The organism is Citrobacter sp. LUTT5 (assembly GCF_009905315.1).
GTDB classification, from domain to species: domain Bacteria; phylum Pseudomonadota; class Gammaproteobacteria; order Enterobacterales; family Enterobacteriaceae; genus Citrobacter; species Citrobacter freundii.
Genome location: NZ_CP047606.1, coordinates 2863968 through 3786713, shown reverse-complemented (window position 1 = coordinate 3786713; position 922746 = coordinate 2863968). Strand labels below are relative to the sequence as shown.

848 protein-coding genes, 19 tRNA genes, 5 other RNA genes, 12 pseudogenes, 2 riboswitches and 1 other annotated feature (2 of these 887 running past the window's edge) are annotated in these 922746 nt (G+C 52.0%); of the genes and pseudogenes, 467 read left to right on the top strand and 417 right to left on the bottom strand.

Annotated features, from left to right (window positions below; translation table 11 throughout):
• Positions 1–2040, top strand: the 3' portion of a protein-coding gene (gene foxA, locus GUC46_RS18240) for a ferrioxamine B receptor FoxA (protein ID WP_152692351.1). The gene continues 69 nt to the left of window position 1, outside the view; 2040 of the gene's 2109 nt are visible here — the last part of the coding sequence; its start codon lies off the left edge, out of view; its stop codon occupies positions 2038–2040.
• 99 nt (positions 2041–2139) lie between these two features.
• Here foxA and GUC46_RS18235 read toward each other — a convergent pair whose 3' ends face one another.
• The 4 genes from GUC46_RS18235 to GUC46_RS18220 all read right to left on the bottom strand — a co-directional run bounded on the left by GUC46_RS18235 (position 2140) and on the right by GUC46_RS18220 (position 6250).
• Positions 2140–2649, bottom strand: a complete 510-nt coding sequence (locus GUC46_RS18235; RefSeq protein WP_225624061.1) for a hypothetical protein — start codon at positions 2647–2649, stop codon at positions 2140–2142.
• A 183-nt stretch (positions 2650–2832) separates the two neighbouring features.
• The gene (locus GUC46_RS18230; RefSeq protein WP_121539777.1) at positions 2833–3930 is read right to left on the bottom strand and encodes a 4Fe-4S binding protein; all 1098 of its coding nucleotides are present in this window, start codon (positions 3928–3930) and stop codon (positions 2833–2835) included.
• Positions 3931–4149: 219 nt separating this feature from the next.
• Complete coding sequence (locus GUC46_RS18225; protein WP_049002691.1) at positions 4150–5538, bottom strand: diguanylate cyclase; 1389 nt, start codon at positions 5536–5538, stop codon at positions 4150–4152.
• Between the two features lie 79 nt (positions 5539–5617).
• Entirely contained in the window at positions 5618–6250 is a 633-nt protein-coding gene (locus GUC46_RS18220) for a LysE family transporter (RefSeq protein WP_003847678.1), read from the bottom strand.
• Between the two features lie 272 nt (positions 6251–6522).
• On the opposite strand from GUC46_RS18220, the gene yahO reads away from it, so the two are divergent.
• Positions 6523–6798 (top strand): DUF1471 family periplasmic protein YahO, encoded by a 276-nt coding sequence (yahO, locus tag GUC46_RS18215; RefSeq protein WP_003021310.1) that lies wholly within the window; start codon positions 6523–6525, stop codon positions 6796–6798.
• Between the two features lie 32 nt (positions 6799–6830).
• Here the strand turns inward: yahO and prpR are convergent, their stop codons facing one another.
• Positions 6831–8441 carry a propionate catabolism operon regulatory protein PrpR gene (gene prpR, locus GUC46_RS18210; RefSeq protein WP_016149666.1) on the bottom strand — a complete coding sequence of 537 codons (1611 nt, stop codon included), beginning with the start codon at positions 8439–8441 and terminating at the stop codon, positions 6831–6833.
• Between the two features lie 252 nt (positions 8442–8693).
• Here prpR and prpB point away from each other — a divergent pair, with 252 nt between their 5' ends.
• The 4 genes from prpB to prpE all read left to right on the top strand — a co-directional run bounded on the left by prpB (position 8694) and on the right by prpE (position 14367).
• Positions 8694–9575, top strand: coding sequence for a methylisocitrate lyase (gene prpB, locus GUC46_RS18205; RefSeq protein ID WP_130714940.1), 882 nt, complete (start codon positions 8694–8696; stop codon positions 9573–9575).
• A gap of 80 nt (positions 9576–9655) precedes the next feature.
• Complete coding sequence (gene prpC / locus GUC46_RS18200; RefSeq protein WP_003838667.1) at positions 9656–10825, top strand: 2-methylcitrate synthase; 1170 nt, start codon at positions 9656–9658, stop codon at positions 10823–10825.
• Between the two features lie 163 nt (positions 10826–10988).
• Positions 10989–12440 carry a bifunctional 2-methylcitrate dehydratase/aconitate hydratase gene (locus tag GUC46_RS18195; protein WP_016149668.1) on the top strand — a complete coding sequence of 484 codons (1452 nt, stop codon included), beginning with the start codon at positions 10989–10991 and terminating at the stop codon, positions 12438–12440.
• Between the two features lie 40 nt (positions 12441–12480).
• Complete coding sequence (gene prpE / locus GUC46_RS18190) at positions 12481–14367, top strand: propionate--CoA ligase (RefSeq protein ID WP_160180573.1); 1887 nt, start codon at positions 12481–12483, stop codon at positions 14365–14367.
• Between the two features lie 44 nt (positions 14368–14411).
• On the opposite strand, the gene GUC46_RS18185 is transcribed toward prpE, so the two are convergent.
• The 4 genes from GUC46_RS18185 to GUC46_RS18170 form a co-directional block, all read right to left on the bottom strand.
• Positions 14412–14684, bottom strand: coding sequence for a YceK/YidQ family lipoprotein (locus tag GUC46_RS18185; protein ID WP_044714406.1), 273 nt, complete (start codon positions 14682–14684; stop codon positions 14412–14414).
• A 154-nt stretch (positions 14685–14838) separates the two neighbouring features.
• Positions 14839–16092: an MFS transporter gene (locus tag GUC46_RS18180; protein ID WP_160180572.1), complete on the bottom strand. Its 1254-nt coding sequence runs from the start codon at positions 16090–16092 to the stop codon at positions 14839–14841.
• A gap of 51 nt (positions 16093–16143) precedes the next feature.
• Complete coding sequence (locus GUC46_RS18175) at positions 16144–19227, bottom strand: beta-galactosidase (protein WP_160180570.1); 3084 nt, start codon at positions 19225–19227, stop codon at positions 16144–16146.
• Positions 19228–19348: 121 nt separating this feature from the next.
• Positions 19349–20431, bottom strand: a complete 1083-nt coding sequence (locus GUC46_RS18170; RefSeq protein WP_057101206.1) for a LacI family DNA-binding transcriptional regulator — start codon at positions 20429–20431, stop codon at positions 19349–19351.
• Between the two features lie 164 nt (positions 20432–20595).
• On the opposite strand from GUC46_RS18170, the gene GUC46_RS18165 reads away from it, so the two are divergent.
• Positions 20596–21204 carry a class I SAM-dependent methyltransferase gene (locus GUC46_RS18165; RefSeq protein WP_371728120.1) on the top strand — a complete coding sequence of 203 codons (609 nt, stop codon included), beginning with the start codon at positions 20596–20598 and terminating at the stop codon, positions 21202–21204.
• Here GUC46_RS18165 and GUC46_RS18160 read toward each other — a convergent pair.
• A complete protein-coding gene (locus tag GUC46_RS18160; RefSeq protein WP_044714418.1) occupies positions 21201–22151 on the bottom strand; it encodes a GlxA family transcriptional regulator in 951 nt (316 codons plus the stop codon). The two genes, GUC46_RS18165 and GUC46_RS18160, sit on opposite strands and share 4 nt — an antisense overlap.
• An 18-nt stretch (positions 22152–22169) precedes the next feature.
• Positions 22170–22946 carry an MBL fold metallo-hydrolase gene (locus tag GUC46_RS18155; protein WP_057101208.1) on the bottom strand — a complete coding sequence of 259 codons (777 nt, stop codon included), beginning with the start codon at positions 22944–22946 and terminating at the stop codon, positions 22170–22172.
• Positions 22947–23323: 377 nt separating this feature from the next.
• Here GUC46_RS18155 and GUC46_RS18150 point away from each other — a divergent pair, with 377 nt between their 5' ends.
• Entirely contained in the window at positions 23324–23569 is a 246-nt protein-coding gene (locus GUC46_RS18150; RefSeq protein WP_003021350.1) for a YmjA family protein, read from the top strand.
• Between the two features lie 86 nt (positions 23570–23655).
• Entirely contained in the window at positions 23656–24132 is a 477-nt protein-coding gene (locus GUC46_RS18145) for a cold-shock protein (RefSeq protein ID WP_003021353.1), read from the top strand.
• A 136-nt stretch (positions 24133–24268) separates the two neighbouring features.
• Here the strand turns inward: GUC46_RS18145 and GUC46_RS18140 are convergent, their stop codons facing one another.
• Complete coding sequence (locus GUC46_RS18140) at positions 24269–24610, bottom strand: hypothetical protein (protein WP_054528128.1); 342 nt, start codon at positions 24608–24610, stop codon at positions 24269–24271.
• A 418-nt stretch (positions 24611–25028) separates the two neighbouring features.
• On the opposite strand from GUC46_RS18140, the gene GUC46_RS18135 reads away from it, so the two are divergent.
• Positions 25029–25751: a hypothetical protein gene (locus tag GUC46_RS18135; protein ID WP_130714937.1), complete on the top strand. Its 723-nt coding sequence runs from the start codon at positions 25029–25031 to the stop codon at positions 25749–25751.
• Positions 25752–25772: 21 nt separating this feature from the next.
• Positions 25773–26846 (top strand): hypothetical protein, encoded by a 1074-nt coding sequence (locus GUC46_RS18130; protein WP_149911142.1) that lies wholly within the window; start codon positions 25773–25775, stop codon positions 26844–26846.
• Between the two features lie 165 nt (positions 26847–27011).
• Here GUC46_RS18130 and GUC46_RS18125 read toward each other — a convergent pair whose 3' ends face one another.
• A complete protein-coding gene (locus GUC46_RS18125) occupies positions 27012–27824 on the bottom strand; it encodes a DNA-binding transcriptional regulator (protein ID WP_044714459.1) in 813 nt (270 codons plus the stop codon).
• A 191-nt stretch (positions 27825–28015) separates the two neighbouring features.
• Between GUC46_RS18125 and GUC46_RS18120 the strand changes: the two genes are divergently transcribed.
• The 9 genes from GUC46_RS18120 (at position 28016) to mmuM (ending at position 38177) form a co-directional block, all read left to right on the top strand.
• Positions 28016–29680, top strand: a complete 1665-nt coding sequence (locus tag GUC46_RS18120; protein WP_044699319.1) for a bifunctional 3-(3-hydroxy-phenyl)propionate/3-hydroxycinnamic acid hydroxylase — start codon at positions 28016–28018, stop codon at positions 29678–29680.
• A 1-nt stretch (position 29681) separates the two neighbouring features.
• Complete coding sequence (gene mhpB / locus GUC46_RS18115) at positions 29682–30626, top strand: 2,3-dihydroxyphenylpropionate/2,3-dihydroxicinnamic acid 1,2-dioxygenase (protein WP_130714936.1); 945 nt, start codon at positions 29682–29684, stop codon at positions 30624–30626.
• Positions 30627–30654: 28 nt separating this feature from the next.
• Entirely contained in the window at positions 30655–31521 is an 867-nt protein-coding gene (gene mhpC, locus GUC46_RS18110; protein ID WP_016149676.1) for a 2-hydroxy-6-oxonona-2,4-dienedioate hydrolase, read from the top strand.
• A gap of 9 nt (positions 31522–31530) precedes the next feature.
• Positions 31531–32340 carry a 2-keto-4-pentenoate hydratase gene (gene mhpD / locus GUC46_RS18105; protein ID WP_088902674.1) on the top strand — a complete coding sequence of 270 codons (810 nt, stop codon included), beginning with the start codon at positions 31531–31533 and terminating at the stop codon, positions 32338–32340.
• Entirely contained in the window at positions 32337–33287 is a 951-nt protein-coding gene (gene mhpF, locus GUC46_RS18100; protein ID WP_003838629.1) for an acetaldehyde dehydrogenase, read from the top strand. Before mhpD ends, mhpF begins: the two co-directional genes overlap by 4 nt.
• Complete coding sequence (gene mhpE / locus GUC46_RS18095) at positions 33284–34297, top strand: 4-hydroxy-2-oxovalerate aldolase (RefSeq protein WP_003021379.1); 1014 nt, start codon at positions 33284–33286, stop codon at positions 34295–34297. The genes mhpF and mhpE overlap by 4 nt, the downstream gene beginning before the upstream one ends.
• A 68-nt stretch (positions 34298–34365) precedes the next feature.
• On the top strand, positions 34366–35580 hold the full coding sequence (gene mhpT, locus GUC46_RS18090) for a 3-(3-hydroxy-phenyl)propionate transporter MhpT (protein WP_088903372.1): 1215 nt from the start codon (positions 34366–34368) through the stop codon (positions 35578–35580).
• 274 nt (positions 35581–35854) lie between these two features.
• Positions 35855–37258, top strand: a complete 1404-nt coding sequence (gene mmuP / locus GUC46_RS18085; protein ID WP_046669946.1) for an S-methylmethionine permease — start codon at positions 35855–35857, stop codon at positions 37256–37258.
• Positions 37245–38177 (top strand): homocysteine S-methyltransferase, encoded by a 933-nt coding sequence (gene mmuM / locus GUC46_RS18080; RefSeq protein ID WP_061549851.1) that lies wholly within the window; start codon positions 37245–37247, stop codon positions 38175–38177. The genes mmuP and mmuM overlap by 14 nt, the downstream gene beginning before the upstream one ends.
• Before the next feature lie 108 nt (positions 38178–38285).
• Here mmuM and fbpC read toward each other — a convergent pair whose 3' ends face one another.
• The 6 genes from fbpC to GUC46_RS18050 form a co-directional block, all read right to left on the bottom strand.
• Positions 38286–39332 (bottom strand): ferric ABC transporter ATP-binding protein, encoded by a 1047-nt coding sequence (gene fbpC / locus GUC46_RS18075; protein WP_003838618.1) that lies wholly within the window; start codon positions 39330–39332, stop codon positions 38286–38288.
• 11 nt (positions 39333–39343) lie between these two features.
• Positions 39344–41422: an iron ABC transporter permease gene (locus GUC46_RS18070; protein ID WP_160180568.1), complete on the bottom strand. Its 2079-nt coding sequence runs from the start codon at positions 41420–41422 to the stop codon at positions 39344–39346.
• Positions 41423–41491: 69 nt separating this feature from the next.
• Positions 41492–42523 (bottom strand): ABC transporter substrate-binding protein, encoded by a 1032-nt coding sequence (locus GUC46_RS18065; RefSeq protein ID WP_003021397.1) that lies wholly within the window; start codon positions 42521–42523, stop codon positions 41492–41494.
• Positions 42520–43824, bottom strand: coding sequence for an MFS transporter family glucose-6-phosphate receptor UhpC (uhpC, locus tag GUC46_RS18060; protein WP_160180566.1), 1305 nt, complete (start codon positions 43822–43824; stop codon positions 42520–42522). The genes GUC46_RS18065 and uhpC overlap by 4 nt, the downstream gene beginning before the upstream one ends.
• An 85-nt stretch (positions 43825–43909) precedes the next feature.
• Positions 43910–45451 (bottom strand): MASE1 domain-containing protein, encoded by a 1542-nt coding sequence (locus GUC46_RS18055; protein ID WP_160180564.1) that lies wholly within the window; start codon positions 45449–45451, stop codon positions 43910–43912.
• Entirely contained in the window at positions 45451–46080 is a 630-nt protein-coding gene (locus tag GUC46_RS18050; protein WP_003021406.1) for a response regulator transcription factor, read from the bottom strand. The genes GUC46_RS18055 and GUC46_RS18050 overlap by 1 nt, the downstream gene beginning before the upstream one ends.
• A 335-nt stretch (positions 46081–46415) precedes the next feature.
• On the opposite strand from GUC46_RS18050, the gene tauA reads away from it, so the two are divergent.
• Genes tauA through tauD form a run of 4 tightly spaced genes read left to right on the top strand, consistent with a single transcriptional unit; the run spans position 46416 to position 49832 of the window.
• A complete protein-coding gene (gene tauA / locus GUC46_RS18045) occupies positions 46416–47378 on the top strand; it encodes a taurine ABC transporter substrate-binding protein (RefSeq protein ID WP_003021410.1) in 963 nt (320 codons plus the stop codon).
• Between the two features lie 14 nt (positions 47379–47392).
• Entirely contained in the window at positions 47393–48160 is a 768-nt protein-coding gene (gene tauB / locus GUC46_RS18040) for a taurine ABC transporter ATP-binding subunit (RefSeq protein ID WP_003838608.1), read from the top strand.
• On the top strand, positions 48157–48987 hold the full coding sequence (tauC, locus tag GUC46_RS18035; RefSeq protein ID WP_003021414.1) for a taurine ABC transporter permease TauC: 831 nt from the start codon (positions 48157–48159) through the stop codon (positions 48985–48987). The genes tauB and tauC overlap by 4 nt, the downstream gene beginning before the upstream one ends.
• Complete coding sequence (gene tauD, locus GUC46_RS18030) at positions 48984–49832, top strand: taurine dioxygenase (RefSeq protein WP_130714932.1); 849 nt, start codon at positions 48984–48986, stop codon at positions 49830–49832. Before tauC ends, tauD begins: the two co-directional genes overlap by 4 nt.
• Positions 49833–49891: 59 nt before the next feature.
• Here the strand turns inward: tauD and hemB are convergent, their stop codons facing one another.
• Positions 49892–50866, bottom strand: a complete 975-nt coding sequence (hemB, locus tag GUC46_RS18025; RefSeq protein ID WP_003021420.1) for a porphobilinogen synthase — start codon at positions 50864–50866, stop codon at positions 49892–49894.
• Positions 50867–51373: 507 nt separating this feature from the next.
• Between hemB and GUC46_RS18020 the strand changes: the two genes are divergently transcribed.
• Both GUC46_RS18020 and iprA read left to right on the top strand, forming a co-directional pair.
• The gene (locus GUC46_RS18020; RefSeq protein ID WP_148373811.1) at positions 51374–54277 is read left to right on the top strand and encodes an autotransporter outer membrane beta-barrel domain-containing protein; all 2904 of its coding nucleotides are present in this window, start codon (positions 51374–51376) and stop codon (positions 54275–54277) included.
• Between the two features lie 89 nt (positions 54278–54366).
• Positions 54367–54990, top strand: coding sequence for a hydrogen peroxide resistance inhibitor IprA (gene iprA / locus GUC46_RS18015; protein WP_003847633.1), 624 nt, complete (start codon positions 54367–54369; stop codon positions 54988–54990).
• Between the two features lies 1 nt (position 54991).
• Here iprA and ampH read toward each other — a convergent pair whose 3' ends face one another.
• Entirely contained in the window at positions 54992–56149 is a 1158-nt protein-coding gene (gene ampH, locus GUC46_RS18010) for a D-alanyl-D-alanine-carboxypeptidase/endopeptidase AmpH (RefSeq protein ID WP_003021428.1), read from the bottom strand.
• Between the two features lie 384 nt (positions 56150–56533).
• Here ampH and sbmA point away from each other — a divergent pair, with 384 nt between their 5' ends.
• Together sbmA and GUC46_RS18000 are read left to right on the top strand one after the other, a co-directional pair.
• Positions 56534–57754 carry a peptide antibiotic transporter SbmA gene (gene sbmA, locus GUC46_RS18005; protein ID WP_003836023.1) on the top strand — a complete coding sequence of 407 codons (1221 nt, stop codon included), beginning with the start codon at positions 56534–56536 and terminating at the stop codon, positions 57752–57754.
• A gap of 15 nt (positions 57755–57769) precedes the next feature.
• A complete protein-coding gene (locus tag GUC46_RS18000) occupies positions 57770–58873 on the top strand; it encodes a DUF1615 domain-containing protein (RefSeq protein WP_003847631.1) in 1104 nt (367 codons plus the stop codon).
• Here GUC46_RS18000 and GUC46_RS17995 read toward each other — a convergent pair.
• The gene (locus GUC46_RS17995; RefSeq protein WP_003021437.1) at positions 58858–59181 is read right to left on the bottom strand and encodes a DUF2755 family protein; all 324 of its coding nucleotides are present in this window, start codon (positions 59179–59181) and stop codon (positions 58858–58860) included. The two genes, GUC46_RS18000 and GUC46_RS17995, sit on opposite strands and share 16 nt — an antisense overlap.
• 264 nt (positions 59182–59445) lie before the next feature.
• On the opposite strand from GUC46_RS17995, the gene GUC46_RS17990 reads away from it, so the two are divergent.
• Positions 59446–59664 (top strand): DUF2754 domain-containing protein, encoded by a 219-nt coding sequence (locus GUC46_RS17990; RefSeq protein WP_003021440.1) that lies wholly within the window; start codon positions 59446–59448, stop codon positions 59662–59664.
• A 23-nt stretch (positions 59665–59687) separates the two neighbouring features.
• Here GUC46_RS17990 and ddlA read toward each other — a convergent pair whose 3' ends face one another.
• Positions 59688–60782, bottom strand: a complete 1095-nt coding sequence (gene ddlA / locus GUC46_RS17985; RefSeq protein ID WP_003847629.1) for a D-alanine--D-alanine ligase — start codon at positions 60780–60782, stop codon at positions 59688–59690.
• 301 nt (positions 60783–61083) lie between these two features.
• On the opposite strand from ddlA, the gene GUC46_RS17980 reads away from it, so the two are divergent.
• From GUC46_RS17980 to adrA, 5 genes are all read left to right on the top strand, one after another.
• Complete coding sequence (locus GUC46_RS17980) at positions 61084–62280, top strand: multidrug efflux MFS transporter (protein ID WP_003021445.1); 1197 nt, start codon at positions 61084–61086, stop codon at positions 62278–62280.
• 248 nt (positions 62281–62528) lie between these two features.
• Positions 62529–62771, top strand: a complete 243-nt coding sequence (locus tag GUC46_RS17975; protein WP_003021448.1) for a sigma-S stabilization anti-adapter protein IraP — start codon at positions 62529–62531, stop codon at positions 62769–62771.
• A 104-nt stretch (positions 62772–62875) separates the two neighbouring features.
• Positions 62876–64291 (top strand): alkaline phosphatase, encoded by a 1416-nt coding sequence (phoA, locus tag GUC46_RS17970; RefSeq protein WP_049002385.1) that lies wholly within the window; start codon positions 62876–62878, stop codon positions 64289–64291.
• Positions 64292–64388: 97 nt separating this feature from the next.
• Complete coding sequence (gene psiF / locus GUC46_RS17965; RefSeq protein WP_003021454.1) at positions 64389–64709, top strand: phosphate starvation-inducible protein PsiF; 321 nt, start codon at positions 64389–64391, stop codon at positions 64707–64709.
• Positions 64710–64800: 91 nt separating this feature from the next.
• A complete protein-coding gene (gene adrA, locus GUC46_RS17960) occupies positions 64801–65916 on the top strand; it encodes a diguanylate cyclase AdrA (RefSeq protein ID WP_085954043.1) in 1116 nt (371 codons plus the stop codon).
• A 17-nt stretch (positions 65917–65933) separates the two neighbouring features.
• Here the strand turns inward: adrA and proC are convergent, their stop codons facing one another.
• Positions 65934–66743 (bottom strand): pyrroline-5-carboxylate reductase, encoded by an 810-nt coding sequence (gene proC / locus GUC46_RS17955; RefSeq protein WP_003021462.1) that lies wholly within the window; start codon positions 66741–66743, stop codon positions 65934–65936.
• A gap of 189 nt (positions 66744–66932) precedes the next feature.
• Between proC and GUC46_RS17950 the strand changes: the two genes are divergently transcribed.
• The 5 genes from GUC46_RS17950 to ppnP all read left to right on the top strand — a co-directional run bounded on the left by GUC46_RS17950 (position 66933) and on the right by ppnP (position 69618).
• Positions 66933–67388, top strand: coding sequence for a YaiI/YqxD family protein (locus tag GUC46_RS17950; protein WP_003021467.1), 456 nt, complete (start codon positions 66933–66935; stop codon positions 67386–67388).
• Positions 67389–67574: 186 nt separating this feature from the next.
• A complete protein-coding gene (gene aroL, locus GUC46_RS17945) occupies positions 67575–68120 on the top strand; it encodes a shikimate kinase AroL (RefSeq protein WP_003836009.1) in 546 nt (181 codons plus the stop codon).
• A 26-nt stretch (positions 68121–68146) separates the two neighbouring features.
• Positions 68147–68338: a protein YaiA gene (yaiA, locus tag GUC46_RS17940; protein ID WP_003021472.1), complete on the top strand. Its 192-nt coding sequence runs from the start codon at positions 68147–68149 to the stop codon at positions 68336–68338.
• 246 nt (positions 68339–68584) lie between these two features.
• Positions 68585–69262: an AroM family protein gene (locus GUC46_RS17935; protein WP_160180562.1), complete on the top strand. Its 678-nt coding sequence runs from the start codon at positions 68585–68587 to the stop codon at positions 69260–69262.
• 71 nt (positions 69263–69333) lie between these two features.
• Positions 69334–69618, top strand: a complete 285-nt coding sequence (ppnP, locus tag GUC46_RS17930) for a pyrimidine/purine nucleoside phosphorylase (RefSeq protein ID WP_003021477.1) — start codon at positions 69334–69336, stop codon at positions 69616–69618.
• A 49-nt stretch (positions 69619–69667) separates the two neighbouring features.
• Here ppnP and rdgC read toward each other — a convergent pair whose 3' ends face one another.
• Positions 69668–70579 (bottom strand): recombination-associated protein RdgC, encoded by a 912-nt coding sequence (gene rdgC / locus GUC46_RS17925; RefSeq protein ID WP_003021479.1) that lies wholly within the window; start codon positions 70577–70579, stop codon positions 69668–69670.
• Positions 70580–70670: 91 nt separating this feature from the next.
• Here rdgC and mak point away from each other — a divergent pair, with 91 nt between their 5' ends.
• Positions 70671–71579: a fructokinase gene (mak, locus tag GUC46_RS17920; protein WP_102190795.1), complete on the top strand. Its 909-nt coding sequence runs from the start codon at positions 70671–70673 to the stop codon at positions 71577–71579.
• 7 nt (positions 71580–71586) lie between these two features.
• Here mak and araJ read toward each other — a convergent pair whose 3' ends face one another.
• The 3 genes from araJ to sbcD form a co-directional block, all read right to left on the bottom strand.
• Positions 71587–72759, bottom strand: a complete 1173-nt coding sequence (araJ, locus tag GUC46_RS17915; protein WP_032937081.1) for an MFS transporter AraJ — start codon at positions 72757–72759, stop codon at positions 71587–71589.
• 192 nt (positions 72760–72951) lie between these two features.
• On the bottom strand, positions 72952–76095 hold the full coding sequence (gene sbcC / locus GUC46_RS17910; RefSeq protein WP_130714928.1) for an exonuclease subunit SbcC: 3144 nt from the start codon (positions 76093–76095) through the stop codon (positions 72952–72954).
• Complete coding sequence (gene sbcD, locus GUC46_RS17905) at positions 76092–77294, bottom strand: exonuclease subunit SbcD (protein ID WP_032936985.1); 1203 nt, start codon at positions 77292–77294, stop codon at positions 76092–76094. The genes sbcC and sbcD overlap by 4 nt, the downstream gene beginning before the upstream one ends.
• Before the next feature lie 190 nt (positions 77295–77484).
• On the opposite strand from sbcD, the gene phoB reads away from it, so the two are divergent.
• The 5 genes from phoB (at position 77485) to malZ (ending at position 84656) form a co-directional block, all read left to right on the top strand.
• Positions 77485–78174, top strand: coding sequence for a phosphate response regulator transcription factor PhoB (gene phoB, locus GUC46_RS17900; protein ID WP_003021496.1), 690 nt, complete (start codon positions 77485–77487; stop codon positions 78172–78174).
• Between the two features lie 50 nt (positions 78175–78224).
• Positions 78225–79520, top strand: coding sequence for a phosphate regulon sensor histidine kinase PhoR (phoR, locus tag GUC46_RS17895; RefSeq protein WP_003021498.1), 1296 nt, complete (start codon positions 78225–78227; stop codon positions 79518–79520).
• A gap of 405 nt (positions 79521–79925) precedes the next feature.
• Positions 79926–81245 carry a branched-chain amino acid transporter carrier protein BrnQ gene (gene brnQ, locus GUC46_RS17890; protein WP_003021501.1) on the top strand — a complete coding sequence of 440 codons (1320 nt, stop codon included), beginning with the start codon at positions 79926–79928 and terminating at the stop codon, positions 81243–81245.
• A gap of 81 nt (positions 81246–81326) precedes the next feature.
• The gene (gene proY, locus GUC46_RS17885) at positions 81327–82700 is read left to right on the top strand and encodes a proline-specific permease ProY (RefSeq protein ID WP_032948680.1); all 1374 of its coding nucleotides are present in this window, start codon (positions 81327–81329) and stop codon (positions 82698–82700) included.
• Positions 82701–82838: 138 nt separating this feature from the next.
• On the top strand, positions 82839–84656 hold the full coding sequence (gene malZ, locus GUC46_RS17880) for a maltodextrin glucosidase (protein ID WP_130714927.1): 1818 nt from the start codon (positions 82839–82841) through the stop codon (positions 84654–84656).
• On the opposite strand, the gene GUC46_RS17875 is transcribed toward malZ, so the two are convergent.
• A complete protein-coding gene (locus GUC46_RS17875) occupies positions 84650–85552 on the bottom strand; it encodes a LysR family transcriptional regulator (RefSeq protein WP_048241461.1) in 903 nt (300 codons plus the stop codon). The genes malZ and GUC46_RS17875 overlap by 7 nt on opposite strands.
• A 273-nt stretch (positions 85553–85825) precedes the next feature.
• Here GUC46_RS17875 and GUC46_RS17870 point away from each other — a divergent pair, with 273 nt between their 5' ends.
• The 5 genes from GUC46_RS17870 to GUC46_RS17850 all read left to right on the top strand — a co-directional run bounded on the left by GUC46_RS17870 (position 85826) and on the right by GUC46_RS17850 (position 91471).
• Positions 85826–86467 carry a hydrolase gene (locus GUC46_RS17870; RefSeq protein ID WP_003021513.1) on the top strand — a complete coding sequence of 214 codons (642 nt, stop codon included), beginning with the start codon at positions 85826–85828 and terminating at the stop codon, positions 86465–86467.
• Between the two features lie 173 nt (positions 86468–86640).
• On the top strand, positions 86641–87186 hold the full coding sequence (locus tag GUC46_RS17865; RefSeq protein ID WP_049002391.1) for an antibiotic biosynthesis monooxygenase: 546 nt from the start codon (positions 86641–86643) through the stop codon (positions 87184–87186).
• Positions 87187–87207: 21 nt separating this feature from the next.
• The gene (locus tag GUC46_RS17860; protein ID WP_130714926.1) at positions 87208–89076 is read left to right on the top strand and encodes an amidohydrolase; all 1869 of its coding nucleotides are present in this window, start codon (positions 87208–87210) and stop codon (positions 89074–89076) included.
• Between the two features lie 530 nt (positions 89077–89606).
• A complete protein-coding gene (locus GUC46_RS17855; RefSeq protein WP_130714925.1) occupies positions 89607–90443 on the top strand; it encodes a hypothetical protein in 837 nt (278 codons plus the stop codon).
• Between the two features lie 53 nt (positions 90444–90496).
• On the top strand, positions 90497–91471 hold the full coding sequence (locus GUC46_RS17850; protein ID WP_048233177.1) for an SEL1-like repeat protein: 975 nt from the start codon (positions 90497–90499) through the stop codon (positions 91469–91471).
• Positions 91472–91636: 165 nt separating this feature from the next.
• Here the strand turns inward: GUC46_RS17850 and GUC46_RS17845 are convergent, their stop codons facing one another.
• Positions 91637–92239 carry a peroxiredoxin gene (locus GUC46_RS17845; RefSeq protein WP_003021524.1) on the bottom strand — a complete coding sequence of 201 codons (603 nt, stop codon included), beginning with the start codon at positions 92237–92239 and terminating at the stop codon, positions 91637–91639.
• A gap of 168 nt (positions 92240–92407) precedes the next feature.
• Positions 92408–92989: an ACP phosphodiesterase gene (gene acpH, locus GUC46_RS17840; RefSeq protein WP_016149694.1), complete on the bottom strand. Its 582-nt coding sequence runs from the start codon at positions 92987–92989 to the stop codon at positions 92408–92410.
• 90 nt (positions 92990–93079) lie between these two features.
• On the opposite strand from acpH, the gene queA reads away from it, so the two are divergent.
• From queA to GUC46_RS17805, 7 genes are all read left to right on the top strand, one after another.
• On the top strand, positions 93080–94150 hold the full coding sequence (gene queA, locus GUC46_RS17835) for a tRNA preQ1(34) S-adenosylmethionine ribosyltransferase-isomerase QueA (protein WP_003021529.1): 1071 nt from the start codon (positions 93080–93082) through the stop codon (positions 94148–94150).
• A gap of 55 nt (positions 94151–94205) precedes the next feature.
• Entirely contained in the window at positions 94206–95333 is a 1128-nt protein-coding gene (tgt, locus tag GUC46_RS17830) for a tRNA guanosine(34) transglycosylase Tgt (protein ID WP_130714924.1), read from the top strand.
• 22 nt (positions 95334–95355) lie between these two features.
• The gene (gene yajC, locus GUC46_RS17825; protein ID WP_003021544.1) at positions 95356–95688 is read left to right on the top strand and encodes a preprotein translocase subunit YajC; all 333 of its coding nucleotides are present in this window, start codon (positions 95356–95358) and stop codon (positions 95686–95688) included.
• Positions 95689–95715: 27 nt separating this feature from the next.
• Positions 95716–97563 carry a protein translocase subunit SecD gene (gene secD / locus GUC46_RS17820; RefSeq protein WP_003021547.1) on the top strand — a complete coding sequence of 616 codons (1848 nt, stop codon included), beginning with the start codon at positions 95716–95718 and terminating at the stop codon, positions 97561–97563.
• Positions 97564–97573: 10 nt separating this feature from the next.
• On the top strand, positions 97574–98545 hold the full coding sequence (gene secF / locus GUC46_RS17815; RefSeq protein WP_003021550.1) for a protein translocase subunit SecF: 972 nt from the start codon (positions 97574–97576) through the stop codon (positions 98543–98545).
• A 168-nt stretch (positions 98546–98713) separates the two neighbouring features.
• Positions 98714–99079 (top strand): VOC family protein, encoded by a 366-nt coding sequence (locus tag GUC46_RS17810; RefSeq protein ID WP_044699354.1) that lies wholly within the window; start codon positions 98714–98716, stop codon positions 99077–99079.
• Positions 99080–99102: 23 nt separating this feature from the next.
• Complete coding sequence (locus GUC46_RS17805; RefSeq protein WP_003021558.1) at positions 99103–99795, top strand: YafY family protein; 693 nt, start codon at positions 99103–99105, stop codon at positions 99793–99795.
• A 45-nt stretch (positions 99796–99840) separates the two neighbouring features.
• On the opposite strand, the gene GUC46_RS17800 is transcribed toward GUC46_RS17805, so the two are convergent.
• Together GUC46_RS17800 and GUC46_RS17795 are read right to left on the bottom strand one after the other, a co-directional pair.
• Entirely contained in the window at positions 99841–100704 is an 864-nt protein-coding gene (locus GUC46_RS17800) for a nucleoside-specific channel-forming protein Tsx (protein ID WP_003021561.1), read from the bottom strand.
• A 298-nt stretch (positions 100705–101002) separates the two neighbouring features.
• Positions 101003–101542: a DUF3251 domain-containing protein gene (locus GUC46_RS17795; protein WP_003021567.1), complete on the bottom strand. Its 540-nt coding sequence runs from the start codon at positions 101540–101542 to the stop codon at positions 101003–101005.
• 153 nt (positions 101543–101695) lie between these two features.
• Between GUC46_RS17795 and nrdR the strand changes: the two genes are divergently transcribed.
• The 6 genes from nrdR (at position 101696) to pgpA (ending at position 105803) form a co-directional block, all read left to right on the top strand.
• On the top strand, positions 101696–102145 hold the full coding sequence (gene nrdR / locus GUC46_RS17790) for a transcriptional regulator NrdR (protein WP_003021571.1): 450 nt from the start codon (positions 101696–101698) through the stop codon (positions 102143–102145).
• Between the two features lie 3 nt (positions 102146–102148).
• The gene (ribD, locus tag GUC46_RS17785; protein WP_003021573.1) at positions 102149–103252 is read left to right on the top strand and encodes a bifunctional diaminohydroxyphosphoribosylaminopyrimidine deaminase/5-amino-6-(5-phosphoribosylamino)uracil reductase RibD; all 1104 of its coding nucleotides are present in this window, start codon (positions 102149–102151) and stop codon (positions 103250–103252) included.
• A gap of 90 nt (positions 103253–103342) precedes the next feature.
• Positions 103343–103813, top strand: a complete 471-nt coding sequence (ribE, locus tag GUC46_RS17780) for a 6,7-dimethyl-8-ribityllumazine synthase (protein WP_003021575.1) — start codon at positions 103343–103345, stop codon at positions 103811–103813.
• Positions 103814–103832: 19 nt separating this feature from the next.
• Complete coding sequence (gene nusB / locus GUC46_RS17775) at positions 103833–104252, top strand: transcription antitermination factor NusB (protein WP_000801129.1); 420 nt, start codon at positions 103833–103835, stop codon at positions 104250–104252.
• A gap of 77 nt (positions 104253–104329) precedes the next feature.
• On the top strand, positions 104330–105307 hold the full coding sequence (thiL, locus tag GUC46_RS17770) for a thiamine-phosphate kinase (RefSeq protein WP_003835968.1): 978 nt from the start codon (positions 104330–104332) through the stop codon (positions 105305–105307).
• Positions 105285–105803 (top strand): phosphatidylglycerophosphatase A, encoded by a 519-nt coding sequence (gene pgpA / locus GUC46_RS17765; protein WP_003021578.1) that lies wholly within the window; start codon positions 105285–105287, stop codon positions 105801–105803. The genes thiL and pgpA overlap by 23 nt, the downstream gene beginning before the upstream one ends.
• A 103-nt stretch (positions 105804–105906) precedes the next feature.
• Here pgpA and yajO read toward each other — a convergent pair whose 3' ends face one another.
• The 4 genes from yajO to xseB are packed head-to-tail and all read right to left on the bottom strand — an operon-like array spanning position 105907 to position 109967.
• Positions 105907–106881: a 1-deoxyxylulose-5-phosphate synthase YajO gene (yajO, locus tag GUC46_RS17760; RefSeq protein ID WP_003847594.1), complete on the bottom strand. Its 975-nt coding sequence runs from the start codon at positions 106879–106881 to the stop codon at positions 105907–105909.
• A gap of 56 nt (positions 106882–106937) precedes the next feature.
• Positions 106938–108800: a 1-deoxy-D-xylulose-5-phosphate synthase gene (gene dxs, locus GUC46_RS17755; protein ID WP_032936978.1), complete on the bottom strand. Its 1863-nt coding sequence runs from the start codon at positions 108798–108800 to the stop codon at positions 106938–106940.
• 24 nt (positions 108801–108824) lie between these two features.
• Positions 108825–109724 carry a (2E,6E)-farnesyl diphosphate synthase gene (ispA, locus tag GUC46_RS17750; protein ID WP_003021584.1) on the bottom strand — a complete coding sequence of 300 codons (900 nt, stop codon included), beginning with the start codon at positions 109722–109724 and terminating at the stop codon, positions 108825–108827.
• On the bottom strand, positions 109725–109967 hold the full coding sequence (gene xseB / locus GUC46_RS17745; protein WP_160180560.1) for an exodeoxyribonuclease VII small subunit: 243 nt from the start codon (positions 109965–109967) through the stop codon (positions 109725–109727).
• A gap of 196 nt (positions 109968–110163) precedes the next feature.
• Between xseB and thiI the strand changes: the two genes are divergently transcribed.
• Positions 110164–111612: a tRNA uracil 4-sulfurtransferase ThiI gene (gene thiI / locus GUC46_RS17740; protein ID WP_003835961.1), complete on the top strand. Its 1449-nt coding sequence runs from the start codon at positions 110164–110166 to the stop codon at positions 111610–111612.
• A 65-nt stretch (positions 111613–111677) separates the two neighbouring features.
• On the opposite strand, the gene GUC46_RS17735 is transcribed toward thiI, so the two are convergent.
• From GUC46_RS17735 to panE, 3 genes are read right to left on the bottom strand one after another with little or no spacing between them, the layout of a single operon-like run.
• Complete coding sequence (locus GUC46_RS17735) at positions 111678–112760, bottom strand: hypothetical protein (protein WP_032941217.1); 1083 nt, start codon at positions 112758–112760, stop codon at positions 111678–111680.
• A 32-nt stretch (positions 112761–112792) separates the two neighbouring features.
• Positions 112793–113383, bottom strand: coding sequence for a protein deglycase YajL (gene yajL / locus GUC46_RS17730; protein WP_130714923.1), 591 nt, complete (start codon positions 113381–113383; stop codon positions 112793–112795).
• A complete protein-coding gene (panE, locus tag GUC46_RS17725) occupies positions 113346–114257 on the bottom strand; it encodes a 2-dehydropantoate 2-reductase (protein ID WP_003021593.1) in 912 nt (303 codons plus the stop codon). The genes yajL and panE overlap by 38 nt, the downstream gene beginning before the upstream one ends.
• Positions 114258–114431: 174 nt before the next feature.
• Here panE and GUC46_RS17720 point away from each other — a divergent pair, with 174 nt between their 5' ends.
• Entirely contained in the window at positions 114432–114923 is a 492-nt protein-coding gene (locus GUC46_RS17720; RefSeq protein WP_003831002.1) for a YajQ family cyclic di-GMP-binding protein, read from the top strand.
• Positions 114924–115003: 80 nt separating this feature from the next.
• On the opposite strand, the gene GUC46_RS17715 is transcribed toward GUC46_RS17720, so the two are convergent.
• The 8 genes from GUC46_RS17715 to GUC46_RS17680 form a co-directional block, all read right to left on the bottom strand.
• Positions 115004–116368, bottom strand: a complete 1365-nt coding sequence (locus GUC46_RS17715; RefSeq protein ID WP_130714922.1) for an MFS transporter — start codon at positions 116366–116368, stop codon at positions 115004–115006.
• A 221-nt stretch (positions 116369–116589) separates the two neighbouring features.
• A complete protein-coding gene (cyoE, locus tag GUC46_RS17710) occupies positions 116590–117480 on the bottom strand; it encodes a heme o synthase (protein WP_003835956.1) in 891 nt (296 codons plus the stop codon).
• Positions 117481–117491: 11 nt separating this feature from the next.
• Entirely contained in the window at positions 117492–117821 is a 330-nt protein-coding gene (locus tag GUC46_RS17705) for a cytochrome o ubiquinol oxidase subunit IV (protein WP_003021607.1), read from the bottom strand.
• The gene (locus tag GUC46_RS17700; protein WP_003831007.1) at positions 117821–118435 is read right to left on the bottom strand and encodes a cytochrome o ubiquinol oxidase subunit III; all 615 of its coding nucleotides are present in this window, start codon (positions 118433–118435) and stop codon (positions 117821–117823) included. The genes GUC46_RS17705 and GUC46_RS17700 overlap by 1 nt, the downstream gene beginning before the upstream one ends.
• A complete protein-coding gene (gene cyoB / locus GUC46_RS17695) occupies positions 118425–120416 on the bottom strand; it encodes a cytochrome o ubiquinol oxidase subunit I (RefSeq protein ID WP_003021610.1) in 1992 nt (663 codons plus the stop codon). The genes GUC46_RS17700 and cyoB overlap by 11 nt, the downstream gene beginning before the upstream one ends.
• A gap of 19 nt (positions 120417–120435) precedes the next feature.
• Positions 120436–121383 (bottom strand): cytochrome o ubiquinol oxidase subunit II, encoded by a 948-nt coding sequence (gene cyoA, locus GUC46_RS17690; protein ID WP_003021613.1) that lies wholly within the window; start codon positions 121381–121383, stop codon positions 120436–120438.
• A gap of 458 nt (positions 121384–121841) precedes the next feature.
• Positions 121842–123317, bottom strand: a complete 1476-nt coding sequence (gene ampG, locus GUC46_RS17685) for a muropeptide MFS transporter AmpG (RefSeq protein ID WP_016149701.1) — start codon at positions 123315–123317, stop codon at positions 121842–121844.
• Positions 123318–123361: 44 nt separating this feature from the next.
• Positions 123362–123940, bottom strand: a complete 579-nt coding sequence (locus GUC46_RS17680) for a lipoprotein (protein ID WP_003021617.1) — start codon at positions 123938–123940, stop codon at positions 123362–123364.
• Positions 123941–124245: 305 nt separating this feature from the next.
• Between GUC46_RS17680 and bolA the strand changes: the two genes are divergently transcribed.
• From bolA to fadM, 9 genes are all read left to right on the top strand, one after another.
• Entirely contained in the window at positions 124246–124563 is a 318-nt protein-coding gene (gene bolA / locus GUC46_RS17675; RefSeq protein ID WP_003021619.1) for a transcriptional regulator BolA, read from the top strand.
• A gap of 343 nt (positions 124564–124906) precedes the next feature.
• Positions 124907–126205 carry a trigger factor gene (gene tig / locus GUC46_RS17670; RefSeq protein WP_003021622.1) on the top strand — a complete coding sequence of 433 codons (1299 nt, stop codon included), beginning with the start codon at positions 124907–124909 and terminating at the stop codon, positions 126203–126205.
• 247 nt (positions 126206–126452) lie between these two features.
• The gene (gene clpP, locus GUC46_RS17665) at positions 126453–127076 is read left to right on the top strand and encodes an ATP-dependent Clp endopeptidase proteolytic subunit ClpP (RefSeq protein ID WP_003021624.1); all 624 of its coding nucleotides are present in this window, start codon (positions 126453–126455) and stop codon (positions 127074–127076) included.
• Between the two features lie 126 nt (positions 127077–127202).
• A complete protein-coding gene (gene clpX, locus GUC46_RS17660; protein ID WP_003831013.1) occupies positions 127203–128477 on the top strand; it encodes an ATP-dependent protease ATP-binding subunit ClpX in 1275 nt (424 codons plus the stop codon).
• A 184-nt stretch (positions 128478–128661) separates the two neighbouring features.
• Positions 128662–131016 (top strand): endopeptidase La, encoded by a 2355-nt coding sequence (gene lon, locus GUC46_RS17655; protein ID WP_003021627.1) that lies wholly within the window; start codon positions 128662–128664, stop codon positions 131014–131016.
• A 208-nt stretch (positions 131017–131224) separates the two neighbouring features.
• Entirely contained in the window at positions 131225–131497 is a 273-nt protein-coding gene (hupB, locus tag GUC46_RS17650; RefSeq protein ID WP_003021629.1) for a nucleoid-associated protein HU-beta, read from the top strand.
• A gap of 267 nt (positions 131498–131764) precedes the next feature.
• A complete protein-coding gene (gene ppiD / locus GUC46_RS17645) occupies positions 131765–133639 on the top strand; it encodes a peptidylprolyl isomerase (protein WP_130714921.1) in 1875 nt (624 codons plus the stop codon).
• 146 nt (positions 133640–133785) lie between these two features.
• Positions 133786–134160 carry a helix-hairpin-helix domain-containing protein gene (locus GUC46_RS17640; protein ID WP_003847573.1) on the top strand — a complete coding sequence of 125 codons (375 nt, stop codon included), beginning with the start codon at positions 133786–133788 and terminating at the stop codon, positions 134158–134160.
• A 102-nt stretch (positions 134161–134262) separates the two neighbouring features.
• Positions 134263–134661 carry a long-chain acyl-CoA thioesterase FadM gene (gene fadM / locus GUC46_RS17635; protein ID WP_003021636.1) on the top strand — a complete coding sequence of 133 codons (399 nt, stop codon included), beginning with the start codon at positions 134263–134265 and terminating at the stop codon, positions 134659–134661.
• A 117-nt stretch (positions 134662–134778) separates the two neighbouring features.
• Here fadM and queC read toward each other — a convergent pair whose 3' ends face one another.
• Positions 134779–135474, bottom strand: a complete 696-nt coding sequence (queC, locus tag GUC46_RS17630) for a 7-cyano-7-deazaguanine synthase QueC (protein ID WP_003835948.1) — start codon at positions 135472–135474, stop codon at positions 134779–134781.
• A gap of 65 nt (positions 135475–135539) precedes the next feature.
• On the bottom strand, positions 135540–137240 hold the full coding sequence (locus tag GUC46_RS17625) for an SgrR family transcriptional regulator (protein ID WP_130714920.1): 1701 nt from the start codon (positions 137238–137240) through the stop codon (positions 135540–135542).
• Positions 137241–137466: 226 nt separating this feature from the next.
• On the opposite strand from GUC46_RS17625, the gene cof reads away from it, so the two are divergent.
• Positions 137467–138285 carry an HMP-PP phosphatase gene (cof, locus tag GUC46_RS17620; RefSeq protein ID WP_003021643.1) on the top strand — a complete coding sequence of 273 codons (819 nt, stop codon included), beginning with the start codon at positions 137467–137469 and terminating at the stop codon, positions 138283–138285.
• A 50-nt stretch (positions 138286–138335) separates the two neighbouring features.
• On the opposite strand, the gene GUC46_RS17615 is transcribed toward cof, so the two are convergent.
• Entirely contained in the window at positions 138336–139391 is a 1056-nt protein-coding gene (locus tag GUC46_RS17615) for a PLP-dependent cysteine synthase family protein (protein ID WP_016149704.1), read from the bottom strand.
• A 116-nt stretch (positions 139392–139507) separates the two neighbouring features.
• Between GUC46_RS17615 and GUC46_RS17610 the strand changes: the two genes are divergently transcribed.
• The 5 genes from GUC46_RS17610 to amtB all read left to right on the top strand — a co-directional run bounded on the left by GUC46_RS17610 (position 139508) and on the right by amtB (position 145467).
• Complete coding sequence (locus GUC46_RS17610; protein WP_003021649.1) at positions 139508–139966, top strand: Lrp/AsnC family transcriptional regulator; 459 nt, start codon at positions 139508–139510, stop codon at positions 139964–139966.
• Between the two features lie 44 nt (positions 139967–140010).
• Positions 140011–141783, top strand: a complete 1773-nt coding sequence (locus tag GUC46_RS17605) for a SmdA family multidrug ABC transporter permease/ATP-binding protein (protein WP_016149705.1) — start codon at positions 140011–140013, stop codon at positions 141781–141783.
• Positions 141776–143554, top strand: a complete 1779-nt coding sequence (locus GUC46_RS17600; RefSeq protein WP_088902655.1) for a SmdB family multidrug efflux ABC transporter permease/ATP-binding protein — start codon at positions 141776–141778, stop codon at positions 143552–143554. The genes GUC46_RS17605 and GUC46_RS17600 overlap by 8 nt, the downstream gene beginning before the upstream one ends.
• A gap of 256 nt (positions 143555–143810) precedes the next feature.
• Positions 143811–144149, top strand: coding sequence for a P-II family nitrogen regulator (gene glnK / locus GUC46_RS17595; protein WP_003021657.1), 339 nt, complete (start codon positions 143811–143813; stop codon positions 144147–144149).
• Between the two features lie 31 nt (positions 144150–144180).
• Complete coding sequence (gene amtB, locus GUC46_RS17590; protein ID WP_003835936.1) at positions 144181–145467, top strand: ammonium transporter AmtB; 1287 nt, start codon at positions 144181–144183, stop codon at positions 145465–145467.
• Between the two features lie 50 nt (positions 145468–145517).
• On the opposite strand, the gene tesB is transcribed toward amtB, so the two are convergent.
• Positions 145518–146378, bottom strand: coding sequence for an acyl-CoA thioesterase II (gene tesB, locus GUC46_RS17585; RefSeq protein WP_003835934.1), 861 nt, complete (start codon positions 146376–146378; stop codon positions 145518–145520).
• Positions 146379–146590: 212 nt separating this feature from the next.
• Here tesB and GUC46_RS17580 point away from each other — a divergent pair, with 212 nt between their 5' ends.
• Positions 146591–147160, top strand: coding sequence for a YbaY family lipoprotein (locus tag GUC46_RS17580; RefSeq protein WP_003021666.1), 570 nt, complete (start codon positions 146591–146593; stop codon positions 147158–147160).
• A 31-nt stretch (positions 147161–147191) separates the two neighbouring features.
• Here GUC46_RS17580 and GUC46_RS17575 read toward each other — a convergent pair.
• Positions 147192–147581, bottom strand: a pseudogene (locus GUC46_RS17575) (MGMT family protein).
• 84 nt (positions 147582–147665) lie between these two features.
• Between GUC46_RS17575 and ffs the strand changes: the two are divergent.
• From ffs to GUC46_RS17560, 3 genes are all read left to right on the top strand, one after another.
• An RNA gene (gene ffs / locus GUC46_RS17570) (signal recognition particle sRNA small type) lies at positions 147666–147762 on the top strand.
• A 199-nt stretch (positions 147763–147961) separates the two neighbouring features.
• Positions 147962–148213: a hypothetical protein gene (locus GUC46_RS17565; protein ID WP_003021699.1), complete on the top strand. Its 252-nt coding sequence runs from the start codon at positions 147962–147964 to the stop codon at positions 148211–148213.
• Positions 148210–148428, top strand: coding sequence for a hypothetical protein (locus tag GUC46_RS17560; protein WP_003021701.1), 219 nt, complete (start codon positions 148210–148212; stop codon positions 148426–148428). Before GUC46_RS17565 ends, GUC46_RS17560 begins: the two co-directional genes overlap by 4 nt.
• Before the next feature lie 59 nt (positions 148429–148487).
• Here GUC46_RS17560 and GUC46_RS17555 read toward each other — a convergent pair whose 3' ends face one another.
• A complete protein-coding gene (locus GUC46_RS17555) occupies positions 148488–149918 on the bottom strand; it encodes a PLP-dependent aminotransferase family protein (protein WP_160180558.1) in 1431 nt (476 codons plus the stop codon).
• An 87-nt stretch (positions 149919–150005) separates the two neighbouring features.
• On the opposite strand from GUC46_RS17555, the gene GUC46_RS17550 reads away from it, so the two are divergent.
• Both GUC46_RS17550 and GUC46_RS17545 read left to right on the top strand, forming a co-directional pair.
• Positions 150006–150635, top strand: a complete 630-nt coding sequence (locus GUC46_RS17550) for a YitT family protein (RefSeq protein ID WP_130714915.1) — start codon at positions 150006–150008, stop codon at positions 150633–150635.
• 64 nt (positions 150636–150699) lie between these two features.
• Positions 150700–151053 (top strand): DUF1428 domain-containing protein, encoded by a 354-nt coding sequence (locus GUC46_RS17545; RefSeq protein ID WP_003831033.1) that lies wholly within the window; start codon positions 150700–150702, stop codon positions 151051–151053.
• A 51-nt stretch (positions 151054–151104) separates the two neighbouring features.
• Here GUC46_RS17545 and GUC46_RS17540 read toward each other — a convergent pair whose 3' ends face one another.
• Positions 151105–152658 (bottom strand): EAL domain-containing protein, encoded by a 1554-nt coding sequence (locus GUC46_RS17540; RefSeq protein ID WP_003835927.1) that lies wholly within the window; start codon positions 152656–152658, stop codon positions 151105–151107.
• Between the two features lie 188 nt (positions 152659–152846).
• Between GUC46_RS17540 and GUC46_RS17535 the strand changes: the two genes are divergently transcribed.
• On the top strand, positions 152847–153107 hold the full coding sequence (locus GUC46_RS17535) for a type B 50S ribosomal protein L31 (RefSeq protein ID WP_003021719.1): 261 nt from the start codon (positions 152847–152849) through the stop codon (positions 153105–153107).
• A 1-nt stretch (position 153108) separates the two neighbouring features.
• Positions 153109–153249, top strand: a complete 141-nt coding sequence (ykgO, locus tag GUC46_RS17530) for a type B 50S ribosomal protein L36 (protein ID WP_005125190.1) — start codon at positions 153109–153111, stop codon at positions 153247–153249.
• A 78-nt stretch (positions 153250–153327) separates the two neighbouring features.
• On the opposite strand, the gene GUC46_RS17525 is transcribed toward ykgO, so the two are convergent.
• From GUC46_RS17525 to acrA, 6 genes are all read right to left on the bottom strand, one after another.
• Positions 153328–153798 carry a YlaC family protein gene (locus tag GUC46_RS17525; RefSeq protein WP_003021724.1) on the bottom strand — a complete coding sequence of 157 codons (471 nt, stop codon included), beginning with the start codon at positions 153796–153798 and terminating at the stop codon, positions 153328–153330.
• Between the two features lie 116 nt (positions 153799–153914).
• Positions 153915–154466, bottom strand: coding sequence for a maltose O-acetyltransferase (gene maa, locus GUC46_RS17520; protein ID WP_003021728.1), 552 nt, complete (start codon positions 154464–154466; stop codon positions 153915–153917).
• A 181-nt stretch (positions 154467–154647) separates the two neighbouring features.
• Positions 154648–154866: an HHA domain-containing protein gene (locus GUC46_RS17515; RefSeq protein WP_002892050.1), complete on the bottom strand. Its 219-nt coding sequence runs from the start codon at positions 154864–154866 to the stop codon at positions 154648–154650.
• Between the two features lie 27 nt (positions 154867–154893).
• On the bottom strand, positions 154894–155268 hold the full coding sequence (gene tomB, locus GUC46_RS17510) for an Hha toxicity modulator TomB (protein ID WP_003021733.1): 375 nt from the start codon (positions 155266–155268) through the stop codon (positions 154894–154896).
• Positions 155269–155756: 488 nt separating this feature from the next.
• Positions 155757–158906 carry an efflux RND transporter permease AcrB gene (gene acrB / locus GUC46_RS17505; protein ID WP_003021736.1) on the bottom strand — a complete coding sequence of 1050 codons (3150 nt, stop codon included), beginning with the start codon at positions 158904–158906 and terminating at the stop codon, positions 155757–155759.
• Positions 158907–158928: 22 nt separating this feature from the next.
• A complete protein-coding gene (gene acrA / locus GUC46_RS17500; RefSeq protein WP_088902653.1) occupies positions 158929–160122 on the bottom strand; it encodes a multidrug efflux RND transporter periplasmic adaptor subunit AcrA in 1194 nt (397 codons plus the stop codon).
• 141 nt (positions 160123–160263) lie between these two features.
• Here acrA and acrR point away from each other — a divergent pair, with 141 nt between their 5' ends.
• Together acrR and mscK are read left to right on the top strand one after the other, a co-directional pair.
• Positions 160264–160914: a multidrug efflux transporter transcriptional repressor AcrR gene (gene acrR, locus GUC46_RS17495; RefSeq protein ID WP_003021744.1), complete on the top strand. Its 651-nt coding sequence runs from the start codon at positions 160264–160266 to the stop codon at positions 160912–160914.
• Positions 160915–161040: 126 nt separating this feature from the next.
• Positions 161041–164406: a mechanosensitive channel MscK gene (gene mscK / locus GUC46_RS17490; protein WP_088902652.1), complete on the top strand. Its 3366-nt coding sequence runs from the start codon at positions 161041–161043 to the stop codon at positions 164404–164406.
• Positions 164407–164481: 75 nt separating this feature from the next.
• Here mscK and rsmS read toward each other — a convergent pair whose 3' ends face one another.
• Positions 164482–164643, bottom strand: coding sequence for a pleiotropic regulatory protein RsmS (gene rsmS / locus GUC46_RS17485; RefSeq protein WP_003021750.1), 162 nt, complete (start codon positions 164641–164643; stop codon positions 164482–164484).
• A gap of 14 nt (positions 164644–164657) precedes the next feature.
• Positions 164658–165185, bottom strand: a complete 528-nt coding sequence (priC, locus tag GUC46_RS17480) for a primosomal replication protein N'' (RefSeq protein ID WP_048233189.1) — start codon at positions 165183–165185, stop codon at positions 164658–164660.
• A 69-nt stretch (positions 165186–165254) separates the two neighbouring features.
• On the opposite strand from priC, the gene GUC46_RS17475 reads away from it, so the two are divergent.
• From GUC46_RS17475 to hemH, 8 genes are all read left to right on the top strand, one after another.
• Positions 165255–165632, top strand: a complete 378-nt coding sequence (locus GUC46_RS17475; RefSeq protein WP_057101235.1) for a DUF454 family protein — start codon at positions 165255–165257, stop codon at positions 165630–165632.
• A gap of 193 nt (positions 165633–165825) precedes the next feature.
• Positions 165826–166377, top strand: a complete 552-nt coding sequence (gene apt / locus GUC46_RS17470) for an adenine phosphoribosyltransferase (protein WP_003021759.1) — start codon at positions 165826–165828, stop codon at positions 166375–166377.
• Positions 166378–166587: 210 nt separating this feature from the next.
• Positions 166588–168519, top strand: a complete 1932-nt coding sequence (dnaX, locus tag GUC46_RS17465) for a DNA polymerase III subunit gamma/tau (RefSeq protein ID WP_003847532.1) — start codon at positions 166588–166590, stop codon at positions 168517–168519.
• Positions 167852–167916, top strand: a sequence feature (DnaX frameshifting element). (Overlaps the previous gene by 65 nt.)
• A gap of 57 nt (positions 168520–168576) precedes the next feature.
• Positions 168577–168906: a YbaB/EbfC family nucleoid-associated protein gene (locus GUC46_RS17460; protein ID WP_003021764.1), complete on the top strand. Its 330-nt coding sequence runs from the start codon at positions 168577–168579 to the stop codon at positions 168904–168906.
• A complete protein-coding gene (recR, locus tag GUC46_RS17455) occupies positions 168906–169511 on the top strand; it encodes a recombination mediator RecR (protein WP_003021767.1) in 606 nt (201 codons plus the stop codon). Before GUC46_RS17460 ends, recR begins: the two co-directional genes overlap by 1 nt.
• 110 nt (positions 169512–169621) lie before the next feature.
• Positions 169622–171496, top strand: coding sequence for a molecular chaperone HtpG (htpG, locus tag GUC46_RS17450; protein ID WP_003021770.1), 1875 nt, complete (start codon positions 169622–169624; stop codon positions 171494–171496).
• Positions 171497–171728: 232 nt separating this feature from the next.
• Positions 171729–172373 carry an adenylate kinase gene (gene adk / locus GUC46_RS17445; protein ID WP_003021773.1) on the top strand — a complete coding sequence of 215 codons (645 nt, stop codon included), beginning with the start codon at positions 171729–171731 and terminating at the stop codon, positions 172371–172373.
• 163 nt (positions 172374–172536) lie between these two features.
• Positions 172537–173499 (top strand): ferrochelatase, encoded by a 963-nt coding sequence (gene hemH, locus GUC46_RS17440; protein ID WP_061549372.1) that lies wholly within the window; start codon positions 172537–172539, stop codon positions 173497–173499.
• Here the strand turns inward: hemH and aes are convergent.
• Positions 173496–174455, bottom strand: coding sequence for an acetyl esterase (gene aes / locus GUC46_RS17435; RefSeq protein ID WP_049015705.1), 960 nt, complete (start codon positions 174453–174455; stop codon positions 173496–173498). The two genes, hemH and aes, sit on opposite strands and share 4 nt — an antisense overlap.
• A 152-nt stretch (positions 174456–174607) precedes the next feature.
• Here aes and gsk point away from each other — a divergent pair, with 152 nt between their 5' ends.
• Entirely contained in the window at positions 174608–175912 is a 1305-nt protein-coding gene (gsk, locus tag GUC46_RS17430; protein WP_003021781.1) for an inosine/guanosine kinase, read from the top strand.
• 91 nt (positions 175913–176003) lie between these two features.
• Here the strand turns inward: gsk and ybaL are convergent, their stop codons facing one another.
• Positions 176004–177683: a YbaL family putative K(+) efflux transporter gene (gene ybaL, locus GUC46_RS17425; protein ID WP_003835904.1), complete on the bottom strand. Its 1680-nt coding sequence runs from the start codon at positions 177681–177683 to the stop codon at positions 176004–176006.
• Positions 177684–177908: 225 nt separating this feature from the next.
• Entirely contained in the window at positions 177909–179129 is a 1221-nt protein-coding gene (gene fsr / locus GUC46_RS17420) for a fosmidomycin MFS transporter (protein ID WP_003021788.1), read from the bottom strand.
• Positions 179130–179303: 174 nt separating this feature from the next.
• On the opposite strand from fsr, the gene ushA reads away from it, so the two are divergent.
• A complete protein-coding gene (gene ushA / locus GUC46_RS17415; protein WP_016149719.1) occupies positions 179304–180956 on the top strand; it encodes a bifunctional UDP-sugar hydrolase/5'-nucleotidase UshA in 1653 nt (550 codons plus the stop codon).
• Between the two features lie 107 nt (positions 180957–181063).
• Here the strand turns inward: ushA and ybaK are convergent, their stop codons facing one another.
• The 10 genes from ybaK to GUC46_RS17365 form a co-directional block, all read right to left on the bottom strand.
• Positions 181064–181543, bottom strand: coding sequence for a Cys-tRNA(Pro)/Cys-tRNA(Cys) deacylase YbaK (ybaK, locus tag GUC46_RS17410; RefSeq protein ID WP_048233194.1), 480 nt, complete (start codon positions 181541–181543; stop codon positions 181064–181066).
• A 201-nt stretch (positions 181544–181744) separates the two neighbouring features.
• On the bottom strand, positions 181745–182539 hold the full coding sequence (locus GUC46_RS17405; protein ID WP_016149720.1) for a TraB/GumN family protein: 795 nt from the start codon (positions 182537–182539) through the stop codon (positions 181745–181747).
• A 100-nt stretch (positions 182540–182639) separates the two neighbouring features.
• The gene (gene copA, locus GUC46_RS17400; protein ID WP_160180556.1) at positions 182640–185141 is read right to left on the bottom strand and encodes a copper-exporting P-type ATPase CopA; all 2502 of its coding nucleotides are present in this window, start codon (positions 185139–185141) and stop codon (positions 182640–182642) included.
• 147 nt (positions 185142–185288) lie between these two features.
• Positions 185289–186059 (bottom strand): heme ABC transporter ATP-binding protein, encoded by a 771-nt coding sequence (locus GUC46_RS17395; RefSeq protein WP_048233197.1) that lies wholly within the window; start codon positions 186057–186059, stop codon positions 185289–185291.
• Positions 186056–187048 carry an iron ABC transporter permease gene (locus GUC46_RS17390; protein ID WP_071696862.1) on the bottom strand — a complete coding sequence of 331 codons (993 nt, stop codon included), beginning with the start codon at positions 187046–187048 and terminating at the stop codon, positions 186056–186058. The genes GUC46_RS17395 and GUC46_RS17390 overlap by 4 nt, the downstream gene beginning before the upstream one ends.
• 51 nt (positions 187049–187099) lie before the next feature.
• Positions 187100–187723, bottom strand: a complete 624-nt coding sequence (gene chuY, locus GUC46_RS17385; protein ID WP_003021809.1) for an anaerobilin reductase — start codon at positions 187721–187723, stop codon at positions 187100–187102.
• Positions 187723–188217, bottom strand: coding sequence for a heme utilization cystosolic carrier protein HutX (hutX, locus tag GUC46_RS17380; RefSeq protein WP_003021812.1), 495 nt, complete (start codon positions 188215–188217; stop codon positions 187723–187725). The genes chuY and hutX overlap by 1 nt, the downstream gene beginning before the upstream one ends.
• Before the next feature lie 12 nt (positions 188218–188229).
• Complete coding sequence (hutW, locus tag GUC46_RS17375; RefSeq protein WP_160180554.1) at positions 188230–189567, bottom strand: heme anaerobic degradation radical SAM methyltransferase ChuW/HutW; 1338 nt, start codon at positions 189565–189567, stop codon at positions 188230–188232.
• 18 nt (positions 189568–189585) lie between these two features.
• Entirely contained in the window at positions 189586–190410 is an 825-nt protein-coding gene (locus tag GUC46_RS17370) for a hemin ABC transporter substrate-binding protein (RefSeq protein ID WP_087879039.1), read from the bottom strand.
• A gap of 2 nt (positions 190411–190412) precedes the next feature.
• Positions 190413–192557, bottom strand: a complete 2145-nt coding sequence (locus GUC46_RS17365) for a TonB-dependent siderophore receptor (protein ID WP_003021819.1) — start codon at positions 192555–192557, stop codon at positions 190413–190415.
• Between the two features lie 290 nt (positions 192558–192847).
• Here GUC46_RS17365 and cueR point away from each other — a divergent pair, with 290 nt between their 5' ends.
• A complete protein-coding gene (gene cueR / locus GUC46_RS17360) occupies positions 192848–193258 on the top strand; it encodes a Cu(I)-responsive transcriptional regulator (protein WP_003021822.1) in 411 nt (136 codons plus the stop codon).
• On the opposite strand, the gene GUC46_RS17355 is transcribed toward cueR, so the two are convergent.
• From GUC46_RS17355 to GUC46_RS17340, 4 genes are read right to left on the bottom strand one after another with little or no spacing between them, the layout of a single operon-like run.
• A complete protein-coding gene (locus tag GUC46_RS17355) occupies positions 193255–193971 on the bottom strand; it encodes a DUF3142 domain-containing protein (protein WP_044699397.1) in 717 nt (238 codons plus the stop codon). The genes cueR and GUC46_RS17355 overlap by 4 nt on opposite strands.
• Positions 193941–196085: a hypothetical protein gene (locus tag GUC46_RS17350; protein ID WP_057101245.1), complete on the bottom strand. Its 2145-nt coding sequence runs from the start codon at positions 196083–196085 to the stop codon at positions 193941–193943. The genes GUC46_RS17355 and GUC46_RS17350 overlap by 31 nt, the downstream gene beginning before the upstream one ends.
• 19 nt (positions 196086–196104) lie before the next feature.
• Positions 196105–196563, bottom strand: a complete 459-nt coding sequence (locus GUC46_RS17345; protein ID WP_048233207.1) for an NfeD family protein — start codon at positions 196561–196563, stop codon at positions 196105–196107.
• Positions 196560–197477 carry an SPFH domain-containing protein gene (locus GUC46_RS17340; protein ID WP_003021835.1) on the bottom strand — a complete coding sequence of 306 codons (918 nt, stop codon included), beginning with the start codon at positions 197475–197477 and terminating at the stop codon, positions 196560–196562. The genes GUC46_RS17345 and GUC46_RS17340 overlap by 4 nt, the downstream gene beginning before the upstream one ends.
• 134 nt (positions 197478–197611) lie before the next feature.
• On the opposite strand from GUC46_RS17340, the gene fetA reads away from it, so the two are divergent.
• Positions 197612–198289, top strand: a complete 678-nt coding sequence (gene fetA, locus GUC46_RS17335) for an iron ABC transporter ATP-binding protein FetA (RefSeq protein ID WP_003021838.1) — start codon at positions 197612–197614, stop codon at positions 198287–198289.
• Positions 198276–199055 (top strand): iron export ABC transporter permease subunit FetB, encoded by a 780-nt coding sequence (fetB, locus tag GUC46_RS17330; protein WP_003835795.1) that lies wholly within the window; start codon positions 198276–198278, stop codon positions 199053–199055. The genes fetA and fetB overlap by 14 nt, the downstream gene beginning before the upstream one ends.
• A 78-nt stretch (positions 199056–199133) precedes the next feature.
• Here fetB and GUC46_RS17325 read toward each other — a convergent pair whose 3' ends face one another.
• The 3 genes from GUC46_RS17325 to tesA are packed head-to-tail and all read right to left on the bottom strand — an operon-like array spanning position 199134 to position 201472.
• Complete coding sequence (locus tag GUC46_RS17325; RefSeq protein WP_160180551.1) at positions 199134–199988, bottom strand: co-chaperone YbbN; 855 nt, start codon at positions 199986–199988, stop codon at positions 199134–199136.
• 58 nt (positions 199989–200046) lie between these two features.
• The gene (locus GUC46_RS17320) at positions 200047–200856 is read right to left on the bottom strand and encodes an SDR family oxidoreductase (RefSeq protein WP_106107985.1); all 810 of its coding nucleotides are present in this window, start codon (positions 200854–200856) and stop codon (positions 200047–200049) included.
• On the bottom strand, positions 200846–201472 hold the full coding sequence (gene tesA, locus GUC46_RS17315) for a multifunctional acyl-CoA thioesterase I/protease I/lysophospholipase L1 (RefSeq protein ID WP_003847506.1): 627 nt from the start codon (positions 201470–201472) through the stop codon (positions 200846–200848). Before tesA ends, GUC46_RS17320 begins: the two co-directional genes overlap by 11 nt.
• Between tesA and ybbA the strand changes: the two genes are divergently transcribed.
• The 6 genes from ybbA (at position 201440) to GUC46_RS17285 (ending at position 208691) form a co-directional block, all read left to right on the top strand.
• A complete protein-coding gene (ybbA, locus tag GUC46_RS17310) occupies positions 201440–202126 on the top strand; it encodes a putative ABC transporter ATP-binding protein YbbA (RefSeq protein WP_003021853.1) in 687 nt (228 codons plus the stop codon). The genes tesA and ybbA overlap by 33 nt on opposite strands.
• The gene (gene ybbP, locus GUC46_RS17305) at positions 202123–204537 is read left to right on the top strand and encodes a putative ABC transporter permease subunit YbbP (RefSeq protein ID WP_130714913.1); all 2415 of its coding nucleotides are present in this window, start codon (positions 202123–202125) and stop codon (positions 204535–204537) included. The genes ybbA and ybbP overlap by 4 nt, the downstream gene beginning before the upstream one ends.
• A gap of 188 nt (positions 204538–204725) precedes the next feature.
• Positions 204726–205859: a porin gene (locus tag GUC46_RS17300; protein ID WP_003021860.1), complete on the top strand. Its 1134-nt coding sequence runs from the start codon at positions 204726–204728 to the stop codon at positions 205857–205859.
• Between the two features lie 269 nt (positions 205860–206128).
• Positions 206129–206959 (top strand): MetQ/NlpA family ABC transporter substrate-binding protein, encoded by an 831-nt coding sequence (locus GUC46_RS17295; RefSeq protein ID WP_003021862.1) that lies wholly within the window; start codon positions 206129–206131, stop codon positions 206957–206959.
• A 63-nt stretch (positions 206960–207022) separates the two neighbouring features.
• Positions 207023–208039: a virulence-associated ABC transporter ATP-binding protein SfbB gene (sfbB, locus tag GUC46_RS17290; RefSeq protein WP_032936951.1), complete on the top strand. Its 1017-nt coding sequence runs from the start codon at positions 207023–207025 to the stop codon at positions 208037–208039.
• Positions 208032–208691 (top strand): methionine ABC transporter permease, encoded by a 660-nt coding sequence (locus GUC46_RS17285; RefSeq protein WP_003021866.1) that lies wholly within the window; start codon positions 208032–208034, stop codon positions 208689–208691. The genes sfbB and GUC46_RS17285 overlap by 8 nt, the downstream gene beginning before the upstream one ends.
• On the opposite strand, the gene mnmH is transcribed toward GUC46_RS17285, so the two are convergent.
• From mnmH to ppiB, 5 genes are all read right to left on the bottom strand, one after another.
• Complete coding sequence (gene mnmH, locus GUC46_RS17280) at positions 208692–209777, bottom strand: tRNA 2-selenouridine(34) synthase MnmH (protein WP_160180548.1); 1086 nt, start codon at positions 209775–209777, stop codon at positions 208692–208694.
• 96 nt (positions 209778–209873) lie between these two features.
• Positions 209874–210941 carry a 5-(carboxyamino)imidazole ribonucleotide synthase gene (gene purK / locus GUC46_RS17275; protein WP_003021869.1) on the bottom strand — a complete coding sequence of 356 codons (1068 nt, stop codon included), beginning with the start codon at positions 210939–210941 and terminating at the stop codon, positions 209874–209876.
• Positions 210938–211447 (bottom strand): 5-(carboxyamino)imidazole ribonucleotide mutase, encoded by a 510-nt coding sequence (gene purE, locus GUC46_RS17270; protein WP_003835756.1) that lies wholly within the window; start codon positions 211445–211447, stop codon positions 210938–210940. Before purE ends, purK begins: the two co-directional genes overlap by 4 nt.
• 238 nt (positions 211448–211685) lie before the next feature.
• The gene (lpxH, locus tag GUC46_RS17265; protein ID WP_130714911.1) at positions 211686–212408 is read right to left on the bottom strand and encodes a UDP-2,3-diacylglucosamine diphosphatase; all 723 of its coding nucleotides are present in this window, start codon (positions 212406–212408) and stop codon (positions 211686–211688) included.
• Between the two features lie 2 nt (positions 212409–212410).
• Positions 212411–212905: a peptidylprolyl isomerase B gene (gene ppiB, locus GUC46_RS17260; protein WP_003021875.1), complete on the bottom strand. Its 495-nt coding sequence runs from the start codon at positions 212903–212905 to the stop codon at positions 212411–212413.
• 173 nt (positions 212906–213078) lie between these two features.
• Here ppiB and cysS point away from each other — a divergent pair, with 173 nt between their 5' ends.
• On the top strand, positions 213079–214464 hold the full coding sequence (gene cysS / locus GUC46_RS17255) for a cysteine--tRNA ligase (RefSeq protein WP_003831109.1): 1386 nt from the start codon (positions 213079–213081) through the stop codon (positions 214462–214464).
• A 91-nt stretch (positions 214465–214555) separates the two neighbouring features.
• Here the strand turns inward: cysS and GUC46_RS17250 are convergent, their stop codons facing one another.
• The 3 genes from GUC46_RS17250 to folD all read right to left on the bottom strand — a co-directional run bounded on the left by GUC46_RS17250 (position 214556) and on the right by folD (position 216286).
• Positions 214556–215080, bottom strand: coding sequence for a metal-dependent hydrolase (locus tag GUC46_RS17250; RefSeq protein ID WP_003835753.1), 525 nt, complete (start codon positions 215078–215080; stop codon positions 214556–214558).
• Positions 215081–215205: 125 nt separating this feature from the next.
• Positions 215206–215418, bottom strand: coding sequence for a ribosome-associated protein YbcJ (gene ybcJ / locus GUC46_RS17245; RefSeq protein WP_003021885.1), 213 nt, complete (start codon positions 215416–215418; stop codon positions 215206–215208).
• 1 nt (position 215419) lies between these two features.
• Positions 215420–216286: a bifunctional methylenetetrahydrofolate dehydrogenase/methenyltetrahydrofolate cyclohydrolase FolD gene (gene folD / locus GUC46_RS17240; RefSeq protein WP_003021887.1), complete on the bottom strand. Its 867-nt coding sequence runs from the start codon at positions 216284–216286 to the stop codon at positions 215420–215422.
• 571 nt (positions 216287–216857) lie between these two features.
• Between folD and fimA the strand changes: the two genes are divergently transcribed.
• From fimA to sfmF, 6 genes are all read left to right on the top strand, one after another.
• Entirely contained in the window at positions 216858–217412 is a 555-nt protein-coding gene (fimA, locus tag GUC46_RS17235) for a type 1 fimbrial major subunit FimA (protein WP_003835752.1), read from the top strand.
• 77 nt (positions 217413–217489) lie between these two features.
• Positions 217490–218023 (top strand): type 1 fimbrial protein subunit FimI, encoded by a 534-nt coding sequence (fimI, locus tag GUC46_RS17230; RefSeq protein ID WP_003847496.1) that lies wholly within the window; start codon positions 217490–217492, stop codon positions 218021–218023.
• A gap of 41 nt (positions 218024–218064) precedes the next feature.
• On the top strand, positions 218065–218757 hold the full coding sequence (gene fimC / locus GUC46_RS17225) for a type 1 fimbria chaperone FimC (RefSeq protein ID WP_003835750.1): 693 nt from the start codon (positions 218065–218067) through the stop codon (positions 218755–218757).
• Positions 218758–218764: 7 nt separating this feature from the next.
• Positions 218765–221386, top strand: a complete 2622-nt coding sequence (locus GUC46_RS17220) for a fimbrial biogenesis usher protein (protein ID WP_130714910.1) — start codon at positions 218765–218767, stop codon at positions 221384–221386.
• Positions 221387–221390: 4 nt separating this feature from the next.
• A complete protein-coding gene (fimH, locus tag GUC46_RS17215) occupies positions 221391–222398 on the top strand; it encodes a type 1 fimbria D-mannose specific adhesin FimH (protein ID WP_160180546.1) in 1008 nt (335 codons plus the stop codon).
• 34 nt (positions 222399–222432) lie between these two features.
• A complete protein-coding gene (gene sfmF, locus GUC46_RS17210) occupies positions 222433–222927 on the top strand; it encodes a fimbria assembly protein (RefSeq protein ID WP_086503791.1) in 495 nt (164 codons plus the stop codon).
• Positions 222928–222976: 49 nt separating this feature from the next.
• Here sfmF and fimZ read toward each other — a convergent pair whose 3' ends face one another.
• The 4 genes from fimZ to fimW form a co-directional block, all read right to left on the bottom strand.
• Complete coding sequence (gene fimZ, locus GUC46_RS17205) at positions 222977–223609, bottom strand: fimbria biosynthesis transcriptional regulator FimZ (protein ID WP_003021902.1); 633 nt, start codon at positions 223607–223609, stop codon at positions 222977–222979.
• 587 nt (positions 223610–224196) lie between these two features.
• Positions 224197–224919 carry a fimbriae Y protein gene (locus GUC46_RS17200; protein WP_088902634.1) on the bottom strand — a complete coding sequence of 241 codons (723 nt, stop codon included), beginning with the start codon at positions 224917–224919 and terminating at the stop codon, positions 224197–224199.
• Positions 224870–225073 carry a hypothetical protein gene (locus GUC46_RS17195; RefSeq protein ID WP_127785952.1) on the bottom strand — a complete coding sequence of 68 codons (204 nt, stop codon included), beginning with the start codon at positions 225071–225073 and terminating at the stop codon, positions 224870–224872. The genes GUC46_RS17200 and GUC46_RS17195 overlap by 50 nt, the downstream gene beginning before the upstream one ends.
• A 231-nt stretch (positions 225074–225304) precedes the next feature.
• Complete coding sequence (gene fimW / locus GUC46_RS17190; protein WP_016149736.1) at positions 225305–225898, bottom strand: fimbria biosynthesis transcriptional regulator FimW; 594 nt, start codon at positions 225896–225898, stop codon at positions 225305–225307.
• A gap of 253 nt (positions 225899–226151) precedes the next feature.
• Here fimW and GUC46_RS17185 point away from each other — a divergent pair.
• Positions 226152–226228: transfer RNA gene (locus GUC46_RS17185), tRNA-Arg, on the top strand.
• Between the two features lie 37 nt (positions 226229–226265).
• On the opposite strand, the gene torS is transcribed toward GUC46_RS17185, so the two are convergent.
• Positions 226266–229031, bottom strand: a complete 2766-nt coding sequence (gene torS, locus GUC46_RS17180) for a TMAO reductase system sensor histidine kinase/response regulator TorS (RefSeq protein WP_160180544.1) — start codon at positions 229029–229031, stop codon at positions 226266–226268.
• Between the two features lie 82 nt (positions 229032–229113).
• Here torS and torT point away from each other — a divergent pair, with 82 nt between their 5' ends.
• Entirely contained in the window at positions 229114–230145 is a 1032-nt protein-coding gene (gene torT / locus GUC46_RS17175; RefSeq protein WP_130714908.1) for a TMAO reductase system periplasmic protein TorT, read from the top strand.
• Here the strand turns inward: torT and torR are convergent.
• Positions 230118–230810 (bottom strand): two-component system response regulator TorR, encoded by a 693-nt coding sequence (gene torR, locus GUC46_RS17170; RefSeq protein ID WP_003021912.1) that lies wholly within the window; start codon positions 230808–230810, stop codon positions 230118–230120. The two genes, torT and torR, sit on opposite strands and share 28 nt — an antisense overlap.
• A gap of 131 nt (positions 230811–230941) precedes the next feature.
• Between torR and torC the strand changes: the two genes are divergently transcribed.
• From torC to torD, 3 genes are read left to right on the top strand one after another with little or no spacing between them, the layout of a single operon-like run.
• A complete protein-coding gene (gene torC, locus GUC46_RS17165) occupies positions 230942–232120 on the top strand; it encodes a pentaheme c-type cytochrome TorC (RefSeq protein WP_003021915.1) in 1179 nt (392 codons plus the stop codon).
• On the top strand, positions 232110–234650 hold the full coding sequence (gene torA, locus GUC46_RS17160; protein WP_048216727.1) for a trimethylamine-N-oxide reductase TorA: 2541 nt from the start codon (positions 232110–232112) through the stop codon (positions 234648–234650). The genes torC and torA overlap by 11 nt, the downstream gene beginning before the upstream one ends.
• Complete coding sequence (gene torD, locus GUC46_RS17155) at positions 234647–235261, top strand: molecular chaperone TorD (RefSeq protein ID WP_032936924.1); 615 nt, start codon at positions 234647–234649, stop codon at positions 235259–235261. The genes torA and torD overlap by 4 nt, the downstream gene beginning before the upstream one ends.
• Before the next feature lie 478 nt (positions 235262–235739).
• Here the strand turns inward: torD and uspF are convergent, their stop codons facing one another.
• On the bottom strand, positions 235740–236168 hold the full coding sequence (uspF, locus tag GUC46_RS17150) for a universal stress protein UspF (RefSeq protein ID WP_003835732.1): 429 nt from the start codon (positions 236166–236168) through the stop codon (positions 235740–235742).
• A gap of 528 nt (positions 236169–236696) precedes the next feature.
• Between uspF and GUC46_RS17145 the strand changes: the two genes are divergently transcribed.
• A complete protein-coding gene (locus tag GUC46_RS17145; protein WP_003835730.1) occupies positions 236697–237791 on the top strand; it encodes a NapC/NirT family cytochrome c in 1095 nt (364 codons plus the stop codon).
• 20 nt (positions 237792–237811) lie between these two features.
• Entirely contained in the window at positions 237812–240256 is a 2445-nt protein-coding gene (locus GUC46_RS17140; protein WP_003021928.1) for a trimethylamine-N-oxide reductase 2, read from the top strand.
• Positions 240257–240328: 72 nt separating this feature from the next.
• On the opposite strand, the gene GUC46_RS17135 is transcribed toward GUC46_RS17140, so the two are convergent.
• From GUC46_RS17135 to cusR, 5 genes are all read right to left on the bottom strand, one after another.
• A complete protein-coding gene (locus GUC46_RS17135; protein WP_048216724.1) occupies positions 240329–241132 on the bottom strand; it encodes an MBL fold metallo-hydrolase in 804 nt (267 codons plus the stop codon).
• A gap of 83 nt (positions 241133–241215) precedes the next feature.
• Entirely contained in the window at positions 241216–241722 is a 507-nt protein-coding gene (locus GUC46_RS17130) for a hypothetical protein (protein WP_048216723.1), read from the bottom strand.
• A gap of 372 nt (positions 241723–242094) precedes the next feature.
• Positions 242095–242421 carry a copper-binding protein gene (locus GUC46_RS17125; protein WP_160180802.1) on the bottom strand — a complete coding sequence of 109 codons (327 nt, stop codon included), beginning with the start codon at positions 242419–242421 and terminating at the stop codon, positions 242095–242097.
• Between the two features lie 125 nt (positions 242422–242546).
• Positions 242547–243998, bottom strand: a complete 1452-nt coding sequence (locus GUC46_RS17120; RefSeq protein ID WP_160180542.1) for a Cu(+)/Ag(+) sensor histidine kinase — start codon at positions 243996–243998, stop codon at positions 242547–242549.
• Positions 243988–244671: a copper response regulator transcription factor CusR gene (gene cusR / locus GUC46_RS17115; protein ID WP_003021940.1), complete on the bottom strand. Its 684-nt coding sequence runs from the start codon at positions 244669–244671 to the stop codon at positions 243988–243990. Before cusR ends, GUC46_RS17120 begins: the two co-directional genes overlap by 11 nt.
• 195 nt (positions 244672–244866) lie before the next feature.
• Between cusR and GUC46_RS17110 the strand changes: the two genes are divergently transcribed.
• The 4 genes from GUC46_RS17110 to GUC46_RS17095 all read left to right on the top strand — a co-directional run bounded on the left by GUC46_RS17110 (position 244867) and on the right by GUC46_RS17095 (position 251153).
• On the top strand, positions 244867–246249 hold the full coding sequence (locus GUC46_RS17110) for an efflux transporter outer membrane subunit (RefSeq protein ID WP_003835717.1): 1383 nt from the start codon (positions 244867–244869) through the stop codon (positions 246247–246249).
• A gap of 32 nt (positions 246250–246281) precedes the next feature.
• Positions 246282–246629 (top strand): cation efflux system protein CusF, encoded by a 348-nt coding sequence (gene cusF / locus GUC46_RS17105; RefSeq protein WP_160180540.1) that lies wholly within the window; start codon positions 246282–246284, stop codon positions 246627–246629.
• Between the two features lie 76 nt (positions 246630–246705).
• Positions 246706–247998 carry an efflux RND transporter periplasmic adaptor subunit gene (locus GUC46_RS17100; RefSeq protein WP_160180538.1) on the top strand — a complete coding sequence of 431 codons (1293 nt, stop codon included), beginning with the start codon at positions 246706–246708 and terminating at the stop codon, positions 247996–247998.
• 11 nt (positions 247999–248009) lie between these two features.
• Complete coding sequence (locus GUC46_RS17095; RefSeq protein WP_160180536.1) at positions 248010–251153, top strand: CusA/CzcA family heavy metal efflux RND transporter; 3144 nt, start codon at positions 248010–248012, stop codon at positions 251151–251153.
• Between the two features lie 51 nt (positions 251154–251204).
• Here GUC46_RS17095 and rclR read toward each other — a convergent pair whose 3' ends face one another.
• Complete coding sequence (rclR, locus tag GUC46_RS17090) at positions 251205–252059, bottom strand: reactive chlorine-specific transcriptional regulator RclR (RefSeq protein WP_121571515.1); 855 nt, start codon at positions 252057–252059, stop codon at positions 251205–251207.
• 236 nt (positions 252060–252295) lie between these two features.
• Here rclR and rclA point away from each other — a divergent pair, with 236 nt between their 5' ends.
• The 6 genes from rclA (at position 252296) to GUC46_RS17060 (ending at position 257345) form a co-directional block, all read left to right on the top strand.
• Complete coding sequence (gene rclA / locus GUC46_RS17085; RefSeq protein WP_130714904.1) at positions 252296–253621, top strand: reactive chlorine resistance oxidoreductase RclA; 1326 nt, start codon at positions 252296–252298, stop codon at positions 253619–253621.
• A gap of 170 nt (positions 253622–253791) precedes the next feature.
• Complete coding sequence (gene rclB / locus GUC46_RS17080) at positions 253792–254022, top strand: reactive chlorine resistance periplasmic protein RclB (RefSeq protein ID WP_003021959.1); 231 nt, start codon at positions 253792–253794, stop codon at positions 254020–254022.
• Between the two features lie 11 nt (positions 254023–254033).
• A complete protein-coding gene (gene rclC / locus GUC46_RS17075) occupies positions 254034–254594 on the top strand; it encodes a reactive chlorine resistance membrane protein RclC (RefSeq protein ID WP_057101262.1) in 561 nt (186 codons plus the stop codon).
• A gap of 584 nt (positions 254595–255178) precedes the next feature.
• Positions 255179–255874 carry a flagellar brake protein gene (locus GUC46_RS17070; protein ID WP_057101263.1) on the top strand — a complete coding sequence of 232 codons (696 nt, stop codon included), beginning with the start codon at positions 255179–255181 and terminating at the stop codon, positions 255872–255874.
• 21 nt (positions 255875–255895) lie between these two features.
• The gene (locus GUC46_RS17065) at positions 255896–256477 is read left to right on the top strand and encodes a helix-turn-helix transcriptional regulator (RefSeq protein WP_008319941.1); all 582 of its coding nucleotides are present in this window, start codon (positions 255896–255898) and stop codon (positions 256475–256477) included.
• 100 nt (positions 256478–256577) lie between these two features.
• Positions 256578–257345: a bifunctional diguanylate cyclase/phosphodiesterase gene (locus GUC46_RS17060; RefSeq protein WP_016149750.1), complete on the top strand. Its 768-nt coding sequence runs from the start codon at positions 256578–256580 to the stop codon at positions 257343–257345.
• 153 nt (positions 257346–257498) lie between these two features.
• Here GUC46_RS17060 and GUC46_RS17055 read toward each other — a convergent pair whose 3' ends face one another.
• Both GUC46_RS17055 and GUC46_RS17050 read right to left on the bottom strand, forming a co-directional pair.
• On the bottom strand, positions 257499–266837 hold the full coding sequence (locus GUC46_RS17055; protein ID WP_160180534.1) for an autotransporter outer membrane beta-barrel domain-containing protein: 9339 nt from the start codon (positions 266835–266837) through the stop codon (positions 257499–257501).
• A 196-nt stretch (positions 266838–267033) separates the two neighbouring features.
• Positions 267034–267612, bottom strand: a complete 579-nt coding sequence (locus GUC46_RS17050) for a LuxR C-terminal-related transcriptional regulator (protein WP_003835695.1) — start codon at positions 267610–267612, stop codon at positions 267034–267036.
• 428 nt (positions 267613–268040) lie between these two features.
• Here GUC46_RS17050 and GUC46_RS17045 point away from each other — a divergent pair, with 428 nt between their 5' ends.
• Complete coding sequence (locus GUC46_RS17045; protein ID WP_156182975.1) at positions 268041–268211, top strand: hypothetical protein; 171 nt, start codon at positions 268041–268043, stop codon at positions 268209–268211.
• Positions 268212–268228: 17 nt separating this feature from the next.
• Here the strand turns inward: GUC46_RS17045 and GUC46_RS17040 are convergent, their stop codons facing one another.
• On the bottom strand, positions 268229–269404 hold the full coding sequence (locus GUC46_RS17040) for a DnaJ family molecular chaperone (protein WP_160180532.1): 1176 nt from the start codon (positions 269402–269404) through the stop codon (positions 268229–268231).
• A gap of 299 nt (positions 269405–269703) precedes the next feature.
• Between GUC46_RS17040 and GUC46_RS17035 the strand changes: the two genes are divergently transcribed.
• Both GUC46_RS17035 and pheP read left to right on the top strand, forming a co-directional pair.
• Positions 269704–270789: a YncE family protein gene (locus GUC46_RS17035; protein WP_130714902.1), complete on the top strand. Its 1086-nt coding sequence runs from the start codon at positions 269704–269706 to the stop codon at positions 270787–270789.
• Between the two features lie 146 nt (positions 270790–270935).
• Positions 270936–272330: a phenylalanine transporter gene (gene pheP / locus GUC46_RS17030; protein WP_003847467.1), complete on the top strand. Its 1395-nt coding sequence runs from the start codon at positions 270936–270938 to the stop codon at positions 272328–272330.
• Positions 272331–272384: 54 nt separating this feature from the next.
• On the opposite strand, the gene GUC46_RS17025 is transcribed toward pheP, so the two are convergent.
• The 4 genes from GUC46_RS17025 to GUC46_RS17010 form a co-directional block, all read right to left on the bottom strand.
• Complete coding sequence (locus GUC46_RS17025; RefSeq protein ID WP_003835682.1) at positions 272385–273629, bottom strand: mechanosensitive ion channel family protein; 1245 nt, start codon at positions 273627–273629, stop codon at positions 272385–272387.
• Positions 273630–273693: 64 nt separating this feature from the next.
• Positions 273694–274347 carry an oxygen-insensitive NAD(P)H nitroreductase gene (nfsB, locus tag GUC46_RS17020; protein ID WP_003021982.1) on the bottom strand — a complete coding sequence of 218 codons (654 nt, stop codon included), beginning with the start codon at positions 274345–274347 and terminating at the stop codon, positions 273694–273696.
• Positions 274348–274466: 119 nt separating this feature from the next.
• Entirely contained in the window at positions 274467–274835 is a 369-nt protein-coding gene (locus GUC46_RS17015) for an MmcQ/YjbR family DNA-binding protein (RefSeq protein WP_130714901.1), read from the bottom strand.
• The gene (locus tag GUC46_RS17010) at positions 274835–275416 is read right to left on the bottom strand and encodes a TetR/AcrR family transcriptional regulator (protein ID WP_061548872.1); all 582 of its coding nucleotides are present in this window, start codon (positions 275414–275416) and stop codon (positions 274835–274837) included. The genes GUC46_RS17015 and GUC46_RS17010 overlap by 1 nt, the downstream gene beginning before the upstream one ends.
• Before the next feature lie 189 nt (positions 275417–275605).
• Between GUC46_RS17010 and GUC46_RS17005 the strand changes: the two genes are divergently transcribed.
• Complete coding sequence (locus GUC46_RS17005; protein WP_130714900.1) at positions 275606–276718, top strand: MBL fold metallo-hydrolase; 1113 nt, start codon at positions 275606–275608, stop codon at positions 276716–276718.
• A gap of 17 nt (positions 276719–276735) precedes the next feature.
• On the top strand, positions 276736–277077 hold the full coding sequence (locus tag GUC46_RS17000) for a RamA family antibiotic efflux transcriptional regulator (RefSeq protein WP_003021996.1): 342 nt from the start codon (positions 276736–276738) through the stop codon (positions 277075–277077).
• A gap of 21 nt (positions 277078–277098) precedes the next feature.
• Here GUC46_RS17000 and GUC46_RS16995 read toward each other — a convergent pair whose 3' ends face one another.
• Complete coding sequence (locus tag GUC46_RS16995; protein ID WP_003835669.1) at positions 277099–277347, bottom strand: DUF1158 domain-containing protein; 249 nt, start codon at positions 277345–277347, stop codon at positions 277099–277101.
• Positions 277348–277413: 66 nt separating this feature from the next.
• Positions 277414–278532 (bottom strand): YbdK family carboxylate-amine ligase, encoded by a 1119-nt coding sequence (locus GUC46_RS16990; protein WP_130714899.1) that lies wholly within the window; start codon positions 278530–278532, stop codon positions 277414–277416.
• 142 nt (positions 278533–278674) lie between these two features.
• Between GUC46_RS16990 and GUC46_RS16985 the strand changes: the two genes are divergently transcribed.
• Positions 278675–279394 carry a GNAT family N-acetyltransferase gene (locus tag GUC46_RS16985; protein WP_160180530.1) on the top strand — a complete coding sequence of 240 codons (720 nt, stop codon included), beginning with the start codon at positions 278675–278677 and terminating at the stop codon, positions 279392–279394.
• Here the strand turns inward: GUC46_RS16985 and entD are convergent.
• On the bottom strand, positions 279369–280022 hold the full coding sequence (entD, locus tag GUC46_RS16980; protein WP_130714897.1) for an enterobactin synthase subunit EntD: 654 nt from the start codon (positions 280020–280022) through the stop codon (positions 279369–279371). The two genes, GUC46_RS16985 and entD, sit on opposite strands and share 26 nt — an antisense overlap.
• Positions 280023–280071: 49 nt before the next feature.
• On the bottom strand, positions 280072–282345 hold the full coding sequence (locus GUC46_RS16975) for a TonB-dependent siderophore receptor (RefSeq protein WP_160180528.1): 2274 nt from the start codon (positions 282343–282345) through the stop codon (positions 280072–280074).
• Between the two features lie 253 nt (positions 282346–282598).
• Here GUC46_RS16975 and fes point away from each other — a divergent pair, with 253 nt between their 5' ends.
• The 4 genes from fes to wzz(fepE) all read left to right on the top strand — a co-directional run bounded on the left by fes (position 282599) and on the right by wzz(fepE) (position 289314).
• The gene (fes, locus tag GUC46_RS16970) at positions 282599–283816 is read left to right on the top strand and encodes an enterochelin esterase (protein ID WP_130714895.1); all 1218 of its coding nucleotides are present in this window, start codon (positions 282599–282601) and stop codon (positions 283814–283816) included.
• Between the two features lie 30 nt (positions 283817–283846).
• Positions 283847–284065: an MbtH family protein gene (locus tag GUC46_RS16965; RefSeq protein ID WP_003835654.1), complete on the top strand. Its 219-nt coding sequence runs from the start codon at positions 283847–283849 to the stop codon at positions 284063–284065.
• Positions 284062–287952 carry an enterobactin non-ribosomal peptide synthetase EntF gene (gene entF / locus GUC46_RS16960; RefSeq protein WP_160180526.1) on the top strand — a complete coding sequence of 1297 codons (3891 nt, stop codon included), beginning with the start codon at positions 284062–284064 and terminating at the stop codon, positions 287950–287952. The genes GUC46_RS16965 and entF overlap by 4 nt, the downstream gene beginning before the upstream one ends.
• 228 nt (positions 287953–288180) lie before the next feature.
• A complete protein-coding gene (gene wzz(fepE) / locus GUC46_RS16955) occupies positions 288181–289314 on the top strand; it encodes an LPS O-antigen length regulator Wzz(fepE) (RefSeq protein ID WP_160180524.1) in 1134 nt (377 codons plus the stop codon).
• A 46-nt stretch (positions 289315–289360) separates the two neighbouring features.
• On the opposite strand, the gene fepC is transcribed toward wzz(fepE), so the two are convergent.
• Genes fepC through fepD form a run of 3 tightly spaced genes read right to left on the bottom strand, consistent with a single transcriptional unit; the run spans position 289361 to position 292151 of the window.
• Entirely contained in the window at positions 289361–290158 is a 798-nt protein-coding gene (gene fepC, locus GUC46_RS16950) for an iron-enterobactin ABC transporter ATP-binding protein (RefSeq protein ID WP_003022023.1), read from the bottom strand.
• Positions 290155–291147 carry an iron-enterobactin ABC transporter permease gene (fepG, locus tag GUC46_RS16945; RefSeq protein ID WP_003022026.1) on the bottom strand — a complete coding sequence of 331 codons (993 nt, stop codon included), beginning with the start codon at positions 291145–291147 and terminating at the stop codon, positions 290155–290157. Before fepG ends, fepC begins: the two co-directional genes overlap by 4 nt.
• Positions 291144–292151 (bottom strand): Fe(3+)-siderophore ABC transporter permease, encoded by a 1008-nt coding sequence (fepD, locus tag GUC46_RS16940; protein ID WP_003835646.1) that lies wholly within the window; start codon positions 292149–292151, stop codon positions 291144–291146. Before fepD ends, fepG begins: the two co-directional genes overlap by 4 nt.
• Before the next feature lie 109 nt (positions 292152–292260).
• Here fepD and entS point away from each other — a divergent pair, with 109 nt between their 5' ends.
• Entirely contained in the window at positions 292261–293496 is a 1236-nt protein-coding gene (gene entS, locus GUC46_RS16935) for an enterobactin transporter EntS (protein ID WP_048233246.1), read from the top strand.
• 61 nt (positions 293497–293557) lie between these two features.
• On the opposite strand, the gene fepB is transcribed toward entS, so the two are convergent.
• Entirely contained in the window at positions 293558–294514 is a 957-nt protein-coding gene (gene fepB, locus GUC46_RS16930) for a Fe2+-enterobactin ABC transporter substrate-binding protein (protein WP_003835643.1), read from the bottom strand.
• Between the two features lie 187 nt (positions 294515–294701).
• Here fepB and entC point away from each other — a divergent pair, with 187 nt between their 5' ends.
• Genes entC through entH form a run of 5 tightly spaced genes read left to right on the top strand, consistent with a single transcriptional unit; the run spans position 294702 to position 299561 of the window.
• On the top strand, positions 294702–295877 hold the full coding sequence (gene entC / locus GUC46_RS16925) for an isochorismate synthase EntC (RefSeq protein ID WP_160180522.1): 1176 nt from the start codon (positions 294702–294704) through the stop codon (positions 295875–295877).
• A gap of 31 nt (positions 295878–295908) precedes the next feature.
• A complete protein-coding gene (entE, locus tag GUC46_RS16920) occupies positions 295909–297519 on the top strand; it encodes a (2,3-dihydroxybenzoyl)adenylate synthase EntE (RefSeq protein WP_032948773.1) in 1611 nt (536 codons plus the stop codon).
• Positions 297520–297532: 13 nt separating this feature from the next.
• Entirely contained in the window at positions 297533–298390 is an 858-nt protein-coding gene (locus GUC46_RS16915; protein ID WP_003022045.1) for an isochorismatase, read from the top strand.
• Positions 298390–299145 (top strand): 2,3-dihydro-2,3-dihydroxybenzoate dehydrogenase EntA, encoded by a 756-nt coding sequence (gene entA, locus GUC46_RS16910; RefSeq protein ID WP_003022049.1) that lies wholly within the window; start codon positions 298390–298392, stop codon positions 299143–299145. Before GUC46_RS16915 ends, entA begins: the two co-directional genes overlap by 1 nt.
• 2 nt (positions 299146–299147) lie before the next feature.
• Positions 299148–299561, top strand: a complete 414-nt coding sequence (entH, locus tag GUC46_RS16905; protein WP_003022055.1) for a proofreading thioesterase EntH — start codon at positions 299148–299150, stop codon at positions 299559–299561.
• Between the two features lie 44 nt (positions 299562–299605).
• On the opposite strand, the gene GUC46_RS16900 is transcribed toward entH, so the two are convergent.
• Positions 299606–304033 carry an autotransporter outer membrane beta-barrel domain-containing protein gene (locus tag GUC46_RS16900; protein WP_160180519.1) on the bottom strand — a complete coding sequence of 1476 codons (4428 nt, stop codon included), beginning with the start codon at positions 304031–304033 and terminating at the stop codon, positions 299606–299608.
• Positions 304034–304627: 594 nt separating this feature from the next.
• On the opposite strand from GUC46_RS16900, the gene cstA reads away from it, so the two are divergent.
• Positions 304628–306733: a pyruvate/proton symporter CstA gene (gene cstA, locus GUC46_RS16895; protein ID WP_003022061.1), complete on the top strand. Its 2106-nt coding sequence runs from the start codon at positions 304628–304630 to the stop codon at positions 306731–306733.
• A gap of 63 nt (positions 306734–306796) precedes the next feature.
• The gene (locus tag GUC46_RS16890) at positions 306797–306994 is read left to right on the top strand and encodes a YbdD/YjiX family protein (protein ID WP_006685574.1); all 198 of its coding nucleotides are present in this window, start codon (positions 306797–306799) and stop codon (positions 306992–306994) included.
• Between the two features lie 114 nt (positions 306995–307108).
• On the opposite strand, the gene GUC46_RS16885 is transcribed toward GUC46_RS16890, so the two are convergent.
• Complete coding sequence (locus GUC46_RS16885; protein WP_003835631.1) at positions 307109–308197, bottom strand: oxidoreductase; 1089 nt, start codon at positions 308195–308197, stop codon at positions 307109–307111.
• Between the two features lie 131 nt (positions 308198–308328).
• On the opposite strand from GUC46_RS16885, the gene GUC46_RS16880 reads away from it, so the two are divergent.
• On the top strand, positions 308329–309489 hold the full coding sequence (locus GUC46_RS16880; protein WP_130714889.1) for a pyridoxal phosphate-dependent aminotransferase: 1161 nt from the start codon (positions 308329–308331) through the stop codon (positions 309487–309489).
• On the opposite strand, the gene GUC46_RS16875 is transcribed toward GUC46_RS16880, so the two are convergent.
• The 4 genes from GUC46_RS16875 to dsbG all read right to left on the bottom strand — a co-directional run bounded on the left by GUC46_RS16875 (position 309490) and on the right by dsbG (position 313343).
• On the bottom strand, positions 309490–310107 hold the full coding sequence (locus tag GUC46_RS16875) for a ParB/RepB/Spo0J family partition protein (protein WP_088902609.1): 618 nt from the start codon (positions 310105–310107) through the stop codon (positions 309490–309492). It abuts the gene before it with no gap.
• Complete coding sequence (locus GUC46_RS16870) at positions 310092–311315, bottom strand: phosphoadenosine phosphosulfate reductase (protein WP_003835626.1); 1224 nt, start codon at positions 311313–311315, stop codon at positions 310092–310094. Before GUC46_RS16870 ends, GUC46_RS16875 begins: the two co-directional genes overlap by 16 nt.
• 171 nt (positions 311316–311486) lie before the next feature.
• Positions 311487–312392, bottom strand: coding sequence for a LysR family transcriptional regulator (locus GUC46_RS16865; protein WP_049002850.1), 906 nt, complete (start codon positions 312390–312392; stop codon positions 311487–311489).
• A 204-nt stretch (positions 312393–312596) separates the two neighbouring features.
• Entirely contained in the window at positions 312597–313343 is a 747-nt protein-coding gene (gene dsbG / locus GUC46_RS16860; protein ID WP_016149767.1) for a thiol:disulfide interchange protein DsbG, read from the bottom strand.
• A 366-nt stretch (positions 313344–313709) separates the two neighbouring features.
• On the opposite strand from dsbG, the gene ahpC reads away from it, so the two are divergent.
• The 6 genes from ahpC (at position 313710) to GUC46_RS16830 (ending at position 320359) form a co-directional block, all read left to right on the top strand.
• Positions 313710–314273, top strand: coding sequence for an alkyl hydroperoxide reductase subunit C (gene ahpC / locus GUC46_RS16855; RefSeq protein ID WP_002894394.1), 564 nt, complete (start codon positions 313710–313712; stop codon positions 314271–314273).
• A 154-nt stretch (positions 314274–314427) separates the two neighbouring features.
• A complete protein-coding gene (gene ahpF / locus GUC46_RS16850) occupies positions 314428–315993 on the top strand; it encodes an alkyl hydroperoxide reductase subunit F (RefSeq protein ID WP_003835619.1) in 1566 nt (521 codons plus the stop codon).
• Between the two features lie 223 nt (positions 315994–316216).
• Positions 316217–316771, top strand: a complete 555-nt coding sequence (locus GUC46_RS16845) for a molecular chaperone (protein ID WP_057101280.1) — start codon at positions 316217–316219, stop codon at positions 316769–316771.
• The gene (locus tag GUC46_RS16840; RefSeq protein WP_003835615.1) at positions 316768–319038 is read left to right on the top strand and encodes a molybdopterin-dependent oxidoreductase; all 2271 of its coding nucleotides are present in this window, start codon (positions 316768–316770) and stop codon (positions 319036–319038) included. The genes GUC46_RS16845 and GUC46_RS16840 overlap by 4 nt, the downstream gene beginning before the upstream one ends.
• The gene (locus GUC46_RS16835; protein ID WP_003022094.1) at positions 319035–319592 is read left to right on the top strand and encodes a 4Fe-4S dicluster domain-containing protein; all 558 of its coding nucleotides are present in this window, start codon (positions 319035–319037) and stop codon (positions 319590–319592) included. Before GUC46_RS16840 ends, GUC46_RS16835 begins: the two co-directional genes overlap by 4 nt.
• Positions 319592–320359, top strand: a complete 768-nt coding sequence (locus GUC46_RS16830) for a DmsC/YnfH family molybdoenzyme membrane anchor subunit (protein WP_016149771.1) — start codon at positions 319592–319594, stop codon at positions 320357–320359. Before GUC46_RS16835 ends, GUC46_RS16830 begins: the two co-directional genes overlap by 1 nt.
• A gap of 69 nt (positions 320360–320428) precedes the next feature.
• Here the strand turns inward: GUC46_RS16830 and uspG are convergent, their stop codons facing one another.
• Together uspG and rnk are read right to left on the bottom strand one after the other, a co-directional pair.
• Entirely contained in the window at positions 320429–320857 is a 429-nt protein-coding gene (gene uspG, locus GUC46_RS16825; RefSeq protein WP_003022101.1) for a universal stress protein UspG, read from the bottom strand.
• Positions 320858–321040: 183 nt separating this feature from the next.
• On the bottom strand, positions 321041–321451 hold the full coding sequence (gene rnk, locus GUC46_RS16820; protein WP_003022104.1) for a nucleoside diphosphate kinase regulator: 411 nt from the start codon (positions 321449–321451) through the stop codon (positions 321041–321043).
• 275 nt (positions 321452–321726) lie between these two features.
• Here rnk and GUC46_RS16815 point away from each other — a divergent pair, with 275 nt between their 5' ends.
• Both GUC46_RS16815 and GUC46_RS16810 read left to right on the top strand, forming a co-directional pair.
• On the top strand, positions 321727–322557 hold the full coding sequence (locus GUC46_RS16815) for an alpha/beta fold hydrolase (protein ID WP_121571527.1): 831 nt from the start codon (positions 321727–321729) through the stop codon (positions 322555–322557).
• Positions 322558–322653: 96 nt separating this feature from the next.
• Positions 322654–323277, top strand: coding sequence for a flavin reductase family protein (locus GUC46_RS16810; protein ID WP_003022109.1), 624 nt, complete (start codon positions 322654–322656; stop codon positions 323275–323277).
• A gap of 41 nt (positions 323278–323318) precedes the next feature.
• Here the strand turns inward: GUC46_RS16810 and rna are convergent, their stop codons facing one another.
• From rna to citC, 8 genes are all read right to left on the bottom strand, one after another.
• Positions 323319–324125: a ribonuclease I gene (gene rna / locus GUC46_RS16805; RefSeq protein WP_003835606.1), complete on the bottom strand. Its 807-nt coding sequence runs from the start codon at positions 324123–324125 to the stop codon at positions 323319–323321.
• 110 nt (positions 324126–324235) lie between these two features.
• Positions 324236–325699, bottom strand: a complete 1464-nt coding sequence (gene citT / locus GUC46_RS16800; protein WP_003022114.1) for a citrate/succinate antiporter CitT — start codon at positions 325697–325699, stop codon at positions 324236–324238.
• Positions 325700–325724: 25 nt separating this feature from the next.
• The gene (gene citG, locus GUC46_RS16795; protein WP_003835603.1) at positions 325725–326630 is read right to left on the bottom strand and encodes a triphosphoribosyl-dephospho-CoA synthase CitG; all 906 of its coding nucleotides are present in this window, start codon (positions 326628–326630) and stop codon (positions 325725–325727) included.
• The gene (citX, locus tag GUC46_RS16790; protein ID WP_003835601.1) at positions 326599–327153 is read right to left on the bottom strand and encodes a citrate lyase holo-[acyl-carrier protein] synthase; all 555 of its coding nucleotides are present in this window, start codon (positions 327151–327153) and stop codon (positions 326599–326601) included. Before citX ends, citG begins: the two co-directional genes overlap by 32 nt.
• Positions 327154–327156: 3 nt before the next feature.
• Complete coding sequence (citF, locus tag GUC46_RS16785; RefSeq protein ID WP_003835599.1) at positions 327157–328689, bottom strand: citrate lyase subunit alpha; 1533 nt, start codon at positions 328687–328689, stop codon at positions 327157–327159.
• A gap of 9 nt (positions 328690–328698) precedes the next feature.
• Positions 328699–329607: an aldolase/citrate lyase family protein gene (locus GUC46_RS16780; protein ID WP_003022123.1), complete on the bottom strand. Its 909-nt coding sequence runs from the start codon at positions 329605–329607 to the stop codon at positions 328699–328701.
• Positions 329604–329900, bottom strand: a complete 297-nt coding sequence (citD, locus tag GUC46_RS16775; RefSeq protein WP_003022125.1) for a citrate lyase acyl carrier protein — start codon at positions 329898–329900, stop codon at positions 329604–329606. The genes GUC46_RS16780 and citD overlap by 4 nt, the downstream gene beginning before the upstream one ends.
• On the bottom strand, positions 329897–330973 hold the full coding sequence (citC, locus tag GUC46_RS16770) for a [citrate (pro-3S)-lyase] ligase (RefSeq protein WP_003022129.1): 1077 nt from the start codon (positions 330971–330973) through the stop codon (positions 329897–329899). Before citC ends, citD begins: the two co-directional genes overlap by 4 nt.
• Positions 330974–331362: 389 nt before the next feature.
• Here citC and dpiB point away from each other — a divergent pair, with 389 nt between their 5' ends.
• The gene (dpiB, locus tag GUC46_RS16765; protein WP_130714885.1) at positions 331363–333024 is read left to right on the top strand and encodes a sensor histidine kinase DpiB; all 1662 of its coding nucleotides are present in this window, start codon (positions 331363–331365) and stop codon (positions 333022–333024) included.
• Positions 332993–333673 (top strand): two-component response regulator DpiA, encoded by a 681-nt coding sequence (dpiA, locus tag GUC46_RS16760; protein WP_003022133.1) that lies wholly within the window; start codon positions 332993–332995, stop codon positions 333671–333673. Before dpiB ends, dpiA begins: the two co-directional genes overlap by 32 nt.
• 116 nt (positions 333674–333789) lie before the next feature.
• On the opposite strand, the gene dcuC is transcribed toward dpiA, so the two are convergent.
• Entirely contained in the window at positions 333790–335175 is a 1386-nt protein-coding gene (gene dcuC / locus GUC46_RS16755; RefSeq protein WP_003835592.1) for an anaerobic C4-dicarboxylate transporter DcuC, read from the bottom strand.
• 462 nt (positions 335176–335637) lie between these two features.
• On the opposite strand from dcuC, the gene pagP reads away from it, so the two are divergent.
• Both pagP and cspE read left to right on the top strand, forming a co-directional pair.
• The gene (gene pagP, locus GUC46_RS16750; RefSeq protein WP_003835590.1) at positions 335638–336201 is read left to right on the top strand and encodes a lipid IV(A) palmitoyltransferase PagP; all 564 of its coding nucleotides are present in this window, start codon (positions 335638–335640) and stop codon (positions 336199–336201) included.
• A gap of 189 nt (positions 336202–336390) precedes the next feature.
• Positions 336391–336600 carry a transcription antiterminator/RNA stability regulator CspE gene (gene cspE, locus GUC46_RS16745; protein ID WP_000034825.1) on the top strand — a complete coding sequence of 70 codons (210 nt, stop codon included), beginning with the start codon at positions 336391–336393 and terminating at the stop codon, positions 336598–336600.
• 51 nt (positions 336601–336651) lie between these two features.
• On the opposite strand, the gene crcB is transcribed toward cspE, so the two are convergent.
• Positions 336652–337035 carry a fluoride efflux transporter CrcB gene (gene crcB / locus GUC46_RS16740; protein ID WP_044712719.1) on the bottom strand — a complete coding sequence of 128 codons (384 nt, stop codon included), beginning with the start codon at positions 337033–337035 and terminating at the stop codon, positions 336652–336654.
• 90 nt (positions 337036–337125) lie between these two features.
• Here crcB and GUC46_RS16735 point away from each other — a divergent pair, with 90 nt between their 5' ends.
• Positions 337126–337914, top strand: coding sequence for a deaminated glutathione amidase (locus GUC46_RS16735; protein WP_003022696.1), 789 nt, complete (start codon positions 337126–337128; stop codon positions 337912–337914).
• A gap of 128 nt (positions 337915–338042) precedes the next feature.
• Positions 338043–338246: a twin-arginine translocase subunit TatE gene (gene tatE / locus GUC46_RS16730; RefSeq protein WP_003022699.1), complete on the top strand. Its 204-nt coding sequence runs from the start codon at positions 338043–338045 to the stop codon at positions 338244–338246.
• Positions 338247–338344: 98 nt separating this feature from the next.
• Here the strand turns inward: tatE and lipA are convergent, their stop codons facing one another.
• The 10 genes from lipA to GUC46_RS16680 all read right to left on the bottom strand — a co-directional run bounded on the left by lipA (position 338345) and on the right by GUC46_RS16680 (position 347818).
• The gene (gene lipA, locus GUC46_RS16725; RefSeq protein WP_003022702.1) at positions 338345–339310 is read right to left on the bottom strand and encodes a lipoyl synthase; all 966 of its coding nucleotides are present in this window, start codon (positions 339308–339310) and stop codon (positions 338345–338347) included.
• A 206-nt stretch (positions 339311–339516) separates the two neighbouring features.
• On the bottom strand, positions 339517–340158 hold the full coding sequence (gene lipB / locus GUC46_RS16720) for a lipoyl(octanoyl) transferase LipB (RefSeq protein ID WP_003835583.1): 642 nt from the start codon (positions 340156–340158) through the stop codon (positions 339517–339519).
• Between the two features lie 114 nt (positions 340159–340272).
• Entirely contained in the window at positions 340273–340536 is a 264-nt protein-coding gene (gene ybeD, locus GUC46_RS16715) for a DUF493 family protein YbeD (RefSeq protein ID WP_003022706.1), read from the bottom strand.
• Positions 340537–340642: 106 nt separating this feature from the next.
• Positions 340643–341854: a D-alanyl-D-alanine carboxypeptidase DacA gene (gene dacA / locus GUC46_RS16710; RefSeq protein ID WP_003022711.1), complete on the bottom strand. Its 1212-nt coding sequence runs from the start codon at positions 341852–341854 to the stop codon at positions 340643–340645.
• Between the two features lie 142 nt (positions 341855–341996).
• Entirely contained in the window at positions 341997–343106 is a 1110-nt protein-coding gene (gene rlpA / locus GUC46_RS16705; RefSeq protein ID WP_160180516.1) for an endolytic peptidoglycan transglycosylase RlpA, read from the bottom strand.
• 10 nt (positions 343107–343116) lie between these two features.
• The gene (mrdB, locus tag GUC46_RS16700; RefSeq protein WP_003022718.1) at positions 343117–344229 is read right to left on the bottom strand and encodes a peptidoglycan glycosyltransferase MrdB; all 1113 of its coding nucleotides are present in this window, start codon (positions 344227–344229) and stop codon (positions 343117–343119) included.
• 2 nt (positions 344230–344231) lie between these two features.
• Complete coding sequence (mrdA, locus tag GUC46_RS16695; protein ID WP_003022722.1) at positions 344232–346133, bottom strand: peptidoglycan DD-transpeptidase MrdA; 1902 nt, start codon at positions 346131–346133, stop codon at positions 344232–344234.
• A gap of 30 nt (positions 346134–346163) precedes the next feature.
• Positions 346164–346631: a 23S rRNA (pseudouridine(1915)-N(3))-methyltransferase RlmH gene (rlmH, locus tag GUC46_RS16690; protein WP_003022725.1), complete on the bottom strand. Its 468-nt coding sequence runs from the start codon at positions 346629–346631 to the stop codon at positions 346164–346166.
• A 3-nt stretch (positions 346632–346634) separates the two neighbouring features.
• Positions 346635–346952 (bottom strand): ribosome silencing factor, encoded by a 318-nt coding sequence (gene rsfS, locus GUC46_RS16685; RefSeq protein WP_160180514.1) that lies wholly within the window; start codon positions 346950–346952, stop codon positions 346635–346637.
• 254 nt (positions 346953–347206) lie between these two features.
• A complete protein-coding gene (locus GUC46_RS16680) occupies positions 347207–347818 on the bottom strand; it encodes an adenosylcobalamin/alpha-ribazole phosphatase (RefSeq protein ID WP_003847399.1) in 612 nt (203 codons plus the stop codon).
• Positions 347819–347914: 96 nt separating this feature from the next.
• Between GUC46_RS16680 and cobD the strand changes: the two genes are divergently transcribed.
• Complete coding sequence (cobD, locus tag GUC46_RS16675; protein WP_160180512.1) at positions 347915–349009, top strand: threonine-phosphate decarboxylase CobD; 1095 nt, start codon at positions 347915–347917, stop codon at positions 349007–349009.
• Here the strand turns inward: cobD and nadD are convergent.
• From nadD to leuS, 4 genes are read right to left on the bottom strand one after another with little or no spacing between them, the layout of a single operon-like run.
• The gene (gene nadD / locus GUC46_RS16670) at positions 348984–349625 is read right to left on the bottom strand and encodes a nicotinate-nucleotide adenylyltransferase (RefSeq protein WP_088732472.1); all 642 of its coding nucleotides are present in this window, start codon (positions 349623–349625) and stop codon (positions 348984–348986) included. The two genes, cobD and nadD, sit on opposite strands and share 26 nt — an antisense overlap.
• Before the next feature lies 1 nt (position 349626).
• Complete coding sequence (gene holA / locus GUC46_RS16665) at positions 349627–350658, bottom strand: DNA polymerase III subunit delta (protein WP_032948807.1); 1032 nt, start codon at positions 350656–350658, stop codon at positions 349627–349629.
• Positions 350658–351257: an LPS assembly lipoprotein LptE gene (lptE, locus tag GUC46_RS16660; protein ID WP_003847392.1), complete on the bottom strand. Its 600-nt coding sequence runs from the start codon at positions 351255–351257 to the stop codon at positions 350658–350660. Before lptE ends, holA begins: the two co-directional genes overlap by 1 nt.
• 14 nt (positions 351258–351271) lie before the next feature.
• Positions 351272–353854: a leucine--tRNA ligase gene (gene leuS, locus GUC46_RS16655; protein WP_160180509.1), complete on the bottom strand. Its 2583-nt coding sequence runs from the start codon at positions 353852–353854 to the stop codon at positions 351272–351274.
• Positions 353855–354089: 235 nt separating this feature from the next.
• Between leuS and GUC46_RS16650 the strand changes: the two genes are divergently transcribed.
• A complete protein-coding gene (locus tag GUC46_RS16650) occupies positions 354090–354572 on the top strand; it encodes a zinc ribbon-containing protein (RefSeq protein WP_003022748.1) in 483 nt (160 codons plus the stop codon).
• 96 nt (positions 354573–354668) lie between these two features.
• On the opposite strand, the gene rihA is transcribed toward GUC46_RS16650, so the two are convergent.
• From rihA to miaB, 10 genes are all read right to left on the bottom strand, one after another.
• Positions 354669–355604 carry a pyrimidine-specific ribonucleoside hydrolase RihA gene (gene rihA, locus GUC46_RS16645; protein ID WP_003847389.1) on the bottom strand — a complete coding sequence of 312 codons (936 nt, stop codon included), beginning with the start codon at positions 355602–355604 and terminating at the stop codon, positions 354669–354671.
• Between the two features lie 116 nt (positions 355605–355720).
• Complete coding sequence (gene gltL, locus GUC46_RS16640; RefSeq protein ID WP_003022754.1) at positions 355721–356446, bottom strand: glutamate/aspartate ABC transporter ATP-binding protein GltL; 726 nt, start codon at positions 356444–356446, stop codon at positions 355721–355723.
• Positions 356446–357120: a glutamate/aspartate ABC transporter permease GltK gene (gene gltK, locus GUC46_RS16635; RefSeq protein ID WP_003022757.1), complete on the bottom strand. Its 675-nt coding sequence runs from the start codon at positions 357118–357120 to the stop codon at positions 356446–356448. Before gltK ends, gltL begins: the two co-directional genes overlap by 1 nt.
• A complete protein-coding gene (gene gltJ / locus GUC46_RS16630) occupies positions 357120–357860 on the bottom strand; it encodes a glutamate/aspartate ABC transporter permease GltJ (RefSeq protein ID WP_003022759.1) in 741 nt (246 codons plus the stop codon). Before gltJ ends, gltK begins: the two co-directional genes overlap by 1 nt.
• Before the next feature lie 159 nt (positions 357861–358019).
• Positions 358020–358928 (bottom strand): glutamate/aspartate ABC transporter substrate-binding protein GltI, encoded by a 909-nt coding sequence (gltI, locus tag GUC46_RS16625; RefSeq protein ID WP_003022762.1) that lies wholly within the window; start codon positions 358926–358928, stop codon positions 358020–358022.
• 411 nt (positions 358929–359339) lie between these two features.
• The gene (gene lnt / locus GUC46_RS16620; protein WP_003847385.1) at positions 359340–360878 is read right to left on the bottom strand and encodes an apolipoprotein N-acyltransferase; all 1539 of its coding nucleotides are present in this window, start codon (positions 360876–360878) and stop codon (positions 359340–359342) included.
• 24 nt (positions 360879–360902) lie between these two features.
• Positions 360903–361781, bottom strand: coding sequence for a CNNM family magnesium/cobalt transport protein CorC (gene corC / locus GUC46_RS16615; RefSeq protein WP_003847383.1), 879 nt, complete (start codon positions 361779–361781; stop codon positions 360903–360905).
• A 158-nt stretch (positions 361782–361939) separates the two neighbouring features.
• Positions 361940–362413: an rRNA maturation RNase YbeY gene (ybeY, locus tag GUC46_RS16610; RefSeq protein ID WP_003022773.1), complete on the bottom strand. Its 474-nt coding sequence runs from the start codon at positions 362411–362413 to the stop codon at positions 361940–361942.
• On the bottom strand, positions 362410–363456 hold the full coding sequence (locus tag GUC46_RS16605; protein ID WP_003022776.1) for a PhoH family protein: 1047 nt from the start codon (positions 363454–363456) through the stop codon (positions 362410–362412). The genes ybeY and GUC46_RS16605 overlap by 4 nt, the downstream gene beginning before the upstream one ends.
• A gap of 206 nt (positions 363457–363662) precedes the next feature.
• Positions 363663–365093 carry a tRNA (N6-isopentenyl adenosine(37)-C2)-methylthiotransferase MiaB gene (gene miaB, locus GUC46_RS16600; protein WP_130714881.1) on the bottom strand — a complete coding sequence of 477 codons (1431 nt, stop codon included), beginning with the start codon at positions 365091–365093 and terminating at the stop codon, positions 363663–363665.
• Between the two features lie 145 nt (positions 365094–365238).
• On the opposite strand from miaB, the gene ubiF reads away from it, so the two are divergent.
• Positions 365239–366414, top strand: a complete 1176-nt coding sequence (gene ubiF / locus GUC46_RS16595; RefSeq protein ID WP_160180507.1) for a 3-demethoxyubiquinol 3-hydroxylase — start codon at positions 365239–365241, stop codon at positions 366412–366414.
• Positions 366415–366534: 120 nt separating this feature from the next.
• On the opposite strand, the gene GUC46_RS16590 is transcribed toward ubiF, so the two are convergent.
• The 12 genes from GUC46_RS16590 to nagB all read right to left on the bottom strand — a co-directional run bounded on the left by GUC46_RS16590 (position 366535) and on the right by nagB (position 373573).
• Positions 366535–366609, bottom strand: a tRNA-Gln gene (locus GUC46_RS16590).
• A 36-nt stretch (positions 366610–366645) separates the two neighbouring features.
• Positions 366646–366720 (bottom strand) — tRNA-Gln (locus GUC46_RS16585).
• Positions 366721–366763: 43 nt separating this feature from the next.
• Positions 366764–366840, bottom strand: a tRNA-Met gene (locus tag GUC46_RS16580).
• A 21-nt stretch (positions 366841–366861) separates the two neighbouring features.
• Positions 366862–366936, bottom strand: a tRNA-Gln gene (locus GUC46_RS16575).
• A 37-nt stretch (positions 366937–366973) separates the two neighbouring features.
• Positions 366974–367048, bottom strand: a tRNA-Gln gene (locus tag GUC46_RS16570).
• Between the two features lie 23 nt (positions 367049–367071).
• A tRNA-Leu gene (locus GUC46_RS16565) sits at positions 367072–367156 on the bottom strand.
• Between the two features lie 9 nt (positions 367157–367165).
• Positions 367166–367242, bottom strand: a tRNA-Met gene (locus GUC46_RS16560).
• Positions 367243–367466: 224 nt separating this feature from the next.
• Positions 367467–369131: an asparagine synthase B gene (asnB, locus tag GUC46_RS16555; RefSeq protein ID WP_003835552.1), complete on the bottom strand. Its 1665-nt coding sequence runs from the start codon at positions 369129–369131 to the stop codon at positions 367467–367469.
• A gap of 299 nt (positions 369132–369430) precedes the next feature.
• Complete coding sequence (nagD, locus tag GUC46_RS16550) at positions 369431–370183, bottom strand: ribonucleotide monophosphatase NagD (RefSeq protein WP_003022792.1); 753 nt, start codon at positions 370181–370183, stop codon at positions 369431–369433.
• A gap of 151 nt (positions 370184–370334) precedes the next feature.
• Positions 370335–371555, bottom strand: coding sequence for an N-acetylglucosamine repressor (locus tag GUC46_RS16545; protein ID WP_130714878.1), 1221 nt, complete (start codon positions 371553–371555; stop codon positions 370335–370337).
• Positions 371556–371563: 8 nt separating this feature from the next.
• Positions 371564–372712: an N-acetylglucosamine-6-phosphate deacetylase gene (gene nagA / locus GUC46_RS16540; RefSeq protein ID WP_003022800.1), complete on the bottom strand. Its 1149-nt coding sequence runs from the start codon at positions 372710–372712 to the stop codon at positions 371564–371566.
• A gap of 60 nt (positions 372713–372772) precedes the next feature.
• Positions 372773–373573 (bottom strand): glucosamine-6-phosphate deaminase, encoded by an 801-nt coding sequence (nagB, locus tag GUC46_RS16535; RefSeq protein WP_003022803.1) that lies wholly within the window; start codon positions 373571–373573, stop codon positions 372773–372775.
• Between the two features lie 342 nt (positions 373574–373915).
• On the opposite strand from nagB, the gene nagE reads away from it, so the two are divergent.
• The 4 genes from nagE (at position 373916) to chiQ (ending at position 379943) form a co-directional block, all read left to right on the top strand.
• A complete protein-coding gene (nagE, locus tag GUC46_RS16530) occupies positions 373916–375865 on the top strand; it encodes a PTS N-acetyl glucosamine transporter subunit IIABC (protein WP_016149786.1) in 1950 nt (649 codons plus the stop codon).
• Positions 375866–376051: 186 nt separating this feature from the next.
• Positions 376052–377719 carry a glutamine--tRNA ligase gene (gene glnS, locus GUC46_RS16525; protein ID WP_003022809.1) on the top strand — a complete coding sequence of 556 codons (1668 nt, stop codon included), beginning with the start codon at positions 376052–376054 and terminating at the stop codon, positions 377717–377719.
• Positions 377720–378154: 435 nt separating this feature from the next.
• On the top strand, positions 378155–379561 hold the full coding sequence (chiP, locus tag GUC46_RS16520) for a chitoporin (protein WP_003835544.1): 1407 nt from the start codon (positions 378155–378157) through the stop codon (positions 379559–379561).
• 49 nt (positions 379562–379610) lie between these two features.
• A complete protein-coding gene (gene chiQ / locus GUC46_RS16515) occupies positions 379611–379943 on the top strand; it encodes a ChiQ/YbfN family lipoprotein (RefSeq protein ID WP_160180505.1) in 333 nt (110 codons plus the stop codon).
• A gap of 51 nt (positions 379944–379994) precedes the next feature.
• On the opposite strand, the gene GUC46_RS16510 is transcribed toward chiQ, so the two are convergent.
• The 9 genes from GUC46_RS16510 to ybfF all read right to left on the bottom strand — a co-directional run bounded on the left by GUC46_RS16510 (position 379995) and on the right by ybfF (position 387637).
• Positions 379995–381290, bottom strand: a complete 1296-nt coding sequence (locus tag GUC46_RS16510) for an MFS transporter (protein WP_160180502.1) — start codon at positions 381288–381290, stop codon at positions 379995–379997.
• A gap of 53 nt (positions 381291–381343) precedes the next feature.
• On the bottom strand, positions 381344–382483 hold the full coding sequence (tcuB, locus tag GUC46_RS16505; protein ID WP_057101295.1) for a tricarballylate utilization 4Fe-4S protein TcuB: 1140 nt from the start codon (positions 382481–382483) through the stop codon (positions 381344–381346).
• Positions 382470–383873 carry an FAD-dependent tricarballylate dehydrogenase TcuA gene (gene tcuA / locus GUC46_RS16500; protein WP_016149788.1) on the bottom strand — a complete coding sequence of 468 codons (1404 nt, stop codon included), beginning with the start codon at positions 383871–383873 and terminating at the stop codon, positions 382470–382472. The genes tcuB and tcuA overlap by 14 nt, the downstream gene beginning before the upstream one ends.
• Before the next feature lie 97 nt (positions 383874–383970).
• On the bottom strand, positions 383971–384897 hold the full coding sequence (tcuR, locus tag GUC46_RS16495) for a tricarballylate utilization LysR family transcriptional regulator TcuR (protein ID WP_016149789.1): 927 nt from the start codon (positions 384895–384897) through the stop codon (positions 383971–383973).
• 128 nt (positions 384898–385025) lie between these two features.
• Complete coding sequence (gene fur / locus GUC46_RS16490; RefSeq protein WP_003022836.1) at positions 385026–385472, bottom strand: ferric iron uptake transcriptional regulator; 447 nt, start codon at positions 385470–385472, stop codon at positions 385026–385028.
• A complete protein-coding gene (locus GUC46_RS16485; RefSeq protein WP_049259739.1) occupies positions 385465–385551 on the bottom strand; it encodes a ryhB-regulated fur leader peptide in 87 nt (28 codons plus the stop codon). Before GUC46_RS16485 ends, fur begins: the two co-directional genes overlap by 8 nt.
• A 210-nt stretch (positions 385552–385761) precedes the next feature.
• Positions 385762–386292, bottom strand: a complete 531-nt coding sequence (gene fldA, locus GUC46_RS16480; protein WP_003022839.1) for a flavodoxin FldA — start codon at positions 386290–386292, stop codon at positions 385762–385764.
• Positions 386293–386447: 155 nt separating this feature from the next.
• Positions 386448–386735 (bottom strand): LexA regulated protein, encoded by a 288-nt coding sequence (gene ybfE / locus GUC46_RS16475; protein WP_003022842.1) that lies wholly within the window; start codon positions 386733–386735, stop codon positions 386448–386450.
• 128 nt (positions 386736–386863) lie between these two features.
• Positions 386864–387637, bottom strand: a complete 774-nt coding sequence (ybfF, locus tag GUC46_RS16470) for an esterase (RefSeq protein ID WP_049014690.1) — start codon at positions 387635–387637, stop codon at positions 386864–386866.
• A gap of 194 nt (positions 387638–387831) precedes the next feature.
• Here ybfF and seqA point away from each other — a divergent pair, with 194 nt between their 5' ends.
• Both seqA and pgm read left to right on the top strand, forming a co-directional pair.
• The gene (gene seqA / locus GUC46_RS16465) at positions 387832–388374 is read left to right on the top strand and encodes a replication initiation negative regulator SeqA (protein WP_003022848.1); all 543 of its coding nucleotides are present in this window, start codon (positions 387832–387834) and stop codon (positions 388372–388374) included.
• 24 nt (positions 388375–388398) lie between these two features.
• The gene (pgm, locus tag GUC46_RS16460) at positions 388399–390039 is read left to right on the top strand and encodes a phosphoglucomutase (alpha-D-glucose-1,6-bisphosphate-dependent) (protein ID WP_003022854.1); all 1641 of its coding nucleotides are present in this window, start codon (positions 388399–388401) and stop codon (positions 390037–390039) included.
• A gap of 100 nt (positions 390040–390139) precedes the next feature.
• Here the strand turns inward: pgm and kdpE are convergent, their stop codons facing one another.
• From kdpE to kdpF, 6 genes are read right to left on the bottom strand one after another with little or no spacing between them, the layout of a single operon-like run.
• On the bottom strand, positions 390140–390817 hold the full coding sequence (kdpE, locus tag GUC46_RS16455; protein ID WP_003022856.1) for a two-component system response regulator KdpE: 678 nt from the start codon (positions 390815–390817) through the stop codon (positions 390140–390142).
• On the bottom strand, positions 390814–393498 hold the full coding sequence (kdpD, locus tag GUC46_RS16450; RefSeq protein ID WP_071688057.1) for a two-component system sensor histidine kinase KdpD: 2685 nt from the start codon (positions 393496–393498) through the stop codon (positions 390814–390816). Before kdpD ends, kdpE begins: the two co-directional genes overlap by 4 nt.
• Before the next feature lie 10 nt (positions 393499–393508).
• On the bottom strand, positions 393509–394075 hold the full coding sequence (gene kdpC, locus GUC46_RS16445) for a potassium-transporting ATPase subunit KdpC (protein WP_003835531.1): 567 nt from the start codon (positions 394073–394075) through the stop codon (positions 393509–393511).
• A gap of 8 nt (positions 394076–394083) precedes the next feature.
• A complete protein-coding gene (gene kdpB, locus GUC46_RS16440) occupies positions 394084–396132 on the bottom strand; it encodes a potassium-transporting ATPase subunit KdpB (RefSeq protein ID WP_160180500.1) in 2049 nt (682 codons plus the stop codon).
• Positions 396133–396152: 20 nt separating this feature from the next.
• Positions 396153–397832 carry a potassium-transporting ATPase subunit KdpA gene (kdpA, locus tag GUC46_RS16435; protein WP_121539842.1) on the bottom strand — a complete coding sequence of 560 codons (1680 nt, stop codon included), beginning with the start codon at positions 397830–397832 and terminating at the stop codon, positions 396153–396155.
• Positions 397832–397921, bottom strand: a complete 90-nt coding sequence (gene kdpF, locus GUC46_RS16430) for a K(+)-transporting ATPase subunit F (protein ID WP_001670793.1) — start codon at positions 397919–397921, stop codon at positions 397832–397834. Before kdpF ends, kdpA begins: the two co-directional genes overlap by 1 nt.
• Before the next feature lie 308 nt (positions 397922–398229).
• On the opposite strand from kdpF, the gene GUC46_RS16425 reads away from it, so the two are divergent.
• The 4 genes from GUC46_RS16425 (at position 398230) to GUC46_RS16410 (ending at position 401993) form a co-directional block, all read left to right on the top strand.
• Positions 398230–398436, top strand: coding sequence for a YbfA family protein (locus tag GUC46_RS16425; RefSeq protein WP_003022870.1), 207 nt, complete (start codon positions 398230–398232; stop codon positions 398434–398436).
• Positions 398437–398525: 89 nt separating this feature from the next.
• Positions 398526–399479, top strand: coding sequence for a DUF523 and DUF1722 domain-containing protein (locus GUC46_RS16420; RefSeq protein ID WP_044712680.1), 954 nt, complete (start codon positions 398526–398528; stop codon positions 399477–399479).
• 20 nt (positions 399480–399499) lie between these two features.
• On the top strand, positions 399500–400918 hold the full coding sequence (phrB, locus tag GUC46_RS16415; RefSeq protein WP_121539843.1) for a deoxyribodipyrimidine photo-lyase: 1419 nt from the start codon (positions 399500–399502) through the stop codon (positions 400916–400918).
• Positions 400919–401078: 160 nt separating this feature from the next.
• Positions 401079–401993 (top strand): Rpn family recombination-promoting nuclease/putative transposase, encoded by a 915-nt coding sequence (locus GUC46_RS16410; RefSeq protein ID WP_160180498.1) that lies wholly within the window; start codon positions 401079–401081, stop codon positions 401991–401993.
• A 50-nt stretch (positions 401994–402043) separates the two neighbouring features.
• Here the strand turns inward: GUC46_RS16410 and dtpD are convergent, their stop codons facing one another.
• Positions 402044–403525, bottom strand: a complete 1482-nt coding sequence (gene dtpD, locus GUC46_RS16405) for a dipeptide permease DtpD (protein ID WP_130714870.1) — start codon at positions 403523–403525, stop codon at positions 402044–402046.
• Positions 403526–403814: 289 nt separating this feature from the next.
• Between dtpD and ybgI the strand changes: the two genes are divergently transcribed.
• The 9 genes from ybgI (at position 403815) to GUC46_RS16360 (ending at position 410611) form a co-directional block, all read left to right on the top strand.
• Complete coding sequence (gene ybgI / locus GUC46_RS16400) at positions 403815–404558, top strand: radiation resistance protein YbgI (RefSeq protein ID WP_048998327.1); 744 nt, start codon at positions 403815–403817, stop codon at positions 404556–404558.
• Between the two features lie 15 nt (positions 404559–404573).
• Complete coding sequence (gene pxpB, locus GUC46_RS16395) at positions 404574–405230, top strand: 5-oxoprolinase subunit PxpB (RefSeq protein WP_003835457.1); 657 nt, start codon at positions 404574–404576, stop codon at positions 405228–405230.
• Positions 405224–406156, top strand: coding sequence for a 5-oxoprolinase subunit PxpC (gene pxpC / locus GUC46_RS16390; RefSeq protein ID WP_048998329.1), 933 nt, complete (start codon positions 405224–405226; stop codon positions 406154–406156). Before pxpB ends, pxpC begins: the two co-directional genes overlap by 7 nt.
• On the top strand, positions 406146–406880 hold the full coding sequence (gene pxpA, locus GUC46_RS16385; RefSeq protein WP_003835451.1) for a 5-oxoprolinase subunit PxpA: 735 nt from the start codon (positions 406146–406148) through the stop codon (positions 406878–406880). Before pxpC ends, pxpA begins: the two co-directional genes overlap by 11 nt.
• A gap of 53 nt (positions 406881–406933) precedes the next feature.
• A complete protein-coding gene (locus tag GUC46_RS16380; protein WP_003835449.1) occupies positions 406934–407656 on the top strand; it encodes a DUF969 domain-containing protein in 723 nt (240 codons plus the stop codon).
• Positions 407653–408648 (top strand): DUF979 domain-containing protein, encoded by a 996-nt coding sequence (locus tag GUC46_RS16375; RefSeq protein WP_003847337.1) that lies wholly within the window; start codon positions 407653–407655, stop codon positions 408646–408648. The genes GUC46_RS16380 and GUC46_RS16375 overlap by 4 nt, the downstream gene beginning before the upstream one ends.
• 9 nt (positions 408649–408657) lie before the next feature.
• Positions 408658–409302 carry a pyroglutamyl-peptidase I gene (gene pcp, locus GUC46_RS16370; RefSeq protein ID WP_160180496.1) on the top strand — a complete coding sequence of 215 codons (645 nt, stop codon included), beginning with the start codon at positions 408658–408660 and terminating at the stop codon, positions 409300–409302.
• A gap of 14 nt (positions 409303–409316) precedes the next feature.
• Positions 409317–410108, top strand: a complete 792-nt coding sequence (gene nei / locus GUC46_RS16365; RefSeq protein WP_102190734.1) for an endonuclease VIII — start codon at positions 409317–409319, stop codon at positions 410106–410108.
• Between the two features lie 86 nt (positions 410109–410194).
• Positions 410195–410611: a hypothetical protein gene (locus GUC46_RS16360; protein WP_130714868.1), complete on the top strand. Its 417-nt coding sequence runs from the start codon at positions 410195–410197 to the stop codon at positions 410609–410611.
• A gap of 8 nt (positions 410612–410619) precedes the next feature.
• Here the strand turns inward: GUC46_RS16360 and GUC46_RS16355 are convergent, their stop codons facing one another.
• From GUC46_RS16355 to GUC46_RS23955, 7 genes and pseudogenes are all read right to left on the bottom strand, one after another.
• Positions 410620–411672, bottom strand: coding sequence for an AbrB family transcriptional regulator (locus GUC46_RS16355; protein WP_102190733.1), 1053 nt, complete (start codon positions 411670–411672; stop codon positions 410620–410622).
• Between the two features lie 213 nt (positions 411673–411885).
• Positions 411886–412428: a hypothetical protein gene (locus GUC46_RS16350; protein ID WP_049003268.1), complete on the bottom strand. Its 543-nt coding sequence runs from the start codon at positions 412426–412428 to the stop codon at positions 411886–411888.
• Positions 412429–412515: 87 nt separating this feature from the next.
• A pseudogene (locus GUC46_RS24120) lies at positions 412516–412560 on the bottom strand (bacteriocin immunity protein); the annotation flags it as partial.
• A gap of 170 nt (positions 412561–412730) precedes the next feature.
• Positions 412731–413015 carry a bacteriocin immunity protein gene (locus tag GUC46_RS16340; RefSeq protein ID WP_016149801.1) on the bottom strand — a complete coding sequence of 95 codons (285 nt, stop codon included), beginning with the start codon at positions 413013–413015 and terminating at the stop codon, positions 412731–412733.
• A pseudogene (gene tssD / locus GUC46_RS24300) lies at positions 413002–414619 on the bottom strand (type VI secretion system tube protein TssD). Before tssD ends, GUC46_RS16340 begins: the two are co-directional and overlap by 14 nt.
• 201 nt (positions 414620–414820) lie before the next feature.
• The gene (locus GUC46_RS16330; RefSeq protein WP_003831404.1) at positions 414821–416104 is read right to left on the bottom strand and encodes a citrate synthase; all 1284 of its coding nucleotides are present in this window, start codon (positions 416102–416104) and stop codon (positions 414821–414823) included.
• Positions 416105–416307: 203 nt separating this feature from the next.
• Positions 416308–416418 (bottom strand): annotated as a pseudogene (locus GUC46_RS23955) (hypothetical protein).
• 383 nt (positions 416419–416801) lie between these two features.
• Here GUC46_RS23955 and sdhC point away from each other — a divergent pair.
• The 9 genes from sdhC (at position 416802) to GUC46_RS16285 (ending at position 427730) form a co-directional block, all read left to right on the top strand.
• Positions 416802–417206, top strand: coding sequence for a succinate dehydrogenase cytochrome b556 subunit (gene sdhC / locus GUC46_RS16325; protein WP_003831406.1), 405 nt, complete (start codon positions 416802–416804; stop codon positions 417204–417206).
• Positions 417200–417547: a succinate dehydrogenase membrane anchor subunit gene (gene sdhD / locus GUC46_RS16320; protein WP_003022916.1), complete on the top strand. Its 348-nt coding sequence runs from the start codon at positions 417200–417202 to the stop codon at positions 417545–417547. Before sdhC ends, sdhD begins: the two co-directional genes overlap by 7 nt.
• On the top strand, positions 417547–419313 hold the full coding sequence (gene sdhA / locus GUC46_RS16315) for a succinate dehydrogenase flavoprotein subunit (RefSeq protein WP_003022919.1): 1767 nt from the start codon (positions 417547–417549) through the stop codon (positions 419311–419313). The genes sdhD and sdhA overlap by 1 nt, the downstream gene beginning before the upstream one ends.
• A gap of 15 nt (positions 419314–419328) precedes the next feature.
• On the top strand, positions 419329–420045 hold the full coding sequence (sdhB, locus tag GUC46_RS16310) for a succinate dehydrogenase iron-sulfur subunit SdhB (protein ID WP_003022921.1): 717 nt from the start codon (positions 419329–419331) through the stop codon (positions 420043–420045).
• Between the two features lie 403 nt (positions 420046–420448).
• Entirely contained in the window at positions 420449–423250 is a 2802-nt protein-coding gene (gene sucA / locus GUC46_RS16305) for a 2-oxoglutarate dehydrogenase E1 component (protein WP_003847318.1), read from the top strand.
• Positions 423251–423264: 14 nt separating this feature from the next.
• A complete protein-coding gene (odhB, locus tag GUC46_RS16300) occupies positions 423265–424488 on the top strand; it encodes a 2-oxoglutarate dehydrogenase complex dihydrolipoyllysine-residue succinyltransferase (RefSeq protein ID WP_003022925.1) in 1224 nt (407 codons plus the stop codon).
• A 90-nt stretch (positions 424489–424578) separates the two neighbouring features.
• On the top strand, positions 424579–425745 hold the full coding sequence (sucC, locus tag GUC46_RS16295; protein ID WP_003022927.1) for an ADP-forming succinate--CoA ligase subunit beta: 1167 nt from the start codon (positions 424579–424581) through the stop codon (positions 425743–425745).
• Positions 425745–426614 carry a succinate--CoA ligase subunit alpha gene (gene sucD / locus GUC46_RS16290; protein ID WP_003022929.1) on the top strand — a complete coding sequence of 290 codons (870 nt, stop codon included), beginning with the start codon at positions 425745–425747 and terminating at the stop codon, positions 426612–426614. Before sucC ends, sucD begins: the two co-directional genes overlap by 1 nt.
• A gap of 225 nt (positions 426615–426839) precedes the next feature.
• Positions 426840–427730 (top strand): PocR ligand-binding domain-containing protein, encoded by an 891-nt coding sequence (locus GUC46_RS16285; RefSeq protein ID WP_049014667.1) that lies wholly within the window; start codon positions 426840–426842, stop codon positions 427728–427730.
• Here GUC46_RS16285 and cobA read toward each other — a convergent pair.
• Positions 427709–428497 (bottom strand): uroporphyrinogen-III C-methyltransferase, encoded by a 789-nt coding sequence (cobA, locus tag GUC46_RS16280; protein ID WP_044712655.1) that lies wholly within the window; start codon positions 428495–428497, stop codon positions 427709–427711. The two genes, GUC46_RS16285 and cobA, sit on opposite strands and share 22 nt — an antisense overlap.
• A 405-nt stretch (positions 428498–428902) precedes the next feature.
• Between cobA and GUC46_RS16275 the strand changes: the two genes are divergently transcribed.
• Positions 428903–429805, top strand: a complete 903-nt coding sequence (locus GUC46_RS16275; protein WP_003022936.1) for a LysR substrate-binding domain-containing protein — start codon at positions 428903–428905, stop codon at positions 429803–429805.
• 82 nt (positions 429806–429887) lie between these two features.
• Here GUC46_RS16275 and cobO read toward each other — a convergent pair whose 3' ends face one another.
• The 10 genes from cobO to glmS all read right to left on the bottom strand — a co-directional run bounded on the left by cobO (position 429888) and on the right by glmS (position 441043).
• Positions 429888–430490, bottom strand: a complete 603-nt coding sequence (gene cobO, locus GUC46_RS16270; RefSeq protein ID WP_003847316.1) for a cob(I)yrinic acid a,c-diamide adenosyltransferase — start codon at positions 430488–430490, stop codon at positions 429888–429890.
• Between the two features lie 9 nt (positions 430491–430499).
• Complete coding sequence (locus GUC46_RS16265; RefSeq protein WP_003022941.1) at positions 430500–432152, bottom strand: class I fumarate hydratase; 1653 nt, start codon at positions 432150–432152, stop codon at positions 430500–430502.
• Between the two features lie 60 nt (positions 432153–432212).
• A complete protein-coding gene (gene glsA, locus GUC46_RS16260; RefSeq protein ID WP_003022944.1) occupies positions 432213–433214 on the bottom strand; it encodes a glutaminase A in 1002 nt (333 codons plus the stop codon).
• A gap of 125 nt (positions 433215–433339) precedes the next feature.
• Positions 433340–434644, bottom strand: coding sequence for a dicarboxylate/amino acid:cation symporter (locus tag GUC46_RS16255; RefSeq protein WP_003022946.1), 1305 nt, complete (start codon positions 434642–434644; stop codon positions 433340–433342).
• Positions 434645–434812: 168 nt separating this feature from the next.
• A complete protein-coding gene (locus GUC46_RS16250; protein WP_008320068.1) occupies positions 434813–435130 on the bottom strand; it encodes a DUF4387 domain-containing protein in 318 nt (105 codons plus the stop codon).
• A complete protein-coding gene (locus GUC46_RS16245; RefSeq protein ID WP_003022951.1) occupies positions 435127–436497 on the bottom strand; it encodes an acyclic terpene utilization AtuA family protein in 1371 nt (456 codons plus the stop codon). The genes GUC46_RS16250 and GUC46_RS16245 overlap by 4 nt, the downstream gene beginning before the upstream one ends.
• A gap of 3 nt (positions 436498–436500) precedes the next feature.
• Entirely contained in the window at positions 436501–437742 is a 1242-nt protein-coding gene (locus GUC46_RS16240) for a methylaspartate ammonia-lyase (RefSeq protein WP_003022953.1), read from the bottom strand.
• Positions 437742–439187, bottom strand: a complete 1446-nt coding sequence (locus GUC46_RS16235; protein WP_003022957.1) for a methylaspartate mutase subunit E — start codon at positions 439185–439187, stop codon at positions 437742–437744. Before GUC46_RS16235 ends, GUC46_RS16240 begins: the two co-directional genes overlap by 1 nt.
• An 18-nt stretch (positions 439188–439205) precedes the next feature.
• On the bottom strand, positions 439206–440594 hold the full coding sequence (gene glmL, locus GUC46_RS16230; RefSeq protein ID WP_003831429.1) for a methylaspartate mutase accessory protein GlmL: 1389 nt from the start codon (positions 440592–440594) through the stop codon (positions 439206–439208).
• Positions 440594–441043, bottom strand: a complete 450-nt coding sequence (gene glmS / locus GUC46_RS16225) for a methylaspartate mutase subunit S (protein ID WP_130714864.1) — start codon at positions 441041–441043, stop codon at positions 440594–440596. The genes glmL and glmS overlap by 1 nt, the downstream gene beginning before the upstream one ends.
• Before the next feature lie 1217 nt (positions 441044–442260).
• Between glmS and cydA the strand changes: the two genes are divergently transcribed.
• The 19 genes from cydA to pnuC all read left to right on the top strand — a co-directional run bounded on the left by cydA (position 442261) and on the right by pnuC (position 454267).
• Complete coding sequence (cydA, locus tag GUC46_RS16220; protein ID WP_003022965.1) at positions 442261–443829, top strand: cytochrome ubiquinol oxidase subunit I; 1569 nt, start codon at positions 442261–442263, stop codon at positions 443827–443829.
• A gap of 15 nt (positions 443830–443844) precedes the next feature.
• A complete protein-coding gene (cydB, locus tag GUC46_RS16215; protein ID WP_003022968.1) occupies positions 443845–444984 on the top strand; it encodes a cytochrome d ubiquinol oxidase subunit II in 1140 nt (379 codons plus the stop codon).
• A gap of 14 nt (positions 444985–444998) precedes the next feature.
• Positions 444999–445112, top strand: coding sequence for a cytochrome bd-I oxidase subunit CydX (cydX, locus tag GUC46_RS16210; protein ID WP_003022970.1), 114 nt, complete (start codon positions 444999–445001; stop codon positions 445110–445112).
• Positions 445112–445405, top strand: a complete 294-nt coding sequence (gene ybgE / locus GUC46_RS16205; protein ID WP_003022971.1) for a cyd operon protein YbgE — start codon at positions 445112–445114, stop codon at positions 445403–445405. Before cydX ends, ybgE begins: the two co-directional genes overlap by 1 nt.
• A 150-nt stretch (positions 445406–445555) precedes the next feature.
• Positions 445556–445960, top strand: coding sequence for a tol-pal system-associated acyl-CoA thioesterase (gene ybgC, locus GUC46_RS16200; protein ID WP_003835413.1), 405 nt, complete (start codon positions 445556–445558; stop codon positions 445958–445960).
• On the top strand, positions 445957–446649 hold the full coding sequence (tolQ, locus tag GUC46_RS16195) for a Tol-Pal system protein TolQ (protein ID WP_003022976.1): 693 nt from the start codon (positions 445957–445959) through the stop codon (positions 446647–446649). Before ybgC ends, tolQ begins: the two co-directional genes overlap by 4 nt.
• A gap of 3 nt (positions 446650–446652) precedes the next feature.
• Complete coding sequence (tolR, locus tag GUC46_RS16190) at positions 446653–447081, top strand: colicin uptake protein TolR (protein ID WP_003022978.1); 429 nt, start codon at positions 446653–446655, stop codon at positions 447079–447081.
• A gap of 64 nt (positions 447082–447145) precedes the next feature.
• Complete coding sequence (tolA, locus tag GUC46_RS16185; RefSeq protein WP_016149807.1) at positions 447146–448402, top strand: cell envelope integrity protein TolA; 1257 nt, start codon at positions 447146–447148, stop codon at positions 448400–448402.
• 128 nt (positions 448403–448530) lie between these two features.
• Entirely contained in the window at positions 448531–449823 is a 1293-nt protein-coding gene (gene tolB, locus GUC46_RS16180) for a Tol-Pal system beta propeller repeat protein TolB (RefSeq protein WP_003022981.1), read from the top strand.
• Between the two features lie 34 nt (positions 449824–449857).
• Entirely contained in the window at positions 449858–450376 is a 519-nt protein-coding gene (gene pal, locus GUC46_RS16175; protein ID WP_003022983.1) for a peptidoglycan-associated lipoprotein Pal, read from the top strand.
• A gap of 9 nt (positions 450377–450385) precedes the next feature.
• Positions 450386–451177 carry a cell division protein CpoB gene (gene cpoB, locus GUC46_RS16170; protein WP_044712637.1) on the top strand — a complete coding sequence of 264 codons (792 nt, stop codon included), beginning with the start codon at positions 450386–450388 and terminating at the stop codon, positions 451175–451177.
• Between the two features lie 165 nt (positions 451178–451342).
• Positions 451343–451418: transfer RNA gene (locus tag GUC46_RS16165), tRNA-Lys, on the top strand.
• A gap of 137 nt (positions 451419–451555) precedes the next feature.
• A tRNA-Val gene (locus tag GUC46_RS16160) sits at positions 451556–451631 on the top strand.
• A gap of 3 nt (positions 451632–451634) precedes the next feature.
• A tRNA-Lys gene (locus GUC46_RS16155) sits at positions 451635–451710 on the top strand.
• Positions 451711–451755: 45 nt separating this feature from the next.
• Positions 451756–451831, top strand: a tRNA-Lys gene (locus GUC46_RS16150).
• 133 nt (positions 451832–451964) lie between these two features.
• Positions 451965–452040 (top strand) — tRNA-Lys (locus tag GUC46_RS16145).
• A 22-nt stretch (positions 452041–452062) separates the two neighbouring features.
• A non-coding RNA gene (locus GUC46_RS16140) (RtT sRNA) lies at positions 452063–452196 on the top strand.
• 281 nt (positions 452197–452477) lie between these two features.
• Positions 452478–453521 (top strand): quinolinate synthase NadA, encoded by a 1044-nt coding sequence (gene nadA, locus GUC46_RS16135; protein ID WP_003837113.1) that lies wholly within the window; start codon positions 452478–452480, stop codon positions 453519–453521.
• 26 nt (positions 453522–453547) lie between these two features.
• Complete coding sequence (pnuC, locus tag GUC46_RS16130; protein ID WP_003022990.1) at positions 453548–454267, top strand: nicotinamide riboside transporter PnuC; 720 nt, start codon at positions 453548–453550, stop codon at positions 454265–454267.
• Here pnuC and zitB read toward each other — a convergent pair.
• Both zitB and GUC46_RS16120 read right to left on the bottom strand, forming a co-directional pair.
• Positions 454264–455205 (bottom strand): CDF family zinc transporter ZitB, encoded by a 942-nt coding sequence (gene zitB / locus GUC46_RS16125; protein ID WP_003022992.1) that lies wholly within the window; start codon positions 455203–455205, stop codon positions 454264–454266. The two genes, pnuC and zitB, sit on opposite strands and share 4 nt — an antisense overlap.
• Before the next feature lie 113 nt (positions 455206–455318).
• A complete protein-coding gene (locus GUC46_RS16120) occupies positions 455319–455693 on the bottom strand; it encodes a YbgS-like family protein (RefSeq protein ID WP_003845358.1) in 375 nt (124 codons plus the stop codon).
• A 317-nt stretch (positions 455694–456010) separates the two neighbouring features.
• Here GUC46_RS16120 and aroG point away from each other — a divergent pair, with 317 nt between their 5' ends.
• Complete coding sequence (gene aroG / locus GUC46_RS16115) at positions 456011–457063, top strand: 3-deoxy-7-phosphoheptulonate synthase AroG (RefSeq protein WP_003022997.1); 1053 nt, start codon at positions 456011–456013, stop codon at positions 457061–457063.
• A gap of 107 nt (positions 457064–457170) precedes the next feature.
• On the opposite strand, the gene gpmA is transcribed toward aroG, so the two are convergent.
• The 7 genes from gpmA to modE form a co-directional block, all read right to left on the bottom strand.
• Positions 457171–457923: a 2,3-diphosphoglycerate-dependent phosphoglycerate mutase gene (gpmA, locus tag GUC46_RS16110; RefSeq protein ID WP_003022999.1), complete on the bottom strand. Its 753-nt coding sequence runs from the start codon at positions 457921–457923 to the stop codon at positions 457171–457173.
• A 232-nt stretch (positions 457924–458155) separates the two neighbouring features.
• The gene (gene galM / locus GUC46_RS16105; protein ID WP_057102181.1) at positions 458156–459196 is read right to left on the bottom strand and encodes a galactose-1-epimerase; all 1041 of its coding nucleotides are present in this window, start codon (positions 459194–459196) and stop codon (positions 458156–458158) included.
• Positions 459190–460338, bottom strand: coding sequence for a galactokinase (galK, locus tag GUC46_RS16100; protein WP_130714862.1), 1149 nt, complete (start codon positions 460336–460338; stop codon positions 459190–459192). Before galK ends, galM begins: the two co-directional genes overlap by 7 nt.
• A gap of 3 nt (positions 460339–460341) precedes the next feature.
• Positions 460342–461388 (bottom strand): galactose-1-phosphate uridylyltransferase, encoded by a 1047-nt coding sequence (gene galT, locus GUC46_RS16095; RefSeq protein ID WP_003837102.1) that lies wholly within the window; start codon positions 461386–461388, stop codon positions 460342–460344.
• Positions 461389–461397: 9 nt separating this feature from the next.
• The gene (gene galE, locus GUC46_RS16090) at positions 461398–462414 is read right to left on the bottom strand and encodes a UDP-glucose 4-epimerase GalE (RefSeq protein WP_003837100.1); all 1017 of its coding nucleotides are present in this window, start codon (positions 462412–462414) and stop codon (positions 461398–461400) included.
• Positions 462415–462631: 217 nt separating this feature from the next.
• A complete protein-coding gene (gene modF, locus GUC46_RS16085; RefSeq protein ID WP_058842498.1) occupies positions 462632–464104 on the bottom strand; it encodes a molybdate ABC transporter ATP-binding protein ModF in 1473 nt (490 codons plus the stop codon).
• Between the two features lie 67 nt (positions 464105–464171).
• Positions 464172–464960: a molybdenum-dependent transcriptional regulator gene (gene modE / locus GUC46_RS16080; RefSeq protein ID WP_003023018.1), complete on the bottom strand. Its 789-nt coding sequence runs from the start codon at positions 464958–464960 to the stop codon at positions 464172–464174.
• Positions 464961–465090: 130 nt separating this feature from the next.
• On the opposite strand from modE, the gene GUC46_RS16075 reads away from it, so the two are divergent.
• The 4 genes from GUC46_RS16075 (at position 465091) to modC (ending at position 467963) form a co-directional block, all read left to right on the top strand.
• Positions 465091–465240 (top strand): AcrZ family multidrug efflux pump-associated protein, encoded by a 150-nt coding sequence (locus GUC46_RS16075; protein WP_003023026.1) that lies wholly within the window; start codon positions 465091–465093, stop codon positions 465238–465240.
• A 199-nt stretch (positions 465241–465439) separates the two neighbouring features.
• A complete protein-coding gene (gene modA, locus GUC46_RS16070) occupies positions 465440–466213 on the top strand; it encodes a molybdate ABC transporter substrate-binding protein (protein ID WP_046669886.1) in 774 nt (257 codons plus the stop codon).
• Positions 466213–466902, top strand: coding sequence for a molybdate ABC transporter permease subunit (gene modB, locus GUC46_RS16065; protein WP_003023032.1), 690 nt, complete (start codon positions 466213–466215; stop codon positions 466900–466902). The genes modA and modB overlap by 1 nt, the downstream gene beginning before the upstream one ends.
• A gap of 2 nt (positions 466903–466904) precedes the next feature.
• A complete protein-coding gene (gene modC / locus GUC46_RS16060; RefSeq protein WP_003837092.1) occupies positions 466905–467963 on the top strand; it encodes a molybdenum ABC transporter ATP-binding protein ModC in 1059 nt (352 codons plus the stop codon).
• On the opposite strand, the gene GUC46_RS16055 is transcribed toward modC, so the two are convergent.
• On the bottom strand, positions 467964–468782 hold the full coding sequence (locus GUC46_RS16055; protein ID WP_003845370.1) for a pyridoxal phosphatase: 819 nt from the start codon (positions 468780–468782) through the stop codon (positions 467964–467966).
• Between the two features lie 165 nt (positions 468783–468947).
• On the opposite strand from GUC46_RS16055, the gene pgl reads away from it, so the two are divergent.
• A complete protein-coding gene (pgl, locus tag GUC46_RS16050) occupies positions 468948–469943 on the top strand; it encodes a 6-phosphogluconolactonase (RefSeq protein WP_003023041.1) in 996 nt (331 codons plus the stop codon).
• Positions 469944–470000: 57 nt separating this feature from the next.
• On the opposite strand, the gene GUC46_RS16045 is transcribed toward pgl, so the two are convergent.
• Positions 470001–470951, bottom strand: coding sequence for a LysR family transcriptional regulator (locus tag GUC46_RS16045; RefSeq protein ID WP_044712630.1), 951 nt, complete (start codon positions 470949–470951; stop codon positions 470001–470003).
• 178 nt (positions 470952–471129) lie between these two features.
• Here GUC46_RS16045 and GUC46_RS16040 point away from each other — a divergent pair, with 178 nt between their 5' ends.
• The 3 genes from GUC46_RS16040 to GUC46_RS16030 all read left to right on the top strand — a co-directional run bounded on the left by GUC46_RS16040 (position 471130) and on the right by GUC46_RS16030 (position 476148).
• A complete protein-coding gene (locus GUC46_RS16040; RefSeq protein WP_061548838.1) occupies positions 471130–472182 on the top strand; it encodes a 4-oxalomesaconate tautomerase in 1053 nt (350 codons plus the stop codon).
• Positions 472183–472264: 82 nt separating this feature from the next.
• Positions 472265–473698 carry an anion permease gene (locus tag GUC46_RS16035; RefSeq protein WP_061548837.1) on the top strand — a complete coding sequence of 478 codons (1434 nt, stop codon included), beginning with the start codon at positions 472265–472267 and terminating at the stop codon, positions 473696–473698.
• A gap of 188 nt (positions 473699–473886) precedes the next feature.
• The gene (locus GUC46_RS16030; RefSeq protein ID WP_130714861.1) at positions 473887–476148 is read left to right on the top strand and encodes a hydratase; all 2262 of its coding nucleotides are present in this window, start codon (positions 473887–473889) and stop codon (positions 476146–476148) included.
• 53 nt (positions 476149–476201) lie between these two features.
• Here the strand turns inward: GUC46_RS16030 and GUC46_RS16025 are convergent, their stop codons facing one another.
• Positions 476202–477485 (bottom strand): putative acyl-CoA thioester hydrolase, encoded by a 1284-nt coding sequence (locus GUC46_RS16025; protein WP_003837077.1) that lies wholly within the window; start codon positions 477483–477485, stop codon positions 476202–476204.
• Between the two features lie 224 nt (positions 477486–477709).
• Here GUC46_RS16025 and hutI point away from each other — a divergent pair, with 224 nt between their 5' ends.
• The 5 genes from hutI to hutH all read left to right on the top strand — a co-directional run bounded on the left by hutI (position 477710) and on the right by hutH (position 484022).
• Complete coding sequence (gene hutI / locus GUC46_RS16020; protein ID WP_032938576.1) at positions 477710–478933, top strand: imidazolonepropionase; 1224 nt, start codon at positions 477710–477712, stop codon at positions 478931–478933.
• Entirely contained in the window at positions 478930–479871 is a 942-nt protein-coding gene (gene hutG / locus GUC46_RS16015; protein ID WP_160180494.1) for a formimidoylglutamase, read from the top strand. The genes hutI and hutG overlap by 4 nt, the downstream gene beginning before the upstream one ends.
• 87 nt (positions 479872–479958) lie before the next feature.
• Positions 479959–480678: a histidine utilization repressor gene (locus GUC46_RS16010; protein ID WP_160180492.1), complete on the top strand. Its 720-nt coding sequence runs from the start codon at positions 479959–479961 to the stop codon at positions 480676–480678.
• 136 nt (positions 480679–480814) lie between these two features.
• Positions 480815–482500: a urocanate hydratase gene (hutU, locus tag GUC46_RS16005; protein ID WP_160180490.1), complete on the top strand. Its 1686-nt coding sequence runs from the start codon at positions 480815–480817 to the stop codon at positions 482498–482500.
• A 1-nt stretch (position 482501) separates the two neighbouring features.
• Complete coding sequence (hutH, locus tag GUC46_RS16000) at positions 482502–484022, top strand: histidine ammonia-lyase (protein WP_003837068.1); 1521 nt, start codon at positions 482502–482504, stop codon at positions 484020–484022.
• Between the two features lie 95 nt (positions 484023–484117).
• On the opposite strand, the gene GUC46_RS15995 is transcribed toward hutH, so the two are convergent.
• Together GUC46_RS15995 and bioA are read right to left on the bottom strand one after the other, a co-directional pair.
• Positions 484118–484594, bottom strand: coding sequence for a kinase inhibitor (locus GUC46_RS15995; RefSeq protein ID WP_106107497.1), 477 nt, complete (start codon positions 484592–484594; stop codon positions 484118–484120).
• A 57-nt stretch (positions 484595–484651) separates the two neighbouring features.
• Positions 484652–485941 (bottom strand): adenosylmethionine--8-amino-7-oxononanoate transaminase, encoded by a 1290-nt coding sequence (gene bioA / locus GUC46_RS15990; protein ID WP_130714857.1) that lies wholly within the window; start codon positions 485939–485941, stop codon positions 484652–484654.
• A 76-nt stretch (positions 485942–486017) separates the two neighbouring features.
• On the opposite strand from bioA, the gene bioB reads away from it, so the two are divergent.
• Genes bioB through bioD form a run of 4 tightly spaced genes read left to right on the top strand, consistent with a single transcriptional unit; the run spans position 486018 to position 489642 of the window.
• Positions 486018–487058, top strand: a complete 1041-nt coding sequence (gene bioB / locus GUC46_RS15985; protein ID WP_003837062.1) for a biotin synthase BioB — start codon at positions 486018–486020, stop codon at positions 487056–487058.
• Positions 487055–488212: an 8-amino-7-oxononanoate synthase gene (bioF, locus tag GUC46_RS15980; RefSeq protein ID WP_121539857.1), complete on the top strand. Its 1158-nt coding sequence runs from the start codon at positions 487055–487057 to the stop codon at positions 488210–488212. The genes bioB and bioF overlap by 4 nt, the downstream gene beginning before the upstream one ends.
• On the top strand, positions 488196–488951 hold the full coding sequence (gene bioC / locus GUC46_RS15975; protein WP_003845390.1) for a malonyl-ACP O-methyltransferase BioC: 756 nt from the start codon (positions 488196–488198) through the stop codon (positions 488949–488951). Before bioF ends, bioC begins: the two co-directional genes overlap by 17 nt.
• Complete coding sequence (bioD, locus tag GUC46_RS15970; protein ID WP_032948884.1) at positions 488944–489642, top strand: dethiobiotin synthase; 699 nt, start codon at positions 488944–488946, stop codon at positions 489640–489642. The genes bioC and bioD overlap by 8 nt, the downstream gene beginning before the upstream one ends.
• Here the strand turns inward: bioD and GUC46_RS15965 are convergent.
• Positions 489608–490330: an ABC transporter ATP-binding protein gene (locus GUC46_RS15965; RefSeq protein ID WP_130714856.1), complete on the bottom strand. Its 723-nt coding sequence runs from the start codon at positions 490328–490330 to the stop codon at positions 489608–489610. The two genes, bioD and GUC46_RS15965, sit on opposite strands and share 35 nt — an antisense overlap.
• A 17-nt stretch (positions 490331–490347) precedes the next feature.
• Complete coding sequence (locus tag GUC46_RS15960) at positions 490348–490689, bottom strand: hypothetical protein (RefSeq protein WP_160180488.1); 342 nt, start codon at positions 490687–490689, stop codon at positions 490348–490350.
• A gap of 410 nt (positions 490690–491099) precedes the next feature.
• Here GUC46_RS15960 and uvrB point away from each other — a divergent pair, with 410 nt between their 5' ends.
• Complete coding sequence (gene uvrB / locus GUC46_RS15955) at positions 491100–493121, top strand: excinuclease ABC subunit UvrB (protein WP_003837055.1); 2022 nt, start codon at positions 491100–491102, stop codon at positions 493119–493121.
• 122 nt (positions 493122–493243) lie between these two features.
• On the opposite strand, the gene yvcK is transcribed toward uvrB, so the two are convergent.
• Positions 493244–494152, bottom strand: coding sequence for a uridine diphosphate-N-acetylglucosamine-binding protein YvcK (yvcK, locus tag GUC46_RS15950; protein ID WP_160180486.1), 909 nt, complete (start codon positions 494150–494152; stop codon positions 493244–493246).
• A gap of 329 nt (positions 494153–494481) precedes the next feature.
• A riboswitch (molybdenum cofactor riboswitch) is annotated at positions 494482–494627 on the top strand.
• Between yvcK and moaA the strand changes: the two genes are divergently transcribed.
• The 6 genes from moaA (at position 494615) to GUC46_RS15920 (ending at position 498062) form a co-directional block, all read left to right on the top strand.
• Positions 494615–495604 carry a GTP 3',8-cyclase MoaA gene (gene moaA / locus GUC46_RS15945; RefSeq protein WP_032934386.1) on the top strand — a complete coding sequence of 330 codons (990 nt, stop codon included), beginning with the start codon at positions 494615–494617 and terminating at the stop codon, positions 495602–495604. Its footprint overlaps the riboswitch before it by 13 nt.
• A gap of 19 nt (positions 495605–495623) precedes the next feature.
• Positions 495624–496136: a molybdenum cofactor biosynthesis protein B gene (gene moaB / locus GUC46_RS15940; protein WP_003035187.1), complete on the top strand. Its 513-nt coding sequence runs from the start codon at positions 495624–495626 to the stop codon at positions 496134–496136.
• Positions 496137–496138: 2 nt separating this feature from the next.
• The gene (moaC, locus tag GUC46_RS15935) at positions 496139–496624 is read left to right on the top strand and encodes a cyclic pyranopterin monophosphate synthase MoaC (RefSeq protein ID WP_003035188.1); all 486 of its coding nucleotides are present in this window, start codon (positions 496139–496141) and stop codon (positions 496622–496624) included.
• Entirely contained in the window at positions 496617–496862 is a 246-nt protein-coding gene (gene moaD / locus GUC46_RS15930; RefSeq protein WP_032948888.1) for a molybdopterin synthase sulfur carrier subunit, read from the top strand. Before moaC ends, moaD begins: the two co-directional genes overlap by 8 nt.
• A 1-nt stretch (position 496863) precedes the next feature.
• The gene (gene moaE / locus GUC46_RS15925; protein ID WP_032938561.1) at positions 496864–497316 is read left to right on the top strand and encodes a molybdopterin synthase catalytic subunit MoaE; all 453 of its coding nucleotides are present in this window, start codon (positions 496864–496866) and stop codon (positions 497314–497316) included.
• A 41-nt stretch (positions 497317–497357) separates the two neighbouring features.
• Positions 497358–498062, top strand: coding sequence for a Bax inhibitor-1/YccA family protein (locus GUC46_RS15920; protein ID WP_003831536.1), 705 nt, complete (start codon positions 497358–497360; stop codon positions 498060–498062).
• A gap of 100 nt (positions 498063–498162) precedes the next feature.
• On the opposite strand, the gene GUC46_RS15915 is transcribed toward GUC46_RS15920, so the two are convergent.
• The 3 genes from GUC46_RS15915 to GUC46_RS15905 are packed head-to-tail and all read right to left on the bottom strand — an operon-like array spanning position 498163 to position 501124.
• Positions 498163–499125 carry a YbhN family protein gene (locus tag GUC46_RS15915; RefSeq protein WP_057102170.1) on the bottom strand — a complete coding sequence of 321 codons (963 nt, stop codon included), beginning with the start codon at positions 499123–499125 and terminating at the stop codon, positions 498163–498165.
• Entirely contained in the window at positions 499125–500366 is a 1242-nt protein-coding gene (gene clsB, locus GUC46_RS15910; protein WP_003845400.1) for a cardiolipin synthase ClsB, read from the bottom strand. The genes GUC46_RS15915 and clsB overlap by 1 nt, the downstream gene beginning before the upstream one ends.
• Positions 500363–501124: an endonuclease/exonuclease/phosphatase family protein gene (locus tag GUC46_RS15905; RefSeq protein WP_003035201.1), complete on the bottom strand. Its 762-nt coding sequence runs from the start codon at positions 501122–501124 to the stop codon at positions 500363–500365. The genes clsB and GUC46_RS15905 overlap by 4 nt, the downstream gene beginning before the upstream one ends.
• Positions 501125–501255: 131 nt before the next feature.
• Here GUC46_RS15905 and GUC46_RS15900 point away from each other — a divergent pair, with 131 nt between their 5' ends.
• Entirely contained in the window at positions 501256–501666 is a 411-nt protein-coding gene (locus GUC46_RS15900; RefSeq protein ID WP_003035203.1) for a YbhQ family protein, read from the top strand.
• Here the strand turns inward: GUC46_RS15900 and GUC46_RS15895 are convergent.
• Genes GUC46_RS15895 through cecR form a run of 5 tightly spaced genes read right to left on the bottom strand, consistent with a single transcriptional unit; the run spans position 501628 to position 507269 of the window.
• Positions 501628–502734, bottom strand: a complete 1107-nt coding sequence (locus GUC46_RS15895; RefSeq protein WP_003837035.1) for an ABC transporter permease — start codon at positions 502732–502734, stop codon at positions 501628–501630. The genes GUC46_RS15900 and GUC46_RS15895 overlap by 39 nt on opposite strands.
• Before the next feature lie 10 nt (positions 502735–502744).
• The gene (locus GUC46_RS15890) at positions 502745–503878 is read right to left on the bottom strand and encodes an ABC transporter permease (protein WP_003035208.1); all 1134 of its coding nucleotides are present in this window, start codon (positions 503876–503878) and stop codon (positions 502745–502747) included.
• On the bottom strand, positions 503871–505607 hold the full coding sequence (locus GUC46_RS15885; protein ID WP_003845404.1) for an ATP-binding cassette domain-containing protein: 1737 nt from the start codon (positions 505605–505607) through the stop codon (positions 503871–503873). Before GUC46_RS15885 ends, GUC46_RS15890 begins: the two co-directional genes overlap by 8 nt.
• On the bottom strand, positions 505600–506595 hold the full coding sequence (gene hlyD, locus GUC46_RS15880) for a secretion protein HlyD (RefSeq protein ID WP_032938552.1): 996 nt from the start codon (positions 506593–506595) through the stop codon (positions 505600–505602). Before hlyD ends, GUC46_RS15885 begins: the two co-directional genes overlap by 8 nt.
• Positions 506592–507269, bottom strand: a complete 678-nt coding sequence (gene cecR / locus GUC46_RS15875) for a transcriptional regulator CecR (protein ID WP_003035216.1) — start codon at positions 507267–507269, stop codon at positions 506592–506594. The genes hlyD and cecR overlap by 4 nt, the downstream gene beginning before the upstream one ends.
• Positions 507270–507490: 221 nt before the next feature.
• Between cecR and rhlE the strand changes: the two genes are divergently transcribed.
• The 4 genes from rhlE to GUC46_RS15855 all read left to right on the top strand — a co-directional run bounded on the left by rhlE (position 507491) and on the right by GUC46_RS15855 (position 513330).
• Positions 507491–508837, top strand: a complete 1347-nt coding sequence (gene rhlE / locus GUC46_RS15870; RefSeq protein WP_003035219.1) for an ATP-dependent RNA helicase RhlE — start codon at positions 507491–507493, stop codon at positions 508835–508837.
• Positions 508838–508933: 96 nt separating this feature from the next.
• On the top strand, positions 508934–511084 hold the full coding sequence (dinG, locus tag GUC46_RS15865; RefSeq protein ID WP_003035224.1) for an ATP-dependent DNA helicase DinG: 2151 nt from the start codon (positions 508934–508936) through the stop codon (positions 511082–511084).
• A gap of 29 nt (positions 511085–511113) precedes the next feature.
• Positions 511114–512082 carry a DNA-binding protein YbiB gene (gene ybiB, locus GUC46_RS15860; protein ID WP_003035227.1) on the top strand — a complete coding sequence of 323 codons (969 nt, stop codon included), beginning with the start codon at positions 511114–511116 and terminating at the stop codon, positions 512080–512082.
• Between the two features lie 162 nt (positions 512083–512244).
• Positions 512245–513330: a malate/lactate/ureidoglycolate dehydrogenase gene (locus GUC46_RS15855; protein ID WP_044701098.1), complete on the top strand. Its 1086-nt coding sequence runs from the start codon at positions 512245–512247 to the stop codon at positions 513328–513330.
• Between the two features lie 98 nt (positions 513331–513428).
• Here the strand turns inward: GUC46_RS15855 and ybiJ are convergent, their stop codons facing one another.
• The 5 genes from ybiJ to mcbA all read right to left on the bottom strand — a co-directional run bounded on the left by ybiJ (position 513429) and on the right by mcbA (position 517895).
• Positions 513429–513689, bottom strand: coding sequence for a DUF1471 family protein YbiJ (gene ybiJ, locus GUC46_RS15850; protein WP_003035231.1), 261 nt, complete (start codon positions 513687–513689; stop codon positions 513429–513431).
• 303 nt (positions 513690–513992) lie between these two features.
• Entirely contained in the window at positions 513993–514259 is a 267-nt protein-coding gene (locus GUC46_RS15845) for a DksA/TraR family C4-type zinc finger protein (protein WP_003035233.1), read from the bottom strand.
• Between the two features lie 75 nt (positions 514260–514334).
• Positions 514335–515012 carry a PKHD-type hydroxylase YbiX gene (gene ybiX / locus GUC46_RS15840; protein WP_049016245.1) on the bottom strand — a complete coding sequence of 226 codons (678 nt, stop codon included), beginning with the start codon at positions 515010–515012 and terminating at the stop codon, positions 514335–514337.
• A gap of 43 nt (positions 515013–515055) precedes the next feature.
• On the bottom strand, positions 515056–517341 hold the full coding sequence (locus tag GUC46_RS15835; protein WP_088903361.1) for a catecholate siderophore receptor Fiu: 2286 nt from the start codon (positions 517339–517341) through the stop codon (positions 515056–515058).
• Between the two features lie 293 nt (positions 517342–517634).
• Entirely contained in the window at positions 517635–517895 is a 261-nt protein-coding gene (mcbA, locus tag GUC46_RS15830; protein ID WP_130714854.1) for a DUF1471 family periplasmic protein McbA, read from the bottom strand.
• Positions 517896–518105: 210 nt separating this feature from the next.
• On the opposite strand from mcbA, the gene rlmF reads away from it, so the two are divergent.
• Complete coding sequence (gene rlmF / locus GUC46_RS15825; protein ID WP_003035241.1) at positions 518106–519032, top strand: 23S rRNA (adenine(1618)-N(6))-methyltransferase RlmF; 927 nt, start codon at positions 518106–518108, stop codon at positions 519030–519032.
• Here rlmF and ybiO read toward each other — a convergent pair.
• The 6 genes from ybiO to rhtA all read right to left on the bottom strand — a co-directional run bounded on the left by ybiO (position 519029) and on the right by rhtA (position 525708).
• Positions 519029–521266, bottom strand: a complete 2238-nt coding sequence (gene ybiO / locus GUC46_RS15820) for a mechanosensitive channel protein (protein WP_130714853.1) — start codon at positions 521264–521266, stop codon at positions 519029–519031. The two genes, rlmF and ybiO, sit on opposite strands and share 4 nt — an antisense overlap.
• Positions 521267–521384: 118 nt before the next feature.
• A complete protein-coding gene (gene glnQ / locus GUC46_RS15815; RefSeq protein ID WP_003035246.1) occupies positions 521385–522107 on the bottom strand; it encodes a glutamine ABC transporter ATP-binding protein GlnQ in 723 nt (240 codons plus the stop codon).
• Positions 522104–522763 (bottom strand): glutamine ABC transporter permease GlnP, encoded by a 660-nt coding sequence (gene glnP, locus GUC46_RS15810; protein WP_003035248.1) that lies wholly within the window; start codon positions 522761–522763, stop codon positions 522104–522106. Before glnP ends, glnQ begins: the two co-directional genes overlap by 4 nt.
• Positions 522764–522900: 137 nt before the next feature.
• Positions 522901–523647 carry a glutamine ABC transporter substrate-binding protein GlnH gene (gene glnH / locus GUC46_RS15805; protein WP_160180484.1) on the bottom strand — a complete coding sequence of 249 codons (747 nt, stop codon included), beginning with the start codon at positions 523645–523647 and terminating at the stop codon, positions 522901–522903.
• A 365-nt stretch (positions 523648–524012) separates the two neighbouring features.
• A complete protein-coding gene (gene dps / locus GUC46_RS15800) occupies positions 524013–524516 on the bottom strand; it encodes a DNA starvation/stationary phase protection protein Dps (protein ID WP_032936399.1) in 504 nt (167 codons plus the stop codon).
• A 304-nt stretch (positions 524517–524820) separates the two neighbouring features.
• Complete coding sequence (gene rhtA, locus GUC46_RS15795; RefSeq protein WP_003035255.1) at positions 524821–525708, bottom strand: threonine/homoserine exporter RhtA; 888 nt, start codon at positions 525706–525708, stop codon at positions 524821–524823.
• Between the two features lie 353 nt (positions 525709–526061).
• Here rhtA and ompX point away from each other — a divergent pair, with 353 nt between their 5' ends.
• Positions 526062–526577: an outer membrane protein OmpX gene (gene ompX / locus GUC46_RS15790; RefSeq protein ID WP_003035257.1), complete on the top strand. Its 516-nt coding sequence runs from the start codon at positions 526062–526064 to the stop codon at positions 526575–526577.
• 64 nt (positions 526578–526641) lie between these two features.
• On the opposite strand, the gene GUC46_RS15785 is transcribed toward ompX, so the two are convergent.
• Both GUC46_RS15785 and mntS read right to left on the bottom strand, forming a co-directional pair.
• Positions 526642–528228, bottom strand: coding sequence for a phosphoethanolamine transferase (locus tag GUC46_RS15785; RefSeq protein ID WP_130714852.1), 1587 nt, complete (start codon positions 528226–528228; stop codon positions 526642–526644).
• 276 nt (positions 528229–528504) lie between these two features.
• A complete protein-coding gene (gene mntS / locus GUC46_RS15780) occupies positions 528505–528633 on the bottom strand; it encodes a manganase accumulation protein MntS (protein WP_003035262.1) in 129 nt (42 codons plus the stop codon).
• Between the two features lie 186 nt (positions 528634–528819).
• Here mntS and mntR point away from each other — a divergent pair, with 186 nt between their 5' ends.
• Positions 528820–529293, top strand: coding sequence for a manganese-binding transcriptional regulator MntR (gene mntR, locus GUC46_RS15775; protein WP_003035264.1), 474 nt, complete (start codon positions 528820–528822; stop codon positions 529291–529293).
• A complete protein-coding gene (locus GUC46_RS15770; RefSeq protein ID WP_130714851.1) occupies positions 529290–530399 on the top strand; it encodes an anion transporter in 1110 nt (369 codons plus the stop codon). Before mntR ends, GUC46_RS15770 begins: the two co-directional genes overlap by 4 nt.
• Positions 530400–530493: 94 nt before the next feature.
• On the opposite strand, the gene ldtB is transcribed toward GUC46_RS15770, so the two are convergent.
• Positions 530494–531414 (bottom strand): L,D-transpeptidase, encoded by a 921-nt coding sequence (gene ldtB, locus GUC46_RS15765; protein WP_003845438.1) that lies wholly within the window; start codon positions 531412–531414, stop codon positions 530494–530496.
• 232 nt (positions 531415–531646) lie between these two features.
• Between ldtB and GUC46_RS15760 the strand changes: the two genes are divergently transcribed.
• On the top strand, positions 531647–533242 hold the full coding sequence (locus GUC46_RS15760; protein WP_160180482.1) for an ABC-F family ATPase: 1596 nt from the start codon (positions 531647–531649) through the stop codon (positions 533240–533242).
• Positions 533243–533385: 143 nt separating this feature from the next.
• Here GUC46_RS15760 and GUC46_RS15755 read toward each other — a convergent pair whose 3' ends face one another.
• The 4 genes from GUC46_RS15755 to GUC46_RS15740 form a co-directional block, all read right to left on the bottom strand.
• The gene (locus GUC46_RS15755) at positions 533386–534648 is read right to left on the bottom strand and encodes a DUF1479 domain-containing protein (RefSeq protein ID WP_060855614.1); all 1263 of its coding nucleotides are present in this window, start codon (positions 534646–534648) and stop codon (positions 533386–533388) included.
• 153 nt (positions 534649–534801) lie between these two features.
• A complete protein-coding gene (locus GUC46_RS15750; RefSeq protein ID WP_060855615.1) occupies positions 534802–535617 on the bottom strand; it encodes a Cof-type HAD-IIB family hydrolase in 816 nt (271 codons plus the stop codon).
• A 166-nt stretch (positions 535618–535783) separates the two neighbouring features.
• Positions 535784–538216 carry a glycyl radical protein gene (locus GUC46_RS15745; RefSeq protein ID WP_160180480.1) on the bottom strand — a complete coding sequence of 811 codons (2433 nt, stop codon included), beginning with the start codon at positions 538214–538216 and terminating at the stop codon, positions 535784–535786.
• 5 nt (positions 538217–538221) lie between these two features.
• Positions 538222–539121 carry a glycyl-radical enzyme activating protein gene (locus GUC46_RS15740; protein ID WP_160180478.1) on the bottom strand — a complete coding sequence of 300 codons (900 nt, stop codon included), beginning with the start codon at positions 539119–539121 and terminating at the stop codon, positions 538222–538224.
• 132 nt (positions 539122–539253) lie between these two features.
• Here GUC46_RS15740 and fsa point away from each other — a divergent pair, with 132 nt between their 5' ends.
• Positions 539254–539916, top strand: coding sequence for a fructose-6-phosphate aldolase (fsa, locus tag GUC46_RS15735; protein ID WP_003836983.1), 663 nt, complete (start codon positions 539254–539256; stop codon positions 539914–539916).
• A gap of 86 nt (positions 539917–540002) precedes the next feature.
• Here fsa and moeB read toward each other — a convergent pair whose 3' ends face one another.
• Positions 540003–540752: a molybdopterin-synthase adenylyltransferase MoeB gene (gene moeB / locus GUC46_RS15730; RefSeq protein ID WP_071687912.1), complete on the bottom strand. Its 750-nt coding sequence runs from the start codon at positions 540750–540752 to the stop codon at positions 540003–540005.
• Entirely contained in the window at positions 540752–541987 is a 1236-nt protein-coding gene (moeA, locus tag GUC46_RS15725; RefSeq protein WP_044701113.1) for a molybdopterin molybdotransferase MoeA, read from the bottom strand. Before moeA ends, moeB begins: the two co-directional genes overlap by 1 nt.
• Positions 541988–542162: 175 nt before the next feature.
• On the opposite strand from moeA, the gene GUC46_RS15720 reads away from it, so the two are divergent.
• From GUC46_RS15720 to gsiD, 6 genes are all read left to right on the top strand, one after another.
• Entirely contained in the window at positions 542163–542951 is a 789-nt protein-coding gene (locus GUC46_RS15720; protein WP_130714843.1) for an aminoglycoside adenylyltransferase family protein, read from the top strand.
• Between the two features lie 191 nt (positions 542952–543142).
• On the top strand, positions 543143–544108 hold the full coding sequence (gene iaaA / locus GUC46_RS15715) for a beta-aspartyl-peptidase (RefSeq protein ID WP_003836974.1): 966 nt from the start codon (positions 543143–543145) through the stop codon (positions 544106–544108).
• A complete protein-coding gene (gsiA, locus tag GUC46_RS15710) occupies positions 544095–545966 on the top strand; it encodes a glutathione ABC transporter ATP-binding protein GsiA (RefSeq protein WP_130714842.1) in 1872 nt (623 codons plus the stop codon). The genes iaaA and gsiA overlap by 14 nt, the downstream gene beginning before the upstream one ends.
• A 28-nt stretch (positions 545967–545994) precedes the next feature.
• Positions 545995–547533 (top strand): glutathione ABC transporter substrate-binding protein GsiB, encoded by a 1539-nt coding sequence (gsiB, locus tag GUC46_RS15705; RefSeq protein WP_160180475.1) that lies wholly within the window; start codon positions 545995–545997, stop codon positions 547531–547533.
• Between the two features lie 46 nt (positions 547534–547579).
• Positions 547580–548500 carry a glutathione ABC transporter permease GsiC gene (gene gsiC / locus GUC46_RS15700; protein ID WP_003836970.1) on the top strand — a complete coding sequence of 307 codons (921 nt, stop codon included), beginning with the start codon at positions 547580–547582 and terminating at the stop codon, positions 548498–548500.
• A 2-nt stretch (positions 548501–548502) separates the two neighbouring features.
• Positions 548503–549414: a glutathione ABC transporter permease GsiD gene (gene gsiD / locus GUC46_RS15695; RefSeq protein WP_003035302.1), complete on the top strand. Its 912-nt coding sequence runs from the start codon at positions 548503–548505 to the stop codon at positions 549412–549414.
• Positions 549415–549469: 55 nt separating this feature from the next.
• On the opposite strand, the gene rimO is transcribed toward gsiD, so the two are convergent.
• Positions 549470–550795, bottom strand: a complete 1326-nt coding sequence (gene rimO / locus GUC46_RS15690; RefSeq protein WP_003035305.1) for a 30S ribosomal protein S12 methylthiotransferase RimO — start codon at positions 550793–550795, stop codon at positions 549470–549472.
• Positions 550796–551024: 229 nt separating this feature from the next.
• Here rimO and bssR point away from each other — a divergent pair, with 229 nt between their 5' ends.
• Positions 551025–551408, top strand: coding sequence for a biofilm formation regulator BssR (gene bssR, locus GUC46_RS15685; RefSeq protein WP_003035308.1), 384 nt, complete (start codon positions 551025–551027; stop codon positions 551406–551408).
• A gap of 102 nt (positions 551409–551510) precedes the next feature.
• The gene (locus GUC46_RS15680; RefSeq protein ID WP_003845497.1) at positions 551511–552608 is read left to right on the top strand and encodes a PQQ-dependent sugar dehydrogenase; all 1098 of its coding nucleotides are present in this window, start codon (positions 551511–551513) and stop codon (positions 552606–552608) included.
• A gap of 5 nt (positions 552609–552613) precedes the next feature.
• On the opposite strand, the gene GUC46_RS15675 is transcribed toward GUC46_RS15680, so the two are convergent.
• Positions 552614–553240 (bottom strand): glutathione S-transferase family protein, encoded by a 627-nt coding sequence (locus GUC46_RS15675; RefSeq protein ID WP_016149843.1) that lies wholly within the window; start codon positions 553238–553240, stop codon positions 552614–552616.
• A gap of 328 nt (positions 553241–553568) precedes the next feature.
• On the opposite strand from GUC46_RS15675, the gene dacC reads away from it, so the two are divergent.
• Positions 553569–554771, top strand: a complete 1203-nt coding sequence (gene dacC / locus GUC46_RS15670) for a serine-type D-Ala-D-Ala carboxypeptidase (protein ID WP_003035316.1) — start codon at positions 553569–553571, stop codon at positions 554769–554771.
• 45 nt (positions 554772–554816) lie between these two features.
• Here the strand turns inward: dacC and deoR are convergent, their stop codons facing one another.
• Together deoR and ybjG are read right to left on the bottom strand one after the other, a co-directional pair.
• The gene (gene deoR / locus GUC46_RS15665) at positions 554817–555575 is read right to left on the bottom strand and encodes a DNA-binding transcriptional repressor DeoR (RefSeq protein WP_003836960.1); all 759 of its coding nucleotides are present in this window, start codon (positions 555573–555575) and stop codon (positions 554817–554819) included.
• Between the two features lie 64 nt (positions 555576–555639).
• On the bottom strand, positions 555640–556248 hold the full coding sequence (gene ybjG / locus GUC46_RS15660) for an undecaprenyl-diphosphate phosphatase (RefSeq protein WP_058842573.1): 609 nt from the start codon (positions 556246–556248) through the stop codon (positions 555640–555642).
• Between the two features lie 298 nt (positions 556249–556546).
• On the opposite strand from ybjG, the gene GUC46_RS15655 reads away from it, so the two are divergent.
• Positions 556547–557779 (top strand): MFS transporter, encoded by a 1233-nt coding sequence (locus GUC46_RS15655; RefSeq protein ID WP_003836956.1) that lies wholly within the window; start codon positions 556547–556549, stop codon positions 557777–557779.
• A 28-nt stretch (positions 557780–557807) separates the two neighbouring features.
• On the opposite strand, the gene GUC46_RS15650 is transcribed toward GUC46_RS15655, so the two are convergent.
• From GUC46_RS15650 to GUC46_RS15640, 3 genes are all read right to left on the bottom strand, one after another.
• A complete protein-coding gene (locus GUC46_RS15650) occupies positions 557808–558089 on the bottom strand; it encodes a hypothetical protein (RefSeq protein ID WP_003836954.1) in 282 nt (93 codons plus the stop codon).
• 107 nt (positions 558090–558196) lie between these two features.
• Positions 558197–559012 (bottom strand): Cof-type HAD-IIB family hydrolase, encoded by an 816-nt coding sequence (locus tag GUC46_RS15645; RefSeq protein WP_003035335.1) that lies wholly within the window; start codon positions 559010–559012, stop codon positions 558197–558199.
• Positions 559012–560220 carry an MFS transporter gene (locus tag GUC46_RS15640; protein WP_003836950.1) on the bottom strand — a complete coding sequence of 403 codons (1209 nt, stop codon included), beginning with the start codon at positions 560218–560220 and terminating at the stop codon, positions 559012–559014. Before GUC46_RS15640 ends, GUC46_RS15645 begins: the two co-directional genes overlap by 1 nt.
• An 85-nt stretch (positions 560221–560305) precedes the next feature.
• Between GUC46_RS15640 and GUC46_RS15635 the strand changes: the two genes are divergently transcribed.
• Positions 560306–560854 carry a TetR/AcrR family transcriptional regulator gene (locus GUC46_RS15635; RefSeq protein WP_130714840.1) on the top strand — a complete coding sequence of 183 codons (549 nt, stop codon included), beginning with the start codon at positions 560306–560308 and terminating at the stop codon, positions 560852–560854.
• A 5-nt stretch (positions 560855–560859) separates the two neighbouring features.
• Here GUC46_RS15635 and GUC46_RS15630 read toward each other — a convergent pair whose 3' ends face one another.
• Positions 560860–561774 carry a LysR family transcriptional regulator gene (locus GUC46_RS15630; RefSeq protein WP_003836947.1) on the bottom strand — a complete coding sequence of 305 codons (915 nt, stop codon included), beginning with the start codon at positions 561772–561774 and terminating at the stop codon, positions 560860–560862.
• Positions 561775–561876: 102 nt separating this feature from the next.
• Between GUC46_RS15630 and GUC46_RS15625 the strand changes: the two genes are divergently transcribed.
• On the top strand, positions 561877–562791 hold the full coding sequence (locus tag GUC46_RS15625) for a DMT family transporter (protein WP_016149848.1): 915 nt from the start codon (positions 561877–561879) through the stop codon (positions 562789–562791).
• A gap of 12 nt (positions 562792–562803) precedes the next feature.
• Here GUC46_RS15625 and GUC46_RS15620 read toward each other — a convergent pair whose 3' ends face one another.
• From GUC46_RS15620 to GUC46_RS15610, 3 genes are all read right to left on the bottom strand, one after another.
• Positions 562804–563601 carry an SDR family NAD(P)-dependent oxidoreductase gene (locus tag GUC46_RS15620; RefSeq protein ID WP_160180472.1) on the bottom strand — a complete coding sequence of 266 codons (798 nt, stop codon included), beginning with the start codon at positions 563599–563601 and terminating at the stop codon, positions 562804–562806.
• 165 nt (positions 563602–563766) lie between these two features.
• The gene (locus GUC46_RS15615; protein WP_130714838.1) at positions 563767–564978 is read right to left on the bottom strand and encodes a multidrug effflux MFS transporter; all 1212 of its coding nucleotides are present in this window, start codon (positions 564976–564978) and stop codon (positions 563767–563769) included.
• A 514-nt stretch (positions 564979–565492) separates the two neighbouring features.
• Positions 565493–567178 (bottom strand): aspartate:alanine antiporter, encoded by a 1686-nt coding sequence (locus GUC46_RS15610; protein WP_003035354.1) that lies wholly within the window; start codon positions 567176–567178, stop codon positions 565493–565495.
• Between the two features lie 269 nt (positions 567179–567447).
• Here GUC46_RS15610 and GUC46_RS15605 point away from each other — a divergent pair, with 269 nt between their 5' ends.
• Positions 567448–567828 carry an inner membrane protein YbjM gene (locus GUC46_RS15605; RefSeq protein ID WP_003035356.1) on the top strand — a complete coding sequence of 127 codons (381 nt, stop codon included), beginning with the start codon at positions 567448–567450 and terminating at the stop codon, positions 567826–567828.
• 34 nt (positions 567829–567862) lie between these two features.
• On the opposite strand, the gene GUC46_RS15600 is transcribed toward GUC46_RS15605, so the two are convergent.
• Complete coding sequence (locus tag GUC46_RS15600) at positions 567863–568126, bottom strand: GrxA family glutaredoxin (RefSeq protein WP_003035358.1); 264 nt, start codon at positions 568124–568126, stop codon at positions 567863–567865.
• A gap of 172 nt (positions 568127–568298) precedes the next feature.
• Between GUC46_RS15600 and GUC46_RS15595 the strand changes: the two genes are divergently transcribed.
• From GUC46_RS15595 to rlmC, 10 genes are all read left to right on the top strand, one after another.
• Complete coding sequence (locus GUC46_RS15595; protein ID WP_130714837.1) at positions 568299–568589, top strand: YbjC family protein; 291 nt, start codon at positions 568299–568301, stop codon at positions 568587–568589.
• Positions 568573–569295, top strand: a complete 723-nt coding sequence (nfsA, locus tag GUC46_RS15590; RefSeq protein ID WP_044701671.1) for a nitroreductase NfsA — start codon at positions 568573–568575, stop codon at positions 569293–569295. The genes GUC46_RS15595 and nfsA overlap by 17 nt, the downstream gene beginning before the upstream one ends.
• A gap of 59 nt (positions 569296–569354) precedes the next feature.
• Complete coding sequence (rimK, locus tag GUC46_RS15585; protein ID WP_003836932.1) at positions 569355–570257, top strand: 30S ribosomal protein S6--L-glutamate ligase; 903 nt, start codon at positions 569355–569357, stop codon at positions 570255–570257.
• Positions 570258–570347: 90 nt separating this feature from the next.
• On the top strand, positions 570348–570824 hold the full coding sequence (locus GUC46_RS15580; protein ID WP_003035368.1) for a YbjN domain-containing protein: 477 nt from the start codon (positions 570348–570350) through the stop codon (positions 570822–570824).
• Positions 570825–571257: 433 nt separating this feature from the next.
• On the top strand, positions 571258–572370 hold the full coding sequence (gene potF, locus GUC46_RS15575; RefSeq protein WP_003035370.1) for a spermidine/putrescine ABC transporter substrate-binding protein PotF: 1113 nt from the start codon (positions 571258–571260) through the stop codon (positions 572368–572370).
• Positions 572371–572508: 138 nt separating this feature from the next.
• The gene (potG, locus tag GUC46_RS15570) at positions 572509–573642 is read left to right on the top strand and encodes a putrescine ABC transporter ATP-binding subunit PotG (RefSeq protein ID WP_003035373.1); all 1134 of its coding nucleotides are present in this window, start codon (positions 572509–572511) and stop codon (positions 573640–573642) included.
• Positions 573643–573651: 9 nt separating this feature from the next.
• Positions 573652–574605 (top strand): putrescine ABC transporter permease PotH, encoded by a 954-nt coding sequence (potH, locus tag GUC46_RS15565; protein WP_130714836.1) that lies wholly within the window; start codon positions 573652–573654, stop codon positions 574603–574605.
• A complete protein-coding gene (gene potI, locus GUC46_RS15560) occupies positions 574602–575447 on the top strand; it encodes a putrescine ABC transporter permease PotI (RefSeq protein WP_003035376.1) in 846 nt (281 codons plus the stop codon). The genes potH and potI overlap by 4 nt, the downstream gene beginning before the upstream one ends.
• A gap of 59 nt (positions 575448–575506) precedes the next feature.
• Positions 575507–575995 carry a YbjO family protein gene (locus tag GUC46_RS15555; RefSeq protein WP_003035378.1) on the top strand — a complete coding sequence of 163 codons (489 nt, stop codon included), beginning with the start codon at positions 575507–575509 and terminating at the stop codon, positions 575993–575995.
• 41 nt (positions 575996–576036) lie between these two features.
• The gene (gene rlmC, locus GUC46_RS15550; RefSeq protein WP_044701666.1) at positions 576037–577164 is read left to right on the top strand and encodes a 23S rRNA (uracil(747)-C(5))-methyltransferase RlmC; all 1128 of its coding nucleotides are present in this window, start codon (positions 576037–576039) and stop codon (positions 577162–577164) included.
• A 321-nt stretch (positions 577165–577485) separates the two neighbouring features.
• On the opposite strand, the gene GUC46_RS15545 is transcribed toward rlmC, so the two are convergent.
• From GUC46_RS15545 to GUC46_RS15525, 5 genes are all read right to left on the bottom strand, one after another.
• Positions 577486–577622, bottom strand: a non-coding RNA gene (locus GUC46_RS15545) — RtT sRNA.
• 44 nt (positions 577623–577666) lie between these two features.
• Positions 577667–577803, bottom strand: a non-coding RNA gene (locus tag GUC46_RS15540) — RtT sRNA.
• Positions 577804–577848: 45 nt separating this feature from the next.
• Positions 577849–577936: transfer RNA gene (locus GUC46_RS15535), tRNA-Ser, on the bottom strand.
• Positions 577937–578085: 149 nt separating this feature from the next.
• The gene (locus GUC46_RS15530; protein ID WP_003035382.1) at positions 578086–578763 is read right to left on the bottom strand and encodes an isochorismatase family protein; all 678 of its coding nucleotides are present in this window, start codon (positions 578761–578763) and stop codon (positions 578086–578088) included.
• A gap of 16 nt (positions 578764–578779) precedes the next feature.
• Entirely contained in the window at positions 578780–579640 is an 861-nt protein-coding gene (locus GUC46_RS15525; RefSeq protein WP_003847027.1) for a pirin family protein, read from the bottom strand.
• Positions 579641–579748: 108 nt separating this feature from the next.
• Between GUC46_RS15525 and GUC46_RS15520 the strand changes: the two genes are divergently transcribed.
• Entirely contained in the window at positions 579749–580660 is a 912-nt protein-coding gene (locus tag GUC46_RS15520; protein ID WP_003847025.1) for a LysR family transcriptional regulator, read from the top strand.
• Positions 580661–580739: 79 nt separating this feature from the next.
• On the opposite strand, the gene infA is transcribed toward GUC46_RS15520, so the two are convergent.
• From infA to trxB, 7 genes and pseudogenes are all read right to left on the bottom strand, one after another.
• Entirely contained in the window at positions 580740–580958 is a 219-nt protein-coding gene (gene infA, locus GUC46_RS15515) for a translation initiation factor IF-1 (RefSeq protein WP_002211347.1), read from the bottom strand.
• Positions 580886–581062, bottom strand: a pseudogene (locus tag GUC46_RS24295) (hypothetical protein); the annotation flags it as partial. The pseudogene GUC46_RS24295 and the gene infA, both read right to left, overlap by 73 nt.
• 40 nt (positions 581063–581102) lie before the next feature.
• Positions 581103–581243, bottom strand: a pseudogene (locus GUC46_RS24290) (hypothetical protein); the annotation flags it as partial.
• Complete coding sequence (gene aat / locus GUC46_RS15505; RefSeq protein WP_032948928.1) at positions 581244–581948, bottom strand: leucyl/phenylalanyl-tRNA--protein transferase; 705 nt, start codon at positions 581946–581948, stop codon at positions 581244–581246.
• 44 nt (positions 581949–581992) lie between these two features.
• A complete protein-coding gene (gene cydC / locus GUC46_RS15500) occupies positions 581993–583714 on the bottom strand; it encodes a cysteine/glutathione ABC transporter ATP-binding protein/permease CydC (protein WP_130714835.1) in 1722 nt (573 codons plus the stop codon).
• On the bottom strand, positions 583715–585481 hold the full coding sequence (cydD, locus tag GUC46_RS15495) for a cysteine/glutathione ABC transporter permease/ATP-binding protein CydD (protein WP_061548805.1): 1767 nt from the start codon (positions 585479–585481) through the stop codon (positions 583715–583717).
• Between the two features lie 114 nt (positions 585482–585595).
• The gene (gene trxB, locus GUC46_RS15490; protein WP_003035727.1) at positions 585596–586564 is read right to left on the bottom strand and encodes a thioredoxin-disulfide reductase; all 969 of its coding nucleotides are present in this window, start codon (positions 586562–586564) and stop codon (positions 585596–585598) included.
• Positions 586565–587111: 547 nt separating this feature from the next.
• Between trxB and lrp the strand changes: the two genes are divergently transcribed.
• The 8 genes from lrp to GUC46_RS15450 all read left to right on the top strand — a co-directional run bounded on the left by lrp (position 587112) and on the right by GUC46_RS15450 (position 599399).
• The gene (gene lrp, locus GUC46_RS15485) at positions 587112–587606 is read left to right on the top strand and encodes a leucine-responsive transcriptional regulator Lrp (protein ID WP_002439523.1); all 495 of its coding nucleotides are present in this window, start codon (positions 587112–587114) and stop codon (positions 587604–587606) included.
• A gap of 134 nt (positions 587607–587740) precedes the next feature.
• Complete coding sequence (ftsK, locus tag GUC46_RS15480; RefSeq protein ID WP_057102373.1) at positions 587741–591763, top strand: DNA translocase FtsK; 4023 nt, start codon at positions 587741–587743, stop codon at positions 591761–591763.
• A gap of 111 nt (positions 591764–591874) precedes the next feature.
• Entirely contained in the window at positions 591875–592486 is a 612-nt protein-coding gene (lolA, locus tag GUC46_RS15475; protein WP_003831898.1) for an outer membrane lipoprotein chaperone LolA, read from the top strand.
• Positions 592487–592496: 10 nt separating this feature from the next.
• Positions 592497–593840: a replication-associated recombination protein RarA gene (gene rarA, locus GUC46_RS15470; RefSeq protein WP_130714833.1), complete on the top strand. Its 1344-nt coding sequence runs from the start codon at positions 592497–592499 to the stop codon at positions 593838–593840.
• A 92-nt stretch (positions 593841–593932) separates the two neighbouring features.
• Positions 593933–595225, top strand: a complete 1293-nt coding sequence (gene serS, locus GUC46_RS15465; RefSeq protein ID WP_003836908.1) for a serine--tRNA ligase — start codon at positions 593933–593935, stop codon at positions 595223–595225.
• Between the two features lie 236 nt (positions 595226–595461).
• Positions 595462–597906 (top strand): dimethylsulfoxide reductase subunit A, encoded by a 2445-nt coding sequence (dmsA, locus tag GUC46_RS15460; RefSeq protein ID WP_065944970.1) that lies wholly within the window; start codon positions 595462–595464, stop codon positions 597904–597906.
• Between the two features lie 10 nt (positions 597907–597916).
• On the top strand, positions 597917–598534 hold the full coding sequence (dmsB, locus tag GUC46_RS15455; RefSeq protein ID WP_003836904.1) for a dimethylsulfoxide reductase iron-sulfur subunit DmsB: 618 nt from the start codon (positions 597917–597919) through the stop codon (positions 598532–598534).
• Between the two features lies 1 nt (position 598535).
• Complete coding sequence (locus tag GUC46_RS15450) at positions 598536–599399, top strand: dimethyl sulfoxide reductase anchor subunit family protein (protein ID WP_003035744.1); 864 nt, start codon at positions 598536–598538, stop codon at positions 599397–599399.
• A gap of 109 nt (positions 599400–599508) precedes the next feature.
• Here GUC46_RS15450 and ycaC read toward each other — a convergent pair whose 3' ends face one another.
• Entirely contained in the window at positions 599509–600135 is a 627-nt protein-coding gene (gene ycaC, locus GUC46_RS15445) for an isochorismate family cysteine hydrolase YcaC (RefSeq protein ID WP_003035746.1), read from the bottom strand.
• A gap of 385 nt (positions 600136–600520) precedes the next feature.
• On the opposite strand from ycaC, the gene GUC46_RS15440 reads away from it, so the two are divergent.
• Positions 600521–601669 carry an MFS transporter gene (locus GUC46_RS15440; RefSeq protein WP_160180470.1) on the top strand — a complete coding sequence of 383 codons (1149 nt, stop codon included), beginning with the start codon at positions 600521–600523 and terminating at the stop codon, positions 601667–601669.
• A 213-nt stretch (positions 601670–601882) separates the two neighbouring features.
• The gene (locus tag GUC46_RS15435) at positions 601883–603304 is read left to right on the top strand and encodes an amino acid permease (RefSeq protein ID WP_003035749.1); all 1422 of its coding nucleotides are present in this window, start codon (positions 601883–601885) and stop codon (positions 603302–603304) included.
• A gap of 43 nt (positions 603305–603347) precedes the next feature.
• Here the strand turns inward: GUC46_RS15435 and pflA are convergent, their stop codons facing one another.
• The 4 genes from pflA to ycaO all read right to left on the bottom strand — a co-directional run bounded on the left by pflA (position 603348) and on the right by ycaO (position 609639).
• Positions 603348–604088 carry a pyruvate formate lyase 1-activating protein gene (gene pflA, locus GUC46_RS15430; RefSeq protein WP_003035751.1) on the bottom strand — a complete coding sequence of 247 codons (741 nt, stop codon included), beginning with the start codon at positions 604086–604088 and terminating at the stop codon, positions 603348–603350.
• Positions 604089–604273: 185 nt separating this feature from the next.
• Entirely contained in the window at positions 604274–606556 is a 2283-nt protein-coding gene (gene pflB / locus GUC46_RS15425; RefSeq protein WP_003035753.1) for a formate C-acetyltransferase, read from the bottom strand.
• Positions 606557–606615: 59 nt separating this feature from the next.
• Positions 606616–607473 carry a formate transporter FocA gene (gene focA, locus GUC46_RS15420; RefSeq protein WP_003035756.1) on the bottom strand — a complete coding sequence of 286 codons (858 nt, stop codon included), beginning with the start codon at positions 607471–607473 and terminating at the stop codon, positions 606616–606618.
• Between the two features lie 405 nt (positions 607474–607878).
• The gene (gene ycaO / locus GUC46_RS15415) at positions 607879–609639 is read right to left on the bottom strand and encodes a 30S ribosomal protein S12 methylthiotransferase accessory factor YcaO (RefSeq protein WP_003836899.1); all 1761 of its coding nucleotides are present in this window, start codon (positions 609637–609639) and stop codon (positions 607879–607881) included.
• A 136-nt stretch (positions 609640–609775) separates the two neighbouring features.
• Between ycaO and GUC46_RS15410 the strand changes: the two genes are divergently transcribed.
• The 14 genes from GUC46_RS15410 (at position 609776) to GUC46_RS15345 (ending at position 625647) form a co-directional block, all read left to right on the top strand.
• Positions 609776–610468: a DUF421 domain-containing protein gene (locus GUC46_RS15410; RefSeq protein WP_003847009.1), complete on the top strand. Its 693-nt coding sequence runs from the start codon at positions 609776–609778 to the stop codon at positions 610466–610468.
• Positions 610469–610680: 212 nt separating this feature from the next.
• Entirely contained in the window at positions 610681–611769 is a 1089-nt protein-coding gene (gene serC / locus GUC46_RS15405; RefSeq protein WP_003847007.1) for a 3-phosphoserine/phosphohydroxythreonine transaminase, read from the top strand.
• 69 nt (positions 611770–611838) lie between these two features.
• A complete protein-coding gene (gene aroA / locus GUC46_RS15400; protein WP_049001087.1) occupies positions 611839–613122 on the top strand; it encodes a 3-phosphoshikimate 1-carboxyvinyltransferase in 1284 nt (427 codons plus the stop codon).
• Positions 613123–613260: 138 nt separating this feature from the next.
• Positions 613261–614022, top strand: coding sequence for a M48 family metallopeptidase (locus tag GUC46_RS15395; RefSeq protein WP_003836891.1), 762 nt, complete (start codon positions 613261–613263; stop codon positions 614020–614022).
• Between the two features lie 171 nt (positions 614023–614193).
• Entirely contained in the window at positions 614194–614877 is a 684-nt protein-coding gene (gene cmk, locus GUC46_RS15390; RefSeq protein ID WP_003035772.1) for a (d)CMP kinase, read from the top strand.
• 113 nt (positions 614878–614990) lie between these two features.
• Positions 614991–616664, top strand: a complete 1674-nt coding sequence (rpsA, locus tag GUC46_RS15385; protein ID WP_003035776.1) for a 30S ribosomal protein S1 — start codon at positions 614991–614993, stop codon at positions 616662–616664.
• A gap of 159 nt (positions 616665–616823) precedes the next feature.
• The gene (gene ihfB / locus GUC46_RS15380; protein ID WP_003035780.1) at positions 616824–617108 is read left to right on the top strand and encodes an integration host factor subunit beta; all 285 of its coding nucleotides are present in this window, start codon (positions 616824–616826) and stop codon (positions 617106–617108) included.
• 206 nt (positions 617109–617314) lie between these two features.
• Positions 617315–619579, top strand: a complete 2265-nt coding sequence (locus tag GUC46_RS15375; protein ID WP_160180468.1) for a ComEC family protein — start codon at positions 617315–617317, stop codon at positions 619577–619579.
• Positions 619580–619615: 36 nt separating this feature from the next.
• Positions 619616–621364: a lipid A ABC transporter ATP-binding protein/permease MsbA gene (msbA, locus tag GUC46_RS15370; protein WP_003035784.1), complete on the top strand. Its 1749-nt coding sequence runs from the start codon at positions 619616–619618 to the stop codon at positions 621362–621364.
• Complete coding sequence (gene lpxK / locus GUC46_RS15365; protein ID WP_044712540.1) at positions 621361–622338, top strand: tetraacyldisaccharide 4'-kinase; 978 nt, start codon at positions 621361–621363, stop codon at positions 622336–622338. Before msbA ends, lpxK begins: the two co-directional genes overlap by 4 nt.
• A 41-nt stretch (positions 622339–622379) precedes the next feature.
• Entirely contained in the window at positions 622380–623612 is a 1233-nt protein-coding gene (locus tag GUC46_RS15360) for a winged helix-turn-helix domain-containing protein (protein WP_160180466.1), read from the top strand.
• A 51-nt stretch (positions 623613–623663) separates the two neighbouring features.
• Positions 623664–623846 (top strand): protein YcaR, encoded by a 183-nt coding sequence (ycaR, locus tag GUC46_RS15355; RefSeq protein ID WP_003035793.1) that lies wholly within the window; start codon positions 623664–623666, stop codon positions 623844–623846.
• Complete coding sequence (kdsB, locus tag GUC46_RS15350; RefSeq protein ID WP_003035796.1) at positions 623843–624589, top strand: 3-deoxy-manno-octulosonate cytidylyltransferase; 747 nt, start codon at positions 623843–623845, stop codon at positions 624587–624589. The genes ycaR and kdsB overlap by 4 nt, the downstream gene beginning before the upstream one ends.
• Positions 624590–624753: 164 nt before the next feature.
• A complete protein-coding gene (locus GUC46_RS15345) occupies positions 624754–625647 on the top strand; it encodes a YcbJ family phosphotransferase (protein WP_003035798.1) in 894 nt (297 codons plus the stop codon).
• Positions 625648–625764: 117 nt separating this feature from the next.
• On the opposite strand, the gene elyC is transcribed toward GUC46_RS15345, so the two are convergent.
• Complete coding sequence (gene elyC, locus GUC46_RS15340; RefSeq protein WP_016149868.1) at positions 625765–626529, bottom strand: envelope biogenesis factor ElyC; 765 nt, start codon at positions 626527–626529, stop codon at positions 625765–625767.
• A 135-nt stretch (positions 626530–626664) separates the two neighbouring features.
• Here elyC and cmoM point away from each other — a divergent pair, with 135 nt between their 5' ends.
• The 7 genes from cmoM (at position 626665) to GUC46_RS15305 (ending at position 637327) form a co-directional block, all read left to right on the top strand.
• A complete protein-coding gene (cmoM, locus tag GUC46_RS15335) occupies positions 626665–627468 on the top strand; it encodes a tRNA uridine 5-oxyacetic acid(34) methyltransferase CmoM (RefSeq protein ID WP_003846990.1) in 804 nt (267 codons plus the stop codon).
• Positions 627461–628783 carry a chromosome partition protein MukF gene (mukF, locus tag GUC46_RS15330; protein WP_003836877.1) on the top strand — a complete coding sequence of 441 codons (1323 nt, stop codon included), beginning with the start codon at positions 627461–627463 and terminating at the stop codon, positions 628781–628783. The genes cmoM and mukF overlap by 8 nt, the downstream gene beginning before the upstream one ends.
• Positions 628764–629468, top strand: a complete 705-nt coding sequence (gene mukE, locus GUC46_RS15325; protein WP_003035809.1) for a chromosome partition protein MukE — start codon at positions 628764–628766, stop codon at positions 629466–629468. The genes mukF and mukE overlap by 20 nt, the downstream gene beginning before the upstream one ends.
• Positions 629468–633928, top strand: a complete 4461-nt coding sequence (mukB, locus tag GUC46_RS15320) for a chromosome partition protein MukB (protein ID WP_003846984.1) — start codon at positions 629468–629470, stop codon at positions 633926–633928. The genes mukE and mukB overlap by 1 nt, the downstream gene beginning before the upstream one ends.
• A gap of 245 nt (positions 633929–634173) precedes the next feature.
• Entirely contained in the window at positions 634174–635925 is a 1752-nt protein-coding gene (gene ldtD, locus GUC46_RS15315) for a L,D-transpeptidase (protein ID WP_003836872.1), read from the top strand.
• A gap of 177 nt (positions 635926–636102) precedes the next feature.
• Entirely contained in the window at positions 636103–636651 is a 549-nt protein-coding gene (locus GUC46_RS15310) for a YcbK family protein (RefSeq protein ID WP_003035820.1), read from the top strand.
• Positions 636652–636679: 28 nt separating this feature from the next.
• Positions 636680–637327 carry an MBL fold metallo-hydrolase gene (locus GUC46_RS15305; RefSeq protein ID WP_003035823.1) on the top strand — a complete coding sequence of 216 codons (648 nt, stop codon included), beginning with the start codon at positions 636680–636682 and terminating at the stop codon, positions 637325–637327.
• 53 nt (positions 637328–637380) lie between these two features.
• Here the strand turns inward: GUC46_RS15305 and aspC are convergent, their stop codons facing one another.
• The 4 genes from aspC to pncB form a co-directional block, all read right to left on the bottom strand.
• Positions 637381–638571, bottom strand: a complete 1191-nt coding sequence (aspC, locus tag GUC46_RS15300) for an aspartate transaminase (RefSeq protein ID WP_044712521.1) — start codon at positions 638569–638571, stop codon at positions 637381–637383.
• Positions 638572–638754: 183 nt separating this feature from the next.
• Positions 638755–639831: a porin OmpF gene (gene ompF / locus GUC46_RS15295; RefSeq protein WP_016149871.1), complete on the bottom strand. Its 1077-nt coding sequence runs from the start codon at positions 639829–639831 to the stop codon at positions 638755–638757.
• 600 nt (positions 639832–640431) lie between these two features.
• Positions 640432–641832 carry an asparagine--tRNA ligase gene (gene asnS / locus GUC46_RS15290; RefSeq protein ID WP_003035832.1) on the bottom strand — a complete coding sequence of 467 codons (1401 nt, stop codon included), beginning with the start codon at positions 641830–641832 and terminating at the stop codon, positions 640432–640434.
• A 167-nt stretch (positions 641833–641999) separates the two neighbouring features.
• Positions 642000–643202, bottom strand: a complete 1203-nt coding sequence (gene pncB, locus GUC46_RS15285; RefSeq protein ID WP_003836860.1) for a nicotinate phosphoribosyltransferase — start codon at positions 643200–643202, stop codon at positions 642000–642002.
• A gap of 266 nt (positions 643203–643468) precedes the next feature.
• Between pncB and pepN the strand changes: the two genes are divergently transcribed.
• Entirely contained in the window at positions 643469–646081 is a 2613-nt protein-coding gene (gene pepN / locus GUC46_RS15280) for an aminopeptidase N (RefSeq protein ID WP_048233402.1), read from the top strand.
• Positions 646082–646152: 71 nt separating this feature from the next.
• Here pepN and ssuB read toward each other — a convergent pair whose 3' ends face one another.
• Genes ssuB through ssuE form a run of 5 tightly spaced genes read right to left on the bottom strand, consistent with a single transcriptional unit; the run spans position 646153 to position 650403 of the window.
• Entirely contained in the window at positions 646153–646920 is a 768-nt protein-coding gene (gene ssuB / locus GUC46_RS15275) for an aliphatic sulfonates ABC transporter ATP-binding protein (RefSeq protein WP_003035840.1), read from the bottom strand.
• Positions 646917–647708, bottom strand: a complete 792-nt coding sequence (gene ssuC, locus GUC46_RS15270) for an aliphatic sulfonate ABC transporter permease SsuC (RefSeq protein WP_003035843.1) — start codon at positions 647706–647708, stop codon at positions 646917–646919. Before ssuC ends, ssuB begins: the two co-directional genes overlap by 4 nt.
• A gap of 10 nt (positions 647709–647718) precedes the next feature.
• Positions 647719–648864 (bottom strand): FMNH2-dependent alkanesulfonate monooxygenase, encoded by a 1146-nt coding sequence (ssuD, locus tag GUC46_RS15265; protein ID WP_044701566.1) that lies wholly within the window; start codon positions 648862–648864, stop codon positions 647719–647721.
• Positions 648861–649835 carry a sulfonate ABC transporter substrate-binding protein gene (locus GUC46_RS15260; protein WP_130714821.1) on the bottom strand — a complete coding sequence of 325 codons (975 nt, stop codon included), beginning with the start codon at positions 649833–649835 and terminating at the stop codon, positions 648861–648863. The genes ssuD and GUC46_RS15260 overlap by 4 nt, the downstream gene beginning before the upstream one ends.
• The gene (ssuE, locus tag GUC46_RS15255) at positions 649828–650403 is read right to left on the bottom strand and encodes an NADPH-dependent FMN reductase (RefSeq protein ID WP_049001115.1); all 576 of its coding nucleotides are present in this window, start codon (positions 650401–650403) and stop codon (positions 649828–649830) included. The genes GUC46_RS15260 and ssuE overlap by 8 nt, the downstream gene beginning before the upstream one ends.
• Before the next feature lie 242 nt (positions 650404–650645).
• Here ssuE and pyrD point away from each other — a divergent pair, with 242 nt between their 5' ends.
• Together pyrD and zapC are read left to right on the top strand one after the other, a co-directional pair.
• Positions 650646–651656 carry a quinone-dependent dihydroorotate dehydrogenase gene (gene pyrD / locus GUC46_RS15250; RefSeq protein ID WP_003831973.1) on the top strand — a complete coding sequence of 337 codons (1011 nt, stop codon included), beginning with the start codon at positions 650646–650648 and terminating at the stop codon, positions 651654–651656.
• Positions 651657–651821: 165 nt separating this feature from the next.
• Positions 651822–652364, top strand: coding sequence for a cell division protein ZapC (gene zapC / locus GUC46_RS15245; RefSeq protein ID WP_130714820.1), 543 nt, complete (start codon positions 651822–651824; stop codon positions 652362–652364).
• Here zapC and GUC46_RS15240 read toward each other — a convergent pair.
• Positions 652361–653467: a YcbX family protein gene (locus GUC46_RS15240; RefSeq protein WP_044700763.1), complete on the bottom strand. Its 1107-nt coding sequence runs from the start codon at positions 653465–653467 to the stop codon at positions 652361–652363. The two genes, zapC and GUC46_RS15240, sit on opposite strands and share 4 nt — an antisense overlap.
• A 98-nt stretch (positions 653468–653565) precedes the next feature.
• Here GUC46_RS15240 and rlmKL point away from each other — a divergent pair, with 98 nt between their 5' ends.
• The 6 genes from rlmKL to rmf all read left to right on the top strand — a co-directional run bounded on the left by rlmKL (position 653566) and on the right by rmf (position 661491).
• Positions 653566–655674 (top strand): bifunctional 23S rRNA (guanine(2069)-N(7))-methyltransferase RlmK/23S rRNA (guanine(2445)-N(2))-methyltransferase RlmL, encoded by a 2109-nt coding sequence (rlmKL, locus tag GUC46_RS15235; RefSeq protein ID WP_003836848.1) that lies wholly within the window; start codon positions 653566–653568, stop codon positions 655672–655674.
• Between the two features lie 12 nt (positions 655675–655686).
• Entirely contained in the window at positions 655687–657594 is a 1908-nt protein-coding gene (locus tag GUC46_RS15230) for an ABC transporter ATP-binding protein (protein WP_003836846.1), read from the top strand.
• Between the two features lie 14 nt (positions 657595–657608).
• The gene (gene pqiA / locus GUC46_RS15225; protein WP_003035862.1) at positions 657609–658862 is read left to right on the top strand and encodes a membrane integrity-associated transporter subunit PqiA; all 1254 of its coding nucleotides are present in this window, start codon (positions 657609–657611) and stop codon (positions 658860–658862) included.
• A 4-nt stretch (positions 658863–658866) separates the two neighbouring features.
• Positions 658867–660507 (top strand): intermembrane transport protein PqiB, encoded by a 1641-nt coding sequence (gene pqiB, locus GUC46_RS15220; protein WP_003836843.1) that lies wholly within the window; start codon positions 658867–658869, stop codon positions 660505–660507.
• A complete protein-coding gene (gene pqiC, locus GUC46_RS15215) occupies positions 660504–661067 on the top strand; it encodes a membrane integrity-associated transporter subunit PqiC (RefSeq protein WP_003035868.1) in 564 nt (187 codons plus the stop codon). The genes pqiB and pqiC overlap by 4 nt, the downstream gene beginning before the upstream one ends.
• Positions 661068–661323: 256 nt before the next feature.
• Entirely contained in the window at positions 661324–661491 is a 168-nt protein-coding gene (rmf, locus tag GUC46_RS15210) for a ribosome modulation factor (RefSeq protein ID WP_003035871.1), read from the top strand.
• A 107-nt stretch (positions 661492–661598) separates the two neighbouring features.
• Here rmf and fabA read toward each other — a convergent pair whose 3' ends face one another.
• The gene (gene fabA / locus GUC46_RS15205; protein WP_003035875.1) at positions 661599–662117 is read right to left on the bottom strand and encodes a bifunctional 3-hydroxydecanoyl-ACP dehydratase/trans-2-decenoyl-ACP isomerase; all 519 of its coding nucleotides are present in this window, start codon (positions 662115–662117) and stop codon (positions 661599–661601) included.
• A gap of 68 nt (positions 662118–662185) precedes the next feature.
• Positions 662186–663946, bottom strand: a complete 1761-nt coding sequence (locus GUC46_RS15200) for a Lon protease family protein (protein ID WP_094544804.1) — start codon at positions 663944–663946, stop codon at positions 662186–662188.
• A gap of 185 nt (positions 663947–664131) precedes the next feature.
• Between GUC46_RS15200 and matP the strand changes: the two genes are divergently transcribed.
• Positions 664132–664584, top strand: coding sequence for a macrodomain Ter protein MatP (gene matP / locus GUC46_RS15195; RefSeq protein ID WP_003035881.1), 453 nt, complete (start codon positions 664132–664134; stop codon positions 664582–664584).
• An 87-nt stretch (positions 664585–664671) separates the two neighbouring features.
• On the opposite strand, the gene ompA is transcribed toward matP, so the two are convergent.
• A complete protein-coding gene (ompA, locus tag GUC46_RS15190) occupies positions 664672–665730 on the bottom strand; it encodes a porin OmpA (RefSeq protein WP_003836839.1) in 1059 nt (352 codons plus the stop codon).
• Between the two features lie 357 nt (positions 665731–666087).
• A complete protein-coding gene (sulA, locus tag GUC46_RS15185; RefSeq protein WP_032948945.1) occupies positions 666088–666597 on the bottom strand; it encodes an SOS-induced cell division inhibitor SulA in 510 nt (169 codons plus the stop codon).
• A 217-nt stretch (positions 666598–666814) separates the two neighbouring features.
• Here sulA and GUC46_RS15180 point away from each other — a divergent pair, with 217 nt between their 5' ends.
• Positions 666815–667429 (top strand): TfoX/Sxy family DNA transformation protein, encoded by a 615-nt coding sequence (locus tag GUC46_RS15180; RefSeq protein ID WP_003035889.1) that lies wholly within the window; start codon positions 666815–666817, stop codon positions 667427–667429.
• On the opposite strand, the gene yccS is transcribed toward GUC46_RS15180, so the two are convergent.
• Positions 667407–669560 (bottom strand): YccS family putative transporter, encoded by a 2154-nt coding sequence (yccS, locus tag GUC46_RS15175; RefSeq protein ID WP_032941200.1) that lies wholly within the window; start codon positions 669558–669560, stop codon positions 667407–667409. The two genes, GUC46_RS15180 and yccS, sit on opposite strands and share 23 nt — an antisense overlap.
• An 18-nt stretch (positions 669561–669578) precedes the next feature.
• The gene (locus GUC46_RS15170; protein WP_003035892.1) at positions 669579–670025 is read right to left on the bottom strand and encodes a YccF domain-containing protein; all 447 of its coding nucleotides are present in this window, start codon (positions 670023–670025) and stop codon (positions 669579–669581) included.
• Between the two features lie 125 nt (positions 670026–670150).
• Here GUC46_RS15170 and helD point away from each other — a divergent pair, with 125 nt between their 5' ends.
• Positions 670151–672205: a DNA helicase IV gene (gene helD, locus GUC46_RS15165; protein ID WP_121571601.1), complete on the top strand. Its 2055-nt coding sequence runs from the start codon at positions 670151–670153 to the stop codon at positions 672203–672205.
• 32 nt (positions 672206–672237) lie between these two features.
• Here the strand turns inward: helD and mgsA are convergent, their stop codons facing one another.
• The gene (gene mgsA / locus GUC46_RS15160; RefSeq protein WP_044700753.1) at positions 672238–672696 is read right to left on the bottom strand and encodes a methylglyoxal synthase; all 459 of its coding nucleotides are present in this window, start codon (positions 672694–672696) and stop codon (positions 672238–672240) included.
• A gap of 93 nt (positions 672697–672789) precedes the next feature.
• Complete coding sequence (locus tag GUC46_RS15155) at positions 672790–673452, bottom strand: DUF2057 family protein (RefSeq protein ID WP_003836835.1); 663 nt, start codon at positions 673450–673452, stop codon at positions 672790–672792.
• Positions 673453–673624: 172 nt separating this feature from the next.
• Between GUC46_RS15155 and GUC46_RS15150 the strand changes: the two genes are divergently transcribed.
• Positions 673625–674038, top strand: a complete 414-nt coding sequence (locus tag GUC46_RS15150; protein WP_003035903.1) for a CoA-binding protein — start codon at positions 673625–673627, stop codon at positions 674036–674038.
• A 61-nt stretch (positions 674039–674099) separates the two neighbouring features.
• Here GUC46_RS15150 and hspQ read toward each other — a convergent pair whose 3' ends face one another.
• The gene (hspQ, locus tag GUC46_RS15145) at positions 674100–674417 is read right to left on the bottom strand and encodes a heat shock protein HspQ (protein ID WP_003035905.1); all 318 of its coding nucleotides are present in this window, start codon (positions 674415–674417) and stop codon (positions 674100–674102) included.
• A gap of 57 nt (positions 674418–674474) precedes the next feature.
• Positions 674475–675665 carry a 23S rRNA (cytosine(1962)-C(5))-methyltransferase RlmI gene (rlmI, locus tag GUC46_RS15140; RefSeq protein ID WP_048233409.1) on the bottom strand — a complete coding sequence of 397 codons (1191 nt, stop codon included), beginning with the start codon at positions 675663–675665 and terminating at the stop codon, positions 674475–674477.
• Between the two features lie 94 nt (positions 675666–675759).
• Here rlmI and yccX point away from each other — a divergent pair, with 94 nt between their 5' ends.
• Entirely contained in the window at positions 675760–676041 is a 282-nt protein-coding gene (gene yccX, locus GUC46_RS15135; RefSeq protein ID WP_003035911.1) for an acylphosphatase, read from the top strand.
• Here the strand turns inward: yccX and tusE are convergent.
• Positions 676038–676367 carry a sulfurtransferase TusE gene (gene tusE / locus GUC46_RS15130; RefSeq protein WP_003035914.1) on the bottom strand — a complete coding sequence of 110 codons (330 nt, stop codon included), beginning with the start codon at positions 676365–676367 and terminating at the stop codon, positions 676038–676040. The genes yccX and tusE overlap by 4 nt on opposite strands.
• An 88-nt stretch (positions 676368–676455) precedes the next feature.
• Positions 676456–677115, bottom strand: coding sequence for an FtsH protease modulator YccA (gene yccA / locus GUC46_RS15125; protein WP_003035917.1), 660 nt, complete (start codon positions 677113–677115; stop codon positions 676456–676458).
• A 271-nt stretch (positions 677116–677386) separates the two neighbouring features.
• Between yccA and GUC46_RS15120 the strand changes: the two genes are divergently transcribed.
• Positions 677387–679015, top strand: a complete 1629-nt coding sequence (locus GUC46_RS15120) for an ABC transporter substrate-binding protein (protein WP_130714819.1) — start codon at positions 677387–677389, stop codon at positions 679013–679015.
• A 142-nt stretch (positions 679016–679157) separates the two neighbouring features.
• A tRNA-Ser gene (locus GUC46_RS15115) sits at positions 679158–679245 on the top strand.
• Between the two features lie 154 nt (positions 679246–679399).
• Here GUC46_RS15115 and GUC46_RS15110 read toward each other — a convergent pair.
• From GUC46_RS15110 to GUC46_RS15075, 8 genes are all read right to left on the bottom strand, one after another.
• Positions 679400–680203, bottom strand: coding sequence for a cytochrome c1 (locus GUC46_RS15110; RefSeq protein WP_160180464.1), 804 nt, complete (start codon positions 680201–680203; stop codon positions 679400–679402).
• 2 nt (positions 680204–680205) lie between these two features.
• Positions 680206–681366 (bottom strand): cytochrome b N-terminal domain-containing protein, encoded by a 1161-nt coding sequence (locus GUC46_RS15105; RefSeq protein ID WP_032936278.1) that lies wholly within the window; start codon positions 681364–681366, stop codon positions 680206–680208.
• A gap of 1 nt (position 681367) precedes the next feature.
• A complete protein-coding gene (gene petA / locus GUC46_RS15100; protein ID WP_044700748.1) occupies positions 681368–681919 on the bottom strand; it encodes a ubiquinol-cytochrome c reductase iron-sulfur subunit in 552 nt (183 codons plus the stop codon).
• 27 nt (positions 681920–681946) lie between these two features.
• The gene (locus GUC46_RS15095; RefSeq protein ID WP_003035925.1) at positions 681947–682387 is read right to left on the bottom strand and encodes a pseudoazurin; all 441 of its coding nucleotides are present in this window, start codon (positions 682385–682387) and stop codon (positions 681947–681949) included.
• A gap of 10 nt (positions 682388–682397) precedes the next feature.
• Positions 682398–683213 (bottom strand): ABC transporter ATP-binding protein, encoded by an 816-nt coding sequence (locus GUC46_RS15090; protein ID WP_121539887.1) that lies wholly within the window; start codon positions 683211–683213, stop codon positions 682398–682400.
• Positions 683210–684277, bottom strand: coding sequence for an iron ABC transporter permease (locus GUC46_RS15085; protein ID WP_032948951.1), 1068 nt, complete (start codon positions 684275–684277; stop codon positions 683210–683212). The genes GUC46_RS15090 and GUC46_RS15085 overlap by 4 nt, the downstream gene beginning before the upstream one ends.
• Positions 684278–684343: 66 nt before the next feature.
• Positions 684344–685396: an ABC transporter substrate-binding protein gene (locus tag GUC46_RS15080; RefSeq protein WP_003035934.1), complete on the bottom strand. Its 1053-nt coding sequence runs from the start codon at positions 685394–685396 to the stop codon at positions 684344–684346.
• A 220-nt stretch (positions 685397–685616) separates the two neighbouring features.
• A riboswitch (cobalamin riboswitch) is annotated at positions 685617–685841 on the bottom strand.
• A 242-nt stretch (positions 685842–686083) separates the two neighbouring features.
• The gene (locus GUC46_RS15075) at positions 686084–686593 is read right to left on the bottom strand and encodes a GNAT family N-acetyltransferase (protein ID WP_016149892.1); all 510 of its coding nucleotides are present in this window, start codon (positions 686591–686593) and stop codon (positions 686084–686086) included.
• A 317-nt stretch (positions 686594–686910) separates the two neighbouring features.
• Here GUC46_RS15075 and deoD point away from each other — a divergent pair, with 317 nt between their 5' ends.
• The 3 genes from deoD to GUC46_RS15060 all read left to right on the top strand — a co-directional run bounded on the left by deoD (position 686911) and on the right by GUC46_RS15060 (position 689740).
• Positions 686911–687618: a purine-nucleoside phosphorylase gene (gene deoD / locus GUC46_RS15070; RefSeq protein WP_003035940.1), complete on the top strand. Its 708-nt coding sequence runs from the start codon at positions 686911–686913 to the stop codon at positions 687616–687618.
• Between the two features lie 38 nt (positions 687619–687656).
• The gene (gene tsgA, locus GUC46_RS15065) at positions 687657–688820 is read left to right on the top strand and encodes an MFS transporter TsgA (protein WP_054528250.1); all 1164 of its coding nucleotides are present in this window, start codon (positions 687657–687659) and stop codon (positions 688818–688820) included.
• 86 nt (positions 688821–688906) lie between these two features.
• Positions 688907–689740 (top strand): outer membrane protein OmpK, encoded by an 834-nt coding sequence (locus tag GUC46_RS15060; protein WP_003035947.1) that lies wholly within the window; start codon positions 688907–688909, stop codon positions 689738–689740.
• A 44-nt stretch (positions 689741–689784) separates the two neighbouring features.
• Here the strand turns inward: GUC46_RS15060 and GUC46_RS15055 are convergent, their stop codons facing one another.
• The 4 genes from GUC46_RS15055 to dsbA all read right to left on the bottom strand — a co-directional run bounded on the left by GUC46_RS15055 (position 689785) and on the right by dsbA (position 692623).
• On the bottom strand, positions 689785–690471 hold the full coding sequence (locus GUC46_RS15055; RefSeq protein WP_003846869.1) for a Crp/Fnr family transcriptional regulator: 687 nt from the start codon (positions 690469–690471) through the stop codon (positions 689785–689787).
• A gap of 121 nt (positions 690472–690592) precedes the next feature.
• Positions 690593–690886: a chaperone modulator CbpM gene (gene cbpM / locus GUC46_RS15050; RefSeq protein WP_003836827.1), complete on the bottom strand. Its 294-nt coding sequence runs from the start codon at positions 690884–690886 to the stop codon at positions 690593–690595.
• Positions 690886–691806: a curved DNA-binding protein gene (cbpA, locus tag GUC46_RS15045; RefSeq protein WP_160180462.1), complete on the bottom strand. Its 921-nt coding sequence runs from the start codon at positions 691804–691806 to the stop codon at positions 690886–690888. Before cbpA ends, cbpM begins: the two co-directional genes overlap by 1 nt.
• A 193-nt stretch (positions 691807–691999) precedes the next feature.
• Positions 692000–692623 carry a thiol:disulfide interchange protein DsbA gene (gene dsbA, locus GUC46_RS15040; protein WP_003035960.1) on the bottom strand — a complete coding sequence of 208 codons (624 nt, stop codon included), beginning with the start codon at positions 692621–692623 and terminating at the stop codon, positions 692000–692002.
• Positions 692624–693019: 396 nt separating this feature from the next.
• Between dsbA and GUC46_RS15035 the strand changes: the two genes are divergently transcribed.
• The 8 genes from GUC46_RS15035 to agp all read left to right on the top strand — a co-directional run bounded on the left by GUC46_RS15035 (position 693020) and on the right by agp (position 699899).
• On the top strand, positions 693020–693424 hold the full coding sequence (locus GUC46_RS15035; RefSeq protein WP_003846865.1) for a VOC family protein: 405 nt from the start codon (positions 693020–693022) through the stop codon (positions 693422–693424).
• Positions 693425–693494: 70 nt separating this feature from the next.
• Entirely contained in the window at positions 693495–693857 is a 363-nt protein-coding gene (locus tag GUC46_RS15030; RefSeq protein ID WP_088902472.1) for a copper resistance protein, read from the top strand.
• A gap of 48 nt (positions 693858–693905) precedes the next feature.
• Positions 693906–695786, top strand: coding sequence for a protein-disulfide reductase DsbD (locus GUC46_RS15025; protein ID WP_160180459.1), 1881 nt, complete (start codon positions 693906–693908; stop codon positions 695784–695786).
• Positions 695783–696406 carry a DsbA family protein gene (locus GUC46_RS15020; RefSeq protein WP_044712489.1) on the top strand — a complete coding sequence of 208 codons (624 nt, stop codon included), beginning with the start codon at positions 695783–695785 and terminating at the stop codon, positions 696404–696406. The genes GUC46_RS15025 and GUC46_RS15020 overlap by 4 nt, the downstream gene beginning before the upstream one ends.
• Positions 696396–696902: a protein disulfide oxidoreductase gene (locus tag GUC46_RS15015; protein ID WP_044712488.1), complete on the top strand. Its 507-nt coding sequence runs from the start codon at positions 696396–696398 to the stop codon at positions 696900–696902. The genes GUC46_RS15020 and GUC46_RS15015 overlap by 11 nt, the downstream gene beginning before the upstream one ends.
• Before the next feature lie 135 nt (positions 696903–697037).
• Positions 697038–697793, top strand: coding sequence for a sulfite exporter TauE/SafE family protein (locus GUC46_RS15010; RefSeq protein WP_160180457.1), 756 nt, complete (start codon positions 697038–697040; stop codon positions 697791–697793).
• Positions 697794–697862: 69 nt separating this feature from the next.
• Complete coding sequence (locus GUC46_RS15005) at positions 697863–698570, top strand: helix-turn-helix transcriptional regulator (protein WP_160180455.1); 708 nt, start codon at positions 697863–697865, stop codon at positions 698568–698570.
• 87 nt (positions 698571–698657) lie between these two features.
• Entirely contained in the window at positions 698658–699899 is a 1242-nt protein-coding gene (agp, locus tag GUC46_RS15000; RefSeq protein ID WP_160180453.1) for a bifunctional glucose-1-phosphatase/inositol phosphatase, read from the top strand.
• 38 nt (positions 699900–699937) lie between these two features.
• Here agp and GUC46_RS14995 read toward each other — a convergent pair whose 3' ends face one another.
• Complete coding sequence (locus GUC46_RS14995) at positions 699938–700165, bottom strand: YccJ family protein (protein ID WP_003036015.1); 228 nt, start codon at positions 700163–700165, stop codon at positions 699938–699940.
• A gap of 20 nt (positions 700166–700185) precedes the next feature.
• Entirely contained in the window at positions 700186–700782 is a 597-nt protein-coding gene (gene wrbA / locus GUC46_RS14990; protein WP_003832057.1) for an NAD(P)H:quinone oxidoreductase, read from the bottom strand.
• A 386-nt stretch (positions 700783–701168) separates the two neighbouring features.
• Between wrbA and GUC46_RS14985 the strand changes: the two genes are divergently transcribed.
• The 3 genes from GUC46_RS14985 to rutR all read left to right on the top strand — a co-directional run bounded on the left by GUC46_RS14985 (position 701169) and on the right by rutR (position 703115).
• A complete protein-coding gene (locus GUC46_RS14985) occupies positions 701169–701342 on the top strand; it encodes a general stress protein (RefSeq protein WP_003036022.1) in 174 nt (57 codons plus the stop codon).
• A 161-nt stretch (positions 701343–701503) separates the two neighbouring features.
• Positions 701504–702418: a DMT family transporter gene (locus tag GUC46_RS14980; protein WP_160180451.1), complete on the top strand. Its 915-nt coding sequence runs from the start codon at positions 701504–701506 to the stop codon at positions 702416–702418.
• Between the two features lie 58 nt (positions 702419–702476).
• Positions 702477–703115 (top strand): HTH-type transcriptional regulator RutR, encoded by a 639-nt coding sequence (gene rutR / locus GUC46_RS14975; protein ID WP_003036026.1) that lies wholly within the window; start codon positions 702477–702479, stop codon positions 703113–703115.
• Here the strand turns inward: rutR and GUC46_RS14970 are convergent.
• Both GUC46_RS14970 and putA read right to left on the bottom strand, forming a co-directional pair.
• On the bottom strand, positions 703112–703504 hold the full coding sequence (locus tag GUC46_RS14970) for a lysozyme inhibitor LprI family protein (RefSeq protein WP_160180449.1): 393 nt from the start codon (positions 703502–703504) through the stop codon (positions 703112–703114). The two genes, rutR and GUC46_RS14970, sit on opposite strands and share 4 nt — an antisense overlap.
• Positions 703505–703563: 59 nt before the next feature.
• Entirely contained in the window at positions 703564–707526 is a 3963-nt protein-coding gene (gene putA, locus GUC46_RS14965) for a trifunctional transcriptional regulator/proline dehydrogenase/L-glutamate gamma-semialdehyde dehydrogenase (protein WP_160180446.1), read from the bottom strand.
• A gap of 422 nt (positions 707527–707948) precedes the next feature.
• Here putA and putP point away from each other — a divergent pair, with 422 nt between their 5' ends.
• The 5 genes from putP to phoH all read left to right on the top strand — a co-directional run bounded on the left by putP (position 707949) and on the right by phoH (position 714289).
• A complete protein-coding gene (gene putP, locus GUC46_RS14960) occupies positions 707949–709457 on the top strand; it encodes a sodium/proline symporter PutP (protein ID WP_032936247.1) in 1509 nt (502 codons plus the stop codon).
• Between the two features lie 212 nt (positions 709458–709669).
• Positions 709670–710503 carry an iron uptake transporter permease EfeU gene (gene efeU, locus GUC46_RS14955; protein WP_003036041.1) on the top strand — a complete coding sequence of 278 codons (834 nt, stop codon included), beginning with the start codon at positions 709670–709672 and terminating at the stop codon, positions 710501–710503.
• A gap of 58 nt (positions 710504–710561) precedes the next feature.
• Positions 710562–711689: an iron uptake system protein EfeO gene (gene efeO, locus GUC46_RS14950; protein WP_044700715.1), complete on the top strand. Its 1128-nt coding sequence runs from the start codon at positions 710562–710564 to the stop codon at positions 711687–711689.
• 5 nt (positions 711690–711694) lie between these two features.
• A complete protein-coding gene (gene efeB / locus GUC46_RS14945; protein ID WP_087879502.1) occupies positions 711695–712978 on the top strand; it encodes an iron uptake transporter deferrochelatase/peroxidase subunit in 1284 nt (427 codons plus the stop codon).
• 522 nt (positions 712979–713500) lie between these two features.
• Positions 713501–714289 carry a phosphate starvation-inducible protein PhoH gene (phoH, locus tag GUC46_RS14940; RefSeq protein WP_003036052.1) on the top strand — a complete coding sequence of 263 codons (789 nt, stop codon included), beginning with the start codon at positions 713501–713503 and terminating at the stop codon, positions 714287–714289.
• Between the two features lie 383 nt (positions 714290–714672).
• Here phoH and GUC46_RS14935 read toward each other — a convergent pair whose 3' ends face one another.
• The 3 genes from GUC46_RS14935 to GUC46_RS24105 all read right to left on the bottom strand — a co-directional run bounded on the left by GUC46_RS14935 (position 714673) and on the right by GUC46_RS24105 (position 718333).
• Complete coding sequence (locus tag GUC46_RS14935; RefSeq protein WP_008320289.1) at positions 714673–715587, bottom strand: VirK/YbjX family protein; 915 nt, start codon at positions 715585–715587, stop codon at positions 714673–714675.
• A gap of 946 nt (positions 715588–716533) precedes the next feature.
• Entirely contained in the window at positions 716534–717448 is a 915-nt protein-coding gene (gene rarD, locus GUC46_RS14930; protein ID WP_160180442.1) for an EamA family transporter RarD, read from the bottom strand.
• Between the two features lie 567 nt (positions 717449–718015).
• Positions 718016–718333, bottom strand: a complete 318-nt coding sequence (locus GUC46_RS24105) for a hypothetical protein (RefSeq protein WP_127674221.1) — start codon at positions 718331–718333, stop codon at positions 718016–718018.
• Between GUC46_RS24105 and GUC46_RS24285 the strand changes: the two genes are divergently transcribed.
• Entirely contained in the window at positions 718253–718441 is a 189-nt protein-coding gene (locus GUC46_RS24285) for a DUF4942 domain-containing protein (RefSeq protein WP_371727804.1), read from the top strand. The genes GUC46_RS24105 and GUC46_RS24285 overlap by 81 nt on opposite strands.
• Before the next feature lie 185 nt (positions 718442–718626).
• On the opposite strand, the gene GUC46_RS14920 is transcribed toward GUC46_RS24285, so the two are convergent.
• Both GUC46_RS14920 and GUC46_RS14915 read right to left on the bottom strand, forming a co-directional pair.
• A non-coding RNA gene (locus GUC46_RS14920) (RtT sRNA) lies at positions 718627–718763 on the bottom strand.
• 45 nt (positions 718764–718808) lie between these two features.
• Positions 718809–718896 (bottom strand) — tRNA-Ser (locus tag GUC46_RS14915).
• Between the two features lie 236 nt (positions 718897–719132).
• On the opposite strand from GUC46_RS14915, the gene ghrA reads away from it, so the two are divergent.
• From ghrA to GUC46_RS14895, 4 genes are all read left to right on the top strand, one after another.
• On the top strand, positions 719133–720071 hold the full coding sequence (ghrA, locus tag GUC46_RS14910; RefSeq protein ID WP_016149909.1) for a glyoxylate/hydroxypyruvate reductase GhrA: 939 nt from the start codon (positions 719133–719135) through the stop codon (positions 720069–720071).
• Positions 720072–720157: 86 nt separating this feature from the next.
• The gene (locus GUC46_RS14905; protein ID WP_003836800.1) at positions 720158–720895 is read left to right on the top strand and encodes a phosphatase; all 738 of its coding nucleotides are present in this window, start codon (positions 720158–720160) and stop codon (positions 720893–720895) included.
• 23 nt (positions 720896–720918) lie between these two features.
• Positions 720919–721473 carry a molecular chaperone gene (locus GUC46_RS14900; RefSeq protein ID WP_003836798.1) on the top strand — a complete coding sequence of 185 codons (555 nt, stop codon included), beginning with the start codon at positions 720919–720921 and terminating at the stop codon, positions 721471–721473.
• A gap of 101 nt (positions 721474–721574) precedes the next feature.
• Positions 721575–722057: a DUF1097 domain-containing protein gene (locus GUC46_RS14895; protein WP_008320293.1), complete on the top strand. Its 483-nt coding sequence runs from the start codon at positions 721575–721577 to the stop codon at positions 722055–722057.
• Between the two features lie 46 nt (positions 722058–722103).
• Here the strand turns inward: GUC46_RS14895 and csgG are convergent, their stop codons facing one another.
• From csgG to csgD, 4 genes are read right to left on the bottom strand one after another with little or no spacing between them, the layout of a single operon-like run.
• Positions 722104–722937 carry a curli production assembly/transport protein CsgG gene (gene csgG, locus GUC46_RS14890; RefSeq protein WP_003036082.1) on the bottom strand — a complete coding sequence of 278 codons (834 nt, stop codon included), beginning with the start codon at positions 722935–722937 and terminating at the stop codon, positions 722104–722106.
• A gap of 25 nt (positions 722938–722962) precedes the next feature.
• Positions 722963–723376, bottom strand: coding sequence for a curli production assembly/transport protein CsgF (gene csgF / locus GUC46_RS14885; protein ID WP_003036084.1), 414 nt, complete (start codon positions 723374–723376; stop codon positions 722963–722965).
• A gap of 25 nt (positions 723377–723401) precedes the next feature.
• Complete coding sequence (gene csgE / locus GUC46_RS14880) at positions 723402–723794, bottom strand: curli production assembly/transport protein CsgE (RefSeq protein ID WP_003036087.1); 393 nt, start codon at positions 723792–723794, stop codon at positions 723402–723404.
• Between the two features lie 4 nt (positions 723795–723798).
• Entirely contained in the window at positions 723799–724449 is a 651-nt protein-coding gene (gene csgD / locus GUC46_RS14875) for a biofilm master transcriptional regulator CsgD (RefSeq protein WP_003036091.1), read from the bottom strand.
• 761 nt (positions 724450–725210) lie between these two features.
• Between csgD and csgB the strand changes: the two genes are divergently transcribed.
• From csgB to GUC46_RS14845, 6 genes are all read left to right on the top strand, one after another.
• On the top strand, positions 725211–725669 hold the full coding sequence (csgB, locus tag GUC46_RS14870; protein ID WP_003036094.1) for a curli minor subunit CsgB: 459 nt from the start codon (positions 725211–725213) through the stop codon (positions 725667–725669).
• A 40-nt stretch (positions 725670–725709) separates the two neighbouring features.
• On the top strand, positions 725710–726159 hold the full coding sequence (csgA, locus tag GUC46_RS14865; RefSeq protein WP_003036098.1) for a curli major subunit CsgA: 450 nt from the start codon (positions 725710–725712) through the stop codon (positions 726157–726159).
• A gap of 61 nt (positions 726160–726220) precedes the next feature.
• The gene (gene csgC, locus GUC46_RS14860; protein ID WP_044712473.1) at positions 726221–726553 is read left to right on the top strand and encodes a curli assembly chaperone CsgC; all 333 of its coding nucleotides are present in this window, start codon (positions 726221–726223) and stop codon (positions 726551–726553) included.
• Between the two features lie 152 nt (positions 726554–726705).
• Positions 726706–727026, top strand: a complete 321-nt coding sequence (locus tag GUC46_RS14855) for a type 1 fimbrial protein (RefSeq protein ID WP_003836793.1) — start codon at positions 726706–726708, stop codon at positions 727024–727026.
• Positions 727027–727126: 100 nt separating this feature from the next.
• Positions 727127–727669: an O-acetyl-ADP-ribose deacetylase gene (gene ymdB / locus GUC46_RS14850; protein ID WP_160180440.1), complete on the top strand. Its 543-nt coding sequence runs from the start codon at positions 727127–727129 to the stop codon at positions 727667–727669.
• The gene (locus GUC46_RS14845; RefSeq protein ID WP_085954038.1) at positions 727605–729092 is read left to right on the top strand and encodes a phospholipase D family protein; all 1488 of its coding nucleotides are present in this window, start codon (positions 727605–727607) and stop codon (positions 729090–729092) included. The genes ymdB and GUC46_RS14845 overlap by 65 nt, the downstream gene beginning before the upstream one ends.
• A gap of 19 nt (positions 729093–729111) precedes the next feature.
• Here the strand turns inward: GUC46_RS14845 and mdoC are convergent, their stop codons facing one another.
• Positions 729112–730272 (bottom strand): glucans biosynthesis protein MdoC, encoded by a 1161-nt coding sequence (gene mdoC / locus GUC46_RS14840; protein ID WP_088902466.1) that lies wholly within the window; start codon positions 730270–730272, stop codon positions 729112–729114.
• A gap of 271 nt (positions 730273–730543) precedes the next feature.
• Here mdoC and mdoG point away from each other — a divergent pair, with 271 nt between their 5' ends.
• The 3 genes from mdoG (at position 730544) to GUC46_RS14825 (ending at position 734904) form a co-directional block, all read left to right on the top strand.
• Positions 730544–732079 carry a glucans biosynthesis protein MdoG gene (gene mdoG / locus GUC46_RS14835; protein WP_003836790.1) on the top strand — a complete coding sequence of 512 codons (1536 nt, stop codon included), beginning with the start codon at positions 730544–730546 and terminating at the stop codon, positions 732077–732079.
• Positions 732072–734600: a glucans biosynthesis glucosyltransferase MdoH gene (gene mdoH / locus GUC46_RS14830; RefSeq protein ID WP_061548769.1), complete on the top strand. Its 2529-nt coding sequence runs from the start codon at positions 732072–732074 to the stop codon at positions 734598–734600. Before mdoG ends, mdoH begins: the two co-directional genes overlap by 8 nt.
• 100 nt (positions 734601–734700) lie before the next feature.
• Positions 734701–734904 carry a YceK/YidQ family lipoprotein gene (locus tag GUC46_RS14825; protein WP_003036125.1) on the top strand — a complete coding sequence of 68 codons (204 nt, stop codon included), beginning with the start codon at positions 734701–734703 and terminating at the stop codon, positions 734902–734904.
• Here GUC46_RS14825 and GUC46_RS14820 read toward each other — a convergent pair whose 3' ends face one another.
• Entirely contained in the window at positions 734905–735282 is a 378-nt protein-coding gene (locus GUC46_RS14820; protein ID WP_032936472.1) for a MysB family protein, read from the bottom strand.
• Between the two features lie 693 nt (positions 735283–735975).
• On the opposite strand from GUC46_RS14820, the gene GUC46_RS14815 reads away from it, so the two are divergent.
• Positions 735976–737307, top strand: coding sequence for a sensor domain-containing diguanylate cyclase (locus GUC46_RS14815; protein ID WP_201743312.1), 1332 nt, complete (start codon positions 735976–735978; stop codon positions 737305–737307).
• Between the two features lie 63 nt (positions 737308–737370).
• Here GUC46_RS14815 and mdtG read toward each other — a convergent pair whose 3' ends face one another.
• Positions 737371–738591 (bottom strand): multidrug efflux MFS transporter MdtG, encoded by a 1221-nt coding sequence (mdtG, locus tag GUC46_RS14810; RefSeq protein ID WP_048233434.1) that lies wholly within the window; start codon positions 738589–738591, stop codon positions 737371–737373.
• A gap of 155 nt (positions 738592–738746) precedes the next feature.
• Positions 738747–739667, bottom strand: coding sequence for a Kdo(2)-lipid IV(A) acyltransferase (locus tag GUC46_RS14805; RefSeq protein WP_003036136.1), 921 nt, complete (start codon positions 739665–739667; stop codon positions 738747–738749).
• A gap of 220 nt (positions 739668–739887) precedes the next feature.
• On the opposite strand from GUC46_RS14805, the gene GUC46_RS14800 reads away from it, so the two are divergent.
• Entirely contained in the window at positions 739888–740940 is a 1053-nt protein-coding gene (locus tag GUC46_RS14800) for a rhodanese-related sulfurtransferase (protein WP_044700698.1), read from the top strand.
• Between the two features lie 45 nt (positions 740941–740985).
• On the opposite strand, the gene GUC46_RS14795 is transcribed toward GUC46_RS14800, so the two are convergent.
• The 9 genes from GUC46_RS14795 to mdtH form a co-directional block, all read right to left on the bottom strand.
• A complete protein-coding gene (locus GUC46_RS14795) occupies positions 740986–741561 on the bottom strand; it encodes a YceI family protein (RefSeq protein WP_130714773.1) in 576 nt (191 codons plus the stop codon).
• A gap of 1 nt (position 741562) precedes the next feature.
• Positions 741563–742129: a cytochrome b gene (locus tag GUC46_RS14790; RefSeq protein WP_003846816.1), complete on the bottom strand. Its 567-nt coding sequence runs from the start codon at positions 742127–742129 to the stop codon at positions 741563–741565.
• A 263-nt stretch (positions 742130–742392) separates the two neighbouring features.
• Positions 742393–742506: a YceO family protein gene (locus GUC46_RS14785; RefSeq protein WP_003846814.1), complete on the bottom strand. Its 114-nt coding sequence runs from the start codon at positions 742504–742506 to the stop codon at positions 742393–742395.
• Between the two features lie 55 nt (positions 742507–742561).
• Positions 742562–743677, bottom strand: a complete 1116-nt coding sequence (solA, locus tag GUC46_RS14780) for an N-methyl-L-tryptophan oxidase (RefSeq protein WP_003836779.1) — start codon at positions 743675–743677, stop codon at positions 742562–742564.
• A gap of 114 nt (positions 743678–743791) precedes the next feature.
• Complete coding sequence (bssS, locus tag GUC46_RS14775) at positions 743792–744046, bottom strand: biofilm formation regulator BssS (RefSeq protein WP_003036154.1); 255 nt, start codon at positions 744044–744046, stop codon at positions 743792–743794.
• A 340-nt stretch (positions 744047–744386) separates the two neighbouring features.
• A complete protein-coding gene (dinI, locus tag GUC46_RS14770; protein ID WP_003036157.1) occupies positions 744387–744632 on the bottom strand; it encodes a DNA damage-inducible protein I in 246 nt (81 codons plus the stop codon).
• Positions 744633–744697: 65 nt separating this feature from the next.
• Positions 744698–745744: a dihydroorotase gene (gene pyrC, locus GUC46_RS14765; RefSeq protein ID WP_003836776.1), complete on the bottom strand. Its 1047-nt coding sequence runs from the start codon at positions 745742–745744 to the stop codon at positions 744698–744700.
• A 105-nt stretch (positions 745745–745849) separates the two neighbouring features.
• A complete protein-coding gene (locus GUC46_RS14760) occupies positions 745850–746410 on the bottom strand; it encodes a lipoprotein (RefSeq protein WP_003036163.1) in 561 nt (186 codons plus the stop codon).
• 114 nt (positions 746411–746524) lie between these two features.
• Entirely contained in the window at positions 746525–747733 is a 1209-nt protein-coding gene (gene mdtH, locus GUC46_RS14755; protein WP_003036166.1) for a multidrug efflux MFS transporter MdtH, read from the bottom strand.
• 259 nt (positions 747734–747992) lie between these two features.
• Here mdtH and rimJ point away from each other — a divergent pair, with 259 nt between their 5' ends.
• The 4 genes from rimJ (at position 747993) to murJ (ending at position 751942) form a co-directional block, all read left to right on the top strand.
• Positions 747993–748577, top strand: a complete 585-nt coding sequence (gene rimJ, locus GUC46_RS14750) for a ribosomal protein S5-alanine N-acetyltransferase (RefSeq protein WP_003832145.1) — start codon at positions 747993–747995, stop codon at positions 748575–748577.
• A gap of 34 nt (positions 748578–748611) precedes the next feature.
• On the top strand, positions 748612–749259 hold the full coding sequence (locus GUC46_RS14745) for a YceH family protein (protein ID WP_088902463.1): 648 nt from the start codon (positions 748612–748614) through the stop codon (positions 749257–749259).
• 1 nt (position 749260) lies between these two features.
• Positions 749261–750184, top strand: coding sequence for a Gfo/Idh/MocA family protein (locus tag GUC46_RS14740; protein WP_160180425.1), 924 nt, complete (start codon positions 749261–749263; stop codon positions 750182–750184).
• Between the two features lie 222 nt (positions 750185–750406).
• Positions 750407–751942 (top strand): murein biosynthesis integral membrane protein MurJ, encoded by a 1536-nt coding sequence (gene murJ, locus GUC46_RS14735; RefSeq protein ID WP_088902461.1) that lies wholly within the window; start codon positions 750407–750409, stop codon positions 751940–751942.
• Positions 751943–752027: 85 nt separating this feature from the next.
• On the opposite strand, the gene flgN is transcribed toward murJ, so the two are convergent.
• The 3 genes from flgN to flgA form a co-directional block, all read right to left on the bottom strand.
• On the bottom strand, positions 752028–752450 hold the full coding sequence (flgN, locus tag GUC46_RS14730; RefSeq protein WP_088902460.1) for a flagella biosynthesis chaperone FlgN: 423 nt from the start codon (positions 752448–752450) through the stop codon (positions 752028–752030).
• Between the two features lie 3 nt (positions 752451–752453).
• Positions 752454–752747 (bottom strand): flagellar biosynthesis anti-sigma factor FlgM, encoded by a 294-nt coding sequence (flgM, locus tag GUC46_RS14725; protein WP_003036183.1) that lies wholly within the window; start codon positions 752745–752747, stop codon positions 752454–752456.
• Between the two features lie 93 nt (positions 752748–752840).
• Entirely contained in the window at positions 752841–753500 is a 660-nt protein-coding gene (gene flgA / locus GUC46_RS14720; RefSeq protein ID WP_003036186.1) for a flagellar basal body P-ring formation chaperone FlgA, read from the bottom strand.
• Between the two features lie 157 nt (positions 753501–753657).
• Between flgA and flgB the strand changes: the two genes are divergently transcribed.
• The 11 genes from flgB to flgL all read left to right on the top strand — a co-directional run bounded on the left by flgB (position 753658) and on the right by flgL (position 763509).
• Entirely contained in the window at positions 753658–754074 is a 417-nt protein-coding gene (gene flgB, locus GUC46_RS14715; RefSeq protein WP_003846806.1) for a flagellar basal body rod protein FlgB, read from the top strand.
• Between the two features lie 3 nt (positions 754075–754077).
• Complete coding sequence (gene flgC, locus GUC46_RS14710; protein WP_003036191.1) at positions 754078–754482, top strand: flagellar basal body rod protein FlgC; 405 nt, start codon at positions 754078–754080, stop codon at positions 754480–754482.
• Between the two features lie 11 nt (positions 754483–754493).
• Positions 754494–755192, top strand: coding sequence for a flagellar hook assembly protein FlgD (flgD, locus tag GUC46_RS14705; protein ID WP_003832158.1), 699 nt, complete (start codon positions 754494–754496; stop codon positions 755190–755192).
• 26 nt (positions 755193–755218) lie between these two features.
• Positions 755219–756430, top strand: a complete 1212-nt coding sequence (flgE, locus tag GUC46_RS14700; RefSeq protein WP_044711584.1) for a flagellar hook protein FlgE — start codon at positions 755219–755221, stop codon at positions 756428–756430.
• A 20-nt stretch (positions 756431–756450) separates the two neighbouring features.
• On the top strand, positions 756451–757206 hold the full coding sequence (locus tag GUC46_RS14695) for a flagellar basal body rod protein FlgF (protein WP_003036200.1): 756 nt from the start codon (positions 756451–756453) through the stop codon (positions 757204–757206).
• A 13-nt stretch (positions 757207–757219) separates the two neighbouring features.
• Positions 757220–758002: a flagellar basal-body rod protein FlgG gene (gene flgG / locus GUC46_RS14690; RefSeq protein ID WP_003036202.1), complete on the top strand. Its 783-nt coding sequence runs from the start codon at positions 757220–757222 to the stop codon at positions 758000–758002.
• 57 nt (positions 758003–758059) lie between these two features.
• Positions 758060–758758 carry a flagellar basal body L-ring protein FlgH gene (gene flgH / locus GUC46_RS14685; RefSeq protein ID WP_003836756.1) on the top strand — a complete coding sequence of 233 codons (699 nt, stop codon included), beginning with the start codon at positions 758060–758062 and terminating at the stop codon, positions 758756–758758.
• Positions 758759–758791: 33 nt separating this feature from the next.
• Complete coding sequence (locus tag GUC46_RS14680) at positions 758792–759868, top strand: flagellar basal body P-ring protein FlgI (protein WP_057063917.1); 1077 nt, start codon at positions 758792–758794, stop codon at positions 759866–759868.
• Positions 759868–760818, top strand: a complete 951-nt coding sequence (flgJ, locus tag GUC46_RS14675) for a flagellar assembly peptidoglycan hydrolase FlgJ (RefSeq protein ID WP_003836755.1) — start codon at positions 759868–759870, stop codon at positions 760816–760818. The genes GUC46_RS14680 and flgJ overlap by 1 nt, the downstream gene beginning before the upstream one ends.
• A gap of 64 nt (positions 760819–760882) precedes the next feature.
• Entirely contained in the window at positions 760883–762541 is a 1659-nt protein-coding gene (flgK, locus tag GUC46_RS14670) for a flagellar hook-associated protein FlgK (RefSeq protein ID WP_160180423.1), read from the top strand.
• A gap of 14 nt (positions 762542–762555) precedes the next feature.
• Positions 762556–763509 carry a flagellar hook-associated protein FlgL gene (gene flgL / locus GUC46_RS14665; protein ID WP_003836751.1) on the top strand — a complete coding sequence of 318 codons (954 nt, stop codon included), beginning with the start codon at positions 762556–762558 and terminating at the stop codon, positions 763507–763509.
• Between the two features lie 77 nt (positions 763510–763586).
• Here flgL and GUC46_RS14660 read toward each other — a convergent pair whose 3' ends face one another.
• Positions 763587–764786, bottom strand: a complete 1200-nt coding sequence (locus GUC46_RS14660) for an MFS transporter (RefSeq protein WP_130714771.1) — start codon at positions 764784–764786, stop codon at positions 763587–763589.
• 21 nt (positions 764787–764807) lie between these two features.
• On the opposite strand from GUC46_RS14660, the gene GUC46_RS14655 reads away from it, so the two are divergent.
• Positions 764808–765860 carry a LysR family transcriptional regulator gene (locus tag GUC46_RS14655; protein WP_130714770.1) on the top strand — a complete coding sequence of 351 codons (1053 nt, stop codon included), beginning with the start codon at positions 764808–764810 and terminating at the stop codon, positions 765858–765860.
• Positions 765861–765873: 13 nt separating this feature from the next.
• Here GUC46_RS14655 and rne read toward each other — a convergent pair whose 3' ends face one another.
• Positions 765874–769137, bottom strand: a complete 3264-nt coding sequence (gene rne / locus GUC46_RS14650) for a ribonuclease E (protein ID WP_130714769.1) — start codon at positions 769135–769137, stop codon at positions 765874–765876.
• 699 nt (positions 769138–769836) lie between these two features.
• Between rne and rluC the strand changes: the two genes are divergently transcribed.
• Positions 769837–770790, top strand: coding sequence for a 23S rRNA pseudouridine(955/2504/2580) synthase RluC (gene rluC / locus GUC46_RS14645; RefSeq protein WP_003036228.1), 954 nt, complete (start codon positions 769837–769839; stop codon positions 770788–770790).
• Between the two features lie 82 nt (positions 770791–770872).
• On the opposite strand, the gene GUC46_RS14640 is transcribed toward rluC, so the two are convergent.
• Positions 770873–771457 carry a nucleoside triphosphate pyrophosphatase gene (locus tag GUC46_RS14640; RefSeq protein WP_003836743.1) on the bottom strand — a complete coding sequence of 195 codons (585 nt, stop codon included), beginning with the start codon at positions 771455–771457 and terminating at the stop codon, positions 770873–770875.
• A gap of 197 nt (positions 771458–771654) precedes the next feature.
• Between GUC46_RS14640 and yceD the strand changes: the two genes are divergently transcribed.
• The 14 genes from yceD to ptsG all read left to right on the top strand — a co-directional run bounded on the left by yceD (position 771655) and on the right by ptsG (position 784148).
• On the top strand, positions 771655–772176 hold the full coding sequence (gene yceD, locus GUC46_RS14635; RefSeq protein WP_003036239.1) for a 23S rRNA accumulation protein YceD: 522 nt from the start codon (positions 771655–771657) through the stop codon (positions 772174–772176).
• Between the two features lie 16 nt (positions 772177–772192).
• Positions 772193–772366 carry a 50S ribosomal protein L32 gene (gene rpmF, locus GUC46_RS14630; protein ID WP_003036242.1) on the top strand — a complete coding sequence of 58 codons (174 nt, stop codon included), beginning with the start codon at positions 772193–772195 and terminating at the stop codon, positions 772364–772366.
• A 123-nt stretch (positions 772367–772489) separates the two neighbouring features.
• Positions 772490–773569, top strand: a complete 1080-nt coding sequence (plsX, locus tag GUC46_RS14625) for a phosphate acyltransferase PlsX (RefSeq protein ID WP_003846798.1) — start codon at positions 772490–772492, stop codon at positions 773567–773569.
• Positions 773570–773646: 77 nt separating this feature from the next.
• Complete coding sequence (gene fabH / locus GUC46_RS14620) at positions 773647–774600, top strand: beta-ketoacyl-ACP synthase III (protein WP_003832181.1); 954 nt, start codon at positions 773647–773649, stop codon at positions 774598–774600.
• A 15-nt stretch (positions 774601–774615) separates the two neighbouring features.
• Positions 774616–775545, top strand: coding sequence for an ACP S-malonyltransferase (gene fabD, locus GUC46_RS14615; RefSeq protein WP_160180421.1), 930 nt, complete (start codon positions 774616–774618; stop codon positions 775543–775545).
• 12 nt (positions 775546–775557) lie between these two features.
• Positions 775558–776292 carry a 3-oxoacyl-ACP reductase FabG gene (gene fabG, locus GUC46_RS14610; protein WP_003036255.1) on the top strand — a complete coding sequence of 245 codons (735 nt, stop codon included), beginning with the start codon at positions 775558–775560 and terminating at the stop codon, positions 776290–776292.
• A gap of 155 nt (positions 776293–776447) precedes the next feature.
• Positions 776448–776684: an acyl carrier protein gene (gene acpP, locus GUC46_RS14605; RefSeq protein WP_000103754.1), complete on the top strand. Its 237-nt coding sequence runs from the start codon at positions 776448–776450 to the stop codon at positions 776682–776684.
• Between the two features lie 85 nt (positions 776685–776769).
• Positions 776770–778011, top strand: coding sequence for a beta-ketoacyl-ACP synthase II (gene fabF / locus GUC46_RS14600; RefSeq protein WP_003036260.1), 1242 nt, complete (start codon positions 776770–776772; stop codon positions 778009–778011).
• 135 nt (positions 778012–778146) lie between these two features.
• A complete protein-coding gene (gene pabC, locus GUC46_RS14595; RefSeq protein ID WP_130714767.1) occupies positions 778147–778956 on the top strand; it encodes an aminodeoxychorismate lyase in 810 nt (269 codons plus the stop codon).
• A 2-nt stretch (positions 778957–778958) separates the two neighbouring features.
• The gene (gene yceG / locus GUC46_RS14590; protein ID WP_032948992.1) at positions 778959–779981 is read left to right on the top strand and encodes a cell division protein YceG; all 1023 of its coding nucleotides are present in this window, start codon (positions 778959–778961) and stop codon (positions 779979–779981) included.
• The gene (gene tmk / locus GUC46_RS14585; RefSeq protein ID WP_003036268.1) at positions 779971–780612 is read left to right on the top strand and encodes a dTMP kinase; all 642 of its coding nucleotides are present in this window, start codon (positions 779971–779973) and stop codon (positions 780610–780612) included. Before yceG ends, tmk begins: the two co-directional genes overlap by 11 nt.
• The gene (gene holB, locus GUC46_RS14580) at positions 780609–781613 is read left to right on the top strand and encodes a DNA polymerase III subunit delta' (protein WP_016149938.1); all 1005 of its coding nucleotides are present in this window, start codon (positions 780609–780611) and stop codon (positions 781611–781613) included. Before tmk ends, holB begins: the two co-directional genes overlap by 4 nt.
• A gap of 10 nt (positions 781614–781623) precedes the next feature.
• Positions 781624–782421 (top strand): metal-dependent hydrolase, encoded by a 798-nt coding sequence (locus GUC46_RS14575; protein WP_032936194.1) that lies wholly within the window; start codon positions 781624–781626, stop codon positions 782419–782421.
• Between the two features lie 293 nt (positions 782422–782714).
• Complete coding sequence (ptsG, locus tag GUC46_RS14570) at positions 782715–784148, top strand: PTS glucose transporter subunit IIBC (protein ID WP_003836725.1); 1434 nt, start codon at positions 782715–782717, stop codon at positions 784146–784148.
• Between the two features lie 55 nt (positions 784149–784203).
• Here the strand turns inward: ptsG and GUC46_RS14565 are convergent, their stop codons facing one another.
• The 4 genes from GUC46_RS14565 to GUC46_RS14550 form a co-directional block, all read right to left on the bottom strand.
• Complete coding sequence (locus GUC46_RS14565) at positions 784204–785982, bottom strand: aminopeptidase P family protein (protein ID WP_071667268.1); 1779 nt, start codon at positions 785980–785982, stop codon at positions 784204–784206.
• Between the two features lie 16 nt (positions 785983–785998).
• Positions 785999–787453, bottom strand: a complete 1455-nt coding sequence (locus GUC46_RS14560) for an AMP nucleosidase (RefSeq protein ID WP_003836722.1) — start codon at positions 787451–787453, stop codon at positions 785999–786001.
• 118 nt (positions 787454–787571) lie between these two features.
• Positions 787572–788888 carry a shikimate transporter gene (gene shiA, locus GUC46_RS14555; protein ID WP_044711604.1) on the bottom strand — a complete coding sequence of 439 codons (1317 nt, stop codon included), beginning with the start codon at positions 788886–788888 and terminating at the stop codon, positions 787572–787574.
• 220 nt (positions 788889–789108) lie between these two features.
• On the bottom strand, positions 789109–789336 hold the full coding sequence (locus GUC46_RS14550) for an N-acetyltransferase (RefSeq protein WP_044711606.1): 228 nt from the start codon (positions 789334–789336) through the stop codon (positions 789109–789111).
• A gap of 97 nt (positions 789337–789433) precedes the next feature.
• Between GUC46_RS14550 and GUC46_RS14545 the strand changes: the two genes are divergently transcribed.
• Positions 789434–789655: a hypothetical protein gene (locus tag GUC46_RS14545; protein WP_160180419.1), complete on the top strand. Its 222-nt coding sequence runs from the start codon at positions 789434–789436 to the stop codon at positions 789653–789655.
• Between the two features lie 496 nt (positions 789656–790151).
• Here GUC46_RS14545 and GUC46_RS14540 read toward each other — a convergent pair whose 3' ends face one another.
• Positions 790152–791093, bottom strand: coding sequence for a lysozyme inhibitor LprI family protein (locus tag GUC46_RS14540; protein WP_054528281.1), 942 nt, complete (start codon positions 791091–791093; stop codon positions 790152–790154).
• Between the two features lie 158 nt (positions 791094–791251).
• Here GUC46_RS14540 and GUC46_RS14535 point away from each other — a divergent pair, with 158 nt between their 5' ends.
• Both GUC46_RS14535 and GUC46_RS24280 read left to right on the top strand, forming a co-directional pair.
• A complete protein-coding gene (locus GUC46_RS14535; RefSeq protein ID WP_130714764.1) occupies positions 791252–791512 on the top strand; it encodes a hypothetical protein in 261 nt (86 codons plus the stop codon).
• A gap of 111 nt (positions 791513–791623) precedes the next feature.
• A complete protein-coding gene (locus tag GUC46_RS24280) occupies positions 791624–791839 on the top strand; it encodes an AraC family transcriptional regulator N-terminal domain-containing protein (RefSeq protein WP_032947939.1) in 216 nt (71 codons plus the stop codon).
• Positions 791840–791929: 90 nt separating this feature from the next.
• On the opposite strand, the gene fecE is transcribed toward GUC46_RS24280, so the two are convergent.
• The 7 genes from fecE to fecI form a co-directional block, all read right to left on the bottom strand.
• On the bottom strand, positions 791930–792697 hold the full coding sequence (gene fecE / locus GUC46_RS14525; RefSeq protein ID WP_003036301.1) for a Fe(3+) dicitrate ABC transporter ATP-binding protein FecE: 768 nt from the start codon (positions 792695–792697) through the stop codon (positions 791930–791932).
• Positions 792698–793654, bottom strand: coding sequence for a Fe(3+) dicitrate ABC transporter permease subunit FecD (gene fecD / locus GUC46_RS14520; RefSeq protein ID WP_048216612.1), 957 nt, complete (start codon positions 793652–793654; stop codon positions 792698–792700). It abuts the gene before it with no gap.
• The gene (gene fecC / locus GUC46_RS14515; protein WP_054528284.1) at positions 793651–794649 is read right to left on the bottom strand and encodes an iron-dicitrate ABC transporter permease FecC; all 999 of its coding nucleotides are present in this window, start codon (positions 794647–794649) and stop codon (positions 793651–793653) included. The genes fecD and fecC overlap by 4 nt, the downstream gene beginning before the upstream one ends.
• Positions 794646–795548, bottom strand: coding sequence for a Fe(3+) dicitrate ABC transporter substrate-binding protein FecB (locus GUC46_RS14510; protein ID WP_121571626.1), 903 nt, complete (start codon positions 795546–795548; stop codon positions 794646–794648). The genes fecC and GUC46_RS14510 overlap by 4 nt, the downstream gene beginning before the upstream one ends.
• A 58-nt stretch (positions 795549–795606) precedes the next feature.
• Positions 795607–797931 carry a TonB-dependent Fe(3+) dicitrate receptor FecA gene (gene fecA, locus GUC46_RS14505; RefSeq protein ID WP_130714762.1) on the bottom strand — a complete coding sequence of 775 codons (2325 nt, stop codon included), beginning with the start codon at positions 797929–797931 and terminating at the stop codon, positions 795607–795609.
• Between the two features lie 86 nt (positions 797932–798017).
• A complete protein-coding gene (gene fecR, locus GUC46_RS14500) occupies positions 798018–798971 on the bottom strand; it encodes a ferric citrate uptake sigma factor regulator FecR (RefSeq protein WP_160180399.1) in 954 nt (317 codons plus the stop codon).
• Positions 798968–799489, bottom strand: a complete 522-nt coding sequence (fecI, locus tag GUC46_RS14495; RefSeq protein ID WP_003846770.1) for a ferric citrate uptake sigma factor FecI — start codon at positions 799487–799489, stop codon at positions 798968–798970. Before fecI ends, fecR begins: the two co-directional genes overlap by 4 nt.
• Before the next feature lie 223 nt (positions 799490–799712).
• Between fecI and GUC46_RS24095 the strand changes: the two are divergent.
• Positions 799713–799934: pseudogene (locus tag GUC46_RS24095) on the top strand (type II toxin-antitoxin system PemK/MazF family toxin); the annotation flags it as partial.
• Positions 799935–799982: 48 nt separating this feature from the next.
• Here GUC46_RS24095 and GUC46_RS14485 read toward each other — a convergent pair.
• Positions 799983–800058: transfer RNA gene (locus tag GUC46_RS14485), tRNA-Asn, on the bottom strand.
• A gap of 326 nt (positions 800059–800384) precedes the next feature.
• Between GUC46_RS14485 and nac the strand changes: the two genes are divergently transcribed.
• Together nac and cbl are read left to right on the top strand one after the other, a co-directional pair.
• Positions 800385–801302, top strand: coding sequence for a nitrogen assimilation transcriptional regulator NAC (gene nac, locus GUC46_RS14480; RefSeq protein ID WP_049001804.1), 918 nt, complete (start codon positions 800385–800387; stop codon positions 801300–801302).
• Between the two features lie 101 nt (positions 801303–801403).
• Positions 801404–802354, top strand: a complete 951-nt coding sequence (cbl, locus tag GUC46_RS14475; RefSeq protein WP_160180397.1) for an HTH-type transcriptional regulator Cbl — start codon at positions 801404–801406, stop codon at positions 802352–802354.
• 140 nt (positions 802355–802494) lie between these two features.
• Here cbl and GUC46_RS14470 read toward each other — a convergent pair.
• The 3 genes from GUC46_RS14470 to GUC46_RS24275 form a co-directional block, all read right to left on the bottom strand.
• Positions 802495–802570, bottom strand: a tRNA-Asn gene (locus GUC46_RS14470).
• Positions 802571–802669: 99 nt separating this feature from the next.
• The gene (locus GUC46_RS14465; RefSeq protein WP_126318457.1) at positions 802670–804157 is read right to left on the bottom strand and encodes an EmmdR/YeeO family multidrug/toxin efflux MATE transporter; all 1488 of its coding nucleotides are present in this window, start codon (positions 804155–804157) and stop codon (positions 802670–802672) included.
• Between the two features lie 46 nt (positions 804158–804203).
• Entirely contained in the window at positions 804204–804311 is a 108-nt protein-coding gene (locus tag GUC46_RS24275; RefSeq protein WP_219339467.1) for a DUF5951 family protein, read from the bottom strand.
• A gap of 6 nt (positions 804312–804317) precedes the next feature.
• Here GUC46_RS24275 and GUC46_RS14460 point away from each other — a divergent pair.
• Positions 804318–804393, top strand: a tRNA-Asn gene (locus tag GUC46_RS14460).
• An 82-nt stretch (positions 804394–804475) separates the two neighbouring features.
• Here GUC46_RS14460 and paaZ read toward each other — a convergent pair.
• Entirely contained in the window at positions 804476–806521 is a 2046-nt protein-coding gene (gene paaZ, locus GUC46_RS14455; protein WP_130714760.1) for a phenylacetic acid degradation bifunctional protein PaaZ, read from the bottom strand.
• 285 nt (positions 806522–806806) lie between these two features.
• Here paaZ and paaA point away from each other — a divergent pair, with 285 nt between their 5' ends.
• The 13 genes from paaA to paaY all read left to right on the top strand — a co-directional run bounded on the left by paaA (position 806807) and on the right by paaY (position 818024).
• Positions 806807–807736 carry a 1,2-phenylacetyl-CoA epoxidase subunit PaaA gene (gene paaA, locus GUC46_RS14450; RefSeq protein WP_160180394.1) on the top strand — a complete coding sequence of 310 codons (930 nt, stop codon included), beginning with the start codon at positions 806807–806809 and terminating at the stop codon, positions 807734–807736.
• Positions 807737–807747: 11 nt separating this feature from the next.
• Positions 807748–808035 (top strand): 1,2-phenylacetyl-CoA epoxidase subunit PaaB, encoded by a 288-nt coding sequence (gene paaB / locus GUC46_RS14445; protein ID WP_003030843.1) that lies wholly within the window; start codon positions 807748–807750, stop codon positions 808033–808035.
• 7 nt (positions 808036–808042) lie between these two features.
• Positions 808043–808798: a 1,2-phenylacetyl-CoA epoxidase subunit PaaC gene (paaC, locus tag GUC46_RS14440; RefSeq protein ID WP_088902440.1), complete on the top strand. Its 756-nt coding sequence runs from the start codon at positions 808043–808045 to the stop codon at positions 808796–808798.
• 12 nt (positions 808799–808810) lie between these two features.
• Complete coding sequence (gene paaD / locus GUC46_RS14435) at positions 808811–809311, top strand: 1,2-phenylacetyl-CoA epoxidase subunit PaaD (protein ID WP_044711769.1); 501 nt, start codon at positions 808811–808813, stop codon at positions 809309–809311.
• Between the two features lie 7 nt (positions 809312–809318).
• Positions 809319–810389, top strand: coding sequence for a 1,2-phenylacetyl-CoA epoxidase subunit PaaE (gene paaE / locus GUC46_RS14430; RefSeq protein WP_003030840.1), 1071 nt, complete (start codon positions 809319–809321; stop codon positions 810387–810389).
• Positions 810386–811153, top strand: a complete 768-nt coding sequence (gene paaF, locus GUC46_RS14425; RefSeq protein ID WP_048219090.1) for a 2,3-dehydroadipyl-CoA hydratase PaaF — start codon at positions 810386–810388, stop codon at positions 811151–811153. The genes paaE and paaF overlap by 4 nt, the downstream gene beginning before the upstream one ends.
• Before the next feature lie 2 nt (positions 811154–811155).
• Complete coding sequence (gene paaG / locus GUC46_RS14420; protein WP_032949037.1) at positions 811156–811944, top strand: 2-(1,2-epoxy-1,2-dihydrophenyl)acetyl-CoA isomerase PaaG; 789 nt, start codon at positions 811156–811158, stop codon at positions 811942–811944.
• 3 nt (positions 811945–811947) lie between these two features.
• Positions 811948–813366, top strand: a complete 1419-nt coding sequence (locus GUC46_RS14415; RefSeq protein ID WP_130714756.1) for a 3-hydroxyacyl-CoA dehydrogenase — start codon at positions 811948–811950, stop codon at positions 813364–813366.
• Entirely contained in the window at positions 813359–813781 is a 423-nt protein-coding gene (gene paaI / locus GUC46_RS14410; RefSeq protein WP_049002579.1) for a hydroxyphenylacetyl-CoA thioesterase PaaI, read from the top strand. The genes GUC46_RS14415 and paaI overlap by 8 nt, the downstream gene beginning before the upstream one ends.
• On the top strand, positions 813781–814986 hold the full coding sequence (gene pcaF / locus GUC46_RS14405) for a 3-oxoadipyl-CoA thiolase (protein ID WP_032949044.1): 1206 nt from the start codon (positions 813781–813783) through the stop codon (positions 814984–814986). Before paaI ends, pcaF begins: the two co-directional genes overlap by 1 nt.
• 28 nt (positions 814987–815014) lie before the next feature.
• Positions 815015–816331 (top strand): phenylacetate--CoA ligase PaaK, encoded by a 1317-nt coding sequence (paaK, locus tag GUC46_RS14400; RefSeq protein ID WP_049002580.1) that lies wholly within the window; start codon positions 815015–815017, stop codon positions 816329–816331.
• A 158-nt stretch (positions 816332–816489) separates the two neighbouring features.
• On the top strand, positions 816490–817416 hold the full coding sequence (gene paaX / locus GUC46_RS14395) for a phenylacetic acid degradation operon negative regulatory protein PaaX (protein WP_161805914.1): 927 nt from the start codon (positions 816490–816492) through the stop codon (positions 817414–817416).
• Between the two features lie 11 nt (positions 817417–817427).
• The gene (gene paaY / locus GUC46_RS14390) at positions 817428–818024 is read left to right on the top strand and encodes a phenylacetic acid degradation protein PaaY (protein ID WP_044711783.1); all 597 of its coding nucleotides are present in this window, start codon (positions 817428–817430) and stop codon (positions 818022–818024) included.
• A gap of 22 nt (positions 818025–818046) precedes the next feature.
• On the opposite strand, the gene fhuE is transcribed toward paaY, so the two are convergent.
• Positions 818047–820233, bottom strand: a complete 2187-nt coding sequence (gene fhuE, locus GUC46_RS14385) for a ferric-rhodotorulic acid/ferric-coprogen receptor FhuE (protein ID WP_044711786.1) — start codon at positions 820231–820233, stop codon at positions 818047–818049.
• 349 nt (positions 820234–820582) lie between these two features.
• Here fhuE and hinT point away from each other — a divergent pair, with 349 nt between their 5' ends.
• From hinT to GUC46_RS14345, 8 genes are all read left to right on the top strand, one after another.
• On the top strand, positions 820583–820942 hold the full coding sequence (gene hinT, locus GUC46_RS14380) for a purine nucleoside phosphoramidase (RefSeq protein WP_003030826.1): 360 nt from the start codon (positions 820583–820585) through the stop codon (positions 820940–820942).
• A 2-nt stretch (positions 820943–820944) separates the two neighbouring features.
• Complete coding sequence (locus tag GUC46_RS14375; RefSeq protein WP_048216604.1) at positions 820945–821319, top strand: YcfL family protein; 375 nt, start codon at positions 820945–820947, stop codon at positions 821317–821319.
• 13 nt (positions 821320–821332) lie between these two features.
• A complete protein-coding gene (lpoB, locus tag GUC46_RS14370; protein ID WP_003846732.1) occupies positions 821333–821974 on the top strand; it encodes a penicillin-binding protein activator LpoB in 642 nt (213 codons plus the stop codon).
• Positions 821955–822779, top strand: a complete 825-nt coding sequence (thiK, locus tag GUC46_RS14365; protein WP_003841846.1) for a thiamine kinase — start codon at positions 821955–821957, stop codon at positions 822777–822779. Before lpoB ends, thiK begins: the two co-directional genes overlap by 20 nt.
• Before the next feature lie 10 nt (positions 822780–822789).
• On the top strand, positions 822790–823815 hold the full coding sequence (gene nagZ / locus GUC46_RS14360; RefSeq protein WP_003841848.1) for a beta-N-acetylhexosaminidase: 1026 nt from the start codon (positions 822790–822792) through the stop codon (positions 823813–823815).
• Positions 823816–823836: 21 nt separating this feature from the next.
• A complete protein-coding gene (gene ycfP / locus GUC46_RS14355; protein WP_003030817.1) occupies positions 823837–824379 on the top strand; it encodes an alpha/beta hydrolase YcfP in 543 nt (180 codons plus the stop codon).
• Positions 824380–824615: 236 nt separating this feature from the next.
• A complete protein-coding gene (gene ndh, locus GUC46_RS14350; protein ID WP_160180392.1) occupies positions 824616–825920 on the top strand; it encodes an NADH-quinone dehydrogenase in 1305 nt (434 codons plus the stop codon).
• A gap of 168 nt (positions 825921–826088) precedes the next feature.
• Positions 826089–826628 carry a glycine zipper 2TM domain-containing protein gene (locus GUC46_RS14345; RefSeq protein WP_003030814.1) on the top strand — a complete coding sequence of 180 codons (540 nt, stop codon included), beginning with the start codon at positions 826089–826091 and terminating at the stop codon, positions 826626–826628.
• Between the two features lie 57 nt (positions 826629–826685).
• Here GUC46_RS14345 and GUC46_RS14340 read toward each other — a convergent pair whose 3' ends face one another.
• Both GUC46_RS14340 and comR read right to left on the bottom strand, forming a co-directional pair.
• A complete protein-coding gene (locus GUC46_RS14340) occupies positions 826686–828866 on the bottom strand; it encodes a TonB-dependent siderophore receptor (protein WP_130714754.1) in 2181 nt (726 codons plus the stop codon).
• A gap of 255 nt (positions 828867–829121) precedes the next feature.
• The gene (comR, locus tag GUC46_RS14335) at positions 829122–829757 is read right to left on the bottom strand and encodes a TetR family copper-responsive transcriptional repressor ComR (RefSeq protein ID WP_016149993.1); all 636 of its coding nucleotides are present in this window, start codon (positions 829755–829757) and stop codon (positions 829122–829124) included.
• Positions 829758–830000: 243 nt separating this feature from the next.
• Here comR and bhsA point away from each other — a divergent pair, with 243 nt between their 5' ends.
• The gene (gene bhsA / locus GUC46_RS14330; protein ID WP_003030810.1) at positions 830001–830258 is read left to right on the top strand and encodes a multiple stress resistance protein BhsA; all 258 of its coding nucleotides are present in this window, start codon (positions 830001–830003) and stop codon (positions 830256–830258) included.
• An 85-nt stretch (positions 830259–830343) separates the two neighbouring features.
• On the opposite strand, the gene GUC46_RS14325 is transcribed toward bhsA, so the two are convergent.
• From GUC46_RS14325 to GUC46_RS14315, 3 genes are all read right to left on the bottom strand, one after another.
• The gene (locus GUC46_RS14325) at positions 830344–831309 is read right to left on the bottom strand and encodes a L,D-transpeptidase family protein (RefSeq protein ID WP_016149995.1); all 966 of its coding nucleotides are present in this window, start codon (positions 831307–831309) and stop codon (positions 830344–830346) included.
• Positions 831310–831458: 149 nt separating this feature from the next.
• Positions 831459–834905: a transcription-repair coupling factor gene (gene mfd / locus GUC46_RS14320; protein ID WP_160180389.1), complete on the bottom strand. Its 3447-nt coding sequence runs from the start codon at positions 834903–834905 to the stop codon at positions 831459–831461.
• 118 nt (positions 834906–835023) lie between these two features.
• Complete coding sequence (locus GUC46_RS14315) at positions 835024–836088, bottom strand: acyltransferase family protein (protein WP_160180387.1); 1065 nt, start codon at positions 836086–836088, stop codon at positions 835024–835026.
• Between the two features lie 261 nt (positions 836089–836349).
• On the opposite strand from GUC46_RS14315, the gene lolC reads away from it, so the two are divergent.
• From lolC to cobB, 5 genes are all read left to right on the top strand, one after another.
• Positions 836350–837549 (top strand): lipoprotein-releasing ABC transporter permease subunit LolC, encoded by a 1200-nt coding sequence (lolC, locus tag GUC46_RS14310; RefSeq protein ID WP_049002588.1) that lies wholly within the window; start codon positions 836350–836352, stop codon positions 837547–837549.
• Positions 837542–838243: a lipoprotein-releasing ABC transporter ATP-binding protein LolD gene (lolD, locus tag GUC46_RS14305; protein WP_003030805.1), complete on the top strand. Its 702-nt coding sequence runs from the start codon at positions 837542–837544 to the stop codon at positions 838241–838243. The genes lolC and lolD overlap by 8 nt, the downstream gene beginning before the upstream one ends.
• Positions 838243–839487 (top strand): lipoprotein-releasing ABC transporter permease subunit LolE, encoded by a 1245-nt coding sequence (gene lolE, locus GUC46_RS14300; RefSeq protein WP_003030804.1) that lies wholly within the window; start codon positions 838243–838245, stop codon positions 839485–839487. The genes lolD and lolE overlap by 1 nt, the downstream gene beginning before the upstream one ends.
• 89 nt (positions 839488–839576) lie before the next feature.
• The gene (nagK, locus tag GUC46_RS14295; protein ID WP_130714752.1) at positions 839577–840488 is read left to right on the top strand and encodes an N-acetylglucosamine kinase; all 912 of its coding nucleotides are present in this window, start codon (positions 839577–839579) and stop codon (positions 840486–840488) included.
• 15 nt (positions 840489–840503) lie between these two features.
• Positions 840504–841325 carry a Sir2 family NAD+-dependent deacetylase gene (gene cobB, locus GUC46_RS14290; RefSeq protein ID WP_003030799.1) on the top strand — a complete coding sequence of 274 codons (822 nt, stop codon included), beginning with the start codon at positions 840504–840506 and terminating at the stop codon, positions 841323–841325.
• A gap of 99 nt (positions 841326–841424) precedes the next feature.
• Here the strand turns inward: cobB and potD are convergent, their stop codons facing one another.
• Genes potD through potA form a run of 4 tightly spaced genes read right to left on the bottom strand, consistent with a single transcriptional unit; the run spans position 841425 to position 845252 of the window.
• Positions 841425–842471 (bottom strand): spermidine/putrescine ABC transporter substrate-binding protein PotD, encoded by a 1047-nt coding sequence (gene potD, locus GUC46_RS14285; protein ID WP_003030797.1) that lies wholly within the window; start codon positions 842469–842471, stop codon positions 841425–841427.
• A gap of 27 nt (positions 842472–842498) precedes the next feature.
• Entirely contained in the window at positions 842499–843278 is a 780-nt protein-coding gene (gene potC / locus GUC46_RS14280) for a spermidine/putrescine ABC transporter permease PotC (RefSeq protein WP_003030794.1), read from the bottom strand.
• A complete protein-coding gene (gene potB / locus GUC46_RS14275) occupies positions 843275–844132 on the bottom strand; it encodes a spermidine/putrescine ABC transporter permease PotB (protein ID WP_003030793.1) in 858 nt (285 codons plus the stop codon). Before potB ends, potC begins: the two co-directional genes overlap by 4 nt.
• Positions 844116–845252, bottom strand: coding sequence for a spermidine/putrescine ABC transporter ATP-binding protein PotA (gene potA, locus GUC46_RS14270; protein WP_003030791.1), 1137 nt, complete (start codon positions 845250–845252; stop codon positions 844116–844118). Before potA ends, potB begins: the two co-directional genes overlap by 17 nt.
• Before the next feature lie 250 nt (positions 845253–845502).
• Between potA and pepT the strand changes: the two genes are divergently transcribed.
• Entirely contained in the window at positions 845503–846729 is a 1227-nt protein-coding gene (pepT, locus tag GUC46_RS14265; protein ID WP_032936142.1) for a peptidase T, read from the top strand.
• A gap of 102 nt (positions 846730–846831) precedes the next feature.
• Here pepT and roxA read toward each other — a convergent pair whose 3' ends face one another.
• The 3 genes from roxA to phoP all read right to left on the bottom strand — a co-directional run bounded on the left by roxA (position 846832) and on the right by phoP (position 850180).
• Positions 846832–847953: a [50S ribosomal protein L16]-arginine 3-hydroxylase gene (roxA, locus tag GUC46_RS14260; protein ID WP_003030786.1), complete on the bottom strand. Its 1122-nt coding sequence runs from the start codon at positions 847951–847953 to the stop codon at positions 846832–846834.
• 92 nt (positions 847954–848045) lie between these two features.
• The gene (gene phoQ, locus GUC46_RS14255) at positions 848046–849509 is read right to left on the bottom strand and encodes a two-component system sensor histidine kinase PhoQ (protein WP_003846712.1); all 1464 of its coding nucleotides are present in this window, start codon (positions 849507–849509) and stop codon (positions 848046–848048) included.
• Positions 849509–850180 carry a two-component system response regulator PhoP gene (gene phoP / locus GUC46_RS14250; protein WP_003846709.1) on the bottom strand — a complete coding sequence of 224 codons (672 nt, stop codon included), beginning with the start codon at positions 850178–850180 and terminating at the stop codon, positions 849509–849511. The genes phoQ and phoP overlap by 1 nt, the downstream gene beginning before the upstream one ends.
• 67 nt (positions 850181–850247) lie before the next feature.
• On the opposite strand from phoP, the gene GUC46_RS24090 reads away from it, so the two are divergent.
• Entirely contained in the window at positions 850248–850427 is a 180-nt protein-coding gene (locus GUC46_RS24090; RefSeq protein ID WP_193388983.1) for a hypothetical protein, read from the top strand.
• 81 nt (positions 850428–850508) lie between these two features.
• Here the strand turns inward: GUC46_RS24090 and GUC46_RS14245 are convergent, their stop codons facing one another.
• The 14 genes and pseudogenes from GUC46_RS14245 to rluE form a co-directional block, all read right to left on the bottom strand.
• Positions 850509–851423, bottom strand: a complete 915-nt coding sequence (locus GUC46_RS14245; protein ID WP_236654153.1) for a tyrosine-type recombinase/integrase — start codon at positions 851421–851423, stop codon at positions 850509–850511.
• Between the two features lie 154 nt (positions 851424–851577).
• Positions 851578–852198 carry a hypothetical protein gene (locus GUC46_RS14240; protein WP_103856767.1) on the bottom strand — a complete coding sequence of 207 codons (621 nt, stop codon included), beginning with the start codon at positions 852196–852198 and terminating at the stop codon, positions 851578–851580.
• Positions 852195–853001 (bottom strand): SDR family oxidoreductase, encoded by an 807-nt coding sequence (locus GUC46_RS14235; RefSeq protein WP_106902457.1) that lies wholly within the window; start codon positions 852999–853001, stop codon positions 852195–852197. The genes GUC46_RS14240 and GUC46_RS14235 overlap by 4 nt, the downstream gene beginning before the upstream one ends.
• Positions 852988–853653, bottom strand: coding sequence for a TenA family transcriptional regulator (locus GUC46_RS14230; RefSeq protein WP_003841877.1), 666 nt, complete (start codon positions 853651–853653; stop codon positions 852988–852990). Before GUC46_RS14230 ends, GUC46_RS14235 begins: the two co-directional genes overlap by 14 nt.
• Positions 853650–855092, bottom strand: coding sequence for an AMP-dependent synthetase/ligase (locus GUC46_RS14225; protein ID WP_016150064.1), 1443 nt, complete (start codon positions 855090–855092; stop codon positions 853650–853652). Before GUC46_RS14225 ends, GUC46_RS14230 begins: the two co-directional genes overlap by 4 nt.
• Positions 855073–855729, bottom strand: coding sequence for a thermostable hemolysin (locus tag GUC46_RS14220; RefSeq protein ID WP_003841881.1), 657 nt, complete (start codon positions 855727–855729; stop codon positions 855073–855075). Before GUC46_RS14220 ends, GUC46_RS14225 begins: the two co-directional genes overlap by 20 nt.
• Before the next feature lie 366 nt (positions 855730–856095).
• Positions 856096–856635 carry a cytochrome b gene (locus GUC46_RS14215; protein ID WP_057101693.1) on the bottom strand — a complete coding sequence of 180 codons (540 nt, stop codon included), beginning with the start codon at positions 856633–856635 and terminating at the stop codon, positions 856096–856098.
• Between the two features lie 153 nt (positions 856636–856788).
• Positions 856789–856935, bottom strand: a pseudogene (locus tag GUC46_RS14210) (SOS response-associated peptidase family protein); the annotation flags it as partial.
• A 118-nt stretch (positions 856936–857053) separates the two neighbouring features.
• Positions 857054–858424 (bottom strand): adenylosuccinate lyase, encoded by a 1371-nt coding sequence (purB, locus tag GUC46_RS14205; RefSeq protein WP_044711951.1) that lies wholly within the window; start codon positions 858422–858424, stop codon positions 857054–857056.
• A 3-nt stretch (positions 858425–858427) separates the two neighbouring features.
• Positions 858428–859069 (bottom strand): high frequency lysogenization protein HflD, encoded by a 642-nt coding sequence (hflD, locus tag GUC46_RS14200; RefSeq protein WP_003841885.1) that lies wholly within the window; start codon positions 859067–859069, stop codon positions 858428–858430.
• 34 nt (positions 859070–859103) lie between these two features.
• Positions 859104–860210: a tRNA 2-thiouridine(34) synthase MnmA gene (gene mnmA, locus GUC46_RS14195; RefSeq protein ID WP_003832402.1), complete on the bottom strand. Its 1107-nt coding sequence runs from the start codon at positions 860208–860210 to the stop codon at positions 859104–859106.
• A 53-nt stretch (positions 860211–860263) separates the two neighbouring features.
• Positions 860264–860725, bottom strand: a complete 462-nt coding sequence (locus tag GUC46_RS14190) for an NUDIX hydrolase (RefSeq protein ID WP_016150068.1) — start codon at positions 860723–860725, stop codon at positions 860264–860266.
• Positions 860726–860734: 9 nt separating this feature from the next.
• A complete protein-coding gene (locus tag GUC46_RS14185) occupies positions 860735–861667 on the bottom strand; it encodes a hypothetical protein (protein WP_057101692.1) in 933 nt (310 codons plus the stop codon).
• 34 nt (positions 861668–861701) lie between these two features.
• Complete coding sequence (gene rluE / locus GUC46_RS14180) at positions 861702–862319, bottom strand: 23S rRNA pseudouridine(2457) synthase RluE (protein ID WP_003841891.1); 618 nt, start codon at positions 862317–862319, stop codon at positions 861702–861704.
• A 202-nt stretch (positions 862320–862521) separates the two neighbouring features.
• On the opposite strand from rluE, the gene icd reads away from it, so the two are divergent.
• A complete protein-coding gene (gene icd, locus GUC46_RS14175) occupies positions 862522–863772 on the top strand; it encodes an NADP-dependent isocitrate dehydrogenase (RefSeq protein ID WP_003030769.1) in 1251 nt (416 codons plus the stop codon).
• A 135-nt stretch (positions 863773–863907) separates the two neighbouring features.
• On the opposite strand, the gene GUC46_RS14170 is transcribed toward icd, so the two are convergent.
• Both GUC46_RS14170 and GUC46_RS14165 read right to left on the bottom strand, forming a co-directional pair.
• Positions 863908–864417, bottom strand: a complete 510-nt coding sequence (locus GUC46_RS14170) for a DedA family protein (RefSeq protein WP_003030767.1) — start codon at positions 864415–864417, stop codon at positions 863908–863910.
• Between the two features lie 89 nt (positions 864418–864506).
• Complete coding sequence (locus GUC46_RS14165; RefSeq protein ID WP_003840850.1) at positions 864507–864749, bottom strand: DinI family protein; 243 nt, start codon at positions 864747–864749, stop codon at positions 864507–864509.
• Positions 864750–864818: 69 nt separating this feature from the next.
• Between GUC46_RS14165 and GUC46_RS14160 the strand changes: the two are divergent.
• Positions 864819–865025, top strand: a pseudogene (locus GUC46_RS14160) (hypothetical protein); the annotation flags it as partial.
• Between the two features lie 112 nt (positions 865026–865137).
• On the opposite strand, the gene arsH reads toward GUC46_RS14160, so the two are convergent.
• A complete protein-coding gene (gene arsH / locus GUC46_RS14155) occupies positions 865138–865836 on the bottom strand; it encodes an arsenical resistance protein ArsH (RefSeq protein ID WP_160180385.1) in 699 nt (232 codons plus the stop codon).
• A gap of 85 nt (positions 865837–865921) precedes the next feature.
• Between arsH and GUC46_RS14150 the strand changes: the two genes are divergently transcribed.
• The 7 genes and pseudogenes from GUC46_RS14150 to GUC46_RS14120 all read left to right on the top strand — a co-directional run bounded on the left by GUC46_RS14150 (position 865922) and on the right by GUC46_RS14120 (position 870878).
• A complete protein-coding gene (locus GUC46_RS14150; protein WP_106902544.1) occupies positions 865922–866242 on the top strand; it encodes a transcriptional regulator in 321 nt (106 codons plus the stop codon).
• Positions 866243–866286: 44 nt separating this feature from the next.
• Positions 866287–867576 (top strand): arsenic transporter, encoded by a 1290-nt coding sequence (locus GUC46_RS14145; protein ID WP_160180382.1) that lies wholly within the window; start codon positions 866287–866289, stop codon positions 867574–867576.
• 12 nt (positions 867577–867588) lie between these two features.
• A complete protein-coding gene (gene arsC / locus GUC46_RS14140; protein WP_003030760.1) occupies positions 867589–868014 on the top strand; it encodes a glutaredoxin-dependent arsenate reductase in 426 nt (141 codons plus the stop codon).
• A 110-nt stretch (positions 868015–868124) separates the two neighbouring features.
• Positions 868125–869285: an IS30 family transposase gene (locus GUC46_RS14135; protein WP_049015173.1), complete on the top strand. Its 1161-nt coding sequence runs from the start codon at positions 868125–868127 to the stop codon at positions 869283–869285.
• A gap of 243 nt (positions 869286–869528) precedes the next feature.
• Positions 869529–869594: pseudogene (locus GUC46_RS24270) on the top strand (hypothetical protein); the annotation flags it as partial.
• A 545-nt stretch (positions 869595–870139) separates the two neighbouring features.
• The gene (locus GUC46_RS14125) at positions 870140–870613 is read left to right on the top strand and encodes an Ail/Lom family outer membrane beta-barrel protein (RefSeq protein ID WP_226796480.1); all 474 of its coding nucleotides are present in this window, start codon (positions 870140–870142) and stop codon (positions 870611–870613) included.
• A 10-nt stretch (positions 870614–870623) separates the two neighbouring features.
• Positions 870624–870878, top strand: a complete 255-nt coding sequence (locus GUC46_RS14120; RefSeq protein ID WP_003846687.1) for a hypothetical protein — start codon at positions 870624–870626, stop codon at positions 870876–870878.
• 60 nt (positions 870879–870938) lie between these two features.
• On the opposite strand, the pseudogene GUC46_RS24265 reads toward GUC46_RS14120, so the two are convergent.
• Together GUC46_RS24265 and GUC46_RS14115 are read right to left on the bottom strand one after the other, a co-directional pair.
• A pseudogene (locus GUC46_RS24265) lies at positions 870939–871039 on the bottom strand (cytochrome b); the annotation flags it as partial.
• 104 nt (positions 871040–871143) lie between these two features.
• Positions 871144–871416 carry a hypothetical protein gene (locus tag GUC46_RS14115; RefSeq protein ID WP_003030757.1) on the bottom strand — a complete coding sequence of 91 codons (273 nt, stop codon included), beginning with the start codon at positions 871414–871416 and terminating at the stop codon, positions 871144–871146.
• Between the two features lie 238 nt (positions 871417–871654).
• Between GUC46_RS14115 and GUC46_RS14110 the strand changes: the two genes are divergently transcribed.
• Both GUC46_RS14110 and GUC46_RS14105 read left to right on the top strand, forming a co-directional pair.
• Entirely contained in the window at positions 871655–873178 is a 1524-nt protein-coding gene (locus GUC46_RS14110) for a cyclic diguanylate phosphodiesterase (protein WP_046670548.1), read from the top strand.
• 169 nt (positions 873179–873347) lie between these two features.
• Positions 873348–873545 carry a hypothetical protein gene (locus GUC46_RS14105; RefSeq protein WP_003840854.1) on the top strand — a complete coding sequence of 66 codons (198 nt, stop codon included), beginning with the start codon at positions 873348–873350 and terminating at the stop codon, positions 873543–873545.
• Positions 873546–873576: 31 nt separating this feature from the next.
• Here GUC46_RS14105 and waaZ read toward each other — a convergent pair whose 3' ends face one another.
• A complete protein-coding gene (gene waaZ / locus GUC46_RS14100; RefSeq protein WP_139935310.1) occupies positions 873577–874353 on the bottom strand; it encodes a 3-deoxy-D-manno-oct-2-ulosonate III transferase WaaZ in 777 nt (258 codons plus the stop codon).
• Positions 874354–874777: 424 nt separating this feature from the next.
• Complete coding sequence (locus GUC46_RS14095) at positions 874778–876865, bottom strand: TonB-dependent receptor (protein WP_032936136.1); 2088 nt, start codon at positions 876863–876865, stop codon at positions 874778–874780.
• 395 nt (positions 876866–877260) lie between these two features.
• Between GUC46_RS14095 and GUC46_RS14090 the strand changes: the two genes are divergently transcribed.
• The 10 genes from GUC46_RS14090 to GUC46_RS14045 all read left to right on the top strand — a co-directional run bounded on the left by GUC46_RS14090 (position 877261) and on the right by GUC46_RS14045 (position 885121).
• On the top strand, positions 877261–878883 hold the full coding sequence (locus tag GUC46_RS14090; RefSeq protein WP_160180380.1) for an ABC transporter substrate-binding protein: 1623 nt from the start codon (positions 877261–877263) through the stop codon (positions 878881–878883).
• Positions 878883–879857, top strand: a complete 975-nt coding sequence (locus tag GUC46_RS14085; RefSeq protein ID WP_032936455.1) for an ABC transporter permease — start codon at positions 878883–878885, stop codon at positions 879855–879857. Before GUC46_RS14090 ends, GUC46_RS14085 begins: the two co-directional genes overlap by 1 nt.
• Positions 879847–880659, top strand: coding sequence for an ABC transporter permease (locus GUC46_RS14080; protein WP_003030742.1), 813 nt, complete (start codon positions 879847–879849; stop codon positions 880657–880659). The genes GUC46_RS14085 and GUC46_RS14080 overlap by 11 nt, the downstream gene beginning before the upstream one ends.
• Positions 880653–881447, top strand: a complete 795-nt coding sequence (locus tag GUC46_RS14075; RefSeq protein ID WP_003846680.1) for an ATP-binding cassette domain-containing protein — start codon at positions 880653–880655, stop codon at positions 881445–881447. Before GUC46_RS14080 ends, GUC46_RS14075 begins: the two co-directional genes overlap by 7 nt.
• Complete coding sequence (locus GUC46_RS14070) at positions 881431–882021, top strand: ATP-binding cassette domain-containing protein (RefSeq protein WP_130714740.1); 591 nt, start codon at positions 881431–881433, stop codon at positions 882019–882021. Before GUC46_RS14075 ends, GUC46_RS14070 begins: the two co-directional genes overlap by 17 nt.
• Before the next feature lie 126 nt (positions 882022–882147).
• Positions 882148–882759 carry a metal-binding protein ZinT gene (gene zinT / locus GUC46_RS14065; protein WP_236654168.1) on the top strand — a complete coding sequence of 204 codons (612 nt, stop codon included), beginning with the start codon at positions 882148–882150 and terminating at the stop codon, positions 882757–882759.
• A 139-nt stretch (positions 882760–882898) separates the two neighbouring features.
• Positions 882899–883537, top strand: coding sequence for a leucine efflux protein LeuE (leuE, locus tag GUC46_RS14060; protein ID WP_003840862.1), 639 nt, complete (start codon positions 882899–882901; stop codon positions 883535–883537).
• Positions 883538–883711: 174 nt separating this feature from the next.
• A complete protein-coding gene (gene yeaR, locus GUC46_RS14055) occupies positions 883712–884074 on the top strand; it encodes a DUF1971 domain-containing protein YeaR (protein WP_003030735.1) in 363 nt (120 codons plus the stop codon).
• Positions 884075–884077: 3 nt separating this feature from the next.
• Positions 884078–884260, top strand: a complete 183-nt coding sequence (locus tag GUC46_RS14050; RefSeq protein ID WP_003840863.1) for a DUF1869 domain-containing protein — start codon at positions 884078–884080, stop codon at positions 884258–884260.
• A gap of 216 nt (positions 884261–884476) precedes the next feature.
• Complete coding sequence (locus GUC46_RS14045) at positions 884477–885121, top strand: hypothetical protein (protein WP_003840864.1); 645 nt, start codon at positions 884477–884479, stop codon at positions 885119–885121.
• Positions 885122–885173: 52 nt separating this feature from the next.
• Here the strand turns inward: GUC46_RS14045 and fdhF are convergent, their stop codons facing one another.
• Positions 885174–887321: a formate dehydrogenase subunit alpha gene (gene fdhF / locus GUC46_RS14040; protein ID WP_044712423.1), complete on the bottom strand. Its 2148-nt coding sequence runs from the start codon at positions 887319–887321 to the stop codon at positions 885174–885176.
• Between the two features lie 359 nt (positions 887322–887680).
• Here fdhF and GUC46_RS14035 point away from each other — a divergent pair, with 359 nt between their 5' ends.
• Positions 887681–887929 carry a GlsB/YeaQ/YmgE family stress response membrane protein gene (locus GUC46_RS14035; protein ID WP_003030729.1) on the top strand — a complete coding sequence of 83 codons (249 nt, stop codon included), beginning with the start codon at positions 887681–887683 and terminating at the stop codon, positions 887927–887929.
• 49 nt (positions 887930–887978) lie between these two features.
• On the opposite strand, the gene yoaJ is transcribed toward GUC46_RS14035, so the two are convergent.
• Genes yoaJ through GUC46_RS14020 form a run of 3 tightly spaced genes read right to left on the bottom strand, consistent with a single transcriptional unit; the run spans position 887979 to position 889227 of the window.
• Positions 887979–888053 (bottom strand): protein YoaJ, encoded by a 75-nt coding sequence (gene yoaJ, locus GUC46_RS14030; protein ID WP_099530266.1) that lies wholly within the window; start codon positions 888051–888053, stop codon positions 887979–887981.
• Between the two features lie 2 nt (positions 888054–888055).
• Positions 888056–888154, bottom strand: a complete 99-nt coding sequence (locus tag GUC46_RS14025) for a YoaK family small membrane protein (protein WP_032941789.1) — start codon at positions 888152–888154, stop codon at positions 888056–888058.
• 47 nt (positions 888155–888201) lie between these two features.
• Positions 888202–889227 (bottom strand): sensor domain-containing diguanylate cyclase, encoded by a 1026-nt coding sequence (locus GUC46_RS14020; protein WP_032936130.1) that lies wholly within the window; start codon positions 889225–889227, stop codon positions 888202–888204.
• A 186-nt stretch (positions 889228–889413) separates the two neighbouring features.
• On the opposite strand from GUC46_RS14020, the gene GUC46_RS14015 reads away from it, so the two are divergent.
• Positions 889414–889662: a DUF333 domain-containing protein gene (locus GUC46_RS14015; protein WP_003030725.1), complete on the top strand. Its 249-nt coding sequence runs from the start codon at positions 889414–889416 to the stop codon at positions 889660–889662.
• A 7-nt stretch (positions 889663–889669) separates the two neighbouring features.
• Here the strand turns inward: GUC46_RS14015 and GUC46_RS14010 are convergent, their stop codons facing one another.
• On the bottom strand, positions 889670–890017 hold the full coding sequence (locus tag GUC46_RS14010) for a DUF488 domain-containing protein (RefSeq protein ID WP_003030722.1): 348 nt from the start codon (positions 890015–890017) through the stop codon (positions 889670–889672).
• Between the two features lie 177 nt (positions 890018–890194).
• Here GUC46_RS14010 and GUC46_RS14005 point away from each other — a divergent pair, with 177 nt between their 5' ends.
• Complete coding sequence (locus tag GUC46_RS14005; protein WP_102191113.1) at positions 890195–890902, top strand: CTP synthase; 708 nt, start codon at positions 890195–890197, stop codon at positions 890900–890902.
• 36 nt (positions 890903–890938) lie between these two features.
• Here the strand turns inward: GUC46_RS14005 and GUC46_RS14000 are convergent, their stop codons facing one another.
• Positions 890939–892126, bottom strand: a complete 1188-nt coding sequence (locus tag GUC46_RS14000) for a CynX/NimT family MFS transporter (protein ID WP_003846669.1) — start codon at positions 892124–892126, stop codon at positions 890939–890941.
• 99 nt (positions 892127–892225) lie between these two features.
• On the opposite strand from GUC46_RS14000, the pseudogene GUC46_RS13995 reads away from it, so the two are divergent.
• Positions 892226–893018: pseudogene (locus tag GUC46_RS13995) on the top strand (helix-turn-helix transcriptional regulator); the annotation flags it as partial.
• On the opposite strand, the gene GUC46_RS13990 reads toward GUC46_RS13995, so the two are convergent.
• From GUC46_RS13990 to dgcJ, 3 genes are all read right to left on the bottom strand, one after another.
• Positions 893001–893447: a DUF441 domain-containing protein gene (locus GUC46_RS13990; RefSeq protein ID WP_003832453.1), complete on the bottom strand. Its 447-nt coding sequence runs from the start codon at positions 893445–893447 to the stop codon at positions 893001–893003. The pseudogene GUC46_RS13995 and the gene GUC46_RS13990 sit on opposite strands and share 18 nt — an antisense overlap.
• A gap of 138 nt (positions 893448–893585) precedes the next feature.
• On the bottom strand, positions 893586–894089 hold the full coding sequence (locus GUC46_RS13985; RefSeq protein ID WP_121539929.1) for a YbaK/prolyl-tRNA synthetase associated domain-containing protein: 504 nt from the start codon (positions 894087–894089) through the stop codon (positions 893586–893588).
• Between the two features lie 43 nt (positions 894090–894132).
• Positions 894133–895623, bottom strand: a complete 1491-nt coding sequence (gene dgcJ / locus GUC46_RS13980; protein WP_044712080.1) for a diguanylate cyclase DgcJ — start codon at positions 895621–895623, stop codon at positions 894133–894135.
• 163 nt (positions 895624–895786) lie between these two features.
• Between dgcJ and GUC46_RS13975 the strand changes: the two genes are divergently transcribed.
• A complete protein-coding gene (locus tag GUC46_RS13975) occupies positions 895787–896557 on the top strand; it encodes a class I SAM-dependent methyltransferase (protein WP_003840870.1) in 771 nt (256 codons plus the stop codon).
• Between the two features lie 65 nt (positions 896558–896622).
• Here GUC46_RS13975 and GUC46_RS13970 read toward each other — a convergent pair whose 3' ends face one another.
• Both GUC46_RS13970 and yeaG read right to left on the bottom strand, forming a co-directional pair.
• Positions 896623–897906: a YeaH/YhbH family protein gene (locus tag GUC46_RS13970; RefSeq protein WP_003030708.1), complete on the bottom strand. Its 1284-nt coding sequence runs from the start codon at positions 897904–897906 to the stop codon at positions 896623–896625.
• 121 nt (positions 897907–898027) lie between these two features.
• On the bottom strand, positions 898028–899962 hold the full coding sequence (gene yeaG, locus GUC46_RS13965) for a protein kinase YeaG (protein ID WP_003030707.1): 1935 nt from the start codon (positions 899960–899962) through the stop codon (positions 898028–898030).
• 433 nt (positions 899963–900395) lie between these two features.
• Here yeaG and GUC46_RS13960 point away from each other — a divergent pair, with 433 nt between their 5' ends.
• Both GUC46_RS13960 and GUC46_RS13955 read left to right on the top strand, forming a co-directional pair.
• Positions 900396–901142, top strand: coding sequence for a MipA/OmpV family protein (locus tag GUC46_RS13960; RefSeq protein WP_003030706.1), 747 nt, complete (start codon positions 900396–900398; stop codon positions 901140–901142).
• A gap of 159 nt (positions 901143–901301) precedes the next feature.
• Positions 901302–902156: an aldo/keto reductase gene (locus GUC46_RS13955; RefSeq protein ID WP_003846662.1), complete on the top strand. Its 855-nt coding sequence runs from the start codon at positions 901302–901304 to the stop codon at positions 902154–902156.
• Positions 902157–902352: 196 nt separating this feature from the next.
• Here the strand turns inward: GUC46_RS13955 and GUC46_RS13950 are convergent, their stop codons facing one another.
• Both GUC46_RS13950 and gapA read right to left on the bottom strand, forming a co-directional pair.
• Complete coding sequence (locus tag GUC46_RS13950) at positions 902353–903237, bottom strand: D-hexose-6-phosphate mutarotase (protein WP_003846660.1); 885 nt, start codon at positions 903235–903237, stop codon at positions 902353–902355.
• Positions 903238–903320: 83 nt separating this feature from the next.
• Positions 903321–904316 carry a glyceraldehyde-3-phosphate dehydrogenase gene (gene gapA / locus GUC46_RS13945; protein WP_003030697.1) on the bottom strand — a complete coding sequence of 332 codons (996 nt, stop codon included), beginning with the start codon at positions 904314–904316 and terminating at the stop codon, positions 903321–903323.
• Between the two features lie 341 nt (positions 904317–904657).
• Between gapA and msrB the strand changes: the two genes are divergently transcribed.
• A complete protein-coding gene (gene msrB, locus GUC46_RS13940) occupies positions 904658–905071 on the top strand; it encodes a peptide-methionine (R)-S-oxide reductase MsrB (RefSeq protein WP_003030695.1) in 414 nt (137 codons plus the stop codon).
• Positions 905072–905113: 42 nt separating this feature from the next.
• Positions 905114–905389, top strand: a complete 276-nt coding sequence (locus GUC46_RS13935; protein WP_160180378.1) for a YeaC family protein — start codon at positions 905114–905116, stop codon at positions 905387–905389.
• A gap of 44 nt (positions 905390–905433) precedes the next feature.
• On the opposite strand, the gene yajD is transcribed toward GUC46_RS13935, so the two are convergent.
• Together yajD and GUC46_RS13925 are read right to left on the bottom strand one after the other, a co-directional pair.
• On the bottom strand, positions 905434–905778 hold the full coding sequence (gene yajD, locus GUC46_RS13930; protein WP_016150104.1) for an HNH nuclease YajD: 345 nt from the start codon (positions 905776–905778) through the stop codon (positions 905434–905436).
• A 94-nt stretch (positions 905779–905872) separates the two neighbouring features.
• Entirely contained in the window at positions 905873–907126 is a 1254-nt protein-coding gene (locus GUC46_RS13925) for a glycoside hydrolase family 18 protein (protein ID WP_061549998.1), read from the bottom strand.
• 296 nt (positions 907127–907422) lie between these two features.
• On the opposite strand from GUC46_RS13925, the gene GUC46_RS13920 reads away from it, so the two are divergent.
• The 8 genes from GUC46_RS13920 (at position 907423) to GUC46_RS13885 (ending at position 916166) form a co-directional block, all read left to right on the top strand.
• Positions 907423–908499, top strand: a complete 1077-nt coding sequence (locus GUC46_RS13920; protein ID WP_130714734.1) for a zinc-binding dehydrogenase — start codon at positions 907423–907425, stop codon at positions 908497–908499.
• A 26-nt stretch (positions 908500–908525) separates the two neighbouring features.
• Positions 908526–909905: an MFS transporter gene (locus tag GUC46_RS13915; protein WP_130714733.1), complete on the top strand. Its 1380-nt coding sequence runs from the start codon at positions 908526–908528 to the stop codon at positions 909903–909905.
• Positions 909906–909922: 17 nt separating this feature from the next.
• A complete protein-coding gene (locus GUC46_RS13910) occupies positions 909923–910966 on the top strand; it encodes an NAD(P)-dependent alcohol dehydrogenase (protein ID WP_003030683.1) in 1044 nt (347 codons plus the stop codon).
• A 24-nt stretch (positions 910967–910990) separates the two neighbouring features.
• Positions 910991–911827: a ketose-bisphosphate aldolase gene (locus tag GUC46_RS13905; protein ID WP_048219048.1), complete on the top strand. Its 837-nt coding sequence runs from the start codon at positions 910991–910993 to the stop codon at positions 911825–911827.
• Positions 911828–911831: 4 nt separating this feature from the next.
• A complete protein-coding gene (locus tag GUC46_RS13900) occupies positions 911832–912779 on the top strand; it encodes a carbohydrate kinase family protein (protein WP_003846648.1) in 948 nt (315 codons plus the stop codon).
• 9 nt (positions 912780–912788) lie between these two features.
• Positions 912789–913772 carry an aldo/keto reductase gene (locus tag GUC46_RS13895; RefSeq protein WP_003846646.1) on the top strand — a complete coding sequence of 328 codons (984 nt, stop codon included), beginning with the start codon at positions 912789–912791 and terminating at the stop codon, positions 913770–913772.
• Between the two features lie 136 nt (positions 913773–913908).
• Complete coding sequence (locus tag GUC46_RS13890; RefSeq protein WP_003030679.1) at positions 913909–914667, top strand: DeoR/GlpR family DNA-binding transcription regulator; 759 nt, start codon at positions 913909–913911, stop codon at positions 914665–914667.
• A 140-nt stretch (positions 914668–914807) separates the two neighbouring features.
• On the top strand, positions 914808–916166 hold the full coding sequence (locus GUC46_RS13885) for an MFS transporter (RefSeq protein ID WP_003840879.1): 1359 nt from the start codon (positions 914808–914810) through the stop codon (positions 916164–916166).
• 37 nt (positions 916167–916203) lie between these two features.
• Here GUC46_RS13885 and pncA read toward each other — a convergent pair whose 3' ends face one another.
• From pncA to sppA, 3 genes are read right to left on the bottom strand one after another with little or no spacing between them, the layout of a single operon-like run.
• Positions 916204–916842 carry a bifunctional nicotinamidase/pyrazinamidase gene (gene pncA / locus GUC46_RS13880; protein ID WP_003840880.1) on the bottom strand — a complete coding sequence of 213 codons (639 nt, stop codon included), beginning with the start codon at positions 916840–916842 and terminating at the stop codon, positions 916204–916206.
• Positions 916843–916856: 14 nt separating this feature from the next.
• Positions 916857–917873, bottom strand: a complete 1017-nt coding sequence (gene ansA / locus GUC46_RS13875) for an asparaginase (protein ID WP_003030673.1) — start codon at positions 917871–917873, stop codon at positions 916857–916859.
• Positions 917874–917928: 55 nt separating this feature from the next.
• The gene (gene sppA / locus GUC46_RS13870) at positions 917929–919785 is read right to left on the bottom strand and encodes a signal peptide peptidase SppA (RefSeq protein WP_054528300.1); all 1857 of its coding nucleotides are present in this window, start codon (positions 919783–919785) and stop codon (positions 917929–917931) included.
• Between the two features lie 175 nt (positions 919786–919960).
• Between sppA and GUC46_RS13865 the strand changes: the two genes are divergently transcribed.
• The 3 genes from GUC46_RS13865 to topB form a co-directional block, all read left to right on the top strand.
• Positions 919961–920512, top strand: a complete 552-nt coding sequence (locus GUC46_RS13865; protein WP_003030670.1) for an NAD(P)H nitroreductase — start codon at positions 919961–919963, stop codon at positions 920510–920512.
• Between the two features lie 116 nt (positions 920513–920628).
• On the top strand, positions 920629–921672 hold the full coding sequence (gene selD / locus GUC46_RS13860; protein WP_003840882.1) for a selenide, water dikinase SelD: 1044 nt from the start codon (positions 920629–920631) through the stop codon (positions 921670–921672).
• A 4-nt stretch (positions 921673–921676) separates the two neighbouring features.
• Positions 921677–922746: the 5' portion of a DNA topoisomerase III gene (topB, locus tag GUC46_RS13855; RefSeq protein ID WP_044700023.1), read on the top strand. 877 nt of this gene lie beyond the right edge of the window; 1070 of the gene's 1947 nt are visible here — the first part of the coding sequence; it begins with the start codon at positions 921677–921679; the stop codon falls past the right edge of the window.

The following is a 922746-nucleotide window of genomic DNA, read 5'->3' as shown; positions in this document are numbered from 1 at the left end:
GTGGCTTTTCCTCTGCTGGCGCAGGAAACAACAAAAAACGATACGGTGGTTGTCACCTCGCAGATGCAGAGCGGGGCCACGAAGCTTGCCACGCCGGATATTGAAACGCCGCAGTCGGTATCGATCGTTACCCGTGAACAGTTTGAAGAGCAAGGCGCAACCAGCGTGCGCCAGGCTGTCAGCTATACGCCGGGGGTGTACAGCAATCAGATTGGCGCCTCCAACCGCTTTGACTACATCGTGCTGCGTGGCTTTTCTGACGGTAGCCTGGATAACGTCTATCTCGATGGTCTGAAGATGATGGGCGACACCAACTCACACAGCTCGCTGGTGGTTGATCCGTGGTTCCTCGAAGATATCGAAGTCGTACGTGGCCCGGCTTCCGTACTGTATGGCCGTTCGTCCCCGGGCGGTATTGTGGCGCTGACCTCACGTAAGCCGTCGTTTGATGCGGGCGGTGAAGTGAAGCTGTTTGCCGGCAACAATAACCAGCGCGGCGCGGCGTTTGACGTCACCGGGGCGCTGGATGATAACGATCGAGTGGCGGCGCGATTGAGCGGGATGACGCGTTACGCGGACTCGCAGTTTGGTCCATTGAAGGAAGAACGTTACGCGCTGATGCCCAGCCTGACCTGGCGTATCACCGACCAGACGCGTCTGGATCTGATGGCCTATCTGCACCGTGACCCGGAAGGCGGAAGCCACTCCGGTCTGCCGTATGACGGCACCGTGGTTCCGCATTACGGGAAAAAGATCTCCAATACCTTTTACGAAGGCGAGGATGATTATGACAAATACGATCGCCGTGAAAACATGGTGGGCTACAACATTGAGCATATGTTTGATAGCGGTTGGTCGGTGCGGCAAAAGCTGCGCTATCTGCATACCGACGTTGAGCTGAACCAGGTGTATGCGGCGGGCTGGTTGAATGAAACCGAGCTTAATCGCGGCTACTCCGGCTCCGATGAAAAAATGTCGGCGATTACGCTGGATAACCAGCTCGACGGCAGCTTTGATACCTGGCAGGTAAACCACCGTTTGCTGGTGGGGATCGACTATCAGGATCGCAGCAACAATACTACCGGTTACTACGGCGCTTTCCCCCCGATTGACGCCTTTAATCCGGTGTACGGCGCGAAGCCTGATTACATCGACATGTATGCGCGTGAGAAACACAAGCTGCGCCAGACGGGTTACTATTTGCAGGATCAGATGTCATGGGATCGCTGGCGTATTACGCTCGGTGGTCGCTACGATCAGGTCAGCGTTTCTAATATTGATAAGATCAAGGATACTCGCAGCGATCTGGATAAAAACAACTTCAGCACCCGCGCCGCGTTGCTCTATTTGTTCGATAACGGCTTTGCGCCGTACGTGAGTTACTCCACTGCCTTTACGCCCACCAGTTTTGCCGATGAGAACGGCAATCTGCTGGATCCGATGAAAGGCAAGCAGTGGGAAGCCGGGCTGAAATATGAGCCGGAAGGTCTTAACAGTCAGTTCAGCGCGTCGGTGTTCCGTATCAATCAGACGAATATAGCCACTAAAGAAGAGCCGACCGATCCATACCGCTCGATTGGGGAAATTGAATCTGAAGGGGTGGAGCTGGAGGCAATTAGCCAACTGACGGATAGCTTCCGTTTGCAGGCGGCGTATACCTATACCGACATTCGCTATAAGAAAAGCAGCCCGGAAGAGCAGGGCAAGCGCGCAGTGTACGCCCCGCGTAACCAGGCCAGTGCCTGGCTGAGCTACGATGTAAAAAGTGGTCCGCTGGACGGTCTGACGTTGGGTTCAGGCGTGCGCTACGTTAACGGTATTACCAGCGATCGCCTGAATACTCACACCCTGCCGTCCTACACTCTGGTGGATATGGTGATTGGTTACGACTTAACGAATATCGGTATTAAAGGGTTGAGTGCGCAGTTGAACGTTAACAACCTGACCGACAAGCGCTACGTTGCGGCCTGTAACTCGCTCTCATACTGCTACTTCGGCGCCGAGCGCAGCATTGTCGGCAGTGTGTCCTGGAAATTCTGATGTTTTAGCCGGATGCAGCGCTGGCGCCTTATCCGGCCTGGTGCAGTGTGCAAATTGTATGCCTGATGAGCGTAGCGCATCAGGCATAGTGGATTGCGGTTATTGTGTAAAACCGTTTTGCATACAAATCTGCGCGCTGGTTCTCAGAGTAAAGGCGACTTTGTCTGGGTACTGACTGTAATAGTTATGCTCTTCTTCCAGCCCTTTTGCCTGCGCCAGACGTACCGTTTCCAGCGAGCAGGTACGGTAGATCAGGTCTTTATTCATATTGGTCTGCTTCTCGCGCTGTTTATCTGCGGACAGCGCCAGCCAGTTTTCGGACAGTGAGTAATCGTAAACCACCCGATTTCCTTTCGCCTGCACGTTCTCAATGGTAATAAATTCGTCGATTTTCAGCCTTGGCTGCCCACGCATTTTTTTCTTATCTTCTGCGGCGGCATATTGGGCCAGCGCATGAATATCCATACTGGCTATTTTCTGTTTATAAGCATCTACATAGGCGGTAGGTTGCTGATAATGCTGAGCGTAAGCGTTTCTTAATTCTCCGTCACTCATCGTACAACCTGCCAGAAACAGAGGTAATAGCAGTACCAGTTTTATTTTAGTCATGATGTTATCCCGTTCATTATTTTGATCCCAGTCGCCCATAACAAAATAGAAAAATTATTACGGATGATATTTAAGGTTGTATAAACGAGAGCACGATGGCACAAGTTCAATTGTCTTAAAATGGCAGGACAGACGGGAAACCCTGCCAGAATTGGCAGGGTTTTGAAAATACTGATACAAAAATTAATGGCCGATCATCTTTGCCTTCGGGATCAGCTGGAAATACATATGATCGGGTACTGGCGTATCCCAGACATTGGCATAAACCGCATAACCAATGGTGGCAAACAGAATGCCAAGCACCAGTAGCGTCATGGCAACACCTGACAGCGTCCTCTGACGCCATAACGATTTACCACCGTTGCCTTGTGCTCCAGGCGGAGTCTGCAGTGAAAAGCTCAGCGTTGAGGCTACCGGGCAGGATTCAACGCAGGTCATGCAGCCAGTGCATTCCACGGTACGCACCTGAATCAGTCTGTCGACCGGGATATTCGACGGGCAGTTTTTCGCGCATTTTCCGCAGTCGATGCAACTGTCTGCGTTACGGCGGATTTTAAACGGCGAGAATAGCGAGAACAGGCCGAGCAGCGCGCCATAAGGGCACAGATAGCGGCACCAGGCATTGCGAATAAACAGGCTCAGGACGCTGATAACGACAACAAAGATGAGCGTAGCGGGGCCAATATGGCGAAAGAAATCGAGCATCTTCACGTCGATAATCATGCCATAGGCCGACATTAGAAAATACTGAATCCCCTGTGCAGGCATCGACAGGGCGATATACAAAAAGAAACTCAGCAACAGATACTTCAGACTGAGCAGCGGGATATCCAGCCAGCGCGGCAGCGTGAAGTTGCGACCAAAGACTTTTTTCCCCAGATTGCCGAGCAGTTCGGACAGTGTGCCCACTGGACATAACCACGAACAGAAGGCTTTTTTTAACAACAGACTAATCAAGATAAACGCAACTAACAGCAGCATGGAGGCGGCATGGATGGGAGGAAGAAAACCAGTCTCCAGTGTATAGCGGATATTCATCAAGCCCGCGATCGGTAGCCATCCCTCAATACCACCAGGCCTTGGAATATAGATGCTGGTGCCGGCGGTTTCGAAATAGCGGACCCAGTAATAGAACGTTACGCCAATATAAATATTAATAGCCAGCAGGAGAAACTGGGTGGCTTTTCGCCAGCTGCTGGCATTGCGCCAGTCATTCCACGGCAGTTTGCCTCCGATTGTGCCAGGACGGCGCTGCCAGCGCGTTCTCTTCTTCCCATTCATGATTTTTTACTATCCCTCATATTTCCCCTTCTGCATTCAGAAGGCGTTATCACCGGGATATGCTAGCGCTATTTAGATTTGGTGTATTTGATTTGCATCTTATTAGGTGGCTGTTATTTTCATCATGCAAATATGCCTGAATAAAAATAACAGCTCGATATTTATCGCAAGCCAGATAAATACCCTGAACGGGGTATTTATTTCTCTGCAGGGCAATGGTTATTCCTGATAAACCTCAACGCGGTCGCGACCATTACTTTTTGCCAGATAAAGTGCGCGATCGGCTTTATCAACCAGCTGTTTGTAGTCGGGATGATAATCATATTCGGCAATACCGATACTGACGGTAATAGAAAACGTTTCTGTCGCAGAGGCTGCCATGCGCATCTCAGCAATTTTCATGCGCAGCGTTTCCAGAATAATACTGGCCTGCGATTCATCTGACTCGACGAGCAGAATCATAAATTCTTCACCACCGTAGCGGAACACGTAATCGCTGCTACGGATATGTTCATAAATGACCGCTGCGACATTTTTGAGCGTCAGATCGCCGATATTATGCCCGAATTTATCGTTAATTTGCTTGAAGTAGTCGATATCCAGCATCGCCAGGCTAAAAGGCTTATGCGCATGTAACGCCAGCGAGATTTCACGTCGCATGATGGTCGGAATAAAGCGGCGATTAAGCAACTGGGTCAGCGAATCTTTACCATTTTCCTGCTTAACCAGCGCCTCAAACATTGAAGCGAGCAGGAAATGGATTTTTGCCGACAGCTGGCGAACATCCTGTAATAAGCTCATCCGCTCGGGGTCTGTGGGCTGATGCTGAGGTGATAGGGTTGTCGTCAGACGGGTGTCGATCTCTGCAATCAGTGATTCCATTTCTTTGAGCAAATTGCTGTTGCCAAGAATATGTTTTCCCTTATGCGAGAACCACATACCAAAATCAGAGTTCGCCAGAAACACCATTTCACCGAAAGGCATTCCGGTGGCAATGTTATAGATAAACTGGTTTTCCCAGTCGGTAAACGAACGGATTTGCCGTTCGCGCTCGACGTTAACGTCATCGTAAATAGTCTGCAGACGATACTGCTCTTGTGTATGCAGGGAGTTTTGGTAGCTTGGGGAATAGGAGACGGTCATGGCCTCCAGCGCAGTATCCATTGCCAGACTGCTGAAACAGATAGCATTGCTCAGCAGGGAAGACGAGTCGTCAGCTTTGGTTTTCAACACCCGATACAGCTCATCTTTAAGCTTACGCGCGCCGCGGTTCACCAGATCGATGGGCAGACCGATACGGGCATGCACTACGCCAATTTTGCGTTGTTTGGCCAGCAGCTGTGAGAGATCTTCGTGCGCGCTGCCGAGCACGCTGCGTAACCAGTCAAACATACTGCCGCTGAGGCGGGTACTGACCTGTTCTGTATTGAGGAACAATGCACTCTGGGCATGAGAGAGCATATAGTCATAAAAAACGGTCACTAAATGGTGGATCTCTTCATCGCTTAACGATGTGAGGAGCGTGTGAACGTCAGGCGATGTTTGTCGTATCAGCGCCTGCCATTCTGTAAGGAGTAATGTGTCGTTTACCGGTTCAATCTGTTCCATCTCGCTGCCACTCAACGTGCGATTAAAAATTCAGGCAGTATTACGGACAATTACCTCACGATGGTCAAGTTAAACTCTTTTATCGATGGCTAATACCCTCATAAATAAGCCTGAGCGCGAAGACACCTATTATTGCGCCAATGACTCGGCTGGCAACGCATTGGATGCGACCATACGCCCGTCGCACTGCAGGCAAAGAAAATGCCTGGCTGAGAAAAATACGCCAGATAACGGAAGACAACACAATACCTGCCCAGGCCATCAGTCTGGCCCACGTTGGTGTGTCTGCGCTTAAGGTGACCGAGAAGATACTAATAAAAAACAGTACGGTTTGCGGGTTCGATAAATCCGTTAGTAATCCTCGGCGGAAAAATACATACCAGGGAGCGGAAATCGGCTGCTGTAGCGTGGGCATTTGCGGCGTGGCCTGATGGCGGATGCTGTTCCAGGCAAACCACAGCAGATAGACGCCGCCGACAATCTTAATCAATGAAAATATCTCTTCACACTGGGTGATTAGCGTTGCCATACCAAAAAGCCCAAGGCCGGAGTAAAACGCATCACCTAAGGCGACCCCCAGACCGGTCATCACACCTGCGCGTCGTCCGGATGCCAGGCTAGTTTGTACCACTACGAACAGATTTGCGCCGGGGTTAAAAAAGGTTAAAACAAACAGGCTAACAGTGAGCATGACGGCGTGTAGCGGTTCCATAGGCAACCATTCCTCAAATATTCATAAAGTTAACACTATAATTTCAGCGAGCTGGCTGTTCTGAGGATCAACTCACACTGGCTATTGAAACTTTGATCTGGTTGATGTGCTGATACTCGACGGCCGGTTTTTCTGCGCTGCAAAATTTCTATATATTTCTGCTGAGTGTGGATTTTTTATCCAGGCTGGACTAGTTATTAATCATCCTTGAATCGCGTTATCTCATGTTCAGGGATCGATGATGGCGTCATAACAAAACCTGGAGCTGGTCTATGAAAACTGGAATTAAAGTACTTATTGGTGCGTTAGCTTTTGTCGTGACCAACGCATATGCCGCGGAGTTTATGACAAAGCTTGAGTTTGAAAAGGTTGAGTCGCAGTACACAAAAATCGGTGATATCTCAACGAGCAATGAAGTTTCTGTCGCAGATGCCAAAGAAGAACTGCTGAAGAAAGCGGAAGAGAAAGGTGCCGATGTTGTGGTATTAACTTCCGGTCAAACGGATAATAAAATCCATGGCACAGCCAATATCTACAAGAAAAAATAATACGCTGCTGTAAAAATCACGATTCCCGCCGGTCATTGTACCGGCGGGTTTTCTTTTAATCTGCGCCAGAACGTGGTTCTGCTAATTCCGAGATAGCGTGCAGCCGCGGTTTTATCACCATTGAATTGTGCCAACACCTGCTGCGGCGTCAGCAATGACGATGATTGTGGTGAGTCTGCAACAATGGCCAGTTCCGGTAATAGCTGTTGTAAAAAATCAACATTCAGCTCCGGCTGCGGCTCGACGCTTAAAAATAGTGCCAGGCGCTCCATCATATTACGCAGTTCGCGGATATTCCCCGGCCAGCCATAATTCAGTAACGTCGGCTGACTTAAACCCAGCCCCTTGCGTACTGGCTCAGAAAACGGCACATCCAGTTCCGCCAGCGACTGTTTTAAAAAACCTTCCGCCAGCGGCAGGATATCGGGCAATCGCTCGCGTAGCGGCGGCAGCTTGAGGCGTAAAATGCTCAGGCGATAAAACAGATCGGTACGAAACTCCCCCTGTTTCATCTCCTGCTCCAGATTACAGTGTGTGGCGCTAATCACCCTGACATCGACCGGAATAGGCTGATGCCCACCGACTCGGGTGACCTCTTTTTCTTCCAGTACGCGCAGCAGCCGGGTTTGTAACGGCAGCGGCATCTCGCCTATCTCATCAAGAAAAAGGGTTCCGCCATGAGCAATTTCAAACAGGCCCGCGCGTCCTCCCCGACGAGAGCCGGTAAAGGCGCCATCTTCATAGCCGAACAGCTCCGCTTCCAGCAATGATTCGGTGATTGCTCCGCAGTTGACGGCAACAAACGGCGGCGAGGGTTTACCGCGCCGATTCTCCTGACGAGTGAAAAACTCACGGTGAATGGCCTGTGCCGCCAGCTCTTTGCCCGTACCGGTTTCACCCTGAATTAGCACCGGCGCACGCGAGCGGGCGTAGAGCATAATGGTGTGTCGCACCTGTTCCATCTGCGCAGAATGACCGCGCATATCACCGAGCGCGTAGCGGGTGCGTAACGTATCGCCAGAAGCGTACTGACCGTTTCTACGCAGCGTCAGGCGGGTCATATCAAGCGCATCGACAAAGGCCTGGCGCACGGTGGCCGCCGAATAGATAAAGATGCCGGTCATACCTGCTTCTTCTGCCAGATCGGTAATCAATCCCGCACCAACTACCGCCTGCGTGCCGCCAGCCTTCAGCTCGTTGATTTGCCCGCGGGCATCTTCCTCGGTGATATAGCTGCGCTGTTCAAGCTGCAAATTAAAGGTTTTTTGAAAGGCGAGAAGCGCAGGAATGGTTTCCTGATAGGTAATGACGCCAATCGACGAGGTGAGCTTTCCTGCTTTTGCCAGCGCCTGTAGCACGTCAAATCCGCTGGGTTTAATCAGGATCACCGGGATCGATAAACGGCTTTTCAGATACGCCCCGTTGGAGCCAGCCGCAATAATGGCATCACAACGCTCGGTAGCCAGTTTTTTGCGGATATACGCCACCGCTTTTTCGAAACCAAGCTGAATGGGGGTGATGGTCGCCAGGTGGTCGAACTCCAGGCTGATGTCGCGAAACAGTTCGAACAGGCGCGTGACAGAAACCGTCCAGATAACCGGTTTGTCGTCGTTCACCCGCGGTGGAAGATGCGTATCAGCCATAACTAACCCAAAAAGTAAGGAACCGAGTATTAGGGTTTAGTTGTGTTTCATAAATGTTGCAATGAAACATGAAGGAACGTTTCATGAAACGATAGCTGACACGCTTTTGTGCAATAAAGATACAGTAACTTATATTAATATATTGTTTTTTAAGGGAAATATATAAATTAATTAAAAATTAAGGTCTTTGGCATACCCCTTGCTTTAAGTAAATCAACGAATGCTAACAAGTTGATAACAAGAGGACGGGATATGTCTCTACACTCCCCAGGGCTGGCGTTTCGCGCCGCGCTCAGCAAAGAAAATCCATTACAAATCGTGGGCTCCATCAACGCCAATCACGCTCTGCTGGCCCAACGTGCCGGGTATCAGGCGATTTATCTCTCCGGCGGCGGCGTCGCGGCAGGGTCTCTGGGTCTGCCGGATCTTGGTATTTCTACCCTTGATGATGTGCTGACCGATATTCGTCGCATTACTGATGTTTGCCCGCTGCCCTTGCTGGTGGATGCGGATATCGGGTTTGGATCGTCAGCGTTCAACGTGGCGCGTACCGTGAAGTCGATTTCCAAAGCGGGTGCTGCAGCGCTGCATATTGAAGATCAGATCGGCGCTAAGCGCTGCGGACATCGCCCGAACAAAGCGATCGTCTCTAAAGAAGAGATGGTCGACAGGATCCGCGCCGCGGTGGATGCACGTACCGATCCCAACTTTGTCATCATGGCGCGGACCGATGCGCTGGCGGTAGAAGGGTTAGAGGCAGCCATCGATCGTGCCCAGGCGTACGTCGAAGCAGGCGCGGACATGCTGTTTCCGGAAGCTATCACCGAGCTTGCGATGTACCGCCAGTTTGCCGACGCGGTGCAGGTGCCGATCCTCGCCAACATTACCGAATTTGGCGCTACGCCGCTGTTCACCACCGATGAACTGCGCAGCGCTAACGTCGCGATGGCGCTGTATCCGCTGTCGGCTTTCCGCGCTATGAACCGCGCTGCGGAAAAGGTTTACAACGTGCTGCGTCAGGAAGGAACGCAAAAGAGCGTGATCGACATTATGCAGACGCGCAACGAACTGTACGAAAGCATCAATTACTACCAGTTCGAAGAGAAACTCGACGCGTTGTATAGCAAAAAGTAACCGTCGTAGGCCGGATAAGGCACAGCCGCCATCCGGCAATAAATTTGTACCCTACATATTATAAAAATGACGAGGACAACATGAGCGACACAACGATCCTGCAAAATAGTACCCATGTCATTAAACCTAAAAAATCGGTTGCGCTGTCAGGTGTTGCCGCCGGAAATACTGCGCTGTGTACCGTAGGCAAAAGCGGTAACGACCTGCACTATCGTGGCTACGATATTCTCGACCTGGCGCAGCAGTGCGAATTTGAAGAAGTCGCGCATCTGCTGATCCACGGGAAATTACCCACCCGCGATGAACTCACCGCCTATAAAAGCAAACTCAAAGCGCTGCGCGGACTGCCCGCTAACGTACGCACCGTGCTGGAAGCGCTGCCTGCTGCCTCGCATCCGATGGATGTGATGCGCACCGGTGTCTCCGCGCTGGGCTGTACGCTGCCGGAAAAAGAAGGTCATACCGTCTCCGGCGCGCGCGATATTGCCGACAAGCTACTGGCATCGCTCAGTTCAATCCTTTTGTACTGGTATCACTACAGCCATAACGGCGAGCGTATTCAGCCGGAAACTGACGATGATTCCATTGGCGGTCACTTCCTGCACCTGCTGCATGGCGAAAAACCGTCGCGAAGCTGGGAAAAAGCGATGCATATTTCGCTGGTGCTGTACGCCGAGCACGAATTTAACGCCTCCACTTTTACCAGCCGCGTGATTGCCGGGACCGGCTCCGATATGTATTCCGCGATTATCGGCGCGATTGGCGCACTGCGTGGACCGAAACACGGCGGGGCGAATGAAGTGTCGCTGGAGATCCAACAGCGCTACGAAACGCCGGACGAAGCCGAAGCAGATATCCGTAAACGCGTGGAAAACAAAGAAGTGGTGATTGGCTTTGGTCATCCGGTTTACACCATCGCCGACCCGCGCCATCAGGTGATCAAGCGCGTGGCGAAACAGCTTTCTCAGGAAGGTGGTTCGCTGAAAATGTACAACATCGCCGACCGTCTGGAAGACGTAATGTGGGAAACGAAAAAGATGTTCCCCAACCTCGACTGGTTCTCGGCGGTCTCTTACAACATGATGGGCGTTCCCACCGAAATGTTCACCCCGCTGTTTGTCATCGCCCGCGTCACCGGCTGGGCGGCGCACATCATCGAACAGCGCCAGGACAATAAAATTATCCGTCCTTCCGCCAACTATACCGGCCCGGAAGATCGCGAATTTGTCCCGATTGAAAAACGTTGCTAATTCAAAACCTCATACCCTAAATAATTCGAGTTGCATGAAGGCGGCAAGTGAGTGAATCCCCAGGAGCATAGCGAACTATGTGACTGGGGGGAGCGAGCGTAGCCAACGCGCATGCAGCTTGAAGTATGACGGGTATAAAGATAAAAAACAGGAAATGTACCCTATGTCCGCACATATTTCGAACGTCCGCCCCGAATTTGACCGTGAAATCGTTGATATCGTTGATTACGTCATGAACTACGAGATCACCTCGAAGGTGGCGTATGACACCGCGCATTATTGCCTGCTTGATACCTTAGGCTGCGGCCTGGAAGCGCTGGAATATCCGGCCTGTAAAAAACTGCTGGGGCCGGTCGTCCCAGGCACAGTGGTACCGAACGGCGTGCGCGTACCTGGCACCCAGTTCCAGCTCGACCCGGTGCAGGCGGCGTTTAACATCGGTGCGATGATCCGCTGGCTGGACTTCAACGATACCTGGCTTGCCGCTGAGTGGGGTCATCCTTCTGATAACCTCGGCGGTATTTTGGCCACGGCTGACTGGCTGTCGCGTAATGCGGTGGCGGTGGGGAAAGCGCCGTTGACCATGAAAACGGTGCTGACCGGGATGATCAAAGCTCATGAGATTCAGGGCTGTATCGCGCTGGAAAACTCGTTTAACCGTGTTGGTCTCGATCACGTCCTGCTGGTAAAAGTGGCCTCCACGGCGGTGGTCGCTGAGATGCTTGGCCTAAACCGGGATGAAATTCTCAACGCCGTGTCGCTGGCGTGGGTCGACGGCCAGTCGCTGCGTACTTATCGCCATGCGCCAAATACCGGCACGCGTAAATCCTGGGCCGCAGGCGATGCGACCTCGCGCGCGGTACGTCTGGCATTGATGGCTAAAACCGGTGAGATGGGGTATCCGTCTGCGCTGACGGCGAAAACCTGGGGCTTCTATGACGTCTCTTTCAAAGGCGAATCTTTCCGCTTCCAGCGCCCGTACGGCTCTTATGTGATGGAAAACGTGCTGTTTAAAATCTCCTTCCCGGCCGAGTTCCACTCGCAGACCGCGGTAGAAGCGGCCATGACGCTGTACGAGCAGTTACAGGCCGCAGGTAAGACTGCTGCCGATATCGAAAAAGTGACCATTCGTACGCACGAAGCCTGTATCCGCATCATCGATAAAAAAGGCCCGCTGAATAACCCGGCGGACAGGGATCACTGTATCCAGTATATGGTGGCCATTCCGCTGCTGTTCGGGCGCTTAACGGCGGCAGATTACGAAGACGGCGTGGCGCAGGACAAACGCATTGATGCACTGCGCGAGAAGATCAACTGCTTCGAAGATCCGGCCTTTACCGCCGATTACCACGACCCTGAAAAACGCGCCATCGCCAACGCCATCACTCTGGAATTCACCGACGGCTCACGCTTTGAAGAAGTGGTAGTGGAATACCCAATCGGCCATGCGCGTCGTCGTACTGACGGCATGCCGAAGCTGGTCGAGAAGTTCAAAATCAACCTGGCGCGTCAGTTCCCGACCCGTCAGCAGCAGCGCATCCTGGATGTCTCCCTGGACAGAACTCGCCTGGAGCAGATGCCGGTCAATGAGTATATGGATCTCTTCATTATTTAAACCAGCGTGCAGCAAGGCGTAAGTTCAACAGGAGAGCATTATGTCTTATAGCGAGTTTTATCAACGTTCCATAACGCAACCGGAGTCGTTCTGGGCCGAGCAGGCCCAGCGTATTGACTGGCAGCAGCCGTATACGCAGGTACTGGACCACAGCAACCCGCCGTTTGCCCGCTGGTTTTGCGGCGGCACGACCAATCTGTGCCATAACGCCATCGACCGCTGGCTGGAGAAACAGCCTGACGCGCTGGCGCTGATTGCTGTGTCATCAGAAACTGAAGAAGAACGCACTTTTACCTTTCGTCAGCTGTATGACGAAGTGAACGTCGCGGCGGCGATGCTATTGTCGCTGGGCGTACAGCGTGGCGATCGGGTGCTGGTGTATATGCCGATGATCGCCGAGGCGCACATTACGCTGCTGGCCTGCGCACGCATTGGGGCAATTCATTCGGTGGTGTTCGGTGGTTTCGCCTCGCACAGCGTGGCGGCGCGCATCGACGACGCCAGACCGGTGGTTATCGTCTCGGCGGATGCCGGGGCGCGCGGGGGCAAGATCCTGCCGTATAAAAAGCTGCTCGATGATGCGATCGAACAGGCGCAGCACCGACCGCGTCATGTGGTGCTGGTCGATCGCGGTCTGGCGAAAATGGCGCGGGTCGAGGGACGTGACCCCGACTTTGCCGCCCTGCGCCAACAGCATCTCGGCGCGCGGGTACCAGTTGTCTGGCTGGAATCAAACGAAACATCCTGCATTCTCTACACCTCCGGGACAACCGGTAAACCGAAAGGCGTCCAGCGCGACGTTGGCGGCTATGCGGTCGCGCTGGCGACCTCGATGGACACCATTTTCGGCGGTAAAGCGGGCGGCGTGTTCTTCTGCGCGTCGGATATCGGCTGGGTAGTTGGGCATTCGTATATCGTGTATGCCCCGCTGCTGGCGGGGATGGCGACGGTGGTTTACGAAGGTCTGCCAACGTATCCGGACTGTGGTGTATGGTGGAAAATTGTTGAGAAGTATCAGGTCTGCCGGATGTTCTCCGCCCCGACCGCCATCCGCGTGCTGAAGAAATTCCCGACCGCGCAAATCCGTAATCACGATCTCTCCTCGCTGGAGGTGTTGTATCTGGCGGGGGAACCGCTGGACGAACCAACCGCCAGTTGGGTAACAGAAACGCTGGGCGTCCCGGTTATCGATAACTACTGGCAGACCGAATCCGGCTGGCCGATTATGGCAATTGCCCGCGGGCTGGACGACAGGCCGTCGCGTCTGGGCAGTCCCGGCGTGCCGATGTACGGCTACAACGTACAACTGCTCAATGAGGTGACCGGTGAACCTTGTGCGGCGAATGAGAAGGGCATGCTGGTGATTGAAGGGCCGCTGCCGCCGGGCTGTATCCAGACTATCTGGGGGGATGACGCGCGGTTTGTGAATACCTACTGGTCGCTGTTTTCTCGCCAGGTGTACGCCACCTTTGACTGGGGCATTCGTGACGCTGACGGCTATTACTTCATTCTGGGGCGTACGGATGACGTGATAAACGTGGCAGGGCACCGGTTGGGGACGCGCGAGATCGAGGAGAGTATTTCCAGCTATCCGAACGTTGCGGAAGTGGCGGTAGTCGGCGTGAAGGACGCGCTGAAGGGGCAGGTAGCGGTCGCGTTTGTTATTCCGAAACAAAGCGACAGCCTTGAAGATCGCGACATCGCACATTCGGAAGAGAAGGCGATTATGGCGCTGGTGGACAGCCAGATTGGCAACTTTGGCCGTCCGGCACACGTCTGGTTTGTGTCGCAGTTGCCGAAAACACGTTCCGGTAAAATGCTCAGACGGACGATCCAGGCGATCTGCGAAGGCCGCGATCCCGGCGATCTGACGACCATTGACGATCCCGCGTCGCTGCTGCAAATCCGTCAGGCGATCGAGGAGTAACATCGTGTGATGCCCGGTGGCGCAATGCTTACCGGGCCTACGTTCTAATCCACTTTCTTATACGGCCCGTGATAGTAATCAAACGGCGCATAAACCGTATCGGCCACGAACGATAACGGCACATCAACAAACAACAGCGCTAAATCGAAATAGTTATAATCGTAAGCGCCTGGGTTTTTTAGTTTATCAATATCATGATGCATACCCACGTAATAGGTATCTGAATTCTCGCCTGCCGTGCGTGCATCAATGCTGCCACATCCTGAAAGTAGTGCGCTGATCAAGAGCGCCGTTACCGCAATTGTCTTTCTGCTCATGCTATGACCTGGCTTATCGCCCCGTTTTACCATAACGGTAAAAAAGCGGTTTGTTGCCCGCAGAACTTAAACCTCCAGGTCAGGATGGTCGTGTGAAGATGACGCGTTGTAGGCCGGATAAACCACGTGAGTGGTGCATCCGGCAAAGATGCTTTTACAGCACGACGCTTTCGCGACGACGCAGCAGGGAAAACGGCCCCGGCCCACTTAGGGTAAATATGGAAATCAGCGTGAAGCTCAGCGCAATGATCCCCAGCACCAGATAAGCTCCCTGGAAACCAATACTTTCATACATTTTTCCGGCCAGAACTGACATGAAAATCATTGCTAACTGTTTGAAGAAGCAGAAACACACCAGATAAATCGTCGCCGAGAAACGCACTTCAAACTGACTGGTGATGTATTTGAAGCAACCGACGATCAGGAACGGTATCTCAAACATATGCAACGTTTTGAGAATAACGACTTCCAGCGCAGTGGTGGCGAATGAGGAGCCAATAATCCTTACCGACATGATCGTACCTGCCAGCAGCAGGGCGTTCTTGCCGCCGATGCGATTCACAATCAGCGGCGCAAAGAACATGATTGAGGCGTTGAGTAATTCTCCCATCGTCGTGACGTAGCCAAACACGCGGGTACCCTGTTCGCCGGTGGCAAAGAACGAGGTAAAGAAGTTGGCGAACTGCTGGTCAAACACATCGTAAGTACAGGAAACGCCAACTACGTACAGGGAAAGGAACCAAAGTTTTGGTTGTTTAAATAACTCCAGCGCCAGCTTCAGGCTGAATGCCGAGTTATTGGCACCTACCGCATCCGCGACTTTTGCTGAAGAGGGGGCATCTGTTTTTGAAAATAACAGCAGCAATGCCAAAATGACCGCGCATCCGGAGCCTAACCAAAAGACAAATTGGTTATTGATGGTGAACATAATGCCGGCAATCGAGGCGCACAGCGCCCAGCCTACGCAACCAAACATGCGCGCGCGACCAAATTCAAAGTTGCTTCGGCGGCTGGCTTTTTCAATATAGGCTTCAATCGCCGGAGCGCCGGCATTGTAAATAAAGCCAAGGTAAATCCCACCGACAATTGAACCCAGTAAAATATTAACTTGTAATAACGGACCAAAAACGTAAATAAAGAACGGGGCAAACATTACCAGCATGCCGGTAATTACCCACAGTAGATGTTTACGCAGGCCAAGCTTGTCGGATAGTAGTCCGAAAATTGGCTGGAATAACAAAGAAAACAGTGAGATACAAGCGAAGATGATGCCGGTATCGCCTTTGCTGATATGGTTTACCTCGTGTAACCAGATAGGGAAGAAGGGGAAATACGCGCCCATAATAAAAAAGTAAAAGAAGAAGAAAAAGCCGAACATCCAAAAGTTAGTGTTTTTTAAATAATACATAACAGACTTCCTATAAATGCGGGCAGGTTTGGGCCTGCCCAACTTATATTATTATTTTTGGCCCCAGACGAACTGGAAGTGGTAGCGTCCGGCGCTCAGCAGAAATTCCGGCAACACGGAAGGGCTCCACGAATCATCGCCGCCAACGCCCATATGGAAGCCATCAATATTGAGCCAGGTGCCCGCCTCAGGCTGCAGCAAATGGCGGTGGCTGGTTTCCATCAGTTGCTGCTGGCTAAAGCGGCTGATGTTGAACAGGAAGTCCCCACGCCACTGGTGCGCGCCGAAGTGCAGTTCGCGCGTGCCGCAGCGCAGACCGTTTTCACTTGGGAAAACATACGGGGTGTACATCTCATCAAGCGACAGATCCCAGCGATCAAAACAGGCGGCGCCCAGACGGTCCGGGTAGTTCTCATGTGGACCGAGACCTAACCAGTTCACTCGCTCTGCGATCTGCACTAACTGGCAGCTCAGGCCGATGCGGGCCGGATGCGGCGTATCGCTGGCAACGTCGACATCCACCGTTATCTGCATTTCACCCTTGCCGTCAATGCGGTAGCTTTTTCGGCTGATGAACAGCGTTTCGCCCTGATACTGCCACGCATGTTCAGTGGTGATCAGTACCGCATCGCTCAGCGTGTCGGCAGCACAGTGTAATAACGTTGCTTCAGCCTGATAGTGACCGGCGGCCTTCCAGCGTTCGACCCAGGCGTTCGGGTCGATGCGGGTTGACTCGCTCACGCCGATGTCGTTGTCCAGCGGGGCGCGGGTGAACTGGTCAGTAAGCGGAGTCAACAGTTGGGCTGAATCGCCAATCCAGTACTGTGTCAGCAGGCCAGACTGACGGTCGAATTGCCAGCGCTTGTTGTCGTTCTCAATGGTAAAGACGTTTTCGCTCACATTGAGCTGTGGCGCGGTGCGGGCAGACGGCAGTTGCGTCAGGCTGAGCTTCTCTTGAAGCTTCCATTGCTGCCAGGCGCTGATGTGCCCGGCGTCTGACCACGCGGTTGCCTGAGGTTGTTCTACGCGTACCGTCAGCCACAGCTGACCTGCGGTTTCCTGCATCGGGACATCTGGCAGGGTAATCACCTGGCGACCCTGTGGAGCGATATCCAGAACGATTTCTCCGGCGGCCAGCGGGTTGCCGTCCAGGGCAATAGACCAGTGCAGAACTTCGTTATCGCTGCGGCGGAACAGATATTCGCTGGTCACTTCAATCTGGCGTTCAGCGCCCGGCAGTAACGTGAACTGGAAAAACTGCTGTTCATGTTTGGCCTCGTATAACGCCGGGTGTGGGGTGCGATCGGCGAACACCAGCCCGTTCATGCAAAACTGACGATCGTTAGGTGTGTCGCCAAAATCGCCACCGTAGGCTGACCATGCTTTGCCGTTCTCATCATATTTGGTCAGCGACTGATCCACCCAGTCCCAGACAAATCCGCCCTGCAGGCGCGGATACTGACGGAACGCTTGCCAGTATTTGGCGAAGCCACCGAAACTGTTGCCCATGGCGTGGGCATATTCACAAAGGATCAGCGGACGGTGCTCGCCGGGCATCGACAGCCACTTTTTAATCGACCATTTGGGGACGGCGGGGAAGGGCTGATCTTGATCGACGCGGGCGTACATCGGGCAAATAATATCGGTCGCTGCGGTATTTGCGCCGCCGCCTTCATATTGTACCGGGCGTGACGGGTCTTCTGATTTTATCCAGCGGTAGAGCGCGTCGTGATTGACGCCATGGCCGGATTCATTGCCCAGAGACCAGATAATAATGCTCGGATGGTTGCGATCGCGCTGCACCATGCGCGTGACGCGCTGGCTCATGGCAGGCAACCATGCGGGATCGTCGGTGAGGCGATTCATCGGCACCATGCCGTGGGTTTCAATGTTGGCTTCGTCGACGACATACAAGCCGTAGCGATCGCACAGGGTGTACCACAGCGGGTGATTTGGGTAATGGGAGCAGCGCACGGCGTTGAAGTTATTCTGCTTCATCAGGATGATGTCTTGCACCATCGTCGCCTCATCCATCACCTGGCCGTTGATCTGATGGTGCTCATGGCGGTTGGTACCGCGAATCAACAGCGGCTTACCATTGAGTAACAGCAGTCCGTTTTCAATGCAAACCTGACGAAAGCCGACGTCACAGGCCTCCGCTTCTATCAGCGCTCCGTCCGCGGTGCGCAGCTGCACAACGGCGCGGTACAGATTGGGCGTTTCGGCACTCCACAGAGCCGGTTTTTCGACGTTCAGACACAGAGTCACCCGGTCATGATAAGCACCGCGTTCATCAATAATCTCACTGCCGAGTGGGGAATTCGTTTCGGCTGTGAGCGTTTCTCCCTCCCACAATTGCAGGGCTACGCGTAAATCTTCGCTCGCGTTGCCCGCTACTCTGACTTCCACTGCCAGCATGGCGCGGCTGAAGTCGTCGTTAAACCGGGTATTAATGCGCAGGTCGCGAATTTGCGTTGTGGGCTTATGCAGCAAAGATACGTCGCGAAAAATACCGCTCATGCGCCACATATCCTGGTCTTCCAGATAGCTGCCATCGCTCCAGCGCAGCACCATCACCGCCAGACGGTTTTCGCCGTGCTGCAGATAATCGCTAAGATCGAATTCAGATGGCAGGCGGCTGTCCTGTCCGTAGCCGACCCAGCGGCCGTTGCACCACAAATGAAATGCGGAGTTCACGCCGTCAAAAATAATGCGCGTCTGACCCTCATCTAACCAGGCATCGTCAATATGAAATGTGAGCGAGTAACATCCTGTCGGGTTCTGTGCCGGAACGTACGGAGGGTTAACCGGGATTGGGTAGGTGACGTTGGTATAAATTGGCGCATCGTAACCGTCCATCTGCCAGTTAGAGGGGACGTTGATAGTATCAGCTTGTGGCAGATCGCTTGTAAGCCAGCTTTCCGGCACAGCCTCCGGCGCGGCAAACCAGGCAAATTGCCACCGGCCATTCAGCGAGCGTAACTGACTTGAACGCTGATTCGTACGTGCGTCATCTGCTGAACGCCAGCTACAGAACGGTGGATGCGCCTCCAGGCGGTTGAGCTGCGTGACGCCGGGATTTTCCCAGTCACGGCGGGCCAGAACAGCGGAGAGTGAATCTGTGTTCAGGTTCATAACGGTATCCTGTTTGAATTTGTTATTCGCTCACAATTTCAATCAAAATACGGATAAGCGATCCCAACTGTAAAGGCTGGGGAGTTCAATGAGTGAACTGACTCACACAATTGTTGTGCGTTCACAATTTGGGTGCGAGCTGAGAAACTTGCCGCGCGAGCTGGATCAATGAATCGGCCAGCGCCTGGGGTGAGGTGGTTTGGGTGTTGGGTGGCAGAACCGTTTTGCGCTTAACCAGGGTGACGGGCAGCAGTTGGTTGCCCACGGTTGATTCGCCACGGGGAAGTTGCAGCAGCCTGTCGACGCTGGTTTCACCCAATAACGGAAAATCTTGCCTGATGGTGGTCAGCGGTGGAATGTAGCAGGCGCTGTCTTCGGTATCATCGTAGCCAATCACCGAGATATCTACCGCCACCCGCAGACCGAACTCGCTGATTGCGCGCATCGCGCCCAGCGCCATTTGATCGTTAGCGACCAGCATGGCGGTAGGGAGGTTACCGTTATTCAGCATATGCATCGTTTGCTGAAAACCAGACATCGCGCTCCAGTCGCCTTCCAGCTCCACAACGGGTTGTAGCTGGTAATGTGCCAGATACTTGTGCCAGCCCGAACGGCGAAGCCTTGCCGAAACGGAAGTGTGCGGTCCGCTCAGCAGGGCGATACGCTGATGTCCGTACTGCACCAGATGTTCAACGCCGAGGCGCGCGCCGTCGTCATGCGAGAAAATCACGCTGTTAATTGGCGTCAGGTCAGAGACATCGAGAAACAGCACCGGCACCGTACCGCAGGCGGCGGCCACGGCAATGGCGTCTTCTTCATCCAGTGGATAGTTGATGATAAGCCCGGTTACGCGCTGAGAAAGCAGGTTGTGGACCGCGGCTTTACATGCCTCAACGCCGCTGCGCTCGACCATGGCGATCACCACGCTGGCACCGGACTGGTCGGCACGGGATTTTATGGCGGCAACGATTTGTGAGGGGGCATGCAGGGCAAGGTTCGCCGTCACAACGCCAATCAGCGGCGTCTGTTTGCCAGCCAGCTGCTGTGCGACGCGGTTAGGGATGTAATTGAGTTCCGCCATCGCGGCCTCAACTTTTTGTCGGGTTTTTGCGGAAACGTGGCTGGCCTGATTAACGACGCGCGAGACGGTCTGGTAAGAGACACCTGCATGGTCTGCCACATCGTATAGCGTTACCGGTTTCACGTTTATCACCCCTGTCATGACGTTATCTGCGCGCTATGATGCCACAGCGGGACGGTTTTGGGGGATTTACGCATAGGTTCTGCGAGGCGCATTCCAGGGTTGCGGATCGTGTGCTGGAGCATTTATCGTCGTTCTTCTTAACAGAAGAAAAAAGTGAGGACATTGTGAGCGACTCTGCGGCAAATAATATTCTGTCCATCTACCGACGTCATGCGGATGCCTTTGCCAGCCAGCGCTCGCGCACCTTGTTCGAGAAAAGCTGGCTCGATAAATTCATTTCCGTGATGGGCGGGCAGGGCAGCATTGTGGATATTGGCTGCGGCAACGGTCAGCCGATTGCCGGTTATTTTATCCAGCAAGGTTTGCGGCTTACCGGCGTTGATGGTTCCCTGGCGATGCTGGCGCGGGCCCGAAACACTTTTCCCGCACAGCGCTGGCTGGAGCAGGATATGCGCGAACTGGCACTCAATGAGACTTTCGATGGTCTGATCGCCTGGGACAGTTTTTTCCATTTAACTCAGCAGGACCAGCAAAAGATGTTCCCGATTTTTGACCGCCTCAGCCATCCCGGCAGCGCGCTGATGTTTACCAGCGGTACGGACAATGGCATCGCGATGGGGCAATTTGAGGGTGAGCCGCTGTTTCACGCCAGCCTCGCGCCGGACGAATACCGCGCATTGCTGTCAGCGCATGGCTTTGCGGTGGTCGAGATGGTGATGGAAGATCCGCACTGCGCCGGGCACACCGTCTGGTTGGCGCAAAAAAGAGGCTAATCGCCGCGAAAGGTTTTACGCCATTCAGCCGGGCTAACACCAAAGTGGGATTTAAAATGCTGACGCCAGGTGACAGGCGACTGAAAACCAACCTGTTCTGCAATGCGTTCAACGGGTAACTGGCTGGACTCCAGCAACGTCTGGCTACGGCGCAGGCGCTCGGCAATCAACCATTCGGCTACGCTTGACCCGGTGGCTTTCATAAAATGACGAGTGAGGGTACGACGGCTCATCATCACTCGCTGCGCCAGCTCGTCGAGATTATGCGGTTCGTGGAGATGCTGGCGCAAATAGTCGAGCAGGGCGTTGATGCGCTGATCCTGGGTATTTTTCGCTACCGGTTGTTCGATAAACTGTGCCTGGCCGCCCTCGCGATGTGGCGGCACAATCATCCGTCGGGCAATCTGATTCGCCACCGTGCTGCCAAAACGCTGGCGGATGACGTACAGGCAGCAATCCAGCGCGGCTGCGGTCCCTGCCGAGGTAATAATACCGTCGTCATCCACGTATAGCGCGTTGATATCCAGACGGGCCGCCGGAAATCGCGCCTGAAAATCCTGCTCGAACTCCCAGTGCGTAGCTGCCCGTTTGTCATCCAGCAGACCGGCATAGCCGAGAACAAACGCGCCCAGACATAACCCAACAATTTGCGCGCCGTTTTGTCGTGCGCAGTTGAGCGCATCAAGCAGTCTTTGTGGTGGTCGATGTGCCGTGGTGCCCCACCAGGGGATCACTACAATGTCGGCGGCCTCCACTGCTTCATAGCCGTAGGCTGCGGTAATGGCGAAGCCATCCTGCGAGGAAACTATGCCCGGCTGTTCGGCGCACAGTTGTACCTCAAAGCGCTTTTTCGCCGCCACTTTGTCACTGAAAATAATGCACGGCACTGAGAAGTGAAACGGGCTGAAATCTTCCACGGCGACAATGGCGACGTTAAGCGGTTGCATACGATTCCTCTGTGGAGTTTAAAACGTCAGGGTTTCGCCATCTTCCGGCACGTTAATGAATTGCGCAATCTGGTTGTCGCGGGCGTACTCTTTCAAGGCCGCGCGGGTCAGCAGACAGTGGTTAATCGCCTCCATGTGGGTCGCCACAATTTGTGCCTCAGGTAGTACGAAGTGGGTTTTTAGCACATCTTCCGCGCCCATGATAATTGGGCCAAACCCGATAACGTGGGCAAAGCCTGCGTTCAGAATGACCACGCCTGGTTGAAAAGTCCGCATGTTGGTTTCCACCTCGTCGCGCCAAATGGTGTCCCCGACCAGATACAGCGTTTTTTCCGCCGGATGCTGGAAGATAACCCCGCAGGCATCACCCAGACGCTCAGCCATTTGCGGGATGGCGTAAGCGCGATCCGAACCGTGCTGGCCGCCGGTTTTACGCAGGGTGATATCACCAAGCGCGGTGTTTTGCGTCAGTACGGTCAGTTGCGTGAAACCTTGTTCCCGCAGTACCTGCGCATCGCGATCGTTTTGCACATAAATCGGTTTGTCTTTCGGCACGACACGAGCCGCTGCTTCATCCCAGTGGTCTTCATGCAGATGGGTCACGATCAGCGCATCAACGTTGAGCAGCGTGTCGATATCGACAGGTAGATCAACGGTCGGGTTGCGGATCTCGGCGCGAGCCGTTCCGGCAAAGCCCGGATAAGTACCTTTATCCGCTAGCATCGGATCAATCAGAAAAGTTTTACCGCCAAAGGTGATGTGCTGCGTGGCGTTACGGATTTGCGTGATGTTCATGATGTTTGCTCCACGTGTTGGATCAGTGGTGTCATCGTAGAGTGTTGTCCAGAAGATGAATGTGGGCAAATGGGCGACTAGCGATGGGATTGGGCCAATAACAGATTACATATATCAATTATGTAATTAAAGTAATTTAATATTTCCTTTGTAACTCGTTATTTAATTTGCTGCCATTATATCGAAATGAATAAGAGTGCTGTTACTTAAATACGGAAAATTTTATTAAATACGAAGCAGTGCCAGAAAACATTATTGATATATGTAATGCATAGTGACCAATAAAACAGATCGCGAACCATGAAATAAGAATGCTATCATTCACATCAGACGCGGCAGGCAACTGCTGGCACACGCATATCCCCCCGGAGCAACTGATGAACAACGACATTCCGCTTAAATATTATGATATCGCCGACGAGTACGCGACCGAGGCCGCAAAGCCGGTGAGCGACACAGAACGTGACGCGCTGGCGCACTACTTCCAGCAGTTGATTACCCGTTTGATGAACAACGAAGAGATCAGCGAAGAAGCGCAGCAGGAGATGGCAACCGTGGCCGGTGTCGACGCTCAGCGTATCGATGATATCGCGGAGTTCCTCAATCGTTGGGGTAACGAGTAGCCAAAGGTATGGCCTGTGTTTTACACTGCGCGCAAATTGAGTAGGTATACTCTACGAGTAATAGGTTTAATCAGGCGGAAACAGCAATGAACGGAACAATCACAACGTGGTTTAAAGATAAAGGCTTTGGATTTATCAAAGATGAAAACGGCGACAATCGCTATTTTCATGTGATTAAGGTTGCTAATCCTGAGCTGATCAAGAAAGACGCGGCGGTGACTTTTGAGCCCACCACCAATAACAAAGGCTTGTCTGCCTACGCGGTAAAAGTCATACCAGACAGCAAGTACATCTATATCGCAGGCGAGCGTCTGAAGCTCACCTCGATCAAGTCATTCCTGGTCTACAGCGAAGAAGTCCCTGTAGAGACCCGTATCGACAAAGAAAATGCAGTGCTGTCTGTCGGCGTGCTGATGAACAGCATCCGACCAAAATCAGACGTGAAGCCTGGTGAAATGCGCACGCTGAAAAAGCTGGCTATCACCACCTTTCAGGGCACGACGCTGATTTTCTCTGAAGATGAAATCGACATTGACGAGACGGTGAAACTGCTTAAGGTCTGAAGCCCTTCAGACTGAATAAAAACCGGAACGCTGCTCTTTTCAGGAGCGGGGTTTCGGTTTTTTTATATTCAGTATGTGATTGCTGTGAGTCTGGAGTAGATATGCGGCGGGTCTGGGCTTCTTTGTTAAACTGTCATTAGCCCGAGGATAAAGGATCGTATTCCCACTGTGATTCGTCATTGTAAATTGTACCATCATCATCCATTACCTGGGCGTTGAGGCTTTTTGCAATCCCCAACATCTTTCTGTAAAGATATGTGTCTGGCCATTTTGTATAAATATTACCTGCGCTCCAGTCAAGCCATGGCTCTGCGTATAACGAGGGGCCTGACCACAAGGCGTGATAATCGCCATTTATAATATATCTGCTTAATTCATTATCGCTATTAATGTAGTGAAGCCATTCATCAGATGTTATCTGCGCATCATCATTATCTGCCCAAAATTCAGCTCTTGTTATATGAAACTCAACACCCATGACATCTCCTTTAATGATAAAATAATCTGTATAAACTAATATAGCGCCTTATGACAACCCACTGCTAAACATCAGCGCTCCTGAAAGAGGCATTGAAATCCGGCTACTTTAACTTCCCTCTTAACCCTCTATAGACATCCAGCACCTAAGGATTTAGATAATCTGGCAAGAGTGAAAGAATGCATTGCGACATATGTAAGAAAATTTCTTCAGCATCTTAAAAATTCTTAATAATTCCAAATATCAACTAAATTTGGTAGTTACTTATAGCCGCTTTGACCCTACAAGCTATTGTAAAAAAATACTAGTAAAGTAACATAGGAAGCAATCTACGTGGATGGTTATATTTAGCTTGAAACAGAATTCATATTACAACTATTCATCTATCAAGTTCAGAATATTAGGGTGATAATTACAAATGGCAAGGAATAACAAACAAAGACCTCCTCGTTCCAACACATCCAAAAAGAATTCTAAGGATAAGACTGTTCGTATACCATTTCACAAAAAAATTAATGGTTTTATTTTATGGCTTGCAGCTACTGGTTTGCTTGCATTCCTTGGCAACTATATTTTCGATTTTTTGACAGGGGATGTACAAGTTAAATATGTTAAATCCTCGGGTAGGAATTATGAATTTAACTTAACGAATAAAAGTTCGACCGATCAGGTTATAGAACAGTTCAGAATAGTCCCTGATCTGACACAAAAAGTAATATATCGGATTACTAAAGACGTCACGGGAGTGTTCACTAAAAATGGTGTTTCAATACCCGGCGGAAATACATCCTCTATGCCTGCATATGAGTATAAGGAAATGAATGGCTACATATTGGATGCCAGGTCTGAAGTGAATTTTCTTGTTCCTCCATTGGTAGCGAGAGATTATGCAGAACCTGAATATGCTGTGGTATTTGCAGAATATAAAACCAAATCAAATAATAAATATATGGAAAAGCTTGAATCTGTATTAATAAAGTTAAATGTTAGAGATGGAGTTAAACGTCAAAAATATCTAATTGTTAATAATTTCTGGACTCCCATCAGTAATGATAATCTTGTCGATGCTATTAGAATAGCTTGTCGAGATGATGATTTTTTTGCAAGATCTGATGAATGCAGAAATTATATAAATAATTGAATTTATTGTAAAAAACTTGACATGAATATAGGCTTGATTGTCTATGCAACCAGAGCTGATTATATATTTTGGGATATTATGGGAAACTTAATATTTATTGTGGATGAAGATCTTCAGGATGAACCTTCGACTGAAGAAATAATAACGACGTTAATTTCCGAAGGGGAAGAAATACCGCTTGAAAATACAGTGAAGAAGGGTAAGTCATTTTCGTCTTCTAAGAGTGGAGGTGAACCAGAAAATAGTGACCGTAAAATGATAAATCCCCTGGTGGCAAATATTGCTCTTGAGATGGCTGCAAGATTACTGCCTTTGCCTGTGGCAGTTCTTGTTAATGCAGCCCCTGCCGCCTATTCTTTATATCAATTATTTTCGAAAAAAGATGAAGAAGATGTTTCCGTTGCCAGCTTGAGACAGTCTGCGAGTTCATTTGATAAATATTTAAAACGTATAAGTATGTCCATAGAAACGGCCATCGGGGCAAATTATCGTTTTCAACCTGGCCATCCGCAGATAAACCAGGCTTACATCAGACACCCTCTGTCAGAGGATAATGAGTCTAAAAAGGATCTCTATATTCTCAGTGATAGCTTAGATGATATCCTACTTCAGGAACGAGAAGCTGAGATGATCAGGGTCTTTGTAAATCTGGGGGCGACGAAAATAGAGTTTCGCAAGGAAAATAAGTCGAATTTATTAAGTGCTGCGAAAGCAGAAATAGACGCGGAACTTCCTGTTAGTTCAGTTGAGGCTAACATAAGTTTAAAATCAGCTACGACGAATATCGGTAGTGATAAACGAGTAATTACTTTAGCGGGGCGCGAATGGGTAAAAGGTATGACTCTGGAACGAAAAGAATTCAGTTGGTTACCGTATGAACCATCATGGGAAAGCATTGTATTTGCCAGAGAAATAGGTGGCTGCTTAAGTGCGGAACTGGAACTGAAAAAGAAGAGTGTATTTTCCTCAAACAAAGAGAGTCGTTTAGGATTTGGCATGAATGGGTTTAAAGGCTCAGCTGGCGCGAGTGTGGATCTCAATCGAGAGCAAGATGAAAACTATACGGTTTATGTCGAATTTAATCAGCCTGTGTAATGTATCGTTGTGATTTTAATCCCAATGGCAATCCTCGAATGTTTCAACGATGATTGCCGTTTATGTACCAATTGCAGCGTAAACGAACCAGAAATGACCTCAAGCTGATCTTCGTACCAACCCATATCCTGCGCGGATTCTCACCGCCAACAACTGTGATCCACTTCACCTCCCGGCCACCAAAATCTCCTGCGACTCGACGCCGTCCTCTATCTGTTTCGCCACCTTTTGTAAGGCCGGAAGATGCTTTTCCGCAGCCTGTTCGATGGTCATGGCGCTGGCCATATACACCAGATTCAGGCAGCCGATCACCCGCTGTTCGCTACGGATGGGGACGGCGATGGAGGCGATTTTTTCCTCCTGGTCCCAGCCGCGAAAGTTCTGACCAAAACCGTCTTTTCGCGCCCGGGTTAAAATGGCATTGAGCTTCAGCGGTTCGCGCGCAAGCTGGAACGCTTCTCCTGGTCGGGAGGCCAGCATTTCAATCAGTTCCTGACGTTCATTCTCCGGACAGAATGCCAGCCAGGTCAGGCCGGATGCGGTTTTCAGCAATGGCAAACGACGCCCGACCATCGCCCGGTGAAACGACAGGCGGCTGAAGCGGTGGGTTGTTTCACGTACCACCATCGCGTCCACATCCAGCGTGGAAACGTCGGTCGGCCAGATGACCTCGCGCAGCAAATCCCCCAGCAGCGGGGCGGCGAGTGCGGAAATCCACTGCTCGTCACGAAATCCCTCGCTGAGCTGGCGGACTTTAATGGTTAAGCGAAAGCTGTCATCGGACAGGCTGCGCCGAACGTAACCCTCATCTTGCAGGGTTTCCAGCAGCCGTCTGACCGTGGTGCGATGCAGGCCGCTTAACTCAGCAAGTAAGCCAACACTGGCCCCACCATCGAGCCGGTTTAACATATTTAATAACATTAATCCGCGCGTTAATCCGCGTACGGTTTTGTACTCAGTGCTCTCGTCATTTTTCATATTCATTGACAAATCTACAGGTAAAACAACGTTGTGCACTTAGTGCACATCCAGGCATGTTTTGATTGTAGCGCAAAAACTCACTCCTATACTGACCGCACAACAAAAAATTATTCACATATTTTTAACAAAACTGATTGCGCCTCACCAGGGTCCGCAATTGCGTTTTGTCCGAGTCGTGAGGTTCTGAAATGACAACAAAAAACCCGGATATCCAACCCGCTGTGCAGCACACCGTTCAGGTCGCGATTGCTGGTGCCGGCCCGGTGGGGCTAATGATGGCCAACTATCTTGGCCAGATGGGCATTGACGTGCTGGTGGTGGAGAAACTCGACACGCTGATCGACTATCCCCGAGCCATCGGCATTGACGATGAAGCGTTGCGCACCATGCAGTCTGTGGGGCTGGTCGAGCGCGTTTTGCCGCACACCACGCCGTGGCACGCGATGCGCTTTCTCACGCCGAAAGGCCGCTGCTTTGCTGATATCCAGCCGATGACCGACGAATTTGGCTGGTCGCGCCGCAATGCGTTTATTCAACCACAGGTGGATGCGGTGATGTTGGAAGGGCTGTCGCGTTTTCCCAACGTGCGCTGCCTGTTCTCCCGCGAACTGGAAGCCTTTAGCCAACAGAACGGTGAAGTAACGCTGAATCTGAAAGCTCCGGACGGCCAGCGCGAAACGGTGAAGGCCCAGTGGCTGGTGGCATGCGACGGCGGCGGCAGCAACGTCAGACGCTCGCTGAATGTGCCGTTTGAAGGCAAAACCGCGCCGAATCAGTGGATTGTGGTGGATATTGCCAACGATCCGCTCAGCACACCGCATGTGTATCTGTGCTGCGATCCGGTGCGCCCGTATGTCTCCGCTGCGCTGCCGCATGCAGTGCGCCGTTTCGAATTTATGGTGATGCCGGGGGAAACCGAAGCGCAGCTCAGTGAACCGCAGAATATGCGTCAGCTTTTGAGCAAAGTGCTGCCGAACCCGGACAACGTCGAACTGATCCGCCAGCGCGTTTATACCCATAACGCCCGTCTGGCCGAACGTTTTCGCATTGACCGCGTGCTGCTGGCGGGCGATGCGGCGCACATTATGCCGGTCTGGCAGGGGCAGGGGTACAACAGCGGCATGCGCGATGCTTTCAATCTGGCGTGGAAACTGGCGCTGGTCATTAAGGGCAAAGCCGGTGATGAGCTGCTGGATACCTACCAGCAGGAACGCCGCGACCACGCCAAAGCGATGATCGATCTCTCCGTGACCGCTGGCAACGTGCTGGCGCCGCCAAAACGCTGGCACGGCGCGGTGCGCGACGGGGTTTCCTGGCTGCTGAATTATATTCCGCCGGTCAAACGCTACTTCCTCGAAATGCGCTTTAAGCCGATGCCGCAATACCATGTTGGAGCACTGGTGCGTGAGGGTGAGGCGAGAACGTCTCCGGTCGGCAAGATGTTTATCCAGCCGAAGGTGACGCTGGAATCGGGCGAAGTGACGCTGCTCGACAACGTTATTGGACCGAATTTCGCGGTGATTGGCTGGGGCTGTAACCCGCTATGGGGCATGAGCGAGTCGCAGATCCAACAGTGGCAGGCGCTGGGGACGCGTTTTATCCAGGTCGTGCCGGATACGCAGATACATACCGATCAGGATAACCACGACGGCGTTACCCGCATTGGTGATACGCAAAACCGCCTGCGCGCGTGGTTTGCCCAGCACAACGCCGCGCTGGTGGTAATGCGCCCGGACCGCTTCGTGGCCGCCATCGCCATTCCGCAAACCCTGGGCAGCACCCTGAATAAACTGGCGTCGGTGATGACACTTACCCGCGCTACTGCCGATATTCCTGTTGAAAAGGTTGCCTGATATGCACGCTTATCTTCACTGTCTTTCCCACTCGCCGCTGGTGGGCTATGTCGATCCGGCTCAGGCTGTGCTTGACGAGGTTAACGGCGTGATCGCCAGCGCCCGGGCGCGTATTGCGGCGTTCGACCCGGAACTTGTAGTTCTGTTTGCCCCCGATCACTACAACGGTTTTTTTTACGATGTGATGCCGCCGTTCTGTTTAGGCGTGGGAGCCACGGCGATCGGCGATTTCGGCAGCGCGGCGGGGGAACTGCCGGTGCCGACAGATCTCGCTGAAGCCTGCGCCCACGCGGTGATGAAAAGCGGCATCGATCTTGCCGTGTCCTACAACATGCAGGTCGATCACGGCTTCGCGCAGCCGCTGGAGTTTTTGCTCGGCGGTCTGGATAAGGTGCCGGTGTTGCCGGTGTTTATTAACGGCGTCGCCACGCCGCTGCCGGGCTTTCAGCGTACCCGCTTGCTCGGGGAAGCGATTGGCCGTTTCGCCAGCTCGCTGAATAAGCGCGTGCTGTTTTTAGGCTCCGGTGGTCTATCGCATCAACCGCCGGTCCCGGAGCTGGCGAAGGCTGATGCCCATATGCGTGACCGCCTGCTCGGCAGCGGCAAACAGTTACCTGAAAACGAGCGCGAGCTGCGCCAGCAGCGGGTGATCAGCGCCGCCGAGAAGTTCGTGGTCGATCAAAACACGCTGCATCCGCTGAACCCTGTCTGGGATAACCGCTTTATGAGCCTGCTTGAGCAGGGGCGTTTGCAGGAGTTGGACGCGGTCAGTAACGAAGAGCTGTCCGTGATGGCGGGCAAATCAACGCACGAAGTTAAAACCTGGGTTGCCGCCTTTGCCGCCATTTCTGCCTTTGGTAGCTGGCGTAGTGAAGGCCGTTATTACCGCCCGATCCCGGAGTGGATCGCCGGATTCGGCTCCCTGAGCGCTACCACACAGAACTGAAACAGAACTGAATATGCAGGAGAACATCATGACTTACCAACCGCAAACCGAAGCCGCTACCAGTCGTTTTCTGGAGGTGCAGGAAGCAGGCGAAACACTACGCGTGCATTTCAATGACTGTGGACAGGGCGAAGAGACCGTCGTGCTGCTGCACGGCTCCGGTCCTGGCGCGACGGGCTGGGCAAACTTCAGCCGCAATATTGATCCGCTGGTACAGGCCGGATACCGGGTGATCCTGCTGGATTGTCCTGGCTGGGGCAAAAGCGATGGGATCGTTAACCGCGGTTCGCGATCTGATCTCAACGCTCGCATCCTGAAAAGCGTGGTCGATCAATTGGATATTCAAACAGTCCACCTGCTGGGTAACTCGATGGGCGGTCACAGTGCTGTGGCGTTTACCCTGAGCTGGCCGGAGCGCGTGGGCAAACTGGTGCTAATGGGCGGCGGAACGGGCGGCATGAGTCTGTTTACCCCGATGCCGACCGAAGGTATCAAGCGCCTGAATCAGCTATACCGCGAGCCGACCATCGAGAACCTGAAGCTGATGATGGAGATCTTTGTCTTCGACACCAGCGACCTGACCGAGGCGTTGTTTGAGGCACGACTGAATAACATGCTGTCGCGTCGCGATCACCTGGAAAACTTTGTCCAGAGTCTGGAGGCCAACCCGAAACAGTTCCCGGATTTCAGCCCGCGTCTGGGTGAAATCAAAGCCCAGACCCTGATTGTCTGGGGACGCAATGACCGCTTTGTGCCGATGGATGCCGGTCTGCGCCTGCTCTCCGGAATTGCCGGTTCTGAGCTGCATATCTACCGCGACTGCGGACACTGGGCGCAGTGGGAGCATGCGGATGCCTTTAACCAGCTGGTGCTGAACTTCCTCGCACGCCCTTAAGGAACGGACATGACGAATCATAATCTTGAGCAGCTGGCCGCCGATTTACGTCAGGCTGAAGAAAAAGGGGAAGCCATCGCCCCAGTGCGTGAATTGATTGGTGTGGATAACGCCGAAGCGGCCTACGCCATTCAACGCATCAACGTGCAGTATGAAGTGGCGCGCGGGCGTCGCGTGGTCGGGCGCAAAGTAGGGCTGACACACCCGAAAGTGCAGCAGCAGCTTGGCGTCGATCAGCCGGACTTCGGTACGCTGTTTGCCGACATGTGCTACGGCGATAACGACACCATTGCGTTTGAGCGCGTGCTGCAACCGCGTATTGAAGCGGAAATCGCGCTGGTGCTGAACCGCGATCTGCCCAATGCCGACACTACCTTTGACGAGCTGTATAACGCCATCGAGTGGGTGCTGCCCGCGCTGGAAGTGGTCGGCAGCCGTATCCGTGACTGGTCAATCAAGTTTGTTGATACCGTGGCGGATAACGCCTCCTGCGGGGTGTATGTGGTCGGCGGCCCGGCACAGCGTCCGGCAGGATTAGATCTGAAAAACTGCGCGATGAAAATGACGCGCAACAACGAAGAGGTTTCCAGCGGACGCGGCAGCGAATGCCTGGGACATCCGATCAACGCCGCCGTCTGGCTGGCGCGCAAAATGGCCAGCCTCGGCGAGCCGCTACGTGCCGGAGATATCATTCTCACCGGAGCGTTAGGCCCGATGGTGGCGGTGAATGCGGGCGATCGTTTCGAGGCCCATATCGACGGTATTGGTTCAGTTGCCGCCACTTTTTCAGCGGCGGTTACAAGAGGAAGTCAGTCATGAGTAAGCGTAAAGTCGCCATTATCGGCTCCGGCAACATCGGTACCGATTTGATGATAAAAATTCTGCGTCACGGGAAGCATCTGGAAATGGCGGTGATGGTCGGTATCGATCCAGATTCTGATGGTCTGGCGCGTGCCCGACGCATGGGCGTTGCCACCACCCATGAAGGGGTGACAGGGCTTATCGCCATGCCGGAATTTGCCGACATCGACATTGTTTTTGATGCCACCAGCGCAGGCGCGCATGTGAAGAACGACGCCGCGCTGCGCGCCGTTAAACCAGCGATCCGCCTGATCGACCTGACGCCCGCGGCAATCGGCCCGTACTGCGTGCCTGTGGTGAATCTGGAGGCCAACGTTGATCAGCAGAACGTTAATATGGTGACCTGCGGCGGGCAGGCGACTATCCCGATGGTGGCGGCAGTTTCTCGCGTGGCAAAAGTCCATTACGCCGAAATTATCGCCTCGATAGCCAGTAAATCTGCGGGTCCTGGCACGCGCGCTAATATCGATGAGTTTACCGAAACCACCTCGAAGGCGATTGAAGTGGTTGGCGGGGCGGCAAAAGGTAAAGCGATTATCGTCCTTAACCCGGCCGAGCCGCCGCTGATGATGCGCGACACGGTGTATGTGCTGAGCGAAGCGGCCTCTGAGGTTGAAGTTGAAGCATCGATTAATGAGATGGCGGCGGCGGTGCAGGCTTACGTGCCGGGCTATCGTCTGAAACAGCGTGTCCAGTTTGAAGTCATCCCGCAGGATAAACCGGTCAATCTGCCGGGCATCGGTCAGTTCTCCGGGCTGAAAACCGCGGTGTATCTGGAAGTGGAAGGCGCGGCGCACTATTTACCTGCCTATGCGGGCAACCTCGACATTATGACCTCCAGCGCGCTGGCGACCGCTGAGAAAATGGCGCAGTCACTCACTCGTCAGGCAGGAGAAGCAGCATGAACGGTAAAAAACTCTATATCTCTGACGTGACCCTGCGCGACGGCATGCACGCCATTCGTCATCAATATTCGCTGGAAAACGTGCGCCAGATTGCCAAAGCGCTGGACGACGCGAGGGTGGATTCCATTGAGGTGGCGCACGGCGACGGTCTGCAGGGTTCCAGTTTTAACTATGGCTTTGGCGCGCACAGCGACCTGGAGTGGATTGAAGCGGCGGCGGACGTGGTCAAGCACGCCAAGATCGCCACGCTGCTGTTGCCGGGCATCGGCACGATTCATGACCTGAAAAATGCGTATCAGGCTGGGGCGCGCGTCGTACGCGTGGCGACCCACTGCACCGAAGCGGACGTGTCGGCCCAGCATATTCAGTATGCGCGTGAACTGGGCATGGACACCGTCGGCTTTCTGATGATGAGTCATATGACCACGCCGGAAAACCTCGCACAGCAGGCGAAACTGATGGAAAACTACGGTGCGACCTGTATCTATGTGGTCGATTCAGGCGGGGCGATGAACATGTCTGATATCCGTGACCGCTTCCGCGCCCTGAAAGCGGTGCTGAAGCCGGAAACAGAAACCGGGATGCACGCCCACCACAACCTGAGCCTTGGCGTGGCGAACTCGATTGCTGCGGTAGAAGAGGGTTGTGATCGTATCGATGCCAGCCTGGCCGGTATGGGCGCAGGCGCAGGCAACGCGCCGCTGGAGGTGTTTATCGCCGCGGCGGATAAGCTTGGCTGGCAGCACGGCACCGATCTGTATGCGCTGATGGACGCCGCCGACGATCTGGTGCGTCCGCTGCAGGACCGCCCGGTGCGGGTGGACCGCGAAACGCTGGCGCTGGGCTATGCCGGCGTGTACTCCAGCTTCCTGCGCCACTGCGAAGTGGCGGCGGCGCGTTATGGCCTGAGCGCGGTAGATATTCTGGTTGAACTGGGCAAACGCCGGATGGTGGGCGGCCAGGAAGATATGATCGTCGACGTGGCGTTGGATCTGCGCAACAGAAAATAAAAATGATTACGCGGCTGGCAACGTATCAGCCGCGATTCACCTGCATCGTGACCTCAGAGGTACATCTTATGACTACCCGTACCCCCGCATCCTCATCCCGCCTGACGTTGACCGTCGGGCTGTGTTTTTTAGTCGCCCTGATGGAAGGGCTGGATTTACAGGCCGCCGGGATCGCTGCCGTCGGTATCGCCAATGCGTTTGCATTGGATAAAATGCAGATGGGCTGGATCTTCAGCGCGGGCATTCTTGGGCTGCTGCCCGGCGCGCTGGTGGGCGGCATGCTGGCCGATCGCTATGGCCGCAAACGCATTCTTATTGCCTCCGTGGCGCTGTTCGGCCTGTTCTCACTGGCGACGGCGATATCCTGGGATTTCTCATCGCTGGTGTTTGCTCGCCTGATGACCGGTGTTGGGTTGGGGGCGGCGTTGCCGAATCTGATCGCGCTGACTTCTGAGGCGGCGGGCCCGCGTTTTCGTGGTACGGCGGTGAGCCTGATGTACTGCGGTGTGCCGATTGGCGCGGCGCTGGCGGCAGCGCTCGGGTTTAGCGGTCTGGCCTCTGCCTGGCAAACCGTGTTCTGGGTCGGCGGGGTGATCCCGCTGCTGCTGGTTCCGCTGTTAATACGCTGGCTGCCGGAATCACAGGTTTATACCCAACAAACGCAGGTGGCTGCCGCGCCGCTGCGGGCTCTGTTTGCGCCAACCACCGCGACAGCCACGCTGCTGCTGTGGCTGTGCTATTTCTTTACCCTGCTGGTGGTGTATATGCTGATCAACTGGCTGCCGATGCTGCTGGTCGAGCAGGGTTTTCAGCCCTCGCAGGCGGCAGGCGTGATGTTTGCCCTGCAAATCGGTGCGGCCAGTGGGACGTTAATTCTCGGGGCGTTGATGGACAAACTGCGTCCGGTGGTGATGTCACTTTTGATCTACACCGGGATGCTGGCATCACTGCTGGCGCTGGGCACGGTATCGTCATTGAGCGGCATGCTGATGGCGGGATTTGTGGCGGGGATGTTTGCCACCGGTGGGCAAAGCGTGTTGTATGCGCTGGCACCGTTGTTTTACAGCACGCAGATCCGCGCCACCGGCGTGGGTACCGCTGTCGCCGTCGGGCGTCTGGGTGCAATGAGCGGTCCGTTGTTGGCAGGGAAAATGTTAGCGCTCGGCACCGGAACGGTAGGGGTGATGGCGGCTTCTGCGCCGGGGATATTGCTGGCAGGGCTGGCGGTATTTATCCTGATGAGCCGCAAATCGCAGATGCCGATCCCTGCCAGCGGTGCTTAAGCGCTCATTCGGTAGTATGAGCAGGGAGATACGGTTCCCACTTCCGGGTGAACGCCAGTCGATGAGGACGTTGCCAGAGTTTACATAAAGCCTGGCAACGGAGGCGTTATGAGCTGGCGGCCCTTTTTGTATTTGATTATTAATCCCCACCCGATATTAAGCGCCCGGCGCGGGCATTTGCGCCTGGTGCAGGGTTGACTTTGCATTCTGTTAACAAACACGGTATAACAAACCTTCTTTGGATGTTTAGATGTCCATACGTTTAGAAGGTTATATGCAAACAACACAACAAAATGCGCCACTGAAGCGCACAATGAAAACGCGTCACCTGATAATGCTCTCCTTAGGCGGCGTGATTGGCACAGGGTTATTCTTCAATACCGGGTACATCATCTCCACTACCGGGGCGGCGGGAACGCTGCTGGCTTATCTGATTGGCGCGCTGGTGGTCTGGCTGGTTATGCAGTGTCTGGGCGAGCTTTCGGTCGCGATGCCGGAGACTGGGGCGTTTCACGTCTATGCTGCGCGTTATCTCGGCCCCGCAACGGGATATACCGTAGCCTGGCTCTACTGGCTGACCTGGACTGTGGCGCTGGGGTCGAGCTTTACCGCCGCCGGATTCTGTATGCAGTACTGGTTTCCACAGGTGCCGGTTTGGGTCTGGTGTGTGGTGTTCTGCGCGATTATTTTTGGTCTGAACGTCATCTCCACGCGCTTTTTTGCCGAAGGGGAGTTCTGGTTCTCGCTGGTAAAAGTGGTCACTATCATCGCCTTTATCATCCTCGGCGGGGCGGCGATTTTTGGTTTTATCCCGATGCAGGATGGCTCACCCGCGCCTGGACTGAGTAATATCACGGCGGAAGGCTGGTTCCCACACGGTGGCTTACCGATCCTGATGACGATGGTGGCGGTGAATTTTGCTTTTTCGGGAACCGAGCTTATCGGCATTGCCGCCGGAGAAACAGAAAACCCGCGCAAGGTCATTCCGGTAGCGATTCGTACCACTATCGCGCGACTGATTATTTTCTTTATCGGCACCGTGTTTGTGCTGGCGGCGCTGATCCCGATGCAGCAGGCGGGCGTGGAGAAAAGCCCGTTTGTGCTGGTGTTTGAGAAGGTGGGTATTCCTTACGCCGCCGATATTTTTAACTTCGTGATCCTGACGGCTATTCTATCCGCGGCGAACTCCGGGCTGTATGCCTCCGGGCGCATGCTGTGGTCGCTGTCGAATGAACGTACGCTACCGGCCTGTTTTGCGCGAGTAACGAAAAACGGCGTGCCGCTGACGGCGCTGTCGGTCAGTATGCTCGGTGGTGTACTGGCGCTGTTTTCCAGCGTGGTGGCCCCGGATACGGTATTTGTCGCGCTGTCGGCAATCTCCGGGTTTGCGGTGGTGGCGGTGTGGCTGAGTATTTGCGCTTCACACTTCGTCTTTCGCCGCCGTCATCTGCAGCAGGGTAAGGCATTGAGTGAATTGCATTATCGCGCGCCGTGGTATCCGCTGGTGCCGGTACTGGGATTTGTGCTGTGCCTGGTGGCTTGTGTCGGGCTGGCATTCGATCCAGCGCAGAGAATTGCGCTGTGGTGCGGGTTACCGTTTGTGGCAGTGTGTTATGGTGCTTATTTCCTTACTCAACCGCGTAAAACCAAACAGGAGCCCGAACATGTCGCAGAATAATCCGTTAAGCGCCATCCTCGATAAACAGGATTTCCTGCTGCTCGATGGTGCGATGGCGACGGAGCTGGAAGCGCGTGGCTGTAACTTAGCCGATAGTCTGTGGTCAGCCAAAGTGCTGGTCGAAAATCCGGAGCTTATCCGCGAAGTCCATCTCGATTACTACCGGGCGGGGGCGCAGTGCGCGATCACCGCCAGCTATCAGGCGACGCCGGCGGGCTTTGCCGCGCGAGATCTGGATGAAGCGCAGTCGAAAGCGCTGATTGGCAAAAGCGTGGAGCTGGCGCGTAAAGCCCGCGAAGCGTATCTGGCAGAGAACCCGCAGGCGGGCACGCTGCTGGTAGCAGGATCGGTCGGGCCTTACGGTGCGTATCTGGCGGATGGTTCTGAATACCGTGGTGATTACCAACGTAGCGCTGAAGAGTTTCAGGCGTTTCACCGTCCGCGCGTGGAAGCCTTGCTGGATGCCGGGGCCGATCTTCTGGCCTGTGAAACCCTGCCAAATTTTGCCGAAATTAGCGCGCTGGCTGAGTTATTGACTGCATATCCGCGTGCGCGGGCGTGGTTCTCATTTACCCTGCGCGACAGCGAGCACCTGAGCGACGGTACGCCGCTGCGTGACGTGGTTGCGTTGCTGGCGGATTATCCGCAGGTGGTGGCGCTAGGTATTAACTGCATTGCGCTGGAAAACACCACCGCTGCGTTGCAGCATTTACACAGTTTAACGGCGCTGCCGCTGGTGGTGTATCCGAACTCGGGCGAGCAGTATGATGCCGTGAGCAAAACCTGGCATCATCACGGTGAGCATTGTTCGCATCTGGCGGATTATCTGCCGCAGTGGCAGGCCGCTGGCGCACGGTTGATTGGCGGGTGCTGTCGCACCACGCCGAAAGATATTGCCGCGCTAAAAGCGCGAAGCTGAGGGTTTATCGGGCCTGCATCGTTCACTGTAGGCCTGATAAGCGCAGCGCATCAGGCATTGCCGGATGGTGGCATAAGCGCCTTATCCGGCCTACAAAGCCACAAAACGTTATGCCGCATCCGCCAGAACAAACATGCCGTACGGATGGATTTCGAGATAATACTGCTCGCCGACGTCCGGCTGTAAACGCGTAGCGTTGACCTGCAATAAGATCTCCTGCCCGTGCCATTCCACCGTGACTTCATACTGGGGGCCCATATAGGCCACGTGGCGGATCACGCAGCGCTGACTCTCTTCGCCGCGATCGCTAAGCGTGATCGCTTCCGGGCGCACGCCGACCATGCCTTCGCCTTGCGTATCAAAGTGCAGCGGGCGCGGCAGGTGGTAGCCGTAGATATCAACGTATTGGTCACTGAAGGTGGCCGGGAACAGGTTGGCGTCACCCATAAAACTTGCCATAAAGCGCGAGGCGGGCTGGCGGTAAAGATCCTGCGGTGAACCGATCTGCATGATGTGTCCCTTGTTCATCACCAGCACGGTATCGGAAACCGCAAAGGCTTCGCTCTGATCGTGGGTGACGTACAGCGAGGTGATATCAAACTGCTTTTGCAGTTCGCGGATCTTGTCGCGCATGCTGCGACGCAGGTTGGCGTCGAGGTTACTCAACGGCTCATCAAACAGCAGCACTTTCGGCTTGAGGATCAATGCGCGGGCCAGCGCTACGCGCTGCTGCTGACCGCCGGAGATCTGATCAACATAGCGCTCTTCGAATCCTTCCAGATCGACCATCGCCAGTGCTTCTTTGACACGGGCTTTCACTTCAGCGCGGGACACGCCGAGCATCTTCAGGCCGTAACCCACGTTCTCTCCCAGCGACATATGCGGGAACAGGGCATAGGACTGAAACACCATACAGATATCACGCTGCTGAATTGAGCGATGGGTGACGTCTTCGCCATCAATGAAAATCTGCCCTTCGCTCGGTTTTTCCAGCCCGGCGACCAGGCGCAAAATGGTGGTTTTACCGCAACCGGACGGGCCGAGCAGCGTCACCATTTGCCCCTGCGGGATGGTGAGGTTGATATTGTCGATTACCGTATTACTGCCAAATCGTTTGGTGACGTTGCGCAGTTCAACGAAATTTTTCTGAGTCATAGTGCGCTCCATTACGCCTGGTTTTTGGCTTTTGAACGGGAGGTACGTGATTCACCGATTAGCCAGTCAAAGATGAAAATAATCGCCAGCATCACCACGATCAGAATGGAACCGTAGGCAATCGCCACACCGTATTCGCCGTCTTCCACGCGGTTAAGGATGTAGGCCGTGGCCACGCGGGTATCCGGCGTGACGAGGAACACAATGGCGCTGACGGTGGTAATGGCGCGCACAAAGCTGTAAATCAGCGCCGAAAGGATCGCCGGGCGTAGCAGCGGCAGCAGGATATGCGTAATGGTACGCAGCGAACCGGCGCGCAGGCTGAGCGAGGCTTCATCCAGTGATTTATCGATCTGGCCTAAGCCCGCGATACCCGCGCGAATGCCGACCGGGACGTTACGCATTACCATCGAGATAATGACAATCGCCGCCGTACCAGTGAGGTACACCGGGGCGCTGTTAAAGGCCAGAATGTACGATACGCCCGCGACGGTGCCCGGGACGGCAAAGCACAGCATGGTGGTGAACTCGATGGTCTTCTTGCCCTTAAACTGTTGGCGCACGACTATCCAGGCGATCAGCAGGCCGAAGATGGCGGTGATCGGCGCGGCAATACCGGCGTAGAGCAGGGTGTCGAGCAGTGAAGGCCATGCGCCGTCGCTCATCCCCTGACCGAACAGTTTGGTAAAGTTCGCTAACGTCAGGGTGTAGTCCACGCCCCAGTTAACGGTGAAACTGCCGTAGAAAATGCTGCCGTACAGCAGGGCGTTAAAGGCAATCCACACCGCCAGCAGCGCGACCACGCTCCATACCAGCGTCACAGGTAACGGCTGCACGTCGCCCCGGTAGGATTTACCGGAAACGGTGACGTATGAGCGTTTACCAATCCACATATATTGCACGCAGAACACCAGCAGCGAGAACAGCAGCAGGAAGGCACCCAGCGTACTGGCGGCCTGGTAGTCGAGCTGCGAACCAGTGATGTAGAAGTAGATTTGCGTTGCCAGCACGTCGAAGTTACCGCCGAGCACCAGCGGGTTACTAAAGTCAGCCAGCGACTGCACAACCACAATCAAAAAGGCGTTCGCCAGCGCTGGTTTCAGCAGCGGGACAAACACGCCGTTAAAGGTCTGCCAGCGGCTGGCACGCAGGGTGTACGACGCTTCTTCCAGCGATGGATGAATGGTTTTGATTGCTCCGTCGAGGATCATAAACGCCATCGGGGTGAAGGCCAGCACCTGCGCCAGCCAGATGCCGGTAAAACCGTACAGCCAGTTGGTGTTGGTTAAGCCAAACCATTCGACCATAAATTCGGTGATGTAGCCGGAGCGTCCCATCATCAGCGTGACGCCTAAACCCACGACAAACGGCGGGGTGACGATCGGCAGAATCGAGAAAATTCGTCCGATAATAGCGCTGCGTCTGGCGATACGGGTGGTATAGATAGCCAGTACCAGACCAAAGAAGGTACAGCCGACGCCGACGGCAATCGACAGCATAATCGAGTTGAGGATCACCTGAATGATATGTGCCTGCGACAGCACATTCATAAACGCCAGCGGGGCAAATTCCCCGGCGTCGTTGGTGAACATCGGAATAAAAATAGCGATACTTGGCCAGACGATAAAAATACCGATCAAGGCGACAATCGCGGTGAGCGAGCCGATGACGAAACGGTCGCCGCCCAGCCATTCCAGACGGGTGAGCGCCAGGGTCATGATCGCGCCAAGTGCCACAAACAACACTATGGTGGCATAGCCTAAGCCGTGCCCCTCAAGAGTCGCGCTGGCGACGATAAACGCCATACAGAAAAAAGCCCAGCCCGCATCAAGATAATGGCGGCCGCGCTGTTCGCGCCTGGCCTCATGGAACGGACGCACCAGTAGCAGGCTCGGCAGCAGATACCATAACCAACTGATATTGAACTGTGACCAGCCGTAGGCGGCGAGTATTTCCTCGCCTGTCGACTCCAGCAGACCGTAGTCCAGGCTCCAGCTTGGCAACAGGGCAAACGCCAGCCAGCCAAGCAAAACCCAAAGAAATATCGCATCCCGTTTTTTCACGGGATGGAGTGCAAGTGTGTGTGACATAGCGGTTCCGGTATTCCAGGCCGGATGCGGTATTTACGCCGCACCCGGCAAATGATCGCCGATGTAGGCTTATTTACCCATCTTCACTTCGCTGACCCACTTATTGATCAACGCTTTACGCACGTCGGTCGAGCCGTACTTATCCATGTCGTAATTGATAAGTTTCAGGTCGTCGAGCTTCAGTGAGTTAGGAGACGTCTCGGCGGTGGTGTTGGTCAGGATCTGATAGGACTTACCTTTCTTCCACGCCAGTTCCTGGGCATCTTTTGATAGTACCCAGTCAACGAACAGTTTGGCGTTATCGAGGTTGCGCGCGCCTTTCAGAATGCTAACGCCGCCGATCTCATAGCCAGTACCTTCGCACGGTGAAATTAGCTCCAGCGGTGCGCCCTGTTCTTTTTCCAGCGAGTAGTCGTGCAGGAAGCCAATGCCAATCGCCGTTTCGCCACGGGCGGCGTTACGCGCTGGGGCAATGCCTGATTTAGTGTATTGAGAGACGTTGGCGTTGAGCTGTTTCAGGTAGTCAAAGGCCTGATCTTCACCCCACAGCTGGGCAAAAGTCGCCAACGCGGTATAGGCGGTACCGGAGCTTTGCGGGTCAGCAATCTGGATTTCACCTTTGTATTCCGGTTTGGTCAGATCCTTCCAGCATTTTGGCACCGGCAGGTTTTTCTCTTTCAGGCGCTGGGTATTGACGCCAAAGCCCAGAATACCGACGTAAACCGCCGAGGAGAGATTGCCTTTCACCTTCGCGGGATCGCGGAATTTCTCCATGATCTGTTCGAGATTGGGTGATTTATACGGCTGCAGCAGGCCCATTTCCCCGGCCTGGGACTGCGGATCCAGCGTACCGCCGTACCAGACATCCGCCTGCGGATTTTTCTTCTCGGCATCCACTTTCGCCAGCGTACTGCCCGAGCCGTTGCGAATGAATGAGGTTTTCACATCATATTTTTCACCGAAGGCTTTGGTTTCGGTTTCGCACATCTCGTTAGTGGCGCTGCAATACACCACCAGACGGCCCTGCGCCTGAGCTGCGTTGCTGAAGGCTGCCAGCGTCAGAGCAGAGGCAATTAGTGTAGAGGTAAGCGTCAGTTTCATTGTTTTATCCTTTGACTGAGAGAAGGGGTAATGCCTGCAATGAGCAGTGGCATCAGCAATAAACCCATAAAGACAGCGGCGACCGAGAGCAAACTGAACATTCCCGACCAGCCGTAGTGTTCTATGACCAGCGACAGCGGCCAACCCGCCAGCGCGGCCCCCAGATAGGCGAACAGCCCGAGAAAACCGGTAATTGAACCTGCTGCCGCTTTGTGTCCGCACTCCACTGCCGCGAGGCCAATCAGCATCTGTGGGCCAAACACAAAAAAGCCCACCGTAAAGAAACACATTGCCAGTAGCGCGTAGTGGTGCACTGGCGCCAGCCACAGCGCGGCGACGGAGACCATCAGCCCCAGCGTGAACAGCAAAATCATCGGCGCACGCTGACCGCTGAACAGCAGATCCGATCCCCATCCGGCAAACAGCGCCCCCAGCAAACCGCCAACTTCAAACAGCATCACCGTGGCATTGGCGCTGAGCAGATTCACGCCGTGGCTTTCCGTCAGCCAGATGTTGCCCCAGTCGTTGAGCGCAATGCGGATCAAATAGACCAATACATACGACACGCCGAGCAGCCAGATCATCGGGTTTTTCAGCATGGTGGTACGTAACATTTGCCACAGCCCCATCGGCGGACTTTGCTGTTCCTGACGCAGCTCCAGCGGGTCATGCCGCCATTCCCCAACCGTCGGTAATCCCTCTTCCCGGGGCGTGCCTTTCAGTTGCAGAGTGAGCCAAATGCCTAACGCCATGCTGATAATCCCCGGTACCAGCATCGCTGCCTGCCAGCCCCACCAGTGGGCGGCAAAGGCGCTAATCAGCGGGATAACTGCCCCACCAATGTTGATCGACATATTCCAGCAGCCCCACCAGAATCCGCGTTCGTTGCGCGAGTACCAGTGGGTCAGTAGTCGGGCGCAGGGCGGCCAGCCCCAGCCCTGAAAAAATCCGTTCAGCGTCCAGACCACCAGCAGTAGCGTCAGCGATTCACCAAAGGCGAACAGCACATTCAAAACACCGGTGGCGAAAAGGCCAATGCCCATAAATGCGCGTTGTCCGTGGCTGTCGTGCCACAGGCCGGCGGTAAATTTCGACAGACCATAGGTCAGGTAAAACAGCGACCCCAGCAGACCGATATCGCCTTTATCCAGACCGAGGTCCGTTTGTAGCGCCGGGAGGACGTAGTTAACGCTTTTGCGCGTCAGATAAAACGCTGCGTAACCAATGACCATACACATCAGCAGCCGAGGGCGTAGCGCCCGGTATTGTTGGTCTGTTTCGCTGGCTGGGCGTGCGTGCATGGCTGTCTCCGTTTGTGCTGACTATAGGAAAGTGAAAGCAAAAGAGGATGAGAGAAAGTCCAGAGTGGCTAAGACTTTTTCCTGGTTAGCGGCTGATTTGTTGCAAATTTGTGGGCAGGTTAACAATTACCCGCGTGCCGCCGTTTGATTCGAGCGTCAGTTCACCGCCAAGGGCGCTCACCCGCTCACGCATTCCCTGGATACCGAAACCGGGAATTTTTTCCGGCAGAATACCCACGCCATTGTCAGCGACGTCCAGAAACAAGCTATGTTCCTGCTGGCGCAGCGTAATCGACACATCGCTGGCATCGGCATGTTTACAGACGTTATTGAGTAACTCCTGCAACAGGCGATACAGCGTGAAGCGCACCGTTTCGTTTTCTGGCGTATTCTCTAGCTGATAATCAAAGCGACAGCGAATGCCCCGTTCAGCAAAAGCAAATTCATTCACCAGATGATGTAGTGCATCTTTAAAAGACAGTTCATCGAGCGCGGGTGGACGCAGCTGGCGCAGCAGCTGGCGGGTGGAGTGGTGAATACGCCGGGCCAGGTCGTTGATCTGATTTGCCGCTTCAAGCGTTTGCTCGCGACCCGGTGCGCGTTTGACCAGTTGTGATTGAATTTGAATGGCGGTGATGTTCTGACCAATTTCGTCGTGCAGTTCCCGCGCCAGGCTTTTGCGCGTGTTTTCTTCGGTGCGGATCAGCTGTTCGGTCAGCGCGCGACGCGCCGCCAGTTCAGTTTCCAGACGCTGGCGATAATGGTGCAGGTTTTGCGCCAGATGCTGCTGGCGGCTGATGGCGATCCCCAGCCCTATGCCGAGCAGCGCCTGGGTGGCGAGGAAAATCTCCAGCTCCAGTAAATTACTGAACCCGACGCCGATTTGCCGGGCGATGGTGATCATCATACTGCCGAGCAATCCGGACAACACGCCGCCCTGCCAGCCAAATTTCCACGCCATCACCACGTTCGGTAAAAACACCACAATCAGCAACAGGCGCTCGATCTCCGGCGACAACACCATCTGGGTGCCGATGCCAATAATAAAAAACAGGCTGCACCAGATGATAAGCGAGGTGCGCAGCGGGGGATTGGTGGTATCCAGCCCGAGCAAATGATAGCGGTGCTGCTGGTGCAAAAATTCATAGATCAGATAGACAAACGGCGTCAGCAGCACGCCGCCGGTAAACGACGCCAGGCCAATTAACGTTGCCGGACTTTGGATAAACGGTGAAAGCAGGGCGGTATTGAGCAATGAGGTGATCGTCACCCCGGCCAGCAGCAGCGTTAAGCGCTGCCAGTAAAGGGGGAAGCGGTGCCAGTATGACTGGCCGATGCTCGCCGGAATCAGGCTAATTAACGGCGCAGCCAGCAGGATATAGCCATTCAATAATTGCTCACTGTGCAGCCAGAACAACATCAGCACCGGCGGCAATACCAGCGCGGGCCAGTAACGGCGAGAAAGCAGGATGAGCAGCGCGAGATAGACGCCGTGTGGCAGGAACAGCGCCGCCTGCTGGCCGTTGTGGGTCAGGTAAAACCCCAGCGTCCACAGCATCAACCAGCCCGATCCCCAGGCCAGCAGAATAAACAGAGAAATAACCCAATGCCGAAGGCTACGCGACATTAATGCCCCGTTAATAGCTGGTGGTCGAGGGCAAAATGCACCAGATCGATGGTGCTGTGGCATTGCAGTTTGCCCAGCACGTTCGCCCGATGAACGTGTACCGTCTTGTGGCTGAGGTCGAGCTTGAAGGCGATCTCTTTTACGCTGTCGCCTTTGACCAACAGCTCAAACACTTCGCGCTCGCGTGGGGTCAGTACTTCCAGTACCTGCGCGGGCTGTTCGCCGCCGCGTAGCGCCCGCAGCGCATCGGCGCACAGGTAATGCCCGCCCATACCGACCGATCGTACCGCCTGCACCAGCTCCTCTGGTCCGCAGCGTTTGGTCAGGTAGCCACTGGCGCCGGCATCCAGCGCACTTTGCACAAACGTGGGTGAGTCATAGATGCTGAGAATGATGGCGCGAAAACCGGGCTTCTGTGCCCGCAGTCGTTTTAACAGGCTCAGACCATTTTCATCCGGCATGGCGATATCCATCACCGCAACGTTGACGTCATCATGCAGAAGTGCAGGCCAGGCCTCCGCTGCGCTGCTGTACTGACCGGTAACGTTGAGATCGTCTTCGAGACTGAGTAATTGCGCAAAGCCGGAACGCACCACCACATGGTCATCCACCAGCACAACATGAATCATGATTTTACTCTCTTGCCTGATAATGGCGTCTATGATGCCGGTCAGCGCCGCGCTGGCAATCATCCAGGTGTAGTTATGTAACGAATGTAACAAAATCGCAATAATTTGCCGGGTGTTGTAGGCCGGATAAGGCGCTTGCGCCGCCATCCGGCAACAGTGCCTGATGGCGCTGCGCTTATCAGGCCTACGAATTCCATCTGTAATGAGCAAAATCGCTAACTATTGCCGCTTTTTTTCTAAAAACGCTTTGTTCTTAGCCAGAATTTTTAATTCCTTTATCAAATTGTGCCGCAACGAAATACTGCCTCCATAACAAGACAGGGGAGCAGACAATCATGGCTATTTCATCGCGTAACGCACTTCTCGGTGCACTGGCATTCATCGCATTTCAGGCGCAGGCGGTGAACGTAACCGTCGCTTATCAGACCTCCGCCGAACCCGCCAAAGTGGCGCAGGCGGATAATACTTTTGCCAAAGAGAGCGGCGCTACCGTTGACTGGCGCAAATTCGACAGCGGCGCGAGCATCGTCCGGGCGCTAGCCTCCGGCGACGTGCAGATCGGTAATCTTGGCTCCAGCCCGCTGGCGGTCGCCGCCAGTCAGCAAGTACCCATTGAAGTTTTTCTGCTGGCGTCAAAGCTTGGTAACTCCGAGGCACTAGTGGTGAAGAAAAACATCAGTAAACCGGAAGATTTGATTGGCAAACGCATTGCGGTGCCGTTTATCTCCACCACCCATTACAGCCTGCTGGCGGCGTTGAAACACTGGGGGATTAAACCCGGTCAGGTGGAGATTGTGAACCTGCAACCACCTGCGATTATTGCCGCATGGCAGCGCGGGGATATTGACGGCGCGTACGTCTGGGCTCCTGCGGTCAATGCGCTGGAAAAAGACGGCAAGGTGTTAACCGACTCATCGCAGGTTGGTGAGTGGGGCGCACCGACGCTGGACGTGTGGGTGGTACGCAAAGATTTTGCCGAGAAGCATCCTGAGGTGGTGAAAGCCTTTGCCAAAAGCGCTATCGATGCGCAGCAACCTTATATCGCTAATCCCGATGAGTGGCTGAAGCAGCCTGAGAATATCAGCAAATTGTCGCGTTTAAGCGGCGTGCCGGAAGCGGATGTGCCGGGACTGGTGAAAGGTAACACTTACCTGACGCCGCAACAGCAGACTGCCGAACTGACCGGACCGGTGAACAAAGCCATTATCGACACCGCGCAGTTCCTCAAAGAGCAGGGCAAAGTCCCCGCTGTCGCGACGGATTACAGCCAGTACGTGACCGATCGCTTCGTGCAATAAATAAGGAGGCGCTGATGCTGCAAATCTCTCATCTTGCCGCCAGCTACGGTGGAAAACCGGCGCTGGAGGATATCAACCTGACGCTCGATAGCGGTGAGCTGCTGGTGGTACTCGGACCTTCCGGTTGCGGGAAAACCACATTGTTAAATCTGATTGCCGGATTTGTGCCGTATCAGCATGGCAGCATCACGCTGGCGGGTAACAGGGTTGACGGTCCGGGGGCAGATCGCGGGGTCGTATTCCAGAATGAAGGTCTGCTGCCCTGGCGTAACGTGCAGGACAACGTGGCTTTTGGTCTGCAGCTGGCGGGGGTGGATAAACCACAGCGTCAGCGTATTGCCCTAGAGATGTTGCAGAAAGTCGGGCTGGAGGACGCGGGCAAACGCTTTATCTGGCAGCTTTCCGGCGGACAGCGGCAGCGCGTCGGCATTGCGCGGGCGCTGGCGGCCAATCCTCAGTTGTTGTTGCTGGATGAACCTTTTGGCGCGCTCGACGCCTTTACTCGTGAGCAGATGCAAACCCTGCTGCTGAAGCTGTGGCATGAGACTGGCAAACAGGTGCTGTTGATTACGCACGATATTGAAGAAGCAGTGTTTATGGCGACAGAGCTGGTATTGCTGTCGCCAGGCCCAGGCCGGGTACTGGAGCGTCTGCCGCTGAATTTCGCCCGTCGCTTTGTGGCTGGAGAGTCGAGTCGCAGCATTAAGTCCGATCCGCAGTTTATCGCCATGCGCGAGTACGTGTTAGGTCGAGTCTTTGAACAACGGGAGGCATTTTCATGAGCGTGGTGATTAATGATAAACCCCGTCGCCAGCGCGCGCTCAACTGGCGCTGGCCGTTCTCGCGGCAGATTACCTTAAGCCTTGGTACGTTGGCCGTCATTTTGGCGTTGTGGTGGACGGTGGCGGCGCTGCAGTTAGTCAGTCCGCTGTTTTTACCGCCACCGGGACAGGTTTTACAAAAGCTGATCGTTATTGCCGGTCCGCAGGGATTTATGGATGCCACGCTGTGGCAGCATCTGGCGGCGAGTCTGACACGTATTGTTATCGCGCTGCTGGCGGCGGTGCTGCTGGGCGTTCCGGTTGGAATCGCTATGGGGCTGAGTCCGACGATGCGCGGCATTCTCGATCCGATCATTGAGCTGTATCGTCCGGTTCCGCCCCTGGCCTATCTACCGCTGATGGTCATTTGGTTTGGCATCGGTGAAACCTCCAAGATCTTGCTTATCTATCTGGCGATTTTTGCCCCTGTAGCGATGTCGGCGCTGGCGGGAGTGAAAAGTGCGCAGCAGGTGAGAGTGCGCGCCGCGCAATCGCTGGGAGCCAGCCGTGCGCAGGTGCTGTGGTTTGTTATTTTGCCGGGGGCATTACCTGAGATCCTCACCGGATTACGTATCGGACTTGGGGTGGGCTGGTCGACGCTGGTGGCCGCAGAGCTGATTGCCGCCACGCGAGGCTTAGGATTTATGGTCCAGTCTGCCGGTGAGTTTCTGGCAACGGATGTGGTGCTGGCGGGGATCGCGGTGATTGCCGTTATCGCGTTTATTTTAGAACTGGGTCTGCGTGCGCTTCAGCGCCGTCTGACGCCCTGGCATGGAGAAGTACAATGAGTGAACGTCTGAACATAACCCCGCTGGGGCCGTATATTGGCGCACAAATTTCTGGTGCGGATTTGGCGCGTCCGCTGAGCGATAATCAGTTTGAACAGCTTTATCACGCGGTATTGCGCCACCAGGTGGTGTTTCTGCGCGAGCAGGTGATTACGCCGCAACAACAGCGGGCGCTGGCGCTGCGTTTTGGCGATCTGCATATTCACCCGGTCTATCCGCATGCCGAAGGAGTAGAAGAAATTATCGTGCTGGATACCCATAACGATAATCCGCCGGATAACGACAACTGGCACACCGATGTCACCTTTATCGACACGCCGCCTGCCGGGGCGATTTTAGCGGCGAAAGAGCTGCCATCAACCGGGGGCGACACCCTGTGGACCAGTGGGATTGCCGCTTATGAAGCCTTGTCTGAGCCGTTCCGTCAGTTGCTGAGTGGCCTGCGGGCAGAGCATGATTTCCGTAAATCATTTCAGGAATATAAATATCGCAAGACCCCAGAGGAGCACCTGCGCTGGCTGGAGGCCGTCGCTAAACATCCACCGTTGCTGCATCCGGTGGTGCGCACGCATCCGGTGAGCGGGAAGCAGGCGCTGTTCGTGAATGAAGGATTTACCACGCGAATTGTTGATGTCACGGAAAAAGAGAGCGAGGCGTTACTGAGCTTTTTGTTCGCGCATATCACCAAACCGGAGTTTCAGGTGCGCTGGCGCTGGCAGCCCAACGATGTGGCGATTTGGGATAATCGCGTGACGCAGCATTATGCGAATGCGGATTATCTGCCGCAACGGCGCATTATGTATCGGGCAACGATTCTGGGAGATAAGCCGTTTTATCGGGCGTGATGATTACCGGAGACGCTTCACTTGCCGGGCCTACGACCTGTAGGCCCGGTTAGGCGTTATTAACGCAGAATTTTTTTCTCAGCCAGATCCAGTGCGAAGTAGCTGAAGATCAGATCCGCGCCAGCGCGTTTGATCGACCCTAAGCTTTCCAGCACCACTTTCTCTTCATCTATAGCCCCCGCCAGCGCCGCGAATTTGATCATCGCGTATTCACCGCTGACCTGATAAGCGCCAATCGGCAGCTCGGTGCGCTCGCGGATATCACGCAGAATATCGAGGTATGCGCCAGCCGGTTTGACCATCAGGCAGTCTGCGCCCTGGGCTTCATCCAGCAGCGATTCGCGAATCGCTTCCCGACGGTTCATCGGGTTCATCTGATAGGTTTTACGATCGCCTTTCAGCGCGGTGCCCGCGGCTTCACGGAATGGGCCGTAAAAAGATGAGGCAAACTTAGTGGAGTAGGACATGATAGCGGTATCGGTGAAGCCCGCGGCGTCCAGCGCCTGGCGAATCGCCTGTACCTGACCATCCATTGCGGCGGAAGGTGCGATGAAGTCCGCACCCGCTGCGGCGGCAACTACCGCCTGCTTGCCGAGGTTGGTAAGGGTTAAATCGTTATCCACGCCGTGATCGCATAACACGCCGCAGTGGCCGTGTGAGGTGTATTCGCAGAAGCAGGTGTCGGACATGACGATCATTTCCGGCACGGTCTGTTTGCAGATACGCGACATGCGCGCCACCAGGCCGTCTTCTTTCCAGGCATCGCTACCGGTGTCATCCGTATGGTGGGAAATGCCGAAAGTCATCACCGAGCGGATGCCAGCATTAGCAATGCGTTCAATTTCGCGCGCCAGGTGTTTCTCTGGAATACGCATCACGCCTGGCATGGCGTCGATAGCTTTGTAATCGTCGAGTTCTTCTTCAACAAAGATCGGCAACACCAGGTCATTTAAGCTGAGTGTTGTCTCTTCAAACATAGCGCGCAGCGCGGGAGATTTGCGCAGGCGGCGAGGGCGTTGGATTAGGTCTGTCATGGTATGCCTGATGTTTGTGGAATCGAAGGCCGTAGTATACCCGAACCTGAGGGCGTGTGGTTTACGAAAGTTGGCGTTATATCTGGATTTCCTGTAACGAAGGGATGAATCATTAGCACAATTTATTCACAAGCATAGCAATTTATTTATATTCATTGTTTTGTTTATTATTTTTTATTATTTTAAATATCTATGTGTTTGCTTTTATAGCGTGGTGTATAGATTTTGTTTATTTATTAGCTATATATTTGTTTGCGTTCTGATTCATTAGTGAATTGTATGATTTGAATGTTGGTTAGCTTTTAATTGATTGAAAGTGTTGGTTTTTATATTTCTTAAATGGCGTAACTTGGATTTATTACGTTGTCCGTTTTCGGACAACGGGCAAAGAATAATTGAACCTTTCCTTAATGAAACCGCATAATCGTCCCTGCGAAACATAAAATGTTTTCTTTGCATTGATAATTGATGGATCAACTATATTACGTCCCTGAGGAGGGATGACAAATGCACATTTGGAAAAAGAAACTTGTAGTATCACAATTAGCATTAGCCTGCACTTTGGCAATCACTTCTCAGGCGAATGCTTCTACTTACGATACCTGGACCTACTACGACAATCCAACTACGGCCCTGAACTGGGACAATATGGATGCAGCCGGAACTGTAGATGGTAACTACGTGAATTATAGTGGCTTTGTTTACTATAATAATGCGGCTGGTGATTTTGATCAGTCTTTTAACGGCGATACCGTTAACGGCACGATTTCTACCTATTATCTGAATCATGACTACACTGATGGCGCAGTGAATCAGCTGAATATCAGTAACTCTGTTATTCATGGTTCAATTACATCTATGTTGCCAAGCGGTTACTACGATCGTTTTGATGTTGATGGCAATGGCTTTGGTGGATATGAATTTAACAACACTACCGTTGTTGACGGAAACTGGTATGACGGTGATATTTTCACTCTGAATATTGCTAATTCCACAATTGATGATGATTATGAAGCGTTGTATTTCACCGATTCTTATTTATCTGTTGATGTGACTAAATATACCAATGAAACGTTTGATACCAGCGAAGGTGTTGCGGTTAATCTTGATGTAGAAAGCAATATCAATATTTCCAACAACTCACGTGTTGCTGGCATTGCTCTGTCTCAAGGGAATACTTACAACAACACCTATACGACGGAATCCCATACCTGGGATAACAACATCAACGTCTACAACTCTACTGTAACTTCTGGTTCAGATTCCATTCTGGAATCGAATACTGCCTTCTTTGGTAATTCCAATGAGCCAAGTGATTACACTGGTCCGGGCGATGTTGCATTGTCTTTCACCGATAGCTCTTCTTCAGACTATGCAATGAAAAACAATGTGTACTTCAGCAATTCAACGCTGATTGGTGATGTTGCATTTACCAGTAACTGGAATGCCAATTTTGACACTATTGGTCATGATTCCAACGGTGACGGTGTGGCGGATACCAACCTTGGTTGGGCTGACGATAGCCTGAATGTCGATGAACTGAACCTGACTCTTGATAATGGTAGTAAGTGGGTTGGCCAGGCTACTTTCGATGCTGAGACTATCTACCCAGCAAATATGTTTGATGTTGCAACCAATAGCCTGACTCCGGGTGGAACCGCTGAAGCCAATGGTTGGGGACGTGTTGTTGATAATAAAGTCTTCCAGAGCGGTGTGTTCAACGTAGCGCTGAACAACGGTTCTGAGTGGGATACCGTTGGGGATTCATTAGTTGATACTCTGACTGTGAACAATGGTTCTCAGGTTAACGTCTCTGATTCAATGCTGACTTCAGATACTATTGATTTAACCAATAGCTCTTCATTGAATATTGGTGAAGGTGGTCAAGTTGATACAGATCATCTGACAATTAACAGCTATAGTACTGTGAATTTGACCGAGTCCACTGGATGGGCGACGGGTTCTAACTTGTATGCCAATACCATCACTGTAACTAATGGTGGTGTGTTGGATGTTAATGTTGATCAATTTGATACTGAAGTATTCAACACCGATAAACTGGAACTGACCAGCGGCAATTATGCTGATAACAGCAACCATGTTGTTTCTGGTGTATTCAACATCCACAGCAGCGACTATGTTCTGAATGCCGATCTGGTGAACGATCGTACCTGGGATACCACTCAGGCTAACTACGGTTACGGTACTATCGCAATGAACTCTGACGGTCACCTGACCGTTAACGGTAACGGCGATATCAACAATGGCGACGAACTGGATAACAGCTCTGTTGACAACGTTGTTGCGGCATCCGGTAACTACAAAGTGCGTGTCGACAATGCGACCGGCGCTGGCTCCGTTGCTGATTACAAAGGCAAAGAGCTGATCTACGTTAACGATGTGAATACCACTGCCACCTTCTCTGCAGCCAACAAAGCTGACCTCGGTGCTTACACCTATCAGGCACAGCAGCAGGGTAACACCGTTGTTCTGCAGCAGATGGAACTGACAGACTACGCGAACATGGCGCTGAGCATCCCGTCTGCTAACACCAATATCTGGAACCTGGAACAAGACACCGTTGGTACTCGTCTGACTAACGCACGTCATGGTCTGGTTGATAACGGTGGTGCATGGGTAAGCTACTTCGGTGGTAGCTTCGATGCAGATAACGGCACCATTAACTACGATCAGGATGTTAACGGCATCATGGTTGGTGTTGATTCCAAAATTGATGGTAACAACGCTAAGTGGATTGTCGGTGCTGCAGCAGGCTTCGCGAAAGGTGATATGAGCGACCGTACCGGTCAGGTGGATCAGGATAGCCAGACTGCCTACATCTACTCTTCTGCTCGCTTTGACAACAACATCTTTGTTGACGGTAACTTAAGCTACTCCCACTTCAACAACGATCTGTCTGCTAACATGAGCAACGGTCAGTATGTTGATGGCAGCACCTCTTCTGATGCCTGGGGCTTTGGCTTGAAACTGGGTTATGACCTGAAGCTGGGTGACGCAGGCTACGTAACGCCATACGGCAGCGTATCCGGTCTGTTCCAGTCTGGTGATGATTATAAGCTGAGCAACGACATGAAAGTTGACGGTCAGTCTTATGACAGCATGCGCTATGAACTCGGTGTAGATGCAGGTTATACCTTCGCCTACAGCGAAGATCAGGCGCTGACCCCGTACTTCAAACTGGCCTACGTTTACGACGACTCTAACAACGATTCTGACGTAAACGGCGATTCTATCGACAACGGTGTAGAAGGTTCTGCGGTACGTGTTGGATTGGGTACTCAGTTCAGCTTTACCAAAAACTTCAGCGCCTACACCGATGCTAACTACCTCGGTGGTGGTGATGTAGATCAAGACTGGTCTGCAAATGTTGGCGTTAAATATACCTGGTAAGACATCTCTCGTTGTTAAAGAAAAGATAATCTAACTCAGAAAAATGCCCGTCACGGATTTGACGGGCATTTATTGCAAGGAATGCTCAGATGTTGTCTGCAAATAAACCGCTTGTGGAATTTGGTAAGCTTGATAAATGTTTGTCGAAATATGGCAAACACTTTGAGTGTGATAACGATAAAGAAATAATTTATTCCAGTGATATAAACAGTGACGATACCTTTATCATTTTAAATGGTGTAATTTCCCTGAGGCGAGGGGAGAATGTGCTGGTCGGTATTGCACAGGCGCCATTTATTATGGGGCTTTCAGATGGCGTGATGAAAACAGATATACAATACAGATTAATCACGGAAAGCGATTGTACGGGATACCATCTACCTGCCTCACAAACAATTAATATAATTGAAGAGTGCCAGCTTTGGCGTGAAGCTTTTTGTTGGTTGGCATGGCAAAATTCCATGCTTGAATTGCGAGATCTGCAGTTGATCGGCAATAACTCCTACGATCAGATTCGCGCGACGCTGATATCCATGATGAAATGGGACGACGTACTGCGTTCGCGTATCGGCGTCATGAACTATATTCACCAACGCACGCGAATTTCCCGCTCGGTTGTCGCTGAGGTTCTCGCGGCTTTGCGTAAAGGTGGTTACATTGAAATGAATAAAGGCAAACTGGTGAGCATTAACCGTTTGCCTTTTGAGTATTAACTCAGGATGCGGGAATAACCTGCGGTTTGTTCCCGCTCAACTCTGCAACCAGATCGTTGATACCGTCACTCATATTGGTAAAACGGGTTAGCGGAGAACGGGTCACCACGATAAACGCCCCGACGTTTTGTTGTGGGATCATCGCCATATAGGTGATGAAACCTCCACCGCCGCCGGTTTTTTGAATAATTCCCGGTCGGCCATTCTTCGGCGCCATGTAGACCCAGCCCAAACCAAGCGCATCGGCTCTGCCTGGAACATCCATTCCCACCACTTTAGTTAACTGCGTACGCTGATAAATCAGCGTCTGCATCCGGTCGGCCTGCTGGCTACGATGATAAAAGTCAGAAGAGAGATACTGCTGCATCCAGCGCATCATATCGCCGGGCGTAGAATAGACACCGCCGCTGCCCATTGCCGCCAGCGTATTGTTACAGGGGCTGGCGCCTTTTTCCGCGACCATCAGGCGTCGGCATTGATCGGGGGACGGGGTAAAGGTGGTGTCTTTCATCCCCAGCGGACGGGTGATTTTTTCTTCAAACAGCTGCGGATAAGGCTTACCAGAGGCCGCTCCCAGCGCATCGGCCAGCAGGTCAAACGCCAGGTTGGAATAAGATGCCTGTGAACCCGGTGCGGCTTTCAACGTGGCAGTAGAGAGATAGCTCCAGCGCTGCTCGCGGGTTGGCCAGACAAACACCGGGCGCTTTGCCGCGCCGCCAGGCTGCTCGCGCGGCAGCGCGCTGGTATGCGTCGCCAGATTCACAAGCGTAATCGGCGTGCCCTGATAAGTCGGCACGCGTGCACCTGGAGGTGCATATTTACTCAATGGATCGTTGAGTTTGACCGTGCCCTGATCGAGCAATTTCACCAGCATTTCGCTGGTCATTAATTTAGTGATTGAGGCAATTCGAATCACGGAATCAAGCTGTGGATGGACGTTGTTACCGGGACGCGTTTCGCCAAAGCTGCGAAATACGCGCTGATTACCATCAATCACCACGAGCGCCATCCCCGTAGCACCACTGCCGTAAAATATATGGTCGGCATAACGATCGACGATATCGGAGGCGAAAACCGGATCGGTTATAGGCTGTGCCGCCTGGACTGATGTCAATGACGCCGCACACAGCGCGGCAGAAAAAAGCAGACTACGTTTCAACGGTGGTGTCCATGAGTTAGAGAAAGTGAAAAAGGATGTCGTGCGTATGCGTATTTATACTACTCATCGGCGTATTGCAAAGCGCTTATCAACCAATGATAGTGGGAAAAACGTAACGATGAGTAAACGTAGGAGTTTCCTGGATTGCGGATGTTCGCTTTTGTGATCTTACGCTGTGATAATCTGCACATACTGGAACGTTGTCGAGTGTGAAAACCACAGAAACAATTCTTCATAACCGAGGTGCGAACTAAGTGCCTCGGTTTTGGTCACAATTGTCGGTTTCAGCTTGTGTTTTTGGGCGTAAGCCGTCTGGCCTCCGCACTCCACGGTGGCAAATGCACAGCAGTCGTCATAACGATAAGAAGTTAGCAGGAGAGCACTATGTTTAAGTCTTTTTTCCCAAAGCCGGGGCCGTTCTTTATTTCGGCATTTATTTGGGCACTTGTCGCCGTTGTATTCTGGCAAGCAGGTGGGGGAGCCTGGGTTGCACATATTACCGGAGCGTCGGGAGACGTACCTATTAGCGCAGCGCGTTTCTGGTCGTTGGATTATCTGATTTTTTATGCGTACTACATTCTTTGTGTCGGGGTGTTCGCGCTGTTCTGGTTTCTCTACAGCCCACACCGCTGGCAGTACTGGTCTATTCTGGGCACATCGCTGATTATTTTTGTGACCTGGTTTCTGGTTGAAGTCGGCGTCGCTGTCAACGCCTGGTACGCGCCATTTTATGACCTAATTCAAACTGCGCTCAGCACACCACACAAGGTGAAGATTGAGCAGTTCTATCATGAGGTTGGCATTTTTCTCGGCATTGCGCTGATAGCCGTGGTCATTGGCGTGATGAACAACTTCTTCGTCAGCCACTACGTATTCCGCTGGCGTACCGCGATGAACGAACACTATATGGCGCACTGGCAGCATTTGCGTCACATCGAAGGCGCAGCGCAGCGTGTGCAGGAAGACACCATGCGTTTTGCTTCTACGCTGGAAGATATGGGCGTCAGCTTTATCAACGCGATTATGACGCTGATTGCCTTCCTGCCTGTACTGGTTACGCTCTCTGCCCATGTTCCTGACCTGCCGATTGTTGGACATGTGCCTTATGGCCTGGTGATTGCCGCGATTGTCTGGTCGCTGATGGGAACCGGTTTGCTGGCCGTGGTCGGGATAAAACTTCCTGGGCTGGAGTTTAAAAACCAGCGCGTGGAAGCGGCCTATCGTAAAGAACTGGTCTATGGCGAAGATGATGGCAACCGTGCGACGCCACCGACGGTGCGTGAACTGTTTCATGCGGTACGCCAAAATTACTTCCGTCTCTATTTTCACTATATGTACTTCAATATCGCCCGTATTCTTTACCTGCAGGTTGATAACGTTTTCGGTTTGTTCCTGCTGTTTCCGTCGATTGTTGCCGGTACGATTACGCTCGGCCTGATGACGCAAATCACCAACGTGTTTGGCCAGGTGCGCGGCTCGTTCCAGTATCTGATTAACTCCTGGACAACGTTAGTGGAACTGATGTCTATTTATAAGCGTCTGCGCAGCTTTGAACGAGAGCTTGATGGTCAGGATATTCAGGAAGTTACCCATACACTGAGTTAATAATAAGGAGATGTTATGTCGACGGTTTCCCGTCTTTACCCCTTGTCTGGTCTTGCTGCACTGGTGCTGGTGGGATGTAGTAGCCAACCCGCGCAGCCGCTAAAAAAGGGGGAGAAAGCCGTCGATGTGGCGAGCGTGGTGCGCCAGAAAATGCCCGCCAGCGTGAAAGACCGGGACGCATGGGCGCAGGATTTGGCAAAGACTTTTGAAAGCCAGAAGCTGGCGCCGACGGTTGAAAACATCTGTTCGGTGCTGGCGGTCGCGCAACAGGAGTCAAATTACCAGGCGGATCCAGCCGTGCCGAACTTAAGTAAAATCGCCTGGAAAGAGATCGATCGTCGTGCCGAGCGTATGCACATCCCGCTATTTGTGGTGCATACCGCGCTGAAGATTAACTCGCCAACGGGGAAAAGCTACAGCGAGCGCCTGGATACGGTGAAAACCGAAAAACAGCTTAGCGCGATCTTTGATGATTTTATCAACATGGTACCGATGGGGCAGACGTTATTTGGTTCGCTTAATCCGGTGCATACCGGTGGGCCGATGCAGGTTAGCATCGCCTTTGCTGAGCAGCATGCCAGCGGCTACCCGTGGAAAATGGCGGGAACCGTGCGCCAGGAAGTATTTAGCCGCCGCGGTGGGCTGTGGTTCGGTACGTATCATCTGCTTAACTACCCGGCGAATTACAGTGCGCCAATTTTCCGCTTCGCCGATTTCAATGCCGGGTGGTATGCCAGCCGCAATGCAGCTTTCCAGAATGCGGTCAGTAAAGCCAGCGGCGTGAAGCTGGCGATGGACGGTGATTTAATTCTCTATGGCAGCAGCGAGCCGGGCAAAACGGAGCTGGCGGTACGTAAACTGGCCGGGAAGCTGGACATGAGCGAGAGTGAGATCCGCCGTCAGCTGCAAAAAGGCGACAGCCTGGCCTTTGAAGAGACCGCGCTGTACGAGAAAGTCTATAAGCTGGCGGAAGCGAAGGCGGGGAAAACGCTTCCCCGTGAAATGCTGCCTGGCATTCAACTGGAAAGCCCGAAGATCACACGTAACCTGACTACCGCGTGGTTTGCTAAACGCGTGGACGATCGTCGGGCGAAATGTATGGGTCAGTCATCGTTATGATGACGGCGGCGCCAACGCGCGAATGCCGCGATGGCGCCAAGAATCAGGCTTCCGGCGAGAAAAGGGACCAGTCCAAAAAGGGTTCCGACGCCCAGGCCGATTTCAACTCGCGGGCGCCCTGTCTCTTGCATTTGCAACTGCATCAACTGCTCATAGATGCCGGGAGCGTGGGCCAACAGATTTAAAATCTGCGCGCCCGCCCAGAAGCAAAACAGCACAAATACGGCATACGCAATGTTGCCGGGCAGGGAGGAGGGGTCCCGATGCTTGCCCTTAAACAGGGATTTTGAGAGCGTAAAATCAGCCATAAAGACCTCCGGAAATAACCTGCTTTTTTTGACGTAATGCCTGTAACTGAAAGTGAGTCTGACAGGTGATCGGCAATGTCAATATCAGAATGATGGTAATTTCAGGTAGAGATTATTCCTGGATTTCGGTTTTTTGCTTAAAGTCACAATTATGCAACCTTAAGTGAAATTAATTTACATTTCAGAAATTCCGCACAGGCCACAGACGTGTATGAGGAAATGTGCGAGGATGCGTTTTCATGTTGTATATCCACCGGAGCCGTTATGAACCTGCCTGTTAAAATCCGCCGAGACTGGCACTATTATGCCTTCGCTATTGGGCTTATCTTTATTCTCAACGGCGTGGTGGGCTTACTCGGTTTTGAAGCGCAGGGGTGGCAAACCTATGCGGTGGGGCTGGTGACCTGGGTGATTAGCTTTTGGCTGGCCGGATTAATCATCCGTCGCCGCGTTGAAGATGATGAAGTAAAGGATGCCCAATAGCTATATCAGGCATCCTGGCGGGTTTACATACTGGTTTTCAGCGCGCTATCCGCAGCATGGCGTTCCAGCGCCAGTTCGATCAGGCGAGTGATCAAATCGGTATAGCCTAAACCGCTCGCCTGCCACAGCTTCGGATACATACTGATATTGGTAAAGCCTGGCAGCGTGTTGATCTCATTGATCACAACGTCGTTTTCAGCAGTTAAGAAAACGTCCACGCGCGCCATGCCGGCACAGCCCAGTGTCTGGTAGGCCTGAATGGCGATTTCGCGGATCTTGTCGTTAATCTCTGGTGCAATTGCTGCCGGAACGACAACTGTGGCACCGTTATCGTCAATGTATTTAGTGTCGTAAGCGTAAAAATCGCTGTTCAGCACAATCTCTCCACAAGTACTGGCCTGCGGATGATCGTTGCCCAGTACCGCACATTCGATCTCGCGGCCTTTGATCCCTTGCTCCACCACGACTTTATGATCGAATTCAAATGCCAGCGCAACGGCCTGATCGTATTGGGCTTCGCTGGTTACTTTGCTGACGCCAACGGACGATCCCTGGTTGGCCGGTTTTACAAACAACGGCAGACCCAGGCGGGATTCCACTTCGCTAAAGCTGATGCTGTTGCGATTGGCGCGAGTGAGCGTAATAAATGGCGCGATGTTTAATCCGGCATCACGCAGCAGACGTTTGGTCACGTCTTTATCCATACAGGCCGCAGAACCCAGCACATCAGAACCTACGAACGGTAGGTTTGCCACGCGCAGCATGCCCTGCAGAGAGCCATCTTCACCCAGAGTGCCATGTACGATCGGGAAAATAACATCGACCGTCGGCAGCGGTTGACCGTTTTGTGCATCGATCAACTGGTGCGCTTGTTTACCCGGTACCTGCGCCAGGCTGGTCTCAGAAGGTCGCAACGCAATATGCGCCGGGTCGTCTGAATTGAGCAGATAATTACTGGCATCGCTGACGTGCCATTGCCCTTGTTTATCAATACCTAACAGCACAACGTCAAAGCGAGTCTTGTCGATGGCATCGACAATATTTTTTGCCGATTGCAATGACACTTCATGTTCCGCTGATTTACCACCAAATACGATTCCTACCCGCAACTTTGCCATCTTAAAAACCCATTCCATGAATGCAAAGCACATACATTACCACGACAAAACGCAGGTTTCCTCGGCTTCTGGCAGATTGTTTTGGCTGACGACAGGGGAATAGAACACAACAAACAAGCGGCTCGCACGCGAAGCATAATCACCTGCTTATATTATGGGTTTGATGTGAGCTGTATCACAAATATGATGAGCGGGAAGATAAAATACTAAACTGTGATTTATCGCACCTGTGGACCCTTATTCAGCTAAGTAATTTGTTAAGCTGCTCGCAGTTTTCAGCTACTTATCGTTATGAGTCCTTATGGAATCCTGGAGAGTTAACCTTATTTCCGTTTGGTTCGGGTGCTTTTTTACCGGACTGGCGATTAGCCAAATCTTGCCTTTTTTACCACTCTATATCTCCCAACTGGGCGTGACCTCGCATGAAGCGCTCTCAATGTGGTCCGGATTAACGTTCAGCGTCACCTTCCTGATTTCAGCTATTGTCTCTCCAATGTGGGGCAGTTTAGCCGACCGCAAAGGACGCAAGCTAATGCTGCTGCGGGCCTCACTGGGTATGGCCATTGCGATTTTGCTACAGGCATTTGCTACTAACGTCTGGCAACTTTTTCTGCTGCGCGGGGTGATGGGGTTAACCTCCGGTTATATTCCTAATGCGATGGCGCTGGTCGCGTCACAGGTTCCGCGTGAACGCAGCGGTTGGGCGCTGAGTACGCTGTCGACGGCGCAAATTAGCGGTGTCATTGGTGGACCGTTAATGGGGGGCTTTATTGCCGATCACGTTGGCTTACGGGCGGTATTCTGTATTACCGCCGCTTTGCTGGTGGTGAGTTTTCTGGTCACACTGTTTTTGATCAAAGAGGGCGTTCGTCCGACGATTAAAAAAAGCGAACGTCTGAGTGGGAAGGCCGTATTTGCCTCGCTTTCACATCCGGCGCTGGTGATCAGCCTGTTTTTTACCACCATGGTGATTCAACTTTGTAACGGTTCAATTGGGCCAATTCTGGCGCTGTTTATTAAATCAATGGTCCCAGATAGTTCGAATATTGCCTTTCTCAGCGGGCTGATAGCCTCAGTACCGGGCATTTCTGCTCTGATTTCCGCGCCTCGACTTGGTAAATTAGGCGACCGTATTGGTACTGAGCGGATTTTAATGGCGACGTTAATCTTCGCGGTGGTGCTGTTTTTCGCTATGTCGTGGGTCACCACGCCGTTGCAGTTGGGAGTTCTCCGTTTTCTGCTTGGCTTTGCCGACGGTGCGATGTTGCCGGCGGTGCAGACGCTGTTAGTGAAATACTCCAGCGATCAGATAACCGGGCGCATCTTTGGTTATAACCAGTCATTTATGTATCTCGGCAACGTCGCCGGGCCATTAATGGGGGCGACGGTTTCGGCAATGGCGGGGTTCCGTTGGGTGTTCATTGCTACAGCAAGCATTGTGCTTATCAATATCTGGCAATTGGCTATTGCGTTGCGACGTCGGCGCGGGGGGCGTTGAGCTCCTGATTAACAACGCTGCCTGTCAGCGTTGTTAATCCATAATTGTGTATTGTATATTTGTGTGATTATTAATTTTCTTACCTTTTTATATTGAATCATTCTGCGTCAAGACGCATTTACCCTTATTTTGTGTTGTGATTGTTTTCGCAAATCGTTTTATTACTTATAAAAATACAACTTTCATCCTCTAGGCAGTCGTGAGCCTTAATGATAACGTGACCCATATTTTGTTAAGGGAATAGGCAAATGAAAAACCTCGTCACTGAGTTGTTACTTAAACTCGCGCAAAAAGAAGAAGAGTCGCAAGATCTGGCGGTACAGGTCGAAACGTTAGAGCGAGTAATCATCGAAATGCTGCGCAATATGGCGTGGAACGATCGGCAAATATTTATTCGTCAAATTGAGGGGGCGCTGGCTGATGTAAACCGCATGCCCGCGTTTCTGACGAACATACATAACGCTTGCGAGATCGTACCAAAAGCGTTTTGAACCATCTGTGGCGGGGCACCCACAAATTATCATAAAAGTGTCACATCAAATACTTATAGTCGCTTTGTTTTAATTTTACCGTATTTATACATGGAGAATATAAAGTGAAACAAAGCGCACTCGCTATTGCCCTGTTACCTTTGCTGTTTACCCCGGTTATTAATGCAGAAACATCTACTGTAGCGGTTTTGGATAATCGTGCCGCTCAAGGTGATATCTCCACGCCGGGTGGCGCTCGCCGATTGTCTGCCGACCAAACCGCGGCTCTGCGCGAATCGCTGAACGACAAACCGGCCAAAAATATTATTTTACTGATTGGCGATGGGATGGGGGATTCCGAAATAACGGCAGCGCGAAATTATGCTGAAGGCGCGGGCGGCTTTTTTAAAGGTATTGATGCTTTACCGTTGACCGGACAATACACACATTATGCGTTGGATAAGAAAACCGGCAAGCCCGATTATGTGACAGATTCTGCAGCATCGGCGACGGCGTGGACGACCGGTGTTAAAACTTACAATGGTGCTCTGGGCGTTGATATTCATGAGAAAGATCACGCTACTATTCTGGAAATGGCCAAAGCGGCGGGTCTGGCGACAGGCAACGTTTCCACGGCTGAATTGCAGGATGCCACGCCTGCCGCACTGGTTGCCCATGTCACTTCGCGTAAATGCTATGGCCCGAGCGTGACGGCTGAAAAATGCCCGACGAACGCGCTGGAAAAAGGCGGTAAAGGGTCGATTACCGAACAATTATTAAAGGCCCGTGCGGATGTTACGTTAGGTGGCGGGGCAAAAACTTTTACTGAAACAGCTACGGCAGGTGAGTGGCAGGGTAAAACGCTGCGTGAACAAGCACAGGCCCGTGGTTACCAGATGGTGAGTGATACCGCGACGCTGGCGGCGATTACCGAAGCGAATCAGGATAAACCGCTGTTGGGTCTGTTCTCTGACGGTAATATGCCAGTGCGTTGGGAAGGCCCGAAAGCGTCTTATCACGGAAATCTGGATAAGCCGGTAGTGACCTGCACGCCAAATCCAAAACGTAACGACAGCGTGCCGACTCTGGCACAGATGACGGATAAAGCGATTGAGCTGTTAAGCAAAAATGAGAAAGGCTTCTTCCTGCAAGTGGAAGGCGCGTCAATCGACAAACAAGATCACGCCGCTAACCCGTGTGGACAAATTGGTGAAACTGTCGATCTGGATGAAGCGGTGCAGCGTGCGCTTGCTTTTGCGAAGAAAGATGGCAACACCCTGGTCGTGGTAACCGCTGACCACGCGCATGCCAGCCAGATAGTCGCACCGGATACTAAAGCACCCGGTTTAACGCAAGCGCTGAACACCAAAGATGGTGCGGTGATGGTCATTAGCTATGGCAACTCTGAAGAAGAGTCCCAGGAGCACACCGGCAGCCAACTGCGTATTGCAGCCTATGGCCCTCATGCGGCGAATGTGGTTGGCCTGACCGATCAAACCGACCTGTTCTACACCATGAAAGCGGCGTTAGGACTGAAATAACCCGACGCCCGGCGGCAATACTTTTGCCGTCGGGTGGTATTTTTATCGTTAGCAGCCAAACTTACCTGTGTGTCGTCGTTCAGAAAAGGATGGTGCTATGAAAATTACATTATTAATGACGTTGCTTTTTGGTCTTATTTTTTTAACTACCGTCGGTGCTGCCGAGAAGACATTAACCCCGCAACAACAACGTATGACCACCTGCAATCAGCAGGCAACGGCGCAAACCTTAAAAGGGGATGCGCGTAAGACGTATATGAGTGATTGCCTGAAAAACAGTAAATCTGGGCCTGAGGAAAAGAGCCTGACGCCGCAGCAGCAGAAAATGCGTGAATGCAACGTCAAGGCGACGGAGCAGTCTCTGAAAGGCGATGATCGTAATAAGTTTATGAGTGCTTGCCTGAAAAAATCTGCTTAGCACTTCCGGGTGAGCAGATAAAATCGCTCACCCGAAATATCATACTTCCGCCGCCAGACCCCTTCCTATAATTTGGGAAATTTGTTTCAGAATATTCCCAAATACGATGAATGATGAAAATTTTTATCAAAAGAAGGTCGTCTCAAATGAAGCATTTATATTGCTTCATCAAAATGACCACCAACGTTCCGGTCTGCGATTTGCCCGACGAATCAGGCTGCCGCGAGCAGTGGGATTGGGGGGAATGTTTTTCCCTATCGCGTCGGTATTAGTTTCTCAGCCAATAACCGGAGGCTGGTGGCTTTTGCTGGTGGGATGGGCATTTGTCTGGCCACATCTGGCATGGCAATTGGCAAGTAAAGCTGTCGATCCACTGCATAGCGAATATACCAACTTAAAAGCCGATGCCATCCTCGCCGGGATGTGGATGGGGATTATGGGGATAAACTTGCTGCCATCCACGGCGCTGTTGATGATTATCTGTATCAACCTGATGGGCGCAGGAGGTATGCGAGTCTTCATCGCAGGCGCCGTGTTGATGGTGGTTTCCTGCCTGGTGACGTTACAGTTAACGGATATCCCCATGGCTTTTAGCAGTACGCAGCTGAGCGTGCTGCTGTCACTGCCAGTGTTAGTGGTTTACCCGTTGCTGTTTGCCTGGGTGAGTTATAAGACGCTCATCCGGCTGGCAGAACATAAACGTCGCTTACAGGTTATGAGTACGCGAGATGGGATGACCGGGGTGTATAACCGACGTCATTGGGAACTGTTGCTGCGTAATGAGTTTGATAATTGTCGTCGCCATCAGCGTGATGCCACGCTCCTTATCATCGATATCGACCATTTTAAGAGTATCAATGATACCTGGGGCCATGACGTAGGGGATCAGGCCATTGTTGCACTGACCCGCCAGTTACAGATGACCTTACGCGGTAGCGATGTGATTGGGCGTTTTGGCGGTGATGAGTTTGCGGTAATCATGTGTGGCACGTCGGCGAGCAGCGCGATTGCAGCGATGTCTCGTGTTCACGAACGGCTTACCCAACTGCGTTTATCTTGCGCGCCGCAGGTTGACCTGCGCATTAGCGTGGGCGTTGCGCCGCTGACATCTGAAACTGAACACTATAGAGAATGGTTAAAATCAGCAGATATGGCGCTCTATAAAGCAAAGAATTCCGGACGTAACCGCACTGAAGCGGCGGCATGACGTCCGGCGGTGTTAACTCAGGAGCGGCTGAGTTTTTCCGATTGCTCCATGCACTTAATCATCGCTTCAATTACTGATGAACGGAAACCGCGTTCTTCCAGGACGCGTACCGCCTCAATGGTGGTTCCACCTGGCGAGCACACCATATCCTTTAATTCGCCAGGATGTTTACCCGTTTCCAGCACCATCTTCGCCGAACCCATTACCGCTTGTGCCGCAAATTTATAAGCCTGCGCGCGGGGCATTCCCCCCTGAACGGCGGCATCTGCCATTGCTTCGATAAACATAAATACATAGGCCGGTGCTGAACCGCTGACACCAACGACCGGATGAATCATTGCCTCCGCAATGACTTCAGCTTCGCCAAAGCAGCGGAAGATATTCAGCACGTCAGCCGTATCTTCCGGCGTGACTAAGGCGTTTGGCGTGACGGAGGTCATTCCGGCGTTCACCAGCGACGGCGTGTTTGGCATCGCGCGAATGATTTTACGGTCGTGACCCAGCGCGCGGGCAAGCTGATCGAGGGTGACGCCTGCGGCAATTGAGACGACCAGGGAGTCTTTGTTCAGGCTGGAGGTAATTTCGCTCAGCACCTTAATCATAATGCCTGGCTTTACAGCCCCAAAAACAATATCAGCGATCTGCGCGACTTCTTGTGCAGACTGCGCCGCATTAATGCCGTACTGGTCGTGTAGCGCGGCGACCTTATCGGGGGAAGGGGTATAGACCCAGATTTGTCCGGGGAGAACCTGACCGCTGGCGATCATGCCGCCAAGAATGGCTTTGCCCATATTACCGCAGCCGATAAAACCAATTTTCTTGTCCATCTTGTCACTCCCTATGGATGATATTCATTGTTTTATACCCTAATTACTTCAAGTAACTTGAATTATTTGGGGTAAACCTGGGAAAGCTAAGCTTAGCGCGGAATGAATATGTTCAGAAGGAGAAACAGCACTTTGCCTGAAAGTAAAAGCACGCGACAATGTGCGGCAGCACAACAGTGGGGAGAAGTTATGACAATATGGGTGGATGCCGATGCGTGTCCGAATGTGATTAAAGACATTTTGTACCGCGCTTCTGAGCGCATGCAAATGCCGCTTGTTTTGGTGGCCAACCAAAGCCTGCGCGTCCCGCCTTCGCGTTTCATCAGCACATTACGTGTGCCTGCGGGCTTTGACGTGGCTGATAACGAGATTGTGCGTCAGTGCAGTGCTGGTGATTTAGTGATAACGGCAGATATTCCGCTGGCGGCTGAAGTGATTGAAAAAGGTGCGGCGGCGCTTAACCCGCGTGGCGAACGTTATACCGAAGCCACGATCCGCGAGCGTCTGATGATGCGTGATTTTATGGATACGCTACGCGCTAGCGGTATTCAGACCGGGGGGCCGGACAGCCTTTCGTCCCGCGACAGACAGCATTTTGCAGCTGAACTGGATAAGTGGTGGCTGGAAGTTCAGCGTAGAAAATAGTGTGTGTAATTTATTATTTACACTTTATTCGTTGTGAATTCTTGTTATAGTAGGGGTTAACTCATCTCGCCATTCTTTATGTAATTTTTTCTTTACGGTTTTGGCGGTGTACTAGTTTGATGATATGATTATATTTTTAACCGCATCAGATCCCGCTTGTTGGCGGTTCTCTGGGGAAATTCTGTGATGACGCAACCTCTTTTTCTTGTTGGCCCCCGGGGGTGTGGTAAGACGACAACCGGTATGGCGCTGGCAAAGGCTATTGATTTCCAGTTCGTTGATACCGATCGCTGGTTGCAATCGCACGTGCAAATGACCGTGGCGGAAATCGTCGAAAGAGAAGGGTGGGAAGGGTTTCGTGCCCAGGAAACGACCGCTCTGCAGGCTGTCACAGCACCAGCAACGGTTGTTGCGACCGGCGGCGGTATTATTCTTACCGAATTTAACCGTCACTACATGCGCAGCCACGGCGTGGTTATCTATTTAAGCGCACCGGTATCGGTACTGGTTGATCGTCTGGAGGCGACGCCTGAAGAAGGATTACGACCTACCTTAACCGGCAAGCCGTTGACTGAAGAAGTGCAGGAAGTGCTCGCCCAGCGAGATGTTTTGTATCGCGAAGCCGCGCACTATATCGTTGATGCCACTAATGCGCCTGCGCAGGTGGTGGAAGACATTCTTGGGATACTGGCGCAGGCAGCGCCACGGTTGCAGGGCGGTGTCTATACTTAATGTTCATCCAGTGAAAAGGAAGAACTATGCCGACACAACCACCTTACCCACGTCAAGCGACCATTGTTACGGTTGAAAAAGGGACGCCAGGCCAGACGGTAACCTGGTATCAACTTCGTGCCGATCACCCTAAACCGAATTCGTTGATCAGTGAGCATCCTTCGGCTCAGGAAGCGATGGATGCTAAAAAACGCTACGAAGACCCCGATAAAACCTGATATGAAGACCGCCCTGGCACGAGTCTTAAAAGTGCCAGTCCGGGCGTGCATCACATTTTTTTAAATTTCGCTGTATACAGTAAAAATTGAAAATTAAACAATAACAATCCAGTACTGGAATGATCTGGAATCTTTACACAATACACCGCCGATCTACTGCTACGCTTTTGAGCATTTGTAGCACAGGTTAGCGTCCGGCACGTGTCCGGGATTTCACAGCAAAGTAAGAAAACGGTGGAGCAACAAATGAGTACGTCGTTGGCTATCCTCACGATTGGCGTTGTGCCGATGTGTGAGGTGTTACCGCTCCTGACGGAATATATTGATGAACAGCACATTACTCACCACAGTCTGCTGGGGCAGATGCAGCGAGAAGATGTGATGGCTGAGTACGGAGCTTCACCCGGTGATGAGCTGTTATTAACGCTGCTTAGCGACCATCAGCTTGCACATGTCTCGCGCCTGAAGGTAGAACGCTCGCTACAAAGTATCGTGGAGGTGCTGGATAATCAGGGCTTTGACGTGATCCTGCTGATGAGTACCGCTTCAATCACCCGTCTGATCGCCCGCAATAGCATCTTGTTGGAACCCATACGCATTATTCCCCCGTTAGTGGCTTCGATTGTCGAAGGGCATCAGGTTGGGGTCATAGTACCTGTTGCTGAATTGCTCAAAGCCCAGACACAAAAGTGGCAGGTGTTACAAACGCCGCCAGTGTATGCCGTAGCGAATCCAGTAGAAGGTTCTGAACAACAGCTGATTGATGCCGGAAAATATCTCCTTGAGCAAGGCGCTGATGTTCTCATGCTGGACTGCCTGGGTTTTCATCAACGCCATCGTGATTTGCTGCAAAAGTCGCTGGATGTCCCGGTTTTGCTGTCCAATGTGTTGATTGCCCGACTAGCTTCGGAATTGCTGGCGTAATTTTGCGTGACAGGTGGAACGTCAGCCCCCTATATTGGTTCCTAACTTAATCACGAGATAGGGCCAGTTGTATGCTTCAAAGTAATGAATACTTTTCCGGCAAAGTAAAATCGATCGGTTTTACCAGCAGCAGTACTGGCCGCGCCAGTGTAGGCGTGATGGCTGAAGGTGAATATACCTTTGGTACTGCGGCGCCTGAAGAGATGACGGTGGTTAGTGGCGCACTGAACGTGCTGCTGCCAGGGGAAACCGAGTGGAAAGTATATGCCGCAGGAGACGTGTTTAACGTACCGGGCAACAGTGAGTTTCATCTGCAGGTAGCAGAGCCAACATCCTATCTTTGTCGCTATTTGTAAGCGTAAAAATGACGAATGGCGATATTGTGTCGCCATTCGCTAAACAGGGCTAACGTTGCGCTTCGCCGCCTAATCCTTCCACCAGACTTTTAATCAGCGCCGCCAGTTCACCTGTCATCAGGATGAAATCGGCATCAAAACGCTGAGCATAATCTTCACGGTCGATATCTTCGTTCTGATCGCGCAGCTCGTCGCTGAACTTCAGACGCTTAATGGAGCCGTCGTCACACATAACGAACTGAATACGCTGCTGCCAGTCGAGGGCCAACTTGGTGACCAGTTTGCCCGCCTCGATATGCACGGCGATTTCGTCGCAGACCAGATCCTGCTTTTTCGCGCGGATCACACCGCCGTCTTCAAGGATCGCTTTCAGTTCAGCTTCATCCAGTAACTGGAACCCTTGTGCTGTTGTGCCGGAGCGAACCCATTCGGTCAGCGTCAGCTCAATAGGGTTTTCCATCGTCAGCGGAACGACCGGCAGCGAACCGAGGCTTTTACGCAGCAGCGCCAGCGTATCTTCCGCTTTTTTCGCGCTTGCACAGTCGACCATGATCAGATCGTTGACGGTGTCGATCCACATCATTGTCTGGCTGAAGCGGCTAAAGGCGCGCGGCAGCAATGAGTGCAGAACTTCATCTTTCAGTGAGTCTTTTTCGGTCTTCTTGAGTTTGCGACCTTGCTCAGCTTCCAGTTTGAATATTTTGGCTTCCAGCGCCTGTTTGATAACCGGCGACGGCAGAATTTTTTCTTCTTTGCGGGCGCAGATAATAATTTGGCCATTGGCGGTATGCGTTAATGCATCGCTGTGCGATCCCATCGGCGGAACCCAGCCCATTTTTGCCATATCCTGGCTACCGCAAGGGGTGAACGTCATTGATGCCAGCTGTTTTTCCATCTCTTCGGCACGCAAAGAAACATCGCGGCTAAGACGGTAAACCATTAAATTTTTGAACCACAGCATGATAATTTCCACGGCCTTGTCGTTAAATCCAGCGGGCATGATAGCGAATTGTCGCTATGCTTGCATTGTTAATCGGGAAGAGGAGCAAACAGTGCGTATAGGTATCGATTTGGGCGGTACGAAAACGGAAGTTATTGCGCTTGGCGATGCGGGCGAACAGCTTTTTCGCCATCGCCTGCCCACGCCGCGTGATGATTATCGGCAAACGATAGAAACCATCGCCACGCTGGTGGAGATGGCGGAAAACGCCACCGGGCAGACGGGAACCGTGGGAATGGGCATTCCCGGTTCAATCTCGCCCTACACCGGGGTGGTAAAGAATGCCAACTCGACCTGGCTTAACGGGCAACCTTTTGACAAAGACCTGAGTTCGCGTCTGAATCGCGAAGTGCGGTTGGCAAATGATGCCAACTGTCTGGCGGTTTCTGAAGCGGTGGATGGTGCGGCGGCGGGGGCGCAAACCGTGTTTGCGGTGATTATCGGCACCGGATGTGGCGCAGGCGTGGCGCTGAATGGTCGGGCACACACGGGCGGTAACGGTACCGCAGGGGAGTGGGGGCATAATCCGCTGCCGTGGATGGACGAAGATGAGCTGCGTTATCGGCAGGAAGTCCCCTGTTATTGCGGCAAACAAGGCTGCATTGAAACCTTCATTTCCGGGACCGGTTTTGCCACCGACTACCAGCGCCTGAGCGGTAAGCCGCTCAAAGGCAGTGAAATTATCAGCCTTGTTAATGCGCAGGATACTCTTGCGGAGCAAGCGTTGAGCCGCTATGAGCTTCGTCTGGCGAAATCACTGGCACATGTGGTGAATATTCTCGATCCGGACGTCATTGTGCTGGGTGGCGGAATGAGCAATGTCGACCGACTGTATCAAAACGTTCCGACGTTGATGAAGCAATTTGTTTTTGGCGGCGAGTGTGAAACGCCTCTACGCAAGGCGTTGCACGGTGACTCCAGCGGCGTGCGCGGCGCGGCCTGGCTGTGGCCGCACGTATAAACGGTTGTTATGTCGCGGGTGCAACCTGTTGTTGCACGCCGCGCTTCAGGCGACCATAGAGCAGCAGCGAGGACATCGCAGAAAACGACAGCAGCGCAGCCGGCAGCGTCACGTAGTTGTAGGCAAATCCCAGCGTCAGCATCATGCCACCGCAGTACGCGCCAATCGCGCTGCCGAGATTGAAGGCAATTTGCCCGCCAGCCGCGCCCAGTAGTTCTCCCCCTTTAGCATTTTGCAGAAGCAAAATTTGCAACGGCGCCGACAGAGCAAACAGACCCGCGCAGCAAATGAAAGCGAAGGTCAGCGACGCGGCTTTGATGCCGCCAAAGGCAAATAGCAGCAGCAGAGCCAGCACAATCACGAAGTCGGTTATTACCGCAATTCGCAGCGGCGTATAACGGCCTGACAGCCTACCGCTTAGCAGATTTCCTAACACCATTCCCAATCCCACCAGCATCATGATGAAGGTCATTAGCGCCTCGGAGAAGCCGGAGATATACATCATGTACGGTTTGACGTAGCTGAACCAGGCGAAAACCCCGGCGTTCCCAAACATGGTGGCGGAAAAAATGAACCACGGGGCGGGGCTTTTCAAAAAGTGAAATTGTTCGCGCAGTTTCCCTTTTACCTCATCGCTAATGTTGGGGACCCAAAAAGCGACCGAGACTATTACGGCGATATTAAAGACGGCTATCAGCAGAAACGTGTAGCGCCAGCTAAATTCCTGGCTCAGCCAGGTGCCGACGGGAATGCCAACCAGATTGGCAACGGTCATCCCCGAAATCATGCCCGCGACGGCGGCGGTGACTTTTCCTGGACGGGCCAGCTTCGACAGGATAATCGCGCCCACGCCGAAAAATGCGCCATGAGGGAAGCCGGAAACCAGCCTGCCCACCGCCAGCATAAAATACGAGGAAGAGAGGGTGAAGATGGCGTTGCCAATCACGCACAGGGTGACCAGAAACAGCAAAATATGTTTGAGCGAAAAGCGATTGGAAAAGAGCGCAATAATGGGCGCGCCAAGCACTACGCCAAAGGCGTAAAATGAAATCATATGGCCAGCGGCAGGAATGGAAATTCCCACGTCCCGCGCCAGCTCAGTGAGGACACCCATGATGCCAAACTCGGCCATGCCCAGCCCAAATGTTCCGAGCGCTAAAGAGAAAATGACTTTTTTCATACCACCTGCCAACAAGAAAGACGCAGGATTTGCGTCATAGCGACGAACGTTCGCCGCCAATAGCGATAGCTTGCGGATAAGCGAAGTGGAATGCCATTTCATATCCGTCCCTGAGTATGCAATATTGTGCTACATAGCGTGCCGGATAGCGTTAGCGCTTATCCGGCCTGTGACACCATATCCGCTGGCCGATTACTCCACCGCAAACATTTTGTCGAGTTTGCTGTAGCCCAGACCGTTGATTTTTTTCACTTTGATCTGCACCGGAATGCGTTCTTTCATTGCTTCGACGTGGCTGATCACGCCAATGGTTTTACCGGTAGCGTTGAGCGCATCAAGCGCGTCCAGGGCGGTATCCAGCGTTTCACTGTCCAGCGTGCCGAAACCTTCGTCGAGGAACAGGGAGTCAATTCGCGTTTTGTGGCTGACCAGATCGGACAACGCCAGCGCCAGCGCCAGACTCACGAGGAAGCTCTCGCCGCCGGAAAGCGTACGCGTATCACGTACGGCATCGGCCTGCCAGGTATCAACCACTTCCAGCTCTAACGCTTCGCTGGCCTTGCGCTGCAACAAATAGCGACCGTGCAGACGGGTTAACTGGTTGTTGGCAAGCCAGACGAGGTTATCCAGCGTCAGCCCCTGGGCAAATTTGCGGAACTTATCTCCCTCTTTCGAGCCGATCAGCGCATTCAAATACCCCCAGTCTTCGACCTGCTGCGCGACTTTTTCAATCTCCTGCATCAGCGCCTGCTGCTGCTGGCGGTTTTCAGCATCTTGTTTGAGCTGCTGGCGAATTTCGCCCTGACGAGTAGTGTTATCGCGTAGCAGTTGGGTGAGCTGCGCCAGCGCGTCGTGCAGATGCTGCGCCGTCAGCGTGAGATCCACTTCTGTTGGTTGCTGCTGTTGATGAGCCGCCAGTGCCTGCTGGGCCTGATTAACCAGCGTTTGCGCCTGCTGTTGCTGGCCTTCCAGTGATTGCTTCAACTGCTCCAGGCGATTAAAGGTCTCTTCGTCCAGCAGGGCGGCAATAAAGGCGTCGCGATCGGCAAAGATGCTGGCCTGCAATGCGGCATCAAACTGCGCCTGGATTTCCGCGGCGCGCTGAACGTCCTGCGCCTCCTGCTGTTGCAAGGTTTGCCACTGTCCCTGTAAAGAGAGGCAATCGTCGTGCACCTGCCGCCAGTTTTCCAGCGACAAATCCTCAATGTTTTCAGAAAGCGCCTCGGTTTCAGGCAACGTTTCCAGCAGCGGCGCAAGCTGGGCAATCCGGGCCTGTAACTCGGTCAGTTCATTCTGACGCTGTTGCCACATTTGTGCTTCGTTCGCCCGTTCGCTTAGCCATGAGGCGACGTCATCCTCGGGCGGAAGGGCCAGACCATAACGGGAAAGCTCGGCGGTTAGCGTCGCCTGGCGCTGGTCAATATGCAACTGGAGCTGGGTAATCTGCTCGGTATGCGCGGTGATTTGCGCCTGCAGGGTATGACGCAGGCTCAACTGGTGAAGCTGTTGTTCGTGCTCTTCCTGAGCGGCCAGCCACGGGGCAATGTCATCCTGCGGTTGCAGCGTGACGTTGAGGCTGGCGGTGACGGTCAGCCATTCTTGAGTAAGTGCTTGCTCCTCCTGAGAAAGCGTCTCTGCTTCGCGTTCATCCCGCTGAAGTTGCTGGGTTATCGCCTCAAGCTGGCCGCGTAACGTTGAACCCTCATCGGCCAGTGTTTTGACCTCTTTTTCCAGTGCCTCACGCCGCGTCTGATTCACGCTCAGTTCGAGCGTTTGATAGCGTTCAATCGCCGGATGTGCGGTGGAGCCGCATAGCGGGCAAGGCATGCCGGATTGCAACAATGCCCGTTGGCTTTCCAGATCTTTGATGCGGGCTTCTTGCTCGCAAATGACTCTCACATCGGTAAGTTGCTGATTTTTATCTTTATAGCGCTGACGTTTTTCGGCAAGCACCGCGTTGCGCTGGGTCAACTCTTGTTGACGCTGTACAAGCGTGGCGCGTAACTGTGCCAGTTGTTTTTGCTTCGGGGTGATTTGTCCGTGTAAATTGCTCAGCCGCTGGCGTAATGGACGAAGCTGCACATGTTGCGCCAGCGCATCCGTTACCTCCTGCGGCGAAAGGGTCAGCGCGGGAAGCGTTAGTGCATTGAGCTTACGTGTGTCGTTCTCTCGCAGCTGCTGCCATTGGCGTAGCTGGGTGCTGGCGTCGGACTGTTGGGCCAGCAGCGCTTTCCATCCTGCCAGTTCGCTACTCCATAAGCGGAAGCGATCATGCTCATTAAGCCAGTCGGTTAACGTCTGTTGTTCGGCTAGCATCAAGGTCGACTGCATTTGCGCCTGCTGACGAATACGCCCGCGCAGCGTTAAGCTGCTTTGTAAGCGAGCATTCACTTCCTGAATCTTCTGGCGCGTACGCTCGATAGTAGCCGTTTGTTCCTGAATTCGCTCCCAGTGCGGGCGTAACGCCCTGGCCGGCAGTGCCAGACTCAGTGCCGCCAACTGCGGCTGCGCGTCTTCTTGCGCCTGAAGTGCTGCCTGTAATGCCTGCTGGTGATGGTTTATATCCGTTTGTAGCTCATTTTGCCGAATGAGCCAGTTGAGGTGCTGTTGCTGGGTTTGTTGGCTGGTAAGGTATTGTTTTTCTTCGTCAGTAAGTACCTGCAAACTTTCTGTCAGAGAGTGCACCTGCTCTGGCGCTAACAGCGCCACGCCGCTGGCCTGGGCCTGCAGTTTTTCCAGCTCCGTACGCGCTGATTTGTGCTTTTCAAACACCATAGCGGAGATTTGACCGTAAATCTCTGTGCCGGTCAGCTCTTCCAGCAGTTCGGCGCGCTCTTTTGGTTTGGCATTAAGAAATGCGGCAAACTGGCCCTGAGAGAGCAGCATCGAGCGGGTAAAACGGCCGTAATCCAGCCCGGTAAGCTCGGCGGTCATCTCCAGCTTGTCTTTGACTTTATCGGCGAGGATTTTACCGTCGGCGCAGCGGGCCAGCTCTACGCGCGGGACCTGCAGGTTGCCCTCAGGCTGGTTGCGTGCCCGGTTCTGGCTCCAGAATGCGCGGTAGGCTTCGCCCCGCACCTCAAATTCCACCTCGGCCAGACACTCCGCTGTGTCGCGGGTCATCAGGTCATTTTGCGACTGTGACACAGTATTCAGGCGCGGCGTTTCGTGGTACAGCGCAAGGCAAATTGCGTCCAGCAGGGTGGTTTTCCCCGCGCCTGTGGGCCCGGTGATGGCGAACAGCCCGTTGCTGGCAAAAGGTTCTGCCGTGAAATCGACTTTCCATTCTCCCTTCAGGGAGTTGAGGTTTTTCAGGCGCAGGCTGAGAATTTTCATGCTTCAGCCTCCCCGGCAAGCGTCTGTACGGTTGCGCTAAACAGCTGATTAAGCCGCTCGCGCTGCGGTTCTTCGAGTTCTTCCAGCGCCAGGCGGCGGTCAAAAACCTCCGCCACGCTCAGCTCGCTTAATGTTTCACGACGTTCATTGGCCATAATACGTTCGCGCTGTTCCCGACTGCGGCGCACCAATAACACCTCTACCGGTAAATCTTCGGTCAAGGCCTGGATTTTACGCTGCATATCATGCAGATAGTCATCGGTGGTAATTTCAATATCCAGCCACACCGGCGGCTCTTGCTGTACGTTGCGCCACTGCTCAAGCTGGGCGGTAATGGCGGCGAGATCGCCTTTCAGTACCGCAAGCGGCTGGGTGACCGGTACGGTGAGATTCTCGACGGCGTTGAGTTTCCCTGCTTCAAAGCTCACCAGATGCACGCATTTGTTTTTGCCGCACTCGTCAAAACTGAGAGCGATCGGCGAGCCGCAGTAGCGAATATGCTCCGTGCCGCCGATAACCTGCGCCCGGTGAATATGGCCCAGCGCGATGTAGTCCGCCGGAGGGAAGTTTTGTGCAGGGAAGGCGTCCAGCGTACCGATATAAATGTCTCGGACGGCGTCACTTTTACTGGCGCCGACGGTGGTCAAATGCCCGGTCGCGATGATGGGCAGATTCTGATCACCACGCAGCGTGCAGGCATCCTGATACTGCTGCTGGTAATAGTCGGTGATGGCTGACAGCAAATGTTGCTGTTTTTCTTGCCCGGTTAGCCCGGCCTGGCTGGTAATGATGTCGCGTGGACGTAAAAAAGGAACCGGGCACAGAATCGCCCCCGGCGTGCCGTCGCGTTGCGGCAGTACCTGCGGCGCATGGCCGGCGCTGGCAACGACCGTGGTGTTGAGAAACGCCAGTATATCGCGGGATTCATTGAGTGTGGCGACGGAGTCGTGGTTGCCTGCCAGCACCACCAGATGACACCCGGTTTGCTGTAAATTAACGACAAAACGGTTATACAGCTCACGGGCGTAGCTTGGCGGTGAGCCGGTATCGAAAATATCACCCGCCACAATAATGGCATCCACCTGATGGGATTGTGCCGTTTCCAGCAGCCAGTCGAGAAAGGCCTGATGTTCAGCGGCGCGGCTCTTGCTGTAGAAATTTTGGCCCAGATGCCAGTCAGACGTGTGAAGGATGCGCATAAGAGTTCCATGACGATAAAACAGTGGTGGGGATTATAACCTTTCAAGGACGGTAATATCTTGTCTCCGGGCTGTCATAATTCGCCGGGCTGCGTTAAACCAGGGCTATCTTTTCATAAATCTGTCATAAAACTGACGCATAATGGCACCGTATTGATGGCAAACGATTTAATTATAAACAGGGCAAATCATGGCGAGACGTATTCTGGTCGTAGAAGATGAAGCTCCAATTCGTGAAATGGTCTGCTTCGTGCTCGAGCAAAACGGTTTTCAACCCGTAGAAGCCGAAGACTATGACAGTGCTGTGAACCAACTCAATGAACCCTGGCCGGATCTCGTCCTGCTTGACTGGATGCTTCCCGGCGGCTCGGGTCTGCAATTTATTAAACATCTCAAGCGCGAAGCCATGACGCGGGATATCCCCGTGATGATGCTGACGGCGAGAGGTGAAGAGGAAGACCGCGTCCGGGGTCTGGAAACCGGTGCGGATGATTATATTACCAAGCCGTTTTCTCCCAAGGAGCTGGTGGCGCGTATTAAAGCGGTTCTGCGTCGTATTTCACCGATGGCGGTGGAAGAGGTTATTGAGATGCAGGGGCTAAGCCTTGATCCGACCTCGCATCGCGTGATGACCGGCGAGGATCCGCTGGATATGGGGCCGACCGAATTCAAACTGTTGCACTTCTTTATGACCCACCCTGAGCGCGTCTACAGCCGGGAACAACTCCTCAATCATGTCTGGGGAACCAATGTCTACGTGGAAGACCGGACAGTGGATGTGCATATCCGCCGCTTACGTAAAGCGCTGGAGCACAGCGGACACGATCGAATGGTGCAGACAGTTCGCGGGACGGGATATCGTTTTTCGACCCGCTTCTGACTGACAAGAATCAGGGCCTGATGGATTAGGCCGTTTATGGAGTAAGACGTTTGCTAGAACGATTGTCATGGAAAAGGTTGGTACTGGAGCTGATCCTGTGCTGCATACCGGCATTTATCCTTAGCGCTTTTTTCGGTTACCTGCCCTGGTTTTTACTGGCGTCGGTAACGGGCCTGCTTATCTGGCATTTCTGGAATCTATTACGTTTGTCCTGGTGGCTATGGGTCGACAGAAGCATGACGCCGCCGCCGGGGCGAGGCAGTTGGGAACCGTTGTTATATGGGCTGCATCAAATGCAGCTGCGCAACAAAAAGCGCCGTCGAGAACTGGGTAACCTGATCAAACGTTTTCGCAGCGGGGCGGAATCACTACCCGACGCGGTGGTGTTGACCACCGAAGAAGGTGGTATCTTCTGGTGTAACGGACTGGCTCAGCAGGTTCTGGGACTGCGCTGGCCGGACGATAGCGGGCAAAATATTCTTAACCTGCTGCGATACCCGGAATTCACACAATATCTGAAAACGCGCGACTTTAGCCGGCCTATCAATCTGGTGCTCAATACCGGACGGCATCTGGAAATTCGCGTGATGCCCTACACGGATAAGCAACTGCTGATGGTGGCGCGCGACGTTACCCAGATGCACCAACTGGAAGGTTCACGGCGAAACTTTTTCGCCAACGCCAGCCATGAGCTGCGCACACCGCTGACGGTGCTGCAAGGTTATCTGGAAATGATGCAGGAGCATCCGCTGGAAGGGACAACGCGCGAAAAAGCGCTGCATACCATGCGCGAACAAACGTACCGTATGGAAGGCCTGGTGAAGCAGCTGCTGACGCTGTCAAAAATTGAAGCTGCTCCGACGTTGCAACTGAATGAGAAAGTCGATGTGCCCATGATGCTGCGCGTGATCGAGCACGAAGCGCAAACCCTGAGCCAGCATAAACATACGTTTACCTTTGATGTCGATAACAGCCTGAACGTGCGGGGCAACGAGGAGCAGTTGCGTAGCGCTATCTCGAATCTCGTGTACAACGCGGTGAACCACACCCCAGCGGGAACGCACATTACCGTACGCTGGCAGCATGTGGTCTCGGGGGCGGAATTTTGTGTGGAAGACAACGGTCCAGGCATTGCCGCCGAGCATATTCCACGTTTGACCGAGCGTTTTTATCGGGTAGATAAGGCGCGATCGCGGCAAACGGGCGGTAGCGGGTTGGGCCTTGCCATCGTGAAACATGCGCTGCATCATCACGACAGCCGTTTGAATATCGAAAGCGAACCAGGCAAAGGGACGCGATTTAGTTTCGTGATCCCGGAACGTTTGATTGCCAAAAGTAACGGTTAAAGCACATTCGTAAGATTATCTTTCCAAAAGCCAGCACAAGCTGGCTTTTTCTATGCGGTCAATATATGACTCCTGAATTTTACGACGTTTGATTGTTTTTTGTTCGAACTATTACCCATACCTTTTTCCATGAAATGGTGTTTTGTGCTAACCCCATTTTTCATATCGCTATATTGTTCTGGTTTTTGGATCCCACCTTGCTTTAAAACGTTATAAGCGTTTAAATTGCGCTCCAGGTGCTGTCATACCGACTGCATTTACGCGGTAAATCGAAAAACTATTCTTCGCCGCGCCAGGTCGGGAGTGTTTCCCGCTGGAATTGAGCAAAAATGCCGCTGTATTGTCCCCCAGGGAAAGGCAAAAATTTATTATTTTCAACACCACATCCACAGGCAGTAAGACTTTATGACCCATCAGTTAAAATCGCGCGATATTATCGCTTTGGGATTTATGACATTTGCACTGTTCGTTGGTGCAGGTAACATCATCTTCCCCCCAATGGTTGGTTTGCAGGCAGGTGAACACGTCTGGACTGCGGCTTTTGGCTTTTTGATTACCGCCGTTGGCCTGCCGGTACTTACCGTTGTCGCGCTGGCGAAAGTCGGTGGTGGTGTGGACCGACTGAGCACACCTATCGGTAAAGTTGCTGGTCTGCTACTGGCGACTGTTTGCTATCTGGCCGTTGGGCCTTTATTTGCTACCCCGCGTACCGCGACGGTCTCTTTCGAAGTCGGGATTGCACCGCTGACCGGTGACTCTGCGCTGCCGCTGTTTATCTATAGCGTTATCTATTTCGCGATTGTGATTCTGGTTTCGCTGTATCCGGGCAAACTGCTGGATACGGTGGGTAATTTCCTGGCGCCGCTGAAAATCCTGGCGCTGGTTGTTCTGTCTGTCGCCGCAATCGTCTGGCCAGCAGGCCCGATCAGTAATGCGATGGAAGCCTACCAAACTGCGGCATTTTCTAATGGTTTCGTGAACGGGTATCTGACCATGGATACGCTGGGCGCGATGGTGTTTGGTATTGTTATCGTTAACGCCGCTCGCTCGCGTGGTGTTACTGAAGCACGTCTGCTGACCCGTTACACCGTTTGGGCGGGTTTAATGGCGGGTGTGGGCTTAACGCTGCTGTATCTCGCGCTGTTCCGTCTGGGTTCAGATAGCGCGATTCTGGTCGATCAGTCTGCTAACGGCGCGGCGATTCTGCATGCGTATGTTCAGCACACCTTTGGCGGTGCAGGAAGCTTCCTGCTGGCGGCGCTGATTTTCATCGCCTGTCTGGTCACCGCGGTTGGCTTGACCTGTGCGTGCGCAGAGTTCTTTGCCCAGTACGTTCCACTGTCTTATCGTACGCTGGTATTTATCCTCGGCGGCTTCTCGATGGTGGTTTCTAACCTGGGTCTGAGCCATCTGATTCAGATCTCTATTCCGGTGCTGACGGCTATCTATCCGCCATGTATCGCACTGGTTGTATTAAGCTTTACCCGCTCATGGTGGCATAATTCTTCCCGCGTCATTGCACCTGCGATGTTTATCAGCCTGATTTTTGGTATCCTTGATGGCATTAAAGCTTCTGCAATTGGCGACGTGTTACCGGCCTGGACCCAGCGTTTACCGCTGGCGGAGCAGGGGCTGGCGTGGTTGATGCCAACAGTCGTGATGGTGGTCCTGGCAGTTATCTGGGATCGCGCCGCGGGTCGACAAGTGACCTCCAGCGCACACTAATATCACTGACAATAAGTTTTAACCACGGGGCTATTAACATGGCCCCGTGGTTTTTTTATTGTGTTAACAGGTTAGGAATCGATGGAAAGTAATAACAAGCTAAAGCGTGGGCTGAGCACCCGGCACATCCGCTTTATGGCATTAGGTTCAGCAATTGGTACCGGGTTGTTCTATGGCTCGGCCGATGCCATCAAAATGGCGGGGCCAAGCGTGTTGCTGGCCTATATTATCGGCGGCGTAGCGGCGTATATTATTATGCGCGCGCTGGGCGAAATGTCTGTTCATAACCCGGCAGCCAGCTCCTTCTCGCGCTATGCGCAGGAAAACCTCGGACCGCTGGCAGGCTATATCACCGGCTGGACCTATTGTTTTGAAATCCTGATTGTCGCCATTGCCGATGTGACTGCCTTTGGTATTTACATGGGCGTCTGGTTCCCGGCCGTACCGCACTGGATTTGGGTACTCAGCGTAGTGCTGATTATCTGCGCCATCAACCTGATGAGCGTGAAGGTGTTTGGCGAGCTGGAGTTCTGGTTCTCGTTCTTTAAAGTCGCCACCATTATCATCATGATTGTCGCCGGTTTCGGTATCATCATTTGGGGGATTGGCAACGGCGGGCAACCGACCGGTATCCATAACTTATGGAGCAACGGTGGCTTCTTCAGCAACGGCTGGCTCGGCATGGTGATGTCGCTGCAAATGGTGATGTTCGCTTACGGCGGGATTGAGATTATCGGGATTACCGCAGGCGAAGCCAAAGACCCGGAAAAATCTATTCCGCGCGCTATCAATTCCGTACCAATGCGTATCCTGGTGTTTTATGTGGGGACGTTGTTCGTCATTATGTCTATCTACCCGTGGAACCAGGTGGGTACCGACGGTAGCCCGTTCGTTATGACGTTCCAGCATATGGGCATTACCTTTGCTGCCGGGATCCTCAACTTTGTGGTTCTGACTGCGTCGCTGTCGGCAATTAACTCTGACGTCTTCGGTGTGGGACGTATGCTACACGGCATGGCGGAACAGGGCAGTGCCCCAAAAATGTTTGCCAAGACGTCGCGTCGTGGCGTGCCGTGGGTTACGGTGATGGTGATGACCATTGCGCTGCTGTTTGCGGTTTATCTTAACTACATCATGCCGGAAAACGTCTTCCTGGTGATCGCCTCTTTGGCAACGTTCGCCACGGTTTGGGTGTGGATTATGATCCTGCTGTCGCAGATTGCTTTCCGTCGTCGTCTGCCGCCAGAAGAGGTCAAAGCGCTGAAATTTAAAGTACCGGGTGGGGTAACGACGACCATTGTTGGCCTGATTTTCCTGGTCTTTATCATCGCGCTTATCGGCTATCATCCGGATACCCGCATTTCGCTGTACGTCGGCTTTGCGTGGATTGTCCTGCTGCTGGTCGGCTGGGGATTCAAGCGCCGTCGCGAGCGCCAACTTGCTGAAGCACAGTAATATTTTTGCCGGGTAGCTTTGCGTTACCCGGCAATTTTCTCCTCCCCCGAACTCCTCCCCCAATAAACGTTAAGATGATGAGTGATCCTGCACTTCGCTATGGCAAGGTGACGTCATTATCATCAAAGGGGATACGTGATGTTGAACGCCTGGCACCTTCCGGTTGCCCCATTTGTTAAGCAAAACAAAGATCAACTGACGATTACATTATGGCTGGCGGGGGAAAATCCACCCCAGCGGGTGACGCTACGCGCAGAAAACGATAACGAAGAGATTTCGCTAGCTATGCTCAAGCAGCGCAGCCAGCCGCAGCCGGGTGTGACCGCGTGGCGAGCGGCGATCGATCTCTCCAGCGGGCAGCCTCGTCGACGCTATAGCTTTAAATTACTTTGGCTCGATCGTCAGTTGTGGTTCACCCCACAGGGATTCAGCCGTTTTCCGCCTGCGCGTCTGGAGCAGTTTGCCGTCGATGTGCCGGATAACGGTCCGCAGTGGGTTGCTGACCAGGTCTTTTACCAAATTTTCCCGGACCGTTTTGCCCGCAGCCAGTCGCGTGAAGCGGGCCAGGATAACGTCTATTATCACCACGCGGCCGGGCACGACATCGTGCGGCGCGAATGGGACGAACCGCTCACGGCTCAGGCCGGTGGCTCCACGTTCTATGGCGGTGATTTGGACGGCATCAGCGAAAAGCTACCGTACCTGAAAACGTTAGGGGTCACGGCGCTGTACCTGAATCCTGTGTTTACCGCGCCGAGCGTGCATAAATACGATACCGAAGATTACCGTCATGTTGATCCGCAATTTGGCGGCGACACGGCGCTGCTACGCCTGCGGCACAACACCCAACAGCAGGGCATGCGCTTGATTCTGGACGGTGTTTTTAACCATAGCGGCGATTCGCACGCCTGGTTTGACCGGCATAGTAGGGGAACGGATGGGGCGTGCCATAATCCAGAATCCCCCTGGCGCGACTGGTATCATTTCTCAGCCGACGGCGTTGCGCTCGACTGGCTGGGGTATTCCAGCCTGCCCAAGCTGGACTTTTCTTCGGAAAGCCTGGTAAATGAAATTTATCGCGGCGAAGACAGTATCGTCCGTCACTGGCTGAAAGCGCCGTGGAGTATGGACGGCTGGCGTCTTGATGTGGTGCACATGCTGGGAGAAGCAGGAGGCGCACGTAACAACCTACAACACGTGGCCGGCATTACGCAGGCGGCAAAAGAAACCCAGCCAGAGGCGTATGTGGTGGGTGAACATTTTGGCGATGCTCGCCAGTGGTTGCAGGCCGACGCGGAAGATGCCGCCATGAACTATCGCGGCTTTACTTTCCCTCTCTGGGGATTCCTCGCCAATACCGATATTTCATACGACCCACAATCTATTGACGCTCAGACCTGTATGGCCTGGATGGATAACTACCGCGCGGGGTTGTCGCATCAACAGCAATTGCGCATGTTTAACCAGCTCGACAGCCACGATACCGCTCGCTTTAAGTCTCTGCTCGGTAAAGACGTCGCACGTTTACCGCTGGCGGTGGTGTGGCTATTTACCTGGCCTGGCGTGCCCTGTATTTACTACGGCGACGAAGTGGGGCTGGATGGCAACAACGATCCGTTTTGCCGCAAACCTTTCCCATGGCAGCCTGAAAAACAGGACGCTAACCTGCTGGCGTTGTACCAGCGGCTGGCAAAATTACGCCACCAGAGCCAGGCGCTACGCCACGGTGGTTGTCAGGTGATTTACGCCGAGGATAACGTGGTGGTGTTTGTACGGGTGCTAAACCGCCAGCGCGTGTTAGTGGCGATTAACCGTGGCCAGGCTTGTGAAGTGGTCCTGCCAGCCTCGCCATTACTGAGCGTGAGTCATTGGCAGCACAAAGAAGGCAAAGGTGTGCTTGCCGACGATATCCTGACGTTGCCGGCGATTTCCGCCTCGGTATGGTCAGGTCATTGATATAAGTGCGCAATCGCCGGGCTTGCCAGCAGCGCGTCTCGCCACCAGCGCTGCGCCAGCCCATCACGGTTATTGCGCCATGCCATATAGGCCACGTCTTTTTGGCGAAACGAGATAACCGCTTTTTCCACCAGCTCGCCCGTAGCAAGCCACGGGCTGGCAATATGGCGGGGGAGAAAGCCGCAGCCCATGCCGGCTCGCAGTAGCATCACTTTACTGTGGAAGTCATCGACACGGATCTGCGCCTGCTCCTCCATCAGATTGGTTTGTAACGGATGGCAGAAGCGGGCGCTGTCGCTGATAACAATCGCCCGATGCAGGCACAACTGCTCGTTGGTCAGGCCATCAGGTGCTGCGGCCAGCGGATGCTCAGGTGCCACGACAAATACATTGTCCAATGTACCGAGCATTTTGTAGGACCAGGCCGCTGACGTTGGTGGTTCATTAATCGCCCCCAGAATAATATCTGCTCCATTATGGGTCAGCTCCTCCCAGGAACCCGCCAGCGTATGATGGGTAAAACTGAGGCGGGTTTGCTTATTCAGCGCGTGAAATTCATCGATAATGGGTAACAGCGAGGCGAAAGGAAAGGAGTCGTCCAGCGCAATCGCCAGCTCTTTTTCCCAGCCTGAACTCAGCTGTACCGCCTGTTTTTCGAGATCTTTTGCCGCACTTAGCAATAAACGTCCCTTTTCCAGCATCATCTGTCCGGTGTCGGTAAATTTAGCCCGGTGTCCGGAACGGTCAAGCAACTCGATATTCAGGTCGCTTTCCAGCTTTTGAATCATATAGCTGAGTGCCGCAGGCGTTTTAAACAGCGATTCGGCCGCCGCGGCAAATGAACCCTGTTTGTCGAGTGCGTCGAGAATAAGCAAAACATCCAGATTAATGCGCATAAGCAGAAAAGATCCTGAAAATTAAACCCTTCTGTTGTACCGAATGAAGAAAAACAATGCCAGTGAATAAATTAGATGAATCATGCGCATTTTTTTGATGTTGTTTAGGATATATCGCAACACAGAATTAATAGTTTCACAGGATGGTAAGTTTTCTTTAATAACTCGTTAGAAATTTCCCGCTATACTCAACAAGCTTTCTGATTCAGGATCCTGCTGCTGACGGCAGATACAGACCGTTGCCTTTTAACTTATTGATTAAGAAGGTGTGATATGTCTATTCGGGAACTGATTGACCCTCAAAACTCTACGCTTATTTTTATTGATCATCAGCCGCAAATGTCATTTGGTGTAGCGAATATCGATCGCCAGACTTTAAAAAATAATACCGTGGCATTAGCGAAAGCCGGGAAAATATTCAATGTTCCGGTGATTTATACTTCTGTAGAAACGAAAAGTTTTAGCGGATATATCTGGCCAGAACTGTTAGCGGTTCATCCTGATGTAAAACCCATTGAACGCACCTCAATGAACTCCTGGGAAGATGCGGCGTTTGTGAAGGCCGTGGAAGCGACTGGGCGCAAAAAACTGATTATCTCCGCGCTGTGGACCGAAGTCTGCCTGACTTTCCCGGCACTGATGGCGCTGGAAGCGGGTTATGAAGTATATGTGGTGACCGACACTTCCGGCGGCACGTCCGTGGATGCCCATGAGCGTTCTATCGACCGCATGGTACAGGCTGGTGCCGTACCCGTAACCTGGCAACAGGTTCTTCTTGAGTATCAGCGCGACTGGTCTCGCAAAGAAACCTACGACGCCGTCATGGATCTGGTACGCGAGCACAGCGGTGCCTACGGTATGGGCGTGGATTATGCCTATACCATGGTGCATGGCGCGCCAGAACGTAAAGCCTAAATACACGTCATCCTTCATGTTGCATCTTTGTTGGCTTCGCTTGCGTACCCCAGTCACTGACTTATGTAAGCTCCCGGGGATCCACAACCTTGCCGCCTCGATGCACCATGAATGATTTTGTGTATTGCTTTCCTGGCCTAAGCGGCCTGTTTCCTCTCAACAAGGAATCCTTCATGGCGCAGAACAAACATGTGACGTTGGTGATTACCCACACCCTGCTGCCTGAGCAGGCGCAGCGGTATGAGCAATGGCTGGGGAAAATTATGCCGGTGGCGGCCGAGTTTCCCGGTCATCTCGGGGCGAACGTGATTCGCCCTGCGGATGGCGACAACCTGTGGAATATCATTATTCGCTTCGACACGCTTGAGCATCTGTATAACTGGACCCAGTCCGATACGCGCCATGTGCTGGTGGAAGAGATTGCCCCACTGCTGGCGGAAGGTGATAAAACCGAAATTCGTACCGAAGCGGCATTCTGGTTTACGCCACCAGCGCCCCATGTACGCCAGCCCAAACGCTGGAAACAGTTTCTGATAACCCTGCTGGTGATATTTCCTAGCACCAATCTGGTGCCGTGGTTGACCGGCATTGTGCTGCCTGCAATGAAGGGCTCGTTACTCCTGCATCTCATCAATGATGCCTGTGTGGTTGCGCTGGTGGTCTGGTTCTGGATGCCCATCGTAACCCGTCTGTTTGCCGGATGGCTGAAAAAAGCCTGACCGGTATCTCAGGAGATTGTTATGTCTCAAACTGCCACACTGATTCTGACTCACGGAAAAATTCATACTCTCGATAGGCAACGCCCGCAGGTCGAGGCGGTGGCGATTGCCAACGGAAAGATCCTGGCGACCGGTAGCCACGAGCGGGTAATGAGCTTTGCTGCCGAAGGGACGCAGGTTGTCGATCTGCAAGGACATACGGTGATCCCGGGCCTGAACGATTCGCACCTGCACCTTATTCGTGGTGGACTGAATTACAACCTGGAATTACGTTGGGAAGGCGTGCCGTCGCTGGCGGACGCCCTACGTATGCTCAAAGACCAGGCGGACAGAACGCCGTCGCCGCAATGGGTACGCGTGGTGGGCGGCTGGAGCGAATTCCAGTTTGCCGAACGTCGCATGCCAACCCTGGAAGAACTGAATGAAGCTGCTCCGGATACCCCGGTTTTCGTTCTGCATCTCTACGACCGGGCTTTGCTGAACCGCGCTGCGCTGAAAGCCGTCGGCTACACCAAAGCGACGCCGGATCCGGCGGGCGGTGAGATTGTGCGTGATAGCAACGGCAACCCGACCGGGATGTTGATCGCTAAACCAAACGCCATGATCCTTTATTCGACGCTGGCAAAAGGACCCAAACTGCCGCTGGAAATGCAGGTTAACTCGACCCGCCAGTTTATGCGTGAACTGAACCGTCTGGGACTGACCAGTGCCATCGATGCGGGCGGCGGCTTCCAGAACTATCCGGAAGATTACGAGATCATTGAGCAGTTACATGCCAACAAGCAGATGACGGTGCGTATTGCCTACAACCTGTTTACCCAGCGTCCGAAACAGGAACTGGAAGACTTTGAACGTTGGACCGATATGCTCAAACCGGGGCAGGGGACCGACTTCTACCGCGCCAATGGGGCCGGGGAAATGCTGGTTTTTTCGGCAGCGGATTTTGAAGATTTTCTCCAGCCGCGCCCGGACTTGCCGGAGGGTATGGAAGATGAGCTAGAGCGCGTGGTGCGACACCTGGTGGAGCACCGCTGGCCGTTCCGCCTGCACGCCACCTACGATGAATCTATCAGCCGCATGTTGGACGTGTTTGAGAAGGTGAATCGTGATATCCCGTTCAATGGCCTGCACTGGTTCTTCGATCATGCCGAAACCATTACTGAACGGAATATCGAGCGCGTTAAAGCGCTGGGCGGCGGGATTGCTGTTCAGCACCGAATGGCGTTCCAGGGCGAATATTTTGTCGATCGTTATGGCAAAGATGCGGTCAAACACACGCCGCCGGTGGCGAAAATGCTGGCGGCTGAAGTTCCGGTAGGGCTGGGGACTGACGCCACCCGTGTGGCTAGCTACAACCCGTGGACCGCGCTCTACTGGCTGGTTTCGGGCCGCACCGTTGGCGGTATGGCGATGTACGATGATAACAACCGCTTGCCGCGCGACGTGGCGCTGGAACTGTGGACCGCTGGCAGCGCCTGGTTCTCCAGCGAGCAGGGTAAGAAAGGGCGAATCGAGAAAGATCAACTGGCCGACCTGGTGGTGCTGTCTAAAGATTACTTCAACGTGGCGGAAGAAGAGATCAAAGGCATTGAGTCAGTGATGACCATTGTCGATGGCAAAGTCGTGTATGCGGCAGGGCATTTCACCCCGCTGGCACCACCAGCCATCCCGGTTGTGCCGGACTGGTCGCCGGTGGTGAAGGTGCCGGGGCACTATCGCTCAGCGCCGCCTGCTGGGGCTAAAATTGGCGCAATGGTGCAGATGCATCAGTGCTGTGGTAGCTGCGGCGTACACGGTCATCAGCATGATATTGCGCGTCAATCAGGCATTCCGGTGTCAGATGACCGGGCTTTCTGGGGGGCGCTTGGCTGTTCCTGTTTCGCGTTCTGACTGTAACGTTTTTAATGCCGGATGGTGACGCTTTGCGTCTTATCCGGCCAACAAAGAATCGCAACTTCGATAAGTTAGATAATCCTTGTAAGCCTGCTATGCTGAGTGCCATCAGACAATGGGGTTCATACATCTGCATTTCGCTTTGCTACAGCCAATTGTCTACGGTTGCCACAAAACCATCTTCCTAAAGGTCGCTATGCCATTCTTACTACGGCGTAAAGCCGGGGCCGTGTAATCTTCTCTATCCGCACCAACATAGTTATATTTTCAATGTAAGAATGTAGTTCTTATGATTATTTGTATTGTTTGTAAAGTGTAAATTTTATTTTTTATTATTGGCTATCAAAGCTTGATTGCATAATTAAATCAATCAAAATATGAAGGTAGCTCACACAATATTACTAACCATAAGTTAAAATAATGCGTGATTAATTACAATAATGAGTTGTTATTAATTAAATGAATATTATTGGTGACGCGTTTAGTTGGGTAGTAAAGCATTTGTAATTGTAATTGTAGGAGCTGAAATGCCAGTAAATGATATATCTTTAGGAAAAACCAGAAGATCAAATGACAATGGTGAACCCAATGTTGTTCATGTTGCAATTTCACGACCTATTCGATATGACGTGATGATAGCCTATGGTGGACACGGTGGTGCCGAGATGTTGAAAGCGGCGGAATTCAAGAAAAAGCGGCTTGAATCTAAGTATCCCAAAGGTGAAGTAAAAGGACCGATGATCTTCAAGAGTTTGGCCGACTTCGAAAAAATTTGGACCGCGATATTCTATGATATTTGCAAGCTAAATAAATCAGGTCAACCTAAATATGATTTGTGTGAAATTCATATTTTTGCTCACAGCAATCCAGATAGGATATCAATTAAGAAGGGGGAGCATATTACGGCTGAGGTGGTTGAATCTCTTGAAAATTTAATCTGGAATCCTGAAAAGGGTTATTTGGTATTACATAGTTGCCGATCTGGTCGATATGAAAGTGATGATTTAGATCAGCGTAGTGGTGGGGAGTGTATTGCTCGCGCATTTTCCAGACATGAATCATCAGCATATGTTATTGGCCAAATGGTTTATGCGTCATTTAACTATGGCCCCGGATTGGAAGACTGCAAATATAGAAAAACAGTGAATGATTATGTAGCAATAGATTTGTTTGGAAAGCAAGAGCTATTATTATGGGGCTATAAATCCGGAAGTAAAGTGAAGAAACGATTTTCAAATGATAGAGAGTATGAAAGCTTAGTTGATGGTCAGATCTGGCTATGCAGAAAATATCGAAATGGTGAGAAGTTAGATAGGACCGTTACCAGTGATGTGTTTAACTATGATGATTTGAATTTTGTTTGAATGTTCTGGATGTTGATAAATTATATCATTCATAGCGACTAAAGGAAATTTATATGGATTATGTCATCGCGGCCGCATTACTTCCGCAAGATAAGTTATGGACAGTTGAGTATTCATGGAAAATGGTAGAGGCTATAACACCAGAAATACCACAAATTGAGGATGAAACAGAACTTATTGAATTGATTCGTCATGCCTGGTTGTGGGATAAAAATGCTATGATTCAGTATGCCAGAATTCAGAAAGAAGTTGGTGACGATGATGTTTTAGATGATTTCATCAGGAGCAATGCTCACAGATTAGTGAGTTATGATGGTTTGTCTCTTCGACGGCCTGATGTATTTAATATGAATTATAGTGAATTTATCACCCGACTAGCTGATTTACAGTATCCCTTGGCGAGCAGGCTTGCTGCTAATGGCCTTTTATGGAGTGCGGGTGAGACAAATTCGACCTTCAACCCGTTAGCACAAGATGTACGAAAAAGGTTGATTCGTTATACTCGTTACGCCATAAAGGGAGGCTATCATATCCATTCTTATCTGGCTGATTGCATTTTATTTCCTTCCGGTTTTTCGTATAAAGATAGTAATAATAAGCAGCTAAATTCTCTGGAAAACAGAATAGATAATTTAACAAGAGAAGAGCTTGAAGATAGTTTTTCTGCTTATAAGGTGAGTGGAATTCACGGTTCTCAGTATGCACAAATAAGATTGAGTGAGTTTTATTTTTATGGTGTTAGCGTTAAACGAGATATTGAAATGGCATATGCATGGTCTATGATTGCTAACGATTCCTTTATCTATTTTAATAAAGAAGGTTACAAAAGACATGCTTCGGAAAGATATAAAGAAAATATTCTGAATGAATATAACAACGTTAACTTAAAAAATCTGATTCCGCTACAAATGACGAAAATAGAGATAGAGAGAAGTGTCGCGCTGGCGTCAAAAATCAAAGAAACGTTGGTTGAGGATGACTACTATTCCTGGGAGGTTCAAATGGATGCGGTTCCGCCGGCGCCTTGATGTTCAACGTTTGGTTTGTACCTGTATGCGATTATTCATCGGCCGTATAATGAGACAACAAGTGTCTGCTCGCGTAGGGCCAATACGCGCAGCGCCATCGGGCATTCCGAGTTCTGACATCAGAAAAAGGCCCGCACTAGCGGGCCTTTTGTCGATTCATGCCAATTACAGGCTGGAAACGTTCTCGGTCAGGTATTTTGCTACGCCGTCCGGAGACGCGTTCATACCTTCTTTACCTTTTTCCCACTGTGCCGGGCATACGTCGCCGTGCTCTTCGTGGAACTGCAGCGCGTCAACCATGCGCAGCATTTCGTCGATGTTACGACCCAGCGGCAGATCGTTAACCACCTGGTGGCGAACAACGCCGTTAGCGTCGATCAGGAAAGAACCGCGCAGAGCAACGCCAGCTTCCGGGTGCTCGATGCCGTAGGCTTTCTGGATTTCGCGTTTGATGTCAGCAACCATTGCGTATTTCACTGCACCGATGCCGCCTTTGTCGACAGGGGTGTTACGCCATGCGTTGTGGACAAATTCAGAGTCGAAGGAAACGCCAACAACTTCAACGCCGCGCTTCTGGAATTCTTCGTAACGTTTGTCGAATGCGATCAGTTCAGACGGGCAAACGAAGGTGAAGTCCATCGGCCAGAAGAACAGAACGGTAGTTTTACCGTTGGTATGCTGTTTGAAGTTGAAGTTTTCAACGATCTCACCGCTACCCAGTACCGCAGCTGCTGTGAAATCCGGAGCCTGACGAGTTACCAGTACCATATAATTCTCCTGCAATGTTAAGGGGTTTTTGGAACGCAACGCGGGCCAGTATAGAGAGTGTTCGTGAATAAGACAAAGAGGCGCTGGCAATCAATGAGACAGGTTTTGTCTATCAATCTTTTGCCGGATGACGGCTACGGCTTATCCGGCGGGGAATGCGGGTTGCAATCAAAGGGTTTTACGCCGCGCCTGGTCCATCATTTGCGGATAAAACTGCCAGAATCGTTCTTCTAACGCATCGTAATGCGTATTGAGGTCATACCATGAGTCGCGTAGGGCATCGAGCCGTGGACGGCGGCTGGCCATGCCGTTCAGGACGTTCTGGATAAAATCCATGTCCCGGTAGCGCTCAAGCCATTTCTCTGACCATATATAGTTATTCAGATTGATAAAGCGTGGCGGCGATTCCGGCAAAATAGTGGTTACCTGGGTACGGGCATAGCGCACAAAGTCCGTAAGCGGGAAGTCAGGGGAGATCTCCGACCAGTGGCGCGACAGAAAATGATCCCACATGACATCCAGCGTAATCGGCGCGACGCGGCGCGTTTCGCTACGAAACCATTCTTTGGCTTCACGCACCTGCGGCAGGTTATCTGTCATCACGTCGATACGACGATGCATGAAGATGCCTTCTACCACATCAGGCGAGTAGTGCGTTTCCGGATTACCCCGGACAAAATCGGCCAGCAGATTGCCGGAAAGCGAGCTGTCGGCAAGGTGAGCGAGATGCAAATGTGCAAGAAAATTCATCGTTAAATGTTTATCCAGAGGGGTAAAGGTTGCAGGGAGAACGCCCCGGCACTAGACTACCCGCCTCTTATTTTAGTCTGAGTCAGTGTCATGCGCGTTACCGATTTCACCTTTGAACTACCCGAATCCCTGATTGCCCACTATCCGCAAGCTGAGCGCAGTAGCTGTCGCTTGCTGTCTTTGGACGGGCCGACGGGCGCGCTGACGCACGGTACTTTCACCGATTTGCTCGATAAGCTCAACCCTGGCGATTTGCTGGTCTTTAACAACACCCGCGTCATTCCTGCGCGTCTGTTTGGTCGTAAAGCCAGCGGCGGTAAAATTGAAGTGCTGGTCGAGCGTATGCTGGATGACAAACGTATTCTGGCGCATATTCGTGCCTCGAAAGCGCCGAAACCGGGCGCCGAGCTGCTGCTGGGCGATGACGAAAGCATTAAAGCAACGATGGTGGCGCGCCATGACGCGCTGTTTGAAGTTGAGTTTAACGACGAACGCAGCGTGCTGGATATCCTCAACGCGATTGGCCATATGCCGTTGCCGCCGTATATCGACCGTCCGGATGAAGACGCCGACCGCGAGCTGTACCAGACCGTGTACAGCGAAAAACCGGGTGCCGTCGCTGCGCCGACCGCGGGTCTGCATTTTGACGATCCGCTGCTGGCTAAACTGCGCGATAAAGGCATTGAAATGGCGTTCGTCACCCTGCACGTTGGAGCAGGTACTTTCCAGCCGGTGCGCGTAGACACTATTGAAGACCACATTATGCACTCCGAATATGCGGAAGTGCCGCAGGATGTGGTGGACGCGGTGCTGGCGGCGAAAGCGCGCGGTAACCGTGTGATTGCGGTGGGCACCACCTCCGTACGTTCACTGGAAAGTGCGGCGCAGGCGGCCAAAAACGATCTAATCGAGCCGTTCTTCGGCGATACACAAATCTTTATTTATCCAGGCTATAAATATCAGGTGATTGATGCTCTGGTCACCAACTTCCACCTGCCGGAATCGACACTGATTATGCTGGTTTCCGCATTTGCTGGTTATAAAAACACCATGCACGCCTATCATGAAGCGGTAAAAGCGGAATATCGCTTTTTTAGTTACGGGGATGCGATGTTTATCACGTACAATCCGCAGGCTATTTCTGAGCGTGTCGGGGAATAAGTTTCCGGCATGAGTGTTTAAAACGTCGGACTGTTTTTCTGACGCAGGAGTGAAGATGAAATTTGAACTGGATACCACAGACGGTCGCGCTCGCCGCGGTCGCCTGGTTTTTGATCGTGGCGTAGTAGAAACGCCTGCTTTTATGCCGGTCGGTACTTACGGCACAGTAAAAGGCATGACGCCGGAAGAAGTTGAAGCGACCGGCGCCCAGATCATCCTCGGCAACACTTTCCACCTGTGGCTGCGCCCGGGGCAGGAAATCATGAAACTGCACGGCGATCTGCACGATTTTATGCAGTGGAAAGGGCCGATCCTCACCGATTCCGGCGGCTTCCAGGTGTTCAGCCTGGGCGACATCCGGAAGATAACCGAACAAGGCGTGCATTTCCGTAACCCGATCAACGGCGATCCGATTTTCCTCGATCCCGAGAAGTCGATGGAGATTCAATACGATCTCGGTTCCGATATCGTGATGATCTTCGACGAATGTACACCGTATCCGGCCGACTGGGACTATGCTAAACGCTCGATGGAGATGTCTCTGCGTTGGGCGAAGCGCAGCCGTGACCGTTTTGATAGCCTCGGCAACAAAAATGCGCTTTTTGGCATCATTCAGGGCAGTGTTTACGAAGATTTACGTGATATCTCCGTCAAAGGTCTGGTAGATATCGGCTTTGATGGCTACGCTGTCGGCGGTTTGGCTGTCGGTGAGCCGAAGGAAGATATGCACCGCATTCTGGAACATGTTTGCCCGCAGATTCCGACAGATAAACCGCGTTACCTGATGGGCGTCGGTAAACCAGAAGATCTGGTTGAAGGCGTGCGTCGCGGTATCGATATGTTTGACTGTGTGATGCCAACGCGAAATGCCCGTAATGGTCATTTGTTTGTGACTGACGGCGTGGTAAAAATTCGTAACGCGAAACATAAAAGCGACACCAGTCCGCTCGATGCTGAGTGTGATTGCTACACCTGTCGCAATTATTCGCGCGCTTACTTGCATCATCTCGACCGTTGCAACGAAATATTGGGCGCGCGTCTCAACACGATTCATAACCTTCGCTACTACCAGCGTTTGATGGCGGGTTTACGCAAGGCTATTGAAGAGGGTAAATTAGAGAGCTTCGTGACTGATTTTTACCAACGTCAGGGTAGACCAGTTCCACCTGTGAACGTTGATTAATTTTAATAATGAGGGAATTTGAATGAGCTTTTTTATTTCTGATGCGGTAGCGGCAACAGGTGCTCCGGCGCAGGGCAGCCCGATGTCTCTGATTCTGATGCTGGTGGTGTTTGGTCTGATTTTCTACTTCATGATCCTGCGCCCGCAGCAAAAGCGTACCAAAGAACACAAAAATCTGATGAACTCCATTGCGAAAGGCGATGAAGTGCTGACTAACGGTGGTCTGGTGGGTCGCGTGACCAAAGTAGCAGAATCTGGCTACATCGCTATCGCGCTGAACGACACCACTGAAGTGGTTATTAAACGTGATTTCGTAGCTGCCGTTCTGCCGAAAGGCACCATGAAGGCGCTGTAATTTATTGTTTTCCCAAAGGGAACTGCCGTGTTAAACCGTTATCCTTTGTGGAAGTATGTCATGCTGATCGTCGTTATTGTCGTCGGTCTGCTCTATGCGCTTCCCAACCTGTATGGTGAGGATCCGGCTGTTCAAATCACTGGCGTGCGCGGTGCCGCCGCCAGTGAGCAAACGCTGATCCAGGTCCAGAAAACGTTACAAGAAGATAAAATCACACCTAAGTCTGTGGCTCTGGAAGAGGGTGCTATTCTCGCGCGCTTCGACTCCACTGATACCCAACTGCGCGCACGTGAAGTATTAATGGGCGTACTGGGCGATCAGTACGTCGTGGCGCTTAACCTTGCTCCGGCAACCCCGCGCTGGCTGGCTGCCATTCATGCAGAACCGATGAAACTCGGTCTTGACCTGCGTGGCGGCGTTCACTTCCTGATGGAAGTGGATATGGATACCGCGCTGAGTAAGTTGCAGGAACAAAATATCGATAGCCTGCGCAGCGATCTGCGTGAAAAAGGCATTCCTTATACTACCGTTCGCAAAGAAGATAACTACGGTCTGAGCATCACTTTCCGTGATAGCAGCGCCCGTGATGAAGCTATCTCTTACTTGAGCAAACGTCACCAGGATCTGGTTATTTCCAGCCAGGGCAGCAATGCACTGCGCGCTGTAATGACCGATGCGCGCCTGAGTGAAGCCCGTGAGTACGCGGTACAGCAGAACATCAACATTCTGCGTAATCGTGTTAACCAACTGGGTGTTGCTGAGCCGGTGGTACAACGTCAGGGCGCTGACCGCATCGTGGTCGAACTGCCGGGTATTCAGGATACCGCGCGTGCGAAAGAAATTCTGGGCGCAACCGCGACGCTGGAGTTCCGTCTGGTAAACACCAACGTTGACCAGTCCGCTGCAGCATCGGGTCGTGTTCCGGGTGATTCGGAAGTGAAACAGTCTCGTGAAGGTCAGCCTGTTGTGCTGTACAAGCGCGTGATCCTGACCGGTGACCATATCACCGATTCCACTTCCAGCCAGGACGAATACAATCAGCCGCAGGTTAACATCTCGCTGGATAGCGCGGGTGGTAACATCATGTCCAACTTCACCAAGGACAACATCGGTAAGCCGATGGCGACCCTGTTCGTGGAGTACAAAGACAGCGGTAAGAAAGATGCTAACGGTCGTGCAGTACTGGTGAAACAGGAAGAGGTGATTAACATTGCCAATATCCAGTCTCGCCTGGGTAACAGCTTCCGTATCACCGGTATCAACAACCCGAACGAAGCGCGTCAGCTTTCTCTGCTGTTACGTGCCGGTGCGTTGATTGCGCCGATTCAGATTGTGGAAGAACGTACCATCGGCCCAACCCTGGGTATGCAGAACATTAAACAGGGTCTGGAAGCGTGTCTGGCCGGTCTGGTGGTGTCTATCCTGTTCATGATCTTCTTCTATAAGAAGTTCGGTCTGATTGCGACCAGTGCGCTGATTGCTAACCTGGTATTGATTGTCGGTATTATGTCGTTGCTGCCGGGCGCTACGCTAAGTATGCCGGGGATTGCGGGGATTGTCTTAACCCTTGCCGTCGCGGTCGATGCGAACGTACTGATCAACGAACGTATCAAAGAAGAGTTGAGTAACGGGCGTTCGGTGCAGCAGGCCATCAACGAAGGTTATGCGGGCGCATTTAGCTCCATCTTTGATGCGAACATTACGACGCTGATCAAGGTCATCATCCTGTACGCAGTTGGCACCGGGGCAATTAAAGGGTTCGCGATTACTACCGGTATTGGTGTGGCGACGTCGATGTTTACCGCGATTGTCGGTACACGTGCCATCGTAAACCTGTTGTATGGCGGCAAGCGCGTCAAAAAGCTGTCAATCTGAGGAGTGCGAAGTGGCACAGGAATATACTGTTGAACAATTAAACCACGGTCGTAAAGTCTGGGACTTTATGCGCTGGGACTACTGGGCTTTCGGCATTTCAGGTTTCCTGCTGATTGCGGCCATCGTGGTGATGGGCGTACGCGGGTTTAACTGGGGTCTCGATTTCACCGGTGGTACGGTTATTGAAATCACGCTGGAAAAACCGGCCGATATGGACGTGATGCGCGATGCACTGGAGAAAGCGGGCTTCGTTGATCCGCTTCTGCAGAACTTCGGCAGCAGCCACGACATTATGGTACGTATGCCGCCAACTGAAGGTGCAGACGGCGGTCAGGTGCTGGGCAGCAAAGTGTTGAGTGTGATTAACGAATCCACCAACCAAAACGCCGCGGTGAAGCGAATTGAATTCGTGGGTCCGAGCGTGGGGGCTGATCTGGCGCAAACCGGTGCGATGGCGCTGATGGCGGCGCTGATCTCCATCCTGGTGTACGTCGGTTTCCGCTTTGAGTGGCGACTGGCGGCGGGGGTGGTTATCGCTCTGGCGCACGACGTGATTATCACACTTGGGATCCTGTCGTTGTTCCATATCGAGATTGACCTGACTATCGTCGCATCACTGATGTCGGTAATCGGTTACTCGCTGAACGATAGTATCGTTGTATCTGACCGTATTCGTGAAAACTTCCGCAAAATTCGTCGCGGTACGCCTTACGAAATCTTTAACGTGTCACTGACTCAAACGCTGCACCGTACGTTGATTACGTCCGGTACAACGTTGATGGTTATTCTGATGCTGTTCCTGTTCGGTGGTCCGGTACTGGAAGGCTTCTCGCTGACGATGCTGATCGGTGTTTCCATCGGTACCGCATCCTCTATCTACGTGGCATCGGCGCTGGCGCTGAAGCTGGGTATGAAGCGTGAGCACATGCTGCAGCAGAAGGTCGAGAAAGAAGGGGCGGATCAACCGTCGATTCTTCCTTAACCATTAAGAGTGAAGATACTGGAATCCCGATCGTAAGGTCGGGATTTTTTTTGCCTGTGAATTAGCGACAGGCAATTATCTTTTCCTGTCGCCATACTACTGACAGTATGCTGTCAGTAGCCCTGTTTTATAGTCCTTCTGAGATTACCCACACAGGCAGGAGGAAGTATGAGCAACGTAATTAATTGGTTTGAAATCCCTGTAGCACAAATGGATCGCGCCATCGCTTTTTATGAACCAGTGATGCAGGTTTCTTTGCGTCGGGAGAACATGGACTGCGCTGAGCTGGCCGTATTTCCGCATCAGGATCCCGCTCCCGGCGGGGCGCTGGCTAAATTTGAAGGTATTACTCCTTCAACGCAGGGCGCTATTATTTATCTGCATACGGACGATTTGACTGCAACGCTTGAACGCGTCGCCACTGCTGGCGGTCAGTGTGTGTTTGGCCCACTCGAACTGGGGCAGGACATTGGTACGATTGCGCTATTTACTGACAGCGAAGGCAATCGTGTTGGTTTACATCAACCCGCGTAATATTTTCAGCACTGAGGATTAAAATGAGCAGACGCGCCGACCGCTTGTTTCAGATTGTACAAATCCTGCGTGGCAGGCGAGTGACAACGGCGGCGCTGCTGGCAGAACGTCTTGAAGTTTCTGAACGGACGATTTATCGCGATATCCGCGATCTCTCTTTATCCGGCGTGCCCATTGAAGGCGAAGTGGGCAGTGGATACCGCTTAATGGCGGGGTTTGATCTGCCGCCGTTGATGTTAACCCAGCACGAATCAGAAGCGTTGATGGTAGCGATTCGGTTGCTGAAAACATGGGGCGGGGATTCACTCTCACAGGCGCTGGAATCAGCACAGGAAAAAGTGTTGGCGATATTGCCGCCAGAGAGTCGGCGCAGAGCCGAGCAAACGCGGATTTTCGCGCCAGATTTTGGTAATCAGCCGCATTCACGCAGTGCGTTCGATCTCATACATCGCGCGGTTTCAGCTCAGCAGGTGCTGGCGCTGCATTATCGCGATGAGTCCGGGAACCTCTCGTGGCGCGACGTTCAGCCGCTGGGATTATTTTTCTGGGGCGAGCACTGGCTGCTGGTTGGCTGGTGCGAGAAGCGTGATGATTATCGTTGTTTTCGCGTTGATCGATGTCTGAAGATCACGCCACTCGACAGGCACTTTCGCGAATCTGCGGATCGTTCGCTAAGTGACTTTTTACGTAAAGTACGCTGTGAAGACCAGCCATAAAAAAGCCAGCGGTTAAGCTGGCTTGTTTGCGATAAATTGTCTGGATTAGAAGTTGTAACCTACGACCAGGTAACCACCCCAACCGGTAGATTTCGCGCTGAAATCGCCTTCGCCCCAGTTCAGAGTATCCCCACCTTTCCACTGACCGCCGTTATGGAAGTAACGCGCTACGACAGAGTAGTGCCAGTGATCGTAGTTCAGCGCCAGGACGTGGCTGGAAGCGATAGAGTTGCTGGTGCGGTTCGGGTCATCACCCAAATCTGAGCCCCAGTCGAAGTTGGTGAAGCCGATGTAGGTCAGTTGGCCGCCCCAAACCTGGGTGATCGGCACAAAGTATTTCACTTTGAAACGGTAGCCATCCCACTCGTTTTCGTTGGATGCGCCATAGTTCTGCCACTGGTATTTAGCATAGACGTTCAGGGACAGACCCATCGGCAGACCGGTATCGATATCGGTACCCAGACCCATATACCAGGTGCTCTGGCGGCTGGCTTTGTTATCACCCATGTCGTAGATGTAGTTGTTGGCGAAGTACCATTCTTTGAACGGACCAAAGCTCAGGTCAGCGCCGGTCAGTTTGTCGATGGAGAAACGCGGTTCGATTTCCATAAACAACGGGGAACCGTCAGACCAGATACCTTTATCGTTGCCGTTACCCCAGTCGAAGGTTTTCGGAATATCGATGTAGCCATAGAAATCAAACCAGTCTTTTTTGGCAAATGCTTCGTATTCCAGATACACGTCGTTGTTCAGTTTCGGAGAGAAACGGGTGTGATAGCTACCCACCACGTTAACGCTCTGGTGCCACCAGTCGGACAGATATTGCGGTTTGTCATTTTCTGCTGCGTTGGCAGTAAAAGACGAGGAGAGCGCCAGCACTGCACCGGCTGCAAGTAATGTTTTTTTCATATGTATGCCACTGTTTGAAATCCCTTTCGGGAGTGAAAAATGCGCAATTTGCGTTTCTAAATATTTCGTAATTCTTCGGAGCCTATTATAAAAATCATTGTTCACAAAAATATGTCTTGTTTCACAGTTCTATCATTTACGTAATCGATTGCGTTCACGTTTGCGTACTTTAGGCGGCGAATTGTACTGGCTCTCATGAATGTTGCCAAGTTTTACCAGAAATATCGGTTATGTCAGGGGAGTAACAAAATGGAGCGGAGTGATGTTGCGGAACGCACAAAACGTTCCGCAAAAAAGTTTATTGGCTAACAGGCTGGATATCGTGGATGCGAACAAATCCTAACTGATCTGGAGTGAGGCCATTTATCTGCAACGGAATGTCTACGTCGCTGGGAGCAAGAATACTCGCCGGAGCGTTGACCAACTGGTTGTGAACGTTCACTTCCTGATAGTTGTCCGTGGTGCCCTGAATTTGCCCGTATTCGACGGTGGCGCTAAAGGCGGGTAAAGGCGTGTTGGATTCACCCTGAATCCGTAGCGTCAGGCGCGTACCATCCGCGTTCGGTGCAATGTTTACCAGCGACATGCGTAAAGTGCCAATCTGGCTGTCCAGTCGTGCCGGGGTTTTGGAACCCGGTAGCAGATAGACGCCGCTGGTTGATTTTGCATTCAACATATTTTGTTGCGTAATTTTTACTGTTTCCTGATTAAGCTGCGCCATCTCTTTATTCAATGTGCTAACGCTTTGATGCATCTGGCGTACTTCGCTTTGCTGTGCGCAGGCACTAAGACTAAAGAGACTTCCCACCAGGAGAATTCTTAGGTAACGTCTTGTCATTGTGATTACTTCCTTCATTGTCGCGATAGCATAATGGTAGTGTGGACTGAGCACGAAGGCATCGATCCTTTGTCTCAAAAGCGCAGTGCCTTTGTTGTCACGGCAGTTCAGGGTAAAATAGATTCTGTTAACCACTGAGGTACAGGACGCCGTATGCATTGCCCATTCTGTTTCGCCGTAGACACTAAGGTAATTGACTCTCGTCTTGTAGGCGAGGGCTCCTCGGTACGCCGCCGTCGGCAGTGTCTGGTCTGTAACGAACGTTTCACCACTTTTGAAGTGGCTGAACTTGTCATGCCGCGCGTTGTGAAAAGCAACGACGTGCGTGAACCCTTTAATGAAGAAAAGCTGCGTAGCGGCATGCTCAGAGCGCTTGAGAAACGGCCTGTGAGCGCGGATGACGTCGAAATGGCGTTAAACCATATCAAATCACAGCTGCGTGCGACTGGTGAGCGTGAGGTGCCGAGCAAGATGATTGGCAACCTGGTGATGGAGCAGTTGAAAAAGCTCGATAAAGTCGCCTACATCCGCTTTGCCTCTGTCTACCGGAGTTTCGAAGATATCAAAGAATTTGGCGAAGAGATTGCTCGCCTACAGGACTAAGCCATGCAGGATGAATTGTACATGGCGCGTGCGCTGAAGCTTGCTGCGCGCGGACGTTTTACCACTCACCCCAACCCCAACGTAGGCTGCGTGATTGTGAAGGATGGGGAGATCGTCGGTGAAGGATATCACCACCGTGCGGGCGAACCGCATGCCGAAGTTCATGCTCTGCGGATGGCTGGAGAAAAAGCGCAAGGGGCAACGGCCTATGTGACGCTTGAACCCTGTAGTCATCATGGTCGCACGCCGCCGTGTTGCGATGCGCTGATTGCGGCGGGTGTATCGCGTGTGGTTGCGGCGATGCAGGATCCCAATCCGCAGGTCGCAGGACGTGGGCTCTACCGTTTGCAGCAGGCGGGCATCGACGTCAGCCACGGGCTGATGATGAGCGAAGTTGAGCAACTGAATAAAGGCTTTCTCAAGCGTATGCGTACGGGATTCCCGTATCTGCAGCTTAAGCTTGGCGCGTCGCTTGATGGCCGTACGGCGATGGCCAGCGGTGAAAGCCAGTGGATTACCTCACCACAGGCGCGCCGCGATGTGCAACGCTTGCGCGCGCAAAGCCATGCCATTTTAACCAGCAGTGCTACGGTGCTGGCAGACGACCCTCAGCTTACCGTGCGTTGGTCGGAGCTTGGGGAGTCAACTCAGGCGAGTTACCCGCAGGAAGAGCTGCGCCAGCCAATCCGCATTGTTCTGGATAGCCAGAATCAGGTCACGCCGGAGCATCGTATTGTGCAACAGCCTGGAGAAACCTGGATTGTCCGGACTGAAGACGACCCCCGTAGCTGGCCGGAGACGGTTCGTAGCCTGAAGGTGCCGGAACATAACGGGCATCTGGATCTGGTGGTGCTGATGATGCAACTGGGCAAACAGCAAATTAACAGTATTTGGGTTGAAGCAGGTCCAACGCTCGCGGGGGCATTATTACAGGCCGGTTTGGTCGATGAGCTAATCGTGTATGTTGCGCCTAAACTGTTAGGCAGCGATGCGCGAGGATTATGTGTGCTTCCAGGCCTTGAGAAACTGGCTGACGCACCCCATTTTAAATTCAATGAGATACGCCAGGTGGGCCCGGACGTTTGCCTGCATTTAACGACTGCGTGAGGCTTTCTGATTTAGAGGAAGCAGCGCACAGAATATTATGATAAAATCCGCCCCCCTTACGGGGCCATAAATCGAACCCGAAGGAAGAATATGAACATTATTGAAGCTAACGTTGCTACCCCGGACGCTCGCGTCGCCATCACCATTGCGCGTTTCAACAACTTTATCAATGACAGCCTGCTGGAAGGGGCTATCGACGCCCTGAAACGTATTGGCCAGGTTAAAGATGAAAACATTACCGTTGTTTGGGTTCCAGGTGCATATGAGCTGCCGCTGGCCGCTGACGCACTGGCAAAAACCGGTAAATACGACGCGGTAATTGCGCTTGGTACGGTGATCCGTGGCGGTACCGCGCACTTCGAATATGTGGCTGGCGGTGCAAGCAATGGCCTGGCGCATGTCGCTCAGGACAGTGGCATTCCGGTAGCCTTCGGTGTTCTGACCACCGAAAGTATTGAACAAGCCATCGAACGTGCTGGCACTAAAGCCGGCAACAAAGGCGCAGAAGCTGCACTGACTGCGCTTGAAATGATTAATGTATTGAAAGCCATTAAGGCCTGATTTTTGTAAGGGGAAATCCGTGAAACCTGCTGCTCGTCGCCGCGCCCGTGAGTGTGCCGTCCAGGCGCTCTACTCCTGGCAGTTGTCCCAGAACGACATCGCTGATGTTGAATACCAGTTCCTGGCGGAACAGGACGTTAAAGATGTCGACGTTCTGTATTTCCGTGAACTGCTGTCCGGGGTGGCGACTAACAGCGCGTACCTGGATGGATTAATGAAGCCTTACCTGTCTCGTCTGTTAGAAGAGCTGGGTCAGGTAGAAAAAGCCGTACTGCGTATTGCGCTGTTTGAACTGTCTAAACGTAGTGATGTGCCGTACAAAGTGGCCATCAACGAAGCGATTGAACTGGCGAAAACCTTCGGCGCTGAAGATAGCCATAAATTCGTGAACGGCGTATTGGATAAAGCAGCACCTGTGATTCGCCCCAACAAAAAGTAATCCCGAGGCCGGCTGGATGGTGGAACCTGTTTCCGCTGTCCCCGGCTTTTTCTTTTTTTTCTGCTGAGGCATAACGTATGGCATGCGGCGAGTTTTCCCTGATTGCCCGTTATTTTGACCGCGTAAGAACGTCTCGTCTTGATGTCGAAACCGGTATTGGTGACGACTGCGCACTTCTGAATATCCCTGAAAAACAGACGCTGGCGATCAGTACCGATACGCTGGTGGCAGGCAATCACTTCCTCCCCGACATTGATCCCACCGATCTCGCCTGGAAAGCACTGGCGGTGAATTTGAGCGATCTGGCGGCGATGGGGGCCGATCCTGCGTGGTTGACGCTGGCACTCACGTTACCTGACGTTGATGAAGCCTGGCTTGAAGCCTTCAGTGATGGCCTGTTTGAACTGCTTAATTACTATGATATGCAGCTGATTGGCGGTGACACCACGCGTGGGCCACTGTCGATGACGTTGGGTATCCATGGTTACGTTCCTGTAGGACGGGCCTTAAAACGCTCTGGTGCGAAGCCGGGGGACTGGATTTATGTTACCGGTACGCCGGGAGACAGCGCGGCGGGGCTGGCGATTTTACAGAATCGGTTGCAGGTTGGAGATGCAAAAGACGCAGACTATCTGCTTAAACGCCATCTGCGTCCCACGCCGCGTATTTTGCAGGGACAAGCCCTGCGCGATCTGGCCAGTGCGGCTATCGATATCTCCGATGGCCTGATTTCCGATCTGGGGCATATCGTTAATGCCAGCGGCTGTGGCGCGCGGGTTAACGTCGATGCGCTGCCTTACTCCACGGCATTCGCCCGGCACGTTGAGCCGGAACAGGCCCTACGCTGGGCGCTCTCGGGCGGTGAAGATTATGAGTTATGCTTTACCGTACCGGAAATTAACCGTGGTGCGCTGGATGTGGCGCTGGGAAATCTCGGCGCAGCGTTTACCTGCATTGGGCAGATGAGCGCAGACGTGGAAGGCATTCACTTTACGCGCGATGGAAAATCCGTCACGTTTGACTGGAAAGGATATGACCATTTTGCCGCGCCTTAAAAAAGATGTCGCCAAAAGCCGCCTGAGTATGCGCAATCCGTGGCACCTGCTAGCCACCGGTTTTGGCAGCGGGTTGAGCCCAATTGTTCCTGGCACGATGGGATCGCTGGCGGCGATCCCTTTTTGGTATTTAATGACCTTTCTACCGTGGCAGCTGTATTCACTGGTGGTGATGTTATCTATCTGTATCGGCGTTTATCTGTGCCATCAAACGGCGAAAGATATGGGTGTGCACGATCACGGTAGCATTGTCTGGGACGAGTTTGTCGGGATGTGGATTACCCTGATGGCGCTGCCGACCAATGACTGGCAGTGGGTTGCCGCCGGATTTGTGATTTTCCGTATTCTGGATATGTGGAAGCCGTGGCCGATTCGTTGGTTCGATCGCAACGTGCATGGCGGGACGGGGATCATGATCGACGATATTGTGGCCGGAATACTCTCTGCCGGAATTTTGTATTTTATCGGTCATCACTGGCCGGTAGGTATCATTTAACCCTTTTGGGGGGCTGTTGTAGGCCCGATAAGCGTCGCGCCATCGGGCAATCAGTGCCGGATGCGCTATGCTTATCGGGCCTACAATTAGTCATCGCTAATACTTATTTAAATCCCACCACAGGATGCTGTTTGTACGGCGTTTCCAGCTCGGCAATCTGCTCCGGCTTCAGCGTTAAATCCACCGCATTGAGCAACTCATCCAGCTGTTCCTCGCGCGATGTGCCGATAATCGGCGCTGCCACCCCCGGTTTGCTCAGCAGCCAGGCCAGCGCAACCTGCGCGCGCGTTACGCCCAGTTCCTCACTGACGCCGGTCAGCCGTGCGGCAATTTGCGCGTCGTTTTCATCGCTCTCGTTGTACAAATTTTTACCGACTTCATCGGAAACCAGGCGTGCTGTCGTTTCTCCCCATGGGCGCGTCAGGCGTCCACGTGCCAGCGGACTCCAGGGGATCACTGCCACGCCTTCCTGATAGCACAGTGGCAGCATTTCGCGTTCTTCTTCGCGGTAGATCAGATTGTAGTGATCCTGCATGCTAACGAACTGTGCCCAACCGTGTTGCTTCTGTAAGGCCAGCGCCTGAGCAAACTGCGAAGCGTGCATGGATGAGGCGCCGATATAGCGCGCTTTACCGGCTTTCACGACGTCGTTCAGCGCTTCCAGGGTTTCTTCAATAGGTGTGTTGTAATCCCAGCGGTGAATTTGCAGGATGTCGACATAGTCCATACCCAGACGTCTGAGGCTGTCGTCGATTGAGCGCAGGATTTGTGCGCGGGATAATCCTTCTGCTAAATCATCAACCTGGTGAAAAACCTTGGTAGCGACCACGACATCTTCGCGGCGGGCGAAATCACGCAGCGCGCGACCGACAATCTCTTCGCTACTGCCAGCGGAGTAGCTGTTGGCGGTATCGAAAAAGTTAATGCCGCCCTCAAGGGCGTGTTTGATTATCGGGCGGCTGCTTTCTTCAGGTAGCGTCCAGGCGTGATTGCCGCGATTAGGCTCGCCAAACGTCATGCAGCCCAGGCAAAGGCGGGAGACCCGTAGGTCGGTTTTTCCTAAGATGTTGTATTTCATCAATCCACTCCTGCTTAGCTCGTGATGAATTAAGCATAGCAGGAGCGGGGAGGGGTTTATGCCAGCCAGGCCTTGATTTTGGCCTCAATTCCGACGGCATTCAGACCCAGATCGGCGCGAGCTTCATCCTGAGTTCCCTGCGGGATGAAGAAGTCTGGCAGGCCAATGTTCAGCACCGGGACGGGCTTACGATGGGCCATCAGCACTTCGTTTACACCGCTGCCAGCACCACCCATAATGGCGTTCTCTTCAATGGTAACCAGCACCTCGTGTTGGGCAGCCATTTCAAGGATCAACGTTTCATCCAGGGGTTTCACAAAACGCATATCGACCAGCGTGGCGTTCATCGACTCTGCGACCTGAGCGGCTTCCGGCATCAGGGTACCGAAGTTGAGAATTGCCACTTTCTCCCCGTGACGTTTCACTATACCTTTCCCGATAGGCAGTTGTTCCAGCGGGGTCAACTCTACGCCCACCGCGTTACCGCGCGGGTAGCGCACGACCGTTGGACCGTCGTTGTAGTGATAGCCGGTGAACAGCATCTGGCGGCATTCGTTTTCATCACTCGGGGTCATAATGACCATTTCCGGGATGCAGCGCAGGAAGGAAAGATCGAACGCCCCTTGATGGGTTTGGCCATCTGCGCCAACAATTCCTGCCCGGTCAACGGCGAACAGAACTGGCAGTTTCTGGATGGCGACATCATGCAGCACCTGATCGTAGGCGCGCTGCAGGAAGGTCGAGTAAATAGCCACGACCGGCTTATAGCCGCCAATCGCCAGACCGGCAGCAAACGTCACCGCGTGCTGTTCGGCGATCGCCACATCGAAGTAGCGGTCCGGAAACTTACGTGAAAATTCCACCATACCGGAGCCTTCGCGCATCGCCGGGGTGATTGCCATCAGCTTATTGTCTTTCGCCGCGGTTTCGCACAGCCAGTCACCGAAGATTTTTGAATAGCTCGGCAGGCCGCCGCTGCTTTTCGGCAGGCATCCGCTGGATGGATCGAATTTTGGTACCGCGTGGAAGGTGATTGGATCTTTTTCTGCCGGCTCGTAACCACGACCTTTTTTGGTCATGATGTGCAGGAACTGCGGGCCTTTCAGATCGCGCATGTTCTTCAGTGTGGTGATAAGCCCCAGCACGTCGTGACCGTCCACCGGACCGATATAGTTAAATCCCAGTTCTTCAAACAGCGTACCCGGCACAACCATGCCTTTGATGTGTTCTTCGGTACGTTTGAGCAGCTCTTTAATCGGCGGCACGCCGGAGAAGACTTTTTTCCCGCCTTCGCGTAGCGAGGAGTAGAGTTTGCCAGAGAGTAGTTGCGCCAGATGATTGTTCAGCGCGCCAACGTTCTCTGAAATCGACATTTCATTGTCGTTGAGGATAACCAGCATGTCGGGCTTAATATCGCCTGCGTGGTTCATCGCTTCAAACGCCATCCCGGCGGTGATAGCGCCGTCGCCAATCACACATACGGTACGACGTTCTTTGCCTTCTTTCTCAGCGGCAACCGCAATACCGATACCTGCGCTGATGGAGGTTGAAGAGTGCCCAACGCTCAGTACGTCATACTCGCTCTCACCGCGCCACGGGAACGGATGCAAACCGCCTTTCTGACGAATGGTGCCGATTTTATCACGGCGGCCGGTCAATATTTTGTGCGGGTAAGCCTGATGTCCTACATCCCAGATTAACTGGTCAAACGGGGTATTGTAGACATAGTGCAGCGCGACGGTGAGTTCCACCGTGCCCAGACCAGAGGCGAAGTGCCCGCTGGAACGGCTTACGCTGTCGAGCAAATAGCGGCGCAGTTCGTCGCAAAGCTTTGGCAGGCTCTCTTTTGGCAGCAGACGTAACTCCTGGGTGGAGTCGACCAGCGCCAGGGTCGGGTATTTGGCTATATCAAAACTCATCGCAAGCTCATGGGATATGTTGGTTTATTTATCACGCTGGATTATGTAGTCCGCTAGCGCTTCCAGTGCCGAGGTATCGAGTGACTGTGCGGCCAGCAAACTTAGCGACTGGCGGGCATCCTCGATTAAATCCCGGGCTTTATTCTGGGCTTGCTCAAGACCCAGAAGTGCAGGATAGGTACTTTTGCCAAGCTGCTGGTCAGCACCCTGACGTTTACCCAATGTTGCAGTATCGCCTACCACATCCAGGATGTCATCCTGAACCTGGAAGGCCAGACCGATGCTTTCTGCGTATTTGTCGAGTATTGCCAGGCATTCTCGCCCTTTATCGCCTGCGCTTAATGCTCCCAGACGTACGGCGGCGCGAATCAATGCCCCGGTTTTATGGCGGTGAATACGCTCCAGCGCATCCAGCTCAACCTGATGACCTTCAGCTTCCAGATCCAGCGCCTGACCGCCGCACATACCGGCGATACCGCTGGCCTGAGCCAGTTCAGAGATCATCGCGATGCGGTCACGGTCAGATACTTCCGGCATTGGAGCGTCGCTGATAATGGAGAATGCCAGCGTTTGCAGCGCATCTCCGGCCAGGATCGCGTTTGCCTCACCAAATTTTACGTGGCAAGTCGGCAGACCGCGGCGTAGGTCGTCGTCGTCCATCGCGGGTAAATCATCGTGCATCAGCGAATAGGCGTGAATGCATTCGACGGCGGCAGCGGGAGCATCAAGCGTACTCAGGCTGACACCAAACATCTGACCGGTCGCATACACCAGAAACGGGCGCAGGCGTTTACCGCCTAATAATGCGCCATATTGCATGGTTTCGACCACGGGAGTGTTCTGAAAGGGCAGTGGCGCGATAAAACGGCTCAGAGCCTGGTTGGCCTGCTCAACGCAAGCCTGTAACTGCTGCGTAAAATCCATTTACTCATTATCCGGTGTAAAAGGCGTAAGGGCCGCGTCTTCAGTATCTGACAGCAGGATTTGTACGCGCTGTTCAGCCTGTTGCAATTTGACCTGTCCCTGACGCGCCAACTGTACGCCACATTCGAATTCGTTCAACGCTTCTTCTAACGGCAGGTCGCCGCCTTCCAGACGGGTAACAATTTGTTCCAGCTCGCTCAGCGCGGTTTCAAAACTGGCGGGCGCTTCATTTTTCTTCGGCATAATGAATGTCTGACTCTCTGTATTGGCAGCACAAGACTATGGTAACGGACTCGCACTGATAAGCAAATAACGCGCAATGTGCACAGTAGCCGCGTGATGGTGGTATACTTGCGCGCCTGGATGCAGTCGCGGGTATGGGCTGCTGTATTTTTTCCCATTACAAGTCATTCAGACTTGCCTAAGAACCATTGCCGCCATGAAGTTTATCATTAAATTGTTCCCAGAAATCACCATCAAAAGCCAATCTGTGCGTTTGCGCTTTATAAAAATTCTGACAGGGAACATTCGTAACGTTTTAAAGCACTATGATGAAGACCTTGCCGTTGTCCGTCACTGGGATCACGTTGAGGTTCGCGCTAAAGATGAAAGCCAGCGCCTGGACATTCGCGACGCGCTGACCCGTATTCCGGGGATCCACCACATTCTTGAAGTAGAAGACGTGCCGTTTACCGATATGCACGATATTTTCGAGAAAGCACTGGTGCAGTATCGCGATCAACTGGAAGGTAAAACCTTCTGCGTACGCGTTAAGCGTCGTGGTAAGCATGAGTTTAGCTCCATTGAGGTGGAACGTTATGTTGGCGGTGGACTGAACCAGCATATTGAATCCGCGCGCGTGAAGCTGACGAAGCCGGACGTGACGGTTAATCTTGAAATCGAAAACGACCGTCTGTTGCTGGTTAAAGGCCGCTATGAAGGTATTGGCGGTTTCCCAATTGGTACGCAGGAAGACGTACTGTCGCTGATCTCCGGTGGTTTCGACTCCGGCGTGTCCAGCTACATGCTGATGCGTCGCGGCTGCCGCGTGCACTACTGCTTCTTCAACCTTGGCGGGGCAGCGCATGAAATCGGTGTTCGCCAGGTGGCGCATTACCTGTGGAATCGCTTCGGTAGTTCGCATCGCGTGCGTTTTGTTGCTATCAACTTTGAACCGGTGGTTGGTGAGATCCTGGAGAAAGTTGATGACGGCCAGATGGGCGTGGTTCTCAAGCGTATGATGGTTCGCGCGGCGTCGAAAGTCGCTGAGCGCTACGGCGTACAGGCGCTGGTAACCGGTGAAGCACTGGGCCAGGTGTCCAGTCAGACGCTGACCAACCTGCGTTTGATCGATAACGTATCAGACACCCTGATCCTGCGCCCACTTATCTCCCATGATAAAGAGCACATCATCAATCTGGCGCGTGAAATTGGCACCGAGGATTTTGCTCGTACCATGCCGGAATACTGCGGTGTAATTTCAAAAAGCCCGACGGTGAAAGCGATCAAATCGAAGATTGAGGCCGAAGAAGAAAACTTCGATTTCTCTATCCTCGATAAAGTGGTTGAAGAAGCGAATAATATTGATATTCGCGATATCGCCCAGCAGACGCAGCAAACCGTGGTAGAAGTGGAAACCGTGAGCGGTTTCGGCCCGAACGATGTGATCCTGGATATCCGTTCTGTGGATGAACAGGATGATAAACCGCTGAAGGTTGACGGCGTGGACGTCGTTTCTCTGCCGTTCTACAAGCTGAGCACCAAATTCGGCGATCTGGACCAGAGCAAAACCTGGCTGCTGTGGTGTGAACGCGGGGTGATGAGCCGCCTGCAGGCGCTTTATCTGCGCGAGCAGGGCTTTGAGAACGTGAAGGTGTATCGCCCGTAATTGAGTAAACACCGTGTTGTAGGCCGGATAAGGCGGTTACGCCGCCATCCGGCAATGCAACGATATTATTCAAAACGCACAGGAAGCGTCTTCCCGTTCGACTCCCAGACGCCTTGATAGACACCGTCTTTTAACTCCAGCGTTATCTTCTCTTGCGCTTGTTCAGCAGCAGATGTCTTCAGTTCATAATGTTGATTGTCGGCTGTATCGCATTTGCCGGTTAATTCAATCGGTGCGCCAAATTTCTGGTAAAAGTAAGCCCCTTCAAAAAAATCACCGTATTTGCAGTCCACCTTCAACACAATACGCATGCTTTTTCCCAGCGTGCCGTACATGACTTTGCCGTCAATGCCGGGCGCTGGGGAAACCTGTGTTGTACTCTTTGCTCCAGTCAGATACTGGCCGTACGGCGTGAGCCGATTTTGCAGTTCCGCGGTTGGGATTTTCGTGGTGAAATCACCCAACTCGTCGAGTGCGCGGCTGGCGTGGTTGCTACAGCGTCCGTTCAGGAAGGCCAGATGGTCTTTTTGCAGGGAGAATTTGTCGATGTAGTACAAACCGTCGGTGTAGGTTGCGCACGATGCGTAGAATTCGGCGTAGTTAAAAACTTCACCTTTCTCTTCTTTTATTTGTTCTGGTGTTTGCGATTTATGCGCATCAACAAATGTGTCGATTTGGCCACGGATATCTTTTCTGATGCGAGTATTTAATTCGGCCATCGTAGAACGGGAAAAGAGGTCGTTGAGGGTAATTGCCGCGCCGTTGGCTAAATCGAAGCTGAGCGGTACATTGTACGATTCGCAATACGCTCCGCAGCCTTCGACAAACATATTCATGGTCAGGATTTTTTCGTCGCGAAATTCAACCGTGTAGTTAAGGTTTGCGGTGGGATTCATGGCTGATTTCGCAAACTGGTTTACTGTGGCCTGCGGAGTATTACCCGGTAGCTGATTGATAAAGGTTGCGAAAATATAATCGTTAATACGTTTCGCAACCTTGGGGTTATCCGTCGAGGAAAACCATGGCACGCGATATTGCATTTCAGTGCTTCCGGGATAGCGATACTCAATACTCTTTATGTCGAGTTGCGTCGCTGTGGCATAACCGGAAAGGAGCAATAAAGCCACTCCACTCAGATATCCTTTCATTATGATTCCTTATAAGGGAGTGGCCTGAAGATTTACTCGTAGTAGTTATAGATTCCCGCTGCCATCACCAGTTGTGATGCAACTTCGTAAGCCTTTTCACGACTGACCAGAAGATCAATGATTTTCAAACCGAAATCGATTGAGGTTCCCGGTCCCTGGCTGGTTAACAGGTTGACGCGCGGATCCCATACGACGCGCTTGTCCTGCCATTGATCAGCGGGGATTTGGTCTTTCAGCGCCGGAAAACCGGTCATGTTACCGATGGGGAAAATATCGTGCGGGACGAGGACGGTGGCAACCGCGGCACAGATTGCCGCGACAATGCGTCCGGAGCGATGAAACTGCTTCACGGTTTCGACCAGCAGAGGGCTGTCGCGAAAACACTCGGCGCCTTTAATACCGCCCGGCAGTACGATAATGTCGAAATCGCCGTCAGCAACTTCGACTAATGGCGCATCCGCCAGCAGTTTCACACCGCGCGAGCACACGATCGTCAGGTTGCCATCGCTGGCGACGCTGGCGGTTGTGACCTTAATTCCGCCGCGAACCAGTAGATCGATAGTAGTAACCGCTTCGGTTTCTTCACTACCAGGGGCGAGACATACCAGTGCTTGAGCGCTCATACTCACTTTCCTTTCTTTTAACCATTTCAAACAGGCGGGCATTTTCCGGAACGGCGATGCCGTGCGCGCGTGCACGTTTTAACAAATAACCGGTAATGTAGTCGATCTCGGTATGACGCATGGCGCGAATGTCCTGCAGCATAGATGAGATATTTTCCGCCGTACTGTCAATCACTTGCTCGACATAATAGCGTAAATCATCCGCTGATGTGTGGTGGCCTTCGCGTTCGATCACCGCTGCTACTTCCTCGCAGATGAGCGCTATTTTTTCCGGATGATGGCGTAACTCACCGTTTGGGCAATCCCATAATGCGGTCAGCGGGTTAATGACGCAGTTGACGGCCAGCTTGCGCCAAAGCTCGGCGCGAATAGTGTTATGCCAGGCGACGTCCGGCAGCACCTCTTGCAGGGTTTCAGCCAGATAGCTGAAATCGCCGTCTTGCTCACGCGCCGGCCCAATACGCGTTGTTCCCTGAGCGACATGAATGATGACGTTCCCGTCACGGCGTGCTGCGTGGGTGGTGGTTCCCATCAGCAAGGGTTGCTTAATGTTATGTAACTCTTCAATCGTCCCCATGCCGTTGTGAATAAGCAGAATGGGCGTGGTTTCAGGCAGAATTGCAGACAGGCCTTTTACCGCATCAGAAACCTGCCAGGCCTTCAGGGTGACTAGCAGCAGGTCACTTTTTGCCAAAAAGTCGGGATCATTTGCCGTCAGGGATTCATTAAAAACTGAGCCATCCGTGTCGATCAGGTTTACGCTGCAGTAGGGTTGCGGTACGCGCAGCCACCCTTGCACCTCATGTCCATGTTTGCACAGCGCTGTAAGCCATAGCTGTCCTAACGCTCCACATCCCAGTACGGTAATTTTCATTCTTCCTCCTCACCTGCAACAGCACCAGGTGTTAATCCATATCGACCGCACCCTATTATTGTTCGCAGATGTCGCTACCACGTACAATGAAAGGATACAGCCTAGTATAGCGCTGTCTGTTGAGTAACTTTGCAGGTATTATGCTTCGCATCAAAAATGAAGGGAGAGGAAAAGATGCCATCTTTCGATATTGTCTCTGAAGTTGATCTTCAGGAAGCTCGTAACGCGGTGGATAACGCCAGCCGTGAAGTCGAGTCACGCTTTGATTTTCGTGGCGTTGAAGCCACTTTTGAGCTGAATGAGTCAAATAAGACGATTAAGGTGCTGAGCGAGTCTGATTTTCAGGTTAATCAGCTGCTGGATATTTTGCGGGCCAAGCTGCTGAAACGCGGTATTGAAGGCACGTCGCTGGACGTACCAGAGACCTTCGTGCACAGTGGTAAAACCTGGTTTGTTGAAGCTAAGCTGAAGCAGGGCATTGAAAGCGCGGTGCAAAAGAAAATCGTTAAGCTGATCAAAGACAGCAAGCTGAAGGTGCAGGCGCAGATTCAGGGCGAAGAAATTCGTGTGACCGGTAAGGCGCGTGACGATCTGCAATCCGTCATGGCGCTGGTTCGCGGTGGCGATCTCGGCCAGCCATTCCAGTTTAAAAACTTCCGCGATTAAGTCGTAATGCCTGATCCGGCCTACAGGTCGCACACGCTATTTGTAGGCCGGACGAGACGTTAGTTACCATCCGGTAATCATCACGTCTGGCTGATGGCCTGCTCAACCTCAAATCGATTGGTGACTTTGCTGTCGATTTTCACGTAGGCCGAATGCTCTTTCGCCACAATTAACACTTCGCTTATTCCTTCTTTTGCCAGCAGGCGCTGCTTTAACGTGTCATCTGCGGCAATTTCTGGTGGAATTTCCACACGCAGGCTGCTGACATACGGTGGCTCTTTCATTGTGTTTGCCACAATCAACCAAACTGCCGCCAGCAGCGCACCGGCCAGAAATACGGCCTGACCATCAAACATTTCAACCACCCAACCGCCGAGCGAACCGCCAATCGCCACGCCAAGAAACTGGCTGGTGGAGTAAACACCCATTGCCGTGCCTTTGTAACCCGCAGGCGATTCTTTGCTGATAAGCGAGGGGAGGAGGGCTTCCATCAGGTTGAAGGCGAGGAAGAAAATCTGCACGCCCGCAATCAGACCCCAGAAACGAATGTTAGCGCTCCACAATACAATCTCTGCAATAAGGATTAGTAACACGCAGGCGAGGAACACGCGTTTCATCTTGCGCTTCACTTCGGCGTAAATGATGAACGGCACCACGGAAACAAAGGATAGCAGCATCGTCACCAGATAAATTTTCCAGTGTTCTGCGGCGGGGAAACCGGCTTTCGCCAGTTGTCCTGGTAACGCGACGAAAGTGGACATCAGCAAAATGTGCAGGCACATAATGCCGAAATTGAGCTTCAGCAGTTTGGGCTCCGCCAGCACTTTGCTGAAGCTATCTTTTACCATGCCCGATTCACGGTTTAGTACGTGGCTGGTGCTATTGGGAACGACCCAAATGGTCAGCACGATACCCGTGGTAGCAAGGGCGGCAATCATCCAGAACAGCGCGTGGAGCCCCAGCGCATGGGTAACGATTGGCCCCAGCACCATCGCAATGGCAAAGGTGATACCAAAGCTGACGCCGATAAACGCCATCGCTTTGGTGCGGTTTTGCTCGCGGGTTAAGTCGGAAAGCAGCGCCATCACGGCCGCGGCAATTGCTCCGGAACCTTGCAATGCGCGACCAAGAATAATGCCCCAGATTGAATCGGAGAGCGCGGCAATCACGCTGCCGAGAACGAATACAGCCAGTCCGCCGACAATAAGCGGCTTACGACCAATGCGGTCAGAGAGCAGACCAAAGGGGATCTGGAAGACGGCTTGCGCCAGGCCGTAAATGCCGATGGCAAGGCCAATCAACGCTTCGCTGGCGCCCTGTAGCGCCATACCGTACGTGGTCAGAACCGGTAGAACCATAAACATGCCAAGCATGCGCAACGAGAATACGGTCCCTAAACCCCAGGTGGCGCGCAACTCACCGGGCGTCATTTTGTAATCGTTCATTCCCACCTCTGTATTAATTTCGCGCCTAGTGTAAAGCGCTAAGCAGGCTGGGTAAATATGCGCTTTATTAACAAATGTTGGGGTTGTGAGGGGAGTCGGCTGGAAACGAAAATGCCGGATGACGATACTCACGTATCTTATCCGGCCTACAAGCAATGTGCTTTTTTGTAGGCCGGATAAGGCGTCAGCCGCCATCCGGCATAGAAGATGTGACGATTAACTTACCAGACGTAAGTCAGCAGGTTCTGCGAGTTTGGCACCATAAAGTCGACAGACATCATCACAGAAAGCGCGGTAATGGCGATGATGGAGAAACCGAACAGCTTGCGCGCCCAGACTTTGTCATCTTCCACTTTATAACCGCGCAGCGCCATGCCCAACCACCAGACGCTCACCGCCGCAGCAACAATCAGGTATTTATAACCTGCATAGCCGCCCAGGGTTAGCATCAGCGTGGCGATAGCAAATGCGATGATATACAGCGTGATATGGTTTTTCGCGACGGAAATACCTTTCACCACCGGCAGTACCGGGATGTTGGCAGCCTGATAATCCTTAAAGCGGAAAATCGCAATCGCGTAAGAGTGCGGCATCTGCCACAGGCTGAAAATAGCCAGCAGAATCAGCGCACCGCTATCGAACTCACCGGTTACGGCGCAGTAGCCAATCACCGGCGGCGCAGCGCCGGAGAGTGAGCCAATCAGCGTGCCATAAACGGAATGGCGCTTCATGTACAGGCTATAGACGCCCACATAGACCACGAAGCCCATTACCCCCAGCCAGCAGGCCAGAGGGTTCGCGCCAAACCACAGCAGCATAAAGCCAGCAATACCCAGCAGGGTGGCGTATACCAGTGAGACCGCAGGGGAAATCAGACCTTTAACCAGCACGCGGTTTTTGGTCCTCTCCATCTTCCTGTCGATATCCCTGTCGATGTAGTTGTTAAATACACAACCCGACGCCACAACCAGTGACACCCCAACCAGCGTGTAGATAAACAGGGGATAATCAATGCTGCCTTTCGAGGCCAGCAGGAACCCCCCAATCACCGAGATCAGGTTGCCAAAGATGATGCCTGGTTTCGTTACTTGCAGGTATTGCTTAAACATCATAATCGCCGCTCTTAGTGCATCATCATGTTGTAGTTAAGGTTCCACATAATCCAGATGGAGCCCACAACCAGGATGGCGATGATTAGCACAGTAAAGACAAAGGCCGTCATGTTCCAACCTTCATCAGATTTGCTATTCATGTGCAGGAAGCACACCAGGTGCACCAGAATCTGTACCACTGCCATTGCCAGAATAGTTCCCAGAATGACGGCCGGAGAGGCAGAACCTGTCATCACCATCCAGAACGGAATGACCGTCAGGATGATCGACAGGATAAAACCTGTCATGTAGGTTTTTACGCTGCCATGGGATGCGCCGCCGCTCTCGTTAGCATGACTCATTACATCGCCCCCATCAGATAAACAACAGTGAACACACAGATCCATACCACATCCAGGAAGTGCCAGAACAGGCTCAGGCACATGATGCGGGTACGGTTAGTACTGGTCAGGCCGCGACGAGCGACTTGCACCATCAGAACCGCCATCCAGATAAGACCGGAGGTGACGTGCAGACCGTGCGTGCCGACCAGCGCGAAGAACGCAGACAGGAAACCGCTACGATCCGGGCCCATGCCGTTAACAATCAGGTGATGGAATTCATAGAGTTCCATCCCGATGAATCCGGCACCGAACAAGAAGGTCAACGCCAGCCAGGAGATAACCTGGCTCTTGTTGTTCTTGTACATGGCAATCGCTGCCATGCCGTAAGTAATGGAGCTGAATAACAGCAGGAATGTTTCAACCAGAACGAACGGCAGTTCAAAAATGTCTTTACCTGTTGGGCCACCTGCGGTGCCGTTCACCAGAACGGCATAGGTTGCAAACAGAATAGAGAACAGAATGCAGTCGCTCATCAGGTAGACCCAGAATCCGAAGATCTTGGTCTGGCCTGCATCGTGGTGCCCGTGTTCGTGCGCGTGGGCAGTCGCGTGCGTTAAAGTATCAGTTGCCATTTTTCAGCCCTGCCTTAGTAATCTCATCGAAATGCTGGTTTTCCAGTTTTTCGACTTCCGGGACCGGCACGTAGTAATCCACGTCTTCATCAAAGCTTTTCACAATCCAGCTGATGATCATGCCTGCGAAGCTTGCAATCGCCAGCCACCAGATATGCCAGATCATGGCGAAACCAAACAGTGTTGCGAAGGCGGTAATGACGATACCGGCACCGCTGTTCTTCGGCATATGAATTTCTTCATAGTGCGCAGGCTGCTTGTACGCTTCACCTTTTTCTTTCATTTCCCAGAAGGCATCACGCTCGTGAACGTGCGGCACAACGGCAAAGTTATAGAACGGAGGCGGGGAAGAGGTTGCCCACTCCAGCGTACGACCACCCCATGGGTCACCGGTCAGGTCACGGTTCTGCTCGCGGTCGCGAATAGAAACGTAGATCTGAATCAGCTGGCACAGGATACCCAATGCAATCAGCGCGGCACCGCAGGCGGCAACGACCAGCATCGGATGGAACTGTGGGTCAATCTGCTGGCTGAGACGACGGGTCATACCCATGAAGCCCAGCACGTACAGCGGCATAAATGCCACGAAGAAGCCGATGATCCAGAACCAGAATGCGCGTTTACCCCAGGTTTCGTTCAGCGTGAAGCCAAACGCTTTTGGCCACCAGTAGGTCATACCTGCGAAGCAGCCAAATACGACGCCGCCGATAATAACGTTATGGAAGTGCGCAATCAGGAACAGACTGTTGTGCAGTACGAAGTCTGCGCCCGGAACCGCCAACAGTACGCCGGTCATGCCGCCGACTGAGAAGGTCACGATAAAGCCAATCGTCCACAGCATCGCTGAGTGGAATACGATACGGCCCTGATACATGGTGAACAGCCAGTTGAAGATCTTCACCCCGGTCGGGATGGCGATAATCATGGTGGTAATACCGAAGAAGGCGTTTACGTTAGCGCCTGCACCCATGGTGAAGAAGTGGTGCAGCCAAACAACGAACGACAGAACGGTGATACACACGGTTGCCCACACCAGCGAGGTGTAACCAAACAGACGTTTACGTGAGAAGGTTGCTGCGATTTCGGAGAACACCCCGAAGACCGGCAGAACCAGGATGTACACTTCCGGATGGCCCCAGGCCCAAATCAGGTTGATGTACATCATCATGTTGCCGCCCATATCGTTGGTAAAGAAATGGGTACCCAGATAGCGATCCAGGGTCAGCAACGCGACGGTAACCGTCAGGATTGGGAAAGAGGCGATAATCAGGATGTTCGCGCACAGAGACGCCCAGCTGAATACCGGCATCTTGAACATGGTCATTCCTGGCGCACGCATCTTAATGATGGTCACAAAGAAGTTGATACCGGTCAGGGTTGTACCAATACCGGACAACTGGACTGCCCATATCCAATAATCGACCCCGACGCTTGGACTGTACTCTATTCCCGAAAGTGGTGGATACGCCAGCCAACCGGTCTGTGCGAATTCACCTACGCCCAGAGACAGGTTAACCAGGATTACGCCGACAACGGTGAACCAGAAGCTCAGGTTGTTCAGGAACGGGAATGCAACGTCACGTGCACCGATCTGCAGTGGAACCACCAGGTTCATCAGACCGATAACAAATGGCATTGCCACGAAGAAGATCATAATCACGCCGTGAGCCGTGAAGATCTGATCATAGTGGTGAGGTGGCAAGAAGCCCGCTTCACCTGCAGAAGCCAGCGCTTGCTGACTACGCATCATGATGGCGTCGGCAAAGCCACGAATCAACATGACGATTGCAACAATGACATACATGATGCCAAGGCGTTTGTGGTCAACCGAAGTCAGCCACTCTTTCCACAGGTAGGTCCACTTACCGAAGTAAGTGATTAGGCCCAGTAAGGCCGCACCACCGATGATAATGGCAGCGATCGTAACCATGACAATGGGTTCATGGAACGGCACTGCATCCAGCGTCAATTTTCCGAACATCGTATTCTTCCTCGGCCCCTTAGTGAGCGGATTCCGCGTGGCTCATGTCCATGCCTTCCATGCCTTCGTGTGCGTTGTGCTCACCTTCGGGTTGGGTCATGTCCATGCTCTTACCGTGAGCCATAAATTTGTTAATAACATCTTTAAACAAATCGGGTTTCACGTTGGAGAAGTATTCCACCTGGTTGTATTCGCTTGGCACAGCCACTTTCTCGAACGCAGCCATGTCGCTCATGGTGTTCGTGGACTGTTTAGCTTTAGCAACCCATTGGTCGAATTCGGCGCGGTCCTTTGTTGCGATAGCCTTGAACTTCATACCGGAGAAGCCTGGTCCGCTATAGCTTGCGGAGATACCATCATAAGTACCGACTTCGTTGGCGATCAGATGCAGTCGAGTCTGCATACCGGCCATGGCATAAATCTGGCTACCCAGACGCGGGATAAAGAAGGAGTTCATCACGGAGTTGGATGTCACTTTGAACTCAACCGGAGTATTCGCCGGGAAGGCGATTTCATTCACGGTAGCGATACCCTGTTCCGGATAGATGAAGAACCATTTCCAGTCCATGGAAACCACTTCGATGGTAATGGGCTTCTCGTCATGCGCCAGCGGTTTGCTTGGCTCAAGAGCGTGAGTGGTTTTCCAGGTCAGAACGGCAAGGAAAATGATGATTAAGATCGGCACCGTCCAGACCACAGCTTCCACTTTATTGGAGTGTGACCAGTTCGGGCTGTACTTCGCATCTTTATTGCTTGCACGATACTTCCAGGCAAAACCAACAGCCATCAAGATGGCAGGAATAACGACAATCAACATCAGGCCAAATGCCGTCAGTATCAGTGAACGTTGTTCCAGTCCAATCTGTCCTTTAGGGTCAAGCAGCGCAGAATTACAGCCACTGAGTAACGCAGTGCCTGCAATTAATGACAACCATCCCAAACTTTTATTGTATTTCCTGAGTCTCATTTAACGACCTCAATTCCACGGGACCGGGTGGCGTTTAAAGTGTGAGGGCATTTTACGGGAAGGTTACATTACTGTAAACATCCTTGGATCTGTGTTACTGGGTTCTGCCGTGCGTGTCACATATGTTGCAATATATGTCGCTTTGACTTTAAGAACCTGTTGCAACATCACGTTATAACGAAAGCAGGCAGGCGGGGGACAGGCTGAGGGTAATTGGTATAACCAATACGAAAATAAAACAATTGTTTAACAATTTATTATCAATAAAAAGACAATCTGGGAACAAAAAATAAATCTGTAGTGGCTGAATCGAGTAAGGAAAATAAAATATATAAAAGGCGTCAATAATTTCCAAATTCTTTGGCGCACAAAATAACAAATATTATTTTTATCAATTGTTGTTTATTTAGCCGTTATAATTACGCAAGGTGATTACAACGGCTTATTAATACGGTTTTTTACGCCAGACGGTTTTTGCGCAGAGCCAGATAATCCAGCAATCCGCCAAAAATCACCCCGCAGACCGCGACCGCCACCGAGACTTCAAGCAGTTCCGGCAGGAAGGAGAAGTTGGTGTAATCCAGCGCATTCATGGTTAACAGCAGCAGCCAAGCCAGCAGCAGGCAGCAGCCTACTACCAACGTCATTAATGCCAGACTGTACGCTCCACGAAATTCCGTACGCGGAATAAAGCTTTCATTTTGCCAGCTATGTTCCAGGGTCTGGCGACATACCAGCAGCAGTATGAGGCCGGGGATCGCGGCAAACACGGAGAACAGATAAAACGTCGGCCAGCCGTGTGCTTCGACAAACCAACCTGCTACCGGGCCAACATAAACGCGACCAACGGCTGAAAGCGCGGAGAGCAGGGCGAACTGGGTCGCTGAGAAGGACTTATTGCACAGCGTCATTAATAAAGCGACAAACGCCGCTGTGCCCATTCCGCCACACAGGTTTTCAAAGAAGACGGCGGCCGCCATACTGAACATGTGTTTGTCAGTGATGGACAATAGCCAGTAGCCTGCATTTGACGCCCCTTGCAGAATGCCAAATATCAGCAATGCGCGGAACAGCGAAAGGCGCTGCATCAGGATCCCGCCGTACAATGCACCAACGATGGTTGCCAGAAGCCCGAGCGTTTTATTCACCACACCAACCTCACCCGCATCAAATCCAACGCCGCGGATCAAAAAGGTGGTGGTCAGGCTCATGGCGAAGGCATCCCCGAGCTTATACAGCACAATAAGCAGCAGGATAAGCCAGGCGTTGTTACGACCAAAGAAGTCGCGCAGCGGAGCCGCAACCGCCTGTTCCAGCGTTTTAGGTACCGGAATGGTGTCAGTCGGTTCAGGTGCTAACAGGGTGGCGATGATACAAGGAATCAACAGCGCTGCCATCAGCCAGTACATCCCTTGCCAGCCCAGCCAGCGATCGGCCATCCACAGGGCCAGTCCGCCTGAAACCAGCATCCCTAATCGATAGCCCAGCACGCTGATAGCAGCGCCGGTGCCGCGCTCTTCTGCGGGCAACACGTCGGTTTTCCAGGCATCAAAGACGATATCCTGCGAGGCCGAGCAAAAAGCGATCACCACTGCGAGTGCGGCCATCCAGCGTAACTGTGTGCCAGGCTCCAGAAAGCCCATCGCGGCGATAGAAATTAACAACAGCACCTGGGTCGCCAGCAGCCAGCCGCGACGTCGACCTAAAAACGGTGGCGTGTAACGGTCCATCAACGGGGACCAGAGAAACTTAAATACGTAGGCCTGACCTACCAGGGAAAAGAAACCGATGGTTTTAAGATCGATATTCTCGACCGTCATCCACGCCTGAAGCGTACCGGAGGTGAGTGCGAGCGGTAAACCGGAGGCGAACCCCAGAATAAGCAGGATAGCTGAGCGTGGTTGCTGAAAAATACGTAAGTAATGACTGGACATGGGCTTCTATAGGCCCGACGAACGCCGGGCCATATGGGCAGAAATTAACGAGCGTTCTGCTTGATGAAATCGTGAACGCTGGTGTCCTGAGACATATCAGCGATGGTGTCGGTCAGCACGCTGTTAACGGCGTCAGCGATATTTTTGTTAGAGGCTTGCAGTGCGCCTTCAACAGAATAGCTTGCGCGGTAGTTTTTGGTCATCTTGTTGCCGTTAGCAGCGGTCGCAATGATGGCGATATCTGCTTTGGTGGCAATGTTATAGCGCACGCTACCCTGAGACACGTCAGCGTACAGCTGGCTAACAATGATTTGCAGGTTTACAGCGCCGTTTGGTCCAATCATATAACCGCGTGCGGTCATCTGTTTTTCCAGTACTTCTTGCAGCAGGAAGCGCAGATCGCGGGACGCAGTCAGCGTAACCAGCTGGTTGTCGCGGGTGACTTTTGCCAGCGCTTGATCCTGACGCTGGTCGGCACCGTTGATGCTAACGGTCACGCCCATCAGGCTTGGATCCTGCTGTGGCAGGGTAATTTTCGGGGAGACTTCAATAGTGGTCGGCGGCGTTGCGCATCCAGCTAACATGAACATCGCGACTAACGGGAAGAGGATTTTTTTAAACATGCCAGGGCTCTCAGCGAATCTAAATTGTATGGTTAGAGAAAATTCCCGCCATCATAACATCGCCAACGATGAGGGGAAGTGGGTAACGCATGTAAATTCATTGTGTTGTCCGTTTTATGGCTTTGTGGAGACCATAAACGGACTTTTTGCAATAAATCGAAGTGAGGATTCAGTGAACTTCATCCGTTTGGCTGAGAAAATCAGACAAGCGCTAATTTTTTGTTGCTAAGGTGTAATGAAAACGGTAAAAGCGGCTAGTATTTAAAGGGATGGGTGACATCTCAGCGTTGTCGGAGGAAAATTTCATGATGATTCGTGAGCAAATAGAAGAAAAATTAAGGGCAGCGTTCGAACCCGTGTTCCTCGAAGTTGTGGATGAAAGCTATCGTCACAATGTCCCGGCTGGTTCTGAAAGCCACTTTAAGGTTGTGCTGGTTAGCGATCGCTTTACAGGTGAACGTTTTCTTAATCGTCATCGGATGATTTACAGCACGTTAACGGCGGAGCTTTCCACAACCGTTCATGCTCTTGCCCTGCATACCTACACCATTAAGGAGTGGGAAGCGTTGCAGGATACGATTTTTGCATCGCCTCCGTGTCGTGGGGCGGGAAGCATCGCGTAAAACGGATTTGCAACAACCGACGCTTTTCCAGTATGTTGCTACAGATTATGTGAAAACGGCCTGCGGGCCGTTTTGTTTTGTCTGAATTCTGGGGCAGTCGTACAGTATTCAGACAAAAATTAGCCGGGAATTGTGAAAAAAGCCGCAGCAACGCGCGATAACCGTTCTCGACTCATAAAAGTGATGCCGCTATAATGCGCGTCTTATTTTTCGGAATGTCTTCGGGATGATTCTGACGACAGGGAATGTGATTGCTTATGAGAACATCCCAGTTCCGCGAAGCCAACAACCTGTGCTTGCGGAGAAGAGTTGACCGAGCACTGTGATTTTTTGAGGTAACAAGATGCAAGTTTCAGTTGAAACCACTCAAGGCCTTGGCCGCCGTGTAACGATTACTATCGCTGCTGACAGCATCGAGACCGCTGTGAAAAGCGAGCTGGTCAACGTAGCGAAGAAAGTGCGTATTGACGGTTTCCGCAAAGGAAAAGTACCGATGAATGTTGTTGCTCAGCGTTATGGCGCATCTGTTCGCCAGGACGTTCTGGGCGACCTGATGAGCCGCAACTTCGTTGACGCGATCATCAAAGAAAAAATCAATCCGGCTGGCGCACCGAACTACGTTCCGGGCGAATACAAACTGGGTGAAGATTTTACTTACGCGGTAGAGTTCGAAGTTTACCCGGAAGTTGAGCTGACTGGTCTGGAAGCAATCGAAGTTGAAAAACCGGTTGTTGAAGTCACCGACGCTGACGTTGACGTGATGCTGGATACCCTGCGTAAGCAGCAGGCTACCTGGAAAGACAAAGACGGCGCTGCTGATGCAGAAGACCGTGTAACCATCGACTTCACCGGTTCTGTAGACGGCGAAGAGTTCGAAGGCGGCAAAGCGTCTGACTTCGTACTGGCGATGGGTCAGGGTCGTATGATCCCAGGCTTTGAAGAAGGCGTTAAAGGCCACAAAGCTGGCGAAGAGTTCACTATCGACGTGACTTTCCCGGAAGAGTACCACGCTGAAAACCTGAAAGGTAAAGCCGCTAAGTTCGTTATCAACCTGAAGAAAGTTGAAGAACGCGAACTGCCGGAACTGACTGAAGAATTCATCAAACGTTTCGGCGTTGAAGATGGTTCCGTAGCAGGTCTGCGCGCTGAAGTACGCAAAAACATGGAACGCGAGCTGAAAGGCGCTGTGCGTAACCGCGTTAAGTCTCAGGCGATCGAAGGTCTGGTAAAAGCTAACGACATCGACGTTCCGGCTGCGCTGATCGACAGCGAAATCGACGTTCTGCGTCGTCAGGCTGCACAGCGTTTCGGCGGCAACGAGAAACAAGCTCTGGAACTGCCGCGTGAACTGTTCGAAGAACAGGCTAAGCGTCGCGTAGTTGTTGGTCTGCTGCTGGGCGAAGTGATTCGCACCAACGAACTGAAAGCTGACGAAGATCGCGTTAAAGGCCTGATCGAAGAGATGGCTTCTGCTTACGAAGATCCGAAAGAAGTGGTTGAGTTCTACAGCAAAAATAAAGAGCTGATGGACAACATGCGTAACGTCGCTCTGGAAGAGCAGGCTGTTGAAGCCGTTCTGGCGAAAGCGAAAGTGACTGAAAAAGCCACTTCCTTCAACGAGCTGATGAACCAGCAGGCGTAATTCGTCGCTTTTTTAGCACGAATTTCGTACGCAAGCCCGTCACCTTTTGGTGGCGGGTTTTTTTTTGTCACGCATTTTGCATGGGAAGAGTGCGAAAACAGCGTTTCAGTGTTAGCGTTACAACAAAAGATTGTTATGCTTGAATTATGGCGATGTCGTACCCATTACTGAGGGACTAGCTGATAATCCGTCCATAAGGTTACAATCAGCACAGCAGGTTTTTTCAAATTTTATCCAGGAGACGGAAATGTCATACAGCGGCGAACGAGATAACTTTGCACCCCATATGGCGCTGGTGCCGATGGTCATTGAACAGACCTCACGTGGTGAGCGCTCTTTTGATATCTATTCTCGTCTACTTAAGGAACGCGTCATTTTTCTGACCGGCCAGGTCGAAGACCATATGGCTAACCTGATCGTGGCGCAGATGCTGTTCCTGGAAGCAGAAAACCCAGAAAAAGATATCTACCTGTACATCAACTCCCCTGGTGGAGTGATCACTGCCGGGATGTCTATCTATGACACCATGCAGTTTATTAAGCCGGACGTCAGCACCATTTGTATGGGCCAGGCGGCCTCAATGGGGGCGTTCCTGCTGACCGCCGGGGCGAAAGGCAAACGTTTTTGCCTGCCTAACTCTCGCGTCATGATCCACCAGCCTCTGGGCGGTTACCAGGGCCAGGCAACGGATATTGAAATTCATGCCCGTGAAATCCTGAAGGTAAAAGGGCGCATGAACGAACTTATGGCGCATCATACGGGTCAATCTCTTGAGCAGATTGAACGTGATACCGAGCGCGATCGCTTCCTCTCCGCTTCTGAAGCGGTAGAGTACGGTCTGGTCGACTCGATTTTGACCCATCGTAATTAATGCCCAGTGCGCAGGTGTGCCGCTATAATTACCTGGAGCGGCACAACGCTGACTAGCGTCTTGCGCCTGAGAATGGCATTTGCGTCGTCGTGTGCGGCACAAAGAACAAAGAAGAGGTTTTGACCCATGACAGATAAACGCAAAGATGGCTCGGGCAAATTGTTGTACTGCTCTTTTTGCGGCAAAAGCCAGCATGAAGTGCGTAAGCTGATTGCCGGTCCATCCGTGTATATCTGCGACGAATGTGTTGATTTATGCAACGACATCATTCGCGAAGAGATTAAGGAAGTAGCACCGCACCGTGAACGCAGTGCGCTGCCGACGCCACATGAAATTCGCAACCACCTGGACGATTACGTTATCGGTCAGGAGCAGGCGAAGAAAGTGCTGGCGGTCGCGGTATACAACCATTACAAACGTCTGCGCAACGGCGACACCAGCAATGGGGTTGAGTTGGGCAAAAGTAACATCCTGCTGATTGGCCCGACGGGTTCCGGTAAAACGCTTCTGGCTGAAACGCTGGCGCGCCTGCTGGACGTTCCGTTCACTATGGCCGACGCCACCACGCTGACCGAAGCCGGTTATGTGGGTGAAGATGTTGAAAATATTATTCAGAAACTGTTGCAGAAGTGCGATTACGACGTGCAGAAAGCACAGCGTGGGATCGTCTATATCGATGAAATCGACAAGATATCTCGTAAGTCTGATAACCCGTCCATTACCCGTGACGTTTCTGGCGAAGGCGTACAGCAGGCGCTGTTGAAACTGATCGAAGGTACGGTTGCTGCCGTTCCGCCGCAGGGTGGTCGTAAACATCCTCAGCAGGAATTCCTGCAGGTTGATACCTCCAAGATCCTGTTTATCTGCGGTGGTGCCTTTGCCGGTCTGGATAAAGTGATTGCTAACCGTGTTGAAACTGGCTCCGGCATTGGTTTTGGCGCAACGGTAAAAGCACAGTCTGATAAAGCCAGCGAAGGTGAACTGCTGTCGCAGGTCGAACCGGAAGATCTGATCAAATTTGGTCTGATCCCTGAGTTCATCGGTCGTCTGCCGGTTGTGGCAACCCTGAGCGAACTGAGTGAAGAAGCGCTGATTCAGATCCTCAAAGAGCCGAAAAATGCCCTGACCAAGCAGTATCAGGCGTTGTTCAATCTTGAAGGTGTTGATCTGGAGTTCCGTGAGGAAGCCCTGGATGCGATCGCCAAGAAAGCGATGGCGCGTAAAACCGGTGCCCGTGGTCTGCGTTCTATCGTCGAAGCCGCGCTGCTCGACACCATGTACGATCTGCCTTCTATGGAAGACGTCGAAAAAGTGGTGATCGACGAGTCGGTGATTGGCGGCCAGAGCAAGCCATTGCTGATTTACGGTAAGCCGGAAGCACAGCAGGCATCTGGCGAATAATTCATCAATTCATACAGACATTTAATTAAAAAGGGGGGATTTTATCTCCCCTTTTATTTTTCCGTAAACATGGCGTTGAATGTGTGGGAAACATCCCCATATACTGACATACATGTTAAAGGTGGTGTGAAGCACAGTCGTACCACCTGATTACCTGGCGGAAACTAAACTAAGAGAGAGCTCTATGAATCCTGAGCGTTCTGAACGCATTGAAATCCCCGTATTGCCGTTGCGCGATGTGGTGGTTTATCCGCACATGGTCATACCCTTATTTGTAGGGCGGGAAAAATCTATCCGTTGTCTGGAAGCGGCTATGGACCATGATAAAAAAATCATGCTGGTCGCACAGAAAGAAGCGTCAACGGATGAGCCGGGTGTAAACGATCTTTTCACCGTCGGGACCGTGGCCTCTATTTTGCAGATGCTGAAACTGCCTGACGGCACCGTAAAAGTGCTGGTCGAGGGGTTACAGCGCGCGCGTATTTCAGCGCTGTCTGACAACGGCGAGCATTTCTCTGCGAAAGCAGAGTACCTTGACTCGCCTGCTATTGATGAGCGCGAACAGGAAGTGCTGGTGCGTACTGCTATCAGCCAGTTTGAAGGCTACATCAAGCTGAACAAGAAAATCCCACCAGAAGTGCTGACGTCGCTGAACAGCATCGACGATCCTGCACGTCTGGCGGACACCATCGCAGCGCACATGCCGCTGAAGCTGGCTGACAAACAGTCCGTGCTGGAGATGTCCGACGTTAACGAACGTCTGGAATATCTGATGGCGATGATGGAGTCTGAAATCGATCTGCTGCAGGTTGAGAAACGCATTCGCAACCGCGTGAAAAAGCAGATGGAAAAATCCCAGCGTGAGTACTATCTGAACGAGCAGATGAAAGCTATTCAGAAAGAGCTCGGCGAGATGGACGATGCGCCGGACGAAAACGAAGCGCTGAAGCGTAAGATCGACGCGGCGAAAATGCCGAAAGAGGCAAAAGAGAAAGCGGAAGCGGAACTGCAGAAGCTGAAAATGATGTCTCCGATGTCGGCGGAAGCGACCGTAGTGCGTGGCTACATCGACTGGATGGTTCAGGTACCGTGGAATGCGCGTAGCAAGGTCAAAAAAGACCTGCGTCAGGCGCAGGAAATCCTCGATACCGACCATTACGGTCTGGAACGCGTCAAAGATCGTATCCTTGAGTATCTCGCGGTCCAAAGCCGTGTGAATAAAATCAAGGGGCCGATCCTGTGTCTGGTTGGGCCGCCGGGGGTAGGTAAAACTTCTCTGGGGCAGTCCATCGCCAAGGCGACCGGGCGTAAATACATCCGTATGGCGCTGGGCGGCGTGCGTGATGAGGCTGAAATTCGCGGTCACCGCCGGACCTATATCGGTTCTATGCCGGGTAAACTGATCCAGAAAATGGCTAAAGTGGGCGTTAAAAACCCGCTGTTCCTGCTTGATGAGATCGACAAAATGTCTTCCGACATGCGTGGCGATCCGGCTTCCGCACTGCTTGAGGTGCTGGATCCAGAGCAGAACGTGGCGTTCAGCGATCACTACCTGGAAGTGGACTACGATCTCAGCGACGTGATGTTCGTTGCGACCTCTAACTCCATGAATATTCCGGCGCCGTTGCTGGATCGTATGGAAGTGATCCGTCTGTCCGGTTATACCGAAGACGAGAAGCTGAATATTGCAAAACGTCACCTGTTGCCGAAACAGATTGAGCGTAACGCGCTGAAAAAAGGTGAGCTGACGGTCGACGATAGCGCCATTGTAGGCATTATTCGTTACTACACCCGAGAAGCGGGTGTGCGTAGTCTGGAGCGCGAAATCTCCAAACTGTGCCGTAAAGCGGTGAAACAGCTGCTGCTCGACAAGTCGCTGAAACATATCGAGATTAATGGCGATAATCTGCACGACTATCTGGGCGTACAGCGCTTTGATTATGGCCGCGCGGACAACGAAAACCGCGTTGGTCAGGTAACCGGCCTGGCGTGGACGGAAGTGGGCGGCGATCTGCTGACCATCGAAACCGCCTGTGTACCGGGTAAAGGTAAGCTGACCTACACCGGTTCTCTGGGTGAAGTCATGCAGGAATCCATTCAGGCTGCACTGACCGTTGTGCGTGCGCGTGCGGAAAAACTGGGTATTAATCCGGATTTTTACGAAAAACGCGACATTCACGTTCACGTACCTGAAGGAGCGACGCCGAAAGATGGCCCAAGTGCGGGTATTGCGATGTGTACCGCGCTGGTTTCTTGTCTTACCGGTAACCCGGTTCGCGCCGACGTGGCGATGACCGGCGAGATCACCCTGCGTGGTCAGGTTCTGCCAATCGGTGGTTTGAAAGAAAAACTGCTGGCGGCACACCGTGGCGGTATTAAAACGGTCTTAATTCCTGATGAGAACAAACGTGACCTGGAAGAGATTCCGGATAACGTAATTGCCGATCTGGACATCCATCCGGTGAAACGCATTGAGGAAGTTCTGGCTCTTGCGTTGCAAAATGAACCCTCTGGAATGCAGGTTGTGACGGCAAAATAGTGACCTCGCGCAAAGAGCATTAATAAAAACAGGGCTGGCAGGCCATTTCGGGCTTGCCAGCCTTTTTTTGTATAGCTAATTTAGATGACGGATTAGGCTTGCCATCATTAACGGGTGTTGTAAGGGCATGGCAGGCCTGATATAACTGCTGCGCGGTCGCACTTTGAAGGATTCAGGTGCGATATAAATTATAAAGAGGAAGAGAAGAGTGAATAAATCTCAACTGATCGACAAAATTGCTGCAGGGGCTGATATCTCTAAAGCTGCGGCTGGACGTGCGTTAGATGCAATTATTGCTTCTGTTACCGAATCTCTGAAAGAAGGTGATGACGTAGCGCTGGTAGGTTTTGGTACTTTTGCCGTTAAAGAGCGTGCTGCCCGTACTGGTCGCAACCCGCAAACAGGTAAAGAGATCACCATTGCCGCGGCTAAAGTACCGGGCTTCCGTGCAGGTAAAGCACTGAAAGACGCGGTAAACTAAGTGATTTCCCCTTTGGGGATGTGACGAAGTACAAGGGCGCATCGACTGATGTGCCTTTTTTATTTGTAATTCCGGTACTTTCTACGTGTTGTGGGCTGACAATTACCCCTGTTTCTTGTCACAATAGGCCTTTGTGCGCAGCGTTCAGGAAACGCTATGCTGCGTGAAGCATATATACTCAAAATCCTTGCCGCCGTTGTTGTGTCAACGCGCAGGCGGCTTTAGAGATAACGCGTATAGTCATCTACAGCGGAGTGTGGTTACACCATGATGGACAGCTTACGCACGGCTGCTAACAGTCTCGTGCTCAAGATTATTTTCGGTATCATTATCGTGTCGTTCATTTTGACCGGCGTGAGTGGTTACCTGATTGGCGGGGGCAATAACTTCGCCGCCAAAGTGAATGGCCAGGAGATCAGCCGCGGGCAGTTCGAGAATGCGTTCAACAGCGAACGTAACCGCATGCAGCAACAGCTGGGCGATCAATACTCCGAGCTGGCCGCGAACGAAGGTTACATGAAAACGCTGCGTCAGCAGGTGCTGAATCGTCTTGTTGACGAAGCGCTGCTGGATCAGTATTCCCGCGAGCTTAAGCTCAACATCAGCGACGATCAGATTAAACAGGCTATTTTTGCCACGCCTGCTTTCCAGGTCGACGGTAAATTTGATAACAACCGCTATAACGCAATTGTTAATCAGATGGGCATGACTGCAGACCAGTACGCTCAGGCATTACGTAATCAGCTTACTACCCAGCAGCTGATTAACGGTGTTGCCGGTACGGACTTTATGCTGAAAGGCGAAACGGACGAACTGGCGGCGCTGGTCGCACAGCAGCGGATCGTGCGCGAGGCGACGATTGACGTTAACGCACTGGCCGCGAAGCAGTCTGTTACCGAGCAGGAAGTTGCCAGCTACTACGAGCAGAATAAAAACAACTTTTTGACGCCGGAACAGTTCCGCGTGAGCTACATCAAGCTGGATGCTGCTGCTATGCAGGAGACGGCCAGCGATGCTGATATTCAGTCTTACTATGACCAGCATCAGGATCAGTTCACTCAGCCGCAGCGTAACCGCTATAGCATCATTCAGACCAAAACTGAAGATGAAGCCAAAGCGGTACTGGACGAGCTGAATAAAGGCGGTGACTTTGCTGCGCTGGCGAAAGAAAAATCTGCCGATATCATCTCTGCCCGTAAAGGCGGCGATATGGGATGGCTGGAAGATTCAACCACCCCGGATGAGCTGAAAAATGCTGGTCTGAAAGAAAAAGGCCAACTGTCTGGCGTAATTAAGTCTTCCGTTGGTTTCCTCGTTGCGCGTCTTGACGACGTACAGCCTGCACAGGTTAAACCGCTGAGCGAAGCCCGTGACGACATTGCGGCAAAAGTGAAGCAGGAAAAAGCGCTGGATGCCTACTATGCGCTGCAACAGAAAGTCAGCGATGCGGCCAGCAACGATAACGAATCTCTGGCGGGTGCAGAGCAGGCAGCAGGTATGAAAGCGGTTGAAACGGGCTGGTTTAGTCGTGACAGCCTGCCGGAAGAACTGAATTTCAAACCAGTCGCTGACATCATTTTCAATGGTGGTCTGGTTGGCGAGAACGGTACACCTGGCAGTAACTCCGATATCATCACCGTGGATGGCGATCGCGCGTTCGTGCTGCGTATTGCAGAGCACAAAGCTGAAGCCGTGAAGCCACTGGCTGAAGTGAAAGAGCAGGTAACTGCGCTCGTTAAGCACAATAAAGCAGAGCAGCAGGCGAAGCTTGATGCCGATAAACTGCTGGCGGATTTGAAAGCCGGTAAAGGTGATGAAGCGATGAAAGCTGCGGGTCTGAGCTTTGGCGAGGCAAAAACGCTGAGCCGTACGGGTCAGGATCCGTTGAGCCAGGCTGCCTTTGGTCTGAGCCTGCCGGCGAAAGACAAGCCGAGCTACGGCGTAGCGAACGACATGCAGGGTAACGTTGTTCTGTTGGCGCTGGACGAGGTGAAAGCCGGTTCTATGCCTGAAGCGCAGAAGAAAGCGATGGTTCAGGGGATCACTCAGAACAACGCGCAGATTGTCTTCGAAGCGCTGATGAGCAACCTGCGTAAAGCCGCAAAAATTAAAATCGGTGATGCGCTGGAACAGCAGCAATAACCGAGGCAGTTCGCAAAAAATTGCAAAAAGTTGTATCTACCAAAGGCCGCTTTCGCGGCCTTTTCCATTTCTGATATTTGCCATTTGTCTGCCGTTCTGCACCTCGCTATCGTGATTCCACTGTTAACAAACAAGGAGAAAACAGTATGAAACATGGAATCAAAGCCCTGCTTATCACTCTTTCATTGACCTGCGCTGGTATGGCCCAAACTGTATTGGCGGCTGATCCTGTCGCCAAAAGCCAGGCGACTCAAACCAAAGCGGAAAATTCAGGGACGGCACAAAGCAAAGCCACACTGCCCGCTAAAGCAAGCGACGATGAAGGCACCAGGGTAAGCATCAACAGCGCTTCTGCGGAGGATTTAGCGCGAGTCATGAATGGCGTAGGTCTGAAGAAAGCGCAGGCGATTGTGAGCTATCGTGAGGAGTACGGACCGTTTAAAACGGTGGAGGACTTAAAGCAGGTACCGGGTATGGGCAGTTCGCTGGTGGAGCGTAATTTGGCAGTTTTAACACTTTAATAACTTGCACAGCGCTGAAAATTTGCCAGACTAGAGAGGTCATACCAGTTATGGCCTCACTACCCTGAATATATTCTTATAAAAACGTAAGGTTCCTGCGCTATGCAAACACAAATCAAAGTCCGTGGTTTTCATCTTGATGTCTATCAGCACGTCAACAACGCCCGCTATCTCGAGTTTTTGGAAGAAGCCCGCTGGGATGGTCTGGAAAACAGCGACAGCTTTCAATGGATGACTGCACACAACATCGCTTTTGTGGTCGTGAATATAAATATTAACTACCGTCGTCCAGCGGTGCTAAGCGACCTGCTGACCATCACTAGTCAGGTGCAACAGCTAAATGGCAAAAGCGGGGTGTTAAACCAGACAATTACCCTGGAGCCGGAAGGGCAGGTAGTGGCCGACGCGTTGATTACCTTCGTCTGTATTGATTTGAAAACGCAAAAAGCGCTGCCGCTGGAAGGGGAGTTACGCGAAAAACTGGAGCAGATGGTGCAGTAGCTCAACGTTGCCTGATGGCGCTTCGCTTATCAGGCCTACGGGCGATATTGTGTACGATGAATGCTGTCGGTAGGCCGGATAAGGCGTTTACGCCGCCATCCGGCACTATTCGCTCAATTATTTCAGGCCGGTTTTCTGCTTCATTGCCGCCATCACTCCCGGTTTATCCGCCAGATAATGGTTCAGGCCGTTGGCACGCAGATTACACGCCGCACAGTGACCGCAACCGTCACCTTTGATGCCGTTATAGCAAGTTAGTGTTTCTTCGCGTACCAGGTCCAGCTTGCCCCAGTAATCAGCCAGCGCCCAGGTTTCGGCTTTATCGATCCACATCAGTGGGGTTTCAAAGCGAATATCTTTCGCCATCCCCAGGCTTACGGCATGGTTCAGGGCTTTGACGAACTCATCGCGACAGTCCGGGTATCCAGAGAAATCCGTTTCACAAACGCCGGTAATGACAGCCTCTGCCTGTACCTGGTACGCGTAAATTGCTGCTAGCGTTAAGAACAGAATATTGCGTCCTGGCACAAAGGTATTGGGAATGCCGTTCGCATCCGGTTCGTAATCGGGTACCGGAATATTATCGCGGGTCAGGCTGCTGACAGCCAGTTCACTGAGCAGCGTGACATCAAGCACTTTGTGCGCGCGTGCGCCAAGTTTTAAGGCCAGGTCACGTGCGACATCAATCTCAGCGCGATGGCGCTGACCATAATCAAAGGTCACGCAGTGCACTTCATCATACTGATGCAGCGCTTGCGCCAGACAAGTCGTGGAGTCCTGACCTCCACTGAATACAACAACGGCACGTTTCATGGCTTTTCCTGACAAAATAACGAAGCCCTTATGGTAGCGCCTGGTCGTGTCGCCGACCAGCTTCTTCACGCTGAAGGAGGTGGCAACCAGGCTTCGGTAAACTCAAACCAGCCACGAGGATTCAGGCGTACGCCGTTCACCCCTGGTGGCGCGCTGATGCGATAGTGATAATTGAACAGTGGCGTCAGGGTAGCGTCATGCATTAGCGTGGCGAAAACTTGTTGTAAAGCCGCGTGGCGATCGTCCTCATCGGCCTGGATTTGTAGGGCATCCAGGGTCGTTTGCAAATGTGTGTATGCTGGCGCATTCAATACATGTGACCAGAGCTGATCGCAGCGCAGCCACTGTTCGAGAGTATATTCAGGTGCTTCACCAATCAGCCTGTCGCCCATCATCAGGTCGGCCTGGGCTAGGGGATGATTGCCATCCCAGTTTTTAGCATTATGAAAAATAAGCGTTAATTCACAGCCGAGCAGAGCCAACGCATGGCAAAGCTGTTCAGCCATAGCGTGAAGTTCTACCGGCAGATGATAAGCCAGCGTCAGCTTTTCCGGTAATGCTACCTCGTCGAGTTCATCCCATTGCGGGATACTCCATCCGGGCAGCAGTGCATTGCTTGGCGTGATCAGATTTTCATCCACTTCAAGCGTTTGTAGCAGGGAAGAACGGTGGATAATATCGACCAGTCGACGAGCCTGCTGCATATTCAGGCGCGCGCTTTTTCTGAGTGTGAGATAGCAAAAACCAAGGCTGATCCCGCTGCTTACCTGGCTTAGCATAGGTAACTCTTCGGGTTTACCAATCGCAATTTGCACCGGATGGCGGCAGCTGGTGCCCAAATCCTGGGAGAAGAGCTGCGGGGTTATCCAGTATTCAATGGCTTTTAGCAGCGGATGACTCAGATGGTAGTGATCGTGACTCTCGATACGCACCAGCTCAGGAGTAAACAGTGTCAACCGGAACGGGCCGGTACCCACAAACGGGTGCTCAGGATGCGCCAGGTGACTGCTGTAGCTCGCCAGACGGTGTGCCAGCCAGAAGTCGGGACGATGCAGAATAAAGGTCAGACACTGGGGATGCGTAACCTCAATGCGCTTTACGCTGATAAATAGCTTATTCAGCGCAGGTAACTCTAACAGCTTCAGCAACTGTTGATGTAGCTGCGTACTGCTTACCGTATCGCCGTTATGCCAATGCAGGGTGGAACGAATATAGAAATCCCAGCGCAGGCCGTCAGCGGAGATATTCCAGTGGTGGGCTAAGTCTCCACAGGGACGTTGCGTAGTGCTGTCAAATCGGGTCAGGCCAGAGAAAACTTGTCCAGCGAGGTGTTGCTCCGCGCGACCGGGGAGAAATCCAGGGTGCAAAGGGTCAAGCTGGCGATAATAGGGGATACGCAGGGTTGGCGTGTCGTTTTGCCATTGGCCGCCCATAAACGGTTGTAGCAACGTTCTTAATTCTCCCGGTGCTAACTGAGCCAGTTCCAGCACGCTAAGCTGTTCTCCCTTTTGCAGCGCCTGTTCCATCATGGTGTTGCGCAGGGAATCCGGCGTCACCAAAAAGCGTAATTGCCCGCGTTTCCCACGCCCAGACTGGGCGTGCCACTCCAGCCAGCCAGCATCCTGCGCTTGCTTCAGCAGGGTACGCACGTGGCGCTCACTGCAAAAACAGCGTTCGGCCAGTTCCCCGACGGTCACCGACTGCGGTTCGCCGTTCGAAGGCTGCCACAGGCGTTGGTATTGGTTCAGGCGATTCAACAATCTCATATACACTTCATCCTTCAAGCTGCCTCTTTGTTGGCTGCGTTTATTCACCCCAGTCACATACTGAAATGTATGCTCCTGGGCGTTCATTCACTTGCCGCCTTGATGCAACTTGAATGATTTTCTGTAATAAACCCGGAACAATTCATTTTATCTATTCACTATTACTTCCGTATATCTCAGGTGATACTGAATCACAAGTTAACCGCGTCACAGTGTGGAGAAAGAAATGGCTCGTCTGGCTGCATTTGATATGGATGGCACCCTTTTGATGCCGAATCACCATTTAGGTGACGAAACGCTTTCAACGCTGGCGCGCCTGCGTGAACGCGATATCACCCTGACATTTGCCACTGGCCGCCATGTGCTGGAAATGCGCCACATTTTGGGTTCTATCTCACTGGACGCCTTTTTGATCACCGGTAACGGCACGCGCATTCACTCTCTTGAGGGCGATGTGTTGCACCGTCAGGATCTGGATCCGAATGTTGCGGATATCGTGTTACATCAGAAATGGGATACCACCGCCAGCATGCATGTCTTTAATGACAACGGTTGGTTTACCGGACAAGAGATCCCCTCGCTGCTACAGGCGCATGTGTATAGCGGATTTCGCTACCAGATCGTCGATGTGAAACGTATTCCGGCTCATCAGGTAACGAAGATCTGTTTCTGCGGCGATCATGAGTCTCTGATCCAGTTGCGCATTCAACTGAATGAAGCGCTGGGAGAACAGGCGAATCTCTGTTTCTCCGCGGTTGATTGCCTTGAGGTACTGCCGCTGGGCTGTAACAAAGGATCCGCGCTGGCGGTGTTGAGTGACCACTTAGGATATTCAATGTCCGAGTGTATGGCGTTTGGCGATGCTATGAACGATCGCGAAATGTTAGGCAGCGTTGGGCGCGGCCTGATTATGGGTAACGCAATGCCGCAACTGATGGCTGAACTGCCTCATTTATCGGTGATTGGACATTGCCGTAATCAGGCGGTGTCACACTTTTTGACGCATTGGCTGGACAATCCGCATCTACCTTATTCCCCCGAATGAGAGATCCCTTCCAGCAAGCCAGACTTCGCGTCTGGCTTTTTTTTGTCTGCTTAGTGTGTATTCAGCAACTGGGCAAGTTCCGCTTTCCACGGCGTTAAATCACCGATATGCGCGTCAACCCATTGCGGGTTGTAGTAGGTTTCCAGATAGCGTTCACCGCTGTCGCAGAGCAGCGTCACCAGTGAACCGGTTTCTCCGGCATTGCGCATGCGCGCGGCAAGTTGCAGCGTTCCCCACATGTTGGTGCCGGTTGAGGCGCCGACTTTACGACCCAACTGCGTTTCCAGCCAGTGCGCGGTAGCCACGCTGGCGGCATCCGGCACGCGCAGCATTTCATCGACCACATCAGGAATGAAAGAGGGTTCTACGCGCGGACGCCCGATACCTTCAATTTTGCTTCCTACCGGGCTGCGCAATGTCGCATCGCGATCCTGCCAGAAGGGCAGAAAAACCGAATTCTCCGGATCCACTACCATCAGGCGAGTATCGTAGCCCTGACAGCGGATATAGCGGCCAATGGTTGCTGAGGTGCCGCCGGTGCCGGCGCTCATCACGATATGGCGGGGAACGGGATTGGGCTCGCACTGCATCTGACGAAAGATGCTGTCGGCAATATTATTATTGCCACGCCAGTCGGTGGCGCGCTCAGCATAAGTGAACTGGTCCATGTAATGACCGTTCAGTTCACGCGCCAATTGTTCAGAGGCCGCGTAGATTTCGCAGGCGCTTTGCACGAAATGACAGCGACCGCCGTAAAATTCAATCTGTTCAACTTTACGTTTCGCCGTACAGGAAGGCATGACGGCAATAAACGGCAGCCCTAACAGTCGAGCGAAATAAGCCTCAGATACCGCCGTTGAACCGGACGATGATTCAATGATGGTGGTGCCTTCTTTGATCCAGCCATTGCACAACCCGTACAGAAACAGTGAGCGCGCCAGACGATGCTTCAGGCTCCCGGTCGGATGCGTGCTCTCATCTTTTAAATAGATCTGAATGCCCGGAAACGCCGGTAGCGACAGACGAATGAGATGTGTATCTGCAGAACGCTGATAATCCGCGTTGATTTCATTGATGGCGTTTTTAACCCAGGAGCTATTCATCATTAATAAATATCCATTTGTCATTTTGTGCCCAGAATAGCGAAAAGCACGGAAAAAATTGTTGCCATTTAGCCTTTAAAATAGAATGTAAGTAGAAAATTCTTCTCTGTGGAGTGGATATGCTAGACAAAATTGACCGTAAGCTGCTTGGCTTACTGCAACAGGACTGCACCCTTTCTTTGCAGGCGTTAGCAGATGCCGTTAATCTGACTACCACTCCCTGTTGGAAACGCCTCAAACGGCTCGAGGATGACGGTGTTCTGCTGGGCAGAGTCGCCTTGCTGGATCCGGAAAAACTGGGGCTGGGCTTAACCGCGTTTGTGCTGATCAAAACTCAGCATCACAGCAGCGAATGGTATTGCCGCTTTGTCACTGAAGTGACCGGAATGCCCGAGGTTCTGGGGTTCTGGCGTATGGCAGGGGAGTATGATTACCTGATGCGAGTGCAGGTCGCTGATATGAAAAGCTACGATGAATTTTATAAGCGCCTGGTGAACAGCGTACCGGGCCTGTCTGACGTCACCTCCAGCTTTGCCATGGAACAGATTAAATACACAACTGCTCTCCCTATTGAATAATTCTCCCGGCGCTTATTGCCGGAAATTTTGTCAGGACATAACGCGTGCGATTATTTGCTCAATTAAGCTGGTACTTCCGCCGGGAGTGGCGTCGCTACCTCGGGGCGGTGGCCCTGCTTATCATCATCGCTATCCTTCAGCTTATTCCGCCGAAAGTGGTGGGGATCATTGTGGATGGCGTAACGACACAACGCTTCACCACCGAGCGGCTGCTGATGTGGGTGGGAACCATTGCTCTGATCGCCGTGGTAGTTTATTTACTGCGCTATGTCTGGCGCGTGCTGCTGTTTGGCGCATCCTACCAACTGGCAGTTGAGCTGCGGGAAGATTATTACCGTCAGTTGAGTCGTCAGCATCCAGAGTTTTATCTGCGTCACCGCACGGGCGATCTGATGGCGCGTGCAACTAACGATGTTGACCGCGTGGTATTCGCCGCCGGGGAAGGCGTACTGACGCTTGTAGATTCGCTGGTCATGGGATGTGCGGTGCTGATCGTGATGTCAACGCAGATAAGCTGGCAACTAACGTTGATTGCGCTGCTGCCGATGCCGGTGATGGCGATAATGATCAAACGTTACGGTGATCGACTCCATAACCGCTTTAAGCTGGCACAGGCGGCGTTTTCCAGCCTCAACGATCGTACTCAGGAAAGCCTGACCAGTATTCGTATGATCAAGGCCTTTGGTCTGGAGGATCGGCAGTCGGCATTATTTGCCGCTGATGCTGAAGATACAGGTAAGAAAAACCTGCGCGTGGCGCGCATTGACGCCCGCTTTGATCCCACGATTTATATCGCCATTGGGATGGCTAACCTGCTGGCGATTGCCGGGGGAAGCTGGATGGTGGTTCACGGTTCGCTGACGCTCGGCCAGCTCACCAGCTTTATGATGTATCTCGGTCTGATGATTTGGCCGATGCTGGCGCTGGCATGGATGTTTAACATCGTCGAGCGCGGCAGCGCCGCGTATAGCCGAATTCGCGCCATGCTGGCAGAAGCGCCGGTAGTGGATGACGGTACTGAACTGGTGCCGGAAGGACGCGGCGAGCTGGCGGTAGCGATTCGCGAATTTTGTTACCCGCAAACCACCCACCCGGCGCTGGAAAATGTGAATTTTCAGCTTAAACCAGGGCAGATGCTGGGCATCTGTGGTCCGACCGGCGCGGGGAAAAGTACGGTGCTGTCGCTGATCCAGCGTCATTTTGATATCACCCAAGGCGATGTACGCTTTCATGATATCCCATTAACGCGCTTACAGCTGGATAGCTGGCGCAGCCGACTGGCGGTTGTCAGCCAGACGCCATTCCTGTTTTCCGATACCGTCGGCAATAACATCGCCTTAGGACGCCCGCAGGCCACCCAGGCAGAGATCGAGCATGTGGCGCGCCTTGCCAGCGTTCATGAAGATATTTTACGTCTTCCTCAGGGCTATGACACCGAAGTGGGCGAACGTGGGGTGATGCTGTCTGGTGGACAAAAACAGCGTATTTCTATCGCCCGAGCGCTACTGCTGAACGCTGAAATCCTGATTCTGGATGATGCGTTATCGGCGGTAGATGGTCGTACCGAGCATCAAATCCTGCATAACCTGCGTCAGTGGGGCGAAGGCAGAACCGTGATTATCAGCGCCCACCGTTTATCGGCTCTGACGGAAGCTAACGAGATTATCGTGATGCAGCATGGGCATATTGCCCAGCGCGGTGAGCATGAATCTTTAGTGCAACAGCCCGGCTGGTATCGCGATATGTACCGCTATCAGCAACTGGAAGCGGCACTGTCTGATGCGCCAGAAATAAACGAGGAGGCGGCTAATGCGTAGTTTTGGGCAACTATGGCCGACCCTGAAAAGATTGCTGGCGTATGGTTCACCATGGCGAAAACAGTTGGCGATTGCGGTAGTTATGCTGTGGGTGGCGGCTGCGGCGGAAGTCAGCGGTCCGCTGTTGATTAGCTATTTTATCGATAACATGGTGGCGAAGAACAATCTGCCGTTGGCGATGGTTGTCGGGCTGGTTGCGGCCTATGTCGGTCTGCAACTGCTGGCGGCAGGCCTGCATTACGCGCAATCGTTGTTGTTTAACCAGGCGGCTGTTGGCGTCGTACAACAGTTACGCACTGACGTAATGGACGCTGCGCTACGCCAGCCGCTCAGCGCCTTTGATACTCAGCCCGTCGGGCAGCTTATCTCACGTGTGACCAATGACACCGAAGTTATTCGCGACCTGTACGTGACGGTGGTCGCAACGGTCCTGCGCAGCGCGGCCTTAATCGGTGCCATGCTGGTGGCGATGTTCAGCCTCGAGTGGCGTATGGCGCTGGTGGCGATGGCCATTTTCCCGGCGGTGATGGTGGTGATGGTGATTTATCAACGCTACAGCACCCCGATTGTGCGTCGGGTGCGCGCTTATCTGGCGGATATTAACGATGGCTTTAACGAAGTCATCAACGGCATGAGCGTTATCCAGCAGTTCCGCCAGCAGGCGCGATTTGGCGAGAGAATGGGGGAGGCCAGCCGCTCGCACTATATGGCGCGTATGCAAACCCTGCGACTGGATGGCTTTTTGCTGCGCCCGCTGCTGAGCCTTTTCTCGGCGCTGATCCTCTGCGGTTTGCTGATGCTGTTCAGCTTTACCTCTGGCAGCTCCATTGAGGTTGGCGTGTTGTACGCGTTTATCAGCTACCTCGGTCGTTTGAACGAGCCGCTGATCGAGCTGACCACCCAACAATCCATGCTGCAGCAGGCGGTTGTCGCCGGCGAGCGAGTGTTCGAACTGATGGACGGGCCTCGTCAGCGCTATGGTGACGATGATCGACCGCTGAAGAGCGGGGTCATTGAGGTGGATAACGTTTCATTTGCCTATCGTGACGACAATCTGGTGCTGCAAAATATCAGTCTGTCCGTGCCTTCGCGCAGCTTTGTAGCCTTGGTCGGACACACCGGTAGCGGCAAAAGTACGCTGGCCAGTCTGCTGATGGGTTACTACCCGTTGACGCAGGGCGAAATCCGCCTTGACGGACGTCCGCTGTCTTCTCTGAGCCACAGTGCGTTACGTCAGGGCATCGCGATGGTGCAGCAGGATCCGGTGGTGATGGCGGATACCTTCCTGGCAAACGTCACGCTGGGTCGTGATATCTCAGAAGAGCGGGTATGGCAGGCTCTGGAGACTGTGCAACTGGCAGCACTGGCGCGGGGGCTGAGCGAGGGGATCCATACCCGGCTGGGCGAGCAGGGCAATAATCTCTCCGTTGGGCAGAAACAGCTGCTGGCGCTGGCGCGGGTATTGGTGGAAACGCCGCAGGTACTGATCCTCGATGAAGCCACGGCCAGTATTGATTCCGGTACTGAACAGGCCATTCAGCACGCGCTGGCGGCGGTACGTGAACACACCACGTTGGTAGTGATTGCACATCGGTTATCGACGATTGTCGATGCGGATACCATTCTGGTGCTGCATCGCGGGCAGGCGGTTGAGCGTGGTACGCACCAGCAACTACTGGCGGCGCAAGGCCGTTACTGGCAGATGTATCAGCTGCAACTGGCGGGTGAAGAGCTGGCGGCCAGCGCACATGAGGATTCGGTTATCGCCTGATGGCGCTGCGCTTATCAGGCCTACGGTCAACGCGGTTTTGTAGGCCGGATAAGGCGTTTACGCCGCCATCCGGCAATCAACAATCTGGTGCAAAAATGTAACGCACTATGCACCGTCATAGTGCGTTTTTTCTTTTTCTCCCCCAGCAATACCCTGCAAGCCTGAATTATTCCGCGTTTTTCATTCCTGGCACACCCCTTGCAATATTCCTCTCGTGTATCTGCAGCCACTACTGAATTCTGACTGGAGGGGATCTATGAAGCTGGTTACCGTGGTAATCAAACCGTTCAAACTGGAAGACGTCCGTGAAGCACTGTCGTCTATTGGTATTCAGGGGCTGACCGTCACCGAAGTGAAGGGCTTTGGCCGACAGAAAGGTCATGCTGAGCTGTACCGTGGGGCTGAATATAGCGTCAATTTTCTGCCAAAGGTGAAGATTGATGTGGCGATTGCCGACGACCAACTGGATGGCGTGATTGATGTCATCAGTAAAGCGGCATACACCGGAAAAATTGGCGACGGCAAAATCTTCGTCGCCGAGCTGCAACGTGTGATTCGTATTCGTACCGGCGAAGCCGACGAAGCCGCACTGTAACTTCTGGCACACAGTGATAGGAAACCAAAAAATGAAGATAGCAACGATGAAAACAGGTATTGCTTCACTGGCGCTACTGCCGGGACTGGCAATGGCGGCACCGGCGGTTGCGGATAAAGCAGATAACGCTTTTATGATGATCTGTACCGCGCTGGTGCTGTTTATGACTATCCCTGGCATTGCGTTGTTCTACGGCGGTTTGATTCGCGGTAAGAACGTGCTGTCGATGCTGACTCAGGTGACGGTGACATTCGCTCTGGTTTGTATTCTATGGGTGGTTTATGGCTACTCACTGGCCTTTGGCGAAGGGAATAATTTCTTCGGCAACTTCAACTGGGTATTGCTGAAGAACATCGCGCTGACGGCGGTCACGGGGAGCTTCTACCAGTACATTCACGTTGCTTTTCAGGGTTCTTTCGCCTGCATCACCGTTGGGCTGATTGTTGGGGCGCTGGCTGAACGTATTCGCTTCTCTGCAGTGCTGATTTTTGTAGTGGTATGGTTAACGTTGTCGTATATACCGATTGCCCATATGGTCTGGGGCGGCGGCTTGCTGGCTTCCCACGGTGCGTTGGATTTTGCCGGCGGAACAGTCGTGCATATCAACGCGGCGATTGCCGGTCTGGTTGGGGCGTATCTGATTGGCAAACGCGTCGGTTTTGGCAAAGAAGCCTTTAAACCGCATAACCTGCCGATGGTCTTCACCGGTACCGCTATTCTCTATATTGGTTGGTTTGGCTTTAACGCCGGTTCAGCGGGAACGGCGAATGAGATTGCTGCACTGGCCTTCGTCAATACGGTGGTCGCCACCGCCGCAGCCATCCTCGGATGGATCTTCGGTGAATGGGCGCTGCGTGGCAAACCGTCCCTGCTGGGCGCGTGTTCTGGCGCTATTGCGGGTCTGGTGGGGGTAACACCGGCATGTGGCTATATTGGTGTCGGCGGCGCGTTGATTATTGGTGTCGTTGCGGGACTGGCTGGCCTGTGGGGTGTGACCATCCTGAAGCGTATTCTGCGCGTGGACGATCCGTGTGATGTGTTTGGCGTGCACGGCGTGTGCGGCATTGTCGGCTGCATCCTGACCGGGGTGTTCGCTGCCAGCTCTCTGGGCGGCGTGGGCTTTGCCGAGGGCGTGACCATGGGGCATCAGCTGCTGGTGCAACTGGAAAGCGTGGCGATTACCATCGTCTGGTCCGGTGTGGTGGCTTTCATTGGCTATAAGCTGGCGGATATGACGGTGGGTCTGCGTGTACCGGAAGAGCAGGAACGCGAAGGTCTGGATGTGAACAGCCACGGCGAGAACGCTTACAACGCTTGATGTTTCAATCTGCCGGATGGCAACGCTTTTGCGCCGCCATCCGGTAATTCTCAATTACGATTACGCATTACCCCTTCCTGCACGGTAGAGGCGACCAGCACGCCGTCCTGCGTATAAAACTCCCCGCGTACAAAACCCCGGGCACCGGAGGCCGAAGTACTCTCGACGTTATACAACAACCACTCATTGATATTGAACGGACGATGGAACCACATGGAGTGGTCAATGGTGGCGATCTGAATCCCTTTTTCCAGGAAACCAATTCCGTACGGCTGCAGCGCAACAGGCAGGAAGTTCAGGTCTGAAGCATAACCCAGCAGATATTGATGGACGCGCAGATCGTCCTGCAGCTCGCCGTTTGCGCGGATCCAAACCTGGCGCGCCGGAGGTGCGACGTGACCTTTTAAGGGGTTATGAAATTCAACCGGACGCACTTCCAATGGACGATCGTTGATAAATTTTTCTTTCAACAGCGGCGGCAGCAAATGCGCCACTGAGCGGGCAATTTCTGTTTCTGATTTAAGCTCATCGGGACTCGGCGCATCCGGCATGGTTTTCTGATGTTCAAATCCGTCTTCCGGCGCCTGGAAAGAGGCTGTCATGTAAAAAATAGGTTTACCATTCTGGATTGCGGCAACGCGGCGCGCGCTGAAGCTGTTACCATCACGCAGGACTTCTACATCATAGATGATGGGCTTTTGGCTATCGCCGGGGCGTAAAAAGTAGCTGTGAAAGGAATGGACCAGACGCTCTTCTGGTACGGTTTCCTTTGCGGCATACAGCGCCTGACCGACAACCTGTCCCCCAAAAACCTGACGTAACCCTAAGTCTTCACTTTGGCCCCGAAAGAGTCCTTCTTCAATTTTTTCCAGATTTAACAATGTCAGCAAATTTTTCAGCGCCAGACTCATACGTGCTCTCCAGGTTATATCGTTCTCGCAGCGAGGTAGGCAGAGTATAACGCAATTTTGAAAGTGGTCCGATGGGTGCAATTGTCTGAATTAAAGGCCTATTACAGGCAAAAACAGCTATCTTGTGCCACACTTAGTCACGTTATGTTTTTGTTAACCACTCTTCTGGCGAGGAAAGTTCTCGCTGGTGCATAGATGAAAAGGAGAATTTAATGAAACTCGTGCACATGGTAAGTGGTTTAGCGGTTGCGGTCGCTCTGGCAGCCTGCGCCGATAAAAGCGCGGATATTCAGACACCTGCGCCAAGCCCTAATACGTCAATTGCTGACACACAGTCTAAAATTCAGCAGCCTAATGTCTCCGGTACAGTATGGATCCGCCAGAAAGTGGCCTTGCCACCTGATGCGGTGCTGACCGTAACGCTGTCAGATGCTTCACTGGCCGATGCACCGTCAAAAGTGCTGTCGCAAAAAGCGGTCCGTACTGAGGGTAAACAGGCGCCATTCAGCTTCGTATTACCGTTTAACCCGGCTGATATTCAACCTAACGCCCGTATTCTGCTAAGTGCGGCAATTACGGTTAATGACAAACTGGTCTTCATTACTGATACCGTGCAGACGGTCATTAATCAGGGGGGGACAAAAGCTGACCTGACGCTGGTCCCTGTACAGCAAACGGCAGTACCGGTTCAGGCGAGCGGTGGGGCTGCCACCACGGTGCCGTCAACGTCACCAACCCAGGTGAATCCGTCTTCTGCCGTCCCTGCTCCCACACAGTACTAAGGCAGTCGTAACCCTCTCCGCCCAGAGAGGGTTAGTACACCCAGCGATAGCGCTGTAAATCGATCTGTCCGCTTCCTGAAACCACTATTCCTTCAGCCAGCAACGCCTGACGCTGCCGTTGCAGGTCGGGGCCTGTCAGCGAAATGGCACCATGACGATTAACCACCCGATGCCAGGGCAGAGTGCTGCCTTCGGGGAGACGCTTAAGCACGCCGCCTACCTGGCGCGCAGCACGCGGCGAACCGGCAAGCCTTGCAACATCGCCATAGGTGGTGACGAAACCTTCGGGGATTGACGCGACGATTTGCCAGACGCGTTGGGGGAAAGTGTCTTGTATATCCATCATTTATTCCTGCGCTAATCTTCCAGCATAATGCTGAATGGCGAAGGAGTGAAGCCGCATTGCACAAGAAAACAGCATCCGATGCTGGATGGGTTGCAATTACAGGGTGCAGCAGTGATAATGCGCCTGCGCGTTGGTTAACAACGCTCTCAATGGGGGCTCTGTTGGTTCTCCCGCAACACTACTCTGTTTACCAGGTCAGGTCCGGAAGGAAGCAGCCAAGGCAGATGACGTGTGTGCCGGGATGTAGCTGGCAGGGCCCCCACCCAATTCTGCCGTCCGGCAATTTTCCTTCTGCTTATCTTCTTTTCTTTGTCATCGTATTGTCATTTTAATGTCATCAAATGCTGTCAATGTGTTTCGGGGATGTTATTTGATGCTTTTGCCGCCGCCATCGCACTGTAACGACAGGGGTCTTACATTCGGTGTGTTTTGGCTGACCACAAGGATTTTCTACGATGTCGACCGCTGTATTGAATGTCAAAATTGATGAGGCGCTAAAAGAAAAGCTTCGCCATTACGCTGAAGTGCATAGTGAAAATTTAAGTATCGCGACGGAAAAACTACTGCTGATCGCGTTTTCCGCCGTTGAAGAGGCGGGAGTCTCCGCTGAGGATATCGATAGCCAGCATACGGAAGAATCCGTGGTTGAAGCACTGACTCCTAAAGAAATCAAAGCATTGCGAAGACTACTGAAGAAGAAAAAATGAAACAACAACCGCTCTCAACCGCCTGTAATTATGGCGAAGCCTGTGAAATGCTGCGTTCCGGTTATGTGAAACATGTTCGTCTGAGCTGGAACGTCGGCAGCGATGAGTTCTTCCGTATTGCCTCCGACTGGTGTGATGCCGGGGCAAAAATTAAGAAAGACGGTGAGAATTTCGTGATTTCTCTGAAGGGGTTTCCGGTTCCTCCTCAGCGGTAATATTGCCGGGACATCCTCGTCCATCACGGCATTCAAGGACGAGTCCTTTGACTCGTCGTTTAGATTATTTTACGTATTTTCCCGCTGCTGGCCTGCAAACGCAGGTTATCCCAAATGGGTTGCAACACCCGGAAGGCGGCACGCGTTGTGTCATCCGGTAATGTGAAGGGCATACGCAAAAAGCGGTCAAATGCACCATCAAGACCGAAACGCGTACCGGTTCCCAACTGAATGCCTGCGATTTCGGCGCGCGTAGCGAATAGCGTTGCCAGCGTATCGGGCAGTTCAACCCAAAAAGAGAGTCCTCCCTGTGGCTGGGTAAACTGCCACTCCGGGAAATGTGCGTTCATCAGGTCCGAGCACAGATCTCGCTGCGATGTGAGTAGCCGTCTTCTGTCAGGAAGAAAGTCGGCGGCATTATCCAGCAGCCAACTGGTGGCGAGTTGTTCAAGCACCGGGGAGCCTAAATCGAAGGTGTCGCGAGTTTGTACCAGCGCCGCGATGGTTCGCGCCGACGCCCGAATCCAGCCCAGACGCAATCCTCCCCAAAAGCTTTTCCCGGCAGATCCCAGCAGGATGATCGGTGCATTGCGGTTGAATGCGGCAAGCGGCGGTGGTGGCGGCGGGGCGTCATACCACAGGTTCACCATGGTCTCATCAATCACCAATGTGGTGCGGGTCCTTTCAGCAATATCTGCCACGACCTGGCGAGTTGCAGCGTCCATGCAACGCCCGGTCGGATTGTGAAAGTCCGGCATCAGATAGGCCATTCTCGGTGCGGTTTGCGCGATGGTGGCGACCAGACCTGCCGTATCCCAACCGTGTTCGGGCAGCGACACACCGACGGGACGACATGATGCGCCTTGAATCGCGGCAATCGCCAGCGGATACGTGGGATGATCGACCACCACGCGATCGCCAGGGCCGGTGAGTAAACGCAGGATCAGCGCCAGGCCACTGACCGCGCCGTTCACGACCATAATCTCATCGGGCTGCGTCGGGAGTCCGCGTTCGCAATAATGCCGGGCGATGGATTCACGCAAAACCGCCAGTCCCTGTGGTAGATACCCGGAACTCAGCAAATGCTGCGGCATCGCAAACAGCGCTTGTTGGTAAGCATGGTGAATTTCGGGACCGGCACTCAGCGCCGCCGTGGACAAATCCAGCGCTGTACCGGTACTGGTTCGTGTAGGCACATGACGAATGTGTTCCGGCAGGATCACCCGTGAGCCGCTCCCATGACGGCTTTCCAGATATCCCTCTTCACGCAGTTGCGCCATGGCGCTGGCGACGGTGGTTCGGCTCACTTGCAGAACGGCAGCGAGCTCGCGTTCGCCGGGTAAGCGACTATCCAGCGCCAGTCGACCATCAAGGATCAGCAGACGTAACGCTTCTGCCAGCTGTCGCCAGATGGGCGTTCGTGAGGGGTTTTCCTGCCAGTGTCCGAGCAGGCGCTGCAAAGACTGGCTTCCGTAACGGCGTGATGACATAGCAGTCCACTTTTTGAAAACTGGACATTAATCATAGTGCCAATTGCGGTGATGATGAAAGTTATCTGAGAGTGAGAGGGGAAAAGCATGCTGCGTCGTTTACTTCAGCTGTTTATCGGGCTGACGCTGTACGGTGTGTCGACGGCGATGTTTGTCCGTGCCGATTTAGGGGCCGATCCGTGGAACGTGTTTCACTTGGGCGTGGCCAATTTATTGTCGATGAATATCGGCGTGGTGATTATTGCCGTGGGTGTGTTGGTACTGCTGGCGTGGATACCGCTGCGCCAGCGTCCAGGGTTTGGCACGTTGAGCAACGTGATTATGATCGGGCTGGCGGCAGATGCCGCGCTGCTGGTGATTCCGGGATTTGAATCCCTGCTGGCGCGCAGCGGGCTGTTGGTGTCAGCGGTGATCTTGAATGCGTTAGCAACCAGCCTGTACATTGGTGCCGGTTTTGGCGCCGGTCCGCGTGATGGTCTGATGACCGGTATCCACGCACGTACCGGCTGGCCAGTACGACGAATTCGAACCGCAATTGAAGTGTCGGTGCTGCTTATCGGTTGGTTGCTGGGAGGATCCGTGGGGGTTGGTACGGTGCTGTATGCCTTGGCTATCGGACCGCTCATTCAGCTTTGCTTGCCGTGGTTTCGCCATCAGCCGCAGGCACGTATTCGCATCAAGAATACGCCTGGGGCGCGATCGACTGCTGGCGACTAAACTTAACCTCGACTGACGCGGCCGGAATCGGCTTGCCGCGCAGTACACTTCGGAGGTTTTTCTCATGAAGTATGTTGATGGCTTTGTGGTTGCCGTACCCGCTGAAAACAAGGAGGCGTACATTGCGATGGCGGCAAAAGCAGCTCCGCTTTTCAAGGAATTCGGTGCATTGCGCGTGGTGGAGTGCTGGGCAGATGATGTCCCCGACGGCAAATTGACCGATTTTCGCATGGCTGTGAAAGCGCAGGATCATGAAGAAGTGGTATTCAGCTGGATTGAATACCCTTCCAAAGAGGTCCGCGACGCGGCGAATCAGAAGATGATGTCCGATCCCCGTATGAAGGAATTCGGTGAATCTATGCCATTTGATGGCAAGCGAATGATCTACGGTGGATTTGCGCCCATTATGGAAGAGTGATGTGACTGGCTGTGCGGCGTGCCGCCAGCCATCTCAACATCAACAGCCATGTTAAAGCCGTTTTTCTGCCCACAGTATAAATTCCGTTTTCGGCAGCGCTTTGCTGTAAAGCCAGCCTTGACCGTACTGCACTCCGTGCTTGCGTAGCCAGGTTTCCTGATTCTCGGTTTCGATACCTTCCGCCACCATCTCAAGTTTCAGCGCTTTTGCTATCTCGATGATATGCGGCGTGACGTTGTTGTACTCCAGTGCATCGACGAACGATTTGTCTATCTTCAGGATGTCTACATCCAGATCCTGCAAATAACTCAGGCTGGAATAGCCGGTACCAAAGTCATCAATATAGATTGAATGACCCGCCTGACGGTATTTGGCAATAAACGGCGCGCTGTTTTTTGGGTCAGCAAATTCGCGTTCAGTTAGCTCCAGCGCGATTTGCGCAGGCTTAAGTTGCCAGTGGTTCACCTTCTGGCTTAACAGGGCTGGAAGCGTTTCGGAGGACAGATCGGCTGACTCAAGGTTGATGGATATATGCTGCTCAGGATGCTGACGCAGCCATTTGCCTAAATCTTCAAATACGCTTTCAATAATCAACCGGGTGAGGGACTCTGTCAGCCCGGTTTCATGCGCCAGCGCGACGAAAATTTCAGGTGACAGATAACTCCCATCGGCCTGCTGCCAGCGAGCCAGCGCCTCTGCCCCAACCACTTTCCCCGTTTTGAGCGAGATAATTGGTTGATAGTGGACTTTGATGTCCCGATGCTGGATAGCGTCCTGCAACTGATGATGGGGCGACTGTAAGCGGCGCAAAATACGCAAAACAAAGGCGGCGGTGAGCAAGCCGATAAGAATGCCTGCCGGGAGCCAGATCAGTGCCTGCCGGTGCCAGGTTTTTTGCAATGGCAGGGTAGACGCCCAGGTTACGATCGTGATGCCCAACTCAGGAAAGGGGCGGGCGTTATAAATGCTGCCATCTTTGTTAAAATGGGTAATCGATCGTTCTTGCTGTATATGCTGCAAAACGTCCGATGGCAGATCGGCGCTACTGGCAACCACGACGTTGCGCATGGTGCCAATGATAGTCACTTCAATCGGCCATGAGCCAAACGGGATGACGTCAATGAAAGAACCCGGATCGACCATCACAATATAATGTTCGCTCCCTAATGCTGCCATAAAGCGCTTGATGCCCAAATCATTTTGCGTGGTTAGCCATGCGCGATATCCATCAGGAGTGACTTTCATTGCGGGTGGAAATGCGTCAGCCTGGCTTCTTTTTTCCAGAGATGAGCATTGCGGAACGTTATCTTTGAGGTACAGCACTTCCTGAATATAGCGATAGCTATATGACAAACGACGCATTTCCAGCAGATGCTCATCACTACAAGGCACCCCCTGAAATGCTTCAATATGGCGTAATGCTTTTTTCGCCTGCTCGCCTACGCGTTCCGTACGTAATGCGACTCGTGTTGAGAACATGTCGAGTTCATCGATAAATTTCGTTTCGACCTGACGATGTGCAAGCCACAGGCTTAAACCTACAGGCGCGAGGATGGAAAGGAACAGTACCCCAGTCACCAGGCTTATCAGATGTCGTGTTGTCACAGTGATATCCTTATTTACACAGCGTAGGGAAAGTATATCCGAAACCCCGAAAAGCTATTCGATTGACATCATATATTTACGGCCACTTATCATCCCGTTTAACTCCCTGTAGCGTAAATCAGATTGTGGTTTGTACAAGAGTGGTGTATTTTGTTGGTTATGTTATAACGTAACAAATTGAGGTTGCCATGAAACCGGATATTCATCCTTTTTACCGTACTGTGGTGTTTCACGATACCAGTGCCAATGAATTCTTTAAGGTCGGTTCGACCATTAAGACTGAGCGTGAAATTGAGTTTGAGGGGGAAATGTACCCGTACGTGACCCTCGATATCTCTTCTAAATCGCATCCGTATTATACCGGGAAACAAAAAACCTTTGATAATGAAGGTAGTGCAGCACGTTTCCAAAAACGTTTTGGTCATTTTATTGGCGTTAAGCGGGGTTAAAATGCAGGTACTCAATTCACTTCGCAGCGCAAAACAGCGCCATCCTGACTGCCAGATAGTAAAACGCAAAGGGCGTTTGTACGTTATCTGCAAAACGAATCCGCGCTTTAAAGCAGTACAGGGGCGTAAAAAGAGACGTTAGTTTCTTTGCCAGCATTTCAGGGATTAAAGTGCGTTGCCTGGGCAGGAACGCACTTTTTTTATCTGCGCTGAGATGCCGTTACTGGGTGGTCTGGGCGCGGGTAAGCGTAAAGACATCGTAAAACGAGAGTTCGCCTTTGCGCGATATCATCTTTTGCAGTTGTGCTTTATGTTCGCTATCCACGGACGGTGAGTGCAGGATAGTATCGATGAGTGAGGAGGGGACAAAGCGCGTGTTGTACCATTCTCCGTTATAGCAAACTCTAAAATCCAGAACGTCGATATCTTCAAAGCGGTACCGTGGCGCAACGTCGAAAAAGAAAAAGCCGTTGAGTACAACGAACAGCACCACCAGCAGCCATACTGAATCGACTAACGTTTCTGACTGTAGCATCACCGCCAGCGTGGCAAACCAGGCAACATACATGCCGATAAACAGCCCTGGGTGTTTGCGAATGAAGCTGATGCTAAAGCGCGGTTTGTTGTCGCGCTTCTCGCGAATATTTAAGTCGTCGATTGTTTCAGTAAGCAGGCGCTGTATTTCTGTCATCTCTTGCCTTCATGATATCTGCAAAATTCAGGAGGGATCGCCCTATTTTAAAAGGGGATACCCTTTTAAGAAAGTAACAGATTAACCGCAATTTAGCATAACAGTTACATTTAAGATCACAGCGTTTTGATGATCCTTGCGGGATTGCCCCCAACCACGGTGTTTGCTGGAACGCTTTTAGTGACTACTGCGCCTGATGCCACAACCACGTTATCGCCCAGCGTGACGCCAGGATTGATCACTGCACGGCCACCTATCCAGACATTATTGCCGATAGTCACGGGCTTTCCGAACTCCAGGCCACTGTTGCGCTCGGTAGCATCCAGCGGATGGGTCGCGGTATAGATATGAACGCCAGGTGCCAGCATGCAGTTGTCACCAATATGAATTGGACAGACGTCGAGCATAACGCAGTCGAAATTAGCGTAAAAGTCTTTACCAAGATAGATGTTATAACCGTAATCACACCGGAAAGAGGGTTCAATATAGGCACCCTCACTCTGACCTAACAGATCATGCAGGATTGCCTGACGCTCATTTTTTTCATCGGGAGCGGTGAGATTGTAACGATAGATCAATTGACGAGCGCGTAGTCGGTCACTGCGCAGTGTTTCATCTGCCGGGCGATAGTATTCGCCGGCGATCATTTTTTGCTTTTCATTACGCATTACGATTTCCCTGTGTACTGAAGGTTATTTCAGCACAGTAATACGTAATGCAAGCAAGGGGAACGTTCCCGCTTCTTTGCTGTGATCATAGTCACGTGATTTGAATTAAATAACCATTGTAAATACGAAAATGGTTAGCCAGACAACTGTGCCGCTATACCTGACTTAACCTTGAGTGCAATTAGCGAATGAATTTCCAAACAGAAGTTGGAATCTTGTCGTAAAGCTTATTCATGGTCAATTCAGCAAGGCGATGATCTGCTGCTGAGTAAAATACAGCCAGTTCGTTGTCGGACAATTCATATTTATTTTTTTCAATAACGCGCTCTAGCGTATCAATAGTCTGGCAACGTCGCAGGCGCATCAAATAATCTGTTTTAGTTAATGGTTTATCGGACATAACTCTTACCTATGATTGTAATAATTTTTAACAAGACAAACTAACAGGATTAGCCCTGGTGGCATTGACAAAACAGCGAAACAGTCGATTACCTGACTTCCGCCATTTCTGCAGATCCTGCGTATTAATACCATAACTGCTGAACAACATAAAAGTGTCATCCAGGTATTCATCTATCTGCGCGATCAGCTTATTGTCCTCATTGTACTTAATTTTATAATTAAGTGCGAAGGTTGCAATATGCTCTATCAGTTCATTGAGCTGCAAGCTGGTTGCAGAGGTAGGGTCATTAACCCAGCCATGGTTACTTTGTTCAAGGTTTGCAAGACAGTCATGATACAGAGTTTCGCAGAGAAATTTAAGCTGCGCGATATCATGTCTTTTGGGTGAGTATTCATCCATAACGCATCCCCTTCTTAGTGGCTTAAACTAACCGAACACCTTTCGGGATGGATACAACAACTACCTAGAACTTGCCCGCGACTCCTGATGATTTAACTATAATCTACTCTAAAAAAGATTTCATCGTCATATCACGAAAAATTACAATTATGTAAAATTATGATGCTACGTCATTTTTACATTTTAACAGATAAATGCCGCAATTCGAAATGGGACAGTTTCTTTATTCTTCGGGCAATCATCGGGTTATCTTGTTTAGGTTTAGCAACGAAAGGCAACAACCGACAATGAAAACCAGTGGATAGGATTAATCTTAATATTTATTAAAGTAAATAAGAACTCTCGCTGTTTTTTTAAGAATAGCCTTTAAGGCTGCAAGGATTATATCGCTTATTTACCCGATAGAAAATAAACGGAATGGCAATAAGTGATTTTTATGATTTTTCCAGAAAAAAGGCCGCTTGCGCGGCCTTATCTTTAGAGATGTATCAATGATGCTCTACTGAGTGGCTATGCTCAATATCTTCATTTTTGCGGCTAAAGCGGCGGCGTACCACCACAAAGAACACCGGAACAAAGAAGATCGCCAACACGGTTGCCGTCACCATCCCACCCATTACGCCAGTACCAACGGCGTTCTGCGCACCGGAGCCTGCGCCGGAGCTGATGACCAGCGGCATTACGCCCAGAATAAAGGCCAGTGACGTCATCAGGATTGGACGTAAACGCATGCGTACTGCGTCCAGCGTCGCCTCTATCAGACCTTTACCCTCTTTATCCATCAAGTCTTTGGCGAATTCGACGATAAGTATCGCGTTCTTCGCCGACAACCCAATGGTTGTAAGCAGGCCTACCTGGAAGTAAACGTCGTTGGTCAGGCCGCGGAACGTTGCTGCCAGCAATGCACCGATAACACCCAGCGGTACAACCAGCATTACGGAGAACGGAATTGACCAGCTCTCGTACAACGCTGCCAGACACAAGAATACGACGATCAGTGAAATGGCATACAAGGCAGGAGCCTGGTTGCCGGACAGTCGTTCCTGGTAGGACATACCGGTCCAGTCATAACCGATACCGGATGGCAGTTTGCTGGCCAGTTGCTCCATCATCGCCATGGCTTCACCGGTACTTTTACCCGGAGCGGCCTGGCCTAAGATTTCCATGGAAGGCAAACCGTTATAGCGTTCCAGACGCGGCGAACCGTATTCCCAACGTGAGGTAGAGAAGGCGGAGAACGGTACCATCTGTCCATCGCTACCGCGGACATACCAGTTTCCAATATCTTCCGGCAACATACGGTATTTCGCTTCAGACATGACGTAAACTTTCTTCACACGACCACGGTCGATGAAGTCATTCACGTAGCTTCCGCCCCATGCTGCACCCAGCGTTGTATTAATATCACTAATGGAAACGCCCAGCGCCTGCGCTTTTTCCTGATCGATATCGATCTTGAACTGCGGCGTATCTTCCAGACCGTTAGGACGAACACCGACCAACAGATCAGGATGCTTCGCGACTTCACCAAACAGTTGGTTACGCGCCTGAGTCAGCTTCTCATGGCCCAGACCCGCCTGGTCAATCAACTGGAAGTCAAAACCGGTTGCGGTCCCTAACTCCACAATCGCTGGCAGGTTAAAGGCAAAGACCATTGCGTCTTTAATCTGCGAGAATGCGCCCATTGCACGCTGAGTAATCGCTTCAACCTTGTTCTCTTCGCCAGGACGTTCACTCCAGTCTTTCAAAGAAACGAACGCGATGCCGGTGTTCTGACCACGACCAGCAAAACCGAAACCGTTAACGGCAAACACCGATTCAACGTTCGCTTTTTCCTTGGTCAGGTAGTAATCCGTCATTTCGTCCAGTACCTTCTGGGTACGCTCTTGCGTCGCACCCGCTGGCAGCTGAGCCATAGACAGGAATACCCCCTGGTCTTCATCTGGCAGGAACGAACTTGGCAGACGAACGAACAGATAGGCCATGCCCACAACGATAATCAGATACAGCGCCAGATAACGACCGGTGCTGCGCAGAATACCGCCCACGCTATCGGTGTAATGATGCGTGCTCTTATCGAACATGCGGTTAAACCAGCCGAAGAAGCCTTTTTTGCCTTCTCCGTGATCGCCTTTAGCAATCGGTTTGAGCATGGTCGCACACAGGGCAGGGGTCAGAATCAATGCCACCAGTACAGACAGCGCCATCGCGGAAACAATGGTGATGGAGAACTGACGGTAAATTGCACCGGTCGACCCCCCGAAGAACGCCATCGGGATAAATACCGCTGACAGCACCATCGCGATACCCACCAATGCGCCCTGAATCTGGCCCATCGATTTTCGCGTTGCTTCCTTCGGCGGTAGTCCTTCCTCAGCCATTACACGTTCAACGTTCTCGACCACCACGATGGCGTCATCCACCAGCAGGCCGATGGCGAGCACCATCCCGAACATCGTCAGGGTATTTATTGAGAAGCCGAAAATCGCCAGGACGGCAAACGTACCCAAGAGTACCACCGGCACGGCGATAGTCGGAATCAGCGTCGCGCGGAAGTTCTGCAGGAACAGATACATTACCAGGAACACGAGGATGATTGCTTCTGCCAGCGTTTTCACTACTTCGTGAATAGAAATTTTCACGAACGGCGTGGTGTCATACGGGTAAACGATCTTCAGACCTGACGGGAAGAACGGCTCCATCTTCTTCAGTTCTTCGCGGATAGCGTTTGCGGTGTCCAGGGCGTTAGCACCTGTTGCCAGCTTGATACCCAGACCGGATGCCGGTTTACCGTTGAACTTCGCAATGATGTCGTAGTTCTCACCGCCCAGTTCCACTTTCGCTACGTCACGCAGACGAACCTGGGAACCATCCTGATTCACTTTCAGCAGGATTTTGCCGAACTCATCAGCGGAGGTCAGACGGGTTTGCGCAATGATCGATGCGTTAAGCTGCTGACCTTTCACCGGCGGCGTACCACCTAACTGACCGGCTGCAACCTGGGCGTTCTGCGCTTTGATGGCGCTGATTACATCAACCGGTGTCAGCTGGAAGTTGTTCAGTTTGTTCGGATCCATCCAGATACGCATCGCGTACTGAGAACCAAACAGCTGAACGTCGCCCACGCCTGAAGTACGGCTAATGGCATCCTTCATGTTGGCGCCAACGTAGTCGGAAATATCCTCCTGCGTCATGGTGCCGTTGGTGTTGATAACACCGACAACCATCAGGAAGCTGCTGGATGACTTCTCAACGCTAACCCCTTGCTGCTGTACTTCCTGAGGCAGCAACGGCATGGCCAGCTGCAGTTTGTTCTGCACCTGTACCTGCGCGATATCCGCATCAGTACCAGACTGGAAGGTTAGGGTGATCTGCACGGTACCCGTGGAGTCACTGTTAGAGGACATGTACATCAGGTTATCGATACCGTTCATGTTCTGTTCGATAACCTGCGTAACAGTATCCTGTACTGTTTTGGCATCAGCGCCAGGATAGGTCGCGGAGATCGTCACTGCTGGCGGTGCAATAGTCGGATATTGCGCTACCGGCAATTTGAGGATCGCGAGCCCCCCTGCCAACATGATGATAATGGCGATCACCCACGCAAATATTGGGCGATCGATAAAGAAATTAGGCATGTCTTAACGGCTCCTGTTTAAGTTAAGACTTGGACTGTTCAGGCTGGCTACCGCTTTGGCCTTGCTGGTTGTTTTCAGCGGTGATTTCCTGCGCTTTTACCTGCGCGCCAGGACGTACTTTCTGCAGCCCAGTAACAATCACGCGGTCGCCCGGCTTAAGTCCATCAGTGACTAACCATTTGTCGCCAATCGCTTGTGCGGCGACAATTTGACGAGTTTCAACTTTGTTGTCTGCACCGATAACCAATGCACTGGCATCGCCACGCGGTGTGCGGGTAACGCCTTGCTGTGGAACCAGTAATGCTGTTGGGTTAATCCCTTCTTCCAGACGTGCGCGGACGAACATACCCGGCAGTAAGGTATGATCCGGGTTCGGGAAAATTGCGCGTAACGTAATCGACCCAGTGGTTTGATCTACCGTCACATCAGAAAATTCCAGCGTACCGGACTGCGGGTATTTAATGCCGTCATTGGTCACCAGTTCGACTTTCGCTTTACCGTTCTCTTGCTTCAGCGTGCCGTTGGCCAGCTCTTGTTTCAGGCGCAGGAAGTCGTTGCTTGACTGCGTCACGTCTACATAGATGGGATCCAACTGCTGAACGGTCGCCAGTGCGGTCGCCTGACCGTTTTGCACCAGAGCGCCTTCCGTAACGGATGATTTACCAATGCGACCGCTGATCGGTGACGTCACTTTGGTGTAAGCCAGATTGATGCGTGCAGTTTCTACCGCAGCTTTCGCGGCAACAACGGCGGCGTTTGCCTGCTGTGCGTCAGCCAACGCGCTATCGTAGTCCTGTTGGCTGATGTACTTAGTACCCAACAGTTTCTGATAACGTTTCACCGTCAGTTGAGCAATATTTGCTGCGGCTTGTGCTTTGGCCAGATCGCCTTTTGCACTTTCATAAGCGGCCTGGTAAGTAGCAGGATCAATCTGATAGAGAGATACACCCGCTTCGATGTCACCACCTTCCGTGAAATTACGTTTCAGGATAATCCCGCTAACCTGAGGACGAACTTCAGCAATACGAAACGCACTGGTGCGACCCGGAAGTTCGGTTGTGATCTGTAGAGGTTCAGTTTTGAGCGTAACAACTCCAACCTCTGGCATTTGCTGGCCCCCTTGCTGGGCCTGTTTGTCGTCACATCCTGTTAGCGCTAAGCTGCCTGAGAGCATCAGAACGACTGCCAGAGGCGTTAACCCTCTGTTTTTGTTCATATGTAAACCTCGAGTGTCCGATTTCAAATTGATCAATGGCTTAAAGCCCATAAACCCATTGCTGCGTTTATATTATCGTCGTGCTATGGTACATACATTCACAAATGTATGTAAATCTAACGCCTGTAAATTCACTGACCTATGGCACGAAAAACCAAACAACAAGCACAGGAAACACGACAACACATTCTTGATGTCGCTCTGCGTATGTTTTCGCAACAAGGGGTCTCATCCACCTCGCTGGCTGAGATCGCAAAAGCCGCTGGTGTGACGCGCGGTGCAATCTATTGGCATTTCAAAAACAAATCGGATTTATTCAGTGAAATCTGGGAGCTAGCAAAACCTAACATTGATGAGTTAGAGACTGAGTATCAGGCAAAATTCCCTGACGATCCACTATCAGTATTAAGAGAAATTTTAATTTACGTTCTTGAAACTACCGTGACAGAAGAACGCCGACGTTTATTGATGGAGATTATATTCCACAAATGCGAATTTGTCGGGGAAATAGCATCAGTTCAGTTAGTCGAACGTAGCCTGTGTCTGGAAAACTATGACCGTATAGAAAAAACGTTACGCCACTGTATGGATGTCAACATGTTGCCGGAAAACCTGAACACACGTCGTGTAGCGGTGTTAATGCGTAGCTATATTTCCGGGATCATGGAGAACTGGTTATTTGCTCCCGAATCGTTTGATCTGAAGAATGAGGCTCGTCAGTACGTGGCGGTGCTGCTGGAGATGTGTCTGCTTTGTCCAAGCTTGCGCCTGCAGGCAGGAGAGACAAGCTAGTTTGCCATTCTGCACCAGGAATTCTCCTGGTCGTTTTGCCTGCTGCTATTCTGCCGGTCACAGCCGTGATATTCTTGCCGCTTGACTATTTCCGGTCACTTTCCCGGTTCAGAAACATTCATTCTCATGACTATGTTGCAGCTCTATAAACGTTCACAGCATGTAATTGCTATTAGCATACTTTTCTTCATTCTATTGTTATCCTGCCAGTCATCTGCATTTGCGCGGGCGCAACAGAGTGGTGAACTGCCGACGAAAGCAGATATTCAGAGCCAACTGGACGCACTGAGTAAACAAAAAGATCTCTCCGCGCAGGATAAGCTGGTCCAACAGGATCTCATCGATACTATCGCCACGCTGGATAAAATCGATCGCGTGAAAGATGAGACCGTACAGCTTCGCCAGAAAGTGGCCCAGGCGCCGGAGAAAATGCGCCAGGCGACGGATGCGCTAAATTCGCTCAGCGATGTCGACAATGACGACGAAACGCGAAAAACGCTGAGCACGCTTTCCTTACGACAGCTTGAGTCACGCGTCGCGCAGGTGCTCGATGACCTGCAAAGCTCGCAAAACGATCTGGCCACGTATAACAGCCAGCTGGTGTCGCTCCAGACTCAGCCAGAGCGCGTACAAAATGCGATGTACACCGCGTCGCAGCAGATGCAGCAAATCCGCAACCGACTTGATGGTACTAATGTAGGCGAAGGTGCTTTACGCCCCAGCCAGCAGGTGCTGTTACAGGCGCAGCAGGCGCTGCTGAATGCGCAGATCGACCAACAGCGTAAGAGCCTTGAAGGTAATACGATTTTGCAAGATACCTTGCAAAAACAACGTGATTACGTGACGGCGAACAGTAACCGCCTTGAGCATCAGCTCCAGCTCCTGCAGGAAGCGGTGAACAGCAAGCGACTGACGTTAACCGAAAAAACGGCGCAGGAAGCAGTCACGCCGGATGAAGCCGAGCGTATTCAGTCCAATCCGTTAGTGAAGCAGGAGCTTGATGTTAACCATCAGCTCAGCCAGCGTCTGATTGCCGCGACCGAAAACGGCAACAGCCTGATGCAGCAAAATATCAAAGTCAAAAACTGGCTTGACCGCGCGCTGCAATCCGAACGTAACATTAAAGAACAGATCGCCGTTCTGAAAGGCAGTCTGCTGCTGTCGCGTATTCTGTATCAGCAACAACAAACGCTGCCGTCGGCGGATGAACTTGCCGATATGACCAATCGGATCGCCGACTTGCGTCTGGAGCAGTTCGAGGTCAACCAGCAGCGCGACGCGCTGTTCCAGAATGATGCGTTTGTCGCCAAACTGGAAGAAGGGCACAGCAACGAAGTTAACGGCGAAGTCCATGATGCCTTACTGCAGGTTGTGGATATGCGTCGTGAACTGTTGGATCAGCTCAATAAGCAACTGGGCAACCAGCTGATGATGGCGATTAATCTGCAAATTAACCAGCAGCAGTTAATGAGCGTGTCGAAAAACCTGAAAGGGATCCTCACGCAGCAGATTTTCTGGGTTAACAGTAACCGTCCGATGGACTGGGACTGGATCAAAGCTTTCCCGCAAACGCTTAAAGACCAGTTTAAGTCGATGAAAATCACGGTGAACTGGGAAAAAGCGTGGCCCGCAGTATTTATTGCGTTCCTGGCGGGATTGCCGCTGCTGCTCATTGCCGGGTTAATCCGCTGGCGTCTGAAATGGTTGAAAGAGTATCAGGCGAAATTAGCCGCTGCGGTGGGTAACCTGCGTAATGACAGTCAGCTCAACACGCCAAAAGCGATTCTGATCGATCTCATCAGAGCCTTGCCGGCGTGCCTGATTATCCTTGCGGTAGGTCTGATTCTGCTTACCATGCAGTTGAATATCAGCGACCTACTGTGGGCGTTCAGTAAGAAGATGACAGTCTTCTGGCTGGTGTTTGGTTTGTGCTGGAAGGTGCTGGAAAAAGATGGCGTGGCAATTCGTCATTTTGGTATGCCAGCAAAACAAACTAGCCATTGGCGCCGCCAAATCGTGCGTATTAGCCTGGCGCTGTTGCCGCTTAATTTTTGGTCGGTCATTGCTGAACTGTCACCGCTCAATCTGATGGACGATGTGCTGGGTCAGGTGGTGATTTTCCTCAACCTGCTGCTGATCGCCTTCCTGGTATGGCCAATGTGCCGCGAAAGCTGGCGTGATAAAGAGTCGCACGGTCTGCGTCTGGTGACGATTACCGTGCTGTCTATTATCCCGATAGCATTAATGGTGCTGACGGCGACCGGCTATTTCTACACCACGCTGCGTCTGGCGGGACGCTGGATTGAAACGGTTTATCTGGTCATTCTCTGGAACCTGCTGTACCAGACCGTACTGCGTGGATTGAGCGTCGCGGCACGCCGTATCGCCTGGCGTCGTGCGCTGGCGCGTCGTCAGAACCTGGTGAAAGAAGGTGCGGAAGGTGCCGAACCGCAGGAAGAACCGACCATCGCGCTTGAGCAGGTTAACCAGCAAACGCTGCGTATAACTATGCTGGTGATGGTTGCCCTGTTTGGTGTCTTGTTCTGGGCCATTTGGTCTGATTTGATCACCGTGTTCAGCTATCTCGACAGCATTACGCTCTGGCATTACAACGGTACCGAAGCGGGTGCGGCAGTGGTGAAAGACGTCACCATGGGTAGCCTGCTGTTTGCGATTATTGCCTCAATGGTCGCGTGGGCGCTGATCCGTAACTTACCCGGCCTGTTGGAAGTGCTGGTGCTCTCGCGACTGAAGATGCGTCAGGGCGCTTCGTATGCGATCACCACGATCCTTAACTACGCGATCATCGCCATCGGCGCGATGACGGTCTTCGGATCGCTCGGTGTTTCGTGGGATAAACTACAGTGGCTGGCAGCAGCCCTGTCGGTTGGTCTTGGTTTTGGTTTGCAGGAAATCTTCGGTAACTTTGTTTCGGGTCTGATTATTTTGTTTGAACGCCCGGTCCGCATCGGCGATACCGTGACTATCGGTACGTTCTCAGGAACGGTCAGCAAGATCCGTATCCGTGCCACCACCATTACCGACTTCGATCGCAAAGAGGTGATCATCCCGAACAAAGCCTTTGTGACGGAGCGTTTGATCAACTGGTCGCTTTCCGATACCACCACGCGTCTGGTGATCCGCATCGGCGTGGCCTACGGTTCGGATCTGGACAAAGTGAAGAAAGTGCTGCTGCAGGCGGCGATGGAACACCCGAAAGTGATGCACGATCCGGAGCCTGCTGTGTTCTTTACCGCCTTCGGCGCCAGCACGCTGGATCATGAACTGCGTTTATACGTGCGTGAACTGCGCGATCGTAGTCACACGGTTGATGAACTGAACCGTGCGGTCGATCGTTTGTGCCGTGAAAACGACATTGATATCGCCTTTAACCAGCTTGAAGTGCACCTGCACAACGCGAAGGGCGACACCGTGACCGAGGTTAAGCGTGACATCATTAAAGGTGATGATTCGACGCCTTCGGTAGGTTAATAGAAAAACTCATCAGGCCTGCGAGCTTCGATTCATTCGTAGGCCTGGTAAGTGCAACGCTATCAGGCATTTCAGCTATAGCGCGTTTTTTGAAGAAGAGAGCTGTTTCTTTTCGTAATCCCGTTTAACAATCTCCAGCGCCTTCAGTACGGTTTCAGGTGCAACCTGATTTTCCTCAAGTAAAACAATCAAATCGACGGCCAGTTTGACCTCGTCCGGGGCGTTCTCTAATGACATAAATTCTCCGGGGATTAACGGGTTAAACGCGCCAACACGTTTTCTATTCTTGCCAGAGCATGACGGCAGCGCGCCAGTCGCGCCTCGAATGCTTCTACTTCACGATGCAGTTTTTGCTGTTCTGCAAAGCCGGTAGCCTGAGCCAGACGCTCTTTGCGTTCACGCGTCATTTCAACCAGACGGCGTTCAAACTCCTGATGTTGGACCCGCTTGCGCTGCCAGCGCGCCAGACCTGGAGATGAGCTGTCCCACTCGCGTAGCGACCAACTGGCAGTTTCACGTGAAATCGCCTCTAACTGTGAGGCAAGGTGTTCCGCAAGCCAGGTGATTTGTGGTAGTTGTTGCTGCTCAACGGCGCGACGTAGGGCAGTAAGATTATCGTCAGCTTCATCCAGGCAGGCCTGCAGCAATGTGCTGCGCGTGTGAAACAGATGCCTGTCAAAGCGGGCGCTAAGCGTTGTGTGGTGCGCCAGCGGAGCACAACGCTGTCGCAGGCGGTTAAGCTGGTTTTCGAGCGTCTGTAACAGCATGGCGGTTTTCACAACAACACTCCGATGAAAATGAGAACTGTTATGCTAAAGTAGCGATTCTCTGTGTTAAGTACTGATATTATGCAACGCATTATTCTAATCATCATTGGCTGGATAGCGGTAGTGCTAGGTACGCTGGGCGTAGTATTGCCTCTGTTACCGACGACGCCGTTTATACTGCTGGCCGCCTGGTGTTTTGCCCGCTCATCGCCGCGTTTTCACGACTGGTTGCTTTACCGTTCGTGGTTCGGCGGGTATCTGCGTCACTGGCAAAAACATCGCGCGATGCCGCCGGGAGCAAAACCGCGCGCTATTTTGTTGATTCTGGTGACGTTTGCTATTTCCCTCTGGCTGGTCAATATGATGTGGGTACGCGGCCTGCTGCTGGTTATTCTCGTCTGTTTACTGATTTTTATGTGGCGGATCCCGGTGATTGATGAAAAACAACAAAAGCAGTAAAGCGCAATAATCGCTGTTGCAATTGTCTCTCGCAGCCAGTAAATTCGACCGTTTTCGAGCACAGGCGCAGATGGTCAAAGGTTAACCAAGTGTAACCTTGGCCCTAATATAGACACAAAATCATTCAAGATACGTCGAGGATGAAGTGTATAGTGCGCCGTGAAGTAATACTGTATTAATCAGGCACAAACTTATGACCGCGACTGCACAGCAGCTTGAGTTTCTCAAAAATAGCATCAAAAGCATCCACGACTACCCAAAACCGGGCATTCTTTTCCGTGATGTCACCAGTTTACTGGAAGATCCGAAAGCCTACGCCCTCAGCATTGAATTGCTGGTTGAGCGCTACAAAAATGCGGGGATCACTAAAGTGGTTGGCACCGAAGCGCGTGGCTTCCTGTTTGGCGCGCCGGTAGCGTTGGGGCTGGGCGTCGGCTTTGTTCCGGTACGCAAACCGCGTAAGCTTCCGCGTGAAGTTATTGCTGAGACCTATGAGCTGGAGTACGGCACCGATCAGCTGGAAATCCACGTTGATGCCATCAAACCGGGTGATAAAGTCCTGGTTGTGGACGATCTTCTGGCAACTGGCGGCACGATTGAAGCGACCGTGAAGCTGATCCGCCGTCTGGGTGGCGAAGTGACCGATGCTGCCTTTATCATTAACCTGTTTGATCTGGGCGGCGAGCAGCGTCTGGAAAAGCAGGGGCTGACCTGTTATAGCCTGGTTCCATTCCCGGGCCACTAATTTAGGGCTATCTTTTTTGCCATTTTGGCCCCGGTCAGTGCTCGAAATCCTCACGTACTGCGTGTACGCTCCGGTTTCTGTGCGCTGCCCGAAACCAAACTGACTGCAACGATAACGCCCGAATATAACGTGTCAACCTCGCCGTTGCTGCGAGGTTGTGTTAGCATTACCCTCCTGTGAATCCACCCTCCAGCCTTTCAGAGCCTGCCAATGAGTTATCAGGTCTTAGCCCGAAAATGGCGCCCACAAACCTTTGCTGACGTCGTCGGCCAGGAACATGTGCTGACGGCACTGGCGAACGGCTTGTCGTTAGGGCGTATTCATCATGCTTATTTGTTTTCCGGCACCCGTGGCGTCGGAAAAACCTCTATCGCCCGCTTGCTGGCGAAGGGATTAAACTGTGAAACTGGCATCACCGCTACGCCGTGCGGCGTGTGCGATAACTGCCGGGAAATTGAGCAGGGGCGTTTTGTCGATTTGATTGAAATCGATGCCGCCTCACGCACTAAAGTCGAAGATACTCGCGATCTGCTGGATAACGTTCAGTATGCGCCCGCGCGCGGGCGCTTTAAGGTCTATTTGATCGACGAAGTGCACATGCTGTCGCGCCACAGTTTTAACGCCTTGCTGAAAACGCTCGAAGAGCCGCCCGCGCACGTCAAATTCCTGCTGGCGACCACCGATCCGCAGAAGCTGCCGGTGACCATCCTGTCGCGCTGTCTGCAATTCCATCTTAAAGCGCTGGATGTCGAACAGATTCGCCATCAGCTTGAGCATATTCTCAAAGAAGAGCATATCGCCCATGAACCGCGTGCGCTGCAACTGCTGGCTCGCGCCGCAGACGGCAGCCTGCGCGATGCACTAAGCCTGACCGATCAGGCGATTGCCAGCGGCGATGGTCAGGTCTCGACCGACGCGGTCAGCACCATGCTCGGCACGCTGGACGACGACCAGGCGCTCTCGCTTGTTGAAGCGGTTGTGGCTGCGGACGGCGAACGCGTGATGACGCTGGTAAACGACGCCGCCGCGCGTGGTATCGAATGGGAAGCGCTGCTGGTTGAGATGTCGGCTTTGCTGCATCGTATTGCGATGGTTCAGCTTTCACCTGCCGCGCTCGGTAGCGATATGGCCGCCATTGAACTGCGTATGCGTGAACTGGCGCGAATTGTACCGCCTACCGATGTGCAGCTTTACTACCAGACCCTGTTAATCGGGCGCAAAGAACTGCCGTATGCGCCGGACAGGCGAATGGGCGTCGAAATGACGCTGCTGCGTGCGCTGGCTTTTCATCCGCGCATGCCGCTCCCGGAACCTGAAGTCCCGCGCCAGTCGTTTGCCCCGGTCGCACCCACAGCGGTGATGACCCCGACGCAGGTGCCACAGCAGCAACCTGCGCCAGCGCAACAGCAACAGAATGTGCCGCTTTCCGATGCCACCAGTCAGGTGCTGGCGGCGCGCAGTCAACTGCAACGTGCTCAGGGAGCAACCAAAGCAAAAAAGAGTGAACCGGCAGCCGCTTCCCGCGCGCGGCCGGTGAATAATGCTGCGCTGGAAAGACTGGCTTCGGTGTCGGAACGTGTTCAGGCGCGTCCGGCAGTCTCTGCGCTGGAAAAAGCACCGGCGAAGAAAGAAGCGTATCGCTGGAAAGCGACCAATCCTGTTGCAGAAGTCAAAGAAGTCGTCGCCACGCCGAAAGCGCTGAAAAAAGCGCTTGAGCATGAAAAAACGCCGGAACTGGCAGCAAAGCTTGCGGCTGAAGCCATTGAACGCGACCCGTGGGCCGCCCAGGTGAGCCAGCTCTCGCTGCCTAAACTGGTGGAGCAGGTGGCGCTTAATGCCTGGAAAGAAGAGAATGGCAACGTGGTTTGCCTGCACCTGCGTTCCACGCAGCGACACCTTAATTCCAGTGGCGCGCAGCAAAAACTGGCCGAAGCACTGAGTTCCTTAACGGGGTCAACGGTTGAATTGACCATCGTTGAAGATGATAATCCTGCGGTGCGTACGCCGCTGGAGTGGCGTCAGGCCATTTATGAAGAGAAGCTCGCGCAGGCGCGTGAGTCGATTATTGCGGATAATAACATCCAGACGCTGCGTCGTTTTTTCGATGCGGAGCTGGACGAAGAGAGTATTCGCCCCATTTGATCGTCAGCCTAATGGTTTGACGGTCGTCATCCCTTAACGTGATTGAGAGAGAAGCCTATGTTTGGTAAAGGCGGTCTGGGTAACCTGATGAAACAGGCCCAGCAGATGCAAGAAAAAATGCAGCAGATGCAGGAAGAAGTCGCCAAGCTGGAAGTGACCGGCGAATCTGGCGCGGGTCTGGTAAAAGTGACCATCAACGGCGCGCATAACTGCCGTCGCGTGGAGATCGATCCAAGCCTGCTGGAAGACGACAAAGAGATGCTGGAAGACCTGGTTGCTGCGGCATTCAACGACGCGGCGCGTCGCATTGAAGAGACGCAGAAAGAGAAGATGGCCTCTGTTTCTTCCGGAATGCAGCTGCCGCCTGGCTTTAAGATGCCGTTCTGATGCAAACCAGCCCGCTGTTAACTCAGCTTATGGAAGCACTGCGCTGTCTGCCGGGCGTTGGCCCGAAGTCGGCGCAGCGCATGGCGTTCACGCTGCTTCAGCGCGATCGCAGCGGCGGGATGCGTCTGGCGCAGGCGTTAACGAAGGCGATGTCGGAAATCGGCCACTGTGCCGATTGCCGCACCTTCACAGAGCAGGACGTCTGCAACATCTGTTCGAACCCGCGTCGCCAGGAAAACGGTCAGATTTGCGTGGTGGAGAGTCCGGCGGACATCTACGCCATTGAGCAAACCGGGCAATTTTCCGGACGTTACTTCGTGCTGATGGGACACCTGTCGCCGCTGGACGGTATCGGGCCTGATGATATCGGGCTGGATCGTCTTGAACAGCGACTGGCGTCTGAGCAAATCAACGAACTGATTCTGGCGACCAATCCCACGGTCGAAGGAGAGGCGACCGCCAACTATATTGCTGAGCTTTGCATGCAATATGGCGTTGAAGCCAGCCGTATCGCCCATGGCGTTCCGGTAGGCGGCGAGCTGGAAATGGTCGATGGCACCACGCTGTCGCACTCTCTGGCAGGACGACACAAGATTAAATTCTGAACAAACGGAGGCCGCGACGGCGGCTTCCGCTTGAAATCCTTCCCGCTTGTCCCCATTTCACCCTCAACGTGTTTTTACCATTGAATATGGCATTGTTGAGGTAGATCTACATGAAAGGACAAGAAACTCGTGGTTTTCAGTCAGAAGTAAAACAGCTTCTGCACCTGATGATCCATTCTCTGTATTCCAATAAAGAAATCTTCCTGCGTGAGCTTATCTCTAACGCCTCGGATGCGGCAGACAAGCTGCGTTTCCGCGCACTGTCTAACCCGGACCTGTATGAAGGTGACGGTGAGCTGCGTGTGCGTGTTTCCTTCGATAAAGATAAGCGTACGTTGACCATTGCCGATAACGGCGTGGGGATGAATCGTGATGACGTTATCGATCATCTGGGGACCATTGCGAAATCCGGCACCAAATCTTTCCTCGAATCCATGGGCTCCGATCAGGCGAAAGACAGCCAGTTGATTGGTCAGTTCGGGGTTGGTTTCTACTCTGCCTTCATCGTGGCGGACAAAGTCACCGTGCGTACCCGTGCTGCGGGTGATAAGCCGGAAAACGGCGTGTTCTGGGAGTCCGCGGGCGAGGGTGAGTACACCGTTGCTGATATTACCAAAGAAGACCGTGGTACCGAAATTACTCTGCATCTGCGTGAAGGCGAAGACGAGTTCCTCGATGACTGGCGCGTACGTTCCATCATCAGCAAATATTCCGACCATATCGCGCTGCCGGTAGAGATCGAAAAATCCGAAGAAAAAGACGGCGAGACCGTGGTTTCCTGGGAAAAAATCAACAAGGCGCAGGCGCTGTGGACCCGTAACAAGTCGGAAATCAAAGACGACGAGTACAACGAATTCTACAAGCACATCGCCCACGACTTCACTGACCCGCTGACCTGGAGCCACAACCGTGTGGAAGGTAAGCAGGAGTACACCAGCCTGCTGTATATCCCGTCGCAGGCGCCGTGGGATATGTGGAACCGCGATCACAAGCATGGTCTGAAACTGTACGTCCAGCGTGTCTTCATCATGGACGATGCCGAGCAGTTCATGCCGAACTACCTGCGCTTTGTCCGTGGTTTGATAGATTCTAACGATCTGCCGCTGAACGTTTCTCGCGAGATCCTGCAGGACAGCACCGTCACCCGTAACCTGCGCAGCGCGCTGACCAAACGCGTACTGCAGATGCTGGAAAAACTGGCAAAAGACGACGCGGAAAAATACCAGACTTTCTGGAAGCAATTCGGCCTGGTGCTGAAAGAAGGCCCGGCGGAAGACCACGCCAACCAGGAAACGATCGCTAAACTGATGCGCTTCGCGTCTACGCACACTGACTCCTCCGCGCAAACCGTGTCGCTGGAAGATTACGTGTCGCGAATGAAAGAAGGGCAGGAGAAAATCTACTACATCACTGCAGACAGCTATGCGGCGGCGAAGAGCAGCCCGCACCTGGAACTGCTGCGTAAGAAAGGCATCGAAGTGCTGCTGCTTTCTGACCGCATCGATGAGTGGATGATGAACTACCTGACCGAGTTCGACGGTAAGGCATTCCAGTCCGTTGCTAAAGCTGACGAGTCCATCGACAAGCTGGCGGATGAAGTTGACGAATCGGCAAAAGAAGCGGAAAAAGCGCTGACGCCGTTCGTTGAGCGTGTGAAAACCCTGTTGGGTGACCGCGTGAAAGAAGTGCGTCTGACTCACCGTCTGACCGACACGCCAGCCATCGTTACCACCGATGCGGATGAAATGAGCACCCAGATGGCGAAACTGTTTGCCGCTGCAGGCCAGGCCGTACCGGAAGTGAAATATATCTTTGAACTGAACCCGGACCACGTGCTGGTAAAACGCACGGCGGATACTCAGGACGAAGCACAGTTCAAAGAGTGGGTTGAGCTGCTGCTGGATCAGGCGCTGTTTGCCGAGCGCGGCACGCTGGAAGACCCGAACCAGTTCATTCGTCGTATGAACCAGTTGCTGGTATCCTGATACCTGTAATGTAATGCCGGATGGCGCTAACGCTTATCCGGCCTACAACATCTTTTTGATCGTAGGCCGGATAAGGTGTTTACACCGCCATCCGGCAATTTCTTTCCTTATTTTCAATTTTCCCGCCATTAACCGTTTCAGCGCAGACTACCTTCCTTGAGCCAATTGCGTGATGGTGGTATCGTTTAGCGCTTTTTAAAAAATATCGACAACCTTTAAGGGGATTTTCGTAATGCGTATCATTCTGCTTGGCGCTCCGGGCGCGGGTAAAGGAACTCAGGCTCAGTTCATCATGGAGAAGTATGGTATTCCGCAAATCTCCACCGGTGATATGCTGCGTGCCGCCGTGAAATCTGGCTCCGAGCTGGGCAAACAAGCGAAAGACATCATGGACGCCGGTAAGCTGGTGACTGATGAGCTGGTGATCGCGCTGGTAAAAGAGCGTATTGCTCAGGAAGACTGCCGTAATGGTTTCCTGCTTGATGGCTTCCCGCGTACTATTCCGCAGGCAGACGCCATGAAAGAAGCGGGCATCAACGTGGACTACGTTCTGGAGTTTGACGTACCTGACGAACTGATCGTTGACCGTATCGTCGGTCGCCGCGTACACGCTGCTTCTGGCCGCGTTTACCACATCAAATTCAACCCGCCTAAGGTTGAAGGCAAAGACGACGTGACCGGCGAAGAGCTGACCACCCGTAAAGACGATCAGGAAGAGACCGTACGTAAGCGCCTGGTGGAATACCATCAGATGACCGCACCGCTGATTGGCTACTACTCTAAAGAAGCGCAGGCGGGTAACACCAAATACGCGAAAGTTGATGGCACTCAGGCAGTTGCTGACGTGCGCGCAGCGCTGGAAAAAATCCTCGGCTAATTTTTTCGCGTAATAAACCTCTTATCAGGTCTGCCATTATCTCGTAGGCCTGATAAGCGCATCGCCATCAGGCAAATTCTCGTCTTACCTTTCACAGCAATTAGTTCTTCTTTACCGCTTTTCCGCTACAATTATCAACAATTTGAATCGATAAGAGGCGGTAATGCGTCAGACGAAAACCGGTATCCTGCTGGCAAACCTCGGCACTCCCGATGCCCCAACTCCCGAAGCCGTTAAGCGCTACCTGCGCCAGTTTTTAAGCGATCCACGCGTAGTTGATACGTCCCCTGCACTGTGGTGGCTGCTGCTGCGTGGTGTGATTTTGCCGCTGCGAGCGCCGCGTGTGGCAAAGCTGTACCAGTCAATCTGGATGGAAGACGGTTCCCCGCTGATGGTCTACAGCAAGGCGCAACAGCAGGCGCTAGCACAACGTCTGCCTGATACCCCTGTCGCGCTGGGGATGAGCTACGGTTCTCCATCGCTCGAAAGCGCGGTCGATGAACTGTTGGCAAGCGGAGTGGAACACATGGTGGTGTTACCGCTGTACCCGCAATATTCCTGTTCGACGGTTGCAGCAGTCTGGGACGAGCTGGCGCGCATCTTAGCGCGTAAACGTGGTATTCCCGGCGTCTCTTTTATTCGTGATTACGCCGATGACAGCAGCTACATTGATGCGCTGGCCAAGAGTGCCCGGGATTCATTCGCTCAACATGGCGAACCTGATTTACTGCTGCTCTCCTACCACGGCATTCCGCAGCGCTACGCCGATGAAGGCGATGACTACCCGCAGCGCTGTCGCGATACGACGCGTGAGCTGGTTTCAGCGCTTGGTCTGCCGCCGGAAAAAGTCATGATGACCTTCCAGTCTCGCTTTGGCCGCGAACCCTGGCTGACGCCGTATACCGACGAAACGTTAAAAATGCTGGCGGAGAAAGGAACCAGACATATCCAGGTTATGTGTCCGGGCTTCGCGGCTGATTGCCTCGAAACGCTGGAAGAGATAGCGGTGCAAAACCGGGAGATTTTCCTTGAGGCTGGCGGTAAGCAATATGAGTATATTCCGGCGTTGAATGCCACACCGGAACATATCGAAATGATGGTTAAACTGACCGCCGCCTACCGCTAAAGCTGTTGCTTAAAGAAACGCGCGCCGTCCTGCAGAGCTTCATCGGCGGTTTTCATCACCCGCGAATAGTGCAGGAAGGCGTGCAGCGTACCGGGATACATTTTGTACTGGCAGGGCTGCTGATGCGCCTGTAACGTCTGGAATAATAAGCGGCTATCGTCAATCAGTGGATCGAACTCCGCGCCGGCGATAAAACACGGCGGCACGTCACGCGTCAGGTCGTTATTAAACAGGCAATAGTACGGTGACTCGCGATCGTCAGCGCTACGTAGGTACGCGTTTTCATACATCTGCAAGTCCTCGCGGGTTAACCCATCCCACGCTCCGCCCATCAGCCGTCGGCTCAGTGAATCCTGTAGCCCGTAAAGCCCATACCACAACAGCACGCCAGCCACCTTGCCGCAGGCAATGCGTTTATCCCGCAGCCACAGCGCGCTGGCAAGCGCCAGCATGGCTCCGGCGGAATCGCCCGCAAAACCAATCGTATTGATATTGAGGGAATAGTCGCCAGCATGTTGATGATAGTACTGGCAAACGGCGACGATCTCTTCGATGGCTTGTGGGTAGCGGGCCTCCGGCGCCAGCGAATAGTCGATGCCGATCACCGTGCACTGGGTGTAATGCGCAAGTAAACGCATAATACGGTCATGGGTATCCAGATTACCGAGAATAAAACCGCCGCCGTGCAGGTAATACAGCGTGGCCTGGCTTTGGGGCTGCGGAGCGTAGATGCGTGTGGCAACGGGGCCGCACGCGGTAGAAATCACGCATTCTCGGGTATGCATCTGCGGGGCATCGGCATTCCACAGCCGCCGCTCATGAATGTAGTGTTGGCGCTGGGCCACGAAGTCATCGGCAGCGGGCCACGGCGGCAAATCGTCGCGATGAAAATTCACCACGCTTTTCATTTCATCCGAAATTTTGTCGAGTACGGGGATTTTGTTTTCCGGCTTCATAAAACGCTCCTTGTGAAGGTGAGTTATTGTAGAAATTAATCCCGGATAAACTGCGATCTCACCGTCCGATATTGAAACTCAGCGTCGCATCGCATGCGCAGCAGGGAATGTGCTACCATGCATCGCTCAGTTAACCACCCGTAAAATCGACCATGAAATTTCCCGGTAAACGTAAATCCAAACACTATTTTCCCGTCAGCGCGCGCGATCCGTTGTTGCAACAAATTCAGCCAGAAAATGAAACCAGCGCAGCCTGGGTGGTGGGCATCGACCAGACGCTGGTGGATATTGAAGCCAAAGTGGATGATGACTTTGTAAAACGTTATGGATTAAGCGCCGGGCATTCTCTGGTGATCGCCGATGATGTCGCAGAAGCGCTCTATCAGGAACTGGTGCGTGAAAATTTGATCACCCATCAGTTTGCGGGCGGTACGATCGGTAACACGATGCACAACTACTCCGTGCTGGCGGATGACCGCTCGGTGCTGCTGGGCGTGATGTGCAGCAATATCGAGATTGGCAGCTATGCGTACCGCTATTTATGCAATACCTCCAGCCGTACCGATCTGAACTACCTGCAAGGCGTTAATGGACCGATTGGTCGTTGCTTTACGCTGATTGGTGAATCCGGAGAGCGTACCTTCGCAATCAGCCCTGGGCATATGAATAAGCTACGGGCGGATAGCATCCCTGAGTCGGTGATTGCCGGAGCGTCCGCGTTGGTGCTGACGTCCTATCTGGTGCGCTGCGAGCCGGGCGAGCCGATGCCGGAAGCGACCATGAAGGCGATTGAATACGCTAAAAAACACAATGTGCCGGTGGTACTGACGCTGGGCACCAAATTCGTCATTGCCGATAACCCGCAGTGGTGGCAGGCATTCCTCAAAGAGCATGTCTCTATTCTGGCGATGAATGAAGAAGAGGCTGAAGCGCTGACCGGCGAGAACGATCCGCTGCTGGCGTCTGACAAGGCGCTGGACTGGGTGGATCTGGTGCTGTGCACTGCGGGTCCGGCGGGTCTGTATATGGCGGGCTTTACGGAAGAAGAAGTCAAACGTAAAACCCAGCATCCGCTGCTGCCTGGAGCGATTGCCGAATTCAATCAGTACGAATTCAGCCGCGCCATGCGCCATAAAGACTGTACCAATCCGCTGCGTGTGTATTCGCACATTGCACCGTATATGGGCGGGCCAGAAAAGATAATGAATACCAACGGTGCTGGCGACGGCGCGCTGGCGGCATTGCTGCATGATATTACTGCCAACAGCTATCACCGCAGTAACGTGCCTAACTCCAGCAAGCACAAGTTCACCTGGCTGACCTATTCGTCGCTAGCCCAGGTGTGTAAATATGCTAACCGCGTGAGTTACCAGGTGCTGAACCAGCATTCACCGCGCCTGACGCGCGGTTTGCCGGAACGGGAAGACAGTCTCGAAGAGTCGTACTGGGATCGCTGAGTTCTTGCCCGATGGCGCTACGCTTATCGGGCCTACGCGTAGCAATAGCAGGCCGGATAAGGCGTTTTACGCCGCCATCCGGCACGTAACATTAACTGGCGGTAGCAACTTCACCGGCAGGCGGCGTTTCAATTAGCTCCAGCATGGTACGGGCGATTTCACGCTCGCCCATGACGACCTGATTGGCTCCGCGCTCAGTAATATATTCCACCTCATCGTCATAATGTGCGCGGGCGATAATCTCAATCGACGGGCACTTCTCACGAGCGGAAGCGACAATTTCACCCGCTTCATAGCCATTCGGAATGGTTAGCAACAGCCAGCGTGCGCAATCCAGATGCGCCAGATTCATAATCTCTTCGTTAGCGGCATTTCCCAGCACCGCGCGGATCCCACGCTCGCGCAGTTCATCCACCCGGGTACGTGAGGTTTCGATAACCACCAGCGGGATCCCGGCAGCCATCAATTTCTCACCCAGCAGGCTGCCGACGCGACCAAAGCCAACCAGCAGGGCGTGATTGCAGATATCCACCGGAATTTGCTTCTCTTCTTCGATAGCCTCTTCCAGAGTCTGCTCTTCCAGCGTTTCTGTTTTGGCGAGATATTTTTCTAACACCGCGAACAGCACCGGGTTGAGCATTATGGACAGGATTGCCCCTGCCAGCACCAGATTCTGTCCGGCCTGCGGCAGCAGGTTTAACGCCATTCCCAGACCCGCCAGGATAAAGGCAAATTCACCAATCTGCGCCAGACTGGTGGCAATGGTGAGCGCCGTGCGTTGAGAGTGACCAAACATGCGCACCAGGAAATAGGCGGCAAGGGATTTACCAAAGATGATAATCGCCAGCGTGCCCAGTACTGCCAACGGCTGCTGGATCAGGACTAACGGATCGAACAGCATTCCGACGGAAACGAAGAACAGCACGGCGAACGCATCGCGCAGCGGCAGGGTGTCATGCGCCGCACGGTGGCTCAGCTCAGATTCATTCAGCACCATACCGGCGAAGAACGCGCCCAGTGCAAAGGAGACATCGAACAGCTCTACTGCGCCGAAGGCGATACCTAAGGCGAGGGCGAGGACTGAGAGGGTAAACAGTTCGCGTGAACCGGTTGCGGCGCTGCGGGCCATAATCCACGGTACCAGGCGACGACCCACCAGCATCATAATCGCGATAAACGCCACCACCTTACCGATGGTAATGCCCATATCGACAGCCAGCGAAGCGAAGCCGACATCTTCTTTTTCCAACATTCCGGCGACGGCTGGCAGGAGAACCAGCGTCAGCACCATCATCAGATCTTCGACAATCAGCCAGCCAATGGCAATTTGCCCGCGCTGGCTGTCAATGAGCTGTCGTTCTTCAAGCGCACGCAGTAGCACCACGGTGCTGGCGGTTGAAAGACACAGACCAAACACGATCCCCACCATCAGCGACCAGCCTAATACAGCTGAAAGCGCCATACCCAGCAGCGTTGCCACTGCTATCTGGGCAATCGCGCCGGGAATGGCGATTGACTTTACCGCCATCAAATCCTTCAGGGAAAAGTGCAGCCCGACGCCGAACATCAGCAGAATAACGCCAAGCTCGGCCAGTTCAGGCGCGAGCTTAGTATCAGCAACAAAACCAGGTGTAAATGGACCGGCCAGAACGCCCGCTAACAGATATCCCACCAGAGGAGAAATACGTAGTTTATTGGCAATCATGCCTAATATAAAAGCGAGCACAAGGCCGCCGACAATGGTGGTGATAAGCGGGGTGGCGTGATGCATTCCGTCTCCTTTGGTTGCTGTGATGATCCTAAAAACCCAAACTACGAGTAATAGTTTATGACAATTTTAATGTTTATGTTTATGAATAATTATTGAATTTTGAAGAAAACGGGATTTTAAGCGTAAAAAAGCACGGATCGGAAAACTACGAGGGGATGTTTGAGGCAAACGCTGATGGTCACTGTAAGTGATGACGACCAAAGTTTACCTTTGGCCGTCAGAAAATCAGGCTTTATGTCGGTTATCAGGTAAGAATATGGTCAGTATCCCCAGAAGTGGCAGGAAAGCACATATTTTGTAGACCAAATCGATACTGGTATGGTCGGCAATCAGCCCTAACACCGCGGCTCCCAAGCCACCCATGCCGAAGGCAAAACCGAAAAATAACCCAGAAACCATGCCGATACGCCCAGGAAGCAGCTCCTGTGCGTAAACCAGAATGGCAGAAAACGCCGATGCGAGGATAAAACCAATGATCACGGTTAAAATCCCGGTCCATTCCAGCGTTGCGTAGGGTAAAACGAGGGTAAATGGCGCAACGCCGAGGATAGACCCCCAAATAACATATTTTCTGCCAATTTTATCGCCTAATGGTCCGCCAATCACCGTCCCGGCCGCGACGGCAAACAGGAAGGCAAACAGGTGAAACTGGGCGTTTTGTACCGATAATCCGAATTTTTGCATCAGGTAAAAGGTGTAATAGCTGCTGATGCTTGCCATATAGAAGTATTTGGAGAAAATCAGTACCAGCAGGATGCTTACAGCCAGCACCACTTTATTACGCGGCAACGGATTAACGATAGCGACCTTCGGCTTTCCTTTACTCATCCGATGCTGCGCGGCATACCAACGGCTGATTTGTGCCAGGACGACAATCGCTAATAGCGCAGCCAGAACAAACCAGGCCACATTACCCTTACCATATGGCGCAATGATGACAGCCGCCAGCAACGGTCCCAGTGAGCTGCCGAAGTTGCCGCCAACCTGGAAAATCGATTGGGCAAGGCCGTGGCGACCGCCGGAGGCCATACGCGCCACACGGGACGATTCCGGGTGAAATACCGAAGAGCCGGTGCCAACCAGCGCCGCGGCGAGCAGCACCATATGGAAGCTGCCGGCCATGGCCAGCAAAACAAGCCCGCTCAGCGTGAAGCACATTCCTATGGGCAGCGACCACGGCATCGGGTATTTGTCCGTCCAGTAACCCACCACCGGTTGCAGCAGCGAAGAAGCTAGCTGGAAGGTTAGAGTGATCATCCCGATCTGCATAAACGTCAGCGAGAACTCTGACTGCAATAGCGGATAAATCGCCAGGATCAGCGACTGAATCATATCGTTTAGCAAATGGGAGAGGCTGATCGCTCCTAAAATGCCAAATGAGGTGCGTGCTTTAGCAACCGACGCTGACGCGCCAGCCACAGGCTGGGTTGGTTCACTTATTGCCATAGAAAGTCACTTCTGTTTGGGTTGCGATTATGAGGGTAATCTAATTTGTTATTATTACCTGACTAACATACCTGCGGAAGGTGTTTGAAGGAAGTCTCATTTCTGAAAACATTTTCGACTATTATTTCATATCATTGTAATTTCAGTCGTTGATTTTGGCTCAGGGAGAGAAATATGAAGTTTTTAAAACGGGGCGTGGCGCTGGCGTTATTAGCCGCATTTACGCTGGCAGGTCAGCCAGCTCAGGCGTACGAAAAAGATAAAACCTACAAAATTACCATTCTGCATACCAACGATCATCACGGTCACTTCTGGCGTAGCGAATATGGGGAATACGGACTGGCGGCGCAAAAAACGCTGGTGGACGGTATTCGTAAAGAGGTGGCTGAGGAAGGGGGCAGCGTACTGCTGCTTTCTGGTGGTGATATTAATACCGGCGTACCGGAGTCCGATCTGCAGGATGCGGAACCTGATTTCCGCGGTATGAACCTGATTGGCTATGACGCGATGGCGGTCGGAAACCACGAGTTTGATAATCCGCTTAGCGTATTGCGCCAGCAGGAAAAATGGTCCAAATTTCCGTTTCTCTCGGCCAACATTTATCAGAAAAGCTCCGGCGAGCGTTTATTTAAACCGTGGGCCATCTTTAAGCGCCAGGATTTAAAAATTGCCGTACTTGGTTTAACCACTGACGATACGGCGAAAATTGGCAACCCCGAGTTCTTTACCGATATCGAATTCCGTAAACCTGCTGATGAAGCCAAACTGGTTATTCAGGAACTGAATATGGGTGAAAAGCCAGACATCATTATCGCGACCACCCATATGGGACATTATGACAACGGCAACCACGGCTCGAACGCCCCTGGCGATGTCGAAATGGCGCGCAGCCTGCCAGCAGGTTCGCTGGCGATGATTGTCGGTGGCCACTCGCAGGATCCGGTGTGTATGGCTGCGGAAAATAAGAAGCAGGTTGATTACGTACCGGGTACGCCGTGTGCGCCAGATAAGCAAAATGGGATCTGGATTGTACAGGCACACGAGTGGGGCAAATACGTGGGCCGGGCGGACTTTGAGTTCCGTAACGGCGAAATGAAAATGGTTAACTACCAGCTCATTCCCGTTAATCTGAAGAAAAAAGTGACCTGGGACAACGGTAAAAGTGAGCGCGTACTCTACACCCCGGAGATTGTTGAAAATCAGCAAATGCTTTCGCTGCTGACGCCGTTCCAGAATAAAGGTAAAGCGCAGCTCGACGTGAAAATCGGTAGCGTCAATGCGCGCCTCGAAGGCGACCGTAGCAAAGTCCGTTTCGTGCAAACCAATATGGGGCACTTGCTGCTGGCTGCGCAAATGGCGCGAACCAGCGCTGATTTTGGCGTGATGAGCGGCGGCGGTATCCGTGACTCCATCGAAGGTGGCGATATCACCTATAAGAGCGTGCTGAAGGTACAGCCGTTTGGCAACATCGTGGTGTATGCCGATATGAGCGGGAAAGAAGTGATTGATTATCTGACCGCGGTGGCGCAAATGAAGCCGGACTCCGGAGCCTACCCGCAGTTTGCCAACGTCAGCTTTGTAGCGAAAGACGGCAAACTTAACGATTTGAAAATCAAAGGCGAACCTGTTGACCCAGCCAAAACCTATCGTATGGCAACGCTGAGCTTCAACGCCACCGGCGGTGATGGCTATCCGCGCATTGATAATAAACCAGGCTATGTGAATACCGGGTTTATTGATGCGGAAGTGCTGAAAGAGTACGTACAGAAGAACTCACCGCTGGATGCCAGTGCGTATGAGCCGAAGGGTGAGGTGAGCTGGCAGTAACAGGGCGGAGTGCCGGATGGCGGTGCTGGCACCTTATCCGGCCTACAGGTCAGTGCGATTTGTAGGCCTTAAAGCTGCGCGCCATCAGGCATTCATTCTATAACCGCTTAATCCCGGCGGGCGATATCGGCGAATTTCGCATCCAGAATTTTCGCCAGATCGCTCGCTGCCAGTTCGATATCCAGCCCGCGTTTGCCGCCGGAAACATAAATGGTGTCAAACGTTTGGGCAGGCGCATCGATAAGCGTCGGCAATCTTTTTTTCTGCCCCAGCGGGCTAATACCGCCTACCAGATAGCCTGTAGTGCGTTGCGCGGCCATGGGATCGGCCATATCGACCTTTTTGGCACCCAATGCTTTGGCAACCTTTTTGAGATCCAGTTGACCTGCTACCGGTGTGACGGCGACCGCCAGATGCTTCATGTCGCCATTCACGGCAACCAGCAGCGTTTTGTAAACCTGGTCCGCGTTCAGACCTAACTTTCGCACCACTTCATCACCAAAGTTCGTCTCGGACGGATCGTGATCGTAGGTGTGGATCTGGAAAGAAATTTTGTTTTTTTCGAGTAATTTAACGGCGGGTGTCATAGCAATTTTCCTGGCCCAGACAAAATACGACTCAAGCATACGCCTGATGTCTGTCTAAAAAATAGTACCATCTTGCGCAATAGTATTGGCAGGATGATGACTTTGAGCGACAATCGAACTACACCGACGCTTTAAGCGCCGGGATCATAATAATGATGAAATTCCTCTTTGACGGGCCAATAGAGATATTGGCCATTTTTTTTACCGTAACATCTCCGGCAAATTTCCTTCTCCGTATAAATGCAGTGCGCCAACGGCCACGACGTAGTGACCAGCAGGCATCGCTCTGAGCCGATCGCGCCAGGCTGTGTTGCGTTGATGCATCAATACGTCATACAACGACTGGCTAAAGGTATTGGGAAGCGTCAGTTCGCTATTGTGCGGCGGCGTTTCAAGCCACCAGCCCATCATCTGCTGTAGCAGTCTGGCATTGGTATGCCAATGCGTCAGAGTATCGTCCAACAGGGCCAGTCCGTTATCAGGCAACTGACATAACAGCTCGATTTGACTGGATGCGCCTTCCAGTTCGATTATCGGTTTATGCGCCTGTTTAGCCGCATTCAACAGTTGATAATCAATCCCGTATTCCGCTCGCAGCCCTAGCTGCTGTGCCTGCGTTGCCTGTAATACCATGGCAATTTGCCACAACGGCTGAGTAGATAACAGGGATGGGGAAATGCCCAGTTCGTTGGTGACTTTACGCAGGTTTTCTAACTGCTCCGGGCTGAGACGTTCTTCGAGTGCAGCAAAGATCGGAAGGTTGGCAAACGGCGCGTCGTCACCGGAAACATCCGCTTCGACAATCAGCGCATCGGCATGCTTGAGCTTTTTGAGTAATTTGGCAGGCAGAGGCGCCATATCGCGGCTGCCCATGTGAATGCTGCCAATCAGATGAAAATGGCGGTTGCCGGGCAAAGAGATGTCGATGGCAGGCCAGGTATAGTGGTTGCCGCGCAGTGCAGACCATAATGCTTTTACCCGGTATAACAAATCCATACGACCTCCCTAAGTGGAGAACCATGCTAGCGCGTGGCCGGAAAAGTCGCAATGTGTGAATTGCCGGATGGCGCAGTTGATAGCGCCATCCGGTAAAGGGTTACTCTTTAGGTTTGAAGCGCAGCAATCGGTTCGCGTTGCTCACCACGGTGATGGAAGAAAGCGCCATCGCCGCCCCGGCGACTACCGGGTTGAGCAGCGTGCCGGTGAACGGCCACAGGATCCCAGCGGCAACCGGGATGCCGATGCTGTTGTAGATAAACGCGCCGAGCAGGTTCTGCTTCATATTGCGTAGCGTTGCCCGGGAGATAGACAGCGCATCCGCAACGCCCATCAGGCTATGACGCATCAGCGTAATCGCGGCTGTTTCAATCGCCACATCGCTGCCGCCACCCATGGCGATCCCTACATCGGCCTGAGCCAGCGCAGGTGCATCGTTGATACCGTCACCGACCATGGCGACCTGACGCCCCTGGCTCTGCAGACGCTTGATCGCCTCGGCCTTACCGTCCGGCAGAACGCCCGCAATCACCTCGTCAATACCCGCCTCTTTGGCGATGGCGTTGGCGGTCGTTGGGTTGTCGCCGGTCAGCATCACCAGACGATACCCGGCGCGGTGCAGGCGCTGGAGCGCTGCCACGCTGTCGCTACGCAGTGGATCACGAACCGCTAACAGCGCCGCCGCTTTACCATCAATCGCCAACAGGACCGGAGTTGAACCCTGGGAAGCCTGAGCGGTGATTTCAGCTTCCATTTCAGTGGTATCAACCTGCTGTTCATTGAGCAGAGCCTGATTTCCCAGCAGCAACGTATGGCCTTCGGTCTCTCCGCTGACGCCTAACCCGCGCAGCGTACGGAAACCGTTGACCTGCGGCAGCGAGACATCGCCTGCTTTGTCCAGAATCGCCCTGGCCAGCGGGTGGCTGGAACCCTGTTCAAGGGCTGCAGCCAGACGAATTGCCCGCGCTTCATCGGTGTTGCCAAACGTTTTGATGGCGACAACCTGCGGTTTGCCTTCAGTCAGCGTCCCGGTCTTATCAAAGACGAGAGTATCGAGCGTGCTGGCGCGCTGCAGCGCATCGGCATCGCGTACCAGTACCCCAAACTCAGCGGCACGCCCCACACCGGAAATAATCGACATCGGCGTTGCCAGACCCAGCGCACAAGGGCAGGCGATAATCAGAACGGTGGTGGCAATGACCAGCGTATAGACAATCTGCGGTGCTGGTCCAAAGAAATACCAGATAGCCGCACTGACCAGCGCAATGGCGACCACGACCGGAACGAACACCGAGGAGATACGGTCGGCCAGTTTGCCAATTTCCGGTTTGCTGCTTTGCGCTTGACGCACCATACGAATAATGCGTGACAGCGTGGTGTGACTGCCAACGGCGCTGGCGCGGAACAGCACGCTGCCGTCCTGTACGACCGTACCGGCGTGGACGCTATCGCCTTCACCTTTTTGCTGAGGAATCGGCTCACCGGTGAGCATAGCTTCATCCAGCCAGGCTTCGCCCTGGGTGATTTCGCCATCGACCGGCACGCGGTCGCCGGTGGTCAGGCGCAACAACATTCCCGCCTGAACGTCTGCCAGCGGCACGTTCTTCTCACCTTCGTCAGTAACGACGCGTGCGGTCGGTGGCGTCAGATCAAGCAGTTTTTCCAGCGCTTTGGACGAGCGCTGGCGAGCCCGCGCTTCCAGCATGTGTCCGAGGTTAATCAGACCAATAATCATGGCGCTGGCTTCATAATAGAGGTGTCGTGCTTCCATCGGGAACCATTGCGGCCAGAGGTTGACGCTCATGGAATAGAGCCAGGCCACCCCTGTACCCAGCGCGACCAACGTATCCATAGTCGCGGTGCCGTTCATCAGGCTTTTCCACGCATTGCGGTAAAAGTGACCGCCCGCGAAAACCATCACCGCAAGCGTTGCCAGACCAATCGCCAGCCACAGGCTGCGGTTGTCATCGCTCACCATCATGTTGTCGCCAATCATTCCCCATACCATGACAGGGATACCCAGCAGCAGCGCGACGGCTGCCTGCCAGCGAAAACGTTTCATGGTTGCCACGGCGGTTTCTTGCTGACGCTCGCGGCGCTTAGCATCATCTTCAATGGCTTCTGCGCCGTAGCCTGCTTTTTCTACCGCCTGCACTAAATCTGCGGCGGAGGCACTGCCCATTACCAGCGCAGTGCGTTCCGCCAGGTTTACCCGTGCCTGGGTGACACCCGGTACGCTTTGCAATGCATTTTGTACACGGGTCACACAACTGGCGCAGCTCATGCCGTTTAACAGCAACTGTTGGCTGTCATCATCAGCCGTAGCTGCCGGAAGCTCGGAAGGGACCGCTGCCAGTGCTTCCGACGGGATTGATGACTCCGTCAGCGGTTTAGCCTTTGGGTGGCTTAACTCCGCGCCGTAACCGGCTTGTTTGATGGTTTCAATCAGCGCTTCTGCGCTGGCGCTCCCGGTAACATGGGCCTCTGTCACGGTAACATCCGCTTGCTCAACATCCGGACGTTTTTCCAGACTTTCTTTAACGCGTTTTACGCAGTGACCACAGGACAAACCGTCCAGGGTTAGATCGATTGTTTGAGACATAACCAACTCCTTCATTGCAGGTTTAACTGACTGTGATAAAGGTTAAACCTTCCAGCAAGGGGAAGGTCAAGGGTGTTTTTAGAAAAGATGAAAAAAGGGGCGAAGGGGGAAAAAACGGGAACGTCACCTCAGAGCGTTCCCGGTCTGTTATTGATTGAGAACGATAAGCGGCGTTCGATGCTCCGGTTCATTTATGACCGTGAGATCGGCACCGTACAGCGCGTTCAGCGCCCGTTGCTTCAGGACATCCTGCGGATACCCGTTATCAATAATCCTGCCGCGTTCCATCAATACCACGCGGTCGGCATAACGCGCTGCGAGGTTGAGATCGTGCAGGACGCAGCAGACGCTAAACTGCCGTTCACGCACCAGGCGACGCAGCAGACGAAAAAGGTGCTGCTGGTGGTGAATATCCAGGGCGGAGGTAGGTTCATCGAGAAATAACCATTTGGGCCGAGGCACGGGCTCCCAAAGCTGAACCAGCAGACGTGCCAGCTGTACCCGCTGTTGTTCTCCTCCCGACAGATGCCGGTAATCGCGCGCGGCCAGCGCCTGGCAGTCGCACAACGTCATGATGTGTTCCGTTTCATCGCCCGTATTGCGCGTGCGATACGGATGCCTGCCCATGCGAATGACTTCCTGCACGCTAAACGGGAAGGCCATATGACTGTTCTGGCGCATCACGGCACGGGTTTTTGCCAGCTCGGTGATTGACCATTCGTTCAGCGGCTTGCCGAATAAGCTACAGCGCCCACTGTGAGGTTGCAGATAACCCGTGAGCTGGCGGAGCAGCGTTGATTTCCCGGCGCCATTCGGGCCCAGAATCGCGATAATCTCTCCTTCAGGTAGCGTCAGGGAAACATCGTCGGTCAATCGTCTGCCCTGAATGTGGTAAACCAGATTTTCAGCAACGATCATGACACCCTCCGGCTACGCAGTATTAACCACAGAAAATACGGTCCTCCGATCAGGCTGGTTAACAGACCAACGGGCATTTCGGCAGGCTGCACCAGAGTGCGGGCCAGCGTATCGGCAATCAGGAGTAGACAGGCGCCCGCCAGTGTCGAGCAGGGAATCAACCAGCGATGATCGGCACCGGTAGTCATTCTGATCAGATGTGGGATCACCAGGCCAATAAAGCCAATTACGCCGCTGACGGAAACGGCAGCACCAACCAGTAGCGAGCTGAGCAACAGTAACTGCTGGCGCTTACGTTTGACGTTCACGCCGAGGTAATGCGCCTCTTCATCACCCAATTGCAGCAAATTAAGCGTGCCCGCCATACAGACGGAGACAGCAATGGCTGGAAGAACAAAGGTACTGGCAACCAGCAGCGTTGGCCACTGGGCCTGGCCGAGATTGCCCATCATCCACAGCGTAAGTTGACGTAGCTGTTGCTCATCGCCCACATAGCTCAGTACGCCAATAGCCGAACCGCACAAAGCATTGATAGCGATACCGGCTAACAGCAGTTGCATCATTCCGCCGTGGCTATGACGCTGGCTTATCAGGAAAATAATCGTGCAGACCACCATGCTGCCCGCGACGGCAAAAATCATCTGCTCATACAGCACCAACACCACGGGAAACGAAAAGGGGATAACTATCGCGATACCGACCATCAGCGCGGAGCCGCTACTGACACCAAGCAGGCCAGGATCGGCCATCGGATTGCGAAAAAGCCCCTGCATGATAACCCCTGCCGTTGCCAGCGCTGCGCCTACCAGAACGGCCAGCAACACACGGGGCAAGCGGATGTTCAACCAGATGTCACGGTATTCGTCGTTGAACAGCGCGCTGAAGCTAATGTTCAGCGCCCCCTGGCTGGCTCCGAAGAGCATCAGAGCGACCAACAACAGAGAAAGACCCGTCAGAATGCTGACGGAAGAAAGCGAGTCCTTAAGCACGCAACGCTCCATAACGTCTTTGCGGCGCGAAGTTCCCGCGCCGCGAGGGGTTTACGCGGGTTTCAGTCCTGGCTCAACCAAACTGTAAATCTGGTTATTGAGTGACGGGGCTGTAGCCAGTTCGTGAATGTGCCTTGCAACATCTGCACGCATCACAAAACCATGGCACTCCTCGGCCTGTATCCGTTGCGCCTGACCTGTGGCTGCACCGTTCAGCAAACCGCCGGGGCGGAGAATGGCGTAGTCCAGTTGACTGGTTTGTAGCCAGCTTTCAGCCAACGATTTTTCGCGTACCGCCTGACCAAATGCGGCCCTGGCGCGTGGGGACAAAAAGGGCCAACTGTCGCCACAGCCAAGCGAAGTCACCAGAATCATGCGTTTAATCTCCGCTTTTTCTGCTTCATCAATGACGGTTCTGTGCGCCAGATAATCCTGGGCACCGCCCATGGAGGAGATCACCGTGGCATGTTGACCCGCTGCGCGACAGGCACAGGCGGTGACCTGGCTGTCGCAGGCGTCGCCAATGAAGACCTGCACACCTTTTTCCTGCAACCCGGCAGCGACCTGCGCGTTGCGAACGACGGCAATCACCGGACGTTGTTCCGCCAGTGCGAGTGCCAGTGTTTTCGCGCCGACGCCGCTACCACCTGCACCAAAAATGAGCCATGGAGCCATCAGGCATGTTCCTTTAAGGATGAAGACAGCGCGTGAAAGGCGCTGACCTGGTCGGCCAGTAGCTGACGATGCTCATCCCGACCGAGGAAAATTTTGAACATAGCGCTACCCGCCTGGTTAAAGAAGAGAATGGACGCGGTGTCCATGCCCATAAATTTGCGTTCAATCAGGGCGATATGTGTGCAGTTTTCTGCCTTGATATGACCGGTCATGCCTTTTTTGCCGCGCAGGTTGAAGTAACCGTGGCGGTGGAATCCTGAAGGTAATTCACCCGTGAATTCCAGTATGACATCAGCAGTATGGACCAGGGTGGTGACTTTGCCCCATTCGCTGACGGTTTCCCAGACGGTATCAAATTGATCGCCGGAAACCAGCGTCGGGGAGGGGAGGTTTTTCACCACCTCCAGCAGCGTGGTGTTGTACTGGGCTGCGATAGCTTCCAGCGTACCGTCCGGCTCAGTTTTCAAAAAATCCTGTAAAGAGACATGGCTCATACTTCACTCCTTTTATGGTTGCTCTACCGCAATGCGCGGCGCGTTAAGTGCCTGAATCAGTTCATCAAGAGACTGCAAAATATTGCTCGCCCAAAAACGCCCTTCATTGGTCAGGCGTACACAGGTGCTGGCATCTCGCGTCAGTCCTGCGTGATGCCACTGGGTCAGTAGCGGGGTCAGTTTTTGTGCATGAGGTGTCAGTTCATCCAGCGGGACGCGGGCCGTTTCAATACCGGCCTGGAGGGTGTGTCGCCACTGGAAACCACGCTCGGCGGTGCGCATCATCATCATGAGCGGTTTTTTTCCGGCGGCGATGGATTCATGCCATGTGGTCAGATTGCGCTCGACCATCCAGGAATAGCCATTGACTGATCCTCCTGCGCCAGAGCCGAATGCCAGACAGTCTGCGCCCTGTTTAATCAGCAGGTTGTACAGATTGCGTTCCCGTGTGGTGCGCGCCCAGTGGCTGTTGCTGATGCAGCGCCAGCCCGCGTTGTCCATAAAATCGCAGCCCTGAAGATAGAGGTCGCGACGTTCGGCAGGAGAGGGAACCGTTGTGCGCCCGGTTTCAACCGCTTTGCCAAGCGGTGTATTAGGGAGCAGGTTCAGAGCATAAAGATCTACGCCGTCGAGGCCGATGTCGCGGGCAATCGCCAGATCCTCGCTCCACACCTTTGCGTCCTGTCCTGGCAGACCAAACAGCAGATCGCAGACCACGGCGGCTCGATCCCGTTTTACCAACCCCTGCATAAAGGCCATCGCGGTCGGGCCGTCCGAAGTGCGCGCCATTTTCTTGCGGATCCGGCTGTTAAATGACTGAATGCCGATCGAAAATCGATTGGCGCCAGCGTCAAGGCAGGCATCTATTCGCGCATCGTCAAAATTGAGTACCCGCCCCTCAATGGTGATTTCGCAGTCCGGCGCCAGCGGTAGCTTGTCACGTAGTGCGGTGATGATTCTGGCCAGATCCCGTGCCGACAGCGCAGACGGTGTACCGCCGCCAAAATAGACGGCGTGAATCGGGGCCGACTGATGCAATGCGCTATCGGCTTCCATCTCTATTTCGCGTAATAGCGCGTTGGTGTAGCGGGCGCAGTGATCCTCTTCAAAGCGGTTTTGATAAAAACCGCAGAAAGTACAATGTGTTGCACAAAAAGGGATATGCAAGTACACCAACCGTTTCCGCGGTGGGGTTGGCTGGCTGATGACCTCCAGCCAGGTTTGTGACAATAGCTCTTTGGCAACCGGGATCGCCCCACGCCAGGGCATCGAGGCGCGGCGATCCTTAAATGGCTGGCTTCCCTCGAGCGCAAAATGCGCGGTGAGATCCAGCGAGTGTTCAGTTTTCATTGTTCTTTATAAATCCAGTTAGTGAGGCCAGAATTGCTGGTACAGGGCTTCAACCGCATCGGCGACGCGCGGCCCCATACCCAGAATCAGCGCCTGGTCAATCGCCACAATGCGCTGGTTTTTCCAGGCCGCAGTGTGGGTAATCCCGGCAATCGTGCTCAGGCGAGCCAGACCGCCATCCACCATTTGCGACGTCACCACGATCACCTCTGGGTTGGCGGCGATCAGCGATTCCGCGCTGTAGCTTTTGTACTGTGCGTGAGTGGCGACATTTTGCGCGCCAGCGAGGGTCATAATGGCATCGGCAACGCTGCCTTTTCCGGCGACCTGTGGCGCGCTGCCGCCAGCGGAGAGAATGAACATGGCTTTGACCGGCGCGTTTTTCGCTGCCACGTTGTGCTGAACGCGATCCAGACGTTGACGTATGCGATCGATCAACGTCTCACCTTGTTCGGGAATGCGCAGGGTTTGAGCCAGTTCCCGAATGTTGGCGTACATCTGTTCGACGGTGGCCGGTACGCGCGGCAACGTCACGACGTTAACTTTTTGCGCCCGCAACTGATCCAACACGATTTGAGGGCCAGCATCCTGCCAGGTGATAAAGCTGTCCGGATGCAGCGATAAAATGCCCTCGCTGCTTAACTGCTTCCAGTAGCCGATATGCGGGAGTGCGGCAGTTTCGGGTGGATACGAGGTGGTTTCATCAACGCCGACCACCCGGTTGCCGATGCCCATGGCGTATATCAGTTCGCTAAGAGAGCCGCCCGCCACCACCAGGCGGTCGGCGGACTGGGCACTGAAAACGCAGGCGAGGCTCAGTAAGCCAATCAAGAGTTTTTTCATCGTCAGAAATTCCACGCAAAGCCAACGGCGGCATTGAAACCAGCGTCTGGAATAGATTCATGCGCGGTTCTGTAACGCTTGTCGGTCAGGTTGTTGAGCGCGAGGTTGACCTGATACTGATCCTGCGGACCGAACTCGGTGTTGAATGCAAGGTTAAGCGTGGCCCAGCCTGGGTAGTTGATTTCCGTGGTGCCGGTATTATCTTTGGCGCTGGACGCCGCGCGGATAAAGACATCGGACGTCAGGTTAGCGGCGTTCATCAACCAGGTATGTTTCAGGCCGACGCGCCCGGTCAGAGTGGGTTCGCCGGTATCCCAGGTTTTAAGGGTATTGCCTTCGTACTGACGGCGAATGAGATTACCGCTCAGGTAAGGTGAAACTGCCCAGCCGTTGTATTCTGCGGTGAGTTCCATGCCCCAGGTTTTGGCCCGATCGATGTTGTCGTAGTAGTAATAGCCGCCCCGTGAAGAGGTGGTATTACCGCTGCATACGGGTTGACCTGAACAGGCCAGGCTGGCGATATAGTCTTTGGCTTCGGAGTAATAAATGGCGCCGTCAATCAGCCACATATTCCCTTTATACCGTGCACCCAGCTCATAGTTATTCGAGTGTTCCGCCTTCAGGTTTGGATTGCCGTAGGTTACGCTGCCGCCTGCGGACGTCTGCATAAACAGCTGAGTCAGCGTGGGGAAGACATAGCCCTGGGCATATGCAGCCCGGAGTTCAAGATCTTTAAAACCGGAATAGCGTAGGCTGGTTGAGGTCACCAGTTCATCATCGTGAACGGAATTTCCTCCGGTAGATTGCCAGGTGCTGCCGCTGCTTTGCAGGGTTTGCGTATCGTTGCGCTTGAGCTTCGAAGACAGCCAGTACTGGCGTGCGCCTACGGTCCACGTCCAGTCATCGGCAAAGCGCCAGTCGTTTTGCGCGAACAATGAGGTGTTGCTTTGCTCCGCTTCGTTGTATGACAGGGTACGTGTTTGCGTATCGAAGAAGCCGGTAGCTGCGGTCTGGCGCGTACTGCCGTCCGTGTCCTGTTTTATTTTGTCATGCTGATATTGAGTGCCAATCACCAGCTCGTTGTTAGCAGGCAGGGAGAAGTTGCTCTGTAGCGTTACCCCTTGGGTATACTGTTTGTCGTTGGTATTGGTCTGATTGCTGACCGTCAGCGCTTTAATCATCGGGCTGGGGATAACCTGGGTCGTTTTGACCCGGTTTTCAAATTTGCGCTCTATTGTCTGGCTGTATGCGTCAACATGGATGTTCTTCAGGTAATCCCCATCGGCCGCGTAGTCGTAGAAAAGACCGATTTTCTCGCGTTCCAGCTTAGGTATTTTGACGCTAAAGTCGTCGAACTGGCCCTCTGGATCGTCAAACCAGGTTTGAGTAGACAGTTTGTAACGATCGAGGGAGAGCCCAATTTTGTGGCGATCGAAGTTGTAACCCAGCCATACGCCCTGGCCATTATTACGGAAGTTGGTGTTGGGCAATCTTCCGTCAGGCGTATCGCGGTCCCCCTGGTCGGAATAGCTGCCATTGATGCGGTAGTCAAAGTTTCCGATGCTGCCCCAGGCCGCTGCCGACTCTTCCCATCCTGCCGTTGCGGAGTTATAAACAGCCTTAACGCTGCCGCCGAGAGGCTTATCACCGCCTTTTTTGGTAATAAAGTTTACGACACCGCCAATCGCCTGCGAACCGTAGAGGACAGAATAGGGGCCTTTGACCACTTCAATCCGTTCCAGCGCGGATTCGTCAATCAGCAAACCGGCTCCGTAGTTTTGTCCGGCACGTTGGTAACTGACGACCTGGCCGTCGATCAAAATCAGCACCCGCGAAGACGCTTCGCCACGGATACGAATTTGTTTCCGCCCTGCGAGGGCGTTATCGGTGACTTCGACGCCGGGAATATCTTGTAAATCATCAGCAATAGAAACGCTGGTGGAGTTTTGCAGCGTCTGGCGATCGATAACCTGGATGGTTGCTGGGCTATCCCAAAGGCTACTTTCTGTGCGGTTAGCCGTGACGATAACCGTGTCTTCGTCAGACGTAGAAGCGTGTGTTGGAGAGGTAGCTGCAAAAGCGGCGCCGGACATGCATAATGTCAGGGCTGAAAGAATAAATGGCCTTTGGTTATTCCGTGGCAACATAAGAGAACCTTTATTGAATGTAAATGATCATCATTATCATTCGCGTTTATATATAAAATTGTTTCCCTTTGTTCAAGATGAAAGATGTAGAACCAATATATCTTTTGATTTGAGTCAATTTCGTGCAGTCATTAAATGCATAAATGTGATCTGAATCGGATATAACAATGTGAATTAAAAGGATTTGTGCATCGCGGTAATGGTGGGAAATGTGCAGGGTTCTCGGGTAAATCATTAGGACAATCTGGGCTATAATGGGGCTCAGTACCAACAAGATCCGCGGGGGAAATGTGAATATTAGCGATGTTGCGAAAAGAACCGGTTTGACCAGCAAAGCGATACGTTTTTATGAAGAAAAAGGCTTAGTGACGCCGCCGCTGCGTAGCGAAAATGGCTATCGCACATACAACCAACAGCATCTGAATGAACTTACGCTGCTGCGCCAGGCACGCCAGGTGGGTTTTAATCTCGAAGAGTGCGGCGAACTGGTGAATCTGTTTAACGATCCGGCGCGTCATAGCGCAGATGTGAAAAAGCGTACCTTAGAAAAGGTCGCGGACATTGAGCGGCATATCAGCGAGCTGCAGGCCATGCGCTTGCATTTGCTGGCACTGGCGGAGAGTTGCCCTGGCGATGACAGCGCCGAATGCCCGATCATTGATAACCTCTCCGGCTGCTGCCACCATAAAGCGAAGGCTTAACGGCGAGGGGGATTAAGCATAAATACCACCGTCCCGCGGTACCACGGGGATTTCTCAAGCTGCGCTTCAGCCTGCGGGTCCCGGCTACCGTTTTGCACCAGCCCCAGCTTAAACGGAATGCGCAGACGACTGAGTGCGGGCAGATACGCCTGATAATTCGTTACCGTATGACGGCCCTGATAGCTCTGGACCACCAGTTCATCGACCGCCAGCGCATTCAGCGTGGCGACGTCGCCCGTTTTTGCCCAATCCAGAAGTCCAGTCACGCCAAGTGCAAACTCGGCCGGTAACTGTTGGCGTAATTGCTGCAGAAAGCGGGCGTAATCGGCAAGCTGATGGGTCGCCGCGTCAAAATCAACCTGCAGGCCGACTACATGATTCCCGGCGGTCTGCCAGCGTTGCATCAATCTTATGATGCGAGCCGGGATCGCCTCCGGTACGTCGAGCGTGGTAAAGCGCACGGTCAGCCAGATCGAGGGAAAAGACAGGCGGCTGACCGGCAGCCCGAGACGCTGGAAAACCACGTTACCCGAACGAACCAGCACCTCACCCTGATGCAGATAGACCGTTTGTGCGTCTTTCAGCTCATCACTGGCCTTCACGCCTGACCACAGCCAGAAGGCCGGATGCTCACGGGCGGCGACGATATCCGCCGCCTGCGGCTGGCCTGTCAGCAGCGCGGTTACCAGTAGTATTTGAGTTTTTGCGCCCACGGACTTCCCGGATACTGCGTTTTCAGTTGGGTGAACCAGCCTTTACGCTGTAGTTTATCCACTTCCTCACCGCCGCACTCGTTAGAGCCTGACGGCGCATAGCACATGATGGCGCGATACAGCGCGAAGCTCTTGTCTTCAACCTCTGCTTTCGGCGAAGTGATTACCTGCTGATAGTAGCTTTGCCTGTCGAACTGGCCGAACGGCTCCTTGCGCGATATTGCTGATTCAAGTACGTCGTTGCCAGCACTGTTTTTCCACAAATCGACGTGGGTTTGCGTGGTGCGGAAGAATTCACCTAAGCAGTTCAGCGCGTGGGCATCATCCGCTTTTTTGCTCAATACCGTTACCGTTTCATTGAGGCTGCGACAGGTGTAACCGCGCTCGGCAGCGTCGCCGTTCCAGTCGAAAATACTCAGATTAACGTCATCAAACGCGTCGCCAATAACCGGCGGAGTAATGGCGCTGGTCAGTTTTCTGTCATTCAACCAGTCGCCAAAGCGGTTTTCGGTAAGATCGCGTACCAGCAGCGTATGCAGGGCGATGGTACGCTCTTCATTGTTAGGTCCATGGATGGCCTGCTGGCGCAGCAGTTCAGGCGAGGCCTGTGTTTTCAGTATCTGCGAGCGAAAACGCAGGTTGGTTACTGCGCTTTCTGGGGCAAATACCGCCGCCACGTCGCCGCTATAAACCAGCGTTGCGGCGAGCTTAGCCTGTACATACTGCTGCTGTTCGTTGTCCTGGCTGAGTTTTAGCAACTGCAGCCAGAAATCACGCGCCGCGCTCCAGTTCTTCTGGCCCATCAGCGCTTCGCCGTACAGCACTTGTTCGCTGAAGGCGAGGGTATCGTGAACGGCAAGTTTCTGCGCTGGCGTAACTGCCTGAATAATCGCCGCGTAGTTCTCCGTCGCCAGCCACAGATTCAGTTGCAGATCGCGCCATAGCGGCAGTTTTTGGCTCTGCTCAAACACCGGTTTGCTGGCATCGAGCTGCGCCTGGGTCAGCGTGGGTTTACTGTTGTTATCCAGACGCATCGCGCGCAGCAGTTCGATATAGCTGACAAGCGGCGCATCGGGGAATGCTTCCACCACGGACTGTTCGTAGAACGCCATACCGTAGACATTATCGTATTCGATGACTATTTCTCGCAGTTGCCGAGCGTCAGCCGACTGCTGGAGCGTCTGCTCATACAACCCGGCCAGCTGCGGCCACGCCTGTAAATACCAGTTGATGCGACGCAGCATACCGCGCGCGGAGTCGGCATACAGGCCTTGCGGGAAGCGTTGCAGGTAGGTTTGTGCCTGCGTCTGAGCCTGAGTCGCGTCCTCGCGGTTAATTTTTGCAATATCAAAATCGCCGTACTCGCCCACGCTGTTCTGGCTGCTCTTGTTCAAGGCCGCACGCATCAGCATGTATTGCGCGGTCTCTGCCAGCCACGGGCGCTCACTTTTGGCAAGCTGAGTGAAATCCCGTTCGGCGCTGGCATAATCACCGGCATAGAAACTGGCAGCTGCGGCCAGATAATTTTTATAGGACTGAGCCGGTGAATCAGCCGGGAGGGTGGCAAGTGAAGACTCAATTTGCTCGCGGGTTGCCCCGGATAGCAGCCCCGTACGCGCCTGGGCTAAGGCCTGGCGCTGTTCCGCCGTTAACGTCGGGTCGGCCAGCAGTGCGGCAAAAAATGCGCTGACGCTCTCGGTGTTATTTGAAACATGACGGTTCTCAAGCTCAGCGTCGTTGACGTTTATTTCGTCTGCGCTAATGTTCAGTTCGGCCATCTGTCGGGAGAGTGGGCTGTCTGCGGCGGATGCCGGCGCAGCGGCTGGCTGCGGGGCTGCCTCATCCCATTGCGGGTGATAGGCAAAATAGAAATCCCGGGAGCGGGTGATATCCGCTGGCATTGATTGCACCGGCAGAGCAAATGATTTTTCCTGACTCAGCAGCCGCAGCAGGTTGTCGCGACTGTCGTTTTCAGGGTTAAAGGTCGGCGTGCCTTTCAGCAGGCAGCTGTCGTCGCTCCATTTGCAGTCTTCCATATCGAAAGAGGCGAATGCCTGCGGGGCGGCGGTCAGTAATGTGCAAAGGGCAAAGGCAAGGGGTGTCTTCCTGACCATAGTCTTATTTCCTGTCTTTTTAATGTGATACCGCTTTAATAATCAGGGTTATCCCTTCAACGGCAATGACTTCAACCTGCGTACCGGCGCTCAAATCGTCGCTGGCGCTAACGGGCCAGGAACTGTCGCCGACGCGCATGTGTCCGCGACCATTGACCAGGGCGGTTTCCAGAATAAATCGTCGGCCAACCAGCTGCTGTCCGCGCTGGTTAAGATGGCTGTCGGCGGGTTTCTGCTCCTGAACGCGCCTTGCCAGCCATTTCCACCACAGCCACGCCGCCAGCAGGGTGAGGGCGGCGAACATCGCCCCCTGCCACGGCCAGTCTAGCGGAACGAGCCAGACGACCAGACCGGTAATTACCGCCGCTACGCCGCTCCACAGCAGATAGCCGTTGCCGCCCAGCATCTCGGCGGCGAGTAGCAAACCGCCGAGGCTGAGCCAGAAGATGTGCGGATGCACCAGAATCATCGCTATCATGATTTTTTCCGCTCGCTGGCGCTGTCCTTAACCAGTTCGGCGATCCCGGCAATAGAGCCCATCAGGCTGCTGGCATCCAGCGGCATCATCACCACTTTGCTGTTATTCGACGAGCCGATATGCTGCAGCGCTTCAGTGTATTTCTGCGCCACGAAGTAGTTCACTGCCTGAATATCCCCAGCGGCAATGGCCTCAGACACCATCTGCGTTGCGCGAGCTTCGGCTTCTGCTGAACGTTCACGCGCTTCAGCCTGTAAAAACGCGGACTGGCGTTCACCTTCCGCTTTAAGGATCTTCGACTGTTTCTCACCTTCGGCCTTGACGATTTCTGCCTGACGGATCCCCTCGGCCTCAAGAATGTAGGCACGCTTGGTACGTTCGGCTTTCATCTGCGCGTTCATCGCGTCGATAAGTTCTGCCGGAGGACGCACGTCGCGGATCTCGATACGGGTGATTTTGATGCCCCAGGGATTCGTGGCTTCATCAACAATATGCAGCAGGCGCGTGTTGATGTTGTCGCGTTGGGAAAGCATTTCATCGAGTTCCATCGAACCGAGAACGGTACGAATGTTGGTCATGGTCAGGTTGATAATCGCCAGTTCCAGGTTGCTGACTTCATAGGCTGCTTTCGGCGCATCGATCACCTGAATAAAGCACACGGCATCAATTGCGACGTTGGCGTTATCTTTGGAGATGACTTCCTGAGAAGGGATATCAAGCACCTGTTCCATCATGTTGATCTTACGACCAATGCGGTCCATGAACGGCACAACAAGGCTTAAACCCGGTTGCAGGGTTTTGGTGTAACGGCCAAAACGCTCTACCGTCCACTGATATCCCTGCGGGACGATTTTGACGCCAGCGCCGACGATCACCAGCGCGACAAAAATAAGAATAGGAATAAAAATGAGCATTGATGAAACCTCCTGTTGTGCTGTCCTTTACTGCCTCATTAATCAAATTATACCCGATTTATCAAGGTGGGCTCCCTTATAATAAATTACAGGCATAGACTGTCTGCACGAAAGATGTAAAAAAGGAATGGGTAATGGAAGAAAGCAGCATTCTGCTTCAGTTAAAAAATGTCGCATGGCAGGCAGGGGAGACGCAGGTTCTCAATAACATCAGTTTTGATCTCCGCGCCGGAGAATTTAAGCTGATTACCGGCCAGTCCGGCTGCGGGAAAAGTACGTTACTCAAGATTGTGGCGTCATTAATGAGTCCGACTGCCGGTGAAATTCTCTTTGAAGGCAAGGAGATCAATACCCTCAAGCCGGAAACGTATCGCCAGCAGGTCTCCTATTGTGCGCAAACGCCTGCTTTATTTGGTGACACCGTTTACGACAACCTCATTTTCCCCTGGCAAATCCGTAACAAACGTCCGGAGCCGGATGCGTTTCTGAGCGATCTGGCCCATTTTGATCTCCCCGAGACGATCCTCAAAAAAAGCATCAATGAGCTGTCCGGTGGCGAGAAGCAGCGCGTCTCGCTAATTCGTAATTTGCAGTTTCTGCCCAAAATTCTGCTGCTTGATGAAATCACCAGCGCGCTGGATGAGGCTAATAAACGTAATGTGAACGAATTAATTCACCACTATGTTCGCGATAAGAATATTGCGGTGCTGTGGGTGACGCACGACAAAGATGAAATTACGCATGCGGATAATGTCATAACCCTTCAACCGCACGCCGGAGAAATGCAGGAAGCACGCAATGAACGAGCATAATATTACCAATGAGTCCCTGGCATTAGCGATGATGCTGGTGGTGGTGGCGATTCTGATTAGCCACAAAGAAAAACTGGCGCTGGAGAAAGATATTCTCTGGAGCGTTTGCCGGGCAGTGGTTCAGCTGATTATCGTCGGCTATGTGCTGAAATATATTTTTGGCGTTAACCACAGTATTCTGACCTTACTGATGGTGCTGTTTATCTGCTTTAACGCGGCTTATAACGCACAAAAGCGCAGTAAATATATTGATAAAGCTTTCCTCTCGTCGTTTATCGCTATCACGGTGGGGGCGGGGCTAACGCTGGCGGTGCTGGTTTTGTCTGGCTCTATCGAGTTCACGCCGATGCAGGTCATCCCGATCTCCGGCATGATTGCAGGCAATGCGATGGTGGCAGTGGGGCTGTGTTACAACAATCTGGGACAGCGGTTTAACAGCGAACAGCAGCAAATTCAGGAAAAACTTAGCCTCGGCGCGACGCCGAAAGTGGCCTCTGCGCCGCTGATTCGCGACAGTATTCGCGCCTCGCTGATCCCAACGATCGACTCTGCAAAAACGGTAGGGCTGGTAAGTTTACCGGGGATGATGTCCGGGTTGATCTTCGCGGGTATTGATCCAGTAAAAGCGATTAAATATCAGATTATGGTGACGTTTATGCTGCTTTCTACCGCCAGCCTGTCGACCATTATTGCCTGCTACCTGACTTATCGGAAGTTCTATAATTCGCGCCACCAATTAGTCGTAACGCATTTGAAGAAGACGTGATGTGATGCCGGAGGGATCGGTATTGGTAGAATTTGTATGCCCGATAAGCGCAAGCGCCATCGGGCAAAATCAAACGGATTAGTACAACAGTGCGTACAGTTGGCGGCGGTATTTTGAGGCCAGCGCATCGCCGGTTCCGAGTGCGGCAAGGATCTCCTGGAAGGTCTTACGTGCCTGACCGTCGGCAGCAGTGAGATCTTTCTTCAGGTGGCTGAACAGCAGTTCCAGTGATTCCTCGTTACGTCCGACCTGATGTAACTGGATGGCTAGTTGAGTTGCCAGCACCGCATCCTGCGGATTGCTGGCGACTTGCTGCTGCAGCTGTTGGATTTCCGGCGTATCCGCCGCCTGCTTCAGCAGTTCTATCTGCGCCACCAGTCCCTGATAGCGGGTGTCCTGATCCTGCAACGGAATGGTTTTCAGCACCGCTTCGGCATCGTCAGAACGATTGAGGGCGATTTGCGTTTCCGCCAGCAGCAGGCCAATTTCGCTGCTTTGGTTGGAGATCTGCCAGGCTTCTTTCAGCAGCGGCAGTGCATCCGCGTGATTACCGGCTTCGATGAATTCGATAGCCTGACGCACTTTCAGCTCTTCTTCGCTCGGCAACACTTTTTCCAGCAGTGCGCGGATAACCTCTTCCGGCTGCGGGCCCTGGAATCCGTCCACTGGCTGACCGTTCTGGAACAGATAAACGGTAGGGATGGCGCGCAGGCCAAACTGAGAAGCGATCATCTGCTCGGCGTCGCAGTCGAGCTTGGCGAGAATAAACTGACCGTTGTACTGGGCGGCAAGGCTCTCCAGTACCGGCGTCAATTGCAGGCAGTGCTGGCTGCGCTCAGACCAAAAATAGAACAGGACCGGCGTGGTCATCGACTGTTCAAGGGTCTGCTGCAGGTTCGATTCGTTAATGTTAACAATATTCTGTGTGGACATGGAGTTACTCTCTTTTGTCGATTTCTTGTTACATGGGGGCTGACGCTCGTGCTTCAACTCAACCCTGTAAAATTTTGTCCATTATGCGGCCTGGCAACAGGCGTTTAAGTAGCATCACTGCCCAGGTCACCAGCGTAACCGGATAACGTAGCTTTGGTTTATCGCTCTCAAATGCATGACGTACTTTGGCGACAACCGCTTCTGGTCCCAGCGTAAAACGCGCGGCAATGCCGGGGTTCTCGACGGGCTTATCGCTCTGGGTCTGGTTGACGTTTTCGGTAAAGCGGGTACGGATGGGGCCGGGCTCAATCAGGCTGACCTTAATGCCGCTGTGGCGCAGTTCCATACGCAGCGCGTCGGACCAGGCTTCCAGCGCATATTTACTGGCGGCATAGGCGCCGCGTCCCGGCGTTGAGATCAATCCCATCACCGATGAAGTCATCACGATACGCCCTTCGCCGTGAGGGAGCATAGCGGGCAACAGGCGCATGGTAAGCTGATGTGCGCCAAAGAAGTTGGCGGAAAATTGCTGTTCCATCTGTTCACGGCTGATGGTGGGCAGGGGACCATAGACACCGTATCCGGCGTTGTTAAAGATCCCATATAAACGATTATCGGTCAGGGCGATCACTTCATCGGCGGCACGATTCACGCTTTCGGGTGAATCCAGATCCAGCAATATGCCAGTGAATCCCATACTGTTCATACGCGCGACATCGTCAGGTTTGCGACAGCCTGCCAGAATTTGAAAACCCTGGCGCTTTAGTTCAAGCGCGCTTTCCAGACCGATTCCGCTGGAACATCCTGTTATTAAGACCGATTTTTGCATAACTTTACCTGTCAGGATCTCCGTAGCATTACGACTCATGATTTACTAGAGGTGTGAGATGTTGCGCCATCCAGTCGGCAATAAACGGCTGAGCGTCACGGTTAGGATGAATACCATCATCCTGCATCCACTGGGGTTTCAGATAAACCTCTTCCATAAAAAATGGCAGCAGAGGAATATCAAACTCTTTGGCGAGCTTTGGATAAATCGCGCTAAAGGTTTCATTATAACGGCGACCATAATTTGCTGGCAGACGAATTTGCATCAGCAGCGGTTCGGCATTTGCCGCTTTCACATCCTGCAGAATCGTGCGCAGGGTTTGTTCGGTTTGCGCAGGCGCAAATCCGCGCAGGCCATCGTTACCGCCAAGTTCGACCAGCACCCAGCGCGGCTGGTGCTGCTTGAGTAATGCAGGCAGACGGGCCAGACCTTGCTGTGAGGTGTCGCCGCTAATGCTGGCATTCACGACTGGCGTTTTGGTTTGCCATTTATCATTAAGTAGCGCAGGCCACGCGGCGCTGGCGGACATACGGTATCCGGCGCTCAGGCTGTCACCCAGAATTAATAACGTGTCCGCAGCGGCGGCGCGGAAAGTTAACAGGACCAGGAACAGGAAAGGCCAATGCCAGCGGAAAACATTGTTGAAGTTCATCATCTTAAGAAATCCGTCGGTCAGGGTGATCAAGAGCTATCCATCCTTACCGGAGTTGAACTGGTTGTCAAACGCGCCGAGACCATTGCGTTGATTGGCGAGTCGGGATCGGGGAAATCCACGCTGCTGGCGATCCTCGCCGGGCTGGACGATGGCTCCAGCGGTGAAGTCAGCCTGGTGGGGCAGGCACTGCACACTATGGACGAAGAAGCCCGGGCGCAGCTGCGGGCGCGGCACGTGGGTTTTGTCTTCCAGTCATTCATGTTAATTCCAACCCTCAACGCGCTGGAAAACGTCGAACTACCCGCGCTGCTACGCGGCGAAAATAGCGGAAAAAGTCGTGACGGGGCAAAAACGCTGCTGGAGCAACTGGGGTTGGGAAAACGCCTTGATCATCTTCCGGCCCAGCTTTCCGGCGGGGAGCAGCAACGCGTAGCGCTGGCACGGGCGTTTAACGGACGGCCTGACGTGCTGTTTGCCGATGAACCAACGGGCAATCTGGACCGCCAGACCGGAGACAAAATCGCCGACCTGCTGTTTTCTCTGAACCGGGAACACGGTACCACCCTGATTCTGGTGACCCATGACCCGCAGCTGGCGGCGCGTTGCGATAGGCGTTTACGCCTGGTGAACGGACAGTTGCAGGAGGAGGCATGATTGCACGCTGGTTCTGGCGCGAATGGCGCTCGCCTTCATTACTGATTGTCTGGCTGGCGTTAAGCCTGGCGGTGGCCTGTGTACTGGCGCTGGGCAATATCAGCGATCGCATGGAAAAAGGGCTGAGCCAGCAAAGCCGTGAGTTTATGGCGGGGGACCGGTCGCTGCAAAGTTCGCGCGCTGTGCCGAAAGCGTGGATTGACGAGGCGCGACAGCGTGGTCTGAACGTGGGTGAACAGCTAACCTTTGCCACCATGACCTTTGCCCGGGATACGCCTCAACTGGCGAACGTCAAGGCAGTGGATGATGTGTATCCGATGTACGGCACGCTGCAAACCAATCCGCCGGGGCTGAAACCGCAGCCGGGCTCAGTGCTGTTGGCCCCGCGTCTGATGGCGCTACTCAACTTAAAAATCGGTGATTCCATCGACGTTGGCGATGCCACCCTGCGCATCGCCGGAGAAGTGGTGCAGGAACCGGATTCCGGTTTTAATCCCTTCCAGATAGCGCCGCGCCTGATGATGAACATGGCGGATGTCGAAAAAACGGCGGCGGTCCAGCCGGGAAGCCGTGTGACCTGGCGCTATAAATTTGGTGGTACGCCACAGCAGCTGGAAGCCTATGAAAAATGGCTGCTTCCGCAGTTAAAGCCAGAACAGCGTTGGTATGGGCTGGAGCAGGATGAAGGGGCGTTGGGGAAATCACTGGAGCGTTCGCAACAGTTCCTGCTGCTGTCGGCACTGTTAACGCTACTGCTGGCGGTTGCTGCCGTTGCCGTGGCGATGAATCATTACTGTCGCAGTCGTTACGATTTGGTGGCGATATTAAAAACGCTCGGCGCGGGCAGGGCGCAGCTGCGCAAGCTGATTATCGGCCAGTGGCTGATGGTGCTGACGCTTTCTGGCGTGACCGGCGGGCTGTTCGGGCTGTTATTTGAGCGGGTGCTGGTGGTATTACTGAAGCCAGTTCTGCCCGGTGAGCTGCCGCCCGCCAGCCTGTGGCCGTGGCTGTGGGCACTCGGTACGATGGCCGTCATTTCTCTGCTGGTGGGGCTACGCCCTTATCGCCTGCTGCTGGCGACGCAGCCGCTGCGGGTACTGCGTCGCGACGTGGTGGCAAACGTCTGGCCGCTTAAGGTCTATCTGCCCGTAGCAACGATAGTTGTGGTTGCGCTGCTGGCCGGATTGATGGGCGGAAGTATGCTGCTGTGGGCGGTACTGGTCGGGGCTGTGGTGCTGGCGCTGCTGTGCGGCGTGTTGGGCTGGATGTTGCTTAACCTGCTGCGTGGTCTGACGCTGACCTCGCTGCCGCTGCGTTTGGCGGTCAGCCGGCTGTTGCGCCAGCCGTGGTCAACGCTGAGTCAACTGTCGGCATTTTCGCTCTCCTTTATGCTGCTGGCGCTGTTGCTGGTGCTGCGTGGCGATCTCCTCGACCGCTGGCAGCAGCAAATGCCGCCGGAAAGTCCAAACTATTTTCTGATCAACATTGCCACTGAGCAGGTGGCTCCGCTGAAGGCTTTCCTTGCTGAGCATCAGGTGATCCCGGAGTCGTTCTACCCGATAGTGCGGGCCCGTCTGACGGCGATCAATGAGAAATCGACCGAAGGCAATCAGGATGAAGCGCTGAACCGCGAGCTTAATCTGACCTGGCAGGATACCCGCCCGGATCATAACCCGATCGTTGCCGGGAGCTGGCCGCCAAAAGCGGGCGAAGTGTCGATGGAAGAGGGGCTGGCGAAACGACTGAGCGTTAAGCTTGGCGATCGGGTGACCTTTATGGGGGATACCCAGGATTTCAGCGCTACGGTCAGCAGTCTGCGCAAAGTGGACTGGGAAAGCCTGCGACCAAACTTTTTCTTTATCTTCCCTTCTGGCGCGCTGGATGCTCAGCCACAAAGCTGGTTAACCAGCTTTCGCTGGGAGAACGGCAACGGCATGCTGACGCAGCTTAACCGCGAATTCCCGACTATCAGCCTGCTGGATATTGGTGCCATTCTCAAACAGGTGAGTCAGGTGCTGGAGCAGGTGAGCCGCGCGCTGGAGGTGATGGTAGTGCTGGTCACCGCTTGCGGTATGTTGCTGCTATTGGCGCAGGTGCAGGTCGGGATGCGTCAGCGTCATCAGGAACTGGTGGTCTGGCGCACGCTGGGAGCGGGTAAGAAGCTGCTGCGTACCACGCTGTGGTGCGAGTTCGCGATGCTCGGGATGGTCGCCGGACTGGTGGCGGCCATCGGGGCGGAAACTGCGCTGGCGGTGCTGCAAACCCGCGTGTTTGATTTCCCCTGGGAGCCAGACTGGCGGCTGTGGGTTGTGTTGCCGCTTTGTGGGGCATTGCTGCTCTCTCTCTGCGGCGGATGGCTCGGTTCACGTCTTCTTAAAGGCAAAGCGCTGTTCCGTCAGTTCAGCAGTTAATTCATATTCGTGATGATTACGCACCGGTTTTTTTAAATCGGTGCGTTTTTTTATCTATGTAGCACAAAATGATAACTCATTGATATTTAACAGCACAGAACAATAAAAACCCGACAACACGAGTGTATTAATAAACGTTAATATTTGTATGCTGAATAATTGGCAGGCTATCTATCAAGGTACAAATAATGACTATAAAAAAAACGGCGCTGGCGGTATCGATCGGCGCAGCAGTGGCATTAACGACTTTCGCCTCCCAGGCGGAAATCACGGTCCTGAAACAAGATCCGCAGGCGGGCAACCCGCTGAGCCGTCTTAATTTCACCGTCGGCGGGAGTATTCGTCCGCAGTTCCAGAATATGGCCGGTGACGATGGCAAGAATGGCTACAAACGTAATGGCTTCGACGGTGGAACGCGTTTCCGCTTCGCTGCTGACTACTATCTGTTTGATGACATCAGTTGGGTGAGCTATTACGAGCTGGGCGTTAACTTCCCGGCGATGTTCAACTGGGACAATCACTATGCTAACGGCGCCAACGATACTACGCGTCGTATGCTGTACACCGGTCTGAAGAGCGCGACCTGGGGTACGCTGACCTTCGGTCAACAGAACAGCATTTACTATGATGTGGTGGGTGCGAAAACGGATATCTGGGACTACGACATGATCGGCCAGGCGCCAGGTAACGGTATCAATGGCGACTACGACGGTTCCTATCGTACACGTAAGTCACTGAAGTATAAAAATACGGTAGGCGATGTTGATCTTTACGCGTCTTATTTGTTCAGCGATGACTACAACCCGAACAACGGTTTGCGCTACAAACGTAAAGGTGGCGGCTCCCTGGGTGTGGATTATCACATCACCGATGACCTGACCTGGGGTACGGCGTGGAACTACACCCGCGCGGAAATGCGTGGCAACACCAGCAAAACCTACGATCAAAACATCGTCGGTACTGCGCTGAGCTGGAAACCGGACAACTGGACCTTCTCGCTGGGCGGCGGTTGGTATCAAAACTTCATGACCACCAAAAAAGTCTCTGTTAATGACTATTTTGCCGGTGACGCCTGGGGTCTGGAATACTTTGCGGGATACACCTTCCCGGTTGGCCAGTATGCGCTGAAATCCGTGCAGCCATACTTTATGGGCGATCGTATTGAATACGTGAATGGCCGTAACTACCTGCGTACCGACAACGGTGTGGGTATCAGCTTCCAGCTGGATTACGGTTTCCGTGTGGATTACGAACACGTCTTCACCTCCAGCACCGACAATCTGGGCGACATGAACCTGGTGCGTCTGCGTTACGACTTCTAATCGAACGCCTGCCGCCCGATGCGTTTATCGGGCCTACGAGAGCAGGGGGATCGCGTTATTTGTAGGCCGGATAAGGCACTTGTGCCGACATCCGGCTTTTTCATGCCTTCTCACATTTAAAAACACACTCTGCAACATCATGAAATAATTTCAAGGACAGCAGGTTGTGATCTGTGTCATGTTAACAATCAGCCTGTTAACAGGCCAACAAGAACAACGCCGCAAGAACGGCGTGAGACATGACACCACAACGTTAAAATGGAGAGATTATGGGATTGCGTCAGAGTTTACGCGTCGCGACCGGGGCGCTGTTACTGGCCTGTGGATTACAATTTGCTCATGCGAACAGTGATCCGCACACCATCGTATTTGGCGTCGCACCTGGGCCGTACGGCGATATGGTAAAACAAGCCATTGCCCCTACGCTGAAAGAGAAAGGCTATAAGGTAGTAGTGCGCGAATTCAGCGACTACGTGCAACCTAACATGGCGCTCTCCAATGGCAGCATCGATGCTAACCTGTTCCAGCATTCACTCTACTTTGACAAATTCACCGCCGATAAAGGCCTGAAGCTGAGCAAGCTGATTGTGGTCCCGACGGCCGGGATGGGTTTTTACTCACATAAAATCAAAAGCCTGGATGAGTTGAAAAAAGGGGATGTGATCACGCTTTCCAACGATCCCACCAACCTGGCTCGCGGTCTGCGTTTCCTGCAGTCTATTGGCCTTATCACCATCAAAGATAACATCGATCCAACTAAAGCCTCCGAGCGCGATATCGCCAGCAACCCAAAAGGGCTGGTGTTTAAACCGCTGGAAGCGGCACAGCTGCCGCGTACGCTGGACGGTGTGACCGGTGCGCTGGTCAACGGCAACTTTGCCGTAGCGGCAAAACTGGATCTCGCCAGCGCCATCAAGCAGGAACACCTGGACGAAAATCTGAAAAATATCATCGCGGTACGCAGTGAAGATGCGGATAAACCATTTGCGAAAGATATTGTCGAGGCGGTGAAATCTCCGGCGTATCGTGCGGTGATCGACGATCCGCAAAATATCTACAGCGCCTTCCAGAAACCGGAATGGATGTCGGCAGCCCAATAATCGCTGCGCACAAGGGTTAACAGGGGCAGCGACGACTGCCCTTTTCGCATTTCTGAGGTGGCTATGATTGAGATTGAGAAAGTTTGCGTGGATTTTAGCGCAGGCCGTGGAGCATCAACCCGGGCGGTTGATGACGTTAGCTTGCGCATTGGCGCAGGTGAGATATTTGGCATTGTCGGGACCAGCGGCGCGGGAAAAAGTACGCTGCTGCGCACCCTGAACGCCTTAACGCGTCCGAGCCAGGGAAGCGTGAAGGTGAACGGCGTAGAAATTTCCGCACTGGAAGGCGTGCATCTACGTAAAGCCCGTCAGCGTATCGGGATGATTTTTCAACATTTTAATCTGATGCATACCCGTACCGTGGCGCAAAACGTCGCCTTTAGCCTGAAGGCTGCCGGATGGGAACGCAGTAAAATTGGCCCGCGCGTGAGCGAAATTCTGTCGCTGGTGGGGCTGTCAGACAAGGCGAACCGCTTTCCGGTTCAGCTCAGCGGTGGGCAAAAGCAGCGTGTGGGTATTGCCCGCGCAATTGCCAATCACCCGGATGTGCTGCTGTGTGATGAACCCACTTCCGCGTTAGATCTCGAAACCTCGGCCACGATTCTGGCTTTGCTTAAGCAGATCAACCAACAGTTGGGGATCACGATCGTGCTGATCACCCATGAGATGAACGTGATCAAATCGATTTGCGATCGCGTGGCGGTGATGTCCGGTGGCAAGGTAGTGGAGTCTGGCGAGGTGTTTGATGTTTTTGCTCACCCGCAGCACGCTTTCACTCAGCAACTGGTGTCGCATACCCTCAATCTGACGTTACCCGACCGTCTGCGCCAGCATCTGCCTGGCCAGTTGCTAAAAATTCTGTTCATCGGTGATTCGGCAGAACAGCCGGTGTTGTCAGAAGTGGCGGTTAAATTTGGCGTGGCGGTGAACATTCTGCACGGCAAAATTGAATATATCGGCGAACGTGCGCTGGGGATTCTGGTGGTGCAACTGACCGCGCCGCATAACCCTTCTGCGGTGGATGTCGCCGTGGAACATATTCGTCAACGTACTGCACAGGTGGAGGTGATTCGTGGATGATTTATTGCCTGATTTGACGCTGGCGTTTAATGAAACCTTCCAGATGCTGAGCATCTCTACGCTGTTGGCGATTATTGGCGGTCTGCCGCTCGGTTTTCTTATTTTCGTTACCGACCGGCATTTATTCTGGCAGAACCGTTTTGTGTATCTGCTCAGCTCCGTGCTGGTGAATATTATCCGCTCGGTGCCGTTTGTGATCCTGCTGGTTCTGTTGTTGCCGCTAACCCAGTTTTTGCTCGGCAATACCATTGGACCCATCGCGGCGTCGGTTCCGCTGTCGGTAGCAGCAATTGCTTTCTATGCCCGTCTGGTTGATAGCGCGCTACGTGAAGTCGATAAAGGCATTATCGAGGCGGCGGAAGCGTTTGGCGCCAGCCCGATGCGCATCATCTGCACCGTTCTGTTACCGGAGGCGAGCGCGGGTCTGCTGCGTGGGCTGACGATAACGCTGGTGAGTCTGATCGGTTACTCCGCAATGGCCGGTATCGTTGGCGGCGGTGGAGTCGGCGACCTGGCGATTCGCTTTGGTTATTACCGCTACGAAACCCAGGTCATGATCGTCACCGTGGTGGCGCTGATTATTCTGGTGCAGGTCGTTCAGGTGCTGGGCGACTGGTTGGCGAAACGCGCAGACAAGCGCGACAGACATTGATTACTGTACGCTAAGCCAGTCAGCCACCTCCTGCCATGAGCCGCGAAAGACGATTTTCGCGGCTTTCTTTTCCAGCTGATAGCGATACATCGGGTCGTAATACTCGTTGAGCAACGGTACCAGCCAGCTCATATGCGCGTCGGTGCTGCCCGTTGCCTGCTGTTCGCGCAGAGCCACGTCGAGCAGGGTGGTCAGCTCGGCAAAACGTTGCAAACCCAGACGACGGCGGATAGCAAACAGACCGTGGTGCAGATACTCGCTGTACTCCTGCCAGCCCTGACTCTCGCCATAAGCGTGAGTGAAATCGTGGTGCATGCGCACAAAATACTCTTCGCGCAGCCGCTCCAGCCGTAGCTCAAAAGGATCGTCCACCACCGCAATAGCGGCCTGGCTCATGCGTTCGCGCAAACATTCGGGCAGATGATTAGCGCCGATCATGCGGCCTTCGTCCTCAAGTACCCACAGACGCAGATCCTGACGGCTGTCGGTTTTCAGCATTTCGACCGCCAGCAAGTTTTCAAAGCTTGCCTGGCTCAGCTGCGGCTCAACGGTGCGACCAAACGAGGAACCGCGATGGTGCGCCAGACCTTCAAGGTCAATGCCGTTCGGCTGCTGTTGCACCAACTGCGTTTTACCGTTCCCGGTACAGCCGCCAATTAAGACGATCGGTTTTTGCACCAGTTCTTCAGTCAGTTGAATCGCCGCCTGACGCAATGCTTTATAACCGCCTTGTATTAGCGGGTAGTCAGTACCGGACTCGTGCAGCCACTGCTGCACAATGTGCGAGCGCTGGCCGCCGCGCGCGCAGCATAAATATCCTTTTGGGTGCTGGCGACAAGCATTTAGCCAGGCCTTCATGCGTTGCTGGCGAGTCTCGTCACAGACCAGTTGATGGCCGAGCGCGAGGGCGGCCTCAGGCCCCTGACGTTTATAACAGGTACCCACGGCGGCACGTTCGTCATCGTTCATTAAGGGAAGGTTTATTGCGCCCGGCATGGCGCCCTGCTGAAATTCGACGGGGGCGCGTACATCGATTAAAGGCGTACCGGCGAGCAGAATTGCGCGATAGTCCGTTCCATCGTTCATGTTTGATCCTGAAAATACAAAACAGCAATGGAGGGGATTTTACGCGCCAGGAGAGGGGCCGGGGAAGGATAAAATCCATTCCCCGGCATTAATGGCTTATTTCAGCTTTGACTGCGCCCAGATAATACCGCTGGCATATTCCGGCGGCAGCAGGGGGATAAGCGCTTCCAGTGTCGCGCTAAGGCGCGCGGTATCGCTGTCGCTCAGGTTCAGGTGACCCACCTTACGCCCTTCACGCACTTCTTTGTCATACCAGTGCAGGTGTACCAGCGGTAGCTTCAGCCAGTCGTAGTTCAGGTCGCTACCAATCAGGTTTACCATCACCGAAGGATGGTTCACCACCGGCGTCGGTAACGGCAGGTTGGTAATGGCACGCAGGTGCAGCTCAAACTGGCTGATGCTGGCGCCGTTTTGCGTCCAGTGTCCGCTGTTGTGCACGCGCGGAGCCAGTTCGTTGATCAGCAGACCTTCCGGGGTGATGAAACATTCCATCGCCATCACGCCGACATAGCCCAGCTCCTGCATGATGGCGGAGAGCATCGCTTCAGCCTGTGCCTGCTGTCTGGCGTTAGCCTGCGGGAACACCACGCTGGTGCGCAGAATGCCGTCCTGATGCAGGTTATGGGTTAGCGGATAGAAAACGGTGCTGCCGTCATGCGCCCGAGCGCCAACCAGTGAGACTTCGCCAGAGAAGTTGATTCCCCGCTCGACGATGCACTCGCCATAGCAATCATCCGGCAGTTGTGCGGTTTCATTTGCGCGCAAACGCCACTGCCCACGACCGTCGTAGCCGCCGACGCGACGTTTGACGATCGCCAGCTCGCCGAGTTTGTCGAATACCGCAGACCATTCGCTTTTATCTGCCAGCAGTTGCCACGGCGCAGTCGCCAGACCGAGCTTGTCAAAAAGCTGCTTTTGCGTCAGACGGTCGGCAATAATCGGGAAGACGTCGCGGTTAACAAATGCCGGGTGGCGCGCCAGTTCGCGGGTGAGTGCCGTTTCCGGCCAGCGCTCAATCTCAGCGGTGATCACGCTTTGCTGAAAAGGGACAGCAGCCGGTTCAGCGTCCAGCCCGACGGGCCAGACCGCAATGCCCAGCGGCTCGCCGGCCTGACGCAGCATGCGTCCTAGCTGACCGTTACCGAGTACGCAGACCTGCTTCATGCCGCACCTCGCGGGTCCGGGTTTTCCAGCACTTCATCGGTTTGTGCTTTGCGCCAGTCGTCCAGACGCTGGTGTAATGCTTTGTCGTGTGTAGCCAGAATTTGCGCTGCCAGTAGGGCCGCATTGGCCGCGCCCGCTTTGCCGATCGCCAGTGTTCCAACGGGAATACCGCGAGGCATTTGAACAATGGAGTAGAGGCTATCTACACCGCTCAACGCTGCGCTTTGCACCGGGACGCCTAAAACAGGCACCAGCGTTTTCGCCGCAATCATGCCAGGCAAATGCGCTGCGCCACCGGCTCCGGCAATAATCACCTGATAACCGTTCTCTTCAGCGCTTTCGGCGAAGCTGAACAATTTGTCTGGGGTGCGGTGGGCGGAGACGACTTCAACATGATGCGGAACGTCCAGGATTTCGAAGATTTCGGCGGCGAACTGCATGGTAGCCCAGTCGCTTTTGGACCCCATCACGATGGCGACACGCGCCGGATTATTGCGGGAAGACATGCGTCTGAAAACTCCTGTGGTGCACTACACTCGACTTTTGAGGCCACAGAGAATAGCATAATTAACCTTCAAGGAAAACGATTGCGCGCTTTACACTTCACTCTTCAAGCTGCCTCTTTGTTGGCTGCATCTGCTCACCCCAGTCACTTACTTTTGTAAGCTCCCGGGGACTCACAGATTTGCCGCCTCGATGCAACTCGAATTGTTTTGTGTAAAGAGGAGCTGGATATCTGCAGAATTAAAACGGAAACGCGATTAGCTCAACGTCGCTGGGCGTGACTTTCACCATTGAGCCTTCGGTATGCCATGCGCCTAATACCACGCGGAAAGCGGGTTGCTCATTGGCCGTGAGTTCGTGGACAGCCGGACGGTGTGTATGTCCGTGAATTAACCACTGGACCTGATGTTTTTCCATCTCGTTAATCACGGCCTGCGGATTCACATCCATGATTTCCAGCGATTTACTGCTGTTGGCGGCTTTACTGTTGGCGCGCATTTTTGCGGCAATGCGCTGGCGAACAAACAGGGGCAGGGCGAGAAACAGCTTCTGTAGCCAGGGTTGATGTACTTTGGCGCGAAACGCCTGATAGCCTGCGTCGTCGGTGCATAAGGTGTCGCCATGCATGATCAGAACCTTGCGGCCATACAGGTCGAGCACTTTTTCTTCGGGAAGCAAGGTCATGCCGCTCGCACGGGCAAAACGCTTGCCGAGCAGAAAATCACGGTTGCCGTGAATAAAAAAGCAGGGGACGCCGGAATCTGCCAGCGTTTTTATCGCTGCGGCCATTTCATGATGCAGTGGATTCGGGTCGTCGTCGCCAATCCAGGCTTCAAACAGGTCGCCGAGAATGTATAGCGCATCGGCATTGCGTGCATCGCCGGCTAAAAAACGCAGAAAACCGGCGGTGATCGCCGGTTCTTCTGTGCAGAGGTGAAGATCTGCAATAAACAGTGTCGCCACGATTACTCGCTGACGGTCACGTTTTCAATGATGACGTCTTCTTTTGGCACATCCTGGTGCATGCCGCTGCGACCGGTGGAAACGCCTTTGATTTTATCAACCACGTCCATGCCTTCAACAACTTCAGCGAACACGCAGTAACCCCAACCCTGCATGCTTTCACCGGAGAAGTTCAGGAAGTCGTTGTCAGCAACGTTGATGAAGAACTGTGCGGTTGCGGAGTGCGGAGCCTGAGTACGCGCCATTGCCAGCGTACCACGGGTATTTTTCAGACCGTTGTTCGCTTCGTTTTTGATCGCTTCTTTCGTGGCTTTTTGCTTCATGCCTGGCTCGAAACCGCCGCCCTGGATCATGAAACCGTTAATAACACGGTGGAAAATGGTGTTGTTGTAAAAACCTTCGCGGCAGTAGTCCAGGAAGTTTTTAACTGTTTCAGGCGCTTTATCATCAAACGTTTTGATTACGATATCGCCGTGATTAGTGTGGAAAGTAACCATTTTTGCATCCTGTTCCGATAGATTGGTGCTTCGACCCCGTCAAGGGTCAGAGTTAGGGGTGTGTTATAGCATAACCGCAAGCTGTGATCACCTCGCAAAGTGTGCTGCTTCCGGTCTAAATTATGGGTATTATACAGACTTTACTATCCACACACGTCTACACGGAATCTTCGATGTTAAAAATCTTTAATACACTGACGCGCCAAAAAGAGGAATTCAAACCTATTCATGCCGGGGAAGTCGGCATGTACGTGTGTGGTATTACCGTTTACGATCTCTGTCATATTGGCCACGGACGTACCTTTGTTTCTTTCGACGTCGTCGCGCGCTACCTGCGCTTCCTCGGCTATAAGCTGAAGTATGTACGCAACATTACCGATATTGATGACAAAATCATCAAGCGCGCGAATGAAAACGGTGAAAGCTTTGTCGCGTTGGTCGACAGAATGATCGCGGAAATGCATAGCGATTTCGATGCGCTGAATATTCTGCGCCCGGATCTGGAGCCGCGCGCTACGCACCATATCGCTGAAATTATCGAAATCACTGAGCAGTTGATTGCCAAAGGTCACGCTTACGTTGCTGATAACGGCGACGTGATGTTCGACGTGCCGACTGACCCGAACTACGGTCAGCTGTCACGCCAGGATCTGGATCAGCTGCAGGCGGGTGCTCGCGTTGACGTGGTTGATGTGAAGCGTAACCCGATGGACTTCGTGCTGTGGAAAATGTCCAAAGAAGGCGAGCCGAGCTGGCCGTCTCCATGGGGCGCAGGTCGTCCGGGCTGGCACATCGAATGTTCGGCGATGAACTGCAAACAACTGGGTAACCATTTCGATATTCACGGCGGCGGTTCGGACCTGATGTTCCCGCATCATGAAAACGAAATCGCGCAGTCCACCTGTGCGCATGACGGTGAGTACGTTAATTACTGGATGCACTCCGGGATGGTGATGGTTGACCGCGAGAAAATGTCTAAATCGCTGGGCAACTTCTTTACCGTGCGCGATGTGCTGAAATACTACGACGCCGAAACCATTCGCTACTTCCTGATGTCGGGTCACTATCGTAGCCAGCTCAACTACAGCGAAGAGAACCTGAAACAGGCGCGTTCTGCGCTGGAGCGTCTGTACACTGCACTGCGCGGTACCGACAAATCCGTTGCCCCTGCGGGTGGCGAGGCCTTTGAAGCACGTTTCATTGAAGCGATGGACGATGACTTCAACACGCCGGAAGCTTACTCCGTGCTGTTTGATATGGCGCGTGAAGTTAACCGCCTGAAGGGTGAAGATATGGCGGCGGCTAACGGTATGGCTGCGCATCTGCGCAAGCTCTCCAGCGTGCTGGGACTGCTGGAACAGGATCCGGAAGCGTTCCTGCAAAGCGGGGCGCAGGCGGATGACGGTGAAGTTGCTGAAATTGAAGCGTTAATCCAACAGCGTCTGGATGCGCGTAAAGCGAAAGACTGGGCGGCGGCTGATGCCGCGCGTGACCGTCTCAATGAGATGGGCATCGTGCTGGAAGACGGCCCGCAGGGCACCACCTGGCGTCGTAAGTAACTCTCTATATTGCCGGATGGCGGCTTACGCCTTATCCGGCCTACGATGGAATGATCGGTAGGCCTGATAAGCGTAGCGCCATCAGGCACTATTAATGACGTTTGTACCACCACAGCACACCCATCATCATAACGGCCGGCAGCCATACCCACATCAACTCCGAAGTTATTACCTGATGACCATACGGTGTGGCGTAGCGTGATAGCGCAAACGGGGCGACTTTAATCACCTGCCACGGTGCAAAGAAGCGTTCATCCGACCACGGCCACAGCCAGCCGACGCCTTTGCCGCCTGTCGTAACGGAATCCAGCAGACTGTGTGACAGCAGTGAAACCGTCAGGAATAGCCAGCAGCGAATCAATCCCGCCTTAAACCATCGTCGGCCAATCAATACGCAGAGCAGCGGTACCACGAAGGCGAACAGCAGTGAGTGGGTAAATCCCCGGTGGCCAAACACATTGCCATAGGCGACACCGAACTTAAATGACAACACATCGGCATCTGGCAGCATAGCCAGAACGACGCCAGCAAACAGTAATCGTGGGGGGATGACTTTAAGTCCGAGACCTAACCCTAAACAGAGCGGAACGGCTGCGTGGGTAACAATAGTGGGCATGATGATCGCTTCGTGTGGAAAAACAACATGCTAACAGTTCACTGTGAAGCGGGGATGAAGTCATTATCTGAAAACGAGAGGGAGAAGTGGCCGGATACGGTGTTTACCTCATCCGGCACTTAGGGTCATGCCACGACGCTAATGCTGTGACCTTCAAAGCTCACGGTCTGTCCGGCAACGATTTTGCAGCGTTTACGCGTTTCAACAACACCATCGACCTTCACTAACCCTTCGCCAATAGCAATTTTTGCCTGGGCGCCGCTTTCGCTCCAGCCTTCCAGCTTCAGCAGATCGCAGAGTTCAACATGTGGGTGTTTACCCAGTGAAAATGTGGCCATCTTAAACGTCCTTTACATCATGATATTCAACACACGCCTGCAGCGTGTTTTCGATAAGTGTGGCGACCGTCATTGGGCCTACGCCGCCGGGGACCGGCGTGATATATGACGCGCGTGCGGCAGCATCTTCAAAGACCACATCGCCAACAACCTTACCATTCTCCAGACGGTTGATGCCGACATCAATCACAATCGCACCTTCTTTGATCCACTCGCCAGGAATAAAGCCCGGTTTACCGACGGCAACAATTAGCAGGTCAGCATGCTCAACGTGGCGACGCAGATCTTTGGTGAAGCGATGGGTGACGGTGGTGGTGCAGCCAGCCAGCAGCAGTTCCATGCTCATTGGGCGACCGACGATGTTTGAAGCGCCAATGACGACCGCATTCAGGCCGTAGGTGTCGATGTTGTAACGCTCAAGCAGGGTCACGATACCGCGCGGGGTACAAGGACGCAGGCGCGGCGCACGCTGACACAGGCGACCGACGTTATATGGATGAAAACCGTCAACGTCTTTATCCGGTGCAATACGCTCCAGCACTTTAACGTTGTCGATACCGGCAGGTAACGGCAGCTGTACCAGAATACCGTCAATGGTGGTATCTGCATTGAGCGTATCGATCAGCTCAAGAAGCTCCGCCTCGCTCGTGGTTTCGGGCAGGTCATAGGAGCGGGAGACGAACCCCACTTCGTCGCAGGCTTTGCGTTTACTCGCGACGTAAATTTGCGAAGCCGGATTGCTGCCTACCAGCACAACAGCCAGGCCTGGGGCGCGTAATCCAGCCGCTAAACGCGCCTGAACTTTTTGAGCAACCTCAGAGCGCACCTGCTGCGCAATCGTTTTACCGTCAATAATCTTTGCTGCCATCAGAGAGAGGATTCCGTCTGTTACGTTAAATCGAAGGGGATGCCACTATTTTGTCAGAAGCGGGACGTGCTGTCAGTTTTCGTTTGCGTTTTTATGTGCGCCAGGGCCATCACGGGCTGCAAATGGTGTCAGCACAAAGGCTGAAGCCTTACGAATAAATAGTAAGCATGCTAATTAAAATTAACGTGAATGAAACATCTCATCACCCTGGGTTCTTTATGGGTAATGCTTCATAAACCAGACTGTTACGTACTATTACGGCGGCATTTAGGTAATATTAACCAAGACTTTTCTTAGATCCCATTAAGAATTAGCCAGGGCTATTAAAAGGATTTGCAGGTATTTTTCATTAATTGAAATGTTTAATTTATCGCTGTGACGAATAGTCATATTCGCGAAGGATAATTAGTAAATCAAATACTCAGGAGAGTCGGGGTAAAAGGTTAGCTAATTCTCTTGCGATATATATCTTTACAGGATGCAGAGATAATTAGCCTGACATTTAATGTCGATAATGAAAACGGATCCCGCAGGATGCTGGAGCCGGATGTGTGTAATTCAAGGGAAATCCATGAAACGTAAATTAATGACCTCTTCTGTTATTGCCAGCCTGATGTTAGTCGCAGGTGCTGCGGTTGCAGCCGATCCGGTAAGCGTGAGCGGCGGTACTGTGCATTTTGAAGGTGAACTGGTCAATGCAGCCTGTGCAGTCAGTACTCAGTCATCCGATCAGGTTGTTACCTTAGGCCAGTATCGTACTGCCAGTTTTGCCGCAGTAGGTGATACAACGGCACAAATTCCGTTCTCCATCGTGCTGAACGACTGTGACCCGAAAGTTGCCGCAACCGCAGCTGTGGCTTTCTCTGGTCAATCCGATATTACCAACAACAACCTGCTGGCTGTCACTTCTGCAGATAACGGTACCACTGCCAGCGGTGTCGGGATTGAAATTCTGGACAACACGTCCACCGCGCTGAAGCCAGATGGTGCCACCTTCTCTACCGCTCAGGCTCTGGTAGAAGGGACCAACACCCTGCGTTTCTCTGCACGTTACAAAGCCACTGCCACCAGCGCTACGCCGGGTCAGGCAAATGCCGACGCGACGTTCATCATGAAGTACGAATAAGCCGTTTTGATTTGCGCAAGGATGACGTTCGCCTCACTGGATGAGGCAATTTCCGGGGATGATGAAGGATGCGGCAGATGATAGGGAAAGGCGTGGCGCTGGCGGGAATGCTGTGCGTACTGCCTGTGTTTGCACATACGGTAATACTGGAAAGTGGCCGCCTTCACTTACGGGGGCAGCTCGTCAATGGTGCCTGCACGGTCGCTACTGACAGCCAAAATTTGCGGGTGCAAATGGGGCAGTATCGCACTAATGCTTTCTCCGGGACGGGGAGCTTTGCCTCTACCAGCGTGCCGTTTTCACTGCGCTTAACGTCATGCAGCTCCGATGTTTATGACCACGTTGGGATTGCGTTTGCTGGCGTGACGCCAGCGGAAGATCCGCAGGTTTTCCTTGCCAGTGGAGATGCGTCTGCGGCTTCGGGGATCGGCCTGGCGTTATTTGACCAGCGCCAACGGCAAATTATTCCGAACGCGCTGCCGCTTCATTATGCGCCGATTATAACGCAAGAGATGACGTTTCATTTCACTGCTCGTTATCGGGCTGTCTCGGAAAATATAACGCCGGGAACGCTTCGTTCAGACGTGTGGTTTACGTTGGTTTATCCCTGATTTATTTCCCAACGATAATCACACCAAAGGTATTTGTAGCTATGTTTAATTATCTAAAATCAGGTTTTATCCTTTTACTGTTCTTATTTCCTGTTGCCAGTGTTCAGGCTGCCGGAGGCATTGCATTAGGCGCTACCCGTGTTATTTATCCAGCCGATGCCAAACAAACGTCACTGTCTATTAGCAATAGTGATACCAAAGAACGTTACCTGGTCAATTCATGGATTGAGAATAGCGCAGGTGTTAAAGAAAAATCGTTTGTGGTTACACCTCCGTTGTTTGTCAGCGAGCCCAAAAGCGAAAACACGTTGCGTATTATCTATGCAGGTGTTCCGTTGCCCAAAGATCGTGAGTCGCTGTTCTGGATGAACGTAAAAGCCATTCCGTCAGTCAATAAAAACAGCCTTGAGGGCAAAAACGTTCTGCAACTGGCGATTCTGTCCCGCATCAAGCTTTTCGTCCGTCCGAATAATTTGCCGCAAATCCCGGAAGATGCCCCGGGGATGCTGACGTTTTCCCGTTCAGGCAACCACCTGAAAATTAACAATCCGTCAGCGTATTACGTCACGTTGGTCAATCTCAACGTGGGGAAAACGAAGGTCGATAACGTGATGGTTGCACCGAAAAGTGATGCGCAGGTTCTGTTGCCAACAGGCGTGCAGGGCAACGTTACGTTCCAGACGGTCAATGATTATGGCGCTGTGACCCCGGCCCAAACGGTTAGCGTGCGTTGAGATAACGATGAATAAGACAACGTATTTTCCTGGCCTGTTTCCGGGGGTTACGCCACCGCTGGCGGGGGTGGCGTTGTCCACGCTGGCGGCGCTCTTTCCCTCTTTAAGCCATGGTGAAAGCTATTTTAATCCGGCCTTTTTATCTGCGGATACGGCAACCGTGGCGGATTTATCACGTTTTGAAAAAGGTAATCACCAGCCTGAAGGTGTTTATCGCGTGGATATCTGGCGCAACGATGAGTTTGTGGCTACTCAGGATATTCGTTTTACGACCAGCGCGGGAAAATCCGGGGAGAAGTCCGGTGGGCTGATGCCGTGCTTTGGGCTCGACTGGGTGAAGCGCCTTGGCGTCAATATCGCCGCGTTTCCGGCACTCAGTAAGGATGCGAACGATACCTGCATCAATCTACCTGAGGTGATTCCAGGCAGCGAGATTGCGTTTGATTTTTCTACCCTGCGACTAAACGTCAGCCTGCCGCAGGCGTCGATGTTAAACAGCGCGCGTGGCTATATTCCACCGGAAGAGTGGGATGAAGGCATCCCGGCTGCGCTGGTTAACTACAGTTTCACCGGCAGTCGCGGGAGTGATACGGACAGCTATTTCTTAAGTATGCTCAGTGGCCTGAACTATGGCCCCTGGCGCTTGAGAAATAACGGCGCATGGAGCTATTCCAAAGGTGACGGATATCACTCACAAAGCTGGAAAAACATCGGCACATGGCTTCAGCGCGCGATTATCCCGCTGAAGGGCGAGCTGGTGATGGGTGACAGCAACACCGGCAACGACGTTTTTGACAGCGTCGGATTTCGCGGGGCGCGGCTCTATTCCTCAGACAGTATGTATCCCGACAGCTTACAGGGTTACGCGCCTACCGTTCGCGGTATTGCGCGAACAGCGGCAAAGCTAACCATTCGTCAGAATGGCTATGTGATTTATCAAAGCTATGTTTCACCGGGCGCTTTCTCGATAACCGATCTCAACCCGACGTCATCCAGCGGTGACCTTGAGGTGACGGTGGACGAAAAGGACGGCAGCCAACAGCGCTATACGGTGCCGTACTCCACGGTTCCCTTGTTACAACGAGAAGGGCGTTTCAAATATGACGTGGTCGCAGGGGATTTTCGCAGCGGCAATAGCCAACAATCTTCTCCATTCTTTTTCCAGGGAACATTAATTGCTGGGTTACCAGAAGGCTACACCGCTTACGGCGGTACGCAGTTGGCCTCACGCTACACGGCGGTGGTTTTAGGCACCGGCCGAAACCTGGGGGACTGGGGGGCGGTTTCTGTCGATCTGACCCATGCCCGCAGCCAACTGGCGGATGACAGTACACACCAGGGGCAGTCATTGCGTTTTCTATATGCGAAATCGCTGAACAATTTTGGCACCAACTTTCAGTTGTTGGGATATCGCTACTCTACGCGTGGTTTCTATACCCTCGACGATGTGGCGTATCGCAGTATGGAAGGCTATGAGTACGAATACGACAGCGAGGGCAATCGCCACGATGTGCCCGATGTGAAGAGTTACCACAACCTGAGCTACAGCAAAAAGGGCCGTTTCCAGATAAACATTTCGCAGAATCTGGGGGATTACGGATCGCTGTATGTCTCGGGTAGTCAGCAAACGTACTGGAATACCTCAGACACCAATACCTGGTATCAACTGGGCTATGCCAGCGGCTGGCAAGGTATTAGCTATTCACTCTCCTGGTCGTGGAATGAATCGGTTGGCATCTCCGACACCGACCGTATTGTCGCGTTCAATATGTCAATACCGTTCAGCCTGCTGAGCGGACGGCGCTACTCGCGAGATAGCGCCTTCGATCGCACCTACGCCACCTTTAATGCTAACCGTAATAGCAATGGACAAAACAGTTGGCAGAGCGGGATCGGCGGTACGTTGCTGGATGGACGCAACCTGAGCTACAGCGTGAATCAGGGGCACAGCAGCACCAATGGCTACAGCGGAAACGCCAGTGCCAACTGGCAGGCGGCCTATGGCACGCTGGGCGTGGGATACAACTACGATCGCGATCAGCATGACTACAACTGGCAACTCTCTGGCGGCGTGGTGGGGCATGCGGATGGCATTACGCTCAGTCAGCCTCTGGGTGATACCAACGTGCTGATTAAAGCGCCTGGCGCACAGGGTGTGCGGATAGAAAACCAGACCGGCGTTCAAACCGACTGGCGTGGATACGCGGTGATGCCGTATGCCACCGTCTATCGCTATAACCGTGTCGCGTTAGACACCAATTCCATGAACAACAATACCGATGTGGAAAATAACGTCAGCAGCGTAGTGCCAACGCAAGGGGCGCTGGTGCGAGCGGCGTTTGATACACGAATCGGTGTGCGGGCGCTGATTACCGCCAAACATGCCGGTAAACCCGTGCCGTTTGGCTCTATTGTGCGGGAAAACACCAGTGGCGTGACCAGTATGGTGGGCGAAGACGGGCAAATTTATCTCAGTGGTCTGCCGCTAAAAGGCGAGTTGCTGATCCAATGGGGGGAAGGCGCAAACGCTCGCTGCGTGGCGCGCTATGCCTTGCCTGAGGAGAGTCTGAAACAGGCGGTGACGCTCACGAACGTGACGTGCGAATCTCCAACGGCACGACAGGAATAATACGATGAAAAGACAAACGGGTTTGTTACTGGGAAGCGCTTTACTGCTGATGGCCCATTCGTCATGGGCGACGGTCTGCCATAACTCGAATGGCACGCCAACGGATGTTTTTTACGATTTGTCGAATGTCTTTAACAGCAGCAACAACCAGCCGGGACAGGTGGTAACGTTACCGGAAAAATCGGGCTGGATTGGCGTGAATGCCACCTGTCCGGCCGGAACGTCGGTGAATTACACCTACCGAAGCTATGTCACTGAACTTCCGGTGCAAAGTACCGAGGGCGGTTTTCAGTATCTGAAGCTCAATGACTACCTGCTGGGAGCCATGAGCATCACCGACAGCTATGCCGGGTTGTTTTATCCTCCGCGTAGCTATATCCGTATGGGGACTCACCCCAACGTACCTAAGCAGCAGCCTTTTGGCGTAATGGATTCAAAGCTGGTGTTTAAACTCAAAGTGATCCGCTCGTTTATTAACATGGTTCCGATTCCGCGTCAGACGATGTTCAGCGTCTATGTCACGACCAGTACCGGAGATGCGCTAAGCACGCCGGTGTACACCATCAGCTACAGCGGTAAGGTGGAGGTTCCACAAAACTGTGAAGTGAACGCCGGGCAGATTGTTGAGTTTGATTTTGGCGATATTGGCGCATCGTTGTTTAGCAAGGCGGGGGCAGGAAACCGGCCCGAAGGCATTAATTCGCAGACCAAAACCGTGGCGATAAAATGCACCAACGTCGCCGCACAGGCCTACTTGACCATGCGTGTAGAGGCTGAGAAAGCCACCGGACAAATGATGGTTTCTGACAACCCGGATTTAGGTTTTATCGTCGCCGATAGCAGTGGTAACCCGCTGACGCCTAACAATTTGTCCAGCAATATCCCATTTCAATTGGATGATAACGCCGCAGCCAGGGTCGGTATTCGGGCATGGCCGGTCAGCGTGACGGGGAATAAACCTACCGAAGGGCCTTTTACGGCTCGTGGCTATCTGCGAGTGGATTATGACTAACAAGCAAACGCCATTCGCAGGGGCGCTTCTGGCGATGGTGTCCCTGCTAACATTCAGTTCGTTGGGCCATGCCGCCTCGTCGCTGGGGGAAATCAATATTGAGCTGCGTGGCAACGTGGTGGACTTTACCTGTGCGGTGATTGCCAGCGACAGCAATAAGTCGGTGGAGTTGGGGACCTGGCCGACAAAGCAGCTTCAGACCAGCGGAGATACCACTCAACCGGTCGCGTTTACGCTGAAGCTTGAAGGTTGCCCACCGGGATCCGCATCGATAACGTTTTCCGGTACTCCGGCTCCGGGCACGACGCTGTTGGCGCTTGATGATGCGGTCATGGCGCAAAAGGTGGCGATTGAACTGCACGACAGCGATCGTACGCGATTACCGCTCGAACAGGCGAGCCAGGCCGTGGGGATTGATGAGAACGGCAATGCCACGCTGACCTTTTTCGCCAACTATATCGCGTTAGCCGATGGAGTTCAGCCTGGCGTCGCCAGGGCTGATGCCACGTTTATGATTAACTATAACTAATCAATAAGCTGACAAAACGCTCCCGAACGACATCTCGCCGGGAGTGTTATTACATTAACTCATGCATTTTTGCATAATCGATCAGCTCAACGATGGTGTGCAACCCGAGCTTGGAGTAGATATTCGCCTTGTGAGCGCTAATCGTTTTATTGCTGAGTAACAACTGTTCAGCAATTTCCTTATTGGACAGACCGTTTGCCAGATAACGCAAAACCGTAACCTCGCGGTTAGAGAGCGGCATGTCATTCAGCACACCTTTTTGTGCGTTTATATTGTTAATGAAATTAAGGGTGTCCGACGGGAAAAAAGAATATCCCGATAAAATCATTTTTACTGCATTGTAGATATCATTGAGATCCTTTCGTTTACTGACAAAACCATTTGCACCGGCCCGGATAGCACGCCCGGCATAAAAAGACTCCGATTTGGAAGAGAGAAACAGCACCCGAGTTTTCTCCTGCAGAGACTTTATTCTCTTGAGTAATGTAAATCCATCCGAACCAGGTAGTTCAATATCCAGGATGACAAGATCGACCGGGTATGTGCGCAGGTGTTCTATTGCCGTACGGCTGTCGTCGGTTTTCAATACTACCTGAATATTACTGTTTTTCTCGAGTAGTACTTCTATCGACATTCTGACAATAGGGTGTTCGTCCATAATGATAACGGATGCTGGTTTCATTGTTGTATGCCTCAAACTGTTTGCGTATCTTGCGAATTTGATAAAACATCAGGCGTTATAATATTGTCAAATAGCCAAGAATTGTTCTGCGGGAAAACCGAATAAATATTATTTCATCCTTGTTTATTCGGTTGTTCTTCTGCAGAACAATGAATTTGTGGAAAATCCATTTCACACCGGGAAAACTAACAATTAATCAGGAAACTGTGGGGATTATACCTGCTCTGTTCTTTCGGAAAAGACTTACAACATCCCGGTTGTTAATGTCAGTTAGGATATTCTGAAAGACCCAGATGTGTTAATGACTATTGGTATTATTTATCTGCAGTTCGAATTATGGCAGATTGAAAATTTTTTTTAAATAGTAAAAACGATACAATAAACCAATTGTTTAGGTTTTGTTAAGACTGCAATTAGGCTTTTTTATATTGAAATGCACAGAATCAGTAAGGTTAAGTGTGACAGTGGCACCAGTCATAATACCAGGAATAGTTGTAAATATTAAATATTTGTAAAAATTAGATCTTTTTTCTTATTCAAAAATAAGTAGTTTCCTAAAAAATCTTATCGTACATAGGGTTATGGTGTTAAATTAAATGAAGAGAGGTAACGTTGAGGCGGTGTATCAGATGCAAAAAGCGTTGTCTGCTGGGTAACCCCAGGCGCGTAATCAATTGGTTCAGGCGATAGATGATACGGTGGTAGGGTTGTGTTTGTAACAATGCAATCTTTTTTAAGGAGTTACCTTGTAAAAGTAAGGCAATCATCTCCCAATCGAGCTGATTTATGCGTCTGGAATGAATATAGTCAGGAACCGGCGATAATAAGGCGTGACGCACCTCAGGAAGGCGTAAATTACGTGATAAGATATAAAATGGCCCGGATAGTGAAATAAAGGTAGTCAGGTCTTCATCACGACTGGAAAGCATTATGAAGATCTGGATGTCATTACGCTGCTTAATTAGCTGGCGCAAACGTTCAAGTATATCGAAATAGGGGTGTGTTAAGCTTTCTATGTCAATCACTAACTGGCTAATTACTGGTTCCTGCATGCTGGGTAAGGCCGACTCAACGCTCTGGAAGACCGCCGTACGTGTGCCTGAGAATAAATGTCGACTTAACGCATAGGCCAGGTAGTAGTCTGTTGTAATTATCGCCTGAGATATAGTGTCGTCCGGTAATGTGTATTCGAGTTTTTGCGCCAGATACTCGAGCCTGTCAAATACTTGTGAGGTACAGTGGGGATATTGCCAGGTACAGTTAGTGTTTCGTATGCGGCGATAGCGGTCCCGGCGTTTTGCGCTGTGCATCCTTTTCCATTCCATTTCTGTTGCGGCAGGTCTGGATAAATTGCTGACTATAAACATCCCTGACCCAAATTTTTGCCAGCGTAAAGGTCAATGTCCTTGTGCCGTTGGGTTTCAGTACTTCAACAATCATCAGACTGGCAATTGCGTATCCCATCAGAATAATCTGCCGGAAGTTTTCTGATGTCTTACTCAATGCCCAAAAGATCGTTTTATCCAGTTCAACCTCTCTCTGATATTAGATAAAATATTACCGGGTGTGTCTTTCTGTTACCCCGGAAATAGTATGGCTGGATTATTCTGGCAGGCAGAGGATAGGTACAGTAGGAGTCGATACTTAATCGAGGATGAGATATTTCTCAATAAAAATTAGGCAGAGATACCCCGTCTAATTTTGTAGAAAATTCAGATGGGCGCGGATGTATCTTAAGAATTGCTGATCGTTTTTCACATGCAGCTTTTTCATTATGCCGCGGCGGGTCGCTTTGGCCTGAAGATCGCTTATTGAGAGTAAGTGAGCCGTTTCGGCTAAGGTATATCCGCTGGCGAGAAACATTAAGAACTTACGTTCGTCGACAGAAAAGTTGCGGGTAGTGCAGTAATGGCAGATAGTTGCAGGCACGTTGCTGCGCAGCGCACGTTTTTGCAGGATGGGGACTAATTTTTTAGTCATTTCCTCAACGTCATCTTCTCGATAGATCAGCGGCAACATGTACAGGCAGGGCCGGAACATCAGCTTATCTTTATCATTTCTGTTGCAGATGACAACCCGGTGTTGGCGGCGGGTATGGATCGGAATCTGATAGCAATCGGCGCTGAGCCAATCTTCATCCAGGGAGATAAACGCGATGTCAGCGCGATCGATATTCTCGACAGGTAAAAAGCAGATCTCCTGATGCCACTGATTTGCCAGATGGGAGATGATGATTTTCAGTCCATGTTCGAAGTGACTGTTTTCTTCCTTGATGGCGATACTTAACATTAAAGAGTTCCTGAACCACTGGAGGGGTAAGGGAATGTTAAGCAAAATCATAAATATTCTAAATACATGTATCCTTAAATCTGGCGTTTCGTGGGCTGAGTTGTTACCAGGTGATTTCCTGGATACCCTTGAACAAGCAGAAAAAATCAACATTCGTACACTTCGCCAGCAACTGAAATAAAAGGCATTGACTCAGCAGGCGCTGACCGTATAATTCACGCGTTTCATCTGCATGAAGTAATCACTTCGCAATGCGCCCTTAGCTCAGTTGGATAGAGCAACGGCCTTCTAAGCCGTAGGTCGTAGGTTCGAATCCTACAGGGCGTACCATTCAAAGTTAGTCCCTATGCTCAGCTTCAACGCACCGTTACGCGCGGGACGGTTTTTCTGCTTCCAGCCAATGTTCTACCTCATAAAGACTTTGTTGGATCTCCTCTCTGAGTGAAAAATCACCCAACGGCTGCTGTTCAAGTGCTGCACACATCGTGCTGGCTGAGCGCATTCCCATGCTGGCGCAGCTGCTTTTGAGCTGATGCGCCAGACGTTTTATCTGCTCGCGCTCATTTAAATCTCGCGCCGTGTCAATTTCATCTAATAAAGGAAGGGTGTGTTGCTTAAAGAGCGCTAACCATTCGTGCACCTTTTGCCATCCCATGACCTGGATATCCCCAGCCAATTGCTGAAAATCTAACCGTTTGTTGTCATTGTCTGATGCAAGCGGGAGAGACTCGTTGGCGTGCAGATAATGCGTAATAAGTCGACTGAGTTCATCCCGGGGAACCGGTTTTTGAATAATGCCGAGAAACAGGGTGCTGGTTCTTTGGTTTAGCGTTTCGTCGATGACGTGTGCGCTAAAGCCGATCAGGTTAAGTGCCGGATAGTCGTGGGCTAACTGCTGCGCCAGCGTGATCCCGTCGATATCAGGAAGATCGAAATCAACCAGAGCAGCATTAAAGCTGGCATCTTCCCGCAACAGGCTTAACGCCTCCTCGGCACAGTCGACAGCGGTGACCTGTGCGCCATTGAGAGTGAGCATTTCTGTGCTGATGCGCTGCGTAAGAGGATTATCCTCGATAAGCAATAAGCGTAAGCCCTGTAACGATATGGAGCGTTGTGCGGGTTTAATGACGGGCATCGTGGTTGCCCGCAATGGCAGACGCAGCTGGAAACAACTCCCGACGCCGGGTGTGCTGGTAACGCTTAGTTCTCCCTGCATTGCCTTGGCGAGACTGGCGCTGATGGTGAGTCCGAGCCCGGTTCCTCCACGTTTACCGCTTACCTGAACGAACGGCTGAAAAATATCGTGCTGACGGGCAGGGTCAATTCCGCATCCCGTATCCTCAACCTCAACATACCAGTACTGATCTTCACGCCGACTACGCAGGATAATGTGTCCTCGATCGGTAAAGCGTAGTGCGTTGTTTAATAAGTTAGTAATGATTTGCCGGATACGGCGCGGATCGCCACGCAGGGAAGCGGGAACGTCATCGGCAAAATCCGCAACCAGCACGACCGGGCGACCGCTAACGCGGCTGTTCATGAGTTGAAGCGTACTTTCCAGCAAGGGTTTGGGTTCAAAAGGCTCATCGCCTATCGCCACATTCTTTCCACCGGCTTCGATGGCGGAATAGTCGAGGATATCGTTGAGGATGGTCAGTAGAGACTCGCCCGAGTCGGTGATTGCGCGTAGATTTTCCCGATGCTGTGCCAGGGCGGGATTGTCTGAGAGCAACTGCGCAGTGCCGAGGATACCATACAACGGAGTGCGTATTTCATGACTCATGGCGGCAAGAAACGCCGATTTTGCCTGGTTAGCTTTTTCAGCTTCTGCACGGGCCTGCCGGTGTTCAGATACCATAGAATGCAGCTCGGCGGTGCGAGCTTTAACCTGTGCGGCCAGATGTTTGCGATGGTTATTGAGGGCGTGAACGCTACTGCGAAAGGCATCCATCAACCGCCCGATGGTATCCAGCTCGCGAACGCCTGCGGTTTCCGGAAAGGGGGAGTCAATATCCCCCTCAAGTAGACGCTGCAACGCCTGGGTTTGCTGTGCCAGTGGGCGTGTGACTGAGCGATAAACCACACGCCAAAGTATAAGAATCAGCAAACATAATGACACGCCACCTAACAGCAGCAGCAAGTTTTGCCCGCGCTGGCTGGCCTGTTTGAGATGCGCTAGTCCGCTTTGATTGCGTTGGCCGATGATTTCCACCAACTGACTGACTTCGCTACTGAAACGGGTAAATTGTTCGATATTATTCTGCGATAAGATCTGCAATTGGGTCGTGATGTCATTATCCTGGCGATACAGGGACAGCAGCTCAATATAACGGCTAATCGTATTGACGGTGTCGGCCACCTGAGTGCGCACCACTGGATCTTCAATACGTATTTGTCGGCGGTGAAGCACTCTGACGGCGGCATTCAACTGGCTTTCCAGCGCAGCCAGGTTATTCTGCGCCTGGTTATTCCCCAGATTCATCACCATTTGCTGCACGCGTAGCGCGCTCAGGCGCAGCTCATTCATCTGGTTATAATATTCCAGATCGATATCGATGAGCCTGTCCAACGCGTGTTCAGCCGCTTGCCCCTGATGACTCTCAATTAAATCATAAATGCTTGCCTGCGTGGCGCCCGCCGAAGTAGCTGCATTGCTGGCCTGGCCGCGCGTCATTTCGGCAACGTCAGCGGTGGCCTCAATAATTTTCTGGCTAAGTTGTTGCTGTTGAGCGCGTAATTTCAGGCGTTCGCCAACCATCTCCCCCTGATGGCTTAACGACTGGGCGATCTCTTTTTCCTGTTGTTCAATGGCCGAGGTATCAAAGCCCTGTTCACGAAGAGTTTTGAGTAATGTGGTTATTTTCAGACTCTGGGCGGTTAGCATTCTCCCCTGAGCCAGCCACATATTTTCATTGTCTGCGGTGGTTAGATTTTGTGCGGAAAACAGTTCCCAGGCACTGGCCTCGCTGAGCTGGCGCGCCATATCCATGGTTGGAATTAGCGCCTGGGTATTGGCCTGCTCAACCTGGCTGACAAAACGCAGGTTATACCAGCCTGTCAGCGTACTGATAAGAGTCAGTGCCGCCATCAGCGCAAAGCCTATCCACAGTCGTTTGGTCAGAGATAAATTCACTGTCTGGTCGCCACAGATTAAAAAGGTTGAGTCCAAAAGAGGAAAGCAACTAGGATAAAGCCTTATCAATGTTGAGGCTATCATGCGCGTATTGGTTTTCCTGCTTATCACACTTTTTCCCGGCTTAAGTCACGCGGCCGGGTCTGCACTGCTGCGCTGGCAGGATACCCGGCAGTCAGTCTCGGTACCGCTGACGGACGTTACTGCAAGCAAAGTCTGGAAACTGTGCGCGTTGTATCCCAGCCTGAAGGATTCTTACTGGCTTTCAGTGAATTACGGCATGCTTGAGGCGGCAAAAAAATATGGAGTAAGCCTGAAGGTGTTTGAGGCGGGAGGGTATCGTCAGTTCACCACGCAAAAAACACAAATCGCCCAGTGCCAGCAGTGGGGCGCGGATGCCATTTTATTGGGCAGCAGCACAACGACTTTTCCGGATTTGCAGGCGCAGGTTGGTACGTTGCCGGTCATTGAGGTAGTGAATGCGATACACGATCCGACGGTGAAAGCACGGGTTGGAGTTCCATGGTTCCAGATGGGTTACCAGCCAGGCCGCTATCTGGTTAAGTGGAGTGCGGGAAAACCGTTAAAGGTCTTATTATTGCCCGGACCTGATGACGCCGGAGGCAGCCGCGAAATGGTGGCAGGATTCCGTCAGGCGATTGCCGGTAGTCTGGTGCAGATCGTGGATGTGGCGCTGGGGGATAATGATATTGAAGTTCAGCGCAACCTGTTACAAGAGATGCTTGAACGTCACCCGGATGTCGATGTGGTTGCCGGTACAGCAATTGCTGCGGAGGCAGCGATGGGAGAGAAGCGGAATCAGGGGACGCCGCTAACCGTTGTCTCTTTTTACCTGTCGCATCAGGTTTATCGCGGACTTAAACGCGAAAGAATCATTATGGCTGCCAGCGATCAAATGGTCTGGCAAGGTGAACTGGCGATTCAACAGGCTATCAGAGTATTACAAGGGCAACCGGTGCGGGAAAATATCAGTCCGCCGATCCTGGTGCTCACCCCGAAAAATGCCGACAGCCAGCATGTTCAGCGCTCACTTTCTCCTGGCGGGTTCCGTCCGGTTTATCTGTATCAGTACACGTCGGCCGCTAAAAAATAACCTTCGCCGTGCTGCGTCACCAGTAAATCAGCCCGTAGCTTATGGCGCAAACGGCGGATCAATACATCCACGGTGCGTAAGTCTGGATTGTCTACCCGTCGTGCCGAAAGCATACGCAGTAAACGTTCGCGGCTGAGAATTTCCCCCGGATTGGTGACAAAGGCGACCAGCATTTCATACTCGGCGCGGGTGAGTTTGATCGTCTCATCGCCCAGCTCCAGGGTATGCCGGGAGACATTCAGACAGTATCCGGCAAACTGATAGCAGTTATCTTTGGTCTCCGGCTGCGCCTGGCGGGCAAGATCGATACGCCAGAGCAAATTTTTAACCCGAACCACCAGTTCACGTAGCTCCAGCGGCTTAGTGACATAATCATCAGCGCCCATTTCCAGGCCAACGATCCGGTCAATTTGATCGCTACGACCCGTCACCAGAATGATCCCTACCGTTGAGCGTTCGCGCAGGGCACGGGTCAGCATTAAGCCATTTTCGTCCGGGAGGTTGATATCCAACAGAATAAGATCGACAGGATGTTGTGACATGATTTCACGTAGGCCTGTAGCGCTGGCGGTGACCGAGACGTGGTAACCCTCCTGTTCAAAGTATGCCTGTAACCTCGCCTGGGTGACGGGTTCATCTTCAACAATTACAATGTGATGCGACATCCTGATGGCGTGCTCTTTCTGTTCATATCTGTTCACATTGTGCCGTAAGTCATTCATCCTGACCAGTGTTGCTGTTCACATTTGAGAAATAAGATCCTCTGTAACTAAACCATAAGATTACAGGGGCTATTATGCGGAAACTATGGAGGGCGCTGCTCAGACCGAGCGCACGTTGGTCAGTGTTGGCGCTGGTCGTTATCGGGATTGTGGTCGGTATTGCGCTGATCGTCTTGCCGCACGTTGGTATTAAATTAACCAGTTCTACCGAGTTTTGCGTGAGCTGCCACAGTATGCAGCCGGTTTACGAAGAATATAAACAGTCTGCGCATTTTCAGAATGCCTCCGGGGTACGCGCAGAATGTCATGACTGCCACATTCCATCCGATATTCCAGGCATGGTGAAACGTAAGCTGGAGGCCAGCAACGATATTTACCAAACCTTTGTTGCCCACTCTATTGATACTCCAGAGAAATTCGAAGCCAAACGCGCTGAGCTGGCGGAGCGCGAATGGGCGCGAATGAAGGAGAACAACTCCGCGACCTGTCGTTCTTGTCATGACTATGATGCGATGGACCACGCTAAACAACATCCTGAAGCTGCGCGCCAGATGAAGATTGCGGCCAAGGACAACCAATCCTGTATCGACTGCCATAAAGGTATTGCGCATCAGCTTCCCGATATGAGTAGCGGTTTCCGTAAGCAGTTTGACCAGTTACGCGCCAATGCAAACGACGATGGCGAGACGCTCTACTCTCTGGACATCAAACCTATTTATGCCGCCAAAGGTGATAAAGAACCTGCAGGATCACTGCTGCCCGCTTCTGAAGTGAAAGTGTTAAAGCGTGACGGTGACTGGCTGCAAATTGAAATTGTGGGCTGGACCGAGAGTAATGGGCGTCAGCGCGTGTTGGCGCAACTGCCGGGCAAGCGCATTTTTGTGGCTTCCATTCGTGGCGACATCCAGCAGCACGTGAAGACGCTGGAGCAAACCACCGTTGCGGAAACGAATACGCCATGGAGTAAATTGCAGGCCACCGCCTGGATGCAGAAGGGCGATATGGTCAACGACATCAAACCTATCTGGGCTTATGCCGACTCGCTCTATAACGGAACCTGTAACCAATGCCACGGCGCGCCAGAGAAAGAACACTTTGATGCTAACGGTTGGATTGGCACGTTGAACGGCATGATTGGCTTTACCAGTCTGGATAAACGTGAAGAACGTACCTTACTGAAATATTTGCAGATGAATGCCTCTGACACTACGGATAAGCCGCATGGCGATAAGGGAGAAAGCAATGAAAAATAACGATCTCTTTCAGGCATCTCGCCGACGTTTTCTAATGCAGTTGGGGGGCTTGACCGTAGCTGGTATGTTAGGGCCTTCGCTGCTCACGCCGCGTAGCGCCAACGCCGCAGAAGTCCAGGGCACTGGCGTCAAAGAGGGGATTCTGACCGGTTCTCACTGGGGGGCTATCCGTGCCACCGTGGTTGATGGTCGTTTTATTGAGGCCAAACCGTTTGAGCATGATAAATACCCGTCAAAAATGATCGCTGGACTCCCGGATCACGTACACGGTGGAGCGCGTATTCGCTACCCGATGGTCCGCGTGGACTGGTTGCGTAAGCGCCATCAGAGCGATACCACTCAGCGCGGAGATAACCGCTTTGTACGCGTTTCGTGGGATGAAGCGCTGGACTTCTTCTACCAGGAGCTGGAACGCATTCAGAAGACCTATGGTCCGAGCGCGCTGCTGACTGCCAGCGGCTGGCAATCGACCGGGATGTTCCACAATGCTTCCGGGATGCTGGCACGTGCCATTGCGCTGCATGGCAACAGCGTGAGTACCGGGGGAGACTATTCCACCGGCGCCGCTCAGGTCATTCTGCCGCGCGTGGTAGGGTCAATGGAGGTATATGAGCAGCAGACCTCCTGGCCGCTGGTACTAGAAAACAGCAAAACCATTGTGCTGTGGGGTTCTGATCTCATCAAAAACCAGCAGGCGAACTGGTGGTGTCCGGATCATGATGTCTACGAATACTACGAGCAACTGAAGGATAAAGTGGCGCGGGGTGAGATTTCGGTCATCAGCGTTGACCCGGTCGTCACCTCAACGCATGACTATCTGGGCCGCGACAAGGTTAAGCACATCGCCGTGAACCCGCAGGCTGATGTGCCGCTACAGCTGGCGTTGGCACACACGCTGTATACCGAGAAGCTCTACGATAAGCATTTCCTCGATAACTACTGCGTTGGGTTTGAGCAATTTCTGCCTTATCTGCTGGGCGAAAGTGACGGACAGCCTAAAGATGCCCAGTGGGCGGAAAAAATCTGCGGAATTGATGCAGATACGATTCGTGAACTGGCGCGGCAGATGGCGGGCGGCAGAACGCAAATTATTGCCGGCTGGTGCGTGCAGCGTATGCAGCATGGGGAACAGTGGGCGTGGATGATCGTGGTGCTAGCCTCGATGCTCGGACAAATCGGTTTACCCGGCGGCGGCTTTGGCTTTGGCTGGCATTACAACGGTGCGGGCACCCCGGGGCGTAAAGGGATTATCCTGAGCGGTTTTTCTGGCTCCACCACCGTGCCTCCTGTGCATGACAGCACCGATTATAAGGGCTACAGCAGTACTATTCCGATCGCGCGTTTTATCGATGCGATTCTGGAGCCGGGCAAAAACATTAACTGGAACGGCAAAACCGTTAAGTTACCGCCGTTGAAGATGTGTGTTTTTGCCGGGACCAACCCTTTTCATCGTCACCAGCAGATTAATCGCATTATTGAGGGATGGCGTAAGCTGGAAACCGTCATCGCCATCGATAATCAGTGGACGTCGACCTGTCGATTCGCCGACATCGTATTGCCGGCGACGACCCAGTTTGAACGTAACGATCTTGACCAATATGGCAACCACTCCAACCGCGGAATTATCGCCATGAAGCAGTTGGTGCAGCCGCAGTTTGAAGCACGTAATGATTTCGATATTTTCCGCGATCTTTGCCGCCGCTTTAACCGTGAAGAAGCGTTCACTGAAGGGCTGGATGAGATGGGCTGGTTGAAGCGCATCTGGCAGGAAGGAAGCCAGCAAGGGAAGGGACGCGGTGTTCATCTTCCGGCCTTCGACGTTTTCTGGAATCAGCAAGAGTACGTTGAATTCGAACATCCGCAGATGTTTGTTCGTCATCAGGCCTTCCGCGAAGATCCCGACCTTGAACCGTTGGGGACGCCAAGCGGTTTGATCGAGATATATTCGAAAACCATTGCCGATATGCAATATGACGATTGCCAGGGGCATCCGATGTGGTTCGAGAAAATCGAACGTTCACACGGTGGGCCAGGGTCGCAACGTTGGCCGCTGCATCTGCAATCCGTCCACCCGGATTTCCGTCTGCATTCACAGCTCTGCGAGTCCGAAGCGTTGCGTAAGCATTACGCGGTAGGTGGCAAAGAGCCGGTGTTTATTAACCCACAGGATGCCAACGCCAGGGGCATTCGCAACGGCGATATAGTTCGTGTATTTAACGCGCGTGGACAAGTGCTGGCCGGGGCGGTTGTCTCCGATCTCTACTCGCCGGGCGTGGCGCGCATCCATGAAGGTGCCTGGTACGACCCTGATAACGGTGGAGAAACCGGAGCGCTGTGTAAATACGGCAATCCGAACGTGTTAACGATAGATATCGGCACGTCTCAGCTGGCGCAGGCAACCAGCGCCCATACTACGCTGGTGGAAATTGAGAAGTATACCGGCAAGGTGGATAACGTGACGGCGTTCAGTGGCCCGATAAAAATGGTGGCGCAGTGTGAATATGTCCCGGCTGAGCAGGTGAAGTCATGATGAAAGACACCTCCCTGACAAAAGAACAAATGGCCTGCGTGTACGCCTGGCTGGCGCAGTTGTTTTCCCGGGAGCGTGACGATGAAAGCCTGGGGCTTTTGCAGTCCAGCGAAATGGCTGAGTGGTTCGCGGTGCTCAAAGGCGAGCCGCTGCTTGAGGCGCAGGTCCTTCTGCTGGAGGCGAAAATTGCCGCGCTCAAGGTGCGGGAAGACGCCACCCTGGAACTGGCGGCTGATTTTTGCAGCCTGTTCCTGATGTCGGATAAACACGCGGCGTTACCCTATGCATCGGCTCATCTTGAAGGAGGGCCAAACTATGGGGTCATTAAACAACTATTATCTGATGCGGGCATGCAGGTAAGCGATACGTTTAGCGAGTCAGCCGATCATCTGGCGATTTTTATCGAACTGCTGAGCCATCTGCATTTTTCCCTGGCAGAGGCAGGACCGCGTCATCAGCAGGTTGATGCGTTGCGCAGAGAAACGCTGGCAGGGCTGTTACGCTGGTTACCGGAGTTCACCACTAAATGCTGTCGGTATGATGACTTTGGTTTTTACGGCGCGCTAAGTCAGCTGTTGCTGGCTTTGGTCAGACTGGATAATCAGCGCTGAGAGCAGCACATCCGGTGGTAATGAATCTGTTGCCTCCGTCGTATTGCTACGTTCACCTTATGTTTTTCACTTCTCTGAAACGATACTGTCTGTGAACGTGTTAAGGGTACTATCGCCGTACCCTTAACAATCCCGGCTCCCGGCGGGAAAATTGTTGCTGCGCAATACCCTCCGCTTATTCCTTCAGGCTACCGGGCCGGGCGCGAGGCAACGTCCCTGTAAAACGCGCCCTGAACCCGCATCCCTGTGGGTTCTCCCGGCCTTACGGAAACACGTCGGCAATTTTCAGCCGGACCAGTCCACACTTGACCTCCTGCGCTTTTATTTGAAAATCGCTGAACTGCAAAACAGATTTAACTGGAAATTAGGGCGTTGAAGCGATGACCTCGCTATGGTTGTTCCACTCCCAGTTATTTCCATGGTCTTTCATCTTCGTGAACTGAATGGCATTAGCACATTCGCTCCCGTTTTAACCCTATCACCGTACAACCAGCACCGGACATTTCGCGTGGCGTACCACGGCTGCTGCCGTTGAACCCAGCAGATAAGTGCTAAAACCGGGTTTATGTGAGGCGATGACAATAAGCTCGGCGTCTACTGATTCCGCCAGTTTGAGGATCTGATCCTTTGGCGGGCCGTAAACGACATGAGTTTGACTCCTGCCTGCAGGAATATTGAACTGCTTAATAATCTCTTCGAGTTTTTCGCTGGCCTTGGCCTGCAGACCACTCCTGTCCGGAAATTCGGTAGAGTAGGCCAGCCCCAGCGAGGCATAGAACGGAACGGTAGGAATAACGGCTAAAAAGTGAACCTTCGCGGTTTTGGCATGCGCCTGAACCTGTGGAACAACATGGCGAGTCAAATCGGTTTCAGAGATATCAATGGGCACCAGAATTGAGCGATACATATTCACTACCTCCTGTTTGTTTACCTCTACTCTGAGTGTAGCGAAAGTTGTCTTTGTATAATAAGTGACCAGATCAAGGTTGCGTGCATAAATGTGCGTCAATGAAATGTGTGTGTCGCATGTCTGGCCGTATATGTATATGTGAGCAAAATTGTAAGACAGATATCTTCATTAATACGTGTAATCAAAAAACAGAAAAGGGTTCTTTTTTATGTGTTTTCATTATATATTTAATTATATAACGATTGTCACCAAAGGATTAATTTCAGCAGCTTTTAATCGTTATCAAACTTTTATTCTGATGTTTGTGTGATTAATAGTTAATCAAACTTTATGTTTGGTTTAAAACTCTAATTTTAAACGAAATTTGATATTTACATTTCGTTCTCATTAATTATGCGAGCCCCTTCAAACTTACCCGTTGGCTGATTCTTATTTCTCTCTTCGCTTGATGAATATCAATAAGTAGCTTCTTTAGTATATTTATTGTCTACCTCTAAAAGGGTATTCGTCTGATGGAAATATAAGATGAGAAAAATAAATAAAACTATCATATGGACGATGCTGCTGTGCATTGTTCTTGGTGCAGTTATTGTTTTGGCAGGGCAATGGACATTGCACAAAACCTCGAGCACGGAATTTTGTTTGTCGTGCCATACGATGCAGGCACCTTACGAGGAATATACCGGCTCGGTTCACTTCCAGAATCAGAAAGGCATTCGCGCAGAGTGCGCGGACTGTCATATCCCGGAGGGCGGGCTGGATTATCTGGTGGCTAAGCTGCGGGCCTCAAAAGATGTTTATCACCAGTTCATAACCAAAAAAATCGATACCCCGGAAAAATTTGAAGAACATCGTCTGGAGATGGCGCAAACCGTCTGGGCACAGCTCAAGGCGAGTGATTCTGCGACCTGCCGTAGCTGCCACAGTATGGACGCCATGGATCTTGCTGCACAAAGCGCGGATGCCCAGAAGATGCACAAAATGGGCATCGCGGAAAAGCAAACCTGTATTGATTGCCATAAAGGCGTCGCCCATTTCCCACCTGAAATAAAAATGGATGACAGTGCGCTTAAAGGGCTTGAAGCGCAGTCAGCCTCTACTCCAGCCTCGGCAACTGAGCTTTATGCCGTAAGCAATACCGCGCTTGGCGATCTGGGAACCGTTTACCCGGCAACAAAAATGCAGGTTCTGAAAACAACGGACAACGCACGACTGGTCGAGATTCGCGGTAGCCAGATGCAAGGAAGTGAACAGGTTATTTACTACGCAGCAGGGCAGCGTTTGATTCTTGCCAGCCTGAGTGAAAAAGGTCAGCAGTCGCTGAAGATCCTCTCCGACTGGAAAAAAGATGACTACGGCAATGCGTGGCGAGATGTCGTGCTGCAGGGTGAATGGAGCGGTTCCGCTCTCGCTAGCCGCGAACCCATGTGGGATTACGCACGCAAACTCGACAATGTGTACTGCGCGGGTTGTCATGCGCCAATTCCGGCGAATCATTTCACGCTCAACGCCTGGCCTTCTGTGGCAAAAGGGATGGGTGCTCGTACCAATATCAGTGAAAACGAACTGGATATCCTGAGCCGTTACTTCCAGTACAACGCGAAAGACATGAACAAATAAGCGATAAATCAGGAGAAATCATGAAACTCACAAGACGTGACTTTATCAAGACGGCTGGCGCGGCAACCGGGACAATGGCGATTTCTTCGGTGATCCCAATGCCGGCCTGGGCCGAAGGCCAGAATGGCGGGGCAATCCTGACGGCAGCACGTTGGGGTGCGGTATACGTGGAAGTAAAAGACGGCAAAGTGGTTTCCTCAAAAGGTGCGTTGCCGAAAACGGTGCCGAACTCATTACAGCAAACCGCGCCGGATCAGGTTCATACCAATATCCGCGTTAAGTATCCGATGGTGCGCAAAAGCTATCTGGAAAACCCGGGTAAAGCGGATGGTAAACGTGGTAACGATCCTTTCGTGCGTGTGAGTTGGGAACAAGCGCTGAAGCTCATTCACGAGCAGCATAGCCGGATCCGTAGCAGCTATGGCCCGTCCTCAATATTTGCCGGTTCCTATGGCTGGCGCTCCAGCGGCGTTCTGCATAAGGCGCAAACCCTACTGCAACGCTATATGAGCATGGCCGGTGGCTACGCCGGTCATACCGGAGATTATTCAACCGGGGCCGCGCAGGTGATCATGCCTTACGTTGTGGGATCGGTTGAAGTCTATGAGCAGCAAACCACCTGGCCGATGGTGCTAGAGCACAGTCAGGTCGTGGTGCTGTGGGGGATGAACCCGCTCAATACCCTCAAAATTGCCTGGAGCAGCACGGATGAACAGGGGATTGAATACTTTAATCTGCTGAAAAAATCAGGGAAAAGCGTCATCGCCATTGATCCGATGCGTTCTGAAACCATCGAGTTCTTTGGTGATAATGCGACCTGGATTGCGCCACATATGGGGACCGATGTGGCGATGATGTTAGGGATCGCCCACACGCTGGTGAAGAAAAATCTTCACGACAAAGCCTTCCTGGAAAAATACACCACCGGATATCCGCAGTTTGAAGAGTACCTGCTCGGCAAGAGCGACAAAATTGAGAAAACCGCCGAGTGGGCATCTGGCGTGTGTGGCGTGCCTGCTGAGCAACTGGAAAAGCTGGCGGAAATTTTCTCCAGCAACAAAACCATGCTCATGGCAGGCTGGGGGATTCAGCGTCAGCAATACGGTGAGCAAAAACACTGGATGCTGGTGACTCTGGCGGCGATGCTGGGGCAAATTGGTACCGAAGGCGGTGGTTTCGGGTTCTCTTATCACTATTCTAACGGCGGTAACCCAACACGCACCGGTGGGGTATTGCCAGCAATTTCCGCCAAAATTGAGGGGGGATCATCTGCTGGCAACGACTGGGCGGTTTCCGATGCGGTGACCAGCCTGCCGGTAGCGCGAATTGTCGAGGCGCTGGAAAACCCAGGCGGCAAATATCAGCATAACGGTAAAGAGCAAACCTTCCCGGATATCAAAATGATCTGGTGGGCGGGTGGCGCTAACTTTACCCATCATCAGGATACCAACCGCTTAATCAAAGCCTGGCAGAAGCCTGAACTGGTTGTCATCTCTGAGTGTTACTGGACCGCAGCGGCCAAACACGCCGATATCGTTCTGCCAATCACCACCTCGTTTGAGCGTAATGATCTGACCATGACCGGTGATTACAGTAACCAGCATCTGGTGCCTATGAAGCAGGTCATCGCGCCGCAGTTTGAAGCGCGTAGTGATTTTGACGTATTTGCCGATCTGGCTGAGATGCTCAAGCCGGGTGGTAAGGCGGTCTACACCGAAGGCAAAGACGAAATGGCGTGGCTGAAGCAGTTCTATGACGTCGCGCAAAAAGCAGCCCGCGCCCAGCGTGTCGCCATGCCTCAGTTCAACGCGTTCTGGCAGCAGAATAAACTGATCGAAATGCGTGAGAATGAAAAGAATAACAAATATGTGCGCTACGCGGATTTCCGCAGCGATCCGGTGATGAATGCGCTGGGAACGCCGAGCGGCAAGATAGAAATCTACTCGAAAACGATTGAAGGCTATCAGTATAAAGACTGTCCGCCGCATGCGTCCTGGATTGAACCGGATGAATGGAAAGGAACTGCGGATAAAGATCAGCTGCAGCTACTGACGGCGCACCCTGCACATCGTCTGCATAGCCAGCTGAACTACGCGTCGCTGCGTAAAGAATACGCGATTGCCAATCGTGAACCGGTGACGATTCATCCGGATGACGCGAAAGCCAGAGGGATTGTCGAGGGCGATCTGGTTCGTGTATGGAATGCTCGTGGACAGGTTCTGGTGGGGGCGCACGTCAGCGACGGTATCAAACCGGGAATCATCTGTATCCATGAAGGCGCATGGCCGGATATTGAAAACGGTATCTGTAAAAATGGCGGTGCGAACGTGCTGACGGCGGATATCCCAACCTCACGGCTGGCGAATGGCTGTGCGGGGAATACCAGCCTTGTATATGCAGAAAAATTCACCGGTGAAGCGCCAAAACTCACCGTCTTTGATGAGCCAGCAATTGTCACCATGTAATGATGATGGCTGATAAACGGGGGCCGTAAGGCTCCCGTTTTTTATTACTGTTTGGGCAACGTTTTACTGTTGTTACTCAGCCAGTTCAATCACATCTCCCGTTGCCGGTGCGTCAGTTCCCGGTAGCCACAATCGACCCCATGAACCAGTGCAATGACAGCCGAGCAGTTTTTCGGGTTGTTGTTGCTTAATAAATTGTCGGGTCCGCCATAGCTTAGCGGGGGAGGCTGCACGTAAATGAAACCCACCGACCAGGGCATAAATTTGGTTAACCCCTGTGATTATCTGGCAATGGCGTACGATGTTCTCTATTCCCCGATGCCCGCAACCAGTAATGATGACTAACCCGCGTTCAGATTTATAGATCAACACGCCTTCGTCACTGATGTAATCTGGTTGGAGTGTTTTTTCGCTAATCACACCATAGGACTGTGGCGTGGGGACGCTAATTTCCCCGGACCACAAAAAGCGATCGCTGATAGCCAGCGGCTCGCGAGTGTATTCCATGATGAATCGAGAGTAGTTGTTATCACGCGAGAGTTTTTTAATTTTTCGTGGTGTTCCCGCAACCGTAACTGAGGCGTATCGTTCACAGGCTATTTGGGGATGGCAAATGATACGGCTGTTATCCGCAAGCCACGGCACGCCGCCGCAGTGATCGTAATGGCCGTGCGACAGCACCACGGCGGTTAAGTGCGTCAGGTCCACGCCCATTTGTGCAGCGTTATGCATGAAGCTGCCATCCGGCCCGGTATCAAACAATATTGTGGTCGTTTCATCCTGAACTAACAGACTTAATCCAGGCTTTGCCAGTAATGTTTTTCCAGCGCCAGCAGCACGTCGGTTTTCAAGCAGCACCGTGAGGGTCAAAGCCATGTCTGACTCCAGTATTAAAACGGCATACTGTAATGCATGGCTTTTGAGAGTGTTGTGATCGCAGCGCTCTTTAGCGGTATCTGTTATTCACGCACAATTTTGCCAGCGTTTCCTGCATCGCTGTCATTCCAGCTACCGCGACCATTTGTTTTAATGGTGTAAGTGGCATAACCGACGCGGAAGGTCATCGTATCCTTATAGGTATTTACGTCACGTACTTCCTTACCATTGACGTAAACGCCGGAACCTTCGACGTGAATATCAACGCTGCGTTGACCATTGGCAAATTTGGCCACGTAATTTCCGCTGAATTTGCCATCAATACCCGCATTATCGTAGTTATCCCGGCCTGTGGTATTTTGCTGCTCTTCACCATGGCGATGATGACGATTTTGCTGGCTGTTATCGTTCTCGATAAAGCCATGATCGTGGTTCCATTGATAGGATTTGTTCACATCACAACCATTGAGTTCGCTCATTTGCGTACAACCTGAACGTTCATACTTTTTCTGCATTGCCGGGGTAATTGCACATGCCGTTGTGGCCGTTGTCAGGCCAAGGACCAGGAGGGTCAGCAGACGTTTATTCATTTTTCACTCACTATCATCATTAAGTTTATTTATAGGAACACGAACTTTTTGGCTGTCATTTTTACGACGATGGCAGTCTCCCATTAAATATTAACGACGCATACCAGGGGTAATCCTAATTTATAATTAGGGTGAGGTGATAAATGTTGTGATACGCAACATAATAAGTAGTTGATTTACGATTTTTATACAATCTGAATAAAGAGTTAAAAGGTTTTTACTTTTTAATGGAAGATTTAATGAATTATTAATGTTGACATTAACGATGAACAAGGATGCAGGCTTGTATATAAACAGGCCTGCACGGGGAGAGTAGTCCACAATATTCAAACTTAGCGTATTTATGGATATTGTCGTCAATACAGCTCGTCTTTACCCTTGAGTGGAGATCTGTGCGCGGTGCTGCTCGGCCTGTATCTCATGAGCAAATGAATGGCCGTTATTTACTGATTGGTGAACAACCATTGCTTTTTCATGTTTATTCATTTGTGAAAATGATTGCGCATTGGTTGGTGTTGACGATGAATTATTTGCCTGCGAGGCGTGTGTCTGCGCCATTTGTTGATGTGCAGAGGCATGACTGTTATTCATCATTTCATGAGCCATTGCGGCCTGTTGATGCACTTTAGGTGTTTCTGCCGCATTAACGCCAACTGAAATAAAAAACGCGATAGCTAAAAAAGAGGACATCTTATTCATCATATTTCTCCTGTTTGGGTTTACGGAAGAAAGTATAATTAATGGGGACTGTCAGTGGCGTGACAGGATTATGACGGTTGTGTCAGAGAATAGGTGATGACAGGTATAAGCGTCATCACCATAAATTACATCGCGTGCTTGGGAAGCGTCAGAATAAAGCGAGTGACATAAGGATCGGAAGTTACCGAGACTTTTCCGTGATGGGCAATCACAATCGATTTCACAATCGCCAGACCAATACCGCTGCCTTCGCCTTTACGCTGCCGTGAAGGGTCCACTCGATAAAAGCGGTCAAAGAGTCGCGGAAGATGTTGCGGGGGAATGGGGGGGCCGGGATTCTCAACGACTATCTGGACCAGACCATCCGCCTCTTTCACCCGCACGGTTACCGACTCACCTTTTGGCGTATAGCGCATGGCATTTGACAGCAGGTTACTCATTGCCCGGCGTAACATTAATGGGTCGCCTGAAACCCAGCATGCGCGTCCTTCAAACCGTAAACCAACCTCACGCTCCTCTGCCCAGGCTTCGAAAAAGTCGAACACTTTACCGACCTCATCAGCCAGATTGAGCGCTTTTTTTTCTGGGATCAGCTGATTGTTATCTGCCTGCGCCAGAAACAGCATATCACTCACCATTTTCGACATACGGCCAAACTCTTCGAGATTGGAATACAGCACATCTTCCAGTTCTTTTTTGCTGCGGGTCTGGCTGAGCGCAATTTCCGTTTGGGTGACGAGGTTAGTTATTGGCGTGCGGATCTCATGGGCAATATCCGCCGAGAAGTTCGACTGACGTTTAAATACGTCCTCGATGCGTTCGAGCATGTGATTAAACGAACTAACCAGTTGTTCCAGTTCAATAGGCACAGCCTGCGGATCGAGACGGACATCGAGATCTTTCGAGGTGATATTTTGGATGCGACGACTAACATTACGGATCGGTTCATGGCCTTTGTATACGGCGAACAGCACGATAAAAACAATCATGATGCTAATCAGCGAAGCCGTCATAATTAACTTGTTTTTCAGATCGTTAATATAGTGCAGGTGAAAATCGATCGATAACGCCAGATACAGCGTATATGCTGGTTTTCCATCGGCAAGCTTTCCTACTGGCAGACGAATCATTCGCCAGTTAGACGATGTTTTCTGTCCGTGGATATGTCTGGAGGTTTGCAGTGTAGGGCCTGAGATAATAAAAACGTCGCTGGCATGAGCATTTTTATCCGGCCTTGCGCTGGCGATAAATTGCCGAAGATCCGGCGCATTGGGCGAATGAAAAATGGCCTTCTGGTTGCTATCTACCAGAGAAATAATGACGTTCGAGTAACCCGCCACCACATTTTTTAGCGTTTCCAGTCGGCGTGATTCTGGCTCGTTAGGTTGGTTAATAATCCGCTCCAGCGTGGTGCTAATCTCTTGTAAATCATTGATGTCCTGCTCGGCGAAGTGGACTTTCACGGAGTGGATCATTATCCATGCAAAGGCGAAAAATGACGCAATTGTCGCCAGACTGATAAAAAAGGTTAGTCGTGTCGCCAGTGAAAAAGGGCGCCGCCATCGTTTACTGGCCATCAGGAACCTCAAGCATATATCCCACGCCGCGCACGGTCTGAATCAGTTTCGGCTCATAATCGTTATCAATTTTGGCGCGCAGACGCTTAACGGCGACATCGATGGCATTAGTATCGCTGTCAAAATTCATATCCCAGACCTGGGAGGCGATCAGCGAGCGGGGTAAAACTTCCCCCTGATGGCGCAGGAAAAACTCAAGCAGCGTAAACTCTTTGCTGGTCAGAGTGATGCGCGTACCGCTGCGGGTAACTTTTCTGCTGACCAGATCGACCATTAAATCCGCGACCTGAAACTGGCTTTCGACAATCACCGCCGCGCCTCGACGCAACAGCGTTCTGACCCGTGCCAGCAGTTCGGCGAAGGCAAACGGTTTAACCAGGTAATCATCAGCACCCAATTCCAGACCTTTAACCCGATGTTCAATGGTACCCAGTGCGGTGAGAAGAAGAATGGGCATTCCTTTGTTGGCGGAACGCAGCATCCGCACGATATCCCAGCCGTTTACATCCGGCAGCATGATGTCGAGTATGAGCAGGTCGTAATCACCGGTCATCGCCAGGTGATACCCGTTCAGGCCGTTATCCGCTAAATCCACGACAAAACCCGCTTCCGTCAGGCCTTTTGTCAGATATTCACCGGTTTTTTTCTCATCTTCGACTATCAAAACCTTCATCGCATTCTCCTTCACGCACGGGTTGTGCGGACTTTCAATTCTAGGGAAGCGGGATCGGATAGCAATCGGTTATTGGGAAAATGACAGTTTTGTCATTTTCCTGTCACCGGTTAAACAGAGTCACTTAGTTAAAGTACAGCACTATAAATTCCTACACATTTTAGGGACATCAGTCCGGTCAGGACGAGAAGAACTATGAGCAAATTTAAGCTTCTTACTCTCAGCGCTATATTCGTGCTCGCCGGTTGTTCATTGGCGCCGGACTATCAGCGCCCGGCTTTGCCGGTGCCGCAGCAATTTTCTTTAAAACAGAATGCCCTGGTACCGGCTCCAGGTGAATATCAGGACACGGGCTGGCGGAGCTTCTTCGTTGACTCCCAGGTAAAGGCGCTGATTGGCGAGGCATTGGTTAATAACCGCGATTTACGTATGGCTGTGCTAAAAGTTCAGGAAGCGAGAGCGCAATATGGCGTCACGGACGCTGACCGCTACCCGCAACTCACGGCAGGCTCCAGTGGTACATACAGCGGTAAATTAAAAGGTGATAGCAGCACTGAACGTGAATTCGAAGCTGGACTCAATCTTAGTTTCGACCTGGATTTCTTTGGGCGGCTAAAAAATATGAGTGAAGCTGAGCGACAGAATTTCTTTGCCAGCGAAGAAGCGCGTCGGGCGGTGCACATCTCATTAATCTCCAACGTGTCGCAAAGTTATTTTAATCAGCGTCTGGCTTACGCGCAGTTGCAAGTTGCTGAAGAAACGCTGCAAAACTACCAGCGCTCTTACGCTTTTGTAGAGAAGCAACTGGTAACCGGTAGCACCAACGTACTGGCGTTGGAACAAGCGCGCGGTGTGATCGAAAGTACGCGTAGCGAAATTGCCAAGCGTAAAGGTGATCTGGCGCAGGCCAATAACGCGCTGCAGTTGTTGCTGGGTACATACGGGAAATTACCCGATGACCACGCGCGCAGCCGTGGGGATATTAAACCGGTAACGCTGCCGCCATCGCTCTCGTCGCAAATACTGTTGCAGCGCCCGGATATTATGGAAGCTGAGCACGGATTATTGGCGGCAAATGCCAATATCGGTGCTGCGCGGGCGGCATTTTTTCCGTCTATAACGTTAACCAGTTCCGTGTCCAGTAGCAGCAGCGATCTTTCCAGTTTATTTAATGCCGCCAGCGGCATGTGGAATTTTGTCCCCAAAATAGATATTCCAATATTTAACGCCGGACGTAATCAGTCCAATCTCGACCTGGCAGAAATTCGCCAGCAACAGTCGGTAGTGAATTACGAACAAAAAATTCAGAACGCGTTTAAAGAAGTGGCGGATGCACTGGTGTTGCGCCAAAGCATTGCCGATCAAATTAGCGGGCAGCAGCGTTATCTGGATTCATTGCAAATCACACTACAACGCGCCAGAGCGCTTTATCAGAATGGTGCAGTTAGCTATATCGAAGTATTAGACGCAGAACGTTCTTTATTCGCTACGCGGCAATCGCTGCTCGATCTTAATTACGCCCAACAGGTTAATGAAATTAAGCTGTTTGCTGCCTTAGGCGGCGGTTGGGTGGAGTAATCCTTAATATTAATCTTTCAGGAGCATCAATTATGAATACGACCGCCAAAGCTGTGCTGTTTAGTCTTTTCTCTATGATCATGTTTAACGCTCAGGCCAATGAGCATCAGCATGGTGAGATGATGAATATGCAGCCAGCGGCTCAACAGGAACAACTCATTAGCGCTACCGGGGTGATTGAAGCTGTTGATATGGAAAGTAAAAAGATTACGATCAAGCATGATCCTATTCCTGCGGTGAACTGGCCAGCCATGACGATGCGTTTTACACGGGTTGCCGATACGAAGGCTGATGATATTAAGCCAGGCGATAATGTCGCGTTTACGTTTGTTCAGCAGGGAAATCTCTCTGTGTTACGCGATATTCACATCAGTAAATAACGTTCTCGTTGGTCTCTTTTATTCTTGCCCGGGTTTTTGCGAACGCGGGTGAGACTATCGCGCAATGGAAATCACTATGGCGTCTTTAAATATTAAAAATACCGCGCTTATTCTCGCTGGCATGATTGCCGGTGGGGTTATTTCTGTCGGTATTTATACTTATTATTCATCCGCAAAAGCAACGGCTGAAACCGGTCAGGCTTCGCCAAAAGAAGCCAGAAAAGTGTTGTTCTGGTACGACCCCATGTACCCAAACACGCGTTTTGATAAACCGGGTAAATCGCCATTTATGGATATGGATCTGATCCCGAAATATGCCGATGAAGAGACCGCGAACGCGTCATCACCAGGCGTGCGCATCGATCCTACACAAACCCAGAACTTGGGGCTGAAAACAGAGCCAGTGCGTCGTGGACCACTGCACTACGCGCAAACTTTCCCGGCCAACGTTAGTTATAACGAATACCAGTTTGTTATTGTCCAGGCACGCTCAGCGGGCTTTATCGAGAAGGTTTACCCACTGACCGTGGGGGACAAAATTAAGCAAGGCGTGCCGCTGATCGACCTGACTATCCCCGATTGGGTTGAGGCGCAGAGCGAATATTTATTGCTGCGAGAAACTGGCGGCAGCGCGACGCAGGTGGAAGGAATTCTGGAGAGATTACGTCTGGCTGGAATGCCTGAAGCGGATATTCAGCGTTTAAAATCGACGCGTAAAATTCAGACCCGCTTTACCCTGAAAGCGCCTATTGATGGGGTGATCACCGCATTCGATTTGCGTACTGGTATGAACATTTCCAAAGACAATGTGGTCGCGAAAATTCAGGGTATGGACCCGGTATGGGTCAGCGCGTCGGTCCCGGAATCTATCGCCTGGCTGATTAAAGATGCCTCGCAATTTACCATCACCGTGCCCGCCTGGCCGGATAAGCCTTTCACCATCAGCAAGTGGAGTATCTTACCCAGCGTTGATGCTACCACGCGTACGCTCCAGCTCCGTTTACAGGTCGATAATCCTGACGAGGCGCTCAAGCCCGGGATGAATGCTTACCTGCAACTGAAAACACAAAGCGAGCCAATGCTGCTGATCCCGTCTAAAGCGCTAATTAATACGGGTACCGAGCAGCGGGTAATCACCGTTGATAACGAAGGCCGATTTGTGCCGAAACAGGTTGCGGTATTCCATGAATCTCAAGGACTGACGGCTATCCGCTCCGGCCTGACCGAAGGCGAAAAAGTGGTTTCCAGCGGTCTGTTCCTGATTGATTCCGAAGCGAATATCTCTGGCGCACTGGACCGTATGCGCGCCCAGAACAGTAAGACGCAAGACGCAGCCGCCATGCCAGCCCAGGCGACCCATTCACACTGAGGATATGATAAATGATTGAATGGATTATCCGCCGCTCGGTGGCAAACCGTTTTCTGGTGATGATGGGGGCGCTGTTTCTCAGTATTTGGGGAACCTGGACCATCATCAATACCCCGGTTGATGCGCTGCCCGATCTCTCTGATGTTCAGGTGATCGTCAAAACCAGCTATCCGGGTCAGGCGCCGCAAATTGTTGAAAATCAGGTGACCTACCCGCTGACCACCACCATGCTGTCGGTACCGGGCGCGAAAACTGCGCGTGGTTTCTCGCAGTTTGGCGATTCCTACGTGTACGTCATTTTCGAAGATGGTACCGATCCTTACTGGGCGCGCTCGCGCGTACTGGAGTACCTCAACCAGGTTCAGGGAAAATTGCCGGCTGGCGTTAGCGCGGAAATGGGACCGGACGCCACGGGTGTCGGCTGGATATTTGAGTACGCGCTGGTGGATCGCAGCGGGAAACACGATCTGGCGGAATTACGTTCTCTTCAGGACTGGTTTTTAAAGTATGAGTTAAAAACGATTCCCAACGTGGCGGAAGTCGCCTCGGTAGGCGGCGTGGTTAAACAGTATCAGGTCGTTATTGATCCGATGAAGCTGACGCAATATGGCATCAGTCTGGCGGACGTGAAATCGGCGCTGGATACGTCGAATCAGGAAGCAGGCGGCTCATCTGTTGAGATGGCTGAAGCGGAATATATGGTCCGCGCCAGTGGATATCTGCAAACTCTCGATGATTTCAATAACATCGTCCTGAAAACAGGGGCCGACGGTGTACCTGTTTACCTGCGCGATGTGGCGCGCGTACAGATTGGGCCGGAAATGCGCCGTGGGATCGCCGAACTGAATGGCGAAGGCGAAGTGGCGGGCGGGGTGGTTATTCTGCGGTCCGGTAAAAATGCGCGTGAGGTGATCTCCGCGGTTAAAGCCAAGCTCGATACGCTGAAAAGTAGCCTGCCGGAAGGCGTAGAAATAGTTACAACATACGATCGCAGTCAGCTCATTGACCGCGCCATTGATAACCTGAGCTACAAGCTGCTGGAAGAGTTTATCGTTGTTGCGCTGGTGTGTGCATTGTTCCTGTGGCATCTGCGTTCTGCGCTGGTGGCGATTATTTCCCTGCCGCTGGGGCTGTGTATCGCGTTCATCGTGATGCATTTCCAGGGGCTGAACGCCAATATCATGTCGCTGGGGGGCATTGCCATTGCCGTCGGGGCGATGGTCGATGCCGCCATCGTGATGATTGAAAACGCCCATAAGCGGCTGGAAGAGTGGGGGCATCAGCATCCGCATGAAAAGCTGGATAACGCAACGCGCTGGAAGGTCATTACTGACGCCTCGGTAGAAGTCGGCCCGGCATTGTTCATCAGCCTGCTGATTATCACATTGTCGTTTATCCCTATTTTCACGCTTGAGGGGCAAGAGGGGCGACTGTTCGGGCCGCTGGCGTTCACCAAAACGTATGCCATGGCAGGTGCGGCGTTTCTGGCCATCGTGGTTATTCCAATCCTGATGGGATTCTGGATCCGCGGAAAAATACCTGCAGAAAGCAGCAACCCGCTTAACCGTTTCCTGATCCGTATTTACCATCCGCTATTGCTGAAGGTATTGCACTGGCCCAAGACCACCATTCTGGTGGCGGTGCTTTCAATACTGACGGTTATCTACCCGCTGAATAAAGTCGGTGGCGAATTCCTGCCGCAGATTAACGAAGGTGACCTGCTGTATATGCCTTCGACATTGCCGGGGATCTCAGCGGCGCAGGCAGCGGACATGCTGCAAAAAACCGACAAGCTGATCATGACCGTTCCGGAAGTGGCGCGCGTGTTTGGTAAAACCGGTAAGGCAGAAACCGCAACAGACTCTGCACCGCTGGAAATGGTTGAAACGACGATCCAACTGAAGCCGCAGGACCAGTGGCGTCCGGGGATGACGATGGACAAAATCATTGCCGAGCTCGATAAAACCGTACGCTTGCCGGGACTAGCGAATCTGTGGGTTCCGCCGATTCGTAACCGTATCGACATGCTCTCTACGGGGATCAAAAGCCCAATTGGCATTAAGGTGTCAGGTAACGTTCTGGCAGATATCGACGCCACGGCGGAGCAAATTGAAGAGGTGGCCAGAACCGTGCCGGGCGTCTCTTCGGCGCTGGCTGAGCGCCTGGTCGGGGGGCGCTATATCAATGTGGATATTAATCGGGAGAAAGCGGCCCGGTACGGAATGACCGTCGGCGCGGTGCAACTGTTTGTCACCTCTGCGGTCGGAGGCGCAATGGTCGGCGAAACGGTGGAAGGGATTGCACGTTATCCGATTAACCTTCGCTATGCGCAGAGCTATCGTGATAGCCCGGAAGCGCTGCGTAATCTGCCCATTCTGACGCCCATGAAACAGCAAATCACGCTGGCGGATGTCGCCGATGTGACGGTGGTTTCGGGGCCTTCGATGCTGAAAACCGAAGATGCGCGACCAACCAGCTGGATTTACATCGACGCCCGCGATCGTGACATGGTCTCAGTGGTGAACGATCTGAAAAAAGCGATCGCTGAAAACGTACAGTTAAAGCCGGGGACCAGCGTGGCGTTTTCCGGGCAGTTCGAGCTGCTTGAGCGCGCCAGTCATAAGCTCAAACTGATGGTGCCGATGACGCTGATGATAATCTTCGTTCTGCTTTATCTGGCCTTCCGTCGCTTTGGTGAAGCGCTGCTGATTATCACCAGTGTGCCTTTTGCGCTGGTGGGCGGCATCTGGTTCCTTTACTGGATGGGGTTCCATATGTCGGTTGCAACCGGAACCGGATTTATCGCCCTGGCAGGTGTTGCTGCGGAGTTTGGCGTGGTGATGCTGATGTACTTGCGCCACGCTATTGAAGCCGAACCTGCGTTGGAAAATCCGCAAACCTTTACGGCGGATAAGCTGGATGAAGCGTTATATCACGGTGCTGTGCTGCGCGTGCGCCCGAAAGCGATGACCGTGGCGGTGATTATTGCGGGTCTGTTACCTATCTTGTGGGGGACGGGAGCTGGCTCAGAAGTCATGAGCCGCATAGCCGCGCCGATGATTGGCGGCATGATCACTGCACCATTGCTCTCTCTGTTCATTATTCCGGCCGCTTATAAGCTGATGTGGCTGCACAGGCATCGCCACCAAAAGTAATGCCCTGAAGCGCTCGTCTGCCTCGGTTTTACTGCCGAAGCAGGCGTTGCGTTATGCCGCCAACGCTTTCACGCGTTTGCGGTACTCGCCCGGCGTGCAGCCAAATTCCCGTAAAAAGACTTTATGAAACGACGATTCGCTGGCGTAACCCACCGACTCGGCAATAACGATTAACGGCTGTGTACCGCGCGATAGCATCTGGGCGGCGAACTGCAGGCGCAGCGCGGTTAACACCGCCAGCGGCGTGGAGTTTGATACTTCACGGAATAGCTGTGCGAAGCTGGCCCGCGACATATGTGCACGTTTTGCCAGTTCTTCGACGGTCCAGGCAAAAGCCGGTGACTCCAGCATCATGAATACAACGGCTCCAAGCCTGGGGTGCAGCAGTAAATTCAGCACATTTTTAGCGGGTGTCGACTGGGCGAGCCACTCGCGAACGGTTAACGCGAACAGCGTAGCGCATTGCTGGCTGCAAACGATGCTGGAGCCAGGCAGATCGTTGATGTATTCCTCCTGCATTAGCGTAATCATGGCCTTCAGCCAATGGCTGACGGGGCTGTTCTCCTCAGGCGCCAGTAATAATACTTCCGGAAGCGCGGTTAAAAAATAGCGTGAAGATGCCTGTAATCGCAGGCTCCCGCAGACAATATGCGTTTGTTCTTCCCCTGTCTGGCACAGTCGATGCGCGGAGTTTTGCGGCAGAATGACTATTGTTCCAGGGTGTAATGTGGAAGATGTTCCGTCAGGCATATCCAGTTGAGCGAATCCCTGGGTTACCGTATGCCAGCGAATAACGGACAGTTCACCCGCCGCATGCGGCAGTTGCCAGTCCCTGCTCAACAGGCAGTTTTGATCAATCGAGCCCTGCGGGTCGTTAAGCATAAGTAATCGGCTAAGTGCGTCCATGAAGACTCCTGGGCAGTTTTTGCTAATGCTAATTGAGATGATAACAACGCTATCACAAATAATTTTATTAATAATTTTATGGTATTAGTTTAATTACTCAATAAGTTGAGTGGAAGGGGAAGAGTGGTTTTTTAGACGATCTGACAGTAATTGGCGCGTTATGGATACATTGTTCTTGCATCGCTAAACCTATAATTCAGTTCAACAAATAAACAGTGACATGGCGGAGAGACAGCATGAATCAGTATCAGGCGATTGTTATCGGATTTGGTAAAGCGGGTAAAACGCTGGCGGCAACACTGGCCAAAACGGGTTGGCGGGTAGCGATTATTGAACAGTCAAACACCATGTATGGTGGGACATGCATCAATATCGGCTGCATTCCAACCAAAACCCTGGTACACGATGCTGAACTTCAGCATGACTTTGCCGCAGCGATGCAGCGCAAGACCTCCGTTGTTAGTTTTCTGCGCGATAAAAACTTCCATAATCTTGCCGATCTGGAGAACGTGGATGTGATTGAAGGTCGTGCTGAATTCATTGATAACCATACACTGCGGGTCGTGCAGCCAACAGGTGAGGTTGAACTGAGCGGCGAGAAAATCTTTATTAATACTGGCGCCCAGTCAACGATTCCGAACGTTGAGGGATTAACCACGACGCCTGGCGTATTTGACAGCACCGGGTTGTTGAATTTGACGCAACGTCCCGAGCGTCTGGGCATTTTGGGCGGTGGGTATATCGGCGTTGAATTCGCATCGATGTTTGCCAACTTTGGTAGCAAAGTCACTATTTATGAAGCAGCTCCGCAGTTTTTGCCTCGTGAAGACCGGGATATTGCTGACACTATCGCCAACATTTTACGCGACCAAGGCGTTGAGCTGATCCTCAATGCCAACGTGCAGTCGGTCTCCTCTCACGATAGTGCAGTACAGCTGCACATGCCGGAAGGTACCCAGACGGTGGATGTGCTGCTGGTGGCATCGGGTCGCAAACCGGCGACTGAAAATCTGCAGTTGCAGAATGCGGGTGTAGATGTAAATGACCGTGGTGCCGTTATTGTAAATAAATATCTACGTACCTCGGCAGATAACATATGGGCAATGGGCGATGTCACTGGTGGATTACAATTTACCTATATCTCGCTGGATGACTTCCGTATTGTGCGCGACAACCTGCTAGGCGAGGGGGTACGTAACACGGGCGATCGTCAAAATGTACCATATTCCGTCTTTATGACGCCGCCGCTTTCCCGCGTCGGAATGACTGAAGAACAGGCTCGCGCCAGCGGTGCGGCGGTGCAGGTCGTGACGTTGCCGGTAGCGGCTATCCCGCGTGCGCGGGTGATGAATGATACCCGTGGCGTACTTAAAGCGGTGGTGGATAGCGAAACGAAACAAATATTAGGTGTGTCGCTGCTGTGCGTGGATTCTCATGAAATGATTAATATCATCAAGACGGTTATGGATGCGGGGTTACCTTATACCACATTGCGTGACCAAATATTTACCCATCCAAGCATGAGCGAATCACTAAACGATCTCTTTTCTCTCATTAAATAATAATAGCGTAGTCTACATATTTGCCCCACCCGTGTGGGGCTTTTTTATTTGTTTTTATACTTCCTGATACTAATTGACAGTTATTTTGGCGTTACGGATGAAATAAAATAAGGTGACATCTTTTATTATATTTCCACTGAAATAACTTGTTAATGGGAATAGAAATGAACATGTTTAAAACTACGTTACTAATGACTGCATTACTGACTGCTCCGGTGACATTTTCCGTGTTAGCGCAAACCGAGGTTGCCCACGTTAGCGTATCAGCTGTGTCTGGCACTCCTTCCGTGGTGGAAGATGCCATTGCGAAACTGGCACAGGAAAAGAAAGCGACTTCCTGGAAAATTACCTCAATGCGCATTGATAGCAGCACTCACGCAACGGCAATTTTGTACAAGTGAGGAGAGCCGGAATGGAAAAATATCTTCGTATATTGGGCAAAGGTGATAGGGTTGGATTAACCTTGATTCGCCTGAGTATCGCGATTGTTTTTATCTGGATTGGGTTATTAAAATTTGTACCTTACGAAGCCGACAGCATTACGCCGTTTGTCGCCAATAGTCCGGTAATGTCATTTTTTTATGAGCATCCAGAAGAATACAAACAACATTTAACCCACGAAGGTGAATTCAAACCGCAGGCTCGTGAATGGCAGACGGCGAATAACACGTATACGTTCTCAAATGGCCTGGGCGTAGTCGAAGTTCTTATCGCTTTGCTGGTGCTGGCTAATCCTGTTAGCCGTTGGCTGGGATTAATTGGCGGCGTTCTGGCATTTGCCACACCAATTGTAACTTTATCATTTTTAATAACCACACCAGAAGCATGGGTGATGCCGCTGGGTGATTTACACCACGGATTTCCGTACTTGTCAGGCGCTGGACGGTTGGTGTTAAAAGATACGTTAATGTTGGCGGGAGCGGTGATGGTCATCGCGGATTCTTCCCGATCAATTATTAAGCAAAAGTATTGAATTTTTAACGTTGTACCCTCTGCAAGACAGTAAGCCACTATAGTTCGATTCGGTAATTACCGGGCCAGCAGGACGCTGGCCTTTTTTCTGCCCTAAGGGAAATTTATGTTATACATGAAATACAATGATTCGCTTTGCCACAATAACCAGTCGGACTTATATTACCGATTAATAATATAGTTACGTAAGCATCTTCTTTCTTCTTTCTTCTTTCGATAGCGCACCAGTTCGCATATTGCGTAGTTCCTCCATCAAAATCCATTCATTTTTCTCAGTTTTTTTCTGTGCAATTCTTGCTATTTGTTATCTCAAAATGACACTTTAAAAAAGATTGTTATTCACTTTTGTTATAATTAATCAACACGTTCGCATGGTTTTAGGCATGACTTCAGCTAGAATTAACTTTGATTAAATGTTTTTACGTATCAATAAATGGCTAAAGATAGTTAAAAACTTAATTTTTAACCAACTGTTCGACATGGAATCCACTATGGTAATTAAGCACCAGGGGTGGATGCTGATCTTGTGTTGTGTGAGTAACCAAACGCGAGACATATCTTAAATATGGAAATAAGGGTTTTAGAATGAGCTTTGGATTAGCAAAGGAAGATAAGTTTGAAATCATAGCTACCCTTCGTGAAGAGCTGCACAAGAAAACGAAACTGGAAGTGTTATGTGAAAACAGTAGCGTTATCACGCAGTTAGAGAACGTTGATTTCGAGCGGTTTGTTATCTCCTGGCACGAAGACATTGTTCCTGAAAAGGTCCAATACTTTATCCTGCACAGCGAAAGCGGGATTGTGAAATTTAGTGCCAGATTCGAGCAAACCCCATCAGCGGGTGCAGAAGTAGGATTATCCTACCTCATACCGGATTTGATTTTCTTTGCCCAGCAGAGACAAAATCAGCGTTTTTCCTTCATGAAGGGGTATGACTTTTTCTGTTTTGGTCGTTACAAAAATGGAGAAAACTACTCTTTCAAGATTAAAAATATCTCGCAGGGTGGTTGTGCGTTAATCGTTAAAGATGTAAACGCCCGTTTTCTTTATAAAGATGCGGTGATTAAAAATGCATCTCTGGATTTCGATACATTTGGTAGTTTACAACTGGACTTAAAAGTGATCGATGTCGTCCTGATCAATGAATTTGATGAGGATAACCAGTTGTATTCCTGTCATCAGATCTCGTGTGAGTTTGATTTTAAAAATCGTCGTGAAGAGACTGAAGTCGAGAAAATTATTATTAAATTTTTAATGAGTAACAAGATTAGAGGCTTATAAGGAACGGTGAACAGGATGTTGATGTGTGGCAGTGATAATTTTGTGGGCAATGGTATGTTTGCCTACCTCACCAGCAAACATGTACCGATACAAACATTCCAGTTTGAGGATATGTTGCATCAGTCATCATTATGCCAGCATCAAACCATGGTTTTTAATATCATCGATAATGAACATGCGTGTTCGGACATTGTTCAGTTTTTGAATAAAAACCGATTCAAATTCTATAATAACGTCGTGGTGATTGTTGCTGATAGTTTGGTGGCGAAATTATGCGTAGAGTTATTATATGTCGAAAAAATAATAGTTTTGACTGAAAAATCTTCATTGCGTGATTTTGGTCAATTGGCGACATTATCAGTCGGGAAATGGAACCCCCGACTGTATCGTTCGCAGAAAAGATTAACCGAAAGAGAGCAGCAGATCCTGAACTTACTGGTAAGTGGTTATACAGCCAAAGAAATTTCTGAGTTAGTTAGCCTGAACTATAAAACGATTCAGGCACATAAGATGAGAGTCGTCGCCAAGCTTGGCCTGACCAATACCTCTGATTTAAATAAGTTAATTGTCAGATTTACCCATCGTATGTCTTTTTTACCCTAACCTGACCATTCTTTTCTGATGTAATACACCTAATAGTAGATACAATTCGGGAGTGATTTTGACTGGTTTTTAATGTTATGATTTGTAGAGGGAGAGGGGAATGTTTAATTCCAATGAGGTGCTAACTGCGCTTGAAAAGGCTTTGAATACCAGTCAACTTTATATGGTTTATCAGCCTATTTTCAATTTACATGCCCAGCGTATAAGCGGATTTGAAGCATTAATGCGTTGGAATAGTCCTCAGATGGGTATGATCTCTCCCGATGTTTTTATTACGTTACTGGAAGATAGCGGCAATATTATTTCAATTGAAGATATGGTTACTCACTCTCCGTGGGATGTTGCAACTTCCTGGCCTGACCCCATTGTATTATCCGTCAATATTTCCGCGCTTGAATTCTGCGATCCTCTGTTACCCCAACGCGTCAGACAAAATCTTGCCACCTCCGGATTGCCGGTCCATCGATGCCAAATAGAGGTCACCGAAACGTCACCGCTGTACGACAGTCAGATTGCGGCTAAAAATATGACGGAATTAAAGGCGATAGGGGTCAAGCTTGCGCTTGATGATTTTGGAACCGGTCATGCTAATCTTAATTACCTGTTGAAATATCCTTTTGATACCTTAAAAATTGATAAAGAATTTGTCACTGGCATTGAACCCGACACCCGATCGACAAAGATTGTTGAGGGTATTATTTCACTGGCGCATAATTTTGGTATCGAAGTTCTTGCCGAAGGGGTGGAAACCCAGTCCCAACTGGACCGGTTGATGCAGATTGGTTGTGACAAAATTCAAGGCTTTTTCATTTCTCCCCCGGTGCAGGCACAAGAGATCCCTTCACTCTTAGCACAATATAATCGTTAATCCTTCCGTATTTACGTTTCCCAATCCCTTGATTGTTCCACGTTGCTGGTAAGTCTGTAGGCCTGATAAGCGTCGCGCATCAGTCACCCCTGTAATACTGATAAGCAAAAAAAAGCCCCCTGCTGAACAGGAGGCTGGCGAGTTTATGTCAGCTTAGAACGATTTCTTAAAGCCGATAGAGGCATTGACCGGCGCTTCGACCTGCGACTTACTGCCGCCGTTGCTGAATTGCGTACCCAGCTCACCGTAGACCTGCAGGTTTCTGTCGATAGACCATGACAGGCCGGCTGCAACTTCAGTGCTGGAGTACTGCTGTGAAGATTCCAGCGTAGTGGTGGCTACCGCATTGCTAAAGTGCGTTTTGTCTTTTGAACCCAGACCCTGCCAGACGTTAACCCTGCCGTACGGCTGGAATTTGCCATGGTTGGTGTCATAGTCAGCGACCAGACGCACGCCCAGACGCGCGGTAAAGGAGTCTGCGGTATCCATTTTCACTTTCGTTGGGGTCACACCATCCAGCGTGCTGTTATCAAAGTCGCTGTACTGGTAGATCAACTGAGCCTGAGGCTCCAGACTCCATGCGCTGGCGCCTAAACGGAACGATTTACCCACCTCTGTCGACGCCGTCAGCGTGTTGCCTCTGACGGTATACGAGCCATTGTTACCGGTCGCCGTCAGGCGGGATTTATGGTTACCGTACTGCAGGACGTTATCAACATACATACCGTCACCCGAGAACCAGGTCGCATAGCCACCGACGTAAAATGCGTTGTCGTCGATGTTACCGCCTTTGCCATCGCTGCCTGTCTTCGTGCCTTTCACGTTGCTGTCGATATCAAGGATGCTGGTATACATCCCGGCTTTCCAGCTTTCGTTAGCATACATATCAACGCCGACCTGGATACCCATGGTATGGGAGCTGGTTTGCGTACCGGCAGCATCATCCAGTTTGGTTTTACCGGAGTAGCCAATCATTCTTGCCCAGGCGCGATTGTCTTCATCAATGCCCGGTTTAACCTCGTCCCCCATACGTTGGTGCATGTTACCTAACAGGCTAATATCACCCTGACGTACTACGCTGGCGAGGCCAGAATACAGCATGGTTTCTGGACGGTATTCACTTCTCAGATACCAGTTTTCACCCTGGCCCTGAGCATTACCCGCATGTAGTTGGTACTCAAACGCACCTGCAGCCATACGATCGGCGGCAAGATGGAAGGCATCCCGTGAGGTTTGCGCGGTTGTGGTTGCGCCATTGAGCGCAGTCACCACTTCGATACCATCCCCAATGGTCGGCGCGCCAAGACCAGAACCATCGACATCCAGCAGTGTGCTACCGCTGGCTTTACCGCCATCGATAATCAGACGGTCGGCAATGCCTGCTACGCTACCATTCTGGATAGCTGCCATGTTGATAGTCCCTTTTTCGCCGGTGTAATCCCCTTTGACGGTTAAGGTTGTGCCAGTCTGCTGACCGATGAGCGAGACATCGCCACCGTTGCTCAGGCCCGCTACCGTCTGGTTATAGCCCTGCGTGTTCAACGTGGTGTCTGCGACTACATAGTGGTGTGATGCGCTACTCAGGGTGTTGGTATTACCCGCTTGCAGTACGCCGTTGGCGATCAACGTAGCGCCGCTGTAGCTGTTTTCACCTTGCAGCTCGGTAATGCCGCTACCGGTCTGATGCAACTGGCCTTTACCACTGATATTGCCGGTCAGCGCCAGGGTATCGCCACGATTGACGTTGAGTACGCCGTTATCAACGACATCCCCCTGAATGCTGCCAATATCACCGCCGTTACCCAGTTGTAAAACGCCTTGTTCGATGGTGGTGCCACCGGTGTAGGTGTTATCCAGCGTCAGGGTGAGGGAGCCTTTACCGGTTTTGGTCAGTTGACCGTTACCTTCGACTTCCGTCAGCAGAGAAACGTCATGCCCGTTGGTGTCGAATGTCCCGCCGCCGGATTCCAGCGTCACCTGACGGGCAGTATCAAACGCTTCGCCATACTTCAGCGTACCGCCATTAAAGGTAATTCCCGTATCTGCCGCACCCAAGTTGGTATCACCCGCCACCTGCAGCGTCCCTGAGGTGATGGTGGTGCCACCGCTGTAAGTATTGTCGCCGGTGAGAATCAGCGTACCGAGATCGCCTTTATTCAGGCCGCCGGTACCGCGGATAACGCTGTCGATAGTGGCGGTGTAACTGGCGCCGTCTACTGTGCCATCGCCGACACGAATCAGGGTGTTTGCCGTGTCGGTGGTAATGGCTTCGCCGCCCACACGATAACCATCGGTGGCGAACTGCGCGCCGCTGATGATGACATCGCCTTTGCTGTTATCGACGGTTACGTTGCCCGCTTCACCCTGGAAGACGGCGAATGCGGCATCGGTAAACGGTGCGTTCAACGCGCCTTCTGGCGTCGATTCATCGGTGGTCCAGTTGTCGTTACCCTGGCTGGATTGCCAGATACCGTCGCCGCCGTTAATGACGCCGTTATTTTTCAGCTCGCCATTCTCACCGCCGGTGCCGTCCCAGAAGCGCAGCGTCAGTCCGACGTGGTTGACCAGGTTGACCTGATTTTTCACCGATGTCTGCACGTACAGGCTGTCAGCTGCTTCCGGTGCGTTAGCAATATCCATCACATTGTTGGTCAATGTGCCGGTGTAGTTGATGACGCGGTAAACGCCCACATCAAAGCTTCCACCTGGTGAGGTTTCAATGTTGAGCTTACCGTCGAGCGTCAGATCGCCATTTACGTCAATCAAGTCGTTGAAGGCACCGCCCGGGGTATAAGCCTGACCAAACTGATAATCCAGTTGGGCATTATCACTGAGCGTCAGGGAACCGGTAGTGAGTTTACCCACACTGTTGATAGCTGCACCCGCGGTAATATGCGCGTCGTCCAGCACATCAACCGCGCCGCCGATAATACCGTTACCGCCGAGCGTTGCCCCGGATTTCACCGTCACCTGGCCGGTAGCCGCAGACTGATTACCGTTGACCAGCAGCACGCCTTCATTGACGTCCGTGGTGCCGGTGTAAGTGTTATCGCCGGTCAGCGTCAACGTACCGTCACCGATTTTCACCAGGCTGCCGTCGTTGCCGCTGATAATACCGCTGATGGTGTCATCAAGATGCAGATTACCCAGCGACAGTTCTTTATTGCCCAGTTCGACATTACCCGCGCCGGACAACGAGCCGATAGACGTTGCGCTGTCGACTGCGCTGATATCGACCTTACCGCCCACCAGGTTTTTAACGACGGTGTTCTCTGCCATCGCATAGTCAGCAAAGGTCATCAGTCCGCTGTTATTCACGGTGGCATTGCCCCCGCTGGCATTTTCTTCCAGCGCCAGGGTACTGTCTTTTGACACGTTAACCGTCGCGTTGCCCGCGCTGGCGTTGTTGGTTAACACCGCTTTCGCCGTGCCCGTCAGGTTCAGCATTGCGCTTGCGGCGGTGACGTTATCCGCCAGCGTTAACAGGCTGTCGGCGATGTTCATAGTCAGGGATTTCAGGCTGGTATCTGTCCCGCTGACATTGAGCGTCGCACCCTTATTGATGTTCACGGTGCTGCTTTCATTACTGCCAAAGGCTCCGGTTTTGCTGACGTTGACCGTCACATTGTTGGCGTTTCCGGTACCGGCAATTTCGGTGTCGCCTTTGTAGCTGTTTGCGCGGTCGAGCGACAAGGTGCTGCCCGCATCGCTAGAGCTGCTGGTGACTTTCAGTTTACCCTCGCCGGTAATCTCACCGGTTGGCGTGAAGTGGTGCGAATTAAGGTCAAACACCGCAGCATTCTCATTCGCTCCCAGCTCAATGGTGCGATTGCTGGTCAGGTCCGCGCCCAGTTGCAGCGTTGAACCGTTATTGATGGCCAGATCAGTTCTGCTCTGGCCGAGATTGCTGTCGGAGGAGATCTGCAACGTGCCGCCATCAATGCGCGTGCCGCCGCGATATTCGTTGTCACCGCTGAGGATCAGACGGCCAAGGTCGGTTTTCACCAGCGTCAGCTTGTCAGCAGTACTGGCCTCGCGGATAACGGACTCAATGGTCGCGGTATAGTTTTGCCCCGCACCACCAGCGCCAACGCGCACCAGTAGTTCGCCAGTCCCCGGCGTCTGGCCTGCGTGGGTCGCGTTTTCCGTGGTGGCATACGCGTTAAGCGCATCGCCTTTAACGACATAGCCATCGGCATCAAACTGTGCTCCGGAGAAGTTAACTTCTCCCGCGGCGTTATCCACGGTAACGGTACCGCCTTTGGTGGTGAAGACGGCGAAGGACTTCTGTGCCCAAGGGGCGTTACCTTCACCGGTTGCGGTGGTCCAGTTGTTATCACCCTGACTGCCGATTGCCATCCATTTGCCATCGCCACCGTCAATTTTGCTGTCGCCTTCAATGCCCGACGCGCCGTGGCTCTGATTAACGGTTGCGCCGTCCCAGAACTGCAGGGTAACGCCGTTGGCATTCACCAGGTTGACCTGTTTGTCGATGGAGGTCTGAACAAAAATATTGCTCTTATCCTGGCTATTCGGTATCGCGCCTAATTCCAGCGTCTGGTTATCCAGCGTGCCACCGTAGTTATAGATACGGTACACGCCCGGTCCGAAGTTACCACCCTGTGAAGTGGTGACGTCCAGAGTCCCGTCCAGTTGCAGATCGCCTGCGACGTTAATCAGATCGTTTAGCGCGCCGCCTGGCGTATAGGCTTGACCCAGTTCGAAAGCGGAGGTCGTTTTGCTGCCAAGCTGCAGATTACCGTTAATGGATAACGTACCCGCACCGCCGTCACCGGCGCTGAGGGTAGAGGCATCGTTCATCAGCACGTCGCCGCCGATCACCCCGTTACCCCCCAGCGTCGCCGTACCGCTTACTTTGGTCACACCCGTCGCGGCACTCTGATTCCCTTTCACCAGTAGCGTACCGCTGGTGACGGTCGTGTCGCCGGTATAGGTGTTATTGCCCGTCAGGCGAGTAATACCGTTACCAATCTGCTGTAACGCACCGATCCCGGAGATTACGCCGCCAAGCAGCACATCATTGGCCCGATTAATCGCCAGTACGCCATTGTCGATGATGTCAGACACGGCGTTGACTCCGCCTGTATTTCCGCCGTCACCCAACTGCAGCGTACCAGATTGATCAATAGTGGTAGAGCCGGTATAGGTGTTGTTGGCGGTAAAGACGGTGGTGCCGCCCGCCGCGCGTTCAAACTTCCCATCACCGCTGATGACGCCGTTATAGATCTGTGCCGCCGTCGTGTCGCCCTGCGTGTCAAAGATGACCCGGCTGCCTGCACCCTGAGTCGTCACATTGTAGTCAGCGATGGTCGCGGCAGTGCTGGTGGACTCGCCGTGATCGCCGGTACGCAGCGTTGCGCCATTGGTAACCGCAATGGTTTTACTTGCCAGTTGCAGACTATCGACGATGCGCATATCTGCACTTGAACCGCTAATGGTCAGTGAGTCCCAACCCGTGCCGATGTTGGTACCGGTGGTCAGGTTATCGCTGCTCAGACTGCCAATTTTCGCACTGTTACCGTGTGTATTGGTGAAGGTGAGGGCGTTGCCACTGCCGGCTTCGGTAGTGATATGGCGCGTTTTATCCAGCGTCACATTGCCGATGTTGGCTTTATTGTTGCCGTCGGTTCCGGCGAAATTCACCTCGCCCGCAAAGGTTCCGCTTTGCCAGTTAAAGGTGTCCTTGCCTTCTCCAGTGTTGATCACGCCACTGGTGATACCCTGGCTGATATCAATGGTGTCATTGCCCTTGCCAGATTGAATCGCCACTGCCGTATCGTTGATAGCCTGAAGGGTACCGGTATTGGTGATTTTTTTATTGCTGTCACCGCTGGCATCAATAACGGGTGCGATGGTGCTGGCAGAGGTAATTTTTCCGCTATTGGCTATTGCGCTAACATTTTTAGCGATGATTGCAGAACCACCTGCGCTGTCGTAGACGTTGATATTGGCATTGGTGGTGACCTTACCGTCCGTATTGGCGCGGATACCGCTGCCTTCGCTGTTATGCACCTCAACGGTATAGCCTTTACCGATGGTCAGATTGCCTGTCACTGCGTCACCATTGCGCTGCTCAAAGGCGAAGCCGGTACCTTTACCGTTAACGTTCAGAATGTTATTCAGGCCATCTTTCATGTTTAACGCGACGCTGGTACGGATCCCCGGACCGTCGTTGGCATTGATGGTGACATCATTGAGTGTGATATCGGTATTGTTGGCATCGTTTTGAATGCCCGCGCCAGTACCTTTGGCACTAATAATCACCCCTTTGGCAGCCAGCTTACCGGCCCCTGTGTCCAGGCGAATACCGTCAGCAGTGCCATTGGTGGTGATGGCATCGCCAGTATTACCAGTAATATTCAGGCTGGCGCCGTTGGTCAGCAGAACTCCTGCGGTTCCATCATCGACTTGAATCTGACCCAGTTTTTTAATCTGTGCGTTCGAACCCGAAGCTTGTACGCCAATGCCGTTACTCACATGTAAGGCAGCGGTCGCGTTATTGGTTAAACTCCCGCCTTGTTGCACGTTAACACCAATGCTGTCGGTGCTGGCAAGATCGATAATTGCCTGGGTATCGAGGATCAGGCTGCCCTGGTTCCTTGCCACATAGGCAATAACCTTGTTGCCGCTGGCTTCTGAAGTGATTTTTGCGTTTGAGGTGAGGATGGTCGGAGTGGCGCTACCTTCTGCGTTGCCATTCAACTGGTGAGCCTGACCGTCCACTACCCCGGCAATGGTTCTTTCACCGGTTAAATTGATGGTGGTTTTATCGCTGATGTTACCTGTGGCGCCGCCTTCAACCAGCAGCGCTGCGGAGTCGGTGCCCTGCACGGTGAACGTGGCTTCTCCGGTATCCACACTACTGCCTGTGCCCGTCGCTAATACGCCAACGGACTGTTCGCCGCTTAAGGTCAGGTCAAGGTTAGAGCTGGCCTGACCGTCAGGAGTGGTGGTGTTACCGGCCAGCATTGCACCATTGGCAATACGGAAAATGGTGGTGCGATCTTGCCCGTTGTCATTCATTACCGCCTGACCAATATTGGCGGTCGCGCCTTGACCATACAGGTAATAGCCAATCTGATCGGTGCTGTTGAATGCCGGGCTACTCAGGCTGTCGACGTTAGCGACGGCGTTATCACGCACGTGTACGCCGATGTTCCCGGCTTTGTTTAGCGTGATGTTGGAATAGACGTTGACCACTGCCTTTCCATCTTTGCCACCTTCAGCCCAGACGGCATAGTTACGGTTACCGACACTACCTTCACCATCAACTACGATAGAGCCTGAAGCGCTGGTTGTGGCTTCGGCATTTTTGTTAGTTGCGCTGACGTGGATGCCGACGTTGTTGGTGCCGTTGACGTTAATCTTGCCGTCGTTGCGAATTTCCTGATTATTTTCCGCGCCGCTGTCACGCACGGTGATACCGTAGTTCCTGCTACTCCCCGCGCTGGAATCGCCATTGATCACGATATTACCGGTATTGATGACGTTGCCGGTCGCGTTACCAATCAGCATACCCGCGGCGTTACGTACGCCGGTTCCCAGCGTGATAAGGCCGTTGTTAATCACCTCTTTGGCGCTCTTGGTCATGATCCCGGCGCTCAGACTTGAACCGCCTGCCATGGTGACATCTTTAGACGGATCACTTGCGTTACGGCCAAGATAAATAGAGGCACCTGCGCTGTTGGTAAAGGTGGCGTTGTCGGCGACTTCTACGCCATAGGCGATGCCGCTGCCGTAGGATGCACCGTTTTTGCGCCCGTCCACGACGTTGATATCGCCGTTGTTGACCCCTTGCGCATTGTCAGACAGTTGCATACCAATGGCCAGCGTCAGCGAGTCAGTGGGTTTGTCCTTGCTCCAGGGATCGGCGGCAGAAGCGGTACCGAAGTTATCGGTGGTGATCGCCTGGTTGATGGTGCCTTCGTTGGTGATTTGACTGGCGCCTTGCCCCTGCATACCAAATGCGCCATAGCTGTTGACGTTTTGGTTGCCGTCTTTATCAATAAACAGCCCGGAGTTGATGATCCCGTTGTTGGTTGCCGTCGCGTCTTTTGCCAGCATGCCAATCGCCAGGCTTTGCCCGGTAGACGTGCGTAATGCGTTCAGCTCACCAAGGTTAGTGATAACCCCACCATTAATGGCTTTCATCACGCCATTAATACTGCCGTCAACGGCAATAATCGCGTCTTTGTTCAAGGTGCCTGAGGTGCCTGCGCCGTTGGCGTAGATGGCATGTAACTCACCACGGCCAGCGGTCGCGTTGTTGGTATGTGACAAACCGTCGGTCCAGACGTCGTAATCCCAACTGAGTATGTCAGCTGGCTTACCGGAGGTGAGCAGATTTTCAATCAGCCCGGCGTACTTTGTTTGTGCTGCGGTGACGGTTGTGACTTCCTCCGCATCTATCCACAGCTGGATTTGGCTGACTTTTTCACCATCAGGGTTGAGTGCCGCGTCGTCGCTTTTGCCCAACAGCCAGTCATTGAATTCGGCCAGTTCTTGTGTGTTGGTAATGGTAAATGTGCGCTCCCCGGTTTTGACGACCTGACCATCCTCGTCATAGCCATAGGTCATCAGCGTCACATCATCGCCAAACACGGAGGTTTGCGCTGAACCGGTGAACGTTTTTTCAGGGATCACCGGGGCTGCGTTAAATTTTATATAGTTATCTGACTGCCAGTTCACCTGGCTTGCAGTACCTTGTGCTTCCAGCAGCGAGGAATCTTTTGCCAGCATTTCAATGGTATTGGCTTTGTCACGCACATTGAGGGTGTCGTTGCCAATATTCAGATTGGCAATGGAGCCATTTGTCGCCAGTGCGATACCAAATTGCTTATAGATTTCTGATTTCTGAGCATCAAAGGTGTTTAGTACCGCATCGCCGACTTGCGCTTCGGTAAGAAAACCATTTAACTCATTGGTATCAAAGACTTTGATGGTCGTTTTTTCGCCGGGAAACGCCGGATCGTTGATATCAAATTCTGTGCTCTGCGAAGGCGTTGACGACTGGTTGTAAGTCAGGTATTCCGCCAGTTCTTCAGAGTTGGTAATGGTTTTTACGCTCTGGTCAGGGCTGGTCGCCAGCAGGGTGATTTTGCCGCTTTCCAGCAGTTCCCGGATAGTGGTTGATTCAACAACGCCGCTTTGACCCGGGCTAAATGTTGGGATTGCACCACTGATATTCAGTGCCTGACCAGTTGTGTTATCTTCATATAAGAAGCCGTAGTCGTGGATACCCTCATAAACCCCAGCGGAAATACCTGTCTTGAAGTCTTCATGAATATCGTGTTCACCCGTTGCGGTAATCTGGGCTGCAGAAGCCAGCAATGAAGCACCGCTTAATGCGCCAGCTGCCAGTACGGCGACAGTTTTACGCGAACTGCTTTTTTTCTTTCCTTTCGTTAATTCAGAAACGACCACCCAGATACCGAGCGCCGCGTTCCAAATAATGCTGTAAACTTTGTTCATATATAACCCTTGTCTACATTCCTGTTATGTATGTGTTAATACGTTGAGTTGTTGGCTATGGTTGGCACGCGGATGTGCTACCCGGTAATGGATTTTGGAAATAGGGTTCCCTTCCGTGCGATGCGGAATTAAAAAAGCGAGTCGAAAGAAAACCTCTTTAAATAATAACCGTGATAATTGTCCTTAAATAAGTCAGTTACGGCTGGCTATAGTGGGAAATGGTGTACTTGAGCCGGGTGTTATTTTTGCCGAGTTTTCTGGCAATATTGCTTTTGTACGCCCCGATGGTTTTTTCACTTTTTTGTGATGCCCCGGCGATTTGTGTCAGTGACCATCCTCGTGCAAGCATCATCATTACGTTAAATTCGTTAGCTGTAATTTTTGTGTGTAGTTCTTTTATACTTTGTTGTTTTTTGTTTTGCGTGATACGTGTGACGGTCTGTAATAGCTGATCAAGGCTGGTGTCTTGATCGAGAAATTGCATGTTCTTCCCGCAAACGGTTTGAAAAATGGCAAAGGTAGCTTCATCTGCCAAAACAATAATTTTGGTGACAGGTCGTAAAGCCATGTTGCGGATAATCCTGGCATATTTTAAAAAATCTGATTTGTCAGGATTAATGATGATGCAATCCGTTTCATAAGGGAGCATTTTGACAGCAGAAAGTGTCTGGGAGGAGTAGTACGTGATATCAATAAATAATGATGAGCCACGTAGGATTTCTCGCATGCCTAGCCAAGGGTAAATTGAGTCACCCAAAAAAATAGCTTTTGACATAACGATCTCCTTGAAATTTTGGTGCAAGCAGTCGCCTCTTTTTTTAGGTTAAAAAAGAGTTTCTTGCGACGCGTGAAATGTTAATTAAATCTCGTATAACGTTCTGTGCTGTGAACGTATCCTTATTAATTCCAGATCAAACAGAAATTCTCTGTATTAATTAGAATCATTAACTATCCTTAAAGTGGATATTACACTTTGTTAAAATTTAAGATAAATCGTTTATTTCAGCTCTGCGTAAATGATTGATAGATTTCGCTTATGGATCGGGATAATAATAAGAAGGAGGTTTGTATAAAGGCAGGGTATTCCTAGGGTTAAAGAAAGGTATTTATATGCAATGGCTTTAATTTCAATAAGATACTCATTTTTCTTCATGGGATTAATTGAGGGTAGGAGAATTCTTAATCCTGGCCAGGACGTAGGAGGTGGAAGGTCAGGAGAAGAGGGAAATATTGCCGAATTTACACCTATCGGCTAAAAATAGGATTATTCCAGATTATATTTCTACGTTAAAGCAATTTATTAGTGCTTTATCCTTTTTTGGTCTTTTTGTGCCTAATGTTGAAATCTGGCTTGCAGGTGTCATTTTGTCTTAATGCGCTAGCGATAGCGCTTAGCCCGCCAACAGCTCCTGCTCAACCTGTTGCACCTGTTGTTCCAGCGTATTGCGGATTTCCGTAAGCGCCCGTTGTTGATCGAAGAAGTAGGCCTCTTTATCTGTCACGGAGGTGGCAAGCCGCCAGGCGTTCTCCGCTTCCAGTTCGGTAATCTCTTTCAGCAGCGCGTTAATGTGTTCTCTGAGCTGTTGTATTTTGCTGCGTAAATGCTGCAAATCGTTCAGTCGGTCACTCGCCATCATCGGTTCGAGGCCGCTTTGCAATTGAGTTAGTAGCGCCCGGACGGCGGCAAGATCGGCATTTTGGCGTGCCTGGTTAAGCTGCACCATCATCTGATGCGCTTTCTCTTTCAGATCATCGGCTACCACGTCCGGGTGGCAAAGACGGCTGGCCTGACGCCACAGGCGTTTTAGCTCATTACGTTCATCAGAGGAAAGCCGCTGGTCACGGCTAAAACGATGCTGCGCATCCTGCTGCTGCTCCTGATATTCATCATATTCATGGCTGGCCTCTTCCTGTGCCTGACGGGTTGCGCTGTCGTCCTGGCGAGAAAAGTCGTTTTCCAACTCACGAATCTCCGCCAGCAGGGCGGTAATCAGTTCCGTTTGTTGTTGAATACGTTGGCGTGTTTCCACCGATTCGCGCGAATCTGAATTCTGGTTCATCCAGTGCTGCTTGAGCCTTGCCAGTTGATCAACAGCCTGGGAAATATAGTGCTGGCAGGATTGATAGTCTTTTTCCCGGCGTTTTCGCTCCGCTTCCTGTTTGCGCTGGGCGCTGGCGGCGAGCTGTTTACGCAGTTCGAGAATGCGGCTCATCAGCGGTCCAAGACGGAGGTGATACAGATCGTTGAAATCATCGAGGATTTGAATGCGCGTGTTGCGCTTATCGATCAGATCACGCAGCTGTGTTTCGAGCGCTTTGAGTTCCAGCTTACTGGCGGCAATGGCTGGATCCTGCCACGTAGAGACTGCCCGTTGAGATTGCAGCCAGGCCGAGATTTCACGCAGGGCATCACTAAAGCGTCGTTCTTCGATCGCCTGCACAATGGTGCCTGGCACGACGGATAACGGCTCATTTTTAAGATGCGCCACCTGCTGGAAAATAATCTCCTCATCTTCCAGTTCAATAGCGCTTTTGACGATTTCCAGTCGTTTGATGATCTTATTCATGACAGTCGTTGCCTGGCCTGGCTAAAAAACGAGTGGCTGAAGTACAACAGGTTCACCCGTTTGAAAATGTTAGAAAAACAGTAAAGCGCATTCTGTGGCCTGCGATGCCTTTTCGTCCAGAATAATTCACTGTAATTATGAAAAACCGGAAGTCGCGCGCACCTGTCTGCATCTTCAAACCTCTGTTTCATGTTTTTTACTCTCGGGTAATTATTCTTGATTCAGTAAAGATAATGAGTATAGTTCTCATTCTCTTTTGTTATTAACTCTCTGTATTACTTCTGGTAAGGATCCCTACAATGAAAAAAACAACATCCGCGCTGGCATTGCTGATTATTGCGGCGTTAAGCGGTTGTGCGCCGCATACCACGCCAGCCAGCAACGCCAGCGTTACGGAAAAAACAACGCAACCTACCGTCACCGATGTACAGCAACGCGCGCTGGCGGCTGGGTTATATGAAATGGCGCTTAACCCGGCAGGGGATGCGTTGTACGTTGCCAGCGCCGAAGGATTTAAAGATGTGCAGGGCGGTGTGGTTTACAAGCTGGATCCGAAAACGCTTAAAACGCTCGGCTTGAGTCATACAGATATGAAAAACTTTGGTATGGCTATCTCGCCGGACGGTAAAACGGTGTATGTCACCAACTCACTGGATGGCGGCCTGAGCGCGCTGAATACCGCTGACGGTAAAGTGAAAAATCGCGTATTGTTCCCGGAACGTAACCCAGAAGGGTTCCCGTACGGTGCACGTCAGGTTCTGTTGCATAACGGCTTGCTCTATATTGGCGCCGTGGCGGATCCGGCGGTGATTTGGGTGGTTGACGCTGAAACCCTGACACTGAAAACCCGCATTAAAAATACGGGTAAATGGATGACCGGACTGCATTATTCCGACGTGACGCAGCGAATTTATGCGGCTAACGGCGGCGGTGAAATTCTTGTCATCAACCCGCGTAATCAGCGTGTTGAGAAACGCTGGCAGCCGCTGGGGGAACAACCTGCGCTGCTGCTGAATATGGCAGAGGACGCGCAAACGGGTCGCTTGTTTGTTACCGACAACTCGAAAGCGAAGACCACCCTGGTGCTGGATATCCATACCGGTAAGCTGCTGAAAAAATTGGATGTGGGTGATTCGCTGGCGGTGAAATTCAACGCAAAACGCAACGAAATCTATATTACCCAGCGTGATTCAGGGAAATTACTCAGCCTGAATGCGACCGACTACAGTGTGAAGAAAAGCTGGGACTTACCGCCTAACCCCAACAGCCTGCTGCTCTCGGCAGATGGGCAAACCCTGTTTGTCACCGTGAAACAGAAATTTAATAAAGACCACTCCACCTCTGCGCCAGATAACGTGGTACGTATTGACCTGAATAAACAATAACAACTCGCCTTCTTTCTATTGTTTTTCTGCAGAGCCTCGGTGCGTTGGGCAAGGAAGCCCGGCGTATCCAATCGATTGCGCCTTGCGACAACCAGGTTGAAATGTTAAAAGAAGCCCCTTCAATAAAAACGACACAGGGGAAGGGCGTGAAAAACGCGTCAACTGCATCTGACACCAGCGTGTCTGATGCCGCGTCAACAAATGAGCCGACGCTTCAACGAGGGTTGCAAAACCGCCATATTCAGTTAATTGCACTGGGCGGTGCAATTGGTACGGGCCTGTTTTTGGGCATTGGCCCGGCTATTCAGATGGCGGGACCTGCGGTGTTACTGGGTTACGGTGTGGCCGGGATCATCGCTTTTTTGATTATGCGTCAACTGGGCGAAATGGTAGTGGAAGAACCCGTTTCCGGATCCTTTGCCCACTTTGCCTATAAATACTGGGGACCGTTCGCGGGTTTTCTGTCCGGTTGGAACTACTGGGTGATGTTTGTGCTGGTCGGTATGGCGGAACTGACAGCGGCCGGGATCTACATGCAGTACTGGCTGCCCGATGTCCCGACCTGGATTTGGGCCGCGGCATTCTTCGTGATCATCAACGCCGTCAATCTGGTCAACGTACGTCTGTATGGCGAAACGGAATTCTGGTTCGCACTGATTAAAGTGCTGGCCATTATCGGCATGATAGGTTTTGGCGTGTGGATGCTGTTTTCCGGTAACGGCGGGGAACATGCAAGCATCGATAACCTGTGGCGTTACAACGGCTTTTTTGCTACCGGCTGGAACGGATTAATTCTGTCGCTGGCAGTGATTATGTTCTCCTTTGGCGGGCTGGAGCTTATCGGGATTACCGCCGCGGAAGCGCAGGATCCGCAGAAAAGCATTCCAAAGGCGGTAAACCAGGTGGTGTACCGTATTCTGCTGTTTTACATCGGTTCTCTGGTGGTGCTGTTGGCGCTATACCCGTGGGTGGAAGTGAAATCCAACAGCAGCCCGTTTGTGATGATTTTCCATAATCTTGATAGCAACGTGGTGGCTTCTGCGCTGAACTTTGTCATCCTGGTGGCTTCGCTGTCGGTGTATAACAGTGGCGTCTACTCTAACAGTCGTATGCTATTTGGTCTCTCGGTTCAGGGGAACGCGCCGAAGTTCTTAACCCGCGTCAGCCGTCGCGGCGTACCGGTGAATTCACTGATCCTTTCCGGTGCTATTACGTCGCTGGTGGTACTGATCAACTATGTGCTGCCGCAAAAGGCCTTTAGCCTGCTGATGGCGCTGGTGGTGGCGACGCTGCTGCTGAACTGGATTATGATCTGCCTGGCACACCTGCGGTTCCGGGCGGCGATGCGTCGCAAGGGCCGTGACACGCAGTTTAAAGCGCTGCTGTATCCAGCAGGGAACTACCTGTGTATTGCTTTCCTTGGCATGATCCTGGTGCTGATGTGTACGATGGATGAGATGCGCCTGTCAGCTATCCTGCTGCCAGTGTGGATCATGTTCTTGTTTGTGGCCTTCAAACTGCTGCGCCGTAAGTCCCGCTAAGTTTCTACCGATCTCATCCTGGTGATGAGATCGGTGATTTATCTATTCTGCAGATTAACGCTGAAATGCGCCAGACAGTGCGCGAATATCGTTTCCGGTAGGCGACTGATGAATGCGCAGGCCAAACTCTTCGACCACGGCAAAGATATGGTCGAAGATATCAGCCTGAATACTTTCATATTCCAGCCAGACCACCGTATTGGTAAAAGCATAAATTTCGATTGGTAATCCGTGATCGTCTGGCGCAAGCTGGCGCACCATTAACGTCATATCTTTGCGAATACGCGGGTGATGACGCAAATATTCGTTCAGATAAGCGCGGAAGGTGCCAATATTGGTCATTTGGCGGTGATTCAATACCGATTCAGGCGCATCTAATTGCTGATTCCACGCGTCGATTTCCTGGTGACGCGTGGTCAAATACGGTTTCAGCAGGTGTGCTTTATGCAGTCGCTGACGCTCATCCTCATCAAGAAAATGGATGCTGGTGGCATCAATGCTGATGCTGCGTTTAATTCTCCGACCGCCTGAAGCCGACATTCCGCTCCAGTTTTTAAAAGAGTCTGATACCAGTGACCAGGTGGGGATCGTGGTGATGGTGTTATCCCAGTTGCGTACTTTGACGGTGGTTAAACCAATATCGATAACAGCACCGTCTGCACCGTATTTCGGCATTTCCAGCCAGTCGCCAAGCTTAAGCATGTCGTTGGCCGAGAGCTGTATTCCGGCCACCAGACCGAGAATCGGGTCTTTAAATACCAGCATTAGCACGGCTGCCATGGCACCCAGGCCGCTTATCAGTATTGCCGGCGATTGACCTATCAGCAGGGAAATCATCAGGATCCCGACCAGGATGGCGGCGATCAGTTTAATACCCTGAAATATACCTTTTAAGGGTAATTGGGATGCGGCTGGGAGCTTTTGTGACAGGTTAAGAATAACGTCCAGCAGAGAAAACAGGGACAGCAGGGCGTACATCATGATCCACAGCTGTGCGCAAGTCACTAATATATCTGCCGCTTCACTGCCTTTTTGTAGCCAGAGTGTGGCCTGTATATTGACGATGATACCTTGCAGCGTAAACGCCAGGCGGTGGAATAATTTGTTCTGCGTGATAATTTGCAACCACAGACGGGAACTGGTGCTGGCGCGTTTTTCAAATGCGCGTAATACCACCCAGTGCAAAATAACGTGAACAATAATGGCGGTGATAAAAATAATGCCAAAAATCATCACCAGCGAAGTGGTGTGATTTATTTCAATGCCGAGTTCTTCTACCTGAGATATCAATTCCTGCATAACGTCTCCTTAATAAACAGCGGTCTATGATGACCGCTGTGCGGAGCTTATGCAAATGCGGGGACTAGACTTCCGTCAGCGTTGTTTCCAGCGGCAGACGGGATTTCGGCAGCGCGGCGTTGAAATCTTCTACGCTGTGATGACCCACCGGGACCACCACTACGCTGGTGAAACCTTTTTCTTTCAGACCAAACTCTGCATCCATCACCGCCGCATCAAAGCCTTCGATCGGCACTGCATCCAGACCCATTGCTGCAACGCCCAGCAGGAAGTTACCAACGTTCAGGTACACCTGTTTTGCCATCCAGTGGTTGTCATCTTTCAGTTCTTTGCGATGCATATCAGCAAAGAAGGTACGACCTTTGTGGTTTGCAGCTTTAGCTTCAGGGGTGGCGAAGCGGCCATCGCTCTCTTCCTGATCCACCACGCGCTCCAGCCACGCGTCGTCCATCGCCGTTTTGGCGCAGAACACTACTACGTGGGAAGCATCCAGCATTTTACGTTCGTTGAACACAAAGCCGCCGGCTGCGGATTTGGCCACACGCGCTTTACCTTCATCAGTACTGGCAACGATAAAATGCCATGGCTGAGAGTTGGTGCTGGATGGGCTAAACTGCAGCAGCGTTTTTAATTTTTCGGCCTGCTCAGCGGTCAGTTTTTTAGTCGGATCGAATGCCTTAGTGGAGTAACGTTTTAAGGCGACAGAAACAATATCCATAACTACTCCTGGTGGTTTTTTATACCCTGCGGGTACGTTTTGTTTCAGCAGGGTACAGGGTTAGCAGGAAAAAGATAAGACAGGAAAATGCAAAAACACTTATCGGGGTTAACGATAAATCAACCTGGACGCAGGCGTTTTTGAACCCGCTTCGGCAAGCCGTCAACGACGCGGTGCCAGGAATCATTCACCAGCTCTGCCAGTAATGACTCGGTAATGTCGTCGCCCGGATAGACCGAGATCCAGTGCTTTTTATTCATGTGATAGCCGGGTTTAATGCTGGGGTAGATCTGCTGGTTTAACAGTGATTTTTGCGGATCGGATTTCAGGTTAATAAGCGGACGTCCGCGAAGCTCCGTGACCAGCATAAAAATTTTTCCGCCAACCTTGAAAACATCGTATTCCGGGCCGAATGGCCAGCAGTGTTCGGTAAAAGGCAGTTCGAGCGCAAGGCGTTTCGCACAGGTATGGAGTGTCTGGCCGTCCATTATTGTTCCTCGCGGGTTAGTGCGCGCCACATCGCTTCAAATCCCATCGATATGTATTCCTTGGCCCGGGTAGAGTCGCGGGCTGCGAACTCCATGGTGGTTTCCGCCAAAGAGAGAAAAAGGCCATCGCCGAAGGCGCGATATTCGTCAGACATAAACTCAGGTCGCACGGAGCGATGACAAAGATCGCGCAGTTCCGGGAACATATCGTCGGCCTGCTGTTCTGTTTCTTTGCTGATTTTCTCGCTAACGGCTAACTGGCGAATCGTGCGATGCCCACAGGTATGGTTCAGGCCCCAGCTAATGTAGCTGTTCCAGATATAGTGAGTCATGGTTTTGGCATCGGTCACGGAGCGATCCAGATTTGCCATCATCGACTGACAGAGATCGTGCTTTAAAAAGAGGTAAAGCTCGTTGATTAAATCATCTTTGGTCGCGAAATAGCGAAACAACGTTCCCTCCGCAACACCTGCATTGCGGGCAATTACGGCGGTAGATGCCGCAATACCTGATTGCGCAAATGCTGTGGTTGCAGCTTCCAGTAATGCCAATTTTTTGTCTTCACTCTTCGGACGAGCCACTACACTTTACCCTTAAGTTGTAAAAAGCATGATTGAATCACGGCCTTTGCAGCACCGCAACGGTGAATGTCAAAGATTGAAAATCATCTTGACGGCGAACTTTCGATTTCTATAATGAGTGCTTACTCACTCATAATCAAGAGTCAGTCACGCAAACCAGCGGAAAGGGGGCGTGTTTAAGGTCAGGATATGAAGCGTCTCACAGTTTGTGTGGTTGTTATTATGCTCATTGGCGCAGCTGCAAGTTTACCGTTTTTACTCAATGCCGGGTTTGGTCAGGCGCCGAAAGGGGCACAGCTGAGTCAGGTTGAACAGTCACCGCACTATCGTGATGGACAGTTTCGTAACCAGGTGCCAACACCGGGCTATACCGGCAACAAAAGTATGCTGGCTGCCTGGTGGGAGTTTTTGGTCGCTAAGCGCGAAAATGCGCGGCCAGCACATCCGTTGCCATTGGTGGCGACCGATCTCGCTGGGTTATCTCCAGAGCAGGACACGCTTGTCTGGTTGGGTCACTCTTCGTGGTATTTGCAGCTGGCGGGTCAACGTATCCTGATCGATCCCGTGTTTAGCAACTATGCTGCACCGCTTTCATTCCTGAACAAAGCCTTTGCCGGTGATTATCCGTGGTCCGCACAGACGATGCCGGAGATCGATCTGCTCATTATCTCGCACGATCACTATGACCATCTGGATCTCGCCACGATCAAGGCGTTAATGCCGAAAATTAAGCGGGTGATTACGCCGCTTGGCGTAGGGTCACATCTACGTTATTGGGGAATGCGCGGCGAGATAATCGACGAGATGGACTGGAATCAATCCATCAGAGTAACGGATTCGCTGATCGTTCATGCGTTGCCAGCCCGTCATTTTTCGGGGAGAGGCATCAAGCGCAATCAGACGCTATGGGCGAGTTTCATGTTTGAAACGCCGGAGCAGAACGTTTATTACAGCGGCGATTCCGGCTATGGACCGCATTTTAAAGCCATCGGCGAGCAGTTTGGCTCGGTTGATTTGGCGATTATGGAAAACGGCCAGTATGACCATGACTGGAAGTTTATTCACATGATGCCGGAAGAGACGGCACAGGCTGCGGTCGATCTGCATGCGAAAGCCGTTCTACCAGGGCATGCAGGTCGTTTCGTTCTGGCGAAACATACCTGGGATGATCCTTACAAACGACTGGCGCTTGCCAGCCGTCGTTACAATTACCGATTGCTGACGCCAATGTTGGGTGAACCGGTAATACTGTCCGAACCGGACCAACTGTTTACGGCCTGGTGGCAACAGGTGACTCAATGAATACAGGGGAGAGCATGATGACGATTTCTGCTCAGGTAATTGATACGATTGTTGAATGGATTGATGATAATTTGAATCAACCATTGCGCATTGATGATATTGCACGCCATGCGGGATATTCAAAATGGCACCTGCAGCGTCTTTTTATGCAGTATAAAGGCGAAAGCCTCGGGCGTTACATTCGGGAACGTAAGCTGCTACTGGCCGCGCGCGATCTACGCGATACCGACCAGAAAGTGTACGACATCTGTTTGAAATACGGATTCGATTCGCAGCAGACCTTTACGCGTATTTTCACCCGTACGTTCAGCCAGCCGCCGGGCGCTTATCGCAAAGAAAATCATAGCCGAACGCATTAACAGCTAAGGGTTCTCGCGGGCCTAATCCGCCAGCGAGAACCAGCGCCGCCATATGAAGCGCAAAACGAAATACTCAATCACCCCCAGCAGTAAAAACCACAGACAAAACAGCAAAGTATAAAACTGGTTGAGATCCATCAAATGAAAGGTGGCCACGAATTTTTGCGCCAGTACCAGGCCAACTGATGGGGCGGGCAGCAGCAGACAGGACAAAAATGCCAGCAACAGGATCCCGGCGGCGGTCATCAGTGATTCAAGCGGGTGTTTCATGGTATTGTTAAACTTGAGTTAAAAAGCCATTGTCCGGGATCTCTGTGGGCAACGCAAACGCCACGTTTACAGCCCGGCCCAAATCTCACAATGTTTTTTCACCAGACCACTCAGCGACCCGCCTTCGGCGACGAAGTCACGCATGTTTTGCGCCTCGTCATGACCATGCTTAACCTGCAGATGCAAGGCTTCAATCGCGCTGGCCGCGCCCACTTTATCCGCAGAGACAGCAACATTCTCCAGTAGTTGCAATGTATCATCTGACAAGCGACAACCGTCGCCGGTATTGACGTCGGTGATGATTCCCTCCATACCAAAGCGACAGGCCTGAAAACGATTGAATTTATACAACAGGTAATCACGCTCCTGGTGCTTGAACGGACGTTTGGTGAGTAACCAGTGGGCGGTAGCCTGAATAAGCCCTGCCATATTGACCGCATGATCAAGGGTCAGCGGCGTATCCATTACCCGAACCTCTACCGTGCCAAAGTGTGGGCTGGGACGGATATCCCAGTGTAAATCTTTAATACTATCAATCATGCTGGTGTAAGTCAGTCGACGGAATAGCCCCTCGAATTCCTGCCAGTTATTCACCCATGGCATCGGGCCATTATCGGGAAATCCGGAGAATATATTCAGTCGCGCGCAGGCAAACCGCGTGTCGGACGTCTGCATATAAGGTGAAGCGGCAGAGAGCGCAATAAAATGCGGAACAAATCGCGACAGGCCATGCAGAAGGTATATGGCATCGTCGCCGTTTGCGCAGCCGATATGCACATGCTGACCGAATACCGTCGCCTGCTGAATGAGATAACCGAAATTTTCCAGGTTACGCCGATAGCGTTCGTCATCGCAGACTTCCTGACGTTGCCATTTTTGAAATGGATGCGTACCACCGCCACAAATGGCGAGGTGCTGCTCTGCAGCAACCCGCGTGATTATCTGCTGCATGGCGGATAATTCAGCACTCGCCTGGTCGATATTACGACAAACTCCGGTCGCCATCTCCAGCATACTTTCCGTGATATCGTGCTTGACTTCTCCGGCGGTAAGCAGCGGCTTTACGGCGTCAATCAGCCGGGAAGAATCCTGGCTCAGGTCGTAGCCCGGAGGATTGACCACCTGCATTTCCAGTTCAATGCCTAACGTGAAAGGGTCAGAAACATGAAAATCGGGAAGTGGCATAAGACTCTCTTCAGCGTTGATTTTTAATCAGTATAGAAGGGCGGCTGATTTTCTGTTCGTTGTCAGATATTCCCTGGTGACGCTTTGAAGGTGAAATAGCTGGTGTTATAACTATTTTTTACTTCGCAACTGGGGTTGAATCGTGCCGGAAATAAATCTTTATGGGCAGACCGTCGGCGATGTTGTGCCGGACTGGAATGGCGCTGCCGTACTGCCACGGGAAACGCTTGTCGGTCAATATTGTCGACTGGTTCCTCTGGATGCCGACAGCCATGCCGCCGATCTGTTTGATGCTTACGCGCAGGCACCGGACGATCGCGACTGGACCTGGCTTGCAAGCTCTCGCCCCACAAGCGTTGAGGCTGCAGCTTGTTGGGTTGAGGGGAAATCCACTGATGCCTCTTTGGTTCCCTATGCCGTCATTGATCAGCGTTTCGGACGTGCCGTCGGACTGGTGTGTTTTATGGCGATCGAACGCGAGCACGGTTCGGTCGAAATTGGTCATGTGACCTGGTCACCGCGCATGAAAAATACGGTACTTGGCACTGAAAGCATCTGGCTGTTGCTGCGCCAGGCGTTTGCGTTGGGTTATCGTCGCGTGGAGTGGAAATGCGATTCTCTGAACACTGCTTCTCGACGGGCGGCGGAACGCCTTGGGTTTATCTTCGAAGGACGCTTTCGCCAGAAGATTGTGCGCAAGGGTCGCAATCGCGACAGCGACTGGTTATCGATGATTGACGGCGAATGGCCCCGGTGTGACGCCGTGTTACAGCGCTGGCTGGCGGCGGAGAACTTTGATAAACACGGGCGGCAACGCCGGTCAATGGCTGACTTTGTTACAAAGCCGCTTCACACAGAGTAATGATGTTTTCATCATGCTGAAACCAGCGAACATTAACTTCCTGCCCGGCGAGGTTTTGCGGAAATGACGGGGTGAGTTGCACCGTTAAGTGTGTCGCTGTGAGTGCAACTATTTTGGCGCTGGCAAAACCCGGCAGCTCCGATGCCTGCGCGGAAAATGTTTTATACACGCTCTCTTTGGCGGAAAACGCCAAGGTTAAGGCGAGCGGAAAGGGCAAAGGACTGAGCTGTAAAATTCGTTGTTCGCTGTTGTCGATAATACCGCCAGTCAGCTCAACTGCGGTTTGTGGCGTAAAAATAGCTTCTATATCCAGTCCGACGGGATGCGTCGATACCACCGCCAGCGCAGTTGACGTACTGTGGCTGATGCTGCCAAACAACTTTTGTGGCCACAGCGGTTGTCGCTGCCCGCCGATGCCAGGCACAGTTTTGATACCGTATTCACGTAATGCATGTACTGCGGCAATACGCCCCGCTAAGTGCTCAGCTTTACGCTTACGCCCACAGGATTGAAGCTGAGTATGGTGGGGGAGCCAGAACAGGTCGTGCTCTTGGAAGGTGTCGGGATCGAACTTGACAATGTGCAGCGTGTGGTCTGCGAAAGTGAGTGCTGTGTGCGTTGTGTGCATCGTCGTTATTGTTTCCCTCTCCCCGTAGCGAGGAGAGGGAGAAACGTTATCAGAAGTGCGTGTTAACGCTCATGAACCACGTCCGGCCCGGTTCGTTATAGGTGTGCGCGCCTGCGCCCGCCATATAGTTCCCGGTTACAATATCGCCCGTGGTCTGGGCATTGCCTTCACGCCACAGACGTTTGTCGAAGACGTTATCCACGCCGCCAGTCAGGCTGACATTTTTCGTCACGTCCCAGGTCGCGCTCAGGCCGACGATGCTGTACGGGCTGACTTCACTCGCCGAACTACCGATTACCGGTTTACCCTGGTAATCGTATTTCTTCGGCTTCTGTTTACCGTACCAGGTGAAGGTTGACTGCAGCGATAAATCTTCACGCGCTTGCCAGCTCAGCGTTGAGTTCAGCGTGTATTCAGGAATAATCGACAAGCGCTCGCCGGTCTCTTTATTCTTACTTTGCAGCATGTAGGTAATGTTGTTGGTCCAGTTAACGGTTTCGCTAACCGGTACGTTCAACGTACCTTCCAGACCCTCAACCACTGCTTTAGGAATGTTTTCCCACTGATAGATATCAGTGTAAGTCGTCTTCCCTTTGCTGGTGATAGACGTTCTGTCGAACGGTACCGTACCCGCTTCAATCTTGTTGCGGTAATCGTTACGGAACCAGGTTACCCCGGCCAGCCAGCCGTCACGTTTGAACTCAAGACCAATCTCTTTGTTGATACTGGTTTCGGCCTTCAGGTCATCGTTGCCCATCATGTAGCAACCAATGCCCGTCGCGGAACCGGTGGCGTAGCAACCCTGGCCTTTGCTGTACAGAATGTAGTTCGGGTTGAGCTGGTACAGGCTTGGTGCTTTATAGGCTCGCGCAATCCCCATCTTCAGCGTGAAGTCATCACCCAGACCCTGGGACAGGTTCAGAGATGGGCTCCAGTTGTCACCAACGATGCTGTGGTGGTCGAAACGCAGACCCGGCGTCAACATGGTGCTGTCGGTCAGTTCCATGTTGTTTTCAGCAAACAGAGAGAAAATCTCTGCGTCTGAGTATGGGCTACGGTTGGTACTGCTCGAACCTGGAATATCACCGCCCATAAAGGTCTGTGAATTGGACAACATGTCCTTCATGCGTTGCTGGTTCCATTCGGTACCAAGCGTCAGGTTTTGGTTGACCAGCAGATCTAACGGAATGCTGACTTCACTGTGCAGCATGACGTCACTCAGGTCGGCATCGAGATATTTTTGTGACGCATTCGGGTCGAAGATACCCTCAGTACCGCCCGCCAGACCTTCAGGCGTACGGGAGTTACGTGTATGTTCGTACTGTACCCAGTTGCTGGTGGTGACGCCGTTATCCCAGCCGCCATTCCAGGTCAGAGAGTAGTTCTGGCGGTAAAGACGGTTGGTCTCTTTCCCGTAGTTATCTTTCACCAGTTGGTTGGTGTTAGTGTTTTGAGTGTCGCCCGCATACAGGTTGCCCTGACGGCTATAACCGGCTTCCAGCTCCAGTGACTGGAGTGGGGCGAAATCCCAGCGAACCACACCGTTAATGTCTTTGTTGATCACCCCTTCACGACCGGCTGGTAAGGTATTTGAATATGTGCCGGTACGTTCTGACTGATGACCCTGGTTGATGTCCCATGCGTCGGCCTGGGTTTTATCGAGATTACCGTACAGGCGGAAGCTGAAATCCCCACCCATTGGACCATTCAGGCTAAAGTTGGTGCGCTTGGTCGATCCTTCGTCTTTGTGTTCCGGGGCGTTGAAATAGGTATCCCAGGAACCGTGCCATTCATTGCTGCCTTTTTTGGTGATGATGTTCACCACGCCGCCAGCTGCGCCATTGCCATAGCGTGCCGCGGCAGGACCGCGCAGCACTTCAATACGCTCAATCATTTCCGGTGGAACCCAGGCGGTATCGCCGCGGGTATCACGCTCGCCGCGCCAGCCCTGGCGTACGGAGTTACGGCTGGTAACCGGTTTACCGTCGATCAAAATCAGGGTGTTTTCTGGCCCCATGCCGCGAATATCGATCTGGCGGTTGTTGCCGCGCTGACCGCTGGTTGAGTTACCGGTCAGGTTAACGCCAGGCATGGTACGGATGATTTCCGACACATCGCGAGCGGGAGGGTTCTTACGAATTTCATCAGCGGTAATGGTTGACACGCCCGGCGCCTGTAGGTTCTGCTGGGCGGCGGTAACGACGATGGTGTCTTCATGAGAGACAGCTACGCTATCGGTTTGATCTTCTGCCATTGCTGGCAGGGCTACCCCGTAAATCCCTAAATTGACCAATAAGGCCAGTGAATGAATCTTGTTGTTCATTGTATGTCCTGCTGTTCTTTTAGCCACGAGTACCAATGTGCCTCGGTGCGGCATTTGGTCTGATGTCGCCCGCATCTGCGTAAACTATCCATTCCAGAAAAAGTACGCAGCGCCAGGTCGGTTTATAAGTGGTGAAAAACTGTGCGCGCTTCCCACAGCGCGACAATACGCTATTGCAAATGCAAATAGTTATCAATAATATTATCAATATATTTCACGCTAGATCATAAAATTTCACAATAAACATGGGGTTATGGCGGTGACGACGTTAAAGATGGGAAGCGAGGCGTGGTGGCAGTCAAAAAAAGGCCCGGAGTGGGAGCGTGAAGACAACGGAAATTATCGGGTAACCTTCTGGTGGCGTGACCCGCAGGGAACGGAGAAAGAGTCAGCCATTCATCGCGTGTGGGTCTATATCACTGGCGTCACCGATCATCATCAAAACGCTACCCCTCAGTCGATGCAACGCATTGATGGAACAAATGTTTGGTGCTGGCGTGTTTCTCTCAGCGCCAACTGGCGCGGCAGCTACTGTTTTATCCCGACAACACGAAACGATATCTTTTCCTCGCTGGCGGTGGGCGCAGCGCCTGACCGAAGCGTACTGCGTGAAGGCTGGCGGCAATTGCTGCCGCAGGCCATTGCCGATCCCCTTAATCCGCAGAGCTGGCAGGGCGGTCGCGGCCATGCGGTGTCTGCGCTGGAAATGCCGGAGGCGCCCGTACAGCCCGGATGGGATCGACCTGAAGACCCCGATTCACCCGCAGTTTGCCTGCAATGGCGTAGCGCCAGGCTTGGTAATACGCGTCGCGTATGGGTATTTGCCACCGGAGTGGCCCAAGCGGAATCTCGTCCGCTGGCTATCCTGCTGGATGGGCAGTTTTGGGCACAGAGTATGCCGGTCTGGCCTGCGCTAACTTCACTCACGCATCGCGGACACCTTCCTCCTGCCGTTTATCTCCTGATTGATGCCATCGACACGGATCACCGTAGCCGCGAACTGCCGTGTAACGCGGATTTTTGGTTGGCGGTACAAGAGGAGCTGTTGCCGCTGGTGAAGACGACAACCGCATTCAGTGACGATCCGCAGCGTACTGTCGTCGCCGGGCAAAGTTTTGGCGGGTTGTCATCGCTGTATGCCGGGCTGAACTGGCCCGCGCGCTTTGGCTGTGTTCTTAGCCAGTCGGGCTCTTACTGGTGGCCGCATCGTGGTGGTGGTCAGGACGGAGCGATCGTCGAGCAACTGAAGACCGGGACCATCAGCGCTCAGGGACTGCGTATTGTCCTGGAAGCGGGGATCCGCGAGCCCATTATTTATCGCGCTAATCAGGCGTTATATGCCCAGTTACCTTCTGCACTACAGTCTATTTTCTGGCGTCAGGTTGATGGTGGACACGATGCGCTTTGTTGGCGCGGAGGTCTGATGCAAGGGCTAATGACGCTCTGGCAACCGCTTACCGACACGATTTAACCGGACGACATTCCACGACAGGAGTTGAGTATGGAATTCAGTAACCCCTTCGATAATCCGCAGGGCCAGTTTTACATTCTGCAAAATCCCCAACGTCAGTTTAGCCTTTGGCCGCAGCAGTGTTCACTTCCTGCTGGTTGGCAAATTGCTTGCGAACCCCAATCCCAGGAAGCCTGCCAGCAATGGCTGGATGCAAACTGGACCACGCTGACGCCCGCGAACTATGTCGATGTGCAGGAGGCTCCATGACTCAGCGTTTACCGTTAGTGGCGGCTCAGCCGGGGATCTGGATGGCGGAAAAACTCTCCACATTGCCCTCGGCGTGGAGCGTGGCGCACTACGTAGAATTAACCGGCGAACTGGACGCGTTGTTGCTGGCGAAAGCGGTTGTGGCGGGCCTGGAGCAGGCCGATACCTTGCGAATGCAGTTTAGCGAAGATAACGGCGAGGTCTGGCAATGGGTGGATCCTGCGCTCACTTTTGCGCAACCCGAAATCATCGATCTGCGCGAAAAATCCAACCCACATGAGGCGGCGCGTGCGTTGATGCAGGCAGACCTGCAGCAGGACATACGTGCTGACGGCAATAAGCCGCTGGTTTTTCACCAGCTTTTACAGGTGGGAGATAAACGTTGGTATTGGTATCAGCGTTACCATCATTTGCTGGTCGATGGCTTCAGCTTCCCGGCCATTACCCGCCAGATAGCCGCAATCTATCGCGCATGGCTATATGGCGAGTCTACGCCAGACTCGCCTTTTACGCCGTTCGCCGAGGTGGTGGAAGAGTATCAACAGTACCGTCAAAGTGATGCCTGGCAACGCGACGGAGCCTTCTGGCGCGAGCAGCGAAAACAACTGCCACCACCGGCTTCACTGTCGAACAATCCGTTGCCGGGACGCTCGGCCAGCGCGGATATTATTCGCATGAAGTTAACCGCGCCTGAAGGAGCGTTTCGCCGGCTTGCGGCGCGCATGCCTGACGTTCAGCGTGCGGATCTGGCCCTCGCGCTGGTGGCATTGTGGCTGGGTCGTTTATGCAGCCGAATGGATTATGCCGCCGGGTTTATCTTTATGCGGCGCATGGGCTCGGCGGCGTTGACGTCCACTGGACCGGTTTTAAACGTTCTGCCATTTGGTGTGAGGCTGGATGCGGCAGAAAGCTTGCCTGCGCTTGCACAACGACTGGCCGGGCAGTTGAAGAAAATGCGTCGGCATCAACGTTATGATGCCGAACAAATCGTTCGCGACAGCGGGCGTGCAGCCGGTGCAGAGCCGCTGTTTGGCCCGGTGCTGAATGTGAAAATATTCGACTATCATCTGAATATTCCCGGCGTTCAGGCGCAAACTCATACGCTGGCGACAGGACCGGTGAACGATCTTGAACTGGCGTTGTTCCCGGATGAAAACGGCGGGCTGAGTATTGAAATCCTGGCCAATAAACAGCGCTACGATGCAGAAACGCTGGCGCAGCATGCCTCGCGTTTAATCGGGCTTATCGAGCAGTTTGCTGACAATCCGTCGCTATGCTGCGGCGACGCCGGGATGCTGTTGCCTACAGAACATGAGCGGCTGGCGAAGATTAACGACACGACCGTGGAGATCCCGTTCACTACGCTTAGCGCACTGGTGACACAGCAGGCCGATAAAACGCCGGATGCCCCGGCGCTGGCCGATGCCCGTTATCAGTTTAGCTATCGCGAAATGCGCCAGCAGGTCGTGGCGCTGGCGAGCCTTCTGCGCGAACGCGGCGTCCGTCCTGGCGACAGCGTAGCAGTGGCATTACCGCGTTCTGTGTTCCTGACGCTGGCGCTGCACGGTATTGTGGAAGCCGGAGCTGCCTGGCTGCCGTTGGATACCGGATACCCGGAGGATCGCCTGCGGATGATGCTCGAAGACGCGAAGCCAAAATTGTTGATAGCGACTGAAGAGCAACTGGCGCGTTTTAGCGATATCCCAGGGCTGGAAAGTCTCTGCTATGACTCGCCGCTGCCAGCAGAAGATGCTGCTCCGTTGGCGCTATCTCAACCCAATCATACCGCCTATATCATTTTTACTTCCGGTTCTACCGGTAGACCAAAAGGGGTGATGGTTGGGCAAACCGCCATCGTTAACCGTCTGCTGTGGATGCAAAATCACTATCCGCTGACCGCAGATGATGTGGTGGCGCAAAAAACGCCATGCAGTTTTGACGTCTCGGTATGGGAGTTTTTCTGGCCGTTTATTGCCGGGGCAAAACTGGTCATGGCAGAACCTGAAGCGCACCGCGATCCGCTGGAGATGCAGCAGTTCTTTGCCCGTTATGGGGTGACGACCACGCACTTTGTCCCCTCTATGTTGGCCGCTTTTGTCGCTTCACTGACGCCGGAAACCGCGCGGGAGAGTTGTGCCTCTCTGAAACGGGTATTTTGCAGCGGCGAAGCCTTGCCAGCCGATTTATGCCGTGAGTGGGAGCAGTTGACTCATGCGCCACTGCACAATTTGTACGGACCAACGGAAGCTGCGGTCGATGTGAGCTGGTATCCGGCTTGGGGAGAAGATCTCGCTGCCGTAACCGGCAACAGCGTACCGATTGGCTATCCGGTATGGAATACCGGTTTACGTATTCTGGATGCCATGATGCGCCCGGTGCCTTTCGGCGTAGCGGGTGACCTGTATCTGACGGGGATCCAACTGGCGCAAGGCTATCTGGGACGTCCGGATCTGACAGCGAGCCGCTTTATCGCCGATCCGTTTAACGTCGGTGAACGTATGTACCGTACCGGAGATGTGGCGCGCTGGCTGGAAAATGGCGCGGTGGAATACCTCGGGCGCAGCGATGACCAGCTTAAAATTCGTGGACAGCGCATTGAGCTCGGCGAGATTGACCGGGTGATGCAACAGTTGCCTGATGTCGAGCATGCCGTTGCCCATGCCTGCGTATTCAACCAGGCTGCGGCGACAGGCGGCGATGCGCGTCAACTTGTGGGGTATCTGGTGTCGCAATCGGGTTTGCCGCTGGATACGGCTGTGTTGCGGGAACGTCTGCGCGAAAAACTGCCTGCGCACATGGTACCGACGGTATTGTTACAACTGGCGGAGTTGCCGCTTAGCGCGAACGGTAAACTGGATCGTAAAGCGCTACCGATGCCGCAGTTGACGTCGCGTGTTTCCGGGCGCGCACCGCGAGCAGGGACTGAGACCACCATCGCGCAGTCTTTTGCGGCCTTGCTGGATTGTGAGGTGAATGATGTAGAGGCTGATTTCTTTGCGCTTGGTGGGCATTCGCTGCTGGCGATGAAGCTGGCAGCGCAGTTGAGCCGCATTTTTGAGCGTCAGGTGACGCCCGGGCAGATTATGGTGGCTTCCACCGTGGAACAACTGAGCGCATTGCTGGAGAGCAATGATGATGAACAGTCGCAGCGTCTGGGATTCGAGACGCTATTGCCACTGCGTGAAAGTCACGGCCCAACGTTGTTCTGCTTCCATCCGGCGTCGGGTTTTGCCTGGCAGTTTAGCGTGCTGTCGCGTTATCTCAGCCCTCAGTGGTCGATTATGGGTATTCAGTCGCCACGACCGGATGGCCCGATGCAAACGGCGGAAAATCTCGACTCGGTATGCGAACATCACCTGGCAACGCTGCTCAGTCAACAACCTCACGGACCTTACTATTTATTAGGTTATTCGCTGGGCGGCACGCTGGCACAGGGGATCGCCGCGCGCTTACATGCCAGAGGAGAGTCGGTTGCATTCCTCGGTCTGTTGGATACCTGGCCGCCAGAGACGCAAAACTGGCAAGAAAAAGAGGCCAATGGGCTGGATCCAGCGGTGCTGGCGGAGATCGAGCGTGAACGCGAAGCCTTTCTGGCGGCGCAGCAGGGGAATGCGTCAGAGGCCTTATTTAACGCGATCGAAGGCAACTACGCCGATGCGGTTCGCCTGCTCACCACGGCGCACAGCGTGCCGTTTGCAGGTCACGCCACGCTGTTCGTTGCTGAGCGTACCTTAGTGCCGGGTGTCAGCCCTGAACGTAGCTGGGCCCCGTGGATATCCAGTCTGGATGTTTACCGCCACGACTGCGCGCATGTTGATATTATTTCCCCCGTCTCGTTTGAGGTGATAGGGCCAATCATAAACACCCTGATCAATAAATCGGTATAACCAGACTTATTTCGTTATCGGAACGATCGAATAACTCCATAATGTAAATGATATGTTATGGAGTTGATCTTTCTTGGGGACAGAGGGCGATTAAAGGGGTGAATAAATTCCTAATATAATTTTTGGTAGGGCTTCCAGCACAAAGAGTGTTTCGGATTATTCTGACTAGCTGGTAGACTTCCCCCACAGAAATGTTTTTCTTTTGGGAAAGTTTTCAGGTCACGCAACATGTCATCATTAAATATTAAGCAAGAGAACGTTTCGGAATTTACTGGCTATCCTCAGCCAGCGGCAAACGCAAATGAAATCGATTTAGTGAACCTAATCGAAATCTTATGGCGAGCAAGAACGAAAATTATCGCGACCGTTTTCGCCTTTGCTTGTGTGGGTATTCTGGTATCTTTCCTGCTTCCGCAAAAATGGACCAGTCAGGCAATCGTGACCCCCGCAGAACCGGTTCAGTGGCAGAGTCTCGAGAATACGTTGACCAAATTGCGCGTGCTGGATATGGATATTAGCGTTAACCGTGGTGATGTGTTTAACCTGTTTATCAAAAAATTCCAGTCGCCTTCATTATTAGAAGAATATCTGCGCACTTCACCTTACGTGATGGATCAATTGAAAGGCGCCGATATCGACGAAATGGACCTGCACCGGGCAATCGTGAGGCTCAGTGAAAATATGAAAGCGACCGACAGCAATGCAGCAAAAAAGAATGAAACTTCGCTGTATACCTCATGGACGCTGAGTTTTACCGCACCTCAGGCCGAAGAAGCTCAGTCTGTGCTGAAGGGATATATCCAGTATATTTCTGATATTGTAGTGAAAGAAACGCTGGAAGATATTCGCAATAAACTGTCCATCAAAACCAGCTTCGAAAAAGAAAGGCTGGAGATGGATCGCGTCAGGCTCAAGAACCAGCTGGAAGCAAATATCCAGCGACTGAACTACTCGCTGGAGATTGCCAATGCCGCCGGGATTAAAAAGCCGGTCTACAGTAATGGTCAGGCGGTAAAGGATGACCCCGATTTCTCTATTTCACTGGGTGCTGACGGCATCGAACGTAAATTAGAAATAGAAAAATCAGTAACGGATGTTGCTGAAATTAACGGTGAATTACGTAATCGGCAGTATCACGTTGAGCAACTGTTAGCGATGAATGTGAGCGACGTAAAATTCACACCGTTTAAATATCAACTTACGCCTTCGCTGCCGGTGAAAAAAGATGGCCCGGCTAAATCAATGATCGTTATTCTGGCCGCATTACTGGGTGGAATGGTGGCGTGTGGTGGCGTTCTGCTGAACTATGCCATGGTGTCGCGTAAGCAAAAAATGACGTTTATTGATCAGCAACTGGTGTGATGAATTATCGTATGGCGGCAAGCCAGCCGCCTTACGATAACGCGTGTTATTTGCTGCGTCCAAGCGGCACTACTAACGGCGTTCCGGCAACTGGATCGTCGATAATCATACAGCGCAGTCCATAGATTTTTTCAATAAGCTGCGCGGTGACGATCTCCTTCGGTGCTCCCTCGGCAATAATTTTTCCGTCTCGCAGCGCAATCAGATGCGTCGCATAGCGACAGGCCTGATTCAGGTCGTGCAAAACGGCGGCCAGCGTGTAGCCTTTTTCCCGGTTTAACTCACTCAGCAGTTCCAGCAGATCGATCTGATGACTGATATCCAGCCAGGTGGTGGGTTCATCAAGCAGCATAATCGACGTTTCCTGCGCCAGCACCATCGCAATCCATGCACGTTGACGTTGTCCGCCGGAAAGGGTATCCACACTTTGTGATGCCAGGTGGGTGATACCCGTCGCCTGCATGGCGTTTGAGACCGCAATTTCATCCTCTTGCCGCCAGCGGGTAAACAGCGGCTGGTGCGGATAGCGCCCGCGGGCAACCAGCTCCTGTACCGTAATATCTCCCGGCGTGGTGGCGTTTTGCGCCAGCAAACCTATTCTTCGGGCGACTTCCTTGCTGGCATAGTGTTGAATATGTTCGCCGTCGAGCCAGACCTTGCCGTTCGCGGGCGTCATCAGGCGACTAAGCGTGCGCAGCAATGTCGATTTCCCGCAGCCATTTGGCCCGATAATCGCGGTGAAGTGACCGTCGGGAATCGACACATTGAGGTTTTCCGCCACGGTAAACTTGCCATAACCCAGCGTTAACTGGTCGCCACGCAAACGGGCTACTGATTCGGTCATTTTTTGCGGGACTCCTGAATTAACAAGACGATAAGATAAATACCGCCGAGGCTTACGGTGACAACGCCCACCGGAAGCTGATAAGGCATAAACAGCTGTTGGGCGCATAAATCCGCCATCAACAGCAGCAACGCGCCGCACAGCGCTGACAGGGTTAATCCCCAGCGCGATGTGCCGCTTATACGTCGCGCGATATGCGGCGCGACAAGGGCAATAAACGAGATAGGACCCGCCAGCGCGGTGGCGGCAGCGGTCAGTACAACCGCAACCAGCATCATCATCAGACGCGAGCGCTCAACGCTGACACCAAGCGCACAGGCGCTGTCATCACCCATTTCCAGTAAGCGCATCCGGCGTACCAGCAATGTGGCGCATACCAGCATGATGATAATCAGCGGGGCAGACGGCCAGGTTTTGGCCCAGGTCAGGCCATTGAGCGATCCAGCGTTCCACAGTCCGGCCGTTAGCGCGGTTTCTAATGATGCTTTCAGCAGTAGCCAGGTGTTGAACGCCACCAGCATGGCGCGTATGCCGATACCAATAATAATTAGCCGGAAGGTGTCGATCCCATTGCGCCAGGCGAGCGCCCAGACCACCAGAGAAGTCAGGATCCCACCGAGCATGGCCGCCAGCGCGATCGCGGTAAGATGCTGTCCGAACAGCACCATTGCCACCAGCACACCGCTCCAGGCACCGGTATTAAAGCCCATCACATCCGGACTGCCCAAAGGGTTACGCATCAGCGACTGAAATATTGCGCCGCTCACGCCGAGCGCTGCGCCAATCAATAGCGCCATGAGCACGCGTGGCAAACGCCATTCGGTCACCACCAGGGTAATACTGCGCGGCGCATCGCCGAGCAGGGCGGCAATAATTTGCTGGGTTTCCAGCGTAACAACGCCGCTACGCAGGCTCCATAAACCAATGACGAGACAACCTGCAACCAGCAGTAGGCTGCTGATTATCAGGCGGCGGGAGAGGTGCATCATGCGCCACCCCCGCGCGATTTACGGCGTACCAGAAAGATAAGCACCGGCGCGCCGATGAAAGCGCTGACCACCGACACGCGCAGCTCGCCGGGAACAATCAGGCGACCGATGATATCGGCAATCAGTAACAGAGAAGGGGTTGCCAACAGGGTGACGGGCAGTGACCAGCGGTGATCCGCCCCCACCAGCCAGCGCGCCATGTGAGGTATCATCAGGCCGATAAAGGCGATAGGACCGACAATCGCGGTCGCGCTGCCGCACAGTACGGTAATAACCAGCAGGCCAATAAACTGTGTGCGAGCGACTTTACTACCAAGCGCGGTAGCTGTGTCGCTCCCGAGGCTCAGGCTATTCAGGGCGCGACTGAGGAACAGTGCGACAGCCGCGGCAATCAGTACTGGTACCAATACAACCTTCAGCGTTTGCAGGCTGCGGATATCCAGTGAGCCAGCTTGCCAGAAACGCAACTGATCGTAAACGTCCGGGTTGAGCAGGGCGATGCCGGTGGATAATCCTTCCAGCACCGCGCCCAGGGCAACGCCCGCCAGCGTCAAACGTACCGGGCTTAACTGCCCACCGCCCTGACTACCGGTAAAAGCTACGATCAGTGACGCAGCCAGCGCACCGCAAAAGGCCATCAGCAGTTGCTCTTGCGCAGAGGAAAAGCCGAACAGCGCGGCGCCCAGCACAATAGCGAAGCTGGCACCGGAGTTGACACCCAGAATGCCGGGATCGGCGAGAGGATTACGCGTGAGCGTTTGCATTAATGCGCCAGCCAGGCCCAGCGCACCACCGGCGAGCAGCCCCGCCAGCGTGCGTGGGAGTCGCGCGTCAAGCACGATGGTGCAATCAGCGCTTTGACAACTGCCGGTGAGCGCATCCAGCACCACGGAGGCAGGTAGCGACTTGGCGCCAATAACCAGACTTAATACCGTGGTCAGAACAAGTAATAACAATAGTCCGGGCACGGCGAAGGCGCGTGTCGCGGAAACAGAGCATGACATATCAACTTCCCTGATAATGATAGTAATTATCGTTATCGATCTTATTTGGATATGTTAGCATGTGCAGCCATCGAATGGATATTGAAAAAGTACCTGGTAAGGCTCTGTAATGAATCGACAATCATGGCTGCTCAATCTCAGCCTGTTAAAGACCCACCCTGCATTTCGTGCAGTCTTCCTCGCCCGTTTTATTTCCATTGTCTCTCTGGGGCTACTCGGCGTAGCGGTTCCGGTACAAATCCAGATGATGACCCAGTCGACCTGGCAGGTCGGTTTGTCGGTGACGCTGACCGGCAGTGCAATGTTTATTGGCCTGATGGTGGGCGGTGTGCTGGCCGACCGCTATGAGCGTAAAAAAGTGATCCTGCTGGCGCGTGGTACCTGTGGCATTGGCTTTATTGGCCTGTGTTTGAATGCGTTACTTCCCGAACCGTCGTTACTGGCAATTTATCTGCTTGGCTTATGGGACGGTTTCTTTGCTTCGCTGGGCGTGACTGCTTTACTGGCAGCGACGCCAGCGCTGGTCGGGCGGGAGAATCTGATGCAGGCCGGGGCGATTACCATGCTGACGGTGCGTCTGGGATCGGTAATTTCACCGATGCTTGGCGGGGTGTTGCTCGCGACCGGCGGCGTGGCCTGGAACTACGGACTGGCGGCGGCGGGAACCTTCATTACCTTACTACCGTTGCTGAGTCTTCCCGCGTTGCCGCCTCCGCCGCAGCCGCGTGAGCATCCGCTGAAATCGCTGCTGGCAGCATTCCGCTTTCTGCTTGCCAGCCCGCTGATTGGCGGTATTGCACTGCTCGGTGGTCTGTTAACCATGGCGAGCGCCGTCCGCGTGCTGTATCCGGCGTTGGCGATTAACTGGCACATGTCGAGTGCGCAAATTGGCCTGCTGTATGCGGCTATTCCGCTGGGGGCAGCCGTGGGTGCATTGACCAGCGGACAACTGGCGCACAGTCTTCGTCCGGGACTGATCATGCTGGCATCGACCGTGGCTTCATTTCTGGCTATCGGTCTGTTTGGCTTGATGCCCATTTGGCAGCTTGGGGTTATTTGCCTGGCGCTGTTTGGCTGGCTAAGTGCGGTCAGTTCGTTGTTGCAGTACACCCTGTTACAGACGCAGACGCCGGAAGCGATGCTCGGGCGAATTAATGGTTTGTGGACCGCACAGAACGTCACCGGCGATGCGATTGGCGCGGCGTTGTTAGGTGGCCTGGGCGCGATGATGACGCCAGTTGCTTCGGCAAGCGTGAGTGGGTTTGGGCTGGTGATTGTCGGTCTTTTACTGCTGCTGTTGTTGGGAGAAGTGCGCCGATTCCGGCAAGTCCCCGTGAATGTCTGATCGCGTTGTGCTCTACGGATTGTAGGCCGGATAAGGCGTTAGCCGCATCCGGCGCTGGCAATTAAAACAGAGCCGACAGACGTTGCAGCAGCAGCATTGCGCTGTAGTAGTCGAGACGGAAGGTTTCCGTACCCAGGGCGTAAACACGTTTATTTTGCACGGCTGGCAGATGCGCCAGAAGCGGATTAGCGTAAATAGCATCGGCATCTTTGCTGTCGCCAGCAAACAGGAACAGCGCTTCGCCGTTCAGGCCTGCCGCCAGGTTCTCACCGCCAAGCTGGATGATATCGTGGCGTTTGCCCTGACTCTGGCTGGTATGCAAGTTGGCAGGCAGCGTTGCCAGCGTGAACCCTAACTGCTCCATCAGCTTGCCTTGCGCTGACTCAGGCGTCCACAGGTTGGCGCTGTGCGCCGCGGCGGTATATACCAGCGCGCTGACCGGCTGTGGTGGCAGGGTAATACGTTGCTTAACTGCCTGTAGTTGCTTATCAAACTCGGCAATACGCGCAGCAGCCTGTTGCTCCTGACCGGTAATTTCACCTAACTGGGTCAGCAGCGACTGCCAGCTTTTATCGTCGTAATTAATGATGAGCGTTGGCGCAATGGTGGACAGCTGATCGTACAGCGCGAGGGCAGAATCGCCCCCGGTGGCGCTTACCAGAATCAAATCCGGCATTTGAGCTGCGACGGCCTCAGCGCTCGGTTCGCCGATATACAGGCGGCTCAGTTTGCGTTCTTTTGCCACTTCGCTCCACTGGCGTAAAAAGCCCTGCGCATCGCCGATGCGATTGTTCGGCGTAGTGGCACCGCTGGCGATGACCGGGGCATCAATCGCCAGCAGCGAACCGGTGAGGGTCACGCTGGTGGAGACAATTCGCTGCGGTTTATGCTCCAGCGTATGCGTGCCGCGGCTGTCAGTAACCTGACGCGGCCAGTCGGCGGCGTGACCTGAAGAAATTCCTGAAAGAGATAAACCTGCCAGTAAGAGCACGGTGCGGCAAAAAGAGGGGAGACTCACGAATCAGCTTCCTGTTATCAGTATAAGTAATGCTTCTCATTTTCATTGTTAGTGAGCAAGGATGCAAGCCAAAGTCGCACATTGTGCTACCACAAGAGTTGACATACCGCCGCTTTACTTTTAGGTTAGCGACCGAAAATATAAATGATAATCATTATTAGAGCCTTTATCATTTTTGGAGGATGATATGGATACGTCACTGGCCGAGGAAAAAACGCAGACTATGCCGACGCTCGCTCCCGACAGTTTTTTCTTTATGTCGCCGTACCGTAGTTTTACGACGTCAGGATGCTTCGCCCGCTATGCGGAACCGGCAATTGATGGCGACTCGCCAGACAGCCCTTTCCAACAGAAAATGCTCTCACTGTTTGCTGATGCCAAATCGCAGGGCATTGCGAACCCCATCATGGTCGGGGCGATCCCTTTTGACACCCGCCAGCCATCATCGCTGTTTATTCCCCAATCGTGGCAGAGCTTTTCTCGTACGGCGAAGCAGCAGTCATCACGTTATTTTAACGCGCATCAGTCGCTGAACGTCGTGGAACGTAAATCGATCCCGGAACAGGACTTTTTTGAAGATATGGTCGCCCGGGCGGCTGCGCTGACGTCTACTCCGGAAGTCGACAAAGTGGTGTTGTCACGCCTGATCGATATCACCACCGATGCCAACATTGACAGTGGTGCGCTGCTGGAGCGTCTGGTGGCGCAAAATCCAGCGAGCTACAACTTCCATGTGCCGATTGAAGACGGCGGCGTATTGATTGGTGCCAGCCCGGAATTGCTTCTGCGCAAAGAAGGCGAGCGTTTCAGTTCTCTGCCGCTGGCGGGCTCTGCACGTCGTCAGCCTGATGATGTGCTGGATCGCGAAGCAGGGATCCGCCTGCTGGCATCTGAGAAGGACCGCCATGAGCACGAACTGGTGACGCAAGCTATGAAAACGATATTGCGCGATCGCAGCCGTGAACTACAACTGCCTTCTTCTCCGCAGCTGGTTACTACGCCGACGCTCTGGCACCTCGGCACGCCGTTTGAAGGTAAAGCCAACGCGCAGGAAAACGCCCTGACGCTGGCGTGCCTGCTGCACCCGACGCCTGCGCTGAGCGGCTTCCCACATCAGGTTGCGCGCAAGCTTATCGCCGAGCTGGAGCCGTTCGATCGCGAACTGTTCGGCGGTATTGTCGGCTGGTGTGATGCCGAAGGTAACGGTGAGTGGGTGGTGACGATCCGCTGTGCGAAGCTGTTGCGCAATCAGGTGCGTTTCTTTGCCGGAGCAGGAATTGTTCCAGCCTCTTCCCCGGTTGCGGAATGGCGTGAAACGGGGGCCAAGCTCTCCACGATGTTGAATGTTTTTGGACTGCATTAAGAGCCTTGTGGACTGGTTTTAAGGAGCAATAATGAGTATTCCATTCACCCGCTGGCCGGAAGAGTTTGCCCGCAGGTATCGTGAAAAAGGTTACTGGCAGGATTTGCCGCTGACCGACATTCTGACCCGTCACGCCGACAGCGACCATACGGCGGTTATTGATGGTGAACGCCATCTGAGCTATCGCCAGCTGAATCAGGCCGCTGACAATCTAGCCTGCAGTTTGCGTCGCCAAGGGATTAAACCCGGTGAAACCGCGCTGGTACAACTGGGCAATGTGGCTGAGCTATATATCACCTTCTTTGCGTTACTCAAGCTGGGCGTAGCTCCGGTGCTGGCCCTGTTCAGCCATCAGCGTAACGAACTCAACGCCTATGCCAAACAGATTGAACCGGCGCTGCTGATTGCCGATCGCCAGCATACGCTGTTTAGCGGGGACGATTTTCTAAACGCTTTTGTGGCCGAACACAATTCAGTGCGCGTGGTGCAACTGCACAACGACGAAGGTGAACACAATCTGCAAACGGCGATAAGCCAACCTGCGACTGATTTTACGGCTACACCGTCGCCCGCTGATGAGGTGGCGTACTTCCAGCTTTCCGGCGGGACGACCGGGACGCCAAAGCTGATTCCTCGCACTCATAACGATTACTACTACAGCGTGCGTCGCAGCAATGAGATTTGCCGCTTCACCGGGGAAACGCGTTATTTATGCGCAATCCCGGCGGCGCATAACTACGCCATGAGTTCGCCAGGCGCGCTGGGCGTGTTCCTGGCCGGAGGCACCGTCGTGCTGGCGGCCGACCCTAGCGCTACCCTGTGTTTCCCGCTGATTGAACAGCATCAGGTGAACGTCACGGCGCTGGTGCCACCTGCGGTGAGCCTGTGGTTGCAGGCGATTGCGGAGTGGGGCAGCAATGCGCAACTGGCTTCGCTGAAACTGCTACAGGTCGGTGGAGCGAGACTTTCCGCCACGCTTGCGGCGCGTATTCCGGCTGAGATTGGCTGCCAGTTGCAGCAGGTCTTCGGCATGGCGGAAGGGCTGGTGAACTACACCCGTCTGGACGACAGTCCTGAGCGCATCATCAATACCCAGGGGCGCCCGATGTGTCCTGATGATGAAGTCTGGGTAGCAGACGCTGACGGCAACCCCTTAGCCCAGGGAGAGACCGGACGCTTGATGACACGTGGTCCGTACACCTTCCGTGGTTATTTCAAAAGCCCTGAGCATAATGCCAGCGCCTTTGACGCCAACGGCTTTTACTGTTCCGGCGATCTGATCGCTATCGACCCGGATGGCTACATCACCGTTCAGGGACGCGAAAAGGATCAGATCAACCGCGGCGGGGAGAAGATCGCTGCTGAAGAGATTGAAAACCTGCTGCTGCGCCATCCAATGGTTATCCATGCCGCGCTGGTCAGTATGGATGACGAACTGATGGGCGAGAAAAGCTGTGCCTGGCTAGTGGTAAAAGAGCCGCTGCGCGCGGTTCAGGTGCGCCGTTTTCTGCGCGAACAGGGTGTGGCGGAATTCAAATTACCCGATCGTGTTGAGTGCGTTGAGTCATTACCGCTGACTCCAGTGGGGAAGGTAGATAAAAAACAATTACGTCAGTGGCTGGCATCACGTTCACTGGCCTGAAGGAGAAATAGAAATGGCAATTCCTAAACTGCAGGCTTATGCGCTACCAACGGCGCTTGATGTTCCGGTGAACAAAGTCGACTGGGCATTTGACCCTGAACGCGCCGCGCTGCTGATCCACGACATGCAGGATTATTTTATCGGCTTTTGGGGCGATAACTGTCCGATGATGGAGCAGGTCGTCGCGAACATCGCCGCGCTGCGCCAGTACTGCAAAGAGCATAATATTCCGGTGTATTACACCGCTCAACCGAAAGAGCAGAGTGATGAAGACCGCGCTCTGCTCAATGATATGTGGGGACCGGGCCTGACGCGTTCGCCGGAACAACAAAAGATTGTTGAGGCGCTGGCGCCGGATGAAGCGGATACCATTCTGGTGAAATGGCGTTATAGCGCATTTCATCGCTCCCCGCTTGAACAGATGCTCAAGGAAACCGGGCGTAATCAACTGATCATTACCGGGGTGTATGCGCATATTGGCTGTATGACCACCGCAACGGACGCTTTCATGCGTGACATCAAGCCGTTTATGGTTGCCGATGCGCTGGCAGACTTTAGCCGTGACGAACACTTGATGTCGCTGAAATACGTGGCGGGACGTTCCGGGCGTGTGGTTATGACCCAGGAATTATTACCGACGCCGGTTCCGGCCAGTAAAGATGCGTTGCGCAGCGTTATTCTGCCGCTGCTGGATGAGTCTGAAGAGCCGATGGATGACGAAAACCTGATCGACTATGGGCTGGATTCCGTGCGCATGATGGCGCTGGCGGCGCGTTGGCGTAAGGTTCATGGTGATATTGATTTCGTGATGCTGGCGAAAAAACCGACCATTGACGCATGGTGGGCTCTGCTCTCCCGCGAGGTGAAGTAATGGCCGGATTTGATTTTGCCGGGAAAACCGTCTGGGTAACCGGGGCGGGAAAAGGGATTGGCTACACCACGGCGCTGGCGTTTGCGAATGCAGGTGCTGAGGTGACTGGATTCGATCGCGAATTTCCTCAGGATAACTACCCGTTTACGACCGAAGTGCTGGATGTGGCGAATGCCGGACAGGTAGCTGAGGTGTGCCAGCGCGTCCTCAAAGCGCGCGAGCGTTTGGATGTGTTGGTCAATGCCGCAGGTATTTTGCGTATGGGTGCCACCGATGCGCTAAGCGCTGAGGAGTGGCAGCAGACGTTTGCGGTTAACGTTGGCGGAGCGTTCAATCTGTTTCAGCAGACGATGGCGCAGTTTCGTCGCCAGCAGGGCGGGGCGATCGTGACCGTCGCGTCGGATGCGGCGCACACGCCGCGTATCGGCATGAGTGCTTACGGTGCGTCAAAGGCCGCGTTGAAAAGCCTGGCTCTGACCGTCGGACTTGAACTGGCAGGCAGCGGTGTGCGTTGTAACGTGGTTTCTCCGGGGTCGACCGATACCGACATGCAGCGTACGCTGTGGGTCAGCGATGACGCGGAGCAACAGCGCATTCGTGGATTTGGCGAGCAGTTTAAGCTTGGGATTCCGCTGGGGAAAATCGCCCGGCCGCAAGAGATCACCAACACTATTTTATTCCTCGCTTCCGATCTGGCCAGCCACATTACATTACAGGATATCGTGGTGGACGGCGGTTCCACGCTGGGGGCATGACGATGATCTGGAAACGTCATTTGACGCTGGATGAACTCAATGCCACCAGTCAGAACACGATGGTGGCGCATCTGGGAATGGTCTATACACGACTGGGTGATGATGTGCTGGAAGCCGAAATGCCGGTGGATAGCCGAACGCATCAGCCGTTTGGCCTGCTGCATGGCGGCGCGTCGGCGGCCCTGGCGGAAACGTTGGGTTCGATGGCGGGTTATCTGATGACGCGCGACGGGCAGTGTGTCGTGGGGACGGAACTAAACGCCACGCATCATCGGGCGGTATCGCAGGGGAAAGTACGCGGCGTTTGTCAGCCGTTGCATCTTGGGCGTCAAAATCAAAGCTGGGAAATCGTCATCTTTGATGAGCAGGGACGACGCTGCTGCACCTGCCGTTTAGGCACGGCGGTTATGGGGTGAAAGATAAAACGCGTCTGAGCATACCAGACGCGTTTTTGTGTAGATTACCAGCTATAGTGCAGGTTAACGCTGCCACTGAGATCGCTGAAATCGTTGTTTCCTTTCTGCCCTGTTGCCTGCGCGCTAATGTTCCATTGATTGTTGATAGCGGCCTGGATCCCGAGTTTTATTTCAGCGCGATCGGCGGGAAGATCCAGGTTTACCGCGGAGTTATCAAAGGATACCGCCATATCATCGGTCATATGTAGCCAGTTGACTTCGGCGAATGGCTGAAGAATCGCATTGGTTGTCGGTGACGAACCCTCGACGCGAAGACCGAGGCGAGTGGTCCAGTTTTCGCTATTTTGACCGTCAATACGCGTATTGTGTGCTTGCACGCTGTCCGCTTTGTAGCTTTGCCAGACAACCTGTAATTGCGGTATCAGACTTAACGATTGGTTACTGGCGAAGTCCATCGTATATCGATAGCCGCTTTCCAGAGAGAGCGCGTTGGCGGTTGAGTCGTAATGTGTTGTTCCTGCATCACCGTTTTCAACGCTATTATCGTAGAAACCATATTGATACCAACTGTCGACATACCAGCCACGATGACGCATAGCATCAGCATACCAGGTTGCGTAAACGCCCAAATTGTAGCCGTCGATATCTCCGGTGGCTGAAAACTGACTGCCATCTGCGCCGCGGTTTCCTGTGCTATCTGTACTGCCATTGATATAGCTTCCCATGAGTCCCAGCGTCAGACTTTGCTGACCGTTGTTCCAGGTGGCGATATCCCCGCCAAGTTGGAACCGGACGTAATCGCTGTCCATGTCGACATTTCCATCCGCAGCAGTAGAGTCCGTGTTTCCTCCTTTTACACGTAGCCATAAGTCACCTTCATGTGAACGATACTGGCTATCCTCACGGTCGAAAAGCGTTTGCATTTGTAGCTCGCGAGCCAGCCACTGATTCCCCAGATAAGCGCCGATATCGGCACGGTATTGTGGATTTGATGGTTTACTGTCGCTGCCGCCGTCGTCGGGGTCGACAGGGGTTACGTCGCTGCCGCCGTCATCTGGGTCGACAGGGGTTACGTCGCTGCCGCCGTCGTCGGGGTCGACAGGGGTTACGTCGCTGCCGCCGTCATCTGGGTCGACAGGGGTTACGTCGCTGCCGCCGTCATCGGGGTCGACGGGGGTTACGTCGCTGCCGCCATCATCGGGGTCGACGGGGGTGACGTCACTGCCATCGTCGTCAGGATCGACGGGAGTAATATCTCCCCCGTCATCGGGTGCCTCCGCCTGTGAGCGCAAATACCAATTTTCATTATCTTCGTATAAGCGATATTCGTACGGCCCAATCAGGACCCGATTGCCCAGCGAGAAAGCATCATCTGTTGATGTACCGCCAACATTCACAATTTCAATACCCTGGTCGGTGAATGCGCCTTCCCCTCCAGCCTGGTTGATGTACAGCGTGGTTTTACCGTCCACGTCACCCGATACAATCAGTTCATCGGTCGGCGAGCTATCGTCGCCTAAATAAGTATTGAGTGTCAGGTTACCGCCATTGCCGGTGTAGTTGCCGTTAATAGTCAATGTATTGCCCGGCGTCGTCCCGGAGCTTGCGATACTGCCCTTGTTAGTGACATTACCGTTTATGATAAAACTGCTTTGGGCGGCAGTATTATCGCCAAAGCGTAATGTTCCAGCGTTGTCCACGTTGCCGTTAACGGTGCCATTGCCACCTAAGGTTGAACCCTTCCCGATAGTGACATACTGCTGACTGCCTGCGGCGCCAATAACGCCTGTCTCTGTTAGCCATAACGTCCCCTCCTGCACGGCGGTGGTACCGCTATAGGTGTTATTCGACGTCAGAGTGAGTGTGCCTTCTCCTTTTTTGGTCAGGCTCTTACCATCCCAACCGCTGCGCGTGTCTGATGCGACGTCTTCCAGTTGGCTATTGACAGTAAACTGCTTGCCGCCATCGAGGGTGAATGTGCCGTGAGCAGGGGTGGCGACGGAGCCAGACTGTCCGGCATACCAGCTCAGGCCAACACCCAATTGGTATTGGGTGTTATCTGTGGCGCTGATTTGTCCGAATACTGACAGGTAATCCGGCATTGAGTCAGTATCCGTTGATAAGCTGGCAAAATCTCCGGTGATTGAAGAGTCTGTATCAATCAACGTAATGGCTTCAATGTCTTGTAATTGAGCGTCAGAGGTGAGTGTGCCGATATCCAGCGCGTTGCCGCTATTACTGATATGTAAATCACCGCCTAACGCAATCTCACCCCCGGTAATCAATGGTGCGCTATTGGCGCTAGCCAGGGCTGCTGCGCTAAGATCAACATTCAGGATGCTACTTTCCTGCAACGTCAGGCTATTAGCATGTAATGTGCTGTCGGCTGCCAGTTCTACGGTACCCGCATTGTCCAGCGATGTCAGGGTTGAACTGTCAGTAACGAGCCATTTTCCTTGATCGGCGAGCGTAAGGCTAAGCTCAGAGTCCAGGCCCCGGGTGTTAAAGTCGTGATTGATGGATGTTGCGCCCTCAAAATAAGATCCCGCATCCATTGTCAGATTGATATATCCCCAGCCGCTGTTAACGATGTCGCCGATAATCGTCATTTTTCCCGTACCGTTGATGGTGCCACCGGGCAATATATTGCTGCCGGACGACACTTTAGGTACCCAGATAGCGATTCCATCGTCGTTGGTTTTAATCGTTGTGTCACCACTCAGATTGACGATGCCGCCCTGTTGAACCATAACGCCAGAAGCGTTGCTGGCTCCTGTCATGTCGATGTTCATGTTGCTGGCATTAATAATGCCTGCGCGGGTAAAACTGTTATCGCCTATAGCCGAAAGCCCGTAGGAATTGGCTCCGTTCATAATGATGTCGGTATTGGAGATATTAATAGTTGAACCACTAAATTGTGCTGATGCGCCATAGCCTCCCGAGGCATAAATTGTGTTTCGATTATCCTGAGAACCGTTGAAATTGATCGTTGATGGGTCAGAAAAAGATGTATTGGCTATCAGCCCGTACGTTTTGGCGGTGTCGCTTCGTCCGTCGATCGTACTGCCTTCACCAATATTAACGACGGTGGCATACATGCTACTTTGGGCTGTTATCGCTGTTCCTTGCGCTGTTTTTACCGTCAGGTTATCCGCGTCAAGTTCCCCGTATCCTCGGCCAGTGAGGTAAATAGTTGATGCCGTTCCGGTGGCGCTGATGGAACTGCCGGAACCGAGATCTACCAGACCTCCCTCTATACGGATACCTTCGGTTTTGCCGCCGGTCACTTCAATTGTCAGGTTTTCGGCATGTGCTGCGGCAGTGACGTCTTCTTTTTTTGTCGCCGAATAATCTCCGACAAACAGACCATATCCTTCGGAAAAGCCTGCCACTGTTATGGTCGAATCGTGGCCAAAGTCGATGTTGCCTGAGATGTCTGCGCCGCGGCCACTTGTGTGTCCTGTAGAGGTAGTGGATACATCGATCGTCAGGTTATTAGCAGCGATCTGACTTCCCCTTCCTGACGTCAATCCATAGGCCGTTCCACCTGGAGTGGAGAGCGTTATCTTACTGCCTTCACCAAGATTAATATGGTTGTTTGACCCTGTCTGGATTCCATAAATCATCACAGTATTTGCTGAGTCTAACGTTGTGACATCAATAACCAGGCCGTTCGCGTTGAGCGTTGTATCTTTGCCGAAATAGAGACCACTGCCTCTCTCGGTACCACTGTTGATTTCTATGTGGGTGTTGTCTCCCAGATTGAGCGTGGTTTTCTCTGCCCTGGAGGTATCGATACCCGTCGCTTTACCGGCGGAGTTGGAGGTTACATGAATGGAACCGCCATCCATGGTGAATGTATTACCGCCATCATAGAAAAAGACACCGGTGCTATTTCCGCTCAGGGATTCAACGTTGATTTTGCTTCCTTGCCCGAAGTCGAGAGATGAATCCATACCGTGAATATAAACACCATAGGCGGTGTTGTTACTGGCAACGTTAATTAATAGATTGTTGGCATCGATGCGAGTACCTGGATTTACTTTACTAATGTAAACACCATTTGTTGAGCTTGTGGTGGTTGAACCGGTATCGGTTACGTTAATCTGTGTATCGTTTCCTAAATCATTTATTACACCGTTATCGAGTTTAACGCCGATTGAACCGCTATCCCCCGTAACGTTAATTGATGCCTTACCCTCAATTTGCACTCCTTGACCACCAGTCACGGTGCTATCGATACCCGTCTCTCCTGATAATGACGTTATAGTGTCACCATTGTTCAGGATGATGGTTTCTCCGCTCTGTGGCCCTTTATCTGCGGCAAGGGCGGCGCTGGTCATGATGCCGACGGTTGATAAAAGCACCCCGGCAACGGTGGTTCGTACCCGGTTATCTCCACGAGAGCGTTCTGACACGACGATGAACATGTTTCGCGCGATATTCCAGACAATGCGATAGCATTTATTCATTATTTATATCCTTATAAAATTATGCCGCTATTAATGAATAACATTCTGCGTAAAATGATTTTGGATGTTTCTATGTATGCTTTTGAAATATATGTCAGAAGGTGGTGGTGATGATTTTATGTGATTTCACTTAATCAATGTTTCTTTGGATTATAGGTAGGGGGTATCGCTAAAGGTAGCTTTTGATGTCTGATTTTTTTATCAGGATTAATAAAAGCACTCCATGTATAAAAAATGAGAATATCCTAAGGTTATTCATGGTTTTATAATTAAGGATGTTGCTACTTATGGTTTTAAAATAAGGGCACATCGCCAGAGAGATGAAATGCTAAATAATTATAATTTACTGTAAATGTATCTATGTTGATGATGAATTCTGTAATTGGCCTCCTGGGCAAGCAAAACGCTGGCCCAGCCGCATAAGTAACGTAATTGTTTCAGCTATAGTTGTAGCAAAGGTGATCCAGTTAACAATGCAATGTAAATAGTCAGTGATGTCTCAGGTTTATGTGGTTGTCAGGTTGTTAAAATCAGGAAAGATGTTATAGAAACAAAATGTAACATCTTTCTGGATCACGCAAACGGACAACAACTATGAATAAATCAGGGAAATACCTCCTCTGGACATTGCTCTCCGTTATCGGAGCATTTGCCCTGGGATATATTGCGTTAAATCGTGGTGAACAGATCAACGCGTTGTGGATAGTCGTGGCGTCAGTCTGTGTCTACCTTATCGCTTACCGTTTCTACGGCCTGTACATCGCGAAAAATGTACTGGCGCTGGACCCGACGCGTATGACGCCAGCCGTGCGCCATAACGATGGTCTGGATTATGTACCCACCGATAAAAAAGTACTGTTTGGTCACCATTTTGCGGCGATTGCCGGAGCGGGTCCGTTAGTTGGACCGGTGCTGGCGGCGCAAATGGGCTATCTGCCGGGTATGATCTGGCTGCTCGCCGGGGTGGTACTGGCAGGGGCGGTGCAGGACTTCATGGTGCTGTTTGTTTCTACCCGTCGCGATGGTCGTTCCCTTGGCGAACTGGTGAAAGAAGAGATGGGCCCTACGGCGGGTGTTATTGCGCTGGTAGCCTGTTTTATGATCATGGTGATTATCCTCGCGGTACTGGCGATGATTGTCGTGAAAGCGCTGACCCACAGCCCGTGGGGAACTTACACCGTAGCGTTCACTATCCCGCTGGCGATTTTTATGGGGATTTACCTGCGCTATCTGCGCCCGGGCCGCATTGGTGAAGTGTCGGTCATCGGTCTGGTATTCCTGGTGTTTGCCATTATTTCCGGCGGCTGGGTAGCGGAAAGCCCAACCTGGGCACCGTACTTTGACTTTACCGGCGTACAGCTGACCTGGATGCTGGTGGGCTACGGTTTTGTCGCCGCCGTGCTGCCGGTGTGGCTGTTGCTGGCCCCGCGTGATTACCTCTCTACCTTCCTGAAAATCGGCACCATTGTTGGTCTGGCGGTAGGGATTCTGATCATGCGTCCGACGCTGACCATGCCAGCTCTGACCAAGTTTGTTGACGGTACTGGCCCGGTCTGGACCGGTAACCTGTTCCCGTTCCTGTTTATCACCATTGCATGCGGTGCGGTATCTGGCTTCCATGCGCTGATCTCCTCCGGAACCACGCCGAAGATGCTGGCGAATGAAGGGCAGGCTTGCTTTATCGGCTACGGCGGAATGCTGATGGAATCCTTTGTCGCCATTATGGCGCTGGTTTCCGCGTGCATCATCGATCCGGGCGTGTACTTTGCGATGAACAGCCCGATGGCGGTGCTGGCTCCTGCGGGCACGGTTGATGTAGTGGCTTCTGCAGCACAGGTAGTCAGTAGTTGGGGCTTTGCTATTACGCCAGATACTCTGCACCAAATCGCCAATGAAGTGGGTGAGCAATCCATTATCTCCCGCGCAGGTGGTGCGCCGACGCTGGCCGTCGGGATGGCGTACATTCTGCATGGCGCACTGGGTGGCATGATGGATGTGGCGTTCTGGTATCACTTCGCCATTCTGTTTGAAGCTTTGTTTATTTTGACGGCGGTTGATGCCGGTACACGCGCTGCGCGCTTTATGCTGCAGGACTTGCTGGGCGTGGTGTCACCGGGCCTGAAACGTACCGATTCGTTGCCTGCGAACCTGCTGGCGACGGCGCTGTGCGTACTGGCCTGGGGTTACTTTTTACACCAGGGCGTGGTGGATCCTCTGGGTGGTATTAATACCCTGTGGCCGCTGTTTGGTATCGCCAACCAGATGCTGGCAGGTATGGCGTTGATGCTCTGTGCTGTGGTGCTGTTCAAGATGAAACGCCAGCGCTACGCGTGGGTGGCACTGGTCCCAACCGCCTGGCTGCTGATTTGTACCCTGACCGCTGGCTGGCAGAAAGCGTTTAGCCCGGATGCAAAAATCGGCTTCCTCGCTATCGCCAACAAATTCCAGGCGATGATCGACAGCGGTAACATTCCGGCGCAGTACACCCAGTCGCAGCTGACGCAGCTGGTGTTTAACAACCGCCTGGATGCGGGTCTCACCATCTTCTTCATGGTAGTCGTTGTGGTGCTGGGTCTGTTCTCCATCAAAACTGCGCTGGCAGCATTGAAAGAGGACAAACCAACTTCGAAAGAGACGCCGTACGAGCCGATGCCTGAGAATGTCGAAGAGATCGTGGCGCAGGCGAAAGGCGCGCACTAATATTCTCTTAACCAATGAGCCCTCTCCTGAATGGGGAGGGCGTTTGTACGACAGGGAATCACTATGTTTGAAACACTCTCCAAAGCCGGGAAGTATTTAGGTCAAACCGCCCGATTAATGATAGGTGTGCCGGATTACGACAACTATGTTGAACATATGCGCGTCACGCATCCGGACCAAACGCCAATGACCTACGAAGAATTTTTCCGCGAGCGCCAGGATGCGCGATATGGGGGGAAAGGCGGCGCGAAGTGCTGTTGATTTTTTGCCGGATGGCACTGACGCTTATCCGGCCTACAACATCGCATTTGCCGTTATAATTAGTCGTCGTAGGCCTGATAAGGCGAAGCCGCTATCAGGCATCCCATACCCTAATCATACCGTAAACGATTCTACCTTTTCGAATGCTGCGCGCAGTGTCTCCGGCGTTAACGTTACCGGCAGGGCGTGAATGGACTCCACCGGGCGCAGGGTGTGCGTAATCACTTTGTCGATTTCTGCGCGATTATTGATGTCCACGTCCAGTTGAGCTAATCGGGTGGGCAGGTTGAAGCGCTGATAGGCGGTAATTAACTGCGCCAGCACGGCATCTTGACCCAACAACGCACTCTGCACCAGGATGCCGTACGCCACTTTAGTGCCATGTAAAAACTTCTCTGTTTGTGGGAGGACGGTCAGGCCATTGTGAACAGAATGCGCCGCCGCCACGCGGGTGTAGCGCTCGCCCAGACCACCAACCATGCCGCCTCCGGCAATAATCGCATCCACTACATCGCAAAACGTGCGGCTTAACGAGCCTTGTTGTTTATCTGTCAGCGCCTGCTCGCTGCTTTCCAGCAGGACGTCGCGGATCGTCTGCGCGGCATCGATACCCAGACGAACAGTTAATGGCAGGTTTTCTGGCTGAGGCGCAAGCACGACGGCCTCGTACCACTTCGCCAGCGTGTCGCCGATCCCCGCCAGTAGATATTCCTCTGGCGCATTGAGAACGATCTCGGGTTCGACCAGAACGAGGAAATTGGCATCAGGGAAAATTTCAAAATGCAGCGCCTGGCCTGCATCGTTATACCAGACGGAGAGCGGCGTCCAGGCGGCGCAGGTCGCCGCAATCGTAGGAATACCGACAAACGGCAGATCCAGACGACGGGCCAACGCTTTAGCGGTGTCGAGCAATGTTCCTCCGCCCACGCCAATCACCACGCTGCGATTATCTCCCGACTCTTTTGCCAGTTGAGCAACATCGGTTTCGCTGCAATGTCCCGTAAACAGCAGGCGCTTAGCCTCGGCGAGATGAAATGTCTCTGGCAGATAAGGGCGGGCCGCATCGATAGCGCGCTCACCATAAACCCACACGGCGCGTGAAAGTTGGTCGGTAGTGAAAAAATCGTTGAGTCTCGACAGGCTGCCGGGATGGGAAAAATAGTTGGCCGGGCCGGTGACGACGCGAATCTCTGTATTACTCATGTTGTGTTGTCCTTTGGCTGTCCTGTCCAGGCAGGTTATTTTTATATAGACGTCTGAACGTCTTGATTGCCAAATACTAGCATCGTGTTATAGTGGCTTCAACCACAACATCACACGCTGGGATAACAATAATGAGTAATAACCCGCTGATTCCGCAAAGCAAACTGCCTAACCTGGGCACTACTATCTTCACGCAAATGAGTGCGCTGGCGCAGCAGCATCAGGCCATTAATCTCTCGCAGGGATTTCCTGATTTTGACGGTCCGCTCTTTTTGCAGGAGCGTTTGGCGTATCACGTCGCGCACGGTGCAAACCAGTATGCACCGATGACGGGCGTGCAGCCGCTGCGCGAAGCCATCGCGGATAAAACGGCAGACCTGTACGGCTACAAACCCGACGCGAATAGTGAAGTGACCATCACGGCGGGGGCCACAGAAGCGCTGTATGCCGCGATCACTGCGCTGGTGCGCCCAGGTGATGAGGTGATTTGTTTTGACCCGAGCTACGACAGCTATGCGCCTGCGGTTGAATTATCCGGCGGGGTGGTTAAACGTATCGCGCTGCAACCACCGTCTTTTCGCGTCGACTGGCAGGCTTTTAGTGCCTTACTCAGCGACCGTACCCGATTGGTTATCCTGAACACGCCACATAATCCTTCTGCCACCGTGTGGCATCAGGCCGATTTTGACGCGCTGTGGCAAGCAATTAAAGAACGCGAGATCTTTGTCATCAGCGACGAAGTTTATGAGCATATCTGTTTCGCCAGGCAAGGGCATGCCAGTGTGCTGGCACATTCAGAGCTGCGGGAACGCGCTGTTGCTATTTCATCGTTTGGTAAGACCTACCATATGACCGGCTGGAAGATTGGCTACTGCGTTGCGCCAGCAGCCATTAGCGCTGAGTTACGCAAGGTACACCAGTATCTGACGTTTTCTGTCAACACGCCGGCTCAGTTGGCACTGGCGGATATGCTACGAGAAGATCCTGCACACTATCGCGAGCTGCCTGCGTTTTATCAGAAAAAACGCGACGTGTTGGTGAACGCGCTGCGTGACAGCCGACTGGAAATTCTGCCGTGTGAAGGCACGTACTTTCTGCTGGTCGATTACAGCGCCGTTTCCACGCTTAACGACGTGGAATTTTGCCAGTGGCTGACCACTGAAGTGGGCGTTGCGGCGATACCGCTGTCTGTGTTCTGCGCCGATCCTTTCCCGCATAAACTGATTCGTCTCTGTTTTGCCAAGCAAGAATCGACGCTGTTAACAGCAGCTGAACGTCTGGTGTCGCTGTAGCTATTTCACCGTCCAGGCTTTGGAGAATCGACGGTCGGCGAACAACTCTTGCAGACCGTTGATTTGCTTCAGGCGTAACACCTCGTCGTTGTCCATGCCGAGATCCTTGCTAATTCTTTCTTCACTCCATCCCAGTTGCGATAGCTCGCGGACAATCTCGGACATGGCGTGGATTTGATGACGCCCACGGGCTCGGTTGTGGCGAATGGTCGCCGCCATACGCTCATGGCGTTCTCGTTCTAAACAGGCAACCGGCAGGTATCCTTTAAGCCTGGGCCTCAGTGAGGCTTTGGCTTTACCTAACTCGTGGCGGTGGAAACCGTCGACAATTTCGTATTCCTCTGCCGTTGAGTGAACCACCACAATGGGCTGTGTAAACCCGTCTGCTTCAAGGGACTTCAGCAGCAGCTTTTTCTCCGGTGGTGCAACGTTATTGGGGTTGTAGTCATTGGGTGAAATGTGATCATTTTTAACCCAAAGTACGCAATCTACGGGTTCCTCGCGAAAGGGACTGACGCTGTGTATCGCCCGCCTGAATTCATTGATGGCTTCAATTCGTTCTTCTTCTGACAGGCCAGAAAGAAAGCCGAGGAGTTCGTGAGTTAGTCGGTGTTGCATAAGATTCCCCATTCCTGGCGTTTTGTTTTCATACGTTCGTTATAGCGTTGGTAGTTTTTGGGTTTCGTTGGACTGAATGAAAGTGCCCGACACCAGTAATCATTATTCAACAGGACTTTGCAGATACGTCGCCATGAAGGAATATCTTTCGAACCAATATCGCCTTCCTGAGTTTGCGGGATATTATCCATGCCTTTTTTCTTATACCACTGCAAATAGACGGCGATTTTATTGCGGTAATGCTCTGCGGTAGTCTCCGGCATGCTGTTCAATAGCAGCATGGCATATTCCTGCCAGCTTAAATGCTCTGGTTTAAGTATTTTCCGATGACCGTAAAAATGGTTGTCATGACCGGCATAAATACCCCCGCTTTTAACACCGCTGACACGGGCGCACATAGCCGCCCAGCGCTCGGGTTCAATGACATGATATAGCCATAATCCCTGACGCTGTTCCGGGCCAAAGGGTTCGCAAATTCGCATATATCGTGTCGGGACCCCGGCCTGGTACATCAGATTATACAGGGGGTTACACGGCAATTTTGACTTCGCAAACCACGTCCAGATGTCGGCTGTTTTCCAGTCATACAGCGGGTAAATATACCAGGTGTGTCCACCAGGTGCTGCAGTCGTCCACGGCTTGTCATCGGCAAAACGCTGCTTTTGCGAGTTGGCAATGGCAACAAAGCGGTTATATGACTCATCGGCGCGGATGCCCACCATCATGGCAGCCGGTCGTTTCTGCGAAAACCAGTCAGCGAACTCACGAACAAATTGTTCAAAGGTCATGCCGGGTTGATAGAAGGAGAAATATTCAGGATCGGTTATGGCATCTGCGGGCGGCTGGCGAACCCATTGCGTACCCGGCTCCCAACACTGCCATTCGGGTTGAAATTGTGACAGTGAATTCTGCGTCGTCAGCGGTAATGCCACCCAATAGAAATTTTCGATGACATCGGAATAACTCTCGCGCAGCGCCTGGATATAATCGATAGTGCAGGAAAACTGCGCCTCCCAGTCGATAAACAAGACGTTTATTTTTTTCTGTAACTGGCGGGCAATGGCGGCGGTTAGATGTAACATCAGCCCCGAATCTTTACCTCCAGAGAAAGAAACGCAAATGCGTGGCAGAGCCTCAAGCGTCCAGGCGATACGATCCTGTGCGGCTTCGAGAACGTTTTGATTCAATGGTATTTTATAAACAGACATATCAAGACCATATCAGAGATTTTTATTGTTTGTATTAATAAGAGATGCACATTATTACGATATGCCAATTTATATAGTATGCAATATTTAAATATATATTTAATTTATATGTGTTGCCTTGTTACATTCTGAAAATGAATTAAATGTACTGATGAGAAGTTGCAATACGATTTACAGACTTTCTGAGGAGATTTGATTTATATATGCAGCGAATGCTTTGTTGTTAAGCGACGCCCTGTTATACATTAAAAATAGCTGGACGCTGGGTAGATTAAAGTCAACACTAATCTCTTTGAGATTAAGTGCAGTCGCATAGTGATCGTACATTAATTTAGGAATCAGGCCAATAATATCCGTGCTGGAAATAATATTAACGATTGATGTCAGAGAATCGCTACTAAATCCAATCTTACGATTAACAAAAAAAGTATTGGCTTGTGATTGACATTCTTTAATACCTTTCTCTTCGGTGAGTAAGAAGGTGAATTGCTCTTGCATAATTTGTTGCAGGGTGCTTGAGTCATTCATTCTGGGATGGTCTTTTCTGCAAATCAAAACACTCTCGATAGTCTTAAAAGGGATGCAAACGACGGAACGGTTATGGACCGGCATCATCGTAACCACCATGTCGGCCTTGCGGTAAGCCAGTATGTTTTCAGCAGTTTCTGCCGACATTAAGATATCGTGATGTTCGACTTCAATATCTGAATCTTGTACCAGAGCATGAATTAATGTCGTCACATTTACGGTGGTTGTAAGTTGTGGGCTGTAAATAATGAATTTATTTTTCAGCTGGGCACCATGCATGATGCTTATTGTTTGCTCAAGTTGATTAAGGTTTTGCTCAAGATGATGATGAAGATTAATACCCGTCACCGTGGGCGTAATACCTTTGCCGGAGCGAATAAATAAAGGGTCGTTAAACTGCGTACGCAGTCGTTGCAATGACTGACTTACAGCTGATGGCGTGATGTACAGCGTTTCTGCAGCCTTGCTGATGCTCAAATGTTGATATATGCATTCAAATATAATCAACAGGTTGAGATCGAACTTTTTGAGGTCATAGAGGTTAGCCATGCGTACTTTCCTGTGATGGTAATGTAGTGAGAAATTCAATTGTGGAATAGTTTAAATGGTAATTATTCTTGAAATTTATGTTTGTGTGCTTAATGAATAATTAACTTTAGCTAAAATAGCACAAGTTGCGTAATTTTCAGCAGGAAAGTTAATTTAAATGAGTGATTGATATGAGAACGATAACAATCACTCATCTTGTTACTTTTATTTATTTCCCATGATAATGTTTAATTTTTCTTTATCCGGTAAGCCTACTTCCTGTTGTAACGTATCGTCTTTACTCATGTAATAGATAGCCGGCGTTACGTTGGCCCCCAAATCATCCATCAACTTTTGGTTGATATTCAGTAACTTCATTTGCTCCGCAGGGACCGAAGCCGGGATTTCCAGCTTCATTTTCCCACCGGATGCCTCATAGTCATGCCAGGTTTTGGCCGGATCTTTGGTTGCCAGAATTGCAGCGGCGGTGGCCGGACTTTCAGGTTTAATTACGCCAACCAATAATGTACGCAACTGAACTTTACCGGATTCTACCCACGGACGCGCCTGCTGCCAGAACTGTTTACAATAGGGACAGAAGGGATCGGCAAACACGTACACAATAACCGGTGCTTCTTTTTTCCCGTCCAGAATCCACGATGCTTTTTCCATTCGCTGCCACATTTCACGTCCGGCAGGGGCATAGATCTCTTTTTCTATGAGCGAATTACTGAGGTTTTCGCCTTTTTCATTATACATGTAGCCGGAGATGGCATGTTTACCGTCAGGCGTGACATAGATAGTGACCCCCATGTCCTGGTATTTTCCCAGATAGCCTTTCATTCCACCCGGTGCATCGAAAGGCTTCAGGATGGTAATGCCCTGTTTCTCAATAGCTTTAACGGGAGCAGGCAGTTCTTCGGCATGCACCACGGCAGGGAGCAGGGTTAAAAGTAAGGTACGTTTAAACATTGATTTTCCTTATAAAATCAGCAGGAAAGGGGGCTTAATTGCAAAACCTATCGCAGCCATAGGTAAGATCGACGGTCCGTCGATTGCCCTTTCTTGAGTTGGGTGATGTAATCCCAATCGCTGTTACGACCTTTGTTAAGGTAATGTAGAGCGCAACACATAGCCAGCCCTGCTGGCACTGACGTTACCTGCGGGTAGCTCGGGTAATGAGGCTCCCTGCATAGGGGGCCTTTTTTACTTTTGTCTTTTAGGTTCGATTGAGTAAGTTGTTAGTTAACGCTTATTGATTTGATAAAGGAAACGCATTAGCCCTGCTAAGAGATTTTCGTTAACTTATCTCTCAACGAAAACACGGAGGAAGTACAGATGTCTTTGATTAATACCAAAATTAAACCTTTCAAAAACCAGGCGTTCAAAAACGGTGAGTTCATCGAAGTAACCGAGAAAGATACCGAAGGTCGCTGGAGCGTCTTCTTCTTCTACCCGGCTGACTTTACTTTCGTATGCCCGACCGAACTGGGTGACGTTGCAGACCATTACGAAGAACTGCAGAAACTGGGCGTAGATGTGTATTCCGTATCTACTGATACCCACTTCACCCACAAAGCATGGCACAGCAGCTCTGAGACCATCGCGAAAATCAAATACGCGATGATCGGCGACCCGACTGGCGCCCTGACCCGTAACTTCGACAACATGCGTGAAGATGAAGGTCTGGCTGACCGCGCAACCTTCGTTGTTGACCCGCAGGGTATCATCCAGGCAATCGAAGTTACTGCTGAAGGTATCGGCCGTGATGCATCTGACCTGCTGCGTAAAATTAAAGCTGCACAGTATGTCGCTTCTCACCCAGGTGAAGTTTGCCCGGCGAAATGGAAAGAAGGTGAAGCAACCTTAGCTCCATCTCTGGACCTGGTTGGTAAGATTTAAGTCGCATAATTTGTAGGCCGGATAAACGTAGTGCATCCGGCATTCCACAGGCGCAAATCTGCGCCTGTTTTATTCCAGCACCATGACGCAAGTTGCATTAATGCAGTCCCGCAAAATCGGCTTGCATGATGATGTTTTCAGAGAGGGAAGAATAATGCTCGACACAAATATGAAAACCCAGCTCAGGGCTTATCTTGAGAAACTGACCAAACCTGTTGAGCTGATTGCTACGCTGGATGACAGCGCTAAATCGGCAGAAATCAAGGAACTGCTGACTGAAATTGCTGAACTGTCAGAAAAAGTCACCTTTAAAGAAGACAATACTCTGGCGGTGCGTAAGCCATCGTTCCTGATTACCAATCCCGGTTCTCACCAGGGACCGCGTTTTGCCGGTTCTCCGCTGGGTCATGAGTTTACCTCTCTGGTGCTGGCTCTGCTGTGGACCGGCGGTCACCCGTCAAAAGAGGCACAGGCGTTGCTGGAGCAGATCCGCGATCTCGACGGTGATTTTGAATTTGAAACCTATTATTCGCTCTCCTGCCACAACTGCCCGGACGTAGTGCAGGCGTTGAACCTGATGTCGGTACTGAACCCACGTATCAAACATACGGCGATTGACGGCGGTACATTCCAGAACGAAATCACCGATCGTAACGTGATGGGCGTTCCGGCGGTATTTATGAACGGCAAAGAGTTCGGCCAGGGTCGTATGACGCTGACTGAGATCGTGGCGAAAGTGGATACCGGCGCAGAAAAACGTGCGGCTGAAGAACTGAATAAGCGCGATGCTTATGACGTGTTGATTGTCGGTTCTGGTCCTGCGGGGGCGGCGGCAGCGGTGTACTCTGCACGTAAAGGCATTCGCACCGGTCTGATGGGCGAACGTTTTGGCGGTCAGGTTCTTGATACCGTTGATATTGAAAACTACATCTCAGTACCGAAAACTGAAGGTCAGAAACTGGCAGGTGCGCTGAAAGCACACGTTGATGATTATGATGTCGATGTGATCGACAGCCAGAGCGCAAGCAAACTGATCCCGGCAGCGCAGGAAGGCGGTTTGCATCAGATTGAAACAGCCTCCGGCGCGGTGCTGAAAGCACGTAGCATTATCATCGCCACCGGCGCGAAATGGCGCAACATGAACGTTCCGGGTGAAGATCAGTATCGCACCAAAGGTGTAACCTATTGCCCGCACTGTGATGGTCCGCTGTTTAAAGGTAAGCGTGTCGCGGTAATTGGCGGCGGTAACTCTGGCGTTGAAGCGGCTATCGACCTGGCAGGTATTGTTGAACATGTGACGCTGCTGGAGTTTGCTCCTGAAATGAAGGCAGACCAGGTGCTGCAGAATAAGCTTCGCAGCCTGAAAAATGTCGACATCATTCTGAACGCGCAAACGACAGAAGTGAAAGGCGATGGCAGCAAGGTCACTGGCCTGGAGTATCGTGACCGCGTGAGCGGGGATGTTCACAATGTGGAACTGGCCGGTATCTTTGTACAGATTGGTCTGCTGCCGAACACCAACTGGCTGGAAGGCGCCGTTGAACGTAATCGCATGGGTGAAATCATCATCGATGCCAAGTGCGAAACCAGCGTGAAAGGTGTTTTCGCTGCCGGTGACTGCACCACCGTACCGTATAAGCAGATTATCATCGCGACCGGTGAAGGCGCGAAGGCCTCGTTGAGTTCGTTTGATTATCTGATTCGCACGACAGTAGCATAAAAAGAGTAAGACTCACCTGCAATGCCAAAACCGCCAGTCATCCGCTGGCGGTTTTTTATTTCCATATACTCACATTGTCAATTCTTGAAACAATAAACCGTATAAAACATTCACTTAATTAGCCTGATCATTATTTTCATCAAAGAAAGAGAGGGCGTTATCTTTATTATATTAACCTGCATTATTTTTTCATTTGTTGTGTGAATAAATGGTTGGTTAATTCATGGGTGAAATATATGAAACCCTGACGATCTTTGAATCGACAGGGTTATTGTTACGTGATTTTTTTATCTCTCACGATAGTTGCACGCTGAAAGCGGCTTATTCAGCTTTAGATATAAATGCCTCGGCGCTAACAGAGCAGGAGTGGCTGGAAGCGGAGTACGACTTCAATGCGCTGTTTGTCGGACCGCAGAAGCTAAAGGCCGCGCCGTTTGCCTCGGTTTATCTTGAAGAAGATGCCCTTGTAATGGGTAAATCAACCCTTAGCATTCGGGAATTCATGGCAAATATAGGGTTATCTATAAGTGTCGTGAATAATATTCCGGATGATCATATTTCCTGTGTATTGGAATTGGCGGTTTTATTATCAGCTAATGCCAGAGCATCGTCAGAATACCAGGTGACCCTTACTCGATATGCCTCTGAGTATGTCGCGGTGTGGGTGCCCGAGTATATAGAAAAAATAAATATAAATGCACAAACCGCCACGTTGAAAAACGTTGCTGGAAGATTGTCTTCTTGGCTTGATGAATTAAAAACGAGAGTATCAATATGAGTAATGAACCGGGAGTTCTGAACAGACGTTCATTTTTGAAAGGGTTGATTGCCCTTGGCACGGTCGCAGCCCTGCCAGGGGGATTGCTGACTTCACGTTGTGCATTGGCGCAACCGCCCATTCCATTTAACCCCAAAACCTACAAAATCTATCGTAACGCCTGTCCGCGTAACTGCTATGACACTTGTAGCCTGAAAACCTGGGTGAAGGATGACGTCATCACCTTTGTGGAGGGTGCGCCTGAGTCAACGTTTACGCATGGAACTCCGTGTGTGAAGGGACTGAGCTATCCACGCAGGGTATACAGCCCGGACCGCATTAAATATCCGATGGTTCAGGATGTTCGCGGTAGCGGGAACTGGCGTCGTATTTCCTGGGACGAAGCAATGCAGCGCATTGCGACCAAGATGCTGGAGATTAAAAAGAAAGACGGTTCAATGCTGGGTCTGGCGATGACCAAATATTCCGGCAAATTTGGGGTATTGAACTATGCGGTTGAAGGGATGATGTCTTCGCTGGGTTACACCACGCGTTTTGCCGGAACACCTTGCTGGCCAGCCGGTATCGATGCCCAGAACTACGATATGGGTGATATGTGGTGTAACGACCCGGAAGATTTTGTGAAAGCAAAATACATCATTATCTGGGGCGCTAACCCGGCCTGGTGCTCTATGCACACCATGAAGTATATCTACCAGGCGCGGGAGAAAGGGGCGAAAGTGGTCGTTATCGATCCGCTGTTAACCCAGACCGCTGCGAAAGCCGATCTCTATTTACGCGTTCGTCCTGGTTCTGATGGTGCGCTGGCGCTGGGTATGGCACGTCATTTGGTGGATAAAGGTCTGGTGGACCAGGATTTCGTCAACAACTATTCCCATGGTTACCCGGAATTCGAAGCCTATCTGCGCAACAGCGTTACCGTAGAGTGGGCGTCTGAGATTTGCGGGCTGTCGGCGGATGTTATTCGCCAGTTGGCGGAAGAATTTACCGCGGTTAACCCTGCTACCGTGTGGATTGGCTACGGCATGCAGCGTCATGTTAACGGCGGCGCTAACGTACGGGCGATCGATGCCTTTGTAGCAATGACCGGCAATATTGGCATTGAGGGCGGTGGCGCTCGCTACGGCCACCTGCATACCTGGGGCTTTAACTACAATGCCATGCTGCAGAAACCACCGGTAGGCTCCATCGGTATGCCAGGTGCAGCGGGAACTACCAGCGAGTTTGGTTCTGCGGGGGAAGTCGCACAGTATTCCGATCGCTCATTGAATATCAACCAGACCGCCAAGGGCATTCTGGAAGCCAACGAGCCGCCTGTCCGAATGCTTTGGGTTGCCTGTAAGAACCCGTTTGCTCAGGATTTTGATCGCAGCAAGATGGAAAAAGCATTCGAAAAACTGGAAATGGTGGTCTGTGCCGATCAGTTCTTTAACGAGACCGTCCAGCATGCCGATATCGTTTTGCCTGTCACCACGGCCTTTGAAGAGTGGAACGTAGACGCCTCATATTGGCACTACTGGCTCTCAATCAACCAGCCTGCAATTAAGCCAATGTACGAGGCAAAATGCGATCTGGAAATCGCCGTTTTACTTTCCCGCACAATCAACAAGCTGGAGCCGGGTTCTTGCACATTCCCGCAGGAGTTCAATCATAAGCGTTGGCTGGACCAGGAATTCAATGACGGAATGGCCAAAATGTTTGGCATCTCCTCCTGGGATGACTTACTGGATGGCCCGAAAAAAGCCATTTTGCCGAGTTCTGCGGCCTGGTATGACCGCAAATTTAAAACCCCCTCAGGAAAGTTTGAGTTCAGATCTGAGCTGTGTGAGAAAAATGGTCATACGGCGCTGCCGGAATACAAACCGGAGGCGAAAAGCACGCTGCCATTCCACTTGTTTACACCGCATGTGCAGTTCGGTATCCATTCCCAATTTATCAACCTTGACTGGATGCAGGTCTTCTATCCGGAGCCGTTTGTCTATATGCATCCGATTTCCGCAGAAAAAAGAGGCATTGCCGAAAACGACCTGGTGAAAGTGTTTAACACCGTAGGTGAAGTAGAACTGCGTGCGAAGGTGACCGCTAACGTTCCGGAAGATTTCCTGGTGATGTACGAGGCGTGGTTCCCGAAACGGAAATACAACGTTCAAAACGTGGTGGCGGATACCCCAGCCGATATGGGGTTGATGAAAACCGGTGCGCCAGGTGCGGCTATCCACAGTCAGTTTGCGGACATCATTTTGATCAGTAAAGGAGCAGCGGCATGAGACGCGCGTTTTTAGTTAATAGCGATAAATGCATCGGCTGCCGTGGCTGTGCAATGGCGTGTAAGAGTTTTAACCAGTTGGAACCTGAACGTTTCTGGCGCTATGTCTACCCGCTGGATAAAGAAATTTATCCGCATGAAGAGCGGGCGTTCTATTCGCTGGCCTGTAACCACTGCGAAAACCCGGCCTGTCTGGCGGCGTGTCCGGTAGAGGCCTACACCAAGCGTGAAGATGGTGTCGTGGTGCATAACCCGGAGCGCTGTATTGGATGCAAAAACTGTATCCGCAACTGCCCATACGGTGCGCCGCGTTTTAATGAGGAGACGAAGAAAGCGGAAAAATGCAGCATGTGCTACGAGCGTCTTGATGTTGGTATGCAACCGGCTTGCGTGAATGCCTGTCCGGTAGGTGCGCTGACGCTTATCGATCTGGATGCCGATCCTATACCTGACAATGCCGTACAGTATCCGCCGGGATTCCCGCGTATGCCGCAGCTTAATCCTGGCACGCGTTTTATCCTTGCGCGTCAGCCGAAGCAGCCGGAGGGCAAGTAATGGAAAAGTATGAACTTCCGCTGGTTATTTTTACCGTATTGAGCCAGATGTCGGTTGGGATCACGCTCATTCTGACGCTACGCACGCTGCAAGGAAAACTGGAAAGCAAACGCCTGTACTGGCTGGTAAGTGGGCTGGTTCTGGCGGTGGCGTCCGTTGCAGCGATCCTGCACCTTGCGCATCCGGATCGCGCCTACGATGCCCTGATTAACCTGCAGCACGCCTGGCTGAGCCGTGAAATTCTTGGCGCAACCTTATACGGTGCGGCGGTCGGGGTGACGTTTTTGGCAAAAGGGCACAAAGCGCCAGCTGTTCTGGCCTCTGTTCTCGGTATCGCGCTGGTGGCGGTGCAGGGGATGACCTATGCTGCCCCGGCAATGGTGGCGATAGCCAACGGTCTGACAATGCTGTTGTTCTTTATCACGGTGTGGGTGATGGGGTGTGCGGCGATTCCACTGCTTAACCTTGCACCTGCCGTTGCCGCATTGCGCCAGGGGATTGTTGTGTGTATGGCGGTCATGATCGCCGCGCCCATTATCTGGCTAAGCGGCGGCACTATCATGCAGATGACGGCGCATGCCTGGCTGACGTCGCCGCTTTATCTGGCGAGTCTGGTCTGTCTGGCGGTGGCCTTTGTGCTAAGCCGTCAGGGAGAGCGTCGCGCAAAAGCGATTTTTGTCCTGCTGTTTGTTGGCATATTCCTGAGTCGTCTGACGTTCTTTGGCGATACGATCAGCACCATCGTGAATATCGGTCATTTGTATTGATCGTGAGGTAATAAAAACCCCTGTCAGGCGTTAACCTGGCAGGGGTTTTCTTTAGCGAATCAGTGGCAGTTAACGAACAACCAGCACTGGCAAAGTCGCGTGACGGACAACGCTGGAAGCGTTTGAGCCGAGCAGATGGGTGCTGATTGATGGGTTACGCGACCCAATGACAACGACATCTGCATTCAACTCTTCACCCAACTCGTTGACCACGTCACGGACGCTGCCAAAGCGGACGTGTTGCTTAATACGGGAAGGATCGATGCTGAAGTGACCGACCATCGTTTGCAGACGGGTTTCCGCTTCGTGTTGCAGATGCTCTTCAAAACGGCGAACGTCAGCGGCAAAGCGGTGCAGGCTTAAGCTCGCTGAGCCTGGCAGCACATGCAGCAGATGGATAACCCCTTTATCCTGGGCCAGAAATTCTGCATGGCGAATAGCCTTGTCGCTCAGTTCCATTTCGAATACATCAACAGGCATTATGATTGTGTTGTACATAAACATTCTCCTTGTCATTACATGAACACATAACAGCATAGTATTAAAAATGATTCTGTCAGTCACGACACAGATTTATGTTTTGCGAACAAGAAAGAAAGCGAGGAGCAGGGAGATCTAACCGGAAAGAGGATGCGGATGCATCCCCTGTAAGATAAAGCGAGTGGCTTTGATAAGACAGAGTTAGCGCAGGTAGTCGCCTGCAGCTTCAGGCTGGTACTCAAGCTCAATAACTTCGAGGTGCGTTGAGGTCCCGCCTGGCAGTTCCCAGTGAATGGTATCACCAACGCGCAGCCCCAAAAGTGCAGCGCCGACAGGTGCCATTACCGAAAGCTGTGTGCTGCTGTCAGTCATAGTGGCCGGATACACCAGGGTGCGCACACGGACTTCGCCATCACTCAGATTGCGGAATTTCACGCGGCTGTTCATGGTCACGACATCGTGCGGCATGGTTTCTGGAGAACACATTTGGGCACGATCCAGCTCGGCGTTAAGGGCGTCGGCAATCGGTAAACCAGCAAACGCAGGTTGCTCCAACAGGCGGTCAATGCGTTCCGCATCGAGGTCGTTAATGATGATAGTTGGTCTGGACATTTATTACTCCATGTCGTCGATACTGCGGGTGCGCAGGTAAATAATCCCAAAAGAAAACCCTCACCGTCAGGCGGCAAGGGTTTAGCTTTTATGATGATACTGAGACTTACCCCATGTTTGAAGTGATTTAGTTCACATTCAGGCAAATCATCAATATTGTCGCGTATGGTGTGATTTTAGCCGAAAAACGTGATCGTTCTCCAATTTGCATTATGCTTTTTAAGCGCTCGCTGCGGGCGCGTCAAACAACTCAGTGTTCCGCGACAGGAGATCTCATGAGCCAGTACGACAAACTTACTTTGAAAGACGGCAGCTATTTGCATTTTAAAGACTGGGGAAGTGGACAGCCCATTGTCTTCAGTCATGGTTGGCCGCTGACGGCAGATGCGTTTGAGGATCAGATGTTGTTCCTCGGGTCGAAAGGATTTCGTGTGATCGCCCATGACAGGCGTGGCCATGGGCGTTCGGCCCAACCCTGGGATGGTCACAATATGGATCAGTATGCTGACGATCTGGCTGAACTTACCGCGCATCTCAATCTTAAAGATGCCGTCCATGTCGGACACTCTACCGGCGGTGGGGAAGTGGCTCGTTATATTGGCCGGCATGGGACGCAGCGGGTGGCAAAAGCGGTGTTAATTGGCGCGGTGACGCCCATCATGATCAAGACTGACTTTAATCCAAATGGCGTGCCGAAAGAGGTATTCGATGGCATCCGTGAGGGGGTTGTGAACGATCGCGCCGCCTTTTTCTATGAATTAACCGCTGCATTCTATGGCTACAACCGTCCTGGCACAAAAGAGTCGAAAGCCGTCAGGGAAAGTTTTGTTGAACAGGGTTTACAAGGTTCCATCAAAGCGTTGTACGACTGTATCCACGCGTTTTCGGAAACAGATCTGCGTGAGGACCTCAAAAAGATGACCATCCCGACGCTGGTGATCCACGGTGATGACGATCAGATTGTCCCGTTTGAAACCTGCGGAAAGATCGCGGCGGAAATACTGCCTGATTCGCAGTTGAAGGTATATGTCGGCGGCTCGCATGGCATTTGCACCACCCATAAACAACAGATCAACGGTGACCTGCTCAACTTTATTCAGTCGTAATCGTTGGCAGATTGTTCTACGCTGATCTTCTTTTTCCAGGGGGATGAGCGAAGCATAATTTGTGCTGCGCTGACGTTAACTTCAACAGGGAACGCTATGTATTTCTATCAACCGTCACAGGGACACGGCTTACCGCATGACCCGCTAAATGCCATCATTGGACCGCGCCCGATTGGCTGGATTGCGTCGCGTGACGGCAATGGTCGGCACAATCTGGCACCATACAGTTTCTTTAACTGTTTTAACTATCATCCGCCGATTATCGGTTTCGCTAGCAGCGGCTGGAAAGACAGCGTGCAGAATATTATCGAAACCGGTGAATTTGTCTGGAACCTGACGACTCTTGAGCTGGCCACTGCGATGAACGAAACGTCAGCCAGCTTGCCGCACGGTGAGGACGAGTTTTTTGCCGCCGGGCTTAGTAAAGCAGATAGCCGGATAGTCAACGTGCCGCGCGTGGCACAAAGCCCGGTCAATTTTGAGTGTCGCTTATCGCAAAGCCTGCAACTGACTACCGCTGATGGCTCACCGGTTGATACCTGGCTGGTATTGGGGGAAGTGGTGGGCATCCACATTGATGAAACGCTCCTGGAAGACGGCATCTATCAGACGGCGAAAGCAAAGCCGGTACTGCGTGCAGGTGGGCCAACGGCGTATTATTCGATCAGTGAAACACACCGTTTTGATTTAGTTCGCCCGGATGCACGAGCAAAACGCTGAGCTTACGGACCGACGCCAGCTTGCAGCGTCGGTCGCAAGTTTCAATATCCCACTTTGTCGATAATAAACTGTTTACCGCAGCTACCCGGATGCGGTTGCGGTAAGAATGACTGTGCAGATAACGTCTGGTTGATGTTGTCGGCTTTCAGGGATAACTGGATCTCAGTGAGATACGCCGGATTGCCGTGGCAGCTTAGCTTCACAGCTTTGACGTTCTCTTTGCCCCAGCTTTTGGCAACTGCGGCGTCAAATGCGTTACGGCTGACAGTTTTGCCGTAGTTTTCCGCCAGGAATTTGCCCACCTCGCTGTTCTTAACCTCATTATTCAGCCGTACCATCGTGCCAAAGTACGCGTCGGGATCAAAACCGAAACACGCGCCATGTTTGGCATACTCGTAACGTTCCAGACAGGATCTCCCTCCAGCGCCGGGCATTACGGCGCTGAGTTTTGCTGCGCTTTCCAGCGACAGCCCGGTTTCGGGGGCCGCGCATTTACGGCTGGCACGTGCTTCAGGCAGGTTGGGAATAGGGCGAGTCGCGCAGCCAAAACGCATCCAGCGGCGGTTGTCGACTCCACGGGCGGCAATGGATTTAGGCAGGCTGGGCCATAAACCGTGAACGGTCAGGAAATCCGCTTTGTCTGCGCTCTCTTTTTGTAAACGACATTCGTCAGGCTCCTGACGATTACGCTCGTGTTGGCTCTGACAAAATCCGGTTTGCCAGGAGAGGGCCAGCACGTAGCTGTCAAAATCAGCGTACTGTTTTGCCTGAAGTTCATCGGCCTGAGCTGCAGAAACCGGCAGCAGGAGTGCTGCCAGCAACGAAGAATAACGCCATGTTGATGTCATGATGATTTCGGATACTTATATAAATTCTGAATATCATCTATTTAATCATAAAAAATGCCAGTCAGGTTTAGCTGACTGGCATCATTTTCATCAGGTGTGAACCGAAATGATTAGCTCCACATTGCCAGAATCGGCCAGCCGACCAGCAGAAGCATAGAGATGTAGATAACGCCGAAGATAGCACCCAGACGCCAGTAGTCTTTGGACTTCACATAACCACATCCGTAGATGATAACGCCAGGGCCTGTTGCATATGGAGTCAGACAGCCCATGATACCGATGGACAGTACCAGCAGGATACACAGGTGTTCCATTGGCACGCCCGGGATACCTTTACCGACAGCCAGAATAACCGGCAGCATGGTGGCAGTGTGTGCAGAAAGGCTGGCAAACAGGTAGTGAGCAAAGTAGAACACCAGCACCAGCACGATTACGGTCGCGTTAGGCGAGAAGCCTTCCAGGTGCGTGCTCATGGTGTTGGCGAACCAGTCGATGAAGCCTGAACGGGTTAAACCATTCGCCATAACGACCAGCGTGGCGAGGTTAACTAGGGTGTTCCATGCGCTGTTATAGCGGGTAATGTCTTTCCACGGTACCACGTGCAGCGCCAGCATCAGGGAGACAGCAAGCAAACCCACTGCGGTTGCATCAATCAGTTTACCACCGAAGACCCACAGGCCCAGGCTGAGCAGAACCAGACCGATCAGCGTTATCTCTTTACGGGTCAGTTTACCCATGCCTTTCAGTTCATCACCGGCCCATGCGGCAACTTCAGCACTGTGAGTGACTTCTGGTTTGTACAGAACGTATGACAACCACGGAGCAACGATCAGCAAAATAATACCGACCGGCAGGAAGCTGAGGAACCATTGCAGCCAGCTGATTTGAATACCGGCAATTTTGTTGACGAATTCCAGACCCAGTACGTTTGGCGCTGCGCCGGTCACGAACATAGAGGAGCTCAGGCTGGTACTGATTACCATCATCCACATCAGGTATCCGCCGATACGGCGCGCGGAAGGATCGTTCGGGAATGATTTAAACAGCGGCGGCAGGTTTTTGATAACCGGGAATACGGTACCACCGGTACGCGCGGTGTTAGACGGTGTAAACGGCGCCAGCAGAATGTCGATGATAACAATCGCATAGCCCAGCGTCAGGGTGCGTTTACCCATGAATTTCACCAGGAACAGCGCGATACGACGACCCAGACCGGTGACTTCATAACCCAGTGCGAAGATAAATGCACCAAACACCAACCACACGGTGGTGCTGGAGAAGCCCGCCAGACCCCATTTCAACGCTTGCTTACCCGCTTTAAATGCCGGGTCGGCCAGTTCTGAAGCATCAAACAGCAGATAGTTGCTGCCGATAACGCAGATCGTTACGGCGATAAAGCTGATCGCTGTTGCCGGAATTGGCTCGAGGATCATACCGACGATCATCGCCACAAACACGGCAAAGTAGTGCCAGGCCTGTGGAGGCATTCCATCAGGGACGGGGATAAGAAACATGACGCCCATTACGACCAATGGGGCCAGTAACTTCCATATTTTATCTTTTGCTAAAGACATGTGTGTGATTCTCCGGAAAGGATCTTTAATTGTGATAATGATGAACTTGTGAAATCTGAGCTAAGAACCAGGTGACGATCAGCAGATCGGCGCAGCCTCCGGGACTGAGGTTGCGTTCAATGCACTGTTGGTCGAACTGGTGTAGGTATTCGAGATCGGCAGGGGTACGAATCCCCCCTTGCTGCATCAGGGCGGTGGCCTGCTGCTGTAGCCAACGCAGACCTTCTGCGCCGCCACGTGAAGCCACGTTGGTGTCGCCGTTGATAGACATCAGCAGCAATAAAGTGTCGAGTAACGCCAGTTCAGGGTCGCGGCCCTGAGTCAGCAGTGCGCGGTAGTGCGGCAGGGCATGCTGGATGACTAGCGGGTATCCCGCTTCGGCTTCGCCCCGTGCGCCGGTTAATCCCAGTTGCTGATAAAGACGTTGGCCTGCCGTGAGTTGTTGATTGTTCTGGCGCAGTTCGCGCTCGGTCAGACCACGGCAAAATGTTGCTGCCGTAGAGCAAATGGTTTCAGCGGTAACAGTTAGTTGGAGCTGGTGCAGACGGCCAATGGCGGCGCACAGCAGGCCCAGAGAAAAGATGCTGCCTTTGTGGGTATTCACCCCAGCGGTGGCGCGAAACATATCAGCTTCGCAGGCCATGCCCAGCGGGCGCAGTCCTTTCAATACATCCTCAGGCGACAGCTGTGCGCTAAACGCCCCATATTCAATAAAACGTGGCAGCCAGGCCTGAATAGCCTCGGCGCTGCGATGAAAATCTTCCAGCGCCATATCTTTATGCGCGCCGTTGTTAATACGATCTACCAGACCGGGTTTGGGTGACAGGTTGACTTCAGTCAGCATGGCGCGCCACGCGAGCGTTGCGTAAGCATCAGGCAGATCCAGAGGAAGGACTGCATTATTGGTTGATGTTGCGGGAATCGGCATCATGCAGCAGTGCCTCCATCTGAGTGAGTAAGTCGGAAAGTGCGTGGGTTTTACCCCGCGCACAGTCGGCAGCACTTTGCTCGCACAGCAGACAGCGGCGGGCAGGGAGTGCGAAATGACGCCGGGACAGAATTTCCCCTTCAGGGGTCAGGACATCGATGTCCCATAGCCGTCCCAGCGGGTGTGAATGCTCAAGTTCAATCGTGGCGAGCTTGAGGTCGTGGGCCGGAGCCTCAATAGACAAAAGACCTTCTGGACCGCTGGCAGAAACCAGCGCTGTTTGCTCCCTGACAATCCAGGCAGATTGTTCCGCCAGTGCGAGCAAGGCGGTTACGCCGTGATTAAAGATGCGACGGGTTAATGCGCTGTCTTTAATCGGACCCGGTGCAACCACGGTGAACGAGACCAGCGGCGCAGAGTGACGTGTCAGCCAGTCCTGTTGCCTTGCTTGTCTCTCATCGCGGCTGGCGAGCAGCTCGGGAATCGAAACCGCGTGTTGGGTGGCGAGTTCAGGGAGTAGGTGCATGGCTTATTCCTTCACCTGATGCACAACGTCAATCACTGAACCGTCGCGATAACGCACAACGGCAATCACGCGGTCAGTGAATTCGATAGCGCGTGGCTGACCGGTGAGTTGCTGTGCACGTTCGCGCAGCCATCCAATGGACACCACTTTCATACCAGCTTCTTTCAGTCGTTCTGCCAGTTCCGGACGTGCAGGGTTGACGGCGATACCGTGGTCAGTGACCAGAATGTCAACGCTGGAGCCAGGGGTTACGCAGGTCAGCACGTTATCAACCAGTGTCGGGATGCGTCCGCGAACCAGCGGTGCGACGATGATGGAAAGCGCTGCGGCCACAGCCGTATCGCAGTGTCCGCCGGATGCGCCTCGCAGTACGCCGTCAGAACCGGTCAGTACGTTCACATTGAAGTTGGTGTCTACTTCTAATGCGCTCAGTACCACCACATCCAGACGGTCAACGGATGCGCCTTTTGAACCCCAGTTGGCATACTGGTTTGCACTGATTTCAATGTGGTTTGGGTTGCGGGCCAAGGACTCAGCCGCGTTACGGTCGAAGCTCTGCACGTCCAGCAGTTTGCGAATCAGGCCTTTTTCATGCAGATCCACGATGGTGGCGGTGATGCCGCCCAGCGCGAAGTCAGCACGGATATCGCGGCTGCGCATTTTGTCTTCCAGGAAACGCGTCACGGCCAGAGAAGCGCCGCCGGTGCCTGTCTGCAGTGAGAAGCCTTCATTGAAGTAGCCGGAGTTAGCAATGACCTCTGCCGCGCTACGGGCGATTAACAGTTCTCGCGGGTTAGTGGTCATGCGGGTCGCATCAGCACCGATTTTGTCCGCATCGCCGACCTGATCGATCTGCACGATCAGATCTACCTGATCCTGTGTAATGCTGGCCGGGTTATGTGGATAGGTCAGCAGTTGTTCAGTCAGCAGGACAACCTGTTTCGCGTTTTCGGCGTCTACGCGGGCATAGCCCAGTGAGCCGCAGCATGCTTTACCGGTATAACCGTTGGCGTTACCAAACTGGTCGCAGGACGGTACGCCGAGGAACGCCACATCAATGCTGAGCTCGCCGCTTTGTACCAAGTGTACACGTCCACCGTGGGAGTGAATCTGTACCGGTTCGGCCAGCAGGCCACGGGAGATCTCTTCCGCCAGCGGGCCACGCAACCCGGAGGTATAAATACGGCTGACCACGCCCTGACGGATGTGCTCAACCAGCGGAGCATGGCAATCGCTCAGAGAGCTGGAGGCCAGCGTCAGGTTTTTGAAACCCATACTGGCGATGGCGTCCATCACCAGGTTAATCGTCAGATCGCCACCGCGAAAAGCGTGGTGGAAAGAGATGGTCATGCCATCCTGTAAACCCGAACGACGAATGGCGTCTTCCAGGTTAGCGCACAGCTTTTTGTCGCGCGGTTTTTGCGCTTGTAGTTCTACTTTTGCGGTGCTCTGATAAGCGGAAAGCTCACTTTCTGCATGACGGCTCCAGGTCGCCACGCGATCCTGACGTTGAGACTGTTCGATTTTCTGCGTCATTTTTTTGCCTTATTCTTCGCGAATGCCGGAAAGTTCTGCACGGGAGATAACCAGAAGGGCGCGCTCGATAACCGGGCTGTCGACCATTTTGCCGTTCAGGGAAACCACACCACGACCTTCGCGGGCAGCGGCTTCAGCGGCTTCTACGACTAAACGGGCGTGAGCCAGCTCTTTGCGCGTCGGGGCGTACAGGTTATGCAGGAGTTCTATCTGGCGCGGGTTGATGAGCGATTTGCCGTCAAAACCCAACTGCTTGATGTGTGCGGCTTCGTGCAGGAAACCTGCTTCGTTGTTGGCATCGGAATACACGGTGTCGAACGCCTGAATACCGGCAGAACGTGCAGCCTGCAAAATAGAGCAGCGGGCAAACAGCAGTTCAGTACCCTCTGGCGAGCGTTCAGTGCGCAGGTTACGCACATAATCTTCCGCACCCAGAGCAATACCGATCAGGCGCTCGGAAGCGTGGGCAATTTCTACCGCACGGGTAATGCCTAACGGCGACTCAATGGCGGCTAACAGGCCGGTGCTGCCGGGTTCACGGCCACAGGCGTTCTCGATGCGCAGAATTTCACTTTCGATGTCGATGACATCCTGCGCGGTATCGGTCTTCGGTAAACGTACGATGTCAGCACCGCCGCGTACCACGGCTTCAAGGTCGTTGATGCCCCATTCGGAGTCGAGGGCGTTTACACGCACGATGGTTTCAACGTCGTGATACAGCGGATGCTGCAGCGCGTGGTACACCATGCGGCGAGCGGTATCTTTTTCACGCAACGCGACGGAGTCTTCCAGGTCGAACATCAGTGCATCTGCCGGGTAGATGAACGAGTTGCTGACCATGGCGGCATTGGCACCCGGTACGAACAACATGCTGCGGCGAGTACGGGTTTTACGTTGTTGCAAAGATGCGGAAATCACTGGCAATCCTCCCATGGCAGTGCCGGAATACCGCCAGCGCGGGCCAGTAGTGCTTCCAGTCGCGCACGTAAAATGCAGTCCAGTGCGCCTTTATCATCAACATTTAATTGCACGCCGCGTACGTTGTAGCGGGAAAGAACGTCCAGGATGGTGGTCCGGATGGCATCACCGAACTGTTTTTCGACGCTACTGTTAACCTGCAGGTCAATATCCTGCGAATCGAGTGGGGCGATGCGAATCATCACATCACCGGACTCGAGTGTGCCTGCGACGGCTGCCTGGTTTATTTTCATTTTTCACCTGTTGCTAATGCGGGGGTATTTTGGCGGACTGCCGCACCCGATGAGGCTCGTTCAACCATGCTTTGCAGATAGTGCAGCGTGGCGTCAGGGACCAGGGATGCGATAGCCGTGAGATCTTTTTTAACCAGCAGCTTGCGCACCCAGGAGGCGGAAATCGGCATCTCCTGGAAGCACAGCCGCTCAATTTCCACCAGTTCAATTGGTGGGGCGGGAAGCGTTGGGGTCTCCAGCCAGTAGCGCATATCGTTGTTGTACTGGGAGGTGACGGTGCAATACGGCTCGGTACCGACGAAACGATGTGTAACGCCGAGAGCCGGTGCCAGGTACTGGCGGAAGATTTTCAGGTCTATTTCGGTGTAGCAGTGGTTAATAACGCTCTGCTCTTTGATGAAGTAGCACGGGAACGTGGCGCGGGAAATGATGTATTCCGAACCGCGATGCACGGTTAAACGTGGAATATCTTTTGTCCCTTTAAGCACCAGATCCAGCCGATCTTCATACGGAAACCGTGAGGTATCTTCTTTGACCAAAAACAGATGCAGCCAGTCACATTGTGCGGCCGCCTGTTGGATTAGAAAACGATGTCCGTTGGTAAAGGGGTTGGCGTTCATGACGATACAACCAATTTTTTTCCCTTCACGACGCTGTTTTGCCAGAGATTCAGCGTAACGTTTCAGACGCGTAGTGCTGTTTTCCATCAGCACCATAATGCCGGGAACGCTGGTCAGCGTAGAAAAGCCACACTGTTTAAACAGCGATTCGTACTCGGTTTTGGTATAGATGAAGAGGTGCGTACAGTGGCGCTCATAGGCGAGGTTGATTAACTCGGTCGCTAGCGTCAACGCTAAGCCTTCGCCCCGTACGGATTCGCAGATGGCCACACACTTAATAATATTCCCAGCGATACCGCCGCATGCAATCAAGCGGTCGTCACGGGTGACGGTGATAAATACTTCGACGGTGGTGTCAACGCTCAAATCATTCTCTTTCAGAAATTGCGTGATAGCCGCCATCTTTTTATTTTCTGAGCGTTTAACTTGCGTGAATATATTATTACCGAACATAGTGAATAGAGCCCCGATGCTATATTTGTTACTGGGTTTCTGTTTTTGTTGCTCTGCTTAGCAACCTGATAACGTTTTGTTTGCAATTGAAGGGAATGATTTTTTATTACGGAGTATTTCTTTTTTTCCCTACTGCATACATCGTAAGGGGTATTTTGGAGGTAATTTTTGATTTATTTCACAATAAGTTAGAAGGTTTTAATGTGTTTTATGGTTTTAAGTTTTTTAATTAATTTAACCTCGAAATAGCGTGTGGTTTTAATTTGTTTAATTGATTTAAAGTGGGGAATCTGCAACGATCTTGTTTTATACCGTAACGTGTAAATAAAACATTTCTATTACAACTACAATGAGAAATAAGTTTCGGGTAACGTGGATGAGGAAGATATATGGCTGAGCAGAAAAATAAAACACGGTTTCCCTTTTTCCGCAGCCTGGCGTTTCCTTTACGCATCTTTCTGCTTATTTTGGTCGTTTCTGTTTTTATCATCGCCGCCCTGGCACAATACTTTACCGCCAGCTTCGAAGATTATCTGGCCGCGCATGTCCGCGATATGGCAATGAACCAGGCCAAAATCATCGCCTCTAACGAGAGTATCATTACGGCGGTTAAACATCGTGATTACAAGCGTTTGGCGACGATTGCCGACAAACTGCAGAGCGGAACTGACTTCGACTATGTGGTTATCGGGGATACCAACTCCATTCGTCTATATCATCCGAACCCGGAAAAGATTGGCTACCCGATGCAGTTCACCAAACCCGGTGCGCTGGAAAAAGGGGAAAGCTACTTTATTACCGGTAAAGGGTCCATCGGGATGGCAATGCGCGCTAAAACGCCCATCTTTGATGACGATGGCAAAATCATTGGCGTAGTCTCAATTGGTTATCTGATCAGCAAAATCGATAGCTGGCGATCGGATTTCTTACTCCCGATGGCCGGTGTGTTTATCTTGCTGTTGTTGGTACTTATGCTGCTCTCCTGGTTTTTCGCTGCCCATATTCGTCGGCAGATGTTGGGTATGGAACCGAAACAAATTGCGCGGGTGGTACGTCAGCAGGAAGCGTTGTTCAGCTCGGTATATGAAGGATTGATTGCCGTGGATCCTGATGGATATATCACCGCAATAAACCGCAGTGCGAGGAAAATGCTGGGGCTGTCTTCACCTGGGCGAAAGTGGCTTGGAAAACCGGTGAGTGAGGTGGTTCAGCCAGCGGACTTTTTCACCCAACAGATTGCGGAAAAACGACAGGATGTGATGGTAAACTTTAATGGCCTGAGCGTTATCGCCAACCGTGAAGCGATTCGCTCTGGTGACGAACTGCTTGGGGCAATCATCAGTTTTCGTAGTAAAGATGAAATTGCTACCCTTAATGCGCAATTAACGCAGATCAAACAGTATGTAGAGAGCCTGAGAACGCTGCGTCATGAGCACCTGAACTGGATGTCGACCATCAATGGCCTGCTGCAAATGAAAGAATATGACAAGGTTCTGGCCATGGTGCAGGGAGAATCCCAGGCGCAACAGCAACTGATTGACAGCCTGCGTGGCGCGTTTGCCGATCGTCAGGTCGCCGGTCTGTTGTTTGGCAAGGTGCAGCGCGCGCGGGAACTGGGCCTCACCATGACTATCGTTCCGGGAAGCCAACTGCATCAACTCCCCGAGGGGCTGGATAGCACAGAGTTTGCAGCAATTGTTGGCAATCTGCTTGATAATGCATTCGAAGCGAGCTTGCGCACCCAGCAAGGCAACAATGTCGTAGAGCTCTATTTGAGCGATGAAGGGGATGACGTGATCATCGAAGTTGCCGATCAGGGATGCGGTGTGCCGGAAGCATTGCGTGAGAAAATATTTGAACAGGGTGTGAGCACCCGTACCGATGAACCAGGTGAACATGGCATCGGTTTGTATCTAATTGCAAGTTATGTGAGGCGCTGTGACGGGGTGATTACGCTCGAAGATAACTCCCCTTGCGGTACCTTATTTTCTTTATTTCTTCCGAAAGTGAAAAAAAATAATGACGGAACCATTAACGCTGTTGATCGTTGAGGATGAAACGCTACTGGCGGAAATGCATGCTGAATATATCCGCCATATACCCGGTTTCAGCCAGATATGGCTGGCGGGTAATCTTGAGCAGGCGAGGATGATGATTGAGCGTTTTAAGCCCGGTCTGATACTGCTCGATAACTACTTGCCGGACGGCAAGGGAATTACGTTGCTGCATGAGCTGACCCAGGCGCGCTATCCGGGCGGCGTAGTGTTTACCACGGCGGCCAGCGATATGGAAACGGTCTCCGAGGCCGTGCGCAGCGGTGCGTTTGATTACCTGGTCAAACCCATTGCCTACGAGCGGCTGGGGCAGACCCTGACGCGTTATCAGCAACGTCGACGCATGTTGGCGGGGAATGACAGCGCCAGCCAAAAGCAGATTGATGAAATGTTTAATGCCTACGCGCGGGGCGAACCGAAAGGGGATTTACCGACCGGGATTGATGCGTTAACACTGAATGCAGTGTTGAAATTATTCGCCGACCCGACGGTACACCATACTGCGGAAACGATCGCCCAGGCGCTTACCATCAGCCGAACGACTTCCAGACGCTACCTGGAGTACTGTGCCAGCCGTCATTTGATTATTGCGGAGATTATTCACGGTAAGGTGGGTAGGCCGCAGCGTATTTATCATGGCGGCTAAATGCTGATTTCTGACGTAGGCCGGATAAGATGCTTTAGCATCGACATCCGGCAATGGTGCGGTTTAAATGCCGGATGCGGCGTAGATGCCTAATCCGGCCTAAATTTCACTGAGTATCAGCCGCCAACGACGGCTGAAGAAGAACCTGGTACCATCACTTCAGTTGCGATAATCACCACCAGCAGTCCAACCAGAACCGGAACCGAAGTACGTTTCACCACTTCGAACGGAGAAATCTTTGCCATACCTGCTACAGCGACAACCACGCCGGAGACCGGGGAGATGGTGCGCCCAAGGTTTGACGCCTGCAGCATCGGGATAACAAGGTAAGCCGGGTTAATGCCGGAAGAATGCGCCAGCTTAGGGATCATCTCAACGAAGGCGTAGAACGGGGCGTTACCGGAACCCGTAGTCATTGCCGCCAACATAGTCAGGATCACCAGCACCATCATCAAGATAATGCTCGCTGAACCAAACGAGGTGGCGATAGAAATCAGACTCTGAATAAAGCCGATTGTGCTCAGACCCTGGGCAAAAACACCCGCAGCGACTAACAACATCACCACGTTAGCAAAGGCATCCGCCATGCCACGGTAAGCGACTTCCAGACCAGAGAAAACCTTTTGGGTGTTGAACCCACGTACGAACTCCAGAATAGCCGCGATGAGCATGCACAGAACCAGAATCGTAATGATGTGCAGCTGCGGGCCCCATTTACCATCAAAAATCAGGACGCCAACGATCGGGGTAAACGGCAGAATGGCGTAAAATGACGGGGCAGTCGTGGTGATTTCAGCCACATCTAACATTTCATGAGAAATGTTCTCTTTTTTATCCAGATAACGCTGCCAGAAAAAGTGGGCAATCGCCATAGCAATGATGGCGGCAATGGAAATTGGCAGCGTGGTTTTAAAGGCGAAATCGATCAGCGGCATTTCCGCAGCTTTTGCCGCCAGCACCACATCACCGGATGTTGGTGAAAGAATAATTGCAGCAGGGGAGGCACAAATAGCCGCTGCAGCGCCACGGCTGATTCCAACGTTAACCATGACCGGGAACAGTGTTGCCATCAGCAATACCCCCAGACCGGTTGCTGAAGAAACCGCCAGTGACATCAGGCAGGCGACAAAATAGGCGGCAATCATTAGCAGGTAAGGAGAGTTGATGTATTGCAGGGGCTTGGAGGCCAGCTTAACGACCATATCGTTCGCGCCAATATGGGTCATATAGGCGGCAAAACCACACAGCATCATGATCATCATGCCGAGATCGCCACCACGGCTCATCAGCAAAATTTTAATATATTCAACAATGTCTGTTGCCGTATAGCCCGTCGATGCCGCGCTGGATGGCAACACTTTATGCCCCATCAGCGCACTGATAATCAGCAAAACCAGACCGCCAACAAACAGTACGCCTGTCGCGGAATAACCTTTAATGATGTAGCGCGCTACACCCACAATAACCACAACTCCAATAAGGAGTTCAATAAATGTCAACATCGTTTCCCCTGTCGCATTGCTGCCCAGAAAGTAAAAAAACTAAAAAAAGTAAAAAGTGGTGACAGAATGTGCCTAATAAACCGATAACTCTTGCTGATTAAAATCAATAAAAATACGGATTCAAGCGATGGCTTAGCCGTTTTTTCAGCATCGTGGTTAAAAAAAGAATCTCACAATAAAAAACTGTGAAGTGCAGCGACGGTGTGTGTGTTTTGTGGTGATATTGATTCTTAATTGTTAATTTATTGTAATATTATTTAACTTTTCCCGGAGGAAAGAACAATTTATTGGCAATAAAGAGAAAATAGTTCCTATGAGATGGCTCAATAAATTAAGGGCTAATTATCTTAAAAATTTCATGCTGAGGAATATTCTGATTTTTTAGCTGCGCATTTTTGTTAAGCTAATATTAAGGTTGGGTTTGCTACAATTAATAATAAATCCCAGGATGGTAATTAAGTTGTGATTGTCGCTAAACGATATTTTCTCATTTTTTCATTTCTTTTTATTCAGTTAGCTTTCATTCCCCAGGGCGCTGCTGAAGATAAAGGCTGGTTCGCTACTTTTAAAGACAACGTCAGTGAAACCTGGCAGCAGCCGGAACATTATGATTTGTATATACCGGCTATTACCTGGCATGCACGCTTTGCCTACGATAAAGAAAAAACGGATCGCTACAATGAACGCCCGTGGGGGGCAGGATTTGGTCAATCCCGTTGGGATGATAAAGGTAACTGGCATGGACTTTATATAATGGCCTTTAAGGATTCCTACAATAAATGGGAACCTATTGGTGGTTATGGCTGGGAAAAAACCTGGCGACCGCTGGCCGATGAAAATTTCCATACAGGTCTCGGTTTTACCGCCGGTTTTACCGCGCGTGATAACTGGAACTACATTCCGGTACCCGTGCTGTTACCGCTGGCATCGATAGGGTATGGTCCGGCAACGTTCCAGATGACCTACATTCCGGGAACGTACAACAACGGTAACGTCTACTTTGCGTGGATGCGTTTCCAGTTTTGATGGACTACCTGTATTGTTAGGTGGATTATTAAAAAGTCTTTTTAAAACAGTGTGATATCAACGTTAACTGAAAAATAACGCGACATTTATCACTTTTTGATAAAGTTCGACTGGACAAAGTGCACCACAATTGTTGTACTGATACCCGACACAGCATTTGTGTCTATTTTTCATGTAAAGGTAATTTTGATGTCTAAGATTAAAGGTAACGTTAAGTGGTTTAATGAGTCCAAAGGATTCGGTTTCATTACTCCGGAAGATGGCAGCAAAGACGTGTTCGTACACTTCTCTGCAATCCAGACCAATGGTTTTAAAACTCTGGCTGAAGGTCAGCGTGTAGAGTTCGAAATCACTAACGGTGCCAAAGGCCCTTCTGCTGCAAACGTAATCGCTCTGTAAGCATACGACAGCAAGCATTCAAAACCCGCTTAATTGCGGGTTTTTTTCGCCTCAGTGTGCGGGAGAGGCCGAAACCAGCCAGAATGCCAGGGCGGTCATCGCAAATGATCCCAGCAGATTCACCAGCACATTCACTATAGCCCAACCAAAGCGTCCTTCCTGTAACAAAAACACCACCTCAGCCGAGAAAGTGGAAAATGTTGTTAGCCCCCCGCAAAAGCCAGTTGTAATCAGTACCTTCCACATTGGATCAATGTTTGTCATGCGATTAAACCATGCCAGACCCATACCAATGATAAATGCGCCAAGTAAGTTTGCAGCCAGCGTACCGAATGGAATGGCCTGATGTAGCGGGTTAAACCTCATGCTCAACATCCATCTTGCTACACTACCTGTACCACCACCGATAAAAACCGCTAAAAGGAGTTGTAACACTGCGTAATCCTGCTATTTGATTGTATATAGGATGAGTGTAACGCTGAATAATCGTGGTTGGCGAGCCTAACAACGTTTTCTGGAGGGAATATGTTCGTTGCAGCAGGGCAATTTGCCGTGGGACCTTCATGGGAAAAAAATGCAGAAACCTGCGTTTTACTGATGTCTCAGGCTGCGGGAGAGGGGGCATCGTTACTGGTATTACCGGAAGCGCTTCTGGCCCGTGACGATCTGGACCCAGACCTGTCAGTGAAATCAGCTCAATTGCTGGAAGGTGGATTTTTGACGCGCTTGCTGCGAGAAAGCGCGCAAAACGAGATGACGACAATCCTGACGATTCATGTTCCCTCTGTGCCTGGACGGGCGTTTAACATGCTGGTGGCGCTACGGGCAGGTCAGGTAGTTGCCCATTACGCTAAATTACATCTCTACGACGCCTTTTCGATTCAGGAGTCACGAAATGTGGATGCAGGGGACGTCATAGCGCCGCTGCTGGACGTAGGCGGGTTAAAAGTAGGGTTAATGACCTGTTATGATCTGCGCTTCCCTGAGTTGGCGCTGGCGCAAGCATTGCAGGGAGCGGAAATTCTCGTATTACCCGCAGCCTGGGTACGGGGATCGCTTAAAGAGCATCACTGGTCTACGCTTTTGGCTGCAAGAGCGTTAGATGCAACGTGTTACCTGATTGCGGCGGGAGAGTGTGGTAATAAGAATATCGGCCAAAGCCGGGTCATCGACCCTTTTGGTGTGACCATTGCTGCTGCGGCGGAAACGCCTGCGCTAATTATGGCCGAGGTTTCTGCAGAGCGGGTAAGGCAGGTCAGAGCACAACTTCCGGTGTTAAGTAACCGACGTTTTGCGCCACCGCAATTATTATGACGTTTTTTTAAACAAGGCTTGATTCACCTTGTTACAGATTGCTATTGTGTGCGCGCGTCGAAAGGCCGTTAATATTCTCAGGTTAATATGGCGCTTTATGCAGCCTGGTTTAAGTGAAGAAGGTATCTATGGGTGAGATTAGTATTACCAAACTGCTGGTGGTTGCCGCACTGGTTGTTCTGCTGTTTGGTACCAAGAAGTTACGTACACTGGGTGGAGACCTGGGAACGGCAATCAAGGGCTTCAAGAAAGCAATGAATGACGATAATGCCGATGCTAAGAAAGATGCTGATGGTAGCGTTCAGGCTGAGAAGCTTTCTCATAAAGAGTAATGTCAGGAGCATGATGCTCATACTGCATACTCTGCATGAAAAAAAACCGGCAATTTGCCGGTTTTTTTATTACTGATATGTAAGTGAGTATTACACGATTACTTCACTTCCAGCCCTTTGGCCTGCATGTCAGCATGGTATGAAGAGCGAACGAATGGACCGCAGGCTGCATGGGTAAAGCCCATGGCCATAGCTTCGGCTTTCATCTCATCGAACTCATCCGGGCTTACATAGCGTTGAACCGGCAGGTGGTGGCGGCTTGGCTGTAAATACTGCCCCAGCGTCAGCATGGTCACGCCATGACTGCGCAGGTCACGCATGACCTCAATGATTTCTGCATTGGTTTCGCCCAGACCAACCATCAGACCTGATTTAGTCGGAATCTCCGGGTGCGCTTCCTTGAAACGTTCCAGAAGCTTCAGCGACCAGTTGTAGTCCGCCCCCGGACGTACATTGCGATAAATACGCGGTACGTTTTCGAGGTTGTGGTTAAACACGTCTGGCGGCGTGGCGGTGAGGATATCCAACGCGCGATCCATACGACCACGGAAGTCAGGCACCAGCGTTTCGATTTTAATCGACGGGCTTTTCTCACGAATAGCGGTGATACAGTCAGCAAAGTGCTGAGCGCCGCCGTCACGCAGATCGTCGCGGTCAACGGAGGTAATGACGACATAGCGCAGCGCCATGTCAGCAATCGTCTGAGCAAGTTTTAACGGCTCGTTAGCATCCGGAGCAACCGGACGGCCATGGGCAACGTCGCAGAATGGGCAACGGCGGGTACAGATTGCGCCGAGGATCATAAAGGTTGCGGTTCCGTGATTGAAACATTCAGCCAGGTTAGGGCAGGAAGCCTCTTCGCAGACAGAGTGCAGGCCATTTTTGCGCATTGCCGCTTTGATGCCCTGGATGCGAGTGGAGTCCGCTGGCAGTTTTATTTTCATCCATTCCGGTTTACGCAGCAGGGCTTCACGCTCTGTTGCCACATTTTTTACCGGGATAAGAGCCATCTTATCGGCATCGCGGTATTTAACACCGCGTTCCATCACAATGGGTTTACTCATAGCTTGCGTGTTCCAGTTGCGAATTACGAAGGAAAGCGTTTCAATTCAAGGGAATGTTGCATTTATCAACTATTTTTGAATTAGTGATACGCAGTATATCATTGAAACGGGCCAGAAAGCAGCCTGACAGGCTGGCAAAATGTAAAATAGTTGTTGTTTTGTGCCATTTGCCACAACATTTGCCGTGGCAAAGTATGACCGTATTTTCAGTCTGCAACGTACTCGTGCGGTGGGTTACCCAACAGCGCTAATATGTTGGCCAGCAGGCGTGGGCGAACGCTCTCGGTCGTGGCTGCGCTATCCCACAGCGATACTTTCGCCATCTCCATTCCGGCGTAACCACAAGGATTGATACGCAGGAAAGGCGACAAATCCATATCCACGTTGAGCGCTAAGCCGTGAAACGAACATCCTCTACGAATACGTAATCCCAAAGAGCAGATTTTCTTCTCCCCGACGTATACGCCAGGCGCATCGGCTCGCGGGTGGGCATCAATGCCGATTTCCGCAAGTGTATTGACGACGGTTTGTTCCAGCAGCGTAACCAGTTCACGAACGCCAAGTTTGCGACGCTTCAGGTTCAACAGCACATACATGACCTGCTGGCCCGGCCCGTGGTAGGTCACCTGGCCGCCACGATCGCTCTGGATCACCGGAATATCGCCCGGCATCAGTACGTGCTCTGCTTTACCTGCCTGACCCTGGGTAAAAACAGGATAATGCTCTACCAGCCAGATTTCGTCATAACTGTTTTCATCGCGGGTATCGGTGAATTCGTGCATGGCCAGAGAAACTGGCTCGTAAGGTTGAAGACCGAGCTGGCGGACCAGAATTTTATCCTGATACAAAACGGCATCTCCGTAGATACTCACATAGAGTAGAGAATATAAAAGAGGGGGAAAAGTATATCACAGGAGGGAGGGGTTACCCGAGCGGGGATGCAGCGGGTAACCAACAGGTTTTTACAGTACCATGCGTACGATATCGATATTGCCTAATTCTTCGTACAGCGTTTCAACCTGCTCAATGTGTGTAGCAGTAATAGTGATTGAGACCGAGTGGTAGTTGCCTTTGCTGCTCGGTTTTACCGTCGGAGAGTAATCACCTGGCGCATGGCGCTGTACCACTTCAACCACCTGATCAACCAGCTCAGGCAACGCCTGCCCCATTACTTTGTAAGTAAATGGAGTAGGGAATTCAAGCAGTTCGTTAAGTTTGGTTTTCATGTCAGCTCCGGCGTTACATCAATAAATAATAACTCCCACAGCGTGTGGGAGTTATCTGGATACCTAGTATATGGGGACGTAAATCACACTTTCAAGTGTTCGATTTTTAGCCAAACCAGTGATGGAACATTAATTTAATGTAATCAATGATTTTCCCAAAGAAGTTGCCTTCAGGGATTTCCTGCAGGACTACCAGCGGGCGCTGTTCGATGGTTTTGCCATCCAACTGGAAGTTGATGGTGCCGACAACCTGGTTTTTCTGCAGCGGTGCATGCAGTTCTGTGGTGTTCAGCACATAGCTTGCTTTCAGATCTTTCATGCGGCCGCGCGGAATGGTCAGGTAGACATCTTTATCTACGCCTAACGATGCACGATCGGTGTTACCAAACCAGGCCGGTTCTGAAGCAAACTCTTTACCGACTTTCAGTGGATTCACGGTTTCAAAGAAACGGAAGCCCCAGGTCAGCAGTTTTTTACTTTCGGTTTCACGACCTTTATAGGTGCGGCCACCCATGACGGCAGAGATCAGACGCATCTGACCTTCGGTTGCGGATGCAACGAGGTTATAGCCAGCTTTGTCGGTATGACCGGTTTTGATACCGTCGACATTCAGGCTGTTATCCCACAGCAAGCCGTTGCGGTTTAACTGACGAATGCCGTTAAAGGTGAACTCTTTTTCTTTATAGATAGAGTATTCGTTAGGCACGTCACGAATCAGCGCCTGGCCAATCATCGCCATGTCGCGAGCCGAGCTGTACTGACCGTCAGCATCGAGACCATGAACGGTCTGGAAGTGGGTATTTTTCAGGCCCAGCGCGTTCACATAGCTGTTCATCAGACCGACGAAAGCATCCTGGCTACCGGCTGCGAAGTCCGCCATTGCCACACACGCGTCATTCCCGGATTGTAGGTTGATACCACGGATTAGCTGGGAAACAGGAACCTGCATTCCAGGTTTCAGGAACATCAACGATGAACCTTTAAACACCGGGTTACCTGTAGCCCAGGCGTCATTGCCGACAGTGACCAGATCGGTTTCTTTGAACTTGCCGGCTTTCATCGCCTGGCCGATGACGTAGCTGGTCATCATTTTGGTCAGACTGGCGGGGTCGCGGCGAGTGTCTGCGTTCTGTTCTGCCAGAACTTTGCCTGAATTGTAATCAATCAGGATATATGACTCCGCATCGATCTGCGGAACACCCGGGATCATGGTTTTAATATTCAGGTCATCGGCATGGGCAGCAGAGAGAGAAGCTGCGCAGAGAGCCGCGGTGAGCGCCATACGCTGCACGAAACGAGCGGAAAAAGTGGTCTTCATGGTCTGAACTACGACGTCCGTGATGAAATTTAAAAAAGTGCCCTACTATAGCAAATGCAAAACGGGCAGGCATCTGACTTTCCGCGTGACTTTGTTAATGTCATTTACAGAAACTGACAGTTCAGATACCTGATTTACGTTATTACACGCCGGTGATGAAGGACTGTAATTGCGCCTCGGATTGAAGACGCTGCTGCAATGTGGAGGCTTCAGCTTTGCTGGCGAACGGCCCCATCTGGATACGCCAGACTGCGCCATTTTGTACCACCCGACCTGGGACGCCAAACTGCTGGCTTAAACGTTTTTGATACTGCTGCGCACGCGACTGCTCGCTGACTGCGCCAACCTGAACCACGTAACGTCCGTTGGCTACTGCCGCTGGAGCTGGTGCCGCGACGGCGGTTGATGTTGCTGCTGGTGCGGTTGGTGTTGCCGGTGCGGAGATGGTCGGTTGCGGAGCCGGAGTCGGCTCGCTACCTTCCAGCACGCCTGCGGCGAGGGTGGTTGGCGCACCGAGGAATCCACCGCTGTTCACTGGCGCACCGGTTGGATCATCGCTTTTCAGCGTGGAATTGCTGATCGGACGAATATCGCCTTGCGGCTGACCCGCATCCGATGGCGAAGGCATACTTCCCATATTACCGCCACCGCTTAAATCAGGACGCGCGGGCAGGGCATAGGTTTGCTTTGCGACTGTCGTACACGCCATACCCGGACCGGACAATGAACCATCCTGGGCGACGATGATCGGGTCGATACGCACTTTGGTGTTGTTGGAGGTATTCAGACGGTCTGCTGCTGCACGTGAAAGTGAAATCACGCGATCGTTGCCATAAGGGCCGCGATCGTTTATGCGCACGACAATCATCCTGCCGTTTGCCAGGTTAGTTACTCTGGCATAGCTTGGGATTGGCAGCGTGGGATGCGCTGCGGTCAGTTGCATCGGGTCGAACGCTTCACCAGACGCGGTTAAGTTGCTTCCGGGTTCCGCATCATAGATAGCGGCAAGTCCTGCCTGGCTAAAGCGGGAAGGATCCTGGACGATTTTGTAGCTCTTACCATCACGTTGATAGTCCTGATTCGCCGTTGGGTTCAGGGGTTCAAAGCGCGGATCGGCCCCGCTGATTTCAACAATCGGACCATTGCACACCGTAGGCTGCGGCGCGACAGCACCCTGTTGCTGACCATCATCACTCGAACACGCCGCGAGCATTCCTGCTGCGATGCAGATACCAAGCCACTGCTTACGCATTGCGTACCCCTTACACGCTTTTCGACAACATTTTTCTATGGGTGTGGATCGACATAACAATCCCGAACCCGGCCATCAGCACGATAAGTGCCGAGCCTCCGTAACTGACCAGTGGGAGAGGAACGCCAACCACGGGCAGAATACCGCTCACCATACCAATATTTACGAAGACATAAACGAATAATATCAACATTAAACCACCTGCCATGACGCGACCAAAGGTGGTTTGCGCGTGGGCAGCGATCCATAATCCGCGCATAATCAGCAAAATGTACAGCGCAAGCAGAATTAAGATCCCTACCAGACCCAGCTCTTCTGCTAATACCGCGAAGATAAAGTCCGTGTGACGTTCGGGTAAAAACTCAAGCTGCGACTGTGTACCGTGCAGCCAGCCCTTGCCGCGTAGACCGCCGGAGCCAATAGCAATTTTAGACTGAATAATATGATAACCCGCACCCAGTGGATCGGTTTCCGGATCGAGCAACATCATGACGCGCTGACGCTGGTAATCATGCATCAGGAAGAACCACAGTATCGGGATAAACGCCGCAACCAGAACCACCGCAACACCGATTAAACGCCAGCTTAAACCAGAAAGGAACAGAACAAACAGACCGGAAAGGGCGACCAGTATTGAGGTACCGAGGTCAGGCTGAGCGGCCACCAGCAGGGTGGGCATAAATATCAGCACCAGTGCAATGGCGGTATTTTTTAGCGATGGCGGGCAAACATCACGGTTGATGAAGCGTGCGACCATCAGCGGCACGGCAATCTTGGCAATTTCGGAAGGCTGAAAACGCACAATACCCAAATCCAGCCAGCGCTGCGCCCCTTTGGATATCGCGCCGAAGGCATCTACCGCCACCAACAGGATGATGCAGAATATATAGAGATAGGGTGCCCAGCCTTCATAAACCCGGGGCGGGATTTGCGCCATCACCACCATGATGACCAGGCCCATTGCGATCTGGCCGACCTTGCGCTCCATCATGCCGATATCCTGGCCGCTGGCACTCCAGATGACCAGCGAGCTGTAAACCAGCAGCGCCAGCAAAATAAGCAACATCGTGGGATCGATGTGGATTTTGTCCCAGAATGTTTTTTTGTTCGGATTATCCGTCACGATTATTGGTCCTCCGCTGCTGCAACCGCGGGGTTTTCTGCAGGCAGATTGGTGTTGTTGTCGCCCAACATAATGTGGTCAAGGATCTGGCGCATAATGGTACCCACAGCCGGGCCCGCGCCACCGTTTTCAAGGATTATGGCGACAGCAACCTGGGGCTTATCATAGGGTGCGAAGGCCGTCATCAGCTTGTGGTCACGTAAGCGCTCGGCGATCTTGTGCGCGTTATAGGTTTCATTGGCTTTCAGGCCAAAGACCTGGGCAGTACCGGATTTCGCCGCAATTTTGTAAGGTGCGCTAGCGAAATACTTGTGCGCAGTACCGTTAGGGCGGTTTGCTACACCGTACATGCCGTCTTTCGCGATTTCCCAGTATCCAGAATGAATATCACCAACGGGCGGTTCGTGCGGCTGTACCCACGGAACCTGCTTGCCATTTTCTGCCGTGCTCATCAACAGATGCGGAACTTTTATCAAACCGTCGTTGATAAGGATCATCAGCGCTTTACTCATCTGGATTGGGGTTGCAGTCCAGTAACCCTGACCGATGCCGACCGGAATGGTATCACCCTGGTACCATGGCTTTTTAAACCGTTTTTGCTTCCACTCGCGGGTAGGCATATTGCCGGAGCGTTCTTCAGCGAGATCGATACCCGTATATTTGCCGTAGCCGAATTTGCTCATCCACTCTGAAAGTCGGTCTATCCCCATATCATAGGCGATTTGATAGAAAAACGTATCCGCCGACTCTTCCAGAGAACGGGTGATGTTCAGATGGCCGTGCCCCCATTTTTTCCAGTCACGGTAACGTTTTTCAGAGCCCGGTAATTGCCACCAACCTGGATCGAACAGACCAGTATTGCGGGTGATGACACCTGCACTTAATGCAGAAACCGCGACGTAAGGTTTAACTGTCGAAGCAGGAGGGTAAACACCCTGCGTGGCGCGGTTAACCAATGGGGTGTTCGGGTCATTGAGCAACCCGGAGTAATCTTTACTGGAAATACCATCGACAAACAGGTTCGGGTCGTAGCTCGGCATGGACACCAGCGCGAGAACGCCGCCGGTACGCGGGTCGGTAACCACCACGGCGGCGCGACTGCCCGCCAGCAGCGTTTCAATGTACTGCTGGAGTTTCAAATCGAGGGTGAGATAGATATCGTGCCCGGCCTGCGGCGCCACTTCCTTCAGTTGGCGAATGACGCGGCCGCGGTTGTTCACTTCAACCTCTTCATAACCGGTCTGGCCGTGAAGTACATCTTCGTAATAACGTTCAATACCCAGCTTGCCGATGTCGTGCGTCGCCGCGTAGTTAGCCAGTTTGCCGTCTTTGTCCAGGCGGTCTACGTCTTTATCGTTGATTTTTGATACGTAGCCAATGACATGGGTCAGCGCAGAGCCGTAGGGGTAGTAGCGGCGTTTATAACCTTTAACTTCGACGCCAGGAAAGCGATATTGATTAACGGCAAAGCGTGCGACCTGAACTTCACTCAGGTTAGTTTTTACCGGAATGGATGTGAAACGGTGTGAACGGGCGCGCTCTTTTTTAAAGGCGGCAATGTCATCGTCCGTCAGGTCTACGACGTTACGCAGCGCGTCGAGGGTATCCTGAACGTTGTCGACCTTTTCTGGCATCATTTCTATCTGATAAATGGTGCGGTTAAGGGCGAGCGGGATTCCGTTACGGTCATAAATAATGCCGCGACTGGGGGCGATAGGCACCAGTTTGATGCGGTTTTCGTTCGAGCGGGTCTGATAATCAGTAAAGCGAACGATTTGCAGATTATAAAGGTTGGCGATCAGCACGCCGGTGAGCAGCAAAATCCCCAAAAAAGCGACCAGCGCCCGGCGCACAAACAGCGCAGACTCAGCCGAATAGTCGCGAAAAGAATTCTGTAGTTTCATCCGCTGCTTAATCTACTCAAGAATCAATGATCACTCACGGTGATAAGGATGGTTGGTGGTAATGCTCCACGCCCTGTACAGACTCTCCGCAACCAGAACCCGAACAAGAGGGTGAGGAAGGGTTAACGCTGAGAGTGACCAGCTTTGTTCCGCTGCTGCTTTACAGGCAGGAGAAAGACCTTCCGGCCCACCAATCAACAAACTGACGTCACGACCGTCCAGTTTCCAGCGTTCCAGTTCGGTCGCCAACTGCGGCGTGTCCCAGGGTTTGCCAGGGATATCAAGGGTGACGATGCGGTTTTTGCCTGCTGCAGCCAGCATCTGTTCACCCTCTTTGTCGAGAATGCGTTTAATATCCGCGTTCTTGCCGCGTTTTCCTGCCGGGATTTCGATCAGCTCAAAGGGCATATCTTTCGGAAACCGACGGAGATACTCCGTAAAACCGGTTTGCACCCAGTCAGGCATTTTCGTACCCACAGCGACAAGTTGCAGCTTCACGCATTAACTCCAGAGTTTTTCCAGTTCATACAGGCGACGGCTTTCTTCCTGCATCACGTGGACAATCACATCGCCGAGGTCAACGACGATCCAGTCTGCTACGTTCTCGCCTTCTACGCCGAGCGGCAGCAGACCAGCAATGCGGGACTCCTGAACAACGTGGTCTGCGATAGACATTACATGACGGCTGGACGTGCCAGTACAGATAATCATGCAATCAGTGATGCTGGATTTGCCCTGAACGTCTAAGGCGATGATGTCTTGACCTTTCAGGTCATCAATTTTGTCGATTACAAAATCCTGAAGTGCTTTACCCTGCAAGTGTTCCCCCTGGGTGAAAAGAGTTAAAAACGTCTGTTAGTATACCTGAACCAGAGGCGATATCGGGACAAATGTCTCCGAAAGCGCTTGTGAAGTGCGCTATCATCCCACCCCACGCCGCAGAATGCATCGCCATTTTTGTAAAACAATTTCTGCAAAGCTCTGAAGGGCGGGAAAAGTCAGGTTGCGGAGAATAACAGCCTGTCATGGGGTGTCAATGGGAGAGAAGCCCTTCGGCAGAAAAAACAGTGCTTTCACTCTCCGTCGTACCATACAGCCCGGCTGTTAAGTACTTTCAGAACCGCAAAATCGTCGCAAAAATCAATCGCGCTCCAGCAACCTTGTTCGACGCGAAAATGCCACATTGCTGCTGCCGGCATGGACAACAAACGGGCGATCAACACGCTCAGTACACCCTGATGACTCACCACCAGCAGGTTTTGGCACATTTTGTAATCATCGAGTTGAGCAATGAAGCGTTCCACGCGCAGGGAAAATGCCTGAAAACCTTCGCCATTAGTGGGCGTCGCGTTCTGCCAGTCGTTACACCACACGGCGTAGTTTTCGGCGTCTTCGCGCGCCAGATCTCGATGGTGGCGCATTTCCCAGTCGCCAAAAAACATCTCATTGAGCTCAGGCATGTTACGCACAGGAATCTCGCGATCGCCTAAGATCAACTGCGTTGTATGGCGGGCGCGCTCCAGCTCGCTGCACAGAACGTTGTCGACAGGCACATTGCGTAACAGCGTACTCAGCGTTTGCGCCTGAGCTATTCCCCGTTCTGTTAGTGGTGTGGGAGCGTGGCCGCTATATAAACCCGCGACGTTGGCTTCGGTTTCGCCATGACGTACCAACCAGAGTCTCATTTTTTCCTCTCGGGGTTATTCGCACAAAACATGATGTTTGCCCTGATTACGCAGAGATTTTTCACTAAAATACCTTTTTTTACGTGGAGCGGCACGATGTCTTTATTGAAGAGCGCGCATGGTGGTAATACCCGAGAAGCCGCCGAACTGTTGGGCGTCTCGCCTGAGCAATTGCTGGATTTTAGCGCGAATATTAATCCGCTGGGTATGCCAGCAGGTTTAAAACGCGCAATTATCGATAATATGGACTGCGCGGAGCGTTACCCGGATGTCGATTACGCGCAACTGCATGCAGCGTTGGCGGAGCATCATCAGATTCCGGCCTCGTGGATCCTGGCCGGAAACGGTGAGACCGAGTCTATTTTTACCCTGGTAGATGGCCTGAAGCCACGTCACGCGATGATCGTGACGCCTGGGTTTGCTGAATATCGTCGGGCGCTGCAATGGGGAGACTGTACGATCCATGAGTTTGCGCTGCGCGAAGACGATGGCTGGCAGCTTACCGATGCGATCCTCGATGCGTTAACCTCAGAGCTGGACTGCCTGTTTCTCTGCACGCCCAACAACCCCACCGGGTTACTACCGGATAACCGCCTGCTACGTGAGATTGCCTCACGTTGTGAGCGGCTTGGGATCAATCTGATCCTTGATGAAGCGTTTATCGATTTTATTGCCGGGGAGCCGGGGTTTATTCCGCTACTTCGGGATAACCCGCATATTTGGGTGCTGCGCTCGCTCACCAAGTTCTATGCGATACCGGGGCTGCGTCTGGGGTATCTGGTCAATAGTAACGAGCAGGCCGTTGTACAAATGCGCAGCCGACAAATGCCGTGGTCAATTAATGCGTTTGCTGCTCTGGCTGGCGAGATTATTTTACGCGACAGCGCTTATCAGCAGGCGACGTGGAAATGGCTGGAACAAGAGGGAGCGCGGTTTGAGCAACAGCTACAAAACCTGCCCGGCCTGACGGTGTATCCCGGCCAGGCAAATTATCGTTTATTACGCTGCGATTGCGCGGATATTGATTTGCAACGGATGTTGCTGGAACAGCATGTCTTGATTCGCAGTTGTGCCAATTACCCTGGGTTGGACGCGCGTTATTACCGAGTTGCTGTTCGCAGTCAGGAAGAAAATGACCGCCTGCTGGCGGCATTAAACAACACGCTTAGCGATACAACCCCTGCTGATTGATATAGTCAAGCACTGCGCCTGGCATCAGGTCGTCGCACGGCTCGCCTTTTTCCAGTCGCTCGCGAATGAGCGTGGCGGAGATGTTGAACCACGGCGTTTCGGCCAGGTAGATTTTCCCGCAAGGCAGGTTGTGCAGGTCATCCGGCGAATGAGTCAGGTGATCTTCCAGCCATTGCTGGTGCTTTTCCTGCGTCATTTCGAGAGGATAACCTGGACGTCGGCATACGATGAGATGGGTATTATCCAGAATCGTGTGGTAGTCGTGCCAGGAAGGGAAGGTCAGCAGCGAATCCTGACCAATGATAAACGCTAACGGCACATTCGGGCCTTGTTCCTCGCGCCACTCTTTTAGCGTTTGCGCGGTGTAGGAGGCCGTGTCGCGTTTCAGTTCGCGTTCATCCAGGGAAAACAGCGGTTTATCAGCAATGGCCAGTTCAACCATGCGCTTACGTTGCTCACCGGACGCTTCAGGCTGCGCACGATGCGGCGGCACGTTATTGGGCATGATGATGACCCGGGAAAGACCAATCAGATTCGCCAGAATTTCAACCGGTTTAAGATGACCATAATGCACCGGATCAAAGGTGCCGCCGAACATAGCCTGCAATGATTTCATATCAACCATCAATAAAAACATCGGCCAGTGATTTATGGCAGAGCAAAAGGGACAGTCCCTCAAGTTCCGCCCACACTGACTGACCATAGTCTTGTTTAAGCGTAATTTCCGTACGCGTTAACAGCGTTACCGCCTGACGCAGCTGTGCCGGGTTCAGCCGGTTTAGCGCATCACCCATCATGCCCCGGCGATTTTGCCACACCCGGTGTTTATCAAACAACGTGCGCAAGGGGGTATTCGCCGACTGCCGTTTTAGGTTGACCAGCAACAGCAATTCACGCTGTATAGTACGCAGCAAAATAACCGGCTCACTGCCTTCCAGACGTAGCTGTTGCAGAATGTGCAGCGCGCGTTTGCTTTTGCCCATCAGCAACGCATCCACCCAGTGGAACGGGGTAAAGTGCGCTGCATCGTTAACGGCTTTCTCTACGCGAGGCAGCGTTAGTTTGCCATCAGGCCAAAGCAATGCTAACCGTTCCAGTGCTTGCGCCAGTGCTAACAGGTTACCTTCATAGCAATAGCACAACAGCTGATTGGCTGCGTCATCCAGTTGCAGGTTATTGAGTTTAGCCCTCGTGGCGACCCAACGCGGGAGCTGTGCTTGCTCCGGCGTCTGGCAGCTGACCTGCACCGCATTATTGGCAAGTCCGGTATACCATGCGGCGTTTTCCTGCGCTTTAGTCAGCTTGTTACCACGAACAATCAGCAGCAGGTCGTTATGTAGCAGTGTGACGAGTGAAGCGAGCTGTTCGTTAATGGCGGCATTGGGGCCATTTTCAGGCAGTTGCAGGAGCAGGGTTTGACGGTTGGCAAACAGGCTCATCGCCTGGCAGAGTGAAAAAATCTCTCCCCAGTCGGTGCTGTTGTCCAGAGTGAAGGCATGGTGTTCTTCGAACCCTTGTGTGGCAGCAGCCTGACGGATGGCATCCTGGCTTTCCTGCAATAAGAGGGGATCGTTACCTAAGAGCAAATACGCCGCGCGCAGCCCTTCATTGAGCTGTGCGCGGAGTTGTTCAGGGTACAACTTGAGCATCAGTTACCCAGCGTGGTGGAGACACGCGCCGGAGATGACGCAGGCTCTGCGGCTTTTGTCGCAGCTGGCTTAGCATCATCATCAGCATTGGATGACAGAGTATCAGCCAGATGTACGCTTGGCAGCTTACGAATTAACTGTTCAGCCGCTTTGTCATACATCTCTTTTACGATCATCTCCTGCTCGTTATCCTTCGCCAGTGCAGCCTGTGGGTTGTCAAAGAACGAACGATAAACTTTTGCGCTGATAGGGTAAATATCATGTCCTGGAATCAGCACGGTAGCGCTTACGGACATCACCATCTGGTATTCAGCCGTTTGACCGTTCTGGAATACCGACGCCGTATCCTGCGAAATGCTTACCGCGCCAAGACGTAAAGACGTCACATCTTTACGCATTGTACCGTCTTCAAGCAGCGTCACACCGTTCAGACGCAGCTGGTTACGGACCGCACGGCTTAACGGGCCGTTCGGATCGCCAGAGTTCAGGATCATGGTTTTCATTGAGGGTGGAACCTGCGTAGTACTACGCAGATGCCAGCCACACCCGGCGGTGGCAAGCACCGCCAGAGATAACAACAATGTTGTCAGAAGTCGCACGCTTCCTCCCGCGCTTAGCCAACGACCAGATTGAGGAGTTTACCCGGTACATAAATCACTTTACGTACGGTAACGCCATCAAGATATTTTGCCACCAGATGCTCCTGGCCAGCACGTTCACGAACCTGTTCTTCTGTCGCATTTACCGGAACGGTAATTTTGCCACGGACTTTACCGTTCACCTGAACAACAACCAACGTCGAGTCTTCAACCATTGCGGCTTCGTCAGCTACCGGCCACGGTGCGTTGTCGATATCGCCTTCACCTTTCAGCGCCAGCCACATCGTGAAGCAAACGTGTGGGGTGAACGGGTTCAGCATGCGAACGACGGCCAGTAACGCTTCCTGCATCAGGGCTCTGTCTTGTTCGTCTTCCTGCGGTGCTTTCGCCAGCTTGTTCATCAACTCCATAATCGCCGCAATTGCGGTGTTAAAGGTCTGACGACGACCGATATCATCGGTCACTTTAGCAATGGTTTTGTGCACGTCGCGACGCAGCGCTTTTTGGTCTTCGCTCAACACATCAACGTTCAGTTCAGCTACATCACCTTTGGAGGTATGTTCGTAAACCAGCTTCCAGACACGTTTCAGGAAGCGGTTCGCCCCTTCAACGCCGGATTCTTGCCATTCCAGCGTCATATCAGCCGGAGAAGCGAACATCATGAACAGACGTACGGTGTCGGCGCCGTAACGTTCAACCATAACCTGCGGGTCGATACCGTTATTTTTCGACTTGGACATTTTGCTCATGCCGGTATACACCAGTTCATGGCCTTCTGCGTCCTGAGCTTTGACGATACGACCTTTCTCGTCGCGCTCAACGATGGCATCAACCGGAGAAACCCAGTTACGCTCACCGTTTGCACCAACGTAATAGAACGCATCGGCCAGCACCATACCCTGGCACAGCAGCTGTTTAGCCGGTTCGTCAGAGTTGACCATACCCGCATCGCGCATCAGCTTGTGGAAGAAGCGGAAGTAGAGCAGGTGCATGATGGCGTGTTCAATACCACCAATGTAGATATCAACCGGCAGCCAGTAGTTTGCAGCTTCTGGATCCAGCATCCCTTCGTTGTACTGCGGGCAGGTGTAGCGCGCGTAGTACCAGGAGGATTCCATAAAAGTATCGAAAGTGTCGGTTTCGCGCAGTGCAGGCATGCCGTTAACGGTGGTTTTTGCCCACTCCGGATCGGCTTTGATTGGGCTGGTAATACCATCCATAACCACGTCTTCCGGCAGAATAACCGGCAACTGGTCTTCTGGCGTCGGCAGTACGGTACCGTCTTCCAATGTCACCATCGGAATCGGCGCGCCCCAGTAACGCTGACGGGAAACACCCCAGTCACGCAGACGGTAGTTTACTTTACGCTCACCCACGCCAAGAGCCACCAGCTTGTCAGCAATGGCATTGAAGGCTGCTTCGAAGTCGAGGCCGTCAAACTCACCGGAGTTAAACAGTACCCCTTTTTCGGTCAGAGCTTGTTCGGACAGATCCGGCTCTGCGCCTTCAGCGGTCAGAATTACTGGCTTGATGGTCAGGCCATATTTAGTCGCAAACTCGTAATCGCGTTGATCGTGGCCCGGAACGGCCATGACTGCGCCCGTACCGTATTCCATCAGGACGAAGTTTGCTGCCCAAACTGGGATCTCTTCGCCAGTCAGCGGGTGAACGGCTTTAAAGCCCGTGTCGACGCCTTTCTTCTCCATGGTTGCCATTTCGGCTTCAGCAACCTTGGTGTTGCGGCATTCGTCAATGAAGGCGGCCAGTTCCGGGTTATTTGCAGCGGCTTTCTGCGCCAGCGGGTGACCTGCGGCAACGGCCAGATAGGTCGCACCCATAAAGGTGTCCGGACGGGTTGTGTAAACGGTCAGCGTGTTGTCGTAATCGTTCACATCGAAGGTGATTTCTACGCCTTCAGAACGGCCAATCCAGTTGCGCTGCATCGTTTTCACGGTGTCAGGCCAGTGATCCAGGTTATCCAGGTCACGCAGCAGTTCGTCAGCGTAAGCGGTGATTTTGATGAACCACTGCGGGATCTCTTTACGCTCGACTTTGGTATCACAACGCCAGCAGCATCCGTCGATAACCTGTTCGTTCGCCAGTACGGTCTGGTCATTCGGGCACCAGTTGACCGCAGACGTTTTCTTGTACACCAGGCCTTTTTTGTACAGCTCGGTGAAGAATTTCTGTTCCCAACGGTAATATTCCGGGGTGCAGGTCGCCAGCTCACGGCTCCAGTCGTAACCGAAACCCAGCATTTTGAGCTGGTTTTTCATGTATGCGATGTTGTCGTACGTCCACGGTGCCGGCGCGGTGTTGTTTTTAACCGCAGCACCTTCTGCTGGCAGACCGAACGCATCCCAGCCAATTGGCTGCAGTACGTTTTTGCCCAGCATGCGCTGGTAGCGGGCGATCACGTCACCGATGGTGTAGTTACGTACGTGGCCCATGTGTAGTCGACCAGAAGGATAGGGAAGCATAGACAGGCAGTAATACTTCTCTTTGCTCTCGTCTTCGGTAACTTCAAATGTGCGCTTCTCATCCCAGTGAAGCTGTACTTTGGATTCTATCTCTTCCGGGCGGTATTGCTCTTGCATGGCAGCCAGTGGTCCTGTTTTCAATACAGCTACAAACGTAGCTCTAGATGTGGTGTTTCAGATCCGCATAGCATAGCCCAAACGCCCGCGCCAAAACAGCCTTTCGCGCATTCAACGTTGAATTCCCGCAAGGATAATCCTTGCACGAATTTACACACTCTGTGGACAGTCTTGCAAAGCGTAGCGTAAATAACGTCTATTATTATAGACAGTTAACGACCCAGGAGGCGAAGCGATGAACAAGGTTGCTCAATATTACCGTGAACTGGTAGCTTCACTGAGCGAACGTCTGCGTAATGGCGAACGCGATATCGATGCGTTGGTGGAGCAGGCGCGTCAACGAGTTATGCAGACCGGGGAGTTAACGCGAACCGAGGTGGAAGAGCTCACTCGGGCCGTCAGACGTGACCTGGAAGAGTTTGCTCTGAGCTATGAAGAAAGTCTCGATGAGGAGACAGACAGCGTCTTTATGCGGGTTATCAAGGAGAGTATCTGGCAGGAACTGGCCGATATTACCGATAAAACGCAGCTCGAATGGCGCGAAGTGTTCCAGGACCTCAGTCATCACGGTGTTTATCACAGCGGCGAGGTGGTCGGATTAGGTAATCTGGTCTGCGAGAAGTGCCACTTCCATTTAGCGGTTTACACCCCGGATGTGCTGCCGCTGTGTCCGAAATGCGGACACGATCAGTTTCAGCGCCGACCGTTTGAACCGTAATTGCTTATTGCCGGATGGCGACGCAAAGCGTCTTCTCCGGCCTACAAATTGCACGATTTTGTAGGCCGGATAAGCGTTAGCGCCATCCGGCGTGTATTATGCGTAAAACTTCAGCCGTTCTGCCAGCAAATCGACAAACCCCTGGCGATCAACATCTACCATCACGGTGGCGTTTGGCTTATTGCCGCTCAGGAAGTAGTAGTCCACCACGGTCATTCCCTGGGTATATTTCCCCTGAGTTTCCACGCCAACCCAGCGTTCAACGGTGGTAAACAGTTCAGGTTTCAGCAGCCAGGCAATGGTACATGGGTCATGCAGCGGTGCGCCGATGAATCCCCATTTTTCGTCTTTGTGATATTCAAAGAAGAAATCGAGTAGTTCAGCAACGATCGTTGAAACAGGATTGCCAATAGCGCGGAACCGTTCGGTATCTTCACGATGTATTTGCGCTTTATGCGTCACGTCCAGACCAGCCATCACCACCGGAATACCCGACTGGAATACGATCTCCGCAGCTTCGGGATCCACAAAGATGTTGAACTCGGCGGCGGGTGTCCAGTTTCCGAGGCCCATTGCACCACCCATAATCACGATACGGTCGATTTTGGCGTGCAGCTCAGGATGGCTATTCAGTAGCAATGCCACGTTAGTTTGCGGGCCGGTGGAGACAATCGTCATCGGTTCCGGGCTTTCACGCAGGGTTTTCGCCATCAGTTCCACAGCGGTACAGTCTTGTGGCGCAAAAGTGGGTTCCGGCAGCGCCGGACCATCCAGCCCACTCTCGCCATGGACGTTATCGGCGATAATCAGATCGCGCATCAGTGGTTTCACAGCGCCACCGGCGACGGGAATATCTGTACGCTTGAGCAACGTTAGCATGCGCAATACGTTACGCAGCGTTTTGTCGGGAGTCTGATTCCCGGCTGACGAGGTTATCGCTTTCACATCCAGTTCAGGTGAGGCGAGGGCGAGTACAATTGCGATAGCGTCGTCATGACCTGGATCGCAATCAAACAGGATCGGAAGTGCCATTGTTGCTCCTTGTAAGTGGGACTTTGTGACAAGGTTAACGCTGGGCTGTATGTGTTTCGAGAGGCGAAGGGATAAAGCGTGAGGTGGCGCGCACATGGAGATGCGCGCCAGCAAGATTAGTGCAGGATTTTCGCGAGGAAGTCTTTGGCGCGGTCCGATTTCGGATTAGCGAAGAACTCTTCTTTCGGTGAGTCTTCAACAATTTTCCCTTCATCCATGAAGATCACCCGGTTCGCCACTTTACGCGCAAAGCCCATTTCATGGGTCACCACCATCATGGTCATCCCTTCATTGGCCAGTTCAACCATAACGTCCAGTACTTCGTTGATCATTTCAGGATCAAGCGCCGATGTCGGTTCGTCAAACAGCATGGCAATAGGATCCATACATAGTGCCCGGGCGATAGCGACACGCTGTTGCTGGCCCCCGGAGAGTTGGGCCGGGAACTTCTCGGCATGTGCCGACAGGCCAACGCGTTCCAGTAACTTTTGCGCTTTGTCGCGGGCCGGCTTTTTATCGCGCTTAAGCACTTTTACCTGCGCCAGAGTCAGGTTCTCAATGATCGACAGATGTGGGAACAGTTCAAAGTGCTGGAACACCATACCAACACGAGAGCGCAGTTTGGCCAGATCGGTTTTTTTATCATTCACCACGGTACCATCAACGGTGATGACGCCCTGTTGTACCGGCTCCAACCCGTTCACCGTTTTGATAAGCGTTGATTTACCTGAACCTGACGGGCCGCAGACCACCACCACTTCACCTTTTTTCACTTCCGTGGAGCAGTCGGTCAGCACCTGAAAGTGACCATACCATTTAGAAACATTTTTCAGGGTAATCATTAAACTGTCCTTTTCTTCAAATAGCTGACCAACAACGATGCGCTCAGACTGAATACAAAATAAACGGCGCCAGCAAACAGGATCATTTCAACCTGTGTGCCGTCACGCTCGCCAATGGTGGAGGCGGTACGGAAGAAGTCTGCCAGACTCAATACATAGACCAGCGAGGTATCCTGGAACAGTACGATGCCCTGGGTCAGCAGCAGTGGTACCATCGCGCGGAATGCCTGTGGCAGAATGATCAGCTTCATCGACTGCCAGTGTGTCATCCCCAGCGCCAGCGCGGCGCTGGATTGCCCACGAGAAATACTCTGGATACCGGCACGGATAATCTCGGAATAGTACGCAGCTTCAAACATCGAAAACGCGACCATCGCTGAGATCAGGCGAATATCGGTTTTAGGCGACAGACCCAGTACGTTTTGCAAAAAGCCGGGCACAATCAGGTAGAACCACAGCAGCACCATGACCAGCGGAATAGAACGAAATACGTTGACGTAGCCTTTCGCAAACCAGGCAATCGGCGCGAAGCTGGACAGACGCATTACTGCAAGGATGGTTCCCCAGACAATACCAATGACGACCGCCGTAACGGTGATTTTCAGGGTGATGATCAGCCCGTCCAGCAGATACGGCAGGGAAGGGACGATAGAACTCCAGTCAAATTCGTACATTATTTGCCTCCCAAATTGCCAGGCAGGCGGATTTTGCGTTCGACGAGATTCATCACCAGCATGATGACGGCGTTAATCAGGACGTAGGCCAGCGTGATGGCGGTAAACGACTCCCATGCGTGGGCGGAGTAATCCAATAGTTTTCCCGCCTGCGCCGCCATATCGACCAGGCCGATGGTAGAGGCGATCGCGGAGTTCTTCACCAGGTTCATCATCTCTGAGGTCATTGGCGGAACAATCACGCGGTATGCGTTTGGCAGCAGCACATAGCGGTAGGCCTGCGGCAAAGTCAGCCCCATCGCCAGCGCGGCGTTTTTCTGCCCGCGAGGCAGGGACTGAATCGCGGCGCGAACCTGCTCACAGACGCGCGCGGCGGTAAACAGCCCCAGACAAAGCATGGATGAGAGGAAGAACTGAATGTTGGGATCCAGTTCCGACTTGAACCACATGCCAATGTTTTCCGGCAGCAGTTCAGGAATGACCAGATACCAGGTAAAGAACTGAACGATGAGCGGAACGTTACGAAACAGCTCAACGTATAGCGTGCCGATCCCGGAAAGGAAACGATTTGGGACGGTACGTAAGATGCCGAATAAAGAGCCTATGAGGAAAGCGATAATCCAGGCGGTGATAGATAACGCGACCGTGACCTGGAAACCACTCCAGAGCCAGCCGAGATAGGTGGTGTTGCCGAACGGGGCCTGTTGTAAAAAAATACCCCAGTTCCAGTCTATAGACATAAATCTACTCCAGAAAAAAAAGGGTAGCAGCGCTACCCTCGAAGATTGTTATTCGGCGTTTTGCGGTTTTCAGGCCTGATGGGGAACGACCATCAGGCTTATAGTCTGTCCGTGCCGAGTAGCAATCGAGAGGGAGGGGAAGCCTCCCATTTATTTTAGTTAGTTAAGCGCTTTATCATTCGGTTCTTTGAACAGGGCTTTCATCTCGTCTGACAGTTCGAAATTCATGTTCAGGTTCTTCGGTGGAATTGGATTTTTAAACCACTTATCAAACCATTTCTCTGCTTCGCCTGAGGTCTGCGCCTTGGCGATAGTGTCGTCCATCAGCTTTTTGAACTCAGGATCATCTTTGCGCAGCATGCAGCCGTAGGCTTCCTGAGACTGCGGCTTGCCGACGATCTCCCAGTTGTCTGGTTTCTTCGCCTTCGCGCGTTCACCAGCCAGCAGGGCATCATCCATCATAAAGGCAACGGCGCGACCGCTTTCCAGAGTACGGAAAGAGTCACCATGGTCCTTCGCGCTGATGATGCGCATATCCATTTTTTGTTCTTCGTTCAGCTTGTGCAGCAGCACTTCTGAGGTGGTACCCGAAGTCACGACCACGGCTTTGCCTTTCAGGTCTGCGAAATCTTTAACATCGCCGCCTTTTTTCGCCAGCAGACGGGTGCCGACAACGAAAATAGTGTCAGAGAATGCCGCTTGTTTTTGACGCTCGACGTTGTTGGTGGTGGAGCCACATTCAAAGTCGAAGGTACCGTTTTGCAGCAGCGGGATACGGTTCTGTGAGGTAATCGGGATCAGTTTTACCTGCAGGTCAGGCTTGTTGAGTTTTTTCTTCACGGCTTCAACGATCGCGTTGGAGTAATCCTGTGAATAACCGACCACTTTTTGCTGATTATCGTAGTAAGAAAACGGAACCGATGATTCACGGTGACCGACCACGATCACGCCATTTTTGGCGATCTTATCCAGCGTGCTGCCTGCCGCGGGTGCTGCGTCTTCTGCGTGCGCCAGACCGGCGGACATTCCCATGACCAGCATGGCAGTGGCGAGCTTACGTAATTGCATATCCAACTCCTTTATCGTCTGCGCCAGGGACGCATTGATACCCATTGTGATGTTGTTATTGTTTGCTACTAAAACGTGCAGTCTTGTATGTGTTTGTTAACATTTAGTTTGGATGAATGTAAAGAATTTGCTGTGTTATTGTTTATTTTTGCGAAGTGCGCCGCACCATTTGGGGGCAAAAATATCTTGTTGCACTTTTCAGGTGCTACCGGCGCTCAACTTTGGTGCGACCAGGTTGCACATTCAGCCAAAACAGCGTTTGCCTTGTAGAACAAAGCAATAGACGTGCCAGAATGGGATGTGGGAAATGTTTGTGGGCCGGATAAGCGTAGCGCCATCAGGCAAGATGCTGCACAACGGCCGGATGGCGGCGTACCGCCTTATCCGGCCTGAATTTGATGGGGCACTGTTTTATTTGCGACGTTGGCGCAGGCTCATTACCACCGCACCAAAGCCAAACAGTGCGGTCAGCAGCCAGAGCGGCCAGTTACCGGTCCGGGCATAAGGGGTCAGGCCCGTGGTTGGCGTCACGCTGGTGGTCAGAACCTGACGGGTAAACTGCGGGATCATCGCCTGAATCTCACCCTGAGGACCAATCACCGCCGTAATACCATTGTTGGTGCTACGCAACAGGGGGCGCGCCAGCTCAAGGGAACGCATCCGCGCCATCTGGAAGTGCTGCCACGGGCCAATGGACTTACCAAACCAGGCATCGTTGGAGATAGTCAGCAGGTAGTCCGTATCCGGACGGAAGTTATCCCGAACCTGTTCGCCAAGAATGATTTCGTAGCAAATGGCAGCCGTCAGCTTAAAGCCGTGCGCATGCAGTTGCGGCTGCACATAAGGCCCACGGCTGAACGAAGACATTGGCAGGTCAAAGAACGGCGCTAACGGCCGCAGGATTGATTCCAGCGGGACAAACTCGCCAAACGGTACCAGATGGTTTTTGTTGTAGCGGTTGCTGGAGTCGTAGCTGTATGGACTGTCTTTACCCAGTGTGATGATGGTGTTGTAGGTGTCGTAACGATTCTGCTTGTTCAGACGCGCGTCCACGATACCGGTAATCAGTGTGCTGTTTTTCGATTTCAGCAGGTCATCCATCATGCTCAAAAAACGCTGCTGGTTAATTTCCAGATCCGGAATAGCAGATTCTGGCCAGATGATTAGCTGTGATTTGCCCATCTCGGGTTGGGTGGCGTCGAGATAAATCTTCAGGGTGTTGAGTAACTGACCTTCATCCCATTTAAGCGACTGCGGAATGTCGCCCTGCACCATCGAGACCTGGGTGGTTTTTTCCGGCTCAAGCGTGTACCACTGGATATAGCGCAGTGGAAAAGGCAGAGCAAAGAGCACGAGTGCGGCAACCAGCGGCTTCCAGTTACGTGTCACCAGCGCCAGCGCCAACAGGCCGCTAACCATCATCAGCAGGAAGTTAATCGCCTCAACGCCCATTACCGGCGCCAGCCCCTTTAACGGACCGTCGATCTGGCTATAACCGAACTGCAGCCACGGGAAGCCGGTCAGTACCCAACCGCGCAGGAATTCCGTGATTTGCCAGACTACCGGCGCGGCAATTGCCACCCGTAGCCAGGTGGTTTTCGGCCACAAGCGCGCCAACACGCCGGCAAACAGACCGGTGTAGAGGGAAAGGTATGCGGCAAGCAGAACCACGAGGAAAATGTTAACCGGGCCGGGCATACCGCCAAACTGCGCGATACTGACGTAAACCCAGTTGATGCCTGAGCCAAACAGTCCCAGTCCCCAGAAGTAGCCGATAGCGGCAGACTGGAGCGGACGGCGGTTGAAGGTGAGAGCCTGCAGGCCCATCAGCGAAACAATCGCAGCGGGCCAGATGTCATACGGTGAGAAAGCCAGTGTCCCGCAGGCACCGAATAATAACGCCAGCAGCAGGCGAATGCGCTGGCGTTCAATTAATGGGGCAAATGCCATGTAGTCTTAGATCCAGTTTCGGGTTTATTCGTCCAGTTTTGGCTGGGGTGAGTCGTCCGGAATTCTGACATGAACCTGAATAATACGGCGGCTGTCGGCCATTGCCACTTTAAACTGGTAACCATCAATGTCGATAGTTTCCCCACGCGCGGGCAGATGACCAAAGGCCTGCATGACCAGCCCGCCAATGGTATCGACTTCTTCGTCGCTAAAGTGGGTCCCGAAAGCTTCGTTGAAGTCTTCAATCGATGCCAGCGCGCGAATAGTCCAGGTGTGGCGACTGAGCTGACGGAAATCAATATCGTCTTCTTCGTCGTACTCATCTTCAATTTCACCGACAATCAGTTCAAGGATGTCCTCAATGGTCACCAGACCTGAGACACCGCCAAACTCGTCGATGACGATAGCCATATGATAACGCTGGGAGCGGAACTCTTTCAGCATGCGGTCAACCCGCTTGCTTTCAGGTACGACAACCGCCTGGCGTAACACTTTCTCCATGCTGAAGGCTTCGGCATCGCTGCGCATAAACGGCAGCAAATCTTTGGCCATCAGAATCCCTTCAATGTGATCTTTGTCTTCGCTAATCACCGGGAAACGCGAGTGAGCAGACTCGATAATGACATCGAGACATTCATCCAGGGTCTGGTTGCGTTTCAGGGTAATCATCTGAGAGCGAGGGATCATGATGTCGCGCACGCGTTGGTCCGCAATATCCATTACCCCTTCGAGCATATCGCGCGTATCTTCATCGATAAGGTCGTTTTGCCCGGAATCACGGATCAGCTCCAACAGTTCGTCGCGGTTTTTCGGTTCACCGTGGAAAAGTTGGCTCAGTAACAGGGAAAAAAATCCCTTTTTGCTGTTTAAGGTGTCACTACTGTGTGAATTGTCGTCGCTCATGGCGTCGTATGGGTTCTCATGTTAGTTAATACAAAGCGCGTCATGCGTATACTCAGCTGTTGACGGCATGTTTTGCCTGATGGCGCTATGCTTATCAGGCCTACGAAAGGCATGAATGTAGGCCGGATAAGGCGTAAGCGCCGCCATCCGGCAAGCTACTATTCTGCAATCTTCTCGGCAATGTACGGATCCTCATAGCCCAGAGCAAGCATAATCTCTGTTTCGAGGGATTCCATTTCCTCCGCTTCATCGTCTTCGATATGGTCGTAGCCGAGTAAATGCAAGCTTCCGTGCACCACCATGTGCGCCCAGTGGGCCTCAAGCGGCTTACCTTGTTCCTGCGCTTCTTTCTCGACGACCTGACGGCAGATGATCAAATCACCCAGCAGCGGCATCTCAATGCCCGGCGGGGCTTCAAACGGGAAAGAGAGCACGTTGGTGGATTTATCTTTCCCGCGATAGGTCAGGTTGAGCTCATGGCTTTCCGCGTCATCGACCAGACGAATGGTTACTTCAGACTCTTCCTGAAACTGCGGGATCACCGCATCCAGCCACCCCTGAAACTGACTTTCTGTGGGTAAACCGGATTCGTCTTCACATGCCAGCTGTAAATCGAGAATAACCTGACTCATTTTTGTTCCTGCTCCTGAGCTTCGCGCTTGCGTTCTGCAGCCTGCTCGGCTTTACGTTTCTGTTCTGCTTCTTCCCAGGCTTCATACGCCGTGACGATACGAGCCACCACCGGATGGCGAACCACGTCTTCGCTATGGAAGAAATTAAAACTAATCTCGTCGACCTCAGCCAGCACTTCAATGGCATGACGCAGACCGGACTTGGTGCTACGCGGCAGGTCAATCTGGGTGATATCGCCGGTGATAACCGCTTTGGAGTTAAAGCCGATACGGGTCAGGAACATTTTCATCTGTTCGATGGTGGTGTTCTGGCTCTCATCAAGAATGATGAACGCATCGTTGAGTGTACGTCCGCGCATATAGGCCAGCGGTGCAACTTCAATGACGTTACGTTCAATCAGCTTTTCAACCTTCTCAAAACCGAGCATTTCGAACAGCGCGTCATACAGCGGTCGTAAATAGGGATCGACTTTCTGGCTGAGATCCCCCGGCAGGAATCCCAGTTTTTCGCCCGCTTCCACTGCCGGACGGGTCAGCAGAATACGACGGATCTCCTGACGCTCAAGCGCATCAACCGCAGCGGCAACAGCGAGATACGTTTTACCCGTACCCGCAGGGCCAACGCCGAAGGTGATGTCGTGATCGAGGATATTCGCAATGTACTGTGCCTGGTTCGGCGTACGCGGCTTAATTACCCCGCGCTTGGTTTTGATGTTCACCGCTTTGCCAAATTCAGGCACGCTGTCTGCGCTTTGCTCAAGCACACGCGCTTCTTTGATCGCCAGATGAATTTGTTCAGGCTCGATGTCCTGTGTCTGACCGCGCATTGGGGCGGTATCGACGTACAGACTACGTAAAATATCTGCCGCAGCGGTGACGCAAATTGGGCGGCCGGTCAGTTTAAAGTGGTTATCACGGCGGTTAATTTCGATGCCGAGGCGACGTTCCAGCTGTTTGATGTTGTCATCAAATGGGCCGCAAAGGCTCAACAGGCGGGCGTTGTCTGCGGGTTCAAGGGTGATTTCGCGAGTGTCTATGTTCAAACTGTTCCTCTTATGCATGTCTCGCCGGACGCTGAACATTTACCGGCATCTAAGGAAATTATTCACGCCATGGGGGAAAGGCGCAAGCATTGCAATAAATATGGGGATGCCAGGGAAGATTACAAGGTCTGCCGGGACAGCGAGCCCAGAAGTGTAGGCCCGATAAGTGTAGCGGTATCGGGCCTTTTTTACGTCTTTCAGCAGGATTAAGGCTGATAAATACCAACACCCAGATCGTTTTCTTTGCGGGTACGCGCAATGACCGATTCAGGGGATTCTGCGATGCGCAGGCCCATTTCGTCTTCGGTACGCACCACTTTGCCGCGCAGGGAGTTCGTCCAGACATCGGTAATTTCAACATCCACAAACTTACCGACCATATCCGGGGTACCTTCAAAGTTCACCACGCGGTTATTTTCGGTACGCCCTGACAGTTCCATAATGCTCTTACGCGATGTGCCTTCAACCAGGATGCGCTGGGTCGTACCAACCATACGACGGCTCCAGGCCATAGCTTGCTGGTTAATACGCTCCTGTAGAATGTACAGACGCTGTTTCTTCTCTTCTTCTGGTACGTCATCAACCATATCGGCGGCAGGGGTGCCAGGACGCGCAGAGAAGATAAAGCTGTAGCTCATGTCAAAATTGACGTCAGCGATCAGCTTCATGGTCTGCTCGAAATCCTGCGTGGTTTCACCTGGGAAGCCAACGATGAAGTCGGAGCTAATCTGGATATCCGGACGCGCAGCGCGCAGTTTGCGGATGATCGCTTTGTATTCCAGCGCCGTGTGGGTACGTCCCATCAGGTTCAGTACGCGGTCTGAGCCGCTCTGTACCGGCAGGTGCAGGAAGCTCACCAGCTCTGGCGTATCGCGATAAACTTCAACGATATCATCGGTGAATTCGATCGGATGGCTGGTGGTGAAGCGGATACGATCAATGCCGTCGATTGCTGCTACCAGACGCAGCAGATCGGCAAAGGATCCGATCATGCCGTCGTAGTTTTCACCACGCCAGGCGTTCACGTTTTGCCCCAGCAGGTTCACTTCACGCACGCCTTGGGCTGCCAGCTGGGCGATTTCAAACAGAATATCATCCGCCGGACGGCTGACTTCCTCACCGCGGGTGTAGGGAACCACGCAGTAAGTACAATATTTATTACAACCTTCCATGATGGACACAAACGCGCTTGGACCTTCAGCACGCGGTTCCGGCAGGCGGTCGAACTTTTCGATCTCCGGGAAACTGATATCAACCACCGGGCTACGGGTCGTGCTTCCACGCACTTTGTTGATCATTTCCGGCAGGCGATGCAGCGTTTGCGGCCCAAAAATAATATCGACGTAATGCGCGCGCTGGCGAATATGATCGCCTTCCTGAGACGCAACACAGCCACCAACCCCAATGATGAGCTTGGGATTTTTCTCTTTTAACAGTTTCCAGCGGCCCAGTTGATGGAACACTTTTTCCTGAGCCTTCTCACGGATTGAGCAGGTATTCAGCAGCAGCACATCCGCTTCTTCCGCCACGTCAGTCAGTTGATACCCATGAGTGGCATCCAGCAGATCGGCCATCTTCGATGAATCGTATTCGTTCATCTGACAGCCCCAGGTTTTAATATGGAGTTTTTTGGTCATCGACTTGCTCTTGCGAAATTGTGGCTGAAATGCAGGGCGCATAGTGTACTGCTTTGGCGCGGTTGTGACCAGTATGACGGATGTCAGCCTCAAGGGGTAAAAAATCCTGTAAACTTACACAATACATGTAACTGGAAAATTGACCATGACAAATCAACCAACGGAAATTGCCATTGTCGGCGGGGGGATGGTCGGCGGCGCGCTGGCGCTGGGACTGGCGCAGCATGGATTTTCGGTAACGGTGATTGAACATGCCGCTCCTGCTCCGTTTGTTGCTGGCGGACAGCCTGATGTCAGAATTTCGGCCATTAGCTCCGCCTCCGTATCGTTGCTGAAAGGGCTGGGCGTCTGGGATACGGTTCAGGGAATGCGTAGCCATCCTTACCGTCGTCTGGAAACGTGGGAATGGGGAAATGCCCATGTGATGTTTGATGCCGCCGAGCTTAAGCTGCCTCTGTTGGGCTATATGGTGGAGAACACGGTCCTGCAACAGGCGCTCTGGCAGGCGCTGGAAGTTCACCCTAAAGTTACGCTGCGCGTGCCGGCGTCGCTTCTCTCTTTGCATCAACATCACGATCGGCATGAATTTGAACTGGCAGACGGTGAAAAAATCAGCGCGAAGCTGGTTATCGGCGCGGATGGTGCAAATTCTCAGGTGCGGAAAATGGCCGGGATTGGCATTCATGCCTGGCAGTATGCGCAGTCCTGTATGTTGATTACCGTGCAATGCGAGCATTCGCCGGGAGACAGCACCTGGCAGCAATTTACCCCTGACGGTCCGCGCGCGTTTTTACCGTTGTTCGATAACTGGGCCTCGCTGGTGTGGTACGACTCACCAGCTCGCATCCGCCAATTGCAAGCGCTAAATATGCCGCAACTGCAGGCGGAGATCGCTAAACATTTCCCTTCAAGACTCGGTAACGTTACGCCTGTGGCGGCGGGGGCATTCCCACTTACGCGTCGTCATGCGCTGCAATATGTGCAACCGGGGCTGGCGCTGGTAGGTGATGCCGCGCATACCATTCACCCACTGGCGGGGCAGGGCGTTAATCTGGGTTTTCGTGATGTCGATGCGTTGATTGATGTGCTGGTGAATGCGCGCAGCTACGGTGAATCCTGGGCCAGTCAGCCGGTGCTCAAGCGTTATCAGAATCGCCGTATGACTGACAATTTCGTCATGCAAAGCGGTATGGATCTGTTCTATGCCGGATTCAGCAATAACCTGCAGCCGCTGCGTATCATGCGTAATCTCGGGCTCATGGCCGCAGAGCGCGCTGGCGTACTGAAACGTCAGGCACTGAAGTATGCGTTAGGGTTGTAGCTCGAGTGGTGCCTGATGGCGCTACGCTTATCAGGCCTACAAGTCATGTAGGCTTGGTAAGTCTTGCCATCACCCGACGTTAGAAAAGCAAAAAGCTCGCCGAAGCGAGCTTTTTTAATATGGCTGGGGTACGAGGATTCGAACCTCGGAATGCTGGTATCAGAAACCAGAGCCTTACCGCTTGGCGATACCCCAACGGGTGCACCCACAAAGTGGACGACTTTTTGAAATTGGCTGGGGTACGAGGATTCGAACCTCGGAATGCTGGTATCAGAAACCAGAGCCTTACCGCTTGGCGATACCCCAACAATTTTTTGGATTTACCGAACGAGTCGATACGTCCTTAATATGGTGGCTACGACGGGATTCGAACCTGTGACCCCATCATTATGAGTGATGTGCTCTAACCAGCTGAGCTACGTAGCCAGATACTATCATATTCTTCGATGGCTGGGGTACCTGGATTCGAACCAGGGAATGCCGGTATCAAAAACCGGTGCCTTACCGCTTGGCGATACCCCAATGACCGTTGCGGTGAACCGCTATATCGAAGAAAAAATGGCTGGGGTACCTGGATTCGAACCAGGGAATGCCGGTATCAAAAACCGGTGCCTTACCGCTTGGCGATACCCCATCCGTGCAACGCTTACGGGTGAATGGTGCGGGAGGCGAGACTTGAACTCGCACACCTTGCGGCGCCAGAACCTAAATCTGGTGCGTCTACCAATTTCGCCACTCCCGCAAAAAAAGATGGTGGCTACGACGGGATTCGAACCTGTGACCCCATCATTATGAGTGATGTGCTCTAACCAGCTGAGCTACGTAGCCATCTTTTTTTTCGCGTAACCTTATCGGCGTTGCGGGGCGCATTATGCGTATTGAGCCTTGAAGCGTCAACCCCTTTTTCATTGAAAATAGCTGGAATGTGACTGTTTGGTTAGGTTGCGAACAGCATGACGCAATATTCGGCAATTATTAGTTATTAATTGTTTTTTTGCACAGAAAACAGACATAAAAAAAGAGCCCCGCAGGGCCCTTTTCTCAGGATTAACTTATTTATAAGCGGACTGGTGTACGCCAACCGCACGACCAGACGGATCGTTCATGGTTTTAAACGCTTCATCCCATTCGATCGCTTTAGCGGAAGAACAGGCTACAGACGGCCCGCCAGGTACGCATTCCGCAGCGCTCGCAACCGGGAACAACTCTTCGAAAATCTCACGGTACAAATACGCTTCTTTAGATGATGGCGTGTTGTATGGGAAACGGAAGCTGGCGGTTTCCAGTTGTTGGTCAGAAACTTGTTCAGCAGCGACTTCTTTCAGTGTATCAATCCAGCTGTAACCAACACCGTCAGAGAACTGCTCTTTCTGACGCCATGCGACGCTTGCCGGCAGGTAGGACTCAAAACATTCGCGCAGAACGTGTTTTTCCATTTTGCCGTTGCCGCACATTTTGTCCTGCGGGTTGATGCGCATCGCCACATCAAGGAATTTCTTATCCAGAAACGGCACGCGTGCCTCCACGCCCCAGGCTGACATCGCTTTGTTGGCACGGGCGCAGTCGAACATATGCAGTGCCTGCAGCTTGCGCACGGTTTCTTCGTGCAGTTCTTTTGCATCTGGTGCTTTGTGGAAATAGAGATAACCGCCAAATACTTCGTCCGAACCTTCGCCCGACAGCACCATTTTAATGCCCATCGCTTTAATTTTACGCGACATTAAGTACATTGGCGTCGAGGCGCGAATCGTCGTGACATCGTAAGTTTCGATGTGATAAATCACGTCGCGGATAGCATCCAGACCTTCCTGCACGGTGAAGTGGATCTCGTGGTGCACGGTACCCAAATGGTTTGCCACCTCTTGTGCAGCTTTCAGATCAGGAGCGCCTTCCAGGCCGACGGCGAAGGAGTGCAGCTGTGGCCACCAGGCTTCGCTACGTTCCTGATCTTCAACACGGCGTGCCGCGTATTTTTTAGTGATCGCGGAAATGACGGATGAATCCAGACCGCCGGACAGCAGTACTCCATAAGGAACATCTGACATCAGGTGGCTTTTCACCGCATCTTCCAGCGCCTGGCGCAGCTCGTTTTTATCGGTAACGTTGTCTTTGACTGCATCGTATTCAAACCAGTCGCGCTGGTAGTACTGACGAATTTCGCCGTCTTTACTCCATAAATAACTACCGGCCGGGAATTCTTTGATTGTGCGGCAGACAGGAACCAGCGCTTTCATTTCAGACGCAACATAGAAGTTACCGTGTTCGTCGTAACCCATATACAGCGGGATGATCCCAATATGATCGCGACCGATCAGATAAGCGTCCTGCTCGCTGTCGTACAGGGCAAAAGCAAACATGCCTTGCAGATCATCCAGAAACTCTGGGCCTTTTTCCTGATACAGCGCGAGGATAACTTCGCAGTCGGAACCGGTCTGGAACTGATAGCGATCGCCGTACTCAGCGCGCAGCGCCTGGTGGTTATAAATTTCACCGTTAACCGCCAGGATATGCGTTTTCTTCACGTTGTACAGCGGCTGAGCACCGGCGTTGACGTCGACGATGGACAGACGTTCGTGTGCCAGAATGGCGTTATCACTGGCGTAAATACCCGACCAGTCCGGGCCGCGATGGCGCATCAGACGAGACAATTCCAGGGCTTTTTTACGCAGTTCAACTGCGTCAGTTTTAATATCGAATACGCCAAAAATAGAACACATAACCTTCTCCGTTAACCTGTTGCGTGATGCTTTTTATGTTTGCTTGATAAAGAAAATGCCGCAAAGCGGGAGAGGGCGCAAGCGAATTGCGGGTCAGAAAATAAAAAATGCAATGGTCATTGTGGATTGGTGAAAAAAGATTACAGAATAGACGTGTTTATTGATGAATCGACAGTTTTATGGCGGTTTTATTGAATGGAGAGACTTCGTGGGGCGGATAAGGCGATGACGCCGCCATCCGGCAATAACGCTGCATAATTGCCGAATAAGACGAACTTATGTCTTATCCGGCCTGCGAATCAAATCACATCAATTTCAGCAACAGACGGGTAAATCCAGCTTGGTCTGAACGGCATGTTGTCAATATCATCGAGCTTGGATACGCCAGACAGTACCAGGATAGTTTCCAGACCCGCCTGAAAACCTGCCAAAATATCGGTGCGCAGGTTGTCGCCAACAATGACGGTTTCTTCTGAGTGCGCCTGCATTTTGTTGAGCGCCGCGCGAATAATCCACGGACTGGGTTTGCCGACATAAAATGGTTTACGACCTGAGATCTTCTCAATACCGGCACAGAGTGCTCCACAGGCGGGATAAAAGCCGCGACCGTGGGTATCCGGGTTAGTGGCGATAAAACGAGCGCCGTTGGCGACAAAATACGCCGCTTTATGCATCATGTCCCAGTTATAGGAACGCGTCTCGCCAACAATCACAAAATCGGGGTTCACGTCGGTAATGGTAAATCCAGCTTTATACAGTTCGTGAATTAACGCGCCTTCACCAACCACATAGGCCTTTTTTCCTTCCTGGCGACGAAGAAAATCAGCGGTAGCCATCGCGGAAGTATAAAAGACGCTATCAGGGACATTCACACCTGCGGTGGCGAAGCGGTTTGCCAGATCTTGCCCGGTCTGCGAAGGGTAGTTAGTCAGCAGGACTAACGGCAGACCTTTTTCCAGGATCCCAGTCAGAAATTCTGCCGCACCCGGTACAGCAACATTGTCGTGCATCAGCACGCCGTCGATATCACAAATTACATTCTTAATGGCCATGGACAATCCGACATTAAAAAAAGAAGGCATTACTATACACAAAATACACTACATCATTCGAGTCGCATCAAGGCGGCAAGTCTGCGAACCTCCGGAGCTTACTGAAGTAAGTGACCGGGGTGAGCAGATGCAGCTTGAAGGATGACGTGTATTAGCTTTCCAGCAAACGTTGCAGCAAAGTCCCGTTAAGCATTGCGCGTTTCACCAGCGCAAAGGCGCCAATGGCGGAGCGGTGATCCAGCGTGGACCGAACCACCGGTAAATTATGGCGAAACGCCTTCAACGCCTGCGTGTTGATGCAGCTTTCTATTGCAGGCAGCAGCACTTTATCAGCCTCGGTAATTTCGCCCGCAATGACGATTTTCTGCGGATTAAAGAGGTTGATGGCGATAGCGATGGTTTTACCCAGATGGCGGCCAACGTGCTCGATGACTTCTGCTGCCAGATTATCGCCTTTATTCGCTGCCTTACAGATGGTTTTGATACTGCAATCATCCAGCGTGAGCCGGCTTGGATAGCCTTGCTTTAGCAAGTTTTGTACGCGGTGTTCGATAGAAGCATTGGCGGCAATGGTTTCCAGACAGCCGAAATTACCGCAGTGACAGCGTTCACCCAGCGGCTCAACCTGAATATGACCAATCTCACCGACGTTGCCATTGCGACCGATGAAAATGCGGCCATTGGAAATAATTCCCGCGCCGGTTCCGCGGTGCACTCGCACCAAAATGGAGTCTTCGCAATCCTGGCTTGCCCCGAAATAGTGCTCAGCCAGCGCCAGGCTGCGAATATCGTGACCAACAAAGCAGGTAACTTTGAAGCGTTTTTCGAGCGCTTCGACCAGCCCCCAGTTTTCGACCTGAATGTGTGGCATATAGCGGATGACGCCGCTTTCAGGATCGACAAGGCCTGGCAGGATGACAGAAATTGCGATCAACTCGCGGATTTTCCGCTGGCAGCTCTCAATAAAGATGGCAATGGTGTTGAGCAGCGCATATTCCAGCGTTTCCTGGGTGCGCTCCGGGAGAGGGTAATGCTCTTCGGCGACCACTTTACTGCTCATATCATAGAGAGTGAGCGTCGTATCGTGGCGACCCAGGCGTACGCCAATGGCGTGGAAATTGCGGGTTTCTGTGACGATAGAGATAGCGCGGCGGCCCCCGGTGGAGGCCTGCTGATCGACTTCTTTGATCAACCCGCGTTCGATCAACTGACGCGTAATTTTGGTTACGCTGGCGGGGGCAAGCTGGCTTTGCTCGGCAATTTGAATTCGCGAGATTGGCCCATGCTGGTCAATCAGGCGATAAACCGCCGCGCTGTTAAGCTGTTTTACGAGATCAACATTACCTATTTGAGCTTGTCCGCCTGGTGTCATTCTTTCTCTTACTCAGTAACGACCTCGTTGCCATTAACGATGGTCTTGATAATTTTAAAGTCGTGCGTGAACGCAGTCAGGTTGGCTACTTTGCCTGGCGCGATGCTGCCGAGTTGTTTGTCGACGCCAATGGCGCGAGCAGGGTAGAGCGTTGCCATGCGCAGGACTTCGTCGAGAGCGATATTCGCATGTTCGACCAGATTGCGTACACCTTCAATCATGGTTAATGATGAACCGCTCAACGTACCGTTCTCATCAACACACAGTCCATTGCGGTAGTATATTGTTTTACCAGCGAAAATGAACTGTTCAATGTTTGCACCTGCTGGCGCGGTCGCGTCAGTGACCAGGCACAGCTTGTCGCCTTTCAGGCGCTTAGCATTACGAATGTTAACGTAATCAACGTGCAGGCCATCGGCGATGATACCGCAGTAGATATCGGCTTCATCAAGAATTGCGCCCGCCAGACCTGGTTCACGACCGGTAATGTACGGCATCGCGTTGAACAAATGGGTCGCAAAGCTGATGCCTGCGCGGAAACCGATTTTGGCTTCTTTGACCGTTGCATTGGAATGACCCGCAGAAACCACGATACCGGCATTAACCAGTTTGGTGATGACCTCTACCGGGACCATTTCTGGTGCCAGTGTGACTTTGGTGATCACATCCGCATTATCGCACAGGAAATCAACCAACGCAGCGTCCGGCTGACGGACAAATCCAGGATTATGGGTACCTTTTTTCACAAGGTTCAGCCACGGGCCTTCAAGATGAAGTCCTAATGCCTGATTCGGGTGTTTCGCCAGGTATTCACGCATCACGCGAACACCCTGTTTCATCAGGTCATCGCTGGTGGTGATAAGCGTTGGTAAATAGTTGGTGCAGCCAGATTTTTCATTGGCTTTCTGCATGATTTCCAGCGTTTCAACGGTCACGGCTTCTGCCGTATCGTTAAACTGTACACCGCCGCAGCCGTTTAGCTGTACATCAATAAAACCGGGGGAAACAATGGCCCCATTCAGTGAGCGCTGTTCAATTCCTGACGGTAACTCAGCCAGTGGGCAAACGCTGTCAATCAGGCCATTGGCGACAACAATCGCATGGTCATCAAGAATTTCGTGACCGGTAAAGATCCGGCCCTGGGTTAAAGCATACATTCCGACCCCCGATTTCAAAAAATGCCGCCCTGCAACTCATCGACAGGGCGGAGACATCAATTACAGACCTTTAATATTTTCCGCTTCTAACTCGTTGAAGTATTTCAGCGTCTTCACTTTCAGTTCCATGGTGGAAGGTTCATCGCAGACCACAACGGCTTTTGGATGCAACTGCAGGCAGCTGATGGTCCACATGTGGTTAACGTTGCCTTCAACGGCGGCTTGCAGCGCCTGTGCTTTCTGGTGGCCCAGAACCAGGATCATCACCTCTTCGGCATCCAGCAGGGTACCCACGCCAACGGTCAGCGCATATTTAGGCACCTGGCTTACGTCGCCGTCAAAGAAGCGTGAGTTAGCAACACGTGTGTCGTGAGTCAACGTTTTGATACGGGTACGGGAAGCCAAAGAGGAAGCCGGTTCGTTGAACGCGATGTGACCATCGTTGCCTACACCGCCCATAAACAGGTGGATTTTACCGTAAGAACGGATTTTTTCTTCATACTGACGGCATTCTGCATCAATATCCGGCGCATTACCATTGAGGAGGTTGATGTTTTCTGCTGGAATATCAACGTGATCAAAGAAATTGCGGTGCATAAAGCTGTGGTAGCTTTCCGGATGCTCTTTCGGCAGGCCAACATATTCGTCCATATTGAAAGTAACAACATGCTTGAAGCTCACCTGGCCCGCTTTGTGCATTTCAACCAATGCTTTATAAGCTGTCAGCGGAGTACCGCCAGTCGGCAGGCCCAGAACGAACGGACGATCTGCCGTTGGTTTGAACGCGTTAATACGGTTAACGATATGGCGAGCAGCCCATTTGCCGACTTGTTCAGCGGTATTCAGGGGGATCAGTCTCATTCTTCACCTCAAAAGTAAATGTAAGCAATTGGCGGATTGAGTCTCTGTGCAGTATTAAGCGTAACCTGGTTTTGCATCGGTAAGGATCAATCCGTTTCGATTTTTTGAATGATAAAATAAGTTTTCGTAGTTAGCCAGTGGAAGGGAGGGTTGATAACGATATTTGGTGACTGAAATCACAAAAAACACGCGTTTAATTTGCGATACGAATTAATTTTTCACACACTCTGAATGTAGATGAATGGTTAATATCGTTGTTCCAGAATCTTGCTGTCAGGAATGGTCACACAATAAAAATATGGCTTCAAAGAAGCCTAATCGGGGTCTCGTAGGGGGAATAAAATGAATATTTTAGGTTTTTTCCAGCGGCTGGGTAGGGCGTTACAGCTCCCCATCGCTGTGCTGCCAGTCGCGGCACTGCTGCTGCGATTCGGCCAACCAGATTTACTTAACGTACCCTTCATCGCGCAAGCGGGTGGGGCCATCTTTGATAACCTCGCGTTAATATTTGCGATCGGTGTTGCTTCCAGCTGGTCAAAAGACAGCGCAGGTGCAGCAGCGCTGGCAGGTGCGGTCGGTTATTTCATATTGACCAAAGCAATGGTTACCATTAACCCTGCCATCAATATGGGCGTGCTGGCTGGTATCATCACCGGTCTGGTCGGCGGTGCCGTGTATAACCGCTGGTCTGGTATCAAACTGCCTGACTTCCTCAGCTTCTTTGGCGGTAAACGCTTCGTGCCGATCGCCACTGGCTTCTTCTGTCTGGTGTTGGCTGCTATCTTCGGTTACGTATGGCCACCGGTACAGAACGCCATCCATGCGGGTGGTGAGTGGATCGTGGGCGCTGGCGCGCTGGGTTCCGGTATCTTTGGTTTCATCAACCGTCTGCTGATCCCAACCGGTCTACATCAGGTGCTGAATACTATCGCCTGGTTCCAGATTGGCGAATTTACTAATGCTGCAGGTACCGTATTCCACGGTGACATCAACCGCTTCTACGCGGGTGACGGCACTGCGGGTATGTTCATGTCTGGCTTCTTCCCGATCATGATGTTTGGTCTGCCGGGTGCGGCGCTGGCGATGTACTTCGCGGCTCCGAAAGCACGTCGTCCGATGGTTGGCGGTATGCTGCTGTCCGTTGCGATCACCGCGTTCCTGACCGGTGTTACCGAGCCGTTGGAATTCCTGTTCATGTTCCTGGCTCCGCTGCTGTACCTCCTGCACGCACTGTTAACGGGTATCAGCCTGTTCGTTGCAACACTGCTGGGGATCCACGCAGGCTTCTCCTTCTCCGCAGGTGCGATCGACTACGTGTTGATGTACAACCTGCCGGCAGCAAGCCAGAACGTCTGGATGCTGGTAGTGATGGGGCTGGTGTTCTTCGTTATCTACTTTGTGTTGTTCAGCGCGGTTATTCGTATGTTTAACCTGAAAACGCCGGGCCGCGAAGATAAAGAAGACGATATCGTTACTGAAGAAGCCAACAGCAACACTGAAGAAGGTTTGGCTCAACTGGCAACCAGCTACATTGCAGCGGTTGGTGGCACTGATAACCTGAAAGCGATTGATGCCTGTATCACTCGTCTGCGTCTGACCGTTGCCGACTCCGGTCGCGTAAACGATGCGATGTGTAAACGTTTAGGAGCATCGGGTGTCGTTAAGCTGAATAAGCAAACAATTCAGGTCATCGTGGGTGCGAAAGCGGAATCCATCGGCGACGAAATGAAGAAAGTTGTCGCGCGTGGCCCGGTGGCAGCAGCGTCTGGTGAAAGTGCGCCAGCAGCAGCGGCTCCGGTAGCAAAACCGCAGGCTGTAGCGAATGCAGTCACCGTTGAAGCGCTGGTTTCTCCGATTACCGGTGACGTAGTTGCGCTGGAGCAGGTTCCTGATGAAGCCTTCGCCAGCAAAGCTGTAGGTGACGGCGTGGCGGTGAAACCAACGGATAAAATCGTGGTTGCTCCGGCTGCGGGCACCATCGTGAAAATCTTCAACACTAACCATGCGTTCTGCCTGGAAACTGTTAAAGGCGCGGAAATCGTGGTCCATATGGGCATCGACACCGTCGCGTTGGAAGGTAAAGGCTTTAAGCGTCTGGTTGAAGAAGGTGCGGAAGTTACTGCAGGTCAACCGATTCTGGAAATGGATCTGGAGTTCCTGAACGCTAACGCACGTTCTATGATAAGCCCGGTTGTGTGTAGCAACAGCGATGATTTTGGCGCTCTGGTCATTAAAGCCGAAGGTCATGTGGTTGCCGGTCAAACACCACTGTATGAGATTAAAGGTAAGTAACTGCTCCTGAGTAAAGTGAGTTAAGTGCCTTAAGCGGCGGGGGATAGTCCTCCGCCGCTTTTTTTTGCAGCAATCGGCCCCAATATTTTCGTTTGATACGTATTTTACGTAACTAAGGGTTGTCAGTCTGCCTGGCTTATAAGATCATACTCCGTTATACGTTGTTTACGCTTTGAGGAATCCACGATGAGTGAGGCTGAAGCCCGCCCGAGTAACTTTATTCGTCAGATCATCGATGAAGATCTGGCCAGTGGTAAGCACACCACTATCCATACCCGTTTTCCGCCGGAGCCAAATGGCTATCTGCACATTGGCCACGCGAAATCCATTTGTCTGAACTTTGGCATTGCGCAAGATTACCAGGGCCAGTGCAACCTGCGTTTTGATGATACGAACCCGGTTAAAGAAGATATCGAGTACGTTGAGTCGATTAAAAACGACGTTGAATGGTTAGGTTTCCACTGGACTGGCGACATTCGCTACTCTTCGGATTACTTCGATCAGCTTCACGCCTATGCGGTAGAGCTTATTAATAAAGGGCTGGCGTACGTTGACGAACTGTCAGCGGACGAAATCCGCGAATACCGTGGCACGCTGACTCAGCCAGGCAAAAACAGCCCGTACCGCGATCGTAGCGTTGAAGAGAACCTGGCGCTGTTCGAAAAAATGCGTACCGGTGGCTTTGAAGAAGGTAAGGCCTGCCTGCGTGCGAAAATCGATATGGCTTCGCCGTTTATCGTGATGCGCGATCCGGTGCTGTACCGCATTAAGTTCGCCGAACACCACCAGACCGGCAACAAGTGGTGCATCTACCCGATGTACGACTTTACCCACTGCATCAGCGATGCGCTGGAAGGCATTACGCATTCACTGTGTACGCTGGAGTTCCAGGATAACCGTCGTCTGTACGACTGGGTGCTGGACAACATCACCATTCCGGTTCATCCGCGCCAGTACGAATTCTCGCGCCTGAATCTGGAATACACCGTGATGTCTAAGCGCAAGCTGAACCTGCTGGTGACCGACAAGCACGTTGAAGGCTGGGACGATCCGCGTATGCCGACGATCTCTGGCCTGCGTCGTCGCGGTTACACCGCTGCCGCGATCCGTGAGTTCTGCAAACGCATTGGCGTGACCAAACAGGACAACACCATTGAGATCGCTTCTCTGGAATCCTGCATCCGCGAAGATCTGAACGAAAATGCTCCGCGCGCGATGGCGGTTATCGATCCGGTGAAACTGGTTATCGAAAACTACCCGCAGGGCGAAAGCGAGCTGGTCACTATGCCTAACCATCCGAATAAACCGGAAATGGGCAGCCGTGAAGTACCGTTTAGCGGTGAAATTTGGATCGATCGCGCAGACTTCCGCGAAGAAGCGAACAAGCAGTACAAGCGTCTGGTGATGGGTAAAGAAGTACGTCTGCGTAATGCATACGTGATCAAGGCCGAACGTGTTGAGAAAGATGCAGAAGGTAAGATCACCACCATTTTCTGCACCTACGATGCTGACACCCTGAGCAAAGATCCGGCCGATGGTCGTAAAGTTAAAGGCGTTATTCACTGGGTGAGCGCGTCCCATGCGCTACCGATTGAAATCCGTCTGTACGACCGTCTGTTTAGCGTGCCAAACCCAGGTGCGGCGGAAGACTTCCTGTCCGTTATTAACCCGGAATCGCTAGTCATTAAGCAGGGTTACGGTGAGCCGTCGCTGCAGGCTGCGGTTGCAGGTAAAGCGTTCCAGTTTGAGCGTGAAGGTTACTTCTGCCTGGACAGCCGTTATGCAACGGCTGACAAGCTGGTGTTTAACCGTACCGTTGGTCTGCGTGATACGTGGGCTAAAGCGGGCGAATAAGTCGCAACACATCCTCTCTAAACGCCGCTTCATGCGGCGTTTTTTTTCGCAAAAAAACCGTTTGACAGGCTCCGTTTGCGCAGCGAATTAATTACATGTCTGTAATAATAAATCGGCTGAATGTTTTTACGTTTAAATAACTTACCTCAATGTGAAATGGGCTGAAACCGATTTCATCTCTATGGAAAACAAGCGATTTTTTCATTTTATCAACGCTTTTTTATCTCCCAATGAAAATGTAACAGAAAGCAATGAAATATGTGCGGTTGCTCATACTATTACATACTCGTTACAGAAAGAGATTGATAATTCGCGTCGCGAAAAATAGTCTATTCATTGTAGTCACTGAGGTTTTCTTGGCGCTACTTTTTTAATTTTTGTTTTTTCGCTGTCCGCTTATATCGGCAGCATTTTTATGTCAAAGAGGATTAACATATGCGTACGTTTAGTGGCAAACGTAGTACGCTGGCGCTGGCTATCGCCGGTATCACAGCAATGTCGGGTTTTGTTGTCGCTCCGCAGGTACACGCCGAAGGATTTATTGATGACTCAACCTTAACCGGCGGCATCTATTACTGGCAGCGTGAGCGTGACCGTAAAGATGTGACCGATCATGACAAATACAAAACCAACCTTTCTCACTCCACCTGGAACGCTAACCTCGACTTCCAGTCCGGTTATGCGGCCGATATGTTTGGTATTGATATCGCAGCATTTACCGCTATTGAAATGAACGAAAGTAGCGAAAGCGGCCATCCAAACGAAATCGCATTCTCTTCCAAAAATAAAGGCTATGACGAGGATTACTCCGGCGATAAGAGCGGGATTAGCCTTTATAAAGCAGCAGCTAAATTTAAATACGGCCCAACCTGGGCGCGTGCCGGTTACATTCAACCAACCGGGCAGACTTTGCTGGCACCGCACTGGAGCTTTATGCCAGGTACCTATCAGGGGGCTGAAGCCGGTGCCAACTTCGACTATGGTGATGCTGGCGCACTAAGCTTCTCCTATATGTGGGCTAACGAATATAAAGCGCCGTGGCACACCGAAGTCGATAAATTCTATCAGGCTGATAAAAAGACCAGCGTTGATTACCTGCATTCAATCGGCGCGAAATATGACTTCAAAAATAACCTGTTGCTGGAAGCGGCATTTGGTCAGTCTGAAGGCTACGTCGATCAGTACTTCGCCAAAGCCAGCTACAAATTCGATTTAGGCGGTAACCCGTTTACTACCAGCTATCAATTCTACGGCGCACGTGACAAAGTTGACGATCGCACCGTGAACGATATTTATGACGGCACGGCCTGGCTGCAGGCGCTGACCTTCGGTTATAAAGTCGCGGAAGTGGTTGACCTGCGTCTGGAAGGCACATGGGTTAAAGCAGATGGGCAGCAAGGCTACTTCCTGCAGCGTATGACCCCGACCTACGCCTCATCAAACGGTCGCCTGGACGTGTGGTGGGATAACCGTTCTGACTTCAACGCCAACGGCGAAAAGGCAGTCTTCTTCGGCGCAATGTATGACCTGAAGAACTGGAACCTGCCGGGCTGGGCAGTGGGCGCGTCCTACGTTTATGCATGGGATGCCAAACCCGCTACCTGGCAGCTCAACCCGGATGCGTACTACGACAAAAACCGCACTATCGAAGAATCTTCTTACAGCCTGGATGCGGTCTACACCCTGCAGGATGGTCGTGCGAAGGGCACTATGTTTAAACTGCACTTCACCCAGTACGACAACCATTCAGATATTCCGAGCTGGGGTGGTGGTTACGGCAACATCTTCCAGGATGAGCGTGACGTGAAATTCATCGTTATTGCTCCGTTCACTATCTTCTAATGCCAATAGCGGCAGGCCGTGCGCCTGCCGCCTCGTTGAGGAACGTGCTATGAAAAAACTGATACTCATCGCCGTTATGGCATCAGGGCTGGTGGCTTGTACGCAATCCCCTGCACCGAAAGAAGACAGCCGTCTGAAAGAAGCCTACAGCGCGTGTATTAATACCGCTCAAGGATCGCCGGAAAAAATAGAAGCCTGCCAAAGCGTGTTGAATGTACTGAAGAAAGAAAAACAGCACCAGCAGTTTGCCAATGAAGAAAGCGTACGCGTGCTGGATTATCAGCAGTGTATCCAGGCCACGCGCACGGGTAACGGTCAGGCCGTTAATGCTGATTGCGATAAAGTCTGGCAGGAAATTCGCAGCAAGAATGCCGCACAGTAATTCAAAAAATGAAAAAGACAACGGGCGGAGAATTTTCCGCCCGTTTGCATTTCAGAGCTTATTTTCCACTGGTTGATAACCCCGACTTAGCCGGACAAACAGCATTGCCGTGGCGGCGAGTCCGCAAAGTGCCGCGCACATCAGCCACCATCCCGGTGAGCTTTTATCCCCGGTTAGCTGAACCAGTGCCGTGGATATGACCGGCGTTAAGCCGCCAAAAATCGCTGTGGCAAGACTGAATGCCAGTGAAAAGCCCACCGTACGCACATAGACCGGCATCACCTCGGTGAGTGCGGCTACCATTGCCCCGTTATACATACCAAAAAAGAATGAGAACCAAAGCAGGACCAATGTCATGCGAGTGAAATCTGGCGCGGCGGTGAGCCAGTGCATTACCGGCCAGGTGGTGATCAGAGCGAGTACGGTAATCCCCATTAACACCGGACGACGACCAATTCGGTCAGAAATTGCCCCGCCAATGGGCAGCCAGATAAAGTTAGAAATACCGACCAGCATGGTGACCACCAGGCTGTCGCGAGCGCTCAGGTGGAGTACAGCCCTGCCGTAGGTCGGGGTGTAGACGGTGATGAAGTAAAATGTCGTTGTGGTCATCGCCACCAGCAGCGTACCTGCAGCGATAAGACGCCAGTTTTTGACGATAGTGGTGAAAATTTCCCGAGTGTCGGGGCGGTGCGTGCGTTGTAAAAATGCGTCTGTTTCCTGCAGCGAGCGGCGGAGCACGAAGATCAAAGGAATAATCATGCAACCAATAAAGAAGGGAATGCGCCAGCCCCATTCCGAGATCTGATCGTGTCCCAAAGTGGCGTTCAGACCGTAACCAATCAGCGCCGCTACCACAATGGCGACCTGTTGACTGGCCGACTGCCAACTGGTGTAGAAGCCTTTATTGCCAGGCGTGGCGATTTCCGAAAGATAAACCGAGACACCGCCTAACTCTACGCCTGCAGAAAATCCCTGTAATAATCGTCCAAGCAATACCAGCACGGGAGCCAGCAGGCCAATACTGTGATAGCCAGGTACCAGGGCTATCAGCAGGGTACCGCAGCCCATAATCGCCAGCGTCACCATCAGGCCTTTACGACGACCAATTCTGTCGATGTAAGCACCCAGCACAATGGCGCCAACGGGTCGCATTAAGAAACCCGAGCCAAAAACGGCGAAAGTTAACATTAGCCCGGCAAATTCACTCTCCGCGGGAAAGAAGGTCTTTGCAATATAGGTGGCGTAAAACCCGAACAGAAAAAAGTCGAACTGTTCGAGAAAATTACCGCTGGTTACCCGCAGTATTGCGTCGAAAGTTCCGGCGCGCGATGGTTGTTGTGTCATTGGGTCTGCTCCACTGTCTTATCATAATATTTATAGAGGTAAGAGTGTGCGGGTTAGTTGTCTGTGACCCCCGCCTGTTTGCCGCGCCGTTTCTCAATCGCCCACTTGAGTAAGGCTGCGCAGCGGTAAAATCCATGGGCAAATTTTCCGTAAGGAATGGTCAGAAAGAGCGCCATGACCACGCCGAGGTGAATGGCGAGCAAAATAGCCATCCAGGACGAGTCTCTTCCTGCCAGCAGGGCTAAACCGGTCAGACTGGTCAGCAGCAGCAGCAAAATAAAACCGCGATCCATCGGTTTTTGCCGTGCGTCGCCATGTAGCGGTGAGCGTTTGAGATTGAGCCATAGCAAGCCAGCCGGGCCGACAACCAGGCCAATGCCACCCAACGTGCCCAGCATGACCGGAACGCTGAAGAACGGATAGGGTGCTTCTATACCTGCGAAATAGTGATAGCCCGTCGCCACCACGGTGGCGGCAAAGCAGAGCAGAAAACCGTAGAAAGTGAAGTGATGAAAACGGCGCCGCATCAGAGTGAAGGCATCATCTGCTTCATTACAACCTTTACCGTGCCCACCATCGAGATACTTTAGTGTCAGCGCATCGTGTGAAGCTTCTGCAATTTCGACGGAACGTGGCATACCGGGAGAAATCTCGCGCCAGAAGCGGATAACGCCCGCCATCAGCAGACCTATCGCCAGAATAAATACCGAACCAAACATCCAGGCCAGCAGGTTATGCGGGAAAATTTGGTAGAAATCTCCGGCCAGCGGAGGATGGAGTAACGAGCCTTTTAACCCCATGGCGAGCAGTAAAAACAGGATCAGACTGAAAACCAGCGCCAGCGTCACGGTGACGCCTGCGCGACGATAAAGCGCGCCAAAGGCCGCGGGTTGCGCGTAGTGCTGATAGGTTTCAAGCCGGACTTCTGCCATCGCCTTCGGCACGTTGATGGCAAACTCATGAGGCGGGGCATACTGACAGGCGTGCAGGCAGGCACCGCAGTTATGGCACAAGTTTGCCAGATAATTGATATCCGCTTTACCGAATTCCAGGCGCTGCGTCATTGCCGGGAACACGGCGCAAAATCCTTCACAATAGCGACAGGCGTTGCAGACCTGCATCACGCGTTCAACTTCCGCTTCCGGTTCGGTGATAATTTGCGCGTCGATAATCAGTTTCTCAAGCTGCCTCATGACGAGTCTCCTTACGTGCGGCCAGCGCGGCTTCTTTTCCGGCAATACGGCCAAAAGTGGTACCGATTGACATGCCCACGCCTGCGGTGTAGCCCTTGCCCAGCACGTTGCCCGCCATCATCTCTCCGGCGACGAACAGGTTGCGGCTTGGCTGCCCGGCAAAGTGTACGGCAGCGCGTTCATTTACTTTTAACCCGAGATAGGTGAAGGTGATCCCTGGCCGCAGGGCATAGCCGTAGTAAGGCGGCTGGTCCAGTGGTCGCGCCCAGTGTGTCTTCGCGGGGGTTAACGCTTTTGTCGTGCAGTTATCCAGAATGGTATGGTTGAACTGGCCGGGCTGGCAGGCGTTGTTGTACTCCGTCACGGTGTGGGTAAAGTGTTCGCCATTCAGCCCCAACTGATGAGCCAGTTCCGCCAGCGTATTGGCCTGTGCGCCAGGAAAGACCGGAGGCATGAAGTGGCCGATGGCTTTACTGTCGATAATGGAGTAGCCAATCTGCCCGGGCTGTTGGGCGACCAGTCGTCCCCAAATGGCGTAGCGTTTGGGCCAGAAATCTTCGCCTTCATCATAAAAACGCTCAGCGTCACGGTTGACGACTATGCCGAGCGAAACACAGTCCACGCGGGTACAAATCCCGCCGTCATATAACGGCGCTCTGGCGTCAATAGCTACGCAATGTGACTGGGAGGGTTCGCCGATGATGTCGGCTCCGGCATCGATCATAAATTTGAGCAGTACGCCCTGGTTAAAGCGCGTGCCGCGAATCAGAAAGTTATCTGCAGGCCATTCGCCGCGCTCGTTCTCTCCCCACGCTTCTCGTAGCCATTCGCGGTTTGACTCAAACCCGCCAGCGGCAAGCACGCAGGATTTAGCTGTGATGCGCTCTTCACCTGCCAGCGCCGCCACGAACTCGCCATTACGCAGTTCAAGCGCCTGAACGGGGGTGTTATAGCGGATCTGCACTCCCAGTTTTTCTGCGCTGCGATAATAGGCATTCACCAGGGCCTTGCCACCGCCCATAAAAAAGGCGTTGGTTCGCGCCACGTGTAAAGCGCCAGAGAGAGGAGGTTGAAAATTGACGCCGTGTCGGCGCATCCAGTCGCGACACTGTGAAGAGGTGCGGATCACCAGACGAGCCAGGGCTTCGTTGGTATTTCCTTCCGTGACGCGCTGCAGATCTTGCCAGAACTCCTCTTCCGGATAGCTTTCCACCAGCACATCCTGCGGTGCATCATGCATACAGCGCAGGTTACGCGTGTGTTGGGAATTTCCCCCACGCCATTCCCGGGGAGCCGCTTCGAGTAGTAAAACGGAAGCGCCTTGCTCCCGGGCGGTAAGGGCAGCGCATAAGGCAGCATTGCCACCGCCAATCACCAGAACATCAACCATCGTATACTCCATTACCATTTAACTAATTGTTAAATTTGTAATTGAAATGTATGCGAACGGCTTGTGCTGGCGCTATGACGTAGTGCTAAAGAGGGCTTTAGTTATTGTAAAGGATGGCACCTGGCCAGCTTCCTGCTTCCACCAGTTGATGCATCACTTTCGTCAGCACCACGCGGGCTGCGAGGCCCGCCGGGGTGAGCTCATCGTCAGAGAGGCTCACCAGAAAGTTGGGGCGGCTAAGTATCGGATTATGGACGCCGATCACTCTTAGCGTCTCTTTATCGAGATGGGAAATCGCCGCTCCGGGTTGAAGAGTGGCGCCAATGCCACTGCGCACGGCGCGCATCAGCAGCGCCAGACCATCAATTTCTGTAGCGATCTCAATGTTCAGCGAGTGTTCCTGACAAATTGCTTCCAGCCTGCCGCGCAGACCGTGGCCTGGGCTGGGCATTATCAATGGAATACTCGCCAACTGGGCTGGGGCAATATTGTCATCGGTAATATCAGCCAGTAGGGCATGGGTCCCAATCAAAAACAGCCGTTCTTCGAGAATCGGTCTGGCACTCCAGCGCAGGATCTTTTCTTTTTGAAACACCACAGCCAGATCAATCTGGCGGGTATTAATCATCCGTTCCAGATTACCTGAGAGACTTTCCACTACATGCAGGCGAACATCGCTATAGCTTTCCCGCATGGCGTGAATAAAAGGCATACCGAGAACTGAAGCGGTACTGGGAGCCATGCCGACGCTGACGTGCCCGGAAAGCCGGGATTCACGCGCGGCGAGGATTGCATCGTCTGCGTGACGGAGCGCCAGCTGCGCCTGGGAGTAAAAAGCCAGTCCGGCGCTGGTGGGGGTCACGCCTCGCGAAGTGCGCTGCAGCAGGCGAATAGCGAGTTCGTTTTCCAGACGCGACATTTGCTGGCTGAGTGCCGAAACTCCGATATTGAGATCGAGCGCCGCGCTACCCATGCTGCCGGTTTCTACAATGCGCACAAAATAGCGTAGCTGGCGAAGTTCCATTTCGACTCTCCGGAAGGGGCAATTGATTTTTACATTAAAGCAACACAGGAGCGGAGGGAAGGGGAAAAGGGCAGGTAACGCCCATAAAAAAAGCCAACCGGATGGTTGGCTTTTCAGAAAGCATTACATTATTTGCCGTCGTGGGCGTGCTCATCTTCGCGGCAATCGCCTTCGGCACAGTGACCGTAAAGATAGAGGCTATGGTTAGTTAAGCGAATGCCATGTTTAGCCGCAATCTCACGTTGGCGGGCTTCGATGGAATCATCGCTGAACTCGACCACTTTGCCGCAGTCAAGGCAGATGAGGTGATCGTGATGATGCTGTTGAGTCAATTCGAAGACGGATTTACCACCTTCAAAATTATGGCGGGTCACGATACCGGCATCATCAAACTGGTTCAGCACGCGATACACGGTCGCCAGACCAATTTCTTCACCCATATCGATCAGGCGTTTGTATAAGTCTTCCGCACTGACGTGATGGTTATCCGGTTCCTGAAGAACTTCCAGAATTTTTAAACGAGGAAGCGTTACTTTCAGGCCAGCCTTCTTTAATGCGGTATTGTTGTCAGTCATGCGGAATCTGTCCTGTAGCTAAACGATTCACTTCATTAACAGAAGTGACAGAAATTGCACTTGAGATAATGCGATTCATTATAGAACTGCCATGGCTAAATGAAAACTGCAAGTCTCTGGCATATATTGTTAATCAAAACGTGGTATCGCCGACAAACACACTGTGCAACACCCGATTGGCATCCAGCCATTGTACAGGGTCAGACGAAAAAGTTACAAATTTGTAGCAATTATTTTGATTGGTTTTATCTATTGATGCGGCGCAGATGGAAATCTGCGCCACACGAAATCAGGCATTAATGATTTCGTCGAGGTGCAGCTCTTCAGAGATCTGCTTAACCCATTTTTCTACGCGTTCTGCGGTCAGTTCAGGTTGGCGATCTTCATCGATAGCCAGACCGACAAAATGGTCGTCGTCAGCCAGACCTTTGGACGCTTCAAAGTGATAACCCGCCGTTGGCCAGTGACCAACGATGGTTGCGCCGCGCGGTTCGATGATGTCGCGAATGGTCCCTAACGCATCGCAGAAATATTCTGCGTAATCTTCCTGGTCGCCACAGCCGAACAATGCAACCAGTTTGCCGTTAAAATCAATGTCTTCGAGGGTAGGGAAGAAGTCGTCCCAGTCGCACTGCGCTTCACCGTAGTACCAGGTTGGGATGCCGAGCAGCAGAATGTCATACCCTTCGAGGTCTTCTTTGCTGCTTTTTGCAATGTCATGAACATCGGCAACGTCTTTACCAAGCTGTTTTTGAATCATTTTTGCGATGTTTTCGGTATTACCGGTGTCGCTGCCGAAAAAGATGCCAGTGATTGCCATGAGTAAAATAACCTCTTGAAACTTATTGAAATGGTGGTGGCGCATTGCCCACGGATAAGGGCAATCATAGCAGAACAGTCTGGCATGCGGAAACAGCAAACACGCAGGACTGCACTCTGTGCTACACGATTTATGATTTAGAGCAGAAATTCAGACTATGCCTGACCGCGCAATGCGCTGAGTTGGTTCATCAGCATCTCTTCGATGAGTTCACTGCGACTCATGTTGCGTGCCTCGGCCAGCTCGTTCAGAGCGTCAACGGCATCAGCGTTCAGTTTCAGTTCGACACGCTTAAGCCCGCGAACTTTGTCACGCTTAAGCTGATTACGTTTATTAATACGTAACTGTTCATCACGCGAGAGCGGATTAGTTTTGGGTCGTCCCGGGCGACGCTCCTGCGCGAACAGATCTAATGTCGTACGGTCCGTTTGTTCTTTGGCCATGATCTTGGTGACTTCGGGGAAACAATCAGCCAGGCGTCTGCCCGGATGGATAGCGCGCCATAATACATCAGCAGGGGAGACACGCCAACGCCCGCGCGCGTAATCGCGCGCAGACGCTGAGTTTTTAATCAGTTAGCCTGCTCGCTCAGATAACGACGGATGGCGCGCAGCACCGCCTCCGGTTTTTCGGCATGCACCCAATGCCCGGCGCCTGCTATAACGTGCGCACGAGCTTGTGGGAATTGCGCCAGCAGTTGTTCGCGATACGCTTCGGTAACATACGGTGAGTTGCCGCCTGGGATAAACAGCGCCGGGTGCTCCCACGCAGGAATGGTTTCCCAACCGACGATATGCGGATATTGATCCCACAATACGGGAACGTTAAAGCGCCACTCGCCGTCAACAAAGGATTTCAGCAGAAACTGGATAACACCTTCCTCTTGCAGGTGCTGGCGCATGACGCTTGCCGCCTGCTGGCGTGAGGACGCTTGTGCATCGGTTACGGCATTGATTGCCGCAAAAATCTCATCGTGGCGGCGAACATGGTAGTCAACGGGAGCAATGTCGATGGCGACCAGCCGTTCGACACGTTCCGGAGCCAGCGCAGTCAGCGCCATGACAGCTTTTCCTCCCATCGAGTGACCAATAAAGATCGCTTTTTCGATCTGCCGATCGTCCAGCGTATCCAGCAGATCTTGCGCCATTGCCGGATAATTCATCTCAGGTGAACGAGGGGAGAGGCCATGGTTTCGCATATCGACCTGGATGATGTCGTAGTCGGTTACTAGATCGCGTGCCAGGATCCCCAGGTTATCCAGACTGCCAAACAAGCCGTGAACCAGGACGATGGGAGAATTATTGTGCAGGTTTTGCGCAGATTGCGCTCGGATATTCAATTTCATGGCAAAGTTCTTTTTTTCACACTCACGGGTTAGGGTATCATGTTGACCATTCTGCCACATGGCTGCAACAACTACGGTTACTCTGAGTTTTGCTGGCCACCAGGCTTGACGCTATCCGCTGTTGGGATTTGCCTTTACACTACGTGTGTTTACCCCGACAACTTGTATTCAGCTAAACACTGCACTGGATTAAGATGAAAACGATTGAAGTTGATGATGAACTCTATAGCTATATTGCCAGCCACACCAAGCATATTGGCGAGAGCGCATCCGACATTTTACGGCGTATGTTGAAATTTTCCGCCGCATCACAGCCTGTCACTCCGATAGTCAAAGAAGTCCGCGCTGTGCAACCTGTCGTGGAAGCCAAGCCGGTTAACCCCGTAAAAGATAAAGTGCGCGCGATGCGTGAACTGCTGCTGTCCGACGAATACGCGGAACAGAAGAAAGCAGTAAATCGCTTTATGCTGGTGCTGTCTACACTCTATTCACTGGATCAAAACGCGTTCGCCGAAGCAACGGAATCGTTGCATGGTCGTACGCGTGTTTATTTTGCAGCTGATGAACAGACGCTGCTGAAAAATGGTAATCAAACCAAACCGAAGCACGTGCCAGGCACGCCGTACTGGGTGATCACCAATACCAATACCGGCCGTAAATGCAGCATGGTTGAACACATCATGCAGTCAATGCAATTCCCTGCGGAATTGATTGAAAAGGTTTGCGGAACAATTTAATCCTTGCATTAGAAGGACCAGGCAATGGCAATCCACAATCGTGCAGGTCAACCTGCGCAACAGAGTGATTTGATTAACGTCGCCCAACTGACGGCACAGTACTATGTACTGAAACCAACGGCAGGGAACGCTGAGCACGCTGTTAAGTTCGGTACGTCCGGACATCGCGGCAGTGCAGGTCGTCATAGTTTTAACGAGCCGCATATTCTGGCTATCGCCCAGGCGATTGCTGAAGAACGTGCGAAAAACGGGATTACTGGTCCGTGCTATGTGGGCAAGGATACCCACGCGCTGTCTGAACCGGCTTTTATCTCTGTACTGGAAGTGCTGGCGGCGAACGGCGTTGACGTCATCGTGCAGGAAAATAACGGCTTTACGCCAACCCCTGCTGTATCGAACGCTATCCTGGTCCACAACAAAAAAGGCGGCCCGCTGGCTGACGGCATTGTGATCACGCCGTCCCACAACCCGCCGGAAGATGGCGGCATTAAATACAACCCGCCAAACGGTGGTCCGGCAGACACCAATGTCACCAAAGTGGTGGAAGACAGAGCCAACGCGCTGCTGGCGGCCGGTCTGCAAGGCGTGAAGCGTATGTCGCTGGACGCTGCGCTGGCATCTGGTCATGTGAAAGAGCAGGATCTGGTCCAGCCGTTTGTTGAAGGACTGGCTGACATCGTAGACATGGCGGCGATCCAGAAAGCGGGTCTGACGCTGGGTGTCGATCCGCTGGGCGGTTCCGGTATCGAATACTGGAAGCGTATTGCTAAGCACTATAACCTGAACCTGACTATCGTTAACGATCACGTTGATCAGACTTTCCGCTTTATGCATCTCGACAAAGATGGCGCAATCCGCATGGACTGCTCCTCCGAGTGTGCGATGGCGGGGCTGTTGGCGCTGCGCGACAAGTTCGATCTGGCCTTTGCCAATGACCCAGACTACGACCGTCACGGTATCGTCACCCCGGCAGGGCTGATGAATCCGAACCACTATCTGGCGGTGGCGATCAACTACCTGTTCCAGCATCGTCCGCAGTGGGGCAAAGATGTTGCCGTCGGTAAGACGCTGGTGTCATCGGCGATGATTGACCGTGTAGTGAATGATTTAGGGCGTAAACTGGTTGAAGTGCCGGTTGGCTTTAAATGGTTTGTTGACGGTCTGTTTGACGGCAGTTTTGGCTTTGGTGGGGAAGAGAGCGCGGGGGCATCTTTCCTGCGTTTCGACGGTACACCGTGGTCAACCGACAAAGACGGCATCATCATGTGCCTGCTGGCGGCAGAAATTACCGCAGTGACCGGTAAGAACCCGCAGGAGCACTACAACGAACTGGCTGCTCGCTTTGGCGCACCGAGCTACAACCGCCTGCAGGCAAGCGCGACCTCCGCGCAGAAAGCGGCGCTGTCTAAGCTGTCTCCGGAAATGGTGAGCGCCAGTACGCTGGCGGGCGACCCGATCACCGCGCGTCTGACGGCTGCACCGGGCAACGGCGCTTCTATCGGCGGTCTGAAAGTGATGACTGACAACGGCTGGTTTGCCGCGCGTCCTTCTGGTACGGAAGACGCTTACAAGATCTACTGCGAAAGCTTCCTCGGTGAAGAACATCGCAAGCAGATCGAAAAAGAAGCGGTTGAGATCGTCAGCGAAGTGCTGAAGAACGCGTAAACCGTAGGCCGGATAAGACGCTAGCGTCGCTATTCGGCATGAATAATGAAAAAGCCGGACAGCAAATACGCTGGTCCGGCTTTTTATATTCAACTTAACGTCATGGCATGAACCGATAACCAATCCCGGTTTCGGTCAAAAAATGACGCGGACGTGCCGGGTCCAGTTCCAGTTTCTGGCGCAGGTGTCCCATGTAAATTCGCAGATAGTGGCTGTGTTCGACGGCGTTTGGTCCCCAAACCTGATTGAGCAACTGGCGCTGCGTCAGTACCTTTCCGGCATTATTCAGCAGTACCGCTAACAGGCGAAACTCAATCGGCGTCAAATGAATCTCTTCATCACCACGATGTACTAGCCGGGCGGCGATATCTACTTTTACGTTGGAAAAATGCACCACCGGCTCGGGAGACGTGCCGCTGGCGTGGCGACGCAATGCCACGCGCAATCGCGCCTGTAGCTCGCCAATACCAAAGGGTTTACTGAGATAGTCATCGGCACCGGCATCCAGGGCGGCAATTTTATCGCTTTCTTCGCTGCGGGCTGAGAGCACAATTACCGGTATCGCGCTCCATTGTCGCAGGTCACGAATAAAATCAATGCCGTCACCGTCCGGCAGACCGAGATCGAGAATGATGAGATCGGGTTTTCGCGTGGCGGCTTCCAGCAGACCACGTTGCAGCGTTTCCGCTTCATATACACGCAGACCATCGGCTTCCAGCGCGGTGCGCAGAAAGCGACGGATAGCCTGTTCATCTTCAACAATCAGTACGTTCGTCACATATCCTCATGAAAATCTTCAAGTTCAGGGGGGATTTCCTGGGGCAGTGTAACACGGAAACATGCTCCTCCCTGTGCGCGATTGTGGACGGAAATTGTACCGCCGTGCACGTCCACAATGGCCTGGCAGATTGCCAGCCCCAGCCCAACGCCCGGTACAGATGACTCTTTGTTTCCCCGGGAGAACTTGTCAAAAACTCGTTGCTCCATTCCCGATGGAATGCCAGGGCCATTATCCCAGACGTCCAGTTGCAGATGTTCGCCATCGACGCTGGCATCAATACCGATTTGCGCCGCTGGACCTGCGTATTTAACAGCGTTTTCCAGCAGGTTAATCAGCACCCGTTCAAATAGCGGGCCATCGACGTGGATCAGCGTCAACGGCGCGGGTAGCGACAAATTAATAGGAGCAGAGAGTCCTGGCTCCAGCATCTGCAGGGCACTACCGACCACCTCTTCCAGCGTTAACCACTCTTTCTTAAGATTAAAGCCGCCAGACTGAATTCGCGCCATATCCAGTAGGTTATTAACCAATCGGGTCGTATTCAGGACGTGCTGGCGAATTTCGCTGGCCTGGCGCGCGTGCGGCGATCCTTCACTTGCCAGATCCAGCGTTAAGATCTCTGCCTGACCAAACAACACCGTCAGCGGCGTGCGCAAATCGTGGGAAAGGGCGGCGAGCAGGGCATTGCGAATGCTTTCACGCTCGCTGGCAAACCGGGCCTGTTCTTCGCTGGCGGTGAGCGTCAGGCGTTCCAGCGCACTGGCGACCAGTAAAGTGAAAGTTTCCAGCAGGCGCTGCTGTTCGGGGATCATCAACTGGCGTAAATTTCCTGGTTCCACAACCAGCAACCCATGCGTTTTGTCGGCGCTTTTTAACGGTAAAATTTGATACGGCACACCCGGTAACGTGTCAGTGCCTGCGCCGGCCGGTTGCCCTTTATCAAAGCTCCATTGGGCAATGGCGTCATCCCACGGCGTCATGCCCTGTTGATGAGTGAGAGGGGCCAGCTTACCGTTCTCACCGGGCAGTAAAACTTGGCTGCGGGCCTGGAACGTTGAGGCAATAAACTGTTCGCTGGTGGCGGCGATATCCTGCTGGCTCCGTCCGACGGCCAGCGCTTTCGACATCTCATATAAATGACGCGTACGCTGTTCACGATAACGCGCTACCCGTGCTTGATAACGCACTCCAGCGGTGAGATTACCGATAACCAGCCCTACCGTTAGCATCACGGCAAAGGTAAGCAGGTACTGGACGTCGGAAACGGCCAGCGTACCGCGTGGGGCAATAAAGAAGAGATCGAAGCTGGCAACGTTAATAAAGGTTGCCAGCACTGACGGCCAGCGTCCGTAAAAGAGGGCGATAACCACCACACCCAATAAATAGATCATCACCAGGTTGGCGGCGTCAAAGGCCATCAACCACTGCATGGCAATCAACGTAATGATGGCGCACAGCGCGACGGCAACCACGCAACCCTGAATTTGAACCCGCCACTTATCCTTAAAGGTGCGGCTATCTGCAGTTTGCAGCACAGGGCGCGAAGGTGGTTCGTCGAGCGCAACAATCATCAGGTCGAGATCCGGTGCGTGATGGGCCAGTTTGTCAGCAAAGGAATCACTGCGCCACCAGCGTCGCGTAGTCGGACGTCCGAGGACAATTTTTCCCAGATTATGCTCACGGGCGTAGCGGATTACTGCTTTGTCTTCAGCGGGATCGGAAAGGGTGGCGGTTTCTGCACCCAGCTCCTGGGCTAATCGCAGGGCGCTTAAAATTGCGCGGCGTTGTTTTTCGGGCAGTCGGTGCAGCGCTGGCGTTTCGACATACACTGCATGCCATACGCTGCCGAGGCGCGCTGCCAGACGCGCGGCGGCACGCACGAGCTTTTCGCTGCCGGTGTTGTGTCCAATACACAGCAATATGGCGTCGCGGGTATGCCAGACTTTCTCCTCTCCCGGACGTCCACGCCAGGCACGCATCTGATCGTCAACCCGATCGGCCGTGCGGCGCAGGGCCAGCTCACGTAGCGCGATCAAGTTACCTTTGCGAAAGAAATGCTCGATGGCTCTTTCCGCCTGACCGGCGATATAGACCTTGCCTTCGTTCAGGCGCTGGCGCAAATCGTCGGGGGGAAGATCGACCAGCACCACATCGTCAGCGGCATCGAAAAAAGGATCGGGGACGGTTTCGCGAACCTGAATGCCGGTGACGCCGCTGACCACATCATTGAGGCTTTCCAGATGCTGCACGTTGACGGTAGTAAAAACGTCAATACCGGCTTCCAGCAGCTCTTCAATATCTTGCCAGCGTTTAGGGTGGCGTGAGCCTGGCGCATTACTGTGCGCCAGTTCATCCATCAAAATGAGTGCCGGGCGGCGGGCCAGCGCCGCGTCGAGATCGAATTCGCTGATATGACGACCATGGCGCGCCTGTCGCTTTAGCGGCAGAATGCTGAGACCGTCCAGCAGCGCGGCGGTCTCTTTGCGTCCGTGGGTTTCCACCACGCCAATCAGCACATCTAATCCCTGCGCCCGCAGCCGCTGGGCCTCTGCCAGCATGGCCCAGGTTTTACCGACGCCTGCACACGCGCCGAAGAAAATTTTTAGTTTTCCCCGGTGCGGAGCGGTGGTCTGCTCCAGCAGGCGATCGGGGTCGGGGCGTAAGGGTTCGTTATGCATGTCCTTTTTCTCAGTGCTTATCCAGCGCTAAATTAAGTTCCACCAGGTTCACCACCGGTTGGCCAATAAAACTGACCAACGGCTTTTGCGTGTATTGTGCAACCAGGCGTGTGACCTCTTCAACGCTGAGGTTGCGAGCCTGCGCCACGCGGGGGATTTGCCAGGCCACCGCAGCTGGCGTCAGGTTGTTATCCAGCCCGCTGGCGGAAGCTGTTACCAGCTCTACCGGAACGGCAGGATTTGCCTGCGGGTTAGCGGCACGCAGCGCGGCAATCCGGCTTTGCAGCTGTTTATCCAGTTCCGGGTTGCTGGCTGCCAGATTACTGCCGCCTGAAGCCATTGGATTATAGGGCATTTCCGCTGTGGCTGAGGGGCGTCCCTGAAAATAACCGGCAGCGGTAAACTGTTGCCCAATGAGCTCGGAGCCGCGAACAATCTGACCTTCGCGGAGAAGCGAACCGTTAGCCTGGTGGGGAAACCACCATTGCCCCAGCGCAGTGGTCAGCAGCGGGTATGCCCCGCCGGTGATAAGCATCAGGAAAATCAATGTTGATAATGCAGGACGTAATCCACTCATCTGAAACCTCACACCAGACCCAGCAGGGTCAGCAGTAAATCAATTGCTTTGATACCGATAAACGGCACAACCAGACCACCCAGGCCATAGATCCACAAATTGCGGCGCAGCATCGCGGAAGCGGATAACGGTTTGTAACTCACGCCTTTCAGCGCCAGTGGGATCAGAAAGACGATAACTAGTGCGTTAAAGATAACCGCGCTGAGGATCGCCGAGTCCGGCGAATGCAGCCCCATCACGTTCAGCGCATTGAGCTGCGGGTAGGTGGCGGCGAACGCGGCCGGGATAATGGCAAAATACTTCGCTACGTCGTTGGCGATACTGAAGGTGGTCAGCGAACCGCGCGTCATCAGCATCTGTTTACCAATGTGCACCACTTCAATCAGTTTGGTGGGGTTGGAGTCGAGGTCCACCATGTTGCCCGCTTCTTTCGCTGCCTGGGTTCCGGAGTTCATGGCAACGGCCACATCGGCCTGAGCAAGGGCTGGTGCGTCGTTAGTTCCGTCGCCGGTCATCGCCACCAGACGACCTTCCGCCTGATACTGACGAATCAACGCCAGCTTGGCTTCCGGTGTGGCTTCGGCTAAGAAGTCATCCACTCCGGCTTCCGCGGCGATTGCTGCGGCGGTCAAACGGTTGTCGCCAGTGATCATCACCGTTTTGATCCCCATTTTACGCAGCTGGGCAAAACGCTCTTTAATCCCGCCTTTTACGATATCTTTCAGGGCAATCACGCCAAGTACGTGGGAGCCTTCGGCCACCACCAGCGGCGTAGCGCCAAGGCGTGCGACGTTTTCGACCTTCTGCTCAACGTCGGCGGGGAAGTGGCCGACGTTGGCTTCGACGTGACGACGAATAGCATCGACCGACCCTTTGCGGATCATACGGTTGTCGATGTTGATCCCGCTCATCCGACTTTGGGCGGTAAACGGTACAAAGGTGGCGTGTAGCGATTGCACGTCGCGTATACGCAGATTAAAGCGCTGTTTAGCCAGAATCACGATGCTGCGGCCTTCCGGCGTTTCATCGGCCAGGGATGAAAGCTGCGCGGCATCGGCCAGCGTTTTTTCGTCCACGCCGTGGGCGGGCAGAAAATCTGAAGCCTGGCGGTTACCCAGCGTAATGGTGCCGGTTTTATCCAGCAGCAGTACATCCACGTCACCCGCCGCTTCTACTGCACGTCCGCTGGTGGCAATGACGTTCGCACCCAACATGCGGCTCATCCCGGCGACGCCAATCGCGGAGAGCAGCCCGCCTATCGTCGTAGGAATTAAACACACCAGCAGCGCAACCAATACCGTGACGCTGACCGCGCTACCGCCCCAGGCGGAAAACGGCCACAGCGTGGCCGTAGCCAGTAGAAAGACGATGGTCAGGGCTATCAACAGGATCGTCAGGGCAATTTCATTGGGCGTTTTACGCCGCTGTGCACCTTCAACCATGGCGATCATCCGGTCGAGGAACGTTTCACCAGGGTTTACGCTGCATTCGATAACCAGCCAGTCGGAGAGGATGCGAGTCCCGCCGGTGACGGAGGCGAAATCACCACCGGATTCACGAATCACCGGCGCGGATTCACCGGTAATGGCGCTTTCATCTACCGACGCGCCTCCTTCGATCACCTCGCCGTCACACGGGATAATATCGCCAGCTTCCACCAGCACGATATCGCCTTTACGTAAATCATCGGCAGGGACGTGATCCATTGCCGCGCCGTATTTCGGTTCGCGAAGCTTGCGGGCAAAGGCGGTTTTTTTGACGCCTTTCAGGCTGTTGGCCTGAGCTTTACTGCGTCCTTCCGCCAGCGCTTCAGCAAAGTTGGCGAACAGAACGGTAATCCACAGCCACAGACTTATCGCACCGGTAAACCAAGGATTACCCGGCATATGGCCTGTTGCCATCGCCACGGTTAACAGGGTCGTTAACAGACTGCCCAACCAGACGATAAACATCACCGGATTACGCCATTGGGTATGTGGGCTTAATTTTTTCACGGCGTCCATCAGCGCCTGTGCGACCAGAGAGGGTTCGAACAGCGCCAGTTGCTTGCGACTCATAGTAATGTGCTCCGCATCACTCAGTGTAATGACAGGTATTCTGCGACCGGGCCAAGCGCCAGGGCAGGAACAAAGGTGAGAGCGCCAACCAGTAACACCGTACCGATCAACAACCCGACAAACAGCGCGCCGTGGGTAGGTAGCGTGCCGGAGCTGGCTGGCTGGATCTTTTTACTGACCAGCGATCCGGCAATCGCCATCACGGGAATGATCACGCCGAAGCGACCGAAGAACATGCATAAGGCCAGCAGGCAGTTCCAGAACGGGCTGTTGGCGCTTAACCCGGCGAAGGCGCTACCGTTGTTGTTCGAGGCGGACGACACGGCATACAGCACTTCGCTAAACCCGTGTGGACCCGGGTTAAGCATGGCGCTGCGGCCAGCTTCGGTCATCATGGCGATCGCTGTGCCGATCAGGACCAGCGCAGGGGTGACCAGAATCGCCAACGCGGTCATTTTCATTTCGCGCACGTCGATTTTCTTACCCAGATACTCTGGTGTGCGGCCAATCATTAACCCGGCGATAAATACCGCCAGCAGCACGAACAGCAGCATGCCGTACAGACCTGAACCCACGCCGCCGAAGACCACTTCACCAATCTGCATTAACCACATCGGCACCATGCCGCCCAGTGCGGTGAAGGAGTCATGCATAGCATCGACAGCGCCGCAGGATGCCGCTGTCGTCACGACGGAAAACAGACTCGTGGCCAGCACGCCAAAGCGGCTCTCTTTGCCTTCCATGTTGATATTGCTGTCTGCACCGAATGCCATCAGGTGCGGGTTGCCCTGAACTTCAGCCCACATCACCACGGCTACGCAGACCACAAATATCAGCGACATGGCCCACAGCAGGGTCCGTCCCTGGCGACGATCGCCCACCACATCACCAAAGGCAAAACACAGCGCGGTAGGAATTAAGAAAATAGCCAGCATCTGTACCAGATTGGTCAACGCGGTAGGGTTTTCAAACGGATGTGATGAGTTAGCGTTAAAGAAACCGCCCCCGTTAGTGCCAAGCATCTTAATCGCTTCCTGTGAGGCGACGGGCCCCATCGGCAGCAGGTGTTTAACCCCTTCAAGGGTGGTGATGGGCTGATAGGGCAACACGTTTTGCAGCACACCTTGCTGAATGAAGAACAGCGCAATGAGCAATGCAATGGGGAGCAAGATCCACAGCGTAATGCGAATCAGATCGACCCAGGCGTTGCCCAAGGTGTTCATACTCTGGCGCGTGAAGGCGCGGGTCAGGGCAAAAATCACCGCAATCCCGGTTGCCGCTGACAGGAAGTTTTGTACGGTCAGCCCGACCATCTGGCTGAAGTAGCTTAAGGTGGTTTCACCAGCGTAGGATTGCCAGTTGGTATTAGTGACAAAACTCACCGCGGTGTTAAGCGCCAGATCCCACGAAAGCCCTGGCAGTTGCTGAGGATTTAACGGCAGCAGGTTTTGCGCCATCAGCATCGAAAACAGGACCAGCAGGCCCAGTACATTGAGCGCGAGGATCGCCAACAGATACTGCCGCCAGTTCATCTCCTGCTGTGAGATGCCCAGACCACGCCAGAGCAAACTCTCCACGCCAGTCAGGCCCGGCAGGGACGTATTATTGATCAGTCGAGCCAGCCCAAAGCCCAGCGATCTGGCGATGACAAACAGCACCAGCAAGAAACTGGCAATGAGTAAAAATCCTTGGGCCGCCATCAGAACGCCTCCGCATTAATCAGGGCATACACCAAATAACCTAATAATAAAAAGACCAGCACAATGCCGGTTATCACGCCTGCACTCACGGTGCACCTCCAGTGGCATAAATGTGATAACCAGAGCGTAGATTTTTGCTTGCAAAGATTTCGCAAAAATCAGTGGGTGGGGTGTAAAAAAAGTATAAAAATGGCAAAGACCATTATTTAACTAATGATTAGTATTAATTTAACTTTTATGTAACTTAATTACAGTTTTTAGCTAAACGGAGCATCAATAGATAAAAATAAGTGGTCGGATGAGTAGCAAAATTACACACAAGGCGGTATTATTTTCATCAGTTAACCAAGTTTATTTTTCCGGTGCGATTCACCGAACAGATATATGGGAGAGGATTATGGACTTTTATAAAGAATATCCAGCACACATTGTTTTCTTGCGCCGTACCTTTGCCGTTGTGGCGGGCGTGCTGGCGCTGCCGGTCATGTTGTTCTGGAAAGACCGCGCCCGTTTTTACAGCTACCTGCACCGCGTCTGGTCTAAAACCAGTGATAAACCGGTGTGGATGGAGCAGGCTGAAAAAGCCACCTGCGATTTCTACTGATAGCTAATAAATCCCCAAAAGCCGCTGATATCAGCGGCTTTTTTGTTCATGATAGCTACACTTACCTCAGGAATGAGAAAGGAGCGATCATGAGCGAGAAAATCCCTGTTGGTATAAGTGCCTGTCTGTTGGGGGAGGCGGTTCGCTATGATGGTGGGCATAAGCGGCTGGCCTTTGCTGTGGAAGAACTGTCGCCGTGGGTCGCGTTCGAACCCGTATGCCCTGAAATGGGTATCGGGTTACCGGTCCCGAGACCTGCGCTGCATCTGGTCAAAGAGGGCGAGGCTGTCTCCCTGCGTTTTAGTGATAAGCGCGAGGGTGATTTGACAGACGTAATGACGGCTTTTAGTCAGCGACAAAGCGATCGTCTGGAGCATTTGTGTGGCTATATTGTCTGTGCAAAATCGCCTAGTTGCGGTATGGAACGGGTGCGGGTCTACGACGCGGAAGGCAAAAACAACCGTAAAGCGGGACGAGGGATCTTTACGTCTGTGCTGATGTCGACGTTACCCTGGCTTCCCGTGGAAGAGGACGGGCGTTTGCACGACCCGCAGATTCGGGAAAATTTTGTTGAGCGCATTTATGCCTTGCACGAGCTCAACGGTATCCGTCAGCAAGGGTTAACGCGCGGAGCACTAATCGATTATCACAGCCGTTACAAGCTATTACTGTTGGCCCATTCCCAGCCGGAGTATCGCGAACTCGGGCGTTTTGTCGCGGCGATCGGCGAATGGCAAGATTTGCAGGCTTATTTTGTCGAGTATCGCTTAAGGCTGATGAGTTTGCTGGCGCATCTTCCCTCCCGGCGCAACCATACCAACGTGCTGATGCATGTCCAGGGCTATTTCCGTACGCAATTAAATTCTCGTCAGCGGCAGGAGCTGGCCTCTCTCATTGACGGGTATCGACGTTCGACTCAACCGCTGCTTGCGCCAATAACATTACTCAAACACTATATGGCGGAATATCCGGATGCTTATCTCTCCGGGCAGCGCTATTTCAATCCCTGGCCAGAGGCTCTGCGTTTGCGCTACGGGCGTTAAGTTTTTTCTTCAGGAGTGTTATGACCACCCATTTGGTCTGGTTTCGGCGTGATTTACGCCTGCACGACAACCTCGCGCTGGCGGCGGCTTGTCGGGATCGTTCTGCGCAGGTGCTGGCGTTATATATCGCTACCCCCGAGCAGTGGAAGGCCCACGATATGGCCCCGCGCCAGGCGGCATTTACCTGCGCGAAGTTGAATGCGTTACAAACAGCGCTGGCAGAAAAAGGCATCCCTTTATTGTTTTACGAAGTGGCTGATTTTGCGGCCAGCGTGGACACCATCAAAAATGTCTGCCTGCAGCATGACGTCAGTCGATTATTTTATAACTATCAATATGAAATAAACGAACGCCAGCGTGATGCCGCCGTCGAAAAGTCCTTACCTCAGGTGGTGTGCGAAGGGTTTGACGACAGCGTGATCCTGCCCCCGGGGGCGGTGATGACCGGCAATCATGAGATGTATAAAGTGTTCACGCCGTTTAAAAATGCCTGGCTGAAGCGGATTAAAGACGGTATTCCAGAATGCGTTAGCGCGCCGAAAATGAGGGACAGCGGCGCACTCAGCACGTCGTTAAGCGCAATAACGCTGAGCTATCCGCAGCAAGATTTTGATGCGCAGAGGTTTGTGGCAGATGAAAAATTGGCCATCGCGCAATTACGCCATTTTTGCCAGCAGGCGGCGGGAGAATACGAGCAGCAGCGTGATTTTCCTGCGATTGACGGGACCAGTCGATTATCCGCGAGCCTGGCGACAGGAGGACTATCACCGCGCCAGTGCCTGAATCGACTGCTCGCGGAGCAGCCGCAGGCGCTTGAGGGCGGCAGGGGTAGCGTCTGGCTGAACGAGCTTATCTGGCGTGAATTTTATCGTCATCTGATGACTTACCATCCGGCGCTGTGTCGGTATCAACCCTTTATCCACTGGACCGATCGCGTGCAATGGCAGAATAATCCGACGCATTTGCAGGCCTGGAAAACGGGTAGTACGGGTTACCCTATTGTGGATGCGGCGATGCGTCAGCTCAACGCCACGGGCTGGATGCATAATCGATTACGCATGATTACCGCCAGTTTTTTGGTGAAGGACCTGCTGATTGACTGGCGTAAAGGCGAACAATATTTCATGTCGCAACTGATTGATGGTGACCTCGCGGCCAATAACGGCGGCTGGCAGTGGGCAGCCTCAACCGGAACCGACGCCGCACCGTATTTCCGTATATTTAACCCCACGACGCAGGGCGAAAAATTCGACCGTGACGGTGAGTTTATCCGCCAGTGGGTGCCGGAACTGCGCGACGTACCGGGTAAAGCCATTCATGACCCGTGGTCGTGGGCAGAAAAAGCTCAGGTAACACTAAGTTATCCTCGCCCGATTGTGGATCATAAACAGGCAAGGCTGGCGACGCTGGCGGCATATGAGGCGGCGCGTAAAGGGTAAAGGCATGGTGGATTTTGCGTAATACCTTCCAACAGAATGAACATGTTGCAGTCGGGTGATTTTAGCGCTGAAGCGTGCGCTCAGTACCGTGAATACCCTGCTGCACAAGTTTTCTCTCAGCAGTAAATTTCCGTCATCTGAATGAAAATGACGGAAATTAATGACGACGCCAACGACCTCCACCCCGCATGATGCGGTGTTTAAAACGTTTTTACATCATCCCGAAACTGCACGGGGTTTTCTCGACATTCACCTGCCAGCTGAACTGCGGATGCTTTGCGATTTGAATTCGCTGCAACTGGAGTCAGAAAGCTTTATTGAAGCGGATTTACGTTCGCGCTACTCCGACGTGCTCTGGTCTTTGCACACACGCAACGGTGACGGTTATGTCTATGTGGTGATAGAGCATCAAAGTTCAGCCGAGCCACATATGGCTTTTCGTCTGTTGCGTTATGCGCTGGCGGCGATGCAGCGCCATCTGGACGCAGGGCACAAGGAACTGCCGCTGGTGATACCGATGCTGTTTTATCATGGCTGCCGAAGCCCCTATCCGTACTCATTGTGCTGGCTGGATACCTTTGCCGACCCCGTGGCGGCAAGACAGCTTTATTCCAGCGCATTTCCGTTGGTAGACATAACGGTGGTACCCGATGATGAGATCATGGCTCACAGGCGAATGGCGCTGCTGGAATTAATGCAAAAACATATCCGTCAGCGGGATTTGATGGGGCTGATAGAACAACTGACCACGCTACTACTTACTGGATGCGCTAATGACACGCAACTGCAGGCGATGTTTAATTACATCCTACGATCCGGCGATGAATCTCGCTTTAATGAGTTTATGCAAGAGATGGCGCAACGGATCCCCCAACATAAGGAGAGGCTGATGACTATTGCGGAGCGGTTACGGTTAGATGGATTACAGGAAGGTTTACAACAAGGCAAAGAAGTAGGAAAGCGAGAAGCCGCATTACGTATAGCGCAAACTATGCTGGAGCAGGGAATAGATCGCGCAATGGTACTACTAGTGACGGGGCTTACTGAAGAGGAACTCGCTGCAAGTTATGCGTAATTACCCGAAAAAACAGGCCCGAATAGTATTACATCATCGGGCCCTTACACTCAGGATTCTACCGCCAGCGGACGGTTTCTGAACTTAAGCGACTGGTACAGCCAAATCAGCAGCACCAACACCATGCAGGCCAGCGCGCCCCAGGTAATTTCGCTAAAGACATCAATATACGCATTGATGGAGTAGTTGATAGCGCCAGCAGCATCAAAAGAGCCTTGCGACGTCTGATCGGCGATAACGCCTGCCAGATAGTTGGCGATGGCGCCGGACAGCAGCATATAAATGCCTGTTAATACGCCAGTCACCCCAGGGATCTCAATACGCGTAATTTGCGACATCGCCACCGGGTCGATAAACAGTTCGGCAAAGCCCATGACCGCCAGCCCCAATACCATCAGCGGCATGGAAGAGTGGCCGTAAGCTGCGGACCAGCGGGCGCTTAAGGTCAGAATGCAGAACCCTGCGCTCATTAAACCGAGGCCAAGGGCGAATTTACCCCAAATACGTACGGTACGATTGCCGCCAACGCTTTCTTTGATTACCCAGGCCAGCACGATACCGCACAGCATAACGGCAAAGGCGTTAACCGACTGGAACATCGCGGTCGGGACGGAATACCCCAAAATATCGCGATTTACGAAGCGGTCAATATACAGGCTAATCGAGCTGCCGCCCTGTTGAGCAAAGGCCCAGAACAGCAAGCTGAAGAAGGTCAGCGTGACGATAAGCCCCAATTCTTTGCGCTGCTTTTGGGTTTGCGCCTGACGGTAAATCTTCGCCAGAACCGCCAGACCAATAACCGTGGCAACAATCAGTGCGTAAACGGACCACTCTTTCCAGAACAGGACGGTAATCAGTAACGGTGCTGCAACCAGCAGAACTAACAGCCAGGCCCAGTTTGGCAGCATATACTTTTTCGCACACAGCACAGCCTTGTTGACGCCAGTGGTATGAGCGAAATGGCGATTACCGCATAAGAAAATCACTAACCCAGCCAGCATGCCAATCGCAGCCAGCGCAAAGCCCATCGCCCAGCTGTACTCTTCCTGCACGTATCCGCAGGCAATCGGTGCGAGGATCGAACCGATGTTACCGGCTGCGTAGAGCAGAGAGAATCCACCGTCGCGACGCGGATCTTCAGGTTGATATAACTCGCCCAGCAGGCAACTAATGTTGGATTTAAACAGACCGTAGCCGCAGACAATGATCGCCAGCGACAAATAAAGGAACGCCGGAGCCATTTCGCTTGCGCCCAATACCAGATGTCCCACCGCCATTAAAAATGCGCCGATCATCACCGCCATTCGATTACCGAGCACTTTATCTGCCAGGTATCCCCCGAGAATGGGGGTGACGTAGACCAGCGAACAGTAGGCGCTGAACAGTTCATATGCGTGATTATCGTCGTACTTGAGCTGGTTAGTGAGATACAGGATCAGCAGCGCACGCATGCCGTAAAAACTGAAATATTCCCAGATTTGTAGCGCGACGACGTAATAAATCGCCCGTGGTTGAGATGCTTGTTTATTCATTATTTTCTCGAAGTAAATGCCTCGCGACAGGCTGAGCGTACTGCGCGAGCGTGTTTCCTTAAAGTTGTAACTTTGATACAGATCTGATTATTTTTGCAATATGCTGTCTGATTGCATAAATATACATGAATTGGATCGCGTAGTGGTAAGCAAATCATGTTCAAAGCGGGTGTGATTGTTTCTTGATGTGTCAGTGAAATGGCTATCGACGAACGCAGGCGAGGACGCTATTTTAACCTAAGCTGTGTTGCTGATTAGGCAGGCAGAATTAATGACTACGAGGACGATGATGAAAAACACCGAACTGGAACAACTGATCAACGACAAACTGAACAGCGCCGCCATTAGCGACTATGCGCCGAATGGTTTGCAGGTTGAGGGCAAAGAGACGGTGCATAAAATCGTGACCGGCGTGACCGCAAGTCAGGCGCTGCTGGATGAGGCGGTGCGCCTGCAGGCCGATGCGGTTATCGTTCATCACGGTTATTTCTGGAAAGGCGAATCTCCGGTAATTCGCGGCATGAAGCGCCATCGTCTGAAAACGCTGTTGGAAAACGATATCAACCTGTATGGCTGGCACCTGCCGCTGGATGCTCACCCGGAACTGGGGAATAACGTGCAGTTGGCCGCGCTGTTGGGGATTACCGTGATGGGTGAGATCGAACCGCTGGTGCCATGGGGAGAACTCTCCATGCCGGTTCCGGGACTGGAGTTGGCATCGTGGATTGAAGCGCGTTTAGGCCGTAAACCGTTATGGTGTGGTGATACCGGTCCGGAAAAAGTTCAGCGCGTCGCCTGGTGTACCGGGGGCGGTCAAAGTTTTATTGATAGCGCAGCCCGATTTGGCGTCGACGCTTTTATCACTGGTGAAGTTTCAGAGCAAACCATTCACTCAGCCCGCGAGCAGGGGCTGCATTTTTATGCTGCCGGTCACCATGCGACCGAACGCGGCGGCATTCGCGCATTAAGCGATTGGCTTAATGAAAATACCGATCTGGACGTGACTTTTATCGATATTCCTAATCCAGCGTAATAAAGAGGGACGAAAGTGCAGCGAGCGCGTTGTTATCTGTTAGGTGAAACGGCAGTGGTTCTTGAACTGGAACCACCCATTACGCTGGCGACTCAGAAACGCATCTGGCGTCTGGCCCAGCGTCTGGTTGATGCCCCGAATGTACTGGAAGCTATTCCAGGCATGAACAATATCACGGTGACCTTGCGCGACCCGCAAACGCTGGCGCTGGATGCGATTGAGCGCCTGCAACGCTGGTGGGAAGAGAGTGAAGCACTGGAGCCGGATTCGCGCTTTATTGAAATTCCCGTCACCTATGGCGGTGAGGCCGGCCCCGATCTGGCAGAGGTCGCCCGGCACAGCGGATTAAGTGACAAGCAAGTTGTGGAACTTCATGCGTCGGTTGATTACGTGGTGTGGTTTATCGGTTTTCAGCCGGGATTCCCCTATCTCGGGAGCTTACCTGAACAACTGCATACTCCCAGACGTGCGGAACCGCGTTTGCTTGTTCCGGCAGGTTCTGTCGGTATCGGTGGATCTCAAACGGGGATCTACCCGCTTTCCACGCCTGGCGGGTGGCAATTGATTGGGCGTACCTCCGTTTCGTTATTTGATCCAAAACGGGAGGAGCCGATTCTGTTACGGGCTGGCGATACCGTGCGTTTTGTCCCGCAGAAGGAGGGGATATGTTAAACATCATCCGCGCTGGCATGTACACCTCAGTACAGGACGGGGGACGTCATAGTTTTCGTCAATCCGGAATCAGTCACTGTGGGGCGCTGGATAAACCGGCGCTGAACGTGGCTAACCTGCTGGTGGGTAATGATGCGAATGCCGCAGCGCTGGAAATCACGCTGGGGCAACTGGTGGTGGAGTTTGAAGCCGATGGCTGGTTTGCCCTGACCGGTGCCGGATGCGAAGCGCATCTGGATCGTACGCCCGTGTGGAGCGGATGGCGGTTACCGGTAAAAGCCGGGCAGCGCCTGACGCTAAAACGTCCGCTTCATGGCATGCGCAGTTATCTGGCGATAGCGGGCGGTATTGATGTTCCTGAAGTGATGGGCTCGCGTAGTACCGATCTGAAAGTGGGCATTGGTGGGTTTGAAGGGCGTCTACTGCGTGATGGCGATCGACTGGCGATTGGCGTATCTACCCGGAAATTCAGCGAGCCGCAAGGTGTTAAGCAACTGATGTGGGGTAATCTCATTCGTGCGCTGCCCGGACCTGAATATCAGGAGTTTGATGAGGTATCGCAGGCTTCGTTCTGGCGCTCACCGTGGCAACTTAGCCCACAAAGTAACCGTATGGGGTATCGTCTTCAGGGGCAGCCGCTGACGCGCACGACCGATCGCGAGCTGCTGTCGCATGGCTTGCTCCCCGGTGTGGTGCAGGTTCCACATAATGGCCAACCCATTGTGCTGATGAACGATGCTCAGACGACGGGCGGCTATCCGCGCATCGCCTGTATTATTGAGGCAGATATGTATCATCTGGCGCAGATCCCGCTCGGTCAACCGATTCATTTTGTGCAGTGTTCGCTGGAGGAAGCGCTGAAGGCGCGGTACGACCAGCAGCGTTACCTGGAACAGTTAGCATGGCGGCTTAACAATGAAAATTGATCTCAATGCAGACCTCGGTGAGGGATGTGCGAACGATGCAGCGTTGCTGCAATTGGTGTCATCGGCCAACATCGCCTGTGGGTTTCACGCAGGCGATGCGCAAACCATGCTCTCAAGCGTGCGCGAAGCGCTAAAAAATGGCGTAGCGATAGGTGCGCATCCCAGCTTTCCGGATCGGGAAAATTTTGGCCGTAGCGCCATGACCCTGCCTGCGCAAACGGTGTATGCGCAGACGCTGTATCAAATTGGCGCGCTGGCTGCCATCACGCGGGCGGAGGGCGGTGTGATGCATCATGTCAAACCGCATGGCATGCTCTATAACCAGGCAGCGAAAGATCCTCAACTGGCTGATGCGATTGCGAAAGCGGTTCATGCCTGCGATCCGTCGCTGATTTTAGTGGGACTGGCGGGAAGCGAACTGATTCGTGCTGGAGAACACTATGGCCTGGTAACGCGTCAGGAGGTGTTTGCCGATCGGGGTTATCAGGCCGATGGCAGCCTGGTGCCGCGTAGTCAGCCGGGCGCACTGATTGAGGATGAAGAGCAGGCGTTGGCGCAAACGTTAGAAATGGTGCAATCCGGCAGAGTAAAAAGCCAAAGTGGGACATGGGCGAGCGTGACTGCCCAGACGGTATGCATTCATGGGGATGGCGAGCACGCACTCGCTTTTGCTCGTCGCTTGCGTAGCGCCTTTGAAGCATGCAATATTCAAATTAGCGCATAAATTTATTCATACAAAACAATAATATATTACACAACAACATAAGGGATTTAATTATGGGAGAGGCTATTTCTCTCTGGCCATTGACGGGGATCGCCGTCATCGTGGTCGGATTTCTTTTACGTTTTAACCCGGTATTGGTGGTTATTATTGCCGGGATCGTCACGGGACTGGCGGCGCATATGCCTATCGCCACTATTCTCGAGAAACTGGGTGAAGGTTTTCTTAACACCCGCAACCTACCGTTTATCCTGCTGATCCCACTGGCGGTAATCGGTCTGCTGGAACGTCACGGTCTGAAAGAGCGTGCACAGGCGTGGATTGCAAAAATCCGCAGCGCTACCAGCGGCCGCCTGCTGATTGTCTATCTGTTCATTCGCGAAGCGACCGCTGCATTAGGACTCACCAGTCTGGGGGGGCATCCGCAAATGGTGCGTCCGCTGCTGGCGCCGATGGCGGAAGGGGCCGCTGAGAAAAATCACGGCGAGATACCTGGGGCGGTACGCTATCGACTGCGCGCAATGTCAGCGGCGACCGATAACGTCGGGCTGTTTTTCGGTGAAGATATCTTTGTTGCTTTCGGCGCCATCATCTTCATGCATAACTTTATGCTGGAGTCTGGTGGGATCCAGACCGAACCGCTGCATATCGCCCTATGGGGGATCCCAACGGCAATTTGTGCTTTCCTGATCCACGGCACACGTTTGTGGCGTCTGGATAGCTATTTGCAACGTGAGGTGGCGAAAGCGAACGCCGCAGCGAAAGGGGAAGCGCAATGAATTTTCAACAAAGCTATCTCTACTGGCTGGCGGGCGCGGTATTACTGATTGTGGCCGTCATGTCCTGGCAGGATAAAGCGAACCCGCGTCGTTTCACCACTGGCCTGTTTTGGGGCATATACGGCGTACTGTTTCTGCTTGGCGACTGGACATTCTCGCTGTTTGGCGACAAGCGCGCGGTGCATATTGCCGTCGGTATTGCGGTGGTCGTCCTGGCGCTGATCGCCGGTTTTGGCGGCGTGAAGCTGGGAAGTTACCATCAACGGACGCAGCAACAGCGCGAAGAAAGTGCCAGTCGCTTGGGCAACCGCCTTTTTTTCCCGGCGCTGGCGATCCCGGTAGTAACGGTTATTGGCGTGCTGATGTTCAACCATATTCCGGGCTTACAGGATGCGCTGTTTGGGCCGGGTAATCACGCCACGCTGGTGACGCTTTTTTCCATGACCGCAGGTTCGTTGATTGGTCTGGCGATGGCAATAAAAATGACCCATGAGCGGGTGCATCAACCGATCCAGGAGGCGCGCCGTCTGCTGGACTCCATCGGCTGGGCGTTCATCCTGCCACAGATTCTGGCTACGCTCGGGCTGTTGTTTACGGCAGCGGGCGTAGGCAGCGGCATTTCATATCTGACGCAGGAATATCTGGCGGTAGACAGTCGCTTTATCGCAGTGGCGGTGTACACCATCGGCATGGCATTGCTGACTATGGTCATGGGCAATGCGTTTGCTGCTTTCCCGATCGTGACCGCTGGGATTGGTATTCCAATTCTTGTACTGCAACACGGTGGTAATCCGGCGGTAATGGCGGCGATTGGTATGTTCTCCGGTTATTGCGGGACACTGATGACGCCGATGGCGGCGAACTTTAACATTGTCCCTGCTGCGCTGCTGGAACTACCGGACAAAAATGCTGTGATTAAAGCGCAGGTGCCAACCGGCATACTGCTGCTATTGGTCAACGTGTTCCTAATGTATTTCCTGATGTTCTTGTAAGGTGACAGGATGAAAACAGTACTCATCACGGGATTTGAACCCTTTGGCGGCGAATCAGTTAACCCTTCCTGGGAAGTGGTCTCGGGACTCGATAATGCTATCATCGGTGGATGCCGCGTCGTTGCCCGCCAACTGCCGTGCGTCTTTGGCGAGTCTCTTACCGTACTCAATGGCGCGATTGACGCGCTGTCGCCATCGCTGGTCCTGGCGGTGGGGCAGGCAGGTGGCCGCACGGATATCACCGTGGAACGCGTGGCGATTAACGTTGACGATGCGCGTATTGCAGATAATCAGGGGCAACAGCCGGTAGATGTGCCGATTGTAGCCGATGGTCCAGCGGCATGGTTTAGCTCGCTGCCGATCAAAGCGATGGTTGTGGCTATGCGCAACGCGGGAATTCCGGCCTCGGTTTCCCAGACCGCTGGCACTTTCGTGTGTAATCATGTGATGTATGGTCTGCTGCATAAACTACGCGATGTACCGGCGGTGAAGGGCGGCTTTATTCATATCCCATATTTGCCGCAACAGGCTGCACAGCATCCCGGAGCGCCAAGTATGGTGACAGAAACGGTGCGCCGTGCGCTGGAGATTGCAATTGCCACCGCCTTGCAGGTGGAAAGCGATATCGCAGTGACGGGCGGCGCAACACATTAACAAAGGACAGTATTATGCCTGAAGGCCCGGAGATCCGCCGCGCGGCGGATAACCTGGAGGCGGCAGTCAAAGGCAAACCCCTGACGGATGTCTGGTTTGCCTTTGAGCAGTTAAAACCGTATCAATCTCAACTGATTGGGCAGAGTGTTACCCAGCTTGAAACGCGAGGGAAAGCATTACTGACCCATTTTTCCAATGGCCTGACGCTGTACAGTCACAATCAGCTCTATGGCGTGTGGCGAGTGGTGGATACGGGCAACATCCCGCAGACCTCGCGGGTACTCCGTGTCAGATTGCAAACGCAAGACAAAACTATCCTGCTGTATAGCGCGTCTGATATCGAAATGCTGACGCCAGAACAGCTCGCCACCCATCCGTTCCTGCAACGGGTAGGACCGGATGTACTGGATTTACGTTTAACGCCCGATGACGTTAAAGCGCGTCTGTTATCTCCGCGTTTTTGCAATCGCCAGTTTTCTGGTCTGCTACTGGACCAGGCTTTTCTGGCGGGATTAGGTAACTACTTGCGGGTAGAGATCCTTTGGCAGGTTGGGTTGACCGGGCAGCATAAAGCGTCGCAGCTTGCCGATGAACAGTTGGATCAACTGGCACATGCGCTGCTTGATATTCCGCGCCTGTCTTATAATACCCGCGGGCTGGTCGATGAGAATAAACATCACGGTGCGTTGTTTCGCTTCAAGGTCTTTCATCGGGACGGCGAAGCCTGTGAGCGTTGTGGTGGGACTATCGAGAAAACGATGCTCTCTTCGCGACCTTTTTACTGGTGTCCGGGATGTCAGAAATAGCATAGCATGGTGCGGTCCCGGTGATGCAGAGGGGCAATTCGAATAACGTCACCTGAATCTCTCAAGGAGATGAGAAGGAGTGAAATATGGATTTTAACCGTTTTTATTGTAGCGGTTTACTTGTCGCAGTAACGAGTTCCTTTTCCGCATTTGCTACCGCCGCAGAGACGGTAGCCCCTAAATGCGAGTCCGGGCCGCAGGATATGGAATATGTCTATGAGCATGGTGCCCAGACCCGTTGTTTTTATCCTGCAATGACTCTGGATGAAACGTATCAGGTTTTCAGAAAAGCGCGTTCAGACCGTGAAAATTTGCTCCCGACTCTGACCGTAGGTAATGATCTTAAAATAGAAAATCTCGGAGATACTGACCAGGTGGAATATATCTGGAAAGGTAAGAATGAGCTGCATATTACGCAGAATTTTCCGGGGGGCGTGACAGAATTTACGTTTGCAGCGGATAAATCCGGAACAGCCGTAACCGAAATTGGGTATCCGGATTAACGCATACCTTATGATGACGGTATTTTTCTCGGCGCGTGCACCGAAATAAACCGCGCGACTGCGGGGCCAGTTAACAAAATGCTGAACAGTCGCAGGGTTTGCATCGCCATGATGAGCGCCATATCAGCGTGGCTTCCTGCGGCAATCACCGCGACAGAATCCACGCCACCTGGGCTGGTTGCCAGATAGGCAGTGAGAAAATCAATCTGCATGTAATGCGCCAGTCCCCAGGCCATAGCTGCGCAGATCGCCATTAGTGAAAAAATGGACAACAGGATCTGCGGCAGTGGTCGTAATGCCATTAGAAAGATCTGTTTGTCAAAGCCAAGGCCGATTTGCCAGCCGATGGCCATATAGGCTATCGCCAGTAGCCATTCCGGCAGTTCAATCACCATTACTCCGCTTGCATTCAGCAAGGCACCCACCAGCATCGGCAATAGCATGACGCCAGAGGGAATACGCAGTAAGCGTCCAGCCGTGCCGGCAACGGCGGCCAGCATCAGAGTGCTGAAAAGATTGCCGCTTAGCGGCGGAAACCAGATGATTTGTTCACTGACCGCCAGCGCCTGGTCGCCCATCACCAGCCGGGTGACCATCGCTGCCGCGCCGACCACCAACAGTACACGCAGATACTGCATAAACGCCACCAGTCGGATGTCGGCACCATAATCCTGGGCCATTGCAACCATTGCCGCTGCGCCGCCTGGTGACGAGCCCCATGCGCCGGTGTTCCCCGGTAGCGTACTGTAGCGAACCAGCAGCCAGCCGATTATCGCGCTGCTGATAAGGGTTGCCAGCAGGATAACAATCACCATCGGCCAGTGGGCTGCAAGGGTTGTGAAGATTGAACCGGTCAGATTTTGGGCAATCATGCAGCCGAGAATCGCCTGCGCGCCAAGAAATGTGCAGCGGGGAGGATGCAGAGAGATGCCGCGCAGACTGAAGATGATGCCAACGATCATCGAACCGAGCAGCAAGGGGCCTGGAAGATGGATAAACAGAAAGAGCAGGGAAAGCACGAGCGATAGCACAAACAACAGGCTCCACTGCAAAACAGGCATCCCATGCTCCTGAGTTATATGCTGCGTTTAACGTGTTGATACAGCATAGAGAAAAAGTCCGCTGAAAAAAATATCAAGTATCAATAAAAACGGATTAGCCAGTGACGGAGTCAGGTATATTGGCGGTCTGCCACAGGATCGAACGGCAGACCTTAAGAACATTAGAGGTTGGCATAACGAGTTCAGGATAAAATGAAGATAGATTCACCTTTTTTAAGAATTGGCTAGAGGAATTGAGTATTTTAGCTCCATTTTTGGTGCATCATCTAAATATCTACTGGATCGGGCCACTAAATACCCTGCGATTTCCTCAGTAGTTAACTCAACATGTAACATATCAGGATTCTGGAACCATTCATTCGGCCAAAAAATAAGATCGGATGGATTACCGTCAAAATTTTTCTCGAGTAATGAAAGGGCATGATCTTGTTCGGATTCCTTGCACTTGGGATCGCAAACAGTACGAATGGTTTGAATCAGTTCGTCCCATGTAAAATCGGCATACCATTGTGCTCTGGTAAACGCTATACGAGTAAACTCTACGGCGTTAGTCCAGGAGGAAAAGTCTCTGAAATCAGAAAATGTTCGGGGAGAAACGACCTGGCTGTTCCATTCATCAATCATGCTCCTTAGCGCAGAGTCTTCTTCCTTTGCGCCTTTATCAATTCTTGCAAGTATCTGTGTGGCTTTTTGTGACAGTTCCTTGATCTTGCGACTACTGACCTTAACTGGTCTCATTCGTTCAGGCAGAGGCATTGTCAGAATCCTTAAATAGTGGGAGTCCCTGGACTTACGCCATCTTTTGATTTCATCAATGACGCCTTGCGGGCTGTCTTCTCGGTCATCTGGGGGATAAAAAATCAAACCATTACCTTCCGGATGATCCACTATTTTATCGAAATGATCGACTAATGAGTCGATGTAATATTCACGGTCTATTTCTCCCAGGTAGCGTGGGTTTGTGGAGAATTCATATGAATTCAGCTTCGGTGTAGTCTTCGAGTTTTTGCTTAAGATGATTCATATATTCACTGTTTTAATAAATTTCTTTGCAGAGCTTATTTAGAATCTTTAAATAACTCTAAGCCATGAGATGCTCTCCATTTTTTTATTTCCTTGAATATTCCCAAGGGTGAACATTCAATCTCATCTGGTGTATTAAAAATCAGTCCATTACCAAGTGGGTGCTGGGTGACTTTGACTACATGTAGTTGTAGATCATCGATAAATTTACCAAAATCCTTGGCATTTAGCCCATGTTTATTCTCAAAAAAGTTAGATAGCAGAGCAATGAACTCTGACTCAGTGTAATCGCTTATGGTTTTTTCATTATCTATTAGCATTTTTATGTATTCCTATATGTAAGCGAGGAGTAGTAATGTTTATATTATCCATATTAAAAACTTCTCCGCCATGCTGGATTTCTTCTACGTGATGAAGTTCAAAAGTCGTTCTGCCGCCTACCTGCTCTGAAGGAATAGGATATGGTGCCAACCCCATTCTTATCAGGGTTTGGTTAGATGGTTTAAAATCCTTCATAAGCTCAGGGCATTCTGACACCGCAAGCCAGAATTCTTCTCTGAAATGGTCAAAGTTGCGAAATGTTCTTCCTCGCAGCTTATCCGCCACCTGTGCAGGTATCGGCGCTCCCAGCCCAGAACTGGCGGCCTCAAGCCAACGACCATTTCCGGATAAAATTTCACCGTGGCCGGTTGCTGTACCGGGGTCGTCCCGGGCTGTTTTCAGGTATACATATATCGGCTGAATGCCTGAATCGGCCGGAAAGACCAGAATATAATCGTTAAAATCGGCGACATCGGGCACAAGGAACGGCGGCGTGGTGTATTCGTTTTTGCCATCCGGGATTGGTGTCACCAGAATGGTTGGCTGATCCAGCGGTGGAACATTGCTACCCGTATGTGTGGGTAAATCGCCGGTCGCAGGATTTTCCGGCGTCCATGTGATTAACGGCCCGTCTGCGTCGTGGGCAGGCGTAAATTCATAGCGATGATGTTCATCGTTCCACAGCATATTCGCGACGCGCACGTTTTCATAAGGAGTACCTTCGCCGGTATGCACGCCGTAGACTTGCGATTTACCGTGAATGTCGGTTCCCCAGAAAAAACGAACCCGGGTGGTGGCAGTGCCACCTACCAGCGCCTTTTTCCGTAGTTCTTCTTCATACCAGAACTCATCGCGTCCGGGAACGCGTGCACTGTCCGTACCCGCGGACGGAATATACAGCGCGGAAGCCAACGCGCCGATATAAGGAACGCCGCGTGCGGCGCTGAGCATGCCACTGAGTGACCACTCGCCCCGCGTCTGTACAGCCTTTTTCTTTCAGACAGGATTTGGCATAGACCGGCGTAACTGCTGGAATGTGTGGTGCAGGGGGAGAAGGGCGTTTCACTATGGGTTTTATCGTACTGACCGGCTGAGGGCGGGGTGGTATAAATAAACGGTTGTACTCAGCAGGCAATGCCAGGTAGTCAAACTCAGTGTTGGCAATCAGGTGTTTGCAAAGAATATAGTCATACGATACTGCAATTTCTTCGGTATCCAGCTCGTTTAGGGCCACATAGGTTTGTATGCTTTTTACCGATGCATTTCTTAATTGAATATAATAGAAGCGTTCCCATCTACTAAATCTGTTTATTCTCCATAAATCAATTTCAATAAACAGACGTTCATTATTATTGATGGCGTTAATCAATAACGGTGTGCTTTTATCAATTAGTTTTGTGAAGTTCAGTAGCTGGGTATTAATACCAGAATCAGTATTAGCTAATCCATTCGAAAGTGAAAAAACAAAAATCTCATCAGGATGGTTTTCCTGCCAGCGATTCCCTACTGACGCGGAAGTGCCGCAGCCGGAAGAAATATTTCCTTGTTGTTCACCTGTTATCTTCAGGTAAATAAGAGCGCCCGTGCCATTTAATTCAGAGATGTATTTTATAAGACCGAATTAAATAGCTAATAAATTTAAAAATCAAATTATGCGTTGGCGATTGATGCTATATAAAAGGGGCGCATGTCTGAAATGTATTTTGGGACGAATTAGCTGATGAGAATAATATTGATGAGATGAATGCGGTAATTTGAGCAGGGTCTGAGAAAAGCCACCGGAATTACCCGGTGGCCTGAACAATTAACGCTTAATATCAGATTTAAAATCGCGCTTGTCGTAGCCGGTGTACAGCTGACGCGGACGGGCGATTTTCATGCCGTCGGTGTGCATTTCGTTCCAGTGTGCAATCCAGCCAACGGTACGCGCCATGGCGAAGATAACGGTGAACATGGAGGACGGAATCCCCATCGCTTTCAGAATTATGCCGGAGTAGAAGTCTACGTTCGGGTAGAGTTTCTTCTCGATGAAGTATGGGTCGTTGAGCGCAATGTGCTCAAGTTCCATCGCCACTTCCAGCAGATCATCTTTGGTGCCCAGTTCTTTCAGCACTTCGTGGCAGGTTTCACGCATGACGGTAGCGCGCGGGTCATAGTTTTTATAAACACGGTGACCAAAGCCCATCAGGCGGAAGGAATCATTCTTGTCTTTCGCGCGGCGAACAAATTCCGGAATGTGTTTAACAGAGCTGATTTCTTCCAGCATTTTCAGTGCAGCTTCGTTTGCGCCGCCGTGTGCCGGTCCCCACAGGGAAGCGATACCAGCCGCGATGCAGGCAAACGGGTTAGCGCCAGAAGAGCCCGCGGTACGTACGGTAGAGGTTGAGGCGTTCTGTTCGTGGTCAGCGTGCAGGATTAAGATACGGTCCATGGCGCGTTCCAGAATCGGATTCACTTCGTATTTTTCGCACGGCGTAGAGAACATCATGTTCAGGAAGTTACCGGCGTAGGAGAGATCGTTACGCGGGTACACGAACGGCTGCCCGATGGAATATTTGTAGCACATCGCTGCCATGGTTGGCATTTTGGACAGCAGACGGAAAGCGGCGATTTCACGGTGACGCGCGTTGTTTACATCAAGCGAGTCATGATAAAACGCTGCCAGCGCTCCGGTGACACCGCACATAACGGCCATCGGGTGAGAGTCGCGGCGGAAACCGTGGAACAGACGCGTGATCTGCTCGTGGATCATGGTATGGCGAGTGACTGTGGTTTTGAACTCGTCGTACTCTTCCTGCGTCGGTTTTTCGCCGTACAGCAGGATATAACACACTTCCAGATAGTTGGACTCGGTCGCCAACTGGTCAATCGGGAAGCCGCGATGCAGCAAAACACCTTCGTCACCGTCGATGAAAGTAATTTTGGATTCGCAGGATGCGGTAGAGGTAAAACCTGGGTCAAAAGTAAACATCCCTTTTGAGCCAAGGCTACGAATATCAATAACGTCCTGACCGAGCGTACCTTTCAGCACATCCAGTTCAATAGCAGCATCACCATTTAGAGTGAGTTTTGCTTTAGTATCAGCCATTTACGGTCTCCTTAGCGCCTTATTGCTTAAGACTGCCGGAACTCAAATTTGCCTTCGTGCATCAATAAACCGTTACCAGTTTGTTATTTGGCTCGCCGCTCTGCGAAAGAGGGGATGACCTGGGTACAGAGCTATGGGCGCTTGCAGGTAAAACGGTCTTTTTATGGCGAATAAACTGCAAATCAAGAACTTAGCAATCCGAATTATTTAACCTGTCTATCACTAATAACTGTCCTGAAGGTATTGGTCAATACTTCCACACTGTTACATAACTAAATCTCCGGTGAAAGAGTGACCCCATAACTTTTACGCATTATATGCTTTTTCTGGTGTCGTTTGTAACAACTTTGTTTAATGATTGTCAAATCAGATGATTAAAAATTAAAATAATGTTGTTATCGTGACCTATGTCACTGTTCGGGATAAAACCCGACAAACTATATGTAGGTTAATTGTAATGATTTTGTGAACGTCCTATACTGCCGCCAGGTCTCCGGAATACCCTGCAATCCCGAGCCAACCAGCGTTGTAACGTGTCGTTTTAGCATCTGGAAGCAGTGTTTTATATGACGCGTAGTTATAGTAAGGACGCTGTCTGACCCGCACGCAGACCGGAGGAAGGAAATCCCGTCGTCTTTCAGGCTACAGGTGTCTTCATCTTCTGTACCCGAAGTCTAAAGGGAATAATAAGAACAGCATGTGGGCGTTATTCATGATAAGAAATGTGAAAAAACAAAGACCTGTCAATCTGGATCTGCAAACGATCCGGTTCCCAATCACGGCGATAGCGTCCATTCTCCATCGCGTATCCGGAGTGATCACCTTCGTGGCGGTCGGGATTCTGTTGTGGTTATTGGGTACCAGCCTTTCCTCCCCTGAAGGTTTCCTCACCGCGTCATCCATTATGAATAACTTCTTTGTGGAGTTAATTCTGTGGGGGATCCTGATTGCGCTGGCATATCACGCCGTAATGGGCATTCGCCATCTGTTGATGGATTTTGGCTATATCGAAGAAACCCTCGAAGCAGGGACACGCTCCGCCAAAATTTGTTTCGTTATTATTGTCGTGCTTTCACTTCTCGCAGGAGTCCTCGTATGGTAAGCAACGCCTCCGCATTAGGACGCAACGGCGTACATGACTTCATTCTGGTCCGTGCTACCGCTATCGTTCTGACGTTATACATCATCTTTATGGTCGGTTTCTTCGCCACCAGCGGCGAGCTGACGTATGAAGTCTGGACCGGTTTCTTCTCATCGGCATTCACCAAAGTCTTCACCCTGCTGGCACTTTTCTCCATCTTGATTCATGCCTGGATCGGCATGTGGCAGGTGTTGACCGACTACGTTAAACCTCTGGCTGTGCGCCTGATTCTGCAACTGGCTATCGTTGTTGCGCTGGTGGTTTACGTCATTTATGGATTTGTTGTGGTGTGGGGTGTGTAATGAAACTGCCAGTCAGAGAATTTGATGCTGTTGTGATTGGTGCCGGCGGCGCAGGTATGCGCGCGGCGCTGCAAATTTCCCAGAGCGGGCAGACTTGTGCGCTGCTCTCTAAAGTGTTCCCAACCCGTTCCCATACCGTATCCGCGCAGGGTGGCATCACCGTTGCGCTCGGTAATACCCATGAAGATAACTGGGAATGGCACATGTACGACACCGTCAAAGGGTCGGACTACATTGGTGACCAGGACGCTATTGAATATATGTGTAAAACCGGTCCGGAAGCGATTCTGGAACTGGACCACATGGGGCTGCCGTTCTCTCGCCTCGACAATGGCACAATTTATCAACGTCCGTTTGGCGGCCAGTCGAAGAACTTCGGCGGTGAGCAAGCGGCACGTACTGCGGCAGCGGCAGACCGTACCGGTCATGCGCTGTTGCACACGCTGTATCAGCAGAACCTGAAAAACCATACCACCATCTTCTCAGAATGGTATGCGCTGGATCTGGTAAAAAATGCCGATGGCGCGATTGTCGGTTGTACCGCGTTGTGTATTGAAACCGGTGAGGTAGTTTACTTCAAAGCCCGTGCGACCGTGCTGGCGACCGGCGGTGCTGGCCGTATTTATCAGTCCACCACCAATGCCCACATCAATACTGGTGACGGTGTTGGTATGGCTATCCGCGCTGGCGTGCCGGTGCAGGATATGGAAATGTGGCAGTTCCACCCAACCGGTATCGCCGGTGCGGGCGTTCTGGTCACAGAAGGCTGCCGTGGTGAAGGTGGCTACCTGCTGAACAAACACGGTGAGCGCTTCATGGAGCGTTATGCCCCGAATGCGAAAGACCTGGCGGGTCGTGACGTGGTGGCGCGTTCCATCATGATCGAAATCCGTGAAGGTCGCGGCTGCGACGGCCCGTGGGGTCCGCACGCTAAGCTGAAACTCGACCACCTGGGTAAAGAAGTGCTGGAATCCCGTCTGCCGGGCATTCTCGAACTGTCCCGTACCTTTGCTCACGTTGACCCGGTTAAAGAGCCGATTCCGGTTATCCCAACCTGCCACTATATGATGGGTGGTATTCCGACCAAAGTTACTGGCCAGGCGCTGACTGTGAATGAGCAGGGCGAAGATGTGGTGATCCCGGGGCTGTTTGCCGTCGGCGAAATCGCCTGTGTGTCGGTTCACGGCGCCAACCGTCTCGGCGGCAACTCGCTGCTGGACCTGGTGGTGTTTGGTCGTGCGGTGGGTCTGCATCTGCAGGAATCTATCGCTGAGCAGGGTGACCTGCTGGATGCGACCGAAGATGAAATCGATGCTTCTCTGGCCCGTCTGAATCGCTGGAACGGCAACCGTAACGGTGAAGACCCGGTGGCGATTCGCAAAGCGCTGCAAGAATGTATGCAGCATAACTTCTCGGTATTCCGCGAAGGCGATGCGATGGCTAAAGGTCTGGAAGAGCTGAAAGCGATTCGCGAACGCCTGAAAAATGCCCGTCTGGACGATACCTCCAGCGAGTTCAACACCCAGCGCGTTGAGTGTCTGGAGTTGGATAACCTGATGGAGACCGCGTACGCCACTGCAGTCTCTGCAAACTTCCGTACCGAAAGCCGTGGCGCGCATAGCCGCTTCGACTTCCCGGAACGAGATGATGAAAACTGGCTGTGCCATTCCCTGTACCTGCCAGAATCGGAATCCATGACGCGACGTCAAGTCAATATGGAACCGAAGCTGCGCCCGGCATTCCCGCCGAAGATTCGTACTTATTAATGCGGAGACAGGACAATGAAACTCGAGTTTTCAGTTTATCGCTATAACCCGGATGTTGACGACGCTCCGCGTATGCAGGATTACACCCTGGAGGCGGAAGAAGGACGCGACATGATGCTGCTGGATGCATTGATGCAGCTGAAAGAAAAAGATCCGTCTCTGTCGTTCCGCCGCTCCTGCCGTGAAGGGGTCTGCGGCTCCGACGGTCTGAATATGAACGGCAAAAATGGACTGGCCTGTATCACACCTATTTCTGCGCTGAATCAGCCGGGCAAGAAAATTGTCATTCGCCCGCTGCCGGGTTTACCGGTTGTGCGCGATTTGGTGGTAGACATGGGGCAATTCTACGCACAGTATGAGAAGATTAAGCCTTACTTGTTGAATAATGGGAAAAATCCGCCGGCTCGTGAGCATTTACAAATGCCTGAGCAGCGTGAGAAGCTCGATGGGCTGTATGAATGTATTTTGTGTGCATGCTGCTCAACGTCCTGCCCATCATTCTGGTGGAATCCGGACAAGTTTATTGGCCCGGCAGGCCTGCTGGCCGCGTATCGCTTCTTAATTGATAGCCGCGATACCGAGACCGACAGCCGCCTGGAAGGTTTAAGTGACGCTTTCAGCGTATTCCGCTGTCATAGCATCATGAACTGCGTCAGCGTATGTCCTAAAGGACTGAACCCGACGCGCGCCATCGGCCATATTAAGTCGATGCTGCTCAAACGTAGTGCGTAAGATTTTGTAGTGGTTGCCGGGGAAGTGATTCCCCGGTAGTACAGGAAACCTCTAAAAACTGCCATATGAGTAGTAATAATCGAGATGTTCAGAGCGAGACAAGGCCGCAACGCAGTCGTAGCCTGAACAGCGAAGATTATTAGACAGTTTTTAAAGGTTCCTTAGCGGACGCAGATGACACGACAGTCCGCAACAAGTGAACCCCGGCACGCACATCGGTGTGCGTGGTAGTATCCACGGCGAAATACTCGTCATAGTTCACGTTGTATGTGCGTTGGCTGCACTTGCTCACCCTGGTCACTTACTGGATGTAAGCTCCCTGGGATTCGCAAGCTTGCCACCTTCCTGAAACGCGATCTATTTAGAGTATTAAATAAGCAGAAAAGATGCTTAAGGGATCACGATGCAGAACAGCGCTTTGAAAGCCTGGTTGGACTCTTCTTACCTCTCTGGTTCTAACCAGAGCTGGATAGAACAGCTCTATGAAGACTTCTTAACCGACCCTGACTCGGTAGATGCTAACTGGCGTTCGACGTTCCAGCAGTTACCTGGTACCGGAGTCAAACCGGATCAACTCCACTCAAAAACACGTGATTATTTCCGTCGGCAGGCGTTGATTACTCCACGTTACTCTTCTTCTATCTCCGACCCTGATGCCAATGTGAAGCAGGTTAAAGTCCTGCAGCTCATTAACGCCTACCGTTTCCGCGGTCATCAGCATGCGAATCTTGATCCGCTGGGACTGTGGCAGCAAGAAAATGTGGCCGATCTGGACCCGTCTTTCCACGATCTGACCGATGCGGATTTCCAGGAAAGCTTTAATGTAGGTTCTTTTGCCGGCGGCAAAGACACCATGAAGCTGAGCGACCTGGTTGTTGCGCTGAAACAAACCTACTGCGGCCCAATTGGCGCCGAGTATATGCACATCACCAGCACCGAAGAAAAACGCTGGCTTCAACAGCGTATCGAGTCTGGCCGTGCCGCATTCAGTAGCGAAGAGAAGAAACGCTTCCTGAGCGAACTGACCGCAGCAGAAGGTCTGGAACGCTACCTGGGCGCTAAGTTCCCGGGCGCGAAACGCTTCTCGCTGGAAGGCGGTGATGCGTTAATCCCAATGCTCAAAGAGATGATCCGCCACGCGGGTAACAGCGGTACCCGTGAAGTGGTGCTGGGTATGGCGCACCGTGGTCGTCTGAACGTTCTGGTTAACGTACTGGGCAAACGCCCGCAGGAACTGTTCGACGAATTTGCGGGCAAACATAAAGAACACCTCGGCACCGGTGACGTGAAGTACCACATGGGCTTCTCGTCTGATATCGAAACCGAAGGCGGTCTGGTACACCTGGCGCTGGCGTTTAACCCGTCGCACCTGGAAATCGTTAGCCCGGTGGTTATCGGCTCCGTACGTGCACGCCTGGATCGTCTGGACGAGCCGAGCAGCAATAAAGTACTGCCAATCACCATCCACGGCGATGCGGCGGTAACCGGGCAGGGCGTGGTTCAGGAAACCCTGAACATGTCGAAAGCGCGTGGTTACGAAGTGGGCGGTACCGTTCGCATCGTCATCAACAACCAGGTGGGCTTTACTACCTCTAACCCGTTGGATGCGCGTTCTACTCCGTACTGCACCGACATCGGTAAGATGGTTCAGGCGCCAATCTTCCACGTTAACGCGGATGACCCGGAAGCGGTCGCTTTCGTGACGCGTCTGGCTCTGGATTTCCGTAACACCTTCAAACGCGATGTGTTCATCGATCTGGTGTGCTACCGCCGTCACGGCCACAACGAAGCCGACGAGCCGAGCGCAACCCAGCCGCTGATGTATCAGAAAATCAAAAAGCATCCGACCCCGCGTAAAATTTACGCTGACAAGCTGGAAGCGGACAAAGTCGCCACGCTGGAAGATGCGACTGAAATGGTCAATCTGTACCGTGATGCGCTGGATGCTGGTGAATGCGTGGTGAAAGAGTGGCGTCCAATGAACATGCACTCCTTCACCTGGTCGCCGTACCTCAACCACGAGTGGGACGAAAGCTACCCGAACAAGGTTGAGATGAAGCGTCTGCAGGAGCTGGCAAAACGCATCAGCACCGTGCCTGAAGCCGTTGAAATGCAGTCGCGTGTTGCCAAAATTTACGGCGACCGTCAGGCCATGGCCGCAGGCGAGAAGCTATTCGACTGGGGTGGGGCGGAGAATCTGGCTTACGCCACGCTGGTTGACGAAGGCATTCCGGTTCGTCTGTCGGGTGAAGACTCCGGTCGCGGAACCTTCTTCCACCGTCACGCAGTGATTCATAACCAGGCGAACGGTTCAACCTACACGCCGCTGCAGCATGTGCATAACGGTCAGGGCACGTTCCGCGTATGGGACTCCGTGCTGTCTGAAGAAGCGGTACTGGCGTTCGAGTATGGTTATGCCACGGCAGAACCGCGCACGCTGACCATCTGGGAAGCGCAGTTCGGCGACTTCGCCAACGGTGCGCAGGTGGTTATCGACCAGTTCATCTCTTCCGGCGAGCAGAAATGGGGCCGTATGTGCGGTCTGGTGATGCTGCTGCCGCACGGCTACGAAGGTCAGGGTCCGGAGCACTCTTCCGCGCGTCTGGAACGTTATCTGCAACTTTGCGCTGAGCAAAACATGCAGGTTTGCGTCCCGTCTACCCCGGCACAGGTCTACCACATGCTGCGTCGTCAGGCGCTGCGCGGTATGCGCCGTCCGCTGGTGGTGATGTCACCGAAGTCGCTGCTGCGTCATCCGTTGGCGGTGTCTACGCTGGACGAACTGGCAAATGGCACCTTCCTGCCAGCCATTGGCGAAGTCGATGAACTTGATCCGAAAGGCGTGAAGCGTGTCGTGATGTGTTCTGGTAAGGTTTATTACGACCTGCTGGAGCAACGCCGCAAGAACGACCAAAAAGATGTTGCCATTGTGCGCATCGAACAGCTCTATCCGTTCCCGCATAAAGCGGTGCAGGAAGCGCTGAAACAGTTTGCTCATGTACATGATTTTGTCTGGTGCCAGGAAGAGCCGCTCAACCAGGGCGCATGGTACTGCAGCCAGCATCATTTCCGTGAAGTAATTCCATTTGGGTCAGCTCTGCGTTATGCAGGTCGCCCGGCCTCTGCCTCTCCGGCAGTAGGGTATATGTCCGTTCACCAGAAGCAGCAACAAGATCTGGTAAATGACGCGCTGAACGTCGATTAAATAAAGGATAAATAATGAGTAGCGTAGATATTCTTGTTCCCGACCTGCCTGAATCCGTAGCGGATGCAACGGTTGCAACCTGGCACAAAAAACCGGGCGATGCAGTACGTCGTGATGAAGTACTGGTAGAAATCGAAACTGACAAAGTGGTACTGGAAGTACCGGCATCAGCGGACGGTATTCTTGATGCGGTTCTGGAAGATGAAGGGACAACCGTCACTTCTCGCCAGATCCTTGGTCGCCTGCGTGAAGGCAACAGCACCGGTAAAGAAACCAGCGCTAAGTCTGAAGAGAAAGATTCTACTCCGGCACAGCGCCAGCAGGCGTCTCTTGCTGAGCAGAACAACGATGCCCTGAGCCCGGCGATCCGTCGCCTGCTGGGTGAGCATAACCTCGAAGCCAGCGCTATCAACGGCACCGGTGTCGGCGGTCGTATCACGCGTGAAGATGTTGAAAAACATCTGGCGAAAGCCCCGGCTGCGAAAGCCGAAGCAAAAGCGCCGGCAGCAGCACCTGCACCACAGGCTCAACTGGGCGCGCGTGGCGAAAAACGTGTTCCGATGACCCGTCTGCGCAAACGCGTAGCCGAGCGTCTGCTGGAAGCGAAAAATTCCACCGCCATGCTGACCACTTTCAACGAAGTCAACATGAAGCCAATCATGGACCTGCGTAAGCAATACGGTGATGCGTTCGAGAAACGCCACGGTATCCGTCTGGGCTTTATGTCTTTCTACGTGAAAGCGGTAGTTGAAGCGCTGAAACGCTATCCGGAAGTGAACGCGTCCATCGACGGCGATGACGTGGTTTATCACAACTACTTTGATGTCAGCATGGCGGTCTCCACGCCGCGTGGTCTGGTCACGCCGGTCCTGCGTGATGTGGATCTGCTGGGTATGGCTGACATCGAGAAGAACATTAAAGAACTGGCAGTTAAAGGTCGCGACGGCAAGTTGACGGTTGAAGATCTGACGGGCGGTAACTTCACCATCACTAACGGTGGTGTGTTCGGTTCCCTGATGTCCACGCCGATCATCAACCCACCGCAGAGCGCCATCCTGGGTATGCATGCCATCAAAGATCGTCCGATGGCGGTAGACGGCAAGGTTGAAATCCTGCCGATGATGTATCTGGCGCTGTCTTATGACCACCGTCTGATCGATGGTCGTGAGTCAGTAGGCTTCCTGGTAACCATTAAAGAGTTGCTGGAAGATCCAACGCGTCTGCTGCTGGACGTGTAGTTAATAAGAGTATCACCTGCCCCGTAGGTCTGGATGCTTATCAGACCTACGGGTAAAAGATAACGATTACCTGAAGGATGGACAGAACACATGAACTTACATGAATATCAGGCAAAACAACTTTTTGCCCGCTATGGCTTACCGGCACCGGTGGGTTATGCCTGTACTACTCCGCGTGAAGCAGAAGAAGCCGCTTCAAAAATCGGCGCTGGCCCGTGGGTAGTGAAATGTCAGGTTCACGCTGGTGGCCGCGGTAAAGCGGGCGGTGTGAAGGTTGTGAACAGCAAAGAAGACATTCGCGCTTTTGCTGAACACTGGCTGGGTAAACGTCTGGTTACTTACCAGACAGACGCTCATGGCCAACCGGTAAATCAGATTCTGGTTGAAGCCGCGACCGACATTGGTAAAGAACTTTACCTCGGCGCAGTTGTTGACCGTAGCTCCCGTCGCGTGGTCTTCATGGCCTCTACCGAAGGCGGCGTGGAAATCGAAAAAGTAGCGGAAGAAACCCCGCACCTGATCCACAAAGTGGCGCTCGATCCGCTGGCAGGCCCGATGCCTTACCAGGGGCGCGAGCTGGCGTTCAAACTGGGTCTGGAAGGTAAACAGGTTCAGCAGTTCACCAAGATCTTCATGGGTCTGGCGACTATCTTCCTGGAGCGCGACCTGGCGCTGATCGAAATCAACCCGCTGGTTGTCACCAAACAGGGTGACCTGATCTGCCTCGACGGCAAACTGGGCGCTGACGGCAACGCGCTGTTCCGCCAGGCTGACCTGCGCGAAATGCGCGACCAGTCTCAGGAAGATCCGCGTGAAGCGCAGGCTGCGCAGTGGGAACTGAACTACGTTGCGCTCGATGGCAACATCGGTTGTATGGTTAACGGTGCGGGCCTGGCAATGGGCACCATGGACATCGTTAAGCTGCACGGCGGCGAACCGGCTAACTTCCTCGACGTTGGTGGCGGTGCGACCAAAGAGCGTGTAACCGAAGCGTTCAAAATTATCCTCTCTGATGACAATGTTAAAGCCGTACTGGTTAACATCTTCGGCGGTATCGTACGTTGCGACCTGATCGCCGACGGTATCATCGGCGCGGTAGCAGAAGTAGGTGTAAACGTTCCGGTCGTGGTACGTCTGGAAGGTAATAACGCTGAACTCGGCGCGAAAAAACTGGCTGATAGTGGCCTGAATATTATTGCAGCGAAAAGTCTGACGGATGCAGCTCAGCAGGTTGTTGCCGCAGTGGAGGGGAAATAATGTCAGTTTTAATTAATAAAGATACCAAGGTTATCTGCCAGGGCTTCACCGGTAGCCAGGGGACATTCCACTCCGAACAAGCGATTGCTTACGGTACTCAGATGGTTGGCGGCGTAACGCCAGGTAAAGGCGGCACCACGCACCTGGGCCTGCCGGTGTTCAACACCGTGCGTGAAGCTGTAGAAGCGACTGGCGCTACCGCCACCGTTATCTACGTTCCGGCACCGTTCTGCAAAGACTCCATACTGGAAGCGATTGATGCTGGTATCAAACTGATTATCACCATCACCGAAGGCATCCCGACGCTGGATATGCTGACCGTGAAGGTGAAGCTGGATGAAGCTGGCGTGCGCATGATCGGCCCGAACTGCCCAGGTGTGATCACCCCGGGCGAGTGCAAAATCGGCATCATGCCGGGCCACATTCACAAGCCGGGTAAAGTGGGTATCGTTTCCCGTTCAGGTACCCTGACCTATGAAGCGGTTAAGCAGACTACCGACTACGGTTTCGGCCAGTCCACCTGTGTGGGCATCGGTGGTGACCCGATCCCAGGCTCTAACTTCATCGACATCCTGAAGCTGTTCCAGGAAGATCCGCAGACCGAAGCGATCGTCATGATCGGTGAAATCGGCGGTAGTGCAGAAGAAGAAGCCGCTGCATACATTAAAGATCATGTAACCAAGCCGGTTGTGGGTTACATCGCGGGTGTGACTGCACCGAAAGGTAAGCGTATGGGTCACGCGGGTGCGATCATCGCAGGTGGGAAAGGTACGGCGGATGAGAAATTCGCTGCGCTGGAAGCCGCAGGCGTGAAAACTGTTCGTAGCCTGGCCGATATCGGCGAAGCGCTGAAAACCGTTATTAAGTAATAAATAAAAAACAGCCCTGACTCTCTGCGTAGTCAAGGGCTGGTCCCGTTTCGACATGGTTGGCCATCTGATGATGGCCTTTTTTTATTTTTAGTTATCTGAATCTTGCAAATTACTCATAATCATCTGCATAAATGAGATTATTTTTTGCGGTGAACATCATTCTTTCTCTTGATTAAATTCTGCATATTACCGGCTTTAATTTCATTAATGCCGGAGGATACCGTGTCGTTGAAAATTCAGGATGATTACCTACAACGTTTTTTCTCAATAGCAAAGGTATTTTCCAGTGCGACTGGATTAGCCACCGTCGTGGTTGATGTTACCGGAAAAATTCTCTCGGATTGTCATAATTTTAATTCGTTCTGCACATTAATGCGGGCGGATGAACGCTATTGTGTGAGTTGTCAAAAGTGTGACAAGTATTGTGCTTTTGAAGGATTAAAACACCTTAAACCCAGAATACTCAGCTGTCATGCGGGGCTAAGTCTGTTTTCTATGCCATTAATTCGCGAGGGGAATCTGTACGGTTTTATGCTCTGTGGGCAGGTGCGGGCAAAATATCAGGAATATAAAACTATCATTATTGATAATGAATACTCATGGATGGATGAACCAAAAATAAAAACTGAATGGAGTAAGGTGGCGGTAGTCGATAATAATACGCTGGTGGCATCAGCAAATTTATTGAATTTTATTATTGATAATTTTGAGACAGAACAACAATCTGATGAGATTGTTATCCCAGCGACCAGTTACATGCGTCATTATTTTACAGAGCCTTCCCGACACGAGAAAAAGCTACTGGCAGCGTTGCGTTATATCGATGAGAATTTGTATGGTGAATTATCCCTTGAATCCGTAGCAGCTCACGTCTGCTTAAGCGCAAACTATTTCAGCCGTTTTTTTAAGAAACGGCAGGGCGTTAACTTTAAAACCTGGGTGAATCAGAAAAAAATGCAAAAAGCGGGGGAGTTATTGCACGATCCCGTTCATTCCATAGACAGCATTGCCCGGAAACTCCAATACGCACAAACCAGCTACTTTTGCCGCGTTTTCCGGGCGGCGCATCAAACGTCGCCCCAGTCTTTTCGTCATGCCAGACTGTCACAGTAAAGGTTTTCTGGCAGCTTGAAGGCTTCAGGGATAAAAGAGAGCCGATCGCTCAGGGTAACCACATCACCAATCACTATCAGTGCAGGGGGAAGGATGTTAGCTTCCTGCGCCTTGCTCAGTAGTGAACCGAGCGTACAGGTCAGTCGGCGCTGATTATCGCGGGTGGCAGACATAATTAGCGCTGCAGGCGTATCTGCTGATTTTCCACCCATCAATAATTCCTCACAGATAAACGCCAGATTGGCGATGCCCATGACGATAACCAGCGTACCATTCAGTTTTGCCAGTTGACGCCAGTCCTGCTGTTGGTTGCCCTCCCGTGTATGGCCGGTCACTACGTGAAATCCCGAGGCGAAATCGCGGTGTGTTACCGGAATCCCGGCATAGGTCAGGCCACCAATGGTTGAGCTGATACCCGGCACCACTTCAAATGGGATGCCCGTCTCGACGAGATCCTCAACTTCTTCAGCCCCGCGTCCAAAAACATACGGATCGCCACCTTTCAGGCGTACAATATTATTGTGAGTTTGGGCATACTGGACAAGCAGCGCATTGATTTCATCCTGGGGTACACAATGGAAGCCTGGGTTTTTGCCGACATTGATAAGCAGGCAATCTGGTAATGCCCATTCCAAAATTTTAGGATTGACCAGCCGATCGTAAATAATGATATCAGCCTGTTTAATGCACATCATTGCTTTGAGGGTGAGCAATGAAATATCACCGGGACCTGCCCCAACGAGCCAGACCTTTCCGAAAGTTTTCACATTGTGTCCTTTATCACATCGATCAAAAAAAGGCAGAAACTACATCAAGGAATGATAAAAAGCAGTCGTTTGCCCGTAAGTTATAACGTGAAATTATCCAAAATTATCGCACTGATAATATTGATTAATCTCGCAAAGTTTTTTCTGCAATAAACAAGATGACTTGAAAAATTATTAAGAACTTATTGGCACTATTTGCTTAAGTTTAACCTTATTTAAATTGTGTTTATTGTTTCCCTTAAGTATTATTGGTTAATATTCATCCACCATCAGTGTGAGCAAATCATGGATTGGATCAATGACATTAATGGATGAAATAAAATATAACTCTCGATGCTTATCTGGGTGTCTTGAATTATTTTTTATAAATTAAACTATTTTTGCACGCTGCATATGGAAGAGGTTATGAGAGGAAAAATACCTAAGACGGAGTTGCTGGTAACTTTTGAAGTTGTTGCGCGTCACGAAAGTTATACCCGGGCAGCTGAAGAGCTGGCCCTAACACAAAGTGCTGTTTTCCGCCAGGTAAATGCACTGGAGGATTTTCTCAATACCGCGCTATTTAATCACGCCAAAAAACGCATTTTTTTAAATGCGGCTGGCAAACACTATTTAAGCATCGTTAAAGAAACGTTAAATAAGCTTGAACGAGATACGACGACGATAATGACCTGGCAGCCGACGGTACAGGTTATTGAGCTGGCGGTGAATCCGACGTTCAGCACGCACTGGCTGATCCCAAACCTGCGGGAATTTAACAAACTTAATCCTGATATTATCGTGAACATTCATTCCCTGGCGAATATTGGTGATTTTCTCAATCGAGAGTATGACGCGGCAATCATGCGCGAAGACTTTTATTCGCCATGGTCAGGGGTTGAGTACCTGTTTGAAGAGGAGATTCTGCCGGTATGCAGTCGCTGTTTGCTGGCCGAACCGGAACGAAAACTGGCGGTAAACGAATTACTAAACGAATTCCCGCTATTGCACCAAAGCACGCGCATCAAAGGTTGGCAGGAATGGTTTGCGCTGTCAGATGTCAGCAGTCCGCTGGTGAATAAAGGTCCGAGATTTGATTTGTTATCGATGCTGATCGCGGCGGTCCGCTCTAATCTGGGCGTTGCGCTGCTCCCGCGTTTTGCCATTCAGCACGATCTGGACAGTGGCGATATGGTCATTCCTTGCGATGTTCCGATGCGTACCGGAAATCGATTTATTATGACATGGCGTGAAGAAAAATCGGAATCCGAGCATTTACAGATTTTCCGCAACTGGTTGCTCAGTAAGTCCGTAGTATCGGCTGCCTGAGGGTGGCTTATGCCTTATCAGGCCTACAACGATGGGTAGGCCGGATAAGACGCGTTAGCATCGTTATCCGGCAAAAGAACGGCTACCAGTCGATCCCAATCTGTGCCTGAATACCGCGGTCAAACGCGTGTTTGACCGGGCGTATTTCACTGACCGTATCGGCCAGTTCCAGTAACAGCGTATGGCATCCGCGTCCTGTGACGATAACGCTCTGACCGGCAGGACGATTTTCGATGGCGTTGATAACCTCTTGCGTATCCAGATAGTGGTAAGCCAGCATGTAGGTGAGTTCATCCAGCACCACTAGATCGTAATGCGCATCAGCCAGCATGCGCTTACTTTCCTGCCAGACAACCGTTGCCGCTTCGATATCTGCTTGCCGATTTTGGGTTTCCCAGGTAAATCCGGTACCCATAATATGGAATTCGACGCCGAGCGGTTGCAGTGTGTTGTACTCACCATTATCCCACTGACCTTTAATAAACTGCGCGATGCCAACGGTTTTTCCGTGACCCACTGCGCGCGTTGCCGTGCCAAAGGCTGCGGTGGATTTTCCTTTTCCGTTGCCGGTGAAGACAATCAGGATCCCTTTCTTCTCCGTTGCAGCCGCTACGCGGGTATCAACCTGCTCTTTTAGCTTCTGCTGACGCTGACGGTGTCTGTCGTTATTGGCGCGCGCTTCCATGGAAACTCCTTAATGCCCTGCCGGACAAGTTGCGCAGCGATGCTGCTGCTCGAACTGGCTGAAGAAGTTATTACCTTTGTCATCCACTAATACGAAGGCGGGCATATTTTTAACTTCCATCATCCACACCGCTTCCATTCCCAGTTCTGGATATTCAAGACACTGCAGACTCTTCACGTACTGTTGCGCCAGTAGGGCGGCGGCACCGCCAATGCTGCCGAGGCTAAATCCACCGTGTTTGTGACAGGCATCAGTGACCTGCTGGCTGCGGTTACCTTTGGTGAGCATAATGAGGCTGCCGCCTTGTGCCTGGAAAGCATCGACATACCCATCCATGCGCCCGCCGGTGGTGGGTCCCATTGAGCCACAGGCCTGATTTTCCGGGGTTTTGGCTGGACCAGCATAGTAAACGATATGCTTTTTCATGTATTCCGGCATCGGTTCACCGTTATCCAGTCGCGCTTTGATGTTCGCGTGAGCGATATCGCGAGCCACAACGATCGGGCCGCTTAACGACAGACGTGTACCAATGGGCAAGGCGGAGAGATCATGCAGGATCTCGCGCAGCGGACGGTTCAGATCCAGTTGTACGGTCTGGGCGCCGTTTTCTACCCGGTGAGAATCGGGGATAAATTTGCCCGGATTATGCTCGAGTTTTTCCAGCCAGATACCGTGTTTATTAATTTTGGCTTTAATATTGCGGTCGGCAGAGCAGGAGAGGGCCATCGCGATTGGGCAGGAGCCGCCGTGGCGCGGTAAGCGAATTACGCGAATATCGTGGGCAAAGTATTTGCCGCCAAACTGCGCCCCGATGCCAAACTCACGGCTGGCATTGAGCAACTCGGCTTCCAGCGCCGTATCACGGAACGCCTGGCCCAGCTCGTTCCCGCTGGTGGGCAGATTATCGTAATATTTGGTTGAAGCCAGTTTGGCGACTTTCAGCGTCTGGTCGGCGGATAAGCCCCCAACCACAAAAGCGATGTGATACGGCGGGCAAGCGGCTGTACCCAGTGATTTCATTTTTTCGATCAGGAACGCGGTGAGCTTTTCCGGCTGCAGAATGGATTTGGTTTCCTGGAATAACGCCGCCTTATTGGCAGAACCGCCGCCTTTGTTGACGAACAGGAATTTATATTCATTGCCCGGCGTGGCGCTGATGTCGATTTGCGCCGGCAGGTTTGTCTGAGTATTGACCTCGGTATACATGTCCAGCGGGGCATTTTGCGAGTAACGCAGATTGTTTTCGGTGAAGGTGGTATACACGCCTTTGCTTAAGGCTTCGGCGTCATCGCCGCCGGTCCAGACATGTTGTCCTTTGCAGGCCACAATGGTTGCCGTCCCGGTGTCCTGGCAGTTAGGCAGTACACCTTTAGCTGAAACCTCTGCATTGCGCAGCAGCTGCAATGCGACGTACTTATCGTTACCGCTGGCCTGTGGGTCGTGCAAAATGCTGGCAATCTGTTTTAAATGTCCGGCGCGCAGGAAAAATGAAGCCTCATAAAACGCCTGCTGTGCTAACAAGGTTAACGCTTCCGGTGCAACCTTGATAACTTCCTCTCCGTCTAACTCCGTTACCGTAACGTGCTGGTTACTGAGTAATTCATATTCGGTACTATCTTTACTCTGAACAAAGAGTTCCTGCCAGACAAATGGTTTAGACATGTTTACTTCTCACCTCTTCGTATTGTTTGCCGGATAAGCAATGTGCCATCCGGCGTAAAGTTATTTGGCTAAAAAGACGTTGGCTTTTGTCGCTTCGGCGACATATTCGATAGTTTTTTGGGCACGAACGCTGTTTCCGGCTTCATCAAGCGGCGGAGAATAGACCGCAATCGCATATTCGCCTGGGACGACGGCAACCATGCCGCCGCCGACGCCGCTTTTCGCCGGAATGCCAACGGTGTACAGCCATTTACCGCTGCCGTCGTACAGTCCGGCAATTGCCATTTCTGCCAGTACTTGTGGAACATATTTCTCATTCAGCAACTGTTTGCCGTTGAACGGAGATTTGCCTTTGTTCGCCAGTACGGCACCCATTTTGGCCAGTTGCTCAACGGTGATATCCACCGAGCACTGGCGGGTATAAATTTCAACGGCTTCGTCAGTGTTGCCATAGAAGCTGTTATAGGATTCCATCAGTTTGGCCAGCGCCTGATTGTGCTGGTTGGTTTCCATTTCAGATTTGAAAACCGGTTCGTTTACGGTGAGAGTGGCATCGGCCCAGACGTTCAGGTTGTCGAGGATTTTGTTCCAACGATCGGTTTTGTCTTTGGCTTCAATCAGGCTAACGGTGCTCATGGCCCCGGCGTTTACCAGTGGGTTTTCAGGCGCGCCTTTGGTCAGTTCAACGGCCAAACCTGAGTTGAACGGCATGCCGGTGGCATTGGCGCCAAGTTTATCCAGCACTACCTGTGGACCGTGCTGCTCCATGGCGAGCGCCATGGTGAACACTTTACTCAGGGATTCCATTGGGAAAGGTTTGTTAACATCGCCAACCTGGTAGATCTTGCCGTCCACCGTCGCAATGGTGATGGCAAAATTTTTCGGGCTATAGGTCGCCAGAGCAGGGATGTAGTCGGCGACTTTTCCATCGTTATTACTTTTGTACTTCTGATGAGCCTGTTCTATCAGCTTGGCGTAGTCGGGCGTGGTTTGCGCGAATGTAGTTGCGCTAAACAAGACGCTGAAAGAAAAGAGACTCACGCCGATAATTGTTTTATTCATTGTGCGTTCCTGTTGGTGTGCTCATCTTGATGCCGGATGGCGGCGTACCGCCTAATCCGGCCTACGGATAGTTAAACGTTATGTAGGCCGGATAAGCGCATGCGCCATCCGGCAATAACGTAGTATCAGGACAAAGCGACTTCCGTTTCGGTAACCGGGCGTTCCTGTTCCGGTGACTTCACTGGCGCAGTTCCACGGCAACCCTGGCCGAAGTGTTCGCCTTCCCAACGGCCCACAATGGCAGCGCCCATGGCGTTACTCATGACGTTGGTAGCGGAACGACCCATATCGAGGAACGGATCGACGCCCATCAGCAGGATCAAACCCGCTTCCGGAATGTTGAACTGGTTCAGGGTAGCGGCGATAACGACCATCGAGGCACGCGGTACACCCGCCATCCCTTTAGAAGTCAGCATCAGAATTAACAGCATGGTAATTTGCTCGCCCATGCTCAGTTCGATGTTGCACGCCTGAGCAATAAAGACGGTGGCAAAGGAGCAGTAGGCCATGGAGCCGACCAGGTTAAAGGAGTAACCGATAGGCAGAACGAAGCTGGCGATTTTTGAAGAAACACCGAATTTTTCCAGCTTGTCCAGCGTACCCGGGAAGGCGGCTTCAGAGCTTGAAGTGGTAAAGGCCAGCAGAGCGGGTTCGAGGATTGATTTAGTTAACCGTGCGATGCAAGGCCCGACGATCATAGTAGACAGGCCAATCAGGATCGCCCACAGCATACCCAGCGTCAGGTAGAACTCACCCATGAAGATCCCGGCGCTAACCATCACACCCAGACCACGTTCGGCAATCAGACCTGAAATAGCGGCAAAAACGGTCAGTGGCGCAAACAGCATGACGTAACCCGTCAGCTTCAGCATCACGTGCACCAGTGAATCCAGCACTTTCACAATAGGGTCGGCTTTTTCACCAATCGCAGCGAGGCTGCAACCAAGGAAGATGGAGAACACGACGATCTGCAGAATTTCGTTACGCGCCATCGCATCGACAATACTGGTCGGTACCGCGTGTGAGATGAACACTTTCAGCGTGAATGGCTCTGACTTAACGGCGGCAACAGCGCCGACATCATGTGGCACAAAGTTGATACCTGCGCCTGGCTGGAAGATATTTACGATAACCAGACCCAGCGCGATTGACAGCAATGACGCGCAAATAAACAGGAAGAAGGTTTTCGAAAATATACGTCCCAGCGTTTTAGCATCGCCCATTTTGGCAATACCCACAACCAGAGTTGAAATAACCAATGGTGCGATAATCATTTTCACCATACGTAAGAATATAGTGGTAAAAATGGAAATGTCTGCTGCATAAGATTTTGCTGTTTCAGCCGCGGCCATATTATTTATGGCCACCCCGGCAATCATGCCGAGTATCAGGCCTAATATGATCATCTTCGTTAAACTTATTTTCTTCATGTGTACTCCATCGGATAAAGGTTGGTAATTGGAATTGTGTAGGGTGGCGTGCGCCTGAGCCTGGACAGCAGCTTAGACGCACGCCTGTTGTGACCAACCGCATGAATAATTCGAAGCACTGTGATACAGCTGAATTCTGTGCCCCAATGGTTGTTATTGTGTTTTTTGTTACAGGTCGAACTCAATACTTAATAATGGTGCGTGTTGCTGTGCACCATAAACATCATTGTCACCGACGTTACCGGAAATAATATCGCGCGGCATGACGATTTTTACGGCATTCGCCGGATCGAACCATACAATATTGTGAATAAAGTCAGGTTTAACGTTATATAAACCGGCAATAAGCTGCGGTGTTAATTGCTCTGAGCGTTTTACGCGCTGATAATCTTCCCGGGTTTTAAATAAAATATCTAAAACCAGTTCGTACGGTCCGGCGTTTTTCGAGCGAATAACTTGTGCCAGTGAACAAATTGAGTGTTTCATGCCTGAACTCCTTCTGGCGTCACCTGTTCAATGTGGAAATCAAAACGCAGCGCATCGCTCGCTTCAATCAGGTGATAGATCGAGAACTCATACACCGGTCCACTCTGAATATCAGATGGCGAGAACGGGAAGGCGAGGTTGCCCGCAGTCGCAATGCGATTTTCATAGCCGTAGTGCAGCAGGGTAGAGCGCACCAGCGAGCAAACGCTGTTGGCTATGTCCTGCGTCGGCGCAACGACATCCAGTAAAATTCCCAGTTCATGGCCCGCAGTTTTCATCGGCTCATGGTTGCCCATCACACCGTTCTTACCGTACAAGTGGAACGTCATGCGGATACTGTCGTCATTCAGGGAGAGGTTACGTGCAACGCTTGCCTGTACCTCTTCAAGAATCGTGTCAATCCCGGCAATCATAATCGGGTCGCGTGTTCCGGCGATGGTCAGGCAACGGAAGCCAACCTGGCGTGCACCTTCCAGTTTCAACGCATACGGTGTTTCTTCATGGCGTGAACCGCTGACATACACTTCACCCTCGTTAACCTGGGTAAAGGTGCACGCTTTTAGGTTCAGCACACCGCCTGGCCCTGGCAGGAAGTAAGGATCTGACTTCTCGTACAGGGTGTGCGCCGCAGCAGAAGTTTCAGTGAACTTACGCTTGGGATTGAACGCCTTCAGCGTAAAGCCGTTGTCGTCGATAATCCCCATCGCACAATCGGAGCCGGAGCCAGGGGTGGCGGCAATGGCAGCACACTCAAGGATCTTACCGCAATGAAGCGCCAGACCTTCATCAAAGCCCTGCATAATCGGCAGCGCGGCGAAGCAGGCCGGATCGTAGGCACGTCCGCCCAGGACCACCTGTGCACCGGCTTTCAGCGCACGCTGGAAAGGCTCGACGCCCATCTGCGCGACAATGTAGGTGCTCTCTTCAATGGCCTCGTGAGTCAGTTCAGGCACAAAATCGAGCGCGGTGATTTTGCCGTTATCCAGTGCCTGATGAACGATTTCTTTGTCGACATCAGACGGAATTAGCGCCATTGAGAAAGACAGTTTTTCTTCCTGCGCGATCTCATGGATTATTTGGCGACACCACTCCAGATGCGGAGCTGCGCCAGAACCACCGGCTGTGCCGATCACTACCGGGATGTTGTTCTTAACGCCTGCCACAATCATATAGCGCAGATCGCGTTTCACACCGGCCCTGTCAGTAAAGGGTTTACCTGCCCCCAGGTAGTGGGGGCCAGGATCGGAGGAACCTGCGTCAACAGCAATAAGATCCGGTGACTCTTCCATGGCTTTACGAAAACTTTCTTCCGGGAAGCCATAACCCAGGATAGCCGTAGGCGATAAGATCTTAAATGTGCGTGCCATCTCTTAATCCTTAGTTTGCAACAGCGCGATGGTGCGGTTCATTTCGTTAAACACGATGTTGAGACCTTCATCGAAACCCATACCCGGTTTGATCAGCATGCGCATTGGACGCGCGGCCAGCGCGACGTGTACGCAGGTACGAGCACTGATTTCCGTTTCGTTACAGGTACCGCCCTGATAGGCTTCCATTCCGTGTTTGTTGCAATACAGCACTGCATCAACGATGTTGTGAATACCGCCCAGATCCGGGGTTTTAATCTGCACCATGTGGCAGCTGCCCGCGTCGGTGAAGTCCACGATGTCCTGATAGGTGTTACACCATTCATCCGCAACGATTTTCACGCCGGAACCCAGACGAGTCAGCTCCTGAGTGATCTCGGTTAACATGCGGATCTGATCCGGCTTGTTACCGGCATCAACCGGGCCTTCAATGTACAGCGGTAGACCTTGAGCTTCGGCTTCCAGGCTGGCGATGTATTCGGCGCAACGCACTGGATCCATATCGAAGATCAGACCAATGGTGCCGTAGACATCAATATGCAGCGTCGGGTGATAGCTTTCGTTGGTGCGTAGGCTCAGGATGCGGTTAGACAACCAGCGGACGTACTCACGCAGTTTTTCACCTTTAAAGCCCAGCTTCTCTTCAACGTTATTGATCAGGGCATGCGGCAGGACATCCACACCTTTGAGGATCATCTTGTCGACGGCGATATAACGGTCGTCGCCGCTCTGACCAAATAACGGAATGGCTTCCGGAACGCATGGCAGTTGCCATTCATCACAAACCACTTCGGCTTTCAGACGACCGGTAGCCAGTGCCGCCGCGTCGAGCAGTGCCTGAGACAGACCATAACGTACGGCGGTATGCAGCAGATGGCCGTCAATACGCAATTCATCAAAGAAACGGGCGTTGGTCAGGAACGAATCAACGTCACGACCTTCCAGCAACGGCTTGATGTGGTCGTTGAGGAACGGAATGAAGTTTTCAGCCAGGAACAGCGGGTCACGACCGCCTGCACCTGAATATTGCACCGCTGCGCAATCGCCCACAGCTACCGCGCCGTTTTCCAGAATCAGTTGTACGGAAACACATTCACCCGCCTGACGAACAGAGGTAAATCCAGGCGTGACCGGATCGCCGGTGTAGATAAACCCGTCATGACCGGCGCCATTTTTGATGGCCTGCTGATCGTCAAAATAAAATGAGGAGTAGCCAGCGGTGAAAAGGGCCTTTTTGATTTTCATTATGGTCTTCCTATTAATTTACTGTGGGATACGGCGTTGATGTCATCAATGACCATCTGGAAAGAAGGCTTGCGGCCTTCAAAATGTGCGCGCTCTGCGACATAGTCGTGGTGCAGGGCGAGAATATCTTTCGGCAGCGGCACGGCACCGGCTTCAAGAATACGGATTGCGCCTGTGTTATCGCGAACAGGCAGGATCTTACCGGCGTTACAGGCGGCAGGAGCGAAAGGTACATCCAGCACGCCAGCTTCAAAGGCCAGCACCGTACCGCGCGCAATGTCGCCATTGCCCAGTTCGAAGACTTTCTTCAACACCGCGCGGACTTCGCTCTTAATCAGGTCAACTTCCTGCTCCACGGCAGCGCACTGCGGGAATTTCTGGTCGCTGACCATGTTGAGCATCTGGCGTGACGCTTTCAGACCCTGGGCGTTAGCTGCGGCGGTTGGGATACCGAACGCTTCGTGCGGGCTTTTGGTGATCACTTTTGTGGCACCCGACATACCAGCAACCGCTGCACCCCAGGCGATAACGGAGAAGGCTTTCGCTTCATCTTCCGGGAATCCGCCCATCCACTGGTGGAAAACGGTGCTCAGTTCGTAATCGTCGAAGCCATGGTTATGGAAGTATTCGTGGGACAGTTCACGCAGCGCCTGAATAGCGGCGATATCCTGCGTCAGGCTACCGACCTGGCCGTAGCCGACGGTAATGGATTTCACGCCTTGTTCCAGCGCCAGCAGACCTTCAATAATCGCCACCGAGTGGGACATAAACGGCGGGATCAGGGTACCGGTCAGCGGGCCAAACGGCTCACGGTTGATGCGAATGCCGTTCTCTTCGTACAGACCCATCAGACGGTCGCAGTACTGCCAGTCGCGAATGGATTTTTCCAGGGTGACGCGTTTGGCGTAAGGGATGTTGTAGGAGATACCGCCGCCTTCGTAGCTGGTGAAGCCACTGGCCATGGCGATTTCTGCCAGCAGGCGCGCATCCGGCGTACCGTGGCGAACCTGGATCGGTTTTTCCAGCGATTCAGTCATCCGGCGGCAGGCAGCAACCCCGTGATTGACGACTGGTAAACCATTCAGCTTGGAAGTACCTGCTTCGATGGATTTCTGGATCCCGACAGCGGCTTCTTCATAGCGGTTCAGACGGGTATAAGCATCGATAGTACTCGGCAGGAGGTCGCACTCTTCCTGCAATGTTTTGAGCAGCGCAATATGCTCATCCATTAATGCTACGCCTGCTCGCGGCTGGCTCAGGGTTTTACCTTCCTGATCGGCTTTCAGCAGGGCAAGGGAGAAGCGTTTTTTATCTGGAATTGATTGCTGGTACTTCACGCCATCTTCGAAGTTCTCAACGTCTTTGCCGGTTTCCCAGGTTTGTAATACCTGATGCCTTTCGGTCATGAATTCGTCATGGGTCAATTTTTTATTTCGAAGTTCCATTCGTAGCTGCCTTAAGTTTTATAGGGTTAAACACTGAATGCTGGTGCGAGCAGCGGCTTGCGGGTACAGCCTGGCGACGTTTGCCAGAAGCGGGAGCAGGCCATTTGAATCGCGGTAATACTCAAACTGATTCGGTAACAGAATTCTTTTCCCCTGGTCGTCCAGCTCCCGGTATTTGAGCCAGTTATGGATATCGAACTGGCTGGCGCGAGAGAGCCATCCCCCTGAACCGACGACTTTGCGTACGGTGGTGAGATCGCGACCCATCTGTAAATCCACGTTACCCACGCAGGTGCAAACCTGCTTTTTAGTGCCCGCGTGGCGCTCAGCGGCATAGCCCACGCATAAACCTGCCAGCAGGGTGTCGAAATATTTCTCTTCCTCACTGAGTGGCAGGTAATCCGGTTGCCCAACCAGATGGCGCAGGTAGCGATAAAACGCTTCCTCGCGCTGTGGTTGTTGGGCGAAGATGACTTTCACCATATCCTGCGTGCTTTCTCCCACCACGACGGCGGAAACGCGCATGCCCAGGTCGCCTTCTACTGTACGTTTGACGAACGGTTCAGGAACACCATGCAGGACGGTATCGGGGGAGAGGGTATTCGCGCTGGCCGAATAGACATCCGTGGTGGCTCCGCCCATATCAATCAGCATGAATTCCTTCCATGCGCTGTCGTAATCGCTAATGGCTTTGACTAACTCATAGACCGTCCATGGCGTCGGCATTGGCTCTTCGCCTGTTTCGCCAACAATGACGTCCAGACCTTTGCCTTTGACAATGCGTGACAAGAACACATCACAAATCGCCTGGCGTGCGGCAAACGGATTCGGGTGATCGAGGTCAGGCAGAATGTTGTCTACCGTGGTCAAATCCTTATGTCCCAGAATCGTTTGTATTTCGTCCTGAATGTCCCGGTTTCCGGCGTAGATAATGGCGCAATCAAGCTTTGAGCCTGCCAGCGCATGCGCATTCGCCAGGCCGTAACTTTCTTCGCCACCGTCTGTACCGCCGGTAAACAGCAGAATATCTGGAGGGGATGACTCCAGCTCCTGGATGTCATGACGGTTCAGCTTGTACGAATAATATTGCGCGATTTTCGCTCCTGCCGAATGGGCGGTAACTTTTGCCGATTCCAGCGTAATGGAAGGCACCAGCCCCATTGCTGCAACGGCAAGCCCACCTTTCGCTGAGGAGGAGTATTTCAACTGCACTTCACCACTTTTCAGTAACGGGCGAGCATCGGCAACATTCAGCACCTGATTCAGGCTGGCAAAAAAACCGTCTGCCAGATGATGTGTGGTGGTTGGGGTCAGGACATGGTTTACCAGGGTTAATTCCTCGCCTTCATGGGCGAAGAGGGCTGCCTTGGTCCATGTCGAGCCGATATCGACAGAAACTGTTTGCATCAGATGGCCTCTTCCAGGCAACGCTGTTCGAGGCCATTGTGTTGGTGAATATCATTAGTGATAAGCGCGCAAACATCGTCCAGATCGTGACTGGGGGCGAAGACCCGGTTAAAGCCCATCTCTTTAAACTTTACTTCCACATCGGCGAAGTCATGTTTACCGACGACGAGGTTGCCGCCGACGTACAGCAGAATGTCGCCAAGGCCGCGTTCGATGCAGCGCTCACGTAATCCGAGGCAATCAATGTCGCCATGACCGTAGATAGAGGACACCACGATGGCATCGGCGCCTGTTTCAATCGCAGCATCAATATATTCATCCTGGCTCACCATCACCCCGAGGTTGATTACGTGAAAATCATGAGCGGTAAAAACGCGATCCAGAACTTTATTACCTACTGCATGGCAGTCAGCACCGATGACGCCAATAACAAGTGTAGATTTCTTCATGGGTAATCCTCTGTAGGGCTGATGGTCAATAAGTGAAATTATTTTCTAATATTTAGAACATGGATTGTGACAACCTCTTAATAGGGTTGGAGTTTCTGTGGAAGCGAAAAAGGAAGCAATTGATCTATTTTCAAAATATCCTGAGAAAAATGATTGTTATATTTGGTTGTTATAAAATCCCTTTATAATCAGTAGGATGCATCATGTTTTCTTGGCCGGTTTTAATTTATTAGAAAAATGGGTAATAAATTACTTGCCATGTTTGTGATCGAAATCTTATTTTGTTATGCGCGCCATTTATGTCGTGTTTTTAATAATTTCAAAAATCACAATTACTAATTAACTTGTGAACGACGTAACGGTTTTTTATTTTTTAATCTTATATGTCACAATTCATTTTTGTTAATTTTAGGATAAAAATGATAATGAAATGTTTGTGGCATATTTAATCTTTGCCACATAAGTGCAGAGTGGGCGTTAAAGATAACTTTCAGTGATGATTTAAGCGAAACGCCAGCGTTTTCTCGCAGAACACCAAACGCAATGCATCGGTCAATGTGGAACGTTTTCTCTTCCAGCTGAGATAGTTACATCTCGGTGTTAATTATAAGTAAAATTTAAATGAATAATTTGTATGAAATAACAAGTCCATGACTTGCTAAACAAAAAACTGTGAGCTACCTAGCATTAGTGATTCTTTATCTGCTACCAATTTTGTCAGCCGGGCTGGTTAAAAGATCGTGTACATTTAAATAAATATCCTATCATTTGTAGTAACGGCAATTACTCATTGAAAAACATGTTGTTAACATCGCATTCACTAGTCATGCGAGTGTTAAACACTATTAACATTAAATTTGAAAATTGATTTAAATCAATGTTTAAAACTTGGAAAACAGCATCAAAAGAGGTTAAATTGCTGCAGATCAAATTGGTCTGAAGGTGGTAAATTAGCTATAAATTGATCACTATCGAAAAATGCAAATTTGTCTCGATAAAAACCTGTTTATTGTAAGGATTTTACGGCGTAATATAATTGCGGGATCAATTTGAGTGTTTTATTAACATGTTTGTAACCTTTCTCCATTGTCCTTTCTTCACAAGAGAAGAAAGAGTAGCGGCGTAAGGAAGCAGATAAATTTGTATTGGGGCATGCGTGTGACCCTTTCTAACGGGGTTCACTCTCGGAGTCTTCATGCGATGAGCAAGGAGTCATGATGTTAGATATAGTCGAACTGTCGCGCTTACAGTTTGCCTTGACCGCGATGTACCACTTCCTGTTTGTGCCACTGACGCTCGGTATGGCGTTCTTGCTGGCCATTATGGAAACGGTCTACGTCCTTTCCGGCAAACAGATTTATAAAGATATGACCAAGTTCTGGGGCAAGTTGTTTGGTATCAACTTCGCTCTGGGTGTGGCTACCGGTCTGACCATGGAGTTCCAGTTCGGGACTAACTGGTCTTACTACTCCCACTATGTAGGGGATATTTTCGGTGCGCCGCTGGCGATCGAAGGTTTGATGGCCTTCTTCCTCGAATCCACCTTTGTAGGTCTGTTCTTCTTCGGCTGGGACCGTTTGGGTAAAGTCCAGCATATGTGTGTCACCTGGCTGGTGGCCCTGGGTTCTAACCTGTCCGCGCTGTGGATTCTGGTTGCGAACGGCTGGATGCAGAACCCAATCGCAGCGGATTTCAACTTCGAAACCATGCGTATGGAGATGCTGAGCTTCTCTGAACTGGTGCTCAACCCGGTAGCACAGGTGAAATTTGTTCACACTGTGGCATCTGGTTATGTATGCGGCGCGATGTTCGTTCTGGGTATCAGCTCCTACTATATGCTGCGCGGTCGTGACTTCGCGTTTGCTAAACGTTCTTTTGCCATCGCTGCCAGCTTTGGTATGGCTGCCATTCTGTCTGTTATCGTTCTGGGTGATGAATCCGGTTACGAAATGGGCGACGTGCAGAAAACCAAACTCGCAGCGATTGAAGCAGAATGGGAAACTCAGCCTGCACCGGCTTCCTTTACGCTGTTCGGTATTCCGGATCAGGATGCGCAGGAAAACCATTTTGCGATTCAAATTCCTTATGCGCTGGGCATCATCGCCACCCGCTCTGTTGATACACCGGTCATTGGTCTGAAAGACCTGATGGTGCAGCACGAAGAGCGTATCCGTAACGGGATGAAAGCGTATCAGTTGCTGGAAGAACTGCGTGCTGGTACTACCGACCAGGCCGTTCGCGACCAGTTCAACAGCATGAAGAAAGACCTGGGTTATGGTCTGCTGCTGAAACGCTATACGGATAACGTCACCGACGCGACCGAAGCGCAAATTCAGCAGGCAACGAAAGATTCTATCCCTCGCGTTGCGCCGCTGTACTTCGCTTTCCGTATCATGGTGGCATGCGGCATTCTGATGCTGGCAATTATCGCGGTGTCCTTCTGGACTGTGCTTCGTAACCGTATCGGTGAGAAAAAATGGCTGCTGCGCACTGCGCTGTACGCGATTCCTCTGCCGTGGATTGCTATTGAATCCGGTTGGTTTGTCGCAGAGTACGGTCGTCAACCGTGGGCGATTGGTGAAGTGTTACCAACAGCCGTAGCGAACTCTTCGCTGACTGCTGGCGACCTCATCTTCTCGATGCTGTTGATTTGCGGCCTGTATACCCTGTTCCTGGTGGCTGAACTTTATCTGATGTTCAAGTTCGCACGCCTTGGGCCGAGTAGCCTGAAAACCGGTCGTTATCACTACGAGCAGTCCACTGTGACTTCTCAGCCGGCACGCTAAGACAGGAGTCGTCAAATGATCGATTATGAAGTATTGCGTTTTATCTGGTGGCTGCTGGTTGGCATTCTGCTGATTGGTTTCGCGGTCACTGATGGCTTCGACATGGGGGTGGGCATGCTCACCCGTTTCCTCGGTCGTAATGATACCGAGCGTCGAATTATGATTAACTCCATCGCCCCGCACTGGGACGGTAACCAGGTTTGGCTCATCACCGCGGGTGGCGCACTGTTCGCTGCCTGGCCGATGGTGTATGCCGCTGCGTTCTCCGGTTTCTATGTGGCGATGATTCTGGTACTGGCGTCTTTGTTCTTCCGTCCGGTCGGTTTTGATTACCGCTCCAAGATTGAAGACATGCGCTGGCGCAACATGTGGGACTGGGGCATCTTCATTGGTAGCTTCGTGCCACCGCTGGTGATTGGCGTGGCGTTCGGCAACCTGCTGCAAGGGGTTCCGTTCCACGTAGATGACTACATGCGTTTGTACTACACCGGTAACTTCTTCCAGTTGCTGAATCCGTTTGGTCTGCTGGCTGGTGTCGTGAGCGTTGGGATGATCATCACCCAGGGTGCGACCTATCTGCAGATGCGTACGGTAGGTGAACTGCATCTGCGTGCTCGTGCAACTTCACAGGTTGCGGCGCTGGTGACTCTGGTCTGCTTCGCGCTGGCCGGTGTATGGGTGATTTACGGTATTGACGGTTATGTTGTGACCTCAGCCCTGGATCATCATGCCGCCTCCAACCCGCTGACCAAAGAAGTGGCTCGTGTGGCTGGCGCATGGATGGTGAACTTTAACAATGCACCTATCCTGTGGCTGGTTCCTGCACTGGGCGTGGTTCTGCCGCTGTTGACCATTCTGACTTCTCGTATGGAGAAAGGGGCCTGGGCATTCGTCTTCTCTTCACTGACGTTAGCCTGCATCATCTTGACTGCCGGTATCGCAATGTTCCCGTTTGTGATGCCATCCAGCACCATGATGAACGCAAGTTTGACCATGTGGGATGCAACGTCCAGCCAGCTGACGCTGAATCTGATGACGTATGTAGCTTGTGTGTTCGTACCGATCATTCTGCTGTACACCGGCTGGTGTTACTGGAAGATGTTTGGTCGCATCACTAAAGAAGATATTGAAAGTAACACCCACTCTCTGTACTAAGTAAGGAGCTTAAAATGTGGTATTTCGCATGGATTTTGGGAACGCTTCTTGCCTGTGCATTTGGGATAATCACAGCGCTGGCGCTTGAGCACGTTGAATCAGGCAAAGCCGGACAAGAAGATAGCTAATGACCAATATTATCGCGATGTTATACAACGCGATGGACAAGCGCCCCTTGCGGGCGCTTTCATTTGTGCTGGCAATCGTATTGGCCGGCTGCATATTCTGGGATCCGTCACGTTTCGCGGCTAAAACCAGTGAGCTTGAAATCTGGCATGGTTTTCTGCTGATGTGGGCGGTCTGCGCAGGCATCATTCACGGCGTTGGCTTTCGTCCTCGTGCCGTACACTGGCAGGGTATCTTCTGCCCGCTGATCGCGGATATCGTCCTCGTTGTTGGTCTGTTTTTCTTCTTCTTTTGAATAAGAAACATCCTTAAATATTTATGGGCTTGCATAAGCCCATAATTTTTTACTCTCCGTTTACTTTCCCCCATTCCAAAGCACCATTCCCGCGCGTATAGTAGCGAAGTTTGAAAGCACTAACCTTTTGTTGCATTACCGGGATGTAAAGTGAATACAACGCTGTTTCGATGGCCGGTTCGTGTCTACTATGAAGATACCGATGCCGGTGGGGTGGTTTACCACGCCAGCTACGTCGCTTTTTATGAAAGAGCGCGCACAGAGATGCTGCGTCATCATCACTTCAGTCAGCAGGTCCTGTTGGCTGAACGTGTAGCCTTTGTGGTGCGCAAAATGACCCTCGAGTATTTTGCGCCTGCCCGGCTCGACGATATGCTCGAAGTTCAAACCGAAATTACGTCAATGCGTGGCACCTCTTTGGTTTTCACGCAACGCATTGTCAACGCAGAGAACACCGTGCTGAATGAAGCCGAAGTTCTGATTGTTTGCGTTGATCCACTCAAAATGAAGCCTCGTGCGCTTCCCAAGTCTATTGTCGCGGAGTTTAAGCAGTGACTGACATGAATATCCTTGATTTGTTCCTGAAGGCAAGCCTTCTGGTTAAACTTATCATGTTGATTTTGATTGGTTTCTCAATCGCATCCTGGGCCATTATTATCCAGCGGACCCGTATTCTTAATGCTGCTTCACGTGAAGCCGAAGCATTTGAAGACAAGTTCTGGTCCGGCATTGAATTGTCGCGCCTGTACCAGGAAAGCCAGGGGCGTCGTGATAATTTGGCTGGCTCAGAACAAATTTTCTACAGCGGGTTCAAAGAGTTTGCTCGTTTGCATCGGGCAAATAGCCACGCGCCGGAAGCGGTCGTTGAGGGGGCTTCCCGTGCGATGCGTATCTCGATGAACCGTGAGCTGGAAACGCTGGAAACGCATATTCCATTCCTCGGAACCGTTGGCTCCATCAGCCCGTATATCGGTCTGTTCGGTACCGTTTGGGGGATCATGCACGCATTTATCGCGCTGGGCGCGGTAAAACAGGCGACGCTGCAAATGGTTGCACCGGGTATCGCGGAAGCGTTGATTGCAACGGCTATCGGTCTGTTTGCGGCAATCCCGGCGGTTATGGCCTACAACCGTCTGAACCAGCGCGTGAACAAACTGGAACTGAATTACGACAACTTTATGGAAGAGTTCACCGCGATTCTGCACCGCCAGGCGTTTACCGTTAGCGAGAGCAACAAGGGGTAAGCCATGGCCAGAACGCGTGGACGAGGTCGTCGCGAACTCAAGTCCGAAATCAATATTGTACCGCTGCTCGACGTACTGCTGGTGCTGTTGCTGATCTTTATGGCTACCGCACCGATCATTACGCAGAGTGTGGAAGTCGACCTGCCGGATGCGACCGAATCGCAAGCCGTCAGCAGTAACGACGAACCCCCGGTCATTATTGAAGTTTCCGGTATTGGGCAATACAGCGTGGTGGTTGAGAAAGATCGTATGGATCAACTGCCGCCGGAGCAGGTTATCGCGGAAGCGAAAAGTCGCCTGCAGACCAATCCGAAAACGGTCTTTTTAATCGGTGGTGCGAAAGACGTGCCTTATGATGAAATAATTAAAGCGCTGAACTTGTTACACAGTGCAGGCGTAAAATCGGTTGGCTTGATGACGCAGCCAATCTGATGACGGCGTTTTGCTGGCTTGAAAGATAGCACGTAACAGGCGAACAGTTTTTTGGGAACCGAGAGTGTCAAAGGCAACCGAACAAAACGACAAGCTCAAAAGGGCGATAATTATTTCAGCGGTGCTGCATGTCATTTTATTTGCAGCGCTGATCTGGAGTTCGTTCGATGAGCACATTGATGCTTCAGCCGGCGGCGGTGGCGGTTCGTCCATCGACGCCGTTATGGTCGATCCTGGCGCCGTTGTGCAACAGTACGACAGGCAGCAGCAACAGCAGGCAAGCGCGAAACGTGCTGAAGAGCAGCGTGAAAAGCAGGCGCAGCAGCAAGCTGAAGAACTTCGCGAGAAACAGGCAGCTGAGCAAGAGCGACTGAAGCAGCTGGAAAAAGAACGCTTAGCCGCGCAGGAAAAAGTGCGCGAACAGGCGCAACAGCAGAAGCAAGCTGAAGCCGCCGCCGCGAAAGCGCAAGAACAACAGAAACAGGCTGAAGAAGCTGCGGCGAAGGCTGCTGCAGACGCGAAGGCTAAAGCTGATGCACAGGCGAAACAAGCGGCAGATGCCGCGAAGAAAGCCGCTGCGGACGCACAGAAAAAAGCTGAGGCGGAAGCTGCTAAAGCCGCTGCTGATGCGAAGAAAGTTGCCGAAGCACAAGCTGCTAAGGCTGCCGCGGACGCTGCGAAGAAAGCACAGGCTGAAGCCGCTAAGCAAGCAGCAGCCGAGAAAGCTGCCGCTGAGAAAGCAGAAAAAGCCGCCGCCGCGAAAGCGGCCGCTGCTGAAAAAGCGGCGGCTGATAAGAAAGCCGCAGCGGAAAAAGCAGCAGCAGACAAAAAAGCTGCAGCCGAGAAAGCCGCTGCCGATAAGAAAGCTGCGGCAGATAAAGCAGCAGCTGCTAAAAAGGCTGCGGCCGAAAAAGCCGCTGCAGCCTCTGGCGTTGACGACTTGTTGGGTGACCTGAGCTCCGGTAAGAATGCACCGAAATCGGGCGGTGGAGCGAAAGGAAACGGCCAACCGGCGAAAGATAGTGGTACAAGTGGTGCCAATGGCGGTGCATCTGGTGCTGATATCAGTGCTTACGCATCTCAAATTCGTAATGCGATCCAGAGCCGTCTGTATGGTGCAGATTTGTATGCAGGTAAATCTTGCGTATTACATATCAAGTTAGCACCCGATGGTCTGTTACTGGATGTGACCGAAGAGGGTGGGGATCCAGCATTGTGTCAGGCTGCGCTGACGGCTGCGAAAACTGCCAGAATTCCTAAACCGCCTAGCCAGGCAGTTTATGAAAAAGTAAAAGATGCCAAACTGGACTTCAAACTGTAATAACGACCCCTGAGAAATCAGGGGAAACGGTCTAAGGTTGATACTGAGTTGTGGTAGTTTTGTGTATTTGAGTTTGTTAACATTCTGCTAAATTATCGTGGGCTTTCCGTCCAGATAAGGGAGATATGATGAAGCAGGCATTACGAGTAGCATTTGGTTTTCTGATGCTGTGGGCAGCGGTGCTGCACGCAGAAGTACGTATCGAGATCACCCAGGGGGTGGACTCGGCGCGCCCGATTGGTGTTGTCCCCTTCCAGTGGGCAGGACCGGGTGCTGCACCTGAAGATATCGGTGGTATCGTAGGTGCTGACCTGCGTAACAGCGGTAAATTTAACCCGTTAGACCGTTCTCGTCTGCCTCAGCAGCCTGGTACCGCGCAGGAAGTTCAACCTGCCGCTTGGTCTGCGCTGGGCATTGATGCCGTAGTCGTCGGCCAGGTTACGCCGAACCCGGATGGTTCTTACAGCGTTGCCTATCAGCTGGTTGACACCGGTGGCGCACCGGGTACCGTACTGGCACAGAACACTTATAAAGTGAACAAGCAGTGGCTGCGTTACGCGGGGCATACTGCAAGTGACGAAGTGTTTGAAAAACTGACCGGCATTAAAGGTGCATTCCGTACCCGTATCGCTTATGTTGTTCAGACCAACGGTGGTCAGTTCCCGTACGAATTACGTGTGTCCGACTACGATGGTTACAACCAGTTCGTGGTACACCGTTCTCCGCAGCCGCTGATGTCTCCGGCGTGGTCTCCGGACGGTTCAAAACTGGCGTACGTAACCTTCGAGAGTGGTCGTTCTGCACTGGTTATTCAGACGTTGTCTAATGGCGCGGTTCGTCAGGTAGCGTCGTTCCCACGTCACAACGGTGCGCCTGCGTTTTCTCCGGATGGCAGTAAACTGGCGTTTGCCCTGTCTAAAACCGGTAGCCTGAACCTGTATGTCATGGACATTGGTTCCGGTCAGATCCGTCAGGTGACGGATGGTCGTAGCAACAACACGGAACCGACCTGGTTCCCGGACAGCCAAAACCTGGCCTTTACATCTGACCAGGCCGGTCGTCCGCAGGTATATAAAGTTAACGTCAACGGCGGTGCTCCGCAGCGCATTACCTGGGAAGGTTCGCAAAACCAGGATGCGGATGTGAGCAGCGACGGTAAATTTATGGTAATGGTAAGTTCGGCCAACGGTCAGCAGCACATTGCCAAACAAGATCTGGTAGCGGGTGGCGTACAAGTTCTGTCGTCAACGTTCCTGGACGAAACGCCAAGTCTGGCACCTAACGGCACTATGGTAATCTACAGCTCTTCTCAGGGGATGGGATCCGTGCTGAATTTGGTTTCTACAGATGGGCGTTTCAAAGCGCGTCTTCCGGCAACTGATGGACAGGTTAAATTCCCTGCCTGGTCGCCGTATCTGTGATAATAAATAATTGATTAATAAAGGAATCATTGAAATGCAACTGAACAAAGTGCTGAAAGGGCTGATGATTGCTCTGCCTGTTATGGCTATTGCAGCGTGTTCTTCTAACAAGAACGCCAGCAATGACGGCAGCGAAGGCATGCTGGGTGCCGGCACTGGTATGGATGCAAACGGCAGCGGCAACATGTCTTCTGAAGAGCAAGCGCGTCTTCAGATGCAACAGCTGCAGCAGAACAACATCGTTTACTTCGATCTGGACAAGTACGATATCCGTTCTGATTTCGCTGCAATGCTGGATGCTCACGCTAACTTCCTGCGTAGCAACCCGTCTTACAAAGTCACCGTAGAAGGTCATGCGGACGAACGTGGTACTCCTGAGTACAACATCTCCCTGGGTGAGCGTCGTGCGAACGCCGTTAAGATGTACCTGCAGGGTAAAGGCGTTTCTGCTGACCAGATCTCCATCGTTTCTTACGGTAAAGAAAAACCTGCAGTACTGGGTCATGACGAAGCGGCTTACGCCAAAAACCGTCGCGCCGTACTGGTTTACTAAGAGAATTGCATGAGCAGTAACTTCAGACATCATCTGTTGAGTCTGTCGTTACTGGTTGGCATAGCGGCCCCTTGGGCCGCTTTTGCTCAGGCGCCAATCAGTAGTGTCGGCTCAGGCTCGGTCGAAGACCGTGTCACTCAACTCGAGCGTATTTCTAACGCTCACAGTCAGCTTTTAACCCAACTCCAGCAACAACTCTCCGATAATCAGTCCGATATTGATTCCCTGCGTGGTCAAATTCAGGAAAATCAGTATCAGTTGAACCAGGTTGTTGAACGCCAGAAGCAAATATTGTTGCAGATTAATAATCTTGGCAGCGGTAGTGCGCCTACGGCGCAGTCTGCAGGTAGCGATCAGAGTGGGGCAGCAGCAACCCCTACGCCTGACGCGGGCGCAGCGGCAGCGTCAGGAGCCCCGGCGCAGACTGGCGATGCGAACACTGATTACAATGCGGCCATTGCTCTGGTGCAGGATAAATCCCGCCAGGATGATGCGATTGAAGCATTTCAGAACTTCATCAAAAAGTACCCAGACTCGACTTACCTGCCAAATGCGAATTACTGGCTGGGTCAGTTGAATTACAACAAGGGGAAAAAAGATGATGCAGCGTTCTATTTTGCTTCAGTAGTTAAAAACTTCCCGAAATCACCAAAGGCTGCAGACGCGATGTATAAAGTCGGCGTCATCATGCAGGACAAAGGTGACACAGCAAAAGCTAAAGCCGTTTATCAGCAGGTTATCACTAAATACCCTGGCACTGATGGCGCGAAACAAGCGCAAAAACGCCTTGGCGCGATGTAATGAACACCATGCGACCAGAAATCGTGTTAATTCTGGTCGCGTCGTGTGATTCCTAAGCAGTTGAGTTATTTACATCGAAATTTTTGTTGCGCTAAAATCTGAAATCAGTAATATATGCCGCCGTTGCCAAGGGATATCAAACAGCCCGAAAGCGGCAAAAAAAGTGGGTCGTTAGCTCAGTTGGTAGAGCAGTTGACTTTTAATCAATTGGTCGCAGGTTCGAATCCTGCACGACCCACCAATCGCTAAGGTGGAATGCGATTGTAATACGTGAAGGATAACGTTGCGTAAGCAACGGCCCGTAGGGCGAGACGAAGTCGAGTCATCCTGCACGACCCACCACTAACTCAGTTAGTAAGTAGTATCCAGCGTAGTATCGGGTGATTAGCTCAGCTGGGAGAGCACCTCCCTTACAAGGAGGGGGTCGGCGGTTCGATCCCGTCATCACCCACCACTCGGGGCGTTAGCTCAGTTGGTAGAGCAGTTGACTTTTAATCAATTGGTCGCAGGTTCGAATCCTGCACGCCCCACCAATTTATTGGTGGTATCGAGTAAAAATTTTCAGGTTATACCCGAGCGGGTCGTTAGCTCAGTTGGTAGAGCAGTTGACTTTTAATCAATTGGTCGCAGGTTCGAATCCTGCACGACCCACCAATCGCTAAGGTAGAACGCGATTGCAAAACGTGAAGGATAACGTTGCGTAAGCAACGGCCCGTAGGGCGAGGCAAAGCCGAGTCATCCTGCACGACCCACCATCCTGAAAGTATAAAGAAGTGAACCCCATAAGGGGGCGTTAGCTCAGTTGGTAGAGCAGTTGACTTTTAATCAATTGGTCGCAGGTTCGAATCCTGCACGCCCCACCAGTGTAAAAAAGCGCCCTAAAGGCGCTTTTTTGCTATGTGCAGGATTTCATGATTCGAACCTGCAGCAGGTTCGGGTCGAACGAAGTGAGACAACGGAGCCGTTTACGGCGATGGCCCGAAGGGCGAGCGTAGCGAGTCATCCTGCACGCCCCACCAGTGTAAAAAAGCGCCCTAAAGGCGCTTTTTTGCTATGCGCAGAATCAACGATTCGAACCTGCTTGCCTGATGCGCTTCGCTTATCAGTCCTACAGACGACACTATTCACGTAGGCCGGATAAGACGTCAGTCGCCATCCGGCATTCATCACACGCAATTATTGTGACTTTCTTACGCCAATCCGCTATCTTGTTTAGCATATAAAACAAATCTAACCGAATACGGCGTGCGTCACGCTTTTAATCGGTTATTTCGTTAAGCTAGTAAAACGAGAAAGCAAGATGAGCGTGATGTTTGATCCAGAAGCAGCAATTTATCCGTTTCCGCCGAAGCCAGCCCCGCTGAGTGTGGATGAAAAGCAATTTTATCGTGAAAAAATCAAGCGCCTGTTGAAAGAGCGTGATGCCGTTATGGTCGCGCACTATTACACCGATCCTGAAATTCAGCAATTGGCCGAAGAGACCGGTGGCTGTATTTCTGATTCTCTGGAAATGGCGCGGTTCGGCTCAAAACATTCTGCCTCTACGCTGTTGGTTGCAGGAGTGAGGTTTATGGGGGAAACCGCCAAAATCCTCAGCCCGGAAAAGACCATCCTGATGCCGACCTTACAGGCGGAATGTTCATTAGATCTGGGTTGTCCGATTGATGCTTTCAGCGCGTTTTGCGATGCGCATCCTGATCGTACCGTGGTGGTTTATGCCAACACCTCCGCTGCCGTTAAAGCACGTGCGGACTGGGTCGTCACGTCCAGTATCGCGGTAGAACTTATTGAGCACCTTGATAGTTTAGGTGAAAAAATCATCTGGGCTCCGGACAGACATCTGGGCAACTACGTGCAAAAACAGACCGGTGCAGATGTTCTTTGTTGGCAGGGGGCCTGTATCGTCCACGACGAATTTAAAACTCAGGCTTTAACACGCATGAAGGGGCTTTACCCTGATGCTGCGGTGTTGGTGCACCCGGAGTCCCCTCAGTCTATCGTTGATATGGCTGATGCGGTTGGCTCAACCAGCCAGTTAATCAACGCAGCTAAATCGTTACCGCATCAACAGCTGATTGTGGCGACTGACCGGGGCATTTTTTACAAAATGCAGCAGGCCGTTCCGGATAAAGAATTGCTTGAAGCGCCGACGGCTGGCGAGGGGGCAACCTGCCGCAGCTGTGCGCATTGTCCGTGGATGGCGATGAACGGCCTCAAGGCTATTGCTGAGGGCCTGGAACAAGGCGGAGCGGCTCATGAGATACATGTTGATGCTGCGCTGCGAGAAGGGGCGTTGTTGCCGTTAAACCGCATGTTGGAATTTGCGGCTACACTTCGAGCTTAATTAATTTTTTTGCTCTGGGGGAAAAGATGGACTTTTTTAGCACGCAGAACATTCTGGTACATATTCCGATCGGCGCTGGCGGTTACGATCTGTCTTGGATCGAAGCTGTGGGGACGATCGCCGGGTTGCTGTGTATTGGTCTGGCGAGTCTTGAGAAAATAAGCAATTACTTCTTCGGCCTGATAAACGTCACGCTGTTTGCGATTATCTTCTTTCAGATCCAGCTCTATGCAAGCCTGTTGCTGCAAGTTTTCTTCTTTGCCGCCAACATCTACGGCTGGTATGCCTGGTCCAGGCAAACTAACCAGCATGAAGCGGAACTGAAAATTCGCTGGCTGCCGTTACCAAAAGCGATCGGCTGGCTGGCGGCTTGCGTGGTAGCGATCGGTCTGATGTCGGTCTATATCGATCCGGTCTTTGCATTCCTGACCCGCATTGCGGTGAACATTATGCAGGCATTAGGATTACAGGTTGTTGTGCCTGAGTTGCAACCCGATGCATTCCCGTTCTGGGACTCCTGCATGATGGTGTTGTCGATTGCGGCGATGATCCTGATGACGCGCAAATACGTCGAAAACTGGCTGCTGTGGGTGATCATTAACGTAATAAGCGTAGTGATTTTCGCCCTACAAGGCGTATATGCCATGTCGCTGGAGTATATGATCCTGACGGTTATCGCCCTGAATGGTAGCAGGATGTGGATTAACAGCGCGCGTGAGCGGGGTTCCCGCGCGCTGTCCCATTAATGGTGATGATGTGAATGGCCGGACACGCCTTGGTACAGGTGGCAGTCCGGCCCATTGCACGGCTGATACTCCATCTGGATCGTCGCGTGTTCAATCTGGTAGTGGTGGATAAGGAAATGCTGAATACGTTCCAGCAGGGCATCATGATCGTGCGGCGGGATCACCTGCACATGCAGCGTCATTACCGGTTTTTCACCCACCATCCAGACATGGACATGGTGTACATTGCGGACTTCGGGGATATCCCGGCTGAGATGGCGCTGCAGTGCGGCAATATCCAGCGTCAGCGGGGCACCTTCCAGTAATTCATTAACGCTATCCTTTAACAGTCGCCAGGCGCTGCGCAGTACCAGCACGGAAACCAGAATCGAGAGAATCGGGTCCGCAGGCGTCCAGCCCGTCCAGATAATAATAAGCGCAGCGATGATCGCCCCGACCGAGCCGAGTAAATCGCCCATCACATGTAGTGCCGCAGCGCGGACGTTCAGGTTTTTCTCCTCACTGCCGCGATGTAGAACCCAAAAAGCCAGCACGTTGGCGAGTAAACCCGCGACAGCTATAACCATCATCATGCCGCCTGCTACGGGGCGGGGCGTATGGAAGCGCTCAATGGCTTCCCAGACGATTAAAATAGTGATCACGACCAATGCGATGGCATTAACAAACGCGGCCAGTGTCGTGAGCCTCAGCCAGCCGAAGGTGTGTCGTATTGTGGGCGGTCGATGGGAAAACCGGACGGCCAGCAGCGCGAAAAGGAGCGCTGCGGCATCAGTGAGCATATGCCCGGCATCAGCCAACAAGGCCAGTGAACCTGAAAGTATTCCACCTACCACTTCAACCAACATAAATCCGGCTGTAATGCAGAATGCAAACATCAAGCGGCGGGCATTATTGTCCTTGGGTTGCTCAGAGGAATTATGAGTATGCGAGTGCGCCATTATGCCATCCCTTTGTTATTCTCATCTTTACTGTATGCCATCATACCGTTTTTGGGATGATAAAATTAAAAAGGAGAGCTATTGCTCTCCCGTTATTAGCTTTATTTTCAGCGTTACTGCGTAGTGCCATCAGTTTTTGTCTCGGCATCATTATTAATGCCGTTTCCGGTCTGAACCTTCTTATTCACATCAGGGCAGCGACCGTCCTTACACATGGTGTTTTTGTGCATCTCGTCTTTGGTCATCCCTTCATGGTTCATTGATGAACCGTTCGGGTGCAGCATTGTGCCACCCGAATTCACGTTACTGTTGTCGACATTATTTGGTGCCACGTTTTCGCGTGCGTCTGGGGCGACCTGACCGGCATCCGCCGAGGAATTTGCCTGGCCGTTATTGGACTGCGTATTGGTTTCAGCAGCCAGCGCCGCGCCGCTGGCGAGGCTGAGTGTAGCGGTAAGAAAGAGTGAAGCCAGCTTTGTCATATGCATAATATGCTCCTGTTATGGTCGATATGTCGGATAACGTCTTCCAACAGTGCATGTGCCAGTTACATCATTAATATGTGGTTAATAGTTTTGCCTGAGAAATCAAACCCAGCATAGAATCTTGAAATTTATGAAAATTAAAGCTGTTACAGTTATAAATTGTAGGTTGGATCTCGTTTTTCGCTACTTTATTGCGTTTTTTTGGCCAATTCCAGGATTAATCCGTCCAAAGTGTAAAACCCCGTTTACACTTTATGACTGAAGATATAGATTGGAGGGATTGCATTCATTTATATAAGTATGGCAACGCTGGAATAATCATGAATTATCAGAACGACGATTTACGCATTAAAGAGATCAACGAGTTATTACCGCCAGTCGCATTGCTGGAAAAATTCCCCGCTACTGAAAATGCCGCAAACACGGTGGCTCATGCCCGTAAAGCGATTCATAAAATTCTGAAAGGAAGCGATGATCGCCTGTTAGTGGTAATTGGGCCGTGCTCTATTCATGATCCGGCAGCCGCTAAAGAGTACGCCGCCCGCCTGCTGGCGCTGCGCGAAGAGTTAAAAGGCGAGCTTGAAATTGTCATGCGCGTCTATTTTGAAAAACCGCGAACCACCGTCGGCTGGAAAGGGCTTATCAACGATCCGCATATGGACAACAGCTTCCAAATCAACGATGGGCTGCGCATTGCACGTAAATTGCTGCTGGATATCAATGATAGCGGATTGCCGGCTGCGGGTGAGTTCCTCGATATGATCACGCCGCAATACCTTGCCGATCTGATGAGCTGGGGCGCGATTGGGGCTCGTACCACTGAATCTCAGGTACACCGCGAGCTGGCATCAGGTCTGTCTTGCCCGGTTGGTTTTAAAAACGGTACCGATGGCACGATCAAAGTTGCGATTGATGCAATCAACGCAGCAGGGGCGCCACACTGCTTCCTGTCTGTAACCAAATGGGGTCATTCGGCGATCGTAAATACCAGCGGTAACGGCGATTGCCATATTATTTTGCGCGGCGGCAAAGAACCTAACTACAGCGCTCAGCACGTTGCCGATGTGAAAGAAGGTCTGATCAAAGCAGGGCTCTCTGCACAAGTGATGATCGACTTTAGCCATGCCAACTCCTGCAAGCAGTTCAAAAAGCAGATGGATGTTGCGAAAGACGTTTGCGGGCAAGTCGCTGGTGGAGAAAAAGCGATTATTGGCGTGATGATCGAAAGCCATCTGGTCGAGGGTAATCAGAACCCGGATAGCGGCGAGCCGCTGACCTACGGTAAGAGCATCACTGACGCCTGCATTGGCTGGGAAGACACCGATGCGGTCTTACGCCAACTGGCAGAAGCGGTAAAAGCACGCCGCGGGTAAAAACGCATCCGGGCTACGCTCGGTAGGCCGGATAAGGCAACGCCACTATCTGGCAATAAAAAAGCGTGGAGCATTCCACGCTTTTTTCGTTTGACCCGGGATGAAAATTACTTCGCTTTACCCTGGTTCGCAACGGCTGCCGCTTTTGCTGCGATCTCGTCAGCGTTACCCAGATAGTAGTGTTTGATCGGTTTGAAGTTTTCGTCGAACTCATATACCAGCGGTACGCCGGTCGGAATGTTCAGTTCAAGGATCTCATCTTCGCCCATGTTATCCAGGTATTTAACCAGCGCACGCAGAGAGTTACCGTGAGCGGCGATAATCACACGCTCACCGCTTTTCATGCGCGGCAGAATAGTTTCGTTCCAGTAGGGGATAACGCGATCGATGGTCAGCGCCAGGCTTTCGGTAACCGGTAACTCTTTGTCGGTCAGCTTCGCATAACGCGGATCGTGACCCGGATAACGCTCGTCATCTTTGGTCAGTTCCGGTGGCGTTACCGCAAAGCCGCGACGCCATTGTTTAACCTGCTCGTCACCGTATTTTTCAGCGGTTTCAGCTTTGTTCAGACCCTGCAGCGCGCCGTAATGACGTTCGTTCAGTTTCCAGGATTTCTCAACCGGCAGCCAGGCCTGATCCAGTTCGTCCAGTACGTTCCACAGGGTGTGAATGGCACGTTTCAGCACAGAGGTATAAGCAAAATCGAAGCTGTAGCCTTCCTCTTTCAGCAGTTTACCTGCCGCTTTTGCTTCGCCCACACCTTTCTCGGACAGATCAACGTCATACCAACCGGTAAAACGGTTCTCGTTGTTCCACTGACTTTCACCGTGACGTACCAGAACCAGCTTAGTTACAGCCATACACTCACTCCTATAAATCATATTTAATGATAATAATTCTCATTATATTGCCGTAATGCGTCAGCGGCAATCCTTACGCATAACCATAGCGAAAATAGCGCCACAGTGTAAGGTTCTTGTGAACTCAAGGTTGCGATTTTGTCTTTGAACGGTGGGGATTTGAGCGGTTCTACTGTGATAAACAAGCAACAGGCCCGATACGTTACGTCATCGGGCCTGGGAGGGGGAACGATTAGGCTGGAATAAACCGGTATTCCGTCACGCTGGCATACTCTTCGCCAGGACGCAGGAAGCAGTCTGGCTGCGGCCATTCCGGATGGTTCGGGCTGTCCGGCAGGAACTCGCTTTCCAGTGCCAGACCTTGCCAGTCGGCGTAGGCATCAGGACCACGGGATGGCGTACCGCCGAGGAAATTCCCGGAATAAAACTGTAATGCCGGGGCGGAGGTGTAGACCTCCATCTGCAGTTTTTCATCCTGGGACCACAGTCGAGCGACCGGCGTATGCGTATTGCCCTGTGCCTGGAGCAGGAAGGCGTGATCGTAACCTTTTACCTTACGCTGATCGTCATCGGCAAGAAATTCACTGCTGATGATCTTAGGCGTACGGAAATCGAAAGTGCTACCAGCGACGGATTTCAGTCCGTCGTGCGGGATGCCCATTTCATCAACCGGCAAGTACTCGTCGGCGAGGATTTGCAGCTTGTGTTGGCGCACATCCGTTTTGTCACCGTCGAGGTTGAAATAAACGTGATTCGTCAGATTCACCGGGCAGGGCTTATCGACCGTGGCGCGGTAGGTTATCGAAATACGATTATCGTCAGTCAGGCGATACTGCACGGTAGCGCAAAGATGGCCAGGGAAGCCCTGATCGCCATCGTCGGACGTTAAGGCGAACAGCACCTGGCGGTCATTTTGATTGACTATCTGCCAGCGACGTTTGTCGAAACCGTCCGGCCCGCCGTGCAGCTGGTTGTCGCCCTGACTTGGTATTAATTCAACGGTTTCGCCAGCAAAGGTATAACGGCTGTTGGCGATACGATTAGCGTAGCGACCAATCGAAGCCCCCAGAAATGCAGCCTGTTCCGGGTATTGTTCCGGGCTGGCGCAACCGAGTAATGCTTCGCGCACGCTACCATCGCTGAGCGGAATACGCGCAGAGAGTAGGGTCGCGCCCCAATCCATCAGCGTGACCACCATCCCTGCGTCATTGCGCAGGGTGAGCAGGCGAAACGGCTGACCGTCCGGAGCCTGCACGGGGATTTCGTTTAACATTGTCCGGCTCCTTGAGAAGGTTTGCAGACGTAGAATGTTTCTTTAATTCCAGTTTTTGCTTCGTACTGCTCAGCGACAGCTTGCTGTACGGCTGGCACCAAATCTTGCGGGATCAGCGCCACTATACAGCCGCCGAAGCCGCCGCCGGTCATGCGTACACCGCCTTTATCGCTAATGGTCGCTTTGACAATCTCAACCAGCGTATCAATTTGCGGCACGGTAATTTCAAAGTCATCGCGCATTGAGGCGTGAGATTCCGCCATCAGTTGGCCCATACGCAGCAGGTCGCCTTTTTCCAGCGCCTGTGCTGCTTCAACGGTACGCGCATTTTCCGTGATCACGTGGCGAACGCGTTTGGCGACGATCGGATCCAATTCGTGGGCGACGGCGTTAAACGCTTCAAGGTTAACATCACGCAGCGCTGGCTGCTGGAAGAAACGAGCGCCGGTTTCACACTGTTCGCGACGGGTGTTGTATTCGCTACCGACTAGCGTACGTTTAAAGTTACTGTTGATGATCACCACCGCTACGCCCTCAGGCATAGAAACTGCTTTGGTGCCAAGCGTTCGGCAGTCGATCAGTAGCGCATGATCTTTCTTACCAAGTGCCGAGATCAACTGATCCATAATGCCGCAGTTACAGCCGACAAACTGGTTTTCAGCTTCCTGACCGTTCAGGGCAATCTGCGCGCCGTCGAGCGGCAGATGATAGAGCTGCTGGAATACCGTACCCACAGCGACTTCCAGCGAGGCAGAAGAACTTAACCCCGCGCCCTGTGGGACGTTACCGCTGATCACCAGATCAGCACCGCCAAAGGTGTTATTGTGCTTTTGCAGATGTTTCACTACGCCACGCACGTAGTTTGACCACTGCTGGCTGTCGTGGGCGATAATCGGCGCATCAAGCGAGAACTCATCAATCTGATTGTCGTAATCAGCGGCGATCACGCGGACTTTTCGATCGTCGCGTGCCGCACAACTGATAACGGTTTGATAGTCGATGGCGCAAGGCAGAACGAAGCCGTCGTTATAATCGGTATGCTCGCCGATCAGGTTTACACGACCCGGTGCCTGAATAGTATGGGTGGCAGGGTAGCCAAATGTTTCTGCAAACAGAGATTGTGTTTTTTCTTTCAGACTCATTATTTAAACTCCGGATTCGCGAAAATGGATGTCGCTGACCGCACGCAGTCGTTCAGCCGCTTGTTCTGCCGTCAGGTCGCGCTGGGTTTCTGCCAGCATTTCATATCCGACCATAAATTTACGCACAGTCGCGGAACGCAGCAGCGGCGGATAAAAGTGTGCATGCAACTGCCAGTGTTGGTTTTCTTCACCGTTAAACGGTGCGCCGTGCCAGCCCATGGAGTAGGGGAATGAACACTGGAACAGATTGTCGTAACGACTGGTCAGTTTTTTCAACGCCAGCGCCAGGTCAGCACGCTGTTCGTCGCTCAAATCGGTAATACGCAGCACATGCGCTTTCGGCAGCAGCAGCGTTTCGAACGGCCACGCGGCCCAGTAAGGCACAACCGCCAGCCAGTGCTCGGTTTCTACGACCGTACGACTGCCGTCCGCCAGTTCGCGCTGGACGTAATCAACGAGCATTGGCGCGCCTTGTTCGGCGAAGTACGCTTTCTGCAGGCGATCTTCACGTTCGGCTTCGTTAGGCAAAAAGCTGTTGGCCCAAATTTGTCCGTGTGGGTGCGGGTTCGAGCACCCCATCGCTGCGCCTTTATTCTCAAATACCTGCACCCAGGGATAGGTTTTCCCTAAGTCTTCGGTCTGCTCCTGCCACGTTTTTACGATTTCTGTCAGTGCAGGGACGCTGAGTTCCGGCAACGTTTTGCTGTGATCGGGTGAGAAGCAAATCACGCGGCTGGTACCGCGCGCGCTCTGGCAGCGCATCAACGGATCGTGACTGTCCGGCGCGTCCGGGGTATCGGACATCAACGCCGCAAAGTCATTGGTAAAGACATAGGTCCCGGTGTAATCCGGGTTTTTGTCGCCGGTAACGCGCGTATTGCCAGCGCACAGGAAGCAGTCCGGGTCATGTGCAGGTAGTACCTGCTTAGACGGAGTTTCCTGCGCCCCTTGCCACGGGCGTTTGGCGCGATGCGGTGATACGAGAATCCACTGCCCGGTGAGCGGGTTAAAACGGCGGTGTGGATGATCGACAGGATTGAATTGCGTCATGATTGGTCCTTAATCCGAATATCCCTGTGGGTGGCGTGACTGCCAGTGCCAGGTATCTTGTGCCATTTCATCCAATGTGCGGGTCACGCGCCAGTTGAGCTCGCGATCGGCTTTGCTGGCATCAGCCCAGTAGGCCGGAAGATCGCCTTCACGGCGCGGGGCGAAGTGGTAATTCACCGGTTTACCACAGGCTTTGCTGAAGGCGTGGACCACGTCCAGCACGCTGCTGCCGATGCCTGCACCGAGGTTATAAATATGCACACCCTGAATGCCTGCCAGTTTTTCCATGGCGGCAACGTGGCCGTCGGCGAGATCCATCACATGGATGTAGTCGCGTACGCCGGTGCCATCTTCAGTAGGGTAGTCATTGCCAAATATGGCAAGAGACTCGCGGCGGCCAACGGCAACCTGCGCGATGTAAGGCATCAGGTTGTTTGGAATACCTTGCGGATCTTCCCCCATATCTCCTGACGGATGAGCGCCAACAGGGTTAAAGTAGCGCAGCAGGGCAATGCTCCAGTCGGGCTGAGCTTTTTGCAGATCGGTCAGGATCTGTTCCACCATCAGCTTGCTTTTGCCGTACGGACTTTGTGGCGTGCCGGTGGGGAAGCTTTCAACGTAAGGAATTTGCGGCTGATCGCCATAGACGGTCGCGGAGGAGCTGAAAATGAAGTTTTTCACGTTGGCTGCGCGCATTGCATTCACCAGACGCAGAGTGCCGTTGACGTTGTTGTCATAGTACTCCAGCGGCTTGGCAACGGATTCTCCAACGGCTTTTAAACCGGCAAAATGGATGACCGTATCAATGGCATGATCGTGCAGAATTTCGGTTATCAGCGCTTCGTTACGGATGTCTCCTTCCACGAAGGTCGGATGCTTGCCGCCTAAACGCTCAATGACGGGCAGTACGCTGCGCTTGCTGTTGCAGAGATTATCCAGGATCACCACCTCGTGACCGTTTTTCAGCAACTGCACGCAAGTGTGGCTTCCAATGTAACCGCTACCACCTGTAACCAATACTCTCATAATTCGCTCCGTTAAGCCTATGGTATGCAATAACCATAGCATAACAAAGATGCGAAAAGTGTGACACGGAATAAATTAGTGGAATCGTTTACACTCCGGGATTTTCACTCGACGCTGCTAGTTAATTTATTATAAATCATTATGTTAGGTTGTTATTACAGCGATTGTCTGAAAAAAAAGCAGAAAAAAGGGCGTGATAAACGCCCTGGCATGAAAATTAACGCAGAGAAGTTTGTCGATAGCCGTAGATATCTCCCTCGGGTACAAACTCTAGCCGATGGGTAATGCAGGCCGGGGCATCTTCGGCGTGATGAGAGACGAACAAAAGCTGAGTTTCGCCTTCACCGATCAGGACATCCACAAACCGACGGATCAGTTGGCGGTTGAGCGGATCTAATCCTTGCAAGGGTTCATCGAGGATCAGCAATGTAGGATGTTTCACCAGAGCACGAACAATCAATGCCAGCCGCTGTTGTCCCCAGGAAAGACTATGAAATGGCGCATCCGCGGTACGTTTATCGATGCCAAGAATATCCAGCCACTGCTGTACCAGCTTGTGCTGCCTGTCGGAGACGGCCTGATAAATGCCGATTGAATCGAAATAACCGGAGAGAATAACGTTGCGAACTGTTGTACTTACCCGGTAATCCAAATGCAGGCTGCTGCTGACATAGCCAATGTGTTTTTTGATATCCCAGATAGTTTCACCGCTGCCCCGGCGTCGGCCAAACAGGGTCAGGTCGTTGCTATATCCCTGGGGATGATCGCCGGTGATTAAACTGAGCAGGGTTGATTTCCCCGCACCGTTGGGGCCGACGATTTGCCAGTGTTCCCCCGGATTTACCCGCCAGCTCAGATGATGCAGGATAGGGCGATCGTTATATGAGACGGTGCCATCGTTAAGCACAATGCGCGGCTCGTTATCTGACAATGTGTGGCGTACTGAAGGCTCATCCGGCTCAGGTAACTGGATGCCTTCCAGCCGCTCGCTATGGGCAAGCTGAGCGATTAATGCCTGTTGCAGAAGGTCGATTTTTGCGCCGGTTTCCGTCAGTGTGCAATCGGCAAGCACGCCGGCAAACTGCACGAATTCGGGAATTTCATCAAAGCGATTAAGCACCAGTACCAGCGTTAAACCGGCCTGGTGTAGCTCATCGAGCAGTTCTGCTAACTGGCGGCGGGACGCGACGTCCAGCCCGTCAAAGGGTTCATCAAGGATCAGCAAATCTGGCGTGGACATTAATGCCTGGCAGAGCAGAGTTTTGCGTGTTTCACCGGTGGAAAGGTATTTGAAACGCCTGTTGAGTAGGGCTGAAATGCCAAACTGCTGCGCCAGCGCAGCGCAGCGAGCGGGATCGTTGACCTCATCCTGAATGATTTCTGCGGTGGTGCGCCCTGTGTCGTCTTCACCGGGACTAAGAAGGTCGGTGTTGTTCCGCTGCCACTCGTCGCTGACCAGCTTTTGGAGCTGCTCAAAGGAGAGTCGGGTAATACGTGTGAACTGGCAGCGGCGTTCGCCTTTCAGGAGCGGCAACTCGCCCGCCAGCGCGCGGGCCAGCGCAGATTTCCCGCTACCATTAGATCCAACAAACGCCCAGCTATCACCCGCGTTTAACGTCAACGCATTTAACTGGAGCGTTTTTGTGTCGCTAAGACGAAATATACCTTGCGAAATTTGCAACGATGACATTTTGTATCCCATTATTTGCAGCGATGAATAACAGGGATACGTGTTCTTAGGGCTGATGTCAATCAACTCAGCACAGCGTGGCGATAATCACTCTATCAGCATTAAAATATGCTGTGACGTTAGCGCCTTCAGTTAATGTGTGGGTCTGATCTATCGGCAACGTCGCGCAGAGCGTCTGGCCATCTGGCAACGTCATCAGCACTTCACACTGTTCCGCACCGCGTTCAATATGGCTAATCGTGCCCTGCAACTGGTTATCGGCAGCCTGAGCGATGGCGTCGTCCTGAGTGATTCCCACCCACGGCGCTTTCAGCAGAATCAGTACTTCTTTGCCTTCCTCAAGACCCAGACGCTCACCGCTTTGCGCAGTGATTGCCACTTTCAGGCGCGTTTCGCCATCGGCCAGCAGGACGTCAACATGCTGCTGGACCTGATCGTGGTCGCGAGCGGTAATAGTGCCAAACCACTGGTTACGGGCGCTGGTTTGCAGTGAAAAACGCGAGATAGCTGCCAGCAGGCTGTTGAGCGGTAGCGCATCGTCATCGCTCAAAACATCAAAAGCTTTTTGTTGGATTTGCGCCAGTAAATCATATAACTGGATTAAACGTTGGCCATAGCGCGTTAACACCGCGCCACCGCCGCCTTTACCGCCTGTGGCACGTTCAACCAGCGTCTGCTCGCTGAGCTGGTTCATTTCGTTAATCGCATCCCAGGCGCTTTTGTAGCTGATACCTGCATCCTTCGCGCCCTGACTGATGGAACCGGAAAGCGCAATGTGCTTAAGCAGAGAAATGCGACGGGGATCAGCAAACAGTTTTTGCTGAAGTTTCAGCGTAAGAAGGATTTCGGCCTGCATCACAAGCTCCTGGCAAAAAAGGGTATTGTGACGGAAAACCGTGCCTGAGCAAAGCCGACCGCACAAAAGGGGAGTGCTTTTCTGCGTTATGTGGTTAGAATACAACTAAGGACTATATCTGGAGTTGACCATGTTAGAGTTATTGAAAAGTCTGGTATTCGCCGTAATCATGGTACCTGTGGTAATGGCCATCATTCTGGGTCTGATTTACGGACTGGGTGAAGTGTTCAACATTTTCTCCGGTATCGGTCAGAAAGACCAGTCCAGACAGAATCATTGATTCCCCAAACGCCCGCTCAGTCGGGCGTTTATATTTTTTGCCTTCCTACTCGTTTTCTCTCGCTACAGTTTCTCAAGATCCTACTTTCCCTGCCGATATTTTCTTTGTGTAACCTCTAATTGGTATCAATAACCACTGGGAAAATCCTGGTTTACTCGTTATATTTGCGCCTACATAACGAAACGCAAAGGAGTTACAGATGGCACGTACATGGTTACGCTTGTTTGCAGGGGCAACTCTTTCTCTTACTGTTGCCGGACATGCGCTGGCGGATGAAGGAAAGATTACCGTTTTCGCAGCGGCTTCGCTGACCAACGCGATGCAGGACATTGCAACGCAATATAAAAAAGAGAAGAACGTTGATGTTGTCTCCTCTTTTGCTTCTTCTTCCACACTGGCGCGTCAGATTGAAGCAGGCGCACCGGCCGATCTGTTTATTTCTGCCGATCAGAAATGGATGGACTACGCGGTAGACAAGAAGTCGATTGATACCGCAACGCGTGAAACGCTGTTGGGTAACAGCCTGGTGGTGGTGGCGCCGAAAGCCAGCGTACAGAAAGACTTCACCATCGACAGCAAAACCAACTGGACCAGTCTGTTGAACGGTGGACGCCTGGCTGTTGGCGATCCGGAACATGTTCCGGCAGGCATTTATGCCAAAGAAGCGCTGCAAAAACTGGGTGCATGGGATACCCTGGCCCCGAAACTGGCTCCTGCTGAAGACGTGCGCGGTGCGCTGGCGCTGGTAGAGCGTAACGAAGCGCCGCTGGGGATCGTCTATGGTTCTGACGCCGTCGCCAGCAAGGGCGTAAAAGTTGTGGCGACCTTCCCGGAAGATTCGCACAAAAAAGTGGAATACCCTATCGCGATTGTTGATGGGCACAAAAACGCAACGGTTAGCGCGTTCTATGATTACCTGAAAGGACCGCAGGCTGCTGAAATCTTTAAACGTTATGGATTTACGACCAAGTAATGATACTGACCGATCCTGAATGGCAGGCCGTTATACTGAGCCTGAAAGTTTCTTCCCTGGCCGTGTTGTTTAGTCTGCCATTTGGGATCTTCTTTGCCTGGCTACTGGTGCGATGCAAGTTCCCAGGCAAAGCGCTGCTCGACAGCGTACTGCATTTGCCGCTGGTTCTGCCGCCTGTGGTGGTGGGGTATCTGCTGTTGGTCTCTATGGGACGGCGCGGATTCATTGGCGAATGGCTGTACGACTGGTTTGGCATCACTTTTGCCTTTAGCTGGCGTGGGGCGGTGCTGGCCGCTGCGGTGATGTCCTTCCCGCTCATGGTGCGGGCTATTCGTTTGGCGCTGGAAGGTGTCGACGTCAAGCTGGAGCAGGCGGCCCGCACACTGGGAGCCGGACGCTGGCGCGTCTTTATGACCATTACGTTACCGCTGATGCTGCCCGGCATTATTGTTGGTACGGTGCTGGCGTTTGCGCGTTCCCTTGGGGAATTTGGTGCAACCATTACCTTTGTTTCCAATATTCCTGGTGAAACCCGCACCATTCCTTCGGCGATGTATACCCTGATCCAAACTCCCGGCGGCGAAAGCGCGGCGGCGAGGTTATGTATCATTTCAATTGTGTTGGCGCTGATTTCGCTGCTGATTTCTGAATGGCTGGCGCGTATTAGCCGTGAGCGGACGGGGCGATAATCATGCTTGAACTTAATTTCTCCCAGACGCTGGGGACGCATTGTCTGACGCTCAACGAAACGCTGCCAGCGAGCGGCATCACCGCTATTTTTGGCGTTTCCGGTGCGGGCAAAACCTCACTGATTAACGCCATCAGTGGTCTGACGCAGCCGCAGTCCGGGCGCATCGTGCTCAACGGTCGGGTCTTAAACGACGTCGAGAACGGTATCTGTTTAACGCCGGAAAAACGCCGGGTGGGCTATGTTTTCCAGGATGCGCGCCTGTTCCCGCACTATAAAGTGCGCGGCAACCTGCGTTACGGAATGGCGAAAAGCATGGCCGGACAGTTTGATAAGCTGGTGGCGTTGTTGGGCATTGAACCGCTGCTTGACCGTCTGCCAGGCGGTCTTTCTGGCGGTGAAAAGCAGCGTGTCGCCATCGGTCGGGCGCTGCTGACCGCGCCTGAGTTATTGCTGCTTGATGAGCCGTTAGCCTCTCTGGATATACCGCGTAAACGCGAACTGCTGCCTTATCTGCAACGCCTGGCGCGGGAAATTAATATTCCGATGCTGTACGTCAGCCACTCGCTTGATGAGATTTTGCACCTGGCAGATAAAGTGATGGTGCTGGAAAACGGGCAGGTCAAAGCGTTTGGTTCGTTGGAAGATGTCTGGGGCAGCAGCGTGATGCACCCCTGGCTGCCTAAGGAACAGCAAAGCAGTATTCTGAAAGTCAGCGTGCTGGAACATCATCCACACTACGCGATGACCGCGCTGGCGCTTGGCGATCAGCATCTGTGGGTCAACAAGCTGGAACAACCGCTGCAAACCGCGCTGCGTATTCGTATTCAGGCCTCTGATGTTTCATTGGTACTGCAACCGCCGCAACAGACCAGTATTCGTAATGTTCTCCGGGCAAAAGTCGCGCAATGCTATGACGATAACGGTCAGGTGGAAGTTCAGCTTGAGGTGGGCGGTAAAACGCTGTGGGCGAAGATCAGCCCATGGGCCAGGGATGAACTGGGTATCAAACCTGGCCTGTGGCTGTACGCGCAAATTAAGAGCGTATCGATTACCGCCTGATTACAGCAGGTGAGAGTAGATAAATTTCGCGATGCTGTCGGTGGTGTTATCACCAATCACGATGTTGGCGCGGGCTTTGACCGCGTCATCCGCGTTGCCCATCGCCACGCCAGTGCCTGCGGCTTCCAGCATGCTGATATCGTTAAAGTTATCGCCAAAGGCAATCACGTTTTCCATTGACCCGCCCTGTGCTTCTATCCACTGGGTCAAGCGTCGTCCTTTACTGTTGCCTTTACGGGCAATGTCGACCTGATCGTGCCAGGACCATTCACACTCCAGCCCCAGTTGTTGCTCGACATACCGGCCAAACTGCTGCAGTTTCGGAATATCTTCGTCGGTCAGAGCAAATTTCCAGACGGCGTTAACGTCATGCGCCGCCTGCGCCAGCGAAGGAACCTGGGTGAAGGTCGGGCGCTGTTCCGGCGGCAGCGTTTGTGCCCAGTTAGCAGTACGCACTACATGCCCGGTAGGGCGCTCATACAGCATGGCCTCATCCACATACATCAGCCCGTGGATCTGATGTTCATCCAGCATTTCGATCAGCTGTAATGCCTGGTCTACCGGAAGGGGATCGGATTCCAGCACCTTTTTTGCTTGATAATCATACAAATAGGTACCGTTACAGCAAATTGCAGGTGTATCCAGCGCCAGTGCCTGATAAAAAGGATGAATAGCAACGTGATGGCGACCTGTGACAATGATAAGTTGGTAGCCTGCTTCTCTGGCGCGCGAGAGCGCTTCGAGAGAGGATGGCAGCAAGGTTTTTTTCGGGGTCAAGAGGGTACCGTCTAAATCCAGGGCAATCACGCGTGCGGTCATAGGTTTATCCAGATTAAGGTTGAGAATTATGTCTGTTGGAATGGTACACCGAGACGGGAGCCGGACAAAATTCTGAGCCTTAATTAAGCATTCACCGTTAAAAGCGTCTACCTTAGGCGTGTGTCAGGCAATTGCAGCCACCTGCCAAAAAGCAAAGGAGTATTCATGAAGCAAACCGTTTATACCGCCAGCCCTGAAAGTCAGCAAATCCACGTCTGGAGCCTGAATCACGATGGTTCTCTGACGCTGACACAGGTGGTTGATGTGCCGGGTCAGGTACAGCCGATGGTCGTCAGCCCGGATAAGCGTTACCTCTATGTTGGCGTGCGCCCGGAGTTTCGCGTGTTGGCTTATCGTATTGCGCCTGATGACGGTGCGCTGACCTTCGCGGCAGAGTCTGCGCTGCCGGGTAGCCCGACGCATATTTCTACCGATCATCAGGGACGTTTCGTGTTTGTGGGTTCTTATAACGCTGGCAGCGTGAGCGTCACGCGTCTGGAAGATGGCCTGCCGGTGGAACTGGTTGACGTGGTTGAGGGCCTGGATGGTTGCCACTCAGCCAACATCTCTCCGGATAACCGTACTTTGTGGGTTCCGGCGTTGAAACAGGATCGTATCTGCCTGTTTGACGTAAGCGATGATGGCCATCTGGTCGCGCAGGAACCGGCTGAAGTGACTACCGTGGAAGGCGCGGGCCCGCGTCATATGGCGTTCCATCCGAATAAGCAATATGCCTACTGTGTGAACGAGCTGAACAGCTCTGTTGATGTCTGGGAGCTGAAAGATCCGTACGGCAAAATTGAGTGTGTGCAGACGCTGGATATGATGCCTGCAGATTTCGCTGATACCCGTTGGGCAGCAGATATTCATATCACACCTGATGGGCGTCATCTGTATGCCTGTGATCGCACCGCCAGCCTGATTACGGTCTTTAGCGTGTCTGAAGACGGTAGCGTACTGACTAAAGAGGGTTTCCAGCCTACCGAAACTCAGCCACGTGGTTTTAATATCGATCACAGCGGAAAATACCTGATTGCCGCCGGGCAAAAATCGCACCATATCGCGGTGTATAAGATTGCAGGCGAACAAGGACTGTTGACAGAGAACGGTCGTTACGCGGTAGGACAAGGCCCGATGTGGGTGGTGGTTAACGCGTACTAAAACGTCAGGTGTTACAAACGATCCGCAATCTTTTGAAGATTGCGGATTTTTTTATGTTCATTCAACAAGCGGTAAATTTTCATGACGTTCAGCAACGGATGTCCAAAGACAGTCTTTGTCATCTGCCCATAAATTAAGCAGAAGAGAGAAGAAACGTTGAGCGGGAGGTGAGAGAATAGCGTCTTTACGCCGAATAACTCCCAGCGTGCGTCTAATAACAGGCTCAACCAGTGGGATACCTGTCAGGGTGGGATGCGGCGTTTGCGGCATTGCTAACCCTGGTAACGCGGAAACGCCCAGTCCAGCTTCAACCAGACCCAGCGAAGTGGACAGATGACGAACCTCGTAAAACCAGTTCAACTTCCACGGTTTATCGGCCAAATGTTGTTCAATCAATAATCGGTTACCGCTTGAGGAGCGAACGCCTATCAATTTGTAATTCAGCAATTCCTGCCACTCCACCAACTGTTTATTGGCGAGTGGATGATCGCGCCGACAGGCCAGAACAAACGGTTCATTAACCAGTGGAGTGAACTCGATAGAGGAATTTGTGATGTTGTTCATATTTATTCCAAAATCAGCCTCATTGCAAAGTACGGATTCCATACAATTATTCGTACCTTGTTCAATAATTCGCACTTTGATATTGGGATACCGCTCATTAAATTTTCCTATTGCCAACGGCAAGAAATAGAAAACTGCGGTAGGAATACAGGATAATGTCACTATGCCATGATGATGAACATTCACATCGCTAATATTAAAAATAGTTTCATCTAATGCCCTGATTAATTCTCTGGCTTCAGGTAAAAGCATTTTTCCCGCTTTTGTTAATGTGACTTTGCGAGTTGTTCTTTCAAAGAGTTGAGTGTGTAAATACTCTTCCATTTTTTTAATCCTGCGTGTTAATGCAGGTTGCGTAATATTAAGTAACTTGGCGGCATTGTTAAAAGAATCGGACTCTGCCAGTGTGACAAACGCCTTCATGCTTGATAATTCGTGTTTCATTCTGACTCCGGACTAAATCGGGGAAGCCCCTGTCTAAGATGAAAGTGTTCAGTGTATCTGCAATTCATAACTTTTAATTAATAAAAATAAATCACTAATCACGAAAATGAAGTCATTAGTCACCCTAATCATGACATGCAACCATGTACATAGTGAAAATAATATCGAGAGCATAATCATGAAAAAAATACCTTGCGTTATGATGCGCGGAGGAACCTCCAGGGGCGCATTTTTATTAGCACAAGATCTACCGCAAGAAGAAAAACTGCGTGATGAAGTATTGATTAAAATTATGGGTTCTGGCAATTCGCTGGAAATAGACGGCATTGGTGGTGGCAATCCGTTAACCAGCAAAGTAGCGATCATTAGTCGTTCAAACGACCCGAAAGCTGATATCGATTATTTATTTGCTCAGGTATTGGTGCATGAGCAACGGGTCGATACCACGCCGAACTGCGGCAATATGCTTTCCGCCGTTGGCGCGTTTGCTATCGAAAAGGGATTAATTAATGCCGCAACGCCGACCACCCGCGTTCGTATTCGCAATGTAAACACCAACACGTTTATCGAAGCTGATATACAGACACCAAACGGCGTTGTTGAGTATGAAGGAACAGCAAGAATTGACGGTGTCCCGGGAACATCGGCCCCGATTGCATTGACATTCCTGAATGCTGCAGGTTCTAAAACCGGGCATATTTTTCCAACGGGCCAACACATCGATTATATCAACTCCGTTCCCGTGACCTGTATGGATATGGCGACACCTGTCGTAATTATTCCTGCCGAATACCTGGGGAAAACGGGTTATGAATCCGCGCAAGATTTAGATGCAGACCGCGAATTATTGGCGCGCATCGAGTCTATTCGTTTACAGGCCGGTGAAGCTATGGGCCTGGGAAATGTCAGTAATAAGGTTATCCCTAAACCTATTCTCATCTCGGCACCTCAGCACGATGGCGCAATTAATGTTCGCTATTTTATGCCGCATTCTTGCCATAAAGCACTGGCAATTACCGGGGCGATAGCGATCGCCAGCAGTTGCGCCATTAACGGTACCGTTACGCGTCAGGTAACGGCAGGCGCGCATTACGGGAATATCACTATCGAACATCCAGGTGGCGCTCTTGATATTTATTTAACCAATGAAGGGGATGAGCCTGAAACTATCAGAGCTTCGGTTATTCGCACCGCCAGAAAAATATTCGCCGGTGATGTTTATCTTCCCTGACAGCATTGGCCACATGTCGATGTGATTATGGAAAATCGAAAAACATTCTGTATAGCTTGTACAGATTATTCTGGACCCCAAAATGAACGTTAAATCATTATGGAAGCTAATATTAATATTGGCCATCCCTTGCATTATAGGACTTATGCCAGCACCGGCAGGATTAAGTGAACTGGCCTGGGTGCTATTTGGTATTTATCTCGCAGCCATTGTCGGGCTGGTGATCAAACCGTTTCCTGAACCGGTGGTATTATTGATTGCTGTTGCCGCTTCAATGGTGGTTGTCGGAAATTTAGGCAGCGGCGTACTTAAAACCAGCAGCGTGCTGAGTGGCTATGCTTCCGGTACGACATGGCTGGTGTTCTCCGCGTTTACTTTAAGCGCTGCTTTTGTGACGACGGGACTGGGCAAGCGAATTGCCTATATTCTGATTGGTAAAATAGGTAACACCACGCTTGGCCTGGGCTACGTGACCGTATTTCTTGACCTGGTATTAGCCCCGGCAACACCGTCAAATACTGCGCGTGCGGGAGGCATTGTCTTGCCCATCATCAATAGCGTGGCGGTGGCGCTAGGCTCTGAGCCGGACAAGAGCCCCCGCCGCGTCGGCCACTACCTGATGATGACGGTGTATATGGTCACTAAAACGACCAGCTATATGTTTTTTACTGCGATGGCAGGAAACATTCTGGCATTGAAGATGATCAACGATATCTGTCAGTTACAACTAAGCTGGGGAGGATGGGCTCTTGCAGCTGCTTTGCCTGGACTGGTTATGCTGTTGGTAACGCCTTTAGTCATCTATTTTATGTATCCACCTGAAATTAAAAAGGTTGATAACAAAACTATCGCCAAAGCCGGGCTTCAGGATTTAGGGCCAATGAAAGGGCGCGAAAAAATGCTGCTGGGCATTTTCGTCCTCGCGCTATTAGGATGGATCTTTAGTAAAACTCTCGGCGTTGATGAATCAACGGTTGCCATTGTAGTAATGGGTACGATGCTTTTGTTTGGCGTAGTCACCTGGGATGATGTGGTTAAAAATAAGGGCGGCTGGAATACCTTAATCTGGTACGGCGGTATTATCGGTTTGAGTTCGCTGTTATCGAAAGTGAAATTCTTCGATTGGTTAGCCGAACTCTTCAAGAATAACCTCGACTTTGGTAACCACGGCAACGTTGCGTTCTTTGTTATTCTCTTTTTGAGCATTATTGTTCGTTATTTCTTTGCCTCTGGCAGCGCCTATATTGTGGCAATGATGCCGGTATTTGCCATGCTGGCGAACGTTTCTGGTGCACCACTGATGTTAACTGCATTGGCATTACTCTTTTCTAACTCTTACGGCGGTATGGTTACCCATTATGGCGGCGCCGCGGGACCGGTTATTTTTGGCGTTGGATATAACGACATCAAATCGTGGTGGCTGGTCGGCGCAATGCTGACGTTCTTGACGTTCCTCGTCCATATTACGCTGGGTCTTTGGTGGTGGAATATGTTGATTGGCTGGAACATGCTCTAACTATACCCGTCATACTTCAAGTTGCATGTGCGTTGGCTGCGCTCGCTCACCCCAGTCACTTACTGGAGTAAGCTCTTGGGGATTCGCTCCCTTGCCGCCTTCCTGCAACTCGAATTATTTAGGGTATAAATTACATCGTTCATTGGTTGTCTGTGCTCTGGTTGGAGCACAGCAATGTGGAGTATCTAATGATTAAATTATATGAGAAAGGGATTTACCTCTCCGGTAATAATGAAATTATCGCTGAGGATGAGGTGTCTGAACCAATCTGTAAAGAAGATGCGAAAAAAGGAACTATCGCGTGGTCGATTCTCTCAGCGCATAATACGTCCGGTGACATGAATAAGCTAAAAATTAAGTTTGATTCATTAGCATCACACGATATTACCTTTGTCGGTATTATTCAGACCGCTAAAGCATCAGGAATGGAGCGCTTTCCTTTACCGTACGTTCTGACGAACTGCCATAACTCATTATGCGCGGTAGGGGGAACCATTAACGGTGACGATCATATGTTTGGTCTGTCTGCGGCACAGCGTTACGGCGGAATCTTTGTGCCGCCACATATTGCTGTCATCCATCAGTACATGCGTGAAATGATGGCCGGGGGCGGCAAAATGATCCTCGGCTCAGACAGCCACACGCGTTACGGCGCATTAGGCACGATGGCGGTAGGAGAAGGGGGCGGTGAGCTGGTCAAGCAGCTGTTAAACGATACCTGGGATATTGATTATCCTGGCGTTGTTGCCGTTTATCTGACCGGCAAGCCTGTTGCGGGCATCGGCCCGCAGGATGTGGCTTTGGCTATCATTGGCGCAGTGTTTAAAAATGGCTACGTCAAAAATAAGGTCATGGAGTTTGTCGGCCCTGGCATTCGCCATCTCTCAACGGATTTTCGCAACAGCGTTGATGTAATGACCACCGAAACCACCTGCCTGAGCTCTGTCTGGCAAACGGATGATGAAACTCGCAGTTGGCTGGCATTACATGGTCGCGAACAGGATTATCGCCCGCTCAACCCGCAGCCGATGGCCTGGTACGATGGGTGTATTCATGTTGATTTGAGTGCGGTTAAGCCGATGATTGCGCTGCCATTCCATCCAAGTAATGTCTATGAGATTGCTACACTCAATGAAAATCTGACGGATATTCTCCGGGAGATTGAAGTTGAATCTTCGCGAATCGCGCAAGGTAAAGCCAGCCTCTCGTTGTTGGATAAAGTGGAGAACGGACGCTTAAAAGTACAGCAGGGGATCATTGCTGGATGCTCGGGCGGCAACTTTGAAAACGTGATTGCTGCGGCGCAGGCATTACGTGGTCAATCCTGCGGTAATGATGCTTTCTCGCTGGCTGTCTACCCCTCGTCACAGCCGGTGTTTATGGATTTAGCGCAGAAAGGTGTCGTTGCGGATTTACTGGGAGCGGGGGCCGTCATCAGAACCGCATTCTGTGGACCATGCTTTGGTGCGGGCGATACGCCAATCAACAATGCTCTTAGCATCCGCCATACCACGCGCAACTTCCCTAACCGTGAAGGCTCGAAACCGGGCAATGGTCAAATGTCAGCCGTTGCGCTGATGGATGCGCGATCAATTGCGGCTACGGCAGCAAATGGAGGATTCCTCACTGCCGCGACGGATCTGGACTGCTGGGAGGCTGTACCTGACTATGCGTTTAATCCTGCGCCATATAAGAGCCGCGTATACCAGGGGTTTGTTAAAGGGGCCACGCAACAGCCGCTCATTTACGGCCCGAATATTAAAGACTGGCCGGAACTGGGCGCGTTAACAGAAAATATTCTGCTGAAAGTGGCCTCAAAAATACTTGATGATGTGACAACGACGGATGAGCTTATCCCGTCCGGAGAAACCTCTTCGTATCGTTCCAATCCTTTGGGGCTGGCGGAATTTACCCTTTCCCGACGCGATCCCGGCTATGTTGGCAGAAGCAAGGCGGTCGCTGAACGGGAAAAACAACGTCAGGCGGGTGACGTTAGCGAACTGGCGTCCGTTTTCGCACGCATCCAGCAGATTACCGGTCAGGAAAACACGCGACCACTGGAGACTGAGATTGGCAGCATGATTTATGCCGTCAAGCCTGGTGATGGTTCTGCGCGCGAGCAGGCGGCAAGCTGTCAGCGAGTGATCGGTGGGCTGGCAAACATCGCCGAGGAATATGCTACCAAGCGTTACCGTTCCAATGTCATTAACTGGGGAATGTTACCGCTACAAATGGCTGAGAAACCCTCTTTTGAAGTCGGGGACTATATCTATATTCCCGGTATTCGCCGTGCGCTGGATGAGTGCAGTGGCGAGATAAAAGCGTACGTTCTTCATGCTGATGGCGCGATGAGTGAAATCAGCTTGTATATGGAAAGCCTGACCGCCGAGGAGCGTGAGATTATTAAAGCGGGGAGTTTGATTAACTTTAATAAATCGCGTTTGGTGTAACGCCATAAAAAAGGTCGCCAGCGTAAATATGGCGACCTTTTTTTTCTCTGGGATTACTGCTTCGGCTCGGCAACCACTTTGCTACCGATACCGCGGTTGTTGTATTCCCACATGCGGTTGAAGTTGGTGTCGTTCAGGTTGCGCTGGATTTCACCTTTGTCATCTTCCGCACCGGTATTACCGGCAAACGGGCGTTTTGCGATAACGCTGTCAGCCCATGGTTTTGCCATGTTAAAGCCTTCGTTAATCACGCTGTCACGGATAACGACCTGACCGTTAGTGTTGGAATCGACATCCAGCGATCGGCCTAACTGCGCCACGCCATCGCCGCTTGCCGTGAAGCGGCTATTAATCGCCAGGAAACCGTAGTAGATGTTTGACAGAGTAGCCGGTGCGAACACGTAACCTTCCTGCTGCGTACGGGAATTCACAACACGGAAATCGGTGTTCTCGAACACCACTGCGCCACGACCAGAAACGATATCCACATCACCTTCAATGTAGCTGTTGGTTACCAGCGTGCGAGGCTGACGATCGTTTTCCAGACGGTTTTGTACGCCGCTGTTGGTTACAAAGAACGTATTCTGACGACCCAGAATATTGACCTTGTTGATCTGCACTTTATCACCATCGGTACGCAGCGCAACGGCCGGGTGGTTGCCTGCATCAACGCTATCACCCAGGTTGTTTTCGATGGTCAGGTTCTGCAATTGCAGACCGTTGTTTTGCGACCAGACGACGGCAGAACACATCACACCAATATTTGTGCCACGTTTGTTCTGGCAATTATCAAACATATACCACGCAGGTTTACCCGGCATATATTTACCGCCTGGGTTCACCGTACGACGCCAGTCTGCGGTGCTCATGTCACCGTCAATGGCCTGGCCAATTTTTACATCCAGCGGTTTTTCGCCCATACCGTACAGCGTCAGGCTACCCGTTGCTGCCGGGATGTATACCGTGCCCTGATACTCGCCCGGCATAATCGCGATGTACTGACGTTTGTTCGTACGTTTGATAATTGCCGCATCCACCGCAGCCTGAATGCTGGTATGGGTTACGCCCTGAGTGCCTGCCGGGCCAACGACGAAGTCAGGTTGTGCAGGCAGAGAAATTGAAGAAGGGCTCCATGGCGCGGTGTTTGGCGTCAGCGCGGAAAAATAGTGCGCAGCAACGAAGTTTTTCGCTTCATTGGCCGACAAGATCGGGCGCGAAGAGGTACCTGGCGCGGTCTGATCGGAAGGAATTTGATCGGGCGGCGTAGAGCTACAGGCGGTCAGCGTCACGCCAAAAGCCATTGCCAGCGCCAGACGGGAAACTGATGATATATTCACAGGTTGCTCCGGGCTTTGAAAGTTATCCATTAAAGCCTGCTTTTTTATACTAAGTTGAGCGAAACGGGAAGGCGAAAAGGTAAAAAGTTGTTTTTTATCGCAGCAATGTCTGGCGCGGAGAGTCTTTATATCACAAATAGATAACAATTATGGCTCTTCAGGTTGACAACATCCCTATAATCAAAAATAAATGTCTATACAACCTATGACAAGTGGTGAGTCGAATGCAGCAATTCTTCCCTGATGATGTTATCTGGCGCAATGTTCGTCTGGCGACTATGGATCCTGAACGTGGTACCCCATATGGGCTGGTGGATGGTCATGCGCTGATCGTCCGCCAGGGCAAGATTCGCGATATCGTCCCGGAATCATCGTTATATCTCACACATGACAATACTTTTGATATGCAGGGCCGGCTGATTACGCCTGGCCTGATTGATTGCCATACGCATCTCGTCTTTGGCGGAAACCGCGCAGGTGAATGGGAGCAGCGGTTAAATGGTGTCTCCTACCAGCAGATAAGCGCTCAGGGTGGGGGGATCAATGCCACCGTATCGGCGACCCGCAGCGCCACGGATGAACAACTCTTACACGTAGCCCATCAGCGGATGGAACAGCTGATCAAAGAAGGTGTTACGCTGTTGGAAATAAAATCCGGCTACGGCCTGGATTTGCCGACAGAAGAGAAAATATTGCGCGTGGTGGCAGCGCTGGCGGCAGAGAATATCGTTGAAATCAGCCCGACGCTGTTGGCTGCGCATGCGACGCCAACGGAATTCAGGGATGATCCTGACGGCTATATTACGCTGGTGTGCGAGACCATTTTGCCGCAGCTGTGGGAACAAGGGCTGTTTGAGACCGTTGATCTGTTCTGTGAAAGCGTTGGTTTTTCGTTGGCGCAGAGTGAGCGGGTGTTTCAGGCTGCGCAGGCGCTGGGCATCCCGATTAAAGGCCATGTCGAACAACTGTCATTGCTTGGCGGCGCACAGTTGGTAAGCCGCTACCACGGGCTATCCGCCGATCATATTGAATACCTCGATGAAGCGGGCGTGGCGGCAATGAGCCAAAGCGGTACGGTCGGCGTGCTGCTGCCCGGCGCATTCTATTTCCTCAAAGAGCAGCAGCGCCCACCGGTAGCGTTGCTGCGTCAATATCAGGTACCGATGGCGGTAGCGACAGATTTTAACCCCGGTACCAGCCCGTTTATCAGCCTGCACTGGGCGATGAATATGGCCTGCGTTCAGTTTGGCTTAACGCCGGAAGAAGCATGGGCGGGCGTAACCCGTCATGCGGCCCGGGCGCTGGGGCGTCACGACACCCACGGTCAATTGAAGGCCGGGTTTGTGGCCGATTTTGTGGTGTGGGATGCCACACTTCCTGTTGAGATCCTGTATGAACCAGGACGCAACCCGCTCTACCAACGCGTATTCAAAGGACAAATAGCATGACTCACTGGCAACCTGCTTCACCTGCGCTATGGCAGGGACGTGATGACCGGGCCGAATCGCCGAATGCGCTGCGCCTGTTTCAGACTATCACCCAGAGCCCGACGTTTAGCCCAGAAATGTATCGCGAGCAGATAGCGTTGCTCGGGTTTGCCTGCGACGAAGGTGTTAAACGTAATCAGGGGCGCACGGGAGCTGCCGGAGCGCCCGATGTGCTGCGCAAGGCGCTGGCGAATTTAGCCAGTCACAATGGGCATCATCGACTGGTGGATCTGGGCAATATTGTGGCGCAGGCCCCCGATCTTGAGGGCGCGCAGCAGGCGCTACGGAATGCGGTACAGCGTTGCCAGCAGGAAAATATGCGCACCTATGTTCTGGGGGGCGGACACGAAACCGCATATGCCCATGGCGCAGGTGTGCTGGACGCGTTCCCGCAGGCGAAAGTGGGGATAGTCAACTTCGATGCGCATCTCGATTTGCGCCATGCCGGGCAGGCTACATCCGGTACGCCGTTTCGCCAGCTGGCGCAGCTTTGCGATGAACAACAGCGTGAATTTCACTATGCCTGTATCGGCGTCAGCCGGGCGGCAAACACCCAGGCGCTTTGGGATGAGGCCCAGCGGCTCGGTGTGACCGTAGTGGAGGATCTGCATTGTGATACGGCGCAGGCGCGGTTAGCGCAGTTCATTGCCAATCTGGATGTCATCTATCTGACAATCGACCTCGACGTGCTGCCGGTGTGGGAAATGCCCGGTGTGTCGGCCCCCGCCGCGCTTGGCGTACCGTTGGCGACGCTGCTGAGACTGATTGAGCCTCTGTGTCGTAGCGGTAAACTACAGGCGGTGGATATGGTTGAATTTAATCCACGCTTTGACGATGATGGCCGGGCGGCGCGGGTTGCGGCGCGATTAGGCTGGCAAATCGCCCACTGGTGGCACTGACATACCTGATGGCGTTGCGCTTATCAGGTTCGGGTAATGCCTGTAAACTGTACCCACTCACATTTTCAGCTTAAGGAAGGCTCACGCATGCTCCCATCCCGTTCTGCTCCGGCTCCTTTTTACGAAAAGGTCAAACAGGAGATCAGCGAAAAAATTGCCAGCGGTATCTGGCAGCCTCACGATCGCATTCCGTCTGAGGCAGAACTGGTGGCGCAGTATGGTTTCAGCCGCATGACCATCAACCGGGCGCTGCGCGAGTTAACGGATGAAGGTGTACTGGTGCGTTTGCAGGGTGTGGGGACGTTTGTCGCCGAGCCAAAAGGTCAGTCCGCGCTGTTTGAAATTCGCAGCATCGCGGATGAAATCAACGCCCGTCAGCATCAGCACCGGTGCGAAGTGCTGACGCTGGAAAGAACCCGGGCAAACGCGCAGCAGGCTTTGGTATTAAACGTCAAAGAAGGCACCTCTATTTTTCACTCTGTCATGGTGCACTACGAGAACGATCTGCCGGTACAGATTGAAGATCGCTGCGTGAATGCCGAAATTGTGCCGGAGTATCTGGGGCAGGATTACAGCCAGACCACGCCGCACGCATACCTTTCACTGATAGCCCCCTTGACCGAAGGTGAGCATATTGTTGAGGCCGTTCGCGCCAGCGCCGAAGAGTGCGCGCTGCTGAACATCAAAGAACACGATCCCTGCCTGCTGATCCGCCGCAAGACCTGGTCCGCGTCATCCATTGTCTCTCATGCCCGTTTGCTGTTCCCTGGTTCCCGCTATCGACTGCAAGGGCGGTTTATGTCCTGATACAGGAGATGAAAACCGTGATTGCTGACGCAATATAATAAAAATGTATCTTAATTGTTAAAATCATCCTTGCGGTGACTTGTATAGACAAGTATATGTTACTTATCTATCCGACGTTCGCGAGGAGTTTTCTGTCATGTCCCATAGCAAATATCGTCAGCAGGATATTCGTGCCCCACGCGGCACCACCTTAACGGCCAAAAGCTGGCTGACCGAAGCGCCGCTGCGCATGTTAATGAATAATCTGGATCCCGATGTGGCGGAAAATCCACATGAGCTGGTGGTTTACGGCGGGATTGGCCGCGCCGCACGGGACTGGGAATGCTATGACGCCATCGTCAACGCGCTGACCAAACTGGAGACCGATGAGACGCTGCTGGTCCAGTCCGGAAAACCGGTAGGCGTATTCAAAACTCACGACAACGCACCGCGCGTGCTGATTGCCAACTCCAACCTGGTGCCACATTGGGCTACCTGGGAACATTTCAACGAACTGGACGCCAAAGGGCTGGCGATGTACGGCCAGATGACCGCCGGGAGCTGGATCTACATCGGCAGCCAGGGGATCGTGCAGGGGACTTATGAAACCTTCGTTGAGGCCGGGCGTCAGCATTATCAGGGTAACCTGAGCGGGCGCTGGGTATTGACCGCCGGACTGGGCGGCATGGGCGGGGCGCAGCCGTTAGCCGCTACGCTTGCGGGGGCGTGTTCGCTGAACATTGAATGCCAGCAAAGCCGAATCGATTTCCGTCTGCGTACCCGTTACGTGGACGAGCAGGCGACATCGCTTGACGATGCGCTGGCGCGTCTCGACAAATACACTCGCGAGGGTAAAGCGGTCTCCATTGCGCTGTGTGCGAACGCCGCCGACGTTGTGCCGGAACTGGTGAAGCGCGGTGTGCGCCCGGATATGGTCACCGACCAGACCAGCGCCCACGATCCGCTGCATGGTTATCTGCCGTCTGGCTGGAGCTGGGAAGAGTATCAGGCAAAAGCGGTGTCCGATCCGCAGGGCACGGTGCAGGCGGCGAAACGTTCAATGGCAACGCACGTTGAGGCGATGCTGGCGTTTAGCAAAATGGGCGTGCCAACGTTTGATTACGGCAACAACATTCGCCAGATGGCCAAAGAGATGGGTGTGGAAAATGCCTTTGATTTCCCCGGCTTCGTACCTGCTTATATTCGACCGTTGTTCTGTCGCGGCATTGGCCCGTTCCGTTGGGTGGCGCTGTCCGGCGATCCGCAGGATATTTATAAAACAGATGCCAAAGTGAAAGAGATCGTGGCAGATGATAAGCACCTTCATCACTGGCTGGATATGGCGCGTGAGCGGATTAATTTCCAGGGTTTACCGGCGCGTATCTGCTGGGTCGGCCTGGAGTGGCGTCAGAAACTAGGGCTGGCGTTTAATGAAATGGTGCGCAGCGGTGAAGTATCCGCGCCGATTGTTATTGGCCGTGACCATCTGGACTCAGGTTCTGTTGCCAGCCCGAACCGCGAAACTGAAGCTATGCGCGACGGCTCAGACGCCGTATCCGACTGGCCGCTGCTGAACGCGCTGCTTAACACCGCCAGCGGCGCGACCTGGGTGTCGCTGCATCACGGTGGCGGGGTCGGTATGGGCTTCTCTCAGCATGCCGGGATGGTGATTGTTTGCGATGGCACCGATGAAGCCGCGGCGCGTATCGCCCGGGTCTTACATAACGATCCGGCGACCGGGGTGATGCGTCACGCCGACGCCGGATATGACATTGCGGTGGAATGCGCCGTCGAAGAAGGGCTGAATTTGCCGATGGTTGCCGCGACGCAGGAGAAACACTGATATGAACACCATGACACTCACGCCGGGCCATCTGAGTTTTATCCAGCTACGTGAAATCTGGCAGCAGCCGGTCAAACTGAGTCTGGATGCCGGGGCGATCGATGCTATTAACGCCAGCGTCGCCTGCGTCAATAATATTGTCGCTGAAGGCCGTACGGCGTATGGCATTAATACCGGCTTTGGCCTGCTGGCCCAGACCCGTATCGCCACGGAAGATTTGCAGAATTTGCAGCGTTCGCTGGTGCTTTCCCATGCGGCAGGTGTCGGTGAGGCGCTGGACGACGCGATGGTGCGTCTGATTATGGTGCTGAAAATCAACAGCCTGGCGCGCGGTTTTTCCGGTATTCGCCTGAGCGTGATTGAAGCGCTGATTGCGCTGGTTAATGCCGAGGTGTATCCGCTGATCCCGGCGAAAGGCTCCGTGGGGGCATCGGGTGACCTGGCGCCGCTGGCGCATATGTCTTTGACGCTGTTGGGAGAAGGGAAGGCGCGCTGGCAGGGGGAATGGCTCCCGGCGACCGAAGCGCTGAAAAAGGCCGGGCTGGAGCCGATAACGCTGGAGGCAAAAGAAGGGCTGGCGTTGCTCAACGGTACCCAGGCTTCGACGGCCTTTGCGCTGCGTGGGCTAATTGAAGCTCAGGAACTGTTTGCGTCTGCAACGGTGTGCGGGGCGCTGACCACCGAAGCCGTGCTGGGTTCCCGTCGTCCGTTTGATGCCCGTATTCACGCCGCGCGAGGGCAGCGTGGGCAGATTGATGCCGCAACGCTGTATCGTCACGTATTGACCGACACCAGCGCGCTTTCGCAGTCGCATCATAACTGTGAGAAAGTGCAGGATCCGTATTCTCTGCGCTGTCAGCCACAGGTGATGGGGGCATGTCTGACGCAAATGCGCCAGGTGATGGATGTTCTGCTGGTGGAAGCCAATGCGGTTTCCGACAACCCGCTGGTATTTGCCGAAGAGGGGGATGTCATTTCTGGCGGCAACTTCCATGCTGAACCGGTGGCGATGGCAGCAGATAATCTGGCGCTGGCGATTGCGGAAATCGGCTCGTTATCGGAGCGACGCATTGCGTTAATGATGGATAAACACATGTCGCAACTGCCGCCGTTTTTGGTGAAAAACGGTGGGGTGAACTCCGGCTTTATGATTGCTCAAGTCACGGCTGCCGCGCTGGCGAGTGAGAACAAAGCGCTGGCGCATCCGCATAGCGTAGACAGTTTACCGACGTCCGCCAACCAGGAAGATCACGTATCTATGGCTCCGGCGGCGGGGCGCAGACTGTGGGAGATGGCAGCAAATACGCGCGGCGTGATTGCCGTAGAGTGGCTGGCGGCGTGTCAGGGGATTGACCTGCGCGAAGGGTTAACCTCAAGCCCGCTGCTGGAGCAGGCGCGCCAGGCTTTACGCGAGCAGGTTGCTCATTACACGCAGGATCGCTTTTTCGCCCCGGATATCGAGTGCGCGACCGAACTGTTAGCGCAAGGAACGTTGCTGAAATTGCTGCCTGAATTTCTGTAGAAAATTGCCTGATGACGACGCTGACGCGTCTTATCAGGCTTACGGTCTGCTTTGTAGGCCGGATGAGGCTAAGCCGACATCCGGCACAACAGAACTTAGCTAAATATTGCGGTAACAGAAGCGCTGGCGAGCGAGTGGAAATGGACGTTAAATCCAACCATCGCGCCGCTGGCGTCCTCATCGACATCAATACGCTCCACATCCAGTGCGTGAACCGTAAAGATATAGCGGTGGTTTTCCCCCTTCGGCGGCGCAGCGCCACCATAACCGGCTTTACCAAAATCCGTGCGTGTTTGCAGCACGCCTTCCGGCAACGCAACCAGCCCCGAGCCGTAACCTTGTGGTAAAACCCGGGTACCTGCAGGCAGGTTAACCACCACCCAGTGCCACCAGCCGGAGCCGGTTGGCGCATCAGGATCGTAACAGGTCACGACAAAGCTTTTAGTCCCGGCGGGCACATCATCCCATGCCAGATGCGGGGAAATATTATCCCCGTCATATCCCATGCCGTTAAAGACGTGGCGATGAGGAAGCTTTTCGCCATCGCGCAGATCGTTACTGATTAGTTTCATGCTGACTCCTCTCGTTAGCCAAAAAGTGTAGCCAGAAACCGTAGAGCTTACCGCCGATTAATCGCTAAAAAATGTTGCATTGCGCACAGCCTCGTTGACGGCCTGCGTCAGGCTGCGCAGTTGTTCGGGCTTGATGATGTACGGCGGCATCAGATAAATGAGCTTACCAAACGGTCTTACCCACACGCCCTGTTCGACAAAGAACTTCTGTAACGCGGCCATATTCACCGGATGCGTGGTTTCTATCACGCCGATGGCACCAAGTACGCGCACGTCGGCGACCCAACGGGAATCTGCCGCCGGGGCGAGTTCTTCACGCAACTGCGCTTCAATGGCCGCGACCTGCGAGCGCCATTCGCCGGTTTCGAGCAGCGACAGGCTGGCAGAGGCGACGACGCAGGCCAGTGGATTACCCATGAAAGTCGGGCCGTGCATAAAACATCCGGCTTCACCGTTACTGATGGTTTCCGCAACCAGGCGCGTGGTTAGGGTGGCGGAAAGGGTCATCGTTCCGCCGGTTAACGCTTTTCCAAGGCACAAAATGTCCGGAGTGATATCGGCATGCTCACAGGCAAACAGCTTGCCCGTGCGACCAAATCCGGTGGCGATTTCATCGGCAATCAGCAAAATGCCTTCCCGGTCACACATCTTACGGATGCGCTTTAACCACTCAGGATGGTACATGCGCATGCCGCCAGCGCCTTGCACAATCGGTTCAAGGATCACTGCCGCAATTTCGTGGCGATGTGCGGCCATCAGACGGGCAAAAGGCACCATATCCAGTTCGTCCCATTCGCCGCCCATCCGACTTTGCGGAGCGGGTGCAAACAGGTTATCAGGCAGATAACCCTTCCACAGACTGTGCATCGAGTTGTCAGGATCGCAGACCGACATCGCGCCGAAAGTATCGCCGTGATAACCGTTACGAAATGTCAGGAAACGCTGACGGGATGCACCTTTGGCCTGCCAGTATTGCAGCGCCATTTTCATCGCGACTTCCACGGCGACCGAACCAGAATCCGCGAGAAAAACGCACTCCAGCGCCTCGGGCGTCATCGCCACCAACTGGCGACACAGCGCAATAGCCGGGGCATGGGTAATGCCGCCAAACATCACGTGCGACATGGCATCAATCTGCGTTTTCATCGCGGCATTCAGCTGCGGGTGATTGTAACCGTGGATTGCCGCCCACCAGGATGACATGCCGTCAATCAGCTTCTCACCGCTGGCTAATATCAGTTCACAACCTTCGGCACGCGTCACCGGATAAACCGGCAGCGGGGAGGTCATGGAGGTGTAAGGGTGCCAGATATGGCGTTGGTCAAACGCAAGATCGTCCGTTGTCATAATCGACTTGTAAACCAAATTAAAAAGATTTAGGTTTACGAGTCTACACCAAACTAACAACGAAACGTATACCAATATGGCTCATTCTTCTCGCTGGACAATGTCGCAAGTCACCGAATTATTTGAAAAACCGCTGCTGGATCTGTTGTTTGAAGCGCAGCAGGTTCATCGTCAGCATTTCGATCCGCGGCAGGTACAAGTTAGTACGCTGCTGTCGATAAAGACCGGTGCTTGCCCGGAAGACTGCAAATACTGCCCGCAAAGTTCCCGCTATAAAACCGGACTGGAAACGGAACGTTTGATGGAAGTTGAACAGGTTCTGGACTCTGCACGTAAGGCGAAACAAGCCGGTTCAACGCGGTTTTGCATGGGCGCGGCGTGGAAGAACCCTCACGAACGCGATATGCCGTACCTGGAACAAATGGTTCAGGGTGTGAAAGAACTGGGGCTGGAAGCCTGTATGACGCTGGGCACGCTGGACGAATCTCAGGCCCAGCGCCTGGCCAATGCGGGTCTGGACTACTACAACCACAACCTCGACACCTCGCCGGAATTTTACGGCAATATCATTACCACCCGTTCGTATCAGGAGCGCCTGGATACGCTGGATAAAGTGCGTGAGGCGGGCATTAAAGTTTGCTCCGGCGGGATTGTGGGGCTGGGTGAAACGGTGACCGACCGCGCGGGTCTGCTGCTGCAATTAGCGAATCTGCCGACGCCGCCGGAAAGCGTGCCGATCAACATGCTGGTGAAAGTGAAGGGCACGCCGCTTGCCGATAACGACGACGTAGATGCTTTTGATTTTATTCGTACTATCGCCGTCGCGCGCATCATGATGCCGACCTCATACGTACGTCTTTCTGCCGGGCGCGAGCAGATGAACGAACAAACCCAGGCAATGTGCTTTATGGCCGGGGCCAACTCGATTTTCTACGGCTGCAAACTGCTGACCACGCCGAACCCGAACGAAGATAAAGATTTATTGTTGTTCCGTAAGCTGGGTCTTAACCCGCAGCAAACGGCGGTACTGGCGGGTGATAACGAACAGCAACAACGTCTGGAGCAGGCGCTGCGTACCCCGGATACCGACGATTACTACAACGCGGCAACCGTATGACCTGGCAGCAAAAAATCGACGATGCGCTAACGGCGCGTCGTCGTGCTGATGCGTGGCGTCGGCGCTATGCAGTGACACAGGGTGCTGGTCGCTTGTTACAGGCTGGCGGTCGTCAGTATCTGAATTTCTCCAGCAACGACTATCTCGGCTTAAGCCACCATCCGCAAATTATCTGCGCGTGGCAGCAGGGCGCTGAGCGTTTTGGCGTCGGCAGTGGCGGCTCGGGCCATGTCAGCGGTTATTCCGTTGCGCATCAGGCGCTGGAAGAAGAGCTGGCGCAGTGGCTCGGCTATTCCCGGGCGCTGTTGTTCATCTCCGGTTTTGCCGCTAATCAGGCAGTGATAGCCGCATTGATGGAAAAAGACGATCGCATTGTCGCCGACAGGCTTAGCCATGCCTCGCTGTTGGAGGCCGCCAGCCTTAGCCCTGCTGTTTTACGTCGCTTTACCCATAACGATCCGCAACACCTGGAGCGTCTGCTGACTTCCCCCTGTCCGGGGCAGCAGCTGGTGGTCACTGAAGGCGTATTCAGCATGGATGGCGATAGTGCGCCGCTGGCAGAAATCCACGCGGTGGCGAAACGGCAGGGCGCGTGGCTGCTGGTGGATGATGCGCATGGGATTGGCGTAAGCGGTGAGGAAGGGCGCGGTTCGTGCTCTCGACAACAGGTGAAACCTGAGCTGCTCGTAGTGACGTTTGGCAAAGGGTTTGGCGTCAGCGGTGCGGCGATCCTGTGTTCTGATAGCGTGGCCGACTATCTGTTGCAGTTTGCCCGCCATCTGATCTACAGCACCAGTATGCCTCCGGCGCAGGCGCAAGCCTTACGCGCCGCGCTGGCGGTGATCCGCAGCCGTGAAGGCGATGAACGCAGGGAAAAGTTAGCGATGCTGATCCAGCGTTTTCGCGCTGGAGTGAATACTACGGATTTGACGCTGGCGCATTCAGATAGCGCTATTCAACCGCTGATCGTTGGCGACAATCATAAAGCCCTGCAACTGGCACAGACGTTACGGCAACAGGGATGCTGGGTAACGGCAATTCGCCCACCAACGGTGCCAACCGGTACGGCCAGATTACGGCTGACTTTGACCCAGGCGCATGAGGTGCAGGATATCGATCGTCTACTGGAGGTGTTGCATGGTGCAGGTCAATAAACAGGCGATTGCCGCCGCGTTTGGCCGCGCTGCCACCTACTATGAGCAACACGCAGAGCTGCAACGTCAGAGTGCCGATGCGTTACTGGCACAACTCGATGGCCGGGCGTTCTCACGGGTTTTGGACGCGGGCTGTGGGCCTGGGCGTATGAGTCGCTACTGGCGGGAGCAGGGGAGCGAGGTCTGCGCGCTGGATCTGTCGGCGCAAATGCTGGCTGAAGCGCAGCGGCACGATGTTGCCCATCACTATCTGCTGGCGGATATCGAAGCCATTCCGCAGGCCGCTGCCACTTTCGACCTGGCCTGGAGCAATCTGGCCGTGCAGTGGTGCAGCGACCTACGCGGTGCGTTAAGCGAGCTATACCGGGTGGTGCGTCCTGGCGGAACGGTGGCGTTTAGTACCCTGGCGCAAGGTTCGATGCCGGAACTTCGTCAGGCGTGGCGAACAGTTGATGACCGGGAGCATGCCAACCGTTTTTTGCCCGTGGAGCAACTGGAAAACGCGCTGTGCGGCTGGGACGTTGAATACCAGTCTCATGCCGTCACGCTGTGGTTTGACGATGCGCTGAGCGCCATGCGCTCGTTGAAGGGTATTGGCGCGACGCATTTGCATGATGGACGCGAGCAGCGTGTGCTGACCCGCTCGCAACTGCGTCAGCTACAGCTCGCCTGGCCCTGTCAGCAGGGGAAATATCCGCTGACCTATCATCTTTTTTTGGGAGTGATTCAACGTGACTAACACGTATTTTGTCACCGGGACGGACACTGAAGTAGGTAAAACTATCGCCAGCTGTGCGTTGCTTCAGGCGGCGGGACAGTTGGGATTGCGAACCGTCGGCTATAAGCCGGTGGCGTCAGGCAGTGAAATGACGGATGAAGGTCTGCGAAACAGCGATGCGCTGGCTCTACAGCGCAACAGCGTTGTAGCAGTGGATTATGCAGCCATCAATCCGTATACCTTCGCGGAACCTACCTCACCGCATATCATCAGTGCTGACGAAGGGCGCCCCATTCAGGCCTCCGTGATGTCTGCGGGCTTACGCTTGCTTGAAGAACAGGCTGACTGGGTATTGGTGGAAGGTGCAGGCGGATGGTTTACGCCGCTTTCGCCAACGCTGAGTTTTTCTGACTGGGTAAAAGAGGAACAACTGCCGGTGATTCTGGTGGTTGGCGTTAAGCTCGGTTGTATCAATCATGCCATTTTGACCGCCCAGGCGGTGCAGCAGGCTGGGCTGACGCTCGCCGGATGGGTTGCCAATGATGTGACGCCCCCCGGCAAGCGTCATGCTGAATATATGGCGACGCTAAAGCGTGCGCTTGCGGCTCCGCTGCTGGGGGAAATTCCCTGGCTGGCAGAAGAGCCGGAGCAAGCATCGACAGGTCGTTATATCGATCTTAGCGTTTTGTCTCTGGCATCCACCAGTCGTTGATTAGCGGGTCGCTGAATTGTGTTATTTGCCCTTGAGCCACGTTGCGGCCACGATGTAACAAGCAATAGCAGTCGGCGACCCGACGAATGAACGGCAGGCTCTGCTCCGCGAGCATAATGGTGATGCCAAGCTCCTGGCTTAGCCTCACAATCAGATTCCCCAGTTTGTGGATATACGCCTGGCCTGTTCCTCGTGTGGGCTCATCGAGGATCAGCAGACGCGGGCGAGTGACCAACGCGCTGGCGAGTGCAAGCTGGTGCTGATTTTCCTCCGACAATGCCACCCCTTTGGCCTGACGCAGTACAAACAGCTGTGGAAACAGGCGGTAAATATCGCTGCTGTTCATTGCTTCGCTTTCCTCAACCGCCTGGCGCGCAATGTGCAGATTTTCCTCTACCGTCAACTGCGAAAAAATTCGCCGCTCCTGTGATACACAGTTAATACCTAGTGCAATGCGCTTTGCCGCCGGAATCTGAAGCAGATCGCAAGGTGGTGCGCCAGCCTGATGCCAGAACATGGTTCCGCTCTCAATCGGTAAATTGCCGATGATGCAATTGGCAAGCGTAGTCTTTCCCATCCCTGGAAGACCCAGCACGGCGGTACATTTACCGGGCAACAGGTCGAGATCGACATTCCAAAGCGAGTGTTGATTACCGTAATAGTGATTCACTGCACGAAGACTCAACATAGATTTCTCCCTCATGATCATATCCGCCTCGCGGACTGGTGGTCGGGAGAAAACTGCAAATCTCTTGCCAGAAGCGGAATTGGGCAAAAATACAGCAGGATGGCGTGCAGCGCTGGCGGTAAATTCTTACTGACCGCATTCCTGACATTGTTTTGTGCACATTGGCAGTGCCTGGTGGTGTCGTGATGGTGCAGGCAGGAAAATGATGAAAATGCGAGCAAGATCTCGGCCATCCGAGGTCGCTTCGTTAGCTGATAAATATCAAAAAATAGCGATAATTTTTTTTTATCCCACCAGAAAAGACCATCAGGACGTTTTTGCCAGGCTACAGTCCATACGGGCTGGAGGCAGTTATCCACTATTCCTGTGGATAACCTTGTGTATTAGGGTTAGAAAACACAATGTAAGCGAGAGAAGACGCGGCCTGCGACTAAATTGATGCGAAAGACGGCTCGAGATAATAATCATTAGATTACAGGATGTTAGATAAATGCAATGGCTGTCGCAGAAGTGTCATGCGTTGCCACAAAACTTTCATCGAGTAGCTTGACAAATGTTAAAAAAGTCATTGGTTTGGGGATAACACATTTTTGCTGGTGTTTTATCTTGCCTGCGGACAAATTTTAGCCTGTAGCCACGGCCATTTTGCTGGGGTAACAGAAATATTCTGGCGCGTTACTGTTTTTTCATCCAGTATATTTTACTGGCAAAATATACTGCTGCGAGTAAAATTACACACCTGCCCGCCCATTGCTTCAGGTAGCTGCTCATGAGTAAACCGTTCAAACTAAATTCCGCTTTTAAACCCTCTGGCGATCAGCCTGAGGCGATTCGTCGCCTGGAAGAAGGTCTGGAGGATGGTCTGGCGCATCAGACGCTACTGGGGGTGACGGGGTCGGGGAAAACATTCACCATCGCTAACGTGATTGCGGACTTGCAGCGTCCTACCATGGTGCTGGCCCCCAATAAGACACTTGCTGCTCAGCTGTACGGTGAGATGAAAGAGTTCTTCCCGGATAATGCGGTGGAGTATTTCGTCTCTTACTACGACTATTATCAGCCGGAAGCCTACGTACCCAGTTCTGACACCTTCATCGAGAAAGATGCTTCGGTCAACGAACATATTGAGCAGATGCGCCTGTCGGCAACCAAAGCGCTGCTGGAACGTCGCGATGTCGTTGTCGTGGCGTCGGTTTCCGCGATTTATGGTCTGGGTGACCCGGATCTGTACCTGAAAATGATGCTGCACCTGACGGTGGGGATGATTATCGACCAGCGTGCGATCCTGCGTCGTCTGGCGGAGCTGCAATATACCCGCAACGATCAGGCATTCCAGCGCGGGACCTTCCGCGTGCGCGGTGAAGTGATCGACATTTTCCCGGCAGAATCCGATGACATCGCGCTGCGCGTGGAACTGTTTGATGAAGAGGTCGAACGTTTATCGCTGTTTGACCCGCTGACCGGACAGGTCGAATCCACAATTTCGCGCTACACCATCTATCCTAAAACGCACTACGTGACGCCGCGAGAACGTATCGTGCAGGCGATGGAAGAAATCAAAGTTGAGCTGGCAGAGCGGCGTAAAGTCCTGTTGGCAAATAACAAACTGCTGGAAGAACAGCGCTTAAGTCAGCGTACCCAGTTCGATTTGGAAATGATGAATGAGCTGGGTTACTGCTCGGGGATTGAAAACTACTCCCGCTATCTGTCCGGGCGCGGCCCTGGCGAGCCGCCGCCGACGCTGTTTGATTACCTGCCTGCCGATGGCCTGCTGGTGGTGGATGAATCCCACGTGACTATCCCGCAAATTGGCGGCATGTATCGCGGTGATCGGGCGCGTAAAGAAACCCTGGTCGAATACGGATTCCGTCTGCCGTCGGCGCTGGATAACCGTCCGCTCAAATTTGAAGAGTTCGAGGCGCTGGCTCCGCAAACTATCTACGTTTCGGCGACGCCGGGCAACTATGAGCTGGAGAAATCCGGTGATGAAGTGGTCGATCAGGTGGTACGACCGACCGGCCTGCTGGATCCGGTCATTGAGGTGCGTCCGGTGGCGACGCAGGTTGACGATCTGCTGTCGGAGATCCGCACCCGTGCGGCAATTAACGAACGTGTGCTGGTCACCACGCTGACCAAACGGATGGCAGAAGACCTCACAGAATACCTCGAAGAACATGGCGAGCGGGTGCGTTATCTGCACTCTGACATCGATACTGTGGAACGCATGGAAATCATTCGTGACCTGCGTCTGGGCGAGTTTGACGTGCTGGTGGGTATCAACCTGTTACGTGAAGGTCTGGACATGCCTGAGGTCTCCCTGGTGGCGATTCTGGACGCAGACAAAGAAGGGTTCCTGCGTTCTGAACGTTCGCTTATCCAGACCATCGGTCGTGCGGCGCGAAACATCAACGGTAAGGCTATTCTTTACGGCGATAAAATTACCGCCTCAATGGCTAAAGCGATTGGTGAAACCGAACGTCGTCGTGAGAAGCAGCAACTCTACAACGAAGAGCACGGTATTACGCCGCAGGGCCTGAATAAGAAAGTGGTCGATATTCTGGCGCTGGGTCAGAATATTGCGAAGACCAAGGCGAAAGGCAAAGGGAAGTCACGTGCAGGCGCGAAGTCTGAAGTTGTTGAACTGGATATGACGCCAAAAGCGCTGCAGCAGAAGATTCACGAGCTGGAAGGGCAGATGATGCAGCATGCGCAGAATCTTGAATTTGAAGAGGCAGCGACGATCCGCGACCAGTTGCATCAACTGCGCGAGTTGTTTATCGCAGCATCGTAAGAGTGTGCCGGATGCGGGGTAAACCCCTTATCCGGCCTACGGCAAAGATCGCGTTCGTAGGTCGGATGCCGGAGCAGAGCGTTTTGTAGGCCTGATAAGCGCCGCGCATCAGGCAAATCCGTTTAGCCTAGCGCCTGCACCGCTTTCTCCAGCGCACTATGCAATAGCTGGCGGTCATGGCGGTATGGAATATCGCTGGCTTCCAGCACTTCCTGAATTACAACGCGGTCGGTAACGGCGGAAGCATCCACTTTCGGCCCCACAACCACCGCATCAATCACTTTCTTCCCGACGTACTGTTCAATAATGGCCAGCTTATCGCTAAGCGTCAGGCTGGCTGCTGGCAGGCTTAATTCGCGCCCAAGATTGCCTATATAGACCATCGGAGCCGGTGTGCGACGTAATGCCTGTGACATTTCATCGAGTAACAGAATCGGCATCAGGCTGGTGTAAAAACTGCCAGGTCCTATCAGAATCAAATCCGCTTCGGCGATAGCCTCAACCGCCTCCCGCGTGGTGGGGACTTTTGGCGACAGCATCAGTTCCTGAGGCGGGACGGTGAGCTGATCGATATTGACTTCGCCATAAACTTCATGTCCCTGATCGTCGATAGCCATCAAATCCACCGGCAGCTCCGACATCGGAATTAAATGCGCATCGACCTTCAACAGGCTTCGAATTAAATTGATGGCTTCCAGAGGCCGCACGCTCAGGTGATCGAGCGCTTTTAACATCAGATTTCCGAGGTTATGCCCGGAAAGTTCGCCATTCCCGCCAAAACGATACTCAAACATGGCTGATGCAACGCTGGGTTGGGTTATTAACTGGTTCAGACAGTTACGCATGTCTCCCCAGGCTATCCCTCCTTCAGAGCGACGAATACGACCTGTCGACCCGCCGTTATCCGTGGTGGTGACGATACCCGTCAGGCGTGAGCCTAGAGAGGAAAGTGAGGAGAGAACGCGTCCTAATCCATGCCCTCCGCCGAGAGCGACAACGCGGTCCAGATCTGCCAGCGTGCGAGTGCGCATATATTTTCCTGATATCAATTGATCGGCGTTACAGTAACGTAAATAGCGTGTTTTCAGCAATTATCCAGTCGGCATCTGCCGTAATTTTTTTCTGCGGTCTACTCCTTTCTGGCGAGATCCACCTGATGGCAAGATGATGTATATCAATGCAAAACTGTGATTTTTGCTTATTCTGTAGCGAAATTGCACGATCATGTCGTTATGTATGTATTTATATAGCGAAAGTGTACATGGCAAAAGCGTCATTTACACGCTAGTATCGGCATAACCACTAAGTACTCTTAATAATTTGAGTTGCCGGAAGCCAACGCATCTGCAACACGAAGTATGACGAGTATAAACACTCTAGCCTCTGCACCTGGGTCAAATGATACGGTGCTTTGGCCGTGACAAGACTTGAAAAAGTTTGTCACCAGGGCGCAGGAAGAAATGACTACGTCTCCCGTATTTGGAAAGGTGTACATGGGCTCTCAACTTACCGATGCTTTCGCACGTAAGTTTTACTACTTACGTTTGTCGATTACCGATGTGTGTAACTTTCGTTGCACCTACTGCCTGCCGGATGGCTATAAGCCCGGTGGGGTCACCAATAACGGCTTTCTGACCGTTGATGAAATTCGCCGTGTCACGCGCGCGTTCGCCAGTCTGGGAACGGAAAAAGTGCGTCTGACAGGGGGCGAACCTTCACTGCGTCGCGACTTTACTGACATTATCGCCGCCGTGCGCGAAAACGACGCCATCCGTCAGATTGCGGTAACCACCAATGGTTATCGTCTGGCTCGCGATGCTGCTGCCTGGCGCGATGCCGGACTGACCGCGCTCAACGTCAGCGTCGACAGCCTGGATGCCCGTCAGTTTCATGCCATTACCGGGCAGGACAAGTTTCAACAGGTGATGGCAGGCATTGACGCCGCCTTTGATGCGGGTTTTGAAAAAGTGAAAGTCAACACCGTGCTGATGCGCGACGTAAACCATCATCAACTGGACACCTTCCTTGCGTGGATCCAACCTCGGCCAATCCAACTGCGTTTTATTGAACTGATGGAAACGGGCGAGGGCAGCTCTCTCTTCCGTAAACACCATATCTCCGGACAGGTACTTCGCGATGAGCTGCTGCGTCGCGGCTGGATCCACCAGATCCGACAGCGCAGCGACGGCCCGGCTCAGGTTTTCTGTCATCCTGATTATGTTGGTGAAATTGGTCTGATCATGCCTTATGAGAAAGACTTCTGCGCCACCTGTAATCGTCTGCGCGTTTCCTCTGTTGGCAAGCTTCATCTGTGTTTATTTGGTGAAGGCGGCGTAAGCCTGCGTGATTTGCTGGAAGATGACGCTCAGCAGCCGGCGCTGGAAGAACGTATTTCAGCCGCGCTGCTGGAGAAAAAGCAGACCCATTTCCTGCATCAGAACAATACCGGTATTACGCAAAACTTATCTTACATTGGCGGCTGATCGCTAAAAGGAGTTTTTCATGAGTCAGGTAAGCGCTGAATTTATCCCGACACGCATTGCTATTCTTACTGTTTCCAACCGTCGCGGCGAAGAAGATGACACCTCCGGCCATTATCTGCGTGACTCGGCGCAAGAAGCGGGTCATCAGATTGTCGATAAGGCGATTGTCAAAGAAAACCGTTACGCCATCCGCGCCCAGGTTTCTGCCTGGATTGCCAGTGATGATGTACAGGTAGTGCTCATTACCGGCGGTACCGGGTTAACCGAAGGGGACCAGGCGCCGGAAGCGCTGCAACCGCTGTTTGACAGAGAAGTTGAAGGGTTTGGCGAAGTCTTCCGTATGCTGTCGTTTGAAGAGATTGGCACCGCGACGCTGCAATCCCGCGCGATTGCCGGAGTGGCCAATAAAACGCTGATTTTCGCCATGCCGGGTTCGACCAAAGCGTGTCGTACCGCCTGGGAAAATATCATTGCGCCGCAGCTTGATGCCCGTACGCGTCCGTGTAATTTCCACCCACATTTGAAGAAATAAGTATGTCGCAACTGACTCATATTAACGCCGCTGGCGAAGCGCATATGGTGGATGTCTCCGCCAAAGCGGAAACTGTACGCGAGGCGCGTGCTGAAGCATTCGTGACTATGCGTAGCGAAACTCTGGCGATGATTATCGATGGCAGCCACCATAAAGGTGATGTATTCGCCACGGCGCGTATTGCGGGTATTCAGGCCGCCAAACGTACCTGGGATCTTATCCCGCTGTGCCATCCGCTGATGCTGAGTAAGGTGGAAGTCAATCTTCACGCTGAACCGGAGCACAACCGCGTACGGATTGAAACGCTGTGTCGCCTGACCGGTAAAACCGGCGTTGAAATGGAAGCGTTAACGGCGGCCTCCGTGGCGGCGTTGACCATCTACGATATGTGCAAAGCGGTGCAAAAGGATATGGTGATTGGTCCGGTGCGTCTGCTGGCAAAAAGCGGCGGCAAGTCCGGAGATTTTAAGGTAGATGCGCATGATTAAGGTTCTCTTCTTTGCTCAGGTACGCGAACTGGTAAACACCGATGCGTTAGAGGTTGCCGCCGAGTTTGCAACGGTAGAAGCGCTGCGCAAGCATCTTGCGGCAAAAAGCGATCGCTGGGCGTTGGCGCTGGAAGACGGCAAGCTGCTGGCGGCGGTAAATCAGACGTTGGTCAGTTTTGATCATCCTCTTAACGCGGGTGATGAAGTCGCTTTCTTCCCGCCCGTAACCGGAGGCTAAAATGACTGAAACGCGAATTGTTGTTGGCCCTGCGCCGTTTCGCGTCGGGGATGAGTATCCCTGGCTGGCAGAGCGTGATGAAGACGGCGCGGTAGTCACTTTCACCGGTAAAGTGCGCAATCACAATCTCGGTGACAGCGTTAAGGCGTTAACGCTGGAACACTATCCGGGAATGACCGAAAAAGCGCTGGCGGAGATTGTCGACGAAGCGCGTTTGCGCTGGCCGCTGGGTCGGGTGACGGTTATTCATCGCATTGGCGAACTGTGGCCGGGTGACGAAATCGTGTTTGTTGGCGTGACCAGTGCGCATCGCAGCAGCGCGTTTGATGCCGGGCAGTTCATTATGGATTACCTGAAAACCCGCGCGCCGTTCTGGAAACGCGAGGCCACGCCGGAAGGTGAGCGCTGGGTTGATGCCCGCGACAGCGATAAGCTAGCAGCAAAACGCTGGTAGAGTACAATTGTTGTAGGCTCATACTGATTCAGGAGATTGTCATGGACCGATTCCCACGATCCGATTCTATTGTACAGGCCCGTTCCGGCCTGCAAACGTATATGGCGCAGGTGTACGGCTGGATGACCTGCGGACTGTTGCTGACGGCGTTTATCGCCTGGTATGCGGCAAATACGCCCGCGGTGATGATGTTTGTCTTCTCCAGCAAAATCACCTTCTTTGGCCTGATCATCGCTCAACTGGCGCTGGTGTTCGTCCTGTCCGGCATGGTGCAAAGGCTGAGCGCGGGTATGGCGACCACGCTGTTTATGCTCTACTCGGCATTAACCGGGCTGACGCTATCAAGCATTTTTATCGTCTATACCTACTCGTCTATCGCCAGCACCTTTGTGGTTACCGGAGGGATGTTCGGGATCATGAGTTTGTATGGCTACACCACCAAACGTGATCTGAGCGGCTTCGGCAATATGCTGTTTATGGCGCTGATCGGTATTGTACTGGCCTCACTGGTTAACTTTTGGCTGAAGAGCGAAGCGCTGATGTGGGCGGTGACCTATATCGGGGTGATTGTGTTTGTTGGTCTGACCGCCTATGACACGCAGAAGTTGAAAAATATCGGTGAGCAGATTGACCTGCGCGACAGCTCCAATCTGCGTAAATACGCGATTCTTGGGGCCTTAACGCTGTATCTGGACTTCATCAACCTGTTCCTGATGCTGCTGCGTATTTTCGGTAATCGTCGTTAATTCTCTGTTGCCGGATGGCGCTTCGCTTATCCGGCCTACCGCTTGGTATCGAAAGTAGGCCGGATAAGGCGTTACGCCGCAGCCGGCACTATATACACCATCATTTCGCCATCGCCTTCTCGTTTTTTACCCGCAACTTTTTTGCCCGACTCTCCAGCAGCAAATAACACACCAGTGCCAGCAGCAGCGGAATAAAATAGTACAACACGCGATACGCGAGTAGGGCAGCAATGATCGTTCCCTGAGACGTGTCCTCTCCTGCCAGCAGCGCCATAAACACCGCTTCCAGCACGCCGATCCCCGCCGGAATATGCACGATTACGCCGGCAATACTGCTCACCAGCAGCACGCCCAGCACGAAGAAATAATCGATATTCTGACCGAGCAACAGCCAGATAATCGCCCCCATTACCATCCAGTTCGCACTGGATATCGTCATTTGCGCGAGGGCAAATTTCCAGGAGGGCAGCACCAGTTTTTGGCCCTTGATGGTGATCTGACGATGTTTAGCGAAGGCGCAAAACCACAGATAAACAACAATAATCAGCAGCAGCGCAATGCCTAAGATGCGCAATGTGCCTTCATCGATATACCAGTGTGCGGGCAGTTCGACGACGCCGAAGGTAAATATAAAACCGCCCAGCAGAATATAGCCCAGCCAGTTAGTGGTAATACTCAGCGAAAAAATCCGCGTTATTGTGCCCCCCGGCAATCCGAGGCGCGAGTAAAGGCGATAACGCATCCCAATACCACCCACCCAGGTGCTCAACGTCAGGTTGAAGGCGTAACAGATAAATGACACCAGCATGACCTGGCGTTTTGCCAGTTTGTGGCCGCAGTAGTAGCGCCCGAGCAGATCATAACAGCCGTAAAGTAAATAACTGACGATCACCAACCCCACGGCGCTGAGCAGGGCGATCCGATTGTAATCGCGAATTACCGTCCACACTTCCTGCCAGTTGACCTTGCTGGCATAAACAACCAGCAGCACGATCACCGCAATAAAAAACAGCCATGTGAGGATCTTTTTCGCTAACCGCCAGCGTCGGTGGCTTTTTGCCATCAGGTTTTCCCTCCTGCATCCTCAGTTTGTATACGGTCTTGAGTTTCCAGAGCAGGCTGCGCGGGCGGCTCTACCTCGGCCAGATGCGGGGTATGCGCCGGCAGCCAGCCGACCAGCGCCGGGAAGTGGCGTAAAAAGTGGAAGGCCAGTACGCTCTTGGTCAGGTTCCACCAGGTGCGTTTTGGCAGCATGGATTCATCAACCCGCTTGCAGTCCTGCGCAATAATAGGATTCAGGTTGTCACGCAGGGTCTGATTAAACGTGCGGTCATGAATAATCAGATTTGCCTCCAGATTCAGTGACAGGCTCAGTGGATCAAGATTGCTGGAACCCACCGTCGCCCAGTGATCGTCCATCAGCGCCACTTTGCCATGCAGAGGTTTACGGCGGTATTCATAGACATGGACGCCGCCTTTTACCAGATAGTTGTACAGCAGGCGGGCGCCCACTTTCACAATCGGCATATCCGGTTCACCTTGCACGATGAGTTTTACCCGCACGCCCCGTCGGGCCGCTTTACGCATGGCATGCAGAAAGCGATAGCCGGGAAAGAAGTAGGCATTGGCGATGATCACTTCCCGCCGTGCCTGGGTCAGCATTTTCAGATAGTGGCGTTCAATATCATCACGATGTTCTTCGTTATCGCGCCAGACAAACAGCGCCTGCGCTTCGCCGGGTCGATGATTGTCGATTGCCCGGTGATGACGTCGCCACCAGCGTCGTACAGCGCTCTGTCCGGGCAAGTTTTCCAGCACGAATTTCAGAATGTCAGCAACGACTGGACCTTCAACGCGCACGGCGTAATCCTGCTTGGCCTCCGGACCGTAATCAGACATGTGTTCAGCGGAGTAATTGATGCCGCCAACAAAGGCAACACGATCATCAATGACCACAATTTTGCGATGCATACGGCGAAAGAGATTAGTGCGCATCCCGAACAGACGCGGACGCGGATCGTAGTAGCGGAAAACAACGCCGGCTACGGTGAGCTCTTCGACAAAACTGTCGCTAAGATCCGGCGAGCCGTAGCCATCCAGCAGCACCTCTGCTTTGATTCCTCGCCGGGCGGCTTCGAGCAACGCGGCATGCAGCTGTTTTCCTACCGCATCTTCAAACCAGATAAAGGTCTCGAGGATTATTTTTTGCTGTGCCTGTTCAATGGCGTCAAAGACGGCGGGGTAGAATTGATCGCCGTTTTCCAGCAGTTGAATTTGATTGCCTTCACGCCAGCCATATTTCATAAATGAATCTCCGCACTCAGAGGGGCATGATCGGACAAATGTCGCCAGTGACGCAGCGCCAGCGTCGTTGGGGTACTGGCATTCGCGTTTTTCACATAGATCCTGTCCAGACGCAGCAGGGGAAACTGCACCGGAAATGTTCGCGCCGGGCGGCCGTGGGCGCGGGTAAAAATCTCGTCAAGGCCAGCTTTGGCTTTCAACGGGCGATTGGCCGTTTGCCGCCAGTCGTTAAAATCCCCGGCAATCACCACCGGCTCCGCGTCGGGCAGGGCGTTAACCCAGTCTGCCAGCATCGCGAGCTGAGCCTGGCGGTGAGCTTCACGCAGGCCGAGGTGCACACACATCACATGGATGGGGTGGGAGAGCATTGGCGGTACGATTCGGCAGTAAAGGACTCCGCGCTTTTCACTCGCGCCGACCGAAACATCACGATTTTCATAATGCTCAATGGGATACCGCGACAGCACAGCATTACCGTGATGTCCCTGCGGGTACACGGCGTTACGCCCGTAGGCGAAGTCGCTCCACATCGTGTCCGCCAGAAATTCGTAGTGGCTGGTATCCGGCCAGTTCTCAATGTGCAGCGAATGAGCTTCGTGCGCACCCATCACTTCCTGCAGGCATACAATGTCTGCACCGACCGTTCTGACGGCCTCCCTTAGCTCAGGTAAAATAAAACGCCGGTTGAAGGCGGTGAACCCTTTGTGAGTATTAATGGTGAGCACATTGAATGAAAATTGAACTCCCGATCCGCTCATGAGCCTCCCGTTGGCGTCACTTCCTAAATAAAATAGTGTAGTCATCGTCACAAAAAGATGCAGTGTTGCGGAATTTTCCGTAAAGTCCGGTACTCTGAACAATTAGTTGAAAATCCTTCAGGAGAAAAGCCATGAGGTGGCAACAACGTGTTCGTGTCGCAACGGGTCTAAGTTGCTGGCAGATTGTGTTGCATTTACTGGTAGTGGCGTTGCTGGTAATGGGCTGGATGAGCGGCACGCTGGTGCGCGTCGGCCTGGGATTATGCGTCGTTTACGGCGTAACGGTTTTATTAATGCTGGCCTTGCAACGTCACCATGAACAACGCTGGCGTGATGTCGCTGATGTGCTGGAAGAGCTGACTACCACGTGGTATTTCGGTGCCGCAATGATCGTGCTGTGGTTGCTGTCGCGCGTGCTGCAAAACAACGTCTTGCTGGCACTGGCGGGTCTGGTGATCCTGGCCGGACCCGCCGTGGTCTCGTTGCTGGCGAAAGACAAAAAGCTACATCACCTTACGTCGAAACATCGCATACGCCGCTGAGCCGGTTGTGGCCGCTATCACCAACAGCGGCCACAAACTTCCCCAGACAATCTGCAGACTCGCATCCTTCAGGTAAATCTGTTTCGTGATGTCCGTAAAATGGCGGATTGGGTTTATCCACGTCAGATTCTGCAACCAGACCGGCATGTTTTCGACCGGTGAGACGTAGCCCGAGAGTAAAATCGCCGGCATCATAAACACAAACACGCCGATAAACGCTTGCTGCTGGGTGGCGCACAGCGATGAAATCAGCAGACCAAAGCCGACCAGCGACAGCCCGTAAATTACCATTGTGAAATAAAACAACCCCAGTGAACCGGCAAATGGAATGTCATAAGCCCAGATACCAATTGCCAGCACAATGGTGGCCTGAAAAGTAGCCACAATCAGCGCGGGCACAGCTTTACCGATGAAAATCTGCCAGGTGGTAAGTGGGGAGACCAGCAGCTGATCCAGCGTACCTTGCTCGCGCTCGCGAGCAACCGAAAGCGAGGTGACGATCATTACGCCGATAGTGGTGATCATGGCGATCAGCGACGGCACCACGAACCATTTATAATCCAGATTCGGGTTGTACCAGTTACGCACGACCAGCTCGCTGTTGTTTGGTTTCGGCTTGCCGTCCATCAGCTCCTGCTGATACGTCTTAACGATTTGCTGCAGGTAATTGGCGGCAATTTGCGCGCTGTTGGAGTTACGCCCGTCGAGGATAATCTGCATGGGGGCCTGCTGGAAGGTGTCCAGGTTGCGCGAAAAATTGGCCGGGAAGCGCACCAGCAGCAGGGCTTTTTGCGTATCGATGGTAGGCTTAATCTCCTGCGGGCTTTTCAGCAGCAGAACATGCGTAAAAGCGCTGGCGCGGGCGAAGCGCTGGGTAAGCTCAACCGAATGTTTACCGTTGTCTTCGTTATAGATAGCGATCGTGGCGTTGGTGACTTCCAGCGTTGCCGCGAACGGGAACAGGATCACCTGAATCAGCACCGGTAAAATCAGAATGGCTCGCGTCTGCGGTTCGCGTAATAGCGATTGCAGCTCTTTGCGAATTAATGTCCATAAGCGATGAAACATGCCCGTCCCCTTAATCCAGCCGACGTTTGGTTTTAAGCCACGTCAGGCCAATAAACATCACCGCCGAAGCGATTAAAAACAGCACGTTAATAATCAGCACCACCGGAATATTTCCCGCCAGAAACAGGCTTTGCAGGGTACTGACGAAATAACGAGCCGGAATAATGTAGGTTACCGCCCGGATAATCGCGGGCATGCTGTCTATCTGGAAGATAAAACCTGACAGCATAATCGAGGGCAGGAAAGCGGCGTTCAGCGCGACCTGCGCGGCGTTAAACTGGTTGCGGGTGATGGTGGAAATAAGCAACCCCATGCCAAGCGTACTGAGCAGAAACAGGCTGGTAATGAAAAACAGGATCAGCAACGAGCCGCGATAGGGCACGCCAAGAATAAATACCGACACCAGCATACACAACAGCATCGCCAGCATGCCGAGGAAATAATAGGGGATCAGTTTACACAGCAGTAATTCGACGCGGGTAACTTCGGTAGAAAGCAGTGCCTCCATGGTTCCGCGTTCCCATTCGCGCGCCACCACTAATGAGGTGAGGATCGCGCCAATCACCGTCATGATGATGGTTACCGCCCCGGGAATAATAAAGTGCTGGCTGATGGCCGCCGGGTTAAACCAGTAGCGTGTTTGCACGTCGATCAAAGGCTCGAACGATTCCCCACGATCTTCCGCCCGCTGTTGCTGCCAAATCTGCCAGATGCCTTCGACATAACCCTGCACAAAGTTGGCGGTATTGGGTTCGCTGCCATCGGTGATCACCTGGATCGGTGCCACGTCATTAGGTCGCGCCATCTGCTGGGCAAAATCCACAGGGATCACCACCAGCCCACGAATGCGCCCGGCCTGCATTTTTTCAATCAATTCCTGCCGGTTATCGCTGATGGTGGCGTCAATATACGGCGAACCGGTCATAGTATGGGTAAAATCCAGCGCCTCTTCGCTTTGCTGTTCGAGCAAAATCCCGACCCGAAGCTTGCTGGAGTCGAGGTTTATCCCGTAGCCGAAGATAAACAGCAGCAGCAGCGGGATCACCACCGCAATCAGCCAACTGCTGGGATCGCGAACGATCTGGCGCGTCTCTTTCACGCACAGCGCACGTACGCGACGCCAGGAGAGAGCGGAGTTACTCATGTGTATGCTCCTTATCCCAGTCATTGATTAGCGTAATGAACGCCTGCTCCATGGTCGGGTCCGGAGTGTCGCTGTCGGCAGCCTGAGCTTTCAGGTCGTCCGGTGTTCCGCTGGCAATCAGTTTGCCGCGATACACCAACCCGATGCGATCGCAGTATTCCGCCTCGTCCATAAAGTGGGTGGTCACCATCACCGTGACGCCTTTTTCCACCATGCTGTTGATATGCAACCAGAACTCACGACGGGTGAGGGGATCGACCCCGGAAGTGGGTTCATCAAGGAACAGAATGTCGGGTTCATGCATCAGCGAGCAGGCCAGCGCCAGACGCTGCTTAAACCCCAGCGGCAGTTCGTCGGTGGCGTGGGAAGCGATACTCTTCAGGCCAAATGCCTCGCTCATTCGATCGATTTTCTCCTTCTGCGCCCGACCACGCAGGCCGTAGACGCCGGAGAAAAAGCGCAGATTTTGTTCAACCGTCAGGTTACCGTACAGGGAGAATTTCTGCGCCATATAGCCCAGATGCTGACGCGCTTTGCCGGAGCTGACTTTCAGGTCCATATCCAGCACCAGCGCTTTACCGGAGGTGGGGACCAGCAGGCCGCACATCATTTTAAAGGTGGTGGATTTGCCGGCACCGTTGGGTCCTAGCAGACCAAAAATCTCGCCGCGCTGTACGGAAAAGTCTACGTGGTCGGTCGCGGCAAAATCGCCAAACTTCTTGGTCAGCGCTTTGGCTTCGATCACCGTTTCGCCAGGCGTGCCTTCTACGGTATGCAGGATAGCGCCCAGCGGGGATTCCGATGTTCCGGCTCCGCCGAGTAAATCGATAAAGGCATCTTCGAAGCGGGGTGCAGTTTCATTGATGGTTATCTGCGGCATGCCGTCAGCGTTTTGGATCTGCTGAGCTGTCGCCTCTTTTTTCAGGATTAAACGGACGGATTTCCCCTGAATCATTCCGTCGCTGACCAGCGGTAGTTTTAACGCGCGTTGCAGCAGTCGGCGGTTATTTTCCTGTGGACTGCTCATCAGGAAGCTGCGACCAGCCATGGTTTGCGTAAGCTGAGTAGGATCGCCCTGGTATAACAATTCGCCTTCGTTCATCAGCAGCACATCACGGCATTGCTCTGCTTCATCCAGATACGACGTACTCCAGAGGATCAGCATGCCGTCTCCGGCCAGTTCGTGGACCATTTGCCACAGTTCGCGGCGGGAAATTGGGTCCACACCCACACCTGGCTCATCCAGCAGCAACACTTTGGGTTCGCCGACCAGCGTACAGGCTAGCCCGAGCTTCTGCTTCATGCCGCCGGAAAGTTTGCCGGCCAGTCGTCCGGTAAATGGCCCCAGCGAGGTAAACTCCAGTAGTCGGGCAAAGGTTTTTTCTCGCGCCTCACCGGTGACGCTGCGCAAATCGGCATAGAGATTGAGGTTCTCCATGACGGTCAAATCTTCATACAGACCAAATTTCTGCGGCATATAGCCCAGCACCGCGTGCAGCGCGCTGTCGTCTTTGATGGGGTCAAAACCAATTACCGCAGCACTTCCGGCATCAGGTTTTAATAATCCCGCCAGCATGCGCATCAACGTGGTTTTGCCCGCACCGTCCGGCCCGACAAGCCCGGTCACGTAGCCCGCATGCACGATACAGTCGAGCGGGGCGACGGCCGGTTTTTCCATTCCAGCAAAGTTTTTCGTCAGCCCTTTAAGCGTAATGACGGCGTCATTCATGCCGTGCCTCATCGCCAAATTTTATCGTTACCGGCATTCCCTGGCGCAGCGCATCGTCCGCGTCGGTTACGACAATTCGCAGGCGATACACCAGATCGGTGCGCAGATCAGGAGTCTCGACCGTTTTCGGCGTAAATTCGGCGGTTGGTGACACAAAGCCGATTTTGCCGTGATACGGTTTGTCCGGGCGACCGTCGGTATAGAGCAGGATCTCACGTCCTGGCTGCGCCTGGCTCAGATTGCGTTCGTCAACGTAGGCGCGGACCCATACCGGACGCGTGAGCGACAGCGTCAGTACCGTGCTCCCTTCGTTCAGCATGCTGCCGGGTTCAACCGCGCGGGTGAGAAGCGTGCCGTCAGATGGCGAGGTCAGCGTGGTATCATGCAAATTAAGCTCTGCCTGTGCCAGCTCTGCCTGAGCTTGTTCGAGCGTGGCTTTTGCCTGTTCGATGTCCTGCACACGATTACCGCTGCGATATTGCGTGAGTTTATCCTGTGCGGATTTCAATGAAGCTAACGCCTGATCGCGAGATGAACGCGCATTTTCCAGATCGTTGGCAGAAATGGTACGGCTTTTCCACAATCCTACCTGCCGATTGTAAAAATTCTGCGCGTAATCATAGGCGGCCTGCGCCTGTTTGACTGCCGCCGCGGTTTGCGCGATCTCTTCTTCGCGATACCCTGCCAGCATCAGATCGTATTGCGCCTGCGCGGCGGCAACGTTGGCTTTTGCCTGCATCAATGCGTTTTCATACGGTGCGCGGTCCAGTTTACCCAGCACCTGACCGGCGGTAATCGCATCGCCTTCATCAACCGCCAGCGAGGCCAGTCTGCCGCCGACGCGAAAACTCAGGTTGACGCTACGGATATCGACATTGCCGTATAGCGTCAGGCTGTTATCTTGCCGACTCTGATACCACCACGTTCCACCGGCAATCACGGCAACGAGGGCCGCGATAACCAGCCCGAGAACGACAGGTTTTTTCATGACTCCAGACTCCTTTGCGTTAAACCTTGCAGAATAAGATCGATGTGACAGGTGATCGTTTGGTCAATCAGCGCGGTTTTATCCTCATCAAATTGTGACCAGCCCGTACGCAACAGAATGGTTTCTTTCCCCAGACGAAAAGCCAGCACCTCGCCGAGTATGGCGTGGGTATGCAGAATCATTTGGGTATCGTTGGCATCGCCGCCGGTATAGGCGGCAATCAGGCGCGTCAGGTGTGTATGCAGCGGATTGATAACCTGGTCGTGCACCAGTTGATAAGCCGCCGTGGGGGAAAGCTGTTCACGCGAGATAAATTTACTCAGGTTAACGGTGTCGTCCTGGGTTAACAGCATGATCATATTTTTGCAGGCGCGCAGGATCAGTTCACGCATCGCGCCACGATCCGGTTCTGGCTGAGCGAATAAACGCTCGGCCTCTTCAGCGTGCGGACGAAACTGTGAGCCGATAAAATCTGCAATCCACTGGGCGCAGGCGAGATATAAATCCTCTTTTGAGCCAAAATAGTAGGTGATAGCCGCAATGTTTTGCCCGGCCTGTGCAGCGATATCGCGCGTCGTGGCGTGCAGACCATACTCGCCGAATTGCGCCAATGCGGCGGCAATGAGCTGGTTCTTCGCCTGTTCACCTTTGGTTGTCATGGTGGGTGTATTCATGGCACGACTCTGATCTTAATCAATCGATTGATTAAGATTATGACTGATGTGCAGCCTTGTCCAGTCCGGACGGTTATTTTCCAGTGAAGGGATAATTTATGCGGCACATCACAAAAACTGCTACACTCCGCCCCTTCATGACATTGTGGTTTTTGTCATCTCTATTGTATGTATCTCCCTGAAAACGACACCGGTAACGGTCAGGGCGGTTCGGAGTTGTTATGTCTTTTGATTCCCTTGGTTTAAACCCTGAAATTTTACGTGCCGTTGCCGAGCAGGGTTACCGTGAACCTACCCCTATTCAGCAGCAGGCTATTCCTGCCGTGCTGGAAGGCCGCGATCTGATGGCCAGCGCCCAGACCGGTACGGGGAAAACGGCAGGTTTTACCCTGCCGCTGTTGCAGCACCTGATCACCAATCAGCCGCATGGTAAAAGCCGTCGTCCGGTTCGTGCGCTGATCCTCACGCCAACCCGTGAACTGGCGGCCCAGATTGGCGAAAACGTACGTGATTACAGTAAGTATCTGAATATTCGCTCGCTGGTGGTCTTCGGCGGCGTCAGCATTAACCCGCAGATGATGAAACTGCGTGGCGGTGTGGATGTACTGATTGCCACCCCGGGTCGTTTGCTCGATCTGGAGCATCAGAATGCGGTAAAACTGGATCAGGTGGAGATCCTGGTACTGGATGAAGCTGACCGCATGCTGGATATGGGCTTTATTCACGATATTCGTCGCGTTCTGGCAAAACTGCCGGCAAAACGTCAGAACCTGCTGTTCTCGGCAACGTTCTCTGATGACATTAAGTCGCTGGCCGAAAAACTGCTGCATAACCCGCTGGAAATCGAAGTGGCGCGTCGTAATACCGCGTCCGAGCAGGTAACTCAGCATGTTCATTTCGTCGATAAAAAACGTAAACGTGAACTGTTGTCACAGATGATTGGTCAGGGCAACTGGCAGCAGGTGCTGGTGTTTACCCGTACCAAACATGGCGCGAACCATCTGGCAGAACAGCTGAATAAAGACGGCATCCGCAGTGCGGCAATCCACGGTAATAAATCTCAGGGGGCACGTACACGTGCGCTGGCTGATTTTAAATCCGGTGATATACGCGTGCTGGTAGCGACCGATATTGCCGCGCGTGGTCTGGACATTGAAGAGTTACCGCACGTGGTGAACTACGAGCTGCCAAACGTCCCAGAAGATTATGTGCACCGTATTGGTCGTACCGGGCGTGCCGCTGCTACCGGCGAAGCGTTGTCTCTGGTGTGCGTCGATGAACACAAGTTGTTGCGTGACATCGAGAAGCTGCTGAAAAAAGAGATCCCGCGTATTGCAACGCCAGGCTATGAGCCAGATCCCTCCATTAAAGCTGAGCCGATCCAGAATGGTCGCCAGCAGCGTGGCGGCGGTGGTGGTCGCGGGCAGGGCGGAGCAGGGCGTGGCCAGCAGCCGCGTCGTCAGGATGGCGGTGCGCCAAAAGCGAAGCCGCGTAATGGCGAAGGCAAACCGGCAGGCGATAAGCCTCGTCCGCCGCGCCGTCCGCGCAAACCGTCCTCAGCACAGTAATTGCGAGCCCGGCCGAAAGGTCGGGCTTTTCTTTTTGCGACACGGGATAGAAAGTGCCACAATAGTGGCTGTTTATACAGTATTTCAGGTTTTCTCATGGCACTTACGGCTGCGTTAAAAGCGCAAATCGCCGCCTGGTATAAGGCGCTTCAGGAACAGATCCCCGACTTTATCCCCCGTGCGCCGCAGCGGCAGATGATTGCTGACGTCGCGAAAACGCTGGCAGGTGAAGAAGGGCGGCATCTGGCGATTGAAGCGCCGACAGGAGTGGGGAAAACCCTGTCGTATCTGATTCCCGGTATTGCCATCGCGCGTGAAGAGCAAAAAACGCTGGTGGTCAGCACCGCCAACGTCGCTTTGCAGGATCAGATCTACAGCAAAGATTTACCGCTGCTGCGCAAAATTATCCCCGACCTGCGTTTTACCGCCGCGTTTGGTCGCGGACGCTATGTCTGCCCGCGTAACTTAGCGGCGCTGGCCAGTACTGAACCCAATCAGCAGGATCTGCTGGCTTTTCTCGACGATGACCTGACGCCCAACAACCAGGAAGAACAAAAGCGTTGCGCCAGGTTAAAAGGCGATCTCGACAGCTACAAGTGGGACGGGCTGCGCGATCACACCGATATCGCCATTGACGACGGACTCTGGCAGCGTCTGAGCACCGATAAAGCTAGCTGTCTGAATCGCAACTGTCACTACTATCGTGAATGCCCTTTTTTTGTCGCCCGCCGGGAGATTCAGGAAGCTGAAGTGGTGGTGGCTAATCATGCGCTGGTGATGGCGGCGATGGAAAGCGAAGCCGTTTTGCCGGAGCCGAAAAACCTGTTGCTGGTACTTGATGAAGGCCACCATTTGCCGGATGTCGCGCGCGATGCGCTGGAGATGAGCGCGGAAATCAGCGCCCCCTGGTATCGGCTCCAGTTGGATCTGTTTTGCAAATTAGTGGCGACCTGTCTGGAACAGTTTCGCCCGAAAACCACGCCACCGCTGGCGAATGCCGAGCGTCTGAACGGTCACTGTGAAGAGCTGTATGAACTGATTTCATCACTCAATAACATTCTTAATCTGTATATGCCTGCTACTCAGGAGGCGGAACACCGCTTTGCGATGGGCGAACTGCCTGCAGAAGTGATGGAGATTTGTCAGCGTCTGGCAAAGCTTACGGAAATGCTGCGCGGGCTGGCGGAACTGTTCCTCAACGATCTCAGCGAAAAAACCGGCACTCACGATATTGTGCGTCTGCATCGGGTTATTTTGCAGATGAACCGGGCGCTGGGCATGTTTGAGGCGCAAAGCAAACTGTGGCGGCTGGCATCACTCGCGCAGTCGTCAGGCGCGCCGGTGAGTAAATGGGCGACGCGCGAGGTGCGTGACGGACAGATCCACGTCTGGTTCCACTGCGTGGGGATCCGTGTGAGCGATCAGCTCGAACGACTGCTGTGGCGTAGCGTCCCGCATATTATTGTCACTTCCGCAACGCTGCGCTCGCTCAACAGCTTCTCGCGTTTGCAGGAGATGAGTGGTCTGAAGGAAAAAGCAGGGGATCGGTTTGTCGCGCTGGATTCACCGTTTAATCACGTTGAACAGGGCAAAATCGTCATTCCGCAGATGCGCTACGAACCGTTAATTGATAACGAAGAGCAACATATCGCGGAAATGGCCGCCTATTTCCGCGAACAGCTGGAAAGTAAAAAGCATCAGGGGATGCTGGTACTCTTTGCCAGCGGTCGGGCGATGCAGCGTTTTCTTGAGCATGTTACCGATCTGCGCCTGCTGTTGTTGGTGCAGGGCGATCAGCCGCGCTATCGACTGGTAGAGTTGCACCGCAAACGGGTGACCAACGGCGAGCGCAGCGTGCTGGTTGGGCTGCAATCTTTCGCTGAAGGTCTGGACTTGAAAGGCGACCTGCTGACCCAGGTGCATATTCACAAAATTGCTTTTCCACCGATCGACAGCCCGGTGGTGATCACCGAGGGCGAGTGGTTGAAAAGCCTGAACCGCTACCCCTTCGAGGTGCAGAGCCTGCCCGCGGCGTCGTTCAATTTGATCCAGCAGGTTGGGCGACTCATCCGTAGCCATGGCTGCTGGGGAGAAGTGGTTATTTATGACAAACGTTTATTGACCAAAAACTATGGCAAGCGTTTACTGAACGCGTTACCCATATTTCCGATAGAGCAACCTGCTGTGCCAGACGTTATAGTAAAACCAAAAGAAAAAGCGAAACCCACGCGCCGCCGTCGGCGTTAACGATGCGAGCAACAGGCAAGGAGTTATCGATGGATTACCGCAAAATCATTAAAGAGATTGGGCGAGGAAAAAATCACGCGCGTGACCTGGACAAGGATACTGCTCGCGGACTGTATACCCATATGATGAACGGCGACGTACCTGACCTTGAGATGGGCGGGGTGCTGATTGCGCTACGTATTAAAGGCGAAGGCGAAGCGGAGATGCTGGGCTTTTACGAAGCGATGCAAAACCACACCATTCGCCTGACTCCGCCAGTAGCCAAACCCATGCCGATTGTCATTCCCAGCTACAATGGTGCACGCAAGCAGGCGAATTTGACGCCGCTGCTGGCGATTTTACTGCATAAGCTCGGTTTCCCGGTAGTAGTGCACGGCGTCAGCGAGGATCCAACCCGCGTGCTGACAGAAACCATTTTTGAACTGATGGGGATTACGCCAACGCTGCATGCCGGGCAGGCGCAGGCAAAGCTGGATGGTCATCAGCCGGTGTTTATCCCGGTGAGCGCGCTGTGCCCTCCGCTGGAGAAACAGCTGGCGATGCGCTGGCGCATGGGCGTGCGTAACAGTGCGCACACGCTGGCTAAATTAGCCACGCCGTTTGCTGAAGATGCGGCGCTGCGTCTTTCCAGCGTGTCCCACCCGGAATACGTCTCGCGTGTGGCGAAGTTCTTCGGCGATATCGGTGGGCGCGGCCTGTTGATGCATGGTACCGAGGGCGAAGTGTATGCCAACCCGCAGCGCTGCCCGCAGATAAGCCTGATAGATTCATCCGGTGTGCGAGTGTTACAGGACCGACAGAGCGAGATGCCTGACGAACCAGTACCGCTGCCGGTGGCAAAAGATCCGGAAACCACCGCGCGCTGGATTGAGCGTTGTCTGGCTGGCAGTGAGCCGGTCCCGGCATCGTTGAAAATTCAGATGGCCTGCTGCCTGGTGGCAACCGGTGAATCCGCCTCGCTGGCCGAAGGACTTGCCCGCGTCGAGCAAAGTTTCTGATTTATTTGTTATCCCGACGGGCCTTTTACCTGGTCTGTCGGTTTTCTCTTTTCGGCAACGTGAAATTTCTGCACGTTTATTGACCTCCTGAGCGCCGTGGCGCAGCATAGTTTGTTGAAAAATAAGAAACACAACAAACACGCGACACAACAGGAGATAACAATGAACAGTGGACATCGCTTCCATGTGCCAACGCTGCACGCCTTTATCCAGGCCGTTTTTCACCAGATGGGAAGCAATGATCAGGAGGCGCGGCTGGTGGCCGATCATCTGATAGCCTCTAACCTCGCCGGTCACGACTCCCACGGCATCGGTATGATCCCAAGCTATATTCGTTCATTCTCGCTGGGGCATTTGCAAATCAACCGTCATGCCAAAGTGGTAAAAGATGCGGGGGTGGTGATTACGCTTGATGGCGATTGTGCCTTTGGTCAGGTGGCGGCTCACGAAGCCATCACGCTGGGGATTGAAAAAGCTCGTCAGCACGGTATCGCCGCCGTGGCATTACATAATTCGCATCATATCGGACGTATTGGCTACTGGGCGGAGCAATGCGCGGCTGCAGGTTTTGTCTCAGTGCATTTTGTGAGTGTGGTCGGGATCCCGATGGTTGCACCGTTTCATGGCCGCGATAGTCGTTTTGGCACTAACCCCTTCTGCGTTGTTTTTCCGCGTAAAAATACCTTCCCGCTATTGCTCGACTATGCAACCAGTGCCATCGCGTTTGGCAAAACCCGTGTGGCATGGCATAAGGGCGAGCCGGTAGCTCCTGGATGTCTGATTGATGTGGAGGGGATGCCTACAACCGATCCTGCGGTAATGCAGGTTTCTCCGCTGGGATCGTTGCTAACCTTTGCCGAGCACAAGGGGTATGCGCTGGCGGCGATGTGCGAAATTATGGGTGGTGCGCTTTCAGGGGGTAAAACCACACATGAAGAGAGCCTGCAGACCAGCCCGGACGCCATCATCAACTGTATGACCACTATTATTATGAATCCGGAACTGTTCGGCGCGCCGGACTGCGACAACCAGGTCGCAGCATTTGCTGAGTGGGTGAAAGCGTCCCCGCATGCTGAAGATGCCCCGATCCTGTTGCCAGGTGAGTGGGAAGTGAATACTCGCGAGGAACGGCTGGAACACGGTATTCCGCTGGATGCAGGAAGCTGGCAGGCGATTTGCGAGGCGGCGCTGCAAATAGGCATGCCGGACGCCGTATTGCAGGAATTCCGTCAACGACTTGAACACTAAGCAAAAAAAAAGCCCGTCCAGTGGCGGACGGGCAAACAAAGGGTAACAAACAGGGTCAATGAGGGTTGGAGCATTGGGTCGTACAGGTAATCTTTCGGTTATTTATAGATAACCGCGGTGCCGCTCATTTTGTCTTTACCGACAGCGGAAGTGATGCTGTAACCAGTTGCGCCAGCAGCAGCTGCTTTCTCAGCCAGTTTGGCTTCCAGGCCATCCAGTGTGGTGGCGCCATCAGCAGAAACTACTCCAATTTTATTCATGCTTTGTGCCTGAGTGGAGGAAACCGGCTCGGCAGCGAAAACGCCAAATGACAGGGTAGACAGGGCGATGGCAGCAACAGCAAATTTGATATTTTTCATGATTAATCTCTCGCAGGGTTGTTCTGTTAGTAGTCAGTGTTCTTTAAGAAGACGTTGTTCCGTCGATGTGATAAGTATCACGTTTTTTTTGGTGAGAGAAAATCGAATAGAATTGACGACATCAATCAAAAAAATTGAATGACAAATAACTTATTGAATATTAATAAATTCAGGCGAGGGATTTACAGTTCTTGTCATTGCGCTTTACAGAGAAACCAACAACGGCACATTTTGCCACACAGAGTGCGAAAAAGCGTGCTCGTAAAGGAAATCGTATGCGCTGAAACTTTTGGTAAAGATGAGTCAACGTAGCTGGCTATCTTTCGAACCTCTGCGATTATATCCTGAAAATGCCGCGCTATGTGAATCTTTATCCTGTTGGCAAGTGATGCACAAGCGTACCCCAGGTACGGCCTCACGTCTGGCCTGAGGGATAGGATTGCCACATTCTTCGCATTCATACAGACTTTCCCCCGTCGGTAACTCACCGCGGGCACGGGCAACAGCATCTTCAATAGTATTGTTGATCTGTTCGTTTACAGCGTCGTCATTTGCCCATCCGGATGCCATGTGTACCTCCTGCAGATGTCTACAGACTAAGTATAGCGAAGATGATGGCTGAAAAACGACCATGCGCCAGCAGTATCAGATTTCAGACCATTCGCGCAGCAGGTTATGGTAGAGATTGAGTAATGACAGGATCTCGTTGCTCTCTCCATGACGTGCCTTCAGGGACTGAATGTTTTTATCCAGTTCAAAAAGCATGGCGCGATTTTTGTCGTCACGGATCATCGACTGGATCCACATAAAGGACGCCACACGAACGCCATGGGTTACTGGCGTGACGCAGTGCAGGCTGCTGGAAGGGTAAAGCACCAGATCGCCTGCCGGAAGCTTCACCGCATGCTGGCCGTAGGTGTCATTAACCAGCAGCTCTCCGCCTTCATAATCATCCGGATTACTCAGGAATAAGGTTGCGGAAAGGTCTGTGCGCATCCAGCCGTTCTCCGGATGGCTACGCACCGCACCGTCAACGTGAAAACCGTAGGTCTCGTTGTCCTGGTAGCGATTAAACAGCGGTGTGGAGAGCGTTTTCGGTAGTGCCGCGGCGAAGAAAAGCGCGCTGTTATTTACCGCAGTCTGTACCGCCTGTTGTAAAACGTCGTAGCGTTCACTTTGCGTATTCACCTGCTGGTTGTTTTTAACCTGCGCCCCCTGAGCGCCGGTGGTTGCGCGGCCATCAACCCAGTCGGCAGCGTCCAGTTGTTCGCGAAACCAGGCGACATCCTGCGCCGACAGAATGCCGGGAATGTGGTACATCATCAGTGTTTCTCCTGAAAGTGGGGCTTTCGCCCCACGCGATGGATCAGAAATGCATATTGGCGGTGAGCAGGAAGGTTCTTGGCTCGCCTGGATGATAACGGTACCCACTCTTGTTTATGGAGGATACATAATCGGTGTCGAACAGGTTATAGACGTTTAGCTGGAAATCGAGATTGCGATTCACGCGATAGCCCAGTTTGGCGTCTGCGACCCAGTAACCTTCAGTGTAGGATGGCGTACCCACGGCGCCGTCCGAACCGCGATGCATACTGCCCACGTAGCGTGCGCCCGCGCCAACGGAAACATCGTCGGTTGCCTGATACTGGCTCCACAGCGTGAACGCATGTTCCGGTGTATACGGCAGGGATGAGGAGCCATCCTGAGCAACATTTTTACCGCTGTGGATGGTTGCGCGTTGCTGGGTGTAACCCCCAATAATCTGCCATGCGGGGGTGATGTTGCCTGCTACCGAGAGCTCGTAGCCTTCAACGCGTTTCTCCCCGTACTGGGACCAGGTTCCGTCGTCGTTCTGCTCAACCTCATTCTCAATATCCGTGCGGAAAATTGCGGCGGTTAACAGCAGGCGCTTATCCAGCACCTCCCATTTGGTGCCAATCTCGCTGGTTTTCGCTTTCTGCGGTTTGAAGTCGGTACGGTTTGCGCTGTTACCGCTTCCGCCCTGAGCAAGGGCAAAGTTGCTGCCGCCCGGCGGTTGCTGAGAAACGGCATAGTTAATGTAGACATTGCCGTTATCGGTCAGGTGATACAGCGCGCCCGCTTTCCAGTTCACCAGATTGCCTGATTTGGCAGTATCCACAGTGGTGACCGGGGAACCTTTGGCGACGCCTGTCGGACATGCCACTGCACCACGGCCAGAAGCGCCGCAAGCGGTGGCGCTGTCATATTCAGTGCGGTAATTGTCGAGGCGAATACCACCGTTCAGCTCAAACTCACGGGTAATTTGTAGCGTATCAAAAGCGTATACGCCAAAGGTATCGGTTTGCCCGTTAGCGTTGGCGCCGTTACGCGATAATCCGCCGATATTCACGTCGCTGTTGGGATGATAAATATTAACCGGCGGCGGGGTAATCGGGGCTACGCCATAGTTGGTTTGTGTTTCGCGCGTCAACTCCACGCCGGTGCTGATGTCGTGACCGATGGATCCCGTGTAAAACTTTGAGGTCAGGTTGGTCTGGTTGGTCAGGATTTTGTTACTGACATCTTTGGTATTTGCCAGGCGTGACCATGTCCAGGTGTCGACGCTGCTGGTGGGTTGCGTAATATTAGACGCACCGCCCATCACCGCCGTCATCAGATAATCCTGTTTAATGCGCGACCAGCGGGTGGTGTTGCGAATCGTTGTGCTGTCGCTCAGGTCATGTTCAAAACGCATCGTCGCGGTATCGGTCGTCGAATCGTCGTAATCCGAGTTGGTGCCGTAGAAGTTATGCGTATCAACTTTTCCTGAATGATTCAGTGCAGACGTCCCTGCGGAAGGCGCGGAGTAACCCGGCAGGCCGATGGTGGGAATGCCTCCATCCGGTGTGTTGTGTTGAGTAACGTGCAGATAGTTCAGATACAGTCGGTTCTCGGTGCCTAAGCCAAAAGCAAGTGAGGGGGCCACGCCGTAACGTTCATTCTTAACATTATCGCGACCGGCATCATGTGTTTTTTCACCCATCAGGTTTAAACGTGCGGCGGTGGTCTCGCCGATAACCTGGTTAATGTCCAGTGTACCACGGCGGAACCAGGCGCTACCGACGCTGGCCGACGCATCGATTCCTGAGTCGGTACGCGGCTGTTTGCTGATCATATTGATAGAGCCAGTCGGTGCGCTACGTCCATAGTCGGTACCGGAAGGACCTTTAATCACTTCGACCTGTTCGGTATTGAAGGTATCGCGCGTGACGCTGCCGATATCACGAACACCGTCGATATAAATACTGTTCGAAGTATCCGCGCCACGCATATAAACCGCATCACCGGTAGTGGAGTTGCCGTTTTCGCCAGCGAAAAACGCGCCAACGCCCGGTACGTTTTTCAGCGCATCGGTCAAATTTGTTGCGCCTTGATCCTTAATCACCTGCTCAGAAATCACCGTCATGGTGCGGGTGGTATCCGCCACCGGGCGGGAGAATTTAGGGTCGGCAGACTGTGTTGGGGCGTACAGCGAAGGTTTGGCCGCTTCAACGACCAACGTATCTTCTTGTTTTTTATCCTGATCGCCTGCTGCGACAGCCTGGGCTACCGGAGACAGGCCAATGCACAGACCGGCAAAAAAAGTCAGTGAATGAAAACTACTGGACGGCAAGTTGCGATTTTTATCCATTTTAATTAATGACTTATTATTTTTTGAGTAGACGGTTTCACTCACGCGAAGGGACATCTCTGTGGATGTTGTACCCTGCAGGTCTCGCGAAAATGAACGTGTAATTGATAATGATTTTAATAATCATTTCTAATCAGTGCGACGTTTTAACATTCATTAATTCAAAAATAAATACATTTATTTACATTGGATTCAAAATGCCAACACATTGATTACAAATTGAGCTGCAATGAAGCGAACAGCGCGCACATAACTGCATTCGGGATGAATGCAGTTAGGCTAAGGAAGGGGAGTTATTTATAGATAGTTGCGGTGCCGTACATCTGATTTTTACCGCCAGCAGAATTAACGACAAAGCCTTTTGCCCCTTGCTCTTTCGCTTTCTCTGCCAGCTTGTCTTCGAGATCGCTCAGGTTAGTTGCACCGGTAGCAGATACTGTGCCGGAAGCTTGTAGCTGACCGGTAGCTGGGCTGGTGTATGGCTGTGCAGCAAAGGAGACAAATGTCATGCCGGTAAGTACGGTAGCGGCAAGTAATGTGAGGCATTTCTTCATGGTGATATCCTCTGAAAAACAACAGGTGTGCCTGATAAGTTTAGGTCGTCAGCGGATGACATTTACCGCAAAAAACTGGTGATGAACTGTCTGTTTTTCGAACAATAAGCAAAGCGTCAAACAGGCGTAAAAAATCAAATTTCCTTGTTGTGTGTGTTTACCGCGTGGCGTTATGCGGGTATCTTACGCCGCTGTTAAAAGGAGAATGCTATGTCCGCCCAGAAACCGGGATTACACCCACGCAACCGCCACAATGGCCGTTATGATCTTGCGACTTTATGCCAGGTTACCCCAGAGCTGACGCAATTTCTCACCCTCACGCCCGGCGGGGAGCAGAGTGTTGATTTCGCCAATCCGCAGGCAGTAAAGGCGCTCAATAAAGCACTGCTGGCGCATTTTTATGCGGTGAAAAACTGGGATATTCCGGACGGTTTTCTGTGCCCGCCGGTGCCTGGTCGTGCTGACTACATTCACCACCTGGCCGACCTGTTGGGGGAAACCAGCGGAACCATTCCGGCAAATGCGAGCATCCTGGACATAGGCGTAGGGGCAAACTGTATTTATCCGCTGATCGGCGTGCATGAATACGGCTGGCGATTCACGGGCAGTGAGAGCAGTAGCGAAGCGTTTAACAGCGCTCAGGCGATCATAAACGGCAATCCGGGGTTAACCCGTGCTATTCGTCTGCGTCGTCAGAAAGATGCTTCGGCAATCTTCAACGGTATCATTCACAAAAATGAGCAGTATGAAGCCACATTGTGTAACCCGCCATTCCATGATTCTGCGGCCTCAGCCCGCGCAGGAAGCGAGCGTAAACGTCGTAATCTGGGGCAAGATAAAGATGATGCGCTGAACTTTGGCGGACAACAGCAGGAGCTGTGGTGTGAAGGCGGCGAAGTAGCGTTCATCAAAAAAATGATCGTCGAAAGCCAGGCTTTTGGCCGTCAGGTTATGTGGTTTACCACGCTGGTTTCTCGCGGCGAGAACTTGCCTCCGCTGTACCACGCATTAACGGATGCGGGCGCGGTGAAAGTGGTCAAGAAAGAGATGGCCCAGGGGCAAAAGCAGAGTCGCTTTATTGCCTGGACCTTTATGGATAACGATCAGCGTCGTCGTTTTATGGCGCGTAAACGCTAAAGCGTTGGCTCGGTTGGCGGCAGCGGTTCGCTTGCCGCAGATGTTGGGCCATTCCCTGGTGCAGGCAACACTTGATAGGTCTGTACCGGGGCGCGTATGTTGGCCAGATCGAAGTATTTCTTCACCTGGCTGTCGAGCGCAAAACGTACCGTCCACTGCTTCAGCGGCAAGGTGGTAAACGAGACCCGTAGTGTGAATGCTGTATTGGTTAATCCTACAATCCCGGCAAACGACGGCTCGCCAATAATCAGCCCGCGAATATCATCTTTTTCCATCACCGCAGCAACCGCATCTTTCAACGCTTGATTCGCTTTATCCGCATCCTCATGGCGGTCTACGTCGTAATTGGCGACGACTGAGCCAATGCCACGCACAAAGTTGGCGAAGGTCGTTATCGATGACCAGGGAATGATATGGTACGCCCCGGTGTCCTGACGCACGCCCACAGAACGGATGGACATCCGTTCAACCGTACCGGTGAGTGGACCGATGGTCACCAGGTCGCCGGTGTTCATGCCATTTTCAAACTGAATAAAAATCCCGGTAATAATATCTTTTACCAGCGTTTGCGAGCCGAAAGAGATAGCCAGCCCCAGCGCCCCGGCACCGGCCAGTAAGGGGGCGATATTGACGCCGATTTCCGACAACACAATCATGATGGTGATCGTGCTGATAATCACCGCCAGTGCGTTACGAAACAGTGTCAGCAGGGTGCGGGTACGCGCGCTGGGTAACGGGCGACCATGAATATCGGAAGCCAGACGATTTTCAATCAGGCTGGCAAGGATTGTCCAGCCGATGGCGGAGAAGAATAAAATCAGCGCGATACGGATCAGGATATCCACTGTTTTTTCTCCTGCGCCGTAATGCAGCCAGTTCCAGAAGTCGAACAGCCCCCAGGCATTCAGTAGCAGCATCACCGCAACGCACACCGTCAGGATCCTGGCTACGCTTAACGCTGTCGATAGCCAGCCATTCAGCCGCTTTTGTAGTTCCGGATAGCTGCGCTGGGTGTGTGGCGAAAGGGTAATAGTTTTGGCTATCCAGCGGGAAAACATGCCGGAAACAAAGGCGGCAATTCCAATGATTACCAGGCTGCGCAGCGTAGCGCCCATCATGAATTTCAGGCTGTTGCCCGGATCAAACAGCGAAAAGAAAAACAGCACAATGAAATAGGCGCTGGCCAGCCAATGCCATACCAACGCAAAAGCACGAATAAACAGACTGAAAAAAGCGAGGGATCTTTCCGCCAGATTCAGCAAATGCTGCGTTATCTCTTTCTTGTTTCTGAAAATCAGGTACAGCGCCCATAGCGTGATACATAACATGATGATGACGTTGGCCATCGCGCCGACCTGCACATTGACCTGATTCGAGATAATGGGTACGGCAACGATAAGCCCGTAGCCAATCAGGCTGCTCAATGAACTCAAACGGCGATTCCAGTAGCGTGCGCCAGCATCCTGAATGTTAAACGGGCGCAGCTCGGCCACCGTTGGGCAAAATATCAGGCGCAAAATGGCCTTGAAGAATTCAATCAGGGCGAAGGCATTGAGAAACAGGCTTTGCTGAAAGGCGATCGTGCGACTGCCAGCGTTCATTTTGTCGCTCAGTATCTGCCCGACAAATAATGTCAGCGCCAGCAGAAGCAAATCGATAACGAATGCGCCAACGATCATCGCCGGAAGCTGAAGCCAGTTGCTGCGTTCGCGGTTTTTGCGTCGTGCCCATTGTCCCATTTTGCGATACAACGGTAGCGCGCACAGACGAACCAGCCAGAAAAAACCGAACACTGACACTGCCAGCATTAAAAAATGCGTCAGAGCATTGGTGAACGTTTGCGGATTAAAGGTCTTATGCGGGGCATCGGTAATATTGCGATAAAGCTGGGCAAAGCGGCTGGAGAGCGCCTCACCGTAGTGGCGGGTGACGTCCGTGACGTTTTCCAGTACCGTTTTTTCTTCCGTTAACGTGGGCGGGACAATGGTCGGCACCGGCTCGGCAGGAGGGGCAGTGGCCACTTTGCGTAACTGACCGATCAGCTCCTTCCGCGAGGTGTCATTTTCCAGCACATCGGCCAGTGCGCCGTAAGCCGCTTTTTTCTGTTCAATATCCGGCTCTTTCGCCGCTGTGGTTTGCGCGTTGGTTGATGTTGGCGTGGTGACGCCAGGTATCGTCACCGCCTGAGTCGGGAAACTCAACAGACAAACAAAAATGAACAGGATCCCGCGCATGACTCCTCCCATGAGAAAATAAATACAAAAGGATAAGTATAGATGTCAGGGCGGGAGAGAATTGAAATGAGAGGATTCTGGTGAAAAACCTCCCTTCGGGCGAAGGGAGGCAGAGCTATCAGGATACGTGCTGCAAGAATTCCTGTAAGCGTTGGCTGGGCGGATTTTCAATCAGGGCCTGCGGATTACCGTCTTCGGCAATTCTTCCCTTATCAATGAAAATCAGGCGTGAAGCCACTTTTTCGGCAAAACCGATTTCGTGGGTCACAATCACCATGGTCATCCCTTCTTCCGCCAGATCCTGCATAACTTTCAGAACCTCATGACGCAGTTCCGGGTCCAGCGCAGAGGTTGGCTCATCAAACAGCATCATTTTCGGCTTCACCGCCAGCGCACGGGCAATAGCCACACGCTGTTGTTGACCGCCGGACAGCTCTGAAGGGTAGTGATGGGCGCGCTCGGCCAGACCCACTTTCGCCAGCAGTTCTTTCGCCAGTTTCTCGGCCTGTTCTTTATTCGCCCCGCGTACGCGCTGCGGCCCGAACATGACGTTTTCCAGCGCCGTCAGATGCGGGAACAGATAGAACTGCTGAAATACCATCCCGGCTTCCTGGCGGATTAACCGCTCGTCTACCTTCGGATCGTTCACTTTCAGACCGTCGACGATCAGATCGCCAGAGGTTATCTCTTCCAGTTTGTTAATGCAGCGTAGCAGGGTAGATTTACCGGATCCTGACGGCCCGATAATCACCACTACTTCACCCTGTTGAATGTTCAGGTCAATATTGTGCAGCACCTGGGTTGGACCAAAGTGCTTAGAAACGTTTTTAAATTCAATCACAGGATTTTCATCCTTCTTTCCAGACGACGCAGAATGAAGCTTAGCACCAGCGTAATGATCAGATAGAACACCGCAACGGCGCTCCAGATTTCCAGTGCGCGGAAGTTACCGGCAATGATTTCCTGGCCCTGACGGGTCAGTTCAGCGACGCCAATGACAATAAACAGCGAGGTATCTTTAATGCTGATGATCCACTGGTTTCCCAGCGGCGGCAGCATACGACGCAGCGCGAGAGGCAAAATAACGTGGCGAATAGTCTCTGTGCGTGAAAGTCCAAGGGCCAGTCCGGCTTCGCTGAATCCTTTATGGATTGAGAGCACCGCACCGCGAGTGATTTCCGCAATATAGGCACCGGAGTTGATCATGATGGTGACAACGGCGGCGCTAAAAGGGTCAATGCGTAAATCGTTAAATGCCATTGGTAGAGCGAAGTAAATAAACATTACCTGCACAACGATTGGCGTACCGCGAATGACTTCGATAAACACCAGCGCTACGTGGTTGGCGATCCAACCGCCGAAAGTGCGCGCAAACCCTGCTGCAAGTCCGATTATCAGACCGCCAGCCAGACCGAGGACCGAGATCCACAGGGTCATTTTGGCGCCTTCAATCAAAAGCGGGATGGCGGGCCAGATGGCACTCCAGTCAAACTGCATATGTCGTTCCTGTTACCGTGGTGTAAATATTCAAATGCCCGTTTTGCCGGATGCGCTGGGCTTATCCGGCTTACAGGTCTCAAAAATCCAGGCGTAGGCCCGGTAAGCATCACGCCACCGGGCAACGCTACCGGTTATTATTTAGGTTCAGTAGCGAACCATTTTTTGTAGATTTCGTTGTAAGTACCGTTCTCTTTCAGCGTTTTCAGCGCGCCGTTCACTTTCTCACGCAGGTCGTCGCTGCCTTTCGGGAAGGCGATGCCGTACTGCTGGGCTTCCAGTGATTCGCCTACAGCTTTGAACTGACCATTGCCAGCTGTTTTGATGAAGTAAAGAATGTTTGGTGTGTCGTGCAGCACGGCGTCTGCGCGGTTGGTGCCCAGTTCCATATACGCGTTATCGATGTTCGGGAACTGACGCAGGTCTTTAGTTTTGATATTCGCTTTTGCGTAATCAACGGAACCGGTGCCGCTCTTCACTGCGACAACTTTACCATCCAGATCTTTCACGCTTTTCACGTCGTTGTTATTCGCTTTCACCATCACTAACAGACCGCTTTTGTAGTAGCCGTCAGAGAAGTCGATCGCTTTTTTACGCTCATCGGTGATGGTGATACCCGCCAGTGCCAGGTCGATATTTTTGGTTTGCAGAGCCGGGATGATGCCGCTGAAATCCATTGGTTTCAGTTCATAATCCAGTTTCAATTCTTTGGCAACGGCAGCCCAAAGATCCACATCAAATCCAACGTATTTGTCACCCTGTTTGAATTCGAACGGTACAAACGCGGTGTCAGTTGCGACAACCAGTTTCTTATCTGCGGCATGGGAGGACACCGCAAAAGCCAGGGTAAGTGCAGCCAGTGAAACTTTTAATACAGACTTCATAGGATTTCCTTTTATATCCACGGGGCGATCCCCTGCGAGAACATATGGCTTAATGAAAGAATCGTGCCAATTTTGCAACTCATTGTTTTAACAAGAGGGTGTTTCGTTTCTCTGCACAATAAGTAGGGTAAAGCGAGTAATCTGCACTGTTTTGGGGCACTCATTTGGTGCGAACCAGGCACGGTGCAAACGGTATGACTATTTAGCGTAAAAATTGTTGATAAAACAATCTTTCGTTAACGATTGTGTGAGATGATTATTACAAATAATTTACTTTGGAGTGACGAATGATCAATGTTATGCACCATAGATGTGCAAAACCCCCGCCGGAGCGAGGGTTATATAGGTAATTCTTATGTCTGCGGTTACTCAATGTTGGCTTCGATAAACCACAGGAATTTGTCGAGATCGCGAGAGGCTGCGGTAAAGATATCCGCGGTATCTTCGTCTTTTGCTTCGCTAATAGCCTTACGTACGCTGTTTGCAACTACGGCATAACGTTCGGCCAGCTCTTTTAAGTGGTCCTGTACGTTATGGATATCCAGCGGGTAACTTTTCAGAGGCGTTTTGCTATTAATAACCTGAGTTGTGCCCAGTGCCACACCGCCCAACTGTACGGCGCGTTCAGCCATAGTGTCGAGGTGATCGGTCAGGGCTGTACGGAAGCCATCCAGCATTTCATGTACCGCAATGAAGTTTGCGCCGCGCATGTTCCAGTGAGCCTGTTTGGTGATCAATGACAGGTCAATGAACTGGATTACTTGCTGATTCAGCAGTTCAACGGTCGCTTTCTTTTCGCTATCAGACACATCGTTGCGGGTATAAAGGAGGGCGGATGCTTTTGTTTTTACCAGTTTCGCGGTACTCATATTTTCATATCCTCTTGATAGTTATGTCCCAACTCTTCAACGGAATTAAGTATAGCGCTAAATTTGGATTTTTTTTTCCGGTGTTGCCTATCACTTTAATAGCGAAGAAGGGGGAAGATATAAAATATCAAATAAAATCAATGCAATGAGTGTTGTGTTTCTTACGTGGTGTTATTTTTATGTTAATTTTTGAGATTGAATGAAATATGCGGATGAGAAAATTATATTTTTTAGAATTATTATCATGCAGATTTACAATTGGATATTCTGCATGATTATGCAAACCATGCAGAATATTACGTGGTTAATTCACGTCGACTTGTTTTATTTGTGGCTCTTTACGAATAGTGAGCGTAGAGCCCATTGATGCGACGATAATGGCACCCAGAGCGAGTGTCTGGATAAGCGTCAGCGTTTCACCGAGGAAGATCATTCCGGAAACCGCTGCCAGGGCAGGTTCCATACTCATCAATGTACCGAAAGTACGCGTCGGCAGGCGCGTCAACGCAATCATCTCCAGTGAATAGGGAAGTGCAGTAGAGAGGACTGCAATGGCCAGGCCTAACGGCAGAATGGACCAATGCCACAGGGCATCACCAGCCTGGATCGCGCCGATTGGCACAAATACCAGTGCTGCAATTAATGATCCTACTGCGACGGTTGCCGGACCGTGTTCCGCCCCGGCCCGCTGCCCGGTAAGAATATAGATAGCCCAGCAGGCACCAGCCCCCAGCGCTAGCGCAGCGCCGGTTAAATCGACGTGAGAAACGTCCTGACCTAATGGCAGCAGGAACCACAGTCCGAGTACAGCCAGTGCAACCCAAATGAAATCCACCGGGCGCCGGGATGAAAACAGCGCTACCGCCAGCGGGCCGGTAAATTCCAGCGCCACGGCAATTCCCAGTGGCACGGTCTGGATTGACAGATAGAAGAGATAGTTCATCCCGCCCAGAGACAGGCCATAAAACAGAAGGGGCAGGCGCTGTTCTTTGGCGAATCGCAAACGCCAGGGTTTAAAGAAGGCGATAAGGATGAGGGTGCCCAACGCAAGGCGCAACGCGGTGACGCCCGGCGCGCCGACGAGCGGGAACAGCGATTTCGCCAGAGATGCTCCGCTTTGAATGGAGGACATAGCAATTAGCAAAACCAAAATAGGCAACCAGACTGGCGCTTTACGTGACGACCCCGGCATCCTTTCTCCTGTCAAATTATGTCAATAGAAGTAAAACAGCGAGTGTAATGGAAATACACACATGTGGTTGAGTATTCGTTGAAAAAAAAATTGCTCAGTTCCGTACAATGGCATGAAAATGATGGATTAATAATCTGTGTGATTAGGAATAGTCTGGATGAATGTGCCATATTGTGCGCGCAATAATGGCATTTTACGTTAGAAAAGTGATGTTAATTGAAAGAGATAGCGGATTTCTGAAATGTTCTGTTACATGAAAGAACCCGTTAGACATCGCTAATCGCAAAGAGTTTCCCATCAATTTTTGGTATATTTAAAACTTAAGATTTACTTGAAGCACATTTGAGGTGGTTATGAAAAAAATTGCATGTCTTTCAGCACTGGCCGCTGTTCTGGCTTTCTCCGCAGGTACTGCTGTAGCTGCTACTTCTACCGTTACCGGTGGTTACGCTCAGAGCGATGCTCAGGGCGCAGCGAACAAAATGAACGGTTTCAACCTGAAGTATCGCTACGAGCAGGACAACAACCCGCTGGGTGTTATCGGTTCCTTCACTTACACTGAAAAAGATCGTACCGATGCTTCTGGCGACTACAACAAAACCCAGTACTACGGCATCACTGCTGGTCCGGCTTACCGTCTGAACGACTGGGCAAGCATCTACGGTGTAGTGGGTGTTGGTTACGGTAAATTCCAGAACGCAGCATCCCCGGCTGACAATCACACCACCAGCGACTACGGTTTCTCTTACGGTGCTGGTCTGCAGTTCAACCCGATCGAAAACGTTGCTCTGGACTTCTCCTACGAGCAGAGCCGTATTCGTAGCGTTGACGTTGGCACCTGGATCGCTGGCGTGGGTTACCGCTTCTAATCACTTCGGTGATATGAAAAATCCGCCTCTCGGGGCGGATTTTTTTTGCCTGCAATATGAGCTGTTAACGAGATTTGGTTTCGAAGATGTCGGTACCAAGGTGGTTGTAGTCCACCTTCTGTAGCTTAAAGTTGGTGATGTACACCGGCCCGGCTTTTTTCTCTGAGATAAAGCGGTAGCTGTTGGTGATTTCTTTTGCGCTAATCCCTGTCCACTGCGAGAAAAAGCTGAGGAAATCATTGGCGGATCGACGGGCCTTAATCACCCGATGCGCTTTATCATCACTCGAAAGCACCATGAAAGGTACCTGGAAATTCTGCTGGAACTGATCGTCATGCGCCAGGTACTGCACCTCTTTTCCACGCTCTTTAAACGCGAGCCCATGATCGGAGAAATAGACCATCGAGAAGCTGGTACCGCTATTACGTAGCTGATCGTATAGCTGGCGCAGTAGGTCATCCGTTTGCGTCATGGTGTACAGGTAGCAAGACGTCTCTTTTGACTGGACGAAAGTCTCGTACTTACCCTGCGTACGGTCGCAGGCCTGCGGATGTGAGCCCATTAAATGCAATACAATGAGCTGCAGCTGAGTGCGCTCGGTTGCCAGCACCTGAGCGGTCATCTTTAACAGCGCTTCGTCACGGGTGTTTTTATCCGCTTCGAAGTCACCGTTCTTGAGGAACTGAACTTCATCAGCGCGTTTTGCAATGCTGGCGATGGCCGTGTCGTATTCACCAATTTGTCCCTGATTGGAAAACCACCATGTCTGGAAACCTGCTCGGTTGGCCAGGGTGACAAAGTTATCCTGGAACTGGGGCTTATTGTCGACCACCCGATTCAGCGTCAGGCCGAGTGATTTTTGCGTTGAACCGCTGGCAGCAATGTAATCCGCAAAGATGTAGCCGTTAACGGAGCTGGCAAACGGGGTGTTATCCCAGTGACCGCCAAACGCGCCTAACGCATCGCGGCGGGCGCTTTCGCCGATCACCACGACGTAGGTGTGATACTTCGGCTTCACGGCGGTTACGGTCCAACTGTCTTTCACGCTCGACAGCTTCGCCATACGCTCTTGTTCGTCGAGCACTTCGTTGTTATTGACGATCACGTCCTTGGCAAACCGGAAAACCGGATAGCCAGTGTCTTTCAGCTTGAACACGCCGCCCCAGGCCAGGTTTTGTACCGGGGTAACAAAGAATGCGACAACGCTGAACAGCAAACAAACGCTGTCGAACTTGTTCCAGCCACGCTTTTGTTCATCTTTTTTACGACGTACGGCGATAACGCCGAGGGCGAAAATAAACACCCCAACCAGATAACTGTACCAGGGGAAGATGGTCAGGATTTCGGTGGACTCTTCCATATTGGTTGAGTGCAGCGCCAGCAAGGTATTGAAGTTCGGTGAGCCGTAAGCCTGGCCGAACGGAAAATACATTGCCGCAATCAGCGAGCAAATGCCAATCAGCACTTTCTGCGCGCGTGGCGCGCTGCGCCACATCAGCATTAATATACAGGTGAAAGCAACGCTATAGAGCAGGCTAAGCGGATAGCCCAGCGCAAGGTTGATCAGCAGAGACTGTAAGAAATAGAGGCCAGTCCACGGACTAATCGCCCGGCTGCGAGCAATGATTGAATCTTTGAGGGTTAAATTCATATGCCACTGTTACAAAAACGCCATGTGCTTACCCTGGCGCTAAGGGTCATTGCCTGCCTGAGAGAGCGAGAAGAGGGATAGGGTCCGCATCCGCGAGCCGCAATATACGCAGGGCTGCGAAAAGATAGAGTGTGCGCAAGAGAAGGTCAACTACTACAAAGAAATTGTTTTGCGAGGAACGTGGCAAAACTGACAAAAAGAAGGGTTATTGAGACGAAAACCACCACCGTACCCGGATGACGGCAGGAAAATGAAGCGGCGTACCGCGACGCCGCACTATTTTTCTGAAGGTTTATCCTTCTCTGGTTTGCTGTTAATCATGTCACACAGCATAGAGATCAGCATCAACCGTACTTTAAAGGGAGAGTGGCTAAACACGCGTATACACCTCTTAAATTCATTCATGTAAACCTCCTGACTTCATGATCCCATCAATCCTTGAGGGATGTCTTTATTATATACAGATATAGCACAGGCTATATTATATAGCTATTGCTAAAACGTTAATTTTTTGTGCCCGCGCAACTCTGGTTTACAATGAGTGCTCTCTAATCAGATGCCGTTAACGCGTCACAGTAACGAGGAAGCAGAATGAGTCGTCGCGCAGGTACGCCAACAACAAAAAAAGTGACGCAATTGGTGAATGTCGAAGAACACGTTGAAGGATTTCGTCAGGTCCGGGAGGCGCATCGCCGTGAGCTGATTGATGACTACGTAGAGCTGATTTCCGATCTCATTATTGAGGTAGGTGAAGCGCGCCAGGTGGATATGGCCGCACGGCTTGGGGTTTCCCAGCCGACGGTTGCTAAAATGCTTAAGCGTCTTGCTTCAGTCGGATTGATTGAAATGATCCCCTGGCGAGGCGTGTTTTTAACCGCAGAAGGTGAACGACTGGCTCAGGAAAGTCGGGAGCGTCATCAGATTGTGGAGAATTTCCTGCTGATGTTAGGTATCAGTCCGGAAATTGCCCGTCGCGACGCGGAGGGGATGGAGCATCACGTCAGTAAGGAAACGCTGGAGGCTTTTAGCCGGTTTACGCAACAGCAAGGAACAGGCTCTGAATGAGTTTTCCTTTATTACGCGCCTTACAGCGCGATCGTTTTTTCCAGCTGTTAATCATCGTTGGGGTTGTACTGAGCCTGTTCACGTCATTTACACCCCGGTCGTGGCCGGGAGCGATTGACTGGCACACAATTATCACACTCAGTGGCCTGATGTTACTGACCAAAGGCGTGGAGCTAAGTGGTTACTTCGATGTGTTAGGGCGCAAGATGACCCGCCGTTTCAAAACAGAGCGCCAGCTGGCGATATTTATGGTGCTGGCGGCGGCGTTGTTGTCGACGTTTCTGACCAACGATGTTGCGCTGTTTATTGTTGTTCCGCTGACCATCACCCTGAAAAAATTGTGCGCTATTCCGGTGAATCGCCTGATTATCTTTGAGGCGCTGGCGGTTAACGCCGGATCGTTGCTCACGCCAATAGGCAATCCACAAAATATTCTGATGTGGGGACGCTCAGGCTTATCGTTTACCGCGTTTACCTGGCAAATGGCGCCGCTTGCGGGGGCCATGATGCTGACGCTGGTGGTGCTGTGCTGGTTCAGTTTCCCGAATAAAGCGTTGCATTATCATACCGGTACGCGCGCACCTGACTGGCAACCGCGTCTGGTGTGGGGCTGTCTGGTGTTGTATATCATCTTCCTTGCAGCACTGGAGTTAAAACAAGAGCTGTGGGGTCTGGCGATTGTGGCGGCAGGGTTCATGGTGCTGGCTCGCCGCGTGATCCTCAGCGTAGACTGGACGCTGCTGTTGGTGTTTATGGCGATGTTCATTGATGTGCACTTGCTGACGCAGCTTCCGGCCCTGCAGGGGATAACCCACCAGATTGGCGCGCTTTCAGCGCCGGGACTTTGGCTGACCGCCATTGGCCTGTCTCAGTTTATCAGTAATGTGCCCAGTACGATTTTGCTGCTGAACTACGTCCCGCCAACGCTGCTTCTGGCCTGGGCGGTCAATGTGGGCGGCTTTGGGCTGTTGCCAGGATCGCTGGCGAATCTCATTGCGTTACGGATGGCAAACGACCGCCGGATCTGGTGGCGTTTTCATTGGTATTCGGTACCGATGCTGATATGGGCGGCGCTGGTGGGTTATGGTTTGTTGCTGATGATGTAATTGATGTGGTGTGCCGGATGGCGGCTGGCGCCTAATCCGGCCTACAGTGTTGGTAGGCCCGATAAGCGTAGCGCCATCGGGCATGTATAGCTGATTAGTTCAGGCGAACCGGCATACCAGAACGGTTCTGTACTGCCTGCTCAACGACGGCCTGATCGACGTCAGGCTGACCGGTGATGCTGGTAATGCTCTTGGTCAGGGTAATCGGTACAATTTCCCCGCCTTCGAACTGTGCTTCAGTCGTAGACAGCGGGTTATGTACTTCGATGTAACGGCTACCGTCTGGTTCGGTAGTGGCTTTTACCGGCTCATCAATAAACTGTACACGGGTGCCGACCGGCACATTTTCAAACAAGAATTTGATGTCGTCGTTACGCAGACGTACGCAACCGTGGCTGACACGTAAGCCGACGCCGAAGTTAGCATTGGTACCGTGGATAGCATACAGGCGACCGATATACAGCGCGTACAGTCCCATCGGGTTATCCGGACCAGCCGGAACAACGGCTGGCAGCGGCTCGCCTGCAGCGCGGTATTCCGCATGCATTTTCGCCGTTGGCGTCCAGGTTGGGCCTGCTTTTTTACGTTCTACTTTGGTGGTCCAGTTGATTGGCGTGTCTTTGCCCAACTGGCCGATACCGATCGGCAGAACAATGACGGTGTTGGTGCCTTTCGGGTAGTAGTACAGACGCATTTCAGCGCTGTTGATAACAATACCTTCATGCACGGTATCCGGCAGGATCAACTGCTGAGGAATGTTCAGCACGGTGCCGCCTTTCGGCAGGAAGGTATCCACGCCCGGGTTGGCTTCCAGCATGTTAGACAGACCCATCTGATACTCTGCCGCAAAATACTCCAGCGGTTGGGTGTTGCCTTCAGGAATAGTAATGACCTGGTTTTGGCCAATCAAACGGCTACCATCGGTCGGCAGCGGGTACGTGACGGCTGAAGCGGTATTACAAAAACCAACTATTGCAAGTGCCGCCGCGAAAAGCGTTGTTAATTTCATATTCATATTCATGTATGCGAGATTCAGTGCCAGGCAGGCTAGTGGGTTGAGATTTATGTAGTGTTGGGCACGCATTATATGTGCAATCTGAGCAACAAGGAATTCGGATGTGTACTAAATCACATTTTTTTCCTTTTGCTTTCACTTTATCCCTTCCGCATGAAGACGCGATCTTCTTGCAGACTTATGGCATAATAAGCGGTTTGTCACATATTTCTTTCTCTTTCAGGATACGCCAGTGTTAGTTTCCAGCAACGTCACCATGCAGTTCGGCAGTAAGCCGCTGTTTGAAAATATTTCCGTCAAATTTGGCGGCGGCAACCGTTACGGCCTGATTGGCGCGAACGGTAGCGGTAAATCCACTTTTATGAAGATTCTCGGCGGCGACCTCGAACCGACGCTGGGTAACGTTTCCCTCGATCCTAACGAGCGCATCGGTAAGCTGCGTCAGGATCAATTCGCCTTTGAAGAATTCACCGTGCTTGACACCGTGATCATGGGTCACGCTGAACTGTGGGAAGTGAAGCAGGAGCGCGATCGCATTTACGCCCTGGCTGAGATGAGCGAAGAAGACGGCTATAAAGTTGCTGATCTCGAAGTTCAGTATGGCGAAATGGACGGCTACTCTGCGGAAGCGCGTGCGGGTGAACTGCTGCTGGGCGTAGGCATTCCGGTAGAACAGCATTACGGCCCGATGAGCGAAGTCGCGCCCGGCTGGAAGCTGCGTGTGCTTCTGGCGCAGGCGCTGTTCTCTAACCCGGACATTCTGCTGCTCGACGAACCAACGAACAACCTGGATATCGACACCATTCGCTGGCTGGAGCAGACGCTGAACGAGCGTGACAGCACCATGATCATCATTTCGCACGACCGTCACTTCCTGAACATGGTCTGTACACACATGGCGGATCTGGACTATGGCGAACTGCGTGTTTATCCGGGTAACTACGACGAATACATGACGGCGGCAACCCAGGCGCGTGAACGTCTGCTGGCCGATAACGCCAAGAAGAAAGCACAGATTGCCGATCTGCAATCCTTCGTCAGCCGCTTTAGCGCCAACGCGTCTAAATCTCGACAGGCGACCTCTCGTGCGCGTCAGATTGATAAGATCAAGCTCGACGAAGTGAAAGCGTCCAGCCGTCAGAACCCGTTCATCCGCTTCGAACAGGATAAGAAACTGTTCCGTAACGCGCTGGAAGTGGAAACGCTGGCGAAAGGTTTTGATGAAGGTCCGCTGTTTAAAAACTTCAATCTGCTGCTGGAAGTAGGGGAGAAGGTAGCTATCATTGGTGCCAACGGCGTGGGTAAATCCACCATGCTGAAAACGTTGGTTGGCGATTTGCAGCCGGACAACGGTACCGTTAAGTGGTCTGAAAACGCCCTGGTGGGTTACTACGCGCAGGATCATGAATACGAGTTTGAAAACGATCTGACCGTCTTCGAATGGATGAGCCAGTGGAAACAAGAAGGCGATGATGAGCAGGTTGTGCGCAGCTTCCTTGGCCGTCTGCTTTTCAGCCAGGACGATATCAAGAAACCTGCAAAAGTGCTCTCCGGTGGAGAAAAAGGACGCATGCTTTTCGGTAAGCTGATGATGCAGAAACCGAATATCCTGGTCATGGATGAACCGACCAACCACCTGGATATGGAATCTATCGAGTCGCTGAACATGGCGCTGGAAATGTATCAGGGCACGTTGATCTTTGTTTCTCACGACCGTGAGTTCGTCAGTTCTCTGGCGACCCGCGTGATTGAGATTACGCCGGAACGCGTGATCGACTTCACCGGCAACTACGAAGATTACCTGCGTAGTAAAGGTATTGACGGTTAATTCACCCGTCGTCTTTCGTGTTACAGGTGTGTTGGCTGCACCTGTTCACCCCGGTCACTTACTTATGTAAGCTCCCGGGGATTTACAGGCTGGTCGCCTTCCTGTAACGCGAAATACCTAGGGAAAATTGTGTAAGCTACATATTAAATAATCCCCAGCGCGCGTTTACCGTGGATATTCAAATCCTCCAGCGTGAAGCGTCCTTCCCAGTTAGTTTCATAATCCTCTCGCGGGAAATCACCCGGCGATGCGCCTTTTTCCAGCGCAGTTTTCACTTTGTGGGCGTAAGCCAGATTTTTTTCGCACATCGGGGCGGCAGGGATATACATCACGTTACCCCAGCCCTGCTGATTTTCTACAGGCGCGACGGAGTGAATAACATCACAATGCCACCATACGGAGTCTCCGGCGTCCAGTTGCGGAATGCTGGTTAACGCTTCAATCAGCAACGGATGCCATTGTGCGGAAATCGGCAGGACTCGTCCGGGCGCTACGCCGCAAAGCTCATCTTCCGGCACATCGTCAAGCAATGGGCGTAACAGCACATACGCCATCGCTTCAGGAATCGGAACTACGTGCAACAATCCCTGACCTGGCAGCATATCGGACAACGCAGTCCAGCCCTGGAAGGTACGGAACACTGAACATTTGGTGGTGTTATCCACCGTGTATTCTTCTACTTCGGTGCGATGCGCAGCCTGCCACGGATCGTAATCTGCCAGCTTGCCATTGAAAACATGAGCAAATACCTGCTGATACGCAGGCAGCAGCCAGCGTTCCAGCGCGCCGGAATCCGTATGCGCGCCCAGCCCTTTGGAGGTGGTTCCCGGCGGACGGCGGCGTATACGGTCAGGGTAGATAACGCTGACATCCGGGTTAAACCATTGTTTACCTTCGCTTGAAAATGTCCAAAGACGATTGAGGAACGACTGCGCATTGGCCATTTCTTCACTTTGGCGGGCCTGCATCTGCGCCTGGGACCAGTAAATGGGGTAGATTTCAGGTCGCGATGCGCTCAGGGTGCCGAAGAAGTTATCGCCTGGCCCTTTGTAGACGTCATCAAAATGGTTGCGATCCAGGTAATCAAGCATCGACTGATCCCATGCCAGCGCCTGTTCGCGGGGGAAATGCCCTTTAATGACTGCGCATCCGCGACGCTTAATTTCTTCACGCTGCTCTGCACTCACGCGACCCGCTTTGATATCCGCATAGGACAACACAGGCCATACCGGGGAACCTTGCGCTTTGAGAGCGTTGATTTCCGCCACGCGGGTGGCAATGGCATCGCTCAGCTGATTGAAGATCAACTGAACATCCCCAAGCTGTGCCCGCAGTTGCTGTTTCATCTGACGGATTGCCGCTTTGTGATCGGCGGGCAACGTGTCGCTGGTAAAAGTAAAAGCCATAACCACCTCGCATTAACTTTCATTCGAAACAAAATTTGACTGCAAGTGACAATATAAGTTAAAAATTGGTTAATGCAAGTTTAAAAACCTGCTGGTGTGAGCAAAATAGAAAAAGAGTGAAAACCGGGATGAGGGATACCCCGGTTGGCAGGATCAGACGTTAAAAGGTGAAGTGTTATCCAGCACTGCCTGAATTACGTTCAGCGCGCCTTGATGGTTATTGTCATCGGTCTGATAGCGGGCAATCGCTTTGATGCTCTCTGCCGCATTGGCCATGGCGAAAGAGTAGTGCGCCATCTTCAGCATTTCCGCGTCATTGCCACTGTCGCCAATGGCGACCACGTTTTGCGGTGACAGGTTCCAGCGTTTTAGCAGACGGCTGATTCCGTTGGCTTTATGTAAGCCTGGAATGATCAGGTCGATAAACCCAAAGCCGCTGGTGACGGGCTTCATAATGCCGTCGAGAGCAGAATGAAGGTGATCGATAACCAGCGGGATCTGTTGGTCCGGTAAATTCAGCGAGAACTTGAACAGCACATCGTCGATATCCTGATAATCCTTTACGGGTTTCAGGCGGTGGTAGTGTTTTGACATCAAACCGACAAAGGACTCTGGGGCATTTTCGCTCACGTAGGCGCTTTGCAGTCCACAGGCCACAAAGTTGAGCTGCTTATCTTTGAGCAGTTCGCCAATGACAATGCGTGATTCGTGGCGCGTAAGTTCGCCGTGAAACAGCTGTTTGCCATGTTCAAACACCAGCGCCCCGTTCTCGGCGACAAAAGAGATCTCATCTTTGAGCTGCGGGAAAAAGGAGATCAACTGGTAATACTGGTTGCCGCTTGCCACGACAAATTCAATATCTCGTTTCTTCAGTTCCTGATACTGCGCCAAAAAGCGTGCACGATCGTATTGCTTGGCGTCGTCGAGAAAAGTTCCGTCCATATCGGTGACGATAACTTTGATGGTCATATATGCTCCTGGCTCATAACTGCGACCAGAAACATTTTAATAACAATGTGAGCTAAAGCACAAATTTAATTTCGAATGAAAGTAAAACGCCAGGTGGCAACTTCGCCTTACCTGGCTAAAGGGGAGTATGTAAGCCCGGTAAGCGTAGCGCCACCGGGCGGGAGGGTTACAGCATATGTTCAGTGCGCGCGATGATATCGTCCTGTGCATCCGGAGACAGCGCGGTGAAGAAGGCGGAATAACCCGCTACACGCACCACCAGATCACGGTACTGATCCGGGTGTTTTTTGGCTTCCAGCAGCGTTTCACGAGAAACGATGTTGTACTGAATATGCCAACCTTTGTGCTCTTCAAAGAAGGTACGCAGCAGAATCATCAGCTTTTGTTTGTCAGACTCATTTTCCAGCGTGGCCGGGTTCAGCTTCTGATTTAACAGCACGCCACCGAGAATCGAACCGGTCGGCAGTTTACCCACCGAGCCAATTACCGCAGTTGGGCCGAGATGGTCCGTACCGGAAGCCGGGCTTGCGCCTTCTGCCAGTGGAGTGTGTGCTTTACGGCCATCCGGCGTTGCCATCGTTGCTGCGCCAAACGGCACGTTTGCAGAAATAGACGAGGTCCCGGCGTAGTAATTGCCGCCAACCGGGCCACGTCCGTAACGCGGATTATGATACTGTTTCAGTTCATCGATATAAGTCTGATAAGCGCGGGCCAGCAGCGTATCAACGCTATCGTCATCGTTGCCGTATTTTGGTGCGCCGTTGATTAGCCGTTGGCGTAACTGCTCATGGGTCAGACCGTCAAAATCATCGGCCAGCGCGGCGGCCAGTTGTTGTTGACCGATAGCGCCCTGTTCAAAGACCAGTTTCTTCACTGCTGCCAGGCTGTTGCCGAGGTTGGCGATACCCACCTGCAAACCTGATACCCAGTCATACTTCGCGCCGCCTTGCTTAATGCTTTTCGCGCGTTCGATACAGTCGTCTACCAGCGCGGAGCACAGAATATCGTGTACGTTCTCTTCCAGCATGGTGTCAACGACATACTCGATTTCAATGGATTTACGCGTGTAGTAGCGAATCTGTGTATCCCAGGCATCCATCACTTCATCGAAATTGTTGAAGTTGCCAGCTGAGAGCGCTTTTTCCTGCGGCAGGAAGACTTTGCCGCTGGTGGCATCGCATCCGCCTTCCAGCGCCGCCAGCATCACGCGGGCAAAGTTAATAAAGCTCATGCCGGTGCAGCGGTAGCCCCATTTGCCGCCAACGGCGGTTTCGATGCAACCAATCGCTGCATAGTCATAGGCGTCTTGCGGTTCAATGCCCAGCTTAATGAATTCCGGAATGACGATTTCATCGTTGTTAAAGGCTGGCATCCCGAAGCCGCAGCGGATCACCTGCACGCAGGCATCAAGGAAGTCATTACTCATCCCCGCGTGATAACGCACGCTCAGGTTCGGCTGAGTAGAACGCAGGCGGCCACATGATTCCAGAATGGCGTAGGAGAGCGGGTTGACGGCATCCATCGCCTGACCGCTGACCAAGTTCTGGCCACCTATGGTTACGTTCTGATAGAGCGGGCTGCCCGCTGAGGCTTTCGAATGGGAGCCGGAACGGATTTTGTTCACTTCCAGCAGTTTCAGCCAGCAGCTGTGCAACAGCTCAATGGCGTGCTCACGATCGAGGCTCTGATTCAGTTCTACGTCGCGACGGTAGAACGGGTAGAGGTACTGATCCATACGGCCAAACGACACTGAGTGACCGTTAGATTCAATTTGCAGAATCAACTGGATGAAATAGCACAACTGCAACGCCTGCCAGAATGTTTTTGGTGGCTCATGGGCAATCACATCACAGTTTTCCGCCATGGTCAGCAGTTCATCACGACGGCTGGTGCGCGTTTCTGTGGATGCCATTTTACGCGCCAGCGCGGCAAAGCGCTCAATGTGTAAAGTGACGGCTTCCAGCACGATATCAATCGCTTTTAGGAACTGATCGCCGTGGAGATCGTCCAGACACGTCAGATTGATGCGGGAGCGACGTTCATCGACTTTGTGGCGCAGGCCGTCGAGACCTTTTTCCAGTAGTAGCGGGAAGTTCACCGCCAGGTGTGCGTCGCCGGAGGTCATATTACCTTCGGCTTTGATAATGCCGGTTTCCAGCAACCCTTTCTGCTCGTCAGTGAACATCCCGTAGCAGCGATCCTGCACGGTCTGACCACGCCACCACGGACACACCTCATGTAATACGCGTTTATTCTCTTCGCTTACCGCAAAACCTGCGCCCGGTCTGTCGGCGAGGTCGTCGATCTCTTTTTCAATCCAGGAGACGGTGTATTCCGGGAAGATCGGCGCGGCGCGCACTTCGCTTGCCTGGTTACCGATAATCAGTTCGTCATGCTTGATCCAGATGGTACGTTCCGCCAGATGATGGGCCAGCGCCAGCGCGCGGCGTACCGGGATCGGCTTATCCAGGTGTTGCTGATACATCTCGGTATAGTGCTGGGCGCGTTCGGTACAAACCGGCGGTTTCACGATATGGATCAGGGCTGTTTTATGCGCTTTGATACGATCGCTGAGTGTGTCCAGTTTCAGAGTGGTCATGGCGATTATCCTCGTAGGGTCGCGGTTAAACCTTTAAGGCTGGCATACTGCTGGGCAAATTCGAGCAGTGCAGGCGCATCAAGCGGTTTATCCGGTGCGTTGTAGGGTTGACTGAGTAAGTGGTATTTGTTGATACCTAGGGTGTGGTAGGGCAAAAAATGAATCTCCCCGACGTGAAGCTCGTCGGCAGCAAAATCGGTAATAGCCTGGATGGCGGCTTCGTCAGCGTTGAATCCCTGAATCAGCGGTACGCGGATAATCATTTTTTTACCAGCTGCGGCCAGTTTTTTTAGATTTTCCAGCACACGAGAGGCGCTGCCATCGGTCCACTGTTTAAACGGCGCATCCGCCACGTGTTTTAGATCGGCCAGATACAGATCGACGTCAGGTAATGATGGTTCAATATACTTCCACGGGACATGCAGGCAGGTTTCCACTGCGGTATGAATGCCTGCGTCGTGGCTGGCTTTGAGCAAAGAAGCCGCCAGCTCTGGCTGCATAAACGGTTCGCCACCGGACAGGGTGAGGCCCCCTCCGCTGCGATCGTAAAACGGTTTATCACGCAATACGGTCGCCATGATTTCGTCCACGCTTTTTATCTCTCCACAGACGGTTAGCGCCTGCGTTGGACAGCAGTGGGTCAGCGCCGTCAGATCGTCATCGGTCAGTTTTTCGCGATGAATCAGCAACCCGCTTAGTGCCCGCTCAATTACTGCGGGTGCTGCCTGAGCACAAAGATCGCAACCATCAAGGCACAGGCGTGCGTCATAGAGCAGATCCTGCGTACGGGCGCGACTTTCCGGATTCTGGCACCACCGACAGCCCAGGGAGCATCCCTTAAGGAACACCACAGTACGGATCCCGGGACCATCATGCGTGGAATAGCGCTGGATATTGAAAATCATAAGCGACCTCTTTTCTTTCATATAAAGATTAAATTACTTTCGAATGAAAGTTATATTGACGTGCGTCAACTAACCGTGAGGTTTCGCCGTGCTACCTTTTATTCATGCTAATTATTCGTTTGAGGAAAGGTTATGGAACTCTATTTAGATACGTCTGACGTTGATGCGGTAAAAGCTCTGGCGCGCATTTTCCCGCTGGCAGGGGTGACCACTAACCCGAGTATTGTGGCGGCGGGGAATCAGACGCTGGAAGTACTACTGCCGCAACTGCAGGAAGCGATGGGAGGACAAGGCCGTCTGTTTGCTCAGGTGATGGCGACCACCGCCGAAGGGATGGTTAGCGATGCGCGTAAGCTGCGGGCAATCATTGCTGATATCGTGGTCAAAGTGCCGGTAACAGCAGAAGGTCTGGCGGCTATAAAATTGCTGAAAGAAGAAGGGATCCCGACGTTGGGTACTGCGGTATACGGTGCAGCTCAAGGGTTATTGGCTGCACTGGCAGGTGCGGAATACGTTGCGCCATACGTTAACCGCGTGGATGCGCAAGGAGGGGATGGCATTCAGACGGTGACCGACCTGCAGACGTTACTGAAAATGCATGCCCCGCACGCCAAAGTACTGGCAGCCAGTTTTAAAACGCCGCGTCAGGCGCTGGATTGCCTGCTGGCAGGCTGCGAGTCCATCACGCTACCGCTGGACGTTGCTCAGCAGATGATTAGCTCTCCGGCAGTTGATGCTGCCGTCGCGAAGTTTGAGCACGACTGGCAGAGCGCATTCGGTCGCACGTCGATCTGATGCTGTTGCCGGGTGGCGCTAACGCTTGCCCGGCCTACGTTCGAGCCGTTGTAGGTCGGGTAAGGCGAAGCCGCCACCCGACTTTTTTACCGACTACAAACCTCGCACCCCGGATTACGCATCAGCTTCATTTCGCGAAACTGGCAGGTCATGGCATCGTACATGACGATTTTTCCGGATGCCGGTTTACCGTAGTTTGCCAGCAGCTTAATGGCTTCCATCGCCTGTAACGAGCCGATCACGCCGATCAGCGGGGCCATCACTCCGGCTTCTACGCAGGTCAGAGCGTTTTCACCGAATAGACGGCTCAGGCAACGGTAGCAGGGCTCGCCTTCCTGATACGTAAAGACGGTAATTTGCCCTTCCATGCGAATTGCTGCACCGGAAACCAGCGGAACTCTGGCGGCATAGCATCCGGCATTCAGCTGATTGCGGATGCTGACGTTATCCGTACAGTCCAGCACCAAATCATGTTCGGCAATAAGTGCGTGAATCTCGCTATCGTCCAGCAGCGCATTCACCGGCGTAATGACGATATAAGGGTTAATCCGCGTTAGCGCGTCACGGGCGGATATCACTTTTGGTTGCCCTACGGTTGCATCGCTGTGCAGCGTCTGGCGTTGGAGGTTTGACACGGATACCGTGTCAAAGTCGAGCAGGGTTAAATGCCCGACGCCAGCACCAGCAAGGTACTGGGTTGCAGCACATCCCAGTCCCCCCAGACCAACGACCAGTACCCGCGCATCTTTGAGCGCTTCCTGACCTTCGAAATCGAAGCCGCGCAGAATGATTTGCCGGTTATAGCGCATCATCTCCTGGTCGCTGAGTTCTGCCATTACAGGCCTCCAAACAGTGCGTTAAATGGCTCAACTTCAACCCATTCTCCGACCTCAACGTTACCGCGATCGCGCTCCAGCACAATAAAGCAATTGCCCTGGCTAAAGGAGCTAAAAATATGCGAGCCTTGGTGCCCGGTGGTAGTGACTTCCAGTTCGCCTTCCGCGGTACGCTGCAATACACCACGCTGAAAATCCAGACGCCCTGGCGTTTTCTTCAGGCGTGAAGCGGTGCGCACGCGCTGGCGCGGAGGCAACCCACAGGCGGTGTTGCCGCTGAGTTTCGCCAGCAGCGGTTGTACCAGTTGATAAAAGGTGAGGGCAGCAGACACCGGGTTACCCGGCAGGCCGCAAAACCAGCTGTTGCTCAGTTTGCCAAAGGCGAACGGTTTACCGGGTTTGATAGCCAGCTTCCAGAAGGCAATTTCTCCCAGCTCTTCCAGAATGGTTTTGGTGTAATCCGCTTCGCCTACCGAAACGCCACCAGAGCTGATGACGACGTCGGCCTGGCTGTCGGCTTCGATAAATGCGGCCCGCAGCGCGTTGGGATTGTCGCGAATAATCCCTAAGTTGATCACCTCGCAGCCCAACTGCTGCAGCATCAGGTGAACGGTCAGACGGTTTGTGTCATAAATCTGCCCGTCGCCCAGCGGCTGACCCGGCAATTGCAGCTCATCACCGGTGGAGAACAATGCCACGCGGACTTTACGCACAACGGGGACCTCGGCAATACCGAGCGAAGCCAGCACGGGAAGCTCGGCGGTTGTCAGACGAGTTCCTGTGGGGAATACCACCGCGCCGTTTGCAATATCTTCACCGCGCAGACGAATATTTTGTCCGCTGCGGACGTCGGCGGTAAAACGCACACCGTCGTCAGTTTGTTCCGTTTGCTCCTGCATTACCACGGCTTCACAACCGGCAGGCACCGGGGCTCCGGTCATAATACGGATGCAGGTTCCCGCAGGCCACTCGCCGTGAAATGGCTGTCCAGCAAAGGCTTTGCCAGCCACCGCAAGAGGCTGGTCTGATTGTAAATCGGCTAATCGCACCGCATAGCCATCCATTGCCGAGTTATCGAATCCCGGCACATCAATCGGGGAGACGACGTCGGTGGCCAGAATGCGGCCAAAGCATTGAACCAGCGGCAGCGTTTCGACGGCGGTGAGTGGGGTAATACGCGAAAGCATCTGAGAAAGAGCCGTTTCAAGCGGCATCAGTCCGGCGGTAAATTCCATGAGAAGACTCCTGCGGGGCAAAATCGAATCCGCTCATTATGTCAGAAAATGGACGCGGACAGTATGCTACCTCAGGCTTAGGATCAGATCTGATACAGGTTTTCTGCCAGAGATTAGCGCTACAGGAAAAATGCAGTATAGACTCATGATTTCTGCTTTTTCTCCAGGAGGCTAAATGTCTGCGACTATCCCGGATTCAATTCGACGACAGGTGAATGCCGCCAGTGCACTGATTGCGCGGATTATCGAGGGCGACCTGGTTGCTGTTCATTTGTATGGCTCTGCTGTTGAAGGTGGCTTAAAGCCCCAAAGCGATATCGATTTACTGGTTACCATTAGGCAGCCACTTAATACCCGGCAAAGAAAAGATCTGATGCAGGGTTTTCTGGAAATATCAGCCCCGCCTGGTAGCGTTGATAGATATCGGGCGCTGGAAGTGACCATCGTGATCTATTCACAACTTGTACCCTGGCAATTCCCACCGTCAAGAGAAATGCAATTTGGCGAATGGTTGCGTGACGATATTCGCGCGGGAATTGTTGAACCGACACAGGTGGATCCTGATATTTCCATCCTGCTGACCCAGGCCAGGCGCGCCAGCGTAGCGTTGTTCGGTGAAGCCGCTGAGACGTTATTCAACGTCATTCCTTTTAGCGATGTCGTGCAAACATTTCGGCATATTCTTGATATGTGGCAGAAAACGGGCGATTTAGAGGGTGACGAGCGAAATATCATCCTTACTCTGGCGCGTATTTGGTACAGCCTGGTTACGGGCAATATTGTCGCTAAAGATGAAGCCGCCGCCTGGCTTATACCGCAATTACCCGTTGAGTATGCTGACACGCTGCAAGCCGCGCGTGCGGAATACCTGGGGTTAACCAAAAAGAACTGGGCTGCGTCTATGCCGTCTGTTGAACGCTTTGTGTTTTATGCAAAAAAACAGATTGCCGATCGGCTTGAATAATATATTCAACGATGTTGGAAGATCCCCTTTCTGATTAACTCATCTAAATAACCTGATGGGATGGGGGGTGAGGTACGGGCCTTAACCTTTACATGACGTCTGCATCTTTCTATATTCAAAAATCGAATCAATAAGTCACAGAAATTCTGATATTTATAACCCCGGTACCTGCCACCTAATGGACGAAAAAAATGGGTAAAGCAGTCATTGCAATTCACGGCGGCGCAGGGGCTATTACCCGTTCGCAGCTGAGCCAGGAGCAAGAGTTGCGTTATATACAGGCGCTGTCGGATATCGTTGAAACCGGCCAGCGGATGCTTGAAGACGGTCGTAGCGCACTGGATGTCGTTACCGAGGCCGTGCGCCTGCTGGAAGAGTGTCCATTGTTTAATGCCGGAATTGGCGCGGTGTATACCCGTGATGAAACCCATGAGCTGGACGCCTGTGTGATGGACGGTAATACGCTGAACGCAGGCGCCGTCGCCGGGGTAAGCCATCTGCGAAACCCGATTCTCGCGGCACGGCTGGTAATGGAACACAGCCCACATGTCATGATGATAGGTGAAGGGGCTGAAAACTTTGCCATTGCGCAGGGTATGGAGCGCGTATCAGCGGATATTTTCTCGACGCCAGAACGCTACGCTCAACTTCTGGCGGCGCGAACAGCGGGTGAAACGGTGCTGGACCATAGCGCGAGCCCGCTGGATGAAAACAACAAAATGGGTACCGTGGGTGCGGTCGCGTTAGATATGTTTGGCAATCTGGCGGCAGCAACATCGACCGGCGGGATGACCAATAAATTACCGGGACGGGTGGGTGACAGTCCGTTGGTTGGCGCAGGCTGTTATGCCAATAATGCAAGTGTGGCAGTCTCCTGCACCGGAACCGGAGAAGTCTTTATTCGTGCTTTGGCGGCCTATGACATTGCGGCGTTGATGGACTACGGCGGTCTGAGTTTATCCGAAGCGTGTGAACGCGTAGTGATGGAAAAATTACCGGCGCTTGGCGGCAGCGGCGGTTTAATTGCTATCGATCATGAGGGCAATGTCGCTTTGCCGTTTAACAGCGAAGGCATGTACCGCGCCTGGGGATATGCAGGTGATACGCCAACCACCGGTATTTATCGGGAAAAAGGAGATAGCGTTGCCACACAGTGATGAGCTTGATGCCAGCGATGTGCTGGCAGTCAGCAATCTGAATATTGCCTTTGAACAGGAGCAGCAGCGTGTCAGCGCAGTGCGCAATCTGTCATTTCGCCTGAAGCGTGGCGAAACGCTGGCGATAGTCGGCGAGTCTGGTTCTGGTAAGTCGGTGACCGCCTTGTCGCTGATGCGTCTGATTGAACAGTCCGGCGGCGAGGTGAGCTGCGATGAAATGCTCCTCCGACGCCGTAATCGACAGGTTATTGAGCTGGGTGAACAGAGCGCATCACAAATGCGTCACGTGCGCGGTGCGGATATCGCGATGATCTTCCAGGAGCCTATGACATCGCTTAATCCGGTGTTTACCGTGGGCGAGCAAATTGCCGAGTCTATCCGCTTGCACCAGGGTGCCAGTCACGAAGAGGCGATGGTAGAAGCGAAGCGAATGCTCGATCAGGTGCGTATCCCCGAGGCGAAGGCGATTTTATCGCGTTATCCACACCAGCTTTCCGGCGGTATGCGCCAGCGGGTGATGATCGCCATGGCACTGTCGTGTCGCCCTGCGGTTTTAATTGCTGATGAGCCGACAACCGCGCTGGATGTCACCATTCAGGCGCAGATCCTGCAACTGATAAAAGTGTTGCAGCAGGATATGTCGATGGGAGTGATCTTTATTACCCACGATATGGGCGTTGTGGCGGATATTGCCGACCGCGTGCTGGTGATGTATCAGGGCGAGGCGGTAGAAACCGGCAGCGTTGAGCAGATTTTTCACGCTCCCCAGCATCCTTATACCAAAGCGCTGCTGGCAGCCGTGCCGCAGCTTGGGGCAATGAACGGGCATGAACTTCCGCGCCGTTTCCCGCTTATTTCATTACACGATCCCAGCCATGTAGAGCCACAGACCGAACAGGATACCGTGGTTGAAGGCGAGCCAATTTTGCAGGTACGTAACCTGGTGACGCGTTTTCCTCTGCGTAGCGGCATTCTAAATCGCGTAACTCGCGAGGTGCATGCAGTGGAAAACGTCAGCTTTGACCTGTGGCCGGGAGAAACGCTATCGCTGGTGGGGGAGTCGGGCTGTGGGAAATCCACCACCGGGCGGGCGCTGTTGCGCCTGGTTGAGTCTCAGCGTGGGGAAATCATTTTCAACGGACAGCGTATTGATACCCTTGCTGCCAGCAAGTTGCAGCCGCTGCGTCGGGATATTCAGTTTATCTTCCAGGATCCGTATGCCTCGCTCGATCCACGTCAGACGGTGGGATATTCCATTCTGGAGCCGCTACGGGTGCATGGGTTATTGCAGGGGGATGCGGGGTCAAAACGAGTTGCATGGCTGCTGGAACGCGTAGGATTGCTGCCTGAGCATGCCTGGCGCTATCCGCACGAGTTTTCCGGCGGTCAGCGTCAGCGTATCTGTATTGCACGGGCATTGGCACTCAATCCCAAAGTGATTATTGCCGATGAATCTGTCTCGGCGCTGGATGTTTCAATTCGTGGGCAAATTATCAACCTGTTGCTCGACCTGCAGCGGGAAATGGGAATTGCATACCTGTTTATTTCCCACGATATGGCGGTGGTGGAACGGATCAGTCACCGTGTGGCGGTGATGTATCTCGGGCAAATCGTTGAGATTGGCCCCCGACGCGCGGTGTTTGAAAATCCGCAACATCCGTATACGCGCAAACTGATGGCGGCAGTACCGGTTGCCGATCCATCGCATCACCGACCACAGCGTGTGCTGTTGTCGGATGATATCCCCAGCAATATCCGCAAGCGCGGCGAAGAGATTTCCCCCGTGTCGTTCCAGTTAGTTGGCCCGGGGCATTATGTTGCGCGTGGGCAACCAGAAAATGCGCTTTCACGTTTATAACAGGCAGACAGGGTTTAAGGAGAATAACATGACAAAAATTGTTGCTCGGAAATGGCTGGTTGCTGTGGGAGTGGCCTCTGCGCTGGCCGCATCGCCTGGCTGGGCGGCCAAAGACGTGGTGGTGGCGGTAGGATCCAATTTCACCACGCTTGACCCCTATGACGCGAATGACACATTGTCGCAGGCGGTAGCGAAGTCGTTTTATCAGGGACTGTTTGGTCTTGATAAAGAGATGAAGCTGAAAAATGTGCTGGCAGAGAGCTATACGGTTTCTGATGATGGCCTGACTTACACTCTTAAGCTGCATCAGGGCGTGAAATTTCAGGATGGCACCGACTTCAACGCCGATGCGGTTAAAGCCAACCTCGACCGCGCCAGCAATCCGGAAAACCGTCTGAAACGCTACAACCTGTATAAGAATATCGATAAAACCGAAGTCGTCGATCCGTCGACGGTGAATATTACGCTGAAACAGCCATTCTCTGCTTTTATCAATATTCTGGCACATCCGGCAACGGCAATGATTTCTCCCGCCGCGCTGGAGAAATACGGTAAGGAGATCGGTTTCCACCCTGTGGGGACCGGGCCGTACCAGCTTGATACCTGGAATCAGACAGATTTTGTGAAGGTTAAGAAGTTCGCGGGTTACTGGCAGGAAGGGCTGCCAAAGCTGGATACGATTACCTGGCGTCCGGTGACCGACAACAACACGCGTGCGGCCATGCTGCAGACCGGGGAAGCGCAGTTTGCCTTCCCGATCCCTTACGAGCAGGCGGCGTTACTGGCGAAGAACAAAAACCTGGAACTGGTGGCCAGTCCGTCTATTATGCAACGTTATATCAGCATGAACGTCACGCAAAAACCATTCGACAACCCGAAGGTGCGTGAAGCGCTGAATTATGCCATCAACCGCCAGGCGCTGGTGAAAGTGGCGTTTGCGGGTTATGCCACGCCAGCAACGGGCGTTCTTCCTCCGTCGATAGCCTATGCGCAAAGCTATACGCCATGGCCATACGACCCGGCGAAAGCGCGCGAACTGCTGAAAGAAGCAGGTTATCCGAACGGTTTTACCACCACGCTATGGTCTTCGCATAATCACAGTACCGCGCAGAAAGTGCTGCAATTTACCCAGCAGCAGCTGGCGCAGGTGGGAGTTAAGGCTCAGGTAACAGCGATGGATGCCGGCCAGCGCGCGGCGGAAGTAGAGGGTAAAGCGCAGAAAGAGAGCGGGGTGCGGATGTTCTACACCGGCTGGTCTGCCTCTACGGGGGAAGCTGACTGGGCGCTATCACCGCTATTTGCATCACAAAACTGGCCGCCAACGCTGTTTAATACGGCGTTCTATAGCAATAAGCAGGTGGACAGTGATTTAGCGGCAGCGTTGCAAACCAACGATCCGGCGCAGAAAGCGAAGCTGTACAAGGATGCGCAGGATATTATCTGGAAAGAGTCGCCGTGGATCCCACTGGTAGTGGAAAAACTGATTTCGGCGCACAGCACCAGATTGACCGGGTTCTGGATTATGCCAGATACCGGATTTAGCTTTGATGATGCGGATTTAAAATAAGCTATTCATTCGGCCCCGCTAACCAGGGGCCGGCGAAGGGAGCGTGATGCTTAACTATGTTTTCAAGCGCCTGCTGGGGTTGATTCCAACTCTGTTGATTGTTGCGGTGCTGGTGTTTTTATTTGTTCACCTGTTACCCGGCGATCCGGCCCGGCTGATTGCCGGACCGGAAGCTGACGCCGAGGTGATTGAACTGGTACGCAAGCAGTTGGGGCTGGACCAACCGCTGCATATTCAGTTCTGGCATTACATGACCAACGTGTTGCAAGGCGATTTTGGCACGTCGATGGTTTCTCGTCGCCCGGTTTCCGAAGAGATAGCCAGCCGTTTTATGCCGTCGTTATGGCTGACAATTGCGAGTATGGCATGGGCTGTGTTATTTGGTATGACGGCGGGGATCATTGCAGCCGTATGGCGCAATCGCTGGCCGGACAGGTTGAGTATGACGCTGGCGGTCACCGGGATCTCGTTCCCGGCGTTTGCGCTTGGCATGCTGCTCATGCAGATATTCTCCGTTGAGCTCGGTTGGTTACCCACCGTTGGCGCTGACACCTGGCTGCACTATATCCTCCCGTCTATTACGCTGGGCGCGGCGGTGGCTGCGGTGCTGGCCCGGTTTACCCGCGCCTCGTTCGTCGATGTGCTCAGCGAAGACTATATGCGCACCGCGCGGGCTAAAGGGGTGAGTGAGACCTGGGTGGTGTTAAAACATGGTCTGCGTAACGCGATGATCCCGGTGGTCACCATGATGGGACTACAGTTTGGCTTTTTGCTTGGTGGATCAATCGTGGTTGAGAAGGTGTTCAACTGGCCTGGGCTTGGGCGACTGCTGGTGGACTCCGTCGAAATGCGCGACTACCCGGTGATTCAGGCCGAGGTGCTGTTGTTTTCTCTGGAGTTTATTCTTATCAACTTAGTGGTGGATGTGCTTTACGCCGCCATTAATCCGGCTATCAGGTACAAGTAAGGATGCGATTTTTTAACTGGCGCCGACAGGCGATTTTGAATGCAATGCCCCTTGTTAAGCCAGAGCAGATACGCACACCGTGGCATGAGTTCTGGCGTCGTTTTCGTCGACAGCACATGGCGATGTTCGCTGGGCTGTTTGTATTGCTCCTGATCATGGTGGCGATTTTTGCTCGCTGGTTGACGCCATTTGATGCCGAAAATTACTTCGATTATGACCGTTTGAATGATGGGCCGTCGATGCTGCACTGGTTTGGTGTCGATTCTCTGGGACGAGATATCTTTAGCCGCGTGCTGGTTGGCGCCCAAATCTCGCTGGCGGCAGGAGTCTTTGCCGTGTTTATTGGCGCGGCGATTGGCACAGTGCTGGGGCTGCTGGCGGGATACTACGAAGGTTGGTGGGATCGGCTGATTATGCGTATCTGCGATGTGCTGTTCGCCTTTCCCGGCATTCTGCTGGCGATAGCCGTGGTCGCCGTGCTGGGCAGCGGCATTGCGAACGTGATTATCGCCGTGGCCATTTTCTCCATTCCTGCTTTCGCGCGCCTGGTGCGCGGAAATACACTGGTGCTGAAGCAACAGACGTTTATTGAGTCTGCGCGCAGTATTGGTGCCAGCGATACGACTATCATTTTTAACCATATCCTGCCGGGTACGGTTTCATCGATCGTGGTCTTTTTTACCATGCGAATTGGCACGTCGATCATCTCTGCCGCGAGCCTGTCATTTCTGGGATTAGGCGCACAGCCGCCGACGCCGGAGTGGGGGGCAATGCTTAATGAAGCGCGTGCTGACATGGTGATCGCGCCGCACGTGGCGATTTTCCCGGCGGTAGCGATATTCCTGACGGTGCTGGCGTTTAACTTACTGGGAGATGGTCTGCGCGACGCGCTGGACCCGAAGATAAAAGGATAAATTACAGGCCGGATAAGACGTAACGCTTATCCGGCCTACGGTTGAGTTACGCTTATTAAACGCGTGAACCCCACAGATCGTATTCATCTGCGTTTTCGACCTTCACGCGGATGATATCACCAGGTTTCACCTTGGTTTCACCATTCAGGTATACCGCGCCGTCGATTTCCGGAGCATCAGCCATGCTACGACCAATTGCGCCTTCTTCGTCAACTTCATCAACGATAACCAGAATCTCGCGGCCCACTTTCTCTTGCAAACGTTCAGCAGAGATCTGCTGTTGCAATTGCATAAAGCGGTTCCAGCGTTCTTCTTTCACCTCTTCCGGGATTTGATCCGGCAGGTCATTAGCGCCAGCGCCTTCTACAGGGCTGTATTTAAAGCAGCCCACGCGATCCAGACGAGCTTCTTTCAGGAAGTCGAGCAACATCTGGAAGTCTTCTTCCGTTTCACCCGGGAAACCAACAATGAAGGTGGAGCGCAGCGTCAGTTCAGGGCAGATTTCACGCCACTGCTTGATGCGCGCCAGCTGTCTGTCTACGGAGCCTGGGCGTTTCATCAATTTAAGAATACGCGGGCTGGCATGCTGTAACGGGATGTCCAGATACGGCAGGATTTTCCCTTCTGCCATCAGCGGGATCACGTCATCAACGTGCGGGTAAGGGTAGACGTAATGCAGGCGCGTCCAGATCCCCAGTTTTGATAACTGTTCGCACAGATCAACCATGCTGGTTTTGACCGGCTCGCCGTTATGGAAACCGGTACGATGCTTCACATCCACACCGTACGCAGAGGTATCCTGAGAGATTACCAGAATCTCTTTCACGCCCGCATCGACCAGACGTTTGGCTTCGCTGAGGACGTCGCCAATCGGACGGCTCACCAGATCGCCGCGCATGGATGGAATAATGCAGAACGTACAGCGGTGATTACAGCCTTCAGAAATCTTCAGATAGGCGTAGTGGCGCGGAGTCAGCTTGACACCCTGCTCAGGAACCAGGCTCAGGAACGGATTATGCTTTGGTTTGGGTACGTAATGATGAACGTGCTCCAGAACCTGCTCGTAGCTATGCGGCCCGGTGATTTCCAGCACCTTCGGGTGGACTTCACGGATCTGATCGACTTTCGCGCCCAGACAACCGGTGACGATCACCTTGCCGTTTTCGTTCAGCGCTTCGCCGATTGCTTCCAGGGATTCCTGAACCGCACTGTCGATAAAGCCGCAGGTATTAACGATAACCATATCCGCGTCGTCGTAGCTTGGCACGACATCATAGCCTTCGGTACGAAGTTCGGTCAGGATGCGCTCAGAATCGACGAGGTTTTTCGGGCAGCCGAGGGAGACAAAGCCGATTTTCGGCTGGTGGGTTACATTGCTCATAGCGTAAAAAGTGTTCAGTTATTGGAATATTCAGGGCAGGGATTCTACAGAGTTCTGAACAAAAATTGTATCGCAATCTCATACCATCAGCGGCCTGCCGGGCGCGGAATTAAAGATTATTTGTAAATTATGTTAATTTTAAGTGATGGATTGATCCTGGACACGACTTTGTTCAAAAAACAACCATACTATTAAGTTGCACCATAGTTGGAAAGAGGAGGAACAAAGTATGGTTGTTGACAGACTGAGAACCGATCTTCTCAACAAATTGATAAACGCCCGTATCGAACTTGCCGCTTATCTACAGTTGAGAAAAGCGAAAGGCTACATGTCAGTCAGCGAGAGCGATCGTCTGCGTGATAATTTTTTTGCACTGAATCGCGAATTGCACGAACAATCACAGCTTCACGGTATGCATCTTGATCAGGAAGAGTGGAATGCCCTTCATCGTGCTGAAGGGGCGTTAGCCGCCGCCGCTGTTTGTCTTATGAGTGGACACCATGATTGTCCAACGTTTATCGCCGTTAACGCAGAGAAACTGGAAAACTGCCTGACAACGCTGACGCTGAGTATCCAGAGTTTGCAATCTTACCCAACGCTGGAACACGTCTGAATCAGGGGGAGGGCGCTCCCCCTTTTCGTTAAGATTATGTAAATATGACGGAGTGATTCCCCTTGCTGGCTACGCTTTATGCAGAGCCATTAAGGAGGTGTTATGCGTCGACTCTTTCTCTGTGCTATCCCACTTGCGCTATTTTCCTCTTATGCCGTCGCGGTAAAAGTGGAAGTGCTGCAAACCAAACTCGATCATCCATGGTCACTGGCTTTTTTACCCGATAACCGCGGTATGCTCATTACGCTCAAAGGTGGACAGCTTCGACTCTGGCAGCCTGATAAAGGGCTTTCCGACCCGCTAACCGGCGTACCAAAAGTCTGGGCGAATGGTCAGGGCGGATTGCTTGATGTGGTGTTAGCTCCGGACTTTGAACGATCCCGTCGGGTGTGGCTAAGCTTCGCTGAAGCCGACCGCGAAGGCAAAGCGGGCACCGCGGTAGGCTACGGGCGATTGAGTGACGATCTCAAACACCTGCAAGGATTTCAGACCGTTTTTCGCCAACAGCCAAAGCTCTCTACCGGAAACCATTTTGGTGGACGTCTGGTATTTGATGGCAACGGCTATCTGTTTATTGGTCTGGGGGAGAATAATCAACGCGCTACCGCCCAGGATCTGGATAAGCTGCAGGGCAAGGTCGTACGGCTGACCGATGAGGGCAAAATTCCACCGGATAATCCGTTTGTGAACATGGCGGGAGCGCGGGCAGAGATTTGGTCGTATGGCATCCGCAACCCGCAGGGTATGGCGATGAATCCGTGGAGTGATGTGTTGTGGCTCAATGAGCATGGCCCACGCGGAGGCGATGAAATTAATATCCCCGAGAAAGGGAAAAACTACGGTTGGCCTATCGCGACCTGGGGTGTTAACTACAGTGGTTTGAAAATTCCCGAAGCAAAAGGTCAAATTGTTGCTGGCACGGAACAACCCATCTTTTACTGGGAAAAGTCGCCAGCGGTCAGCGGAATGGCTTTTTATAATAGCGATACCTTTCCACAGTGGCGGCAGAAGTTGTTCATCGGCGCGTTGAAAGATAAAGAAGTGATCGTACTGAGCGTTAAAGGGAATACGGTCACTGAGGATGGTCGTCTGTTGCAGGAAAGGGGGCAACGGATCCGAGATGTGCGCGTCGGACCAGACGGTTATATGTACGTGTTAACCGACGAGTCCGACGGGGAATTACTAAAAGTGAGTCCCTGATTTGTTTAGCTAACCGGGATCATCACGATTTTTTGAAACGCCGGGCGCTCGGTCAGTTGTTGATACCAGCGTTCCAGATGCGGGCGCGGGGTCCAGCTCAGGCCAACGTTGAACAGGTTATAGATAAACGGTGCCACAGCGATATCCGCCGTGCCAAATTCAGCCCCGGAGAACCATAACTGGTCTGCCAGCGCGTTATCCAGAATGGCAAACAGGTTATCGCAAACTTGCTTACTGGCCTCAATGGCCGCTAGATCGCGCTGATCGGCAGGTGTTCTGACCAGGCCAAATAAGATAACCCGATGCGCGGGGCTTAGCGTCTGATTTGCCCAGTCCATCCATTTTTCGCCGACGGCGCGCGCGGCCGGAGCGTCAATCCACAAACGTTTTTGTCCGTACTGAGCGGCCAGATAGCGGACAATGGTATTGGATTCCCACAGAACAACGTCCGTTTCATCATCGCGTAGCAACGGGACCAGTCCGTTCGGGTTTAGTGCCAGATAGTCGGCATCGCGGTTACCGCCATGCTGTCCGCCCGCCAGAATTTGGTTATACGGCAGTTCCAGTTCCTCGAGCGTCCACAATACTTTTTTTACGTTGGTCGAGTTATTGCGACCCCACAGTGTAATCATAGTAACCCCGCAAATTAATTGAGCAGCTTTATGGCTGCAGATGTCATCTGACTAGCTCACATGGTGGGGTAAACCTAATATTTACGCAACAAAGTCTAAAAAAATCGTGCCAGGAGCAGCGCAGCGCGGCGTTATTGCATAAACTTTAAAAACTTTACCAACTTACGGTTTCTTTAAGCTCGTTAGTGCGTTATTACTCACCGCACTTATTTTACACGTCATCCATCAGACTTTTTCTGCATGGATTGGTCGAGGTCGCTTGGCCGGTTTTGTGTAAACACGGTGTGGTATGACGTGGTTTTTTGGAATGGATACTCGGGTGGCATTTATGACGCAATACTTCTCTTCACTTCGCAGCTTTGCTGCAGGTTCTGCACTCTTAATCCTTTTGGCGCCGACCGTACAGGCGGCGGAGCAACCGACGGCCCCGCCGAGCGTGGACGCGCGCGCGTGGATTCTGATGGATTACGCCAGTGGCAAGGTGCTGGCGGAAGGTAATGCTGATGAGAAACTGGATCCTGCCAGTCTGACCAAAATCATGACCAGCTATGTGGTTGGGCAGGCGCTGAAGGCCGGAAAAATTAACCTCAACGACATGGTCACCGTGGGCAAAGACGCCTGGGCGACCGGTAATCCAGCCCTGCGCGGTTCGTCGGTCATGTTCCTCAAGCCCGGCGATCAGGTTGCGGTGTCAGATCTGAATAAAGGCGTTATCATTCAGTCAGGTAACGATGCCTGTATTGCACTCGCTGATTACGTTGCCGGCAGCCAGGAATCCTTTATTGGTCTGATGAACGGCTATGCGAAAAAACTGGGGCTGACCAACACTACTTTCCAGACGGTGCACGGCCTGGATGCGGCAGGACAGTTCAGTACCGCACGTGATATGGCGCTGCTCGGGAAGGCGTTAATTCACGATGTGCCAGAAGAGTATGCTATTCACAAAGAGAAAGAATTTACCTTCAATAAAATTCGTCAACCGAACCGCAACCGTCTTTTGTGGAGCACCAACCTGAACGTGGACGGTATGAAAACCGGGACCACTGCCGGGGCGGGATACAACCTGGTGGCTTCCGCAACCCAGGGCGATATGCGCCTGATCTCCGTGGTGCTGGGGGCGAAAACCGATCGCATTCGTTTTAATGAGTCAGAAAAGCTGCTGACCTGGGGCTTCCGCTTCTTTGAAACTGTTACGCCGATCAAGCCGGATGCGACTTTCGTTACTCAGCGCGTATGGTTTGGCGATAAGAGTGAAGTGAATTTGGGGGCCGGAGAAGGCGGTTCTGTGACCATCCCGCGTGGCCAGCTCAAAAACCTGAAGGCCAGCTTTACCCTGACTGAACCACAGCTAACTGCACCGCTGAAGAAAGGTCAGGTTGTGGGCACTATCGACTTTCAGTTGAACGGAAAATCTATTGAGCAACGTCCGTTGATGGTGATGGAGGATGTGCAAGAGGGTGGTTTCTTTAGCCGCATGTGGGACTTTGTGATGATGAAATTCCACCAGTGGTTTGGTGGTTGGTTCTCTTAACCTTACCTATTGCCGGATGGCGCAATCGCCGTCCGGCAGTATCTCTTAATACTTCAGCGTGATACGTTGCGCTTTAGCGTACTCAACAAACTCATCGTCAGGGCGGTTATCACTGATGATGGTATCAAAGCGTTTTAATTCCCCCATCCTTGCAGGCCGCACCTTGCCAAACTTGCTGTGATCGACCACCAAAACGTGATGCTGCGCCATCGACATTGCCCAGTGCTTCACCGGCAGTTCTTCCAGATTAAAACAGGTCGCGCCTTTCTCGATATGAACGCCTGCCGCAGAATAAAAGGCGATATCCGGACACAGATTGTTCAGCGTTTCCTGGAAGTCGAGCGGTTTAAAAATCGCGTTACTGGCATGGAATTCGCCACCACACAGAATGACGCGGCACTGCGGTTTTTCCTGCAGCACCAGAAACGTATTCAACGAGTAGCAGATTGCGGTGAAGGGCAGTTCATTGTCGATCGCTTCAATGATCCACGGCGTGGTAGTACCGCAATCGAAAAAGATGGTCTGATGCGCCTGCACGAGACTCGCCGCCAGCTGGGCGGCGCGACGTTTTTCATCAACCAGACGGGATTTTTGATCGCTGATTAAATAATGGTTAGCGCTGCGGGGTTCCAGAACAATATAGCCCCCGAGCAGTACGACGGGAGCATCATGATTATTCAGGTCGCGACGAATGGTCATCTCAGACACGCCCAGCAACGTTGCGGCTTCTTTGAGGTGTAATTTATCGCTGCGTTTCAGCGCCTGCAGTAATTGACCAATACGCTCGTCGCGTCGAGTTTCCATAGTTCCCCTGGAGAATAGAATAAGTGCTTAGTTTCGCGCTTAATACTACTCTTTTTACCGTGGGTTAGTCACGTACCCAACCTTTACGGATTGGGAGGGCGAAGCAGGCGCGATAGCAAGTTTGCAAGCCGAGGTACAGGGTCTCGCCAAAGCGCTGCCAGATCATCTGGGCGCTCAGACAGCCGATCAACCCAGCCAGTAATCCGCCCAGCATATCCAGCGGCCAGTGTACGCCAAGGTAAACCCGCGACCAGGCAATCGCCACGGCAACGACCATCAGCAGAGCGCCCGTCCACAGGCGATGCCAGAACAGGAAGGCCAGTGCAAAGGTAAAGATAACCGTACCGTGGTCACTCGGGAAAGAATCATCTGCCGCATGATGCAGGAAGTTGTAACCGATGTGGTTTACAAACGGGCGATCGTGAGGGAACAGATGTCCCATCAGCCAGGAAATCGTCAGACCAACTATCAACGCAATGGCCATTTTGATGACCAACTGGCGCTGGAGCGTAACCTGACCACGCGGTCCCCAAAGCCAGAGCACAACGGCTAACAGCGGCACAATGCTGATCAGATCTTTGGCAATGAAAATGGCGAGCGAAATTGCCCATTGCGCAGAGTCGGGTGTTGCATTGATCAGGTAAAAAAGTGAGTTGTTCAGATTTTCCAACATAACGTCCAGACTCAGTGTAATCGTTAAAAAGGCCCATGGGAGCGAGAGCATAAAATTGCTTTCACGGGATAAAAAGCGGTCTTGTCTTATTTGTCTGCTAAATGACTATTTTTAAGACAATTAATGAGACTTATTGAGCATGATAGCGGTCTCAACTTAAATTAACCTTAAAGCAAAATCTTCTTGAGCAAATGAATGTAAAAATGTGCGCATTTTGCTTTCAAATCACATAATTCACTATCACCAGTACGGCGCATTTATTACACTTTGCGCGATTTTTCTATAGCTAAGAGACTGCATGCAGAACCGTTTATCTTCAGGCGCCCGTTTGGGGCGTCAGGCATTACTTTTCCCTCTCTGTCTGGTGCTTTACGAATTCTCTACTTATATCGGCAACGATATGATCCAGCCTGGAATGTTGGCGGTGGTGGAGCAATACAATGCCGGATTAGATTGGGTACCCACATCCATGACCGCCTATCTGGCTGGCGGCATGTTTTTACAGTGGTTGTTAGGACCGCTATCGGATCGTGTTGGGCGTCGTCCGGTGATGTTAACCGGCGTGCTCTGGTTCATCGTGACCTGCCTTGCGACCCTGCTTGCACAGAATATTGAGCAATTTACTTTCCTGCGTTTTTTGCAGGGGATAAGCCTGTGCTTTATTGGTGCGGTGGGTTACGCCGCCATTCAGGAATCCTTTGAAGAAGCGGTCTGCATAAAAATTACCGCGCTGATGGCAAACGTGGCGCTGATTGCGCCGCTGCTGGGTCCGTTGGTAGGCGCAGCCTGGGTACATGTTCTGCCGTGGGAAGGGATGTTTATCCTGTTTGCTGCTCTGGCGGCCATCTCCTTTTTTGGTCTGCAACGCGCGATGCCGGAAACGGCAACCCGGCTGGGTGAAAAGCTGTCCATTAAAGAGCTGGGCAAGGATTATAAGTTGGTGCTAAGGAACGTGCGTTTCGTTGCAGGCGCACTGGCGTTGGGTTTTGTCAGCCTGCCGTTACTGGCGTGGATTGCGCAATCCCCGATTATTATCATCAGCGGAGAACATCTCAGCAGCTACGAATATGGCCTGTTGCAGGTGCCGATTTTTGGTGCGCTGATTGCCGGTAACCTGGTGCTGGCGCGTCTGACTTCGCGAAAAACCGTGCGTTCGCTGATTATCATGGGCGGCTGGCCAATTGCCGTTGGCCTGATTATTGCCGCTGCGGCCACGGTGGTGTCATCTCATGCATATCTATGGATGACGGCGGGTTTGAGTATCTATGCGTTTGGCATTGGCGTGGCGAATGCGGGGCTGGTGCGCCTGACGCTGTTTGCCAGTGAAATGAGTAAAGGTACGGTTTCTGCCGCAATGGGTATGTTGCAGATGCTGATTTTTACCGTTGGTATCGAGCTGAGTAAACACGCTTATCTGCTGGGAGGCAACGGCTTGTTCAGCTTGTTCAATCTGGCCAGCGGGGTGCTGTGGCTGATTCTGATGGTGATCTTCCTGAAAGATAAACGGGTAGGGGATTCCCGGGAAGGCTAAAGCCCGGTTGCCCGGGCCTGGCAGAAGCTTAGTGGTGATCGTCAATCTGATGTTCGATGATCATGCCTTCACCGACGCTGGCAACATGTCGCGCATAAGGATGTGCGCGATAAACAGGAGCCGGGGCAGGAGTCGGGGCAACATACACCGTTTGTGGCGCGGTAGTCACGTTGACCGCCTGCGGCACGCTGACGGAAGAGGGCACGATCACCACTTTATAACCGCTTGGTACATCAACGGTAACGCTTTGTGCAAATACTGACCCTGCAAAACCCAGCAACAATGTCGCCATCAGTACACTTTTCTTCATAATCCGCTCACCTGAAATATTCACTGGAAGTAATAATCCAGTGGGTTAATTTGAGGCGGATTATGAATAGATCATGCCATCATTTTGTTGCCGTCTGTGCTGAGGCGTTAATGCGTAAACGGTGCTTCATTCTTTAACACGCGGTCGATAATATCCAGGACGCCCTCTTCGTTGTTCGATCCCGCGCGATATTTCGCCGCCTTGATAACCGGCTCATGGGCGTTGGCCATTGCAAAACTAAATCCCGCCTGGCGCAGCATTTCAATATCATTTCCACCATCGCCAAACACAACAACCTCATCGTCGTTAATATTCCAGCGTTGTTGCAGCAGCCGCAGACCATTTGCCTTATGCACGCCAGGAATAATTAAATCGATGCTCCCGTAGCCTGTATGCACCGGCACCATAATGTCGCCAATCGCCTCGTGGAGATCGGCCTGCACCTGTGGGATTCTGTCGTCGGAAATATTCAGCCCGAACTTGAAGAAAACGTCGTTAAGATTGTCAAAATTATCTACAAATTCGAGACGATGATAATACATGGCAGAAACAGCTTTATGTTCATCGCTGTACTGCTTCAGCGTGTAGGCGCTGCTTTTACCACAGGCAATGATATCAATGTCTGTACGGGTCAGCAGATGTTCAACGATGGCCTGGAAATCATCCTTTGCCAGTTCGCCGTTAAAAACATCTTCACCTTCACTGACTACCCAACCGCCGTTTTCGGCAACAAATGAGATCTCACTGGCCAGTTCGGGGAAAAAGGAAATCAACTGATAATATTGATTGCCGCTGGCGACCACAAAGCGGATCCCTTGTTCTTTCATCTGGCGGTATTGCGCCATAAAGCGCTCACGGTTATAGGTTTTTTGGTCACTTAAAAATGTGCCATCCATGTCGACCGCAATTAATTTGATGCTCATTAGCTGTTCTCCATCACCGTGGTATTTTTGAGATCCGGTTTCGCCACCGCTTTCGCGACGATGGCGGCGACAAGCACCAGCGCCAGCACCACCAGCATAGCGCTGCGCAGGCCGTAGTGTTCACCCAGGTAGCCCAGCAGCGGCGGTCCAACCAGGAACGCCAGATAGCCGGTTGTTGCGACAACGCTGACGCGGGTTGGTGCATCGGGGCCGGTGTCGCTGGCGGCTGAAATGGTCAGCGGGAAGCCGAGTGATGCACCGAGTCCCCACAAAATAACGGAAACACCCGCCACCCAAGAGCTGTCGACAAAAATAATCAGGCTAATCCCGAGAGCGCCCATCAGCGCACTGGCGCGCACCACCGTTACGCGGCTGTAGCGGTCGATGAACCAGCCGCCAGTAAAGCGGCCAACGGTCATGCCCAGCGTAAATCCGGCATAAATCAGAGAGCCTGATGTTGGGCTAAACCCATGACCGTCCACCATCAGCAGCGGAAGCCAGTCGTTGGCGGAACCTTCAGCAAATGCCATTGCGAGCACCACGACGCCAATCAGCAATAACTGGATATCGCGATAAAAAGGCAGTCCTTTTTCACCGGAGGGAGAACCATCAGCGGCATTTTTACCCGTGCCGTCAGGAATTGCTTTGATGGCGATAAAGATAGGAGTGATAGCTACCAGCGCCGCCAGCAGAATATGCGCGTTTGCCGGGACGCTGAAGGCGGTAAGCATCATCCCGACTCCTGCGCCCGCCAGCGTACCCAGGCTGTAAAAACCATGCATCATCGGCAGCACGGTTTTATTCATTTCGCGTTCAACCGCCGCACCTTCGACGTTGATGGCCACTTCTGCTGCGCCAAAACTGGCGCCAAACACGGCCAGACCAAATGCGAAAAGCCAGGCGGAATGCAGCCAGAGCGCCACGCTGAGGATAGCCATCCCAATGACCGCACATGACATGGTAGTGCGGATCACTTTGCGCGTGCCAAATCGTTTCACCAGCCAGGCCGAACAAAGAATGCCACTCATCGAACCAATAGAGAGTCCAAACAGCACCGCGCCCATTTCGGCGGTAGAGATTGAGAGGATATCTCTGATGGCAGGGGTACGCGTTGCCCAGGAGGCCATTAATAATCCTGGTAAAAAGAAGAACGTGAACAGCGCCCAGGTGCGACGTCTTAAGGCTTTGCGTGATGAGATGCCAGTCATGAATTCGAGCCAAAGAAAAGAGGAAAGAAGACAACATTAGCAAGGTTGTGTACATTTGTACACAAATGCAAGAAGAGGAAATGCAGTGCGACGTGCAAACGATCCGCAGCGGCGGGAAAAAATAGTTCAGGCCACCCTTAAGGCGATAGTAATCCATGGTATTCATGGGGTTACACACCGTAAAATCGCTATGATTGCCGAGGTGCCACTGGGCTCAATGACCTATTATTTTGCAGGAATAGATGATCTGCTGTTGGAGGCATTCAGCTGTTTTACGCATACTATGTCTCAGCAGTACCAGGATTTTTTTGCCGACGTTGCTGATGCGCAGGCGGCCTGCCATGCGATTACCGATATGATTTACGGCTCCCAGCTCACAACGCCTGATAATATGGAGCTTATGTATCAGCTGTATGCTTTCGCCAGCCGTAAACCAGCGTTGAAAACGGTGATGCAGAACTGGATGCTACGCAGCCAACAAACGTTAGAGCAGTGGTTTGATCCGGTTACGGCGCGGGCGCTGGATGCGTTTATTGAAGGAATGACGCTGCATTTTGTTACGGATAAAAAACCGCTGCAGCGAGAAGATATTCTGATGATGGTGGAGCGTATTGCCGAATTGCCGCAGAGATAAAATCCTCAAAATGGTTTGTCGAGGCGGGTAACGGCCTGACGTAAAAAATCAATGACTTTTACCGCCTCTGGCGTCAACGGTCGGGCGGCTATTTTTACCGTCCCGACATCCATATAAGTAATAAAATCATCAATCGTTCTGTGCATGACGCGCAGACCATCCAGTGACCACGGGCGATACACCAGGTCGGATAAAATGGTTATCCCTCTGCCTTTTGCAACCAGACTTCTTATTGCTTCAAAAGAGTTGCTGCGAAAACTGATATTGGGCGTATAGCCACGCTGCTGCCAGTAATCGATGATTACGTCAGGGTACTTATCGGTTTCCAGCAGTAAAAATGGTAGTTTCTCGACGTCTATTAAACGGATCGATGCCTGGCTCTGTAGCGGATGCCCAATAGACGTCCACAGGCGGCGCTGTGAACGAATAAATGTTTCGATCTCCAGGTCGTTATCATGGTTGATATTTGAGGTCAGAAGCAGGCAAAAATCGACCTTTTGTTCCCGTAGCGCCTGTACCAGTTCCGGTGCAGTGGCTTCATAAAACACGATCTCCAGCAAAGGGAAACGTCGTTCAATATCGTTGAGTATATCCGGAATAAGATAGGCAGAGAGCGTTTCGGCAATGCCTATGCGCACTGTGCCGGTGAGAATTTCGCTCCTGTCATGCAGGGCGTCAATAGCCGAGTGGCTACTGTTAATGATGTTGCAGGCATGTGCCAGAAAGCGCTCGCCCTCAGCGGTGAGCTTCACACCTTTGGGATAACGTACAAATAGCTGCACGTCTAATGCTTCTTCCAGGTTCCGCATGGCAATGGTCATTGATGACTGAGAAATATGACAGCGTGCGGCAGCTTTGGAAATTTGTAATGTTTCTGCAAGCGCGATGTAAAACTCAAGTTGCCTTAGCGTAAATTTCATAGTTTTAATCTATGCAGATGGATAAAAACGTTATATTAGCATTCATTCTCACGCCGCCGTAGCCTTGTGGTCATACCGTACAACTGACAATAAGGCGCAAATATGCCCTATCTTTTACTCAGTCTGGCTGCCTGTTTTTGGGGTGGAAATTATGTGATTGGTCATCTCTTGGTCGCTGAAGTTAATCCCATCGTTTTATCAGCGGCACGCTGGGTATTTACCGCGTTATTATTGATGACGCTCTATTTTCGTCAGGTCACAGAGCAATGGCCGGTGATGAAAAAATCCTTTGGTACTATCGTCTTCCTTGCGCTTTGTGGTCAGGTTCTTTTCCCCTTAACGTTGTATATCGGCTTGCAATATACAACCTCGCTTAATGCCGCGATTTATATGTCCACCACCCCGGCGCTCGTACTGTTAATCAATAAGTTCTTTTTTAAAGAGCGGATTTCTGCGCGAAATATAGCTGGTGTGATCCTGAGTACTGTTGGTGTTATATGGCTGGTGTCGCAGGGTGATATGATAAATGCGCGGGTATTTGCACATCTGAATCAGGGCGATTTCTGGACCATGGGGTCAGCGTTAAGTTGGGCCGTCTATTGTGCTTTTTTACGCATTAAACCGCGTGAGGTAAAGGGAAATGCCTTTGTCGCAGTGAGCGCGCTGTTAGGTGCGATTGTACTTATTCCGGTACTGGCTCTGGAGTTGATACGCAATGGTATGCCGGGATGGAATAGCTATGCCAATACAGGCGTTGTAACTGGGCTGGCATACCTTGTTATTTTTCCTTCCTGGCTGTCATATCTATTATGGAACAAAGGGATTAGCGCCATTGGCGCAACGCGTGGAGAGATCTATTCACACTTGATCCCATTGAGTGGCGGATTATTTAGCGTGATGTTTTTGCACGTCACTCTGCATTCATATCATCTGGTGAGCGCGTTGGTTATTATGTGCGGTATAGCATTGTGTTCCCGTCCGAGTGCAAAAAAAGGCTCGCAGCAGCGCGTGGCGTGAAAAGCGGGTAAATTAGCTTATGGTGGCGCCCCCGGTAATATTTACCACTGTGGCGGTCATGGCGCTGGCATGGTCTGAAGCGAGAAAGGTTGTAACCTCAGCGATTTGTGCAAGCGTAGGCAGGCGCGCGAGCATGGTACTTTGCGCCGCCCCCACTAACCATTGATCGACGGTTAAACCCATTGACTGTGCTTTAGCGGTGAAAATTTCTCCGGTATAGGAGCCAGCCGCTACAGCATCCACAATCGCATGCGACCGCACGCCGACGACACGAATGTTTATTGGTCCCGTCTCGCTGGCGAGCGCCTTAATAAAAGCCTCTGTTCCTGCACAGCCGACGATATGGCCGAGATGCCCAGGCATCGCCATCGGGGCTGCGGGCGCAACGATGGTGAGAATAACGCCTGCTCGATTGCCGCCCATGTGCGGCGTTTCGGCTTTTGCGATATTGAACTGCGCCGCAAGAAAAGGGGTGATACCGCTCATAAACTCAGAGAGGGATAATGCATCGATGCGCTTGCCCTGTTCGTGCATAAATCCCGTTGCGTTAACCACCACATCTATTCCACCGGTTTGCTGTACAAGGCGGGTAACTTCCTTCGATGCGTTGTGCTCGTCGAGTACATCGGTGATAAAGGTTTCGACTGTACCACCCGCCGTTCGGATGCCACTGGCGGTCCAATCCAGCTTTTCCTGACGGCGCGCGCCCAGATACACATGGGCCCCTTCGCGCGCCATAGTATGCGCAACTGCACTACCAATAGCGCCGCTGCCACCGAAGATCATTGCGACTTTGCCTGAGAGTAACATAGCAACCCCATCACCATTTAGCACCGAGTAAAGTATGTGCCATAACGGGCATGCTGCAAATTTGAGAAAGCGTTTCCGGGGAACCTCACTCAGCGATGAAAAATCAGGTTATGTCGGGGACATTGCTGCTATAGATCTTATAGCAGCAATGTCTATCAGCTCATTTTAACGCCGATCAGTTACTGTAAGTGTTTGATATTTATTTAACATGTATATCATTATCAAAATTATCAAAAGCAAGTACATCATCCAGATGCTGGTATTTAGCTCAATTAAAAAACTACCGACACCTCCGATGACTGACGGAATAACCAGCGAGGCGGCTCCCATCAACGCAGAGGTCGCTCCCAGGTTGGTGCGCTGGCTGGACATGGTCAGGTAGGTATAGAGTGATTCGAACATCCCTCCAGCAAACATCAGGATAATAAAGAAGAATATAAAAATATTGACGTGATAACTAAGTATTATTAATGGAATACACAGTACAATAAATGAGGCGATGATTTTCAGCCACGAATTCAAAATTTGCGGCGCAGACCTTTTCTTAAGAAGTTTACCTGATAATGCAGCCCCCAGCAGTAGGAAGCCTCCAATAATTGATGAAAGCACACCAAATTGCGTTGATGAGTATCCAAACGTAACCATAAAAATAAATGGGGAGGCTGTGACATAGCAATAAATCAGCGAAAATGACAGACCAAGAGACAGACAAGGTAGATAAAATCGAGGTTGTTTGCTGATCTCTTTATACGTATTAAATGATGATTTTAATGAATAGGCAACCCTTCTCTCATGGCTGAGTGTTTCAGGGAAGTTAAAATAAACGTATATTAACGTTATAATAGCATAGCCACATATCATTAAAAAAATTGCGCGCCATCCCCATAAGTCATTAATTACCCCTCCCAGCAGGGGCGAAGCAATGGGAACGACACCTTCGATAGTGATGATGATGGCATACAGCGTCGCGGCCACTGAACCACGAGTTACATCTCGAACTGCGCTGATTGCTGTAACCAGCGTTATTGATATAGAAAGACCTTGTATGACACGGATCGCCAGAAACATAACCAGACCGGTTGAGAGCGTGAGACAATATGTTGTCACGCCATAAATAACCGCACCTGTAAGCATAATTTTTCGCCGGCCAATAGCATCAGATAATGGACCAAAAATTAGCTGTCCAAAACCAATGCATAGGGTATAAATCATAATCGACAACTGCGTGGTTGAGACATTTTTTTCAAATTCTTTTGCGATGTCGGGAATTGAAGGTAAATAAGTGTCCACTCCCAGAATTCCCATTATCGTCAACATGGCCAGGCCGACAGTAAAGTAAATTATGTTCTTTCTATGAATAACAGTTTGCAGCTTCATTACTTATCACCATGAGTAAATTAAAAGCATGAAAAAGTTCACTATTTAAATAGAGATGTTGTGGATAATTATCGTGTAGGCAATAAAACAGAGTTGAAATGAACTGTCAAACTTTTGACTCAAAAAATTGAGATATGAGTCACAGGTATATAGCCATAATTTTCGATGGTAGGGTTCCAGTTAAATTTAATTGTGTTTGATTGCCAGGCAGCACGAGGAACCATAAGTACACTGACTTCGAATACGGGCATACTGCTGGTGTTGGTGTTGGTGTTGGTGTTGGTGTTGGTGTTGGTGTTGGTGTTGGTGTTGGTGTGGGTGTACGTGATTGATTTTTTCAGTAGTAAATTTCAGGCAACAAAAAACCCATCAACCTTGAACCAAAACGGCGGGGTTGATGGGCTCCACAAATTGGGGACATCAAAGAAAAGCAGTGGCAATAGTTATGACTGACACCTTGAAGAAAAGTTCTGCTTACCTGCAAAAAATTTTCGTTTAAGGGTAAATTTCAGCGCTAACCAAGGCCAGGCCAGACAATGACGATGAGTGTCCCCGCTAATGTCAGCAGAACGTTGGCTATCGCGTAGGTCCCGGCATAGCCTAACGCAGGGATGTTGCTGCGTGCGGTGTCGCTGATGATTTCCATTGCCGGAGCACAGGTACGTGCGCCCATCATGGCGCCAAACAGCAGGGCGCGGTTCATGCGTAATACGTAAGCACCAAACAAGAAACAGATAACAACCGGAACCAGGCTGACTACCAGACCGGCAATCAACATTTGACCACCGACGGCCCCCAGCCCATTACCAATGCCACTGCCTGCGCTTAAACCGACGCCAGCCATGAATACCATCAGGCCAAACTCTTTCACCATGTTCAGCGCACCTTGTGGGATGTAGCCAAACGTTGGGTGGTTGGCTCGCAGGAAACCCAGCATGATGCCGGCGAACAGCAGTCCAGCCGCATTCCCGATGCCGAAGCTGAAATTACTGAACTGGAAGGTGATCATCCCGATCATCAGACCGATGATAAAGAAGGCGCAGAAGGCCAGCAGATCGGTCACCTGACTGTGAATCGAAATGAAGCCGATACGATCGGCAATGGTTTTCACGCGACGAGCATCACCGCTGACCTGCAATACGTCACCTTTGTTGAGCACGACGTTGTCATCAATAGGCATTTCAATCTGGCTGCGGATCACGCGGTTCAGGAAACAACCGTGGTCGGTCAGTTTCAACTGAGCCAGGCGACGACCAACGGCATTGTGGTTTTTCACTACAATTTCTTCAGTGACGATGCGCATATCGAGCAGATCGCGATCGAACACCTCTTTACCGTTACGGAAGCTGGGATCGAGGCGGGCATGGGCGTCTGGATAACCCACCAGGGCTATCTCATCGCCCATTTGTAGCACCGCGTCACCATCCGGGTTGGCAAGAATGCCGTTGCGACGGATACGTTCAATGTAACAACCGGTCTGACGATAAATACCCAGTTCGCGCAGATTTTTACCATCAGCCCATGCCACCAGCTCCGGGCCAACGCGATAGGCGCGAATCACCGGGAGGTAAACTTTACGATTGGCGTCAGTATCCAGGCCCCGTTCACGCGCGATTTGTTGGGCGCTGGTTTGCAGGTCCTGATGCTGAAGTTTCGGCAAATAGCGCGCACCAACAATCAGACTGACCAGACCAATCAAATAGGTGAGGGCGTAACCCAAGCTCAGGTTATCGAGAGCGCTTGAAAGTTGTGTCCCTGACATTCCTGAATGGCGCAAGGTGTCACCTGCGCCGACCAGCACCGGCGTTGAGGTCATCGAGCCAGCCAGCATACCCGCCGTCAGGCCGATGTCCCAGCCAAATAGCTTACCCAGCCCCAGGGCGATCAGCATTGCGCTACCGACCATCACCAGGGCAAGCATTAGATAATTTTTCCCATCGCGAAAAAAAATCGAAAAAAAGTTGGGGCCGGCTTCGACGCCGACGCAAAAAATAAACAGCATAAAGCCGAGATTTAATGCATCGGTGTTAATACTAAAGTGCTGCTGACCTAATAATAGGGAGACCACTAAAACGCCAATGGAATTACCGAGTTGGACTGAACCCAGACGCAATTTGCCCAGACACAGGCCCAGAGCCAGGACCACAAATAATAACAGGATGTAATTCCCATTTAACAAATCTGCGACGTTTATATTCACGGAGACTAACTTCTTGTTTACTAGTAAGCTATTGAAAGAAATGGCAATTTACGCTAATGTTTTTGCCAGAAATTAAGGGGCGATAGCATCGTACACAGCCCCGAATAATGCAGCATAACAATATATGCGGCTAGTTTAATCTCATTACGTATCAACGGCTATAAGAATCGTGTGGGTGTGTTTTTGGCATGGAATGCCGAGTTACTTTATCTGACTGGACGCCTGCGGGCGAAAAGAGTGTTCGATAGAGAATGTGTCAGGAGGAACGATTGAAACATAAGCAAAGTTGGGCGAGTGCGGTCTGCTGCTTTGTGCTCTTTATTGTGGTGTGTCTTTCATTAACGCTGAACGTGAAAGGGGCATTCAGAGCAGCAGGGCATCCTGAGGTCGGATTGTTGTTTTTTATCTTACCTGGTGCTGCAGCAAGCTTTTTTTCCCATCGTCGGGAAGTACTCAAACCCCTTCTTGGTGCAATGTTGGCGGCGCCGTGCTGCCTGTTACTGATGCGTTTCGTTTTTATGCCGACGCGTTCATTGTGGCAAGAGCTGGCGTGGTTGTTTAGTGCGGTGTTTTGGTGCGCGCTTGGCGCATTATGTTTTTTATTTATCAGTAGCTTATTCAATCAGCATCAACGGCGGAAAAAGAACTGATGACGCCCTCAAGCTGAGGGCGTAGAAACAGCTATCAGGCGAATAGATTCATATTCTCTTTTGCCCATGCTTCAAAATCCGTGCAGCCGCCGATGTGTTTTTGATCGACGAAAATCTGCGGAACGGTTTCAACTGGCTTACCTACTGTTTTTTCCAGATCTGCTTTGGTAATTCCTTCAGCATGGATATCAATGTAGCGGAAGTTAAAATCGTCATGCTCACTGCTTAATTTTTCTGCTAATTCTTTTGCGCGCACGCAATACGGGCACCCTGGGCGACCAAAAATAACGGCAAACATCTCTTTCTCCTCGAACTTATCAGGCCGGATGGCAATACTTGTTATGATGCCGCGATTTGTGACGGATGGAAAGCAGGTTCAGCCTGTTGCTTTGATATCCTCAAGCTATATCTGTTAAACACGGCAAGCCGGAACGTTTTATAATGAAAGCCATTTCGCCGGGAGGCCGCGTATGCGCACAATTGGTGTATTACCCAAAAGCGTATTGATGCTGGAAATAATTGGGATGGTTTTGTTATCGCTGGCGCTGCTATCGCTTAACGATTACCTCACCTTGCCCGCACCGCTTAACAGCCCGTTAGCCTGCGTGGTGATGATATTTCTGGGCGTACTGCTGATGCTCCCTGCTGCGGTGGCGTTGGTGTGGCGTATTGCTCAACTGCTGGCACCGCAACTGATGTCACGCGCACCCGGTGATTCAACTGATTTAGACAGAGACAAAAGAGATGACACCAACCATTGATTTACTCCGCAGCCACCGTTCCATTCGCCATTTTACCGATGATGATATTTCGGATGCACAGCGTGAGGCGATTATTGCCGCCGCTCAGGGAACGTCAAGCTCCAGTTTTCTACAGTGCACGACGATCGTTCGTATAACGGATAAATCTCTGCGTGAATCGCTGGCTACCTTATCTGGCGGCCAAAAGCATGTGGCGCAGGCCGCTGAGTTCTGGGTGTTTTGCGCTGATTTTAATCGTCATTTGCAGATTTGCCCTGATGCGCAACTTGGGCTGGCGGAACAGCTGCTGCTGGGCGTGGTTGATACTGCAATGATGGCGCAAAATGCGTTGACGGCGGCAGAGTCGCTGGGACTTGGCGGCGTATTCATTGGCGGTTTGCGTAACAATATTGAGCCGGTCACCGAACTACTGAAGCTGCCGCAGCACGTTCTGCCGCTGTTTGGTTTGTGCCTTGGCTGGCCTGCGGATAACCCGGATATCAAGCCGCGCCTGCCTGCGTCGCTTGTTGTGCACGAAAACCAGTATCAGCCGCTCGATACAGACGTTTTGTCGCAGTATGACGAACAGCTTGCGCAGTACTATCTGACCCGCGGCAGCAATACGCGTCGTGACACCTGGAGCGATCACATTCGCCGTACCATCATTAAAGAAAGTCGCCCCTTTATCCTGGAATATTTGCATAAACAGGGATGGGCCACGCGCTAAAGATTTTAACCCAGTGTATGATACGCCAGCTTTTACCAGGTCATTCAGAGAGGTGCAGGGTGAAAATTGCCATTTTGTCCCGGGACGGAACGCTCTATTCTTGTAAACGCCTGCGTGAAGCGGCGATGCAGCGCGGTCACCTGGTTGAAGTTATCGATCCCCTTTCTTGCTATATGAACATCAGTCCGGCGGCATCTTCTATTCATTACAAGGGCCGTCAGCTTCCCCATTTCGACGCGGTGATCCCGCGGATTGGTTCCGCGATTACCTTTTATGGGACGGCGGCGCTGCGCCAGTTTGAGATGCTGGGTAGCTATCCGTTGAATGAATCGGTAGCGATTACACGAGCGCGCGATAAGCTGCGTTCGCTACAGCTGCTGGCGCGTCAGGGAATTGATTTACCCATCACCGGGATAGCCCACTCTCCCGACGATACCAGCGACATGATTGACATGGTTGGCGGTGCGCCGTTGGTGGTGAAACTGGTTGAAGGCACCCAGGGTATTGGCGTGGTGTTGGCGGAAACGCGGCAGGCTGCAGAAAGCGTGGTAGATGCCTTTCGTGGGCTGAATGCCCATATCCTGGTTCAGGAATATATCAAAGAAGCGAAGGGGCGCGATATCCGCTGTTTCGTGGTGGGCGACGAAGTAGTGGCCGCCATTGAACGACGGGCTAAAGAGGGCGATTTTCGTTCTAATCTCCATCGCGGTGGTGTGGCGACTATTGCGAGTATCACGCCGCGCGAAAGAGAAATTGCGCTCAAAGCCGCCCGGACTATGGGCCTGGACGTTGCAGGCGTTGATATTCTGCGCGCTGATCGAGGGCCACTGGTCATGGAGGTCAACGCGTCTCCGGGGCTGGAAGGAGTGGAGAAAACCACCGGGATAGACATAGCTGGCAAGATGATCCAGTGGATCGAACGTCACGCTACGCCTGAATTTTGCCTTAAAATCGGCGGCTAAGCGCAATATCGATTGCGATCGTGGTATGACACGCTCTTTTTGCGTAAGCTGTGCCGGTATTTTTTTCATCAATTGAGGTCGCACATTATTATGACATCACTGGTCGTTCCCACTCTGGATACGTTGCGTCAATGGCTCGACGACCTGGGCATGAGTTTTTTTGAATGCGATACCTGTCAGGCGCTGCATTTACCGCACATGCAGAATTTTGACGGCATCTTTGATGCAAAAGTTGATTTGGTCGATAACGTCATTCTGTTTTCCGCGATGGCAGAAGTCAGACCTTCTGCACTGCTGCCGCTGGCCGCCGATCTGTCCGCGATCAATGCCAGCTCACTGACGGTGAAAGCTTTTCTGGATATGCAGGATGATAATCTGCCAAAACTGGTGGTTTGCCAGTCTTTATCCGTTATGCCGGGCGTGACGTTTGAGCAGTTTGAATGTTTTGTTCGCCAGAGCGAAGAGCAGATATCGATGGTGATCCTTGAAGCCGGTGCGCATCAGCTGTTATTTAATGCTGAAGAAGATGCGCAGAATAGCACCGCTGAAATTCATTTCCTCCATTAATTCGTCCTGAATCTGGACATATATTGCGCAGCCGCTGCCAGAGCGGTTGCGTATTGCCCGTTTTTATTCTGTATTTAACCTTTCATTAAAGAATTATTCACCTCTATTCAGCGCCTTCCGCTTTACGTCATAGACAATTCCTGCATAAAAAATTGATAAAAGACGTTTTTTAATCTGGGCTATATCCACAATTCCTGGCTAAAGTTATTCTTGCGAAGCTTACCAACGTCATCATTTAAACAGCCCCTTGTGACCTGTTCTACGGCCACAATGTATGTTGAATGCCTGGACGGATGCCAGCGAGCAATAGCGGCGTGAGGAGAGGTCTCTCTTTACATCGGTGCCGCATGAAAGAATATGCACGTTTCTTGCATATCATTAGAGTGTGACATTTTTGTTCGTTTGTTAACGAACTTTCAGAAGGAAAGAGATTATGACCGCCTTAAATAAAAAATGGTTATCAGGCCTGGTTGCGGGTGCTCTGATGGCCGTCTCTGCCGGCACGCTCGCTGCTGAACAAAAAACGCTGCATATATATAACTGGTCTGATTATATTGCCCCGGACACGGTGGCTAATTTTGAAAAAGAGACCGGAATTAAAGTCATCTATGACGTATTTGATTCCAATGAAGTGCTGGAAGGTAAGCTCATGGCTGGCAGTACCGGCTTTGACCTTGTCGTTCCATCCGCCAGCTTCCTTGAGCGTCAACTGACCGCGGGCGTATTCCAGCCGCTGGATAAGAGCAAATTGCCGGGCTGGAAAAATCTTGATCCTGAACTGCTGAAGCTGGTGGGCAAACACGATCCGGACAACAAGTTTGCGATGCCGTATATGTGGGCTACGACCGGTATTGGTTACAACGTGGATAAAGTTAAAGCTGTGCTGGGGCCGGATGCGCCGGTTGACAGCTGGGATTTGATCCTCAAGCCAGAAAATCTGGAAAAACTCAAAAGCTGCGGTGTCTCTTTCCTTGATGCCCCCGAAGAGGTGTTCGCCACGGTGCTGAACTATTTGGGTAAAGATCCAAATAGTACCAAAGCGGATGATTACACCGGGCCGGCAACGGATCTGTTGTTGAAACTGCGACCGAATATTCGCTATTTCCACTCTTCGCAGTACATCAACGACCTGGCAAACGGTGATACCTGCGTCGCAATCGGCTGGGCTGGGGACGTATGGCAGGCAGCAAACCGTGCGAAAGAAGCGAAAAATGGCGTCAATATCTCCTTCTCAATTCCTAAAGAAGGTGCAATGGCGTTCTTTGACGTATTCGCGATGCCTGCCGATGCGAAAAACAAAGACGAAGCCTATCAGTTCCTCAACTACCTGCTGCGCCCTGATGTGATTGCGCATATCTCCGACCACGTGTTTTATGCCAATGCCAACAAAGAAGCGACGGCTCTGGTCAGCCCTGAAGTTCGTGACAACCCGGGTATTTACCCGCCTGCGGATGTGCGAGCTAAGTTGTTCACACTGAAAGTACAGGATCCGAAGATCGATCGTGTACGTACCCGCGCATGGACGAAGGTAAAAAGCGGGAAATAAACCGATGTTTGGGACATGACCCGGCAGGATTTGTGCCTGCCGGGCAGCGTTGAGCCCGGACACATATAACCCGGCAATACGCACCGTTATGGTGCGTTATTTGCACCGTTTCTTTGTTTTATGCCGGAGAGCACCTGAGTGAATGATGCAACCCCACGCCCACAAGCGAAAATCCGCAAGGCGCTGACCCCGCTGCTTGAAATTCGCAATCTGACCAAGTCATTTGACGGTCAGCACGCCGTTGATGACGTCAATCTTACTATCTACAAAGGTGAAATATTTGCTCTGCTCGGCGCGTCCGGCTGTGGCAAATCGACACTGCTGCGCATGCTGGCGGGATTTGAACTGCCGACTACCGGGCAAATCATGCTTGATGGCGTCGATTTAGCGCATGTCCCGCCTTATCTGCGTCCAATTAATATGATGTTTCAGTCCTACGCCTTGTTTCCGCATATGACTGTCGAGCAGAACATTGCCTTTGGTCTCAAGCAGGACAAACTGCCGAAGGCTGAAATTGCCAGTCGGGTGAATGAGATGCTGGGACTCGTGCATATGCAGGAGTTCGCTAAACGCAAACCACATCAGCTTTCTGGCGGCCAGCGTCAGCGCGTGGCATTGGCGCGCAGCCTGGCAAAACGTCCAAAACTGCTGCTGCTGGATGAACCAATGGGGGCGCTGGATAAAAAACTCCGAGACCGCATGCAACTGGAGGTAGTGGATATCCTGGAACGCGTCGGTGTGACCTGCGTTATGGTGACGCACGATCAGGAAGAAGCCATGACGATGGCGGGTCGTATTGCGATCATGAATCGTGGAAAATTTGTCCAGATTGGTGAGCCAGAAGAGATCTACGAGCATCCGACCACGCGTTACAGCGCAGAGTTTATCGGTTCGGTAAACGTTTTTGAGGGACTGCTGAAAGAACGTCGGGAAGATGGTTTGGTGATTGAGTCTCCAGGACTGGTGCATCCGCTGAAAGTGGACGCCGATGCTTCTGTTGTCGATAACGTCCCGGTGTATGTTGCGCTGCGTCCGGAAAAAATCATGCTCTGCGAAGCGCCTCCGCCAGAGGGTTATAACTTCGCGGTAGGCGAAGTGGTGCACATTGCCTATCTGGGTGATTTGTCGGTGTATCACGTACGTTTGAAAAGCGGTCAGATGTTGAGCGCCCAGCTACAAAATGAGCATCGTTATCGTAAAGGGTTACCAACCTGGGGTGACGAAGTCCGTTTATGTTGGGATGCGGACAGCTGTGTGGTGTTGACGGTTTAAGGAGCGAAGATGAGTACACTTGAACCTGCGGCACGCGCGGATAACGCGGGGCGATTCAGGCTGTTTATGTCGCGGCTGCAAATGAAGCACGGGCGCAAGCTGGTGATCGCGCTGCCGTATGTGTGGCTGCTGCTCCTGTTTCTGCTGCCTTTTCTGATCGTCTTCAAAATCAGTTTGGCTGAAATGGCGCGCGCTATTCCACCCTATACTGACCTCGTTTCATGGGCTGACGATCAGTTATCCATCACGCTCAACTTAGGCAACTTCCTGCAACTGACGGACGATCCGCTCTATTTCGATGCCTACCTGCAATCGTTACAGGTGGCGGGAATTTCGACAATCTGTTGTCTGCTGCTGGGATACCCGCTGGCATGGGCAGTCGCGCACAGTAAACCCTCAACGCGTAATATTCTGCTGTTGCTGGTGATCCTACCGTCCTGGACCTCGTTTTTAATTCGCGTGTATGCCTGGATGGGGATCCTGAAAAACAACGGCGTCCTGAACAACTTTCTGATGTGGCTGGGTGTCATCGACCAACCGTTGACTATTTTGCACACCAATCTGGCGGTCTATATCGGCATTGTTTACGCCTATTTGCCCTTTATGGTGCTGCCGATTTATACCGCGCTGACCCGTATTGATTACTCGCTGGTGGAAGCGGCGCTGGATTTAGGTGCCCGACCGCTGAAGACTTTCTTTAGCGTGATTGTGCCGTTGACCAAGGGCGGGATTATTGCCGGGTCAATGCTGGTGTTTATTCCGGCTGTTGGCGAGTTTGTGATCCCTGAGCTGCTGGGCGGCCCGGACAGCATCATGATTGGCCGTGTGCTTTGGCAGGAGTTTTTCAATAACCGCGACTGGCCGGTGGCTTCTGCTGTCGCCATTATTATGCTGCTGTTACTGATTGTGCCGATCATGTGGTTCCACAAATATCAGCAAAAAAGCGTGGGGGAACACGGATGAATAACTTACCAGTCGTTCGCTCGCCGTGGCGTATTTTTATCCTGGTAGTTGGCTTTACCTTCCTGTACGCGCCGATGCTGATGTTGGTTATCTATTCGTTTAACAGCTCGAAGCTGGTGACGGTTTGGGCAGGGTGGTCAACGCGTTGGTATGGCGAGCTTTTTCACGATACCGCGATGATAAGCGCCGTAGGCATGAGCCTAACGATTGCCGCAGGCGCTGCGACGATGGCGGCAATCCTTGGTACCATCGCCGCCGTGGTAATGGTGCGCTTTGGTCGTTTTCGTGGTTCGAATGGTTTCGCCTTTATGATCACCGCGCCGCTGGTTATGCCAGATGTCATTACCGGTTTGTCGCTGCTGCTGCTGTTTGTAGCGTTGGCTCACGCCATCGGCTGGCCGGCTGATCGCGGAATGCTGACCATCTGGCTGGCGCACGTCACCTTCTGTACAGCGTACGTAGCGGTGGTGATTTCTTCACGTTTGCGCGAACTGGATCATTCCATTGAGGAAGCTGCGATGGATCTTGGCGCCACGCCGCTGAAGGTCTTTTTCGTCATCACGCTGCCGATGATTATGCCGGCGGTGATTTCCGGTTGGCTATTAGCCTTCACGCTGTCACTCGATGATCTGGTTATTGCCAGCTTTGTCTCTGGTCCTGGCGCCACAACGTTACCGATGCTGGTGTTCTCCAGCGTACGTATGGGGGTGAACCCGGAGATCAACGCGCTGGCAACGCTGATTCTTGGTGTGGTAGGAATTATCGGATTTATCGCGTGGTATCTGATGGCGCGAACAGAAAAACAACGGATCCGCGATATCCAACGTGCAAGACGCGGCTGAAAAAACTAAAATCTGCCAACCTGTCTATACGGCGCAGCTGTGGTGGTTGCGCCGTTTTCATGGAAGACGACGCGTTGGGATTTTTTAAGAAATCATCCACATCACATGCTCGCTTAAACGTCCCTGCTTTGGTGCAGGTGGCGGCGCTGGCTATTATTATGATCCGCTGTCTCGATCTGTTGATGATTTTTAATACGCTTGGGTTTCGTGGAACCAGTGAGTTTATTCATCGCAGTGTGCAGACCTGGAATTTGACGCTGGTGTTTCTGGGCAGTCTGGTGCTGCTATTTATCGAAATTTACTGTGCATTTTCGCTGGTAAAAGGACGGAACTGGGCACGCTGGATCTATCTGTTGACCCAGATTATCGCCAGCGTCTATCTGTGGGCTGCTTCGCTGGGCTACGGATATCCCGAACTGTTCAGTATTGCGGGGGAGTCCAGACGCGAAATCCTGCATACGCTGGTGATGCAAAAACTGCCGGATATGCTGGTATTGCTGCTACTGTTTGTTCCTGCGTCCAGCAGGCGGTTCTTCCGTTTGCAATAACGTGTATAATCTTGGCCCCCGGTTAATTTGTAGGTCTTTGTATGCAGTGCGCACTTTATGACGCCGAACGCTGTCGCTCCTGTCAGTGGATAACACAGCCTGTCGCCGATCAACTCTTCGCTAAAACAGCCGATCTGCAGAATCTGCTGGCCGATTATCCGGTCGGAGAATGGTGCGCGCCGGTCAGTGGTCCGGAAAGCGCGTTTCGCAATAAAGCCAAAATGGTGGTCAGCGGCAGCGTGGAAAAACCGTTGCTGGGGATGTTGCATCGTGACGGTACGCCGGAGGATTTGTGCGACTGTCCGCTCTACCCTGAGTCTTTTGCGCCCGTATTTTCCGTTCTTAAGCCGTTTATCGCCCGAGCAGGATTAACACCCTATAACGTTGCGCGTAAACGCGGGGAACTGAAATATTTGCTGTTAACGGAAAGCCGGTTCGATGGCGGCATGATGCTGCGTTTTGTCCTGCGTTCTGAAGCAAAACTGGCACAGCTGCGCGCGGCGCTGCCCTGGCTGCAGGCACAACTCCCACAGTTAAAAGTGATCACTGCCAATATTCAGCCGGTGCATATGGCGATTATGGAAGGGGAGACAGAAATCTTCCTGACGGAACAACAGGCGCTGGCGGAACGCTTTAACGATGTACCGTTGTGGATCCGCCCACAGAGCTTCTTCCAGACTAACCCGGTGGTGGCGGGGCAGTTGTATGCCACGGCGCGCGACTGGGTGCGTCAGCTTCCGGTTAATCACATGTGGGATCTGTTTTGCGGCGTTGGGGGTTTTGGTCTGCACTGCGCTACACCGCAAATGAAACTGACGGGGATTGAAATCGCGCCAGAGGCGATTACCTGCGCGAAGCAGTCGGCGCAGGAACTTGGGTTGCAGAATCTGCATTTTCAGGCGTTGGATTCAACTCAGTTTGCTACCGCTCAGGGCGAAGTTCCGGATCTGGTGCTGGTGAATCCGCCGCGTCGCGGGATTGGGAAACCGCTGTGCGATTTTCTTTCCCGCATGGCACCGCGTTTTATTGTTTATTCCAGCTGTAATGCGCAAACCATGGCGAAGGATATTCGTGAGTTGCCTGGGTATCGAATTGAACGCGTTCAGCTTTTCGATATGTTCCCGCACACCTCGCATTATGAAGTGTTAACGCTGCTCAGCCGACAATAACTGCTATGCCTGATGGCGCTTCGCTAATCAGGCCTACAGGTTGTTCGTCATTCGTAGGCGGATAAGGTGCTTGCACCGCATCCGGCAAATCAATATGCGAAAAAAAAGCCCGTACTTGCGTACGAGCTCTTCTTTAAATATGGCGGTGAGGCGGGGATTGACTCGCTTCGCTCGCCCTGCGGGCAGCCTGTTCGCTGCGCTCTCAGTCTGTCCAACTGGCTGCGCCAGTAGTCGAACCCCGGTCCGGGCTTTTCATCCCCGCCAGGCTGTGCAACATGCGAAAAAAAAGCCCGTACTTGCGTACGAGCTCTTCTTAAAATATGGCGGTGAGGCGGGGATTGACTCGCTTCGCTCGCCCTGCGGGCAGTCTGTTCGCTGCGCTCTCAGTCTGTCCAACTGGCTGCGCCAGTAGTCGAACCCCGGTCCGGGCTTCTCATCCCCGCCAGGCTGTGCAACATGCGAAAAAAAAGCCCGTACTTGCGTACGAGCTCTTCTTAAAATATGGCGGTGAGGCGGGGATTGACTCGCTTCGCTCGCCCTGCGGGCAGCCTGTTCGCTGCGCTCTCAGTCTGTCCAACTGGCTGCGCCAGTAGTCGAACCCCGGTCCGGGCTTCTCATCCCCGCCAGGCTATGCAATATGCGAAAAAAAAAGCCCGTACTTGCGTACGAGCTCTTCTTAAGATATGGCGGTGAGGCGGGGATTCGAACCCCGGATACGTTGCCGTATACACACTTTCCAGGCGTGCTCCTTCAGCCACTCGGACACCTCACCATATTGTATTGCTGCCTGACCGCTTGGGGGGCAACGGGGCGCTACTATAGGGAGTTGCGCTAAAACGGTCAAGCAGAATTTACGTGTTAACTCTCGTTTGGTTACGCAATATACATATTCCTCCGCCCAGGCAGGCGCGGAGGATAAGATTAGCGCTGAGAGTCCAGTTTTTCGCCGTTGGTCACGACTTCCTGGGCTTTACTGTAGCTCTCGATCAGCAACTGATAAGCCGGGAAGACTTTGGTATACACTTCTGCCCATTCGGCGGCGTCTTCACGGTTCCATGTGCCCTGAATTTCAGACGCGACGGCGGCGGTATCCATCGGCACGACGCCAGCCTGAACAACGCGAGCCAGGGTGATTTCCTGCGCCATTTTGCTGTAAGTACCGGAAGCGTCGATCACTGCGAAGACCTTATAGCCTTCTGCAACCGCGCTGATAGCCGGGAAAGCCATGCACACGCTGGTAATCGTACCGGCGATAATCAGCGTCTTACGACCTGTTGCTTTGACCGCTTTCACGAAGTCTTCGTTATCCCAGGCGTTGATTTCGCCTTTACGCGCCACGTATTGGGCATGTGGCGCATTAGCGTGGATCTCAGGGATCAGCGGGCCGTTAGGTCCCTGCGGTACGGATGCCGTGGTAATCACAGGTATCTTCGCCAGGGTCGCCATTTTAGCCAGCGCGGCGGCACGCGCACGCAGTTCTGGCATTGGCATGTCGCCGACGGTCTGGAACAACCCGCTCTGATGATCGATAAGCAGCATGACGGAATCATTTACATCGATGACCGGACGTGAACCATTAAAGTTTGCAGGACTGGACATATTCTTCTCCTTCGATTCAGATTTGGCCAAAGCGGCCGGAGTTAAAATCGCGTACGGCTTCAGCGATTTCTTGTTTCGTGTTCATTACAAACGGACCGTAACCTACAATCGGCTCGTTCAACGGTTCTCCAGAAAGCAGTAGCACGCTGGCGTCGCTGGAGGCTTCAATATGCAGCGTTTTCCCTTGCTGGCTCAGCACCACCAGTTGCGCTTCGCTGGCAGACGTAGTGCCGTTTACGGTGATATTCCCTTTCAATACCACCAGCGCAGTGCTCCATCCTTCCGGCTGGGACAACGTGAGCTGATGATTACGTTGTAAACGCATATCCCAAACGTTCAGCGGCGAGAAGGTATGTGCCGGGCCTTTTGTATCCTGATAGCTCCCCGCAATCACCCGAACGCTTCCTGCTTCATCAGGCAGGGCGACAGAGGGGATCACATCGCTGTTGATGCCCTGGTAACCCGGAACGGCCATTTTGTCCTTTGCTGGCAGATTGACCCACAGCTGTACCATTTCCAGTTCGCCGCCCTGACGGGTAAATTCTGGTGAATGGAACTCTTCATGTAATATTCCTGCACCCGCGGTCATCCACTGCACGTCGCCGGGGCCGATAATGCCGCCGCGACCGGTTGAATCACGGTGTTCAACTTCGCCGCTGTAAACGATGGTTACCGTCTCAAAACCACGGTGAGGGTGCTCGCCTACGCCGCGTTTTTCGTTACCCGGCGTAAACGTATGTGGACCGGCGTAATCCAGCAGCAGGAACGGACTTAGTTGCTCAGCATGAGACTGGTAAGAAAACATCGAGCGAACCGGAAATCCATCGCCAACCCAGTGCGGGCGAGGTGCGGTGTAGACGCCTGTTACGTGTTTCATTTGTGTCTCCTCAGTGGCGTTATCTTGATGTGAATAAGCTTATATTCATGACAGCGAGCTGAGTAGTAGCTAAAATAGTTCTCACTGTCTCATAAATAGGACAATTAGATGACGAAGCCAGATCTCAATGATTTTGCATGGTTTGTGCATGTTGTAGAGGAAGGAGGATTCGCGGCGGCGGGTCGGGCGCTTGATGAACCGAAATCAAAACTAAGCCGACGGATAGCGCAACTGGAAGAGAGGCTGGGAGTTCGACTGATTCAGCGAACCACCCGCCAGTTTAACGTGACGGAAGTTGGGCAAACCTTTTACGAACACTGTAAGGCGATGCTGGTTGAAGCGCAGGCGGCGCAGGATGCCATTGCCGCGTTACAGGTTGAACCGCGTGGCGTGGTGAAGTTGACGTGCCCGGTCACGTTACTGCATGTGCATATCGGGCCGATGCTTGCTCGTTTTATGGCGCGTTATCCTGACGTATCAGTGCAACTGGAGGCGACAAATCGTCGTGTTGACGTCGTTGGAGAAGGTCTGGACGTGGCGATTCGCGTCAGGCCCAGACCATTTGAGGATAGCGATCTGGTGATGCGTGTGCTGGCGGACAGAGGGCATCGTTTGTATGCCAGCCCGCAGTTAATCGAGCAAATGGGGGCGCTACACTCTCCGGCGGAGCTGACTCGCTGGCCTGGTTTGAGTCTCGCCTCGGGCAAACATGTACATCGTTGGGAGTTATTTGGCCCGCAGGGCGCGCGGGCAGAGGTGCATTTCACGCCGCGAATGATTACCACCGATATGCTGGCGCTACGTGAAGCCGCAGTTGCCGGTGTGGGGGTAGTGCAGCTTCCGCAACTGATGGTAAAAGATCAATTAGCCGCGGGTGAACTGGTGGCGTTGCTCGACGGTTGGGAACCGAAGCGAGAAATTATTCACGCAGTCTTTCCATCACGCAGGGGATTATTGCCGTCAGTGCGCGCTTTAGTAGATTTCTTAACGGAAGAATATGCGCGGATGATTGAGGATTAAATACATATCCTCAGCCCACAAAAAAGGCCGGTTAAACCGACCTTTTATTATCTGGACGCCATTCGGGCGTTAAAAACAATCAGCGACTACGGAAGACAATGCGGCCTTTGCTCAGGTCGTACGGGGTCAGCTCAACAGTCACTTTGTCGCCCGTCAGGATGCGGATATAGTTTTTGCGCATTTTACCGGAGATGTGTGCAGTAACCACGTGACCGTTTTCTAACTCTACGCGGAACATGGTATTAGGTAACGTATCGAGAACGGTACCCTGCATTTCAATATTGTCTTCTTTGGCCATCTAATCCTCTGGGGTATCACTACCGTAATTTGAACCGGCAAGATAATGCCGAAGTTCTTTTAATAAGTAAAGATTTGTGCGTTTAAAACACAGCAAATCGGGTTTGGCGCATTACTCTAACCACACACGGCAAAGCTGCACTTAAAGCGCAACGTGTAAGGGAACGAGGAGATAAACGATAGGCGTTGCCTGACGCGAACTGTTCCTTAACGGCGGCGGGGTAATGGGCTAAACCAACTCTGCGCGACAATTATAACACCCCGACAAAAAATGTGCCGAAAACATTCACCCCTGAGGCGAAAATAACGTCCTGGGAACCCAGAAATGGCTCGGTAGCCGCTGCTGGCGCAGTCTGCTCAGATGTTCAAGGTACTCCCGACGAGGGGTTTCGACGGCGCCCAGCGAAGCTGTGTGGCTATTTAATACCTGGCAGTCGATTAATTTTCCGCCCTGACGGATAAATTCAGCGCAAAAAACAAGCAGTGCGGTTTTGGACGCATTTTCCTGACGGCTGAACATTGATTCGCCACAAAATAGTGTACCTTGCGCCACGCCATACATACCGCCCACTAATTCATTTTGTCGCCACACTTCAATGGAGTGCGCATGGCCCAGTTCGTGCAGGCGATGGTAGGCGTCCACTACATCATGCGTTATCCAGGTGCCTTCTTCCCGGTCGTTCGCGCAGCCTTCAATCACCTGACCGAACGCGTAATTGAGCGTCACGCGATAAGGCGAGTTTTTATGAAAGCGTTTCATGCTGCGGCTGAGATGAAATTTCTCGGGCCAAAGAATGGCGCGTGGATCGGGCGACCACCAAAGGATGGGGTCGCCAGGCGAAAACCACGGGAAAATTCCGCGCTGATAGGCCATTAACAGTCGGGCTGGGCTGAGATCGCCGCCAAGCGCCAACAAACCGTTAGGCTCGCGTAAAGCGCCTTCCGGTGAAGGGAAGGCTATAGAATGGCGGGACAATTGCACCAGGCGCATGACTGCGAAACTCCACTACGCGAGTTTGATCGTTCAATAATAGCTTACAGACGTTGCTTAAACTGGTAATAACGCCCCTGCCGGGCTAACAAATCTGCGTGATTACCTTGCTCAATAATGTGTCCGTTGTCCATCACTATTATTTGATCAAAACGTGACAAGCCGCGCAGACGATGTGTCACCATCAATACGGTTTTATCACGCATGGCATCGCCAATTAATTCAAGCATTTGGCTTTCTGTTGTTGCATCAAGCCCTTCGGTCGGTTCGTCCAGCAGCATCAGTGGGGCATCGTGCAATAAGGCACGAGCGATAGCCAGACGACGAAGTTCGCCACCAGAAAGCTGTCGACCCCCTTCGCCTAACCAGGCGTTGAGTCCATCACCCTCAAGCAGTTTGTCCAGACCGACGCGGCGCAGCATCGCGGATAATGTGTCATCACTGGCGTGCGGTGCCGCCAGTAGAAGATTGTCGCGAAGCGTCGCGCTGAACAGGTGCACGCGCTGTGGCACGACGCTGATGCTCTGGCGCAGCGTGGTTTCACTGAGGGCTGAAATCGGCTGCTCATTAATCAGAATTTCGCCGTGCTGCGGATCCCATGCGCGGGTGAGCAATTGCAGTAACGTTGACTTACCACATCCGGTGCGACCGAGAATCGCAATATGCTCACCGGGCTGGGCCTGCAGGGAAAGGGTGTCGAGCGCTTTTTGTGCTTGTCCCGGATAACTGAATGATACATCGCGTAGTGTGAGAGTGACCTGCTCAGAAACCGGGGAACTGGCATCCGGGAAGGTGACTTCTGGCTGCTGTTCAGTCAGTTCGGTGATGCGCAGCGCAGAGGCAATAACCTGTCCGAGATGCTGAAACGCGCCGGTGACGGGGGCTAATGCTTCAAATGCGGCCAACGCACAGAAGACAAACAGCGCGATCAGCGCACCCGGCTGGGTATTGCCACCTACGCCACCTGAGGCCATCCATAACATCACAACCACTGCCAGTGCGCCGAATAACAGCATGACCGCCTGTGATAGCGCCGTTAATTCAGACTGACGACGTTGGGCTTCATGCCACTGCAACTCGGTGGCTTCCATTTGGGCGCGGTAACGTTCACTGGCACCAAAGATGGTCAGCTCAGCCTGGCCCTGCAGCCAGGATGTTAGCTGCTGACGATACTGCCCACGTAAATGCGTCAAGCTTTGCCCGGTGCTTTTACCTGCCTGATAAAAAAGTGGGGGCAAGATAAATAAGGTCAGCAGCATAATACCGCCGAGAGTAATAGCCAGCGTGAAATCGAGAACGCTTAGCCCCAGCGTGACCACCATGATGACGACAAAAGCGCCTACAAGCGGGGAGAGCACGCGTAAATAGAGATGATCGAGCGTGTCGACATCCGCCACCACGCGGTTAAGCAATTCACCTTGTCCATAACGGGACAGGCCAGCAGGAGAGAGCGGCAGCAGTTTGCTGAAGGTATATATACGCAAATGTTGCAGCACGCGGAACGTCGCGTCGTGGCTGACCAATCGCTCGAAATAGCGGCCCGCGGTGCGGGTGATTGCCGCACCGCGTACCCCGGCGGCAGGGAGCATATAGTTAAAACTGTAAATCCCGGTGACACCCACCACAGCAGAAGCCGACAGGAACCAACCGGAAAGCGTCAGCAAACCAATACTTGCCAACAGTGTGACGATCGCCAGAACGATCCCCAGGGTTAACATCCATTTGTGACGTTTATACAGCGTCAGATAAGGTAGCAAAGCGCGCATTTAGATGTCCTCCTGACGATGAGCCAGTAATGTCGCAAACGCCCCGTTGGCTGCGCTAAGTTCGGCATAAGTGCCTTGTTCAACGATCTGTCCGTCCTGCATCACCCAGATAGCGTCCCAGTCGGCAAGGTCTTCAAGTTGGTGTGTCACCATCAGCGTAGTCTGGCGGCGTGACGCTGCGTTCAACGCTTGCATCACGCGTTGTTCGCTGTGTGCATCCAGGCTGGCAGCGGGTTCATCAAGCAGCAGCAACTGACACGGGTTGAGTAAGGCGCGAGCCACGGCAACGCGCTGCGCTTGTCCGACAGAAAGTCGAGCCGCCTGATCGCCTACTGGTGTATCTACACCCTGCGGCAGTAGCGGTAAAAACTCACTGACCCAGGCGCTGTCGAGTGCGGCCCGCAGCTGTTCTTCGCTGGCATCGGGGCGAGCGAGCAGCACGTTATCGCGTAACGTGGCGGCAGGGAGCTGCGGATTTTGTCCAACCCAGGACAGCTGTTTGCGCCAGCAATCAGGCGACAGGTCGCGTAGTTCAAAGCCGTTAATTCGCAGCGATCCCTGATAAGAGAGAAATCCGGACAGGACATTGAGCAACGAACTTTTTCCGGAGCCGCTGCGGCCAACCAGCACCGCGCGTTGGCCCGCTGGCAGGGTAAAGTTGAGCGGGCCTGCAAGCACTTTACCTTCCGGCGAGGTGATGACCAGATCTTGTGCTTCAATTGAAACAGCGTCTTTTGTTGTCAGCTCAATGTCGCCACGCTCAGGATGTGCAAGCGGGGTTTCCATGAAGGTTTTCAGACTGTCTGCTGCACCAACGGCTTGTGCTTTGGCGTGATAAAACGTGCCCAGATCGCGCAGGGGCTGGAAAAATTCCGGCGCCAGAATGAGCGCGAGGAAGCCGGCAGCCAATGTGACACCTGTGCCGTAGTGTCCAAAATCGAGTTCGCCAAGGTAGGAAAAACCGAAGTAAACCGCGACCAGTGCGATGGACAGGGAGGTAAAGAACTCAAGGACACCGGATGACAGGAAAGCCAGGCGCAGGACTTCCATAGTGCGCTGGCGGAAATCCTGTGACGCAGCGCGGATGCTTTCCGTTTCGGCTTCACCGCGACCAAAGATTCTTAGCGTCTCCATGCCCCGCAGGCGGTCGAGGAAATGGCCGCTGAGGCGAGCAAGAGCCTGAAAATTGCGGCGGTTAGCGTCGGCAGCACCCATACCAACCATCGCCATAAACAACGGGATCAGCGGGGCAGTTCCAAGCAGAATAAGGGCGGCCACCCAGTTTGACGGGAATACCGCCGCCACGATCAATAAGGGGACGCATACGGCCAACGCCATTTGCGGCAGATAACGTGCATAGTAATCATGCATATCGTCAATCTGCTCCAGGATCAACGTGGCCCAACTCCCAGCCGGTTTGCCTTGTATCCAGGCCGGACCTGCCTGTTGCAGACGGTCAAGCACCTGGCGGCGAATTTCAAAGCGAATATGCTGTCCTGCGTGAAACCCGACCCGTTCGCGTAACCAAACGACCCATGCCCGCAGGATGAAAATCAATACCAGCACGATGAAAGGAAGCAGAAGCGCCTCTCGGGGAATATTGGCCATGATCATATGGTCCAGAATTCGGGCCATGAGCCAGGCCTGAGCGACAATTAACAGGCCGCTCACGAACCCCAACAGGCGCGAAATGTTCAGCCATCGTTGGGAAATTACACTTTGCTGTTTTAACCAGCGGGTCAGCTCTTTTTGACGGGTTTTATTCATTGCACGCTTAGCAGGTGAGTTATTGGAATTTTTGGGCAGGGCAATGTTACAACGAGGCAAAAATAAAGGCGACTTATAGTCGCCTTTTTTACTTTTGTTACTGATTTGTAAAACTTATTTGCAAGCGTCCGCCAAACCGTCGAGATAACGTTCTGCATCAAGCGCGGCCATACAGCCCGTGCCCGCAGAGGTAATCGCCTGGCGATAAATATGGTCCATCACGTCACCGGCTGCGAAGACACCCGGAATGCTGGTTTGAGTGGCATTGCCGTGAATACCGGACTGAACTTTGATGTAGCCGTTTTCCAGTTCCAACTGACCGTCGAAAATAGCGGTATTCGGGCTGTGACCGATAGCGACAAATAACCCGGCAACGTCCAGTGATTCCACGTTGTCAGTGTTTTGCGTATCGCGCAGACGCAGTCCGGTTACGCCCATTTGATCGCCGGTCACTTCTTCCAGCGTGCGGTGGGTGTGAAGCACGATGTTGCCGTTTTCAACTTTATCCATCAAACGCTTGATGAGAATTTTCTCCGCGCGGAAGCTGTCGCGACGGTGAATCAAATGCACTTCAGATGCGATATTCGCCAGATATAGCGCTTCTTCAACAGCGGTGTTGCCGCCGCCGATCACCGCAACTTTTTGGTTACGGTAGAAGAAACCGTCGCAGGTCGCGCAGGCGGAAACGCCACGGCCTTTGAATGCTTCTTCTGAAGGCAGACCCAGGTAACGTGCTGAAGCGCCGGTGGCGATGATCAGTGCGTCACAGGTGTATTCACCGCTGTCGCCGGTCAGACGGAAAGGACGGTTTTGCAGATCAACTTTGCTGATGTGATCAAAAATGATTTCAGTGTCAAATTTGGACGCATGTTCGTGCATACGCTCCATCAGCAGCGGGCCAGTAAGATCGTGCGGATCGCCAGGCCAGTTTTCCACTTCTGTTGTTGTGGTCAACTGACCACCTTTTTCCATACCGGTAATCAGTACCGGTTGCAGGTTCGCGCGTGCAGCGTAGACCGCAGCGGTATATCCCGCAGGGCCAGAGCCCAGAATAAGAAGTTTACTGTGTTTGGTTGCGCCCATGAGATCCCCATAGTTGTTGGCAGGCAATGAGCAGGATTGTAGGGAATTTACAGACGTAAAAAAAGAGTATGGCGATTTTGTTAACAATATGTGTAATAGCGGAAACCGATGAATGGGGTGATCAGCCGTAATACTATAACGATTTCTACTTAAAATCGGTCAGTTATAAGGTGATAAAATGACGATTTTCCATCACTGCGAATGAATAACTGGCATGTTGTACTAAAAATCGATGTTTTGCTTTGACAATCCCCTGCTGTTTTGCGAAAACATTCAAGGAAGAAAAAAACTGTGTCATGTATGTGCTGCATAATCATGCATGTAGATACCATGTTTACCGTGTTAGCGAAATCTACGCATGGTGTGGACAGATGCCATTCGTGATGTCGATAGCCGCCGACAGGCAACGGTCTTCTCACCATAAACCCAGACATTGCGAACCGAAAATCCCTCTGGGTTGCGGTTTATTTTGATGGGTAGCGACTCTGAACAGTGATGTTGGTAGAGTCAGGCAGGAGTAGGGAAGGAATACAGAGAGACAATAATAATGGTAGATAGTAAGAAGCGCCCTGGCAAAGATCTCGACCGTATCGATCGTAACATTCTTAATGAGCTGCAAAAGGATGGGCGTATTTCTAACGTCGAGCTTTCTAAACGTGTGGGACTTTCACCAACGCCCTGCCTTGAGCGTGTGCGTCGGTTGGAAAGACAGGGTTTTATTCAGGGCTATACAGCGCTGTTAAACCCGCATTATCTGGATGCATCACTTCTGGTTTTTGTTGAGATTACTCTGAATCGTGGCGCCCCGGATGTGTTTGAACAATTCAACTCTGCAGTACAAAAACTTGAAGAAATTCAAGAGTGTCATTTGGTTTCCGGTGATTTCGACTATTTGCTGAAAACACGCGTACCGGATATGTCGGCATACCGTAAGCTGTTGGGGGAAACCCTGCTGCGTCTGCCTGGCGTGAATGACACACGTACTTATGTAGTCATGGAAGAAGTCAAACAGAGCAATCGTCTGGTAATTAAGACGCGCTAACACGGAACAGGTGCAAAATCGACGCAGTTTGATTACACTCCTGTTAATCCATACAGCAACAGTGCCGGGGTAACCCGGTGCTGTTGTCCGTTTTAGCATCGGGCAGGAAAAGCCTGAAACCTGGAGAGCCGTTTTTGAGCCAGGAATACACTGAAGACAAAGACGTCACATTGACGAAGTTAAGCAGCGGGCGCCGACTTCTGGAAGCGCTACTGATCCTTATTGCCCTTTTTGCCGTCTGGTTGATGGCTGCCTTACTCAGCTTTAACCCTTCGGATCCCAGTTGGTCACAAACCGCATGGCATGAACCTATCCATAATCTGGGGGGAATACCCGGAGCATGGTTGGCGGACACGCTGTTCTTTATTTTTGGCGTCATGGCCTACACCATTCCCGTCATCATTGTTGGCGGCTGTTGGTTTGCCTGGCGACACCAGGCCAGCGACGAATACGTCGATTATTTTGCCGTCTCGCTGCGCATTATTGGCGTTCTGGCGCTGATTCTCACTTCCTGCGGGCTGGCCGCAATTAACGCCGATGACATCTGGTATTTCGCCTCTGGCGGCGTGATCGGCAGTCTGCTCAGCACTACGCTACAACCTTTACTGCACAGCAGCGGCGGCACGCTGACGTTGTTGTGCATTTGGGCGGCGGGATTAACGCTGTTCACCGGTTGGTCATGGGTGAGCATTGCGGAAAAACTGGGCGGCTGGTTACTCAATATCCTGACGTTTGCCAGCAACCGTACCCGCCGCGACGATACCTGGGTCGATGACGAAGAATATGAAGATGAAGAAGAGTCTGTCGATGCCGCTGATGGCAAACCCCATGAATCGCGTCGGGCTCGTATTCTGCGCGGTGCGTTAGCGCGCCGTAAGCGTCTGGCAGAGAAATTTACCAACCCGCTTGGTCGTCACACCGATGCGGCGCTGTTCTCCGGCAAACGCATGGATGATGAAGACGAAATTGAATACAGCGCCCGTGGCGTGGTTGCCGATCCTAACGATGTGCTGTTTTCCGGCAATCGCGCGACGCTGCCTGAATATGACGAGCTTGATCCACTGCTTAACGGCCACTCGGTGACCGAGCCTGTGGCTGCAGCAGCTGCAGCTACAACGGCCGCTCAGGCCTGGAGCGCGCCGGTAGATCCGTTGCTGCAAACCTCGCCCGTGACCAACACTGTTATGGAGCAACCGGCCCCAGCCGTAGCCTGGCAATCCGCACCAGGCCCGCAAACCGGTGATGCCGCGATTGCACCAACGCCTGAAGGTTATCCGCAACCAGCCCAGTACGCGCAACCTCCGGTGCAGCAGCCGTATGAGCCATGGCAACAGCCGGTTGTGGAGGAGAGTCCGCAGCCGCAATATTACGCACCGCAGCCGGAACCTGTTTATGCGCAGCCAGTCGCACCGCAGCCGGAACCTGTTTATCAGCCAGAGCCTGTGCTGCAGCCTGTCTATCAACAGGATCCGACCTCTCAACAGAACGCCACATTCCAGCAGCCTGCTTATCAGCCGGAGCCTGCGCCGCAACCTGTTTATCAGCAGGAATCAATCCCTCAACAGAGCACTACGTTTCAGCAGCCAGTGGTTGAACAACCGCTTGTGGTGGAACCTGAGCCCGTGGTTGAAGAAGTTAAACCGACTCGTCCGCCGCTCTATTACTTTGAAGAAGTCGAAGAGAAACGTGCGCGTGAGCGTGAGCAACTGGCCGCATGGTATCAGCCGATTCCAGAACCTGCTCAGGAGCCTGAGCGTATTAAACCGTCTACGCCATCTATGCCGACGACTGCATCCATACCGCCCGTTGAGTCTGTTGCTGCTGTTGCACCGCTGGCTGCCGGTGTAAAAAGCGCCGCTTTAGGGGCGGGTGCAGCGGCAGCTGCACCTGTCTTTAGCCTTGCGGGCAGCGGTGCGCCGCGTCCGCAGGTGAAAGAGGGGATTGGCCCGCAGTTACCGCGCCCAAATCGTGTGCGCGTGCCTACTCGCCGGGAATTGGCGTCGTATGGCATCAAACTGCCGTCACAGCGTATGGCTGAAGAGAAAGCGCGCGAAGAGCAGCTTGATACAGATGCGTACAATGACGATGAAATGGATGCAATGCAGCAGGACGAGCTGGCACGCCAGTTCGCTCAGTCGCAGCAGCATCGTTATGGCGAAGAGTATCAGGACGATACCCACCAGACTGATGACGAAGATTCAGCCGCAGAAGCGGAACTGGCTCGCCAGTTTGCTTCTTCTCAGCAGCAGCGTTATTCCGGTGAACAGCCTGCCGGAGCGAATCCGTTCTCGCTCGATGACTTTGAATTTTCGCCAATGAAAACGCTGGTAGATGAGGGGCCGCATGAGCCACTGTTTACGCCTGGCGTGATGCCGGAGCCTGCGCCGCAGTACCAGGAACCTGTTGCACCGCAGCAGCATTATCAGCAACCGGCGCAGCCTGTTGCACCACAGCAGCATTATCAGCAACCGGCGCAGCCTGTTGCACCACAGCAGCATTATCAGCAGCCGGCGCAGCCTGTTGCACCGCAGCAGCATTATCAGCAGCCGGCGCAGCCTGTTGCACCGCAGCAGCATTATCAGCAGCCAGCGCAGCCTGTTACACCGCCGCCGCAGGATAGTCTGATCCATCCGCTGCTGATGCGTAATGGCGACAGCCGTCCGGCGCACCGTCCAAGCACGCCGCTGCCATCGTTAGATCTGCTTACACCGCCGCCGAGCGAGGTTGAGCCGATAGATACGTTCGCGCTGGAGCAAATGGCACGTCTGGTGGAAGCGCGTCTGGCGGATTTCCGCATTAAAGCCGATGTGGTGAACTACTCTCCAGGCCCGGTGATTACCCGCTTTGAGCTTAATCTGGCTCCTGGGGTTAAAGCGGCGCGTATTTCCAATCTGTCGCGAGATCTGGCGCGTTCATTGTCGACCGCAGCGGTACGTGTGGTCGAGGTTATTCCAGGCAAACCGTATGTCGGACTGGAGTTACCGAATAAAAAACGTCAAACCGTTTATCTGCGTGAAGTACTGGATAACGCTAAATTCCGTGATAACTCATCTCCGCTGACTGTGGTGCTGGGTAAAGATATTGCGGGCGAACCGGTGGTGGCCGATCTGGCAAAAATGCCGCACCTGCTGGTAGCAGGGACAACCGGATCCGGTAAGTCTGTTGGGGTAAACGCCATGATCCTCAGCATGCTGTATAAGGCGCAGCCGGAAGACGTTCGCTTTATCATGATTGACCCGAAAATGCTGGAACTGTCGGTTTATGAAGGCATTCCGCATCTGCTGACCGAAGTCGTGACCGATATGAAAGATGCTGCTAACGCCTTGCGCTGGAGCGTCAATGAAATGGAACGTCGCTACAAGCTGATGTCGGCGCTTGGCGTGCGTAACCTTGCCGGTTATAACGAGAAAATCGCTGAAGCCGCCCGCATGGGGCGTCCGATTCCGGACCCGTACTGGAAGCCGGGTGACAGTATGGATGTTCAGCATCCGGTGCTGGAAAAACTACCGTATATTGTTGTGCTGGTGGATGAATTCGCCGACCTGATGATGACGGTTGGCAAAAAGGTGGAAGAACTGATTGCTCGTCTGGCGCAAAAAGCGCGTGCGGCGGGGATCCACCTGGTGCTGGCAACCCAGCGACCGTCGGTTGACGTTATCACCGGACTGATTAAAGCGAACATTCCAACGCGTATCGCCTTTACCGTGTCCAGTAAAATTGACTCGCGTACCATCCTTGACCAGGGCGGAGCGGAATCGCTGTTAGGTATGGGTGACATGCTCTATTCCGCACCGAACTCGACGATCCCTGTGCGTGTTCACGGCGCCTTTGTTCGTGATGAAGAAGTTCACGCGGTGGTTCAGGACTGGAAGGCGCGCGGTCGTCCGCAATACGTCGACGGCATTACCTCTGACAGCGAAAGCGAAGGCGGCGGTGGCGGCTTTGATGGTGGCGAAGAGTTGGATCCGCTGTTCGATCAGGCGGTAAACTTTGTGACCCAGAAACGCAAAGCCTCAATCTCCGGCGTCCAGCGTCAGTTCCGCATCGGCTACAACCGAGCGGCGCGCATCATCGAGCAGATGGAAGCGCAGGGTATTGTCAGCGAACAAGGGCATAATGGTAATCGTGAAGTGCTGGCTCCGCCGCCCTTCGAATGATTGCAAAGTTAAGTAATTCAGTATTTTCTACTTTCCTCATGCTGATTTTTGGCCTGAAATGGATAGCAGAGGGATCTCCCCGTTGGGAGTGACGTATTTTGAGGAATAACGATGAAAAGAATCGCAATCACCTGTGCATTACTGTCGAGCTTTGTGGTGAGCAGTGTCTGGGCTGACGCTGCCAGCGACCTGAAAAGCCGTCTGGATAAAGTCAGTAGCTTCCATGCCAGCTTTACTCAGAAGGTCACGGACGGCAGCGGCGCAGCGGTGCAGGAAGGTCAGGGTGATTTATGGGTTAAACGTCCTAATCTGTTTAACTGGCATATGACCCAGCCTGATGAGAGCATCCTGGTTTCCGATGGGAAAACGCTGTGGTTCTTTAACCCGTTTGTTGAACAGGCGACCGCGACCTGGCTGAAAGACGCCACGGGCAATACGCCGTTCATGCTGATCGCGCGTAACCAGGCCAGTGACTGGCAGCAGTACAACATTAAGCAAAACGGCGATGATTTCGTGCTGACGCCAAAAACCAGCAGCGGTAACCTGAAGCAGTTTACGATCAATGTTGGGCGTGACGGGACGATCCATCAGTTTAGCGCCGTTGAGCAAGACGATCAGCGCAGCAGCTATCAGCTGAAATCTCAGCAGAATGGTGCGATTGAACCTTCCAAATTCACCTTTACCCCGCCGCAAGGTGTAACGGTTGACGATCAACGTAAGTAGAGGCGTGTGAGTGAGCAATCTGTCGCTCGACTTTTCTGATAATACCTTTCAGCCACTGGCCGCGCGTATGCGGCCAGAAAATCTAGTGCAGTATATCGGCCAGCAGCATCTGCTGGCTGCGGGTAAACCCTTGCCGCGCGCTATCGAGGCCGGGCACCTGCACTCCATGATTTTATGGGGGCCACCGGGGACGGGGAAAACCACCCTTGCCGAAGTCATTGCCCGTTACGCTAACGCCGATGTCGAACGCATTTCGGCAGTTACGTCTGGTGTAAAAGAGATTCGTGAAGCGATTGAGCGTGCGCGTCAGAACCGTAACGCTGGTCGGCGTACGATCCTGTTTGTCGACGAAGTTCACCGTTTTAATAAAAGCCAGCAGGATGCGTTTTTACCGCATATTGAAGACGGTACCATCACGTTTATTGGCGCCACCACTGAAAACCCCTCGTTTGAACTGAACTCGGCGCTGCTGTCACGCGCACGCGTTTACTTACTGAAATCGTTAACCACCGACGATATTGAACAGGTGCTGGACCAGGCGATGTCAGACAAAGCGCGGGGTTACGGCGGCCAGGATATCGTACTGCCGCCAGAGACGCGTCGGGCTATTGCCGAACTGGTTAATGGTGATGCGCGCCGGGCGCTGAATACGCTGGAAATGATGGCCGATATGGCCGAAGTTGATGATTCTGGCAAGCGCGTATTGAAACCAGAATTGCTCACTGAAATTGCCGGTGAGCGCAGCGCACGCTTCGATAATAAAGGCGATCGCTTTTACGATCTCATCTCTGCATTACATAAATCGGTTCGCGGCAGTGCACCGGATGCAGCGCTTTATTGGTATGCGCGCATCATTAGTGCAGGCGGTGACCCACTGTATGTTGCTCGTCGCTGTCTGGCAATTGCCTCTGAAGATGTGGGCAATGCCGATCCACGCGCCATGCAGGTGGCAATTTCCGCATGGGACTGCTTTACCCGCGTGGGACCAGCGGAAGGAGAACGTGCGATTGCTCAGGCGATTGTTTATCTGGCCTGCGCGCCGAAAAGTAATGCAGTTTACACCGCCTTCAAAGCTGCGCTGGCTGATGCACGTGAACGTCCGGATTACGACGTGCCGGTTCACCTGCGCAATGCGCCGACGAAGCTGATGAAGGAGATGGGCTACGGCCAGGAGTATCGTTACGCCCATGATGAACCAAATGCCTATGCCGCCGGAGAAGAGTACTTCCCGCAGGAAATGGCACAAACGCGCTATTATCACCCCACAAACAGAGGTCTTGAAGGCAAGATTGGCGAAAAGCTCGCCTGGCTCGCCGGACAGGATCAAAATAGCCCTATAAAACGCTACCGTTAGTGTTATCGTTGCGGTAATGTTGTCTCTGTATCCCTGTGACCGCAGGCTGTGGTCACTTTCTCCTATTTTAATTCGATAAGCACAGGATAAGCATGCTCGATCCCAATCTGCTGCGTAATGAGCCAGACGCAGTCGCAGAAAAACTGGCAAGCCGGGGCTTTAAGCTGGATGTAGATAAGCTGCGCGCTCTTGAAGAGCGTCGTAAAGTTCTGCAGGTACAAACTGAAAACCTGCAGGCAGAGCGTAACTCTCGATCGAAATCCATCGGCCAGGCAAAAGCGCGCGGGGAAGATATCGAGTCTTTACGTCTGGAAGTGAACAAACTGGGCGAAGAGCTGGATGCCGCGAAAGCTGAACTTGATACCTTACAGGCCGAGATCCGCGATATTGCGCTGACCATTCCTAACCTGCCAGCGGACGAAGTTCCGGTGGGTAAAGATGAAAATGACAACGTCGAAGTCAGCCGCTGGGGTACACCACGTGAGTTTGATTTCGAAGTGCGCGATCACGTTACTCTGGGTGAAATGCACACGGGTCTTGATTTCGCCGCGGCGGTTAAGCTGACCGGCTCTCGTTTCGTTGTTATGAAAGGCCAGATCGCACGCATGCACCGTGCGCTGTCTCAGTTTATGCTGGATCTGCATACCGAACAGCATGGTTACAGCGAAAACTACGTTCCGTATCTGGTTAACCATGACACGCTGTACGGAACAGGCCAACTGCCGAAATTTGCTGGCGATCTGTTCCACACCCGTCCGCTGGATGAAGAAGCTGACAGCAGCAACTATGCGCTGATCCCAACGGCAGAAGTGCCGCTGACCAACCTGGTACGTGACGAAATCATCGACGAAGATGCGCTGCCGATCAAAATGACTGCGCATACGCCGTGCTTCCGTTCTGAAGCAGGTTCTTACGGTCGTGATACCCGTGGTCTGATCCGTATGCACCAGTTCGATAAAGTTGAGATGGTGCAGATCGTTCGCCCGGAAGACTCTATGGACGCGCTGGAAGAGATGACCGGTCATGCTGAGAAGGTCCTGCAACTGTTGGGTCTGCCGTATCGCAAGATCATCCTGTGCACTGGCGACATGGGCTTCGGCGCATGCAAAACCTACGATCTGGAAGTGTGGATCCCGGCGCAGAACACCTATCGCGAAATCTCCTCTTGCTCCAACGTGTGGGATTTCCAGGCTCGTCGTATGCAGGCGCGTTGCCGCAGTAAATCCGACAAAAAGACCCGTTTAGTACATACGCTGAATGGTTCTGGTCTGGCGGTAGGACGTACGCTGGTTGCGGTAATGGAAAACTATCAGCAGGCTGATGGCCGTATTCAGGTTCCGGAAGTGTTGCGCCCGTACATGAATGGCCTGGAATTCATCGGCTAAGCTACCTTTCCCTGCTAAAAAAGCGCCTCCGGGCGCTTTTTTTATGCCTGTTTGACGCTGGACAATAACATCTACCTCCATAGGAGTAATACTGCCTTCAAATGAAAGTCAGTATTTATCTCTGTCTTTTCGCAAATTCAGTATCTACCAGTCTTTATATCGATAGTAACGTTATATAAAAATCTATACAACGGACATTTGCCTTTTGTTTATTGTGAGCAGCAGAGTGAGCCACTATGAAAACTAAGATCCCCGATGCCATGCTGGCAGCTGAGGTTAGTCGCCGAGGTTTGGTGAAAACGACGGCGATAGGCGGACTGGCGGTGGCCAGTAGCGCGTTTACCCTGCCATTTACCCGTATTGCAAATGCTGCAGAAGCCCTTAATCCAACACAGGCCAGTGAGAAAGTCATCTGGAGCGCGTGTACGGTGAACTGTGGTAGCCGCTGTCCTCTGCGTATGCACGTGGTAGATGGTGAAATAAAGTATGTTGAAACCGACAACACCGGTGATGACAACTACGACGGTTTGCATCAGGTACGCGCCTGTCTGCGAGGTCGCTCCATGCGTCGTCGCGTCTATAATCCCGATCGTCTGAAATACCCGATGAAACGCGTCGGCAAGCGTGGCGAAGGTAAATTTGAGCGTATCAGCTGGGATGAAGCCTACGATATCATTGCCAGCAATATGCAGCGTCTTATCAAAGACTACGGCAACGAGTCTATCTACCTGAACTACGGCACAGGTACGCTGGGCGGCACCCTGACACGCTCCTGGCCACCGGGCAAAACGCTGGTAGCACGTCTGATGAACTGCTGCGGTGGCTACCTGAACCACTACGGTGACTACTCTTCAGCGCAAATCGCTGCCGGGTTGAACTACACCTACGGCGGCTGGGCAGACGGTAACAGCCCGTCAGACATTGAAAACAGCAAGCTGGTGGTCCTGTTCGGGAATAACCCAGGTGAAACCCGTATGAGCGGGGGTGGGGTAACCTATTACCTTGAACAGGCGCGACAGAAATCCAATGCCCGCATGATCATTATCGATCCTCGCTACACGGATACTGGTGCGGGTCGTGAAGATGAGTGGATCCCCATCCGTCCTGGTACGGATGCCGCGCTGGTAAATGGGCTGGCGTATGTTCTGATCACCGAAAACATGGTTGATCAACCGTTCCTTGACAAATATTGCGTAGGTTACGACGAGAAAACCTTACCGGCAGATGCACCGAAAAACGGTCACTATAAGGCGTATATTCTTGGGCAGGGCAAAGACGGTATTGCCAAGACCCCGGAATGGGCAGCGCAAATTACCGGGATTCCTGCTGAACGAATCGTCAAACTGGCACGTGAAATCGGTAGCGCTAAACCGGCATACATCAGCCAGGGGTGGGGACCGCAGCGTCATGCTAATGGTGAAATAGCGACCCGCGCCATTTCTATGCTGGCTATTCTGACCGGTAACGTTGGGATTAACGGCGGCAACAGCGGGGCGCGTGAGGGCTCATACAGTTTGCCGTTTGAACGTATGCCTACGCTGGAAAACCCTGTAGAAACCAGTATCTCGATGTTTATGTGGACGGACGCCATTGAGCGAGGCCCGGAGATGACGGCGCTGCGTGACGGTGTTCGTGGTAAAGATAAACTCGATGTTCCGATTAAGATGATCTGGAACTATGCGGGTAACTGCCTGATTAACCAGCACTCCGACATCAACCGCACACACGAAATCCTACAGGATGATAAGAAGTGCGAGATGATCGTTGTCATCGACTGCCATATGACCTCCTCGGCGAAATACGCGGATATTTTGCTGCCGGACTGTACCGCTTCGGAGCAGATGGACTTCGCACTGGATGCCTCCTGCGGGAATATGTCGTATGTGATTTTCACCGATCAGGCGATCAAACCACGCTTCGAATGCAAGACTATCTACCAGATGACCAGCGAGCTTGCGAAACGCCTTGGCGTTGAGCAGCAGTTCACAGAAGGTCGCACTCAGGAAGAGTGGATGCGTCATCTGTACGAGCAGTCGCGCAAAGCGATTCCTGAACTGCCAACGTTTGAAGAATTCCGCAAGCAAGGGATCTTTAAACAGCGTGACCCACAGGGGCATCACGTGGCGTACAAGGCGTTCCGTGAGGATCCTGACGCCAATCCGCTGACTACTCCGTCAGGTAAGATCGAAATTTATTCGCAGCAACTTGCCGAGATCGCGGTGACCTGGGAACTGCCGGAAGGTGATGTGATTGATCCACTGCCGATTTATACCCCAGGATTTGAAAGCATAAACGATCCTCTGGTGGAGAAATTCCCTCTGCAATTGACCGGCTTCCACTACAAATCTCGCGTCCACTCTACCTATGGCAACGTTGATGTTCTGAAAGCATCCTGCCGTCAGGAAATGTGGATCAACCCGATGGATGCGCAGAGACGCGGCATTAACAACGGCGACAAGGTGCGCATCTTTAACGATCGTGGTGAAGTGCACATCGAGGCGAAAGTAACGCCGCGTATGATGCCTGGCGTGGTGGCACTAGGCGAAGGGGCGTGGTATGACCCGGACGCAAAACGCGTGGACCAGGGCGGTTGTATTAACGTCCTGACGACCCAGCGTCCGTCTCCTCTCGCGAAGGGGAACCCATCACACACGAACCTTGTTCAGGTTGAAAAGGTGTAAGGAGTAACCGATGACAACCCAGTATGGATTTTTTATTGATTCCAGCCGTTGCACCGGTTGCAAAACCTGCGAACTGGCCTGCAAAGACTTCAAAAATTTAACCCCGGAAGTCAGCTTCCGCCGCATTTATGAATACGCGGGCGGTGACTGGCAGGAGGATAACGGCGTCTGGCATCAGAATGTCTTTGCCTATTACCTCTCCATTGCGTGTAACCACTGCGAAGACCCAGCCTGTACCAAGGTGTGTCCGAGTGGCGCCATGCACAAACGTGAAGATGGCTTTGTCGTTGTCGATGAGGACGTGTGCATTGGCTGTCGGTATTGCCACATGGCCTGTCCTTACGGCGCGCCGCAGTACAATGCTGAAAAAGGGCATATGACTAAATGCGATGGCTGCCATGAGCGCGTCGCTGAAGGTAAGAAACCTATCTGCGTCGAGTCCTGTCCACTGCGTGCGCTGGATTTTGGCCCAATTGATGAACTGCGCAAAAAACACGGTGCTTTGGCTGCGGTTGCACCACTACCGGGCGCGCACTTTACCAAACCGAGTATTGTCATCAAACCTAACGCCAATAGCCGCCCGACCGGGGATACCACAGGTTATCTGGCCAATCCGAAGGAGGTGTAAGATGGGAAGTGGATGGCATGAATGGCCGCTGATGATCTTCACGGTCTTCGGACAGTGTGTGGTTGGTGGCTTTATCGTTCTGGCGCTGGCGTTGATGAAAGGTGACTTACGTCCAGAATCGCAGCAGCGCGTGATTGCCTGCATGTTTGGGCTGTGGGTATTAATGGGCATTGGCTTCATTGCTTCTATGCTCCACCTGGGCTCGCCGATGCGCGCCTTTAACTCGCTCAATCGCGTAGGGTCTTCGGCGTTGAGTAACGAAATTGCCAGCGGTTCAATCTTCTTTGCCGTTGGTGGTATCGGCTGGCTGCTGGCCACGTTGAAAAAAATGTCGCCCGCATTACGCAATCTGTGGTTAGTTGTCACCATGGTGCTGGGTGTGGTTTTTGTCTGGATGATGGTACGCGTTTATAACACCATTGATACTGTGCCGACCTGGTACAGCGTCTGGACTCCGCTGGGCTTCTTTCTGACGATGTTTATGGGAGGTCCGCTGCTGGGGTATCTGTTACTGAGAATTGCTGGCGTGGATGGTTGGGCGATGCGCCTGCTGCCGGCAATTTCAGTGCTTGCTCTGGTCGTAAGCGCCATCATGTCTGTCATGCAGGGGGCTGAACTGGCGACGATCCACAGTTCGATTCAGCAGGCGTCTGCGCTGGTTCCGGATTACGGCTCGCTGATGGCGTGGCGGATTGTGGCGCTGGCATTAGCGTTGTGCTGCTGGATTGTACCGCAAGTGAAGGGCTACCAGCCTGCTGTTCCGCTGCTTTCCGTGGCGTTTATTTTGCTGTTAGTCGGCGAGCTGATTGGTCGTGGCGTGTTCTACGGGCTGCATATGACAGTCGGTATGGCGGTGGCGAGTTAATCCAAACTATGCCGGATGGCGGTTTGCGTCTTATCAGGCCTACAGATCTGTAGGCCTTAAAGCTGCGCGTCATCAGGCAATATGTCAGGCCAGGGCTTTCGCCCTGGTTTTACTTCTGCTTAGTTAACGTGTCGTAGCTGGTCATCAGATTGCGGTAGTCCGGAATGTGATTCGAGAACAGCGTTGCCAGACCTTCGATATCGTTGCGCCAGTCGCGGTGCAGCTCGCACGCTACTCCGAACCATGTCATCAACTGAGCGCCTGCTTGAGACATCCGATCCCAAGCTGAATGACGGGTAATTTCATTAAATGTGCCTGAAGCATCGGTTACCACAAAGACGTCAAAGCCTTCTTCAATAGCTGAGAGCGCAGGGAAGGCGACGCAAACTTCCGTCACGACACCGGCGATAATCAGCTGCTTTTTGCCGGTCGCTTTCACTGCCTTCACGAAATCTTCGTTATCCCATGCGTTAATGTTTCCTGGGCGAGCAATATAGGGCGCATCGGGAAATTGCGCTTTCAGTTCCGGTACCAGCGGCCCGTTTGGTCCTGTCTCAAAACTGGTTGTCAGAATGGTTGGGAGGTTGAAGTATTTTGCTAAGTCACCCAGGGCTAGCACGTTGTTTTTAAATTTATCGGGATCGATATCCCGAACCAGAGAGAGCAGGCCTGCCTGATGGTCGACCAGCAGTACTGCCGCATTATCTTTATCAAGTCTTACGTAAGGTTTAGTCATGATATTTTTCCTGTTCAGCATCAGTGGGGGAAATTTGATGAGTTTAAGTCTACGAAAAGAACGATATCTGGAGTAGATGCCTAAATAAGAACTCACTGTTCTATTTTGAAGACAATGCAGCTCAGCATCCCGCATTGAGTTTAGTAAGAAATAAAAGTAAGGGTAATCCATGAAATTTTTCGACTGAACGTAACGCGAGATTTTTGTTTTAGATCAATAAAAACAAGCAGATGTGATTTTGTATTTTTTATCTATTCACATTAAGAATCAGTAATGCAAATCGATCGACCAGAAAGCGCCTCAGCCCTCTGATTACGCCGATTGACAATGTTTTTAGCAGTGGCATGATGCGCATGAAATTTGAACTTCCTCACGGTTTTTATTCATGTCCACCTATACCCGTCCCGTCATGCTATTGCTGTGCGGGCTACTTCTGTTGACCCTGGCGATCGCCGTGTTAAACACGCTCGTCCCGCTTTGGCTCGCCCATGAAAATCTGCCCACCTGGCAGGTAGGCGTGGTGAGCTCGTCCTACTTTACCGGTAATCTGGTAGGGACGTTGTTGACAGGGTATTTAATAAAACACCTTGGTTTTAACCGCAGCTATTACATCGCCTCGCTTATTTTTGCCGCGGGCTGTGTCGGGCTGGAGATTATGGTGGGATTCTGGAGTTGGATGACCTGGCGTTTTATCGCTGGTGTTGGCTGCGCCATGATTTGGGTGGTGGTGGAAAGCGCGCTGATGTGCAGCGGGACTTCGCGTAATCGCGGACGTTTGCTTGCCGCCTATATGATGATCTATTACGTGGGGACGTTTTTAGGCCAACTGCTGGTGAGTAAAGTATCCACGGAATTGATGAACGTCCTGCCGTGGGTGACGGGTACTATCCTGGCGGGTGTTTTGCCACTGCTGTTTACGCGCATTGCCAATCAGCAGGGTGATGAGCAGCAGCCTACGCCTATTGTTTCCATGCTGAAACTCCGCCAGGCGCGTCTGGGCGTGAATGGCTGTATTATTTCCGGGATTGTGCTGGGGTCTTTGTATGGCCTGATGCCGCTGTATCTCAATCATCAGGGGGTGAGTAACGCCAGCATTGGTTTCTGGATGGCGGTCCTGGTAAGTGCAGGTATTCTGGGGCAATGGCCGATTGGCCGTCTGGCGGACAAGCTGGGACGTCTGTTGGTTTTACGCGTCCAGGTCTTCGTGGTGATCGTCGGGAGTATCGCCATGCTGAATCAGGCGGCGATGGCGCCCGCGTTGTTTATGTTGGGTGCGGCAGGCTTTACCCTCTACCCGGTCGCGATGGCCTGGGCCTGTGAAAAGGTGGAGCATCATCAGCTGGTCGCCATGAATCAGGCATTGTTATTGAGCTATACCGTGGGCAGTCTGCTGGGTCCTTCATTTACAGCGATGCTGATGCAGAATTATTCAGATAGCTTGCTGTTTATCATGATCGCCAGCGTATCGTTTATTTATTTACTGATGCTGTTGCGTAAAACGGGCCATACACCCAATTCTATTGCGCACATTTGACCTGATTTAACAGAATATGAACAGGTTCCCATACATACTGTTTATGTATGCTTTATGGGAACCTGCATTATTTAATCACACACTTCTTTCCTGAAAATAAAGTGTGCAGAAGGTTATAGTTTTACATCCTGCCGTTTCCGCTCGCTCATTTTACCGCGCATAATCCCACGCCTCATTTATTTATAATCATAAAGCTTCCACGAAGGATTGCGTATGGCTGGTGTGCAGGAAAAACAATTGCGATGGTACAACATTGCATTGATGTCTTTTATTACCGTTTGGGGTTTTGGCAACGTCGTTAACAACTATGCCAATCAGGGATTAGTTGTTGTCTCCTCTTGGATCTTTATTTTCGCGCTCTATTTTATACCTTATGCGTTGATCGTCGGGCAGCTTGGCTCAACTTTTAAAGAGGGTAAAGGCGGCGTCAGTACCTGGATTAAACATACCATGGGGCCAGGGCTGGCTTATCTTGCTGCATGGACCTATTGGGTTGTGCATATTCCTTATCTGGCGCAAAAACCGCAGGCTATTCTGATTGCGCTGGGATGGGCGCTGAAGGGCGATGGTTCGTTGATTAAAGAGTACACCGTCGTGGCGTTGCAGGGGCTGACACTGGCGCTGTTTGTCTTTTTCATGTGGGTTGCGTCCCGTGGCATGAAGTCGCTGAAAATTGTTGGGTCAGTTGCAGGCATCGCGATGTTTGTGATGTCCATTTTGTATGTCGTGATGGCGGTAACTGCGCCTGCAATTACGGATGTGCAGATAGCGACAACCAATATCACCTGGGAATCGTTTATCCCGCACATTGATTTTACCTACATTACCACGATCTCCATGCTGGTCTTTGCCGTGGGCGGCGCGGAGAAAATTTCGCCATACGTTAATCAGACACGTAATCCGGGCAAAGAATTTCCGAAAGGGATGCTCGTTCTGGCTGTTATGGTGGCGGTATGTGCGATTCTCGGATCGCTGGCTATGGGAATGATGTTTGACTCCCGGCATATTCCAGATGATCTGATGACGAATGGTCAATATTACGCCTTCCAGAAACTGGGTGAGTATTATGGTATGGGTAATTCGCTGATGGTTATTTACGCGATTGCCAATACGCTGGGACAGATTGCGGCATTGGTATTTTCTATTGATGCACCGCTTAAAGTTCTGCTGGGTGATGCTGATCGTAAATATATTCCCGAGAGTCTGTGTAAAACCAATGCTTCCGGTACGCCGGTAAATGGTTATATTCTGACGCTGGTGCTGGTGGCGATTCTGATTATGTTGCCAACACTGGGAATTGGCGACATGAACAATCTGTATAAATGGCTATTGAATCTTAACTCTGTCGTGATGCCATTGCGTTATTTATGGGTGTTTGTGGCATTCATTGCCGTTATTCGTCTGGCGCAAAAATATAAATCAGAATATGTCTTTATTCGCAACCGATCGCTCGCGATGACCGTGGGGATCTGGTGCTTTGCCTTTACCGCATTTGCCTGTCTGACCGGGATTTTCCCGAAAATGGAAGCCTTCACCCCTGAGTGGACATTCCAGCTCACGCTGAATATTGTGACGCCATTTGTGCTGGTTGGACTGGGATTGATTTTCCCGTTACTGGCGAGAAGAGGGCGTTAAGGCAGAGTCAGGTGGGTAACGTATCTGTTACCCACCATAAAACTCAATACATCACTTTATGTCCATATTGCTCGAGAATACCCTTCACGCGCTCCATGGTCTCTTTCTTCGGCGGCTTAACGCCGTCGAGTTTGTACTCTTCGCCCATTGCCACCCATTTGTGTTTGCCCAGCTCGTGGTAAGGCAGCAGCTCGATTTTTTCAACGTTGCCCATATCGCGGGTAAATTCGCCAAGGCGGTGTGCGGAGTCGTCATCGTCAGACCAGCCAGGTACGACAACATAGCGGATCCACACTTTGATGTCTTTGTTGGACAGGTAACGCGCGAACTCGAGTGTACGATGGTTAGACACACCCACCAGATTCTGATGGATTTCATCGTTCATTTGTTTGAGATCGAGCATGACCAGGTCGGTGACTTCCAGCAACTCATCGATCACCGGATCGTAGCGGCGAACAAAACCGTTAGTATCCAGACAAGTATGAATACCTTCTTTTTTACAGGCCCGGAACCAGTCACGTACGAATTCAGCTTGCAAGATAGCTTCGCCGCCAGACGCTGTCACGCCGCCTCCGGAGGCGTTCATAAAGTGGCGGTAGGTCACCACCTCTTTCATTAATTCGTCAACGGTAACTTCTTTACCGCCGTGCGTATCCCACGTGTCGCGGTTATGGCAATACAGGCAGCGCATCAGGCAGCCCTGAAAGAAGGTAATAAAACGGATGCCCGGGCCATCAACAGTGCCACAGGATTCAAAGGAGTGAATGCGACCAATAACTGACATTGCGGTGTTTCTCCAGGTGTGGCCCATCCGGGGCCAGTGTTAGTGCACAGTTATTAACTGTGTCGAGTCTGTTTTGGCTGCTATCCATAAGTATAGATGGCTGACAAAGCAGGCTATTAAAAAGGCCCCACTTACGTGGAGCCTTTATTGTACGCTTTTTAAAGTACGATTTCAGTCAAAACCAATTACATGGTCTGAGTGAAGGTACGAGTGATAACGTCCTGCTGCTGTTCTTTAGTCAGGGAGTTAAAACGTACTGCGTAGCCAGAAACGCGGATGGTCAGCTGCGGATATTTTTCCGGATGTTCCATCGCATCCAGCAGCATTTCACGGTTCATGACGTTCACGTTCAGGTGCTGACCACCTTCGATGGAGGCTTCGTGGTGGAAGTAACCATCCATCAGACCCGCCAGGTTGGTCTTACGAACTTCGTCGTCTTTACCCAGAGCGTTCGGAACGATAGAGAAGGTGTAAGAGATACCATCTTTAGCGTAAGCAAACGGCAGTTTAGCAACGGAGGTCAGAGAGGCAACAGCACCTTTCTGGTCACGGCCGTGCATTGGGTTAGCACCCGGTCCGAACGGCGCGCCAGCACGACGACCATCTGGGGTGTTACCAGTTTTCTTACCATAAACCACGTTAGAGGTGATGGTCAGAACAGACTGAGTCGGGATAGCGTTACGATAAGTAGTCAGTTTCTGAATTTTCTTCATGAAACGTTCTACCAGGTCAACCGCCATGTCATCAACGCGAGAGTCGTTGTTACCAAACTGCGGGTATTCGCCTTCGATTTCGAAGTCGATAGCCAGACCGTCTTCGTCACGAATCGGTTTAACTTTCGCATATTTGATTGCAGACAGGGAGTCAGCAGCAACGGACAGACCAGCGATACCACACGCCATGGTGCGGATAACGTCACGGTCGTGCAGCGCCATCAGAGAGGCTTCGTAGCTGTACTTGTCGTGCATGTAGTGAATAACGTTCAGTGCAGTGACGTACTGTTTAGCCAGCCAATCCATGAAGTGATCCATGCGGTCCATAACTTCGTCGAAGTTCAGAACGTCGCCTTTGATCGGTTCAGATTTAGGACCAACCTGCATTTTCAGTTTTTCATCAACGCCACCGTTGATTGCGTACAGCATGGTTTTCGCCAGGTTTGCACGCGCACCGAAGAACTGCATTTGTTTACCAACAACCATCGGGCTTACGCAGCAAGCGATAGCGTAGTCGTCGTTGTTGAAGTCCGGACGCATCAGGTCATCGTTCTCGTACTGCAGAGAAGAGGTGTCGATGGACACTTTAGCGGCGAATTTCTTGAAGTTCAGAGGCAGTTTTTCAGACCACAGAACGGTGATGTTCGGCTCCGGAGAAGGACCCATGGTGTACAGGGTGTTCAGGAAGCGGAAGCTGTTTTTGGTAACCAGAGTACGGCCATCAACGCCCATACCACCGATTGATTCAGTTGCCCAAATTGGGTCACCGGAGAACAGTTCATCATATTCAGGAGTACGCAGGAAGCGAACCATACGCAGTTTCATGACCAGGTGGTCGATCATTTCCTGTGCGTCTTGCTCGGTGATTTTGCCTGCTTTCAGGTCACGTTCGATGTAAGCATCCAGGAAGGTGGATACGCGACCGAAGGACATTGCTGCACCGTTCTGAGATTTAACAGCGGCCAGGTAGCCGAAGTAAGTCCACTGGATAGCTTCCTGAGCATTGGTAGCCGGACCAGAGATATCGCAGCCATATTTAGCAGCCATTTCTTTGATCTGACCCAGAGCGCGGTGCTGTTCAGCAATTTCTTCACGCAGACGGATAGTTGCTTCCAGGTTTACGCCGTTTTCCAGATCGGACTGCAGAGAGACGAACTGAGCGTATTTGTCTTTCATCAGGTAGTCGATACCGTACAGCGCAACGCGACGGTAGTCACCGATGATACGGCCACGGCCATACGCATCTGGCAGACCAGTCAGAACACCGGATTTACGGCAGTTCAGAATGTCTTTGGTGTAAACATCGAATACGCCCTGGTTGTGGGTTTTGCGGTATTCGGTGAAGATTTTTTTCAGCATCGGGTCCAGTTCGCGATTGTACGCTTTGCAGGAACCTTCAACCATTTTGATGCCGCCAAACGGAATGATCGCACGTTTCAGCGGAGCTTCAGTCTGCAGACCAACAATCTTCTCGAGCGCTTTGTTGATGTAGCCTGCGTCGTGAGAAGTGATGGTAGAAGCAACGGAGGTGTCAAAGTCAACAGGCGCGTGAGTGCGGTTTTCCTGTTTAACGCCTTCCATCACGCTGTCCCACAGTGCAGTGGTCGCATCAGTTGCGCCAGCCAGGAAGGACTCGTCACCCTCATATGGAGTGTAGTTTTTCTGAATGAAGTCACGTACGTTTACTTCATTCTGCCAGTCACCTTTGGTAAAACCTTCCCAGGCTGTGGCTAACTTTTCATTAAGCTCGGACATGTAACACCTACCTTCTTAAGTGGATTTTTTATTTACTGCGTGTAATGGGCATCATCAGATTAATGATGATCGTTACCACGCAGATAAATGACCCAGTATGTCAACCCGACCAACAAACCGCCGCCGATAATGTTACCGATCGTAACCGGAATCAGGTTATCGGTGATGAAATTCATCACGGTCAGGTGAGAAAAATTCTCCGGAGAAGACCCAACTGCGGTCCAGAATTCCGGGGTGGCGAAATCGCGTATTACAATACCCATAGGGATCATAAACATGTTTGCGATACTGTGCTCAAAACCGCTGGCAACAAACATTGCGACCGGTAATACCATGATAAACGCTTTGTCCATTAGGCTGCGGCCCGAGTAGCTCATCCATACGGCCAGACACACCATCAGGTTAGCCAGGATGCCAAGACTTACCGCCTCAACAAAAGTATGGTGCACTTTGTGGTCGGCTGTTTGTAGGACGTTGAGCCCCCACGCGCCGTTGGCGGTCATGTATTCGCCGGAAAGCCACATCAATAGCACGAAGAGCAAGCAACCCACCAGGTTACCGACATAAACGTTAAGCCAGTTTTTAGCCAATTGGCCCCAGGTAATACGACCACTGGCTTTTGCTACGACAATCAATACGGTTGAGGTGAAGAGGTCTGCGCCGCAGACAACACAAAGAATCAGCCCCAGGGAAAAGCAGATACCACCTACTAATTTTGCCATGCCGAAAGGCATAGTTCCGGTACCGGTTGTGGCGGTGATATAGAAAACAAAGGCAATTGAAATGAATACACCGGCAGTAATTGCCAGATAGAACGTCTTAAGCGGATGTTTCGTTGCTTTATAGACGCCTGCTTCTTCGGCAACTTTGGCCATTGCAGCAGGTAGAATAAGATCAAAAGGGTTGTCAGCTTTCACACTAACTCTCTCTTTATTAAGTCGGCGACGAGATACTAACAAAGCATTATAGATGAGAATTTGATATAGATCATATCTCGCCTGGCTTATAGGCCCGCAAGACGCATGGTTTTTATGCGATTACGGAGTAACTTGTTGATTATCCATATAAAAATAAATTTTAAAAATTATAAAGTGAGTTGAATTTTTTCTTTTTGTCTCCTGTCAGACGGTTAATTAAAATGGAGTAATTGAGATAAAAAACCACATTAATATGCTAATTTTTTTAATATCAACTACTAATATTTAACCTTGTTTTTACATTTATTTTCCGATTTGACCAAAATAAAAAAACAGGGCGCTTAAAGCGCCCCGTAATATATCCCAGACAATACTTTTAGCCTACTTAGCGCAGGCTGACTGTCATTATTTTGACCAATGTGCCGCTTTCGCGCGCTGCAGTTTTTCATAGGCTTTCAGCAGAGACTGATGCGCCGGGAAAGCTTGCAGATCGTTATCAACGGTTTGCAACCCGTAGAATGGCGCTTCGCCACTCAATGCCGCACTTGCCGCTTCAACCGCCTCGGCACCGTACATGCGGACAAACGCATTCAGATATTGCAGCGGCTGACGGTCTTCTTCCTGAGACAGCAGCAACAATGTTTGCAGGCAGCGATAGTAGTTTGCACGTTCCGCGCTAAAGACGGAGGCGTTAAATTCCATCGTCCATTCTGTCCACACCAGCGCCTGCTCCAGATCGCCACCGGCCAGCGCCAGCATCACTTTAAGCTCGCCAATACGCAGGGTGTACCAACCGTTATCTGCACCGGTCGCCAGACCGAGTAGCTCGCGTACGCGGGTGAAGTCGTCAAACCCTTCTTCATCCAGTTGTTCGATCAGATTGAGATAGTCTTCTTTATCCCATTCGCTGCCCGGCAGAGAGAGAATGGTGTCACGCAGATGGGCGCCCATAGCGTTGTTAGCTAACCACAGATCTTCTGCCGGATAGATGTCAGACATTCCCGGAACAATAATGCGGCACGCGTAAACGCTCAGGTGTTCATAGTCAGCGATATACACTTCTTTATCTTCAGCATTGAAGATGGCCATCAGGGTGGCGAACTCTTCTTCCGTGGTGCCAGAGAAATTCCAGTCAACGAACGGATAATCGGCATCCTGCTTGAACAGATCCCATGAGATCAAACCGCTGGAATCAATGAAATGGGTTTCAAGGTTAGTGTGTTCAGCCACTTCTTCGTCGTCAAAGGTCGGTGGGGTGAAGACATCAAGATCTTTCAGACCACGACCCTGCAGCAGTTCAGTGACGGTACGTTCCAGCGCCACGCCGAAATCCGGGTGTGCGCCGAAGGAAGCGAAGCAGGTACCGTTGGTCGGGTTGAACAGGACAACGCAAATCACCGGATACTTGCCACCCAGCGAGCCATCGTAGGCGAAAATTGGGAAACCTTCAGCTTCCAGTGTGGCGATGGACTCCACCACTGCCGGATAGCGCGCCATGACTTCGGCCGGGATTTCCGGCAGGCTGATGCTTTCCGCAATAATGCGGTTCTTCACATGACGCTCAAAGACTTCAGACAGGCCCTGAACGCGCGCTTCGTTAGGCGTGTTACCCGCGGACATGCCGTTAGAAACATACAGGTTGCCGATAATATTCATCGGAATATAGACAATCTGGTTATCCGACTGACGGGTAAACGGCAGGCCGCAGACGCCACGTTCTTCATTACCAGACTGCAGATCGATAAGCATGCTGCCAGTCAGTTCGTTATCTGGATCGTAAAACGCTCGCAGACGTGCATCCAGTAAACCTTCTGGTACATCGTCTTCTTCTGTCAGCGGGAACCATTTTTCGTTCGGATAATGCACGAACGGGCCATTGGCGATAGTTTCGCCCAACCAGAAATCCGCAAAGAAATAGTTAGTCGACAGACGCTCAAAATATTCGCCCAGCGCGGAAGCCAACGCCGCTTTTTTCGTCGCGCCTTTACCGTTGGTGAAGCACAGCGCGCATTCTTTGTCGCGAATATGTACAGACCAGACGTTAGGGACGGGATTCAACCACGAGGCTTCTTCAATTTGAAAACCGAGGTCGAGCAATTTTTGCTGGAAGCGAGCGATGGAGTCTTCCAGAGCGGCATCTTTGCCGGGGATAAATGTTTGCGTCATGAAAATCACTTTTGTCGTACGGAAAGCGCGCAATGATACGGGTTTTCAATGAACGGCGCTATCGCCGCCGGAGCTCAGGCGTAAATAAAAGCATTGGCTATGCTTTCTTACAACCAACCACGTTTAGAGCATATTAATGAAAGCTTTCGATTTGCACCGTATGGCGCTTGATAAGGTGCCCATGGATTTTCTGGGGGAAGTTGCGTTACGCAGCCTCTACACCTTTATATTGGTTTTTCTGTTTTTAAAAATCACCGGACGTCGCGGCGTACGCCAGATGTCGCTTTTTGAAGTGCTGATCATCCTTACGCTGGGTTCTGCAGCGGGAGACGTGGCATTCTATGACGATGTCCCGATGCTGCCAGTGCTGGTGGTTTTTATTACTCTTGCTGTGCTGTATCGGTTGGTGATGTGGCTGATGGCGCATAGTGAAAAAATGGAGGACCTGCTGGAGGGCAAACCCGTCGTGATCATTGAAGACGGCGAGCTGGCATGGTCAAAGCTCAATAGTGCCAATATGACGGAATTTGAATTCTTTATGGAACTGCGTTTGAACGGCGTGGAGCAATTGGGACAGGTAAAACTGGCTATTCTGGAGACGAATGGACAAATCAGCGTCTACTTCTTTGCCGATGAAGACGTAAAGCCGGGGCTCAGTATTTTACCTAAGCACTGTACGCAACGATTTAAAGTAATGCCTGAAGCAGGAGACTATGCCTGTATACGTTGTAGCGAAGTGGTGCAAATGAACGCCGGAGATCATCAATTATGTCCACGCTGTGCAAATCCAGAATGGTCGAAGGCCAGTCGGGCAAAACGGGTTACCTGACAGCAAAAATCTCGGTTTTTACCCGTCAATCCGATAGATTCTGTTGTGTGACCAATGACACATTTTTACCCTGGTCAGTTTTACCCATTGCGGCGCGTGTCACTGAATGATAAAACCGATATCCACAGGAATAACTTATACCAATGTCTGTCACCGGATTATCGTCAATGACAGGATGTTGATTGGACAACAACACAACGTGGTGAGGGGAAATGGCTCAGGTCTTTAATTTTAGTTCAGGTCCGGCAATGCTACCGGCAGAAGTACTTAAACTGGCTCAACAGGATCTTCGCGACTGGAACGGTCTTGGCACGTCGGTGATGGAAATTAGCCACCGTGGCAAAGAATTCATCCAGGTCGCCGAGGAAGCGGAGCAGGATTTTCGTGATCTTCTTAGCATCCCCTCCAACTATAAAGTGTTGTTCTGCCATGGCGGTGGTCGTGGGCAGTTCGCGGGTATCCCGTTAAATATTCTGGGGGATAAAACCACCGCGGATTACGTCGATGCCGGTTATTGGGCCGCCAGTGCAATTAAAGAAGCGAAAAAATACTGCACACCAAACGTTATTGATGCCAAAGTCACCGTGGACGGCCTGCGTGCTGTTAAGCCGATGAGTGAATGGCAGCTTTCTGATAACGCGGCGTACCTGCACTATTGTCCGAACGAAACTATCGATGGCATTGCGATCGATGAAACGCCGAATTTTGCCAGCAACGTTGTGGTCACGGCGGATCTGTCCTCTACCATTCTTTCCGCACCGCTTGACGTTAGCCGTTATGGCGTAATTTATGCCGGTGCACAGAAAAACATCGGCCCGGCCGGCCTGACGATTGTCATCGTCCGTGAAGATTTGCTGGGTAAAGCTCATGTATCATGCCCGTCAATCCTCGACTATACCGTGCTGAATGACAACGATTCCATGTTCAATACGCCGCCAACCTTTGCCTGGTATCTGTCTGGCCTGGTCTTTAAATGGCTGAAAAAGCAGGGCGGTGTTAATGCAATGGATAAGATTAACCAGCAAAAAGCGGAACTGCTGTACGGCGTAATTGATAACAGCGATTTCTACCGTAACGATGTGGCGAAATCCAACCGTTCACGCATGAACGTACCGTTCCAGCTGGCTGATAGCGCACTGGATAAACTGTTCCTGGAAGAGTCTTTTGCTGCGGGCCTGCATGCGCTGAAAGGGCATCGTGTGGTCGGCGGTATGCGTGCGTCCATCTACAATGCAATGCCGCTTGAAGGTGTAAAAGCACTGACCGATTTCATGGTCGATTTTGAACGCCGTCGCGGCTAATCTGCTGTACTTTTCATCCCCACAGCCCGTCTGTGGGGTTTTTATGTCTGTTTTTGAGAGTCGAGTTTCATGGAATCCCTGACGTTACAACCCATTGCGCGGGTGGATGGCACAATCAATCTGCCTGGATCCAAAAGTGTTTCTAACCGCGCTTTGCTGCTGGCCGCATTAGCCAATGGCACCACTGTCCTGACCAACCTGCTGGACAGCGATGATGTTCGCCATATGCTTAATGCTCTGAATGTGTTAGGGATTAGCTATACCCTTTCTGCTGATCGTACCCGCTGCGAGATTATTGGCAATGGTGGTGCATTACATGCGCAAGGCTCAGTGGAACTGTTCCTTGGTAATGCCGGAACCGCCATGCGCCCGCTGGCCGCAGCGCTATGTCTGGGCAGCAATGACATCGTGCTGACGGGCGAACCGCGCATGAAAGAGCGCCCGATTGGCCATCTGGTTGATGCGCTGCGCCAGGGCGGAGCCAAAATTGACTATCTGGAGCAGGAAAACTATCCACCTTTACGTCTGCGCGGTGGCTTTACCGGAGGCCAGGTTGAGGTAGACGGTAGCGTTTCCAGCCAGTTCCTCACTGCGCTGCTGATGACTGCGCCGCTTGCGCCGCAGGATACGACGATTGCAATTAAAGGTGACCTGGTATCCAAGCCTTACATTGATATCACACTGAACCTGATGAAAACGTTTGGTGTTGAAATTGAAAATCAAAACTACCAGCACTTTGTCGTGAAGGGGCAGCAGCAGTACCAGTCACCGGGTGCATACCTGGTTGAAGGCGATGCTTCTTCCGCTTCCTATTTCCTCGCGGCGGGTGCCATTAAAGGCGGTACGGTAAAAGTTACCGGGATTGGCCGTAACAGCATGCAGGGTGATATTCGTTTTGCCGATGTACTGGAAAAAATGGGTGCTACCATTACATGGGGCGACGATTTTATTGCCTGTACTCGCGGCGAGTTGAACGCAGTGGATATGGATATGAACCATATTCCTGATGCGGCGATGACCATTGCAACGGCGGCGCTGTTTGCGAAAGGCACCACAACATTACGTAATATCTACAACTGGCGCGTCAAAGAGACCGATCGTCTGTTCGCGATGGCGACGGAGTTACGCAAAGTGGGCGCGGAAGTGGAAGAGGGGCATGACTTTATCCGCATCACCCCGCCTGCAACATTGCAATTTGCGGACATCGCGACCTATAACGATCACCGCATGGCGATGTGTTTCTCGCTGGTGGCGCTGTCTGACACGCCTGTGACCATTCTTGATCCAAAATGTACCGCCAAAACTTTCCCGGATTATTTCGAACAGCTGGCGCGTATTAGTACATCTGCCTGATCCTCACGAAACGTCGGTCCCCGGACTGGCGTTTCTGTGTCCGTAACCGCACTGTTTTTACGCTTACAACTAATGCTAACTTGTGGATGATTTAACTTATTTATTTGTTTTTATTATAAATATCATCGGAAGATTAGCATGAAAAATAAATCACTCTTTTTGGCGTTGGCGGTTTCCGCTACGTTGCTGGCAGGTTGTAAAAATGGCGTAAATGGCGACCTTGTTGCCAGTTCTGGTATGGCAGCTTATAAAGCTGCGACGCTTACCGACGCTGATGTCAAATCCCTCTCTAACAGCTCATGTAAGCAGATGGATAGTGAAAACCAGCTGGCGGGCGCAAAAAGCAAATACACTAAGCGTCTGAATAAAATTGCGAAAGCGTTGGGTAATAACATTGATGGAACGCCGGTCAACTATAAAGTTTATATGACCAGTGATATCAATGCCTGGGCAATGGCGAATGGATGTGTACGTGTTTATTCGGGCTTGATGGACCTGATGACCGACAATGAAATTGAAGGCGTGCTGGGTCATGAGTTGGGCCATGTTTCTTTAGGGCACTCACGTAAAGCAATGCAGACCGCGTATGCCACACTTGCTGCGCGCGATGCTATTTCTGCGACCAGCGGCGTCGCTTCTCAGCTTTCCCAGTCTCAGTTGGGCGATCTGGCGGAAGGTGTGATTAACTCAGCCTTCTCCCGTAGCCAGGAATCGGATGCGGATGACTTTTCCTATGATTTGCTGAAAAAACGCGGTATTGACCGTCAGGGGTTAGTGACTGCGTTTGATAAGTTTGCCACGATGGACGCAGGCCATGCAAAATCACTGATGGATTCTCATCCGGCATCTGACGATCGCGCTCAGCATATGCGTGAACGTATCGCAGCAGATAAAAAGTAAAACAGTGCCATCTTCCGGGCTGGTTTCTCGCCAGCCCGCTATAATTGCGCAATTCTTCCACATATCGTTACAGACTAATCGGGTTTTTACACTCTGTATTAACGATCATTAGCGTTGGCGCGTATAATGCGCGGCGTTCACGTTAATGTACGCCCGTTTAAGGAGAAAAAGATGACGGCAATTGCCCCGGTTATTACCATTGATGGCCCAAGCGGTGCAGGAAAAGGCACCTTGTGCAAGGCAATGGCGGAAGCATTGCAGTGGCATCTGTTAGATTCAGGCGCGATCTACCGCGTACTGGCGCTCGCAGCGTTACATCACCATGTTGATGTCACTTCTGAAGATGCTCTGGTACCGCTTGCCTCACACCTGGATGTGCGTTTTATCTCAACAGACGGCAACCTTGAAGTCATTCTTGAAGGTGAGGATGTCAGCGGTGAAATCCGTACCCAGGAAGTGGCGAATGCCGCCTCTCAGGTCGCGGCGTTTCCTCGCGTGCGTGAAGCGCTTTTACGTCGTCAACGCGCATTTCGCGAAACCCCAGGTCTGATTGCTGATGGACGTGATATGGGGACCGTGGTGTTCCCGGATGCGCCGGTGAAAATTTTTCTGGACGCCTCCTCGCAAGAACGTGCGCATAGACGTATGCTACAGTTGCAGGAGAAGGGCTTTAGTGTTAACTTTGAACGCCTTTTGGCCGAGATCGAAGAACGCGATTATCGCGATCGTAACCGTGCTGTAGCGCCGCTGGTTCCTGCTGCTGATGCTTTAGTTTTGGATTCAACCCGATTAAGCATTGAGCAAGTGATTGAAAAAGCGTTACAATACGCGCGCCAAAAACTGGCTCTCGCTTAAGTGCGACCGAATTTGCAGTACCCCCGTTGCAATGGATTGACAGCGGGTATGTTAAACAACCCCATCCGGCATGGAGCCAGGTGGACGTTAAATATGAAACCTGAAGATTAAACATGACTGAATCTTTTGCTCAACTGTTTGAAGAATCCTTAAAAGAAATCGAAACCCGTCCGGGTTCCATCGTTCGTGGTGTTGTTGTTGCTATCGACAAAGACGTAGTACTGGTTGACGCTGGTCTGAAATCTGAGTCCGCCATTCCGGCAGAGCAGTTCAAAAACGCCCAGGGCGAGCTGGAAATCCAGGTTGGTGACGAAGTTGACGTTGCTCTGGATGCAGTAGAAGACGGCTTCGGTGAAACCCTGCTGTCCCGTGAAAAAGCTAAACGTCACGAAGCTTGGATCACGCTGGAAAAAGCTTACGAAGAAGCTGCAACCGTTACTGGTGTTATCAATGGCAAAGTCAAGGGTGGCTTCACTGTTGAGCTGAATGGTATTCGCGCGTTCCTGCCGGGTTCCCTGGTAGACGTTCGTCCGGTCCGCGACACGCTGCACCTGGAAGGCAAAGAGCTTGAATTCAAAGTAATCAAGCTGGATCAGAAGCGTAACAACGTTGTTGTTTCCCGTCGTGCCGTTATCGAATCCGAAAACAGCGCAGAACGCGATCAGCTGCTGGAAAACCTGCAGGAAGGCATGGAAGTTAAAGGTATCGTTAAGAACCTCACTGACTACGGTGCATTCGTTGATCTGGGTGGCGTTGACGGCCTGCTGCACATCACCGACATGGCATGGAAACGCGTTAAGCATCCGAGCGAAATCGTAAACGTTGGCGACGAAATCACTGTTAAAGTGCTGAAGTTCGACCGCGAGCGTACTCGTGTATCTCTGGGCCTGAAACAGCTGGGCGAAGATCCATGGGTAGCTATCGCTAAGCGTTATCCAGAAGGTACCAAACTGACTGGTCGCGTGACCAACCTGACCGACTACGGCTGCTTCGTTGAAATCGAAGAAGGCGTTGAAGGCCTGGTTCACGTTTCCGAAATGGATTGGACCAACAAAAACATCCACCCGTCCAAAGTTGTTAACGTTGGCGACGTAGTGGAAGTTATGGTTCTGGATATCGACGAAGAACGTCGTCGTATCTCCCTGGGTCTGAAGCAGTGCAAAAACAACCCATGGCAGCAGTTCGCGGAAACCCACAACAAGGGCGACCGTGTTGAAGGTAAAATCAAGTCTATCACTGACTTCGGTATCTTCATCGGCCTGGACGGCGGCATCGACGGCCTGGTTCACCTGTCTGACATCTCCTGGAACGTTGCAGGCGAAGAAGCAGTTCGTGAATACAAAAAAGGCGACGAAATCGCAGCAGTTGTTCTGCAGGTTGACGCAGAGCGTGAGCGTATCTCTCTGGGCGTTAAACAGCTCGCAGAAGATCCGTTCAACAACTGGGTTGCACTGAACAAGAAAGGCGCAATCGTAAACGGTAAAGTCACTGCAGTTGACGCTAAAGGCGCAACCGTAGAACTGGCTGACGGCGTTGAAGGTTACCTGCGCGCTTCTGAAGCTTCACGTGACCGCGTTGAAGATGCAACTCTGGTTCTGAGCGTAGGCGACGACGTTGAAGCTAAATTCACCGGCGTTGATCGTAAGAACCGTGCAATCAGCCTGTCTGTTCGTGCTAAAGACGAAGCTGATGAGAAAGATGCAATCGCAACTGTTAACAAACAGGAAGATGCTAACTTCTCTAACAACGCAATGGCTGAAGCTTTCAAAGCAGCTAAAGGCGAGTAATATCGAGTGCTCTAAATCCTTTGTGCTGTTAACGGCACAAAGGATGACGAGTAGCTTGACAGATTACAGGATTCGTCCTGTAATCAATGACAAAGGGCGGCTACGGCCGCCCTTAATCAATGCAGCAGCTAATTATGCCTTTAAGGAACCGGAGGAATCATGACCAAGTCAGAATTGATTGAAAGACTTGCAACCCAGCAACCTCATATTCCCGCGAAAGCGGTTGAAGATGCAGTTAAAGAGATGCTGGAACATATGGCCTCGACTCTTGCGCAGGGCGAGCGTATTGAAATCCGCGGTTTCGGCAGCTTCTCTTTGCATTACCGCGCACCACGCACCGGACGTAATCCGAAGACCGGCGATAAAGTGGATCTGGAAGGGAAATACGTTCCGCACTTTAAACCAGGTAAAGAACTGCGCGACCGCGCCAATATTTACGGTTAAGTTTTTAGCGAGACTTAACGCCGAGAAAAGCACCCACATGGGTGCTTTTTTCATTTCTGTGCGCCTATCCTGGAATCCTCATCCCAGTTAATTTGTACGTTACAACCCCCACTAAATGTCTGCGGAACTCAGGTCGTATAACGATAAATTGATGCCAGACAATCGTCGAAGAGTACTGCACACTCCCTGTAACAGGGAGGTTATTGATGAAAATAACAACGGTGAGTACGTGTGCATTATTCGGCATTCTCCCACTCATGCTATTACCTACGCTGCCAGGCATGTTGTGTATCAGCATTGTATTTTGTCTGGCATGTCTGCTCTGTTTTCTCCCCCACAAATATATACGTTCCGCCGGACTAACCCTGCTGTTTTTTCTTTGGGGAATCCTGGCTGCGAAAGAGGCTCTGTGGGCCGGTAATACGCTGCCTGAGAAAAACCAGCAAGCCATTGTGCGGATAACCGGAACTGACAATATGACAACGCACTACGGCCAAATCACTCACCTTCAGGGGAGACGAATCTTTCCTGCACAAGGAATCGTCTTGTACGGACAGTATTTACCCGGTGATGTTTGTGCGGGTCAGACATGGGCGATGACGTTGAAAGTCCGCGCCGTACACGGTCAATTAAACGAAGGCGGATTTGATAGCCAGCGTTACGCATTGGCGCAGCATCAACCGTTGACGGGGCGATTCTTACAGGCTTCGGTTATCACACCACAATGCAGTTTGCGTTCGCGATTTCTCGACTCGTTGAAAACGGTACTCGCCGATTATCCCTGGCAGCAGGTCATACTGGGTCTGGGAATGGGTGAGCGCTTGTCCGTGTCACAAGAGGTGAAAACGATTATGCGTGATACCGGCACGGCTCATTTGATGGCAATCTCCGGGCTGCATATTGCGTTTGCTGCACTTCTGGCTGGCGGAATAATTCGCGCGGGACAATTTTTTATGCCCGCCAGATGGATTTGTTGGCAGGTTCCATTAGTGGGTGGGATTGTCTGCGCCACATTATATGCCTGGCTGACGGGGCTGCAACCCCCGGCATTACGAACGGTTGTTGCGCTGCTAGTCTGGGGGGCGCTAAGACTTAGCAGCAGGCAGTGGAGCGGATGGTCGGTATGGATCTGCTGTCTGGCAGCCATTCTGGTGGTGGATCCTGTTGCCGTTCTTTCGCAAAGTCTATGGTTGTCTGCATCCGCCGTTGCGGCACTGCTGTTCTGGTACCAATGGGTACCGCTCCCGGACTGGCCGCTGTCGCGTGCTGGTCGTCAATTTTTGGCGCTGGCTCATCTGCAATTGGGTATTACGCTTCTGCTTCTTCCCGTACAAATCGCAATGTTTCACGGTTTTAGTCTGACCTCGTTTCCGGCTAATTTGTTTGCCGTCCCTTTGGTCACGTTTGTTTCCGTACCCTTGATATTAGCAGGCATGATCGTGCATTTAGCCGGACTGGTGATGATTGAATCGAATCTGTGGTATTTAGCGGATCGCTCTCTGGCGCTACTATTTTGGGGGCTCAGGAGCCTGCCTGAAGGGTGGATCAATATTGATGCACGCTGGCAATGGCTCGCATTTTTACCCGGAATGATGATTATCGCATGGCGACTAAATATCTTGCTTACGCTACCGGTGGTCTGTTTCTCTGCGCTACTTTTGCTGAGTGGGCCGCTTTGGCGTGCACCGCGTACAGATGTGTGGCAAGTGCATATGCTGGATGTCGGGCAGGGGCTGGCGATGGTGATTGTGCGTAATGGAAAAGCGCTGCTTTACGATACCGGTCTGGCATGGCCTGAAGGCGATAGCGCGCAACAGCTGATTATTCCCTGGTTGCGTTGGCATAATCTGGAGCCGGAAGGGGTCATTTTAAGCCATGAACATATGGATCACCGGGGAGGGTTGCACTCCTTACAACAAGTCTGGCCATCACTATGGATAAGAAGTCCGCTAGGCTGGAAAGGACACCTCCCGTGTTTTCGCGGAGAACGTTGGCAATGGCAAGGGTTAACCTTCAGTGCGCACTGGCCTGTGCTTGGAAATACAGGGCAGGGAAATAACCACTCCTGCGTGGTTAAAGTTGATGATGGGTATCAGAGTGTTCTGCTGACCGGCGATATTGAGTCTCCCGCTGAACAAAAAATGCTAAGTCACTACTGGCAGCATCTGCAGTCTACGGTGATGCAGGTTCCGCATCATGGCAGCAATACCTCATCATCACTGGCACTCATTCAGCGAGTTGACGGACAGGCCGCACTAGCCTCTGCATCCCGTTACAACGCCTGGCGTCTGCCATCCTGGAAAGTGAAGCAACGTTATCGGAAACAAAATTATCAATGGCTGGATACACCACATCAGGGGCAGATTACGCTGGATTTTTACCAAAAAAACTGGCGAATACACAGCTTGCGGGATCAGATTTTACCTCGTTGGTATCATCAGTGGTTTGGCGTGTCGGAGGATAACGGGTAGAATATGCGGCTATTCTAACAAATGCTGGTTTTTTGAATGCATAACGATAAAGATCTCTCTACGTGGCAGACGTTTCGCCGACTATGGCCAACCATAGCGCCTTTTAAATCGGGTCTGATCGTGGCGGGTATAGCGTTAGTCCTTAACGCGGCCAGCGATACCTTCATGTTATCGCTCCTTAAACCATTACTGGATGATGGTTTTGGTAAAACGGATCGTTCGGTGCTGCTGTGGATGCCGCTGGTGGTCATTGGGCTGATGATAGTTCGTGGCTTAACCAGTTATGTCTCCAGCTACTGTATCTCATGGGTGTCAGGCAAAGTGGTCATGACCATGCGTCGCCGCCTGTTTGGTCATATGATGGGCATGCCAGTCTCCTTTTTTGATAAACAGTCTACAGGTACGCTGTTGTCACGTATTACCTATGATTCAGAGCAGGTCGCGTCATCGTCTTCCGGCGCGCTGATCACCGTGGTACGTGAAGGGGCCTCAATCATTGGCCTGTTTATCATGATGTTCTATTACAGCTGGCAGCTGTCACTGATCCTGATTGTACTGGCGCCAATTGTGTCAGTGGCGATCCGTGTGGTTTCCAAGCGCTTTCGTAGCATCAGTAAAAACATGCAAAACACTATGGGGCAGGTTACGACCAGTGCGGAGCAGATGCTGAAAGGCCACAAAGAAGTTCTGATTTTTGGTGGTCAGGAAGTCGAAACCAAGCGCTTTGATAAGGTCAGCAACAAGATGCGTTTGCAGGGTATGAAGATGGTTTCCGCTTCTTCTATCTCCGATCCTATCATCCAGTTGATTGCGTCTCTGGCTCTGGCCTTCGTGTTATATGCGGCCAGCTTCCCAAGCGTAATGGAAAACCTGACGGCAGGGACAATTACGGTTGTCTTCTCCTCAATGATCGCGCTGATGCGTCCGTTGAAATCGCTGACCAACGTCAACGCGCAGTTCCAGCGCGGTATGGCGGCATGCCAGACCTTATTTACGATTCTGGATAGCGAACAGGAGAAAGATGAAGGTAAACGTGTTATCGAGCGTGCTACCGGCGATCTCGAGTTCCGCAACGTGACTTTCACCTATCCGGGACGTGAAGTACCGGCTCTGCGTAACATCAACCTGAATATTCCCGCGGGTAAAACCGTTGCTCTGGTTGGCCGTTCGGGCTCAGGAAAATCCACCATCGCCAGCCTAATTACGCGCTTCTACGATATTGATGAAGGGCAGATTCTGATGGACGGACACGATCTGCGCGAATATACCCTGGCATCCCTGCGCGATCAGGTTGCGTTGGTTTCGCAGAATGTGCACCTGTTTAACGATACGGTTGCCAACAACATCGCCTACGCGCGTACCGATATGTACAGCCGTGAGCAGATCGAAAAAGCGGCACAGATGGCCTACGCCATGGATTTCATCAACAAGATGGATAATGGCCTGGATACGGTGATTGGTGAAAACGGCGTCCTGCTTTCCGGCGGACAACGTCAGCGTATCGCTATCGCCCGTGCCTTGTTGCGTGACAGCCCAATTCTGATCCTTGATGAAGCAACATCAGCTCTTGATACCGAATCTGAACGTGCGATTCAGTCTGCGCTGGATGAGCTACAGAAAAACCGTACTTCTCTGGTCATTGCTCACCGTCTTTCAACCATTGAACAAGCCGACGAAATCATCGTGGTGGAGGATGGTCTGATTGTCGAACGCGGAACCCATAGCGACCTGATTGAGCAGCGCGGGGTCTATGCGCAATTACACAAAATGCAATTCGGTCAATGATCGCACGTATCTGGTCTGGTGAATCGCCGCTGTGGCGATTGTTACTTCCACTCTCCTGGCTTTATGGCCTGGTGAGTGGCGGGATCCGCCTATGCTACAAGCTTGGGCTGAAACGCGCTTGGCGCGCGCCAGTACCGGTTGTGGTGGTCGGAAACCTTACAGCCGGCGGCAATGGCAAAACACCGGTGGTGATTTGGCTGGTTGAACAACTGCAGCAACGCGGGATTCGCGTGGGCGTGGTGTCGCGTGGTTACGGCGGGAAAGCGGCTGCTTATCCGTTGTTATTGACCGCAGAGACCACTACCGCAGAAGCGGGTGATGAACCTGTGCTGATCGCCCAACGTACCGGCGTGCCGGTAGCGGTATCCCCGGTAAGATCGGATGCGGTAAAAGCCATTTTGGCCCAACATGACGTGCAGATTATTGTGACCGACGATGGGCTACAGCACTATCGTCTGGCGCGAGATGTTGAAATCGTGGTTATTGACGGCGAACGTCGGTTTGGCAATGGCTGGTGGCTTCCCGCTGGTCCAATGCGGGAACGCGCAGGTCGTCTAAAATCGGTGGATGCGACTATTGTTAACGGTGGCGTTGCGCAACCAGGGGAAATCCCTATGCGACTTGAACCGGGGCTGGCCGTTAATTTACGTACAGGCGAACGCCGTGATGTAGCGCAATTGCCCAATATTGTCGCCATGGCGGGCATTGGTCACCCTCCGCGTTTTTTTGCCACGCTGAAAGCATGCGGTGCCAGCGTGCAAAAAAGCATTGCGCTGGCAGACCATCAGTCTCTGACCTACAGTGACGTCAGTGCGTTTGTAAACGCCGGGCAAACGCTGGTGATGACGGAAAAAGATGCGGTTAAGTGCCGGGCATTTGCCGATGAAAACTGGTGGTATTTACCTGTTGACGCACATTTGTCAGGCGATCGGCCTGACATGTTGCTGGATAGCTTAATCTCGCTGACTCGCTAACTGATTCACGCTGCGGCAGCGAATCATTTATGAGGCCATAGATGTCGTTGCCGCACCTTTCTCTGACGGATGCCCGTCATCTTCACCTTGCCGCTCAAGGTCTGCTGAAAAAAACACGCCGTCGGGCGACCCCGGCAGATATTCTCACGACTATTTCGCGCATGTCGTTACTGCAAATCGATACCATCAATATTGTGGCGCGAAGTCCTTACCTGGTGCTGTTTAGTCGTTTAGGAGATTATTCACCCCAATGGCTGGACGACTCGTTACAGCAGGGCGAACTGATGGAATACTGGGCGCACGAGGCCTGCTTTTTGCCGCGCAGCGATTTTATGCTGATACGTCACCGCATGCTGGCCCCGGAGAATATGGGCTGGAAGTATAAAGCGGCGTGGATGAAAGAACATGCTCATGAAATTGAGCAACTGCTCCAGCACATCCAGCATAACGGACCGGTACGATCTGCTGATTTTGAGCATCCACGCAAGGGGACCAGCGGCTGGTGGGAGTGGAAACCGCAGAAGCGTCATCTTGAAGGGCTGTTCACTGCCGGGAAAGTGATGGTGGTGGAACGGCGTAATTTCCAGCGCGTGTATGATTTAACCCATCGCGTCATGCCACACTGGGACGATGAACGCGACCCACTTTCGCAGGAAGATGCTGAAAGCGTTATGCTGGATAACAGCGCCCGCAGTCTGGGGATTTTCCGCGAACAATGGCTGGCAGACTACTACCGCCTGAAGCGCCCGGCGCTAAAAAACTGGTGCAACGAACGGGCGGAACAGCAACAGATTATTCCTGTCGACGTTGAAGGGCTGGGAACGCTGTGGCTGCATAGCCACCTTCAGCCGCTGCTCGAACAGGCGCTGGCGGGCAAATTAACGGCGACCCACAGCGCAGTGTTATCGCCTTTTGATCCGGTGGTTTGGGATCGTAAACGGGCAGAGCAGCTATTCGATTTTAGCTACCGGCTGGAGTGTTACACGCCAGCACCAAAACGTCAGTACGGTTATTTCGTCTTGCCGTTGCTGCATCGCGGGCAGTTGGTTGGACGAATGGATGCCAAAATGCACCGTAAAACGGGCGTGCTGGACGTGATTTCGCTGTGGTTACAGGATGGGGTTAAGCCTGGGGTGACTTTGCAAAAAGGATTGTTTCAGGCGATTGACGATTTTGCCCGCTGGCAACTGGCAACACGCGTGACGCTGGGACGTTATCCTGAAGGTTTATTTGCTGATGCACGCCATGGTTGGGAAATAGACCCAGCCCATTAAGCGATTATGTTAATATTTACGGATTCACAATCCGGTCCATCTGGAGGAACTATGGATCATCGTCTGCTTGAAATCATTGCCTGCCCGGTATGCAATGGCAAACTCTGGTTTAACCAGGAAAAACAGGAACTGATTTGTAAACTGGATAACCTTGCTTTCCCACTGCGTGATGGCATTCCTGTGTTACTGGAAACCGAAGCCCGCGTTCTGACTGCTGATGAGAGTAAATCATGAGTTTTGTGGTCATTATTCCTGCGCGTTATGCGTCCACTCGTCTGCCGGGCAAGCCGCTACTGGATATCAACGGCAAGCCTATGATCGTGCATGTCCTGGAGCGTGCGCGTGAATCTGGCGCTGAACGTATCATCGTGGCCACCGATCACGAGGATGTCGCTCGCGCGGTAGAAGCGGTGGGGGGGGAAGTGTGCATGACCCGCGCCGATCACCAGTCTGGTACGGAGCGCCTGGCGGAAGTCGTCGAGAAATGTGGTTTTAGCGATGATACCGTTATTGTGAACGTACAGGGTGATGAGCCGATGATTCCGGCGGTCATTATTCGCCAGGTAGCTGAGAATCTGGCGCAACGTCAGGTCGGCATGGCGACTCTTGCGGCTCCGATTCACAGTGCGGAAGAGGCATTTAATCCGAATGCGGTAAAAGTCGTTTTGGACGCTGAAGGATATGCGCTCTATTTTTCACGCGCGACCATCCCATGGGATCGCGATCGTTTCGCCAAAAGTCTGGAAACGGTGGGGGACACCTTCCTGCGCCATCTGGGCATTTACGGCTATCGCGCCGGTTTTATTCGCCGCTATGTTAACTGGCAGCCTAGCCCGCTTGAGCATATCGAAATGCTGGAGCAGCTGCGAGTGCTGTGGTACGGCGAAAAAATTCACGTTGCCGTCGCAAAAGAAGTCCCGGGTACCGGCGTAGACACTACCGAAGATCTCGAGCGCGTTCGCGCCGAAATGCCTTAGTTTTTCTCACGGCACTCCCCCATATTGATGCGTATTTTTGGGAGGAGTGTCGTATCGTTGCGCTTTCCCTCCACTTTTCTTTTCATCAATTGATCTCATCCGGGTGACATCTGTCTGCCCGACGCTCATTATGAAAGCAGTAGCATTTATGAGGGCAATCTGAAATGGAACAGTTGCGTGCCGAACTCAGCCACCTGCTGGGCGAAAAACTCAGTCGTATAGAATGCGTGAATGAAAAAGTGGATACGGCCCTGTGGTCACTGTACGACAGCCAGGGAAATCCGATGCCGCTGATGGCGAGAAGTTTCACCACGCCAGGTATGGCGCAGCAACTGGCATGGAAAACCTCCATGTTAGCGCGCAGCGGTACGGTGCGTATGCCCGTCATTTACGGGGTCTTAACCCACGAAGAGCATCCCGGCCCCGATGTGTTACTGCTTGAGCGTTTACGGGGTGTGCCGGTGGAAGCGCCAGCCCGAACGCCCGAACGCTGGGAACATTTAAAAGATCAGATCGTAGAAGGTCTGCTGTCATGGCATCGGCAGGATAGCCGTGGCTGCGTGGGCATGGTGGATAACACGCAAGAGAATATCTGGCCATCCTGGTATCGCCAGCGTGTTGAGGTGCTGTGGACCACGTTAAATCAGTTCAACAATACTGGCTTGACGATGCAGGATAAGCGCATCCTGTTTCGTACCCGTGAGTGTTTACCCGCGTTATTTGAAGGATTCAATGATAACTGCGTACTAATCCACGGTAATTTCAGTTTACGTAGCATGCTCAAAGACGCCCGTAGCGATCAGCTACTGGCCATGGTGGGACCGGGGTTGATGCTGTGGGCGCCCAGAGAGTATGAATTGTTCCGTTTAATGGATAACGCGCTGGCGGAAAGCCTGCTTTGGCAATACCTGCAACGCGCGCCCGTGGCGGAGTCCTTCATCTGGCGGCGCTGGCTGTATGTGTTATGGGATGAGGTGGCGCAACTGGTCAACACCGGACGTTTTAATCGCACCAACTTTGACCTGGCAACGAAATCACTGCTGCCGTGGCTCGCCTGACTATCCCGTTACGGCATTGCCGGATGGCGGCGTGAGCGCCTTATCCGGCCTACAATTCTGCGCTGAACGCCTGGGGCTGATAAGCCGCGTTAGCGTCGCCGTCAGGCAATATTTCTGTCAGTGCTCCGATCCCTTTAACCACTGCCAGATGCGACCCAATGTTTCGTAACCAACACGATCGCTATGCATCAACCAGACGGGAGAGGGGATCGCGCGCTCCCACGGATTTAGCGGTGAATCAATTGCTAACTGATTAGCCGGCGCGGGCAACGGGTGTAGTCCAGCTTGTTGGAAGAAAATCATTGCTCGTGGTAAGTGCGATGCGGAGGTCACCAGCAGGAACGGCGCGCTGCCGATGGCCTGCTTAACCGCTGCGGCTTCTTCTTCAGTATCTTTAGGTTTATCCAGCGTGATGATATCACCGGGTGGCACACCCAGTGACTGCGCTACGCGGGCTCCCGCTTCTGCAGTACTGACGTTATTGCTCTTTGCCGCAGCACCGGTAAAGATAAGCTTCGATCCCGGATTAGCACGCCAGAGGCGAATACCTTCATTCAGACGCGGAAGACTGTTGCTGATTAGGTTTGAACTTGGTGCCCACTGAGGATTCCAGGTATACCCTCCGCCCAGCACCACAATGTATTCCACTTTTTGTGTATCCTGCCAGGTTGGATAGCTGTCCTCAATCGGTTTCAGTAGGCTATCAGCGACGGGTTGCAAGCTAAGAAGTAACAGCGCCAGCCAACTCAGGCTAATGCACACTTTCCCTGTTTTTTGAAAGCGACTAAACCAGAGCAGCACCAGGCCTGTACCCATGATAATGAGCATTAGCGGAAGTGGCAGCATCATACCGCCAATCACTTTCTTCAGCGTAAAAAGCATCCTTTTTGGTTCCTTTTTTAACCATACAGCAGGGGATCTGCAGGGATATTACACCAGGAAGGTTCATTCTCGGCGTGGGTGTGACAAAATAGCGGTTTTACTTAGTCACCCTAAAGCCAGCGTGTGGAGAGCCCGATGCGGGATCGCAATTTTGATGACATTGCAGAGAAGTTTTCCCGTAACATTTACGGCACCACTAAAGGTCAGCTTCGCCAGACGATCCTCTGGCAGGATCTGGACAAACTTCTTGCCGAATACGCGGGCCAGACATTGCGTGTGCTTGATGCGGGTGGCGGAGAAGGGCAGACAGCCATTCTGATGGCGCAGCGGGGCCATCATGTTACCTTGTGCGATCTTTCTGCTGAGATGGTGGCGCGAGCGCAACGGGCGGCAGAAGAGCAAGGTGTGAGCGACAACATGCATTTTATACATTGTGCCGCTCAGGACATCCCACAGCATTTGGATTCTCAGGTTGATCTGATATTGTTTCATGCTGTGCTGGAATGGGTGGCCGATCCACAAGCCGTCTTAAAAACATTGTGGTCGATGTTACGCCCGGGCGGTGCTTTATCGCTGATGTTCTACAATGCAAATGGCCTGTTGATGCGTAATGTGTTGGTCGGTAATTTCGGCTATGTACAGCAGGGAATGTATAAAAAGAAACGGCGCACGTTGTCTCCCGATTTCCCGCGCGACCCTCAGCAGGTCTATGGCTGGCTGGAGGAGATTGGCTGGGAGATAACCGGTAAAACGGGCGTGAGGGTGTTTCATGATTATCTGCGTGATAAACAAAAACAGCATGACTGTTTTGATGCTTTAACAGAAATAGAAACGCGCTATTGCCGCCAGGAACCGTATATCAGCCTTGGGCGCTATATTCATGTCACCGCGATTAAACGTCCGGCCCGAGCCGCAGATGCAAGGATAACCTATGAGTGAATTTTCCCAGACAGTCCCCGAACTGGTTGCCTGGGCCAGAAAAAATGACTTCTCCATCTCTCTGCCGGTAGACAGACTTTCGTTCCTGCTGGCGGTCGCCACATTGAACGGTGAGCGACTTGACGGTGAGATGAGTGAAGGTGAACTGGTGGATGCGTTCCGCCATGTGAGTGATGCGTTTGAGCAAACCAGCGAAACCATCGGCGTCCGCGCCAACAACGCGATCAACGATATGGTGCGTCAACGTCTGCTGAACCGCTTTACCAGCGAGCAGGCTGAAGGCAACGCCATTTACCGTTTAACGCCGCTCGGGATTGGCATCACAGATTACTATATTCGTCAGCGCGAGTTCTCTACGCTGCGTCTTTCCATGCAACTGTCGATTGTTGCAGGCGAACTGAAGCGCGCGGCGGATGCGGCAGCGGAAGGTGGCGATGAGTTCCACTGGCACCGCAACGTCTATGCGCCATTGAAATACTCGGTGGCGGAGATTTTCGACAGTATCGATCTGACCCAGCGCATCATGGATGAACAGCAGCAGCAGGTAAAAGACGACATCGCACAGTTGCTAAACAAAGACTGGCGGGCGGCGATTTCCAGCTGTGAACTGTTGCTTTCTGAAACGTCTGGTACGCTGCGTGAACTGCAGGATACGCTGGAAGCGGCGGGGGATAAGCTGCAGGCTAACCTGTTACGCATCCAGGATGCCACAATGACGCATGATGATTTGCATTTTGTTGATCGGCTGGTGTTTGATTTACAAAGCAAGCTCGACCGCATTATTAGCTGGGGTCAGCAGTCCATTGACTTGTGGATCGGCTACGATCGTCATGTGCATAAATTTATCCGTACCGCGATCGATATGGATAAAAACCGCGTCTTCGCCCAGCGTCTGCGTCAGTCCGTGCAGACCTACTTTGACGACCCATGGGCGCTGACCTATGCCAACGCCGATCGTCTGCTGGATATGCGTGACGAGGAGATGGTGCTGCGTGACGAAGAGGTCACCGGTGAACTTCCGGAAGATCTGGAATATGAAGAATTTAACGAGATCCGTGAACAACTGGCGGCGATCATCGAAGAACAGCTGGCTATCTACAAATCCAGACAAACACCACTGGATCTCGGTTTGGTAGTGCGCGAGTATCTGGCGCAATACCCACGTGCGCGTCATTTCGACGTCGCGCGTATTGTTATCGATCAGGCGGTACGCCTTGGCGTAGCGCAAGCAGACTTCACCGGACTGCCAGCCAAATGGCAGCCGATTAATGATTACGGAGCCAAGGTACAGGCGCATGTCATTGACAAATATTGAACAAGTGATGCCGGTAAAGCTGGCGCAGGCGCTGGCGAATCCGTTATTTCCGGCGCTGGATAGCGCCTTACGTTCGGGCCGCCATATCGGTCTGGATGAACTGGATAATCATGCCTTCCTGATGGATTTTCAGGAATATTTTGAAGAGTTTTACAGCCGCTACAACGTGGAATTGATCCGTGCGCCGGAAGGGTTCTTTTACCTTCGTCCGCGTTCAACGACGCTCATTCCGCGTTCGGTCCTGTCTGAACTGGACATGATGGTGGGTAAAATTCTGTGCTATCTCTATCTCAGCCCGGAACGCCTGGCGAACGAAGGGATTTTTACCCAGCAAGAGCTGTATGACGAGCTGTTAACGCTGGCGGATGAAGCCAAACTGCTGAAGCTGGTAAACAACCGTTCAACCGGTTCTGACGTTGACCGCCAGAAGCTACAGGAAAAAGTGCGTTCTTCGCTCAACCGCTTGCGCCGCTTAGGCATGGTGTGGTTTCTGGGCCACGACAGCAGCAAATTCCGTATTACAGAATCTGTCTTCCGCTTTGGCGCGGATGTGCGTAGCGGTGACGATCCGCGTGAAGCACAGCGTCGCTTAATTCGTGATGGTGAAGCGATGGCGGTCGAGAACCGTCTGCAGCTCAACGATGAGCCCGAAGAGAATCAGCCGGACAGTGGAGAAGAAGAATAATGATTGAACGCGGTAAATTTCGCTCACTTACGCTGATTAACTGGAATGGTTTTTTTGCCCGTACGTTTGATCTCGATGAGCTGGTCACCACGCTGTCCGGTGGTAACGGTGCGGGTAAATCCACCACCATGGCGGCATTTGTTACGGCGCTCATTCCGGACTTAACTCTGCTGCATTTCCGTAACACCACCGAAGCTGGTGCAACCAGCGGTTCACGTGATAAAGGTCTGCACGGTAAGCTGAAAGCAGGGGTCTGTTACTCAATGCTCGACGTCCTCAACTCGCGTCATCAGCGCGTGGTCGTGGGTGTGCGTCTGCAACAGGTTGCGGGTCGTGATCGCAAAGTGGATATCAAACCGTTTGCCATTCAGGGGCTGCCGATGTCGGTACAGCCAACCCAACTGGTGACGGAAACGCTGAACGAACGCCAGGCGCGCGTACTGTCTCTACCTGAGCTGAAAGAGAAGCTTGATGAGATGGAAGGTGTGCAGTTTAAGCAGTTCAACTCAATAACCGATTATCATTCGCTGATGTTCGATCTGGGCATCATTGCTCGCCGTCTGCGCTCCGCGTCTGATCGTAGTAAATTCTACCGTTTGATTGAAGCCTCGCTGTACGGCGGGATCTCCAGCGCCATTACCCGTTCACTGCGTGACTACCTGCTGCCGGAAAACGGCGGCGTCCGTAAAGCGTTCCAGGATATGGAAGCCGCGCTGCGTGAAAACCGCATGACGCTTGAAGCGATTCGCGTAACCCAGTCTGACCGCGACCTGTTTAAGCATTTGATCAGCGAAGCGACCAACTATGTGGCTGCGGATTATATGCGCCATGCCAACGAACGTCGTATCCATCTGGATAAAGCACTGGAATATCGTCGTGAACTGTATACCTCACGTAAGCAACTGGCGGCAGAGCAGTACAAGCACGTGGATATGGCGCGTGAACTGGGCGAGCATAACGGCGCCGAAGGCGATCTGGAAGCCGATTATCAGGCCGCGAGCGATCACCTGAATCTGGTGCAAACCGCGCTGCGTCAGCAGGAAAAAATTGAACGCTACGAAGCGGATCTCGAAGAACTGCAGATCCGTCTTGAAGAACAAAATGAGGTGGTTGCGGAAGCCGTTGACCGCCAGGATGAAAACGAAGCCCGCGCGGAAGCCGCCGAACTGGAAGTGGATGAGCTGAAAAGCCAGCTTGCCGATTACCAGCAGGCGCTGGACGTCCAGCAGACGCGAGCCATCCAGTATACCCAGGCGATTCAGGCCCTAAATCGGGCGAAAGAGCTCTGCCACCTACCAGATCTGACAGCCGACAGCGCCGCAGAATGGCTGGAGACTTTCCAGGCCAAAGAGCAGGAAGCCACTGAAAAGCTGCTAACGCTTGAACAAAAAATGAGCGTGGCGCAAACCGCGCATAGCCAGTTCGAACAGGCTTATCAGCTGGTGGCGGCTATCAACGGCCCGCTGGCACGTAGTGAAGCCTGGAGCGTGGCGCGTGAACTGCTGCGCGAAGGCGTTGAACAGCGCCACCTGGCGGAACAGGTTCAGCCATTGCGTATGCGACTGAGCGAACTGGAGCAGCGTCTGCGCGAACAGCAGGATGCCGAGCGTCTGCTGGCCGAATTCTGCAAGCGTCAGGGTAAACAGTTTGATATCGATGAGCTGGAAGCGCTGCACCAGGAACTGGAAGCGCGCATCGCCGCCTTGTCGGACAGCGTCTCGTCTGCCAGCGAACAGCGTATGACGCTGCGTCAGGAACAGGAACAGCTACAATCCCGTATTCAGCATTTAATGAAGCGGGCACCTGTCTGGCTGGCTGCGCAAAATAGCCTGAATCAGCTTAGCGAGCAGTGTGGCGAAGAGTTTACCTCCAGCCAGGATGTGACCGAGTATCTGCAACAATTGCTGGAGCGCGAGCGTGAGGCCATTGTTGAGCGTGATGAAGTCGGTGCACGTAAAAATGCGGTTGATGAAGAGATTGAACGTTTAAGTCAGCCGGGCGGTGCGGAAGATCAGCGTCTGAACGCGCTGGCTGAACGCTTTGGCGGCGTGCTGCTGTCAGAAATTTATGATGACGTTAGCCTTGAAGATGCCCCGTACTTCTCTGCGCTGTACGGTCCTTCGCGCCATGCCATCGTGGTACCAGATCTATCACTAATTACCGAACAGCTTGAAGGGCTGACGGATTGCCCGGAAGATCTCTATTTCATCGAAGGGGATCCGCAGTCGTTTGATGATAGCGTCTTCAGCGTTGATGAACTGGAAAATGCGGTGGTGGTGAAAACCGCCGAGCGTCAATGGCGTTATTCCCGCTTCCCGAAGGTGCCTATTTTTGGTCGTGCAGCGCGTGAAAGCCGTATCGAAACCCTGCATGCCGAGCGTGAAGGGCTGTCTGAACGTTTCGCCACGCTCTCCTTTGATGTACAGAAAACCCAGCGTCTGCATCAGGCGTTCAGCCGCTTTATCGGCAGCCATCTGTCGGTGGCGTTTGAAGCCGATCCAGAAGCGGAAATTCGCCAACTGAATAGCCGTCGCGTTGAACTGGAACGTGCGCTGACCAATCATGAAAATGATAATCAGCAAAGCCGTATGCAGTTTGAACAGGCGAAAGAGGGCGTCTCCGCGCTGAACCGCCTGCTGCCGCGCTTGAATCTGTTGGCAGATGACACGCTGGCCGATCGCGTGGACGAAATTCGCGAGCGTCTGGATGAAGCTCAGGAAGCCGCGCGTTTTGTACAGCAACATGGCAATCAGTTGGCGAAACTGGAACCTATTGTTTCAGTTCTGCAAAATGACCCTGAGCAGTTTGAACAGCTGAAGGAAGACTATACGTATTCCCAGCAGATGCAGCGCGACGCACGTCAGCAGGCTTTTGCGCTGACTGAAGTCGTACAGCGTCGGGCGCACTTTAGTTATTCCGACTCAGCCGAAATGCTGAGCGGTAATAGCGATCTGAACGAAAAATTGCGTGAACGCCTGGAACAGGCGGAAGCCGAACGTACCCGCGCTCGTGAAGCGCTGCGCAGTCATGCTGCACAGTTAAGCCAGTACAACCAGGTCATGGCATCGCTAAAAAGCTCTTATGACACCAAAAAAGAGCTGCTTAACGATTTACAACGTGAACTGCAGGATATTGGTGTCCGTGCGGACAGCGGTGCCGAAGAGCGCGCGCGTATCCGTCGTGACGAACTGCATGCGCAGCTCAGCAACAACCGTGCACGCCGCAACCAACTTGAGAAAGCACTGACCTTCTGCGAAGCGGAGATGGAAAACCTGACCCGCAGACTGCGCAAGCTGGAACGTGATTATCATGAAATGCGCGAGCAGGTAGTCACCGCCAAAGCCGGCTGGTGTGCAGTCATGCGGATGGTGAAAGATAACGGTGTGGAACGTCGACTGCACCGTCGCGAGTTGGCCTATCTTTCTGGTGACGAACTGCGTTCGATGTCGGATAAGGCGCTCGGTGCGCTACGTCTGGCGGTTGCGGATAACGAACACCTGCGCGATGTGTTGCGTATGTCTGAAGATCCAAAACGCCCAGAGCGCAAAATCCAGTTCTTCGTCGCGGTTTACCAGCATCTGCGTGAACGTATTCGCCAGGATATTATCCGTACCGACGATCCGGTTGAAGCCATCGAACAGATGGAGATTGAGCTGAGCCGTCTGACGGAAGAGTTAACCTCTCGTGAACAGAAACTGGCGATCAGCTCACGCAGCGTGGCGAACATTATTCGTAAGACCATTCAGCGTGAACAGAACCGTATTCGCATGCTGAACCAGGGGCTGCAAAGTGTGTCGTTTGGCCAGGTTAACAGCGTTCGCCTGAACGTCAATGTGCGTGAAACGCATGCTACCTTGCTGGACGTACTTTCAGAGCAGCATGAGCAGCATCAGGATCTGTTTAACAGCAATCGTCTGACCTTCTCTGAAGCGCTGGCGAAGCTGTATCAACGTCTGAATCCGCAGATTGACATGGGACAGCGTACGCCGCAAACCATAGGTGAAGAGCTGTTGGACTACCGTAACTATCTGGAGATGGAAGTTGAGGTTAACCGTGGCTCTGACGGCTGGCTGCGTGCTGAATCTGGCGCGCTGTCAACGGGTGAAGCGATCGGGACCGGGATGTCTATTCTGGTGATGGTGGTGCAAAGCTGGGAAGATGAAGGTCGCAGATTGCGCGGGAAAGACATCTCTCCTTGCCGCCTGCTGTTCCTTGATGAAGCAGCACGACTCGATGCGCGTTCTATTGCGACTCTGTTTGAGCTGTGTGAGCGTTTGCAGATGCAGCTGATTATCGCTGCGCCGGAAAACATCAGCCCAGAGAAAGGCACCACCTACAAACTGGTGCGTAAAGTCTTCCAGAACACCGAGCACGTTCATGTGGTGGGGCTGCGCGGATTTGCGCCTCAGTTACCGGAACCACTGCCGGGGACTGAAGATGCCTCCTCGCAGGCAAGCTAAATAGAAAGGCGGTCATTTGACCGCCTTTCTTCTTTTCCGAAAAGTCTCAATTGCAGGTGCAATTTCTTTTAACTTCTTTACATTATACCAGGTAAAACATTGGCGAAGTTTATATACTGAAGATAAGCCTGACGGGTATGCAGGCTTACTCGTCATACTTCAGTTGTATTGGCGTCTACAGGCGTTGCACACCCGATTTATGGTGCCTGGCTATAGAGTATGATAAAGAAAACAGGGGGCAAGGGATGTTGCTTAATAAAATGTGTGGTCGTCGGCTGTCGGCAATCAGTTTGTGCCTGGCCGTAACATTCGCTCCACTGTTCAATGCGCAGGCCGATGAGCCTGAAATGATCCCTGGCGATAGCTCCGCGAGCGTCAGTGAACAGCCAACAGCATTATCGCAGCCGCAGGTACAATCTTCCGCGACGGCTATTATGGCGGGGATTCAACCGTTACCGCAGGGCGTGTCAGTTGATCAAGCCCGCGCCGAATTACAATCTCAACTTCCAGCGGGCTTCACGCCAGTGTATATGAGCCAACTGGAATTGCTGTATGCCGCACGTGAAATGAAGCCGATGTGGGAAAATCGTGATGCGGTAAAGGCCTTTCAACAACAGTTGGCCGAGGTCGCGATTGCTGGCTTTCAGCCGCAGTTTACTACCTGGGTTGCACTTCTGACTGATCCGGCAGTAACCGGTCAGGCGAGAGACATTGTGCTCTCGGATGCGATGATGGGGTATCTGCACTTTATCGCTAATATCCCTGTCAAAGGTAATCGCTGGCTTTACAGCGGTAAGCCCTATGCGCTAACAACGCCGCCGATTTCTGTCATCAACCAGTGGCAGGTCGCACTGGATAACGGTCAACTAACTTCGTTTGTTGCCAGCCTGGCACCGCAGCATCCGCAGTACGCCGCAATGCATGAATCGCTGCTCAAGCTGGTAGGTGATACACGTCCCTGGCCGCAGCTAACCGGTACCGCGACGCTACGTCCGGGGGAGTGGAGTAATGACATCCCTGCGCTGCGTGAAATTTTGCGTCGTACGGGAATGCTGGAGTCCACCGTCAGTACATCTGCTAAAGAAGGACGTAGCGCTTACGATCGTGAACTTGTCGATGCAGTAAAGCGTTTTCAGACGTGGCAAGGGCTTGGGGCTGATGGCGCGATTGGCCCTGCCACGCGTGACTGGCTGAACGTAACGCCTGCTCAGCGTGCGGGCGTGCTGGCGTTAAATATTCAGCGCTTGCGCCTGCTGCCGAGTGAGCTGTCTACCGGTATCATGGTGAACATTCCTGCCTATTCGCTGGTTTATTATCAGAATGGCAATCAGGTGCTGGCCTCGCGCGTTATTGTCGGGCGTCCAGATCGCAAAACGCCGATGATGAGTAGTGCGCTGAATAACGTGGTCGTTAACCCACCGTGGAACGTTCCACCGACGCTGGCCCGAAAAGATATTCTGCCTAAGTTATGGAATGATCCGGGATATCTTGAACGTCACGGCTATACCGTAATGCGCGGCTGGAACAGTAAAGAGACGATAGATCCGTGGCAGGTTGACTGGGCCACCATCACTGCGTCCAATCTGCCGTTCCGCTTTCAGCAGGCTCCGGGCGCACGTAACTCGCTCGGACGCTATAAATTCAATATGCCGAGTTCGGACGCTATTTATCTGCACGATACGCCGAACCACAATCTGTTCCAGAAAGATACGCGGGCGTTAAGTTCCGGCTGTGTGCGTGTGAATAAGGCATCTGAGCTGGCGAATATGCTGCTACAGGACGCGGGTTGGAATGATACCCGCATCTCGGATGCCCTGAAGCAAGGGGATACGCGGTACGTGAATATTCGCCAGAATATTCCGGTCAACCTCTACTATCTGACCGCATTTGTTGGCCCGGATGGTCGTACGCAGTATCGTACAGATATTTACAATTACGATCTGACAGCGCGATCCAGCGCACAAATTGTGTCAAAAGCCGAGCAATTAATCAGATAAATGAAGCAGTTCGAGGAAAATGATTGTCGTAAGTTATGCTGGAAACGGGGCAAAATGGCTGTGAGCCCCGTATTTCCTGGGGTTGGGAGCCTTGACGTGGACTACTTAGCCAGATAAGGTTTCCCGCGTGCGCTAGAGCATACATACGATAACATTGACCTTGTAGACCTTAATACCATGGACAAATTTGACGCTAATCGCCGCAAACTGCTGGCGCTTGGTGGTATTGCCCTCGGCGCTGCCATCCTGCCTACGCCTGCGTTTGCAACACTCTCTACCCCACGTCCGCGTATATTGACTCTGAATAACCTGCATACCGGTGAGTCAATAAAAGCAGAGTTTTTTGATGGCAGGGGCTATATTCAGGACGAATTAGCAAAACTTAACCACTTTTTCCGTGATTTTCGGGCCAATAAAGTGAAATCCATTGACCCCGGACTGTTTGATCAACTCTTCCGTCTGCAGGGCCTGCTGGGTACGCGTAAACCCGTACAGCTGATCTCCGGTTATCGTTCCGTCGATACCAATAATGAACTACGTGCGCGCAGTCGCGGTGTGGCCAAGAAAAGCTACCACACCAAAGGGCAGGCCATGGATTTCCATATTGAAGGCATCGCATTAAGTAATATTCGCAAAGCTGCGTTATCTATGCGCGCAGGTGGTGTAGGATACTACCCCAGCAGTAACTTTGTGCATATTGACACCGGCCCTGCACGGCACTGGTGATCCATAAGCTTAATGAAACAGGAGCTGTATGAACTATCGTATTATTCCGGTCACTGCATTCGCCCAGAACTGCTCGCTAATCTGGTGTGAGCAGACTCGTCTGGCCGCGTTGGTCGATCCCGGCGGCGATGCCGAGAAAATCAAACAGGAAGTGGATGCCAGCGGTCTGACGCTAATGCAGATCCTGCTTACTCACGGTCATCTTGATCATGTTGGGGCGGCAGCTGAACTGGCACAGCATTATGGTGTACCGGTTATTGGTCCGGAAAAAGAAGATGAGTTCTGGCTACAGGGGCTCCCTGCGCAGAGCCGCATGTTTGGCCTGGGCGATTGTGAGCCGCTGACGCCCGATCGCTGGCTGAACGAAGGTGATCGGGTCAGCGTTGGCAACGTGACGTTGCAGGTGTTGCATTGTCCGGGTCATACACCGGGACATGTGGTCTTCTTTGATGAGCAATCAAAGTTACTGATTTCGGGTGACGTGATTTTCAAAGGTGGCGTAGGGCGCAGCGATTTTCCGCGCGGAGATCACAGCCAACTGATCGATTCGATTAAACGTAAACTGTTGCCGCTGGGCGATGACGTGACGTTTATTCCGGGTCACGGCCCACTTTCTACGCTGGGTAACGAACGGCTTCATAACCCGTTCCTGCAGGACGAAATGCCTGTCTGGTAATACCGCAGATAAATAAAAAGGCCGCTATTGCGGCCTTTTTTGTACGCGATAGATTACAGTACTGCGACAATCGCTTCGCACAGCGGTGCCATGTTATCTGGCGTCATTCCAGCTACGTTTACACGTCCGGAAGCGACAGCGTAGACACCAAACTCTTCACGCAGACGCAGAACCTGCTCTTTTGTCAGGCCGCTGAATGAGAACATGCCGTTCTGTTTGATGATAAAGCTGAAGTCGCGGTTCGCACCTTTCTCCTGCAGCGTATTCACGAACAGTAAACGCATGCGTTGAATGCGTTGGCGCATATCGGTCAGTTCCTGTTCCCAGATGGCACGCAGCGCTTCATTGCTCAGAATCGTGGCAACTACGGATGCGCCGTGTGCTGGCGGGTTGGAATAGTTAGCGCGAATGGCTGATTTCATCTGACTAAACGCACGGTCGACGGTTTCAGCATCAGCAGCAACCAGCGTACAGGCACCCACGCGCTCATTGTACAGACCAAAGTTCTTGGAGTAGGAACTGGCAACGATCAGCTCTTTGTGCAGCGCGGCGAATGCGCGCAGACCTTCTGCATCTTCTTCCAGACCGCGGGCAAAGCCCTGGTATGCGAAGTCAAACAGCGGCAACCATCCTTTCTCGACAGAAAGCTGAGCCAGCGTTTGCCACTGCTCAAGCGTAGGATCGATACCGGTTGGGTTATGACAGCAGCCGTGGAACAGTACCACATCGCCAGCCTGAGCTTCGCTGAGGCTGGCCAGCAGCGCATCAAAGTCTAATGAGTGGTTCGCCGCATCGTAATAGTTGTATTCACGAACTTCCAGACCGGCAGAGTTAAAGACGCTCTTATGGTTCGGCCAGCTTGGGTTGCTCACCCATACGCGTTTAGCCGACGTATTTCTTGCGAGAAAATCAGCTGCCACGCGAAGTGCGCCAGTGCCACCAGGGGTCTGTGCTGTACGTGCGCGTTTATCGTTGATAAGCGAACTCGTTTTACCAAACAGTAATTCCTGAGTACAACGACCAAACTCTGGAATACCGTCAATGCCAAGATAGTTTTTGGTGGTTTCATTTTCCAGTATATATTGCTCGGCTTTTTTAACGCTGGTCAGCACCGGCGTTTTGCCTGTCTCATCTTTATATACACCGATCCCGAGGTTTATTTTTCCAGGGCGGTCATCGGCACGAAACAAATCAGCCAGACCCAAAATGGGGTCGGCAGGAGCGGCGGTAATGTTCTCAAACATGACGAGGTTCCATAGTGATTACAGAAGGGAAGTCCGCTATCAGGTTAACGGTAGATTTACAAAATGCCAACCGTTACTGACGAAAAGCTGAGGTGTTTTTTTAAGACGCAAGAATCCGCTGGCAGATATAAAAAAACAGGACCGAAGTCCTGTTTTTAAGGCATTTAACAAAGAGGTCTGCTATTAGAACTGGTAAACGATACCAACTGCAACGATGTCGTCAGAGTTCACGCCCAGTTTGTTGTCAGAATCGATTTGGTTAATCTTGTAGTCAACATAGGTGGACATGTTTTTGTTGAAGTAGTAGGTTGCGCCTACTTCGAAGTAATCGACCAGATCCACATCACCGATACCTTCTACGTCTTTCGCTTTAGACTTGTTGTAGGAGAGGGACGGACGCAGGCCGAAATCGAACTGGTACTGAGCAACGACGAATACGTCTTCAGTTTTGTTCGCAAAACCGCTGTTACCAGCACCTGAGATGCGGGTCGCGTTACGGGTTTCACCGTAGTTCGCTGCCAGGTAGATGTTGTTAGCATCGTATTTCACGCCGGTCGCCCACTGCTCAGCTTTTTTACCGCCATTGCCGTAGAAAGAGTTTTCCTGCGCGTTGGTGCGGTCAGCTGCGCCGTAAGCACCCACGATACCGAAACCATCCATTTCGTAGCTTACAGAACCGCCAACGCCGTCGCCGTTAGAGCGACCGGTATTGCCATCACGTTCGTTTTTACCCAGATACTGGATACCGAAGTTCAGACCGTCAACCAGACCGAAGAAGTTGGAGTTACGGTAGGTTGCAACACCACCAACACGACCAACGAAGAAGTTGTCGCTGTATGCGGTATCACCACCAAATTCTGGCAGCATATCGGTGTAACCCAGAGCATCGTAAACGATACCGTAGTTACGACCGTAGTCGAAAGAACCCAGATCGGCATATTTCAGACCAGCAAATGCCAGACGGGTTTTGTTGCCGTTCTGAGCGTCACTGCCGCCTTCAGAGTTGTTACCGGCAAAGTTGTATTCCCACTGACCGTAACCGGACAGCTCGGAGTTAATCTGAGTTTCCCCTTTGAAACCAAGACGAGCATAAGTCTGATCGCCATCGTCAGCAGCGCTGTCAGAAAAATAATGCAGACCAACGGTTTTACCGTAGATATCCAGCTTGTTACCATCTTTGTTGTAAACTTCTGCAGCGTTAGCTGCCCCGGCTACCAGCAGAGCAGGGATAACCACTGCCAGAATATTGCGCTTCATCATTATTTATTACCCTCATCGGTTTTTATATGACACCTGCCACTGCCGCCAATAAATTCCGTCAATGAAAATTTACGGAACTATTGATGAGAGTTTGGTGTCTTTATGTGTCTGACAGGCATCTTTCCATTCAAACTACCGTTTCGCTACCGTCAAAGTGCTACAAATATAAAGATTTGGTTTCAAAAAGAAAAAATGTGTAACAAAATGTTATTTTTGTGCAACTTTGTGAACAGCGTCAAACTTCGGATACCCCTGAGCTGAAAATTCTCGTTTTTATTTCTATTTATATGATTTTCTTATATTTAATTTTACTAAGGTTATTTTTTCTCCGTAATACCGGAAAGTTTGGATTTTACAGATAACGATTTTTGGACGTCTGGAGTGCCGTGCGAAAGACTAAAAAATGTACTATTTAATCAGAAAATGCTAATCCACAATAAAATTACTGGTTATTTTTTGTGCAAGTGTATTGCGATGAAATATTACGTAACAGGTGGAGGGGATTGAATGGTTGTGTTTAACGTGAGATGGGTATCCAGATAACATGAAAAGGGTATAAAAAAGGCCAGCAATGCTGGCCTTTGAAACAATAACGCACGTTTAGAAGGTGGCGTTACGCGGAGTACGCGGGAACGGAATAACATCACGGACGTTTTGCACGCCGGTGACGTAAGCGATCAGACGCTCGAAGCCCAATCCGAAGCCGGAATGCGGAACGGTACCGTAGCGACGCAGGTCGCGATACCACCAGTAATCCTCTTTGTTCAGACCCATTTCCAGCATACGGGCATCCAGCACGTCCAGACGCTCTTCACGCTGAGAACCACCGATGATTTCGCCGATTCCTGGAGCCAGAACGTCCATTGCAGCAACGGTTTTACCGTCTTCGTTAAGGCGCATATAAAACGCTTTGATATCTTTCGGGTAGTTTTTCACCACCACCGGCGCTTTAAAGTGCTCTTCAGCAAGATAACGTTCATGCTCGGAAGACAGATCCACACCCCAGTAAACCGGGTTTTCAAACTGTTTGCCGCATTTTTCCAGAATGCTTACCGCGTCGGTGTAATCCACCTGCGCGAAGTCAGCGTCAATGAAACGTTCCAGGCGTGAAATCGCGTCCTTGTCGACACGTTCAGCGAAGAATTTCATATCATCCGCACGCTCTGCCAGTACGGCTTTGAACGCGTATTTCAGCATCGCTTCAGCCAGGCCTGCAACATCGTTCAGGTCAGCGAACGCCACTTCTGGTTCCAGCATCCAGAACTCTGCCAGGTGACGACTGGTGTTAGAGTTTTCTGCACGGAACGTCGGGCCAAAGGTATAAATTTTGGACAGAGCGCAGGCGTAGGTTTCACCGTTCAACTGACCGGAAACGGTCAGGAACGCTTCCTTACCAAAGAAGTCTTTATCGAAATCGACTTTACCCTGATCGTTACGCGGCAGGTTTTCCAGATCCAGGGTAGAAACACGGAACATTTCACCGGCACCTTCCGTATCGGAAGCGGTGATCAGCGGAGTCGATACCCAAAAGAAACCCTGCTCGTGGAAGAAGCGATGCAGCGCTTGCGCCAGCGTATGACGTACGCGTGCTACCGCACCAATCATATTGGTGCGCGGACGCATATGCGCCACTTCACGCAGATACTCGATGCTGTGACGCTTAGCCGCCATTGGGTAGGTATCAGGATCTTCAACCCAGCCCGCGACTTCAACTTCAGTGGCCTGAATTTCAAAGCTCTGTCCTTGTCCAGGTGATGCAACGACTTTACCCGTTACGATAACTGAACAACCCGTCGTCAGGCGCAGTACGTCCTGATTGTAATTGGGCAGAGAATTATTGATGACGGCCTGTACAGGATCAAAGCAGGAACCGTCATAAACGGCGAGGAAGGAGATGCCAGCTTTTGAATCTCGGCGGGTACGCACCCATCCGCGCACGGTGACTTCGCTGTCAACGGCTACGCGGCCCTGGAGTACGTCGGCTACAGGCACAACGCTCATAATATTCTCTCTGTTAATAGTCGGATATATAAACACATGTCCACCCATAATGGGGGGGATACCTATGTTACCTGGCATCTGCAATCAGACAAGCAGAATTCGTAGCTGGAGTGAAAGATTTCGGAAATAAACGCGAATAAGGGAGCCAAAATGGCTCCCTGGAAGGATTAACTGGCTTTTTTAATATGCGGGAGATCGAAGGCTTTGCGCAGTGCACGAACAAATGCTTTATCGTGGCAGATGGTTTTACCCGGGCTGTCAGATAACTTCGCCACTGGTTTGCCGTTACATTCCACCAGCTTAATTACGATATTAAGCGGCTTAACCTGTGGAATGTCGCATGTTAGCCGTGTCCCAATACCAAAACTCAACTGTACGCGGGAAGAGAAGTGGCGGTAGAGTTCAATCGCTTTTTTCAGATCGAGGTTATCTGAAAAGACCAGCGTTTTGCTCAGCGGATCAATACCCAGTTTTTCATAATGGGCGATGGCTTTTTCACCCCATTCCACCGGATCGCCTGAGTCATGGCGTAATCCCTGGTAGCGGGTCGCAAACTCAACGCCAAAGTCGCGTAAAAATGCGTCCATGGTGATGCAATCGGTCAATGCAATGCCGAGTTGATCAGGATACTCATTTAACCAGGCGGCCAGGGCTACACGTTGGCTGGTGGCAAGTTCAGGACTGATTTGCTGATGAGCCTGGAACCACTCATGCGCCTGCGTACCCATTGGGGTTAATGACAGACGGCGGGCCAGATCGTAGTTACTGGTGCCGACAAACCAGGGCTCTTGCTGCAGGCGTTTAACGATAGCCTGCTGTACTTCGCGCGAAAAACGACGACGCGTACCGAAATCCATCAAATGGAAGCGGGACATATCGACATCTTTCGTTAAAGCAGAGAATTCTACTAGTTTGCTTTCCAGCTCATCGAGTGCCTGCGGGACGCCTGATTCAGGTGAGCGGTAACGGTGTACCAGTTCGCTAATCACCGCTAACAGCGGGACTTCCCACATGATCACTTCACGCCACGGACCGGTTAAGCGGATGTTTAGCTTACCGTTATCATTGGTGACGCAAACCTGTTCCGGGTTATAGCGGAAATCACGTAACCAGGTGAGGTAATCAGCTTTAAAGAAAGGCAGGCCGGAGAGCCACTGGTACTCATCCTCCTGCAGTCGCAGGTGCTGCATAGCATTCACCTGCTCACGAATAGAGTCGGCATAAATACCGAGCAGGTCATCGCCACGGCAACGAAATTCAGCCGCTACTTGTACGTCATAGTAGTGGTGAAAAACGGCTTGCTGCATATGCAACTTATAAGCGTCTGTATCCAGCAGCGAGTGCAGAACAGGAGAAGCGAATTGTGTCATAGGTGCGCAGTAGCATCCTCTCACGGGAGCGTTTAGTACAATAAACAACTAAGAAAACCGCTGGAGTATACCCTGTTTAGCGATTTATTGAACCCCGATCACACCATAAGCTCTCTTTCTGGTCGAGGGCAATTCGTGCCACGTGTTATAAAAATGTAGCAAAAAGGGTGTTTGTGCCTGAAAAGATGAACATTCTGCGTAGCGCGATTTACGCAACAGGAATAGACTGAAGCCGAGACTCTATTAAAGATGCTAAAGGTTTTTTTATGACACAACAGCCACAAGCCAAATACCGTCACGACTATCGTGCGCCGGATTACCAGATTACTGATATTGATTTGACCTTTGACCTGGATGCTGAAAAAACCGTGGTCACCGCAGTGAGCCAGGCTGTCCGTCATGGCGCGTCCGACGCGCCCCTGCGCCTGAATGGCGAAGATCTGACCCTGGTGTCGATCCACGTAAACGACGAACTGTGGACAGAGTATAAAGAAGAAGAGGGCGCTCTGGTCATCAATCAACTGCCGGAACGTTTTACGCTGCGTATCGTGAATGAAATTAGCCCAGCGGCGAATACCGCGCTGGAAGGGCTGTACAAGTCAGGCGATGCGCTGTGTACCCAGTGCGAAGCAGAAGGTTTCCGCCATATTACCTGGTATCTTGATCGCCCGGACGTGCTGGCGCGTTTTACTACCAAAATAATCGCCGATAAAACGCAATATCCGTTCCTGCTCTCCAACGGTAACCGCGTGGCGCAGGGTGAACTGGAAAATGGTCGCCACTGGGTTCAGTGGCAGGATCCATTCCCGAAACCGTGCTATTTATTTGCGCTGGTGGCCGGTGATTTTGACGTCCTGCGCGATACTTTTACTACCCGCTCAGGGCGTGAAGTGGCACTGGAACTGTACGTCGATCGCGGTAACCTGGACCGCGCGCCATGGGCGATGACCTCGCTGAAAAACTCCATGAAATGGGATGAAGAGCGCTTTGGCCTCGAGTATGACCTCGACATCTATATGATTGTCGCTGTGGATTTCTTCAACATGGGCGCGATGGAGAATAAAGGTCTGAACATCTTTAACTCCAAATACGTGCTGGCGCGTACCGATACCGCCACCGACAAAGATTACCTCGATATTGAGCGCGTCATCGGTCACGAATATTTCCATAACTGGACCGGCAACCGCGTGACCTGTCGCGACTGGTTCCAGTTGAGCCTGAAAGAGGGTTTAACTGTGTTCCGCGATCAGGAGTTCAGTTCCGATCTCGGCTCACGTGCGGTAAACCGCATCAGCAATGTGCGTACCATGCGCGGCCTGCAGTTTGCTGAGGACGCCAGCCCGATGGCGCATCCTATCCGCCCGGATATGGTCATCGAAATGAACAACTTCTATACCCTTACCGTGTACGAGAAGGGGGCGGAAGTGATTCGCATGATCCACACCCTGCTGGGTGAGGCTAACTTCCAGAAAGGGATGCAGCTGTACTTTGAGCGTCACGACGGTAGCGCTGCAACCTGTGATGATTTTGTGCAGGCGATGGAAGATGCGTCTAACGTTGATCTCTCCCATTTCCGCCGCTGGTACAGTCAGTCCGGTACGCCGATTCTGACCGTGCGTGATGACTATAACCCATCAACTGAACAGTACACGCTGACCATTAGCCAGCGCACGCCGGCCACGCCGGATCAGGCCGAAAAACAGCCGTTGCATATTCCTTTCGCTCTCGAGTTGTATGACAACGAAGGGAAAGTGATCCCGCTACAAAAAGGCGGGCACCCGGTGAATTCCGTACTCAACGTAACCCAGGCAGAGCAGACGTTTGTCTTTGATAACGTCTACTTCCAGCCGGTTCCGGCATTGCTGTGCGAATTCTCCGCGCCGGTAAAACTGGAATATAAATGGAGCGATCAGCAACTGACTTTCCTGATGCGTCACGCGCGTAATGATTTCTCTCGTTGGGACGCGGCGCAAAGCCTGCTGGCGACCTACATTAAGCTCAACGTTGCCCGCCATCAGCAGGGACAGCCGCTGTCGCTGCCGGTACACGTGGCCGATGCATTCCGCGCAGTTTTGCTGGATGAGAAAATCGATCCGGCGCTGGCGGCAGAGATCCTGACGCTGCCTTCAGTAAATGAAATTGCCGAACTGTTCGACATCATTGATCCGGTGGCGATAACCGAAGTACGCGAAGCGTTAACCCGCACGTTGGCGGCCGAGCTGGCGGATGAATTCCTCGCCATCTATAACGCTAATCATCTTGATGAGTACCGCGTTGAGCATGCCGATATTGGCAAGCGTACGCTGCGTAACGCCTGCCTGCGATTCCTGGCCTTTGGCGAAACCCATCTGGCTGACACGCTGGTAAGCAAGCAGTACCGTGAAGCGAACAATATGACCGATGCGCTGGCGGCGCTATCCGCGGCAGTCGCTGCGCAGCTTCCTTGTCGTGACGCGTTGATGCAGGAGTATGACAATAAGTGGCACCATGACGGTCTGGTGATGGATAAATGGTTTATCCTGCAATCCACCAGCCCGGCTAGAAACGTACTGGAAACGGTACGCGGCCTGTTGAAGCATCGCTCTTTTAGCATGAGTAACCCAAACCGCATCCGTTCTCTGATCGGTGCCTTCGCGGGCAGCAACCCGGCAGCATTCCATGCGGAAGATGGTAGCGGTTATCAGTTCTTGGTTGACATGCTGACTGAGCTCAACAGCCGTAACCCGCAGGTGGCGTCACGCCTGATTGAGCCGCTGATTCGCTTAAAACGTTATGATGCAAAACGTCAGGCGAAGATGCGTGCGGCGCTGGAACAGCTGAAAGGTCTGGAGAATCTGTCAGGCGATCTGTTCGAAAAGATCTCTAAAGCGTTAGCCTGATAATATTGCCGGATGGGTCCGGCCTACCATTCACGCGTAGGCCGGATAAGCGGTAGCGCCATCCGGCATTTTTAACCTTGCTTGCGTAGCTGAACTTCATTGTCGCCACGCTGCATCACCCGGTTCAACACCTCGGCTTCCAGTTCTGTCAAACGCACGGAACCAATCCGGCGAGGTCGTGCAATATCCACCGTTAAATCCAGCCCGATTTTTCCGTCCTCAATCAGCAAAACGCGATCGGCCATTGCTACCGCTTCGCTGACGTCATGGGTGACCAACAGTACGGTAAAGCCGTGCTCTTGCCATAAAGAGACGATCAGCTCCTGCATTTCAAGGCGGGTTAAGGCATCCAGTGCGCCGAGGGGTTCATCCAGCAGCAGCAGACCAGGGCGATGAATTAATGCCCGGGCCAGGGCCACGCGCTGTTTTTGTCCGCCAGAAAGCGCTGCGGGCCACTCCTGAGCACGATTCTCCAGTCCAACGGCGGCCAGCGCATCTCGGGCCGCATTGTGCCAGTGACCTTTCAGACCCAGACCGACGTTATCGATAACCGTCTTCCATGGCAGCAGACGCGCATCCTGAAACATCATACGCGTATCATCCTGAATTTCCGCCAGTGGGGTGGTTCCGGCAAGTAATGCGCCTGAGGTGGGCGACTCCAACCCTGCCAGCAGACGCAGCAACGTGCTTTTACCACCACCGCTGCGGCCAACCACGGCAACGAACTGCCCGGCCTGTATATGCAAATCTAACTGATTGAGCACCGTATTGGCGGCGTATTGTTTTGTCACGGCGCTCAGCAACAGCGGCGTACCCTGGTTCAAGCGAGCGGTATTCATACGGTAGCCTCCTTTATATGGTAAGCCGGGTGCCAGCGCAGCCAGACTCGCTCCAGCAATTGGGCGCTGACGTCGGCAAGTTTGCCGAGTAAGGCGTAGAGAATAATGGCCACCACGACCACATCGGTTTGCAGAAATTCGCGAGCGTTCATCGCCAGGTAGCCAATACCGGCATTGGCTGAAATGGTTTCTGCGACGATAAGCGTCAGCCACATCAGCCCGAGAGCGAAACGCACGCCGACCATAATTGAGGGCAGGGCGCCAGGGAGGATGACATGAACAAACAGTGAAAAGCCGGACAACCCATAGCTACGCGCCATTTCTACCAGCCCACGATCGATATTACGGATCCCATGCCAGGTGTTGATGTAAATCGGGAACAGCGTGCCCAACGCAACGAGAAAGATCTTGGCGGATTCATCAATGCCGAACCACAAAATCACCAGCGGGATCAGCGCCAGATGCGGTACGTTACGCAGCATCTGCACCGAGGTATCCAGCAAGCGTTCTCCCCAACGCGAAAGACCGCTGATCAGTCCCAGCGTCAGGCCAATCGATCCACCGATGGAGAATCCGATCAGCGCGCGCCAGGAACTGATGGCCAGATGCTGCCAAAGCTCGCCGCTGGCGGAAAGCGTCCAGAAGGCTTCGATAACACCCTCCGGAGAGGGTAGTATGCGGTTGGACAGCCAGCCCATTGATGATGCGAGCTGCCAGAGCGCCACCAGACCTACCGGTAAAAACCAGGGCGCGAGGCGCAATAACCATCTGTTTTTCGTCGTTGCCATTAGCCGCTCCTTAGCTTTGTGCGACTTTGCGCGGGATGAATTCGTTTGCAACTGCTTCTCCTTGCTGTTGCAGGCGCTGCGGTTGCGGAATTTCTGGTATCGCGACATCCAGATGCGGGAACAGCAGCTCACCAACCCTGTACGCTTCTTCCAGATGCGGATAGCCGGACAGCACAAAGCTGTCGATGCCCAGCGCGGCATACTCGTTAATACGTGCTGCGACCGTAGGACCGTCTCCAACCAGTGCGGTCCCTGCGCCACCGCGTACCAGTCCTACCCCTGCCCACAGGTTCGGGCTAATTTCCAGTTTGTCGCGTTTACCGTTGTGCAGTGCAGCCATTCGCTGCTGACCAACCGAATCCGTTTTTGAGAAGGCGGCCTGGGCTTTGGCGATGGTGTCGTCATCCAGATGGGCTATCAGACGATCCGCTGCCTGCCATGCCTCGTGCGTTGTCTCTCGTACGATCACATGCAGACGAATACCGAAGCGGATCTTGCGCCCGAGCGCCGCTGCTTTGGCCCGCACCTGTTCAATCTTCGCTTTCACCTGTTCGGGCGGCTCGCCCCAGGTCAGGTAGAGATCAACCTGTTCTGCAGCAAGATCTTGTGCGACATCAGACGAGCCGCCGAAATAAAGCGGTGGTTGGGGTTGTTGTACGGGAGGGAAAAACAGCTTCGCGCCGCGAACGTGAATATGTTTGCCGTTGAAATCCACCGTTTCACCTTGCAGCAAGCGCCGCCAGACCTGAGTAAATTCCGCAGAGGCTTCATAGCGCTCGGTGTGATCGAGGAACACGCCGTCGCCTGCCAGCTCCTGTGGATCGCTGCCGGTCACCAGGTTAAATAACGCCCGGCCATTTGAGAGTCTGTCGAGCGTTGCAGCCTGACGTGCGGCAACCGTTGGCGAGGTAACGCTTGGACGCAGCGCGACCAGAAACTTTAATCGCTGGGTGACCGGGATCATCGAGGCGGCGACCAGCCAGGCATCTTCGCAAGAGCGACCAGTTGGGATCAGAACGCCGGTAAACCCAAGACGATCGGCCGTTTGCGCGATTTGTTGCAGATAACCGTGATCGACAGGGCGCGAACCCTCTTCCGTTCCAAGATAATGACCGTCACCATGGGTGGGTAAAAACCAAAACATGTTCAGACTCATAATTTTTCTCCTGCCTGCTGAGTGGGTTGCCAGATACGCTGGTGAATATCGATTTTTTTCGGCACCAGACGGTTGTCATAAAACAGATCGGCGGTTTGTTGTTGCAGGGATGCAACAGAGGCGTTGACTGGCACAATGGTGGTTGGCGGACGGTGATCCAGATAAGACGCAATCACCGGTTCTGGCAGTCCCATGGTTTTGGCCAGCAGGGTGATACTGTGCTGGCGCTGGCTGAGGGTTAGCGCATCGGCCTGGCTAAAGGTATCCAGTACGCCAAGAACAAATGCGCCATTTTTCTCGGCATAGGGACGGGCGGCGAGATAAAACGAACCGGTTTGCTTGAGGTCTGAGCCGTCTTTTAGCACGCGTACATCACCTTGCAGTAACGCGGCGGAATAATAGGGGTCCCAGATAGCCCATGCATCAACGTTTCCTTGCTGAAAGGCTGCTCGCGCGTCGGCGGGAGTCAGATAGGTCGGTTGAATATCGGTAAATTTCAGTCCGGCCTGCTGCAGCGCCCGGAGCAGTAAATTGTGGGCGCTGGACCCTTTCTGGAAAGCGACTTTATGTCCTTTAAGCTGCGCGACGCTCTGGATCGGGCTATTTTTCGGCACCAGAATCACTTCGGCTTTTGGTTTGGGCGGCTCGACGCCCACGTAAACCAGATCGGCTCCGGCAGCCTGGGCGAAAATTGGCGGAATATCACCGGTGCTGCCGAGATCGATACTGCCGATGTTGAGCGCTTCCAGCATTTGCGGCCCAGCCGGGAATTCGACCCACGAGATTTTAGTCTGCGGATAGCGTTTCTCCAGTAGCTGATGGCTTTTGGCCAGTACCATACTGACGCTTCCTTTCTGGTAACCAATACGCAAGGCATCGGGGGCCGATTCTGCGGCATGCCCCAGAGTTGACAGCGACAAAAACCCACTCAGTGCCAGCCATGACGTGTGACGCTTGAGAAGATCAAGCATGGGCGGCACCTCGCAGGGTGTTCAGTTGAGGAAGTTGGACATCGCGACGATGCAACGCCAGCCAGAAGGTATCGAGCGCACTGTCCAGACGCTGCTGAAGGTTGGTCGTAAACTGAGGTTTATGTTGATAATCAATTACCTGAGAATCATCGGCAAACACACCGTGCAGGATCTCCTGGGCCTTTAATGCGCTCAGTACCGGTTTCAGCGCGTAATCGACGGCAAGCAAATGCGCCACGCTGCCGCCGGTAGCCAACGGCAAAACTACTTTTCCTTCCAGCGCTCGCTCGGGGAGCAGATCGAGCAGGGTTTTCAGGGCGCCAGAGTAAGCGGCTTTATAGACCGGCGTGGCGACAATCAGCCCGTCTGCATCCTGCAATTGTTCGCTAAATGTCTTCAGCGCCGGACTGTCAAAACGGGCATAGATTAGGTCTTCTGGGGCAAAGTTATGCAGGTTCCAGTGAAAGACTTCGACATCATGACCGTTTAGTTTTTCTCGAGCATATTCCAGTAACGCGCTGGAGCGAGAGGGGAAGCGTGGGCTTCCCGCCAGAGTAATGACGCGCATAATTTTAATCTCCCCTTATAACTAATTGTTTGCTTTTGCTTAACATTGATAACAATTTATGCAGTCTGGCAGAGAGATTTTGTTTATCGAAATGATTTATACGGCATAGAAAAGTTGAAAAGTGAATAAAACGGCAGAAGCAGGAAAACGATTGCTATTTATTGCCGCAGGTCAATTCCCTTTTTGCTCGCGATCGCACATAATACGCCCCCGGTTTGCACACCGGGAATCCAGGAGAGTTCATGTACTACCCCTTCGTTCGTAAAGCCCTTTTTCAGCTCGATCCAGAGCGCGCTCATGAATTGACATTCCAGCAATTACGTCGCATTACCGGCACACCGCTTGAAGCGCTTGTGCGCCAGAAAGTACCGGCAAAACCGGTTACCTGTATGGGGTTAACGTTTAAGAATCCGCTCGGGCTTGCTGCCGGACTGGATAAAGACGGGGAGTGCATTGATGCGCTCGGCGCGATGGGATTTGGTTCCATTGAGATTGGTACCGTGACGCCACGCCCTCAGCCGGGTAACGATAAACCGCGTCTGTTCCGTCTGGTCGATGCAGAAGGTTTGATCAACCGTATGGGGTTTAATAACCACGGGGTTGATAACCTGGTTGAGAACGTTAAAAAATCGCATTTTGACGGTATTCTGGGGATTAATATTGGTAAGAATAAAGATACCCCAGTAGAGAACGGCAAAGATGACTATCTGATTTGTATGGAAAAAGTCTATGCTTATGCGGGTTATATCGCGATTAATATCTCTTCACCGAATACGCCGGGATTACGTACGTTGCAATACGGCGAGGCGCTAGACGATCTCCTGACGGCAATTAAAAATAAGCAAAATGATCTGCAAGCGATCCACCATAAATATGTTCCAGTGGCGGTAAAGATCGCGCCGGATCTTTCTGTGGAAGAACTGATCCAGGTTGCTGACAGTTTAGTTCGTCATAATATTGATGGCGTAATTGCGACTAACACCACGCTCGATCGTTCTCTCGTTCAAGGAATGAAAAATTGCGATCAAATGGGTGGCCTGAGCGGTCGACCATTACAATTAAAAAGTACAGAAATTATTCGCCAGTTGTCTCAGGAATTAAAAGGCCAGCTGCCGATTATTGGTGTTGGTGGTATCGACTCGGTGATTGCTGCACGTGAGAAAATAGCTGCTGGTGCAACCCTCGTACAGATTTATTCGGGCTTTATTTTTAAAGGTCCGCCGTTGATAAAAGAAATCGTCAGCAATATCTGAATGCTACCTTAATCACAAACCAGGGCTTTATTTCTAGCCCTGGTTGTTTTATATTCCTTTACTGTTGCTTATTTGAACATTCTGAGCTTTTATTATTAGGGCAATAAACGAAGCGGCAAAAGGATACTGTCGTAACGGTGATGATTAAGGAAAGGAGAGAAACTGATGCGAATTAAACCCGACGATAACTGGCGCTGGTATTATGATGAAGAGCATGATCGTATGATGCTCGATTTAGCCAATGGCATGTTATTCCGTTCGCGTTTTGCTCGTAAAATGCTCACTCCTGATGCATTTTCTCCGTCAGGTTTTTGTGTTGATGACGCCGCGCTTTATTTTTCCTTTGAAGAAAAATGTCGCTACCTGGATTTAGCCAAAGAACAAAAATCGGAACTGGTGCTCAATGCGCTGGTGGCGATTCGTTATCTCAAACCGCAAATGCCGAAAAGCTGGCACTTTGTTGCGCACGGTATTAACTGGTCGCCGGTCGTGGGTGACGCTGCCTGTGTTGATTTAAGCGATACCGATGAACAGGTAAACCTGTTAGTGGTTGAGCCGGGTGAAAACGCCGCGCTTTGTCTGCTTGCGCAACCTGGTGTGGTTATCGCCGGGCGCACGATGCAGCTTGGCGATGCGATTAAAATAATGAATGACAGACTGAAACCGCAAGCAGTAGTTGACAGTTTCAGCCTTGAGCAGGCGGTTTAGCTCTCCAGCCTGATTGCCGTTTTGGGAATACAGCTGCAGCACAGAATCGTTCCGTCGTCCCCTATCGCTGATTTCTTCAACGGGCTAACTTCGCCATCTACCAGTCGAATTCGACAGCATCCGCAAATGCCTGCCCGGCATGAATAGGGAACCCGGATACCCTGGTTTTCCAGCTGCTCAAGCAATACCTGCTGATTATTTCCGCGAAAGGTCTGTCCCTGCCAGTCAATAAGCACCGTGGCATCAGGTTGTTGTTCGGGTGCAGTGTCGTCTGATTCCGCCGCGCCGTACGCTCTGGCGGGGCCGGTTGCCAAAATTTCTACCTCATCGCCGACGCGAATAACGCCACTGTTGCGTGCGATAAGATTCTGGCCGAAATCGACATCGCCGTTATCTACCGCAGTACGGAAGGTTTGCAGTGTTGCGAGCGGTTCGCCGGATGGATGTTTCTGGCCTTTTTCCGGGCTAACGGTAGTGAAAATACAGCGGCTACAGGGTTTTGCAACATCAAAAATGACGTCGCCAATACGAATCACTTTCCAGGTATCTTCTTCCCAGGCACCAGCTCCTGAAACCACCAGATTGGGGCGAAACTGTTCCATTTTGACGCTTGCCGGACAGCGCTGTTGCACATCGCGCAGGGATGCTTCGTTGGCCAGCAGATAGGGATAACCATCAGCGAAGGATAAAGGAACATCAACATGTCGTTTTACACGGCGCGTCAGCTGCGGACCGACCCAGCGTAACTGCACGTCACGGGAGAAAAAACTGCTAAGCCACTGGTTAATAGCCACTGGCGCAATGCGCGCGGTAAAATGATTCCCCCATACTTCAGTTGGCGCATCCTGGGTGGCGAAGTCGGCAAATCGTACGAGCGCACTGCTGCCGTCTGGAGCCGTAAGATGCAGCCCATCGTGGAATGGGGAAGGCGTAAAACGGACCATTTGTGGGAACTGGCGGGCGGTTATGAACGTTCCGTCAGGTTCAGTGATCATAAATATACGGTCAAAGGCGAGACCGCTGACGTCGGCCAGGGCATGCGTGAGCCCAATGCCGCGCATTGATTTAACCGGATGAATAAAAAGTCGGGTTAACGTGACCACTGTACAGCCCCTCGAATGAAAATAAGCCTTCAACTTTATGACAAACAGCCCATATTAGCTATAATGCGCAGCAATTTTCTCGGAGTAAAAGTGACATTATGAATTCTCTGTTTGCCAGTACGGCCCGCGGGCTGGAAGAGCTGTTAAAAACTGAACTGGAAAACCTCGGCGCGCTGGAGTGTCAGGTCGTTCAGGGTGGGGTCCATTTTAAGGGCGACACGCGGCTTGTTTACCAGAGCCTGATGTGGAGTCGCCTGGCCTCGCGCATTATCCTGCCGATGGGAGAGTGCAAGGTCTACAGCGATCTTGATCTGTACCTCGGCGTTCAGGCAATCGACTGGACAGAGATATTTAACCCTGGTGCTACGTTTGCCGTTCATTTTAGCGGCCTGAACGAAACCATTCGTAACAGCCAGTACGGCGCGCTAAAGGTCAAGGATGCGATTGTCGATGCATTTACCCGTAAAAATATGCCGCGTCCGAATGTGGATCGTGAATCTCCGGATCTGCGCATCAACGTCTGGTTGAATAAAGATACCGCCAGCATTGCGCTCGATCTGAGCGGTGATGGTTTGCACCAGCGTGGCTATCGCGATCGCGCGGGTCAGGCACCGATTAAAGAAACGCTGGCCGCCGCTATTGTTATGCGTTCTGGCTGGCAGCCGGGAACCCCGTTACTCGATCCGATGTGTGGTTCCGGCACACTGCTGATTGAAGCTGCGATGTGGGCAACCGATCGCGCGCCGGGCCTGCACCGCGGGTACTGGGGCTTCAGCGGTTGGGCGCAGCACGACGAAGCCGTCTGGCAAGAAGTTAAAGCCGAAGCGCAGGTGCGTGCGCGTAAGGGACTGGCTGACTATACCTCGCATTTTTATGGATCCGACAGCGATGCGCGCGTGATCGAAAAAGCGCGCAGTAACGCTCGCCGCGCCGGTATCGCCGATCTGATGACGTTTGAGGTTAAAGATGTCGCCAAACTGAGCAATCCGTTGCCGAAAGGACCGTATGGGACGGTTATCAGTAACCCGCCTTACGGCGAACGTCTGGATAGCGAACCGGCGCTGATTGCCCTGCACAGCCTGCTGGGCCGTACGATGAAAAACCAGTTTGGCGGCTGGAATTTGTCGCTGTTCAGCGCCTCTCCGGATCTGCTCAGCAGCTTGCAATTACGTGCCGACAAGCAGTTCAAGGCGAAAAACGGCCCGTTGGATTGTGTGCAGAAAAACTATCACGTTGCAGAGACCACCGCGGACAGCAAGCCTGCCACGGTCGCGGAAGATTATGCTAACCGCCTGCGCAAAAACATCAAGAAACTGGAAAAATGGGCGCGTCAGGAAGGCATTGAATGTTATCGCCTGTATGACGCTGATCTGCCGGAATACAACGTTGCTGTGGATCGTTACGGTGAGTGGGTCGTGGTTCAGGAATATGCCCCACCGAAGACAGTTGATGCGCAAAAAGCGCGCCAACGCCTGTTTGACATTATTGCCGCAACGCTGTCAGTACTGGAAATCGCGCCCAATAAACTGGTGCTGAAAACCCGTGAACGGCAGAAAGGCAAGAATCAGTATCAGAAGATGAATGAGAAGGGTGAATTCATTGAGGTAAGCGAGTACAACGCGCGCCTGTGGGTGAACCTGACTGACTACCTTGATACGGGTTTATTCCTCGATCACCGTATTGCGCGCCGTATGCTGGGGCAGATGAGTAAAGGTAAGGACTTCCTTAACCTGTTCTCCTACACCGGCAGCGCCAGCGTACATGCAGGATTGGGCGGTGCGCGTAGCACCACGACGGTTGATATGTCGCGTACCTATCTGGAATGGGCGGAACGCAACCTGCGTCTGAACGGCCTGAGCGGTCGCGCTCACCGTTTAATTCAGGCCGATTGCCTGGGCTGGTTGCGTGATGCCAATGAACAGTTTGATCTGATTTTCATCGATCCGCCGACGTTCTCTAACTCAAAACGTATGGAAGACTCGTTTGATGTGCAGCGCGATCATCTGGCGCTGATGAAAGATCTGAAACGTCTGCTGCGTAAAGACGGCACGATCATGTTCTCCAACAACAAACGTGGGTTCCGTATGGATCTCGACGGTTTGGCTGAACTGGGATTGAAAGCACAAGAAATCACCCAAAAAACGCTTTCCCAGGACTTTGCCCGTAACCGTCAGATCCACAATTGCTGGCTGATTACCGCAGCCTGAAAGGAAAATTAAATGTCATTAATCAGTATGCATGGTGCATGGCTGTCGTTCAGCGATGCGCCGCTTCTTGATAATGCTGAACTGCATATCGAAGATAACGAGCGGGTCTGTCTGGTTGGCCGTAATGGCGCGGGCAAATCGACGCTGATGAAGATCCTGAACCGTGAACAGGGTCTTGACGATGGGCGTATTATTTATGAGCAGGATCTGGTTGTGGCGCGTCTGCAGCAGGATCCGCCGCGCAACGTGCAGGGTAGCGTCTACGATTTTGTCGCCGAAGGGATTGCAGAACAGGCGGTTTACCTCAAGCGTTATCACGATATCTCGCATCTGGTGATCGCCGATCCGAGTGATAAAAACCTCCAGGAACTGGCGAAGGTTCAGGAACAGCTGGATCACCACAATCTGTGGCAGCTGGAAAACCGTATTAATGAAGTACTGGAACAGCTTGGCCTGGAAGCAGACATGGAGCTGGCATCGCTTTCCGGCGGCTGGCTACGTAAGGCGGCGCTGGGCCGCGCGTTAGTGAGCAACCCGCGCGTGCTGCTGTTGGATGAACCGACGAACCACCTGGATATTGAAACCATCGACTGGCTGGAAGGGTTCCTGAAAACTTTCAATGGGACAATTATTTTCATTTCCCATGACCGTTCATTTATCCGCAATATGGCGACGCGTATTGTCGATCTTGACCGCGGCAAGCTGGTGACCTATCCGGGGAGTTACGATCAGTATCTGCTGGATAAAGAAGAAGCGTTGCGCGTAGAAGAGTTACAAAACGCGGAATTTGATCGCAAGTTGGCGCAGGAAGAAGTCTGGATTCGTCAGGGTATCAAAGCGCGTCGTACGCGTAACGAAGGTCGCGTGCGCGCACTGAAAGCCATGCGTCGCGAGCGTGGCGAACGTCGCGAAGTGATGGGCACAGCGAAGATGCAAGTCGAAGAGGCTAGCCGTTCAGGCAAGATTGTTTTCGAAATGGAGAATGTGGATTACCAGGTTGACGGAAAGCAGCTGGTGAAAGATTTCTCCGCGCAGGTGCAGCGTAGCGACAAGATCGCGCTAATCGGACCTAACGGCTGCGGCAAAACAACGCTGCTGAAGTTGATGTTAGGTCAGCTTCAGGCTGACAGCGGACGCATTCACGTCGGTACCAAACTGGAAGTGGCCTATTTCGATCAGCACCGCGCCGAACTGGATCCCGATAAAACCGTGATGGACAACCTGGCTGAAGGTAAGCAAGAGGTGATGGTTAACGGTAAACCTCGCCATGTGTTGGGTTACCTGCAGGACTTCCTGTTCCATCCGAAACGTGCGATGACGCCAGTACGTGCGCTCTCTGGCGGGGAACGTAATCGCCTGTTATTGGCGCGTTTGTTCCTGAAACCCAGCAATCTGTTGATTCTCGATGAACCAACTAACGATCTTGACGTCGAAACGCTGGAACTGCTCGAAGAATTGATTGATAGCTACCAGGGCACCGTGCTGCTGGTGAGCCACGACCGTCAGTTTGTCGATAATACCGTGACCGAATGCTGGATCTTCGAAGGCGGCGGTAAAATTGGTCGTTATGTCGGCGGTTATCATGATGCGCGCAGTCAGCAATCGCAGTATGTGGCGTTTAAGCAGCCAGTTGCGAAAAAAACAGAGGAGCCAGCCGCTCCTAAAGCAGAAATTGTCAAACGCGGCACCAGCAAACTAAGCTATAAACTGCAGCGCGAACTGGAGCAGCTCCCCGCGTTGCTTGAAGAACTGGAAGCTAAGCTGGAAGCCTTACAGGCTCAGGTTGCTGACGCCGCGTTTTTCAGTCAGCCTCACGAGCAAACGCAACAGGTGTTAGCTAATTTGAACGAAGCGGAACAAGAACTTGAGCAAGCCTTTGAGCGCTGGGAGTATCTTGAGTCTTTGAAGAATGGCGCATAATTAAAGGAGCACCTATGTGCGAACATCACCATGCCGCGAAGCATATTTTGTGCTCGCAGTGTGACATGCTGGTGGCGTTACCTCGCCTTGAGCATGGTCAGAAAGCGGCATGTCCACGATGTGGCACTACGTTAACCGTTGAGTGGGACGCGCCCCGGCAGCGTCCCACTGCCTATGTTTTAGCCGCACTATTTATGCTGCTGCTGTCAAACCTCTTTCCCTTTGTGAATATGAACGTCGCAGGGGTGAGTAGTGAAGTGACGTTGCTGCAAATTCCCAGCGTACTCTTTTCTGAAGATTACGCCAGTCTCGGCACTTTCTTTATCTTATTCGTTCAGCTGGTTCCGGCCTTTTGCCTGCTGACGATCCTGCTACTGGTAAACCGGGTTCAGATGCCCGAGCGGCTTAAAGCATGGCTGGCGCGCATTTTGTTTCAGTTAAAAAGCTGGGGAATGGCAGAAATCTTCCTCGCCGGCGTGCTGGTGAGCTTTGTTAAGCTGATGGCCTACGGCGATATCGGCGTGGGCAGCAGCTTTATTCCGTGGTGCTTCTTTTGCGTTTTACAGTTGCGTGCATTTCAGTGCGTTGACCGTCGCTGGCTATGGGATGATATTGCGCCAATGCCTGTCATAAAGCAGGCCTTAAAACCTGGCGTGCCTGGTATTCGACAGGGACTGCGTTCCTGCTCTTGCTGCACTGCAATACTTCCCGCTGATGAACGGGTGTGCCCACGCTGTCAGACGAAAGGCTATGTGCGGCGTAAAAACAGTCTGCAATGGACGTTGGCATTACTGTTTACGTCGATCATGCTTTATCTTCCTGCCAATATTCTGCCGATTATGATTACCGATTTGCTCGGGTCAAAGCTGCCGTCAACCATACTTGAGGGGGTGGTTTTAATCTGGAGCGAAGGCTCGTATCCGGTGGCTGCGGTTATCTTTATCGCCAGTATTATGGTGCCGACGTTGAAAATGATCGCCATTGCCTGGCTATGCTGGGACGCCAAGGGGCACGGCAAGCGCGACAGTGAACGGATGCATTTAATTTATGAGGTCGTGGAATTTGTCGGTCGCTGGTCAATGATCGACGTCTTTGTGATTGCGGTACTCTCTGCGCTGGTGCGCATGGGAGGGTTAATGAACATTTATCCTGCAATGGGTGCTTTGATGTTTGCTTTAGTCGTCATTATGACAATGTTTTCTGCGATGACATTTGATCCGCGTCTGTCGTGGGATCGTGAACCAGAACCAGGCCATGAGGAGTCCTGACAGCATGGAATCTAAAAGTGGGGAAGCCAAAGTGCAAAAGGTAAAAAACTGGTCGCCCGTGTGGATATTTCCTATCGTCACTGCACTCATTGGCGCGTGGGTTCTGTTTTATCACTACAGTCATCAGGGGCCACAGGTCACGCTTATTACCACCAATGCCGAAGGTATTGAAGGGGGCAAGACGACGATTAAGAGCCGCAGTGTGGACGTCGGCATCGTTGAGAGCGCAACCCTGACGGATGATCTGACCCATGTGGAGATTAAAGCGCGCCTTAACTCCGGAATGGAAAAGCTGCTGCATAAAGATTCTGTCTTTTGGGTGGTGAAGCCGCAGGTTGGACGTGAAGGTATAAGTGGGCTCGGCACGCTATTGTCCGGGGCTTATATTGAACTGCAGCCTGGCAATAAAGGCAGTAAGCTGGAAAATTACCAACTGCTGGATTCACCGCCGCTGGCCCCGCCAGATGCAAAAGGGATCCGTGTGATTCTGGACAGCAAAAAAGCCGGTCAGTTGAGTCCGGGCGATCCGGTGCTTTTTCGCGGCTATCGTGTAGGTTCGGTTGAAACCAGTACATTTGATGCGCAAAAGCGTACGATCAGCTATCAGCTTTTCATTAATGCGCCTAACGATCGTCTGGTGACAAGTAATGTGCGTTTCTGGAAAGACAGCGGGATCGCCGTAGATCTTACCTCAGCAGGTATGCGCGTAGAAATGGGATCGCTCTCCACGCTGTTTGGCGGTGGTGTAAGTTTTGATGTGCCAGAAGGTTTAGAGCAGGGCGAGCCGGTCGCACAACAGTCAGCGTTTAATCTTTATGACGATCAAAAAAGTATTCAGGATTCACTGTATACCGATCATATCGATTATCTGATGTTCTTTAAAGATTCGATTCGTGGCCTGCAGCCTGGTGCGCCGCTGGAATTCCGTGGCATCCGCTTGGGTACGGTGAGTAAAGTACCTTTCTTCTCACCGAATATGCGCCAGGTGTTCAACAATGATTATCGCATTCCGGTGCTGGTACGCATCGAACCAGAACGTCTGAAGGCGCAGCTGGGCGAAGATACTGATGTTGGTGCTCATCTGGCGGAATTGCTTAAACGCGGATTACGGGCATCGCTCAAAACCGGGAACCTGGTGACCGGCGCGCTTTATGTCGATCTCGACTTCTATCCGAAAGAGCCGCCGATTACTGGTGTACGCGAATTTAATGGTTATCAAATTATTCCGACCGTGAGCGGTGGTCTGGCGCAGATCCAACAGCGTCTGATGGAAGCGTTGGATAAGATTAATAATCTGCCGCTGAACCCGATGATTGAGCAGGCAACCAATACGCTGTCGGAAAGCCAGCGCACGATGAAGCATCTGCAAACCACGCTGGATAACATGAACAAGATCACGTCCAGCCAGTCGATGCAGGATCTTCCGGCGGATATGCAGAACACGCTGCGTGAACTAAATCGTAGCATGCAGGGCTTCCAGCCTGGTTCTGCGGCCTACAACAAGATGGTGGCAGATATGCAGCGTCTTGATCAGGTGCTACGTGAACTGCAACCGGTACTGAAAACGCTGAACGATAAGAGTAATGCGCTGGTATTTGAAGCGAAGGACAAGAAAGATCCAGAGCCGAAGAGGGCGAAACAATGAAAAAGTGGCTAGTGGTGATGATGGCGGTCTGGTTGACGTCATGCAGCTCCAGCGGAGAGAATAAAAGCTATTACCAGCTCCCTATCGCACAAGGCGGTGTGCAGAGCTCCGCCAATCAGGGAAACCGTCTGCTGTGGGTTGAACAGATTGCGGTACCTGATTATCTGGCCGGTAATGGGGTGGTTTACCAGACCAGCGATGTGCAATATGTTATAGCCAATAATAATCTCTGGGCCAGCCCATTAGATCAGCAATTGCGCAATACGCTGGTTGCTAACCTCAGCATGCAGTTGCCTGGCTGGGTTGTTGCTTCGCAGCCGCTGGGAAGCACTCAGGACACGCTGAACGTCACCGTAACCGGCTTCCACGGTCGTTACGATGGTAAGGTTATCGTGAGTGGAGAATGGTTGCTGAATCATCAGGGACAACTGATCAAACGTCCATTCCACATCGAAGCTGTACAGACTAAAGACGGCTACGATGAGATGGTGAAGGTTCTTGCTAACGCCTGGAGTCAGGAAGCGACGGCTATTGCTCAAGAGCTGAAACGCATCCCATAAGCTTAAATAATTGTAAATTATGCCGCCCCTGGCTCACCGCCCGGGGCGGTTTTTTTTATTTTTTTAGCCGTGGAGATAGCTGTTCTGACTGACTATTTTTGTACAAATGATTTAGAGGCTAGCTCACAAATATGACACTGGCGTGAATTTTGCGCATTGACGAGCCTAATGTTTAGGGGTATTCGTTTAGTGTGATTGCACACTTAGTAATCACTGTTTTCTTTTCCACCAGACCAAAAAATGAGGGAAACGAGGCATGAAGAGACAAAAACGAGATCGCCTGGAACGGGCACATCAACGTGGATATCAGGCCGGCATTGCCGGACGCTCAAAAGAAATGTGTCCCTATCAGACGCTGAATCAGAGGTCATACTGGCTGGGAGGCTGGCGAGAAGCCATGGGGGATAGGGTTTTAATGGCCTGATTCTGTCTCTTTAGATAAAAGAAACCTCCGCAGAGCGGAGGTTTCGCCTTTTTGCACACCAGATAAAACGGAGAAACGTTAATGTCTGGCTGCTACGCAGTCCTGGATTAGAACGCGGAAGTGTCCTGGAACAGACCCACTTTCAGATCGTTTGCGGTGTAGATCAAACGACCATCAACCAGCACTTCACCATCAGCCAGGCCCATGATCAGGCGACGGTTAACGATACGTTTGAAGTGAATGCGGTAAGTGACTTTCTTCGCAGTCGGCAGAACCTGGCCGGTGAATTTAACTTCACCTACGCCCAGCGCACGGCCTTTACCTTCGCCGCCCAGCCAGCCGAGATAGAATCCAACCAGCTGCCACATGGCGTCGAGACCCAGGCAGCCCGGCATCACCGGATCGCCGATAAAGTGACAACCGAAGAACCACAGGTCTGGGTTGATATCCAGTTCAGCTTCAACATAACCTTTGTCAAAGTTGCCACCGGTTTCGGTCATCTTGATGACACGGTCCATCATCAGCATGCTTGGTGCTGGCAGTTGTGGCCCTTTTGCGCCAAACAGTTCACCGCGACCAGAGGCAAGAAGGTCTTCTTTCGTATAGGATTCGCGTTTATCTACCATGTTCTCTGTAAGCCTTATTTTATTGAAGCACGCAGGATAGCTAACACGTGTACGCTGAACAAGTCCGATCAGTTCGGAATAATCCAGTTCAGCCAACGTAGCGGCCATGGAAAACGGTGACGACCTTCCTGTTGCGTAGCCGTGGCAATACGCTCCTGAATGGTTTGCATCAGCGTTGTCTGGCCTTCGCCATCCCACACCAGATTTAACAACAGTGGCAGCGCATCAGTTACGTCGTCCACCGCCCAGATAGTGAATTTTTCTTCTTCTATGGCCTGTAGCAGCGCGGGATTCAGGCTGAGGTGTCTGACGTTAGCCGAAGGAATGATAACGCCCTGCGTGCCCGTCAGCTCACGTTGCTGGCAGATGGCGAAGAAACCTTCAATTTTCTCATTCAGACCACCGACAGGTTGCGCCCGACCAAACTGATCGACAGAACCGGTAATGGCGATACTTTGATTAACAGGCACGTCGGCGAGGGCGCTGATCAATGCGCACAGTTCTGCCATAGACGCGCTGTCACCGTCCACTTCGCTGTAAGATTGCTCAAAGGTCAGCGAGGCAGAGAAGGGGATTTGCTGCTCAAGCTGGAGTTCCGACATCAGGAACGCCTGCATAATCATCATACCCTTGGCATGAATATTTCCGCCGAGCTCGGCTTTGCGCTCAATGTCCGTAAACTCGCCGTCGCCAATATGCACGACGCAACTGATACGAGAAGGCTCGCCAAATGCGCGTGGGTGGCCTGGAAACTCAATCACCGACAAGGCGTTGATCTGGCCAATACGCTCGCCTTCTGTCTCGATAAGGATTTGCTCTTGCAGAATTTCATCCTGCATGCGTTCAGCCAGGAATCCCTCACGCCATTCGCGCTGAGCCAGCATCAGGCTGAACTGCTCAGCGTTGCAGGTTTCGCTCTCGCATAACGGGGCCACCTCTTTGAACTGTCTGGTGATCCACAGCGGGTTAAGCGGCAATGTATCCTGTTCACCGGTATAGCGAACGGCTTCACGGATCAAAACCTGCCAGGCATCAGGAGCGGGGTAAGGCAAATTATTGCGCATGGCAGTATGCGTGACCCACTGACACCACTGCGTCATGGTTTCGGCATCCACGATCTGCAGATTATCTTCAAACTCGCTGTAAATGGCCTGTTCAGCCAACTCTGGTTCCATGTCCTGGAAATCCGCCAGCGATTCACGCTCGCCCACCAAAATCACTTTCAGTTTAAGCGGCATAGGCGGAACAGAGACAGGCAGCGGGCGAGACTCATCAAAAGCCACCCAATCAAAACGCTCGTGGCTGACAATGGCTTTCAGACGCATCCACAACAGAGGTTGGGCCAACAGCGTGCGCAATGAGATAACCAGCACCCCCCCATTGGCCTGATGTACCAGACCTGGCTGCAGCGTAATTTCGCCATTGAACTGACGTAGACAACCAAACAGTTGTTCAGCTTCGGCCCAGTCAGCGCTGACCACCTGCGTCAACGTCGCAAAATTGTCTTCCGCTTTTTCAGCTGTACGATAACGAATAGTGTGACCGGAGATGTCGTAATGACCGCCAGTCAGGCTTCCTGCATCCGTGTGCAAGGGACGTGCAGCCTTTGCAATAAGGTTGAGATACTCAAGCTCCTCCGGTGCTTTCACCAACATGAACGAGGATGTTGTCCAGTGCTGAAGAAGCTGCTCTAGCGCGAATTGTAAACGTGGCTGAGTATCACTAAGTAAGGTGTCGGTGTCGTCAGTGACGTGCGGCTGTGCAAATACTTCCTGATAACTGTCGGTATCAGGAACCAGATCACGCCATGCAAGTTTCGTAATGGTCAAAGTTGATGTTTTTTAGTCTGTTGTAAAAAACGAGATTATACCGTAACCCTCACCACTAAACACCTGGAAAGCGCCGCGAAACGGTTGTGATGACGCGCGGCAGTTCACAGGCTGGATATTCTTTTCTTCAGATGCCGAAAAAGCTGATATTCTGATAAGAGTTACACGGTAACATTGAGATCGCAATGAAATATCAACAACTTGAAAATCTTGAAAGCGGATGGAAATGGAAGTACCTGGTGAAGAAGCATCGCGAGGGGGAGTTGATTACCCGCTATGTGGAAGCCAGCGCTGCCAAAGAAGCCGTTGATTTGTTGCTAACCCTCGAAAATGAACCGGTTCGGGTCAACGCCTGGATTGAAGAATACATGAACCCTGCACTGCTCAATCGTATGAAGCAAACGATCCGGGCGAGGCGTAAGCGGCACTTTAATGCAGAGCATCAACATACGCGTAAGAAATCGATCGATCTGGAGTTTATGGTCTGGCAGCGTCTGGCAGGTCTTGCGCAGAGGCGCGGAAAAACGCTTTCTGAAACTATAGTGCAGCTGATTGAAGACGCAGAGCATAAAGAGAAGTACGCGAACAAAATGTCGACATTGAAACAGGATTTACAGGCGTTGCTGGGAAAAGACTAGCGGTTGGCTGGTGTAACAAGAGGCTTGTTTTGAGTGGAAACAGATGAAAAAAACCCCGCATAGCGGGGTTTTTTATAAGACGATAACTTAAGCCTGAGGCTGAGTTACAACGTCTTTGATGCCTTTAACTTCGATCTCAACACGACGATCCGGAGCCAGGCAGTCGATCAGTGCAGCGCGAGCTTTCACGTTGTCACAGGTGTTGCCAGTAACTGGGTTGGATTCACCCATGCCACGTGCAGAGATTTTGTCAGAAGGAATACCTTTAGAGATCAGGTAATCAACAACGGACTGAGCACGTTTCTCGGACAGACCCTGGTTGTAAGCGTCAGAACCGATGCGGTCAGTGAAGCCCAGAACCACTACGGAACCGTCTTTCGGATCCAGGTTGCTCAGCTGGCTGTACATCTGGTCCAGAGCCTGCTGGCCTTCTGGTTTCAGAGTTGCTTTGTTGAAGTTGAACAGAACGTCAGACTTCAGAGTGAAGTGCTTGGTCTGTACTTCTGGAGCCGGAGCCGGAGCAACAACTACTGGAGCTGCTTCTTCCTGCTGGCCGAAACGGTAAGAAACACCAACGCTCAACAGGCCGTTATCCGGACGACCACCAACGGTGTTCGCGTCACCGATGTTGTTGGTCCACTGGTATTCCAGACGGGTAGCGATTTCAGGAGTAATTGCATACTCTACGCCACCAGCGAATACTGGGGATACACCAGTGTCGTGGTCTTTGAAGCCTTCGTTGTTTTTAGCGTCTGCACGCCAAACCATACCACCCAGACGGGTATAAACGTCCAGATCGTCAGTGATTGGGTAACCCAGTTTAGCGGTCAGCTGAACGCCCTGAGCTTTGAAAGCGCCGTTTTGATGAGTCTGGTCGGTGTAGCCTTTGTACGGCATACGGCCTAACCAGTCGTAACCCATTTCAAAACCAACGTACGGGTTAACCTGATAACCACCGAACGCACCGGCACCCAGTTGGCTTTCGTGGGTCGGACCGGCGTTGTTGATCTGGTTGTTGCCAATATCATGGTACTGAGACCAGCCCATTTTAGCACCAGCGTACCAGGTGTTATCTTTCGGAGCGGCCTGCGCCACGGTAGCGAAACCAGCCAGTGCCACTGCAATTGCGATAGCTGTCTTTTTCATTTTTTGCGCCTCGTTATCATCCAAAATTCGCCATGAATATCTCCGAAGAGAGATAACACGGTTAAATCCTTCACCCGGGGACCAGTTCAATAGTTGCTCTACCGATATCTGCGGCTTACGCCGAGCACCCCTGGCGATGTAAAGTCTACAACGTAGTTGAAAACTTACAAGTGTGAAGTCCGTCAGGCATATGAAAAAAAAAGGCTTGTATACATAATATTTAACATTTATTGATGACTAAATGCACTGAGGATTTCCTGAAAACCGCTTGAGACAGGCGTTCGGACGAAAAACGCGTTAAAGCTCAAAGGCAAATTGAAGCATGAAAAAAAATTCCAGGATAAATCCTAATTTTACTCAATGATACAAATTCGAGTGAATTTTTAGCCCGGAATGCTGTCTCCCCGCAAGTGACTGTGCGCAAACAGGACGCATGATAAAACCCATCGCATTTCCTTCATTAGCCGCTTTTACCAGCTCGGCATGTTCATCTTCCGTTAATTCTTCCGCCAGCCAGCCAATGACAACACTGTAATTACCTGTGCGCAGCGCACGGATCATCGATTCCAGCGTATTGCAGGGGGAGAGTTGGCTAATCTGCATTACTTTTGTCAATGGAAGTCCGGCTGACTGCACCCACTCCCGGCTTAATTTTTGCTGAGGCGTCAGCCACAGCTGCCAGCGTGATTGCTGCCCTAACTGTTGCAGCAGAGGAAGCAGCAGTAGTTGCGTCATCATGGGCTGGTCCTCGCGATAGACTACTTCACTGATAAGCCCAGCGGTTGCGTTCTCTGATGAAACGCGCGCAATGTTGCTTGATGCGGAAGAGAACGACGAAGAACGATTTGCATAGCCTGAAGTGTACATAATCAATCCAGCCCTGTGAGTTACTGTATGAATATACAGTAACCCTGCTATCAACAAAGATCAACCTTATTTTCGGAAACAGGTTCGCAATTTTTAGTCGTCGTCACGGGAAAAATAAAATTCATCTTGCCCCATACGCATAAGTTGCCTATTTTCGTCATTAACGGATCCGCTATTGAAAATCATTTTCTTACGTTATGATTTAAAAAGGATTTTTATGAAAGAGCTTTCTTATGCAAGGATCTATAAATCGCAGGAATATCTGGCTTCTCTGGGGACAATTCACTATCGCTCACTGTTTGGTGGCTACAGTCTGACGGTTGGCGATACGGTCTTTGCCATGGTCGCCAATGGTGAGTTGTATCTTCGCGCCTGTGAACAGAGCGCCCAGTATTGTGTACAAAATTCTCCTGTCTGGCTGACATTTATTAAGCGGGGACGTCCTCTTGTACTTAATTATTACCAGGTGAACGATGCCCTGTGGCAAAACCAGCAGCAACTGGTGTCGTTATCGCGATATTCGTTGGATGCAGCGGTTAAGGAAAAACAGAGTCGCTTTACCCAGCATCGTCTGCGGGAATTGCCAAATATGACGTTTCATCTGGAGACTCTGCTGAATGAAGTTGGAATTAAAGATGAGGGGACTATGCGGTCGTTGGGAGCACAAATGTGCTGGCTGAAACTTCGGCAAAATAACCCGGCTCTGACGGTAAAAGTACTCTATGCCCTTGAAGGCGCGGTAGGGGGGATACATGAAGCCGCGCTCCCGGCGACGCGTCGCCAGGAGCTGGTGGAGTGGGTAAGTTCTCTTACGCCGGAACCGGGGTATTAGAAGGTAGTACGGCAATTTGCTGCTGTAATCGCCGGATTTCCGGGAGCAGAGCGATCAATAACCCAACTTGCTGAACGACCAGAGGCTCTTTACTGTCCGGGCGTGGTTCCAGGTGCTGAATTCGCTGCTTCAGCCCTTCTAACGCCTGGTATACGCGTTGCTCGTCAGCGGGTTGATGGTGAAGGGCATCATCAACATAGCAAACAGCGTCATCCAGCAATGCCAGAACGTCTGGATTGGTCAACTGTTCGCGATGTGCGCCAAGCGCAGAAATATAGCTGGTAAACGTATGGTTGAGACACAGTAAACGGAACGCCGTTTCGCGGGTTTGGGCCGTCACATCCGGCTCGCTCGACATGTTTGACACCACGGAGGCGAGTTCAGCATCACGGTTATGCGCGTCACGGCGAGCGATACGGTAGGCCAGACGATTATCACGACCCTGATGATATTGTTCGAGAATTGCATCAAGGTAGCGGCAGTTAGCGTCAGTCGCCCGCTCAATTACCCGTGGTAGATTACGAAAACGCCAGTCTGGCCAGATGAAACTGACAGCCGCCCAGGCGATAGCACAGCCAATTAGCGTATCGATGACACGCGGCAGCGCAACCTCAAAGCCTTCGCCGAGCAGGTTAAAGCACAGTAATACCAGCAGCGTGATAAACATGGTGGCATGCGCATACTGGACGTTGCGAAAGGCAAAAAACAGTACACCAGTGATCACTAAAAGTATTAGCTGCCCTTCTAAAGAGGGCACAAACCACAGGATCGGTAAACCGATGGCAATCCCAACCAACGTGCCGATAATCCTGAGCGCCAGGCGATGTCGGGTGGCATTGTAGTTTGGTTGACAGACAAACAGGCTGGTCAGCAAGATCCAGTATCCGTGATTCATGCCGGTTACCTGGATAATGGCATAACCAACACAGAGCACTAACGACATGCGGACGGCATGGCGAAACAGTGCGGACTCTGGGGTGAAATTACGGCTCAGGCGTAACCAGATATCACTGAATCCATGGGGACTGTCATCAGCAAGCTGATTTTCAGACTCATTGCGCGAGAGTACCTGAGCCTGTTCAGACTCAATGGTGGCCAGTTGCGCATCGATAGCCCGCAGGTTCGATAGTAAGAATCCCAGCGTATTGAGCAGATCTGCAGGCTCACCGCTGGCACGCATGCGCTCAAGTGCGGCATCTATATGGGTGAAGACGCGCTCAAAGTGCGGATCGTGCTGGTAAGGCGTGCGCAATAAAATACAACGAGACAATTGTGAACAGGCTTGTCCTTGCATCGACATCAACCGCTGGAAGCGGAACATCACATCGCTATGACGGAAATGATCGCGTAGCGTTTGATACTGAATATGTGAGGAGCTTGCGCGTTCATGAATATCCTGCGCCACAAAATAGTAATGTAGCGTGCGACGTGTTCCCCGTTGTCCACGGTCACCGCGCAGGCGAGTCAGCAGCGACACTTTGGTCTGGTTTAGCGTTGCCATCAGTTGCCCATTAGCGAGGGCTAAATCATACAACGGCGCCTGGCTTTCATCTTCGATGTCGGGATCAAAAAGACGCGACTTCAGTTCCAGGTAGTGCGCTAATTGTTCGTAGCTGCGGGCCAGATTGTCCTGTAAGGGGCGGATGGGGAACAGAAGATGCCCGGTGAGCGTCAGCAGGTTATACCAGATAGCGCCCGCGAGCAGCAGGATTGGTTGTTGATACCACTGATCGTAAAGCGAGGTGCCCAGCATCGTGTAAATGGCGATGAGCAACGCGCCAAAAGCGATGGTTGCATAGCGCTGGCCTAATCCCCCCAGCAGAATAAAACCGCTGGTGGAAAGCGTTAACCCAATAGCAAACAGCCAGGGCCATGGGAAGAGCAGTTCAACGGAGGCTGAGGCAATAAAAAAGCACACCAGCGTGATGATTAAATTGCGCAGTCGGCCCGCGAGACGATCATCGAGATCGGTAAGTGCGGCAGCGACCATACCTAGCGTGAGAGGGATGGTCAGCTTGACGTCACCCAGCCACCAGGGCAGCGCCGTTGTACCGCATAGCGCGATAAAAATCCGCACGTAGTACAGCCAGGTGCTGTTCCAGGTATAGCGTTTGAGCAGAGGACTTAACATAAAGGCCATTGGTCCTGATTATTCAAAGCGACGACGTGCATTGGCTTCACGCGCTGCACGGGCAACTTCTACTGAAACTACCCGGCGACCCACCGGCCAGAGCGCAATGGCAGCGATTTTAAAGTTCGCAATGCCAACCGGAATACCAATAATCGTTATGCACTGAGCAATACCAGAGACAATGTGCATCAGACACAACCACCAGCCGAAGAAAATTAGCCAGAAAATATTGAGCACGGTGCCGCCGGTATTCAACAGGACGCTTTTACCGGCAGGATTCAGTTCATCGACATGTATCGCTTCGTTGCCATAGGGAAACAGCGAAAGTCGGGTTATCTCCCAGCATGAACGGGTCAAGGGTAAAGTAAAAATAAGCACGATACTGACCAGCGTTGCCAGTAACCAAGCCAGGGTGGTGGCGAACCCCCCAAGCACAAAATTTAAAATATTCAGAACAGTACGCATAAACCCTCGGTTAACTCTGGTTTTCTGTGAATTCGGCAATTGTAACGTTTTTTTGGGCTGGAGCACGTTTTCTCTGGCGGTTACACTGATAAGCAAACCTCTTCGTGTGGATCCGCTTGAGTCTTATGGAACTGAAAGCTACTTCTCTTGGAAAACGTCTGGCACAACACCCTTACGATCGGGCCGTTATTCTCAATGCCGGGATTAAAGTTTCCGGCGATCGTCACGAGTATCTTATTCCCTTCAATCAGTTACTGGCTATTCATTGCAAACGTGGTCTGGTGTGGGGCGAGCTGGAGTTTGTACTCCCGGATGAGAAGGTGGTTCGTCTTCACGGTACAGAGTGGGCGGAAACCCAGCGCTTCCATCATCATTTGAATGCACTCTGGCAGCAGTGGAGCCAGGAAATGAGTGACGTTGCTGCGGGGGTTTTACAGCAGCAGTTGGATGCGATAGCGGCGCGTACTAGTGAAAGTAAATGGCTGACGCGCGAACAAACGTCAGGGCTGCAGCAGCAGATTCGCCGTGCCTTTGCCGCGTTACCGCTCCCGGTTAATCGGCTGGAAGAATTTGAAAATTGCCGGGAGGCGTTACGTCAATGCCTGGCATGGTTGAAGGACATTGAAGCCTGCCGCTTACAGCACAATCAGGCGTACACCGAGGCAATGCTGGAAGAGTATGCTGAGTTTTTCCAGCATATTGAATCTTCGCCGTTGAATCCGGCTCAGGCGCGTGCGGTAGTGAACGGTGAGCAATCTTTATTGGTTCTTGCGGGGGCCGGAAGCGGCAAAACATCCGTATTGGTCGCCCGTGCGGGCTGGCTGCTTGCACGAGGAGAAGCCGCGCCAGAACAGATCCTGTTGCTGGCGTTTGGACGCAAAGCAGCCCAGGAGATGGATGACCGCATTCGTGAGCGTCTGCATACGGACGAGGTCCCTGCGCGGACGTTCCATTCACTGGCGTTGTACATTATTTCGCAAGGTAGCAAAAAAGTTCCAACAGTGAGCAAGCTGGAAAATGATGCCGCCGCTCGCAGTAAACTCTTTATAACGACCTGGCGTCAGCAGTGCAGTGAGAAAAAGGCTCAGGCTAAAGGCTGGCGACAATGGTTAGAAGAAGAAATGCAGTGGTCTGTACCCGAAGGTAACTTCTGGGATGACGAAAAATTACAGCGCCGTCTGGCCTCCCGGTTGGATCGCTGGGTTAGTTTGATGCGGATGCATGGTGGAGCACAGGCGGAGATGATTGCTAATGCTCCGGAGGAGATCCGCGATCTGTTCAGTAAACGCATAAAGCTAATGGCGCCGCTGCTCAAGGCCTGGAAGAGTGCCCTGAAGGATGAGAATGCCGTCGATTTCTCCGGGTTGATCCATCAGGCTATTGTCATTCTGGAGAAGGGGCGGTTTATCAGTCCGTGGAAACATATTCTGGTCGATGAATTTCAGGATATTTCCCCTCAGCGCGCCGCCCTGTTAGCCGCCTTGCGAAAGCAAAACTCGCAGACCACGCTGTTTGCCGTGGGAGATGACTGGCAGGCCATTTACCGGTTCAGCGGAGCACAGCTTTCTCTGACGACCGCATTCCAGCAAAATTTTGGTGAGGGCGATAGCTGTAATCTGGATACGACTTACCGTTTTAATAGCCGGATTGGCGAAGTCGCAAACCAGTTTATCCAGCAAAACCCACATCAGCTCACGAAACCGCTGAACAGTCTGACGACCGGTGATAAAAAAGCAGTCACGTTGCTCGATGAAAGTCAGTTAGATCTGTTGCTGGATAAGCTGTCGGGTTTTGTGAAAGCTGAAGAGAGAATTTTGGTGCTGGCGCGGTACCATCATCTGAAGCCAGCCAGCCTGGACAAAGCGGCCACCCGCTGGCCCAAGCTGCAGTTGGATTTTATGACTATTCATGCCAGCAAAGGGCAGCAGGCGGATTACGTCATTGTTATGGGGCTTCATGACGGGAATGACGGTTTTCCGGCTCCGGCTCGTGAGTCGATTATGGAAGAGGCGTTACTCCCGGCTGTTGAAGATTTTCCTGATGCTGAAGAGCGGCGGTTGCTGTATGTGGCGCTAACGCGTGCACGACATCGGGTATGGCTACTGTTTAGCAAAGACGCGCCATCATGTTTTGTTGGTGAGCTTAAGCAATTAGACGTTCCGGTGACCCGGAAACCCTGAAAAGCAGGCGGCAGTTGCCGCCTGCTTAGCGTTTATTTGAGGCGTTCTGCAAGATAACGGGCGTAATCCGGGATCAAGATATCCGTTGCGTCGTTGAAGTTTGGCGACTGGATAATAAAATCAGCCGTTGACACGTTGGTGGCGACCGGAATGTTCCAGACTGTGGCCAGGCGTAGCAGGGCTTTGACATCAGGATCGTGGGGAACGGCGTTGAGCGGATCCCAGAAGAAAATCAGCACATCAATTTTCCCTTCTGAAATTAGCGCACCCACCTGCTGGTCACCCCCCATTGGGCCGCTCAGCATGGCATTGACGTCCATTCCTGTCGCGCGTTGAATTAAATTTCCAGTTGTCCCTGTAGCATACAGAACGTGTTGTTCCAGTAATGGCTGGTGGCGTTCAACCCAGCTCATCAACATCTTTTTGCAGTGATCGTGTGCGACCAACGCAATATGTTTCTGCGCTGGTAATGTGCGAGTCGTTAATTCCATAGTACAGCTCCCAAGTTAACCTTGTTACAGAGTACTGGAAGCACTTGACGCTGCAAGAGAAAGACAAAAAAAATGCGTATACGAACATAAATGTCACGATGGGGGCTGTTTCTCAGCCCATTGTAAGAAGTTACTCCGCGTTTGTGCGTCAGCCTGTTGAAACCAATATTTTAAGCGCTGCTCAGTCAGCGTTTGTGACTGAGGCGGCACGCGGTCCAGTTCAGATACCCCGGAAAGCAGCGAACTGTCATCGGCCATCATCGTGGCAAATTGCGGTAAAGACGCATGCTTAGCCGCTTTGTTATAGCGCTCTGTTTCCATTTCATAATCTACGATTTTTGCGGTGGATGTGATTGACAGAATATCCAGCTTAACCGGTATAGGCATGGAATCCCCATCCAGCAGTTCTACGCGTGGGGCATCATCAAAATGCGTTGCATCTCGCTCGTTGCTCAGACGTGGCAGGTGAAAATTAACCTGACTGACGAGTTGGGTATCAAAGCTGATGACCAGCGGGGGCGAAATATACAGACGTTCTTCGTGGCTGGACAGGCGAATGGTTTTTTCTACGCGAAACACGAGCTGGTGCCGACCATTTTCCAGCTCAATACTTTCGGCACCACGCAGTAATGAGCTGGAGACTTTTTTTCCGTCCAGCACCAGAAGGTCAATATCATTAGACAGACGTAGAGAGGTAGCAAAAACGGTTACCGGCAAACACAGGGCAATTAAGGCTGTCACAATGCCGGCTTTCATAGGTTTCTCCTGTCCAGAAAAAATCTGTATAAGATGTATCTAAATTTTTCGATAATCATGTTTACTAACATATAGACATATTTTTGAGTTTAGCTCTCATGCGCCAGTATGGGATGAATGGTCGCAAAGTCCGGTTTGTCGTACACTTTGCTAAACAGCCTGGAGGAAAACGATGAAAGAGACCGATATTGCTGGCATTTTGACAACGACCCGCACGATTGCACTGGTGGGAGCAAGCGATAAACCCGATCGCCCAAGCTATCGGGTTATGAAATATTTACTCGATCAGGGCTATCACGTTATTCCTGTTTCACCGAAAGTTGCCGGAAAAACACTGCTGGGGCAGCAGGGCTATGCGACGCTGGCAGATGTACCAGAGAAAGTGGATATGGTAGATGTCTTCCGTAATTCCGAAGCGGCGTGGGGTGTTGCTCAGGAGGCAATTGCCATCGGCGCGAAGACCCTATGGATGCAGCTCGGCGTGATTAACGAGCAGGCAGCCGTACTGGCTCGTGATGCAGGGTTGACGGTGGTAATGGATCGTTGCCCGGCGATTGAGATCCCGCGGCTGGGACTGGCGAAGTAAGGTTGATCTGTAGCCGAACAAAACGCACAGACCCGATTAGCTAATCGGGTCTGTGTTTGCATCAATTGCGCAGGCGCGGGGCCTGAAGCTGTTTTCGAATTGTTCGCGCCAGTTCATCCATCGACGGTTGCTCCGGATGTTCTTCCTGTAGCTCACTACTCAGTTGTGCTTCGGCCAGATACGTATGTACTGGCAGACCATTATCGTCTTCCATCACCACGTGATACCAGGGAGCGGCGCGAAGTTCGTCGTTAACCGCCAACTCATCGGCTGACGGTTGATCAAGCGAATATTCCGGGTCGATATCCACGACCACTCCGAGGTAACCTAACAGGGAATGGCGGACCTGCTGGCCGATACCGAATTTGCTGGCAATCATAGTCACCTCCCGGGAAATAGATACCCTCTATGTAAGGGTAATATTCCACTTTTCAAGTTACATGATGCGACAGGCAAACCCTTTCAGATACAGCCCTTCCGGGTAGGTAGCGATCACCGGGTGATCGGCGGCCTGACGGAACTGCTCTATAAATTGTACATCACGACCAGCATCTATTGCGGCATCAGCGATGATTTTCTGAAATAAATCGGTGGTCATAAGCCCAGAGCAGGAGAAAGTCAGCAGTACGCCGCCCGGATTGAGTAACTGAATAGCCAGCATATTGATGTCCTTATAGCCGCGGCAGGCACCCATCAACTGGCTTTTGTTTTCGACAAATTTCGGCGGATCCATCACGATGACGTCGAATTTCTCACCACGATCGCGATAAGCTCGCAGAAGTTTGAACACATCATCACGCACGAACTCAGCTTTGCTCAGATCCAGCTTGTTCAGTTCCACGTTCTGGCGGGCAATATCGAGCGCTTCCTGAGAGGTGTCAACGCTGACGACCTGACGGCAGCCACCCATTAATGCTGAAACCGCAAATCCACCGGTATAAGAGAAACAGTTCAGCACACGCTGATTTTCCACATAACGACGCGTGGCCAGGCGGCTATCGCGTTGATCGAGGTAGTAGCCGGTTTTGTGACCATGCTGAATATCAACCAGTAGCTTCATGCCGTGCTCTTCAATTGGCAGCAGTGCTGGCGGAAGCTGGCCCGTTACTGGCCCTTGAGTCAGCTCCATACCTTCTTTTTTACGCACGGCCACATCGCTACGGTCATAAATGGCGCAGTCCGGGAAAACAATTTGCAGAGCGCTAATCAGGGCGGCGCGTTGGTATTCAGCTCCCGCACTGAGCAACTGCAACACCAGGAAGTTGCCGAAGCGGTCAATGGTGACACCCGGCAGACCATCGGATTCTCCGGCGATCAGACGGTAGCTGTCCAGACCGTCTTTTTTCGCCAGCCAGTCACGCCATGTCTGCGCCTGCTGCAGACGACGGGTAAAGAAATCAATATCGATGGACTCAGACTTGTCAAATGTCCAGACGCGTGCACGGATCTGCGACGCGGGTGAGTACGCGCCGCGTGCTAACCATTTACCCTGATGGTCAACAATATCGATGGTTTCACCGAGGTTGGCTTTACCTTCCATACGTGCGACAGCACCGGAAAATACCCACGGATGGCGGCGCAGTAATGATTTTTCGCGCCCTTTGGCTAACACTAAACGTACACTCATAATTTACTATTCTGTCAATTCAAAGAAATGGGCGCCATTGTCCTGAGTTTTACGCATATTTGCAACGCGCGCTGTGATGATAAGGAGAACCGCAATGTCGAAAGTCTGCATAATCGCCTGGGTCTATGGCCGGGTTCAGGGGGTAGGATTTCGCTACACCACCCAGCATGAAGCACAACGGCTGGGATTGACCGGATACGCGAAGAATATGGATGACGGCAGCGTAGAGGTTGTCGCCTGCGGTGAAAGTGACCGGGTGGAACAACTGATGAAGTGGTTGAAAGCCGGGGGGCCGCGAAGCGCCAGGGTTGACAGAGTTCTCAGCGAACCCCATCGTCCTGGCGACGAACTAAAGGGATTTAGTATCCGTTATTAAATACATTTCACCGGTTTCGGCAGGCCGGCAATTTTAGTCGCCTGCTTGGCCGGACCTTTTGGGAACAGGCGGTAGAGATAACGGCTGTTGCCTTTCTCTTCGCCAAACTTGTTGGCCATCGCTTTTACCAGCATGCGGATAGCGGGGGAGGTATTAAATTCCAGATAAAAATCGCGGACAAAACGCACCACTTCCCAGTGTTCTGCGGAGAGCGTAATGCCTTCGTTTTCGGCGATTTTCTCCGCCAGCGGCTCGCTCCACAGCGTGGTATCTTTCAGATAGCCTTCGCTATCGGTACTGATTTCTTTACCTTCAAAGATCAACATAATTCGTCACTACGTTAGTCAAACTGGCGGCAGTTTACCAAAAAAGAAAGCCCCGCATAAGCGGGGCTGGATAGTGCGAGTTGACAACTTAGTCGCGGCTGGCGAAGCCCAGAATGCTCAGCAGGCTGACGAAGATGTTGTACAGCGAAACATACAGGCTGACCGTTGCACGGATGTAGTTGGTTTCACCGCCACGGATGATATTGCTGGTTTCAAACAGGATAGCGCCTGAAGAAATCAGAATAAACACCGCGCTGATGGCCAGATGCAGAGCTGGCAGTTGCAGGAAGATATTCGCAACCATACCAATCAGCACCACCACGATACCTGCCATCAGCATACCGCCGAGGAAGGACATGTCTTTACGGGTGGTCAGCACATAGGCAGAACAGCTGAAGAAGACCAGAGCAGTGCCGCCCAGCGCCATACCGATAACATCACCCATGCCTGCAGACAGGTAGGTGTTCAGAATCGGTCCCAGAATGTAGCCCAGGAAGCCGGTGAATGCGAAAGCAGACAGAATTCCGACCGGCTTATCCGCAGTTTTATATGTCAGGAACATCAGACCATACATACCCACCAGCGTCAGGATTAGACCCGGGGATGGCAGCATCAGCACGGTGCTTGCCGTTGCGGTGATGGCAGAAAACGCCAGCGTCAGGCTGAGCAGAAAATAGGTATTGCGCAGCACTTTATGCGTGCTGAGTAGCGATGTACGGTCGCGCGAAGAACTAATAATACGATCCATGAGTCACTCTCTTATGACAGATGTAATTAATGATGGAGGATAATGAAATCAAGGGGAATGACACAGCGGTTTTACCCATCTTTACGCATTTTAACCCGCCAGACTTAAGCATATTATTTCAGCAAAAGTGTCTAAATTAGATGTTACCACTTATTGTTTGAAAATGTCAGATCGACATCTTATAGGTCACTGAAAAATATTGCGTTATTTACTGCATCCCTTTATGAGTGATTGCGGTGTCATCATAAAACAGAACAATAAGGTGCAGGGAATGACTCAACACAAATCGAAGGTATTTACGTTTACGCTGTTGGCCGCTTGTGTGATATCAATAAACGGCGCGGCATGGGCAGCTCATGTTCCCGCAGGAACAGCATTGGCTGAAAAGCAGGAACTGGTGAGAAATAACAGCAGTGAGCCGGCATCGCTGGATCCGCATAAAGTCGAAAGCAACGTTGAGTTTAATTTAATCAGCGATATGTTCGACGGTCTGGTTGCTGTCAAGCAGGATGGGTCTATCGAGCCCCGCCTTGCGGCATCCTGGGAGAATAAAGACAATACTATCTGGACCTTTCATTTACGTCCGGGCATTACCTGGTCTGATGGCTCTGCGATTACCGCACAGGATGTTGTCTGGAGTTGGCAGCGTCTGGTCTCGCCGCAAACGGCTTCACCTTATGCTTCGTATCTGGGCAATATGCATGTTGCGAACGCGGTTGATATTGCCCAAGGGAATAAAGATCCCGCTACACTAGGGGTCAAAGCCCTGGATGATACCACGCTGGAAATTACCCTGACGCAACCGACGGCGGCGTTTCTGGCGATGCTGGCGCATCCATCGCTGGTGCCGCTGGATAAAGTTCTGATTGGGCGTTTTGGCGACAAGTGGACCCGACCAGAACATTTTGTCAGCAGTGGGCCGTACAAACTATCGCAATGGGTGGTCAATGAGCGCATCGTTGCCGAGCGTAACCCACATTACTGGGACGATCGGCATACGGTTATTAATAAAGTTACTTATTTGCCCATCAGCTCAGAGTCGGCTGACGTAAACCGCTATAAGGCCGGTGAAATCGACATTGTTTATAGCGTACCGGTCAATCAGTTCGCCCAACTGAAAAAAACGATGGGCGATGAACTGCATGTCTCTCCCCAGCTTTCAACGTATTACTATCAGTTCAATACAACCCGCGCGCCGTTTAATGATCCGCGCGTGCGCCGGGCGCTGAATATGGCGTTGGATAAAGACATCATTGCGCAAAAGGTGATGGGGCAGGGGCAGCGAGCTGCGTGGGTTATCAGCCAGCCGGAAATAGGTGGGGTGAAACTGCATGCACCGGAGTATGCGTCATGGCCGCTCGAAAAACGTATTGCTGAAGCCAAAAAACTGCTTGCTGAAGCCGGTTTTGGTCCTGAGCATCCGCTTAGCTTGAATTTGCTCTACAACACCTTCGAAACGCACCAGCGTATTGCGATTGCCGCATCGTCGATGTGGAAGAAAAACCTTGGCGTCGAGGCGAAGCTGCAAAACCAGGAATGGAAAACCATGCTGGACACTATGCACACCGGTAATTTTGACGTCGTGCGCTATGCGTGGATAGCCGATTATGATGATGCTTCAAGTTTCCTCAATATTTTCCGTACCGGTGATAGCGAGAATACTACCAAGTACAGCAATCCCGCCTTTGATGAAGCGATGCGTAATGCGGCGAAAGCAAATTCACTGGAAGAACGAGGCAAATACTATCAGCAGGCTGAAGATCTTTTAGGTGATGATGTCCCTGCGATTCCGGTTTACCACTATGTCCGCACGCATCTGGTGAAGCCGTGGGTGGGGGGATTTGCGCCGGATAACCGGGGAAATTACTACACCAAAGATATGTACATCAAAAAACATTAAGCGTTGTAGCTGGTATTTGTGCTGATTAAATGGTCAATCTGTTGTTATTTCAGTCGATTAACAATATTTTGGCTGTTTTTCAGGCAAACGAACACATTGGTGCTTTACAGGCCCGTTCGGGATGTTTATAGTGCGCCTCATTGGAAGCGTGGCCGAGCGGTTGAAGGCACCGGTCTTGAAAACCGGCGACCCGAAAGGGTTCTAGAGTTCGAATCTCTACGCTTCCGCCAAACATAAACCCCAAGCTATCAAATAGCTTGGGGTTTTTTCGTTTTGCTCGGTTTATATTTTGTCTTCCTTTACTCGTCTTAGTCGCGCAAGAGCAACAGTGCTGCTGACCGGTTGAATGCTGGTGAACTGAGTAATCACCCCGCCTCGCAAAAGCTACATGAGCGAACGTCTCTTCATTCGTCGTAATATCCATAGCAGCCCCAGTATAATAGCCAGATAGCCCATAACGTAAATCCCTTGCTGTTTTCGTTCAGAGAGCGCCGGATCGGCTGCCCATGCCAGAAAGGCGGTAACATCCCTGGCGTATTGCTCCTCAGTTTCAGCTTTCTGCGACGCCGGACTCCATTGGATCTCTCCGCTATTCAGTGGTTTCGGCATGTTAATCACGCCGCCCGGAAAATAGCGGTTAGCCTTCAGTTCGGGATCGTCAGGCAGATAGCCGGTGAGTAGCGCGTAGACGTAATCAGCTCCCTGGTCCGTGTAGGGCAGAAAAGCATCTAACAGGAATTGCGGAAATCCACGATCGTATGAGCGGGCGCGGACGATATAGCTCAGGTCAACAGGTTCTGCGCCATTATTAAGGTATCGAGCTTCCCGCTCGTTTAAATATGGCGATATAAAGCTGTCATTTAGCGTCCCGTCCCGCTCACCCATCTGGCCGTCATCCTGAATCTCAGGAAACTGATAGCTGTTAGCGATACTTCTTGCTTCTTCTTCCGTGAGTTCCGGGCCGCCGGATCTGGTCAAGGTTCGAAAGGTAAGGTGCTTCATGCCGTGACAAGCGCGACACTTCTCTTCATAAACCTGCAGACCACGCCGAAGCTGCTCTTTATCATACTGGCCATTGATGCCGCTGAAACTCCATTCCTGTCGTTCAGGCGTGGCTTCTTGCGCATAGGTGGAGCCCAGTCCCAATAGAGAAAAACACAGAACACTGAATTTCAATAGTCGTTTCATTATCAGTCCTGTTTTTCCAGAAAACGACGGCAAGGTAATACGATTAAAAACCAGGCAAACCAAATCAGCGTCGAAAGCTGGGACGCGGCACGTATCCAACCTTCTTCGTTACGAAAACCGTCAAGAAGGTCGGGGCCAACCAGCGCTTTCGATCCTAACCAGCCTAAAAAGCAGGCATTGATGACCCACAGCCAGAATCCGCATTTGACCAGCTTGCTGTAATGGCGAAAACGAGCCCGGGAGGTATCAAGCCAGGGAAGAAAATAGAAAATCAGTATCGAACCGCACATCGCGGCTAGTCCCACGAATTCATTCGGGAAACAGCGCAAGATGGAGAAGAAGGGAAGGAAATACCATTCTGGCGCAACAATCGCCGGTGTAATCGTTGGGTCTGCGGGAATAAAGTTATCGGCGCTGCTCAGATAGTGCGGAGCAAAGAATAAAAACCAGGCGAAGAGCATCAAAAAAAGGGTGATTTTGATGGCATCGAGATCGGTAATTTTGTAATCGAACAACAGGCTCCTGGACTCTTTCTCGCTGAACTTCTTTTTCATCGCCTGGGCAAACGCTGACTGTACGGTTCGTATATGAAAAACCGTTGCCACGACAATCACAAAAGGAAGAATAAAGTGGATAACAAAAAAGCGGCCAAGCATCGGTGTTCCCGGCGTATGGCTACCGACTAAATATGCGTATAACGTATCACCCACTAGCGGAATGGCCTGGGCAAAGCGAGTAATGACCGTTGCCGCCCAGTAGCTTTTTTGCCCCCAAATAAGACTATAACCAAGAAATGCGGTTATCATCAGGAGGATATACAGCGTGACGCTAATCAACCACATTGTTGTCCAGGGCTTGCGGTACACGTTGTAGTACATACCGCGAAAAATATGCAGATAACAGGCAAAGAAAAAGAGCGATGCGCCAATAGCATGCATATTACGTATCAGTTCTCCGTGGCGAACCGCACGCATAATATGAATAATGGAGTCAAATGCCAGCCCGGCTGTCGGCACGTAAAACATCGCCAGTACGATACCTGTCAGGATCTGCACGCCGAGCATAACCAGCAGGATTGCGCCGATAGCGAACAGCCAGAGTCCGGCAATCGAACGAGGAAAAGGAATTCGCCAGCGAAGCGAATAGACGCGCTCACTCATCATGTCAGGCTTCCTTAGTGCCGATACGCACGATCTGACCATCAGAATGAAAGGCGTAATCCGGGATTGCCAGGTTGGCCGTTGCGGGGCCGCGCGTCACGCGCCCGGAGGTATCAAATTCCGAGCCGTGGCACGGACAAATCCAGCCCAGCCCTCCCGGCTGGGCGTTGGGGACACATCCGGCATGTGGACAGTACCCTTGAACCACCAGCCATTGGGGATGAACCGCAGAGACCCTCTCGCTGTCAGACTGTGGATCAATAAGCGTATGCCAGTTGGTATTTCTGGCGGCGACAATCTCTTCCTGCGTGCGGTGGTGAATAAGAATCAGCTTTCCCTGCCATATGCGCCTGATGGTTTGTCCAGCAGCAACACCCGCAAGAGAAACATCAATCGGTTCATTTTCCCCTAGCGTTTTCTCATCCGGGCTTAAGGCCGAAACCAGCGGCCACACGGCAGCCGCGACGCCCGCCGCGCCGACGAATTTCGTCAGTTTACACAGGCATTCCCGACGCTGTTCCTGGATTTCGCCATCTGCAAGTTTTTTATCTGCCACCTTGTATTTCTCCCAGAGTAATGCGGATTATTGTTTGTCGATACGCGCGTAAATTTCCTGAAAGCGCTTATCAGCAATACCCGGCGCTTTGAATGCCCGATAGCTGTCCGGTAACGTGGTATCGCCAACCTTAATCATCATCACCATGCCCTGAGCGTAATGCGGTGAACATTTGATGCCGTAAAATCCAGGATTGTCATAAGTCACCTCGATCTCTTCATCTATTTTTCCCATGAAACCGGGATAGTCAGCCGGAGACAATTCAGCAATTGAAGCCGCGTTGTGGCTCTTATGCTTACGGATAAACTTCACCGTATCACCGGGTTGGATCTCCAGATAATCCGGCTCGTAGACCATCGGCCCCGCAGACCCACGATTCTTCATCAACACTTCGTGAGTTTGCGCGAAGGCTGAAGAGGCGAGGGCGAGTAAACACAAAACTTTCAGACTCTGTTTGAGGTATTTCATCGATTCTTCCTTAAAATTCATCAGGTCTTTGATAACGAATAAAACAGTTTTCACTACCCGCTTCATGTTCGACAACGGCGTCGATACCAAACCAGGCATGGAGATTATCGCGGGTAAAAACGGTGCAAGGTTTACCCTGCATCGCCATTTGTCCGGAGGTCATTACGATGATGCGATCGCAGAACATTGCGGCATGATTAAGGTCGTGCAGAGCAGCAATCACCGTGAGCTTTTCACGTTTAACCAGACTCAGCAGGCCAATCTGATGTTGAATGTCGAGATGGTTGGTGGGTTCGTCCATCAGCAACAATTGCGGCTGCTGCGCCAGCGCCCGTGCAATATGCAGGCGCTGTTTTTCTCCCCCGGAAAAGGTATGCCAGCAGCGGTGCTGTAATTCACTGAGATCGACCTTCTCCAGCATCGTTTGTACGATATCGTCATCTTTGGCAGACCAGGGGGTGAGCAGGCTAAGCCAGGGGGTCCGTCCCAGAGAAACGGCTTGTAAAGCGGTAAGCCGCTCGCTGGTTTCAGCCTGTTGTTCGACCAGCGCCACATGTTGCGCAAGATGACGCCGCGAATAGTGCTGGAGCGCTTTTTGCCGCAGAGTGATGTGCCCGGAAGTCGGCTTCAGCAAACCGGCCAGCAGTGAAATCAGTGACGTTTTGCCCGAGCCGTTGGGACCGATGATACCGACAAACTCGCCGGGAGTTACGCGGAGAGAAATATCATCAACAATCGTCTTACCCTTTACCTTCCAACGCAGATTGCAGGCTTCAATAACGGCTTGCGCAGAGATAACAAGTGGCTGTACGAGGTTTACCGTCATTTGTTCTGGTTTCCTCTTATCAGAATGATTGAAAACGCAGGCGCGCCGACCAAAGCCGTGATTACCCCAATGGGCAGTACCTGGCCGGGTAGTAACGTGCGGGAAATAACATCGGCGACAATGAGGAAAATGGCGCCGGTAAGCGCACTAACCGGCAGCAGTCGATGATGCTGGTTGCCGACCAGCAAACGAGCGGCATGAGGGATCACCAGACCGACAAAGCCGATCGCACCAACAATGGAGACCATAATCGCAGTCATACCGGTGACAGCAGCAATTAGTACTGCGCGAGTACGTTTGACTGGAATGCCCAACGATGCCGCGGATTCAGCGCCAAAGGAGAACGCATCAAGGTGGCGGACATAACAGAAGCACAGCGCAATACCGACCAGAGCGGTAGGAATAGCTAAGACAACATCGGGCCAGCGTACACCGCTCAAATTGCCTAACAACCAGAACATAATTCCGCGTGCTTGCTCGGCGTTTGCTGAGCGGGTGATGATAAGCGACGTAATCGCATTGAACAGTTGCGAACTGGCGATCCCGGCAAGAATGATTTGGGTTGTAATCCCGCCACCTTGTTTACCGCCAGCGGCCATCGCCAATAGTGCAACGAACAGAAATGCCGTCAGCGCACCAATGAACGCCCCTAAAGACATACTGATGATGCCAGCCCCCAGTCCCGTGAGCGCAATCAGCACCGCACCGGTAGATGCTCCGGCAGAAATCCCCAGTAGATAAGGTTCGGCGAGCGCATTGCGTAGCAACGACTGTAACACTACGCCGGAAACAGCCAGGCAGGCGCCGCAGCTGGCTGAGACCAGTGCTCGGGTCAGGCGGTAGTTCCAGACGATCCCGGCATCCAGTGCATCGACAGGATAGTGGGTATCGAAAAGATGATTTGCCAATGTGCTGAGTACGTGCTGCCAGGGGATAAACGTTTCGCCGATGGAAATCCCCGCCAGCAGTACGCAACACATCAGCGCACTGACCCAAACGGCATGACCACCGACTCTCACCGCAAGCTGACCAACAGCGCGACGCATCCTGCGAGAATCACTCATGATTATCTGCGTTCCTGAGTAACGGAGATGCGCTATACCGTGCCGTGATATAGCGCAAAATGTAGATTAATGAGCAGCCTGCGGATGCGCTAAGCCATATTCAACCAGAGCGTCAGCCAGTTTTTCCACTCCATCAATAGTTCTGATCCCGGCATTCATTGTCTGTACGTCAATGGCCGGCAGATGGTTTTCTTTGACGGCAGGAATCAGTTTGGTGACAGGATCGGACTGGAGGTATTCCATCTTGATCTTCCAGTCATCTGCCGGGAAGCGTCGGCGGCTCATCTCACCGAGCACAATGACAGAAGGGTTAGCTTTAGCGATGGTTTCCCAGCCCACCGTTGGCCACTCTTCAGCAGAATCAATGACATTTTTCACACCCAACGTTTGGGCTATCCATGCTGCTGGGCCAAACTTCCCGGCAACGTAAGGATCGAGCTGTAAATCGGCGCTTGAGAACCAGAACACGGCGGAAACATTCTTATCCATGCCGGTAATTTTATTTTTTGCTGCTGATTCACGCGCTTTAAGGCTGGCAATCAGCGCTTCGCCTTTATCCTGAACATCAAAAATTTTTGCCAGATCGGCGACCTCCTGATACACCATAGCAATATCAAACATGCCCTTACGAACACCATCACCCCCATCTTCGTTATCCTTAGCACAGTCAGCTGGCGCGGTGTAAACGGGCACCTTCAGTTCACTAAACTGTTCGTATGAGGCAACTGTGCCAGCAGGGCCGATTTGCCATTCAAACTGGCTGGCGACCAGATCTGGTTTTTTAGCCACAATTCCTTCAAAGCTGGGAATATTTTGCGCAATGACGGCAACTTTTTCATTTGCTGCTTTGTAAGCATCCAGTACCGGGCCAAACCACAACGAAGTACCCACGACGCGATCGGCCAGCCCCAGTGAATAGAGAATCTCGGTACTGTTCTGACCCACGGTTGCCACGCGCGTTGGTGCCTGATTAAAGGTAATATCGCGTCCACAGTTTTTAATCGTCAGAGGATATTCGGTTTTTGCCGCGTTAGAAAAACCGGAAGTCAACAGTACAGTGGTTCCAACAATAGCCAGAAGCGTTTTTTTAGAAGAGAAAAATGTAGAATTAGCGTGCATTATCATCGTCCCGTTGATGCCAGAATCTTAAAGTCTGGTCATGGCTCATTTCATTCCATATATCGGGAGGAGACATGAAGATAGATGACATTAAATCGTGAATTTTAAGAATGAAGATATGCAACAAATGCAAATAAGCCTTACTTAGCCAAAATCTTATTCATAAATACACTACTGCTTACGTCAAATAATTCATCCCATGGACCATCCCGTCCACTTAATGGTATACATCGTTGACAGCAGGTCTCCTGACTCACGGTAATCAGAATATCAGCCTTCCCATAAAGACGAGCTTTACAGTGACCTGTGGCTTATTAACCACACAAGGATATTCTGCATCCGCCTACAGTTGCGGGGGCAGTTATGGAATTGAATTGAATAATTCTCACCATATTCCTATTCATATACAAAAATGTAATGAAATGCTGTCAAAAGCGACTCTAACGGCAATTGTTAACGAGGTCAACCGTATGAATAAATAGGGAAAACCTCACACCTCTGTTAAAATTGTTATATTTTACAGTTGGTTATGCTTAAATCCTTTATCTCGGAGGTCTACATGAAAATAACAATAAAAAGCTAAATGAGAATTGATTGATATTGATCAAACTATAAACACAGTTTTATTTTTTCAATTTAATCATATTGATCGTTATCAATAACGCAGTTAATTAGCGTTGGGTTAATTTAATAATGTGATCTCTGCATATGTACCAATTGCCATTCATCCTGCATATCCATAACGACGCTAAAATCTTTACGCAACCAAAAATGATACCCTCCAGGCAAGAAATGATGAGTATGAAGATATAAGGTTTTATATTTTTGCTGCTGGCAGAACATTTGAGCTAAAGCAAACAACCGGCTTCCGATTCCCTGTCTGCGGTAGCGCGCATCCACGTAGCAACGACAAATTTCTGCCGTTTCAGGCAAATTATAGTGCCCACGTAGCTCAGTGATACGATCATCATATTGACATACAGCAAGTGTAGCGATGAGCTCTTGTTTTTCACTCCATGCGCAAAGTAATAGATTTCTTTCTTGCAAAATATACTGCTGCTTGAGATCGAAGATATCTTCTTCAGCAGCAGGCATGACTCTCCCGGCATTGAAGAACAAATTAAGATGCTTAATAAGGAACGACTGAACAGCAGGTATATCGGCGTGAGTCATCTCACTAAACCTTAATCGGGTCATGGCAGGCATCCAAGCTTAGAGTGGAATACGATAATAACAATAAGACCACTTTCAAAACAATATTGACGCTGCTATGGCTACTCGCGCCAACGCGGTAGTCACCAGCGATTTGGGGGCTAATCTGTTCTTTTATTGTTCTGGGTCTTGCTTTTCCTAACTGTTGCCGAGGCATAGTTTTCCTCTGCATCCTAAGCCTGCAACTCTAACTCTCAGAAATGAGAGGCCGATCCTTTGAGCAGGACTTTTGTCCTCAATCCTCTGCAAACGTCTGGTTACAATCCCTGCATATCTCCAATACCCATAATTCAGGAATTGTTATGACTGCACATATTAATGCTAAAGCGGGTGATTTTGCGCCAACTGTGATTATGCCGGGCGATCCGCTGCGCGCAAAATTTATTGCCGAAAATTATCTCATGGATTACCGCGAAGTTACCAACGTGCGTAATATGCTGGGCTATACCGGTCTTTATTTTGGTCAACCTGTTTCGGTGATGGGACACGGTATGGGTATTCCGTCTATGACGCTATACGCCCATGAGCTGGTACATGATTTTAATGTGAAGAGAATTATTCGCGTCGGTAGTCTGGGGGCAACACAACCGCATGTCAAAATGCGCGACATTATTCTGGCTCTCGCTGCCGGTACTGACTCTGTCACAAATTTAAAACGTAGCGCGGGCTACACGATGGCGACGTCCGCTCACTTCCCATTACTACAACAGGCGTGGATGCTGGCGCAGAAGGCCGGAATCGACATTAAGGTCGGTAATGTTTTCAGTGGCGATCTTTATTACGATCCTGACGAAAACCTCATTCCTGCACTGGAAAAGTTTGGTGTACTGGGTGTGGATATGGAGGTGGCCGGCTTATACGCCTTAGCACACCAATTTAATATTGAAGCACTGGCTATTTTAACGGTGTCCGATCATTGCCTGACAGGCGAAGAAACCACGGCAGAGGAACGACAATTAACTTTTAAAAATATGATTGAGCTGGCGCTAAATACAGCCGTTACGGCTTAGCATTGGCTTTTAATTGAACCAATCAGGGATGTCATTATATGAAGAATAAAATAGCACTTACACTGATTAGTTTTCTGGCAAATTTTATTATGGCGGGGTTTGCCAGTCAGTTTGGAATGCTGATTGAACCGATTGCGGTACGTTACAGTGCTGATGTGAATACCGTTGCCTCGATATTTTCGCTGCTTAACGGTGGGGCATTAGCGGGGACCATCGCCGCCTTTTTCCTGATAGAAAAAATTGGCGTCAAGCGAATGACGTTTATTATCTATTCGATAGTGTTCCTCTGTTCGCTGGCAATGCACTTAAGCCCCGGCTTATGGCCAGTGATGGTTGCTATGACTTTGGTGGGCTTTTGCGGTGGGATTGGCCTGTGCGTGGCAGGAACGATTGTCGTTTCGGTATGGCAGGATCGCATTCAAAGTACAATGTTGGTGGTACAAGACGCCACCTTTAACGTCGCAGGCGTGGTTTTCCCGCTGATCACCACCTACGCCCTGACGCACAATATGTCATGGAGTTACAGCTATCTAAGTGTTGGCATGGTGGCCTTACTTACGTTAGGTGTGGTGGCGCTCACTCGTTTTACTGCCTGTGAAAACGCGTCTGCGGAGGAGCGGACAGACGCGGTGAAGTCTGAGTGGAACCCAGGGATTATTAGCGGAGGTATTGGTCTGTTCTTAGGTATGCTGGCGCTGTATACCTTCCTGACCTGGGCACCATTATTTGTGAAGAACAAATTTGGCATTCCTTTTGAAGAAGCCGGTAATATTATTACGCAATACTGGGGAGCGGCGTTGGTTGGGGCGCTAGTATCAACTGTCATTGTTTCTCGAGTGAGGATACATTATTTCCTGTTGAGTATTATTTTGCTCGCTTGCGTTATTACGACCATTATTGTAACGAAAGACAACATCTCGGGGCTTGATTATCTGGCTTATAGTTACGGATTCGTCTGTGCGGCGCTGTATAACTCCTTTATTGCCTACGGAGTTTCATTTGTGAAGCGCGCAAGTAGTCAGAATGTTTCATATATTTTAATTAGCGGTAGCGCCGGGGCTATGTTTAGTCCAGCGATCAGTGCGCTAATGGAAAAAACAATGGGCTTGCAGAAAATTATGTACGCAATACCAGTATTATATTTAATAATCTTTATCATGTTGATGGGTACATTAAAACTTAAACGTAACAAAGCACAGTAATAACACTTACCTCTCTAATTAGATAGTCAGTCGCCACACCATTTATTTGGTGGGGCGACACTCAACCTTGCTCAAAGGAATTGAAAATGATGAAGAATAAATCAATGATTAAAAAAACAGTTCTGGGCGCAATCGTTGCAATGAGCTGTACGCAAGCGCTTGCTGCTGATTATACCGATGGCAACGTCCGTAAAAATGATTTTAACTGGATGCAGATGAACTTAATGCAAAGTGTGGATGCGAAAGTGCCTTATGGTATTCGTAATGACACTTATCTGGAACTGGAATTTGGGGCGCGTTCCGGAATTATCGATCTGTATGGTTATGTCGATTTCTTTGATATTTTTGACCGCAAGCAGGATGACCGCCATGGTGGCGATAACTTTTTCGCCAAGATATCCCCACGGTTTTCCCTGGATGCTATTTTTAATAAAGATTTATCCGTTGGGCCATTTAACGAATTCTATATCGCAACGGTAAATAACATTGGCGACCGGGAATTATTTGAACATTATGTCGGTCTGGGCACAGATGTTAAGGTTCCGTGGTTTGGTCTGGTGGGAATGAACATCTATGCGCATTATGTGCGTGAAAACTACGGTGCGGATAACGAAGGCAAGTGGGATGGCTACATGTTCTCGACCAACTGGTCGACGCCGTTCTATACCTTTGCCAACGGCAGCTACCTGAACTATCAGGGTTACTTTGACTATCAGTTCGCCGCTAACAAGATTGCTAATCAACCGTTATACAGCAATAACGCGATTGAATGGTATAACGGTATCTACTGGCATTCAGAGCATTATGCGGTGGGTTATGGCCTGAAGTATTTCCGCAATATGGCATTGATGGAAAATCACGGCGGAGCAGGGCGCACCACCGGACTCGGTCACTACTTCAACCTTACCTATAAATTCTGATTGCGCTGAACTGACACACCAACCTTCTCTACGGAGATGGTGTGTCAGTCAATGATGTCATTGCCGAGGAATTTACGCAGTCCATCCAGATCCTTAATTTCCAGTCCTTGCTTCGTGCGCGTTACCAGTCCGGCATCCGTCAGGGCTTTAACCGCCCGCCGATAGACCCGATCGGTGGTGCCGAACCGTTCTGCTTCCTGGTATTTTTTATGGAAACCATCCATCGGCTGTTTGTTCTGATGCTGGCGATACAGATCATACGCCACGTTATGAACGATAGGGTAGAGCATCCGGTGCAGGAAGATTTCCAGCATATCCTGATAATCAATCGCCATCGCACTGGCAAAAAATATCGCCAGTCTCGGGTGCTGGTTTAGCGCTTCTTCCAGACGATCACAGCTGCACACCGCCACGGTCAACGGCTCTTCGGCCACGATATCAAGCTGGCAGCGATACCCGGTAAAAAACTCCATTTCACCAAATAGTTGCTCATCACATTCCATTGCGCCCAACTGAAAACGGCGACCATTTTCCGCGCTGTAACGCAGGGAAATTCTGCCTGATTGCACCATGATAAGTCGATCGACTACCTGTCCCTGGCGATAGAGATACTCATCTTCGTGGATCATCTGCGTTTCAGAGAGCAGTTCCTGGAATATCTTCTCAATTAAGGCATCATCTTGCTGCCAGATATTGTGAAAACGACCTTTTGTGAGGGGCTTAAGCTGCATGGCTCAACGTCTTATTGTTTGAGATAATTCTTATCCCTGACTGTATGCTATCTACTGCTTAATGTCATTAAGAGCGCGGGGCGGACAATAAAAGGGCCAGCACCATGCTGGCCCTGACGCACTAAGGATGGCTGATAAAACGGGACAATCGCTGGCGCAGCAGGCGATTTTCCTGACGTAACTGAGCGTTCTCTTCCAGCAACGTCAATGCAACGGCAATCCCTGGCCAGTCAAGTTCCAGCTCCTGACGCAGGCGCATCGCGCGACGCATTACGGTCAGCGCATGATCGTCAAACGTCTCGTCTTCATGGGGTTCTATCACCCCTAAGCCGACAACCTCATGCAGTTCTTCTTCTGACACACCGGTGTACAGACAAAATTCGGTAATGGTAAAAGTGACGGTAACGTTAGCCATTATGCTTTCCCCCACTCTTTGCGCGGATCAAAGGTCTTTTGTGCATCCGCCAGTTGTTGCCACAGGGCGGCACTGGTGTCGTCAGGTTTCGGTGGCATGACGATCTTGATCACCGCAAACAAATCGCCGGTATGTTTTTTACTTACCAGACCCTTGCCTTTAATGCGTAGCCGCTGACCGGCCTGGCTGCCTGCAGGAATGGTCAGCAGGATGCTCTCTTTCAGCGTCGGAACGGTTACTTTCGCACCCAGCGCAGCTTCCCACGGCGCCAGAGGAACGACAACTTCCAGATCCTGATTAACGATATCGAACAGCGGATGCGGCGCAATATGAATCACCAGCCACAAATCACCGTTCGGCCCACCGTTTTCGCCGGGCGTGCCCTGACCTTTCAGGCGGATACGCTGACCGTTACCGACGCCAGCTGGGATTTTCACGTTCAGTGTTTTAGGAATTTCTCGTTCTACCATGCCAAACGCATTGTAGACTGGCAGGTTGTAACTGATAGTGCGGCTGTGCTCAGTAAGCGTTTCTTCGAGGAAGACGGCAACTTCTATTTCGATGTCATGCCCGCGGCTGGCAGGGCGCTGGCGCGACTGGTGCGCACGCTGACCAAAAATAGAGGAGAAGATATCGTCGAAATCTTCGGCGCTGTAGCTTTGCCCCTCTCCTTGCTGGAATTGACGGCTGAACTGAGGGTCGTTGCGATGCTGCCACAGTTGGTCGTACTCGGCACGTCGCTGTTCATCACTCAGGACTTCCCAGGCTTCAGCAACCTCTTTAAACCGGGCCTCAGCGTCAGTCTCTTTGCTGACATCAGGATGGTATTTACGGGCGAGTCGACGATAGGCGGTCTTGATTGTCTTGAGATCGTCTGTCGGTTTCACGCCCATAATGGCGTAATAATCCTTTAATTCCATAGCGTTCTCTCGTGTAAATCAACACTTGAAGAAGGTGTACCCCGACAACAGGTAACACCGCTAAGTTTAGGGTAATCCTGATAACGGCGAATGCCAACCGGGAAGAAAGGATATTGGTCTAAATGATGTGATTGCGCACCACCAACAGCGCTTTTGACTGTTGTGTGGTGCGAAAAGTGAGATTAGCGAAACGTCAGGATTTGGTGATCAGATAGCGAACCGTATCCGCGTAGCTCTTCACAAAAGAGTTTAGGTCGTCAGATTTCAGTCCTTTTGGATTGATCATATATTTACCGTTGATAAAAATGGCGGGCACACCGGTTAAATCTACCGCTTTAGCCATTTCTTGTTGTTTCGCGGTCAGGGATTTCACGGCAAAACTGTTCCAGGCGGCATCATAATCACTGGCGCTGACGCCCGCGCTGATAAATACGTTACGAATATCATCCGCTGTTTTAACGGTTTGTTTTTTCTGAACGGCATCAAAAAGCAACGGTTTAACTTTATCTTGTACGTTTAAAAGCATGGCGACGGACCAGGCGTGCGTCATGTCTTGCCCCAGCGGACCTAAAAAGTCGACGTGGTATTCGGTGAGTTTGACATCAGCAGGCAGTACTTTTTTCACGTTATCCGTGATTTCAAAAACTTCATCGTACTGATAACAGGAAGGACAGTAAAATGAGAAAAACTTCAGCGCAGCTGGGGCGGAAGCGACGGGTTTTTCCAGGGTGATATACTCTTTACCGTCGGTAAATGATGCTGCCTGAGCGCTAACTGTAAAAAGTAACCCAATCAGGGGTAATAAATATTTTTTCATTTTCATATACTCTAAATAACATTTGATAAACAAATTATCTGCTAATGAATACGTTATTCATTGCGTCTGGATATAATAAGGAAATCCCCTGAAAATGCGCTGACCCTTACTTTCATTTACGCATCAGTACGTAGCGGGCATTATTTGTGTGCTGACATTGAAATATTCTCTGGCATTCTTCGTAAATAGTGAATGATAACTTCCGTGATATTTTTAGGGGTGTTTTTAGCAATGTTATAGTGTAATAAACAAAGACGAAAATATGATTAATTATCATTTCGCCTTAAAGCGTGAATGGCAAGGTATTGCGCTAAGTATTTGCAAATACCCCTGTAGATTGTCTTTTTCTTGTCGCGCGTGAATGAATAGGGTAAGTGTCAGAGATGAGCAACCCAAATGGATATCACTATGATCGACCACCTGGATCACCTGGTACTAACCACCAATCATGAAGAGGCTTGCGTTCGTTTTTATGTCGAGCTTTTAGGCATGAGGTTGGAAACTTTCGCACAAGGTCGGAAAGCCTTCGTCTTTGGCAATCAGAAAATCAATCTCCATATTCGGGGAAAAGAGTTTGAACCTAAAGCCTACGCGCCAACGCCGGGGGCGCTGGATTTGTGTTTTATCACCACGCGTACACTGGAAGAGGTGACAGAGACGTTTCAAACCCACGGAGTTGAGATTATTGAAGGGCCCGTTGCACGAACCGGCGCGACAGGACCGATTCGCTCGGTTTATGTCAGGGATCCCGATCTCAATCTGATTGAAATCGCGGTATATCCAGCAGATGGAAGGACATAACTTTACAGCGTAAAGGTTGCCAAAAACCGGCGAGTGGTTAAGATAACTCGCATCAATGAGTGAGGGTATAATGGCGAAACGTCAACGGATGGGATGGTTGTTCCTCTGTCTGGCATGTGTTGTGGTGATGGTTTGCACCGCACAACGCATGGCGGGCCTGCACGCGTTGCAGATGGATACCGCCGTTACAAGCGTTGTCGCCAGCGCACAAGTGCAGACCGATGAAACCTCACCCGTTACCCCTTGTGAACTGAGCGCGAAGTCATTACTGGCTGCGCCACCCGTACTGTTTGAAGGTGCTATTCTGGTGCTGTGCCTGCTGCTGTCGTTGCTGGCGCCAGTGCGGGTGTTTCGTCTACCTTTTTTCCCACCGCGAGCTATCTCGCCGCCTACTCTCCGGGTGCATCTCCGATTTTGCGTCTTCCGTGAATGACAGAACAGCCGTTGCTGACTGTTAGATAATTATTCACGGAGAAAAACTATGATGACTGTTTTCAGGCAGACACTGCTCTGTCTGTTATTGCTATGGCTGCCCGTATCCTGGGCGGCTGAACCCGGCTGGATGCGTTCACCCGATAACGATCACGCCAGCGTGCGGTTACGCGCTGATACGTCCGCTGGCGGTGAAACCCGTCTGTTGTTGGATGTCAAACTGGAGGACGGCTGGAAAACCTACTGGCGTTCTCCGGGCGAGGGGGGCGTTGCGCCTGCTATCGCCTGGAAAGAGGAAATGCCTGCGGTCGACTGGTTCTGGCCAACCCCTGCTCGTTTTGAGGTCGCCAATATCACTACCCAAGGGTATCACGATAAGGTGACGTTCCCGATGGTGGTGCGCGGTATAGCGCCCGCCACGCTCAGCGGCGTTTTGACGCTATCCACCTGTAGCAACGTTTGCCTGTTGACGGATTTTCCTTTTTCCGTGACGCCCACAGCTCAGGACCCGACTTTTGCACATGACTATGCTCAGGCGATGGGACAGATCCCACTAGCCAGCGGCCTGACCGATGCTCTGAGCGCCGGCGCACGGGCGGGAGAGTTAGTCGTCGAGGCTCACCGTGCGGGAGGCTGGACTGCACCAGGGCTGTATCTGGATGCTGTTGATGATGCGGATTTTGGCATGCCGCAAATCCATGTTGAGGGAGAGACATTACGCGCCACGGTACCTGTACATGACGGTTGGGGAGAAGGCGCGCCGGATCTGCGTGGTAAGTCAGTCACCCTGGTGCTGGCAGATAACGGTGTTGCCCAGGAAAGTCGTCTTGCGATTGGCGAAGCCCCGGTTGTTGAGAACGCCTCACTCCCACTGTGGCAAGTGGTGCTAATGGCGCTGCTGGGCGGTTTGATCCTCAATCTGATGCCCTGTGTGTTACCGGTTCTGGGCATGAAGCTGGGCTCGATTTTGCTGGTCGAGGAAAAAAGTCGTCGCCAGGTCCGTCGTCAGTTCCTCGCATCGGTAGCCGGAATACTTGTCTCATTTATGGCTCTGGCTCTATTGATGACGGTGCTGCGTTTAACCAATCAGGCGCTTGGCTGGGGGATCCAGTTTCAGAATCCATGGTTCATTGGCGTGATGGTACTGGTGATGCTGACGTTCAGCGCCAGCCTGTTCGGGTGGTTTGAATTCCGACTCCCTTCTGCGATGACTACCACGCTGGCGACTCACGGCGGCAACGGTCTGTCGGGACATTTCTGGCAAGGTGCATTTGCGACGCTGCTTGCTACGCCGTGCAGTGCCCCGTTCCTTGGAACGGCGGTGGCGGTGGCATTGACCGCTTCGCTGCCGACATTGTGGGGATTGTTTATCGCACTTGGGCTGGGAATGAGCTTACCGTGGCTGCTGGTGGCTCTGCGTCCCGGTCTGGCGCTGCGTTTGCCGCGGCCAGGACGCTGGATGAATATGTTGCGGCGTCTGCTCGGCGTGATGATGCTGGGTTCCGCTATCTGGCTTGCGACGTTGCTGCTCCCGCATTTCGGGTTCGTAGGGCAAAGCACCGGCAAAGAGAGCGTGAACTGGCAACCGCTAAGCGAGCAAGCTATTGAGGATGCGCTGGCGCAACATAAGCGCGTGTTCATTGACGTCACAGCAGACTGGTGCATCACCTGTAAGGTAAACAAGTTCAACGTCTTGCATAAAGATGACGTACAGGCCGCATTGCAACAGCCGGATGTGGTGGCGCTGCGCGGCGACTGGACACTCCCTTCTGAAGTCATTACCGAATTTCTAAAAAAACGCGGCCAGGTTGCTGTGCCGTATAACCAAATTTATGGCCCCGGTCTGCCGGAAGGCCAGGTGTTACCCACGTTGTTAACCCGCGATGCGGTACTGCAAACGTTGAACGATGCCAAAGGAGTTACCCCATGAAGATGATGATTGTTCTGCTGTTAACCCTGTTTTCTGCCGTCAGTATCGCGAAAGAACCTGCGCCGTTTACCCCGGAACAGGAAAAGCAAATTGAAGCATTAATTCAGGAAGCCCTGTTTAACGATCCCAACAGCCCGAGGATTGGCTCAAAGCAGGCAAAACTGACCCTGATAAACTTCACCGATTACAACTGCCCATACTGCAAGCAGTTGGATCCAATGCTGGAAAAAATTGTGCAGAAATATCCTGACGTGGCGGTAGTGATCAAACCGTTGCCGTTTAAAGGTGAAAGCTCGGAACTGGCGGCGCGGACCGTGCTGACGACATGGCATGAGCATCCGCAGCAGTTTCTGGCGCTACATGAGAAACTGATGCAGAAGAAGGGCTACCATACCGATGTCAGTATCAAACAGGCGCAGGAAAAAGCGGGGGCCAGTCCGGTGACGCTGGACGCCCAAAGTGCTGAAACGCTGAGCACTAACCTGCAACTGGCGCGACTGGTGGGTGTACAGGGAACCCCCGCAACGATCATTGGCGATGAACTTATTCCCGGTGCGGTGCCGTGGGAAACGCTTGAGGAAGTGGTAAAAGAAAAACTGGCGGCGGCCAATGCTCAGTAAACTGCGCCGCTGGTTGCGCGAAGGGCTGATCTTACTGGCACTGTTGGCGGGGGCGATGCTGCTGATGGATGCCTGGCGCGCGCCGCAGCTCCCTGCCTCTTTTGACAGCACGCCTTTACAAACGCTGGATGGTGAAACCGTCACGCTGGCGGCGCTCAGCAAAGACAAGCCAGTGTTGCTTTATTTCTGGGCGAGCTGGTGCGGCGTATGCCGCTTCACGACGCCGGAAGTCGACAGGCTGCGTTCTGAAGGTGAAAATGTGATGACCATTGCGTTACGCTCCGGAAATGAAGCTGAGGTATCTCGCTGGCTGTTGCGTAAAGGCGTGGAATTTCCGGTCATCAATGATGCGAACGGGGCTATTTCCCGCAGTTGGGCGATTAGCGTCACGCCCACGCTGGTGGTGATGTCAGAAGGTCGGGTGGTATCAACCACCAGCGGCTGGACCAGCTACTGGGGCATGAAACTTCGGTTGTGGTGGGCGAAAACGTTCTGATAAATGTGCCGGGGAAACCCGGCATTTTTTTATGGCGTCGCCTTCCTCTGGAAGGCATATTTCGTTGCCTGACGAAGCAAGCACAGTGATTAACGTCCAGAATCAGTCATCTTCTCTTTTCCAGGAAAGTGCAACATGACGAGTTCTTTAGCGTTTGGACCCGCTTTGGTGGTGATGATTGCCGCCACATTTGTCCTCGCCGGGATTGTGAAAGGCGTTACGGGTATGGGGTTGCCCACCGTGGCGATGGGGATCCTCGGATCGCTTATTTCACCGGTTGCCGCGGCGGCTATGCTGCTATTGCCTTCGCTGATCAGTAATCTGTTTCAGTTTGGCGGTGGTGGAAATACACGCCAATTACTCAAACGACTGTGGCCAATGCTGCTGACAGTGGTAGTGGCGACTCTGCTTGCCAGCGCCTGGATTACCGGGGGCGACACCACCCGAACTCAGTTTGCGCTCGGCGTGGCGCTGGTGGCCTACGCTATCTGGACGCTGGCGGGAAAGAAAATCACGGTGGCCCCGCAGCGTGAAAAACCGTACTCCCTCGTTATTGGATTTGTGACTGGCTTATTGACCGGCGGAACCGGGGTGTTTGTGATGCCCGCCGTACCCTGGATCCAGTCCCTGGGCTTTGAGAAAGATGAACTGGTACAGGCGCTCGGGATCTCTTTTACCTTTTCGACCCTGGCATTGGCGCTGGGTCTGTGGTGGCATAACGCGCTGCCCGTACAATCCCTAAGCTTGTCGGCTTTGGCCATTGTTCCTGCACTTATTGGCCAGTGGATAGGAACCCGTGTGCGAAGGGTTATTTCTCCGCTCGTGTTTAAACGCTGTTTTCTGTTGTGTCTGGTCGGGTTGGGTACAGAGATGATGCTGCGTGCTGTGTGACCGGTTCGGTGACTTTGCGCGACTTTCATGGCATCGTTAATTCAGAGATTCAGGGTCAATGAGGTCGTTATGGCATCCGTGATGTTACATGAAGAAGAGGGCGATCTGGAGTCGAAAATGGCACTCACTGCGGCAGTGATGGCCGATAAATCGCGCTCGCGTATGCTGTGCGCCCTGATGGATGGCCGCGCCTGGACTGCAACTGAGCTCAGCGCTGTGGCGGATGTGTCTGCGTCGACCGCCAGCGCGCATCTGGCGCGTCTGTGCGAACAACGTTTTGTTGTGGCGCTTGCGCAGGGCAGACATCGTTATTTTCGCCTTGCGAGTCCCGATATCGCTGAACTGCTGGAACGCCTGATGGGCGTTGCGTGGGCGACATCAATGCCCCGGAGAATCACAACGCCGCCAGGTTTGCGGCATGCCCGCACCTGCTACGACCATCTCGCCGGAGAGGTCGCGGTGAGGTTGTTTGATACGTTGGTTTCCCGTCAGTGGTTAACGCCGGATGGTGAAATGCTGACTCCTCTTGGCCAGGAAAAGCTGGCCCAGATGGGGATTGTCCTGGCGGCGGGTTCATCCCGGCGGAAGTTAACCTGCGGTTGTCTGGACTGGAGCGAGCGACGTTATCATCCTGGTGGTGTGCTTGGCGCAACGCTGCTGCGCTGGTTCAGTGAACAGCGATGGATAAAAACCGAACAGGACAGCCGCCACGTCATCTTCACACCTCTTGGCATTCGTAAACTCGAAACCGAGTTTGGTGTTAAAACGACACGCTAGATGGTCTGTTTTGCGAAAGCGTTCCCGGAAATATGTCATATTTCTGTCACACTCTGTTGTGATTGATAACAACAAGAGGTCGTAGGGATGAATAAATCGTTAATCGCCGCCGCTGTGGCAGGGGCTGTATTACTGTCCAACGCCGCGCAGGCGCAGACCGCGCCGGAAGGGTATCAGCTTCAACAAGTATTGATGATGAGTCGGCATAACTTACGTGCACCTTTAGCCAATAATGGCAGCGTTCTTGAACAGTCCACACCCAAACAATGGCCAGAATGGGATGTCCCCGGCGGACAACTCACTACTAAAGGCGGTGTGCTGGAAATCTATATGGGCCACTACATGCGAGAGTGGCTAGCAGAGCATGGGATGGTGAAATCGGGCGAATGTCCGGCACCGGATACGGTGTATACCTATGCTAACAGCCTGCAGCGCACTGTTGCTACGGCGCAGTTCTTTGTCACCGGTGCTTTCCCAGGTTGCGATGTTCCGGTCCATCATCAGGAAAAAATGGGCACCATGGATCCCACCTTTAATCCGGTGATCACCGATGATTCCGCCACCTTCAGCCAGCAGGCCGTTCAGGCCATGGAGAAAGAGCGAAGTAAAATGCAGCTCAACGATAGCTATCAGTTGCTTGAGCAAATGACCGACTACAAAGACTCTCCATCCTGTAAAGAAAAACAGCAGTGTTCCCTGACCGATGCCACAGATACGTTCAGCGCGAAATACCAGCAGGAGCCAGGCGTATCGGGGCCGCTGAAGGTGGGGAATTCGCTGGTCGATGCCTTCACGCTGCAGTATTACGAAGGCTTCCCGATGGACAAGGTTGCCTGGGGCGAGATTAAATCGGATCAGCAGTGGAAGGTTCTGTCGAAGCTGAAAAATGGCTATCAGGACAGCCTGTTCACCTCCCCGGAAGTGGCGCAGAACGTCGCCAAACCTCTGGTGAAATATATTGATAATGCGCTGGTTACGGAACGCGCGAAAGCACCGAAAATAACCGTGCTGGTGGGACATGACTCAAACATCGCTTCGCTGCTCACCGCGCTGGATTTCAAACCATACCAGCTTCACGATCAGAACGAGCGTACGCCGATTGGCGGGAAGATTGTCTTCCAGCGCTGGCATGACAGCAACGCAAATCGTGATCTGATGAAAATCGAGTATGTGTATCAGAGCTCGCAGCAGTTGCGTAATGCAGATGTTCTGACGCTGAAATCCCCGGCGCAGCGCGTAACGCTTGAGCTGAAAGGATGTCCGATAGATGCGGATGGTTTTTGCCCGATAGATAAGTTCGACAGCGTGCTGAATGAGGCGGCTAAATAAAAGAAAAACTCCCCCGTGTTCGCGGGGGAGTCTGAGCGCTAGACGTTTTTACGTTCGATAGTCTGTTCACCCCAAAAGAGCGAATCTTTGTCTGTTTTTTCAAAGGCTTTGATGAGTACCTCATCGCTACCTTCTTCCCAAATTTTTTCCGCCAGTTTCTCGTCATAATGTGCGACTTCAAAAATGGCTTCGGCTATTTCCGGCGATGTATTGCGCAGACTTGCCCATTCGCCGACGCGATGGGCTTTCGCTTCTTGAGTTGGCATTCGAATCCTCCTGTTGAAGATTAGCCGTTGAGTTTTACTGCCAGACCTGCGACATATTCACCCTGATAGCGGGCGATAGATAATTCTTCCTGACTTGGCTGGCGGGAGCCGTCGCCTCCGGCAATGGTGGTTGCACCGTAAGGGGTACCGCCGCGAACTTGAGAGACATCAAACAGCTCTTGCGCCGCGTAACCGATAGGCACAATCACCATCCCATGGTGGGCAAGCGTAGTCCAGGTTGAGGTAATGGTTTGTTCCTGACCGCCGCCGGTTCCCGTTGAGCTGAATACGCTGGCGAGTTTGCCGTACAGACCACCAGAGGCCCACAGCCCGCCAGTCTGGTCGAGGAAGGTGCGCATCTGACCGGACATATTGCCAAAGCGCGTGGGGGTACCAAAAATGATGGCGTCGTAATCAGCCAGTTCTTGCGGGGTTGCGACTGGTGCGTTTTGTGTTTTGCCGCCAGCCTTAAGGAAAATCTCAGGCTGCATGGTCTCTGGTACGCGCTTAATAATCACTTCCGCGCCATCTACCTTATTTGCGCCTTCTGCGACTGCATGGGCCATAGTTTCAATGTGTCCGTACATGGAATAATAAAGCACCAGAACTTTTGCCATTTTACACTACTCCTCGAGTTAACCGTGTCCGTAGCGACTCGCTACCTACCTTTAAAGATATGACGTACTGCCAGGAGTGCAAATTTCACAATCACTTCTTTGATTTATAACAATTTTTATAACAACCTGCTTTGTAGCAAAATGATACATATTTAACTGGGTTGAATTCGGTAGTCATAAGAAAGACTTATTGATTTCTTAGGGTGATTATTTCTTTGGCACTCCTGATCCTGTTGCAGGATATTACAGTTTGCATCTGCCCAGTCCACGCTTCACTATGCTTAATCCCACGCAGTTATTTTCAGGGCCTCGCCCTTCACGCTGCGTGAGGTATCACTCCTCAGTACCTATGCAATATGATGTCTAATCAATGACGGAGGTCAGTAATGGCAAACCATCGGGGCGGTTCCGGCAACTTTGCGGAAGACCGCGAAAGAGCATCAGAAGCAGGTCGAAAAGGTGGCCAGCACAGCGGGGGAAACTTTAAGAATGACCCGCAACGCGCTTCAGAGGCAGGCAAAAAAGGGGGCAAAAATAGCCACGGCAACAACAAATCGTAATTGTCGGGCTATCTGTCAGATATGTCGTGACGGATGAGCGTCAGAGACAGACTTTACGTAGCCACCGCCGCCGGATCCTTCCGGCGGTTTTTTTTGTCTGCAAGGTTGAACTGTAACAAAACGCAACGCAGACTAATGACATTCAGTTAATCGGGTGTCTCATGTCATTACTCTCTCGTTATTCCTTTTCTGTTAAACCTCAGGAAGCGATCCTCATTGTGATCACTATGTTCTGGGGTGGCACGTTTCTGGCGGTGCAATATGCCGTTACCCTGAGCGGGCCTTTTTTCTTTGTCGGTGTGCGTTTTGCCACTGCCGCGCTGGCGGTCGCGATTTTGTCGTTACACACACTGCATAAGCTGACATGGCTGGAAGTCAAAGCAGGGGTTGTAATCGGTATCGCCATTGCGCTGGGCTATAGCCTGCAAACCTGGGGGCTACAGTTTATTCCCAGCAGTAAATCGGCGTTTATTACCGCGATGTACGTTCCGTTGGTACCGCTTTTACAATGGCTGTGTCTGGGGCGCATGCCTGGACTGATGCCGTGCGTCGGTATTGTACTGGCCTTTATCGGATTGATTTTTCTTGCCGGACCGGGAGGCAATTTACTGGCTTTAGGCGAAGGTGAGTGGATCACGCTCGCCGGTGCGGTGGCGATTGCGGCAGAAATTATCCTGATTAGCGCGTGGGCGGGAAAAGTGGATGTACGGCGGGTAACGGTAGTGCAACTGGCAACTGCTTCGATAGTGGCGTTTATTGCGATGGGACCAGCCGGTGAGACCGTACCTCCAATGTCTACCGGATTGCTGGTGGTGGCTCTGGGGCTGGGGATTTTCAGCGCGATTATTCAGGTCACCATGAACTGGGCGCAGCGTAGCGTTTCGCCGACGCGCGCGACGGTTATTTATACCGGTGAGCCAGTGTGGGCGGGGATCTTTGGCCGTCTGGCGGGTGAACGCTTACCGCTACTTGCATTGCTTGGTGCGGCATTCATTATTGTTGGCGTGCTGGTCAGCGAGCTGAAGTTCAAAAAGAAAAAAGCGCAGCCGCAAGAGGCGCCTCCGGAATCGCTTTAATTTAACCATTCACCGCGTGATTTGATATGCTGACGCCCTCACAAGAAGGAGAGGGCGCATGGTCCAACGCGCAGAGAAAAAAACAGGTAAGCGTTCGCAGGCCGTCAGTGCAAAACGCCAGGCCATATTAACCGCGGCATTAAATATCTTCTCCCAATATGGGATCCACGGCACGCGCCTGGAGCAGGTGGCAGAGCAGGCGGGCGTGTCAAAAACCAATTTACTTTATTACTACCCGTCAAAAGAGGTGCTTTATATCGCCGTTTTACGGCAGATCCTCGACATCTGGCTGGCTCCATTGAAAGCTTTTCGCGAAGACTTTGCGCCGCTGGTGGCCATTAAAGAATACATTCGCCTTAAGCTGGAAGTGTCGCGCGATTACCCTCAGGCATCACGGCTGTTTTGTATGGAGATGCTGGCCGGAGCGCCTTTATTGATGGCAGAATTGGAGGGGGATCTCAAAACGCTAATTGATGAGAAATCCGCGCTGATTGCCGGTTGGATCAAAAGCGGAAAACTGGCTCCTGTCGATCCGCATCATCTGATTTTTATGATTTGGGCTTCAACTCAGCACTACGCCGACTTTGCCCCACAGGTAGAGGCGGTGACAGGCGCAACGCTGCGTGATGAAGCCTTTTTTAACCAAACGGTCGAGAGCGTACAGCGGATGATTATTGAAGGGATCCGCGTGCGTTAACTGGCCGGTGGTAACGGGCAGCTTAAATCGCCTTCTTCACACTGCAAGAGCGAGGCGAGAAACGCTTCGCGCTCGTTGGTCTTATCCGTCAGGCACTGGCTGGAAATCATCGCCTGAACGCTACCGCCTTCGGTGCCAGAACTGAGTAATGCACAGTCCGCATCGCGCAAAGTTATCCAGGATATTTGCGCTTTTTTCAGCAAATCGCGCTGGGTTGGAGCGGCGCGCTTCAGCGCATTCTGATAAGTTTCATTAAGTTTGGCGTCGGCCGCCTTATACTGCTCTGCCGCACAGGTGTTCATCTCCATCTGCGTGTTCGCGTTGGCGCAGTCATCCGCCAGCGCCTGGCCGCTCAGCAGCGCTGCACATGTCAGTACGATTCGTTTCATGCTTCCCTCTGGCTTCATAAAAAAAGGCCCCGTTACCGGAGCCTTAATTAACCACAACCTTAGCCGATTGTCATCAGGCTGGCGTTCCCGCCAGCTGCGGCGGTGTTGACGCTCAGGGAGCGTTCAATGTACAGCCTCTCCAGCAGAATATTGCTCTCGCCACGGGCAAAGCCCTGGAGCGACACAATCGCCCCTTCGCGGGCCGCCACTGCTTCACACAGTGCGCGAAGCTGATCGGAATCGCCGTGGAAAATAACGGCATCAAACGGCTGCGTGGCGATGTTGTCCGCTTTAGCAAATTGAATGCGCCCGGAGACCGCGGCTGGCAGGCGTTTTGCCAGGTCGCGATGGAACGTATCATCTGGCCACAGGATTAAGCTACCAACGGAAGTTACAGCGGCAACCTGGACCAGTGCGTCCTGTTCATCATCGGCGATACATAGAACGCGTTCACGCGGCAACAGCGTCCAGGTATTGCGCTCGCCGGTGGGTCCTGGCAGCAGGCGTTGCGTTCCGGCCTGCGCCAGTTCGCCAAACTGCTGGCAGAGCGTACGCAGTGCTGGACGGTCGGTTGCCCATTCGCTGAGCGCTTCCAGCGGTTGAACGAGTGCGGCTTTAAGCTGCGCATCGACCGGGTAGTCTGCATCCTGGCGGGCAAGGGTAATGCCTAACGCATTTTCCGGACGGTTTGCCAGCAGGCGGTACAGATACAGCGGCCCACCCGCTTTTGGCCCGGTTCCTGACAAGCCTTCGCCACCGAATGGCTGCACTCCGACGACGGCGCCGACCATATTGCGGTTAACATACAGGTTCCCCACATGTGCTGAGCCCGTGACCTGGGCAATGGTTTCGTCGATACGGGTGTGTACGCCCAGCGTCAGACCGTAGCCGGAGGCATTAATTTGCTCAATCAGGCTGCCCAGATTATTACGGGTGTAACGCACGACGTGCAGTACCGGACCAAACACCTCTTTTTGTAATTCATCGAAGCTTTCCAGCTCAATAAGCGTCGGGGCGATAAAGGTACCGGTTTGCCATTCCCGCGCATCGTCGCTATTTTCGCGCACGGCCTGGAACACCGGACGCCCTTTGGCGCGCATGGCCTGAATATGGCGCTCAATATTGGCTTTGGCTTCTTCATCGATGACCGGTCCAATATCGGTGGTCAGGCGGCCCGGGTTACCCATGCGGCATTCCGCCATCGCGCCGCGCAGCATTTTCAGCGTATGGTCGGCTACATCGTCCTGCAGACATAGGACGCGAAGAGCGGAGCAGCGCTGCCCGGCGCTGTCAAAGGCAGAAGCCAGGACGTCGACCACCACCTGTTCCGTCAGCGCGGAGGAGTCGACGATCATGGCGTTCATCCCGCCGGTTTCGGCGATAAGCGGGATTGGACGTCCCTGAGCATCCAGGCGGGTCGCGATATTGCGTTGCAACAGCGTGGCAACTTCCGTTGAGCCAGTAAACATGACGCCGCGTACGCGCTCATCGGAAGTGAGCTGCGCCCCGACCGTTTCGCCCTGACCAGGCAACAGTTGCACCACGCCTGGCGGTACACCTGCTTCGAGTAAAATGGCAATACCCTGGGCGGCAATCAGCGGGGTTTGTTCCGCGGGTTTTGCCAGCACGCTGTTGCCCGCCGCCAGCGCGGCGGCAATCTGCCCGGAGAAAATAGCCAGCGGGAAGTTCCAGGGGCTGATACAGACTACCGGCCCTAACGGACGATGGGTTTCATTATCGAAGTCATCGCGGACCTGACCGGCATAATAGTGCAGGAAGTCTACCGCTTCGCGCACTTCCGCAATGGCGTTGCTGAAGGTTTTACCTGCTTCGCGCACCAGAATGCCAATCAATTGCTGCATCTGGCCTTCCATCAGAACGGCGGCGCGATGCAAAATAGCGGCGCGCTCTTGCGGCGGTGTGGCGAACCAGATCGGCGCGTTATTTACAGCATTCTGCAATGCCTGTTCCACTTCGCTGTGAGTCGCTTCTCGCACGTAACCGACAATGTCTTTCGGTTCGGCCGGGTTGACGACTGGCGTCATTTCACCGTCAGCAACCGGATGTTCGAGTATTGGCTTAGCGTGCCATTTTTGCAGTGCGCTGTTGAGCAGGGCGGAGGACAGTGAGGCCAGACGATGTTCGTTAGCTAAATCCAGCCCGCCTGAGTTTTCGCGGCCTTTACCGTACAGGTCACGCGGCAGGGCAATCTTCGGATGTGGCAGACCAGCCTGGCCTTCCTGCTGCGCCAGTTTTTCAACGGCTTCGACCGGGCAGGCTACCAGTTCATCCAGCGGCAGGGTAGTGTCTGCAATGCGGTTGACGAATGAAGTGTTGGCGCCGTTTTCCAGCAGACGACGCACCAGATACGCAAGCAGCGTTTCATGCGTGCCTACCGGTGCATAAATGCGGCATGGACGGTTCAGTTTGCCATCGGCAACTTTACCGGTGACCTGCTCATATAGCGGTTCGCCCATACCGTGCAGGCACTGGAACTCGTACTGACCCGGATAGTAGTTTTGACCGGCTAACTGATAAATCGCCGCCAACGTATGGGCGTTGTGGGTGGCGAACTGCGGGTAGATCAGATTCGGTACCGCAAGCAGTTTTTTCGCACAGGCCAGATAGGAAACGTCGGTGTACACCTTACGGGTATAGACCGGATAACCTTCCAGACCGTCCATTTGCGCACGTTTGATTTCGCTATCCCAGTAGGCGCCCTTAACCAGGCGGATCATCAGGCGACGGCGGCTGCGCGTGGCGAGGTCAATCAGGTAGTCGATAACATACGGGCAGCGCTTCTGGTAGGCTTGAATAACAAAGCCGATACCGTTCCAGCCCGCCAGTTCAGGTTCAAAACACAGTTTTTCCAGCAGATCGAGGGAGATCTCCAGTCGGTCTGCCTCTTCAGCATCGATATTGATACCGATGTCGTACTGGCGGGCCAGCAGAGTAAGTGACTTCAGGCGCGGATAGAGTTCATCCATCACGCGGTCATACTGCGCGCGGCTATAACGCGGATGCAACGCCGACAGCTTGATAGAAATGCCCGGCCCTTCATAAATGCCGCGACCATTTGAGGCTTTACCAATGGCGTGGATTGCCTGTTGGTACGAAACCATATAAGCCTGGGCATCAGCGGCGGTTAGAGCCGCTTCACCCAGCATGTCATAAGAGTAGCGGAAACCTTTTTCTTCCAGTTTACGCGCGTTAGCCAGCGCTTCGGCGATAGTCTCTCCGGTGACGAACTGCTCGCCCATCAAGCGCATTGCCATGTCGACGCCTTTACGCACCAGTGGTTCACCGCTCTTGCCGATAATACGGTTGAGTGAGCGTGAAAGGCTGGCTTCATTATGCGTAGAAACCAGACGACCGGTAAACAACAGCCCCCAGGTCGCTGCGTTGACGAAAAGTGACGGACTGCGTCCAATGTGCGACTGCCAGTTGCCGTTGCTGATTTTGTCGCGGATTAACGCATCGCGGGTTGCCTTATCAGGAATACGCAGCAAGGCTTCCGCCAGACACATCAGCGCGACGCCTTCCTGTGAAGAAAGGGAGAATTCCTGCAATAAACCTTGTACCATCCCGGCGCGGCCACTGGCGGTCTTCTGGTTACGCAGTTTGTCGGCCAGGCTGTACGCCAGCTTGTGCGCTTGCTCAGCGATGGGTTGCGGCAGACGAGCCTGCTCCATCAGCATCGGCACTGCGTCGGTTTCGGCGCGGCGGTACGCGGCGGTGATTGCTGCGCGGGAAACTGACTGCGGCAGGATCTGTTCGGCAAATTCCAGGAAAGGCTGATGCGCTTCATTCTGCGGCGTGGTTGACTCCTCACCCTCATTCGCGGCACCCGCCAGCAGGGCCGGTAGTTCAGGAAGCGCGTCGTCGTTTTCCAGTCTTTCGAGATAATTAAAGATGGCTTGTTTGATCAGCCAATGTGGCGTGCGATCGATTCGTGATGCTGCTGTTTTAATACGCTCGCGAGTGGCGTCATCCAGCTTAACCCCCATCGTGGTGGTTCCCATGCCGTTTACTCCTGTTGTACTGAAATACGGGTCTGATAGTTACCGAGAAATATCCACTATGTTGCAACTTTGTGCAACCGTGTTAAATGTGACTTGGTTTGCAAGCTTGGAAATGAATGAAATGTTAATAAATGTGAGTCTTATGATGTGGGCTGTAAAAATTACAGAATCTTTTTCTCTGCGGTAGTTAACACTTTTAAAAGGTGCAACCGAAAAAAATGTGAGAGAGTGCAACCTACAGAAAAATGCTATCTACTCTGGATCAAATTTGATGTAAATGGTGTGTTAAATCGATTGTGAATAACCATCGCTTCCGGCAGGATACGGTCGCCCTGGTCAACATAGATATCTTTGCCACGTTCCGGCAGGGTAATAAAACGGCAAGCCACGGCATTGCTGATACATAATTTTGGAGAGTTTTGATGGCTATTAGCACACCGATGTTAGTGACATTCTGTGTCTATATTTTCGGCATGATATTGATAGGGTTTATTGCATGGCGTTCAACCAAAAACTTTGACGATTACATTCTGGGGGGACGCAGTCTGGGTCCGTTCGTGACCGCGTTATCCGCTGGGGCATCTGACATGAGCGGCTGGTTGCTGATGGGTCTGCCTGGCGCAATTTTCCTGTCGGGCATTTCAGAAAGCTGGATCGCCATCGGCCTTATTTTGGGTGCCTGGATCAACTGGAAGCTGGTGGCCGGACGTTTACGCGTACACACCGAATACAATAACAATGCGCTGACGTTACCGGATTACTTTACCGGTCGCTTTGAAGATAAAAGCCGAATTCTACGTATTATCTCCGCGCTGGTTATTCTGCTGTTTTTCACCATCTATTGTGCTTCAGGGATTGTGGCAGGGGCGCGTCTGTTTGAAAGCACCTTTGGCATGAGCTACGAAACAGCACTGTGGGCGGGCGCGGCCGCGACGATCATTTACACCTTTATCGGTGGTTTCCTGGCAGTAAGCTGGACCGATACCGTCCAGGCCAGCCTGATGATCTTCGCCCTGATCCTGACGCCGGTGATGGTTATTATTGGTGTGGGTGGGTTCGAGGATTCGCTGGAAGTGATTAAACAAAAGAGCATTGAGAACGTGGACATGTTCAAAGGGCTGAATTTTGTTGCCATCATTTCCCTGATGGGCTGGGGTCTGGGCTACTTTGGTCAGCCGCATATTCTGGCGCGCTTTATGGCTGCAGATTCCCACCATAGCATTGTTCATGCTCGCCGCATCAGTATGACCTGGATGATCCTTTGTCTGGCGGGTGCCGTGGCTGTGGGCTTCTTTGGTATTGCTTACTTTAACAACAACCCGCAGCTTGCCGGTGCCGTTAACCAGAACGCCGAGCGTGTGTTTATTGAACTGGCGCAAATCCTGTTTAACCCGTGGATTGCCGGTATTCTGCTGTCTGCGATCCTCGCTGCGGTTATGTCGACCCTGAGCTGCCAGCTGCTGGTGTGCTCCAGCGCAATCACCGAAGACTTGTACAAAGCATTCCTGCGTAAAAATGCCAGCCAGAAAGAGCTGGTATGGATTGGCCGCATCATGGTGCTGGTCGTGGCGCTGGTGTCCATCGCGCTGGCGGCGAACCCGGAGAACCGCGTGCTGGGTCTGGTAAGCTACGCCTGGGCGGGCTTCGGCGCGGCGTTTGGCCCTGTGGTTCTGTTCTCGGTAATGTGGTCGCGTATGACCCGCAACGGCGCGCTGGCAGGGATGATCATCGGTGCGGTGACGGTAATCGTCTGGAAGCAGTTCGCCTGGCTGGGTCTGTATGAAATTATCCCGGGCTTTGTTTTCGGCAGCATCGGTATTGTGGTCTTCAGCCTGTTGGGTAAAGCACCTTCAACTGCTATGCAGCAACGTTTTGCCGAGGCTGACGCGCATTATCACTCAGCTCCGCCATCGCGTTTACAGGCAGAATAATTTATCTCCTGTCCCTGAAGCCCGCCGTGCGCGGGCTTTTTATTGCGCCCCCGCAAACCTGCATAACCATTACCCGTCTAACTGTTTACATTAAGTCATCATTCTCAAAACATTCTGCTTGAGTTTTTCTTTGCTGTAATGATAATCACTATCACTGTAATTTACTTTTCTTTTCATCAATTGACCGAGAATAACGTTTAAGGGTTCTTCGCATGTTTGTTCCATTTCTAATTATGTTGCGCGAAGGGTTAGAGGCCGCGCTGATTGTCAGCCTGATTGCCAGCTACCTGAAACGGACTCAGCGTGGTCGATGGATTGGTGTGATGTGGATTGGTGTTCTGCTGGCGGCGGCATTATGCCTGGCGTTAGGGATTTTCATCAACGAAACCACCGGTGAATTTCCGCAAAAAGAACAGGAGCTGTTTGAAGGCATCGTGGCGGTCATTGCCGTGGTGATCCTCACCTGGATGGTGTTCTGGATGCGTAAAGTTTCCCGCAACGTCAAAGTCCAGCTTGAACAGGCTGTCGATAACGCGTTGCAACGCGGTAATCATCACGGCTGGGCGCTGGTGATGATGGTCTTTTTTGCTGTTGCGCGAGAAGGGCTGGAATCGGTGTTCTTCCTGCTGGCGGCATTCCAGCAGGATGTAGGCATCTGGCCGCCGTTAGGCGCGATGCTGGGACTGGCTACCGCAGTGGTACTGGGATACCTGATTTACCTCGGCGGCATTCGCCTCAACCTCGGGGCGTTCTTTAAATGGACCAGCCTGTTCATTTTGCTGGTAGCTGCCGGTCTTGCCGCTGGGGCGATCCGCGCTTTCCACGAAGCCGGGTTGTGGAATCATTTTCAGGATGTGGCGTTTGACCTGAGCAGTGTGCTGTCGACGCATTCGCTGTTTGGCACATTGATGGAAGGCATTTTCGGCTATCAGGAAGCGCCAAGCGTCAGTGAAGTCGCTGTCTGGTTTATCTACCTGATTCCGGCGTTGATTATGTTTGCACTACCGCCGCGTTCAGGCACTACGGCATCGCGTACCGCACCTTGATAAAAACGCGATGCAGAATACTTTTTAGTTACAACATACTTATTTATAGGGATAGGTTATGACGTTTAATTTTCGCCGTAGTGCGCTGCAGTTGGGTATTGCCGCGCTGTTTGCATCCGCTTTTTCTGCACAAGCCGCCGATATTCCGCAGGTGAAAGTCACGGTTAACGACAAACAGTGTGAACCGATGACGATCACGGTTAACGCCGGGAAAACGCAGTTCATCATCCAGAACCACAGCCAGAAAGCGCTGGAGTGGGAAATTCTTAAAGGCGTTATGGTGGTTGAAGAGCGCGAAAACATTGCACCAGGTTTTAGCCAGAAAATGACCGCTAACCTGCAGCCTGGCGAATATGATATGACCTGCGGTCTGTTGACTAACCCGAAAGGCAAACTGATCGTAAAAGGCAGCGCAACGGCGGATGCCGCACAGAGCGATGCTCTGCTGAGTCTGAGCGGCGCGATTACCGAGTACAAAGCCTACGTGACGGCTGAAACCGCGCAACTGGTGGCGGGCACTAAAGCCTTCACTGATGCAATTAAAGCCGGTGATGTGGAAAAAGCGAAATCGCTGTATGCGCCAACCCGTCAGCATTATGAGCGTATTGAACCGATTGCTGAACTGTTCTCCGATCTCGACGGCAGCATCGATGCGCGTGAAGATGATTATGAGCAAAAAGCCGCCGATCCTAAATTCACCGGCTTCCACCGCCTGGAGAAAGCGCTGTTTGGCGACAATACCACCAAAGGAATGGATAAATACGCCGACCAATTAAATAGCGATGTTCTTGACCTGCAAACGCGTATTAGCGAGCTGGCTTTCCCACCGTCTAAAGTTGTTGGCGGGGCTGCAGGACTGATTGAAGAAGTTGCTGCCAGCAAAATCAGTGGGGAAGAAGATCGCTACAGCCATACCGATCTGTGGGATTTCCAGGCGAACGTCGATGGCGCGCAGAAAATTGTCGATCTCCTGCGTCCTCAGTTACAAAAATCCAATGCTGAGCTGCTGGCAAAGGTGGATGCGAACTTCAAAAAGGTCGATACCATTCTGAGCAAGTACCGTACCAAAGACGGTTTTGAAACCTATGACAAACTGACTGATGCCGATCGTAATGCGCTGAAAGGGCCAATCACGACGCTGGCGGAAGACTTGTCGCAATTACGCGGTGTTCTGGGTCTGGATTAAGCACTATGCAGCAAGATAATGAAAACGGCGTGAGCGAACCGTCACGCCGACGTTTACTGAAAGGGATGGGCGCCCTGGGTGGGGCGCTGGCGCTGGCGGGTGGGTGTCCGGTTGCCCACGCGCAAAAACCAAAAAGCGCGCCGGGAACGCTGTCTCCGGATGCGCGTAGTGAAACGCAGCCGTTTTATGGTCAGCATCAGGCGGGGATCCTAACGCCGCAGCAGGCATCAATGATGCTGGTGGCATTCGATGTTCTCGCCAGCGATAAGGCCGATCTTGAGCGTTTATTCCGGTTGTTGACTAGCCGATTTGCGTTTCTGACCACCGGTGGACCGGCACCGGATACGCCCAATCCGCGTCTCCCTCCTATGGATTCAGGTATCCTCGGCGCTTACATTGCGCCAGACAACCTGACGATGACGTTGTCGGTTGGTTCATCGCTGTTCGATGAACGTTATGGCCTGAAACCGCAGATGCCGAAAAAGCTGCAAAAAATGACCCGCTTCCCGAATGATTCGCTGGATGCGGCGCTGTGCCATGGCGATTTGCTGCTGCAGATTTGTGCCAACACCCAGGACACTGTCATCCACGCGTTGCGCGATATCATTAAACATACGCCCGATCTCCTCAGCGTGCGCTGGAAACGTGAAGGGTTTATTTCTGACCACGCAGCGCGCAGCAAAGGCAAAGAGACCCCGGTCAACCTGCTTGGCTTTAAAGACGGCACCGCGAATCCGGACGCTACGGATGCGAAGTTGATGCAAGACGTGGTGTGGGTGACGGATGGGCAGGACGAACCTGCCTGGGCGCAAGGTGGCAGTTATCAGGCCGTCAGGCTCATTCAGTTCCGCGTTGAGTTCTGGGATCGTACGCCGCTGAAAGAGCAGCAAACGATTTTTGGTCGTGATAAACACACCGGCGCGCCGCTGGGCATGCAGCATGAGCATGATGTGCCTGACTATGCCAGTGATCCTGAAGGTGAGGTGATTGCGCTCGACAGTCATATCCGCCTGGCAAACCCGCGCACGAAAGAGACCGACTCGAGCCTGATGATGCGTCGTGGCTACAGTTATTCGCTCGGTGTGACTAATTCTGGTCAACTGGATATGGGGCTGTTGTTTGTTTGCTATCAACACGATCTGGAAAAAGGATTTTTGGCGGTGCAGAAACGTCTGAATGGTGAAGCGCTCGAAGAGTATGTCAAACCGATTGGTGGGGGATATTTCTTTGCTTTGCCGGGTGTTAAAACTGCAGACAATTATCTGGGACAGTCTCTGCTCGAAGCCTGATGATTATGCCCCGCAGTACAGCGGGGTTTTTCCTGATATCTTGATGAAGGAACAAATTATTTTTTATGATCGGTATGCGACTGAAATAATTCTGTCATCTCTCTGCAAGAGACTGTCTCTGGTGATAAGATAGAATTTAAGTTAACAATAAGTAAAAATATTGTTGCGTTAGCGAAAGGTTATGATGTAATTATAAGTAATAGCGGTAGTTCCCGGCGGTGATAGTCATTCACTATGGAGATCGCGAATGGAAAAGTCCTGCATTGGACATGTTTTTCACAATAGCAGCAGTACCCTACGCGGACATTTCTCTTCCGGTAGCCTCCTCGTCACCGCTAAATCTCTCTCTCATTCACTTCTTCTCCTTGTAACTGACGCCCTGTACGGTGCGCGTAGCCGTGTGTGGCGTCTTATCCGAAAGCAAGCAATGGCTTACAAGGAAGCCAACCCTCAGATGTTCGTGCGCATAATCGTGTCGCCAACGGCGCGTGTGATGTATACCTACAACTCAAGGTGCTATCCATGGGAAGACAAAAAGCAGTGATCAAAGCTCGTCGTGAAGCAAAACGTGTGCTGAGGCGGGATTCGCGTAGTCATAAGCAACGTGAAGATGAATCGGTCACCTCGCTTGTGCAGATGGGCGGCGTAGAAGCGATCGGTATGGCGCGTGATAGTCGCGATGCCACGCCAATCACGGCGCGAAATGAGGCTCAGGCGCACTACCTGAATGCTATCGAGAGTAAACAGCTGATCTTCGCCACCGGTGAAGCCGGGTGTGGTAAAACCTGGATCAGCGCGGCAAAAGCAGCAGAGGCCCTGATCCATAAAGATGTGGACAGGATCATTGTAACCCGCCCAGTTCTGCAAGCTGATGAAGACCTCGGCTTCTTACCTGGGGATGTTTCCGAGAAGTTCGCTCCCTATTTTCGCCCCGTGTATGACGTTCTGGTGAAACGGCTGGGAGCCTCCTTCATGCAATATTGCCTGCGACCTGAGATTGGTAAGGTGGAAATCGCACCGTTCGCCTATATGCGTGGACGTACATTTGAAAATGCAGTGGTCATTCTTGACGAGGCTCAGAACGTCACTGCTGCGCAAATGAAGATGTTTTTAACCCGCCTCGGGGAGAATGTGACGGTGATTGTGAATGGGGATGTGACCCAGTGCGATCTACCTGCGCACGTTCGCTCAGGGCTAAGCGATGCGCTGGCCCGTTTCGAAGAAGATGATATGGTTGGGATCGTTCGTTTCAATAAAGACGATTGCGTCCGCTCGGCGCTCTGTCAGCGGACGCTCAACGCTTACAACTGATAAGTACTCCGTCTTCAAGGCCCGGGAAACCGGGCTTTGTTATTTGTGTGTTGTTAAGTAAATTTTAGAAATTGAAATAGTATGCTCTGATGAAATAGAACATCGAAAACGAGTAGAAACCAGGATATCTGAAGTCGAGGGGGAACCTTGCCTGACTTGAGATATGTCAAAGGTTTGATTTATGAACTGTGGAATAGAGAACACCTTATTTTAGACTCATGCGTTTATCCAGTGATGAATGCGTCTCGCGGATCAGCGACCCGTTGAGCTCACAGCACTCAGCGGACGTTCGTGTAATGGTTCGCCAACGCGGAACGATAGCTACGCTTTTATCGAGATGTCGCATTCATCAGCCAGTTTCTGAGCTGAGTTACGACATTATGTTACATCTGATTTTGCAGAAGAATCATGATTTCCTCATTAATATGATCCAACAGGTCATACCGTCTCCGGTATTCCGCGCGTTTTTTACTGGCAAGCTCATTAAATGACTTACGCTCTACATAAATTGGCAACTTATACCAATTACCGTATGGACGACCAGCAACTGATTCCCAAAAATCACTGTACAGGGCAACAAAGTATTTACGTTTCTTGTACCGGTATCGCCATTGCCTGAAAACATGGCTCTGTTCACTAACTGCTAAAATATTAGTGATATCACAGCAACGCATCAATGAACAAAGAACCTCAAAAACGATCCGCTTAGGGAATAGTCCATAGCAGGCTTTAGTAGCGTCACGAATAATGTCTGGGCCAATATTTTTTGGTGCCCCCTGCAGACCGCCAATAAATGCACAATGTCCTTTTTTTGACGGGATAACCGAGAAGGACAATCGGGCCACCGGGGTATTGTTAAAACTCAGAGATAACATCAGTTCTCCTTCACGATCAAAACCGCCTGAAGAACAGTGAATATCAAAATCCTCACCATTTTTTCCGGTGAAATGGACCAATAGCACATCTCTGTCGGGTAATAATAACGCCTGGTGTTTCACTGGTAAACTCTGGACAAAACGGTAGTGACCAATAATGTTTTTCCTTCGATTCCATGCCAGCCCTCCTTTATGTAAATAGGGACGATGAATTTTGGCTGGTAACGTAGGTTGCATCTCCAGAATCTTATCAATTGATTTAAGGGAATGTAATTCTTGATAATACCGAATACTGGAGACAGGACTTATCATAGATCGTAAAAGATACATGAGTCGAAATTTTTTGTTCTTCCATTTGCTATGCAAAGGGCCACGTGCCAATAGAATTTGGTTAAAGAAACTTAGATATGATGTATTTTTCATAAGTATTCATTATTAATTCAGGGTGTTTAAATTTATTTACGTGCAAGGTGTAAATACTGGAATCTCTGACGCTGTTTTGTTAATGCGAAACATTTTGAAAATAAATTCATGTCTGACATGCCAGTTTTGTTGATAATCATTAGGCGCTCTCTCGTCCGCATATCCTGATGAAAACAAATTTTTTTCATTCTACAGAGAAGAACATATATATTTGTTAAACAAAGTATACTTTACAAACATACCGATGTTCATTGAGTAACCTGGTAGGTTGACTTGTCAACCACATAACGAAGTAAATCATGTGATTCAGCGAGCCATGGGTGTTTGGAAAACGCACGACTTTGAACGTCAGGACAAATTTTGGACGATGACAGCTATCACAATTGGCTGTATTCCCGCGCAATACGCCGGTTTTCGTGGATTATTGTCAAATTGAATAACTTAAATTGGGATATACACATTCCTGACTTTCTTTCCAGATATAATGCCCAGTATATTTTTGGTAACCTTTTGTACTGAAAAGGAGTTTGCATTGTATGGTTATGAAACAGACCCGCAAAACAATACCAAGGGGAACCTGATTCGCTGGCTGACGCACGAATAGGGTACTGCCGTTAAGAATATTTCCGGATACAGAGACTTTACCGATCGGCCGCAACATTCTCTGGTCACTCACGTTCTCAGAGAAATGCACTAGCTCGATGCCTGGTTGCAGTGCGGCAGTGTTCCGGGAGATTCACCGGTGATGAACAGTGCCAATCTGTATAAAGGTATCGGAAAAATTTTTTTGTCCGGCTTTAACCATGAACATGCAGTCAACTGTCCTGTGTACCTAAATGACGTGGTAATCTTGAATAAACAAACTCGAGTTGTTTACTCATTCATACCTGAGCGCGTGTTCCAGGGAAACGAATAAGCGTACTGAGTTTTATATTCTGCATGTACATCACCGTAAAGTGCCTGCAGGATGATTACTTTCAGACCGTGGAGGATTACGTCGGTAATGATAGTAAAGACTCTCAAATATACATAGCAACAATCCAAACCATACCGCTGAAAAACAAAATAGCTCGGAGTAATTAATAATTTCTCCAAATATAAGTATGGCAATGAGAAATTGCAAAGATGGTTCTATATACTGAGCAAGACCTGTCACAATAAGAGATGTACGATTTAGCGCTACTGCAAATAACACTAACGGAATTACTGTAACGGGAGCGGTTAATATATAAAGGAACAGAGAGATGTCAGATGATGTAGTTATACTCGAGCCAGTATAGATAAAGATGAAAAGAGCAACAGGTAGAGCCCAGAATGTTTCAAGCGTGATTGAGGTTATTGCATCGTAATGGATAAATTTTCGCGCCAGTCCGTACAATGCAAATGAAAACCCCATGATTAACGCTAGTGAAGGAAAACTGTTTGCAGAAATAACCTGATAGCCAAGACCACATACGCCGGATATTACTGCTATAAGTTGAAATAATGATGGTTTTTCTTTAAGAAAAATACAGCCAAGGCAAATGACAATAAGTGGGTTGATAAAATATCCCAGACTGGCGTCGAGTACCTTATGATTTGTTAATGCATAAATAAAAGCTGACCACGAAATTACCATTAGCAAGCCTGCTATCATGCAGGATATGAAGGAGGTTTTATCTTTCAGTAAATCGCGAAAAAACGTTCTCTTACGAAATAATAATCTTATTGGCAGTAATAGAGGTATAGACCAGAAAACTCTGTACATCAAAATTTCAGCGAGGGCTCCGCCAGATAGATATTGATAAAACAATGGGATCAGGCCCCATAATATAAATGCCAGAACAACAACTGCGGGTCCATTTCGCAGAAACTTTACCATTTATGTGTATCCTTGCTTGCCATACCGACATGTTCTTCTGAAGAGCATTGTCAACCCTTCACTCTGGCATGTACCTGCTCTTAAGAGAAACGTGTGCTGTTACAGTACTCAATCTCATTTACAGTCAGGGTGATATAAAAAACAAGGTGAAATTTATCATGATCGTATCTATAAAATGATGATAAAAATCAACGGGAAGACTTCCGATTTGTATTGCGGGCTGGATCATCTTTCAGACGTCTGACGGGGAGTATTTGCCTTTCCCTGATTTCCTCGTCAATATCAAATAAGCACTCGTCGCAGAATTCTGTATCGAGTGAGAGCCACTGTTCAAAGACGCTCCTTTTCTTATTACACCGTGCGCATCTCTTCATCACATCATCCTTTATGCTATTTCCCTGCCGAGCTTCCAGGACAAAAGGTGTTCGCTCCTAAATAAGACAGGAATTAAATTTATAAACAATCAGTTAAATTCGTTTTAGAGATTGTGGCACAGGGACAATCATGCGGGATAATTCATTTTGCAGATCAATTTTTACGTAATCGATCGACGAAATCGATCGATGCTTACACCCCTGTATTACACACCATTCGTGATGCTGCCGGACTCACAACACCTGGCCAGCATTCCTTGCTTAAGCGCATCATTACCGGGTGCAATGCCGCGCTGGAATAAATTAAAGCGATGCTCCACCAGCTTGCTGATATCTCAGCACAACCGGGAGTATTGGCGGGCAAACTGCGCAGGACTAGGCAATGGATGATGGCTTCCGCTGCTGGTTGCTTGAGAAAGAGTAAACCGCTATGAAGGTCATTACCTGCAATCTGGACCGGAGGATCTGGCGTGATTTGTTGAAGATATCCGGCATGATAAGTCTCATGCATGCCGCTACCAGCGATAAGTGGAGCAGAAACCTTGAGCGGGGCGATATCCCCGTCAGGCTGCGCAATATGCGAAAAAAAAGCCCGTACTTGCGTACGAGCTCTTCTTAAAATATGGCGGTGAGGCGGGGATTGACTCGCTTCGCTCGCCCTGCGGGCAGCCTGTTCGCTGTGCTCTCAGTCTGTCCAACTGGCTGCGCCAGTAGTCGAACCCCGGTCCGGGCTTCTCATACCCGCCATGCTGTGCAACATACGAAAAAAAAGCCCGTACTTGCGTACGAGCTCTTCTTAAGATATGGCGGTGAGGCGGGGATTGACTCGCTTCGCTCGCCCTGCGGGCAGCCTGTTCGCTGTGCTCTCAGTCTGTCCAACTGGCTGCGCCAGTAGTCGAACCCCGGTCCGGGCTTCTCATCCCCGCCAGGCTGTGCAATATGCGAAAAAAAAAGCCCGTACTTGCGTACGAGCTCTTTTTTAAATATGGCGGTGAGGCGGGGATTCGAACCCCGGATACGTTGCCGTATACACACTTTCCAGGCGTGCTCCTTCAGCCACTCGGACACCTCACCATATTGTTGTTCCTGTGCTACCGGAACGGGCGCTAATGTAGGGGAAACACCGCCCCGTCGTCAATCAACTTTTTGAAAAAAATGTGCATTTACACAAACTTCAAGCAACATGGAGCATAAATAAGCGGGAATTGTTTTTTTTGCCAGCATCCTAAAATTTGCTACTCTGATGTTCCCTCGGAAAATGATGATAATAAGTGCGAGAAAGTTCCGCACAACAATGTTCAGGAGACAATGTGGATATAATTTTCTATCACCCAACATTCGATACGACCTGGTGGATTAATGCGTTGGCAAAGGCAATACCTGGTGCAAACGTACGTGAGTGGAAAGCGGGTGATAATGCACATGCTGACTATGCGCTGGTCTGGCATCCGCCGGTTGAAATGCTCGCAGGACGAAAATTAAAAGCCGTATTTGCGCTGGGCGCGGGCGTCGATTCTATTCTCAGTAAACTCAATGCTCATCCGGAAATGTTGGATGCGTCGATCCCGCTTTTCCGTCTGGAAGATACGGGTATGGGCCTGCAAATGCAGGAATATGCGGTCAGTCAGGTGCTGCACTGGTTTCGTCGCTTTGATGATTATCAGGCATTGAAAAATCAGGCGAAATGGCAACCGTTGCCAGAATATACTCGTGAGGAGTTTACCGTCGGGATCATGGGAGCAGGGGTATTGGGCGCAAAAGTTGCCGAAAGCCTGCAAGCATGGGGATTCCCACTGCGCTGCTGGAGCCGTTCGCGTAAATCCTGGTCTGGCGTGGAAAGCTTCGCCGGTACTGAGGAACTGGGCGCGTTTTTGAGCCAAACTCGTGTGCTTATCAACCTCCTGCCTAATACGGCAGAAACCGTAGGTATTATTAACGCTGATTTACTTAGCCAATTGCTGGATGGCGCCTACGTGCTGAACCTGGCGCGTGGTGTTCATCTCAATGAAGACGATCTTCTGGCATCGCTGGACAGCGGCAAGGTGAAAGGTGCCATGCTGGATGTCTATAGCCGTGAACCGCTGCCGGAAACCAGTCCTCTGTGGAAACATCCGCGTGTGGCAATGACGCCGCATATTGCCGCGGTAACGCGCCCGGCGGAGGCGGTGGACTATATCTCCCGCACGATTTTGGATCTTGAGAGCGGGAAATCCGTAACGGGTCAGGTCGATCGCGTACGGGGATACTAATGCTAACCCGGCGGATGCCGGGTTTCAGCTAATAAATAGCGGCGATACCTGCTATCCTTGACGAAAAATGACTACAGGAGAGAGTTATGTATCCCGTTGACCTGCATATGCATACCGTCGCCAGCACCCACGCCTACAGCACCTTAAGTGATTACATCGCTGAAGCCCGTCGCAAAGGCATCAAGCTGTTTGCTATTACCGATCATGGACCGGACATGGCGGACGCGCCTCACCACTGGCACTTTATCAATATGCGTATTTGGCCACGTGTTGTAGATGGCGTAGGGATCCTGCGCGGCATTGAGGCGAATATTAAGAATATTGAAGGCGAAATTGACTGTTCAGGTCCGATGTTTACCTCTCTGGACCTCATTATTGCGGGCTTCCATGAGCCAGTTTTTGCACCTCACGATAAAGAAACCAATACCCAGGCAATGATAGCCACGATGGCCAGCGGTAATGTGCACATCATTAGCCATCCGGGAAATCCCAAGTATCCGGTTGATATTACTGCAATTGCCCAGGCGGCGGCAAAGTACCAGGTTGCACTGGAAATCAATAACTCTTCGTTTTTGCATTCGCGTAAGGGCAGTGAGGATAATTGTCGTGCGGTTGCTGCGGCTGTGCGCGATGCTGGCGGCTGGGTGGCATTAGGGTCGGATTCACATACTGCTTTCACGCTGGGAGAATTTGGCGAATGCCGTAAAATCCTGGATGATGTTAATTTCCCTGAAGACAGAATTTTAAACGTCACACCTAAACGCCTGTTGGCGTTTCTGGAATCGCGAGGCATGGAGCCAATCGCAGAATTTGCTGAACTGTAATTGTTACTAACTGGAATATATCAATGAACGAGTTTTCTATCCTGTGTCGTGTACTGGGCTCGCTGTTTTATCGCCAACCGCAGGACCCTTTACTGGTTCCCCTGTTTACCTTAATTAGTGAAGGTAAACTGTCTGCCAACTGGCCGCTGGAACAGGACGAACTGCTCACTCGTCTGCAGAAGAGCTGCGATATGCCCCAACTGGCTGCAGATTACAACGCGCTGTTTGTCGGTGAAGAGTGTGCTGTGCCGCCTTATCGTAGCGCCTGGGTAGAAGGGGCGAAAGAATCGGATGTTCGTGCATTTCTTTCTGCCCGCGGCATGCCGCTGGCAGATACGCCGGCAGATCACATTGGTACGCTGTTGCTGGCGGCTTCATGGCTTGAAGACCAGTCTGCGGAAGATGAAAGTGAGGCGCTTGAAACCTTGTTTGTAGACTACCTGCTGCCCTGGTGTGGTACGTTCCTTGGCAAAGTTGAGGCGCACGCAAACACGCCGTTCTGGCGTACCATGGCGCCGCTAACACGTGATGCTATTAGTGCAATGTGGGACGAGTTGCAGGAAGATACTGACGAATAAATGTGATTTAAATCACTTTAAGCTGCAACGCTAATTATATGCTTGCATAAATTGTGTGCACGATCTCATTCCTATGCCGTTTTTCTGCTAAGATACGCGGCATGAACATACTTCTCTCAATTGCAATCACAACGGGCATTCTCTCTGGGATCTGGGGATGGGTGGCCGTTTCTCTTGGCTTACTCAGTTGGGCTGGCTTTCTGGGTTGCACGGCCTATTTCGCCTGCCCGCAAGGTGGGCTAAAAGGACTGTGGATCTCGGCGTGTACGCTGCTAAGCGGTGTGGTGTGGGCGTTGGTGATTATTAACGGTAGCGCGCTTGCCCCGCATATGGACATTATTGGTTATGTCATGACGGGAATTGTCGCGTTTCTGATGTGTATCCAGGCAAAGCAATGGTTGCTTTCATTTGTACCGGGCACGTTTATTGGCGCATGTGCAACATTTGCAGGGCAGGGCGACTGGCGACTGGTTGTACCTTCACTGGTACTGGGCCTGGTATTCGGCTATGCGATGAAAAACAGTGGTCTGTGGCTGGCGTCTCGCCGTGAAAATCGAATATCGCCGACGCTGACCAGTAAATAAAAAAGCGTGAGGGTTTTCCTCACGCTTTTTATGCAGTAAAGATCCATCAGGATTCTGGCGGTACCGACATATGGCGGTATTTAACCAGAATGTCATTATCAACTTGTTTCTTATCCTGCAAATCCCACAATCCGCGATCGATGCCGTCATTAATTAAGAAGATAACGCCTGTTTCAATCGCTGACATCAGACAAAGCATAACCGGTTCGTTAGAGGTGTAGCCAATTTCACCTTCCAACAGACGCTGGTAGTCAATAAAGCGGAACACTCCAGCCTGTACTTCATAAGACAAAATGGTTTTACTGGTGTTCACTGACGACAGGATCTCACCGGTGCTGACGTTAACTACGCGCAGGTTTACCGCTATCTGGTCGAGCTGGTATTGCGTATCGGCGCCAATACCGAAATAACGCGCACCGACACCACCCGATTTAACGTTGCTTTCATAACCGATAATTGACCCTTCCACCATGACGTTTGCCGCGGTCAGGGACTGTAGCGGGATCCGGTTATTAATCGCAACCGTACCGTTTTCCTGAGCCGCACGAATGATTTTACGTTCGTTCAGCAAGTTCTGTAGCCCCTGACGTTCCAGAGGGACGAACCAACGAGAATCTTTCAATGCGGTGACAAGCATAGCCGTGGCGCTTTGCGGGACGGCGGTAGAGAAGTTACTTGCCGGGTAAGGTTTAAATTGGCCAGTCTCATCCTGAATGTTGTATACCGACACAAAGATCTTACCTGTAGGCATAGGCAGATGCGTCAAATCTTTATAGCTTTGGGCCCGGGGCATTAATGTCGGCTTAGCGGCTTCTTGAGGCGGAGCTGTTAAACATCCGCTGAGTAAAATTACTGCCACCATGATAAGTAAGCGCTGCATGATTTTTTCCTTTCGTGGCTATAATTTAGAAATCGGTCGACTGATTTTGTAAACCCGACACTTCAATAGTCGACGTTCTCCCCGTTTTCCTGTCCGTGACATTCAGTTGCAGTTGCCCATCCCGGTTGGCGATATCAACGATAAAATCGCTGGTTACCATCCTCCCCGGTTTACCGGTATTGATATTGGTGAGCAAGCCACCGAGTATTTGCGACTGTATTGCCTGGGTAAAGTTATCCAGTGCTGATGGGGTTTCAATCCCGTAATCGCCAGCACTCGGATCCTTATACGAGTTTTGCGCCTGAGCGCTGTTCAGTAAAAAAGAGCCGTTGTTTGGGTTGCCACCAAAGTTAGGGTTGCGGAACTGGAACGTCATATTTCCGGCCCAACTTAATGGTGAAATCAGCATGAGCAAAACCACTGCATGTTTGACACGCATGAAAGCCTCCGGACTAAATCATGTTTTAGAATTCATCGCGCGCTAAATCGCTCGTACTTAATAGCGTTTGATCTATTTGCCGACGATTTAATGCTTCCTCAGTTTCTGCCAATGCGAAGACCACAATTTTGTCGAAGTCTCTTTTCGTCGGGAATAAAAAAGTCTGGAAGATAACGTCCTGATTGACAGTTATGGTGATCCAACTTCCCCAACGTGCACTGGGCCTTTCATTAATGGTTAAGTTTCCTGTGTACTTACTTTCCCACTTGTCACTAAAGGCACGATAAAAATCATGGCCAATGGAAGAGACAGTGTGGTCAGTCAACAGTCCGGGAACCTCCACCTCTACAGCAGCGTGTAGATTCCCGGCAGCAAGGAACAAATTTGCTGCCACAATCCAGGACAAATAGCTTTTCATGGCTTTATCGCCTGAGGTTATCATTGGCCCACGAGACCGCCTGCGTACGATTTTTGACAGCTATCTTTTTGAAAAGATTATAAAGATGTGTTTTAACCGTATTTTCACTAATAAATAGTGAACGCGCGATTTCAATATTTGAGGCGCCAATACGCAGTTTATTAAGGATCTCTTTTTCACGGTGCGTAAGTAATGCCGACTCCGTGCTGTTATAGCGGTAGTTCCCGGAATGCGTGATCAGGTAGCTGGCGAGCTTTTGGGAAAAGTAGCATTCGCCACGCAACACACCTTGCAATCCGCTGACGACACGCTGCTCATCTTCCGTTGCGTAGAATACGCCATTTATATGCGGCCAGTTTTCAATATCCCGATAAGGATAATCATCTGGGGTATTCAACAATAACGTCTTTATATTGTTGTTTTTTCTGCTCAAATTATCTTGCCAGTAATGGATCAGTTTTTTGTCTGCCTCCATCATGTCCAGTAGAACAATGCAGCTGGAGGAAATATCATCCAGAGAACGTTGAATATTATGTAGTTTTCCGGTTAACGCCAGCGATTGTTTTAAATGCTGTAATAACGCAGTTGCCTGCAGGGATGGTTTAGTGATCAACAATAATGTATGACCATGAATACTATGGACTTCATTAAACATGATGAAACTCCACTTTTTTAGTCGCACACCTGACAGCTGTCTCTACTAAAATAGAGGCACCAGAAGTACTGACAGATGTTGCACTGCTGTGTAGAAATAAAATATCGACCCAACGGGGTGAAAATATTAAAACAAATGGACTTCAACTGATTTCAATCTAGCTATTACAAATCTTAAAGCAAGTGTTAAACATGTTACAGAATGTAAATTTATATATTAAAATGTGATTTTTGGGTTTTTTAGAAGTTTAGATTTGATAGTAAAGTTGTACATTTTGGAGATACTGCATAGATTTAAAAAATCATACAAATTATAATATGATATTGATTATTAAGAGTTAAATTTATGCTTAGATGGTTTTTGATTTCTAATGAATTCCGATCTTTTTGTCTCACTTTAAGTTGAACAATTTTAGATAGAAAAAAATGACGCTTGTCACGACTTGTACTGCTAACTATCGAAGTACCTCGCTACGAGGCCCAGAAAACGCGGAAAACGCGTTTTTTTTGTTACTGCATAGAAATTCATTCACCGGGTTAAAAAAGAAATGAAATCCAGAGCTGTAACGGTATTGTTCGCTGTTAATTAGTACTTTGGGGTGAATCTGAATATAAAAATACAACTGGCGGGTGAGTTATTTAAAATGTTTCCGCAGACATACTCTTCATCGTAACGTGGCGTTAACAAATGTAAGTCATGTTAACAACAATTTGAGTGGTAATTAATTTAACTTCATGTACGACCAGGTCCAGGGTGACAACATGAAAAACAAGTTGTTATTTATGATGTTTACAATGCTGGGTGTGCCTGGGATTGCAGCCGCGACTACAAGTTATGATTTAGCTAATTCAGAATATAACTTTGCGGTAAATGAATTAAGTAAGTCTTCATTTAATCAGGCAGCCATTATTGGTCAGGTTGGCACTGCGAACAGTGCAAATACCCGCCAGGGGGGCTCGAAGTTATTGTCAGTCATTTCGCAAGAAGGTTCTGGTAATCGAGCGAAAACAGACCAGACGGGATCATATAACTTTGCATATATTGATCAAACGGGTAGTTCCAATGATGCGAGTATTAAACAAGGTTCATACGGTAATACGGCGGTAATTATCCAGAAAGGCTCTGGTAATAAAGCCAATATTACCCAGTACGGTACACAAAAAACAGCAGTTGTGGTGCAGAGACAGTCGCAAATGGCCATTCGCGTGACTCAACGCTAATCCATTAACGACGTTTAAATCAATCCGATGGGGGTTTACCATGAAACTTTTAAAAGTGGCAGCATTCGCAGCAATCGTAGTTTCTGGCAGTGCTCTGGCTGGTGTTGTTCCGCAATGGGGCGGCAATCATCATGGTGGTGGCAGTAATTATGGCCCAGACTCTTCACTGAGTATCTACCAATATGGGTCAAACAACTCTGCAAATGCTCTGCAAAGTGATGCGCGTAAATCAGATGTCACCATCACACAACACGGGCGTGGCAACGGAGCTGTTGTTGGCCAGGGTGCTGATGACAGTACCATTAGCCTGAAACAGACCGGCTTCCAGAACAGTGCCACTATCGATCAGTGGAATGCAAAAAATGCTGATATTAGCGTGACCCAGTTCGGTGGCCGCAACGGTGCGTTGGTTAATCAGACAGCCTCTGACTCCAATGTGCTGATTCAGCAGGTTGGCTTTGGTAACAACGCTACAGCTAACCAACACTAATTCAGTTTTCTGACTGATAATAAACAGGGCGTGAGCCCTGTTTTTTTTTCGGGAGAATATGATGCATACGCTATTACTCATTGCCGCGCTGGCAAATCAAATAACATTCAATACAACTCAGCAAGGTGATATGTACACCATTATTCCTCAGGTGACGTTAACTCAACCGTGCGTATGTGAGGTACAAGTCCTTGCCATACGTAAAGGGTCCGGGGGACAAAGCCAATCGCAGCAGAAAACAAGCCTTTCGGTCCCCGCTAATCGGCCGATTGAATTAACTAAACTGAGTTTTAATATTTCACCTGAGGATTCGGTCAAAATTATCGTTACCGTTTCGGATGGGCAGTCTCTGCATCTGTCTCAGCAATGGCCAGACTCAAACAGTCACCCATGATTTTTTTGCTGTATTTGCATTAAGGGTGTGGCTGGGAATGCACTGCTGTTCTATGAATATAGAGACGTGTGAACGTTTTAATTTGATCGTTAATCACAGCGGCGAAGGATCATTTCGATCCCTCAAGGATGGCTAATCATTGAGGAACCCTTATGTGTACATTATTAAAGCGTTTTTTAAGTATCAGCTTGTGCAGTATTTCTCTTTTTACCCTCCCCGCAATGGCGCAACAAATCTCAACCGGCGGGGTTATTCATTTTCGCGGTGCAATAGTTGAATCACCTTGCGATGTTAACGCTCGGCAGCAGCAAATTGAATTGTCATGTATGCGCGACGGCACCACCCGTAATAGTCTCTACAATCAGCAACAGGTCGCGACTGCCCCTCAAAATGTGCAGCAAATTGCCACAGTCAAAATGCACTATCTCAATGAACAGAAAAACATGGCAATTCTTAACATTGAATATAAATGAATCATTCCGGCGTACATATGCACACGTTTGGTTAAAAAGTGAGATTTCCGGGAAAACCCTGCTGTACACTTAACAAATAGTGTTTGGTCAGGGGGAACTTATGCAATCACGTGTTCATGTGTTACATGGCGATATTACGACGATCGCTGTTGATGTGATTGTCAATGCGGCGAATCCATCGCTATTGGGCGGAGGTGGCGTCGATGGAGCGATTCATCGCGCTGCAGGGCCTGCGTTGCTGGCGGCCTGCAAACAGGTTATCCAGCAACAGGGCGAATGCCCAACCGGTCATGCGGTTATCACCCTGGCGGGAAACTTGCCCGCCAGGGCAGTAATCCACACTGTGGGGCCCGTATGGCAGGGTGGCGATCATCATGAAGCTGAACGCCTCGAAGAGGCTTACTTTAATAGCTTGCAACTGGCCTTAGCCAATGGCTATCAGTCCATTGCTTTTCCGGCGATTAGCACCGGGGCTTATGGTTATCCCCGCGCTGCAGCGGCAGAGATCGCGGTGAAAACGGTGTTGAAATTTATCATCCGACGTACGCTTCCCGATCAAATATACTTCGTGTGCTTTGATGAAGAAAACGCTCGGCTATACAAGAGATTACTTACCCAGCAAGGCGATGAACGCACGGACTGATATGACGCGACTTGAGCGTGCCATCACGCCACTTTGTGAAAACCACCCGGGAGAATGCGGCATTCTGACGTTGGATGACAGCCTGGATGCATTTGCTGCTCGCTATCGGTTGACGGAAATGGCGGAACGTACCCTGGATGTTCAGTATTACATCTGGGAAAGCGACATGTCCGGGCTATTGCTATTTTCCGTTTTGCTGGCCGCGGCGAAGCGGGGCGTCCGGGTGCGTTTGTTGCTGGATGATAACAACACGCCAGGTCTGGATGATACGCTGCGTTTGCTGGACAATCACCCTAATATAGAAATCCGTCTGTTTAATCCCTTTTCCTTTCGTATCCTGCGTGCACTGGGCTATTTAACCGATTTTGCCCGGTTGAATCGACGTATGCACAATAAAAGTTATACCGCTGACGGCGTCGTAACTCTCGTGGGCGGGCGAAATATCGGCGATGCCTATTTTGGTACAGGCGAACAACCGCTGTTTTCCGATCTGGATGTTATGGCTATCGGGCCGGTGGTCCAGGATGTTGCAGACGACTTTGAGCGTTACTGGCACTGCCGCTCGGTTTCAACATTGCAAAACGTACTTGAGGTGGCTGAGCCAGCTTCAACGCAAAAAATCGAACTTCCAGAATCCTGGTATAACGATGACATCACGCGTCGCTATCTACATAAGCTGGAAACCAGCCAGTTTATGACCCACCTCGATCAGAGGTCGCTACCGCTGATTTGGGCGAGAACGCGCTTGCTGAGTGATGATCCCGCAAAAGGAGAGGGGAAAGCGCCGCGCCACTCACTATTACCGCAGCGTTTGTTTGACGTGATGGGATCTCCCACCGAGCGTATTGATATTATTTCCGCCTACTTTGTACCAACTCGCGCCGGTGTGGCGCAGCTCCTGAGACTGGTGAGAAAAGGCGTTAAGATCGCGATTTTAACTAATTCTCTGGCGGCGAATGATGTCGCAGTCGTTCACGCAGGCTATGCACGCTGGCGAAAAAAGCTCTTGCGCTACGGTGTGGAGTTATACGAGCTCAAACCAACCCGCGATCGCGTTTCAGCAGTACATGACCGGGGATTAACCGGTAATTCAGGCTCCAGCCTGCATGCGAAAACCTTCAGTATTGACGGTCGTAAAGTGTTTATCGGCTCGCTTAATTTTGATCCCCGTTCAACGCTGCTCAATACGGAAATGGGGTTTGTGATTGAGAGTGAAGTACTGGCCGAGTTGATTCATAAACGTTTTATGCAAAGCCAGCGTGAAATGGCCTGGCAACTACGTCTTGATCGGTGGGGAAGAATCAATTGGGTCGACAGACTTTCTGGCAGTGAACAGGTACTGAAAAAAGAACCCGCCACAGGATTCTGGAAGCGGGTTCTGGTAAAGCTGGCGTCCGTGTTACCCATTGAGTGGTTGCTCTGAACCATTCAATGCAAGAAAACTAACCGGCCACGGCCTTGTTTTTATCCTGCCTGACGGCTGGTTTACCCGAAAAGAGAAACTTCAGCACCGGGATCCGTAAATGGATTTCGTACAGTATTACCGCAATCCCGACTACAAACAGTAGACCGCAGAGAAAACCCAGCAAATTCGACTTGATATGCGGTGTGATGTAAGCGCCAAAAAACAGCGTTAACGGATGATGCACCAGATAGATAAACAGAGATGCGTTGACAAAATAGGTTACGCGGGCTGACTGGAAATTCAGCAAACGGTGACCAAGTGAAAAGACGACGTTCACCATCCACAGGCCCATGACCATGGTAATGACATATTCAGTTTCATACATCCAGGCATCGCCGTTGCCGTAACGTTGATTGAACAGGTATGCGACAAATGCGCATGCGGCGCCTAGTGTGCAGCCGCGTGATGGCGTGGTAAACAGCGCTTTCAGATTAGGATTGATAAACGCCAGCGCACCGAGCATAAAGAAAGGCACATAAAACAACGTTTGCATAACGATAAAATTAAACATGCCATCGCTGAGAATCGAAGGGTAGAGGATGAAAATCGTCCTTCTGACGGCGGCATAACCGAAACCCAGCACTGCAAAAATCAGCGTTAACTTCGTCATTGACACCGCAGGCGCGCTGCCGACGTCGCTTTGCGTCAATCTGTGTTTCATCTGGGTAAACACCCACATGCTCAGGGTTGTTAACACCACGAGAACCAGTAAAAACCACAGATGGGAAATCAGCTCCCAGGCCAGCGCGTTGTATTTATCGTAGCCGCTGAGGGTATGCCAGCTGTCTGCTTTGCCTTTCACGTATTGCAGCATGATAAATTGCGGCAGCGTAAGCAGTGGAATCGCGGTCAGCATAGGGATCCCCACGCGTTCTACACGCACTTTCCACCAGCGCTTTATCGGATAGCGTAGAAATAGCATGTAGGAAAAATAACCCGAAATGACAAAGAAGACTTGCATGCGAAAAGCATGGATAAAGTCATTGAACAAGGTCAACCACCACGATGGTTCTGCGCTGTTCACGTGCCATGTGTGGGTGGAGTAGATCAATGAAATATGAAACGGGATCCCTAACAACATTAGCCAGGCACGGATGGAGTCAAGAAAATATTCGCGTGGTGGTGATACAGAGCTCATAGACAGTTATGTATTCTCAGACTTTTCGTCTTATCCCTAAGACGAATAATGGTTACATTCGAGGGCAACCCTACACGAAGTCTAACAACCTGTCTCCAGGATAAGCACGCAAAGTGAAAACAGGCAGACGAACCTGCTTAAACCATGAGCCAGCGCGCGAACAATACAGGGATTCAGTTGTCGGAATACCCGATTATCCATTAAAATGGATCGGATCAATATAAGCACACAAAGGGGGAAGTGCTTACTAATTATGAAACATAAACTACAAATGATGAAAATGCGTTGGTTGGGTGCAGCAGTCATGTTAACGCTGTACACATCATCAAGCTGGGCATTCAGCATTGATGATGTTGCAAAACAAGCTCAATCCTTAGCCGATAAAGGCTATGAGGCGCCAAAAAGTAACTTGCCCTCCGTTTTCCGCGACATGAAATATGCGGATTATCAGCAGATCCAGTTTAATCGCGATAAAGCCTACTGGAGCAATCTCAAGACCCCATTTAAGCTCGAGTTCTACCACCAGGGTATGTACTTCGACACGCCGGTCAAAATCAACGAAGTGACCGCTACTGCGGTGAAAAGAATCAAATACAGCCCGGATTACTTTAATTTCGGCGATGTTCAGCATGATAAAGACACGGTAAAAGATCTCGGTTTCGCCGGGTTCAAAGTGCTGTATCCGATCAACAGCAAAGATAAAAACGACGAAATCGTCAGCATGCTCGGTGCCAGCTATTTCCGTGTTCTGGGTGCAGGCCAGGTCTACGGCCTTTCTGCGCGCGGTCTCGCGATTGATACCGCTCTGCCTTCTGGTGAAGAATTTCCCCGCTTTCGTGAGTTTTGGATCGAGCGTCCGAAACCAACTGATAAACGTTTAACCATTTATGCCTTACTGGATTCTCCGCGTGCAACCGGAGCGTATCGCTTTGTCATCATTCCTGGTCGTGACACGGTAGTCGATGTTCAGTCCAAAGTTTATCTGCGCGACAAAGTAGGCAAACTTGGCGTGGCACCGTTAACCAGTATGTTCCTGTATGGACCGAACCAGCCTTCTCCGACGACTAACTATCGTCCAGAACTGCATGACTCTAACGGTTTGTCCATCCACGCTGGTAACGGCGAATGGATTTGGCGTCCGCTGAATAACCCGAAACATCTCGCGGTGAGCAGCTTTGCTATGGAAAATCCGCAAGGTTTCGGTCTGTTGCAGCGTGGCCGTCAGTTCTCGCGTTTTGAAGACATCGACGATCGTTACGATCTGCGACCGAGCGCCTGGATCACGCCAAAAGGCGATTGGGGCAAAGGTAAGATTGAGTTAGTTGAAATTCCAACTAACGATGAAACGAACGATAACATCGTTGCGTACTGGACCCCGGATCAGCTGCCTGAAGCCGGTAAAGAAATGAACTTTAAATATACCCTGACGTTCACGCGTGATGAAGACAAGCTTCATGCGCCTGATAACGCCTGGGTACAGCAGACACGTCGTTCTACCGGTGATGTTAAACAGTCCAATCTCATTCGTCAGCCTGACGGTACCATCGCGTTTGTGGTGGACTTTTCCGGCACCGATATGAAAAAGCTGCCGCAGGATACGCCGGTTACTGCACAAACCAGTATTGGTGACAACGGTGAAATCGTTGAAAACACCGTGCGCTACAACCCGGTCACTAAAGGTTGGCGTTTGGTATTGCGCGTGAAAGTGAAAGACGTGAAGAAAACCACTGAAATGCGTGCTGCCCTGGTCAATGCAGATCAGACGCTGAGTGAAACCTGGAGCTACCAGTTACCTGCCAATGAATAAGACAACTGAGTATATTGACGCAATGCCGCTTTCGGATATCGAAAAAGCGGCACTGCCGAAAACTGACATCCGCGCCGTTCATCAGGCGCTGGATGCTGAGCATCGTACGTACTCGCGCGAAGATGATTCACCGCAGGGTTCTGTAAAAGCTCGTCTTGAGCAAGCATGGCCGGATTCTCTGGCTAAAGAGCAGTTGGTTAAGGACGATGAGGGGCGCGATCAGTTACAGGCGATGCCAAAAGCAACGCGTACCTCTATGTTCCCCGATCCCTGGCGTACCAACCCGGTTGGGCGTTTTTGGGATCGTCTGCGTGGGCGTGAAGTGACACCGCGTTATCTTTCGCGTTTGACGAAAGAAGAACAAGAGAGCGAGCAAAAATGGCGTACTGTAGGCACCATCCGCCGCTATACGCTGTTGATCTTAACGCTGGCGCAAACGGTCGTTGCAACCTGGTATATGAAGACGATCCTTCCTTATCAGGGGTGGGCATTCATTAATCCTGCAGACATGATGGGGCAGGATTTGTGGGTCTCCTTTATGCAACTGCTGCCCTACATGCTCCAGACCGGCATTCTTATTTTGTTTGCCGTACTTTTCTGTTGGGTATCAGCGGGGTTCTGGACCGCGCTGATGGGCTTTCTACAATTGCTGATTGGACGGGATAAGTACAGTATCTCGGCCTCAACGGTCGGGGATGAACCGTTGAATCCTGAACACCGTACGGCGTTGATTATGCCTATCTGTAACGAGGACGTTGATCGCGTATTCGCGGGACTTCGCGCCACGTGGGAGTCGGTCAAAGCAACGGGCAACGCTGAGCATTTCGATGTTTACATTCTGAGCGACAGCTACAATCCTGATATCTGCGTGGCAGAACAAAAAGCGTGGATGGAGCTGATTGCCGAAGTGCAGGGCGAAGGACAGATTTTCTACCGTCGTCGTCGTCGTCGCGTGAAGCGTAAAAGCGGCAACATTGATGACTTCTGCCGTCGCTGGGGAAATCAGTACAGCTACATGGTTGTGCTGGATGCGGACTCAGTGATGAGCGGTGACTGTCTGAGCGGCCTGGTGCGCCTGATGGAAGCGAATCCGAATGCCGGGATTATCCAGTCTTCGCCGAAGGCTTCCGGTATGGATACGCTGTATGCGCGCTGTCAACAGTTTGCGACCCGTGTTTATGGGCCGCTGTTTACTGCCGGGCTTCACTTCTGGCAGTTAGGCGAATCACACTACTGGGGCCACAACGCAATTATCCGCGTGAAGCCGTTTATCGAGCACTGTGCGCTCGCGCCGTTACCGGGCGAAGGTTCGTTTGCGGGATCGATTCTCTCCCATGACTTCGTGGAAGCGGCGTTGATGCGTCGTGCTGGCTGGGGCGTGTGGATTGCTTACGATCTGCCGGGCTCTTATGAAGAGCTACCGCCGAACCTGCTGGATGAACTCAAGCGTGACCGTCGCTGGTGCCACGGCAACTTGATGAACTTCCGTCTGTTCCTGGTTAAGGGGATGCACCCGGTTCACCGTGCGGTGTTCCTGACTGGTGTGATGTCCTATCTGTCCGCGCCGCTGTGGTTTATGTTCCTCGCGCTCTCTACTGCATTGCAGGTGGTGCATGCGTTGACGGAACCGCAGTACTTCCTGCAACCGCGTCAGCTATTCCCGGTATGGCCGCAATGGCGACCTGAACTGGCGATCGCGCTGTTTGCTTCAACGATGGTGCTGTTGTTCCTGCCGAAGTTGCTGAGTATTTTGCTCATCTGGTGTAAAGGGACGAAAGAGTACGGCGGGTTTATCCGCGTTACGCTGTCGCTGCTGCTGGAGGTTCTGTTCTCCGTGCTGCTGGCACCGGTGCGCATGCTGTTCCATACCGTCTTCGTCGTGAGCGCTTTCCTCGGTTGGGAAGTGGTGTGGAATTCGCCGCAGCGCGATGACGATTCCACCCCATGGGGCGAAGCGTTTATGCGTCACGGTTCTCAGTTACTGTTGGGGCTGGTGTGGGCTGTGGGTATGGCCTGGCTGGATCTGCGTTTCCTGTTCTGGCTGGCACCGATTGTCTTCTCGCTGATCCTGTCGCCGTTTGTTTCCGTGATTTCCAGTCGTTCCACGGTGGGGTTACGTACCAAGCGCTGGAAGCTGTTCCTGATCCCGGAAGAGTATTCCCCGCCGCAGGTGCTGGTGGATACCGATACTTATCTGGTGATGAACCGTAAACGTACGCTGGACGATGGCTTTATGCATGCGGTGTTTAACCCGTCGTTTAACGCACTGGCCACGGCCATGGCGACTGCTCGCCACCGCGCCAGCAACGTGCTGGAGATTGCACGCGATCGCCATGTGGAGCAGGCGCTGAACGAAACGCCGGAGAAACTGAATCGCGATCGCCGCCTTGTATTGTTGAGCGATCCGGTGACCATGGCACGTTTACATTATCGCGTCTGGAATTCACCTGATAAGTATTCTTCGTGGGTGAACTACTATCAGGGATTGACTCTGAACCCGTTGGCGCTCAGGAAAAAATAAGCGTTCTGTAACGTGAAAATACCGGCCTGGTGCCGGTATTTTTTTATATTGAATAGAATGAGTCGTGAGGTAGCAGGTGCGAATATTGGCTGTAGGAATAATGATCTTCTTCCTGAGCGGATGCGGCAGCATTATTAGTCGTACCATCCCAGGGCAAGGACACGGAAATCAATACTATCCTGGCGTGCAATGGGATGTTCGGGACTCGGCATGGCGCTACGTCACTATCCTCGATCTGCCTTTTTCGCTAGTGTTTGATACGTTGCTGCTCCCGCTCGATATTCATCATGGACCTTACGAGTAACTATCGCTCATCCCATTCATCGGCTGCGGTTTGACCCTCTTCAGTATCAAGGGGAGGTTCCAGCTGGAATTCACCCTCATCCCATTCGTGAAGCGTATTTTCTTCCTGCCACTCCTGGCGGATTTCAATTTCATCATAGTCGCCATCAAAAACGCTCTGGGCCGCTTCTCCGCTCAGCATTGGTAGACATTCACCATCTACATCATCCTCGTCAGCAAAGAATTCTGCTTGCCACATAATGTCGCCATCCTGTAGCACGTATTTTTGGATGCTTAGCTGTTGAACGCTGGCATCGTCTGACTCAAGGTCAGGGTTATCAGCCAGAAACACTTCACGAGCCGCATCAATAGCCTCTTCCAACGTGGCATAAAAATTCATGTCATTCTTTGCCATATTTCTTCTCCTAAGGCGAACAATAATGGGGGATGATTCAATCTATAGACGGCGATCCGCAGAGCGTCAAACCCGTTAGCTGCGTGGCTAACACAATCAGATGATTACTGCCTGCAATGCCAACGAGAGCAGGTGAAAGTAACTTCGGTAGTTTATGAAAAAATTTACATTGGCAGATACTGAAGCCTACGTAATATCAGGAAAAAAATTCAAGAAAAAAGAGTAATGTATGTGGTTTGCAATGCAGTAATGAAAATCAAATAAATAAAAGCTGGCGTTATATTAGAAAATCTTCAGTTTTAAACACCATTTTTTATGTGTTTTAGAGGGAGGGATGCGAACGCTTATGAATTAACATTGCATAACCCAATAAAAGTAAAGGAGAAAATTAATGCCCAATACGGAAGTGTTACAGAGGTAATCAATGAAAGTGGCTAAACTTAGTGGTGTCTCTGGAAGTGACAATGCGTCTTTTGCGTATAGAGGTTGTGAATGGTGTGAGTGATACTAAAATAGTATACATAATAAAATATTATTAATGACAAAGGTTATAAATCTATAAGAAACCATTAAATAAGAAATGAATTAATGTTATTGAAATTGTGCGGGTATAATAGTTTGCAAAATCTTATGCTGTATTATATAAAATGCAAAATTAAGATTTACCTTAAGGTTGTTATGGATAACTATAATTCAAATAATGGAAGATTAATGGCTTTCTATATAATCTGTTTGGCTAGCTATATTCTTGGTGGTTTGTGTCTTACACAATTTAAATTAACGATGCAAAGTGTCCCGCAAACTGTATATCTGATTATAATTGTAGGGTTGTTCTTTTTATATGGGATAATTTTTCTGTTTATGCTATTTCAGTATCTTTGTAGAAAAGATCTCACCTGCCTCATGATATTAGGCATGGCGTTTCTTGGCAATAACATATTTTTCGTCGAGACTATCTACATCGTTCAGGACTTGATTAATGATTATGCATCAATCGAAAAAAGAACTAACGATATAGCTATATTCTATTACTTTCGGCAGATTAGTTTCATCGCTCTGCTATTTGTTTCATTGAAATGTTATAAAACATCATCGACAGTTATTGAAACCAAAGAAAGAGAACCTTGCTATATCGTTCTGTCATTTTTAATCATGCTAGCTATCGCGGTGATGGCGCACACTCTGGCCAGTTACAACCCTAATTTTACACTCGAGATAACAAGCCTGAAGCCTGATAATGTCACGGTGCACTGGCATATTGGGTACATTTATTCGCTTATTGTATCCTGGGGACTGGTCCTGTTGTATTTAATCATTAAAACCAAAACGCACAACATCTTGTGGAAAAGTATAGGGCTACTGTGTTGCTCTGCAATATTGACCAATGTACTACTTCTGAGCCTGGATGAATATAGCATGTATATTTGGTATGTTAGCCGGGGGATTGAGGTGATAAGTGCCCTGTGTATAATCTCAATACTGATGTACAACACCTTCATCATCTTAAAAAAAGAAAGGGATTCAGCTATTAAAGACGCAATGACTAAAATATATAATCGTAAAATATTCTATAAGTCATTAAAATCATCATTAGCAAAAGGTGCAGTGTGTGTAATGGTTCTGGATATTGATAAATTCAAACGGATTAAAGATACCTACGGTCATCAGGAAGGTGATAGAGTAATAATCAGCATTGTCGATATTATCAATAAATCAATCAGAGATACGGATATTTTCGCCAGAATAGGTGGCGAAGAATTTGCGATCCTTCTTAAGTGTAACGATCAAGATGAGGCAATTGTTGTTGCAGAGCGAATTAGGCGAAATGTCGAGAATGGTACGACAATACCAAATTCATATGAGTTAAAAGAAAAAATGACGATAAGTATCGGTGTATATTGCAGTAAAATTGATGATGAATCAGCGGATAAAGTTGTTTCATATGCTGATGCCGCTTTGTATGAAGCCAAAAATTCTGGAAGAAATAAGGTGTGTTACTATTATCATTAAGACTGAAATATATGTCATGTGAGATGATTTTTTATTCTGAACCTGCGAATATAAATATATAAATCATCCCGCGACCTCTGTACTCCGACGACGGCGCAGGCTATTCCACGAGTACAGGGCGTTGAACAGTACGACTCCTGCGGTCACACAGAATACAGCACGAAAACCGTAGTTGGCGGATATCGCTGCCCCCATTAGAGGCCCTGTTACGTTACCAATGTCGCGAAATGATTGGTTATAACTGAAAATACGTCCAGCTATTTGATTAGTCGAGTTATAGACCAGCAGCGTTTGTACCGCCGGGAGCAGAGCGCCGTCGGCCGCCCCCAATAAAAAGCGCAGAATACCAAGCTGCCAGGGCGTCTGGACAAATGACATTGGAATTAGCAGTAACACGGAAACGATCAGCGCGACGATCAGGATCTTCTCCGGACCAATCCGATCGCCTAATTTGCCAAGTTTAGGGGCGCTGATTAATGCCGCAACGCCGGGGACTGAGGCTATCATCCCACTGATAAACGCAATATTGCCGACGTTGCCAGCCAACTCTCGAACGTACAGTGTCAGTATTGGCGCGATAGAACCGGTGGCTACCTGAATGATCAAAGTGGTGACAAACAGGCTCAGCACCAGTTTGGGGTTCTTTAAAGAGGCCACGACTTCACGAATGTGCAGCATTTCCTTCTTGCTCACTGGCTGGAATCGCTCGCGGATAAAAAATAGCGTCAGGATGAAGCAGACCAACAGCACGCTGGCGGTGATGAAAAATACGGGGCGCAGTCCGTACTGATCCGCGAGGAGGCCGCCCGCTAGCGGCCCGAGCAGTGCGCCACTAACACCACCGGTGGAAAGCGTTCCCAGTGCCCAGCCGCTTTTATTGCGTGGAACCTGGGTGGCGATCAGTGCATTCGCATTGGGGATGAATCCACCAAGCAGCCCCAACAAGGCGCGCAGGATCAAGAACTGCCAGATATTTTGCGCCAGTCCCATCAGCAGCATCACAACAGCCATACCCAACGCAGACCGTAGCAGCATGATTTTTCGCCCCTTGCGATCGGCAAGGCCACCCCAGAAAGGAGAGGCGATGGCGGAAAAAAGAAAGGTGATGCTGAAGACCAGGCCTGACCACATATTCAGTGCGCTATGTCCCGTGACGCCGAGACTCTCGACGTAAAGGGGCAAAAAGGGCATGACCAGGCTAAATGCTGCGCCGGTTAAAAAACAACCTAACCAGGCAACGGTGAGGTTGCGTTTCCAGTTTATGGGAGCATCTGAGGGTGACATAGCGTTCCGCAGTGTGGCGCGCTGTTTGCGCTATCGATTGAATATAAGTAAGCAGGCTAATTATGCGCCTGGTTGATAGTTGCTGCAATGCGGATAGCAGTTAAACCTAAAGCAGGCAGGGAAGGTGTTGCAGCCCACAGGACTGCAACAGTGTTTTAGTACAGGGAAGGAGAACCTTCAGGGCGCGTCTTGAAGCGACGATGCAGCCACATATACTGCTCTGGTGCCATCATGATGCATTGCTCAACAATTTTGTTCATCCACGCGGCAGTGGTCTCTGCGTCGTCCAAAGGCGGTGAACACTCCGGAGGCAGCATAATCAATTGATACCCTTTACCGTCAGGTTTGCGGCGAGGAACAAACGGTACCAGGCAGGCATTGGACATGCGCGAAAGCATCCAGGTCCCAGAGGTTGTTGCGGCTTGTTCAACGGCAAAAAGTGGTACAAACACACTGGCACGAGGGCCGTAATCGTGATCCGGCGCGTACCAGACCACTTCGCCCTTTTTCAACGCTTTAATCATCCCTTTCAGGTCTTTACGATCGAGCATTGATTTATTCGAGCGCATACGGCCCCAGGTTTGTAGCCAGTCGAGAAGCGGGTTGTCGTTAGGGCGATACACACCAATACCCGGCTCCTGCAAACCAAACTGACGCGCACCCAGTTCCAGAGTCAGAAAGTGCAGACCCACTAACAGGATCCCGCGTTTTTGCGCCTGAACGTCACGGATATGTTCCATCCCGATCACTTCAGTCCAGCGTGAAATACGCTTATCGGACCAAAACCAGGCCATCCCGGTTTCCATTACGCCCATGCCCACGGATTCGAAGTTCTTGACGACCATCTGCTGGCGTTCCTGCTCACTCATCTGCGGGAAGCACAGTTCCAGATTTCGGGAAACAATTTTTGCCCGACGTTTCATCAAACGTAGCGCCAGTCGACCTAATGCACAGCCCAACTTAAAGAGGATGGGGTAGGGTAACTGCACGATTAACCAAAGGATGCCAATACCTAGCCAGGTTAACCAATAACGTGGATGCAGTAATGCAGCCGAAAACTTGGGTAAATTCGTCATGTCTATCCTGTCTTCAAACGACCAATTCCCTGTATTGTCGCATTTTTTCGCGCGTATCAAAAATTTGTGACGGGAGAACGGTGATTAATTCTGCAATTGTTGTTGCAACTTTATAGTGAAGTATGAAATGTAGCGTAAAATGTGTGGATGTAAATTGGCGATGTTTGCTTTATTATGCCGCCGATTTTCATTTATTCCCTATTTGCAGGATACGTACACCATGCCAGTGTTACACAACCGCATTTCGAACGACGCCCTCAAAGCCAAAATGCTGGCCGAGACCGAGCCGCGTACGACGATCTCATTCTATAAATATTTCACCATTGCCAATCCTCAGCACACGCGTGATGCACTGTACCAGATGTTCACCGCATTGAACGTCTTCGGGCGAGTATATCTTGCCCATGAAGGAATTAACGCGCAAATCAGCGTACCGCAAAGCAACGTCGAGGCATTTCGCCAGCAACTCTATGCGTTTGACCCTGCATTGAACGATTTACGTCTGAATATTGCGCTGGATGATGACGGTAAATCGTTCTGGGTACTGCGTATGAAAGTCCGTGAACGTATCGTGGCGGATGGTATTGACGATCCAGACTTTGACGCCAGCAACGTGGGGGATTATCTCAAGGCAGCAGAGGTGAATGCCATGCTTGACGATCCTGAAGCGGTATTCATTGATATGCGCAACCACTATGAATATGAGGTGGGTCACTTCGAGAATGCGCTGGAGATCCCGGCAGACACGTTCCGCGATCAGTTGCCGAAAGCTGTTGAAATGATGCAGGCGCATAAAGATAAAAAAATCGTGATGTACTGCACGGGTGGGATCCGCTGTGAGAAAGCTAGCGCCTGGATGAAACACAATGGATTTAGCAAAGTCTGGCACATTGAGGGCGGTATTATTGAGTATGCCCGCAAGGCGCGTGAGCAGGGACTTCCGGTGCGTTTTATCGGTAAAAACTTTGTCTTTGATGAGCGCATGGGCGAAAGAATCTCTGAAGATGTTATCGCACATTGCCATCAGTGCGGCACGGCGTGCGATAGCCATACTAATTGCAAAAATGATGGCTGCCATCTGTTGTTTATTCAGTGCCCGGCTTGTGCGCAGAAATATAATGGCTGCTGTAGCGAGCTGTGTAGCGAAGAGAGTGAGTTGCCGGAAGAGGAACAACGGCGTCGTCGCGCTGGGCGTGAAAATGGCAATAAAATCTTTAATAAATCACGTGGTCACCTGAATACCAAACTGGGTATTCCAGACCCTGCGCAATAACATGATTCCGGATGAGGGGCAGAACCTCATCCGGCCATTCATGCGTTACTTCTGTTGAACACCTTCCACTGAGATGATCAGATCGACTTCCTGCGACGCCGGACCGAGATCGGTGGTAATGTTGAAATCCTTCAGCTTAATCTTACCTTGCGCTTCAAAACCAGCGCGCGTACCGCCCCAAGGATCGCCGCCCTGGCCGATGAGCTTCGCGTCCAGCGTAACCGGTTTGGTAACGCCGTTCAGGGTTAAATTACCGGTGATATCCAGGTCATTACCTTCTTTCTTCACGCTGGTGGAGCTGAAGGTCGCCTGCGGGAATTTTGCTACGTTAAGGAAATCTGCGCTGCGCAGATGCTTGTCACGTTCGGCGTGATTAGTGTCAACGCTGTTGGTGCTGATGGTTACATTAACCTTATCGGCTGCGGGATTTTTCTCATCAAAGGTAAACGTACCGTCGAAATCTTTAAATGTGCCGTACAGCCAGCTGTACCCCAGATGCTGAATACGGAAATTAACAAAGGCATGCTGTCCTTCTTTGTCAATTTTGTAATCTGCCGCCACGGCCGACCCGGTGGTGAATAACAGAGAGGCGAGTGTAAGTCCCAGCAGGTTTTTTTTCATTTTAAGCTCCATAGTCAGATGACGATTTTCCCAACATGCGATTGAGGGTATCGTCGTTATCGATAAAGTGATGTTTCAGGGCCATCAGTCCGTGCAGTAGGGATAAAATCACCACGGTCCACGCAAGCCACAGGTGCAAGCTACCGGCGAGGTCGGCCTGAGCACCTGCGTTGGCAACGGTGGCTGGAATGTCGAACCAACCAAAGACGCTTATCGCTTTGCCATCTGCGGTGGAAATTAGATATCCGCTGATGACAATTGAAAAGAGCAGCAAATAAAGAGCGAGGTGACCCATTGCCGCTGCGATGCGGGTTAATCGGGAGTAGCTTGCCAACGCAGCAGGTGGAGGGGAGAACAACCGCCAGACAACGCGGATAACCAGTCCCATCATGAGAAGGATGCCGATGCTTTTATGCAGTTCAGGGGCCTGGTGATACCAGCCGTCATAGTAGCTAAGCGTGACCATCCATAAGCCCAAGGCGAACATGCCATATACAGCAATCGCAACCAGCCAATGTAATGTGGCTGACACTACGCCATAGCGCTGTGAACTATTTTTGAATTGCATAAGCACACCGATTGATATTTCAGAAGTGAATGAAAATGGCGTGTAAAAGACATTAATGCAACTAATAAATAACAATGGTGATGATATTTATTTTTTTGTTCAGTAAAGTTGACTGAATATTGAATTAATCATCAAGGGATTAGTGTGAGAGTAGGTGATAATGCTTGGTTTATGGGTGGTTATGATTTTTATTATTGTTCAGTTTATTGCAATAAAAATTAAGATAATTTCAATTTTTGTCAATTATTGTCAGCGCGCAGGAATCAGAAAAACATAATATATATTACATCCATAATGGCCAGCAGCGACCATAAAATAATGTAGAGCATAAAATGCTCGCGAATATTATTAACAAGATAGTGAAAGATACGGCGCATTGACGTTATTCCTGTCATTAAAAATGGCCTCACCATCGAGGCCATTCATTTATTATCACTTAAAACGGCTTAGCCTGAAGGGGGTCAGGTCAAAGTCAGACGGTTTGTCCTGAGCGAAGTTTGCCGCAATCTCTCCCAGAACAGAGGCAAACTTAAAGCCATGTCCGCTCAGCCCGGTAATGATTAGCGTGTTGTCGTGCGCTGGCAGAGTATCGATAATAAAGTCTTCATCCGGTGAATTATCGTAAGTGCAGGACGCGCCGTGCAGGCAGCAGCCAACGCCCGGCAGAATTGTGCGCAGGAATGGGAAGGCTTCAGAACCATCGCTGGCTACAGCGGCAAATGGCTTACGCTCATCAGCAGAGTGAATGACTTGTCCGCCGTTGTGCTTACCAATTTTCAGTTCGTCGTTTTCTGCCGGGAAACCGTAGTATTGATCACCATTTGGCAGCTCGCCGGTGAAGGCTGGGAAGTTATTCTTAACGCTGTAGCGCCCATCGGCCTGATACCAGGCGAACACTTTGCGCACCGGTTGTATCGGTAGTTCAGGGACTAAAGCCTGCACCCAGGTACCGGCGCTGATCACTGCTTTTTTCGCGTGGTAGTCACCGTCAGCCGTTTCTACCGTGATGCCATCATCACCGTGATGAATTGCGCTGACCGGGCATTTAAACAGTTGCGCACAGCCTGCTTCTTCCGCCAGACGGATCCAGGTTTTAATTGCTAACTCACTGCGTAAAAAACCGGACTCCGCTTCAAACAGACCGATATAGTTGTCAGGTACACGAATCTCCGGCCAGCGCGCCATGATGGCTGCCGCATCCAGTTGTTCAACGTTGAGTTGCCACTGTTTGGCGCTTTGCGCTGCGGTCGCTAAGAAGGTGGACTCTGCCGGACCGAGGTTGATAACACCGGAGCGAACAAAAATCGGTTCTTCATTATGGGTGGACAGTTCATCCCACAATGTTTGCGCACGTAGTACCAGCGGAACGTATTTTTCACCTTCGCCATAAGCATGACGAATTAATCGAGTGTCGCCGTGGTGGCTGCCCTGCTGATGAGGAGGCATATGTGCATCGATCATCAGAACCTTCAGACCGGCACGAGTGGCATAGTATCCAGCTGCGGCGCCTACTGAACCGCTGCCAATAATGATTAAGTCGTATTTCATCCGCTTCTCTCTGCAATCGCGATAGTAGCAGGTTAAATAACTGACCCGGAATATTCAACCTGGAAATAAGAAAGGCACCGTTAAGGTGCCTTTTGATGGTTGGATGTATCAGGTTTAATGTCGCTGATACTCATTTACCTGGTAATCGCCAGATTCAATTTTGGCGATTCCTGCTTCTAATATCGAAATAAATTGCCTGGCAACATCAGTGGTTAACCAGAGCGTTTGACCAACTTCAGTCCCATCCGGGTCAGGGCGATTCGGGGTCTGGTAGTGCAAACGCAGCATCAGCGCATCGTAACTATCAACAGTGCTGATGTCCCACCCTACAAGCGGATGAGTCTGAATGACTTCATTATTCTTTTCCATCATGCCCCCTAATTCGTGTTACTAGACAACGGTTTTCGAGGTTCAATGCGTTTTTTTCTGAAGCAACTTCAGTATATCAATAAATAAGGGTATTCATTGAAAATTTAAAGAGGGAAGGGCATAAATTTTTTGTTTTCAGCGTTATCTGACTAAGAAACCAACATGTTATTCATTTTTTTTTAGTATGTTGCACAATTATTTTGTTGTTTTGGTTAAAAGATAATCGGTGGGTTAATATTAAATTAAATACTCGTCAGAAGAAATGCGCGATTGATTACAGGATTGTGTGTATAAAAAAGCCGGGGCGACCCGGCAAACAAACATCACTGCATATCATTATTTATTCGTTGATGAACCAGTCATCCGCGCTTTCCCAGGTTTCCTGTAGGATCTCGCTGATGCGTTCTTTGTCCTCTTTAGTCGCGCCAATAACCGACAAATTGTTTGCGCCGGCATAACGGACGGTAACGTTACCTTCGTTATCTGGAAAATGGTGCTGAATACGGCGGGAGAGTTCACCTGCCAGTGCGTCAATCGCACCGGCAGGTAAAGGTGAAGTTTTGGCAATAGTGACTTCAATACGCATAGTAGCCCCCTGTGGAATATACTGTTTATTTATACAGTTATTCGCATCAGTTGGCTACACTTTTTTTAGCTTTTTACTGACCAGCGTACCGTTTCACCACCCAGGAAAGGCACCAGCGTATCGTCTTCCAGTGCAATGCTCTCAGGAACCAGGTGCTCCACGCGTTCCAGCTCAATAAAGGTCTCATTTACCGGCAAGCCATAGAACTGTGGGCCGTTGAGTGAGCAGAAGGCTTCGAAATGGTCGAGCGCATTCATCTCTTCAAACACGGTGGCATAGCTGCCCAGCGCGGTCGGTGCATTAAAACAGCCCGCACAGCCACAGCTTGACTCTTTGCGATGACGAGCGTGCGGCGCTGAGTCGGTACCGAGGAATGCGCGCTTAAACCCGCTGGCAACCAGTTCACGCAGCGCCTGTTGGTGGACGTTACGTTTGAGGATTGGCAGGCAATACAGGTGAGGGCGAATCCCACCAACCAGCATGTGGTTGCGGTTAAACATCAGGTGCTGTGGCGTAATGGTCGCAGCCAAAAGTTCGTTACCGTCGCGAACGTATTCGGCAGCATCTTTGGTGGTGATATGCTCGAACACCACTTTCAGCGAGGTCAAACGCTGACGCAGCGGCTCCATCACCGTTTCAATAAAGCGCGCTTCGCGATCGAAAATATCGATATCTGCATGCGTGACTTCGCCGTGCACCAGCAGTGGCATACCCAATTTTTCCATCCGCTCCAGCACCGGCATGATGGCGTCAATAGAGGTTACGCCATGCGTCGAGTTGGTGGTGGCATTGGCTGGATAGAGTTTTGCCGCGGTGAATACGCCTTCGTTGAATCCACGTTCCAGCTCGTTGGGATCCAGCGTATCCGTTAAGTAGCAGGTCATTAATGGCGTGAAGTCGTGTCCGGCAGGTACCGCGTCAAGAATGCGCTGGCGATAAGCGATAGCCGCGTCAACCGTGGTGACGGGCGGTACCAGGTTCGGCATGACAATGGCGCGGCCATAAACTTCACTGGTATAGGGCACGACAGTTTTTAACATGTCGCCATCGCGAAAGTGAAGATGCCAGTCGTCTGGGCGGCGGATCTTTAAAACCTGGGATGGTGCAGTCATCAATATGCTCCGGCTGAGGATGGTCTTTTTTGCCGGAAACAAAGGATAAGCGGAAACGTTTTCGTTTGCACGAAAAAAAAGGGCGCATCAGCACCCTCAGTTTTATTAGTCGGTGAACGGGATGATGATTTCACCCGGTTTCACCTCAATACCTTTCGCCAATTTTTTCGCCAGCGCTTCACCCTGGCTGCTGTCATCCTTCAGAATGTACGCTGGTTGCTGGTTGAAATAGTTACGCAGCGATTGATTTAAATACGGCATCAGCGTTTGCAGTACTGACTGCATTTTTTCTGGCGTGACGGTGGCGTCGACGACTTCCATCTCTTGCAGATAAATCGCGCCTTTTTCTTTATTGAAAACCGGTAAGGCTTTCAGCTTCAGCTTCATGGTCGCTTTCTGACTGCCAAACAGGGAGTTCATGTCCAGGTTGGCATCGCCGGTCAGGGTTACTTTGTTTGGCTCTTCACGACCAATCTGGCTGGCGAGATTATTCAGTACGATATGTGCTTCAGCAACGCCGGGCAAACCGATGTCTTTTGAAAAGTTATTATGCTTTGCCAGGGCTTGATTAATTTCTTGCTCGCTAACCGTGTATTGCGTGAGTTGATTACAACCAACCAACAGGCCGCTGACAATCAGTGCAGCGGCAAAAAAAAACTTTTTCATGGGGTTCCTCAACATGATGCATGTGGTGTAATCGTGACACAAAGCATCATCGAGTACCAGCGCCCCGGACGCCAGCAGAAAAAACTGAAAAGTGCCCGGACGCAGGTTCGGCTATTAGGCGTCTGGCTCCAGCATACCTCGCGTTGGGCGTTTGAGACTGAATTGCCAGCCCAGCGCCAGGAAGGTGATGAAGCCAATAATACCGAGCATCATCCAGGGCAGCTCAGGCTGTGCCAGGGCCTTGCCCATGTCAAACAGCCAGCCGCCGCCGACATAGCCAATTGCGCCACCGATGGCGAGTCCCAGTCGGCTGAAGCCCATATAGCTTCCTCTGGCCCGCGCATTCGCCAGCGAGGCGCTCAGGGTTTCACGCGCCGGTTCGGCGATGATCGAGCCAATATAGAACGTGCAGATCAGGGTGAACAACTGCTGCAAATTCCCGACCAGCCCAATGGGCATCATGCTCAGAGACATCACCAGCAGGCCCGCCATCAGACGATGTTCAAGGCGAAAGCGTTTTTCACTCCAGCGGGCAATCGGGTACAGCAGCGTTAAAGAGAGACATGCCTCAATGGCATACATCCATTTCACGGCGGCTGGTGAGCCAGCGATGTCGTTCACCATGATGGGCAGCATCAGCATCACCTGTACCGCCAGCATGTAATAGCCCGCCAGCGTCAGCACATAGGTGACAAAGCGCTTGTCATGCATCACGTGGCTCATCCCTTCGCGCACCGGAATTTTCACCGTCGACAGCTTCCATGCCGGGAGCAGCCAGGCGTTAAACGCCGCGCACAGAACGAACAAAATTGCGCCGGTGGCACATACCAGACGGAAATCGTATTGCAATAACCAACTGCCGAGTAACGCGCCGACCACGGCCCCGGCGCTATCCTGCATCATCAGAATAGAGAAAAAACGCCCGCGCTTTTCCGGGCGGATCAGCTTGACTACCAGCGCCGAACGGGGAGGGTCAAACAGCGTGCCACCCAGCCCGGAAAGAAAGCAGGAAAACCACAGCAGCCACGGTTCATGCGCAATGCCCATGGTGGCGAACCCGGCTGCGCGCATCAGCATGCCGGTGACGATCATCGGTTTGGCGCCGAAACGGTCAGCAATAGCACCACCGAAAATACCCAACCCCTGTTGGATAAATTGACGTAATCCAAGCGCGATACCGACCATCACGGCGGCCCAGCCCATTTGGTCGACGAAACGAATTGAGATCAGCGGGAAAACGACGAAGAAACCCAGCACGACCAGCATATTATCGATGAGAAGGAAGTATTTACCCAGGTTCCTTGCCTGCGAGACTTGCGACATTTCCCCTCCAGGGAAAAACTCGTCACTCTGGATAGAGTTTAAAAGATAAGCACCTCCTATTCTGCGGTGTCGTCATCGCTTTTCCCACCCTTCGCGGGACAATATTTTTTTATCAAAAGTCCGTCTTGATAGAGAGTTTTCATCAAAATGTGTGAATAATTCAAAAAATGGCATTTTGCTCTTTTCACAGGGAGTATTCGCACAGGTATAGTAATGCGAATAGCGTATAGAAGACGTTACGGGAAGGAGTAGGTATAGAATGTTTGGCTATCGCAGTAACGTGCCAAAAGTGCGCTTAACCACGGACCGCCTGGTCGTGCGTTTAGTGCATGAGCGTGATGCCTGGCGTCTGGCAGATTATTACGCAGAAAATCGTCATTTCTTAAAACCCTGGGAACCTATTCGCGATGAAAGCCACTGCTATCCGTCCGGCTGGCAGGCGCGTCTCAGCATGATCTCTGAGTTTCATAAACAGGGCACCGCTTATTATTTTGCGCTGCTCGATCCGGACGAAAAAGAGATTATCGGCGTTGCGAACTTCTCAAACGTGGTGCGGGGATCCTTCCATGCCTGTTATCTCGGCTACTCCATTGCGCAGAAATGGCAGGGGCAGGGGCTAATGTATGAAGCCTTAACTTCGGCCATCCGTTATATGCAGCGCACGCAGCATATTCACCGCATTATGGCTAACTACATGCCACATAATAAGCGCAGCGGTGACCTGTTGGCGCGACTGGGTTTTGAAAAAGAAGGGTATGCCAAAGACTACCTGCTGATTGACGGGCAGTGGCGCGATCACGTGCTGACGGCGTTGACCACATCAGAATGGACCCCCGGCCGCTAAGTTTCAGATGCAGCCATGATTAATGGAGAAGACGATGAAATACGAATTAACCGCCACCGAAGCACGAGTGATTGGCTGTTTATTAGAAAAACAAGTGACAACGCCGGAACAGTACCCACTCTCCGTTAATGGAGTCGTAACAGCCTGCAATCAAAAAACGAATCGTGAACCGGTGATGAACCTGTCGGAATCGGACGTGCAAGAGCAGTTGGATAACCTGGTTAAGCGACATTTTCTGCGCACGGTGAGCGGCTTTGGCAATCGCGTTACGAAATATGAGCAGCGTTTCTGCAACTCTGAATTTGGCAATCTGAAGCTTAGTGCCGCAGAGGTGGCTGTAATCACTACACTGCTGCTGAGGGGCGCTCAGACGCCTGGTGAATTGCGTAGTCGCGCATCCCGTATGTACGAATTCAGCGATATGGCCGAAGTGGAATCGATACTGGAAAATCTGGCAACCCGGGAAGATGGGCCTTATGTGATCCGCCTGGCGCGCGAGCCGGGCAAACGTGAAAGTCGCTATATGCACCTGTTTTGCGGTGAGGTTGATGAAGCCATTGCCGCGGCAGATCAACTCCCTGCAGCCTCCGGTGATCTGCAGGCTCGCGTGGAAATGCTGGAAACGGAGGTCGCAGAACTTAAGCAGCGACTTGATTCCTTGCTGGCGCACCTGGGAGACTAACGTGAATAAATTACGTATCGGCGTTGTCGGCCTTGGCGGTATTGCACAAAAGGCCTGGCTACCCGTGCTGGGCACCTCCGCGGACTGGACGCTGCAAGGCGCCTTTTCACCTTCGCGCGATAAAGCACAGCGTATCTGTGATACCTGGCGGATACCCTACGTGGATTCACTGGTGAATCTGGCGCAAACCAGCGACGCGGTTTTCGTCCATTCCAGCACCGCGACTCACTATGCGGTCGTCAGTGAATTGCTGAATGCCGGAGTTCACGTGTGTGTGGATAAGCCGCTGGCGGAAAACCTGCGTGAGGCTGAGCAACTGGTGGAGCTGGCCGCGCGGAAAAAACTCACGCTGATGGTCGGGTTTAACCGCCGGTTTGCACCGCTGTACCAGGATCTCAAAACCCAGTTGAGCACCGCAGCGTCTGTACGTATGGATAAGCACCGTACGGATAGCGTTGGGCCGCACGATCTGCGTTTCACTTTGCTGGACGACTATCTGCACGTAGTCGATACAGCATTGTGGCTGACGGGAGGGCAGGCGCAGTTAAATAACGGCACGCTGCTGACCAATGAATCTGGTGCGATGCTTTACGCCGAGCACCATTTTTCTACCGGTCAAATGCAGATAACGACCAGTATGCATCGCCGTGCCGGTAGCCAGCGCGAAAGCGTGCAGGCGGTGACGGACGGTGGCCTGATTGACGTAACTGATATGCGGGAATGGCGGGAAGAGCGTGGGCAAGGTGTTGTTCATAAGCCGATAGCGGGCTGGCAAACGACCTTAGAACAGCGTGGTTTTGCCGGATGTGCGCGTCATTTCATTGAGTGCGTGCAAAATCAGACGGTTCCCCAGACGGCAGGCGAGCAGGCGCTACTGGCCCAGCGTGTTGTTGAAAAGCTGTGGCGGGAGGCGATGGCTGAATAACCCCCTGTAACATCTGGCGGTAGTAATTCATTGTAATCCAGGTACTATATGCCCACTCAAAATAACACCTCTTTTCAACCATAGGCTGATTTGTCGGCCTGATAAGGCGCTACGGTGTCGCCATCAGGCACAGCAAAAGTGTCGGATGGCGGCGAAAATGCCTTATCCGACCTACGGGCTGGTTTGTCGGGGTTTTGCCTCAGAGTCTGGAATACAACATAGATGAATTTATTAAAGTCGCTGGCAGCCGTCAGCTCGATGACGATGTTTTCACGTGTGCTGGGTTTTGCGCGTGATGCGATTGTCGCCAGAATCTTTGGTGCAGGGATGGCGACAGATGCCTTTTTTGTGGCATTCAAACTTCCTAACCTGCTGCGCCGAATTTTTGCCGAAGGCGCATTTTCGCAGGCGTTTGTGCCGATTCTTGCTGAGTATAAAAGCAAGCAGGGGGAAGATGCTACCCGCGTGTTTGTTGCCTACGTTTCCGGACTGTTGACGCTGGCGCTGGCTGTGGTGACGGTAGCCGGGATGTTGGCTGCGCCATGGGTGATTTTAGTTACCGCGCCGGGGTTTGCCGACACAGCGGATAAATTTGCGCTGACTACTCAACTGCTGCGGATCACTTTTCCCTATATTCTACTGATTTCACTGGCCTCACTGGTTGGTGCGATCCTTAACACCTGGAACCGCTTTTCTATTCCTGCGTTTGCCCCGACTTTTCTGAATATCAGCATGATCGGTTTCGCGTTGTTTGCGGCCCCTTATTTTCATCCGCCAGTGCTGGCGCTGGCGTGGGCCGTTACCGTGGGTGGCGTGCTACAGCTGATTTATCAGCTTCCGCATCTGAAGAAAATTGGCATGCTGGTACTGCCGCGTGTGAACTTCCGCGATGCGGGGGCGATGCGTGTCGTCAAGCAGATGGGCCCGGCGATCCTTGGGGTATCAGTCAGCCAGATTTCACTGATTATCAATACGATATTCGCCTCGTTTTTGGCCTCTGGCTCAGTTTCGTGGATGTACTATGCCGACCGTCTGATGGAGTTTCCGTCCGGTGTGCTTGGCGTAGCGCTGGGGACTATCCTGCTGCCATCGCTGTCCAAAAGCTTTTCCAGCGGTAATCATGATGAGTATTGTCGCCTGATGGACTGGGGCCTGCGCTTGTGTTTCCTGTTGGCATTACCGAGTGCCGTAGCGTTGGGTATTCTGGCCAAACCACTGACGGTGTCTCTGTTCCAGTACGGTAAATTTACCGCCTTTGATGCCGCGATGACCCAGCGTGCGCTGGTGGCGTATTCGGTAGGTTTGATTGGTTTGATCGTGGTGAAAGTGTTGGCTCCGGGCTTTTACTCGCGCCAGGATATAAAAACGCCAGTGAAGATTGCCATTGTGACGCTGATTATGACCCAGGTGATGAACCTGGCGTTTATCGGGCCGTTAAAGCATGCCGGGCTGTCGCTGTCGATTGGTCTGGCGGCGTGTCTGAACGCTTCACTGCTGTACTGGCAGTTGCGTAAGCAGAAAATCTTCACCCCGCAACCGGGCTGGACCTGGTTCCTGGCGCGACTGGTGATTTCCGTGTTGGTGATGTCGGCGGTGCTGGTTGGGATGCTCTACATCATGCCAGATTGGTCGCAGGGAACGATGTTGTGGCGCCTGCTGCGTCTGATGGCGGTCGTGGTGGCAGGTATTGCTGCTTACTTCGTAGCACTCGCTGTGCTGGGCTTTAAAGTAAAAGAGTTTGTGCGCCGGACGGCATAAAGAATCAATGCCGGATGGCGGCATAACGCCGTATCCGGCCTACAAAAAGTGTAGGCCTGATAAGCAAAACGTTATCAGGCTTGCATCAGATAGAGAATTTTTTCCCGCCGCGGTGCGCAGCTGAAGTTTGACCGTTTGCGCCATATAACGCCGGTTCCTGGTGCGGTTTCAGCACTTGTATTGCTTGTTGATTACGCTCGATCTGCCCTTCCAGCAGCCAGCCATTGTGCTGGTTGAGGTCACGTAAGTGCTGTGTTTTCATGGTGATAGTCTGCCAGCGTTCAGCAATCTCATCATTGGCGCTGCGCGTGGCGTCATGCTCCAGGCGGCGCTGTTGCTCAAGATAATCAAGGGTTGCCAGCAGCGAGCTTTTTTCTTCTGTAATACGCTGTAGCTGGCTGCCATTGATATGCCCTGCGGAAAGCTGCTGCTGTTCAGCATCCATTACCGTTTTCAGGTCATTGAGGACAGTCGTCATCTGGTCAAGTATTTCTGACAAACGAGTCATACTTTATTTACTCTGTAGGTAGCTCTGCGCCTCGCGAATCAGCGAGTCGGCAATTTTTCCGGTATCCATTTTCAATTCACCGTTACGGATTGCGGTTTTCAGTGCTTCCACGCGTTCCATATTGATGTCATTGGTGCCGGGCTGCATCAGTTTGGCCTGGGCGTCGCTCAGCATGACGCTGGTGCTGGTGGTCGCGGTGGTTTTTTCCTTCTGCGCTTTTTGTACCGGCGCATCGCTGGTTTCACGCGGCTGAACGGTGCTTACTGGCTTCAATGGTGAGGTACGATCAATGCTCATTTTATTTTTCCTCATCGAGGGGTTACGCTATAGCGGCCCGCTGTAATCATTGGTTGTTTATCTATCGGCACACGCTAAAAAATCTTTAACCTATTATAGGTTAATAAGAATATTCCCATCAGAATCGACGACGCCGCTCACCACCTGGCCTGAAATCATCCGCACTCGCGCATTCTGTGCGACAGCGGCGTTGTTCAGCGCTTTACCTTCGGCGTTAACCCGAAAGCCATCTCCGTTGGCAATAACCAGCACGCGCTGACCGGCCTTGATCCGCCATGCCTGGCGCAACATCGAAAGCTGTATCGGTTGACCAGGGACCAGATCGCGCAGGCTCACAGCATCCTGCACCTGACTCATATCCAGCACCGCGCGCGGCGGTAGTTGGTCCAGTCGACCACGTTTCAGCGTTACGCTGGCTGGGGTCAGGGTGCTACCTCGCGCTACAGGCGCGGCGGCTACTACGTAGTTTCCCGTCGCCTGGACGTTCACCTGCAGATAACGTTTTTCGTTGGCACAGCGAGCCAGCACATTCACATTACCCCACAGTTTCGCGCTACCTGACACGCTTAATGCCGGTTGCTCACAGCTCGGCAATAAGTTTGGCGACGTTCGGATAGTGACCACCACCTCATCGCTAAATCCGGCCAGGCGCTGGGAAAACCATGCCGTTAGCTGCGAATTCAGGTCTTGCGCCAGCGTCATAGGGCTGAACAGCAGTGCTGCCACGACTATTCCACGTTTAAACGTTTGCATCAAAACCTCGCGCTTTTTCAGGTAGTGGCAGGATTTTACCTGTGTGACGCAGTCATCAACGCAACAAATAGCGACGCATTTTGCGTTTATTCCGGCGATAACGCGCGCGTAATGGGATTTAAGCTGTCGGCTGAATTTTGTCATTTGCGGAGGAGATATGCTCGATAAGCTCGACGCCGCCTTACGTTTTCAACAGGAAGCGCTGAATTTGCGCGCCCAACGCCAGGAAATATTGGCGGCCAACATTGCCAATGCCGACACGCCGGGGTACCAGGCGCGCGACCTGGATTTCGCCAGTGAATTAAAAAAAGTCATGGTGCGAGGACGGGAAGAAACCGGCGGCGTTTCGTTGACGCTGACCTCTGCACAACACATTCCGGCCCAGACCGTTTCTTCGCCGTCTACGGAGCTGCTCTACCGTATTCCTGACCAGCCATCTCTTGATGGCAACACGGTGGATATGGACCGGGAGCGCACGCAATTTGCAGACAACAGCCTCAAGTATCAAATGGGGCTGACCGCGCTGGGTGGGCAAATCAAAGGCATGATGAACGTGCTGCAAGGAGGGAACTAATTCGTGGCGCTGTTAAATATTTTTGATATCGCAGGTTCTGCGCTGACGGCTCAGTCTAAACGCCTGAACGTCGCGGCCAGTAACATGGCGAATGCGGATAGCGTCAGCGGGCCCGACGGTCAGCCGTATCGCGCGAAACAGGTTGTTTTTCAGGTAGATGCTGCGCCAGGTGCGGCAACTGGTGGCGTAAAAGTTGCTGACGTCATTGAAAGTCAGGCACCGGATAAGCTGGTTTATGAACCCGGTAATCCGCTGGCCGATGCGAATGGCTACGTAAAAATGCCGAATGTGGACGTCGTTGGTGAGATGGTCAACACCATGTCAGCCTCGCGTAGCTACCAGGCAAACGTCGAAGTGCTCAACACCGTGAAAAGCCTGATGCTCAAAACGTTGACGCTAGGCCAGTAAAGGAGGCGCACATGTCTATTGCTGTAAAAATGAATGACCCGAGCACGACGGGGGTTAATGCCGCCACGGGGAATAGCTCCCTGACGGGCAGCAATGCCGCTGATCTGCAGAGCAGCTTTCTTACGCTGCTGGTTGCACAACTGAAAAACCAGGATCCTACCAACCCGCTGCAAAACAACGAACTGACTACCCAGTTGGCGCAAATCAGTACCGTGAGCGGGATTGAGAAACTGAACACCACGTTAGGGTCGATCTCCGGGCAGATCGACAACAGTCAGTCGCTGCAGGCCAGTACGCTGATTGGCCACGGGGTCATGATCCCGGGTACTACCATCCTGACCGGTAAAGGGACGGAAGAGGGTGCCAAAACCACGACAACACCATTTGGCGTTGAGCTGCAGCAACCGGCAGATAAGGTTACCGCAACCATTACCGATAAAGACGGCAAAGTGGTACGCACCATTGACATTGGTGGATTGAAAGCGGGCGTTCATACCTTTACCTGGGACGGCACCATGACCGATGGCACGGATGCACCAAGCGGTTCTTACAACGTGTCAATTGCTGCCAGCAATGGCGGAACGCAACTGGTGGCACAGCCGCTTCAGTTTGCGCTGGTGCAGGGCGTTATTCGCAGTAACGGCGGTAATACGCTGGATCTTGGCACCTATGGAACCACCACCCTCGACGAAGTACGGCAGATAATTTAAGCCTTCACACTTATCAGGAGTAAGTCATGGCCTTTTCTCAAGCGGTCAGCGGTCTGAACGCTGCAGCGACCAACCTCGATGTCATTGGTAACAACATCGCCAACTCCGCCACCTACGGTTTTAAATCCGGTACGGCATCTTTTGCCGATATGTTTGCCGGTTCGAAAGTCGGTTTGGGCGTTAAAGTTGCGGGTATTACTCAGGACTTTACTGACGGTACTACCACCAACACCGGACGTGGTCTGGATGTTGCTATCAGCCAGAACGGTTTTTTCCGCATGGTAGACAGTAACGGTTCTGTTTTCTTCAGCCGTAACGGTCAGTTCAAACTCGATGAAAACCGCAATATCGTTAATATGCAGGGGCTGCAGTTGACGGGCTATCCGGCTACCGGTACACCACCGACAGTTCAGCAGGGTGCAAACCCGGGGCCGATTACGATCCCCAACACATTGATGGCGGCACAGGCAACCAGCAAGGCCTCAATGCAGATCAACCTCAACTCATCGGATAAAATCCCGACAACGACAAAGTTTGATCCGAAAGATGCTGACAGCTATAACAAAAAAGGCCCCGTCACCGTTTATGACAGTCTGGGAAATGCCCACGAAGTTAACGCCTATTTTGTAAAACAGCCTGATAACAAATGGGCTGTCTATACCGTTGATAGCAGTGATCCTAAGGCTGCTGTACCAACCGCACCGACGTCCACGCTGGAATTTGATACTAATGGAGCGCTAATCGGCGGCGGTACATTCAATATCACCACAGCTGCGCTCAATGGCGCACCGGCTGTCACCTTCGCAATGAGTTTCCAGAACTCCATGCAGCAGAACACCGGTGCCAACAACATTGTTGCCACTAAACAGGACGGCTACAAACCAGGCGATCTGGTGAGCTACCAGATTAACAATGACGGTACCGTAGTCGGCAACTACTCCAACGAACAGCAACAGGTTCTAGGACAGATCGTGCTGGCAAACTTTGCCAACAACGAAGGTCTGGCGTCTCAGGGCGACAACGTCTGGGCGGCCACTCAGGCCTCCGGTGTGGCGCTGCTGGGTACCGCGGGTACGGGTAACTTCGGCAAGCTGACCAACGGGGCGCTTGAAGCGTCAAACGTGGATTTGAGTAAAGAACTGGTGAATATGATTGTCGCCCAGCGTAACTATCAGTCGAACGCGCAGACCATCAAAACCCAGGATCAGATCCTCAACACGCTGGTCAACCTGCGCTAAGCGCCTGACGGGATGGCTTAATGGATCACGCAATTTATACCGCCATGGGCGCGGCCAGTCAGACGCTGAATCAACAGGCGGTGACGGCCAGCAACCTGGCAAACGCCTCCACGCCAGGGTTTCGTGCGCAGCTCAATGCACTGCGCGCGGTTCCTGTAGAAGGATTGTCTTTACCGACGCGTACGCTGGTCGTGGCCTCCACACCGGGGGCCGACATGACGCCGGGTCAGATGGACTATACCTCCCGCCCGCTGGATGTGGCGCTGCAACAGGATGGCTGGTTGGCTGTGCAGACCGCGGATGGTAGCGAAGGATATACCCGTAACGGCGCTATTCAGGTAAGCCCAACGGGTGAACTGACAATTCAGGGACACCCGGTAATTGGCGAAGCCGGACCGATAGCCGTACCGGAAGGTTCAGAAGTCACCATTGCGGCGGACGGGACAATTTCTGCACTTAACCCTGGCGATCCGGCGAATACCGTAGCGCCAGTGGGGCGGCTGAAGCTGGTGAAGGCAACAGGGATCGAAGTGCAACGTGGCGATGACGGTATGTTCCGTCTGACCCAGGCCGCACAGGCTACCCGTGGTGCGACGTTACAGGCCGACCCCAGTATCCGTGTGATGTCGGGCGTGCTGGAAGGCAGTAACGTTAAACCGGTTGCTGCGATGAGCGACATGATCGCCAACGCCCGCCGCTTTGAAATGCAGATGAAAATTATCAGTAGCGTGGATGATAACGCGGGCCGCGCCAACCAACTGCTGTCGATGAGTTAATACAGGACATTTTATGATCAGTTCATTATGGATCGCCAAAACCGGCCTGGATGCGCAGCAAACCAACATGGATGTGATTGCCAACAACCTGGCAAACGTCAGCACCAACGGATTTAAGCGTCAACGCGCCGTGTTTGAAGATCTGTTGTACCAGACGATTCGTCAGCCTGGCGCACAGTCTTCTGAACAAACCACGCTGCCGTCTGGTTTGCAGATTGGTACCGGTGTACGTCCGGTTGCAACCGAGCGTTTACACAGCCAGGGTAACCTGTCGCAGACCAACAACAGTAAAGATGTGGCGATTAAAGGCCAGGGCTTTTTCCAGGTCATGTTGCCCGATGGTACGTCCGCTTATACCCGCGACGGTTCTTTCCAGGTGGATCAGAACGGCCAGTTGGTGACGGCGGGTGGTTTTCAGGTTCAGCCTGCCATCACCATTCCGGCTAACTCGCTCAGTATCACCATTGGACGCGACGGTATTGTCAGCGTGACCCAGCAGGGACAGGCGGCGCCTGTTCAGGTCGGGCAGCTTAACCTGACAACATTTATGAACGATACCGGTCTGGAAAGCATTGGTGAGAATCTGTACACCGAAACGCAGTCATCCGGTGCGCCGAACGAGAGCACGCCGGGGTTGAACGGCGCGGGTCTGCTGTATCAGGGCTATGTTGAAACCTCTAACGTCAACGTGGCGGAAGAGCTGGTAAACATGATCCAGGTTCAGCGCGCTTACGAAATCAACAGTAAAGCGGTATCGACCACCGATCAGATGCTGCAAAAACTGACGCAACTCTAAAGTGGAGTCCGGTGGGGTGAAAACCTCACCGGCACACTGATTTTGAAGATGACCGCAATGCGAAAATACGCGCTTCACCCATACCCTATTTTAGCCCTGCTGGTGGTTTCACTAACAGGATGTGCCTGGATCCCGGCCACGCCCCTCGTGCAGGGTGCGACGACTGCCCAGCCCGTTCCAGGTCCAACGCCGGTGGCGAATGGCTCAATCTTCCAGTCGGCACAACCGATTAACTATGGTTATCAGCCACTCTTTGAAGACCGTCGTCCACGCAATATTGGCGATACGCTGACCATCGTATTGCAGGAAAACGTCAGCGCGAGCAAAAGCTCTTCGGCGAACGCCAGCCGCGACGGCAAGACAAACTTTGGCTTTGATACCGTACCGCGCTATCTGCAAGGTCTGTTCGGTAACGAACGTGCCGACGTAGAAGCCTCAGGCGGTAACTCCTTTAACGGTAAAGGCGGCGCGAACGCCAGAAATACCTTCAGCGGTACGCTGACCGTAACGGTCGATCAGGTACTGGTGAATGGCAACTTACATGTCGTGGGTGAAAAACAGATCGCCATAAATCAGGGCACTGAATTCATTCGCTTCTCCGGGGTCGTTAACCCGCGCACCATCAGTGGCAGCAACTCCGTACCGTCAACCCAGGTTGCGGACGCGCGTATTGAGTACGTCGGCAACGGCTACATCAATGAAGCGCAAAATATGGGCTGGTTGCAGCGTTTCTTCCTTAACTTGTCGCCGATGTAAGCGAGGTACCCCGTGTTTAAATTTTTTGTTGGAATGGCACTGGTGCTGGTAACCGCCTTCGCGCATGCCGACCGTATTCGTGACCTGACCAGCGTGCAGGGCGTGCGGGAAAACTCGCTGATTGGTTATGGGTTGGTTGTGGGTCTGGATGGTACAGGTGACCAGACCACCCAGACGCCGTTTACCACGCAAACGCTCAACAACATGCTGTCGCAGTTGGGGATCACCGTGCCCACCGGCACCAATATGCAGTTGAAAAACGTGGCAGCGGTAATGGTCACCGCCCAGTTCCCGGCCTTTGGTCGTCAGGGGCAAACTATTGACGTTGTAGTCTCTTCCATGGGGAACGCTAAAAGCCTGCGCGGCGGAACGCTGCTGATGACCCCGTTAAAAGGGGTCGATAGTCAGGTATATGCGTTGGCGCAGGGGAATATTCTGGTTGGCGGTGCCGGCGCTGCTGCGGGTGGCAGCAGCGTGCAGGTAAACCAGCTCAATGGCGGACGCATTACCAACGGCGCGACCATCGAACGTGAATTACCCAGCCAGTTCGGCGGCGGTAACACCATTAATCTGCAACTGAATAATGAAGATTTCACGATGGCGCAGCAGATTACCGACACCATTAACCGCTCGCGTGGCTTTGGCAGCGCAACGGCGTTGGATGCCCGCACTATTCAGGTGCGCGTGCCAAGCGGCAACAGCTCGCAGGTGCGTTTCCTTGCTGATATCCAGAATATGGAGGTGAACGTCACGCCGCAGGATGCGAAAGTGATTATCAACTCGCGCACCGGATCTGTCGTCATGAACCGCGAAGTAACGCTGGATAGCTGTGCCGTGGCACAAGGCAACTTGTCGATCACGGTGAACCGCCAGGCGAACGTCAGCCAGCCGGACACACCGTTTGGCGGTGGACAAACCGTAGTGACGCCACAAACTCAGATTGACCTGCGCCAAAGTGGTGGTTCGCTGCAAAGCGTGCGTTCCAGCGCCAACCTGAACAATGTTGTGCGTGCGCTGAATGCGCTGGGAGCAACGCCGATGGATTTGATGTCCATTCTGCAATCGATGCAGAGCGCGGGTTGCTTACGCGCCAAACTGGAAATCATCTAATGATTGGTGACAGCAAACTGCTGACCAGTGCCGCCTGGGATGCGCAATCTCTGAACGAACTGAAAGCGAAAGCGGGTCAGGACCCGGCGGCGAATATCCGCCCGGTCGCCCGTCAGGTTGAAGGGATGTTCGTGCAAATGATGTTGAAAAGCATGCGTGAAGCGTTACCGAAAGATGGCGTGTTTAGCAGCGATTCAACGCGCTTGTATACCAGCATGTATGACCAACAAATTGCGCAGCAGATGACCGCAGGCAAAGGTCTGGGGCTGGCTGAAATGATGGTCAAGCAGATGACTGAAGGGCAAGCGCAACCTGCGGATGACGCGCCGCAGGTGCCGATGAAGTTTTCACTGGAAACGGTGACCAGCTATCAAAATCAGGCACTGACGCAACTGGTCCGCAAAGCCATCCCCCGGGCGACAGAAAGTAATGATCAGCCGCTGTCAGGTGACAGCAAAGACTTCCTCGCCCAGCTGTCACTGCCGGCTAAGCTGGCCAGTCAGCAGAGCGGGGTCCCGCATCATCTGATTTTGGCGCAGGCGGCGCTGGAGTCCGGATGGGGGCAGCGACAAATTCGTCGCGAGAATGGCGAACCGAGTTTCAACATTTTTGGTGTGAAGGCTTCGGGAAGCTGGAAAGGTCCAACCACTGAAATCACCACCACTGAATATGAGAACGGTGAGGCGAAAAAGGTGAAAGCCAGATTCCGTGTCTATAGCTCTTACCTTGAGGCTTTGTCGGATTATGTCGGTCTGATATCCCGTAACCCGCGCTATGCGGCGGTGACCGCTGCCGCGACCGCCGAACAGGGGGCGCAGGCATTGCAAAATGCGGGTTACGCCACAGACCCTAACTATGCACGTAAATTAACCAGCATGATCCAGCAGTTGAAATCGATGAGCGAAAAGGTGAGTAAAACCTACAGCACGAATCTCGATAATCTCTTTTAAATAGCTCAAGTCTACCGACCTGCTGCCGATAATAACGAGTATTGAAGGATTACAAGGAACCTCCATGTCCAGCTTGATTAATAACGCGATGAGTGGACTCAGCGCAGCGCAGGCCGCGTTGAATGCTGCCAGTAATAACATCTCCAGCTATAACGTTGCCGGATATACCCGACAAACAACAATTATGGCGCAAGCGAACAGCACGCTGGGTGCGGGGGGCTGGGTAGGCAATGGCGTCTATGTTTCTGGTGTACAACGTGAATATGACTCCTTTATCACTAACCAGTTGAGAGCAGCGCAGAACCAGAGCAGCGGTCTGACGACGCGCTATGAGCAAATGTCAAAAATCGATAATTTGCTCTCCAGCAAAACCAGCTCTATTTCGACCTCAATGCAGGTTTTTTTTACCAGCCTGCAGACGCTGGTCAGTAACGCCGAAGATCCGGCGGCGCGCCAGGCTCTGATCGGCAAAGCGGAAGGTTTAGTCAACCAGTTCAGAACAACCGACCAATATCTGCGGGATCAGGACAAGCAGGTAAACACGGCGATTAAGGCCAGCGTTGACCAGATCAACAATTACTCGAAACAGATTGCCAACCTTAACGACCAGATTTCCCGTATGACGGGCGTCGGCGCGGGGGCATCGCCGAACGATTTACTCGACCAGCGCGACCAGTTGGTGAGTGAACTGAACCAAATTGTCGGCGTGGAAGTCAGCGTGCAGGACGGCGGGACTTACAACGTGACCATGGCGAATGGCTATTCGCTGGTGCAGGGCAGCAACGCTCGCCAACTGGCGGCAGTCCCTTCCAGCGACGATCCCTCTCGCACGACTGTCGCTTATGTTGACGGCGTGGCCGGAGAAGTTGCCATCCCGGAAAAGCTGATCACGACCGGTTCGCTGGGCGGGCTGTTGACGTTCCGTTCGCAGGAACTCGACCAAACGCGTAATACCCTTGGTCAGTTGGCTCTCGCTTTTGCTGATGCGTTTAACACGCAGCACAAAGAAGGTTTTGATGCCAACGGCGACCCGGGCAAAAACTTTTTCGATATTGGTGGCCCGGCAGTCCTTAGCAATACGACGAATAAAGGGACCGGTGCGCTTGATGTTAAAATAACGGATAGTTCGTCGGTGCAAGCCACAGACTATAAAATTACGTTTGATGGTACTGACTGGCAGGTAACCCGTCTGGCTGACAATACCAGCTTTAAGCCGACCGTCACTGGCGGAAAAATGTCGTTTGATGGGCTGGAAATCACTGTCAAAAATGGTGCGCTGGCAAATGACAGTTTTACGGTGAAACCCGTGGGTGACGCCATTATCAATATGAAAGTGGCGGTGACCGATGAGTCGAAAATCGCCATGGCAGAAGTATCCAAAAACGACCTTGATCCGAATGTTGATAAAGGCAAAAGCGATAACCGTAACGGTCAAAAGCTGCTGGATCTGCAAACCAAGTCTACCGTCGGTGATAAAACGTTTAATGATGCCTACGCTACGCTGGTGAGCGATGTCGGGAACAAAACGGCGACGCTGAAAACCAGCGCCACCACTCAGAACAACGTGGTAACGCAGCTTTATAAGCAGCAGCAGTCTATTTCCGGGGTTAACCTCGATGAAGAGTACGGAAATTTGCAGCGTTATCAACAATATTACCTGGCTAACGCGCAAGTTCTGCAAACTGCGAATGCGCTGTTTGATGCACTGATCAATATTCGCTAAGGGAGAGGGAGACTATGCGTATTAGCACCCAGATGATGTACCAGCAGAATATGCGCGGCATCACTAACTCTCAGGCGGAATGGATGAAGTTCGGCGAGCAGATGTCGACGGGTAAACGCGTGATCAATCCATCTGACGATCCGATTGCCGCCTCGCAGGCCGTAGTACTTTCGCAGGCTCAGGCGCAGAACAGCCAATACACGCTGGCGCGTTCATTCGCGACGCAAAAAGTATCGCTGGAAGAGAACGTGCTGAATCAGGTGACGACGGCGATCCAGACCGCGCAGGAAAAAATCGTTAGTGCGGGAAACGGTACGTTAAGTGATGATGACCGTGCATCGTTGGCCACCGACCTGCAGGGGATCCGCGATCAACTGATGAACCTGGCGAACAGCACCGACGGTAATGGGCGCTACATTTTTGGCGGATATAAAACAGAATCTGCACCGTTTGCCCAGGCTGATGGCGCTTACAGCGGCGGTACGACAAACGTCACCCAGCAGGTTGATGCCTCCCGGACCATGGTGATTGGTCATACCGGTGATAAAGTCTTCGCCAGTCTGACCAGCAACGCCGTACCGGAGCCAGGCGGCGGTACCCAGGAAAAGAATGTGTTCAAAATGTTGGATACTGCTATTGATGCGCTTAAGACACCGGTTGAGGGCAATGATGCGGCAAAAGCTACTGCCACTGCAGCCATCGATAAAACCAGCCGAGGTCTTAAAAACTCGCTGAATAATGTGCTGTCCGTGCGTGCAGAATTAGGCACGCAGCTTAGCGAATTGAGCTCGCTGGATTCACTGGGCGCCGATCGTGCATTGGGGCAAACTCAGCAGATGAGTAATCTGGTGGATGTCGACTGGAACGCCGCGATTTCGTCTTACGTGATGCAACAAGCCGCACTACAGGCATCGTATAAAACGTTTACTGATATGCAGGGAATGTCGCTGTTCCAGCTTAACCGGTAACGATCCATTTTGAACATATCATGAAACTGGGTATGTTTGTCTGCCCGCTCCTTTAACACCCCGGAGCGGGCATTTTTTTAGGCAACCGACGCCTTACTAAGCGACGGGTTCCCCGTCAGTCTTATGACCAACGCGATCGCACTGCTGAATGTTGCCAGCGTCACCACTCCTTCCCAGTTGGCAAGCGCATAGACCTGACTCCCGAGAACGGAACCCAGCGCCATACCGATAAACACCATCGTAAACAGCAGAGCGTTCAATCGTCCTCGTGCCTGAGGCTCCAGGCTATAGACCAGGTTTTGGTGGGCAACCAGGCTGGATTGCAATCCGAGATCAAAACCTACCGCCGAAAGGGCGATAAGCAGCCACTGCCCCTGAACGGGCAGGGCGGGTAACAAAAACATCAGTGCGAAAGATACCGTTACCAGCAAAGCACCCAATTGCGTCACTTTTGCTGCACCCACTTTATCAGCAAGATGGCCCGCCATCGGTGCAGCAAGCGCTCCGGCTGCTCCCGCGATACCAAAAGCACCCGCTATAGCGCTACCCAGGTGGTAATGCTCAGATAACATCACCGCCAGCGTAGACCAGAAGGCGCTAAAAGCAATGGACAGAAAGCCTTGTGCCAGTGCTGCGCGGCGCAAGGTGGAATATTGTTGCCAAAGTTGCACCATCGAGAGCATTAATGATGGATAGCTCAACGTGGAATGGACCGTAAAACGAGGCAGTGCTTTCCACATAATCGCGGTAATTACGGCAATGCTAACGGCAGCAAGTTGATACATCTCACGCCAGCCAAACGCCTCACCGACCAGTCCACTGACGGTACGTGAGAGTAAAATTCCCAGCAGAAGGCCTGTCATCACGGTGCCCACCGTTTTTCCCTGTTTGCCTTCGGGCGCCAGTATTGCCGCCGCAGGCACAATATCTTGTGCCATGGTTGCCGCCATGCCCATCAACAGGCTCACTATTAACAGTGAATGCAACTGCCCGGTAAAGCTGCATGCCAGAAGCAGCACAGCAAGAGAGATACTTTTCAGCAGGATTAATGTCCTGCGGTCATAACGATCGCCCAATGGCAATAAAAACAAAATACCCAGCGCGTATCCCGCCTGGGTCAGCGTCGGGACCAACCCCATGCCGGTAATACTTAAGTTCAGATCCTGACCCATTAAAGGCAGAAGGGGTTGAGCATAGTAGATAGCAGCGACACTGAATCCGGCACCTACTGCCAGAACGAAAGTGACCCAACGGGAAAGTGCGGTATATGTGTTCACAAATGATTCCTCAATCACAGGATGTGCGGCTATTTTTATCCTTCAGCGAGTGGCGTGGTAGCGAGTGCAGTGGTAAAACAGTTATACGTCAGACGTATGATGAAACTGAAAATGATAAAAAATGAGCGTATAGACAGGGTGGAGCTGATGCGTACGTTTGTACGTATTGTCGAAGCAGGATCGCTTTCGGCAGCGGCAAAACAGATGGGGACAACGCAAGCGACCGTAAGCCGACGGTTGCAATCCCTGGAAACCCTGCTGGGTGTGAAACTGATCATGCGTACCACGCATGCGATGAAATTGACCGACGACGGCGAAAGAGGCTACCAGCATGCCAAGAAGATTATTGATGCCTGGCTGGCGCTGGAAGATGGACTTAATGTCACAGAAGATGAACCGGTGGGGACGTTGCGAGTCCGTGCACCGCATGCGTTCGGGCAACAACAACTGCTTGAGCCGCTTTTGCAGTTTCTTTCGCGTTATCCCCAGGTAGCAGTAGAGTGGATGCTCAACGATAAAACCGTTGATTTTCTGAGCGATAATATTGACTGCGCTATCAGGGTTGGTGCCGAGGTGGATCCGGCCACGGTTGCCGTTTTACTGGCTGAAGTTCCCCGTAGTATGGTGGCGAGCCCTGGGCTGCTGGAACAATTCGGCGAGCTTTCTCATCCTGAGCAGTTATCAGCGCTGCCCTGGATTGCCGTGAATACGTTTTATCAACATAGCGTTTCGTTGTTGCACCAATTGCGTAATGAGCCAGTCACGTTGAATATTTCACCCAGATTAAGTACCGACAGTATTTATGTCGCAAGGAATGCCGCGCTGGCGGGGTTGGGAGTGACTATTGTTTCAAGTTGGATGGTGGCGGAGGATATTGCCAACGGACGTCTGGTTGCGTTGCTACCTGAGTGGCATGCGGCGCCGTTGCCTGTACATTTGGTTTATCCGTGGGCGCGTTACTATCCGATTCGCTTACGCAAGTTTCTGGCCTTAATGAAGGATGTTATGCCGCAGCTGACGGGGATGAAAGGCGTAGATCAGATAAAAAAAAGCCGACCCGAAGGCCGGCTTTGATATTGATTATGGCTTACTCGACAGGCTGAGGACGTGTTGCTGGCGCAGTCGCTTGATGCGTTGCACTGTGTCCACCTGCGGCACCTTTGCCTTCAAAGGCGAATGCCGGACGCTGCCAGTCGCTATGACGCGGCGCTTCTGGCACATATTCCGGTGCCGGGGCGCGGGTCATCGGTGCGGTCGCATGGCTGTGAAGGTGTTCAGCATCAACACTGGCTGCGACAACTTCAGGCTTAACGACAGTCGCTTCTACAATTGGCGCTGCAACAACTTCCTGCGGCGCAGCAATCTCTTCAGCAACTGGCGCTGTTTCCACAACTTCGGCAATCTCTTCAACCACTTCTGGCTGGGAAATAACAACCTCTGCAGGCTCTTCAACAACCGGCGCAGTCACAACGTCAGCCACAGGTTCGGCTTCAGCGGCGATTTCTTCTGCAACGGGCGCATCAGATGCAGCGATAATTTGCGGTTGTTCCTCGACCGGGGTCGCAATGACTTCCGGATGCGTGGTTTCAACCTGTGTGGTTTCAACAACGGGGGCCTGAGGCTCAGCTACGACAATCTCTGGCTGCACGGCTTCAACTGGCGCAGGGGCATCCACAATATGTTCCACGGCAGCTGCAGCAACCTGAGGCTCTACGGCGACAGGTGCGACTTGCTGCTGGACCATTTCTTGTTCGCGCTGTTCTTCAACCTGCTGATCCTGAGGACGTGCGACAGGGTAGCGGATCCAAACTTTACCGGACGCTAATTCAGGAGATGCACAGGCGACCGTTAACGGCATCGGTGACTGAACCGGATAACGCTCGTCACGGTAACGACGACGACGCTGTCCACTGACGCGCAGATGGCGAGGGGAGCGACGGGAACGACGCGGCATACCATTGGAGTCACGCGCGTCGCTGTTGTCTTCCTGCTCAGTCGCAACGACGGCTGGCAGATCAACTTTCGCCAGTTCGGTGCGTTGTGCTGGTGCAGGCTGTTCTGTTGGCTGAGCGGCAGCGGTTTCAGCGACTACTGCGGCAGTTGCTACTTCGGCTTCAACCGCCGGGCTGTCAGTGAAACGCACTTTCTGAGTCAACTGACGCTGTTTACGGCGAGTCTGAGGCTGACGTACGCGCTCTTCCTGCTCGGCATCCTGCACAGGTTGTTCAGCCTGGTTCAGCTCTTTAACTTCCTGCTGAGCCTGACGCTTGTCATCGTTACGACGGCGGTTGCGTTCGCGACGCGGAGCCTGCTGCTCATCGCCAGATTTCGCTTTGTCTGCAACGTCAGTAGTTTGCTGGCGGTTATCGCGAGCTTCCGCATTTTGCTGCTGTGACTGACGACGGTTACGGCGGTTATCTTCACGGTTTTCGCCGTTTTCTGAACGTTCGTTACGGTTGTCACGGTCACCGCGATTATCACGGTTATCACGACGATCGTTACGGTCGCGACGATTGTTCTGACGCGGTTTACGACGATCCTGCTGGCGTTCGGTTTTCTCTTCAGCTTTCGGCGCAGGTTGTTCAACCGGCTTCACTTCTTCGCTACCACCGAAGATGGACTTCAGTGCGCCAAAGAAACGGCTAATCAAACCGGGCTGTTCGGCAACGGCTGCGGTCGCTGCCGCAGCTTTAGGCGCGGCGGCTTTCGCGGCAGGTTCCTGCAGAGCAGGAGCTGGCGGAACGTCTGGCATGGCGAAGGTGGCCAGCGCCGGTTGCTCAGGCTGTTTACGCTCGACGTACTCTTCTTCCGTCGGCAATGCCATTGCCTCTTCATGCAGTTTCGGCAGTAGATAGCTCAGGGTCGGGGTTTCTTCCCCTTTACGTACGCGCAGCACAGAATAGTGCGGGGTTTCCATCTGATCGTTTGGCACGATCACACAGCGCACGCCATTCTGACGCGTCTCGATTGCATTTACCGCGGTACGCTTTTCGTTGAGCAGGTAGGAAGCGATCGGCACAGGAACAATAGCGTGTACTTCCTGCGTATTTTCTTTCAGTGCTTCTTCTTCGATCAGACGCAGAATAGACAGCGACAGTGATTCGTTATCACGTACGGTACCGGTGCCGGAGCAGCGCGGGCACACGTGATGGCTGGATTCACCCAGTGACGGGCTCAGACGCTGACGGGACATTTCCAGCAGACCGAAGCGAGAAATATGGCTGATCTGAATACGCGCTCTGTCCTGGCGTACGGCCTCGCGCAGACGGTTTTCAACCGCGCGCTGGTGACGAACCGGTGTCATATCAATGAAGTCGATTACAATCAGACCGCCGAGATCGCGCAGACGCAGCTGACGTGCAATTTCATCGGCTGCTTCAAGGTTGGTGTTGAACGCTGTTTCTTCGATGTCGCCGCCGCGGGTTGCGCGTGCGGAGTTGATATCGATAGCGGTCAGTGCTTCAGTGCTGTCGATAACGATTGAGCCGCCGGACGGCAGACGCACTTCGCGTTGGAACGCGGACTCAATCTGAGACTCGATCTGATAGTGGCTGAACAGCGGGATTTCGCCGGTGTACAGTTTGATTTTGCTGCTGAAATCCGGACGACCCAGCGCGGCGATGTGCTGACGCGCCATCTCCATGACTTTTGGGTTGTCGATGAGGATTTCGCCGATGTCCTGGCGCAGATAGTCGCGGAAGGCACGCACGATAACGTTGCTTTCCTGATGGATCAGGAACGGAGCAGGGCGGCTGTCAGCGGCTTTTTGAATCGCTTCCCAGTGCTTCAGGCGGAAGCTTAGATCCCACTGCAGCGCTTCGGCGGATTTGCCTACACCTGCGGTACGCACGATAAGCCCCATGCCATCAGGCAGTTCCAGGCTTGCCAGCGCTTCTTTTAATTCGGTACGGTCGTCGCCTTCAATGCGACGGGAGATGCCGCCCGCGCGCGGGTTGTTCGGCATCAGAACCAGATAACTACCCGCCAGGCTGATAAAGGTAGTCAGCGCAGCGCCTTTGTTGCCGCGTTCTTCTTTATCGATCTGAACGATGACTTCCTGACCTTCACGCAACACGTCTTTAATGTTGGGGCGACCATGGGAGTTGTAGTTAGCGGGAAAGTATTCGCGGGCAATTTCTTTTAACGGGAGGAAACCGTGACGTTCAGCGCCGTAATCAACAAAAGCAGCTTCCAGACTCGGTTCAATACGGGTAATTTTGCCTTTATAGATGTTGGCTTTTTTCTGTTCGTGTCCAGGACTTTCGATATCCAGATCGTACAGACGTTGCCCATCTACAAGGGCGACACGCAACTCTTCCTGCTGAGTCGCGTTAATTAACATTCTTTTCATCGTAACTTACTCATTATTCTTACATTGACGACTAAGCTGCGGGCAGAGTAATGCCTTTCCGGGTGTGAACCGATGGCCTCGTGTCTATTCGCGTCGCCAACCTCACGGTTATCGTCAGCTCAAAGAGGCGCAGAGTGTCGGTTGCCTGTATTTCATACGGAAACACAGCGCAATTATCAGGGGAACAGTCTGGGTGTTACTCTCCAGAGAAGCTTCCATTGTGCTTGTCGTCTTTCACGCTGTCGGTGCGTTGGCTTTATCTTCTCACCCTGGTCACTTACAGGAGTAAGAACCTGGGGGTATCCAGACTTGCCGCCTTCCTACAATGTGAAATCCATAGAGCACTTACCGGTAAGGACTGCAACCCGCAGCCCGCTAACTGCCTGAAAGATCAATACGTCTTACGCCATTGCTGCGTTGATGATCGGTCGGGCAAAATTGGGTCATTCCGGAAAAGTTCTTGTTTTAACAAGATTCAACACGGAAACAACCGCATTATTCCACTGCTAACCTTGTTATAGCAAGATGACTTTTGCCATTTATCACCCGGTTACTCACAGTTTTTTCACTTCCGCGTAGTGATTGCTTTAATAACCACCAAATCGGCTATGTCAAACTTAAGTAATAAGGTATAGCAGTTAATATAAGCATAGAAAAATGTGTGGCGCGAATCTTGATGGCTATTTAAAATCGGCCCCCATGAAAACAGAGACTCCAGCCGTAAAAACAGTTGCCATTACTGCCGACGAAGCAGGGCAACGCATCGACAACTTTTTGCGCACCCAGCTTAAGGGCGTGCCGAAAAGTATGATTTATCGCATTTTGCGTAAAGGCGAAGTGCGGGTGAATAAAAAACGCATTAAACCCGAGTACAAACTCGAAGATGGGGATATTGTGCGTATTCCACCTGTGCGTGTCGCTGAACGTGAAGAAGAGGCCATTTCGCCAAACCTGCAGAAGGTTGCGGCGCTGACCGATGTCATTTTATATGAAGATGACCACATTCTGGTGCTGAACAAACCTTCAGGTACGGCCGTGCATGGCGGAAGCGGGTTAAGCTTTGGCGTCATTGAAGGATTACGTGCGTTGCGTCCGGAAGCGCGTTTCCTTGAGCTGGTGCATCGCCTCGACCGGGATACCTCCGGTGTGCTGCTGGTTGCCAAAAAACGCTCAGCCTTGCGTTCATTGCATGAACAACTGCGTGAAAAAGGCATGCAGAAAGATTACCTCGCGCTGGTTCGAGGCCAATGGCAGTCGCATGTCAAAACCGTGCAGGCGCCGCTGTTAAAGAACATTCTGCAAAGCGGCGAGCGTATCGTGCGGGTGAATCAGGAAGGCAAACCGTCAGAAACACGTTTTAAAGTGGAAGAGCGCTATGCGTTTGCCACGCTTGTGCGCTGTAGCCCGGTGACCGGACGTACGCACCAGATCCGTGTGCATACCCAGTATGCCGGTCATCCAATTGCTTTTGACGATCGCTACGGTGACCGTGAGTTCGATAAGCAACTGGCGGATACGGGGTTGAACCGACTTTTCCTGCATGCCGCAGCGTTGAAGTTTACTCATCCAGGTACGGGGGAAGTGATGCGTATTGAAGCGCCAATGGATAAGCAGTTGAAGCGCTGCCTCGAGGTATTACGCAGCAAAGCCTGATGCGCGTTGCTTATCAGGCCTACAATCGTGTGATGGACCGTAGGCCTGATAAGACGCATCGCGTCGACATCATGCAGATTAATCAGGCGTTCAACGGGTTCATTTCTTCCCGCCGCAGCATTTGACACAACGCGATCAGCGGCAAACCTACCAAGGTATTTGGGTCACGACCCTCCAGGCGTTCAAAGAGTGCAATACCTAACCCTTCACTTTTGAAACTACCTGCACAATGGAGCGGACGCTCTTTGCGCAGATAATCATCAATTTCCGCCTCGCTTAAATGACGGAAATGGACGTCAAAAGGTTCTACTTCAGTTTGTAAATGTCCGGTCGCAGAATTATACAGCGCCAGTCCGGTGTAAAATGTCACAATATTGCCACGGGCTTTGAGTAATTGCTGGCGCGCATTTTCTTCTGTTAATGGTTTGCCGGTTATTTCACCATCAAGAACACAAATTTGATCGGAGCCAATAATCAGATGCGAGGGATAACGGTGGGCGAGTGATTGCGCTTTTTGCTGCGCCAGTCGCAACACCAGATGACGTGGCGCCTCGCCTGGTAATGGTGTTTCATCAACCTCTGGTGCTGCGCATTCGAACGGAATTGCCAGTTTTTCGAGTAAAGCGCGACGCCAGGGAGAGGTGGAAGCAAGAATAAGTTGAGGCATATTTTTTCCCTCGCATATAGCGTATTGATGAGAGCCATTTTAAACTATGGACTTCGACCTACAAGCTGGCTGTAGTGGCTTGTCTTGAGCGATTTTAAGTCGATGACCCGCAATGTGTGCGAATTATTGGCAAAAGGCAACCACAGGCTGCCTTTTTCTTTGACTATATGACGTTACAAAGTTAATATGCGCGCCCTATGCAAAAGGTAAAATTACCCCTGACTCTTGATCCGGTTCGTACGGCTCAAAAACGCCTCGATTATGAAGGTATCTATACTTCTGATCTGGTTGAGCGCGTCGCCGATTCTGTAGTCAGTGTGGACAGTGATGTGGAATGCTCCATGTCGTTCGCTATCGATAACCAGCGTCTCGCCGTTATAACCGGTGATGCGAAGGTATCGGTTACGCTCGAATGTCAGCGTTGCGGGAAACCGTTCCCACTTCATGTACACACAACATATTGTTTTAGTCCTGTCCGTTCTGACGAGCAGGCTGAAGCACTCCCGGAAGCGTATGAGCCGATTGAGGTTAACGAATTCGGTGAAATCGATCTGCTTGCAATGGTTGAAGATGAGATTATCCTCTCCTTGCCGGTAGTTCCGGTGCATGATTCTGAACACTGTGAAGTGTCCGAGGCGGACATGGTCTTTGGCGAATTGCCTGATGAAGCGCAAAAACCAAACCCATTTGCCGTATTAGCCAGCTTAAAGCGTAAGTAATTGAGGAGTAAGGTCCATGGCCGTACAACAGAATAAACCAACCCGTTCCAAACGTGGCATGCGTCGTTCTCATGACGCTCTGACCGCAGTCACCAGCCTGTCTGTAGACAAAACTTCTGGTGAACAACACCTGCGTCACCACATCACTGCCGACGGTTTCTACCGTGGCCGTAAGGTAATCGCTAAGTAATCACGCATGACTCAATGGCTTTCCCACCCCTGGTGAGAAAGACAAAGAGTGAACGCGTGATGAAGCTTAGTGAGGCTTTCCCCGGGTAACTGGGGAAACACCTAACCGGGCAGCGACGATACCTTGACACGTCTAACCCTGGCGTTAGATGTCATGGGGGGAGATTTTGGCCCTACCGTGACAGTGCCTGCAGCATTGCAGGCACTGAATTCTAATTCGCAACTCACACTTCTTTTAGTCGGGGATCCCGATACAATCACGCCATTACTTGCCAAAGCTGACTTCGAACAACGTTCGCGTCTGCAGATTATCCCTGCTCAGTCAGTTATTGCCAGTGATGCCCGGCCCTCGCAAGCTATTCGCGCCAGTCGTGGAAGCTCAATGCGTGTTGCCCTGGAGCTCGTGAAAGAAGGTCAGGCACAAGCTTGTGTCAGCGCCGGTAATACGGGCGCACTGATGGGACTTGCGAAGTTATTGCTCAAACCCCTTGAGGGAATTGAGCGTCCGGCGTTGGTGACGGTTTTACCGCATCAGCAAAAGGGCAAAACGGTGGTGCTGGATTTGGGCGCCAACGTAGATTGTGATAGCACGATGTTGGTGCAATTTGCCGTCATGGGTTCCGTGCTGGCAGAAGAGGTTGTTGGCATTGCCAATCCTCGCGTAGCGTTACTCAACATCGGCGAAGAAGAAACGAAAGGTCTCGACAGTATTCGAGATGCTTCAGCTGTGCTAAAAACAATCCCTTCCATTAATTATATCGGCTATCTTGAAGCCAATGAGTTACTGACTGGCAAAACCGATGTGTTGGTCTGTGACGGCTTTACAGGTAATGTCACATTAAAGACGATGGAAGGTGTTGTCAGAATGTTCCTTTCACTGCTGAAATCTCAGGGTGAGGGCAAAAAACGGTCGTGGTGGCTTCTGTTATTAAAACGTTGGTTACAAAAAAGCCTGACAAGGCGATTTAGTCACCTCAACCCCGACCAGTATAATGGCGCCTGTCTGTTAGGATTGCGCGGCACGGTGATTAAGAGTCATGGTGCGGCCAATCAGCGAGCATTTGAAGTCGCGATTGAACAGGCAGTGCAGGCGGTGCAGCGACAAGTTCCTCAGCGAATTGCCGCTCGCCTGGAATCTGTATACCCAGCTGGATTCGAACTGCTGGACGGTGGCGAAAGCGCAACCTCACGAGCACACAGATAACGGTGCGTTTGTGAATGTGGCCAACGTATCAGCGATTTGCTCGTGGCGGTATATAACCAAAAAGTGACTGAGCGTACATGTATACGAAGATTATTGGTACTGGCAGCTATCTGCCTGAACAAGTGCGTACTAACGCCGATTTGGAAAAAATGGTTGAGACATCTGATGAGTGGATCGTCACTCGTACAGGTATCCGTGAACGCCATATTGCAGCGCCAAATGAAACAGTTGCGACGATGGGCTTTGCCGCCGCAAACCGTGCGATTGAAATGGCGGGCATCGACAAAGAACAAATTGGTCTGATTGTGGTTGCTACCACATCATCCACTCACGCATTTCCAAGCGCGGCGTGCCAGATCCAAAGTATGCTGGGGATCAAAGGCTGTCCGGCGTTTGACGTTGCAGCAGCTTGCGCTGGTTTCACTTACGCCCTGAGCGTTGCCGACCAGTATGTTAAATCTGGCGCAGTTAAGCATGCTCTGGTCGTTGGCTCTGATGTTCTGGCGCGCACCTGTGATCCAACCGATCGCGGAACGATCATCATTTTCGGTGATGGGGCGGGCGCGGTTGTACTGAGCGCATCAGAAGAGCCAGGCATTCTCTCCACGCATCTGCACGCTGACGGTCGCTATGGCGAACTGTTGACGCTGCCTAACGCCGATCGCGTGAACCCAGAAAACCCGATCCATCTGACGATGGCGGGTAACGAAGTATTTAAAGTCGCGGTGACCGAGCTTGCGCACATCGTTGATGAAACGCTGGAAGCCAATAATCTCGACCGTTCTGCGCTGGACTGGCTGGTACCGCATCAGGCTAACCTGCGCATTATCAGCGCGACAGCTAAAAAGCTGGGTATGTCGATGGATAATGTTGTCGTGACGCTCGACAGACATGGTAATACCTCTGCTGCCTCCGTACCGTGCGCGCTGGACGAAGCTGTCCGCGACGGGCGTATTAAAGCTGGGCAGTTGATATTGCTTGAAGCCTTCGGGGGTGGATTCACCTGGGGCTCCGCGCTGGTTCGTTTCTAGTATAAGGATTTAAACATGACGCAATTTGCATTTGTGTTTCCGGGGCAGGGTTCCCAGACCGTTGGGATGTTGTCTGAAATGGCAGCAAGCTACCCGATTGTTGAAGAAACATTTGCTGAAGCATCAGCTGCGCTGGGCTATGATCTGTGGGCGTTGACTCAGCAGGGTCCGGCCGAAGAACTGAATAAAACCTGGCAGACGCAGCCAGCGCTGTTGACCGCATCTGTCGCGCTTTATCGCGTATGGCAGCAGCAGGGTGGTAAAACACCTGCGCTGATGGCGGGTCACAGCCTGGGCGAATATTCTGCGCTGGTCTGCGCAGGCGTGATCGCATTTGCTGATGCCGTACGTCTGGTAGAACTGCGCGGTAAGTTCATGCAGGAAGCTGTACCAGAAGGCACAGGCGGTATGTCTGCGATTATCGGTCTTGATGATGCGTCTATCGCTAAAGCATGTGAAGAGTCAGCAGAAGGTCAGGTCGTTTCTCCGGTCAACTTCAACTCGCCAGGTCAGGTGGTTATCGCGGGTCATAAAGAAGCGGTTGAACGTGCGGGCGCTGCCTGTAAAGCTGCGGGTGCGAAACGTGCTCTGCCACTGCCAGTTAGCGTGCCGTCTCACTGTGCGCTGATGAAGCCTGCTGCTGAGAAACTGGCCGTTGAGCTGCAGAAAATCACCTTTAACGCACCGATGGTTCCGGTCGTGAACAACGTCGATGTGAAGTGTGAAACCACGGCAGACGCTATTCGCGATGCGTTGGTTCGTCAGCTGTATAGCCCGGTTCAGTGGACTAAAACCGTTGAATTTATGGCGTCCCAGGGCGTAGAGCACCTGTATGAAGTCGGTCCGGGTAAAGTTCTGACCGGTTTGACGAAACGTATTGTTGACACCCTGACTGCTTCGGCACTGAATGAGCCGGCGGCACTGTCTGCGGCGCTAGAGCAATAAAAGAGGAAGACCATGAGTTTTGAAGGAAAAATCGCGCTGGTTACCGGTGCAAGCCGTGGCATTGGCCGCGCAATTGCTGAGACACTCGTTGCCCGTGGCGCGAAAGTTATCGGTACTGCTACCAGCGAAAGCGGCGCGCAGGCCATTAGTGATTATTTAGGTGCAAATGGTAAAGGTCTGATGTTGAATGTGACCGATCCTGCATCTATCGAATCTGTTCTGGAAAATATTCGCGCAGAATTTGGTGAAGTCGATATCCTGGTCAATAATGCCGGGATTACTCGTGATAACCTGTTAATGCGCATGAAAGATGACGAGTGGAACGATATCATCGAAACCAACCTGTCATCTGTTTTCCGTCTGTCAAAAGCGGTAATGCGAGCTATGATGAAAAAGCGTCATGGGCGTATTATCACTATCGGTTCTGTGGTTGGTACCATGGGAAATGCGGGTCAGGCTAACTACGCTGCGGCGAAAGCGGGTCTGATCGGCTTCAGTAAATCACTGGCGCGCGAAGTTGCGTCTCGTGGCATTACTGTAAACGTTGTTGCTCCGGGCTTTATTGAAACGGACATGACGCGTGCGCTGTCTGATGATCAGCGTGCGGGTATTCTGGCGCAGGTTCCTGCGGGTCGCCTTGGCGGCGCTCAGGAAATCGCCAGTGCGGTTGCATTTTTAGCTTCTGACGAAGCAAGTTACATCACAGGTGAGACTTTGCACGTCAACGGCGGGATGTACATGGTTTAACCACGATTGAAAAATATTTGCGTTATTAGGGGGAATGGCCTCAAAATAGCGCAAAATCGTGGTAAGACCTGCCGGGATTTAGTTGCAAATTTTTCAACATTTTATACACTACGAAAACCATCGCGAAAGCGAGTTTTGATAGGAAATTTAAGAGTATGAGCACTATCGAAGAACGCGTTAAGAAAATTATCGGCGAACAGCTGGGCGTTAAGCAGGAAGAAGTAACCAACAATGCTTCCTTCGTTGAAGACCTGGGCGCAGATTCTCTTGACACCGTTGAGCTGGTAATGGCTCTGGAAGAAGAGTTTGATACTGAGATTCCGGACGAAGAAGCTGAGAAAATCACTACCGTTCAGGCTGCCATTGATTACATCAACGGCCACCAGGCGTAAGTGAACATCTCCAGGCGGTCATTCGACCGCCTGAGTTTTATCTTTTTATCCCACTTGAATTATTTTCCCTCCCTGGAGGACAACCGTGTCTAAGCGTCGTGTAGTTGTGACCGGACTGGGCATGTTGTCTCCTGTCGGCAATACCGTAGAGTCTACCTGGAAAGCTCTCCTTGCCGGTCAGAGTGGCATCAGCCTGATCGACCATTTCGATACTAGCGCCTATGCAACGAAATTTGCTGGCTTAGTAAAGGATTTTAACTGTGAAGACATTATCTCGCGCAAAGAACAGCGCAAGATGGATGCTTTCATTCAATATGGAATTGTCGCTGGCGTTCAGGCCATGCAGGATTCTGGCCTCGAAATAACGGAAGAGAACGCCCACCGTATTGGCGCCGCTATCGGCTCTGGTATTGGCGGTCTCGGTCTTATCGAAGAAAACCATACCTCTCTGGTAAATGGTGGACCGCGTAAGATCAGCCCGTTCTTCGTTCCGTCGACGATTGTTAACATGGTGGCAGGTCACCTGACCATCATGTACGGCCTGCAAGGGCCAAGCATCTCCATCGCGACCGCCTGTACTTCAGGCGTGCATAACATCGGTCATGCTGCACGTATCATTGCATACGGCGATGCGGACGCGATGGTTGCGGGTGGTGCAGAAAAAGCCAGTACGCCGCTGGGCGTGGGTGGTTTTGGCGCGGCACGTGCGCTGTCTACGCGTAATGATAACCCGCAAGCGGCAAGCCGTCCGTGGGACAAAGAACGTGATGGCTTTGTGCTGGGCGACGGCGCAGGCATGGTTGTACTGGAAGAGTACGAACATGCGAAAGCGCGCGGTGCAAAAATCTATGCTGAAGTCGTTGGCTTCGGTATGAGCAGTGATGCTTACCACATGACGTCACCACCGGAAAACGGTGCAGGCGCTGCGCTGGCAATGGTCAACGCGCTGCGTGATGCGGCTATCGAAGCGGGTCAGATTGGCTATGTCAACGCGCATGGTACGTCTACGCCTGCAGGCGATAAAGCAGAAACCCAGGCAGTGAAATCTGTCTTTGGTGATGCGGCAAGCCGTGTAATGGTAAGCTCCACCAAATCTATGACCGGACACCTGTTGGGTGCGGCGGGCGCGGTAGAGTCTATTTTCTCTATCCTGGCGCTGCGCGATCAGGCTATTCCGCCAACCATCAACCTGGATAACCCGGATGAGGGTTGTGATCTGGACTTCGTACCTCACGAAGCGCGTCAGGTTAGTGGTCTGGAGTATGCACTGTGTAACTCCTTTGGCTTCGGTGGTACCAACGGCTCTTTGATCTTTAAAAAGATTTAAGCCCGTTAGGAGATGCGCTAGCATCGATAGCAAATTGAAAAGGTCCGCTTGTCGGGCCTTTTTTTATTCGGTTTTCCGCCCTTGTCCTGTGTTACTCATCCTGCCAAACTAGCGGACCAGAAATAAGGAGCCACCATGTTCTTAATTAATGGCTGCGAGCAGAATATGCTGGCAGCAAGCGATCGAGCGACCCAATTTGGTGATGGCTGTTTTACCACTGCCTGTATTATCGACGGCGAAATCCCTCTCTTTGCAGCGCATCTTGAGCGTTTACAAGACGCTTGCCAAAAACTGCTGATCTCTTTTGAAAATTGGTCCGAGCTGCAAAATGAAATGAAAATGCTGGCGAAAGGGCACGTACGCGGGGTGTTGAAAGTGATTATCAGCCGTGGCAGTGGAGGCCGGGGCTACAGTGGCAAAAGTTGTCACAGCGCCACACGCATCCTCTCCGTTTCAGCCTGGCCCGTTCATTACGATCGTTGGCGGCAAGATGGCATTATGCTGGCGCTAAGCCCAGTACGTCTGGGACGTAATCCACGGCTTGCCGGGCTTAAACATCTGAATCGACTGGAGCAGGTGTTGATTCGCTCTCATCTTGAACAGACGGACGCAGATGAAGCACTGGTTCTTGACAGCGAGGGATGGGTTACGGAATGCTGTGCGGCTAATTTGTTCTGGCGTAAAGGTGATGTGGTTTACACGCCCCGCCTGGATCAGGCCGGAGTAAACGGCATTATGCGACAATTCTGTATCCGGATGCTGGCACAATCGCCATTCAGTATTGTCGAAGTGTATGCCGGGTTGGAGGAGGTTATGCAGGCTGATGAAATCGTCGTCTGTAACGCGTTAATGCCCATTATTCCCGTGTGTGCCTGTGGCGACACATTGCTGTCTTCACGTTTGTTATTCGATTTTTTAGCCCCACTTTGTGAGCACCCGAATTAGTCATGAAAAAACTGTTACTTGTTGTCCTGTTATTGCTGGTTGTGCTGGGCATTGCCGCGGGAGTGGGAATGTGGAAAGTTCGCCATCTGGCGGACAGTAAATTATTGATTAAAGAAGAGACGATTTTTACGCTGAAAGCGGGGACGGGCCGCCTGGCCCTTGGCGAACAGCTGTATGCGGACAAGGTTATTAACCGTCCGCGCGTGTTCCAATGGCTGCTGCGTGTGGAACCCGAACTGTCGCATTTTAAGGCCGGAACCTACCGTTTTACACCCGACATGACGGTTCGGGATATGCTGCAACTGCTGGAAAGCGGAAAAGAGGCGCAGTTCCCGTTACGTCTGGTTGAAGGGATGCGCCTAAGCGATTACCTGAAACAGCTGCGCGATGCCCCGTATATCAAACATACGTTAAGCGACGATAGCTATGAGACCGTGGCCCAGGCGCTGAAGCTGGAAAACCCGCAATGGGTGGAAGGTTGGTTCTGGCCAGATACCTGGATGTATACCGCCAATACTACTGACGTAGCGTTGCTAAAACGCGCGCATCAGAAAATGGTTAAAGCGGTGGATACTGTCTGGGAAGGGCGCGCTGACGGCCTGCCTTATCAGGACAAAAACCAGCTGGTAACCATGGCTTCTATTATTGAAAAAGAGACTGCGGTTGCCAGCGAGCGTGACCAGGTTGCTTCGGTGTTTGTTAACCGTTTACGTATCGGTATGCGTTTACAAACCGATCCGACGGTGATTTACGGTATGGGGTCACGGTATAATGGCAAATTGTCGCGCGTGGATTTAGACAGCCCGACCGCTTATAACACCTATACCATTACAGGACTGCCACCTGGCCCGATTGCCATGCCGGGAGAGGCATCGTTGCAGGCCGCGGCACATCCGGCAAAAACGCCGTATCTTTATTTTGTGGCTGACGGTAAAGGTGGCCACACGTTTAACACCAATCTTGCCAGCCACAACCGGTCCGTGCAGGATTACCTGAAAGTGCTTAAGGAAAAAAATGGGCAGTAACTATATCGTCATCGAGGGCCTGGAAGGCGCCGGAAAAACCACCGCGCGTAACGTAGTGGTAGAGACACTTGAGCAACTCGGTATTCGTGACATGGTTTTCACCCGCGAACCTGGCGGCACGCAACTGGCTGAGAAACTAAGAAGCCTGGTGCTGGACATTAAGTCGGTGGGTGACGAGGTTATCACTGACAAAGCCGAAGTTCTGATGTTTTACGCTGCGCGCGTACAGCTGGTCGAAACCGTTATTAAACCTGCGCTGGCGAAAGGCGCGTGGGTAATTGGCGATCGTCACGATCTGTCTACTCAGGCGTATCAGGGCGGTGGACGTGGTATCGATCAAAACATGCTGGCAACCCTGCGCGATGCAGTGCTCGGCGATTTTCGCCCGGATCTCACTATCTATCTGGATGTGACGCCAGAAGTCGGGTTGAAGCGTGCCCGTGCACGCGGCGAGCTGGATCGTATTGAGCAGGAATCTTTCGATTTCTTTAATCGTACCCGCGCGCGCTATCTTGAGCTGGCTGCCAAAGACGCCAGCATTCGCACTATAGACGCTACGCAGCCGCTGGAGGCTGTGATGGCTGATATTCGCAATACCATCACCCAATGGGTGAAGGAGCAGGGCGCATGAAATGGTACCCATGGTTACGACCGGATTTTGAAAAACTGGTGGCCAGCTACCAGGCGGGTCGTGGTCACCATGCGTTACTGATTCAGGCGTTACCCGGAATGGGCGACGAGGCGCTTATTTACGCTCTCAGCCGCTATTTAATGTGCCAGCAGCCGGAAGGACATAAAAGCTGCGGACAGTGCCGTGGCTGTCAGCTGATGCAGGCGGGGACGCACCCTGACTACTATTCGCTGCTGCCAGAAAAAGGCAAAAGCACGCTGGGGGTTGATGCTGTACGCGAAGTCAGTGAAAAGCTGTACGAGCATTCGCGTCTCGGCGGTGCGAAGGTCGTGTGGATCCCTGATGCCGCCCAGTTAACAGATGCTGCCGCCAATGCCCTGTTGAAAACGCTGGAAGAACCCCCGGCACAGACCTGGTTTTTCCTCGCCAGCACAGAGCCAGCTCGTTTGCTGGCGACATTACGCAGCCGTTGTCGGTTACATCATCTTGCGCCACCTCCGGAGTCGTATGCTATCTCCTGGCTTGCTCGTGAAGTGACTGCGTCGTCAGAAGCGCTGCTTAGCGCGTTACGTCTAAGTGCCGGTTCGCCAGGCGCGGCACTCACGCTGTTACAGGCTGAAAGCTGGGCGCACCGTACAGATTTTTGTGCGGCACTGGTGAATACATTAAACGCCGGTGATTGGTATATCTTGCTCGCGGCGTTAAACCACGATCAGGCTGCCGCCCGTTTACACTGGCTGGCAACGTTGTTTACGGATGCGTTGAAACGTCCGTATGGGATTGCCCATTTAACCAATCCCGATGCCCTGGACCTGATATCTTCCATTGCAGAACGGTTATCCGTTGCCCAGATACAGGCGATACTCGGTGACGTTTGCCATTGCCGTCAGCAGTTGCTGAACGTGACGGGCGTAAACCGCGAGCTGGTATTAACCGATCTTATTCTTCGTATTGAGCATTACCTGCAACCAGGCACCGTACTGCCTGTTCCCCATCTTTGAGAGAGACATTATGTTTTTAGTCGACTCACACTGCCATCTTGATGGCCTGGATTATCAATCTCTGCATAAGGACGTGGACGACGTGCTGGCGAAAGCGGCCGCACGCGATGTGAAATTCTGTCTTGCCGTTGCAACCACCTTGCCAGGATACCGCAGTATGCGTGAACTGGTTGGTGAGCGTGACAATGTGGTTTTTTCCTGCGGCGTGCATCCGTTAAATCAGGATGAAACCTATGATGTTGAGGTGCTGCGTCGTTTTGCCGCCGAAGAGGGGGTTGTGGCGATGGGAGAAACCGGACTGGACTATTTTTACACGCCGGAAACAAAGGTGCGCCAGCAGGAATCCTTTATCCACCATATTCAGATCGGCCGTGAGTTACAGAAGCCGGTTATCGTGCATACCCGCGATGCGCGAGCCGATACGCTATCTATTCTGCGCGAAGAAAAAGTGACGGATTGTGGCGGCGTACTACACTGTTTTACAGAGGACAGAGAAACGGCGGGCAAATTACTGGACCTTGGATTCTATATCTCGTTTTCCGGCATCGTCACGTTCCGAAATGCAGAGCAGCTCCGTGATGCCGCCCGCTATGTCCCTCTGGACCGGTTATTGGTCGAGACGGATTCTCCTTACCTTGCGCCTGTACCGCATCGTGGAAAAGAGAACCAGCCCGCCATGACTCGTGACGTTGCAGAGTACATGGCCGTAGTGAAAGGTGTTGCCGTTGAAGAACTGGCGCAGGCAACCACTGATAACTTTGCCCGCCTGTTTCACATCGACGCTTCTCGCCTGCAATCTGTTCGTTAACTGACTTTTTTTAAAGCTCGTAATTAATCACTAATGCGAGTAAAGTTCACCGCCACAAAATGGGCGGTGAATAACCAGCTTGACACATTCAGAAACGCATTTTATCGGAATGTGCGGATTTTGCGGCCATTCACGACTGAACTGTGATAGCCGTCAAACAAAAATAAACTGAATTATTTTACTCTGTGTAATAAATAAAGGGTACTTAGATGCCCTGTACACGGCGAGGTTCTCCCCCCTCGCTAAGGCGTGAGAACGTAGAAAAGCACAAATACTCAGGAGCACTCCTAATTATGTTTAAGAATGCATTTGCTAACCTGCAAAAGGTCGGTAAATCGCTGATGCTGCCGGTATCCGTACTCCCAATTGCAGGTATCCTGCTGGGCGTCGGTTCCGCTAACTTCAGCTGGCTGCCAGCCGTTGTATCGCACGTAATGGCAGAAGCGGGCGGTTCTGTTTTTGCGAACATGCCGCTGATTTTTGCTATCGGTGTTGCGTTAGGCTTCACTAATAATGACGGTGTATCTGCACTGGCATCCGTTGTTGCTTACGGCATCATGGTTAAGACCATGGCTGTAGTTGCGCCGCTGGTTCTGCATTTACCTGCTGAAGAGATCGCAGCTAAACACCTTGCTGATACGGGTGTTCTCGGGGGGATTATCTCCGGTGCGATTGCAGCGTATATGTTCAACCGCTTCTACCGTATTAAATTGCCTGAGTATCTTGGCTTCTTTGCGGGTAAGCGCTTCGTTCCTATCATTTCTGGTCTGGCTGCTATCTTCACAGGTGTGGTTCTGTCCTTCATTTGGCCGCCAATCGGTACTGCTATTCAGACGTTCTCCCAGTGGGCTGCATACCAGAACCCGGTCGTGGCGTTCGGTATCTATGGCTTCATTGAACGCTGCCTGGTGCCGTTTGGTCTGCACCATATCTGGAACGTCCCATTCCAGATGCAGATCGGTGAATACACCAACGCTGCAGGTCAGGTGTTCCACGGCGACATCCCTCGCTATATGGCGGGTGACCCGACTGCGGGCAAACTGTCCGGTGGCTTCCTGTTCAAAATGTACGGTCTGCCAGCTGCTGCTATCGCTATCTGGCACTCTGCTAAACCAGAAAACCGCGCGAAAGTGGGCGGTATCATGATCTCCGCGGCGCTGACCTCGTTCCTGACCGGTATTACCGAGCCGATCGAGTTCTCCTTCATGTTCGTGGCGCCGATCCTGTACATCATCCACGCGATTCTGGCTGGTCTGGCATTCCCGATCTGTATCCTGCTGGGTATGCGTGACGGTACGTCGTTCTCCCACGGTCTGATCGACTTTATCGTTCTTTCCGGTAACAGCAGCAAGCTGTGGCTGTTCCCGATTGTTGGTATCGGTTATGCGATCGTTTACTACACCATCTTCCGTGTGCTGATTAAAGCGCTGGACCTGAAAACTCCGGGTCGTGAAGATGCTACTGAAGACAGCAAAGCAGGTGCGACCGGTGAAATGGCTCCGGCTCTGGTTGCTGCATTCGGCGGTAAAGAAAACATCACTAACCTTGATGCGTGTATCACCCGTCTGCGTGTCAGCGTGGCTGACGTTGCCAAAGTGGATCAGGCTGGCCTGAAGAAACTGGGTGCGGCGGGCGTTGTGGTAGCTGGTTCCGGTGTTCAGGCGATTTTCGGTACCAAGTCCGATAACCTGAAAACTGAAATGGATGAGTACATCCGTAACAGCTAAGCAGTAAGAAATTGGGGAGAACTAAGGCAGCCTACGGGCTGCCTTTTTTATTGCATTAATTAGCCTGAACGCGAATCGGCGCGGTGACGGCGAACAGCCACGGACGAGCCTCTGCATTCACGCGAGGGGATAACGTCTCTCTGACCTGCTGGTGGTAATCATCAATCCATTGCTTTTCAGCTTCACTCAACAGATGCAGTTCAACCAGATTCAAATCAATCGGCACCAGCGTCAGCGTTGAGAAACGACAGAAGCCAGGGCGGCTGTTGATTATTTCCACTTGGTTCTCAATACGGATCCCATATTGCCCGGCCAGATAGTAACCCGGTTCGATAGTGATGATATTGCCCGCGACCAGAGGCCAGGGGTTTACTTTCTTGGCAATGCGATGGGGTTGTTCATGGATAAGCAACTGGTGGCCTACGCCGTGTCCTGTTCCATGATCAAAATCCAGGCCTAAATCCCACAACGCCCGACGGCTAAAGGCATCCAGTTGATGGCCCTGAGTGCCGCTGGGAAACTGCAGTGAAATAAGCGACAAAAAGCCTTTCAGCACGGCGGTGTAATGCAGACGACGTTGCGGATCCTGTGGACCAAACGCGAAGGTACGCGTCGTATCCGTCGTACCATTGTGGTACTGGCCGCCGGAATCATTCAGATACATGGCCTGCGAGGTAATTGGCGTATTGGTTTTTTCACTGGAGTGGTAATGACACATCGCCGCATTGCTGGCAGAGGCCGATATCGTGCTGAAGCTTTGCTCAATAAATCCCGGCTGCTGCTGGCGAAATTCCAGTTGCTTCGCCTGGGCTTCCAGTTCAGTGACCGGATTGCCAGCCGCTTCGCGCAAAGGGACTTCATGGGCCAGCCAGGCAAGGAAATTAACCCAGGCTGCGCCATCTTGTTCATGGCATTCCCGATAGCCCGCCAGTTCAACGTCATTTTTGTGGGCTTTCATCAAGGTGATGGGATCAGGGGCCCATAAGACGTTGCCACCGTGTTCTTCAATGGCAAAACGCAACGCAACCGGGGCGTAGTCTTTATCGACCAGGAAGCGTTTCCCACTGGCCAGTTGCTGGCAACGTACCAGGAAACTCTCTTGCGGGGCCAGCGTGAGCGTGTTCAGCAGTGATACGGGGAGTTGCTGCGTTTTGTTGCTATCCACAAACCATTCCAGCTCACCGCTGCGATGGAGCAGGGCAAACGAAAACGGTACTGGCACCATAGCCAGATCTGAACCGCGTACATTCAACAGCCAGGCAATGTTATCCGGCAGGGTAATTGCCAGTACGTCAGCCTCATGTTGAGCGAGTTGTTCCACGACGCGGGCACGCTTTTGCGTGCTGTTTTCCCCGCTGATTTCAATGGGCATTTCACGAATGATGCCGCAGGGGGCTGCCGGTCGGTCAAGCCACACCTGGTCAAAAGGATCTTGCTCAAGAGGTACCAGCTCGCAATGAGTTGCCGACAAGGCTTCAAACTGGCTGTTGACCATCAGCAGCGGTTCAAAGCCGATACGTGTACCCGCTGCAACGTGAGACTGCAAATAGTCGGCCAGCGGTTCATCGTGTAAATGATGAATTTCAAAATCATCCAGCGAGACTTCATTGCGTACCTGGACCTGATAGCGTCCATCGACAAACATTAACGCGCGATCCCGAAGGACCAACGCGAGGCCGGCAGAACCGCTAAATCCGGTCAGCCAGGCCAGTTTATTGTCATGCGGCGTACAATCTTCGCTTTGATGAGCGTCGGCGCGCGGAACAATCATGCCATCCAGCCCCTGCGCTATCAGCAGGTTGCGCAGGGCGGAAAGAGGAGTTGAGTTGTGCATAGTTAACCTTCAGGTCTTAACGGAACGGCGGTTCGTTGAATGTACGTAATTTACGGGAGTGCAGTCGGTCGCCTTCAGCACGCAGACGATCGATAGCCCGGATACCTATTTGCAGATGCTCAGAAATAGCACCTTCATAAAAACGGTTGGCCTGACCAGGTAGTTTGATCTCACCGTGCAGCGGCTTGTCGGAAACGCACAGCAGCGTGCCGTACGGAACGCGGAAACGGTATCCCTGAGCGGCGATGGTGGCGCTTTCCATATCGATAGCCACCGCGCGACTGAGGTTGAAACGCAGCGCAGAAGCGGAATAGCGTAGCTCCCAGTTACGATCGTCGGTGGTGACGACAGTACCGGTACGCAAGCGCTGTTTAACTTCTTCACCGGGCATACCGCTGACTTCTTTGGTGGCGTCATACAGGGCGCGTTGTACTTCCGCAATGCTCGGAATCGGAATATCCGGCGGTAGTACGGCATCCAACACGTGGTCGTCACGCAGATAAGCATGGGCCAGAACATAGTCGCCAATCGCCTGACTTTCACGCAGACCACCGCAGTGACCAATCATCAGCCAGACGTCAGGACGCAGTACGGCCAGATGATCGCAAATGGTTTTGGCGTTAGACGGGCCAACGCCGATATTGACCAGCGTGATCCCCTGACCGTCAGCCGTGATTAAATGCCAGGCGGGCATCTGGTGTTTCTTCCAGGCGAGATCGGAGATGGCTTCTTCTGGCGCTTCGGTTTCGGCGGTGATCCAGATCCCGCCCGCACAAGAGAGCGCGATATATGGGCTGTCCGGGTCGAGGATCTGGCTGCAACCCCAACGCACAAACTCATCGACGTAGCGGGTGTAGTTGGTGAACAGTACAAAAGGTTGAAAATGTTCAACCGGCGTTCCCGTGTAATGACGTAGTCGCGCCAGCGAAAAATCCACGCGTCGGGCATCGAAGTGAGACAGCGGAGAAAATTCCGCCGGATGAAAAATCCCGTCTGCCGTTTCGTCACCAATCTGCGACAATTCAGTGGTGGGGAAATGGCGCGTTAATCCGGCGCTCATCGAGCGATCCAGCGTCAGTTCTGAACCGTCAATCACATAGGGATAGGGGATTTCATGCTGCGACGGCTCGACGGAGATATGCGCATCATAATCCTGATACAGCAGCGTGAGCTGTTCTTCAAGATACGGACGAAAAAGCGACGGACGGGTAATCGTAGTGGTGTAGCTGCCCGCATGGGTAAAACGACCATAGGCTCGGGTTTTCGGGGGATTGGTGGCGATGCCATCCCAGGTGACACACAGTGATGGGTAAACAAAAAGACCGTTATGGCGGGCGATTACATCAGGGAGCGTCCCTGTTTCAATATACTTACCAATGGCGCTACGCAGTGCTTTAACCGACTGCTCGTACAGCGCGTCCAGTTTATCCAGTGCCTGAGTTGGGGTCAGGCTGGAGCCCTTATTGTTCATGTCTGTCTCCTTGTTCCACAGATGTACTGCTCTCCCGATAGTATGTCACAGGAATGTGAAACAAAAGTCAGACGTTGAGGAAGATTGTGCGAAGACCGGACGGCCTCCGCACCCTGGCTTAACCGTGCTGCTTATCCCGCATCAGCAATGCTGTAGTCGCGGAAATAAGACAACCCGCCATCAGATAAATGGCTACACTGTGCCAGTCTCCGCCGGAGAATGTTACCAGTGCAGCAGCAATGAAGGGGGTAAAACCGCCGCCAACTACGCTTGCTACCTGATAACCAACGCCTGCGCCGCTGTAGCGATAGCTTGCGCCAAACAAACCGGTAAACATAGGCTGCTGTACGCAGACCACCATATCGTGTGCAATGTTGGCCAACATAATCGCGAAGAACACGATCCAGAAAATGGATTGCGCTTCTAACGCCATAAAGAACGGGAATGCGCTAAGCGTCCCGACCAGTGCGCCAGTAATGTAAACGCGCCGGCGACCAAAGCGGTCGGCGAGCCAGGCAAAGCAGGGGATGGTCAGACAGCTCAGTCCACCAACTAACAACCCGATATTCAGAAACAGTTCGCGAGGTAAGCCCAGATTCTGCGTGGAGTAATTAAGGGCAAACGCGGTGACGATATACATCGTCAGCAGTTCACACAGGCGCAGAGCGATAATTTTCAAAAACGCCCCTGGATGACGGATTAATGCCTCGACTACAGGTAGTCTCTTTTTCTCTGGTTGCGGTGCCTGCTGCTGCTGTTCGAATTCGGCCGATTCATCCATTCGGTTACGCATCCACAACGCGCCCAATACCAGCACGATGCTGAACAGGAATGGAATACGCCAGCCCCAACTCAGGAACTGCTCATCGGTGGTTTGCGAGCTAATCAGCGAGACCAGACCGGTAGAAAGTAACAGTCCGACGCCGTAACCAACCTGAACGCCGCTGCTGTAGAAGGCTTTTTTATTTTTCGGCGCGCTTTCGACCGAAAGCAACGCTGCGCCGCCCCATTCACCGCCAACGGCGAATCCCTGAATAGCACGCAGCGTCACCAGCAGAACGGGAGCCCACCAGCCAATGGTGTCAAAAGAGGGAATAATCCCGATCAGCGCAGTGGCAATACCCATCATCCAGACGGTGAGCATCAGCATACGTTTACGGCCCAGACGATCGCCGAAGTGGCCGAAGATCACCCCGCCTAACGGACGGAACAAAAATCCGACGCCAAAGGTAGCAAATGCGGCAAGTGTCCCCATCGCTGGGCTGACTTGCGGGAAGAACTCGCTGTTAAAGACCAGTGCGGCAGTAATGCCATAAAGCAAAAAATCATACCAGTCGACCACGGCACCCGCGAAGCTGCCAAGCGCAGCGCGTCGGGCGCGGTTAAGCGAAGAGGCGTCCTGTTGGGGACCCGTGGAGGTGAGGGTGGAATCCATAGTTATCCTGTCTGTACTGTTTTTTAGTTATTAGTATTTGAGTTGGGTTACACACATTGCAGTCGCAATATTAACGACCGTTATGAGATTACCGCGACAGACGGGAAGTGAAAACGATTATCTCCCTCATCTGATGGCAACATGAAAAATAAGATGAATGAAAAATCTGAATCAGGTGGAATCGTGGCCTGTCAGGAGTGTTCTGATTTCAGGCGGAGCATTAGGAGTACTGTATTTGGGGAAGCCATAAACCCACTTTCATAATGGTATACGGAGATTCAGTGAAACCACATCGCTCATAAGCACGAATCGCACGCCCGTTATCTCCGTGGACATATAAGCGAAGCTCCAGTACCTTTTGTACAAAGTGTGCGCGGTAGATGCGGTAGCCCAGCGCATTAAGCAACATCGCGTCTGCCGGTGTGGCGTCACGGATTTGTAATGTCATGAATGATTCCCGTCCTGGTAATAAATTGACGATTACTAAATTATATCAAAACTGTCAGTGATACAGTGGGATGCGAATATTTCAGAGGCTTGTCAGTATGAAGATTGTTTTTATCCCTGCGTTGATCGTAGTCCTGATTGATAAAGAACAGGACATAGGACGGGATTTGACCCGCGATGAGGTTGAGTCCATTCGCGATGGTGCTACAGCCATCCGCCTGCCGGCCGAAGCAGCCGAGGATATAATCAGAGAGCGTGGCTACCGCGATATTGATCCTGAGAATGTCTGGCGCGAGTGGCAGGCGTATAAAGCTGACTGAATGTCGATGGGAACACACTGCTTTAGTGGCACATGAAAATTGTGCACTTACACGGATGCGTTTACTCAACACCTGGTGTGGAGCTGAGGGGCAACTTTGAGCGAAGTGCAGACATTTTACTCATGGCGGTGGAGCGTTCCAGAATAATTAGGCATCACTCTCCAGTAACAAATTTAATTTGTATTAATCGATCCCGGGTAGGCAATACCTGTTGCAATTGATGATCGATGAATTCTTTTTTGAGTGCCTGCAACGATGAACATCATTGGTAATCACGGAAAGCAAGTTGTCTTAATACTTGCATATCTGTAACAGAAAGTTCATGTACTTGATGACTATACTGATCATCGCCTTTAAGGAAATATCTACGCCCCAAAATCCCGTTCTAACCGCGAGCAAAATATCCGCGTGGGACATCAGGGAACAACGGCTGAAATTTTCCCGCATTCCGCTGGCGCCAGCTTAGCCCTGGCCACCAGCTTGAAGGGAGCTTCCGCTATTGATTTCTGAAAAAAGCGGTCCTTGAAAGAGTCATTTGTGTCTGGCAGTCGACCATTTTCTTGACTTCAGCATCTGTTCCCTGCATTGAAACTTTGCCACACATAGCATCCTTAGTTTTGATCCACTGGCGCTGAGAAGGCAGCAACTCTTTTTTCTTCGCTGGCGTTAATGTGCTCCAAGCGGTATTCAAATCAGAGTCGGCATTCGCAAAAGCCATTCGGGACTGATCAAGGTTGTCAGCTTTTTGCTGCTGAGGCTGCTGGTAGGATTGTTGTTGAATGGTTTGCTGAGCTTGCTGCTCCGCCTCATACTTAGCTTGTTGCTGCGCCCTGAGTTGTGCCTGTTGTTCTGCTTCAATTTGACTCTGCTGGGCATCCTTAGCCTGCTGGATTTTCTGCTGCTCAACGATCGGGTTGATGATGGAAAGCGATGTCAGTGCAGCGGCACCCACTGATATTGGGTTATCAGAAGAAGCTTTTACAAAAACGTTTTTCTGATCGTCGGTTGCCTGTGCGGTGTAGGAGATGCGTTTTGAAAAGGCGTTTGCGTTGTTATCCAAAGACAGGCTTTCCATTTGCTTGTCGAGATTACGGTTAAAGTTCTTTCTGTAAGCATCAGAAAGTTGTGCGTACTCGTTCGCAGGTAGGGTCATCGTCACGGTCCCTTCACAAGTTTTCATTGTGCTGCCCGTGTCACTTGAAGTTGTGGAGATTTCAGAGATGGTCAGTTTAATCTTGTCCAAAGCGCTTCGTTTGGTCTGATTAGTGACGTCAGGGTATTTGTCGACCTGTTCAGAGAGACCTTCATAAGCAGATTTTTTTAATAAATCCATGAGAGCTGACTGGGTCATTTCAGAGGAACAACCGATCATGTCTTTTTTGTTATCACAGCCTGTAATGGCAACGGCGAGTAAGAGTGCTGAGTATTTTAATCTCATGAGTTCCCTTTAGAGTATGGATTGGCTTTTAAGAGGCGGTCTGTAATCAGTCCGGAGGGCTACAGCAAATAGCGCTGAACACTGAACGCATCACAAGCAAGAACCAAGGTGATATCGGCAAAGACTGTGGAATCTTTAATTCAACTGATGAGAATGGTATGCACAAGGTTCAGTATCGATTATCCCGACGCCGGAAACCTACAAGGCAGGTTTTGCTGCTGAACTTAAAAAAACCAGGTAAAGTCGGTGCTGGCGTACCATTTATGACCTTCACCTCCGCGGTGCACGAAAAAAAATCCGCAGAAATTCGTTCTTGGCTCATATGTCCTGCTCCCTTCAAATTAATGCAGACCAAACTTAGCAACGTCCGCTCCTGGTACACCGCGGGTGTTGGCATGAAGCAACCCGGCGCCCGTTAATATTAAGCGGAAAGATGAATTAACGCGTCTCCCCGTTTCTCCATCCTCTTCGCTTTTTCCTTTATCCTGCCTCTCTTGCTGTGCATACAGCGACGTGTTATCACTCGGTAAATGCAAAAATTACCGAAGTTACTAGAACTTGCATTAGCCACGGATAATCAGCGTACCGAAACCTGCATTTCACGGGTTGCTATGGTGTTGAGAGTAATCCCTGAACACCGCCTGTCTGCAGTTTATGAACCGATGATTAACATGGTTTTGACTGGTCCTAAACGCATGATGATTGATGACAGAACGCTGCAATATTATTCAGCTCAGAACAGTTGAAATGTTACCTGGGCAGAGTGAAGTCATCACAGCGCAAGTGATATGACAGGCGACCTGTTGAGACCATGGTAACATTACAGCTTGTGTCATTTACCTCACTACACACATCGGCCTACCAGATACTGGTTCGGGGTGTATTTCCGTATCCACGTTGAATACGGTTCTCAGCAATCCAGGGTTCATCACCGCTTCTGGTGTGCCTTGCGCCATAATATGTCCGTTCGCCATTACCACCAGATGATCGCAGTACCGGCTGGCCTGATTAAGGTCGTGCAGCACTGCGACCACCGTTTTCCCCTGAGCCCGGAGTTCGCCCATCAACCGCATCAGTTCCACCTGGTGATTGATATCGAGATAGGTGGTTGGCTCATCGAGTAGTATGACGGGTGTATTCTGGGCCAGGACCATCGCCAGAAAGGCGCGCTGGCGCTGACCGCCGGAAAGATCGGTTAACCGTCGGTCGGCAAGATGTTGGATCCGGGTCTGGTGCATAGCATCTTGGACCCGCGCATTGTCTTCAACGGAGAGGCGCCCCCAGAGTGACAACCACGGGTTGCGACCGTACGAAACAAGCTCCTGGACGGTGATCCCCTCTGGCGTTAAATGGTGCTGGGGCAGCAGCGCCAGCCTGCGGGCTAGCTGGCGTGATGAGAGCGTGTTGATGGCATTATCGCCGAGAAATACGCCACCGGATTGCGGCGCTAACAGCCGTGAAAAACAGTTTAGCAACGTCGATTTCCCGCAGCCGTTAGGGCCGAGCAGGGCGGTTGTCTTCCCCGCTGGTAGGGCGAGTGAAACGCCATCAAGGATCTTGTTTGTACCGTAACAGACCGTCAGATTTTCAGTTCGTAATGTCATTTATCGCATTCTCACAAGCAGCCAGACAAACCACGGTGCACCGATAATGGCGGTCAGTACGCCAGCCGGAAGCTCCAGCGGGGGATGAGTAATTCGCGCCAGCAGGTCGGCAACCACCAGCAGCAACGCACCTGTCATGGCCGATATGGGCAGCAGCCAGCGGTGACGCCCACCGGTAATACTGCGCACCATATGCGGCACCACAAGACCAATAAAACTAATTGGGCCGCAGACGGCCACGCCGGTAGATGTCATGGCGACGGCCAGTAGCAAAGCCAGGAGCCGGATACGCGGCACCGACACACCGAGCGTGGTGGCGCGGGCATCGCCCAGTGCCAGAAGGTCGAGATCGCGGCAAAAACCCAGGCTCAGCGGCAGAAACAACATTAGCAGCGGGACGGCAATCTTCACAAAGCTCCAGTCACGGCCCCATAAGCTGCCGGTCAGCCACAGCAGGGCGCCGTTCACATCCTGCGGGCGCGAAAGCATCAGCCAGTCCGTCAGGCTGGCCCAGCAGGCAGACAGCGCGATACCCGTGAGTGCCAGCTTCATCGGCTGGCTGGTGTTCGCCAGCATTCTCAGCAGTATCAGGCCCACCATGCCACCGGCAAAGGCCAGCAGCGGCAGAGCAATCACCGGCAGTGACGGTACGAGAAGCAGTGCGCCCACAGAGGCAAGGCTGGCGGCATGGTTTACGCCGAGAATATCCGGCGACGCCAGAGGGTTACGAACGATCCCTTGTACCAGAACGCCTGCCACCGCGAGGGCTGCTCCGACAAACAACGCCAGCAGCAGTCGCGGCAGGCGGTACGCCGTTAACACGTAATGATACTCACGCCCGGCCTGCCAGTTGGTCAGCAGGGCGCGCCAGGGAACGGCGATCCCCCCCATTTGCAGAGACAGCAGCGAAAATCCTGCCAGTGCGAGGGCGATAAAAATGACTAACACAATTTTCAACCACGCCTCCTGACCAGCCAGACAAAGCAGGGCGCACCAATCAGAGCAACCACAGCCCCCGCGGGTAATTCGCCAGGAAAAGCCAGCGCGCGGGCCAGAACATCCGCCACTAGCATCAGTGTGGCGCCCATCAGTATGCTCATCGGCAGGACCTTGCGCTGGTCAAATCCTACCCAGAAGCGAGCCAGATGCGGCATCAACAGACCGATAAACGCCACCGGGCCAGCCACGCTGACGCAGGTACCGACCAGAAGCAGCACCAGAATGTTGATGATCAAACGCAGCTTCGGCAGATTCACCCCCAGCGTGCGGGCGGTGCTGTCGCTGACGTTAAGCAGGTTCAGTTGATTGGCCAGCAGCAACACCACCGGTACAGCGACCGCCACCACCGGTAAAAGTTGCCAGAACTCCTGCCAGCGTGCGTGAGATACGCCCCCTGCGAGCCAGTAAAAAATGCCGTAGGCGTGATCTTCCGTCAGCAGCAGGGTGATGCGGGTCAGGGCCATGCAAAACGCCGAGAAAGCGATACCCGCGAGGATCAGTTTGTTTCGGTCCTGGGTGTGGCGAAATCCGCCGCCTGCGGTCATCACCAGCAGCCAGCTTACGCCGCCGCCACAGGCGGCGATAAAGGCGATGGAGTAACCCGCGACGGGCACGGGGCTGAGCGCGCTGGTCAGTGCCATAGCCAGCGCCGCGCCGCTGTTAATGCCGAGCAGTGAAGGGGAGGCCATTGAATTATGCGTCAGGGTTTGCAGCAGCGTTCCCGCGAGAGCCAGGCTTGCGCCGATCAGAATGGCGACCAGGCTTCGCGGCAGACGTAGGTTTTGCACCAGCGCTTGTGCAAGCGTCGGCACGTGGCCCGGCAGCAGGGCGCGAATAGCATCAACGCCAGAAACAGGAATGGCCGAGTAGCAAAACAGACTCAGCCAGAAAATTGCGATAAGCGCGGCAAGGGGCAGCCCCCATTGCAGTGCCGGATGTCTGAGAACTGTCATTTCACATCGGATAAAGGCTGGTGATGAAAGATTTTTACCGTGTCGCTGGCAATACGTTCGGCCGCAAAAATGCCGCGCATCCGCGCCCAGGCGTTACTGTCGACCGACGCCGTCTGCTGTTTTCGCGCAGCCGTTAACATCTGCCACAGCGGGTCTTGCTGCCAGCGTTTGACGATGCTCTCTTCGCGATAATGTGCGACCAGCAGCCATGCAGGATTGAGCGCCAGCAACTGCTCCAGGCCGATGGACGGCATAGACGCACCCGCCATCGCCGCAGGTACCTTCAGCCCCAGAGAGGTCAGGACGCCCCCGGTCCAGGTCTCCTGCGTGTGCAGGTTGAACTGCTGCTCCCGGGACGTACCAAACAACACCTGCGTGCCTTTTGGCAACTGGCTGGCCCACGCTGACATCTGTTGTTTGTGTTTCGCCAGGCGTGACTGCATCTGTGCCTTTTTGCCCACAATCTCGCCGATGATGGCCGCAGACTGAAGATTTTCAGCGTAGGTTTCATTGCGAGATTTCAGCAGCAGCACCGGTGCAATTTGCTGTAAGGCGCTGAAAATACCCGCATGACGGCTGCTGTCGGCAATGATCAGGTCCGGTTTCAGCGCGCTGATGGCTTCTAAACTCGGCTGCGCACGCGTGCCGACAGACTGCCAGGGTTTCAGATGGGCGCGAACTTCGGGAAGAATGCGCGTGGCATCGTTATCGTCGGCAATGCCGATCGGACTAACATCGACGGCAGCCAGCGCGTCCGCGAACGACAGCTCCAGTACCACTATCCGCTGTGGCGTTTTATCAAGCGTAAAGGTGCCATGTTCGTCCTGAACTGTGGCGGCAAAAGCGTGGCTGGTGACCAGCAGCAGAGCGGCGAAAAGTGTGCGGATAAATGTGAACATCGGTGCTCCTGAAAGCCGGGTGGCGCTGCGCTTACCCGGCCTACGAAATCGGTGTGAATTAGAACTTCAACGACCCCTGCATATACAGAGTGCGCGGCTGGCCTGCGTAGATGCCTTTGTTGTTGTCGTCGTAAGAGCGGGTGAAATACGCCTGGTCGAAGATATTCTTCACGCCGAACGCCAGGTTCAGGTCTGCCATCTGCGGACCAAAATCATAGGCTACGCGTGCGCCCCAGAGCATGAAGCCCGGGATGCGGCCGGTGCTGCCGTCGGCGCTCTCTTTCACGGTGTTGGCGTTATCCGCAAACTGGCTGGACTGGAAATCGCTGTTCAGGTTGAAGGTCCAGCTACCCGGTTTATAGTCCACGCCCAATGTGCCTTTGTGTTTCGGCGAGAACGGCACCTGGTTGCCGTAGGTGTCGCCTTTCTCGCGGATCTCGGCGTTCACATACGCATAGCTTGCGTAGACCGAAACGTTGTCGAGCGTTGGCGTCAGCGTGCCGAGGTCATAGCGGGCCTGGGTTTCCAGCCCGGTATGGCGCGTTTTACCCCGTGCGGTTACAGTGTCGTTGGTCTGGTTGGAGTCGTACTGATTATTAAAGTTAATCAGGAACAGCCCCATTTCCGCGGTCAGCGCGCCACCGTCGTATCGGGTTCCGAGCTCCCAGGTTCGCGCTTTTTCCGGTTCCACATTGCCGCTTTGCACAGCCTTGCCAATTTGGCTGTACTGTACGGTGCCGAATGAGCCTTCAGTGTTTGCATAAAGATTCCAGCTGTCAGTCAGGTGATAGAGCACGTTTAGCGCCGGAAGTGGGGCGTTGTAGCTCACTTCCTCATGCGTGCCTTTGATGGCGTTGTTCTGGTATGACTCGATATGTTCAAAGCGCATACCCGGTGTGATCGTCCAGTTGCCAATGTCGATTTTGTCATCCAGATACCAGGCGTGCGCTTCGGTGCCGGAACGGGTGTCGCGATCGTATGGGCTAGCGCTGGACGGGAGTTGTCCGCTGCTGGTGGCGGTGTAGTAACGCATTTCATGCGTCGACTCGCTCACATAGCGGTATCCCACGCCCACTTCGTGCGCGGAAGGACCCACCATAAAGCTCTGACTGTAGCGCGGTTCAATGCCGCGTACCCAGTAGTTACGCGGTGAAAGGGTGAGGCGTTTGCCCTGTTCCAGGTAGCCGCTACGCAGGGTTTCGGTGTAGAAGCCCTGAATATTGAATTTATGCTGGCTGTCCGGCTGAAACTGATAGCCGAGGCTTGCCAGCTTGCGGCGCCCCCAGAAGCGATCGTAAGGGCGCGTGGACTGCCAGCGGTCGGCGTTGTAATCCGCGCGCGACAGGCCGCCGGGCATGTCGGCTTCACCGTCGTAGTATTGCAGCAGGCTGTTGAAAGTATGCACGTCGTTCGGCGCATATTTGCTTTTCAGCATCAGATCGTCGATGCGCGTTGCGCTGTGCTCGCGCCAGTCGCTGCCGCGCGTGCCGGAGTAAAGCAGGGCGGTACCAAAACCGTTATCCGCCGTGCCGCCCACCATCAGGTTGTGCGTCTCTTTGGGATTATTTTGTGAGGACGTTGGGCTGAGCTGGCCTTCCATGCCGGCTTCGATCCCGAAGTCTTGCGGAATGGCGCGGGTGACAAAGTTCACCACGCCGCCCACGCTCTGCGGCCCGTAACGTACAGCACCGCCGCCGCGTACCACATCGATGGCGTCCATATTTCCGAGCGAAACGGGTGCCAGGGAAAGCTGCGGCTGGCCGTAAGGGGCAAACGGCACCGGAATACCGTCCATCAGTACCGTTGAACGGCTGGCCAGGCGTGGGTTCAGGCCGCGAATACCAAAGTTCATCGCCAGATCGTGGCTACCGGTACCGTTGTTTTCTGGGGCGGTAACGCCAGGAATGCGGTTCAGCACCTCGCGCATGGTCGTCGCGCCGGTTTTGGCGAAATCTTCACGGCGGATAACGTCACGCGCGCCAGCATGTTCGAAAACGTCGTTTTCGCGCGCATCCCCCAGCCAGTCGCCCACCACGGTCAGGGAATCTTCTTGCGGTGCGGGTGCGTGCTCCAGTGTCCAGCTGTTATTACCCAGCGGTTTCACCTGCAGGCCGCTACCGTTCAGCAGGTGTTGCAGGCCGGTTTCGACGTCGTAGTCACCGTGAAGACCGTTACTCTGTTTGCCGCGCGTCAGGCTGGCGTCAACCGACAGGGTAATTCCGCTGAGCGCGGCATACTGATTAAGGGCTTTGTCGAGCGAACCCGGTGCAATATCAACCTGCGCTGCGAAGGCGGATAACGACAGCCCGGCCAGCGGCAGCAGGCTCAAGCGAACGGCGTTAACCAAAGGTGTTGTTTTGCGAAAAACGCGTAAAGGCGTCATACCTTCTCCATCATCATTTTTGTTGTGTTCATCTATGAGTCGAATGAGAAGGGGAAAAAGGATAATCGAAATGAGAATTATTTTTCTTACAATGCTGAGATATTTACCCAGTATCGCGTAACCGACTGAATTTTCACTGGAAGAGTCTTGGCGATAATATCCAGGATTGCATCAGTATCTTTCAGCGGGAAAGAGCCACTCAGGCGTAACCCGGCCACAGCCGGATCGCAGCGCAGCACGCCGTTGCGATAACGGCTCAGCGTGGCAATCACTTCACCCAGAGGTTTATCGCTAAAGCTCAGAATGCCCTGCGTCCAGGCGGCGCTTTCATCATCCGCTGAGGTAATTGCACCAAATTCAGACGCGCTAAACTGCAGGCTCTCGCCAGCGCTGACGATGCGTTTTTCCTGCGGACGATTTGCCAGTAAGACTTCAACCGCGTGTTGTTGAACGGTAACGCGTGTGACGTTGTCCTGCTGGTAGACGGTAAATTCTGTGCCTAACGCGGTGAGCTGGCCCTGGCGGGTCACAACGTGGAAAGGTCTTTGCTGCGCGTCTTTTGCGGTAGTAATAGCAATTTCGCCGTACCAGAGATGGACAGCGCGTTGACGCGTATCAAAACGAACGTCCGCGGCGCTTTGTGTGTTGAGCGTCAGCAGCGAGCCATCGTCCAGCCGCTGATGGCTGACCGCGCCTTTGGCGGTGCGGTAGTCTGCGCGCAGACCTTCTCCGGCTTCAGATTGCCAGAGCTGCCAGCCGCCGCCCACGCCGAGCAGCAGCAGTAGCCCTTTCATGATATGACGACGGGTAAGATGCGTATCGTGCAGCGCCCGGCTGGCGACATCGCCCGGAACGCTGCTGAGCTGGCTGCGCAGGTTTTCAACCTGTTGCCAGGCCCACTGATGATCTTTGTCCTCTTCATACCATTGTTGCCAGCGTGCTTCCTGCTGTGGGCTGACACGCTCGCCGCTCAATACGGCATACCAGTGTGATGCCGAGCGCAAAGCCTGACGGCGAGAATCGGTGATAGAAGCGTTCACAGACCGTGCTCCAGACGAAACAGCAGACAATGTTCGATAGCCTTTGCCATATATTTTTTCACTGAACTGACCGAAACACCGAGCTTTAGCGCTATTTCGCTGTAGGTCAGACCATCCAGCTGTGAAAGGAGAAACGCTTCGCGTGTTTTTCCGCTCAGCCCGTCAAGCATGCTGTCGATGAGTTGCAGGGTTTCGAGCTGACTCTCGCGTTCCTCGGGCGAAGGCGCGAGATTTTCCGGCATAAGCGCCAGCATCTCCAGATAGGCTTTTTCCAGCGCGTTTCGGCGAAACAGGTCGACCATCACCCGTTTGGCGAGAGTGCACAGAAAGGAACGCGGATCGCGGATCGTCGAGAGCGACCCGCTGCCCATTACCCGTAGAAAAGTGTCCTGGGCAATGTCATCTGCATCAAAGGCGGACTGGAGTTTGCGCGTCAGCCAGCTTTTCAGCCAGCCGTGATGTGCGCCATAAAGCGACTCGAGCGTAAAGGAAGCAGTGGTAGTGGCGTGGTCAGACATGCGGAATGTATCAAAAGTTAATTATCACGCGATTATAGTAATATGAGAATGGTTATCATTACAATTGGAAATATAATTGTATTACGTTTGACGTATTAACGCATTGTTTTTTATAAAAATCTTATGATGTGGATATTGGACGGGAAAAGGAGTCTGCTTTTGGCATGTGCTGGTTGGAATGACATCTGACCATGTCTGTTGTGAGCGAGAATCGGACACCTCAGTTCTTGTCACCAGTGGCGGAAACCTTGCTCATGCTGCTGGTGTTAGCGTTTAACTGGATGATGCGGGCACTAAAACGACGGGCGTTATTCGCCGTGATCAGCCCAGAACTATTGATATGGAACCTCGGAACGGCAAGCGCCTGGAACAAATACCTGCGGTCATTATGAATGAAGTGTTGGCCAGACTGAGCAGGGGCTTTGATATGCGCAATGAGCAATAGCATAAAAGCAAAAAGCCTGCTTAGTTTCCTAAGCAGGCTTCTTAAATATGGCTCCTCTGACTGGACTCGAACCAGTGACATACGGATTAACAGTCCGCCGTTCTACCGACTGAACTACAGAGGAATCGTTTGAACGAGGCGCATATTAGCGAGGGTGGTGAGGCTTGTCAAAGGGCTAAATACATTTGTGTGTTCGTTTGCTGACAAAATCAGCAAAGCGGCGATCTTTCCGTCTTTTTATGCTTTTGCCCCATTCTGGTGCGTGTCTACCTCTTCCAGGGCAGCCCGAATGAGATATTTCGGTGTGCAGAATGATCTTCCTTCGCTTTTACTCCTGACTTTGTGCGGCTTTAACCATAAAACACCGTTTTAGACGAAAGTGGCAAGCATCTTGCAATCCTGAATTCAATGACTGCCAGCACGGGTTCTGGTATTCCGACAGGAGGCAAAATGAACTTTAGACGACTGAAATATTTCGTTAAAATCGTCGATATTGGTAGCCTGACCCAGGCAGCGGAAGTATTGCACATTGCGCAACCCGCGCTGAGCCAGCAGGTCGCAACGCTGGAAGGTGAGCTTGATCAGCAATTGCTGATTCGTACCAAGCGTGGCGTCACGCCGACGGAAGCAGGAAAAGTGTTATATACCCACGCCCGGACGATTTTACGTCAGTGTGAACAGGCGCAACTTGCGGTTAATAACGTGGGACATACCTTGACAGGCCAGGTCTCTATCGGCCTTGCGCCGGGGACAGCAGCGTCATCCATTACCATGCCGTTATTACAGACGCTACGTGCCGAACTGCCCGATGTGCAGGTCTATCTGCATGAAAACAGTGGGGCAGTGCTGAATGACAAGCTGCTCAGCGGGCAATTAGATATGGCAGTGCTCTATGAGCGTTCACCCGTGGCGGGCATCAGCAGTCAACCGTTGCTTAAAGAGGATCTGTATCTGGTCGGCACGCGTGAGTGTCCGGGGCAAAGCGTCGATTTAGCCGCGGTGGCGCAGATGAGTTTGTTCTTGCCACGGGATTACAGCGCGGTTCGCCTGCGCGTGGATGAAGCTTTTTCGCTACGTCGCTTAACGGCTAAAGTGATTGGCGAAATTGAATCTATCTCCACCCTGACGGCTGCCATTGCCAGTGGTATGGGCGTCACAGTGTTGCCCGAGTCGGCCGCCCGTTCATTATGCAATGCAGCGAACGGCTGGATGGCGCGCATCACAACCCCATCGATGAATCTGCCATTATCGTTGAACGTGTCAGCCAGAGGGAGCTTATCGCCCCAGGCGCAGGCAGTGAAGGAGATCCTGTTGTCGCTAGTTAGCCGTCCGGCGCTGGAAAATCGCGAACTGCAGCTGGTCAGCTAAACCTTATTCCCGCGAGGAATAAGATGCAGGTTTTTATTATTTGTTATGCCGGGCATCAGACTTTAACAATAGCGTAATGTCTGATGTGCCCGGAGTGAAACGTGAATTTCCAGCAACTCAAAATAATCCGCGAGGCGGCCCGTCAGGATTACAACCTGACGGAGGTCGCGAATATACTGTACACCTCGCAGTCGGGCGTCAGCCGACACATTCGTGAACTTGAAGATGAACTTGGCATCGAAATTTTTATCCGTCGTGGTAAACGCCTGTTGGGCATGACTGAACCGGGTAAAGCTTTGCTGATCATTGCCGAACGTATTCTGAATGAGGCCAGCAACGTTCGTCGATTGGCGGATCTGTTTACCAATGATACGTCTGGCATTTTGACGATTGCCACCACGCATACCCAGGCACGCTATAGCTTGCCTGCGGTTATAAAAGCCTTTCGTGAGCTGTTCCCTGAGGTGCGTCTGGAACTTATTCAGGGCACACCACAGGAGATTGATGTCCTGCTACAAAATGGCGGGGCAGATATCGGAATTGCCAGTGAGCGGCTGAGCAGCGATCCATTGTTGGTGGCTTTTCCCTGGTTTCGTTGGCACCACAGCCTGCTTGTTCCTCATGACCATCCATTAGTGAAGGCTTCTCCGCTAACGCTGGAGTCCATCGCTCACTGGCCGTTAATTACCTATCGTCAGGGGATTACAGGGCGTTCCCGCATCGATGAGGCGTTTGCTCGCAAGGGGCTGATACCTGATATTATTCTCAGCGCCCAGGACTCGGATGTGATTAAAACTTACGTGTCACTGGGATTGGGGATTGGGCTGGTGGCAGAGCAATCCAGCGGCGAGCAGGAAGAGGGGACGTTAACCCGTCTGGATACCCGGCATTTGTTTGATGCAAATACCGTTTGGCTAGGACTTAAACGCGGACAGCTGCAGCGCAACTACGTCTGGCGATTCATCGAGCTATGCAACGCTGGGTTATCCGTCGATGAAATTAAGCGTCAGGCGATGGAGCCAGATGAAGCGGTGATTGATTATCAGATTTAACAATAAAAGCCCGTGAGAAACGGGCTTCTCTCGTTGCCAGTATGGAAAAGCCTGGGTGTGAAGTGAAGCGCTCTACCTGGTTAATGGGATCGCAGAAAAGCAAAAAGCCTGCTTAGTTTCCTGAGCAGGCTTCTTAAATATGGCTCCTCTGACTGGACTCGAACCAGTGACATACGGATTAACAGTCCGCCGTTCTACCGACTGAACTACAGAGGAATCGTTTGAACGAGGCGAATATTAGCGATGCCGCTCAGCGTTGTCAAAGCCTGAATGGATAAATTCGATTGTTTGCTGAAATATTCCCCATTTCGCCGATTAATCAGACGCAACCGGTTGTTTTATGCACTTTTCACGTTCGGGGCGTGGGTATTTCCACAACCAGCGGCCTGTGACCATACGCCAGTAAAATAACGCGGCGCGCACGGCCCAGTCGAAGAACATACCTAACCAAACGCCGACAACTCCCCATCCTAATACGATACCCAGAGTGTAGCCCGCGACTACGCGGCAGCCCCACATGCCCAGCATCGATACCCACATAGCAAAACGTGCATCTCGCGCACCTTTAAAGCCCGCTGGTAACACCCAGGAGGCTGCCCATATCGGCATAAATGCTGCATTGAGCCAAATCAGGATGACTATGACCTCTTTTACATCCTGATCGTGGGTATAAAATGAGGCCATCACCCCGGCGAAAGGTGCGGTTAGCCAGGCAATTGCCGTTAGGCCAATCGTCGACAGCCAGAACACATGCCGTAGTTGGATTTCAGCCTGGGCAATCTGGCCATTTCCCAGACGCCTGCCGGTAATGATTGTCGACGCGGAACCTAAAGCATTCCCCGGTAAATTGATAAGCGCGGCGATAGAAAATGCAATAAAGTTCCCGGCGATAACGCTGGTTCCCATTCCTGAAACAAACATCTGCGTCAAAAGTTTACCGCCATTGAACAGCACTGACTCGATACTTGCCGGAATGCCGATCCCCATCACCTCCCATATAATGGCGAGATTGAGTGGCTTAAAATAGCTTTTGAAGGGAATTCGCAGCGCGGGGTTAAAACCAATCATCAGTACCCAGATGATGGCAATCGCCCCGATGTAGCGCGAAATGGTCAGTCCCAGGCCTGCTCCCACAAATCCCAGACCTTGCCAGGAAAAGATCCCGTAAATCAGGATGCTACTGATGATGATATTCAGGATGTTCATACCGCCGTTAATCAACAACGGTATTTTAGTATTTCCGGCTCCACGTAGTGCGCCACTGCCGATCAGCGCAATGGCTGCCGCCGGGTAGCTGAGCACCGTCAGCTCCAGATAGGTAAGTGCCAAAGCTTTAACGTCTGGCGTTGCTTCACCTGCAACAACGTCAATAATCTGTTGACCAAAATAGTGAATGACCGCTGCCAGCACGGTAGCAAAAATTGTCATGATCACCAGCGATTGTCTGGCTGCGGCTCTGGCCCGTCGACGATCTCGTTTCCCGAGGCTAAATGCTACAACTACGGTGGTACCCAGATCGATGGCGGCGAAAAATGCCATGATGACCATATTAAAACTGTCGGCGAGTCCGACACCGGCCATTGCTTCTTTTCCCAACCAACTTACCAGGAAGGTACTCAGAACACCCATCAATAGCACACAGGTGTTTTCCAGGAAAATGGGGACAGCCAGCGGAGTGATTTCGCGCCAAAAGAGAACCTTATAACTCTTGCGTTTGGCATACCAGGGCGTGCGGGAAGCGACCTGGCGTAAGGCAGCGGAGACGTTCAAAGTGGACCTTAACGAAGAAAGTTGAAACCTCATTTCAAATGATGAGGGAGAATCAAAAAAGCTGCAAAGTTTTTTCTATTTAAAATGTCTGTAAATGCAACAAACTGTCGAGAGAAGCATCAATTGATTCGCATTCGAAGAAATGAGGTTTGACAAAAATTTTTTCGCCGCTAAGATAAGCCTCCACAACGATTCCTCTGTAGTTCAGTCGGTAGAACGGCGGACTGTTAATCCGTATGTCACTGGTTCGAGTCCAGTCAGAGGAGCCATATTTAAGAAGCCTGCTCAGGAAACTAAGCAGGCTTTTTGCTTTTTGTTTCAAATCTGGTCGCGCGAAGCGACACCGGGTTCTTAAGCCGGGAAATCCCCATGCTGACGCGCAACCAACGTCAGAATGGAATACAGCGCCACCGCCTGCTGGTGCTGATTAAAGATCTCCACCGCCCATTCCACCACGCCAGTCGCTTTTTCTTCGGCATTGCGCTGAAGTTTCACCGTTTTGCGTTTGCAGGTTAAACGCACCTGGATAGTGTCGCCCGGCTTAACCGGCTCGATAAAGCGCAGATTTTCCATACCGTAGTTGGCGATAACCGGGCCGACGCCCGCGTCAACAAACAGACCCGCAGCGGCGGAAATCAGGAAATAACCGTGCACCACGCGCTCGCCGAAAATGGAGTCGGCGGCGGCAATCTTGTCCATATGGGCATAGAAGTGGTCGCCGCTGAGACAGGCGAAGTTGACGATATCCGCTTCGGTCAGCGTGCGGCGTGGAGTCAGCAGGCTATCGCCCGGTTGGATCTCTTCGAAATATTTGCGGAACGGGTGAACGCGATCTTCCGTGACCTGCGCGCCGCGCACCCACTGCTGGCTAACGGCGGCCAGCATGGTTGGACTGCCCTGAATGGCGGTACGCTGCATGTAGTGCTTCACCGCGCGCAGGCCGCCAAGCTCTTCGCCGCCTCCCGCACGTCCCGGGCCGCCGTGCACTAGCTGTGGCAGTGGAGAGCCGTGGCCGGTCGATTCCGCCGAGGATTCTTCGTTCAGCACGTGAATACGCCCGTGGGCGCGGGCTGCACCGAGGATAAACTCTCGCGCCAGTTCGCCGCTCGCCGTCACCAGCGTTCCTGCCAGACTGCCTTCACCAGCGCGTGCCAGCGTCAGGGCGTGTTCGCGGTTCTGATACGGCATCAGCGTGGCGACCGGACCAAAGGCTTCAATTGCATGTACCGCGGCAATTTCATCCGGCTGCGGACAAAACAGCAGCGTTGGCGGGAAGAAAGCTCCAGCGGTGCTCAGATCTGCTTTTCCGCCCAGCAGCACCTCACATCCGGCTTCAACCAGACGATTCACATTATCCTGCACGTCCTGACGCTGATCGTTATTCACCAGCGAGCCCATCTTCACGCCTTCCTGCGCCGGATCGCCCATTACTATCTTTTGCAGGCGGGCAATCAGCGCTTCACTGACGGCTTTCACCTGCGCCTGCGGCACGATAATGCGGCGAATGGCGGTACATTTCTGCCCGGCTTTGGTGGTCATTTCGCGCACCACTTCGCGAATAAACAGCGCAAACTCCGGCTGCTCCGGGGTGATATCGTCGCCCAGTACGCAGCAGTTCAGCGAATCCGCTTCCATGGTAAAGGGCACAGATTTCGCCACCAGATTCGGATGTACGCGCAATTGCTGCCCGGTATGCGCAGAGCCGGTAAAGGTCACTACGTCCTGGCTATCCAGATTATCCAGCAGATCGCCCGCGCCGCCGCAGATCAGGCTTATTGCGCCGTCCGGCACCAGCCCGCTGTCGACAATGGCTTTGACCATCGCCTGCGTCAGCTGCGCGGTGGCGGTCGCCGGTTTAACGATCGCGGGCATGCCGGCAAGCCAGGTCGGCGCCAGCTTTTCTAACATACCCCAGCAGGGGAAGTTAAAGGCGTTGATATGTACCGCGACGCCGGATTTTGACGTCAGCACATGGCGCGCGGCAAAGCCGCCCTGTTTGGACAACGGAATCAGCTCATCTTCCGGCCACAGCACATCATCCGGCAGCTCACGCCCGCCGAGGCTGGCATAAGTGAAAAGCGTGCCGATGCCGCCTTCGATATCGACCCAGCTGTCACCGCGTGTTGCTCCGGTTTGCGCGGATATTGCATAGAAATCGGCTTTCAGTTCCATTAAATGCTTCGCCACCGCTTTTAGCATCGCGCTGCGCTGAATAAAGCTCATTGCCTGTAACGCTTTGCCGCCGTGCTCGATGGCGAAGCGGCGCGCCTGCGCCATATCCAGTCCTTCGCTTGTCACTTCCCAAAGCGGTTCGCCGCTGATGGCGTGGTGGATAGTACGGGTGCGGCCCCGGCCGGTCTGCCAGGCGCCGGATAAATAGCTGGCTAACTGCTGCATCGTTAATCTCCAGATGTGTTCCGTAATTTCTCTTTAAATAGTTATTTTGTGAATCACAAAATGCAAGAGGGATTTTAATAATTTATTAACAATGCGATCGCGAACACCTTATCTAAATTGATTATGATTCTGTTTTTACTCAATAAACTAAAAGGCTTTGCGTAGCGTGTCACAAAAATCACAAACAAAATTTGTGGTTTTATTTAACCAAGATGTAACTTTCATAAAACAAAATGATTCACAAAAAATGATTTGTTGAATTTATCGGAATCATAAGGTGATGACGTGACAGAAGAACAACGCTTTGACCAGCGCATCGCGCAGGAAACGGCCATCGAGCCGCAGGACTGGATGCCGGACGCATACCGTAAGACGCTGATCCGCCAGATTGGCCAGCATGCGCACTCGGAAATCGTCGGCATGCTGCCAGAAGGCAACTGGATAACCCGCGCACCCACGCTGCGGCGTAAGGCCATTCTGCTGGCAAAAGTACAGGACGAGGCCGGACACGGCCTGTACCTCTACAGCGCGGCTGAAACACTGGGCTGCGCGCGTGAAGACATCTACCAGAAGATGCTCGACGGCCAGATGAAATACTCCTCCATCTTCAACTACCCAACCCTGAGCTGGGCGGATATCGGCGTGATCGGCTGGCTGGTCGATGGCGCGGCGATCGTCAACCAGGTGGCACTGTGTCGTACCTCCTACGGCCCGTATGCCAGGGCGATGGTCAAAATCTGCAAAGAAGAAAGCTTCCACCAGCGTCAGGGCTTTGAAGCCTGTATGGCGCTGGCGGCGGGCAGCGAAGAACAGCGGCAGATGCTCCAGGATGCGCTCAACCGTTTCTGGTGGCCCGCGCTGATGATGTTCGGGCCGAGCGACGACAACTCGCCGAACAGCGCCCGCAGTATGGCGTGGAAAATCAAACTGCATTCCAACGACGAACTGCGCCAGCGCTTTGTGGATAACACCGTTCCGCAGGTTGAAATCCTCGGCATGACCGTGCCGGATGCCGATCTGCAGCTTGATGAAGCGACGGGGAAATACCGATTCAGTGAGATCGACTGGCAGGAATTTAATGAGGTCATCAACGGTCGTGGTGTCTGCAATCACGAACGTTTGGGCGCCAAGCGTAAGGCCTGGGAAGAGGGTGCATGGGTGCGCGAAGCCGCGCTGGCTCATGCCGAAAAACAACGCGCTCGCGATGCCGCCTGAGGAGAAAAAAGATGAGCAAAACATACTGGCCGTTATACGAAGTGTTTGTCCGCAGCAAACAGGGTTTGTCGCACCGCCACGTGGGCAGCCTGCACGCCGCCGATGACCAAATGGCACTGGAAAACGCGCGTGATGCCTACACCCGCCGCAGCGAAGGCTGCTCCATCTGGGTGGTGAAGGCGAGTGAAATCGTTGCCTCGCAGCCGGAAGATCGCGGTGAATTCTTCGACCCGGCAGAAAGCAAAGTCTACCGCCACCCGACGTTCTACACCGTGCCGGACGGCATGGAACATATGTGAGGCAACGATGACGACTCTCAATCCCGTTGCAACCTATGCCCTGCGTCTGGGCGATAACGGCCTGATCCTGGCACAGCGTTTAGGCGCATGGTGCGGCCACGCACCGGAGCTGGAAATCGACCTGGCGCTGGCCAATATCGGTCTCGATCTGTTGGGACAGGCGCGCAATTTTCTCAGCTACGCCGCCGAACTGAACGGTAACGGCGACGAAGACACGCTGGCCTTCGGCCGCGATGAACGCCAGTTCAGCAATCTGCTGCTGGTTGAACAGCCGAACGGCAACTTTGCCGACACCATTGCCCGCCAGTTCTTTATCGACATCTGGCACGTGGCGCTGTTCAGCCGTCTGGTCTATAGCCGCGACGCGCAGCTCGCCGCCATTGCGGCCAAAGGGTTGAAAGAGGTGCGTTATCACCAGCGCTTCAGCCGCGGCTGGCTGGAACGTCTGGGCAACGGCACCGCGCTCTCGACGCAGCGTATGCAGCAGGCAGTCGATAACCTGTGGCGCTATACCGGTGAACTGTTCGTTGCCGATGCGCTGGAAATTGACCTGAGCGAGCAGGGGATCGCCGTCGATCCGCGCACGCTCCAGGCGGAATGGCAGGCAACGGTTCACACCGCGCTGCTCGATTCCGGCCTGCAAATTCCCCAGGAGGCGGCGTTCCGCAGCGGCGGTAAGCAGGGGCTGCACAGTGAACATCTCGGTCCGATGCTGGCAGAAATGCAGTATTTACAGCGTTCGTACCCTGGACAGCAGTGGTAACAGGAGGTGGCTATGCAACGTCTTGCCGATATCGCGCCCGCCGAAGTGTGCACCGTGTGGGGACTGTTAAGCGCGATCCCCGACCCGGAAGTGCCGGTGCTGACCATTACCGATTTGGGGATGGTACGCCGGGTTGAACGCCTCGGCGACGGCTGGGTGATTGGCTTTACGCCAACCTACTCGGGTTGCCCGGCCACCGAACATCTGCTGGGTGAAATTCGAACGGTGATGGCGGATCACGGCTATACGCCGGTGCACATCGTGCTGCAGCTCGACCCGCCGTGGACCACCGACTGGATGAGCCCTGATGCCCGCGAGCGTTTGCGCCAGTATGGTATCAGCCCGCCGCATGCCCATGCCTGCCACGCCGGCGAGATGCCAAAGGATGTGGTCTGCCCACGCTGCGGCAGCACCCACAGCTCACTGATTAGTGAATTCGGTTCCACGGCCTGTAAAGCGCTGTATCGCTGCGATAGCTGCCGTGAACCCTTTGATTACTTTAAATGTATTTGAGGCTGCGATGACAACATTTCATTCGCTTACCGTGGCAAACGTTGAGCCGGAAACCCGTGATTCGGTCACCATTACCTTTGCCATTCCCGACGCGCTGCGTAGCGTGTACGCCTTCTGTCCGGGCCAGCACCTGACGCTGAAAACCCGCCTGGGCGGGGAAGAGTTACGCCGCTGCTACTCCATTTGCCGCAGCCGTTCGCCGTCAGAAATCAGCGTGGCGGTCAAAGCCATCGACGGCGGCCGTTTCTCCCGCTATGCCCAGAGCGATATTCAGCAGGGTATGGAATTTGAGGTGATGGTGCCGCAGGGGCACTTTGGCTACCAGCCGCAGGCCGAGCGTGAAGCGGAATATCTGGCGATTGCCGCCGGTTCCGGCATTACGCCGATGATGGCGATTATTGAAGCGACGCTGGCGACCGAACCGGCCAGTCAGTTCACCCTGATTTACGGCAACCGCAGCAGCCACAGCATGATGTTCCGTCAGGCGCTGGCCGACCTGAAAGACCGCTACCCGCAGCGTTTGCAGGTGGTGCATCTGTTCAGCCAGGAGTCGATGGACAGCGACCTGCTGCAAGGGCGCATTGACGGCGACAAGCTGCATGCGCTGGGCAAAACGCTGCTTGATTTCAGCCGTTTTGATGATGCATTTATCTGCGGCCCGTCGGCGATGATGGACGAAGCCGAAGTGGCGCTGCGTGAACTGGGCGTGCCGGAAAAATCCATTCACCTCGAGCGCTTCAATACGCCGGGTACCAGCGTGAAACGCGCCACCGGCGTGCAGGCGGAAGGCCGCACGGTGACCATTCGCCAGGACGGCCGCGATCGCCTGATTTCGCTAAATGCCGAAGATGACAGCATTCTTGATGCGGCGCTGCGTCAGGGCGCAGACCTGCCGTTTGCCTGTAAAGGCGGCGTCTGTGCCACCTGTAAATGCAAAGTGGTGCAGGGCGAAGTGGCAATGGCCGCCAACTATAGCCTGGAAGCCGATGAAGTGGCGGCGGGCTATGTGTTGAGCTGCCAGGCGCTGCCCAAAAGCGCGGATGTGGTGGTCGACTTTGACGCGCGGGGGACGGCATGAGCGAACTGCTGATTACCCGTCATGACCGTGTGCTGCAACTGACGCTGAACCGTCCGCAGGCGCGTAATGCGTTAAACAACGCGCTGCTGACGCAGATAGCCGACGCGCTGGAAAGTGCGGCTGCAGACGCCTGCGTGAGCGTCTGCGTGATTAGCGGTAACCCGTGCTATTTCGCTGCCGGTGCCGATCTCAACGAAATGGCGGAAAAAGACTTGCCCGCCACCTTCGACGATATTCGTCCTCGTTTGTGGGCGCGCATCGATGCCTTCAACAAGCCGCTGATAGCGGTGGTGAACGGCTATGCGCTGGGGGCGGGCTGCGAGCTGGCGCTGCTGTGTGATCTGGTGATTGCCGGCGATAACGCCCGTTTTGGCCTGCCGGAGATTACTCTCGGCACCATGCCGGGGGCGGGTGGTACGCAGCGGCTTATCCGCAGCGTTGGTAAAGCGCTGGCGAGCCGGATGGTGCTGAGCGGCGAAAGCATTGACGCCGAACGCGCACAGCAGGCTGGGCTGGTGAGCGACATTCACCCGGCGAACCTCTCTGATGAATATGCCCTGAAGCTGGCTGCAAACATCGCTCGCCACTCGCCGCTGGCGCTGCGTGCGGCAAAGCAGTCGCTGCGTCTGGCGCACGAGGTGAGCCTTCAGGCCGGTCTTGTACAGGAACGCCAGCTGTTTACCGTGCTGAGCGGCACCGACGACCGCCGTGAAGGTATCGCCGCTTTTTTACAAAAACGTACCCCGGAATTTAAAGGACGTTAATCGTGGAAGCTTTCATTCTCAGCGAAGTGGAACAGGGCGTCATGACCATCACGCTGAACCGCCCGGACCGACTCAACAGCTTTAATGACGTGATGCACCAGCAGCTCGCCGACTGCCTGAAACAGGCCGAACGTGACGACACCATTCGCTGCCTGCTGATTACCGGTGCCGGTCGCGGTTTTTGCGCCGGACAGGATCTGAACGACCGTAACGTCGACCCAAGCGGTCCCGCGCCGGATCTGGGCATGTCGGTGGAACGCTTTTACAACCCGCTGGTGCGCCGTTTAGCCGCGCTGCCGAAGCCGGTTATCTGCGCCGTTAACGGCGTGGCCGCCGGGGCGGGTGCAACGTTAGCGCTGGGCTGCGATATCGTGCTGGCCGCGCGTTCGGCGAAGTTTGTGATGGCCTTCAGCAAGCTTGGCCTGGTGCCGGACTGCGGCGGTAGCTGGCTGCTGCCCCGTGTGACCACTCGCGCTCGCGCCGTAGGTTTACTGATGCTGGGCGATAACCTCAGCGCCGAACAGGCCGCGCAGTGGGGAATGATCTGGCAGGTGGTGGATGACGCTGAACTGAAAGACACCGCGTTAGCCATGGCCCGTCATTTTGCTACCCAGCCGACCTATGGGCTGGGGTTAATTAAGAAAGCTTTGCAGCTTTCCGAAACCAATACGCTGGATCAGCAGCTTGAGCTTGAGCGTGACTACCAGCGCATGGCCGGTCGCAGCGACGACTATCGCGAAGGCGTCAGCGCCTTCCTCGCCAAACGTCAGCCACAGTTCAGCGGGAAATAAGCCATGAGCCAGACTCTTCACACCGTCGCCGTGATTGGCGGTGGCACCATGGGCGCCGGGATTGTCGAAGTGGCAGCCAGCGCCGGGCACTCGGTGCTGCTGTATGACATTTCCGCCGAAGCGATTACTCGCGCCATCGACGGCATTGCTCAGCGTCTGAACGCCCGCGTTAGCCGCGGCAAAGTCAGCGCCGAGCAGGCACAGGCGCTGCTGGCGCGTATTACGTCGGCAACCGAATTAACGCAACTTGCCGACGCGCAGCTGGTGATTGAGGCCGCTTCGGAACGCCTGGAAATTAAACAGGCGCTGTTCAGCCAACTGGCGGAGATTTGTTCACCGTCGACGCTGCTGACCAGCAACACCTCGTCGATTTCCATTACCGCCATTGCGGCGGGCATCAAACATCCCGAACGCGTGGCGGGGCTGCACTTCTTTAACCCGGCACCGGTCATGAAACTGGTGGAAGTGGTGAGCGGCCTTGCCACCTCCACGGAAGTGGTCGAGCAGCTTTGCCAGTGCGTCAGCGCCTGGGGCAAACAGCCGGTGCGCTGCCGCTCCACGCCGGGCTTTATTGTCAACCGCGTGGCGCGCCCGTATTACGCCGAAGCCTGGCGGGCGCTGGAGGAACAGGTCGCCGCGCCGGAAGTGATTGACGCGGCGCTGCGCGACGGCGGCGGTTTCCCGATGGGGCCGCTGGCGCTGACCGATCTGATTGGTCAGGACGTCAACTTTGCCGTCACCTGTTCGGTATTTAACGCCTTCTGGCAGGATCGCCGCTTTCTGCCGTCTTTGCTGCAACAGGAGCTCGCTCTGGCGGGGCGTCTGGGCAAGAAGAGCGGACACGGTGTCTATTGCTGGCCTGTTGAAGTATCGCCTGATCTGGCTATTGCAGCGGTACAGCCTGAAAATGCAGCAAAAAACATTAAACGTGACGTTGTCACTGAGCTGGATGATGTGCTGCTGCTGGAAACTACCGGTGAAACCGCGTTGGCTTTAAGCGTGCAGCATCAGCGCCCGGTAGTGGTTTATGACCATGCGGCGGGTGACACGGTAGTACTGGCGAGCGCGCAAACCAACCCACAGTCGGCAACCGACAAAGCGGTGTACTACTTCCAGCAGCAGGGCAAAAAGGTTCTGCACATTGCTGATTATCCCGGCCTGCTGGTATGGCGCACGGTAGCGATGCTGGCGAACGAAGCGCTGGATGCGGTGCAAAAAGGCGTTGCTAACGCGGATGATATCGATACCGCCATGCGGCTGGGTGTCAACTACCCACGCGGCCCGATTGCCTGGGGTGAATCGCTTGGCTGGGGGCGCGTGCTGCGTCTGCTGGAAAATCTACAACAGCACTACGGCGAAGAACGCTACCGCCCTAGTGCGCGACTGCGCCAGATGGCGCTGCTGGAGATGCGTCATGAGTAACCAGGCCTGGCGCAACGCCCGCGCCATGTACGAGAAAGATACCTGCGCCCGCGCACTGGGCATCGAGATTAGCGAAATGGATGAAGGCTATGCGCAGATGACGATGACCGTGTCGCCGTCGCAGCTGAACGGCCATCAGACCTGCCACGGTGGGCAGCTGTTTTCGCTGGCGGATACCGCCTTTGCTTACGCCTGCAACAGCCAGGGGCTGGCGGCGGTGGCGTCGGCGGCGAGCATCGATTTCCTGCGCCCGGCCTTCACTGGCGATCTGCTGACCGCCACCGCGCGGGTGAAACAGCAGGGCAAGCTGACCGGCGTTTACGACATTGAGATTGTTAATCAACAGCAAAAAACCGTTGCCCTGTTTCGCGGAAAATCGCACCGCATCGGCGGCACGATTACAGGAGAAGTCTAATGCGTGACGCATTTATTTGTGACGGTATTCGTACCCCGATTGGTCGCTACGGCGGGGCGCTGGCAGGCGTGCGTGCCGACGATCTGGCGGCCATTCCATTGCGTGAATTACTCAACCGCAACCCACACCTGGATGCCAGCGTTATTGACGATGTGATCTTCGGTTGCGCCAACCAGGCGGGCGAGGATAACCGCAACGTGGCGCATATGGCGACCCTGCTGGCGGGTTATCCGTACGGCGTGTCCGGTACCACCATTAACCGCCTGTGCGGCTCTGGTCTGGACGCAATTGGCTTTGCCGCGCGGGCCATTAAAGCGGGTGATGCGGACCTGATGATTGCCGGTGGCGTGGAGTCCATGTCCCGCGCGCCGTTCGTCATGGGCAAGGCCACCGCGCCGTACCAGCGTCAGGCGGAAATGTTTGATACCACCATCGGCTGGCGTTTTGTGAACCCGCTCATGCAGCAACAATTTGGTACTGACAGCATGCCGGAAACGGCAGAGAATGTAGCCGAATTGTTAAATATAAGCCGAAGGGACCAGGACGCCTTTGCGTACCGCAGCCAACAGCGTACGGCGAAAGCGCAGCGCGACGGCATTCTGGCGCAGGAAATTGTGCCGGTGCAGATTATTGGTAAGAAAGGTGCGGTCAGCGCGGTGCGTGAAGATGAACATCCGCGTGCAGAAACCACTTTGGAGCAACTGGCCTCGCTGAAAACCCCGTTCCGCAAGGGCGGCGTGGTGACGGCGGGCAATGCTTCCGGTGTCAATGACGGTGCTGCGGCGCTGATTATCGCAAGCCAGCAGCAGGCCGCCGCGCAGGGCTTAACGCCACGTGCGCGCATCGTCGCCATGGCGACCGCGGGCGTTGAGCCGAAGTACATGGGGCTTGGGCCGGTTCCGGCGGTGCGTAAAGTGCTGGAGCGCGCCGGGCTGAATATTAACGATATGGATGTAATTGAGCTGAATGAAGCCTTTGCCGCCCAGGCGTTGGGAGTGATGAGACAGCTTGGACTGGCAGATGATGCAGAACACGTAAATCCCAATGGGGGGGCTATCGCTTTAGGTCACCCGCTGGGGATGAGCGGTGTGCGGTTAGCGCTGGCCGCGACGCTGGAGCTGGAACGACGCAATGGACGCTATGCGCTGTGTACGATGTGTATTGGCGTGGGTCAGGGCATTGCCATGATCCTTGAGCGAGTGTGAGCTAATTGACCTGCGAGTACCCTACAACATGACAACTACAACAAAATTAGATCCAATTGAAACCGCATCGCGTGACGAATTAGTCGCTCTGCAGACCGAGCGCCTGAAATGGACGTTAAAACACGCCTATGAAAACGTGCCGATGTACCGCCGCAAATTTGATGCGGCGGGGGTTCACCCGACTGATTTCCGTGAGCTGAGCGACCTGAGCAAATTCCCGTGCACCACCAAGCAGGACCTGCGCGACAACTATCCGTTTGATACCTTCGCGGTACCGATGGAGCAGGTAGTGCGTATCCATGCGTCATCCGGTACCACGGGTAAACCGACGGTGGTGGGATATACGCAAAATGATATCGATACCTGGGCTAACATCGTCGCCCGTTCGCTACGTGCCGCAGGCGGTACCGCGAAAGATAAAATCCACGTCGCTTATGGCTATGGCCTGTTCACCGGCGGCCTGGGCGCGCACTACGGTGCCGAGCGTTTAGGGGCGACGGTGATCCCGATGTCCGGCGGCCAGACCGAGAAACAGGCACAGCTGATCCGTGATTTTAAGCCCGACATGATCATGGTTACGCCATCCTACTGCCTGAACCTGATTGAAGAGCTGGAGCGCCAGATGGGCGGTGACGCGCGCGGCTGTTCGCTGCGTACCGGTGTCTTTGGCGCAGAGCCGTGGACAACGGGGATGCGCGCGGAGATCGAACGTCGCCTCGGTATTACGGCGCTCGATATTTATGGCCTGTCGGAAGTGATGGGACCGGGCGTGGCGATGGAGTGCATCGAAACGGGTGATGGTCCGACAATCTGGGAGGATCATTTCTTCCCGGAAGTGGTTAATCCGGATGACGGTACGCCACTGGCTGACGGTGAGCACGGCGAACTGCTGTTCACCACGCTGACGAAAGAAGCGCTGCCGGTCATTCGTTATCGTACCCGCGACCTGACGCGCCTGCTGCCGGGAACCGCGCGCACGATGCGTCGTATGGATCGCATTAGCGGGCGCAGCGACGACATGCTGATTATTCGCGGCGTCAACGTATTCCCGTCTCAGGTGGAAGAAGAGATCCTCAAGATTGATCATCTGGCCCCGCATTATCAGCTTGAAGTGGATCGCCGTGGCCATCTTGATTCACTTTCGGTACGCGTGGAACTCAAAGAGAGTAGCCTGGTGCTGAGCCATGAGCAGCGCTGCCAGATTTGCCACCACCTGCGTCATCGCATTAAGTCGATGGTCGGCATTTCCACCGACGTCAGCATCGTTAACTGCGGCAGTATTCCACGCTCCGAAGGCAAGGCCTGCCGCGTGTTTGACCTGCGTAAAGCTGCCGCCAACGGCTAAGTCTCGTAGGCCTGATAAGCGTAGCGCCATCAGGCACAATGGCGCAACGCTGCCGGATGGCGGCGTTGCCTTATCCGGCCTACAAACTCCTGGCGTATCGCTGATCTATTCCTGTGCTATGATTCAAAAAACACAAAAAAGACAACAGTATGAATCATATGGAAAAGCTCGATAGTTTTATTCAGCAGGCGGTAACCGCAATGCCGGTCAGCGGCACCTCGCTTATCGCCTCGCTTTACGGGGACTGTTTATCGCAACGCGGTGGAGAAGTCTGGTTGGGTAGTGTTGCCGCGCTGCTGGAAGGGCTTGGCTTCGGTGAGCGTTTTGTACGTACCGCACTGTTTCGCCTTAATAAAGAAGAATGGCTGGACGTGGTACGTATCGGCCGACGCAGTTTCTACCGCCTGAGCGATAAAGGGCTACGCTTGACGCGTCGCGCCGAGAGCAAAATCTACCGTGCCAGCGCCCCTGAGTGGGACGGTACCTGGCTGCTGCTGCTCTCCGAAGGGCTGGAAAAAAACATCCTGGCCGAAGTTAAAAAGCAGCTGTTATGGCAAGGTTTTGGCGTACTGGCGCCGAGTCTGCTGGCGTCACCATCGCAAAAGCTGGCGGACGTCCAGTCGCTGCTCCATGAAGCTGGGGTGGCGGAAAACGTCATCGTTTTTGAGGCGCATTCGCCGTTGGCGCTCTCCCGCGCCGCGCTGCGTGAGCGGGTAGAAGGGTGCTGGCACTTAACCGAACAAAATGCCATGTACGAGGCGTTTATCACTCTGTTCCGTCCGTTGTTACCGTTGCTGCGTGACGTCGGGCCGGACGAACTTACGCCAGAGCGCTGCTTCCAGATCCGCCTGTTGCTCATTCACCTTTATCGTCGGGTTGTGCTCAAAGATCCGCTGTTGCCGGAAGAATTGTTGCCTGCTCACTGGCTTGGGCAGACGGCGCGTCAGCTGTGTATTAATATTTATCAACGTGTTGCGCCCGGCGCCCAGGTTTTCGTCAGCGAAAAAGGCGAGAGCTCGGTGGGGGAACTACCCGCGCCAGGGCCGCTCTATTATCAACGCTTCGGCGGATTAGCCGAGGCGTAACAGGAGAAGCCATGCCGATTTACCAGATTGACGGGATGATCCCGGTAGTTCCTGCGGAAAGCTATGTTCACCCAACCGCAGTGCTGATTGGCGATGTCATTCTCGGCAAAGGTGTTTATGTTGGCCCCAATGCCAGCCTGCGCGGAGATTTTGGGCGTATCGTGGTTAAAGATGGGGCGAATATCCAGGATAACTGCGTGATGCACGGATTTCCCGGCCAGGATACGGTGGTGGAAGAGGACGGACATATCGGCCACGGAGCGATTCTGCACGGCTGTGTGATAGGGCGTAACGCGCTGGTCGGCATGAGCGCGGTGATTATCGATGGCGCGACCATTGGTGAGAACAGTATCGTTGGTGCTTCGGCGTTTGTGAAAGCGCGCGCCGAGATGCCTGCCAACCATCTGATTGTCGGCAGCCCGGCGAAAGCGATTCGCATGTTAACTGAGCAGGAGCTGGTGTGGAAAAAACAGGGCACTCGCGAATATCAGGTGCTGGTTGAGCGCTGCCAGAAGACGCTGGCAGAGGTGCAGCCGCTGACTGCGGTAGAACCCGACAGAAAGCGGCTGGAGTTTGATGAGAATTTGCAACCTAAGTCAGCGGGTTAGCAATTCTACGCAATACCTGGTGTCAGAACTGATAGCTTGCGGTGATGCTGACGTTGCGCGGCTCACCATAAACGATAGAACCGTCGATATTCGTGTCATAGGTTTTATCGAACAGGTTATTGAGGTTACCCTGCACTGAGAAGTTTTTTGTTACCTGGTAACGGGTGAACAAATCTACCAGGGCGTAGCTTCCCTGTTCCGCGCGGAATGTGCCATATGGCGTGACCGTATCGCTGTAAACACGATTCTGCCAATTGACTCCGCCGCCTACGGTCAGTTCCGGCATGGCTGGCAGGCGATAACGGGTGAACAGTTTTACCGTGGTCCGTGGCAGGTTAGGGTTTACAGCATTGCCTTCGTTGTCTTCAGCAACATAGCGTGTCGCGCCAAACGTCATCTGCCAGTTATCGGTGATCGCACCGTTAATTTCGAATTCGACCCCTTTGCTGACTGTACCATCCATCGCTTTAAAGGCCGTATCGCCATTGCTACCGGCGATTGGCACGCCGGTTGATTGCGCTACGTTATCCTGTTCAATGCGGAACACCGCGAGTGTGGTGGTTAAACGGCTGTTCATCCAGTCGGACTTCAGGCCAAGCTCATAGTTGTTGCCGGTAATCGGAGAGAGATATTTACCGGAACTGTCGCGCTTGTTCTGCGGCTGGAAGATTGAGGTATAGCTGGCGTAGGTAGACCAGTTATCGTCAATGTCATACACCAGGCCCGCGTACGGGGTGGTGTGGTTTTGCTCCATGCTGTAGGTCAGGGTGTCGATACGCCAATTGGTATAACGCGCGCCGACAATCAAATGCAGTGGGTCGGCCAGCGAAATACGCGTTGCGGCGTACAGCGATTTCATGTGCGTGGTATCGTCCTGAGCCAATGACTGCGGTTTCCAGTTAGTTTCCGGGAAGTTACCATCGTAGGTATAGAAGCTGCCGATTTCGTTGGGGAAAACGTTCGCCCACGAGCTTTCATAACGGTTATTCTGTTTACTGTAGCTGCCGCCCAGCATCAGATTATGCTGACGACCAAACAGATCGTAACCGCCGTCGGCAAATAGATCGACAGCATCCACTTTACGTTTACCGCTGTTCCAGCCGGTTCCTCCGACATAGTCATATCCCGGACCATAGTTGCCATATGGGCCAATCAGCGTGCCGTCGGCCTTATTAACATAGGCATCGAGGTACATCATTTTACTGTCGAACTTGACCTCGGAGTGGGTGGCGTTCATGGTCGCCTGCCAGGTATCGGCAAAACGTTGTTTGATGGTGACAAACACTTTGTTGAAGTCTTTATCGTTGTAAGCCCAGTCCGGCGCAGTGCTGCGCGAACGGTCATAGCTGTTTTTACTGCCATCGGTATTCCAGCGCGGTAATCCACCCCAGGTTGGGCTGTTGATATCAATGCGCTGGTATTCATAACCTGCAGACAGGCTGGTGGTGTCCCCCAAATCGGCATCGACAATCCCGGAGAAGAACATTTTTTCGCTATTGTAGCGATCAAGCCAGGAGTCGTTATTCTGGTAACCCGCCACGATGCGACCACGCACATTGCCGTCTGCCGTAAGCGGGCTTTGCAGATCGGTCACATAGCGTTGTTTGTTCCAACTGCCATATTCTGCAGAAACATTACCGGTGAACTCGCGGCTGGTGGCATGCTTACGGATCATGTTAATGGAGGCTGAAGGGTTACCCGTCCCGGTCATCAGTCCGTTTGCACCACGGACCACTTCGACACGCTCAAAAAGGGCGGTGTCGGAAAGGGCATCACCGAGATTCCAGCGGGATTCAAAATAGGTCGGGATCCCATCGACCATATAGTTATCAATCTGAAATCCGCGCGAGTAATAGCTGCTGCGATCGGAATCCGCCTGGCTTTTGCTTATCCCCAACGTGTTGTCCATCACATCGCCCAGCGTTTGCAACTGCTGATCTTCCATGCGCTGCTGGCTGACAATGCTGACCGATTGCGGAATATCGCGCTGTGTCATCTGCATTTTTGTGCCCGCGGTCGTCGATTTAACGCTGTAATCCTGTTCGTCGCTGGATGCGGCTGGAGCAGAACCCTCCACGATCACTGTCTCTTCAGCAGGGGCTGCGAGGCTGGTGGAAGGTAAAAGCGCTAGCGTGATGCAGGCTGCCAGCGCAGAAGGGGCAAGCCCCGGTTGGCGTTGAATATTCCCGTTGAGTGTTGTGAAAGACATCGAAAAGTCCTTGATAATTATTAATATTAAGTTCGAATCACCGGTAGTTGTGATGAGCCCTTTGGTTGTAAATTATTAAATGCGCATGTAAATACAAATGCGAAATATACGCATTAGCACTTAATGTGTAAACGGATGCTACGACATAAATGAAATATTGTTTCAGTACTATGCTTGAGCAATAGCGCTGGGAAATGGTTATAAGAGCAGCATTGACTGGGGTTTTCGCTTAAAAAATCGAGGGTTAAAGTTGAAAGAGCGTGAGTAACTCGCTCATACTCTATACTCGCAGAGTTACCCGGCGTAGCATGGCAAAACGCTTGGGCTGTTAATGAAAAAGGAAAACGTCGTGGCAGAAGAAACTATATTCAGCAAAATTATTCGTCGTGAAATTCCGTCGGATATCGTATACCAGGATGAACTGGTCACTGCGTTTCGTGATATTTCCCCTCAGGCACCTACGCATATTCTGATCATTCCTAACATCCTGATCCCAACCGTCAACGATGTGACGGCTGAACATGAACAGGCATTGGGCCGCATGATTACCGTTGCAGCGAAAATTGCTGAGCAGGAAGGCATTGCTGCAGATGGGTACCGCTTAATCATGAACACCAACCGCCACGGGGGTCAGGAGGTGTATCACATTCATATGCATCTGCTGGGTGGCCGTGCGCTTGGCCCAATGCTCGCGCATAAAGGTCTGTAGGCATGATCAGAGGATGCATTGCACTTTCACTGGGCTTGCTGCTACTGGCGGGTTGTCGAACACACCCAGAAATTCCGGTAAGTGATGAACAGTCGCTGGTGATGGAGTCAACGATTCTGGCGGCAGGTATAACAGCAGAACAGCCCACGTTAACCACGTCTGATATTCAGGCCTCGGCATCCTCGCGACTCTATAACGAAAGACAAGAACCCGTCATCGTTCATTATCGGTTTTACTGGTATGACGCCAGAGGGCTGGAAATGCATCCTCTGGAAGCGCCGCGCAGCGTGACTATCCCGGCTCATTCGTCGGTGACGCTGTACGGCAGCGCCAATTTTCTGGGGGCGCACAAGGTTAGACTTTATCTTTATTTGTAAGGGGTGAATCTTGATGATCAAAATGAATCGCTACGCACTGATTGCCGCGCTGGCGATGTTTCTCTCTGGCTGTGTGGTGCAACGAGAGCCCGCACCGGTAGAGGAAGTCAAGCCGGTGCCGGAACAGCCTGTGCAGCCGCAACAGCCGGTGCCGGTAGTGCCAACGGTGCCAACCATACCGCAGCAGCCGGGTCCGATTGAGCACGAGGACCAAACGGCGCAGCCGACGCCACGTCAACGTCATTATGACTGGAACGGGGCTATGCAGCCGATGGTCGGAAAAATGCTGCAGGCTGACGGCGTAAAAGCGGGCGGCGTTCTGCTGGTTGATAGCGTGAATAACCGCACCAACGGCTCGCTGAACGCGGGTGAAGCCACCGAAACCTTACGTAATGCTCTGGCGAATAACGGTAAGTTTACTCTGGTTTCCGCTCAGCAACTGGCAGTCGCCAAGCAGCAGTTAGGTCTGTCGCCGAACGATAGCCTCGGAACGCGCAGTAAAGCGATTGGTATCGCCCGTAACGTTGGCGCGCAGTATGTGCTTTATTCCAGTGCATCCGGCAACGTCAATTCGCCTGCGCTGCAAATGCAATTAATGCTGGTACAAACTGGCGAGATAATCTGGTCAGGTAAAGGTGCCGTTCAGCAACAATAACAGACTCACGCGCGGCGAAGTGTTGTCGCGCTATTTCCCGCAGTATCATCCCGTCGCAGCCAGCCAAACTGGCCTGAGCGGCGGGAGCTGCATCATTGAGCATCATTCTCACCGACTGGTACTGCGTTGTCATCACGACCCTGATGCGCCGGAATCGCATTTCTTACGCCAATATCATGCGTTAAAACACCTGCCAGAAAACCTTGCGCCACGTCCTCATTTTTATACGCGTGGGTGGATGGCCGTCGAGTTTTTTCACGGTAAGGTAGAATCCAGATTACCGGACGCCGACGAACTCGCAGGCTTACTGTATCATCTGCACCAGCAACCCCGATTGGGCTGGCGAATCAGCCTGCTGCCGCTACTTGAACAGTACTGGCAGTGTGGCGATCCGGCGCGTCGTACACCATGCTGGCTGCGCGCGCTGAAGCGGCTGAGGAAACGAGGTGAGCCTCGACCTTTGCGTCTGGGGCCGCTGCATATGGATGTTCACGGTGACAACATCGTACGCACAGCCTCAGGGCTGCGGCTGATTGACTGGGAATACGCCGGAGACGGTGATATTGCCCTGGAGCTGGCGGCGGTATGGGTCAGCGATGAATCCCAGCACCAACAGCTGGTTAGCACCTACGCTCAACGAGCGCACATTGAGCCAGACGTTTTGTGGCGACAAGTCAGACAATGGCAACCCTGGATAATGATGCTGAAGGCGGGGTGGTTTGAGTATCGCTGGCGGCAAACCGGTGATAGACAATTTATCAGGCTGGCCGATGAAACCTGGCGGCAGCTAACAATGAAAGGATAAGGAGAGCAGTGTGGGCCCAGTAATGTTGGATGTCGAAGGGTATGAGCTGGACGCAGAAGAGCGTGAGATTCTGGCGCATCCGCTGGTAGGTGGGTTGATCCTCTTTACCCGAAATTATCATGACCCGGAACAGCTGCGTGAATTAGTGCGACAAATCCGGACTGCGTCACGTAACCATCTGGTGGTGGCGGTAGATCAGGAAGGCGGACGTGTACAGCGTTTTCGAGAAGGCTTTACTCGCCTGCCTGCGGCTCAATCGTTTGCCGCGCTGCACGGTCTGGAAGAGGGCGGCAAACTGGCTCAGGACGCCGGATGGTTGATGGCCAGCGAAATGATCGCGATGGACATTGATATCAGCTTTGCACCGGTACTGGATGTGGGCCATATCAGCGCCGCAATCGGCGAGCGTTCTTACCACGCCGATCCGCTAAAAGCATTGGCGATGGCGACCCGCTTCATTGACGGTATGCATGCCGCAGGCATGAAAACGACCGGTAAACATTTCCCTGGTCATGGGGCCGTGACGGCGGATTCACACAAAGAAACCCCAACCGATCCTCGCTCAGAAGCCGAGATTCGTGCGAAAGATATGTCCGTGTTCCAGACGTTGATTACTGAGAACAAACTGGATGCCATTATGCCTGCGCATGTCATCTACAGTGATGTAGATCCGCGTCCGGCGAGTGGCTCACCTCACTGGCTGAAAACGGTGCTGCGCCAGGAGCTTGGCTTCGATGGTGTCATTTTCTCCGACGATTTGTCGATGGAAGGGGCGGCGATTATGGGAAGCTATGCCCAGCGTGGACAGGCATCGCTGGATGCAGGTTGCGATATGATCCTGGTCTGCAATAATCGTAAGGGAGCGGTCAGTGTGTTAGATAATCTGTCGCCGATCAATGCAGAACGTGTTACACGTTTGTATCATAAAGGTTCATTTTCACGTCAGGAACTGATGGATTCGGCACGCTGGAAGACGGTAAGCGCTCAGCTAAACCAGCTTCATGAGCGCTGGCAGGAAGAGAAAGCAGGTCATTAACGCAAGTTTGGCGAGGATGCGATGATTATCTATTTACACGGTTTTGACTCTAACAGCCCGGGCAACCATGAGAAGGTGTTGCAGCTGCAATTCATCGACCCGGATGTCAGGCTGATTAGCTACAGTACGCGGCATCCTAAACATGATATGCAGCATCTGCTGAAAGAAGTGGACAAAATGCTGCAGCTGAATGTGGATGACCGTCCGCTGATTTGTGGTGTAGGGCTCGGGGGATATTGGGCTGAACGGATTGGTTTTCTGTGTGATATTCGTCAGGTCGTGTTTAATCCTAACCTGTTCCCGTATGAGAACATGGAAGGCAAAATTGACCGGCCTGAGGAGTATGCAGACATCGCAACAAAATGCGTGACTAATTTCCGCGAAAAGAATCGCGATCGCTGTCTGGTTATCCTGTCGCGTCATGATGAAGCGCTCAATAGCCAGCGTTCGTCGGAAGAGCTGCATCACTTTTACGAGATAGTCTGGGACGAAGAGCAGACGCATAAGTTTAAGAATATCTCTCCGCATTTGCAGCGCATCAAAGCGTTCAAGACGTTAGGTTAATCCTTATTGAGTGCGTAAAAAACCAGCCATCGGGCTGGTTTTTTTGTTCTTAAAGTTCCGGTTGTCTATCTTTTCAGCATCAAAACTTGATACACATCAATTTTGGTATGACCAATGCACCGTTCGTGTTATTCTCACTCTCGAAGAACATTTTCATTACTGTAACTTGTTGTTAATTAAGAGCTATATTAATAACTTTTAATTAACAATTGGTTAATAAATTTGAGGGGGTCACGTTGACTACACCATTGAAAAGGATCGTGATTGTCGGCGGCGGTGCTGGCGGACTGGAAATGGCGACGCAGTTGGGTAAAAAACTCGGGCGTAAGAAAAAGGCCAAAATCACACTGGTAGACAGAAACCACAGTCACTTGTGGAAACCGTTACTGCATGAAGTGGCGACGGGTTCACTGGATGAAGGCGTGGATGCGCTGAGCTATCTGGCACATGCGCGTAACCATGGCTTCCAGTTTCAGTTAGGCTCGGTGGTGGATATCGATCGTGAAGCGAAGACCATTACTCTCGCTGAGCTGCGCGATGAGAAGGGGGATCTGCTGGTTCCTGAGCGTAAAGTGCCGTATGACACGCTGGTGATGGCGTTGGGCAGTACCTCCAACGATTTCAACACCCCTGGCGTGAAAGAAAACTGCATTTTCCTCGATAACCCGCATCAGGCGCGTCGTTTCCACCAGGAGATGCTGAATCTGTTCCTGAAGTATTCCGCGAATCTGGGCGCTAACGGAAAAGTGAATATCGCCATTGTGGGCGGTGGTGCGACGGGGGTTGAGCTCTCCGCTGAGCTGCACAATGCGGTAAAACAGCTGCACAGCTATGGTTACAAAGGGCTGACCAACGATGCGCTGAACGTTACGCTGGTGGAAGCTGGCGAGCGCATTCTGCCTGCGTTGCCGCCGCGTATTTCCGGTGCTGCGCATAATGAGTTAACCAAACTGGGCGTACGCTTACTGACCCAGACGATGGTTACCAGCGCTGACGAAGGCGGACTGCACACCAAAGATGGCGAATACATTAAAGCCGACCTGATGGTGTGGGCGGCGGGTATCAAAGCGCCAGACTTTATGAAAGACATTGGCGGTCTGGAAACGAACCGTATTAACCAACTGGTGGTTGAGCCAACTCTGCAGACCACGCGCGATCCTGACGTGTACGCGATTGGCGACTGCGCTTCCTGCGCTCGCCCGGAAGGGGGGGTTGTGCCTCCACGCGCTCAGGCAGCACACCAGATGGCGACCTGTGCGATGAACAATATTCTGGCACAGATGAACGGCAAGCCACTGAAAGCGTATCAGTACAAAGATCACGGCTCTCTGGTCTCGCTCTCTAACTTTTCTACCGTGGGTAGCCTGATGGGCAACCTGACTCGTGGTTCGATGATGGTGGAAGGGCGTATTGCGCGCTTTGTATACATCTCACTGTACCGCATGCACCAGATTGCTTTACACGGCTACTTCAAAACCGGCCTGATGATGCTGGTCGGCAGTATCAACCGGGTGATTCGCCCGCGTCTGAAACTGCATTAATATCGACTTGTGGCGCCGGATGATTTTACGCATCCGGCGCCTTCCTTCAGAGTTCTCCGAATCATCCTGCGTTCATGCCTCATCCTGCTATTTTCATCCGTAATCTGATTGGCATTCCTTACCTTCTGTTGCAAAGTTGTTGCTAATAGCAAAAAAGGAGGAAGTCCCGTGAATAAATCAATGTTGGCGGGTATAGGGATTGGCGTAGCTGCTGCGCTGGGTGTTGCAGCAGTGGCCAGTCTGAACGTTTTCGAGCGTGGCCCACAGTATGCGCAAGTTGTCTCTGCAACACCGATTAAAGAGTCGGTAAAAACACCGCGTCAGGAGTGCCGGAACGTAACTGTCACGCACCGTAAGCCGGTACAAGATGAAAACCGTATTGCGGGTTCCGTATTGGGTGCGGTTGCGGGTGGCGTTATTGGCCACCAGTTTGGCGGCGGACGTGGTAAAGATATTGCCACCGTGGCCGGGGCTTTAGGCGGCGGCTATGCAGGTAATCAGATTCAGGGTTCGATGCAGGAAAACGATACTTACACCACCACACAGCAGCGTTGTAAAACGGTGTATGACAAATCTGAAAAGATGCTGGGCTACGACGTGACGTACAAAATTGGCGATCAGCAGGGGAAAATCCGTATGGATAAGGACCCCGGCGCGCAAATTCCGTTGGATAACAACGGACAGTTGGTACTGAATAACAAAGCGTAAAATAGCATTATCCTGAACATTAGCCCCCCATTCGCTCAGGCTGGGGGGCTTTTTTTATCAGAAGGTTAAGGCGTAGTTCAGACCAAAGGTGCGGCCCCGGCCCTTGTATTCATACAGTGACGGACTGCCGTAGGTTGGGCTGTACAGCAGTGGCGCACGTTGTCCCCACAGCGTGGTGTACTCTTCATTCAGCAGGTTTTCCACGCTAAAGGTCAGCTTACCCAACGGGAGCTGATAGCTGCCGATAAAGTCCATGGTGTTATAGCCATCCAGCTTATTGCCGCTGGCGTCGGTCAGATCAAATGTTTGCTGGCTCTGTACGCGCAAGGTCCACGGTTCTGGTGCCCAGCCGACCCACGCGGTTGCTTTCGACGGTGAGGCCAGAGTCACATCCCATTTTTGCCAATTACCGTTCTGTTTCACTTCTGATTTAATGACATTGAAGTTGCCGCCCAGGCTCCAGTCCGTATCCGCAATGAAATAATCCACCGCGCCTTCAAGGCCATAAATGCGGCGATCGTCGGGTTGAACGTTAATGGTCATATCGCTGCGGTTGATAACGATCGATTTATCCGAAGTCGAGTAGTAAGCGGCCAGTTGCGTGCGCAGACTATCGCCGGTGTAGCGCCATCCCAGTTCGTACGAGTTAACTTTAATCCCTTCCAGACGTGAATCCGCCACGTTGACGCTGCGCTGGAGCTGGTAATGATCGCCAACCAGCGAATAGGTGCCGTTACCGTAATATTTCCCTGGATCCGGAAGCTCCACGCCCTGAGAGAAATTAAACCACGTTTGCTGACGGTCAGTCAGATGGGCGAGGATACCGGCGTTGAACAGGAAATTATCGTAATCGGTTTTGCCGCCCGGAATGGTATCGGCAGAGTTCGCAAGCCCGGTCGCGATTCCCTGCTGTTGAGCATAGCCAACGAAATCATCAACCCTGTTTTCGGTCCATTGATAGCGCACGCCGCCGCTGAGGGTAAAGATGTCGTTAATGTCATAGCTGTTTTGCAGGAAAGGCGCGAAATTGGTGATGCTGTAACCGGGGTAACGCCCGGTGGTATAAGCGGTGCGGTTATCCATGCCGCCGGAGGGCAGGGACCAGGCCAGATCGAAGAATTTCTGATTGGAATCGAAGGTCTCGTGATCGGCATCGATACCCCACGTCAACTCCCAGTTATCCATCAACTGGCTGTTGAGGGTAATTTTGGCGCCAAACTGGTCTGTGTCCTGCTGTGATGCGGAGAAACTGGTGACCTTACCTTTGCTGAGCGTCGGGAAAGGATAGAATTTCAGCGATTCGTCGCGGTAATAGATTTGGCTGACCAGGTTCTGGCCGAAAAAATCCGCATCTGAATATTGCAGGCTGATCAGATGACGTTCGGTGCCGGGAATACGATCGGAATTCAGTCCGCTGCTGGTATAAGCTTTACCGTTTCCGGTCACGGCGGACATGTTCTCGCCGAGATCCAGCCCGTAATCATCATCCCCCTGGCTCTTGTAATACTGTGTAACCAGTTGCAACTGACGGTTGTCGTCAAGTTCAATCGTCCCGGTGCCCATCACGTCCAGACGATCGGAGTGCTGTAGCCCGGTTTGGGTGTTATCCAGCAGCAGGGCATCGTGATTACCGTCATACCAGCCGCCAAATCGTTGATACGCGACGGACATACGCCCGGAAGCGCGATCTGTTCCTCCACTCACCGCCGCGGCAACGCGTTCATCATGATCGTTACTGTTGTTGAAGCCGCTTTTGCTCCCCAGTTCGAGTTCTACTTCACGCTCCGGCTGGCCTTTTTTGGTGACGATGTTGATTAATCCGCCGGTACTGCCACCGCCATAAAGTGAGGTTGCGCCTGAAATGACTTCAATGTGCGCAATGTTAAACGGGTCAATGGAGTCAAGTTGACGGCTGTCGGTTCGCGAGGAGTTCAGACGGACACCGTCAATGAGCACGACAATGGCGCGACCACGCATGTTCATGCCGTAGTTTGTACGCCCCTGGCTACTGACATCGATGCCTGGGATTAACTGAGCAAGAACATCCTTGAACTCTTTCCCCCCCTGAACCTGTTGTTCAATCTCGCTTCCTTCAATAACCCAGGTCGTTTGCGCCATTTCTGCCACGGTGCGTTGGCTACGGTTGGCGCTGACGATAAGGTTCTCTTCCTCAGCCGCAATGGCCGGGAGGGTTAAAGACAACAGGAGAGGATTGAGCACCCAGAGACGCTTATTCATTTGTATTCCTTTTAAAAAGAGTCGATCTGTTTTTGTTATGGCGGTAGAGAAACCGATGGTTACATTGTGAAACAGGTATTAAAACAAATGCGAATATTGCTGATAACAATTGTCGTTATCAATACCTTTTACAAAAAATGATCGGATAACACGATGAAAACAATGAGAAATGTAGGGACAATGGAACGGGAATCTAACCGGGGGCTTTATCAGCTCCCGGGGGTGTTAGTACAGCGGGGGAATTGCGGGAAAGGGTTAAGCTTTGACGAGTTCGGGCCACAGTCGCAGGGTGGTACGTGCGATCTGCATCAGTTTTTCAAACGTTGCACCTTCACGGGCGCTGATCGACATACCTTGTAAAATACAGTTCAGGTATTCAGCCAGTTTTTGCACGTCACAGTAGGCGGGGATTTCACCTCGTTGCTGACGTTGATGAAGAAACTGAGTAAGCGTCTGTTCCTGCATTGCATGGCGGGATTTCACCGTGTGCGCAATATCGCGGGAAGAGGCTGCCAGCGTCGCAGAAGTGTTAATCATGAAACATCCCGCCGGGGTGTCCTTGCTGGTAAAGCAGGTCGCTACGGCGGTGAAATAGTCTTCCAGTGCGGACTCAAGGCTTTTTTCTTCACAAAACAGCTGAGCTTCGTGTTTCGCCGCAAAGCGGGTGATGTAGCGGTCCAGCACGGCACGGAACAACCCTTCTTTATTGGTGAACTCCGCATACAGCGTGGGCGCTTTTGCGCCGGTAGCTTCTACGAGATCGGCGAGCGAGGTCGCTTCATATCCGTGCTGCCAGAAGAGTGTCATGGCCTTATCAAGCGCGGCTTCCCTGTCGAACACTTTTGGTCGGCCACGGCTTTTTTTTGCACAACCTGTCGTTTCAGTTGTCATGGCGCCGATGTACCTTTGTTGGGTTTATTGAATAACCATTATAAAAATATTCGACTGCACACTCCAGCGGATTCACGATAAAAATAAATTATATCTATTGTCATGAAAAATAAGACCTTTATATTTTATATAACGATCATTATAAAAAAGTATTGACGTGTGACCTGGATCACATCTATGATTTACCTATCGATCGTTAAGTTAATCTTTCCGACACCCATTCATCTGCTAAAGGTCACTATCATGAAAAACGTAAAAACCCTGTTTGTTGCTGCTGTTCTTAGCTCACTGTCATTTGCAAGCTTCGCCGCTGTTGAAGTTCAGTCCACACCTGCGGGTCAAGAGAAAGTCGGTACTATTTCTGCGAATGCGGGGACTAACTTAGGTTCACTGGAAGATCAACTGGCGCAGAAAGCCGATGAGATGGGTGCGAAGTCTTTCCGTATTACTTCCGTTACCGGCCCTAACACCCTTCATGGGACTGCTGTTATCTACAAATAAGATTTAACCCATCGCAATGCCACTGCGAGTTAAATAAAAAACCCCCGCGGAATAAAATCCAGCGGGGGTTTTTTATGTGCGGAGTTTACATCGGCTGTTGAGCAACGTCGTGATGACGGGTCACATCGACCGGCATGCCTGAGCGAATCTCCATCGCATGATCCATGACGGCGGCATCTGTTTGCGCCGCATTTTTAAATGTCTGCATGGACGCGTTCAGCACGATTGGCAACAGTTGCGGGTCGTCATTGATTTTTTCGGACAGCGGCTGATGTACTTCTACTAGCCGCACGCCGTTAGGCTCAACGGATGCTTTGATCGGCGTATTGATAATATTGACCTTAGTTCCGGGCGTTACCTGACGGAACAGGGTTTCGATATCACCGTCGCGCAGACGAATACAGCCGGAACTGACGCGCATGCCGATGCCAAAGTCAGCATTGGTGCCGTGCAGCAGATAGACGCCGCCGTATGCCGCTAAGCGAATTGCATGATGGCCCATCGGGTTATCCGGACCGGCAGGTACAACGGCAGGCAGGTCAATTCCGTTTGCTTTGTATCGCGCGCGGATATTTGCCGTCGGCGTCCAGGTGGGGTTGGCGCGTTTATCAGAAATGGTGGTTACCATCGTAGGCGTCAGCGTGTCACCACCTAACTGGCCAATACCAATAGGATAAACGGTCACCGAATTGGTCCCCGGCTGGTAATAATAAAGACGCAGTTCGGCGAGGTTGATAACAATACCTTCGCGCGGGGCGTCAGGTAGCAGAGTTTGTAATGGAATAGTCAGCACGCTGCCTGGACGTGGTACGTAAGGGTCAACGCCGGGGTTGGCCTGCAGCAGCGCTAAAAAGCCGACATTATATTTTTTCGCAATCGCCTCCAGGGAACCGCCATTGTCTTCAACAACGTGAACGGTATTCTGGCCCACCAGACGGCTTCCCGGCGGCGGTAGCGGCCAGGTGTTTGCCTGAGCCGGAAGTGCTAACGCGAAGGTCGCTGCCAGCGTAAAAAACGCGAGCCAGCGAGAGAGTCGTTTATTGTTTAACATCACCATAAATCCATTGTTTTTACGTGGTTTTTATTATGTAAAAGTAAACGAGAATTATGGCGGTTTGCTGTGTCTGGAAGTGCAGGGAAGTGCAAAGAGTTTGTAAATTCATCAGGCCGGGTGAGTGGTGTGCTCACCCGGCCTGTTCACTATGCTACGGCGTTTTCTTCAAGCTGACGCATAAACTGGCGGACCCAGTCGATCCGCGTTTTACGCTCGCCCAGATCTTGCATAAATTTCAGTCGGGTTGGGCCGTCCAGACGGAAGTGTTGCGGTTGTTTTTGCAGTAAACCAATCAGCCAGACCGGGTTGACGTGGTTTTTCTCGGCAAATTCGATGGTACCGCCTTTGTCATGACCTTCGAGCTTTCTGATCCCCAGTTTCTGCGCCTGCTGGCGTAAACGAGCGATATCTAGCAACGTACGGGCCGGGTCGGGCAGCAGGCCAAAACGATCTATCAGCTCGACCTTAATCTCTTCCAGTTCGTTTTCGCCTTTCGCGCTGGCAATGCGCTTGTAGAACGATAGTCGGGTGTTAACATCCGGTATATAGCCATCCGGCAGCAGAGACGGCATACGCAATTCAACTTCGGTTTGCTGGCTGGTGAGATCTTCCAGTGACGGTTCGCGTCCCTCTTTGAGCGCATCGACAGCATTTTCCAGCAGCTCCATATACAACGAGAAGCCGATGCTTTCCATGGAACCACTTTGATCTTCACCCAGCAGTTCCCCGGCGCCGCGAATTTCAAGGTCGTGGGTCGCCAGCGCAAATCCTGCACCCAAATCTTCCAGCGAAGCGATGGCTTCCAGACGCTTTTGCGCGTCGGTGGTCATTGCTTTTGGATGCGGCGTCAGCAGCCAGGCGTACGCCTGATGGTGTGAGCGTCCCACACGACCGCGTAGCTGGTGCAATTGCGCTAAACCAAAGTGATCGGCGCGTTCGATGATAATGGTGTTTGCGGTCGGAATGTCGATCCCGGTTTCGATAATGGTGGTACACACCAGCACGTTAAAACGCTGATGGTGGAAATCGTTCATCACGCGTTCCAGCTCGCGCTCGCGCATTTGCCCGTGGCCGATACCAATACGCGCTTCCGGCACCAGTTCTGCTAATCTGTCAGCGGTTTTCTGGATATTTTCGACGTCGTTAAACAGATAATAAACTTGTCCCCCGCGCAGAACTTCACGCAGGATCGCCTCGCGTACCACCAGGCTGTCGTATTCGCGCACGAAGGTTTTGACCGCCAGACGACGAGCGGGCGGCGTGGCGATGATCGACAGATCGCGCATACCGCTCATCGCCATATTGAGCGTACGCGGAATAGGCGTTGCCGTCAGGGTCAGAATATCGACATCCGCACGCATCGCCTTGATGCGTTCTTTGTGGCGAACGCCGAAACGGTGCTCTTCATCGACAATCAGCAGACCCAGATCTTTTAACTTCACATCCGCTTGCAGCAGTTTGTGCGTGCCGATGAGAATATCAATTTTCCCCTCGGCAACCTGTTCCAGAATCTGCGCTTGCTCTTTGGCGCTACGGAAACGGGACAACATCTCAATGCGTACCGGCCAGTTGGCAAAACGATCGCGGAAGTTGTCGAAGTGCTGCTGTGCGAGCAGGGTAGTCGGAACCAGCACGGCAACCTGTTTGTGGTTCTCTACGGCAAGGAAAGCGGCGCGCATCGCGACTTCGGTTTTACCAAAACCGACGTCGCCGCACACCAGGCGGTCCATGGCCAGAGGTTGGCACATATCGCTGAGTACAGCGTTGATCGCCTGCGCCTGGTCAGGCGTGGTTTCAAACGGGAAGCTGTCGCAAAACAGCTGATACTGTTCACGGTCATGCTTAAAGGCAAAGCCTTCTTTCGCTGCGCGCTGGGCATAAATATCCAGCAGCTCTGCCGCGACATCGCGCACCTTCTCAGCGGCTTTCTGTCGGGCGCGTGACCAGGCATCACCGCCCAGTTTATGCAGCGGTGCATTCTCTTCTGCACCGCCTGCATAGCGGCTGATCAGATGCAGTGACGACACCGGCACGTACAGTTTGGCATCGTTGGCATAGGTGAGCATCAGATATTCACCGGTGATACCGCCCGCTTCCAGCGTGGTCATCCCGGCATAGCGACCCACGCCGTGTTCCAGATGCACTACCGGCTGACCGGGATGCAGCTCTGCAAGGTTACGAATTAATGTATCCGGGTTGATGGTGCGACGCGAATCCTGGCGGCGACGCGCCACGCGTTCCCCAAGCAGATCGCTTTCACAAATCAGTGCCAGATTGCGTTTGCTATCGATGAAGCCGTGCTCAGCTGCGCCAATCATCAGATAACGACCGTTATCTACGGCTTCATCGAGTCGCAATATCCGCTTCGGTGCCACTTTGATACGAGCGAGCAACTCGCCAAGCGCTTCACGTCGGCCTTCACTTTCGACCGAGAAAATCACCGGGCCGGTAAAGCCCTCAAGGAATTTACGTAACGCATCTAACGGTGATTTTTGCTGTGCCTGCACGGCGATGTCCGGCAGCTTCTGGAACCCGAGGTTGGTATTCGCAGCTTTGTTCGCCAGACTCTCGGTTTTCAGTTGAACGCGCGGCCAGCGTTTAAGTTCAGAAAACAGCTCATCAACCCGCAGCCACAGCGATTCTGGCGGCAGAAGCGGGCGCATTGGATCAACACCGCGATTTTCAAAGCGTGACAGGGTATCGGCCTGGAAGCGTTCTGCGCTGGTCTCGATATCACCGGTATTGACCAATAACGTATTGGCAGGGAAGTAGCTGAACAGCGGCGGCAGCGGCTCGCTGAAAAACAGCGGTTGCCAGTATTCAATACCCGCAGGTAACGTGCCTTTGCTGACCTGCTGATAAATATGTTCGGCGTCGCGTTTAACCTCAAAGGTATCGCGCCACTGACTACGGAATAGCTCGATGGCCGTTTTGTCAGTCGGGAATTCGTGCGCGGGAAGCAAATTAATGGCATCGACTTCTTCCAGCGTGCGCTGGGTGTCGGTATCAAACAGACGCAGGCTGTCGATTTCGTCATCAAAGAAATCCAGACGATAAGGCAGCTCGCTGCCCATCGGGAACAGATCCAACAACGCGCCGCGCGTGGCGTATTCGCCGTGTTCCATGACCTGATCAACATGGCGATAGCCAGCGCTATCCAGCTGTTCGCGCAGGGCGTCGCGCGAAAGCCGCTGACCTTTTTTCATGACCAGCGCATGCCCGTGCAGATAGCTGTGCGGACAGACACGCTGCATCAGGGTATTTATCGGAACGATCAGTACGCCTCGCTGCATGGCAGGCAGTTGATACAGCGTAGAGAGACGCGAAGAGATAATCTCCTGATGGGGAGAAAAGCTGTCATAGGGCAGCGTTTCCCAGTCGGCCAGGTTCATCACCATCTGGTCGGTAAACTGACGAATTTCATCATGCAGGCGCAAAGCATTTTGCATGTCCGGCGCGATCAGCACCACTGGACCGGCGTGATGTTCGGCGATTTCGGCGACCAGCGTTGCGCAGGCGGCACCGGTAAGCTCACCCAACTGGCGCTGATCGCCAGCTTTCGCTGGGAGCGTGTAACGATGTTGTTCAGGCATTCGGTTGTCAGGTTCTCGTTTAGATATACATCTGATAAGCAATGTTCTTTATTATCCGTGATCGTTTCTCATAAGCAAATTGATTCGCCCCCTGATGGGGGCAAAAAGCGCGTTGGGGTTAGCGCGAAACGACCGATAAAGAAGGCGGGGAAAAGAGCAGGTCGGCCACTGTTTTTTGTGAAATTTTACGCACCAACAGGCCAAACAAGGTGCACAGCAGCAGGCAGGCGAATGGATACACCAGCAGCAGGGCCAGCTCTGCATATGCAGGCCAGGCGGCATGATTAATGTTGGGGATTAGCGTTAAGCTGAATAGCTCAACCAGAATTCGGTGGGTGGTGTAGATGGCGATGGTATTGGCACCAATCACGCTTAACGGGCCGGACTCACGCATACCAAAGCGCAGCTCAAATTGATAAAACAGCTTCATGATCAGCACAATGGAAAGAAGAGAAAGTAATAGTGAGACATTTGCCAGCCACGCGACGATGGCGGCGATTGCGCTAACCAGAACAATGAGCGCATGGCGGCGCAGGGGCACCTCCTTAATCCATACCATCAGCGTTGCGCCAAACCATGCACCGAGGCTGTACCAGGGCAGATTGCGAATCACGCTGTTCATTCCCCACCACGGCGTCGGGACAAAGTTGATCGTCACGCTCAGCGCCACAAATAACGCCAACAGCGGCACCGCCCAGCGGCTGAAAATTTTACACAGAACAAAATAGACAATCAGTGCGTACAGATACCACAAGCTGGTACTGGCGGTCAGCATCCCGTGGGTAAAACCTGCGATCGAACCAGCATAAGCGGCGTTGGCAGCATGGCTCAGATCGCGCTGTGGGGCCAGCCAGTTATTGAGCGCCACTAACGCCAGCCATTGCACCACACCCCAGAGTATCAGCACCCAGGCAATACTCCAGATCCGTTTATCCACGCAGGTGGTCCACGGGACGCTATCAATGTAGCGACGGATCAGATATCCCGAAATAAAGAAAAAGACCGGCATGCGAAACGGCGCCAGGTACAAATTGAGGTAAATCCAGCATTTGCTCAGCAGCTCTGAAAGCGGATGCTGAAAAGTAGTGAGGTGCGGGTAAAATGTGATTACCGAGTGGTAAATCACCACCAGACAAATACATAACCATTTGATTTGATTAATCCATAGTTCTTTTTTATTCATCGAGACGGCGTATCCATATTGTTGGTTATAGCCTGCCATCCTGCGCAACCCGCTGTGCGCTGTAATGCGTAACTGTCTGCATTTTGATTTTTTAAGATAAAGATCAGGGACCAGGATGGAAGGGAAGACGGACAACTTTAGCGAATTGATTTATTTATACTTTTAGGAATAGTGCTGACGAACACTTACGGTTCAGTCATTTACCCATTCCGCTTTCGCTTATATACTCGTGACTTTGCTAACAGCAACCAGACGGATTTCATGTACCAACCTGTCGCTCTATTCATCGGCCTGCGTTATATGCGTGGGCGTGCAGCAGATCGCTTCGGTCGCTTCGTTTCCTGGCTCTCCACCATTGGCATTACCCTCGGGGTAATGGCGCTGGTCACGGTGTTGTCGGTGATGAACGGTTTTGAGCGCGAGCTGCAAAACAATATTCTTGGCCTGATGCCTCAGGCCGTTCTCTCGTCTGAACAGGGTTCCCTCAACCCGCAACAACTGCCGGAAAAAGCGGTGGTGTTGAACGGCGTCAACCGCGTTGCACCCATAACTACGGGAGATGTGGTGCTGCAAAGCGCGCGTAGCGTGGCGGTCGGCGTGATGCTCGGTATCGATCCGGCGCAAAAAGATCCGTTAACGCCGTATCTGGTCAATGTGAAGCAAACAGATCTGCAACCGGGTAAGTATAATATCATCCTCGGCGAGCAGCTTGCCGGGCAGTTGGGCGTGAACCGTGGCGATCAAATTCGCGTGATGGTGCCTTCGGCCAGCCAGTTTACGCCGATGGGACGTTTGCCGAGCCAGCGTCTGTTTACGGTGATTGGCACCTTCGCCGCCAACAGCGAAGTAGACGGCTACCAGATGCTGACCAACATTCAGGATGCTTCCCGCCTGATGCGCTATCCGGTGGGCAATATTACCGGCTGGCGTCTGTGGCTGAACGAACCGTTAAAAGTTGATACGCTGAGCCAGCAAACGCTGCCGCAGGGCACCAAATGGCAGGACTGGCGCGAGCGCAAAGGGGAACTGTTCCAGGCCGTGCGCATGGAGAAGAACATGATGGGGCTACTGCTTAGCCTGATCGTGGCTGTGGCGGCTTTTAATATTATTACCTCGCTGGGTCTGATGGTAATGGAGAAGCAAGGAGAAGTGGCGATTCTACAAACGCAGGGGCTAACGCCGCGGCAGATAATGATGGTGTTTATGGTTCAGGGGGCCAGTGCCGGGATTATCGGCGCGCTGCTTGGCGCGGTGCTGGGCGCATTGCTCGCCAGCCAACTGAACAATTTGATGCCAATTATTGGTGTGCTGCTGGATGGTGCGGCGCTGCCGGTCGCTATCGAGCCGCTGCAGGTTATCGTCATTGCGCTGGTGGCGATGGCCATCGCGTTGCTGTCTACGCTTTATCCTTCCTGGCGCGCTGCCGCCACTCAACCCGCTGAGGCTTTACGTTATGAATAAGATCCTGTTGCAATGCGACAACCTGTGCAAACGCTATCAGGAAGGCACTGTGCAGACCGATGTCCTGCACGATGTCAGTTTTAGCGTCGGCGAAGGTGAGATGATGGCGATTGTCGGCAGCTCTGGCTCCGGCAAGAGTACGCTGCTGCATCTGTTAGGCGGGTTGGATACCCCGACTTCCGGCGACGTCATTTTTAGCGGTCAGCCAATGAGCAAGCTCTCGTCGGCGGCGAAAGCGGAACTGCGTAATCAGAAGCTGGGCTTTATTTACCAGTTCCACCATTTACTGCCGGACTTTACCGCGCTGGAAAACGTAGCGATGCCGCTGCTGATAGGCAAGAAAAAACCGGCTGAAATAACCGAGCGCGCACGGGATATGCTGAAAGCCGTAGGACTGGATCATCGTGCCAGTCATCGCCCGTCTGAACTGTCTGGCGGCGAACGCCAGCGTGTGGCCATCGCTCGTGCGCTGGTGAATAACCCGCGTCTGGTCCTGGCGGATGAGCCAACGGGTAACCTGGATGCGCGTAACGCGGACAGCATTTTCGAGCTTCTGGGCGAGCTGAACCGTTCTCAGGGCACGGCATTTCTGGTGGTGACGCACGATCTGCAACTGGCGAAGCGGATGAGCCGCCAGCTGGAGATGCGCGATGGTCGCCTGACGGCAGAACTGAGCCTGATGGGAGCTGAGTAATGGCTTCGCCTTTATCGTTATTGATTGGTCTGCGCTTTAGCCGTGGTCGGCGGCGCGGCGGTATGGTTTCGCTGATATCTGTGATTTCCACTGTTGGCATCGCGTTGGGTGTGGCGGTGTTGATCGTTGGTTTAAGTGCCATGAACGGATTTGAGCGTGAGCTGAACAACCGTATTCTGGCCGTAGTCCCACACGGAGAGATTGAAGCCGTAAATCAGCCATGGAATAACTGGCAGGAAGCGCTCGACAAAGTACAAAAAGTGCCGGGTATTGTCGCCGCGGCGCCTTATATCAACTTTACCGGACTGGTAGAGAGCGGGGCGAACTTACGCGCGGTGCAGGTGAAGGGCGTTGACCCGAAACAGGAACAGCGTTTAAGCGCACTGCCATCCTTCGTGCAAAACCATGCCTGGGATAATTTTAAAGCCGGTGAACAACAAATCATCATTGGTAAGGGTATTGCCGATGCGCTGAAGGTGAAGCAGGGCGACTGGGTGTCGATTATGATCCCTAACGCCAGCGCGGATCATAAATTACAGCAGCCTAAACGCGTGCGTTTGCACGTAACGGGAATTCTGCAGCTGAGCGGTCAGCTCGATCACAGCTTTGCCATGATCCCAATGGAAGATGCGCAGCAATATCTGGATATGGGAACCAGCGTTTCCGGGATTGCGCTGAAGGTTAACGACGTGTTTAACGCCAATAAGCTGGTGCGGGACGCGGGTGAAGTCACCAATAACTATGTTTATATTAAGAGCTGGATCGGTACTTACGGCTATATGTATCGCGATATCCAGATGATTCGCGCCATTATGTATCTGGCGATGGTGCTGGTGATTGGTGTGGCCTGCTTTAATATCGTTTCCACGTTAGTGATGGCGGTAAAAGACAAAAGCGGCGATATTGCGGTATTAAGAACCCTCGGGGCGAAAGATGGGTTGATCCGTGCCATTTTTGTCTGGTACGGCCTGCTGGCGGGTCTGTTTGGTAGCCTGATAGGCGTCGTCATCGGGGTGGTTGTCTCGTTGCAACTGACGCCGATCATCAACGGAATCGAGGCGCTTATCGGTCATCAGTTCCTGTCCGGCGATATCTATTTCATTGACTTCCTGCCGTCGGAATTACACTGGCTGGATGTGATTTACGTGCTGGTGACAGCACTCGTGCTGAGTCTTTTGGCAAGTTGGTATCCGGCGCGTCGCGCCAGCAATATTGATCCTGCGAGAGTACTTAGCGGCCAATAACAACAATAATACACGACAGCATTCATGCTGCATCAAGGCGTAGCCAACGCAGAGGCATCTTGAAGGATGACGTGTATCAAGGAGCGGTGATGTATTACGGATTTGACATCGGCGGGACCAAAATTGCGCTGGGCGTGTTTGATAAGCAACGTCGTCTGCAATGGGAAACTCGCGTCCCTACACCTCGCGACAGCTACGACGCTTTCCTTGATGCGGTCTGCAATCTGGTGATGGAAGCTGACCAGCGTTTTGGTATCAAAGGTTCGGTCGGTATCGGGATTCCTGGCATGCCGGAAACGGAAGACGGCACGTTGTACGCGGCCAACGTTCCTGCCGCCAGTGGCAAACCGCTCCGCGCAGATCTTAGCGCTCGCCTTGACCGCGATGTTCGTCTGGATAACGATGCGAACTGTTTTGCTCTCTCCGAAGCCTGGGATGACGAGTTTACCCAATATCCGCTGGTGATGGGGTTGATCCTCGGTACGGGCGTTGGCGGCGGCCTGGTGCTTAACGGGAAATCCATCACCGGACGCAGCTATATCACCGGCGAGTTTGGTCATATTCGTTTGCCGGTCGATGCGCTGACGCTGATGGGCTTTGATTTCCCGCTGCGCCGCTGCGGATGCGGCCAACTGGGATGCATCGAAAGCTATCTTTCCGGCGGTGGATTTGCGTGGTTGTATCAGCATTACTACCATCAACCGCTGGATGCCCGTGAAATTATCGCGTTGTGGGAGCAGGGCGATGAACATGCGCGTGCACACGTAGAACGCTATCTGGATTTGCTGGCGGTGTGTCTTGGGAATATCCTGACTATCGTCGATCCTGATTTGGTGGTGATTGGCGGAGGCTTATCGAATTTTACCGCTATTACGACGCAACTGACGGACCGACTGCCACGTCATCTGTTGCCGGTTGCCCGGGTACCGCGTATTGAGCAGGCACGGCACGGTGATGCCGGCGGGATGCGCGGGGCTGCTTTCCTACATCTTACCGATTAATACAAAGAGGTTGTTATGCTGTCGCGTCGGGGTCATCGGTTAAGCCGCTTTCGTAAAAATAAACGCCATTTGCGCGATCGCCTGCGTCAACGAATCTTTTTCAGAGACAGAGTGGTGCCTGAATTGATGGAAAAACCAAGAGTGCTGGTACTGACGGGAGCGGGAATCTCCGCTGAGTCAGGAATTCGAACCTTCCGCGCGGCGGATGGTCTCTGGGAAGAACATCGGGTTGAGGACGTTGCGACTCCGGAAGGATTTAGTCGAAACCCGGAACTGGTTCAGTCGTTTTATAACGCCCGTCGCCATCAATTGCAACAGCCAGAAATCCAGCCCAACGCGGCGCATATCGCACTGGCAAAACTCGAAGCCGAACTGGGCGACCGTTTTTTACTGGTGACGCAGAACATTGATAACCTGCATGAGCGTGCGGGCAGCCAGAACGTTATCCATATGCACGGCGAACTGCTCAAGGTTCGCTGCTCGCAAAGCGGGCAGATTCTGGAATGGAAGGACGATGTGACCCCGGAAGATAAATGTCACTGCTGTCAATTTCCGGCACCGCTGCGACCACACGTGGTGTGGTTTGGTGAAATGCCGCTGGGCATGGATGAAATTTACATGGCGCTGGCAATGGCGGATGTATTCATTGCGATTGGCACATCGGGACATGTTTATCCGGCTGCGGGTTTTGTGCATGAGGCGCGACTGCATGGGGCACATACGGTAGAACTAAATCTCGAACCGAGCCAGGTTGGCAGCGAGTTTGAAGAGAAGTATTACGGTCCGGCAAGCCAGGTGGTGCCAGAGTTTGTTGAGAAGTTATTGAAAGGTCTGTGAACACGGATGGCGTAGGCCCGATAAGCGCAGCGCCATCGGGCAGTGATGATGCGCCGGATGCGACGCTGGCGCGTCTTATCCGGCCTAAGAGGAGGGCAATTAGCGTCCTGCTTTCAGCTTCTGATAATACTCTTCATAGATAGCGCTGGCGGAACCGACGTCGTTCTGCCATTCCCCTTTGTTGATGGTTTCTGCGTCAGGGTACAGGGTTTTATCATTTGCGACTTCAGGGCTTAACAGCTTACGTGCTGCCAGGTTTGGCGTCGGATAACCAATAGTTTCCGCAACTTCTTTCGCCACGTCCGGGCGCAGCAGGAAGTTAATCAGCTTCAGCGCACCTTCTTTGTTTTTCGCGTTAGCCGGAATAGACAGGCTATCCATCCAGAAAATGCCACCTTCTTTAGGCCATACCACTTCCAGCGGTGTACCTGCCTGACGCGCAACATACGCGGAGCCATTCCATACCATCCCCAGATTGACTTCACCTTCCATATACGGGTTGGCCGGGTTGTCAGAGTTAAACGCCGCGACGTTAGGCATCAGCTTCTTCAGTTCGTTATAGGCGGCTTCAATCTCTTTCGGGTCGGTGGTATTGCCGGAGTATCCCAGCTTGCGCAGCGCCATCTGGAACACTTCACGCGCATCATCCGTTAACAGCAGACTGCCTTTGTACTCCGGTTTCCATAGATCGGCCCAACTGGTGACGGTTTTCGGATCGATAGCATCGCTGTTTACGCCAATGGCCGTCGCCCCCCAGATATACGGGATGGAGTAGTCATTGTTCGGGTCAAACGGCTTGTTGAGCATTTCCGGATCGAGGTTGTGGAAGTTGGTCAACGTCGACTTGTCGATCTTCTGGATCATGCCTTCTTTACGCATTTTATCGACGTAATAGGTGGACGGAACCACCAGATCATATGCGCCGTCTTTATAGGTTTTGAGCTTGGCGTACATGGTTTCGTTCGACTCGTAGGTCGAATAGATAACCTTAATGCCGGTCTCTTTGGTGAACTGTTCCAGCAGCCCTGGCGGGACATACTCGGTCCAGTTATAGAAATAGAGCGTGTTGTTGTCATTCGCGTGAGCGGCGCTCATGCCCAGTGCCAGAGCACCCGCCGCGAGCAGGTGGCGTGACCATTTTTTCATCATTTAACGTCCCCTGAATTAAGGGCCTCAGCGGCCCTTGGTTTTATCACGTGCAATAAGCTGGCTGGCGATCACCATAACCAGCGACAGAACCAACAAAATGGTCGCCAGCGCGTTCACCTCTGGTGATACGCCGACTTTGACCATTGAGTAGATTTTTAATGGCAGAATTTCATAACCCGGTCCGGTAACGAAGGACGAAACGACGACATCATCCATCGACAGCGTAAAGCTCAGCAACCAACCTGCTGCCACCGCAGGCATAGCCAGTGGCAGTATAATCTTGCGCAGAATAGTTACTTCGCTGGCACCCAAATCTTTAGCAGCCTCAAGCATGCGTACATCAAAACCTTTCAGGCGTGAGTAAACTGTCACCACCACAAAAGGCAGACAAAAAGTGATATGTGAGAACAACAACGACCAGAAACCCAGTTGAATGCCGATCAGCATAAACAGCACCAGCAGAGATATTGCCATCACAATATCTGGCGACATCATCACCACGAACAGCATACCACTGACGAACGGTTTACCGCGAAAACGGTAGCGGTACAGCGCAACCGCAGTGAGTGAGCCGATCAAGGTGGCAAACGTGGCGGATAGCACAGCCATCGTCAGCGAGTGCTGCGCCGCCTGCAACAGGCTGTCGTTATTCATTAGCAGGCCGTACCATTTGGTAGTAAAACCCTGCCAGTTGATGCCGAAGCGCGAGCTGTTAAAGGAGTTCACAATCAGAATGATGATTGGAATATACAGATACGCGTAGATAGCGGTCATAAAACCGCCGCGGAGCAGTCGACCGATCATTCGAGTTCCACCTTCTTGTTCAGCAAGCGCGAGGCACGCCAGTAGATCAGCAGCATCAGACCCATCACGATGGTCAGCGTAATGCTGGTGGCTGCACCAAACGGCCAGTCACGGATGTTCAGGAACTGAACTTTAATCACGTTGCCAATCAGCAGGTTTTTCGCACCGCCCATTAAGTCGGAAACGTAAAACAGCCCCATTGCGGGCAGCATGACCAGCAGGCATCCGGCGATAATCCCCGGCATCGTCAACGGAATAATGATGCGGGTGAAGGTCTGAAGTTTACTGGCACCTAAATCGCGTGCGGCTTCCAGCAACGGTTTATCGAGTTTTTCAATGCTGGAATAGAGCGGCATCACCATAAACGGTAGCAGGATGTATACCAGCCCGATAATCACCGCGCTGGGGGTAAACATGATGCGAATGGGTGTATCGATAACCCCGAGCCATAACAGAAACTCGTTGAGATAGCCTTTGGTACTGAGGAAAATTTTGAGTCCATAGATACGAATAAGTGAATTGGTCCAGAACGGAACAATCAGCAGGAACAGCAGCAGCGGGCGCACTTTTTCCGGCAGTTTCACCAAAAACCAGGCAAACGGGTAGCCGAGTACCAGACAGGCGAGCGTGGCAATCAGCGCCATATTGAGGGAGTGAACCAGCACCTCAAAATAGAGCGGATCGAGCAGGCGCGTATAGTTCTCCAGCGTAAAGACCATTTTGACGAAATTGGCGTCGTCGCGGGTCAAAAAGCTGGTACCGATGATCATCAGGTTGGGCAGAAAGACAAATAACACAAGCCAACCGACAATGGTGACGATCACCACACTCTGGAATTTACTTGTGTTCTTCATCAGCCAGTACTACCTCCCAGCTTTCTACCCAGTTAATCGCCATTTTCTGGTCGAGAGAGTGGTCAAAGTCAGGATCGTCTTCATTGAAGAATTCGCTGACCATCACCATCTTGCCATTTTCCAGTTCCACAACCGACTCCAGCGTCATGCCTTTGTAGTTGCGTTCGCGCACGTAGCCGATCAGGCCTTCGATATGATTATCATCGTTGATTTCATCTACGCGCAAATCTTCAGGACGTAACAGGACGTGCAGCTTTTGTCCGGGAACCACCGCGAAGTTGACATAAATATTGCACTCGCGGCCTTCAACGTTAGCACGAACACGCTGTTCATCCAGACGTTCAATCACTGTGGCGTTAAACATATTGATCTCGCCGATAAACCCGGCGACGAACAGATTCTTGGGCTCTTCGTAGATTTCGCGCGGTGTACCGTCCTGCTCAATCTTACCATCGCGCATCACCACGATGCGGTCAGACATTGTCAGCGCTTCTTCCTGATCGTGTGTGACAAAGACAAAAGTGATACCAAGCTTACGCTGCAGCGCTTTCAGTTCATTCTGCATCTGCTTACGCAGTTTGTAGTCCAGCGCAGAGAGGGATTCATCTAACAAGAGTAAGCGGGGTTTGTTGACCACAGCTCGGGCAATCGCTACGCGCTGCTGCTGGCCGCCGGAAAGTTGATGCGGTTTTCGCTGGGCGAACTCTTCCAGTTGTACCATGCGCAGGGCTTCGGTAACGCGGGGAGAAATGTCGGCTGCGGGCGTTTTTTGCATGCGTAAACCAAAGGCCACATTCTCAAATACGGTCATGTGGGGGAATAACGCATAGCTTTGGAAGACGGTATTCACGTAGCGGTTTTCCGCTGGAACGTGAGTAATGTCCTCGTTGTCCAACATAATATGACCGGAATCAACCGTTTCCAGACCGGCAATCAGGCGAAGAACGGTTGTTTTACCGCAGCCAGAGGGGCCAAGCAGCGTAAGAAACTCGCCATTATTGATGGTCAAATCCAGGCTGGAAATCACCTCTTTGCCATCGAAACTTTTGCGAATTCCCGCTAATTGCACCAGTGGAGAAAGCGAACGCGGTTGTTTATTCAATTTTTTACTCTGTCCCATGTAAACGCAACGGATGGCTGACCGATGCGGGGTTTGTGGTTAACCACCTTGATGACTCTTAATGAGGGCCGTTATTCTACGGCAAACCATTGTAATCGCCAATCCTTGTTGCGAATTACTGGCTTAGCCCTATAGTCAGAGGGGATGTCAGGGCGAAATATTCTCACTTGCGGGGATAAAAGTGACCTGACGCAATATTTGTCTTTTGTTGCTTATTGATAATGTTGTCACAAAAAGTGAGGGTGACTGCATGGATAAACTACTTGAGCGTTTTTTACACTACGTGTCGCTGGACACCCAATCAAAATCGGGCGTGCGGCAGGTACCCAGCACCGAAGGACAGTGGAAATTATTACAACTGCTCAAACAACAGCTCGAAGAGATGGGGCTGGTTAATATTTCACTGAGCGAAAAAGGCACGCTGATGGCAACGTTACCCGCTAACGTTGCTGGCAATATTCCTGCGATCGGCTTTATTTCCCATGTGGATACCTCACCGGATTTCAGTGGTAAAAATGTCAATCCGCAAATTGTTGAAAACTATCGCGGTGGCGATATTGCGTTAGGCATTGGTGATGAAGTTTTATCGCCAGTGATGTTCCCGGTGCTGCATCAACTTCTGGGTCAGACGCTGATCACCACAGACGGTAAAACGTTGCTGGGCGCGGATGATAAAGCAGGCGTGGCGGAAATCATGACCGCACTGGCTGTGCTTATCCAAAAAGATATTCCGCACGGTGATATCCGCGTGGCCTTTACACCGGACGAAGAGGTGGGTAAAGGGGCGAAGCATTTTGACGTTGCGACATTCGATGCGCAGTGGGCCTATACCGTTGACGGTGGTGGCGTAGGTGAGTTGGAGTTTGAAAACTTCAACGCCGCGTCGGTTAATATTAAAATTGTTGGCAACAATGTGCATCCCGGCACCGCAAAAGGTGTGATGGTAAATGCGCTGTCGCTGGCGGCGCGTATTCATGCAGAGGTTCCGGCAGATGAAAGCCCGGAAAAGACGGAAGGCTACGAAGGCTTTTATCATCTGGCGAGCATGAAAGGGACGGTCGATCGGGCGGATATGCACTACATTATTCGTGATTTTGACCGTAAGCAGTTTGAAGCGCGTAAACGCAAGATCATGGATATCGCCAAGAAGGTCGGTAAAGGGTTACACCCCGACTGCTATATCGAACTGGTGATTGAAGACAGTTACTACAATATGCGCGAAAAAGTGATTGAGCATCCGCACGTACTGGATATCGCCCAGCAGGCGATGCGCGATTGCGATATTGAGCCGGTGCTAAAACCGATCCGTGGCGGCACTGACGGCGCGCAGCTGTCGTTTATGGGATTACCGTGTCCGAATCTGTTCACCGGCGGCTATAACTATCATGGTAAACATGAGTTTGTAACCCTGGAAGGAATGGAAAAAGCGGTACAAGTGATTGTGCGTATTGCTGAACTGGCCGCGCAACAAAAATAAAGTATGTGTAGTTGCCGGATGGCGCTTCGCTTATCCGGCCTACATTATTACACTCCAGTAGGCCTGATAAGACGCGTAGTGTCGCATCAGGCACACTTCGCATTACCCTTCGAAGAACCAGTACCCGCTGTTGACCAGCGCGGCAAGCATGGCAAGGAAAGAAGGATCTTCCAGCGCATCCTCAAAGTTCTCAGCCGTCAACACAATATGACTGGCCAGCGCTTCCAGGGCAGGACGATGCGGTGAATCAATTTTCTCACCGTTAGCGTAGACGTCGTCGCCAATACGCAATACACGCAATCCGCCCAGACGCACTAACACATCACCTTGCTTCAGGGCATCGTAAATTTCGTCTGGCTGATATGGTGGCTCCGGCGGGGCAATATCCAGTTCATGACGAGACTGAGAAATAAACTCGCCAAACCACTGCTGGAAATGTTCTGGTTGATTAATCAGCCCGAGCATCATTTCGCGCAGCTTATCCATCTCCTGCGGCAGAACGTCGGCCGGATGATCGCGTGGCGGCAGGTCAGGATCGCTGTAATAGGTACTACCCAGTTCACGTTGTAAAACGTAATCGGCGAACCCGCTGATCAGCTCGCGAGTGTTTGGCGCACGGAAACCGACCGAATAGTTCATCGCGTTTTCCAGCGCATAACCTTCGTGCGGGAATCCCGGTGGAATGTACAGGATATCGCCGGGTTCCAGCTCTTCATCGATAATAGCTTCGAACGGGTCGACCTGAAGGAGATCCGGGTGAGGGCAGTGTTGTTTCAACTGCAGTTTTTCACCTACGCGCCAGCGACGACGACCTGTTCCCTGAATGATAAATACATCGTACTGATCCAGGTGCGGGCCAACGCCGCCGCCGGGGACAGAGAAAGAAATCATCAGGTCGTCGATGCGCCAGTCCGGTAATTCACGGAACGGGCGCATCAGCGCGGCAGTTGGCTCGTGCCAGTGGTTGACCGCCTGCACCAGCAAAGACCAGTTGTTCTCGCCAAGATGGTCGTAGCTTTCGAAGGGACCGTGGCTAACCTGCCATTTTCCGTCCTGGTGGCTGACGAGTCGGCTGTCGACTTCGCTTTCCATTGCCAGTCCAGCCAGTTCGTCAGGAGAGAGAGGATCAATAAAATTGTTAAACCCGCGTTTTAAGACCACCGGGCGTTTCTGCCAGTGGCGTTCAAGAAAATCGGGCCAGTTAAGTGTGAGTTGGTATTCCATAATGAGCATCCCGCAGGCTGGTATCTGCAACCGATTATAACGGATACTTAACCTCAAGCGTGAAGTCAGTACATATTTATTACATGCGACGATTACTCGTCTTTCTGGCCCGGCTGCTGGCGACCAAAAATAACTTCCATGCGCGCACCACCCAGCAGGCTATCACCGGCAATAATCTGCCCGTCATACTGTTCGGTGATTTCTCTCGCCACCGCCAGACCGACGCCTTGTCCTGGACGTAGCGTATCTACGCGCTGTCCGCGGTCAAACACCACTTCCCGTTTGCTTTGCGGAATACCAGGACCATCATCTTCAACCAGAATATGCAGCTGATCCTCAGACAGTTGCGCTGAAATCTCGACAAACTCCAGACAATATTTACAGGCGTTATCCAGTACGTTGCCCAACACCTCGACAAAATCATTCTGTTCGCCCACAAAGCTGATTTCAGGTGAGATATCGAGATTAATGTTGACGCCTTTACGCTGATACACCTTATTCAGTGCCGAGGTCAGTTTATCCAGCAACGGCGCGATCGGGTGCAGTTCGCGGCTGAGTAGGGCACTGCTGCCACGCATGCTCGCGCGATGCAGGTAATAGCCTATCTGTTGGGAAATACGGCTGATTTGTTCCAGCATGACAGGCTCTGCGTCGCTGACGCTCATCTTTTCATTACGCATTGAGCGCAGAGTACTCTGCAATACCGCCAGTGGTGTTTTCAGGCTATGGGTGAGGTCTGTTAACGTGGTGCGGTATTTGTCATAACGCTCACGTTCGCTTTTTAACAGCCGATTGAGATTACGAACCAGGCTGGTCAATTCGCGTGTGGTGGCGGGGTTTAGCATCTCACGATGATGTTCCTCAAGCTCACGGACTTCACGCGCCAGCGATTCAATCGGCCGCAGGCTCCACCACGCGGCCACCCATAACAGCGGAATGACCAGCAACAGATTGGCGACCAGCACATAAATAAACCAGCTCCAGACCATATACGAGCGCTTTAGCTCTATCGGAATGGTATCGACAACCACAATGGTCAGTTGCGGCATTCTGGCAGTAGCAGGATAGACGTTTACCGCCACGGAGTGGGTCATTTCGGCGTCGTCGTCATCTTCTCTGACTTCTTTTAACTGCTGCTGCGCGGAGTGATCTTCGCCCAGTAGGGTGCTGGTAGCGTCTACGTTGGCTTCAATCTCATGAAATCCGTTGGTTTTTAGCCAGTCCGGTTGAATACTTTGCGTCAACCAGGGAACATTGCGCTGTGCCCACAACAACTCACCGCTTTCGTTATAGATCAGCGACATTGTTGGGCTTTGCATATCGAGATTTTCAGGCAACTCGACGTTTATCTTGCCGTTTTCCCACTTTGCCAGGGTATAGAATAGATTACTTTCACCCCGCAGCAGGCGGAACGTGGTCTTATCAAAACTGACGCTGTAACCTACCAGGGCAACCATGCCGTAGGCCAGCGACAGCACCAACACCACGCCCGCAGTTGCCAGTAAAAAGCGTAACCGCAGCGATAACGGGAAAAAATGACGCAATAGTTTATTCATTAGCGCAGTTCAAAAAGATATCCCTGGCCACGCACGGTGGTGATGACGTCGTCCGGGTATTGCGCCTGAATTTTTTTACGCAGACGCCCCATCAAAACATCAATGGTGTGACTTTCGCGCAGCTCGGCATCCGGATAAAGCTGCAACATGAGCGAATCTTTACTGACCACTTTGCCATTATTACGGATGAGAGTTTCCATAATGGTATATTCAAACGCCGTGAGCTTGATAACCTCATCATTGACGGATAACTCGCGTCGGGAGAGGTCCACCTGAAAAGGCGGAAGGGAGATAATTTGCGATGCCAGACCGCTGTTTCGACGCATCAGTGCCTGCATGCGTGCAGCCACTTCTTCGATGTGAAACGGTTTGGTGACATAATCGTCAGCGCCTGCACTGAGAACTTCCACTTTGTCCTGCCAGCCTTCGCGCGCGGTTAATACCAGAATTGGCAGCGAAACCTCATTACTGCGCCAGCGGCGGATTAGCGACAAACCATCTTCATCGGGGAGTCCTAAATCAACGATCGCGATATCCGGCAGATGCTCATTCAGATAATAGTCCGCTTCCTTCGCATCTTCTGCATCATCCACCTGATGCCCTAAATCCTGTAACTGAACCTTGAGGTGGTGGCGTAATAAAGCATTATCCTCGACAACCAGTACGCGCATCATCGTTTCTCCCTAAAATAATGGTATGAATAGTTTAACGCTGATTATGTGGATTGAAAGCAGCGCTATGAAATTAAATAACTTTTCTCATGCTCCCCTGCCCGTGGGGGCGTCCTGGGGGCAGTGCTGTTGGCATCTGATTGTTCTGCATGTTGACCTGATCCTGGTTCATGTCGCCAATCCACTTGGAGTAAACCTCGTACACCATGCGCGCATCTTCATGTACCATCTGACTCGCTATGAATGACGGGTTCGCTCCGGCCATCAACGTCCAGCATGCGTAGGTATTCCGTGACCTATAAGGATTCCTTTCGCGGATATTTGCAAGTTAAGTGCCTCGCTTCCAGCCATAGGCAATCGAGTTCTTGGAGAAGTAACTGCCTTTTTTTGACGAATATGCTGTCGGTGAAAAAACGAAGCGAAGAGATTGCTGCTCAGTTTTTCCGATCTCCCGATAGTGAAATCGAATTTCTTGCTTCGGATTAGCGCCAGTGACTTCGTATTGTTCCTTCAGTGCATCCAGAGCAGGTTTAAGCAACGTTATCGTCCTTATTCCGGCATCTGTCTTAGGGGGTACAAATACTCGCTTATTCGTCAAACTTCTGGATACGTGGATTTCACCTTTTACCAAATCAATGTCTTCCCATGCCAGGGCGCATATCTCGCCCGGTCTCATCCCCGTATGAACGGCAACAATGATGATTAATGCCTGGCTACGGGGAAGGGCGGCTATCAGTGCCTGGTACTCATGAAGTAAAAGTGGGTCGGGATCATTTTTAGATAACTTGAGTCGCGACACTCCTTCATAAGGAGCATGCAATATAAACTGGCTTCGGTTTGCGAGCTTAAGCATTTCTGATAAAACTGCCATCTGTTTATTGACTGTTGAGGGCGCGCGGCCCTGCCTGGCCAGATTCGGCATTGCCGGGTTAATAATTGTCCCGGTCAATAACTCCTTTCGGTAATGCAAAATGTCGGCATGCTCAATATCTACCAGACGGGTATTTTCTCCGATTACACGCAGTAACGTATTTACGACCGAAGTAAGCGATAGCAGTGTTGCACCAGATATCTCTAAGGCTTTGGTGTCTGTAAAAAAATCACTCAGTTCTTTAAACGTGATGATTTTTTTGGTTGTGATGAACTTCTTAAGCGCTTTGGATTCCGGGAAACGTTCCGCATAGTCGAACTTACCGAGCTGTATTTCGCTTGTGATGAGCGCGCGAAGATTGCCTGAATACACCCTAAAACCATATGGGATGGGTATGGGGGGACTGAAATGCCCTTATGATCATTACCGAGTAAATCATCACGGAGAGTTCGCCAATTGAGGAAAGGTGACACGGATTTACAGATCAACAACCCCTGGCGTTATAACAACGCAGGGGTTGAATATTTTACTGAATACTTTCCAGGTCTTTTGCTATATCGCGATGGCGTCCCTGGTCGGCAATCTCACGCCCCTGGCGAGCCGGCGCTTTAAGAGCCTTTTCCAGATAGCGTTTCCCTTCGCCAGTCTTTTTCTCTTTCAGCAAAAAGTCACCATAAAAATAGTTTGGATCGATGCCATCAGGATTGATCGCCAGTGCTTTTTTCAGCATTTCTTCGGCTTTGTTTTTATCACCAAACCCAATCGGCCAGCCGGGAACCTGATAATATAGCGCCCCAAGGCTGGTCCAGGCTGAACCTTGTAAAGCATTGGGGTCGATGCTGATCGCTTTTTCCAGATCGCTACGGGCCTGTTTGACCAGACTCAATGCACCCAGCCCTCCTTTAGCCCCCGCCCAGCTACTGTCGATAATCGCCGACCAAATAAGCAATGCTGCGTCAGCATTATTTTTCGCCTGACTCGCACTATGGGCCCGTTGACTCAGTGTGGTAAAGCAGCTCTCTTTTTTTGCTTCAAGGGTCTGATACTGACAAACGGACCAGTCGTGCTGGAGGTTTTCCAGCGTGGTAGTCGCCATGGCAGAGGCGGGAAAAGCTGCTGTCAGGAGCAACGTTTTCATAATTTTCATTTGTCTTCACCTTTGAATGTGCCCTGGGTATAGGACTGGATCACCGCTATTTTTTTACCCAGCGCTTTGTCTACCATACCGGGAAACCAGGCATTGATTTTAACGAACAGACGTTCCATCGCGCCGAAGCGGTAGCGTTTCTGCTCTGTCTCAAGGAGATGTACCAGACGTACGGCGACAAATTGTGGGGAATCACTGCTGTTGCCCAGTTTGCGGTTAAGCGCGTAAACCTCGTCACTGTTGAGCGCCGTTTCGGTAGCACGCGGCGCGGCATACAGTACGCTGATACCATTCCCCTTTAATTCGCGCCCCAGCGCTTCCGACAAACGGTGCGTGGCCGCTTTGGTGGCGCTATACACACTCCAGGCAGGGTGGCCAATCTCACCAAATATCGAACCAATGTTTAGGATGATGCCCTGTGGATTAAACTTATCCAGCATGGCGCGGGTCAACAGAGTGGGGATTTCGATATTGGTTCTAATCTGTTCCCGAATATCGTCAAAAGACTGTTGTTCAAACAGTGCAAAACGGCTGGTTCCAGCATTGTTGATCAGGATATCCAGTTTGTTCTCATCTTTGAATCTGCTGGCCAGCGCGACGATTTCGTCATCAGTATAACTGCTCATTAGCACAATATGATGCCGTTCCGGATAGGGAAGCATCTCTTTCAGAAGCGTCATCGCCTGTGCATTTCGTCCAACCAGGCAGAGTCTGGCTCCTTTGTGCGCCAGCCTTTGCGCCAGCTCTTGTCCGATACCACCACTGGCGCCAGTCAGCAGAACGGTTTTATCATGCAGGTTCATACGTGGTCTGCCCCAGTTGGTTAAGCATCTCTGTGTACAGGTGATAGACGCGACGAGCGGCATAGATAATGGCTGCCTGATCGGCCTCGTCAGTCACGGTATCCATAAGTGAGGCGAAAAATTTAAGATGTCCTTGATCAAGTTCACCGTGTGAACGCAGGTAGGTTGTCGCCTGTTCTGGCAACCCCAGTGTCCGTTCCACCTGGGCTGCAATCGCGGTAGCAATAGATACGCTGGTTCCCTCCAGAACCTGTACCATGCCAAAAATACTCATAGGGTTGACCCGTTCAATGCGGTAGTAGAGCCAGGCCACCATCATTTCTATCGGTATCCCTGGGGTGCCATTGCGAACGCTTTCCGCATCACCGCCGCAAGCCTGAATATCGTTCAGGATCCATTCCTGATGCCCGTACTCTTCGTCAATATATTCAGCAATTGCGCCCCGAATGGCTTCATGTGAGGCTGGCAAACGGCTGCCAGCACTCATCAACAGGGGGACGGTATGGCTGACGTGATAGTAAGCCTGTGTCAGAAAAGCGATATACAGGTCGCGCGAGATGTCACCAGTCTGGCAGCGCGCGATGACAGGCGAGGAGAGTAAACTCCGGCGTTCGGCCTCAGTCTGTTGTTGTAATTTGTTATAAAAGCTCATGATGACTCCTCTTCACTACAGGTGAGAATGTGTTGCCAGAGGGATTGCCGGATGAGTTCCCGGCGTGGGCGGCCATTTGCAGTGAGCATGCCAGGCTCTGATATAGCTGAAGTGAATAACAGGCGATGGAACTGCGCATAATCAGGCAGGCGAGCTGAAAGGGCCAGCAGCTGCTCGCGGGCCTGCATCTGTTGCCCGTCGAAGACATCGACGAGTGCAACGTTATGCCTTAATCCTTCTCCAAAAATCACTATCCGGCGTACAGCTGGACAGGTCATGGCCTCTGCCTCAGGCCATTCAGGTGAAAAATTACGACCAAAAGCGTTTATCTGGACATTCTTCAGGCGCCCCTGAATACGAACAAACCCGTGTTCATCAACACTGCCAAGATCGCCGGTGGCAACTGTTGGGGAGGCTGGTGCGGATCCCAGATATCCCAAAGCGTTAGCCGGGCTGGTGACACACAATTGTTGCTGGTCATCAACATTGATCTGGATACCTGGCAATGGCCGACCGACGCTGTTCTCTTTTATAGCGTCGGGCAGATTGAGGGCAACGACAGAGCCACATTCTGAGAGACCGTATCCTTCATATACAGGTAAGCCACTCTTTATCGCCATTGTCAGCAATGAAGCCGGAACCTTGCCACCGCCTGCGGCGACAAACCGTAAAGATTGCGTACTGCCTGGTACCTGCTTGTGCAGATGCAGTAACACACGTAGCAACTCTGGTACCAGCACCAGACTTTGTGGACACCAGGTGGTCAGCGCCTGAAGAAACTGGGCTGGATTAAAGCGGCTGGAACCTTCAAACCCAATCCGGGAGGGTGGGAGAATCACCGTCTCAGCGCCAAGTAGCAGAGGGATGTAAACGCCGCACAGATTTTCCAGCAGAATACTGAGGGGCAGTGTCACCAGGTGTTTTTCCAGTTTCAGGGGGTGCAATGCGGCCGCTAACGTTTGAGCCATCCATACCATACCATCCAGACTCAGACAGACACCTTTTGGCTCTCCGGTTGTACCGGAGGTATACGTTATCTTTGCCGTTCCTGCCGGCAGAGTCACGGGGTCCTCTACTGCACGGATTTGCAGTCTCCCGAGTACAAAATCGTGTTCCTGCCAATCCGCCAGGATTTCTCCACCGATTTGTGCATCCACAGAGGCTGATGATCGTACCCAGGCTTTCTGTTGCCCGCTGAAAAAGGAGGGGACAGGGATGATCACCACTCCACTTATCAGGCATGCGAGATCGATGATGGCCCATTCAGGGCTGTTATCCATTTCAAGTGCCAGCCGTTTTACCTTGAGGGCAGATAATTGTTCGGCCACTGCTTTAACGGCATCATGGTATTGCTGCCAGCTCCACGAGCGAGAATCGCCCTGCAGGGCGATGGCATTTGGCTGAAGCGCAGCCTGTTTCTCAAGCGTGTTCAGAAGCATAAGATCCTCCGGAAGGGGTTATCCAGGGAGCAGAAGGCGGATCAGCAAACATTCCCAGCAGCAGGCTGGTCTGACTCAGTGTGGTTTGCCCACCATGTAACTCCCCCGCCATAATTTGCGGGTCATGTTCGTAATAGCTCCCCCATTCACGCGCAGCTTCGCCAAGCCTTGTCGAGTCAGCAGGCATCAATGTGACTGGTTGCAGATTCAGGCGGAAAAAGGTATTGCGTATTTTTTTAGTTCCGGTAAAGACAATCCACGAATAGCAGTATTGATTGAGAAGCAGGCATAGAGCCGCATACATTATTCGGGCGCTTGCCCCATCGCTCGCGGCAAAATTACCAATTTCAACAATCGAGTCGCGTGAAACGGGATGTGACAATCGTGCAGACAGCACGACTTCAACCGGGACATCAAGATAGTGTTCGAGGTATATCTTGCCCATTGAGGCCGGCTGGACGCCACAGGCTGCTTTTAATTCTCCGTTGGCATCGAACATTCCAAGTAACCATGGCATGCAGCGAGGAAGAGAAGCATGATAAAACTGAGAATAACTTTCACGAATAAACTCTGAAATATCATTTTGCTCACGTTCACCTGGAAGCCAGCGCAACGTATAAGGAGATAAGATTCGCATAGGAAGACCTCTTTTAGCGTCTTACCAGTATGGCGAGTCAACATTATGTCAACATTAAGTTGAGCATGAGTCAGGTAATTTAAATCCAATGTCGCGACAAAAATGTGTAGGACCCGAAAAACGGAATATCTGATGTGTAAATACATTACGTAAAAAAATTAATAATTTGCGCTCTTAAATCGTTGATCATTTCTGTTTATAGGAGTGCTGTATAAAAAAACAGTGTATACATCGGAGGTAATTATGAGAGTTGAATTAGCCATTGATCGCACTAAAGAACTACCAAAAGGCGCGATACCAATTCTCCAGGATTACAGCAGGCATTCACTGAGTGCCTGCTGTAATGTTAAACATTAAAATTTGTATTTATTTCTTATCGTTACAGTCAGGGATCATTCTCAAAAGAGTGTTATCTTTCTGGACGTAGTGATGAAATAACGCTGCACCTGCATGCGCTGCGATTAAAAAGTATCCGACGTTTGCCAGTGTTTCGTGAATATCTTTAATAAGTGATTTTTTTTCCCCGTCAGGAGTAACGAAAGGTGCAATGTTAAAACTTAAGAAACTCCAGTCCTTCCCACCGTAAGCCATAATTGCAATACCTAATAATGGCAGAGCCAAAAAAGAAATGTATAGCAGGATATGCATTATTTTAGCAGCCATCATCTGCCAGGTCGGTGGGGGCGGAATGATGTCTGGGTCATGATACTTATGTTTAATAATTAATCGTATTATCATTAAAAACCAGACAAATACCCCAGCATTGTAATGTGTTTCTTTCATGAGCAGGTAGGTGTTGCTGCCTTTAGGAAACCAGCCGCGTAGCTCCATAGCTGCATAGGTTATCGCTATTAACATCAGAGTCAGCCAGTGTAAGCGAATCTGAAGTTTTGAGAATTTCATCATTATTATTTCCTCAAAGGGTGTGTTGCATCAACCATAAAGCATGAAGCTTAACAAATCCTTATTTTCGGTGAGAGATTAAGAAATTGTTATTCCAATGACCCCACGTGAATGTTTTGATAATTATTATCACTTACGGGTCCTTTCCTGCAATCCGGGCTGTTTTTTGTTGCCTTCCTTTTTCCATTCGTACCAGCCATCAGCAAAGAAAATTGCGCGGCCATGCTGCCAGAGTGGTTTAAACATTCTGCGGGTGGCTACAGTTTCAGATCGTGCATAAATTAGTAGCAGCTTAGACCACCATAGATTGTTACTTTTTTGGGGCAAATTTTTGGGGGGGAAGGGATAATGTAGCGGGTGATAAAAAGCCGGAATCGCTTACGCTTATCCGGCTTCTGTTCAGCATCTGGGGAGTTGCTGATTACTTCAGTTCATCAACCATGGTGATGGCGCGGCCAATATAATTGGCAGGCGTCATTGCTTTCAGGCGAGTTTTCTCTTCTTCCGGCAGTGCCAGACCATCGATAAACTGCTTCATACCTTCGGCGTCAACGCGCTTGCCGCGGGTCAGTTCTTTCAACTTCTCATATGGCTTCTCAATACCGTAGCGACGCATCACGGTCTGAATCGGCTCTGCCAGAACTTCCCAGTTATGATCCAGTTCATCCAGCAGATGATCGCGGTTCACTTCCAGTTTGCTCACGCCCTTCAGCGTGGACTGATAGGCGATCAGCGCATAGCCGATACCCACACCCAGGTTACGCAGAACGGTAGAGTCTGTCAGATCACGCTGCCAGCGGGAAACCGGCAGTTTACTCGCCAGGTGCTGCAGAACCGCATTGGACAGACCCAGATTACCTTCGGAGTTTTCGAAGTCGATGGGGTTAACTTTATGCGGCATGGTGGAAGAACCGATTTCACCCGCGACAGTTTTCTGCTTGAAGTGACCCAACGCAATGTAACCCCAGACGTCGCGATCGAAATCGATCAGAATGGTGTTAAAGCGGGCGATGCAATCAAACAGCTCGGCAATGTAGTCGTGCGGCTCAATCTGCGTGGTGTAGGGGTTCCACTGGATACCCAGCGAGGTGACGAACTCTTCGCTAAACTGATGCCAGTCTACTTCCGGGTAAGCGGCAATGTGGGCGTTATAGTTACCCACGGCACCGTTGATTTTACCAAGAATTTCAACCTGGTTGAGCTGGCGATACTGACGCTCCATGCGGTACGCCACGTTTGCCATCTCTTTGCCCATTGTTGATGGGGTGGCAGGTTGGCCGTGAGTACGGGAGAGCAGAGGAATATCGCGATATTCAACTGAAAGCGCGGTGATGCCATCAATCAGTTGACGCCAGTACGGCAGAACCACTTCGTCGCGTGCGGTTTTCAGCATCAGCGCGTGAGACAGGTTGTTGATGTCTTCTGAGGTGCATGCGAAGTGGATAAATTCGGAAACGGCGTGTAGTTCCGGGATATCCGCTACTTTCTCTTTCAGGAAATACTCAACTGCCTTCACATCATGGTTGGTCGTACGTTCAATGGTTTTGATACGCGCAGCATCTTCTTCATTGAAGTTAGCGACGATCGCATCAAGGAAACCGATTGCGTCGGCAGCAAAAGCAGGAACTTCCTTGATCGCTGCGTGCGCGGCCAGTTTTTGCAGCCAGCGTACTTCAACCTGTACGCGGAATTTCAGCAAACCGTATTCGCTGAAAATCCCGCGCAGCGCGCTGACTTTATCGCCGTAGCGTCCATCGACAGGGGAAACGGCGGTCAGTGAGGATAATTCCATAGATCACAACTCCGGGGTTAAATGAGCAAGAATTTGTTTTGCCTGAGTCGTCAGGCGATTACGAGAAAACATGAGTTGCAGACGGCCTCCACCAACCTGATGCCAGAGCACGGCAGCACGGATGCCAGCCAGCAGCGAAGCGCGTACTTTAGCCTGAACCTGCGGGCTCTGAAGGATGGCCGGGGAACCCGTGACCTGAATACGCGGGCCGAGTGGGCTGATGACGTCAACATAAATGCCAGCCATCGCACTCATCAACGTTTCTGACTGCAAATCAAAATGGTCAAGCTGGCGCTGCAAGCCGCTGATACGGTCTCCCAGCGTGTCCATAGCGCCCTTGGCCGCTGACAGCTTACGCTCCAGCACCATCAGGCTTAGCGTGTAACGAGTGAGTTCAGCGTTCAGTCCCTGGCGACTGCTGGCGTTCAGTACGCCGAGCATTGTTTCCAGCCCCAAACGCAGGTTGGCCTCGCTGCCGCCAAACACGCCCAGCGTAGAGCTGGGATTCATGTCGATGACACTGTTCAGTGAAACGTGTAATGCATCGGCATCACAATGCCCCTGGTGCGCCAGTTCCTGCACCAGGCGTGCCGACTGGCAAATGCCTGCCAGGGCGAGGGTGATGTCATAATAATTCTTTGCCACGTTCACTGCTTCCTTGTATCAAATGTGTAAGTAATTATACCGGCAGAGGCAATCGTTGTTCGATAATGCCGCCGCCGAGGCACACTTCGCCATTGTAAAAGACAGCCGACTGACCCGGCGTAACCGCCGCGACTGGCTCGTCGAAAATGACTTCAATACGCTCAGCATCCAGTGCCTTAACGGTGCACGGAATGTCGGTCTGACGATAGCGGGTTTTCACCGTACAGCGCATGGTACCAGTGAACGGTTCGCGATCGACCCAATGCAGCTGTTGCGCCACCAGGCCAACAGACATCAGACGTGGATGTTCATGACCCTGAGCGACAACCAGAATGTTGTTCTCAACGTCTTTATCCACTACATACCATGGATCTTCTGTCCCTTCTTTCGTTCCGCCAATACCCAGACCTTTACGCTGACCCAGAGTGTGGTACATCAGCCCCTGATGCTGGCCAATCTCTTCACCATCAACGGTGATGATTTTGCCTGGCTGAGCCGGCAGGTAGCGACCAAGAAATTCGCGGAACTTACGTTCGCCAATGAAGCAGATGCCGGTGGAGTCTTTTTTCTTGGCCGTAATCAGCCCAAGGTCTTCGGCAATTTTACGCACCTGCGGTTTTTCCAGTTCACCGACCGGGAACAGGCTTTGCGCGATTTGCTCATGGCCGAGCGTATAGAGGAAATAACTTTGGTCTTTATTACCATCGAGCCCACGCAGCAGGCGACTTTTGCCGTCGACATCTGCGCGACGCACATAGTGACCGGTGGCGATGTAATCGGCACCTAAATCTTCGGCGGCAAACTCAAGGAAGGCTTTAAACTTAATTTCTTTATTGCACAGAATATCCGGGTTCGGCGTACGACCCGCTTTGTACTCTTCAAGGAACAGTTCAAAGACGTTGTCCCAGTATTCTGCGGCAAAGTTGACGGTATGCAGTTCAATGCCGAGTTTGTCACAAACAGCCTGTGCATCCGCAAGGTCGGCGGCCGCTGTGCAGTATTCCTCGCCATCGTCCTCTTCCCAGTTCTTCATGAACAGGCCTTCTACCTGATAGCCCTGTTGTTGTAACAGCCAGGCAGAAACGGAGGAATCGACACCGCCGGACATGCCGACGATCACTTTTTTTGGGCTTTCAGACATAGGAATACTCACAACATTGAACTTCAAGGCGGCATATTCTAGCACGCAGCCCTTTACTTGACACCCTCTGTAAATGGCCAGTTAAATTCACCGATCATGGACAGCGGGTAGCGCTGGCCGCTCTGGTAACAGCGAATACTCTCTGCAACCAACGGCGAACGCAGGTTTGGCGCAGAGAAAATCTCTTCTGCGCTGACCCAACGACAGCAATCAATATCGCTGTCATGGGGTTCAGTAGCGCACATATTGGCAAGCTCGATAGAGAAAAGAAAACGCAAGAAGGGCGTTCTGTCCGGTGCAATCCATTGATGCATACGAACAAAATGCTGTGGCTGTGCTTTAATGCCCGTTTCTTCCCATAGTTCGCGTGCTGCGGCTTGCACCAGCGTTTCGTCGGCTTCCAGGTGTCCTGCGGGTTGATTCCACAAGGCCTTGCCATTGATCGTTTCTTCAACGACTAAGAATTTATCTTCTGCATGCACAATGCAGGCGACCGTGACGTGCGGTTTGAACATGTTTCCCCCTTATTCCTCAGCAAAACCTTCGGCAACATCTGGCCAACTAATTTCACCGCTGGTCTTGTCGATACTGATATAAGCCACAGGAGGCGACGTTTGTGGGTCGGCCCCTCCGCGACACAATGCAGTTTGATGATCCTCGCGTACGATAATCTCAATGGCCTTTTTAGCATTCCAGCTTTCATAAAAAATGCATTGATAGTCCGGGCGAAGGCTGAGGGTCGCGACTCGTGTAGCTTCGTCTGTCGATAATGGATTGATATCATAGCGGTAGTTATCACCGCTGTTTAAAGGCTGGAGTTGTGACTTTTTCAACCAGCCGCGTACGATATGGCGATCGGCGGTGTAATAAACCGCTTCAATAAAGTCATCTTTTGACTGCTCTTGTGTGGAAATAATGTCGCCGGGAACCAAAAAAACGGACTGGCTGCGGCACTGTTCCGTTGGCATGGTATAAAACCAGGCGCGATCGTTGCCTGTAACCTGATAATGATTATCAGCAACGGGGGGCATTCTTTCGCGTTGCGGCATCTCTTTGTGCGCCCATTTCTTACAGGCCGGATTTACGGATAAGGGAGTCGTCAGAGGTACCAGGCCTTCAGCCGCGACCCAGCCTGTGGCGAACATGCCTTTGGCATCACGGTATCGAACATAGCGAAAAGTATGAACGGGAGCGTCTGCTGATTGGGCCGATCGCGCTTCTCTTAACACCTCTACCGTATTGCCGTTGACCAGGAAAGCAGGGAGCTGACATTCAACATCTGGTGCGGAGTTGAAGTGTAGTCGGGAGGTTGTTTTTACCTGAGCGGTTTCATAGAGATAATCAGCCGCGCCTGCTGCGATACCTGCTGCCGCCTCACAATTCTGCGCGGCATAACCCAATGGCGATACGGCACACAGAATGAGTGGCGCGATGAGTCGTTTGTCCATTTCTTTCATTCTTCCTTGTTAATGGCGCTGTAAAGGCCTGATGCTAGAGCTCCCGCCACTCGCCGTTGGCGAGATTATCCAGCGTGTAATCCCCCATAGCATAGCGAATGAGACGCAGCGTAGGATATCCAACATGTGCTGTCATACGGCGAACCTGGCGGTTGCGGCCTTCATATAAGGTGACTTTCAGCCAGGTGGTGGGGATATTTTTCCGCTCCCGAATCGGCGGATTTCTCGGCCACAGCCATACGGGTTCCTCTACTACCTCAATGCCTGCGGGTAGCGTGGGGCCATCATTGAGCGTTACTCCGGTACGCAGGGCGTCCAGCGCTTCTGCTGTCGGCTCGCCTTCAACCTGGACGTAATAAATTTTCCCGGTACGCTTACCGGGTTGCGTTAACCGCGCCTGCAGTGCGCCGTCATTGGTCAGCACCAAAAGCCCTTCGCTGTCCCGGTCGAGTCGGCCCGCCGCATAAATTCCCGGCAAGGGAATAAAATCTTTTAACGTGCTTCTGCCAGCCTCGTCAGTAAATTGTGGCAAAACATCGTAGGGTTTATTGAACAAAACCACGCGTTTTGGCTGGTTTTCTTTACGCTGCTTAGTGACTTGTCGTGAGCTGAATCGCTCAACCCGGTGATTTCTAAAAGAAGTTTTTTGCATGGTATTTTCAGATTATATCAATTGCCGCATTATAGCCTAAGAACGAGTGTCTTTCATGGCGACGAACATTAGGGTAGTATTGACATGCTCATTACAAAACATTAACAAAAAATTGCTCTAACGCATTCGTGCAGCAGGACGCAAACGCACATGCAGCGCGATGACAGACGAGCAGAACCAGAAGCGCTCGAAGGAGAGGTGAATGGAAAGCAAAGTAGTTGTTCCGGCGGAAGGTAAGAAGATCACCCTGCAAAACGGCAAACTCAACGTTCCTGAAAATCCGATTATCCCGTTCATTGAAGGCGACGGTATCGGCGTTGATGTAACCCCACCGATGATCAAAGTTGTCGATGCTGCTGTCGAGAAAGCCTATAAAGGCGAGCGTAAAATCTCCTGGATGGAAATCTACACCGGCGAGAAATCCACTCAGGTTTATGGCCAGGACGTCTGGCTGCCTGCTGAAACCTTAGATCTGATTCGTGAATATCGTGTTGCCATTAAAGGCCCTCTGACCACTCCTGTTGGCGGCGGTATTCGCTCTCTGAACGTAGCTCTGCGTCAGGAACTTGACCTGTATGTCTGCCTGCGTCCGGTGCGTTATTATCAGGGTACACCAAGCCCGGTTAAACACCCTGAACTGACCGATATGGTCATCTTCCGTGAAAACTCCGAAGATATCTACGCGGGTATCGAGTGGAAAGCTGACTCTGCCGATGCTGAGAAAGTGATTAAATTCCTGCGCGAAGAGATGGGTGTGAAGAAAATACGCTTCCCGGAACATTGCGGTATTGGTATCAAACCTTGTTCTGAAGAAGGGACTAAACGTCTGGTACGTGCAGCGATTGAATACGCCATCGCCAACGATCGTGATTCAGTTACCCTGGTACACAAAGGCAACATCATGAAGTTCACCGAAGGCGCGTTCAAAGATTGGGGTTACCAGTTAGCGCGTGAAGAATTTGGTGGCGAACTGATCGATGGCGGTCCATGGGTGAAAATCAAGAACCCGAAAACCGGTAAAGAGATCGTGGTTAAGGACGTCATTGCCGATGCGTTCCTACAACAGATCCTGCTGCGCCCGGCTGAGTATGACGTGATTGCCTGTATGAACCTGAACGGTGACTACATCTCCGATGCGCTGGCCGCACAGGTTGGTGGTATTGGTATCGCGCCGGGTGCAAACATTGGTGACGAATGCGCACTGTTCGAAGCAACTCACGGTACTGCACCGAAGTATGCAGGTCAGGATAAAGTGAACCCAGGTTCTATCATTCTGTCTGCAGAAATGATGCTGCGCCATATGGGTTGGGTTGAAGCGGCTGACCTGATTGTTAAAGGTATGGAAGGCGCGATCAACGCGAAAACCGTAACCTATGACTTCGAACGTCTGATGGACGGCGCTAAGCTGCTGAAATGTTCAGAGTTTGGTGACGCGATCATCGAAAATATGTAATCCACATTCTGGGTTGTATGAGAACGGGAGCCGGTTGGTTCCCGTTTTTTTGTGCCTGATAAATTCTTTCCCTGTCATTTTATCCGCCCAGTACCTAGGGGGATCAGGGCTTGTTGTGGTCTATTTATGTTTGGTTTAGCTAAAAAAAGGCAAAACGAGACTAAAGCCTCCGACATAAAGCGCTGACCAGGTCGCCGCAGAGATCAGACTGACTGCATACACTTTCACTGGATGAAGATGCAACATTCCAGCAACTAATGGCACAATGTAACGCAGCACGGCAATAAAGCGCGAAGTAAAAAGTATCGGTACAGAACTGTTTTGCAACCGGCGTCGAACCCGTACTACTGTATCGGCATGACGCGACATGATGCGTGCCAGCCAGGGTAGATGTCCCATCATCATTCCAAGGTGATAATTAACAATTGTCCCGCACCATGCGCCAATCATTACAGCAATTCCCGCTTCCCATGGCGCAATAGTCGCCTTGCCGACGGAAATTACAGCAACCAACATAACAGATGCTGGCGGTAATACAGCTGAAATGAGGAACGTAGATTTTGCGAATGCTATTCCAAAAAGCAGGCCCCACAGGCTGAAAGGATGAAGCGCGAAATGGCTCATCAACGCGTTTACCCACTCCATCAATGCTTCTCCAGTTAAGGTTCCTTGGCTATTTAACCGCGATACGGCTTAATCAGGCCTCAACACAGATGAATTACTGACTGCTGCACTTAATCTGAAACCAGCCACATATCAGCCTCTTCAAACATTTCCTGGACAGTACGGCTTATCTGTTCCTTCTCGTGCTTGCTGGCGTCAGTGTTGATCGCCGGCAATGTCATCATCGGTTTAACCCGGACATCAGCGTCGGGGAAAATTCGGTGAACCCTCTTGGTCAATTCGCCCAGAATGATATCTTTTGCACCGGGCAGACCATCAAAATTCCTTTTGTCATAAACGAGTTCCACGAACATTGCTTATCGCCTCTTTGCTGGATGGATATACAGTATTTATACTGTGTTTTTATCCGGTATTCAAGAGAGGGCATAAACATGGGCTTTCCTTCACCTGCGGCAGATTATGTTGAAACACGAATCTCCCTCGATCAGCAACTAATCAGCCAGCCCGCAGCGCCTTATTTCATGCGGGCATCGCGTTCACATTTCAGGGAAGGAATACTTCAGGGGGCGCTGTTTGTTGTGGATGCGTCACTTACTGCCTGCGATGGCTCATTGCTGATATGTGCAATTGTAAGTAGCCCGCATAATCGTGCCATTCACATTTAGAGATCATCCGGCATAATCAATCTGCCAAAGCGGACATTGGTAAGCTCATGCAGTATGGATTCACGAAGAACATACGTTATATTTTGTCCTGATTGACACGGGATGAAAGCTCCAGATGGCTCTCTTTTCGCTCGCTGTAACGATCTGCAAGATAACTGGTTTGTCCCTTAAGCAGCAGCGTGATTTTAAACAGCTCCTCGGCTACATCGACGATGCGGTCATACCATGAAGAAGGTTTCATTCGTCCGTTTTCGTCGAACTCTTGCCATGCCTTGGCTACAGAGGACTGGTTGGGGATCGTAAACATCCGCATCCAGCGACCAAGTATACGCATCTGGTTCACGGCATTGAAGGACTGTGAACCGCCGCAGACCTGCATTACCGCAAGTGTTTTGCCCTGCGAAGGACGAATCGCTCCTTCACTTAAGGGTATCCAGTCAATCTGCGCCTTCATGACTGCGCTCATAGCACCGTGCCGTTCCGGAGAACTCCACACCATCCCATCACACCATCTGACCAGACCGCGCAGCTCGGTGACTTTGGGATGCGTGTCCGGCGCATCATCCGGCAGGGGTAAACCGGAGGGGTTAAACAGTTTCACTTCCGCGCCCATCGCCGTCAGCAGGCGACCGGCTTCCTCCGCGGCAAAGCGGCTGTAGGAGCGCTCTCTCACTGAACCATACAGGATCAGAATCCGTGGTGGCTCCTGCACGTTCAGGCGTTCAGCGATGTGTTGATCAAAGCATGCAGTATTCAGGGCAGGAAATTGTTCCATTTTTCTCCTCCAGAGAGAGCAGATGATTTCAAAGTTAATACATATGATTTACCATATGTTTATTCTAAAGGGAACGGAGAGAAAAATGCTACAACCTGTTCAGCTTTTCAAAATTCTGTCAGATGAAACACGGCTCGCCATTGTTATGCTTCTGCGGGAGTCCGGAGAACTGTGCGTGTGCGATATCTGTGCAGCTACCGCCGAATCACAGCCCAAAATATCACGCCATATGGCCGTCCTGCGCGAGGCAAAGCTTGTTCTTGATCGTCGGGAAGGGAAATGGATCTACTATCGTCTGTCACCTCATATTCCGGCGTGGGCCGCGGAGACAATCACGACATCCTGGCTGTGCCTTCGGGAGGATGTGCGGGAATGGTTGGCAAAGTCGGCCTGTACCTCCTGCTGAGGCAGGAGAACATATTTACATAATCATATATAATGGAGTCTGAAATGTTTTTGGCAGGGAGTATATTTTTACTGACGCTGGTACTGGTTATCTGGCAACCCAGAGGCCTGAGTATTGGCTGGAGCGCGAGTATCGGAGCTGCGCTGGCGCTGGGAACCGGAGTCATTCATATCGCAGATATTCCCGTTGTCTGGAATATCGTCTGGAACGCGACAGCGGCATTTATTGCGGTCATTATCATCAGCCTGTTGCTCGATGAGTCCGGCTTCTTTGAATGGGCCGCACTGCACGTCTCCAGTTGGGGTAACGGACGTGGCCGCCTTTTGTTTACCTGGATAGTCTTGCTTGGTGCCGCTGTTGCTGCGTTGTTTGCCAATGACGGCGCTGCGCTGATCCTGACGCCGATTGTAATTGCGATGCTGCTCGCACTGGGATTCAGCCGGGGCACGACATTGGCGTTTGTCATGGCCGCAGGATTTATTGCAGATACGGCCAGCCTGCCGCTAATTGTTTCTAACCTGGTGAATATCGTCTCGGCGGACTTTTTCGGTCTGGGCTTTACGCAGTATGCCTCCGTTATGATCCCCGTAGATGTGGCAGCGATTGCGGCCACTCTGGTCATGCTGCATCTCTTCTTTCGCAGGGACATTCCGGCGACGTATGACGTTTCGCTGTTGAAGACGCCTGCCAGTGTGATAAAGGATCCGGCAACGTTCAGGGCGGGCTGGATTGTCCTGTTATTGCTGCTTGTCGGTTTCTTTGTTCTGGAGCCACTGGGGATCCCGGTCAGCGCGATAGCGGCTAGTGGCGCAGCAATACTGTTTATAGTGGCGAAAAGAGGTCATGCCATCAACACCGGAAAAGTCCTCCGCGGTGCACCATGGCAGATCGTTATTTTTTCGTTGGGTATGTACCTGGTGGTCTATGGCCTGCGCAATGCAGGGCTTACGGAGTATCTGTCTGACGTGCTGAACCTACTGGCAGAAAAGGGGTTATGGGCAGCAACGTTCGGCACCGGCTTCCTGACCGCGTTCCTGTCGTCGGTGATGAACAATATGCCGACGGTGCTGATTGGTGCACTGGCGATTGACGGGAGCACGGCGACTGGCATCGTCAAAGAGGCAATGATTTATGCCAACGTGATTGGCTGCGATTTAGGACCGAAAATCACCCCGATTGGCAGTCTGGCAACCCTGCTTTGGCTGCATGTGCTTGCCCAGAAAAATATAACGATTACCTGGGGATATTACTTCCGTACGGGTATTATCATGATTCTGCCCGTGCTGTTTGTCACTCTGGCCGCGCTGGCGTTGCGGCTCTCCATCACTTTGTAATGAGATACAGATATGAGCAACATTACCATCTATCACAACCCTGCCTGCGGCACTTCTCGCAACACGCTGGAGATGATCCGTAACAGCGGCAACGAACCAACGATAATTTATTATCTCGATACGCCACCGACCCGTGATGAGCTGATTCAACTTATTTCAGATATGGGAATTACGGTGCGTGCATTACTGCGTAAGAATGTTGAGCCTTATGAACACCTGGGTCTTGATGAAGAGAAATTTAGTGATGAGCAGTTGATTGATTTCATGCTTCAACATCCGATCCTGATTAATCGGCCGGTAGTCGTTACGCCGCTTGGCACTCGTCTTTGCCGCCCTTCAGAAATAGTGTTGGATATTCTACCGGAAGGTCAGAAAGGAGCGTTTACCAAAGAGGATGGCGAGAAGGTCATTGACGAAACGGGTAAGCAGATTAAGTAATCTGCCACTTCAAAATACCGGATGTCTGTTCACGCTATGCGGGCGTCCGGTTTTCGCTGTGAGTTCAACGGGTCGATGCAACGCTATCCTTAATCAAGGGGGACGTTGCCATGAAACGAAGAACTCGGATTTACTACACGCCAGAGCAGAAGGCGATTATCTGGGACAGATATAAGCAAGGTGATTCCCTGCATGATATCGCCAGAATGTTCGACAGATATCATTCTTCTATTATGCCCACTATCCACCAGACTGGTGGATACCGTCCTCCTGTGAGAAAGCGGCACCGATTAGCGCTTACGCTTGATGAAAGAGAGGAGATATCCAGAGGATTGGTAGCAAAACTCAGTATCAGGGACATCGCTGCCAAATTATCAAGAGCGCCCTCAACGATTAGCCGCGAGGTCAGGAGGCACGGAGGTGCCAGGCAATACCGTGCAGCAAAAGCCGATACTTCTGCGTGGGAAAATGCTCTGAGACCAAAACCTTGCAAGCTAATTGAAAGCCCCACATTGTGTAAAATCATTGCAGAGAAGATGCATCAGGACTGGTCGCCGGAGCAGATCGCCGGTTGGCTGAAACGCTGTTATCCGGATAATCAGGAAATGCATGTGTCACACGAAACGATTTATAAAACGCTTTTTATACAAACCCGGGGCGCATTAAAAAAAGAGCTGCAACAATGCCTCAGAAGCGGAAGAGCGGTTCGTAGATCCCGAACGTCATCACTTAAAGGGAAAGGATTAGGGAAAATCCCGAATGCGCTATCTATCAGCGAAAGGCCACCGGAAGCCGCAGACAGAGCCATACCTGGTCACTGGGAAGGTGATCTGATCCAGGGCTCGAAAAACTCCTATATCGTCACCCTTGTAGAACGCCATTCCCGCTTTGTTATGTTGGCCAAAATCAGGGACAATAAGACCATAACGGTTATATCTGCACTCATCAGACAAGCCCGGGAATTACCTGTTGAGCTTTATAAAACATTAACCTGGGATCGGGGCGCTGAAATGACCAGCCACACCCGGTTTACTGTAGCAACAGACATCCAGATTTACTTCTGTGATCCTCAATCTCCCTGGCAACGTGGCTCAAATGAAAATACGAACAGATTGCTCAGACAATATTTTCCAAAGGGAACTGACTTATCGGTTCACAGTCAGCAGAGACTAAACAGCGTTGCGAGACAGCTCAACGAAAGACCGAGAAAAACGCTAGACTATGAATCACCCGCAGAACGGTTCAATAAGTGTGTTGCGTCCATCAGTTGAACTCACAGCTCAAATCGGACCTCTGCGGCAGCAACAGCTTTACCATCGAGGCTTGCCATTAGTGGTAGTGTGTTGAATGCGCTGGCGTGAAAAACTTGGATTCTTGGCGAAAACTCTTCCCCAAAACTAAAACCAAAGTTTAGATAATCAATGAGTTTAAAATGGTAGCTACTGGCTGATTTGAAAGTAGAGAGGATGATAATTTCGACTTTATCAAATGGTTGCTATGATTTTAGCAATGAAATGTTGCGCCACATGGGGTGGACCGAAGCGACTGACTTAATTGTTAAAGGTATGGAAGGCGCGATCATCGAAAACATGTAATCCAGATTCTGGGTTGTATAAGAATGGGAGCCGATTGGTTCCCGTTTTTTTTACCTGCAAAGTGCTTCCCGGGCACTCAGACTATTAAACTCATTTTAATAGCACTAAAGATTAAATTTTTATCTTTGTCATTACAATTCTATTTATTGATAAAAGATATCCATATCTTTCAATATTTATTTAATTCTATCCGGGTATGAGAACTAACTATAATTGAGTGGTGTTGGTATATTATTGATTGTTAGATGCAAAACAGTCGTTTTAAAAACAAGAAAATATTGGGAGTATATTAAAGGTGGTGGCGTTTTAATGTTGTTTTACTCTAATTTTAAGTCCATTTTTATCAGCATGCTATGATAATTTATTATTCTGAATGCTAATAATGTCCAAAAAAGAACATTTTTCCCGATTGATTTTTTATTACCTTTCTGTTTTTATCTTGGTGACATGCTTGAGACATAAAATTCAAAGCATGACTCCTTATTATGTGTGTAACTTACTATTAGTTGATGATGAAAATGGTTATTAAAATGCTAAGTTTAAAAACGGGTTTAGTGGCTGTTACATTATGTTTTGCTATGACAGTTTATGCAGGAGAAAGCGTAGTCACCGGCGGTTATGTACATACCCGGACAGATGGACAGAACCTTAACGGTCTTAACGCTAAATATGGTTATACCCCAGATGAAAGTGATTTAGGCGTTATAACATCCTTAACTATTTCGGCAAATGACGATAATGATATAGATCGTGGTTATGGTTCTGCATTAGCCGGTGCAAGTTATAAAGTAAATGATGTGATAAAACCTTATGTAATGGTGGGTATTGGGAGAGGTGCGATCAAAGCTAATGGTGAAACTGATACTTCTACAGGTTTTGCCTATGGTGCTGGTATTCAGTTTACCCCCATTGCAGCTTTCACTGTTGATGCAGGCTATGAAGGTTCTAAGGTCTTTGGCGCACAAGCTAATAGTATTGTAGTCGGCGCCGGCTGGAAATTCTAAGGTTATTTATATGAATAAATTAATGATAATACTGGTTGCGTTTTCTACTGTTTCTTTGATGTCTGGTTGCGTATCAGAAGAACAACGCTTAGCAAAGTGCGAAGCGAAGGGAATTAGCCGTGATGTTTGTTATCACGAAGAAAAAGAATATTGGAATAATTACAGTGCTAACATGAGTCGACTGCAGGCTGCTAATACACAAGCAGATGCTTTTAAAGAGTCTATGAGTGATCGCAAGAAGCATAAGCATTATGATGACGATTAATATTTTAGACCACGTACTTACTGTCTTGAGTGCTTATGTTCTTAACATTATAATCATTTATTAATTATTCAAATGCTTATGCTCAGGAATCACTCTCAAAAGCGTATTTTTTTCTGTATATAGTGATGAAATAATGCAGCGCCAGCATGGACTGCAATCAGAAGTAACAGATATTGGCGAGTTGACTCCCCCCAAGGCCAGAGGTATTTATGATAACAATGGCCTTACTTTGGTTTCAGAAAAACGCTTCGCCTGCTGTATGCAATCATTCTTTTGATGAAAGTTTGTACGGGAATACGTGCAGGGCATTGGCTGCAATGGGGTAAACACCAAGGCCTTCTGTTCGAGCTTTAATTTCCTCGAATGAGAGTGAAGGGGAAGGTTCTCGTCCTCCCCACAGATTAATACCTTCAGGAACATCGTCCCGACTGTACTCCTCGGCGATCTCAATAGTTCCGCCGCTATTCAATTCGATCACGACGCTTTTTCCGTCAACAGGAATGAGATTCCCTTCATTGTCAGTGATAAAGATTTTCATTTGCTTACCTCTTATTAGTACATTCATATGATAGCAAAATTGGAAGGAGGGATGTCATTATCGTTATGATCTTTCCAGGGATTATTTTTATAAAAATCAATTTCTTATGTTGTAGCTTTGGAAGTGTGACTGGGCGCATGGCGACTTTTGATTCTATCTACCATGCTCTGTAGAGATAAATTAGAACACGTCAATGCTCATCGCAACGACTGATCAGTTTTCACCACGGGACATGAGAATGCGCAAAGTACTTTTACCGGTAACCGCTGCGGTGTGTCTTTTTTTGATAGGTGTTTTTATTCTTAATATGCAGCTGTGGTATTCCTCTTCGACAGAAACCCTTGGAGGAGCCAGATATGCCGCGAAAAATATGGATAACATACTGGATGAAGCTTTCCAGGCAACTCGAACCGCTATGCACATCGCCGAAAAAAAATGCGATCTGGAGGGTCAATACCAACTTGGAACTGAAGCTGCACTTCGCCCTCATTTGCGAACGCTGATCATTATCCGACAGGGGAAGCTTTGGTGTACGTCACTGCCAGGTAATCGGATCTTGCTTAAGCAAATTCCGGTGATTACTGATACAAATTTGCTGCTTACTCCCGCAAGAAATACGGAAAATGAGATACCCGTTCTGCTGTATCAAACTCGTTTTCAAACCAACCACATCATTGTCACTATTAGCGGGGTGCATATCCGTGGAGCATTGAATGTTCCGTTAAAGGGGGTGACATATTCACTACTCGTAGGTGACGAAGTGCTTGGTTTATTGGGTGATGTGAAAACCGTTACAGCAAGCTCACAGATGTCTGGTCAGGTGAATTCCGCAAAGTATCCGTTCAGCATTATTTATAATGAACCGCCATTGTTTAGTGCAAAAAGGCTGGTTACACAAGGTTCAGGGATTCTGGTTTTTATCCTGTTAATATCTTTCGCAGCCGCTTATGCCATTGATAAATATCTAAATAAGAACGATACCCCAGAAGAAACGTTGCGCAGAGCGATAGTAAAAGGAGAGATCGTGCCTTTTTATCAACCTATCGTAAATGGTCGTGAGGGGACGTTACGCGGTGTTGAAGTGCTGGCCCGATGGAAACATCCAACAGCCGGATATATCTCTCCTGCCTCTTTCATTCCCGTCGCCGAAAAATCAGGCCTGATAGTGCCACTAACTCAAAGTCTGATGAGGCAGGTTGCGGCGAATATGAACGCCATTGCCAGCAAACTGCCATCTGGATTCCATGTCGGTATTAACTTCAGCGCATCCCATATCACTACCCCTACATTTGTTGAAGAGTGTCTGAAATTCAAAGATAGCTTCAGCCGCCATGATCTCAACCTGGTGATTGAAGTTACTGAGCGTGAGCCATTACATATAGATGAAGAACTTGTGCAGAGGCTCAATATCCTGCATGAAAATGGCTTTGTGATTGCGCTTGATGATTTTGGTACGGGCTATTCTGGGCTTTCTTATTTGCATGACCTGCACATTGATTACATTAAAATCGATCAGAGCTTTGTGGGAAGGGTTAATGAGCTTCCCGATTCAACCCGAATTTTGGATTGTGTTCTCGATCTGGCGCGCAAGCTGTCTTTAAGCATCGTTGCAGAAGGAGTTGAAACGAAGGCCCAGCTCGATTATCTCAACAAAAACAACATTGTTTTCCTGCAAGGGTACTATTTCTATAAACCAGTAACCTTCACTGAGTTTGTCATGATTCTGCTGGCAAAGCCTAAAGTGAAGGTTTTTGTCGAATAAATACAGGATAACCTTATTGATGAAAAGGGGGCATGAAATCTGCTTCGGGAGTAAAAATCCGATGATTATCTTTATTGTGAGACAAATCTCAGATTATGTTATTTAAAATCTATACCCTTATCGATGTAGTGGTTATTTGTGTTTTCATATACAGCAACTGGATAATGGCATGGCAGATATAACATTCGCGATGGAGCGTGATTCAAGTCACAGTGCAGCGAAAAAAGAGTTGGATGTACGAAACAACACGAAGTACACAAACCGCAACCAGCTTGTGATTGCCGCAGCACTGTTTTTAGGTGGTATCGTCGGGGTTATTGTTTTGGCATTGTATCTAATGGTGCATGAAGGGGTGTTTTTGTATTAATCATTTAAATATTCTTATCGTTGGTGTATTGCTAGTAGGAGGTGGAACAAGCTACTTCTTCTGTATTGATGAACGGAATAACATCGTAGGGAATAGCTGTTTGTGGAGAAAGATTGTAGATCTTACCGTCATAGTGGCTACTTACATAAGAAAATGATCTTAATATAAAGCTAAGATCAGCGGGTAGAGTCGTGGGTTGAGCGTTAACTTCATTGTAAAACCGTTTACAGCTACCTTTCAAATCTAAACCTGAAAAAATTATTCTTCCAAATTTTAGACTAATGGCTATTTGTAACGCGCTAAATGCGACCGTAGCACTACCAAAATGACCATGTGTTACATCAGTTGAAAATGCAATTGTTTTCACTTTTCTGAATGCAGAGCATTTAATTCGAAGATTCTTGTTAGTCATTGTTTTTATTTTATAGCGAATCTTTCTACCGATACCACCTCTGGATTTGCAAATGTCCTTTAACAGAAAACATGTGTTGAGCAAGCTCTCTGCCTCTGTTGAATTAGCTCTTTTAATAACATCTTCACTAATAAAGGTATGCTGAGCATAGGCGGAATACTTATAAAATAAGTCTTTATTGTTTTCATAAAAAGAACCGTCACAAACAACATAAAGAAATACAGGGATATTGTTGTTAATTAAATAGCCTGCGCTACCATTTACGCAAATGCAGCTTTTACTACGCATTATCTCAAGGGGCGTATCTAATGATGAAGGTCCAGACAAGTAAATAATACAATCATCGGAAACTCTTTCACCCATTATTCCATTAAGTATTTCGTGTGTGATGAGCATGGCGGTTACCGTGGATGTTATTTTTGAAATAATAACATTGAGTATCCGTTCCAAATCAAAGAAGATGTTTCTTTTTGTTTTTTAAACTTGAAGAATTGATTATGTGAATGTATTTTTATTATTATTTTGATAAATGTTTATTTGAGAGTAAGGTCTGGTAACTCAGAAAAATATGATGATGTTGGCTTTTGTTTTTCGGTTTTTAAAATCCAGGCATTTGTTGTGTGAATAAATCTGATTCTGGTGTTCTTGCCTGGTAAGAATTTAACATGAAAATTAGTTACTTTTAGTTACAGGTGGCTGAGAGTGTTTTAATCATATCCTTATAAAGAGTGCGATTTTATAACATCATCCGCCTGTTATTTGATGTAACATAATTCCTGACGGGCTATCAATTCCAGTCCGTCAGGAAGGGAAAACAACATTAGAACTGATAGTTTAACGATACCCAGTAGTTACGGCCCGGGTTTACGTATCCGGTAGTGGATTGTGCAGTCTGATAATAATCACCTGCGTAGGTGCTATTACGGCCCACCTGGTAAAGTTTAACCTCGCTAAAGTCTTTATCCAGCACGTTATTAACTGCCGTATTAAGTGTCAGATCTTTGGTCAGTTTGTAAGACATTCCCATGTCCAGGACGGTCCAGGCTTTTAAATTAGCACCTTTATCGTCATAGACGGCTTTTTGTACTGCGCTGAGATTGTCGTAATTTTCCGTGAAGCGTGGGGCCTTACCGCGATAACGTGCGCTCAGCCAGGCGTTCATATCTTCCGTTGCCTGCCAGTTCAGACGGGCGTTAGCCATATGCTTTGGTGTATAGCTTAACGGCGCGCCTTTATTGTCACCATCTTTTTGCTTGCTCTGAGTGTAGGTGTAGTTGAGAGATAAGGTCAGCACATCCGACCATAGAGGGAAGGTGCTGGCAAATTCAACGCCATCGGTCCTCGCCTTGCCGCTGTTGGTATAACTGTTGGTATTATCATCGATAGAATACGAGACAATTTTATTTTTGTATTCAGTATAGAAGCCGGTAATGTTGGCGTTAAGCCCGGCGTTGTTCTCGTAATACAGCCCTGTTTCGTAGCTGATGCTTTCCTCTGGTTTGAGGTCCGGGTTCCCGACCGTATTCACCGTTCCTTGTGCGGTTACGCCGCTGATCCCGTTATGCAACTGGCTAAGTGATGGCGCTTTATAACCGGTCGTTACGCCGCCTTTGAGCGTCCATTCGTCGGAAACATCCCAGACCATATACGCACGTGGGCTGAGATGACCGCCAAAGACATCGTTATGCTCATAGCGTGTTCCTGCAGTTAAGGCCAGCGAATCGAGAATATGCCATTCATCTTCGGCATAGGCTGCCCACGTTTTTTGGTGGAACGTCTCGCCGGTATTGGCCAGCACCACACCATCTTTCATCCGTGCATCCCAATATTCCCCGCCGAGGGTTAACAGATGCGAATCACCTAGTGGTGTCAGCAGCACGGAGTCCAGAATGACGTTGGTGTTCTTCAGTTCACGCGCGTCACCGGCCCGACCTGCGTTCTCTGGCGTGAGTGCGGAGGAGACCAGTTGTCGGCCCTTGTTCTCGGTTTCATTCCAGCCGAGGGAGGATTTCCAGGTGCCGAACGTTAAGGCGGTATCGTGGCCGAGGGTCACTTTGTTACGCTCATAGCGCAGCGTTTTATCATAACCTCCCGTCAGGTTACCCAACTGACCGTCATCGTTGTCATAACGCTGTCTGGCGGAGTCGAGATCCAGCCACAGCGTATTGCTTTCATTGGCTTTCCAGTCGAATCGCGTGCCAATATTGTAGTTTTCCGACTCGGTTGGATAAGGTACGCGGGTGGAGGAGGTATCGCTCAGCGAAGTGACGCTGGAACCCTGACGCTGGGTTGTGCTCCCCCGAACCTGCATATCCAGTACGCCCGCGATTAACGGGCCGCTTGACCAAAAGTTGGCGACCGTACTGTTACCCCATTTATTACTCTCTTGCAGGTTAACGCCGGTATTGATGGAAGTGCTCCATTTATCGGTGCTTTTTTTGGTGATGATATTCACCACGCCACCGATTGCGTCGGAGCCATAAAGCGTCGACATCGGGCCGCGGATAACCTCAATATGATCGATTGCCGCCAGCGGGGGCATAAAGCTGGTATTCATGGCAGAGAAGCCGTTTGGCGTCACGTCGCTGCTGCCGTTTTGACGAATACCGTCAATCAGGATCAAGGTATAGCTGGCGGGCATGCCACGGATGCTGATCTCCAGACCGCCAGTTTTACCGGTGCTGCTTTCAACATCTACCCCTTCAACAGAACGCAGGGCTTCACCTAAGTCATTATATTTATTGGTTTGTAACTCTTGCTGCGAAATAACAGAGACGCTGGCGGCGGCATTGGTGATTTTCTTTTCGTAACCGGAAGCGGTTACCACCATGACATCTTCAGCAAATACCAGGGGGCTGGAAAATCCTAAACAGGACAGAACGACAGAGGCAACAGGTTTTAAACGCATAGTCAAACTTCCTTTGTTAAAAATCAAAGGCAGTAAGATAAGTGATCGTAATGATAATACAAATAATTATCATTACAAATTTACATAACTTGTCACTTCTGGTGTTTTTTTTGAATAAATATACATAAATTGTCATGAATTTTAGATAAGGAAATAGCAGGAAGGGTAAATAGTCCGCATGAGTAATTATTAGATAGGAATTAATATTCCTTTGAATAAATGGCGAGGGATTAATCTATATTTTGAGATTCACATCGTACTCATAACGGAGTATCAGAAAAAAGTATGATAATTTTAGAAAATCGTCATACTTTTCTGCGCCGCATCATTTTTTTCGTCATTTCTGTCCGCCATAATCCCTTCCCCAGGAGACTGCTTAACGACTCTAAATCGTTATGCAGCATAAAAATAACGTAAATCTGGATAACATAATGATCAAAGGCAAGCTGGCACTGCTTACGTGCGCATTGACTCTCGCATTAACCTCACCACTTCTCGCCGCGCAAAATGCGAGCGAAGGGCAGACGTTAAAACTGGCAATTGGACCGGAGCCAACGGAAGGTTTTAACCCGATGCTGGGCTGGAGTCATGGCAGCTATCTGCTTTTGCATGCACCATTATTAAAACAAAATGCAGATATGAGCTGGGGAAACCTGCTGACGGAAAAAGTAGAGACCAGCGCAGACGGCAAAACCTGGACGTTGACGTTAAAACCTGACCTTAAATTCTCTGATGGTTCGCCGCTAACCGCTGAAGATGTGGTGTTCACCTATAACAAAGCAGCAAAAAGCGGCGGCAAAATCGACATGGGAAACTTCACCCATGCCAGTCTGAAAGATAACCGCACGGTAGAAATTACGTTGCGTAGCCCGCAAAGTACCTTTGTGAACGTGCTGGGTTCATTAGGAATTGTTCCGCAAAAACGGTATGACGAAAAAACATTCGCTAAAAATCCGATTGGCGCGGGTCCGTATCGACTGGTGAGTTTTCAGCCGGGGCAGCAGTTGATCGTTGAGGCTAATCCCTGGTATGCCGGTAAGAAAAATGATTTCAGTAAGCTGGTGTTTGTCTTCCTTGATGAAGATAACGCTTATGCCGCAGCGCGCAGCGGCCAACTGGGACTCGTACGTATCGCGCCGTCGATGGCGGTCGCTCCTCAGCAGAAAAATTTGAAACTTTGGGTACGCGACAGCGTGGAAAACCGCGGCATTGTGTTCCCGATGGTTCCTGCAGGTAAAAAAGACGCCAATGGCTATCCGATTGGGAACGATATCACTGCCGATGTTGCCATCAGGCGCGCCATCAACTACGCCATCGACCGTAAGCAGCTTGCCGATCAGGTCATGGAAGGTCATGCGATTCCGGCGTATAGCGCGGTTCAGGGTCTGCCATGGCAGGGACAATCAGTTGCGTTCAAAGATGGCGATAGCGAAAAAGCGCGAACGATTCTTGAAGAAGCCGGCTGGAAGGTGGGTAAAGACGGCGTACGCGTGAAGGACGGTAAAGAGGCTCGCTTAACGTTGTGGTACGCCAGCGGTGACAGTACACGCCGGGATTTAGCCGAAGCCGTACGTGCGATGCTGGAGCCAGTGGGTATTCAGATTTCTCTGCAATCCGGGAGCTGGGAAACTGTTGAGCGGCATATGCATGCCAACCCGACGCTGTTTGGCTGGGGAAGTCTGGATCCGATGGAGCTTTTCCATCACTACAGTAATCAGGCTGCGGGCGTGGAATACTACAATCCAGGCTATTACAGCAATCCTGTCGTTGAGCAGCATCTTAAACAGGCAATTGACGCTCCGGACTGGCAAAAAGCGTTGCCGTTCTGGCAGCAAGTTGAGTGGGATGGCAAGCAAGGGGCTGGCGTGCAGGGCGATGCTGCCTGGGCATGGCTGCTGAATATTCAGCATACCTACCTGGCAAATCCGTGTATTGACTTAGGTAAAGGCGCACCGGAGATTCACGGTAGCTGGTCACTGCTCAATAATCTGGATGAATGGACCTGGACCTGCCGTTGATGAAGTCTGTTGTGGGCCATTTTCTACGGCTGATAGTGTTATTAGTGCTGGTTGCGGCTGGCACTTTTGTGCTGCTCAGCTTTTCTCCGGTCGATCCGATTCGGGCTTATATCGGCAACGATCTCCTGCATGTGCCGCCGGAGCAATATGCGCGTATCGCGGCTCGCTGGGGATTGGACCAACCGCTATGGGAGCGTTTTGGTCACTGGTTTGGCCGTGTATTACAGGGCGATCTCGGCTACTCAATGTTGTTTAACGCGCCGGTTGCCAGCGTGATCAAGGAGCGCTTTGCGACTTCGTTTGCGCTGCTTGGTGGCGCGTGGCTACTCTCTGGCATATTGGGAACGGCAATGGGGTTTGTCGCGGGTCGCTACCTGAATCGCTGGCCGGATAAAGCAATCTGTCGCCTCAGTTATCTGCTTTCTTCGCTGCCGACCTTCTGGATTGGCATGCTGTTGCTGGCATTATTTGCCGTGCGCTGGCCGGTATTTCCGGTCTGCTGCGCGTGGGAGCCGGGCAATAGCGGCGATATGGCGACGCTGACTGAGCGTCTGCGCCATCTGGTGCTTCCCGTTTGCGCGCTCAGTTTGCTGGGGCTGGGACAAATTACGCTTCATACACGGGAAAGCATCGCCAGCGTGATGAAAAGCGATTTTGTCCGTTTTGCGCGTTCTCAGGGAGATAAAGGCTGGTCACTGTTACGCCATCAGGTTCTGCGTCATGCAATTACGCCTGCGCTGTGTTTGCAGTTTGCCTCGCTGGGGGAGTTGTTGGGAGGCGCATTATTGGCCGAAAAAGTCTTTGCTTACCCGGGACTGGGGCAGGCCACTATTGATGCCGGATTACGTGGAGATCTGCCGTTACTGATGGGAATTGTATTGTTCAGTACCGTATTGGTGTTTATTGGTAACTCGCTGTCTACCTGGCTTGTCCGTATGTTGAACCGTGCTCTGGAACGACCTGATGCTCTATAACCCGACGCCGACGCTGATTCGTCTTTTGCTCTCTTTTAGCTGCCTGTTATTCATTGCAGTGTATGGTGCCGCAATGCTGGATAACCCGTTGAGCGTTAATCTGCTCGCCCGGCATTTACCGCCTGATGCGCTGTACTGGTTTGGCACCGACAACCTTGGTCGCGACCTGTGGATCCGTTGTTTTCAGGGTGCACTAACCAGTCTGCAAATTGGTATTGGTGCGGCGTTGTGTAGCGGTTTCATCGCGTTAGTGATGGCGGCGGTTTCGCGCATACATCCGCGTCTGGATGTGCTTATGCGCCTGATTACCGATGCCATGCTGTCGATGCCGCATCTGCTGTTGCTCATTTTGATCTGTTTTACGCTGGGCGGTGGGAAAAACGGCGTGATTATGGCGGTTGCGCTGACCCACTGGCCGCGTTTGGCGCTAATCCTGCGTGCTGAAGCGCAGCGCGTGGCCCACAGTGACTACTTGACGCTGACCTGGCGTCTGGGGCACGGCCATTTTTACTGCTGGCGACATCACTATCTACCCGCCTTATTACCTCAATGGCTAACGGGAACACTACTGATGTTTCCCCACGCGGTGTTGCACAGTGCGGCGTTAAGCTTCCTCGGTTTTGGGCTGGCACCGCATGAACCGTCACTGGGACTACTGCTGGCGGATGCGCTGAGATTTATCAGTCATGGCGATTGGTGGTTGGTGCTGTTTCCGGGACTGATGCTGTTCAGTCTGGTGATGTTATTCGATCAGCTCGCAAGGGCGGTACATCGTTTATGGTTACGAGGTGACGCATGTTGAGTTTAAGACAGGTCTCGCTGGAGGTGGCGCGTTATCGCTGGTACGGCGCGAGAAACTGGTCTTCGCTGTTGCAGGATATCTCTTTCGACGTGGCACCGGGTCAAATGGTGGCGTTAGTGGGAGGAAGCGGGGAGGGTAAGAGCCTGCTGCTGCAATGCCTGCTCGATCTCTTACCGGAGAATTTGCGCTTCCAGGGCACTATCACACTGGAGGGCAAAACGCTGAACAGCGATGATATTCGCAAATGTCGTGGCGATACCTTCAGCTATGTCCCGCAAGGCGTTCAGGCGCTTAACCCGCTGCTCTCGATTGAAAAGCATCTGCGCAGGGCATGCCAGCTTTCTGGCCAACAATGGAATGCCGGAAAAATTGAACGATTGCTCCAGCGTAGCCGACTGGAAAGTCGCGTATTAGATGCTTTTCCGCGCCAGCTTTCAGGCGGTATGGCGAAACGTGTCCTGGCCTGTCATGCGTCTCTGAGTCAGGCTCGCTATATTCTGGCGGATGAAATTACCGCCTGGCTTGATGCACCTCTGGCTAATCAACTCCTTGAACAGTTGCGTGAGCAATGTGAGCAAGGGGCTGGCGTTTTATGGGTAACGCATGACCTCACGCTGGCGGCCCGCCATGCGGATCGTATTGTCGCGCTGCATCAGGGAAGGGTGTCGGATAACGTCAGCCGGGAACAGCTGTTACGCGGAGAGATTAGCGAACATCTGCAACGACAATGGCGGGCGCTGCCTGAAAGAAATCAACTTTTTGGAGAGCGCGATGTTGTGCTGTCGTGATGTAACAATCCGTCAGGGAGAAAAGGTTCTGTGGCAAAATCTGACCTTCTCTCTACACCCTGGAGAACGTATTGGGATTTGTGCGCCAAGTGGGACGGGCAAAACGACGCTGGGACGCGTGCTGGCGGGCTGGCAGAAACCAACTTCGGGTGACATTCTGGTTGATGAACAACCGTTGCCGATGCACCAGTATTGCCCGGTGCAACTGGTGCCACAGCATCCGGAATTAACTTTTAACCCCCGACGCAGCACCGGTGATGCGGTTCATGATGCCTGGCGACCGGATGCTGAAATGCTTACCCGTCTTCACATCAACCCAGAGTGGTTAACTCGCCGCCCCGGACAACTTTCTGGCGGTGAACTGGCGCGAATTGCTTTACTTCGTACGCTGGACCCGCGGACACGTTTTCTTATTGCTGATGAAATTACCGCCCAGCTCGATCCTTCCATTCAACGGGATATCTGGGCGCTGCTGCTTGAAGAATGCCAGCGTCGGCCATTGGCTATGCTGATTATCAGCCATCAACAGGCCCTGCTTGAACAGCTTTGTTCCAGCAAACTCCTTGTAACGTGAAATGAGATAAGGCTTGTAGCTGATCTATTGATTAAATTGATATGTTATATTATAACACTCACTCGCAAATGATTTGAGGGTGAAATTTTGGCTATTTGTATTAAAAAACTGACAATTGCTCTGGGGATGCTTGTAGTCAGTGGTTCGGTTATGGCGCACGGTCATCATTCCCATGGTGCGCCGATGAGCGAAGCAGAACAAAAGGCGTCGGAAGGGGTTTTTGATGATAACCAGGTGCAAAATAGGGCGCTGACCGACTGGGATGGCATGTGGCAATCTGTCTATCCGTATCTGGTCAGCGGCGAGCTTGATCCGGTCTTCAAAAAGAAAGCGGAGAAAGACAAAAGCAAAACGGCAGAACAAATTAAAGATTACTACCGTGAAGGTTATGCAACCAACGTAGACACCATCGGCATCGAAAATGACGTAATGGAATTTCACACCGGTAATCAGGTTGCATCATGTAAATACGACTACGCCGGTTATAAAATTCTGCACTATAAGTCAGGCAAGAAAGGTGTACGTTATCTGTTTGAGTGTAAAGACGCTAACAGCAAAGCACCTAAATACGTGCAATTCAGCGATCATATTATCGCGCCGCGTAAATCGAGCCACTTCCATATTTTTATGGGAAATACCTCGCAGGCAGCCTTGCTTGAAGAGATGGAAAACTGGCCGACCTACTACCCTTACCAGTTGAAGGGAGAAGAGGTTGTGGATGAGATGCTGCACCATTAATCCGGGCTAACCTTATCTGTACACACCCGTCACCAGTGGCGGGTTTTTTAATTCATAACCTTCTCTTTCCATCACCCGATGCATTCGTTAGCATATTGTCTCGCAGCAAGTGCATGTGTTTTTTCAGGAAGAGGTTAACGTGTTCGCAGAGTATGGAGTTCTGAATTACTGGACGTATCTGGTGGGGGCTATTTTTATCGTGCTGGTACCGGGGCCAAATACGATATTTGTGTTGAAGAACAGCGTTGGTCGGGGAGTGAAGGGCGGTTATCTCGCCGCAAGCGGTGTGTTTATCGGCGATGCCGTGTTAATGTTTTTGGCCTATGCCGGAGTTGCCGCATTGATCAAAACAACGCCCGTTTTGTTCAACATCGTTCGCTATCTTGGCGCGTTTTATCTGCTGTACCTCGGTGCGAAGATCCTGTATGCAACACTGAAATCGAAAGCTGGCGATGCCGCGCCTGAAGAAGTCCCGTTTGGCGCTATTTTTAAACGTGCGTTAATTCTGAGCCTGACGAATCCTAAAGCTATTTTGTTTTATGTGTCGTTCTTCGTGCAGTTTATTGATGTCAATGCGCCGCACTCAGGGCTGTCATTCTTTATTTTGGCTATTACGCTTGAGATAGTGAGCTTTTTCTATCTGAGCTTTCTTATTTTCTCCGGCGCGTTCGTGACGCAGTATATCCGTACGAAGAAAAAGCTGGCCAAAGTGGGTAATTCCCTTATTGGTCTGATTTTTGTTGGTTTTGCCGCTCGTCTGGCCACGCTTCAGTCGTGACGCCATTGGCCCGTTGGTTACGGCGGGCCTTCAATATTACACCCTGCAATTCATTTATAATTGTATTGTTATAACCAATAAATGGTATTTTAAATGTATATTATGAGGCGTACCCTGTGTACAGCAGCGGTTCAGTAAGAACTCGCTGGTTGTCGACTGGAAAAGGGAAGAAAAATGCTTCAAATTCCACAGAACCATATCCATACACGCTCTACTCCATTCTGGAACAAAGAAACGGCACCTGCCGGAATTTTCGAACGCCACCTTGATAAAGGAACCCGTGCCGGGGTTTATCCTCGACTTTCGGTTATGCAGGGGGCGGTCAAATATCTCGGATACGCAGATGAACATAGCCCGGAGCCCGTAGAGGTGATGGTTATTGAAGCCGGTCAGTTTGGCGTTTTTCCACCGGAAAAATGGCATAACATCGAAGTGATGACCGACGACACTTACTTTAATATCGATTTTTTCGTTGCCCCGGAAGTTCTGATGGAGAGCGCGAATCAACGAAAAGTCGTGCGCACCGGCAAGGAGTAAATCATGGGCAAAGCAACCTATACCGTAACAGTGACCAATAACAGCAACGGCGTGTCAGTCGATTATGAAACTGAAGCGCCGATGACGCTGTTGATTCCGGATGTGGCCGCTGAAGTGGTTAAAGACCTGGTCAATACGGTACGTTCATACGATACCGAGAATGAGCACGACGTCTGCGGCTGGTAGATGTTAGCCTCTGCCTCTGATTGCATATTTTCGTTTTTGATTTATAAACCGCACTGCGTTTCTCTGGCGCAGAGCGGTTTTTTTATCCGTGTTAAACCTGGAAATATCCGGAAAAAGATTTCTTAAGAATACCTTAAGAAATCCGCATTGATTGCTAATGTTGGATCATTCACAGGGGTTATGATCGTGAAACAGTCACAATACAGAACCTCGCTTATGAAACTGAATACCCGACTAACATTACCCACTTTCATTCTTGGGCTGATCATCGTAGCGATCCCGTTCACTGCGAATTGGAATCTACCTTTGCTCAACGGTACTGTCGTCAGATGGATTGAGAATGGCCAGGCGTTATGGCTGCTGTTTGGAGCGCTTTTTACTCTCAGCTACATCCGGCCTTTATCACGTCCTGAAGGCGAGAAACAATTTTGGCTTTGGGCGGCTGTGTGGTGGTTGGTGTTGCTGGGTCGCAGTACCAGTTGGGGCCGTGATTATTTCCCCGAGCACCCTAAACTTCTGTTCAGAGTTATCTCAGTGGTATTGATTGCAATGATTATTCTGCCTGTCCTGATATCAAAACGCTTACGCCAGGATATTGCCCGTCGCTTACGCAATGAACCGCTGCCGCTATGGCTGTTAGCGATCACCACCTGTGCATTTTTGATCTCCGATACGGTAGAGCATCATCGTCTGCTGGCCCCTGTCTTTTTGCACAACGCGCAGTACGGCGATCTCATTGAAGAGCTGTATGAACTCCCGTTTATGGTAGGATTGTTCCTGATGAACCTCGGTTTTATGCAGCGGGATAAGCAGGAAGAATCTGCTGCTATTCGCTTTAGTGAACCACAGCTGGCGAAGTAACGAGAAAATACCTGAGTCTGGATGACCAGACTCAGGCGGTTAGCGAGGTGACTTACGCAATGGCCTCGCACAAGCGTGATTTCATGTCGCTATACGTCTGTGCGGCATACTTTTCAGCCCATCCCTGATCGCTAATGTGCTCAATACTTACGGCGCAATATTTGGTTTCCGGCGTTTTCGAAATAGGATCGAGGTTATCCTGGGTTAACTCGTTACACGCACCAATCCACCATTGATAGGTCATATACACCGTTCCGGTATTGATACGCTCGGATACATCCGCGCGGCTGATGACCTTACCACGACGCGAGCTGACCCATACCAGGTCACGATGACGAATACCCAGTTTTTCTGCATCATGAGTATTGATTTGCACATACCCAGGCTCATCTGCCAGGGCTTGCAGCGCTGCGCAGTTGCCGGTCATTGAACGACAGGAGTAGTGCCCAACTTCACGCACTGTACACAGGACCAGCGGATACTTTTCATCAGGAACTTCTGCGGGCGCTCGCCATTGTGCGGCAAACAGTTTGCCTTTGCCATTGGCGGTATCAAACTGGCTGTTCGCGTAAAGGTAAGGTGTGCCGGGGTGATCGAGCTCCGGACATGGCCACTGAATATGCCCCATTTCACCCATTTTCTCATAGGTTACGCCGTAGAACAGCGGGCACAGCTCGCGCATCTCATCCCAGATTTGCTGGTTACTTTGATACCGCATGGGATAGCCCATTTCACTGGCCAGCAGGCTGATGATCTCCCAGTCACGCTTGACATCTCCTGAGGGTTCAATCGCTTTTTCAAAACGCTGGAATCCACGATCGGCGCAGGTAAAGACGCCACCGTGTTCACCCCAGGAGGTGGCCGGCAGGAGGACGTCGGCCATTTCCGCTGTCTTGGTCATGAAGATATCCTGCACGACAATAAAATCGAGCGCGTTAAACCCTTCGCGGACCAGACCTAAATCGGCCTCGGTTTGCAACGGATCCTCCCCCATGATGTAGTAGGCTTTAATTTTGCCTTCAATAGCCAGATGCGGAACTTCGGTGATGCGCGTCCCAACCTTGTCATCCATCTGATTAACGTCAATGCCCCAGGCGTTGGCGAATTTCTCCCTGATGGTGAAATCGGTCACGTCCTGATACCCAGGGAACTGGTTAGGCAGTACCCCCATATCGCACGCGCCTTGCACGTTATTCTGCCCACGCACCGGCCCAACGCCGACGTTAGGACGTCCCAGATTGCCGGTCAGCAACGCCAGGCTCGACAAACCACGAACCACGTCAACGGCCTGGCCAAACTGGGTGACGCCCATTCCCCACATCACGGTTGCCGATGGCGCTGCGGCAAATGTACGCATCGCCTGACGAACCTGCTGTGCGGGAACACCCGTTAAATGTTCAACGGCTTCAGGCGCATAGTCCTTCACGGTTTCCCAGTATGTTTCCAGTCCTTCCGCATGCTTTTGTACATACTCGCGATCGTAGAGTTGCTCTTCGATGAGGACATGGCCAAAGGCGTTAACCAGTGCCATATTACACCCGTTTTTTAACTGCAAATGTTGGTCAGCGATACGAGCAGTTTCAATACGACGTGGGTCACAGACAATGATTTTTGCGCCATTCTGGCGAGCTTTAATTACCCTGCGAGCCACGATCGGGTGCGAGTCGGCGCAGTTATAGCCAAAGATCAGCAGACATTTTGAGTTTTCAATGTCGCTGATGGAATTGCTCATGGCGCCATTGCCTAATGTTTCCTGTAACCCGGCAACGGAAGGGCCGTGACAGACACGGGCGCAGCAATCGACATTATTGGTATGGAGAACGCCACGTGCGAATTTTTGCATCACGTAGTTGGTTTCATTCCCTGTTCCACGTGAAGACCCAGTGGTCATAATGGCGCGGGGGCCATAGGTATTTTTGATTTCAGATAAGCGTTTTGCGGTGTAACGAATGGCTTCATCCCAGCTAACGGGAGTGAATTTTCCACCTTTTTCATAACGGATCATCGGGCGAGTCAGACGGGGAGTCAGAAGGCGAGTGTCGTTAAGAAAATCCCAACCATAGTAGCCTTTCAGGCATAACTGATTTTGGTTCGTTACACCCTCTGCGGCCTCGGCGCGGATGATTTTGTTATTCTCAACAACAAGCTTGAGCTTGCACCCGGCCCCACAGTATGGGCATACACTGGTGATTTTTTTCATCAATAACAGACCTGTTAAATGCTGAAATAGCGCGAATTGTAAACGGAGCCGCGCGATACGCATCGCGGACTACGATTTGTCATAGTGACCGGTTGTTTAAGCATAAATCGTGCCAGAAGTGAAAACCCAGTAATTGCAGGGACTGAGGGCGAATGAGTAAAGCAGAATGACTGACGATTCGACATTAATGACGAGCTACGTCAGGGAAAATGTCGCATCGAATGGTTTAACCTTATGAAAGATCAGAAAAAGATGAAAATAGCAGGTGATACCGATCACAAATTTTAATTTTTCAGCGCTATGCTATGCTTTTATACAACGAGCGAATCGTTAACTTAAAAACATAAGTGAGGGATATTATGGGCATTATTTCATGGGTGATTTTCGGTCTTATCGCTGGGATTTTGGCAAAATGGATTATGCCGGGTAAAGATGGCGGCGGATTCTTTATGACCATCATCTTAGGGGTTGTCGGTGCGGTAGTGGGTGGCTGGATCAGTACCTTCTTTGGTTTTGGTAAAGTTGATGGTTTCAACTTTGGCAGTTTTGTCGTAGCGGTTATCGGTGCGATTGTGGTGTTGTTTATCTATAGAAAAGTCAAAAGTTAAGTAAACATGCAGACAATAGAGGCCACTGATAAGTGGCCTTTTTCTTTGGTTACCACCACCCCAGTTCCGTGCCCAGAACCACGATGATAGCCACGCCAATCATAATAAGCGTTGTTTTTTTCATCGTTATGCTCCAGGCGCAGCGTAACCGCCAATAAAAAACCAGGATAAGAAAACGACAGCGGAAATGAAAATAATGACAGGGAAAATAATACCGAGTCGCATACGATTATCTACCAGAGTTATTTAAAGACGAGTCAGCATAGCAGGGGTTAATGTACGACAAAAGCGGTTTTATCCTGACGCTTTTTATCCTTGTACATTGCGCTGTCTGCGAGATGAAGCGCACAGTTTACATCAGTCTCCAGCGGATCAATTTCCACCACGCCCAGACTGGCACCAGGATAAAACAGATGAATATCGCCCAGGTGGTAGTCGCCGCAAATTTGCTGCTGCAACTGATGTTTCACCTGCTGCAGACGAACACGTTGCTCCCTGTCATCTTCCGGTGACAGGCGAGCGACTAAAAATTCGTCACCGCCCAGTCGACCGAGAATGTCATTATCACTACATTTACGCAGCAGGCGGTGCCCAATCTGGATCAGGAACTGGTCGCCAACCTCGTGGCCAAAGCGGTCATTGATCAATTTGAAATCATCCAAATCGATATAGGCGACAACTATCTTCTGCCTGAGGTGGCGGGCGAGCGAAAAAAGGGTCTCTACATTTTCAAAAATTGCGCGCCGATTCGGTAATCCGGTCAGGGCATCGGTGTAGGAGTGAGCAATCAGCGCAGCGTTCGCTTCACGTAACTGAGCAACCAGCGACTCTTTTTGAATAGACTGGGCGATTAGTCCGGCAAACAGATGCAACACCTGTTCACCACGTTCGCTTAACGCATGCTGGCGGCGACTGGTGGCGCAGAGCGTACCGTAAAACGTTCCGTCCGGAAGATGAACGGGAGTACTCAGAAAAGTGGTGATGTCCAGTGCGCGAGCGGTGGTACATTCCGGCCATCGTACGGGCACGTTGTCGCTGTACAGACAGTTTTCCTCAATAGCGCGTTTGCACAGCGTCTCATCCCACGGTACGGACAGCCCTTCGGGGATCTGCATTTGGCAGCTATTACGCGCATACAGAATATGCTGCAGACGGGCATCCAGATCGACCTTGGTCAAGTATGTAGATTCCATCTCAGTCACTACTTCCAGCATTTCCAGAAGTTGGCGTACCAGACTCTCAACTGACTGCTCCGTGGCTAAGGATTGTGAGACTCTGGCAAGGATCATGTCCGACATGAGGTGTAAATACTCCTGAGTGATGACAGGGCTGATGTGGGCGCATGATAGAACATCCGCGAGCAAGATGAAACACGCGTTCCTGGCTGAAATGTAATCATAAAATTGAAATTAGAACGTAAAACATGGAGATAGAAGGGAAGTCGGGGTAACCTGCCGGAATAATACTTTTAAACAGGAGTAGAGATGAAACTTGCGTCTATTATTTTGCCCGGCTTGCTGGTGCTGGCGGGGTGTACCACGCAGCCTGATGCCCCTAAACCACCAAAAATCGGCATGGCGAATCCGGCATCGGTGTATTGCGAACAAAAGGGCGGTACGCTGGTTGCGGTGCAGACTCCGCAAGGCGTAAGGTCAGACTGCAAACTACCCGGTGGGGAAGTGATTGATGAATGGGCGCTCTGGCGTAGAGATCATCCGACAACGGGCAAGTGATACGCGGTCAGCATTGACGTAGCCACTCAGCGAGCACCAGCGCGTGGTTTTGCTGGGTATTTTTCGCCGCATACAGTAGCGTTAAGGTTTGCTGTCGGGCAATCTCTGCGAGGCGCTTTCCTTCTTGCTGCTGTTGAGCCAGTTCAGCGCGATATTGCTCAGAAAAATGCGAGAAATCAATCAACTCTGCGTGGAATGCCTTACGTAAATCAGATGACGGGGTAAGTGCTTTATTCCATTCGTTGAAAATAAGATCGCTCTTTTTCACCCCGCGAGGCCATAACCGGTCGACCAACACGCGGTAACCATCGCTTTTTTCTGCCGGGTCATACACACGTTTGCACTGAATATTCATCTCTTCATCCGCTCCATTAAGCTATCGCTATTACGGTTAAATAAGATCGTAAAACGTGACCATTATAGCATTCCGCCAGCCCTGACTCCCAATTTAAGGGATTGTGATACCAACAAAAAATCGGTAGGCTGAGGCTCCTTATAGTGTCCCTCATTGTCTGGACATAAGGAAAGTTTAATGGAAATTTCCCCGATTAAAGATACGCTTCGCATTGCGCTGGTGGGCGATTACAACCCCGATATTGTGGCGCATCAGGCTATTCCTCTTGCCATTGATGATGCCGCTGCCGTCCTGGAATTAGTGGCTGATTATGACTGGCTAACCACATCTGATATCAGCAGCAGTGAGGACCTGGTAGGTTATGATGCCATTTGGGTCGTTCCAGGCAGTCCTTATCGCCACCTGGAAGGGGCGCTGATCGCGATACGCTATGCGCGTGAAAACAGCATCCCATTCCTGGGTACCTGTGGCGGCTTTCAACATGCCATTCTGGAGTATGCCCGCAACGTGCTGGGCTGGATCGACGCCGCCCACGCGGAGACGGACACCACGGGTCGGATGGTGATAACACCGTTGACCTGCTCGCTGGTAGAAAAAACGGATGATATTGAGCTTCGGGCCAATACGCTGATTGCCAAAGCCTACGGACGGGATGTTATCTCGGAGGGATATCACTGCAACTACGGCGTATCGGAAGATTTTGCCGCTGAGCTGGAGCGCGGCGATCTCCGTGTGACCGGTTGGGATGAGGCTGGTGATATTCGTGCCATTGAGCTGGTGACACATCCATTTTATGTCGGCACGCTCTTTCAGCATGAACGCGGAGCGCTGGCGGGAAAACCCGTACCTCTGGTTCAGGCGATGCTGCGCGCCGCGCGCGGATAAATATTGGGCAGGTTGTCCGCGAACCTGCCCTCTGCATTATGCGCTCGCGATCTCCCGATTGCGCCCCGCGCACAAACCAAACACCGCCATCAGCATCGCTAACACGGCGACACCCGTTAATGGAATCAGCCAACTACCGTTGAGGTCGTGAATTTTCCCCATCAGCGGTGGCCCGCAGGCGGCCAGTAAATATCCGACAGACTGTGCCATGCCGGAGAGCGCTGCAGCCTGATGCGCTGAGCTTGCGCGCAGGCCAATAAAGGTTAAGCCGAGGATCATCGTCGCGCCTGAGCCAAAGCCAAACAGGATGGTCCATAGCAATGCCTGTTCGGGCATTATGGCGAATCCCGCCGCGCCGACAGCGCACATTAACGAAACCAGAGCGGCGATGGCGCGCTGATCCTTAAATCTGTTCAGGACGAGAGGGATCAATATTCCCGGCGCGGCAGTCGCCAGCTGCAGTAAACCATGCAACGAACCGGCCTGAGATTCACTGTAGCCATGGCTAATTAAAATGGCGGGTAGCCAGCCGATGATGACGTAATAGACAAGGGAGTTGATCCCCAGAAACAGCGTTACTTGCCAGGCGAGGCCAGAGCGCCAGATCGCGCGGGAATGCAAGGCGCGCGAGTTACTCAGGCTGGCATGAGCAGTCTGGCGGCATTGGGGCAACCAGATAATCAGCGCCAGCAGCGGGAAGGCCATCAGCACCATCAACGCACCGCGCCAGCCAAATCCATTTAGTGCCAATGGAACCACAATTGCCGAGCCCAGTGCCGCCGCCGCGCCCATGGTCAGCGAGTATGCGCCAGTGAGTTTCGCCACATGCTGGGAAAAATCACGCTTAATCAATCCGGGTAACAGCACATTTCCCAACGCGATTCCGCAACCAATGATGGCGGTACCGCTAAACAGGAACCCTGAGGAAGGCAGCGAACGAATCGCAATACCTACGCAAATCAACAGCATCGCGGCAAACAGGCTACGTTCGATGCCCCAGCGGCGCGCAACGGCGGCAGCCAGGGGTGATACCAGCGCGAAGGCCAGCAGCGGCAGGGTAGTCAGAAGTCCAGTCTGGGCGGTACTCAAACCGTAGTCGGCGCGAATGGCATCCAGCAACGGGGCTGCGCCGGTAAAGGTGACGCGCAGTGTGGTGGCAATCATCAGGATCCCCGCGATCAGCAACGCTGCATTTTTGCCACGGGAGGAAGGTGTAGTAATCATTTTTTTCTCATATCGTCAGGCGAGGCGATACTTTAGCGTTTTTACACTATGGATGAATCAAGCTAAAATGACAGATTATCGCTAAAATAGGACATTCTTATGTTGGGGCTGAGACTGGATGGATATGAGCCCGATTTGCACCACGATGCGGCGGTCGCATTTTGTATTCAGGCTCGGGAAGATGAACTTTTCAGTCCGCTGCATCAGCATCGTAAGGGACAGTTGATCCTGGCGCTGCATGGTGCGATCACCTGTGAAGTTGAAAATGCTATGTGGATGGTGCCTCCGCAATATGCTGTGTGGATCCCTGGCGAAATTCCACACAGCAACCACGTTACCGTGGGCGCGCAATTGTGTTTTCTGTTTATTGAGCCGCAGGCTGTCGTGATGCCTGAACGTTGCTGCACGCTGAAAATCGCCCCGTTATGTAGGGAACTCATTCTGGCGCTGGCGTCCAAATCGGATGCTCAGCGACTGGAGCCGGCAACCCAGCGGCTGACGCAAGTGTTGTTTGATGAACTCCCGCAGCAACCACAGGAGCAGATGCAGTTACCGGTTTCCGATCACCCGAAAATTCGCAGAATGGTCGCAACGATGGCGAAAGAGCCAGCACAATGGCAGACGTTGGGACAATGGGCCAGCGTATTTGCGATGAGTGAACGTAACCTTGCTCGTCTGGTCGTCAAAGAAACGGGGTTGAGTTTTCGCCGTTGGCGTCACCAGCTCCAGCTGATTCTGGCGCTGCAGGCGTTGATCGATGGCCGCAATGTACAACAGGTCGCGCAAATGCTCGGGTACGATTCGACCACGGCATTTATCACTATGTTCAAAAAAGGCCTGGGGCAGACGCCAGGCCGTTATCTGAACGGGCTGGCTACTGCTTCCCAACAATCAACGAGACCAGGCCTGCCGCAATAAGCGGCCCCACCGGCACACCGCGAAACAGCGCCACGCCCAGTACCGTGCCCACCAGTAATCCGGCAACAAGCTGGGGCTGACTGCCCATGAGCGTAACGCCGCGTCCGCCGAGCCATGAGACAAATACCCCGACGGCAATAGCGACCAGTGATTTCCAGTTTACAAAGGAGTGGATGAGCGTGGAGGGCGGTAGCGTTCCGCTGGCGATCGGTGCCATGACACCAATGGTCAGAATGATAATCCCGACGGTCAGACCCTGTTTTTCAATCCAGGGGAAGAAAGTATTCAGAGGGGTAACACGGACAATGATCAGCACCAGAATTGAAACAGCGACAGTGGTGTTGTGGCTGACAAAGCCCAGAGCTGCCAGTCCGAGGAGGATCAGCAGAGTGACATCAAACATCGTAGTTTCCTTGCCAAAAGAAAAAATAAGCCTGCTTACTGTACGCGTAAATGCGTGACGGAACAGGCTTTTTTTAATGATTATGATTTTTTTTGGGCTAAAGCACGATGCGACGTTTTTTACTGCTAACGCAGACCATTATTGTTCGCGGCGGAAAAGGATTAATTCAGGTTGCGCGATACGCAGGTAATCTGCGGTATCCATGATCACGGATTTTTCCAGCAACCCGGCATTAAACGCAATTTCATGAAAACGCTCAAACAGTAGCGGATCAGCGACCAGCTTGAGGTTAGGATGAAAACTGAACGGTGGGATAGCGCCAAATACGCAGCCTGTCAGTTCATCTACCTCCGCCGGGCTGGCAAGAGAGGCTCTCAACCCGCCAATATGGCTGGCTAACCGGCTCAGGTCGGCCTGCTGATCGGCAGAGAGGATCGCCAGGACATGCTGATTGACGCCGTTGCCTTTTACTTTGCAGACCAGCGCTTTTGCTCCCTGGCCCAGTGCGGTACCACGAATTTCAGAAACTGCCTCACATTTGCCGACGGCTTCATGGCTTACCACGCGGTACGTTGCGCCTTGCTCTGACAACAGCGAAATTAAACGCTGATGCGTTGCGTTACCTTTGTTCACTTCCGTCATGACTTACTCCTGGTACGACAATGAAAATCCTGCAGAAAAATAATCACGCACCGGCGTGTTTTTTCTGTTTGTTCAGATAGAGCTGTGCATCAGATGCTTTGTAAGCATCATCAATAGTGTCGTTCGGCTGCATATTGTAAACCCCGGCAGAGAAGCTGATGGATATATCATGCGCAATAATTTGTAAGTTATAGCGAATTCTCTCCAGCAGGCGGGGCGTTAAATCACTGGGGTGGTCGATGAGGATAATACAAAACTCATCGCCGCCGAGGCGGATGGCGTAGTCGCTTTTGCGAATAGAGCTTTGAATGGCTTTGGCCAGATGGGTGATAATCCGATCGCCTTCTTTATGCCCTAACGTGTCATTGATGACTTTCAGTTTATCGCAGTCGATGGCGATAAAGGTGACGAGCGTTCCCGTGTTCACCAACTGTTGCAAACGCTGCTCAAGCGCCGGCGTTAAAATTTTACGGTTGTAGAGCCCGGTCATCGCATCACTGACATTTTCCCGCGTGACGTTGTGATACAACCGAAAATGCGTTCTGACCATATTCAGCAGTAATATCGTTGCCAGTAAATAGAATGCGAATATCTTCCAGGACGAGACAATAAAATACATAACATCGAGTGAGAGTGTGATGCGTATACCACCGGGTATGTCCTTCTCATAGTCAACATAGCGGAACAGATCGGTTTCACTTTTATGAACGAGAATCTCTTTACTGGAGCTGGTATCCGAGACCGTTACGTTAAGATAGCGCCAGACGAGAGGGCGGTCGCTGGTATAGAAAATATTCTGTAAATTCTCTTTATTAATATCTACCATCACCACACCTTTTAACTTACCGGTGTAGTAGACCGGTGTTAAAAAGCTCATCACTTTTTTCTCGGTCAGGTTATCTTCATAAATACTGGAAATCACCGTGCGGCCGGTGAAAATACCATCAATATCATTCTGGTCGATTCCCAGCGTACCTTTTTGCAAAAACGACCAGTTGTGTATCGCAAATTTCCGCGAGTCGATCAAATCATAGAAATAGACGTAGTTATTTTTGAGATCGACGTAATATCGAAATTTATACTCTAACGTCCCTAATCCCTGACCGTAATCTTTCTGCTGACGATTAACATTGACCGCCCGGTCAAAAGAAGGCAGCAGAAAAATGTCATCAAGCTGTTCACTACATTTTGTTGAGGTGGTCTGCAACGTACCGTGCAATGGCAGATAGTTGTGCTTAGTAAGGTTGAGCCCATGAGCGCCGTTAACGCTGTCGAAAGCGGTGCAAAGTGCTTTTTGCTGTTCGAGAGAGGCTGGCTCATGGGGGGACGAAAATGTGCGCATCAGATGGGCTGCGATGCTCTGATTTGTGTACTTATCATAGAGGAACGATGAGTCGGCTTTCTCATTGATATAGCGCATGTACGCATTCATTGCTTTATCGCTGGCAATGAGCTCATAAACCAAAAAAGAAGACGTCAAAACAATTACGCTGACGGAGATAAAGAGCCTGAGCGCTTTATGATGCAATTTCATAATGATTTACAGCCCTGTAAGTCTGATAGTTCAGTCTATCACACGGCATACATCCGCTCTAACGCTACGGGCAAGGACATTTTGTAATAAAAATCATTCGCGCGCTTCACCTTTAACTCTTAATGTTGTATTTATAATGCAACTTATAAAAGGAGACAGGCCAATGAGCGCGACTGAAAAAGCGGGTCATACATTTTTAGCCAGCCTGGGCAAAACCCGTCTGCGTCCGGGCGGCGTTGAAGCAACAGAATGGTTGTTTAGCCAGTCACAGCTGACGCCCGGCAGCCAGGTGCTTGAAGTGGCGTGCAACATGGCCACGACGGCGATAGAGTTAGTTCAACGCTTTGGTTGTACGGTCTACGCTATCGATATGGATAAAACCGCGCTGTCTAATGCCAGAAATAATGTGGCAGCAAATGGGCTGGAAAATCACATCCATGTGATGGCTGCGAATGCCAGTACCCTGCCTTTTGCGGATAACAGTTTTGATGTTGTGATTAACGAAGCCATGCTGACAATGTATGCCGATAAAGCGAAGGCGAAGTTAATTGCCGAATATTATCGTGTGTTGAAGCCCGGTGGGCGCCTGCTCACCCACGATATTATGTTCACCGCCCAAAAACTGGGCGCGGGCGAACAGGGCCAGCTTGTCGATGTGGTGAAATCAAACGTTAGCCCAATGACCAGACAAGGCTGGCGTGATTTGTTTCTTAACTCCGGGTTCGAACAGGTCTTGCAGCAGAATGGCAACATGTCGCTGATGTCACCGCGCGGATTAATTCGTGATGAAGGGCTTACAGGGGCAGTTAAAATTGTGTTTAACGGCTTACGCACGAGCGAAAATCGTCGTCGGTTCCTGAAAATGTTTCGCTTCTTCCGTTCGCAACGTCATCAGCTAAACTACATTGCCTGCTGCTCTGTTAAGGGAAAATAAAAACAGGATGGGGCACTGTTTATAAAATCAGTCAGCACATCTACGCGCTGACTGATTTGTTTAGATTAATTGTTACTGGTCGTACTTTGCTTATGAAACAGTTCGCGAAATACCGGGTAAATATCATCCTGGTCGCGGATATGCTGCATCGCAAAGTTATCAAAGGTTGATTGCAGATGTTCGTATTCACGCCATAAGGTTTGGTGGGCGCGGCGAGTGATTTCGATATAGCTGTAATAGCGTACCACTGGCAGTAGCTTTTTCGCCAAAATCTCATGACACAGCGGTGAATCATCTGCCCAGTTATCACCGTCCGATGCCTGTGCAGCATAGATGTTCCACTGGGCAGGGTTGTAGCGATCTTTCACCACTTCATCCATTAACTTCAGCGCACTGGAGACAATGGTTCCCCCGGTTTCCTGAGAGTAGAAGAACTCATGTTCATCCACTTCTTTCGCCTGGGTATGGTGGCGAATATAAACCACCTCCACGTTCTTATAGGTCCGGCTTAAGAACAGATACAGCAGGATATAAAAACGTTTAGCCATATCTTTGGTCGACTGATCCATCGAACCAGAGACGTCCATCAGGCAGAACATCACCGCCTGGCTGGAAGGGTCGGGGCGTTTTTCATAATTTTTGTAGCGTAAATCAAAGGTGTCGATAAATGGCACGCGTTCGATTTTTGCCCGCAGTTCGGCAATCTCTTTGCGTAACCGTTCCTCTTCCAGCAACTGCGCTGGTTCGCTTTTCGCGATGGTTTCCAGATCCGCTTCGAGAGCATGCAGTTCGCGACGCTTACCCGCTGTCATCGCCGTACGGCGCGCCAGTGAGTTTTGCAGGGATCGCACCACGCTAATGTTGGCAGGCACACCGTTAGAGGTAAAACCTGCCCGGTGTGTTTTATACTCCGTTAACTGACGCTGCTGATTCTGCTTCAGGTTAGGAAGTGCTAAATCTTCGAACAACAGATCAAGATATTCATCTTTAGAGATCTGAAAGACGAACTCATCCTGACCCTCACCATCCTGGCTGGCCTGGCCTTGTCCACTTCCTGAGCCGCCACCGCCGCCCTGTGGGCGTTCAATGCGGTCATTCTGCACAAAATGGTCGTTACCCGGATGTACGCGATGGCGCAGGCCACCACGTCCCTGATGAAACATTGGTTCGCTAATATCATCAGTCGGAATAGAGACAGATTCGCCGCTATCCACATCAGTCACCGAACGCTTGTTAATGGCCTCGGAGATCGACTGTTTAATTTGCGATTTATAACGGCGTAAGAAGCGCTGGCGGTTTACCGTGCTCTTGTTTTTGCCGTTAAGACGCCGGTCAATAAACCAGGTCATAAGCCCCCCGTACTGCCAACTGTTCGCCATGTCTGTAAGTGCCGGATGGCGCTGTCGCTATCCGGCCTACGGAACATTGTTTTGCAAGCCCGGTAAGCGCATGCGCCACCGGGCACTTATGTTAAGACGATTTACGTACGCGCAAATACCATTCGCACAGTAAACGCACCTGTTTACGCGTGTAGCCTTTTTCCATCATACGGTCGACAAAATCGTCGTGTTTTTTCTGCTCGTCAGTCGAGGTTTTAGCATTGAACGAAATGACCGGCAGCAGCTCCTCGGTATTGGAGAACATTTTCTTCTCAATAACCGTGCGTAGTTTTTCGTAACTGGTCCAGTTTGGATTGCGACCGCTGTTATTCGCTCTGGCACGCAGAACAAAGTTGACGATCTCGTTACGGAAATCTTTCGGGTTACTGATACCCGCCGGCTTCTCAATTTTCTCCAGTTCTGAGTTCAGTGACTCGCGATCAAACAGCTGACCGGTATCTGGATCGCGATACTCCTGATCCTGAATCCAGAAATCCGCATAAGTGACATAACGGTCGAAAATGTTCTGTCCGTATTCGGAATAGGATTCGAGATAAGCTGTCTGGATCTCCTTGCCGATGAATTCAGCATATTTCGGGATCAGATAGCCTTTCAGGAACTCAAGATAACGCTCAGCTTGCTCCTGCGGGAACTGTTCACGCTCGATTTGCTGCTCCAGTACGTAGAACAGATGAACCGGGTTAGCTGCCACTTCGGCATGGTCAAAGTTAAAGACGCGAGAGAGGATCTTAAACGCGAAACGCGTGGACAGACCGTTCATTCCCTCATCAACCCCGGCGTAATCCCGATACTCCTGATAGGATTTCGCTTTTGGATCGGTATCTTTCAGGCTTTCGCCATCGTAAACGCGCATCTTCGAGTAAATGCTCGAGTTCTCAGGTTCTTTCAGGCGAGAAAGAATGGTAAAGCGAGAGAGCGTTTCCAACGTGCCCGGTGCGCAAGGCGCATGGGTCAGCTCACTGTGGTTAAGCAGTTTTTCGTAAATTTTGATCTCTTCAGAGATCCGCAGGCAATAAGGCACTTTGACGATGTAAACACGGTCAAGGAACGCCTCATTGTTTTTGTTATTACGGAACGTTACCCATTCAGACTCGTTCGAGTGGGCAAGAATAATCCCGTTAAACGGCAGGGCGGAGATACCTTCTGTCCCGTTGTAGTTTCCTTCCTGGGTGGCGGTCAGCAGAGGATGCAGCACTTTAATCGGTGCTTTAAACATCTCAACGAACTCCATAATCCCCTGGTTTGAGCGGCACAGTGCGCCCGAATAACCGTAGGCATCAGGATCGTTCTGGGCGTGGTGTTCGAGTTTACGAATATCCACTTTCCCGACCAGCGCAGAAATATCCTGGTTGTTTTCATCACCAGGCTCCGTTTTAGCGATTGCGATCTGCTCCAGAATAGACGGCCAGACTTTGACGACGCGGAATTTTGTAATGTCCCCGCCAAAATCATGCAGACGTTTAGCAGCCCACGGCGACATGATCGTACCGAGATAACGACGCGGGATCCCATACTCTTTTTCCAGGATCTGCGCGTCTTCCTGCGGATTAAACAGGCATAACGGATGATCGTTGACCGGGCTACGTTCGCCATTGGCGCTCAGGACATAAATCGGTACTCGTTGCATCAGCGACTTCAGCCGCTCAGCAAGAGATGATTTCCCCCCTCCCACAGGCCCCAGCAGATACAGAATCTGCTTCTTCTCTTCCAGACCTTGAGCCGCATGCTTCAAATAAGAAACAATCTGCTCAATGGCGTCTTCCATGCCGTAAAACTCTTCAAAAGCGGGATAGCGTGCAATTACCCGATTCGAAAAGAGTCGAGAAAGTCGAGGTTCATGGGCAGTGTCAACCATGACAGGCTCACCAATAGCCATTAATAGCCGCTCTGCCGCGTTGGCATAAGCACTGCGATCTTGCCGACAAGTGGTAAGAAACTCCTGCAGCGTGAACTCTTCGTCCTTGGCAGCTTCATAACGCTGGCGATAGTGATCGAATATATTCATGGTATGCCGTCCTTTCGTTTTTTAGCACATGTTAAGAGCCGTTCATATGAATAGTAGAGGCCCCTGAAGAGGTAAACTGAACGACGTCGCTGCTGAAGAAATAAGCAACTCTCATGCCATTTTAGTGGTCAGGAGATCAACGTATTCGGTGATACACCTTCTAAAATTAAGCGTAGATGGCATTTGCAAAACTTGCCTGTGTGCGCAAATGAATTTCAATGGCATATCAATAACTCATCAGCAAAAAAAGCACATCTTATGTAAAGAATTGGAGCGGGATTCATGCGGTGTTCACCGTGCTGCAAGCAAAATGTCATCACTCGCTGAGAAATTAGGGGGTTACATTCTGGGGTGAATACGTAAAATAGTTGGGCTGAAGCGTATTGGCGGTTACACTTTGACCGCTACACATTTGAATAAGGAATTATGGATTGTGACCAAACTCAAACTTCTGGCACTTGGCGTCCTTGCCGCAACCGCAGTTAGCACCGCACAGGCGGAAAGTCAGTGGACTGTTGGCGCGGGTGTTGGTGTGATTAATAGCCCGTACAAACAGTATGACCGCGATGTTTACCCTGTTCCGGTTGTCACCTATGAAGGCGATAATGTGTGGTTCCGCGGCTTGGGTGGCGGTTACTATTTGTGGAATGATACGGCAGATAAGCTTTCCATCATGGCGTACTATGATCCGACGCATTTCAAGCCGGGTGATAGCGATAGCCATGCTTTACGCCAACTCGACAAGCGTAAAAGCAGCTTGATGGCTGGTCTATCATATGTACATAACACCCAGTATGGTTTCCTGCGTACCGCACTGGCGGGTGATACCCTGGATAACAGCAACGGCTTTATCTGGGATCTGGCCTGGCTCTACCGTTACACCAATGGTGGTCTGACCCTGACGCCGGGTATCGGTGTGCAGTACAGCAGCGAAAACTACAACGACTACTATTATGGTGTGTCCAATCACGAGTCTCGCCGCAGTGGTCTGAATAGCTACAACGCTGACGATGGATGGGATCCGTACCTGGAGTTGACCGCGAGCTATAACTTCCTTGGCAACTGGAACGTGTACGGCACTGGCCGTTATGTGCGTTTGAGTGATGAAGTGAAAGACAGCCCGATGGTCGATAAGTCCTGGTCTGGCATCTTCTCGGTAGGTGTGACCTACAAGTTCTGATACTACTCGGTGTCAAACACTAGCCCGCATCTCTGCGGGCTTTTTTACGTCATTAAATTTAAGACAACCCCCAGATCATGATGGTGCAATTTGTGCACCCTAACAGGACACATGCACGTTGTTTTGCTTTACTGTGGTGCATTAACACAGGAGGGTGCGATGACAGCGAAACAGGTGACGTTTACAAACCAGGTATCGCTTCCTGCTATTGGGCAGGGAACATGGTACATGGGCGAGGATCCAAGCCGACGCCGGGATGAAGTGTCTGCGCTGCAGGCCGGACTGGATCTCGGCCTGCGATTGATTGATACCGCAGAAATGTACGCTGATGGTGCAGCGGAAGAGGTGGTGGGTGAAGCATTAACGGGACGGCGTGATAGCGCTTTTTTAGTCTCGAAAGTTTACCCATGGAATGCCGGTGGAGAGAAAGCCATTGCCGCCTGCGAAGCCAGCCTGCGTCGACTGAAAACTGATTATCTGGATCTCTATTTGCTGCACTGGATGGGCGATTTTTCATTTGCAGAGACCGTCGATGCCATGGAAACACTGATTGCGCAAGGGAAAATCCGCCGTTGGGGCGTCTCAAATCTCGATTATGATGATATGCAGGCGTTATGGCAGGTACCCGGTGGACGGGAGTGTGCGACTAACCAGGTGCTTTATCATTTAGCCTCGCGCGGTATTGAATATGATTTACTGCCGTGGTGCCAGCAGCAGCAGATGCCGGTTATGGCATACAGTCCGCTGGCCCAGGCGGGACGCCTGCGTGGCGATTTGCTTTCTAATTCCGTGGTGAATGACATTGCGCGCGTGCACAATGTTAGTGCTGCGCAGATTTTGCTGGCGTGGGTGATTCGTCAGTCGGGTGTAATAGCAATTCCGAAAGCCGCAAGCGTAGCGCATGTCGAACAAAATGCCGCCGCGCTGCAGATAACGCTCTCTGTAGATGAGCTGAAGCAGTTAGATAAGGCGTATCCGGCGCCAAAAGGTAAAACAGCGCTGGATATGGCCTGATTTGCCAAATGACGATGCTCACGCAGCTTATCAGGCCAACGGCTGCGTGTGGTTTGCATGCCGGATAAGGCGTTAGCCGCATCCGGCATGTTGCACTGATTTACCTGATGGCGCTGCGCTTATCAGGCCTACGACTGCGTGTGTTTGTAGGCCGGATAAGGCGTTAGCCGCATCCGGCATGTTGTGCAGAGTTGTCTTAGCGTTTAGCAACACGAATAGTCTGCGCGAGGCGAGATGGTTTTTCTTCGGTGGTTTTCTGCGGAGCGGTCGCGTAAGCCGTTTCTACACAAACAAACGTTTTGTAGCCATCATCCGGCATGTCACCCATACTGACGGACAGCGCCGGGCCAGGGTTCCAGCCCACGACATTCAGGTGGTGGTGGTGGACAACGTCGATATTGCGATTCAACGCATCATCATGAATCACGCTGCACGCTTCCGGATTCAGATAGACACGATCGGTGCGGTCCGGGAAGGTCTGGATACCATCAGCCAGCACATCTTCTTTAGCATCATTCACTTTATCGATCAGGCGATCGCCGAGACCACTAACTTTCACTGCCGCAATGTCACCAACGTTGAAATAGGTATGCAGTGCCGAGGTGGTTTCAAACTCACCGTGAGCTTCCAGCTCCATCTCACAGGTGGCTCCCACTTTGAAACGGGCCAGCAGGCAAAACTCGTGCGGCCAAAGCTGACGCGTTTCGGCATTGCTCTGCAGTTCAAACGTCAACACCACGCCATTGTCGTCTTCGTTGTGCGCTTTCAGCGTCCATGGCAAGTTACGGGCAAAACCATGCGAAGGCAGGCCCTGCTGAGCAGCCGGACCAAACCACGGCCAGCAAATTGGTACGCCGCCACGCAGCGCTACGCCGGTTTTAAACGGGGTATTGTTGCTTAACCACAGGACTTCCTCTTCGCCGTTTGGTTTCCAGGAAAGAAGATGTGCGCCCTGTAGCGCGAAAGACGCTTTAACCTGGGGGTGATCGACAACAAGAACCTCAAGCTCATCAAGCTGACGGCGGGAGAGGACAGGGGTAAGCTGTTCAATGACCGGGAGAGCGAAAATTTTGTTAATCATGATGCAATCCTTGGTATGTGAATATTTTGGTCATAAAAAAAGGCGACCGAAGTCGCCTTTTTGGATCAGATACTCATCTCAACTTATTTGGAGATGTGAGCAATCAGGTCCAGAACTTTGTTAGAGTAGCCGGTTTCGTTGTCGTACCAGGATACCAGTTTCACGAAGTTGTCGTTCAGTGCGATACCAGCTTTAGCATCGAACACGGAAGTGCAAACTTCACCGTTGAAATCGGTAGATACTACGTCGTCTTCGGTGTAACCCAGAACGCCTTTCATCGGGCCTTCGGAAGCAGCTTTGATTGCTTTCTTAATTTCTTCGTAAGAAGCAGCTTTTTCCAGACGAACGGTCAGGTCAACAACGGATACGTTCGGGGTAGGAACGCGGAACGCCATACCAGTCAGTTTGCCGTTCAGTTCTGGCAGTACTTTACCTACAGCTTTAGCAGCACCGGTAGAGGACGGGATGATGTTCTGGGATGCGCCGCGGCCGCCGCGCCAGTCTTTGTGAGACGGGCCATCAACGGTTTTCTGAGTAGCGGTGGTCGCGTGAACAGTAGTCATCAGACCTTCGATGATGCCGAAGTTGTCGTTGATAACTTTAGCCAGCGGAGCCAGGCAGTTAGTGGTGCAGGATGCGTTAGAAACGATGTCCTGACCTTCGTATTTGTCAAAGTTAGCGCCTTTAACAAACATCGGAGTGTTATCTTTGGACGGACCAGTCAGAACCACTTTTTTCGCGCCAGCAGTGATGTGCTTACGAGCGGTTTCATCTGTCAGGAACAGGCCAGTAGCTTCAGCTACTACGTCAACACCAACTTCGTCCCATTTCAGGTTAGCCGGATCACGTTCAGCGGTAACACGGATTTTTTTACCGTTTACGATCAGATGACCGTCTTTCACTTCAACGGTACCGTTGAAACGGCCGTGAGTGGAGTCATATTTCAGCATGTAAGCCATGTAGTCAGCGTCTAACAGGTCGTTGATTGCAACGATCTCGATGTCAGAGCGTTCTTGAGCAGCACGGAAAACAATGCGACCGATACGGCCAAAACCGTTGATACCTACTTTGATAGTCATATATTCCACCAGCTATTTGTTAGTGAATAAAAGGTTGCCTGTAAAATTACAAAAACCTTACGCAGCGTCAAGCGGAATCGTGTCAATCATTGCGACAAATCAATCTGCTGCCTAAGCTTTGCGCAACTGACTCGCCTCACTCTTCCTTTGGGCTTGAAACCACATGGGGTCGGCGGCCCGAATTTTAAAGGGCAATCAAGATAAAAACGTGATTTTGATCACGAATTGCAGGCTGCCATTTCGCAAGGATCAAGTTTAGAACAAAAGTTCGCACTCCGGTGTTAATGTTTTGTTAGAATCTGTCTCGCGATGTGAGTTTAGATAAAGCGAGATGTGAGCAAATGGCTAATCAACCTTCTCCAGAAGAACTGAAAAAAAATTTAACCGAAATGCAGTTCTACGTGACGCAGAATCACGGGACAGAACCGCCATTTACCGGGCGTTTGCTGCATAACAAGCGTGACGGCATCTACCACTGTCTGATCTGCGATAAACCGCTATTTCGTTCCGAGACAAAATATGACTCTGGCTGCGGCTGGCCCAGCTTTTACGAGCCTGTCAGCGATGAGGCTATCCATTACATAAAAGATACGTCACACGGCATGCAGCGCATAGAAATCCGCTGCGGAAACTGTGATGCGCACCTGGGACACGTCTTCCCGGATGGTCCGAAACCTACCGGTGAACGGTACTGCGTTAACTCAGCGTCTTTGAACTTCACCGATAGTGAAAACGGTGAGCAAACCAAGGGTTGAAGAAACGATTCAGCAAATTATTCTACGGAGAGTGGATTTAACATGAATCTTGATGAGATGATCAACAGTATGACGCCGGAAGTTTATCAGCGCTTATCGACTGCCGTTGAGCTCGGAAAATGGCCGGATGGGGTAGCGCTAACAGCAGAACAAAAAGAGAATAGCTTACAGTTGGTGATGTTATGGCAGGCGCGTAACAATATTGACGCGCAGCATATGACGGTTGATACCAACGGTGAGATGGTGATGAAGAGCAAGCAGCAGTTGAAGGTTGAGTTTGGTATTACGCCCGAACCGATTGCGACGTTTAAATCCTGATTAACCTGGCCCGGCAAACATCGGTGTCGGGCCCGCAGTTGCTGTTATTTCTTGTTCATCATCGCCTTCAGGTCGGCAAACGGATTGTATTTCGCCTCGCCGACGTCTCTCTGCGCATCTTCCCCTGCCACTACGGTAGAACCATACTGATCCACCTCAGTGTATTTCGAATGCTCATGATCGTGACAGTACAGGCATAACATCTCCCAGTTGCTACCGTCTTCCGGGTTATTGGAGTGATCGTGATCGATGTGATGTACTGTCAGCTCGCGCAAATTTGAATACACGAACTCACGGGAACAACGTCCACAAACCCAAGGGAAGAGCTTTAGCGCCTTTTCCCGATATCCGACTTCCAGACGGGCGTAATTTTTAGGGATAAAAGCCATAAAAGCGCATGCCTCCAGTAGAAAATGAAGAGCTGCGCCAAAGGTTGACGCAGCAGAATGGGCTAATCATAACCTATTGTGCCAGGCGTTGGGATCAGTGTTTGATGCCTAACGAATCGGCTAACTGCTTCGCCAACTGGTTTTGGTCATCTGCACCGTATTCCCAGAACATGGCGCCTCCCAATCCTTTACTTTTGATGTAGTCGGCTTTGATCGCCACCGAACGCGGATTTTCATAGGAGAGGGCAAAAAGTGCTTTTCCATCTGCAGACTGCACCGACAGCCACGGCACTTTCGCTTCATCATCCCAATGTTGGCTAAAGCGTTTTTGCGGATCGTTGATCAACTTCGCCACGATATCGTTGTACTTCACGTAGGTATCTTTGCTCAGGTCGACGCCCAGTGATTTGAACAACTCAATTTGCGCAGGCTCGAAATAGGGCTGGGTAACAGGATTTTTCTGCGCGTCAGGTTTGCTCCAGTCAATGCCTGGTTCAACGGCGCGTTTTGGTACGCGTCCATAAAAGCCAATGCCCAGATTCATTTGGCTCGGTTTCAGACCGGCAGCAAGATAGTTACTGACCACAAAATCGGCGCTGTACTTATCCGCCGCGGCGACCGTCGGCCATTGCGTCGAATCATACAGGTTCGAGTTAAAATACTGGGTGCCGTAAGCCATGTCATAGGTCATCAGGTTGATGTAGTCGAGCGATGGTGCAATGGCTTTTACATCTACCCAGCTTTTCGGACTTTCTGCATTTGCGCCCACGGCGATGGTCAGCAGCTTTTTATGCCCCAATGCGGCCCGCAGTTCTGTTAGCAGCGCGGTAAAGTTAGCGCGGTCAGCCGGTTGGCTTTCGACCAGTCCCCAGGCGCCGTTAACCGGATATTCCCAGTCGAGATCGATGCCATCCAGACCATATTTCGCAATTATCTCTTGCGCAGACTGAATAAACACTGCGCGCGTATCCTTCGTTGCCGCCGCACCAGAGAATCCACGCGCTCCCCAGCCGCCGACGGAAAGTAACACTTTCAGGTTTGGATTTTGTTTACGCAGCTGTGGGATTTTCAGCAAATCATCCTGCACTTTCTGTGAAAGCCAAATTTGATGCAGTTTGCTGGCGTCTTTTAAGGCGTCATTGGTCTCGTCTTTTTCGTTGTTGTAGACAAGGCCAAACGAATAGTTGAGATGGGTTATCTGGCGAACATCCAGTTTATTGATGTCGCCGCCAGGACCGGCAGTGACGTCGCCACCGCCATTAAAGTAGCCAACTGACATCAGTGAACTGGCGGAAACAACGCTGGCGCAGAGCAGGGGTAATGCTGCCAACAAAGGCAATAGTTTCATCGGTGTTCCTCTTTGACATTTAAACAAGTAAACACGCCACGGAAATGGCGTGGCGAAAAAAAAAGCATCCGCAGGTTAACAGTTTCATAACAGGAAAAATGCGAAGGGGTTCACGCCATTTTAGCGAAGCGGCTGCCAGGTTCACTTGGTTTTCAATTCATCTTTGCATTTATTTGTGATCTTGGTTGTGAAATGCAGATAATAATCTGTGTTTCAAAGATTTGATGTTGACCTCAAAAATTATATGGATAAGTATGATTGTCACTGATGCAAAACTGAACACAAAGGAAAATTCAATGAAAGCACTGGCAAGATTTGGCAAGGCCTTTGGCGGCTATAAGATGATTGATGTACCGGAACCGGTTTGTGGCTCGGATGACATCGTGATTGAAATCAAAGCGGCGGCTATCTGCGGCGCGGACATGAAACACTACAATGTTGATAGCGGTTCTGATCAATTTAACTCCATCCGCGGCCATGAGTTCGCCGGTAAAATTGTCCGCGTTGGCGACAAAGTTAAGGACTGGAAAGTCGGTCAGCGGGTGGTTTCTGACAATAGTGGACATGTCTGCGGTGTTTGCCCGGCCTGCGAACAGGGCGATTTTCTGTGTTGTACAGAAAAAGTGAACTTAGGTCTCGACAATAACACATGGGGCGGAGGGTTCTCTAAATATTGCCTGGTGCCGGGGGAAATCCTCAAAATTCACCGCCATGCGCTGTGGGAAATCCCACAAGGCGTTGATTATGAAGAAGCGGCGGTGCTGGATCCTATCTGTAACGCCTACAAATCTATTGCTCAGCAATCCAAATTCCTTCCCGGCCAGGACGTCGTGGTTTTCGGCACCGGCCCATTAGGGCTCTTTTCCGTGCAAATGGCGCGTATCATGGGGGCCGTAAATATCGTAATGGTCGGGCTGGAAGAGGACGTTGCCGTACGCTTCCCGATCGCCAAAGAGCTGGGGGCGACAGCTGTCGTTAACGGTTCGACCGAAGATGTGGTTGCACGCTGCCAGGAAATCTGCGGTAAAGACAATCTGGGGCTAGTCATTGAATGCTCTGGTGCCAATATCGCTCTGAAACAATCGATCGAAATGCTGCGCCCGAATGGTGAAGTCGTTCGCGTCGGCATGGGCTTTAAACCTCTCGATTTCTCCATCAACGACATCACCGCGTGGAACAAAAGCATCATTGGTCATATGGCCTACGATTCTACATCCTGGCGCAACGCCATACGCCTGCTGGCCAGCGGAGCGATCAAGGTCAAACCGATGATCACTCACCGTATCGGCCTGTCGCAATGGCGCGAAGGATTTGACGCCATGGTCAATAAAACCGCGATTAAAGTCATCATGACTTACGACTTTGATGAATAACATGTTTTTTAAAAGGACGTTATCGCATGGAACAAATAGCAAAACCGCACTGCGGCGCCAGACTGGACAGGCTACCTGACTGTCGCTGGCATACGTCAATGTTTGCGATAGTTGCCTTCGGATTACTGGTTTGCTGGAGTAATGCCGTCGGCGGATTAATTCTCGCGCAGTTAAAAGAACTTGGCTGGACTGATAATTCCACCACCGCCACGTTCTCTGCCATTACGACGGCTGGAATGTTTCTCGGCGCGCTCGGTGGGGGAATTATTGGCGATAAAATCGGGCGTAAAAACGCATTTATTCTATATGAAGCGATTCATATTATTTCTATGATCGTGGGTGCGTTTTCACCCAATATGACCTTTCTGATCGCCTGCCGTTTTGTAATGGGAGTTGGATTAGGCGCGCTGTTAGTGACCTTATTTGCCGGGTTTACCGAATATATGCCTGGCAGAAATCGTGGTACATGGTCGAGTCGGGTCTCGTTTATCGGCAACTGGTCTTATCCACTCTGTTCGCTGATTGCGATGGGGCTGACGCCACTTATCAGCGCGGAATGGAACTGGCGTGTACAGTTGTTGATTCCTGCGGTGCTGTCGCTCATAGCAACGGTTATTGCCTGGCGCAGTTTCCCTGAGTCGCCTCGCTGGCTGGAGTCTCGCGGGCGCTACCAGGAAGCCGAAAAGGTGATGCGGGCAATTGAGGAAGGTGTCATTCGACAGACCGGTAGGCCGCTGCCACCAGTCGTAATAGATGATGATGGCAAACAACCGTGTTCTGTTCCGTACTCCGCATTATTAACAGGGGTGTTACTGAAGCGGGTTATTTTGGGTTCCTTTGTTCTGATTGCCATGAACGTCGTCCAGTACACCTTAATTAATTGGCTACCGACAATATTTATGACGCAGGGCATTAATCTGAAAGACTCCATTGTCTTAAATACCATGAGTATGTTCGGCGCGCCGTTTGGGATTTTTATCGCCATGCTGGTAATGGATAAAATTCCGAGAAAGACCATGGGTGTAGGGTTATTAGTGTTAATTGCCGTGCTGGGATATATCTATTCACTGCAAACCAGCATGCTGCTGATTACGCTAATTGGTTTCTTCCTGATTACTTTTGTCTATATGTACGTTTGCTATGCCTCGGCAGTCTATGTTCCGGAAATATGGCCAACCGAAGCGAAACTCCGCGGTTCTGGTCTGGCGAATGCAGTAGGGCGTATCAGTGGTATCGCTGCGCCTTATGCGGTCGCGGTATTGCTTAACGGTTATGGAGTGACGGGTGTATTTGTACTGCTGGGGGCGGTCTCCATTATTGTCGCTGTCGCCATTGCTACCATCGGAATTGAAACCAAAGGCGTCTCTGTCGAAAGTCTCGGTATTGATGCAGTTACCAGCAAATAATATTGATGGGAAATAAAATGAAAAATTCAAAAGCGATATTAAAAACGCCGGGCACGATGAAAATTATTGCCGCCGATATCCCGGTGCCAAAAGAGCACGAAGTGCTGATTAAAGTGGAATACGTTGGAATTTGTGGGTCAGATGTTCATGGTTTTGAATCGGGTCCTTTTATTCCGCCGAAAGATCCCAATCAGGAAATTGGTCTGGGGCATGAATGCGCCGGTACGGTGGTGGCAGTAGGGAACCGTGTGACTAAATTTAAACCCGGCGACCGGGTGAATATCGAACCGGGCGTGCCGTGCGGTCACTGCCGCTACTGCCTGGAAGGGAAATACAACATCTGCCCTGATGTTGACTTTATGGCCACGCAGCCTAATTATCGCGGCGCGCTAACCCACTATCTGTGCCATCCGGAGAGCTTCACTTACAAGTTGCCCGATAATATGGACACCATGGAAGGCGCGCTGGTAGAGCCCGCGGCGGTAGGGATGCATGCCGCAATGCTGGCGGACGTTAAACCGGGCAAGAAAATCGTCATTCTGGGGGCGGGCTGTATTGGTTTAATGACCCTGCAAGCCTGTAAATGTTTGGGTGCTACCGACATTGCGGTGGTTGATGTCCTGGAAAAGCGTCTGACCATGGCCGAGCAACTTGGCGCGACGACCGTGATCAACGGGGCGAAAGAGGACACCGTTGTCCGCTGCCAGCAGTTCTCCGGAGATATGGGGGCCGATATTGTTTTTGAAACCGCAGGTTCAGCGATCACTGTTAAGCAGGCTCCATATCTGGTAATGCGCGGCGGGAAAATCATGATCGTGGGTACTGTACCTGGTGATTCAGCGATTAATTTCCTCAAAATTAACCGTGAAGTGTCTATTCAGACCGTTTTCCGTTATGCCAACCGCTACCCGGTCACGATTGAAGCCATCTCCTCAGGGCGTTTTGATGTGAAGTCGATGGTGACGCATATTTACGATTATGAAGATGTTCAGCGCGCGTTTGATGAATCCGTTAATAACAAATGTGAAATTATCAAAGGCGTTATTAAAGTAAATTATTAATCTATTGAAAAGGGAGAAATAACCATGCTGGCAGATATTAAATATTGGGAAAATGATGCTCAAAATAAACATTATGCGATTGCCCACTTTAACGTGTGGAATGCGGAAATGCTAATGGGAGTGATTGATGCGGCGGAAGAATCTAAATCGCCGGTAATTATCTCCTTCGGTACCGGCTTTGTGGGTAATACCTCGTTTGAAGATTTTTCGCATATGATGGTTTCTATGGCGAAAAAAGCCTCGGTGCCGGTTATTACCCACTGGGATCACGGACGCAGCATGGAGATAATCCATAACGCATGGGCCCACGGCATGAATTCACTGATGCGTGATGCTTCCGCTTTTGATTTCGAGGAGAATATTCGCCTGACCAAAGAGGCGGTCGATTTCTTCCACCCGCTGGGTATTCCCATCGAAGCAGAGCTGGGCCATGTGGGTAATGAAACGGTCTACGAAGAGGCGCTGGCGGGTTATCACTACACTGACCCAAGCCAGGCGGCTGAGTTTGTCGAGCGTACCGGCTGTGACTCGCTGGCGGTAGCGATTGGTAACCAGCACGGCGTCTACACCTCCGAACCGAAACTGAACTTTGACGTGGTTAAACGAGTGCGTCAGGCGGTATCCGTTCCGCTGGTGCTGCACGGCGCGTCCGGCATTAGCGACGCGGATATCAAAAAAGCCATTTCATTAGGCATTTCGAAAATCAATATTCACACCGAACTGTGCCAGGCCGCAATGGTGGCGGTGCAGGAGAACCAGGACCAGCCGTTCCTGCACGTTGAACGTGAAGTACGTAAAGCCGTAAAAGAGCGCGCGCTGGAGAAAATCAAATTGTTTGGTTCAGACGGTAAAGCGGAATGACAATATGGATTATATCGAGGTTATTTGTATAGGGGCGGCAATTGTTGATATTCCCTTGCAACCAGTGAGTAAAAATATCTTTGATGTTGAATCTTATCCATTAGAACGAATAGCTATGACCACGGGAGGTGACGCTATTAATGAGGCGACGATTATTTCTCGCCTCGGCCATCGCACGGCGTTAATAGGCCGGATAGGTGACGATGCTGCGGGGCATTTTATTGTCGATCACTGCCGTCGGGAGAATATTGATATTAAAAGCCTGAAGCAGGATGCTGATATTGATACTTCCATTAACGTGGGTTTAGTCACCGCTGATGGTGAACGCACCTTTGTGACTAACCGTAACGGCAGCTTATGGAAACTGAATATAAACGATGTTGATTTTGACCGTTTCTCTCAAGCAAAGCTGCTGTCGCTGGCGAGTATTTTTAATAGCCCGTTGTTGGATGGTGATGCACTGACGGCAATTTTCACTCAGGCGAAAGCGCATAAGCTCATTATCTGCGCGGATATGATTAAACCGCGACTGAATGAAACGCTGGACGATATCCGTGAAGCGCTGAGCTACGTGGATTATCTGTTTCCCAATTTTGAAGAGGCAAAACTGCTCACTGGGAAAGAGACGCTGGATGAGATTGCCGACAGTTTTCTGAACTGTGGCGTGAAAACCGTCGTGATTAAGACCGGCAAGAGAGGCTGTTTTATCAAGCGTATTGACATGAAAATGGAGGTCCCGGCGGTGTCAGGAATTACCGCCATCGACACCATCGGCGCGGGGGATAACTTTGCTTCAGGATTTATCTCCGCGCTGCTAGAAGGCAAACCGCTTCGCGACTGCGCGCTGTTTGCTAATGCAACGGCGGCAATATCGGTACTGAGCGTGGGTGCCACGACGGGTGTGAAGAACAGAAAGCTGGTTGAACAACTTCTTGACGAATACGAAGGGTAATAGCGGCAGATGAAAATGATTCCTTTAGGAAGTACGGATATTACGCTTTCCCGCATGGGATTAGGCACATGGGCTATTGGCGGTGGTCCGGCATGGAATGGCGATCTCGATCTGCAGATTTGTATCGATACCATTGTTGAGGCGCATCGCTGCGGTATCAATCTGATTGATACCGCGCCAGGCTACAACTTTGGCAACAGTGAAGTGATTGTCGGTCAGGCGCTGAAAAAGCTGCCGCGCAGCGAGGTAGTGGTTGAAACCAAATGCGGCATCGTCTGGGAGCGAACAGGCAGCCTGTTTAACAAAGTGGGCGATCGCCAGCTGTATAAAAACCTCACGCCTGAGTCTATTCGCGAAGAGGTTGATGCCAGCCTGCAAAGATTGGGTATCGACAGTATTGATATCTATATGACCCACTGGCAGTCGGTCGAACCCTGTTTTACGCCGATTGCGGAAACCGTAGACACGCTGAACGCACTGAAAAAAGAGGGGAAAATCCGTTCGATTGGTGCGGCAAACGTCAATGCCGGGCATATCAGGGAGTATCTCAAACACGGTGAGCTGGATATTATCCAGGCCAAGTACAGCATTCTTGACCGGGCGCTGGAAGCTGAACTGCTGCCGCTATGTCAGCAGAATGGCATCATTGTGCAGGTATATTCACCGCTTGAGCAGGGGTTGTTGACCGGTACTATCGCCCGAGATTATGTTCCTGGCGGCGCGCGGGCTAACAAGGTCTGGTTTCAGCGGGAAAATATGTTGCGGGTGATTGATATGCTTGGGCAGTGGCAGCCGCTTTGTGAAAAATACCGCTGCACAATCCCCGCACTAGCTCTGGCGTGGATTTTAAAGCAAAGCGATTTGATCACCTTACTGAGTGGCGCAACCGCACCTGAACAGGTTCGCGAGAATGTCGAGGCGTTAACCATTCCCCTGACAGATGATGATTCATTATTGATGAGGCGAATGGCGGAAGCGTTGGATATAAATTAATTCAGATAGGATTGACCTCTGTTTCTGTGTAAAAGAGTATTAAAATCTGTGATTCAGACATGTTCTTTTGAAAATAAATATAGCCTGTGAGATACTAGGGTCTTATTATTACTTTGCAGGAAACAGAGGTATCATCGTGGCGGCAAAAGACAGGATTCAGGCCATTAAGCAAATGGTGGCTAACGATAAGAAAGTGGTGGTATCTAATTTAAGTTCAATCTTTCAGGTGACTGAGGAAACGATTCGCCGCGATCTTGAAAAACTGGAAGATGAAGGTTTTTTGACCCGAACATATGGCGGTGCAGTGCTCAATACCACTGCGTTGTCCGACAATATTCATTTTTATAAGCGTGCAAAATCTTTCTTCGAAGAAAAGCAGATCATTGCACGTAATGCATTACCGTTTATTAAAAATAAGACCACAATGGCTGCCGACTCCAGCAGTACCGCGATGGAATTATTAAAGCTGTTGAAGGAAAGAAACGATCTGACGTTGCTTACCAATTCGGCTGAAGCATTTCATGAGCTGGCGCAGTCAGAAATTAACGTGGTCTCTACTGGCGGTGAGCTGAATAAGAATACGCTGTCGCTGCAGGGAAGAATCACCAAGGAGATTATCAGCCGCTATCATGTTGATATCATGGTGATGAGCTGCAAAGGTTTGGATATGCAGAGTGGGGCGCTTGATTCTAATGAAGCGGAAGCGGAAATCAAAAAAACCATGATCCGCCAGGCGACTGAGGTGGCATTGTTAGTTGATCACTCAAAGTTTGATCGTAAAGCTTTCGTTCAGCTAGTGGACTTTAGCCATATTAATTACCTAATAACCAATAAGGCACCGGGTGCAGAGTGGATTGCATTTTGCAAAGAGAATAATATTCAACTCGTTTATTAACTATAGCGAGGGTTGTGTCGATATTATTTTAGTTTGCACCTGGGAAATGCCATAAGAATCTAATGATGATGGATGGCGCGGCAAAATTGCTTCTGCCGCGATCGCCATACTTTCTATTTAGCTGAATTTGAGGCATCCAGATGGAACAATGTGACCCTATCGGCGCAAGATTAGATCGCTTACCTTTATCTCGATTTCATTTTCGTATTTTCGGCATTATTAGTTTTAGTTTGTTAATAACCGGTTTTCTCAGCTATTCCGGGAATGTGGTATTAGCAAAATTAGTCAACACTGGCTGGTCAAACAATTATCTAAATGCCGCGTTTACCTCAGCGCTGATGTTCGGCTACTTTATCGGTTCACTAGCCGGCGGCTTTATTGGTGATTATCTCGGTCGACGCAAAGCGTTCCGCATCAATTTGTTAATCGTCGGGGCCTCAGCCTGCGCTGCAACGTTTGTGCCCAACATGTACTGGCTTATCTTCTTCCGCTGTCTGATGGGGATTGGAATGGGGGCGCTAATTATGGTGGGCTATGCCTCATTTACAGAATTCATTCCACCCGCGGTACGTGGGAAATGGTCTGCCCGTCTGTCATTTGTCGGCAACTGGGCACCAATGCTATCTGCGGCAATTGGCGTCGTGATCATTGCACTTTTAAGCTGGCGGGTGATGTTTCTGCTCGGTGGCATGGCAATGCTGTTGGCCTGGTATCTGTCGGGAAAATACTATATTGAATCCCCACGTTGGCTGGCTGGTAAAGGGAAGAGAAGCGAAGCTGAAAAACATCTTATGCAGGTTGAATCGCAAATTGAGCTAGAAAAAAACATCACTTTACCATCCTGCCGGAACGAATGCCCGTCGGCGGATTTAAGCACGGCAAGTGGTTCATTTTGGCTATTGTTTAAGGGGCCAATGTTGCGCTGTACACTGGTGGCGATCACGGTGCTTATCGCAATGAATATTTCGCTCTACACCATTACGGTATGGATCCCGACTATATTTGTTAATTCGGGAATCGATGTAACGAAATCCATATTTATGACCGCGATAATTATGATTGGCGCGCCAGTTGGGATATTTATTGCCGCGTTAATTATCGATCGCTTTCCACGGCGATTGTTTGGCTCATTCTTGTTGATTATTATCGCATTGCTCGGGTATTTCTATTCACTTCAAACTGAAGAGTGGGCCATTCTGAGCTACGGGCTGGTGATGATTTTTTTTCTGTATATGTATGTCTGCTTTGCCTCTGCAGTTTATGTCCCAGAACTATGGCCCACGCACCTAAGATTGAGAGGATCAGGTTTTGTTAATGCGGTGGGAAGGATTGTCGCTGTGTTTACGCCCTATGGCGTCGCTATTTTGTTGACCCGCTATGGCTCCGTTACGGTCTTTATCGTGTTAGGAGTAATGTTGGTTCTATGCGCGCTGATTCTTTTTTGTTTTGGCATCGAAACACGCAAAGTATCGCTGGAAGAGATTTCAGCGCTGGCCTGAGATAACGCGCCGACAGGAGTGACCCTGTCGGCATCGCTTACGGTTGGGTTTCCAGCCAGTCGTCCAACGTATACAGCGTTGCACCCGCCGCCGCCATTTCTATAAAGGCGTTTGCACTGTCCTGGGGTTGAATATTAACCCCACGGCAGCCGTCGGTAATAACGCTGACGGTGTAGCCAAGATCGAGCGCATCCAGTACGGTGAATTTAACGCAATAGTCGGTTGCCAGACCCATGATGATGAGCTCGGCAATGCGGCGTTCGAGTAGCCATGCATTCAGCGCGGTAGCCTGACGACGACCGTTATCAAAAAACGCACTATAGCTGTCGACCAGCGGGTTCTCACCTTTAGTGAACGTTTGAGTTATCGCACGCTGGTTCAGCAGCGGATGCAGGGCTGCACCTGCGCTGTTTTGTACGCAATGATCGGGCCAGAATGTCTGCGCCAGTCCATCGAGTTGTCCCTGGCTGTAGGGCTCGACCTGATGCTGGCTGGCAAAACTGCCGTGATTAGCCGGGTGCCAGTCCAGACTGGCAACGACCATGTCGCCGCGTAAGGCACACCAGTCAATCAGACGGTTGGCAATATCGATTGTGCTGTCACCTTGTGGGACCGCGAGGGCACCACCGGCACAAAAGTCATTTTGTAAATCGACCAACAGTAAGGCTCGGGCCATGGGCATAGACTCCTTTAATCGTCAGGCGTGAGCTCACCACGCAGATTTTGCGTCATCGCTTCACGGATCGTCTGCGTATCCAGTCCCTGACTCAGCAAATAGTGCAGTTTGGTGAGAGTGGCTTCGACGGTCATATCCGCGCCGCCAATCACGCCAGCATGCGCTAGCGCATTGCCTGTCGCGTAGCCCCCCATGTTCACCTTGCCGGACATACACTGCGTAAGGTTCACCACCACAATGCCACGCGAACTCGCATCTTCAAGTTCTTTCAGGAACTCTTTATTCTGCGGCGCATTCCCCACGCCGTAGGAGCGCAAAATTAATGCTTTTACAGGTTGGCGCAGGAAGTTGCGTACTACATCAGCGGAGATCCCAGGATAAATGGTGACCACGCCAATCGGTTGCGGAGTGATAGGATGCACAATCAACTCACCTGTACCGTGAGGTGCGGGCGGAGTTCCCAGCCGACGAATGTGGATCCCGGCTTCCAGCAGTGGTGCAAGGTTGGGTGAGGCAAACGCGTCAAAACCATCAGCATGCGCTTTAGTGGTCCGGTTGCCGCGAAACAATCGATTGTTGAAAAACAGGGTAACTTCATTGATCGGGTAATTTGCTGCAACGTACAACGCATTCAGCAAATTGATTTGTCCGTCAGAACGTAGTTCTGCTAATGGGATTTGTGACCCTGTCACAATGACCGGCTTGCCCAGATTCTCCAGCATAAAAGAGAGTGCCGAAGCCGTAAACGCCATGGTGTCAGTGCCGTGCAGAATGACAAAACCATCGTAATCGTCGTAGTGCGCTTTAATGTCTTCCGCAATATGCTGCCAGTCTTCCGGCGTCATATCGGAGGAATCCATCAGCGGGGCGTATTCGTGGATGGTGAAGTCTGGCATCTCCGGACGGTGGAATTCAGGCATCAATGCCAGCTGGCGCTGCAGATGACCGGAAACGGGAATATAACCCTGTTCTGAGCGCTGCATACCAATGGTACCGCCGGTATAGGCAACGTAAATTGATTTTTTCTGCATGACTTTTCTTCTGTCTCAAAGAAAACCCCTCTTCATCCCGAAGAGGGGTCAATAGTTAGCGAACGTTGGCGCAGGTCAGGCAAAACGCATAGCGGTTTTGCGGATCGTTGAATGCGGCCAGCTTATCGCTTTCGGCTTTTACTGCACTGGCCGCAGAGGCCAGCGGTGGTGGGAGCATAGCCTGAATGGCGTCAGGCAGCATGGCACGAACGGAGCCTGACATGCTGTCCATCACCATATCAACGAATGTCGGTTCGTCCTGATAATACGCAATGTGCCATTGTTTCAGTTTGGCCAGCTCAGCCGCTTTCGCCACGGCGTCATCAAAATCACCCAGACTGTCTACCAGACCGTTGGCTTTTGCATCCTGTCCGGTCCAGACGTGGCCCTGCGCAATTTTGTCAATCTGCTCAGGTGTTGTTTTACGCGCATCTGCGACCAGCGTGATAAAGCGCTTATAGCCGTTCTCGATGCTAAGTTGCATCATTTGCTGCACTTCTGGTGGTAACGCTTTGGTGATGGAGATATCCGCCAGTGGGGATGTCGCCACGCCGTCGGTGTGTACGCCAATGGAATCCAGACTGTTTTCCACGGTGTTGATCACGCCAAAGATGCCGATTGAACCGGTCAGCGTGCTGGGGTTCGCCACAATGTAGCTTGCTGGGGTGGAGATCCAGTACCCACCGGATGCCGCCATGCCGCCCATGGACACCACAACCGGTTTACCCGCCGCTTTTGCCGCAGCCAGCTCAGCACGAATGACTTCGGAGGCACTGACGCTGCCGCCAGGGCTGTTCACGCGCAGAACAATTGCTTTTACTTTCGGATCAAGACGGGCTTCGCGGATCTGCGCGGCAGTCGTGTCACCGCCCACATTCCCAGGGGTTTCTTCACCGTCCATAATCGCGCCATTGGCGAAGATAACGCCAATGCTGTCTCCAGTATCCGCTGGCGTTTTCAGTGAGTAATCGTAATAGCTGACAGCGCGATAATTTTTATCCGCTTTGCTCCAGCCAAACTGTTTGGTCAGCATTTTTTCGACTTCAGCGCTGGAGGCCAGTGCATCCACCAGTTTGTTGTCGAGCGCATATTTCGCGGTATCACCCCCGACTTTTGTCAAACCGTCCAGCATGGCCTGTGCGCCAGGGAACACCTGCTGAGCAGGGATCTGGCGATTGGCAGCAACCGTGTCGAGATAGTTCTGCCACAGCTCGCCGATCCAGCGGCTGTCAGCTTCACGCGCGGCAGGAGACATATCATCACGGATAAACGGTTCTACGGCAGACTTATAAGTCCCGACACGGAACACGTGTGTGGAAACTTTCAGCTTGTCGAGCAGGGACTTGTAGTACAAACCGTTGGTGGCAAAGCCGTGCAGATCAACGGAACCCTGTGGAGAAAGATAAATTTTATTGGCGAAACTGGCGAGGTAGTACTGCCCCTGGCTGAAGTTATCGCCTACGGCAAAGACCGGTTTGCCGCTGTCGCGGAATTCTCGCAGCGCTTTACCGATATACTGCATGGAAGGCTGGTCGGCCCCGGCAAAATTTTTCAGATCCATCACAATGCCGGTGATGTTGCGATCATCTTTTGCCTGGCGAATAGTATTCACGATATCGAACAGGGAGTTTTCCTGCAGGCGATCGGAACTGGCACCAAACAGCTGACGACCAATAACGCTTAAGCGACTGGTGCTCGACGGCTTATCGACAATCACCCCCGAGATATCCAGCAGCAGTGCGCCTCGCTCAGCGTGTTCACTGGTATTGCTGCTGCTGACCTGCATCCAGATACCCACGCCCACCAGCACCAAGAAGATGAAGAACAGGTTAAGCACAAATTCACGGACGAAATTAAGTAATCGCCATGTCCATTTAAAAAATCCGGCAATAAATCGCCACAGGGTTCGCATGTATTCTCCCTACCGATTAACAACACGCCATCCCGAAATCCCGGAGAAAGGCGATAAGATGAGGCTATCGTAATGACCAGACAGGCACTTGTCAGCAGGAATCACCGCCTGTGCTGTAACAAAATCCGCTCACGTGTTAATTTTGTGAACAAATCTCATTGTTGGAGTTAAGCAAATGGATGCACTCGAATTACTTATCACCCGTCGTAGCGCTTCTCGTCTTGTCGAGCCGGCCCCGGCGGGAGAGCAACTGCAAAACATTCTGCGGGCGGGAATGCGCGCACCGGACCATAAAACGCTGCAACCGTGGCAATTCTATGTCATTGAGGGCGAAGGGCGTGAACGCTTTAGCACCGTACTTGAGAAAGGCGCGATTGCCGCAGGTAGCGATGAGAAAGCTCAGGAAAAAGCGCGCAACGCACCGTTTCGCGCACCGCTGATTATTACCGTGGTGGCGAAATGTGAAGAAAACGACAAGGTTCCTCTGTGGGAACAAGAAATGTCTGCCGGTTGTGCGGTGATGGCTATGCAGATGGCCGCAATTGCCCAGGGCTTTGGCGGTATCTGGCGAAGTGGTGCATTAACCGAAAGTGCGGTCGTTCGTGAAGCATTCGACTGTCGCCCGCAAGATAAAATCGTCGGTTTCCTCTATTTGGGCACACCGCAGCTAAAAGCATCCACGACGATCAACCTTGCCGATCCGAGCGCATTCGTCCGTTATTTCTGATATCAACGGCAAAACTGTCTGGATTCTGAGCAAAGACACTCGAATTCAGACAGTCACTCTTACCACATCATGGAATGAGCGCTACCATATCCGGATTGCAATGACAGGAGATGTCCATGAGCGAGCAAGCTATTCGTTTAACGCAATACAGCCACGGAGCCGGTTGCGGTTGTAAAATTTCCCCAAAAGTGCTGGAAACCATCCTGCACAGCGAGCAGGCGAAGTTTGTTGATCCGAACTTACTGGTGGGTAATGAAACTCGCGACGACGCGGCCGTATACGATTTGGGAAACGGCACCAGCGTTATCAGCACCACCGATTTCTTTATGCCGATTGTCGATAATCCGTTTGATTTTGGCCGCATCGCCGCGACTAACGCCATCAGCGATATATTCGCTATGGGCGGCAAACCGATTATGGCAATTGCTATTCTGGGCTGGCCGCTGGATAAGCTGGCGCCGGAAATCGCCCGCGAAGTCACCGAAGGCGGACGTTTTGCCTGCCGTCAGGCGGGTATTGCGCTGGCGGGCGGCCACTCTATCGATGCCCCAGAGCCTATCTTTGGCCTTGCGGTAACCGGCGTTGTGCCGACCGAACGCGTGAAGAAAAACAGCACCGCAGAGGCAGGGTGTAAGTTATTCCTGACCAAGCCTCTGGGGATTGGCGTTCTGACGACAGCAGAGAAAAAATCACTACTGAAGGAAGAACACAAAGGACTGGCGACAGAAGTGATGTGTCGGATGAACATTGCCGGTGCGGCATTCGCCGATATCGACGGCGTGAAAGCCATGACCGACGTTACCGGTTTTGGTCTGCTGGGGCATCTGAGCGAAATGTGTCAGGGCGCAGGCGTTCAGGCGCAAATTATCTACCAGGATATTCCTAAGCTGCCTGGCGTTGAAGAATACATCGCGCAGGGTGCAGTACCCGGCGGTACCCAACGTAACTTTGCCAGCTACGGACACCTGATGGGTGAAATGCCGCAATCGGTACGCGATCTGTTGTGCGATCCGCAAACTTCCGGTGGCCTACTGCTGGCGGTAACGCCGGAAGCTGAAGCCGAAGTGAAAGCGGCAGCGGCGCAGTTCGGTATCGATCTCACCGCCATTGGTGAGTTAGTGGAAGCTCGTGGCGGTCGCGCCATGGTTGAGATTCGTTAACTCGATGCGGTTGTTTATTGCCGAAAAACCAAGTCTGGCGCGTGCTATCGCCGATGTGTTGCCAAAGCCGCATCGCAAAGGCGATGGTTTTATCGAATGCGGAAATGGACAAGTGGTGACCTGGTGTATTGGTCACCTGCTTGAACAGGCGCAGCCGGATGCCTACGACAGTCGTTATGCTCGCTGGAGTCTGGTCGATCTGCCGATTGTCCCGGAAAAGTGGCAACTGCAACCGCGCCCCTCGGTGACCAAACAGCTCAACGTCATTAAGCGCTTTTTGCATGAGGCCAGCGAAGTTATTCACGCCGGTGACCCCGATCGTGAAGGGCAGTTGCTGGTGGATGAAGTGCTGGATTACCTGCAACTGGCGCCTGAAAAGCGCCAGAAGGTGCAGCGTTGCCTGATTAACGACCTCAACCCGCAGGCCGTTGAGCGGGCTATTGAGCGGCTGCGCGCCAACAGTGAGTTTATTCCGCTGTGCGTGTCGGCACTGGCGCGAGCGCGTGCGGACTGGTTGTACGGTATCAATATGACGCGCGCTTACACCATTCTCGGACGTAACGCGGGCTATCAGGGCGTACTTTCGGTCGGGCGCGTACAAACGCCGGTGCTCGGGCTGGTTGTGCGTCGTGATGAAGAGATTGAGAACTTCGTCGCCAAAGACTTCTTCGAAGTGAAAGCGCATATCGTAACGCCCGCCGATGAGCGGTTTACCGCTATCTGGCAGCCGAGCGAAGCGTGTGAGCCGTATCAGGATGAAGAAGGGCGCTTGCTGAATCGCACGCTGGCTGAACACGTGGTGAACCGAATTAACGGTCAACCGGCGATAGTCACCAGCTATAACGATAAACGGGAATCAGAATCCGCGCCGTTACCGTTCTCGCTGTCGGCGTTGCAGATTGAAGCGGCGAAGCGCTTCGGTTTAAGTGCGCAAAACGTTCTGGATATCTGCCAGAAGTTGTATGAAACCCATAAGTTGATTACCTATCCGCGTTCGGATAGCCGTTATCTGCCGGAAGAGCACTTTGCCGGACGTCATGCGGTACTGAACGCGATTAGCGTCCATGCACCGGA

Bases quoted from the DNA above. Each gene is read 5' to 3' on its own strand.
- GUC46_RS18235 (WP_225624061.1), bottom strand. From the start codon at position 2,649: ATGACTAAAATAAAACTGGTACTGCTATTACCTCTGTTTCTGGCAGGT.
- GUC46_RS18230 (WP_121539777.1), bottom strand. From the start codon at position 3,930: ATGAATGGGAAGAAGAGAACGCGCTGGCAGCGCCGTCCTGGCACAATC.
- GUC46_RS18225 (WP_049002691.1), bottom strand. From the start codon at position 5,538: ATGGAACAGATTGAACCGGTAAACGACACATTACTCCTTACAGAATGG.
- GUC46_RS18220 (WP_003847678.1), bottom strand. From the start codon at position 6,250: ATGGAACCGCTACACGCCGTCATGCTCACTGTTAGCCTGTTTGTTTTA.
- yahO (WP_003021310.1), top strand. From the start codon at position 6,523: ATGAAAACTGGAATTAAAGTACTTATTGGTGCGTTAGCTTTTGTCGTG.
- prpR (WP_016149666.1), bottom strand. From the start codon at position 8,441: ATGGCTGATACGCATCTTCCACCGCGGGTGAACGACGACAAACCGGTT.
- prpB (WP_130714940.1), top strand. From the start codon at position 8,694: ATGTCTCTACACTCCCCAGGGCTGGCGTTTCGCGCCGCGCTCAGCAAA.
- prpC (WP_003838667.1), top strand. From the start codon at position 9,656: ATGAGCGACACAACGATCCTGCAAAATAGTACCCATGTCATTAAACCT.
- GUC46_RS18195 (WP_016149668.1), top strand. From the start codon at position 10,989: ATGTCCGCACATATTTCGAACGTCCGCCCCGAATTTGACCGTGAAATC.
- prpE (WP_160180573.1), top strand. From the start codon at position 12,481: ATGTCTTATAGCGAGTTTTATCAACGTTCCATAACGCAACCGGAGTCG.
- GUC46_RS18185 (WP_044714406.1), bottom strand. From the start codon at position 14,684: ATGAGCAGAAAGACAATTGCGGTAACGGCGCTCTTGATCAGCGCACTA.
- GUC46_RS18180 (WP_160180572.1), bottom strand. From the start codon at position 16,092: ATGTATTATTTAAAAAACACTAACTTTTGGATGTTCGGCTTTTTCTTC.
- GUC46_RS18175 (WP_160180570.1), bottom strand. From the start codon at position 19,227: ATGAACCTGAACACAGATTCACTCTCCGCTGTTCTGGCCCGCCGTGAC.
- GUC46_RS18160 (WP_044714418.1), bottom strand. From the start codon at position 22,151: ATGCAACCGCTTAACGTCGCCATTGTCGCCGTGGAAGATTTCAGCCCG.
- GUC46_RS18155 (WP_057101208.1), bottom strand. From the start codon at position 22,946: ATGAACATCACGCAAATCCGTAACGCCACGCAGCACATCACCTTTGGC.
- GUC46_RS18150 (WP_003021350.1), top strand. From the start codon at position 23,324: ATGAACAACGACATTCCGCTTAAATATTATGATATCGCCGACGAGTAC.
- GUC46_RS18145 (WP_003021353.1), top strand. From the start codon at position 23,656: ATGAACGGAACAATCACAACGTGGTTTAAAGATAAAGGCTTTGGATTT.
- GUC46_RS18140 (WP_054528128.1), bottom strand. From the start codon at position 24,610: ATGGGTGTTGAGTTTCATATAACAAGAGCTGAATTTTGGGCAGATAAT.
- GUC46_RS18135 (WP_130714937.1), top strand. From the start codon at position 25,029: ATGGCAAGGAATAACAAACAAAGACCTCCTCGTTCCAACACATCCAAA.
- GUC46_RS18130 (WP_149911142.1), top strand. From the start codon at position 25,773: ATGAATATAGGCTTGATTGTCTATGCAACCAGAGCTGATTATATATTT.
- GUC46_RS18125 (WP_044714459.1), bottom strand. From the start codon at position 27,824: ATGAAAAATGACGAGAGCACTGAGTACAAAACCGTACGCGGATTAACG.
- GUC46_RS18120 (WP_044699319.1), top strand. From the start codon at position 28,016: ATGACAACAAAAAACCCGGATATCCAACCCGCTGTGCAGCACACCGTT.
- mhpB (WP_130714936.1), top strand. From the start codon at position 29,682: ATGCACGCTTATCTTCACTGTCTTTCCCACTCGCCGCTGGTGGGCTAT.
- mhpC (WP_016149676.1), top strand. From the start codon at position 30,655: ATGACTTACCAACCGCAAACCGAAGCCGCTACCAGTCGTTTTCTGGAG.
- mhpD (WP_088902674.1), top strand. From the start codon at position 31,531: ATGACGAATCATAATCTTGAGCAGCTGGCCGCCGATTTACGTCAGGCT.
- mhpF (WP_003838629.1), top strand. From the start codon at position 32,337: ATGAGTAAGCGTAAAGTCGCCATTATCGGCTCCGGCAACATCGGTACC.
- mhpE (WP_003021379.1), top strand. From the start codon at position 33,284: ATGAACGGTAAAAAACTCTATATCTCTGACGTGACCCTGCGCGACGGC.
- mhpT (WP_088903372.1), top strand. From the start codon at position 34,366: ATGACTACCCGTACCCCCGCATCCTCATCCCGCCTGACGTTGACCGTC.
- mmuP (WP_046669946.1), top strand. From the start codon at position 35,855: ATGCAAACAACACAACAAAATGCGCCACTGAAGCGCACAATGAAAACG.
- mmuM (WP_061549851.1), top strand. From the start codon at position 37,245: ATGTCGCAGAATAATCCGTTAAGCGCCATCCTCGATAAACAGGATTTC.
- fbpC (WP_003838618.1), bottom strand. From the start codon at position 39,332: ATGACTCAGAAAAATTTCGTTGAACTGCGCAACGTCACCAAACGATTT.
- GUC46_RS18070 (WP_160180568.1), bottom strand. From the start codon at position 41,422: ATGTCACACACACTTGCACTCCATCCCGTGAAAAAACGGGATGCGATA.
- GUC46_RS18065 (WP_003021397.1), bottom strand. From the start codon at position 42,523: ATGAAACTGACGCTTACCTCTACACTAATTGCCTCTGCTCTGACGCTG.
- uhpC (WP_160180566.1), bottom strand. From the start codon at position 43,824: ATGCACGCACGCCCAGCCAGCGAAACAGACCAACAATACCGGGCGCTA.
- GUC46_RS18055 (WP_160180564.1), bottom strand. From the start codon at position 45,451: ATGTCGCGTAGCCTTCGGCATTGGGTTATTTCTCTGTTTATTCTGCTG.
- GUC46_RS18050 (WP_003021406.1), bottom strand. From the start codon at position 46,080: ATGATTCATGTTGTGCTGGTGGATGACCATGTGGTGGTGCGTTCCGGC.
- tauA (WP_003021410.1), top strand. From the start codon at position 46,416: ATGGCTATTTCATCGCGTAACGCACTTCTCGGTGCACTGGCATTCATC.
- tauB (WP_003838608.1), top strand. From the start codon at position 47,393: ATGCTGCAAATCTCTCATCTTGCCGCCAGCTACGGTGGAAAACCGGCG.
- tauC (WP_003021414.1), top strand. From the start codon at position 48,157: ATGAGCGTGGTGATTAATGATAAACCCCGTCGCCAGCGCGCGCTCAAC.
- tauD (WP_130714932.1), top strand. From the start codon at position 48,984: ATGAGTGAACGTCTGAACATAACCCCGCTGGGGCCGTATATTGGCGCA.
- hemB (WP_003021420.1), bottom strand. From the start codon at position 50,866: ATGACAGACCTAATCCAACGCCCTCGCCGCCTGCGCAAATCTCCCGCG.
- GUC46_RS18020 (WP_148373811.1), top strand. From the start codon at position 51,374: ATGCACATTTGGAAAAAGAAACTTGTAGTATCACAATTAGCATTAGCC.
- iprA (WP_003847633.1), top strand. From the start codon at position 54,367: ATGTTGTCTGCAAATAAACCGCTTGTGGAATTTGGTAAGCTTGATAAA.
- sbmA (WP_003836023.1), top strand. From the start codon at position 56,534: ATGTTTAAGTCTTTTTTCCCAAAGCCGGGGCCGTTCTTTATTTCGGCA.
- GUC46_RS18000 (WP_003847631.1), top strand. From the start codon at position 57,770: ATGTCGACGGTTTCCCGTCTTTACCCCTTGTCTGGTCTTGCTGCACTG.
- GUC46_RS17995 (WP_003021437.1), bottom strand. From the start codon at position 59,181: ATGGCTGATTTTACGCTCTCAAAATCCCTGTTTAAGGGCAAGCATCGG.
- GUC46_RS17990 (WP_003021440.1), top strand. From the start codon at position 59,446: ATGAACCTGCCTGTTAAAATCCGCCGAGACTGGCACTATTATGCCTTC.
- ddlA (WP_003847629.1), bottom strand. From the start codon at position 60,782: ATGGCAAAGTTGCGGGTAGGAATCGTATTTGGTGGTAAATCAGCGGAA.
- GUC46_RS17980 (WP_003021445.1), top strand. From the start codon at position 61,084: ATGGAATCCTGGAGAGTTAACCTTATTTCCGTTTGGTTCGGGTGCTTT.
- GUC46_RS17975 (WP_003021448.1), top strand. From the start codon at position 62,529: ATGAAAAACCTCGTCACTGAGTTGTTACTTAAACTCGCGCAAAAAGAA.
- psiF (WP_003021454.1), top strand. From the start codon at position 64,389: ATGAAAATTACATTATTAATGACGTTGCTTTTTGGTCTTATTTTTTTA.
- proC (WP_003021462.1), bottom strand. From the start codon at position 66,743: ATGGACAAGAAAATTGGTTTTATCGGCTGCGGTAATATGGGCAAAGCC.
- GUC46_RS17950 (WP_003021467.1), top strand. From the start codon at position 66,933: ATGACAATATGGGTGGATGCCGATGCGTGTCCGAATGTGATTAAAGAC.
- aroL (WP_003836009.1), top strand. From the start codon at position 67,575: ATGACGCAACCTCTTTTTCTTGTTGGCCCCCGGGGGTGTGGTAAGACG.
- yaiA (WP_003021472.1), top strand. From the start codon at position 68,147: ATGCCGACACAACCACCTTACCCACGTCAAGCGACCATTGTTACGGTT.
- GUC46_RS17935 (WP_160180562.1), top strand. From the start codon at position 68,585: ATGAGTACGTCGTTGGCTATCCTCACGATTGGCGTTGTGCCGATGTGT.
- ppnP (WP_003021477.1), top strand. From the start codon at position 69,334: ATGCTTCAAAGTAATGAATACTTTTCCGGCAAAGTAAAATCGATCGGT.
- rdgC (WP_003021479.1), bottom strand. From the start codon at position 70,579: ATGCTGTGGTTCAAAAATTTAATGGTTTACCGTCTTAGCCGCGATGTT.
- araJ (WP_032937081.1), bottom strand. From the start codon at position 72,759: ATGAAAAAAGTCATTTTCTCTTTAGCGCTCGGAACATTTGGGCTGGGC.
- sbcC (WP_130714928.1), bottom strand. From the start codon at position 76,095: ATGAAAATTCTCAGCCTGCGCCTGAAAAACCTCAACTCCCTGAAGGGA.
- sbcD (WP_032936985.1), bottom strand. From the start codon at position 77,294: ATGCGCATCCTTCACACGTCTGACTGGCATCTGGGCCAAAATTTCTAC.
- phoB (WP_003021496.1), top strand. From the start codon at position 77,485: ATGGCGAGACGTATTCTGGTCGTAGAAGATGAAGCTCCAATTCGTGAA.
- brnQ (WP_003021501.1), top strand. From the start codon at position 79,926: ATGACCCATCAGTTAAAATCGCGCGATATTATCGCTTTGGGATTTATG.
- proY (WP_032948680.1), top strand. From the start codon at position 81,327: ATGGAAAGTAATAACAAGCTAAAGCGTGGGCTGAGCACCCGGCACATC.
- malZ (WP_130714927.1), top strand. From the start codon at position 82,839: ATGTTGAACGCCTGGCACCTTCCGGTTGCCCCATTTGTTAAGCAAAAC.
- GUC46_RS17875 (WP_048241461.1), bottom strand. From the start codon at position 85,552: ATGCGCATTAATCTGGATGTTTTGCTTATTCTCGACGCACTCGACAAA.
- GUC46_RS17870 (WP_003021513.1), top strand. From the start codon at position 85,826: ATGTCTATTCGGGAACTGATTGACCCTCAAAACTCTACGCTTATTTTT.
- GUC46_RS17865 (WP_049002391.1), top strand. From the start codon at position 86,641: ATGGCGCAGAACAAACATGTGACGTTGGTGATTACCCACACCCTGCTG.
- GUC46_RS17860 (WP_130714926.1), top strand. From the start codon at position 87,208: ATGTCTCAAACTGCCACACTGATTCTGACTCACGGAAAAATTCATACT.
- GUC46_RS17855 (WP_130714925.1), top strand. From the start codon at position 89,607: ATGCCAGTAAATGATATATCTTTAGGAAAAACCAGAAGATCAAATGAC.
- GUC46_RS17850 (WP_048233177.1), top strand. From the start codon at position 90,497: ATGGATTATGTCATCGCGGCCGCATTACTTCCGCAAGATAAGTTATGG.
- GUC46_RS17845 (WP_003021524.1), bottom strand. From the start codon at position 92,239: ATGGTACTGGTAACTCGTCAGGCTCCGGATTTCACAGCAGCTGCGGTA.
- acpH (WP_016149694.1), bottom strand. From the start codon at position 92,989: ATGAATTTTCTTGCACATTTGCATCTCGCTCACCTTGCCGACAGCTCG.
- queA (WP_003021529.1), top strand. From the start codon at position 93,080: ATGCGCGTTACCGATTTCACCTTTGAACTACCCGAATCCCTGATTGCC.
- tgt (WP_130714924.1), top strand. From the start codon at position 94,206: ATGAAATTTGAACTGGATACCACAGACGGTCGCGCTCGCCGCGGTCGC.
- yajC (WP_003021544.1), top strand. From the start codon at position 95,356: ATGAGCTTTTTTATTTCTGATGCGGTAGCGGCAACAGGTGCTCCGGCG.
- GUC46_RS17810 (WP_044699354.1), top strand. From the start codon at position 98,714: ATGAGCAACGTAATTAATTGGTTTGAAATCCCTGTAGCACAAATGGAT.
- GUC46_RS17805 (WP_003021558.1), top strand. From the start codon at position 99,103: ATGAGCAGACGCGCCGACCGCTTGTTTCAGATTGTACAAATCCTGCGT.
- GUC46_RS17800 (WP_003021561.1), bottom strand. From the start codon at position 100,704: ATGAAAAAAACATTACTTGCAGCCGGTGCAGTGCTGGCGCTCTCCTCG.
- GUC46_RS17795 (WP_003021567.1), bottom strand. From the start codon at position 101,542: ATGACAAGACGTTACCTAAGAATTCTCCTGGTGGGAAGTCTCTTTAGT.
- nrdR (WP_003021571.1), top strand. From the start codon at position 101,696: ATGCATTGCCCATTCTGTTTCGCCGTAGACACTAAGGTAATTGACTCT.
- ribD (WP_003021573.1), top strand. From the start codon at position 102,149: ATGCAGGATGAATTGTACATGGCGCGTGCGCTGAAGCTTGCTGCGCGC.
- ribE (WP_003021575.1), top strand. From the start codon at position 103,343: ATGAACATTATTGAAGCTAACGTTGCTACCCCGGACGCTCGCGTCGCC.
- thiL (WP_003835968.1), top strand. From the start codon at position 104,330: ATGGCATGCGGCGAGTTTTCCCTGATTGCCCGTTATTTTGACCGCGTA.
- pgpA (WP_003021578.1), top strand. From the start codon at position 105,285: ATGACCATTTTGCCGCGCCTTAAAAAAGATGTCGCCAAAAGCCGCCTG.
- yajO (WP_003847594.1), bottom strand. From the start codon at position 106,881: ATGAAATACAACATCTTAGGAAAAACCGACCTACGGGTCTCCCGCCTT.
- dxs (WP_032936978.1), bottom strand. From the start codon at position 108,800: ATGAGTTTTGATATAGCCAAATACCCGACCCTGGCGCTGGTCGACTCC.
- ispA (WP_003021584.1), bottom strand. From the start codon at position 109,724: ATGGATTTTACGCAGCAGTTACAGGCTTGCGTTGAGCAGGCCAACCAG.
- xseB (WP_160180560.1), bottom strand. From the start codon at position 109,967: ATGCCGAAGAAAAATGAAGCGCCCGCCAGTTTTGAAACCGCGCTGAGC.
- thiI (WP_003835961.1), top strand. From the start codon at position 110,164: ATGAAGTTTATCATTAAATTGTTCCCAGAAATCACCATCAAAAGCCAA.
- GUC46_RS17735 (WP_032941217.1), bottom strand. From the start codon at position 112,760: ATGAAAGGATATCTGAGTGGAGTGGCTTTATTGCTCCTTTCCGGTTAT.
- yajL (WP_130714923.1), bottom strand. From the start codon at position 113,383: ATGAGCGCTCAAGCACTGGTATGTCTCGCCCCTGGTAGTGAAGAAACC.
- panE (WP_003021593.1), bottom strand. From the start codon at position 114,257: ATGAAAATTACCGTACTGGGATGTGGAGCGTTAGGACAGCTATGGCTT.
- GUC46_RS17720 (WP_003831002.1), top strand. From the start codon at position 114,432: ATGCCATCTTTCGATATTGTCTCTGAAGTTGATCTTCAGGAAGCTCGT.
- GUC46_RS17715 (WP_130714922.1), bottom strand. From the start codon at position 116,368: ATGAACGATTACAAAATGACGCCCGGTGAGTTGCGCGCCACCTGGGGT.
- cyoE (WP_003835956.1), bottom strand. From the start codon at position 117,480: ATGATGTTTAAGCAATACCTGCAAGTAACGAAACCAGGCATCATCTTT.
- GUC46_RS17705 (WP_003021607.1), bottom strand. From the start codon at position 117,821: ATGAGTCATGCTAACGAGAGCGGCGGCGCATCCCATGGCAGCGTAAAA.
- GUC46_RS17700 (WP_003831007.1), bottom strand. From the start codon at position 118,435: ATGGCAACTGATACTTTAACGCACGCGACTGCCCACGCGCACGAACAC.
- cyoB (WP_003021610.1), bottom strand. From the start codon at position 120,416: ATGTTCGGAAAATTGACGCTGGATGCAGTGCCGTTCCATGAACCCATT.
- cyoA (WP_003021613.1), bottom strand. From the start codon at position 121,383: ATGAGACTCAGGAAATACAATAAAAGTTTGGGATGGTTGTCATTAATT.
- ampG (WP_016149701.1), bottom strand. From the start codon at position 123,317: ATGTCCAGTCATTACTTACGTATTTTTCAGCAACCACGCTCAGCTATC.
- GUC46_RS17680 (WP_003021617.1), bottom strand. From the start codon at position 123,940: ATGTTTAAAAAAATCCTCTTCCCGTTAGTCGCGATGTTCATGTTAGCT.
- bolA (WP_003021619.1), top strand. From the start codon at position 124,246: ATGATGATTCGTGAGCAAATAGAAGAAAAATTAAGGGCAGCGTTCGAA.
- tig (WP_003021622.1), top strand. From the start codon at position 124,907: ATGCAAGTTTCAGTTGAAACCACTCAAGGCCTTGGCCGCCGTGTAACG.
- clpP (WP_003021624.1), top strand. From the start codon at position 126,453: ATGTCATACAGCGGCGAACGAGATAACTTTGCACCCCATATGGCGCTG.
- clpX (WP_003831013.1), top strand. From the start codon at position 127,203: ATGACAGATAAACGCAAAGATGGCTCGGGCAAATTGTTGTACTGCTCT.
- lon (WP_003021627.1), top strand. From the start codon at position 128,662: ATGAATCCTGAGCGTTCTGAACGCATTGAAATCCCCGTATTGCCGTTG.
- ppiD (WP_130714921.1), top strand. From the start codon at position 131,765: ATGATGGACAGCTTACGCACGGCTGCTAACAGTCTCGTGCTCAAGATT.
- GUC46_RS17640 (WP_003847573.1), top strand. From the start codon at position 133,786: ATGAAACATGGAATCAAAGCCCTGCTTATCACTCTTTCATTGACCTGC.
- fadM (WP_003021636.1), top strand. From the start codon at position 134,263: ATGCAAACACAAATCAAAGTCCGTGGTTTTCATCTTGATGTCTATCAG.
- queC (WP_003835948.1), bottom strand. From the start codon at position 135,474: ATGAAACGTGCCGTTGTTGTATTCAGTGGAGGTCAGGACTCCACGACT.
- GUC46_RS17625 (WP_130714920.1), bottom strand. From the start codon at position 137,240: ATGAGATTGTTGAATCGCCTGAACCAATACCAACGCCTGTGGCAGCCT.
- cof (WP_003021643.1), top strand. From the start codon at position 137,467: ATGGCTCGTCTGGCTGCATTTGATATGGATGGCACCCTTTTGATGCCG.
- GUC46_RS17615 (WP_016149704.1), bottom strand. From the start codon at position 139,391: ATGATGAATAGCTCCTGGGTTAAAAACGCCATCAATGAAATCAACGCG.
- GUC46_RS17610 (WP_003021649.1), top strand. From the start codon at position 139,508: ATGCTAGACAAAATTGACCGTAAGCTGCTTGGCTTACTGCAACAGGAC.
- GUC46_RS17600 (WP_088902655.1), top strand. From the start codon at position 141,776: ATGCGTAGTTTTGGGCAACTATGGCCGACCCTGAAAAGATTGCTGGCG.
- glnK (WP_003021657.1), top strand. From the start codon at position 143,811: ATGAAGCTGGTTACCGTGGTAATCAAACCGTTCAAACTGGAAGACGTC.
- amtB (WP_003835936.1), top strand. From the start codon at position 144,181: ATGAAGATAGCAACGATGAAAACAGGTATTGCTTCACTGGCGCTACTG.
- tesB (WP_003835934.1), bottom strand. From the start codon at position 146,378: ATGAGTCTGGCGCTGAAAAATTTGCTGACATTGTTAAATCTGGAAAAA.
- GUC46_RS17580 (WP_003021666.1), top strand. From the start codon at position 146,591: ATGAAACTCGTGCACATGGTAAGTGGTTTAGCGGTTGCGGTCGCTCTG.
- GUC46_RS17565 (WP_003021699.1), top strand. From the start codon at position 147,962: ATGTCGACCGCTGTATTGAATGTCAAAATTGATGAGGCGCTAAAAGAA.
- GUC46_RS17560 (WP_003021701.1), top strand. From the start codon at position 148,210: ATGAAACAACAACCGCTCTCAACCGCCTGTAATTATGGCGAAGCCTGT.
- GUC46_RS17555 (WP_160180558.1), bottom strand. From the start codon at position 149,918: ATGTCATCACGCCGTTACGGAAGCCAGTCTTTGCAGCGCCTGCTCGGA.
- GUC46_RS17550 (WP_130714915.1), top strand. From the start codon at position 150,006: ATGCTGCGTCGTTTACTTCAGCTGTTTATCGGGCTGACGCTGTACGGT.
- GUC46_RS17545 (WP_003831033.1), top strand. From the start codon at position 150,700: ATGAAGTATGTTGATGGCTTTGTGGTTGCCGTACCCGCTGAAAACAAG.
- GUC46_RS17535 (WP_003021719.1), top strand. From the start codon at position 152,847: ATGAAACCGGATATTCATCCTTTTTACCGTACTGTGGTGTTTCACGAT.
- ykgO (WP_005125190.1), top strand. From the start codon at position 153,109: ATGCAGGTACTCAATTCACTTCGCAGCGCAAAACAGCGCCATCCTGAC.
- GUC46_RS17525 (WP_003021724.1), bottom strand. From the start codon at position 153,798: ATGACAGAAATACAGCGCCTGCTTACTGAAACAATCGACGACTTAAAT.
- maa (WP_003021728.1), bottom strand. From the start codon at position 154,466: ATGCGTAATGAAAAGCAAAAAATGATCGCCGGCGAATACTATCGCCCG.
- GUC46_RS17515 (WP_002892050.1), bottom strand. From the start codon at position 154,866: ATGTCCGATAAACCATTAACTAAAACAGATTATTTGATGCGCCTGCGA.
- tomB (WP_003021733.1), bottom strand. From the start codon at position 155,268: ATGGATGAATACTCACCCAAAAGACATGATATCGCGCAGCTTAAATTT.
- acrB (WP_003021736.1), bottom strand. From the start codon at position 158,906: ATGCCTAATTTCTTTATCGATCGCCCAATATTTGCGTGGGTGATCGCC.
- acrA (WP_088902653.1), bottom strand. From the start codon at position 160,122: ATGAACAAAAACAGAGGGTTAACGCCTCTGGCAGTCGTTCTGATGCTC.
- acrR (WP_003021744.1), top strand. From the start codon at position 160,264: ATGGCACGAAAAACCAAACAACAAGCACAGGAAACACGACAACACATT.
- mscK (WP_088902652.1), top strand. From the start codon at position 161,041: ATGACTATGTTGCAGCTCTATAAACGTTCACAGCATGTAATTGCTATT.
- rsmS (WP_003021750.1), bottom strand. From the start codon at position 164,643: ATGTCATTAGAGAACGCCCCGGACGAGGTCAAACTGGCCGTCGATTTG.
- GUC46_RS17475 (WP_057101235.1), top strand. From the start codon at position 165,255: ATGCAACGCATTATTCTAATCATCATTGGCTGGATAGCGGTAGTGCTA.
- apt (WP_003021759.1), top strand. From the start codon at position 165,826: ATGACCGCGACTGCACAGCAGCTTGAGTTTCTCAAAAATAGCATCAAA.
- dnaX (WP_003847532.1), top strand. From the start codon at position 166,588: ATGAGTTATCAGGTCTTAGCCCGAAAATGGCGCCCACAAACCTTTGCT.
- GUC46_RS17460 (WP_003021764.1), top strand. From the start codon at position 168,577: ATGTTTGGTAAAGGCGGTCTGGGTAACCTGATGAAACAGGCCCAGCAG.
- recR (WP_003021767.1), top strand. From the start codon at position 168,906: ATGCAAACCAGCCCGCTGTTAACTCAGCTTATGGAAGCACTGCGCTGT.
- htpG (WP_003021770.1), top strand. From the start codon at position 169,622: ATGAAAGGACAAGAAACTCGTGGTTTTCAGTCAGAAGTAAAACAGCTT.
- adk (WP_003021773.1), top strand. From the start codon at position 171,729: ATGCGTATCATTCTGCTTGGCGCTCCGGGCGCGGGTAAAGGAACTCAG.
- hemH (WP_061549372.1), top strand. From the start codon at position 172,537: ATGCGTCAGACGAAAACCGGTATCCTGCTGGCAAACCTCGGCACTCCC.
- aes (WP_049015705.1), bottom strand. From the start codon at position 174,455: ATGAAGCCGGAAAACAAAATCCCCGTACTCGACAAAATTTCGGATGAA.
- gsk (WP_003021781.1), top strand. From the start codon at position 174,608: ATGAAATTTCCCGGTAAACGTAAATCCAAACACTATTTTCCCGTCAGC.
- ybaL (WP_003835904.1), bottom strand. From the start codon at position 177,683: ATGCATCACGCCACCCCGCTTATCACCACCATTGTCGGCGGCCTTGTG.
- fsr (WP_003021788.1), bottom strand. From the start codon at position 179,129: ATGGCAATAAGTGAACCAACCCAGCCTGTGGCTGGCGCGTCAGCGTCG.
- ushA (WP_016149719.1), top strand. From the start codon at position 179,304: ATGAAGTTTTTAAAACGGGGCGTGGCGCTGGCGTTATTAGCCGCATTT.
- ybaK (WP_048233194.1), bottom strand. From the start codon at position 181,543: ATGACACCCGCCGTTAAATTACTCGAAAAAAACAAAATTTCTTTCCAG.
- GUC46_RS17405 (WP_016149720.1), bottom strand. From the start codon at position 182,539: ATGGATTTGTTATACCGGGTAAAAGCATTATGGTCTGCACTGCGCGGC.
- copA (WP_160180556.1), bottom strand. From the start codon at position 185,141: ATGTCTCAAACAATCGATCTAACCCTGGACGGTTTGTCCTGTGGTCAC.
- GUC46_RS17395 (WP_048233197.1), bottom strand. From the start codon at position 186,059: ATGATCGTTGCTGAAAATCTGGTTTACCACATTCAGGGCAGACGATTG.
- chuY (WP_003021809.1), bottom strand. From the start codon at position 187,723: ATGGCTCCATGGCTCATTTTTGGTGCAGGTGGTAGCGGCGTCGGCGCG.
- hutX (WP_003021812.1), bottom strand. From the start codon at position 188,217: ATGAGCCATGTCTCTTTACAGGATTTTTTGAAAACTGAGCCGGACGGT.
- hutW (WP_160180554.1), bottom strand. From the start codon at position 189,567: ATGAAAACTGAACACTCGCTGGATCTCACCGCGCATTTTGCGCTCGAG.
- GUC46_RS17370 (WP_087879039.1), bottom strand. From the start codon at position 190,410: ATGAAAAAACTCTTGATTGGCTTACTGAGCCTCGCCTGCGTTTTCAGT.
- GUC46_RS17365 (WP_003021819.1), bottom strand. From the start codon at position 192,557: ATGTTGCCACGGAATAACCAAAGGCCATTTATTCTTTCAGCCCTGACA.
- GUC46_RS17350 (WP_057101245.1), bottom strand. From the start codon at position 196,085: ATGGTCAGGAAGACACCCCTTGCCTTTGCCCTTTGCACATTACTGACC.
- GUC46_RS17345 (WP_048233207.1), bottom strand. From the start codon at position 196,563: ATGATAGCGATGATTCTGGTGCATCCGCACATCTTCTGGCTCAGCCTC.
- GUC46_RS17340 (WP_003021835.1), bottom strand. From the start codon at position 197,477: ATGCTCATTTTTATTCCTATTCTTATTTTTGTCGCGCTGGTGATCGTC.
- fetA (WP_003021838.1), top strand. From the start codon at position 197,612: ATGGAAGAAAGCAGCATTCTGCTTCAGTTAAAAAATGTCGCATGGCAG.
- fetB (WP_003835795.1), top strand. From the start codon at position 198,276: ATGAACGAGCATAATATTACCAATGAGTCCCTGGCATTAGCGATGATG.
- GUC46_RS17325 (WP_160180551.1), bottom strand. From the start codon at position 199,988: ATGTCCACACAGAATATTGTTAACATTAACGAATCGAACCTGCAGCAG.
- GUC46_RS17320 (WP_106107985.1), bottom strand. From the start codon at position 200,856: ATGAGTCGTAATGCTACGGAGATCCTGACAGGTAAAGTTATGCAAAAA.
- ybbA (WP_003021853.1), top strand. From the start codon at position 201,440: ATGCCAGCGGAAAACATTGTTGAAGTTCATCATCTTAAGAAATCCGTC.
- tesA (WP_003847506.1), bottom strand. From the start codon at position 201,472: ATGATGAACTTCAACAATGTTTTCCGCTGGCATTGGCCTTTCCTGTTC.
- ybbP (WP_130714913.1), top strand. From the start codon at position 202,123: ATGATTGCACGCTGGTTCTGGCGCGAATGGCGCTCGCCTTCATTACTG.
- GUC46_RS17300 (WP_003021860.1), top strand. From the start codon at position 204,726: ATGACTATAAAAAAAACGGCGCTGGCGGTATCGATCGGCGCAGCAGTG.
- GUC46_RS17295 (WP_003021862.1), top strand. From the start codon at position 206,129: ATGGGATTGCGTCAGAGTTTACGCGTCGCGACCGGGGCGCTGTTACTG.
- sfbB (WP_032936951.1), top strand. From the start codon at position 207,023: ATGATTGAGATTGAGAAAGTTTGCGTGGATTTTAGCGCAGGCCGTGGA.
- mnmH (WP_160180548.1), bottom strand. From the start codon at position 209,777: ATGAACGATGGAACGGACTATCGCGCAATTCTGCTCGCCGGTACGCCT.
- purK (WP_003021869.1), bottom strand. From the start codon at position 210,941: ATGAAGCAGGTCTGCGTACTCGGTAACGGTCAGCTAGGACGCATGCTG.
- purE (WP_003835756.1), bottom strand. From the start codon at position 211,447: ATGTCTTCCCGCAATAATCCGGCGCGTGTCGCCATCGTGATGGGGTCC.
- ppiB (WP_003021875.1), bottom strand. From the start codon at position 212,905: ATGGTTACTTTCCACACTAATCACGGCGATATCGTAATCAAAACGTTT.
- cysS (WP_003831109.1), top strand. From the start codon at position 213,079: ATGTTAAAAATCTTTAATACACTGACGCGCCAAAAAGAGGAATTCAAA.
- GUC46_RS17250 (WP_003835753.1), bottom strand. From the start codon at position 215,080: ATGCCCACTATTGTTACCCACGCAGCCGTTCCGCTCTGTTTAGGGTTA.
- ybcJ (WP_003021885.1), bottom strand. From the start codon at position 215,418: ATGGCCACATTTTCACTGGGTAAACACCCACATGTTGAACTCTGCGAT.
- folD (WP_003021887.1), bottom strand. From the start codon at position 216,286: ATGGCAGCAAAGATTATTGACGGTAAAACGATTGCGCAGCAGGTGCGC.
- fimA (WP_003835752.1), top strand. From the start codon at position 216,858: ATGAAACGTAAATTAATGACCTCTTCTGTTATTGCCAGCCTGATGTTA.
- fimI (WP_003847496.1), top strand. From the start codon at position 217,490: ATGATAGGGAAAGGCGTGGCGCTGGCGGGAATGCTGTGCGTACTGCCT.
- fimC (WP_003835750.1), top strand. From the start codon at position 218,065: ATGTTTAATTATCTAAAATCAGGTTTTATCCTTTTACTGTTCTTATTT.
- GUC46_RS17220 (WP_130714910.1), top strand. From the start codon at position 218,765: ATGAATAAGACAACGTATTTTCCTGGCCTGTTTCCGGGGGTTACGCCA.
- fimH (WP_160180546.1), top strand. From the start codon at position 221,391: ATGAAAAGACAAACGGGTTTGTTACTGGGAAGCGCTTTACTGCTGATG.
- sfmF (WP_086503791.1), top strand. From the start codon at position 222,433: ATGGTGTCCCTGCTAACATTCAGTTCGTTGGGCCATGCCGCCTCGTCG.
- fimZ (WP_003021902.1), bottom strand. From the start codon at position 223,609: ATGAAACCAGCATCCGTTATCATTATGGACGAACACCCTATTGTCAGA.
- GUC46_RS17200 (WP_088902634.1), bottom strand. From the start codon at position 224,919: ATGCACAGCGCAAAACGCCGGGACCGCTATCGCCGCATACGAAACACT.
- GUC46_RS17195 (WP_127785952.1), bottom strand. From the start codon at position 225,073: ATGGGATACGCAATTGCCAGTCTGATGATTGTTGAAGTACTGAAACCC.
- fimW (WP_016149736.1), bottom strand. From the start codon at position 225,898: ATGTTAAGTATCGCCATCAAGGAAGAAAACAGTCACTTCGAACATGGA.
- torT (WP_130714908.1), top strand. From the start codon at position 229,114: ATGCGCGTATTGGTTTTCCTGCTTATCACACTTTTTCCCGGCTTAAGT.
- torR (WP_003021912.1), bottom strand. From the start codon at position 230,810: ATGTCGCATCACATTGTAATTGTTGAAGATGAACCCGTCACCCAGGCG.
- torC (WP_003021915.1), top strand. From the start codon at position 230,942: ATGCGGAAACTATGGAGGGCGCTGCTCAGACCGAGCGCACGTTGGTCA.
- torA (WP_048216727.1), top strand. From the start codon at position 232,110: ATGAAAAATAACGATCTCTTTCAGGCATCTCGCCGACGTTTTCTAATG.
- torD (WP_032936924.1), top strand. From the start codon at position 234,647: ATGATGAAAGACACCTCCCTGACAAAAGAACAAATGGCCTGCGTGTAC.
- uspF (WP_003835732.1), bottom strand. From the start codon at position 236,168: ATGTATCGCTCAATTCTGGTGCCCATTGATATCTCTGAAACCGATTTG.
- GUC46_RS17145 (WP_003835730.1), top strand. From the start codon at position 236,697: ATGAGAAAAATAAATAAAACTATCATATGGACGATGCTGCTGTGCATT.
- GUC46_RS17140 (WP_003021928.1), top strand. From the start codon at position 237,812: ATGAAACTCACAAGACGTGACTTTATCAAGACGGCTGGCGCGGCAACC.
- GUC46_RS17135 (WP_048216724.1), bottom strand. From the start codon at position 241,132: ATGGCTTTGACCCTCACGGTGCTGCTTGAAAACCGACGTGCTGCTGGC.
- GUC46_RS17130 (WP_048216723.1), bottom strand. From the start codon at position 241,722: ATGAATAAACGTCTGCTGACCCTCCTGGTCCTTGGCCTGACAACGGCC.
- GUC46_RS17125 (WP_160180802.1), bottom strand. From the start codon at position 242,421: ATGAATAAGATGTCCTCTTTTTTAGCTATCGCGTTTTTTATTTCAGTT.
- GUC46_RS17120 (WP_160180542.1), bottom strand. From the start codon at position 243,998: ATGGCCAGTAAACGATGGCGGCGCCCTTTTTCACTGGCGACACGACTA.
- cusR (WP_003021940.1), bottom strand. From the start codon at position 244,671: ATGAAGGTTTTGATAGTCGAAGATGAGAAAAAAACCGGTGAATATCTG.
- GUC46_RS17110 (WP_003835717.1), top strand. From the start codon at position 244,867: ATGAGCAAATTTAAGCTTCTTACTCTCAGCGCTATATTCGTGCTCGCC.
- cusF (WP_160180540.1), top strand. From the start codon at position 246,282: ATGAATACGACCGCCAAAGCTGTGCTGTTTAGTCTTTTCTCTATGATC.
- GUC46_RS17100 (WP_160180538.1), top strand. From the start codon at position 246,706: ATGGCGTCTTTAAATATTAAAAATACCGCGCTTATTCTCGCTGGCATG.
- GUC46_RS17095 (WP_160180536.1), top strand. From the start codon at position 248,010: ATGATTGAATGGATTATCCGCCGCTCGGTGGCAAACCGTTTTCTGGTG.
- rclR (WP_121571515.1), bottom strand. From the start codon at position 252,059: ATGGACGCACTTAGCCGATTACTTATGCTTAACGACCCGCAGGGCTCG.
- rclA (WP_130714904.1), top strand. From the start codon at position 252,296: ATGAATCAGTATCAGGCGATTGTTATCGGATTTGGTAAAGCGGGTAAA.
- rclB (WP_003021959.1), top strand. From the start codon at position 253,792: ATGTTTAAAACTACGTTACTAATGACTGCATTACTGACTGCTCCGGTG.
- rclC (WP_057101262.1), top strand. From the start codon at position 254,034: ATGGAAAAATATCTTCGTATATTGGGCAAAGGTGATAGGGTTGGATTA.
- GUC46_RS17070 (WP_057101263.1), top strand. From the start codon at position 255,179: ATGAGCTTTGGATTAGCAAAGGAAGATAAGTTTGAAATCATAGCTACC.
- GUC46_RS17065 (WP_008319941.1), top strand. From the start codon at position 255,896: ATGTGTGGCAGTGATAATTTTGTGGGCAATGGTATGTTTGCCTACCTC.
- GUC46_RS17060 (WP_016149750.1), top strand. From the start codon at position 256,578: ATGTTTAATTCCAATGAGGTGCTAACTGCGCTTGAAAAGGCTTTGAAT.
- GUC46_RS17055 (WP_160180534.1), bottom strand. From the start codon at position 266,837: ATGAACAAAGTTTACAGCATTATTTGGAACGCGGCGCTCGGTATCTGG.
- GUC46_RS17050 (WP_003835695.1), bottom strand. From the start codon at position 267,612: ATGTCAAAAGCTATTTTTTTGGGTGACTCAATTTACCCTTGGCTAGGC.
- GUC46_RS17040 (WP_160180532.1), bottom strand. From the start codon at position 269,404: ATGAATAAGATCATCAAACGACTGGAAATCGTCAAAAGCGCTATTGAA.
- GUC46_RS17035 (WP_130714902.1), top strand. From the start codon at position 269,704: ATGAAAAAAACAACATCCGCGCTGGCATTGCTGATTATTGCGGCGTTA.
- GUC46_RS17025 (WP_003835682.1), bottom strand. From the start codon at position 273,629: ATGCAGGAATTGATATCTCAGGTAGAAGAACTCGGCATTGAAATAAAT.
- nfsB (WP_003021982.1), bottom strand. From the start codon at position 274,347: ATGGATATTGTTTCTGTCGCCTTAAAACGTTACTCCACTAAGGCATTC.
- GUC46_RS17015 (WP_130714901.1), bottom strand. From the start codon at position 274,835: ATGGACGGCCAGACACTCCATACCTGTGCGAAACGCCTTGCGCTCGAA.
- GUC46_RS17005 (WP_130714900.1), top strand. From the start codon at position 275,606: ATGAAGCGTCTCACAGTTTGTGTGGTTGTTATTATGCTCATTGGCGCA.
- GUC46_RS17000 (WP_003021996.1), top strand. From the start codon at position 276,736: ATGACGATTTCTGCTCAGGTAATTGATACGATTGTTGAATGGATTGAT.
- GUC46_RS16995 (WP_003835669.1), bottom strand. From the start codon at position 277,347: ATGAAACACCCGCTTGAATCACTGATGACCGCCGCCGGGATCCTGTTG.
- GUC46_RS16990 (WP_130714899.1), bottom strand. From the start codon at position 278,532: ATGCCACTTCCCGATTTTCATGTTTCTGACCCTTTCACGTTAGGCATT.
- entD (WP_130714897.1), bottom strand. From the start codon at position 280,022: ATGCACACAACGCACACAGCACTCACTTTCGCAGACCACACGCTGCAC.
- GUC46_RS16975 (WP_160180528.1), bottom strand. From the start codon at position 282,345: ATGAACAACAAGATTCATTCACTGGCCTTATTGGTCAATTTAGGGATT.
- fes (WP_130714895.1), top strand. From the start codon at position 282,599: ATGGCGGTGACGACGTTAAAGATGGGAAGCGAGGCGTGGTGGCAGTCA.
- GUC46_RS16965 (WP_003835654.1), top strand. From the start codon at position 283,847: ATGGAATTCAGTAACCCCTTCGATAATCCGCAGGGCCAGTTTTACATT.
- entF (WP_160180526.1), top strand. From the start codon at position 284,062: ATGACTCAGCGTTTACCGTTAGTGGCGGCTCAGCCGGGGATCTGGATG.
- fepC (WP_003022023.1), bottom strand. From the start codon at position 290,158: ATGACCGAATCAGTAGCCCGTTTGCGTGGCGACCAGTTAACGCTGGGT.
- fepG (WP_003022026.1), bottom strand. From the start codon at position 291,147: ATGATGCACCTCTCCCGCCGCCTGATAATCAGCAGCCTACTGCTGGTT.
- fepD (WP_003835646.1), bottom strand. From the start codon at position 292,151: ATGTCATGCTCTGTTTCCGCGACACGCGCCTTCGCCGTGCCCGGACTA.
- entS (WP_048233246.1), top strand. From the start codon at position 292,261: ATGAATCGACAATCATGGCTGCTCAATCTCAGCCTGTTAAAGACCCAC.
- entC (WP_160180522.1), top strand. From the start codon at position 294,702: ATGGATACGTCACTGGCCGAGGAAAAAACGCAGACTATGCCGACGCTC.
- entE (WP_032948773.1), top strand. From the start codon at position 295,909: ATGAGTATTCCATTCACCCGCTGGCCGGAAGAGTTTGCCCGCAGGTAT.
- GUC46_RS16915 (WP_003022045.1), top strand. From the start codon at position 297,533: ATGGCAATTCCTAAACTGCAGGCTTATGCGCTACCAACGGCGCTTGAT.
- entA (WP_003022049.1), top strand. From the start codon at position 298,390: ATGGCCGGATTTGATTTTGCCGGGAAAACCGTCTGGGTAACCGGGGCG.
- entH (WP_003022055.1), top strand. From the start codon at position 299,148: ATGATCTGGAAACGTCATTTGACGCTGGATGAACTCAATGCCACCAGT.
- GUC46_RS16900 (WP_160180519.1), bottom strand. From the start codon at position 304,033: ATGAATAAATGCTATCGCATTGTCTGGAATATCGCGCGAAACATGTTC.
- cstA (WP_003022061.1), top strand. From the start codon at position 304,628: ATGAATAAATCAGGGAAATACCTCCTCTGGACATTGCTCTCCGTTATC.
- GUC46_RS16890 (WP_006685574.1), top strand. From the start codon at position 306,797: ATGTTTGAAACACTCTCCAAAGCCGGGAAGTATTTAGGTCAAACCGCC.
- GUC46_RS16885 (WP_003835631.1), bottom strand. From the start codon at position 308,197: ATGAGTAATACAGAGATTCGCGTCGTCACCGGCCCGGCCAACTATTTT.
- GUC46_RS16880 (WP_130714889.1), top strand. From the start codon at position 308,329: ATGAGTAATAACCCGCTGATTCCGCAAAGCAAACTGCCTAACCTGGGC.
- GUC46_RS16875 (WP_088902609.1), bottom strand. From the start codon at position 310,107: ATGCAACACCGACTAACTCACGAACTCCTCGGCTTTCTTTCTGGCCTG.
- GUC46_RS16870 (WP_003835626.1), bottom strand. From the start codon at position 311,315: ATGTCTGTTTATAAAATACCATTGAATCAAAACGTTCTCGAAGCCGCA.
- GUC46_RS16865 (WP_049002850.1), bottom strand. From the start codon at position 312,392: ATGGCTAACCTCTATGACCTCAAAAAGTTCGATCTCAACCTGTTGATT.
- dsbG (WP_016149767.1), bottom strand. From the start codon at position 313,343: ATGTTTAAACGTACCTTACTTTTAACCCTGCTCCCTGCCGTGGTGCAT.
- ahpC (WP_002894394.1), top strand. From the start codon at position 313,710: ATGTCTTTGATTAATACCAAAATTAAACCTTTCAAAAACCAGGCGTTC.
- ahpF (WP_003835619.1), top strand. From the start codon at position 314,428: ATGCTCGACACAAATATGAAAACCCAGCTCAGGGCTTATCTTGAGAAA.
- GUC46_RS16845 (WP_057101280.1), top strand. From the start codon at position 316,217: ATGGGTGAAATATATGAAACCCTGACGATCTTTGAATCGACAGGGTTA.
- GUC46_RS16840 (WP_003835615.1), top strand. From the start codon at position 316,768: ATGAGTAATGAACCGGGAGTTCTGAACAGACGTTCATTTTTGAAAGGG.
- GUC46_RS16835 (WP_003022094.1), top strand. From the start codon at position 319,035: ATGAGACGCGCGTTTTTAGTTAATAGCGATAAATGCATCGGCTGCCGT.
- GUC46_RS16830 (WP_016149771.1), top strand. From the start codon at position 319,592: ATGGAAAAGTATGAACTTCCGCTGGTTATTTTTACCGTATTGAGCCAG.
- uspG (WP_003022101.1), bottom strand. From the start codon at position 320,857: ATGTACAACACAATCATAATGCCTGTTGATGTATTCGAAATGGAACTG.
- rnk (WP_003022104.1), bottom strand. From the start codon at position 321,451: ATGTCCAGACCAACTATCATCATTAACGACCTCGATGCGGAACGCATT.
- GUC46_RS16815 (WP_121571527.1), top strand. From the start codon at position 321,727: ATGAGCCAGTACGACAAACTTACTTTGAAAGACGGCAGCTATTTGCAT.
- GUC46_RS16810 (WP_003022109.1), top strand. From the start codon at position 322,654: ATGTATTTCTATCAACCGTCACAGGGACACGGCTTACCGCATGACCCG.
- rna (WP_003835606.1), bottom strand. From the start codon at position 324,125: ATGACATCAACATGGCGTTATTCTTCGTTGCTGGCAGCACTCCTGCTG.
- citT (WP_003022114.1), bottom strand. From the start codon at position 325,699: ATGTCTTTAGCAAAAGATAAAATATGGAAGTTACTGGCCCCATTGGTC.
- citG (WP_003835603.1), bottom strand. From the start codon at position 326,630: ATGATGCCGATTCCCGCAACATCAACCAATAATGCAGTCCTTCCTCTG.
- citX (WP_003835601.1), bottom strand. From the start codon at position 327,153: ATGCACCTACTCCCTGAACTCGCCACCCAACACGCGGTTTCGATTCCC.
- citF (WP_003835599.1), bottom strand. From the start codon at position 328,689: ATGACGCAGAAAATCGAACAGTCTCAACGTCAGGATCGCGTGGCGACC.
- citD (WP_003022125.1), bottom strand. From the start codon at position 329,900: ATGAAAATAAACCAGGCAGCCGTCGCAGGCACACTCGAGTCCGGTGAT.
- citC (WP_003022129.1), bottom strand. From the start codon at position 330,973: ATGTTCGGTAATAATATATTCACGCAAGTTAAACGCTCAGAAAATAAA.
- dpiB (WP_130714885.1), top strand. From the start codon at position 331,363: ATGGCTGAGCAGAAAAATAAAACACGGTTTCCCTTTTTCCGCAGCCTG.
- dpiA (WP_003022133.1), top strand. From the start codon at position 332,993: ATGACGGAACCATTAACGCTGTTGATCGTTGAGGATGAAACGCTACTG.
- dcuC (WP_003835592.1), bottom strand. From the start codon at position 335,175: ATGTTGACATTTATTGAACTCCTTATTGGAGTTGTGGTTATTGTGGGT.
- cspE (WP_000034825.1), top strand. From the start codon at position 336,391: ATGTCTAAGATTAAAGGTAACGTTAAGTGGTTTAATGAGTCCAAAGGA.
- GUC46_RS16735 (WP_003022696.1), top strand. From the start codon at position 337,126: ATGTTCGTTGCAGCAGGGCAATTTGCCGTGGGACCTTCATGGGAAAAA.
- tatE (WP_003022699.1), top strand. From the start codon at position 338,043: ATGGGTGAGATTAGTATTACCAAACTGCTGGTGGTTGCCGCACTGGTT.
- lipA (WP_003022702.1), bottom strand. From the start codon at position 339,310: ATGAGTAAACCCATTGTGATGGAACGCGGTGTTAAATACCGCGATGCC.
- ybeD (WP_003022706.1), bottom strand. From the start codon at position 340,536: ATGAAAACCAAACTTAACGAACTGCTTGAATTCCCTACTCCATTTACT.
- dacA (WP_003022711.1), bottom strand. From the start codon at position 341,854: ATGAAGACCACTTTTTCCGCTCGTTTCGTGCAGCGTATGGCGCTCACC.
- rlpA (WP_160180516.1), bottom strand. From the start codon at position 343,106: ATGCGTAAGCAGTGGCTTGGTATCTGCATCGCAGCAGGAATGCTCGCG.
- mrdA (WP_003022722.1), bottom strand. From the start codon at position 346,133: ATGAAACTACAGAATTCTTTTCGCGACTATTCGGCTGAGTCTGCGCTG.
- GUC46_RS16680 (WP_003847399.1), bottom strand. From the start codon at position 347,818: ATGAGACTCTGGTTGGTACGTCATGGCGAAACCGAAGCCAACGTCGCG.
- cobD (WP_160180512.1), top strand. From the start codon at position 347,915: ATGTCTTTATTGAAGAGCGCGCATGGTGGTAATACCCGAGAAGCCGCC.
- nadD (WP_088732472.1), bottom strand. From the start codon at position 349,625: ATGAAATCATTGCAGGCTATGTTCGGCGGCACCTTTGATCCGGTGCAT.
- holA (WP_032948807.1), bottom strand. From the start codon at position 350,658: ATGCTCAAGTTGTACCCTGAACAACTCCGCGCACAGCTCAATGAAGGG.
- leuS (WP_160180509.1), bottom strand. From the start codon at position 353,854: ATGCAAGAGCAATACCGCCCGGAAGAGATAGAATCCAAAGTACAGCTT.
- GUC46_RS16650 (WP_003022748.1), top strand. From the start codon at position 354,090: ATGAACAAGGTTGCTCAATATTACCGTGAACTGGTAGCTTCACTGAGC.
- rihA (WP_003847389.1), bottom strand. From the start codon at position 355,604: ATGGCACTTCCGATCCTGTTTGATTGCGATCCAGGTCATGACGACGCT.
- gltL (WP_003022754.1), bottom strand. From the start codon at position 356,446: ATGATTACCCTGAAAAATGTTTCTAAATGGTATGGTCACTTTCAGGTG.
- gltK (WP_003022757.1), bottom strand. From the start codon at position 357,120: ATGTACGAATTTGACTGGAGTTCTATCGTCCCTTCCCTGCCGTATCTG.
- gltJ (WP_003022759.1), bottom strand. From the start codon at position 357,860: ATGTCTATAGACTGGAACTGGGGTATTTTTTTACAACAGGCCCCGTTC.
- gltI (WP_003022762.1), bottom strand. From the start codon at position 358,928: ATGCAATTACGTAAGCTCGCCACTGCCATGCTGGTCATGGGAATGTCC.
- lnt (WP_003847385.1), bottom strand. From the start codon at position 360,878: ATGGCATTTGCCCCATTAATTGAACGCCAGCGCATTCGCCTGCTGCTG.
- corC (WP_003847383.1), bottom strand. From the start codon at position 361,781: ATGAGCGACGACAATTCACACAGTAGTGACACCTTAAACAGCAAAAAG.
- ybeY (WP_003022773.1), bottom strand. From the start codon at position 362,413: ATGAGTCAGGTTATTCTCGATTTACAGCTGGCATGTGAAGACGAATCC.
- miaB (WP_130714881.1), bottom strand. From the start codon at position 365,093: ATGACCAAAAAACTCCATATTAAAACCTGGGGCTGTCAGATGAACGAA.
- ubiF (WP_160180507.1), top strand. From the start codon at position 365,239: ATGACAAATCAACCAACGGAAATTGCCATTGTCGGCGGGGGGATGGTC.
- asnB (WP_003835552.1), bottom strand. From the start codon at position 369,131: ATGTGTTCTATTTTTGGCGTATTCGATATTAAAACTGACGCAGTTGAA.
- nagD (WP_003022792.1), bottom strand. From the start codon at position 370,183: ATGGCCATTAAGAATGTAATTTGTGATATCGACGGCGTGCTGATGCAC.
- GUC46_RS16545 (WP_130714878.1), bottom strand. From the start codon at position 371,555: ATGACACCAGGCGGACAAGCTCAAATAGGTAATGTTGATCTCGTAAAA.
- nagA (WP_003022800.1), bottom strand. From the start codon at position 372,712: ATGTATGCTTTAACCCAGGGCCGGATCTTTACCGGTCACGAAATTCTT.
- nagB (WP_003022803.1), bottom strand. From the start codon at position 373,573: ATGAGACTGATCCCCCTGAATACCGCTGAACAAGTCGGCAAATGGGCT.
- nagE (WP_016149786.1), top strand. From the start codon at position 373,916: ATGAATATTTTAGGTTTTTTCCAGCGGCTGGGTAGGGCGTTACAGCTC.
- glnS (WP_003022809.1), top strand. From the start codon at position 376,052: ATGAGTGAGGCTGAAGCCCGCCCGAGTAACTTTATTCGTCAGATCATC.
- chiP (WP_003835544.1), top strand. From the start codon at position 378,155: ATGCGTACGTTTAGTGGCAAACGTAGTACGCTGGCGCTGGCTATCGCC.
- chiQ (WP_160180505.1), top strand. From the start codon at position 379,611: ATGAAAAAACTGATACTCATCGCCGTTATGGCATCAGGGCTGGTGGCT.
- GUC46_RS16510 (WP_160180502.1), bottom strand. From the start codon at position 381,290: ATGACACAACAACCATCGCGCGCCGGAACTTTCGACGCAATACTGCGG.
- tcuB (WP_057101295.1), bottom strand. From the start codon at position 382,483: ATGAGGCAGCTTGAGAAACTGATTATCGACGCGCAAATTATCACCGAA.
- tcuA (WP_016149788.1), bottom strand. From the start codon at position 383,873: ATGGTTGATGTTCTGGTGATTGGCGGTGGCAATGCTGCCTTATGCGCT.
- tcuR (WP_016149789.1), bottom strand. From the start codon at position 384,897: ATGGAACTTCGCCAGCTACGCTATTTTGTGCGCATTGTAGAAACCGGC.
- fur (WP_003022836.1), bottom strand. From the start codon at position 385,472: ATGACTGACAACAATACCGCATTAAAGAAGGCTGGCCTGAAAGTAACG.
- GUC46_RS16485 (WP_049259739.1), bottom strand. From the start codon at position 385,551: ATGAATCGCATTATCTCAAGTGCAATTTCTGTCACTTCTGTTAATGAA.
- fldA (WP_003022839.1), bottom strand. From the start codon at position 386,292: ATGGCAATCACTGGCATCTTTTTCGGCAGCGACACCGGTAATACCGAA.
- ybfE (WP_003022842.1), bottom strand. From the start codon at position 386,735: ATGGCCAAAGAACAAACGGACCGTACGACATTAGATCTGTTCGCGCAG.
- ybfF (WP_049014690.1), bottom strand. From the start codon at position 387,637: ATGAAATTGAATATCCGAGCGCAATCTGCGCAAAACCTGCACAATAAT.
- seqA (WP_003022848.1), top strand. From the start codon at position 387,832: ATGAAAACGATTGAAGTTGATGATGAACTCTATAGCTATATTGCCAGC.
- pgm (WP_003022854.1), top strand. From the start codon at position 388,399: ATGGCAATCCACAATCGTGCAGGTCAACCTGCGCAACAGAGTGATTTG.
- kdpD (WP_071688057.1), bottom strand. From the start codon at position 393,498: ATGCATAACGAACCCTTACGCCCCGACCCCGATCGCCTGCTGGAGCAG.
- kdpC (WP_003835531.1), bottom strand. From the start codon at position 394,075: ATGAGTGGATTACGTCCTGCATTATCAACATTGATTTTCCTGATGCTT.
- kdpB (WP_160180500.1), bottom strand. From the start codon at position 396,132: ATGAGTCGCAAGCAACTGGCGCTGTTCGAACCCTCTCTGGTCGCACAG.
- kdpA (WP_121539842.1), bottom strand. From the start codon at position 397,832: ATGGCGGCCCAAGGATTTTTACTCATTGCCAGTTTCTTGCTGGTGCTG.
- GUC46_RS16425 (WP_003022870.1), top strand. From the start codon at position 398,230: ATGGACTTTTATAAAGAATATCCAGCACACATTGTTTTCTTGCGCCGT.
- GUC46_RS16420 (WP_044712680.1), top strand. From the start codon at position 398,526: ATGAGCGAGAAAATCCCTGTTGGTATAAGTGCCTGTCTGTTGGGGGAG.
- phrB (WP_121539843.1), top strand. From the start codon at position 399,500: ATGACCACCCATTTGGTCTGGTTTCGGCGTGATTTACGCCTGCACGAC.
- GUC46_RS16410 (WP_160180498.1), top strand. From the start codon at position 401,079: ATGACGACGCCAACGACCTCCACCCCGCATGATGCGGTGTTTAAAACG.
- dtpD (WP_130714870.1), bottom strand. From the start codon at position 403,525: ATGAATAAACAAGCATCTCAACCACGGGCGATTTATTACGTCGTCGCG.
- ybgI (WP_048998327.1), top strand. From the start codon at position 403,815: ATGAAAAACACCGAACTGGAACAACTGATCAACGACAAACTGAACAGC.
- pxpC (WP_048998329.1), top strand. From the start codon at position 405,224: ATGTTAAACATCATCCGCGCTGGCATGTACACCTCAGTACAGGACGGG.
- pxpA (WP_003835451.1), top strand. From the start codon at position 406,146: ATGAAAATTGATCTCAATGCAGACCTCGGTGAGGGATGTGCGAACGAT.
- GUC46_RS16380 (WP_003835449.1), top strand. From the start codon at position 406,934: ATGGGAGAGGCTATTTCTCTCTGGCCATTGACGGGGATCGCCGTCATC.
- GUC46_RS16375 (WP_003847337.1), top strand. From the start codon at position 407,653: ATGAATTTTCAACAAAGCTATCTCTACTGGCTGGCGGGCGCGGTATTA.
- pcp (WP_160180496.1), top strand. From the start codon at position 408,658: ATGAAAACAGTACTCATCACGGGATTTGAACCCTTTGGCGGCGAATCA.
- nei (WP_102190734.1), top strand. From the start codon at position 409,317: ATGCCTGAAGGCCCGGAGATCCGCCGCGCGGCGGATAACCTGGAGGCG.
- GUC46_RS16360 (WP_130714868.1), top strand. From the start codon at position 410,195: ATGGATTTTAACCGTTTTTATTGTAGCGGTTTACTTGTCGCAGTAACG.
- GUC46_RS16355 (WP_102190733.1), bottom strand. From the start codon at position 411,672: ATGCCTGTTTTGCAGTGGAGCCTGTTGTTTGTGCTATCGCTCGTGCTT.
- GUC46_RS16350 (WP_049003268.1), bottom strand. From the start codon at position 412,428: ATGCCTCTGCCTGAACGAATGAGACCAGTTAAGGTCAGTAGTCGCAAG.
- GUC46_RS16340 (WP_016149801.1), bottom strand. From the start codon at position 413,015: ATGCTAATAGATAATGAAAAAACCATAAGCGATTACACTGAGTCAGAG.
- GUC46_RS16330 (WP_003831404.1), bottom strand. From the start codon at position 416,104: ATGGCTGATACTAAAGCAAAACTCACTCTAAATGGTGATGCTGCTATT.
- sdhC (WP_003831406.1), top strand. From the start codon at position 416,802: ATGTGGGCGTTATTCATGATAAGAAATGTGAAAAAACAAAGACCTGTC.
- sdhD (WP_003022916.1), top strand. From the start codon at position 417,200: ATGGTAAGCAACGCCTCCGCATTAGGACGCAACGGCGTACATGACTTC.
- sdhA (WP_003022919.1), top strand. From the start codon at position 417,547: ATGAAACTGCCAGTCAGAGAATTTGATGCTGTTGTGATTGGTGCCGGC.
- sdhB (WP_003022921.1), top strand. From the start codon at position 419,329: ATGAAACTCGAGTTTTCAGTTTATCGCTATAACCCGGATGTTGACGAC.
- sucA (WP_003847318.1), top strand. From the start codon at position 420,449: ATGCAGAACAGCGCTTTGAAAGCCTGGTTGGACTCTTCTTACCTCTCT.
- odhB (WP_003022925.1), top strand. From the start codon at position 423,265: ATGAGTAGCGTAGATATTCTTGTTCCCGACCTGCCTGAATCCGTAGCG.
- sucC (WP_003022927.1), top strand. From the start codon at position 424,579: ATGAACTTACATGAATATCAGGCAAAACAACTTTTTGCCCGCTATGGC.
- sucD (WP_003022929.1), top strand. From the start codon at position 425,745: ATGTCAGTTTTAATTAATAAAGATACCAAGGTTATCTGCCAGGGCTTC.
- GUC46_RS16275 (WP_003022936.1), top strand. From the start codon at position 428,903: ATGAGAGGAAAAATACCTAAGACGGAGTTGCTGGTAACTTTTGAAGTT.
- cobO (WP_003847316.1), bottom strand. From the start codon at position 430,490: ATGGAAGCGCGCGCCAATAACGACAGACACCGTCAGCGTCAGCAGAAG.
- GUC46_RS16265 (WP_003022941.1), bottom strand. From the start codon at position 432,152: ATGTCTAAACCATTTGTCTGGCAGGAACTCTTTGTTCAGAGTAAAGAT.
- glsA (WP_003022944.1), bottom strand. From the start codon at position 433,214: ATGAATAAAACAATTATCGGCGTGAGTCTCTTTTCTTTCAGCGTCTTG.
- GUC46_RS16255 (WP_003022946.1), bottom strand. From the start codon at position 434,644: ATGAAGAAAATAAGTTTAACGAAGATGATCATATTAGGCCTGATACTC.
- GUC46_RS16250 (WP_008320068.1), bottom strand. From the start codon at position 435,130: ATGAAACACTCAATTTGTTCACTGGCACAAGTTATTCGCTCGAAAAAC.
- GUC46_RS16245 (WP_003022951.1), bottom strand. From the start codon at position 436,497: ATGGCACGCACATTTAAGATCTTATCGCCTACGGCTATCCTGGGTTAT.
- GUC46_RS16240 (WP_003022953.1), bottom strand. From the start codon at position 437,742: ATGAAAATCAAAAAGGCCCTTTTCACCGCTGGCTACTCCTCATTTTAT.
- GUC46_RS16235 (WP_003022957.1), bottom strand. From the start codon at position 439,187: ATGGAACTTCGAAATAAAAAATTGACCCATGACGAATTCATGACCGAA.
- glmL (WP_003831429.1), bottom strand. From the start codon at position 440,594: ATGCAAACAGTTTCTGTCGATATCGGCTCGACATGGACCAAGGCAGCC.
- glmS (WP_130714864.1), bottom strand. From the start codon at position 441,043: ATGAAGAAATCTACACTTGTTATTGGCGTCATCGGTGCTGACTGCCAT.
- cydA (WP_003022965.1), top strand. From the start codon at position 442,261: ATGTTAGATATAGTCGAACTGTCGCGCTTACAGTTTGCCTTGACCGCG.
- cydB (WP_003022968.1), top strand. From the start codon at position 443,845: ATGATCGATTATGAAGTATTGCGTTTTATCTGGTGGCTGCTGGTTGGC.
- cydX (WP_003022970.1), top strand. From the start codon at position 444,999: ATGTGGTATTTCGCATGGATTTTGGGAACGCTTCTTGCCTGTGCATTT.
- ybgE (WP_003022971.1), top strand. From the start codon at position 445,112: ATGACCAATATTATCGCGATGTTATACAACGCGATGGACAAGCGCCCC.
- tolR (WP_003022978.1), top strand. From the start codon at position 446,653: ATGGCCAGAACGCGTGGACGAGGTCGTCGCGAACTCAAGTCCGAAATC.
- tolB (WP_003022981.1), top strand. From the start codon at position 448,531: ATGAAGCAGGCATTACGAGTAGCATTTGGTTTTCTGATGCTGTGGGCA.
- pal (WP_003022983.1), top strand. From the start codon at position 449,858: ATGCAACTGAACAAAGTGCTGAAAGGGCTGATGATTGCTCTGCCTGTT.
- cpoB (WP_044712637.1), top strand. From the start codon at position 450,386: ATGAGCAGTAACTTCAGACATCATCTGTTGAGTCTGTCGTTACTGGTT.
- nadA (WP_003837113.1), top strand. From the start codon at position 452,478: ATGAGCGTGATGTTTGATCCAGAAGCAGCAATTTATCCGTTTCCGCCG.
- pnuC (WP_003022990.1), top strand. From the start codon at position 453,548: ATGGACTTTTTTAGCACGCAGAACATTCTGGTACATATTCCGATCGGC.
- zitB (WP_003022992.1), bottom strand. From the start codon at position 455,205: ATGGCGCACTCGCATACTCATAATTCCTCTGAGCAACCCAAGGACAAT.
- GUC46_RS16120 (WP_003845358.1), bottom strand. From the start codon at position 455,693: ATGCATATGACAAAGCTGGCTTCACTCTTTCTTACCGCTACACTCAGC.
- aroG (WP_003022997.1), top strand. From the start codon at position 456,011: ATGAATTATCAGAACGACGATTTACGCATTAAAGAGATCAACGAGTTA.
- gpmA (WP_003022999.1), bottom strand. From the start codon at position 457,923: ATGGCTGTAACTAAGCTGGTTCTGGTACGTCACGGTGAAAGTCAGTGG.
- galM (WP_057102181.1), bottom strand. From the start codon at position 459,196: ATGTTAAACGAAATCCCCGTGCAGGCTCCGGACGGTCAGCCGTTTCGC.
- galK (WP_130714862.1), bottom strand. From the start codon at position 460,338: ATGAGTCTGAAAGAAAAAACACAATCTCTGTTTGCAGAAACATTTGGC.
- galT (WP_003837102.1), bottom strand. From the start codon at position 461,388: ATGACGCAATTCAATCCTGTCGATCATCCACACCGCCGTTTTAACCCG.
- galE (WP_003837100.1), bottom strand. From the start codon at position 462,414: ATGAGAGTATTGGTTACAGGTGGTAGCGGTTACATTGGAAGCCACACT.
- modF (WP_058842498.1), bottom strand. From the start codon at position 464,104: ATGTCATCGTTGCAAATTTCGCAAGGTATATTTCGTCTTAGCGACACA.
- modE (WP_003023018.1), bottom strand. From the start codon at position 464,960: ATGCAGGCCGAAATCCTTCTTACGCTGAAACTTCAGCAAAAACTGTTT.
- GUC46_RS16075 (WP_003023026.1), top strand. From the start codon at position 465,091: ATGTTAGAGTTATTGAAAAGTCTGGTATTCGCCGTAATCATGGTACCT.
- modA (WP_046669886.1), top strand. From the start codon at position 465,440: ATGGCACGTACATGGTTACGCTTGTTTGCAGGGGCAACTCTTTCTCTT.
- modB (WP_003023032.1), top strand. From the start codon at position 466,213: ATGATACTGACCGATCCTGAATGGCAGGCCGTTATACTGAGCCTGAAA.
- modC (WP_003837092.1), top strand. From the start codon at position 466,905: ATGCTTGAACTTAATTTCTCCCAGACGCTGGGGACGCATTGTCTGACG.
- GUC46_RS16055 (WP_003845370.1), bottom strand. From the start codon at position 468,782: ATGACCGCACGCGTGATTGCCCTGGATTTAGACGGTACCCTCTTGACC.
- pgl (WP_003023041.1), top strand. From the start codon at position 468,948: ATGAAGCAAACCGTTTATACCGCCAGCCCTGAAAGTCAGCAAATCCAC.
- GUC46_RS16045 (WP_044712630.1), bottom strand. From the start codon at position 470,951: ATGAAACACGAATTATCAAGCATGAAGGCGTTTGTCACACTGGCAGAG.
- GUC46_RS16040 (WP_061548838.1), top strand. From the start codon at position 471,130: ATGAAAAAAATACCTTGCGTTATGATGCGCGGAGGAACCTCCAGGGGC.
- GUC46_RS16035 (WP_061548837.1), top strand. From the start codon at position 472,265: ATGAACGTTAAATCATTATGGAAGCTAATATTAATATTGGCCATCCCT.
- GUC46_RS16030 (WP_130714861.1), top strand. From the start codon at position 473,887: ATGATTAAATTATATGAGAAAGGGATTTACCTCTCCGGTAATAATGAA.
- hutI (WP_032938576.1), top strand. From the start codon at position 477,710: ATGCAGCAATTCTTCCCTGATGATGTTATCTGGCGCAATGTTCGTCTG.
- hutG (WP_160180494.1), top strand. From the start codon at position 478,930: ATGACTCACTGGCAACCTGCTTCACCTGCGCTATGGCAGGGACGTGAT.
- GUC46_RS16010 (WP_160180492.1), top strand. From the start codon at position 479,959: ATGCTCCCATCCCGTTCTGCTCCGGCTCCTTTTTACGAAAAGGTCAAA.
- hutU (WP_160180490.1), top strand. From the start codon at position 480,815: ATGTCCCATAGCAAATATCGTCAGCAGGATATTCGTGCCCCACGCGGC.
- hutH (WP_003837068.1), top strand. From the start codon at position 482,502: ATGAACACCATGACACTCACGCCGGGCCATCTGAGTTTTATCCAGCTA.
- GUC46_RS15995 (WP_106107497.1), bottom strand. From the start codon at position 484,594: ATGAAACTAATCAGTAACGATCTGCGCGATGGCGAAAAGCTTCCTCAT.
- bioA (WP_130714857.1), bottom strand. From the start codon at position 485,941: ATGACAACGGACGATCTTGCGTTTGACCAACGCCATATCTGGCACCCT.
- bioB (WP_003837062.1), top strand. From the start codon at position 486,018: ATGGCTCATTCTTCTCGCTGGACAATGTCGCAAGTCACCGAATTATTT.
- bioF (WP_121539857.1), top strand. From the start codon at position 487,055: ATGACCTGGCAGCAAAAAATCGACGATGCGCTAACGGCGCGTCGTCGT.
- bioC (WP_003845390.1), top strand. From the start codon at position 488,196: ATGGTGCAGGTCAATAAACAGGCGATTGCCGCCGCGTTTGGCCGCGCT.
- GUC46_RS15965 (WP_130714856.1), bottom strand. From the start codon at position 490,330: ATGTTGAGTCTTCGTGCAGTGAATCACTATTACGGTAATCAACACTCG.
- uvrB (WP_003837055.1), top strand. From the start codon at position 491,100: ATGAGTAAACCGTTCAAACTAAATTCCGCTTTTAAACCCTCTGGCGAT.
- yvcK (WP_160180486.1), bottom strand. From the start codon at position 494,152: ATGCGCACTCGCACGCTGGCAGATCTGGACCGCGTTGTCGCTCTCGGC.
- moaA (WP_032934386.1), top strand. From the start codon at position 494,615: ATGGGCTCTCAACTTACCGATGCTTTCGCACGTAAGTTTTACTACTTA.
- moaB (WP_003035187.1), top strand. From the start codon at position 495,624: ATGAGTCAGGTAAGCGCTGAATTTATCCCGACACGCATTGCTATTCTT.
- moaC (WP_003035188.1), top strand. From the start codon at position 496,139: ATGTCGCAACTGACTCATATTAACGCCGCTGGCGAAGCGCATATGGTG.
- moaD (WP_032948888.1), top strand. From the start codon at position 496,617: ATGATTAAGGTTCTCTTCTTTGCTCAGGTACGCGAACTGGTAAACACC.
- moaE (WP_032938561.1), top strand. From the start codon at position 496,864: ATGACTGAAACGCGAATTGTTGTTGGCCCTGCGCCGTTTCGCGTCGGG.
- GUC46_RS15920 (WP_003831536.1), top strand. From the start codon at position 497,358: ATGGACCGATTCCCACGATCCGATTCTATTGTACAGGCCCGTTCCGGC.
- GUC46_RS15915 (WP_057102170.1), bottom strand. From the start codon at position 499,125: ATGGCAAAAAGCCACCGACGCTGGCGGTTAGCGAAAAAGATCCTCACA.
- clsB (WP_003845400.1), bottom strand. From the start codon at position 500,366: ATGAAATATGGCTGGCGTGAAGGCAATCAAATTCAACTGCTGGAAAAC.
- GUC46_RS15905 (WP_003035201.1), bottom strand. From the start codon at position 501,124: ATGAGCGGATCGGGAGTTCAATTTTCATTCAATGTGCTCACCATTAAT.
- GUC46_RS15900 (WP_003035203.1), top strand. From the start codon at position 501,256: ATGAGGTGGCAACAACGTGTTCGTGTCGCAACGGGTCTAAGTTGCTGG.
- GUC46_RS15895 (WP_003837035.1), bottom strand. From the start codon at position 502,734: ATGTTTCATCGCTTATGGACATTAATTCGCAAAGAGCTGCAATCGCTA.
- GUC46_RS15890 (WP_003035208.1), bottom strand. From the start codon at position 503,878: ATGAGTAACTCCGCTCTCTCCTGGCGTCGCGTACGTGCGCTGTGCGTG.
- GUC46_RS15885 (WP_003845404.1), bottom strand. From the start codon at position 505,607: ATGAATGACGCCGTCATTACGCTTAAAGGGCTGACGAAAAACTTTGCT.
- hlyD (WP_032938552.1), bottom strand. From the start codon at position 506,595: ATGAAAAAACCTGTCGTTCTCGGGCTGGTTATCGCGGCCCTCGTTGCC.
- cecR (WP_003035216.1), bottom strand. From the start codon at position 507,269: ATGAATACACCCACCATGACAACCAAAGGTGAACAGGCGAAGAACCAG.
- rhlE (WP_003035219.1), top strand. From the start codon at position 507,491: ATGTCTTTTGATTCCCTTGGTTTAAACCCTGAAATTTTACGTGCCGTT.
- dinG (WP_003035224.1), top strand. From the start codon at position 508,934: ATGGCACTTACGGCTGCGTTAAAAGCGCAAATCGCCGCCTGGTATAAG.
- ybiB (WP_003035227.1), top strand. From the start codon at position 511,114: ATGGATTACCGCAAAATCATTAAAGAGATTGGGCGAGGAAAAAATCAC.
- GUC46_RS15855 (WP_044701098.1), top strand. From the start codon at position 512,245: ATGAACAGTGGACATCGCTTCCATGTGCCAACGCTGCACGCCTTTATC.
- ybiJ (WP_003035231.1), bottom strand. From the start codon at position 513,689: ATGAAAAATATCAAATTTGCTGTTGCTGCCATCGCCCTGTCTACCCTG.
- GUC46_RS15845 (WP_003035233.1), bottom strand. From the start codon at position 514,259: ATGGCATCCGGATGGGCAAATGACGACGCTGTAAACGAACAGATCAAC.
- ybiX (WP_049016245.1), bottom strand. From the start codon at position 515,012: ATGATGTACCACATTCCCGGCATTCTGTCGGCGCAGGATGTCGCCTGG.
- GUC46_RS15835 (WP_088903361.1), bottom strand. From the start codon at position 517,341: ATGGATAAAAATCGCAACTTGCCGTCCAGTAGTTTTCATTCACTGACT.
- mcbA (WP_130714854.1), bottom strand. From the start codon at position 517,895: ATGAAGAAATGCCTCACATTACTTGCCGCTACCGTACTTACCGGCATG.
- rlmF (WP_003035241.1), top strand. From the start codon at position 518,106: ATGTCCGCCCAGAAACCGGGATTACACCCACGCAACCGCCACAATGGC.
- ybiO (WP_130714853.1), bottom strand. From the start codon at position 521,266: ATGCGCGGGATCCTGTTCATTTTTGTTTGTCTGTTGAGTTTCCCGACT.
- glnP (WP_003035248.1), bottom strand. From the start codon at position 522,763: ATGCAGTTTGACTGGAGTGCCATCTGGCCCGCCATCCCGCTTTTGATT.
- glnH (WP_160180484.1), bottom strand. From the start codon at position 523,647: ATGAAGTCTGTATTAAAAGTTTCACTGGCTGCACTTACCCTGGCTTTT.
- dps (WP_032936399.1), bottom strand. From the start codon at position 524,516: ATGAGTACCGCGAAACTGGTAAAAACAAAAGCATCCGCCCTCCTTTAT.
- rhtA (WP_003035255.1), bottom strand. From the start codon at position 525,708: ATGCCGGGGTCGTCACGTAAAGCGCCAGTCTGGTTGCCTATTTTGGTT.
- ompX (WP_003035257.1), top strand. From the start codon at position 526,062: ATGAAAAAAATTGCATGTCTTTCAGCACTGGCCGCTGTTCTGGCTTTC.
- GUC46_RS15785 (WP_130714852.1), bottom strand. From the start codon at position 528,228: ATGAATTTAACCCTCAAAGATTCAATCATTGCTCGCAGCCGGGCGATT.
- mntS (WP_003035262.1), bottom strand. From the start codon at position 528,633: ATGAATGAATTTAAGAGGTGTATACGCGTGTTTAGCCACTCTCCCTTT.
- mntR (WP_003035264.1), top strand. From the start codon at position 528,820: ATGAGTCGTCGCGCAGGTACGCCAACAACAAAAAAAGTGACGCAATTG.
- GUC46_RS15770 (WP_130714851.1), top strand. From the start codon at position 529,290: ATGAGTTTTCCTTTATTACGCGCCTTACAGCGCGATCGTTTTTTCCAG.
- ldtB (WP_003845438.1), bottom strand. From the start codon at position 531,414: ATGAATATGAAATTAACAACGCTTTTCGCGGCGGCACTTGCAATAGTT.
- GUC46_RS15755 (WP_060855614.1), bottom strand. From the start codon at position 534,648: ATGGCTTTTACTTTTACCAGCGACACGTTGCCCGCCGATCACAAAGCG.
- GUC46_RS15750 (WP_060855615.1), bottom strand. From the start codon at position 535,617: ATGACCATCAAAGTTATCGTCACCGATATGGACGGAACTTTTCTCGAC.
- GUC46_RS15745 (WP_160180480.1), bottom strand. From the start codon at position 538,216: ATGACCACTCTGAAACTGGACACACTCAGCGATCGTATCAAAGCGCAT.
- GUC46_RS15740 (WP_160180478.1), bottom strand. From the start codon at position 539,121: ATGATTTTCAATATCCAGCGCTATTCCACGCATGATGGTCCCGGGATC.
- fsa (WP_003836983.1), top strand. From the start codon at position 539,254: ATGGAACTCTATTTAGATACGTCTGACGTTGATGCGGTAAAAGCTCTG.
- moeB (WP_071687912.1), bottom strand. From the start codon at position 540,752: ATGGCAGAACTCAGCGACCAGGAGATGATGCGCTATAACCGGCAAATC.
- moeA (WP_044701113.1), bottom strand. From the start codon at position 541,987: ATGGAATTTACCGCCGGACTGATGCCGCTTGAAACGGCTCTTTCTCAG.
- GUC46_RS15720 (WP_130714843.1), top strand. From the start codon at position 542,163: ATGTCTGCGACTATCCCGGATTCAATTCGACGACAGGTGAATGCCGCC.
- iaaA (WP_003836974.1), top strand. From the start codon at position 543,143: ATGGGTAAAGCAGTCATTGCAATTCACGGCGGCGCAGGGGCTATTACC.
- gsiB (WP_160180475.1), top strand. From the start codon at position 545,995: ATGACAAAAATTGTTGCTCGGAAATGGCTGGTTGCTGTGGGAGTGGCC.
- gsiC (WP_003836970.1), top strand. From the start codon at position 547,580: ATGCTTAACTATGTTTTCAAGCGCCTGCTGGGGTTGATTCCAACTCTG.
- gsiD (WP_003035302.1), top strand. From the start codon at position 548,503: ATGCGATTTTTTAACTGGCGCCGACAGGCGATTTTGAATGCAATGCCC.
- rimO (WP_003035305.1), bottom strand. From the start codon at position 550,795: ATGAGCAATGTAACCCACCAGCCGAAAATCGGCTTTGTCTCCCTCGGC.
- bssR (WP_003035308.1), top strand. From the start codon at position 551,025: ATGGTTGTTGACAGACTGAGAACCGATCTTCTCAACAAATTGATAAAC.
- GUC46_RS15680 (WP_003845497.1), top strand. From the start codon at position 551,511: ATGCGTCGACTCTTTCTCTGTGCTATCCCACTTGCGCTATTTTCCTCT.
- GUC46_RS15675 (WP_016149843.1), bottom strand. From the start codon at position 553,240: ATGATTACACTGTGGGGTCGCAATAACTCGACCAACGTAAAAAAAGTA.
- dacC (WP_003035316.1), top strand. From the start codon at position 553,569: ATGACGCAATACTTCTCTTCACTTCGCAGCTTTGCTGCAGGTTCTGCA.
- deoR (WP_003836960.1), bottom strand. From the start codon at position 555,575: ATGGAAACTCGACGCGACGAGCGTATTGGTCAATTACTGCAGGCGCTG.
- ybjG (WP_058842573.1), bottom strand. From the start codon at position 556,248: ATGTTGGAAAATCTGAACAACTCACTTTTTTACCTGATCAATGCAACA.
- GUC46_RS15655 (WP_003836956.1), top strand. From the start codon at position 556,547: ATGCAGAACCGTTTATCTTCAGGCGCCCGTTTGGGGCGTCAGGCATTA.
- GUC46_RS15650 (WP_003836954.1), bottom strand. From the start codon at position 558,089: ATGAAGAAAAGTGTACTGATGGCGACATTGTTGCTGGGTTTTGCAGGG.
- GUC46_RS15645 (WP_003035335.1), bottom strand. From the start codon at position 559,012: ATGAGCATCAAATTAATTGCGGTCGACATGGATGGCACATTTTTAAGT.
- GUC46_RS15640 (WP_003836950.1), bottom strand. From the start codon at position 560,220: ATGACTGGCATCTCATCACGCAAAGCCTTAAGACGTCGCACCTGGGCG.
- GUC46_RS15630 (WP_003836947.1), bottom strand. From the start codon at position 561,774: ATGAAATTTACGCTAAGGCAACTTGAGTTTTACATCGCGCTTGCAGAA.
- GUC46_RS15625 (WP_016149848.1), top strand. From the start codon at position 561,877: ATGCCCTATCTTTTACTCAGTCTGGCTGCCTGTTTTTGGGGTGGAAAT.
- GUC46_RS15620 (WP_160180472.1), bottom strand. From the start codon at position 563,601: ATGTTACTCTCAGGCAAAGTCGCAATGATCTTCGGTGGCAGCGGCGCT.
- GUC46_RS15615 (WP_130714838.1), bottom strand. From the start codon at position 564,978: ATGAAGCTGCAAACTGTTATTCATAGAAAGAACATAATTTACTTTACT.
- GUC46_RS15600 (WP_003035358.1), bottom strand. From the start codon at position 568,126: ATGTTTGCCGTTATTTTTGGTCGCCCAGGGTGCCCGTATTGCGTGCGC.
- GUC46_RS15595 (WP_130714837.1), top strand. From the start codon at position 568,299: ATGCGCACAATTGGTGTATTACCCAAAAGCGTATTGATGCTGGAAATA.
- nfsA (WP_044701671.1), top strand. From the start codon at position 568,573: ATGACACCAACCATTGATTTACTCCGCAGCCACCGTTCCATTCGCCAT.
- GUC46_RS15580 (WP_003035368.1), top strand. From the start codon at position 570,348: ATGACATCACTGGTCGTTCCCACTCTGGATACGTTGCGTCAATGGCTC.
- potF (WP_003035370.1), top strand. From the start codon at position 571,258: ATGACCGCCTTAAATAAAAAATGGTTATCAGGCCTGGTTGCGGGTGCT.
- potH (WP_130714836.1), top strand. From the start codon at position 573,652: ATGAGTACACTTGAACCTGCGGCACGCGCGGATAACGCGGGGCGATTC.
- potI (WP_003035376.1), top strand. From the start codon at position 574,602: ATGAATAACTTACCAGTCGTTCGCTCGCCGTGGCGTATTTTTATCCTG.
- GUC46_RS15555 (WP_003035378.1), top strand. From the start codon at position 575,507: ATGGAAGACGACGCGTTGGGATTTTTTAAGAAATCATCCACATCACAT.
- rlmC (WP_044701666.1), top strand. From the start codon at position 576,037: ATGCAGTGCGCACTTTATGACGCCGAACGCTGTCGCTCCTGTCAGTGG.
- GUC46_RS15530 (WP_003035382.1), bottom strand. From the start codon at position 578,763: ATGTCCAGTCCTGCAAACTTTAATGGTTCACGTCCGGTCATCGATGTA.
- GUC46_RS15525 (WP_003847027.1), bottom strand. From the start codon at position 579,640: ATGAAACACGTAACAGGCGTCTACACCGCACCTCGCCCGCACTGGGTT.
- GUC46_RS15520 (WP_003847025.1), top strand. From the start codon at position 579,749: ATGACGAAGCCAGATCTCAATGATTTTGCATGGTTTGTGCATGTTGTA.
- infA (WP_002211347.1), bottom strand. From the start codon at position 580,958: ATGGCCAAAGAAGACAATATTGAAATGCAGGGTACCGTTCTCGATACG.
- aat (WP_032948928.1), bottom strand. From the start codon at position 581,948: ATGCGCCTGGTGCAATTGTCCCGCCATTCTATAGCCTTCCCTTCACCG.
- cydC (WP_130714835.1), bottom strand. From the start codon at position 583,714: ATGCGCGCTTTGCTACCTTATCTGACGCTGTATAAACGTCACAAATGG.
- cydD (WP_061548805.1), bottom strand. From the start codon at position 585,481: ATGAATAAAACCCGTCAAAAAGAGCTGACCCGCTGGTTAAAACAGCAA.
- trxB (WP_003035727.1), bottom strand. From the start codon at position 586,564: ATGGGCGCAACCAAACACAGTAAACTTCTTATTCTGGGCTCTGGCCCT.
- lrp (WP_002439523.1), top strand. From the start codon at position 587,112: ATGGTAGATAGTAAGAAGCGCCCTGGCAAAGATCTCGACCGTATCGAT.
- lolA (WP_003831898.1), top strand. From the start codon at position 591,875: ATGAAAAGAATCGCAATCACCTGTGCATTACTGTCGAGCTTTGTGGTG.
- serS (WP_003836908.1), top strand. From the start codon at position 593,933: ATGCTCGATCCCAATCTGCTGCGTAATGAGCCAGACGCAGTCGCAGAA.
- dmsA (WP_065944970.1), top strand. From the start codon at position 595,462: ATGAAAACTAAGATCCCCGATGCCATGCTGGCAGCTGAGGTTAGTCGC.
- dmsB (WP_003836904.1), top strand. From the start codon at position 597,917: ATGACAACCCAGTATGGATTTTTTATTGATTCCAGCCGTTGCACCGGT.
- GUC46_RS15450 (WP_003035744.1), top strand. From the start codon at position 598,536: ATGGGAAGTGGATGGCATGAATGGCCGCTGATGATCTTCACGGTCTTC.
- ycaC (WP_003035746.1), bottom strand. From the start codon at position 600,135: ATGACTAAACCTTACGTAAGACTTGATAAAGATAATGCGGCAGTACTG.
- GUC46_RS15440 (WP_160180470.1), top strand. From the start codon at position 600,521: ATGTCCACCTATACCCGTCCCGTCATGCTATTGCTGTGCGGGCTACTT.
- GUC46_RS15435 (WP_003035749.1), top strand. From the start codon at position 601,883: ATGGCTGGTGTGCAGGAAAAACAATTGCGATGGTACAACATTGCATTG.
- pflA (WP_003035751.1), bottom strand. From the start codon at position 604,088: ATGTCAGTTATTGGTCGCATTCACTCCTTTGAATCCTGTGGCACTGTT.
- pflB (WP_003035753.1), bottom strand. From the start codon at position 606,556: ATGTCCGAGCTTAATGAAAAGTTAGCCACAGCCTGGGAAGGTTTTACC.
- ycaO (WP_003836899.1), bottom strand. From the start codon at position 609,639: ATGACGCAAACATTTATCCCCGGCAAAGATGCCGCTCTGGAAGACTCC.
- GUC46_RS15410 (WP_003847009.1), top strand. From the start codon at position 609,776: ATGAAAGCTTTCGATTTGCACCGTATGGCGCTTGATAAGGTGCCCATG.
- serC (WP_003847007.1), top strand. From the start codon at position 610,681: ATGGCTCAGGTCTTTAATTTTAGTTCAGGTCCGGCAATGCTACCGGCA.
- aroA (WP_049001087.1), top strand. From the start codon at position 611,839: ATGGAATCCCTGACGTTACAACCCATTGCGCGGGTGGATGGCACAATC.
- GUC46_RS15395 (WP_003836891.1), top strand. From the start codon at position 613,261: ATGAAAAATAAATCACTCTTTTTGGCGTTGGCGGTTTCCGCTACGTTG.
- cmk (WP_003035772.1), top strand. From the start codon at position 614,194: ATGACGGCAATTGCCCCGGTTATTACCATTGATGGCCCAAGCGGTGCA.
- rpsA (WP_003035776.1), top strand. From the start codon at position 614,991: ATGACTGAATCTTTTGCTCAACTGTTTGAAGAATCCTTAAAAGAAATC.
- ihfB (WP_003035780.1), top strand. From the start codon at position 616,824: ATGACCAAGTCAGAATTGATTGAAAGACTTGCAACCCAGCAACCTCAT.
- GUC46_RS15375 (WP_160180468.1), top strand. From the start codon at position 617,315: ATGAAAATAACAACGGTGAGTACGTGTGCATTATTCGGCATTCTCCCA.
- msbA (WP_003035784.1), top strand. From the start codon at position 619,616: ATGCATAACGATAAAGATCTCTCTACGTGGCAGACGTTTCGCCGACTA.
- lpxK (WP_044712540.1), top strand. From the start codon at position 621,361: ATGATCGCACGTATCTGGTCTGGTGAATCGCCGCTGTGGCGATTGTTA.
- GUC46_RS15360 (WP_160180466.1), top strand. From the start codon at position 622,380: ATGTCGTTGCCGCACCTTTCTCTGACGGATGCCCGTCATCTTCACCTT.
- ycaR (WP_003035793.1), top strand. From the start codon at position 623,664: ATGGATCATCGTCTGCTTGAAATCATTGCCTGCCCGGTATGCAATGGC.
- kdsB (WP_003035796.1), top strand. From the start codon at position 623,843: ATGAGTTTTGTGGTCATTATTCCTGCGCGTTATGCGTCCACTCGTCTG.
- GUC46_RS15345 (WP_003035798.1), top strand. From the start codon at position 624,754: ATGGAACAGTTGCGTGCCGAACTCAGCCACCTGCTGGGCGAAAAACTC.
- elyC (WP_016149868.1), bottom strand. From the start codon at position 626,529: ATGCTTTTTACGCTGAAGAAAGTGATTGGCGGTATGATGCTGCCACTT.
- cmoM (WP_003846990.1), top strand. From the start codon at position 626,665: ATGCGGGATCGCAATTTTGATGACATTGCAGAGAAGTTTTCCCGTAAC.
- mukF (WP_003836877.1), top strand. From the start codon at position 627,461: ATGAGTGAATTTTCCCAGACAGTCCCCGAACTGGTTGCCTGGGCCAGA.
- mukE (WP_003035809.1), top strand. From the start codon at position 628,764: ATGTCATTGACAAATATTGAACAAGTGATGCCGGTAAAGCTGGCGCAG.
- mukB (WP_003846984.1), top strand. From the start codon at position 629,468: ATGATTGAACGCGGTAAATTTCGCTCACTTACGCTGATTAACTGGAAT.
- ldtD (WP_003836872.1), top strand. From the start codon at position 634,174: ATGTTGCTTAATAAAATGTGTGGTCGTCGGCTGTCGGCAATCAGTTTG.
- GUC46_RS15310 (WP_003035820.1), top strand. From the start codon at position 636,103: ATGGACAAATTTGACGCTAATCGCCGCAAACTGCTGGCGCTTGGTGGT.
- GUC46_RS15305 (WP_003035823.1), top strand. From the start codon at position 636,680: ATGAACTATCGTATTATTCCGGTCACTGCATTCGCCCAGAACTGCTCG.
- aspC (WP_044712521.1), bottom strand. From the start codon at position 638,571: ATGTTTGAGAACATTACCGCCGCTCCTGCCGACCCCATTTTGGGTCTG.
- ompF (WP_016149871.1), bottom strand. From the start codon at position 639,831: ATGATGAAGCGCAATATTCTGGCAGTGGTTATCCCTGCTCTGCTGGTA.
- asnS (WP_003035832.1), bottom strand. From the start codon at position 641,832: ATGAGCGTTGTGCCTGTAGCCGACGTACTCCAGGGCCGCGTAGCCGTT.
- pncB (WP_003836860.1), bottom strand. From the start codon at position 643,202: ATGACACAATTCGCTTCTCCTGTTCTGCACTCGCTGCTGGATACAGAC.
- pepN (WP_048233402.1), top strand. From the start codon at position 643,469: ATGACACAACAGCCACAAGCCAAATACCGTCACGACTATCGTGCGCCG.
- ssuB (WP_003035840.1), bottom strand. From the start codon at position 646,920: ATGAATACCGCTCGCTTGAACCAGGGTACGCCGCTGTTGCTGAGCGCC.
- ssuC (WP_003035843.1), bottom strand. From the start codon at position 647,708: ATGGCAACGACGAAAAACAGATGGTTATTGCGCCTCGCGCCCTGGTTT.
- ssuD (WP_044701566.1), bottom strand. From the start codon at position 648,864: ATGAGTCTGAACATGTTTTGGTTTTTACCCACCCATGGTGACGGTCAT.
- GUC46_RS15260 (WP_130714821.1), bottom strand. From the start codon at position 649,835: ATGCTTGATCTTCTCAAGCGTCACACGTCATGGCTGGCACTGAGTGGG.
- ssuE (WP_049001115.1), bottom strand. From the start codon at position 650,403: ATGCGCGTCATTACTCTGGCGGGAAGCCCACGCTTCCCCTCTCGCTCC.
- pyrD (WP_003831973.1), top strand. From the start codon at position 650,646: ATGTACTACCCCTTCGTTCGTAAAGCCCTTTTTCAGCTCGATCCAGAG.
- zapC (WP_130714820.1), top strand. From the start codon at position 651,822: ATGCGAATTAAACCCGACGATAACTGGCGCTGGTATTATGATGAAGAG.
- rlmKL (WP_003836848.1), top strand. From the start codon at position 653,566: ATGAATTCTCTGTTTGCCAGTACGGCCCGCGGGCTGGAAGAGCTGTTA.
- GUC46_RS15230 (WP_003836846.1), top strand. From the start codon at position 655,687: ATGTCATTAATCAGTATGCATGGTGCATGGCTGTCGTTCAGCGATGCG.
- pqiA (WP_003035862.1), top strand. From the start codon at position 657,609: ATGTGCGAACATCACCATGCCGCGAAGCATATTTTGTGCTCGCAGTGT.
- pqiB (WP_003836843.1), top strand. From the start codon at position 658,867: ATGGAATCTAAAAGTGGGGAAGCCAAAGTGCAAAAGGTAAAAAACTGG.
- pqiC (WP_003035868.1), top strand. From the start codon at position 660,504: ATGAAAAAGTGGCTAGTGGTGATGATGGCGGTCTGGTTGACGTCATGC.
- rmf (WP_003035871.1), top strand. From the start codon at position 661,324: ATGAAGAGACAAAAACGAGATCGCCTGGAACGGGCACATCAACGTGGA.
- fabA (WP_003035875.1), bottom strand. From the start codon at position 662,117: ATGGTAGATAAACGCGAATCCTATACGAAAGAAGACCTTCTTGCCTCT.
- matP (WP_003035881.1), top strand. From the start codon at position 664,132: ATGAAATATCAACAACTTGAAAATCTTGAAAGCGGATGGAAATGGAAG.
- ompA (WP_003836839.1), bottom strand. From the start codon at position 665,730: ATGAAAAAGACAGCTATCGCAATTGCAGTGGCACTGGCTGGTTTCGCT.
- sulA (WP_032948945.1), bottom strand. From the start codon at position 666,597: ATGTACACTTCAGGCTATGCAAATCGTTCTTCGTCGTTCTCTTCCGCA.
- GUC46_RS15180 (WP_003035889.1), top strand. From the start codon at position 666,815: ATGAAAGAGCTTTCTTATGCAAGGATCTATAAATCGCAGGAATATCTG.
- yccS (WP_032941200.1), bottom strand. From the start codon at position 669,560: ATGTTAAGTCCTCTGCTCAAACGCTATACCTGGAACAGCACCTGGCTG.
- GUC46_RS15170 (WP_003035892.1), bottom strand. From the start codon at position 670,025: ATGCGTACTGTTCTGAATATTTTAAATTTTGTGCTTGGGGGGTTCGCC.
- helD (WP_121571601.1), top strand. From the start codon at position 670,151: ATGGAACTGAAAGCTACTTCTCTTGGAAAACGTCTGGCACAACACCCT.
- mgsA (WP_044700753.1), bottom strand. From the start codon at position 672,696: ATGGAATTAACGACTCGCACATTACCAGCGCAGAAACATATTGCGTTG.
- GUC46_RS15155 (WP_003836835.1), bottom strand. From the start codon at position 673,452: ATGAAAGCCGGCATTGTGACAGCCTTAATTGCCCTGTGTTTGCCGGTA.
- GUC46_RS15150 (WP_003035903.1), top strand. From the start codon at position 673,625: ATGAAAGAGACCGATATTGCTGGCATTTTGACAACGACCCGCACGATT.
- hspQ (WP_003035905.1), bottom strand. From the start codon at position 674,417: ATGATTGCCAGCAAATTCGGTATCGGCCAGCAGGTCCGCCATTCCCTG.
- rlmI (WP_048233409.1), bottom strand. From the start codon at position 675,665: ATGAGTGTACGTTTAGTGTTAGCCAAAGGGCGCGAAAAATCATTACTG.
- yccX (WP_003035911.1), top strand. From the start codon at position 675,760: ATGTCGAAAGTCTGCATAATCGCCTGGGTCTATGGCCGGGTTCAGGGG.
- tusE (WP_003035914.1), bottom strand. From the start codon at position 676,367: ATGTTGATCTTTGAAGGTAAAGAAATCAGTACCGATAGCGAAGGCTAT.
- yccA (WP_003035917.1), bottom strand. From the start codon at position 677,115: ATGGATCGTATTATTAGTTCTTCGCGCGACCGTACATCGCTACTCAGC.
- GUC46_RS15120 (WP_130714819.1), top strand. From the start codon at position 677,387: ATGACTCAACACAAATCGAAGGTATTTACGTTTACGCTGTTGGCCGCT.
- GUC46_RS15110 (WP_160180464.1), bottom strand. From the start codon at position 680,203: ATGAAACGACTATTGAAATTCAGTGTTCTGTGTTTTTCTCTATTGGGA.
- GUC46_RS15105 (WP_032936278.1), bottom strand. From the start codon at position 681,366: ATGATGAGTGAGCGCGTCTATTCGCTTCGCTGGCGAATTCCTTTTCCT.
- GUC46_RS15095 (WP_003035925.1), bottom strand. From the start codon at position 682,387: ATGAAATACCTCAAACAGAGTCTGAAAGTTTTGTGTTTACTCGCCCTC.
- GUC46_RS15090 (WP_121539887.1), bottom strand. From the start codon at position 683,213: ATGACGGTAAACCTCGTACAGCCACTTGTTATCTCTGCGCAAGCCGTT.
- GUC46_RS15085 (WP_032948951.1), bottom strand. From the start codon at position 684,277: ATGAGTGATTCTCGCAGGATGCGTCGCGCTGTTGGTCAGCTTGCGGTG.
- GUC46_RS15080 (WP_003035934.1), bottom strand. From the start codon at position 685,396: ATGCACGCTAATTCTACATTTTTCTCTTCTAAAAAAACGCTTCTGGCT.
- GUC46_RS15075 (WP_016149892.1), bottom strand. From the start codon at position 686,593: ATGACCCGATTAAGGTTTAGTGAGATGACTCACGCCGATATACCTGCT.
- deoD (WP_003035940.1), top strand. From the start codon at position 686,911: ATGACTGCACATATTAATGCTAAAGCGGGTGATTTTGCGCCAACTGTG.
- tsgA (WP_054528250.1), top strand. From the start codon at position 687,657: ATGAAGAATAAAATAGCACTTACACTGATTAGTTTTCTGGCAAATTTT.
- GUC46_RS15060 (WP_003035947.1), top strand. From the start codon at position 688,907: ATGATGAAGAATAAATCAATGATTAAAAAAACAGTTCTGGGCGCAATC.
- GUC46_RS15055 (WP_003846869.1), bottom strand. From the start codon at position 690,471: ATGCAGCTTAAGCCCCTCACAAAAGGTCGTTTTCACAATATCTGGCAG.
- cbpM (WP_003836827.1), bottom strand. From the start codon at position 690,886: ATGGCTAACGTTACCGTCACTTTTACCATTACCGAATTTTGTCTGTAC.
- cbpA (WP_160180462.1), bottom strand. From the start codon at position 691,806: ATGGAATTAAAGGATTATTACGCCATTATGGGCGTGAAACCGACAGAC.
- dsbA (WP_003035960.1), bottom strand. From the start codon at position 692,623: ATGAAAAAATATTTATTACCCCTGATTGGGTTACTTTTTACAGTTAGC.
- GUC46_RS15035 (WP_003846865.1), top strand. From the start codon at position 693,020: ATGGATATCACTATGATCGACCACCTGGATCACCTGGTACTAACCACC.
- GUC46_RS15030 (WP_088902472.1), top strand. From the start codon at position 693,495: ATGGCGAAACGTCAACGGATGGGATGGTTGTTCCTCTGTCTGGCATGT.
- GUC46_RS15025 (WP_160180459.1), top strand. From the start codon at position 693,906: ATGATGACTGTTTTCAGGCAGACACTGCTCTGTCTGTTATTGCTATGG.
- GUC46_RS15020 (WP_044712489.1), top strand. From the start codon at position 695,783: ATGAAGATGATGATTGTTCTGCTGTTAACCCTGTTTTCTGCCGTCAGT.
- GUC46_RS15015 (WP_044712488.1), top strand. From the start codon at position 696,396: ATGCTCAGTAAACTGCGCCGCTGGTTGCGCGAAGGGCTGATCTTACTG.
- GUC46_RS15010 (WP_160180457.1), top strand. From the start codon at position 697,038: ATGACGAGTTCTTTAGCGTTTGGACCCGCTTTGGTGGTGATGATTGCC.
- GUC46_RS15005 (WP_160180455.1), top strand. From the start codon at position 697,863: ATGGCATCCGTGATGTTACATGAAGAAGAGGGCGATCTGGAGTCGAAA.
- agp (WP_160180453.1), top strand. From the start codon at position 698,658: ATGAATAAATCGTTAATCGCCGCCGCTGTGGCAGGGGCTGTATTACTG.
- GUC46_RS14995 (WP_003036015.1), bottom strand. From the start codon at position 700,165: ATGCCAACTCAAGAAGCGAAAGCCCATCGCGTCGGCGAATGGGCAAGT.
- wrbA (WP_003832057.1), bottom strand. From the start codon at position 700,782: ATGGCAAAAGTTCTGGTGCTTTATTATTCCATGTACGGACACATTGAA.
- GUC46_RS14985 (WP_003036022.1), top strand. From the start codon at position 701,169: ATGGCAAACCATCGGGGCGGTTCCGGCAACTTTGCGGAAGACCGCGAA.
- GUC46_RS14980 (WP_160180451.1), top strand. From the start codon at position 701,504: ATGTCATTACTCTCTCGTTATTCCTTTTCTGTTAAACCTCAGGAAGCG.
- rutR (WP_003036026.1), top strand. From the start codon at position 702,477: ATGGTCCAACGCGCAGAGAAAAAAACAGGTAAGCGTTCGCAGGCCGTC.
- GUC46_RS14970 (WP_160180449.1), bottom strand. From the start codon at position 703,504: ATGAAACGAATCGTACTGACATGTGCAGCGCTGCTGAGCGGCCAGGCG.
- putA (WP_160180446.1), bottom strand. From the start codon at position 707,526: ATGGGAACCACCACGATGGGGGTTAAGCTGGATGACGCCACTCGCGAG.
- putP (WP_032936247.1), top strand. From the start codon at position 707,949: ATGGCTATTAGCACACCGATGTTAGTGACATTCTGTGTCTATATTTTC.
- efeU (WP_003036041.1), top strand. From the start codon at position 709,670: ATGTTTGTTCCATTTCTAATTATGTTGCGCGAAGGGTTAGAGGCCGCG.
- efeO (WP_044700715.1), top strand. From the start codon at position 710,562: ATGACGTTTAATTTTCGCCGTAGTGCGCTGCAGTTGGGTATTGCCGCG.
- efeB (WP_087879502.1), top strand. From the start codon at position 711,695: ATGCAGCAAGATAATGAAAACGGCGTGAGCGAACCGTCACGCCGACGT.
- phoH (WP_003036052.1), top strand. From the start codon at position 713,501: ATGGGAAGACAAAAAGCAGTGATCAAAGCTCGTCGTGAAGCAAAACGT.
- GUC46_RS14935 (WP_008320289.1), bottom strand. From the start codon at position 715,587: ATGAAAAATACATCATATCTAAGTTTCTTTAACCAAATTCTATTGGCA.
- rarD (WP_160180442.1), bottom strand. From the start codon at position 717,448: ATGGTAAAGTTTCTGCGAAATGGACCCGCAGTTGTTGTTCTGGCATTT.
- GUC46_RS24285 (WP_371727804.1), top strand. From the start codon at position 718,253: ATGAAGGTCATTACCTGCAATCTGGACCGGAGGATCTGGCGTGATTTG.
- GUC46_RS24105 (WP_127674221.1), bottom strand. From the start codon at position 718,333: ATGCATGAGACTTATCATGCCGGATATCTTCAACAAATCACGCCAGAT.
- GUC46_RS14905 (WP_003836800.1), top strand. From the start codon at position 720,158: ATGTATCCCGTTGACCTGCATATGCATACCGTCGCCAGCACCCACGCC.
- GUC46_RS14900 (WP_003836798.1), top strand. From the start codon at position 720,919: ATGAACGAGTTTTCTATCCTGTGTCGTGTACTGGGCTCGCTGTTTTAT.
- GUC46_RS14895 (WP_008320293.1), top strand. From the start codon at position 721,575: ATGAACATACTTCTCTCAATTGCAATCACAACGGGCATTCTCTCTGGG.
- csgG (WP_003036082.1), bottom strand. From the start codon at position 722,937: ATGCAGCGCTTACTTATCATGGTGGCAGTAATTTTACTCAGCGGATGT.
- csgF (WP_003036084.1), bottom strand. From the start codon at position 723,376: ATGCGTGTCAAACATGCAGTGGTTTTGCTCATGCTGATTTCACCATTA.
- csgE (WP_003036087.1), bottom strand. From the start codon at position 723,794: ATGAAAAGCTATTTGTCCTGGATTGTGGCAGCAAATTTGTTCCTTGCT.
- csgD (WP_003036091.1), bottom strand. From the start codon at position 724,449: ATGTTTAATGAAGTCCATAGTATTCATGGTCATACATTATTGTTGATC.
- csgB (WP_003036094.1), top strand. From the start codon at position 725,211: ATGAAAAACAAGTTGTTATTTATGATGTTTACAATGCTGGGTGTGCCT.
- csgA (WP_003036098.1), top strand. From the start codon at position 725,710: ATGAAACTTTTAAAAGTGGCAGCATTCGCAGCAATCGTAGTTTCTGGC.
- csgC (WP_044712473.1), top strand. From the start codon at position 726,221: ATGCATACGCTATTACTCATTGCCGCGCTGGCAAATCAAATAACATTC.
- GUC46_RS14855 (WP_003836793.1), top strand. From the start codon at position 726,706: ATGTGTACATTATTAAAGCGTTTTTTAAGTATCAGCTTGTGCAGTATT.
- ymdB (WP_160180440.1), top strand. From the start codon at position 727,127: ATGCAATCACGTGTTCATGTGTTACATGGCGATATTACGACGATCGCT.
- GUC46_RS14845 (WP_085954038.1), top strand. From the start codon at position 727,605: ATGAAGAAAACGCTCGGCTATACAAGAGATTACTTACCCAGCAAGGCG.
- mdoC (WP_088902466.1), bottom strand. From the start codon at position 730,272: ATGAGCTCTGTATCACCACCACGCGAATATTTTCTTGACTCCATCCGT.
- mdoG (WP_003836790.1), top strand. From the start codon at position 730,544: ATGATGAAAATGCGTTGGTTGGGTGCAGCAGTCATGTTAACGCTGTAC.
- mdoH (WP_061548769.1), top strand. From the start codon at position 732,072: ATGAATAAGACAACTGAGTATATTGACGCAATGCCGCTTTCGGATATC.
- GUC46_RS14825 (WP_003036125.1), top strand. From the start codon at position 734,701: ATGATCTTCTTCCTGAGCGGATGCGGCAGCATTATTAGTCGTACCATC.
- GUC46_RS14820 (WP_032936472.1), bottom strand. From the start codon at position 735,282: ATGAATTTTTATGCCACGTTGGAAGAGGCTATTGATGCGGCTCGTGAA.
- GUC46_RS14815 (WP_201743312.1), top strand. From the start codon at position 735,976: ATGGATAACTATAATTCAAATAATGGAAGATTAATGGCTTTCTATATA.
- mdtG (WP_048233434.1), bottom strand. From the start codon at position 738,591: ATGTCACCCTCAGATGCTCCCATAAACTGGAAACGCAACCTCACCGTT.
- GUC46_RS14805 (WP_003036136.1), bottom strand. From the start codon at position 739,667: ATGACGAATTTACCCAAGTTTTCGGCTGCATTACTGCATCCACGTTAT.
- GUC46_RS14800 (WP_044700698.1), top strand. From the start codon at position 739,888: ATGCCAGTGTTACACAACCGCATTTCGAACGACGCCCTCAAAGCCAAA.
- GUC46_RS14795 (WP_130714773.1), bottom strand. From the start codon at position 741,561: ATGAAAAAAAACCTGCTGGGACTTACACTCGCCTCTCTGTTATTCACC.
- GUC46_RS14790 (WP_003846816.1), bottom strand. From the start codon at position 742,129: ATGCAATTCAAAAATAGTTCACAGCGCTATGGCGTAGTGTCAGCCACA.
- GUC46_RS14785 (WP_003846814.1), bottom strand. From the start codon at position 742,506: ATGCGCCGTATCTTTCACTATCTTGTTAATAATATTCGCGAGCATTTT.
- solA (WP_003836779.1), bottom strand. From the start codon at position 743,677: ATGAAATACGACTTAATCATTATTGGCAGCGGTTCAGTAGGCGCCGCA.
- bssS (WP_003036154.1), bottom strand. From the start codon at position 744,046: ATGGAAAAGAATAATGAAGTCATTCAGACTCATCCGCTTGTAGGGTGG.
- dinI (WP_003036157.1), bottom strand. From the start codon at position 744,632: ATGCGTATTGAAGTCACTATTGCCAAAACTTCACCTTTACCTGCCGGT.
- pyrC (WP_003836776.1), bottom strand. From the start codon at position 745,744: ATGACTGCACCATCCCAGGTTTTAAAGATCCGCCGCCCAGACGACTGG.
- GUC46_RS14760 (WP_003036163.1), bottom strand. From the start codon at position 746,410: ATGAAAAAGTTTTTTTTTGCCGCTGCACTGATTGTCAGCGGCCTGTTG.
- mdtH (WP_003036166.1), bottom strand. From the start codon at position 747,733: ATGTCGCAAGTCTCGCAGGCAAGGAACCTGGGTAAATACTTCCTTCTC.
- rimJ (WP_003832145.1), top strand. From the start codon at position 747,993: ATGTTTGGCTATCGCAGTAACGTGCCAAAAGTGCGCTTAACCACGGAC.
- GUC46_RS14745 (WP_088902463.1), top strand. From the start codon at position 748,612: ATGAAATACGAATTAACCGCCACCGAAGCACGAGTGATTGGCTGTTTA.
- murJ (WP_088902461.1), top strand. From the start codon at position 750,407: ATGAATTTATTAAAGTCGCTGGCAGCCGTCAGCTCGATGACGATGTTT.
- flgN (WP_088902460.1), bottom strand. From the start codon at position 752,450: ATGACTCGTTTGTCAGAAATACTTGACCAGATGACGACTGTCCTCAAT.
- flgM (WP_003036183.1), bottom strand. From the start codon at position 752,747: ATGAGCATTGATCGTACCTCACCATTGAAGCCAGTAAGCACCGTTCAG.
- flgA (WP_003036186.1), bottom strand. From the start codon at position 753,500: ATGCAAACGTTTAAACGTGGAATAGTCGTGGCAGCACTGCTGTTCAGC.
- flgB (WP_003846806.1), top strand. From the start codon at position 753,658: ATGCTCGATAAGCTCGACGCCGCCTTACGTTTTCAACAGGAAGCGCTG.
- flgD (WP_003832158.1), top strand. From the start codon at position 754,494: ATGTCTATTGCTGTAAAAATGAATGACCCGAGCACGACGGGGGTTAAT.
- flgE (WP_044711584.1), top strand. From the start codon at position 755,219: ATGGCCTTTTCTCAAGCGGTCAGCGGTCTGAACGCTGCAGCGACCAAC.
- GUC46_RS14695 (WP_003036200.1), top strand. From the start codon at position 756,451: ATGGATCACGCAATTTATACCGCCATGGGCGCGGCCAGTCAGACGCTG.
- flgG (WP_003036202.1), top strand. From the start codon at position 757,220: ATGATCAGTTCATTATGGATCGCCAAAACCGGCCTGGATGCGCAGCAA.
- flgH (WP_003836756.1), top strand. From the start codon at position 758,060: ATGCGAAAATACGCGCTTCACCCATACCCTATTTTAGCCCTGCTGGTG.
- GUC46_RS14680 (WP_057063917.1), top strand. From the start codon at position 758,792: ATGGCACTGGTGCTGGTAACCGCCTTCGCGCATGCCGACCGTATTCGT.
- flgJ (WP_003836755.1), top strand. From the start codon at position 759,868: ATGATTGGTGACAGCAAACTGCTGACCAGTGCCGCCTGGGATGCGCAA.
- flgK (WP_160180423.1), top strand. From the start codon at position 760,883: ATGTCCAGCTTGATTAATAACGCGATGAGTGGACTCAGCGCAGCGCAG.
- flgL (WP_003836751.1), top strand. From the start codon at position 762,556: ATGCGTATTAGCACCCAGATGATGTACCAGCAGAATATGCGCGGCATC.
- GUC46_RS14655 (WP_130714770.1), top strand. From the start codon at position 764,808: ATGTGCGGCTATTTTTATCCTTCAGCGAGTGGCGTGGTAGCGAGTGCA.
- rne (WP_130714769.1), bottom strand. From the start codon at position 769,137: ATGAAAAGAATGTTAATTAACGCGACTCAGCAGGAAGAGTTGCGTGTC.
- rluC (WP_003036228.1), top strand. From the start codon at position 769,837: ATGAAAACAGAGACTCCAGCCGTAAAAACAGTTGCCATTACTGCCGAC.
- GUC46_RS14640 (WP_003836743.1), bottom strand. From the start codon at position 771,457: ATGCCTCAACTTATTCTTGCTTCCACCTCTCCCTGGCGTCGCGCTTTA.
- yceD (WP_003036239.1), top strand. From the start codon at position 771,655: ATGCAAAAGGTAAAATTACCCCTGACTCTTGATCCGGTTCGTACGGCT.
- rpmF (WP_003036242.1), top strand. From the start codon at position 772,193: ATGGCCGTACAACAGAATAAACCAACCCGTTCCAAACGTGGCATGCGT.
- fabH (WP_003832181.1), top strand. From the start codon at position 773,647: ATGTATACGAAGATTATTGGTACTGGCAGCTATCTGCCTGAACAAGTG.
- fabD (WP_160180421.1), top strand. From the start codon at position 774,616: ATGACGCAATTTGCATTTGTGTTTCCGGGGCAGGGTTCCCAGACCGTT.
- fabG (WP_003036255.1), top strand. From the start codon at position 775,558: ATGAGTTTTGAAGGAAAAATCGCGCTGGTTACCGGTGCAAGCCGTGGC.
- acpP (WP_000103754.1), top strand. From the start codon at position 776,448: ATGAGCACTATCGAAGAACGCGTTAAGAAAATTATCGGCGAACAGCTG.
- pabC (WP_130714767.1), top strand. From the start codon at position 778,147: ATGTTCTTAATTAATGGCTGCGAGCAGAATATGCTGGCAGCAAGCGAT.
- yceG (WP_032948992.1), top strand. From the start codon at position 778,959: ATGAAAAAACTGTTACTTGTTGTCCTGTTATTGCTGGTTGTGCTGGGC.
- tmk (WP_003036268.1), top strand. From the start codon at position 779,971: ATGGGCAGTAACTATATCGTCATCGAGGGCCTGGAAGGCGCCGGAAAA.
- holB (WP_016149938.1), top strand. From the start codon at position 780,609: ATGAAATGGTACCCATGGTTACGACCGGATTTTGAAAAACTGGTGGCC.
- GUC46_RS14575 (WP_032936194.1), top strand. From the start codon at position 781,624: ATGTTTTTAGTCGACTCACACTGCCATCTTGATGGCCTGGATTATCAA.
- ptsG (WP_003836725.1), top strand. From the start codon at position 782,715: ATGTTTAAGAATGCATTTGCTAACCTGCAAAAGGTCGGTAAATCGCTG.
- GUC46_RS14565 (WP_071667268.1), bottom strand. From the start codon at position 785,982: ATGCACAACTCAACTCCTCTTTCCGCCCTGCGCAACCTGCTGATAGCG.
- GUC46_RS14560 (WP_003836722.1), bottom strand. From the start codon at position 787,453: ATGAACAATAAGGGCTCCAGCCTGACCCCAACTCAGGCACTGGATAAA.
- shiA (WP_044711604.1), bottom strand. From the start codon at position 788,888: ATGGATTCCACCCTCACCTCCACGGGTCCCCAACAGGACGCCTCTTCG.
- GUC46_RS14550 (WP_044711606.1), bottom strand. From the start codon at position 789,336: ATGACATTACAAATCCGTGACGCCACACCGGCAGACGCGATGTTGCTT.
- GUC46_RS14545 (WP_160180419.1), top strand. From the start codon at position 789,434: ATGAAGATTGTTTTTATCCCTGCGTTGATCGTAGTCCTGATTGATAAA.
- GUC46_RS14540 (WP_054528281.1), bottom strand. From the start codon at position 791,093: ATGAGATTAAAATACTCAGCACTCTTACTCGCCGTTGCCATTACAGGC.
- GUC46_RS14535 (WP_130714764.1), top strand. From the start codon at position 791,252: ATGCACAAGGTTCAGTATCGATTATCCCGACGCCGGAAACCTACAAGG.
- GUC46_RS24280 (WP_032947939.1), top strand. From the start codon at position 791,624: ATGCAAAAATTACCGAAGTTACTAGAACTTGCATTAGCCACGGATAAT.
- fecE (WP_003036301.1), bottom strand. From the start codon at position 792,697: ATGACATTACGAACTGAAAATCTGACGGTCTGTTACGGTACAAACAAG.
- fecC (WP_054528284.1), bottom strand. From the start codon at position 794,649: ATGACAGTTCTCAGACATCCGGCACTGCAATGGGGGCTGCCCCTTGCC.
- GUC46_RS14510 (WP_121571626.1), bottom strand. From the start codon at position 795,548: ATGTTCACATTTATCCGCACACTTTTCGCCGCTCTGCTGCTGGTCACC.
- fecA (WP_130714762.1), bottom strand. From the start codon at position 797,931: ATGACGCCTTTACGCGTTTTTCGCAAAACAACACCTTTGGTTAACGCC.
- fecI (WP_003846770.1), bottom strand. From the start codon at position 799,489: ATGTCTGACCACGCCACTACCACTGCTTCCTTTACGCTCGAGTCGCTT.
- nac (WP_049001804.1), top strand. From the start codon at position 800,385: ATGAACTTTAGACGACTGAAATATTTCGTTAAAATCGTCGATATTGGT.
- GUC46_RS14465 (WP_126318457.1), bottom strand. From the start codon at position 804,157: ATGAGGTTTCAACTTTCTTCGTTAAGGTCCACTTTGAACGTCTCCGCT.
- paaZ (WP_130714760.1), bottom strand. From the start codon at position 806,521: ATGCAGCAGTTAGCCAGCTATTTATCCGGCGCCTGGCAGACCGGCCGG.
- paaB (WP_003030843.1), top strand. From the start codon at position 807,748: ATGAGCAAAACATACTGGCCGTTATACGAAGTGTTTGTCCGCAGCAAA.
- paaC (WP_088902440.1), top strand. From the start codon at position 808,043: ATGACGACTCTCAATCCCGTTGCAACCTATGCCCTGCGTCTGGGCGAT.
- paaD (WP_044711769.1), top strand. From the start codon at position 808,811: ATGCAACGTCTTGCCGATATCGCGCCCGCCGAAGTGTGCACCGTGTGG.
- paaE (WP_003030840.1), top strand. From the start codon at position 809,319: ATGACAACATTTCATTCGCTTACCGTGGCAAACGTTGAGCCGGAAACC.
- paaF (WP_048219090.1), top strand. From the start codon at position 810,386: ATGAGCGAACTGCTGATTACCCGTCATGACCGTGTGCTGCAACTGACG.
- GUC46_RS14415 (WP_130714756.1), top strand. From the start codon at position 811,948: ATGAGCCAGACTCTTCACACCGTCGCCGTGATTGGCGGTGGCACCATG.
- paaI (WP_049002579.1), top strand. From the start codon at position 813,359: ATGAGTAACCAGGCCTGGCGCAACGCCCGCGCCATGTACGAGAAAGAT.
- pcaF (WP_032949044.1), top strand. From the start codon at position 813,781: ATGCGTGACGCATTTATTTGTGACGGTATTCGTACCCCGATTGGTCGC.
- paaK (WP_049002580.1), top strand. From the start codon at position 815,015: ATGACAACTACAACAAAATTAGATCCAATTGAAACCGCATCGCGTGAC.
- paaX (WP_161805914.1), top strand. From the start codon at position 816,490: ATGGAAAAGCTCGATAGTTTTATTCAGCAGGCGGTAACCGCAATGCCG.
- paaY (WP_044711783.1), top strand. From the start codon at position 817,428: ATGCCGATTTACCAGATTGACGGGATGATCCCGGTAGTTCCTGCGGAA.
- fhuE (WP_044711786.1), bottom strand. From the start codon at position 820,233: ATGTCTTTCACAACACTCAACGGGAATATTCAACGCCAACCGGGGCTT.
- GUC46_RS14375 (WP_048216604.1), top strand. From the start codon at position 820,945: ATGATCAGAGGATGCATTGCACTTTCACTGGGCTTGCTGCTACTGGCG.
- lpoB (WP_003846732.1), top strand. From the start codon at position 821,333: ATGATCAAAATGAATCGCTACGCACTGATTGCCGCGCTGGCGATGTTT.
- ycfP (WP_003030817.1), top strand. From the start codon at position 823,837: ATGATTATCTATTTACACGGTTTTGACTCTAACAGCCCGGGCAACCAT.
- GUC46_RS14340 (WP_130714754.1), bottom strand. From the start codon at position 828,866: ATGAATAAGCGTCTCTGGGTGCTCAATCCTCTCCTGTTGTCTTTAACC.
- comR (WP_016149993.1), bottom strand. From the start codon at position 829,757: ATGACAACTGAAACGACAGGTTGTGCAAAAAAAAGCCGTGGCCGACCA.
- bhsA (WP_003030810.1), top strand. From the start codon at position 830,001: ATGAAAAACGTAAAAACCCTGTTTGTTGCTGCTGTTCTTAGCTCACTG.
- GUC46_RS14325 (WP_016149995.1), bottom strand. From the start codon at position 831,309: ATGTTAAACAATAAACGACTCTCTCGCTGGCTCGCGTTTTTTACGCTG.
- mfd (WP_160180389.1), bottom strand. From the start codon at position 834,905: ATGCCTGAACAACATCGTTACACGCTCCCAGCGAAAGCTGGCGATCAG.
- GUC46_RS14315 (WP_160180387.1), bottom strand. From the start codon at position 836,088: ATGAATAAAAAAGAACTATGGATTAATCAAATCAAATGGTTATGTATT.
- lolC (WP_049002588.1), top strand. From the start codon at position 836,350: ATGTACCAACCTGTCGCTCTATTCATCGGCCTGCGTTATATGCGTGGG.
- lolD (WP_003030805.1), top strand. From the start codon at position 837,542: ATGAATAAGATCCTGTTGCAATGCGACAACCTGTGCAAACGCTATCAG.
- lolE (WP_003030804.1), top strand. From the start codon at position 838,243: ATGGCTTCGCCTTTATCGTTATTGATTGGTCTGCGCTTTAGCCGTGGT.
- nagK (WP_130714752.1), top strand. From the start codon at position 839,577: ATGTATTACGGATTTGACATCGGCGGGACCAAAATTGCGCTGGGCGTG.
- cobB (WP_003030799.1), top strand. From the start codon at position 840,504: ATGCTGTCGCGTCGGGGTCATCGGTTAAGCCGCTTTCGTAAAAATAAA.
- potD (WP_003030797.1), bottom strand. From the start codon at position 842,471: ATGAAAAAATGGTCACGCCACCTGCTCGCGGCGGGTGCTCTGGCACTG.
- potC (WP_003030794.1), bottom strand. From the start codon at position 843,278: ATGATCGGTCGACTGCTCCGCGGCGGTTTTATGACCGCTATCTACGCG.
- potB (WP_003030793.1), bottom strand. From the start codon at position 844,132: ATGAAGAACACAAGTAAATTCCAGAGTGTGGTGATCGTCACCATTGTC.
- potA (WP_003030791.1), bottom strand. From the start codon at position 845,252: ATGGGACAGAGTAAAAAATTGAATAAACAACCGCGTTCGCTTTCTCCA.
- pepT (WP_032936142.1), top strand. From the start codon at position 845,503: ATGGATAAACTACTTGAGCGTTTTTTACACTACGTGTCGCTGGACACC.
- roxA (WP_003030786.1), bottom strand. From the start codon at position 847,953: ATGGAATACCAACTCACACTTAACTGGCCCGATTTTCTTGAACGCCAC.
- phoQ (WP_003846712.1), bottom strand. From the start codon at position 849,509: ATGAATAAACTATTGCGTCATTTTTTCCCGTTATCGCTGCGGTTACGC.
- phoP (WP_003846709.1), bottom strand. From the start codon at position 850,180: ATGCGCGTACTGGTTGTCGAGGATAATGCTTTATTACGCCACCACCTC.
- GUC46_RS24090 (WP_193388983.1), top strand. From the start codon at position 850,248: ATGAAATTAAATAACTTTTCTCATGCTCCCCTGCCCGTGGGGGCGTCC.
- GUC46_RS14240 (WP_103856767.1), bottom strand. From the start codon at position 852,198: ATGAAAATTATGAAAACGTTGCTCCTGACAGCAGCTTTTCCCGCCTCT.
- GUC46_RS14235 (WP_106902457.1), bottom strand. From the start codon at position 853,001: ATGAACCTGCATGATAAAACCGTTCTGCTGACTGGCGCCAGTGGTGGT.
- GUC46_RS14230 (WP_003841877.1), bottom strand. From the start codon at position 853,653: ATGAGCTTTTATAACAAATTACAACAACAGACTGAGGCCGAACGCCGG.
- GUC46_RS14225 (WP_016150064.1), bottom strand. From the start codon at position 855,092: ATGCTTCTGAACACGCTTGAGAAACAGGCTGCGCTTCAGCCAAATGCC.
- GUC46_RS14220 (WP_003841881.1), bottom strand. From the start codon at position 855,729: ATGCGAATCTTATCTCCTTATACGTTGCGCTGGCTTCCAGGTGAACGT.
- GUC46_RS14215 (WP_057101693.1), bottom strand. From the start codon at position 856,635: ATGATGAAATTCTCAAAACTTCAGATTCGCTTACACTGGCTGACTCTG.
- purB (WP_044711951.1), bottom strand. From the start codon at position 858,424: ATGGAATTATCCTCACTGACCGCCGTTTCCCCTGTCGATGGACGCTAC.
- mnmA (WP_003832402.1), bottom strand. From the start codon at position 860,210: ATGTCTGAAAGCCCAAAAAAAGTGATCGTCGGCATGTCCGGCGGTGTC.
- GUC46_RS14190 (WP_016150068.1), bottom strand. From the start codon at position 860,725: ATGTTCAAACCGCACGTCACGGTCGCCTGCATTGTGCATGCAGAAGAT.
- GUC46_RS14185 (WP_057101692.1), bottom strand. From the start codon at position 861,667: ATGAAAGAAATGGACAAACGACTCATCGCGCCACTCATTCTGTGTGCC.
- rluE (WP_003841891.1), bottom strand. From the start codon at position 862,319: ATGCAAAAAACTTCTTTTAGAAATCACCGGGTTGAGCGATTCAGCTCA.
- icd (WP_003030769.1), top strand. From the start codon at position 862,522: ATGGAAAGCAAAGTAGTTGTTCCGGCGGAAGGTAAGAAGATCACCCTG.
- GUC46_RS14170 (WP_003030767.1), bottom strand. From the start codon at position 864,417: ATGGAGTGGGTAAACGCGTTGATGAGCCATTTCGCGCTTCATCCTTTC.
- GUC46_RS14165 (WP_003840850.1), bottom strand. From the start codon at position 864,749: ATGTTCGTGGAACTCGTTTATGACAAAAGGAATTTTGATGGTCTGCCC.
- arsH (WP_160180385.1), bottom strand. From the start codon at position 865,836: ATGGAACAATTTCCTGCCCTGAATACTGCATGCTTTGATCAACACATC.
- GUC46_RS14150 (WP_106902544.1), top strand. From the start codon at position 865,922: ATGCTACAACCTGTTCAGCTTTTCAAAATTCTGTCAGATGAAACACGG.
- GUC46_RS14145 (WP_160180382.1), top strand. From the start codon at position 866,287: ATGTTTTTGGCAGGGAGTATATTTTTACTGACGCTGGTACTGGTTATC.
- arsC (WP_003030760.1), top strand. From the start codon at position 867,589: ATGAGCAACATTACCATCTATCACAACCCTGCCTGCGGCACTTCTCGC.
- GUC46_RS14135 (WP_049015173.1), top strand. From the start codon at position 868,125: ATGAAACGAAGAACTCGGATTTACTACACGCCAGAGCAGAAGGCGATT.
- GUC46_RS14125 (WP_226796480.1), top strand. From the start codon at position 870,140: ATGCTAAGTTTAAAAACGGGTTTAGTGGCTGTTACATTATGTTTTGCT.
- GUC46_RS14120 (WP_003846687.1), top strand. From the start codon at position 870,624: ATGAATAAATTAATGATAATACTGGTTGCGTTTTCTACTGTTTCTTTG.
- GUC46_RS14115 (WP_003030757.1), bottom strand. From the start codon at position 871,416: ATGAAAATCTTTATCACTGACAATGAAGGGAATCTCATTCCTGTTGAC.
- GUC46_RS14110 (WP_046670548.1), top strand. From the start codon at position 871,655: ATGCGCAAAGTACTTTTACCGGTAACCGCTGCGGTGTGTCTTTTTTTG.
- GUC46_RS14105 (WP_003840854.1), top strand. From the start codon at position 873,348: ATGGCAGATATAACATTCGCGATGGAGCGTGATTCAAGTCACAGTGCA.
- waaZ (WP_139935310.1), bottom strand. From the start codon at position 874,353: ATGCTCATCACACACGAAATACTTAATGGAATAATGGGTGAAAGAGTT.
- GUC46_RS14095 (WP_032936136.1), bottom strand. From the start codon at position 876,865: ATGCGTTTAAAACCTGTTGCCTCTGTCGTTCTGTCCTGTTTAGGATTT.
- GUC46_RS14090 (WP_160180380.1), top strand. From the start codon at position 877,261: ATGCAGCATAAAAATAACGTAAATCTGGATAACATAATGATCAAAGGC.
- GUC46_RS14085 (WP_032936455.1), top strand. From the start codon at position 878,883: ATGAAGTCTGTTGTGGGCCATTTTCTACGGCTGATAGTGTTATTAGTG.
- GUC46_RS14080 (WP_003030742.1), top strand. From the start codon at position 879,847: ATGCTCTATAACCCGACGCCGACGCTGATTCGTCTTTTGCTCTCTTTT.
- GUC46_RS14075 (WP_003846680.1), top strand. From the start codon at position 880,653: ATGTTGAGTTTAAGACAGGTCTCGCTGGAGGTGGCGCGTTATCGCTGG.
- GUC46_RS14070 (WP_130714740.1), top strand. From the start codon at position 881,431: ATGTTGTGCTGTCGTGATGTAACAATCCGTCAGGGAGAAAAGGTTCTG.
- zinT (WP_236654168.1), top strand. From the start codon at position 882,148: ATGCTTGTAGTCAGTGGTTCGGTTATGGCGCACGGTCATCATTCCCAT.
- yeaR (WP_003030735.1), top strand. From the start codon at position 883,712: ATGCTTCAAATTCCACAGAACCATATCCATACACGCTCTACTCCATTC.
- GUC46_RS14050 (WP_003840863.1), top strand. From the start codon at position 884,078: ATGGGCAAAGCAACCTATACCGTAACAGTGACCAATAACAGCAACGGC.
- GUC46_RS14045 (WP_003840864.1), top strand. From the start codon at position 884,477: ATGAAACTGAATACCCGACTAACATTACCCACTTTCATTCTTGGGCTG.
- fdhF (WP_044712423.1), bottom strand. From the start codon at position 887,321: ATGAAAAAAATCACCAGTGTATGCCCATACTGTGGGGCCGGGTGCAAG.
- GUC46_RS14035 (WP_003030729.1), top strand. From the start codon at position 887,681: ATGGGCATTATTTCATGGGTGATTTTCGGTCTTATCGCTGGGATTTTG.
- GUC46_RS14025 (WP_032941789.1), bottom strand. From the start codon at position 888,154: ATGCGACTCGGTATTATTTTCCCTGTCATTATTTTCATTTCCGCTGTC.
- GUC46_RS14020 (WP_032936130.1), bottom strand. From the start codon at position 889,227: ATGTCGGACATGATCCTTGCCAGAGTCTCACAATCCTTAGCCACGGAG.
- GUC46_RS14015 (WP_003030725.1), top strand. From the start codon at position 889,414: ATGAAACTTGCGTCTATTATTTTGCCCGGCTTGCTGGTGCTGGCGGGG.
- GUC46_RS14010 (WP_003030722.1), bottom strand. From the start codon at position 890,017: ATGAATATTCAGTGCAAACGTGTGTATGACCCGGCAGAAAAAAGCGAT.
- GUC46_RS14005 (WP_102191113.1), top strand. From the start codon at position 890,195: ATGGAAATTTCCCCGATTAAAGATACGCTTCGCATTGCGCTGGTGGGC.
- GUC46_RS14000 (WP_003846669.1), bottom strand. From the start codon at position 892,126: ATGATTACTACACCTTCCTCCCGTGGCAAAAATGCAGCGTTGCTGATC.
- GUC46_RS13990 (WP_003832453.1), bottom strand. From the start codon at position 893,447: ATGTTTGATGTCACTCTGCTGATCCTCCTCGGACTGGCAGCTCTGGGC.
- GUC46_RS13985 (WP_121539929.1), bottom strand. From the start codon at position 894,089: ATGACGGAAGTGAACAAAGGTAACGCAACGCATCAGCGTTTAATTTCG.
- dgcJ (WP_044712080.1), bottom strand. From the start codon at position 895,623: ATGAAATTGCATCATAAAGCGCTCAGGCTCTTTATCTCCGTCAGCGTA.
- GUC46_RS13975 (WP_003840870.1), top strand. From the start codon at position 895,787: ATGAGCGCGACTGAAAAAGCGGGTCATACATTTTTAGCCAGCCTGGGC.
- GUC46_RS13970 (WP_003030708.1), bottom strand. From the start codon at position 897,906: ATGACCTGGTTTATTGACCGGCGTCTTAACGGCAAAAACAAGAGCACG.
- yeaG (WP_003030707.1), bottom strand. From the start codon at position 899,962: ATGAATATATTCGATCACTATCGCCAGCGTTATGAAGCTGCCAAGGAC.
- GUC46_RS13955 (WP_003846662.1), top strand. From the start codon at position 901,302: ATGACAGCGAAACAGGTGACGTTTACAAACCAGGTATCGCTTCCTGCT.
- GUC46_RS13950 (WP_003846660.1), bottom strand. From the start codon at position 903,237: ATGATTAACAAAATTTTCGCTCTCCCGGTCATTGAACAGCTTACCCCT.
- gapA (WP_003030697.1), bottom strand. From the start codon at position 904,316: ATGACTATCAAAGTAGGTATCAACGGTTTTGGCCGTATCGGTCGCATT.
- msrB (WP_003030695.1), top strand. From the start codon at position 904,658: ATGGCTAATCAACCTTCTCCAGAAGAACTGAAAAAAAATTTAACCGAA.
- GUC46_RS13935 (WP_160180378.1), top strand. From the start codon at position 905,114: ATGAATCTTGATGAGATGATCAACAGTATGACGCCGGAAGTTTATCAG.
- yajD (WP_016150104.1), bottom strand. From the start codon at position 905,778: ATGGCTTTTATCCCTAAAAATTACGCCCGTCTGGAAGTCGGATATCGG.
- GUC46_RS13925 (WP_061549998.1), bottom strand. From the start codon at position 907,126: ATGAAACTATTGCCTTTGTTGGCAGCATTACCCCTGCTCTGCGCCAGC.
- GUC46_RS13920 (WP_130714734.1), top strand. From the start codon at position 907,423: ATGAAAGCACTGGCAAGATTTGGCAAGGCCTTTGGCGGCTATAAGATG.
- GUC46_RS13915 (WP_130714733.1), top strand. From the start codon at position 908,526: ATGGAACAAATAGCAAAACCGCACTGCGGCGCCAGACTGGACAGGCTA.
- GUC46_RS13910 (WP_003030683.1), top strand. From the start codon at position 909,923: ATGAAAAATTCAAAAGCGATATTAAAAACGCCGGGCACGATGAAAATT.
- GUC46_RS13905 (WP_048219048.1), top strand. From the start codon at position 910,991: ATGCTGGCAGATATTAAATATTGGGAAAATGATGCTCAAAATAAACAT.
- GUC46_RS13900 (WP_003846648.1), top strand. From the start codon at position 911,832: ATGGATTATATCGAGGTTATTTGTATAGGGGCGGCAATTGTTGATATT.
- GUC46_RS13895 (WP_003846646.1), top strand. From the start codon at position 912,789: ATGAAAATGATTCCTTTAGGAAGTACGGATATTACGCTTTCCCGCATG.
- GUC46_RS13885 (WP_003840879.1), top strand. From the start codon at position 914,808: ATGGAACAATGTGACCCTATCGGCGCAAGATTAGATCGCTTACCTTTA.
- pncA (WP_003840880.1), bottom strand. From the start codon at position 916,842: ATGGCCCGAGCCTTACTGTTGGTCGATTTACAAAATGACTTTTGTGCC.
- ansA (WP_003030673.1), bottom strand. From the start codon at position 917,873: ATGCAGAAAAAATCAATTTACGTTGCCTATACCGGCGGTACCATTGGT.
- sppA (WP_054528300.1), bottom strand. From the start codon at position 919,785: ATGCGAACCCTGTGGCGATTTATTGCCGGATTTTTTAAATGGACATGG.
- GUC46_RS13865 (WP_003030670.1), top strand. From the start codon at position 919,961: ATGGATGCACTCGAATTACTTATCACCCGTCGTAGCGCTTCTCGTCTT.
- selD (WP_003840882.1), top strand. From the start codon at position 920,629: ATGAGCGAGCAAGCTATTCGTTTAACGCAATACAGCCACGGAGCCGGT.